Here is a 922,746-nt window from a genome sequence, read left to right as displayed (position 1 = left end):
GGCACATAACCGGTTTTACCACGTGCAAGATAGCGTTTAAATACACTTGGCATATCAACGGCATAGCCGTTATCCGCCAGCCAGCGGGCATAATGTCCACGGCTTAATGCCGCGCCCCCAGCAATGGCTTTAGCACCTTCGTATGCGCCTTCAATTCCCGCCTTGGCGAGTCGATTGCCAATCTCTTTGGCGCGCTCTTCGCGAAGCTCACGCTGGTTTTCGAGAAAGGCTAATAATTCAAGGTTGGTATCATCGAAATTGAGCGCCACGATATGGATATCGTAACTATTCCAACGAGTTGAAATTTCAACGCCCGAAATAAGTTTTAAGGGCTCAGTTTGGGATTGGTTAAAGGCACGCGCTTCATCGAGCCCCGCCACCGTATCATGGTCGGTAATGGCGAACAGCTGCACGCCCTTTTCAAGGGCCCTTGCGACTAATTCTGAAGGAGTTAATTGACCGTCAGACGCGGTCGTGTGGCTGTGTAAATCAGCCAAAATGCTTTCAGTATTCATGCCGTCATTGTACGTGAATTTGTGAACAAATGTGCAGATATCTCACGTCAATCTCACTAAAACGGCAAGAATAATGGCATAAGTGACAGCGATTTATGCTAAAAATTCGCTTGGTTGCAAAAATAATTGGTTGACAATTTTTCACCACTCATGTTTTCTATACCCAAGCAAACACATTTTCGAGCCTGCTTTAAATGACACACACTATCGCTTCTTTCAACATCATTTGGTGGTGGCACTTCCCAACTTAGCGGGTGGTGTGAAGCTCTGTGCTCATTAAGAAGTGAACAGAACCAACAAAAAGCCCGCAGAAATGCGGGCTTTTTTGTTGGTGCGAAAAATGTCTGCAATGCGGCAAACCGATACAGCGAGTTAACCCTGATGTTTAAGACATTGAAAGTCGCGGAGAATAATGATGCCTGACCAGACAATCGCCCGTTCCACTTCACACAAGGCCGCATTAGCCTACCATAGCGATCCGCTGCGCCTTTACCAGCACATCACGCAGGATGCGCCCCACACAATGCTGCTCGAATCCGCCGAAATCGACAGCAAAGAAAACCTTAAAAGCATGGTAATGACCCACGCCTCCATGATGATCCGCTGTGACGGTTATCGTTTAACCTTCAGCGCGTTAACCATTAATGGAGCTCAGCTACTCGCACCCATCGCTGCGTTTTTTAAGTCGCTATCAAAGGAGCATCAATGCGAATTAGCCGAGTCTAGCCTAATCGTAAATTTGCAAAAAAATGCCGAGCTGCAGGATGAAGATGCGCGCCTAAAATCCACCTCGCCACTCGATGGTTTGCGACTTTTTGTAAAGCATATCGATTGCGGCGCTCATGCAGACAGCACCCATGCCAACAGCAAAGCGAAACCCGCCTTTGAGGACTTATTTTTAGGTGGCGTGCTGGCCTACGATTTAATCGACACTGTTGAACCGCTGCCCGAAGTGCCAAACGGTGCCAACGATTGCCCCGACTACCTGTTCTATTTGGCTGAAACCTTAATTCTTATCGATCATAAGCAAAAACACGCCGAAATCGTGACCCACAATTTCTGTGAAGGAAGTAATGACTATCAAAGGGTTGCAGCAGAGCTTCGAGCACGCACCCAGCAAATAAGCATTGCCTGTGAGCAATTAATGCAACATGCAGAAGCGATTCCAGCCCTTGTTGCAATCGATGTAACCGAGGACGTGAATGTCTCCGACGAGACCTTTAAGCAAACCGTTAATCAGCTAAAAGAACATATTATTGCAGGCGATATCTTCCAAGTGGTGCCTTCACGCAGCTTTAGTCTGCCCTGCCCTAATACCTTAGGTGCTTACCGCGCCCTTCGCTTAACCAACCCAAGCCCTTATATGTTCTATTTCAGGGGACATGACTTTACGTTATTTGGTGCCTCCCCCGAGAGCGCGCTTAAATACGAAGCCAAGAGTAATCAGGTTGAGGTGTATCCCATTGCAGGCACCCGCAAACGTGGCAAAACCGCCACCGGCGAGATTGATTTTGACCTTGATAGCCGTATTGAATTGGAACTGCGTCTCGATAAAAAAGAGCTGTCTGAGCACATAATGTTGGTCGACCTTGCCCGTAACGATATCGCCCGCATTAGCCAAAGCGGCAGCCGTAAGGTGGCAGAACTGCTCAAAGTAGACCGTTATTCCCACGTGATGCATTTAGTCAGCCGCGTGACGGGGCAACTGCGTCAGGATTTAGATGCACTGCACGCCTACCAAGCCTGCATGAACATGGGCACTTTAGTTGGCGCGCCTAAGGTTCGCGCATCACAACTCGTTCGTCAGGCGGAAAAGACCCGCCGCGGCAGTTACGGCGGCGCTGTCGGTTATTTAAATGCGCTCGGTGATATGGACACTTGCATCGTTATCCGCTCCGCCTTTGTCAAAAATGGTGTTGCCCATATTCAAGCAGGTGCCGGCGTCGTGTTTGACTCTGATCCCCAAAGTGAGGCCGACGAAACCCGCCAAAAGGCTCAGGCCGTAATCAACGCCATCAAAATGGGCGCAGGCTTTGCTGAATCAACCACCTCAGTATCGCAATCAAACTAGGAAAAGGTGCCAAGATGAAACTCTATCTCCTCGATAACTTTGACTCCTTTACCTACAACCTAGTCGATCAATTCAGAAGCCTTGGCTATGAGGTGGTGATCTACCGTAATGATGTCGATGCCACTTTTATTGCCGATAAAATGCTCAGTGAAACCCAAGCGGCCGCGCTGGTGTTATCCCCAGGTCCAGGCGCGCCCCATGAAGCGGGCTGCATGATGGAACTAATAGCAAAGCTCGCAGGCAAAGTGCCAATGCTTGGGATTTGTTTAGGTCATCAGGCCATGGTGGAATACTACGGTGGCAAAGTGGAGCGCGCGCCAAGCGTGGTGCACGGAAAAGCAAGCCCCACTGACCACGACAGCACTGGTATTTTTAGCGGTTTACCCTCACCTTTACCCGTTGCCCGCTATCACAGCCTAGTGGCCACTAAAGTACCTGACTGTCTACAAGTGATTGCCACCACCGAAGGCATGCCAATGGCGGTGTTACACGGCGAGCACAGAGCGGTTGGATTTCAATTCCACCCAGAATCGATTCTTACGACCCTTGGCAGTCAATTGTTGACCCAAACGTTGGCCTTTATTAATCCAAAGACTGTTAATCAAAAGTTGGCAGGAGCGACACTATGAATGCATCAAACATCCAAGTGCTGCTCGACACTTTATTTAAGGGCATCAGTTTAAGCCGAGGGCAAACCGCCGAACTCTTTAGCGCACTGATTGAGGGTGAGCTAAATGACGTGCAAATGGCAGCGATGCTGATTGCCCTAAAACTTCGCGGCGAAACCATCGATGAAATCAGTGGCGCCGCCGATGCGATGCGCCAAGCCGCCAAGCCCTTTCCAGTATCGGATAACTGCCGTCAACAGGGCATAGTGGATATCGTCGGTACCGGAGGTGATGGTTTTAATACTATTAATATCTCGACCACGGCGGCCTTTGTGGCGGCGGCGGCGGGCGCAAAGGTGGCCAAACACGGTAATCGCTCAGTATCGAGTAAATCGGGCTCGTCGGACTTACTGGCGCAATGTGGCATCGATTTAACCATGTCGCCTAAAACCGCAAGTCACTGCCTCGACACCCTTAATCTGTGTTTTTTATTCGCTCCCCATTACCACGGCGGCGTAAAACACGCAGTACCCGTAAGGCAAGCGCTAAAGACTCGCACCCTATTCAATGTGTTAGGGCCGCTGATTAACCCCGCTCGCCCAGAGTTTTTACTGCTTGGTGTTTATAGCCCTGAGCTAGTGTTACCGATAGCCAAAGTGCTTAAGGCCCTAGGCACTACACGCGCTATGGTGGTTCACGGCCAAGGATTAGATGAAGTGGCGCTCCATGGCAACACCCAAGTGGCAGAGCTTAAGGATGGCGAGATTTATGAATATCAATTAAGCCCTAATGATTTTGGGGTGAGCGCGGCGCAAATCAGCGATTTACAGGGCGGCGAGCCAGAAGAAAACGCTAAGTACACTAAAGATATTCTTAAAGGCTCAGGCAAAACCGCCCACGTTAATGCGGTAGCCATCAACGCTGCCTGCGCCCTTTATCTTTGCGGTATGGCTGACTCACTAAAAAGCGCCACCACACTTGCACTCGATACGATTAACAGCGGCAAAGCCTTTGAATTACTCGAGCAATTAGCTACAGTCAGCAGCGAAGGACAGGAATAAGTATTATGGCTTCTATCTCTCAAACTCAGGACGAGCGAAACGTGCACAGCGATACCACTCAATCACTATCATCAAGCCAAACGTCAAAACCCAATGTGCTGACCCGCATTGTCGATACTAAATATGCACACATCGAGTCGCTAAAATTGCGCTTTCCTGAGGCAAGCCTTCAACCAAAGCTCTCGGATCGCAGTCTCTTCGCGGCCTTAAAAGCACCGAAGATGAGCTTTATTTTGGAATGTAAAAAGGCAAGTCCGTCTAAGGGCTTAATTCGACCCAATTTTGATGTAGAAGCCATAGCCACTATTTACAGCAAATACGCCGCGGGGATTTCGGTATTAACCGATGAGCAATTTTTCCAAGGCGATATGGCGTATCTTCCTAAAGTGCGCGCCAAAGTTCATCAGCCTATTCTGTGTAAAGACTTTTTTGTCGATGAATATCAAATCAAACTTGCCGCCCACCTTGGTGCCGATGCGATTTTATTGATGCTATCTGTGCTCGATGATGCGCATTATCAACGCCTCACGGCAGAAGCCGCAAAATACCAACTCGATATTCTGACCGAGGTCAGTAACGAAGAAGAGCTTAAGCGCGCCATTGCACTCGATGCCGCCATTATTGGCATTAATAACCGCAATCTAAGGGATCTGAGTACCGATCTTGCAACCACTGAAGAACTCGCGCCCCATATCCCAAGCGATCGGGTGATTATCAGTGAGTCGGGTATTTACACCAACGAACAGGTTCGCCGTCTAAGCCCTTTGGTCGATGGCTTTTTGGTGGGCAGCTCGCTTATGGCAGAGCCAGACATCGACCTTGCCTGTCGCAAATTGATATTCGGTCACAACAAAGTCTGCGGCCTCACCCGCCTTGAAGATATCAAGGCTGCAGCTAAAGCTGGCGCTGTGTATGGCGGGTTAATCTTTGCCGAAAAATCCCCCCGCGCCCTAACGCTTGCAACTGCTAAAAACCTAGTGAAGGCTTACCGCGAATCGAAATTGCCTGAAATCCAGTTTGTTGGGGTCTTCGTGAATGAAACGCCGCAGCGCATAAGTGAAATTGCCGCCCAGCTCAACCTTGCAGCCATACAGTTACATGGCAATGAAACCGAGTTTGAAATCGACCAGCTTAAGGAGCATTTGCTGGCATTAGGACTTAACACCGAGATTTGGAAGGCGGTTGGTATTGATGCACAGACGGGTGATATGACCGATATCCCAAGGGGCGCTGGGCGCTATCTGTTTGATAGTAAAACCAGCGCAAGCTTTGGCGGTACTGGCCACAGCTTTAACTGGCAGGCGCATATTCCCAATAAATCGCAGGCAATGTTAGCGGGCGGTTTAACGCCGGACAATGCTGCAAGTGCCAATGCTCAAGGGTTCTACGGACTGGATTTTAACTCCGGACTTGAAAGCGCCCCCGGCATTAAAGTGGCGGACAAAATCAACCAAGCCTTTGCCAATTTGCGCCTTTGAACTTTCGGCTCAAAGTAAACCTTCAGGGCTAGTTGAAACAAATTAGATTGTGGTCGAGCAAGAAAAGACTTAACCACAGCGAACAGATTAAAACGTTAAGGAAAAAGTATGTCAGAGCTGAAGCTTAATCCCTATTTTGGTGAATACGGCGGTATGTATGTACCGCAGATTTTAGTCCCTGCATTAAAACAACTCGAAAATGCCTTCGTCGAGGCGCAGACCGATGAATCCTTTCAGGCTGAGTTTAGCGATCTTCTAAAAAACTACGCGGGTCGCCCAACAGCATTGACCTTAACTCGTAATTTAAGTCCGAATCCCATGGTCAAAATCTACCTTAAACGGGAGGATTTACTCCACGGCGGCGCCCATAAAACCAACCAAGTGTTGGGCCAAGCGTTGCTCGCTAAACGCATGGGTAAAAAAGAAATTATCGCCGAAACCGGCGCGGGTCAGCACGGTGTTGCTACCGCCCTTGCCTGCGCGCTCTTAGGCTTAAAATGCAAGGTCTACATGGGCGCTAAAGACGTTGCCCGTCAATCACCTAACGTATTTAGAATGCGCTTGATGGGCGCAGAAGTCATTCCTGTCACCTCAGGTTCTGCCACCTTAAAAGATGCCTGTAACGAAGCGATGCGTGACTGGTCAGGCAGTTACGAGAAGGCCCACTATTTATTAGGCACCGCCGCGGGGCCACACCCCTTCCCGACGATTGTGCGTGAATTTCAGCGCATGATTGGTGAAGAAACCAAAAAGCAAATGCTTGAGCGTGAGGGGCGCCTACCCGATGCTGTAATCGCCTGTGTCGGCGGCGGCTCTAATGCCATCGGCATGTTCGCCGACTTTATCGATGAAACCAGCGTCGAGCTGATTGGCGTCGAGCCTGCAGGTAAAGGCATAGATACCCCTATGCACGGTGCGCCGCTAAAGCATGGCAAAACAGGGATTTTCTTTGGCATGAAAGCGCCATTAATGCAGGACAGTGAAGGCCAAATCGAAGAGTCCTACTCCATTTCAGCGGGATTAGACTTCCCGTCGGTTGGCCCACAACACGCCTATTTAAATGCAATTGGCCGTGCTCGTTACGAGTCGGCAACCGACGATGAAGCCCTCGACGCTTTCCAATTATTGGCGCGTAGCGAAGGCATTATTCCGGCGCTCGAATCGGCCCACGCCCTTGCTTACGCCCTGAAAATGGCGAATGAATGCATCAAGGAAACCATTTTAGTGGTGAACTTATCGGGCCGTGGCGACAAGGATATTTTCACCGTTTCCGATATTTTAAATGGTAAAGAGGAACAATAACGATGAGCAACCATTTGAACCAGACAAACAGCGCTAACGATGCACGTGACGCTAGCAGTTACGACACAGCCCGTTACCAACAGACTTTTGCCAAGTTAAAGGCACAAGGTCGCGGTGCTTTCGTCCCATTCGTGACCCTTGGTGATCCAAGCCCAGCCTTATCCTTAAAAATCATCGACACTTTAGTGCAAGATGGCTCCGATGCGCTGGAGCTGGGATTCCCCTTCTCAGACCCTTTAGCCGATGGCCCTGTTATTCAAGGGGCAAACCTTCGCGCGTTGGAAGCTAAAACCACACCCACTGTGTGTTTTGAAATGCTCACGCAAATCCGTGCCCAATACCCAGAACTACCTATTGGCTTGCTGCTGTATGCCAACTTAGTCTTCGCCAATGGGATAGATAATTTTTATCAAAGGGCAAAACTGGCGGGCGTCGATTCAGTATTAATCGCCGATGTGCCTGTGGAAGAAGCCGCGCCTTTTATCGAGTCAGCCAAGGCCCATGGCATAGCACCGATTTTTATCGCACCGCCCAATGCGGATACCGACACACTCGCAACTGTCAGTAGTAAGGGCGCAGGTTATACCTATTTGTTATCCCGCGCAGGGGTCACAGGTACTGATACCAAAGCGGGCACGCCGGTGGAAGAAATCCTTGCGAAACTTGCTGAGTTTAATGCGCCGCCGCCCCTGCTTGGTTTTGGTATCGCCGAGCCATCACAGGTCAGCGCCGCCATTAAAGCGGGTGCAGCCGGGGCTATCTCAGGCTCTGCAGTTGTTAAAATCATCGAAGCGAACTTGCACGATGAGAACAAACTACTCATCACGCTCGGTGAATTTACAAGGGCAATGAAAGCAGCGACTTAATTAACACAGCATTTATAATAAGGCTAACCACTCAGGTTAGCCTGATACATCACACCTAAATACAAAAACCGCTCTAAACTCAGCATATTCAATCTGTTTCAACAGGATATAATCAAGTATTATCGAATTCACTCAAATGTAGGGCGGTTCCAATCCTCTCAGAAATGAGGCCATCATGTCTGATCCAAATTCACAGCCAAACACCTCCGCACGCACGATTTTCGGCACAGCTAAATTGCCAGCCAAGTATGCCAATATTGTTATGCCATTTTTTCTTTCCATTTTGATGAGTTGTATTGTGTCGGGGATCAGTACGTTAAATGGCGTAGGCACTAGCCCTCAGTTTATTGACCTTTGGTTAACTGCTTGGTTTATTTCATGGATAGTCGCATTCCCAACGCTGTTATTCGTGCTGCCTTTAGTGCGTAAACTCACCGCGGCCTTTGTTGAATTACCCAAATAAGCGCTACATTTCGAATTTATCAAAGGTGTTGAGATGTGCCTCAATCAATTGGCGCAATATCGCAATCGGGTAGCACCATGACTTTTTCCCTCAAGTCCTGCGTGCTACACTCAGACCCCATGTCTCCTAACGCCGTATACTTATGAAACAACTGCTTGATTTTCTGCCCCTGATCATCTTTTTTGCCGTCTATAAATTCTTCGATATTTATATCGCCAGTGGCGCACTCATCGCGGCCACAGCACTGCAATTGATCGTGACCTATGCCCTCTATAAAAAATTAGAGAAGATGCACATCATCACCTTCGCTATGGTCACCGTATTTGGCACTCTGACCTTGGTCTTCCACGACGATGCCTTTATCAAATGGAAGGTCACCATTATTTATGCGCTATTCGCTATCGCGCTCGGTGTAAGCCAACTGCTAAATAAATCAATATTAAAATCTATGTTAGGCAAAGAGTTACGTGTTGCCGACAATATTTGGGCGCGAGTAACTTGGTACTGGGTGAGCTTTTTTGTGGTGTGTGCGCTGGTCAATATCTATGTTGCCTTTAGTTTGCCACTCGAAACTTGGGTGAATTTTAAAGTATTTGGTCTTACCGCTATCACCCTCATCAACACTGTGTTAACCGTATTTTACCTTTTCAAGCACCTACCAGAAGATCAACGAAAGGAACTCAAATAATGTGGTATATGATTTCAGCTCAAGATGTCGAAAATAGCTTAGAGAAACGTTTAGCGGCGCGTCCTGCGCACCTTGAACGCCTTCAGGAAATGGCCAATGAGGGCCGTTTATTAGTGGCAGGTCCCCATCCTGCTATCGATAGCGAAAACCCAGGTGAAGCAGGCTTTACTGGCTCACTTTTAATTGCCGAATTTGATTCGCTCGAAGCGGCCAAAAACTGGGCAGATGCCGACCCTTATGTTGCCGCAGGCGTTTACCAAAGCGTTATCGTAAAACCCTTCAAGCGAGTTCTGCCCTGATGAAAATTGTCTCTTTTAATATCAATGGGCTGCGTTCACGCTTGCATCAATTACAGGCGCTAATCGATAGCCATCAGCCCGATATTATCGGACTGCAGGAAACCAAAGTGCACGATGAGGCCTTTCCATTAGCCGAAGTCGAAGCCATGGGTTACCAAGTACATTACCACGGCGGTAAGGCCCACTACGGTGTTGCCATGCTCTCTAAAGTGGCGCCAGTTAAAATCCAAAAGGGATTTGTGACCGACGATGAAGATGCCCAGCGCCGTCTTATTATTGGCACTTTTACCCAGAAAAATGGCCGCCCGCTGACCGTATTTAATGGTTATTTCCCCCAGGGTGAGGCCATCGACCATCCGACCAAGTACCCTGCTAAGCGCAAGTTTTATCAGGACTTAATGGTTCACTTAAACGCAAATCATAGCAATGATGAAGATATCGCTATCATCGGCGACATCAATATTTCGCCGACGGATTTAGACATTGGTATTGGTGAAGTGAATCGCAAGCGCTGGTTAAAAACGGGCAAGTGCAGCTTCCAACCCGAGGAACGTGAGTGGTTAGCCACGCTGCAAAATTGGGGATTAATCGATACGTTCCGTCAATTGCACCCAACGCGCGTTGATCGTTATTCATGGTTCGATTACCGCAGTAAGGGATTCGATGATAACCGCGGCCTGCGTATCGATGTGATTTTAGCAACCCCTAGTCTGGCGAAACGCTTGGTTGAAGCCGATGTTGACTATGAGCTACGCGGCATCGACAAGCCATCGGATCATGCGCCGATTTGGAGCACCTTTAGGGCGGTTTAGTCCTAGATAGCCTAAATGCGAGACATAAAAAACCTCGACCTGCTTTTTACTCTATATTCATGCAGGGTCGAGGTTTTTTATTTGCGTAAATTCAGGCTAGCTAGTGCGGTATTGCTTTAGGATCCCGCCAAGGGCAATGGATGCTTGATGTAAATCGGCTGCCAAACTCACGCTACGCTGAGCCGTTTCTTTAATCGTATCCGATTGGTGGCGGATTTCATTCAAGCGGGTTGCAATGTCCCTTGCGGCGACGCTTTGCTCTTCGGCTGAAGCCGCAATTTGGCTACTCATATCAAACACCGCATTGACCGATTGCGCCATGGCTTCAACATCGCTGCCGACTTCGATGATCGCTCCCTGCCCCTCATCAGCACGTTTCACAATCTCGTTAGAAATCCCCGATAAATGGCGGGTACCCGATTGTAATCCCTCAATCATCGCCTGGATTTCCACCGTAGCCTGCTGGGTTCTTCCCGCAAGGGTGCGGACTTCATCGGCAACCACGGCAAAACCACGGCCCTGCTCGCCGGCGCGGGCAGCTTCAATGGCTGCATTCAACGCCAGCAGATTCGTTTGTTCAGAAATGCCATTGATGGTAGTGACTACAGCATCAATCTGCGCCGCATCCTTGGAAAGTTGCTCAACCGATGAAGAAGAATCGCCAATTTTTGCTGATAGCAATCCAATACTTTCAACGGTTTGACTAATGCGGTTTTGGCTCACGGTCATTTGCGCCGCATTTTCCTTAGTGTGCATAGAGGTATTACTGGCGTTTAGGGAAACCTCTTCAATTGCCGCCGTCATTTGCGACATAGCCACGGCAACTGAGTCTAAAAACTGGTGCTGATAACCTATTAATTCTTCGCTACTTTTAGCCTGTTGGTTAAATTCATTCGAGGCGTGAGCCAGTGTTTGGGCGTTGTTGCCAATGGCTGACACCATCTCACTCATATTATCTGCGCAGCGGTCGATTTCACGGGCAATCAAACTAAAGTCATCGGTGCCGAAGAAATTTAATCTAAAGCTTAAGTCACCATCGGCTAAACGCTTAATTGCCATATACATTTCCCATAAACCCGCGCCTAGGGAAGTGGATATCCAATAACTTAATTGAAATAAGGGTAATAAACCGACGAGGGCAATCCAAAACATAAATTGTGCATCACTAAGGGCCTCACGCTCCCAACTGCCGACATCCTGTGAGAGTTGCAGTGCGCCACCTGCTAATAAATTGGCACTCACAGTGACATTATCACCCTGTCGCTCGGGCTCGCTCTGGCGACTAACCACACTCAAGCCATGGTCACGGGCAAAGACTGATAATCCCTCAGCCTGAAGTTTTTGCCCATCCGCTATCTGTGCAAAGGCATCTACACTGGCTTGAACTCTCGCTAAAGAAGCAGAAGAAATGGTTTGCTGAGCGTGTTGGTAATTGGTAAAAGCAACGACGGCGGTAATTAGGGAGACCATGGAACATACCAGCCAAAACTTGCCGTTAAGACTGAATTTGATCAAAATGGCATCGATAGTGCGAAACTTCACGTGTTTCATTGGGATATTTCCTAGGGAACTGGGCGTAATCGTTTACTAAATCAAGATTATAGTTCAAATATTTCTCCGAACTCATCCAAGGTATTCGGAGAATATCGAGTTTGCACTTTAATGACCTCAATCAATCGACATTAGCAATATTATTAGATATCACACTCTTATTTAATGTCGTTTTAGATTTTGGTGTAAGTCTTATGAGCAGCGACGTTAGATTACTCATAGCGAACCCCATCAGGCCACCAAGCACTAATGGTGGCAATATTTGTGCGACATTAGCAGACATTGCAAAGGTGATGCAGCAACCAATAAAAGCCCCAGGAATGAAGCTAAGTTTTTGATAACTGGCTTGTAAGCACATTGCCATCGTCACTATACCCGTTAACAAGTAGCCGATGAGAGGAGTTTCAAATTGACTACTACCCGTGATGATAAGCCAACCCCAGAATACACCCGAAAGGTTAGTCAACCAGGTCATTAAAAGCCCTTCAACACCCGTTTTAGGTTGTGCAAAAAAAGTACTGCAACCTAAAAATCCAATCCAAGTAACAAAGTGGAATACGTCTGCCAGACCGCACCATACTGCCGCTAAAAGCCCCGCCGAAATAGCGATTTGCCAACGATTTTCCATGAGGACCTCTCTACCTGTAATTCACGGAATAAAAGCATTGATAACCCATGGGCGCCTGCGTTTTAGTACAGACAACGTCCCTGTGATATTCCGATAAAACAAAGCCACTGCTCAGCAGGACCAACGCTGCTAGCAAATGAAATCACATTCCTGTGGAGCTTGCTTACCGGAATAACAACCCTAAAGTCATCAAGCGTGGAAGTGGTTAAGTTACCTCTAATTGAAAAATAAAAACCTGATCCAATACCTATTTTTGACATTAATACCTAAAAATTCGATGAAGCTCATTTGTTTGTAGTAATAAAACCAAAAATTAACCTAAGTGATGGGATATTCATCAGCAGAAAATCAAATCGAGCCAAGCAATATTCTTTCGAGTTGCTTAACACGTCAAAGGGATAATTAACCCACCTAAGCTTGGTTGGTTAAGGCTTGTGTGAATTGATTTCTATGCATCAAATTATTCACGGACTATGGCAAAAAACCAAAGCAGTCCAACGACAAATCGAGCCCACACGCCACCGAGGTGAAGCAATAAAATTAACTCGCCAAATAATCCTTGGTGAGTGACTCTCATGCAGAACTTCGCTAGGTAGACAGCTTAGAATTAAGGCAGAATTGAAAGTATGCACATGCTATTTCGCCCCATACGCAATTAACTCAATAAGGGGCGAAATATTGTCATGCTTAGCGCAATAGTTGATCGGCAACGAAGGGATTATGCTCCCTCTCTTCACCAAAGGTGCTCATAGGACCATGGCCTGGAATAAATGCCACATCAGATCCCAGTGGCCAGAGTTTTTGAGTGATGGAATTAATTAAATCACTATGATTTGACTGGGGAAAATCGGTTCGACCAATAGAGCTTCTAAACAGAATATCTCCTACCCAAGCGAGTTTGGCTGGCGCTGAGTAAAACGCGATATGCCCAGGGGTGTGGCCAGGACAATGAAGCACAGACAACTGCTGAACACCGACAGTAACACTGTCGCCCTCATTCAGATATTGGGTAGCCTCAAAGGCTTCGCAATGGGGAAAACCAAAATTTTGGCTCTGCTTTGGCAAATTATCTATCCAAAATTTATCCGCAATATGGGGACCAATAATCGGAATATTTTCTAACTGAGCCAGCTGCTTGGCACCACCAACATGGTCGATATGCCCATGGGTGAGTAACACTTTCTCCAGTGTCAGCCCCAATTTGGCGACCTCAGCCTGAATCCGCTCAATATTACCACCCGGATCAACCACAGCGGCGCGATGGGTCTTCTCACACCAAATCAAGCTGCAGTTTTGTTGGAACGGGGTCACTGGAATAATTAGGTACTTCATAGCTTCAATCTCGTGTTGTCCATAGCCGATAGATTACGCTAACTGCCCCATAATGGCTTACTTTTTCATAATAAATATTGATCTTAACCAAGAGCGATTCAAATATTCGCAACTTGCTCGCAGAGCACATTTGTATACAATCTACCGCTTATACCGCCCTACCCTTTAAGGTTGAATAATGAATCCCGATATGATGCTTGCGGGTGTCCTAGCCCAAAAACATACTTTTACCCTGCCATTGGACTATCAGCAACCAAAGGGTCAACAGTTAACTGTATTCGCAAGGGAATTATGCAGCATCGATAATAAAGATAAAAAACTGCCCTATTTAGTGTTTTTCCAAGGAGGACCTGGGTTTGCGGCGATGCGCCCCGCAAGTAACAGTGGCTGGATACGCCGCGCGCTCAAAGAGTTCAGGGTGTTATTACTCGATCAACGGGGCACAGGTTTATCAAGTCCAATTAATTACCAAAGCCTGACCCATCTAACGGCGTCAGAACAAGCTGACTACTTAGGGCATTTCAGAGCCGATAATATCGTGCGTGATGCAGAGGCCATTCGTGCCCAATTATCCCCAAACGAAAAATGGGCTATTTTAGGTCAAAGCTTCGGAGGGTTCTGCGTCCTGCGCTATTTAAGCTCGGCGGCAGAAGGCGTAAGTGAAGCCTATATCACCGGCGGTATCCCATCACTCGCAAGGCATGCCGATGAAGTCTACCATGCCACTTACAAGCGAGTGCTCGCCAAAAATCAAGATTTCTTCCACCGCTTTAAGGATGCAAAACCCTTAGTCGAGCGTCTAGCAAATTACCTGCGTAATCATGACGTCAAACTCGCAACGGGCGAAACACTTACGGTCGAGATGTTGCAACTTTTGGGCATTAATCTGGGAATGGAACAGGGCCCAGAATCCTTGTATTACTTGCTCGAGCAAGCCATTGTCGACACAGCAGAGGGTGAGTACATTAACCCACTCTTTTTAAACCATTTCTGCCAGTTGCTCGACTATAACACTAACCCGATTTTTGCCCTGCTGCACGAGGCCATTTATTGTCAGCAAAATGCCTCCCAGTGGTCGGCCCATAGAGTAAGACAAACATATCGCGAATTTAATTATCAGCCCGGTAAAGCCTTCCTATTTACAGGGGAAATGATTTATCCGTGGATGTTCGACCAATTCAGTCATTTAGCACCACTCAAAGCCGCAGCAGACCTGCTTGCTAATAAGAGTGATTGGCCGACGCTCTACGATATCGACACCCTAAGCCAAAATACGGTTCCCGTTGCGGCGGCAATCTACAGCGAAGACATGTATGTCGAGATGGATTACAGCCTAGAAACGGCAAAACAAGTGGGACAGTTAAAATACTGGCTGACCTCGGAATACGAGCACAATGGGATCCGCATGGATGGCGAGCACATCCTCGATAAACTCATTCAGCTCAACCGCGGTAACAACTTAAGATAAAAGAGTATTTTAAGGGTTAATTAAGTAATTGCTGTCATTGTATAGAAGCTCCTCATTCATATGAGTGATTTTGGCTAAAAATATTCAACGACCAATTTTCCGTGAGAGTAAACCGTCTTGGTTTACTCTTTTTTTTTCCCAAAATCTTCGCCCCTTCAAGCTGATTCCCGCTCAATGCCATCAAGACTTCAATCACTCTGAATGTAGCCACTTAGGTTTTTCAACCAATCACCTTGGAAACTCATCGACACGATAGCTTTCCAAGAAAAAAGCATTAGCCAAAGGGCTTGCTCCCACAGCTTTACATCCATCAATTTCGTCTAAAATTTTATGCGTAAACTTTAAGGCTAAACCTTACGACTAAGGTTTGCCGAGATAAGGGTTAAGGGTTAACTGACTAACTCCTTTACCGAGTCCTTATTAACACGGTTGGTCTTACTGCGCTTTCAACTTAAGGGTTTTAACTAAGTGGTTTTAGCCTGAGCCGTTTTAGTCGCACTTGCGTTACTTGCAGAACCTTTTGCCGCGCTGCTAGAGGGTTTTCCCTTAGACGCTGCCCTGCGGTAGTTGGACTTTCCCTTGGATGAGGCCCCCTTAAATGACTTACTCTTCGTGGATTTGCGATATCCTTGGCCTTTTAAGCCATTTAACGCTTGGGGTAATTGCGCGCCCGCATTTTCAATCAATGAGGTTAGTGTGCCCAGTAACGGCTGCATAAATCCCTGATAGGAGGTTGCTTTATGGCAAATTTGATTAAGGCTCGACTCCCATAGTGCGGTCATGTCCGGTGTTGTCGCGCTTAAGGGCAAGCTATTAATGAGCCCCTTGCCGACATCGGTGGCAATGATAGATTTACCCTGCCTGACGATATAACCTCGTTTAAACAATAGCTCGATGATCCCCGCCCGTGTCGCCTCAGTCCCAAGACCATCGGTTTCCTTTAAAATTTTACGGATTTGGGGATCGGTGACATAACGGCTAATCCCAGTCATCGCACTTAAGAGTGTGGCATCAGTAAACGCCTTTGGCGGCTGGGTTAGCTTTTCGACAAGCTCGCCTTGGGTACAATGCAGCATCTGCCCTAAGGTTAACGGCGGTAACTGCCCCGTGAAATCCTCATCTTCATTTTTTTCATCATTCGCACCATGAGTTATATCATCCACTTGTGGCACCAAACCCGAAGCCTTACCACGACTCGCCCCATCGCTGGCAAAGAGTTGCTTCCAACCCAGTGACGTGTCCTGTTTAGCCTTAGCATTAAATAATCCCCCTTCGATAGTGACCTGTACTGAGGTTTCACTGTAACAATAGGCAGGATAAAACTGCGCCACATATTTACGGGCAATATGCAGGTAAAGCTGGCATTCACGCTGACCTAAACTCGCTAAATTTGGTGATTTTTCGGTGGGGATAATCGCATGATGGGCATCGACGTTTTTATCATTCCAAGCCTTGGATTTAAGCTTAGGATCAGGCGCTGGGACATTGGTCAGCAGTTCAGGCGCTCCGCGACTGATTGCAGCGAGTACTTTAGGTGCAAGACCATGCTGCTCAAGTGGCAGATATCGACTGTCGGATCGTGGATAGGTAATTAATTTGTGTCTTTCATATAAACTCTGGCAGGTATCGAGTACATCCTTGGCACTCATACCAAAACGCTTAGCCGCATCAATCTGCAGACTGGATAGACTATAGGGCAAAGGCGGATTTTGCTTTTTATCCTGAGTATTAAGCTTGGTCACTTGGGCGGGTTTATCTGTTATTCGCTCAACGACCTTGTTAGCTAACCCTTTAGCTAAGACTCGCCCTTCTTCATCCATATAGGGTAGGCAAGCCTCGCTCGGTTTCCATTTAGCCTTAAATTCCGCGTTATTATCGGTTACCAGCAGGGCCAGTACTTCATAGAAAGGCTTTGATTGGAAGTGAGCGATTTCCTCATCGCGGCGCACGATTAATCCAAGCAGAGGCGTCTGCACTCGCCCAACCGACAGAACCCCCTGATAACCCACCTTTTTACCCTGAATTGTATAGGCGCGGGTCATATTCATACCGTAAAGCCAATCGGCGCGGCTACGGGCTAAGGCTGAAGTGGATAAGGGAATAAATTCACGATTACTACGAAGTTGCGATAAAGCGCGCTTGACCGCCTCTGGGTTTAGGTCACTGATAAGTAAGCGCTTAGCCTGATGTAATTTATCGCCAGTGACGCCAAGGTAGGCAATCACTTCATCAACCAATAATTGCCCTTCACGGTCGGGATCGCCCGCATTGACTAACATATCCGCTTTTTTAATTAGCGTCTTCAAAACCGTCAGCTGACTGCGGGTAGCCGCCTTAGGCTTTAATTGCCATTTTTCAGGCACGATCGGTAGGTGTTCAAACTTCCAGGATTTGAACTCGGGATGATAGGCGTCGGGTTCCGCCTGCTCCAAAAGATGACCCACGCACCAAGACACACAATCACCATTGGCGGCTTCAATAAAGCCCTCCCCTTTTTTATGGGGCTTAGGTAACACGTCGGCGATGGCGCGGCCAAGACTCGGTTTTTCTGCGATATAGAGGATCATCTTCAAAACAAACACTGTATATAGTTACAGTGTAATTTAGCCTAAACTCGGACCCGCTGCAAACACCTTGTCAATTCAACAGCTTTTAGCGCTAAGCAATCGCTGTTTAGCCTTGCTGGTGATAAACAGTTTTCTTATAAACACGCAAAAAACAACGCAAAATCACCATTTAATTAACAATTTTAACTATGAAGCAATCCAAAAAATCGTTATGTTGAAGGTCGATGCAGTACCCGAAAATTTAACCTTAGGCCGATTTGCCTAGTCACACTGTGTGTTTTATCAGTGATTATTATAAAAACTCTGCAAAAACAACTAAATATTGGAGTTGATTTTTATGAATGAAATTGTAAATGCGGTCAATAGTATCGTATGGAGCCCGGCACTCGTTTATCTTTGCCTCGGTGTAGGGCTGTTTTTCTCCCTACGCTCTCGTTTTTTACAATTACGCCATCTACCCGAAATGCTGCGCCTTATTTTTGATGGCAAAAGTACCGATGCTGGCGTGTCCTCTTTCCAAGCACTTGCCATGACACTCGCGGGCCGAGTGGGCACGGGGAACATCGCAGGGGTTGCAACGGCAATTACCTTTGGCGGACCAGGCGCCCTGTTCTGGATGTGGATGGTGGCGTTTTTAGGCGCAAGCTCGGCATTCGTTGAGTCAACCTTAGGACAAGTTTACAAAGAAAAAATCAACGGCGAATACCGTGGTGGTCCCGCCTTCTATATCGATAAAGGCCTCGGCATGAAGTGGTATGCATGGGTGTTTGCGATTGCAACTATCTTTGCATGTGGCGTGCTACTTCCTGGGGTTCAAGCTAACTCCATCGGCTCAAGTCTGCAAATGGCCTTTAATATCAATCCCAATGTGACAGCAGCTATTATTGCAATCCTGCTTGGCTTTATTATCTTTGGTGGCGTGAAACGTATCGCGAGTTTTGCGAGTACTGTAGTGCCCTTTATGGCGCTCGGTTACATCATCGTTGCCTGTGTGATTATCATCCTCAATATTGGTCAGCTGCCCGATATCATCCTATTAATCCTTAAGAGTGCCTTTGGTTTCGATGCTGGCTTTGGCGCGATTTTAGGTCTTGCCATTATGTGGGGGGTAAAACGCGGTATTTACTCTAACGAGGCAGGTCAAGGTACAGGTCCACACGCCTCATCTGCTGCGGCAGTAAGCCACCCAGCTAAACAAGGTTTAGTGCAGGCTTTCTCTGTCTATGTTGATACCCTGTTTGTGTGTTCAGCCACTGGCTTTATGCTACTCATCACCGGCCTTTACAACGTGCAAGGCCCTGATGGTGCTGCACTCTATACGGGTATTGCTGGCGTTGCTGCTGGCCCTGGTTACGTGCAAACCGCGATGGAAAGCATGATGCCAGGTTTTGGTAATATGTTTGTTGCAGTCGCCCTGTTTTTCTTTGCCTTTACTACTATCGTTGCCTACTACTACATCGCCGAAACTAACATTTCGTACATTAATCGCCACGTTAACCGCCCTTGGTTAAATGTGATCCTAAAACTGGTGTTAATGGCCTCAACGGTTTACGGCACAGTAAGAACAGCAGACCTCGCCTGGGCCATGGGTGATATCGGTGTAGGCTTAATGGCATGGCTTAACATCATCGCCATTATCCTGCTGCAAAAGACCGCCTTTAAGTGCCTAAAAGACTATGAGGCTCAAAAAAGCCAAGGCATTGAGCCCACCTTCGACCCAGAAGCTTTAGGGATCCCACGCGCCGACTATTGGGTTGAACGTAAAGCCGAGGAAGCGGCAACTGGAGATAAAGCCGAGCAGCCTAAATCTGTTTAAAGGGGAGTTACCTGAGGGCTTATCGCACTGGCGCTAAGCCTAATCTGAGTCCACATACCTACTAATTGGGTAATCTTCAAAACAAATACAAAAAAGCCTGTGAAATCACAGGCTTTTTTTATTGCTCAGGGATAAGGATTCACGCTATTCCATTGAGGATGTCAGATTAAGGATGACAAACGTTGTGCAGCTCGAGGTTGGTGCCAATATCCTTGTTACGGTCCGCCTTAGCATCGTCGTTACGTAACTGGGTTAAGTGGTCTAGGTAAGACTGATCTACGTCGTTAGTGATGTAGTGACCGTCAAATACCGAGGTCTCAAAACGTTTGATCTCTGGATTTTCCATGCGAACCGCTTCCACTAAATCCGGCAGATTTTGGAAGATGATGCCATCTGCGCCAATGATCTTAGCGATTTCATCCACATCACGGCCATGGGCAATAAGCTCATTAGAGGTTGGCATATCAATACCATACACGTTAGGGAAACGGATTTCCGGTGCCGCCGAGGCAAAGTACACCTTCTTCGCACCCGCTTCACGGGCCATCTCGATGATTTGCTCTGACGTGGTACCACGCACGATAGAGTCATCCACTAATAAGACGTTCTTACCTTTAAACTCAGTGTTAATGGCATTGAGCTTACGACGAACTGACTTCTTACGCTCCTGCTGACCAGGCATGATAAAGGTACGGCCGATGTAACGGTTTTTCACAAAACCTTGGCGGTAAGGTAAATCCATGCAACGGGCGATTTCTAGGGCGATATCGCATGAGGTTTCTGGAATAGGGATAACCACATCGATATCGTGATCGTACCATTCCTTCTTGATCTTCTCGCCAAGCTTAGCGCCCATGTTCACGCGACTTGCGTAAACAGACACGTTGTCTATGGTTGAATCAGGACGGGCGAAGTAAACAAATTCGAAGATACATGGCGAGTAGCTTGGCTCTTTCGCGCATTGACGGGTATAAAGTTTACCGTCTAAAGAGATATAAATCGCTTCACCCGGCGCCACATCGCGCATCACTTCAAAACCTACGGCATCGAGTGCAACGCTTTCTGAGGCCACCATGTACTCAGTACCGGTTGGCGTTTCATTTTTACCTAACACCAGCGGACGAATACCAAATGGATCACGAAAGGCTACCAGACCTTGGCCGATGATCATCGCAACTACCGCATAGGCACCACGGGCTTGCTCGTGCACTTTTGCAATAGTGTCAAACACTTCGTCTGGTGTCAGATCTAAGCTAGTGGTTTTTTGCAGTTCATCGGCCAGCAGGTTTAACAACACCTCAGAGTCTGACGTGGTGTTCACATGGCGACGTTTTTTCACTAAACCTTCAGCCAACTCAACCGTATTAGTTAAGTTACCGTTATGGGCTAATGAAATACCGAACGGCGAGTTAACATAAAAAGGTTGAGCTTCAGATGCGCTAGAGCTGCCCGCGGTTGGATAACGAACATGGCCGATACCCGCGTTACCTTGAAGGCGCTGCATGTGTTTTACTTCAAATACATCTTTGACCAAACCATTGGCTTTACGCAGTCTGAAAGCACCACGATCAACGGTCACAATACCGGCTGCATCCTGACCTCTATGTTGAAGCACGGTCAGTGCATCATAAATGGTCTGATTAACCGATGATTGGCCAACTATTCCGACGATACCACACATGGGTAAGCTTCCTCATTTTAAGATGTTCTATGCACCTTCATGTTGAAATATAAGTAAAAGACGAATTAATCATCTGGCCCTAACACCAGTGCTGCCTCGCCTAACATCGACGTTGTATACACTATCAGGTTAAGGTGCTTACCACCTTAACCTGAAGCTTCACAGCCTCGATTCCTACTTGCGCTTCATCACTTAGGATAAATTTATTTATATTTTTATATTTTGGGTACAAAGCTGGAGGTGTTTTCCAAATAGTTAAAAAACCATTGGATTACAACGCCAAATTCAGGCACTAATACGGAGTCCTTCCACCATTGAGCGTTGGGGGCACCTGTAAAAGCGTCCATAAAAAACAATAGGGCGCTAACAATAAGAGCACCCCTGATCGCACCAAAACAAACGCCAAGCAGTCTGTCGGTACCTGATAATCCGGTTTTAACGACTAATTGCCCAATAACGTAGTTAACGAGGGCGCCGAGAATTAAGGTGGTGATAAAGAGAATGGCAATGGCGATCCCATTGCGAAGCACCTCATCGTTTACCTGCGTTAAGTAAACGGCGAGGTCTTGATAAAATTGGCTGGCAACAAAAAAGGCCACGAACCATACCACGAGCGACATGGCTTCTTTGGCAAATCCTCGGATCAGACTGATGAGAGTCGATAACCCGATGACAAACATGATAGCGTAATCAATCCAAACCATTGAGATGGCTTTCCAGCATAGGCTTTAAGACGGCGCGATTCTACCAGAGACTGAAATGATTCTCACCCCTTCAAAGGCAAATAAATCAGTTCTGTTTTGCGGAAAATCGCGATTAAGACTCTAAGGGATTAAAAGGTACAATCCGCCCCTTCAAGTTCATTTGACTCTCGATATCCTGTTGCATTTTCTTCAATTTTGCCTCAGAAACATCGGGGCCAACGAAGACTTTAGTTAGCACACCATCCCGTGGAGTGGTTGGAATTGTGTACGCTTTAAAGCCTTTTTGACGCAATTGGGCCACTAACGCCTTAACGTTCGCCGCATTACTAAAGGCGCCCAATTGCAATGTCAAACTGCTCTTTAGACTCTCACGACTCACCACTCGGATTTCATCGTCCTTCACCGTTTTAGTCACAGCGGTTTTAGTTGGTTCAGTTTTAGAGGTGGTTTTACTGCCATCAGCCTTGGCCACAATCACGGGCTTCACTTCAGACTTTTTAGCGGATTCTGTCTTCGATGTTTCAGTCTTAGTCGCAGTTTTTGTTACGTCTTTCTTAGGCTCAACCTTTGCGGTCTGCGCTTTTGTCGGCTCCGCTTTAACAGGCTCAGATTTCACCTTAGCGCTATCCGCTTTGGCGACTTCGGTTTTCAACTCAGGTTTTGACTCAGTCTTGCTTGCTTTTGCATCCGCTTTGGCTTGAGTTTCTTTTGCTGGCAAAGTCGAAACAGCACTTGCCAACGCATCTTCATCCCCCGCTTCAATCACCACTGGATCGCTGCCCTCAAGAGCATTAACCTCTTCGGCAGTTAATACCTCAAACATTTCTTGGGTATTGGGCTGCGAAGCAGTAGCTGGTCGTAATGGAATTTCTGCAAACTGTTCTTCCTTGAGCTCTTTTTTACCGTCTAAAACATCTGGTAAAAAAATCACCCCTAGGGCGGCAAGCACCACAGTGCCAACTAAACGATTATGAAACTGGCTAGACAAAACGGTTATCCTGCGTAAAGAGAGACTTAAATCCTGCCACAGTGTAAAAGGAGCCAAACACAATTACCACATCATCGGGCTGAATTTGCGCTTTTAATCTATTCCATGCACTGGCGATATCGTCAAACAGTGTGGCATCGGTGCTATCGCTTAAGGTTTGGCGCAGCAATTCAGCACTGGCGCCACGCTCGCCCGACAGGCTCACTAAATACCACGCATCGACCAAAGGCGCCACGACGGGCAATACCCCGCCAATATCCTTATCCTTTAACATGCCGCAAAGGGCAAACACCTTGCGCCCTTTAACTATGGGGCTGAGTTGCTTCACCAAAAAGCGAGCCGCATGGGGATTATGGGCGACATCGAGCAGAATCAACGGCGCCTCGTTTACTTGCTCTAATCGCCCAGTTAAACGCGCAGAGCGAATGCCCTCGTCGATAATATCTTGAGAAAGATGCGGCCAGCCGTGCTCGACAATCGCAAGTACCGTTGCCGCATTCGGTAATGGCAAAGTGGGTAAGCGTAAACCGGTAAATTCAAAGGTTTTACCGTCAAAGGACCAAGTATCTCGGGTTTGTTGAAAATTAAATTCAGTACCCACTCGGTACAAGTAGGCGCCAACATCCTTTGCCACATCATTCACCGTATGGGGCAAATTAGGCTCACCCACGATGGCTGGTTTGCCCGCGCGAAAAATGCCGGCTTTTTCACGGCCTACCAATTCACGTGTGTTACCCAAATAGCTTTCATGGTCTAAATCGACTGAAGTCACCACGCTAATATCAGCATCAACCATATTAGTGGCATCGAGGCGGCCACCAAGGCCCACTTCCAAAATCACTACATCTAAGTCAGCGGCTTTAAAAAGGATTAATCCCGCCAGGGTGGCGTATTCGAAAAAGGTTAACGATGTTTCAGCGCGCGCGACTTCAATTTGTTCAAAGGCTTTGACAAAGGCGTCATCGGGCGCATCGTCGCCATTGATACGCACCCTTTCGTTAAACTTAAGCATATGGGGCGAGCTATAAACGCCTACGCTGTATCCTGCTAAACGCAGGATGTTTTCAAGCATGGCGCAGGTTGTGCCCTTGCCATTGGTACCGCCAACGGTGACGATTTTCGTCTTGCCTAAATCGAGCAGATTTAAGCGCTTAGCGACCTTAGATACCCGAGTTAATCCCATATCGATTTCCGTTGGGTGAATCGAGAGTAGGTAGTCTAACCACTGACTTAAGGCTGCATTGGCCGCAGGGACTGGAAGCATCTGTCGTTCCTTATTCAAAAATGCTGTACTGCTTATATTTAGGTACTTATCTTTAAGTGCTCGGCGTTTAGCTGCTGAAAACCTATGCCATATTAATCCAGCATAAACAGTGGCCCTAGAGCCAACTTAGGTAATTGGTATTGTTCTGGATAAGTCACATCGACCAGATAAAGCCCGTTCGGCTTAGCGGTGGCCGCAGCAAGATTCCGGTCTTTTAATGCCAGTAAATCCGCCATCCAAGTCAAAGGTTGATTACCAAGACCAATCTCCAGCAAAGAGCCCACAATATTACGCACCATATGGTGCAGGAAGGCATTGGCGGCAATATCCACAATCACATACATGCCTTGGCGGGTGACTTTGACACTATGGACATTGCGAAATGGGGTATTAGATTGACATTGAATCGCGCGAAAACTGGTAAAGTCCTGCTCGCCGAGTAGCGCTTGAGCGGCAATATGCATTTTATCGGCGTCGATATCGCCGTGGTAATGGCTCACACCACTGCGTAAGATGCCAGGACGGAAGTTATGGTTATAAATCACATAACGGTAACGGCGAGCAGTAGCTGTGAAGCGGGCGTGGAAACTCTCATCCACTTCCTTTGCCCAGCGCACGGCAATATTGTCGGGAAGATTGGCATTAACCCCTAAGGTCCAAGCACCTTCGTTGCGAATGGCATTGGTATCAAAATGCACCACCTGCCCTGTCGCATGCACGCCCGCATCGGTTCTACCGGCGCAGAACAGACTGATTGGCTCATTGGCGACTTTCGAGAGCGCCTGCTCTAATTGCCCCTGTACTGAATCGACTTCGGCCTGACGTTGCCAACCGAAATAACCACTTCCGTCATATTCAATACCTAATGCAATCCGCATCCCACACATCCTCACAGTTAATTTAGCGGCGCATTTTATCACAGCATCCCATAAAAAAAACGGCGCAATCAGCGCCGTTACGTCTATTGAAAATATTATCCTAACTCTTTAAGCAAACGACCGGCTTCATCCTGTTGACGATCGTTGCCATCGATTTGAACTTCCTTAAGCAGCGCCTTGGCACTGTCTTTGTCTTCAATCTCAATGTATGCACGGGCAAGGTCTAATTTGGCATTGACTGAGTTTTCCTCGTCATCAACGTCGATCATCGCCGCATCGCCGATCAACGCGCCCACATCGCTCATTTCCACATCCACTTCAGGATAGAGATCACTCTCTGTAGCGTCCTGATCCGCATCGCTTAAGAGTTTCTCGATATCAATGAAGCCATTTTCATCTTGGAAGCTACTCAGGTCATTATCTGACGTAAATTTCTTTGGTTTACGTGACTCCTTAGCATCGAGGGCCGCTAAGGCTTCATCGACGGTGAGGGTGTGCTCATCATCAAGGGCAAAGCTGTCCTCAGGCGTTAGGATCTCTTCTTCAATACTTTCATGAGCTGCAAATGCTGCCAGCACATTATCATCACTGAGCTCAACGTCGGTGTTCAAATCGACAACGGCGCCGAGGTCATCATCGGTTGTGAAGTTTAACCCTTTAGCAAAATCATTACCTAAGTCTGAGGTTAAGTCTTCTACCGGCGCTTTCTTCTTGGTATAAACCACTTCTGGATCTTTTGACTGTGCTTCAGGTGTCATCCCAAGATCGCCGTCCCAGTCCAACACGTTCGAATCTTTCGCCTTACTGGATTTTAAATCGTTAAAGAATGAAGATTCTTTTTCCTTGAAAGGAATAATTTCTTCATCACTGTCATCCACTTGCCTTGCAGCACCAACGGCTGCCGCTTGCGCAGTTTCCATATCGAAGTTGAAATCATCATCTTCGGCTACGGCTTGCTCGGGCAGGTCAAATTCTGCCAACAGTGAATCTAAACTGGTGTCTTCATCACTAGCATCTTCAGTGATATCTTCTGGGATAGCGCTTTCCAGTTCAGCGGCGATCTCATCCTGCAGACTAGGCTTTTTATCAAATTCAATAGCTGGCGTACTTTCCTCTACAATCGGCTCAGCAATTGCGGCTTCAGTGTTAAAGCCCGCAAGGAGTGCCTCAAGATCTTCATCTTGCGTGGCTTGGGTCGCTAAAAGGGCTTCTTCACTGACATCATCTTCGCTCAGCGCTGTATCGAATACAGATGCGACAACAGACGCTTCTTCAGGGGTCACAGCTTCAGGCTCTGCCACCTTAGCGACCGGAGAGTCAAACCCTGCGAGCAAGGCATCGATATCATCGTTATCTGCAACGCCCATCTCATCAAATTCACCGTCGAGCTCAGCCGCAATCTCATCGGCTAAATCATCTGCACTTGGCGCAGCAACGGGATCAGACTCGGTTTGTGCCACTGTGGTTTCAGTTACAGTGGGTGTATCAAAACTTGCCAACAGAGCATCGATATCATCGACATCGTCGTTGTCGCTGCCAAGTTCCTCATCGAGTTCAGCGGCAATGGCCGCACCCAAATCTTCCTCGGCCTCGGTTTCAACGGTTTCGTCTTCGGCATCGTTTGCCGAATCGTCGGGCTCGCTCAGCTGGACATCGCTCTCCTCTGGAGATGGCTCGTCCGTTTCTAAGCCCGCGAGTAAGGCATCAAGATCCTCCTCAGCAAGAATATTACTTGGATCAATCTTCTCTTCTTGGGCTGCTTCCTGATCGCCCATAGCCTCGGCCCAAAGATCGTCCAGAGACTGACCTTCATCCTCGGTAAATTGTGGCTCCTCTGCTACACCTTGGCTGGCAAACATTTCCTCTGGAATGTCCAAGCTATTGGCATTATCGGACATATCAATTTCAGGGGCGAGATCCACACTGCTGACATCGAGCAGGCTGTCGATAGAATCAGCGTGATCCGTATCTAAATGCACTGCCATATCACCAAAATGATCTTCCTCCATCGCATTAACGCTGGCCGCTGTTACAGCTGCCCCAGAAGCGGCCGTCGCTGCCATGGTTTTAGACTGAACTTCTAATTGCTTACGCGCCTTGTTGCGTCTGCGACGTAACATGACGAACACTAAAGCTAACAGCAATAATGCAGGGATCACTGCCGCTAAGCTAAGCAACATGGGATTGTTGACTAAGGTGCGCCATAAATCATCGGCTTCAGCGGGCATTTCTTGCATGGCTTCAGCAGGTTCATCGACGGTATTTGGAGTTTGCTGGGCCGCTTCGACTTCGGCTTTAAGGGCAAGATTTTGTTTCTTAGACGCCTGAAGGGTTTCTTCGAGTACGGCGATTTGTTGGTTTAATTCTTCAACCTTAGCTTTAAGTGCTTCAACATCGGTATTACGCACTGACAATTGATCCTGCGTGCGGGCCAACTCATCAGTAAGGGATAGAATTTTGCTTTCTGCAGCTTCGAGGCGAGCCGTTAAATCTGAGCTCAACATCTTAGGTTCGGCTTTAGTCGTTTCAGCCGCAGTGATAGGCGCCACAGTGGTAGGTTGTGGCTTCACATCAGTTTGGGATTTAGGCTCAGTTTGCGGCTGCACATTGGTGATGACTGGCGTGCTAACAGGCTCAGTCTTAGGTTGAGTCGCCTTAGGCGCAGGTTTGGTTTGTTTGCTAGTACTTTTTGCCCCACTTTTGGCTAAGCGATCGCTGCGCTCAGCGCGGGCAATCGCTTCGCCGTTTGGAATTGCAAGCATTACCTCTTTAGGCGGGATGAGCAGTATCATTCCCTTTTCTAAACTATTGTAATTATCGGAATTAAAGGCATGGGGGTTGGCATCAAACACCGCCGCCATCACCTGATAGACACTGACACTGGAATCGGGGCGCACTTTTTGGGCAATACTCCAAAATGTGTCCCTAGAAGTCGTAGGTCCATATTGATGATTTACTTGGCGAATTTGTCCGTCGGGGCCCATGATTTTCAAGGGTTTGACGGGGGGGGTATCAGCGGCAACAGCAGGATCGATAAAATAAGTGGTAGAAGAAACAGCGAGAGCAGAGGCCACAAGGCCAACCAGATACGAAGTGCGAAATTTCATCAATCCTTCCCTTTGAAGCGCAATAATAGTTATCACTCTGATAACGGGCTTTAGGCAATTGTATTTATTGAGATTACTATAAACTAGAAATCTATGCCCTGCTACTGTCCACAATTGTAAAATAAAAAAAGCCTGCTGACAGCAGGCTTATACAGTACGCTAACTTGCAATAAAAAGATTAGTAGTAATCTCTCACTAAAATCTCTGCAATTTGAACACTGTTTAAGGCTGCGCCCTTACGAATGTTGTCTGATACCACCCACAGGTTAATACCGTGTGAATGGGAGATATCCTTGCGCACGCGGCCAACATATACAGGGTCAGTTCCTGCAGCGTGGGTTACGGCCGTTGGATAATCGTCATTCGATTCAAACAATACCACTCCTTCGGCATTACGCAGTAAAGCTTTAATATCTTCTGCATCGGCGACTTGGCGAGTTTCGATGTGTACGGCTTCAGAGTGACCGTAGAACACAGGTACACGCACCGCGGTCGCGTTTACAAGAATGTCGTCATCACCGAAAATCTTTTGGGTTTCCCACACCATTTTCATTTCTTCTTTGGTGTAGTCGTTATCCATAAACTTATCGATTTGTGGTAACACATTGAATGCGATTTGCTTTGGATACACTTCCGCTTCTGCTGGCAGACCTTGCAGCAGTTTAGTGCACTGTCTTGCTAATTCTTCGATCGCCTGTTTACCCGTGCCAGACACTGACTGGTAAGTCGCAACGTTGATGCGGCTGATGCCATAGGTATCATAAATTGGCTTAAGTGCCACCAGCATTTGAATGGTTGAGCAGTTCGGGTTGGCGATGATGTTACGGTTGCGGAAATCGGCAATCGCATGAGGGTTAACCTCAGGTACAACCAGTGGGATATCAATGTCGTAGCGGAAGTGTGAGGTGTTATCAATCACCACACAACCTGCTTCAGCGGCGATAGGTGCCCACTTGGCCGATACATCGCCACCGGCAGAGAAGAAACCTAATTGCGCTTGACTCCAATCGAAGGTTTCGACGTCCAAAATGGTAACTTGTTTGCCATGGAAGCTGACCGTTTCACCGGCGCTGCGGCTACTGGCTAAAGGGTATAAGTTAGCAACCGGGAAATTACGCTCTTCGAGGATCTCAATCATAGTTTGACCCACTGCGCCCGATGCACCTAAAACGACAACATTAAATTCCTGCGACATAATTACCGACCGACTCCTGAAAAACCTAAATTGGATAACCAATCTACCTTAGATTGGTCCTTGTAAGCCAGCGCCAAAGCGCTAAATTCACGACGATGTTTGTGATTTTTTCTCATCTTGTCAAAGCCATTCTCGTTAAGAAAGGTTTTTCGAAAGAGATTGTCGTCATCGCGTAAATCGTAGACACATCTCGCCAGCGCTAATAGTCCTTTTTCATCGGGTATAGTCGTTAATTGCATTGAGCCGATTCTAAAAAGAGGTAGAAGTTCGGTTAGATTTTTTGTGGCTGGCAGTGTTAATAATTCACATACTTTTTGATAGAGCATAAAGGTGCCGCGGGCTTTGCCTTCGAGGCTATAACCGGCAATGTGCGGCGTGGCCATTTCGGCTAATGCCACCAGCTCTGGCAGAGGATTTGGCTCACCTTCCCAGACATCAAGCACCAGTTTTAAATCGTCCCGCTGACGTTTAACCCTAATCAGCGCCTGGTTATCAATAACATCACCACGGCAACAGTTAAGCAGCCAAGTATGAGGCTTAAGTGCATTTAATCGCGCTTCATCAAACAAATGATGGGTTTTGTGCTCACCACTGCGAGTAATGGGCACATGCAAACTGATAATATCGGCGCGCTGCATAATCGCGTCTAAACTCACAAACTGACGCGGATCGCCCTGCGCTTCTTTTATCGGGTCGTTTAGCAAAACCTCAATACCATAGGCTTCTAGGCACTTTGCCGCCGCAGTGCCGGTATTGCCCGCGCCAACAATCCCCACCACTTTGCCCTTTAGTGAGGAATCAAAACGCTGAGCTAATTCGAGCATAGCTATAAAAGCAAATTCGCCTACGGCGGTGGCATTACAACCTGGCGCATTCGAGAAAGGAATATTGCGCGCATCAAGGTAGGCAAGATCCACATGATCTGTACCGATAGTAGCACTGCCCACAAACTTAAGCTTTTGATTGGACTCTAGTAAAGCTGCATTGACCTTTGTTACCGAGCGTACAAGCAACACATCTGCATCAGCTACCTGCTGAGCAGTTAAGGTACGACCATTCACAGATACGATTTCCCCTAGCTCACCAAATAAGGGGGCAACAAAGGGCATATTCTCATCGACAACAATCTTCATGGGTACTGTTCTTAAAATATTAGAGTGAAGACTTTAATGTGTGGGAATTCTAGCAAGAGTTTGCATTGCGATACCAATCAAATAGCTAGATTGGCGTGAAATGGCAATTAAAAAAGGAAGCCTAGGCTTCCTTTTTTAATTTTTAACGCCTTATTTGTACTTACGCATCACTAAGGTTGCGTTAGTACCGCCGAAACCGAAGCTGTTGCTCATCACAGTGTTCAGCTCTGCCTCACGGTACTCACGTACGATTGGCATGTCGGTCGCCGCTTCATCGAGGTTGTCGATGTTAATGCTTGGGGCGATAAAGTTATTTTCCATCATGATTAAGCTGTAGATAGCTTCATGCACGCCTGCAGCACCTAACGCGTGACCGGTCAGAGACTTAGTCGATGCAACCGGTGGGCACTTGTCACCAAATACGGTGCGCAGCGCTTCAAGTTCACGTACGTCACCTACTGGGGTAGAAGTACCGTGGGTGTTAACGTAGTCAACTGGGGTATCCACATCGGCCAGAGCCATTTGCATACAACGCACAGCGCCTTCGCCAGATGGGGCAACCATGTCGTAACCGTCTGATGATGCACCGTAACCGACGACTTCTGCGTAGATTTTTGCGCCACGAGCCAGAGCGTGCTCCAACTCCTCAAGAATTAAGATACCGCCACCGCCAGAAATGACGAAACCATCACGGTCCGCATCATAGGTGCGAGAAGCTTTTTCTGGGGTGTCATTGTACTTAGTCGACAACGCGCCCATTGCATCGAAACCCATGGTCAGTGTCCAATCCACTTCCTCAGAACCACCGGCAAACACCATATCCTGTTTACCCATTTGGATAAGTTCTACGGCGTGACCAATACAGTGAGCACTGGTTGCACAAGCTGAACTGATCGAGTAGTTAATGCCTTTAATTTTGAACGGGGTCGCTAAACACGCGCTGGCTGTACTCGACATGATACGTGGCACAATGTAAGGACCTACGCGTTTTACACCCTTTTCACGCAGTGTGTCGGCTGCTTGAACTTGGTTAGAAGAAGATGCACCGCCGGTGCCCGCCACTAAACCAACGCGTGGATTTGAATATTGTTCTTCAGTTAACTGAGCATCGTTAATGGCTTCTTGCATTGCAATGTAAGCATATGCCGCAGCATCACCCATAAAACGCAGTGCTTTACGGTCAATTAGCTCAGAAGGATCTAATTTGATGTTGCCCCATACATGACTACGCAGTTGCATTTCTTCAAACTGAGCGGAATGAGTAATACCACTACGGCCCGCTTTGAGTGACTCACTCACTTCTTGCTTGTTATTACCGATACTTGAAACAACACCCATTCCGGTGATCACGACTCTTTTCATTTTATTGCTATCCATTGTGTACATGTCAGTACCTACTTTTGCTGAGCCAATAGTATCCGTTTTGACTCAATTAAGTGGTCAGCTTTCCATAAAGGCAGGTAAAATAATGCCCAATATGAGACCGAGAGTATATTTCTTTGACTACCGAGCCCAAAATATTTAGGCAAATTAAGCGTGATTACAAACAATTAATCAACCTTTATCCCCAAAACCACGCAGCCAATGCATATTATCTCGACAAATTAAGCCCATTTTTGCTTAAAGACTTTGCAGAAAGCACTAAGCCGTTACAGGTGTTTGGCCAGTTGGGTTTAGGTTCTGGGCTTGAGCTACTTGCACTTATCCATTTTTGGCAGCAGCACAGCAGTCAACGCATTTTGTTCAAAGTCTTTGAACCCAATCCGATTAACTTTGAGGAGCTCGATTCCCTATGGCAGCAAAGTGAACTCTTAAAAGCCAATCAAAAATTGCAACCCATTGCTGACGCACTCATTAACGCAAAACCAGCGCGCATTGTAGGCTGCCAGAGATTACTCTTTGATGACGGACGCATCACCATCGATCTGCATTTTGGTGAGCTGAATCAACAGTTAACTCAACTGCCACACTGCGATCAATATCCTATTCAGCGCTGGTTGGTATTATCCCATAGCAGTGACGACAAGTGCGGTGTTGACAAGCCCAGTATCAGTTCAACGCTTGATAGTAAAACCCTGTGGCAAATGGCGCGTTTAAGTCATGATGATGCCGTTATCGTCAGCGATGACTTTGATAATAATAGTGGTATTAATAAGTTAGCCAAACTCGCCAAGGACTGCGGTTTTGGCATTGTTAACTTGGATGATGTTTTAGCGCAGAGCCTTAGCAATTTCACGGCGAAGCAGGCAGCGAGTGATTGCGATGATATTTTACGCCACGAGCGTAAGGTTCTGCGTGAGCACAGTGCAAAGCAGTTCGCCTATAATCCCCTCTCCTCAAACGAGCAAGCGGTAAATGCCCTCAAAGATAACGGGGAAACCCAAGGTCACATCGCCATCATCGGCGGAGGGCTTGCGGCAGCGAATCTTAGTTTATCCTTGGCCGAGCGCGGTCAATCATCGTTGCTGTTTTGCAAAGACAGTACATTAGGTCAGGGCGCATCGGGGAATCGCCAAGGCGCCATCTATCCCCTGCTCACCTCTGAAAACGATGAATTGAGTCGCTTCTTTCAACAGGCGTTTTTATTCAGTCGCCGCCGGATTGAAGCCTTAAGTGCACCATCGCAGCATTCACAAGATTCGCATCAACAGCAATCACAACCGTCGCTTCCTCGCATTTCCCATGACTTTTGTGGCGTGCTGCAAACCGGTCACGATGAACGCAGTCAACAGCGCTTAGATAAAATTATCGATAATCAAGCCTGGCCTGCCGAAATTGCCTACCGCGTTGATGAGGCAGAGGCTAATAAAATTGCTAACTTAGGTATTGATAAGGCGGGGTTTTATTATCCCCTCGGCGGCTGGGTCTGCCCCTTTGAATATGCAGAGGCGGCACTTGCCAAGGCAAAGCTGCTCGCTGATGTCACGGCTCATTTTAATACTGAGATTATCGATATCACTCAAACCGAACAGGGCTGGATATTAACGAGTGCAACCGAGCAATTTGGACCATTTAATCAGTTAGTGCTGGCAAATGGCGCCGATGTGACGGCGTTTTCCGCGAGTCAAAGACTGCAGATTAGCCCATTTCGCGGTCAGGTGAGTCATGTTCCCGCCCAGTTTAAGCTAAGCACACTTGCTACCGTGCTGTGCGCCAACGGTTATCTAACCCCAAGTCACGAAGGCCTACATTGCCTCGGCGCGAGCTATGTCAAATCCCCCGAGCACTTGGATTTTTGCCCCGAGGAGCAAGTCGAGAACCTCGGCAAAATGCATGAAAGCTACCCCAATCAACCCTGGGTTGAGGATATTGATATCAGTGGAAACAGCGCCCGAGTTGGCGTGCGTATGGTGACTCGGGATCACTTCCCGATGATGGGCTGCGCCCCCGATGTCGATGCCATTCTTAACCGTTATGAGCGCCATCAATTAACCAAGGAAAGCCGCATTTACTGGCAAACCACCTCAGCGCCAACGCTTTCTGGGCTTTATATTCTGGGAGGCTTAGGCTCAAGGGGCTTAAGCTCGGGGCCTCTGGCGGCGGAATGTTTAGCGGCGCAATTACTCGGTGAGCCAGTGCCACTCGATTGGCCAACCTTGACCAAACTTAACCCGAATCGCATGTGGATGCGTAAGCTGCTAAAGGGTAAATCCTTATAAGTGTCTATTTCTGTTCTAAAGTTGATAAACAAAAAGGGATTAAGTCAGACTTAATCCCTTTTTGTTGCTATTGAGCAATTATTACGGCTCTATATTAATCTAACCCGAAGTTATTTTTTAGCTTTCACTCGAGTGCGATTATTGTTATCACGGCTTTGACGGATAAGCGCATCACCATCCAGGCAGGCTAAGGCCTCACTACGATGGGCCTTAGCCAGTCTATCGTAAAGCACCACGTTGACTGACGCAGCAAGATTCATACAGCCCACGGTCGGCACATAAACGACGGCATCCGCCCTATCGATAATATCCTGACCAATAGTGCCATCTTCGGGGCCGAAAACATAAAAAGCTTTTTCGGGATGTTCAAAATCCGGCAAAGCTGTTGCGCCCACAACGAGATCCACACACACCAGCTTGGCATCTGCTGGGATCACATCAAGCAAAGAGGCAACGCCCTTTAAGGGAATGCGCTCGGCCGCGCCTTGGGTATCAGCATTGTATTGCAGCGGACCACGCGCGGCATATTCATACCGCTTACCTGTGTAAAACACCGCATCGACACCGTAACATCCCGATGCGCGCATAATGCCGCCCACATTGGTGGGCGTTTTGGGGTTGACTAGGCCAATACAAACCGTGGGCTGGATTTCAATCGCCATCGATTATGCCGCTAGAAAGCTTGCAATCTGAGTGTGTAGCTGTGACCACGCAGTCTCAACTAAAGCAAAGTCATCATCATTTAGCTCTTCGCGCGCTAAAGCTAAACATTCAGTCATTTTATTCTCAAGGGCATCGAAGGAGCTCTCGCCCAGTTCTTCAAGCTGTGACAACACCACAGCCACATGGCCCTGTAAATAACCACAGGCAAACAACGCATCGTCATCACCGTGGCTAACGACACTTTCAATCCACTGCTCTAGTGCTTCTTCGTAACGCTCTAACATCGAGAGAACTCTCCACTTAATATATCGGGGCACGTAACGCATCTGGCCAATTAAGACATTTAGTCTTAGCTATACAACCGTCAGTTATACAGGCTCAGCTTATAAATCAGGATTTGCCACTTGGTACATAACGTAATCGTGGAAACCTGTGGTCACTTTGTAATAGCCACAAAGTTCACTATCTAATTGAGGGTCGCCACTATCCACAATTAATGGTCGTCCTTCAAGTGCTTTTAGCTTAGTTTTTGTGGCGAGGATAATAATATTGTCCTTACCGATGCGACGAATCAGTTCCGGCGAGAGCTGCTGATTGCCTCGACCTAGGATGTGCCCTTGACCGCCAATCAACGTAATCACCAACTTTGTCGGCTTGTTCTCGGTCATCTCCAACAATTGCTTGGCGGTTAAATCACTGGCGATTAAGGTTTGATCTTGAATGAGATCGACGCCTAAAAGCGTATTATCGATACCAAGCTCTTCCATCACAAAGGCGACGGTACTGCCAGAGCCCATAATGTAGAGCTCATCTTCCATCTGCTGAATAACATCGGCGGCAATATCGGCAAGCACTAACTCATCGACTTCCTTACCGCCCATCTTCACCGCCTGCACGTAGCGCGGCTCTGCTGGGACTAAGAGCTCGCCAAAACGTTTGGCGCGAACATTGCCCTGACGAAACGCCACTTCATCAATATCCATGACATAGGCGGTCATTAGGCTCACTAGCTCACCATCGAGCAACATCTTCACAACCTTACCTGAGGCATTTGGGGTTATGCCATAAACGCCCGAGTGGATTTTCACCCCCGCAGGCACGCCAAGCACGGGTAACTTTTCATCGATTGCGGCCTTTTCGAACACGCTATAAACATCGCGCGCCGTGCCATCGCCACCGGCAAACAGCAATAAATCTAATGTCTCTTTAAGTAAGGCATTCACTACGGCATGGGTATCCAATGCCGCGGTTTTTTCAGGGGTTTGATACACCACGCGGGTCGTAAAACCCAAGGCCTTGGCGGCATCTTCGCCCATGACGCCAGAGGCCGTGATAATTTCAATTTCGCCTTGATAGCCTTTAATCACCTCAAGGGCCTGCATCATACGTTTCGCCGCTTTGGGCTCAGCACCAAGCGCCAGCGCCTCTTCAGCGACACCGTCACTGCCCTTAAGGCCAACACTGCCCCCTAAACCCGCAAGGGGATTGATGACTAAACCTAGACGAAATCGATGCACCTTATACTTCTCCTAACTCAACAGCTTTTAATTTATTTTTATGAATTTATTATGCAGCCTGTGCGCTACTGGCTGATTTATCCTTGGGGATAAACAGCACCGCTAACATGGCAGCAAAGGCGCAGCTCGCTGCAAACACCCAAGACCACACTGCGCCGCTACCATCGCCCCAAATATATCCGCAAATCCAAGTGCCCAGTGCGCCGCCCACACCAAAGCTTAAACTAGCATAGAGCGCTTGCCCCTGACTGCGATGACTGGCATCAAAATGCTTATGCACAAATTGAATCGAAGCGGCGTGGGTAAGCCCAAAGGTAAAGGCATGTAAAATCTGGCTTAACGCCAAATACCCCATATTTTGCACCCCAAAAGCCACTAACAACCAACGCACCACTGTCATGGCGATACTAACAATCAGCAGAATGCGCACACCGTAGCGACCGAGCAAGCGGGGTGCAAACATAAACATCACAATTTCGGCCATTGCGCCCATGGCGACAAAAATCCCCGCAGCAGCTTCAGAGTAGCCTGCTTGCTTAAGATAGAGCACAAAGAACCCATAGAAAGGCCCCGCGCTCATCTGCAGCAACATGGCCGAAAACATAAACCACAGTATGGGCTTAGACCAAGTCATTGAGGTGCTAGCGTCCCCAATAGGTCGTACCGCGCGATTAGCTGGCAGCGGCAAGGCACTAATCAACATGCCGGTAAAGAGCGCGAAACCAATATAAGGGAGTATCTCTGTTCCCCATTGCTCAATCGCAAAGCCAGCGCCCACCACCAGACAGATATAACCAACGCTACCAAAACTGCGTATTTGGCCATAACGATTCGCCTCTGTACCTAAAGTCTCGAGGGTAATCACCTCAAGCTGTGCCAAAATGGCATTCCAGAAAAAGGTAAACAGCGCCAAGCTCAATGCCATATAGGCAAAACCGCCATGATAGAAAAAGCTTAAATAAGCCACCATGGCGGCGATTGCGCCAAGCTTCACGAGTTCGGCGCGCATGCCAGTGCGGTCGGCCACTTTAGCCCAAACATTGGGGGCAATGATGCGAGTAGCCATTAAAATCGCAAGTAAAAATCCGATTTCCTGGGGGGTAAATCCACGATTTTCGAAGAAGACCCCAAGGTAGGGGATCATGGTACCAAGAATGGAAAAGAAGAAAAAATAACAGGCAGCAAGCCAACGCAATTGCTGGCTACTGCTGGAGATAATTGGCATTACTACCTTCCAAACTCTACGAGTATCTGCATTAGGCAATGAGTATCGGGATGGGCAATGCCCACTCTCGCTAAATGCCAGCGCGACTTGCTAACGCATTCCAATAACGGGGGTTTGACTACGAACATCGTGATTTTGCGCGCGATGTCTTAATAAATGATCCATTAACACTATCGCCAACATAGCTTCAGCAATAGGTACGGCGCGAATACCTACGCAAGGATCATGGCGACCTTTAGTCACCACCTCAGCCATTTCACCCTGAACCGTCATGCTTTGACCTGGCACGCTAATACTCGACGTTGGTTTAAGTGCCATATGGGCAATAATCGGCTGCCCCGAAGAGATGCCTCCTAAAATGCCGCCAGCATGATTAGATTCAAACCCCTGAGGCGACATTAGATCGCGACCTTCAGAGCCCTTTTGAGTCACAACACCAAAGCCATCACCAATCTCAACACCTTTTACGGCGTTGATGCCCATGAGAGCATGGGCGATATCGGCATCGAGCCTGTCAAAGACTGGCTCGCCTAATCCCACGGGCACATTGGTGGCAATCACTGACACCTTGGCACCTACGGAGTCGCCAGATTTTTTAAGCTCGCGCATATATTCATCAAGCGCGTCTAATTTACTGGCATCAGGGAAGAAAAACGCATTGTGCTCGATTTGACTAAAATCTATCGTTTCGGCACAAATTGGCCCAAGTTGGGATAAATAGCCTTGGATTTCAATGCCGTGAACTTGTTTTAAATACTTTTTCGCCACCGCACCCGCGGCAACACGCATCGCAGTTTCGCGGGCCGATGAGCGGCCACCACCGCGGTAATCACGCATGCCATATTTTTGCTGATAGGTGTAATCGGCATGACCTGGGCGAAATAAATCTTTGATATTGGAGTAATCTTGGCTGCGTTGATCGGTGTTTTCGATCAGAAGACCAATAGAGGTTCCCGTGGTTTTACCTTCAAACACCCCAGATAAAATCCGGACTTCGTCGGGCTCACGGCGAGCAGTAGTGTAACGTGATGTGCCAGGACGGCGGCGGTCTAAATCATGTTGCATATCGGCTTCGGTTAAATCGAGCCCCGGTGGACAACCATCAATAATGCATCCAAGTGCAACACCATGACTCTCACCAAATGTTGTCACTATAAAATTTTGACCAATACTGTTTCCTGACATCCGCTTTGTACACCTTAGGTTATTTGTTCATCGCTCCGCGCCCAGCTGCGGCTGGACAATTCTCTTTCCCGCTGCAAGCCTAACTGGCAGCGGGAAAAGACTCAACCTAATTATTAGTGCGTTTCGCCGTAGGCTGAAAATAACGCCTCATGCTCAACTAATTGGTCGCGGGTTAATACGAACACACCGTCACCGCCGTGCTCAAAGCTCACCCAAGTGAATGGTACTTCAGGGAATTGCTCCATCAGATGCACCATCGAATTTCCCACTTCAACGACCAATACGCCCGTTGGCGTGAGGTACTTAGCCGCATTGGCCAAAATTTGCTTAGTGAGATCTAAACCATCGAACCCCGAAGCTAAACCAATGGCAGGTTCATGGTGATATTCATCAGGCATATCGCCAATATCTTCCGCATCCACATAAGGTGGGTTTGAGACGATTAAATCGTACTGCGGCCCTTCAGGAATGGCTGAAAACAGATCTGACTGCATCGGGAAGACGCGGTCCATCACCCCTAAGGACTCAATATTGATTTGCGCCACATCTAATGCGTCTTCACTGATATCCAGTGCATCAACTTCGGCTTCATCAAACTCATGGGCGCAGGCAATCGCAATACAGCCACTGCCAGTACATAGATCCAGAATGCGATTGACAGGCTTGCCGTATAACCATGGCGCAAAACGGTTGGCGATCATTTCAGCAATCGGTGAACGGGGCACTAATACACGCTCATCGACATAGAATTCTAAACCTGCGAAGCGTGCTTTGTTGGTCAGATAGGGTACTGGCAGACGCTCACGAACGCGGCGGATGATAAGTTCAACAATCTTATGTTTTTCACTGCTGGTTAAGTTACTTAAAATAACTTGTTGACCGATTTCTTCGGGCAAATGTAACGCATGGAAAACTAAGGCAATGGCTTCGTCCCAAGCATTATCGGTACCGTGGCCATAATACACATTGGCATCATTAAAACGGCTAACTGCCCAACGCAACATGTCGCCAATCGTGCGTAACTCTGTCACAGCTTCATCTACAAAGATCTTATCCAAAACGTGCTCCCGCTAGTTTGTTCGCTAACATTGTAACTGAACTCTATTCAGAAACCATAGGATTCAATAGAATACCCAGTATGAATACGAACGACGATAACGAAGGCATGGCGATGTTTGCACAGCTTATCGATGGTATAAAGCCCATCAAACAGGATAAGCAGCATTTTCGCACGCCGATAAAAACCAAACAGGAAATCGAACTGAAAGAGCAGCAATTACATGCTAACAGTTATTTCTCTGATACTTATCAACCCCTGCTCCCTGTGCAAGGGCCAATGCGTTGGCTCGAGGAGGGTGTTGACAGTGTAGAACTGAAACGCCTAAGACGTGGTGATTATCAGCCGGATTTATTGCTCGATTTACACGGCTATCGTCAGTCGGAGGCCAAGCTTGAGCTGGCGGCGCTAATCCAAGCCTGTGTTAAGCAACAGAGCCAATGTTGCTGCGTGATGCATGGCTACGGCACTGGAATACTGAAACAACAAGTCCCTATGTGGTTAGTGCAGCACCCTATGGTTAAGGCCTTTCATCAGGCGCCGAAGGAATGGGGCGGCGATGCTGCACTGCTGGTGCTTATTGATATTGGCGACCAGCCCCATCGACGATAAATTGGTCTAGTGTTGAAATAACCACATGCAAAGAACCTGTTATAGAAACAGATCCTAAGAATCATAAACAAAAAGCCCACTTATAATAGTGGGCTTTTTGTTTTCTAATTATTCTCTCAGCCTTTAGCTGATACTGTGAGGGGCATGCTGCCAAACAATGGATGCTTGTTCTTCATGCTTATCAATCAAGGTAATGCCGGAGGTTGCAAACAGCGGTGGCTCAATGCCTGCCACTAATTCGCTGACCATATAGCCTAATAGCGGCATATGGGAAATCACCAGCACCTTATCGGCCTTATAGAGCTCAGCATAAGCAACAACTAGGGCGGCCACATTGGCAGGATCGCCAGAAGGAACGAGGTCATCAACCACCAACCACTTACGCGGCTCAGGAAAATGCTGACTAACCTCCTGCCAAGTTTGCTGGGCGCGTAGGTAAGGACTAACCAGAACAAGGTCAAAATCATTGACGCTTCGCGTTAACCAATTACTCATTAAGACAGTATGGTGTCTTCCTAAATCAGTTAATGTTCTATCTCTATCCGATTGAGCATTGAACCCTGCATCCCCATGCCTCATCAAAAATAGCTGCATACTTCTCTCGCTACCCACACTTGTTTTTGTTTTACCCAATTGTAGCCCTAAAATCACTTTCAACAAAACATACAAACATTAATCTTTAGTCGATAAGCGTAAGAGTTATTTGCTAAAAAGCGGCAAGACTATCAATATATAACAAGCCCCATTGTTTGTCGGAGATTTATTTGCAAGCCTCTCAGTCTATTTACAAAAGTCCAAATGATCTCCGCCAATATCGCTATATTGTTCTGGATAACGCCCTGCGTGTATTACTGGTTGAAGATTATGATGCTAGCCAAGCCGCAGCCTCAATGGCGGTCGGGGTTGGGCATTTTGACGACCCCGAAGATAGACCCGGCATGGCGCATTTTTTAGAGCATATGCTGTTCCTAGGCACAGAAAAATTCCCCGATTCAGGCGAATACCACGCCTTTATCAATCAACATGGTGGCAGCAACAACGCTTGGACTGGCACTGAACATACCAATTTCTTTTTTACCATTAACGCGGATGTCTTCGCAGAATCCTTAGACCGTTTTAGCCAGTTTTTTATCGCCCCTAAATTTGATCTTGATTTAGTGGATAGGGAGCGCCAAGCGATTGAGTCTGAATTTAGCCTCAAGCTTAAAGACGATATTCGCCGCGTTTACCAAGTGCTTAAAGAAACGGTAAACCCTAAGCACCCTTTCTCTAAATTCTCAGTAGGTAACCTTGTTACTTTGGGTGGCGAACAGGCACAAGTGCGCAGCGAGTTACTCTCATTCTATCGGAGCCATTACAGCGCCAATCTAATGACACTCTGTTTAGTTGCACCTATCCCACTCGATGATTTACAACATTTAGCGACACATTTTTTCAGCGATATACCAAATTTAAACCTAGTCAAGAATTACCCTAAAGTTCCCCTGTTTTCGGCCAATGAATTGCTTAAACAGGTCAATATCACGCCGCTGAAAGAGCAAAAACGGTTAAGTATCAGTTTTAGTTTTCCTGGGATTGATAAATATTACAAAAGCAAACCCCTGACCTACATCAGCCATATTCTTGGCAACGAGAGTAAGGGCAGCCTCTTTTCCTATTTAAAAGAACAAGGTCTGGTGAATAGCCTTTCCGCTGGGGGCGGTGTCAATGGCTACAATTTCAAAGATTACAGCATTGGGTTACAACTCACAGACAAAGGCCTTACCGAAATCGATGAAATCGTAAAATGCTGCTTTGAATATATCGAGCTGATTAAAACCCAAGGTTTAGAAGAGTGGCGTTATTTGGAGCGGGCAAACCTGCTAAAACTCGCCTTTCGCTATCAAGAACAGGTTAAATCCCTCGACTTGGCCAGTCATTTAAGCATTAACATGCAACATTACGAAGTCGAAGACTTGGTCTTTGGTGATTATCGTATGGATGGCCTTAATGTTGATGAAACTCTAGAACTTTTAAGTTTGATGACGCCACAGAATATGCGTTTACAGCTTGTCGCACCATCGCTAAATACTGAGCGTCAAGCCAGTTGGTACCATACGCCCTATCAAGTGGTAAAAATCTCGCAGGAGTCACTAAGCCATTGGCAAGTGAGCGATATTCGTCCTGAGCTTAAATTACCCGAGGCTAATCCCTTTATTGTCGCCGATAGTTTAGCTCGCCCCGATAAGAGTGAAGTTGCCGTGCCTGTGATCGTAGCTGAATCCAAGGGATACCGGATTTGGCACCGCAAGGACGATGAATTTAATGTCCCCAAAGGACATATGTATTTGTCGCTCGATTCAGAGCAAGCTAGCCAAACAGCCAAACATGCTGCCCTAACCCGCTTATATGTGGAAATGCTACTTGATTATTTGACTGAGCCTACCTACCAGGCCGAAGTTGCCGGATTGAGTTACAACATTTATCCCCATCAGGGCGGGATCACACTGCATTTATCGGGTTTTACTGGAAATCAAGAAACCTTATTAGCGCTGCTTATCCAAAAAGCCCGTGAGCGTAACTTTACCGAAGATCGATTTAAACTGATTAAATCCCAACTTCTTCGCAGTTGGCGAAATGCGGCGCAAGCCAAACCTATCTCGCAGCTGTTCACTAGCTTGACTTCTACGTTACAAAAGCGGAGTTATGAGCCAGCGCGAATGGCACAAATGCTGGAAGAAATCACCCTTAACGACTTACATAATCATGTGCGAGCTTTTTACGAGAAAATTTATCTTGAAGGGCTAGTCTATGGGGATTGGTTAGTCTCTGAAGCACAAGCGTTAGGGAAACGCTTAGAGCATATTCTTTCATTAGTATCGAGTCCTAGTGCTGAGTCGACCCGTGAATTAATCAATTTGACTGGACAAGGAACCCTATTACGGGAACTAAATATCGACCATCAAGATAGTGCGATTATCGTATATTATCAGTCATCTATCGCCACCCCTGAAAAAATGGCGATTTTCAGTTTGTTAAATCACACTATGTCGTCCACCTTCTTCCACGAACTGCGCACCGAAAAACAATTGGGCTATATGGTCGGCACAGGTTATTTGCCACTAAACCGTCATCCTGGGCTGATATTTTATATTCAGTCACCCAATACCGGCCCACTGCATTTACTCGAAGCCATAGATGAGTTTATTGCCGATTTTAATTATGCCGTCATGCAAATAACCAATGACGAATGGGAAAGCACCAAGCAAGGCCTAATAAATCAAGTGATGGAACACGATGCGAATTTAAAAACCCGCAGCCAACGTTATTGGACCAGTGTTGGTAATCGTGATTATCAATTTAATCAGCGGGAATTAGTTGTCGCTGAAATAGAGAAGCTCACTCGACCCGATTTGCTTAAATTTATGATGCAAAAAATGCGCACAAAGCACTGTGATCGCCTCGTGTTATTCAGTACTGGTGCCGAGCATTGGGGACAAACGGCTTTAATGTCAGATAAAATGATCACAGATTTAAAACTTTTTAAACAGAGCACAGATAAGTTCAATTTTTAAACCTGAAATATTTTTCTATATCGTTCAACCTAAGTACTTTACAACTGCCACAAAGGATTATCGTCATTGATGCCACATCAATCAAAAAAAGGTGATATTTTGTACATTTTATGTTAATACAGTTCTGTTTCATCAAGGAAGACCGAATTTATCAACAATTCTGCACAGTTAAGAAGCATCCATTTTGACAAAAGCACCGCTTTCTGGAAAAGTGATGTAGCATAATTGTTTCATGGCATCCACGGATAAAAGTAAGAAAGACACTATGCCTAAAGCTCTCATAAAAATTATTATCATTATAGCGAGTGTTCTTGTTGTATTCGCCTCTAAAGCTCAAGAGTTACCCATCGCCCTAAAGTCCGAATCCTATGGTGTTCCTGAAGGATTATCCCAAAGTACAGTCACCTCATTAGCCGAGGATGATGACGGTTACATTTGGATCGGCACTTTGAATGGTCTTAACCGCTTCGATGGTGAGTCATTCAAGCATTTTTTTGCTGGTGATCGCTCAGGACTTTCCAGTTCTTTTATCCAAAGTTTATTATTCGATAACGGCAAACTGTTAGTCGGCACTGATAATGGCTTAAATATATATAACTCCGACCTCGAAACTTTTGAAAAGCTTCTCAATATCAATGAAGCTATTTGGTCTATAAGTGAAAATGGCAGTGTTTATACAATTGGCACAAAAGATAAACTCATTGAAATCGACAAAAAAAACCTTAAAAAAACAGATACGCTGCACAATGCAAATTTTAATCTTATAAAAAAAGCTATTAAAGTTGATTCTGGATATATAATCAGAAATTACGATGGAAAAGTTTTCCTTATTGAGAATGACAACTCATCATCACTTTTATTAACAAGCTCTTCGGACATCGAAAAATCAACAGACGGTATATACTCTTTAAATAATGATGGTGACTATAGTAAATTATCTGTTCACAAGTCTATTTCTGACAGTGTAAAATCAGACTTTCTTACTTTAAAAAACGGTCAACTTTTCGAAACTAACATCCCTTCATTGAACAAAAAAAATAAAGGGCATTTGATTTCCAGCATTGACACTCCGAATCAGTCGATAGTATACAAAACAAAAAATTATATAATTATCCCATCACTCGCCGTAGGTTTCACTTTGATTAGTGAGAATCAAAACATTGTAAAATCATTAATTAAACCCACAGATACAATTTGGTCATTAACGGCACTCGACAATGAGAGACTAGTTACATCTGACGATAGTGAATTCATAAACATATACAATCAAAAGTTAGAGTTAATTGAAAGATTTCCAACAGGAATGACGGGGCCTAAGTATATAACATCATTCAATAATAAAATTTTTTATGGTGGTGATGCGGGATTATTCGAGGCTAACAATGAGTCAAAGAGATTAATATTAAATGTACCTGTTACAACATTATTTAAAAACCCAGACAATAAAACAGCACTAATTGGCACAACTAACTTCGATTTATATCTCATCGAAATAAACACAACTAACAAAATAAAAAAAATATCATTAAAAAATAAACATCCAATTTTTCAAGCGATAACAACCAATGACGGAAGCATACTAGTAGCTACCCAAGGAGGTCTATTGCAGATTAATAAAGAGGGTGTAGAACGAACAATTTTCAGTGACGATATAGTTTACAGCGTAAGTGAAACTGAACGAGAATACTTATTCGGAACAAGAACCGGGATATATTCTACAAATAAAGAGTCAATGATTACTCAAAAAATATTTAGTGCAAACAAACCAGTGTACTCTATAGCAATTGACAAGAATGACTTTATTGCCTCATCGATAAACGAACTAATTTTAAGACATGACAATGTTTTTTACACATTGTCATCGGACTATGGTAGCCAAGAGGAATATAACACTCAAAGCGGTATACATTGGAATGGTCAGTTCTATTTCGGTGGTATTTCTGGCATCAGTGTAATCAACAAAAACAAAGCATTAGCTAGCGTAGAAAAAAACAACATAAAGACAAATATTAATGAGTTATACGTCTTTAACAAATCAATAGAAATTGATGGCACAACCTTAACCAAGAGTATTTCTAAATCAACTGCTATCACACTTAAATACTCTGACTACCCTTTTACACTAAAATTTAACTCGCCGTCATCAAGCCAGAAAGGCATTGAATACTTTTATAACCTAAGTGGTTTATCAGATAAATGGATGCCTGCAAATGTGGGAAAAAACTCTGCTTCTGCCACCTATACAAACCTCTCTGCGGGTCATTATACATTTAATGTCTATGGCGAAAATCCAGTTACAAAGCAGAAAGGCCCTATAACATCACTAGAAATCTATATTACACCTCCATGGTGGTTATCGAATATTGCCAAGGCCGTTTATTGTCTAATTGCGCTGCTAATTATCTCCTTTATTGTAAAATCAGCCTTAAGAAGACGTGAAGTACAAAGGCAAATTGCATTAAGTGAAGAACGATTAAAGCTCTCCCTTTGGGGGAGTGGAGATGAAATGTGGGACTGGGATATTGAAACAGGTAATATTTTTCGTTCAAACATTTGGGGCGCATTAGAGTTTCCAAGGGATGGCCAACGCTCTGGTAAGTCAGATGAAGACAGTAATATTCATCCCATGGATCAAGAACGCGTAAGAGAATCACTCAACAAACATTTTTATGGCGAATCAGATCACTTCGAAGCAGCCTATCGCGTAAAAGGCAAAGATGAAAGTTGGGTGTGGATTTTAGACCGCGCCAAAATTGTAGAACGAGATGAAAAAGACAATGCACTGCGTATGACAGGTACGATTAAAAATATTAGTCAATTTAAACAAAAAGAAGAACAGCTCAAATTGTTCGAAAGAGCGATTGAAAATATCTCTGAAGGGATGTTTATCCTCGATAGCGATTTCCGTTTTGTAGAAGTTAACGAAGCCTGCTGCCGTATCTCATTACGCAACAAAACGGATTTTATTGGCAGCTTACTCACATTCGAACTTTACCCTGAAGCCTTCACCAATCAAATTCGCAGCATGCTTAAACAGCAAGGCCGATGGGCAAATGAGGTTGAAGCCTCACGCGGGGATAAAAGCCATTTCCATATGGAGCTGACAATCGACGCTATTTATGATGAATTAGGAGAACTTTCTCACTATGTAGGGGTGTTCTCTGATATTTCTCGCCGTAAACAGCAGGAAGAAGAGCTCCGTAAATTAACCAACAACGATCTGTTGACGGGACTGCCAAATCGTTCAAACTTGCATGTCACCCTAAGTAACTTAGTTAATAAAGAAATCCCCCATGCCTTAATGGTATTGGACTTAGACAATTTTAAGCGTATTAACGACTCACTAGGGCACCAAATTGGCGACCAATTACTAAAACTTGTTTCTGCAAGAATCAAATCCGCCTTGCCGCGAAGTACTAATATATATCGTCTGGGTGGTGATGAATTTGCCATCGTCTTAGATAAAACCTCCGATATTAGTGCCAGCGCGGTGTTAGCGGCTCGAGTAATTGATTCATTTAAAGGTATCTTTGAAATCGGTGGTGATAAATTAGTCTTAGGATTAAGTATTGGTATTGTGCTTTATCCAGAAGATGAGCAGAGTGAACAGGCGCTGCTGAGAAAAGCTGACATTGCTATGTATCATGCAAAATCCGCTGGCGGTAACTGCTATCAATTTTATTCAGAATCGCTAAACCAGCACGCGATTAAGCAATTAAAAATTGAGAATCTTATCCGTGAGGGGTTAAAAGAAGATCTGTTTGAAGTTTATTATCAACCCAAAGTGGATCTTAAACGTGGGGTGATTGCGGGTATGGAAGCGTTAGTGCGATTAAATCACCCAACCCATGGTTTGGTTCCTCCAAACGAATTTATTCCACTTGCAGAAGAAAATGGCTTAATTGTCGAAATAGGTGAAATTGTGCTTCGTAAGGCCTGTTTTGCTGCTCAGAAGTGGCGAGAGCAAGGATTATTCAGTGGACGCGTAGCCGTCAATTTATCGTCACGTCAATTCGCGCTGCCCGATCTGCAGCAACGTATAGAGTCAATTTTAAGACTCACCCAACTACCAGCAACCCACTTAGAGCTTGAAATTACCGAAGGCACCGTCATAAAACAGCCAGAAATGGCGATATCAGTGATGCAGCAGCTGGCTAAAATGGGAGTTAGTTTGGCGCTAGATGATTTTGGTACTGGGTATTCATCCCTTTCTTACTTGAAGCGCTTTCCAATACATACGCTAAAAATAGATAAAGCCTTCGTGGACGATATTGATAAATCGGATCGCGACCTGAAAATGGTGGACTCTATTATCACCATCGCCCATAACATGGGATTATCTGTCGTTGGAGAAGGCGTCGAACAAACGGCACAGCTAAACATCTTAAAAGCATTAAATTGCGAAGAAATTCAAGGGTATATCTTCAGCAAAGCTATTAATGAAGCTGAATTCACAGCTCTCTTAGAAGCTGATATAGCCAAAAATTGCATGCTAAATAAAATAATTTAACCATTTTTCTTATTTCTCTAACTGTTATTGGAAACATTGGCACAACATCTGCAGTACATCTGTCAGTAGTCAAAAATCCAACATTATTAATTAACCTAGAGAGATAAGAGAATGATTAAAGGACTAATTTCAGTTATCGCATTGGCATCTGTTGTTACTGCTTTTAACGCTGTATCTGCATTAAATTTTAATCCAACCCAGACCGAACTTTCTGCAGCACCTGGCGTTCGCTGGACTCCAATGGAATTAGCCGCTGCTCCTGGCGTTCGTTGGACTCCAATGGAATTAGCCGCAGCTCCCGGCGTTCGCTGGACTCCAATGGAATTAGCCGCAGCTCCCGGCGTTCGCTGGACTCCAATGGAATTAGCCGCTGCTCCTGGCGTTCGCTGGACTCCAATGGAATTAGCCGCTGCTCCTGGCGTTCGCTGGACTCCAATGGAATTAGCCGCTGCTCCTGGCGTTCGCTGGACTCCAATGGAATTAGCCGCTGCTCCTGGCGTTCGCTGGACTCCAATGGAATTAGCCGCTGCTCCTGGCGTTCGCTGGACTCCAATGGAATTAGCCGCTGCTCCTGGCGTTCGCTGGACTCCAATGGAATTAGCTGCTGCTCCTGGCGTCCGTTTCACCGAAACCACTTTTGCTTAACCCAGCCAAAGAATTTAAAGGAGTCAGCTATGATTAACTCAATTAAAAAAGCACTTGGTTTAGCAAAGCCTGTTCGTAAAAAAGTGAAATTGCCAGAAGGCTTAAACCACTTAGAAGTGACTACTGCAAAGGGATGGTGGAACTAATCCCCATCCATTTGGATACCGCTTAAAACAAGTTTTAATATATTTGATAACGTTACAATATGAATACATATCATAAAGGGAGCCCAAGCTCCCTTTAGTATTTTTATTAGCTAAAAAAATCAGACGTATAAACAATCAGCAGCGCACGATGGCGGCATCGAACTGACGAATCTTTCTTAGAGCTATGCGGCTTTGACTGGTAAACAAAGGCAATGCAAAAGGTCCAAGTAACAAGCCTTGCAGCGCCCAATAACGCACCGACAATCCTACATTAAATGCCCTGAGACCTAAGTACCAAGCCGAGATAATAGATAATATTAACAGCATAAACACCACAACAACCTCACTCCCGCTATCCACGCTATTGCCAACATCATAACCGACACAATCATAATGACACTACTTGTCCAAGTGTATTGGCTAAGTCGATATGAAATAATATTACTCGGTGCTATCCAAACTAGATAACCTAATCAAAACGCTGACATCATACCCATCACCGACAGATTGTCGAACATTTTTTAGGCAAAAACTTACCCTTAAGGCAATAAAAAACGGCAAATAAATGCCGTTTTTTGATGGTAACTAATTAAGCTTTAAAGAAAAATTAAAGCTTATGAGAAAAATCGAGTGTTATCAGCAGCCATTTGCTTTAAGCGCTCGCATGGCATGAATCTCTCACCAAACTGGGCTTGATAAGACTCCAACTGATCAACTAACTTTGCAGCACCCAAAGTGTCAATATAATGGAATGGGCCACCGAGGAATGGCGGGAAACCAATCCCGAAGATGGCGCCAATATCACCATCACGTGGAGACGCGATAATCCCCTCTTCCAAACAACGCACCGCTTCGTTTAACATTTGGACGACGCAGCGATCACTAATCGCTTTGATATCCTTCTCCGCTCCTGGCTTAATTCCTAACACGTCGTAAACGGTCTCATCCACTTTTTTACTCGCAGTCTTCTTTCCTGCAGCGGCATATTGGTAGAAACCTTTGCTGTTCTTACGGCCCTTTCTGTCATCGGCCAATAGTTTGTCAAAGGCAGCAGGGGCCTTAAAGCGTTCGCCTAATTCCTTCTCAAGAATTGGCGCTATCTTAGCGCCCACATCTATCCCGACTTCATCGAGTAGCGTGATAGGGCCAACGGGGAAGCCAAACTTCACCAAAGCTTTGTCCAAGTGTTCAACACTTTGCCCCTCGAGCAGCAGCTGCGCCGCTTCATTCATATAGAGCGCAAGAATACGGTTCACATAAAAACCGGCACCATCTTGAACCACAATCGGGGTTTTCCCCTGCTTGCGCGCAAAGGCAACGGTTGTCGCAATGGTTTCTGGGGACGTTTTTGCGTGGGCAATCACTTCCACCAGCGGCATTTTTTCAACTGGCGAGAAATAATGTAGACCAATCACGTTCTCAGGGCGACTCGCGGCCTCGGCGATTTGACTAATAGGTAATGATGAGGTGTTTGATGCAAAAATGGTATGCTCACCACACTCACGTTCAACATCCTTCACCATTTGATGCTTAAGCGCTAAATCTTCAAATACCGCTTCAACCACGATATCGGCATCTTTCACGCCTTTGTATTCGGTCGTGGTCGTCATCAACGCCATTAAATTGTCGCGCGCAGCGCTCGTCATATGACGGCGTTTTACGCCTTTATCCAATAACTTATAAGCATAGGATAAAGCATTACTTAAACCCTTCTCGCTGATGTCTTTTACTCGTGCCGGAATTTTTGCCTTGGTCGTAGTAACAGAGGCAATACCGCCACCCATCAAACCACCGCCCAAAATAACGGCCTTTTTCACTTTGCGAGGCGTTGCGCCCTCTGCGCCGGTTTCTTTTTTCATTTCGGTGGTGGCAAAAAAGATACTGCGTAGAGCTTCGGACTCCTTAGACATCACTAAATCCGCAAAATGGCCTGCCTCAACCTCAAGACCTTCCTTAAGGCCTTTTGCTAATCCTTGGCGCACACAGTCGATAATTTTCGCTGGTGCGGGATAATTCCCCTGGGTTTTCTTCTCAACTTGTTTGGCTGCTTGATCGAAAATAATATTTCGACCAAAAGAGGTGCCTTCTAACACTTGATTTACTAACGATTTTTTAACCGGTTTAACAGTGCGCTTTCCTGCAAGCGCCATTTCAACCGCGGTTTGCAGCAAAATCGTTTGCGGCACTACATCGCTCACTAACCCCATTTTCAAGGCCTGTTTCGGGCGAATTTGTTTACCCGTCAGCATCATATCCAGCGCAGTCGTTATCCCCACTAAACGGGGTAACCGCTGGGTACCACCGCCACCTGGCAGAAGACCGAGCTGCACTTCAGGCACACCCAGCATTGTCTTATTATCATCACTGCACACACGTTGATGACAGGCAAGCGCCAATTCTAAACCGCCGCCTAAACACGCACCATGGATAGCGGCAACCACGGGAATATTCAGGGCTTCCAATTCGTTAAAGACCAGATGCCCCTGCTTTGATAACGCTTTGGCATCGGCTGCACTTTGACAGGCATCGAGCATCGATATATCGGCGCCAGCAACGAAGGAATCCTTTTTACCCGAAATCAGCACTAATCCGCGAATACTGCTATCGGCTTTAATTTCATTCAGGATGTCAGTGATCTCTGGGCCAAATTGCGCCTTGAGGGTATTCATGGTTTCACCCGGCACGTCCATAGTGAGAATGGCAATACCGTCTTCGCGGCGGGTTAAATTAAATGTCTTTTCCATTGCCATTACTCCACTTCCACAATCATTGCAGCCCCTAAACCACCCGCAGCGCAGGCAGTCGCAAGCCCCGTTCCGCCGCCACGACGTTTAAGTTCACGGCACACTTGGGTAATCAAACGAGTGCCAGTTGCCGCAAACGGATGACCGTAGGCGAGCGAGCCACCAAGCACATTAAATTTACTCATATCGATATCACCAATCGCGCGGCTGCGACCGAGTTTCTCTTCGGCAAATTTTTTCGAGGCAAACATTTGCATGTTAGCCAAGGTTTGCGCCGCAAAGGCTTCGTGCATTTCAATCAGGGTTAAATCTTCAAGTTCCATTCCCGCACGTTTAAGCGCTAATGGCGTAGCGTAGGATGGCCCCATTAACATGTCCTGCCAGACATCAATGGCGGTAAAGGCATAACTCTTAATATAACCCAGTGGTTGATACCCTAACGCTTTAGCCTTGCCTTCACTCATCAGAATAATGGCCGAGGCGCCGTCAGTTAGCGGTGTACTGTTTGCCGCAGTCACACTACCGTGCTTTTTATCGAAGGCGGGACGCAGCTTAGCGTAAGAGGCTAATTCGGAGTTTTCACGAATGTTATTGTCGCGCTCGATAAACTGTTTATAGGGCGGCACATGGGCCACCATCACTTCATCGCGAAGATTACCTGATGCCCAAGTCTGCGCCGCTAAGGTGTGTGAGCGATGCGCCAGCGCGTCTTGGTCGGCGCGGCTAATATTGTAGGTCTTCGCCATTTGCTCCGCAGTTTGTCCCATCGACAAGCCTGTAGAATATTCAGCTACTGCAGGCGGTACAGGCAATAAATCCTTAATACCTAAACGGCGGAAAATTTGTAATTTTTGTCCAAAGGTGCGTGCCTTATTTAAATCGACTAAGGCATGGGCCAGCTTTTTTGATACACCGATAGGCAAAACAGAAGATGAATCTGCGCCCCCCGCAATGCCGATATCAATATTGCCCGTCATAATCGACTCGGCGACGTTGACAGCGGATTGGAAACTCGTCGCACATGCGCGGGTAACACTGTAGGCATCGGTTGCGACATCCATACCCGTCCCAAGCACGATTTCACGGGCGATGTTAGGCGCAGCAGGCATTTGCACCACTTGACCATAAACAAGTTGCTCAACCAATTTAGGATCCAGCTCCGAGCGCGTCAGCAATTCATTAACCACCATTTTGCCCATGTCGAGGGCTGAAATACCGTGGAAAGCCGTTGCCTGTTTTGCAAAGGGGGTTCTAAGCCCCGCCACAATTGCGATTCGCTCGCCCTTCGCGTTCCTTACCTGCTGTTTATCACTCATTTGTCACCCTCGTTAGCTGCGCCATGGGTTTTTAGCCTTAGGTCGCAATATATTTCCATGTTGTCGCCCTGCTCAAAGGCGTGACGCCTATCAACAAGTCCGACCACTTTAGTGTGATCTGATTCTAACTTCTTATTTGTCGCTTTTAAACTGCTGACGGTTTTTTTAACACTAGCCAAACCCTTAGGGAATTCTTTAACATATCTGTTGTCTATAGCCCAAACATATAATTTAAAACTGTATTTCAACCGAATAAACGAGTCGCATCATGCCTTTGAGTCGCTTCCACGCACTACGCACTTACCTAAATAAGGTTGTTTTAGGGCAGCCAGTATTGACCGAAAACCTGCTCATTGCCCTTATCGCCAATGGCCACCTATTAGTTGAAGGCCCTCCAGGCCTCGCCAAAACCCGTGCGGTAAAAGCCCTGTGCGACGGGGTTGAAGGGGATTTTCACCGCATTCAGTTCACCCCCGATCTGCTACCAGCCGATTTAACCGGTACGGATATTTATCGCTCGCAAACTGGTACCTTTGAATTTGAAGCTGGCCCGATTTTCCATAACCTTATTTTGGCCGACGAAATCAACCGCGCGCCCGCCAAGGTGCAATCGGCGCTGCTCGAAGCCATGGCCGAAGGCCAGGTTACCGTCGGTAAAAACAGTTATAAATTGCCGCCACTCTTCTTAGTCATGGCAACCCAAAACCCATTGGAAAACGAAGGCACCTACCCGCTGCCCGAAGCTCAACTTGACCGTTTTTTAATGCATCTCAACCTTGATTACCCCAGTGGTGATACTGAGATCGAGATCCTGCGCCAATCCCGTAAGGAAGCACTCACCCACGAGCTACCAACCACAGAGCCCATTGCCCAGGCCGATATTTTTGCCGCCCGTGATGAAGCGATGGAAATCTATCTCGCCGAGCCACTCGAGAAATACATCGTCGAAATCATTATGGCAACGCGCCAGCCAGAGCGTTATAGCAGCGACTTAGCCAAGTGGCTGGATTATGGCGTAAGCCCACGTGCCACCATTTCATTAGAACGCTGTGCTCGCGCCAGAGCTTGGCTTCACGAGCGTGACTTTGTGTCACCTGAAGATATTCAAGCGGTTGCGCCAAACGTTTTAAGACACAGATTGCTGATGAGTTATCAGGCTCAGGCAGAAGGCGTTAGCCGCGATCAGGTGATCAACCATATTTTGAGCCAAGTGGCCGTTCCTTAAAAATAAGTGCCGTAAGAATAGTTGCATTTGGCATCTAAGCATCAAATATCAATACTCAAAATGCGAGGGCGCTTGATATAAGTACCCTAACGATATAGCGCAAAAACGCCACTTGCCGAAAATAAAGAGTAAAAGGTGGAATTGAATGAGTGACACACCACTCAAGGCATCACCTAATACAGGGTTGCCACTGTTTGCCGATGGGCTGCATTTAAGCGAGGATGAACTCCTCGCTTGTCTAAGCCTTGCCCGCGCGATTCCAGAGCGCCACACCCGTGCGCGCGCCAGTCTTGCAGGACATCGCAGCAGTCAAATTAAAGGCCGCGGTATGGAGTTTGCCGAAGTGCGCCATTATCAACAGGGTGATGATGTGCGCACCATCGACTGGCGCGTCACCGCGCGTACGGGGCAAACCCACACCAAGTTGTTTATCGAGGAGCGCGAGCGCCCTATTCTGCTGCTGCTCGACTTAAGCCAGAGTTTATATTTTGGTTCGAGCTTATTACTGCAGTCGGTACAGGCTGGGCACCTAGCCACAACACTCGGGTGGAGTGCCATCAATCATGGCGATAGGCTCGGCGCACTGATTGCCTGCGAGTCGGAGCATTTGGAGTTAAAACCTCGCAGTCGCCGTCAGGGGATATTGCAACTGATCTCGGGTCTGCGCCGTATGCATCAAGATCAGCTCCAAAATGTGGGCACCAATCCGCGCGATCCCGATCATATTCTTCGCGCCTGCCAGCGCCTGCAACGGATCGCCAAACCTGGGTCATTGATTTGGATCATTACCGATGGCAGCCATTTTACGCCCCAGTGTCTGGCACCGCTGACAGAGCTTAAACGCCACTGTGATATTGGGGCTTACCTGATTACTGATCCGCTAAGACAGGGCACCTTAGCACTGCCAAAACAGTTTAGCCTGCCAGTACGTGACGGTGATGAGGACTTAGTCCTCACCCGCCACAGTTATCAGAACTGGCTCGCCCAGCAAAAGCAGCAGCAAGATGCGTTTATCGACATGATGCAAATGATCAGGGTAAGAACCCAATTGATTGATGCGGGTCGCCCGCTTGCCGAGCAGTTGGCACTATTACAATAACGGCTATGCCTTAGAAAGAGTGAGCTTAAGCGCGTGAATCCACAAAACAGCAATCCCGCCATGGATGCAGCAGCGATGCAAAATGGGCAATATATGCCCAATCCTGCCCTAGCGGATTTAAAAGACATCATCCCGCCCGATCCCATCGGTGCTTGGCCTTGGGCCATTGGCTATTGGTTAGTCCTTGCTATCCTTTTAGGCCTGATAGTATTTGGCATTATCTACTTCATTAAACGCGCTAAATACTTAGCGCCTAAAAAGACCGCAATAACCCTGCTCATACAACTTGACTCCACAACAACCAATTACCCATCTGAGGTAAATAGCCTGCTTAAGCGTACCGCGCTCAGTTACTTACCCCGTGAAGAGATTGCAGGACTCGATGGCGCTAAATGGGCAAATTGGTTAGACAGCCATTTACCTCAAGCACAACGCGGCCGTATCGGCGCACTGCTTGATAAACGCCATCAGGCAGCGCCTCTCACTACCGAAGAAGCAACAGAGTTACAACTACTTGCACTTTCTTGGTTAAAAGCAAAAGCCGAGCTCAACACCCCAATTTCTTTGGGGTCGCCTTTTCAACACAAGGAGGCGGTATGATCTCGATTTCGTGGCCTTGGTTTTTGCTGTTACTGCCACTACCGTTTCTGTTTGGCCGCGCCCAACACGCTCAAGTAGAAGGCGGCCGTTTACAACTGCCCGGCATTAGCCAAACGGGTAAAACGAGCTTTAGTACCCACTCGCCACGTACCCGAAAACGCTACTGGTTGATGTGGTGCTTGTTAGTGCTCGCTATCTGTCGGCCGCAGTGGGTGGGAGAGCCCATCGAACTGCCAAGCCAAGGCCGTGACTTAATGGTCGCGGTCGACTTATCCGGCAGTATGCAGATTGAAGATATGGTGATTGAAGGCCAAGTGGTGGATCGCTTCACCCTTATTCAACACGTCGTCAGTGACTTTATCGAACGGCGTAAGGGTGACCGTATCGGTCTGATTTTATTTGCCGACCACGCCTACCTGCAGGCGCCGCTGACTCAGGATAGACGTTCAGTTGCGCAGTTTTTAAAGGAAGCACAAATTGGCTTAGTCGGTAAACAGACCGCCATTGGTGAAGCCATCGCCCTCGCAGTAAAGCGTTTCGAGAAAATGGATGAAAGTAATAGAGTGCTCATTTTACTTACCGATGGCTCTAACAATGCAGGCAATATTGACCCAGTGCAAGCCGCTGAAATCGCTGCCAACCGTAAGGTGACCATCTATACCGTTGGCGTTGGCGCCGAAGTCATGGAGCGTCGAACCCTCTTTGGCCGCGAGCGAGTCAACCCGTCTGTCGATTTGGATGAAAAGCAGTTGAATCATATCGCTGAACTCACCAATGGCCGTTATTTCCGCGCCCGTAACAGTCAGGAATTAGAGCAAATTTATCAAGCAATCGACAAACTCGAACCCGTGAGTCGCGATCAGTTAAGCTATCGCCCGCAAGCTGATTTATTCTATTGGCCTCTGGCGCTGGCGTTACTGACTAGCCTGTGGATTGCCCTAGGCCAACTGCCCCTGTTTTCACGGGCAAGCTCAAAGCTTGCATCGCCAAGGGAGAACATGCGTTAATGACCCTGCATTTTATTCGCCCCGAATGGCTGCTCGCCCTCATACCATTACTTTTAGTGGTCTGGCAATTATGGCGCCAGCATGAAAGTCACAGTGCTTGGAATCGCTACATTGCGCCGCACTTAGCCAAAATATTGGTGACCCAAGGCAAGCAGCAATCCCGTAGACCTTTACATTTGCTGACCTTTACTTGGGTTATTGCAACGATTGCTTTGGCGGGACCTGCTGTAAATAAACAGTCCCTGCCAGTCTTTGCAGCCGAGCAAGGCCGAGTACTGATCATGGATATGTCACTCTCCATGTTAGCAACCGATTTAACCCCCAACCGCCTCACCCAAGCCAAGTTCAGGGCAACCGATCTTATTAATAGCTTAAAAGAAGGCGAAACTGGGCTTATCGCCTTCGCGGGTGATGCCTTTACCATCAGTCCCTTAACCCGAGATACAGGCACACTGCTGAATTTACTGCCAACCCTAAGCCCTGAGATCATGCCCGTTCAAGGCTCGAATCTTGAGGCTGCGCTGACACAAGCGAAAAATCTCCTCGCCCAAGGCGGCCATATCCGCGGCGATATTATCCTGATGACCGACGGGATCTCCGATAAGCAATATAACGAGTCCAATGCCGTGCTCGCAGGCACGCAGTATCGACTCGCCATCCTTGGATTTGGCAGTCAGCAAGGCGCACCGATTCGCCTGCCCGATGGTCAGCTGCAGCGCGACAACAGCAATGAAGTTGTGGTCGCCAAAACCGATTTCGAGTTATTACAAAGGCTTGCCAATAACAATGCCGGTGTACTTATTCAAAATCGCGCCGACGGCAAGGATTTGAGCCAATTGCAGGCTTGGTTAAGTGATAGTGGCGATGCAAAAGCCACGGATGTAGATGGCGAAACTTGGCAGGATCTCGGCCCCTACCTCGCTCTGCTATTATTGCTGCCCGCCTTACTCAGTTTTAGACACGGCATCGTTGCCAGCATCACTCTAATGCTTAGCAGCCTTCTGTTAACGACTATGCCACAGCAGGCTCAGGCCAATGTGTGGAATGATTTGTGGCAAACCCAAGAGCAGCAAGCGATGGATGCCTATAAGGCTGAGGATTACGACAAAGCCGCCAAACATTTTAAAACCCCGCAATGGCAGGGTAGCGCCCAGTATAAGGCTGGGGATTTTGAGCAGGCGCTTAAATCCTTTGAGCAGGATGGCTCTGCCAACGGTCTTTACAATCAAGGCAATGCGCTTATGCAGTTAGGACAAATTGATAAGGCGCTTGAACGCTATCAGTCGGCCTTAGAAAAGCAGCCCGATTTTCCCAAGGCTAAGGCCAACCGTGAATTAGCCGAAAAATTGCTAAATCAACAATCTGAGCAAAATCAGAACAATCCACAGGGTAAGCAGGAGCAGGACAAACAAAACCAAGATCAGCAAAGTCAGCAGGATCAAAGCCAGCAGAATAGTCAGGATCAGCAATTAGGCCAAGACCAACAGTCCGATGATCAACAATCTCAGGATCAACAGTCTCAGCAAAGCCAGTCTGGCGAACAGGATAGGCAGAATGAGTCTCAGCAAAATCAAGCCGATGATGCTGAAAAACAATCCAGTCAGCAAAATGACGAGCAGCTAAGTGATCAGCAACAGGGTGACGAACAGCAAGACAATTCAGCCGACAATGACAAACAGTCATCGGATAACACCCAGCAAAAAGAGGATGAAGCACAGGCGAATCAAAATAACGCCTATAGCACTCAGAACGAAGCGAGTAATGAGGCAAAAATGCAGGCCAACCCTGAGGAACAAAAGAGCGCTGACAGCGAGCAAAAGGTAGCACCTGCTACTCAGAAAGAGGATGCCGCGCCTACTGACAGCGCTAAGGATAAAGAGCAAGGTTCAATCAGTGAAGCGTTAGACACGCCGCCCAGTAACAGCGAGCCAATGCCTGCCACAATGGAGCGCGCCCTTCGGGGAGTAAGTGAAGACCCCCAAGTACTGCTCCGTAATAAGATGCAGCTCGAATACCAAAAACGTCGCCAAAACGGTCAAATTACAAGGGATAAAGAACAGTGGTGATCAAAAAACTTTCCCCCAGCCTTTTACTCGCCTTTGCTATGGCGTTGCTGTTAGCCAAGCCCGCCTACGCCTTGAGTAAATTAGAAGCATCTGTCGACAGAAACCCCGTGATGGAGGGCGAATACTTTGTCCTTAACATCAGCGCAGATGACGAGATGGACACCAACAAGCTCGATACCTCGGCACTGCTTAGGGACTTCATCGTTGGCCGTACTAGTGTCAGCCGCAGCACCCAGATTATGAATTTTGATGCGGTTAAGGAAACCCGTTGGCAAGTATTGCTGGCTCCCAAGCAAAAGGGCCAATTAACTATCCCTTCCTTTGAAATCGACGGAGTGAGTTCTGCGGCTATTTCCCTTAACGTAGTAGAGGCAGGTTCACAACCCGTTGAAACTAAAAATCTCTTTATCGACGCTAAGCTATCCACCGATGAAGCCTATGTGGGACAACTGCTGACCTACAAAGTGAAGTTGTATCTTGCAGTCGAACTGCAGCGCGGGGTACTCAACGCCCCCGTTGTCGAGGGCGCGCAGGTAAAACAAATTGGTGAAGATAAGGATGGCTCCGAGATTGTCGATGGACGTCGTTACCGCGTTATTGAGCGCACCTACGGTATTATCCCCGATTTACCCGGCCCCATCACCATTAAAGGTGCCAGCTTCTCGGGTGATGTGTTAGTCGAGTCCCAGCGCCGCGGTGGCATGTTTGGCTTTAATGAGAGCAGGCCAATGCAGGCGGGCGCTCCCACCTTGAAGGTGCAAGTCGAAGCCGCTCCCGACAGTTTTAAGGGACAATGGCTCGTTGCCGACTTAGTGGTATTAAAGGATAACTTTCCTGAGGATATCAAAGAGTTTGCCGTGGGTAGCCCTATCACTCGCACTATTACGTTACTTGCCTCAAACGCCGATGAAAATAGCCTGCCGGATGTCATTCAGCCACTGCCGCCAGAGCTTAAGGCCTATCCCGAAAAACCCCAGCGCCAATCCTTTGTTCGCGATGCACAGATTGTTTCCCAGTACAGCATTACCTCGGCCATTGTGCCGAGCAAGGCCGGTACTTTTACCCTGCCAGAGGTGAAGATCCCTTGGTGGAACGCGCACCTTAAACGTCAGGAAATGGCGACCCTCCCCGAGCGCACCATTGTGGTTAAGGGCAGCGCGGTGCCAGATGAGCAAGTCAGTAGCAACAATGTTGGTAGTAAAAGCTTAGCTTCAACTCCAAGCTGGGCTACTTCGCTATTTGCCTTATTATGGCTTATCACTTTGGTAGCTTGGGGCGTGACTTTTATCGCTTGGCGCCGCGCGCTAAAAGCAAAGGGAATCCCCACTGTTGATGAGGCGCAGCCCATTAACAATCTAAAGGAAGATACAAATAGCCTTGAGCAGGCCTGTCGCCGCACAAATGTGAGTGACATCTTACTGCAGCTGCAACGCTATTATCAGGCACAATCGGGTCAACCGATGACACTCCATAAAATTGCCGCCCTGTCACCACAATTAAGCAGAGCCATATCTCAATTGCAGACGCTCGCCTATGGCAGCCAATCGAAGGCAAATGCCGCGAATAACAACCATACTCAAGTGTCTGAAGCAGCTAAAGCGCTTTTGCAAGCCGTGAAATCAACTTCATTTACTCAGTCAAAACAAGCAGTTCAAGCCCTTAGCCCCCTCAATCCACATTAATGTTTGTCAGTTAGCTTGCTGATACGTCAAAGGAGAGAAGCCATTTTAACCACTCAGGTAAAAGGCGAGAACAAAAAATGTTGAAACGCTGGCGCAATAAATCCGTTGAGCCGGCGGTCTCCTCTGACATGCTGAGCAAACAACGACGATACAATAGCCTAGTCAAGGCACTGCATGCCGACATTTACCGATACGCCTTTTGGCTGTGTGGTGATAGACAGGTAGCAGAAGACATCACCCAAGAAACCTTCTTGCGGGCATGGCGCTCTTTGGATTCCCTAAAAGATGATAAAGCGGCGAAGGCGTGGCTTATCACCATTTTACGCCGTGAAAACGCCCGCCGTTTTGAGCGTAAGCAATTTGATTACGCGGATTTTGCCGAAGAGTTGCTAGAAGACAGCGTGAGCCACAGTAACGAGGAACAGGTCGAACAATATTGGCTCCGCCGCCAAATCGCAAAGCTTGAGTTCGAATACCGCGAACCCTTGTTGCTGCAACTTATCGCGGGGTTCAGTGGTGATGAAATTGCCGAGTTGTTGTCGCTTAATCGCAATACCGTAATGACACGGCTATTTCGTGCGAGGAACCAATTGAAAGAGTTACTTGAAAATTGCGAGACGAGGGGCCAAGCCAATGGATGAGCTTAATTTTAGACGTCAGGCCTTTGAGAATCCCCATAGTCAGGAGCCCGAGTTTATCGCGCAAACGACGGAAAAAGCTGAAAATCAACAATTAATTAGCGATCTTAAACGCCTAGATGCCAAACTGACCAAAGCGCTCAAGGTCGAGGTACCTGAGGATCTGGCCGATAAATTGATCCTGCGTCAACAACTGCACCAGCACCATAAACTGCGTCACCAGTCGATATTCTTGATGGCGATGGCCGCATCCATTGCCTTTGTCTTTGGGGTGAGCTTTAGCCTGTGGCGTATGGGGCCAGTTGATTTAGCGGAGCACGCCCTCGCCCACGTTTACCATGAAAGCGCTGCGCTGCAACTCGACCAAAATGTCAGCTTTAACCAAGTGAATGCCGAGTTAGCATCGATGAAAATGCTCAAAACAAGTCATTTTATCGAGCAACCGGGTAAGGTCTATTACACCTCCTACTGTGATTTTCAGGGTGTGAGGAGTTTGCATCTGGTGCTAGAGGGGCAAAAAGGTAAAGTGACAGTGTTTATCGTGCCAGTCGAAAAACGTATGGTGCTTGAGCAAAGCTTTGCAGATGGCAAATACCATGGCCTAGGCTTTGAAATCGACCAGGCCTTTATGCTGCTTGTGGCCGAGGACCAGCACGATTTAATGACAGTTAAAGATGAAATAGGCAACACTTTCATCTGAAAGGCCTTGATGTATCCTAATTTTGGCACAGCCACGGCTAAAATTCGCCTCGGCGTATTGCCGCTAATGCAGCGGATACCACTTTCCTAAATTAATAAATTCATTCATTTTTTAAAATTCAATGTCACCTTCGACTCTCATCCACACTTGTGAGATCAAGATCGCATTTATCTCTACCAATGGGCTATGACTCAAACATCTGGTAGCATGCATGCCACTTTTAATAAGAACAAGCTGGGATAAAGCATCATATGACGATTGAAACCCCAATTTTAATCACATTTGTTGGTTATTTAGTGTTAATGATGGGCATTGGTTTTTGGGCCTATCGTGCCACAGATACTGTGGATGAGTATATTTTAGGTGGCCGTAAAATGGGCCCAGGGGTTACTGCACTCAGTGTTGGCGCCTCTGACATGTCGGGTTGGCTATTGTTAGGTTTACCCGGCGCCGTCTATTTGGGCGGTCTAGGAGAAGCTTGGATTGGTATTGGTTTAGTGTTTGGCGCTTGGCTCAACTGGTTATTCGTTGCCAAACGTCTGCGTATCTATACACAACTAGCCGACAACGCCCTCACCCTGCCTGACTTTTTTGAAAAACGTTTCCACGACAGTCAGGGACACCTCAAGCTGGTTTCTGCAGTAACAATTTTAGTGTTCTTCACCTTCTATGCCTCCTCTGGCATGGTCGGAGGCGCCATTCTGTTTGAAAAGGTCTTTGGTCTCGATTACACCGTTGCCCTTGTCATAGGTTCGGCCATTATCGTGGGTTACACCTTTATTGGCGGTTTTTTTGCGGTAAGTTGGACCGATTTCTTCCAGGGCTGCTTGATGTTAATTGCCCTACTGATCATCCCCTTCGCGGTATTCTCCCACCCAGAAAGCCATGCGGGTATCGAGTCTATCGATCCTGCGATGCTTTCATTAGTGAGCGATAACACCACTGTGATTGGTATGCTGTCGCTGCTGGCTTGGGGTCTAGGTTATTTCGGCCAGCCACATATTCTGTCGCGTTTTATGGCGATTAGCAGCTCTAAAGCGCTACCGCTATCACGTCGTATCGCCATGAGCTGGATGGTGTTGTCATTAATTGGTGCGCTGGCAACGGGTTTAGCTGGGTCACTCTATTTTGCTAATGAGCCATTGGCCAACGCCGAAACCGTGTTTATCCACTTAGCTCAGGCGGCATTTAATCCTTGGATTGGTGGCATTTTGATTGCGGCGATTCTGTCGGCCATCATGAGCACCATCGATTCACAACTCTTAGTCTGTTCGAGTGTTATTACTGAAGATTTTTACCGTAAGTGGTTACGTCCACAGGCCAATGACCGTGAGCTGATGATGGTGGGACGCTTTGGTGTGCTCGCGATTGCCGTAATTGCTGGCATTATCGCCCTTAACCCACAAAGCAGCGTCTTGAGCTTAGTGAGCTACGCTTGGGCAGGATTTGGAGCTGCTTTCGGCCCAGTTGTGTTGCTGTCACTGTTCTGGAAGCAATATAGCCGCAATGGCGCGGTCGCCACTATTATTGTTGGCGCCTTGACCGTGGTGATTTGGAAACAGCTCAGCGGCGGACTGTTTGATCTATACGAAATCCTGCCAGGTTTCCTGTTTGCCACTTTCGCCGGTGTTATCGTGAGTAAATTGTCCAAACCTAGTGACAAAGTTACCGCGGAATTTGAGCAATTTAAGTCGACTCTATAACTTAAATCTAAGCTCAACCCTTGTAAAAAGCGTACACATGTACGCTTTTTACAATTTATTTAAATTTAGCCCCTTTTCCGATACAACATTCTGTTAACACCCACCCCAGTTCAAATCCAGTGTAAATACTAAGCATTCCAACCATCTGGCCAGACCATTCGCTTTATCTAAAGTAGACAAGCAGAATAATTAACTGTATTTTAACAAAATTCGCTTCTGGTCGGACTTGTCGACCTTACAGACAATCCCTAACATGCCGTCAATTATAAAATGGATTTGAAGTATGTTCTGGGGACTAGAACCGAACGAAATCCAATTAGATTATGGTGAGAGAATTATAATGAAATCATTCAACAAGACTCTGCTTGCTGTTGCAGTTGCATTGGCGAGTTCACAAACTATGGCTTCTGGCTTCCAGCTAAACAGCCAATCTGCGACTGGTATTGGTCGTGCATTTGCTGGTGATGCTGTTATTGCCGATAACGCAGCGGTACTTTCACGTAACCCTGCAGCCATGGCGATGTTTGATAAAGACGCTATCTCTGGCGGCTTAACCTATGCCGACATTACTGTTGACGTTAAAGACGTGAACTTTGCAAACGGTTTAGTGGATTTAGGCAGCATTGATGACGCAGGTAGCTCTAAATTAATTCCTAACTTGTATTACATTCACCCAATCAATAACAAATTTGCCGTTGGTTTCGCCGCATTCTCTAATTTCGGTACGGGTACTGATGCCAGCTCTTTATCAAAAGGTAAACCAGCTGCGCCGTTCGATCTGTTAGGTGAGACAGAAGTGACGACCGTAAACTTCAACACTAGCATTTCATACCGTATCAACGATATGTTCAGTATCGGTGCGGGTATCGACGCCGTTTACGGCGAAGGCCGTTTAACCCGTGACGCGGGCACTAGGCCATTAGTTGACGTTGATGCAGATGGTTGGGCATTCGGCGGTATCTTAGGTGCAACCTTAGAACTTGACCAAAACAACCGCTTCGGTGTGAGCTATCGCTTTAGCCCGACCGTAAACGTAAAAGGTGATATCAATACTATTACTACAGCGGATTTATCTGCCTTAGGGTTAGGTGCAAACACCGCACTTGCCACTAGCTTTGATAGTTTAGATGTACCTTTAGCGGATATCTTCCAATTCGCCGGTTTCCATCAATTAACGCCTAAGTTTGCTGTGCACTACACAGCACAACACACTTCTTGGGGCGCCTTTGATCAGATCACTGCAAAAGAAGGTACTGCTACTATCATTCCAGGCCAAACAGGTGCCGGAGCCAGCTTTGCTGTGGGTGATGCAGCTCTGAAAAAATATGAATGGAAAGATTCATGGTTATTCAGCGTGGGTGGTACTTACACCATCAACGACAAATTCACCGTACGTGCAGGTTATATGCATGACCAAGGTGTTGTAGACCAAATCAGCTCAATTTCATTCCCTGACTCTGACCGTAACTGGTTCACAGCGGGTATGAGCTACCATATCAATGCAAACAACACTGTTGATTTTGGTATGGCTTACATTAAAGGCCAAGAAGTTAACCTGATTGAAAACAGCGCCCTCACAGGCAATGTTAACGCCACTACTGAATCTAGCGGCATGTACTACTCGCTGCAATACAGCTACCAGTTCTAAGCTGTTCTTCCTTAAAAAGCCGCAATTATTGCGGCTTTTTTGTTTCCTAAGACATTATTGCCTAAAGTTTATTTATTTCTGTGCAATCTTGGGTTAACTATGGCAAAAGTCATCGGATTCGGCGGGATTTACTTTAAAAGTTCTGACCCCACAGCACTGGCAAATTGGTATCAAACGCACCTACAACTCCCTCTAGAGGAATGGGGCGGCGCGGTGTTTTTTCCAAAAAACCTGCCTCAGGGCAGTTACCAGACATTAACACCCTTTCCCCAAGACACAGACTATTTCGCCCCGAGCGAAAAACCCTATATGTTTAACTTAGTCGTTGATGATTTAGAGCTAATTCTTGCACAAATTACCGCTGGCGGCGGCATACCAATAGATAGTATCGAAGACACAGAATTTGGCCGATTTGCTTGGTTTATCGACCCCGATGGCAATAAGATTGAATTATGGCAACCAAGCTCAACATAAGTTGCAACATCAGATTGAAAATCTTTAAGGCAACGCTTAACAAGGATATGTGATGCAAAAAAGTCTGCTATTACCCGCCATTATTCTCGGTGGACTACTCTGTATTGGTTTAATGTTTATCGGCCACAGCGCCCAATCAGCGCTACTGCAAATGAAATCGATGGAGCGTACGGTCACTGTTAAAGGCCTCGCCGAAAATGAAGTCAAAGCCACGGTTGCGATTTGGCCAATTAACTTCGTCGAAGTCGATAACAACCTAGCCAAACTCTACGAGACAGTACAACAAAAAACCGATTCCGTTGTAGGGTTTCTAAAAAATCAAGGATTTAACGACGATGAAATCACCGTCGCCCTGCCCTCGATTGAAGATAGACAGGCGCAGGGGTTTGCTCAACCCAATATCAGCTATCGCTACTCTGCCAAGGTCAAAATTGCCGTCTATACCAAGCAAATCGATTTGATGCTCGCAAGCCGCATTCAAATGATTAACCTCGTTAAAGAAGGCATCGCCATCACCACTCAGGACTACGACAGTCGTGCCGAGTTTTTATTCACCGATCTTAACGCCGTTAAACCCGCCATGGTGCAGGAAGCCACTCAAAATGCCCGCGAAGTCGCTGAAAAATTTGCCACGGATTCCGATTCCCATTTAGGCAAAATCAAGAGCGCAAGCCAAGGACAATTCAGCATCACAGACCGCGATAGCAGTACGCCCTATATCAAACAGATACGCATTGTTTCCACGCTGACCTATTATTTAACTGATTAAAAATAATACTTAAAGACGCATTAAAGCTCTCCAAATCAAAACGGGGTTGGATAAGCTGACAATGGTGCTTACATTAGCAATGTCGACTATATTAAATTTATCTAATAAATAGTGATTGCCTATTGGAACCAACTCCATTAGAATTTTCTCATGAATTGTATTTGGGATGACTGAGTATGACCCTATTATCTCGCAGCCTGTTTGCCCTGTGTGCGCTAACAGCGACAACCGCACTGAGTGCGCCACTTGAAACCATTGAAGCAATTAACAAACCCTACCCTAATTGGGTGACCTTAGACGCAAGTATCGAAGCCGTAAAAGCCGCCACAGTATCGGCGCAAACCTCGGGACGTATTGTAAAACTTAATTACGATGTTAATGATGTTGTGCCCGAAGGTGCCGCCCTGCTGGAAATCACCAGTAAAGAACAGGGCGCCGAGCTTGCGAGCTATGAAGCCGATCTTGCCAAGGCAACCGCGCTAAATGTGGAAGCTCAAGCACAATTCAAGCGCTACAAAGAGCTCTTCCCCCAAGGCGCTATCTCTAAGGGTGCCATGGATGAAGCTACCGCCAATGCAAAAGCGGCCGAACAAGCCGTTAGTGCCGCTAAGGCGCGCGTCATCAAGGCGACTGAATCATTAAAATACACTGTGGTATCAGCGCCCTTTAGCGGCGTTGTTACCGCACGAATGGTGGAATTAGGTGAAACGGTGAGTGTAGGACAACCACTGCTTTCGGGCTTTTCACCCAGCCAAATGCGCGCCATAACCCAGGTGCCACAACGTTATATTGAGCAGTTAAAAAATGCCCCTGAATTTATCGTACGTTTAAGCGATGGCCGTGAATTAACCTCAAAAGATTTAACGATTTTTAGCTTTGCAGATCCTGTGAGTCACAGTTATCAAGTTCGCATTAATCTACCCAAGGATTCTCCTAATTTGCAGCCTGGTACTTGGGCGAAGGCGGCATTCCAAAATGGCGCACGGGAAAAAATTCAACTCCCCGTCTCGGCATTGATCACCATGAACGAATTAAGCAGTGTTTACCTCAAGAAAGGCGAGCAATTTGTGCTGACGCAGGTACGAGTTTCCGAACCGCTAGACGGCGAAGTAGAAGTGCTTGCGGGTCTTAAGTCTGGCGATGTAGTGGCTAAAGATGCCTACCAAGTATTGCTTAGCCAAAAGCAGTAAGTCGCGAGCGAGAGAACCTAGCGTTCTTTAAGCACGCCAAGCAATAGCAGTTACGAGGTTATTGAATGAAACACGCTACAGATAAACATAGCAACTTAGGCCTATCGGGGCGCATTGCCGCGGCTTTCCAACACAGTGCTATCACCCCGTTACTCGCCCTTCTCGGGTTGTTGATGGGACTATTTGCCATTATGGTAACCCCAAAGGAAGAAGAGCCGCAGATTGATGTGACCTTTGCCGATGTCTTTATTCCTTTTCCAGGGGCAACACCGACCGAGGTAGAAAACCTCGTGACCCTACCCGCGGAGCAGGTGATCTCCGAAATTAAGAGCATAGATACGCTTTACTCCTTTTCGCAGCCCGATGGGGCGATGATTATTGTCATCTTTAAGGTAGGCGTAACTCGCAATGACGCGATTGTAAGCCTCTACAACCAGATTTATTCCAACATGGATAAACTGCCACGGGGCGCGGGGGTTGGTGAGCCTTTGATCAAACCCCGCGGTATCGATGATGTGCCCATCGTGAGCTTAACTCTGTGGTCGAAGGACAGAGAGGTTTCCGCCGAGCAACTGACCCACGTTGCCCTTGGTTTAGAAACCGAGATTAAGCGTATTTCGGGTACCCGTGAGATCTACAGCGTTGGCAAACACGATATGGTTGCCAATGTGCGAATCGATCCCGCCAAGATGAACAGTTTTCATCTTACCTACGACAAACTCAGACAAAGCTTAAATGACAACAACAATATCTCGATGCCTGCATCTTTGGTGCAGGGTAATCAGGAAATTAAGGTTCAGTCTGGACAATTTTTACAATCCATTGATGATGTCAAAAATCTGGTTGTCAGCGTAAGCCAAGATGCCAAGGGTAAGCCAACACCAGTGTATCTTGCCGATGTGGCGGACATCAGCTTAAAGAGCGATATTCCAAGCCAAAGCGTTTGGCACGCCGATAAAACCGATATTTATCCAGCGGTAACGATTGCCATTGGTAAACAACCTGGGCAAAACGCCGTCGATATCGCCGATGCGGTGATGACACGCGTCGCACAGGTTAACAATGTCCTTATCCCAGACAATGTCGAAGTAACCATTTCACGTAACTACGGTGAAACCGCAGGCGATAAAGCTAACACCCTTATTCTTAAGCTGATTTTTGCGACCACTGCCGTCGTAGTGCTGGTGTTTTTAACCATGGGTGCTCGAGAGTCTCTGGTGGTGGGTATTGCCATTATCATTACGCTGGCCATTACCCTATTTGCCTCCTGGGCATGGGGATTTACCCTTAACCGTATCTCCCTGTTTGCCTTAATCTTCTCCATCGGTATCTTAGTTGATGATGCCATTGTGGTGGTCGAGAATATCCATCGGCATATGGCGCTTGGCAATAAATCCTTCAGCGAGCTTATCCCGATTGCCGTGGATGAAGTCGGCGGCCCCACCATTCTAGCGACGGCAACGGTGATGGCAGCGCTGCTACCCATGGCATTCGTGTCGGGGTTAATGGGGCCTTATATGAGTCCAATCCCAATCAACGCCAGTATGGGGATGATGATTTCCCTCATTGTAGCCTTTATGGTGACGCCATGGCTCAGTCGTAAGTTCCTTAAACATCACGATTCCAGTACTAATGCGAGCGCCGATGCAACCCAAGCTCATAGCAGTGATGCAACAGAAACCAAAATGGTGAAACTCTTCACCCGTCTTATCAGCCCATTTCTTATTGGCAAAGGCGCACGTAAGGCACGTATTGGCTTAGCGGCGGGTGTATTTGTACTTATCGGTATCGCCGTTGCCCTGCCTATTGGGCAACTGGTAGTGCTCAAAATGCTGCCCTTTGATAATAAGTCAGAGTTTCAGGTGATGGTTGACCTACCTGAAGGCACGCCTGTGGAGCAAACCCAGCGCGTACTTCAAGATTTAAGTCGCTACCTTACGACTGTGCCTGAAGTTGAGCACGTGCAAATGTACGCCGGTACCAATGCACCAATGAATTTTAATGGCTTAGTTCGCCATTACTTCCTACGTAGTAGTCAGGAACTGGGTGATATTCAAGTCAATCTCGTCGATAAGAAGCACCGTAAACGCAACAGTCACAGCATCGCCCTGTCGGTGCGTGAGGATTTGCAGCACATTGGCGCCCAATATCAGGCCAATATTAAGGTGGTCGAAGTGCCGCCCGGCCCACCAGTTTGGTCACCCATCTTAGCTGAGGTCTATGGCCCAAGCCCGGCGATTCGCGAGCAGGCTGCCTACGAATTACAAGCCCTTTTCCGTGAAACAAAAGATGTGGTCGATGTCGATATTTACCTCCCCGCTGCACAACAAAAATGGCAGGTGATGATTGACCGTACCAAAGCCAGCCTAATGGCCGTGCCCTATAGCAATATTGTCGATTTGATTGCCACTTCGATTGGCGGCAAAGACGTGAGTTACTTACACCTTGCCCAGCAAAAACAGCCTGTGCCTATTCGTCTGCAACTTAAAGAAGGCGCAAAGGTTGATTTAGAGCAAGTGCTGAATATGAAGCTGCAAAGCCAAACGGGTCAGTCGGTGCCGGTCTCTGAGTTAGTTACCATCAAACGTGGCCATATCGACGCCCCTATTATCCATAAGAATATGATCCCTATGGTGATGGTAGTGGCCGATATGGCGGGGCCGCTCGACAGCCCACTTTACGGCATGTTCGAGATGGCAAGCGAAATCAACAGTCCAAATGGCTTAGGGTTTGATCAACATTATATCCACCAGCCAAATGGCTTGGACTCAGTTGCCGTGCTGTGGGATGGTGAGTGGAAAATAACCTACGAAACTTTTAGGGACATGGGGATTGCTTACGCTGTGGGTATGATTGCGATTTATCTGCTGGTTGTAGCGCAGTTTAGATCCTATTTAGTGCCGCTTATCATCATGGCACCTATCCCACTAACGGTCATTGGCGTGATGCCGGGTCATGCGCTGCTAGGCGCACAATTTACCGCGACATCGATGATCGGCATGATTGCGCTTGCAGGGATTATTGTCCGTAACTCGATACTTCTAGTGGATTTTATCAATCAGGAAACCGCCTCCGGCGTGCCCTTTGAGCGCGCAGTTATCCACTCGGGTGCGGTGCGGGCGAAACCCATTATGCTCACCGCATTGGCGGCCATGATTGGGGCAATGTTCATTCTCGATGATCCCATCTTTAATGGGCTAGCTATCAGCTTGATTTTCGGGATATTTATCTCGACCCTGCTGACGCTCGTTGTTATTCCAGTGCTGTACTATGCAGCCATGAAAAACCGCATACACTTAAATCAGACACCTAATTAATCATTAACTTATTAGCCACATGGCAGCCTTTGCTGCCCCAAGGAGTAACCTATGTCAGTAGAACGCAGTATTATGGCTTTTGCCGGATTTATGGTGTTGTTATCCTTAGTGTTAACCGCCTTTGTGCACCACAATTTTGTGTGGTTAACCGTGTTTGTTGGTGCGAATTTATTCCAAAGTGCCTTCACAGGTTTCTGCCCTGCGGCAATGGTGCTGCGTAAACTGGGCGTAAAATCCGAGGCAGAAATTGCTAAACAGCATAGCTAAGCGACTTTTGTTCCAGGCAAACGGTAAGTGAAGGAGAACGGCAATGTTCCAAGGGATGTTATATAAAAGCCGTGCTATGTTAAGCGCGGCCTTAATAGGATTCGTTTCAATGTTAATGGCAACAACCAGCACCGCAGCAGAACAAGTACAGCCCCAAGACCCTGCCATTGCATGGCAGATGATAGACAAGGGCGCCATGGTACTCGATGTCAGAACACCTGAGGAGTTCGCCGAGGGACATTTAGCCAATGCCGTAAATATCCCCTACGAAATCGTTGCCGATGAGTTTGCCAAACGTGGCATAGATAAGGACACGCCTGTGGTGGTGTATTGCCGCAGCGGTCGTCGCAGCGGCATTGCGATTGAAGCCTTAAGCGCTGCAGGTTACAACCAGACCTATAACGGCGGAGGCTATGAGCAGCTAAATGAAGCTCGGCTTAAAAAGCAGTAATGCGGATGCGGTAATAAAAAAGCGCCTTAGGGCGCTTTTTTATTACCATTTAGGGATAATCGGTTGTTACTGAATATCCTTTAGGATTTCTGGCTCAATCATCACACTGTTTTCAGCATTCGATAACCAGATTTGCCCTTCACTAATCGATACCTGCAGCGACATTGTACGGCTAACTAGCTTTTCCATCTCACCAACTGACTCTTCTGCGATATTCCACACCTTAAGGTTTTGATATCGCTCAAATGCCTGCTGATTTTGTTTCCACCAAATGGGTACACTGCGGCCACCGTAGGCAAAAAGCTGCACCTCCTTGGCACGGCCACTGGCCTTACGCAGCCATTTCTCATCGGCTTGGCCAAACTCAATCCAAAGGTTAATTTCACCCGAGAGGGTTTTATCCCAAAGCTCTGGCTCGTCATCGACGCAAAGCCCCTTAGTAAAGGTTAAACTCTCGCTGGCATTCATCACAAATGCCAGTAAACGCACCATCATGCGGCCATCGGTTTCTGAAGGATGTTGCGCCAGTGTCAGCTGATGGTCCTGATAATAATGACGGTCCATATCGGCAATTTGAAGATTGACCTTAAATACAGTCGCTTTGAGGGCCATAAAAATCCTAGATACACGCTTTGGGAAATAAATTGCCCGCGAGTCTACCTAAGACTCGCCGTAAGCTCAAATATTGAGGGAAAAAATCGCTAAGGTGTACTAAGTCGCAACACGCATTAGAAGCTAGCCATATAAGGCTGACTAAATTGCGCCGGGGCGCAAATGTTTCGCCATCGGAAAATGGGCAATTAACTGATTAATTTTCTGAGTATTGCCCACAATTAGCATCCGGGTGCCCTGCTCATATTCAGCACTTATCTCACTTAAAGCCGGTATTTCGCCTCGGTTTGCATCACGTCGAACCAGCTCAGAGAGTGTCTCATTCAATCGGTTCTCGCTGTAGATCCATTCCAAGCGCTGCAACATTGGCATCGCGGCAAGGGGCAATAATTCGGCATTCACCGACTCATCGAGTAGGAGGATTTCACCGCGGCTAAGTAGATTAGTAAAGGCATTGTGGTAATGCTCAATTGTACGGGCATCGAACCTATCACCGTTAGAATCGAAAAAACGTTCCCAAAATAGCCTTCGGGTGGCCGTTTTGCTGAGCCTTTGTTGCACCTCAAGACGTTTTTCGGCCACAAAATCAAATAACGGTTTTAGGGAGTGCGGCAAAGTGGTCTCAAGACGTGCTCGAATATCACGGGCAAAGACTGGCGCAGCACCTGCAGTACTAATCGCGACCACCAGCTTGCCCCTATCGACAATCGATGGAGTGATAAAACGGCAAAAGGCGGGGTTATCAACCACATTGACCCAAATTCCCCGCTCAGTGGCTAAGGTTGCTAGCTCACTGTTTAACGCATCGTTCGCCGTCGCAAGATAAATCAAATCGTAATTTTGGATATCTGCGCGCACTACAGCGCGCATCGATAACAAAATACGTCCCGACTCAGCAAGTTCAAGCACTTCGGGATTCACCTCGGGGGCGATCACATGGATATTTGCCTCAGTGCGCGTCAGTAGTGCCAACTTACGACTTGCCACATCGCCTGCCCCCACCATTAGGACATTAAGACTGACCGTATCAATAAAGAGGGGAAAATATTGCATTTTATACCTATAAAATAGGGCAGGTTATTCTTGCACAAGTGGAAGTTGTCGTTGCACCCACGCCTTATAACCGCCAATCATAGAGGCAACATGGGTATACCCCATTTGCTGCAGACTATGGGCAGCCAGCACCGAACGCACCCCACCAGCGCAGTAGAGTAATAATGGCGTTGCCTTATCAGGGAAACGCGCTTCAATATCCCGCTCGATAATACCGCGGCTTAAGTGCTTAGCTTGGGGTAAATGATCCTGTAACCACTCTTTGTCCTCTCGAACATCGATAAGCACCCAAGCATCATCGCTCTGATAGGCTTCGATACTAATTTCAGTCACGAGGGGACGAATGGATTCCACTAAGGTAAGGAAAGCATTAGGTTGCTGCATCAGATACTCCTTAGATAAGAGTTTGAATGATCGAGTGAAACTCATTACCTAGGGAGTGTAATCCGCGAAGGTTCGCGAAGCAATTATTGTCTTGATGCGATATGTGTTAGCCCAAGTTATGGCGACTGATGTACATTTTGAACTAAAGCTAGTAGTAGAAAGCACTTATGCTAAGTGCCTTCATCGGGGATTGAATTAACCTGAGCAGCGCCTATGTTAATTTAAAAGAGAGTTAAATCCAAAGATGCTTAGTTGTACTAGCTTAGTTATGGCTTTCACTACGCTCGGCGCTGCATTGCCAACAAAGCTCGAAGCTGCCTTCATTCATCTCGTGGCATTGTACGCATTGCCACTCAGGGCTAATCACATCCAGTGCACTTAACTGCTGCTGGGCTTGGGTAAACTGGGACTCTTTAACCCAAAGCTCCACGTTGTGCAGATTGGCGGGAAGTTCACCAATGCCCCCTAACAATGCTTCACCACGAAGCTCAACGTGGATGCCACAGGCCTCTAATAATCCTTTCCACGTATGGGCCTGAAGGAGGTTACCACCTGCGACTAAGTTTTTACGTTCTTCCATGTCACATCCTACAACAATACTGACAAGATTATGGGTTGAGCACATGCTACTGCGATTGTACTGCGACTGTCGAGTGCTGTTTTTTACGCCAGATGTTAATAAATTTAACATCTATTTTTACAGCATTAGTCACTATAAATATGTGAGTTTGCTAGCAGAATATTTAAAGTGCATTTTAACTGCCATAAAAAAAGCCACCTCAATGGGTGGCTTTTGTCATCTAAAATGGCCTATGGCATCATCGATGGTTGGTCAGCGCCTTCTTTTTCGACTTCAACAGGCATCATATGCTCACGGCAAATGCCTAACTTGATGGCCAAGTAACTCGCAACATAGATAGAAGAATACGTACCCACAAAAATACCGAGCAGCAATGCGGTCGCAAAGCCGTGGATCATAGTGCCGCCTTTAAGGAAGAGTGCAACTACGACCACTAGAGTCGTACCTGTTGTGATAATGGTACGGCTCATAGTTTGGGTGATGGACACGTTAACCACTTCCTCTGGCTCACTCTTACGCATTTTGAGGAAGTTTTCACGGATACGGTCAAACACAACGATGGTATCGTTAAGCGAATAACCCACAACCGTTAATACACCCGCAAGAACTGTTAGGTCGAATTCCAGTTGGAATACCGAAAATACCCCTAAGGTCACGATCACGTCGTGGGCAAGAGCCGCTACCGATCCTAAAGCCAATCGCCATTCGAAACGGAAAGACACGTAAATTAGAATACAGATAAGTGCAACCAGCACCGCTAAACCACCCTGCTCCGCCAGCTCTTGACCCACTTGAGGACCGACGAACTCAACCCGTTTCTGCTGAACTGCAGCATCCACTTGCTTAGAGGCTGACATTACGGATGCCACTTGTACATCACTTTTAATGCCTTCTTTAACCTGTAAACGCACGAGTACATCACGGCTTGAGCCAAAGTTTTGTACTACAGCCCCATCCAACTCAGGCGCGGTATAAAGGCTACGTAATTGGTTAAGATCTACTGGTTGAGAAAACTCCATCTCAACCACAGTTCCGCCAGTAAAATCTAGGCCCCAGTTAATGCCCTTAGTCGCCAAAGAAACCAGCGATCCGAGCACTAAAATGGCTGACATAATACTGATTGGCAGTGCGTGACGGAGGAAGTTAACCGTACGTTTTAAAGATAAAATTTCTAACATTATCGCTTCCCCTTAGATAGACAGCGTCTTCACGCGCTTACCGCCCCAAATCGCGTTCACGATTGAGCGAGTACCCACGATAGCGGTGAACATTGACGTTGCAATACCGATCATCAAGGTCACGGCGAAACCTTTAACCGCACCCGTACCCACGGCAAACAGGATCAGCGCAGTTAAGAATGTAGTGATGTTAGCGTCGGCGATAGTGGAGAATGCGTTACCGTAACCTTCGTGAATGGCCTGCTGTACACTGCGACCTGCACGTAATTCTTCACGGATACGCTCATAAATTAGTACGTTACCGTCAACCGCCATACCGACAGTTAACACCATACCGGCAATACCTGGCAGGGTTAATACGGCGCCTGGGATCATCGACATCACCCCAACCACCATCACTAGGTTTGCTGTTAACGCGAGGTTGGCAATAAGACCAAAACCACGGTAGTAAACCAGCATAAAGATCAACACAACCGCCATACCCCAGATCATGGCTTGCATACCGTTTTCGATGTTTTCGGCACCAAGGCTTGGACCAATAGTACGTTCTTCAACAATCGATACTGGCGCTATCAGGGCTCCGGCACGTAGCAGTAGCGCAAGGTTTTGTGCTTCACCATGGCTTAAGCCAGTGATCACAAAGTTACGGCCTAAACGCGCTTGAATGGTCGCAACAGAAATCACTTCTTGGATTTTCTGCATTTTTACGCTGCCATCGGCGTTACGCTCACCGCTGTCTTTATATTCGATAAATAAGGTCGCCATCGGTTTACCGATGTTGTCCTTAGTCACGTTAGAGAAAATGTTACCACCTTTCGCATCGAGGTTGATGCTCACCTGTGGACGGCTATATTGGTCAAAGCTTGGTTGTGCGCCGGTGATATGGTCACCCGTTAGCATCACTTCCTTCTTCAACACGACCTGGCCACCTTCGCGGCGTTGGTAAACTTCAGAACCCGCTGATACACGACCTGATTGCGCCGCGTTAGGGTCTGCTTTGTCGTCCACCATGTGGAATTCAATCGATGCAGTCGCACCTAAGATTTCCTTCGCGCGAGCGGTATCTTGTACACCTGGCAGCTCAACAATAATACGCTCAGCACCTTGGCGTTGAACTACTGGTTCAGCTACTCCTAACTCGTTAACACGGTTACGGATAGTGGTAATGTTTTGTTGCAGCGCTTCTTCTTTGATTTGCTTTAAGTAGGTTTCGCTCATCACCGCCTGCAACGTATAGTCTTCACCCGCGGTTACGTCGGTGAATACCATGTCATTACTACGGGATTTAAGGAAACGCTCAGCACTGCTTAAGCTTTCTGCGTCACGGAATTTAATCTCGATACCTTTGGCATTATTGCGAATACCAGCATAACGGATTTTTTCTTCACGTAATTGCGAGCGGAAGTCAGCCACTTTGGCCTCTTCCATCTTACGGATGGCTTCACCCATATCCACTTCCATCAGGAAGTGCACACCACCGCGAAGGTCCAGACCCAGCTTCATTGGGCTACCGCCCATGGATTCGAGCCATTCAGGGGTCGCTGGTGCGAGGTTTAACGCCACGGTGAACTTATCACCGAGGGATTCAGCAATTACTTCTTTGGCCAGTAATTGTTGATCCGCGTTTTGCACGCGAACCAACAATTGACCGTTTTCAAGCTCAGAGCGCTTTACCGCAATGCCCTTCCCGGCTAACAGTTCGTCCACTTTGGCTTGAGTAGATGCCGTGACTTCAGCACCTCGAGTCGCCACTACTTGCACCGCATGATCTTCACCGAATAGGTTAGGTACGGCATAGAAACAACCTATAGAGATGACTAGCATCACCATAAGGTTTTTCCACATTGGGTATTTATTTAACACGCCTGAGCCCTCTTGGCTTACAGCGACTGGATAGAGCCCTTAGGCAATACAGCTGCTATGTAATCTTTTTTAATTGTTATTTGAGTAGTGTCGTTTAAGCTCAGTAACACATAATCATTTTCATCACTGATTTTGGCGATTTTGCCTAAGATACCGCCGCTGGTTAGCACTTCATCACCCTTAGATAGGGAAGACATCAGACTCTTGTGCTCTTTAACACGTTTAGATTGCGGACGGAAAATCATGAAATAGAAAATCAGGCCGAAAATCACCAGCATGAAAATCAGTTCCATAGTGCCACCCTGTTGTGCAGAAGTTGCAGCATCAGCAGCATAAGCATTTGAAATGAACATATTTTTCTCTTCTTATTGGCAAGTAAATCAATCTTTTAACTCTGGTACTTCACGACCTTGACTGGTATAGAAGTCCTTCACGAAGGCGTCTAATGTACCCGTCTCAATCGCACCACGCAAACCTTCCATTAACATTTGATAGTATCTCAAGTTGTGAATGGTGTTTAATCGTGCACCCAGAATCTCGTTACAACGATCTAAATGGTAAAGGTATGCCCGTGAATAATTTTTACAGGTATAACAATCACACTTAGCATCGAGTGGTGAAGTGTCATCACGATGACGCGCGTTGCGTATCTTAATCACACCTTCACTGGTAAACAGATGACCGTTACGGGCGTTACGGGTTGGCATCACACAGTCAAACATGTCAACGCCACGACGTACGCCTTCAACTAAATCCTCTGGCTTACCGACCCCCATCAGATAGCGAGGTTTGTCCGCAGGAATTTGTGGACAGACATGCTCAAGAATGCGGTGCATGTCTTCCTTAGGCTCACCTACAGCCAAACCACCGACGGCATAACCGTCGAAACCGATTTCGACTAAGCCCTTTAAGCTTTCGTCGCGTAAATCTTCATACACACTGCCCTGGATAATACCGAACAGTGAATTTGGGTTTTCCAGTCGGTCGAATTCATCACGTGAGCGTTTTGCCCAACGTAGTGACATCTGCATCGATTTACGAGCTTCGTCTTCGGTTGCTGGATACGGGGTACATTCGTCGAAAATCATCACCACGTCACTGCCGAGTGCGTGTTGAATTTGCATTGATTTTTCAGGATCTAAGAAGATTTTTTCGCCGTTGATTGGCGAGCGGAAATGCACACCTTCTTCGGTGATCTTACGAATGTCACCCAAACTGAATACTTGGAAACCACCCGAGTCGGTCAAAATGGGACGCTGCCAGTTCATAAAATCGTGCAGGTCACCATGCTTACGCATGATTTCTTCACCGGGACGCAGCCACAGGTGGAAGGTGTTTCCGAGCAAAATATCTGCGCCAGTCGCACGCACTTCCTCTGGAGTCATACCCTTCACTGTGCCGTAGGTACCTACCGGCATAAACGCTGGCGTTTCGACGGTGCCACGCTCAAAAATCAAACGGCCACGGCGGGCACGGCCATCGGTAGTATCAAGTTCAAATTTCATATTTCACCTCGCCAGATAAACAGTCTGACTTTATTAGAAATGGCAGATGCCATTTGGATTAACAATAGAGATAGGGACTGATCTAAAAGGTTCAACCTCTTAGATGAAAAAAATTACCGCACCAACTTAAAATTGATTCAAGTTGGGCGGTTATTTTAAAACAAATTCTTGGGCTAGAGCGCTTTTTTCGTCACAAACATCGCATCGCCATAGCTGAAAAAGCGATATTTTTTCTCGATTGCGTGATGATAGGCAGCCATTACGTTGTCAAAGCCTGCAAAGGCACTGACCAACATAATGAGCGTCGATTCCGGCAGATGGAAATTAGTCACCATGGCATCGACCACTTGGAATTGATAGCCAGGGTAAATAAAGATATCGGTGTCGCCACTAAAGGCTTTTAACTCGCCTTCGATTGCACGCGCAGCGCTTTCTAATGAACGTACTGAGGTAGTGCCCACGGCAACGACGCGGTTACCCGCGGCTTTGGTTTGCGCAATTAAATCGACAACATCCTGCGGTACATTGGCCCACTCGGAATGCATCTTGTGCTCAAGCACATTATCGACACGCACAGGTTGAAAAGTCCCCGCACCCACGTGTAGGGTCACAAACGCGATATTAACGCCCTTGGCTTTTAATGCCTCAAGCATGGCATCGTCGAAGTGCAAACCCGCTGTAGGCGCTGCTACCGCACCTGGGTTTTGGTTATACACGGTTTGATAGCGCTCTTTATCGGCATCCTCATCGGGTCTGTCGATATAAGGTGGCAGTGGCATATGCCCTACCGCTTCGAGCACTTCTAAAATAGTGAGCTCGGATAATAGCTCTAACTCAAACAGCGCATCATGTCGCGCCGCCATTTTCATCTCATAGCCACCATCAAGATGGATAATCGCATCCACCTTAGGCGATTTTGAGCTGCGAACGTGGGCAAGGATGCGTTTATCATCGAGCATACGCTCAACGAGGATTTCCAACTTGCCGCCACTGGCCTTTTGACCAAATAAACGTGCAGGGATCACGCGGGTATTGTTAAAAACCATCAGATCGCCAGGATTTATCATCCCCAGCAGATCGGTGAACTGTTTGTCACCTAAGGCCCCAGAGTTCCCCTCCAAAGTTAACAGACGAGACGCATTGCGCTGTGCCATGGGATAGCGAGCAATGAGTTCGTCAGGAAGGTCAAAGGAAAAGTCTGTTACACGCATGGATTTGCCTCTAGATAGCTTAGAACGGCGGCTAGTCTATGGTCACAGGGCCTTAAGATCAAGATTACTTGTTACTAAGCCGTTCTTGAACAGATTCCAATTCCACCGAATCCTTTGCGATTAGGCTTGAACGATTTGCGGGCGGGACATATTTATTCCCGTGCGTGCGATGCTGCTCGAAGGGAATATCGATAAGTACTTTTTTACGTTTAGGGCGCTCGTTAATGCCGAGCAAGTTGGTGAACCAATTCCACATCATCCCTGATCCTTAGAAGATAATAGAGTTGTCTTCTTTATCGCATTAGCACCGCATTCAACTTCCTCATGAATGCCTTTTAGTTAACTAATCTTGATAAAGCACGGTATTTTTGACTGTGAAGCTTTCCTCAGCGCGTCCGACCATGATAACGTGAATAAACGCGATTAACCAAGCACAATCAATGAACTTTCTAACACATTTACATTTGGCTGAAATCAGTAAAACCCATATAGCGGCGAATCTTGCGGGCAACTATATCAGTGCACCAATTGAGCAGGCCCCAGTGACACTGCGCCAAGGTTTATGGTTAAACCAAGAAATTAATCAGCTTTGCCTGACCCACGAACTCACCTTAGAACTGCTTGAGCAATTTCCCGCCGAGGTTTCAAATATAGCAGCTGATTTGATGTTTATAAGCTTCGACCACTATTTAGCTTATTATTGGGAAGAATATCATCAACAATCCCTTAGGGATTTTTGCGATACGGCTTACACCGAGCTTAAGCAATTTGCTCAACAAAGTGACGATTACCATCCAGAAGTGCTGAATCAACTAATAGGTAAAATGTGCCGCGAAGATTGGTTAACTGGCTACGCCACGCAAGATGGCATCAAGCAAGCAATAGCTCAGCGCGCTAAACATCATCCTCATACAGCGCAATTTAAAAACGCTTATAAGGTTTTAAATAACATGCAGATTGAAACTGAAACGGCGTTTCGCACTTTTTATCCTCAGCTAATGGCCTACACCCGAATTTGGAGCCGTAAAACTCCTGCCGAGTTTCAGCCTCAATAGCCGAAAGTAAAATGGAACAAAACTCAACTCGCTAATTTGCCCAAATAACAATCACTGTGCATTCTTTAAGACAAAAGCTGAGCCAACTTAACCAACTTGTTGCTAGCCCCAAATTCTGGCTCAAGCAGCTGCGCGATTTATCACTCCTGTTACTTCTGCTCTTTGGTGTTGGCACCTATTTGCAAAGGGATATGGCGACAGGCTCAGCCCCCGCCCTTCAAGGCAGCACTATTAATGGTGGCATGCTTGATATCAAAGAAGTCAAACAACCCACTCTTGTCTACTTTTGGGGCAGTTGGTGCCCTGTATGTAGGGTTACCTCGCCTATGGTGGAAACCGTCAATCAAAGTTATCCCGTCATTTCAGTTGCCATCGCCTCAGGCACAGATCCCGAAATAAACCAGTATATGAGCGATGCACAATATCATTTCCCGGTGATTAACGACACCACAGGTGAAATAAGTGAGCGCTGGGGCGCTTTGGCACTACCTGCGATTTATATTGTTGATGCGAATGGTGAAATTCGCTTTGTTACCTCAGGCGCCACGACAACCCTAGGGATGAAGCTTAGATTAGCCTTAGCAGGACTTTAACGCTGTTTAGGCCAGTGAACCTCAACCCGACGCGAGTATTAGGGAAATTGCTGCCTCAAATCCGATTGTTTGCTAAACTGCGCGGGCAACGATGAGGATAAAATGCAGATATTTGAATACCAGCCCCCTTCAGTCCCTTGGCTCGACATCCGTTATATGGATAGAGATTTAATCATTATCAATAAACCCTCAGGGTTATTGTCTAATCCAGGTCGAGCTGCTTACACCTTCGATTGTGCGTTAACGCGGTTACAAACCCTGTATCCAGAAACGATTTTGGTCCACCGACTCGATTGCGCGACCTCGGGGATCATGGTATTCGCCCGCAATAAAAAGGCTGAATCCAATCTAAAGACCCAGTTTCAAGACAGGCACAGCCAAAAAGTCTATGTCGCTGAAGTCATGGGGCACATCAGCCAAGATGAAGGCACGATAGAATTTGCCATCGCCCCAGATGAGTTGCATCCGCCTTATCAAAAGACCTTAAGCAAAGGCGATAAAGCGGGTAAAGCCGCCACAACCCATTACAGAGTATTAGCACGCCGTGTTGACAGCACCTTAGTTGAACTCACGCCAGAAACTGGTCGCACCCACCAACTTAGGGTGCATCTGCTAGCCCTAGGTCACCCAATTCTTGGGGATGAGTTTTACGGCAATACCGATGTCGTTAGCGCCAAGCCAAGGCTGTGTTTACACGCCGAGCGTTTAGGCTTTAGCCACCCCTATTCGGGAAAGGCGATGAGTTTTTACAGTAAACATCCCTTCGATGAATAAAAGCAAAAGGTCGCCATTTGGCGACCTTTTAGTATCTATTGCGGTTAGCGAATGAGTAACTCGAAAATTACTTAGGCCACACTCAGGCTAACTTGATGATCCGCTATTCGTTTATCGGTTTGGAAGAAGCAACCTTCATCATTACAAAATTGCAGTTCTAATGCAGGGGTGACCATCAAAAACTCACCGAACATATTGCCGCCAACGTCTTCAACTTTTTTCCCCTCGGGGGTATCCGTCAGTAGCACTTCATCTCTGCTGTGGCAGCCATCGCTGAACCAAGTTTCCAAATAATATTTGTCCGCTTCCCTATAGAGGGTGATTTTATCACCTAGTAAAGGGCGCTCATCTAACCAGCGACCAATGATCTCACGATGTTTCATCTCGGTCTCCCGCCAGTGAAGGCGACGCCGATTTTCAATTCCAGCCATGCTGACATCCCGATGCAATTTCCACGCTCTAATAGTATCAACTATCTGAGGCAGACCATGATGCACTGACCCCATTTTACCTACGACTCCACTCATAAACATGCGTAACAAAGCTGACCTTAAAAACCAAATTTAAAAGCACTAAATGTAGCTGCAATGTTAAAATACTTTGTATAACTAATTAAAAACAAAGAAATAAACAACCTTGCTGATTTAATCGGCAGTTTAGCTCAAATCAAAAATGAAAACGCGATCTTTATCACTTTTATTGTGAAATTCTATGCCCGTCTAAATAGAAATATTGAGATAAAAAAGTTGAACCTGTCTGTCTGCATGACCGCAGGATTAAAAAAACGAAAAAACCTAAATCGATAAATCAGCTTATTGTATTGATGATCGACTAATAGTACCCGATAGCCTTGATCTTTAGCGAAAAATCTCCGCCCTGCTGGGCACCAATCACTAAACCTACACTACATAGCCGAGTTAAATCGAGCGGTTCTCGTTTGATTGGCTTCCCGCGGCAGTGGGGAGCAAAATCACTGAAGGGGATCTCAATCCGTTGCCAATTGATAACACTTGCCCCACTAATACCAAATGCCTGTAATTTAGGGTCGGGCATGATTGCCTGATATACCGTACTTTGCGGCGTATCAGCATCCTTAAGATTGACTTTGTATTGCTTGCATCTGTCTCTCTCTAGTTCAAGATAAATGCCAGTAAAACCACTTAAATCCAATTGGCCAAAGTCACTTTTTACCGAAGCGAAGCCGCCGCCATTGGCGAGAGAGACATGGCCACTGAAGATCCCATAACCTAAGGGCGAAATGGTCAGCTTACTACGGGACAAGCCCCCCATGACAGTATCATTGACAGAGTACCAAGATTGCGCGGTATCTAACTCTTTAAAATCAAAAAGGATCATAACTACTCCTATAAAAAAGCAGCCACCTTAGTGACTGCTCTTATGATACTTTTTATTACACTAACGACAGCACACTATCCAAGTTTAGCTTTGTTTTCAGCAGCTTCACAAGCTGCGGCAGTGAAAATCACGTCGGTAGAGCTATTTAATGCCGTTTCGGCAGCATCTTGGATAACGCCGATAATAAAGCCAACGGCCACCACTTGCATGGCAACATCGTTAGAAATACCAAACAAACTACACGCTAGGGGGATCAGCAACAGTGAGCCACCCGCTACGCCCGATGCGCCGCAGGCAGATACCGCAGCAACAATGCTCAGAAGTAGTGCGGTTAAGATATCCACTTGAATACCTAAAGTATGTGCCGCAGCTAAGGTCAATACGGTGATCGTAATGGCCGCCCCCCCCATGTTGATGGTGGCTCCCAGCGGAATAGATACTGAGTAAGTATCTTCGTGCAGATTTAACTTTTCACACAGTGCCATGTTCACTGGAATGTTGGCAGCACTCGAGCGGGTAAAGAAGGCCGTTACCCCACTCTCACGCAGACAGCGCAATACCAGCGGATATGGATTACGGCGTATTTTCACATAGACAATAATCGGGTTAACGATAAGCGCAATAATTGCCATCGCTCCGAGTAATACCGCCAGTAATTGAGCATATCCTGCAATCGCCGCAAAACCTGTCTCTGCGAAGGTTGCAGCAACTAAACCGAAAATACCAATGGGGGCTAAACGGATGATAAAGCGCACCATTTGTGAAACACCATGACTTACATCTGCAAAGACTTGTTTGGTCGAGTCGCTTGCGTGGTGTAGAGCTAAGCCTAAACCAACACCCCAAGCCAAAATACCTATATAGTTACCCGTCATCAGAGCATTAACTGGGTTATCCACTAGTTTAAACAGTAAGGTGTTGATGACCTCGCCAATCCCTTGAGGTGGACTGGAGCCTTCCACACCGGCCACTAATATGAGCTCAGTTGGGAACAAGGTACTTAACACCACAGCCGTCAGCGCCGCCGCGAAGGTACCGAACAGGTATAACACGACGATGGGACGCATATTGGTTTGTGCATTTTTCTTCTGATTCGCGATGGAAGATGCAACGAGAATGAATACCAACACAGGCGCAATGGCCTTCAACGCGCCAACAAATAAGCTCCCTAAGAATGCGATTTGCTTAGCCCATTCCTGGGAAAAACTCGCGAGTAGGATACCTGCGATAATCCCCACTAGAATTTGCAAGACAAGACTGCCATTTGCCAACTTGGCAGCAAAAGATGTTTTTTGATTCATGACTTAACCTATCGTTATTATATTTAGGCCGAGCAAATCTCACTCGCCCCTTGGATTTAAGGCCACAGAGGTTTTATAGGAACTGGCAGGAATTGTCTAGTTTTAACGGGCATTAAGCAGGGGATTTTATCCCTAACACGCAAAATTGCAGGTTAATCGCACTTATTTGGACCTTATTGCAGCAACATCAGCGCCACGCAACATGGCATCAATCAACTCGTGGGCATCAAATTTGGTCAGCGCCTCATTGGCTCCCACCTGATGAGCTTGGCTCACACTGATTTCGCTCGACAATGAGGTATGCAAAATGATGTAAGTATTTGCCAAAGCAGCATTATCTCTCACCTCAAAAGCCAGTTCATAACCATCTAGTCCGGGCATTTCAATATCGCTGACTAAAATATCGATTGGACGCCCTTCTCGGGCAGCAAGCTCCATCATCGACAGGGCATCTTTACCGTCTGATGTCACTGAGTAAGGGATATTAATGCTATCGAGGGCATCGGAGAGTTGTTTACGGGCTACCTTGGAGTCGTCCACCAGCAAAATACGCATAGGTTTGAGTTTTTCCCGCTGCACATCGGTCAGTATGGCGCGGTTAGCCTCTGGATTTTCGGGGAAAATTTTCGACAGCAATAATTCCACATCGAGCAACTGCACTAGCTGATTATCATGGCGGGTTACGCCCGTTAAGAAAGCGTTTTTGCCCAGATTGGCTGCGGGAGCTTCAATATCACGCCAATTGCACTCAATGATTCGGTCGATGCCACGCACTAAAAAGCCAATCAGCAACCGCTGGCAATCTGTGATAATGATGTAACTGTTTTTGAGCTCATCGTCGCCAATGGGCTTATAGCCAATGGCCGCAGCCATATCAATCACAGGAATGGTATTACCGCGAATGGTGGCAGCCCCCAGAATACTCGGATGGGATTTTGGAATTTTACTCAGCGGCGTATAAGGAACCAACTCCCTGACCTTTAAGGTACCAACGGCAAAAACTTGGGTCGGTGATAACCGAAAGAGCAGTAACCCCTGTGATTGGCTCGCCTTGCTTTTCATATACCTAAATTCCTGTTAAATCATTTTATTATCATAGCGGCTTCACAAGTGAGTTGCGATAGCCACTATGGTTATTTAGGCAGTCAACACTATAACTGTGACTCTATTGGCAATAGTCCGAAGAAATTCGCCATAAATACCCGCCAAAAACTGGCATCGGGCTCGCTATCATAACGCTGTTTTTTTACATCATCCCACCAAACGAGTTCACCTTCTTCAAGTGAAACACGATAGGCGCTACTGGCAATTCTAAACTCAATACTCGTTGCCACTTGATGGCTCAATTCAGGCTGAGCAATCAAAATCCCCATTTCCGTATTCACACTGGCTGAGCGAGGGTCAAAATTAAACGATCCGACAAACAAGCGCATATTATCGAAAATAAACGACTTAGCATGCAGGCTACTTTTTGAGCTACCATGCCAACTATGGGCAGACTGCCCCGGCTGCGCCTTCATCTCATAAATTTCAACGCCTGCGGCCAACAATGCCTTACGGTACGGTTTATAGCCCGCATGCACGGCAATCACGTCAGTCGCAGCCAAACTATTGGTCAACACGCGAACTCTTTTTCCAGACTTGGCCAATTTGATCAGTAGATCTGTCCCCGCCTGTGTTGGCACAAAATAAGGTGAAATAATAAACAGCTGGCTCTCTACCCCTGTAAGCTGTGGTATTAAGCGGCTAATTAACCATTGTGATTGATCCTCTTGATTTAATTTGTCCGGTGGATCAGCAAACACCTGTGCTTCCCCCCAAAACCAATTCATACGGCTCTCATCTATGGCTGTTAGTAAGGCGGTCTGAACTAATCGCTTCATATACTCGCTGGATTTTGCCTGCTCACGCTGCTCACTTATCCTAACTCTAAGTGCATCTAACCTTGCTTTTGTAGGCTCAAGTTTACTTAAGACTTCAATCGGATGGGTCGTTTCTGCATTCCAATAACGGTCGAACTCATTGGACACCTCAGAAACGGCATGCCCCATTGCCAGGAGATCAAAATCCCCAAACTCGAGGTCACGATTCGCGGCAAAATATTCGTCACCAATATTTCGCCCACCGACAATACTCATCAGATTGTCCACGGTAAAGGACTTGTTATGCATGCGATGATTAAGGCGACTAAAGCCAAATAACATGGCAATACCGCGATTTTCACGCTCTAAACTCGGGTTAAACAGGCGAATACTGATATTGGGATGACTGACTAAGGCAATTAAGCGATCGTCTAAATCGGCACTGGCGGTATCATCAAGTAATACCCGAACCCTAACGCCCCTGTCCGCCGCATCGAGTAAAAACCAAGACAATAGCCGCCCAGTCTCATCGTTATGATAAATATAATATTGCAAATCAATGCTGCTTACTGCTGACTCGATCAACAGTAAACGGGCGACAAACGCATCCACCCCATCTCCTAAGGGATACACAGCCGTCTGATTTGCGTGAGCATCGAGTTGAGGCCGCATTATCCGGTAAAGAGGTGAATTAGTGGCAAGTGGTAATGCGGTTTCAATAGGTTTTGGCGGTAATTCTGGCATAGCGCTACAGCCATTTAAGAGAACGAGAAGCAATCCAAACTGTGGCAGATGAAGGGGGGAGACTGAGCGGCTAAGGCGTGACTTAAAACCATTGAGCCAGGGGCCTATCGCAAAAAAGAGGCTCGCAACGCGTGAATATCTTCTAAATATTTTCTGCAATTAGCGACCCTCTTCTTGATTTAATTCAAAGGATTATTCCTGCAAAGCATAGAGTACATCAAAGGCGAATTGATCCCAACCTTCCGCTGTAAATGCAATATCGCGGATGCTACGAACTTGACTAACAGCATGCACAGGCGCAGCCCCATTGACCATCAGATAATAGGCCATGATAAGACCAGTTCTGTCTTTACCTGAGCGGCAATGCACTAACACAGGTAAATCATCGAGTTCGCACTGCTGAATAAACGCCAGAGCCTTAGGCAGCTGGGCGACACAAATCGCCAAATCCTCTTCCTGTGGTGGCACATTACGTGAAAAAGGAATGCACTCGTAACGGAGTCCCAAATCCTTAAAGCTGGCAGGTTCACACCCTTCCCCCCCATTAACCGAGAGCACCGCGCCAATGCCTGAGGCCTTAAGTTCGGCGAGATCCCAAGGGTCTTTGTTAGGCCCACTTCTTCCAGCAATTTTACCTTCAACTAACCAAAATAAATGCTGCATACTGCCCCCACAAACAGTTGCTGTGACGTTGAAACTTAAGTTTTAACGCCTACAAAATTTAAGACTTTTTACCCCAAAACTCTACATTGGCTGCGGGTAACTGTTTGCGTTTTTTCTTGCCTGTACCTTCAGGTTTTGCCAGAGGTTTCGCCTGAGAGAGTAACTCGATAGGCATCTCGGCATCGGCCTCAAAACCTAGCACTTGTTCACGAACTAATTTGATTTTGTTTTTCTTCTCGATAATACCGAAGTGATGGTATTCATCGTGTGAGATCAAGGTTACCGCTAAACCAGCCTCTCCAGCACGGCCGCTGCGACCGATACGGTGCATATAATCGGCGGGACTGCGTGGAAGATCGAAGTTAATTACCACCGGCAGTTTGTCGATATCGATACCGCGTGCCGCGATATCCGTTGCAATTAACACACTGATCTCACCATTTTTAAAGCCATCTAGCACACGCGTGCGCGCGCCTTGGGCTTTATCGCCATGAAACACTTCGGCGCTAATGCCGCGTTTAGATAGCTTTTGCGCTAAGTGATTACAAGTATTTTTAGCGCTGACAAAAATCAGCGCCTGCGACCACTGATTTTCCTTAATCAAATGGGCGAGCAAGGCGGTTTTTTGCGGACGATTAACGGTGATGACCCGTTGTTCAATGGTGCTTTCGCGCTCGCTCTGCAATTGATATTCGAGCGGATCTTTTAGTAGCTTAGCCGTTAACTCGCGCACTTCCTCTGGGAAGGTGGCCGAGAATAATAATGTTTGTTTCTTCACAGGCAGCGCGGCTAGCACCTGATTTAATTCATCAGTAAATCCTAGGCTTAACATGCGGTCGGCTTCATCAAGCACGAGCGCGCTTACCTTAGTTAACTTGATGGCATTACTCGATAACAAATCCAATAAACGACCCGGCGTTGCGACTAACACATCGGCGCCATTTCGCAGGTTTTGCATTTGCACATTAACGGATACACCACCGAAGGCCGCGACGATCTTCAGCTGACCATTTAAATGTGAGGAATAGGATAAGAAACTGTCGGCCACCTGCTGTGCCAACTCACGGGTAGGTACTAACACTAGAGCACGAACATAGGCACCCGATTTATCCACTGTTTTGCTCTCAAGCAGCAGTTGTAAAAGCGGCACCGCAAAGGCAGCAGTTTTCCCAGATCCGGTATTTGCGCCGGCGAGCACATCTTTGCCACTCAGAACTGCAGGCAGTGTTGCCGCTTGTACTGGTGTAGACGTCAGATAGCCAAGCTCAGATAAGCGATTCGATAAAGGGGCAATAATGCCAAGGTCGGCAAAACTCGGTGCGGCGGAGGATGCTGGGGTCATAAAAAAATACAAGGCTCATCAATAACAAATATGAAGCTATTCTAACGTAAAACTCGCGCCAGCGCTTGCCGATTCCAATGCTAAAAGCTGTTGTTTCATCACAAGTCCGTAGGCATAACCCGTTAGGGTGCCGTTTTTACCAATCACTCGGTGACAAGGCACGATAATCGCAATCGGATTCGCGCCATTGGCCGCCCCGACAGCGCGCACCGCCTTCGGTCGGCCAATGCGATTGGCAATCTCGCCATAACTACAACTTTGACCAAAACCCACATTCATCAATGCTTGCCAAACATCACGCTGAAATTCAGTCCCCTTAGGCGCTAGCGCGACATCAAACCTTGATAACTCACCGGAAAAATAACGTACCAACTGCTTTTTGGCCGCGTGAATATGCGCATTTGCCAGCGCGACATCGGTATCACTCGCCGTCACAAGGGGAATTTCGGTGCGTTCATATCCCACCACAGTTAAATGACTCAATCCATAAGCATTTGCATTGAGTTGCAGCATCCCTATAGGCGTCAGTAAGGTGTCCACAGCACAAGGGGAAAAAGCTGCAATATAGGGTACAGTCTTAAATGTGTTCGCAGTTTGATTCATGGTTCATCTCTTTTTTACTCATAGTTAAACACTGCTTTGCCATTCAATGCAGAAACTTGTTAGGCCAGAGCCCATAGCTGGAAGGTTAAATAACTGCCCCAGGGCGCAATAGCATTGGCGATAGAGTGACAAAGCTCAGGGTAATTAACCTCTTTTAGCGATTCTTTATCGATCTGATTTAAGGCGCCAAAATTGGCTAACAACTGTTTTTTAACGATTAAATCAGTATGTAGAAAGATATTCGGCTCCCCCTGCCCGCGCAGTTTGGCGTAGGCAATGGTCCACGGCCCAATACCTTTCACACCTATCCAATCATCAACACTGGCGTTGGGATTATCGCAAATAAAGGCCGCGAGCGCGTTTAATGCAAGCTTGCGGCTGCCAGGCATTTTAAGCTCAACTAAACTGGCGCGGCGTATTGCATCAGGCGTTGGGAATAATCGATATTCATTTCCATCTAACTCAAAGTGCTCGCCATAGGCATCGACTAATACATTAAGTAATTTAGTCGCCTGCACCACACTCACCTGCTGGCCAAGCACAGCGCGGCAAGCTGCCTCAAACAGAGAACCTGCGCCAGGGATCCTAAGCCCCGATTTAGGGGATAAGCTTATTTGGGATAACGATTGGATTCTTTCTTCAATCTGCGATAAATCCGCATCTAAATCTAAAATTCGCCGCACTTCAGCGAGTAACGGCTGCAATTTATCAAGTTCGGCTGCATTCTTGAGTCTGATATTGATGTTAAAGCGATGGAAATCTGGCTCATGCCTTATATCAATCACTGCCCGTAAATCCCCTATGGTAAGTGTTCGCCCATATTGATCATCATCCTTAAACCATTCCATGCCAGTCACGCTGCGCAATTGATAGAAAGCGATTTGCGATGCCCAATCGAGCGGCGGTCGATAATACTGATACAAACTTAAGCTCAAGGACTGCTGCTGAACAACATCTTCGCTCTGTTCTGTAGTCAACTCTGTGCTCACTTTATTTTTCAGCTCATCTTGCAGCTTGTTCATTGAAGCTCTTCGTAATTGAGTTGGGGTTAATTGCAGCGTTTGCTGAAACGCCTCATTAAAACGACGAATGCTGTTAAAGCCGGCTGCCAGTGCGATTTGCGTTATCGGCAGCTGAGTTTGATGCAATAACTGCTTAGCAAACAACAGCTGCCGATAAAGTGCATATTGCTTGGGTGATGTACCAAAACCATCGGTGAATAACTTATTTAAATAACGACTGCTGATCCCAAGCTTTTCGGCCAGTTCAGTAACAGATAATCCCTGCTCCCCCGCCAAAGCCCCCATATCAATTAACCGAATCGCCCTATCTAACGTGGTACCAGTACCCTTCCACGGGTTAGAGCCGGGCGCACTGTCCGGTCTGCAGCGTAAGCAAGGTCTAAGGCCCGCCTGCGCAGCCTTAATTGCGGAATCAAAATAACGGACATTTTCTTCCTTCGGCGCAACAGCTGGGCAGACTGGGCGACAATAAATGCCGGTGCTGAAGACGCCAACAAAAAATTTACCATCAAAGCGTGGGTCTTTGCTTAATCGCGCCTCACGACAGATTGTCGGGGAGAGTTGACAGTCGTCACTCTTATCTTGAGCAACCGCTTGTACGACTAACCCTGGTGTTGTTTGTGTCAATAATGACACTGAGGCTTTGCCCATTTGATTTCTCACCTGCAACTTGAAGTCTTAGACGTACTCTACGTAATTAACATCAAAGGCACTAGCGGAAAACGGAACTGGATCATTAAGTGCTTTTCCCGTCAAAAATCCGATATGCTATTAAGCAGTTAATTTTCTCCTCAAATTAGAGCCAATTCATGTTTAAACGATTCGAATCCTGGGTGGACGCCCTGCCCGATGGTGAACCAACCAAGCCCCCGAAAGGGGTATATGCCTTTTGTCGCCACTATACTCGGGGCTACGAACTACCACTAGTGTTAATGTCAGTATTAACAGCGTTGATAGCAATGCTCGAAGTATCGCTATTTGGTTTTATGGGGAAATTAGTCGACTGGCTAGTAAACAAAAGTCCTGAGACTCTTTACCAAGATGAAGGCTCAACGCTGATTTTAATGTCGGTAATGGTGTTAGTGGTAATGCCATTACTCGTATTATTTCATTCGCTTATTATGCATCAGACGCTACTTGGCAATTATCCAATGTCGATTCGCTGGCTCGCCCACCGTTATTTGCTTAAACAAAGCGTGTCTTTTTATCAAAATGATTTTGCGGGCCGTATTGCCACCAAAGTGATGCAAACATCCCTCGCTGTGCGTGAAACTGTGATGAAATTACTCGATGTGTTGGTTTACATACTCGTGTATTTCACCTCCATGCTAGTCATGGTCGCCAGCGCTGATGCCCGCTTAGTAATCCCTATGCTGATCTGGCTGGCGCTTTACATCGGTCTGCAATGGTATTTTGTGCCGCGCCTAAAAAACGTGTCCACCGAACAGGCCGATGCCCGCTCTACCATGACTGGGCGGATTGTCGACAGCTACACCAATATCACCACGGTAAAACTCTTTGCCCACACCGACAAAGAAGCCGACTACGCCAAAGACAGCATGAAAAGCTTCCTTAAGACAGTGTATCGCCAGATGCGCCTCGTCACTTGGATAAGCGTAAGCGTGCAGGTAATAAACTATTTACTGGCCTTTAGCATCGCTGCTCTCTCTATTGTGCTCTGGAGCGACAATGCCATTACCGTTGGCGCGATTGCGATTGCGGTGAGTCTCGCGCTGCGTTTAAACGGTATGTCGCAATGGATCATGTGGGAAATCAGCTCCTTATTCGAAAACATAGGGACTGTCACCGACGGCATGAATACGCTATCGAAAACCACGCTTATTCAAGATCAATCAAATGCCAAAAAACTTGAGGTTGAGCATGGCAAGATTGATTTCAACCAAGTGTGTTTCCATTACGGTGAAGAAACCGGCGTTATTGAAGGGCTGGATTTAAATATCAAAGCCGGTGAGAAAGTTGGTCTCGTCGGTCGCTCTGGTGCGGGTAAATCGACGCTCGTAAACCTATTAATGCGCTTCTATGATGTTGAAAAAGGCCAAATCACCATCGATGGTCAGGATATCAAGACCGTTAAACAGGATTCGCTGCGCGCCCAAATTGGTATGGTGACTCAGGATACCTCCCTACTGCATCGCACCATCCGAGAAAATATTCTTTATGGCAATCCTAATGCATCAGAGGAGCAGCTCGAACATGCTATTAAGCAAGCTCAAGCCCATGATTTTATTAATGAGCTAACGGATCCTTCGGGTAATCATGGCTTAGATGCTCAGGTCGGTGAGCGCGGCGTAAAACTGTCTGGCGGACAGCGTCAACGTATCGCAATTGCGCGGGTATTACTCAAAAATGCCCCAATTTTGTTGCTGGATGAAGCGACCTCGGCGTTAGATTCTGAAGTGGAAGCTGCTATTCAAGAAAGTCTATACCAGTTAATGAAGGGCAAAACGGTGATAGCCATCGCCCACCGTTTATCGACAATTGCTGCAATGGACAGGTTAATCGTGCTAGATCAGGGACGTATCGTTGAGCAAGGCACCCATCAAGAGCTTATCGCTCAGGGTGGCATCTATGCGCAGCTTTGGGCGCATCAAACCGGTGGTTTCCTTGGGGTTGAATAATCCCGATTGACTGAAACTAAGGCGACCATGAGTCGCCTTTTTATTGCCTGTAAATCTGTTCAATTGAGTATCAATAAATATTTTTGATATAACAAGTTGAACAACAATGAATTCACATTAGCATTTTAACATAGTAAGGGCATCACCCTCTTAGTCCGTATAATCCGAACCCAAGTATTCTTCTTAAATGACCCTACACGTGCCCCTAGTGTGCCAACGGGTGTAATTACGAGTATTGAGCTAACAAGTTCATATCACTTTTATCATTGAAGATTTGGTATTGAGCATTGGGGAGCCAACAATAGGAACTAGAGTGGGAACCTGATTGCGGGAAGTTAGCTTTATAAGTCATGTTTAGGAAAGAAATAATCCAAAGAATAAACACTCTCAGGGTAATGATTTAAATCAAAAAGACGCTGTTTAACAACTTAGTAAGGATTAGGGCAAATTTCAGATACAAAAAAACCACCTTAAGGTGGCTATTTGTTTTCCAACTAACATTACGATTAACGATAGTTGAAATTGGTATCCCCTAGGGGATTCGAACCCCTGTTACCGCCGTGAAAGGGCGGTGTCCTAGGCCTCTAGACGAAGGGGACACAAGGACATATTAATTTGAATTTTCATTCCCGTTTAACATTGACGGTGTCCTAGGCACACTTCTAAGAACAGAAGGTAAGTAAAGGACCGATATTTAGCCTCATCGCGGAGGTCTTGCTATTTATCTCAAACAACTCGTTAGTCATTTGGGATGGACTCTATCTTTTGGGATAGAGTGGTATCCCCTAGGGGATTCGAACCCCTGTTACCGCCGTGAAAGGGCGGTGTCCTAGGCCTCTAGACGAAGGGGACACAAGGACATATTAATTTGAATTTTCATTCCCGTTTAACATTGACGGTGTCCTAGGCACACTTCTAAGAAAAGAAGTGTAAGTCAAGGACCGATATTTAGCCTCTTCGCGGAGGTCTTGCTATTTATCTCAAACAACTCGTTAGTCATTTGGGATGAAAGTGGTATCCCCTAGGGGATTCGAACCCCTGTTACCGCCGTGAAAGGGCGGTGTCCTAGGCCTCTAGACGAAGGGGACACAAGGACATATTAATTTGAATTTTCATTCCCGTTTAACATTAACGGTATCCTAGGCGCACTTCCAAGAACAGAAGGCAACTCAAGGATCGATGTTTAACCTCATCACTGAGGTCTCGCTATTTTCTCTCAAACAACTCGCTAGTCATTTGCGAGGAAAGTGGTATCCCCTAGGGGATTCGAACCCCTGTTACCGCCGTGAAAGGGCGGTGTCCTAGGCCTCTAGACGAAGGGGACACAAGGACATATTAATTTGAATTTTCATTCCCGTTTAATATTAACGGTGTCCTAGGCACACTTCTAAGAACAGAAGGTAAGTAAAGGACCGATATTTAGCCTCATCGCGGAGGTCTTGCTATTTATCTCAAACAACTCGTTAGTCATTTGGGATGGACTCTATCTTTTGGGATAGAGTGGTATCCCCTAGGGGATTCGAACCCCTGTTACCGCCGTGAAAGGGCGGTGTCCTAGGCCTCTAGACGAAGGGGACACAAGGACATATTAATTTGAATTTTCATTCCCGTTTAATATTAACGGTGTCCTAGGCACACTTCTAAGAAAAGAAGGTAAGTCAAGGACCGATATTTAGCCTCTTCGCGGAGGTCTTGCTATTTATCTCAAACAACTCGTTAGTCATTTGGGATGAAAGTGGTATCCCCTAGGGGATTCGAACCCCTGTTACCGCCGTGAAAGGGCGGTGTCCTAGGCCTCTAGACGAAGGGGACACAAGGACTATTAATTTAATATTATTACGAATAACAACATTCTGCTTAATAACGCATAATTTGGTGGAGCTAGACGGGATCGAACCGTCGACCTCTTGCATGCCATGCAAGCGCTCTCCCAGCTGAGCTATAGCCCCAAATTTTTGACAACACACATTTGTATCGACAGAAACTTAGATTTTTTCTTATCAAACAACTCGCTAGTTGTTTGATAGAAACCTTATCTCAATGAGATAATTGGTATCCCCTAGGGGATTCGAACCCCTGTTACCGCCGTGAAAGGGCGGTGTCCTAGGCCTCTAGACGAAGGGGACACAGGACTATTAATTCGATATAAATCATTATATCCCGCTTAATATCGGCGGAAAGCTTGGTGGAGCTAGACGGGATCGAACCGTCGACCTCTTGCATGCCATGCAAGCGCTCTCCCAGCTGAGCTATAGCCCCAAGCTTTCAAGCTGTATTTAAGTGCACCACAAGCATTTGCTCGTCTGTGTCTCAACTACGGGGCGCATTCTATGCAGCGCACCTAAATGTGTCAACTCGTTTTTTAGGAATTTATTCTATCTGCTACAAATTCAATCGCTTTGGATAATCTTTGCTCAGAACGAGTCTTTCCTATTAAGAATAAGGTGATATCTAAGCCTGGAGACTGCCCTGCCCCAGTTACGGCGACGCGTAATGGCATACCGACTTTACCCATTCCCACTTCTAACTCAGCAGCTGTCGCTTCAATGGCTTGATGAATTCCTTCAACAGTCCAATCAGTTAATGCTGCTAATTTTTGTTGCACTAATTGAAGTGGTTCAAGCGCCACACCACGTAAATGCTTTTTCGCCTGTTCAGCATCGAACTCTGCGAAATCTTCGTAGAAATAACGGCTAGAAGCAGCTAACTCTTTTAAAGTCTTGGCACGTTCAGCCAGTGCTGTCACTACTGCAGATAAGGCAGGGCCATTGGTGGTATCAATCTTCTGATCGTCCATGTGCCACTGCAGGTGAGAAGCCACATATTCTGGATCAAGCGTCTTAATATAGTGTTGGTTTAACCAAACCAGCTTTTCAGTATTAAAAGCAGACGGCGCTTTGTTGATGTCGTCTAGCTTAAATAGCTGCTTCATTTCCTCTAAAGAGAACACTTCTTGGTCGCCATGTGACCAACCTAAACGCACTAAGTAGTTCAGCAATGCTTCTGGTAAATAGCCGTCGTCACGGTATTGCATTACGCTTACCGCGCCATGACGCTTAGACAGCTTGGCACCATCGTCACCTAAAATCATCGACACGTGGGCATATTCAGGAATAGGCGCACCTAATGCTTTAAGGATGTTGATTTGACGTGGCGTGTTGTTGATATGGTCTTCACCACGAACTACACAGGTAATGCCCATATCCCAATCGTCTACCACCACACAGAAGTTATAAGTAGGCACACCGTCGGTACGGGCGATGATCAGATCATCTAATGCATCGTTTGAGAATTCGATACGGCCACGAACGTGATCGTCAAATACGACTGAGCCACCAATTGGGTTTTTGAAACGCACAACGAAAGGCTCATCACTCTCGCCTTCAGACAAGACACGCGCAGGCAGATCACGACAGCAACCATCGTATTTTTGCGCCTCGCCCTTAGCTGCTTGTGCTTCTCTTAACGCATCAATACGTTCACGCGAGCAATAACATTTATAAGCTGTACCCTGTTCTAACATCTGAGCAATGATTTCGTTGTAACGATCAAAACGCTTAGTTTGATAGTACGGGCCCTCGTCCCACGTCAAACCTAACCAGTTCATGCCCTCCAAAATGGCATCACATGCAGCCTGAGTAGAACGTTCAATATCCGTATCTTCAATACGTAAAACAAACTCACCATTATTGGCACGAGCTTGTAACCAAGAATAAAGAGCAGTACGGGCACCGCCCACGTGCAAAAAGCCAGTTGGGCTTGGGGCAAAACGCGTCTTAGTTGTCATAATGGGACACTAACCTATATAAAGTCGTCTAGATAAAGACAATCACGGTAAAAAGTGGGCTTATTCTAGCAGCCTAACTGGACGCTGCAAATGGAACATATCATGACGTGCACCAAGTTAAAGAAACAATGCAACACGCTCCCTATCCTTATTATCTCTGTCCATCCAATCTCATTAGGTTAGCTTTGCTCTCTTTTATTTAACTCGCGAGGCTCGCCAAGGGTTATTTATAGGAAGTAGGCCAAGAGTAAGCGCCATTCACAAAACAGTGAAATGACACATCGCTAAGCAGATATTTACCCAACAAAAGCCAAATCGGGCACCTTCCCTCCTCTCCGAGGAAAAGCCTTGATTATTTTACAACTCAAAATGAAACTAGCATTGAGAGCAAACACATCATTTGAAGCACTTTGTTCAGAGTTAAACCCTAAATAAAGGTGAAACCTGCAACGATGACCAAATGCCATTTACGAATATCATCTTAAATTGCTTAATAAAGTAACAGTTTAAAACTAAGCACGGTTAACATTAAGACAAAGCGAACAAAAATAGCGCGACCAATGCTTTTTTCATTAAAAAGCGTTGACACTCGATCGAACCTCCCTATAATACGGCTCCACACAGCAGAGGTCGCTTAGCTCAGCTGGGAGAGCACCTCCCTTACAAGGAGGGGGTCACTGGTTCGATCCCAGTAGCGACCACCATGTGTTAAATGAAAATTTAATCATGGTATTCAAGTTGTTATATGCCCGGGTCGCTTAGCTCAGCCGGGAGAGCACCTCCCTTACAAGGAGGGGGTCACTGGTTCGATCCCAGTAGCGACCACCATATACTCCTTAATTTACTGTGTCGTCATTCTCCGGTCGCTTAGCTCAGCCGGGAGAGCACCTCCCTTACAAGGAGGGGGTCACTGGTTCGATCCCAGTAGCGACCACCATATTTTAGAATGACATAAAAATTAGTATTGAATGAATTCCGGTCGCTTAGCTCAGCCGGGAGAGCACCTCCCTTACAAGGAGGGGGTCACTGGTTCGATCCCAGTAGCGACCACCATATTCTTCATTACTGTTTTACCCGGGTCGCTTAGCTCAGCCGGGAGAGCACCTCCCTTACAAGGAGGGGGTCACTGGTTCGATCCCAGTAGCGACCACCATAATTCTGCATTACCGATTTACCCCGGGTCGCTTAGCTCAGCCGGGAGAGCACCTCCCTTACAAGGAGGGGGTCACTGGTTCGATCCCAGTAGCGACCACCATATTTCCAACAAAACTTTACCCCCAGCTCATCTCAACTATGCTTGATCTTAATCAGCGTATGCTTATGTGGCTTACAATCTCAATATACTCTGTAATCCGCTCTAGCAACTGATTTGAATTTGCCTTTGGCATTTTTGGAGATCAGCACCATGGCCAGTGTCAGTCAATCAGCGTCATTATCGAATATTGCTGCATACCTTAAACATACTCAGTCCTGTGATGAGCAAACAGCACTTAAGGAAGCCAGAGAAGTCATGCACAATCTGGTGAGTATGCGTCAGAAAGGCTTTATTACGGGTTGGTATTTTGATGAACGCGGTCATTTAGAATTACTGCCAAGCGATGCGATTTTAAAACGCCTCGGTGAAACCACTAAATAAACCCGTTTCCCCCTTCTCACCTCCTTAATTTCCAAGGATTCACATTCCTATTGGTCAATTTGATCTAAACCTTACCAAAAGCGTGCATTATTCGACCAACACTGTTTTAGCCTTTTATTCACCGCTCAATCGCAATAGGCGGTTTTCCACCCATAGCAGCTTTGTACGTGAGCGAGATCTCACCCATAAAATCCAGAGTGTGACAAAGCTCAAATGCACTACACTTTAGTAACCAAACACTTACAGTTTGGTTCATGAGTTGGCGTGGTATTTGCCTTAATGAAAACAGACCTCAGGGAAATCAAGGCTGTATTCCTACTCATACTTGGTAATAAAGCAACCAAGACTGGGGACAACTCCAAAAACAAATAAAGGAACTAAAGAAATGACCGTGAATCAACAAATTGGAATTAATCGCCCACTAAAAACCATTGCAAAAATGTTTGCGCTAGCGTCGGTATTTGCTACTAGCATGAACGTGTTCGCAACCCCCGTTGAACTGAAGTTTTCCCACGTGGTGGCTGAAAACACTCCTAAGGGTCAAATGGCGCTTAAGTTCAAAGAATTAGTTGAGCAACGTTTACCAGGAGAATACACAGTGAGTGTGTTTCCTAACTCTCAGTTATTCGGAGATAACAACGAGTTGGCAGCACTTTTACTTAACGACGTACAATTTGTAGCACCTTCACTGTCTAAATTCGAACGTTATACCAAGCGTTTACAAGTGTTCGATTTACCCTTCCTCTTTAACGACATGGACGCAGTGAATCGCTTCCAGCAAGGTGAAGCGGGTCAAGCGCTACTTAATTCAATGAACCGCAAGGGTATTGTCGGTTTAGGTTATTTACACAATGGTATGAAACAATTCTCTGCAAATACGCCACTTAAACTCCCAACCGATGCCAAAGGCCTAAAATTCCGAGTCATGGCATCGGATGTATTAGCAGCACAATTCGATGCTATCGGCGCAATTCCAGTGAAGAAACCTTTCTCTGAAGTGTTCACCCTACTGCAAACCCGCGCGATTGATGGCCAAGAAAACACTTGGTCAAACACCTACTCACAAAAATTCTATGAAGTTCAAACTCATATTACTGAAAGTAATCATGGCGTACTGGACTACATGGTCGTGACCTCAGATACCTTCTGGAAGGGCCTCCCCGCCGATAAACGTAAAATCATCAAAGAAGCATTAGATGAATCTATCGCCCTTGGTAATAAGATTGCATCTGAAAAAGATAACGAAGATAGACAATTGATTATCGATTCTAAACGCTCTCAACTGGTGACCTTAACCCCAGAAGAACGTCAAAAATGGATTGATGTGATGAAACCAGTTTGGGCGAAGTTTGAAGACCAAGTTGGCAAAGACGTGATTGACGCTGCAGTTGCTGCTAATAAATAAAAAATGATGTTTACCGCTTAACGCCTCTGGGGTTAAGCGGTGTTAAATGCGGGGAGAAAGCTGTGATATCGCGATTATTTGGTTATTTCGAAGAAGGGGTGCTCAACCTATTGATCACTCTGATGACACTCTTGGTATTTACCGAGGTAGTGGCACGATTTTTCTTCAGTACAGGATTCCTATGGATCCAAGAACTCACACTCACACTGTGCGGATGGTTTGTACTTTTCGGTATGTCCTATGGCGTAAAGGTCGGCGCACATATTGGTGTTGATGCCTTTGTGAAAACATTGCCACCCAAAGCTAAAAAAATAACCTCTCTGGTTACGGCGCTCATTTGTATCGCTTACTGTGTGCTCTTCCTCAAGGGCAGTTGGGATTACCTTTCTCAGATGTACCAAATTGGCGTACCGATGGAAGACATTCACTTTCCTCAATTTTTCTTAAAAGCACTCGATCCAGACTTTGCCTGGGAAACCTTAAAAATCGATGTCGATGATGGCGCTGTGCCGATTTGGTTATCTCAAAGTATCTTGCTCATTGGTTTTAGTATGCTGACTTGGCGCTTTGTCGAGCTATTTATCGCCATTTTACGTAACCAAACCACAGGTTTAACCTTCGCCAATGAAGCCAAAGAAAGCATGCATTTGATTGATGACAGCGCCCAACAAACACCCGAAACAAATAAAAATGATGGGGAAGCTAAGTAATGGCCATTATGACCCTCTTTACCGCCTTACTCGTCTGTATGATCCTAGGCATGCCTATCGCCATTGCGTTAGGTTTTTCCAGCATGCTGACTATTTTGTTATTTTCAAATGACTCACTGGCATCTGTTGCCCTTAAACTCTATGAGTCATCTTCAGAACACTATACCCTGCTAGCCATTCCATTTTTTATTCTATCCTCTGCGTTCTTATCGACTGGCGGTGTTGCAAGACGGATTATTGATTTTGCCATGGACAGTATCGGCCATATCCGCGGCGGTTTAGCGATGGCTTCCGTTATGGCCTGTATGCTGTTCGCAGCGGTATCAGGTTCATCTCCGGCAACGGTTGCCGCCATCGGCTCTATTGTGATTGTCGGCATGGTGAAAGCCGGTTACCCCGAAAAGTTTGCCGCGGGTGTGATTACTACCTCTGGCACCTTGGGGATTTTGATCCCACCATCGATTGTAATGTTAGTATACGCTGCTGCAACTGAAGTCTCAGCAGCCCGTATGTTTATGGCAGGCTTAATCCCAGGTCTTATGATGGGCCTCTTGCTGATGATAGTGATTTATATTGTCGCACGATTTAAAAACCTGCCCTCACGTCCCTTCCCAGGCTTTAAAAAACTTGGGATTTCCAGCGCTAAGGCGTTGGGTGGTTTAGCATTAATTCTTATTGTTTTAGGTTCTATCTATGGCGGAGTTGCAAGTCCCACCGAGGCTTCAGCCGTTGCCTGTATGTATGCTTACTTGATTGCCGTATTTGGCTACCGTGATATCGGCCCATTAAAAAATGTGGCTTGGCGTAATCCAAATGAAAACCTAGTGAGTGCCGTTTTCCGTAACCTTAGCCATATGGTATTGGGGCTAATTAAAACCCCTGTCGATAAAGAAATCCGTAACGTAGTGCGTGATGGTGCTAAGGTCAGCATTATGCTGCTGTTTATCATTGCTAACGCTATGTTGTTCGCCCACGTACTGACAACTGAGCGTATCCCACACATCATCGCCGAACATATTGTGGGTATGGGTTTACCGGCTTGGGGCTTCCTGATTATCGTTAACTTGCTGCTGCTGGCGGCGGGTAATTTTATGGAACCTTCGGCCATCGTATTGATTATGGCACCAATCCTATTTCCAATTGCAGTGCAACTGGGTATCGATCCTATCCACTTAGGTATCATCATGGTGGTCAACATGGAAATCGGCATGCTGACCCCGCCCGTGGGGCTCAACCTCTTCGTGACGGCGGGGATAACCAAGCGCAGCATCGGCTGGGTCATCCAGTCGGTTTTACCTTGGTTAGCCTTAATGTTAGCGTTCCTTGCACTTATTACCTATGTTCCGCAAATTTCACTGTTCTTACCCGAGTATCTCGATAAGTTGAAGGGATATTAATCGCGACACGAGTCGTATTCCTTGATTTTAGATGCTTTATAAGCGAGCCTACTGCGGCTCGCTTTTTTCAGCGCAAACAGGATTGCCTGCTATGTTACCTATGACCCCAAAAGCCAAACAACGTCTACTACTGACGGTAGTGCTTCTCGCGGGGCTATTTGCCATCTTAAAATTAACCTATTGGGTTCACTTTTATCAGGGCAAAATCGACATAGAACAACAGTCTGAAAAGCAGCTAAAGGAATTGGTGAGCTTCTTAGACGGCGCCCTCTCCCGCTACGAAAGCATTCCCCATGTACTCTCGACCAACCCTATGTTGGCTAACGTACTCAACGATCAGCAAAATGCAAAAAAAGTGCAGGAATTAAACCTGTATTTAGAAGAAATCCAGCATGTTACCGAAGCATCAGATATCTACCTTATCGATGCGCTCGGGATTGCCGTTGCTGCCAGTAACTGGCAACAGCACTTTTCTTTCATCGGTAAAGATTACTCCTTTCGCCCCTACTATACCGATGCAATTTCGGGCAACTTAGGTCGCTATTACGCGGTTGGGACGAGCTCAGATAAGCGGGGATTTTACTTCTCCTATCCCATTTATCAGCGGGGAGCACAGGGAATACTGGGTGCCATTGTCGTCAAGGTGGATATTTCCGATATCGAACAACAGAGCACGAGCATTGCGCTTGCGGGCCAATATGAATTTATCATCAGCGATCCCGACAATATCGTGTTTATCTCCAGCATCGATGAGTGGCGTCTGCGTTCATTAACGCCGCTGACCGAGTCAAAGCAATATGCACTCAATGCCTCCAGACGCTATGCAAATCGCCCGATTGGCGAGCTTAATATCAAACCACACTACTTAGATGGCACGGCAAACACAGGTAAAATTTATCAAATCGGTTTAGGCCGTAGCCATACCGACTATATGGATACCCACCACCTGATGAGTAAAGCGGGTTGGCGAGTACATATTCTTGCTCCCCTAAAGCCTCTACATGAAACCATGCCAGCATTGATGTTACTGTCAGCGGCTATCTATCTGTTATTAGCTTTAGGGTTATTATTCAGCAGCGAAAAACGACGTAACCTACAAAGGCTGCAACTTGCCCAGAGTTTGCTCGAGCAGCGGGTGGAAGAGCGAACACGCGATTTACAGCAAGCAAACACGCGCCTTAAGGACACGCAAGATGAGCTCATTCAAGCCGCAAAATTAACGGTGATCGGTAGTCTTTCCGCCAGTATCAACCACGAGCTCAATCAGCCACTGGCCGCCCTTCGCAGCTACGCCCAAAATACCCAGACCTTCCTTTCCCGCAATATGCCGGACAAGGCAATGGATAATTTGAAAATAATTATCGAATTAACCGACCGCTTAGCGGACATTGTCGGCCAATTTAAAAGCTTTACCCGTAAGAGCCAGGGGACGGACAGCGCCACGGATCTAAATCGCTGTATTCGTCAGGCGCTAACCATAGTCCAGCCCGAAATCGACAAACAAGGGGTTGAGCTTGATGTGCAGTTGCCCGAATTTGACTATCAGGTCTGGGGCGATAAAGTGCGCCTACAGCAAGTATTCGTTAACATCATGAGTAACGCGATTGTTGCCATGCAGCAAGCCCCAAAGCGCAAACTCAGCATCAGTATTCAATATGATGGCAAGTTATGTATCAGCATTCAGGACTCGGGCCCAGGGGTGCGAGAGAGCCAAATGGAAAAGATTTTTGAGCCGTATTTCACCACCAGTGAACGCACAGGACTGGGACTTGGACTCTCTATTTCCCAACGAATTATTGAGTCTATGCAAGGTCAAATTAACGTGGCCAACGCCGAAGAAGGCGGCGCCATTTTCCGCATTATTTTACCGATTTATGCCTATGAGGAGCGCCTTTCACTATGAGCGTACCTAACGCCATCCAAGACTACAGTGTGCTTATCGTCGATGACGAATTGCATATCGGCACAGTATTAGTTCAACTATTTGAGCTTGAAGGCATTAGAGCCATCGCGAGCACTGAGCCCAAGGGCATCGCCAAACTGCTCGATAAGGATTGGCCCGGCATGGTGATTTCCGATGTGAACATGCCGCAACTTGACGGCATCAGCCTCATGCAGCAAATCCACCAGCAAGATGCAGATCTCCCCGTCGTGTTGCTCACAGGTTTTGGCGATATTGCGATGGCAGTCAATGCCTTAAAACAAGGTGCCTATGATTTCCTCGAAAAGCCCTTTAATAACGAACATATGCTCGATGTGGTCAAACGGGCTCTGGAAAAACGCAGCCTGACGCTTGAAAACCGTAAACTCAAAAAGGAACTCGAAAGCCATAATGCACCGGGACCTAGGATATTAGGCCATAGCGTCGGCATTAATCGGATGCGGCATATTATCGATCAGGTTATCCATACCCCTGCCGATGTGCTGATTGAAGGCGAAACGGGCACAGGTAAAGAGTTAGTGGCACGTTACTTACATGATCACAGTAGTCGTAATCAGGCGAACTTTGTTGCCATCAATTGCGGCGCCATCCCTGAGAACCTGATTGAAAGTGAGTTATTTGGTGCAGAGGCGGGCGCCTTTACCGGCGTGGATAAAATGCGCATCGGTAAGTTTGAATACGCCAATGGCGGCACTTTGTTTTTAGATGAGATTGAAAGTACCCCACTGTCATTGCAGGTTAAGCTACTGCGGGTACTTGAAGATAGAAAGGTTGAGCGCTTGGGCTCAAACAAGAGTATCGATTTGGATATCCGCGTGATTGCCGCCACTAAGGTCGATTTGAAGACTCTATGTGATACGGGCGAATTTAGGCAGGATTTACTCTATCGACTCAATCTTGTCACAGTGCCGATTCCGCCACTTCGAGATCGCCGTGAGGATATACCGCTCCTCTTCTTACACTTTGCCCGGGTCGCATCAGCCCGTTATCACAAGGCACTTATCCCACTTAATGCCGAACAAAACACGCTACTCAGCTCACACGATTGGCCAGGAAATGTGCGTGAGCTTAGGAATCTTGCCGAACGTTATGTACTCCTTGGGGGTGAAGCCGCCTTTGCAGGCAATTTGGGTAATACTCCCAGCCTGCACTCGAGCATGTCCCTGCAGCAGCGAGTCGAATTCTTTGAACGGGTATTAATAGAAGAAGCGCTTAGCCATAACAAGGGCAGTATCAAACAGACCATGGAACAGCTCGAGCTGCCCCGTAAAACGCTTTACGATAAAATGCGCAAATACGACCTCGACCGTAAGCAATATATCACTGCCGATGAATAGAACACTGCCCAATCAAGCCCGCGCTATTTGAATCGCTAAAATAAAACCCCGCAACTGTGGCGGGGTTTTATTTTAGCGCAGTAAGGGATTACTCCTCCTCGAGCCATGCTTCCTGCTGCACACACATGCCCTTGGAGGATTTCACATAGGGCTCTAAGATGGGCATCATTCCTTTCATCACCTGCAGCGGCAGCGCTGAGGTAAAACTAAAGTCATCGGCCTTACTGCCGGGCACAAAGGCCGTGAGTGTGCCGAAGTAATTATCCCCGAGGTAGAACACGAAGGTTGCAGTGCGGTTCATGGCCGTAGTCGCCACTTTTCGGCCACCTTGCATCTGCGTCGCAATTCGGTTGTCACCGGTTCCGGTTTTACCACCAATGGCGAGTAGCGCACCGTTATCATCGGTAAAGATGCCCTTCAAACGGCGCGCGGTGCCGTTCTCAACTACGTTTGCCAACGCGGCTTTCAATGCCTGAGCCACTTCGTGGCGCATAACTCTCTCACCCCGAGTATGTTGGTTCTGCAAACGCACCTCATAGGGCGTATGCTCGGCAAAGTGCATCTGATTCACGCGCACTGTGGGTAAGCGATAACCATCATTCTGAATAATGCCCATTAACTCAGCAAGAGCTGCAGGTCTATCCCCCGAGCTACCTAACGCCGAACCTAAAGATGGCACCATGGATTCAAATGGATAGCCCAAACGCGCCCAGCGCTGATGGATATCGAGGAAAGCCTCAACTTCCAGCATCACCCTCACACGCACGTCACGGGCGTTTTTATGCCGTGTTCTAAACAACCAGCGATAAACCTCCTGGCGTTGATCCTTACTGGCCTCTTTGATGTCATTCAAGTTAGCTTCGGGATGCTCGTTCATATAATTAAGCACCCACAACTCTAGCGGGTGAACGCGCGCGATATAACCCTGATCTGGCAAGTTATATTTATCCTTACCGTACTTGTTATACAGCTCGTTAATGCGCTTATCGGTGTAGGTCTTATGCGGGAGTCGTTGCTGTAAAAACGCCTTAAAGTTAGCAACTGATTCATTCGGCAACAAATAGCGATAGGCCGCAGTCAGCTGAGTCTCTGCCTGTGATTGACCATCGAAGAACAGCTCAAGCCTTTCAGTAGGTTCGACCTTCTTATACTTGCGGTAAAACTTCGTCACGAAGGTATTACCCTCTCGGTCGGCGAATACGCGCAGGTATTCCTCACGGCGAGGATCTTTATCGTTACGCAATAGGCGCGCCATATTACCTTCGTTTTGCATACTACTGCTGTAGTTAACGATATCGCGCATTAACCGAACGAAGGGCAAGTTGATGGAATCCTGCAGCGCCTGATACAACGTAGGTACTTTATAATCCTCTGACTTTTTAAAATTGTTAAAGACGTGCAAACCGCCGCCGGTAAAAAATTGCTCATTCGGTGAAGCGGAATATTCCCGCTGCAGCGCCGCATCGAGCATACGATCTAAACGTCTGTCTGGATTCACAATCAGGTAATCAATCGCCCAGCGCGTTAAATGGTCGCGGGGTTCAATCACAATAGATTCGAGCTCGATTCCGTGTTTTTGTGAGTATTTGTCGTGGATTTCAGCAATGATCTCAAGGTAAGTCGATAACACCCGAAGCTTCGCGGTTGAGCCTAACTCTAACTTACTGCCTTCATTGATATCGAAGGGTTGATCGGTACTGTCGGTCTGAACCCGAACACGGTTCGCCGTCTTGGTTTTTTCGTACAGGGTAAAACTGTAAAGCACGTTCTGCAGTTGGCCAGGTTCGAGTAAGCGCTCACCGAGGAGGCCCACCTTCTCCGCCGTCGCCGCATTTCCTAGGCTGCGTAAGTACTGGCTAACCTGTTGTTGTAAATCACTGTGCAGGCTGCTGTTAACCGTTAAGTCGAGCCTATCTAAATCATACAGGCCAACGTTGAGCATACCCGCTGTGCGAATACGAATACTATTGATGCCCTTATCTGCCCCCGAGTGAATATTTTTTTGGGGTTTGGCCACTTTAAACTGCAATTTTTGCGCTAAAGCAGCATCACGCAATTTTCTATCGATTAGATAATATTGCCCGAGTAGACGAATATGACTATCGACTAGGTTTTCTAAGTCATCGTGGCCCTGCAATAGGTAATAGGAAGGTCGACGCTGGGCAATCATGAGCGCCACAACTTGGCGGAAGACTTGGGCACGTTTTTCAGTATTGCCTTTAATGTGGGGCGAGGCTAAGAGTTCGTTAGCTGTATCAAAATCGGTGCCAAACCAAGCCCATAGCCCGTCACCAATCCCATGCACTTCACCGTGATTTGGCGCTGAAGATAAAGGCACAGTATTGAGATAATCTTGGATAATACGTTTACGGGCAGGTTCAGTGAATTCGCCTTGCTGGTAAACCCTCACACTGGCAGAACCAATCTGCAATAACTTGTCTTTAATACTTAAAGTTAACCCTTGGGATGAATGACGGAATTTCTCGATTTGAGTCGCCAAGGTACTGCCACCCGCGGTTGAGACATTCATCCCCATCATTTCAGCAATTTGGCTCATCCCCGCAACAATAAAGCGTGGCCAATCGATAACCGGGTTGAGCTTTTCCTCATTTGTCCACAGTTCGCGGTTTTCAATAAACAGCAAGGTATTGACGATTTCATTGGGGATCTTGTCATCGTCGCGGTAAACCCGTTTAGGATAGGCAAACTCGTAAAGATCGGTATTACGGCAATCGAGTAACATGAGTCCCGACTGCGCCTTTTCATGGTATGGCGGAAAGAAGCCCAACTTAGCGTACTCCCGAAGCGCAGGAGAGAACGCCACCTGCTGCGTCACTTGAAAGTTACGCTGCAATAGACGGTCGATATATTGGGGGAGCTTACTGTAACCATGGCGCTCATCGAAGGGACCATAACTTGGGTATATGATCGAATCGGTTGGCGCGTTTTTTAATTCATAGGTCAGCGTTTTGGCATATTGATGGATATACTTTGCCTGATATTTAGACGTCTGTACTTCCTGCCAAATAAGCCAACCCGCAACGGCTGCCAAGACAATAAACACAAAAAACAAAAACCAAAGGAACCCTTTGAGCTTTGACTTACGTTTACGCTTCGCCTTTGGCTCAGGTTTTGGCGGACGAGGACGATAATTTTCGAATTGCATTTCCTGCGTAGAATTAGGCAAAACGGCTCCCAAAAATCACTAAACTATTCCTTTTTACGTGGGGAGAATCTCCCTGTCGATGTTTAACCCTGATGGCTCTTAAGACGACGTCACGTTAATTTGTTTTCGCCCACTTTATCTATTGGCTTTACCAATACCCCGTTCAACGGGGTGTTGAGCAAGATCTGCACAAATCCCGCGTCAGTACTGCAGATCTTGCACGTATTTTAATGAGTTAATCATCCGCCTCAAAGTGGTTAGCACAAAAATAGTTAACCGTATTGCAGCCAGTTAAACCCATGGATTAAGCCTTAAACTTAATCCCAAATAAACTCACGAAAATGCTTTCGACAAACCGACTCGTAGCTTTCGTTGCCACCAATAGCGACCTGCTCCCCCTCACGCATGACCTTTCCGTCACCATCGAGACGCAACACCATATTGGCCTTACGACCACAGTGACAAATGGTTTTAAGCTCAACTAACTTATCCGCCCAAGCCAATAAGTAATGGCTACCGCTGAAAAGTTCACCTTGAAAGTCCGTACGTAAACCATAGCACAAAACTGGGATATCAATTTTATCAACAACATATGTCAATTGTTTAACTTGTTCTTTAGTTAAGAATTGGCACTCATCCACCAGCACACAGCTTATCGGCGCAGCTTGATGGGCAGCGTTAATCATCTCAATCAGGTTATCGGAAGCACTAAAGACTTGTGCTTCGGTCTCAATACCAATACGCGAAGCGACTTTGCCCTTACCATATCTGTCATCGATAGACGCCGTCATGACTAAGGTATTCATACCGCGCTCACGGTAGTTGTATGAAGATTGTAATAAAGATGTGGATTTACCCGCATTCATTGCGGAGTAGTAAAAATACAATTGCGCCAAAACGAATCCCTTAATTAACTCTAAGTACCGTCTCTGATTAACCAGAGAACTTAGCGCTAGTCTATCATCGCCCCAACGCCCTGCGCACTAGTGCAACGTCAGCTTTTGTACTGAAATTAGCGCTAGAACTGATAAGTCTACTCTCGCCAATCAGTTGTACTTACCTAGATGATTAATCGAAAGTAACGGAGCTCAACTCAACTTGTTAAATAGATGCAACTCAAAGCTTAATTAAAACTTAAACGTTGTTTATTAACGAAAAGTGATATTAAAAAAGATTTAGAAATGCGATCTACCTCCAAAGTAATACTCCTAATTGGGCTTGAGTTCAAAAAATACCCTTACTAATCCAAGTACTATTTCTCTTGAGTCAAAAAGAGCTCAATAAAAATAAAATCTTTTCGAACGCTTGCAAATGAAATCAGCGGTTCAAAGCACTAACCACTCCCTGCAACTTTAGTGCTGCCATCCGTGTTTTATACGCGTATTGGAATACATGGAGATTATGATGAGAAAATTCACATCGAAAAAACTGGCATATTTAATTGCCTTTACCCTAACAGGGGCACTCGCAGGTTGTGGTAGTGATGGTAAAGATGGTGTCGACGGTCAAGACGGCCAGAACGGCCAGGACGGTAAACCTGGTGATTCGTGGACAATACCAGCAGTAACCAGTTCAACTGTGACTAATGTAAAGGTGATTAACTATACCTTAGGCGAAGGCACGATTAACTACGAATTTGAAGTTACCAATGAGGATGGTGCACCTATCAATGGGCTAGTCGCCGTTCAAGGTAAAGTTGCTGCATTAACCGATAAGGGCTTTATCAACAACCGTAACGAAACTGATAAAAATGGCGTAGCCGACAACGTTCATATTGGTGGTGCAGTCACTCAAGCAACAGAAGGCGCAACCCTTACATCCTTAGGTGATGGCCATTACAGCTTTAGTGCACCAATGGCAGGTGTAAATGCAGGCACTGAAGGCATCATCTGGTTAAAAGTCGGTGGCGATAAAACCACGACCATCGCCAGCTCTGCCGAGCTCGTTGTTAACAAACCAGAAGGTGTATTATCAACCACCACTGAAGCCTGTTTTTCTTGCCACATAGATATGGTTGCAAATCCAACTGCAACCAGTCGTTACATGCAGTCTCATGCTCCTGGTCATAAAGCCTATAGCATGGACGGTGAAATTGACTTAGTTCCAGGTTGTATGGTTTGTCATGGCTCGGTGAGTAAAGCGGTCGTAAACGACCAAGGCTTTTCCATTGGTGGCTACGCAACTAATACTCTTTCTAAAATAGGTCACATAAATCACCAGAAATTCACTAAAGATTTCAGTGTGATGAACTGTAGTTCCTGCCACGTTGAAGCACCAACTAATATCAGTATTGCAGGCCCCGGCTGTATAGATTGTCACAGCACTGGCGGCGTACCTGGTGCAATCCAACCAAGTAACGGTTTCGATGTGCGTCCAATGCATGAAGGCGCAGTAGGCATTACTGAGCGTCAAGCTATCCGTGCCAAGTACCAAGTTGCCCTATCAACACCAGTTAAAGTGGATGATATTTCGACCTTAACAGATCATTATGCGCCGGATGGCTCAAGCGTGGCAAAAGCTGAACCCGGTTGGTGTACCACCATTACGGTGAAAGACACTGAGGGTAATATCTTTAGCATTAAAGATAACTTCAACTACTCAGATCCACTGGTGTTTGATGCCAAGAAACCGATTGTCTACGCTGGAGCCTATCTGCATGCCTATGACAACAACACCTTAGTAGGTCGCCCAGGTAACCGTACTAACTATTACTATGGTTACAATGCCGATGGTACTAAAAATATCTGTCACTTGCTCACAGATATCAACGCAGTAAACGCTAACTATGTCTACTCAGCACGGGTTACCTTCAGCACTGCTGGCTGGATGGAATACGACGGAAACCAACGCTATCAAAGCAACGGTAACCTTAGAGCCAAAGGTTATGATGGTTCAATGGGTGTCTCCTTTACCGCCTACTCTGATGTTGTAAGCCCAGTAAGCGCAGAGAAAATTTCAGCTTTCGAACGTCGCACTGTGATCAGCGATAACAGCTGTACCACTTGCCATAACGATGCTACAGCCTTCCACAAAAACGGTGCATTCGATGAAGGTGGTAAAGCATGCATTGCCTGCCACGATAACGGCATGGCGCGTACATCGGCTACGCTCGGTGCAGGTTTTGGTCCCATGATCCACAGCTGGCACTGGGGTAATGGTGCGAAAGTCAGTAAAATCGGAGAAGATGGTACCCAAGCCAATACAGCTAACAGTGCCAGTGCAATCAACCCGGTCATAAGTTGTGTCGCGTGCCACGAAAGTGCTATCGATTTAAACAAAGTGCCAAATCAATACATTCTTGAGCCTGATAGCAAAATGACCAGCCCTATCACCGCTAACTGCTATGCCTGCCATACAGGCGATGCAGCCAAGGCCCACATGGGAAGCAATGGTGGTAATATCAGTGTGCCAGCGACTGGTGACTGGTTCAAAGAACCAACAGGTGAATCCTGTGCAGTTTGCCACAATCCAGGCAGCAGCTCAGGTATTGAGAAATACCACAAGTTCACCCGTTAATTGAACGACTCCCATTTTCCCTGCAAGGAAATAGTCCAAAGCGCCCCACGGGGCGCTTTATTTTTAACCAAAAACACCCCGTTTTTCAGCCCTATTTAAGCTAGTTTTGCTAGTGTCCGAGGCACAACAATTCTAAGGAAGTCACTCAATTATGCGTAAAAGTTTTATTGCCATCGCCATTGGCGCCTCGCTCGTCACCGGAAGTTTAGTTGGATGTAGCTCAAACGAAACCACTGCAACAAACGTCGTCGCCCAGCAAACTCAAAATCCCCTGTTCCAAGCGAGCACCTTGCAATACCAAGCTCCTGATTTTCGCGTAATCAAAGATGAGCATTTTCAAGTTGCCCTTGAACAAGGAATGAAAGAGCAGTATCAAGAAGTGCTCGCTATCGCGAATAATAAAGAGCCAGCAACCTTTGAAAACACCATCAAAGCGATGGAACTGAGCGGTGCCCTTTTGAGCCGTGCATCAAGCGTTTTCTACAACTTAGCCGGTACTGATAGCAATCCAACACTGCGTAAAATTCAGGGTGAAATGGCGCCTAAAATGGCAGCCCACTCAGACAATATCAATCTCAACCCTGAATTATTTGCCCGTATCGATACCATTTATAACAGCCGTAACGACCTAGGTCTGACGCCAGAGCAAGTGCGTCTGGTTGAGGTTTACCACCAACGCTTTATCATGGCCGGTGCTAAGCTGACCGATGAACAGAAAGTGAAGATCCGTGCCCTGAACGAAGAGCAATCGACACTGACCAACGAGTTTTCCCAGCGTTTGCTGCGACAAACTAAAGAAATCGCCATTGTGGTTGATACCAAAGCCGAACTTGCAGGTTTAACTGACGCAGAGATTACCTCTGCCGCCAATGACGCAAAAGACGCTGGCCACGAAGGCAAGTTCCTTATCAATATCACCAACACGACTCGTCAGCCGGTTCTGTCTTCGCTTGAAAACCGCGAACTACGCCAACGTATTTGGGAAGCTTCAGCGAACCGTGGCCTGAGCGGTGAAAACGAAACCGCTACTTTAGTGTCCCGCTTAGCGCAATTACGTGCAGAGCGCGCGCAACTGTTAGGTTATGACAACTGGGCAAGCTACCGTTTAGCGCCGCAAATGGCTAAAACCCCAGAAGCGGTTTACAGCATGTTCGGCTCTATGGTGCCAGCAGTTGTAGCCAACACCCAAAAAGAAGCTGCTGACATTCAAGCAATGATCAACAAGACGGGCGGCAACTTCGAATTAGCGCCTTGGGACTGGGCGTTCTACGCCGAAAAAGTACGCCAAGAGAAATACGCGCTAGATGCCAACAGCATTCGCCCTTACTTCGAATTTAACCGAGTACTTGAAGATGGCGTGTTCTACACCCTTAAAGAACTCTATGGCGTAACCTTAAAACCACGTCCTGATTTACCGGTTTATCACCCAGACGTGAAAGCCTACGAAATGTTCGATGCCGATGGCAGCAGCATGGCGATTTTCTATGCCGACTACTTTGCCCGTGAAGGTAAACGTGGTGGCGCATGGATGAGCTCTTTCGTTGGCCAATCGAATCTCGAAGGCACTAAGCCTGTCGTGCTCAATGTGATGAACATTAAGAAAGCGCCTGAGGGCCAACCGACCTTCGTCAGCTTCCGTGAAGTCACAACTATGTTCCATGAAATGGGCCACGGCACCCACGGTATGTTCTCTAAGGTGACCTACCCAAGCTTAGCTGGTACTTCAGTTTCCCGTGACTTTGTCGAATTCCCATCGACTTTTGAAGAAGACTGGGCTGCGCATCCTCAAGTGTTAGCAAACTACGCGAAGCACTACGAAACGGGTGAAGCGATCCCCGATGAATTGCTGCAAAAGCTATTGAAATCAGGCAGCTTTAACCAAGGGTTTGACACCTTAGAATACATGGCTGCGGCACTGGTTGATATGGAATGGCACTCACTCAGCGCCGATGCACCTCTGCAAGATGTTGCCACCTTCGAAGCTAATGCGCTGAAAAAACACGGTTTGAATATCGATGCCGTACCACCACGTTATAAGTCAACTTACTTTGCCCACGCCTTCCCAGGCGGTTATTCAGCAAGTTATTACGCTTACATGTGGAGTGAAATCCTCGCGGCCGACGCCTTTGCCTACGTGCAAACCCAAGGCGGTCTGAACCGTGAAATCGGCATGAAATACCGTAAAAACATCCGAGAAGTGGGTAACAGCATTGCGCCAATGGAAGCCTACCAAAACTTCCGTGGCCAAGAGCCAACCACAGATGCACTGCTAAAACGCCGTGGATTAACACAAGCCCTGTAAATCAGGTAACGCACTTGAGGTAAATGGCGAATTGATTCGAATCAATTCGCCATAAAAAAACAGCCAGCAATATGCTGGCTGTTTTTATTTGTAAGTTTCGCTTACTTCGCTCGACTCTTTATCCTAAGCCACACAATACTCAGGATGAACAGCACACTACAAGTCATCAGGCCAGCACTGACAGACTCGGTAAAACCAAGCACCACATAACCTACCATGCTGATCAACGCCACAATCACAGCATAGGGCAACTGAGTCACTACGTGGTCGATGTGGTGACAACTTGCACCGGTTGACGACAGAATCGTGGTATCGGAAATTGGAGAACAGTGGTCACCAAATACCGCACCTGCTAATACTGAGGCCAACATCGGCAACATCATGCCAGTGTGGCTCCCCATCGCCATATCGGCGGCAATGGGCAACATAATGCCGAAGGTGCCCCAACTGGTGCCAGTCGAAAAGGCCGTTAATCCCGCCAGAACAAACATCATTGCAGGTAAAAACGCGAAGGGAATATTCCCTGTCGCAAGACTAGCCATAAACTTACCTGTCTCTAACTGGCCAATTACCCCCGCAATGGTCCAAGCAAACAACAGGATGTAGATAGCTGGTAACATGGAACGAGCGCCGTGTACTACACCTTTAAATACCAGTGACTTTTCAACGCCTTGAATAATATTTAAAACTAAAGTCACCGCAAGACCGACTAAAGCGCCGAAAAACAAGGATGAACTTACATCTGTCTTTTCAAAGGCTGAAATAATATTAAAAGCCACGCCTTCAGAGGCTAATACCTGCGCACCGCTACTCACCATAAAGTACAACGTAGCCACAACTAACACTGTGATTGGTAAGAATAAACCAAGAATTTTACCTGTGTCAGCTTCGGGTAAATCTGCGTTAGCGCCAGGTGGTAGCCCCTTATTTTCATCATACAAGTTGCCACGCTGCGCATTTAATTCATGCTCACGCATCGGACCAATATCCAGCCCCATAAAGGCCACGCATAGCAGTAATAACAGGGCGAAGATGGCGTAAAAATTCATTGGGATCATTTGAATGAACACACTCAAATGACCTGAATCGGTAAAACCGTGGGCCGTTAAAATGCCGCCAATTAGCGCAATAATATACGCGCCCCAGCTCGACACTGGCGAAATTACACACACAGGTGCTGCGGTTGAATCCAGTAAGTAAGCGAGTTTAGCGCGGGAAATGTAGTAACGGTCCGTCACAGGACGCGCAACAGAACCCACCACTAAGCTATTGAAATAATCGTCAATAAATACCACGCAGCCGAGGAACATGGTTAACAGTTTTGCATCACGTTTATTGCGAATATGCAGGCGAGCCCAATCGGCAAAGGCTCGGGCACTGCCACTCACAGTAATGAGCGCGGTGATCATTCCCAGTACAATCAAGAAACCAAGAATGTAAAGATTCCACGTATTTAAACCATCTTCAGACCAGAACAGTCCCTTAATACTCGATAATAAAAATTCACCACTGGCAATCGGTGAGAATTGATTGAGTAATAACACCCCAATTAAAATCCCAAGGCCAAGGGATAAGAGGACCCTGCGCGTCAAGATCGCTAAAACAATCGCTACCACAGGCGGCAGCAAAGAGAGTGCCGAATCGGCATAACTTACTACAGTCATTGATTATTTCTTCGTCAAAAATACGAATGGAGGGCGACTGAACTGGTGGGGAAAGGATATAAAATACCTAGGTCACCTGTCCTATCAGTAGCGCTCCATAGTAACTAATTCTGATGTCCGTATCAGAAAATACTATGGCAGTGTTGCACCTATTAGATACAACCCCAGCAGTCGATCGTGATAAATCGAACCACTTCGGCACCAAATCCTTTCATAATCGATCAACGGTATCACCCTACTGATTATTACTGATATTTGGCGCGCCTCTACTTCTAAGAACGCCCAAAGCGGGCGTGAGGCACATAAAAACATAAGCGGCTTTGCAGTGCTACCGCAAAGCCGCTTACTGTGACTTAGATCGCGAAGAAAATCAACCTAGAGTTGCGATTAACTCAGGTACCGCTTCAAACAAGTCAGCTTCAAGACCGTAATCCGCCACTTGGAAAATGGGCGCTTCTGGATCTTTGTTAATAGCCACAATGACTTTAGAGTCCTTCATACCCGCTAAGTGCTGAATAGCACCCGAAATACCGACAGCGATATAAAGATCTGGCGCCACAATCTTACCGGTTTGACCCACTTGCAGATCGTTCGGCACAAAACCTGCGTCAACCGCAGCGCGTGATGCACCCACAGCTGCGCCTAATTTATCTGCAAGCTGCTCTAACAGGGCAAAGTTTTCACCACTGCCCATGCCACGACCACCGGAAACGATAACGCCAGCATTACCTAATTCTGGACGAGCAGATACGGTTAATGATTGCGACACGAACTGAGTTTTTGCTTCGAAGACTTTATCAACGGCAGTCACAGCAGCGCTGTTACCATTTGCCGCAGCATCGAATGCACTTGCACGCACTGTCATCACTTTAATGGCATCAAGGCTTTGCACTGTCGCTAATGCGTTACCCGCATAAATTGGACGCACAAAAGTGTCTGCATCAACAACGCTAATCACTTCAGAAATTTGGGCTACATCTAACAGCGCCGCAACGCGTGGCAGCGTGTCTTTACCCACACTTGAAGCTGCAGCCAGAATGTGGCTGTAAGCAGGCGCTAAATCAGTCAGTAATTTAGATGTATTCTCAGCAAGTTGCGCAACATAAACACTGTGATCAGCCACTAATACTTGGCTAACACCTTGAATGGCTTGCGCAGCTTCAACTACCGCACCACATTGATGACCTACAACTAAAACATGCACATCGCCACCGATAGCTAATGCTGCAGAAACAACCTTAGCAGTATCGAGTTTAAGAGCCGCATTATCGTGTTCAGCTAATACTAAAATGGCCATTAGATCACCTTCGCTTCATTTTTTAACTTTTCAACCAGCTCAGCTACCGACGTTACCATGATGCCAGCCTTACGCTCGGCAGGTGGAGTCACCTTCAACACGGTTTGGTGGGCCTTTAAGGTCACACCCAAATCAGCAACAGTTAGCACGTCTAGCGGCTTCTTCTTTGCCTTCATGATATTAGGTAGAGAAGCATAACGAGGTTCGTTTAAGCGCAAATCAGTCGTCACTACCGCAGGCAGTGGCAGGCTTAGGGTCTGCATACCGCCATCGATTTCGCGGGCTACTTGCACGCTGTTGCCTTCTACTTTGATTTCAGAAGCAAAGGTTGCCTGAGGCATATCCGTTAATGCAGCAAACATTTGGCCAGTTTGGTTGTTATCGCCATCGATAGATTGCTTACCAAATAGCACTAATTGCGCTTGCTCTTTTTCTTGAACTGCTTTTAATAGCTTGGCGATAGATACTGGGGTTAATTCCTCTTCAGTATCAATATGGATAGCACGATCTGCGCCTAACGCTAAAGCAGTACGTAATTGTTCTTGAACTGCTTTACTGCCGATACTCACGACCACTACTTCAGTAGCAGTACCCGCTTCTTTCAAACGAACCGCTTCTTCAACAGCAATTTCACAAAAAGGGTTCAACGCCATTTTGAGGTTTGCGGTATCAACGCTGGTGTTGTCAGCTTTTACCCTGACCTTTACATTGGCATCAACTACGCGCTTAACAGGCACCAATACTTTCATAGGGTTTCCTTCCTACACTTTCATGTACATGGACAAAACATTGGTCTTTTACCAATGCAGGATAGCGCAACTTTACGTGCTGTTGACGTCAACGTCAATGAAAGTCAAACACCTGTTTGCATTTTTCTACTAGATAATGGCTACATTTTTGAACACTTATTTATCAAATTATAAAAAGTTCATTTTTTAAATAATATTTAATTTCTAATTAGCGCATAATTTTATTTGATTCAAAGTATATTAGTTTCTATCATTTACCTGTTGTTCACCATTATCCTGTATAAATATTAAGTGGGACGAAATTAGATATGAGCGAATTTTTAGAAATATTAACTCACGGTCGTCGTTTTAAAGCTGCAGTTAAAGATCTTAGTATTGAAGAACTGCGTGATTTAGCAGCAAAACTAGATAAAATTTTAGTTGAACGTGAGTCAATGGCAGAAGAAGAGCAGCAAGCAATTGCCGCACGCAATGCCAAAATCGAAGAAATCCGCCAACAAATGGAAGCCGTTGGTTTATCCATCGATGATTTAGGTGGTGTTGCCGTTAAAGCTGTTGGAAAAAAACGCGCACCTCGTCCAGCCAAATATCAAATTGAAGTTGACGGCGAAGTGATCCAATGGACGGGTCAAGGTCGTATGCCAACCGTATTTAAGAACGAAGTCAATAAAGGCCGTTCTATGGATGATTTCTTAATCTAATCTATCCATTGATTTAGCGAGTTAATAGCGTAAGGTTATTAAAACTAAATTGTTAAAAAGCTCGCGCGATGCGAGCTTTTTTATACCCTAAATTTCCCTATGGTATGCCGACACCAAATACATAAATCAAGTTACAATTTGCGCTTAGTAATTATTTTTAGTTTAGGTTACTCTTTATCCACCTATAGTGACTCGAGCTAAAACATGCTGATAAACAACAAGATATTGATAAGCTGCGGCCTCACAATAAGCCTGACTTCCCACGGTATTCTTGCCCAAGCCAACCCTATCGTTCCCGTAAATAAGCTGACAGCATTCACCCACGCTGAACTAATCATTGCACCAGGTCAAAGGCTTACTAATGCCACTTTATTAGTCGAAAATAAGCAAATTAAGGCCATCATAGAACAAGAGGATATCCCCAAATCTGCATTACAAATCGACTTACATGGCTATACCATTTACCCTGGATTTATCGATCCCTATACCGATTACGGAATTGAATTTGAATATCCTAAACTAGGACTCACCCGTCCCGTTTATGATATTAAACGCATTGGTGGAAATGCTGAAAATGGTGCAATTCATGCCGAAAAAGAATGGTTTAATTATGTTTACCCTAACAAAGACAAAGCGAAAAACTGGATAAATAATGGCTTTACCAGTGTGCAAAGTAGTAAACTCGATGGCATATTCCGTGGTACCGCAGTCAGTCTTTCCCTAGCCGATAAATCCACCAACGAAATCATATATCGTGCACGCACCCAACCTTTTATGGCATTCGATAAAGGCAGTTCTGAACAGGATTACCCAAATTCATTAATGGGAAGTATTGCCTTAATTAGGCAAACATTCGCCGATGCCAATTGGTATAACCAAAATAAAAATAAACCATTAAATGCGAATTATGGACCGATTGAATTTAATGTCGCCTTTGAAAAACTGAGCAGTTTGACCGATAGAAATATTGTCTTTGAGACGAAAAATCTTAATGACCTATTACGCGCAGCAAATTTACTCAAAGAATTTAAACAGCCCGCTTATTTATTAGGTAATGGCCAAGAATACGCTAGGATCAATGAGTTAAAGTCATTGAACTACCCACTCATCTTACCACTTAACTACCCACAGGCACCGGATGTCGGCACCGATGACGCCGACCGCGAAGTCAGCCTAGCTGACATGCGTCAATGGGAGCGCGCGCCAACCAATCCAGCTGCGGTGGCCAACGCTTCCCTGCCCTTTGCTTTTACCCAATATGGCATTAAGCATGATGCATTTTGGCCTAGACTTCGCCAAGCCGTGGCGCAGGGATTAAATCAAGATAAAGCGCTCGCCGCCTTAACGACCCAACCCGCTGAAATGGCGGGCATAGACAATGTGGTCGGTAAATTAGCCCCCGGTTATATGGCCGATTTTATTGTCGCTAAAGGCAACCTCTTTACCGACGGCCAGATCTTTAGTGTTTACCTCCAGGGCGAGGAACATCCGATTCGTTCAATACCTCAAGCCAATCTATTGGGAAACTACCAACTCACAGTAAATCAACTCATGCTCGATCTTAACCTTGAAGAAAACGACAAAGAGGGTAAGCCTAAAATACAAGGTACGCTTAGCAGTGGTGAAAAAAGCATAACACTCACAAATGTCACCCTCGAAGATACAGGTCGATTGAGTTTTAGTGCCGATTTAACCGAGGCAGGTATTCAAGGCGTTAGCCGTTTTACCTTGTGGTTAGATAAGGAAGGTATTCAAGGTCGAATGGTAGACGCCCAAAGCAAAAGTACGAATGTCGCCGGCGTGATTGCTAAAACCTCTACTCCCACAGCAAAAGCAAATGATGAAACCTCTGCGACCCGCAAACTGATCAGCCAGTTGACCTACCCTAATGTCGCCTACGGTTTGAACAAAGCACCTTCGAGCGAAAAACTGCATATTAAAAATGCCACCCTGTGGACGTCCGATAGCCAAGGCATTATTGAACATGCAGACTTACTGATGGCTAACGGAAAAATCGAGAAAATTGGCCAAAAGCTTACTACGCCTCAGGGATATCAAGTGCTCGATGCGACGGGTAAATATGTCACCGCCGGCATTATCGATGAGCACTCCCATATCGCCATCAATGGCGGTACTAATGAAGGCACGGATGCTGTCACCTCAGAAGTACGCATCGGCGATGTGGTCAATCCAGAGGATATCAGTATCTACCGCGCCCTTGCTGGCGGCGTGACCAGTGCCCAATTACTCCATGGCAGCGCCAACCCGATTGGCGGTCAATCACAACTCATTAAGATGAAATGGGGCGAAACCGCCGAACAGTTAAAATTTGCCGAGGCGCCCGCGAGCATCAAATTCGCCCTAGGTGAAAACGTAAAACAGAGTAACTGGGGCGAGAAATTCACCCAACGCTTCCCGCAAACCCGTATGGGCGTTAAAGCATTATTTGAAGAAACCTTTAACGCGGCGCTCGCCTATGAAGCCGATCTCAAGGCTTACAATGCCTTAAGCGCGGGCGACAAAAAGAAGACAGTAACACCGCGTCCAAGTTATCGCCTCGATGCAGTACTAGAGGTACTTAAACAGCAGCGCGATGTGCATATTCACTCCTACGTGCAATCGGAAATCTTAATGTTCCTACGCCTCGCAGAGGCTTACAAGTTCAAAGTTCAAACCTTTACCCACGTGCTCGAAGGCTACAAAGTAGCCGATGAACTGGCTAAACACGGTGCTGGCGCCTCGACCTTCGCCGATTGGTGGGCCTATAAGTTCGAGGTATACGATGCCATTCCGCAAAATGCCTGCTTGATGAACAACAAAGGTGTCGTTACCAGCATTAACTCCGATGACTATGAAATGCAGCGAAGACTCAACCAAGAAGCCGCTAAGTCGATGATGTATTGCGGCATGTCTAAGGAAGCAGCCTGGAATATGGTGACCATTAATCCAGCAAAACAGCTTAGGGTCGATAGCCTAGTCGGTTCACTCACCCCTGGGAAAATGGCCGATATCGTCCTCTGGGATGCAGAGCCCTTATCAATTTACGCCAAGGTTTCTAAGGCCTGGGTTGAAGGTAAACGTTATTTTGACCGCGAGCAGGACTTTAGTGCCCAGCAACAAGTGATTGAAGAGCGCGCGGCGCTGATTCAAAAAATACTGAGCAGTGATGATAAAGCTAAAGCCGGTGAGAAAATCACCCCGCTCAAGGAGCCGCAATGGCACTGCGATACCCATTATCTGGCCTGGGGCCAACAGCACAGGGAAGCAAACTAATGAAGCCAATCACAACCTCATTCCTGCTGGCATCCATGGCATTGGCTATCCCAGCATTGGCTAACAACATAGTGCCAACCCCAAAGCAAAGCCACAGCGTGCTAATTAAAAACGCGACAGTGCACAGCGTCAGCAATGGCGTGCTTAATAATACCGACGTGTTAATTGAAAACGGTAAAATTAGCGCCGTGGGTCAACAACTGACCGCCCCTCAAAGTTCGAGTCAAACCGAAGTGCTCGATGCAACGGGCAAACACTTGTATCCAGGGCTGATTGCCCTTGATACCAGCTTAGGTTTAGTGGAAATTGAGATGGTGCGTCCCACGGTGGATAATGCTGAGGTAGGTGACTTTAATCCGCAGATCAGCACGGCGGGTGCCTACAATCCAGATTCTGAGTTGCTGCCGACGATTCGCTATAACGGCATTACCCACGCGCAAATCGTCCCGAGTGGTGATGGCTTAGCGGGTCAATCTGTGGTGGTTAACCTCGATGCTTGGACCGTTGAAGATGCCCTTAAACCTAGCCTTGGACAATTCCACCTCTACTGGCCGCAAATTAAACGCATGCCAGAAGATGAGAAGAAAAAAGCTGAAGCGATAACCAAAAACCAGCAAGCAATTGAGCGCATTAGCCAAGCCTTCGAGGATGGCTACCGCTACTTCCTCCAATCGCCTAAAGAAGACAAAACTGAGCAAGGACGTTATTCGCGCTGGCAAGCCATGTTGCCACTCTATCAAGGAAAAGCCGCGCTATTTGCCCATGCGGATTCTGTAAACCAAATTGAGCAGGTGATTGCCCTTGCCAAAAAGTACCGCTTTAAACTGGTGATTGTCGGCGGATACGATGCTTGGCGATTAGCAGCAAGCCTTAAGGACGTGAACGCGAGTGTGATTTACCCCCACACCTTGAGCTTACCCAAGCGTAAGGATGAGCCGGTGGATTTACCCTTTAAGATCCCATCCTTGCTTGCTAATGCGGGTATTCCGTTTGCATTAGGTTTCTCATCGGATTGGAACAGTCGCAACTTGCCCTACGCCGCAGGTTACAGCGCGGCCTATGGCTTAACGCCAGAACAAGCACTCAAATCGATTACCCTAGATGCGGCCAAACTCCTTGGTATAACCGATTTAGGTGCCATAGACGTTGGGTTTCAGGCAAGTCTCGTGCTTAGCGATGGCGACATCTTAGATCCTATGAGTAATAAGATTGATGCAATTTGGATTGATGGACGTCAAATAGATTTGAATAATCGTCATCAGCAGCTTTATCAAAAGTATCTTAAGCGCTAGAATTTGTTCAAATTAAAGCGCAGCCCATTGGACTGCGCTCCACGTCCCCCAACTTCAGGTCACACCATGAAAAGGATTCTCCCAGCTGCATTTGTACTGCTACTTAGCGCCTGTGCCAGCGATTTTAGTTTCAACAGCAATTTGGACGGTGAGGCGATTAATGACTATTTCAAAGCGGGCGATGTCGCCCTTTACGAAGGTGACAGACAGCCGAGTGGCCACTATGACATGAAGGGTTTAGTTCAAGGGGAATCCTGTCAGGCCGACAGCAATGCGGTTCCCGCCTCAATGAGCGAAGCCAGAACCGAAGCGCGTAGAGCTGCCGCCGATAAAGGGGCTAACGGCATTATCATCAAACAATGTGTGATGATGGAAGAAGCCGCCCAAGGTTGTATCAGCCGTGCGCTGTGTGTTGGTCAAGCCATTAAAACAGCCAGCGCAGATTAAGCAAACGCAGTATACTGCACAGCATAAATCGACTTTGTTGCTGTTTAAGATAGCGTGAGAACATAACAACTCTGCAAATTGAGTTGTTTTGTTTTGCTTTTTTAGGTGTTTTTGCATGACCTTTACCAACCAAATTACCGCCGTTGCTACCTGCCGCACCCCCTACAAACAAAAGTTTGGCATCCCAAGACAACCCGGCCTTGTTGAGGCGCGCGGCTATGTGGAGCTTGAGCCCCATGTGAATCATATCGACGCGGTGCGCGGCATTGAGCAATATTCCCACCTTTGGTTGTTATTTTGTTTCCACGAGAACCTCGCCCAGGGCTGGAAAACCACGGTTCGTCCGCCTCGCCTTGGCGGCAATGAAAAACTCGGCGTCTTTGCAACCCGCTCGACCTTTAGACCCAATGGCATTGGTCAGTCGGTGGTGAAACTCCATGGCGTTGTGCAGCGTAAGGGTAAAGTGTGTCTTGAGATCTCGGGCATGGATTTAGTCGACGGCACCCCGATTATCGACATCAAACCCTATATCCCCTTCTCAGATTCGATTGAAGGCGCTATCGGCGGTATCGCGCAAGATGCACCAAAGCTTATTACAGTAGAATTTTCAGAGCAGGCCAGCGCGCAAATTGACAGCTATAGCAAGCAAGAAGCCTATACCGACTTGGCCGTGCTTATCCACGGCGTGCTAGGCCAAGATCCGCGCCCCGCCTATAAAAAAGCCAAGGATGACCCAAAGCTTTATCAGGTAGCGCTGTACGATTTAGACATCTTCTGGAAGATGGCGGTCGATAGCGATGAGCGGGAATATATTCAGGTGCTTGAGCTAAAACCTGGGAAATGTGCCTAATGGAAAAGCCGCAACCTATGCCGAGTTCAGGGCCTAGTTCTGGGACTAGAATAAAGACTGAACCAGAATCAACCGCTCCATCTAAACCAGATTACCAAAGCCAACATAAAAAGCGGCTTTCATGGATGCCTTGGCTGTATTTCTCATTAAAGGATAGACATTTAGTCTGGGCTAAACCTTGGCAGGAAGAAGTGCAGGCCAATATCCGCGCGCTCGAAACCGTGACGATTGGCGATAATTGCTTTATCGCGCCCGAGGCACAGTTATTTGCCGAGCCGAATCGTGATATCAAAATCGGTAATAACTGCATGATCGCAGCCGAGTGTTTTTTGCATGGCCCAATTACCCTTGGCAATGAAGTCGCCATTAACCACGGCTGCTCCTTCGATGGCGGCAGAGTGGGTATTCACATCGGCTCCCAAACCCGCATCGCCAACCATGTAACGATTTATGCCTTCAACCATGGCATGGCACCCAATACCCCGATTTACCAACAAGCCTCCCACTCTAAAGGCATAGTGATAGGTAAGGACGTGTGGATTGGTGCACAAGCGGGGATTGTCGATGGTGTCACCATTGGCGACCATGCCATTGTCGGCATGGGCTGTATTGTCACTAAGGACGTACCCGCTTGGGCCATCGTTGCCGGAAACCCGGCGCGGATGATTGGCGACAGACGAGATAAGTAAGTTAAAGCACTCCTCTAGAGGATTTTGTTAAAAAATTGCTATTTGAGCACCAGCTGGTTGAATTTAGCCTAAATCCATAGGTGACATCACAGGTTCAGGTGATAAAATGGCGCCCATTCAACTCAAATTTGGACATCGGTAATGCGCGTTAGCAAATACCTACTTTCTACTCAAAAAGAAACTCCTGCCAACGCAGAAGTGATCAGTCATCAATTAATGCTACGTGCAGGTATGATCCGCCGTAACGCCTCGGGCCTCTATAGCTACCTGCCCACGGGCCTGCGCGTATTGCGTAAAGTCGAAGCCATCGTTCGTGAAGAAATGAACAAAGCTGGCGCGATTGAAATCCTAATGCCTATGGTTCAACCGGCTGATTTGTGGGTAGAAACGGGTCGCTGGGACAAATTTGGCCCAGAATTACTGCGTTTTAAAGACCGCCACAACCGTGACTTCGTACTGGGCCCAACCCACGAAGAAGTGATCACTGACTTAGTGCGTAAAGAAGTCAGCTCTTACAAGCAGTTACCGCTGAACCTATATCAAATCCAAACCAAATTCCGCGACGAAGTTCGCCCACGTTTTGGCGTAATGCGCTCGCGTGAATTCCTGATGAAAGATGCTTACTCTTTCCATTTGGACGTTGATACCATGAATGAAACCTATGAGGCCATGTATCAAGCCTATAGCAACATTCTGTCGCGTATGGGTCTAGCCTTCCGCCCAGTATTAGCTGACACAGGCTCTATCGGTGGCAGCATGTCACACGAGTTCCACGTTCTGGCGCAAAGCGGTGAAGACTTAATTGCCTACTCTACTGGCAGCGACTATGCGGCCAACATCGAGAAAGCCGAATCACCAATGCCAACCGAAACGCGCGGCGCGGCAACTGAAGAGTTACGTTTAGTCGATACCCCTAATGCCAAAACCATTGCTGAGTTAGTTGAGCAATTTGGTATTGCGATCACTAAAACGGTCAAAACCCTGATTGTTAAAGGTGCAACTGAAGAAGCACCACTGGTTGCGCTGATTGTACGCGGCGACCATGAACTGAACGAAATCAAGGCTGACAAGTTAGATTTAGTGGCATCACCGTTAGAATTTGCCACCGATGCGCAAATTCGTGACGCCGTTGGCGCGGGCCCAGGTTCATTAGGGCCAGTGGGCCTTAACATGCCAATCATCATCGATCACAGCGTCGGCGTGATGAGCGATTTTGCAGCCGGAGCAAACCAAGATGACAAACACTTATTTGGTATCAACTGGGAACGTGACCTGCCACTCGCGCAAGCTGCCGACATCCGTAATGTCGTTGAAGGCGAGCCTACACCAGATGGTCTTGGCACCTATGCGATGGCGCGCGGTATCGAGGTCGGTCATATCTTCCAACTGGGTACTAACTACTCTAAGTCGATGAACGCGACAGTACTTGATGAAAACGGTAAATCGCAAGTGCTGCTGATGGGCTGTTACGGTGTGGGCGTGAGCCGTATCGTTGCTGCTGCCATTGAGCAAAACTTCGATGACCGTGGCATCATTTGGCCAGAAGCGATTGCGCCATTTAGCGTCGGCATTCTGCCAATGAACATGCACAAGTCACACCGCGTGACCGATATCGCCGAGCAATTATACAAAGACTTAAGCGATGCAGGTATCGATGTGCTGCTGGATGACCGTAAAGAGCGCCCTGGCGTGATGTTTGCTGATATGGAACTGATTGGTATCCCACATACTGTGGTGATTGGCGATCGCAATATCGATGCCGGCGTGTTCGAGTATAAGAACCGTCGCACTGGCGAGAAACAAGATATCCCATTCGATCAAATCGTGGACTTCTTAAAAAACCTCGCGGGTTAATCAAACCCATCGCCTCGCCAAGAGGTAAAACTAAAACGCACTTAAGTTCTGCTTAGGTGCGTTTTTTTATGTGCTGATTTAGCCTTTATAATACACTTATTCTACTGCAATCCGTGAATGGTCATAAAAACTAACGGCGTTGCTACTTATCTCCACTTTCCTTCTTGCTAAACATTTCTAAAAACAACTAAATTTCATTAAGATAACAACTCCGACTTGCCTTTTTATGCTTGGCATTGCTTTAATAAAATCATAATAACAAGACAAGTGAGGCATAGAATGCCAACATCCACGGCGTTAGTCCTCGGCGGTGGCGGAGCCCGAGCAGCATATCAAGTGGGCGTGCTTAAGGCGCTGGTACAACTATACCCGCGAAACCATGGCATTCCCTTTAGGATTATTTGTGGCACCTCAGCAGGTGCCATCAACGGCACCTCAATCGCCACCCATGCCTCCTGTTTTCACCTTGGGGTACGTAAGCTCGAATGGGTGTGGCGCCATTTCGAAACCCGCAAGGTGTATCGCTCATCCATTCCTGGTGTACTTAAACATTTGAGTCGGATGGCACTTAAAGGAATGCAGGATGATAAGGTCAATACCGACGCAGGTAGTCTGCTCGATAACGAGCCGCTACGGCATTTATTGAATGAACTTATCGACTTCAAGCGCATTGACCGCAATATTCGTAATGGCGCACTTACAGCGCTAAGCGTCGATGCATCTTGTTATAACAATTCCCGCTCAGTCACCTTTTTTCAAGCTGCAAGGGAAATTGAAAACTGGACAAGGGCGAGACGATGCGGCGAGCGGCGGATGCTCAATACTGAGCATCTGTTAGCCAGCTCCGCAATTCCCATGGTGTTTCCATCAATCAAACTCAATCAGGCATACTATGGCGATGGCTCTGTCCATCAACTAGCACCGCTTTCAAGCCCGATCCATTTAGGCGCTAATAAGTTATTAGTGATTAACCTCGATAGCCCTCACAAACACTTCCCGATGGAGCTCGAGTACCACCCCAAAACCGCCACCATAGCAGGTCACCTATTAGATACTATTTTTTCAGATACCCTAAATAGCGACCTAGAAAGACTCGAACGTGTAAACCACACCCTAAGCCTTATTCCAGAAGAAAGCCGTGCACAAATGAGTTTGCAGCCGATAAAAACCTTGGTCATTAAACCCAGTGAAGACTTAAGCAAAATTGCCGCCCGCTATTACGATGATATGCCCTGGGCAATTAAAACCCTGTTGGGCTTTATCGGTATCGATAGGCAATCGGACTCCAGTATTGTGTCCTATCTGCTATTTGAAAAATCCTATACCAGTGCGTTAATCGATTTAGGTTACAAAGATGGCATGGCACAACTTAATGAGTTAAAAGCGTTTTTCAACCTAAGCGAGTAGGTTGTTATGCCAGACAACACCCAACCATCCAGCCCCTGTGAATTTGAACTATGTTACCAAAGCGACTATAAATTGAAGGGGTTTATAAAAACATTACATAAAATACATAATTTTAGCGCGGCTTCAGAACTGACTAGACAGTCATAATTTCTTTACCCGACAGCATTCAGATAATTCAGTTATAAAACGAAATACATGATATAACTGCACCCTATTTGTTAATAAATTAAAAATCATTCCGGAAGGGAAGCAAGATGAAAAAATCAGCATTAGCACTCATGATTAGCTTGGCAGCACTAGGTTCTATGTCAGCCCAAGCAAGCATTAATCCACCAGAAACCGTTGCAACGCCAGAACCGACAATGGCAGTTGAACCACCAGCACCACCAGAGGCTCCGCAGCCACCGATTGTTGAAGAAACGTCAGTTGAAGAGATGAGCAACGCGAACAGCGCCGATGCGACTGTAAATGAGCCAAGTTCCACGCCAGCCGAACCAGCGCCTACGACAGAAACCTATACAACAACGAGTGGAATTACAACTGGCGGCAGTGCATCGGGAGGCTCAACGGGTTCCATCATCATCGTTGGTGTAGTAACGACTGCAGCTGTAGTCGGCGGCATCGCTGCGGCGGCAAATGGCGGAGGTGACTCTCCTTCGTCACCGAGTACGACTGCAACTGCTGTAGGGAACTAATATTGCTACATGGCGCCATTAGTTAAAATGGCGCGATTTCATTCATAAAAATATCACGCTGCCTTGCGTAATATGTGGTGTAAGAACCATTTTTAGTTCGTAGAGTTTAATTAAATTGTAAAGTGTTCATTCACTGGCAAACCCTATCAACATGTTACAAGCTTAAAACACAAATGAATCAAGGTTGATAACGTAAACGCTATTTAAATTAAATCATTGCAATATTACGTTTCGCATTTGAAGAAAAAAGTAGTAACTGCTATAAATTGACTGATGGTTTTCCATTTTACATGTTTCTGAATAAACATAGTTAAGGGATAAATCAGTGGCAGCTAAGCGGAAAATCAGTCATAAGTCTGAGGATGATCTCGGATTTCACATTGAAAAACTCAATGGAATCAATTATCATGCCGTACTAGATTAGCTAAAATTTGTAAATTTTTTCTAAAAGGGAATCACGATGAAAAAAACTTCTTTAGCACTTATCGCTGCTATGTCAATGTTAGGTTCTGTTGCAGTTCAAGCTGATGATAACGCAGGTAAAGCCTCAGGTTCAGGCTCAGGTGCAGGTGCAGCTGGTGCAATTACTGCAGGTGGTGTAGGTGTTGTTGCAGTTGGTGCTGGTATTGCTGCATCAAGCAGCGGTGGTGACGGCACTCCTCTGACTGTTGGAAGCGTGACAGCCACTACTTTTTAAGTTGACAATTGAATTTAAAACAACCGCCTTATGGCGGTTGTTTTTTTAGTTTTGTTTTTTGATTTCGCCATGGTTTCCCTTGAATTCACACCAATATCTCTTTAGATTGGCTAGTGAACAAACTCAACATAAGCAACTCGGATGCGTAAGATTATCAGATTATTCCCACTCATCGGCCTTTCGGCATTACTATTGAGCATTTCTGGCTGTAGCCAACGGATTAGCGCCTTAAACGACACTATTGCCCTCGCCTATTATGGTAATCCAGATATCGTATTAACTCCTGAGCAAATAAAAGCCAATCCCTACGCCAGTATTTACGCCAAAATTGAAGGTGCTTCTCAGGTATTTATCACGTTGGCATTTGCTGAGCCTAAAACTTATCTAAACTCAACTCCGACTCAATCAGCCCCATTAGAGCTGAAATGGTTGTCAGCTGATAAAGCCATGCTTGTGACGATTAATGGCCGCTTAGTTAAAACCCACAAATTGGTCCAAGGCAATCTAGTGTCTGTGGAAAGTACCGAACCAGATCCAATTCTTCTTGGTTTGCACTTAAATAACACACCCAAACAATGGACTCGAACCATAGATTGGCAGCCAGGTTACCATTATGGCTATACGCTTAATTCGCAATTCAAATTAGTGGCTGAAGAAGTAGTGATGATTAATGAGTCACCCAAGACAACACTGCACTACAGTGAATTTGTTTCTGTCGATTCATTGAATATCCAATATCAAAATGAGTTTTGGGTAGACCCGAAAAATGGTCGTGTGATTAAAAGCTGGCAAAAAATAGCGCCAAACTTGCCTTATATCGAAATGATACTGCTGAAACCCTTTGCATCTTAAATGGAACCTTTATGAAGCCGTATTTTTTGCTTTCAACAATTCTTGCAGGTGCATTATTTCAGCCGTTAGCCTTCGCGCAAACCCAATTGGTTGTTAGCACCTCTGCTGAACAAGCCCCATTATTTCAATTAAGTTATCCTACTCCTATACGTGTTCAACAGGCTGTTCAGGAAGGCATCGTGCAATTGCCTAACTATAATCCTGCGAAGACCAAGCCTCAGCCAATCTACTGGTTAGGCGCTGCGCTTTGGGATATGCAAGATACGCAAGAGCTAGAAACAAAGCGAAAGGAAATTCTAGATTCACTGTCGCAAATGCAATCAGACTCGACCGAAAGTGAGTATGTACATAAGCTCGGTCAATTCAGTGAGTATATACGCCAACTCAAGCTAGGTAAGCGTATTATGCAACCGTTGGATATTGATCTGATAAGGATTAACGAAGCACTGAATCCATTGATAGAAGGGCAATATCAGCTCATTCTTCCCCCACGTCCAAACACTATTACTGTTCTAGGCGCCGTTAACGGTATAAGTCAGCAACCTTGGCAAGTCACAACGAAAAGCCAAGATTATCTCGATAAGGTCAATTTACTCGATAACGCCGAAAATAGTTATGTATGGTTGATTCAACCCAATGGGGAGGCAATAAAACAGCCTATAGCCTATTGGAATCACCGAGCACAGGATATAGCTCCTGGGGCTTTATTGTATGTTGAGTTTTCCAGTCCATTTAATGGATTTGCGACGTTAAACGACAACATTGTTGAATTACTCAAAAATCGAGCGCTGTGATGAAGAAGTCAATTGCTGTTTTTCCACATTTTGGACGTTTATCCGCCCTTTCATTGGCGCTTTTCCCACTGCTCTATGCCTCTGCCGATGAATTAGCCTACCCGCAACTTTTACCCTCACAGTCAGATTTTGGTGGCGTAGGCTTAATGCAAATGCCGACAGGACGGATGGCGCCTGAAGGCGAATTTAATTTTGCCACCCAATATAACGATGAATACCAGCATTTTAGTGCTTCAGTGCAGCTATTCCCTTGGTTTGAAAGTACTGTTCGTTATACCCAAGTGCAAGATTTACTCTACAGTAATGACCCCAATTTTAGCGGTAAAACCAAGTACACCGACAAGGGCATCGATTTTAAAATTCGCCTAATCGAGGAGAGCTTCTGGCTTCCGGAAACCTCCATTGGCGTGCGTGACTTTGGTGGCACAGGGCTATTTGATGGCGAATTTATCGCTGCAACTAAACGTGTTGGCCCTTTAGATTTTACCCTTGGCGTTGGTTGGGGTTATATTGGCAACAGTGGCAATCTGACCTCCGATAATAAAGATTTAAGCGATAATTGTGATCGTGACAATTCATGGGGAGGAAAAGGTGGCACGGTTGATTATCAGCGATGGTTTAAGGGCTGTGCCGCCGTTTTTGGCGGTGTAGAGTACCAAACGCCATGGGAACCACTACGATTTAAAATCGAGTATGATGGTAACGACTATAAGTCGGACTTTCCAACTACATTTGGCGATATTGCTATGCCGCAGGACAGCAAGTTTAACTTTGGCGCCCTCTATCGCTATGAAGACTGGGCAGATCTACATTTAAGCTACGAGCGCGGTAATACCCTGACCTTAGGTATTAGCCTGCAGATGAACTTTAATACCTTAAATCAGATTAAAACCGATCCTGAATCCAGTGAATACAAGCCGTTAGCGGCAGTTTCAATGACAAAACCTTTGTCACAGCCCGTTACTGATACCGCGCCGGCAGTGGCTACAGTCAAATCTGAGAATACGGTTGCTAAACTAAAAACATCCTCTCCTGCGACCACGGCAATCATCTCAAACATCCCAAATGTTGATTGGGATAAAGTCGCTTTAGAACTAGAAACCATTGCGGGTTATTACAATCCTAAAATCTATCTCGCGTCAGATAGCATTATCTTAGTTGGTGAACAAACTAAGTTTCGAAACAGAAATGAAGCTCTGCAACGCGCAGCAACAATACTGGCGAATAACACCGATGCTTCACGTATCATAGAATACCGAGTCATCGAAACCAGCAACAGGCAAGCGATAACAGAAACCCACATAGACTCTAAGCAATTCGCAAAAGTTGCCAGTTATGGCTACGTTGATGCAAAAATGGCCGATGCTACCACTCTAAGTGTTCCAACGATTCCTCAAGGACAACTTGTCTATCAAAAAGAACAAAGTTGGGATGACAGCTTTAGTTTTGATATCGCCCCAACATTAGTGCAATCATTTGGTGGTAGCGAAGGCTTTTACATGTTCAATATCGGCATGACAGCTTCTGCCCGTTATCGCTTTAGCGATCACTTAGACCTATCAAGTTCTGTTTACCTAAATCTTTACGACAATTACGATAAATTTCTATATAACGTCCCCCCAGACGGCACCGATTTAAAGCGGGTACGAACACTCATTCGCGAATATATCCATGATCACCCTGTCAGACTCAACAATTTGCAACTGACTTGGATGGATAACTTAAACGACAATATTTATTACCAAGCCTATGGCGGTTATTTAGAGATGATGTTTGCCGGTGTCGGTAGCGAGTTTCTATACCGACCAATGAATAGCCAGTGGGCATTTGGTGTCGATGTTAACTATGTTAAACAGCGCGATCCGGACAGCATGTTTGGTATCTACCAAGATGAAAATCATTTTGACCCAATCACTGGCCGAGACTACCGTGTTCAAACTGGTACAATGACAGGCCATGCTACCGTTTATTACCAACCAGATTGGTTCCCTAATACCTTATTGAAAATTAGCGCGGGTCAATACCTGACAGAAGACAAAGGTGTTACTATCGACTTTTCGAAACAATTCGATAGTGGTGTCATTGTTGGCGCCTTTGCTAGCAAAACAGATTTATCGGCAGATGAGTTTGGTGAAGGCAGCTTTACCAAAGGTTTCTATATCTCAATCCCCTACGATTTGATGACCGTTAAGTCTACTCATAGCAGGGCGAACTTCGGTTGGTTGCCATTAACCCGAGATGGGGGACAAATGCTTGGCCGTAAGTACAGCCTCTACGGTTTAACCGATGCAAGACAACCTTGGTTTACAAGAGAAAGTAGTTATAAATAACAAACTATAAATTAAGGGCTCGGTACTTTGTACCTCGCCCTTTTTTATTGATGTGACCCGATTTTAAGAACCTCAGAAAAGCATTATGGAGTGAACCTCGTTCAGTAGACATCATATGACTATATTTGGAGTCAATGATCGATTTCTCATTTATGGTCAACTGTCATCCTCAAGCAATTAACCTCCAAAGTGAAACAACTATCACTAACAGTAAATCCTGCAGTGAATGCGAGATGACTCGAATTTACCCGATACATATAAAGGAACCAACTTGTATACAGATTTTAGATTAATCCACTATCGGGACTGCCCAGATACCCCTTGGAAGAATGGTGGCGGTAGCACAAAACAATTATTCATCTCTCCTCAGTCGGCAGATCTTGAGAACTTTGACTACCGTATCAGTATCGCAAAGGTGTCAAGCAATGGACTGTTTTCGCGCTTTAAAGACGTCGATAGAAAACTGTCCATTCTGGAAGGAAGCGGCTTAAGGCTAATAATTAAGGATGAAGAGGGGCAAGTAATCGATAGCCAATTATTAGCACCTAAGGGAAACGTTTTTGCTTTCGATGGCGAAAACAATATCACGAGTGAGCTAATAGGCGCCTTCGTTTTAGACTTTAACGTGATGACAAGAAGGGGAAAGTACCATTCAGAGGTCGATCAATTAACAAATGCCAGTCAGGCTACAATAGGTGAAGTACTTTGGACTGCATGTAGACGAACTGGATATACACTCGCACATGAGTTACTGTTAACCCTAGAGCCAATTACTGTATTTGTTAATGATATCGAAATCCAGCTTGAAGCCTATGATCTATTGATATTCACGAAAGAAGCTAGAATCACTTTAAAAAATAATCAAAAATTTAATGGGCTTATCATTAAATTATCGAATAATATCAATTAATAAATTAAAGGCTAGAAATGTTCATTTCTAGCCTTTATAACTCCTTCCACAACCAATCAATAGTCAACAATTGAATAATTTAGGTTTTTCTTACCCAAGTCAAAATTTGCCAAATATTAGCCAAAGCCCAGTTGTAAATAGCAAAAATTGCCAAAAATCCCACAAACATGATCCACTCGGCTACCTGTAAAATTTCTGCTGTTACCCCAATCATGGCCAACACAACAGCAGCACAAGAAATGGCAACCAAAGTCTGCTTACGGTTATATCCCGCACGCTCGAAGATATGGTGTAAGTGATCACGGTCAGGTTTAAAAGGAGACATCCCTTTTTTGATGCGACGATACATAATTGCCGCCATATCCATCAGCGGAATTGCAATAAGATACAAGGCTGTAACTGGTGAAAACACCATTTCACCACTGATATAATTACTTGCAGGTTGGGTGCCCAGTACCAGTAACCAAACAACGGTTAAACCAATCAGCATACTGCCCGCATCACCCATAAAAATTTTTTCAATCGACGGGAATGGCCAACGAAGATTAAACAGTAGATAACCGATAATTGCCCCGATAAACAGTAAGGGCAGCATAAACCAACTATTCCCCGCAAAATAAAATAGAACTGTTAAAGCACCAAAGGTGACTAAGCTCAGCATGCCCGCTAACCCATCGATACCATCCACCATATTGAAGGCATTAATCGCTCCAATAACTGCTAAAACAGTAACAAAAACACCTATATAACCGAGTTTTAACTCAAAAAAATACAATATATTGCCGAATGTATTGAGATAGAGCCCTGCACCGAAAATCAGTATCGAAGCGGTAAGTACCTGAGCTGTCATACGCACCCGTACTGACAGATCATACTTGTCATCCAATACACCTAAGAAAAGAATAAAAGCTGCAGAAATAAGATAAAGATTAAACACTTGGCTTTGCTCTATCGCTATGCTTGAAACTGTTAACACACTGCAATAAATTGCAACGCCACCGATCAATGGAATTGCTCCGACATGGAGCTTACGCTCGTTAGGGACATCAACTAACCCAACTCGCTGGGCTAAGGGATTCAACACAAGAATTGTTATACAAGTCAAACCAAACGCAGTTAAAAACGGCAATAAATATTCCATAAACACTCTTCCTTAAGGCTAATACAGAATTTGAAATAACCCTTTACGCATACTGTGTTGAGCTAATGTCATATCAGTATAGCAGCGCTTATTGACAATGAAGTGTCAAAATATTTTCAAATAAAAGCCAGTTTAACCCCATGCTGGACCAGTTCGTTTGTTAACAAACAAGTCCAACTGCTTCATTCTACGAATTAACACGGTTTATGGAATCAACTGAATGTATGATAAACACATTTAAGGGTGCTAATTAATCTCAGTGGCGGATAACTCATGGAGATAAATGAGGACTTACATAAGAGGCAAAGCAGAACAATGATAGATAGTGCAAAAGGCCAGATACCGTATCTTGAGATTTAACGATATCTGACCATCAGTAGAGCTTATTGACGGGATTCTAGTTCTACAACCTCAATCCGCTTCTCGGCGGTAGGCTGCGCCACAGATAAATTACGTTTAAAGTAAGAAGTGATCCGCCAGATATTATTTAACAACAAAAAATAAATAAAAAACATCAACAAAAATGCCAAAAACATGATGTTCTCATTGACTTTATAGACTTCTGATACGATTCCGATACCCGCTATTATCATCGCTATAGTGCAAATCAGTAACAAAGAAGCACGTGACGATAGACCTACACGCTGACAAATGTGATGTAAATGTTCGCGATCTGGCTTAAATGGCGATTGTCCTTTGCGAATACGGCGGATCATAATGCAAGCCATATCCATCAAGGGTAAAGCAATTAACCACAGTGCTGTGACAGGTCGAATCGCAGTAGCATGCTCTCCCTGGCTTCCAACAACTAGTAACCAAATTACGGTAAAACCGATAAAGATGCTGCCCGCATCGCCCATAAATACTTTGAAACGTTTGCCGAATGGAAATCCTAGGTTGAGCATGATGTAAGGCAGCATAGCAACAACGAGCAGCACACAGAACGAAGCGAAGTTATGCATCCCGTACCAATAAAAAAGCAAGCCTAAGCCCGCAAAAGTAACTGAGGCTAATCCACCTAATAAACCGTCAATACCATCAACCATATTAAAGGCATTAATCGCACCGATCACGGCAATAACCGTTAGGCAATAACTCGCGATTTCAGGGATCCGAATTTCATCGCTTCCCATTAAATAGCCTAGATTGTGCAAACTACGTTCGCCTATCAGGATCATCCCAATAGACACTGCCGCTTGAATAAACAGTCTGAGTTTAAAACTAATGTCATAACGGTCATCAATAACCCCTACAATGACCAAAATTAAAGAACAGCAAACATACAACTGGGGTTCGAGCAGTAATTCTGGATTAAAAAATAGTGTCAACGCAATAGTAGTAAAAACTGAAACACCACCAACCAAAGGAATTTGACCTACATGTAACTTGCGATCATTCGGTTTATCAACCAAACCTACTTTCGGAGCACAAAGCCGAAATAAGAACAAGCTAACTAATGAGGCAAAAAAAACACTTAAAATAATCATTCCAGTCAACATAAAACCACTCAAAAAATGTAATCACTGTAACTGAATTCGCTTTAAAAATGACAAATATCTTTTAAAAAAACAAATAGATACACTCGCCAAATGCTCGAATTCCATTTCGTATATCAATTCAAAATTTATAACTTAATTCTTTATAAAACAGTTTTTAGTAACAAACCATGACACTCCAAAATCACGTTTCTGCTTTCCAATATTACTCTCAATGCCATTTTTAGAGCACTTATCAACTTAATAATATCGAGATGAAACCTTGATGCTGCGCAAAATAAACCCAGTACCATTATATTTACTCATAATACAATAAAAACAGTTTAATTTAACCTTTTTCAAAATCAGTCATACCCGACATTGCCACAAGTGCAGGTTTTATGAACAGGGGCTTTAAAAAACAACTGATAAATAACATAAAAAAAACAAAAAAACATTAAAGCAACATACTCAGATGTTTAATTAAGTACCCAAATTATTTCTTAATTTATAGATAACGTATATCTTGAGAAATCACGTATGACGTGTTTGCTCTATTTATATTCACTAGTTGCACAACATCAAGAGCAGCAAATGATTTCAAGTAATCAAATTTCAGCATCCAATAGACAAAAAAACTCTGGTGGTGTGTATCCTGATGCCGACACACATGCTGTAACTTTTGCTATTTTTTTAAGTAAACTCGCCAGAGTTCCATCGACATATCAGTCTGAGATAACACTCACAGGACTCGTGCTCTGGCTCACCGGTAAACTAGGATGTATCGAGCGCCAGCACGATATCCCGCTGTTTTTCCGAGTATCAGGCGCGCTCGATTGCGTTAAAAATGCGCTGCGAACAATCGATGATGGCAGTGAATCGTGGGGGGAATTAGCTTCACCATATCAACTAGCTGGACAAACTCGCTACCTTTGGCAACCACTTCCTGCCCACCTCAATCGACTATTACAACCAAGTATCAGTAAATTGCGCTACAACACGCCAGCTTTAAATGAAGAAGCAAGAGCTATTTTATTTAATCTGCTATCACAACCGTGGAAGACTCCTGACTCACTGACACAGCACTCACGCGAACGAAAAGATGCATTTTTTGATTACTTCAACGATTGCGCGCTCGTTGATAACACATTAACGGCAACAGTTAGAATGCAACTGATATTGGATAAGTCACTGCATCACCGCCATGCAAGCCACTATCAACAAATGGATAGCGATCAAATCCGTTATCGAATTTTCGAAGCTCGCAACCGCTATTTATCTAGGATCATTGATGCCGCTAGAAAAATTAATTTGCATAAAAAATTTGACAGCTATAGCCATGACTTTTCTAGAAATATCATTTTTGAATCTCCTAAGCTTGCAAAATATCTATCTACTCCAGGTCGAATTTGTCAGTATCAGATGGATACATCTAACCACCAGAAAAAGTTGGTTCCATGCGAAACAATCAACATTAGACGTAAGCGCTTTTTAGATGAAAATGAGGTTTGCCAATTTTTATTAAGATTGGATCAACACGTAAAATTACTTCAGCCGAAAGGGGGACTTATAGCGAGCAACGGGCAGCAAGATAGCTCTGCGTGGTTAACATATTACAATGCAGCTACTAGTCGCATCGCACTCTTATTTGTATTACTGACAGGTGCAAGACCTACCCATTCGATTAGCATCGAGTGGAGGTACTACTCGTATAGTGATTCCGCATTTATCAAAGATAAGGGCAAATTGCGATGCATCTATCTTGCAGACTACCTACAGCAAGAAATAAAAAATTACTTAACACTTCAATTTAAGCTAATACAACAGCTCCCCAAAGTTAAGCAAGGGGATGTTATTTGGTTTTACTTAAATGAGTTAGGGGAACACTCCCATTTATCAAATCGCTCCTTACGCCAATTTATGAATGAGGTTTGGCCCGGCGTTGTCCCCTATCAATTAAGACACTTCTTTGCTCAATGCGCGATTACTACGCCATCAACCAGCCGCTTACATGACAATGATATAGACCGTTTAATGGGTCACTCAATTGTTGGGGAACATCTGGGCGCAGATAACCAGTTTCCAGCAACTACTAGCAAGTTGAAATCTTATTTAAATTCTTTGCCTGTCCGTTTGGGTCTGAAAGAGATGCGCTATGTCTGATTGCAAAATCAACGACTTAAAAATCAAGGAAGAAGCTCAGAAAATTCAGCAATTTTTTGAATGGCAAAGTATCCCTTGTGCACCAATCGAAGATTTTGCTTGGGTATTACAGCACTGGCCCAGTTATTTCACCAAAGAAAGAAAACTTAGCGACGAGCAAATTAAAGAAGCCAAGGGCAAAATTGGTCAAGTACCTACGGGAAAACAGAAACTCTATCGGCAAGCATTAAATGAAATTCTTCAATACCTTGCAGATAGTTGCAATTGGGAGTTGCCAGAACAAGTCCAACAAAAACTGACAGACAAAGATCATCAATGGTTAGAAAAAATTGCGCCAGAACTGGGCAATGCATCTCGCCTATATCAATGTTACCAGAGTGAGAAAATCACATTCTATGAAAAGCGCAACTCAATGTCAGTTGCCTTTATCACGCTCGCGATTGCATTTGAGATCGCACCACTGAATTTAGCGCATATCAGCCAAGTTCTGAACTGTTCCGATTCTATTGATTACAGCCAGGCAAAGCCAAGACTTAAAATCTGGCATTTAAAGCAAGATGAAGTTACCGCATATTTTACCCACTACTACCTATCGTTAGTAAGTGAACGTTTACTAAGTGATTACTATGCGCAACGTTCCTCAAAAGTGACAGAAGCGCAATTACTTGAAGCGTTAAATCAATTTGCAGCGCAAAACAATTTACCTGCAGCCATACGATTCCAATGGCAGCATCGATTTCAAATATTTTGGTTTGTTCACTATGCTATTCCACCCACATTTTTGAAAGACCTCTCGTATCCCGAACGTCATGTGGGATTCTCAAAACTAGCTGTTCCAATTATTTCAGGTGCGTCTGCGAACATTTACAATATCGATTGGGATTTAGAGTGGTTTACCCATCTTACTGCTGAACAGAATAAAAAGTATCGGCCACACAAAGAGTTGCTTTTAAAACAGCCTGCAAATAGCAACACATCAGCGTTTAAGCCATCTTGGGAAGCTGGAGATATACTGCCGAACATGCTCTATTTATACACGGAGCAACTACTCACATTGGGTGGCGTTAAAAAATCAAAATTAGCACTAAGTTCTATCGTCAAATACACCAGCTTTGAAAAGTTGCTTGAACAATACCCACTTCCTTACGTTGATGCGGTCCATGAAGACAGTCTGAACAATTGGGCGGTAAAGGTATTCAATGCTGCAGAGTCAGACTCTGCACAATTGATGATTTACTATTTTCTAAAATTCATAAGCGTTCAGGAGTTAACTGAATCACTGGATATTTCAGATTTTACTTACCCAACTAACCGGCCTACCGTCAGCGCATTCTGTTTAGCGATGTCAGAGTTCGAAGTACTGATCTCACTGCTAGTAGATAGTCCAACTGACAACCCATTTCGCAGTTTATTTGCAGTCACCTCTGCGCTACTTGGGGTGTTTGGCATGCTACGCCGCGGTGAAATTCTACGATTACGCAATAAAGATGTTAGTTTTGACCCAAACACTCATCAACTGAGGCTTCAAGTCACTCACACAAAAGAAGGAAAAACTAAAAACGGTAAGTCTAGAACTGTTAATACCGTAATCCCCCACCAATACCGCAATTTTTTTAGCGTAATAAAACGATTAAAAGAACACTCTGCTGCTGACGACCCATTTATTGGGTTTGATAATGAACCTATACACTCCCGTCAGCTGTATTACTTGTTGCCAGTGACTCGAACCTTGAAAGCAATGTTTGGTAACGACGTTAACTTCCATCACTTGCGCCACAGTGGTGTGCACCTGTTTATGCAGCAAGCACTACATTTAGCATGTTACACATCAGAGCAATACCGAGCTGTTGATACTCAAAAACTAGAAGCTGAAGTCTTAAGCGATAAGGTGATTAATAGGCGCTTCGAATATTGGCTTGAAGGAAGGGAATTTTATCACGTAAACGATGGCATTTTATTAGATGAAGTATGTTCTCAAATCGGTCATGCCAGCTACGACACAACCCGTTGGTCGTACCTACATTCTCTCGAAACCTTGCTCCCTGTTCTGAGCCCATTTCATAATGTGAACACAAAACGAGAATTTACCCACAGCGAGTTACGCTATTTGCTAAAGCTCTCGGCAACGTCAAATGATTTATCAAGAGTGTTAAGCAAACACAGTCCCGAGTATGCGCAAAAAACACTCGATGAAAAACGCTCTCAAAAAATCAGAATTTCAGAGCATGAGTTAATCAACATTGTGTATAAACCCAAAATATCAGCCTTGCCTTCCCAACTGCTTCAGGCTACGGATGCAGTATACCGCCGTTGGAATAACGGCTTGATAAACAGTTCATCAACGCAACTCGGTTTTTATATAGGGCAAATGCTCAAACAAAAACACATTGATTTTGGCGCATTATCGCAAGTTTGGTCGCTCGGTTCTCAGCACCAGATGATGTCGTTGGAGAAAGGCCAGATAACCGCCCTGCGGTTTTTACCACCAGTGACACTCAATGCTGAAAATCAGTCTCTGTGCATAATGCTCGCGTGTAATGTCAAAAATGCCAAAGCGTTCACAAAAGTGTTCAGGCAAAGGGAATGGAATTGGCTAGCGTTCAGTTTCGAATTAACAATCAATCGGAAATTACGGAGCGACAGACAAGCGCAATTGCTTCGTGAAATATTTGCCAGAAAAAAAGAACCTATTAACATCAAAAAACAACCCACAGGGGACACACAACTGCTCATTCGCATGAAGCCCAAATTTGATACATCAACCAATATTCTTGAGTATGCTCAGCAATTTATTAATCAATTTCAGCAGTGTTAAAAGAGGGTCGCATGAAGCTTATCATCCCAGCATTAAAACGTTCTGTACTCGAGACCGTATTGAATAATATTGACACCAGTTACCCTACGGCAGTATTGAGCTTCATCATCGACAAAAAAGCAAAAACCGCAACGATTATCAGCGGTCTTGCGCCTCAATTTGCACAGTGCGTCATCTCTATTGATCCTGAATCATCGGAACTTAAAGATACTCAATTTGCAATCGACGGCTGCTTTGGTAAACAACTCCTACAGTACGACTCAAGACCAGATAAGAATGTTTTGCTGGATATTGAAATGGTCACTGCCACAGAAGCCAAATGCATCGAACTCGTCGGCAGTAAGAGTGACAAGGAAATTACGGGAACAGTGGCATTGTATCGTTGCCAGTGCCAGAAAATCGAAACACAGCACCTTAAATATGTAAAGGACTGCCTAACACGTTCAATGACAACCGTCTCTACCATGTCGCTTGGCCTCGCAATTAATGAAGCGTGCAATAACATGCCATTCGCTTACATTGAACTTAATAAAGACACTAAAACCATCAAGCTTCAACGCAATGATGAAATTGAAGAAAAAGCATTTCCTGCACACTTAAAACTCGCAGTAAACCTAGTGTTAACTGAAGCTGCAACGACAAAGTTGAAAAGTCTGTGTAATGACCCATCAGTAACCAGCATTGATATTGCCCAACAAGGTGAAGAACTTACATTTAGTACCGGTGAACAGACTATCACAACCACAATTAGCGGTATCGACGCATTTTTCAAACAAAAATCGCCGCCTAATCAAGTTATCAGATATCTCATCGTTGATATTTACACAATAAAAAATGAAGTCCAGCAATGGGTAAAGCACCACAACAATATCAAAAAGGCCGACGAAGCGATCCTCTATATCGACAATACGAGCATTGCAATTTTCGCACTCAATGCCCCCTATGAATTTGTTCGTCGTTTGAAAGTGCATGAGATAAGCCCTCTCCCACAAGGTTTTGACCATCAAGCATTTCGTTTCCGACCAAAGGAACTTCTAGAAATGAAGATAAAAGATTTAACTCGAGCCCAACAGACCAAGCTTGAAATATTACAGGGCAGTAAGGGCGAATTAAAACTTGGGCTCTATTCAACACTTGAGAACAAACTCCCAACGTATTCTATTGCAATTGAAAATAGCGATTATCAGCTACCCAAGATACTGAAATTAATAGAAAAAATGAAAACCACTGAAATGACAACGCCTAAAGAAGAGCAAGTGGATTTGTTTGGATTCAGGCTGGATTAATTAAGAGTCCAAGTAAACAACAATAATACTGGACAAATGTACAGTATAGATTCATATTGTAAGGTGAGATTTTCACCAATAGTTTGGCTATTGGAAATCAGAAAAGCAGTTGGGGCAGAGTGGCGGCAACCACCCTACCCCGTATCGGCTGCAACGACTATTAACCGAACCCAGCCGATGGCGCGATCTTAGCGAATTCCATCGGATAGGGACAGATCTATTTAATGGAGGCCATAATGGCTCAGATTCGCGTGCGCCCAAATGGACGTATTCAGTTCGACCTTTCTCTCTATGGTCGCCGTTTTCGTGAAGGCACGAAAATGCTGGCAACCCCCAAAAACCTCAATCAAGCCAAAGCCACGCTTAAGCAGATGAATGCCGAAATTGATCTCGGCACCTTTCAATATCGCGACTACTTCCCTGGAAGCAAGAAGATTGCGTTATTTGAATCATTGCAGCGCGAACGTCATCCAGATCGCCAATATCCGTTTTTCGACGTTTACGCCCAGGAATGGTTCGACAGACAAAAAGCCAAATGGAAATCAAGCTATCAAAGCACAGTAAGAAATACCCTAGACCGATATCTCATCCCGCAATTTGGTAACTGTTTGATATCAGAAATTAGCCTCTCACAGGTGGAGTTTTATCGAGAAACCTTAATGCAAGAGGTTGATCCCAAGGGTGAGAAAAAGCTCTCTAGTCGACGTATTAATGGGATCTTGTGGCCTTTAGTCGCCATACTAAGCCTTGCTGCTGACGAATTAGAGTTTAGATATCCATTGAGACGCTATAAAGCACTTAGGGAGGAACGTGCTGATAGCCACCCAATGACCTTACTTGAGGTAAATCAATTTTTAGCAGCCGTAACTCCCGAATGGCGGGATTACTTTGTAGTGCGGTTTTGGACAGGAATGCGTAGCTGTGAGGTACATGGGCTCGTGTGGGATAACATCGACTTTAACCATCGCTTGATCCGTATCCGGCAAAACTGGGTAAACGGCGAAGCCTGTGCCGTAAAAACGCCAAAATCGCGCCGAGAATTAAGAATGTGCGATACCTTGTTTGACGTTTTCAGCCGCTTAAAAAACAGAGCAGATAAACATGCTGAGTATGTGTTTACTCACCAAGGGATACCTTTAGATACGCATTTTGTGAGCAAAAAACTGTGGTTCCCTACACTACTTAAAGCTGGATTACGGAAAAGACGTCCCTATGAAACTCGTCATACTGCTGCTGTTTTACACATAGCAGCTCATGAAAACCCACTCTATATTTCACAAATGCTCGGACACAGTGACACAAAGCTGTTATTTAACGTCTATGCACCGTACGTCGCCAATGCATCGAGGCTAGATGGGTTAGCATTCAGTCAGATGATGAATGAAGGGCCTATAGAAAATCGAGTATAAAGCAAAAAGCGCAGCCATTTTGGCTGCGCTTTTTCATGATCCGATCATCCAGCGCACCTAGAATAATCAACACCGACGAACAAATGATGTACAAAAGAGTGCCTTGAGTCATCTCAAAAGTTAAACAAGAAATAAGGATGACTGAAACAAAGATCGATATGCCACCAATCAAAGGGATCTGGCCTATATGGAGCTTTCGCTCATTAGGCTTATCAACTAGGCCGACTATTTTCGCTAATTTTTGAAATACAAACAGACAGATAAACGAACTCAGAAAGATACTGACTACGATAAGCTGGTCGACATACAAGACTCTATGATTTACAGATATAAAAAGGGAATAAAGTGGAACACAAAGCGAACGTCCTAGTGACAGGATCAGCGTCCGAACAGATGAATATAAAATAAAACGTCCTTGTACTAAATTCAGTCAGTTAAACGATCCTGAGACAGAATTTCTACTGTTCTAACAAAAGTTAAGACCTAAAGAAAGCAATAGGTCTAAGACCGACAACGACCAAAAAACAAGCTTGTTAATCAAAGATTAAGATAAAACTAAAAAAACCAAAATGAGACAGTTTCAAGATCATGTCTCAAAACCGTCTCATCCATTTGGATATCACATTGATTTATTGAGTTAAAAAGTCACACAAGCCAATAGGCTTGACATCAAACATGTTATTAGTCTGAACCAAACAGATCTCGGGTATACACTTTATCAGCCACGTCACTAAGTTCTTCCACCATGCGATTAGACACTATCACATCACCGCTAGACTTAAACTCGGATAAATCCTTTATCACTGCTGAATGGAAAAACTCAGATTCATCAAGTACGGGTTCATATCCGACTGCTTCAACACCTTTAGCCTTAATCCGTTTCATGATCCCCTGGATACTTGATGCTCGGAAGTTGTCTGAACCAGCCTTCATAATCAATCGATAAATACCCACGACTTTAGGCTGACACTTTAAAATTGAATCGGCAATAAAATCTTTACGGGTACGGTTAGCATCTACAATCGCCCCAATGATGTTATTGGGCACATCCTGGTAATTAGCTAACAGCTGCTTGGTATCTTTAGGTAAACAATAACCACCATAACCAAATGAAGGGTTGTTATAGTGATTGCCAATATGAGGATCTAATCCCACACCTTCGATGATTTGCCGTGCATCTAACCCATGAGTTTAAGCATAAGAATCCAACTCATTAAAGTAAGCCACGCGCATAGCAAGGTAAGTATTCGAAAACAGCTTAACGGCTTCAGCTTCTGTAGACTCGGTAAATAATACCTTTACGTCATCTTTTTGTGCGCCTTCAACAAGTAACTGCGCGAATACCTTCGCACGTTCAGATCTTTCACCTACAATGATCCGAGAGGGGTATAAATTATCGTAAAGGGCTTTACCTTCACGTAAAAACTCAGGTGAAAAAATGATATTTTCACATCCAAATTCATGCTTGATACGCTCAGTATAACCTACAGGTACAGTAGATTTTATCACCATAACGGCTTTTGGATTGATGGCCATGACATCTTTAATAACGGCTTCAAGAGACGAAGTATTAAAGCAGTTAGTACTAACGTCATAGTCTGTGGGTGTTGCTATGATGTCATAATCGGCATTTTGATAAGCAGCTTGCTTATCAAGCGTAGCAGTAAAATTTAGCAATTTGTTTGCTAAAAAATATTCTATTTCACTATCAACAATCGGGGATTGATTGTTATTTAGCATTTCTACTTTTTCGGGAATAATATCAACGGCTATTACTTCATGATTCTGAGCAAGAAGCATTGCGTTTGAAAGCCCCACGTAACCAGTACTAGCAATGGCAACTTTCATCTATTTATACCTGCATGTTTTCAATATTATTTATGATGAGTCTAACTAACTCTTGAGCACGGTTTTGAGAATCTGCCTCGACATAACAGCGAAGTTCAGGGGCATTACCAGAAGGACGTAAGTGAACGACTTCACCATTATTCAACGTCATACGCAAACCATCTGTAACATCATTTTTTACAACATTGACATCACCTAAGCCTAATTGTGACAACAGCAGCAACGGTTCCGATAATCCTTGTTCAATAAGTAACAGACTTTTCTCACGAGAAAAGTTCTGAATACGATCACTGGCAGTGAAGATAGTCGGCAGTTGTTTCAGTAAACTAGAGATAGGTTCTTTGTCCGCCATTGCAAGGACAGCCAAAGCAGGCAATATTGCATCTCGTGTTGGAAGCGCGGCAAGCTTTGCACCATTAACATTAACATCAATATCTGAACCTAAGAGAAAACCGCCGTTTGCTTCAAAACCAGCAACCCTGCCACTAGACTTCATCAGATGTTCAAACTCGGCAATCACATAGGGCGAACCGATCTTTGTACGTTTTATGTGATTAAAAACACCTGAGAGTTCAATTGATGAGTTACAACTCACAGGAACTGCCAAAGCCTCAATATTTAAATATTTTGCAGCGAGCAAACATAAAATATCACCACGTAAATAGTTGCCGCTTTCGTCTGATAGTAAAGGTCTATCCCCATCACCATCAGTGGAAAAGATCGCATCCAGTTGATATTCACGCTGCCAATTTTGTGCCATTTCAATATCAGTTAAACTCACAGCTTCAGTGTCGATAGGCACAAAGCTATCACTTCGACCCAATGTAACAACCGCTGCACCAAGTTTCTCAAATAGCTTTGCGTATAAATCGCGCCCAGCACTAGAGTGCTCATAAATACCGATGCGTTTACCTTTGAGTAAATCAGTTTTAAAGATATTAAGATAACGCGCTAGGTAGCTATCTACAGCTTTAGTTTGAACACTAGGTAGAGGTGATAACTCAACACTTGGCAACTCGACACAGGCTGCTAAGATAGCTAACTCGTCTTCTTTACTGATTTCTCCGTCAGGGCGGTAGAATTTTAGACCATTTCTATCAAACGGGATATGGCTGCCAGTGACCATGATGGCGGGAATGTTATCGGCCATCGAAGTGACGGCTAATGCTGGCGTTGGGATAACGCCATAGTAATCAACTCCTACGCCAACGGCGTTAGCTGCAGCAATACAAGCTGCAGCCAAGTCTAGGCTGCTTGGGCGGTTGTCAATCGCAATTGCTAACCGCTCAAAAGCAAAGCTTTGCTTCATGACTTCAATAAACGCAACAGCAAAAGCAGCACACACCTCTGGTTTAAAGTCGGTAACCAAACCACGAGCACCACTGGTGCCAAAAGTCACACCGCTTTCATTAATGACTTGGGAAGCAGTTGGATTGCTCATTAATTTATCCTGCCATATCTGTCTTCAAAACGAACAATATCATCTTCACCTAGGTAGGAGCCTGATTGCACTTCGATTAATTCAAGTGGCACTTTGCCCGGATTTTCTAGTGCATGAATAACACCTACAGGAATGTAGGTAGATTGGTTTTCAGTTAGCAATAGCTCTTTGTCACCATTGGTGACCTTAGCAGTGCCTGTCACTATAATCCAATGCTCGGCGCGGTGGTGGTGCATCTGAATAGAAAGCTTCTCACCAGGCTTAACCGTAATGCGTTTCACCTGGAAGCGATCACCATTATCAATCGAATCGTATTTCCCCCAAGGACGATAAACTTCGCGGTGATGTTGCCACTCACGACGCTCTTCTATTTTTAGCTGATCCACAATCTTTTTTACTTGCTGTACTTCAGATTGTTTCGCCACCAAAATCGCATCTTTGGTTTCGACTATTACTAGGTCATCCAAACCAATTGTAGTAACGAGCTTTTCTGTCGCGTGAACATAAGTATTACGAGTATTGAGGTTAATAACATCACCTCGACAAGCATTACCATATTCGTCTTTATCTGATACTTCCCACAGTGCAGACCAACTCCCCACATCACTCCAACCGCAGTCCATTGCCACCACGACAGCCTGAGTAGTTTTTTCCATAACAGCGTAGTCAATAGAGTCATCTGGGCACGCTTCAAAGGCCGCTTTATCAACACGAATAAAGTCTAAATCGGCTTGTGTCTCTGCCATGGCTTGCTCACATGCACTAAACATATCAGGGCGATGTGCTTTTAGTTCGGCCAAGTAAGTGCTGGCTTTGAATAAGAACATACCGCTGTTCCAGTAATATTCACCCGAAGCGAGATAGTCTTGAGCAGTCGCTAGATTAGGCTTTTCAACAAACTGCGCGACTCTAAACCCCGCATTATCACCTTGAACTTCGCCGCGTTTAATATAGCCGTAACCCGTTTCAGGCGTAATGGGCACAATACCAAAAGTGACTAATTTATCTGCTTGTGCAAACGGCACAGCTTTTTCAATAGATTCACAAAATGCGGCTTCATCTTTTATTACGTGGTCAGCTGCTAACACCAATAACATTGGTTCTTCATTTTTGGGATTTGCTTCAAATTGCTTTAAGGCTTGTAGTGCCGCCAAAGCTATGGCTGGGGCAGTATTACGCCCTACAGGTTCTAAAATAATTCCTGAATGAGAGAAACCTCCCAGTCTCATTTGCTCTGCAGCAATAAAGCGATGCTCTTCATTACAAATTAATATAGGATCTTGATGCTCTAAGCCTTGCAAGCGAGTAACCGTTTGCTCCAGCATCGACTCGTCACCAGTTAGCTTTAAAAACTGCTTGGGGTATAGGTCTCGAGATAACGGCCATAAACGACTCCCTGTACCACCAGCCATAATAATTGGGACTAACACAAATTCATCCTCACTAATAATATTCTTTTGAACTTATAATGCACTGTATAATGCCAAAACTTCACATTAAGCACTTAGATTTTTAACACATAAAAATCTAAGTGCACTTTTTAAATGCCAATAAAAATGTTTAGTAAAAACCTTTCTATTATTATGTGCAGCATAATGAATAGCCTTAACATCAGGATAGTATTTAAGTCTAACTCCTTTTTTCATACTACGATAACAAATATCAACATCTTCACAATACATAAAGTATTTCTCATCAAAGCCTTTGATCATAGAGTAATGTTGAGATTGAAAACATAGAAATGAACCAGCAGCCCAATCAACTTCACATGAATGACAAATGCTACTCCTATCTATAACCGAGGAGTTTCCTAACCCTAATAGAGAAAATGTAAATTGCTTAAAAGTAGGGAACTTTCTGACAGAATTATCATAAATATTCATTTCACTATTTTTAAACAAATTAATACATGAAAAAACACATTCCTCACTTTTCATAGAATCTAACAGATCAAATATTTGTAGGTGAGAGATAGAGACATCTGGATTCAATACGATAAAGTAATCATCCCCTTTCATATCAAGCTCTTCCTTACAATATTTATATGCCAAATTATTATTTTCACCAAAACCTCTATAGAAGTCACTTCTAATCACATTAATATTAGAGATATTCTCTAGAAAGCTAAAATCCTCATCTGGCGTATTACTTTTTATTACAACATTAAAATGCTCCGCTAACAACTCAAGACAGCTTATTTCATTTATTATTTTTGAGTGATTGTGAGAAACAACAGAAATAAACACAGCCATTTATATAATATTACCTTGAAAGTGTTCTAGGCTCATCGCACATTTATCTTTCTCGGAAAGAATTGGATTTCTTGTTATTGGCCAATTAATTCCTATAAACTGATCATTCCAAATGATGGAATACTCGGCAGAAGGATTGTAATAATCAGTACACTTATAAACAAACTCTGCTTCATCACTAGTGACATAAAAACCGTGCGCAAACCCTTCCGGAACCCATAATTGGCGTTTATTTTCAGCAGAAAGGTATTCTCCCACCCACTGACCATAGGTTTTTGATTCTTTGCGAATATCTACGGCAACATCAAATACTTCTCCCGATACTACACGCACTAATTTGCCTTGTGTGTTTTCGGCTTGGTAATGCAATCCGCGTAGAATACCTTTTTTGGACTTTGAGTGGTTGTCTTGGACAAATTCTGTTGGTTTACCTGTCACCAGGTCTTCAAAACGCTTTTGATTCCATGTTTCCATAAAGAAACCACGCTCATCACCAAACACGGTTGGCTCAATAATTTTCACATCGGGAATTTTAGTATCAATAACTTTCATAATTTTAATTACTTATAAGCTTTAATATTGTTTAACGCTGTATTCCAATCACTTGGTTTAATACCAAATTGATTTTCTATTTTGCTGCAATCTAGACGAGAGTTCACAGGTCGTTTTGCTGGGGTTGGATAAGCAGATGTAGGAATTGCCGAAAGCTTAGGTTGCTTCGAGAGTACATCATGCAGCTCTGCCACTTTGAATATTGTACTGGCAAAATCAAACCAGCTGGCGTAAGGCATGCCAGAGAAGTGGTAAACGCCCCATTTTGCTTGATTACCTTGCTCAAGGTATTGCACCATAGTCACCAGCGCATCTGCAATATCACCCGCATAGGTTGGGCCACCGAATTGGTCACCAACAACGCTCAACTCATCACGTCTTTCTGCCAAGCGAAGCATGGTTTTTACAAAGTTATTGCCATGCTCACCAAATACCCAAGCAGTTCGTAAAATCAAATGCCGTGGGCAGTGTTCGGCAACGGCTTGCTCACCCGCCAGTTTGCTTAGTCCATATATACCTTGCGGTCCGCAGCTGTCGCTTTCTTGGTAAGGCCTATCGCCTGTACCATCGAACACATAATCGGTAGAAATATGCAGCATAACCGCACCACATTCTTTTGCCGCTTGCGCTAAATAACTTGGACCATCGCAGTTAATCGCATAAGAAAGTTCAACCTCTTGCTCTGCTCGGTCTACAGCTGTGTGTGCAGCGGCATTGATAATATAATCGGGTTGAAACTCTGTGACCGTACTGAAAACCGCACCACGGTTAGTAATGTCTAACCCTTCATAATCTAACGCTAATACTTCTACTTGGTGGTTTAAACGTTCGGTCAGACAATGACCCACTTGCCCGTTACATCCGGTAATCAACACTTTCATCACACACCTTCTTATTTAATTAACGACTGTAAATATTGACCATAAGCGTTTTTCAGCATCGGCTTGGCAATAGTGATTAACTCTTCATTACTTAACCAGCCATTGCGCCATGCAATCTCTTCCAAACACGCAACTTTAAGGCCTTGCACATTTTCAATGGTTTGTACAAACGAAGATGCCTCATGCAGGCTCTCATGAGTGCCCGTATCTAACCACGCAAAACCACGGCCAAGCAATTCCACATTTAATGAAGCATCGTTCAGATACATTTCATTCAAAGTAGTGATTTCTAATTCACCGCGAGCAGAAGGCTTAACCTGTTTTGCCATTGATACAACACGGTTATCGTAAAAATACAAACCGGTCACTGCGTAGTTTGATTTTGGTTGCGGTGGCTTTTCTTCAATTGAAACCGCTTTCATTTGTGAATCAAATTCCACCACACCGAAACGTTCTGGGTCTTTTACTTGGTAACCGAATACCGTCGAAATACCTTGGCTGCTTAATTCAGATGCGTGCTTTAATTGTTTGCCAAATGACTGCCCATAAAAAATATTGTCGCCCAACACTAAACATACGCTGTCGTCACCAATAAAATCTTCTCCAATCAAAAACGCCTGAGCCAAACCATCGGGACTTGGTTGAATCGCATATTGCAGGTTAATGCCAAAATCGCTGCCATCGCCTAACAGACGCTTGAAGCTACCATGATCTTCAGGAGTAGTAATAATAAGGATATCGCGAATACCCGCCAGCATCAGTGTTGAAAGCGGGTAATAGATCATCGGTTTGTCGTAAACCGGTAGTAACTGTTTAGAAACCCCACGCGTAATTGGATATAAGCGAGAACCAGAGCCTCCAGCTAAAATAATGCCTTTCATCGGTTATTCTCCTCGCCCCAAACGTTCCATGCAGTAAGAGCCGTTTAATACCCGGCTCCACCATGTGGTGTTGTTCAAGTACCACTCCACGGTTTTACGAATACCACTCTCAAACGTTTCTTGCGGTTTCCAACCAAGTTCACGTTCAATTTTCCGAGCATCAATCGCGTAACGCACGTCGTGCCCAGGGCGGTCTTTTACGTAAGTAATCAGGTCTTGGTATTGAGCAACGCCTTGTGGCTTATTCGGCACAAGGTCTTCAAGGAGTGAACAGATGGTTTTCACCACCTCAATGTTGGCTTTTTCATTATGGCCGCCTATATTATAGGTTTGGCCGACCGCACCTTTGGTCACTACTTTGTACAGAGCACGCGCATGGTCTTCTACAAACAGCCAATCCCGGATCTGCATACCATCACCATACACAGGCAGCGGCTTGCCATCTAATGCATTGAGAATCATCAATGGGATCAGTTTTTCAGGGAAATGGAACGGACCATAGTTGTTGGAGCAGTTGGTCACTATGGTCGGTAGACCATAGGTGCGTAACCAAGCTCGCACTAAATGATCACTGGACGCTTTTGAAGCCGAATAAGGTGACGATGGTTCGTAAGAGGTCTCTTCGGTAAACAGGTTGTTTGTGCCTTCTAAATCACCGTAAACTTCATCAGTAGAGATGTGGTGGAAGCGAAACGCTCCTTTACGTTCACCTTCTAAAGCATTCCAGTAGTGACGAGCTGCTTCTAGCAGTATGTAAGTGCCAAAAATGTTGGTTTCGATAAAGGCCGCAGGGTCATCAATAGAACGGTCAACGTGAGATTCCGCAGCTAAGTGCATCACTGCATCCGGCTGGTATTGCAAGAAAAGACGATCTAGTTCGGTGCGGTTACAGATATCGACTTGCTCAAATGTGTAACGAGCATCGTCATTAATAGACGCTAAAGATTCTAAGTTACCAGCATAAGTCAACTTATCAACGTTAATAACACTATCTTGAGTGTCGTTAATAATATGGCGAATTACTGCAGAACCGATGAAGCCCGCACCACCTGTTACTAATATTTTTTTCATAAAATGCCTATAAAGTTAAAGCTAGAACAGTTTTATTCAATGCTGTTCCGATAATACTTGTTGAAGAGGATTTATATTTTCCGTAGGCAGACCCGGATGATATGTCAATTATATATTCTGCTTGAGAAACGTATCCAATAAATTCTGGCTGAGCAATGAAATAATCAAAGAAAACAAAATTTTTCAGCAAGCCTAATTTACCAATCCTTTTCTTGAAGTGTGGGCCATCGATAGTTGTTGCATTTCCTAAGATATACACGACTACGTCAGGGTTAGAACCTATGTAATCCAAAAGCTTATCGTAATCCCTTCTATCATAATCAATGCCCCCTAAAACAACCGAGTAATTATCATTGATGCTAGGTAAAATAAACTCATTCTCATTCATTGCAGAAAGGTTCAAAAGTGATATATCGCAGCTATAACCGTTAGATATATTTGAAGTAACATAACTAAGAACGTCGGAAGTTAACACATAAACTTTGGCATTATTCAGTATTAACTTTCCAAAAAAAAACCTATACAATCTTTTTTTTAACTTGACAAAGTTACCGAAGTCATAAAAAGCATCAAAGTTATGGCAAGTACAACTAACTTTATAACCTAATATTAGGGAAAAAAGAAATAGGAAAGCACTTTTAGGTTTCTCAATAGTGTTAAAATAAATATGCTCCTGCCCTTTTATTCGCAGAAGTAACATTTTAATAAATAATTTAAAAAACGAAAACTGATTAACGAGCTCAACTTTAATATTTATAGGAGCATTAGAAAAAATGTAATTAGAAGTGTCCTTATCGTACAGGAAATGATAACCACACTCTAATATATCTCCATGATACTTATTTTCTTCTATGAACAGACCCATACTTAACTCTCTAGTAACTTTTTATAAATTGCATGTAAATCATCCACTCTACGTAACCAATCGAAGTTAGAAAATATCTCGCGATTGTACAAAGGCGCTGAACTTTTAAGATATTTTTCAATGGATAAGGTGAGATTATTAAACTCCTCCTCAGTTGGAATTGTATCGACGAAGACCACTCCAATCTCATTATCTTTAACAAGCTTAGAGATGTCGCCAATTTCTTCGTTAGTAATAATCATAAGTTCCGCCGCTATGTACTCTGCGAACTTAACAGGACAACACACTTTTGTAAGGAACGTTTTTTTAGTCAAGCAAAATCCAACATGGCAAGAAGATATTAAACTAGGCATTTCCTCAAACGGAATACGACTTACTGTAAACGAATCTTGAGGCAGCTTATATTCAGCCAGTAAAGATTTATGTCCTTCAAGATCATTAGCGGCAACAACTAAATGAATGCTATCACCGAAAACTTGATATAGTTGTGAAAATGTTTGATAAGTTTCATGAACAGCATGCCATGGTTGAAGCGAACCACTAAAAATAAATCTTAACTTCTTTTTACTACCCAAATTTTGTAAACAATTAAACTTATGAAAAAAAGTAGGATTAGATATGTTATACAAATTTTCCTGATTAAAGTTTTCTTTAATGTATTCCATAAAAGGTTCAGAAACTACGAATACATAATTAGATTTGTTAATAACAAATCTTTCCAATAACTTTAAAAGTTTAAACTTCCAAGAGCCAGATGAGAACCGACCATCAAAAACCAATTCCTCTGGTTGAACTCCTCGCATATCGAATATGATTTTTTTTCGAAAAATGATTGCAAAAAAGATCCCAACAAATGAAGGTGAATAGCTTCTACAATGAATTATATCGGCATCACTTGCTAACTTTGCCGAAAGAAAAAACAAAGAAAACATGTCAAAAATAAAATCAAAAAAATTATTTTTTTTAGAGAGCCGCTTTTTACACTCATGAACTTTTATATATTTAGAATTTTTATCTTCAAATGCACTCTTGTTTTTGCTATAAATAAAATCAGAGGAATCAGCAGACTTTAAAACTGAGACTATATCAAAATAAACATTATGCTTTTCAGATAAATAAGATACAGGTTCTAGGACTTGTGCTTGGAGTATGCCAGTCTTAAAAACATTTTCATAAGTTAGGTACAAAACTTTCATATTGAATCATTCCGCCCTAGATTGTTAATTATTCCATGATAAATCCCCTTAAGCATAACCCCGACTCTCTTTAATTTATTTGAATCATAAAGAACAACACCTACACTTCTTACCAAAAACTCACAAAACACACTGTAATAAAATTTTAAAAAATTATTATTGAAATGTTTTCTATATACAACTATCTTATTTCTAAAGTGATAGTAACCTCTAATAACAAACCGATCAAAACTATTTCTTTTACTCTTCCTTCCTAGAAAAGACTTTATTTCATCTTTACTTGATGCCCCACCAATCACATGAATAACATAAAGATTTGGAACACAAAACATTTCAATACCGAGTTTTTTTGCAGTCAAACACCAGTCAATTTCTTCACACCACATGAAATAAGATTCATCCATAATACCTAATGTGGTTAAAGTTCTCTTTCTCATTGACATAAAAGCACCATTAATATACCCATTAACTGCAAATATATCCTTACGGCCTAATTCAACCGGAAGCCCTTCATTAATGTTTTTTGTATTTATTCTAAAATCAATAAATTCTGATCCTCCTTGAGTTTGAATCAGCCTTGAATCTGAACTTATTAAAGTAGCCCCGTAAATACAATTATCTACGATATTATTTTTAAGATATGAAAAACCACTTTCAATATATGCATCACTATTAATCAATGTGATTATATCATCAGGATGAGCATCAATAGACTCTAACATTAAGTTTATAGCGATGTTATTACCATAGGAGAAACCACCATTTCTTAATGCGGTTAAAACAAGTACATTAAAATCACCTTGAAAAAAAATATCTTTATCAGTTGTTACTTTATCGAGACCATAACCGTTTAGAGATGAAATTAATTTCTCTTGGTTCCCTAAGAGTTCACTGTTGTCAACTATGATATAAAAACAATCATCTCCTATAGCATCAAAAGTTCTCTTACAACATTTAGCAGTTAAATCATTAGAACGATAATTTACAGTTATAAAATAGTTTTTCATCAGTATAAAAGCCTTTTTGTTTTCGCAGGAACTCCTGCCGCAAGTGTATTACTAGCAACATCCTTAGTAACGACACTACCAGCGGCTATTACACTATTATCCCCGATGACAACATTTTTAGTCACTGTCACATTAGCCCCAATCCAAACATTTTCCCCAATAATTACGTTACCTAAAACTTCTCTTTCAAGGGAGCCTGAACTAATATCAGATAGGTCATGATCAGAGGAAGCTAAAAAAAAGTTTGCCGCTATTTTGCATCCATTCTTAATTAACACTCCACCTTTTCCCTGAATTTGACTATTTGGTCCTATAAACACATTGTCTCCAATTTCAACATAACCCCCATGAGAAATTATTTCTACATTTCTAGATATTTCAACATTACTGCCTATTTTAATATACTGCTCGCCAAACGGCTTAGGCCATACTATAATTGAACAATTATCAGACACTTTTATATTCTTACCGATATATGAACCGTTTTGGAGATTTAACTTTAAACTTTTACCAATAAAATACGGATGGTTTAGCCTTGTAAAAAAAAAACCTTTGAAGATAGCTCTTACTCTACCTACGAATCGATATAGAATCATTTAATTTTCCCATTACCAACTGAACCAACACATAATATAAAACTGCAAAAAATGGATAGGTATAAATATATCCAAACGAAAAATAACTCAACAAAAATAAGAACAAAATAGACAAAGAAATCGAAATGATTAATGTTTTAATGAAAACTCTTATATCAAAAACCTCTAGGAACCTTATCCCATGCTTTATTTTTAAATATCGCGCTTGTAAAAACACCATGATATATTGAAATAATAAAGCTAGAATTACAATTATTAACACGTTATTATGGAAGAAATTATAAATAGCATATAATAGAAACAATTCTAATACTGTGAAAATAAGGTATAAACGAGACAACTCTCCACCACCACCTAGTGAAATAATTACAGGCGCTATTGTAATAGAAGCAAGTAAAAATTTAGATAAGTAAACACTATATATAATAGCAGCTTCAACATATTTATCTCCAAAGATAAACTGAATCGCATAACTAGGAGTAAAGATACAAAAAATTATGATAGGTAAAAGCAGTTGGGTATTTTTACTAGTCACTGCCTTCCATTCTTTTTTTAACAGATCAAAATCATCATTTTTTATCATAGATGGAACTTTAGCTATTAATACAGCAGCTAAAGATCCAGTTACTATCTCTATAAAAGGAAGTCTAAAATTACCGATACGATATAGTGCAAAAGTTTCACTTGAATACACCCATGACACAAATAATTGATCAAGATTTTCATACAGTGCGGAAATGGATATTACACTGATAGTCACAGCTAAACTTTTATATGCAGATAATTTTATAGAAAATATAGAAGGGAAAGTACCTCCTTTTACTCTAGAGTTTACTAAAAATGAAAAAACAAATATGGAAGCATAAAGAATTGTTAATAACCTAACAGTACTTTCGGTATTAAGATTATTTTGTAAATATAGACAATACATACAGAATAGTGATACTGGATATAAAACCAAATTTACTATTATAGAATAAGTTATTCTTTCAGAAATTATAAACGCCTGTTTAGAAAGAGGAAGTAATATTTGAAACAATAATAAAGGAAAGACAAGCAAAAGGAAATCACTTACTTCACTTTGCATTGCAACAAAAGAACTAATTAGAACAACTAAAAGGAACAAAGTTGAAATTATAAATGCATATAAAAATACAAACTTAAGTTTTATTAAGTCACTTTTTACATAGTTGTTAATAACGTAAGGCAGTGAAGAACCTATGCAGGTTGCCAATATGCCAACCTGAAAAATAATAGTTTGAAACTCACCAAACTCGCCGACGGTGAAATACCTTGCTGTACCAACACTCAAAAGCAAATAAAATATTTTATCAAATGCTAACACAATGGAATGGTAACGAGTAAGTTTAGTTAAGTTTACCATTTGATTCTCTTATTATTAACCTACACATTCCAGTAAGGATACCAAAATACAATACAAACGAAGCATTAATTTCAGAAATCATACTAAAAGAAACAAAAAATATTATTGATGAAATAATTGCAATTTGAAGTTTACTATTCAAGTTCGTTCTTAAGCAATTACGGACTATAGAAAAACTATAAACCAAATATGCTAGTATGAGAACAACCCCCCCGTTCACTGACCAAGTTAAAAGCCCACTCTTAGGTGAAAATAAACTACTCATATCTCCATCACTCTGCATATACAATAATTCTTCATTAAGAATGAAATTATTAATAGAGATTACATTTAATAATTCTTCCTTGAAGAATGGGTAATATGTAACACCATATCCAAAAGGATTGTTGACAAACAAATTTACCCCTGTTTGAGCAAATAAAAGACGGCTTAATGACGATCCAGAGACATCTACAAAAGTAAAATGAAAGGCATAGGTAAAGTATTCTGATTGCAGTATATAATGAGAGGCTATTAATCCAACTGGAATAAAGGTTAATAGAATTGATACTTTATTGACAAGCTTACCCTTTGCGATTAAAACCACCAACATTGTTGAAAACAAAATTGAGAGTGGTAGGATAAAAATAATAGACTTTGACTTTATGTTAAATAAAACAAACAATACCAAAGCAGTCAATATATAAACGGTGACACTAGAAACCTTTCTATTATATGAGAATATAATATAAGTTACAAATAAAATAAATCCAGGTCTTAAAGTGGCTACGGAAGGTTCTAACTCTGTTACCGATATCCTTCCGCTGTCTAAAATCACTGGACTTGCATTTAAATAAGCAACTAGATCAGAAGCACCAAAAACAACGGCAACACCAAGAATCAAATAAAAAACATGAGTGTAAATTAATAACTCAAATTGATTCTTACGATATAAAAACTCAGCCATTGTATAACCAGATAAAAACAGTATATAAAACCCTAAGCAATACATTATTTGTTTAAATATTACTGAGCCACTCCAATAAAAATCATCTAAATATATTAATGGAGTTACAATTGAAACGAAAATAACATATAAAATAAGTAATGCTGATTTTTTAACATCTTTAATATAATTCAGCTTTGTCACATATAATAGTAATAAACAAACAGCCAGAACTAATGTAAACCTCCCGGGTATAGGGAGGTTGGGTAGCTGTATTAGTAATAGAGTTGCTATTATATAAAGTTTCCTAATCAAATTTTTTTAGCCCCATATTCCTTTAGTATCGATCAAAAATCCATTTTTTGGTCTTATCGATTTAAACTCCTGATGGTCAACTAACAATACATGAACATTTGCTTTATTAAATGCAAATTCAGTAGAAACAAGCTCAATATTATTATTTGATATTGGTATTTTTTTGATATTTGGCTCTACCGCTATTACCGAACCTACATGCATCCCTGAAATCTGTTTGGTGATACGAAGTGCGGGACTTTCACGTAAATCATCTATATCAGGTTTAAAAGCAAGTCCATAACAAGCAATAGTTACATCTTTTGCTGTTTTATTTGGGTTAGCTTGTAAAAAGTCTACGATGGCCAACTTGACTTTGTTAATCACCCATTCAGGCTTCGCATCATTAACTTTACGTGCTGTATGAATTAATTGAGCCTCATCCGGTGTCTTAGACACTATGAACCAAGGATCGACGGCAATACAATGACCGCCAACGCCTGGGCCTGGCTGCAAAATGTTGATACGTGGATGGCGATTGGCTAAGGCAATCAATTCCCAAACGTCAATATCTAATTTATCACAAATTACTGATAACTCATTTGCAAATGCAATCTGCACATCACGACAGCTATTTTCAGTTAGCTTAGCCATTTCGGCTGTACGCGCATTAGTGATTAAACACTCGCCTTGAACAAACGTTTTATATAGCTCTACTGAACGTTCAGAACAACGAGAAGACATCCCACCAATCACACGATCATTGTCGACAAGCTCTCGGACCACATGACCAGGTAAAACACGCTCAGGACAATGCGCCACGTTTACATCTGCCTCATTACCTGCTGTTTGTGGGAAAGATAAATCTGGTCGAGCATCAGCCAACCACTCAGCAACTTGCTCTGTAGCACCAACGGGGGAAGTTGATTCTAAAATGACTAAATCCCCATTTTTCAATACTGGTGCGATTCCATTACAAGCTGATTGGATATAACTGAGGTCGGGCTCAGGAATCTCGCCTTCTTCACATGGGAGAAATGGTGTAGGCACTGCAATAAGGAATGCATCCGCTGGTTCAGCAGTCGTTACGGCCTTTAAATAGCCTTCAGTTACTGCTGAATGCACAATCATATCCAAATCAGGTTCTACGATATGAATTTTACCCTGATTGATTGTATCTACTGCATGCTGGTTAACATCAACACCAATAACCTTCTTTTTGCGAGAAGCAAACATTGCTGCAGTAGGTAAACCGATATAACCAAGTCCAATGACTGAAATCGTTTCGAATGACATTTTTTTTCCTAAATTTTTATTTAACTAATTCTTCTAAAATTCTTTGGCAGGCTTTACCGTCACCATAGGGGTTATGCGCATAACTCATCATTTGGTATGCATCTGCATCACTCAGGAGATCATCTAGGTTAGTCACTATTTGGTTCACATCAGTACCAACCAACTTAACTGTCCCCGCCTCTACGGCTTCTGGGCGCTCTGTCGTATCCCGCATAACTAAAACAGGCTTACCTAAAGAAGGCGCTTCTTCCTGAATTCCGCCAGAATCCGTAAGAATGATATGCGCCTTGTCCATTAGGTAAATGAAAGGAAGATATTGCTGAGGTTCGATCAACAAAATATTGTCGATATCACCCAATATACGATTTACTGGTTCTCTTACATTGGGGTTCAAATGCATTGGATATAGGATTTGTACGTCAGGATGCATTTTAGCTACAGTTGCCAACGCTTCACAAATACGCTCAAATCCACCACCAAAACTTTCCCTACGATGACCTGTAACCAAGATCAGCTTCTTGTTTTCATCTAAGAAAGGAAACTGTTCGGCTATCGTATTGTTAAGGTCTGTGTCTGAGTCAATTCTATCTTTCACCATCAATAACGCATCGATAACAGTATTACCTGTTACTATGATATTGCTTGGTTCAAAGTTTTCTTTGAGAAGATTCTGCTTAGAGGTTTCTGTCGGTGCGAAATGATACTTAGTCAGCACTCCCGTCAAGCGGCGGTTTGCTTCTTCTGGCCAAGGAGAGTAAATATTGCCAGTACGAAGGCCTGCCTCTACATGCCCTACTGCAATTTGTTCATAGTAAGCGGCAAGACTCGCTGCAAAAGTGGTTGCTGTATCACCATGTACAAGCACAAAATCTGGCTTAAATTCTTGAAGGACTGGTTTTAACTTTTGAATAATACCGGCGGTGACATCATTAAGTGTCTGCCCCGCTTTCATCAAATCAAGGTCGTAATCAGGTGTTATTTCAAATAATTCGAGTACTTGATCGAGCATTTCCCTGTGTTGTGCTGTTACGCAACACTTTGCTTCAAAACGGTCGTCGGATGCTAACGCATGAACTAAAGGGGCCATTTTAATTGCTTCTGGACGGGTACCAAAAACAGTAAGCACTTTCTTTTTTGTCATTAAATCAGACCTTTTTAATTGTGAATTTTAACCGCTGCTCCAACTACAAAAGTCTCAACTGTTTAACATACTCTGAGACCATTCTTGTCCATTTTGAGACAGGCTTAACTAGTTAACTATCTATAATTACTAGATTTTACATATTGTGTATTACCTTCCCCAATAGGCTCTACTTTTTAAACATCTGATTAGTTAATCCTTACGAACAAAATGCCTTACTAATACAAACATGATTCCTAGCATGCCACCTAACATTGTCCCTAATGCACAAATTAAAGCGCGTTTAGGCTTTGCCTTTTCTTCTGGCACAAATGCAGGATCAATAGTTTTAAAAACATACTCATCTCTAACTTCAGCGAACATGATTGTTTTTGCTTGCTCTTCAATTAGCTTATAAAGAATGGCTTTAATATCTGCGACATTAGTTAAAGCTATCTGCTTATTTAAAAAATCACTACTGCGGTTTGCTTCTGCAACATCTCGCTCCTTCATGACTTTATTAATATCTTCGACTAACCAAGTTGTCCATTGCTGTGCAATAACTGGCGATAAATGCTCGACAGTAATAGTTACCATCCCAGTATCTTTAGCAGAATTAACAGCAATGATTTTGGAAAATTCTTTATAGGCTTCTTGCATTGAAGGTTGAGGCTTTAATGGTGCTTTAACTTCACGTACCCAAGTATTATTTGGCTCATTATATAACTCTGGGTCATAGATAATTTTATTATTTTCCCTGTCCCATTTCTCTGCCGCCATTAGTTCGGCAAGAATATTATGCTTTTGAATAAAATCACTGGTAAATTGGCGAGACTTTAACACCTCGATAGCTAATTGGGTTTTATCAGTGCCACCTTTAGACCCCAAATTAACTCCTGCTAAACTTGCAAGGCCACCGAATTGGGATGCAAGCGCACTTAAGCCTCCAGCTTGCTCCTCTGATGCAGGTGCAAGCAGAACTTCAGACTTATAGATATTAGGTTGCATTACCGCAAATATGACTGAACCTATGGCAAATAGGGCAGTTATTAAAATAATTAACCACTTTCCTTGCCATAAAACGGAAAATAACTCTCGTAGATCGATTTCATTATCATGCACTTGGGAAAATCTGGCGTCAGACTCGTATGTGTTTGGATTGTTTGTAATTTGTGTATTCATTTTTTAGGTTCTAGGCCCTAGGTGCTAGGTCCTAGGAAAGCTTAAAGATGTTTAAAGAAGGTTCTAGGTTCTAGGTTCTAGGTTCTATTTTATATTCTGCTAACTCTTCTCGGACACTACCTTTTCTTATCTTGATCAAAGAAGCAATCATTGCTGCAATTTCTTTAGTCTCTTTGATAAGAGTCATTCCATGTTGTTTGTCTATTACGCCAATTTCTATCGCGATATATATCTGAGTTATCAGTTCCCCAGATGACCCCTTAGCAAAATAAAGAAATCTTGCTGATTCGGCATCTGACTCACGTTCCTCCCCCTCTGCGATATTCGAAGGAATCGAAACGGCTGCTCGGGTCATTTGGTCTTTGAGTCCATAATCGCGGCAATTTTTAAGTTCCTTATAAACATCACAGGAAAGCCGACAGGCTCGTTTCCAAACGTCCAATTGTTCGAATCGCATAAAAGTCCTTTAAAAAGCAAAAATAGGTTCTATGTTCAAAAGTCTAGGGTCTAGCACCTTCTTCTTACAGACCTGCAATCGCTGAAATGGCAACTGCGGTATTGTAGATAATGCCTGTCACTTGCGACCAAAGGGTAAAGTTATCCTTGTACTCGGTATCGAGTGGAACAATCACAGTATCGCCAGGTTGCAACTGGCCGCCATCGTTAAACCAGCTAGAACGGGATGGCATAGAAACGGAACCATTCGCTTGGATGATATAGGTACGGTCGTCATCAGCGCGTTTTCGTGAACCACCCGACATGGCTAGGTACTGGTCGATGGTTAGGCCTTCTTTATACCTGTGAGTCGCAGGATGCTGAACCTCACCCATTACGGCAATGGTTTGTTTAGTTGATGGGACATAGAGAATATCGTCATCTTCGAGTTGCAAGTCAGCTTGCTTAATACCAAGGGAGATAGCAGGTAAATCCACCACCAGACGTCCTACGGCCTTAATGTTTTCAAGATCGGCCAGCATCAACTGTGCATCAGCATAATTAACCGTAGTACCATCCTTCGACACACCGCGACTTGCGATGTCACGGCGAAGTTGGTCTGCCAGTTTTTTAATTTCGATTTGTTCCTGTTGGCGAACAGACTCACGAACAAATACCGCCGATGGCAAATAAGCGTAATCGGTAAATCCACCAACACGGGTAATCAGTTCACTTAAGGTTTCACCCCGGCGAATATTGTAGCGGCCAGGGAACTTTACCTCACCGCGAATTTCAACCACTTTACTTTCTTGCCAGTCAGGCGTGGTCATCACAGTTAAAATATCTCGCTCAACTAGCAGCGCATTAGCAGTACTGTCTCCTTGCAATGCTAAATCCAAATCCACGTTACGGTGCGAAATATTGGTACCCACATTGTCTGTGACTGTTGAAGTTAATTCGGCTCTAACGGTATAGGCGCCTTCCTTTAATCCTCCGGCAGCGGTGATCAAATCATTTACTCGAGCACCGACTGTTAATGGGTATGCACCAGGTAACTTGACCTGACCGTCAATGGCGACAATTTTAGTCCCTTTACCCGCACGGCCTTGATTATTCAGTCTGACCATAACCGGATATAACAGCTCTTGACGGCGCATCTGATCACTTAACTTCAGTAGCTCGTTGTCTTCAAAAAGGTTTGCCAACATCTTATTGACCACACCTTTAACAACGGAATCCTGCTCATTTTGCACCGAATCATTGACTACCACACCCGCGATTTGCGAGCGCTTGCTCAGTTTCACATCTTCAAGTTGGGCAAAACCCGTTTTGAAGAGATCCGCACCCAGTAGATTGTCGCTATTTAAAGATGTCACCTTTTGAACCCGCTGTTTAACCAGCTTGTTAAGTTCATAACGGCTCTGTTCGTCATCGGAAAAATTGAAGATGATAATTTTATCGCGCGGATTGAGGACGAGGTTATTCGCAGAGTCTTTAGAGCCAATGGCCTTACCCGGTGAGAATTGGCGAACTTCAATATCACCGTACTGATTTAATTCTCGAACGACTAAACCATATTCCAAGTCAGCGGAAATCCGCAGATCGCTCCAAATTGAGGGCAATACGTCGCTAATGGTTTGTCCAGTAAACCATTGATATTTACCTGGGCGAACAACGGCACCGACGAGTGTTACGGCGGTTTCATATTGCTCAGAGGCACTTTTCACTCTGATCACATCCCCAGCCTTCGCTAAGGTCGATTTCCCCTGTTCAGTGGTTAAGTCAACATTCACAATCGCCTTAAGCGCTTTGCTGTTGTAACGTTCAACTGAACTACTCTTTGGATATGCACCTGGATTAAGCCCCGCAGCCATGGCAATCACATCTGCCATGGTTTCGCCATTTCTTAGCTCATAAATCGCGGGACGTCTTACTTCACCAGACACAGTGACAAGACCACCAACCGAAGGGATAAAGACCACATCACCCGAATGCAAACGTAAATCGCCAGAGGCATCGCCCTTGAGTAATAAGTCATAAAGGTCAAGTGTGCCTACAAGTTTGCCATTGCGTTTCAGCTGCACATTACGTAGCGAGCCAATTTCATTAACACCGCCAGCGACAAACAAAGCTTGCGTGATGGTTGAAAGGCTAGAAACAGTATAAGAACCAGGTTTGTAGGCATCACCCGCGACAAAAATACGAATCGAGCGAAGTTCGCCCATAGTGATATTTGATTCGATACCGATCATCTGCTGTGCAATACGCTGCGATAACGTTTCTCTTAATTCAGAAAAACTTAGCCCCATAACAGGGATTGGGCCAAGTTCAGGGAATTGAATCACACCATCACGATTAATTACTAAATCGTATTCTTTGTTTTCTTTGCCATAGAGCTGAACTTTAATGTTATCGCCAGGCCCTACTAGGTACTCCCCAGGGACTGGCACATCCGATACCGGCGCAAATGTACTCGGCTCACCCGCGAACATTTCATACCCAAAACGTCGTAAAGTGAGATTGTCGATATCAGTTGAAAAATCCAGCGCAGCTTTTTCTTGTCGCTGAGCTTGGGAGAAAGCAGTGTCGACATCCCTAGCATTTACGACTTGTGGATTGTCTACCTGCGTTTGAGTTTGCTGCCCAGAAATCATTGCCGGATCAATGCCGTATTGCCTTGCAATACGCTGCTGCTCTGACTTGGGAAGTTGTTTGAACTGTTCAATCATCTGCGGAGATGGAGTTACGGCTGTAGCCGGAGCACCTATTAACAATGTGGAATAGAGACCCACGAGGATGAATTTTTTGAATTGTTGTAACACCTGATATCTCCGCTGGTAACGATGACAGTACAAAATCAATGAAATAGTTAAAATGTTAGATAAGTGCATTAATGCTATTTATGAGCATTTAGCGGCCACAAATTGGCACATTCAAAATATCTTTGGCCTTACGAAAAACGTCAACTAAGCAAAACTTAAAGTTGACTAGGTTTGATTTGGATATGTGGGGAAGTGATGAAAGCCTGCATTTTAGACACGCTACCGCCCATAGATTGCGGCCTCTAAATTGCCCTTCGCCTCGCGAATATCCTTATTTTTCAGCAATATTTACAATATCTTATCGAAAGATTACCGCGCAATATCAGTTAAAAACTGAACTTAAGGTTGCAAGCGAATTCATCGTATCTATTATCTTGTGCAACAGGTCTTGTGTTACAAGTCTTTTGATACATGTCTTTCACTTTCGATAAAGCCTAATCGGCAAACAACATACTGCTATATGAGACTTTATAACCTGCAATGACCAATCTGCTGACAGTAATCGAAATTGTCAATCAGAATGAGTAACTTGTTCAGGTTAGGTAAATAATGACTTAATTACGGTGTCGTTGTGTAAACTCGTACGATATTAAGCCACAGCCCTAACCACTGAGGCTTCTGGGACATCCATTTTTTTAACTTGTCCCATAATATTAAATAAAATACTGCAACGCTTGTTTGGGCATTTCTCTTGAAAAATACCTTCTAAATCAACAAACGGTCCATCGATAAAACGGATTTTTTCCCCCGTTTTGAGCGCTTCGTTTTCTGCTAAAACTGACTCAGGGAGGGCTAGTTCTTTCATGCGAATGGCGTGGATAATACTGTCGTCAATTGGCGTCATTTGTTCGCGACAATTCACTAGGCTACTAACACCACGGGTAGAGTTGACCTGTTTAACGCTGGTTAAACTTGGGTCGAATTTGATAAACAAATAATTTGGAAATAAGGGTACACGGCAGATCCGTTTCTGCCCTCGTTGAGATTTTTGTTCTGAAACCATAGGTAGATAGGTCTCTAAGTTTTGAAGAGCTAAATTCTGTTGTGCCCTAGCCTCGCTTCGAGGTTTGCAATACAAAAGGTACCACGCCTTCATCTACTTCTCACTGCCCTATGTTAAGTGACGTCCATTCACGAATTGGCATCATAGCAAAGTAAAACTACAAGATGAAAGCAGTTTTTTCCCACAATTCCTCTTCTGCTCGGTAACTGAACAGACCGTAAAGGTAGTATTAAATTAGTGGTTTCCACTGAACGAAGACCTTTTAGCAATTAACCTATCACCATACTGTTTATCTCACCAATTCATTCGCTAAAATTGACTTTAATGGCTTTTCAAGGGTATATAAGGTTGGATTTTGGCGAAAAGATCCCATTTAACGCTTAAAATATAACTTTTATTATAAAATATTAACTTTTGCCTTATGTTAAAACAATAAATATCAATACGTTATATCAAATCGTGATTTCAGCGATTAACAGAATTGATTTAGTGACAATATAAGCGCAAAAAACTATTTTCTGTGGTGACATCATCCTGTAATCAGGGGCGCCACAGGGCAATCACGACTTAAGGTGGAAACTTCATGAGCGTAGCAAAACCACAGGGAACCATGCTTGGTCATCCCAAAGGTCTGTTCCTGCTGTTTACAACAGAACTCTGGGAACGTTTTAGTTATTATGCGATGCGAGCCATTTTGGTTCTGTATCTTGTAGATAGAGTGCAAAGCGAAGGTGGCCATGGCTTAGGCTGGTCTCAAGCAGATGCAATCTCACTTTATGGCACATTTACGGGTTTAGTTTACCTGACACCATTATTAGGTGGCTGGTTAGCAGATACTTATTTAGGCCAGCGTCGCGCCATTATGATTGGTGGTACGTTAATGGCCGCAGGTCAATTCATTCTTGGTACTCCACACGCTTGGGTTCCTGGAATGGAAACAGAGATGTTCTACTTAGGCTTAGGCACATTAATCTTAGGTAACGGTCTGTTTAAACCGAACATTTCGACAATGGTAGGTGACCTTTACCAAGAAGGCGATCATCGCCGTGATGGTGCTTTCACTATTTTCTACATGGGTATTAACGTTGGTGCGTTCTTATCGGGCATCATTGTTGGATCTGTCGTTGCCGCATTCGATGGTAACTTCCAAGCAGGCTTTATTTGTGCCGGTATCGGTATGATACTCTCACTTATTATCCAACTCGTCTTTGCGCAAAAATTACTCGGTGATATCGGTCGTACACCAGCAGCCAAACTTGAACGTGAAAAAGCGGCTCAAAAAGGTGAAGTACGTAAAGAACCACTAACCAAAGTTGAGCGTGACCGTATTAAAGTCATCATGGTAATGGGTTTATTCACTATCATCTTCTGGGCGGGTTTCGAACAAGCCGGCGGTCTGATGAACCTGTTCACCAACGATTTTACTGATCGTATGATTGGCACTTGGGAAGTACCAACCACTTGGTTCCAATCCCTTAACGCCATGTTTATCGTTATCTTCGCGCCAGTTGTAGCCTCAATTTGGGTGCGTTTAGGCAAGAATGAACCCAACTCACCAGTTAAATTTGCCCTTGGTCTAGTCCTACTTGCCGTTGGCTTCCTGTTCATGATCGGCGCAGTGGTTGAAATGGGTGGCGATGCTAGCGCTAAATCAAGTATGTGGTGGTTAGTAGGTGCATACTTCTTCCACACTATGGGCGAACTGTGCTTATCTCCAATCGGTCTGTCGATGGTGACAAAACTGGCTCCATTACGTATTGCTTCATTAATGATGGGTTCATGGTTCCTATTCGTTGCAGCGGCAAACAAAATCGGTGGTGTGGTTGGTTCGTTCATCGGTCACGGTGGTGAGAAAGAAGAGCAACTTGCCAATGCGATGGCCATTTTCTCTGGTATTGCCATCACTGCTGCCATTTCTGGTGTGATCCTGTTCTTCATGGCAGACAAGCTAGTTGACTGGATGCACGGCGCTGAAAGCAAGCATGATTCAGAAGCTGAAGCCTTAGAAGATGAAATTGCTGTTACTGGCGAGCATGAAGCGATTAAGCGTTAATCTTCATTAAATTTTGATAATAAAACGCCCCGTTACATATGCAACGGGGCGTTTTTGTTTCTAGCTGCAGCAAAGAATTAGTTAGCTGGATATCAACAACGAAAGCACTATGAGAGGCTTAGCTGCATAAATCCACCTGCGGCAATGCTAGCGTCATAGACCAGTCCTTTAAAGTTGTCTTCAAGCAAATATTGTCTATGCTCAGGCACACTTGTGGCGATACATAATTTCTCGTTGGGTAATAATGTGCGAAATTGAGTACTCGGCGTCCCCCATCCTACTATCCCCATTTGTAAACTTTCTGCCAATGCCAGTGGACTTAATCCTTGTTCATTACGTAAATAACATCGAAGACCTTGGCCTGACTGAGCTATCGCCGCACGGTACTTTGTTAGTTCAACAGCGACATAAATAATATCTACTCTAATATCGAGGCCCGATTTACTCAAACGCTCATTCAAATAACAAAGCATATTGAATGGTTCAATAATGGTATTGCTTTGACCACTTCGAAAACTCTTAAGCTTTTGATTCACAAAGCTACGTAATAGAACACAGGCAAACGCCGCACGATTATCCTCTGGATAAAGGTGCGCCATATACATAATAAGGTGATCGCTGCCAATCATAGTCGAGTCGATAAAATAGCTACTAATATCGTTATTTTTGAACAGACTATAATCGACCTTGGCAGTTGGATAACTAATATTGGATGCAGGAAAAAGTTGCTGTTGTACTTGCTTAGCGGCTTCAACACTTTGCTCTAGTAAGATGAGATTATCGCTCAGTTCTTGGTGAGATAATGCATCAAAGTCTGCTTGGCTAACGTCCTGATCATGGTTACGTTGTAACCCCTGCTTAATGGCCTGCTCGATGATATAAAGATCTGGGACAGGTTTAACTAAGTAATCACAAGCTCCAACTCGAAGCGCCTCAACGACATCGGCCATCACATTATTGCCAGAGATTACTATTGAAGGGACCAGTGGCTCTAATTTGCTCATTTCTTTGAGCATATCCAAGCCACCGAGTTTTGGCATACTTAAATCAGCAAGAATGATATCGAAACGGTGTTGTTTAAAGATGTTAAGGCCTTGCTCTCCATCGCTGGCTTGAACAACTTCGGCACCTCTACCACTTAAAAATGTGGCAACAATTTGCCTAAATACAGGGTCATCTTCAACCCAAAGAATTGAAACATCATTTAACGCCATAAAGATTCCCGAATAAATTCATTGCAACTGCAACTCATCCATCACTTCGGAAGAAACAATCAATAGGGCAAGGGCTTGGCTGCAAAGTAACGACTCACAGCCAATTACCACGCAAAGGCTTACTCAAGTTCCTGCATATACTGATCGAGTAACTCATCATCTTCTTGTTTTTGAGGAACATTGCCATCATAGACCTTGTAGTCCATATGCTGAATGTACGCATCTTTCACAAAAGTGTATGGGTCGAGTGCATTATCAACAAGCCTTTCCTGGTCAATCGCCGATGCACGGCTGTGTAGGCTTTTTAAACCCCATTTAACAATGGATTGCCAAATAGTTAGCTCAGATAGGGGGAAGTATAGACCATCTACCCAATCTGTTGCGAGTTCACGAACAACATATGGACCTGCAAATGGTGCCATGAAATAAGGCCCATTTGGTACACCATAGTAACCTAATACCTCATTAAATGCGTCCTGCTTACGGGGCATTCCCATCATATCGGCGACATCAATCACACCTAAAATCCCGATAGTAGTATTTACAGTGAAACGTCCACCCGCGTTAGCAGCCCATCCCCATTTACCTTGTAAAACATTGTTTACTAAGCTACTTGGTTCTTCTAAATTTTGTATGAAATTGTTTATACCAGTTTTAGCCGGCATGGGTAAGTAATCGTTGTAACCATGGGCAACGGGGCGATAGATATATTTATCTAAGTATAAATAATTGAAATCCCACATCGCTCGGTTAAAACCTTCGAAGGGATCTCTAGGATCATCATAGCTGATTATGACCGCTGGTTGCTCTGCTGTCGCCGTAGCATTAGCCTCCTCAGCAGCATGAGCCTGTGGCAGTAACACCAATCCTAAAACAGACCCTATCCATTTCAACTTCATAATACTCTCTTAATATAAATATACTGCTTTGCAATCGAGTTTTGCTAAAGTGACCGGCGGTGAGTGCCGATATAATGATCATTCATCTCATGACATACTCAAGTATGACAGAGAAGTTGTCAGTTATTTGACAAAGCGCATTAGCATACTCGGCAAAATATTTTGGTCAATTGTTAATTTGTACCTAAGGTGCCGTAAATTCAATCAATAAGGGGCTGGTATGGAGTCGATTACTCCCACTAACGGTGCTGATATCCAATTAATATCGCTAGGTAATCGAATCGAAAAAACAGCTATTTCTTCACGTTTCCTACCAGCAGACATACTCATCTCAACACAAGGCGATAGTATCGTTGTGGATAATATCGAGTATGACTTAAAACTCGTTAATCCTCAGCAAAGACAAAACCTCATTAGCGCTAGCCGATTTCTACTCAATCAAATTTCGGCTTTATCCCCGTCATCAGCGCCACTCACAAACCAGCCAGCACAACTCATAGCCTTAGGTTCTGCACTGACACTCGCATTACCTAAAGCCATTGCAGAACTCGCGCAGCAGAATGGTATTTCACAGGATAGATTGGCCTTATTTGCAGCCAGAACACAGGGTTATCCCTTGCCCGACGTTGTAGTATCAAACAAAGAGTTCCAATTCTCTAACGGCACCACGGTTGCACAGGATCCAGGAACTCGACTCAGTGAGGGGACATACCAAGCCAAGGTTTCGCTCGCACAAGGACGACCAATTTTAGTACTGACCCCTATTCTGAGCAAACTCGAAATCCAGATTGGCGCTCCAATAAATGAAACTGAAACTCCCATTATTAGCAAAGAAGCTGCAAATATCATTGTAAGTAAAGTTGAACCCGCCCATATACTGGGAACATTTTTGCGCCGTTTAGAAACAATCACTTTACCGCCTGTAGCCAAAGAATCTGTCGAATCTAAGCCCGCCGAACTTTCGACGCTTAAAGCCGCAGAGACCGCCTCAATCAAACCCTCTGATATAGCCACTCCAAAATCTTTAGCAATAGCGGCTGTAAAAGAGTCTGAGGTTTCAAACATTAAGCTTCCTGAAATAAAAGTGGGTAAGTCACCAGAACTTGCTACAGCTACTCCAACCAATCCCCAAGTTAAAATAGCCACGACTCCCATCAACGTCTTTGTTGATGAAAGCGAGCCACCTATTGCCAGTGAGTCAAAACGTGTCATCCCAGAACTCAATCTCCCTGCAACAGCAAAACCTCAAACTCCAGTTAGCAATACTACTGCGAACTTATCGACAAACAAAGCAATCGCCCAAGGCCTGCAGGTAAACCGTGAGTTAAAAACACCAGAAACTCAATCTATAAGTGCAGATTCGAATGAGATGAAGAAGGGGAATCCGGCAGGATTAGAAATCAAGGCCGTAAATTCGCTTTCCCAAGATAGCCCTAAAACAGAGCAGAAGGTAGAAATAGCGAAACCACTCGCCCAAGCAGAGCTTAACAAACAGCCACTTAACGATGGCATAAAGCCGAAATCGAATAGTTTTGAACCTATAGTAAATACCTCAGAGCCAAAAGCATTGGATTCGAAGGAGACCAAACTCAACGTAACCGAGGTGCTGCGAAAGGCTTTTTCTAAGGCAGGCGCAATGCCACTTGAACAACTCATCACAAAAACGGGGATGAATTTAGCCTCCGAATTGCTTAAACATTTGCCGCAACTTCATCCTACGCCGCTAGGCCAATTAAGTGAGCTTACAGAGCTCAAAGACAATTTACTTGGGCTTGCATCGTTGAACCTTGCATCCCCACAAATTAATTCGACCTCCCCCTATTTAAACGCCAATGCCATTACGTCCTTGTTTCAATTATTGCTGGGATTTAGAGCAAACAACGATACAACCCAAATTAGCAAAAAACTGGCCAATTATTTAGACCAACTACAAGCTAAAACAGGCTTTACCGATAATCACCTTGCGCAATTAACTAAGGCAGGCGCTTTGGAAAGTATGAGTCAATTGGCATCGAGTCTTCATTTATACCAACAAGCCAGTAATGAGAATAACGGTAACTTGGTCTGGTTTTTTGCCCTACCCTACGGCATCAATCAACGTCAGGAGCAGTTAGAGGGTAAATTTGAGCAGCAAGCCGATGAGGATGAACAACAAAAATCACCGAATTGGCACCTGCAATTAAAATTTAATCTGGCTCAAGGTCCACTGCTAATTACGGCGCGCTACCACCAGCAAACCTTAGATCTGCAATTTAAGGGCAACAGTGAGCAGCTCCTTCATCGTGTCGACATGTTCCTGCCCCCCCTTGGGCAGAAGCTCAGTCAATTGGGATTCATGCCGGGTGAGCTTTCAACACAAATAGCCCAAGTTCCGGCAACCCTATTACCAGGCGATCACTTTTTAGTGAAAACCAAGGCTTAACATATCCCTTAGGAAGTAGTGATGGAAAATAATCAAGAGCCTAAAACCAAGAAAGCCGTAGCCCTAAGCTATGATGGCCAACATGCGCCTAAGATTGTCGCCTCAGGGGAAGGATTGGTTGCCGAAGAAATTATCGCGTTGGCGAAAGAGGCTGGGGTTTTTATTCACCAAGATCCCCATTTAAGTGATTTTCTGCGCCTACTGGAAGTCGGAGAAGAAATCCCCAAAGAATTGTATCTGTTAATCGCTGAGTTAATTGCCTTTGTCTATATGCTCGACGGTAAATTTCCTGAGCAATGGAACAATATGCATAACAGAATTGTTGAGAACGTCTAGCGTAGCGATTCAAATTCGGTGGATATCATAGTGATAAAAAATGCCGACGAGCGGCATTTGTCAACGATTGAGACCTTGATAAGGCATAATCAAACATGCGTTATTTTCGGTGCAGACGGATCAACAATTCAGCCTCAGCCTTGGGCAATTCGCATTCTTTAATTAACTCATCAACACCCGCCCCGAGTGCGACCATTTTCATCGCACGGGTGTAGAGTTTGGCCTGCGGATCTTGTTGTGTGGTCTCTTCAATGCGCTCAGATTGCTGGTTTATGCGCTTTTCCATTTCAATCACTCGGCGACCGACACCAATTGTCCCACTACGAAGCTCCTGCAGTTCACGCTTAAAGGATTCCCGTTGGCGGTCCCCCTCTTTCACGAGTACGGTTAAGGCTTCGACTTTATTACGTAATTTACTCAACTGCTTTTGTAAATACAGCACCAATCCTAAGCAAGCAATAACATAAACTAAGGCTGCGACTAAAAATTCATCGCCCATCAAATATCCTTATGCGTCCAAATGAACAACGGCTCTCAGTTGGAACAAGCCAAGCTAGACGTGTTCCTTTATTTCACTAGTGCCTGTTAGAGTTGGTTAAGTTCAGCCCATTCGTCATCCGATAACAGTTTATCGAGGTCAACGAGGATCAATAACTCATTTTCACGATTACTCACACCTTGAATAAACTTGGCGCTTTCTTCTGTACCCACATTCGGAGCGTTATCGATTTCAGAGCGGCGTAGATACACCACTTCAGCAACGCTATCGACTAAAATACCGATCACTTGCTTCTCAGCTTCGATGATGACAATACGGGTGGCATCGTCGACTTCAGCAGATTGCAGACCAAAACGAGAACGGGTATCGATGACGGTCACAACATTACCGCGTAAGTTGATAATGCCTAATACATAGTAAGGCGCACCAGGTACAGGGGCGATTTCAGTGTAACGCAACACTTCTTGAACCTGCATTACATTGATACCGTAGGTTTCGTTATCTAACTTAAAGGTCACCCACTGTAAAACTGCGTCATCCTTGCTTGCAGCAACGGCTGCAACATTTCTTGAATCTTTCATGCTTACCTCAACCAATGGAATCCTGACAGCCTAAACCAGCATCAAGCATTTGTACTAAGGCTTGTACGTGCAAAATGCCACACATTTGTTCTTTAACAATACCGGCTAGCCAAGGGCGTCGACCCGCTTTGCTGCGCCAGTTTACTTGCGATTGATCAATTTTGACAGAATTGACCAAGGACTCGCAGGCTAATCCCCAGTTACTGCCTTCTAACATTACAAGATATTGATAATTTACCGATTGTGCCAGTTCATCTGTGTATTTTTCTGGCATAACCCAAGCACAGGTATCGACAATATTCAGTTGTTCATCCCTGTGGGTTTGGACCCCGAGGAACCAATCGGGTCGGCCGATAATATGGTTGATGCGTTCAACCTTCACAATACCGCCCAAACTTACGAGCGGCACGGCGAGCGTCAGACCTGCAACCTTAAAGAATAAGACTTGGAATTCATCATCAAGCAGTTCCTGAAGCCCTTGAGTCACACTTGGTAACTTAATCTCGACTTGGGGCTGTGGTGCTAAATACTCATTGGCCGTGGAGTCATGACTGACATTACTTAGCACTTCTTGCTCTAACTCTTGCTCGTGTGCATCAACGATAAACTTCGCCTCAGCGGAGATGTTCTCAGCAGGCTCCGCTGTTTGCCTAATCTCGGATTGAGACGTCTCCGGTGGTAACTCGGTTTCTTGTTTAGATACGGGTGCGAGCAGCTTCTCTAGCGCTTGTTTTTTCAACACATCCTCAGCTGCGGTCACTGTCGATTTGGCTAAGGAGGCGTTCGCCGCATGCGCTTCTTCATGCAGTAATAATTCAAAGTAATCAAAAACAGTTTCATCAACCGATTTTGACATGGTCAAACTCCCCCGCGAGTAAATAATCTAACAGCCTTTCATAGGCTTTAAGCCCACGGCAACCATTTGCAAAATGTGAAACGGGTAAATGCGCTAAACTCGCATCCCTAAATTTAGTATCGACAGGGATAACATCACGCCATAGATTCTCAGCATACTGCTTAACTAACACCTGCAGGGCCGCTGGTGATGCTTTTGTGCGCTTATCATACATAGTCGGCACTATACTGTAACTGTAACGCGTCTTCTTTGAGCGCCCCATGATTTCGAGGGTTTTAACCATACGTTCTAAGCCCTTAATGGCTAAAAATTCCGTTTGAACGGGAATAACAATATGCTGACTGGCCGCAAGGGCATTGACCATCAAGACACCTAACACCGGAGGGCAATCGACTATCGCCACATCGTAATCATCAGTGACCAAATTGAGCAGATTACGCAGCACTAACCCCATGCCCTCTTGGTGGCCTAAAGATCTATCTAAGGTTGCCAAGGCCATTGTCGCGGGTAATAAATCCAGTCCATCGACCAGTGTCGGCGCTATATGGGATTGAACCTGCGATTTGGTCAGCTCACGGTGGGCAAGAAACAGATCATAGAGGGAACCAGGAACTTCTTCTGAATCAATCCCAAGGTAATAACCTAAGGATGCATGGGGATCGGTATCGAGGACCAATACACGTTTGCCAGCTTTAACGAGTGCTCCCGCTAAACTGGCAACGGTAGTTGTTTTCCCTACACCGCCCTTTTGATTCGCAACAGTCCAAACCTTCAAAAGGCGCCTCCCTAAATATCTGTGTTGTTTACCATTATGCACATCAATCTAAAGCGAAATCCAGCGAGTTAATCCGCTTCTCGCGTAGTAATACGGATGCCGCCATTGGGTAGACTGATCACTTTTACCCCATCGGCAGATTCCGAAATGGTAATAGGCTGTTCGGCAGTTTGTCCAAGAGTGTCTGTTACATGAGAATTAGCGCTTACATCAGCAGACGTTTTAGGAGCAAGTGGTGACAATGTTTGCTCCGCATTAGGCGTTTGCTCTATGGATGTAGGATTTTCTGGCTTGGTATTGTTCTCGAGCAAAGGAGGCACTGCGTTACTAGGCTCGCTCTCGGGTCCAAGGGTAATTTGTTTCTGCTCCCCAGGCGTTGCCAGTTTTAGCAATGCTTTGGTTTGATCGGGATGCGATGCTAACCAATCTGCGATGGGTTTAGCCTGTTCATCGGGCACCATTAAAAGCACTTGCGATGACTCTAATCGCTTAACATCCTCCCGCAACAAACTGATTTTATGCGAATAATCTAAACTTAGCGCGGCCAGCGAAATAATAGCAATCGCCATTAACACAAATACGAGCATCACATTGGTGCTCAAATGCGTTTTTGTTTTAGCCACGGGCAGACTCTTTGAGGATTGATTCCGCCATATTATCTAAAGAAATAGAGGCGGAGGAAATACCTGCACTGGTCACGGCCTGCGGCATGCCATAAACCACACAACTGGCCTCATCCTGCGCCCAAATAGTGGCACCAACCGCTTTTAACATTCTGGCTCCTTCTCGCCCATCGGCGCCCATACCGGTTAACACAACTGCCAGCACATCACCGCCATAGGCCTTAGAGGCTGAGGCAAAGGTAATATCAACACTTGGTTTGTAATTGAGCTCTACACTGCCTGCGAGGATTTTAAGCCGAGCGGTTGTGCCCGTGCGCTCCAGCATCATCTGCATGCCACCAGGGGCTAAATAGGCACAACCTGGTCGTAGCACATCACCGTTTGCCGCTTCTTTGACTTCAATTTTACACAATCCGTTTAAACGGCTGGCAAAGGCGGGGGTGAATGCAGCGGGCATATGCTGAATAAGCAGAATTGGATGGGGGTAATTTGCCGGGAACTGAGTCAAAATCTTTTGCAGTGCAACAGGCCCCCCTGTCGATGTCCCAATCAATAACAGCTTGTAGTGCTTTCCACTTGGGCGGATTGTTGAGGGGATAGCGCGCGAAGGTGTCGATGCAGCAGGTGTTTCACCCCTCGCCGTTGCCCCTGACTGTACGCTGTTTGCAATCCTTGGCGCTATCGCTAAAGATGGGCGAACAAGCGGACGGAAAATTCGGCGGCGGCCAAGCGCTTTAACCCTTTGCTGTAGGAGCTGAATCGCCTCATCCCTGTTTGTTGCTATATCTTCAAATCGCTTAGGTAAAAAGTCCAAAGCGCCTGCATCGAGGGCATCTAAGGTGGCCTTAGCACCATCATGGGTAAGCGATGAAAACATTAAAATCGGCGTTGGCGTTTTTGCCATAATTTCGCGAACGGCAGTAATACCGTCCATGACAGGCATTTCGATATCCATGGTAATGACCTGTGGATTTAACTCCGCCGCCATTTTAACCGCTTCGGCCCCATTCGAGGCCGTTGCGATGACTTCCAACTCGGGATCTTGATTGACTATTTCACTGACGCGTCGTCTGAAAAAACTTGAGTCATCAACGACTAATACTCTAATGGCCATTCCATTCCTTCGCTTGGAAACTAACTTTTCTTGGCATAATGCTTTAATAATCCAGGCACATCCAAGATTAAGGCGATGCCACCATCGGAGGTAATAGTCGCCCCAGCCATACCAGGAGTACCATGAAGCATTGCCCCTAATGGCTTAATGACCACTTCCTCTTGCCCAATGAGTGCATCCACCACAAACCCAATTTGCATCATGCCTAATTGGACAATAACCACATGGCCGAACTTTTTATCACCATGTTTAAAGTTGGTGCGATTGCGATGCAGCCATTGCTCTAAATAAAACAGTGGTACTGCCTTATTTCGTACAATTACGGTCAACTGACCATCAACAATATTGGTCTTAGTCAGGTCAAGGTGGAAGATTTCATTTACGCTAGAAAGCGGTAAGGCGAAGACTTGCTTAGCCACATCAACCATCAGTGTTGGCATAATCGCCAGCGTTAGTGGCACTTTAATCTCAAGGATTGTGCCTTTTCCCTTCACCGAATCGATATGCACAGTACCATTGAGCTGGGTGATGCGAGTTTTGACCACGTCCATGCCAACCCCACGGCCGGAGATATCGGAAATTTCGACTTTGGTTGAAAAGCCAGGGGCAAAAATGAGGTTATAGGCTTCGCTGTCGGTCATCCGAGAGGCTGCATCCTCATCGAGCACTCCCCGTTTAATGGCAATTTGTTTGAGCTTTTCAGGATCCATACCAGCGCCATCGTCTTCGATTTTCAGCAGAATATGGTCACCTTCTTGGCTGGCGGACAGGGTGATGGTTCCGGTGCGAGGTTTGCCGCCGGCCTCACGGTCATTTGGCATCTCAATACCATGGTCAACCGAGTTGCGGACTAAGTGAACTAAAGGATCGGCAAGTGCTTCAACGAGGTTTTTATCGAGATCGGTTTCTTCGCCTACCAATACCAGATCAATTTCTTTATTCAGAGTACGGGCCAAGTCACGTACAACCCTTGGGAAGCGACCAAATACCTTTTTAATCGGTTGCATGCGCGTCTTCATGACAGCGCCTTGCAGATCTGCGGTCACTAAATCCAAATTCGCTAAAGCCTTAGACATTTCCTCATCATCACGGCTTATCCCAAGGCTTAGCAGCCGATTACGCACTAGTACTAACTCACCCACCATATTCATGATTTGGTCGAGCCTTGCAGTATCCACGCGTACGGTTGTTTCCCCCTGGGGAGCATTTGTAGAAGCGCCCCCGACTTTTGCTGGTGCTTTTTCGGCAACGGCAACTTCTGTCTTGGGAGCAACAGCTGGCGGAGTGACTGCAGCTGGCGCAGGGGTAGCTTTTGGCTGCACTGCCGCGTTTTGAGCAGGGGCCTTAGTGCTCGCCTCTGGAGTCGATTTTGTTGCGACACCACCCACTTTAGGTTTAGCGGGAGCCCCGCCTTTACCATGTAATTCATCCAGTAAACGCTCGAATTCATCCTCAGTGATTTCATCGGCGTCAACAGGCGTTGCTGCAACGGGCACAGGTTCAGCCTTTGACGCTGCAGGAGCATCAACTTTACCACTAAATTTTCCAGAGCCATGCAGCTCGTCGAGCAACGCTTCAAATTCATCGTCGGTGATATCATCACTCGAGCTCACAGCAGCTTGAGATGCCACTTTATCGATATCACTCGTTTGACGATCGGCGGCTTTGCTCTCAGCCTGCGCCTTAATACCAGGTCCCTTACCCGCACCGTGCAGGGCATCGAGCAGGGCTTCAAACTCAGCTTCATCGATTTCGTCAATACTCGCCTCATCGGTCGCGCTAGACTCCACGGGCATTTTGTCATCAGCTTCAGCTTCGACCACAGCTTCGATAATGGGCTCTGGCTGATGTTCAACCACGGGTTCTATGTCAACAACGGCGGCTTGACCGAGTTCAGAGGGCAACGGCTCACCCGAACTTAACAATTTTAAGCGAGCAAGCAGACTTGGATCGGCGGGGTCCTGCTGCTCACCCTGTTGGGTCTGGGCGAACATCGTATTGATGGCATCGACAGCCTGCAGAATGATATCCATCAATTCGGCACTGACACTGCGCTTACCGGTACGAAGAAGATCGAAGGTGTTTTCTGCCTCATGGCAGACATCCACCATGGGCGTCAGACTTAAAAAACCTGCGCCGCCTTTAACCGTATGAAAGCCTCTGAAAATCGCATTCAGTAAGTCGGTGTCGTCAGGATTATTTTCAAGGGCAACTAACTGCTCCTGAAGCAGTTCTAAAATCTCACCCGCTTCAATCAAAAAGTCCTGGAGTATCTCTTCATCCACATCAAAAGCCATCAACTTGACTCCCAGTTAGAAACCCAAACTCGATAACAAATCATCCACTTCGTCTTGGCCTGTGACCACATCTTGACGAAGTTCTGCATTCAATATCGGCCCTTCGGCTTCAATATTATTTTTCTGCCTGACAGGACTATCATTTATCGGTTGATCACCAAATACCGTCAGCATAGAGACCAGATTGTTTTCAACTTCCATGACGAGATCGATTACGCGGCGGATCATCTGCCCAGTGAGATCCTGAAAATCCTGCGCCATCAGAATTTGGTTCAGTAATTCGCGCAACCGATTGGAATCCAACTCACTACGGGACATCAAATGCTGCACATCGTGGCAAAGTACTTTAAAGTCACTGAGCGCGATTTCGCGGCGCATCAATTTTTCCCACGACGGCATCACTTGCTGAATATTAGCCGTTAATGCATTCGCCAATGGCAGACACTCTTCCACTGCATCCATGGTTTTATTGGCTGCCTGCTCTGTCATATCAATGACATAGCTTAATCGTTCCTTCGCATCTGGAATTTCAGTATTAGTCAGCTCGACTAAACGGTTATCGACTTGGAAATCCATCAAGGCGCTGTGGAGTTGACGGGTCAATTTACCGACCTCATCAAACAGGTCCCTTTGGAGTGGAGCGGCAAGCTCCCTTAGGAAATCATCGGCTTGAGTCTGTTGTTTAGCGCTTAGCAGTTCAACTAGATGCTGAGCTTGCTCAAGCGAAATGAGCCCTGATGTGTGTGACTTCATAGCTCATCCCTGCTTAAGCAAGTCGTTCGAATATCTTGTCTAACTTCTCTTTTAATGTCGCTGCCGTAAATGGCTTAACCACGTAGCCATTTACCCCAGCTTGAGCTGCGGCAATGATTTGTTCACGTTTAGCCTCTGCGGTTACCATCAACACAGGTAAATGCTTTAGGGAGTCATCTGCACGAATTGCTCTTAATAAATCAATCCCTTGCATCCCTGGCATATTCCAGTCTGTAACCACAAAATCAAAATCCCCTTTCTGCAGCATAGGCAAAGCGGTTGAGCCATCGTCTGCTTCTTGGGTATTGTTAAAGCCCAAGTCTCGCAACAAGTTCTTGATGATACGTCTCATTGTCGAAAAGTCGTCAACGATGAGAATCTTCATATTCTTGTCCAAGGTTTCCTCCGGTGAGCTAACATTTTGAGCTCAAAGTAATAATTATATTATGTCCAGTGCTTGAGCTTGCCTTTGAGTCGCAACATGGCCTGACTTAATATCTGGCTGACACGGGACTCACTTACCTCAAGAATGGCGCCAATTTCTTTTAAATTCAATGCTTCATCGTAGTACAACGACAGAACTAGCGCATCTCTTTCAGGCAATAACTTAATTGCTTCCACCAGCGCGGTATGAAACTGGCTCTCAGCCAATTGCTCAAAGGTGCCATCGCCGACGTGATCCTCGGCGGTTAAGATATCCTCAGAAACGCCAAGATCTTCTATCCCTATGATTTTACCTACAGAAACATCATTGAGAATATGATGGTACTCCGCAAGCGTCATATCAAGTTTTTCGGCGATTTCTGTGTCCCGTGCATCACGACCGAGCACCTGCTCGAGCTCATCGATGGCTTGGGCAACGCGACGATTGTTACGATGGACAGAACGAGGTACCCAATCACCCCGACGGATTTCATCCAGCATCGCCCCGCGAATACGTATGCCGGCAAAAGTCTCAAACTTTGCACCTTTGCCGCCATCAAATTTCGACGATGCTTCTAAGAGGCCCATCATCCCAGCTTGCAGTAAATCATCGAGCTGCACTGAGGCGGGTAATCTGGCGAGCAAATGATGTGCAATTCTTTTAACCAACGGTGCATACTGTTCAACGATAGATGATTTATTGTTTAAACAAGTATACGCAGCGGCTTTATTCACTCGTTTTTTCCTCTTGCATATTTGGTCGCTGAACTAATCGCTCAACGAAAAATTCCAAATGTCCGCCGGGTTGTTGCGGCACAGGCCAGCTCATAATTTTATTTGCCAGTCCCTGATACGCAATCGCCGCTGGAGACTTAGGAAAAGCCTCGACGACTAATTTCTGCTTTCGCACAGATTTACGCAGATTTTCATCAAATGGAATGGTTGCGACAAGTTCAAGTGCGACATCTAAAAATCTGTCGGTCACTTTACTGAGTTTAGCAAATAATTCCATACCTTCGCGCAAACTGCGGACCATATTGGCGACAATTTTGAAGCGGAACACACCATGCTCACGGCTGAGAATTTTAATGAGTGCATAGGCGTCGGTAATTGAGGTAGGCTCGTCACACACCACGATGAGCACGTCCTGCGAGGCGCGTGAAAAACTGAGCACCATATCGGAAATACCCGCTGCGGTATCAACAATTAAAATGTCGAACTGGGTGCGCATTTCACTGAATGCACGAATTAGGCCTGCATGTTGCGCAGGGCTTAACTCCACCATCGCCTGAGTACCTGAGGTTGCTGGCACTATGCCAATCCCCTTAGGGCCACGGACGATAATATCGTCTAATTCCGCATCGCCAGACAATACGTGGGAGAGATTACGTTCAGCGCGGATCCCTAACATGACATCGACGTTTGCTAAGCCAAGGTCAGCATCAAGCACTAACACGCGCTTGCCCTTTTCGGCTAATGCCACAGCAGTATTGATGGATACACTGGTTTTACCCACGCCACCTTTACCACCCGTCACCGCGATTACTTTCACTTTTTCGTTATAGGGTTGATTCATCATACGTAAACCACTTGCTTGATCCAGGGTCATAACTCTACTCAAATGCACAGGTCAAATTATCTGACCACGCTGTGTCTTGTAATGCTTGTTGTTCGGTTCCATCTAATGCCGATAAAGCTTGTTCAGCTAACATAAAGGTATCGGCAACCTTCATATCCTCAGGCACACGCTGCCCATCGGTGACATAACTTAACGGCAGTCCACTTTGGATCAATACACTCAATGCGCCTGCAAGTGATACCGATTCATCGAGTTTAGTCAGTACCACACCAGATAGTGTAATGCGCTTAAAATGATTCACCGCATCCTGCAACACTCGGCGCTGCCCTGTTGCTGACAGTACCAGATAACTCCGGATAGGTATTCTGCTATTTGCAGTTAAATTATCAAGTTGCTGATAAAGACGCATATCACGCTGCCCCATACCCGCGGTATCTATCAATACTAGCTTGCGATTTCTAAACTGATATAGGATCTGCTCTAATTCATTTAAATCATGAGCTTGTTTGACTGGACACCCCATAATCTTGCCGTAGGTCGCCAGCTGCTCATAGGCACCAATTCGGTAATGGTCGGTAGTGATCAAGGCAACTTGATCCGCGCCATGGTGCGCGGCAAAGCGAGCCGCTAATTTGGCAAGGGATGTGGTTTTACCCACACCAGTTGGGCCAACTAAGGCGACTACACCGCCCTGTTTTACAATATCATCACCTTGATTATCCAGCATATTAGCAAGACTTTGCGGCAGAGCGCGCACCAATTCCGCAGGCGTGTAATGCTGACTTAACGCCGCTAATTTTGCCGCGACCGCTGGGGAAAATTCGGCTTCTAACAGTTTGGATTCGAGCATTGCGCCCACGGGGTCGATTCGCTTCTTATGCTCTGACATCAAAGATGACACTTGGTGAGTCAGTAGATTACGTAAAGATGCTAACTCATCACGCATCGCTTCGATTTCGGCACTTTGTTTATGACTGCTCTGTGGTTTATGACTGCTTTGTGATTTGTTATCAAAACCAGATGCCATTTCACGGCGGTCAACCTTAGGTGCAGCTGGCGCTTCTAGGCTCTTAGCCCATGAAGGTAATTCTTCATCTTGCTGTTTATAGGATAATTGCTGATTTAAGCGACTTTGTTGTTTTTCCAGCAGTGCCAGCAAAGAATCCGCTGGTGCAGAAGGCTTAACACGACTCTCCGCTTTAATTGGGGCTTTCATAGGAGCTGCGCCTAGTGAAACTAAATCATCACTGACATCGTCCATAAAGGTTGGGGCATTATTGGTGGTTGCCTTAGCTTTAGGTTCGTCATAATCAACCGCCGCAACGATTTCGATGCCGCCGTTGACTTTTTTATTCGACATGATGACTGCATCTGAGCCGAGTGTATCTTTCACTTGAGCCAGTGCAGCACGCATATCTTTGGCAAAAAAACGTTTAATCTTCACTTATGCGTCCTCTACTGGCCGACGGCAGATACAATACGTATTTGTTTTTCGTCGGGGATTTCTTGATAAGAAATCACTCTAAGGTTCGGAATAGTATATTTAACGAAGCGAGACAGAGTCGCACGTAACATACCAGAAGTCAGCAAGATGGCGGGTTGACCAACCATTTCTTGCTTTTGCGCCGCAGAAGCTAGCGATTGCTGCATGCGCTCCGCAAGACCGGGTTCGATATTTGGCCCCTCGCCGCCGGTTGCTTGCATTGACTGATGCAACATCTGTTCCAACTCTGGCGCCAAAGTAATGACGGGAATTTCCAATTCTGGGCCGGAGATTTCTTGAACTATCATGCGTTTCAATGCGATACGCACTGCTGCGGTCAACACTTCGGTGTCGGTACTCTTAGTGCCGTATTCTAACAAAGTTTGCACTATGGTACGCAAGTCTCTAACCGAAACTCCTTCATTTAATAGGTTTTGCATCACTTTTACGACGCTACCCAGTGGCATCACATCGGGGATAAAGCCATCCACCAATTTAGGAGAATGCCTTGCAAGCATATCCATCAGTTGTTGCACTTCTTCATAACCAAGGAGTTTGGCCGCATTGTTGGTGAGCAGCTGACTGATATGCGTTGCCACGACAGTCGCCGCATCCACTACTGTATAACCTAGGGTTTGGGCGTGCTCACGTAGCTCAGGCGCAATCCACACCGCTTCAAGGCCAAACGCAGGGTCACGGGTTTCGATGCCATCAAGCTTGCCATACACTTGGCCAGGGTTGATTGCCAGCTCGCAGTCGTGGCGAATATCGGCCTCTCCCACAACCACGCCCATTAACGAAATCCGGTAGGCATTAGGGGATAAATCCAGATTGTCGCGAATATGCACTGCAGGTACTAGGAAGCCCAGTTCCTGCGAGAGTTTTTTACGCACGCCTTTAATACGGCTCAGTAGCTCACCACCTTGGCCTTTATCGACAAGCGGAATGAGGCGGTAGCCAACTTCAAGGCCAATGGTATCAACGTGGTGAACATCATCCCAACTAAGCTCTTTTGGCTCTCTATCCTGTCTTTCGGCAGGTCCAGATTTCACTTGCTCTAACGCTTTTGTACGCTTGGTTTCATTACGTTTAAACACGAAATAAGCGGCACCAGCCGTTACAGCCGCAAAACTTAAAAACGCAATATGCGGCATACCTGGCACTATACCCATCACAAACAACAGGCCGGCGGCAATACTCAGGGACTTATGACTGTCAAACATCTGACTGATCAGCATCTGCCCCATATCACCAGACTCATTCTGACGGGTTACCATCAAGGCCGCAGCGATGGATAACAGCAACCCCGGAATTTGAGCGACTAAGCCATCACCAATCGTTAACAGCGTATAAATTTCAACGGCTTGAGTAAAAGTCAGTCCATGTTGGACAATACCAATAATGAAACCACCGAGGATGTTAATCAGCAAAATCATGATCCCAGCAATGGCATCACCTTTTACGAATTTTGACGCACCGTCCATCGCGCCGTAAAAGTCCGCTTCACGGGTCACTTCGGCGCGGCGAGCACGGGCCTGATCCTGATTGATAATCCCAGCGTTGAGATCGGCGTCAATCGCCATTTGCTTACCGGGCATCGCATCTAAAGTAAAGCGAGCACTTACCTCGGCGATACGACCAGCGCCCTTAGTCACCACGGCAAAGTTGATAATAATCAGAATGATGAAGACGACTAGACCTACGGCATAATTACCGCCAATCACCACAGAGCCGAAGGCCTCAATCACCTTACCCGCCGCATCGCCACCATTATGACCTTCGAGTAATACGACGCGGGTCGAGGCGACGTTAAGTGCAAGTCTAAGCAAGGTTGCTACAAGCAACACAGTAGGGAAGGCGGCAAAATCTAAAGGTCTATCGGTATAAATCGCCACCAGCAAGACAATCAGCGCCAGTGCGATGTTAAATGAAAAGAGGACGTCGAGTAGAAATGGCGGGATGGGCAAAACAATCATAGCCAGTGCGGCGAGCACTAGCATAGGTGTACCTATGCCCTTGAAAGAACTCAATTTCAACTGCTTTACTTGGCCAAGGGAGGCTTTAACATCCATTCACTCATACCTAAACTTTGACGTATAGCAGCTTAAAAGCAAAAATCACGCCAATTAAATGAGTACAAGAGAATGCAAATATCACGGGGGAAGTTGGTTGCGACTTACTCAAGGCGAGAAGTTATAAACGCGCGTGCTGGAGTTGCCTACATTCACAAATTAGTATTTCAGCTCATCGGGGATTGGCTGATTTACCGGAATAGGTATCGGCTTACGGCCACGCCCTTTTTGATACTGACGCAGCTGGAATACATAGGCGAGCACCTGTGCAACCGCAGTAAAGAGCCCTTCTGGAATTTGTTGGTCAAGCTTTGTGGTATGGTAAATCGCCCGCGCAAGCGGTGGCGCGGAAACAATCGCAATATTGTGTGCCCTAGCGACTTCACGGATTTTAAAGGCGACGTCATCCACACCTTTGGCGACGACAAAGGGCGCTGCAGAGCGTTTTACATCGTATTTCACTGCCACAGCATAATGCTCGGGGTTAACCACAATGACATCGGCATTAGGCACTTCAGCCATCATTCGCCGCTGGGCAAGTTCACGCTGCATTTGACGAATACGGCCCTTAACCTCTGGCTTGCCTTCGGTATCCTTGTATTCGTCCTTCACTTCCTGCTTGGTCATTTTAAGCTGTTTATTGTGATTCCATATTTGAAATGGCACATCAATCACCACAATCAGCAGCACAGACGAACACAACAAAATAAACATCCACACCAATAAATCTAAAGCGTGATACACGTTGCCCGGCAGATGATCGGTGGATAACAGCAAAATATCGTTGAAATAAAAACTGAGGAGTAAATATGCCGCAATCGCAACCACTGAAAATTTAGCGATCCCCTTAGTCAATTCAACTAAAGCCTGCACGCCAAACATTCGCTTAAAACCTGCGATAGGGCTCATTTTACTCGCCTTAGGTAACATGGCCTGAGTAGAGAAATTCATTCCCCCAAGGGCAATATTCCCCATAAAGGCCACCACTACGATGAGCAGCATAATTTTGAGGATCGGCCAGATGATTTCACCACCAACGAGCCCCCAAACTTTAAACATTTGATTGGTATCGAAGATTTCAGCGCGATCCATAGTAAAAACGCGCTCAAAAATCCGAGACAGCGCGGTTGCAAGCCCAGGCCCTAACATATAAAAGCCTACGGCTGCCGAGAGTAATACTGTTGCCGTACCTAATTCTTTAGAGCGTGCAACCTGCCCCTTTTCCCGCGCCTGCTCGAGGCGCCTCCCGGTGGGTTCCTCACTGCGTTCGCCACTACTTTCTTCAGCCATTACGCACTCCTACCTTACAAAATGCCATCGGCTTGACACTGAAGCCCTAGCACATCACACAGCAAAAGCTGTGCCGAAGACCATACTTCTTCAAAATGCGCCATGACGGGAGTTAAGGTTAGCCAGAGGATTAACAACCCACCAATCATAGTGATAGGAAAACCAATAGAGAAAATATTGAGTTGTGGCGCGGCCCTTGTCATGACACCAAAGGATAAATTCACCAGTAATAGGGCTATAATCGCGGATATCGACATGGTTAGTGCAGCGCCGAACATATACGAGCCCCAATCGGCAAGGGCGCGATAACTAGTGAGTGTTAACCCTTGATTCGAAATGGGTATGGTATCAAAACTCGCCACCAACATTCGAATTAATAGCAAATGGCCATCGACAGCTAGAAATATCAGCGTTGCTAACAATAGGAAGAAATTACCAATCACAGGAGTCTGCTGGCCTGAGCCTGGGTCAACCATGGAGGCAAAGCCCAAGCTTGTCTGCATACCAATAATTTGACCTGTTAATACAAAGGTTTGCATCACCATTTGCGTTACAAACCCCATCGCTACACCGATGATAATTTGCTGCGCGGTGATAAATACCGCGCTTAAGCTAAATAACTCAGCGTCTTTCACGGGGGGGAGTACGGGGGCAATTGCAAAAGTAATGGCCATCGCCAGTAACAGCCTGACCCTCGCGGGTGTGGTTGTTGCCCCAAAGACCACCATGACCATCAACATGCTCGCCACGCGAAATAAAGGCCACATGTAGGAGGCAATGGTCTGCATCAAGGTATCGAGCAGCAGCTCCATGGACTTAACCCACCACTTGGGGAATGCGGTTTACCATTTCAACAAAGAAATCCATCATGATTTCTATCAGCCAATGTCCTAAAAACATTAGGGCAAACAGGGTCACTAATAGACGAGGCAGGAAGCTTAATGTCTGTTCGTTAATTGAGGTTGCCGCCTGGAATACGGCCACAATTAAACCAATCCCCAGCCCAGGTAATACGATGGCAGAGACTATCATCACAATCACTGCGAGGGCTTCACGGAAAATATCGACTAGGGCTTCTGGTGTCATCGATTATGCTTCCTAACCAAAACTGTTGGCTAGGGTTCCCATAACGAGTCCCCAACCATCGACCAATACAAACAGCATGATCTTAAAGGGTAAGGAAACAATCATAGGCGATAACATCATCATACCCATGGCCATCAGAATACTCGCGACAACGAGATCTAATACTAGAAATGGCACGAACAGCATAAAACCAATTTGGAATGCGGTCTTGAGTTCACTGGTAATAAAAGCGGGCACCAGTACGCTCATTGGGGCCTCTTCAGGGGACTTAATATCCTGGTAACCCGAAATATCAATAAAAGTTTTTAAATCCGAAGTGCGCACCTGACCCAACATAAACTGGCGCAGGGGCTCCTTGCCTGTATCAAAGGCCTGTTGAAGAGTGAGCTGCTCATCAATATAGGGTTTTACCCCTTGGTCATAAATTTTATCAAATACTGGCGCCATGATAAAAAAGGTCATAAACAGACTCATACCAATCAACACTTGGTTAGAAGGTGTCTGTTGCAAACCAATGGCTTGGCGCAGGATTGACAGCACTACGATGATGCGGGTGAAAGAGGTCAGCATAATCACCATCGCAGGCAGGAAGCTCAGCGAGGTCATTAACAGCAGTATTTGCATGGTCACCGAATATTCGGTTGACCCGTCGGGAGCCGTTTTTACCGTGACAGCAGGCAAAACACCATCGGTCGCCCCTGCCGAAAACGCCAAAAATAACGCACTTAGTCCAATTAAGCCGAGGATGAACTTCATCATTGTTTTAATTTCGCCTGCCTTAGCTTTTCGGCAAAGGATGCCGTTTCGATTTCAATGGGCTGCGCCAATTTATCTATCAGATTTACCTGCTGCCCACTGACCCCTAATAAATATTGCTGCTCGCCAACCTGAACAAGCACTAATCGTTCTTTCTGACCAAGAGAAGTGACTGCAAGGGTTTTTAGCACATTGTGATTACTGGGCACGAGATTAAAACGCTTCATTAAATAAGCTAAGGCAAAGATGAGCAGCAACACTAAAATCAAACCACCAAGCATACTGGCTGCAGATGCCACTTGACTCGGCTCAGTGACTTTTGCCGTAGTGGCTATTCCGTCCTTTGCCACCTCTGCAACACTTGCTTGGGTGGCTACCACTAAACTCGATATTGCCGATACGCTCATCTCAATCCTTTCATCTTGAGCCTGTTACTTAAGCTTTTTAATGCGCTCAGTTTGGCTGATCACATCCGTTAAACGGATACCAAATTTATCGTTCACAACCACCACTTCACCGTGGGCAATAAGCGTACCGTTGACCATCACATCGAGCGGCTCACCGGCAACTCGGTCGAGCTCAACAACTGAACCTTGGTTAAGTTGCAGTAAGTTACGGATACTGATAAAGCTGCGTCCCACTTCCATCGAAATCGTCACAGGAATGTCTAAGATGGTGTCGAGCTTCGCCGCCTCAGCTTTGCTAATAGGCTGAGATTCATCAACTAACTCATCCAAATCGATGGCATTTGCCTCTTCGAGCGCTTGCTCGGCCATTGCCGCAGCCCAATCGTCACCCAAATCTTCTGTACTCATCTCACTTCACCTTATAATTCTGATATGTCTCTGGCCTTGCCTTTGCGCGTCACTAGCTGCAGCTCGCTCTTCACCGTTTCTGGACGGGGGATTTTTTCGCAAATTTTAAGTGCTAGATTATCCCTAGAGCGCCCCATTTTACAGCGATAAGTAGGTAAGTCTTCGATTTTCATCATGATATATTCCGGCAATTCAATAGGAATAATATCACCGGCTTTAAAATTCATCACATCTTTGAGGGTGACTTCGTGCTCAACAATATTGGCATTAAAGCCCACCTGTACATCCATAATTTCATCGTGCAGCGCCTGTGACCAACGCATATCCGTATCCTGTTTATCACTTTGCACGCCGGCATCGAGCAATTCACGGATAGGTTCAATCATCGAATAGGGCATAGTGATATGGAAATCACCGCCGCCACCGTCCACCTCGATGTGGAAAGAGTTAATTACCACCACCTCGGTTGGACTGACAATATTTGCCATCGCGGGGTTAACTTCGGAATCTAAATAATCAAATTCCACGTCCATTACGGGTGCCCAAGCATCCTTATAATCTTCGAAGATAATTTTCAGTAGCAACTGAACGATTCTTCGCTCGGTTGGGGTAAATTCGCGGCCTTCAATTTTAGCGTGGAAACGGCCATCACCGCCGAAAAAGTTATCCACCAAAATAAAGACTAGGCGCGCTTCCATGGTGATAAGCGCAGTCCCCTTCAAGGGATGAAAACGCACCATGTTAAGACTGGTCGGAACGAATAGAGTATGAACGTATTCGCCAAACTTGAGCATTTGCACGCCGTTAATCGACACTTCGGCGGCGCGGCGCATCATATTGAACATACTGATCCGCAGGTGGCGGGCAAAACGTTCATTGACAATTTCGAGCGTGGGCATACGTCCACGCACGATACGATCCTGGGAAGAAAAGTCGTAGGAACGCGCGTCATGCCCTGCAGCATCCGAGCCATCATCCTCATCGACATCATCGACGCCATGCAATAGCGCATCAATTTCGTCTTGGCTTAATAAATCACTCACAATATTGCATCGCCTCTTTAAGGTACTGAAAATAAAGGTTATTGCATTACAAAACCCGTAAAGAGCACTTTTTCTACTACCTTGCGACCCGTTACTGATTGCAGGGTATTTTGTACGCTAAGTAACGCCAACTGACGTAACTCGTCCTTGCCAGCTTGGGTACTCAGCTTCTGGACATCGGCACCACTAAAAGTGGTGAGCAGCGCATCTTCGATTAAGGGGATATGTTTTTGGGTCAAGAGATCGTCATCTGCGCCCCTAACCATCAACTGTACTTTGATTTCAACAAGGCGCGTACGATCGGGCCCCGGAAGGTTAAACAGAAACGGCCTTGGCATAGGCACATAGGCGGCCATCACGGCATCACCGGTTTGTACCGTGGGATTGTCTGCTTGTGACTGTTCGGTATTAGCAGGCACATCTTCACTGCTACTCCCCATAAACAACCACACGCCGATAATGACGAGTAGCGCGACAACTGCACCTATACCGATAAAGAGAAATAATTTCTTTTTACTCTTTGGTGCTTCGCTGCTTGCAAGTTCTAATGATTCGTCCTTGGCCATGCACTTTACTCTTTAATTGAGGCTAAAGGTTAATGTGGGGAAGAATATCCCCAGATATTAATCCTATAGGTTACCTGCTTAAGCGTAATAATCTATACCTGATGTCAAACTAGTTGCTTGATTTGAACTTAGATCTAGCTCTTCTGCTGAGAAATCGTCCATATTGCCTGAGCCTGTTACCGCATCGTCACTAAAAGCACCCTGTTGATGCTGTCCTTGATCACCATGGGATACATGGCTATCGGCAAGTTGCATACCCTGCTCCTGTAATAACTCCCGTAAACGTGGAATCGCCTGTTCGACAACATCTCGGGTCTGCGCGTTGCTCACTTGAAACTGTACTTGGGTTTGATCCCCTTGCACATGCACTTTTACCAGCATATGACCTAACTCAGGTGGGTCTAACCTAATCTCTGCCTGTTGAATACCTTGGCTCACCATAGTCACTAACTGCTGCTTCATCACTGGCGAGAAACGTTGGATCATGTCCTGCATTTGGTTTTGACCTTCCACGTTTTGGCGTAACGATAATTGGAGCTGTGGAATATCTGCTCGTTGAGGCTGTGACGAACCTATACTCGTTTGACTAAGGGATTTGAACTCTGTGAGTTTAAATTCATTGCCAGCATCGCTGTTAATATCTGCACTCATAGTGTTATCTGCTATGGGTTCAAGACTCACAGTCATTTTGGCATCTTTTAGGGTTTGGATAACGGCCGCTTGGCTGACAATAGGGTCTAAATCCATTGAATCAGGTGCTTTCGAATCGTTTAATGGAAGCGCCGCCTGATTTCCAACAACCTCACGCCCAGCAGCCTGAGCCACCGTAGCCTGAGTCACAGCGTTTGAACTAATCGACTCATTTGCAGTAGATAAGGCGCCGATACTTAGCTCTTTCACCGCTAAAGTCCGCGGATTGTCTGTAGTGTTAGCTTTTCCTTGGGAATTAACTTGAGCAATTAATGGCTCAATCCCCGGTGTAGACTCAGGAGTCGTGACTGATAGCGGTTCTGTTTTCAGTGGCTGAGGAGACACTTCAGCTGCAATTACCTTCGGCGGAACTTCGATAGTCATTGAGTCGACCTCAGGAGAAGTCATCATGGCCTTTGGTGTAATTAACTCGCTTGGTGCTTGAGTTGGAACATCTAAATCGATGGCGATTTGCATGCCCTCAAATTGACTATCTTGATAAAGTTCAGCTGCAATAAGCTCATCAACAGGGTTTAGATGACTAAGCTCAGTACGAATTGACTCAACATCCTCTGAAAGTTCTGTAACCGAAGTGATATCCGCCGCCATGCTAAGACTCGGGTTGAGCTGCATTGGCTCCGGCTCTTTAACTGCCACCACAATATCATTGCCTGCGGGTGAACTTAACTCAGCACTCACATCTAGGGTAAGGATGTTGTCTATGACTCCGCGCCCCTCAATGCGCTCACTCATTTCGACAGCTTCACTGGTCTCAACGCCACTGGCCTTAACGGCTTCCAATCCCGCTACAGGTTTGTTGAAAACTGATTGGGCGCTCTCATCGTCATCATTCAGCCATTTATTTAGCGTATTAGTAAAAGAAGCTGCATCGAGGGAGGCCATCTCTTCTTGAACTAAAAGGTTACCCTGCTCCGCCGTTTCTGCATCAAAATTGGGTTCTATTGTCAGCGCTAACTCATCAACTGCCGCCACAACTCGCTCAAGCGGCAAACCTTCGCCCTTATCTGCCGCTATTTTCAAATCATTTGCCATACCGATTTGGGCAAAAATCAGATCCATATCGGCATTGTCGTCACTGGTTTCGAGCGCTTCAGTCACGCCTTCGGTTTGCAATTCCTTATCCGATTGAAGTACTTCTGTAGAGAGAGTTTTGCTTGATGGGGGTGTTTTAGGCTGAAAAGCAGAGGCAAGCGCAACAGAAAAGTCTTCACTATTAGCATCTTGCATAGATTGCTTGCTGGCAGCTTGGCCAGTCTTAGCGCTAGAGGCTAATAAGATATTATTCATTTGTTGCATACAGGCTCCCAAACAACACCCAGCGAATAAGATGGCAAAAATGCTAGGTTGAACGTCAATTATTGCCGCCAGGGCAAAAGTCTGACTAAATCAAAGCAAGGAAGATGCCAACAAAGAGTTTATACCCTTTTACCGCTACAGCGTTTTGGCACATCAGGACTGCCTACGTCGAAAAAACTGCTGTGAAGCAAATTCGTCGGTCAGTTTCTGCTCCTTTTTAAGCTCAAGCGCCTGACGTTTCTGCTCTTTATTCTCTAACAATAATTCCACTGCTTTACGCTTTTTCTGCTTATCTAGCCAATGTTGCTGGCGATACTGCTTTTGTTTCTCGCCGTCTGCAACCACATGATTCTGTTTGGTGATGGCATCATCAATCTGGCGAATAAAACGATGAAATTGATGGTAATGACTGGCACTAATGCTTTGTCCCTGTTGGGATTGCATCTGCTTCATGTAATCTAGGCGGTAGTTACTGAGTGCGGCGAGTTGTTGTTGACGCTTTTGGCACTCCAGTTGTGCCGACTTAAGCAGCAGTGCGGCTTGCTCTTCTGCTTCTAAGGCCAACTTTAATACTAATTGTAGGGGATCCTGCGCCATATCAGCCTCAACTACTCTTACTGTTATTTACACTGCGCCGCGAGTTGCCCGAGCATCACTTGGCTGTCGGCGAAACTAAAAGCATCGCGCATGGTTTGGCGTAAAAATGCGTTCATCGCGGGTTGCAAACGAATGGCATTATCAATTCTAGGGTCGCTGCCCTGAGCATAAGCGCCAATGGAGATTAAATCGCGATTCTGCTGGTAAAGCGAATAGGTCTGCTTGACCCGGCGCATCGCCTCTAAGTGCTCGTTAGAGATCACCATAGGTGCAACACGGCTAATCGATGCTTCAATATCAATGGCAGGATAATGGCCGGAGTCGGCCAATGTGCGAGATAGCACAATGTGACCGTCTAAAATTGCCCGCGAAGCATCGGCAATGGGATCCTGTTGATCATCCCCCTCGGTCAGCACGGTATAAAACGCGGTAATAGAGCCCTGACCAGGCCCCCCATTACCGGCGCGTTCAACCAAGCGCGGCAACTTAGCAAATACTGACGGCGGATAACCTTTGGTTGCCGGCGGCTCTCCCACGGCGAGGGCGATTTCCCGCTGTGCCTGGGCGTAACGGGTTAAACTGTCCATCAGCAGCAGGACGTTATAGCCTAAATCGCGAAAATACTCGGCAATTCGGGTCGAGGTTTCACAGGCGCGAAGACGCATTAAGGGTGAAGTATCGGCGGGGGCCGCGACCACAACGGAACGCGCTCTGCCCTTTTCACCTAGAATTTCTTCAATAAATTCTTTAACTTCGCGGCCACGCTCGCCAACCAATCCCACAACGATAATGTCTGCTGTTGTGCCACGGGTCATCATACCTAGCAGCACACTCTTACCCACGCCAGAGCCTGCAAAAAGCCCCATCCGCTGCCCCTTACCTACGGTAAGCATGGCATTAATAGCGCGAACCCCCACATCTAAGGGTTCGGTAATGGCACGCCTAGCGAGGGGATTTATGGCCGTACTGTGGCGCGACGCCTGTTGATCGCTCGGTAGCGCCCCTAACCCATCGAGAGGAACACCATTGCCATCGAGCACGCGACCTAATAACGATAAACCAACATTGAGCCCCGCTTGCTCGCCGAGCGGCACCACTCGGGCGCCTGGCAACACACCGCGCAGTTCTTCGATTGGCATCAGATATAACAGTTCATCGTCAAAACCAACAACCTCGGCAATCAAATCCCCCGCCATAGTCTCAATAGAGCACAAGCTACCAACGGGTGCACGGCAACCACTGGCTTCGAGCGTCAAACCAACCACTCGCACCAATTGCCCACTGGCCACAGCGCGAAAAGGTGGCACCTTATCGGTGTAATGGTTGAGTCTACTCAGCAGTTGGTGGCGACGATTTTGCATTTTGCTCTCCGGCGCTCTGCGCCGATGTACTCTGAGACTCGAAGTCACCCTCAGCCTGTTCGCTTTGGATTTTCTGCATCTTAGCCGCATTTTCCTTATCTAAGGCTTCTTGACGAAGATGCTGTTGCTGTGTGAGGTGGGATTGCTGGGCACGAAGCGTTTCAAATACCGCTTCGATGCGGGAATTTAGGGTTAAATCCACCAGCGAACGCTGACTGTTAATAATGCAATCGCCAGGCGTTAACGAGGGGTCACTTTCTAATATCCATTGATTGCGGTTGAGCTGGGTACTCGAATAGAGTGTCTCGACCAAGCTGACATCATCGGGATGCAAACGAATACTCACGCTTTGCTCTTTGATTGGCAGTGACTCTACCCCTAAACGCAGCGCAGAGAGAATTTGCTCGGGATGCGTTTTGAGTTCATGGCCGATAACGGATTTTGCCAGCGCCATGGTGAGCGTCATTAATGCGTGTTCAATATCGCCATCGAGTAATTGCAGTGGTTTTTCAAATTGGCTGAGCAGCCCTTCAAAACGGCTAACCAATTGTTTAGCATCGTTCAGCCCTGCTTCTAACCCCTGCTCATGTCCTTGGCTGAAGCCTTCTGTATGACCTTGCGCTAAGCCTTCGAGCCTGCCCTGCTCAACGCCTTGGGCAAAACCCGCATTTTTACCTTCGTTAAAGCCCTCTTCCTCGGCTTGAGCGCGAATATCTTCGATTTCGGCAAGAGTTGGCGGCGCAACGGTTTCAACCGTTTCAGGCTTTGCTTGCTGCGCGGTCCTGCGACCAAATAGATTTGATACGGATTCATCTGGTAATTCAGTCACATCGGGCAGCGCCCAATGGCTAAATTCCACAGCATCATCCGCACTTGGCGTCATTTTGTTGTCGCTCGAATTAGAGGAACTCATCGCCACCGCTGCCACCTAACATGATTTCACCACTGTCGCTTAAACGACGGGCGATTGAAAGGATTTCTTTTTGGGCAATTTCCACTTCACTAATGCGAATGGGCCCCATGGCTTCTAAGTCATCACGCAGCAGCTCTGCCGCACGTTTTGACATATTACCCAGAATTTTGTCTTTGAGCTGATCGTCAGTGCCTTTTAATGCTTTAAGCAACACATCCTGCTGAACTTCACGAAGTAGCACTTGGATGCCGCGGTCGTCGACGTCAATCAGGTTCTCAAACACAAACATCAGGTCTTGGATTTGTTGCGCCATTTCCTCGTCGGTCTCGCGCATGGTTTCCATTAGCTGGCTTTCGATTCCGGTATCGAGGTAGTTCATGATGTTGGCAGCGGCTTTTAGACCGCCCATCTTCGCAGCTTGGGCACCACCTTGGCCGGCGAATTGTTTCTCCATAATGTCGTTCAGTTCTTGCAACGCGGCAGGCTGAACTTCTTCGAGATTAGCAATACGCATCATCAAGTCGAGGCGGGTATTTTCAGGGAATTGCCCAAAAATTTCTGCGGCTTGATCAGGCTCCAAATAAGACAACACAATGGTTTGAATTTGAGGATGCTCGTTTTGGATGATAGTCGCCACTTGTCTTGCGTCCATCCACTTGAGGGAATCTAGGCCTTTAGCGCCGCTGCCCATAATGATTTGTTCAATCAGATTACCGGCTTTATCTTCCCCTAAGGCAGCCGTCAATGCCTTACGGACGAACTCTTCACTGTTAAAACCGATGGCGGAAAATTTCTGAATATCATCGAGAAACTGCTTATGGACGCTAACTACTTTCTCCTGCCCAAAGTCGGCCATGGCCGCCATCGCCATCCCCACCTTTTGTACCTGCTTTGGCTCAAGGTGTTTAAGAATCGATGCCGCATCGGCTTCACTCAGACTTAAGAGTAAAATGGCCGTTTTCTCAATGCCGCTCATTTCCTTTATGCTGGCGCTTGAACCGCCTTCATTTTCCTTTGATTTATTCTCAGCCATTGTCTTGTAACCAATTTTTCACGACTTGGGTAGAAAGCTCAGGCTCATTGGCCACGAGCGCGCGGATAGCTTTTATCATATCATCATCTTTATGCAGATTAGGGATAAGAATCGAACCATCATCGGCATAACTGTATTCGGCATCCTTAGTGTTGAGCATCCCTAGGGTATCGGCTGCGTATTGATCTTCAATCTCGGCCAACTCATTACCTAATCCGGTATCCTCGGGCATGTTGACACTATCTGGATAGATCAAACGTTTCAGCATTGGGCGTACCACAAAGATGATGAGCACCAGAATCACCAAGGCACCGACACCAAGTTTAACCGCGCGCCAGAACCAAGGTTGCTCCCACATTTCAGGGGCTGGCAACTCATCAATTAGTTGATCCATAAAAGGCACAGTAACGACTTCAAGCACGTCACCACGCTGAGCGCTAAAGCCGACTGCGCCTTCAAGTAGACGACGAATATTGGTTAACTCCTGCTCGGTACGGGCAACACGAGCCACTTGACCATTTTCACCGGCCGCGCCAGCCTTAAAGTCAACGGCGACCGAAACGCTTATCCTGCGAACCGTTCCTACCTGCTGACGGGTATGGCTGATGGTAGTGTCGAGCTCAAAATTGCGCGTTGCTTCACTGTGGGCATTACCCACTGAACTCACACTCGATTGCGATGAACCCGTCGCTTCCTGTGGAATATTTGATTCCATTGGCGGTTGATTGGTTAACGCACCAGGGATGCCGCCACTGCTGCCATTAGATGAGTAGTTTTCAACCGTCATTTCGCTCCGTAGCGAAGGTAAATCCGGGTTAAAACGTTTTGCCGTTTGTTCTACGGCGGTGAAGTCCATACTGACATCGACTTGAGAGGTAAAATTATCTGGACCTAAAATGGGCGTCAGTATGGATTCAATCTTGGTACGGTATTCCGATTCTTTTTGCTGTACTAACTCAAGTTCGCGGCGGGCTCTTGCAGAAACGCCATCCTGACTGCCTGAGTTAAGCAGACGTCCATTCGAGTCTGTTACTGTCACACGAGAAGGCTCTAAGCCTTGAACGGCCGACGCAACGATATCTACAATCGCATCGACTTCACCTTGACCTAAACCACCACGTCGAGTGTTGATAACAACAGTCGCGCTAGGTTGGGAGGCATTGCGGGCAAACACATTTTCTTTTGGCAACGCCAGAATCACCTTAGCACGGCTCACGCTTTGTAATTGCTCGATGGCACGGGCTAGGTTTTCCTCTTGGCTGTGCTTGAGTCGTGCCTGCTCCATACGTTGGCTAACGCCAAAACCACTATCTTGGCTCAAAAAATCCTTATTACTGGAAGCCGCTGTATCAACACCTGCGCGGCTAAGCATCATTTTAACTTCTTGATACTTATCTTCTGGTACCTTGACGACATCGACATTGATTTCGTATTTGATCTTATTTTTATCTAAAACATCAAGAACTTGCACCATCTCTTGGGTATCCATTTTACCCAATGGACGGTATTCAGGCTCTTGTGCCCAAATCATCACAAAGATAGCCACGGCCAAACATATCGCTAGGGCTAATACCATAGTGACTTGGCGCATCATATCAACGCCGCCGATTCCGCCGAAAACGCCAGATTTATTCTCCTGCCCCACCCCTTGGTCGGCCAGATTGCTATTAGACCCGACAATCATTTCTGTGCTCACGATTCGTACCTACTGATGGGTTAAAGATGGGCCTAAACCGGCATACTCATGATTTCTTTATAAGCTTCAACGAGCTTATTACGCACTTGCACCGTGGCTTCAAAGGCAACACTGGCCTTCTCACGTGCAATCACGGTATCAGACAGGCTTACGGTGGTATCACCAAGCTCTAAGCGCGTAGCTAGATTGGAGGAAGTATTTTGCAGACCGCTCACATTACCGATGGCTTGGGAAAGTAACTGGCCAAAATCGGATCCCGCAGTGTTATTCACCTGCTGCACTAGATTATTGGGCGCTATGCCCAATGAGGGGGTAATTTCCCCTTTAAGTGACTGCATTTCTTGCAGTAATGAATTTGCGCCGATTTGCATACTGTGCTCCCATCGTCGAGTTATTGACGATATATCTAACCTGATAATAGGGATATGCAAAATGATGGCCAAGTTGTACTTAACCATTTAAAACTAAGCCGTGCGAAGAAAAATAGGCGCCATTTCACTAATGAAATGACGCCTTCGCTGCGTAGGCTAAAGGGAGAATTTGAATGGGGTAAACTTAACTGGGCACTTGGATGCCTATATCACGCATTCTTGCCATTTTGTATCTTAGGGTTCTTGCACTTATACCTAACTTTTCGGCCACCAATTTTCGACTTCCATGGCATTGGGCCAAAGTTTCTAAAATAATGACATGCTCCTGGGCCTTTAACTCTTCGCCTAAACCTTCAGGTTCATTAGCCTGCTCTACCGACTCAGATGAGAGAGGCACATCTTGGGCGTCGAGAATGATATCATTAGCACTGATATTTCCCCCTGAGCGTAGGATAAGTGCCCGCTGTACCACATTATCGAGCTCACGCACGTTTCCTGGCCAGCGATGACTTAACAGACGACGACATGCAAGTTCATCAAACTCAGGCACATCCACTATATTGAGCGACTTAGCATGTTTAGCAAGTAAATGGCGCGCCAGCGGCAAGATATCCGCTGGGCGTTGATTTAGCGCAGGCCAAGTAAGCGGGAAAACATTGATTCGATAATAGAGATCTTCCCTAAATTGCCCCGCTGCCACTACGGCCTTTAAATCACGGTTAGACGTCGCAAGTACTCTGACGTCGAGCTTTATGGTTTTACGACCACCTAATCGCTCAACTTCACGTTCCTGTAATACCCGTAGCAGTTTGGCCTGCAGTCCTAAATCCATCTCAGAGATTTCATCGAGTAAGAGGGTTCCACCTTGGGCCTGCTCAAATTTGCCAGGGCAAGCTTGGTAGGCCCCCGTAAAAGCCCCCTTTTCATAGCCAAAAAGAGTTGCCTCTAGCATGTTTTCAGGAATTGCTGCGCAGTTAATCGCCACGAAAGCTTGGTCTGCACGACTGCTATTTTGATGAATATACCGCGCCAGAACTTCTTTACCCGAGCCACTAGGACCTAAGATCATCACGGATGCATCGGATGCGGCAACACGCTGCGCTAATGACAAAAGCGATCGGCTCTTCTCGTCGGCAACAACGGGACTATCGCCATTTGATTTTATGGGTAAATAACGCAGTACTTGGTTTAATAACACCTCTGGAGCAAAGGGTTTAGCCAAATAATCCACGGCGCCAAGCTTAATGGCGTTCACAGCACTGCCGATGGTGGCATAGGCCGTCATCAACAGCACAGGAATTTTGGGATGGTGCTGCTGAAGATAATTTAACAGCCCAAGACCGCCAATTCCCTCCATTTGCACATCGCTGATCACCATATCGAATTGCTGCTGTTTAAGGGCGATAATGCCTTCTTCGCCCGAGGCAACATCGACGCAATCGTAGTGAGCAAGCATCAAGGTATCGAGCAGCGCTTCCCTTAGTGATGCATCGTCTTCGACGAGTAAAATTCTGGCTTCAGACATGGCTGTTCTCCAATGGCAGAGGGCGAGCCGATTTAGCCTTTGGGAACGTTAGCAGTACTGTGCAGCCCTGCTGCGGAGTACAAGTTAACTGTAATTGGCCGCCATGATTGCGTACTACGGATTGCACCACGGCAAGACCTAATCCTGTTCCCTGTGGCTTAGTAGTAAAAAAGGGTTCAAGGACTTTTTTCTGCATCTTAGCATCAAGCCCCTTGCCGTTATCTATCACCCTCAGCTGCACATGCTCGCCTACATCACTGGTAACAATATGGATCTGACTGGCTCCCGCCTCGAGGCTGTTGATCACCAAGTTGTTTATCGCAGAGCTTAAGGCATTGACATTGGCAAGCAGCGGCTGATTTGCCTGATGAATCACGGTCAAGGATTTACCTTGCTTAGCGGCAATGGGCTCGCAGTTAGCCATGACTTGGCTTAATACCTCGCTCAAGGTGACAACTTCGCCCATCTCATCCTGACGCCCCTTAGCCATCAGAAGCATATCGTTAACCTGACGCTCGAGTTCATTAAGTCTATCCACCAGCTTTTGTTGAAATTTAGCCTTAGCAGAGTCGGATAATTTAGTACTGGCAAGGTTTGCGGCATAGAGCAGCGCCGCAGATAAAGGCGTACGAACTTGATGGGCAAGGGTTGCCACCATTTTCCCAAGGGCAGATAAACGCTGCAGGTGGGAGATATTCTGTTGAAGCAGACGGGTTTCGGTCAAATCGGTCAGCACAATCAGCTGACCCGGTTCAGGTGTCAACGGTGTAATGGCAAGTTTCACCCTGCGACCATTACGAAGGGAAACTTCATGACCGTCGTCGTCCTGCGGCGCGAAAGCCGAATGGATCACATCAATCCAGCGGGTACCGCATAAAGATTGCTCTAGGAGTTCGACTGCGACGGGATTTGCGTCGGTGACAATGCCATCACCGTTCAAAATCACTACGCCAGAGGGCATAGCCTGCAGAATATGTTCCATACGATTGGACATATTGGCGGCTTCACGCATTTGGTTCCATCGTTTATTGCTTGGGGTAAACGATTCGGTTTGCGTTAGTGGATGCGCTGACATAGACACTCCGTCAAAAAATTGCTTCTGACGGAGTGTTTGCAGATTTTATGCCAAATTATTGAAGAGAGATTTTAGCTGAAAAATCAGAAGATAAGACGTTAAGAATAGCGTTATTCTTTTGTCATACCATATTTACGCATTTTTTCAACTAAGGTAGTACGGCGAATACCTAGCATTTCAGCTGCGCGGGCGACTACGTTATCCTGCAGCTCCAGTGCTTGACGGATCATATCGATTTCAAGCTCAGCGAGCAGATCCTTAAGGTTAACCCCCTCAGGCGGTAGCTCACTTGGGAAACGCGTTTCAGGGATTTCCACCGGCTCATCGCTGGTAAAGATGGAAGCTAACGCATCACGCTCCTGCTGCTCTTCACTGAGTTCAACACTGTATTCAGGCACATCGATATGGCGGTATTTCACTGGCAAATCATTTACATCAACCAACCCGCCCGGATAGAGAATCGTTAAACGCTCTACAAGGTTAGAGAGTTCCCGGACGTTACCCGACCAAACGTGTTCCTTAAGGGACTCGATAGCACGCTGGGTAAATCGAACTTTACCACGACCTTCGTTGTATACTCGGCTCACTAACTCCTGTAACAGCAATGGCACATCGTCCTTGCGGTCACATAAAGCAGGCATCTCAATAGGAAACACATTTAGGCGATAGTAGAGATCCTCACGGAACTCATTGGTGCCAATCATGCTTTCGATATCCCTGTGAGTTGCTGCAACCACGCGCACATTTGCCGTCATGGTTTTAGTGCCACCGACACGCTCAAACACGCGCTCTTGAAGCACACGCAGCAGTTTTACCTGCATTTGCAGCGGCATATCACCAATTTCATCGAGAAACAGCGTGCCACCCTCGGCTAATTCGAAACGGCCTTTACGGGAGCTAATCGCCCCGGTAAACGAGCCTTTCTCGTGGCCAAATAACTCACTCTCGAGTAATTCAGGGGGAATCGCACCACAGTTAACCGGAATAAAGGGGCCATCGCGGCGATCAGACAGGTAATGGATATTACGGGCGACCACTTCTTTACCTGTGCCAGATTGCCCCAAAACCAGTACAGTCGCGTCGGATGAAGCGACTTGATTGATCAAGTGCCTCACATTAGCAATGCCTTCACTACGCCCGACGAGACTTCGGAAAAGCTTTGTTTGATTGGCACTCGTTGGAACCTGTGGACGTTTAACTTGTCCATAAACCTGGCAGAAATGCAGTAAATCGGTCAATTGAGGGTAATTTAATGGTTCTTCAACGTGACCCAATACGTTGGATACCTGCAGCTCGGCTGCATTTCCAAATAAAATGATGGGTTGCCATGGATATTGGCCAGCAAGAGATTTAAGCGCCTCTTCTGACATATTGTCGGTACTAAGCACCAAAGCGCGATAACGGGTCTCTTTAAGGTGTGTGCTTAATTTTTCGATAGAGGTGATTTCAAGTTGCTCACCCAAAAACTCAAAAATGCAACACAGGCGACTTACGCGCTCTGATGGAGTTCCGACTAGTAAAATTCGTTGATCTGTATGCATCATTTAGTAGGCCGTCAAGCGCTAATGTCTATTAATTCGCATTAATTATTTTATGATTAGTTGCTGTAAAAAGCTGAGCAAATTCAAAGTAACAATCTGTGTCACCATTACTACTCTGATGAATATTGTATTATCAGCACTCCAGAAGCAAGCCTCGAATGCGTATTCTGCCAAACAGAATTGATTTTAGTTCATTTAAGCCATGATTCTAGCTAACAAGGTCAACAAATTGACGCCAGCCAAAAAAATAGGCGCAAAATAAGCGCCTATTTTCCTGATGTTAGCTCACTTGTTCAGCGTTCATTCTTAACGTGCATCGCCGTGGGATGAGATATTATGCTGCTCAGAAGGAATGGCATCCCAACCTTCTTTAATGGTTTTTAAAATGGCAACCACTTCATCAATTGCCTGCACATCGTTATTGATATTGGCCTCTGACATGCGGCGCAGCATAAAGTCATAAAGCCTTGTGAGATTATTAGCAACATCCCCCTCGGTATCCATATTTAAGCTGTCATTTAAACCGGAAACAATACCAATGGCTTTGCCCATTAAAACACCACGTTGAGCCACATCACCCTGTTCAATTGCACATTTCGCTTGGGCTAGACGTTCTAACGCACCGGCAAATAACATTTGAATAATACGATGCGGAGAAGCGACAGCTAAATCACTGTCTACAGAGACTTTTCGATACGATTGCATTGAACCACGCATAAACACACCTACCTATTTGATTCTATAGCCTTGTAAGCTTTGATATAACGTTTAGCATTATTTTCACCTTGTACAAGTGCGCGACAATCTTCCATGACTTTTTTGGCCTGCTCAGTAAAGACCTGACTCAAATTAAGCTGGTCTACTAAATATTGCCTGTCAGGAAATACATTGTCGGCTACCAAGGTTTTTATAAAAGCCTCACGCTGCTCCACAAAGCCCTGCAATTCTAGTACCAACGTCAAAAAAATCTCGTCGGATGCGTTTTCATTTTTAATTTTGTCTAAGGTTAACAGGATGTTGTTATTAACCTCTGCTAGCTGTGCCATTAGATTATCCACATTGCCTCGCTAACAAATTCATTGCGTTACTAAAATTGCTTGTATTGTGGTTCCAACTTATCAGTAATATTTTCAAATTCGCTTAACTCATCGACGATGTCGATTTATACGTTAACCTAATTGTTTTGCTTCACAACCCCAGGTAGTGAATCTAAACGAGATAAAATTGAATCTGACTGTGAGTTCAAATTTGCCACCAATAAATCCATGGCATTAAATTGAGTATATAAACGATTACTATAGGCAGTCATACGTGCTGCTAACTGTTCGCGGCTTTTGCCTATTCGCGCTAATTGTTCATCAAGTGAATTATCACGACTATCAATAACGCCTCCAGATTTGACATAAGTATCTACCATACTGGACATTTTAGCGCCAAGCCCCGTATCCTCTTTAGTAAACAACTCGGTAATTGAGCCATTATCACTTTTGAGTGCTTCAGATAATTTGGTTGTATCAACGTCCAATAAACCTTCGGTGGTAGTTTTTATCCCTATTGAAGCTAAACCTTGATTACCTGCTGAAGTTTCATATTGGCTAGAAATAAGTGTTCGTAATTGGCCCTGGATACTACGGGGAAGTGCATCCCCCTGTAAAATTCCTGCGGTTTGCGTCTCAGCGTCGTATTTAGTTAAATCCTGAATAGTCGACATTAAGGTATTATAGGAATCTACAAAATCCTCTATCGCCGATTGTGATTTAGCCGAATCCTTACTTACTGTTAATGTGGTAGTTTTAGTCACATCCGCAGAGTTTAAAGTTAAAGTCACTCCTGTAATGGCATTATCTAGGGTGTTAGATTGCGAAACAACTTTTACTCCATCTATATGCACAATAGCGTTTTTGGCGGGGGTCACTTCCGTCATGGTAAAGGTATCAGAAAGCCCTGTCCCAGTGCCTGTATCTACGGCATTGACAGATATTAAATTATCTTCACCCGTCTTGCTTGAACCTAAGACTAACTGTGGCCCTAATTCGCCATTCACAATGGTCGCAGTAACACCGCTGTTATCTTCGGCGTCATTAATCTTCTTCATAATATCGGTAAGCGAGTCGGTGTCACTAACCTCGATGTCAAACGCGCCATTACTGCCAAGGGTGATGCTAAGCGTACCTTGTCCGATTGCCGAGGTGGTATCAGCAGCGACAGCCGAGCCCACTTTTTGGCTTTGAGCAAGTTGCTCAACTTTGACCTGATAACTGCCTGATACCGCCGTTTTATCTACGCTAGCAGACAGATAGTCTTTGGTCGATGCCGACACTTTTTGGCTGCCAAAGGTGTCTGTCTTTGAGAGGGTCTTTAACTTGTCATTAAACTCAGACATGGCACTTTTCAAGGCGCCAATTCCGGAAATTTGTGCGGTTATCCTACCTTGATTGGTATCAAACTTAGCAGTTTTCGCTGCACTTTCAGCATTAACTAACGCGGTAACAATACCGCCGATATCCATGCCCGTACCAATACCTACCGATGTTAAGCCCATAACAACCTCTCTAAACTTTTACACAGTGACTTTGAGTGCGAGATAGCGCCTCACAATAATTGATTGGCCACGCACACATCTGCCAAATAAAACCGGAGGCTAGACCTCTGTTTTCATTAACAAACCAGTCACTTCATTCAATTTTTTGGCAATTTCTAATGCTTCTTCATTGGGAATTTGGCGAATTAAATCTCCCGTTGTAACATCAATCACCCGAACGATGGGCTCACCTAATTCATCATCAATTTTGAAAGCTAGGCCCTTTTGAATTAAATCCATACTGGCGGAGATGTTCTCCACAGCCTGCTGTAATTCTAACCCTTTATCATTAGGCTCTTGCTGCCTCTTATCCTTTGCTTGGGAAGCATCAGCGGAAGTGGCTACTTTCTGCAGCTGCACAGCGGAATTAACCTGCTCGTTTGATTGGGTTTGAGGCTTTGGAAGGTCCCGACTCAATACCTGATTTGGCACATTTGCACTAATTACATCCATGGCTCACCTCTATGATTTCCCAACTGACAGTATCAAACAAAAAAGAAACTGCAGTTTGAAACTAAAGTTTACTCGACAAAGAGTAGGCAAAAATCAGACCAATCTAATACTAAAAGAAAAATACCTTTTGCGATTAATCCCTCTGCCTATCTTCACTATACCTATCGCACTAAAAGATGAAAGGGAGAATCGTTGCCGACCCTCCCTAATCTTATCTATCTGCTATCGCTGAAACTCTGTTATAGCATTATTAGAGAAGCGACAGGGCTGTTTGTGGTAATTGGTTAGCCTGAGCCAGCATTGCAGAGGAAGTTTGCGACAGAATTTGCTGTTTAGTTAATTGGGCAGTTTCTGAGGCAAAGTCCACATCTTGAATACGGCTACGAGCATCGGTTACGTTAGATTGAATATTACCTAGGTTGTTGATGGTAAAGTTCAAACGGTTTTGCACAGCACCTAAGTCAGCACGTGAACTATCGATACCGCCAATCGCACCATCAATAATGTCTAAGGCAGATTGTGCGCCCGCAGCAGTAGAAATATCGATTGTATTAACACCTGTAAACTTGCTGCTTGTCAGTGTGGTTAACTCACCACCACCAGTAAATGAAAATGATGCTGAAGAACTCAATTTAACCGAACCTGCGGCGACCGTTGATGCTGCAGCAGCACCATTAACAGAAGTTGTACCTGTTGCAGTGCCTGAAGACACGTTTGCCAGAGCCATTGTTCCAGCTGTACCTGCTGTAGTGGTAAAACCAATATCCTGACCAGTTGAACTGGTAATAGTAACTTTACCATTCTCAAGTTTTGCAGATACGCCCGTTTCACCTGAAGACTCGTTAATTAACTTGGTTAGCGCATCATTATCTGTCACGTTTGTTAAATCTACTGCGTATGACGTCGTACCATCAGTAACATTCATAGTCAGAGAGCCAGTACCAGTAAAAGCCGCTGTAATATCCGCTTCTATAACTGTCTGAGCGGTCGCTTTAACACCAGTGCCCGCTTTGTTAACCTTAGCAGCAGCCTCTGACGCAGTATCACCCGCAGCAATAGTAACACTTGTGGTTTTACCAGCTTGAGTAAGAGCCAATGCGCCACCAGCCACTCCGTTTACGCCGGCTGTTGCCACAAAACCATTACCAAAGTCACCAGCAGCAGTACCCGCAGCTGTTGTCGTGTAATTACCAATATCCGCTGCACCAACCGATTTTAATGAAACGTTAATCGTCTCATTCGCTTGTGAGCCAACTTGGAATGATTGTGTCCCATAAGTACCATCAAGCAGTTTTTGACCACCAAATGAAGTAGTATCTGAGATACGGGTCAGTTCAGATTGCAAAGCATTTACTTCTTTTTGCATTGCTGCACGGTCTTCGGCAGAGTTAGAACCGTTAGCCGCCTGTAAAGACAAATCACGCATACGTTGCAGAATATTGGTCGATTCTTGCATTGCACCTTCAGCAGTTTGCGCAATCGAAATACCATCGTTAGCATTTCGCATTGCCACACCAATACCGTTAATTTGGCTAGACATACGGTTAGAAATTTGAAGACCCGCAGCATCATCTTTAGCACTGTTAATGCGCAGACCTGATGATAAGCGTTCCATTGACGTCGACAATTTCGAATTGGCACTATTTAATTGGTTTTGTGCCTTCATTGAAGTGACGTTAGTGTTTACTGAAATAGCCATGATATTGCCCTCTACCTAACTTAAATAGTGCCTGCCATTGTTGTCAGGCGGAGTTGAAGTTTTACATAGATAGTAACGGCAGAGCGAAAAGGAACTTTAGGAAAAATTTTAAAATTTTTCCTACGGTAAAAATTAATTTGACTTTCAATACATTAATCATAAAAAAAGGAAAAGCAGGCATGAGCCTGCTTTGAAATTTAGCGATATTTATTTCACAACGACTTGCGATTATCCCAACAGCGATAATGCAGTTTGTGGCAATTGGTTTGCCTGCGCCAACATAGCAGAAGAAGTTTGTGACAATATTTGCTGTTTGGTCAGTTCAGCGGTTTCTGATGCAAAGTCTACATCTTGAATACGACTGCGGGCATCGGTCACATTTGATTGGATATTAGATAAGTTACTGATTGTAAAGCTCATGCGATTTTGCACAGCCCCCAAATCAGATCTAGAACTATCGATACCACTTATCGCGCCATCAATAATCGCGATTGCATCTTGAGCCCCTGTTGCAGTGGATATATTAATCGTGTTTACCCCTGTAAATACTCCACCAGTATCAGTTGATAACTCAGCAGCACCACTTACAGTAAAATCTGATGACGAATACAAGGTAACCGAACCTGCGGCAGTATTAGTTGCTGCGGCAGTACCATCTACGGTAGCAGTACCATTCGCAATACCTGATGACATATTTGTGAGAGCCATTGCTCCCGTTGCACCAGCTGTAGTAGTAAAACCAATATCTTGACCCGTTGAACTGGTAATTGTCACCTTACCATTCTCAAGTTTTGCAGATACTCCAGTTTCGCCTGAAGACGCATTGATTGTTTTAGTTAACTCTTCATTATCTTTAACGTTTGTTAAATCTACTGCGTATGAAGTCGTTCCATCGGTAACATTCATCGTCAAAGAACCAGTACCAGTAAACGCTGCAGTTACATCGGCTTCTAATACTGTTATAGCTGTCGCTTTAACACCTGTACCTGCTTTATTTATGCTTTTTGCTGCTTCTAATGCAGTGTCTCCTGGATTAACTGTCACATTTGTGGTTTTACCTGCTTGGATCAGGCCAACTGTGCTTCCAGCTACACCATTGGCTGCTGTGGTACTAAATCCATTACCATAATCACCCACAGCAGTTCCTGCTGTAGTCGTACTGTAGTTACCAATATCTGCAGCGCCTACCGACTTCAAAGAAACACTAATAGTTTCATTGGCTTGAGCTCCAACCTGAAACGATTGTGTACCGTAAGTGCCATCAAGTAACTTTTGACCACCAAAGGATGTCGTCTCAGAAATGCGAGTCAGTTCAGACTGTAAGGCGTTTAATTCTTTCTGCATTGCAGCGCGATCTTCCACAGAATTCGAACCGTTTGCCGATTGCAAGGATAAATCACGCATACGTTGCAAAATGTTAGTCGATTCTTGCATTGCACCTTCAGCAGTCTGAGCAATAGAGATGCCATCATTGGCGTTACGCATTGCCACTGTAATACCATTGATTTGGCTAGACATACGGTTCGAAATTTGCAGACCCGCTGCATCATCTTTGGCGCTGTTAATGCGCAGTCCTGACGATAGACGCTCCATCGAAGTCGACAGTTTTGCGTTGGCACCATTTAACTGGTTTTGCGCCTTCATTGAAGTGACGTTTGTGTTGACGGTAATAGCCATAGTAGATTCCTCTTCTAAGTTTGGTGCCAAGACGTGGAAGCCTGGCTACATCTTGTTACGCTTGGCCTAGAATCGCTATCCCTCGGCCACTGCAACGTTTAATCTAAAATTTTCCGTTATTTTTTAGTAAGTTCTGCTTCACTTTTTAGCACCTAGCTTCAAGCTTCTTGGGCCTAGATCTAGATATAGTCAAACAGCGATACAGAACCCACTTTACTAAACACACTGGATATCGCATTGAGGGCAAGTTGTTGCTTCTCTAATTCGGTCACCGCAGTGGCATAATCGACATCCTCCAATTTGGATAATGCCGAGGTGTTGATTAACTTCTCGTCAGTATGCTTGTCGGTATACTTTTCTAGCGTTTTTAAGCTGATACCCGCTAAGCCCTGTTGCTGACTAATCTGTTTGACACCACTAGTAACATTATTCAATAATTGTGCCAATTGAGATTGGCCTGCAGGTGTTTGTACCTCGCCACCATTCTCAAATAAGCTAATTGCTTTACTGAAGGTATCGAAAATACTGACTTCGGAAGTTTGGTCTAGGGTAAAACTGTCACCAATCTCGGGAGTGCCCGTAATTTTAAGATCTACACCATCAAAGCTAATGGTGGCGGTGGGGTCGAAAGGAGCTGCAGCTAGGATCACATTGGCAGGAATGGCAGTGTCAGTAACCTCAACATTTATGCCACCCGCGCCATCATCTAAGAAATTGATTTGATAAGCTGAAACGCTAGGAGCGCCGACAATCTGGGCACTTTCAACTCTAAAACTGCCCTGCTGTGTGGTCAAATAATTGGCACTGTAATCACCCATGGCATTAAGGCCTTTCATAAAGGCCATATCACCTGCGACGTTGGTATTTAATTGTACGCCCGAAGCGACAATAGCAGTGCGCACGCCTGAATCACCCTGATAGACAATGTTGCCGCTGGTATCGAACTCGAAGGGTAAAGTGCCGGTTTTATTGCCCGCAAACAGATAATTACCTGATTCGTCCTTGGTATTAGCAATGCTTAACAGTTGATCGAGACTTTGGCGCAGATCATCGGCAATTGTTTGCCGCTCCGCAGAGGTTAAACTGCCGTTTGCCCCCTGTAACATCAAATCCTTCATGCTGGAGATTAAGGTATCGGCCTGCCCCAATTGGCTTTCAGTTTGCTGCAAATGGTTAGTGGCATAATCAATATTTTTCATATACTGGGCCACCACCGCATTGCGTTGATTGAGGTTATCAATCCCCAACGCCGCGACAGGGTCATCGCCTGCAGTATTAACTTTTTTGCCCGTACTTAACTGCTCTAGCACCTTACTGGTAGCCGACTGTTTTTGCAGAATGCCAGTGAGGCCTTGGTTAAACATTTGCGCGGACGAAAGTCTCATGATGTAGTCTCCTAACGCACTGAAGTGATCAGGCTGTCAAAGATTTCTTGGGCGGTGGTCATGATCCGCGCCGAGGCCTGATAGGCTTGCTGGAAGCGTAATAGGTTAGACGCTTCTTCATCTAAGTTTACGCCGGACTCACTCTCAACTCGCGCATAGGCTTGCTGGTAAACCGCCTGAGCAGAACCCACGCGTACCTCGGCAGCTTTAGTTTGAGTTCCCACAGCTTGTTTAGTCTTCTCAAATACATCGGCCATGGTCGATTTACCGTTATTGAGCAGTTTGGCTTCGCTCAAATTTGCCATAGCAACGGCATTGGTGTTATCGCCTTCGGCAAAGGATAAATCGAAGGTAAAGCTATCCGTTGCCGCCGCTGTAGATTCAACCTCGAAGGTAAAACCAAAAGCATTGATGGATGGTGGAGTGTATGCAGTGGCTGCACCGATAGCCGCTCCCGAGGCATCAAAAGCCTGGTAAGTTGGTGGAACTGCTGTGGTATCGAACTGAATGGTTAACTCACTGCCAGTAATCGGGAAATTAACATCGGTTCTATCGGTAATTTGAGTGACTTTAACTTGAGTATTGCCCGAATTTGTTGATGCTGCTGTCACCACTGGCGCCGCAGCAGCTAACCCTTTGGGATCCGTCATCGCCACTTTTATGCTGCCAGCAGCACCAGCCGTTGGCCTAATTTCAAACTTATCCCCAGCCACCGCGCCCGCCGTAATATCAAGCGTAAAGCCTTCATCGCTAATTAACTGAGTGCCACTCACAGTTAACGTCTTAGCCGTTCCCGTGGTTAAATCCGTTAATTGATAGTTGGTACCATCGAATGACAATAGATAACTACCGCCAGTTAAGGCGCTCACGTCATCGATATTGACACTCACTGAACCCGAGCCGTTATTTGTGGTGTAGGGCGCAGCGCGATTAAACGCCATGCTAGGGTCGTTAATATCGGTAAACAGATTACTGCCGATTTGACCGTTAAGATCAAAACCCTGTGATTGCATTTCATTAAAACTATTGGCAATACCCAGTGCTAATTGGTCAAGCTCTAACCCCGCAGGCTTTAAGGTTTGGTCGCGATAGTCAAACAGTGCGCCTAATTGGCCGCCCAATTTACTGCCGTTAACCGTGACGGTTTTGGTGCCTATGGTTGCCGTAAGCTGTACTTCATTGGAATAGGGGTTGCCCTCGGTCGTCCCCATCGCCATAGCGACCTCACCGGAGACCAGCATCACTGCGCTGCCTAACATAATGCTGCGAGCGCCATTATCCAATTGGATCACGTTCACCTGCGCATACTGACTTAGCTCTTGGATTAACGCGTCTTGCTTATCCAATAACCCAGGATCTTCCTGGGGGAATTTCATGATTTCCTGGTTGATGTTGGCAATCTCAGCGCCAATCTCATTGATACGGTCAGTAATACTTGAGATTTCATCATTGGTATTGGTCATCTGGCTATTCAGCGCAGTTTGGATTTGGTTCAGGCTATCGGCCAATTGCTGAGCGTTAGATAGCACAGTATTACGAATACCTAAGTCGGCGGGTAAATCCGCCATGCTGTTTATGCCTGCAAACAACTCGTTTAAGTTTTCAGGAATGATGCTCGCCACCTGCGAAAACAGCTCATCTAGTTCACTGAGCTTGCTATAACTGGTTTCGGCTGCACTTAAGGTCGTTTGCCCAATGCGCAATTCACGCGCGGCATACTCGTTATAAACACGCTTTACATCAGTAACATAAGTACCAGTACCGTAATAACTATTACCAATGCGCTCAGAATTTAATGGCGATTGGCTGGCGACTTGTCGGTGATAGCCTGCGGTATTCGCATTGGCGATGTTGTTACTGGTGACCCCCAATTGGGATTGGGAAGCCAGCACGCCCGAACGGGCAATGTTTAATAAATCAATTGCCATTAGCCGATACTCCCCAAAAATAACTCTCTATGACGAAGGATCATTTGTCGTCTCCTGGCAGTATCGATTTCAGTTCTTCACTGATGGACTGCATCACTTTAATCACTTTCTCTGCATACTTAGGATCGGTCGCATAACCCGCATCCTGTAGCGCACGAATAAATTGGGTTGGCGATGACGCCACTTTCTTCGCCTCTTGATAACGCTCACCGTCTGCGATGAAAGACACAAAATCCTTAAAACTCTGCTCAAAATCGCTGTAGACCCTAAAGTCGGCTTTTTGTCTTACGGCAATACCCTGTTCAAACTCAAGAGTGGTGACATTAGCCCTATCCCCTTCCCAACGCCTATCAGCCTTGATATTGAATAGGTTATGACTTGGCGCGCCGTTATTGCCACGGACAATTTTTTGTCCCCAGCCGGTCTCGAGTGCCGATTGCGCCAATAACACTTCCGGCGTTGTTCCCAGCTCTTTAGCGGCTTTTTCAGCATGGGGATACAGGGTGGCGACAAACTCTTCACGGCTGCCAAATTTAATGGTTCTTTGAGTTTCTCTAAAGGCCGTCGTTGGCGTGACTTGACCACTGAGCACAGGTTCAATTGATGAAAGTGGCTGTTCACTCCAAGCGGGTGAAGGCGAATCGATGGCGAGTGAACGCGCTTGCCTATCGATATCCATTGAAGAGGTCACGCCATCGGTCGCATCGGAGGCAAAACTTGGCCAAGCAATTGAGTCTGGTACTCCGTTCTTTGCCGCAGCCGCTTTAGCCGTAGCCAAAGTGTCAGAAGTAGCATCTAAACTGGCGCTCTCGCCCTGGGCGCTTTGGCGTGAAAGATTGAGCAATCTATTGTCATGCTCAAGTTTATCGCCACCATCGTTTCGCAGCACTGACGCTGGCGTCATACCACTCGATTCAGGGGAGAGTTGTTGCACCATTAAATCGGCGATGCCGAGTACACCTTTGTCAGACAAATCAAGGGATAACTGTTGATCCCGCATCTGCTCGTAGAACTTAGTGTATTGGCTGTTAAGGGGGCTGTCGGACTCGAATGCTGCATTGGCATCACGCATGCTTTTCATCAGCATTTGGATGAACACACCTTCAAACTGCTGGGCGACCTGTTTCAAGGCACCCTTTTCATCTTTCTGAGCCTGGGCGCGTAGCGAATCTAGGCTACCCAGGTCCAGAAATTGTGATGAATTAGCAAGTTTTTCCATGGTGTTGGTGACAAAAATTAGATAATGATAAGTTCACCATGCAAAGCACCTGCCACTTTTAGTGCTTCTAGGATTGCCAGTACATCCGAGGGTGCAGCGCCAACTAAGTTAACCGCGCGCACAAGCTCGTCCAAGGTCGTACCTGGATTGAACATAAACATCCGTCTGTCACTTTCGGTAGCGTTAATTGTACTGTTATTGGTGACTGCTGTTTGCCCATTTGAGAAGGCATTAGGCTGGGATACCTGGGTCGCCTCGGCAATGGTAACCGTTAGGCCGCCGTGGGTCACTGCAGCAGGCAGCAGCTTAACGTTCTGCCCTACTACAATCGTACCCGTACGGGAATTGACGATAACTTTGGCAGCTTCTTCAGCAGGCTCAAGTTCAATATTCTCAAGGGTCGCGAGGAAGGACACTCGCTGCGACACATCACGCGGCGCCAATACTTGTACTGAAGTGGCATCCAGTGGACGCGCCATATCAGGGCCTAGCATGTCGTTGATCGCATCGGCCATGCGCTGCGAAGTCGAAAAGTCGGAGCGGCGCAGGTTAAACGTCAAATAATCGCCCGTCGAAAACGGACTCGCTACACTGCGCTCAACAATTGCGCCATTTGGAATACGTCCAACGGTGGGCGTATTTTGAATGACCTTGGAGCCATCTAAACCGTCGGCGCTAAAACCGCTGACGACTAAGCTGCCCTGGGCAATCGCATACACATTACCATCGACTCCCTTTAAAAAGGTCTGCAAAAGAGTGCCACCACGCAAACTTTTGGCTTCACCGAGGCTCGAAACCGTAACGTCTAAATCCTGTCCGGGCTTAATAAAAGCCGGCATATCCGCATGCACTGCCACTACGGCGACGTTTTTGATTTTGGGTCTGAAATTATCTGGTAAGTTAATCCCGAAATTTTTCAGCATGGTCATAAAGGTTTGCTCGGTGTAGCGGGTCTTTTCGCCAGTGCCGGGTAAACCGACCACTAGACCGTAACCAATCAGTTGGTTACTGCGAACACCTTGAATATCGGCAAGATCTTTAATCCGCTCACCATGACTTGGTAATGAACACACCAAGATGGCAACGGCTAGTACGAGTTTTAATTTCATGATTGATTTCATGATGGGCTCCCAGGGCGTGTTGACCTTTCGAGATTAAATTTTGTTCGTTATGGCAAGCTCGTACTCGCGAAACGAGGAGTGACGTGTAGTTATTCTACTCAAATGACGAGTGACAAAGAGTAAGCGCTTGCCTAGCGAACCCTTCGGGCAGCGTTTGGCAGGCTTTTCTGCTGCGTTAGCGTCCGTTTATGTAGAACAACTACACTGCACGGACTTTTCCTTGCATAAACACCCGCCAAACCGCTGCAAAAATAACCCTGAAATGTAAACACGCCCTAGAATGGCCACCAGTCGCTCATAAAGAACTGGCTAAGCCAGCCCACCTGCTGCGCTTCGGCAAAGGTGCCTGTCCCGCTATATTGAATACGGGCATTGGCCATACGCGTGGAATCAATGGTGTTATCGGGTTTGATATCCTCAGAGCGCACTATGCCTGTGACGCGGATAAATTCATCACCATTGTTAATGGAAATCCACTTTTCACCGCGCACCACTAAATTACCGTTATTGAGCACCTGCATGACGTTGGCCGATATGCTGCCATCTAAGCTGTTGCTTTGATCAGCATCGGACTCACGCTTGGTGTCCATACTGTCGCTGTAGCCAAAATCCAAGGGCACACCACTGATGGTCACGTTTTTACCACCGGCATAGAGTGGATTGACGTTCATATCAGAGCCTTTTTTGATCTGATTGCCCGCACTTTTCTTCGCCTGCGTCGATTCCTTCAGCACGATAGTGATAATGTCGCCAACCTTATGGGCGCGAATATCCGAATATAGGCTCGCCGCTTGGCTGTCCTGAAAAATTGACCCTGTCGCCACGATTTTGGTTGGCGGCGCTTCGGGGTACACAGGCGCATAAAAGGGGTCGTCCGCAATCGGCTTTTTAGGTGTTGAGCTACAAGCTCCGAGCAAAAGTGCAACGGCCAATACCACATATCTAGCCATGATCTTTACCTCTATAGGTTCTGATTCACGTAAGCAAGCATCTGATCCACCGCAGAAATAACCTTGGAGTTCATTTCATAGATCCGCTGACTTTCGATGAGATTTACCAGCTCTTCGGTCACGTTCACGTTAGAGGTTTCTAACGCGCCCTGACGAATTGCTCCCATTCCATCTAATGACGCCGTCCCTTGAATAGGTGTGCCACTCGCACCGGTTTCGGTGAAGAGGTTTTGCCCGATAGGATCTAATCCCGACGGGTTAATAAAATCTGTCATGCTGAGCTGGCCAATCACCTGACTCTCGGCGGTACCCGCGGTTTTTACCGACACTTCACCTTCGGATGAAACCGTAATAGCAGTGGCATCCTCAGGAATGGTGATGGCAGGTTGCAGCACATAGCCCGCGCCCGATGTCACAATTTGCCCAGTATCGTCGAGGGTGAATTGACCATTACGGGTGTAAGCCGTTGTGCCATCAGGTAATTGCACCTCGAAAAATCCTGGACCTTCAATCATCAGATCGAGGGAGTTATCCGTGGTCAGCATGTTACCTTGGGTAAACAACTTCTGTGTTGCTACCACCTTAGTCCCCGCACCTATGTTTAGGCCGTTAGGCAACTTAGTGTTTGAGGCACTCACCCCACCGGCTTGGTTAACGGTCTGATAGAGCAAGTCTTCAAAAATGGCGCGGCTCTTTTTGTAGCCGACGGTACTGGCGTTGGCGACGTTATTTGAAATCACCGCAATATCGGTTTGCTGTGCGTCTAAGCCAGTTTTACTAATCCATAACGCTGGATGCATAATTTATATCTCCTAACTAATCCGCATTAATGAAGCGGATGCGCGGTCATTTTCTTCCGCGGTTTTCATCATCTTCACTTGCAATTCAAACTGCCTTTGGATGTTAATCATCGACACCATCTCATCCACTGGATTGACGTTACTGCCCTCCACTACCCCACTTTCGACATACACGCTGGGGTTCGCTGGGGCATCATTGCCCGACATCAGGCGAAACAAACCGTCTTCCCCGCGCATCATTTGCTCATCGCCGGGATTCACTAATTTAAGCCGTGCCACTTCTTCAATCACTTCACTGGTCGCGCCTTGTGGGCGAACCGAGATAATGCCATCTTGAGAAATCGTCACTTTATCAATCGGCAACGGCAGTACGATAGGCCCCGCGTCCCCCATTATGGGATTGCCGCGGTCGTTGTGGAGTAAGCCATTGGCATCGAAGCTTAAACTGCCAGAACGGGTGTAGGCCTCACTGCCATCTTGCGCCTGCACGGCAAGCCAACCATCGCCTTTGATGGCGACATCAAGATCTCGCCCTGTAGATTTAATCGGACCTGCGCGAAAATTGGTTGACGGAGATTCGACCATAGCGAAAACCCGAGTCGGCATGCCTTCACCGAACGCTTGCATCGATCTGGCCTGGGCCATATCCGATTTAAAGCCATCGGTATTGGCATTGGCTAAGTTGTTGGCACGCAGCGCCAACTCATTCATGTTTTGCTTAGCCCCACTCATGGAAATGTAGAGAAACTTGTCCACAGACTGCTCCGTCAAATTTTCAACCTTACGGTAGAACAGCAAACATCATGCCAAATAATTGGGCAGCTAATGGGTTGATATGACTGAAGGAAATTACGGGGATAACGAGAAGGGACTGAAAGCGGCTAAGTGTTGCCGTAGGCGGCAACACTTAGCTTTGACGAGCATTTTAACGAATTTGCAGTACGGTTTGCTGTAGGGTGTTATTAACTTCAAGGGTTCTTGAGTTAGCTTGGAAGTTACGTTGGGCTGATATCAAATCCACCAGCTCAGTAGTCAAATCGATGTTTGATTGCTCCAGCGCCGATGCAGTGATGCTACCAAAGGTACCACTATTGGCCTCACCCGCAATCGCTTGACCCGAGTTAATACTGGCCTTCCAAGAGGTGTTACCGACTTGGATTAAGCCCTGCTCGTTTGCAAAACGCACCAGAGCTACGCGAGCTAATGGAACACTCGAACCGTTAGAATAAGTCGCCAGAATCAAGCCATCGGTACCAATTTCAACGTTAGTTAAGCGGCCAACGGTTGTACCGTCTTGGCTTAATTCCGTCGCCGAGAAGTTAGCGGCATATTGGGTTGGATTATTGAACTTGATGGTTAAGGTTTGGCTACCATCTGCACCAGCACCAATCACACCTGCGCCACTCACACCTAAGGCCTCGGTCGTAATGGTCGCAGGACTACTGCCGGTGTAGACACCGACCGCATTAAAGGTTAATACAGAACCCGCCCAACCACCTGTAGTTTGTGCAAGCGTAGGTGTATTACCCAATGCAGTGCCGTCACCATCTAAGTCAGCACTATAAGAGCCCGCACCGCCAGCCACATCGACCTGATTACCATCAACCGCATAAAAAGCCACCCAGTTGTTTTCACCTGTAAATGAACCGCCAATTGGCTTTACAAAATAGGACGTCAGAATATGTGGCTCACCCAATGAATCGTAAATCGTCATCGAAGTGACACTGTTATAGGTTGTTGAATCGGTTGGATCGAACGCGGCAGGATCCAGCTCGGTGTCCTTAGCGTTAAGGTTCATCGAAATACCCACGTTTTGGGTTTGCGCGGGGCTTCCTGCAGTATCAGGAATTTGTACCGGTCTAGTCGTACTTAAACTCACAGAAGTAGAGTTACCGTCACTATCAACAGGGAAGGTTTGTAAATAGTTACCCGCAGCATCAACCACATAACTGTCGGCATTTACTTTAAATGCACCGGCACGAGTGTAGGAATAGTCCTGAGTGCCAAACTCATTAGAAGTGACGAAGAAACCACTGCCTTGAATCGCCATATCCAAAGAGTTATTGGTTAACAACAAACTACCTTGATGGAATTGCTGCGCCACTTGGCTAGTTGCAACGCCCCCACCTACCGCGGTTTTTGAGTTGGCAAAAATAGAGTTAGCGTAAACATCCGCAAATTCGGCACGCGACTCTTTAAAGCCTGTGGTGTTGGCGTTAGCAATGTTGTTGGCCGTGGTATTTAAATCTTTTTGTGCAGCTGAAATGCCACTCAATGCAATGTTAAACGACATATTTCACCTCTGAAATCTATTCAATTTGAAAACGGACACCCGTCCAATCCTAAAAAACTGCCAAATTAACTTTCGGTGACCGCAAGTACATCTGAGAGCAAGAAGGCGCTGCCGCCCTTTAAGTTTAAAATCGCCCCAGTGCTGGCAGTGCCTAAGGACACGCTTGACACATGGGCATAGGTTGAAACCGCAAGCGACTGCGAAGCCCCATCGACTAAGCCTGTCGCCTTAAACGAGTAGTTGCCTGCTACTACAGGTTGGCCACTGTCATCTAGACCATCCCAATCAACATCGATGTTACCGCTGGCACTGCCATCAACTGTCATGGTTCTTACCACTTGACCATATTGATCTTGGACATGGACGGTAATTGTTGGGATGCTTTGAGAAGTACTGACCACACCTTGCATCCCATTGGTGTCAGAAGACACATAAGCAGTATCCGTTGGCAGTAATACTTTACGCCCCACTAAACCAGAAGCTTGTAAGGCTTGGCTGGATGTCATCACGCTGTTCAAATTGACGATTTCATCATTCAATTTGGCAATACCGTCAACGGTAGAGAAAGATGCCATTTGCGAGATCATTTGATCGTTATCGACCGGGTTAAATGGATCTTGCATGGACAATTGTTGACTGAGCAGCGAGAAAAAATCTTCCTGCGTCAGCCCATTAGATTTCTCTTCCGTGGTAGTTGTCGATGTCGATTGAAGCCGTAAACTATCGAGGAAGGAATTTCCTGTAGAAATAGTGCTCACAGCTCACCTCCTGAATGATTCATCTTACTTACCCATCCCAAGTGTTTGTTGCAGCATCGATTTTGCAGCTTCCGCTACCTGCACATTCATTTGATACGAGCGTGAGGCTGAAATCATATCTGCCATTTCTTCCATGACATTCACATTCGGCTTATAAATAAAACCATCGGCATCCGCCATTGGATGATCCGGCGAATACTCTTTTAATAGGGGTTTATCACTCTCAACAATGCCCTTTACAGACACACTTTGAGACGCTTCTTGCTGACTTTGAGCTTTGGCCATCTCAGCTTCAAAAATCGGTCGACGGGCACGATAGGTTTTATCGATACTACTGGACACTGAATCGGCGTTTGCGATGTTGCTGGCGGTGGTGTTTAATCGAACCGATTGGGCCGACATCCCAGAACCAGCAACGTCAAAAATACTAAATAAACTCATGATTAATCCCCTCTCAGCGCTTTTTTCATACCACTGAATTTACTGTCCAAGAACCCAAGGGACATCTGATATTCGAGTGCATTTTGCATAAATGCAGACTGTTCTTCTTGAATATCGACCGTATTGCCATCACCGGTATCAGGTTGATTTGGCACGCGGAACTTCACATATTGCCCCGTTAACTGCGCCATGCCAAAAGACTCACCGTCTTCGCTCATTTCAAGATTTTTACGCTGTTGCTGCTGACTTTTGGCCACATTCAATGCGGCAGAGAAATCGACATCTCGGGCTTTATAATGCGGCGTATCGGCGTTTGCGATATTGCTAGAAATCACTTCGGCCCGCTCTGCGCGTATCCCTAATGCGAATTGATGCACCCCAAGTGCCTTATCAAAATTGATCGCCATAAAATTGCCTCTAAATGTCACTCACGTGAACGAAGCAATTCATGTGCCAAAAACATTTAGTTATTAAAGGGGAATTACGATAATGCGGTGGTGATAGCGAAAAAATTGCCGACGAACGTCGGCAATTACTCAATAGAATCTTGAAATTAGACTTTTTTCTGGTAGTAAATTCCAGGATTACACCGAACCATATCAAATTCAGTGCTCAATCCGGCAATTGACTCCGATGCCCCCAAAAACAAAATGCCCTTTGGATTTAAAGCGGCAGCGAATTGCCGCAGGATTTTGGCCTTTGCCTCTGGGGCAAAATAAATCAGCACATTTCGGCAAAAGATAATGTCGAATTTACCGAGTAAGGTATAGCTCTCAAGTAAATTGTGCGCGCGAAAACTCACTAAGCGTTTAACGTTATCCTTTACTTTCATATTGCCCGAAGGTAATGGATCAAAAAACTGCCGCTTGCGCTCCTCGGATAATCCTCTGGCCAAGGCTAATCCATCATATTCCGCGTGCTTACAACGCTCCAACATAGATGGCGATAGGTCCGTTGCTTGAATAGAAGCACCACCGGCAAGGGCTCCTGGCTTTTTCTGCTGATATTCTAAAATGGTCATCGCCAACGAATAGGGTTCTTGACCCGATGAGCAAGCTGCAGACCAAATCTTTAATGGACGTCCCAAGCGGGCATATTCGGGTAATAATGCATTACCAAGCAATTCAAATGGATAACGATCACGAAACCACAGGGTTTCATTAGTTGTCATTGCATCTATCACTTCTGCCCGCAATGCGCGCTCGGTGGGTTTCATCGAATGTTTAACCACATCGGATAATGAAGGCAAATTGTACTTGCCCATCAGGGGAGCAAGGCGGCTACGCACGAGATATTGCTTATTCTCACCCAGCACGATGCCACTGTGTTGTTCTAAGAACAACCTAAACTGGTTGTATTCAGCCTCAGCGAGTGATTTGTTTTGCACATTCACGTCCTAAATCCTATCGCAAGCACCCAAATAAGTGCAAAAACATCATGTTACAAGCTACTGATTATAGCGAAAAGCCAAATTCAGCACTAACCCACGCCCTAAAATCACTACAAGCTTAAATGTTTGTTAACTGCAGCGGCTAATTCGTCAGGGTTAAATTTAGCAATAAAATCATTGGCGCCGACTTTTTGCACCATAGCTTGGTTAAATACCCCGCTGAGGGAAGTATGTAACACCACTTTGATGTGCTTGAGTTTAGGATCATCACGGATTTCCGCCGTGAGGGTATAACCATCCATCTCCGGCATCTCAATGTCAGAAATAATCAACGGGATTTCATCTGCCACATTGGTCATTTCACTCGCGATAGATTTTAGCTTAGCTAGCGCTTCACGGCCGTCTTTGGCAGTATCGATTTGCAAATTCAATGATTCGAGGGCACGAATAATCTGCTTACGGGCGACCGCAGAATCATCAATCACCATAATATGGAAATGTTGATTTCTATCGATGGTCAGCTTTTCATTCAGTTCGTCACTGATGGCGGTTTTGACCGGTGAAATCTCATCGAGAATTTTTTCCACATCGAGAATTTCGACCAGTTCACCTTCAATTTCAGTCACGGCAGTCAAATAGGAATATCGCCCTGCTCCTTGGGGCGGCGGCATAATGGCTTCCCAATTCATGTTGATAATGCGCTCAACCGAGCTTACCAAAAATCCCTGCACACTGCGGTTATACTCGGAGATAATAATGAAGCAGTTCTCAATATTTTCGAGGGGGCGACCACCGGTTGCCGCGCTCAAATCGATGACCGAAATAGTGGTGCCACGAATATGGGCAACACCTTTCACATAGGGATTAAGTTTAGGCAGCAGAGTCAAAGGTGGACATTGCAAAACTTCTTTAACTTTAAATACGTTAATCCCAAAGCGTTGCCGACCATTTAATTTGAATAGCAGTAGTTCTAAGCGGTTTTGACCAACGAGCTGGGTGCGTTTATTGACTGAATCAAGAATACTCGACATAAGTCTGCCTTGTTGTTCTGTTTATGCTTGGCCTTAAGACTCATGCGAGTATAGGCACATTACTTGCTTGACTTGAAAATAAGTAACTGTAATCGAAACTGAGTCAATCTTCTGACATACAGATCCAATTTTCACACAATCATCAGCTTCGAATTTGATAAAAGTATAGGTGCAATCTGGCGTTACAAGCTAGTGTATTCATTATGAAAGTAAATTTTGGCATTTTTTTTATCCCCCTTGCGTTCCTTGTCTCTCCTTTAGCCAAGGCGGAACCCATAGTGCCCAGCGTATCGACCATCAGCGAATTAGCTAAAGCCCTTGTTAATGAAAAAATTTCGGTACCAGAAAATGCCAAGGTTGAAATCCTACCGCAAAATTTAGATGCAAGAACACTACCTTCTCAGTGCTCAACACCCATTAAAGTTGAATTGGCATCACAGCGAGAAATTAGTCGTAACAATACCTTAAAAGTCAGTTGCGAGACTCCCGACCTCAGCTACCCTTGGCAAATCTTTATGTCTGTTAGGGTCGAGATCCTATTTCCCGTGGTCGTAGCCAGTGAAACCCTTGCACCGGGTGAACTCATCTCCCCAAACCAAGTTGAAATCCGCTATGTCGACCAAAACACGCTGCGCGGACTGCAATTTAACGACACATCCCAATTATCTGGGGTTAGAGTTAAACGCCGAGTCGCCAAAAACACCCCGATTTTTGCGAATAACCTGTGTTTTGTGTGTAAGAATGATTCGGTATCGATTTATGTTCGCTCAAATAATTTTACCTTAAAAACTTTGGGGGAGGCGCTGCAGGATGGCAATGTCGGTGACCAAATAAGAGTCAAAAATAGCAAGTCAAACAAAGAGCTGGATGCTATAGTGACGGCCATTGGCGAAGTTGAAGTAAGAATGTAAAATTCGCTAAAGCTTTTCAGGAAGCGGCCGATACCCCAGTTAAGAAATCCCGTATACACGACGCTGGAGCCTCACATGGCAATTGATATTAGCAAATTAAATACAACAACGACTTCGCAAGTTCGTTCAAATACCGCTAAGAAAAATAGCGAAAGCGAGGTATCTACTCAGGTATCGGCTAAATCGACTCCACAAAAAAGTGACTCTGTTGTCATTACGGCTCAAGCTCAGCAGTTACAAGGTGCTCAGACGAAAATGGCCAGTCTTCCTGAAGTCGATCAGAAAAAAGTCGCAGAGATTAAGCAAGCGATTGCTGAGGGTCGCTACAAAATTGATCCTGAAAAATTGGCAGCCAATATCGCCAGCTTTGAAGCTGAATTAAACGATCTTAATAACGAGTAACTATGACGCCCATTGCTGAACTGGTCGACAAACAACAAGCCCATTTGGATGTACTTAAGCAAATCATCGTCAACGAAAAAGGCGCTTTGGTAGACCAAAACGCCGATTTGCTATTGTCCCTTGCTGCCGAAAAATCCGATTGTTTAAAAACGCTTAAAGCAAACGACGAGTTCATTGCTCAGCATCCCGAGATTGGGTTACTGACAGAGCAGCAGGACCTCGCCACTAAAATGGCCACGGTCAAGCAAACCCTAGCAGAATGCAAAGCGTTAAATGCTCAAAATGCTAGTCTTATCGAGATGAATATTGCAAGCCTTAATCGCTTTGCCCAAGCATTACAGGCAAGTCGAAATGCCACGAGTCTCACCTATAACGAAAAAGGCAAAACGTCGACGATATCAAGCTTAGGTAATGATATTAAAGCTTAAGGTTCAGGATACCACTGACTGAAATCAGCGATATGAAATCCATTAAAAAGCCGCGACATCGACGCGGCTTTTTAATGAGCGAAAATTTCATGTCACACTAGAAATAAGTAACTTCTTTGATTCGCTGTGGGCGGCTTTGCTGTTGGTAGAGCTGCCATACTTGAGCGAAATCTAGCTCCAACTCAGTCACATAATGATCACCCGCAGGATAACTTTTCACGACCCTAGCCCCACGAATAATCCCCGTCACCGAGGCTTTTACATTATCATCGGTTAGCATCCATTCACTCACACTACTATTGGCGGTAATTTTCTGGCCATAAACCTGCTCGGCTAACTCACGGTAAGCCACAATTTTTGAAGCCTGCATCGCCATCAGTACCCGTTGTGATTGTTCTTTTGCCGGCTGAGTCGCTAAAGGTGCATAGCCGATAGCCGTCAGTTTGGGAAAACTTGGGGGTGGCACATCCTCCCACTGAACGTATCTATCTTTGCTGCTACAGGCAGTCAGCATCAGTAAGGCCACTAAGACAAAAAAGGGTTTCATTTGTTATCTCCTAACACGCGAACTTCGTTCATTCCCGGTGCGGATTGACGATATAAAATGCCATCGTGGGACACCACCTGCTCAGAACGCTGCAGGTAATTGCCAAGTTCTTTTTGGGTAATAAAGGTCTGAGAGGTCGACACCACCCGATTGTTACTGATGGTAACAATACGAGTGTTAATCGCCATGCCATTTGTCGCTGGGCTCATTGTCGAGACGACTAAATGGTCGACAGGCAGGTTGGTTGATAACTTTTGCCACTCGCGCGTCAAAATAAAATCACCTTCTTCAGTCACTCTTATGCCATCACCTAAATTTAAATCCACCACATTGAACTGAAAGCTATGCAGTGACGCCATTAACCCCTGCTGTAATTGCAGGGCAAAGGCGTTGGTACTATTCAAGTCCCCAACTAGTACAGGCGTTAGAACAACCAAAGGCTGATCAGGACGCAAAGCATCATTTTGCTGTGTTAACTCAGTCGTAATACGCTGTGATATATGATTGATAACTGCCGTCGGCGGCAATCCATTGCCGTCAACAAAGCTCGGTTTTGGCGGCTCTTTTGTGCCAGAAGCACAACCTGCCAACACTAAAATTGCCATATAAATTAATGCACGTTTGAGCATTAGTCTTACCTCAATGGTTATATGCGGTCACAAATGACCCATTACCTTTGCCACTTTGTCTTATGGCTAGCAATTATCAGACCAGGTTAAGAGTATTTGCAAAGGACGCATGTTGAGAAATACCTCAGCTATCTCCCTGCAGAGTTGTTATCGACCTCAATTCTGTATCCTTAAACCTCAGTAGTCACCCGCAATATTACCCGCTCAATAACAGGCACAGAATTTGCTTTAACTCGGCTAAATAAATAACGTCAGTAAATCGGCAGATCCTGACTTTTGGCTGTCACACAGTTTTGTCGTGGCAGAGCGTAGTAACTTTCGTTAAGGACTCTATTAATGAACAAAATAAGTACCACCTTGCTCATGATTGGGAGCCTTACGCTATTTGCAATACCCGCTAAAGCCGAGTGGGTGAATGCCAGCGGTGATGCCACTATTATCAATGGCAATGTGACCCAAGCGCGGGAAGAAGCCATCAATCAAGCCGTGAGCTATGCAACCCTCAATACTGGCATCCAGATTTCCAGCGAGCAGCAAACCACTAACGGCAACCTCACTCAAAATAACTTTTCCATTAATCGCAATGCCCAGGCGATCAGTATCCAGTTAGTGAGTGAACGGATTGAAGGCAATAGAATATATGTGTCCTTAAGACTCGACCTCAATGACGATCCCACGCAACAGTGCCCTGCGGGTCAGCTAAAGGCGGCCATTCTTATTCCCCAAGCACAAATTAAAGACAGAGCACAATTACGCTACGGCCAATTATCTGGATTTGAAGAAGTGATTTCGGAGAAACTCGGCAATAGTATTGATGGTTACTCATCCACCAGCTTTAGCCATATCCACGCCAAAGAGCGGCTCGATATCACCCAGGCGCTTGTCGATATCCGAGGTTATCGCCTTCCTAGCTGGCTCAGTGAAATCACCGATAGCCAATACATTTTACTGCCGCAGATTATTGATATCTCGACCGAGCCTGTCACCCGAACCTTTATGGGGTGGTGGGATGAAGCGCCACATCGACAATTTCAATTCAAACTCAGCCTCTACCATGGCATTAGTGGAGAAGAAGTTTGGAGCAAAAGCTACAGCACAAGTGCACCTTGGGAGTTTGCAGAAAATGCCATTGTCACCCCAAATAGTAATCGCTTTTGGAACTCAGCCTACGGCCGTCATATTAGTCTCATCATGCAGGAAGCGACACGGGATATAGATAGCACCCTCAATTGCCGCCCCCTTCTAGGACAAGTGGTCAGTCGCCAAGGCGACCGAATTATTCTAAATTTAGGTCGTAAACACGGAATACGAGTAAACGATAAATTCCAAGTGGTTTTACAGCAAAACCTACCCGATAGACTCAATGAAATGCGCGCTGTAGCCAGTAAGAGTCGAGCAACGGTACAAATTGAACAGGTCAGTGAAGAAAGTGCAACAGCCGTGCTAACGGACCAGAATGCAGTTTACAATGTACAGATAAACGATATAGCGATTAAGATTTAAGCAACTAAATCTTGAGACTTTTAATCAAAGACAAAACCAGTATAATCACTGACGTCTCTTCATAGCTCAACAGGATAGAGCAGCCGCCTCCTAAGCGGCCGATCGGGGTTCGAGTCCCTGTGGAGAGACCATAAGTCACTTTTTTACTATAAAATTCAACAACTTACGAAAAATTAAAAATCCTGTGCCGCCTATGTGCCACCATAGGAATGACGTTTTTTAGAATTTTTTTTCGTAACATTTTCAAAAATCCCGCTTTCACGCATTTCACCCGTTTTCTGGACTCTCAGGCTCATTTCCGTTAGTTTTTGGTTATCCAGAACAACTAGCAAAGTTTTTATCATCATGAATTCTATTGATGCCGTTCTAAAGAAAGCTGCCGAATACCAAATGCAAGGAACGGCTGAACAGCTAATGGAGGTTTGGGAAAATGACGAGAACCCAAAACTTCAATTTGTTGCTGAGTTTTTGATCACTGCCTTGTCCCATGACTGGCTAGGCTCATACGTATACAAACTCTTGCCAAACTCGGAAGATAGTCAAAACCTTAGCCATAACGAGATTATTGAGCGTCTCGCGGTGATCGACAACATCTCTGACTTGGTTGATTTAACAGCAGAAGACGTTGCTAACTTATTCTTCGATTTCGCCACCAAATTTCCTTTGGCGGCACCGGAGAAAAACTCTCGATTACTCGAAAAGTTCACATCCGCAAAAACTCTTTCAGATGCATTTAAAGAGCATGACCAGTTTCAGCATTACGAAGATTTACTACACCTCCTGGAGGAACGTGAAGCAGACATTCTTCACGCAGCACTATCCTGTGAGATGGCAGGGCTTGAAAAGGCAGCAAACACACTCAAAAAAGAATTAACAGTAAGCCTATTTTCAAGTAAAAACAGGTCATTACAAAAAATCAAAGCTGGCTTATTTGAAGCTATTGGTAAACGTAATTCTGTCAAGAAAGCAGCTAAAGCTGGCAATGACTCCAAACATGCTATCAACCGAACTCTTAAAGCTGATGCTGTCAAACTCTACAAAGCGGGTAAGTTCCATAGTGCCAGACATGCAGCCCGTCAGCTTCTCCCGCAAGTCGCAGCAATCTCCGAGCAAAGAGGCTCACCATTGGAGTGGCACACCAACGGATTCGATCGTCTCTACAAATGGCTGTTGGCGTCAGATAAAGACAAATAATTTTACCTCTCGCGGCGAGAAATACATTTCTCACTGCGAGAGGTATGTTTCTCCCTGCGAGCGAGACTTACATCCTAATAGCACTTCCCTAACCTAACTCCTGACAAATCCACTTTAATCAGGAGTTACCATGAACGATATCTTGCTCACCCCTTCCGAGGTCGCCGAATTTCTCGGCGTCACCATTGGCACGCTTTCGGTTTGGCGATGTACTGGCCGCTATCCTTTACGCTTCGTTAAAGTAGGCCGCAGCGTTAAGTACCGCCAAAGCGATGTGGAATCCTTCGTTAACGGGAGGGTTTATGATCACACTCTTTAAATACTCAGCCACGCTTTGCATCATCATTCAACTAGCGATGATGGATCACACACTATCCGAGAGTGTGAAATCCATTAGGTTACATAACGAGTCCATGTACCCGTTAACGGGTACAAAGCGCAAAATTGAAAAGTTGTACCTGTTAACGAGTCCCGACACCGTTAACGGGGACATGGCAATAATCACTGACCAAGGACACGTATTTTCGTTACATAACGGGGAGGCTAAATAATGATGACCTCCCCTACTTTATCCATGCCCAAACTCACCGATGAACAACTGGAATTTGCCCAATGGCTTTCAAAGGGCAATAGCCTTTTCCTGTGCTCAGAAATTTGCAGCGACTTTGGCAAGGTTGACGGTATTGCAACCTTTAACGGGCACTTTCAAAAACGCACCCTCTTTAGATTAAAACGTGAAGGACTACTCACTGAATCCACCGCGTTTGAAATGGGTATTCGCTGGCAAAAGCTCACGCTTAACGAGCGAGGTAAGCAACTACTGACTAACAGCGAGGTAAAGACTGATGCCTAAGGTTCATGCTGACGATAAACATTGGCTAGAGAAACAACTCTATGGCCTGCCCACTCCACACCGCTTAGCAATGATGCACATCTACCTCCAATTGCCGACACGTCGTGAAGCTAACTTAAGCGTGCTGCACACTAGAAAGCGAATCGCTGAGATCATGGGCAAGGATAAGTATTTTTATAATGTGAATATTGATAATCAAGATATTAATGTAAAGGCCAAGCAACATGCCCGCCGCTGTATTCAAATTACTACTCAAATTGAAGGTAAGGGATTACTAACTACTTACAACACGCTTATGCATTACATGGCTTGTTACAGCATCAATCCGCCTAAACTGAGTCAGACCATTATCAACAACCTCAAACTCGATACGCTCGATAACATCGAGCTTGCTAAAGTCCTAGGTGTTTTCGCTCGGGCAAAAGATGAAGTTTGGTGGAAACGTAAATTAAGACGGCAGCAGAATCTACGTATTGAAACAGTTTCCCGCTTACTCAATCTGGTGAGTAAGCGAAGAGGGATTTATGCCAGTCACATTACGGTGAGCAATTTTCAAAGCCAATGGAAGAACAACCAACAGCTTTTAGAAAACACCTTTGCAACTAATGAGCATGGATTCAGTGCAAGCCTTGCCGATTTATCCAAACGCAATGTATCAAATCCCACTATTCGCAAAGCTGAGTTAATGGCTCGTAGCCGTGGCTTTGAAGATCATGCTAAAGAAGCAGGTATCAGCGCAGTCTTCTTAACTATGACTACTCCATCAAAATACCATCGTTCATTTGCAATAACAGGGGATGAAAATCCTAAATGGAGCGGCGCAACTCCGCTCGATGCCCAAGAATACCTTAACCGCACTTTCGCCCGCATTCGTGCCGATCTTGCCCGTAAGCAAATCACCCCATTTGGCTTTCGTGTGGCAGAGCCACACCATGACGGCACACCGCATTGGCATTTACTGTTATTCGTCCCTGCCGAGCAACTACAAACCCTAGTAGATACCTTCTGTCACTATTGCCTAGAAGAAGATGGTGACGAACAAGGCGCAAAAGAATGCCGCTTAAAGGTGGAATATATCGACCTAGAAGAAGGCTCTGCAACTGGCTACCTTATGAAATACATCAGTAAAAACATCGATGGTGAAGGTATTGAGTACGACAACTACGGCAAAGATGCCAAAACATCTGCAATCAGAGTAAAAGTATGGGCATCCTGTTGGGGCATTCGCCAATTTCAACAAATTGGTGGCGTGGGCGTTACAGTATGGCGCGAATTAAGACGGATTGATCCAATTAAAGATCCGAGTCTCGATTGGATTGAGGCTATCCGCCAAGCTGCCGATAGTAGCAATTGGAATTTATATACTCACCTTATGGGCGGTGTTACTTGCAAACGTTCAGAGCAAACTATTCACCCACTCTATAAGCACAAATCCCAACAAATTACCGCATCCATGCAGGAACTTTCCCAAAACCCAATTCTGGATTGCGGGAATAGTCTGAAAAATTACCGCAGTAATGCTGAAAACTCCGTGAACCAATTACAGGACGCTTTCAGGAACATGCAGGAATCATCTTGGGAATCTCAGGATCACCTTCCTGAAATGCCAGTAAAGGCTTCAGGAACAGTTGCAGGATTTTCGGGGTTAGATACGGGATTAGAATCGGGATTAGCTTCTGGAATAGATACAGGAATTGCAGAAATCAATTCAGAATCTGCGCCTGAAAACTATCAGCCACTCAAAACTAATCGCTATGGCGATGCCGCACTAACTCAACTTAAAGGGATTGTGTCTTTTGGCGTTGAGATCATCACCCGCGTCCACACTTGGACGCTGGCAACGAAGTCTCAGGTTCAGAAAAAAGCTTTTTGCTCTCACTTGGAGTTCTGTCAATAAGTGTACGAGGAAGCATTAATCACAATCCCAAAAGAGAGCAAGTACTCAGAATAGTATTTAATTCAGTACCATTCTGTCTAAAGCATTGTTAATCTTAAAGGCTTAAAGTAAGATCAAACTGCTCTTTAGCTTAGGACGAATTTCGTCTAGTCGGGTGATTAGCCAGACTCTAACTTATTGAACGGGAATGGTTGCGAAATGTTCGTACTTCTTCGCACCCTAAACTCGTTCCTCCTTTAGGCTGCGAAGAAGTACGAACATTTCGCTGTCTCTAGTAAAGAGCTAAGCCCGAGAGTATTTACTCTTGGGCTTTTTTGTTGAGATATTTATGGACTTAGTAAAAAATTTAGCCAATAACTTAGGTAAAAGAGAATCGGAAGTTAGACGATTCTTGGCTGATGCTCCAAATAAGTACCGTGTATACAAAATTCCAAAGCGTTCCTATGGGCATAGAGTCATTGCACAGCCATCTAAAGAGCTTAAGGATTATCAAAGGGCTTTTTTGCAACTTTATACCTTTCCAGTGCATAGAGCGGCTATGGCTTATTGCAAAGGCAAAAGTATCAAAGAAAACGCTCAAGCCCATGCCTCAAAAAAATACCTACTTAAAACTGACTTAGAAAATTTTTTTAACTCAATAACACCCAGAATTTTTTGGGAAGTTGTCAGAAAAAACACAGATCTAATGAAAGTATTTACAAGTCAGGAAGTTAAACTAGTTGAAAAGCTGTTGTTTTGGTGCCCTAGTAAGACAAAAAGTGGGAAACTAATTTTAAGTGTTGGTGCTCCAACCTCACCTACGATATCAAATTTTTGCATGAGTGAATTTGACAAGCAATTGAGTCAGTTATGTAAAGTAAAAGACATAGTCTATACAAGATATGCTGATGATTTAACTTTTTCGACAAATGAAGAGAACCTCCTTTTTAAAATCATCCCTGAAATTCAGTCATTATTAACTAAAAATTTTTCATTTAATATAAAATTGAATCATAGTAAAACTGTTTTTTCATCAAAAGCACATAATAGGCATGTAACAGGTGTAACCCTAAGTAATAATGGAAAAATTTCTTTAGGTAGAGATCGTAAAAGATATATTAAACACTTAATCCATCAATTTAAGCATAACCAATTAGATACATCAGAAATACATCATTTAAGAGGAATGCTCTCTTTTGCTAAGCATATAGAACCCATTTTCATCAAAAGATTAAGTATAAAATATACTGATGAATTAATAAGAAATATCTATGAGGCTCAGCTATGAACACAAAAACTAAAAATACGAAAGAGTTAGAAAGAAAGGCTCGCAAGGGAGAACTACTATCTGCATTTCAGCTATATCTAAATTATAAAGATGGTTTAGATGATGTAATAGTAGATAGTAATTTATCGAAAAAATATCTTCAACAGTGTATTGATTATATTGAAAATATCAAATCTAACTCTTTAGGTATTTACTTACCGAAAAACAAGTTAACCTTGGTTAACATTGAGTTATTTGACCTAAGAGTTTTTAAGCACTTAAAAATGTCTTTTGAACCAGATTTAACAGTAATAATCGGTAACAACGGACAAGGTAAAACTACTATTCTTAATGCTATTTCAAAAACATTAAGCTGGATTAACGCTAATATTTTAAAGGAAGAAGGACAAGGACAGCGATTAAGTGAGCTATATGATATAAGAAGAGGAACAGAAAAAGATTTCACTGATGTACTTTCAGAATTCAATTTCGGCTCTGGCTTGAAACGGATTAATGCTCGACTATCAAGATCAAAATTAGGTGCTTCTTCCAGAAGAGAAAGTGACATTAAGAATTTACGAGAGATTTCAAATATTTTCAGAATTATAAATGAAATTCATCTATTAAATTTACCATTATGCGCTTATTATTCAGTTGATCGTTCTTACCAGCTTCAGAGAACAACAAAAGATAACGCAAATTTAAGAGACGAACGATTTGATGCTTATAATTTTTCGTTAGTAGGATCTGGTAAATTTGAACATTTCGTTGAATGGTTCATTTCACTTCACAAAAAAACAGTTAATGATAATACTGCAAAAATTGAAGAACTGGAACAACAGGTTAAGGCTCTAAACGAATCTGTAAAGAGCGGGATAACAGCTTTAATCCCGTTATTGGAGACCACACAAAAACAACTAGATGATGCATTAGCAATACTTGAGCGTGCCAATGATAATTCGTTTTTATCAGATGCTACAAAAAAGGAAATAGTTGTTGCAGCTATATGTAAAGTAATACCTAGCATTAGCAATATTTGGGTTGAAACTGAGTCTGGTTCAGATATCGTATTCGTAACTAATGATTCAGTAGATATTACGATTGAGCAACTTTCTGATGGTCAACGCACTTTTTTAGGACTCATTGCAGATCTTGTTCGTCGCCTAGTAATGTTAAACCCTAAACTCAATAACCCTCTTGAAGGTCAAGGGATAGTATTAATCGATGAAATCGAATTACATTTACATCCTAAATGGCAACAAGATGTATTATTAGATCTTAAAAATTGTTTCCCAAATATACAGTTTATTATATCAACACATAGCCCATTGGTTTTATCAACAGTTGATAGAAAAAACATACGATATTTTTCTGGGTTTGATATTAATGGTGGCACAATAATCGAAGCCCCTGATTACCAAACGAAGGGCATCTTAAATTCAGATATCCTAGAACAATTGATGGGAACTTTTGCAAAACCTGCACGTGTAGAAGAGTCTCATTGGTTAGAAAAGTTTGAAAAAATGCTAATAGCTGCTGATTATTCTGAAAACGAAGATGCTAAATCCCTTTATGGAAAAATAAAATACCATTTTGGTGAGGGTAGTTTTGAAATACAAAAAAGTGATAGCTTAATTAGACTTCAAGCTATGAGGAAAAAAGCTTTAGAAAAGTCAAAGAAATAGGCAAGTTAAATGAAAAAATTAGTTAGGACACAATTAAAATTCTTGGATGATTTTTCACTTGCCAATTCAGACTGGATGAGTGTACCTAAAGAAGAAATCTGGGAAGCTCTCGATAAAATGCAAGGGGGATTCTGTGTATATTGTGAATGTAAACTAGTTAGAAAACATATTGAACATTTTAAAACACGTGATGAATTCCCTCAAGACACTTTTAAATGGGATAATTTGTTTGGTTCATGTGGTGATAGTACAAAACCTGGTGGTTGGAATCGATGCGGAATTTACAAAGATTCTAGAGCCGGAAACTATAATATTAATGAAATTATAAAACCAGATGTTGATGATCCTAATGAATACTTTTTATTTTTGACTAGTGGAAAAATAGAACCAAAAAATGAAATAAGTGAAATAAACCTTAAAAAAGCTCAAGAAACGATTAGAGTACTAAACTTAAATGACGATACAACTCTATTTAACCGACGAAAAAATGCTATTTTAGCCATACAGGATGAAATTGAAGAGCTCTATGAATTACAAGATGAACTTGCTGATGACTTTAATACATTCTTAAATGACAACATTAATGAAACTATTGGTAAAGAATTTAAAACGGCACTAGAGCACGCTTGGATATTTAATAAAAAATATTAACATTTCATGACTAAAATTAAATTTTTTAACTAGTGAACTTATGATTTTAGACGCACTATATAACAATGTTTTAAATAAAATTGGTAGAAATGTACTACTGTTTCAACAGTTAGAACAGTTATTAAAGTACATTATTACTAATGGAAGTTTCGCAGGTTATGCCGACGAGATTGAGCAAATAAAAAAGAACGATCTAATAAAATCCATAAACAGACTATGGGTCAACTAGTTAATCAATATGTAGAAATCATCCAACCTGAAGCCGAAGATAAAACCTCTGAACATATTGTTTTAAAAGATGTTTTCATTTCTATAAAACTAACGATTGAGACTAGCAGTATTGAATATGAACAATGTAAAAAAGCTTTGAGCCATATGGTTGAACAGCGAAACGAGATGATACATCATTTACTTCCTAATTTTGATAACCGCTCCATCGAAAGCTGTGTAGAATTAATAAAAAAACTTGACAACCTTACAGAAGAACTACGCAAACAAATTGCAACAATCAATCACCAAATAATTGGAATGAAAAAAGCTTACAGAGAATCAGTAATTTTTTTAACCAGCGATAATGGAAAATATCAACTAGAGTTATTGTTTATAAGAAATAGTGAAATTATAACTCATCTGATTCAATATTTGGTGATGAGTAAAAGGAGTGATGGGTGGGCACCATTGTCTGAAGCTGCTCAGTTTATTAAAAATCAAATTCCAGATGAATTATGCAAAATTCGAGAAAAACTTGGATTTAAATCACTAAAATGTTTAATGCTCGCATCTGAACTATTCGAGTTTAAAACAGAGACAACAAAAAAAGGGGGAGCTAGAGTCTTATTCCGCCAAAGTGATAATGTTAATTTAAAAGATTAATAAAGCTTTCTATGTCATGAACTGTATATTAGGCCTTATTTAAATATTCCTCAATCGCTCAAATAATGTCTGCCTTTCATGAGGTAGTAACGCTTCAATTTCCCTCACCAACTTATCAACCCTAGATTCTTGAACATAAGTCCCCAAAAGCTGTGCCGTGGTGATCCCAAGCTCTGCCCTGACATTCTCCACATCTAAGTGGGCATAGGTGCTTGCTGTGATACTGATATCACTATGGCCGAGTAGCTTACTGGTGGTCTGCCCGTTAATTTAACATCTGGCCGCCACGCATCACGCTCCAACTGGCGATGGTTCGCCTTAAATCGTGGATGGTGACATTATCCTCTTTCGCTGTTGCTGACTTCTCAGAACTGCGCAGCCCTGCCCGCTCAGTAATGCGATACCAGAAACTGCCCTTGCCCGCATTTTCGGTGATATGTCCTGAATGACTACACTCGGCAGGGATTACACTAATCCCATTTACGGCGGAATTACTTCTGGAGTTAATATTCTCACAAGGAGTTAACACTTTGGGTTACAATCGCTAATATAAAGACCTATGCTCACACTACTGACTGAGAATAATTCTGATGGCAGACAATCTGATGTTACTAACAGACAAAATACTCAATCAGTTCAGTGAATTAATACTGCTATCCGTACTTTTCATCTTAGTATCTACTTTAATAAGACGACAAGACATTTTTAAAAATTACAAAGAAGTTATTCAAAGCACATTTTTTAATCTTGGATGCATCCTTATCAACCTTGCAGTGATGCTACCTATCATTCAGTACAGTCAAGAATTTTTATTGGATTATATACCCCAATACCTTACAGGTTTGTGGACTAATTTGAATGAGTTGCTAGTTATAGTAATAGCAGTGTTTGCAGGAGACTTTATTGGCTACTGGCGGCATAGATTCGAGCATTCAAGATTACTTTGGCCTTCACATGCAACTCATCACTCCGATGAACATATGACTTGGTTGACGTTAGAACGTTTTCACCCAATAAATTTTTTATCAACATTCGTAATTGATACGACATTCTTGATTTTGCTTGGATTTCCTCCATATGCTGTCATCGCAAACAGATTATTCCGACATTATTATGGTTATTTTATTCATGCTGACATTCCTTGGCGATCAAGATTTTTAGAGAAAATTTTTGTATCTCCAACGATGCATCGCTGGCACCATGCGAAAGAGAGCGCGGCTCATAACACCAATTTTGCAACCGTGTTTTCCATTTTTGACAGAATGTTTGGAACACACCGCATACCAAGTCAATGTAATGTTCCGCTTGGAGTTTCACATAAATTAGGTAAAGGCTTATTAGCTCAAATGATTTATCCTTTCAAACCTTCGTCCTATCGACGCTATCCAAAACATTCAAATCGGAAAGGTAACGACTCAGAAGAAGTCGTTCTTCAAAAGTTAGAGAATTAATTTCTCGAACTAACTGCTCAACCTTTGATGTTGAGGTTGATTCAGTCCCTAATAATTGAGCAGTGGTTATGCTTAATTCAGCTCTGACGTTTTCCACATCTAAGTGAGCATAAGTGCTTGCTGTGATACTGATATCGCTATGACCTAACAGCTTACTTGTCGTCTGGATATTGCCGCCGCGCATCACACTCCAACTGGCGATGGTTCGCCTTAAGTCATGGATAGTGACATTATCCTCTTTCGCTGTTGCTGACTTCTCAGGACTCCTAAGCCCTGCCCGTTCAGTGATGCGATACCAAAAGCTGCCCTTTCCCGCGTTTTCAGTGATATGGCCTGAATGACTTCGCTCGGCAGGGAATACATATTTATCCCCCTGCACCGCCTCATTACTACGGCGCTCAAGAATTGCCATGACCTCTTTAGTGAGTGGCACTGCATGGGGCTTTTTCGATTTAATCTTGCTGGTCGGGATAATCCACACCCCGCGCTGATGGTCTATCTCGCGCCACTCCATACTGAACACGCAGCTTTTACGTTGACCCGTTAACAGCAACAGCATTACCACATCACGGTAAAGTGGCGGCTCAAATTCTAATGACTCAAGTAATGCCCTCACCTCATGCTGATTTAAAATCCGCTCACGCTTCACGGCAGCGAGTTTTTTGATGCGGCCAAAGGGATTGATTTGTTGTTCATTGAACATCGACTTGAGCAAGGTCAGGCATTTGTTACGAACGGCAGCAGAGTTTTTGGTGATGATAAGCTTGAGTAGGTTTTCAGCTTCAACGGCAGTGATGTTATCAATCGGCAAATGGGCAATACGCGGCTGGATATGATTCTTCCAAATCGAGTGAATATCCTTAAGGGAATTGAGTCGCCGCTCACCCGTTTTAATTTTGACCATAAACTCGGCTTCGAAGGATTCAAACAGTTGTTGAACCGTCATCGAGAGGGCTTCTTTAAGCTCAGCCTCTTGTTTTGCGAGGCGCTTTGCTTCGTTGGGATTGATACCTTCGGCCAAGTCTACGGCGATATATTTGGCCTGCTTGCGAGCGTTCTCTATGGTTAAATGCGGGAACTCCCCGATCGTCACTGTGACGTCTTTACCTAAATGCTTGCGGCGAAAGCGAAAAACCTTTTTTCCCGATGGGAAAACATCTAAGATTAATCCATTAATTGAGTCTCGATGGCCAAAATCGGCGATTCTGAAGCGTTTTTGACCGATTTCGAGCTGTTCGAAAGCACGTTTTGTGAAGGTTGTTTCAATAGCCATAGTCACTTAGCCCTAAATCCTGTGCCGCCTATGTGCCACCACAGGCATTAATTTAGACTAAAATACAGTAATTCTGGTTAATGTCAAAATCACAAAAACTTTCGTAACGTTATGTTTTGTATAGATTTAATAAATTTGGTTAATTTCCATTAACGTCGCTAACTGTCTCCTGTGGAGAGACCAGTTTGAGAATTATCATTAAGCTCATCTCTCACTCTCTCATCATTTCTTAGTTTTCCTAAAACAAGTATAATTTCCCCTTCAATTGTTTAATCAGCAATAAACTTACTTCACCGAGGACTGCTCGTTTGGCTCATACCTACATTCCATTAGAAAATTATCGCCGTAAGTGGATTTTCAACCACAAAGACCTTCCCGTAAGCGATGAAGATAAGACCCATATTCTTCCGTTAACGGATAAAAGTGCCATGCAGGTGTGGAATCAATGGATTAGCAATAAGAGTAGTTGTGCTGAACAATTTACTAAGGGAGACTGGGCAGCTAAAGCCACAGCCTGGACAGAAACAGCTCATTGGCAGAGTGCTTGGGACAGTGAAGATAACAGCTTACCTGAAACCATCGCAGCCCACATTCAATGGCCAGACGATACAACCGTTTATTTTTGCTACGAGAAATATCAAATTATCGAAACCCGCTGGGATGTATTCGTCCGCAATTGGAAGTGCTTTTTATTCTTCGATGATGGCCCAATTCTGATTTCGCCCAAACAAACACAAGCGGTGATGTTTGAACAATCCGGACAATATAAAGTGGGTATGCGCGGCTAACGCAAGCATTAAAGCCGTTTTAGACCTTAAAATTGCCGCGCAAAATTTAGTAATTTTATTAATGTTGAGCGCTACCACGAACATTTTGTTTCGATTAGTATCGTGCGGCAATCTCTCTGCATGTCAGCAGACTGTCCTTGTGCTTCCCTAATCAAAAATACTCAAGTCGAGGTTTATCATGAAGTTCTTTTCAGCATTAACGCTAACTGCGGCTCTACTCTCGTCTCAATTCGTTCAGGCGATAGAAGTATCTGGAGTTCAAATTGCTGACAAGATAACCCTGCAAGAACAGCCACTAACCCTAAATGGCGCAGGTATTCGCAGCAAATTTTTTATGGATTTATATGTTGGCAGTCTCTATGTGCCAACCCACATGAAAACCACTGCTGAAGTTATCGACGCACCGATTGCAGCAATTCGCCTTAATATCACCTCCGGTTTAATCACCTCAGAAAAAATGCATGATGCGATCATCGAAGGGTTTGAAGCCGCTACGGCTGACAATACTACCGACATCCAGTCGCAAATTGATGCCTTTATGGCGCTGTTTAAGGATGAAATTAAGTTAGGCGATCAATTCACCTTTGTTGCCAGCAAGGCACAAGGGGTCACCGCCTATAAAAATGGCCAAGAACAGGCCACTATCGAAGGTGAGATGTTCCGCCAAGCATTACTCAAAATTTGGCTTGGCGAAAAACCCGCCCAGAAAAGCCTAAAAGAGGCGATGCTGGGCAAATAATCAGAATCTAAATTCGATATCCAAGGCCGCTGCGCCTTGGTTATCCATATCCATAGTTGCCTGATGGGTTATCTCAATTTCACCGGCAAAGTAATAGCCGGCGTACATATTTACCCCAATCACGGGGGTTAACTGCCAACCAGCCCGGAAATAACTCACCCATTCATTGGTTTCAACAACAATATTATCGCGACTCACTAAGAAGCGTTCGGTACGGCGAGAATTGCCAACGCCAAACTCCCACAGGGGATTGAGTTGATAAGTTAGCTCTAAGCCCGCAGGGCCACTAAAGCCAGCCTGAAAGGGGTTAGCCAGTTTCCAGCGTTCGTTAATTTGCCAGCGCAACGCAAGGTATGGCAAGGTTCGGACCTCATCAATATCATTAAGATAGGCAATCCCCAATCCCAACATATTGCTTGAGTCAAAAGCATACATGGCTGAAGCCACTACACCATAACTCTGACTGTCTCCCATGGAGGCTGTATCAGCAAATGCATACTGAAGCTGCGGTGCGAGCATGAAACTCCAGTGTTTATCCATACGGTAGTTTAGGGCCGCACTTAAGCGATAACGCTCAATTTGGTCCCACGTTTCGCCCGAGTCAGCAAATAGTGGAGAGTTATAATTCCCGTCTGTAACACTTAAGTTACGCCAGTCATAATCAAGTCGATCGTAACCGCCCCTAACCCCTACAGACCATTGCTTATTAAGCGGTAAATTCGCCCCCGCGTTTAGCAGTAAGCTGCTTCGCTGAAGCTCAGTCGCTGAATTATCAATCGCCGTACTTTGGGTGCTAATTTGAGTCACGCTCAATTTATAGGGGCGAAAGCCTTTACCCGCATCTGCCGCCATAAGCGGACATGCGACTAAAGATGCAACAATGGCGGTGGAAAAAACATAGATGGGAAATTTACTTGTCACGCGGTTGCTCCTTGCAATCAACTCAACATGGCATCTATTGCACGACTAAGGCGAGAATCATACGCTTTTTAAGCGTTAAAATATTCTAGTTTTTTGGCAATAGATACAAACTGATACTAAGAAAATTAGCAGCGATAGGCCCTTAAAAACATGTCGGCACAACCGCGTATATAAGTCTCGCGTTCAGCTAAAATGCTCTCTACCTCAAGTCCCAATTCTAATCGTAGCTTTAGCTCACCAAATAGCATCATGCATAAACGTACCGCTGCATGTTGCGGATTGCCGAACTGATATTGGCCTAAGGTTTCAACGGCGGCCAGATATTCCGCCAACATGCCGAGAATATGCTGAGGGCCCGCTTCAAAAAATAACCGTGACACTTCAGGGTGGCTTTCGCACTGGGCAACACAGGCTTTAAATACGGTAATGGCCTCGGGGCTCACAATCATCTCACCAAATTGCTGGGCAAATTGGCTGATTATTGCTTCTGGCTGTGAAGGATCGCTCAGCAGATTGTCATTCAGATTGTGACCAACGCATTTCGATTCAATTGCAGCGACAAACAACTCATCCTTACTGCCAAAATGGGAATACACCGTCTGTTTCGATACCCCAGCCTGCTTAGCCACCTCATCCATACTGGTATTAGGAAAGCCTTGGCTGCAGAATAAATCAATAGCAGCAACAAGTACTTGCTGTTTTTTTTGCTCACTTCGGCTCTGTGGTTTAGCACTCATTTTTTGCTGAGTCATATCCCTACTCGACGCTCGGCCTTACAAATGAGTATTAGTTAAGCACAAAATAGACTAGACAGTCTAGTTTTACAATTCTAGACTAGGCAGTCTAGTTACATGAAATTAACCATATGCTTACATTGGTGGGGATCCCATGGAAAATTCAGCCCGAAGTCATTGGCGTGTAATCAGTACCGCATTTATCAGTATGCTGGTACTTACAGCTTGCCAAAAGGAATTGACTGAACACGCCAATAGCGCGCAGTTGCCAACAGTCACTACAGCGCCATTACTGGCGTCATCTAGCTATCAGAGTGAGCAAACCTTTACTGGCACTATACGTGCGGGTAATACCACTGGGGCAGGATTTGAGTTATCCGGCAAAATAAGCGAACTCTATGTTGACAGTGGTGACAAGGTTAGCAAGGGCCAACTTCTGGCCAAATTAGACACCCGATTATTGGACGCAGAACATCAGGAAATCGAGGCTAGCCTTTCGCAAACCCAAGCGGATATCAACCTTGCCTTGAGCACCCTTAAGCGGAATGAAGAGCTTAAAAAATCTGGCTATGTTTCAGAACAACTGCTCGATGAAAATCGCACACAACTGTCCAGTTTAGAATCGGCAAAAAAACGCTTATTAGCCTCGCAGCATGCTAATCAACTCAAACTCGACAAGTCACAGCTTCGAGCGCCTTTTGATGGCATTATCAGTGTCCGCTTACATAATTTGGCCGAAGTTGTTTCAGCAGGCAGTGCTGTGTTCACCCTAGTCGGTGATGTGAAGCCCGAGGCTTATATCGGCGTGCCCGTAGCACTTGCCAGCCAATTTAATACTGGGCAAGAGGTTGATATCAGTGTGCAAAATCAGCGTTATAAAGCCACCATTGCTGGCATAAGTGCCGAAGTGAATACCATTAGTCGCACACTTCAACTTAGGATCAGCCTGCCAAAAGATGCGAAGGTGATTAATGGCGAAATAGCCTATCTTCACCAACAACAAACTGTTGCCCAAGCCGGTTATTGGATACCAATCTCAGCACTTACCGATGGCATTCGCGGACGCTGGAATATTTATGTGGTAGCAGGCGCTCAATCACCGCAACAAATCGAACGCCGCGATGTAGAAATCCTCTACACCACGCAGGATATGGCCTATGTTCAGGGGGCAATCAAACCCAACGAGCAATTCGTTACCCAAGGGCTACATAAACTAGTCGTCGGTCAAGCTGTCTCAACCTTAGCGGCAACGAGGTAATGATGATAAAAGCCTTTGTCGAAAATGGCCGCTTAGTCAGCCTAGTGATCGCGCTGCTGATCGTAGCAGGATTTGGGGCCATCAGCAGCCTTCCACGCACCGAAGATCCCTATATCACTAACCGTTTCGCATCAGTGATTACTCCCTATCCTGGCGCCTCAGCAGAAAGAGTTGAAGCACTCGTGACCGAAGTACTAGAGAATCAGCTACGACGGCTCGAAGAGATAAAACTCATTCAATCCACTTCAAGACCCGGTATTTCGGTCATCCAGCTTGAGTTAAAGGATTCGGTAAAAGATACCGATCCTGTATGGTCGCGTGCGCGTGATTTACTCGCCGACGGTAAAAATAATCTTCCCGAAGGCGCGCAAACGCCCACCTTAGACGACCAAGTAGGCTACGCTTATACCGCTATTTTGTCCTTAGCTTGGAACGATTCCAGTGCGCCACGCATTGACATGCTAAATCGCTATGCTAAGGAGTTACAGAGTCGTCTTAGGCTGCTCACTGGTACAGATTTCGTCAAACTCTTCGGTGCGCCAGAGGAAGAAATCCTAGTTCAATTAGATGGATACAAGATGAGTCAGTTACAACTGACCGCAGCCACCATCGCCAAAATCCTAAGTAGCGCCGACAGTAAAATTGCCGCAGGTGAAATCAGTAATAATCACTTTAAGGCCTTAGTCGAAGTCTCGGGGGAGCTAGACTCCCAAAGCCGCATTCGCCAAGTGCCGTTAAAGGTCGATTCACAGGGGCAAATTATTCGCCTCGGTGATATTGCTACCGTCATCCGTCAGGCGAAGTCCCCTGCCGATAGCATCGCCCTTGCCGACGGCGAGCAGGGGGTATTTGTTGCCGCTCGCATGTTGAATAATACCCGCGTAGATATTTGGCAAGGTCAGGTTAAACAGTTAGTCGATGAACTTAATCAAGAGCTACCCGCCAATATCAAGGTTAATTGGCTATTTGAGCAAAACAGTTATACAAGCGACAGACTCGGCGGCCTTATCATCAATTTGCTGCAGGGCTTTGTGATTATTCTCACCGTGCTTCTGTTAACACTCGGACTTCGCAATGCGGTGATTGTTGCCCTGTCGTTGCCCTTAACAGTGCTGTTCACCCTCACATGCATGAAATACATTGGCCTGCCCATTCATCAAATGTCAGTGACAGGCTTAGTGGTTGCCCTTGGGATCATGGTTGATAATGCCATTGTTATTGTCGATGCTATCGCCCAGCGCCGCCAGCAGGGGATGGGCCGACTTGCCGCAGTAAGTGAGACCTTACATCACCTGTGGTTACCGCTTGCAGGCTCCACCATCACCACCATTTTAGCCTTCGCTCCCATAGTACTTATGCCTGGTGCTGCGGGTGAATTCGTTGGTGGCATTGCCGTATCGGTCATGTTTGCCTTGGTTGGATCCTATGTGATTTCCCACACCCTAATTGCTGGACTTGCGGGCCGTTTTAGCCACGAAGGCAAAAACGATGTTTGGTATCAACACGGGATCAATGTACCTCTAGTAAGTGGTTACTTTCAGGCAAGCCTCAGGTTTGCCCTTAATCGACCGCTCTTAAGTGCCCTTGCTATTGGGGTCATCCCTGTCGTGGGCTTTATAGCATCAACAAAGATGACGGAGCAGTTCTTTCCGCCATCGGACAGGGATATGTTTCAAATTGAGGTGTATTTGGCCCCCCACGTCAGCCTTGAACATACTCTCGCTCAGGTTAAACAAATGGATAGCGCGCTGCACACATTGGAGGGCGTACTGCAGGTTGATTGGGTTGTCGGGGGGAACACGCCTTCTTTTTATTACAATCTAACCCAACGTCAACAGGGTGCAACCAACTATGCCCAGGCGATGGTCAAAGTGACCGATTTTGAACACGCCAATGCATTAATCCCAAAACTGCAGCAAGACTTTGATGCACGCTTCCCCGACGCTCAGGTATTAGTGAGAAAACTCGAACAGGGCCCCCCTTTTAATGCACCGGTTGAGTTGATGATTTATGGTCCTAACCTCGATACGCTTCGCGATTTGGGTGATGAAATTCGTAATGTCCTGGCCGCCACGCCCGATGTGCTACACACCCGCGCTACATTAAGCGCCGGAGCGCCCAAGGTTTGGCTGCAGGTGAATGAAGATGCCAGCTTAATGAGCGGGTTAAGCCTTACGGATATCGCCAGACAAATCCAAATGTCGACCACGGGAGTGATTGGCGGCAGTGTACTCGAGCAAACCGAATCTCTGCCTATTCGCGTTCGATTAGGCGATGGAAGTCGTGAACAGGCAAATCGGTTATCGGAAATTCAGCTCGTCACCCCATCAGGGCAAGCTGTACCTTTGTCGGCACTGTCCCATAATGAGGTACAAGTCAGCCGCGGCGCCATTCCAAGACGTAATGGCCAGCGAGTGAATACCATTGAAGCCTATATTGTCAGCGGTGTGTTACCCGCACAGGTGCTTGGGGATGTAAAAGCGAAAATTGATGCAATACCGCTGCCACCGGGTTACCGGATTGAAGTAGGCGGCGAGAGCGCAAAACGCAACGAAGCTGTAGGGAATCTATTGTCGAATATCATCCTAGTGATCACTTTGCTGTTTGCGACTGTAGTGCTGTCGTTCAACTCCTTTAGACTCACGGCCATTATCCTCTTTAGCGCAATGCAATCGGCAGGGCTTGGTCTACTCGCAGTGTTTGTGTTTGGTTACCCCTTTGGTTTCCCCGTTATTATTGCGCTATTAGGCTTAATGGGACTGGCAATTAACGCCGCCATTGTGATCTTAGCTGAGCTTGAGGACACCCCGAATGCCAAGGGGGGCGACAAAGAAGTCATCATCAGCACGGTAAGCAGTTGTGGTCGCCATATCAGTTCGACCACAATTACCACTGTCGGAGGATTTATACCGCTCATCATTGCAGGCGGTGGATTTTGGCCGCCCTTTGCTATCGCGATTGCTGGCGGCACATTGTTGACCACACTGCTGTCACTCGTCTGGGTGCCAACAATGTACCTGTTATTAATGGCGCGTAAAACTAAACAGGAAAATCCCGCAACTACAGCGCATCATGGATCAAGTACTGATACAGCTTATCTTTAAGTTGTAGTCGCTCTAATTTCAAAGCCACAAAGTGCTCATCATCGGTGGGCACTTTGGTTAATTCTAATGCACGAATTTTATGATCCAGCTCGTGGTAACGCGTCGACAGTGTCGCAAACAGCGGATGGCTCGCCTTGAGCTGCTGTATTTTGTCGACATATTCGGCAAATTCATTCACTAATGCATGATTTTCACCCAGCATAATTGACTCCTTTCTTCCTGTAGGGAACCAAAGTCATCACTCACTTTGGTTTATTTGCATCGCTTACCGTCTCATTTACACAGTAAAAATATGGCATTTTACATTCGCAAAAATAGCCAGATTAATATTTACTGAATTAGCTAAAGATTAATGATCTCTAACCGATAAAAGTTGCGAACTATCTATAAATGATAGGAAATTTTAGACCCACATCAAGACGGCTAAATATCATTTGGGTTACATTAGCATTAATAAATCACGCAGGAACCATAGAATGAACTATAAAAATTGGCCCATTGCAAAACAAATTGGCGCCCTCGCCTTTTTACTTACCCTGATCATATTTAGCATTTTAAGCAGCCTCTCCTACAAGGCAGCTTCGAGCGTATTAGAAGATAAAGGCACCAGCGCAATGAAGGCGCAAATGCTCGCCGTCTCGGATATGTTGAAACTTCAATACGACAGTTTATTGCAACTTGCCCGCCGCAATGCCGAAGTATTTAAAGGCATGTATCCAGGTGAATTCAGCATGCCCGGAAAAACCGTAAACGTGCTGGGTGTTGAGACTCCGGTGTTGGTCCACGAGAGTGAGCAAATTAACTCTTCAAAGAGTAAAGTCGACCGTTTCGCCAACCTTACCGGCGGTACGGCAACGGTATTCGCAAGGGATGGCGATGATTTCATTCGTATCTCCACCTCCCTTAAAAAGCCCGATGGTAGCCGCGCACTAGGGACGTATTTAGGTAAAACCCACCCGGGTTACGCTACTTTGATTAAGGGTGAAGCGTACGAAGGTTATGCCAAGCTCTTCGGTAAAGATTACATGACTGTCTATCGCCCCGAAAAAGATGCCCAGGGCAAAGTCATCGGTATTCTATTTATCGGTTTTGAGATCACTAGTTCACTCAAGCAATTACAGGAAGCGGTAAACCGCCTCACCTTAGAGGAAAGTGGGCATTTCCTACTAATGCGTAAATCCGACAACGTGTTAATTGCCCATCCGCAATTTTCCGCAGGCGACACCGTCACTGAAGCCATGCTAAACGGCTTGAGTCTAACGCAGGCAACTCAAGAAAATTCAGATTGGCATTACACCAACAGTTCGGGCCACCCCATGTATGCCCACACACAATATGTAAGCGGTTGGAACTGGGTCATGCTGGGTCAGGTAGATGCCAATGAATTAAACGAAGAAAGCATCAGCCTATTCAAAATAAATGCTATCGTTGCCTTAACTGGCATTGCACTTATTACACTACTGTTATCCTTCGCGCTAGTCCGTACCCTCAAGCCGCTTTATACCCTGCAAAAGCATATGGAAACCCTTGGTCGTGGGGACTTCAGCAAGCAAATCACCTTGGCAGAGACTGATAGTCAAAATGAAGTTGATAGAATCACTAACAGTGTATCGTCAATGTCAAATGAGTTAAGACATCTGATTGTGGCACTGCACGATTCCGTTAGCAGCCTAGAGCTTCAAGCCGCCAAGGCCCAAAGTATCGCTAAACAAAATGGTGAGGAAGCGCAATCCTTGATGCTGCAAACAGACCAAATTGCCACCGCGATTGAAGAAATGTCGACGTCAATCCGCGATGTTGCCAACCACGCCCAGGACGGCGCAGATCAAAGCCAACAAGTCGATATCGCCGCCCGCGAAGGCCAAGCGCAGCAGGTCAAAGTGGTCGAAGACTTACTAAAACTGAGTGAGCAACTGAGCCATAGTCACCAATCGGTTGAAAAGGTCAGCCTAGAAAGTGAAGCCATCAGTAAGGTCACTGAAGTAATTAATAGCATTGCGGAGCAAACTAACCTGCTCGCACTTAATGCCGCCATTGAAGCCGCTCGCGCGGGCGATCAAGGACGCGGTTTTGCAGTGGTTGCAGATGAAGTCAGAACCTTGGCCCAGCGCACACAGGCATCGATTCTCGAAATTTCTCAAACCATTAATAAGCTGCAAACTCAGGTTAAAAGTACCACCACCCAAATGGCCCAAAGCCACGAATTAGGCATGGCCTCTGCCAGCCAAGGCGAGGCGACAGGTGAACAACTGATGGAAATCACTCGCCGAATCGGTGAACTTGCCGTTAGCTCGCGCAATATCGCCCAAGCAACCGAGCAGCAAAGCAGCGTTGCGTCGGAAATAACTCATAATCTGCATCAGATAAGTGAACTGGCGGGTGAAGGTGAGCAGCGCGCAGCCGAAACACTTCAGTCGGCCAATGAACTCACCTCTATTGCTATCGCCCTTAAACAGCAAATTAGCCAATTTAAGGCCTAAGCAATAACAAGTTAGCAAGACTAAACACAGCCGCCCAATGGGCGGCTGTGTTGTTTTAATGGCATAACTAAGAAGTGCGAACAAATGCTCGCGATAGAGTATTCCTCTTTTAGGCTGAAATGGCGCATTTATAGCGCGCAATACTCGACTCGGGCCAATATTTACTTCGCTGGTAATACTCCTCCATCACAGGCACTGAGCCATCAAGCACGAGCCACTTTTGCTTAGTCGAGGTAAAAATATGGATATCGGGCGGACATAAATTTGGATCGTAAAGCGTACCTACACGAACAAAGCACACGGCCTCTTTTGCCGAGCCATAATGACTCCACAACGCGGTTTTACATTTAGGACAGCGGCAAACTTGCTGCCCTAACCCACTATTCGAAGGTTGATCAATTTTTTCGGGTAAACCTTTTAGCAGTTTCAGTTCGCTGCGCTCTATCATCGCATTAATCGCAAATGCTGAACCCGTTTCCCTTTGGCACCAACTGCAATGGCAGCAATGGACAAACATGGGCTTTGCGGTAAGTTCATACTCTATTTCGCCGCAGCTGCATTTACCTTTGACCTTCTCTGTTTGACCCATTAAATAGCCCCCATTCCAGACACAAAATCTAATGACAAAACTATATTGGTCTTGAGTACAGTGACTTGCAATAAAATGCCAATAAAAAACCCCGCTATGGCGGGGTTTTAATTCTAGTCAACATTACTAAGAGGTTTGATGTTACTCAGCATCGTCGGTTGAACGGTCCATATTTTCGGTATTTTCAAGCCAAAGCGCGTTAATAATACCGAAGGAACAGGCCAACAAAACCCCTAAAATCCACGTAAAATACCACATAGTAGATGCTCCTGAATTAGTAGAGTGAGGCTTTGTTATCTTCAATATGCTTACGGTTTAAACGACCAAACATTTTGAAGTAAGTCCAAATTGTGTAACTTAACACAATAGGTACAAAGATAATTGCAGCCCAAGTCATTACCGTGAGTGTCATTTCACTCGCCGTTGCATCCCACATGGTTAAGCTTACGTTCGGCTCTAATGATGATGGCATCACGAATGGGAACATAGCTGCGCCACAAGTTAGAATCACCATCGCCACGGTCAGCGAACTGAATAGGAACGCAAAACCAGATCGATTTAAACGGCTCACTACAATCACCAGCAGCGGCAGCGTCACTCCCAGAATGGGGAATAGCATAGTGATTGGATACTTGTCGTAGTTTGCCAACCATGCACCCGCTTCTACCGAAACGGTTTTTAAGGTTGGATTAGACAGCGCGTAGTGATCCAGTGTTGATGTCACTACATAACCGTCAATACCATTGGCTAACCATACACCTGCAGCAGCAAACAGTACTGATACTAACAGCGCAAAGAACTGAGTCGCTTTGGCTGCACGCACACGGAGCTCGCTGTCGGTTTTCATTTGTAACCAAGACGCGCCCTGCATCATAAACATGCTGACACAGACAAGACCCGCCAATAATCCAAAGGGATTTAATAGACCGAATAGGCCGCCGTGGTAGGTTGCACGCAAAAACTCGTCGAAGTTGAACGGTACGCCTTGCAGCAAATTACCAAAAGCCACACCGATGATCAGCGGCGGGATAAAACCACCACAGAACAGTGCCCAATCCCAAGACTTACGCCATTTTGGATTTTCAATCTTAGACCGATAGTCAAATCCTACGGGGCGGGTATACAAGGCAAACAGCACTAACATCATGGCGACGTAGAAGCCAGAGAAAGACACGCCATATACCATTGGCCAAGCAGCAAATAACGCACCACCTGCAGTAATTAACCACACTTGGTTACCGTCCCAGTGAGGAGCAATGGTGTTGACCATAATGCGGCGCTCGGTATCGTCCTTACCGATTATCGGTAACAAAGCACCTACACCCATATCAAAACCGTCGGTAATTGCAAATCCGATGAACAGTACGCCAATTAAAGCCCACCAGATTAATCTCAACATTTCATAATCAAACATAATGAAATCCTCTGCTTAGGCTTCTAAATTCTCAAAGTGATAACGACCAGTCTTTAGGCTACTTGGGCCAAGACGGGCAAATTTCAACATTAAGAACACTTCGATTACCAACAACACCGTATAGAACAATGAGATAGAGATAATACTGAACCACAGATCACCCGGCGTTAAGCTAGAAGCAGACATGAACGTGGGTAAAACTTCAGAAATGGTCCAAGGTTGACGACCATATTCTGCTACAAACCAACCACATTCAATGGCAATCCAAGGCAAAGGTAAGCTGTAAAGCGCCGCCTTAAGTACCCATTTTTTCTCTTCGATTTGATGACGTGTGCTTTGCCAGAAAGCGGCCGCAAAAACCAACAGCATAATAAAGCCCGCGCCCACCATCACACGGAAGCTCCAGAACACTGGGGCTACCTTAGGAATAGAATCCTTAGCGGCAGCTTTAATTTGCTCTTCGGTCGCATCAACAACATTGTCGGTGTAACGCTTAAGCAGTAAGCCATAACCTAGGTCCACTTTAGCTTCTTCAAAGGCTGCACGCAGTTCAGGTGATTTATCGCCCGCACGCAGTTGAACCAGCATTTCATAGGCTTTCATACCGTTACGGATGCGTACCTCATGCTCTTCAATCAGATCGCGAAGACCTGTAACCTCTTCATCTAATGAACGCGTTGCCACGATCCCCATAGCGTAAGGGATTTTGATGGCGTAATCGGTGTGCATGGTTTCTTGATTAGGGAAACCGACCGCGGTAAAGGCTGCAGGAGCAGGCTCAGTGTGCCACTCAGATTCAATCGCAGCTAATTTAACACGCTGCGCTTCACCCACTTTGTAGCCTGATTCGTCACCCAATACGATAACCGACAGAATCGATGCCATACCAAAACTTGCTGCAATCGCGAATGAACGGCGTGCAAAAGGTAAGTCGCGCTTCTTCAGGATGTAGTAAGCACTGATCGCCAATACAAACATTGCACCCGCCACATAGCCTGATGCGACAGTGTGGACAAACTTCACCTGCGCAACAGGGTTGAACAGCACATCAGCAAAGCTGGTCATCTCCATACGCATGGTTTCGTAGTTAAACACAGAACCTACAGGGTTTTGCATCCACCCGTTCGCCACCAAAATCCACAGTGCAGAGAAATTAGAACCGAAAGCCACTAACCAAGTCGTGGCCAAATGCTGTCGTTTAGAGAAACGGTCCCAACCGAAGAAAAACATACCGACGAAGGTCGATTCAAGGAAGAAGGCCATTAAACCTTCAATCGCGAGAGGCGCACCGAAGATGTCACCCACATAGTGCGAATAGTAGGACCAGTTAGTACCAAACTGGAACTCCATCGCTAAACCTGTCGAAACACCCAAGGCAAAGTTAATACCGAATAACTTACCCCAGAATTTCGTCATATCTTTATATATTTGTTTATCCGTCATCACATAGAGTGATTCCATGATAGCCAGCAAAAATGCTAGCCCCAGGGTTAAGGGAACAAATAGGAAGTGATACATGGCTGTCAGCGCAAACTGTAGCCGCGATAGCTCAACAACCTCTTCAACAATCATCGGTGACTCCTTACTTGGTGCTTCCTATTGCCATATAGGAAGTCCCATACATAGCAATTGCCGTTGTAGGATAGTGTGTTTTCATTTTATGTTTATATCTAAACTCAGTATAAACCGTTAAATTTCACTTTTTGCTTTACATTGAAGTGGCAAGGCTTAAAAGTCACTACACCCATTATATACCGAGACACATGTCACACTATCAAATGGTATTGAGAGATAGACCTCACCGCCAAAACTTAACAAAGAGATAACTCTTATAAATATCAGATAGTTACAGCATTAACTCATCTGCATTATGACTTGATTTATACCACTGCGCTTTGATTCAAATCAATCGAACTCAAGGGTTTAGATGGGTTTTGCAAGCTGGCACACACTTCACTTTCACAGCCTGTTGACAGTTTTTTTAAAATACGGTAGAGAGACACTATCACTCGACATGAATCACCACTTTTAACCATTTGAGCTAAATTAAAGCCAACAACCCCCGTTTATCACTAAAATCTAAAATAAATACACAAAATAACTAACCATAAATAAATGAATCAATAATTTTATCAAAATAAGACCATGGTTTAGTTAGGATTAATTTCTTAATAATTAAAATAACCACAAATTAAAAGTATAAAGGATTAGTTTTTTTTATTAATTAATGTATTTTTTCTCGTTTGAACCAGGTCAACAAGCTGATTAATATATACCCATATTCGATAAACGGTTTGACAGCTCTGGTGAAGCGTCCCAGATCATTTCCACCGTACCGACTTTAGTTTAATTTTAGTGTGGAGTGTAAAATGGCCCAATTATTTGAGCGTGTAGTGAATCGCTATAAGCGTGTTTTTGTTGAACTTTATACTGCAAACGAGCTGTAATTTAAGCTGCGTGATAAGCTGAATTTTGATCTTGACTTGACGTTTTGTTAGCGCAAAACAAGCCCCCATCATCCTATGATGGGGGCTTTTTGCTTTGTTAGTCTGAAAAATATGACACGCTTAGGCTGGGATTCCAGATTCAGCTTCGGCTTGTAAGCCATCAGAAATAGATTCTTCACACAAAAGTACACTAAAACGAAAGATTCAAGAACTTAATTACAAATGAAACTAACTCAAATAGCACTATCTGATTGATAAAAATGAACTTTACCAGAGTTGGTACGAAGAAAATAAAAAAGGAGCGAAAATTTCGCTCCTTTTTTCATTTAGTTAACTTAAGATTTTGTGCTTAAAAAGCTTAACCTTTTCTCTTAACCCAAGTTTACGCGTGCATTGCGGAACATGCGCATCCATGGGCTGTCTTCGCCCCAGTTATCTGGGTGCCAAGAGTTCGCTACGGTTCTAAATACACGCTCAGGGTGCGGCATCATCAGAGTCACGCGGCCATCTGTGGTACAGATACCGGTTAAACCGTTAGGTGAACCGTTCGGGTTTTGTGGATATTGGGTCGCAATCTCGCCCTTACCATTCACAAAACGCAGCGCGATGGTGCCAGAGGCTTCTGCTAATGCTAATGCCTGCGCGTTAGCAAATTCCGCATGACCTTCTCCGTGAGACACGGCGATTGGCATACGCGAACCAGCCATACCTTGGAAGAACAGTGACGGACTTTGCTGAACTTCAACTAAGCTAAAGCGTGCTTCAAAACGCTCTGAGCGGTTACGCACGAAACGTGGCCAGTGCTCGCTACCTGGAATGATTTCTTTCAGGTTAGACAGCATTTGACAACCGTTACATACCCCTAGCGCAAAGCTTGAGTCACGTTCGAAGAAACGTGAGAACTCATCACGAGCACGCTCGTTGAACAGGATAGACTTAGCCCAACCTTCACCTGCACCTAATACATCACCGTAGGAGAAACCACCACAGGCCACTAGACCTTGGAATTCTTCTAGGCTGATGCGGCCTGACAGAATGTCTGACATATGCACGTCGCGGCTCTCGAAACCTGCTCTGTCAAATGCTGCGGCCATTTCTACGTGGGAGTTCACACCCTGTTCACGCAGAATCGCCATCTTAGGCGCAGCACCTTTGAGGATGTAAGGCGCCGCTACATCTTCACTTGGGTCGAAGCTTAAGTTAACGGTTAACCCTAAATCGGTTTCATCCTGCTTAAGTTTGAACTCTTCTAACGCACACGCTGGGTTATCACGCAGCGCTTGCATGCGATAAGTCGTTTCTGACCAGATAGTACGCAGTGCAACACGGGTATCACTGAAGATTTCACGCGCGCCATCCTTGATGGTGATGCGTTGATCCTGAGCTAATGTACCAATCACGTGGCAAGGTACGCCTGCTTTGATAAATTGCGCGGCAATCAGCTCAGCGTTATCACGGCTCACCTGCAGTACGGCACCGAGTTCTTCATTGAATAAACGCTCGATATCCGTGCCTTGCAGTGCATTAAGGTCAATGCTTAAACCCGTATTACCCGCAAACGCCATTTCCACTAAGGTCGTGAATAAACCACCGTCGCTGCGGTCGTGGTAGGCGATAACAGATTTATCAGCCACCAGTTGTTGCATGGTTTCGAAGAAACCACGCAGCAGGGCTGCATCGTCTAAGTCCGGTGCAACATCACCTAACTCGCCATAAACCTGGGCTAAACAAGAACCACCTAAACGGTTTTTGCCTGCACCTAAGTCAACCAGTAACAGAGCGCTGTCACCTTTGTCGCTGCGAAGTTCAGGCGTCACTGTGTTACGAATGTCCTGCACCACACCGAAGGCTGAAATCACGAGCGACATTGGCGCGGTAACGGTTTTATCCGCACCATCTTGCTGCCACGCCGTCTTCATTGACATTGAGTCTTTGCCCACGGGAATCGTCAGGCTCAGCTCAGGACACAGCTCTTCACCAACGGCTTTAACGGCTTCATAAAGACCCGCGTCTTCACCTGGGTGACCCGCAGCCGACATCCAGTTAGCAGACAGCTTAATGCGTTTGAACGAACCAATGTCTGCACCTGCGATGTTCATAATCGATTCTGCAACCGCCATACGGGCAGAGGCACCGAAATCAAGCAGTGCCAGCGGCGTGCGCTCGCCCATCGACATGGCTTCACCGGCGTAGGTGTCAAAACTTGCTGCGGTGACCGCACAATCTGCGACAGGTACCTGCCAAGGGCCAACCATTTGGTCACGGTTTACTAAACCCGTTACACTGCGATCGCCAATAGTGATAAGGAAGGTCTTATCCGCAACCGTAGGCAGGCTTAAGATACGTTTAACCGCGTCTTTTACCTCAATCTTGCTTTGCTCAAGCGCAGGCGATACTGCCTTTTTAGATACCACGTTACGGCTCATCTTAGGTGCTTTACCTAATAGAACCTCGAGTGGTAAATCGATTGGGTTGTTGTCGAAATGGCTATCGGCTAGGGTTAAATGCTTCTCCTGCGTCGCCTCACCCACGACTGCAAATGGTGCGCGCTCACGCTCACAAATCGCAGTAAATAAAGGTAAGTCTTCGGCTGCAACCGACAGAACATAACGCTCCTGCGATTCGTTACACCAGATCTCCAGCGGGCTCATGCCTGGCTCATCCGAAGGCACGTTGCGCAGATTGAAAATACCGCCACGGTCGCCGTCGTTTACCAACTCAGGGAACGCGTTTGATAAACCGCCCGCACCCACGTCGTGGATAAATTGGATTGGGTTTTTATCGCCAAGCTGCCAGCAGCGATCGATAACTTCCTGACAGCGACGCTCCATTTCTGGGTTTTCGCGCTGTACTGAAGCAAAGTCTAAGTCTTCGCTCGATTCGCCTGACGCCATCGAAGACGCCGCGCCGCCGCCCAGACCGATGTTCATCGCAGGGCCACCCAGCACGATGAGCTTAGCACCGACAGTGATTTCGCCCTTTTGAACGTGCTCTTCACGGATGTTACCTAAACCACCGGCTAACATGATTGGCTTATGGTAACCACGGACTTCTACGCCGTTGTGGCTTGAAACTTCTTGCTCGTAAGTACGGAAGTAACCTAACAGAGCAGGACGACCGAACTCGTTGTTAAATGCCGCGCCACCTAATGGGCCTTCGGTCATAATATCCAGTGCACTCACGATACGCTCAGGCTTACCGTAGTTACCTTCCCATGGCTGTACAAAACCTGGGATTTTTAAATTCGATACGCTAAAGCCTGTTAAACCCGCTTTAGGCTTAGAACCACGACCCGTTGCACCTTCGTCGCGGATTTCGCCGCCAGAACCGGTTGCAGCACCTGGGTATGGACTGATTGCCGTTGGATGGTTGTGGGTTTCCACTTTCATCAGTACGTGCATTGGCTCAGTGTGGTAGCTGTAAACGCCGTTTGGATCAGGGAAGAAACGACCCGCAACCGAGCCTTCCATTACCGCGGCGTTATCTTTATAGGCAGATAACACGTGGTCTGGTGTGGCTTCGAAGGTGTTTTTGATCATCTTGAACAGAGATTTAGGCTGCGCCTCGCCATCAATGGTCCAATCTGCGTTAAAAATCTTATGACGGCAGTGCTCAGAGTTAGCCTGGGCAAACATCATCAATTCGATATCGTTTGGATTACGGTTCAAACGAATGAAGTTTTCGACTAAATAATCAATTTCGTCTTCGGCTAAGGCCAGACCCAATTGGCGGTTTGCCACTTCTAATGCACGGCGACCTTCACCGAGGACATTTACGCTCTTGAACGGTGCAGGCTCAGTGCGCTTAAACAGCACATCGGCCTTAGCAAAATCGTCTAAAACGACTTCAACCATACGGTCATGCAATAAGCCCTTCAGGGTTTGTTGCTGCTCGCTGGTTAAGGTGTCTGACTCGACATAATAGGCAACACCACGCTCTAAACGCTTCACTTTCGCTAAACCACAGTTGTGGGCGATGTCAGTAGCTTTAGAAGACCAGGGGGAAATAGTGCCAGGGCGGGGTGTTACAAATAGGAGTGAACCTTGGGGTGTATGGGCTTCGATAGCCGGGCCATAGGTGAGAATCTTTTCAAGTTGCTCACGCTCATTACTCTCAAGCAACTCGCTCAAATCCGCTAAATGAACATACTCAGCATAGATTTGGCGTACCGGAAGCGCCGCAGTTGCGCAGGCCTCCATCAGCTTTTGCACTCTAAACGTCGAGAGTGCTGGGGCTCCGCGGATGATCTCCATCACGTCTATTCACCTTATTAATTATAATTGCAGGGTCAGAAGTGGCGCTATTATAGGGAAATGTACATTACAAATCACCTGTACGCTTACGCAAAACAGTGTTTCGAATTCGGTAAAAAGCCTCCCTAAAGAGTCCTTGAAACTTTACATCTGTACGATTTTTTTACGTTCTGGGCCACAAACGGATATAATCACAGCATCATGAGCCGTTATACCTTAGATTCCCCACAGTTCACTCAAACTTCATCTTATTGATTTAGCTTATTAAAAGTGTTTTTTATGACCCGATATCTGTTTGCTTTCATCTTGGTATTTGTACTGACGGCTTGTCAGCAGGTGACCGTGGAAGAACCAGAATTCGCGCCATTAAAGCTGACAGAATTGCGGGTGGGTACACTTTATGGACCGCAGATCTATATGACCTCGGGCCAAGGCAACAGCGGCTTTGATTACGATTTAGCGGTTTCTTTTGCCGAATACCTTAATGTGCCGCTCACTATGGTGCCCTATACCAACCGTGCAGACCTCTTTGCCGCACTAAAAAATAACGAAATTGATATCATTGCCGCAGGCATAACTGATACTCCTGCACGGCGGGAACAGTTCCGAATAGGGCCTCCTTTATACCGCGTAAACCAGGTGTTGGTTTACCGTGAAGGCATGCCAACCCCAAAAAATGTCAATGACTTAAAAAGCAAAATCACGGTTATTGCCGACTCATCCTTTGTCGAAACCCTAACTCAGCTTCAAAAACATTACCCAACGCTGGTCTGGGATCAGGTGACCGACAAGGACAGCGAAGAGTTACTGGCAATGATTGCCAACAAGGAAATAGATTACACCATCGCCGATTCGAGCAGTGTGCAGATTAACCGCCGCTACCTACCCGACCTTCGCTCCGGTCTAGTGCTCGAGGAAAAACTCGATGTGGTTTGGCTATTACCGCCCGATAATAGTGATGGCCTAATGAGTCGCTTACTTGCCTTTTGGCATCAGGAAAAACTGACCGGCACACTCGATCACCTCAACGAGAAATACTTTGGTCACGTTAAACGTTTCGACTATATCGACACCCGCGCCTTTCTTCGCGCCATCGAAACCGTGTTACCTCGATATCGTCAAATGTTTGAAACCCATGCTGGCAATTTAGATTGGCGAAAGCTCGCAGCAACTAGTTATCAAGAATCCCATTGGAACCCTAGCGCTCGTTCGCCAACCGGGGTACGTGGCATGATGATGCTAACCGAGCCTACGGCCAAGGAAATCGGGATCCACAACCGACTCGATGCCGAGCAGAGTATCCGCGGTGGCGCCGCGTATTTAAGCGACATGATAAATCGCCTACCCGACTCTATCCCCGAAAGTCAGAGGATGTGGTTTGCACTGGCCTCCTACAATATCGGTTATGCCCATGTGGAAGATGCCCGAAAACTAGCCGAATCCATGGAGCTTAATCCCAATGCGTGGCGGGATTTAAAGAAAGTGCTGCCGCTTTTGCAAAAGCGTAAGTATTACCAAAAGACCCGTTATGGTTATGCTCGAGGCAGTGAAGCGGTGCATTATGTAGACAGCATTCGCCGTTATTACGACACCCTGGTGTGGGTCGATAATCAGTCCCAGCAACAAACCACGGATGAAGATTCTGGTGAGTTGCCCACTGAGGATATATCGACGCTACCACCCGGCAGCCTAAGCCCTGACGCACCTAAATAGCCAAGCTTTATCCAAATTCGCTCAACTAGATTACTGCTACAGCACAAAGTGATCACGACCATAAGCTGACAATTAACCGTAACGACTCACGCCGCATTTCAGCTTGGTTTCAGTCTTTCCCGCCATAGTAAAATCACAGGATTTACAAACGCTGTTTTATAGAGCAGATGATTTGCTAGGGATTGCTGCTAGCTTACACTGCTGTTACTGTCATTGTGATTTCAACATAAAAATAAAGAAAAGGCACGCAAATGCCTGCCAACACACAAGCACAACGTCTATCAAGGGGTTGATATGAGAAGAAAAACGATTAACACCAATGCATCGCGTCGTCGCACGCTCTTAAAGATGCGCCATCGCCGCGTACTTAACCGTCACAAACTGTTTTTTACCTTTATCCAGTCGCAGGATTTACCTTAAGCTTTATCCACCTGCTGCGCCTTTTGAGCCTGTTTTAGCGCTTTCTTTTCCTCACGACGTCGCTTAAAAAATTGGCTCAATTGGTCAGCACAATCTTTGGCTAACACTCCCGATGTCACCTCAAGTTGATGATTAAATGCGGGATGTTGCAATAGATTAAGCACTGTTCCCGCCGCGCCCGTTTTTTCATCCTTAGCACCAAACACCACCCTTGCAATACGGCTATGCACCATGGCTCCAGCACACATGGCGCAGGGTTCTAGCGTCACATATAAGGTGGTATCGAGCAGACGATAGTTTTCAATCACCTGCCCTGCTGCACGCAAACACAGTATTTCAGCATGGGCACAGGGGTCGTGTTGACTGATAGAAAGGTTATAGCCTGCCGCTACTTGCTTACCATCCTTTACGAGAATAGCGCCCACGGGTACTTCGCCTTCGGCTTCGGCTTTCTCGGCCATTAACATGGCTTGGCGCATCCAGTACTCATCGACGTCTACTTGTTCTATATCCGCTTGAATAAGGCAAGTTTTATCGTCATTTGCGACATCACCACTAGCTTCATCACAACCAAGTTCATCAGAGCCAAGTTCATCACACTTGAGCGTCTTCGCATGCAATGTATTGGGATCCAGTTTTGTCTGCTCCACTTAAGGATTCTCATTAATCAACAATTTGGGCAATTATACCTTTAACCAATAAAAAAGGCGCACTCGGCGCCTTTTCGTTAATAACTCATATAATCAAGACTTGGGGTTATTCCCATTCGATAGTTGCAGGTGGCTTGCCTGAAATATCGTAAACCACGCGGGAAATACCGTCGACTTCGTTGATGATGCGGTTTGATACGCGGCCCAGGAAATCGTATGGCAGATGTGCCCAATGAGCGGTCATAAAGTCGATGGTTTCAACGGCGCGCAGTGACACTACCCAATCGTACTTACGTCCATCGCCCATCACGCCTACAGAGCGAACAGGTAAAAACACCGTAAAGGCTTGGCTAACTTTGTTGTAAAGGTCAGCTTTGTGCAGCTCTTCGATGAAAATCGCATCGGCGCGGCGCAGCAGATCGCAGTACTCTTTCTTTACTTCACCAAGCACACGCACGCCTAAGCCTGGGCCTGGGAATGGGTGGCGGTAAAGCATGTTGTAAGGCAGACCTAACTCAAGACCAATCTTACGCACTTCGTCTTTAAAGAGTTCGCGCAGCGGCTCAACCAGACCTAATTCCATATCATCCGGCAGACCGCCAACGTTATGGTGTGACTTAATCACATGGGCTTTACCGGTGGCGCTACCCGCTGATTCAATCACGTCTGGGTAAATAGTGCCTTGGGCTAACCATTTCGCGTTAACGCATTTCTTAGCTTCTTCGTCGAAGATTTCAACGAACACACGGCCAATGATCTTACGTTTCGCTTCAGGATCGGCTTCGCCTTTCAATGCATCAAGGAAACGGTTTTCTGCATCCACGTGAACAATGTTTAGACCGAAGTGGTCGCCAAACATTTCCATCACTTGTTTCGCTTCATTTAAGCGCAACAGACCGTTATCAACGAACACACAGGTCAGCTTCTTGCCGATAGCACGGTGCAGCAGCATAGCCACAACCGATGAATCCACACCACCCGACAGACCTAAGATAACCTCGTCATCACCCACTTGTTTTTTCAGGCGCTCGATAGCATCTTCGATGATTGAAGAGGGTTTCCAGTTAGCGGCACAACCACAGATGTCTAAGGCAAAGTGCGACAGCATACGCATACCTTGACGGGTGTGGGTTACTTCTGGGTGGAACTGTACGCCGTAGAAACGTTTTTCCTCACAAGCCATGGCCGCAAATGGGCAAGTGTCGGTTTTAGCAACCGCAACGAAACCTTCAGGGATCGCCGATACTTTATCGCCGTGGCTCATCCATACGTCGAGCAGTGATTTACCTTCGCTACTTACCGCATCTTCGATGTCTTTGAACAGGGCTGATTGCGCTAACATTTCAATCTGTGCGTAACCAAATTCACCTTCACCAATACCTTGGATTACCTTGCCGCCCAATTGCTCAGACATGGTTTGCATGCCGTAGCAAATACCTAATACAGGTACGCCAGCATTGAATACATATTCAGGTGCGCGCGGAGAATTATCGGCGGTCACGCTTTCTGGGCCACCGGCTAGGATAATACCGTTAGGCGCAAATTCACGGATTTGGGCTTCGGTTACGTCCCAAGCCCATAATTCACAATAAACACCAATTTCACGGATACGGCGGGCAATCAGCTGGGTGTACTGAGATCCAAAGTCTAGGATGAGAATCTTATGCTCATGAATATCGCTCATGGGTAACCTTTATTTCATTTTTAATTTTAACAACTTCGGCCATGGCCTGCGGCTTTACCGAAGGTACGACAAAACTTAATAACGAGGCGGCTAAAAGCCGCCCCATTTCAAACGATTAAGAACCTGAACGGTAGTTCGGTGCTTCTTTGGTGATAGTCACGTCGTGAACGTGGGACTCACCCATACCCGCAGAGGTCACTTTCACGAATTGGGCTTTTTCATTCAGCTCAGGAATAGTGGCGCAACCGGTCAGACCCATACATGAACGTAGGCCGCCCATATGTTGATGGATGATTTCCTTCAGCTTGCCTTTGTAAGGCACGCGACCTTCGATACCTTCTGGTACCAGTTTGTCGGCAGCGTTATCCGATTGGAAATAACGGTCAGAAGAACCTTGAGACATCGCACCTAATGAACCCATACCGCGGTATGACTTATAGGCACGACCTTGATAAAGCTCAGTTTCACCAGGTGCTTCATCGGTACCCGCAAACATTGAGCCTGCCATGATGCAAGATGCACCGGCTGCTAAGGCTTTAGCTAAGTCACCAGAGAAACGTACACCGCCATCAGCGATAACTGGGATACCTAAGTGTTTAACAGCAGCTGCTGCATCGGATACCGCAGTGATTTGTGGCACGCCCACACCGGTTACGATACGAGTAGTACAAATAGAGCCTGGGCCAATACCGACTTTAACCGCGTTAACACCGGCTTCAACTAAGGCTAATGCGCCTTCAGCGGTCGCGACGTTACCACCAATGATTTGTAAGTCTGGGTATTTCGCGCGGGTTTCACGGATACGTTGCAGAACACCTTCAGAGTGGCCGTGTGATGAGTCAATCAGTAGCACGTCAACGCCTGCTTTAACCAGCGCATCAACACGCTCTTCGTTACCTGCACCAGCACCTACTGCAGCACCAACACGTAAACGACCTAATTCGTCTTTACAGGCATTAGGTTTACGCTCGGCTTTTTCGAAGTCTTTAACAGTGATTAAGCCCTTCAGTTTGTAGTTGTCATCAACCACTAGGACTTTTTCGATACGGTTAGAGTGCATTAATTGCTGCACTTCATCTAACTTAGTCCCTTCAGCAACCGTGACTAAACGCGATTTTGGCGTCATCACTTCTTCTACGGTTTTGCTCCAGTCGGTCACGAAACGTACATCACGGCCAGTAATAATACCTACTAGTTCGTTCGCTTCATTCACTACTGGGTAACCCGCAAAACCATTTTTAGCGGTTAATACTTTCAGATCGGCAAGGGTCGTCGAAGGTGTCACGGTCACAGGTTGTTGAACCACACCGGCTTCGTAAATTTTTACTTTACGCACTTCTTCGGCCTGCATCTCAATACTCATGTTTTTATGAATAAAGCCTAAACCACCTTCTTGCGCCATCGCAATAGCAAGGCGAGCTTCTGTCACGGTATCCATTGCAGCGGACACCAGCGGAATATTCAGTTCGATTGTTTTGGTCAGGCGAGTTTTGAGAACAGCAGTATTTGGGAGCACAGTTGAGTGCGCAGGAACTAATAACACATCGTCAAAAGTCAGCGCTTCTTTGATTAAACGTAACATAGGCAACATCTCCCCATATGTAGGATATAAGAGTATTAAGAGGTGAAATATTGCGGCGGGATTATACCTTGCATGTTGGGTGCGGTAAATGGAAAATAACGAAAAATCCCCATTTGTACGCGAAATTCCATGCAAGCTGATAACAACAATGTTTATACCGTCTCTCGCCTCAATGGAGAGGTCAGGCAAATTCTCGAAGGACAGCTTGGCAGAATTTGGCTTAACGGTGAAATTTCCAACTTTTCATCCCCAAGCTCAGGCCATTGGTATTTAACCTTAAAGGATCATTTTTCGCAGATCCGCTGCGCCATGTTTAAGGGAAAAAATCAGAACGTCAGATTCAAACCCGTCAATGGTCAGCAGGTGTTGGTACGCGGCGCGATTAGCGTGTACGAACCCCGCGGCGACTATCAATTACTGATTGAGTCTATGTTACCTGCAGGTGATGGTTTACTTGCCCAACAGTATGAAGCCCTCAAGTTGAAGCTTGCAGCTCAAGGATTATTTGCTGCCGACACTAAAAGGGAACTTCCTAAAAATATCCAGCGTATTGGAGTCATAACCTCGCCCACGGGCGCCGCCGTTCGCGATGTGTTGCATGTGCTCGCAAGGCGCGACCCTTCTATTGAAGTCATTATTTATCCGACCCAAGTACAGGGCGAAAATGCAGACCTTAATATTTGTCAGGCCATTAACATCGCCAACCAACGACTCGAAGTCGATGTACTGCTGTTAACCCGCGGCGGTGGGTCGTTAGAAGATTTGTGGTGCTTTAATAGTGAGGCGTTAGCTCATACCATCTATAACAGCGCCCTGCCCGTTGTAAGCGCGGTTGGACATGAAGTCGATACCACTATCAGTGACTATGTTGCCGATGTGCGTGCCCCCACACCATCAGCAGGTGCAGAGCTGCTTTCCCAAGACAGCGAGAATAAGAGTCAGCGTCTCGCTACTGTGCTTAGCCGCTTAAAGCAAAGCGCCAGTCACTATCAGCTTAAACAGGAAAGACGCTTAAGTTTGCTCGAGCACAGACTGCAACGCTTAGATCCTAAACGCAACTTGCAACAATTTGAGCAGCGTTTCGATGAAATGCAACTGCGTTTAGAGTCCGCCCTATCGCAGCGCTTACATCTAATGGCTCGACGTCATCAGCTACTTGCTAGCCGTCTTGAGCAGCAATCACCCAAACACAAGTTAGATCTTGAGACCAATCGCTTAAGCTATTTAGCCAGTCGTTTGCAAGATGCGATGCAAGACAAACTCCATCAAAGCGAGCAGCGTATAAAGTACGTCGCCCATCAGCTTGCAACCGTCAGCCCTTTAGCAACATTAAGTCGCGGCTACAGCATTACCACAGATTCAAGTAATCAAGTGATCGAAGATACCGCCAAGCTGAATATTGGCGACAGCATTTACACTCGTTTACTGCAAGGCAAGGTAGTATCAACGGTTACAGAACTCATCCAAGAGCCTTAACTACCTGTTTAAAAGAGTATTGACGGTATTTAGCTGGTAACACCAACAAAAAAGGAACCCTCGGGTTCCTTTTATCTGTTCGCTCAACTTAGCTTTTTACAAAACGCATTATTTAGTTTTGCGATCTTTAATATGGCTTAGGGCGCGTTTACGACGACGCTCTTGGCTCATAGTCAGCTTTTCAACTTTGTTTTCAAATGGGTTATCTCCCTCTTGGAAACGCAGTTGGATTGGCGTGCCGACTACTTTCAATGAACGACGGAAGTAGTTCATCATGTAACGCTTGTAAGAGTCCGGCAACTTGCTCACCTGGTTACCGTGAATAACCACGATTGGCGGGTTATAACCACCTGCGTGGGCGTATTTCAGCTTCACGCGGCGACCGTTAACCAATGGCGGCTGATGGTCATCCTGTGACATCTGCATAATACGGGTCAACATAGAAGTACTGACGCGACGAGTCGCACTGTCGTAAGCTTCTTCAATCGACTCGAACAGATGACCCACCCCAGTACCGTGCAATGCAGAAATAAAGTGAATACGGGCAAAATCGATAAAGCCTAAACGGCGGTCAAGCTCACTCTTAACCCGATCTTTAATGCCTTGATCGATTCCGTCCCACTTGTTGACGGCGATAACCAAGGCACGGCCTGCGTTAAGGGCAAAACCTAACAGACCTAAGTCCTGCTCGGCGATACCTTCACGTGCATCAATGATAAGCAGTACGACGTTGGCATCTTCAACCGCTTTTAAGGTTTTAATGACCGAGAACTTCTCGATAACTTCATGGACTTTACTGCGACGGCGCACCCCAGCGGTATCGATGATCACGTACTCGCGGCCATCGCGCTCCATAGGAATATAAATGCTGTCGCGGGTGGTGCCAGGCTCATCGTAAACCACCACACGCTCTTCACCTAAGATACGGTTAGTCAGCGTCGATTTACCCACGTTTGGCTTACCGATGATCGCAAGCTTAATCGGTAAATCTTGTAGACGTTTCTGTTCGGCTTCGGCTTCTTCTTCGGTGTACTGACGCTCGTCGACTTCTTCCTCTTCGCCTTGGCGTTCAATACCCATAGCTTCGGCGTAAGGTGTCAGGGCGTATTCAATCATGTTGGTCACGCCGCGACCTTGGGCGGCAGCCATTTGATAGACTTCGCCTAAACCTAAAGACCAAAACTCAGCACAAGCCGAATCGGCATCAATACCGTCAATCTTGTTAGCGACAACGAAAGTGGTTTTCTCGCGGCTACGCAGGTGCTGGGCAATTGACAAATCCGCGGCAGTTAACCCCGCACGCGCATCGGTCATAAATAAAACAACATCGGCTTCTTCAATGGCGGCAAGGGATTGCTCGGCCATCTTAGTTTCGATCCCCTCTTCAGTGCCGTCGATACCGCCGGTATCCACTACGATAAATTCATAGCCGGATAGGAATGCTCGACCATATTTACGGTCACGTGTTAGGCCAGGAAAGTCAGCAACCAGCGCATCACGCGTACGCGTAAGGCGGTTAAATAAGGTGGATTTACCGACGTTCGGCCGACCAACAAGGGCCACTACAGGGATCATGATTTTGCCTCTAAAAAACTTTTCAATAAAAAGCCCCCGGAACACACTTCCAGGGGCTCTACAAGGATAACACTTTTAACTAAGGAAGTGTTACAACAGCGAGCTTTCCACTGCGACCTTGCACGTAGATTTTATCATCCACCACTAATGGCTGGCTGAATAATCCAGAGCTATCCACTTGGACTCGACCCACGATACTGCCCGTGCCGCGGTCAATGAAATGTACATAACCTTCAAAATCACCTACTACCAAATAGTCCTTATAGACCGCTGGCGAGGTTAATGTACGGTTAGCTAGTTCAGAGTTGCTCCACAGCTCTAAACCGTTGCGCTTATCTACAGAATAGATGCGGCTATGGTCATCCACCAGGAACAAGCTTAAACCTTCTGAAGCTAATTCGTTAAAGCTAGAATACTTACGCGACCAAATCACGCGACCAGTACGCAGCTCCATCGACACTAAGTTGCCATTGTAGCTTACCGCATACAGGTTATCGCCTAGGATAAGCGGCGTCATATCTACGTCAGCCATACGGGTAAATTCATTACCACCCGTTGGATTATAGATAGGTTGCTCCCAAGCAGCTTGGCCGTTGTTTTTAACCACAACCGCCACTTTGCCATCGGCGGTACCGATAAAGAAACCACCCGCCTCATAGGCCGCAGCACCCGTGCCTCTTAAGGTCAGATTAGGTAGCTGCATCTCGTAGGACCATAGTTTATCACCTGTGTCTACGTTAAAGGCTTCAAGGGAACCTGAGCTCGTGCTCACAACGACCACATCATCGGCAACGGTAGGTTTAGAAAGTAACTCACCACCCGCAACGACATGCCATAAGACTTGACCGTCTTCAGCATGTAGCGCTGCTAATAGACCGCTCTCACCACCGACGAAAATTTTATTTCGCGCAGCGGTAATGCCAGAGGCTAAACGCGCACCTTTGTTTTTAGACAGGGCATTATCACGAAACTCTTCGCTGAAATCCTTAGTCCAAACTCGCTCACCCGTTGCTTCATCAAAAGCAACGACTTCACCATAACGGTCGGCAGCAAAGATTTTACCGTAACGAACGGCAGGCGTGAGGCGAGAATAGTAATCCCCAACCCCATCACCGACAGAGGCGCTCCAACTCACTTCAGGAAACACGGTTACCTGAATCGCAGTTAACTCACTTACCGGTTCTTCTTCAATATCGCTAGAAGAACAGGCGGATAACAGAGCTAGGCTTAACCCAGCGGCTAGCAGGTTCTTGCACCAAGACTTCATCAAGGGATCCCTTATGCTTGATTTAGATTATCAAGTTTGATTTTTAGCGCAGGGCTGGTGACGACACCGCCATTGTCCATTGCCGCTTGATAGGCAGATTTTGCTTTATCGGTTTGACCTTGACGCACAAATAAGTCGCCTTTTAGCTCTTCACGTTGCGCCACAAACGCTTTATCCGTGACTTGTTCTAAGGTCGCTAACGCACCGTCAACTTGACCTTGTTCCGCTTGAACGCGGGCTAAACGCAGTGTTGCGATAGAATCTAAGCCTGCGCCAGGTTTTGCCGCGATGACTTTTTTCAAAGCTTCCTCAGCTTTAGCAAAATCGCTTGCTTCAACCGCAGATTTTGCCACGATTAAATCTAACAGTGCTTGATAACCTTTTTGGTCGTGGTTCTTAGCGAACGCTTCCGCCCCAGCTAACATTGCCTTTTCGTCAGCCGTTTGAGTCATCAAGGCTTGGAATGCAACAGAGGCTTCTTCTGCCTTTGCCACTTTATGATCAGAGTATGTATTCCAACCGTATAGGCCGCCTAAACCAACGACCGCCCCGATAACAACCGAGGTACCATAGTCTTTCCAGAACTGCTTGATAGCATCAACTTGTTGTTCTTCTGTGCTATAAATTTCCACGCGCACGTCCTCTTAATTAGTTGAGATCTGCTAAAAATGCCGTTAACGCATTTCGAGCCACTCGTTGTTGTTCGTTGTCATTGCGTAAATATTTAACGGTAACCACACCCTCGGCTAATTCTTCCTCGCCGAGGAGTAAGGCCACTTGTGCGCCGCTTTTATCGGCACGCTTCATTTGCTTCTTAAAATTACCGCCACCACAGTGGCTCATTACACGAAGGTTCGGTAATGCAGAGCGCAGCTCTTGGGCAACCTTAATGGCTTCCACTAGGCAGCTATCGCCCATCGCCGATACATAAACGTCGACAGCAGCAGGAATATCCTGGGTCAATTCAAGGGTTTCGAGTAATAAAACGATGCGCTCTAACCCCATAGCAAAACCAACTGCAGGGGTATCTTTACCACCAAGCTGAGCGACTAAACCATCGTAGCGACCGCCCGCAAGGACTGTGCCTTGTGAGCCTAAGCTATTGGTAACCCATTCAAAAACCGTGCGATTGTAGTAATCTAAACCACGAACTAAGCGCGGATTAACTCGGTATTGGATGCCAACGGCGTCAAGGAGTTCACGTAATTGTGCAAAATGTTGTGAAGATTCTTCGCCTAAGTAATCCATCAGCGCGGGCGCATCCGCCAAAATGGCTTGCACGTTGGCATCTTTCGAGTCCAGAACACGCAGTGGATTGCTGTACATACGGCGTTGACTGTCTTCGTCGAGCTTATCTTTATGCTGCTCAAGGAACGCAATCAGTGCTTCACGGTACGCGGCGCGCTCAGCAGGATCGCCTAGGGTGTTTAGCTCTAGTGTCACATGCTCAGTAATGCCAAGTTTTTCCCACAGACGGGCGGATAACATCAACACTTCGGCGTCAATATCGGCGCTACCAATACCATACACTTCAACACCAAATTGATGGAACTGGCGATAGCGACCTTTTTGTGGGCGCTCATGGCGGAACATTGGGCCCATGTACCACAGGCGTTGTTCTTGGTTATACAACAGGCCGTGTTCGTTACCAGCACGGACTGTAGAGGCAGTACCTTCAGGACGCAGGGTTAAACTGTCACCGTTACGATCCTCAAAGGTATACATTTCTTTTTCAACGATATCAGTGACCTCACCAATAGAGCGTTTGAAAAGATCGGTATTTTCCACTATTGGGGTGCGGATTTCACTGTAACCGTAAGCCGCTACGCTTGAACGTAATACGCCTTCCACTTTTTGCCATAGAGGACTTTGAGTTGGCAGAATGTCATTCATTCCGCGAATCGCTTGGATCTGTTTTGCCACTGTATCGACTCGTCCGATTTCGCTTAATTAATAAAAATGTCAGGCATTATAGGCTTTTCAATACTAAACGTAAAATGACCCCGTTTGCTTTCGGGGTCTAGCTCAAGCCTTGGGAGTGTTCACTGCAATGGAATGAATTACTCAGTTGTATCTTTTACCTGAATACGATTAGCCATTTGGCTGGCCTTGGCGCGAATTTTTGCTTCGAGGGAATCCACGAGGTTATCGTTGTCAAAGCGCTCTTTTTGGCGCTCCCCCTCATCATAGTAACCACTTTTACGATGCCCACCGGTGAGACCAATGTGCGACACTAACGCTTCACCTGGACCATTCACCACACAGCCGATAATCGACACATCCATCGCGGTCGTCACATCTTCGAGGCGTCGCTCAAGCTCATTCACTGTGCTAATTACATCGAACTCTTGGCGCGAGCAAGAAGGACAGGCAATGAAGTTAATGCCGCGGCTACGGATACGCAGGGATTTTAAAATATCAAATCCGACTTTAATTTCTTCAACAGGGTCGGCCGCCAATGAAATACGCAGGGTATCACCAATACCTTCGGCAAGTAGCATACCTAAACCCACGGCAGATTTAACCGCACCGGCGCGGGCACCTCCGGCTTCGGTGATCCCTAAATGCAAAGGTTGGCGAATTTGCTTGGCTAGTAAACGGTAAGACTCAACCGCAAGGAACACGTCGGATGCCTTCACACTGACCTTAAATTGGTCGAAGTTGAGACGGTCCAGAATATCCACATGGCGCATGGCTGATTCGAGCAGCGCCTCTGGCGTGGGCTCTTTATATTTGTCCATCAAGTCTTTTTCTAATGAACCGCCATTCACACCAATACGGATAGGAATATTTCTATCACGGGCAGATTCCACCACGCTGCGGATACGCTCTTCGTTACCGATATTACCCGGGTTGATACGCAGGCAATCTGCGCCATATTCGGCTACTTTGAGGGCAATACGGTAATCGAAGTGGATATCAGCGACTAAAGGTACTCTAACTTGCTGTTTAATCTGCTTAAAGGCTTCGGCGGCATCCATGGTGGGCACGGAGACACGCACAATATCGGCGCCAACGTTTTCCAAGGCGCGGATTTGAGCCACAGTCGCCTCGACATCGGTCGTCTTTGTATTAGTCATCGATTGCACGGCAATCGGCGCCCCATCACCAATCGGTACATTACCGACATAAATACGGGTAGAAGGACGACGTTTAATCGGTGTTTCGCTATACATACTCAATACGCTCTTTTTCGGTACAACTGTGTTTTGCGTCTTTATGACCTAAGCCTTTGGAATAGTCAAACGGGCAACACGTCCTTTGGGATATTCTGCAAGGCTAATGGCTTGCCCATCCACACTAAAGCTCGTAACTACGGTTGGTGCTCCGAGAATGACTTTAAAGGGTGGCACGCCGCTAACCTGAATATTGGCACCCGCGCCGCGAACGCCATCAACAATCGCTTTGCCATTGGCATCGAGAATATTGATCCAGCAGTCACCGCTCAGTTGAATATTGATAGTTGATTGGCCCGCAATAGGTGCAATTTCAGTCGCAGCAGTTTGCGCTGTGCTTGGCTGGTTAGCTTCAGCAGTACTAGTCGGCTGACTCGCTACTGCCTGATTAACCGTTTGAGTGACCACTTGTGCAGCCGTCTGCGCTTGAGCCTGAGCACCATTTTGACCCTGCATTTGTGCAGCGTTCGTCGAATCCAGATTCTCAGCATCCATTGGACTTCCCGGTATATCCATTGCACCTTCTGCACCATTTTCCGCGGTTGCAACAATAGTGCTAGGATCAGTGTCTTGCACTGGACCGTCGGTTGCCATCGAGCCATTCACAGCGATATCGGTTAAACGCTCACTTGCGTCGGTCTCCGTCAGCAACACATCACCGGGCAAGGTTAGGTTTGCCGCAGCGACTTCTTCTGCTGTGGGCTTAGACACATCGATATGGGCGACCATATTGGTACGCTGTACCCACCACGCCACAAAGGAGCCAAATAACACGGCTACGATGACAAAGCTCAACCATTTTAGGCGGGTATCTCGAGCTTGATGCGTTGTTTTGCGGGAAAAACTTTGCATTGCAGGTGGCGTGACTGTAGGCACTTGACGCGCTAAACAAGCTTCAATCTGGGCATTATCAATACCGAGCATGCGGGCGTAATTTTTAACGTATCCACGCACATAGGTTGAAGAGGCGATATTGGAAAAGTCATCGGCTTCGAGATTTTGCACAATACTAGGACGCAAATGCAGCTTCACTGCTGTATCTGCAATGCTAAGACCCATTTGCTCACGGGCTGATTTAAGTAAAGATCCAAGCGTTACATCAGACGCTGTAGCTGAAGCTTCTTCGTTAGCTTGCAGATCAACAGACGCATTGATTTCATTATCTTTCATCGATTCAAATTAACTCTATATTGCTTGGCTTGAAGCGATGAGGGAAACTTGGCCATCAATATAATGCCAAATCTCTGAACGGCTGCATCATCATTCAACGCCTGCTCAATTTTGATTCCGAGCGCTAAACTCTCTGGAGATTGAGCCGCCACTTGGTGATAACGCGCTAGTTGATTACGCGCTTGGAGATAATCATTCAAGCTTAGGTCAAGCTCAGCCAGCTCCAGCAATGACACCGAACGTCTCGGGTCATACTTTAGCGCCATCTGAAAATACTGTCGTGCCTTTTGTTTTTGTCCCGCTTCTCGGCTGCAAAGCCCGAGGTTTTCATAGCTAGAAGCTGTACGGGTATATTTGGGCATTTCAATTGCAGCCAAAAACATTTTTTCAGCTTTGTCGTATCGTTTTTGCTGACACAAAAACACCCCGAAGTTATTAAAAGAATCGCCCGTGACGTCCTTGGTATTAATAGCGTTCTGATATGCCTGTTCTGTACGGACTAAATCGCCCACGGTTTGATAGTAATAAGCCATGGCAACGTGCACATCTTCAAGCTCAGGCGCATATTCAATTGCTCTATCGAGATTATATTTAGCTTGTTCCGTGTTACCCCGATTCAAATAGGTTAAACCGAGCTGCATACGTTCCCTCGCGGCAGCAACTTTGTCTAATTTGCGCTCAGATACCGGCACATCCGTCCCAGAATAGGTACGCTCAGTCACACAACCTGTTGTGAATAACGACAGTGCAATGGCTAACGATAACCCTGACAATCCATGCTTCATGGGTAAACCTATAAATCTATGCAAACAAAGAGTTAATTCATTGTGACCGAAATCTGGTTTTCTTGCATGCGTTTTTTTGCTAAACGTTTAGTTCTGTCGCGAATATCACCCGCTAACTGACCACAGGCCGCATCAATATCATCACCACGCGTCTTACGCACAATCACAGTTAAACCATATTCCATCAAGACCTTTGAGAAGCGATCAATGCGAGAATTCGACGAACGACCGTAGGGAGAGCCCGGGTATGGGTTGAACGGAATCAGGTTCACCTTACAAGGGGTGTCCTTCATTAATTGAGCTAATTCATGGGCTTGCTCTGTGCTGTCATTGATGTGGTCAAGCATTACATACTCAACGGTCACACGGCCACGGTTAGCGTTAGATTTAGCAATATAACGACGGATACCCGCTAGGAATTCCTGCAGCGGATATTTTTTGTTCACTGGCACTAAAATGTCGCGCAGCTCATCGTTCGGGGCGTGGATACTCACAGCAAGTGCTACATCGAGGGCATCACCTAATTTATCCAACGCTGGCACAACACCAGAGGTCGATAGGGTCACGCGGCGCTTTGATAAACTAAAGCCGAAATCATCCAGCATGATGTCCATGGCAGGGATAACGTTTGCGAGGTTAAGCAGCGGCTCGCCCATGCCCATCATCACCACGTTGGTGATTGGACGCTCACCGGTTTCTTTTGCAAACCCTAAGAAGTGAGACACGCGCCAAATTTGACCCACGATTTCAGAAACGGTCAGGTTACGGTTAAAGCCCTGCTGTGCCGTAGAGCAGAAGGTGCATTCGAGGGCACACCCCACTTGCGATGACACGCACAAAGTGGCTCTGTCATCTTCAGGAATATAAACGGTTTCTACTTCCTGACCTTCGCCCACGTTAATAGCGAATTTAATCGTACCGTCGGTAGACTTTTGGAAGCTTGAAATTTCAGGTGCCACGATTTCACAGCGCGCCGCCAATTTTTGGCGAAGTACTTTGTTGATGTTAGTCATCTCTTCGAAGTCACTGACACCGAAATGATAGATCCACTTCATCAGTTGATCGGCACGGAAAGGCTTCTCGCCAAGATCCGCAAACAATGCACGCATCGCCTTACGATCAAGGTCTAATAAATTGATCTTTTTTTCACTCATGGGACTAACCTCAACACCAAAACCTGCAACAGGGCGGCGAATTATACAGATGCAAATAAATTTTAGCCAGCAACTCCACACGCCCTATGGTAGAATCATCGCGGGCTAATGTGGCCTAAATTATGGAGTTGTAATACCACCTTTATGTTAACCCTCATTATTATAGTGCTTGTCGCTGTGGGAATTTCCTTTCTTTGCAGCGTGTTCGAAGCCGTCCTGCTTTCTGTCACCCCAAGCTATATCGCCTCCCTCGAGCAATCCGACGCGCCCGCTGCTGCTAGATTACGCAAACTCAAAGAAAACGTAGAAGCGCCGCTCGTTGCTATTTTAACCCTTAACACTATTGCACACACAGTAGGTGCAGCGGTTGCGGGGGCTCAAGCTGCCAAGGTGTTTGGGGACGAAATGTTGGGGGTATTCTCCGGTATATTAACTTTCCTGATTTTATTCTTTTCCGAAATTATTCCTAAATCCGTAGGTGCCAACAATTGGCGCCGTCTGGCGCCGAGTGTATCAATCGCCATCACTTGGATGAAGCGGGTAACAAAACCGCTGATTTGGATGTCACTCCAAGTTACGCGTTTATTAGGCAAAGGCGAAGAAGGGCAATATATCCGCCAAGAGATGAGCGCCATGGCCAAAATCGGCCAAGAGTCCGGGGAGCTCGATGAACAAGAATCAAAGATTCTGACTCAAATGCTAAGCGCACGTGATGTACCGGTAACCGCCATTATGACCCCCCGCACTGTGATGTTTTCTCTGCCTGTTTCGTTAGAGCAAACTGAGTTCGTAAAACTTTACCGTGACAAACCCTTTAGCCGAATTCCGGTATTCGACAAGGATCACGATGACATTATTGGCTACGTCACCCGCACCGATGTTTTACTCGCCGAGCGTTACACTCCAAATGCGCCGATTGGCGAGCTCAAGCGAAGCCTGTTTGTGGTACCCGAAACGGCTAAGATTTTGCCACTCTTTGAGCGCATGATTAAACGCAATACTCAAATCGCCATGGTGGTGGATGAATACGGCAGTAGCCAAGGGATTGTGACCCAAGAGGACATTATCGAGTCGCTATTAGGTCTTGAGATTGTTGATGTGAACGACCCTGCCACCGATATGCAACAGCTGGCGCGAAAACTCTGGACCAAACGGATGAAACAAAAAGGCATTCGCCTCTCCGATGACGGTGACTTCGAAGCCGCCGCCGAAGACGATGAGTCCAAATCGGGATAAGCGGTCAATCAGCTACGTAAGATAGTTAAGAATGAAATAAGGGGGGCTTTGCTCCCTTTCTTGTTTTAGGTGGCAAGGTTATAATCGCCCGCCGCATTAGAGGTAGATTATGACCAAGGGATACACACTCACGCTCGCCCACGTTAATGATACGCACTCGAATTTCGAGCCTAGCCGCGTACAATTCTGCCTCAACATAGCGCATAAATCCTTCGATATTACTAGCCACAGTGGTGGCTACGCCCGCATAGGATTTCAATTAGCGAAGGCACGTAAGCAGGCCAAACTTGAGCAAACCCCTTTCTTATTTTTACATGGGGGCGATAGCTTCCAAGGCACTTTGTATTTCAGCCATTTTAAGGGTAAGGCAAATGCACACTTACTGAATTTACTCGCCCCCGATGCTATGGTGATTGGCAACCACGATATCGACGAAGGAAACGCTTGCCTTGCAAGATTTGCCGCGCAAATCGATTTTCCTCTGCTTGCGGGCAATATGGATCTCAGCCAAGAGGATACGAACAAGCCGGGCAATCTTAGAAGCCTTGATAATATCCTAAGTTTTAATAGCGAGACTCAGCTTGCGAGCTATTTACTTAAGCCCTTCTACGATACGCAAATGGCGATTATCGGTATTACGCTCGATCAGATGAAGGAAATCGCACGGCCCGATCCCGACACCCATTTTGTCGACGCTATTGCCACCACTGCGCGCACAGTCGAGCACCTTCGCAGTATCGGCATTAAGCACATTATCGTGCTGAGCCACCTTGGTTTAGATCAGGACAGAACCCTTGCAGAAAAAGTATCTGGTATTAGTCTGATTGTCGGTGGCCATACTCATACCTTGCAGGGTGACTTTAGCGAGCTAGGTTTAAACAATATTCCCTATGGTGAAACCATTAATGGCACACCGATTGTCCATGCGGGTAAATACGCCGAAACCTTAGGCCTTTCGCAAATTGAATTCGATAAGGATGGTCGCGCCATTCAGCTTTCTGGCGGCAATTACTTTATGCTCGACTCGCAGTTTATGTTGAGCTCACATGACAATGTGAGCGAACACGATTACCAAGCAGTACGTGAGCGCCTCTTGCAGCATCCCCACATTCTGTGGGATGAGGCGGATAGTAATATTAATGACATCATTTTAACCCAGTACCGCCCCGCCATTGCGGAGATGGAAAGCAAAGTACTGGCACTGGTGCCAAAAAATCTCACTCATACTCGCCTGCCCTCAAAGGCCCTACCCCACGGCAGTGAAATCGCCCCTTGGGTCAGCCGCAGTATGTTCCAAGAAGCCAAACTTGAAGATCCAAGGGTGCATTTCGCCCTGCATAATGCGGGCGGAGTCAGGCAATCGGTCGCTCAAGGTCAGCTTACCCTTGCCGATGTGATGGGACAACTACTCCCCTTTGAGCTGCCGCTGGTTAAGTATGAAATTGAAGGCCAGTTTCTTTACCAAGCCTTAGAGTCGGCGATTAATGCTGCCACCAATAACAGTGTGCAGGGTACGGGCGCGGGTAGTTTCCCCTACACCTACGGTTTAAGGTATTTTTACGATGGTCGCCGCGACTTAGGTGAAAGACTGTTTAAGCTCGAGCTGATGTGTCAGCAAGATAAATCGGTGTGGTATCCGGTGGAGCTCGATGCGCTTTATGTTGGGGTATCGACCGCTTACACGGCTGCGGGAAAAGAAGGTTATCATCCGCTGCTTAATGCCCGCTGGCAGGAGTCCATGGAATCTCTGACGCTGCCTCAGGCATTTATTCGTTTTTTAAACCGCGCGCCCAATCCAAACTTAGCGGATTTGCTCTCGCCCCATGTGCATTACACTAGCCATATTAAGCGCTCGATTTAAGCCAGTTGCGGCTAAATCTGCCAATCACACTTAGGTAAGCGCTCGGTAAACCAGCTTTGAGCCTTACCCTGACACCCTTTACGCCAGGCAATAAACAAACTTTGAGAAGGCCTTGGCATTTCCATTTCACAGGCCACTAAACTCCCGTTGACCAACTGCTCCCTAATCAAGTGTTTTGGTAAATAGCCCACCCCAAGGCCTAACTGCTGCGCCTTAATCTTGGTTTGCATATCGGGCACGCGGATAATTTGCCGGCTATCGAATAACCCGCTCGAGCGCTGGGCAAGGGCTGTTGAGCTGTCAGCCACGACAATGGAAGGGAACTGCAGCAGCGCTTCGCTGGGGATTGGATGTTGAAACTGAGCGAGGGAATGCCCAGGCATGATAGCAAACACAAATTCGAGGGTGCCGATTTCGGCAATTTGATATTGCCCCGTTGGCACCTCCCCCGTCACTCCAATCGCAATATCCGCCCGCCCCGAATAGAGTGCATCCCAAGGACCGCCAAGGGATTCCTCACGAACATTGATGTTGACCTGTTTACCAAGGTCTGTGAACTCGCCAATCAGCTTTAGTAGCGGCAGGTTTGGCACAACGGTATCAATAGCTAAGGTCAGGGTCGACTCCCAACCCGTTTCGAGTTGTTTAACGGCATCTTCAAGGCGAGTCGCCGCAACTAATATTTCCCGCCCTTGGCGTAATACCAACTGACCGACACTGGTTAATTCCGCCCTCTGCCCCTTTCGTTCAAATAATTTTACCCCTAAATCGCTTTCTAACTTATGAATCGTATAAGTCAGCGCCGAGGGCACCCGAAACAAAGATTCGGCCGCAGCCGAAAAACTTCCTTTTTTATCAATCGCATCGAGCACTATTAATCCATCAAGACTGATCACTGGCAACATAATCGCCCCTTATTCAAAAAATTTGAAATAGTATGTGAAAATGTTCCGATTTTCTTTCAATAAGATCAAGCCTAAGCTGATTATCAATGGAGAACAGCAACAAGGCATCCTCCAAAAAAGGTCAACTCACTCTGTTAAAAGATTTGAAAGAAGGAACATCCCATGAAAGCACTTATTGCAAAAACCTTAACATCAGCCCCTAGCTTTGCACCTTTACTGCTGCGCCTGCCCATAGGGATTATCCTGATGGCCCACGGCTCACAAAAACTGTTTGGCTGGTTTGGAGGTTACGGCCTAGAAGGCACAGGACAGTGGATGGCATCAATCGGCTTAACCCCTGGATATTTGATGGCTCTGATGGCGGGTTCGAGCGAGTTCTTCGGTGGGCTATTACTTATCATCGGTTTATTGACTCGCCTCAGTAGTGTAGTGTTGTCCTTTACCATGGTGATCGCGATTCTGTCGGTTCACATAGGTAATGGCCTATTCCTAAGCAACAATGGTTATGAATTTGGTCTGGCGCTGTTAGCAGCAACCGCATCACTGGTGTTCTCGGGTGCTGGCCGACTGGCGGTAGATAATATTATTGCTCGTCGTTTAGATAAGTAGGAGGCAAAAATGATCCGCATTCGTAAGGCAGAAGACCGAGGTCAGGCCGACTTTGGCTGGTTAAAGAGTCAACATAGCTTCTCTTTTGCGAGCTACTACGATCCGAAACATATGGGCGTATCCTCACTTAGGGTTATCAACGATGACAGGGTCGCCCCCGGCGCGGGTTTTGATACCCACGGTCACAGGGATATGGAGATAATTAGCTATGTGATCTCTGGCACCATCACCCATAAGGACAGTTTCGGCAATGTAACAACTTTGCCCGCAGGTGAGTTTCAGTTGATGTCAGCCGGTAAAGGGATTTACCACAGTGAGTTCAACGCATCCAACACTGAGGGGCTGCACTTTCTGCAGATTTGGATCCAACCGGATACCTTAGGCATAGAGGCGGGCTATCAGCAAAAGGCCTTTGAACAAACATCACCGCTAACGGCAGTTGTCACCCCGACTGGCGAGAATGGCACCTTAAAAGTGCAGCAGGATGCGACCCTGTATCGCTTATTACTGGACGCAGAGGAGCAAACAGTGTTAACCCAAGTGCCAAGTCGTAATACCTATGTTCAGGTGATTGAAGGCAGGTTAAATGTGAATGACATGGACTTAACTGCGGGAGATGGCGCCCATATCACAGAAGAGAAGATCCTGATATTTAACGCAAGACAGGGTAAAGTCTGCGCCCTAGTGTTCGATTTAGCGTGATTGCAGTCTGTTGAGCCCATAAAAAAACCGCCCATAGAATAGGCGGTTTTTGTATGGCGTTATGCTAACAACTTTAATCAACTTAAGTTTCAAAACTTAGGTAAGGGACAGCATTAAACTAAAGTTCACTAGCACCTGCGCCTTATCCTGCATCTTATCCTCAGGGGTAATATAGCGCCGCAGTTCATTACGACGCAGCAAGTTAAAACCTTGCTTTTCAAAAAATGGCCGTGCTTGATAGGAGGCTTCAACCGTCAAGCGTTTCACGCTACGATTTTTAGCCGCCTCGAGTAAGGCTAAATAGAGCTGAGTCGCCACACCGGCGCGGCTGTAGTCTGGGTGCACAAACAAACAGTCCACCTCACCGACTAAGCAGTCAAATTCATGCTCTGGGCATAGTCTTAGATTGATAAAGCCCACCAGCTTACCATCAGCCTCTGCAACGAAAGTGGTGGTGTCTTCGAGTTTGGCCAGCCAATAGGCTTCGCTACGGGCTCCCCCCTTGTGTTGAACCCATGCCAAACGCTCGGTGAGCGAATAGTATTCCTGCGATCCCATCACACTGGCATCGAATACCGCGGCCACCTGACTCACATCTTGGGGCGAAAATAAACGTACTTGCATTGGCGTCCACTCCTTCGGTTAATCGCAGCCCATTGCCGTTACTGGGAGTATACTCCTACTCGATTACAAATTTTTAATCATATAAAAACTTGCTAGCACCTGACCCGATTTTTGCTGGTAGCTGCGTTGAGCCTGAGTAAACCCCATCTTAATAAACAATCCCTTAGATAGATAAGAGGCATCAGTCATTAAACGCTGATAGCCCTGCACTTTTGCCCATAACTCTAACTGCCGATATAGTTGCTCACCCCATCCCTGTCGTTGCCAATCGGGATGAATGTACAGACTGTCTATGTAGCCACGGCGCTGGAAAACGGTTTCGACATTAATAAAGCCAATACAACGGTTTTTATGGCTTATTTCATCGGTCAGCAAAAGTACCCACGCCTTCGAGCGTTTAAGGCGTAAATCCCAATGCTTAGCTGAACGTGGTGAACGCGACCAAGCATTGAGCTGCGACTCGCTATAACGCTCATGGTTAATGTGCTGCACACTAATATGGTACAAATCACTAATCTCTCGAGCATATTGGTGCTGATAGGGCGCTATCGAGATCTTTGAATGCGCTAACAAACTCTTATCCAATCCTTAAGTTCATAAGCGGTTATATTGCCGTGAAATCACTGAGATAGGTAGTGGATTGTTAACTGAGCCTACCAGATAACAAATAGCCCCGAGCTTAGTCGAGGCTATTTTAAGGAGATGAAGGCTTAGGAAATATGCTAAGACCTTAAAAACTCATTATTTCTTTTCAATTTGGCCCACAAACAATAGTTTGTCGAAGGTGCGGTTCAAGGTTTTGCTGGTGAACTGATTCATCCACATTTGTTCAACCACAGCCACTTTATCGCCCTTTTTTAGCTCAGTTTGAGGACCTGCTGCCCAGAATGTAGTGTCCGCTTCTTTAATTTCAACATAGGTATAGCCACCACTATTCATGGTGTCGACAACCGTCCCCTCATGGGCTACACCCTGCGCCCAAGCGCTCGACATACCAAGTGCTAAGGTTGCTACCGCTGCTAATTTCACTAATTTTGCCTTCATGCCAGTGTTCCTTCTGATTTGCTAATATGCCGCATTAAAACACGCTAAAAACAATAAATCGCTAATCTCTATCACGAAATACAACACTTATCGCAAAAGCATTATTTTTATCTCAGGTTAGGGAACTCATTTCAATAGGGGTTTTAACATCCCTTCCAAACCGTTAAGTTTCACCTCATAGATAAGCGCTAATTGCTCACCGAGTTTTCCCTTAGGGAACCCTTGCTGATGAAACCATACAAGATAAGGCTCGGGTAACTCGAGTAAACGCCGCCCAGCATATTTACCAAAGGGCATGATTTGATTCACTGCTTCGACTAATTGTTGCTGGTCCATAACTGAGTCCTTAGGAATTCTTAAGCTAATGCTATCCCATTCACAATCAAATGACCCGCAACAAAGGGTTGGACTGACCATAGATTAACCACAGAGCATTTGTCTGGACTACGCCCGAGGATATTACTCAACCCGTTTAAGCAAATTTGGCCCAAAGGAAGCGCAGTGGGAACGTACAAATCCATATTCTGCACACAGCAGCTCATCTTCTCCAAGAGCGCTAATGCTAACGGTGTCACCTACCTGACAATTCATCTCAATAAAGTCCATCATCCGCCCTAATAGAATATTGGCTAATCCTAAATGCCGATATGCTGGCAGGGTTAAAAAATCCTCGATAGCATAATGACATGCGGTGACTTTAACTACACAGGCTGTTGCCACAATCATCGATGAATTGACCAAAGAAGGCGTAGCATCGATTGTCGCCAGCGCTTTCATACGAATACAAATCCAAAAAGGGCTTTGCTGATGTTCAACTTCATGCTCAACCCCAATCGAGTGACGGCCAGCTTCAACCCTTAGATTTAGCAATTCATGAAATAATGGCGCAGTTTCAATTAATTCAAATTCGATTGGTGTCGGCATTTTCATATCCATAATGGCATCCCAAAAGAAATACTCGAAAAATCATAGTGATTAGAGCTGGTCTTCAGGATCCTAGCCGAGGAAGTTGGCAATTTGATGACATAAGTTTCGAGCAGATGCTTACACAGAGCTGTACCAAACTTAAAATAGGCGCTCAAAATAAATAATATTTTGGAATATAAATTATTAAAATATTATGTTTTGGCTATATATAAATAGATAATACGAAACCACGTTTTTTTGAAATATGGTGTGTATTTGTGTCACCTTATCGTAAAAAAATTAACATACATTAAAAATCAACAAGTTAATTTAAGTAAACCCTTTAAATTCCACCCGAAAATGCTTAGTCAAAATAATGACACACGAGAACATTTTGCCAATTTACCAGCGCAAGACAAATTTAAAAAAAACGTCAAAAATCAGCTAATTGACCTTAATTAACACAGAGTTTACATTCAGTAATAAGAACAAAGTACGGTTGCAAACAAACTTGTAAACTGCACCGTGCAAATGTCACTCTAAGCATTGAGGAATACATCATGATAGTGTTGATCGGCGGAGAAAAAGGCGGGAGCGGCAAAAGCTGTCTTGCTCAAAATATCGCAGTATTTCTAACCAAAGAATGTGGTGCCTCTGTCATTATGGTGGATTGCGATCCGCAGCGCACTACATCTGATTGGATCCAAGCTAGAAATAATAATCCCAAACTGCCAAGTATTAATTGTGTGCAGCTTTATGGAAAAATCCGTAATGATCTCCTTAGCTTAGAACAACATTATGATTTTGTATTAGTCGACTGTGGCGGCCAAGATAACTTAGCGCTACGGGCGACTATGTCGGTGGCCTCCCATATTTTGATGCCACTAAGACCTAAACGTCGTGATTTGAAAACCGTGAGTCATATGGATGATATCGTGGCGACCTGTAAGATGATTAACCCCAAATTACACGCTTCTTTTGTTATCACCCAATGCCCTAACTTGCCAAACCAAGCCAATCGAATCCTTGAGGCTAAAGAGGTTTGTAAGACCTATGATATCAATGTGCTAGATGCTATTACCTATAGCCGTAATATCTACGATGACAGTGAAGAGTCAGGTTTATCTGTCATTGAAATCGAACCTAAGGGTAAAGCCGCTGCAGAAATTCGCGCTATCGCATGCGAGATGTTCCAAGTGGAAAATGCCGCCGCAATAGTGAATCTGATGCGTCCTGTAGCCGCTAACGTTGCACACAGAGCACAGATAAATCAACCTCAGCCAAATCAACTGAGAGGACAATATGGGACTCAGCGACCTCAAGAAAAACGTTATGCCATCTAGGGGAAGCGCTCAGGCACTCACCCTCGATGAGTTTATTGATGCGGCAACTTTATATGCAATGGGTGAAACCCGTATGCCAAGTACCGCAGCTCCCTATGCCGATGACGATTGGACAAGCGGTGAGTTTGAAGTGACGATTGATTCATCCAATGTTGTCACCCTACACAGACCTCAAACGATGGCACTTGTAGCGGGCACCGATGTTGAACGTCCCCATTTTCGTAAAGCGACCTTCTCGTTAAGCGAAGTGGCAATCAGCCATTTGGCCTTGCTCTCCCAAGAGAGTGAAATATCGAAATCTAAGTTGATCCGTTTCTTGATCGAACAACATTATGCATTGCCTACCGCCTTAAGGCAGATGCGAGAACAGCAAATTAAAAACGCGTAAATCCCACTTCATCTCCCCCCACTCCTTTTCCGGTGACCTATTTAAATTAGGTCATCCGGTTTTTTTTACTTAAAAACCCTATAAAAACCAAGTCAAATTGGCCAACCCGCCTATCCTTAATGTACGGTAATAACCGCGTCCACCAACGCTCGCAATGGACAGATACAATAGGATGTTTAAGGGGCAAGTCTTGGTAACCGTCATTAGAGTTCTGTTGACCTTTATTGTTTTAAGCCTGCAGCACACGGCCAAGGCTGAATTTTCGCTAGCACAAATTCCTCCGCTATCTAATACCACACCTATTACTTTAGTGGCCGAAGAAGGTTTTTGGACAGAACACCTTAAACAAAACATGTTACCCCAATTTACCGCCAAAACCGGTGTTCAAGTAAATGTCATCAGCACTAAATTAGAAACAATGTATACGCTGCAGACCCAAGCGCTATTAGAAGGTAAGGGCAAATATGATCTGTTAAGCATGGAGGCGGGCTGGGCGAAAGATTGGGCGTCAAATGGATATACGGTGCCCTTAGTCGAGCTTGCAAAGCTCTATGACACAGAAGGCAAGAAAGCCTTAGAAAGCTACCTCAAACCCTATTATCCCTCGCTGCTCAATATTCTCTCCTATCATGGGGAACCCCACGCCATCCCTTACAATAACTATGTGATGGGTAGCCATTATCGAGCGGATTTGTTCGAAAATAAAACCGAGCAATCCGATTTTAAGAAACGCTTTGGCTATGCCCTAAAACCCGCCTTGAATACCGATGAACTTCTCGATCAAGCCATGTTTTTCACCCGCAAAAAAGGTGACCTACTCGCCGATAAACCCTTAACCCATGACTTTTATGGCCTAGCCTTAATGTCAGGTAACAAACCCCATATCAATGATGAGTTCTCAAGCATCATCTGGAGCTTAGGCGGCGCTTGGTTATGGCCCGTCTACAATGAGCAAAAACAACTAACCCACTTCGAGGTTCCGCTGGTTAATCAAGAAGCCCTGAAAGCCGCGGATATCTATCGAAAACTACTCCGCTACGCCGTCCCTGGGGATGAGCAATTTGCCTTTAACGAAGCGGCCAATGCCATTGCAACTGGGCAAGCTGCAATTTGGCCCTTTGCCTATAACAATCTCTGGTCGGCATCCTTTAAGGTCGAAAACAATATTCCTGGCGCTCGCCTTGGTGTCGCACAAGTGCCAGGTGCCCACCCCTATAATGGTGCCTATGCCTTTGCCGTGAGTTACGACAGTAAAAATCCCCAAGCTGCCTATTGGCTGCTCAAGTATATGGGCAGCTATGAAGCCCAGTATGCCTATGCTCTTGGTGGTGGCAATCCTTGCCGAATGGATGTAGTAACCGCAGCAGAATTCAAGGGGGAAAATAACCGAAATGTCGCAGGTGCCTTTGAAGCCAGCCATGTAGCCAATTTATATTGGTCTGACAAAGTGCTAGAAGTCGGACACTTTACCACCACTACCATGGGGCTAATTTATCCTGAACTCACCAAAGCCTGTTATGCCGCCAGTCAGTCGAATACCGACAGCGCAGAAATTTTTATCGATTTAAGCGCCAAAATTAAGTATTTACAAAATACATTTGGAGAAATTCCAGCACTGGATAAGATCAATCGCCAATGAATCCAAAACGACTCACAAGCCTAAAACAAAAGATCACCTTTGCCTTCCTGATCATTTTGGGCATGGCATTACTTAACGGAATAATTGCCATCTTACTATCCCAACAAATTCGCTCCGAAATAGAACAACTGGTGAACCAAGATGTGGTCAAGGTCATGACAGCCCTTCAATTGGCTAAAAACAGCGAACGACTACAGATTATCACCACCGCATTAAACCACTATGACACCGAAGAACAGCGACTCAGTTTGCTTGAGGATTTAGCCTCTCAATGGGAGTTATTGTCCCAAGATACCAAAACCCTTATTCGGATTGAGAAGTCCCCTGAGATTAACAAAGCACTTAACAATGCGATGGAAACTCAAATTTACTACAAACAACAACTCCCCTTATTAGATACCCTCACTGACACAGCATTACGAGCCAAAATCCAAGCTTTGGAGATTCAAGTGAATCTCACCGGTATGGCGTTAACATTCACCGAACAAGTGCAAACCCAAATTCATGGAATTCATAATGATTACAATACTTTAATTAAAACCCAAAACTTAAAATCTCTCTCCAATAATTTACAGGAAGATCAGCGACTCACTGAATACCTGCATCAAGGGGAACATCTGTTCACCTTGCTTGAGAAAGTAAAAAGTACCAACGATATTAGAGAATTAAATCAGCTCCAACGAGAAGGTATGCGTTTACTCATTCAGCTTGGGGAAATATCAGCATCCTTAGATAATGAAAGCGAGCTCTACGCAGTGGGGTTATCCCAAATCAAACAAAATATGGTGGGAGAAGGTAATCTATTCGAATTAACCCGCAATGCCATTAAAAGTACTCAAATAGCCAGTAGCCATTTTGCCAATCAAGCCCAAGCAGCGCAGGAAATTATTTCTTTTACAGGCGGGCTTGTCAGCCAAATCCAATCCGACATACTCACTTCCGGAGCCCACTTAAAAAATGACAGTACCTCTTTTGTGGTGCTCATTTTTTGTGGCGGTATCCTGTATTGCTTTTTTATCTGGCTTGCGAGCTGGCATTTTATCGCTAAAGGAATCATTCAACCTGTTATGGCAACCCGCGATGCGATGAATGCTATCGCCAATGAGAAGCTTGATACCCAAATGCCGGTGACCGATAACCTCGAGCTGCAGCAAATGGTGAATTCCCTCGAAACACTGAAAATCTATGCCGCCCAAGTCAAAGCCATGTCAGAGACCGACGGCTTAACTGGCTGTTATAACCGCCGCTATTTAGATACTCAAATTCAAAAGGAAATGGCCTATGCCATCGATCACAATATGCCCCTCAGTATCGTGATGTTCGATATCGATTACTTTAAACAGTTTAATGATGAATACGGCCATGTAATTGGAGATCAATGCCTTAAACAAATCGTACAGGCCACCAAAGCGATGCTACAACGACCAACGGATGTTGTTGCCCGATATGGCGGCGAAGAATTTATGCTTATCCTTCCCTCAAGCCATGTTGAATATGCCTATAAAATGGCTGAGCATCTTCGCGAAACCATCATTGGATTAGCCATCCCGCATAAATGCTCTGACCATAACGGCATTGTCACTATCAGTCTTGGAGTGGCGTGCTGGCAACCGTCTGAGTCCCTCGACGCAAATCAGCTTGTGGAACAAGCCGATGCAGCGCTATACCGAGCCAAACAGTATGGCAGAAATCGAACTGAGGTATTTATCCATTCCCCTGAATCGATATCTAGGCTCGATTAAAAACAGCCATTTTATTGCCACGAGGATTGAGTAATTGAGTCTCTGTCCCCATTAGCATGATAGGATCCTTTCGATAGGAGCAAGTATGCTCGCCATTTTGTTAATGCTCATGATTAGTCTCGGTGCTATTACCTGGCTGCTTTCGAGCCGATGGCGTAAAACCCTCAGGCGCCAACGCGTCATGGCCAAACCCTTTCCCAAAAGCTGGCGCAACATTCTCAAGCGCAGATTGCCCTACTTTCATACCCTGCCCTGGGATTTACAGCTACAGCTCAAACGCCACATTCAAGTATTTTTGGATGAAAAGTTGTTCATCGGCTGTGATAACTTAAAGATTAACGATGAAATCAGAGTGACCATTGCCGCTCAAGCTTGTCTGTTATTACTCAATCGAAAAACAGATTTTTACCCGAATCTTAGACAAATCCTTGTTTACCCAGATGCATTTTTTGTTGAACGCGAGCAACAAGATGGTGCTGGATTAGTCTCGCATGAACGTAAACTGTTAGCGGGCGAGTCCTGGGAACAGGGGCAGGTTTTACTGTCTTGGAAAAATACCCTAGAAGGCGCTGCCAATCCCCATGGTGGCAATAATGTGGTCATTCATGAATTTGCCCACCAGCTCGACCAAGAGGACGGTATTGCCAACGGCACGCCCATCTTGGCACACAGCCAAGATTATCTCGCTTGGTCTCAGGCTTTTAGTCAAGCATATCAAGAGTTAATATCGGCGACTTCACAGGGCGAAAGTCGCATTTTTGACTCCTATGGGGCGACGAATCCCGCCGAGTTTTTTGCCGTGGTGACTGAGACATTTTTCGCACAACCTAATGCCTTGAATCGGCAATATCCCGCGCTATACAAGGAATTAAGACATTTCTATCAGCTCGACCCCATGAACTGGCAGTAGGCTGTATTTAAACGTCAAAATCGAGTTAGGATAACAATCCAATGACAGTTATGAGCAAGGAGACAACGACTTTGAAATCAACAAGCTTGAATCACTTACTATTAAGTCCATCGGTGCAAATATTAAAGCGGAATTTTGCAAAGGGGTTAATCCCGCATTTATTTGTCGGGGTGGCGCTTTTGGGTATGACTTCGCAATGGGTTCAAGCCAGTGATACTGGAGCTAGCACTCAAATTAAACACAATCAGGATGAGCAAGCCGCGGCAAAAGTGCTCGATGCACTAAACCAATATTCCAGCTCAGCGGATTGGGACAAGTATTTTGCGCTCTATCGCAAAGATGGCATTTTTATTGGTACCGATGCGACTGAGCGCTGGGGAATGGCAGAGTTTGAGCGCTACTCACGTCCTACAAAGGGATGGCGATACGATTTAACCGAGCGCCATTTAATCCAACATGGTGATGTGATTTTGTTTGATGAGCTGCTCAACAGTCCAAGTTACGGCATGAGTCGTGGCACCGGCACCTTAATCAAAACCGAAGGCGAATGGAAAATTGCTCAGTATCATTTAAGTTTTCCCATTCCTAATGGCATTGCTAAACAAATCACCCAAGAAATTAAATCTGCCGGTGCTGCTAAATAGCTTATTTAAGGGATACGGTAAAACAGACATTAGCCAGTTGGACAAAGTGGTTAAATGCCTGAAAATCCTCCTCCATAAAGACCCGCTGTGACGGTCCCCTATCGGCATAGTAAAAACCGATAACCTTGCCATCGACCAATAGGGGAGCGACTAAAAATCCCAATTTTGCCAGGTGCTGCGCCGGTAATTCCTGGCATTGTTCGCGCCATTTCAGCGCATTGGGATTATCAATCCACAGCGACTCTTTATGTTCCATTGCAAGACGAAATAATCCCTTCTTATCACTCAGGTCGATAATAAATCCATGCTTCATTTCGTCGGCGTCCCTACCGAGCATAATTCGCGGCTGTAACTGCTTTCGGCTTGGGGAAAGCAACAACACGCCGCAGCGGTCAACCCCAACGCCCTCCAAAATGCCCTCCAGTACAATTTGCATAATTCGGTTAAATTCAGTCTTGTTAATCACAAAGGCGGTCAATTCCCGTAATTTAGCTAATTGAATGTTTAAATTAGGAATATATAATGGCGGCTCAACCACTAAGGCCTCTTCTGTTATTTGATTAATACGCCTAGGGTCGGGTAAATAATCCAATAACACTTTAGCGCCGTAGGCATCGGCAAGTTTATGGGTCGCTTGAGCACAGCGCTGCATTCTTAGGGTAAATTCATCCACATCCAATCCGGTAAAATGCGCAGCCTGAGTGAGACGTTTTTCCAACTCATCCTTATCAATAACTTTCTGGGAAAGAAGATCGCAAAGCTTATCGGCCAGGAATATTGAGCGGATTTCAGGTCTTTGGTCATCGGGATGATTAACCGCTTGAATAAGCAATTCACCAAGATTCCAATGGCGGGCAATACTTTGCGTCAATTGGGGAAAAGAAGCACCCAAATTCTCACGGATCATGCTTCGCTCTTCCGTGGGGTTCTTACATTCCTTCAATAATTCATCAAGGGTTTCGGTAAACTCTCCACCAATACTCCAAAACGCACTCTCACCGATACGATATAAAAGCGAAGCGATAAATGCCTCCTCTTGTACCTCTTCATCATATTGACTTAGCATCATCCGAGCTAACATTGCAGCCTGAAATCCTTTCGCCATAAGCCGAATTAAGCGTTCGTATACCGAAGGAGCAAGGTTTTTACTCTCTAGCAAACTTGAGAGCAACTGAGCCGTAATACAAATATTTCGTACCGCATCAAATCCGAGGACGATAGCAGCACGGCTGACCGTTGAAATCTGGCTTGTTCCCTTATGGTAAATAGCACTATTGGCAACACGAAGGATACGGGAGGTTAAGGCATTGTCATGCATGACACTGCGGCCTAACAGGGAAAGGGAAGAAACATCATCTTTTGCTAGCTTTTCCAGTGCTTGGACGGTGGAGCATAACGCTGGCATTTCCAGATCGCTGATCCTATTCGTCCAATATTCGACACCCTTATTAGTATTATTGTTAGGTTTCAAGCAACTGTACCCCAATAAGTGGATTTTGTTGTGCTTAGTATAGATAGGGAAAAATTGTTTCGCCTACTGGCAAAGATAACAATTCAGCTTGCCGTTTAAACAAAATCATACATCCCAAATAAAAAGCGCTCAATCTATGGATGAGCGCTTAATAATATTTGAAATTCGCTAGTTAACAGTTGCTTGAGTTTTTAATGCGAACACAAAAAGGAGGTTCTAACTCCACTTCTTAGCGCTAATGCAACACGTCTTACGCTTTGAAGTGTAATTTAAACACTGATATCACCTTATCGAGATCCTGACGGCTCACATCTTTATGGGTAACAAATCGCATTGATTGCCCAGGACTGATAATAATCCCCGCTTCACGGCAACGTTTAGCTAGCGCATGGGCATCAATATGGACTGCTAAATTGGCAAACACCATATTGGTTTGCACTGCGGCCAAATCAATTTCAAACTCGGAAAATTCACTGAGTTTACTTGCAAAATAGGCTGCATTGTCATGATCTTCACCTAATCGCTGTACCTGCTCAGTCAAGGCCAATTTGCCCGCAGCGGCTAAAATCCCCGCCTGACGCATGCCACCACCCAGCATCTTACGCCAACGAATGGCCTTATTAATTAATCGTTCATCACCGAGCAATAACGAGCCAACGGGCGCACAGAGGCCTTTGGATAAACAGATAGAGACCGAATCAAAATGGGCGGTGATGTCGCTGATATTAATGCCAAGGGCAACAGCAGCATTGGCAACACGGGCGCCATCTAGGTGGATTTTAAGGTTGCGATTAAATGCCAGTGATTGGGCGTCTGCAAGATAAGCCTGTGGCAATACTTTGCCACCAATGGTGTTTTCAAGGCTCAATAAACGGGTACGCGCAAAATGAATGTCATCGGGCTTAATCGCTGCAGCAATATCCGTTAACGCGATAGTGCCATCCGCTTGGTTGGTAAGAGGTTGCGGCTGAATACTCCCTAATACTGCAGCGCCGCCACCTTCGAACTTATAGTTGTGGGCCTGTTGCCCACACAGATATTCATCTCCGCGGTCACAGTGCGCCATTAATGCCAGTAAATTGGCCTGTGTGCCTGACGCGGTAAAAAGAGCGCTCTCGAAACCAAACATTTCAGCGGCCATCTCCTGCAGGCTGTTTACTGTAGGGTCATCACCATAGACATCATCCCCCACTTCCGCCCTCGACATGGCAAGGCGCATTGCGGGTGTAGGTTGGGTAACGGTATCACTACGTAAATCTATCATTATGCCCTCTTTTATCAGCTAACTATTGCTTAACTCACTACTTGCTCATTTTTATACTTGAAGACGCGTTGCGCCCGAGCCTGCGCTTACGCGACTCTATATCCAAAGGGAAAATTTGTATAGTTTTCACGGCATACATAAAGCATTCAGTGACATTCGCCTAAACTATAGGGTTAACGTGTGGGAACAATCCCACATCTTGGTATCGAGAATACGTAACTATGGCCAAATATTTGCTTCTCTCCTAATCACAACCTAAGTTGCAATGAAGCATCATTGGGCAAAACTTGGCGGCATAGGCATTAATCGTTAGAATGCGCAACGCGATACCATGCTAAACCACATTAAAATCCCAGTGATTTTCACTAACACCCAGAATTTATAAGGTGATTTATGGCTAACAGCGCCGTAATATATTGGGTTAAACTCGCAGTATTGATGCTCAGTTTATGCCTTATTCCCCCAAGCTTTGCATGGCAGGATACCGATCATGATGGCGTACCTGATCTAAAGGATGCCTGTCCTGGTACGCCATTAAATACTGTTGTCATGGCAAATGGCTGTCTCGATGCCAACGCCGTAACGGCCCAAGAAAATGCTTCCAATGGCGATGAAGTGGATCTAAATAGTACTGTAACTCAGGCCGAATCGACTCAATGCGATATTAATGCTCCCAATTATTCTCCCGAACTTTGTCATGATATTTCAAAGCTCATAGTGTATTTTGAATTTGATGTTGCTGTAGTGGATTTATTCCAAATGCCAACAATTAAGCAGGTAAAAGCCTTCTTAGAGGCGAATCCGAGGGTCAATATCAACATCATTGGACATACAGATATTGTTGGTACACCCCAGTACAATTATGAGTTATCACTAAAACGCGCGTTAAATGTGCAACGTATTTTGGTTGAAGATTATGGCTTCAATCCAAATCGCTTTACCGTTATCGGTAAAGGTATTTCTGAACCCGTTGCGGATAATCATTCCCGCGAAGGGCGCAGGTTAAACCGACGAGTAGAATTTTTCGTCAACAATAAGTAGTTGTAAGTTGTTTTTTAAGGGAGTTATTAAATGGAAAACCTAGAAGGTTTATTAGAACAGGCCCCAGATTTAATCATGACCTATGGATTGAAGATCCTATTTGCGATCCTTATTTTCTTCATCGGTAAATACTTTTCTGGCGTTGCACAGAGATTAGTGCAAAAGCTTTTAACTAGTCGTAAAGTCGACCCAACTGTGGTCTCCTTTGTGTCAAACCTCGCTTGGGCTGTCGTGTTTGTTTTCACGGTAATCGCCACCTTAGGACAAATCGGTATTCAAACAGCCTCATTAGTCGCTGTGCTTGGTGCTGCAGGTTTAGCGGTAGGCTTAGCATTACAGGGCTCTCTATCTAACTTCGCCTCCGGCGTACTAATGGTGCTATTCCGCCCATGTCGCGTGGGGGATTTTATTGAAGCGGCGGGTGTTGTCGGGACTGTTGATGAAATCACTATTTTTTCAACAAAACTGCGCACAGGCGATAATAAAATTATCGTTGCACCAAACTCAGCCATCATGAACGGCACTATTACCAATTATTCAACGAGTGCTAATCGTCGAATCGATTTAGTGATTGGTGTTTCTTACACAGCAGATATCGCTCTCACCAAAAAGGTGCTGGCGGAGGTTTTAGATAACCACGCTTTAGTCTTAAAAGATCCTGGTTATACTATTGGCCTTTCGGAGCTAGCGGATTCTTCGATTAACTTTGTAGTTCGTCCTTGGGTAAAAAATGGCGATTACTGGCCAGCTAGATTTGAGATATTAGAACAAATCAAAATCGCACTCGATGCTGCACATATTGAAATTCCATTCCCGCAAATGGATATTCACGTTAAGCAGTTACCTGAGAGTAAATAAACAACGCTTATCTTTTAAGGCCGGTAAATACCGGCCTTTTTTGTGGAGAATGGTGGAATATTGAAGTACCTTTAAAAGCACTGGATACGTACTAAAAATGGTAAATACAGAGGATACAATGAAAAAGTACATGTCGATTCTTACAGCAGGCTGCCTCTACGGCCTCACTCTTGTCAGCCAAAACGCCCTCGCCTCAGACAGTACCCAAGTTAAAATGGGGGAAAAAACAGTTACACTTGTGGGGCAATTACCTGAACTCAATCAAACAGCACCCGGATTCAAAGTTGTCGATGACAAGTTTACCCCTGTAAATTTAAGTGATTTTAAGGGAAAAACGATTCTCATCAGTGCGGTGCCGAGTTTAGATACGGGCGTATGCGCACTACAAACCAAACGCTTTAATAGTGAAGTTAGTCATTTTCCGGATGACGTGGTCATGCTGACTATCAGTGCCGACCTGCCTTTTGCCCAAAAACGCTTCTGTAAAGTTGAAAATGTCGACAAGATTAAAGTACTTTCAGACTCGGTGTGGCGTGATTTCGGTGAGCAATATGGCTTAGTAATTCAAGATTTTGGCATTTTAGCCCGCGCAATTTTTATCATCGATAAGCAAGGTAAGCTCAAGTACCAAGAGCTAGTGCCCAATATTACTCAGCACCCCAATTACGATGCAGCCCTTGAGGCCTTAAAAAACATTCAGGCGCAGTGAATAGTTCAACTTTGAACAAGTATAAAAAGGGGGCTTAAGCCCCCCTTTTTATTAGTGTGCATGTGGATCACTACTGGTTTGATAGTCAAAGGTCGGAATCGACCAATGGTACTTAAGCGCCAGCATTCGCAGACTAAAGCCAAGAGTCAAACACACCACTAGATTAATCCATTCAGCCACTTGAAATAGCTCTAAAGTGACATAAAGCCCTGCCGTAAAAAGGGAAATCACCGCATATAGCTCTTTCTTAAAAATAAGCGGCACTTGATTACATAAAATATCCCGGATGACACCGCCAAAAACCCCAGTTACGAGCCCCATGACCACTGCAATTGTCGGACTGAAACCTAACATCAGGGTTTTTTGAGCTCCAACAATAGAAAATACCGCAAGACCAAGCGCATCAATGGCTAAAAAGAGTTTAGAGAGATAGCGCATCACGGGAGCAATAGCGACAGTCAGAAGTGAAGCAAACGCAATTGCCATTAGGTAATGCACATTTTCGACCCAGATAAGTGGATAATTGCCAAGCAACATATCCCTTAACGTGCCGCCACCAATGGCGGTTGCGCAACCGATAATTACCACACCAAAGAGATCCATCTGCTTACGACCCGCAGCTAACGCGCCGGTCATTGCCTCAGCAACAATGCCCACAAGCCATAGTAATCCAATAAATTGCGCTTCTTGCATGTAAATGACTTTATACCCAGGATAAAACATGGATTTTGCCTGAGTTATAGCAAGGATAACAACGAGATTAATTGAAAGTTATCATAAATAAAAATAATGGGTTAAATCTATGTTGGGTGAAATAACATGAACAATAAGAGAGGTAAACAACAAAATTAACAATTAAAACAGATAAATACTATAAAACGAATAAAATCTTATAAATTAGTATTATTAACATGCAGAACATAATTCATCGAATTAATCAGCATTCATAAATAAGTATTTTGTTCAGTGCTAATTTTGGATATAAAAAAGCAGCCAATGCTCACCTAGAGCTGGCCGCTTCTTTACGAACTAAAAATTAGCTAATTGATTATTTATTTTCTGGCTTAGGCGGAAAATTCATCATCACACTGGCCACAGCTTCATTGATAATTGCAACCCGCTCTTCGGGCGTATTTTTATCGCGAATAGTATCGGCAACAGTGCCACGCCACACCAGTTTTGACGTTTTATTATCGACGACATCAATCATAAGGGTACCGACTTCATATTCTCTGACCGTGGTTTGAGTCTGCATATTGCCACCCCACCCCCAACCTGGGCCGTAGAACGGGTGATAACCAAAGTTTGTGTTAAAGGTGTCCACATTAATTTTTTTGTCTACTTTGGTAAGGTAATTCACCAATATGTCCGCATCTTTCGCTTCAACTCTTTGAATACCTTTTGCAGTCAACTGGGAATTCACCGCATCCCTCACTCTTTGATCCATCAGCCCATCAAGGTGATAACCAGAGGCTTCTGCCTTTTGTTCTACCCATGCATAGGTTTTATATTGGGTAAAATTAGCGCTCGGATCATAGTCCCAGCCAGATTTCAGGGAGCTACATGCACTTAAGGCAAGTACGGCTAAACCGACGATCATATTTTTCATATCAATTCCTTGGATGTCGCAGCTAATACAAATAAACCCGTAATTTATTTCAGCTTACAGAGCAATTAATGGTTCGACAACTCCATCGCTCAAATTATGCCAACTGATACAGCTTGACTAAACAACAATATTAAATGATAATCATTATCAATTGATCATGCAATTAAGGAGTGATGCCATGTTCGGATTAATATGCGCATTTTTTGCGGCGGCTGTGATGCTTTATTTCATTCCAAACAGAGTGATTTTAGGATCTCATACAAGCAAATTAGTGTCCTATCAATCATTGTTACTCTTTTTGCCTTTACTGGTGGTCAGTTGGATTACGATTAATCTGATGTTTAATGGCGCTAGTTTTCGCTCTTTAGCCGCATTAGGCTTTACCTTTACAGCCTGTTTGATCGCACTACCTAGATGGCACCGCTATCTCATCCCAAGTGCCCTATTTACCGCTTTGATGCTCATCGCCCTAATTACTGAATATTTTTAGTGACACCCGCTTTACCAATGCTACTTCCCTGCAAAGAGTTAGCATTTTATTCGACCACTCACAGTCTCTGTCAGTGGTCTTTTTTTACCTCCCCGAAACTCACTGAATTTGATAAACTTAAGGGGTATGAATTCAGATAAAAGATGACCTATGAGAATCGATCCCAACGTATCCTTAGTGTACAGCACAGATAAAGGCCGTATTTCGGCTGAACCCGAAGTCACTGCGCCCCCCGCCTCCGACGGTATTGTCCGGATCCACAGAGACAGCAAAGGCCGTAAAGGTAAAGGCGTGTCGGTCATTTCAGGATTAGGTCTTGATGAGGCTGGCTTAAAAGCACTTGCACAAACGCTTAAAAAACAATGTGGTTGTGGCGGAACAGTGAAAGATTTCACCATCGAAGTTCAAACCGATAATCGCGAACAGCTCAAAACGCTACTTGAAAAACAAAATTACAAAGTGAAATTAGCGGGCGGCTAATCTTCGGCGGTGTACACATCTTACTATTCTTAACGTGACGATTGAGTCCTCTGCCCCAAGGCAGACACGGAGTATTAAATGGAGAGTTTACAGAACCATTTTCTCATTGCGATGCCATCCCTCGATGACACCTATTTCGAGCGCACGGTAATTTATCTATGTGAACACGATGAAAAAGGCGCGATGGGCTTGGTCATTAATAAGCCCCTAGGTATTGAAGTGAATTCATTACTCGAGCAAATGGATTTACCCGCCGAACAAGTCAGCGTCGACTTGGCCATGGGGGCACAGGTGCTAATGGGAGGCCCAGTATCCCAAGACCGAGGATTTGTCCTCCATAGCGCCCAGCCCTATTGGGCTAACAGTACCGATCTCGGTTCAGGATTGATGTTAACCACCTCTCGAGATGTGCTCACTGCGATTGGCGGTGAAAAATCCCCAGACAAGTTCCTCGTTGCCCTTGGCTATGCGGGTTGGAGTAAAAACCAACTCGAAAAAGAATTAGCTGAAAATTCCTGGTTAACGATACCTGCCGAACAAGCACTGCTATTCGATGTGAAACATGAAGATCGTTGGCCGCAGGCAAGTCGAGCCCTCGGTTTTGATGCTTGGCAACTTTCGTCTCAAACCGGACACGCCTAATCCCTCTAATTTAAGTTAATCAATTTATGAATGCGAAAACCGTTTTAGGCTTTGATTTTGGAACAAAAAGTATTGGTGTTGCCGTAGGTCAGCAGATTACCGCCAGCGCCACGCCGCTGCTCTCGCTTAAAGCCGTCGATGGCATTCCTAATTGGGATGATGTCGGTAAACTTATTCAAGAATGGCAACCCGATTTAGTCGTTGTGGGATTGCCACTGAATATGGATGGCACGGAGCAGGATATGACCCACAGGGCGAGAAAGTTCGCCAATCGCATCAATGCTAAATTCGGGGTTAAGATATTTACCCAAGATGAGAGGCTGACGACAACGGACGCAAAGGCAAGACTATTTGAGCTCGGCGGTTTTAAGGCCCTAACCAAGGGACAGGTCGATGCGGTTTCAGCGGTGTTAATTATCGAAAGTTATTTTGAGAATCAGTTTGGCGAATGATACCCAATGACATTCCAATCAAAAAAGGATAGGTTGCCCTATCCTTTTGTTTTCCTATCTGCACTTAGCGCATTAAAGATAGGGCTTCACAAGGTTTGCCATCATGTCGATATGCTCGTCATCGGCGTTTAAGGCGGCGATATAGCGAAAGCTTTCTCCACCCGCACTAGCAAAGATATGTCCATTCTCACCCACAATTTCCTCTAAGGTCTCTAGGCAATCGGCGCTGAACGCTGGACAAACAATGGCAACATCCTTCACGCCCGCTGCAGGCAGAGCCTGGATAGTTGCGTCCGTATAGGGCTGCAACCATTTGGCTTTTCCAAATCGAGACTGGAAGGTCATCACATAGTCATCACTACTCAACCCCAATTGCTCAGCGACTAAACGAGTGGTTTTAGCACAGAAACAATAATAGGGATCGCCGAGATGCAGATTTCGCTCGGGCATACCGTGGTAAGACAGCACTAACTTTTGAGGTTTGCCATATTGCTCAAAATCGCGGCGAATCGAGTTGACCAACGCAGCAATAAAATCGGGGTGGTCATGGTAGGTATTGATAAAATGTAGCGAAGGCACATACCGCCACTGGCAGAGTTCTTTCGCTAACGCATCGAAGGCAGAGCCTGTGGTCGGTGCCGCATATTGTGGGTAAAGCGGCAGAACGACTAGCTCATCCACCCCAGCTTGATGCATCTTTTGCAGGGTACTGGCAACCGAAGGATTACCATAACGCATCGCTAAATCAACAACCACGCCATGACCATCGCTGGCAAGTTTGGCAGCTAACTTTTCGCTTTGCTGCATACTTATCGCCAATAAAGGCGAGCCTTCATCGGTCCAGACTTTTTGATAAAGCGCCGCAGAGCGCTTTGGTCTAGTTCGAAGCACGATGCCATGCAAGATGATTTTCCAAATTAAACGCGGGATCTCAACCACTCTGGGGTCAGATAAAAACTCCGCCAAATAACGTCTCACCGCCTTGGGTGTTGGCGCATCGGGCGTACCTAAGTTTAATAACAGTACGCCGACCTTTGCACGTTTACTGTGGCCGGCATCCTTCGAAAGTCCTAAAAATTTTCCCAAAACAACCTCTTATAAAGTCTTTGTTGAACCTAACCCGTTAAAGCACCGATTCAATTGCCTGCTTAAGTTCAGGACTGTCGGGTTTAACCTTAGAGTTAAATTGCATCACGCGGCTACCATCGCCACTAACAACATATTTAAAGAAGTTCCATTTAGGCGAACCCGCCTTTTCACCTAAATATTTAAATACACTGTTCACATCGCTGCCGCGCACGGCGGACGTCGCCAGCATAGTAAAGGTCACGCCGTAGTTGATGTAACACACCTTAGCGGTATCCTTCTCGTCGTTTTCTTCTTGAAAAAAATCATCCGACGGGAATCCAATCACCACTAAGCCCTTGTCTTTATATTCTTTATGTAAAGCTTCGAGGGCTTTAAATTGTGACGTAAAACCACAGTTACTCGCAGTGTTAACGATGAGAACCGGCTTACCCTGAGTCAATTCGCAGAGGTTAATCATCTCAGCAGAATGTAACTTACGCACTTCTTGATTGAGGTAGCTTGGGCAGCTTGTATCGGCCATTGCATTTGTACTCAAAAGCGTCCCAATACTAAGCAGTCCTGCCGCGACACATTTTGATAATCTCATCTTCAAGTCCTCCATTCCGATATGACATAAATTACTAATATAACGATGATATTGGATTAATAAATAAAAGCCATTGATAATCACTCATCACAGATAAAATGGGATAAAAAAAGCAGCTCCTCGGAGCTGCCTTTTAAACTGAGGACGATTAGTCCATATCTAGGGTAACCCCTTCCATAAAGCTTGAACTGCTCGGCTCTTTATTTTGCAGCTTAATCATCAAACGTAGGTCGTTAGGCGAGTCAGCATGGTGCAGTGCATCGGCGTAACTGATCTCATTTTCAAGATACAGATTAAGCAACGCTTGGTCGAAGGTCTGCATGCCTTGCTCATTCGACTTAGCCATTGTTTCTTTGAGCAAATGCAGCTCATTTTTAGCAATTAAACTCGACACCCGCGGAGTATTAATCAGCACTTCGATTGCAGCGCGACGCCCTGTACCATCGGCCTTAGGCACGAGTTGTTGAGCAACAATACCACGCAGGTTTAATGACAGGTCGAACAGCAACTGCTGATGCTTACTCTCTGGCACTAAGTGCATAATCCGGTCTAAGGCTTGGTTAGCGTTGTTGGCGTGAAGTGTCGCCATACAAAGGTGACCGGTTTCGGCAAACGACAGAGCAAACTCCATGGTTTCTTGAGTACGAATCTCACCGATAAGGATCACGTCAGGCGCCTGACGCAATGAACTCTTAAGGGCTGCATCAAAGGAATCGGTATCAATACCCACTTCACGCTGGGTGATAATGCTCTTACGATGGTCGTGGACGAACTCCACAGGATCTTCGATAGTCAGAATATGACCACGGGCATGGGCGTTACGATAACCCACCAAGGCCGCGAGTGACGTCGATTTACCGGTACCAGTCCCCCCCACCATGATGATAAGACCACGCTTACTCATCACCAGATCTTTTAGGATGGGCGGCAGTTTTAAGTCGTCTACTTCTGGGATTTTCGTCTCAATTCGACGCATCACGCAGCCAGAAGATTCACGTTGCCAAAACGCACTGACACGGAAACGACCTAACTCCTTAGCCGCAAATGCAAAGTTACATTCACGTGTCGTATGGAACTCGGTCTTTTGCGCCTCAGTCATCAAAGACTCAACAAAATCGAGGGATTGGGCAGGCGTAAACGCGCTTTCGGCCAAAGGGCGAAGCTCACCATCGATTTTTGCACTCGGCGGAAAACCTGCGGTAATAAACAAATCCGAGGCTTTACGCTCTACCATCACTTTTAAAAACGGACGGACATCCATCATAAATCCTTAAAACGTCGCTTGTTTATTAGAACTCTTCGCCATAGCGTCTTCACGGGTGATGAGACCACGGTTAACCAGATTTTGCAGACATTGTTCAAGCGTTTGCATGCCATGGGCCATACCGGTTTGAATCGCTGAGTACATTTGCGCCACTTTATCCTCACGTATAAGGTTACGAATGGCGGGAGTACCCATCATGATTTCGTGGGCAGCCACACGGCCACCTCCGATTTTCTTAATCAGGGTTTGCGAAATAACCGCCTGTAATGACTCAGATAACATGGTACGCACCATGTCCTTTTCGCCAGCAGGGAATACGTCAACTACACGGTCGATGGTCTTAGCCGCAGAGGTCGTATGCAAAGTACCGAATACTAAGTGACCCGTTTCCGCCGCGGTCATCGCCAAACGAATGGTTTCAAGGTCACGCATCTCGCCCACCAGAATTACGTCGGGGTCTTCACGCAGAGCGCTACGCAGCGCCGCGTTGAAGCTATGGGTATGACGGTGCACTTCCCGTTGGTTAATCAAACATTGTTTGTTTTGATGCACGAATTCGATGGGGTCTTCAATGGTTAAGATATGGTCGTGGCGATTCTCATTGATGTAATCCACCATGGCCGCAAGTGTGGTACTCTTACCCGAACCTGTAGGCCCAGTTACTAATACTAATCCACGGGGGAAACTGGAGATTTTCTTAAAAATCTCAGGCGCACCTAACTGCTCGAGTGATAAAATTTCACTCGGAATGGTACGAAATACCGCCGCGGCGCCGCGGGATTGGTTAAATGCGTTCACACGGAAACGTGCAAGATTAGGGACTTCAAACGAGAAGTCGATTTCTAAATGTTCTTCAAAATCCTTGCGCTGTTTATCATTCATAATGTCGTACACTAGGCTGTGTACGCCCTGATGATCGAGCGCTGGCAGGTTGATTTTTCTCACTTCACCGTCGACACGGATCATGGGAGATATCCCAGCAGAGAGGTGTAGATCCGACGCTTTGTGCTTTACACTAAAAGCTAATAACTCAGTGATTTCCATAGTTTGGGATATCCTTGCAACCGAAAAATTACATCATGACAACAATAGCAGACAGACTCGCAGTAGCACAGTACAGGATCGCCCAAGCGGCGCAAAAATGCTCACGCCTACCTCACAGTATTCGCTTACTTGCCGTCAGCAAGACCAAACCTATCGAGGATATTATAGCAGCCTATGATGCTGGTCAGCGTTGCTTTGGTGAGAACTACGTCCAGGAAGGCGTCACTAAAATTGAGGCACTTAAAGGCTCCCATGGCGATATCGAATGGCATTTTATCGGGCCATTACAATCGAACAAAACCCATTTGGTCGCCGAGAATTTTGATTGGATACACACAGTATCCCGTGAAAAAATTGCCAAGCGCCTTAATGAGCAACGCTCGAGTGAACTGGCACCGCTAAATGTCTGTATTCAAGTCAATATCAGCCAAGAAGACAGTAAATCGGGAATTGAGCCTGAAGAATTAACCTCACTTGCAGGCATTATTCGCGAGTTACCGAGATTAACGCTGCGCGGTCTTATGGCCATTCCGACCGCCACCGATAATATTGAGCTCCAGCGCCAAGAACTCTCCCATTTGAAACAGCTATTTGATGAATTAAAACGGAGTTATCCAGAATTGGATACCCTGTCGATGGGGATGAGTAACGATTTAGATGTCGCGGTCGAATGCGGCTCAACCATGGTGCGAATTGGTAGCGCAATATTTGGTGAGCGTAACTATTCAGTCGAGTCCAAAAATTAATAAAAACAAAGCTATGCCTAGGGCATTTGCAGTCAGCAAACAAATAGCTTAAATGCATATTATCAACGCGAAAGCCTTAGTCTAAGCCTTGTTTTTACGCTCTAAAACCCAAATACTGTATAACAGAAACCATAATAATTTCTTATCCTGCCTGGAATCATATTCATAGATACACCGCATGCGTTATGCTGCTGTGCAGGCCTTATTAGCGGGGATCACATGAGTCAACAAAAAATCTGCTTTATCGGCGCGGGCAATATGACGCGCAGCATCATCAGCGGCCTTATCCGCAGCGGTTATCCAGCCCAACTCGTTGAAGCCACTAATCCCAGCCAAGGAAAACTCGATGCCCTTGTTAGCGACTTTGGCATTCAAGTCTCAAACGATAATATTGCCGCAGCTGAACGTGCCGATGTGATTGTGTTATCGGTAAAACCCCAACTGATGGAGCAAGTTTGCCAAGCTCTTAGTGGTGTTGATTTGTCGAACAAGCTCGTCATTACCATTGCTGCAGGCATCATGGCTCATCGCTACAGTGAATACCTCGGCCAACCTATCACACTGGTTCGCACTATGCCCAATACCCCAATGCAAATTGGTGTAGGCATGACCGGCCTTTTTGCCCCACAACCTCTAACGCCGCAGCAAAAGGCCATTAGTGAGCAACTGATGGCAAGTGGCGGTGACATCGTTTGGGTTGATAAGGAATCTGAGATTAATCAGGTTATTGCCCTCGCAGGGAGCTCACCTGCCTATTTCTTTCTGTTTATGGAAGCCATGATAGAAACCGGTAAACAGCTTGGGATGGATGAAGACAAAGCCCGTAGTTTAGTACAGCAGGCGGCGCTCGGAGCTGCTATGATGGTGAAGCAAAATCCAGACCTTAGTCTAAGTAATTTAAGGGAAAATGTGACTTCAAAGGGCGGCACTACAGCCCAAGCCATCGCCACCTTTGAGGATGCCGATTTGCGCGGGCTGGTGAAAACCGCCATGGAAAATTGCATTAAACGCGCCGAAGAAATGGCAAGTACTTTTTAGCTAAGCTTTACCTATCGACCCCAAAGAGGCAAATATTTCGATGAATGCACTAACTTTTTTAATCAGCACAGTATTCGACCTTTATCTAATGGTGGTTATTCTGCGAATTTGGCTGCAATTGGCTCGTGCCGATTTTTATAATCCTTTTAGCCAATTCATTGTCAAGGCCACCCATCCAGTGATTGCACCAATGCGCCGAATATTGCCAGCCATGGGTCGATTCGACACAGCCTCCTTCGTGCTAGCCCTGCTCGTGGTGATGGCCAAAGTCATTCTGCTCAGTGTAATTGCAGGAGGCAACTTTAACTTGGGGATATTCCTATTATTTGCCTTGATTTCTGTTGTAAAACAAGCGGGCGTATTACTGTTCTGGATGCTCATCATCCGTGCAATTTTAAGCTGGTTTAATCAAGGCTATAACCCCATTGTAATGATCATGGGTCAGCTCACCGAACCTATTCTTGCGCCAGTTCGCCGTATTCTCCCGCCAATGGGTGGCCTTGATTTATCGGTCATGCTGGTACTTATCGGGATGAACTTTATTAATATGCTGCTAGCGCAATATGTGCCTTTTTGGGCTGCGATCTAATGTCCGCAGTAAATTGGCAGCAGGGAGACCTGCTGCTGAATTTATACATTCAGCCAAAGGCAAGTCGCGATCAAATCGTTGGGCTACACGGTGAAGAACTCAAATTGGCCATTACAGCCCCCCCTGTCGATGGCAAAGCAAACGCGCATTTGAGTAAATATTTAGCTAAAGCTTTTAAGGTGCCAAAGAGCGATGTTCTCATCCTAAAAGGTGAGCTTGGACGCCATAAACAAATAAAAATCCTCGCGCCAAAATCCATTCCTGTGGAGATCCAAAGTCTGTTGCTCTAGTGCTTGTTAACACTGAACACTCTTTGGAACTCAAGGGTGGCAAGGCCTATAATCAAGTAATCCCTCAAATGAAGGTTCACAATTATGTTTCGTCAATTACTAATAATGCTCACCCTCGCCGTCGGCCTTTGCGGCGTGGCCTATGCCGAGCAAAAAGAAACCGTCGGTAAGTTCGATATCCACTATATGGCCCTTGGTAGCACCTTTTTAACTCCAAGTATTGCGAAAACCTATGGCATTGAACGCAGTAGTTATACTGGAATTATCAATATTGCTGTACTCGATATGAGTGAAACGGGCTCCCCCGCCGTCCCAGTAGAAATTAGTGGTGTGGCCAATAACCTGCTTGATGCGAGAATCGACCTAAAATTTAGAGAAATACGCGAAGGCCAAGCGATTTACTACATTGCCGAAGTGCCTTACCGCGATGACCAAGAAATTAATTTTAATATCGCCATCAAACACGGCAGTGAACTCAATACTAATTTACAGTTCAAGCAAAAATTCTACGTCGATTAGTTAATGATACAAAGGCAGGAGCATCCCGATAGCATCCTGCCTTTTTCTGTCCTTTCCCCCTCAGCTTGGGTATCATTGCTCCGCTCATTTCGCCCAATCAAAAAGGTATCCCATGCAACAAATCGTACTTGCCAGTGGCAACAAAGGTAAACTCGCTGAATTCGCTCAACTGTTAGCAGCCTACGGCGTAAAAATCCTGCCGCAGAGCCAGTTCAACGTCAGCGAAGTCGCAGAAACTGGCACTACGTTTGTTGAAAACGCCATCATCAAAGCAAGACATGCAGCGCAAATCACAGGCCTTCCTGCGATTGCCGACGATTCAGGTTTAGAAGTCGATTTACTGAGCGGTGCACCCGGTATTTATTCCGCCCGTTACGCCGGCGAAAACGCCAAAGATCAAGACAACGTTTTAAAACTGCTCGAGACCCTGAAGAATAACCCTGCGCCGCGCAGTGCCAGATTCCAATGCATACTGGTCTACATGCGCCATAGTGCAGATCCAACCCCTATCATTTGCCAAGCCTCATGGGAAGGGCAAATCGATTTCGAGCAACGTGGGGAAAATGGCCATGGTTATGATCCGATTTTCGTCCCAGAACATTTAGATTGCAGCGCCGCGCAAATGAGCAGCGAAGCAAAAAATGCAGTGAGTCACCGTGGAAAAGCATTAGTGCAATTGATTGCCGCCATGAAAGAAAAAGGCGTATTCACCGACGGGAATGCCCAATAATGCAGTCCGATGCAAAACCTGAATTAGGCCTTGGTTTACCACCTCTGAGTTTGTACATCCATATTCCCTGGTGTGTACAAAAGTGTCCTTACTGTGACTTTAACTCCCATGGCCAAAACGGTGAGTTGCCCCAGCAGGCCTATGTCGATGCGCTACTGAGCGATCTTCGCCAAGATCTGTATCTGGTTCAGGGGCGAAAACTTCACACCATCTTCATCGGTGGCGGCACGCCGTCTTTGTTTGATGCTAACAACATCAAACAAATCCTCGATGGCGCAAATGCATTAATCCCTTTCAGTGATGACATCGAAATCACCATGGAAGCAAATCCTGGCACCCTAGAGCACGATGACTTCAGTGCTTATCGTGCGGCGGGTGTCACCCGTTTATCGATTGGAGTACAAAGTTTTTCGAAGGATAAGCTCAATCTGCTGGGCCGGATTCATGATCAAAACGAAGCCCAAGTCGCCGCCCAAAAGGCAAGCGAAGCGGGTTATTTAAGCTTTAACCTCGATTTAATGCACGGATTGCCAAATCAAAGCTTTACCGAGGCCATGGCCGATATCGATACCGCAGCCGCACTTAATCCGCCGCATTTATCTTGGTATCAACTCACCATTGAGCCAAACACCCTATTCCACTCAAAACCACCACAGCTGCCCGATGACGAAGCGCTGTGGGAAATCTATGAGCAGGGTCAGCAAAAGCTTGCCGCATTAGGCTATCAGCAATATGAAATCTCTGCCTACGCCAAACCCGGCTATCAATGTCGTCACAACCTCAATTACTGGCAATTTGGTGATTACCTCGGCATAGGCTGTGGCGCCCATGGCAAAATCACCTTGCCAGAGGAAAATCGCATCCTGCGCACGGTGAAAATCAAACACCCTAAGGGCTACTTAGCGGCGACGGATTACACCTTCGAGCAATCTGAGGTAGAACCTGAGGACCGCGCGCTGGAATACCTAATGAATCGCCTGCGCCTGATGACGCCAATTCCAAAGCAAGAGTTTGAACAACGTACGGGTTTACACCGAGATACCTTAACTGAAGGAATGGAAAAGGGTAAACAAAGGGGTCTAGTAACAGAAACCGACGAACATTGGCAATTAACCAGTAAAGGTCATATGTTCGTCAATGATCTGCTCACGCAATTTTGTTAATTGGCATAAAAAATCAATTACTAAACAATGTGTTAGCTTTGGCTTCTTATGTAAAGGATAACAATAGCTAACACATTTCCTAACATTTATATTTATACACTTCTCGTTGGCTTCTTTAGAATGGTTTTATTACATACAAGGAAGCACATTCATGCCAATAAAAACCAAAGTCAGCCTAGTCGCTATTGCCCTCTCGGCCTTAGCCGCTTTGCCAGGACATGCAGAACCTTCATCTTCTGTCGCAAACAGTAAACCCGTTTCCGCCGTTGTTCAAAGCGAATCGGAAAAAGCCAATGCACTGTTTGAAACCCTCTTTATGGAAAACGTGATGGCAAGCCCCATTGCGCAAACCTATATGGGTATTAAGCAGGATTATGATAAATGGGATGAAATTGGTGATAAGGCAGATGCCGAAGACCTTGAGCGTACAAAGAGGCAACTTACCCAAGTAAATCAGATTGATGCAACAAAATTAGATCCTCAAACTCAGCTGAGTCTAACCTTACTTAAGCAGAGTCTCCAAGATGAAATCAACGATTACAAATGGCGCTACCATAATTACCCCGTGAACCAAATGCACGGCGGCCACTCGATGATTGCCTCCTTTTTGATTAACCAACATCAAATTACTGATGTGAGCGATGCAAAAGCCTACATCAGCCGTCTAAAGGGCGTGACCAAACGCTTAAGCCAGCTACAAGAATCCCTTGAATCACGTGCCAGTAAGGGCATCATTGCACCAAAATTTGTTTTTGGTTACGTGATTTCAGATAGCCAAAATATCATCAAGGGAGCCCCCTTCGATGAAGGTGAAGATAGCGCGCTACTAGCGGATTTTCGTAAAAAAGTGTCCGCACTTGAAATTAGCGAAAGCGATAAAATGGCGTTAATTACAGAGGCAAAAGAGGCGCTAGTTACCCAAGTAAAACCGGGTTATGAAGCGCTTATCAGCTACGTTAAAACCCTTGAAGCTAAAGCCGATACTCGTGATGGTGTATGGAAGCTACCCGAAGGTGAAGCCTACTATAATCGTGCATTAGCTCGCACTACCACAACCCATATGACGGCCGATGAAATCCACACCTTAGGTTTGGCTGAAGTAGAACGTATTCATAATGAAATGCGCGCCATTATGAAAAAGGTGAAATTTGAGGGAACGCTTCAGGAATTCTTTGCCTTTATGCGAGACGACCCGCAGTTCTATTATCCAAACACGCCAGAAGGTAAAGCGGCCTACTTAGCAGAAGCGACCGCCATTATCGATAATATGCGCTCACGCCTTGATGAGGTGTTTAAGGTAAAACCTGAGGCGGCAATCAACGTTAAACAAGTCGAAGCCTTTAGGGAAAAATCGGCGGGTAAAGCCTTCTACGAGCAACCGGCACCGGATGGTTCACGCCCAGGAAGCTACTACGCAAACCTCTATGACATGAAGGCCATGCCAAAGTACCAAATGGAAGCTCTAGCCTACCATGAGGGAATTCCTGGCCACCATATGCAAATTGCGATAGGTCAAGAGCTGAAAGGACTTCCGAAATTTAGAAAGTTTGGTCGTTACACCGCCTATATCGAGGGTTGGGGTTTGTATAGTGAATCTTTACCTAAGGAGATGGGACTTTACGCAGACCCTTACTCTGATTTTGGCCGCCTAGCGATGGAGCTCTGGCGTGCTTGCCGCCTAGTAGTCGATACTGGGATCCATGCTAAAAAATGGACTCGCGAGCAAGGTATTGCCTACTACGTTGATAACACTCCAAATGCGAAGTCTGATGCAGTTAAAATGGTTGAGCGACACATTGTGATGCCATCTCAAGCCACTGCCTACAAGGTAGGTATGATCAAACTGATGCAATTAAAGCACCGGGCGCAGACGCAACTAGGTGATAAGTTTGATATTCGCGATTTCCACACTCTCGTGCTGGCAAATGGTGCTTTACCTTTAGATGTGTTAGAAGAGCAAGTTAATCAATGGATTGCTAGCGTGAATAAAACTTGAGCATCCAAGTTTTAGGGTTAGCTTACTAAGCTAAACCTAAAACCGAATAAGCAACAAAAAAGCCACGATTTCGTGGCTTTTTTGTTGGATTTATTACCCTATCGATAATAAAACCCGCCTCACTGTGATCACTATAGTAGAGACATCAAGCTGTACTACCTTGATACTCAGTGTGATTTTTAGGGTACAGAGCGACTAAAAAGTGTTCATTCCCCAAACCATCTTCAAAAAAATTACCTCAGCCATACGGCTGAGGTAAACCAAAAACTAGGATGATGGTTTAAAGGCCAACATTAATGGTAAAACTAACGTTAGCTGTGATTCGAAATTGCATTAGTGCCGACCTGTATACCATTCGCGAAAGGGGTCATTTTCGGTAACGATATAGAATTCAAGTCATCCCAAATCATCTGCCTGCCATTGTATTCATTTGAGAACAGACATCAACAACCAAGCCAAAAACCTGTTTTAGAGCTCCCTAATAAAACCATATAAAAACCCAAACAACTTAGGAACAAGCAGTTGAAAATTAATAAAAAATACCACAAACAACGATTACCCAATCAGATTAACTGCAAATACTGAACAATGTTTTCGGTATTATTGACGTTTAGCGAATATTTCCTCAAACGGTAAGTCCCAATATGGGGGAGTACCAATGTGATCTTTAATGAATTCAATAAAGGCACTCACCTTAGGAGCTAAGTGTTTGCGGCGCGGATAAACCGCCTGCAATGGCAAGTGATGGGTCAACTGCCAATCCGGCAGTAAGGGGACTAACGTCCCCTTAGCAATTTCATCTTCCATTAAATAACTAGCGAGATAAACCACCCCTAACCCACTAATAGCTGCGGTTTTAAGTGCTGGCGCATTATCGACTCGGAAATTGCCCGTTACCCCGATTTCGCAGTAGTCATCACCCTTTCTGAATTGCCACATGCTGTGTTCGTGCCACTCACCTTGATAGACTAAACAATTATGATCCACTAATTGCTCAGGACGCGTCGGTTCACCATGTTTTGCAATGTAATCAGGTGAAGCAAGCAGCAAAAATTGGCTTTTCATTAGTGGTCTTGCAACCATACCAAGGGGCAATTGCTCCGACATCGTGAGCAGCAAATCTAGACCCTCACTCACAACATCAACTTTATGGTCAAGTAAACTAACTTGCAGCTCAAGCTCTGGATGTTTTGCCATAAAAGCTGGTAGTGCAGGAATAATATGCATTGCACCAAAGGACTGGGAAATACCCACCTTCAAAACACCTCGAGTAGCATCATTTAAATTATGAACGCTTGCAATGGCTTGTTCTGCATCACGCAGTAATTCCTCGCCTTGCAGATAAAGTAAATGGCCCGCTTCTGTCAGACTTAAACTTCGAGTAGTACGCTGGATCAGCTGCACCCCGAGTCTATGTTCGAGATCGGCTACCTGCGTGCTCACTTTAGATTTAGAAATCCCAAGCCTTCTTGCGGCGGCACTAAAACTACCGGCTCTGGCCACATGAGTAAAAATTGCAATAGGTTCTAACAGTTCTAACATGAAAAGTCGCCTTAAACAGTTTACGACAGTGAAATTAACTTTCGGTTTTGCTGAACTACAAATTGATTGGATCTGTACCCAGAAATAGCCTCCAAACCAGAAACAGTGGCAGGTATTTCAACCGTAAAGTGCACTTAAAGTAGGGTGATTTATCTGACTATGTTGTCAGCTTTTCATTATATCTCGTGATTATATCAAACATTCTTCTTAAGAATGTAACATTCCATACAAAATCACCGCAATCATTACTCCAAAGGAGGAATTATGATCAATCAAGTCGTAGAAAAACTACGCCCCCATTGATCCTTAATCAATGGGGGCGTTTATTTCAGCTGAGTTAGTTTAATTAAGCTAAGCCACTTATAGAATTAATTATTTTTCGTTAAAGCAAAGTTTGAAAGCTCAGGTACTTCTTGACGAAGTTGATTTTCAAGTACCATCAGTTTCTCAAAATTGTCGCAAAGAGCATTTGCTTTAGCTTCAATCCCCTTAGATTGAACTTCCATTTTTTGCTTAATGTCTTCACCGATACCGTCCATCTTCTGAGAAAAGGCTTCCATTTTCGCTTCGAAGCTCTCGCCATCACCCGACAACATTTGGCTGCCTATATTTATCATTAACGCACCAATCGCGCTTTGTACTAAATTTTCCATTTCCTGTTCAAATTCTTCATCGAAGGTGTTTTGCAATGAGGCTTCGGTTGCACCTAAATAATAGCTGTCTCCCTGTTTAGACGCAGTTTCATCGACGCGTTTCTGTACCCCTGCCATCATTTCATCAAGCTTTGATCCTGCGGCATCCCCAAGTAAGGGGGTTAACGCCATGCTTACGGCTTGGGACGCTAAAGATACCGCCTCATTCACTAACCCTATAACTTCAGGAACCTGAGTTGATACTGCATCAGAGTATTGGTTAACTAAGGTTTTTTGCTTATCGTTAAGGCTGACTTGTTTACCCTGAATAAAGAGCTTATCGATTTCCATGCGATACATCTCCTTACCCTTCTCACTCATAACCAATTTTTTAGGTTCAACTCGCACATCATAATTGAGCATGACTTGGCACTTTTCATCGATCTTGGGCTCGGTCTGCGCTTGGGCAGTTTGTAGTGCTAAAACAGTTAACATCGCGCCAGATAATGCTGCGGTTGTAATTAGGGAAGTGATTTTCATCGTTCGATCATCCTTTAACCTGAAAAATTTATGTTATTAAAATCATATTCAGGTATAGCGAAAGCCATGCCAGATTTATAACACACTGATACTTAAGTATATAGACAAATTCCCTTCAGCATTAAATTGGTTAAAATCACTAACTATTAGTGATTTCGATAACAATAAAAAACCGCGCCGATAACATACAACGATAAAATCACTGTTATCGCGCAGCGCTTAGATGCTTAATTGAGAGCATGCCGACGGCGTTAAAAGTGGCATCTGAAAATAATGTTGTTTGCGCTAAGATTGGGAGTTAAGCCTGAGATGATTGGCTTTTGCAAAAAAGCACTAAGAGAGCAGATTTAGCTCAAACAGTGCGGACTCGAAAGATCAGGAAAATGTGGCTATCACTAAATAGACATAAAACTAAAGGGTCGAGCCAAATGCACTGCATTCAGACTCAACCCTTTCGGCTTAAAACCTAAATAGATACTAAAATCAGTATCTGAATTAATTTCTAACGGATTAACTCCACCAGATATCGTACAGGTCGCTTACTTCGAGCTGCGCCACTTTTTGGTCAGCCCAGAAGGCTTTAACTGCGGCGATATCGTCTTCGGTGCACTTACCGATGGTTTGAGTAGCAATAATGCCTTCCCATTCGATATGACCACCACCATGGAAGCCTAACTTACGGGCTTCAATCACTTCATCGATAAACTTATCGACCGTCGCATCAATATCTGCTTCAGAGATAGATGCATCGAAGGTCCAAGTGATATCAAAACCTAACTCTTGGAATTCATCGACGCGCATTTTCTTACGTAAACGACGGCTACGATTCTTTGCCATAGTGATTTTCCCCGTTATGTGAACAAATAAATAGATTGAGCCGATGACTTAAGCGATACGCTCAAACATCAGATCCCACACGCCATGGCCTAAACGATGGCCGCGGGCTTCAAATTTCGTTAATGGACGGTGATCTGGACGTGGCACTACAGTACCATCGGCCGATTGGTTTTTGTAACCATTTGCCGCATTCATTACTTCTAGCATATGTTCGCTGTAGTTTTCCCAGTCGGTTGCCATATGGAATACGCCGCAAATCTTCAGTTTACGGCGGATAAGCTCAGCAAATTCAGCCTGTACGATACGGCGTTTGTGATGACGCTTTTTATGCCATGGATCGGGGAAGAACAATTGCACGCGGGTCAGACTGCCGTCGGCAATCGCATGCTCTAACACTTCCATAGCATCGTGGTGATAAACACGCAGATTGGTCACACCGGCAGCGGCGGCATCACTTAAGCAAGAACCTACACCAGGCTTATGGACTTCAATCCCGATGAAGTTAAGCTCTGGTGCTTCCTGCGCCATTTGCACTAAGGATGCGCCCATACCAAAACCGATTTCGAGAACGGTATCGGCTTCACGGCCAAAAACTTCAGTTAAGTTCAATGGTGTTGGGCTGTAATCTAAACCCATAGTAGGCCACTGAGTTTCAATGGCATGCGCTTGACCCTTAGTCAAACGACCTTCTCTTAGGACAAAGCTTCTGATCTTACGCAGATACTTGCCTTCTTCATTAAATTCAGCGGTAGTGACTTCGCTCATTTTTGCCTCGTCTCGTGGACAACACCATTAAAAAGAAGGGCATTATCCAAAGTTCAACCTACAGTGCAAGCACTAATGGAGGCGAAGTATAACAAGAATCTGCCATTGAGCGAATCGGCCTAGGATTTTCAAGGAGGTGTATCTTGTTTGCCAAGCAATCTATCGCTACACTGCGCCGATGAAATCTACAGCCTCCTTTGCTTCACGTATCAATACTTGGTACGACAACCACGGTCGTAAAACCCTCCCTTGGCAGCAGGACAAAACCCCATATCGAGTATGGGTTTCTGAAATCATGCTGCAGCAGACTCAAGTCGCGACCGTTATTCCCTATTATCTTAACTTTATGCAACGCTTCCCTGATGTGCTCACCCTCGCAAATGCGCCAGAGGACGAAGTGCTACACTATTGGACGGGCCTTGGTTATTACGCCAGAGCCCGTAATCTACATAAAGCAGCCAAAACCATTCGCGATCAGTATCAAGGTGAGTTTCCAACGGATTTTGAGCAAGTACTCTCACTGCCGGGCATTGGCCGCTCAACGGCAGGTGCCGTTTTATCTTTATCCCTTGGCCAACATCACCCAATCCTCGACGGTAACGTTAAACGGGTTTTGGCACGCCACGGCGCCATTGCTGGCTGGCCAGGACAAAAGGCCGTTGAAGAGCAGCTATGGCAGCTAACCAATGCATTGACGCCCGAGCAGGATATTCAAAAGTACAATCAGGCCATGATGGATATCGGCGCCAGTATTTGTACCCGCAGCAAACCGAATTGTGCCGAGTGCCCCGTTGCCATTGATTGCAAAGCCCAACTGATGGGCAGACAAACTGAATTCCCAGGTAAAAAGCCAAAGAAAACCATCCCAGAGAAAGCCGCTTGGATGTTAGTGCTGCAAAAGGATAATCAGGTCTATTTAGCTAAGCGCCCGCCTGCTGGAATTTGGGGCGGTTTGTGGTGCTTCCCAGAGTTCAGCACCGAGCAGGCGCTTAAGCAACATATTGAAGCACTTGGCCATAACACAGCTAAACTCGAACCATTGATTGGTTTTAGGCATACCTTTAGTCATTTCCATCTCGATATTCAGCCTATGCTGCTTAACCTTGATATCCAAGGTGCAGCCCATAGCGTGGATGCTGTCATGGAACAAAACCAGTCACTCTGGTATAACATAAATCATCCTTCCAAAGTGGGTCTCGCGGCGGCAACTGAGCGCGTGCTAGCCAATTTGGGATCACTCTTTCAATCCGCAGTCAGTAAGGAATAATCATGGCGCGTACAGTCAATTGCGTATATTTAAACAAAGAAGCCGACGGCCTAGACTTTCAACTGTATCCAGGTGATTTAGGTAAACGTATTTTCGATAGCATAAGTAAGGAAGCTTGGGGCCTATGGCAGAAGAAGCAAACTATGCTGATTAACGAAAAGAAATTGAACATGATGAATGTTGATGATCGTAAGTTCCTTGAAGAACAAATGACCTCTTTCCTTTTCGAAGGTAAAGATGTTGAAATTGAAGGTTTTGTTCCTGAAAAAGATCAGGAATAATCGTAAGTTTCCAAGATTTCGTCAATAAAAAAAGCGCCTAATGGCGCTTTTGTTTTTTGAAGCAAACGTATTACTTACGTATGCCTTCAACCACTAAATCTAATTCAACATTGGCTGATGCTGGGCCTAAGTCCATCTTGATGCCATAGTCTTTCATCGCAAAGCTGGTAGTACCGGTAAAACCTGCACGGTAACCCCCCCAAGGATCCTTACCCTCACCTACAGCATGGGCCTTAATCGCTAAAGGTTTTGTGACGCCATTAAGGGTTAAATCACCGTTGATAACTAAGTCACCATTGCCTTTATCTTCAACTGAGGTCGACACAAAAGTGGCTTCGGCAAAATTAGCGGTATTTAAAAAGTCAGCGCTACGAATATGCTTATCACGCTCGGCGTGGTTTGAATCCACACTTAAGGTATTGACCTTAACATTAACCTTGGCCGCCGTTGGCTTGGCCGCATCATAGCTAAAGTCACCGCTAAAATCGTTAAAGCGACCCACCACATAGCTATAGCCTAAGTGACTAACTTTAAAGGTAATAGATGCGTGAGCACCTTCCCTGTCGATCACATAGTCAGCAGCAGATGCTGCTAATGGGGATAACATTGATGCACCAACGAGCAGGGTTAACAGTTGTTTTTTCATTTTTTATCCTCGGTTGAATTTAAGCATTTTTACAAGTGTTGCGTCTTTATCGATAAAATGGTGTTTCAATGCGCCAAGGCCGTGCAATAACACTAAACCCATCAAACCATAGGCGGCTAACTGATGGATACTGCCGGCCACATCGGCCTGATTTGCCATAAAAGGAGAAATTCCAGGGACTTCAAACCAATCAAACACCATGATGCCACGACCTTCCGCCATTGAAATCATCAGGCCAGACAACATAATTGTCAGCAATAATAGATAAATAATGCTGTGGGTAATTTTCGCTGCGTGTTTTTCTAATAAAATGTGGCTGCTGTCGGCCTCAGGTTTGGTGTTGCTCCAACGCCATATAAGCCTAAACACCGTTAAAGCCAAAAGCAAAACCCCAATACTTTTATGAAGATGCGGAGCATTTTTATACCAAGGGCTGTAATAAGTCAGCTCCACCATCCACACTCCCACTGCAAATAATCCAATTACCACAATGGCACTCAACCAATGTGTGATAATCGCGGTGAGTCCATAATTTTGCTTGCTGTTTCTAAACATTCAACTCCCCAGAGCTACTTTACGGATTGCAGATAAACGATTTTTATTATCATAGAACTATTTTTAAAATGATAAATCAGTAAAAGTTGCTAGTTTCATTCTATTTTTTAGAAAATTAGCAATACTACAAAACATAAAAGCCCTAACCTTACATAAACCCTGCCTCATCAACTCAACCTCTGCTTAAATGACAACGAAAAAGGTATATTTTTAATAGCCATTTATGAAAAATGCTCTCTGAATGAATAATTCATGCAACATTCCTCATTCAGATATAGCTAAGTGAATGAAGTTTTAATCGATAGTCGCTATAAAAACACACAAACAGCACATTAATCAGCCGAACGCTATTCTTGATAAGAAAAAGCACTTGCAGAGGATAAACGCCCTCGTTAATATAGCGGCACTTCGAACGAGACAGCATTAAACTGCAGTTCAAAGTAGTTAACTAACGCTCAGTTTAGTTGCCCGAATAGCTCAGTCGGTAGAGCAGAGGATTGAAAATCCTCGTGTCCCTGGTTCGATTCCGGGTTCGGGCACCACAATTTAGCCGGCATAGCTCAGTTGGTAGAGCAACTGACTTGTAATCAGTAGGTCCCGAGTTCGACTCTTGGTGCCGGCACCATATAAACAAAAAAGCCACTCAATGAGTGGCTTTTTTGTTTCTGTTTTCTAAAAAAATAAATATCACTCAAAATAGCAAAATTGCTTAGCTGTACTAGCTCAAATCTAATCTGGCTTCAGTCCCCTTTCTCTTTTAGCTTTCAAGGGTCGCCACTCTTTCATTCCATAACACTTCCCATTCCCCATCAACATTGATCCTAAGTACGCCAACTATCAATAGTTTACTAAAGGGGGGATAACAAAAACCGCCCAATGTTGACTATTAGTTGGCCAATCGGATTAAAAGGGCTTGCACAGGCAAAGGGAGCACTATATGATACGCGCACTTCGAACGAACAGCATCTTAAAGTTGCTTTCAAAAGTAGTTAACTAACGCTCAGTTTAGTTGCCCGAATAGCTCAGTCGGTAGAGCAGAGGATTGAAAATCCTCGTGTCCCTGGTTCGATTCCGGGTTCGGGCACCACAATCTAGCCGGCATAGCTCAGTTGGTAGAGCAACTGACTTGTAATCAGTAGGTCCCGAGTTCGACTCTTGGTGCCGGCACCATATAAACAAAAAAGCCACTCAATGAGTGGCTTTTTTGTTTCTGTTTTTATATATAAAAATTAACAGCATTTCGAACATTAAGATTACCTAGTCACGGCCTACTCTCGATAATGCCTGTCGCTCCAAAGCACAACTCTTATATGGCACTTTATACAACAAAGCCACTCAAAGAGCGGCTATTATCTTTTAATTACTTAGCAATCTGAGACTTATTTAATCTCATGATGCACTATGGGTCTTTCCCCAACTTCGACTTGATGCTGCAAATGACGCCAGCCTTCAGTTAATTCGTGCAAGTTGTCTTTACGTTCTGGAAATTTTTCCGACAATTTATCGATAATATCGATTTGGCGTTTGCAGAGGGTAGTCCAGCGTTCGGCATTTGAAAGGTGCATGATACTTTCCTTAACAGAATGATACTCCTTTAATAGTTAAAGCGTAGGCCAGACTTCCATTATTGCCAATGGCGATGCCATTCCTAGCTCTTTATTCGATTCAAAAATGCGTGTTAGCGCACTGTTAAATTAATCAACTCCAGAGTATCTTTGTCCTATAACACTAAAACAGGAGCCATTATGACAGCCACAATTCTAAAATTACTATTGATCGCTATCGGCTTGTTTCTTATCTATAAACTTATTTTTAGTGGTAAAAAGGGCTTAACCATTTTCGAGATGCACTTCAAAGAAGGCCGTATGACCCAACATAAAGGGAAAATACCAGAGAGGTTTGAGAAGGCATGCCGCCAATTGGCTAAGACTGAAAAATTAACCTGCACTATCAGAGCCGAAAAAAGCGGTGATGTGCGTTTACATATTTCGGCAAATGTCGGCGACAACCTGCAGCAGCAGATCCGTAATCAATTTCCCTTTGAGTACTACGATCAAAAGACAATAGATAATAGCCGCCAAGCGGGATGATACGAACATGAATTTTATTTAGGCCCAAGCGTTTTATCTGACTCTGAGCCTTTAACTAAAAATCAGCCCCTTCAACTGAAGGGGCTGATTTTTTAAGGTAACGGGATAATTTTAATAAACAGCTTTTGAACAAGCCAACGATAAAACCTACTTTTGAATCACGAGGGTAACCTTAGCAACCTTAATACCCAACTTGATGATATCACTATGATTAATAATAGTATTATCATTCACTAGGAACATCCAGTCATCGAAATCCACATGATATTCCTCTCCGTCCACCGCCAATAACATCTCATATTGCCAGCGCAATGCACTTCCACTCGCCTGCCCCACCGCAGTACCAATAATATCCCCTGCAGTACCAGTATAGCGACCATCACCCAAGGCATTTATTGTCCAAATTCGGGTTTGGGTTTCCCCATCATCATAGACAAACCACTCGTTTATGACTCCCTGTGTGCCCTGCCAACTCGCCTCCATTGTGACATTAAATTTGCGAACAACTTTCCCGCTAAAGTCCTGAACAATACCTGCGGCCTTTAGCTTCCCATCAAAAAATGACTCTAAAACTAAGGATGGGTTTGTACCTTGGTACTCATCCACTTCCACCGAAGAGCAGCTCGATAACAATCCTAAACCCAGCATGGCTAAAATAATATTGTGTCGCCAAAACCTGATTAGCAGTCGCATGATTTTTCTCCTAGTAATTGTGCTCTTAAAGCTGGACGACTGGTTTTATTGGATAACCAAATCGCTAAAAAGGCTTGGGCGAATTGAGGATTCTCAATCACGCCAAGAGGCTGTTGATTAAAATAGAACTGACTTTTTTGAGGATCGATAATCTTAAAACTTAAATGATCGCCTTCTTTTACATCCGGCCATATACCCTTGAGTAAAAGCAACCAAGCTTGAACATCGCTCTCTTTAAATCCTAAATGCAGCCATTGTTCCTTGGTAGCCTTTAACAAATCTTCGGCATCTATTTCTCGATAATATTCAATATCTAACAATTGCGGATATTGTTCACTCTGATACTGACCTGTCACCGTCATAAGCCTTGCTCGATAAAGACTAAACCAAAGCCAGTCCATCTCGCCGCGCCCTACCTCAATTAAGCCTGAGCTCATACTGTTATCTATCTGTGCAGAATCAGCCGCAATACCATTAAAGGGTAATAGCAGTCCCAAATACGCCCCAAGACAAGCTTTACTCAATGCCATAGCAATCTCCATTGATGAACAAAATCAGCGTCTTGTTAATTGCTGACTCAGTGCAATCTTTACAAAAAGTGGTAACAAAATCGTCCATAGCACAGCCAAGATAAGCGCAGATGTGCTCACGCCTAAGGGCAGACTCACCGCGTAAAATTGCGCACCGCCGAGGTAACTTAAGCTGCCAAATACTCCGCCTAATATCGCTTGCAAGAAAACAGGCAAAGCACGCAGAAAATTGAGGCTATGATTTAGGCTCAAGCCAAAATGCAGCCAAAGGCAATCAAGCCACCAAGGCGAAGTGTTAAATTCAAATACTCCTAGCAATGTCAGCAAGGCATCAATCGCCACGCCAAGCACTCCCACTTTAATCATGACGAGTAAATCACGGCGGCAGGAATGGGGGTTTTCGATGCTAGTAACTAACCCAAAGTGAAGTAATAACAATGGAATAGTCAATAATAGAGACCAATTCCCCCATAGCACGCTAGACCACCAGACCAGTTGAAAACTCACGGCGTTATAAAATATAAAGCCTCTATGATTCACTATGATTAAGGAATTAATGGTCTGCGGTTTCATTTTTTATCCCCTAAGCAATCCCATTGTACGCATTAGGAATGCGATATCCTGGACGCACAGCGACTAAGTGCACAGCGCTTGTGGTTCGCTCTAAAAAACCACCTTCACAGTAACTAAGGTAAAACTTCCACATACGAATAAAATCATCGCCATAACCAAGGGCTTGTACCTTAGTAACCGCTTGGTCGAAATTACTGTGCCAATCCCTTAGGGTTTTAGCGTAATCCAGCCCCATATCATCAATCGACCAAAGCTGCATATCGGTACGTTTTGCCAAATGGTTAGCCATTTGCTGTACTGAAGGTAAACAACCGCCTGGAAAAATATAACGCTGAATAAAATCAACGCCCTTGCGATAACTGTCATAGCGTTGATCGCTGATGGTAATGGCCTGTATTAACATTCTGCCGTTAGGTTTAAGCAGGGACTCGAGTTTTTTAAAGAATCCAGGCAGGTACTCATGGCCCACAGCCTCAATCATCTCAATCGAAACAAGTCGGTCGAATTGACCGGTTAGATTACGATAATCCTCTGTGAGTAATGTCACTTGTTCGCTCAACCCCTCGCGCTCAACTCTCGCCTTTGCATAGCTGTATTGGGCATCGGAAATGGTGGTTGTAGTCACATGCACGCCATAATGCTTAGCCGCGTATATGGCTAACGCCCCCCAGCCTGTACCAATTTCAAGTAAGCGTTGACCAGGTTGCAATTCGAGACGCTCACAAATCACCTTCAACTTATTAAGCTGCGCGGCTTCAAGGCTGGCATCGGCATCGGGATAAAGGGCACTGGAATAGAGCATTTCTCGGTCAAGAAATTGCTCATAAAGCGCATTGCCTAAATCGTAATGGGCGAGAATATTGCGTTTTGAGCCCTGCTGTGAGTTGCGATTAAGAAAGTGCTTTACCCTGTTAATCGTGCCTGTAAGCCAATTGAATTTAGCTTCAATCCTATCGAGCAACGGCAGGTTACGGGCAAACAGCTGCACGACTTTAGTCAAATCTGGGCTAGTCCAATGGCCTTGAATATAACCTTCGCCTGCACCGATTGAACCAGAGAACATCACCTGACGATAAAAACTGGGATGTTTAACGACTAAGGTTGCATGCAAATCGCTATGCTGCTCGCCAAAGCGATAACTCTTATCGCCCTCCACTATGGTCAAACAACCATGGGGCAAATTATCAAGGGCCTTAAGCAATATTTTACGGGCAAGGCTATCGGGTAGCTTTGCGCTTATAACCGACGTTTGTGATGCAGTATTTTCCATTCTATTTCTCCACTTGGCTTGGGTGTGGCACAAAAGGCACTCGTTTATAAAAGAGCTTTAATGCCTGCCAATAAATCCCGCAGACAATTTTCAGCGTCATCAAAGGAAAGCGAAAAAACAACGTACGTAGCGAGGTAGCATTAATGGCTTGGCGATTCATAACTAAATTGGCCTGAAACAGCTTCTTGCCAACAGCATTTGGCTTATTTTCGATACCAATTTTTAAGGATTCAGTTGGGGGTTCAACATGCCATAAATAGCGCATATCTAAGTTCATAAAGGGCGATACATGGAACACTTTATCCGTCACGCCTGGTGCGGATAAATTCACTAAGTAACAGTGGCGCTCTTGCCAAGGGGTATTACTCACTTCGGCGAGCATATATAAAGGCGTTTGATTTTGATAACAAAAGTAAAAATTAACTGGGCTGAAGTAAAGGCCAAAATGTCGAATCTGCCCCACAAAGACAACCCGGTCGCAGGGCTTATCTGCCCCTAACTCAACGATTTGACTAAGCGCCCTAGCCTTTAACGATGCCGCGCTCGGGTCTTTAATCTCAATGATTTGAGTCAAATTATTACGATCTGTATATGAACAAAGATAATCCCTTGGATTAAATCGTAAAAGTGCACTTCGATTGACGCCAAAGTAACGTCCCATCACGCTTAGGCTATCAACTTCATCTAAATCAATGGCCAATAGCGCCATTTTATAGCTAAATTGATGTTTTATAGGGCTATAACGGCTATGGCTTACCATGCCGTAATAGATAGCACTATTAAGCTCTGTCATAAGGTCACCCCAAAATGGGCGCACACATCTAAGGCACTACGAACGCCATCCTCATGGAAACCATTGTGCCAATACGCACCAGCAAAATGAGTGCGATTATGGCCAGAAATATCTTCCCTTCTGGCCTGTGCAGCTAAGCTTTTCTCATTAAATACTGGGTGGGCATAATTGAACCGACGAATAATCTTCGACTCATCGATTAACGCCGTTTGATTGAGAGTGACGCAAAAGGTCGGCGCATCTTCAGGTAACCTTTGCAGGATATTCATATTATAAGTAACTGATGCAGGACGAGTTTGGTCACCATCTAAACGGTAATTCCAACTTGCCCATGCTGCTCTGCGCGTAGGAAGAATACGGGTATCCGTATGCAGCACAACCTCATTATTCTGATACTCCAAATCCCCCAAAATCGCTTTCTCAGTAGGTGTGGGGTCACTGAGCATTTTGAGCGCTTGGTCGCTGTGGCACGCGAGGATCACCTCATCAAATGTGTGCCATTGGCCATTCACCAACAACTTTACGCCATCGCCATTTCTTTCAATGGTTGTAACGGGGCTATTGAGTCGAATATTGTCTTTAAAGGGCGCGATTAAATCAGGAATATAACTGCGAGAACCGCCCTTAAGCACATACCACTGCGGCCTATCACTGATGTTTAACAGTCCATGATGTTCAAAGAATCGAATAAAGAATCGAAGAGAAAAGGCACGCATATCCTCAATTGAGGATGACCAAATTGCCGCACCCATAGGCAAAATATAATGCTCGGCAAAAAAGGATGAGAAACCTTCACTATCAAGATATTGCCCTAGATTCCCCTCGGGATAATTATCTGCTTGAAATAACGCTTTACAACGTTTGTTAAACCGCACTATTTCATTTAAAAATCCCCAAAAGCGTGGATTAAAAATATTGCGTTTTTGGGCAAAAAGGCTTGCAAAATGATGGCCGTTATATTCAAGCCCTGTGAGCACATTGTGCACACTAAAGCTCATTTCAGTGGCCAGCACAGTGACATTTAAACGTGATAGCAAACGCTCAAAACGGGGATAGGTTCTGTCATTAAATACAATAAAGCCTGTGTCTATCGCATAATTTTTGCCTTCAAACTCCACATCCACGGTAGCGGTATGGCCACCAATATAATCATTAGCCTCAAATACAGTTACCCGATGGGACTTGCTTAATAGATGGCCGCATGTGAGCCCAGAAATCCCTGTCCCAACGATGGCAATATTTTTCATTGTTCGATGTCCTTAATCGCAGTTGACTGACTATCCCGCATAATCATTTTTCGCCACACAAAGGCAGGTAGAATCGAAATAAACTTCAATAAATAAGTAAATCTTTTGGGGAAATGGATTTCGCTTTCACCGCGAAGTAACCCGCGACGAATCGCCTCCGATGCGGATGTCACATCCACCTGCATCGGCATCGGAAAATCATTTTTTGCAGTCAGAGGTGTCGCCACAAAACCAGGACAAATGACACTCACACCAATACCGCTTTGCGCTAAATCCAGCGAGAGACTCGCCGCTAGGTAATTCACTCCCGCCTTAGAGGCACCGTAAGCCTCTGCGCGCGGGAAGGGTAAATAAATCGCGCTTGAACTCATCAATGCTAAGCGAGAACCAGAGTGCATTAACGGAACAAAGGCACCGATGCAGTAACCCATGGCAATAAGATTGGTCTGAATAATTCGCTCAAACAGCATGTCATCGAAATGTTTTGCATCATCGATATATTCGCAGCCACCTGCATTGAGGAGCACTAAATCAAGTTGTAGCCCTTCAACTTTTAACCACTCTCTCACCTTGAGTGCAGCCTCTTGTACTTGGCTGCGCTCACTTATATCAAAGGCAAAACTGTGAGCGCCCGCCAAGCTAGACTGACAAAGGGTATCGAGTTTTGAGGTATCTCGGCCACAGGCTAAAACCCGCCACCCCTGCGCCAGATAGTCCTGTGCCAACTGCAATCCAATACCAGAGCTTGCGCCAGTTATCAGCACGGTTTTAATTCGATTGATTTGAGACGAAACCATCACTGCGCCGCCTTATCTTTAACTAGGCGGATAATTCCCCCCACAAGGGGCACATGTTCGTAAAGCATTTGTCCCACATCAAAATAATCACGGTGAAAATGGATCTGCTGCTGAAACTTAAGCTGACTCATGCCATCAACCCGAATGAGCTCACCTTTTTTCAACTTGGGATGACGATATTGCATCTGCCAAAATAGCGATGCTTGGGAGTCATCCTTAAACACTTCTTTAATATCAAAATTGATATAACTAATGTTTTCGTAAAGCTTAGCGAAATACACCGTTAGAGCATCAATTCCGTCGACCCTATGCATTGGGTCGATAAAACAAATATCTGCTGCATATACTTGCGCAAGCAAATGCAGATTGTCCTTATTTAAGTCTTCATAAAGTGCAATCAACTTATCTACTGGGTCACTGTGTACAGCCTTTGCAATATCAATCATCTAATTTACTCCCAAGGGGAAAATAGTGTGTTTCAAGCTCTACTACTCGCCTGTGTTCTAAGCCTTTTTCAAAACCCCAAGCACCTCTAACGCCCTCTCCCTAGCTTTGCTATGCTCCACAATCGCAACTGGATAATCGGATTCAGTTGGCATATCAAATAGCGATAGCTCACTGTTTTTGTGAAAAGGCAAAAGATTAGGTTGATGTAAACGTTTAATGCCCCAAGAGGCTAATTCGGGTAGGTAATGGCGGATAAAGCTGCCATCGGGGTCAAATTTTTCACTCTGATTTATTGGATTAAAAATTCTAAAATAGGGCTGCGCATCACAACCACAACCTGCTGACCATTGCCAACCACCATTATTTGCCGCGAGATCCCCATCGATTAAATGCTGACGGAAATAACGTTCCCCCCAGCGCCAATCAATCAACAAATGCTTTGTTAGGAAGCTCGCCACCACCATACGCAAGCGATTGTGCATCCAGCCAATTTGATTTAACTGCCTCATCGCCGCATCGACAATCGGGTATCCTGTTTTGCCTTCGCACCAAGCGCGAAATTCTGTTTCATCATTACGCCAGCGAATATTGTCGGCAAGACGGTTAAAGTTACGAGACATAGAAAGCTCAGGAAAGGCCACCAGCAGATGACGATAAAACTCCCGCCAAACGAGCTCGTTTAACCAAGCTCTTCCTTGACTAGTATCATCCACTAACGCCTCGGGATAACGCTCGAGTAACGCCGCAATGCATTGCCTAGGACTTAACACGCCAATGGCTAAATAGGGGGAAATTGAACTTGTGCCATCTAGAGCCGGATAATCCCTATCCTGCTTATAATCCTGCACTTTTTGCTCAATAAAACTTGTTAACATTTCCCTTGCTGCAACTTCGCCCGCCGCCCAATGTTCACTCGAGCAATGATTTGAGCGAATAAACCTAAATTGTGAAGGATCTGGAATTGGCGTGCTTACGGGCGACGGTTTTGATAAGGGTATAATCGCCCTTTGACAGGCTATTTCACGCCATTTACGACTAAAAGGCGTAAAAACCCGATACATATCGCCACTTAAGTTGAGCACACTACCGGGGGCTAAAAGACAATGTTCGTTGGTTAGCAGTAAAGGCACCCCCACTTTTAAACAAGCATTATCTCGGCGCTGCTCATTAATCTCAGGCTCACTGCCAGCAAATACCCGTGCAATACCATTTTCTTGACAGTAAATTGATAAAAAATATGGGATTTCATCAAAGGTATCAAGCTCAATCAGCTCAAACTCAATGCCGAGATCAGCGAGTTCCAATGCAAGTAAATTCACGTGTCGCTCAATAAAATCAAGCTGAATTGGCGCGACATCATGACGCTGCCACTGCTTAGGGGTGGCAATAAATATGGCTTTAAGCTTTGCTCCTTGCCTCAAATCGTCATTGCCGCCTGAGCCATGTATGCTGTTTTGCTCCCTAACCCAATCGCAAGCAGCGCTTAACGCTTGATTGTCATTCAAACGCAAATCTTGCCTAAACCACATCAGGGCATGTTGCTGTGCTTGAGCATGCTGGTTCATGCTATTTCCCCTTACCGTGATCTGCTGAGGAATTGGCATTCTTTAGGGCATTTTTTTGCTGACGCAATAATGCTTTTTGCTCTTGTTTCTTAAGCAATAATTTTTCGACTAATGGCGCGATATCTGGCTTTAAATAGGAGTTCAAGTCGGTTAGCGTGGGGGCAAAAGGCCCTATGAGGTAGCAGGGTAAACTCATCTGCTCAATGAGTGATTTAAGTTCCGCCAACTCAGATGCCACATGATTGGCATTAGGGATAAGTAACAGGGCATCGACATCGACTCTGCCATCTAAAAGTGCTAAATCGCCAATGCCCTGTTCGGCAAAATCAGTGACAGTCACTTTTAAGCTCACTAACTCCATGCGAAGTACCAATTTATATAAGCGCTTCGTTAGGTTGCTATTTAGCGTTTGGCTACGCCCATTCAAACCAAATAATGCTACTTTGACTTGCCCACCATGCCCGTTGTGAAAACGAGACCATATCCGGCTGAGAAGTTCATGGTTTAGCCATGCCATGAGTAGCTCGGCATCAAGGCGGGGCTCAATGAGCGTTTCGAGCTGATATATCCAGGGCAGCAATAATTTATCTTTAACAATCGTAAATGGATAAAGATTCAAGATCTCATCTAAACGTTGATGTAGATTTAATGGATCAAATTCGCTCACGGAACGCATAAGACTCGAGATTGCCTGCGCCCAGTATTCACTGTCGTCATTACTGCCTTTTTCTTCATTCAGAGAAAGATAATGGTGATCCATAGCCAAATTTTCTATCGCAATAACATCACGACTGTTCAGTAACGGTTTCACTTTACTGATTGCAACACCCTTGGCTAACCAAGCATTAATTTCATGGATTTGCGCAATATTCTCTGCAGTGTAGAGCCGATGCCCTTTGGGCGTACGTTGCGGCACCACTAAGCCAAAACGCCGCTGCCAGGCCCTGAGGGTAACGGCGTTAACCCCTGTAAGCTCGGATACCTCACCAATTGACAGCATATTATGCTCATCCGCAGTTAAGCTCTTTTGGTCGATATGGTCCGCATCATTGTGAATTTGCTTGTTTTGACTCATAACAACTCTCTTCATCTTTACTCAGCAAAAAATTAATAGGCATAACGCAGTTTCAGTTCCTGCGGATGAGGGCTGAGGTAAACTTGATTTTCTATATAGGGCACTGGGAATTGGCGTAGATAGTGATTAATCAGGGTAATTGGCACTAACAGTGGCAAAAGTCCCTCACGATATTTCATAATCATTTCAGACAGTTCAACCTTTTGCGCTGCAGTTAAATGCTTCTTAAAGTAGCCTTGGATATGCTGCAGGGTGCAGGTATGGTTTTTACGGGTGGCATGGATTTTTAAGGTATTCATGAACACCTTAAAATATTGATCTGCTGTTGCTTCTAATTCATGGATATTAGCCACGATTAGCCCTAGTTCACGGTAACCTTTTTGGCTATGGGCCATCAGTAAATATTTATAACGTGAATGAAACTGGACTAAATCATGTTTTGTCAGTCCTTTGTGGCGCATTTGGTGCCAATCGTGGTAGGCATACACCCGAGTAAAAAAATTCTCCCTAAGGACTAAGTCGTGTAAACGGCCTTCTTCTTCAACCGGCAACAAGGGAAAGCGTTCCATTAACTTACGGGCAAACACACCAATACCCGCTTTATTACCATTATCGGTGCCGCGCTTATATTCAATCACACGCTCCATACCGCAGGTTGGCGACTTAGCACAAAAGATATAGCCGCCAAGGCCTGATAGTTCTTCGACTTTACGCGCACTAAACTCATTGAGCTTGTCAGTCACATCCAAACTACCGTCTCGGCTCTGCACCCACAAGGACTGCCCTTCACGCACTAAACGTATACTCTTACGAGGGGCACTGAGGCCAATAGCCATCTCGGGGCAAAGGGGGCGAAACTCAAAAAATGGAGTTAACTCCTGACTACAATACGAAGAAAGCTTATGGCCGCCGTCAAAACGCACTTTTTCACCCAATAAGCATGCGCTAATGCCAATTTGAATTCGTTGCGGATTAAACTTGTACATAATCATATTCCTTGTATCAGTTTGCTATAGTAAAGCGCATACTTGTACAAAGATCAAATTATTGTACAACATATTTTCACCCTTTTATTCAGAGCAATAAATAACTATAAATATCATAACTTTAACAATTAAAACCTAATTAAAATATCAATTATCATTGCCTTATCTGTTGCTACAAAAACATAAAATACTGACCAATAGAGAAAGTTGTACAAGGCGAATAGCCAGACATAGACATGAAAGAAATAGGCTTGAAGCATGTAGCGATAAAAATATGTAGATGATTTTAGTGCAGCAACAAAAGCTGATTGGTATGCAAATTGGCCGATTTTTATGGCATTGCCAAAGCTGGCAAAACCTACACCGATGAACCTGATAATTGTACATTTCAGGTTAAGTCTATTTGGTTAGCCCTACCCTTAACACCTTTGTGCCCGAAGAAGTAGGCGAAATCCTTGACGCCTATTAACTAAAGGCCAATCAAGCTGGGACAGGTAAACACTGCGGTTATCGGATTACGCAGCGGGCAAACCGCAAAGGATTAGCGCCCCTGATTTGCGGCCATTGTCAGCAGGTTGCTAAGGAATTTGGAAATGAGTTTTAAGGCAATGCAATTGAATTTTGTCGCCTCAAGAAATACTGGCGGTGAGATTTTGAGGAAGCTTGGTTTTGAAACCATGGATAGGTTACCCAAGGCATTTCAATATAAGACGCTACAGTATATCGATGCCTTGGGGATGCGCAAGTTGCTAAAAAGATGGGGGATTAACGCTTTTTGCCACCTAATTTACCACCAAGGGCGCGTTTTTTTGCTCGTTGTTTTTGGGCAGCTTTGCTGTTACGTCTGGGATCAGGCTCCATTTTGTTAAAGTCAGGCTCAAAACCTGGATACCACTGCTGTGGTAAGCGCTTATCGAGCACGGCTTCAACCTCTTCAAGCAGCAGGGCATCTTCTTGGCTGAACAAGGTAATCGCAAGACCCGCACTCCCCGCGCGACCGGTGCGGCCGATACGGTGAATATAATCTTCAGCCACAAAGGGCAGCTCAAAGTTAATCACATACTGAAGCTCAGCAATATCTAACCCCCTAGCAGCAACATCGGTCGCTACCAACACCTTCACTTGGCCAAGTTTAAAGTCCTGCAGCACCTTCTCGCGAGCGCCCTGGGATAAATCCCCATGGAAGGCTTGGGTGACAATACCGAGCTGATTAAGCTTGGTGACTAACTTATCAACGCCCTGCTTAGTGCGGCAAAAAATCAGTACTTGATGCCAATTTTTAGTGCGCACTAAATGGCTAACAAACTCGGTTTTACGATCGCTATCGATAGCATAAACCCGCTGCTCAATCTGCGCAGCTGTGGAGTTACGTTTTGCCACTTCAATCAGCTTAGGATCACGTAACATACTCTTACTTAGACTAAAAATGGCATCATCTAAAGTCGCCGAAAATAAGAGGGTTTGTCTTTCTGAGGGCACTTGCTTTAGCACGGCGTTGATTTCATCCATAAAGCCCATGTCGAGCATACGGTCGGCTTCGTCAAACACTAACACGCTAAGTTGTTTTAGACTGAGCGCGCCCTGACGCAGGTGATCCAAAAGGCGGCCAGGTGTGGCGACCAAGATATCGATTCCCGCCTTAAACACCGCCTGCTGCGCATCAATACTCACACCACCATAGGCAATCCCCACTTTGATATCCGTACCTTTTGCATATTTAACAAAGCTTTGCTGCACCTGCACCGCAAGCTCTCGGGTCGGCACTAACACTAATGCCTTGATCGCTTTCGCAGAAACGAAAGGCACTTCTTCTGCAAGCAATTGCTGCAAAATAGGTAAAGCGAATGCCGCAGTTTTACCCGTGCCGGTTTGCGCGCAGGCCAAAATATCCTGCTTTGCCAAAATAGCGGGGATTGCCTCAAACTGAATTGGCGTTGGCTGCTGATAACCTGATTCGGCTAAGGTATCGATTAATTGGGGAGTGAGGGATAGCGCACTAAAAGACATGGAAAATCACCGCAAACAATAATGCCCTAATGTTAACAGAAGCCGCCAATTGCGACCATGAAATTGGGGTGTTTCCTATCCTCTATTGCGTCTAAAAATCCTGAAGTGTCGTCGATATTAAGATTGACAAACGCCTTAACATCTTGCCTACAATGGGAAAATAAGGATGACTCATTACTTGAGTCTGACTTGATGAATAATAAGGATATTTATGCCCATAGACGCTATCAACGCCAGTCAAGCAACAGCCGTTCAAGCAACACCGGCCATTGCCCTGAGTAGCCATCAGCTGTACCGCAAATCCGAGCTCAAAGCCTTAAATCCCAACTGCCATTCTACCGCAGAGCTCACTCCCCTTAACGATATCGTCGGTCAAGAACGCGCCCAGCAAGCAGTCGAGTTCGCTATGGGTATAAAGGAAAAGGGTTACAACATTTACGCCATTGGTCAAAACGGCCTAGGCAAACGTACTATGATGCTGCGTTATCTCAATCGCCATGAGCCGATCGAGCCCGCACTCTATGACTGGTGTTACGTTGTTAACTTCGACGATACCCGAAGCCCAAAAGTGCTAAGGCTCACCGCAGGCAGCGGCACTGAATTTAAAAAGGCGATTGAAGGCCTTATGCTCAAATTAGTTAAAGCGCTACCTCTGGCCTTTAACAACGAGATGTATTACACCCGCGCCGAAAAACTTAAAAATCAGCTCGCGGACAAACAGGAAGCGGCGCTCAATGAACTGAGTGAAGAGGCCAAACAAAAGGGCATCAGTCTAAGCCTCACTATGCAGGGGGAATACCAAATGGTCGCCCTCAATGGTGATGTCCCCCACGACGAGACCTCATTTAATGCATTAACGGAAGCTGAGCGCGACCAATTTGAAACCAACATCAATGGCCTCGAAATTAAACTGCGCGGCATTATCCGTCAAAATACTGAATGGGAAGAAGAGTTTAGCAATGCTCAGCAGGAACACGATGAGCAAGTCGCCAAGGATGTGCTGGTACACTTCTTTAAACCTTTAAAGGATAAATACAAACAGCAGAGCGAAGTAAAAAACTTTTTAAAGGGTATGCAGGCAGACATTTTAACTAACTTAGATATTTTCCTCGAGGAAAGCGAAGAGCAGCTTGCGCTGGCTTACGCCTCACTGGAGAAAAAAATGCCCCGCCGCTATCAGGTTAACGTACTGGTGTGTCAAGGCGAAGCGCCCTTCCCCATCGTCGTCGAAGAGAGCCCGAGTTACCACAGCCTGTTTGGTTACATAGAGAGCGCGACCTTCAGGGGCACCGTCTTTACCGACTTCTCATTAATTCGCTCCGGCAGTTTACATAAGGCCAACGGCGGTGTGCTGCTAATGGATGCGATTAAGGTGTTAGAGCGCCCCTATGTGTGGGACGGTCTTAAACGTGCACTTCGCTCTCGCAAGTTAGATTTAAGCTCCCTTGAGCGTGAGGTATCACTCTCCGGCACTATCTCGCTCGCACCTGAACCTATTCCGCTGGATGTGAAAATAATTCTGTTTGGCGATCACGAAACCTATCAGTTATTACAACACTACGACCCTGATTTTAGGGAACTATTTAGAGTAACCGCTGACTTTGAAGATGTGATGGACAGAACCGATATATCGGAGGCTCACTACGCGCGGTTTATTTCTAGCATAGTGCACGACAACAACATGCTGCATTGTGACCGAGAAGCGATCGCCCGTATCGTCGAATACAGCTCTCGCGAAGCACAGGATCAGCAAAAGCTGTCGCTACACTCCGCCAATATCGCCAATCTTTTACGGGAATCGAACTATTGCGCTAAATCAGCAAAGAGTAAGTGTATCAAACGTGAGCACGTTGAACAGGCGCTAAAAAACCAAGAAAACCGCGTCTCGCGTCTGCGGGATAACATTATGGAGAGCTTTATCAACGGCAGCACGCTTATCAATACCCACGATAAAGTTGTTGGACAGATCAATGCGCTCTCGGTTATTTCGACTTCGGATCATCAATTCGGCATGCCTAACCGCATTACAGCCACCACCGCCTATGGTAAGGGCGAAGTACTAGATATCGAGCATAGGGTAAAACTTGGCGGTCGTATCCACTCTAAGGGGGTATTGATCCTTACCGCCTATTTGGCCTCGGTGCTCGGTAAAACGGCGCAAATTCCGCTAACAACCTATTTGACGTTCGAGCAATCCTATAGCGGCGTCGATGGTGATAGCGCATCGATGGCGGAGTGCTGCGCCATTATCTCGGCCATCAGTGAGCAACCACTTAGACAGGATATTGCGATAACCGGCTCAATGAACCAGTTTGGTGAGGCCCAGCCCATTGGTGGCGTGAATGAGAAAATCGAGGGCTTCTTCGATGTCTGTAAAATTAAAGGACGCTCATCGAGCCAAGGGGTGATCATTCCCGCATCGAATGTGGCTAATCTGATGCTTCGCCAAGATATTGTTGAAGCAGTGGCTAAGCAGGAATTCCATATCTGGTCCATTACACATGTAACTCAAGCGATGGAGCTTCTACTGGGCAAAGTTGCAGCAAGCGAGCCTAAGGAAGGGGTATCAGGCCAAGAACAATATGGCAGTGATTGTCTCTTTGGGATTGCTCAGCAAAAGCTAAATGCCCTTAGAAGCCTCGCCAAAGCCGATTAATCATTCGGATAATCAATCAATAAAACAGAAGGGGTTAGCACCTAGTGAGTACTAACCCCTTTTTATTATCGCTTAACAGTACTTTAGATTAAGGTTGCTAACATTTCGTCGCTGTAATCTACGAGCTCGGCGCCAGAGCGCACCTTGGCAACATAATCCGGGTTGGCAATAAAAGGACGGCCAATGGCAATTAAGTCAAACTTATCGGCGGCTATTGCCTCGCTTGCGCTTTGGGCAGTATAGCTTCCCACGCCGACCAAAGTCTTGCTGTAGTGAGCACGCATATAACTTGACGCGCGGCCACCTAAGTAGTCGAACTCCATACCGTCATCGAAGATCCCCACATGCACAAAGGCAAGAGAACGCTTTTCAAGTTCGGGGAGCAGATAATCGAATACTGCGCGGTCGCGGCTATCGGCCGCCATATTAAAGTAAGCACCGGGTGATAAACGGATACCTGTTCTGTCACGGCCAATACGCTCAACCACAGCGTCAACCACCTCTAGGGCGAAGCGAGACATATTGGCAGGTGAGCCGCCGTATTCGTCGGTGCGACGGTTACTGTCATGGTGGAGGAACTCGTCAATCAGATAACCATTCGCGCCATGAATTTCAACGCCATCAAAACCAGCTTCAATCGCGTTTTCGGCCGCTTTTGCGTAATCATTAATTAAGCCTTGGATATCTTCAAAGGTAGCTGGTTTTGGCACAACGTAGGTCAGCTCTCGCATACGAGGCACGCTGCCTTCAATTTTTTCAGCAGAAGGCGCTAATACATCGCCACCGCCGAAAAAGTGCGGATGGGCTACACGGCCCGTGTGCCACAACTGCACAAAAATTTTACCGCCGTTTGCATGTACGGCATCAGTTACTTTACGCCAGCCTGCAATTTGCGCTTGAGTGAAAATACCAGGGGTGTTTGGGTAACCTTGGCCGTCGGGACGAATGATGGTCGCTTCTGAGATGATTAATCCCGCGTCCGCGCGGCGAGCATAGTAAGCCACCATATCATCGGTTGGCACTAAGTCCGCATCAGCCATACAACGGGTCAATGGCGCCATTAAAATACGGTTTTTTAGAGTAATAGTGTCGTTTAACTTGTAAGTATCAAATAGGTTGTTCAAGGTATTTACTGCTGTTTGGGTCGTCATGATGTTAACCTCAATCTTGAATGGACGTTCAAGATATTCTTTTTTGAATGTTCATTCAAGTTAATTTTGAATGTTTGTTCAAAAGTGGATAGAATCCCAAGCAGGCAGTGAATGGGTTAATGACAATGGCTAGAGACCATAGCTAGCAACAGTGGCGGGTGATTAAAAGATGCGAAATGCCGAGTTTGATAGAGCACAGGTGCTACGGGGTGCCATGGCCGCCTTTATGCACAAAGGATATACCAAGACCAGCATGCAAGATCTCACGCAGGCCACAGGCTTACATCCAGGCTCAATTTACTGCGCCTTCGACAACAAACGTGGGCTGTTAATCGCTGCCATCGAGCAATATCAACTGGATAGAAATGAGCAGTTTTGCCAGCTGTTCGATAATGAAGGCCCCGTACTGAGCAACCTTAAAACCTACCTCGACAGAATTGTGATTGAATGCCTAAGTTGCGACAGTCAACAGGCTTGCTTGCTGACTAAGGCGCTTAATGAAATCGCCGAGCAGGATGATGAAGTTCGTCAGATAATCACTGGCAACCTCAAGGATTGGCAACAGGCATTGATGGAACAATTTTCACACGCAGTGAAAAAGGGCGAACTCCATGGTGAAGTCAACAGCGAGCAGCGGGCTCAATATCTTATGATGGGGATTTACGGTCTGCGAACCTTCGCCCACACCCATCCCGAAGCCCAGACCATACAACAATTAGCAGACAAGCTATTTGAAGATGTATGTCGATAGGAATCAGTATAGGGATCATTCACAAGTTAACGATAACCCAGAGCCCTGCTTTAATTTGTTGTACAAAAATAAAAGGACGATAACCAGTATCGTCCTTTAAAGTCGGATGTATTCTCTCGCCTGACTTTTAGGTTAACTAACCAATATTGGCTTGAGAAAAAACACGCTCCCCCAACGAGTTCAAAATCTTACATTCACCTTCCAGCACGGCGATGATGGATTTTCCCTTACGGAATGCAGGAGGAATCATCACCCGCCCCGATTCACTCACAGGTAAATCTGACAACACCTGATTGTGCATAATCAGTCCAACGGGAGCATCGTAAAATAAAACTGTCACTGTCGCTTGTGTTGCTTGCATAACGTTTAACTCTCATTAAGCAGATTCCACTGCTATAGAACTAAGTGGCAAGAGTCTCCCTTCGTCTCTTTTAACAACAAAAATCGAAGATGGTGTTTCCCATTATTATTCGTTAACTAAAACAACCCCAGCGACTCATCCAAGACGACAATTTGGAACAGCTGCGCGCTTCGAATATAGTTATTTAAGCACTCAGTTACTTGTATGCCAATCTATTTTTTGTTTGTCAATCAATAACGAGCGAAAGATCACATATAAATAACATGACGATAATTTCATTACCCCCATCCCTGAAACTATAGCGAAAACTGCTTAATTAACCATCAGTTAACTAGGTCTTCATTAATGAACTTCGGTCGCTGATTCTGTTATCACACCTACACAGGGTCATCGCATTCACTTGCAAAAAATGCGTCAAACGTCCAAATCTTGGCAAGAAATCCCCCCCTAAGATCTGCACTTCTAACAATAAAACTGCTAATATCGGCGCAATTTTTTTGAGCTAACGAGATCAAGATGGGCAGAGCATATCAAAACCGTAAAGAATCCATGGCGAAAACAGCTGGCCAGAAAACCCGCCTTTACTCGCGCTACGGTAAAGAAATTTACGTAGTCGCCAAACAAGGTGGTGTTGAGCCAGACGGCAACTTATCACTTCGCCGTTTAATCGAGCGCGCTAAGAAAGACCAAGTGCCGGCGCACGTTATCGAACGTGCTATCGATAAAGCCAAAGGTGGCGGCGGTGAAGATTATGATACTGCCCGTTACGAAGGTTTCGGACCGGGTAACTGCATGGTTATCGTTGACTGCTTGACCGACAACGTAAAACGTACCTTCACCGAAGTGCGTCAAGCCTTCGTGAAGAACGATGCCAAACTCGGCACTCCTGGCACTGTTGGCCATATGTTTGATCAATCTGCGGTATTCGTATTCCCTGGTGAAGATGAAGATGCCATCCTCGAAATCCTGATGATGGCCGATGCCGATGTAAATGAAGTGGAAGTCGAAGACGGCATGATCAGTGTTATCGCGCCGCACACTGAGTTCTTCAAAGTAAAAACAGCACTGACCGATGCGATGCCAGACATCAACTTCGAAGTGGAAAACATCACCTTCGTTCCACAGAACATGACCCCAGTGTCTGGCGAAGATGTAGCCACATTCGATAAATTTATCGCCGCATTAGAAGATTGTGACGACGTCCAAAACGTATATCACAATGCCGATATTCAAGAGTAATAACTGACTCTAAGTTCCAAAACGCAGCCTAAGGGCTGCGTTTTTGTTTTGTGCTTTGAACTTTACCTTAGGGCTTTGGTGAAGTCTTACACCATAAAGTAGAAAAGGGCCTATTGGCCCTTTCTAGTTACGCTAAATGAGTGTCAGACATGCCTAACGCAGCTGCATTTCCTGAATAATTTCATGGGCAATAGCAGGTGTAGTGCAGGTAGGCTTTTCATGTAAATCGGCTTTTAATTGGCCCTTACGGTGCTTAAGTGCTGCATCTAATTTTTTGGCTGCAGCCGAAATGGCGGGATACATAACTTCATCAGTACCCGAAGCGGAAATCCGGCTACCCTCGTAATTCGTGCGGAGCTCAACCTGATACTCGCCATGCTCTTTTGCGATGATAATATCGAGTGCAATGAGTGAGGGGAAATGCGTGGCGATTTTGGAAAATTTTTCGTTTACGTGCTCTTTGATAGAAGGCGTAACATCGACATGGTGACCAGAAAGATTGATTTTCATAGAGTGTCCCTTTTTGTGTCTTTACTTTATTTTCGCTTCACTATTAGAGCTTGGGGCATGGGGAATAAAACACAAGCCAAAAATTCAAATATTTGGACATGACAACTAAGACACAATGTTAATTGTGATAGCTATCAAACAATTAACTTTTGATGGGAACTAAAAAATCAAGCTATTGATTGAGATGAATTCGAGTCTAAAAGCTCCCTAATGCGCCTTGATAATTGTCAGGTCCTAAACACCATCATTTTCAACAGCAAAAATATACTCAAACTTGGAACCCAGTTAACAAACGCAAATGATATTGTTTATCATTTGAATTGAGTAAGTTATACTCCCACATAAAGGATGTAACTCGAGCCATCCCTATGACAGTAATGTGCTTGTCAATTCTCGCTGTTTAGGACACTCGATTAAAAACGCAATTTGGTTTCAGGATTGGCTAACTCAATGGCAAACATGTCTCATTCTTCAAGCGAACAAGATCACTCAACACTACAAAAGATGCAAATTGCTTTATTTGTCTACATTAAACAGTGGCTTAAGCAAGACTCGACCCTGTTTGGTCTTGAGGTCCTCATTCGCTTGAGTGCTGCCATGTTTGGCGGATATGTTGCTGCGGCAACTCTTGCTTGCTTACTTACCCAAGTGTTACCGCTCCCACGCTTTGACAGTACCCTAATTGCCAATATGCTGGCTTTTATTTTTTATGCCATCGCCATCATTTATGCTTTTTGTCTAAAAACCGCTTGGCATGGCTGGCGTAATTTATGCTTGGTTAGTCTAGTGTGCTTTGGCCTGTTGCAGTTGAGTGGCCAGTAATATGAAAGCGTCGTTTTTCAGAACCTTATCTTGGCTTCATACATGGGCTGGGTTGTTGGTGTGTTGGGTGCTGATGCTCATGTTTTTTGCTGGCACCTTAAGTTATTTTCGTCATGAAATCACCCTTTGGACTAAACCTGAACTCCATCAGGGCGCGATTCAGTCCTATCAAACCGAAGCGCTTAGCAAACAGCTCGACCTCGGCCAAAACTATCTAGAGACCAATGCCAACACCCAAGCACAACGCTGGATAATTAATCTACCGACGGACCGAAGTCCTTTGCTCAGTTATGCTTGGCAGTTAGCCCCCGAGAAAGGCCAACGGCGCGGCAAGATCATCGAGCGTACTGCGCTTGCCGATGGCACTGGCGTGATTGAAAACGTACGCCAAACCCGCGGCGGGGATTTTTTCTACCGTTTACACTACGAACTTAATTACTTACCGGGTATTACTGCCAGATATATCGTGGGTATTTGCACCATGTTTATGCTGATCGCGTTGATCAGTGGCATCGTTATCCATAAACGCATTTTCAAAGATTTGTTTAGTTTTAGGCTGGGTAAAGGCGCACGTTCCTGGCTCGATGGTCATACCGTCAGTTCAGTTATCGCCCTGCCGTTCCACCTGATGATTACCTATACGGGACTTGTCACCCTCATGTTGGTCTACATTCCCTGGACTGTGGATACTGCCTATCCTAATGAAAGGCAGACCTTTTTAACTGAATTAAATCCCGCAAGACAAATCGGTGAGGCTTCGGGGGTTGCCGCCAATCTCATTCCCCTCAGTCATTACCTCGCTCAAGTGGAAGCACACTGGGGTAATGCCCCCGTTCAGCAGGTTGTCGTTGCCTTCCCGAAAGACCAAAATAGCCACGTCATTTTCTATCAGGATACGGGCAATACAGTGACAGATGCGCAAACCATGTTGATTTTCAGTGGCACTACTGGCGAGCTAAAATACGCCAGCCAAGATGAAACATCGAGTGCCGCGGTTGTCCACGATACGATAATGTCGCTGCATACGGCGCGATTCTCTGCGCCCCTGTTAAGAGCCCTGTATTTTGTCTGTGGTCTATTAGGTTGTGCCATGGTTGCAAGTGGGCCGCTGATGTGGGCAGTTCGTCTACGTCAACAGCAGCAGAATGCCATTGCAAATGGTGAAAAACCGACCCGCGGCTTACGTTTAGTCGAAGGCTTAAACTTTATGTTTATAGTGGGCTTACCCCTTGGCGCAGCAGCATTTTTCTATACCAATCGCTTATTAACCGTCGGCTTTACGGAACGTGCCGCATGGGAGGTACACAGCTTCTTTATCGTCTTGATTGTGATGGGCATTTGGGCTGTTATTGGTCGCAGTCGATGGCATTGGCGGCTCGCATTATCGATTACGGGTCTGCTTTATTGCGCACTGCCGCTGCTCAACGCGTTTACCTCAAACTGCCATATTTTTGATAATATCCGCACCGAACAATGGGGATTGGTCGGTTTTGATATAGTTTCCGTTATCTTCGGTACAATGCTGTTATTTGTTAGCAACCGAATAAAGCCAAACCATCAGCCCCACAATGCATTACTAGGGAATAGTTCTAGCAAAAGAGTTGCCCATTATAACGGGGCAATATCCAAAGCTCAGAACGCCAGCCCAACCGCTTTAAAGGAAGTGAAATCATGATGCCTGAATTTATCCCAGTGCTTGGGATTTTAGGGCTAAGTTACCTGTCTCTTGCCCTCTTTGCATTGGCTAAATTTGGCCACTATAAAGATGTGTTTAATCGTCCACCACAGCCTTGGCAGAGTCGGTTATTAAGTCTATTTGCCTGGTTATTGCTGGCGCTAAGTTTGAGTGCTTGCACCCAAGAGCAAGGCTGGACTTATGGTAGTATTCTGTTTTTTGGGGTAATTTCACTCGCGGCGTTATTGGTCATTTTGACCTTAAGCTTCAGCCCTAAGCATTTACCCTTCGGAATTGTAACCGGCAGTCTACTTACAACAACCCTGCTATTAAGCAATTTTACTGGTTAAAGCTAAGTTAGGTTACGCATCACTGGTGAAGTATTTTGAGCTAGGCTATAGTGCCCCAATGTCCTGTTATTAGGAGAATTATATGGGCTTTAATTTAACCGTGAATTGGCAATCCTCCCCCGCTGAAGAAGGTGAGTTTTGTCGGGACCATCAAATTACTTTTGGTAGTGGCCAAACAATTCAAGCCTCATCGGCACCAGAATATAAAGGCAATGAGCAGTTTATTAATCCAGAGGAAAGCCTCCTGGCGGCACTGTCCTCGTGCCATATGTTGACCTTCCTCGCCATTGCCCACTTAAAGCGACTGCCGGTAAAATCCTATGTAGATGACGCCACAGCTGAACTCGGTAAAAACGAGGCGGGAAAACTGGCGGTGACCAAAATGGTACTCACCCCTAAAGTAGTGTTTGCCGATGGCATTGAAGTGAGCGACGATGTACTTGAAAAAATCCACGAAAAAGCCCACGCCAATTGCTTTATCGCCAATTCGCTAGCGACGGAAGTGCAAATCAAGTTTTAAGCTTTTACTGGTAAGCTCAAACCATTTGAGCTTACCTTTGCGATCCAGCTCACACCTCAAGGCCCGCCTATTCAGCTTAGGTCAAGCTCAATTACCGTATGATCACCCTAACATTGCATCCACTCGAATACAGGGGTAAGCCATGCAGATCCAGCCATCTTTTCGTACAACCAATAGCACATCGATTTATCAGCAAAACGCCAACAAGCCCTCGACAAACGCTGAAGTCAATAATGTGGCAAGCAGCACAGTGACAATCTCAACTGCCGCCAAACAGTTTGCCGAAGTCGATCCTATGCCACTGCCAACGGTGCCAGATTTAAGTGGTGTAAAAGAGACGGCAGAGAACTTTATCGCCCTGCAAACCAGTATCATGAAATATCAGGTTGCATCCGATATGACCAATATTGCTATGGGAACCAGTGATGGGATTTCTGCATCAACAGCTTATTATTTGAATCACAATGACGCTGCTAGAGCAGCAACGGTGAATCAAATGGCAAATCACCAGCAAGCAAGCTTGCTGCAAACCTATGTTGATGCCAGTAAACCGATTGATGAATGGGCATAAAAATGGGTGTTGTCTTGGGAACTACAGACAACACCCTAATTGGTTTCACGTTAATGGTAACTGGTTAAACTTAAATGTGAGTTAAGCCATTCTTAACTCATTGAGTATTAGCCCGTTATACTCGCCTGATTATTTCGCCTTTATGTCCTGCGCCATGCCTTTAACTGGCATTGGCTGCCCCTTAAGTTCAGTCAATGGTTGTTTAGCCATTTGATCCTTCAAGTAACTAATTGCCTTTTCAAGCTGGGCATCCTGTCCATTGAAAGTAGCAAATGGCAGATTGTCGACTTCAATATCCGGCGTGACGCCATGCCCTTCGAGCACCCAACGTCCATCTAGAGCATATTGCGGATATTCGGCAACCCGCGCCATCCCTTTGTCGGTCAGCGCATTGCGACCAGATAACCACACACCCGCTCCTGCAGTTTGCTTACCAATAAGCGGAGCGAGGCCAAGCGACTTAATACCTGCAGAGAATGTTTCGCCGTCTGAATAGGTCAGCTCATCAGTCAATACCACTAAGTGACCGCGGAAAGTTTGTTGCATATTGGTGTTTGCGCTGCCGTGGGTCGGTTGCCAGAACATCCAAGCGCGACGCAGCAGTTTTTCAATGATCCAGCTGTCGATATTGCCGCCACGATTTCGGCGCACGTCGATAATCAAGCCATCTTTATCGTAATTGGTATAGAACTCACGGACGAAGCTCTCAATATCGCTTCCACTCATTGCATTGAGGTGCAGATAACCAATCTTGCCTTCAGCCGCTTTAGTGACGGCAGCACTGTTATGATTTACCCAATCGAGGTAACGCAGTTGGCTGTCATCCTTTGAGCTAACTGGCACAACCACAGTTTTATGGGACTCTCCACCACGCTTAAGTTGCAGTAATACTTGCTTATTCTGCTGATTACGCAGTAAACGAGTAACGTCGGCGACCGTATTTACCCTTGTGCCATTGATGGCAAGCACTAGGTCACCATCCTTGGCATCGACCTCAATTTTACTTAAGGGGGATGCCTGACTTGGCAACTCGGCATCGGTGCGGTAAATATGGGCAATTTTGACTCCATCCTTAGTCTGCTGCAGGCGTGCACCTAAGCTTGCCGCCGTTGCCGCATCGGGATCCTTAGGTAAATCACCACCACGCACCTGAGAGTGTAGCGCATTGAGCTCACCCATCATTTGCATAAAGATATCATTGAGCTCATTGCGGTCAGTTAAGCGCTCAAGCAGCGGTTGATACTTGGCCTTAGTTGCTTGCCAATCGAGTCCACGCATATTTGTGTCGAAGAAGGAGTCTCTATGCATCAACCACGCATCTTCAAACATCTGTTGCCATTCAAGCATCGGCGAAATCGCCAGTTGCCATTGTTCAGTTTGCACCTTGGCATTATCGGTATCGCCGAGCTTATCGCCACTATCGACAATCAATAACGACTTATCATTGCTGTGCTTACGCAACATCAACTTTTTGCCATCGGCAGATAGGGTATAACTTGCTACATCCTCGGCAAAGATTTCAGCCTTTGCCTTTTGTGCTGAGAACTTAATGGTTTTCAAATCCGGTTGGGTTTCATCGCCTATGGGCTGGTCGAGTAGATATAAACGCCCATCCGCCGCCTGTAGCTGGCTGTAATTCCCCGACTCTACTGGAACCTGCCACAAACGCTCATTGATTCCATCCCAATCCACTTTCACAGAGGCGACGCTATCCTTGGCATCGGCTTTTTCAGCTTCTTTAGTGGTTAATTCCGTTGGCTTGCTAAAGGGGAACTTGGCATTTTTAACCAGCGCAATGGCAAATACTTGGCTGCGCTTATCAAAAACGGGCCCCATGTTTCGATCGCCCCATGGCGAACTTGGCGTTGCGCTAAATTGGCGATTAGACAGGAAATACAACCACTGCCCGTCACGACTAAACGTCGGAGAATAGGATTCGTACTTATCGCTCGTCAGTGCCTGCGCCTTATTTTCCTCTAACGAGTAGAGCACTACCTGCGGTCTTTGCTTGCCGATTTCAGACTTAGTCAATGCAATAAAGCGGCTATCGGAAGACCAAACGATATCGGCATAGGGGCCTAAGCCTTCGCCGTTACTGATGATTTTCTGGTTAGTATTTTTCTTCAAATCGAGCAGGAATACATTGCCGTCGTTATCGTCGTGGGCGAGATAACGGCCATCCTTAGATAAACTAAGACTCATGCGCAGCGTATGCCCATCTTTCGTCAGCTGTTTAGCGCCATTGCTGCCATCGGCGGGGAATTGCCAAATTTCCTGTTGGCCGCTCATATCGCTGATTGCATACACAAATTTGCCATCCTGACTCATCAGCGCATTGCGTACACGGTAAGTGCCCGGCAAGGCCACCTCAATCAAACGTGAACCATCAATACCCGCAATGGCAACATGGCTACGGGCGGTCACAACCACCTTATCACCTGAAAGATTTAAATTGGCAGAGGTAGCGTACTCCATTGGATTTTTGACCCAATGTTCGCGGCGCTGGGCAAAGTCGGAGGTCAACTCAATCTCTAAACGACTATCGGTGTTGGCGGCAATATCAAATACACGAATATCAGCGCCCTGCTGGAACACCACTTTGCCATTATCCATGCGCGCACCGCGCATCTGCCAATCCTGATAATGGGTCAGTTGCTTGCTATCTGAACCATCGAGCGCCATCGACCAGAGGTTATCGTTACCATCGCTGTCGCTGATAAAATACAGTCTATCCTGCCATAACATAGGTTGGCGCACCGAACCTTCGTGCTTATCACTGAGAAGCTCTGCTTCTAGATTTGTACCAAGTTTGAAACGCCATAATTCGCCCTTAGCACCGCCGCGATAAACTTTGGCATTATCGCCTGTGACTTGCAGACCAAAACGGGTGAAATACACATACTGGTTCGCATCATCGATGACCCCTTCCACGGCATCGGCGAGAGGCAGATCGGTTGTCAGCAAGGATGCTGGATTAACCGTGCGCAGCATCCAGTTGTTAGCGGGCCCAAAGCCTGCATCGGTGGAATATAAAACCTCACCCTTGGCCGTCCAACCTTGTACGCGAACGCGGCTATTTTCAAAGCTCACACGCTTAGCTAAACCACCCGCCGTTGGGATCACATACACTTCGCTCGCGCCTTCGTAGTTAGCTACATAGGCTACCCATTTACCGTCGTTGGAAATCGCCGCACCGAGTTCTTCTGAGGGTAAACTGGTTAACCGACTGGCCTGTTTTTGGCCTAGAGTTTGAGTCCACAAATCCCCTTCGGCGGTAAATACTAAGGTATTATCCTTAAGTGCTGGGGCGCGGTAGTAACCTTGGTTTACGTTGGAATCAGAAGCGAATACTTGGCTAAAGCTCAATGTGCCAAGGGCCAGCATACAGCAGGCAACCGAGTGACGAAGTTTCATGGAGTGAAATATCCTATTGTTATTATTAGCAATGGAGTGTAATGCTGCTCTTTATTATTGATAATCCAGAGGCAGTGATGGAGGACAAACTAGCAGAAATCTCATATGAGGTCAGTAGCTTAACCTGAGAGAAGTTTTAGCAAATGTGTCATTAGGTTAGTCGTGTATCGACAAACGCTAATCCGTTTGAGGCTGAGCAAAATGGTACTATTGTGTCATTTCTGCGGTTGCCGATTGGGCGAATCGTTGCCATTTTAGCAATACTTTTTCGAGCAACCCATTTTGACGGAATGTATCTATCGCTAGATCGAACTGTTCAACCTGCAAAGCCGTCATACTCGCCTTACTGAACATCAAATGAATATCGTGCTGCGCCAACACCATAGGCAATGCAATTAAAGAAATCCCCTGACGCTGACTAACATAAGGAATGGCAATCGATTCTCCAAGGATGAAATCCGCACGCCCATGATTAAGCATTTGCACTGACTTATCGGGACCAGGGCTTAACACCAATAAATGCGCCTGATCCAATCGATGCTGAGTTCGCTCATAGTCAGCTCCAAACCAACCACTGTTGGGCACGAGCAAGCGTAGTTTTTGATCAAAGATATCTTCCCATTGAGTCAACTCAAGGTGTGAGTCGCTTTTGTCGAGGGCGAATAAGCGGATTTCCTCCTCCCGATAAGCCCTCGAAAACAATGCGTAAGACTGCCGTTCCAAGGTCAAGGTGGCCCCCATCATCATGTCTAAAGTGCCCTCCTTAAGCATTTGATGGGAGCGTTTAGCGGGTATCTTAATAAACGTCACCTGACACCCCAGATACTCGGCAAAATCTCGCATCAGTTCAATATCGAGGCCAAAGAGTTGCCCATCTAAAGCTTGCCATGCATAGGGGGGCCAGTCGTTATAGCCGACTCGAATAGACGTTGGGCAAACGGGATTAAGCGTTACAGCAGTAACACTGAAGGGGATTTCTAGCGCAAAAACTAACAATACAAACAGAAATTTCCGATAAACAAACTTGGTCACTATATCGGCCTCGTAAGTAAAAGTGCCATCCTTGTTACTTAGTGGTCTAACTCCACAGTGGTTTATACTATTCTCTTCCTAAGACTCAATAAGCTTAGACGGCTTAATAATTCGCCGCCATTAAGAGTGAGTTGATTCATCTTTTCGACTTAGAATTGCTGAAAATTTGAGGAAAATTTTGGCAGGCTTACACTCGGTTAAATGAACTAATGGATGTAGAAAAAAACCTAAGCCCATCACATTAGCACGTCGGGCTAGAGTGAGGACTTAGATTAGACATTTTGTAAAATACTTAATAAACGGGCGGCAAATTATCCCAACAGCTTAAATAAATGCGCCTTTAATGACCCAAATTCCGGCACTAATTCGGCGGATAAAATGGCCTTTTGTTCGACAACCTTAAGCTCTGGAGGTAGTGGCAAATTTAAACCAAGCTCCCTGTCGACCACATCCTTAAACTTAGCCGGATGGGCTGTACCAAGGAAAATCCCAACTTCATCATCCTTCAAATTCATAGTAAGAGCATGTGCAGCAATTGCCGCATGGGGCTCGCTGATATAGCCAATATCGTGCATTTGTTTAAGCGCTGCAGAGGTTTGCGCTTCATTAAGACGAATACCGACTAAATCAGTCAGTGGCCAGCCAAGCTTTTCACAAATGGCTTCGACCCTCGGCCAGTTACTAGGCTCGCTCACATCCATCGCATTGGACATAGTGGCTTGGGTTGGATTAGGTTGCCATAGGCCATTTTCAAGGTAGCGCGGCACGGTATCGTTAGCATTTGTTGCAGCAATAAAGCGCTTAACCGGCAGCCCCATCGCCTTAGCAAATAAGCCTGCGGTTAAGTTACCAAAGTTGCCGCTCGGTACGGCAATAACAGGGTCGCTACTATGGCGCTGTTTTGACTGCGCGACTGCCTCGAAGTAATAACAGATTTGCGCCAACAAACGACTGATATTGATTGAGTTTGCTGAATTGAGATGCAAGCCATCACGCACATCGGCATCTTCAAAGGCTTGTTTGACCAAATGCTGACAGGCATCAAAATCCGACTCAACGGCTACGGTATGGATATTCTTGCCTAAGGTGGTAAACATTTTCTCCTGCAATAGGCTGATTTTCCCCTTCGGATAAAGCACCACCACATTGACCTTGTCTAAGCCGTAGAAGGCATCGGCCACCGCAGCGCCAGTATCTCCTGATGTCGCCGTTAGGATGGTTAAGCGAGAATCCTGAGCAAAGGCGTTAACGCACTGCGCCATAAATCGTGCGCCAAAATCCTTAAATGCCAAGGTAGGGCCATGGAAGAGTTCAAGGCAGGCACGTTTTTCATCCACTGCAACTAATGGCAAGTCGAAGTTAAAGGCCTTTTCAACTAATTCATCGACCTTGGCTTGACCCAGTTCAGAAGCAAGCCAAGCGCCTAACACTTTTTTGCTGCGCTCAACAAAGGACAGAGCTAATAACTCATCGATATTATCAAGCACTGGGATTCGGGTGGGAAAAAACAGTCCTCTGTCTTTTCCTAAGCCTAATTGCACCGCCTCAGTAAAACTCACTTTCTGCGAAGGGTGTTTTAAATTGTATAGTTCCATATCGTTCAACCTTTTTCGCAAGGCGTAAAGCCTCGCGCTTATACGAAAGAGAAAACATCAAAGGGCTGTTAATCGACCCTGCGAGTGCCTAATTCATCGATGCGGCACACATGGGCAAAGCCCCCCGCCTCGGTAACATAATTTGCCTCTAACCACGCCTTAGCTGCATTGGCGGTATTGAGATCGTCGGTAATCGAAAAGAGCGTTGGCCCGCTACCCGAAATTCCGGTGGTGAGCATACCAAGATCAGAAAGAGCACTGCGCGCCTTGTCATATCCCGGAATCGCTGCTGCGCGGTAAGGCTCGGCGAGCACATCCTTTAATACCTCAATCGCAAGCTTGGCATTGTGCTGATAGGATGCATGCACAAAGGCACTTAAGTAACGGCCAAAATCGATTACCACGGATTTATCGTATTGATCTGGCATCAATTTACGCATCATTGCCGTCGATAATGAAATTCCAGGGTAAGCCACTACCCAATACCATTCTTTAAAACTTGGTATCGCCTGACAAATAGTGCCTGACACATTGAGCATCAGTTGCATGCCGCCTAAATAACAGGGCGCGACGTTATCATAGTGAACGCTGCCACTGATTTTGCCTTCAAACTCGCCCATCAAAGCCAATAACGCTTGCTCATCGAAGGGCTTATCGAAAAACTCATTGAGGGCATACAAAGCTGCAACTACTGAGCTTGCGCTCGAACCTAAGCCGCTGCCGACAGGCAGGTTTTTCTCAAGGTTAAGTAGAATGCCAGAATCTTCTTTGCCAAGCGTTTTTAAGAAAAACTGCGCGCATTGAAAGACGATATTCTCTTCAGGATTGGCGGGCAACTTATGGGCCCAAACACCGGTTTGGGTCAAACTTACGCCAGAGTCGGCCGCAGAAATCGACACCCGATCACCGAGTAAACTGCCATCAATCGGCGCCAACGCCGCACCTAATAAATCAAACCCCACGCCCACATTCCCCATGGAGGCAGGTGCGTAAACCGTCAAACTCATACACTTACCTCACGAGTCCAATTCAATGTTCTTAATACGTCAGCAAAAACCCCGGCGGCAGTCACGGCAGTGCCTGCGCCATAGCCTCGAAGCACAAAGGGAATAGGCTGATAATAACGGCTATAGAAAGCCAGCGCGTTTTCGCCACCTTTTACGCTATAGAGTGGATCGCTGGCATCCACCTCGGCAATACGCACATGGCAGGCGCCCTCTTCAATTTGCCCTACATAACGCAGCACTTTGCCCTCAGCTTTAGCCTTAGCGACTCGCGCAGCGATGGTTGCATCGAGCTGCGGCAAACGCGCCATAAAGGTCTCGACATCCCCAGAATCATCGAATTCTGCAGGCAACACTGAATCGACAACGATATCGCCCAGCTCAAGGTTTAGACCAACTTCCCGGGCAAGAATCAATACCTTGCGGGCAACATCCATACCACTGAGGTCATCACGGGGATCGGGCTCAGTAAAGCATTTTTCTCGCGCTACCTTAGTTGCCTCAGACAATGACATCCCCTCATCGAGCATGCCGAAGATAAAGGATAGGGAACCTGACAAAATGCCATTGAATTTATGTAACTTATCACCCGCAAACAGCAGTTTTTTCAGGTTGTCGATGACTGGCAGACCTGCACCAACGTTGGTCTCGTACAAAAATTGACGGCGCTGGTTAAGGGCGGTTTGTCTCAAAGCTTGGTAATAGCCATAATCGCGGGTATTGGCCTTCTTATTTGGCGTGACCACGTGCATCCCCGCATTCATTACATCTAAATACCGATTCGAGATTTGCTCGCTCGACGTGCAGTCAACCAGCACGGGATTTAGCAGTTGCTGCTCTTTCACCCAAGCCAGCAAAGCAGGAATATCACTTTGATGCTGACTGTCGACAAGCAGATTTTGCCAATTATTTAAATCGATGCCCGAACTGTTCAGCAGCATTCGGTTTGAATTGACGATACCGCATACCCGGATACTGATATGTTGCTCTTTAAGTACTTCAGCTTGCTGCTTTATCTGCTCAAGTAAACCTGCGCCAACATTGCCACAACCGACCAAAAACACATCGAGATATTGCTGCACATCGAAAAAGCCCTGATGACAGGCTGCCACCGCGTGCTTGGTTTTGCGCTGCTCAATCACAGTTGAGATAGAACGTTCAGAGGAGCCTTGGGCGATAGCGATGATATTCACACTCGCCTGCGCTAACGCTTGGAAGAAGCGTGCGGCAACTCCTTTATGGGTGCGCATGCCATCGCCAATTAACGAGACGATCGCCAGCTCATGGCGCATTTCGATGGGCTCTAATATCTCGCTCTTTATCTCAAGTTCAAACTCTTGCTCGAGGGCAGATTTAACTTTGGCGGCATCGGCGGTCGCAACACAGAAACTGATACTGTATTCGGATGAACTTTGGGTGATGAGAGATACCGACACACCGCTGCGGGAAATCGCCGCTAAGGTGCGACTCGCCATACCAACCATACCCTTCATGCCTGGTCCCGACACATCGAACATGGTTTGGTTATCTAAATTAGAAATGGCTTTAACCTTCAAGCCGCTTTCATCGGCTTGATTAGATACCAAAGTGCCGGGCGCATCAGGGTTAAAACTATTTTTGATATAACAGGGAATATGGAACTGGGCGATGGGGGCTATAGTTTTTGGATGCAGCACCTTAGCACCAAAATAAGAAAGCTCCATCGCCTCTTGATAGCTTAGTTGTGACAATAACTTAGCATCGGCAACCACGCGGGGATCGGTGTTATAAACGCCATCCACATCAGTCCAGATTTCACAACTTGAAGCATCAAGGCAAGCAGCCAGTACGGCGGCAGAGTAATCAGACCCATTGCGGCCTAAGGTCACAACCTTGCCGTGCTCATCAGCAGCAGTAAATCCTGGCATTACCCACACGCGTTTATTATCAAGTGGCAGCTGCTTAAATCTAGGTTTGCTTGCACTGATATCAACCACAGACTCCAGTGGTCGACCTACGCCGAGGAACAAGGCTCTTGGGTCGAGTTGCGCCGAGGATATCCCCTTAGCCAGCATCAGTTGCTCCATCAACGCAGCCGAAAGTCTTTCCCCCGCCACCACGATTTCGGCACGAATGCCGTCTGGGCATTCCTGTAACAGTGCGATACCGCGGAGTCTGTCATGCCATAGAGCGAGCTGCGCCGCGAGTCCCGCAAATAAGGAATCACGCTGCGCGGCAGACAAACCAGAATTTGCCGCATCTTGATAGAGGGAGGTAAAAACCTGCTCCACATGCTGCAACACGGGTAAGTAATCCTCCCCCTTAACCGCCACATCCACCATTTCAAGCAACGCATTAGTCACAGTTGCTGGTGCTGATAGCACAGCTGCCACAGCTTCAGAATGTGAGGCCTTGGCAACAATCTCCGCCGCCATTGAAAATCGCTGCCAATTTGCAAGCGAGGTACCACCAAATTTCATTACTTTCATCTTGATCTCCTGTACCGCGCCCACGCTAGAAACAAAAAAGCCCGCTCCTTTGTGGGAAGCGGGCTTTCGTTAATATTCTTTAGGGTAAATCAGCCCGCCCCCACTGTGGTAGTGGTAGTGGTGGTTGTAATAATGGTAATTACTACTAAACCTAGGCTAAGCATATGATTTGACATATCCGTATTGATGTATGCTAAACAGAATTGCTTTTTTGCACTCAACTTGTCAACCCCTGAGATGGATTATTTGTGTACAATTTCTATGATGATGAAAACTCATCGCCACAATTTAATAAATCATCACAAAAACCGCATAAAAATGATTAATCATCAAAAATAAACCTCATTGAATATCATTCATCGCATCCACCATGAAAAATATTAAACATCTAACACAACTCATATCGAATAGTAGTTGCAACCAAATGAGGATTAGCATTTCTAAGACAATTTTTATCTATTCTTGAGCAATGCCTAAAAAACAACAACTGCACTTTGTGACTATTCCCAATTTAGGTTATTAGTGTTGCAAAGGGCTAAACGATTGCTCATTTAAGACGCTGTAAGATATCGCCAGCATCAAAAAAGCACGATATGATGCGCGCAAATTCCGAACCGGAGACGACATGAAAATCACTCAATACAGTGCGGTAACTATCCATTACCGTTTATCCGATCAAGAAGGCAGACTGTTAGAAGATTCTTTCGATGCAGAACCTATGATCTACCTACACGGCACAGATAACCTGATCCCAGGACTTGAAGCGGCATTAGACGGAAAGACAAAAGGCGACAAACTCGATGTCACCATCGCAGCCGAAGAGGCCTATGGTCCATATCACGATGGTCTTCGCCAAGCAGTACCATTAGAAGCCTTTGGCGATATCGAAGATATCGTGCCAGGCATGCGCTTTATTGCTGAAACTGAAATGGGTCAACGCCCAGTACAAGTTGTTGAAGTAAAAGACGATGTGGTAGTTGTCGATGGTAACCATCCACTTGCGGGTCAAGCATTAAGCTTTAGTATTGAAATCGTTGATGTTCGTGAAGCGACAGCTGAAGAAGTAGCACACGGTCATATCCACGCCCACGGCGGTTGTGGCAGTCACGATCATAGTCATGATCACGACCATGGTGGCGGTTGCTGTGGTGGTTCAAATCATGGCCACGACGTAGGCGGTTGCTGTAACACTAGTGATGACCATAACCATGAACACGAGGCCTGCGATACACCAAAAGCCGGATGTGATGGCAATGGTGGCTGCGGCTGTCACGGCTAATAGCTTTTCGCATTAGCAAGAAGTGAGCAATTGTTTTTAAAAGCGGTTGTTTCACTTTTGTGACTTAAGAAGCACTTCCTTATACAAGGAAGTGCTTTTTTATTCACCTTTGATTATAATCTGAGCGGTAAACAGGGATGTTTATTGGACTTGAATGCCTTTGAAATAGGGATTTCAAAGTACCAATCAATATGATGTCAGAACAATGCGAAGGAGTGCTTATGATAACCAAACCGCTCTACGAATTATTACCTTACGGATACATGGCTCTTGGCAGTGCGAGCTTCATGCTACTTGAACCAAGTTATGCCCTACTTTCAGGTTTAACTGTGTTCGTTTTAGGGGCGAGGATCTATGTTTTACGTTCTCAGAATCGCCGAACGGATCCGGTAAAACGCCGGAAATCTGGGCATATTCCCAAATCACTCTATGATTTTATGCCGTTTTTATATCTACTGTCGGCATTAGCAATCTTCAAATACTTGCCCGAGAAAATGTATCCCGTTGTCGCCATCTGTCTGCTAAGTTATGGCTTCTATATTCTACTAAGACGTTCCCTTTACCGTCGCCATCGCTTACCTGTAACGCCCATTTTTTAATACAACCAATGCCTAATAGCATGATTGCGTACCATTAGGCATTGGCTCTTAAGAAATTAGATTTTGTATTCTTGCTCGGTGTTCTACCGTCATGTGTTTTAGATAATTTGAACAACGTGTAATAGTCGCAATGCTCACCTCATATTCCGCTGCGATTTGTCGCTGACTCATCTCGCCATTTAATAACAATTGGAACACCTTCAAACGCCCCGCAATGGCACTACGTTCCTCTTCCGTCAGCAATAAATGAAATAAAACTGAGAGTTCCTCATAGTTTTGATGAGCTAATATTTTTTCTAAAACCAAATCCCAGTGGGCTCGCATAATCGCTCCATAAATACAGTTACAGCATGACGCTCGCAGTGTAGCAGATTTCACCGCTATACAGCACAACAGCATAGATAACTCGTTACATTTCATCTTTTTTTCCAAGATGAATGGCCGAAATAGCTTGTAGTACATTAATTTAATTTGTGTAAAATAGAAGCGCAATGTCACACTTCGACACCTATTTGTGAGAATATGATGAAAAAATTACTTCTGTCTCTATTTACTGGTACTCTGTTAGCATCAACTGCACAAGCACACAATTTCGAAGACCCCAAAGACGCGATTGAGTACCGCCAATCGGCTTTTAGCCTACTTGCCTATAACTTTGGTGATATGGGTGCCATGATGAAAGGGAAAAAACCTTTCGATGCTGCAACTTTTGCAATGCGTGCCACTAATGTTGCCGCGTTATCACATATCCCATTTGAAGGATTCATCGACGGTTCTGATAAGGGCGAAACTGAAGCCCTAGCCAAAATCTGGCAAGACAGAGCCGACTTCGACGCTAAGATGAAAACCTTCCAAGAAAATGCCGCCATTCTGGCAACCGTAGCTCAAAAAGGCGATCAGGCTGAACTTAAGCAAGCCTTTATGAACACAGGTAAAAGCTGTAAAGGCTGTCACGACGTCTATAAAAAAGACTAAGTCATTTATTTATGGCAGAAAAAAGCCTGCATTGTGCAGGCTTTTTTATATGCAAAGTGGCTAAAGCACCTGAACTATCGGCCAAATCAAATAACCAAATACCAAAACGGCCAAGAGTAACAACACGACTAACGCTACCCATAAAGGCATAAAGGTAAGTTCAGATTCTGCGGCCAAAGCATCCTGATGTGAAACTCGCCTATAGCCGCTCACCATCGCAGCCACTAATTTGTCCCCTTTAAGCGCATGTACAATGACAGCCAGAATATGCACAGCACTTAAGGCAAGGATCAGGTTGAAATTAAGTTTATGAAATGTCGTCAATAATCCGCTAGTAGCTTCACTCACAAAGGAATACAGTGGCCCTTCAGTAAATACCTCATCGGTTGCAAATAATCCCGTCACTAGTTGAATACTTATCATAGTAAGGAGCGCTATCACCATATAGCCACCAATGGGATTATGGCCAAAAACTGGTGTTATCCCCCTTGCTCTTTTTTCTTTTATGTAATCGAGCACAACTCTAGGGTGATGCACAAAATGGCTAAATCTTGCTGTCTCGCTGCCAATAAGCCCCCACAATAGTCTGAATCCAATCAGTACCAACAAGCTGTAGGCAAAAATCTGATGCCATAGCATCTCACCAGATTCAGCACTCCACCAAAGTAAGCCCATGACCAAAACCAATGACCAGTGAAATACACGTGTAGGTAAATCCCAAACTTTAACTTTGATATGGTCGGCTCTCATATTTCACTCCATGCGAAAAACCAGCAACTAAGTGAAATGATTTTATCCGGAAAAACTTAGGAAGTTAACGTAAAGATGGGTAAATCTAGGGGAAGTACTGCGTTGTTATCCCATCAAATATGGCGCCCTTTGACCGGCAATACAAGCCTTTTTTGCTCAGTTTTCTTGATATTTGTCTAAGCGATCAAATTACCAACGAACGAAAATTAGCAGACCAATAAATGTGATTCACATCACATTTTTACAGGGTGAAATTGATACTCTGAAAACCAAGGAAACAAAAAAAGGTGCTACATATGCTAAAGATTACGAGCAAACAATTAGAAGTCACTGCCCCAATCCGTGAACGTATCGAAAGCCGTTTTGAGAAACTTTCTAGACACGATGTGCAGCTGATTAATCCACATATCATCATTACCGAGGAAAAACCTGGTTTCAAAATTGAAGCGTCGGTTGGTATCCCAAATGGAGAACTCTTTGCTCAAGCCAAACACGACAATCTTTATGCTGCTATTACCGCGATGGGACAAAAATTAGAGAAACAACTAAATCGTCAAACCCATAAATCTGAAACCCAACGATTCGTCTCTCTTGAGCACCCAGAAGAAGCCGTTAACTATGACGATGATTATGAGGAGGATGCAGCTTAATTAGCCGAAATTGAGATAATTAGCTTGATGAATGGTTTTTTTACTTCTCGCTAAAAAGTTGATTAATCGGTGTTAGTGCGGGACACATCACTTCGAGAGGCACAGTAGATTTCGTTTTATCGATCACAGTTTTGGGAATAGGTTGGAAAGTAAGTCTTAATGGTCCACTAAAACGATGTGATTCTTTAAACAACTACTACACTTTACTAAGTGGCAGCATGAATCGAAGTGATGTGATTTTATGCCAAACACCCTGCAGCAAAAGAAGGAGGTCTCCACCCACAATCGATATTTCAAAGGCTTATTAGTTTTAGTTCGAAAGCTCAATAGAGGATGTTTTAACAAGTAGAAATATAAGCTTCGCAGTAGGTTAAGCCAAATCATCAATCAGTGAGGTCAATAAAAAAATCAAGTAATTAACAAATACCTATTCATTGTCTTTTAACGCTAACCCGTAATTTGTTTAAGGAGTTCCCGTTCACTTAACCAATCAAGATTATCGAACAGTCTTTTCCTCAACACTTAAGGTTTGGAGGCCTATTAATACAGTGTTATCAACCTTTATACCTTCGTTTGTTAATACTAGAGGAGGTCAAAGCGGTACTGGCAATGTCAGAAATGATGAAATTGCTCAAAGGTTGGGGGTTATATAAATACATGGCTAAGGCGAGCTGCATAACAGCAAAATGTACTAAAGGTACTTACAATAGCCACAGTCCCATTATTTATATGATCTAAGGTAAGAGTGAAAATGTAATCGATAAATACAATGCTGATTTGTTAATGTGTTGGTTTATCAATAGGTTGGTCGACTAGCCGGTGTTTTTGGTTAGTTAATAGTAACGCTTAATGCATTTCAGGAGGGGAAACTCGTTTGGCCAAGTTTTTAATTCAACGCAGCGCACCTTCGGGTGCGCTTTTTTGTTCCAACAACTTTTACAGTTAACTACTCACTTTACCCTTTACTCGACACTCTGCTCACACAACTTACATACGGCTAAATCGCGGCCAAATTTCTACTCAAGCCGTCGTTAACCAAAGTCGAGTTTTAGTGTAGACTAGCCTGTTCGTCACACACTCAAAGCAAAGCATTGAAATCATGACTCAAGCGCTGTTTTATCTCTTGTCGCCAAATGGCGAAAACACCGCCTTAAGCGACATGCACCAACTAGCTTGCCGCTTAGCTGAGCAAGCGTTTAGTAAACAACAAATGGTTTATATTCACTGCCAAGACAAAAGCTTAGCTTTCGAGATTGATGAACTGCTATGGCAATTTGAACCCAGCGCGTTCGTGCCACATAACTTAAAGGGCGAAGGCCCGATGACTGGCTCACCCGTCGAAATCGGTTTCGATAGGCTTGGGCCCAATAAAAGTCGCCAACTTCTGATTAATCTTGCAGACCAAGTCCCCCCATTTGCGGTAAACTTTGGTCAAATCATCGATTTTGTTGCCAATGACGACCAGCACAAAGCGGTTGCCCGTGAACGCTATAGGCAGTATCGCGGTTTTGGGATCGAATTAACGACCCATAATTTAGCAACACATCCCCTTAATTTAGTTTGAGACAGACCGTTCCCATGGAAAAAACATACGATCCTCAGTCCATTGAACAAGCTCTATACCAGAATTGGGAAGAGCAAGGTTACTTTAAGCCCCACGGTGATGCCTCCCAAGGCAATTACTGCATCATGATCCCGCCACCAAACGTGACGGGTAGCCTGCATATGGGCCACGCCTTCCAAGATACCATCATGGATACCTTAATCCGTTACCAACGCATGAAGGGCAAAAACACCCTGTGGCAAGTCGGTACTGACCACGCGGGTATTGCGACCCAGATGCTGGTTGAGCGTAAACTCGAAGCCGAAGAAGGCAAAAGCCGCCACGACCTAGGCCGTGATGCCTTCATGGAAAAGGTATGGGACTGGAAAGCACAATCTGGCGGTACCATCACTAAACAGTTACGCCGCATGGGCGCATCGGTTGATTGGGATCGCGAGCGTTTCACCATGGACGAGGGCTTGTCTAAAGCCGTTCAAGAAGTCTTCGTTCGTTTATACGAAGATGATTTAATTTACCGTGGTAAGCGCCTCGTTAACTGGGATCCTAAACTGCACACCGCGATTTCTGATCTCGAAGTAGAAAACAAAGAAAAGCAAGGCCACATGTGGCACTTGCGTTATCCATTAGCCGATGGCGAGCTCACTGCAGACGGTAAAGATTACCTCGAAGTCGCCACCACGCGCCCAGAGACTATGCTCGGTGATAGCGCGGTAGCGGTTCACCCAGATGACGAGCGATACCAGGGACTTATCGGCAAATTCATTCTGTTACCTATTGTTAATCGTCGTATCCCTATCGTTGCCGATGATTACGTAGACATGGAGTTTGGTACAGGTTGTGTGAAAATCACCCCTGCCCACGACTTTAACGACTACGAAGTCGGTAAACGCCACAAGCTGCCGATGTTTAACGTGTTGACCTTAGATGCGGCAATCCGCGCATCCGCTGAAGTGGTTAACACCGACGGCTCCATCAACAACACCTTAGATGGCAGCCTGCCAGAGCGTTTCGCAGGTCTTGATCGTTTCAAAGCCCGTGACGCCATCGTGGCTGAGTTTGAAACTTTAGGTCTGCTCGAAAAAATCGCACCGCACGGCTTAAAAGTGCCCTACGGTGACCGCTCTGGCGTGGTTATCGAACCAATGCTGACCGACCAATGGTACGTTGCTGTTGCACCTATGGCGAAAACCGCCATCGAAGCCGTTGAGAATGGCGACATTAAGTTCGTGCCACAACAATACGAAAACATGTACTTCTCTTGGATGCGCGACATTCAAGACTGGTGTATCTCCCGTCAACTGTGGTGGGGTCACCGTATCCCTGCTTGGTACGATGCTAATGGTAAGGTCTATGTTGGCCGCACCGAAGCCGAAGTGCGTGCTAAGCACAATATCGATGCCTCTGTCGCCCTGCGCCAAGATGAAGACGTGCTGGATACTTGGTTCAGCTCAGCCCTTTGGACATTCTCAACTTTGGGCTGGCCAGACAATGTTGAAGATTTAAAAACCTTCCACCCAACCGATGTGTTAGTGACAGGTTTTGACATCATCTTCTTCTGGGTTGCCCGTATGATCATGATGACCATGCACTTCATCAAAGATGAAGACGGCAAGCCACAGGTACCATTCAAAACTGTTTATGTGACTGGTCTTATCCGTGATGAAGCGGGTAACAAGATGTCAAAATCTAAGGGCAACGTTCTTGACCCGTTGGATATGATTGACGGTATCGATCTTGAAGCCCTCGTTGAAAAACGTACCGGCAACATGATGCAGCCACAACTGGCCGCCAAGATTGAAAAGAGCACTCGTAAAGAGTTCGAAAATGGTATCGAAGCCCACGGTACAGACGCACTGCGCTTCACCCTAGCGGCAATGGCCTCAACGGGCCGCGATATCAACTGGGACATGAAGCGTTTAGACGGCTACCGCAGCTTCTGTAACAAGTTATGGAACGCATCACGTTACGTGCTGATGAACACCGAAGGTCAAGATTGTGGCCCGAATTCACCGGACTACCAAGGCGGTGAAATGGAGTTGTCACTGGCGGATCGCTGGATCATCGGTTTGTTCAACCAAACCGTGAAAACCTATGACGAGCACATGGCAAGCTACCGTTTCGACCTTGCGGCTAACACCTTGTACGAGTTCACTTGGAACCAGTTCTGCGATTGGTACTTAGAATTAACTAAGCCAGTACTTCAAAACGGCAGTGAAGCGCAAATGCGTGGCACACGCCACACGTTGGTCAATGTGTTAGAAGCCATGCAGCGTTTAATGCACCCAATGATGCCGTATATCACTGAAACGATTTGGCAGCGCGTTAAACCGCTCACGGGAGCTCAAGGCGACACTATTATGTTAGCGCCGTTCCCAAGCTATGATGCTGACAAAGTCGATGCCGCTGCGATGGCCGATCTTGAATGGGTTAAGCAAGTGATTGTGGCGGTACGTAACATTCGCGCCGAGCTTAACATTGCACCTTCTAAGCCATTAAACGCCCTTTTGCGTGGTGTAAGTGCTCAGGACAAAGCCCGTGTTGAAGCCAACCAAGCTTTCTTCACGACATTAGCACGCTTAGAAAGCATGACGATTCTTGGTGAAGGTGAAACCGCGCCTATGTCGACTACAGGCTTAATCGGTGAGATGGAGTTATTAATTCCTATGGCCGGTCTTGTAGACGTAGCCGCTGAAATGGCGCGTATCGACAAGCAGCTTGAAAAGCTGACGCAAGAAATCGCCCGTATCGAGGGTAAATTATCGAATGAAGGATTTGTGGCAAAAGCACCACCTGCCGTTATCGATAAAGAGCGCGCCAAAATGGCCGATCTGAGCCGCGATATGGACAAGCTGAAAGAGCAAAAAGCGGAATTCGCTAAACTCGAAGCTTAAGTGCTAGCGCTAGTTAAGATAGACGCTAACCATTAATAAAAAGGCTGTCTTTAGACAGCCTTTTTATTGCCATAAAATAAGTGAGTTAGCACTTTATCTGCTATCACGCGGTGACACCAATTAATCTTTCCTTAAATAGAACAGCAGCAATACTTACCGGCGGTAGTGAACATCTTAAAAAGCGCATATTCATATGATAATGCAATAATTTGTCATAGCACCATGCATCTCACCTTTAGCAAAAAAGTGCTGTAAATGCGTTAAATGATGCAGATTTAAAGTGACGAAATGCGCACAGTAAACATGGTAGATGTAACTTCAACGGGTTTTTAGCAAAATGTCGCTAATAAAAAAGCCCTGCAATTAATTGCAGGGCTTATCTATATCTATCTAATAGATGGTGCGCGTGGAAGGATTCGAACCTCCGACCGCCTGGTTCGTAGCCAGGTACTCTATCCAGCTGAGCTACACGCGCGAAAAGGGTTTGGTAGTTGCTAACTGACCTGTAGACTAGAGTCTAGAAGAAGCACTTAAGTCTCGCAAATTAAATCTATTCCAAGGGAATAGAATGGCGGAGAAGGAGGGATTCGAACCCTCGATGGGAGATAAAGCCCATACTCCCTTAGCAGGGGAGCGCCTTCGGCCACTCGGCCACCTCTCCGCAAAATCTGCATCTGTAAGCTTTTGCTTACTAAAATGGTGCGCGTGGAAGGATTCGAACCTCCGACCGCCTGGTTCGTAGCCAGGTACTCTATCCAGCTGAGCTACACGCGCAATTTTGCGTTTTGCAATTAACACTTTAGGTATTAATCGCTAATTTGGTGCGCGTGGAAGGATTCGAACCTCCGACCGCCTGGTTCGTAGCCAGGTACTCTATCCAGCTGAGCTACACGCGCATTTTAAAACAATGTTCCTAACGCCTAAGCATTAAGATTAAATATGGTGCGCGTGGAAGGATTCGAACCTCCGACCGCCTGGTTCGTAGCCAGGTACTCTATCCAGCTGAGCTACACGCGCTTAAATAAACTAGAAGCAACTTCTACAAAATTTCTTGATGAAATTCAAACCTGATGAGTTAACGATTAACTGATGCAGAGATGGTGCGCATGGAAGGAGTCGAACCTCCGACCGCCTGGTTCGTAGCCAGGTACTCTATCCAGCTGAGCTACATGCGCGACTTGTATCTTACATTGCTTCAATAAAAATGGTGCGCGTGGAAGGATTCGAACCTCCGACCGCCTGGTTCGTAGCCAGGTACTCTATCCAGCTGAGCTACACGCGCACATATTTTTATCAGTAAGAAATGGCGGAGAAGGAGGGATTCGAACCCTCGATGGGAGATAAAGCCCATACTCCCTTAGCAGGGGAGCGCCTTCGGCCACTCGGCCACCTCTCCGTTTTCTTGGCGCACATATTACTGTTTGACGAAAATAAGTCAAACCCTTTTTCCGAAACAACTTCCGTTTGAACTGTTTTTAATCACATTGATGTTATATCAAGCCAAAGAGTTGATTTGCGTCCATCTTTCGAGTGCAAAAAACAAAAAAGTCAGTTAAAAAACTGACTCTTCTATAGGATAATACTATCGCTAAACGCAGTATTAAAAGTTGCCACCTTCAGAGGGTGTGCCTGATTTTTCAGATTGAATGCGTTGGTAGATTTCTTCACGGTGGACAGAAACCTCTTTAGGTGCATTAACACCGATACGCACTTGATTTCCCTTTACCCCTAGCACTGTAACTGTGACTTCATCACCAATCATCAGTGTTTCGCCAACACGACGAGTCAAAATCAGCATTCGATAGCTCCTTTATTTCTTAATTCAGCTTACACACGGCACTCATCCGGTAGATGGGCTTATTATAAGGTCAGCTTAGTACAAATTAATAGTATTCAATAGCCAAACAGTTATTTAATCACAACTTATTTAACTCGAAAGCATGATGTAGCGCCCGAACGGCCTTGAGTAAGTCCTTTTCATCGATCACGGTTGACAATTTGCTCTCGGATGTCGACAGTAACTTAGCATGTATTGTTTCATTACCCAATACATCTAACATCTTAGTTAAGAATCCTAATTTTGTCTGTAAACCTTTGCCGACTAAAGAGAGTTTTGCCCGCTGACGCTCAACAAGTAAAGTGCCAAATGCAAGACTTTCGCTCAATACCTTAAGCTCTTGTAATAAAATATCAACCTTAGCTTCGGCTAACATAAAACTAACGCAATCATTTTCTGACACGCCATTAAGCTTCACAGGGCCGATAAATTCGACATCAATTTGCAGCTTTGAAAGGCACGCCAGCAGGGCTTGATAACCTTCGCAGCTGGTAAACATTCCTTCAATAGTCAGCCTTGCAAGCGCTTTATTAATTGCTATGCCCTGTACTAACGCTGATTCGAATTCACCATGACTGCACTCTGGACTGAACTGAATTAACGTTCCCTGCCCCGCCTCAAAGCTTGATAACACCCTTAACGGCACGTTAAAGCGCTGAGCATATTCCACCGAATCTGGATGCAATACCTTAGCACCGAGTTTTGCCATCTCAAGCATCACATCAAAATCAATAACATCCAAACGGCGCGCATTGCTGTCGATGTTAGGATCGGTAGTGAATACCCCTGGCACGTCGGTAAAAATCTGACATTCATCGGCATTAAGCGCCGCGGCCAATGCAACCGCAGTGGTATCTGAACCACCTCGACCTAAGGTCGTAATATCGCCATTAGGACAAACCCCCTGAAAACCTGCCACAATCGGAATAATCCCATCGGCCAGCAACGACTCAAGGTATGAAGTATCGACACTCTCGATGCTCGCACGGCCATATTGATTGTTGGTGTGGATTTGTACCTGATCGCCGGTTAAGGATTTGGCCTTAATGCCGCGGCGGTTAAGCGCCATCGCCATTAACGCAATACTGACCTGTTCGCCGGTTGATACCAGCATATCGAGTTCCCGCGCACTGGCGCGGGGATCGATTTGCTGTGCTAACGCAAACAGTCTGTTGGTCTCACCCGCCATAGCGGAGAGCACCAACACTTGTGATTCACCACTGTGGGCGGAGTTTGCAATCTGCTCGGCCACCACTTCGATGCGCTCAATTGAGCCCACCGAAGTGCCACCGAACTTTTTCACAAAAAGCTTGCTACCACTAAGCTTTCGTTTTTCGCGCACAGCAACCTCTTAAGCTAAACGCTCAGTGATCCAAGGTAATACTTGAGCTAAAGCTGCATCCAGATTTTCTGGTTGGCTACCGCCAGCTTGCGCCATATCAGGGCGACCGCCGCCTTTTCCGCCAACTTGAGCGGCAACCATAGCAACTAATTCACCCGCTTTAACCTTGCCAACTAAGTCATTGCTCACGCCAGCGATTAGGTTTACTTTACCTTCCTGGGCAACACCTAACAGGATAACCGCAGATTTAAGCTTTTGTTTCAACTCGTCTTGCAGACCACGCAGTGCGCCTGCCTCAACGCCTTCAAGCTTCTTAATCAGTATGTTAACACCGTTAACTGATACCGCATCACCCGCTAAATCCGCACTTGCAGCCGCAGCTAACTTATCTTTAAGTTGCTGCATGTCTTTTTCAAGTTGCTTCATTTTATCGAGCTGCGCTTTAAGTTTTGCCACAACCGAATGCGTGTCGCCCTTAAGCAGCGCAGCCGCTTCTTCAAGCTCAGCCTGTTGCTGGGCAACATAGGCCATAGCAGCCGCACCGGTAACCGCTTCAATACGACGAACACCAGCCGCGATACCGCCTTCAGAGGTGATCTTAAACAGTCCAATATCACCAGTGCGGCCCACGTGGGTACCACCACAAAGCTCGATAGAGAAATCGCCCATGGTCACAACGCGAACCTCGGCATCATATTTCTCACCAAAGAGCGCCATTGCGCCCTTCGCTTTAGCTTCATCGATAGCCATTTCAGCCACTTTGAGCTCATGGTTACGGCGAATTTGCGTGTTAACCAGCTCTTCAACTTGTTTAAGTTCAGATGCTTTTACCGCTTCAAAATGTGAGAAGTCAAAACGTAAACGCTCTGGGTCAACTAACGAGCCCTTTTGGGTAACATGTGTTCCCAGCACCTGACGCAGCGCCGCGTGCAATAAGTGAGTCACAGAGTGGTTTAACTGAGTACGGTGACGCAGTTTTTTGTCCACTTTGGCTTCAATGGCTTGACCAACACTAATAGTGCCAGTCGCTAATGTGCCCTTATGGCCTGAGGCTTGACCGAATTTTTGCGTGTCGTTTACTACAAATTCAACACCGTCAGCGGCCAGAACACCTTTATCGCCAACTTGACCACCTGATTCTGCGTAGAATGGTGTTACATCTAATACAACAACTGCTTCAGTACCGGCATTGATTGAATTAACTGACTCACCGTTAACATACAGTGCAGTCACTTTGCCTTCGCCAGCTAACTCTGTGTAACCGCAGAAAGCTGTTTCAGCATCAATCTTAAGTGCGGCGTTATAGTCTGCACCGAAGTTACCAGCAGCTTGTGCACGGCTACGCTGCTCAGCCATTGCCGCTTCAAAACCTGCTTCGTCAACGATGATATTACGCTCACGACAAACGTCAGCGGTTAAGTCCACAGGGAAGCCGTAGGTGTCGTACAGTTTAAATACGGTTTCACCGTCTAAGGTGTCGCCTTTCAATTCATTTAACGCGCCATCGAGAATGCCAAGACCACGCTCAAGCGTACGCGCAAATTGCTCTTCTTCTGCTTTAAGCGCTTTTTCAACAATCACTTGCGTATCGGCTAAACCTTTAGCCGCATCACCCATCACTTCAATTAGAGTTGGCACTAGCTTGTAGAAGAAGGCTTCAGTTGCACCTAGCTTGTTACCGTGACGTACAGCGCGGCGGATAATACGGCGCAACACATAACCACGACCTTCGTTAGATGGCATAACTCCGTCAGCGACTAAGAAAGCGCATGAACGGATATGGTCGGCAATTACGCGCAGTGACTTGTTCGTTAAGTCGGTCGTACCGATGATTTCAGCGGCTTTTGCAATGAGTGCGCGGAAAATATCGATTTCATAGTTTGAGTGAACGCCCTGCATAATTGCCGCGATACGCTCAATCCCCATACCTGTATCCACTGAAGGTTTTGGCAATGGTTGCATTTCGCCTGAAGCTTGGCGGTTGTACTGCATGAATACGATGTTCCAGATTTCGATGAAACGATCACCATCTTCTTCTGGGCTGCCAGGACGCCCCCCCCAAATGTGGTCGCCGTGATCGTAGAAAATCTCGGTACATGGGCCGCAAGGACCGGTATCACCCATTTGCCAGAAGTTATCTGACGCATAAGGAGCGCCCTTGTTGTCGCCGATTCGGATGATATTTTCAGCCGCAACGCCAATCTTTTTATTCCAGATTTCAAAGGCTTCATCGTCTGTATGATAGACAGTGACACACAAACGTTCTTTGGGCAGCTTTAGGGTTTCAGTCAAGAAAGTCCAACCGTAACGAATCGCATCTTCTTTGAAATAATCACCAAAGCTGAAGTTACCCAACATTTCGAAGAAGGTGTGGTGACGGGCTGTGTAACCCACGTTGTCTAGGTCGTTATGCTTACCACCAGCACGCACACAGCGCTGCGCTGTCGCCGCACGGGTATAGCTTCGCTTATCCATGCCTAGAAACACGTCCTTGAACTGGTTCATACCGGCGTTGGTAAATAAAAGCGTTGGATCGTTGCCCGGTACCAGTGAACTACTGTCCACAACTTGGTGACCTTGGCTGCGGAAATATTCGAGGAAAGCACTTCTAAGTGCTGCTGTCGTTTGATACATGAAATCGTCCTGAATTGGATAAGCATGATCAGCTACGCTAAAAGTAGCCGTAATTTTATTGCCAGCATTATAAGCAGACTGAAGAAAGACAACCAGCCTTGATTAGAGATATCGCTATTCAGAAACTGATATTTTCGACGAGTTTGCCACTCATGTAGCAGATGAGGGACAGCTAAGGTGCGAAGGCACTTAAAGAAGTCGACGATAACTTAATGGGATTGCAGCTAAAAGATAGAATTGGTTGAACAAAATAAACAGTTAAACCTTGGAGCCTCTTTGCGCTACTCGTCAAAATCATCCGTAGGGTCGTAATCAAGGGCGTAGCTTACCTGATCATAGCTAAAGCCTTGGCTTAACATAAAGCGGACACGCTTCGCCTTTTCCTTAGCTAGCGTCTCCCTAGCGCTATCGCCTTTCACCTGAGTAACCTTTGGCGTACCGTATTTTTTAACCGCTTTGTCTTTAGCCAGTTGAAACCAATCACATTCAGCGTTATTAATTGCCGTTTCGATGCAATCTTTACTTAATCCTTTTGGCGCAATAGCTTGGCGAATACGAATAGGGCCATGGCCCTTAGCAATATGACTGCGAACGAGGAGCTCTGCGTAGCGTTTATCGTTAATAAAACCTGCGGCCTCACAATCATTGAGTACAGGGTCTATATCAGATAATTGAAAACCCTTATCGAGCAATTTAGTGCGGATTTCGAGGCGGGAATAGTCGCGGCGCGCTAATAGCGCGACCGCGATTTGACGGGCTGATTGACTCAGAATACTTCACCGGTTTCGAAGTCAACGTTACCTTCATTGCCTTCGCTGCTATCGTCATCGCTAGATGAAGACAGGGCACCTGGATTGCTCAGCAGCAGCTCACGTAATGTCTTGTCAATTTCAGCAGCAACGGCTGGGTTTTCAATCAAGTACTTACCGGCGTTTGCACGGCCTTGACCGATTTTATCACCGTTGTAGCTATACCATGCGCCAGCTTTTTCAATCAGTTTGTGAGCCACACCTAAATCCACTAACTCACCAGTACGGTTGATACCTTGACCGTATAGAATTTGGAATTCAGCTTGTTTAAATGGCGCAGCAACTTTGTTCTTAACTACTTTAACGCGAGTTTCGTTACCTACAACCTCATCGCCTTCTTTGATAGAGCCAGTACGACGGATATCTAAACGTACCGAGGCGTAGAATTTCAGTGCGTTACCACCGGTTGTGGTTTCTGGGTTACCAAACATTACACCAATCTTCATACGGATTTGGTTGATGAAGATAAGCAGAGTGTTTGATTGCTTTAAGTTACCCGCTAACTTACGCATCGCTTGGCTCATCATACGAGCGGCTAAGCCCATGTGAGAGTCACCAATTTCACCTTCAATTTCCGCCTTTGGCGTTAACGCGGCTACCGAGTCGACGATGATCACATCAACGGCGCCAGAGCGAGTTAAGGCATCACAAATCTCAAGTGCTTGCTCACCGGTATCTGGTTGTGAACACAGTAAGTTATCGATATCTACGCCTAACTTTTTAGCATAAATTGGATCTAATGCGTGCTCTGCGTCGATAAACGCACAGGTCTTACCTTCGCGCTGAGCCGCAGCAATCACTTCTAATGTCAGAGTCGTTTTACCCGAAGATTCAGGACCATAGATCTCAACGATACGACCCATTGGTAAACCACCGGCACCCAGCGCTACGTCTAACGAGAGCGAACCTGTAGAAATAGTCTCAACATCCATAGAGCGATCTTCGCCCAGCTTCATGATGGAGCCTTTACCAAATTGCTTTTCAATTTGGCTCAATACCGCAGCAAGTGCTTTCTCTTTGTTTGGATCGACCTTCATTCCTGTTCCCTCATCCAGACAGTCTCTGTACTGTCAAAAGTGATATTCAAAGTTAAAATTGGGCAATTCAAAAAGCCAAGCTTTCTGTCTTAATCTGATGACTAGTATACTGTACAATCATACAGTATCAATACCTGTGGATGATTTATTTTTTTGCTCCTTGATTTTCCTTTCCAGCACATACCGTTAGGCACTTTTGCGCCAATATATTCTGCTAAAAGCAGAAATTCCCAGCTTTGATGCTCAAATTAAGCTGAATTATTGCTAAGATTGGCGCGGTTAATTTTAGACAGTACAGCCAAAATTTGACCACCACTGTACAACCGCATTCTGCCCTTGGGCTGGCACAACGGACGATATCGATTTAATGAATGTAATTGACACCAATGATTTAGAAAAACACACCCCTATGATGCGTCAATATTTGACGATGAAGGCAGAGCACCACGATATGCTGCTGTTTTATCGTATGGGCGATTTCTATGAACTCTTTTATGACGATGCTAAGCGAGCTTCAGAAATGCTGGGGATTTCGCTTACTGCTCGAGGTAAGAGTGGTGGCGATCCCATTCCCATGGCGGGCATCCCTTACCATGCGGTTGAAGGTTATTTAGCAAAGCTGGTTCAAATTGGTCAATCTGTTGCGATTTGTGAGCAAATTGGTGACCCCGCCACTTCAAAAGGGCCAGTTGAGCGCAAGGTCGTGCGCATTGTTACGCCCGGTACCTTAACCGACGAAGCCCTTTTACAAGAACGCCAAGACAACCTGTTAGCAGCGGTTTATCAGGGTAAAGTTGGCTTTGGTTACGCGACACTCGATGTGTCATCGGGCCGCTTTGTGATTGCTGAATTAGAAACCAAAGAATCCCTTGAGGCTGAGCTGCAACGCACCAATCCAGTCGAAGTGCTCTACAGTGAAGATTTTGGTGCCTTAGAATTACTGCAACAGTTTAAGGGTAAGCGCCGTCGTCCTGAGTGGGAATTTGACTATGACACCAGCATCAAACTGCTACTTGCGCAATTTGGTACAAAGGATTTACATGGCTTTGGCATCACAGATGCGCGACTCTCATTGCAAGCCGCAGGCTGCTTAATGCAGTACGTAAAAGATACCCAACGTACCGCCCTGCCCCATATCAATGCCATTACCCGTTTTAATCAAACCGATACGATTGTGCTCGATGCCGCCACGCGCCGAAATCTCGAGTTGACCCAAAACTTAAGCGGCGGCCGTGAAAATACCTTAGCAGCAGTGCTCGATAACACAGCAACGGCCATGGGGAGTCGTATGCTGCAGCGCTGGATCCACCAGCCGCTTCGGGATCACACGCAAATCATTGCCCGCCAAAGTGCTGTCAATGAGCTACTCGAAACCGCGATTCATGAAACATTATATGATCAATTAAAGGCCATTGGTGATATCGAACGAATCATGGCAAGGCTTGCCCTGCGCACCGCTCGTCCACGGGACTTTGCGCGTTTACGTCAGGCTTTATCCCTATTACCCGAGCTGCAACAGACCTTAAATCAGTTACAGGCTCCACACACCCAAAAACTTGGCCAGCTGCTGGGTGAATTTCCCGCAGAGCAGGAACTGCTGGAGCGCGCAATTGTCGATAATCCGCCGATGCTCATTCGCGATGGCGGCGTAATCCGTGAGGGTTATAACAGTGAGTTAGATGAATGGCGTGGGCTAAGTGAAGGCGCGAGTGACTATCTAGTACAACTCGAAGCGCGGGAAAAAGAACGTACAGGTATAGCGACACTTAAGGTCGGTTATAACCGCGTGCACGGCTACTACATCGAAGTGAGCCGCTTACAATCTCAGCAAGTGCCGCTTAATTATCAGCGCCGCCAAACCCTTAAGAATATGGAGCGCTATATCACGCCAGAGCTAAAAGAGTACGAAGAAAAAGTGCTTTCAAGCCAAGGCAAGGCGCTGGCATTAGAAAAACAACTGTGGGATGAACTATTCGATCTTATCCTGCCCAAACTTCATGAACTGCAAGATTTTGCAAGAGCCGCGGCTGAGCTTGATGTCCTCAGCAATTTTGCCGAGCGCGCTGAAACCTTAGGTTACAACTGTCCTGAACTCAGCACAGACATTGGCGTAAAGATTGAAGCCGGTCGTCACCCAGTAGTAGAGCGTGTCAGCCAAACGCCGTTTATCGCAAACCCTGTGACACTCCACAATCAGCGCCGTATGCTGATAGTGACCGGTCCCAACATGGGCGGTAAATCGACCTATATGCGTCAAGTGGCACTGATTACCCTGATGGCACACATCGGCTGTTTTGTACCAGCAGACCGCGCCGTTATTGGCCCAATTGACAGGATCTTTACTCGTATTGGCGCATCAGACGATTTAGCCTCTGGCCGCTCAACCTTTATGGTGGAAATGACCGAGACAGCCAACATTCTGCACAATGCCACGGCGCAAAGTTTGGTGCTGATGGATGAGATTGGCCGCGGCACCTCAACCTATGATGGACTTTCTTTAGCCTGGTCTGCGGCGGAATACCTCGCTGCACAGGTTGGTGCGATGACGTTATTTGCTACCCATTATTTTGAGCTAACTCAACTGCCTGAAATGATGGCAGGCGTATATAACGTGCATTTAGATGCGATAGAACATGAAGACACCATTGCCTTTATGCATGCAGTGCAAGAAGGTGCTGCGAGTAAGAGTTATGGCTTACAGGTTGCAGCCCTAGCTGGCGTTCCTGCAAAAGTGATTAAGGCGGCAAAACATAAGCTACATCAACTTGAGAGTCGCGATCATCAACTGGAAGGCTCGAGCACTAAGACGCCAATCCAAACACTACTAGCACTGCCAGAACCTTTAGCACACCCAGCAATTGCCAAACTGGAGTCTATCAATCCTGATAACCTCACCCCGAGACAAGCGCTCGATTTACTCTATGAATTAAAACGCTTAAGTTAACCTAAAGTTTCAATAAACCTTATCGTTAGCGCAATAAAAAACGCCCACTTAGGGCGTTTTTATTGAAGATTAAACTACGATAACTGATGCTTAACTTACAAATTTAAGCTCATTTAAAGAACTCATTTCGATCACTAATTTCTGAAAAGTGCTTCGACTGAAAGTCCCTGTGCACCAAGTAAATCGCGTAGGCGTTTTAAAGCCTCAACTTGAATTTGGCGAACCCGTTCGCGGGTTAAACCAATTTCGGCTCCTACATCCTCAAGGGTTGAAGGTTCATAACCGAGTAATCCAAAACGGCGGGCTAATACTTCGCGTTGCTTGGTATTGAGCTCATTTAACCATTTAACGACTGAGTTAGAGATATCTTCGTCCTGCACTTTATAGTCTGGCCCAACATTATCATCGTCGGCCAACACATCTAAAAGGGCTTTATCGTTATCTCCACCTAAGGGGATATCAACGGAGGTAATTTTTTCATTGAGTTTTAACATACGGCTAACATCAACACTGGAAACCTGCAGTTTTTCAGCAATTTCTTCAGCAGTGGGTTCATGATCGAGTTTTTGCGCTAATTCCCGAGCCGTACGTAAATACACATTCAATTCTTTCACAACATGGATGGGCAAACGAATCGTGCGGGTTTGGTTCATAATGGCACGTTCAATGGTTTGTCTGATCCACCAAGTGGCGTAGGTAGAAAAACGGAAGCCTCTTTCGGGGTCAAATTTTTCAACCGCACGGATCAAACCTAAATTGCCTTCTTCAATTAAGTCTAACAATGCTAGACCGCGGTTGTTATAACGACGGGCAATTTTCACCACAAGTCGAAGGTTACTTTCGATCATGCGGTTACGGGATTTTTCACAGCCTTTTAAGGCTTTACGAGAAAAGTAGACTTCTTCTTCTGCGCTCAGCAGAGGGGAAAACCCTATTTCACCTAAATAGAGTTGGGTGGCATCAAGATTTTTTTGCAGGTCGTCTTGAACCTGTTGTTCTAGTCCCATTTCTTGAACTAAATCAGCATTAATATCCTCTTTTTCGAGATTAAAATCAGCGTTATCTACTGAAAAATCGACTAAATCTTCTGCGGCAGTACTTGTTATACGACTCATAATCAAATCTCCCAAACGATTAAACTTCTAAACTACTGCAATTTAATTTCCTCCATGCCAAATTGGCCCTAAACGATTATTGTTTAGGTAAATAATCAAGTGGGTTAACAGACTGACCGTGGTAGCGGATTTCAAACCGCAACATGACCTGATTAGTACCTGTACTGCCCATTTTGGCAACGGGCTGACCAGCGGCAACCTGTTGCTTTTCTTCGACCAAGATCTGATCTGCGTGAGCATAGGCACTAAGGTAATCGTCACTGTGTTTAATAATGACTAAATTACCATACCCCCTAAGCGCACTTCCTGCGTATACCACCCGCCCATCAGCAGCAGCTTTGATGATATCTCCGCGATTTCCAGCGATCTTAATACCTTTATTTCCCTGCTCATTAGCAGAATATGTCCCAATCAATTTACCTCTTACTGGCCATTGCCACATCGCGACACTGTCTGGCAGTGTTGACGTTGGAACGATGATCGAAGGGGTTACATTTTGTTGAGAGCTTGTTGCAGAATACGCAGGCTTGAGTTTGGGATCAAGTGTTTTTTTCTGCTGCTCAGAGGTAGCTAAACTAGTGGATAAATCGCTATTATCCGATTGTTTTTCAATAGTATTGCTGCGTTCTCCAGCTTTATTGGCAGAATTAAATCCACCTAAAGTTGTAGATTTGGGTTGAGAAGATTTTGATCCATGTGAAAGGTATAAAATCTGACCAGGATAAATAGTAAACGATTTATCTAGTTGATTAATTTTGGCAATTTCAGCGTAATCTTTACCCGCTGCCCAAGAGATAGAATAAAGTGTGTCACCTTTTTTTACGGTGTAAGTATTAGCCGTAAAATGGCCTTTGTTCTGCTTAGAATATTGATGGGAAAGGGATTCGACAGGTGCAGGTTTGCTCGCCTGAAAGCTACAGCCCGCAAGCAAAAAGAATAAACTAAGGTTTATGAGTAAACCTAGGTTCAAAACAACAAACTCCTTTTATTGGGTAACTCAGGCTTACCAAATACGAAAAGAACCCCTACTAGGCCAATTCACCATTAACGAGTGGGACAAACTTTACGGTCTCAATCATTTCAGAGCCGAATCTGTCTGCGTGGCGAGTGATACGTATCAATTGCTGCGTTTCTTCACCCACCGGAATAATCAATACCCCACCAAAGTCTAATTGGGATAACAACGCCTCAGGCACCTTAGCCGCAGCCGCCGTCACCATGATGGCATCAAATGGCCCCCGATTTGGCCACCCCTGCCAACCATCACCATATTTGAATGACACATTATGTAAATCCAAACGTTTTAGCCGCTGGCGAGCCTGTATTTGCAGTGCTTTAATGCGCTCTACTGTGCATAATTCTGGCACTAATTGCGCCAAAATCGCCGCCTGATAACCCGACCCAGTCCCCACCTCAAGCACCCTTTTAGGTTGATGCTGGAGTAACAATTCCGTCATACGAGCAACAATATAGGGTTGGGAAATAGTTTGCCCCTGCCCTATTGGTAGCGCAGTATTCTCATACGCCTTGTGGGCTAAGGCATTATCTAAAAACATTTCACGGGGGGTAACTGAGATGGCCTTAAGAACGGCTTGATTGCGGATCCCCGCATCATAAAGCTTTTTAGCTAAATTAACCGCCGATGTTAAAGCAACTCGAGTCATATTTTATCTACCCAATTTTGCAAATCCGATAGCTGTTTATAAGCCGTTAAATCAACTGTTAACGGTGTTATCGACACATAACTATTGGCCACCGCATAAAAGTCAGTACCTTCTGACGCATCCTGCTCCGCCCCCGGTGGGCCTAACCAAAATATCTCACGGCCAGCCGGATCTTGCGTTCGTACAATGCCTTCGGCCTTATGGCGGGCACCGAGGCGCGTCACTTTAATCCCTTTAATTTGCTCAAGTGGCAAATCGGGCACATTAATATTGAGGATCTGATCGCTAGCAATCGGATGGGCAAGTAAACCTTGTACGATTCGGCGTGCGTATACAGCAGCGCTGTCGTAGTGCTTAAGCTCCTTGCCATTAAGCGAAATCGCCACCGCAGGAAAACCCAAAAAGCGTCCTTCCATTGCGGCCGCAACCGTGCCCGAATACAAGGTATCGTCCCCCATATTCGCCCCAGCATTAATCCCCGACACCACCATATCCGGCTCACCATCACACAATTCGCGAACCGCTAAATGAACACAATCGGTAGGTGTGCCATTCACTGCAATATAGCCATTTTCTAACCTATTAATTCTTAATGGGTTAGTCAAGGTTAAAGAATTACTGGCCCCAGAACAATTTCGATCCGGGGCAACGGTAACCACACTGGCAATTTCGCTTAAAGCTTCGGTTAGCGCCTTTATGCCAGGTGCGGTAACACCATCATCGTTACTGACAAGAATGCGGATCATGACTGAGCCTCATCCTGAGGCTCCTGGATATTCTGTGTTTCCTGGGCATTTTGCTTTTCAAGCCATCTAAGCTCAGTCACATCCTGATAGTTCACTAATTCACGCAGCAAAGATGTCGCAAAGCTGCCCGCAGGGAGAATAAAATCGAGTACTAAACCATCTTCAGTTTTTTCGTACTTAAGCCCTTGAGGTTCGAGGAGTAATGGACGACGTTCCTGATCAAGCCCCGCATGCTCTAGGCCGTAGCAGTCTTCGGTAAGCTCGGCCATCGCCTTGGTTTCGACTTCTGCCGCCTCACCTTCTGGTAAGGCTTTACCACGCCCCCAGAGCGGCGCTGATAATTGGATGTCTTTTTCAATCAAACGCTTTAATACCACCAAATCCCACTCTGGTGTCACAAAAAAGCTCTTACTGCCAGCAAGCATCACGCAATCACCCGCTAGCGGCTTAGTGCCATGATTCGCCAAACGGTAGGACACGACTGTGTTGAACAGATTAGAGCGAACGGCAGACAGGTACATGCTGCGCTTATTGCGATCTTTTACCTTCTTACCCGCCAGCATTTGGCGTCCCATTACCAGGTTTTTACCATCATGGCCAAAACGCTGTTCACCAAAATAATTCGGCACTCCCACTTGGCTGACTTTTTCGATTCGATTGATGATATCGTCCATATCGCTGACATTTCGTAGCGTCAGAATAAAACGGTTACCAAGGAGTGCCCCCGTACGTAGCTTTTTGCTGTGGCGGCTACTGGAGAGTATGGTTAAGCGCTCGCTGTTCAACTCCGCCCATGCAGGGGTTTCTTTACCCGGAATGCGAATACCAAACCACTGCTCAGTAACGGCATTTTTATCCTTTTGCCCCGCAAAGGTCACTTCCTTAGGATGCACCTTGGCAAATTTTGCCAGCATCTCCGCCACTTGAACTGTGTTAAGTCCATCTTTACGGATATGCACTAAATGGTGCTCACCTTCGCCAGTTGGGCTAAAGGGCAAAATTTCCTTCACGATAAAATCGCTATTGAAGGTTCTTAAGTCCGCAGTGCCCGCAGGTTTGCCATATAGGTAATGTAATTCGCTCATGGAATAATGAATCTCTTTGGTTAAACACTTGGGGCTTAAGCAGGACGGTTAAGTAATACTACCGCTTCAACTGCAATACCTTCCTTACGGCCAGTAAAGCCTAGCTTTTCAGTGGTGGTGGCTTTGACGTTAATATCGTCGATATCCGAAGTGAGATCCGCCGCCAACACGTGACGCATCGCCTCAATATGCGGTGCCATTTTTGGTGCTTGGGCAATAATGGTCACATCAAGATTGCCTAGCTCATAGCCTTTTGCTCTGGCAAGTGCATAGCAGTGACGCAGTAAGACTCGGCTGTCAGCGCCTTTATAGGCAACATCGGTATCTGGGAAATGCTTACCGATATCGCCTAGGGCAAGTGCCCCTAAAATCGCATCGGAAATGGCATGCAGTACCACATCGCCGTCTGAATGCGCCACTAGACCTGTCTCATAGGGGACTTCTACACCGCACAGAATGAGTGGGCGGTTTTCACCAAATTTATGGACATCAAAACCATGACCAATTCGGATTTTCATCTTGTATTTCCTAACTGTTACATTGCGCTACGGACATAACCATTATTTGGTTTGGGCGCGCATTAAAAAGAGTTCAGCCAATTCAAGATCATCGGGATGAGTAACCTTGATATTGTCGGCACGGCCTGCCACTAATCCGGGTGAAATCCCCGCCCATTCCATCGCCGAAGCCTCGTCGGTGACAACTGCACCGGCAGCTAACGCTCCCTCTAGGTGTAATTTAAGCACCGCAGTCGGAAATAACTGCGGTGTTAACGCATGCCAAAGATTGTCACGGCACACTGTTGTTTGAATTTCCCCTGCACCGTTCGAGCGCTTCATGGTGTCCCTCACTGGCATAGCCAAAATAGCGCCTTGGGGAAACTGCGATCTCGATGTGAGCAGCTTGTCGATATCAGTTACGGCCAAGCAGGGTCTTGCCGCATCGTGAACCAAGGCCCAGGAATCCACAGGCGCCTTAGCGAGTGCCGCTAATACCGAATCGGCACGCTCCCCACCACCAATCACTGTGGTTAATTTTGGATGACTAGCCTGAGGTAAAGAGGCGAAAATGTCATCCTCAGGATGCAAAGCCACAATCACCAGGGAAATCTGCTGGTGTGATAATAATTTGTCTAAGGTGTGGGCCAGAATACTTTGACCCAAGAGCTCCAAATACTGTTTAGGCTTGCTAGCCCCCATACGACTGCCGATGCCCGCAGCGGGAACAATAGCAACGACAGAAGCAAGAACTGATTCTGATTGATGACTCGACTCGGCATTCGATTGCGGCGCAACCGCTAAAATACTATCCATAGTTGCCCTTTACTGTGCCTGACTCGGAGCGGAACGCTCACCACCGACCACACGGTAGAAGGTCTCGCCCTCTTTGACCATGCCAAGCTCGTTACGAGCCCGCTCCTCAATCGCTTCAGTACCGCTCTTGAGGTCAATAATCTCTTCTTTGAGTACTTGATTGCGTTCATCAAGCTTGGCGTTCCCCTCCTGCTGGGCGGCAATCTGTTTTTGTAGCACAAAGTATTCGGGCAGGCTGTTATCACCCGTCCATAGGCGGTATTGCAGTAAACCGAGTAACACAACCAATGCAAGTACAAAAAATTTCATGGCGGAATCAAGTCAGTAATGGGATTAACAATATATAGCGCAGATAGTACAACAAAAAAGGCCACCGAGTGGTGGCCTTTTTACATCGAAAGGCTAAATTACGCCTGACCTTTGATTTCTTTCAAACCGCGGTAAGGGGCTTTTTCACCTAATTGCTCTTCGATACGCAGCAATTGGTTGTACTTAGCAACACGGTCAGAACGGCACAGTGAACCCGTTTTAATTTGGCCTGCCGCAGTACCTACCGCTAAATCAGCGATTGTGGCGTCTTCGGTTTCACCACTGCGGTGAGAAATAACGGCAGTGTAACCCGCCGCTTTTGCCATGCGGATAGCGGCTAAAGTTTCAGTTAATGAACCAATTTGGTTGAACTTGATCAGGATTGAGTTAGCAATGCCATTCTCAATACCACGGGTTAAAATCTTAGTGTTAGTAACGAACAAATCGTCGCCCACTAATTGGATTTTGTCGCCCATGAGCTTAGTTTGGTATGCCCAGCCATCCCAATCTGACTCATCCAGACCGTCTTCGATAGATACGATTGGATATTGCTCAGTTAAAGATTTCAGGAAGTCAGAGAAACCGTTTGAGTCGAAAACTTTGCCTTCGCCAGACAAGTCATATTTACCGTCTTTGTAGAACTCGGAAGCGGCACAGTCCAGTGCCAGCGTCACATCGGTGCCCAGCTTGTAACCTGCTAATTCAACAGCTTCTTTGATTACCGCTAATGCATCAGCGTTTGAAGACAGATTTGGTGCGAAACCACCTTCGTCACCCACTGATGTGCTTAGACCTTTACCGTGCAACACTTTCTTCAGCGAATGGAAAATTTCTGCCCCCATACGCAGTGCTTCACGGAAAGACTTAGCGCTAACCGGTTGCACCATGAACTCTTGGATATCCACGTTGTTATCCGCGTGTTCACCACCGTTTAGGATGTTCATCATTGGCACTGGCATAGTATATTGGCCAGGGGTACCGTTTAACTCAGCGATGTGTGCGTATAATGGGATACCCTTTGATGCAGCAGCTGCTTTAGCCGCAGCTAAAGACACAGCCAGAATCGCGTTTGCGCCTAACTTGTCTTTGTTTTCAGTACCGTCTAAATCAATCATGATCTGATCAAGCTCTGCTTGAGCAGTCGCATCTTTACCCACTAATGCAGTGCGGATTGGACCGTTAACGTTAGCAACCGCCGTTAATACACCTTTACCTAAGTAACGGCTCTTGTCGCCATCACGCAGCTCGAGCGCTTCACGGCTACCAGTTGATGCTCCAGACGGTGCAGCAGCCATACCCACAAAACCGCCTTCTAAATGTACTTCGGCTTCAACAGTTGGGTTACCACGAGAATCCATGATCTCGCGACCAATCACGTTAATAATCTTAGCCATATTACCCTCGATTTAAGTTTAAAAAGAAAAGAAAAACCAATACCTATCGGAATGAACGAATGTAGAGCACGACTAAAATGTTTAATTCCATTTACCTATTCCCACTAAACGTCCGGCGTTTATTCCCATGGGTATGAGTTCTTAGTGTTAATTGAGAGGCGCGAGTGTAACAAAAGGCCGGCTCCAATGTCTTGGGGCCGGCCTCAAATATTACTTATTCAGGTCACGTTTTTGGTGAGCACTTGCTGCGGCAACGAAACCTTCGAATAATGGATGACCATCACGTGGTGTTGAGGTGAATTCTGGGTGGAATTGACCAGCAACAAACCATGGGTGATCTTTAATTTCGATCATCTCAACCAGTTTGCGATCTGAAGATAAACCGCTGAACACAAGACCCGCTTGTTCTAAACGCTCTTTGTATTTGTTGTTCACTTCATAACGGTGACGGTGACGCTCAACACAAGTATTACCTTTGTAAGCAATCGCCGCTTTAGAGCCTTCTAGCAGATGGCATAACTGCGCGCCTAAACGCATAGTGCCGCCTAAGTCAGATGCTTCATGGCGTTGCTCTAAGTTACCTTCTTCGTCAACCCACTCAGTGATTAAGCCAACCACAGGGAATGGTGTTTCTTTATTGAATTCAGTTGAGTGCGCATCAGTCATGCCAGCAACGTGACGGGCAAATTCGATTAACGCCACTTGCATACCCAAACAGATACCGAAGTATGGCAGTTTGTTTTCACGGGCGTATTTAGCAGCAAGAATCTTACCTTCAACACCGCGCTCACCAAAACCACCTGGCACTAAGATACCGTCTAAGCCTTCAAGCACTTCATCGCCTTTCGCTTCAACGGTTTGTGAATCGATGTACTTGATGGTCACAGACACACGGTTCTTAAGACCCGCGTGTTTTAATGCTTCGTTAACAGACTTATAAGCATCGGGTAATTCAATGTATTTACCTACCATACCGATGACAACTTCACCGTTTGGATTGGCTTCTTGGTAAATCACGTTTTCCCACTCGGACAGATCGGCTTCACGGCAATCTAAACCGAAACGCTTACACACTAGCTCATCTAAGCCCTGTGAGCGCAGCAACGCTGGGATCTTATAGATGCTGTCTACGTCTTTCAGAGAGATAACTGCACGTTCTTCAACGTTACAGAATAACGAAATCTTAGCGCGCTCATTTGCTGGGATTGCGCGGTCACCACGGCAGATCAATACGTCTGGCGCAATACCGATTGAACGTAATTCTTTAACAGAATGCTGAGTTGGCTTAGTTTTAACTTCGCCAGCAGCGCCTAGGAATGGCACTAAGGTTAAATGCATAAACAGGGTACGATCACGGCCTAGCTCAACACCTAATTGGCGGATTGACTCTAAGAAAGGCAATGATTCGATATCCCCCACAGTACCGCCGATTTCAACAATAGCCACATCGTGACCTTCGCCGCCGGCAATCACTTTTTCTTTAATCGCGTTAGTGATGTGTGGGATCACCTGAATGGTGGCACCTAAGTAGTCACCACGGCGCTCTTTACGCAACACTTCCTCGTAGATACGACCGGTTGTGAAGTTGTTACGACGGTTCATCTTTGTGCGGATGAAACGCTCATAGTGGCCTAAGTCTAAGTCTGTTTCTGCACCGTCCTCAGTCACAAACACTTCACCATGTTGCGTTGGGCTCATGGTACCTGGATCAACGTTAATGTATGGGTCCAGTTTCATAATGGTTACATTGAGACCACGGGCCTCTAAAATTGCGGCTAATGAAGCGGCTGCAATGCCTTTACCTAGTGATGAAACCACGCCACCAGTAACGAAGATATACCTTGTAGTCATGCTGAACCTGAGAAAATGAGTTTGAAAATACGTGCTTGTAAGAAAGCACTAGGACGGGGCAGTAGTATACCAAAGCTGGCGCCATTCGACAAACACCAATCCCGATATTTTGCCCTTTATCTTGGCTCAATAAGCTTTACGCGTTCCCAAAAACCGTCTAATTCCTCAAGGGAATACTCATCGAGCGCCTTACCATTTTCAAAGGCAAGCGTCTCCACGCCCTTAAAACGGCGCTCAAATTTTAGGTTAGCTTGGCGTAATGCTTGCTCGGGCTCCAGTTTTAAATGACGTGCAAGATTCACCACAGCAAACAATAGGTCCCCCATTTCGGCCTGTACTTTCGCTTGGTCGACCTGGGGCTGATTCACCTCATGCAGCACTTCTTCAATCTCTTCTTGAATCTTGGCAACGACAGGTTCAAGCTCTGGCCAATCAAATCCCACACGGGCAACGCGCTGCTGAATTTTGATAGAGCGTGAAAGCGCAGGAAGCGAACGAGGAATATTATCTAAAACAGACACCTGCGATGCTGATTGATATTCCGAATTATCAGCTAAGGCCTTCTGTTCACGCTCGGCCGCTTTTATCGCTTCCCAATTGGCCTTGACTTGCTGACTCGCTGAAGCCCCCTCAAGGGATAACTCACCAAATACATGGGGATGGCGGCGGGTCAGCTTGTCGGTAATTTTATCTATCACAGTGCCAAAATCGAATTTGCCCTGCTCTTTCCCAATCTGACAATAAAATACGATTTGAAACAGCAAATCCCCGAGTTCGTCTGGTAGTTCATCAATGGCCAATCGCTCAATGGTATCGGCCACCTCATAGGCCTCTTCGAGGGTAAAAGGCACTATGGTTTGATAGGTTTGCGCCTTATCCCAGGGACAACCCGTTTTAGGATCGCGCAGCTTCTCCATGATCTTAAGCAGCGGCGCCATATCAATTGAAGTTGTTACTTCAGACTCAAAAGCCCTTAAAGCTAATGGCTCTGAAGGTTTTTTGGGTGAAGTCATTGCTATATCCTTCTCTGCAAAAAGAATGAATAGAAAAAGGCGGCGGCGAAACTCGCCCACCGCCTTTTATTATTTACTTTATTTCAATTCAAATTTACCAGGCCAAAAGCTTAATTTAACGCCCAAAGCTAGAGCCTGCGCGCCTCTATAACGCTATCAACCTGCGACAACTTAGATAGCACACGCGATAAACCATCTAAGTTATACAGCTCAAGTTCAAGCTCGATTGCCGCGGTCTGATTCTTGATATCCGAAGATGAGCTCATGGCTAACACGTTAGATTTCTCTGCGGCCAAAACGGAGGTTAAGTCCCGCAAAAGACCACTGCGATCATGGGCTAATACTCGCAGGCGCATACGATAACCGCCGGAGTAGTTTTCGCCCCAAACCACGTCAACACCACGCTCAGGGTGAACCCGCATCAGCTCTTTGACCTGCTCACAGTCGGAGCGGTGCACCGAAATCCCCCGCCCCTTTGTGATAAAGCCTAAAATCTCATCCCCAGGTACAGGCTGGCAGCAACGGGCAATATGACTCAATAAGTTACCGACGCCATTAACCTCAACCTGACCACGACTGATAGTGCCAGATTTAGCATGGCTCTTTTTAACTAATTCTTCGACCGCATCTTCTTCGCTCGCTTCATCGAGGCGAAGTTTACTTTGAATATGATTAACTACCTGATGCAAACGCACATCACCGCCACCAATCGCGGCTAAAAGGTCATCCATACTCGCCATATTAAAACGTTCAACGGCAATGGCGGCATCTTTAATTTTAAGGCTCACCCGAGCAAGCTCGGTCTCCAGCATCTCCTTACCAGCAATAATATTTTTATCACGGTCCTGCTGTTTAAACCAATGTTGGATTTTAGAGCGCGCCCGGGAGGTGCGGATATAACCTAGGTTAGGGTTTAACCAGTCGCGTTTAGGATTCGGGTGTTTCGAGGTGATAATCTCGATGCGCTCCCCCGTTTCTACCTGATAGGTAAAGGGTACGATACGACCATCGACCTTAGCGCCAATACATTTATGCCCCACTTGGGAATGGATGTAATAGGCAAAGTCAAGCACGGTTGAGCCTAGTGGCAGGTCGACCACCTCACCGCTTGGGGTAAATACATAAACACGGTCTTCAAAGACTTGGCTTCTAACCTCTTCGACCAAGTTACCGCTTTCGACCACATCTTCCTGCCACTGCAGAATTTTACGCAGCCAATTGATTTTTTCTTCGTAACCGCTCTGTTTACCAGAATGATTACCTTCCTTGTATTTCCAGTGGGCAGCAACCCCAAGCTCTGCATCCTCATGCATATCTTGGGTACGAATTTGGATTTCGACGGTTTTGCCCTCTGGCCCCACTACAACGGTATGAATGGACTGATAACCATTAGGTTTAGGGTTAGCGACATAGTCGTCAAACTCACGGGGAATATGGTGCCAAAGGGTGTGCACCACACCCAGCGCACCGTAGCAATCCTGCAGACGCTCGGTCACAATCCGTACTGCTCGCACATCAAACAGCTCATCGAATTTGAGGTGTTTACCCTTCATCTTACGCCAAATGCTGTAGATGTGTTTAGGGCGGCCATATACTTTGGCACGAATATGATCTTCATCGAGGCGTTGCTGTAACTGATTAACGAACTTTTCAATAAAGACTTCGCGATCTAAGCGCTTGCCATCTAATTGTTTCGCAATGTCCTTATAGATATCTGGGTGTAAATAGCGGAAGGAAATATCCTCTAATTCCCACTTTAATTGCCCGATACCTAAACGGTTGGCCAGCGGCGCATATATATCAGCGATTTCGCGCGCAAGCAGTACCCGCGTTTCTTCATCGGCATTTTTCACCGCCCGTAGCAAACACACCCTTTCGGCAAGTTTAATTACCACAGCGCGCACATCTTCAACCATCGCCAGCAGCATTCGGCGGATATTATCGATTTGCGGCTCGGTGGAGCGGCTATTGGGATTGATTTTTAAGGCACCGATCGCATCCATGGTGACAACGCTTGCAACCAAACGGGCAAGTGGCTCACCGAATTTCTCTTGGATGACTTCTTCAGTTAACAGGCCTTCTTCAAACACCACAAACAAGATAGCAGCCTGAAGCGTTTCAAGGTCCATATTTAAGGGCGCAAGAATTTCAATCATCTCGCGGGCGCGTTCTAGGAGTTCTCTTTTCGCAGCGGGGCTCTTTGCCGGCAACGCATCAACCTCTGCAATCAACGCAAGTAAGGTTTGTGCATCTTCGGCCTGACTAACATAGCGAGCCACCCAATCTTCAATATGAAAATCGGGATCATTAAAGTGCGCTTCGCGAACAGAGACCATCTTAATAAATTTCCTTTTATGTGCTCAAAAAGAGTGGCACCACATCGATTATCCAATCATCAGCATTGATACGAGCTTGTCAAACCCATTACGCTCAATAATGGTAATTTTTACGTTATTCAAACGCTTTGCTTACTTTCCACCTCAGTACGCCATGCCTTAAGTCATGACTTAGACCACAGTACCTATGAAAGCTACGCAATTACGCCGTTATTTGCTCAGTTCAAATAATGCCATCGCTTCAATGTGATGGGTCTGCGGGAACATATCAATTAAACCTAGCTTTTGTAACTTGTAACCCCGATCCAACAACACAGCACTGTCACGGGCAAGACTGGCAGGATTACAGGACACGTAAACTACGCTACGCGGTTTCATTTTTTTCAGCCACTGTAAACTCTCAAATGCACCAGCACGGGCAGGGTCGAGCAATAATTTATCAATCTTACCCAGCCAAGGCTCAGCGGATAAATCGGAACTTAAGTCGGCGTGAAAGAAGGTTAACGTGTTTAAACCATTAGCTTTCGCATTAACCCGGGCTTGACTCACCATGTCTGCTACGCCCTCAACCCCAATCACATCGGCGCCCATTTGGGCTAATGGCAGACTGAAATTACCCATACCACAGAACAGATCGAGGATACGCTCGCCCTTGATAGGATTTAACCACGCCATCGCCTGCTCAACCATCGCCTTGTTAATCTCGGCATTCACTTGCACGAAGTTTCCTGGTGTGAATTGAAGTGTCACGGCTTGCTCAGGTTGAGCCCCATCCGTATCTAGCAACTGATATTCAGGCATCACTAAGGTATCGTTAGTCTCACCACGCACGCCGTGGAAGACACCTTCGTTATCCTGTAAACAGATACGAATATCATGCTGCTCGGCAAATTGGCCAAGCTTAGCAATATCTTTACCGTTTAATGGCTTAGTAATACGAAGCACCGCAAAATGGCCATTATCGGCATCAATAAGTTCTAAGTGACCAAGGCTTGATTTAGCCGCTAATTGATTGAGCAATTTGGCAAAAGGCGTGATTAAATCCGATAGCGGTTTGGCAAGCACCAAACATTGGCTAATTGGCACGACTTTACTGCTTGCTGATGCACGAAAACCAAGGCTTAACTGCTTAGTGTTTTTATCGAAAAGCGTCGCTAATCTTGCTCGGCGACGATAATGCCACCCCTCACTGGCTAGTGCTGGAGCCAAGTTACCTTCGGCACCGGCAAATTTAGCCATGATATCAACAAGCGCTGCGGATTTGTGCTCACGCTGCCCATCTAGCGACATATGCTGTAAGTCACAACCACCGCAGGAGTGATAATGGGGGCAAAGGGGCTCGACCCTTTCTGCACTTTTTGTTTCGACTTTAATTAATTTAGCGCGAGCATAATTCTTTTTCTGTTCAACCAATTGGGCCTGCACGGTTTCATTAGGCAGGGCACCTGGGATAAACACGACTTTACCCTCATGTTGTGCTATACCTGCCCCTAAATGATCAAGTTGCGTCACATTGAATGACTGCTTGGCGGACAACTGTTTGGAACTGTTTGGTTTTGCTTTAAAAAATTGTGCCATTTCGGCCTCTAACTCAATAAAAAACTGGTAAAGACCGCCTTGTTTCTGGCAGTCTTATATCATTAACTACGTCCCTAGATCTTAGGAAACCGCATAGCTTTATGAACCCAGTCAACAACATGACCAAATACAGCTTACGTTCCTGGGTTCTAGTACTGGCGCTCGCGCCGACGATCTTAGTCGGTATTCTACTTGGTAGCTACTTTACCATAAATCGCTTCTATGAACTCGAAGATACCTTGATTGAACAAGGAAGTAATATTATCGAGCCCTTGGCGATTGCCAGTGAAGTGGGACTGGTCGCCAATAATAGAGAAGCTACAAAACGGCTACTTGCTGCAGCGCAATTAAGCAAATCTCCGCTCGTTAAGTCCATCGCCATTTTTGACATTAAAAATCAGCTATTTGTTACCTCGCATTACCACAAAGATTTCGAAATCATGCGCTACAAAGAGGCGCTTAATAACCTGCATAAAACCGAAATTGAACATGTTGGCGACAGTTTAATTTTACGTTCTCCCATTTTTGCCAATATCCCCCCCAAGGGAGCTGCCCCCGTCAATTACGATATTCAAACCGATAATGGTGAAATGCTGGGGTATATTTCTATTATCATCAATAAAGAAAAGGCACTACTGGAACAACATAGAGTTGCTGTAGCAGCCTTTATTATTGTGTTGATCGGTGTGCAATTAAACTTGCTGTTCACCTTCCGCTTAGTAAAAAACGTCACCCAGCCCATCACAGAAATGGTGCGCGTGGTGGCGAAAATCCGTGAGGGGAAGCTTGATGCCAGACTCGATGGCAATCTGATTGGTGAACTGGATCTGCTTAAGCGGGGGATTAATGCGATGGCAAGTTCCCTGTCGGAATATCACGATGAAATGCAACAAAATATCGACCAAGCGACCTCGGATCTGCGGGAAACCTTGGAGCAAATTGAAATTCAAAACGTAGAGTTAGATCTTGCGAAAAAGCGCGCCCTAGAAGCCAGTCGAATTAAATCTGAGTTCTTGGCCAATATGTCCCACGAACTTCGCACCCCGCTCAATGGGGTGATAGGTTTTGCACGCCAGTTAGTGAAAACCCCCCTTCATTCGAGCCAAATCGACTACATCAACACCATTGAACGTAGCGCCAATAACCTGCTAGCTATCATCAACGACATTTTAGACTTCTCAAAACTCGAAGCGGGCAAAATGGTGCTTGAGAATATGCCCTTCGGTTTGAGGGAAACATTAAGTGAAACCATTACTCTCATCTCAGGCAGCGCCCAAAACAAAGGACTTGAACTGGTTATCGATATTGCCCCCAATGTGCCCGATAACGTCAATGGCGATGCTATTCGAGTGTGTCAGATCATCAATAACCTCGTCGGAAACGCCATTAAGTTTACCGATGCAGGCAGCGTACTGGTGAAATTAGATTTACAGGCCCAATCCGATGAAGAAGTCGTGCTGCGCTGCGATATTGTCGATACCGGGATTGGTATCGATGACAATCAACAGGATTATTTGTTCCAAGCTTTCGGTCAGGCCGACTCTTCTATTTCCCGTCGATTCGGTGGCACAGGCCTTGGGCTTGTCATTACCAAACGCTTAGTGAACCAGATGGGTGGACAGATTGGTTTTACCTCCACCGTGGGCAAAGGCTCTAACTTCTGGTTTACCCTGCCTTTAGGCCTTGGACAATTCCAAATTGGTGACTCACTCCCCCTTGAAAAACTCAAGGACAAGAGCGTTCTATTCTATGAACCTAGGGTACTTTCCCATTCGGTTTTGAGTCGTCAACTGAACCTTTGGGAAACTAAAGTTACCCACCATCAGCATATTGCCAATCTGCTGACCACCTTGGCTACCACAGAAAATGTTTACAACTATATGCTGATAAGTTGCCATGGATTTAATGATATCAATCAATTGATCAGCACCCTGAATCTTGCTAAGCAAAAAACAGAATGCCTTATTGTACTATTTGATTGTCAGCAACAAGAGGCTTTGCAATTTATTCGCCCTAACGCCGACGTGGTGATTAACTTACCCGTAGGAGAGCACCAACTCGCACGAAACATGCTCTATCCACCGATGGATTATGGCATTACACCTGCCGCCACTCTTCTACCTCCATCAGAGCGTATCCCAATCCATGTGTTGGCTGTCGATGACAACTTTGCCAACCTAAAACTCATCGACACTCTACTTAATGAACTAGTGACAAATGTTACCGCGGTAAACAGCGGTGAAGAAGCGATCAAACAAGCTAAGGAACACAACTTCGATCTGATTTTTATGGATATTCAAATGCCGGGTACCGACGGCATCAGTGCAACGAAAAAAATCCGTCAAGATTCAATCAATCGAAATACCCCTATTATTGCCGTCACCGCCCACGCCATTGCTGAGGAACGTGAACTGATTCTGGGAAGTGGCATGGATGGTTATTTGCCAAAACCTATCGATGAAGATGCGTTAAAGGATGTTATCCATCGCTGGGTCACTAAACCTAAATTTACCCATTTTGATCTACATACTCTGAATTGGGAACTCTGCCTCAGCCAAGCCAATAATAAACAAGATTTGGCACTGGATATGTTGCAAATGCTCATTAACTCGCTGCCACAAACGGTTGAAACAATCGAAACCGCGTTAGCTCGAAGCGATCATCAAGGCATGCTCAATATTATTCATAAACTTCATGGCGCAAGCTGCTACTGTGGTGTCCCAACAACTCAACGTCTGTGCCAAGAAATTGAGTTAGCATTAAAGCGTAATGGGCGTGTTGAAGATCTCGAACCTGAAATACTAGAGTTACTTGATGAGTTAACTAAGGTAGAATCGGCGGCAAAACAAGTGCTATCCCAGCTATCAGCGGAAATAACAAATGACTAAAAAAACGGGCTTTTTTAAGCGGTTAAAGGCGTTAGAATTACCTCAAAAGAAACTCTTCGCCATCGCCCTTTGTCAACGCATGTTACCTAACTATCAACTGTTTTCAGAGGTTTGTGAGTTTGGTGACCCAACGGTATTAAGCACAGTGCTTGAGCTTTTATGGCAATCCCAGTACGACATTAAGCTTAAATTTAATATCGATGTCCATCTGCAACGTCTAGAGGATAACACCCCAGAACCCGCAGACTTTGACTCCTACGGTGTATACCCTGCTATGGATGCTGTTGTAGCACTTTCAACCTTACTCGGTGCTATACAAGGGGACATTGAGGAAGATATCACTAACATCAGTAAGTTATCCTCAAGCACTGTGGCTAATTACATTGAAACAATCTGTGATGTTGAACTCACCGATGAAGCATTAGATGACTTTGTGTTCTCCCATGAAGTCATGGAAGAAGAGCGCGAGCTGCAAAACTCCCTCTTAGAAATCATTGAAGAAAATCCCAAAATTACTGCAGAGCTTGTGAAAGGCCTACGTAAGGATTTAATTGCAGCCGGTGTGTCGAATATTGGCATCAGCATGGCCTAATTTAACGGTCCAATATTAACGGCCTAAAGCGAACACTATGAACATGAGTGGCGGAGTTTTCCGCCACTGAACACAATTCCTTCCTTTCACTCCTGATAAAGACTGTAATCATTGGGATAGATTTCAGAACGATACTGTGTTTTAAACTTTAAAAACCGCCAAACTACGACCATAGCTTAATAGCTTCTCATGGCCAAACTGTGTTAATTTGCTGTAAATACAGCGCAATAACTCCTATTGTTGTCGATTACAGTATCAGCTAGCCGAGCATAAAAGGATGAGTGAGGGCATGACGATATTAACCCCTCTGTTTGCCGTCTTCGGGATCATGTTATTGGGCGCCCTTGTCCAAAGACTAAAATTACTCCCAGCGGACACCGACCATATATTAAATCAGTATGTTTACTATATTGCTTTCCCTGCCATATTACTGATTTCATTAGCCAGACAACCCTTAGATGAAATCCTACAGTGGGGATTTATTGGTGGTTATGGTATTGGGTTAATTATTGTCTACCTGATTTGCTTTGGGTTGTCCTTAGCCGTTGAACCTAAAAAAACTGGCATCGCCGCGATCAGGGCGCTAAATACCACCTTTGGCAATACCGCCTTTATTGGTATACCGCTGTTAATCATTCTGTTTCCTGGCAAACAAAGTGCTCTTGTAGCGGCGGCCATCGCAAGCTTACTTTCGGTGTTGATGTTCGCCGTCGCCTTAGTGAGTTTAGAATTAGCCACTAACAGCCAAAGAAAACATTCTGCGCCTGTTATCATGTTACTAGCTGTGAGTAAAAACCCTATTGTTTTAGGCTGCTTAATAGGCGTCATGATTTCAGCGCTAGGTATCACACTACCAGACAGTGTCGTAATGATGACGCAGCAAATTGGCAATACTTCCAGCCCATGTGCATTGTTTGCCATAGGCATGGTGCTCGCTAAGGCCATGCGCTATCAGAAAGATTCCCCGCTCCTTAACGCAAAACAGCTACTCGAACTTAGCCTGATTAACTTTCTGAAGCTGTTTTTGCTGCCACTACTGGTTTATCTCTTGCTCAAGACCTTCGGTGTCAGCGGCGATTACCTGATGATGGGTGTGATTTTAAGCGCTCTCCCCACTGCGGCAAGTGTGTATCTGCTCGCCCAACGATACGACACCAAAGCATCCAGTAGTGCACAGGGCATACTTTTTGGCACCCTAGTCAGTTTTATAAGCTTACCCCTTCTCGATGAATTAATAAAAAAACTAGCGTAAACATATTGTTGTGATTTTATATTTCATGGACTGATGATTATTCGCCAGCCCCACTTTACTGTATATAAATTCAGTATATACTGTTTATCAATACAGTGGTTTGGTATATTTTTCGACAGGAATGCACTATGCTTTGCCAACTCAGCATCAATAACTTCGCTATCGTACGTTTTCTCGAGCTGGATTTCCGTCCCGGCATGACCAGTATTACGGGTGAAACCGGCGCGGGTAAATCTATTGCCATCGACGCCTTAGGTTTATGCCTTGGCAATCGAGCCGACGCCAGCAGCGTTAGGCCTGGCGCTAGCAAAACGGAAGTCAGTGCCCGATTCTCTTTAGAGGATGTACCACTGGCTAAACGCTGGTTAGAGGATAACGATCTCGAGCTTGATGAGGAGTGCATACTGCGCCGTACTATTGGCAATGATGGCCGCTCACGCGCCTATATTAACGGTAATCCCGTACCGCTGACCCAACTCAAAATGCTTGGGCAACTATTAGTCGGCATCCACGGTCAACATGCGCACCATGCCATGCTCAAGAGCGAGCATCAACTCACTCTTTTAGACAGTTATGCCAACCATAAAATACTACTTGATACCGTCGCAGCAAGTTACCAGCGCTGTAAACAAATTGAAGCTGAACTGAGACAACTCGAAGCTTCACAGCAGGAGCGCATTGCCCGTAAGCAACTACTGCAATATCAAGTAGAAGAGCTAGATGAGTTCGACCTGAAATTGGGCGAATTCGAGGAGATAGAACAGGAGCATAAACGCTTAGCTAATGGCTCCGAATTAGTGGATACCTGCCAGGCTAGCCTATATCTACTTACCGAAGGTGACGACAGCACGATAGAGTCATTGCTCAATAAGGTCACCTCTCTTACAGATAATCTACAGGAATATGATCCAGCCCTAAGCAATGTCAGCACTATGCTCAATGAGGCCCTTATCCAAGTACAGGAAAGCGCTGGAGAGCTGCAGCATTACTTGAGTAAGTTAGAACTCGACCCAGCGCATTTTGCCTACCTTGAAGAACGTCTATCAAAGGCAATGCAACTGGCTCGTAAGCACCATGTTAGTCCTGAAAAACTGGCTGAACATCACTTAGCATTGAAAACCGAGCTTACAACCCTCGATGACGATGAAACCAAGCTAGAAGAAATTCAGCAACAGGTCGAAGCCAGTAAAGTCAGCTATTTTACAAATGCACAGAAGTTAAGCCAAAGCCGTTCACGTTACGCTAAGGAACTCGATAAGCTTGTAACTCAATCTATCCACGAGTTAAATATGCCTAAGGGCAAGTTCACTATCGAAGTGAGTTTTAATCCTAACGCTATGTCAGTTAATGGCAGTGACCATGTGGAATTTTTAGTAACAACAAACCCAGGTCAACCACTTCAACCTATCTCCCGCGTAGCATCAGGCGGGGAATTGTCGCGTATTGGTTTAGGTATTCAAGTCATTACCGCAAAAAAAGTTTCAACACCGACACTGATTTTTGACGAAGTGGATGTTGGAATTTCAGGTCCTACCGCAGCCGTAGTGGGACGCATGCTGCGTAGCTTAGGGGAGTCTACGCAGGTGCTATGTGTGACTCACTTACCCCAAGTTGCGGGAAATGGTCATCAGCATATGTTTGTTAATAAATTTAACAAGGCGGGTAGTACTGAAACGACAATGATGGCACTCGATAGGGAACAGCGGATCCAAGAACTCGCCAGATTATTGGGCGGAGATACCATCACTAGTAACACCTTAGCCAACGCACGAGAGCTACTACAATAGTAAAATAAGATAAATATCTTACCCCTTGTTCAAATTCACTCTCGAATATTTTCATCGTGTAAACTTGAACAAGGGCATTTTACCTTCTGTCACTATATAAGGTATTTTATAAGCAGCTTTAAATTAATAATGGTATTTTCTGCGAGAACAATTTTAAAACCCGTTTATCCCCTCTTGGCTAACAGCATTTATTTCCAATAATCTATATAATCCATTTTATAATCATACCATCTAATAAATATTTACAATATTCATTAAACAGAAACATTTAGACATCAGTTTCTAATTTTAAAGAATATAAATACCGATAATTATAATAAATATTAAGATGCATAAAATTTACCATTAACTAATACTCTGAATTATATAGATGTATATTTTTATAGATTAATAAAAACTAGAACACATAGCTGATAGCGATAATTAATATTACCGTAAAAAACTTACTCTCCTAAACTTAAATCCCCATCTAGTCAATAGGAGATTGACATGTCATTCCAGCATATTCTTGCGGCGGTTGATGACTCAATTCCCCCCAACGCGGTGATTAAAAAGTCAGTTGTATTAGCCAGGAAATGCCAAGCTTCATTAACCATTTTGAAAGTGAAACGTACCCATAACTTCAATTTAAATCTTTTACTTCATCGAGATAAACCTAGAAATAAAATCAATGGTTCACGCAAACCTATCCTAGCTTACCCTGATAGAAACCAGCCAATTGAAATAAAAGAATGCCAATCTCACTCTATTCACAATGCGGTTGTAAACGAATGCAAACAACTCAAGTATGATCTTGTTATTGTCAGTCATAAATTCTATCCACCCTTTTTCAATGAATTTTTGATTGCCGATGAATGGCAATTGTTAAAATTGGACGATATTCCAGTGATGTTTGTCGATCTCGAGGATTGGCACGAAAATGGTCACATTTTGACAGCACTCGAAATCGACAATGAAAATCTCTCCCACCAAAAGTTTAACGAGACCCTGATTGAAGAAAGTAAATCCATAGCTAATCTATTAGCCAATGATCTTCATTTGATAAACAGTTATTTACCAGACCCATTTTACATGAGTTTTCACCACCATCAGCCCCATAAATTGTTAACAGAAAGGGAAAAGTACAAAGAGAAACTAAATGAGGTCGCACGCGGCTATCATCTAGACCCACGTAATCTCCACGTTGAGGAAGGCCTTCCTGAAGACACGATTTCTGATGAGGCCAAAAGATTAAATGTTAATATGCTGGTGATGGGCAGTGCAGAGCACAAAGGCATATTGAGCACCTTTAAAGGCAATGCCGCGAGAAACTTAATCAACCAGTTAAGAACCGATTTGTTTATTGTTAAACCTAAAGTCCACCATTAATCACCCCATACCAACGCCACAAAGAAGTAAAAAGCCTTTATGTCTCCCATAAAGGCTTTATTGGTGTGTGATAGTTAGGACGACTGGCTATTTAGCTGAAATAGTGAACCAGTAATTGCACACAAATGAAAGCAAATATCCCGGCAAGCACATCATCAATCATGATGCCAAAGCCCCCTTCAACCTTGGCATCGAGCCAGCGAATAGGCCATGGCTTGATGATGTCAAATAGCCGAAACAGTGCAAAGCCGACAACTAACCAAATCACTCCCTTAGGCGCAGCAATCATAGTGATCAGTAGACCGGCCACCTCATCCCAAACGATTGCACCGTGGTCATGCACTCCCATATCCTTTGCCGCTTTATCGCAGATATAAATGCCCGCAAAAATGCTGACCGCAGTCAATAGCAGATACCAAGTTAACGGCAGCGGCGCTAACAACAGATATAAAGGAATGGCCGCAAGCGTGCCGAAGGTACCAGGGGCTTTAGCCGCTAACCCGCTTCCAAAGCCCAGAGCCAGAAAATGGGCCGGATTCTTCAGGGATAAACGCTTAAGTGCAGGGTCTTGAGACAATAACTTCATTTAAATTATAACTTCATTAAAAGTGTTCAAAACCATGGTATGGCGGCGTAAATGGCTCACCGTTTAACAGCAGCCTAAGTTGATTACCGGCACACATTTGCCCCACACGAACAAATTTAGTCCCCGAATGGCTTAAGGCCGTCTCTAAGGCGCCTTTTTGTGCTTCAGGAACGGTAAACAGCAGCTCATAGTCTTCACCACCGGTTAATGCATAACCTAGCGCATGCTCTTCGCTAAGGGTATCTTTCATAGCTTGAGAAAGCGGAATATTCGCCACTTCAACCACAGCGCCGACACCAGAAGCTTTAAGAATATGACCAATATCAGAGATAAAGCCGTCGGATAAATCGATAGCACTGGATGCTAACGAGCGCAGTGACTGACCCGCTAACACTCTGGGTGTTGGACGGTAATGACGATTGATAAGGTATTCTTTATGCTCAGCTCGGGCATGCTGGGTGCCACGGATCAAATCGAGCCCAAGGGCCGAGTCACCCAGTGTGCCAGTGACATAAATCCAATCACCGGCTTTAGCACCATGTCGAGTCAAAGCTTTGCCCTGCGGCACCTGCCCATGGACAGTAATGCTAATTGACCTTGGGCCACGGGTCGTATCACCACCAATGAGTGCAATGCCGTAATATTCCGCCGCCTCAAATAGGCCTTCGCTAAAACCGCTAAGCCATTCTTCATTCACCTCTGGCAGAGTCAGCGCAAGTGTCATCCAAGCAGGCTCTGCGCCCATTGAGGCGAGGTCCGACAGATTAACGGCTAAGGCTTTATAACCTAAGGCTTGTGGCGGAATATCGGGGAAAAAGTGAACATTTTCGACTAAGGTATCGCATGAAATCGCTATCGATTTGTTCTCGGCGGGCTGAACGAGTGCGCAATCGTCACCTATGCTCAGCTTAACATCACGGCGAGACGGGCCGCGGTGGCTAAAAAAACTTTCAATCAGTTGGAATTCTTTCACTGTACAGTTTGGCTCGAGGTTAATCGGCCACCTTTGTTATCAATGAAAAACGGTATCCGAAGATACCGTTTGTCCTTTATTACTTACGTGCAACCAGTTTGTCGAGTAATCCATTAACAAACTTGTGACTTTCATCCGCTCCGAAAGCCTTAGCCAATTCGATTGCCTCGTTGATGGCAACTTTGAAAGGCACATCCTTGCGGAAAGTCAGCTCATAGGCGGCAAGGCGCACAATGGCTTTTTCCACAGGAGACACTTCATCGATTGGGCGATCTAAGTGAGGGATAAACAGTTCATCCAGTTGATTTGTCTTAGTTGCAACGCCTGCAAATAGCTCACGGAAGTAAGCTACATCGACACCGTCGAGACTCTGTTCAGTTAAAAACTCATGCTCGACATCGGCAATATTATTCCCGCTTAGTTGCCATGAATAAATGGCTTGCACGGCTAAACGGCGGGCCTTGCGGCGCTCAGAAGGCTTCATTATTTTTCCTACTATTACAACTGTTGTTCAAGCTGTTGCAGTACGTTGACCATTTCAAGCAGACTTAAAGCGGCTTCACCACCTTTGTTACCCGCTTTAGTACCAGAACGTTCAATAGCTTGTTCAATGGTATCAGTCGTCAACACACCGAAGGCAACTGGCAAGTCAAATTCTAACGCGATTTGAGCTAAGCCTTTATTACATTCGCCGGCAACAAAATCAAAATGAGGGGTACCACCACGGATCACCGCACCTAATGCGATAATACCGTCAAATTTACCGCTGGCAGCCACACGGCGTGCAGCAAGCGGTAACTCAACCGCACCAGGAACACGGACGACAGTAATGTTGTCATCACTGACTTGGCCAAAGCGTTTTAGCGTATCGATTGCGCCTTCAAGTAGGCTTTCAACCAAAAAGCTGTTAAAACGCGAAATAACAATCGCAACTTTGGCATTCTTCGCTTCGATATTACCTTGAACTACGTTCATTTTCTTACCTAATTAAGCTAAAGCACCCGGCTCTGGGCGAAAAGTGGCGACATGATACCACAGTCAATTGCTCACAGCCCTATGCAAATTATAGAAATGGAAAATTTTACCCAAAAGCTTATCAAACCAAACAAGCCAAATCGACTATTCGGCAACGTATTCAGTGACTTCCAAACCAAAGCCCGACAGCGAATGATAACGCTTAGGTGAGCTTAATAGGCGCATTTTAGTCACGCCAAGGCTTGATAGAATTTGTGAGCCCACACCCACGCGGCGAGAGGTACCCTGCCATTTTGCAGGGGCAGTGGCTTGACCTTGATCCTCAGCCTCAAAGGCTTTAACCTTCGAGAGCATTTCACAGGTATTCTCCTGATTCCCAAGCAGCACCAACACGCCGCCTTCATTTGCGATACGCTCCATGGCTTTCTCTAACGGCCAACTGCGCTGCTGATCGCGCTCTGAATGCAGTAAATCATTAAAGGTATTTTGCAAGTGAACGCGCACTAAACAATCGGGTTTTACCTCACCTTTTACTAACGCAAAGTGCAGCTGATTATCGATAGTGTCCCTAAAGGTCACCATATCGAACTCACCGAAACGAGTTGGCAATTTACATTTAGCTTCACGCACAACCGTGGTTTCTTTGGTATTACGGTATTCTATCAAGGCCGCAATCGTGCCGATCTTGATGCCGTGCAGTTCAGAGAACACTTCTAAATCTGGGCGGCGCGCCATAGTACCGTCTTCGTTGAGGATCTCAACAATAACGCCCGATGGCTCAAGACCCGCTAAACGGGCTAAATCACAACCCGCTTCAGTGTGACCGGCACGAATTAACACCCCGCCATCCTGTGCCATCAAGGGGAATATATGCCCTGGTTGAACTAAATCTGACGCCTTAGCATCCTTGGCCACCGCCGCTTTTACGGTCACAGCACGATCATGGGCAGAAATACCGGTAGTAACACCCTCGGCCGCTTCAATCGAAACGGTGAAGTTAGTGGAGAACTGGGCATTGTTGTTGGTGACCATCAACGGTAGATTTAACTGCTGACAACGGGCTTTTGTCATGGTTTGGCAAATCAGGCCACGGCCAAATTTTGCCATAAAGTTGATCGCCTCAGGCGTCACTAACTCGGCCGCCATGATCAGATCGCCTTCGTTTTCCCGGTCTTCGTCATCCATCAAAATAACCATTTTGCCCTGACGAATGTCTTCGATGATCTCTTCTATGCTGTGAAGCGCCATAATATGACCTTAATTTTTTGCTTGTAATTGAAATTATTATATTAATTATGAGTTCGGCGTTAACGCACAAACCCCGCGCGGGCGAGCATTTCCATAGTCACGCCACTGCCTTTTGCTGGTTTATTTTCAAAATTCATTAAACGCTCGAGATAACGGGCAATTAAGTCCACTTCAATATTCACCTTATCACCTGCTTTTAAATCGATAAGCGTGGTTTCCCCTGCGGTATGGGGAACAATAGTCAATCTAAATCGTGCCCCGTCAACTTCGTTAACGGTTAGGCTCACGCCATCGATAGTGATCGAGCCTTTATGGGCAATATAACGGGCAAGCTCAGCGGGTGCCGCCAGCCAAAATTCAATGGCTTGTCCGCGGTGATGACGTTGCTCAACGGTCGCAATCCCATCGACGTGCCCACTCACCATATGCCCACCTAAACGGGTCGTTGGAGTCACGGCCTTTTCAAGATTAACCTTAGTGCCAACCTGATAGTTTGCAAATCCGGTGAGGCTCACGGTTTCAGCTGACACATCGGCAACATAACCATCTGCAAGTTGTTGTACTACGGTCAAACACACGCCATTGGTCGCAATACTGTCGCCTAAGCGCACGTCAGTTAAATCCAGTTTGCCACTGGCGACCGTAAGACGAATATCATCGCCCTTACGCTCTAATTTTCGCAGTGTGCCAACGGCCTCAATAATCCCAGTAAACATGATTAACTCACTTAGTTGTTGCAAATAGTTTGGGCTTAACGCTCAAGGTGATACGGGTATCCTTGCCCAATTTACGTACATCGGTCGGCGTAAGATCGGGGATGTCTGACATCATTTGATAATCCGGCAATTCAAGTAAATTGCGCCCTTTAGCGCCAAGGATTTTCATCGCCTGATAAAGCACCAGCTCATTGACTAACCCTTCGGCTAAAAACGCGCCCGCAAGGGTTGCACCCGCTTCCACCAGTACCTGATTACAGCTTTGACCTAAATAGGCTAACAGCTCGGGGATTGATACGCGCCCATCGACTGCGCTTAATTGGAGGCAAGTCACATGCTCGGGTAATAGGGCTTTAAATTCTTCGCTATAGGCTAAGGTTGAGACTAAAAGAATGGGCGATGTAATCGCAAATAATGCGGCCGAACTCGGCATACGGCAACGGCTATCTAATATGACTCGTAGTGGCTGTAGCAGTAGCTCTTCATTAAGCGAGTCTTTAACGCTACCCAGTTCCTGATAACGCACGTTTAAAGCAGGGTCATCGGCAAGAATAGTTTCAATGCCGGTAATCAAGGCGCAGGAGCGTAATCGTAAACGTTGCACATCACGGCGCGCATCACTGCCGGTAATCCACTTAGAGACACCGTTGGATAAGGCAGTTTTGCCATCGAGACTCGCGGCAAGTTTTACCGTTACCCAAGGCAGGCCAATTTCCATCCGCTGCATAAAACCTAAATTAAGGGCATAGGCCTCATCGCGGTGCAGACCTACATCGACTTCAATCCCTGCGTCACGCAGCATTTGAATACCGCGACCACCCACTTGAGGATTGGGGTCTTCAACGGCAACCACGACCCGCTTAATGCCATTATTAATCAGCGCTAAGGCGCAGGGCGGCGTTCTGCCATAATGACTGCAGGGCTCTAAGGTGACATAGGCGGTCGCGCCGCAGGCATTTTCACCTGCCATGCGCAGGGCATGCACCTCGGCATGGGGTTCACCCGCCCTTTGGTGGTAACCTTCGCCGATAATTTGATTATCTTTCACGATAACGCAGCCAACGCTAGGGTTGGGACGAGTGGTATAAAACCCTCTTCGAGCCAATCGGATAGCTCGGCTCATCATCTGGTTATCGAGTACTGACCAATTCATGTTAACCCTATTTTTACGTCATCGATTGCTTAGGGTGAGGTTGGATATCACCCCCTGCGGCTTTTTCATCTGCTCATTCGAGTAGATGAATGTGCAGCTTACTTTTGAAGTTTAGCAATCGCCTCGCCAAATTCTGACACATCTTCAAAGGCGCGATAAACGGAGGCAAAACGAATATAGGCCACTTTGTCTAAGTTCATCAGCTGCTCCATCATCAGGTTACCAATCATCTCAGATGGGACCTCACGCTCGCCAGTCGCGCGCAGCATAGATTTAATTTTGCTTAAGGCCTGATCGATTTCATCCATAGACACTGGGCGCTTTTCAACCGCACGCAACATTCCCGCCTGCAGCTTTTCTTCATCGAATGGCTGACGAGTTCCGTCACGCTTAATTACGCGTGGCATGACTAATTCGGCACCTTCGAAGGTGGTGAATCGTTCGTGGCATTCGGTGCACTCCCGGCGGCGACGTACTTGATGGCCTTCCGCCACTAATCGGGAATCGATAACTTTAGTGTCTGTCGCGCTGCAAAATGGACAATGCATTGAGCCTCCTGCCTGTGGATGGGTTTAACCCCTTGGGCTTTACGCTACATCCAAGACTTGAAAGTTCGATTTAAGCCTTGAATTTAAGCAATAAAAATGGCCGCAATTTGCGGCCATGGGATTTTATCCTATTTATGGGCTGAGGTTAACTACCTCGCATTAACCACCTCAGCAGTTATTGCTATTAGCCCTGTAAAGGATAGCTTTACGGATTAACCGTAAACTGGGAAACGGGCGCACAGTGCCAATACTTGGCCTTTTACGCGCTCGATAACGTCTAGGTTGTGGGCATCGTCAAGGATGTCACAGATCCAGCCAGTTAACTCTTTTGCTTCAGCTTCTTTAAAGCCACGGCGAGTGATAGCCGGCGTACCGATACGAACACCTGATGTCACAAATGGTGAACGTGGATCGTTTGGTACAGAGTTTTTGTTAACTGTGATGTTTGCGCTACCTAAAGCTGCATCGGCTTCTTTACCCGTCAGTTCACGACCGATTAGGTCAACCAGCATTAAGTGGTTGTCAGTACCGCCAGAAACGATTTTGTAACCGCGCTCTAAAAACACTTCAACCATGGCTTTAGCATTCTTAACCACTTGTTGTTGATAGGCTTTAAACTCTGGCTCGAGTGCTTCTTTGAAAGCAACCGCTTTACCCGCGATAACGTGCATCAAAGGACCGCCTTGACCGCCAGGGAATACCGCTGAGTTGAGCTTCTTGTAAAGCTCTTCATCATCAGCCGCAGACAGAATGATACCGCCACGGGGACCCGCTAAGGTCTTGTGAGTCGTAGACGTGACAACGTGTGCGTGTGGCACTGGGTTTGGATAAACGCCAGCTGCAATGAGACCGGCAACGTGGGCCATGTCAACAAACAGGTAAGCACCGATTTTGTCTGCAATTTCACGCATTCTTGCCCAGTCAACGATACCTGAGTAGGCAGAGAAACCACCGATCATCATTTTTGGCTTGTGCTCTACGGCCAGACGCTCCATCTCGTCGTAGTCAATTTTGCCAGACTCATCGATACCGTAAGGAATGATGTTGTACAGTTTGCCAGAGAAGTTTACCGGTGAACCGTGAGTTAAGTGGCCACCGTGGGCTAAGTTCATGCCTAAAACGGTATCACCTGGTTTTAGCAATGCCATGTAAACGGCACTGTTTGCTTGAGAACCTGAGTGAGGTTGAACGTTTGCATAGGTTGCGCCAAACAGTTGCTTTGCACGCTCAATTGCTAAGGTTTCAACGACGTCAACATACTCACAACCACCGTAGTAACGCTTGCCAGGGTAACCTTCGGCGTACTTGTTGGTTAACTGTGAACCTTGCGCCTGCATCACGCGAGGACTGGTGTAGTTTTCAGAAGCAATCAGTTCAATATGCTCTTCTTGACGCAGGGTTTCGTTCTGGATTGCGTTAAACAGTTCCGGATCATAATCTGCGATATTCATATCTTTTTTCAGCATTGCTAACTCCAGCTGCCAATTCTTATAGGTAGGGTTGCGCGGTATTCTACTCGTAACGAGGTCACAATCACAGTGTTTAGAAGATGAAAATCCTGCGCAATTGCCTTGAAAGCGACTCATTGTCGATTTGAGTTCGCCGGATTATCGAGTAGAATTAGCCGCATCATTAGTCACTTATAGATACAGAAAAAATGGCTCAGTTTGTGTATAGCATGCTGCGGGTGGGCAAGGTTGTTCCACCTAAGAAGCAGATCCTTAAAGACATTTCCTTAAGCTTTTTCCCCGGCGCTAAGATCGGTGTATTAGGTCTAAACGGTTCAGGTAAATCCACCCTACTGCGTATCATGGCAGGTCTCGATACCGAAATTGAAGGTGAAGCGCGCCCAATGCCGGGGCTCAAGATTGGTTACCTGCCACAGGAACCTAAGCTTGACCCAACGCAAACCGTTCGCGAAGCGATTGAAGAAGCGGTTTCGGAGGCGAAAAATGCCCTCAAACGTTTAGATGAAGTTTACGCAGCCTACGCCGATCCCGATGCCGACTTCGACGCGCTTGCCAAAGAGCAAGGTGAACTCGAAGCCATCATCCAAGCCCAAGACGCCCACAACCTAGACAACATTCTAGAGCGCGCCGCTAACGCACTGCGTCTGCCAGATTGGGATGAAAAAATTGAAGTGCTATCGGGTGGTGAACGCCGCCGTGTGGCAATTTGTCGTCTACTGCTCGAAAAGCCAGAAATGCTGCTGCTCGACGAACCCACCAACCACTTGGACGCCGAATCAGTCGCGTGGCTTGAGCACTTCCTGCAGGAATACTCGGGCACAGTAGTGGCGATTACCCACGACCGTTACTTCCTCGATAATGCTGCTGGCTGGATTTTAGAACTTGACCGTGGTGAAGGTATCCCATGGGAAGGTAACTACTCTTCATGGCTTGAGCAAAAAGATGCCCGCTTAAAGCAGGAATCTGCCGCTGAAAGCGCCCGTCAAAAGACCATCGCTAAGGAATTAGAATGGGTTCGCCAAGGCGCGAAAGGCCGTCAGTCTAAGGGCAAAGCCCGTATGGCGCGCTTTGAAGAGCTTAACACCTCTGATTACCAAAAACGCAACGAAACCAATGAGCTGTTCATTCCACCAGGACCGCGTTTAGGTGACAAAGTTATCGAAGTCACTAACCTGACTAAGTCCTACGGTGACCGCGTGCTGATCGACAACCTGTCGTTCTCCATTCCTAAGGGCGCTATCGTCGGTATTATCGGTGCTAACGGCGCGGGTAAATCGACCCTGTTCCGCATGCTGTCAGGCAGCGAGCAGCCCGATAGCGGCACCATCGAGTTAGGTGAAACCGTACAATTAGCGTCGGTTGAACAGTTCCGTGACTCTATGAATGACAAGAACACCATTTGGCAAGAAATCTCTGGTGGTCAAGACATCATGCGTATCAACAACATGGAAATTCCAAGCCGCGCCTATGTGGGCCGCTTCAACTTCCGTGGCGCGGATCAACAGAAAGTGATTGGCACGTTATCGGGCGGTGAGCGCAATCGTGTTCACTTAGCTAAACTGCTGCAAGCTGGCGGTAACGTACTGCTCCTCGACGAACCCACCAACGACTTAGACGTTGAAACCCTGCGTGCACTGGAGGAAGCGATTCTCGAGTTCCCAGGTTGTGCCATGGTGATTTCGCATGACCGTTGGTTCTTAGACCGTATCGCGACCCACATTCTGGACTACCGCGACGAAGGCCAAGTTAACTTCTACGAAGGTAACTACACCGAATACTCGGCGTGGCTGAAGAACACCTACGGCGCCGATGTGGTTGAACCACACCGCTTAAAATACAAGCGTATGACCAAGTAATTTGGCTTATATTAAAAAGCCCCGCCAATCATGGCGGGGCTTTTTATTTGCAAGTTGCTATGGGCAAAACTGACTGTTTGAAAGAAACTCGCAGGTTTTAAGCGTTATTCAATTGTAACAGTCACAGCCGCTGTAAAACCCTGCTTTAATCCTTATCGGCAATCGCTTTGACTTCACCGTCCCTATCAAACACATCGACTTGCACATAACGTAACCTCACCGAGGCAGGCCGCGTCTTATCTTCCTCTGCGAGTCGCTTCTCCAGTTGTCGAACAAAACCTTTGGCATCGGGTTTTTGAATTCCGCCCACCATCACCCGCACCATCTGTATGCCATTTTCCTCATCGATGTTGACGCGAATTAACCTCAGATTTGGGTAGCTAAGTAGCTCCTCGCCCACCACCCGTATGACCTTACTTTCGTAGAGTTGCCGCGCGACCACATTTTGCAGGTTATAACTCAGGGCAACCACCAATAGAACCAACAATACTATGGAGATCACATTACGCTTAAGCAGTTCCCAAATAGAGCTTTTTTGCCAAAAATAAAACCCATGAAAGCCATTGAGCCACAGCACCACCGAGGACACAAATTGAATAGCGATAATATTGGTAAAAGTCAGCAAGAAGGCGCCACGTGCCAACGCAAAATCGCCATGCCCAAGCAAGATTGCCGAGGCGCAAAGGGGCGGCACCAAAGCGGTAGCAATCGCCACTCCCACAAATGAAGTGCTTAAACGCGGCGAAATGGTTGCATAAGCCCCTGCAGCACCTCCTGCAAAGGCCACCATTAAATCGAGAAAATTGGGGGAGGTTCTCGCCATAATCTCAGGCGTAATGGGGATGTCTGAATGCACAAAACCAATCAGCAGCGCCGTGGCATAAACAACAATACTGCCCACCACAATGCTTTTTATCGAATGACGCACCAGCAGTTTTTCGCCTTCGACCAAGCCAAGGGCCAAGCCTAAAATCGGCGAAAACAGCATGGCAACAATCATGGCGCCAATCACCACGGCGGCGCTGTTAGCCAAGAGGCCATAACTTGCAATAATCGCCGCTAGGGTGTTCATCGCCAAAAATGGCACATCGAGCTGAGCATTCACCCGAATATTGGCGCGGGTGAGTTCCTTATGATCCTTAATGTCTTCGCTCATTTAGTTTTCTCTTTAGGGATACCGGAAAGGTTGCAGGAAAACGTCATTATTTTAACCGCTTACGATTTGAATATAGCTGAACAAAAATCCGCCTAAAAGGGATTGTGAAACACTTTTTAAAATATCCAGCAAAGGAATGATGAACGATAAGTTAGATGTAAAAATACCCAGTTTTATGTCCTTGTCGGTGAGCCAAGTTCACTTTATGCTTGGCAACTTATTAACAATGGTGAACAAATACTCAAGGATGCCCCATGCCCACTCTTCTGAAAAAAATAGCGAGTTGTATCCTAAATAAGACAGAGCATGGCGCATCCGTTAAATTTCCCCTTCGCAGCTTTAGCCTTGCCCTCCTTCTCGCGCAATCTACTGGAGTGAATGCCGCGGATAAGATTAACGATGGCCCCTATGTATTTTTGGATAAAGAGCGCGAAAACACCGCCTTCTGGGTATGTGACGATAAACTTAAGCAAACGCCAATCATCGAACACCAACTCAAACGGCCAGAAGATTGTGCAAAACTTGCTGAGCCCAAACTGCATTCCCAAGCGCCGATTGTCGAGGCTGATACCTACAGCAATGTCGGCATGATAGTGGCGCTTAGCGATGTGCACGGGCAGTTCGATGTGATGATTAATCTGCTCAAGGCCCACAGGGTTATCGATGCCAACAATCGTTGGGCCTTTGGCGACGGCCATATGGTGATGACAGGCGATATGTTCGACCGAGGCCATCAAGTTAATGAAGTACTTTGGTTTTTATACGAATTAGACAAGCAAGCCGAGGCAGCAGGCGGCAAATTACATCTTCTAATGGGCAACCATGAACAGATGGTGTTTCGGGGTGACGTACGCTATGTCAACGATCGTTACCAAACCTCGGCCAATCTACTTAACCGTAGCTACGACGCTCTTTACAATAAAGGCACCGAAATCGGCCGCTGGCTAAGAACTAAAAATACCTTGGTCAAAATCAACAATCTGCTGTTTATGCACGGCGGTATCAGCCCTGAATGGCTTGAGCGAAAACTCGATATCAGCACGGCTAACCAGTTGTTTCGCGAGCATCTAGATGACAGTAAAGAGGAGCTAAAGCAAAATGAATTGCTCAACTTCCTGTTTTTCAAAAATGGCCCAACTTGGTATCGAGGCTATTTTAAAGATGAGTTAAAGGATAATGAGGTCGATAACATCCTGAATTACTTCAATGTGGAACATATTGTAGTCGGCCATACCTCACAGGAACGAGTTCTGGGTCTATTTAACAATAAAATCATTGCGATCGACAGCAGCATTAAGGATGGCAAGTCTGGGGAATTACTGCTGATAAAGGGCAAATCCTTCAGCCGCGGTTTATATCAAGGCGAGCAGCGAACACTCTAAAAGCGGACTTATGCCTACGACCAGTGACTGGTAATTGATCAATCTGGCCTTATGAGCAGGCTATTTTCATTAGGTCCAATTGTCCCCCCAATTGATTAACTACAACGTTCTTACTGACAAAGGCACGAAAATCTTAAGTTTCATTGCCCGGTTGACGAAAAAACACAATTAGTTTCACTTTCCTACACGCAAATTTACAAACATTTACCCACACCCTAGATGATATTCTCTAGAATAGCGCCAGAAGCGTTATTTACCCGTTAAAGGCCTTTGCACGAGAACCTCATTCCAATGAAAAAAACCATCATTGCCATCGCCTTTATTGCGATAGCGGCCACCGCAGTCAGTTACAGTGATTTATTACACGCAGCCAAACCCGAGGTCGAGCCTCGTTTTATGCGCACAGTTCCTGTTGTTACAGGTGAAGTAGTTGAGCATCCACTCGCGCAGTCAATTTCATTAATTGGTAAACTTGCAGCGGAGCGCGCCGTGGTTATCGCGCCTCAAGTGACCGGAAAAATTACTCGCGTCGCAGTGACCTCTAACCAAGCAGTCAAACAAGGGCAAGTGTTGATTGAACTCGATGATATGAAAGCCCAAGCCGCGGTTGCCGAGGCGCGAGCCTACTTAAATGATGAAAGCCGTAAGCTGCGCGAATTCGAAAAGCTCATCACCAAAAATGCCATCACCCAAACCGAAATCGATGCCCAAAAGGCTAGCGTCGATATGGCGGCCGCACGTTTAGCCTCAGCAGAAGCTGACCTACATTACCATTCTCTAACGGCCCCCTTTGCCGGCAAAACTGGCCTGATCAATTTTAGCGAAGGTAAGATGGTCAGTATTGGCACGGAACTGATGACCTTAGACGACCTCTCCAGCATGCGTGTCGATCTGCAAGTCCCAGAGCACTTTCTATCGCAACTTAGCATCGGTATGGATGTCTCAGCCGTGAGCCGCGCCTGGCCTGATGAAACCTTTATCGGCAAAGTGGTAGCCATCGACCCAAGGGTTAACGAAGAAACCCTCAACCTTAAGGTTAGGGTGCAGTTTGAGAATGCCAAAAACCGCCTAAAACCTGGGATGATGATGTCAGCCACCCTCACCTTCCCGCCAATTGCCGCGCCCATTGTACCAGTACAAGCACTCGAATATTCGGGCACTAAACGCTATGTCTACGTGGTTGGCGCAGACGAGATAGCCCATCGCACCGAAGTGATTTTGGGCGCACGCGTGGGCGACCAAGTGCTTATCGACAGCGGTCTTAAGATTGGCGATAAAGTGGTGGTACAGGGACTTGTGAATATGCGCGACGGCCTAAAAATCAATGAAGTCCGCCTCGATGTAAAAAATGACAGCAATGCTCCCGGCAGCCAATCTGGCCGCAACAGCGCGGAGACCAAATAATGTGGCTATCCGATGTTTCTGTTAAGCGCCCCGTCGTTGCCATCGTTTTAAGCTTACTCTTGTGTGTTTTCGGTTTCGTGTCTTTCACTAAACTGTCAATAAGGGAAATGCCCGACGTCGAAAGCCCTGTGGTCACTGTTAGTACTAGCTATTCTGGCGCCTCGGCGGCCATTATGGAAAGTCAAATCACTCAAACCCTGGAGGATGAACTCACGGGGATCAGTGGTATCGATGAAATCACCTCAACTACCCGTAATGGGAGCTCGCGGATCACGGTTAAATTCCTCCTCGGTTGGAATTTAACCGAAGGGGTCAGTGATGTGCGTGACGCTGTAGCTCGCGCCCAGCGCCGTCTGCCGGAGGATGCGAACGATCCAGTGGTCTCTAAGGACAATGGTTCGGGCGAGCCGTCGGTCTACGTGAATTTAAGCTCCAGCGTGATGGATAGAACGCAGCTGACCGACTATGCCCAAAGGGTTTTGGAAGACAGATTCAGCCTTATCAGCGGCGTAAGCTCCATCAGTATCTCTGGTGGGCTCTACAAGGTGATGTACGTAAAGCTTAGACCCGAGCAAATGGCGGGCCGCAATGTGACAGTGACCGACATCATCAATGCCCTGCGTAAGGAAAACGTCGAAACCCCTGGCGGCCAAGTACGTAACGACACCACTGTGATGTCGGTGCGCACAAAACGCCTCTATTACACCCCAAAGGATTTCGATTACCTAGTTATTCGCACCGCCAGCGACGGCACGCCAATTTACCTTAAAGACGTGGCCGATGTGGCCGTGGGCGCCCAGAACGAAAACTCGACCTTTAAAAGTGACGGCATCGTTAACTTAAGCCTTGGAGTCATCACCCAGTCCGATGCCAACCCGTTAGTGGTGGCGCAGGAAGTGCATAAAGAAGTCGATAGAATTCAAGACTTTTTGCCTGAGGGCACCAGCCTAGTCGTGGACTTTGACTCCACCGTATTTATCGACCGCTCAATCAACGAGGTCTATAACACCCTCTATGTCACGGGCGCACTCGTGGTATTGGTGCTGTATATTTTTATTGGTCAGGCACGGGCCACACTCATCCCCGCCGTGACGGTTCCTGTGTCGTTAATTTCAGCCTTTATCGCCGCCAACATGTTTGGCTACTCGATTAACCTGCTCACCTTAATGGCATTAATTCTTGCAATTGGCTTAGTCGTCGACGATGCGATTGTGGTGGTGGAAAACATCTTCCATCATATTGAGCGTGGCGAGGAACCACTACTTGCCGCCTACAAAGGGACCCGCGAAGTGGGCTTTGCGGTGGTTGCGACCACGGCGGTACTGGTGATGGTGTTCCTGCCCATCTCCTTTATGGAGGGCATGGTCGGTCTGCTGTTCACCGAGTTTTCTGTGATGCTCGCAGTGTCAGTACTTTTCTCATCATTAATTGCATTAACCCTAACGCCAGTGCTAAGCAGTAAACTGCTTAAGGCCAACGTCAAACCCAATCGCTTTAATCGCTGGGTCGACGATGGCTTTGTTGCCATGGAAAGGGTGTACCGCGCTGCGGTGACTAAGGCGATTCGATTTAGATTCCTAGCCCCCTTGGTCATCCTCGCCTGTGTCGGTGGTAGCGCATTGTTAATGCAGCGCGTCCCTTCACAACTTGCGCCGCAGGAAGACAGAGGCGTGCTCTACGCCTTTGTGAAAGGCGCTGAAGGCACCAGTTATAACCGCATGACAGCCAACATGGATATTGTTGAGGACCGCCTAATGCCACTTCTTGGCCAAGGCGTTCTACGTTCATTCAGTGTGCAGGCGCCCGCCTTTGGTGGCCGCGCGGGCGACCAAACAGGCTTTGTGATCATGCAATTAGAGGACTGGGAACATCGCTCGGCGAGTGCCCAAGAAGCCCTCGGAATTGTCAGTAAGGCGCTCAAGGATATCCCCGATGTGATGGTGCGTCCTATGATGCCAGGCTTTAGGGGGCAATCGAGCGAGCCTGTGCAATTCGTCCTTGGTGGCTCAGATTACGCCGAGCTATTCAAATGGGCGCAGGTATTAAAAGAGGAAGCCAATGCCAGCCCTCTGATGGAAGGTGCGGATCTCGATTACGCCGAAACCACACCTGAACTTATCGTCACCGTCGATAAAGAGCGCGCCGCAGAACTGGGCATTAGCGTGGATGAAGTCTCGCAAACCTTAGAGGTTATGCTGGGGGGTCGTAAGGAGACCACCTATGTCGATCGCGGCGAAGAGTACGATGTGTACCTGCGTGGCGATGAAAATAGCTTTAATAACGTGGGCGACTTAAGCCAGATTTATATGCGTTCGGCTAAGGGTGAATTAGTCACATTAGACACTGTGACCCATATTGAGGAAGTGGCCTCGGCACAAAAACTCAGCCACACCAACAAACAAAAGTCGATCACCTTAAAAGCCAACCTCAGCAGAGGTTACACTTTGGGAGAAGCGCTCCAGTTTTTGGATAACAAGGCAATTGAGTTACTGCCAAAGGATATTTCCATCGGGTATACCGGTGAATCTAAAGACTTTAAGGAAAACCAAAGCAGCATTCTTATCGTCTTTGGCTTAGCTCTATTAGTGGCTTACTTAGTATTAGCAGCGCAGTTCGAAAGCTTTATTAACCCCTTAGTGGTGATGTTTACTGTACCTATGGGGGTATTTGGTGGCTTCTTAGGTCTACTTATCACCAGTCAAGGCATCAACATCTACAGCCAGATTGGTATGATCATGTTGATTGGTATGGTGACCAAAAACGGTATCTTAATCGTTGAATTTGCTAACCAATTACGTGACCGAGGTTTAGCGCTGGATAAGGCGATTATTGATGCCTCGACCCGCCGTTTACGGCCGATTTTGATGACGGCGTTTACCACCTTAGTGGGTGCAGTGCCCTTGATTTTCTCATCGGGTGCGGGATCAGAGAGCCGTATCGCCGTGGGTACTGTAGTGTTCTTCGGAATGGCGTTTGCGACCTTCGTGACCCTGTTTGTGATCCCAGCCATGTATCGGCTTATTTCGGGCGCGACTCACTCTCCGGGTTATGTTGAAGCGAAACTCGAAGCGGCTATCAAGGCTCAAGAATTAGCGATTCAGCAGTTAGCAGCCCAAAAACAGTCAAGCCAACAATCAAACACTGTTGTAGAGTCGCAAAACTAACAAGGATTTAATCTTAAAGCCAAGGCGACGCCTTGGCTTTTTTCTATGTAAAATGCTTATGAATGGCCTTTAGTCGCTTCATGCTAAAGTTATACATTCTAACCAGCTTAACTGTTGAGATAAGCCCTTGAAAAGAATCGCCCTATTTGTCGATGTCCAAAATATCTATTACACCTGCCGTGAGGCCTATCAGCGCCAGTTTAACTATCGCAAACTCTGGCAACAGTTAAGCGCGCAGGGTGAGATTGTCAGCGCCATCGCCTATGCCATTCATCGCGGGGACGATGGCCAGTTAAAATTTCAAGATGCGTTGAGACATATTGGTTTTGAGCTAAAGCTTAAGCCCTTTATTCAGCGCAGCGATGGTTCGGCGAAGGGCGATTGGGATGTGGGCATCACCATAGATGTGCTGGAAATGGCGCCCGAGGTGGATACTGTAATCTTGCTATCTGGCGATGGGGACTTTGCCCTCTTGCTCGATAAGATAAGGCAAAAATACGCCGTCGAGGCTGAGGTGTATGGCGTGCCCTCCCTCACCGCAAAATCTCTGATGGAGGCGGCCAGCTGCTTTAATCCGATAGAAGAGTCATTGTTACGTTAATGCCTGTATATCCCCAGCATTAACTGCATCCCCCACACGAACGAGTTAGCAAGCCGTTACTGAGACGTCACATCGGAATACATGGGCGCAAGGCGCTTCAGCAGCGCATTGCGGCTCGATGTTGAAATATGCAGTTCCTTCATCGATTCAATCAAATGCCCGACTAAAGCATCAAAATCGGCCTGAGTGATATTCAAACCTTTATGGCTGTCTGCCATGTTTTCGCCTTGATAGACGCAGCCACCATCCGTTACAGCGCACAAATGTTCGATAAGACGCTCGCGAAAGATAGCAATATCCGTTTCATCGAAGTGGTGCACAATGCGGGGATCCCGCGCGATACGCGCAAGCAAGCCATCAACGATAGCCGAAACGCCCGAATCACCACCGAGGGCCTGATACAATGTTGTAGGACTGGCGTTCACACTAGATACAGTGGTGTTAGGATCAGATTGGGCGCAGCCAGCAAGTAAAGCTGTCGAGATTGAAAGAGCTGTGATTAAAAGGGCTGTGGTTAAAAATGCTTTGGTTAAAAGTGCCGTGGTAAAGCGTACCGTGGCGAAAGAGAGAAACTTGCGTAAATGACTCATAGCGCGCCCTCCAGCGACAGATACCAGCCCTGCTGATGCTCAAAACCCGCAATGCTGCCTAAATCGGCATAGGCTGTGACCACTGACAGATGCTTATTGATAAACCAAGCTAAAAATATGTCCTGCCAATCATCCTCTCGAGCAAATCCCAGTTCGTTCGGTTTTTGACGATATTCAATACCCAGTGCCAGATTATCGGTGAGCAGTAACGCAGCCGAGGCTTCCAACACAAAGTGGTAATCGTTACTGGCCTCAGTACCAAACCCTAATAAGCCAGTTTGATTGGCTTTGGTCACGCGCACTGTGGCATTGAGTAACAAATTACGACCCGCTACCGTATCAAAAAACACTTTACTGGCAGCGACATATATATCTACCCCCCAATCATCCCGCGCGCCAACCGCCTGAGGAAGGCTAAAGTCATCCACTTTTTTATACTGTGCGCCCAAGGTGATTTGTGGCATGGCAGTATATAACAACTCGCCGGCAAGCTTGTATTTGAACCCCACAATATCCTGACCAAGCTCGCCGCCCAGAGTATCCAAATCAAAGGTTTGCCTTGCCAAACTGAGCTCAAACAGATTGTCATAACTTAACGAGGTGCCCATCACTTTTAGCGTAAAATCATCGACATAAACACCCGTGGCCATGGCCGTTGCCGACCACTCATCACTGCTGCCATAACCGTTTATCACGGCCCAAGGCACTATGCCACCGCCGGCACTGCCCTCGATCATTGACGCGCCGCCAGTGGCGATCACGCGGCTACTCTCAGCCACAACTGGCGCAATGCCCCCTAACCAAAGCGGACAAAACAGACAAAGCAGCGCCCTAGCATAGCGCCGAGTCGATAAGCTCAACTTCATTGTGTTCATGGACATACTCACTCAATACGCGATTGGTTGCATTAGAGGGCGATGATGCCCCCTGACGCCATTCGGCGTTTTGTTATTTGCTGCTACTGTTAAATGCTTCAAACCACTGGTCAAACTCAGCCGCTTTTAACGGCTTGGAATACACATAGCCCTGGATCAGATCGCAGTTGAGATGACGAAGAATATCAACACCTTCTGGCTCTTCAACACCTTCAGCCACAACGCTAAAGCCGAGGCCATGGATCAATTGAATGCTGGTATTGACTATCATGGCATCCTGACTGTTCAAGTGCATATTCTGGATAAAGCTACGATCAATCTTCACTTCATCAACGGGTAATAGTTTCAAATACGCCAGTGATGAATGTCCGGTGCCAAAATCATCTATCGCAACCGAGACGCCCATATCGCGGAATCGTTGCAAGACCCCCACAACGGTTTGCGCATCTTTCATTACGGCGCCTTCGGTGACCTCGATGCAGAGTGCTCCGGGTTGCAGATGATTGTCCTTTAACAGGTTGGCAATTTGATTTGGTAAACGTGTATCCAGTAAATCGTGGGCAGACAGATTAATCGCCAACTTCAGCGCTAGGCCCTGCTGCTGCCATGTCACCAACTGCTTGATGGCCTGCTTCAGTACCCATTGGCTGACAATATCAATGTTGCCTGAGTTTTCAGCGAGTTGAATAAATTCATCCGGCGGGATAAAACCCAGAGTAGGATGTTGCCAGCGGATAAGCGCCTCGGCGCCAGTACATTGATTGAGCGGTAAATTAACCTTGGGCTGAAACACCAAATAGAGCTGGTCCTGCGCCAAACCGATAGGCAAATCACGGATAAGTGTGAGTTCTCGCTGATACTTTTCATCGTCGCCCTCACGATAACTAACGATTCGCAGTTCCTGAAGGCAGGCCTGGTTGAGGGCAATTTCGGCGCGGCGCAGCAACACATCAATGTCGGCACCATTGCCATCAATTTCGAGCAGCCCTGCTCGTACCGTCAGCGAAATATTGGAACCTTGGATGGGAAAGGGAGCTTCCAGCATATCCAAGGATTTCAGTAATTGATCGCCCCCAATCCCTTGGCGATACAAGAGCAAAAACGAATCGCCATCCAATCGCGCCAGCATATCCGCTGTGGGTGCCAGCTGTTCCAAACGGCGGGCAAACAGCAGCAATAAGCTATCGGCGTTAGCAAAACCGATAATGTCGTTGATATGGCGAAAATGCTTGATATCCAGCAATACGATAGTGCCGGAGAGATCTTGGTTAAGATCGGTTAAATGCTGTTTTGCCGCGAAACGATTCAGCAAGCCTGTCAAACTGTCGTGGCGCGACTGATACAGTAAATCCTTTTCGCGCGCCTCAATATCCTCCCGCATCAAAGACAAACTGTTGGCCAATACCCGCAATTCCGCAGGCGCCCCCTGAATGCTCTCGGGCTGCAGCCCCTGACCAATTTTACGGGCATATTGCACCAATCGATGAACGGGCTCGGTCAAACTGCCCGACAACCAAATGGCAATGGCAATCGCCAATGCCAGCGTCAACGCAAAGATCAGCAGCATGTTATTGCGTAAATGCAGATAACTTTGCTGCCACTTGAGGTTTGACTGGTGCAGCAGCGCCAACTGGCGACCATTATGCTCATACAGGTTGATTGCCATGGATAAGTAGTCCGCAGGAATATACTCGCTGGGCATAGTTAACAGGCTGGGGAATCGGTTTTTCTGCGCAAGCACACTCTGTTGTTCGGCGCTGGATAAGGTGGAGGCGATTTCAGTCCAGCCATTGGTCTGATTAACAAAGCTAACATCAATTCCTGTGATGGCTTTGGCTTGGCTAGCCACTTTTTCATCTAACAAAAAGCCCATACCAACCCAGGCTATCAGAGTTGGCGCCTTAACTGGTTGAAGGACAAACTGATAACTCGCATGGTCAAAATCGAGAATCGCCAAGGCATTGGTATTGCTGGTGGCCAGTTCAAATAGGGATTGAATGTCATCCTGTGTAAGCCCTGGCAGGCTTGAGGTTAACAGTTCCCCCTTGGGTGACAATAATATGGCTGCATCAGCACCGATACGGGCACCATGATTGGATAATACTGACTCTATCGTTTCTTGCTCTCTTGTCGCAATCGCACGCTTAAAACCAAAATCGGCGCTGAGCACAGATAAGCTTTGACTGAGTTGAGCACTGCGATTCGACAACACTTCGAGAAACACATTCGCGCCGATTTCAAGGCTCTTTTGTTGCTGTAAAAAGTTATCTCTCTGTGTTGCCGTCAACACTGAAAATGCCGTGGCTAACTGCACTAGGGTCAGCACAGTAAAGAAAACTAAAATCAGTCGAGCACGGAAACTATTTAGCATCGAAGGACCCAAACCCCGATAGCGGAGCCGAAGGTTTGGCCTGACGCTCGACATCTAATGCCAGCGTGAGTGTTTGAGTCTCGGCAGCCAAATTGAGGTCCTTAGGCTCAGACATGGCCTTCTGCCATGGATGCCAAAGTTTGACTTTATAATGACCGGCCGTAAGTGCCTTGAATTGGATCTCTCCTTTTTCGTTCGCCACCGCCACAATGGGGCTATCTGCAACATAAATAAAGGCTTGCATATAATCGTGAATATTACAGCCAAGCGCCACTAGGCCAGGTTTATCAAACAGAATCGGCGCTTCGGCTTTACCCACATAAAGTTTCAACTCGAACGGCTTGGCCTCGGAAAAGGAATACACATGGTGGCGGGTACGATCCAGATTAGGAAAATCTACTTTTGATCCTCTAGGAACTGCCAGCACAAAGGGGATAAAGGCACGGTTTTTTTGTGACATTTCATAATGATCAGTAATGGTCGTTTTATCGGGCATCACATCAGGGATAAGTTCCACAACCGCATCGGCCAGCGTCACTTGTTGCGAGTCTACCACCTGAATCTGGAGGTCTGCGGCCATACTCTGGGGCACCACCATACAGACTAACAAGGTAAATACAGCGCGATTTAATATCATTGGTTACCCCAAACGAAAGGTGACGGCAAGAGTGCAGCAAGACATAGGCATATCTAGTCATACGATATCAGTATAGGATTTGGATCTGCGTGGTGTTGAAAATCATTCATTTACCGAAAATCCGCCCCAATCTTGCAGAATTAAAACAGGAGTAAGGCTTATCGCCCAACGGCCTTTGTGCTAACGGGCAGCAGAAAGATGAAAACACCACTCTTAAATATTGCTAAAGCACCGACAGTGAGTAATCTAGAGTCACCATTTGCTCAGCTTTATAACTTGATGTCCTCATACTCTTGTGTCGAGAGTTGGTAAAAATTATCGGCATCGGCTAGCAACACATCATAAACGTTCGAGTCCAACTTACCTTGTTGAACCATAGGCAACATAATCTCCAGCACCTCACTTAAGGACATTGAACCTCGATAAGGCCGCTTTTGGGTTAAGGCTTGAAACACATCGACGAGTGCAAGGATCCGCGAAGGTAAATCTAATTGTTCTGGTCCTTTTCTAAAAGGGTAACCAGAGCCATCGAGGCGCTCATGGTGATTAGATGCCCACTGTGCAATCAGGGAATTAGGGAAAAAACTGTGCAAGGTAAAGGCGGTATAGGCCGTGTGGCGCTTAACGATGGAATACTCTTCACGGGTCAATGCGCCGGGCTTATGGAGCAGCAGATCTGGGGTTTTTAACTTACCCACATCATGCAACAGCCCTGCAACGTAAAGCAGCTCTGCATCAAGATCTGCAATGCCACATTCCTTAGCCACCAATTTAGCAAGTAATGCGACCTTTTCTGAGTGATAGAAAGTAAATGGGCTCTTAGCATCGACAATTTTGGCAAGGAATCTGGCAATCTGGATCACGCCATCTAAGCTTAACTCACTGTCATAAAAGTAATTCTCCTTAAAATCCAGAGCCATTTTCTCGATATGCGCCGGCTCCATGTTGTACCAAAAGCCATCTTTATTAACCAACTGGCACATGGCATCAACCATTTCGGGTTTAAAGAGCGTTTCTCGATGGGCGAGTAAATTCTCAGTCACCAAATTCTCATACAAAGTTATCAGCTCTTCATGGCAGCCATGGGTATAACGAGCCCTCAGAAAATCCGTTCTATCCGCAAGAAAAATCAGCGCGGCAACATCGCGATCAAATTCAGGAATATCCAATTCGATTAATTCTTGCCATGGGGTGTGGTGATACAAAATGGCAAGGGAAAATCTGTCCAAAATAGGACATTTAATGAGGCCTTCAAAGCCTCGCACACAGTGAAAGCTAATGTCCTCTGGTTGCATCAACTTGAGGAGTCTTAAATGTTCATTTGTAGATGAGACGCCACAGTCGTGAATGAGGCCGGCAAAATAAACAAATTGTTTTTTGTCTTCAGACCAATTGAGTACATTAGCGCATTCATAGGCCATATAAGCGACGCGATGACCATGGTGTAAATCGTCCACGCCAACAAAATCGAGTACTGTCGCCACGGCAAGAATGGCATGCCTAACATCTATTGTGATTCGGAATTGTTCGGACTGAGAAACATCCATCCCCTTAGCCTACTTCATGCGATTTGCCTTGGTAAAATATAGCCAAGCCGCAGCAGGTATCCAGAGACAGGCCTTAAATTAACGCCAACTACGCTGTCATTTGTAGGCTATGGCAGTTCGGCTTAACTCTGTCAGCCCAAATGGGCCTGCACAGTGCAAAAGCTCAGATAAACCAATAGCCTAAGGATCCCTTCCTATGCTATAAAACCACGGTACTTATATGGTTAATAAAACGGTTTAGTGAAGGTTATGGGTGAAAGAGTTACGGCATTAGCCACAAAGGGATTATCAACTAAAAAGCTCTCTTTTCTGTGGGTTATCGCCCTAATGTACTTTTCCTTCAATAGCCATTTTACCCTTGCTCAGCAAGTAGAGCAGCTCAAGAGTACTCCTAGCAGTCAATCTACAACCGCTTCAACTATTACCTTAGCAGCTGAGGACAGTTGGCCCCCTTTTGCCGATCAATTTGGACATGGGATTTCCCATAGGTTGATTAAAGCTGCCTTCGAACAGTTACCTTATGAGATCAATAGCTTAATTGTGCCCTACAGCCGAGGGCTGATGATGGCTGAGAAAGGCAGTGTTGATGGCGTATTCAACGTGTCGAAGGAAGAAAGCACTGAGCAGCGTTTTGTCTTCGGAAATACCCCTCTGTTTGTCGCAACGGCCTCTTTTTATCAGAAAAAGCAAACAAAGACAGTGAACAATAAATGGGCGCTGCCAATTGGGAGCACTGTTGGGATCATAAAAAGCTATGAATATGGGAATGAATTTAACGAGTTGGTCAAACAGCGAAAGTTAAATATTGTTACCGTGACAACCCAGCAGCAACTGGTGAATCTGTTATTGATTGGCCGTATCGATGCAGCATTGATGTATGATCTTGTTGCACAGGAAGTGCTGGCAAAAATGGGAGTGGATGGGGAAGTACAGTCAGTGTTTATCAACCACAGCAGCAATATTTATCTCGCCTTTTCCAAGCAAAGCCCTCGAGCTAAACAATTAGCCCAAGAGCTCGATCTCGGTCTGCTGCGCCTTAAAACCAATGGTAAATATCAACAACTGCTTAGTACTCAGACTCAGGAAACCAGACTGTGAACTTTCTTGGCATAACTATGGGCTTTGAGTGCGAATAATCTCAAGATTAACCCAATGCAGCAACTGTTTAATGGCCTTAGATAAAATCTGATTTTGCCTGACGATATAGCCTAAACTGGTGGTAGGGAACTGTGGCAGCGGCGTCACTTTCGTTTTTAAATTTGGCTTAGTGTAAATCGAAAACTCAGGCACAATCGCCACACCGAACCCCGCCTCAGCCCAATCGATTTGTGCATCCACACTACCCACCTCCATAATACGGTAACTGGGCAAATTCAATGACGGCAATGCAGGGTCGAGTAACTCACGTGTGCGGGTATCGTGACCTAACAAAATAAGGGTTGGTCGCTCACCAAGGGCAAACTCAGTATTAGGCGCACTTTGCTGCCACATGTCAAAATTGTCCCCAAGGGCGCACCACTTAATCTGCTGCAGCTCAGTAAAGTGCAACGGATGGCTCTCTTTTTGCGCGATAACAAAGCCTAAATCCGCCTCGGCATTGGTAACTAACTCCGATGCCTGTGATGAGGTGGTATTAAACAGCGTAAAATCAATGCCGGGGAATTGAGCTTTAAATAACTGAAACGGATGGATTAACAGTAAACGCGAAATAATGTCACTTGCCGCAATGGTTAATGTGCCTTGGCTTAAGTCATTAATGGCATTGAGATCCGCCTGACACACTTGCAGCTCCAACAGGGTCTTTTGACTGGTTTCAAGCAGGCGCATCCCCGCTTGGGTGAGCCGAAAGGGATTGCGTTCAATCAGCTTAACCCTTGTACTTTGCTCTAACTGCTTTAGGTGCAAACTCACATTGGGCTGCGTCATATGCAGCGCAGTGGCTGCCTTTCCAAAATGTTTGTATTCCGCCAAAGTGACAAAGGTCTTGAGCCAATGGAGTTCGAGCATAGTCACCTCAACGTTAAACATTCTCAAACAGTATACTATATGAATTTCTTATTAAGATAATAACTATAATTAATTTCTCTTATTCATAAGTTAGATCTAGCATTATCGCCTAATTCCTTTGGAGATGATGTTATGCCGTCTATCGTAGTAGTAGGTGCAAATTGGGGTGATGAAGGCAAAGGCCGCATCGTAGATTATTTAGCAGCAGATGCCGCTGCAAGCGTTCGCTTCCAAGGTGGTAACAACGCTGGCCATACCGTAGTCAACGACTTCGGCACCTTTAAATTACACCAATTACCGAGTGGCATTTTCAATCCAAACTGCGTTGCAGTACTTGGCCCTGGCATGGTGATCAGCCCTGAAAAACTGAGCATTGAAATCGCTGAAGTTGAAGCTGCTGGTATCGAAGTTAAACTGTGCATTTCAGACCGCGCTACCCTGTGTTTACCTATCCACGCATTAGAAGATACCTTAGAAGAACAACGTTTAGGCGATCTGGCCTACGGTTCGACCCGTCAAGGTATAGCACCCGCTTACGGTGACCGTGTGATGAAAAAAGGCATTCTGGTAGGTTGGTTACAACAACCAGAAGTACTGAAAGAGCGTATTCAATTTATGCTCGACTGGAAACTGCCACAGCTTAAAGCCCTTTATCCAAGCTGTGACTTCAGCCAAAGCGCAGAAGAAATGACCCAGTGGTTATTAGATGTGACCGCCCCATGGCGCCCATTTATCTGCAACGTAACAGAGCCATTAAAAGCACTGCAAAAACAAGATGCTAACCTGCTGTTTGAAGCCCAATTAGGCGCAGGTCGTGACTTAATCTACGGTGAGTACCCATACACGACTTCATCAAACGTAACTGCGGCTTTCGCAGGTCTGGGTAGTGGTTTACCCGCGCTGCGCCCTGAGCGCGTGATTGCCGTGGCTAAAGCCTTCAGCTCATCTGTAGGTACTGGCACATTGGTAACTGCGATGGAAGAGCAAGACGCATTCCGTGAAAATGCTAATGAGTTTGGCGCAACGACCGGTCGTCCACGTGACATGGGTTACTTTGACGCAGTGGCAACCCGCAACGGTGTTGAACTGCAAGCGGCAACTGAAATTGCTCTGACCAAGATTGACTGCCTCACTGGCATGAAAGATCTGAAAATTTGTGTTGCCTACGATGGCGAGCACACTGAAAACCCAATTTGGCCACAAACTGCCGCCCTAAGCCCAGTGTACGAACACATGGAAAGCTGGAGTGAAGACATTACAGGTTGTCGCACCTTCGAAAGCCTGCCAAAGGCTGCACAACACTATGTTGAGCGCATCGAAGCCCTGATGGGTGTGCGTGTCAGCATGGTGTCTGTAGGTCCAGAGCGCGATCAAATGATCATCCGCTAAGCTGTCTTGACCCTTGTCGTTAAGCCGCATTAGCTAAGAAAGCTTACCCTACAAAAAAGCCATATCCGTTTCGGCGGATATGGCTTTTTACTTTGAATGACGTATTTCATAAAGGATACAGAGCATTAGCCACTTCATACTACCCCCTCCCGTCTTAATACAAGTAATTCCAAGTACAAGGCGCATTTCGGGTTTTGTTCAGTGCCATAAACCGCTAGACTGCGCATCAATGATGCCTCTAACACCGATAATCAATGCCACAATTTAGCCTCACCTATCACTTCCCCGTGCAGATTTACTATGAAGATACCGACTTTTCCGGCGTGGTCTATCACCCCAATTTTTTAAAGTACTTCGAGCGTGCCCGTGAACACGTGATTGGGGCCGAGCGATTGCAGAGTCTTTGGCAGGAGCTGCAATTAGGTTTTGCGGTATACCGCGCCGATATGCTCTGCCACGAAGGGGTCGAGTTTGCCGATATTATTGATGTAAGGACAAAATTTTACTTCGAAAGTAAATACCGCACCGTGTGGCAACAAGAAATCTGGCGTCCCAATGGCAAAAAGCCCGCCGTCACCGCCACCATAGAAATGGTTTGTATGAATCAAGCCCGCCAACTCGCCCCAATGCCTACCGAGCTGATTAGTTTCTTGAGCACTGGATTAGAGTAAAGAGACAACAGCAAATTAAGATTCTTAGCGCTAATAGTGAATGTCAAATTCTGATTTCGATGGATTAATGATGAAATTAAGCCACGTCACAAAGTGGCGCTAGCTTGAATGCATTATTAGCCTTTTGCGGAAAATGCTTCATGAAATGTAGCAATTCCGCGTGGTACCGATTGCGAAAAACTCAAACATAAAAAGAATTCAGCGGGAAGATCTGGGTAAGTCAGATTGTTTTGGTGTACAAATCCAAATCTGCTGTAGTAAGCGGGGTCTCCAACCAGTACGCAACCCAACGCTCCCTTTGCTTTCAGTTGTTGAAGTGCTGAAAGCATGAGATTTGAACCAATACCTTGCTTCTGGCGCTCAGGCAAAACAGAAATGGGCCCAAGCCCATACCAGTTGGAAACGCCACTCGATATGCTTACAGGTGATATGGCTACATGACCGACTAAAGAACCATCTACCTCAGCAACTAGCGAGATGGTCAAAGCACCTGCATCACGTAAGGCATCCACAATAAAATGCTCTGTATGAGCTGTATGGGGTGCGTCAAGGAACGCGGTTTTTGTGAGTGCATGAATCGCCCCTATGTCGAAAGGAGATTCTGCTCTGATGATTAATGACATACCGAACTCCTAAAAAACGAATACTCCATAACCGGCGCAATAAAGCTTGACTAAACAGTGCGCAGAACGGGCACTGTCAAGTTTTTGCGTCTTCCCTTACTGCCATTGTTAGGCGATTTTTCACGCTCTAATTGAATACAACAATAGAACCTGCAGCTCCATATACAACTTCTTAGACCGCAAGTTTGGCACCTACTCTAAAGCGTCGAAGCGATGTTAGGGGTTAAAGGTGGCATAGAGAAAGACTCCTTCGTTAATCTTTCACTGATTAAAGCCCCCTTCCAATAAACTCCCCTTAAAGACAAAAAAAAGAAACATTTAAATAACAAAGTTCAAATCAAGTTACTGATTGACTAAAAAGCATTTACGTAAAAAAACACCTCCACACCATCACCGCAAAGATCTATCACATTGTTTTTAAGCCAATTTAATGTCAACCACCAAATAATTGACTGATACAAAATGCTACATTCAAAAACTTCATTTACCCAACCGAATGAAACATTTTGTTAACAAGTCACTGCTGATTTTGGCCCATAAAAGAATGACATTATTAATCGGAGAAGAAATATGAGAAGGAAGTCATTACTCAAAGAAGCGTCGATAGCCCTCGCTATCACCGCTAGTATGGCCATGGCATTGCCAGCTAGCGCAATGAAATTACAGCCATATAACTTGCAAAAGCTTACATCAGACTCCCAAAGTATCATCACAGGTGAAGTTATCAAAATGACTGATGGTTTTGATAATAATCGTCCCTACACCGAAATTACTATTGCGGTTGCTGAAGATGCTAAAGGGAAATTAAAAAAAGATTCCACCTACACCTTCCGTCAATTCGGTTTAATCAAACCCCGCGCTATGGGTAATGGCAAAGTCTACTTAGGTGTCACCCCTGAAGGTTTCGCCAAGTGGAATGTGGGCGAAAATGTCGTTGCCTTTATGTATAAGCCTGCCTCCATCACAGGTTTTCAAACCACCGCAGGTATGGCTCAAGGTAAATTTGTTGTCCGTGATGGCAAAGTGATGAACGAATTTGCAAATATCGGTTTGTTTGAAAATATGAATCCCACAGACATCTCCGAAGAAAACCGCAATATGCTGAGCAACCCTAATGGGGTAGACCTAAGTATCTTTATGAATTTAGTCACTAAGATGGCAGGAGGCCAACAATAATGAAGCTCTCTAAACTAGCGATGGGACTGACACTTACTACCCTTTCGATGAGTGCTATTGCCGCGGGTCCACTCTATATCCACGACAAAACCATGCAGCCTTACAAATGGAATACCAGTAAAGGGGCAATCCCTATTTGGACCGATGGCGGTGTGCTGGTTAAAAACAAAGAAGGTAATGATGTTGAATCTTTTACCGTACTCAAACAAGGTAGCAAATATAATATTAATATCACCCTAGCCGATGGCACTGTGATTCCTAAAAATACTGTGCTTGATCGCGACTACACACTGTTAACGATTGAGCGAGCCAATGAAATTACTGCCGCCGCCGTGGCTGAATGGTCAAATGTCGAAACCTCAACCTTAGAGATGAGCATTGCGGGCACCATTGAAAGCAAAACAGGTATAAGTGATTTAACTGCTTCAAATGTTGATCAAGTCTATGGTGTCGAAAATGGCTATGGTTTTTGGGTTGTATACGATACAGACGGCTCAGTTGTCGAAGATGTGTTTGGGGTACCTAAAGAATCTATCTTAGGGATGGCATTTCCTGAATGGGCCGATGAAAAAACCGGTGAGATTATAGAAGCTACAGCAATCATGAATGGCTGGGCTGTGGCTCCTAACGATAATGGCAGTCAAATCGCTGGGGTATTCACCCATGAGTTTGGTCATGCCATCAACCTATCTCATACTCAAGTCAATGGCCAGCTAGCCTATCTAAGCTCTGCGTTGAATAAACTTTACCCTGGAGTTCCTGGCTGTGGCGTGAACCCAATTGCCGGTGGCAACCCAGCGATGATCGAAACGATGTATCCGTTTATCGATCACTACAAAGCTGGCTCGGTTAACCAGAGCACTATTGAACATCCCGATGATGTCGCTGCGATTTCGAACCTGTATCCAAGTGTTAACTATGCGAGTTCGAGCGGCACCATTAGTGGTGTGCTGCGCCTTAAGGATGGCAGAACTGAATACAGCGGGATCAACGTCGTTGCGCGCAACATTAATAATCCCCTGTTCGATGCAATTTCAGATATGTCAGGTTCTGCGACTCAAGGGATGTTAGGCCCTGATGGCCGATTCACTATTCGAAACCTCACCCCCGGTGAGCAATATGTACTTTATATTGAACCTATCGTAGCCGGCGGCTTCCCGACAACACCTCAGCCTCTTCTTTCGACCGCGGAATATTGGAATAACAGCGAAAGTAGTGATCCTCTGCTTGATGATGTTTGCGATATCACCCCCATCAAAGCAGAAGCGGGCATCACCAAGGAAGCGGACTTTACGCTTAACGGCTACATGAAAGGAATTCAGGTAACACCTCTCTCCTCGGTAGTCCTTAGCGATATGTCAAAAAATGGTCGTAAAGCAGTGGGAACTTCTGGTGTAAAGGCAATAACTTGGGATGTCGATAACGGGTTTGAGATACTCCCAAGCCGTTATGTGGGTGCAGAGGCATTCTTAAGTCGCAATGGTAAGCACGTGTTATTGCAGCACGATCAGGATGGTAACGGTATCATGGAACCAACTGTTTGGTCTGATAAGCAGGATCTTTCAACTGGATATCTCGGTGACTCCCAATGCGGCGCTTCTACCAGTATTGCCGGTCTAAAAATCAGTGCGCTTGGTTCAGCCATGGATGACGCTGGCGCTACTGTCGCAGGTTTGGCTTACCGAGACCTAAATGGTAATGGTAACTGTCAGGAATACTTTTCCGGCGAAATGACCCCTTTTATCTGGGATGAAAAAGGGGGTATTCGCGAGCTCGATACCAGCAGTGTCAAATGGAGTCGAACACTATATGCATACGCTCATGGACTATCAGGTAACGGCAAAGTGGCCCTAGGTCAGGTTAATTACGATCAAGCGGTTGCTTGGATAGCTGAAGGCCCAATGCTCAACCTGACTTCTGCTTTCAAAGCTAAACAGGCTAAAGTCTCTAATTTCGATGGTAGTCGTGTCGCGCTAACCAGTGACTTCGGTGTCAAATTATGGGATTCACGCAAGGGACTTGTCGAAGATGCCATCACCAATATTGGCTCACTACCTTGGTGTCAGGACATTCAATATATCTTCTATTCTTGGAATCTGTGTGAAGAACTGACCCCAGAAGAAATCACCGCTTCTTACGGTGCAGTACCTATGACTGTCAGTGATTTAAGCGATGATGGCAGCGTAGCGATTGGCCGAGCTGGAGGAAGTCGATTTGGTTACTATGGCGCGCTATGGGTCGAAGACATTGGCTGGCTAGAACTAAGCCGCTTCTTACGAGAACAAGGTGCAGTAGAACTGGGTAAATTACCTATGAGTAACCCAATCGCCTTAAGTGGTAACGGTAATAAGATGATCGGTGTTGCTGGCGGAATGTCTTGGTATATGGATATGAGCCAAGTTTATGTATGTGACAACGGTTCATCGGTTCTAACCGGTTTCCCTGGCGGGCTTCGAGAAGCAGTTGCTAATGGCGCTCAGATTGGACGCTGTGAGATGATTTAATAAATCAAGGTAGTAACGAGTAAGTATTAGCTCAGATCTGATCTGACTGTTGCCCATTTTTTGATGCCACTGCCAGCTTAGATTTGAGCTAAATTCTTTTCAGCTCAGCGCATTTTTCCATGCAGTAACGTGGCCATTGGTCTTTTGCCGCTGCACATTTTGCTTTAATTTGGTAAGCGACAGAAAGAGTGCCTATGCGACAAAGAACGTAAATACTTTGCCGCAGGGTAAATCAGTCAATGTTATCGGGGGGAACATAGAGTTTCGAGAAAGCAACTTTGCTTTATGTGTCTACAAAGGTTGCTGTTAAATACGGCCCACGCTCTTAATGTTGCCAACGTAAAAGGCATTTTAATCGCCATAAAACATGGATGATAGGTTTTTAATTTCACAGCAGGCTTTATCGTCTTGCGGCTTTCGTGCAAAGACTTCAATTCGCACACTAAACTGGCAAGCCCTTAGAAATAGCGAACACATTTCAACCACACATAACGTAGTTAAGAGTCCCCACATTCGCGGCATAGATGCTGACAATAGGACAGTCTTTAAGGTATCAATCAAAAGAGCTAAGCGAATATTTTTACGGGGTAGTGATTTGTATTTTTATAAATCCGCTAGAAACTCATGCGGGACTTATATCCTAGAAAATTTAGAGTGAAATTGATCCAGGTTTCTGCGGATTTACAATGCCCAAAACAAGTCGCACTCAATTTAGTGCGACTCGCTAATTAACTATTCATCCCCAAATCGGCATATAACAACTCTGCCCTAGGAGTCATCTGTTGCCAATTCATTTCAAGCTCGGCCGCCCGCATCGGTTTGGCGTAGTGCATACCCTGCAGCCTATCGACACCCATGTTGACCAACATGCTTTTCATTTCTGCGGTTTCAACCCCTTCGACGGTCACTTCATAGCCCAATTTTTTAGCGATATTGATACTGGCCTCAAGAATAAACTCAGAAGGGTGATCAGGCTGAAGGTCCGTAAGGAACGCCTTGTCGATTTTAACTTCATTGGCGGGTAGATGTTTTAGGTAAGCTAAGGAAGAATGCCCGGTACCAAAATCATCGATAGCAAGCTTGATGCCAAGGCCACGCAGTTGTTCTAAAGTCTCGACCGCCTTATTCACATCGGCCATCAAGGCGCTTTCGGTAATCTCAATCATTAAACATTCGGGGGGTAATTTATAGTGTTCTAAGCGCTCAGCGATATCATAAGCTAGGGTGTCACTGTCGAGATCGCGAGACGATAGATTCACGGCAACACAGAGATTAATACCCGCAGCGCGCCATTTAACCTGCTGAATCAACACTTGCTCAAGCGCCCAGCGGCCGACGAGATCGATCATCCCGGCGCATTCCGCCAACGGAATAAATTCGGCGGGGGAAATCAACCCTAATTCTTCATGCTCCCAGCGAATGAGCGCTTCGACTTGAGTGCATTGCCCCGTAAGAACATCCTGTTTGGGCTGATATACCATATACAGATGATTGCGCTCCAATCCCTTGGGCAAGCTGTCGATAATCCTTAATTCTCGCAGCTGACGTTTATCATCATTAACGCAGTAAAAAGCAATAGCGCTACGGGTTTCGCGGGCTTTTTTCAGTGCTAAATCGATACGGCGCAGCATCTGGCTAGCATCCGCATGGTGCTCGGCTAACTGCATGCAGCCCATGTGGATCCGCACACTGACAGGGGTATTATTGATTTTAAAAGGCACCATCAATCTTGCTCTAAGGTGCAGTAACTGTTCCTCTGTTAATGCTCTATCGTAATAGAGTAAAAATTCGTCGCCGTTGAGTCTCGCAATTTGTTTAGGTTCGAGGCTTAAACTGGTCAGCCGCTCGGCAAATTGCTGCAACAAAATATCGCCAAATACAAAACCAAATAAATCATTAACGTAACGAAAGCGGTAGATATCAATAAGCACCAGAGTGCCATGGGTGAGCGGCATCATTGAGGTCAACGCGCGCTTAAATCCGACGCGGTTATTGAGCCCTGTGAGTTTGTCTTTTCCAGCCCCTGCGGGCAAAGCGGCCAGCATCTCATTTAACGAATGGTAAAGCGGCGCAAATTCTTGGGGAACGATAGGAATGTTTAACGGACGACGCTCAATTCTTTGATGGTCGAGTTGCGGGCATAATTGTGCTAAAAAACGCTGCTGTAGGCGAAGGGAATGGTAACGCGCCAATAATATGTAAAACACAGCGGCAAGAATAAAAAACAGGGCTAAACCAATAAATCCCACTAGGAGCATAAACAGGCCTCAATCTTACCTCGTAAGCTTAATTCCCATCTCACCCATCACTTTGTATGGGCGAGACTTTGGATCCTTTTAGGCCTGCGACTACTGGTAACTTTCTTTAATTGAATGGAATTTTTCCATAAATTCGTCACTAGCTAACTCATTTGCCGACACTGGTAATCCACGGCTGACAAACACGTCCATACGCTGTTCAAGTTCAGCACCGGCACGCAACTCGCCCGTGTAGAATGCAGCGGCGCGGATAAAGTCGAGATAATTTACTTGCTCTGGCAAATAAGGTAAATCAGCCCAACGCTCAACGACTTCCATCACTTCTGGGGCAAATTCCCAGCTCTTAAGAACGGCACGACCTAACGGCCCCTGCATCTTACGCACAAGCGAGCGTAATTGTTCAATACTGGTAAATAACTCAGGGTGCGCTTCAGCCTCAGTCAAAACAGGCAAAGCACCGATATTATGGACAAGCCCCGCTAGGGTTAAGGTATCGAGATTCAGATCGCTACTTGGGTGACGTTTTTTATACATCTGCAGCATGGCGCAAGCTGCTGCGGTAACATCAATAGAGGTACGCCACACTTCATCCATGACTTCCCAGACCATTTCGTTAGTCGAAATGAACAGCTGCTCCATAGCAACTGAAGTCGCGATACTTTTAATCTGAATAAGACCAATACGGGACACCGCACTCGTGATACTTTCGGCTGGAATACCACGACTATAGAGGGCGCTGTTGGCCACTTTGATAATACGGGCTGATATGGCCGCATCTTGACCAATCACTTCTGCGACTTGTTTGAGGCTGGCATCTGAGCGCCCAACCACTTCTTGTACTCGCATCGCCACTTCGGGCAGGGTGGGCAGTACAAGGGCGTCATCTTTAAGCTTTTTAAGTAATCCGACTAATAGTAGATGTTCGGTTGACATCTTCGCTCCCATCAATCTGTAAACATTAACATTGAGTAGTTGCAGTATATCAGTTGGTGATCAATTGATGGGCAGAAAAATGCAACAGACGTTAATAATTTGTTTGACGCTATAACCCATTTTGCCAGAGACCCCAAGAAAAAGGCTAACTTCCTGCACCATGGGCCCATTTAAGCTCAATTATGAGTGCGCATGGTTATCATCTATTGCACTATGGCAACCCTAACCATAGTGATACTTATGGGTATATTCGTCAATTGCGAGCTATACCTAAAGTTAAGGTTAGCAATTTGCATAACCCTACTTTCATTGTGTAAAATGCGCGCCCCGCGCAGTGCGCCTAATTCTTCAAACACTCGAGAGTCATTATGTTTAAACCAGAGCTTTTATCTCCCGCAGGTACGCTGAAAAACATGCGCTACGCATTTGCCTATGGTGCAGATGCGGTTTATGCAGGTCAGCCGAGATATAGCTTAAGGGTACGTAATAACGACTTTAAAATGGAAAACCTCGCAACTGGGATTGAAGAAGCCCATGCCCTAGGTAAAAAGCTCTACGTGGTGAGCAATATTGCGCCCCACAACGCCAAGCTAAAAACCTACATCAAGGATATGGAGCCAGTTGTGGCGATGAAACCCGATGCCTTAATCATGTCTGATCCAGGGCTGATTATGATGGTACGTGAAGCCTTCCCCGATCAAGTGGTGCATTTATCGGTACAAGCTAACGCCATTAACTGGGCGTCAGTTAAATTCTGGCAAACCCAGGGCATTAAACGTGTGATCCTGTCACGTGAATTGTCATTAGATGAAATTGAAGAAATTCGTCAGCGCTGCCCAGATATCGAACTAGAAGTGTTCGTCCACGGCGCTTTGTGTATGGCCTACTCTGGCCGTTGTCTATTATCTGGTTATATCAATAAGCGCGATCCAAACCAAGGTACTTGTACCAATGCCTGCCGCTGGAAATATGACGTCCATGAAGCGCAGCAAACTGACTCTGGCGATATCATCGCCACCCCAAATGCAGTACAAATTGAAACCCCAACCTTAGGTGCGGGGGCTCCTTCCGATCAAATATTCCTGCTGCAGGAAGCTAATCGTCCGGGCGAATATATGCCAGCCTTCGAAGATGAGCATGGCACTTATATTATGAATTCTAAAGACTTGCGTGCGATTCAACACGTTGAGCGCCTAGCCAAGATGGGCATAGACTCATTAAAAATCGAAGGCCGTACTAAGTCTTTCTACTATGTAGCCCGTACTGCGCAGCTGTATCGCCAAGCGATTGAAGATGCGGTATCTGGCAAAAACTTCGATCGCAGCCTGATGAACCAATTGGAAGGCTTGGCGCACCGAGGTTACACCGAAGGCTTCCTACGCCGCCACGTGCACGACGAATACCAAAATTACGACTATGGCTACTCGGTCAGCGATACCCAACAGTTTGTGGGTGAACTGACAGGCAAGCGCAATGCTGCGGGCCTTGCCGAAATCGAAGTGAAGAACAAATTCTCCGTGGGTGACAGTGTTGAGTTAATGACGCCACAGGGCAATATCAGCCTCACCATCGAGCAGCTCGAGAACCGTAAGGCAGAAGCCGTTGAGGCCGGTTTAGGTTCGGGGCATACTGTGTACTTACCGGTTCCAAAGGAAGTGGATCTCAACCACGGTATTTTACTGCGTAACCTGCCGCAGGGACAGGACACCCGCAATCCCCACGAATTAGGTTAAGGTCATGGCATTACTGATCGACGACAGCTGCATTAACTGCGACATGTGTGAGCCCGAGTGTCCCAATCAGGCAATCACTATGGGGGAAGAAATCTATGAGATTGACCCCGACCGCTGTACTGAATGTGTTGGCCACTACGACAAACCAACCTGTGTGTCGGTTTGTCCGATTGATTGTATCGACCCGGATCCGAACCACGTCGAATCCCACGATGAGTTGCTGGTGAAATTTGCCATTCTGACCCAGAAAATTTAAAGCACCATCGGAAACGACGAAAAAGCCCCGCCATGATTGGCGGGGCTTTTTGTTTAATCAATGGCATCAAAACAAGCGACTAATTATATGCACCAGCGGGTTGAACAGTCACCACCGTTGGTTTGGCCTTTGCCTGCAGATGCATGATAACGCTTGCCAATTTCTCTACGCTCAGGCGCAGCGGCGTGGGCAAACTGGCAAACTCCACCCCAAGCAGCAGGTTTTTCACCTCTAACCCTAATTCGGTATCCCCTTGAATACTGAGTTTTCGTTGGAAAAATAAGGTATCAGGGTCCTCCTTACCTGCAGCCACTAACACTAATTCGCTCGATGGCGCACTGAAAGTAACTTGGGCATCGGTGAGCGGACGCACCAGCCAATGACCATTAAAGCTCACCTCAAAATGTAGCCCTAAATCCTCCACTCGAATGGCAACCCACTGGCCTTCTAGGAAATCCAGCTCGCCATCTTGCGCCTGGGACGCAAGTAATAATCCGAGCAGCTCTGCAATAGCCTTATCTTTGATACTAAAGGGGACTTTCGACAGCGGCAGACCTACAAACTTAGGGGTGAGCGTGAGCAATTCTTTGGCTAAATTGGCTGAAAAAACAGCGTACATGGTCAATTACCTTTCAAAAAACACTTAACGGCCAGTCTAGCGAGATTTTATGGTTTAAAACCTGTTTTAAATCAATTCACCGTCAATCAATCTTTCCTACACTTCGTCCCAATTATCTAATTGGGAGCACGAATATGGAGTTGTTATGTCCGGCAGGCAATCTGGCTTCACTCAAGTCAGCATTACAGGCTGGTGCCGATGCCATTTATCTAGGGCTAAAGGACGACACTAATGCCCGGTCATTCGCAGGGTTAAACTTCACCGAAGCCAAGTTACAGGAAGGCATTGAATTAGCGCACCAAAGGGGAAAGAAAATCTTCCTCACCCTCAATACGTTCCCTAAACCCAATGAAGAACATCGCTGGTATCAAGCTATCGATTTAGCCGCAAAATTAGGTGCGGATGCATTAATCGTTGCCGACCTTTCGCTACTCGATTATGCCCATAAACACTACCCTCACCTGCCATTGCACCTGTCGGTTCAGGCGAGTGCGACTAATCTTGGCGCCCTCAGTTTTTACAAACAGGCCTTTAATATTCAACGGGTCGTACTCCCGCGGGTACTGTCGATAAAGCAGGTGCGGGATTTAGCCAAGGTCAGCCCTGTCGATCTCGAGGTCTTTGCCTTTGGCAGTCTGTGCATTATGGCCGAGGGGCGTTGCCACTTATCATCCTATGTAACGGGTCAATCCCCGAATACTGGCGGCTCCTGCTCGCCCGCCAAGCATGTCCGCTGGCAAGAAGAGGGACAAGATAGACTCACCCTTCTCAATGATGTGTTGATCGACAAATCGGGGATCGATGAGCAAATGGGTTACCCCGTTGTCTGCAAAGGACGCTACCTCACAGAGGAGAGTGAATCTCCCCAGTATTTACTCGAGTCCCCCACGAGCTTAAACACCTTAAGTCTGCTGCCAGAGCTTGCTCGCGCGGGGATAGTGTCGCTAAAAATTGAAGGGCGTCAACGCAGCCCTGCCTACGTTGAGCAAGTGACTCGGGTCTGGCGTCAAGCGATTGATACCTATCTGGATAACCCCGATAAATTCCAGACCCAAACCCATTGGGAACAAGCCTTAGCCAAAGTATCAGAGGGGCAAATTACTACCCTAGGTGCCTATGAGCGCAACTGGCAATAACGATTGGACTCAAGCAATTCGCTAAATTGCATTTACAGGTCACTTGTTTTAACAGAATACAGAAGAACTATTTATGAAAATCTCCCTTGGCCCGCTACTTTATTGCTGGGAAAAACAACAGGTCAGCGATTTTTATCAAGCCGTCGCGAACAGCAATGTCCCCATTGTGTATTTAGGCGAAGCGGTTTGTAGCCGTCGGCGTGAGCTCAAGTGGGGCGATTATCTCGCCCTAGCACAAATGCTCAAACAAGCGGGTAAAGAAGTCGTGCTATCGACACTCGCCTTAATTGAAAGCCCCTCGGAGTACGCTGAGCTTAAACGTCAAGTTAACAATGGTGAGTTTATGATTGAGGCCAACGATATGGGCGCAGTGCATGCGGCAAAAGAACATCACTTGCCCTTCGTCAGTGGACCGAGTATCAACAACTATAACCGCGCTAGCCTTGAGATTTTAAAGCAAAGCGGAATGAGGCGTTTTGTTATGCCCATCGAGCTTTCAAAGCATTGGCTTGGGCAAGTCATTGCCGAAAAGCCCGCATTCGAGGTTGAAGTCTTTGGCCACGGCTATTTGCCTTTAGCCCATTCGGCGCGCTGTTTTACCGCAAGACATAAACAACGTTCCAAGGACAGTTGTGAAACAGTCTGTAAGCAATATTCAAAGGGATTATTGGCGCAAACCCAAGAGCAACAGCCGCTACTCAGGCTCAATGGCATTCAAACCCAATCGGCAAGCTGCGTGGATTTACGCAGTGAAGCCACAGCCATGCAACAAATGGGCGTAGATGTGTTTCGCTTCTCACCTAATAGTGTCGGATGTATTACCAAAGCGGAAGGACTCATCCAATCACTCGATGCAAATGAGCCACAAATGCCATTAACGGACGCGCTTAGCTGTAATGGCTATTGGTTTGGGGAAGCCGGACTGGCGAGATTTTAAGGGTTATGTTAATCACTCACTCAAGCGTTAGTCTTGGGTGAGTGAAGTCCCGCTGACTAACAACATTAGCGTCCAAGCAAGCAAACTTGCCAAGCCAACCCATTCGAGTAAGGCCGGCCACCAGAGTTCGGGTCTGGGCAGCTGCACCACCATCTCTTGATAGAAAGGTCTATCCCCCTCCGTGAGCCCCAATCCTAACTGAGGGGCGTATAGAAAGGTCATCATACTGACAAACACCATCAGGGCGAGTAACACATTCCAGCCCCGAGCCGGTAACGGACTTAAACCTGCCCAAATCAAGTAACAGACCGCGCTTAAACTCCCAAAATAGAAAAACCATTTAAGCCCTAAAATATGCAGATGGTAGACATTTACCGGAAACAAGCCTATGGACGAGAGGGCAAGAAAAGTTAAGGTCATAAAGACAAAGAAGGGATATCCCCAAAAACGAGTCACATTCTGCAGGGATGACAGACAATAGAAGGCAATGCTAAGGCTACCAAAAAATAATCCACCGTTGAGTACAACGGCAGAGGAGGAATGGCCATAGGTGCCGAGTTCACTCAGGGTATGATTTAAAAAGTTAAAGGTTTTGGTTTCAGAATAATCAAAGCCAATCACGGCGCCCACTAACCCCAAGAGGATGCCAAATAATCCTAAAAACCCAAACTTATTGGCCAGTGCGACACCCTTATGCACGGCAATTTTTCTAGTACTAGTCATGAATACACTAACTCAGTAGGAATAGTACTAACTTACATGGAATTACGAATAATTAAAGCGGCGCATATCTTCTTTATGGTAATTTTTTATTTTTTCGCCGTTAACGCTTATTTAGTCAGCTTTAGTTTTTACCGCGATTTCGATACCTTAACGAGTAGATGCCCACAATCTTTGACATAAAACGCATAAAAATGCGCTTTATGCATCAGCAACTGAATAACGTTGAGCAAGCATGCCTCAGCCATACCTTATTTACATTGAATGTGGCAATTGCCAGCCAAACAGTAAAATATTGCTCAATAAACCCGCAATAATTCTTTTACCCCGTTTTATGCGGTTTATTTTTAGCCAATTGCGTCAGCAGGTATAAATAAACCCAGTTGCACAACAAAATCGCTAACCTTAATTAACACCAGGTGCTAAAACTCTGATTTAAAAGTGAGTTTACAGTAGCTCTGACGGGCTTATAGCGCACATTCCTTGGCTAAGCCGCCAAAAATAACTATGCTGTTTTACTGCTTATCTCAAACAAATTAGCTAATCATTTTACTTAGTCGAGCTAAGCGAGTAATCTTCCCGCTTCTCAAATTTGAGCTGAATGAAAATGCACCTTAACTCGGCTAAAAATCGGCATAAGGTGGCGCTTTATTCAAGTTAATTCTGTGCGACTCGTATTTTAAGGTGTACACCATTGGCTACTGAACATAAAAACCGCAACCTCAAGACGATACTCACCTTTATCGTCCCTTCGCTGATCGGTCTATTACTCTTTATGACCCCTATCAGCTACAACGATGCGATTACCATTCCAATCGCGATTATCTCTAAAGCGCTGCAAAGTGCCCTGAGCGATGTGATCACGGGAATTGTGACGACGATAGTGGTTTTCATGGCCCTAGCCTCGGTGCTCACCAAAGCCCTAAAGCCCAAAGCGATTGTGAATAACCACTTCCTGAATAGCCTGCTGAATATCAGCCCGCTGTGGTTAGTGACTCGCGTTGTCGGTGCCATCTTTATCGTATTAACCTTCTTTGGTATTGGCCCTGAAGCCATTAATTCCTCAAGCACTGGTGCTCTGGTACTAAACGATCTGTTACCCGTACTACTGTGCGTATTTATTTTCGCGGGAATGTTACTGCCACTACTGTTGAACTTTGGTTTATTAGAACTGTTCGGCACGCTGCTGACTAAAATCATGCGCCCGGTATTTAACTTGCCAGGTCGCAGCGCCATCGACTGTATGGCTTCGTGGTTAGGTGACGGTAGTGTGGGGATTTTGCTGACCAGTAAACAATACGAAGCGCGCTTTTATACTCAGAGAGAAGCGGCCGTTATCGGTACCACTTTCTCTGCGGTATCGATTACCTTCAGCTTAGTGGTGATTTCACAGGTGAAGCTTGAACATATGTTCGTGCCCTTCTACCTAACGGTGTGTTTAGCCGGGTTAGCCGCCGCGATTATCGTGCCAAAACTGCCGCCGCTGTCTTGGAAAAAAGATAGCTATATCGACGATACCCCTCGTCATGCCGATGATGAAATCATCCCTGCAGGCCACAATGCACTTTCCTGGGGTTTCGATAAGGCACTTGAAAAAGCTTCGACTGCCGGAGGTGTAAAGGCCGTATTTAGCGAAGGCATTAAAAACGTCGTCGATATGGTGTTTGGTATTATCCCAGTGGTCATGGCGATTGGTACAACGGCGCTGATCATTGCCGAGCACACGCCAATATTTAACTATCTTGGCATGCCATTTATCCCATTACTCGAGCTACTGCACATTCCAGAAGCCACCGAAGCCTCTAAAACTATCGTGGTTGGCTTTGCGGATATGTTTATCCCATCGATTCTGGCAAGCTCGATTGAAGCGGATATGACCCGCTTTGTAATTGCAGCCCTGTCGGTGACTCAACTTATTTATATGAGTGAAGTAGGCGCCCTGCTGATTGGCAGCAAGATCCCCGTTAACTTCGCTGAACTGTTTGTGATTTTTATTCTGCGTACCTTAGTCACGCTGCCAGTGATTGCGGGAATGGCACACCTGCTGTTCTAAGCAAACTTAATAACGGTAAATCATTAGAGGGGAGTCAGCAAAGACTCCCCTTTTTACATTTGTCATTTGCATGTCATTTCGCCGTCATCATTCAGTCAAAGGTACTCATTAACCTCTGCAGTCATTAAAAGCCAAAAAGGTGAAAAATGATGGCAGGAATTCAGTTCTCGAACGCCGACAATCCGCGGCAATCCACTGCGAATTTCTATTCTCCCCCCCAAAATAACCATTCCACCCCATTTAGCCCCACAGATCCTACAACCACAAAACTTGAGAAAGCGCCGCCTCACCCAATCAGAGTCAATGCCCTGTGGCTGTCGGATATCCATTTGGGTAGTAAGGATTGTAAGGCCGAGTTCCTGCTCAATATGCTGAGTACTGTCCAGTGCCAATACCTGTATCTGGTCGGCGATATTATTGATATCTGGGCGCTGAAACGCCGCTTTCATTGGCCCGAGCATCACAACTTAGTTCTGCAAAAAATAGTCGAGCTGGCACAAAATGGCTGCCAAGTGCACTACTTACCCGGCAATCACGACGAGTTACTTAAGCCCTACGCGCAGCTGACACTGCTTAACATCAAAATGAGTCGTCAGCACATTCATCAAGGGATTAGCGGACGCAAACTCCTAATGCTCCACGGCGATCAATTCGATGCCGACGTCTGCATGGGTCGCTTTTACGCCAAGCTGGGTGATCATCTTTACGATTTGCTGATGTTCCTCAATCGCCAACTACACCGCTTTCGGGAGCGACTCGGATATCCCTACTGGTCGCTTGCGGGCTATCTCAAGGCGCGGGTTTCTAAGGCGCAGGCGGCCATTAGCCTCTATCGCCAAGCCGTCCTCAAATACGCACAACATTACGATGTCGATGGGGTAGTTTGCGGCCATATCCACCAGCCAGAGCTGTCCATTCATCAACGTGGTAGTTACTCAACGACGCCGGATAAACGCCAACTTATCTACGCCAACGACGGCGATTGGGTCGAAAACTGCAGCCTGCTCACCGAAACCTTAAGCGGCGAGCTGCAATTATGCCGCTGGCATGACCCCAGTTTAAGCCTCGAACTGATTAGCAGCATTAGCCTCGCACCAATTTCGGCCAAATCGACGCTTGCCGCCCAAAGTGTAACGACCAATCCAGCCATTCAACCAAGGGACGTTGCCTGATATGGAACAACTCAATACCGAGCCGTTAACTAACGACAACGAAAGGTCATCCGCACTTTCAACAAGGGAAGCCATAGCCACTGTAACCGCCAAGGGCGAGAACAAGATTTTTACCGTCGACAATGTGGTGCAGCAAAATCTCCCTAACCTCAACGGCAAGCCTTGGCTCGCCAAACCCACCAAAGCCATGCTGCGCTATCTGCTGAACGAAAAGCAGTGCAACGATATTGCTCAGCAGTTCTCCTATCTGCAGGGAGTCGATTTTGTCGAACAGGTGCTCGCCAGTTTTGACTTTAGCTTTACCGTGCCCGCCAATGAAATCGAAAATATTCCCAGCGAAGGCCGAGTGGTGATTTTTGCCAATCATCCAATAGGCTCCCTCGACGGTCTTGCCCTGATTAAGCTCATCAGTGAAATCCGCCCTGATCTTAAGGTCGTCGCCAACGAGCTACTGATGGCCATCACACCGCTGCATTCGATTTTACTGCCCGTGCGTAATATGACAGGCGGCACACCCAAACAGTATTTAGACAAGATCCACCAGCATCTTCGCAGCGAAGGGGCGGTGCTGATTTTCCCCTCGGGTGAAGTCTCTCGATTACGCCCAAATGGAGTGCGTGATACCCAGTGGCATTCGGGCTTTTTGCGGCTGGCAATTTCCTGCAACGCGCCGCTGCTGCCCATTTACTTAGATGCCAAAAACTCCGTGGCTTTCTATGGGGCATCGATGATTTACAAGCCCTTAGCGACGCTACTGCTGGTCAAGGAAATGTTTAAGCAGGCCAAGCGCAATATGCCGGTTCGCATCGGTGAGCTTATCCCCCATGAAGCCGTGCGCGGTATGGATTTCCCCCTTAAAACAAAGGTGAAGCTGCTCAAGAATCACCTGTATCGAATTGGTAAAAACAAGAAGCCCCTGTTTGTTACCCAAAATGCCATCGCTCATCCCGAGCCTCGCCGTGAGCTGCAATCCGCACTACAACAATGTGAGCTGCTTGGCCAGACACAAGACAATATGCTGATTTACCTGTATCAGCACAGGGATAGTAATCCCATCATGCGAGAGATTGGCCGTCTTCGGGAAATCGCCTTTCGCGCCGTTGGCGAAGGCAGTGGCAAGCGCCGCGATATCGATAAATATGACTCCTATTACCATCACTTAGTGCTTTGGGATAAGCAACAGATGGAAATCGTTGGCGCCTATCGCTTTGCGAGCGGAGAGCAGGTATTAAGCCAATATGGCGCCAATAGCCTTTATAGTCAGTCGTTATTCCAGTTTAGTGATGGGTTTATCCCCTATGTGCGCCAAGGACTAGAATTAGGTCGCAGTTTTGTGCAGCCCAAATATTGGGGTAAACGCAGCTTAGATTACCTCTGGTTTGGCATTGGTGCTTTTTTAGCAAAACACCCTGAGTATCGCTATCTGTTTGGCCCAGTATCCATCAGCAATCAATTGCCCGGCAATGCCCGCGAATTACTCGTGCATTTTTACAGCAGAGAGTTTGCCACCGAGCACTCCATGGCGACCGCTATGTCGCCCTTTGGCTTGCCTGCAGAGCGCTGTAGCATGCTTGATAGCCACTACGTCACGGGCGATTATCAGACAAACTTCAAGCAGCTTAAGCAGCTGCTGGCCAGTATGGACGCAGCTGTGCCGACGCTTTATAAACAATATGGCGAGCTTTGTAAGCCTGGTGGGGTGAAATTTCTCGCCTTCGGTATCGACGCCGACTTTGGCGACTGTATCGATGGCCTAGTGCTTGTCGATACAAAACGACTCAAGGGCAAAAAATACCAGCGCTATATCGGTGCCCATTTACCTGAAAACGCGCGTTTAGTGATTGCCGATGAAGATGGGGAAGATGCCTAGTCCTTTCGATGTCAACCTGTCGTTGCGAGTAGCAAAATAAATAGCCCTCTGTTATAAGTATCTGTAATAATTTGTATTACAGATACTTCTTTGAGGTGATTCCCTATGCCAATCACTATTGCCGATATCATGTCTACCCGAGTCGTCACAGTGGATATGGACGATAGATTAACGGTTGCCAAGGAGATCTTTGAACAGGTGAAATTTCATCATTTGCTCGTTATGGAAGACAAGCAGCTTGCGGGGATTTTGTCCGAGCGCGATTTGCTAAGGGCGATTAGCCCACATATTGGAACAAACGCCGAGACTGCTAAGGATATAGATACCCTTCACAAAAGAATGCATCAGGTGATGACCCGCCATCCCATTACGGCATCCCCACAAACCCGTTTAGACGAGGCCTCACGTCAGTTGCTCGAGCACAATATCGGCTGCTTGCCTGTACTAGAAAATGGGCAGTTAAAAGGCATTGTGACTTGGAAGGATTTACTACGCGCCTACTGTGATACGCGATAAAAGCAAAGATAACCGTGGGTAAATAAAAACGCGAGAGCCAATTAGCCCTCGCGTTTTTATTTATTAAAGATAGGGTTAAGGGTAAATTAAATCGCCCAGCCGCCCATATAGAAAGCCACTAATCCTAAGGTAATGGCCAGTACACCGACTTTAAGTTGACGCCATTCACCACTAACGATGCGACCCACAACTAAGGTCACAAAGCCCAGCATAATGCCAGTCACAATGTTACAGCTTAGGATGATGAACACCGCGCAGGTTAATCCTGCCATGGCATCGACCTTATCGTTAAAATCGAGTTTTGCCACATTGCTTAACATCAATAAGCCAACGTACATCAGGGCTGGCGCCGTCGCATAGGCTGGCACTAAGTAGCTTAATGGCGCGAGGAACACCATCAGCAAAAACAGTAAGCCAACAATAGTTGCCGTTAAACCGGTTTTACCACCCGCTGCGGTACCTGCAGCAGATTCGATATATACGGCTGCTGGCGCGCCGCCGACAACACCTGCAAACATGCTGCTGACCGAATCGGACGTTAATGCTTTACCGCCACCGACGATATTGTCTTGCTTGTCGAGTAAATTAGCCTGTCCAGCGACCGCGCGGATAGTGCCTGTGGCATCAAAAATCGCCGTCATTACCAGCGCAAGCACAATGGGCAGCACAACAGGGTTGAAAGCGCCCATCACATCGAGCTGACCAATCAACGAATGCTCTGAGGTAAAGTCTGGTAAGGCGAAGAAGCCTTGGAATTTCACGCTTGGGTCAAACACGAGACCAAATACCGACAGCGCCACGATCACCAGCAGAATACCACCTGGCACGCCGCGACGCTCAAGGCCGATAGTCGCCGCTAACCCAACAATTGTAGCAATCACAGGTAGGCTGTTAATGTCGCCTAATTTCACTGGCAGCCCTGCATTATTAGCCACAATTAACTGTACGCTGTTGGTGGCAATAAGCAGTAAAAACAGACCGATACCAATACCAGTACCGTGGGCAATCCCCTTTGGCAGGTTGGTTAGTACCCATTGGCGAATGCCTGTTACGCTCACCAATGTAAACGTCACGCCCATCAAGAAGATGGCGCCTAAGGCGACTGGAATCGACATTCCTTGACCTAACACTAGGCTATAAGCGGTAAAGGCGGTCAATGAAATCGCACACCCAATGGCCATTGGCAGATTGGCCCACAGTCCCATTAACAGAGAACCGAAGGCGGCGATTAAACAGGTCGCGATAAACACGGCGCCAGTGTCAAATCCCGCTTGACCTAACATATTAGGCACCACGATCACTGAATACACCATGGCGAGGAAAGTGGTTAGGCCCGCAATCACCTCTTGGCGAACTGTGCTACCACGTTGTTGAATAGAAAAGTAACGGTCCAAGAACGAACCTTGGGCTACGGCGGTTGAACTTACTTGCTCAGACATATCTTGTTATACCTTGTGATCTCTTAATATCGGGTCAATACCATGGACTTAAGTCCATTGGTGACACTGGCTGCGGCAGATTAGAGCCCCAAGTCCACAGGCAAAATCCAAGGATAGATCCCAAGAAAGCATCAAGGTTTGGGTGAGAGATCCACATCATTTTCCTGCGGCAGGAAAAATCAATGATCTGCGAGCGGTAACGCTTTGCCTAGTCGAATATGCTTCAACTTGGCAGACGCAGCCGTTGTTGGCCGCGGATGATACTGTAAATGCCGTCAGATAGCTAAGATCTTCCCTGCAAATTGGTAAATAATGAGTGAATAAAATCGAAATCTGTTGTTTAAAAAACAGCACCAATACAGCATAAATCTCTGCAGTCGATCACAGAAAATACGCTAACCGTATGCCAGTAAATAAAATTTTAACGATGGGAGGAGATTAACCTTACCCCCTCAAAGTGGTACCTACCACAACGAGACCAGTTAACCGTCCGATTCACCAACGCGGTGTTGCCCTGCATCTTCACAGGGAAAATTGCATTATGTCAGCAAAACGGCACAACTAATCTGCAACTTAACAAGTAAATTGCAGCAAAACTTGCTGATTTTACAGTCACATCAATATGACTTATGCTTAGTTGTATCTTAAGGGATGAGTGCTTACTGACCATGACGCAAGCAGAATGCAATATTGACGACAGACGCAAATTTTCACGGATATTATTCGCGGCAACAGCCTCACTGCAACAGGGTGAGCACCACTGGCAAACCACTTTACTCGATCTGTGCCTCAATGGTGCTTTAGTTGAAGTCCCCGCTAATTTTAACGGCAGCAATGACCCTATCACCCTTACCTTTACCCTACCTGGTTCGGATATTGAACTGCATATGGACACCCAAGTCGTACACCATCGCAACGGTCAATTCGGGCTTCAATGCCATGCTATCGATGTTGAAAGCATTAGCCACCTAAAGCGCATTGTAGAACTTAATTTAGGTGACGCCTCCTTACTCCACCGTGAGTTTGGGCAATTTATCGAGCAGCATTCGATAGCCGAATAACGTAAGTAAAAAACAGCGCCTTAGGCGCTGTTTTTTTCTATGGGTTTGGATGCTAAAGATAAGACTGCGACTTGCAGTTAAAGTGCCTCAAGGGCTTCAGAGAGTTTAGACACGCCTATAATCTCCATCCCGACAGGCGGCTTTTTCGGCACATTCGCTTTGGGCACAATCGCGCGTTTAAAGCCGTGTTTTGCCGCCTCAACTAAACGCTCCTGCCCATTAGGCACAGGACGAATTTCACCTGATAGGCCCACTTCACCGAAGGCCACGAGATCGCTTGGCAGAATATCGCCCCTAAAGCTAGATACCATCGCCAATAGCAGGGTTAAATCAGCACTGGTTTCGGTGACCTTCACCCCACCGACCACATTCACAAACACATCTTGATCCGACATCTGTAGCCCGCCATGGCGATGCATTACCGCCAGTAACATGGCCAAACGGTTCGCATCCATCCCCACGGCAACGCGGCGAGGATTCGACATCGCGGAGTTATCCACCAGCACCTGCAGTTCGACCAGTAAAGGGCGAGTGCCCTCCCAAACCACCATCACCAATGAGCCAGAGGATTCCTCCTCACCACGGGATAAGAATATCGCCGATGGGTTCGCCACCTCTTTGAGGCCGCGCTCAGTCATCGCAAATACACCCAGTTCGTTAATGGCACCGAAACGGTTCTTGTGGGAACGAAGGGTGCGATAACGGCTGTCGCTATCGCCTTCAAACATCACGGAGCAATCGATACAGTGCTCAAGTACCTTTGGCCCTGCTAAGCTGCCGTCTTTGGTGACGTGACCCACCATGATCACTGCAATGCCATTTTGTTTGGCAAAGCGGGTTAAAAAGGATGCCGATTCACGCACCTGCGACACACTGCCGGGGCTCGATGCCACATCACTCATGTGCATCACTTGAATCGAATCGACAACGATCACCTTAGGTAATTCCTTAAGGGCGATTTCGCAGATTTGCTCGACGCTGGTTTCAGACAACATGCGCAGTTTATTGGTTGGCAGCCCCAGTCTGTGGGCGCGCATCGCCACCTGTTGCAGCGATTCTTCCCCCGTCACATAGAGTGCGGGCATTTGCTCGGCTAGATAACAAAGTGTTTGCAGTAATAAAGTACTCTTACCTGCGCCAGGATGACCACCGATTAAGATGGCCGAACCTGGGACTATGCCCCCACCGAGTACCCTATCAAGCTCACCAAAATGACTGACGATTCTTGGTAGTGCATTTAAATCAATTTGATCTAGGGTTTTGACTTCACTACTGCCAGCGCCGGCGTAACCCGCAAATTTTGTCCCGCGGCCAGGGGATGCTGCGCCAAGGCGCACCTCAGTAATGGTATTCCACTCCTGACAGGCACTGCATTGGCCTTGCCAGCGGGGAAAATCCTGTCCACACTCATTGCAGACGTAAGCGGTTTTATTTTTTGCCATAACTTATTAAAATCTGTATAAAATAATTTAAGTAACACTCGATGCTGCCGACATAAGACTAACACAGCAGTAGGCAAAGTCAGCATTTCAAAAACTCCAGGATGAGTTTACATACCCGCAAATGAGTTTAGATAACCAAAGTGCACTGATAGAACAGCTAAAACCGCTACTCATGGAGCCAAACTTCCAGGAGATCTTTGCGCAGCTGACATCCAATGAAAATAACTCCACCCGTTTTCTGTTGAAAATGGAGCTAAATCGCCTCGCATCGCCCTGCACCCGCATCATTGACCTAAGGGATAAATCTGAATTGCCCTGCACTGAGGTCAAATTATCGCAGCAACGACATTTTCTCGATGAGCCCGCAAAGCACAGTCTTCAAGAAGCACTCTCGCTTTATCGTAACCAATATACCGTTGGGGTCTATGAGCACGTGCTCGCCTCACACCTTCAGCGCAAACAACAAATCCGCCAAGGCGTCACAACGACCGAGGTGAGTGAAGTAGAGCCTTTTATCGTCCCAGGCGTGGTGCTTGGCAGTTATTTTAATCGCGCAGAAGAACGGATGAATTACAGCATTCGTATTGCCATCTCCCAACCCGACAGGGGCGAATTAAGGGGGATAACGGTCGATCTCTCAATTGGCGGCGCGCGTATTCGAGTCAGCGCTAACCATGGGTTAGATTTCGACAAGCCACTCAAGGTCAAGTTGCTCGAATTAAGCGAAGAATTTTATTACCCCGATCTGCAACTTGGGGTCGATTACGAGATTGTCGACAGCCAATCCAATGGCGAATTTAGCTGGCTAAGGCTTAAACGACTTGGCGGTTCAGAAGCCCTTAGCGAGATGCTTGGCAATTTAATCCGCGGCTATAAAATGCGTTACAAACTCGATGTGAACGATGTCATAGTGACGGCTTCGGGCCTTGGGTTCGAGCGCCACTATCTACCGCATTTGCCGCAGCTGCCACTGTTTTTAAATCAGCAAACCAAATCGATAAGCCATATGCTGCTTAGTCGAGATAACCAACAAATTGTGCATTATTTTCAAGATGAAAATGATATTAGCCAATTACCAGGGATGCTCACACCGAGCCGATTAATCTCACTGGTTAAGCAACCGGAAAATCCAGATCACAGCCTGTTTTTCAGTTTTACCTTTAATGCCCAAGGAAGCTTACATTTCTATTCAGCGACCCTCGCTGAACTCAAGGCCAAGGGGCTGATGAACTTATTTTTGGGCTTTGCCTCAACTAAACCAAGTTGGCGCATCTTTAAATTAACGGCCGATAAAATCTTTCACGCTAAAGGCTATCGCCGTGCAACGCTCCCTGGTGATGACAGCAAATACAGTCAACTAGCGGAGCAGCAGCTTGCCCAGTTTAGCCACCTACTGCAATTGACCGATGTGACAAATGAAGATGCCAGAGCAAGCTACACCGCTTGGCAAGATGGCAGTAATGCCAACGCCCTCAAAGCCTTTGCACAACAAAAATTAACCGCGCATCAAATCAAGCCTGTCGGCATGCAGTTTAGCGAACGTAGGCAGGAGGCTCGTTTTGCCTTTAAAACTTTAGTCAGTGTGTCACAGGGTCCCATTAAAGCAAGCGGCATGAGTTTAGATATCTCAAGCAGGGGTATACAGCTTAACCTCGATAATCCAACGGAATTTACCTCTAACAAACCCTTAATGGTGAGTTTTCCAAAGCTACAAACGATTGCCGGTAAAACCCAATTAGACAATCTTCCCTATCGGCTAGTACGCACCCGTAAAAATGGCGTGACGATTCACTTAACCGCTGTGATGGGGCATACGCCCCATGTCGGAGTGGAGTTTTTAGATAAACTGATCAGCCACAACAAGGCCAAACTTGAACAACTTACCGAAAATAACGGCGAGGCAAAGGAAATTGCTGACGGCCTAAAGAATATTCTTATGCGCGAGCTGCATTCTGTACCTTTTTTTATCGAGAAAACCACTAAGTCGGCTCAGATAGCCTGTATTGGGGTCGGCACACAACGGGATGACGTAAGTGATATTTTTGCCGGGGGCTCATCCGACACGATGCAATATAATCTCGCCCCTTTGATGAATAATGGTTTCTTCAAACGCGAAATCCTCGACCCTATTCGGCAAATGAAGCCCCAACAGGATATGGATTTTGTTGAAGTGTTTATTCAGCTCACTCGCCAATCACGGGGCAAATTCCACTTAACATGTTGTCAGCAAAACGACATTGGTGACGATAAGGCCGTAGTAGCCTTTATCAAACAAAGTCAAAGCCTAGGGAAATTTATTGCCCTGCGTGTCTATCGCGGCGCGACTGAAAAACCCGATATCAACTATCTTCGCCGAGAACTTGAGTACATCAATCTTCACGCCAGCCACAGGGCAAAACAACTCGAGGAACAGCTTTGGCGCATTATCGGCGTGGGGGAATTATTAGATATCACCCAAGAAGTCGAGATACGCTATCCCGCGCTGCATAGCACGAGTGATTAATCTTCATCGCTAATGATGAGTGGTTAATCACTCAGCACCGACAGCTCAAAGCCTAAATACCAATCCCTAACCTGTGGAAAATGATCATCATTAGCATCTAAATGGGTGAGCATATCGGTATGGCCATAATCGTGTTTAAAGCCATTAGCCTTTGAAAGAACCGTGTATTTGATGTGCTTAAAACCACATTCACCAATCATATCCGCCACATCTTCAGGATGACCTAGCACAGTATCATTTTGCCCCGCAATAAACCAAGCGGGGGGCCAATTAGCTAACTTTGCCGCTTTGGCATAATCAAAACCATCGTCATGATCACGCCAATCTTCACTTTGCACCCAATCGATACACTGATTAAGCGAGCTTTTTGTTTCGTTATCCATGCCAAAACCAAACTTGGTCGCGGCAAGGTAACCTTGGCCGATTGCCATGCTGGGTGCTAAACGATTCCAAAATAGATCCACCATCAGCCATTTTTTGAAAGACTTAACCTTGATGGTGCGTTTAGAGCCAAAGGTCACCAGCGACTGGACACTGTGCTGCAACGCTTCATAGCGTGCTAAGGCACTTGCCATCAACACCCCGCCCCAGGAATGGGCACACCAGTGAACTTGTCTTGGCGGCATTTTCCCTTCACGCTCAGAGGCCTCTTTATGAAGATCCAAAATATATTGCTGAACCAGCGGCAGTTGCTCACGGATCACCTCACCCTGCCCTAAATTCATACTGCGGCTGATTTTAGGGAGACTTTGTCCTCTGCCTGCACTGTCGAGCACATAAACGACGAAACCCGCTTTAGCGAGAAAACAGGCTAGACCTCGTCCACTTTGACTGTAAAAAACACGGCCATTGGACATGGCGCCATGGAGCATCAAGATGGGGGTTCTAGCAAAGTTAGGTGCTGAAGGTAACAGCTGGCGCAGGTGTAACTGACCATCACGGTAAGGTAAAAATAGCGAAGATTGTGAGAAGGTTAACTGGGTCAAAATAAGCTACTGATAGTCCATTAAGTGCAACTAAACTACCAGTAAGCCTCCAAAAAACAATAGTCTTGGCGCTCATCCGTTGGCTTTTACACCAGCGTCGAGCTTTGTAACTTGCCTCAAACAGCTTAATAACGCAGTAAATATGGTAAGACCCTTAAATCTAAACGGCGAATACAAGCATCGGCGGCTGCGGCTAATTTAGGTTTGGCGTGGAAGGCAATACCAAAGTCAGCAGCCTTCACCATAGGGATATCATTGGCACCATCACCAATGGCAACGCGCTGTCCTGCTGGAATATTCCATTCATGGCTGCAACGATCAACCACATCGGCTTTAAACTGCGCATCCACCACTTTTCCCGTTACTTCACCCATTAAAAGCCCGTCATGAATCACCAGTTCATTAGCAAAGGCGGCATCAAGGTTCAGCAATTGCTTGAGATGGCCAACAAAGGGCGTAAAACCGCCAGATGCGACCACTAAACGCCATTGATGGGATTTAAGCTCACTCAGCATAGCCTCAAGGCCCGGCATGAGCGGTAAACCATCGCATAGGGTTTGAATAATCTTGGCATCCGCCCCCTTCAACTGGGCAACCCGTTGACGCAGGCTCTGCTCGAAATCAAGCTCCCCCTGCATGGCACGTTCGGTAATCGCCGCCACTTGCTCACCCACACCGGCCATGGCCGCGAGCTCATCAATACACTCAATTTGAATGGCGGTTGAATCCATATCCATCACGAGCAGTCCTGGTTCACTTAACCTAGGTAAAGCACCTTTAACGATATGAAGCTCGGCTAGTTCAAAGGGGAATGTTGAAAGTTGCTCGCTCGATGGTTCGACGGCAAAAGACAGCTCAATACAATGTAACGCCACCTGACGGCGGACAGGTGCGATAGCCACTGAAGATAAATTCACAGATTTGGCAAGGGAGACAATCCAGGCCGCTAATCTATTCTCAGCATTCAGGTCCTGATAAATGAGTCGAAATGAAAGCGCTGTATTAGCAGGCGCACCATGGGATTCTTGGTACAATTCAAAGCCAATGCCCTGATATTCCAAACGAGATGAAGGGCTAGCTGCCAGCCATAAAAACAGCGCATCTTGGTTCAAACTTTCCATAGGACTCGTATTCTCCAACTATCGGCCTCACTCAGAATCAATTATGATTAGGCAAGCGCTCTAACTATTAAGGGTCACAGTGTTCAATCTTAAAGGGCTCAAGAATAGCCATAAAATCAGTAGACTAATTCAAATCGCCATCGCCCTGACCTTGATGGTCGGTTTAGTGCAATTGTGGCAGACAAGCCTACTACAAGGTCAGCTGCTTCTAAAGTCCCAAACTCAAAAGATGGCCAGATTACTGGTGCAGCAAACTGCCTATAGCGCCGCCCCCGCCCTACAATTGCAGAACGATGAACAGCTACAATGGTTAGCTAGTGCACTGGTTGAAGATCCTAAGGTGATGTCGGCGGCGATTTTTAGCGATCAGGGCATGCGCCTTTCATTCGCGCAAAGCTTAACGAACGAAACAATCGAACCCGATTCAGAAGAGATGAATTTACTCCTCAGTAAATTCCCACCCTTTGTCGAGCCAGTGATTCAAGATGGTAAAAACCTTGGTTATGTCGAAGTGAGACTTGATACCAAACTGTTTTTTGATGAAATCAAAGAGGCCCATAAACTCAATATGGAGCAGCAACAAATTATGCTGCTGGTGGCAGGGTTAATCGGCATGCTGCTTTCCCGCGCAATGTCCTTTAAACGCGCAGACTTCGACCGTCGTAAAGCTCGGGCCAAACAGGCGCTTAAAGCACGGAAAAAAGCCGCCTCAGTCTCAGCTAAAACATCAGCAAACGCAGAGCAACCTACTGAGCTAACAGCTAACAGCACAGAAAATGCCAACCTAGATAAAACGGTAAATGAAGATACTAGGCAGAACAATCCTGCGACAATAGCCGTTAACAATAATGACGAGCTTGCCCAAGATGCTTTAGGCATTGAAGCAATTGGCAGTCAAATTCCTGCGAAAAAATCTCAAACCACAAAAACAACCGCTGCGCAGATAGCAAGTACAACCGTCACCCGTCGAGCACCTTCAGTTGGCACAGTTCCCTCAGTTGCTCCCACCACCGCGCCAAGCAAACCTCGAGTCAAAGCGGTGAGAAAGGAAAATCAAACCGCAAAAACGGTTAGCGATACCCTCCAGGTCAAAGCAACTAAAACGAGTGAACCTAGTGACTTAGATACGGATACTACGGGTTAGCAATCTTAATGCTAAAATAACGCAATAAAAAAGGTGCCACTCATAACGAGTGGCACCTTTTTATTAATGCTTTACTAACCTAATGAAAACTACAGCGTTACCACTGCATCTAAGGTCATAGTGATCATATCGTTGAAGGTGGTTTGACGCTCATCAGAAGTGGTTTTTTCACCAGTACGGATATGGTCAGAAACGGTTACTACGCATAACGCACGAGCACCAAACTCATGGGCAACACCGTATAAACCAGCGGCTTCCATTTCTACGCCTAACACGCCCATTTTTTCCATCACGTCGAACATTTGTGGATCTGGGGTGTAGAACAGATCAGCAGAGAATACGTTACCTACACGGATTTTAGTGCCAGCCGCTTTTGCTGAATCAATTACCGCACTCATCAGGTCGTAATCAGCAATCGCTGCGAAATCTTGACCTTTGAAACGTAGACGGTTTACTTGAGAATCGGTACATGCACCCATACCGATGATCACGTCACGGACTTTAACATCGCTGCTGATCGCACCACAGGTACCCACACGGATCAGGTTCTTCACGCCGTAGTCTTTGATTAACTCAGTAGCATAGATTGAGCATGAAGGAATACCCATGCCTGAACCCATAACTGAGACACGCTTACCTTTGTAAGTACCCGTAAAGCCAAGCATGTTACGCACGTCAGTCACTTGCTCAACGTTCTCAAGGAAGGTTTCAGCAATGTATTTTGCACGTAATGGATCCCCTGGGAACAGAACTGTCTCAGCGAATGCACCTTCTACTGCATTAATATGTGGTGTTGCCATCGAATTAACCCCTTTTAATTTTATCTAGACTTAAGTCTGAGTTTAGTGGCGGCTCAAAAAGCCACCCAATCAAGATTCATTGTTTAAGGCTTACCGTTATTGAATGAACGATTCACCGTATTCCATTGGCTCAAGCTTATGGAAGCTCGCAATCGACTGGCCGATATCGGCAAAGCTATGACGACGACCGAGCGAACCGGCTTTAAGACCGGCACCGTAGGCCAGTACTGGCACGTATTCACGGGTATGATCTGTACCTTCCCACGTTGGGTCACAGCCATGATCTGCGGTTAAAATCAGCAGGTCATCTTCATCGAGCAGCGCAAGGATTTCAGGTAAACGACTATCGAAATACTCAAGGCCTTTAGCATAACCTGCGACATCGCGACGGTGACCATAGTGGGAGTCGAAATCCACAAAGTTAGTGAAGACGATAGTGTTCTCACCCGCCGCTTTCACTTCCTCTAGGGTTGCGTCGAATAAATCCGCTAAACCGTTTGCCTTCACCTTTTTGGTAATACCGCAATAAGCGTAAATATCGGCAATCTTACCTACGCTAACCACTTCACCGCCGGCCTCTTTCATTTTATCCAGAACCGTCTTCGCTGGTGGCTCAAGTGAATAATCCTTACGATTACCGGTACGGGCAAAATCACTGGCGTTAGTACCGTCGAAGGGGCGCGCAATCACGCGACCAATGTTGTACGGCTCTAATTCTTCACGGGCGATTTCACACAGACGATAGAGATTCTCTAAACCGAAAGTGCCTTCGTGGCAGGCAATTTGGAAAACCGAGTCTGCTGATGTGTAGAAAATCGGCTGACCGGTACGCATATGTTCTTCACCCAATTCCTCAAGAATTGTAGTACCAGATGCGTGGCAGTTACCTAAAAAGCCATCAAGTTCTGCACGGGCTAAAATTTTGTCAGTCAGTTCTTTAGGGAAAGAATTATGGTGTTCGCTGAAATACCCCCAGTCGAACAAAACAGGCACTCCGGCCATTTCCCAGTGACCGCTTGGGGTATCTTTGCCAGAGCTTAACTCTTGGGCGTAACCATAGGCGCCCATTAAATCAACGTTATCGCTAAAACCTGGCGCAAAGGCGCCCGTGCTTTCCATTGCCGCATGGGCTAACCCAAGACGCGCCAAATTTGGTAACTTTAACGGACCTTCACGGCCGATATCGGCCTTACCTTCAGCACATGCCTTGGCGATATGCCCAAAGGTGTCAGAACCCACATCCCCGAACTTGGCAGCATCACTCGCAGCACCGACGCCGAAGGAATCTAACATCATAATTACTGTACGTTTCATTCTAAATCCTTAAAGATCCGCCGCGCGGATATAAGCGTAGATCTCAGGTGTTTTTTCTGGAGCGGTTTCACCGATGTGAATCGCATTCTTAACGGCTTTTTCTGCTTCTGCGAAGGCCGTTTCGGATTGGGCATGGATCATCGCAATTGGCGTATGACTATCAATCTTATCGCCAAGGGCACAAACTTGGGTCAGACCCACGCTGTAGTCGAGTGAATCGCCGGGTTTACGGCGACCACCACCTAAAGACACCACAGCAAGCCCGAGCTCTCGAGTATCCATGCTGAAGGCATAGCCCGCTTTATCGGCAAACACCGGACGGATAATTTGCGACTCTGGTAAGTATTTAGTGTAGTTTTCGACAAAATCGATAGGGCCACCGAGACCTGCAACCATCTTGGCAAAAATCTCTGCCGCGCGGCCGTTATCCAGCACATGGCTTAACTTTTGACGCGCCTGCGCTTCATCAGACGCTAAACCACCAAGGAGTAACATCTCAGCGCACAACCCCATAGTGACTGCATATAAACGAGGGTTACGGTAAGCGCCCGTTAGGAAGTCGATGGCTTCTTTCACTTCTACTGCATTACCCGCACAAGATGCTAGCACTTGGTTCATGTCGGTCAGTAATGCTGTGGTTTTAGTGCCTGCACCGTTTGCCACTGCGGCGATACTACGGGCTAATTCTTCGGAAGCTTCGTAGGTTGGCATAAAGGCGCCGCTACCGACCTTCACATCCATCGCTAAGGCATCGAGGCTACAGGCTAATTTTTTAGAAAGAATCGAGGCAGTGATCAGGGAAATCGATTCGACTGTCGCAGTATTGTCACGGATTGAATAGAAGCGCTTATCGGCAGGCACCAAATCCCCCGTTTGACCAATAATAGCAACACCCACTTCTTTAACGACTTTACGGAAGAGTTCGCTCGAAGGCTCGGTTTGATAACCTGGAATCGCATCAAATTTATCAAGTGTGCCGCCGGTATGGCCAAGGCCACGGCCTGAAATCATCGGCACATAACCACCGCAAGCGGCGATCATTGGGCCAAGCATCAGACTGATTACATCACCCACACCACCGGTGCTGTGCTTATCGACAATCGGACCATTAAGGTTTAACGCGTCCCAATTGAGCACTGTACCCGAATCGCGCATAGCTGTGGTCAACGCAATCCTTTCGTCCATATTCATGTCATTGAAGTATACCGCCATCCCAAGGGCTGCAATTTGCCCTTCGGAAACCGCCTGGGTGGTGATACCGTTAACAAAGAACTGAATCTCTTCAGTTGTTAAGGCTAACCCATTGCGTTTCTTACGAATAATTTCTTGAGCTAGAAACATGATACTGCCTCCAAGATAAGCACTTAAACAGGCCGCACTTATCTTTGAAATGAACCATCAAAGTCAGAATAAAATTTAATGCCAATAATGCGTTGATGCTTCAAATAGAATTAAGTCAAACTTAATGGCATCAATTGACGCCATTAAGCGATAACCAACAAAATTGCTGATTAATAACCTTGAGCAGGTTTGGGCGCGTCAGCCAGTTCAAGGGTGTGTAACAGGCTGTTTAGTAGGCTTGAAGCACCGAATCTGAAGGTACGAGGGCTAACCCAATCGGCGCCCAAAATACGCTCAGCAACACCTAAAAACTCAGCGGCTTGAGCAGCATCACGTACGCCACCCGCTGGCTTAAAGCCCACTTTGGTGTTCTTTTCGCTAATCACAGTCAGCATAATTTCAGCCGCTTCAATCGTTGCGTTAACAGGCACTTTACCTGTAGACGTCTTGATAAAGTCAGCACCCGCATCGATAGACAGCTCAGATGCACGGCGGATTAAAGCAGGGTCTGCTAGAACACCTGACTCGATAATCACTTTTAGTAATACATCGCCACAGGCTTCTTTACAGGCCTTGACTAGCTCAAAACCGACTGTTTCATTGCCTTCCATCAGGGCGCGGTATGGGAACACTACGTCAACTTCATCTGCGCCATATGCAACCGCTGCACGGGTTTCTAACACCGCGATAGCGATATCATCATTACCGTGTGGGAAGTTAGTCACGGTAGCAATTTGAACATCGTCTGCCCCTAATTCTTCTAGGGTTTTGCGAGCAATGGGAATAAAACGGGGATAAATGCAGATGGCAGCGGTATTGCCAGCGGGAGTTACTGCTTTGTGGCATAGGTCGATCACTTTCTGATCGGTATCGTCATCATTTAATGTGGTTAAATCCATTAATTCGATGGCGCGTTGTGCTGCCTTTTTTAAATCAGTCATAATAGCTCTCCAAAAAACAAACAAATAAATTCAATCGCTTAACTGCAGCGCTTAGAGGTGGCATTATTGTGATTATTTTTATATGGCCGGGCCTTCGGGCGGTGCCAAGTAACTTGTGTAGGGCAAATTACAAATTCTAGGTATTCAATCCAATCTATGCCTTGCATAGACATCCTGACACTTAACTAAAAGTGACCACGACTTGAATCCTTGAAGACCGGAAAGAGGATACTGTTAACTTCTAGTTCCTACTTTTCCGCGAAAAATCCGTTTTAACGCGAGAAAAACATAAACCTTTATATAAGTGCACCGCAAAGTTCGGGTGAATTTAGATAAAGATTCCTGAACTCAAAAAATAGGGAGCCGCGACTGGCGGCTCCACTTAACTACAACGAGTAATTAGAACTTATAAGTAGCAGACAGGTAGTGTGACCAACCTGTTGATTCTAAACCAACGATACCGCCTTTATCTTCTAACAGATAAACGTCTTTGAAGCCTTTCAGGCCGTAACCCAGAGCGTAGCGGTCAGAGTGCCAGTATAGACCGAAGAAGATGTTACCGCCGTTTGATGTCTTTGGAACAAACAGGTCATCAGTCGCATCTGCACCGAACTGCCAATCTAAGTAACCTTGGAATGACAGGAAGCTCTTGTTGTCGAAGAAGTAGAAAGGCTTGAACCAGTTTGCAGAGAATTGGTAACCATTCCACTCTTTAGCGTTCATGTCGTAGTAACCGTAAAGGTTCATGCCCGTTTTGCCTAACCAAGGTACGTTTACGTCAGCGCCCACACCCCAGAAAGTAGAGTTAACGCCTTCACCGTTCAAACCGTCCCAGTTGAACAAAGTAGAGAAGTAAACTTCTTGAACTGGACCGAAAGATAAATCTTTGCCAGTTAATGCATCGATAGAAACACGTGGAGCAAACTTCATGAATAGTTTGCTCGTGCCAGAACCTGGGTTCTTGTCACCATCTTTAGTGTTTTCGTTAGCTAAGTTGAATACGTCAACATAACCATAGAGATCGAAAACACCAGAACGGCCACCGAACTCCATTTCTAAGTAGTTATGCTGGTCACCAGAAGCTGGGTTATCTGGCTTTTCACCAATTGAGTACATGGCGTTGAATTGCATCCACTTATAATCAGTGCCGTGGAGATCGGTACGATCTGCAGCGAACGCATTGCCAGACATTGCAGCGATAGCAGTTGCAGCTAAAGCATAAGATTTTACGTTTTTCATCATCAACCCCATTTTTTTATTGTTGCTACCATCTAGGGTAGCGTTCTTTATTGTGTCCGCATTCTAACGCGATAAAAAATTTTCTCAATAATTTAAGGCAAAAATGAAAACACTAAATTCATTTATATGAACAAAATCATAACTTGGAAAAGCGATTACATCAGTTAATCGCGCATCCAGTGCTAACAGGAAAGCACCATCATTAAAGTTTAGTTGTAATTTAAATGATGCAATCACAGTGAAGCGTATTGCTGGAAACAATAGTTGAGTTAACTTAGGCCCCGCCCCTGCTGAGTCGGGACCTCATTGGCGGGGAATATTCCCCTTGCTTGTCAGTCTTAGATAGCTAAGAACAGGCCTGCAATTGTTGCGCTCATTAAATTAGCTAAAGAGCCGGCAATAACGGCACGGATACCTAATTTAGCTAAGTCATGGCGACGGTTTGGCGCCATAGCACCTAAACCACCCAGCAGAATCGCAATAGACGATAAGTTTGCGAAACCACACAGTGCGAACGAAATAATCGCTTTAGTTCTGTCGCTCATTGCCAGACCAGTTTCAGCAACCACCATACCGCCATCGGCGATGTCTTTCAGGTATGGAGCAAAGTTCAGGTAAGCAACAAATTCGTTAACGACGATTTTTTGACCGATGAAAGAACCCGCTACCAGCGCTTCGTTCCAAGGTACACCGATTAAGAATGCTAAAGGCATGAAGATGTAGCCCAGGATCAGTTCAAGGGTTAAACCTTCAACACCGAACCAGCCACCTACACCACCAATGATGCCGTTGATCATGGCGATTAAACCAACGAAAGCTAACAGCATTGCACCTACGTTTAGTGCTAAATGCATACCAGATGAAGCACCCGCTGCTGCAGCGTCTAATACGTTAGCTGGCTTATCAGGATCTTCTGGTAACTCTTCCATATCGTTTTTAGCAACGTCAGTTTCTGGGTGCATCAGCTTGGCCATTAACAGACCACCTGGTGCCGCCATGAAAGATGCCGCAACTAAGTATTCGATAGGTACACCCATCTGCGCGTAACCAGCCAGTACAGAACCAGCAATAGAGGCAAGACCACCTACCATGATCGCAAACAGTTCTGATTGAGTCATAGTTGGAATGAACGGACGAACCACTAATGGCGCTTCTGTTTGACCTACGAAGATGTTTGCAGTAGCAGACATAGACTCAGTACGGCTAGTACCTAGGGCTTTTTGCAGACCACCACCTATGATACGGATAATCCACTGCATTACGCCTAAGTAGTAAAGCACTGCAATCAGAGACGAGAAGAACACGATAACTGGAAGAACGTTTACCGCGAAGATAAAGCCCAGTTTGAAGTTGGCCAGATCACCAAATAGAAAGCCAATACCGTTTTGGGCATAGCCAATTACACTTGATACGGCATCAGACACGCTTTTCAGAATGTCTTTACCTACTGGAACCCACAGTACAAAACCACCGAAGGCAGCTTGAATTGCTAAAGCGCCACCCACTGTACGGACACTAATTGCTTTCTTGTTATTAGATAGGAGGAAACCTATCCCAAGTAGGACGACCACCCCTACTAAGCTCATCAATATATTCATCAACCATCACCCTATATTGTTAACACTTTTTTGTTTTGTTGTTAATCAACCTATTTCCGAGTCAAATTATACCCGATGAATAGTTGAAAATCGTCGTTTCGATCAAAATTTTAGAGATTAATTTCAACACCTTAGTGTAAAATGCTATTGCGACATACACCTGTTTAACGCTAAGTATTTAAAGGTTAAACAGTTGCACCGCATTCAAGACCAAGTGTTCTGATATTAGAACACTAGATTTTTTTTGCAAAGTCGCCATTTTGTCTAAAAAAAGCACAGCATTCGCGGGCTGATTGCGGGTTTCGGCAACATTAATTGGGGTCATGGAGGGAGAATCAGTCTCAAGTAGGAAACTGTTCAGGGGGAGTTCAGCAATGGTTTTAAGTAGCTTTTTGGCATTAGGATTCATGATGAGTCCACCAATACCGAGCTTAAAACCGAGTTTAAGGTATTCTTGAGCAGTTTCTGGACTACCAGAAAAAGCATGAATAACGCCACCGCGCGATAAATTGTGGCGCTTCAACAATGCAATGATTTCAGTGTGGGCTTTAACACTGTGGACAATTACCGGTAAGTTAACTTCTTTAGCAAGAATGAGTTGCGATTCGAAAACAGCAACTTGTCTATCCCAGTTTTCACTATGGCGTTTATCAAGCCCGCATTCGCCAATCGCGACAAAACGATGATTTCCTTTAGCAAGTTCAACCTGTTCACGTAAATCGGTTAATGCTTTTTTACACTCCTTGGGGATGAACCAAGGATGAATTCCTAGGGCAAAGTAATGTTGGTATTGTGCGGCAACTGCAAGTTGCTTGGCCCAATGTGCAGGGGAAACGCCTGGTATAATCAGATTTGTAATGCCTACCTGCTGCATACGTTCAACGACTTGATCACGGTCGGCATCAAATTCAGGAAAATCGATATGGGCGTGGGTATCTAGCATCTTGATTCCCTTTTTCAATCGCTAGTTTTTATTGGCCTCGCCTTTAGTGTCATTGGATAAAACGCGAGGAGAATGTTCAGCATTGGTAAAACTTAGCTTTGATACCTTAGAAGCCAGAGGTGGATCTTCTAACCTTGGCATACAGCAGCGCCGATTTTCGGGCGTCAGTCCCATCTTGTCACACCAGCGATTATAAGCTCCCCAACTACGGGTTATCCAGTTGAGCATATTGTCCCCTAACGTGTTTCAGCAGATACAAAAAAGGCGGTATCACACCGCCTTTTATTCTAGTCATCAAATTCTCTAGGATAAACCGAGATTTGATTAGTGCTCGCGGGTCTTCGCGAACTGGATATCTGGGTATCTTTCCATCGAAAGATTCAGGTTAACCATGGTCGGCGCAATATAGGTTAAGTTGTCACCACCATCGAGTGCCAAGTTAGCACTGCACTTACGGCGGAACTCCTCAAGCTTACGCTCATCTTTACAGTAAACCCAACGAGCGGTTGAAACGCTAATACCTTCGTAAATCGCTTCAACGTTATATTCACTCTTCAAGCGGCCAACGACTACTTCAAACTGCAGTACCCCTACGGCGCCCACGATTAAATCGTTCGAATCCAGCGGACGGAACACCTGCACCGCACCTTCTTCTGATAACTGTACTAAGCCCTTAAGCAATTGTTTTTGCTTAAGCGGATCGCGCAGACGAATTCGGCGGAACATTTCAGGCGCAAAGTTTGGCACGCCAGTGAAGCGGAATTTTTCACCCTGAGTAAAGGTGTCACCAATACGAATGGTGCCATGGTTATGCAATCCAATGATATCGCCCGGGTACGCAACTTCGGCGCGTTCACGGTCACCCGCCATAAAGGTTAAAGCATCGCTCACGTTCACATCTTTACCGATACGCACATGGTGCATCTTCATGCCCTGCTCATAGCGGCCTGAACAAACACGCATAAAGGCAACGCGGTCACGGTGTTTGGGATCCATGTTCGCTTGGATTTTGAACACAAAACCAGTGAATTTTTCTTCTTCAGGCAATACCACACGAGCATCACTCTCACGAGCCTGAGGTTTTGGTGCCCACTCAACAATACCGTCAAGGATATGATCGACACCAAAGTTACCTAATGCCGTACCGAAGAATACCGGCGTTAGTTCACCTTTTAGGAAGGCCTCATGGTCGAATTCATTCGATGCGCCACGCACCAATTCCATTTCTTCACGTAGATCGTCAGCATAGCTACCAATCGCTTTATCCAGCTCTGGATTATCGATGCCTTCAATCACGCGACGCTCTTGAATGGTGTGTCCCATACCGCTTTGGTAGAGCACTACTTCGTCACGCAGAATGTGGTAAACGCCCTTGAACTCTTTACCGCAGCCAATCGGCCAAGTAATCGGCGCACAGGCAATATTGAGTACGTCTTCAACTTCATCCATCAACTCGATTGGGTCGCGAATATCGCGGTCGAGTTTGTTCATGAAAGTCACGATCGGCGTATCACGCAGACGGGTTACTTCCATTAATTTGATGGTACGGTCTTCAACACCCTTTGCAGAGTCAATCACCATCAGACAAGAGTCTACGGCGGTCAGCGTACGGTAGGTATCTTCAGAAAAATCTTCGTGACCAGGAGTGTCGAGCAGGTTTACCAGAGCATTGCCATAGGGAAATTGCATAACAGAGGTCGTGATCGAAATACCACGGTCTTTTTCCATTTCCATCCAGTCAGACTTAGCGTGTTGACCCGATTTTTTACCCTTAACGGTTCCCGCCTTTTGCAATGCGTTTCCGAATAACAGTACTTTTTCGGTAATGGTGGTTTTACCCGCGTCGGGATGCGAAATAATCGCAAATGTGCGACGTTTATCGACCTCTACTTTATTGCCTGACATGTGAACCTATGTGCTCGTATCGCTAAAAAAGGCGCAAATTATAGCGCCTCAGTGTGGAATTGGCTAGGTAAAGCCCAAGATGCAACGCTCGGACTGGATTAACCTTAACTTAGTTTTAGTTGCTTGATTTTGCGACTTGGGATTGTTCAATCAAATCTTTGACTTTAGCTAATTCAACTCGAGCATATCTGTGCTCGACAAAATCATAGATATTCGTCGCAAGTGCTAAGCGGAAGTAATTAGCGGCATCCTGAAACTGCTTATTAGTGACCGCCATTTTGCCAAGATAAAAATACGCTTCACATAATCTTTCTGCATATTCTTTGGGATGGGTCAGGCCTAACTTGGCCGCTGCAAATACATCATCACGACTTTTTGTGCCGAGATAATAATCCACAATTACAGTTGACCAAGCATCGGCTTCAAGCGTTTTATGGTGCAGTGTTAGCTGACTCTTAGCTTCTTCAGCATTGTCCTTTGCCTGGATAAGATAAAGCCACAGCGCACGGTATCCGTCTTTGTTATCACCGGCATAAAACGCCTGCATATCTTTCACAGCCAGATCGGTGCGTCCACCATAATAAAGGGCAATACCGCGATTTAAATAGGCGTAATCATAATTGGGTGACAGTTCTAACACCCCATCAAAGGCCTCATAAGCACTGTCGTACTCACCTTCTTGAGTAAAATAAATACCTAAGAAATTATAGGCATCGGCTAAATCGGGTTGCAATTTTAACGCCTGCATGAAATCAATACGCGCCATTAGTCGTAAACCTACACTATCGTAGATAACACCTCGGTCGTAATGGAAGCGGGCTCTCTGCTCATTGGTCAGTTCAACCGCCGATAGAATCTCGTTGAGTTTGGCAAGCGTGACTTCCACTTTGTAGTCGGGCATCACTGGTGCTATCACCAATTTACCTTCAACATCATTGCGGTTGTCCAAGGGAGAGCCAGTGGTCGCACAACCAGCCAACATCAAGCTTGCTCCTGCCAGCACTGCAACAACAGCAGTTCTAATTTTCAGACTCATCCATTTCTACCTTATTTAGTTCCCGACTTACGCAGATGAATGTTCATCATAGCAATCCCACATAAGGACTGCTATTGACGAATAGCATTAAACACAACTTTATTAAATCTAAACAAACAAAAAGGAGATCAATTGATCTCCTTTTTCTATAGCAACTTACGTACTAGGCAAATTGTACCCAGAAGGTAAATTACTCTGCAGCAGGCTCTTTAGTTTGCGCTTCTTTAATTGACAGACGTACGCGACCTTGACGGTCCACTTCCATCACCTTAACGGTAACTTCTTGGTTCAGTTCAAGGTGGTCAGATACGTTTGCAACACGCTCATCGCTGATTTGCGAAATGTGCACTAAACCGTCTTTACCTGGCAGAATGTTAACAAAGGCACCGAAGTCAACGATACGGATAACTTTACCGTTGTAGATACGACCCACTTCAACTTCTGAGGTGATTTCTTCGATACGACGTATTGCTTCTTTGGTCGCTTCACCATTCGAAGAAGCAATCTTCACAGTACCGTCATCTTCCAGTTCGATAGTAGTGCCGGTTTCTTCAGTCAGTGCACGAATTACCGCGCCGCCTTTACCGATAACATCACGGATCTTCTCTGGGTTGATCTTGATAGTAGTGATACGTGGAGCGTGGTCAGAGATATCATCGCGGTGTGAACCAATCGCTTGATCCATCACGTTCAGGATATGTACACGTGCGCCGTAGGCTTGTTGCAGTGCAATTTCCATGATTTCTTTAGTGATACCTTCGATCTTGATATCCATTTGCAGTGCAGTCACACCGTCACGGGTACCCGCTACTTTGAAGTCCATATCACCTAAGTGGTCTTCGTCACCTAGGATGTCAGACAGAACAACAAAGTCATCACCTTCTTTTACTAGACCCATAGCGATACCCGCTACAGACGTCTTGATCGGTACACCCGCGTCCATCAGTGCTAGAGAAGTACCACACACTGAAGCCATAGAGCTTGAACCGTTTGATTCAGTGATTTCAGATACGACACGAACGCTGTACGGGAACTCTTCAGCCGTTGGCATAACCGCATTGATACCGCGCCATGCAAGCTTACCGTGACCGATTTCGCGGCGTTTTGGTGAGCCCACCATACCTGTTTCACCCACAGAGTATGGAGGGAAGTTGTAGTGCAGCATAAAGCGGTTAGTACGCTCACCCATGATGCTGTCGATCTTCTGTGCATCACGCTCAGTACCTAATGTACAAGTTACAAGCGCTTGGGTTTCGCCACGGGTGAACAGTGCACTACCGTGGGTACGTGGTAATACGCCAGCTAAAACGCTTAACGCACGAACCATATCTGGCTCACGACCGTCGATACGCGGCTCACCACGAATAATGCGGCCACGAACCACTTTCTTTTCTAAGCTACCAAGCAGGCCGTCAACTTCGCGTAAATCCACTTCTGGGTTAGTAGCCAGCAACGCTTCTTTAGCAGCAGCTTTAACCACAGCAACTTGAGCATAACGCTCTTGTTTAACTTGGATTTGGTACGCTTCAACAAAGCCTGCTTCAGCTAATTCTTTAACTTGAGCAACTAAGGCTTCATTCGCAACAGGTGCAGTCCAGTTCCACGCTGGTTTGCCTGCTTCTGCTTTGAATTCGTTGATGGCTTTGATCACAACTTGTTGTTGGTCATGGCCGTAAACCACTGAGCCTAACATCACTTCCTCAGGTAATGCTTGGGCTTCTGACTCAACCATCAATACTGCGCTTTCAGTACCAGCAACAACTAGGTTTAATTGGCTTGTCGCTAACTGATTAACAGTTGGGTTCAGCACATATTCGCCATTGATGTACCCCACACGAGCCGCACCTAATGGACCGCTAAATGGGATACCCGAAATGGCTAGCGCAGCCGAAGTACCAATCATCGAAATAACATCTGGCTCGATTTGTGGATCGACAGACACTACAGTGATGATCACTTGAACTTCGTTTGTGAAACCATTAGGGAAAAGAGGACGAATTGGACGGTCGATCAGACGAGCGATTAATGTTTCATCTTCTGAAGGACGGCCTTCACGCTTAAAGAAACCACCAGGAATTTTACCCGCTGCGTAGCTCTTTTCTTGATAGTTAACAGTCAGAGGGAAAAAATCACGGCCCGCTTCTGCTTCTTTTTTACCAACAACGGTAACTAACACTGTCGTGTCACCCATGCTGGCTAAAACGGCAGCGTCTGCTTGACGTGCGATTACACCTGTTTCCAGGGTGACTGTATGTTGACCATACTCAAAACTCTTTACAATTGGATTCACGTGACCCATTCCTTAATTAATAACCTTGAATTACGCGCGTAAGTATACTGCAATTATCGACGATAGATAAAGAGTAGTTCGTGATGACAAAGATCTATCTTTGTCACTAAAGTGGTTATGTGAACAAAGAGTTATCGCTATACTTTAAAAGACGGTATTACCACTGAATAAATCGACAAAATAGGATGGGTTGAATGACGGGTCGCTTTAAATCCTTAACATGGAAACAAACCAACCTCGTCGTATTTACTGCACTTTTTTTTGCGGTAGCCGTCTTTATTATCGAAATTGCGCTGATGGTTGTCTCGACCAAACAGCAACTTACCCTTACTCAGCAGGAGCTACTCGACTCAGTAGAACAACCAGCCGCGAATGCTGTTTGGGCGCTAGATGATAATCTTGCACGGCAAACCCTCGAAGGCGCTTTAAAAGTTGAACATGTGGGCTCTGCCATTATCGAACTCGATGACGGTTCTATGTTTGTATCCGTAAGCAATAACAAGAAAAATACGCCTCCAACTTTCCTTGGTTTAAGCAATAAACTCTTCGATGATCTCAAAGAAAAATCTCGGCCATTATATCGGCCATTCTATTTTGAAGGCACGCAAAAACAGCAACTTATCGGTACATTGACAATAATTTATGACACCGAAGAACTCACTAATGCCTTATTCTCGCAGTTAAAATTAGGCTTTTTTGCCACCCTAGCACGCGCGCTACTATTAACCTTAGTATTATCCGCCGTTTTCCATCGTTTCTTGACCCAGCCAATCGCTCAAATAAGCGAGGCTATCGATAAAATTGACCCTGAATTTCCCGATGAGCATTTACTTCCCACATCCAAAGCCCATAAGGATGATGAGCTAGGATTAGTCACGGCAAAATTTAATCAAATCTTGGCGCAGTTCAGCCAAACTCAGAACAAATTACGAAAGATGGCCACACGTGATCCACTGACCGGATTACCTAACCGAACATTGTTACTCGAAACTATCGCGGTCACAATCCAGCGCTATCGCGTCCATAAGCAAAGTTTTGTGCTGATGTTTATCGACTTAGATCGGTTTAAAAACATTAACGACTCTCTTGGGCATGCATTAGGCGATCAGTTTCTGGCTCGCATAGCCCGCATTTTAGAGCGTGTTGTCGGCGATAAAGGTAGCGTTTCTAGGCTAGGGGGCGATGAATTTGTGATTTTAGCCGACTCGGTGCATTCACCCGATCAGGCTGCAGATTTTGTTGATAAACTGCTACTCCAGCTTAATGTGCCAATTCAGCTTAATGAACACGCCATCCATCCTGCAGCCTCCATTGGAATTTCAATTTATCCCGAGGATGGCAATACTGCCGAGGATCTTATCCGTCATGCCGATATTGCCATGTACAGCGCCAAAGCTGCAGGCTCTAATCAATGGGCATTTTTTAAACAACAAATGACTGAGAGAGCCGCCGTGCGCTTACGCACGGAAGCCTCCCTTCATGATGCATTAAAAAACAATGAGTTCTTATTGTATTTCCAGCCTAAATTTGATCTGCAAACGGGAAAAATAACCGCCTGTGAAGCCCTTATTCGCTGGCAAAAAGATGGACGACTAATCAGCCCTATCTCGTTTATCCCAGTTGCCGAAGAAACCGGGATAATCGTCCCCATTGGCCGTTGGGTCATAGAGCAAAGCTGTAAAACTATTCGTGATTGGATAAAAAAATATAATTTTGCCATTCCTATTGCTATTAACGTTGCATCACAGCAATTTGCCGACGCAAGTCTAGTATCGGACATCAAGCAAATGGCGCTGAGATATCAAATCCAACCCGAACTGCTCGAAATTGAAATTACCGAAACATCGTTAATGAATGACATTGAGCTAGCGATAAATAAATTAGAACAACTGAAAACTGCAGGCTTTGGTATTGCCGTCGATGACTTTGGTACCGGCTACTCGTCGCTATCTTACCTAAGGCATTTGCCCATTACGACCATGAAAATTGATCGTTGTTTTGTGTCCGATTTACCGAATGATAGCGCCATCGCTTCGACTATCTTGATGCTCGGAAAACAATTGAATCTAACTATCGTTGCCGAAGGTATCGAGAATCAACAGCAACTCAATTGGCTTAAGGATAATCATTGTCAGGTGGGTCAGGGATTTTATTTTAGCCAGCCACTGCCTGTCGCTGAATTTGAAGCCTTGTATATAGCCAGTCAAACAGCAACCGTCAGTCACTTGGAAAACTCCCGCGGCGCATAATTTGTGCTTCGCTTTGGCGGAATAACAGTCAATAAAAAAGGAGGCTAGGCCTCCTTTTTTATGTTAGTAAACGTAGAATTAACGACGTAAACCTAACTTTTGGATCAGCGCGCTGTAACGCTCAGTTTCAGTACGCTTCAGGTAAGCTAATAACTTACGACGAGCGCTAACCATACGTAACAGACCACGACGAGAGTGGTGATCGTGGATGTGCTCTTTGAAGTGATCTTGCAAGTGGTTGATTTGAGCAGTTAACAGTGCAACTTGAACTTCAGTTGAACCAGTGTCGTTTGCACCACGGCCAAATTCAGCCAGGATCTTTGCTTTCGCTTCAGTACTTAGTGACATGTGTCTCTCCAAATATATAATGTGAATCTCTAGCCGATCACTAACTCAGCCAGAGGGCGCGCTATTCTACCCATAATCCCTTGCCCGCGCAATAAAAAGCCAAGGAGTTAATCAACATCTGCGTTAATTAACTATTGGGCTGCAGCCTCGTGCATCACAATTAAACGCTTAGGCGCAAGTAAGCCATCGTCGTTCATCTCGCCAATACCCACGAAACGACGCTCAGTTCCTAGGGTAATACGGACCAACTCGTTTGGGCGTAAACCACTCACACGCACCGCTTGACCTTGCATCAGGTAAGCAGAACTGGCATCGGGTACGTTAACCTCGGGGAAATCGGCCACCGCGGTATCCATTGGTAATAACAGTGGATCCAATAAACTGCTTGGATCAACCTGTTGCTCCTGCGCCTCGTTCACCAGCGCCTCAAGTTGTTCGAGAGTCACCATTTTCGCGTATGGGTAATGCGCGACTTGAGTACGACGCAACATGATGACATGTGCGCCGCAGCCTAACATCTCGCCTAAATCATCAATAATTGTGCGAATGTAAGTGCCCTTAGAACAATGAATATCTAAGGTCAGCTCATCAGCTTCGAGGCTGATAAAATTCAGCTCAAATACGGTGATTGGGCGAGCCTCACGGGGAACTTCAATGCCTTCACGGGCATATTTGTACAGTGGTTGCCCTTGGTACTTAAGCGCCGAATACATCGAAGGGATTTGCTGCGTATCACCACGGAAATGATCAAGGGCAACATCGAGTTGCTCTGTCGTAAATTCGATTGGGCGTGTCTGTACCACTTCACCGTCGGAGTCACTGGTATCGGTACGTTGCCCCAACTTTGCGGTGACAAGATAACGCTTATCGGCATCAAGCAGGTGCTGGGAAAACTTAGTCGCTTCCCCTAAACACACAGGTAACATCCCGGTCGCTAAGGGATCGAGTGCTCCCGTATGCCCTGCTTTGTTTGCATTAAAAAAGCGTTTTACACGCTGCAACGCAAAGTTTGAGCTCATGCCAGTGGCCTTATCGAGCAATACAATACCGTCGATATATCGGCCCTTAGGACGTCTTGCCATTACGCTTTACCTTCAGAGTCATCGCTATCTGCGATGTCACTATCTGTCACATCTGAATCGCCGGTCGCATCGGCATCGTCGGTACCAAACTGTTGCTGCTTGGCCTTATCACGGGCAGTCACTTGGCTAACGAGATTAGACATACGCATACCTTCAACAAGTGAGCTGTCGTAAACGAAACGTAGCTCAGGCATGACTCGTAGCTTCATGCGACCTGCCACTAAAGTACGGATATAAGGTGCAGCAGCAATAAGTGCGTTGAGTTTCTCTTGCACTACATCTTTGTCTTCTTCAAAGAAGGTCACAAACACTTTGGCAAAGCTTAAGTCACGGGAGACATCAACGTCATTTACGGTAACAAAACCAATGCGGGGATCTTTCATGTCGCGTTGCAATACCACGGCAAGCTCCTGCTGAAGCTGCTGGGCTATGCGACGTGTACGACTGAATTCTTTTGCCATAATAGATTTACCATAGCTATGTCATTAAATTGAAAGGGCGGCTAATGCCGCCCTCTTTATCTTTAAAGTGTACGTGCCACTTCGACGGTTTCGAATACTTCGATTTGGTCACCCACGCGGACATCGTTGTAGTTCTTAACACCGATACCACATTCCATGCCATTACGAACTTCATTGACGTCGTCTTTAAAGCGACGTAACGATTCGAGTTCGCCTTCGAAGATCACCACGTTATCACGCAGTACGCGGATTGGTGCGCTGCGTTTAATGGTTCCTTCTGTCACCATACAACCAGCGATTGCGCCCAGTTTTGGTGATTTGAACACGTCACGTACTTCAGCCAGACCGATAATCTGTTGTTTGAATTCTGGTGACAGCATACCTGTCATCGCAGCTTTCACTTCATCAATCAAATTATAGATAACGCTGTAGTAACGTAAATCTACGCTTTCGTTTTCGATGGTCTTACGTGCCTGAGCATCAGCACGGACGTTAAAACCAACCATGATAGCGTTTGACGCAGCTGCTAGCGTTGCATCAGTTTCGGTCAGCGCACCCACACCGCGAGCAATGATGTTCACTTTCACTTCGTCGGTAGACAGACCCATTAATGAATCGGTAATCGCTTCGAGTGAACCTTGAACGTCTGCTTTCAGAACGATGTTCAGTTCCTTCACTTCGCCTTCGGTCATGTTTGCAAACATGTTTTCCAGCTTAGATTTTTGCTGACGTGCTAATTTCACGTCACGGAACTTACCTTGACGGTACAGTGCGACTTCACGTGCTTTACGCTCATCGCGAACAACTGTTGCTTCGTCACCTGCAGATGGCACACCTGACAGACCTAAAATCTCAACAGGAATAGATGGACCCGCTTCAGTGATTGAACGACCATTCTCGTCCTTCATCGCACGAATTTTACCGTACTCTAAACCACAAAGTACGATGTCACCTTGGCGCAGTGTACCTTCTTGTACCAGAATGGTAGCCACAGGGCCGCGACCTTTGTCCAGTTGTGACTCAATTACCACACCGGCAGCCATACCATCACGTACCGCTTTAAGCTCTAAAACTTCAGCTTGCAGTAGAATGCCTTCAAGTAAATCATCAACGCCTTCACCTGTCTTAGCCGATACGAAGGCAAACATGTTGTCTCCGCCCCAATCTTCAGACATAACGCCGTGCTGTGACAGTTCGTTTTTAACACGATCGATATCCGCTTCCGGCTTATCCATCTTGTTAACCGCAACGATTAATGGCACGTTACCCGCTTTAGCGTGTTGAATCGCTTCGATAGTTTGTGGCATCACGCCATCGTCAGCCGCGACAACCAGAATAACGATGTCCGTCGCCTTAGCACCACGTGCACGCATTGCGGTAAACGCGGCGTGACCTGGGGTATCAAGGAAAGTGATCATGCCGTTTTCAGTCTCAACATGGTATGCACCAATATGTTGAGTAATACCACCGGCCTCACCCGCTGCGACTTTCGCACGGCGGATATAGTCAAGCAGAGACGTTTTACCATGGTCAACGTGACCCATGATGGTTACTACTGGCGCACGAGGCTCAAGCTTAACACCACCTTCCTCATCACGATCAGAAAGAACCTGTTGCTCTAATTCGTTTTCACGGATCAGTACCACTTTGTGGCCCATTTCTTCAGCAACTAATTGAGCGGTTTCTTGATCTAACACTTGGTTGATCGTCACCATAGAGCCCATTTTCATCATTTGCTTGATGATTTCAGTCGCTTTAACCGCCATTAAGTGCGCAAGTTCTGCAACAGTAACCGTTTCACCGATACGTACGTCACGGTTTACTGCAGCTACAGGCTTGTTGAAGCCGTGTGCCATAGATTCTGGCGCAGTACTGCGGTTACGCATGTGCTTCTCGCGACCTTCGCGGCCATCACGCGCATCTTTGCCGCCACGTTTGGTCTTTGCCGTGTTCTTGTTACGTGCACGACGACCACGCTTTTCTTCATCCATATCAGATGAATCTTCAGCGGCACGTGCCACTTTAGAGGTCGTGATATGGTGATCGCTCATGCGCTCAGCTTCTTTACGTTGACGCTCTTCTTCGTCCCAACGCTTAGAGTTTTCTTCCGCGAGTAGACGAGCTTTCTCAGCCGCTTTAGCCGCTTCTTCGTCTTGTTTGCGTTTAGTCGCTTCAGCTTGAGCTGCTTTTAAGCGCTCAGCTTCAATACGTGCAGCTTCCGCTTCTGGCGAGGTATCTTTAGGTGATTTTTCAGCCGCTTTTGCTTTTTCTGCATCAGCTTTAGCCTTGGCTTCCGCTTTGGCGGCCGCTTCAGCTTTAGCTTTGGCATCGGCCTCAGCTTTTGCCTTAGCTTCAGCAGCTGCTTTTGCCTGAGCTTCTGCTTCAGCTTGCGCTTTGGCTTCTTCTTCAGCTTTCAGAGCCGCTTCATTCACATCGCGCTTAACGAAGGTACGAGTCTTACGCACTTCAACCTTCACGTCTTTAGACTGACCACCATTACCGGCCACACTCAGGGTCGATACGGTTTTACGTTGCAACGTCATCTTAGTTGGTGTGCTTTCGCCACCATGCTGCTTTTTCAGATAATCCAGTAACTGCTGCTTTTCAGCTTCAGACACGTTATCAGTTTGGCCTTTCTTAATTCCGGCCTGAGTGAATTGCTCAATCAGACGCTCAACACTTTTACCCACTTCCGTGGCCAATTTCTCTACGGTAGTATCTGCCATCAGTTAAATCCCCCTGTTGATCGACTTATGCTTCTTCGCCAAACCAACAGATGTTGCGGGCAGCCATGATAAGCGCACCTGCTTTTTCTTCTGTCAATTCTTCAATTTCGATCAAATCATCAATGCCTTGTTCAGCCAAGTCTTCAAGAGTCACAATACCTTTGCTAGCTAAAACATAGGCTAAGTGTCTTTCAACACCTTCAAGTGCTAACAACTCTTCACTTGGCTCCACACCATCAAGTGCTTCTTCGGATGCGAGAGCTCGAGTCGAGATCGCAGCCTTAGCACGCTCACGTAATGCTTCGACGATATCTTCATCGAAACCATCAATTGCTAATAATTCAGATACAGGCACATAGGCAACTTCTTCTAATGAAGTGAAACCTTCGTCAGCCAGTACTTGAGCAAAATCTTCATCTACATCTAGTGCTTGAATGAACAGTTCTTTCACCTTCGCGCTTTCGGCTTGGTGTTTCTTATTCATGTCTTCCACTGTCATCACGTTCAGCTCCCAACCCGTCAGTTGAGTCGCTAAACGGACGTTTTGACCGTTACGGCCAATCGCTTGTGCCAGGCTTTCGGCCTCAACCGCGATATCCATAGAGTGGTTGTCTTCATCAACGATGATAGAAGCCACATCCGCTGGCGCCATAGCATTGATAACAAATTGTGCAGGGTTTTCATCCCATAACACGATATCGACGCGCTCACCGCCTAATTCATTCGACACCGCCTGAACACGCGCGCCACGCATACCAACGCACGCACCGATTGGATCGATACGACGGTCATTTGACTTAACCGCGATCTTAGCGCGAGCACCAGGATCACGGGCAGCGCCCATTACTTCAATCAGCTCATCGGCAATTTCAGGTACTTCGACACGGAACAGCTCAATCAGCATGTCTGGCTTGGTACGAGTTAAGAATAACTGTGCGCCGCGGGCTTCGGGACGAACTGAGTACAGTAATGCACGCACGCGGTCACCAGGACGGAAAGATTCGCGTGAAATTAAGTCTTCACGGAATAATACGCCGTCAGCGTTGTTACCTAAGTCAACCACCACACTTTCGCGGGTCGCTTTTTTCACCACCCCGGTGATCAGCTCGCCTTCTTTATCTTGGAACTGTTCAACCACCTGCGCACGCTCGGCTTCACGTACTTTTTGTACGATCACTTGCTTAGCGGTTTGCGTGGTAATACGGTCAAATACCACAGATTCGATCTGGTCTTCAATATAATCACCAGGTTGAATTTCTGGGTCTTCAAAACGAGCCGCTTCCAGCGTAATTTCGCGGAATGGGTTTTCTAAGGCTACGCCCTTATCATCGATAACCATCCAACGACGGAAAGTGTCGTAGGCACCGGTTTTACGGTCGATGCATACACGAACGTCGATATCGCCTTCGTATTTTTTCTTGGTTGCAGTAGCCAGAGCAGTCTCTAGCGCTTCAAAAATTTTCTCGCGTGGAACGGCTTTTTCATTTGAAACCGCTTCAGCGACTAGCAGAATCTCTTTATTCATTTCGTCTTGCCTCGTTCACCTTGAAACCATCAAAACTTAGCGATGATGTTGCCTTTACGGATATTATCCAAGGCGACAACTAGCTCTTTACCATTCACATTTAACGTGAGCATTTGCCCGTCAACCTGCATAATGGCGCCTTTTAAATTACGAGTACCAGCAACGGGCATCGTTAATTGCACTTTTACATCTTCACCCACGTAAGCACCGTACTGTTCAGCAGTAAATAATGGTCTATCTACGCCAGGTGAAGAAACCTCTAGGGTATATTCGGTAGAAATAGGGTCTTCAACGTCAAGAACAGCACTGACTTGACGGCTCACACTGGCACAATCTTCAATGTTGATACCATTTTCGCCATCGATGAACACGCGCAGGATTGAATGCTTTCCCGCTTGCACATATTCAATGCCCCATAACTGAAAGCCTAACGCTTCCACTGGTACCTTGAGCATTTCTGCCAGTCTGGATTCTAAAGTTGCCAAAATTGACCCCCGAAAAAAACAAAAAAGGGCTTAATAGCCCTAGTAAAACGTCGCATGAGCATACGACAAATTTAAAAGTCTCAGATAACAAAAAACCCCGTAATCACGAGGTCATTAATATCTAAAACCTGTAAACCATAACGAATTCAAACACTATTCGTTACTAGGAGCTGGTTGCGGGGGCCGGATTTGAACCGACGACCTTCGGGTTATGAGCCCGACGAGCTACCAAGCTGCTCCACCCCGCGTCAACTGTGTGCAAGTATATTGACTATCGTCCTTCCTTGCAATAATTAAGTCAGAACCTATTTCGTCTTACTTAATTATATTTGGTGCCGAGAGCGGGACTTGAACCCGCACGTCCGTTAGGACACAGCCACCTCAAGGCTGCGCGTCTACCAATTTCACCACCTCGGCGACACCCTTTTCTAGTCAGGAATTTTGGTTTCTGACTTTTCGGTTGCTTGATCAACTGGCTGAGTTACCTGTTCATCAGAACCTAAATTTTTCCATGCATCTTCATTTTTTGCGTGGTTTGCACTTAAGTTGCCGATCAGCAAACTTAACGTGAAAAACGCAATGGCAAGAATCGCCGTAGTGCGTGTCAGGAAATTGCCTGAACCGCGAGAACCGAATAAGGTACCTGACGCACCAGCGCCAAACGAGGCACCCATGTCAGCTCCTTTACCTTGCTGGATTAGGATCAGGCCAATTAAACCTAATGCAACCAACAAGTAAACAACTACTAAAACTTCATACATATTATGCGCTCATCGCTATGGTACACAGACTTAAAAACTCGGTCGAGTTTAAACTGGCACCGCCAATCAGTCCACCATCAACATCAGGTTGGGCAAACAAATCTGCAGCATTACTCGGCGTTACACTACCACCGTAGAGAATCCTGATATTTTCTCCGATAAACGGAGACACTTCAGAGAGACGCTTGCGAATAAACGCATGTACTTCTTGTGCCTGCTCTGGTGTCGCGCTTTTACCTGTTCCTACGGCCCAAAGTGGCTCATAGGCGATAATCGCGTTATCAAAAGCCATAGTGCCATTCTTTTGGATCACTACATCCAACTCTTCAGCAATCACCTCGAAGGTACGTCTTGCTTCACGCGCCGGACCGGACTCACCCACACATAAAATCGGGGTTAAACCGTGCTTTTGTGCAGCGGCAAATTTCTCCGCTACGATATTACTCGTCTCTCCGTACATACGGCGACGTTCAGAATGCCCGATAATCACATAGCGACAACCGGCATCTTTAAGCATCTGACCTGAAACTTCACCTGTATAAGCACCAAAATCATGTTGACTTAGATTTTGTGCGCCCATCCGAACAAGTGAGCCATCTAAGGCTTCTTTGTTGGCTTCAAGCAGTTGCCTAACGCTTTCTAGATAGATAGAAGGCGGGCATAAAACCACTTCAGCTGAATCATTTTGGAGCTTCGAGGCAAACTTTTTGAAAAGCTCTTGGGCTAAGCCCGCGCTGCCATTCATTTTCCAGTTACCAGCTACCATAGGACGTCTGAGTGCCATCACTGTCTCCTCTGAAAGCGGCGTGAATAATAGCGAACCAGATATTAAGTTACAATAGCTTTTTTCGAAATTATTCACTTCTTTGAATTGAGTGCTCAGTTTTTACACTCAACTTAACAATTCTGATTATTAATGCAGCTAACGCTTTCATTTTCAATGGCATCAGCTGCATTCAATACCAACTATAACGGAAATTAACTTGCTGATTTTACCGCATCGGCAATGAAATTAGCATGTGCTAACACAGTAGCATGCTCATCCCCTTCAACCATCACGCGGATTAGTGGTTCAGTACCCGACTTACGTAAAAGTACTCGTCCGCGAACACCTAATTGGGATTCAACCTGTGCCTGTGCCGCTTTGACTTTCTCTGAGCTTAAGGGATTGTGGTTACCTTCGAAGCGAACGTTAACCAATACCTGAGGCAACATTTCCATCGGTGCGGTGAGTTGCTCTAAGGTTGCATTCTGACGACGCATTGCAGCAAGCACGAGAATACCCGCCACAATTCCGTCACCGGTTGTGCCATGATCGAGATTAAGCACGTGGCCAGAGTTTTCGCCCCCAATACGCCAATCTAGCTCCTTTAGCATTTCCATCACATAGCGGTCACCGACCTTAGAGCGAGCAAACGGAATATCCAATGATTGCAACGCTAAATCTAAGCCAAGGTTCGACATTAAGGTACCCACCACACCGCCACGCAATACGCCGCGCGCTTTGGCATCACAGGCTAGGATATAAAGAATTTGATCGCCATCGACAACTTCACCTTTACTGTTAACCATCATAATACGGTCACCGTCACCGTCTAAGGCAATCCCCAGATCAGCACCTTCGGCTAACACGGTTTCGCAAATTTTGCCCATCGACGTCGCGCCAACTTTGTCATTGATGTTCACACCATTTGGTTTGTCACCAATGCTGATAACCTCGGCGCCTAACTCACGAAAAACAGCAGGGGCGATGTGGTAGGTCGCGCCATGGGCACAGTCCACCACAATTTTTAAACCTGTCAGGGTTTGATCGGCTGGAAAATTACCTTTGCAATATTCAATGTAACGTCCGCGGGCATCTTCAATGCGAGACACCTTTCCCATTAAATGGGATTCGACACACTCGAGAGGCTTTTCCAATTCAGCTTCAATTTCAAGCTCTAGGTTATCGTCTAACTTACTGCCATCGGTAGAGAAAAACTTAATACCATTATCGTAATAAGGATTATGGGAAGCACTGATCACAATTCCCGCCTCGGCACGGAAAGTGCGGGTCAGATAAGCGACCGCCGGAGTGGGCATTGGCCCCATAAGCATCACATTTAACCCTGCTGCTGAAAGACCCGCTTCTAGAGCCGACTCAAACATGTAACCTGAAATTCGGGTGTCTTTGCCGATAATGACTTTTTTTGTGCCACTACGCGACAATACTCGTCCTGCCGCCCAACCTAACTTCAAAGCCAGCTCCGGCGTCATTTGACCTGCACCCACTTTGCCACGAATACCATCTGTTCCAAAAAATTTACGTTCTGTCATATCGCCCCACACTAAACAAAATCCCTTTGAATTGGGATAAATCACTATACACACTACAGACCATAAATTGGTTACTTGTTGTTGGCCTGCACCGCTTCTAATACTTTAAGAATATCAATCGTTTCTGCAACATCATGAACTCGAATAATGTGCGAGCCCTTTTGCGCTGCAATCAAAGCGCCCGCGAGACTACCTGCAAGCCTTTCTGTGGTGGGGCGCTCGAGCAGATTACCGATCATGCTCTTACGGGACAAACCAATCAATATAGGTAGCTCAAAAGAATGGAACGCTTCTAGCTTTGCCAGTAGTTCATAATTGTGTTCCAAGGTTTTACCAAAGCCAAAGCCAGGATCAATCAACAAATTTTCACGTTTAATTCCAGCCTCGAGACAAGCCTGAACTCGTCCTTTCAAGAACCCCGAGACATCCGATACCACATCTTGATATTCAGGTGCGCTCTGCATACTGCGAGGTTGCCCCTGCATATGCATTAAACAGACAGGTACATTCAAACTTGCAGCGACCTCAAGTGCGCCAGGCTCCATCAGCGCGCGAACATCATTAATCAGATGCGCGCCAGCATCAATAGCTTGGCGCATGACTTCGGGCTTACTGGTATCAACAGAGATCCATACATCATGATACTGCGCCACATAACGCACCAGCGGAATAACCCTTGCTAATTCTTCTTCAAGCGCAACATCCGCTGCGCCAGGGCGGGTTGACTCACCGCCAATATCGATAATCTTTGCCCCCTGCAACACCATTTCATCGGCATGCTTGCAGGCTAATTCGAAGGAGGAAAATTGGCCGCCATCGGAAAAAGAATCTGGGGTCACATTAAGAATCCCCATCACAACGGGCGAAGCAAGGGACAATCGCTTAGTACCTGCAACTAATTCGAACACGCATTTACTCCATAAACAACCACTTGCCAGCCTTTTAGCGAGTTGACAAGAAAACAGGATGATTCACTTCCAATTGCCCGAGTTTCAAGGCAATTTCTAGCAAGATAAAACAAGAAAACCCCTAGACGGGGTTTTCTCTTAACAACAACGGATTACTTCACCGGTGATTCATCGGCATCGTTAAGGTCTGTATCTGCAACGGGAGTTTCCGCTTCATCAGCCTTATAGCTTGGTTCACCCTTGCCGCTACCTTTGTCGTTTGAACCATTGTCATCGGCCTGCCAATCGGCTGGCTGACGTACTTCACGACGATTCATCAAATCATCAATCTGTACTGAATCAATGGTTTCATACTTCATCAGGGCATCTTTCATCGAATGTAAAATATCGATGTTATCCACCAATATTTGCTTCGCACGGCCGTAGTTCTTGTCAATAAAGGCCTTAACTTCAGCATCGATCAGCGTCGCAGTTTCATCGGACATCGCCTTGGCTTTGCCCATGCTACGACCTAAGAACACTTCACCTTCTTCCTCTGCATAGAGTAATGGGCCGAGTTTGTCGGAGAAGCCCCACTGGGTCACCATGTTACGGGCAATCGACGTAGCATACTTAATGTCTTGCGAAGCACCGGTTGACACTTTTTCAGTGCCATAAATCAGTTCTTCTGCTAAACGACCACCATAGGCAACCGAGATTTGGCTTTCTAACTTACGGCGGCTTTGGCTTATTGCATCTGCCTCAGGCAAGAAAAACGTCACACCGAGCGCTCGGCCGCGAGGAATAATAGTGACCTTATGAACAGGGTCATGCTCGGGCACTAAACAGCCCACAATCGCATGGCCGGCTTCATGGTACGCGGTCATTTCTTTTTCTGCTTCAGACATCACCATAGAGCGGCGCTCAGCACCCATCATGATTTTATCTTTGGCACGTTCAAACTCTTCCATACCCACTACACGGCGGTTACCGCGCGCAGCAAAGAGTGCAGCTTCGTTAACTAGGTTTGCTAAGTCAGCACCAGAGAAACCAGGTGTACCACGGGCGATCACACTTGCTTTAACATCTTCAGAAAGCGGCACTTTACGCATATGTACTTTCAGAATTTGCTCACGGCCGCGAACATCTGGGAGGCCAACAACCACTTGACGGTCAAAACGACCTGGACGAAGCAAGGCAGAGTCAAGTACGTCTGGACGGTTAGTCGCTGCAATCACGATAATCCCTTCGTTACCTTCGAAGCCATCCATCTCAACCAGCATTTGGTTAAGGGTTTGCTCACGCTCATCATGACCACCACCTAAACCCGCGCCGCGTTGGCGACCTACTGCATCGATTTCGTCGATAAAAATGATGCAAGGCGCAGACTTTTTAGCCTGTTCAAACATGTCGCGCACACGGGATGCACCGACACCGACGAACATTTCAACGAAATCTGAACCCGAAATGGTAAAGAAAGGCACTTTAGATTCGCCGGCAATCGCCTTAGCCAGTAAGGTTTTACCTGTTCCAGGAGGCCCCACCATCAGTACGCCCGTAGGAATACGGCCACCGAGTTTTTGGAATTTGGTTGGGTCGCGTAGGTAATCAACCAACTCTTTTACTTCTTCCTTGGCTTCATCACAGCCAGCAACATCCGCAAAAGTAGTTTTAATTTGATCTTCACTCATCAGCTTGGCTTTGCTCTTGCCAAAGGACATAGCACCTTTGCCACCGCCGCCCTGCATCTGGCGCATAAAGAAAATCCACACCCCGATCAAGAGCAGCATTGGGAACCATGAAATGAAGATCTGAGTTAGGAAGCCTGACTCTTCCGCCTCTTGGCCCTTCATTGTGATGCCTTTACGGTCAAGATCGTTAATTAAATCTTGGTCATACAGAGGCATGATCGTAGTGAACTTTTCGCCCGTACGCTTAGCGCCTTCGATAGTACGTTGGTCGCTTTTAACTTCGACAGTGGCGACCTGTCCATCACGAACATTGTCGAGAAAAGTCGAATAATCCATCTTCTGCGATGACGAAGAAGAGGGGGAGTAACCCTGAAACACTGACATCAACACAACGGCGATGACAACCCAGAGTATTAAATTTTTTGCCATATCACTCAAATTACTAGACCTCATAAAGTCTTGCGATGATTAACGCAAGGGTACTACAACTTATACCCTGTCGCCACAAGATAGACCTCGCGAGAACGCGCCCGCGAAGAGTCCGGTTTACGTGTTTTAACGACTTTGAATGCCTCTTTTACCGCTTTCATGTATTCGTCAAAGCCCTCCCCCTGAAAGACTTTCACGGCGAAACAACCATTAGGCGCCAATACTTGGTGGCACATATCTAAAGCCAGTTCGACTAAATACATGGCGCGCGGTTGGTCGACACCATCGGAACCACTCATGTTGGGTGCCATATCAGACAGTACAACATCAACCTTATCCTCACCGACGCGAGTTAGCAATGCTTCGAGTACTTTCTCTTCACGAAAGTCCCCTTGCAAAAAGTCCACTCCGACGATGGGATCCATGGGTAGAATATCACAGGCAATGACTTTACCTCTATCCCCTGCCAATTTAACCGCTACTTGAGACCAACCTCCTGGAGCCGCGCCTAAATCCACAACGGTCATTCCAGGACGAATTAAGTGATCCTTTTCCTGAATCTCTTCAAGCTTGAACGCGGCGCGAGAGCGCAATCCACGTTTTTGAGCGAGTTTGACGTAATGATCGTCGAAGTGTTCCTGCATCCAACGGGTGGAACTGGCAGTACGTTTTTTACCTGACATTTAAAATCCGCAACAATTGAGAGTTACACAAGGGCTATATAAGGGTAGAATAGCGGTTTTTCAACAGTAACTCAGCAAAAGTTGGTAGAAATGAACTTAACAACCAAACAAAAACAGCATTTAAAAGGTCTGGCGCACAATTTAAAGCCAGTGGTGCTGCTTGGTGCCAATGGCCTGACTGAAGGTGTACTCGCTGAAATTGACAGCGCACTGGCGTACCATGAACTGATTAAAGTCAAAGTCGCCTCTGCTGATAGAGAATTAAAAAATGCCATCGTTGATGCCATTGTTCGTGAAACTCAATCTGCAAAAGTGCAACTTATTGGTCATAACCTAGTGATTTACCGCCAATCACCTGAAATGAAAATAGCGCTACCAAGAGCAAAGTAATTTCCAGCCTTAATCAAAACGGCCACTCCAATGAGTGGCCGTTTTGTTATGAGTATTATATTCGCACACTAAGCGAGTTGAGGCTAACAAAACCCACCGGGATAAATATCAGATACAAAAAAGCCGCATAATGCGGCTTTTAGCTTATGAGTCAGTCTTTATATCGCTGAACGGCATTCAGATAATCAAGTTAAATATATTGTACCGACACAATCTCATAGTCAGTCAGACCGCCTGGGGTTGCGATAGACACTTCGTCGCCTTCGTTTTTACCCACTAAACCACGGGCGATAGGCGAATTAACCGAAATCAAGTTTTCTTTGATGTTGGCTTCATCGTCGCCCACGATACGGTAGGTCACTTCAGCATCGGTATCGAGGTTTAAGATGGTAACGGTCGTGCCGAAGATAATACGACCATTATTAACCATTTTGGTCACGTCGATGATTTGGGCATTAGACAGCTTGCCTTCAATATCGCGAATACGCGCTTCACACAGACCTTGTTCTTCGCGGGCTGCGTGGTACTCTGCGTTTTCTTTAAGGTCACCTAATTCTCTTGCTGAGGCAATCGCTTCAGTGATCTTAGGGCGACGTTCAAACTTTAATACATCTAATTCTTTACGCAGCTGCTCTGCACCGACAACGGTCATAGGAACTTTAGTCATAACTTCTTTCGTCTCCTTTAAAACAAAAGCAACCCGTGCCAACACTTGGTCAACACAATCAAAAACGGGTGGGATGTGGTTATTCTAATCGTAAAGGGAGCAGGATGCACCTAGAACAATGCTACTTCGAAGACCACAACTAATAGAATGGCAACGAGTATACCCATCCAATGGCGAGGTTTGAAAGCCATAAATACAAAAGCCCAAGAATGATTCAGTGGGCTTTTGCGTTTCAATTAGATAGAAACAAAGCAAAAATTATTCGAGTCCCGCTTCGAAGGTAAGAAAGATTTCGCTCGATGTCTTATCCGCTAGGCTTTTATCCACACTTTCACGCTCGAGTGCTGCGTGCAGGAAATATTTGCCCGCTGCAGGCAATACCATAGCGACTTTACCGTCTTTATCCGAGCTTAATTCAATCTCCTCGGGCTTATTGCGATACAGCGTCCCTTCTTTAATGATCGAGACTTTCACGCCTTCAACAGGCCTACCGTCGTACACAAATTGCAATGTCGCAGGCTCATTCTCTACAAAATCTGCTGGATGGGTAATAGGGACTAACTCTAAATATTCCCCCTTTGGCTGTAGTACCTTAGTCGTCGGTTTATTTTTGGTCACATAAGTTTCAACCCGTGCAACCGTTAATGAACTCTCTAATCCATACGCATCTTTTGGCATAGAAGCAGCGGTAGCCTTTTTATCTAGGCGACTGCGAACCATGCCTTCTTTCCCCTTAATTTTGTAGCGTGAAAAATATCGCGGCTCAACTTCCTTCTCAAACTTATAGGTTCCATCCTGCACGAGCTGAGCATCAAATACGGATTTACGCCCCCCAGTGTAGCTTGATGTAGGTAAAGTAGGTTTTCCGTCAGGCTGAATAATACGAACATCGCTCGCGGTAACCGGTTTATCGAACATAAAAATCTGATTACTTGCTGAAACGTCTGAGGTGATCATTACCGCTTCTTGTCCTTCTGCAGACACATTATAGTGACTCGGCAAAATCCAGCGGTCGTGACTGCTAGCAAACGGGCTGAGACAAAGCGTGGTAAGTAACGCAGCTAAACGTAATTTCATACTATTTCCTTTTATAAATTCAAACTCAGCGAGTTACGCCGCTTAAGCGAATATCGATAACCCCAGTTTCTTCAGTTGCAGCTAATTGGGTTGTAAAATCACCTTTTGTTAAATCGAAAGCTTGACGAACTAAATCCCGACCACCGTGCTCACGCACGACTTCAATAAACAAAGTGTAATCAGCCACTTCAATGGCTTTACCCGCATCATCGGTAAGATCCCAATTTAATTTGTAATGCCCCGCAGGTTTTGTCGCCGACGCAATACCATCGACAAAACTCAAATCATCCCGCCCCGCCTTACGCCACCAACGTCTGATATCCTTAAGCCACTTATGGCCATCACTGGCGACCCAAAGGCTTAGGGTTTTCACCGTTTCACCCTTGGCATCTTCGACCCAAACTGCAACATAGGGTCTGTGGTACTGGCCTTGGGTGATTTCTGGCAGGGTTAAATCAATTGCCATATTCGGTGAGGCAAACGCCGCCGAACTGACAAATACAGCACCAATAGCTGTTGCGCGAATGAGATGACGCTGCATCAAAAGTTCTCCCTATGGAACAAAATAAACATATACCAGTGCACTACTCGAGCTGACTAATGTCATATACAACAAGGACTTTTTAAGGCGCTTGGTTTGCGGCAGTAATAGGTAGGCCCCTGTCAACGAAAATAAAATCATCAACACAGCGCTTAAATCCAACACCCAAGCCCATACAGCACCGCTATTGCGGCCTTTATGTAAATCATTCAACATCGCTAATGCGCCATAATCCACGCTTTCGACATAGGCTGTAGCGTCAAGTAAATCGATAGTGACATTGAGGTAATGACCTGGACCTTTGTTACCTACGCTAATTTCATCCTCGGAAAACTCCGCCTGATTAATATCGACCCGCCACTCGCTGTTTAACCAGTGCCCCACTGCAACACGCCACTCGGGGTTATCTACATCTATGGGTAAAAGGTATTTAGGTAATTGCTGTTGCTCTCGCTTAGGTTCAAGATTGCTCGATGACAGCCACTCAGGGTGATTTAAGGTCATACCGGTAAAGGCAAAAAAAAGCATCAACAGCAGCAATGCCATAGAAACATATACATGGATGACACGCGCCAAGTTAAGGGAGCTTTTACTAACTTTGATTTTCAAGAATGGGATCTCTAAGCGGGCTTAATTGCTGTCAATTGCAACCTTGTCCTAAAGGAACTAGCGAAAGCTAAGCAAGGTTTAACACTAATGGCTAGAGATTAAATGATATTCATTTTCAAATAGAATTAAGTTTACAAACTTTACAATTGTAGAGGGCAGTTAACTAAGTAAAAGTCATGTAAATCTCGGCAACTTAATGACGATTACAAAGATACTAACTTCATGATAAAATTATCATTTTCAGATATGTAAAAGTTTGAATCATCAAAATTATTGGCGTAAAAAATACTTTATGAAGCCCTCGTTTAGACGCAGTTAATCGGCTACAATCCTCGGCCGGCGTCGTGCTGGTAAATCCAAAGGAACAATCATCTTGAGTAAAACTCTGCTCAAAAAAATGCGTTGCCTAAACATTATTTGGCTCGCACTTATGCTTAATGCCTGTGTGGCGCCGCTTTTACTTTTGTCACCCCAAGGACAACTGATGTGGGCGCTGCTTAAGCCCTTAGTTGGTTTAAATCCAAATGATGTTGGTCTTTTTGAACAGCCGCTGATCAAAGATCGTATGCAGTCATTATTAGGTGACAACTACGACACAACGATGTCACTACTAAAGACCGCTGATAAAATTCAGCAAGAAGGCCCTCTCTTCTATATGGTTTCAAAGTATACGCCTGTACCTGAAATGGCCGAAAAAGCAGGATTTGTATGGAACTCGGATACCAATCAAATGGCCGTCATGCTCGTAACGGGCGGTGCGCCTAAGATTATTTCCGAGCAATTCGCTAACCAGACGGAAAAATTGATTCCTTCATGGCCAGCTGAACTCGCTGACTACACAGATCCACAGAAGTTACAGCAAAAAGCAATTGAAGCCGGTACAAGCCAACTTCAACAACAGGTAAACACGCCTGTGCCATTAAATGCTGTTGTTACTGGCGATGTGAAAGCGGCTCAAGAGGCCGTTGTTGATAAAGCGGTAACCGAGGCAGCAAGCCAAGTAACTACGCCAGCTGAAATTAAACCACTTTAATTTTTAGTCTGTAAAAATACATGCCACAGTAAATAATCAAACTGTGGCATTTTTATTTACATCATCTGTGCTTTAGCGACTTACGACACACTTCCCCGCCTAATACGCCATTTAATCCCACACATTTTTTACCAATTGAACTCTGCAGATTGGTCTTCAATCAACGTAAAGCAGAGTTAGATATTACAACACCTTAAAGCCACTACAGGGGATCGATAAATGAGTCGAGGGGAGCTAACCAAAGCAGATGAATTGGAAAAAAGCTAAAGGTTGCTCCACAACACAAAGTAGTTAGCAACCAAGATTCATAGAAGCGCCCGAATACTAGAAATATAATTAGAGCAAAGGATATTGGGGAGCACACTTTTGAACATAATATGTGCCCAATTTAATCGATTTATTAGTACCAATAGATAAATAATCGAGGCTCATTAGGAGAACCGTTTGAGAGGTATAAATGCAAAAAGCCCGTCATTTGACGGGCTTCTTAACTTTGGCTGGGGTACTAGGATTCGAACCTAGGTATGCCGGGATCAAAACCCGGTGCCTTACCGCTTGGCGATACCCCAATTAACTTTTTAATCTTAACTCTAACTAGGATTAACTAAGAATTTATTTTGATGGTACGGGAAGAGAGACTTGAACTCTCACACCTCGCGGCACCAGAACCTAAATCTGGCGTGTCTACCAATTTCACCATTCCCGCATCAAAAAGTACCAGATTTGCTCATAACAACATCTCTGGATTTTTTACCAGATAAATCAACCAGATTTAACGTGGATTTTTAAAATGGTAGCAATGGCGGGACTTGAACCTGCGACCCCAGCATTATGAGTGCTGTGCTCTAACCAGCTGAGCTACATTGCCATGGCTGGGGTACTAGGATTCGAACCTAGGTATGCCGGGATCAAAACCCGGTGCCTTACCGCTTGGCGATACCCCAAAACTGAGAAACATGAATGATGGCTGGGGTACTAGGATTCGAACCTAGGTATGCCGGGATCAAAACCCGGTGCCTTACCGCTTGGCGATACCCCATCTATAACTTGTTTCTAACACCCGCTAGCGCAGATGCTTTTAAATAATGGTACGGGAAGAGAGACTTGAACTCTCACACCTTTCGGCACCAGAACCTAAATCTGGCGTGTCTACCAATTTCACCATTCCCGCACAGCTTCAATTTTACATCCTGAAGTGATGCTAGCAAAAGCTAGAATAACGAAATGGTAGCAATGGCGGGACTTGAACCTGCGACCCCAGCATTATGAGTGCTGTGCTCTAACCAGCTGAGCTACATTGCCACTTCGTTACTGCTCGTCCCTCTCAGCGAGGAACGGGGCGTATTATGCTTATTCGAGGTATCGAGGTCAACAGCTTTTTTTCGCTATTTTCCTCTCGGCAAACTGTTCGGCTATTACTTCACCAAACTGAGCAACAGATGCACTAAATTGGCCGCTATTGCTCGTATTTTGCCAATCTTTCCTAAGCTTAGCCCCTTTAAAAAATCGGTTATACGTTAAACAGGAAGTGCATTACATCGCCGTCTTGAACGATGTAAGTTTTACCTTCAACACGTAATTTACCTGCTTCTTTCGCGCCGGCCTCACCTTTATAGGTAATAAAGTCCTCAAAGGCCATCACTTGAGCCCGAATAAAGCCGCGCTCGAAGTCAGTATGGATAACGCCTGCAGCCTGCGGAGCTGATGCACCAACTGATACTGTCCATGCACGAACTTCTTTTACACCAGCAGTGAAATAAGTTTGTAGGTTCAGCAATTTGTAACCTGCACGAATCACGCGATCTAAACCTGGCTCTTCTAAACCAAGATCAGCCATAAACTCCTCGCGCTCGGCTGCGTCCATTTCAGCAAGCTCTGACTCAATAGCCGCACACACAGACACAACGATCGCATTTTCTTTTTCAGCGATAGCGCGAACGGCATCTAAATGCGGGTTATTTTCAAAACCGTCTTCTGACACGTTAGCGATGTACATCGTTGGCTTCAGGGTTAAGAAGTTAAGATACGCAACCGCGGCTAACTCTTCTTTAGACAGGTCCATCGAGCGTAGCATCTGGCCTTCATCTAACACTGGACGCATTTTCTCTAACACATCCACTTCAAACTTAGCGTCTTTGTCGCCACCCTTAGCGCGTTTTTGTTGACGGATCACCGCACGCTCTAAGCTGTCTAAGTCAGCAAGTGCTAACTCTGTGTTGATGACTTCGATATCACGCGCTGGGTCTACACGGTTAGCTACGTGAACAATGTTGTCATCTTCAAAGCAACGCACAACGTGACCAATTGCATCGGTTTCACGGATGTTGGCGAGGAACTTGTTACCTAAACCTTCACCTTTAGAAGCACCAGCAACCAGACCTGCGATGTCCACAAATTCCATAGTCGTTGGCATAACGCGTTGTGGGTTCACGATAGCAGCTAAGGCATCTAAACGTGGGTCCGGCACGGGCACAACACCAGTGTTTGGCTCAATGGTACAAAACGGGAAGTTAGCCGCTTCGATGCCAGCCTGAGTTAACGCATTAAAAAGCGTTGATTTACCTACGTTAGGAAGACCAACAATGCCGCATTTGAAACCCATATTCTTAACCTTTCTCTTATCTATTAGGCTGGCAAGTCACACTCACCAGCAAGTTTTAGTCGCCCTGCCCTAATGACAGCACATATAAATCGTTCATTTGTTGATTCAGGCTATCGGCCATCATCAAGCAAAAAACTACTCAGCCTTAAAGGAGTGTAGTCGTGTCATGGCTTTTACCATGCCTTCTTTAAATAACACTTCTGTTGAACGCACGGCCTCATCAACGGCAGCATTCATCTGTTCCTGTTCCTTCGCTGGCGCTTTACCCAGTACGTAACCACTGACTTTATTTTTATCGCCTGGATGGCCGATACCAATGCGAAGGCGGTAGAAATTCTTATCATTAGCCAACTTAGCGATAATGTCCTTAAGACCATTATGACCGCCGTGACCACCACCTAACTTAAATTTAGCGACGCCGGGTGGCATATCCAGCTCATCATGCGCAACCAGGATTTCTTCAGGCGTAATACGAAAAAAATTCGCTAATGCCCCAACCGCTTTACCACTGAGGTTCATATAAGTGGTTGGGATCAGAAGCCTTACATCCTTGCCATGTAAGACGGCTCTGGCGGTCAAACCGAAATATTTACTGTCAGGCACTAAGCTAACGCCACAGATACGCGCCAATTCTTCAACGTACCAAGCCCCCGCATTATGGCGGGTTTGTGCGTATTCAGCGCCTGGATTAGCAAGGCCCACTATTAATTTAATTTCGCTCATCACGCTCACTAATCGCACTCAAATGGCTTCAATTTATCGATGACAACGAGTACGAAATAGGACTTTATCAAGCTTTGACTCGTTAAAAACGCGGCATTTTAACACTCAATGCGTAAGTCAACAAATGCCGAGTTTATTTGCACTAACAATAGCCGCTAATTAAGCCCCATTGCGTACTTAAGCACAGTGCGTTTGATGGGTGTGTTAATGTTAGCCAGTTTTAATGCGCCGTTGCGCAGTAATTTAAGTGGCAGAATATCGTTACTAAAACCGGCATAGAACATATCCATAGTGGTCATCATCAACTGATTATCGCGATAGCGTTTGGCTTGATACTGGGCAAGCACCTCACTCGACCACCAGTCTTTTTGCTGCGAAATCGCATCCTTTGTTACCGCAAGTAACGCGCTCACATCCTTAAAGCCTAAGTTTACCCCTTGGCCCGCCAGCGGATTAATAGTGTGCGCCGCATCGCCTAAAATCACTACATTAGGACGATAGTAAGACTGCGCATGGCGTCGGGTTAAGGCAAAGCTGCCCTTAGTTTCTACAGTAAAGTTTCTGTCCAAACGCTCGGGAAATTGCGCCCGAATTTGTTCGGCTAGCTGTTTATTGTTTAACTGCATTAACTGTTTAATGCGATTAGCATCGTCATACCAGACTAGTGAGGCATGATTACCTGGCAAGGGGAGCAGCGAGCGTGGACCACTTGGAGTAAATTGTTGCCAAGTCACATCCTGTTGGCCCTGTTCAGTTTCGATATTGATTAGCATGGCCGACTGGGCATAGTCCCAACCAGACACACCAATTCCCGCCCATTGGCGCACCTGCGAGTTTGCGCCATCGGCTCCTATCAAGAGTCTCGACTCAAGACGAGTACCTGATTGTAAGTAAATACTCACACCATCGTTCACTCGGGAAAAACGAGACACCCGTTCTGGACAAAAGAGAGAAATGTTTGGCCATTTTTCCATTTGCTCCCAAAGAGATAGCTGAATTAAGCGGTTCTCAACAATATGCCCTAAGTGAGTCGCACCAATTTGGGCGCTATGGAATGCAGTAATACAACCATCAAGCTCCCAAGTTTCGAGTCCCAGATACGGCACATTACGCATATTGAGTAGACTTTCAAGGGCACCAAGCTCTGCAAGCAGAGCTTCAGACGCCACGCTGATGGCAGATACTCGCACATCCAAGGGTTGCTCCTCTTGGTATGCTTCTGGCGCAAATGATTCAATTACAGCAACTTTTAGTCCTTGCATTGCAAGACCAATTGCACTTGCCGCGCCGACCATACCACCACCAACGAGTATCACATCGAAACTTTTGGCGCCTTCATCTAGCTGTGCGAATTGTTCTGTTTGGCTCATATTCATTACTACTACGACTCTGCTCTCCAACTATTTCTAATAAAACGCCACGGCTTTTGTATCAAAACCATGTCAGTTTTGCACAAAGAGTGAGCAAATGTTGCTGTATGGGCAAATACTCACTTTTGCTTACAAAGGCGAGTTTCTCTCCTATCCAAACTCATTACAATCAATCCTAACTCCACTGGAAATTGGCTGTCGGTGGCGTTACCGATTAGGAAGCTCACTTAGCAAACCCTAAACGTTGTGGACAGGGTAACAAGTGAACCATTAAACCCCTTGTGAGGTTGTTATGAAAACTCTCGTCAAATTACCTATCGTTACCAGCCTATTGATATGCACCGCCATTCCCATGGGTTATGCCATCGCAGCAACCCCTAAAATGGAAACGATAACTGTCACCTACCGCTCACCAGAGGATTATGCCCTATATCAATACACCACGGAAATGTTGAGCGCATTCCATCAAGAAATTCGTGAGGACATTAGCATTCAGGCACGCAATAGCTTAATGGAAATGGCAAACGATCAACAATTTAGACAAGTCGATCTTGCTCAAGTTGAGGAAGAAGGCGTGGATATTGCCGCGGTTTGGGTACCACAGCAAGTCATTGCTAACGAGTAAAAATGCGGACAACGCTAGTCATCAGCCTTAACTGCAGGTAAAATGTCGCGCTATTTTTACTCGGCGTCTTAGGGCAACATAACTGATGAGCAAAAAACTCCATATTAAAACTTGGGGCTGTCAAATGAATGAGTACGACTCATCCAAGATGGCCGATCTTTTAGGCGAATATCAAGGTTATACCTTGACTGAAGAAGCTTCAGAAGCCGACATCCTTCTGTTAAACACCTGTTCTATTCGCGAAAAGGCGCAAGAGAAAGTGTTCCATCAGCTGGGACGTTGGAAGACCTTAAAGGATAAAAATCCTGACCTTATTATTGGTGTTGGCGGTTGTGTTGCATCGCAGGAAGGTAAAGCGATCAAAGATAGAGCACAATGCGTTGACATTATCTTTGGTCCTCAAACATTACACCGCCTGCCCGACATGATCGAGCAGGTGCGTCGTGGCGAAAAGGCCGTTATCGATGTCAGCTTCCCTGAGATCGAAAAATTTGACCGTCTGCCAGAACCACGCGCCGAAGGCCCAACGGCGTTTGTGTCTATCATGGAAGGTTGTAGCAAATACTGTTCTTTCTGCGTAGTGCCCTACACTCGCGGTGAAGAAGTCAGCCGTCCATCGGACGACATCATCCTTGAAATTGCTCAGTTGGCGGAACAAGGTGTCCGTGAAGTTAACCTGCTAGGTCAAAACGTTAACGCTTACCGCGGCGCAACCCACGATGGCGGTATCTGTACCTTTGCCGAGTTACTCCGTTACGTGGCAGCGATTGACGGTATCGACCGTATTCGTTTTACCACAAGCCACCCAATTGAATTCACTCAGGATATTATCGACGTTTACGAAGATACACCTGAGCTTGTGAGCTTCCTGCACTTACCAGTGCAATCGGGTTCAGACCGTATTTTAACGGCAATGAAACGCGGCCACATGGCGATTGAATATAAATCAATCATCCGTCGTCTGCGTAAGGCTCGCCCTGATATTCAAATCAGCTCAGATTTTATCATCGGCTTCCCTGGTGAAACCAAAGAAGACTTCGCCGATACCATGAAGCTGATTGAAGATGTTGCTTTTGACCATAGCTTTAGCTTTATCTATAGCGCTCGTCCTGGTACGCCTGCAGCAGATCTGCCAGATGACGTTGATATGGAAGAGAAAAAGCAACGTTTAGCAATCCTGCAGGATCGTATCACCCAGCAAGCTATGCGTTACAGCCGCCACATGATGGGCACAGTGCAACGTATCCTTGTTGAAGGCCCATCGGTTAAAAACCCAATGGAGCTGCGCGGCCGCACTGAAAACAACCGAGTGGTAAACTTCGAAGGTCAACCAAAACACATCGGCACCTTCGTCGATGTTGAAATCGTTGACGTTTATACCAACTCACTGCGCGGTAAGTTTATCCGCGGTGAAGACGAGATGGATCTTCGTCGCAACCTTCGTCCATCGGACATCCTAGCTAAACACAAGCAAGACGATGAGTTAGGTGTGACACAATTTAAACCTTAAGGGTTTAAATTTACGATCGTAGTACCTATATAAGGAAGGGCGACAGGGTGATAAACCGATTGTCGCCCTTTTGTTTTATGGCCAGACAAGTGTTTGCAATCGGTGAATTTCCGTTAGCAATTCTGTTTGAGGGCTCGTAAACTGAAATATCTTCTGATTATAAAGTTGCGATTGAGCTAGTGCATCGCAACCACATTGCTTTGGTGATAGGGAGGACTGTTTGTCCAGTAAATTAACCACTATGAATCTGTATCTCGAACCCGCAGAAACTCGCCGTCTGGTCTCTCTTTGCGGTCCCTTCGATGACAATATCAAACAGATTGAGCGTCGCGTTGGCGTAGAGATTGTCCGTAAAAATAACCATTTCCAAATTACCGGACTGCCACGTAACTGTTTGAGTGCCAATAATTTACTTAAACAGCTCTATATCGAAACCCAAACGGTTAAAGGCAGCACGCCAGATCTTGAGCCTGAGCAGGTTCATATCGCGATTCAAGAGGCCATCGCGCTGGAACATGAAGACAGCATCGACGATGATGTTTTAGCGATCAAAACTCGCCGCGGCGTGATTAAACCGCGCAATCCAAACCAAAGCACCTATGTGGCCAATATTGTGCGCCACGACATCACCTTTGGTATCGGTCCTGCGGGTACCGGTAAAACCTACCTTGCGGTAGCGGCAGCCGTTGATGCACTCGAGCGTCAAGAAGTGCGCCGTATTCTATTAACTCGCCCAGCGGTTGAAGCGGGCGAGAAACTGGGCTTCTTACCCGGTGATTTGAGCCAAAAGGTCGACCCTTATTTACGTCCGCTTTACGATGCCCTGTTCGAGATGCTTGGGTTTGAAAAGGTCGAACGCCTTATAGAAAAGAATGTCATTGAAGTGGCGCCTCTAGCTTATATGCGTGGCCGCACCCTAAATGATGCTTTTATCATCCTCGATGAGAGCCAAAACACCACGATTGAACAGATGAAAATGTTCCTAACCCGTATTGGGTTTAACTCCCGCGCGGTGATAACCGGTGATATCACCCAGACTGACTTACCGAAGCATGTTAAATCGGGTCTGCGCCATGCCATTGAAGTATTAAGCCAAGTCGATGATATCAGCTTTAACTTTTTCGTCTCTCAGGACGTAGTGCGCCACCCTGTGGTTGCCCGAATCGTTGAGGCCTACGAGGCCTTCGATAGAAAAGAGCAATCATTAAAAGCAGAAAAAGAGAAGTTTTATCAGCAGCAACAATTTCAGCAGTCGCAATTACCACCTCAACCGCCACAACCCCAATTGCAAACCGCGATTAGCGAGCAGGAAGTGTTAAAGAATGAGTCTTGATCTAGCACTAGATGTGCAATACGCCACCGCCAGCGATTACCTGCCGACCGAGGCGCAATTTTCCCTGTGGGTGAAAACGGCCATTGGCAACAGTATGGATAAGGCTGAACTCACCATTCGCATTGTGGATCCCCGCGAAAGCCAAATGCTCAACAGCACTTACCGCGGTAAGGACAAACCCACCAATGTGTTGTCCTTCCCCTTTGAAGCACCGCCTGAAATAGAGCTTCCGCTACTGGGAGATCTTGTTATTTGTGCATCAGTCGTTGAAAATGAAGCACATGAGCAGCAAAAGCCCCTAGAAGCCCACTGGGCACACATGGTTGTACATGGTTGCCTGCATCTGCTAGGGTATGATCATATTGAAGATGAAGAAGCCGAAGAAATGGAGTCATTGGAGACTCAACTCATTGAAGGCTTAGGTTTTACTGACCCATATAAGGAACAATAATTAACGGCGATAATGGTTATCAATGTTAATGTGAAAACTATGAGTGACGATATCCCCCCGAGTACGAACGCCCAGAAGAAAGGCTGGCTAGATAGAGTAAGTCAATTATTTCAGGGCGAACCTCAAAATCGCGAAGACTTAGTCGATGTGATTGATGGCGCAGAGCAGCGCGAACTTATCACCGAAGACACCCGCGAAATGATCAAAGGCGTATTAGAAGTATCTGATATGCGTGTTCGGGACATCATGATCCCACGGGCGCAAATTGTCGCCCTGCAAATCGACAACACAGTCGAAGAATTACTGACAACCGTTATCGGTTCAGGCCATTCTCGTTTCCCTGTTGTAAACGAAGACAAAGACCATATCGAAGGTATTCTGCTCGCTAAAGACCTAATCCCCTATGGATTTTCTAACAGTGAAGAACCCTTCGCCCTCGAGCGCGTTATCCGCCCCGCAGTAGTTGTTCCAGAGAGCAAACGCGTCGACGTATTGCTCAAGGAATTCCGCTCCCAGCGCTATCATATGGCTATTGTTGTCGATGAATACGGCGGTGTGTCCGGACTGGTCACAATTGAAGATATTCTTGAGGAAATCGTCGGCGAAATCGAAGACGAATTTGACCACGAAAGCCCAGAAGATACCGAAATACGCAAAGTTGGTAACACGGTTTACATGGTTAAAGCACTGACAGCGATTGAAGACTTCAACGAAGCGTTCAACACCCAGTTCAGCGATGAAGAGTTTGATACCGTTGGCGGTCTTGTCTCCCACGCCTTTGGCCATCTGCCGGAGCGTAATGAGAGCATTATGATCGAAGGAATCGAATTCAAAGTCATTAATGCTGATACTCGACGATTGATCCAACTTAGAGTTAAACTCCCCGATCCCAATATCGGCGAAGACGTAGAATAACGCTCCGTGTGAGCATAACTCTCCGTGTAAGAAGAATTATCCGTGCTAACTAACATTCGGGCACTTGCCCAACAACAGTCCCGTACCAGCGCCCTCGGCCTGGTACCGGCGTTTATCTTAGGCGCCAGTACGGCGCTTTCATTCGCTCCTTATTCCATCTGGATTATTTATCCTATCGCCATGGCATTTGCACTATGGCAAAGCAGTCATCTTAAACCTTATGCCAGTTTTTATTATTGGTTAAGTTTTGGCTTTGGCTGCTTTGCGGTCGGCATAAGCTGGGTTCATGTCAGCATCGATACCTTTGGCGGTTTTCCCCTCATCATCTCATTAGGATTGATGGGACTGCTTGCTCTTTACTTAGCACTCTATCCAGCCCTAACGGGCCTCGGATTAGCTTGGTTAAGCCGCACTAATACCCCATCAAAGTGGCGCAACTTAGTGCTCTTTCCTGCCCTTTGGGTATTAACCGAATGGGCTCGCGGATGGGTAATGACGGGGTTCCCTTGGATTTGGGCGGGCTACTCGCAAACCCAAGGTCCATTAAAGGAACTTGCCAGCATAATAGGTGCGCTGGGCTTAAGCTTTGTGATTGCCCTGCTCGCAGGCGCGTTAGCACTGTGTTTTAGTAAGCGTTATAAAAGCTTAGTGGTTTTACTGCCATTAACTGCTGCCGCTGCCTTCATCGCGCCAAAACTGAGCGACATCCACCCAACGGGTGAAAGCGTAAAAGTAGCGCTCGTGCAGGGCAATATCCCGCAGAGTATGAAGTGGGAGCCAGACCAACTGTGGCCAACACTGATTAAATACATGGATTTATCCCGCGAGCATCTCGACGCCGATATTATCGTGTGGCCAGAGGCTGCCATTCCCGCGCCTGAAGAAATGGTGCAGGATTTTTTGGATAACGCCAATCGCGTGGCGAATTTGAACAACACATCTATCGTGACGGGGATTATTAGCCGCCAGCACGGCGATTTTTATAACTCACTAATTGTGCTTGGTAACCACAATCAAAAAGTACAGGAAACACCAGATTACCAGAGCGATGGCAGCAATCAGTTTAAAAAACATCACCTGTTGCCTATTGGTGAGTTTGTGCCATTTGAAGCACTGCTGCGCCCCATTGCACCCTTCTTTAATTTGCCGATGTCATCCTTCGCCAGAGGCGATTATCTTCAGCCAAATTTATCCGCGCTTGGCCATCAGATTGCCCCTGCGATTTGTTATGAGATTGTCTTCCCTGAGCAGTTACGTGACAGCGTCAATCAAGATACGGATCTTATCTTAACCGTCTCAAACGATGCTTGGTTTGGCACCTCAAACGGCCCATTGCAACACATGGAAATCGCCCAGATGCGCGCCATTGAATTGGGGCGCCCGGTGATGCGCGCCACCAATAATGGTGTGACCGCAGTTGTTGACGAGAAAGGAAATATCACAGCCAGTATTCCGCAATTTGAAACTGGAGTACTCATTACGAGTATTCCACTGGTAAAAGGTGAAACTTGGTTTGCGAAGATTGGCCAGACACCACTATTAATCCTTTGTGGTCTGTTGTTTTTTGTTGGCTTTATTCGCCGCAAATTAAACAGCTAACAACATTAAAAATTACGCCAACGACCGCATTCACTAGACGATGATGCCGTTGGCGTATTTCATCCCGTCAGTACCTAAGCTTTATCACTAAGACAGCATAAATCGCTACAAAAATAACTAAATCAACCCAATTAAATGACCAAAACGGCGCTCTCAAACAAAATAGATTCGCTAACGAGAGCCTTTCCCGTTAAAGTACCTTCTCCTAAGCGTGGCCATGCTTGACTGCCTCGTATTCTCATACCAAGGCAAAAAATATGGCTCCCCTGCGTTTTCGTTACCAAACCCACGAGTTTGGTCTGGTGGATATTCACGTCCGCACCCTAAGAGATAATCAAGAATTTGAAGATTGCGATGGCGAAGCCGAGCGATTAGGGATCTCCTCTGCCACATGGCCGCTATTTGGAATTATCTGGCCATCTGGACAAGTACTCTCCCACCATATGTTAGATTATCAAATTGATGATAAACGCATTCTTGAGGTAGGGTGTGGTATCGGACTAGCAAGTTTGTTGCTCAATCATCGAAATGCCGATATCACGGCAACGGATTATCATCCCGAAACTGGCAATTTTCTGGCGCAAAATGTTGAGTTAAATGAAGGTCGCCCAATCCCCTTTGTTCGAACGGGTTGGGGGGATGAAGCATCGAACCTCGGTCTGTTTGATTTGATCATTGGCAGCGACTTACTGTACGAACAGGAACATGCCGAACTGTTATCACAGTTTATAGAGCAACACGCCAAGCCTGTTTGTGATGTGATTTTGGTTGACCCAGGGCGAGGTAATCATGCCAAATTTAGCAAAAAGATGGTCATATTGGGATTTGACCACCACCAACAAAAACCACCACATACGGATTTTTTGGCAGAACCCTTCAAGGGCCAAATTTTAACTTACTGTCGAAATTAGCCTAATTCGACTCAGTCACGACTAGGATTAGCCGAAAACTGAGTCGAGACTTGAATCCACTCATTTACCAACACTGTTTAAGCAATCCCGCTAAGCAACTAAAAACACTTGATAATTCAACTTAAAATAAACAGATGACACCAAGCGTAAACTAAGGCGTGAGTGCTTCACGGGTATATTCATCGTGGTCGCACTCGGGGCAATCTGGGATCACGCTCGGGAACTCGATACTCAGCTCATGGCCGCAGTTTGTGCACACCATAACCCCCTGATTAACAATATCGCCACTCTGGTAATAGCCATGGTGCTTAAAGTCTTGGGTCAGTTCATGCCATTCAACTTGACTACGATCGGTGATTTCACTTAGCCAGTGCCAAAGGGTATTTTCGAAGGTGATAACGCTAGGGCTATAGCTTAAGCTGTCGGCATTCTGTTCCCGTAAAAAGCTGGCGATATCACGCTTTAAAAATTGTTCCACCAGAGCAAGTTCATCCTCCCCCGCCTGCTCTTTTAAGCTGACGTAGTCTTTCCCTTGGGTCACCATCTTAAATAAACTTTTTGCAGTCAGTGACTTATCCTCTGCAAATTGAGCTTTCACTTGGTCAATTAAGGCTTGATAAAGAGCAAGTAGCGCACTACTTCTGTCATTCATAATCAATACTCCTTCATAGGAACCTTTTTAATGCTTCGCTTCTAGTTTATTCTATGCAGATCTTATTCGCGTCGATATGGCGTTAGATCAAATAAATAGGCGGCACTGCCGGAAATAGCGTGATGCAAGAGCAATATAATCCCTCAGAAATTGAAGCCCTAGTGCAAAAGCACTGGCACGACAACAAAACCTTCGAAGTCACTGAAGATCCGAACAAAGAAAAGTTCTATTGCCTTTCGATGTTCCCGTATCCTTCAGGCCGACTTCATATGGGACACGTTCGCAACTATACCATAGGCGATGTGGTTGCCCGCTTCCAGCGTCTGCAGGGCAAAAACGTATTGCAACCTATCGGTTGGGACTCTTTCGGTCTGCCTGCCGAAAACGCCGCGATTAACAACAAAACCGCTCCAGCGCCATGGACTTATCAAAACATTGAGTACATGAAGAACCAGCTAAAACTGTTAGGTTTTGGCTACGACTGGAGCCGTGAAATCGCCACTTGTACGCCAGAATACTATCGCTGGGAACAATGGTTCTTCACTAAGCTTTACGAAAAAGGCTTAGTCTACAAAAAGACTGCCTCGGTTAACTGGTGCCCAAACGATGAAACCGTACTGGCTAACGAGCAGGTACAAGACGGTTGCTGCTGGCGTTGTGATACCCCTGTAGAACAAAAAGAAATTCCACAGTGGTTCATTAAGATCACCGCCTATGCCGAAGAACTGTTAAACGACATCGACACCTTAGACGGCTGGCCTGAGCAAGTTAAGACCATGCAGCGCAACTGGATTGGTCGCAGCGAAGGCGTCGAAATGACCTTCGGTGTTGCTGGTAGCGACAAGTCATTCGACATCTACACTACCCGTCCAGATACCCTGATGGGCGTAACCTACGTGGCGATTGCAGCAGGTCACCCGTTAGCTGAATTAGCGGCTCAAACTAATCCTGAACTTGCGCAGTTCGTTGATGAGTGCAAAAACAGCACTACGTCTGAAGCCGATTTAGCCACCATGGAAAAACGCGGCGTAGCAACTGGCCTATACGCCATTCACCCAATCACTGGCAAACAAGTGCCCATTTGGGCGGCTAACTTTGTACTGATGAACTACGGCACCGGCGCTGTGATGTCTGTTCCAGGACACGATCAACGCGATTACGAATTTGCTAAAAAGTACAACTTAGCCATAGAAGCGGTGATTAAACCACTTGATAGCGACTTAGACATCAGCGAAGCAGCTTACACTGAAAAAGGCGTGCTGTTTAACTCTGGCGAGTTTGACGGTTTAGACTTTGACGGCGCATTCAATGCTATCGCCGATAAGCTAGTCGCTGAAGGTAAAGGTAAACGCCAAGTAAACTACCGTCTACGCGACTGGGGTGTTTCACGTCAGCGTTACTGGGGCGCGCCAATTCCTATGGTGACTCTAGCCGACGGTACTGTTATCCCAACACCAGAAGATCAACTGCCAGTCATTCTGCCAGAAGATGTGGTGATGGACGGTATCCAAAGCCCAATCAAGGCCGATAAAGAATGGGCTAAAACCCAAGTTAACGGCCAAGACGCGCTGCGTGAAACCGATACCTTCGATACCTTTATGGAATCTTCTTGGTATTACGCCCGTTACTGCAGCCCACAGGCTGACCAAATGTTAGACCCAACCAAGGCGAACTACTGGTTACCGGTAGATCAGTACATTGGTGGTATCGAACACGCCTGTATGCACTTGTTGTACTTCCGCTTCTTCCACAAATTATTGCGTGACGCGGGCCTGGTGAACTCTAACGAGCCAGCAAAGCAACTGCTGACTCAAGGCATGGTGTTGGCCGATGCCTTCTACTACACCAACGATAAAGGTGCCCGTGTATGGGTGTCGCCGCTGGATGTAGTCACCACAGAAAAAGACGACAAGGGCCGCATCACTAAAGCTATCGACAAAGACGGCAACGAACTGGTTTACACCGGTATGAGCAAAATGTCGAAGTCGAAAAACAACGGTATCGACCCACAGGTGATGGTAGAGAAATACGGCGCCGACACTGTGCGTCTGTTTATGATGTTCGCATCACCACCAGAATTAACTCTGGAGTGGCAAGAGTCTGGCGTTGAAGGCGCGCACCGCTTTATCAAACGTCTGTGGAAACTGGCAAGCGAGTATGTAGCTCAGGACAACAGCGAAGCGTTAGATGTGAGCAAGTTAAACAGCGAGCAAAAAGCGCTGCGCCGTGAAGTGCACAAGACCATTGCTAAGGTGACCGATGATATTGGCCGTCGTCAGATGTTTAACACTGCGGTTGCCGCCGTGATGGAACTGATGAACCACCTGCAAAAAGCACCACAAACCACAGCTCAAGACCGAGCCATTATCGGCGAAGCCTTAACTGCGGTGGTGCGTTTACTGTACCCAATCATCCCGCACGTAAGCTTCACCCTGTGGAATGAACTGGGCAACACTAGCAGCATCGAAGATAGCCAATGGCCCGTTGTCGATGAATCTGCACTAGTAGAAGACAGCAAACTCATCGTGGTACAAGTGAACGGTAAAGTGCGCGCGAAAATCACTGTTGCGGCCGATGCGGACCAAGCGTCTGTTGAAGCGCTAGGTATGGCGGACGAGCAAGTCATCAAATACTTAGATGGCGTGACAGTACGTAAAGTTATCTATGTACCAGGCAAACTGCTGAGCATCGTTGCTAATTAGCACCATCATGTAAATGGGTGTAGTCACGGGAAAAGAAATCTTCCGTACTACACCCAAAAGATAAATAGGAAAGTGCGAAACTTATGCTAATCAAACGCATAGCTTTCGTAATCTTAGCGCTGGTATTCATGACCAGCGCAGGTTGCGGTTTTAAGCTCCAACGTAGCTATCAAATCCCTGCCGAGCTCAATCAGTTGAGTCTAAGCAGCGTGGATGAATATAGCGAACTTGCCCGTTTAGTGCGTGAGCGCTTACGTTTGAATAACGTTAAGATTGTCGATGCCGCCCAAGATATTCCGGTGTTAAGGCTCATCAACGACTCGCTCGAGCGTTCTACCCTGTCGCTTTATCCAACGGGTAACGTGGCCGAGTACGAGCTTATCTATTTCGTTGAATTTGCCGTGGCACTGCCAGGTAAAGAGTCACAACCCTTTAAGATTGAAATCCGCCGCGATTACTTAGACGACCCCCGTACCGCGCTTGCAAAGAGCCGCGAGATGGAGCTACTTGTCAAAGAAATGCGCATTCAAGCCGCAGATCGCATTCTGCAAACCATGGCGAGCACTGAGGTTAATTAATGAGAGTCTACCCTGACAGACTCAATGACAACCTTAAGCAACTCCTCCCTTGCTATCTGATTTTTGGTGATGATCCTTGGTTGCTCGAAACCACTAAGGATCACATTCGCCAATTCGCCAAACGCCAAGGCTTCGATGAGCGCGTTCAATTAGTCCAAGAAACCGGCTTTAACTGGAACGACCTCACCCAAGAGTGGCAATCCATGAGCCTGTTCTCGAGCCGCCGCTTGATTGAACTCAATCTGCCTAACGCCAAACCCGGTGCCGATGGTTCGGCCGTGCTGCAATCCTTGCTACAAACGCCTAATCCCGATGTGTTGCTGATTATCGAAGGGCCAAAGCTTGCGAGCGAGCAAACCAACAGTAAATGGTTTAAGACCTTAGATAATCTTGGGATGTATATCCCCTGCACGACGCCTGAGGGCGAGCAATTTATGCGTTGGCTCGACTCGCGCATTCGCTACTTCAAGTTAAATCTGCACAGCGATGCCAGAGCCATGCTCTATTCCCTGTACGAGGGTAACCTACTTGCCGCCGATCAGGCGATGCAGTTATTGCAGCTGTTAAGCCCTACAAGCCCTATCAGTGGCGATGAGCTAAGTCATTACTTTGAAGATCAATCCCGTTTTAGCGTCTTCCAATTGACCGATGCGCTGCTCACCAATAAGCAAACCAGCGCGCAACATATGCTCGCTCAGCTCAATGGTGAAGGCACGGCGATGCCGATTGTGCTCTGGGCGCTGTTTAAAGAGCTGCAATTACTGTTAACGCTGATGAGTGAACAGGCCAAGGGCGCACAGCTTAATAGCCTCTGGGGCAAACACCGCATTTGGGATAAACGTAAACCACTGTACCAAGCCGCATTGCAGCGCTTAACACTGCCTCAAGTTGAATATATGCTGAGTTTTGCCTCCAAGCTTGAGCTTAATCTTAAGCAACAAGGCCATGAGGATTGGACCGGATTGAGCCATCTATGTCTGCTGTTTGACCCTAAAGCACACCGCCATTTAGCCCATATCAATCTGGAGTATTAAGCAGAGCCTATGCGAATTGGGATTTTAGGGGGCACCTTTGACCCCATTCACTACGGCCATATTCGCCCCGGTTTAGAGGTAAAAACCGCACTTAAACTTGATAAGTTGCTGTTAATGCCCAACCATATTGCGCCGCACAAGCAAGTAAACACCAGCACGGCGCAGCGCCTCGAAATGGTAGCGCAGGTATGCTCACAAATTGAGGGCTTTGAGCTTTGCGATATCGAAGCGAAACGCGACACCCCCTCGTATACCGTTGTGACCCTGAAGGAATTACAGACCCTATATCCCAATGATGAGCTTTTTTTTATCATGGGGATGGACTCCTTTATCCAGCTAAACACTTGGTATCAATGGCAACAACTGTTTGAATTAGCCAATATTGTTGTGTGTTGCAGGCCTGGTTGGCTATTACCAGCCGAGCATCCGATGCAGCAAGTGTTGAGCGAGCGTTTAGCCCCTGCAATGCAAAACCAATCGTTAGCAAATCAAGAACCTAGTCATGGCCGAATATACACAGTCGATGTCAATCCGCAGGATATCTCGTCTACCGATATTCGCCGCCGCCTAGCGCTTGGGGACCTCCCAGAAGAAGCACTTTTACCCATCACCTTAGAATATATTCAAAAACAACGACTTTATTTTTCTTAGACGATTTTTTGTGCCAGATTTGGCAATCTCAGCCCCTAAGCCAATGTATTCCACGGCCTAAGACTGATATACTAGCGCGCTATTTAAAATAAATGAGGTACATCAGCGTGCAGAGCGCCGAATTAAAGCAGTTTGTAGTCGACAAGATCGACGATTTAAAAGCCCGTGACGTAGTGGTTATCGACGTCAGCAACCAATCAAACATCACCGATTACATGGTGATTTGTTCTGGTACGTCTAAAACCCACGTGAAAGCTATCGCCGAAAACCTCGTGCTTGAAGCCAAAGCCGCTGGTATTCCACCTATCGGTATCGAAGGCCGCGACAGCAGCGAATGGGTTCTTGTTGATATGGGCAACGTGATCCTGCACGTAATGCAAGATCAAACCCGTGATTTCTACCAGCTTGAAAAGCTCTGGTCAGAAAAGCAAGCCTAATGAAGTTACAGCTAATCGCAGTAGGGACACGGATGCCCGATTGGGTGACCTGCGGCTTTGAAGAATACCAACGCCGCTTTCCCCGAGACATGGCACTCGAACTTATCGAGATCCCCGCGGGTAAGCGTGGAAAAAATGCCGATATCGTTCGTATCCTGCAAAAAGAAGGCGAGCAAATGCTGGCGGCCATTCCTAAGGGCAACCACATAGTTACCTTAGATCTGCCCGGCAAAAACTGGACAACGCCTGAACTTGCCACAGCCATGAACAAATGGCAACTCGATGGCCGTGACGTAAGTTTGCTGGTTGGAGGCCCTGAAGGCTTAGCCCCCGCCTGTAAAGAAGCCGCCCAACAAAGTTGGTGCCTATCGGCATTAACCCTCCCCCATCCGTTAGTACGGATTGTGGTGGCAGAAAGCTTATACCGCGCGTGGAGCGTCAACAACAATCACCCTTATCACAGAGAATAGTGGCTCTTGATGTGTTCGAGACTCAACCACCTGCCCGGAAACAGCTGGAGATAGTTTAAGTGTCGCCAAAAAAGCGGATAACAATGCATGACCACGCCGCCGAGGCGTCACTGTTTAAGCGCCGTGCGCTATTCACTTTTTTTTGTGTTTTCGCCCTGTTAAGCGTGTTGGTGACCAACCTGTATCACCTACAGGTTGAATCCTATAAGGATTATGAAACCCGCTCTAACGATAACCGAATTCGCGTTGTCCCCATTGCGCCAAGTCGTGGTCTTATTTACGACCGCAATGGCGTGTTGTTGGCCGAAAACCAACCCTTTTATTCCCTCGATCTGATCCCAGAAAAGATTGCCAACATGTCCGAAACTTTGGACGAACTTGGCAAAATTATTGAAATCAGCCCAGACGAGCGGGAAAGCTTTACCGACGCTTTGAAATTCCACCGTCGATTCAAGCCCTTAACTTTAAAAAATCAGCTAACTGAAGAGCAGGTTGCGATTTTTAGCGTTAACCAACACCGTTTTGCTGGTGTGTCTGTTGAGGCGGGTCTAAAGCGTAACTATCCCTTCGATTACCAACTCACACACGTGCTGGGTTACGTAGGTAAAATCAACACCCGCGACCGTGCCCAGTTGGAGCGTAACGATCAATGGAAAAATTACGCAGCAACGAAGGACATAGGCAAGCAAGGTATTGAAAAGTATTACGAATCACTTCTTCACGGTTCACCTGGTCACCTAGAAGAGGAGGTCAACAACCGTGGCCGAGCCATTCGCACTTTAAAAATTGTGCCACCAGAGCCGGGGCAGGATATTTACTTAACCCTAGATCTCCAATTACAACAAAAAGCCGTTGAGCTACTGAAGGGCCATAAAGGTTCCATTGTGGCAATCGATCCCCGCGATGGCGGTATCTTAGCCTTAGTGTCGAGCCCAAGTTATGACCCTAACCAGTTTGTTCAGGGAATTAACAGCAAAGATTACAGCAACTTACTCAACGACAAATCCCGTCCTCTCATTAACCGCGCTACCCAAGGGCAGTATGCTCCCGCGTCGACGGTTAAACCCATTATGGCGCTACTAGGCTTAGATGAAAAAGTCGTAAATGAGCACACCCGTGTTTGGGACCCAGGCTTTTGGCAAATCCCTGGGGTTGAACGTAAATACCGTGACTGGAAACGTTGGGGGCACGGCTGGGTAAACGTTTACAGCGCAATCATTGAATCCTGTGATATTTACTTTTACGAATTAGCCTACAAGATGGGCGTCGACTCCATCGCTCGCTTTATGGAGCAATTTGGTTTCGGCCAAAATACGGGGGTTGATATTCTGGAAGAATCTGCCGGCAATATGCCCTCAAAAGACTGGAAGCGCCTCAAATACAATCAAGCTTGGTATATCGGTGACACCATTTCTGTCGGGATTGGTCAAGGCTATTGGACCGCAACGCCGCTGCAGCTCGCCAATGCCACAGCGATTCTTGCTAATAAAGGCAAGCGCTATCCGCCGCACCTGCTGAAATCCATGCAGGATAATACAGCCAAGATTGACTCGCCAATTAATGAGTTACCGCCAATTGAGCTTAAAAACCCGCGTAACTGGAATATTATTAATGAGGCGATGCGTCAAACTGCCCATAAGTCTCGTTTCAGCGATGCGCCCTATACTGCAGCAATGAAAACAGGTACTGCGCAGGTAATTGGGGTTGCCGAAAACACTAAATACGATGCCAGCAAAATTGCCGAGCATTTTCGCGATAACGCCCTCGTCGTTGCCTACGCGCCCTATGAGGATCCGAAAATCGTACTGGCGGTCGTAATGGAAAACGCTGGCTGGGGTGGTGCAAACGCAGGACCAGTAGCCCGCGCGATGCTCGATGAATACATGCTTAGAGACACTTGGAAAACAACACCATGAGTGCCCAACCACGTCAAAATATTTGGCAGCGAATGCATATCGACCTGCCCTTGTTACTTGGCCTATTCGCAGTAATGGGCTTTGGGCTATTCGTCATTTACTCCGCCAGTGGTGAAGACTTTGGCATGATGGAGCGTCAACTGCTGCGGATTTTCCTCTCCCTTGGCATTATGTTTGCCATGGCGCAGATTAACCCTGAAGTGCTCAAACGCTGGGCGCTGCCGATTTATCTTGCGGGAATTGTGTTACTGCTTGCTGTGCACTTTTTCGGTGAAATCAATAAAGGGGCCCAGCGTTGGTTAAACCTGGGTTTTATGGAATTCCAACCCTCGGAGTTGATTAAGCTCGCCTTCCCGATCACCATGGCTTGGTATATCAGTAAATTCCCACTGCCACCTAAAAAACGTTACCTTGCGGGTGCGGCGGTTATTTTGTTAGTCCCGACGCTGTTAATTGCCAAGCAACCGGATTTAGGCACCTCGATTTTGGTTGCCGCGTCGGGCATCTTCGTGCTTTTTTTATCGGGCATGAGCTGGATAATCGTCGGTGGTTTTATTGCCGCCGTATTAGCTTTTTTACCGATCCTTTGGTATTTCTTGATGCACGACTACCAAAGAACTCGGGTAATGACCTTACTGGATCCCGAAAAGGATCCGCTCGGTGCAGGCTACCACATCATTCAATCGAAAATTGCCATTGGCTCAGGCGGATTATGGGGCAAGGGCTGGCTCGATGGCACCCAATCCCAATTAGAATTTATTCCTGAACGACACACTGACTTCATTTTCGCCGTGATTGGTGAGGAGTTCGGTTTAATTGGCAGTATTATTCTGCTTCTCATGTACTTGTATATTATCGGACGCGGACTGGTTATCGCCTCTCGGGCACAAACCAGCTTTGCACGACTACTTGCGGGTAGTATCACATTGACTTTCTTCGTGTATGTTTTTGTGAATATCGGCATGGTTTCGGGTATTCTGCCCGTAGTAGGTGTTCCCTTGCCTTTGGTCAGTTATGGCGGCACCTCGATGCTGACATTGATGACAGGGTTTGGCATTCTCATGAGTATTCATACCCATAGACGTTTTGTAGACAGATAATTTTAGGGATATTAAATGGCATTTTTTCGAGCTTATTTGGCTCCTTTGGGATTTCTTTGCCTCAGCACTTACCTAGTCGCCTGTTCAACAGCAAACGAACCGACTCAAACCACTCTGCCTAGCCAAGATAGCGCTCAGAATCCGGCACCGTCGCCCCTTGAGACAGCAAAAACAGAATTTATTCAAACTCAGATGGCTCAGGGCTTCTCCCAAGAAGAAGTCGAGGCGTTTATGGCCAAAGCCAATTACAACCAAAAGGTAATCGATGCGATAACCCGCCCATGGGAAGCCAAACCGTGGCATGTGTACTATCCCATTTTCTTAACCGATAAACGCCTACAAGCAGGGTTAGCTTTCTGGAAACAACACGAAGCGACGATTGCTAAAGCAGCTACCCAGTATCAAGTCGAACCCGAAATTATCGTCGCCATTATCGGTATCGAAACCTTTTATGGCCAGTTCACCGGCACTTACCCAGTTATTGATGCCCTGTATACCCTCGGCTTTTATTACGAGCCAAGAGCGCCTTTTTTCCGCAAGGAATTTGGCGAACTCATGAAACTGGTTAACGAAGAACACTTAGATATCGATAGCCTAAAAGGCTCCTATGCCGGCGCCATGGGTTATGGTCAGTTTATTCCTTCGAGTTACCGCCACTATGCTGTGGACTTTGACGGCAGTGGTAATCGCGACTTACTGAAAAGCCCAGAAGATGCCATTGGCAGCGTGGCAAATTACTTCCACCAACACGGTTGGCAATTACATGCGCCTGTTGCCTTGCCACTTGTGAATCGCAGTCCTAATGCTCCGATGGCAAAAGTGTGGGCGGGAGAACAACTTAACTATAAAATTGCCGATATACTTTCACCGAGTTTAGTGTTAAAAAATTCTCTGGATATCAACGCATCGCAAAAAGCGTTATTGATTGAGCTTGAACAAGCGGACGGCAAGGAGTATTGGCTTGGCCTAAATAACTTCTACGTCATCACACGATATAATCGCAGCCCATTGTATTCCATGGCCGTTTATCAATTTAGCCAACAATTAAAACAACAGCATGCCTATCAAAAATAAACTGTCACTTGTCGCTATCATAGGTTTGTGTTTCGCATTAGCGGCCTGTACAAGCTCTCGTGCGCCCACAAACAATGGCAGCGGTGGCAGTACTAATAATGGCAAAAACATGGAACCCAACAGGGGGCGATATGCGCTTAAAAACGACAAAATGCCCCTTAATCCCCCGAATGTAGATCATGTGCCGAACGCCACCCCAAAATACGAACCCTATAGTCGTCGTGGCAATAAGCCCTATACGGTATATGGCGAATCTTATAATGTGTTAGATTCAGGCCAAGGCTTTGTGGAAATGGGGCGAGCCTCTTGGTACGGCGAAAAATTCCACGGTTACGAGACCTCAAATGGTGAGCCCTACGACATGTTTGGCATGTCTGGCGCCCATAAAACACTGCCGCTTCCCAGTTATGCGAAGGTAACAAACCTCGATAACAATAAGCAGGTCATCATTCGTATTAATGATCGCGGGCCTTTCCACTCGGACAGAATTCTGGACCTCTCCTATGCCGCGGCTTATAAACTCGATATGTTAGGCACAGGCACGGCAAGAATTAAGCTTGAAGTGATTTATGTCGGTAGCCGCACCCCGAGTGAATCGGCGATAGCCAGTATTCAGCCTGCGGGTAATCACTACATCCAGCTTGTCGCCTCAAAAGATCAACTTAGGCTCAATAGGATGGCAAGGGAGCTGGAAAAGAAATATCAGGTTAAGACCCGTGTACAACCGACAAACAATATGTTTAGACTACAACTCGGACCAATTGGCCAAACCGAGCTTGCCGATAGATTGCTGAATAAAGTTAAGCAAGACGGCTATCCCGAAGGCTATATGGTTTTAGAATAATAAGCACCATTGCCTAAGATACCGATTTAGTTGAATAATAGCTGAATAATGCCGCAGATGAAGGAACCTTCACTGAAAACCTTTGTCGAAGGGTGGTATAATCGCAATGCTATTTTTGCCTATTTTCTTTCAATACAAACCAAAAGACGTGCCAAGTTAATGATGAATTTTGTAAAAAGTCCCATTAAAACATTGCTGCTAATTTCAAGTGTTTCTCTTCCTGTTTATGCCGCGCAGCCAATCGCCACTCCTGAGGCTCCTACTGTTGCCGCCAAGGCATACGTCTTGATGGATTATTATTCAGGGCAGATTATCGCTGAAGAAAATGCCTACGAAAGTTTAAACCCTGCCAGCTTAACTAAGATGATGACCAGCTATGTGATAGGTCAAGAAATCAAAGCTGGTAACGTATCGCCCGATGATGATGTCACCATTAGTCAAAACGCTTGGGGCAAAAACTTTGCAGACTCTTCAAAAATGTTTATCGAAGTGGGTAAGACAGTCAAAGTGGCTGACTTAAACCGCGGTATTATCATCCAATCGGGTAACGATGCCTGTGTTGCGATGGCTGAACACATCGCCGGTACCGAAGGCGCGTTCGTTGACATGATGAACTCATGGTCAAAACAGCTAGGCATGCGTGACAGCTACTTCGAAAACTCCCATGGTTTAGATTCAGAAAATCATAAAACAACTGCCTACGATATGGCACTTCTTGGCGCAGCACTCATCCGTGATGTGCCTGAAGAATATCGAATTTACAGTGAGAAATTCTATACTTTTAACGGTATCAAACAGTACAACCGTAACGGTTTATTGTGGGATAACAGCATGAATGTAGACGGTATTAAAACCGGCCACACTTCAGGCGCTGGCTATAACTTAGTGGCATCTGCCACCAAGGACGGCATGCGTTTGATCTCTGTGGTAATGGGGACTCAGAGTGAAGCAGCCCGTAAAGCAGAAAGTAAAAAGCTTCTGACCTACGGTTTCCGCTTTTTCGAAACAGTCACCCCATACAAGGCTGGTGATAGCTTCGTAACCCAACAAATTTGGTACGGTGACAAGCCAACTGTGGATTTAGGTGTGGCAACTGACACACCAATCACCATCAGCCGCGGCCGTGCTAAGGATTTACAAGCTAATTTTGAATTAACCAAACCGCTAGATGCGCCATTAGCGAAAGGTGAAACGGTAGGCCGTCTATTCTTCCAATTAGATGGTAAAGACATTGCTCAATACCCGCTGGTAACCCTGCAGGAAGTCAACGAAGGCAGCTGGTTCAGCAAACTGGTTGATTACTTCAAGCAAATGTTTGCCTCTTGGTTTAGCTAAGATTTGTCCCTAAGTTAGCTCAACCTTTAAAGCCACCTTCGGGTGGCTTTATTGTTTTAAGCCCCCTTAAGCGACATTCATTTCTGTTAACCACCACTGGTTTGGGAATCCCCCTTGAATCGGGTATAATCGTCACCATATTGATTCAATCGAATGGTTTTAGAACACAACTATGTTAAACACGAAATTTGATGAACTCATGGAGTTCCCCTGCGCATTTCCCTTTAAAGTGGTTGGCGATGCCCATGAAGCCCTAACCGACCGAGTAGTTGCTGTGGTTCAGCGCCATGCGCCAGGTGATTATTCCCCAACAGTAAAAGCATCGAGTAAAGGCAGCTACTACTCAGTGACTATCCGTGTGACAGTGACCAGTAAAGACCATGTAGAGACACTGTACACTGAGCTTGCCAAAATCGAAGGCGTACGCCGCGTACTCTAATGCGAACCTCTAGGCCATGAAATGTGATCTGTCTTACATTTATGGTTAAGAGGCGTATAATAGCGCCACTCAATTCTAGGGGAGAGGTTGCCCTTGCAAGACACGACTTTGCATATTCGACATTTGGGACAACAGGATTACGAATCAGTTTGGCATGCCATGCAGCATTACACTGATACTCGTGACAGTAACAGCCCAGATGAACTGTGGATCGTTGAACACCCACCCGTATTTACCCAAGGCCAAGCCGGTAAAAGCGAACATATTTTGAATCCTGGGGATATTCCTGTTATTCAAGTGGATCGCGGTGGCCAAGTGACCTATCACGGCCCTGGCCAGTTAGTGGCTTATCCCCTGATTGATATTAAACGCAGCAAGGTAGGCGTCCGCCAACTGGTGAGTCATATCGAGCAAAGCATTGTTGATATGCTGACTCAATATGACATCCATGCCTACGCTAAAGCTGATGCGCCGGGTGTTTATGTGGATGAGCGCAAAATTGCCTCTTTAGGACTTAGGATCCGTAAAGGCTGCTCATTCCATGGTCTGGCACTCAATGTCGATATGGACTTAGCACCGTTTCGTCGCATCAACCCCTGCGGTTATGCGGGCCTTGAAATGGTACAATGCAAGGAGCTTGGCGGCCCACAAACCGTGGTCGAAGCAGGCGAGCAACTGATCATTACCTTTAGCCAATTATTGGGCTACCAACATCTAGTTCATCATCAAGGATTAGCAGCGTCATGAATAGGCCTGAACGTTTACAACCCGGAGTGAAGTTAAGAGATGCCGACAAGGTATCGCGTATTCCGGTCAAAATCGTGCCCTCTGAGCGCGAAACCATGTTACGTAAACCCGATTGGTTAAGGGTCAAACTACCTGCATCTAATCAACGTATTTTAGAGATCAAGCAAGCCCTACGCTCGAACGGTCTACACTCAGTCTGTGAAGAAGCCTCCTGCCCTAACTTGGCAGAATGCTTCAACCACGGCACTGCGACCTTTATGATTTTGGGTGCCATTTGTACCCGCCGCTGCCCATTCTGCGACGTTGCCCATGGCCGTCCATTGAAGCCTGACGCGGAAGAGCCGGTCAAACTGGCACAAACCATCCGCGATATGAAGCTCAAATACGTGGTAATTACGTCGGTAGACCGTGACGATCTGCGAGATGGCGGTGCTCAGCACTTCGCCGACTGTATCCGTGAGATCCGTAAGCTGAATCCTGAAATTAAGATCGAGATCTTAGTGCCGGATTTCCGTGGTCGTATCGACGCCGCACTCGATATCCTATCGACTGAGCCGCCTGATGTCTTCAACCACAACCTAGAGACAGCGCCAATGCACTATCGTAAAGCGCGTCCAGGTGCGAACTATCAGTGGTCTTTAGATCTGCTCAAGCGTTTTAAAGAGCGCCATCCAAATGTGCCAACTAAATCGGGCCTAATGATGGGTCTTGGTGAAACTAACGAAGAGATCGCCCAAGTACTGCGCGACCTACGTGAGCACAAGGTTGAGATGCTGACATTAGGCCAATACCTGCAGCCGTCTAAGTTCCACTTACCGGTTGAGCGTTATGTGCCACCAGCGGAATTTGATGAGCTTAAGGCGCTTGCCGATGAATTAGGTTTTACCCACGCAGCTTGCGGCCCATTAGTGCGCTCAAGCTACCATGCCGACCTTCAGGCACAGGGTAAAGAAGTGAAATAACACTTCGGTTTCAGAAAAGTACTTCACTTTAATGACTCAACAAAAAACAGCGCCAAGGCGCTGTTTTTTATGTCTCTTTTGTAGGGGTTTAGCGGGCAGGATTGACGAGCGCTAAATCCATTAAAATGGCATCTTCCTTGCCGTCTTGAGTCGAGTAGTAGTCCTTACGACGCCCAGTTTCCACAAAGCCCTGCTTTTGATAAAGCCCACGCGCACTTAGGTTTGATTCGCGTACTTCTAACATCACCACCACAGCGGAATAAGAATGGGCTGAGGCGATAACTTCATCGAGTAACAACCTTCCATAACCCTTACCCTGCAACTCAGGGTCAACACAGATATCGAGCAAAGTCACCTCATCGACAATCTGCTGAATAATTGCAAAGCCGAGTAACTGCCCATCATGCTGCTTAAGCCCAAAAACTCGGTACAAATGGCCAAAACAGTCGACAAGGTTGCCCTCAGTCATCGGGTGTGAATGGGCCTTGTTCTCGATGGCAAGCATGGGACTGAGATCGCGCTCATCGAGCTTAACGAGTTGCAGTCCATCATTCAGAAATTTGGGATATTGATTAATCACAGGAAATCCAACTTAATGCAGTGTAAAAATGGATTGGGTCATGAAAATAAAGAGTTGCTTAAGCCGAAGCTTGCTGCTCAAGCCATTGGCAAATCTGCCCCCATAAATCCCGCTTAGCCCCACTGCTCGTCAGTAAATTAGCGAGTGGCTCGGATACCAGCCATGCACTGCGGGGGCGAACCTTAACGCGGCGAAGATCCCACACTATGGGTCTCGCCGATCGGGGCGCGGCGGTAAACTCGCAGTCATCGACGTTAATATCTATTTGACGCAAAACCGCAGCGATTAGAGTTTGCATAACACCCGCATTATTGCCACTGCGTTCTTGCTCCAATCGCGCTAATTCATCTTCATCGAGCACCACTTGATAGGCGCGCACTTTAGTGTCACGTACCCTCCAGGTGGTAATGTCCATTGCGGCTAAATAGGCTGATTTATTCATGGCTTAGCAAATAGTGTTATTGCGTCTTTTGATAGGCTTAAGGATACCAGTTAATGACTCAAGATGTTACGCCAAAGCAGATAAATCGGCCTATCTGAGCTGGGTTAAGTTCAACTCATTTTTAATCTAAATTTTCGACTATTAGAATCTATTTTAACCGCTTTTATAAAATTTTAGTTCAGGTAATCTGTCGTTATTCAGAAGGACAATAGAAGGAAAACTCCATGATTAACATCGGCATTAATCACGTGCACCGCGAAGATATCGCCGCAGGGTTAAATCAGTTATTGGCCGACAGCTACAGCCTGTATCTGAAAACCCATAGCTTCCACTGGAATGTGACTGGCCCTATGTTCACAAGCTTACACTTATTGTTTGAGCAACAATACAGTGAACTCGCCCTCGCGGTAGATTTGATCGCCGAGCGCGTTAGAGCATTAGGGGCCAGGGCGTTAGGTTCCTATTCAGCCTATGCCAGATTGACTGAGATCCAAGAAGATCAAGGCGTCACCAAAGCAGAGATCATGATCCGTGAACTGCTCGCCGATCAGGAAATCGTTATTCGTAATGCCCGAGCGCTCTATCCGCTGGTCAGCCAAGCGAGCGACGAAGCCACAGCAGACTTACTCACCCAGCGCATTCAGACCCACGAAAAGAATGCCTGGATGTTACGCAGCTTGCTCAGCGAATAAGTTGCCGCTTAGGCAACAATACAAAGTTTGTAAAAATTCATCATCATCCCAAGTCAAAAGGCCCTGCAGTCACGCGCAGGGCCTTTTTTATTTAGGGTGTTATTTAGGGAATCATTTTTAAAGAATGTTATTTGGCGATTTTTAACAGGATTTAAGTGCCTAGGATTGGGAGAAAATAAGACAGAAAAATGAAATCGTAGAAAGGACGAATGCCTAGCATTTCTGCTAGGCATTCTGAATTTAGTGGCAGGGGTGGCAGGACTCGAACCCGCAACCATCGGTTTTGGAGACCGCTGTTCTACCAATTGGAACTACACCCCTGTCGACGTGGGGCATTATGCTAAAAGCACTTCCAAAGGTAAAGGACTTTTTATGGCAAAACGCATCGAGTGAGTCTTTTTCAACCAAGACAGGGATGTGGTGTTGATTTAATTAGCATAACGTAGAAAAAAACCGCATTAACCTAAAGAAATCCTATCTAGAACTTAATCCTCTGCACGGGAAATATAGATGCGTGAGATATCTTTATCCCAAAGCTGAATAATTTTACGGCTCTTTTCTTTATTCCAAAAACATTTACCGAACAAAATCAACCCTGCGCCTTCTAAATCCCGTTTATCTTTGATGGCAAATTGCTTAAATAAGGTGTCTTTTACGCCCGCAATCGGAATACCAATATCCTTGCTGTCGGCGGGATTGAGCCATGTCATAGTGACATCGGTATGGGATAAGGTGCCCCAAAAAAGATGCGGTTTGGGATCTTCAGGGTCGGCATTGGCAAAATTCACAAACAGATTTTTCGCCCGCCAGCGATACTTGCGCTGCGCATCGGTATAAACCCATAGATCCGATGTCGCTAGGTCAGAACCCCGCAATAGGCTATGCAGTAATTTCTCTAGCCCTTGGCTTGGGGTCCTCTTAAGCGGTGTATTGGCATTTGAATTGGCTTGGGGATTCTCTTCATTTGTTTGATATTGAGCGCCCTCCTCCCTTACTCCACCAGCCATATCCGATTGAGAAGATTCAATATTAAGCTTTTCATCGCCTGCCTTTGAGCTTGGCTCGCTCTGCTGATCTCCGGTCTTTAAATTAACACTCGGATTGGAAGCTTGAGCCTCTATCTCTTTTGACTTTTTACTTTTCGACGCACGAGTCGGCCTAATGCTGAAATCGATAATCAGCGCATCGGCATCGAGTAATTGCTGATGGACTTCAATGGCATCTTTTTCTTCACGGGACTTTTGCGCCGATGGCTTAAACTCGATGCAGTCCGCTTTATGGTAGCGGGAGCCAAAACAGGCTGCTTTACCGTCACTCGAGGCTTTGCGAAAATAGGCGCGGCCCAAACAGGCTGGGCAAAATAGTTGCTGTCTTAAACGCTCAATCTCATCAAAGGGTAATTGCGCAAAAGTAAAAATGCTATAGGTGATGGCTTTAATGGAGGCTGAGCCTAAGGTTTGCGCACTAATGGCATCAAACTTAAGGCTCTGCTCATCGAGCACACAAATCGCATTTAACATAGCAGCCCATTTCCTGACATCGCGCTAATCCTTATCTGCACTTAACTTATCAGCACTTAACTTATCAGCACTTAAATAGACGGCTAACCGAGCAGCGAGATTCTGTGGCAGCAAAGACCTAGCTGCACTTGGATCATAAAAAACGCTTAATTTAGCAATAAGCGCATTAAAACACTGAATCGCAACAAAGACATCGATGGAGGCATAGCGGATTTGCGCCTCAGTTAATGGCACTTGTTGCCAGTTAGATAGGGTGACTTTTTTAGACTTCTCAATTTGCCTTTTGAGTAACACGGCGGCGAGTTGACGCGTGCCCATCTCCTTTCCCGCACCAAGCTGCGCTAACACCCAGTTAAGATCTAGCCTCGAATTAAGCTGGATATTCCATTGCCGTTTAAGCGCATGGGTGTCGCTTCGAAGACCAATACCCACCTTGAGAATGGCTTCATTTTCAAGGACAGGTTTAAGCTGGGCTAAGTCATCCCCTAGTAGTGCATGTTGAAAAAGGTAGCAGCAATCATCAGTCGCGATTTGAATCAAACTTAATGGATGATGTTCACCTACCTGAAAACTCGCTCTGGTTTCAGTATCAAAACCAAGCACTTGGGCTGAATTTAAGTCTTGCACCACAACTGCCATATCAGATGGCTGGACAAGCTTGACCTTAAGCCCATCAAGGCAAAAGGAGGGCAGCTCGCTCAGCTCTTTATCATTCAGCCTGGTTGTTAAGGCAAGCTTTTGCTCAAACCAAGCAAAGCGCATTGAAAGGTCATTATCTTCGCCGCTCGATTCAAGGGTTTGAAGCCGCTGTAAATAGGCGATCCCCGCCTCATCCATTGCTGCAATCAACGCATCTGCGTGTTCACCGAACTCCTGATTAAGCCAAGCGAGTTTATTGGGGGTTAGGCAGGCACGCATTAACTGCATCAAAAGAGCTCCTTAAATAGCTTCATGGATAACTTAAGCACGCAGCTTTTGAATAGCAGAGATAATCATCACAGCAACAGCGCCCGCGACGATACCAAACACCGCATTAACTAAGGTTGGGGTAATCAACCCAAGTAGCGGCCCCACAACAGCGACCTCAGCAGTGACTTCACCTAAATGATGGATTTTATCGCCAAGCATGGGCAATCCATGGGTTAAGATGCCGCCCCCCACCATAAACATGGCTGCGGTGCCGACGATAGTTAACCCCTTCATCAACAGCGGCGCCGCACTCAGTAACATAAAGCCAAACTGTCGATTAAATCGAGTGTAGGCCGAATCGCCTTGGCGCTTGCTTAAATACAGACCGGCATCATCCATTTTGACAATACCCGCCACCAGTCCATATACCCCAAAGGTCATGACCACACCGACAATGGCGAGGGTAAAAAACTGCGTCGTTAGCGTTTTTTCAGCGACAATTCCGAGGGTGATAGCAATGATTTCGGCGGATAATACAAAGTCGGTGCGAATCGCTCCTTTGACTTTTTCGGCCTCATATTTAGCGAGATCCGTTATTTCCGGTGTGGGCTTTTCCTCTTGATGGCCTTTTTCCTTGCGGTGGCTATAGCTGTGGTACAGCTTCTCAAAACCTTCGAAACATAAAAACAAGCCACCAAACATCAGCAACGGCGTAATCGCCCATGGGGCAAAGGCACTAATGACCATAGCAGCGGGAATTAAGATCAACTTATTTCTAAAAGATCCAAGCGCAACAGCCCATACAACGGGTAACTCACGATCAGCACTCACGCCAGTCACTTGCTGAGCATTTAACGCTAAATCGTCGCCTAACACCCCTGCGGTTTTCTTGGCCGCTACCTTACTCATTACCGCAACATCATCCAAAATCGTGGCAATATCATCGAGCAACGTTAATAAACTCGCACCCGCCATAACATCTTCCTTAAAATTTCATCAATGAGCCTAATAATGCTTTACTCATAGTAACTTAGTTAGCTATGTAGCACATAGTCAAATGCACTCAAAAGCGTTATCACTCCTTTTTAGCTTAACGAGAATCTCCCCAAAACCAACATCGATGAAGATAGTTCACGCCTTAGGGATTTTTGCGCCCCATTCTTTAACAGAAACGAGTATAATACGCCCATAATAATGACTCATTTGCCGTAACAGGATGCAAATATGACCCAAGATGAAATGAAAAAAGCTGCAGGCTGGGCCGCCCTCAAATACGTTGAGAAGGACAGCATTGTTGGTGTGGGCACAGGCTCTACCGTCAATCACTTTATCGATGCATTGGCGACCATGAAAGCCGACATCGAAGGTGCGGTTTCAAGCTCTGAAGCCTCTACTCAAAAAATGAAAGCCCTTGGCATTCCTGTGTACGACCTCAATAGCGTAGATAAATTATCGGTTTACGTTGATGGCGCAGATGAGATCAACGGCCATATGGACATGATCAAAGGCGGCGGTGCAGCCCTTACCCGTGAGAAAATTGTTTCCGCTGTGGCTGAGAAATTTGTGTGTATCGTGGATAACACTAAGCAAGTGGATATTCTAGGTGAATTCCCACTGCCAGTCGAAGTGATCCCAATGGCACGCTCCTATGTCGCGCGCGAGCTAGTAAAACTGGGCGGCGATCCTGTTTACCGTGAAGGCGTTATCACAGACAACGGCAACGTGATCCTCGATGTTTACAATCTGAAGATTGTCAACCCGAAGGAATTAGAAGCCCAAATCGATGCTATCGTAGGTGTGGTGACTAACGGCCTATTTGCCAAACGCGGTGCAAACGTATTGCTGGTTGGCACGCCTGACGGCGTAAAAACCTATACCGAATAATCCGCTTTGTTTGGCCTTTTAAGCCCATCACCCAAAGCCCATTAATAGCGTATAGCGCATAAAAAAGCCGGAACTTTAGTTCCGGCTTTTTAGTAAATCCTTTTCATTAATTCAACGCGCAAAGAGTGCTTACCAGACTCTGGCAACTAAGCCCTTCAAATAGAACCCTTCAGGGAAAGCGCTACCAATAGGGTGATCGCTTGCTTGGCTTAAACGCTCGATAAACTGAATCTCACGTTTTGCATCTAGCGCTGCATCGGCAACGATTTTTTGGAACAGATCCGCTGGCATTAATCCCGAGCAAGAGAAGGTTAATAACACCCCCCCCGGATTTAATAACTGCAGCGCAATCATATTGATATCTTTATAGCCACGGCAGGCACCATTGAGCTGCGATTTATTATCGGCAAACTTCGGCGGGTCGAGCACAATCACATCGAAGGTCTTACCTTCATCGCGGTATTGGCGTAGTAACTTGAATACATCGGCCTCGTTGTAATGCACGTGATCATCGTTTAGTCCGTTGACCTTCATATTTAAACGCGCGGTATCTAGGGCTAATGACGACACATCAACGTTCTCAATGATCGCAGCGCCCGCTTTTGCAGCATAAAGACCAAAGGTGCCCGTGTAACAGAAACAATTAAGTACCGATTTACCCTTCACAAAACGGGCAGCCATGGCGCGGTTATCCCGCTGGTCAAGGTAGAAGCCAGTTTTATGGCCCTTAGTCACATCCACCGCGATCTTGATACCGTTCTCTTCGATAATCACTGGCATGTCAGGCAAGGTGCCATGTAATAGTCCCATCGTTGATGTTAGGCCTTCTTTCTTACGGGCATCAACGTCAGAGCGCTCATAGATAGCGCAATCGGGATATAACTCAGCCAGCACCTCGACCAAAGTCTCACGCCATACATCGGCGCCCATGCTTAATAGCTGACAAACTAATACGTTAGCGTATTTATCGATAGTAATACCGGGTAAACCGTCGGACTCGGCGGCAATTAAACGGTAACCCGTTAAGCCCTGCTCTGCTATCAGATCATCACGGCCCGCTTGAGCGCGCTCAATACGGCGTTTAAAGAACTCGCGATCGATTTCCTCTTCACGGTCGAAAGTCCAAATACGTACTTGGATTTGCGACTCAGGTGACCAAGCGCCACGGCCCAACCAATGGCCATCGTGGGCAACCACATCAACGGTTTGACCTGGCTCTGGCTTACCCTTCACATTGTGGATACCGTTTGAAAATACCCAAGGATGGCGACGCTCGAGTGATTTCTCACGACCGGGTTTAAGTTTGATTCTGATAGCCATTACTTCACCTTTAAATAGTGCGTACTACCTTGAAGTACGCCTAAAAATTTGCCGCCTGTTGTCGGGGCGCCGCCGTCTAAAATGGATGCGGATGATACCGCTTATGCCCTTTAAGTGCGAGCCTAACGCACCAATAGCCCATCGCTAAAGATGAAAATGTTAGCTTATTTTTAATCCGTTAATAGCTTACTGCGCCAAATATCAAAACAAATTAACAACTAGCTACGAAGGGTAATCTCGACAACAATGGGCGCATGGTCAGTACTATAGGCATCACGCTCAAACTCAGGACGCACTAGGTGCCTATCGCAGGTTTGGTAATCTGTCACTTGAGCCAAACTTGCGCCATCCCTTGCATCGAACTCGTTTGACAGCAGAATATAATCCAATACCGAGCCCTTTGGCCCATAGTAATGGGTCGCGCTGCGGTGCTGACGATAATAATCCGTATTATCGGCGTGATTTTCCTCAACAAATAAGTTGGCCTCGATAAATAATTCAAAGGCATCAGTTAACTGATAATGAGTAAAGCGTTTTGCAAGGGCAGCATCGGATAACGCGCCTAAGCCAGCCGCCTTAATATCATTGCCATGAATGGACTCACCGCGCATGTTCAAGGCATCGAGCGCCCCCATTGATAGGGTGTCATTAAAATCTCCCATCAAGATCACAGGCTTTGAAGTGTCTTGCCTGCGCTTTAATATGGCATGATATAGCAAGGCCGCCTCAGCACCGCGTTGCATGGTCGATGCCCAGCGACCTAACGCTTGCTCGGTTAGCAGCAGCGGCTCAGCATTAAGTTTTGTATCCGTATTTTTAAGGGCGTCTATTTCGGCAGCATCAAGGGCAAGCCCGGGTCGCTTAGATTTAAAATGCACTACATAACAATCGCACTCGCCGATATGAGGCATAGCCACCGTGGCTCTAAGAACTTTGCGACTAAAACTAAAATTTGAGGAAAGCCCCATAGCCGCAACTAATTGTGTATCAGGCTCGACCCCTGCCACCTCAACTATCGGAAAACGCGACGCAAGCGCCACGACGGGACTCTGATAGATATAATCCTTAATTAACGTCGGTTTATCGATAACAACAAAATGAGGCAACCCGTTTTCCAAAGCTAGAGCTTGCAGTGCATTTGGACTAAACACTTCCTGAAAGCCCACAATATCAGGTATTTGATGGCTAAGAAAATCGCTAAACCACTGGCATTTTCTCTGCCACTGGGACTGGGAATAAATATTTTCAAAATCGTAAAAAGCTAAGGGCGGCTCAATGAAGTTAAATAAATTGATTGTCGCCAGAGTAAACTGCACTGCCTTTGACGCAGTACTTTCATCACTATTTATTAACACCTTTAGTTCACTCCCAACACTCGTATACCCTACCATCCGCTTTTTATGCCTCATTGGCTAAACCGCCATCATAAAACCTGCGATGCAGTCATCCGTTAGTTTAATGAGTAAAACCAACTCAAAAAATTAAATAAACGCGGTTATTTAACACGTTACAGCACATTAAGCCGATAATATTCCCATGGGACTATTATAGCCCTTGAACCCTGTAAACCATTGATTTACAGTTTTCATAACTGATTAAGTTGCCTGAGCGAGCCGTGTGACTCATGTGTAACATGCAAATTTGTAGGGTCAAAAATGAAACGTCTCATCGCTATATTGTGCAGCCTCGCTCTTATTAGCTTTTCAGTTCCCGTATTCGCACAGCCTTTAACAATTTACTCTGAAGAATGGGCGCCGATTAGCTTTACGTCCGATCATCAACCTACTGGTTTAGCAGTTGAAATTGTTCAAGAAATTCAAAAACGGATTAATACCCAAGAGCCAATCCAAATAGTACCATGGGCAAGAGGCTGGACCATCATGACCAAGCAGCCCAATACTGTGCTGTTTGCAATGACCAAAACCGTTGACCGCGAAAAATTATTTACCCTCGTAGGCCCCATTGCCGCCGGCACAGTAAATTTTTATACCCTGCAAAACAGTCAAATTACTATCTCATCCCTTGAAGATGCAAAGCATGCTAAAGCCATTGGGGTTTACCGTGAGTCGGTAGAAGAACAGACACTGAAAGAACATGGATTTGAGAATATTGCCACCACCTCAACCCCGCTCTTTAGTGCTAAACAACTACTCAAGCAGCGAATAGATATCTGGTGTAATACTAACCTCACCACGACATCGATTCTGCGTGAAGCGGGCGCGCCCCCAGATGCGGTCAAATCCATCTTTACGCTTAGCGATAATTTGCTGTATATCGCCTTCTCCAAGGGCACTTCGGAAGAAGTGATAGAGCAGTGGCAAACGACACTTGATGCGATGAAACAAGATGGCACCTTTGCCAGTATCTATCAGAAGTGGCTGCCCAATGAAAACCCACCAATGTGGACCGAGCGATTAGGCGGTAACTTCCAGTAAAATCTCAGTTTCAGTCGCGTAACAAAGTTAATGCGGTATTGGTGTTTGACAATTTTTACCCCTAATAAAAAGGCCGTATCACCTAAGCGATACGGCCTTTTCTAGATCTTGCTAAGATTACTTAGCTAATACGCGCTTATGTAGCTCTTGAACAGACGTCACGTTAGAACGATCATCGGCAGTGTGCGCCATACAAGTCGCGAACGCAGCATTCATAGTGGTTGTGTAGCTCACCTTGTAACGCAGAGCACCGCGGCGTAATTGACGAGAATCTTCAATCGCCTGACGACCTTCGGTGGTGTTTACAATGTAGGTGTACTCACCGTTCTTGATGCGGTCCAAAATGTGCGGACGACCTTCGTGTACTTTGTTGACTAAGCGAGGGTTAATACCCGCTTCGCCTAATACCACTGCAGTACCGTGGGTTGCATCGATTTGGTAGCCCAGCTCGATTAACTTAGCCGCTAAATCGGCAACACGCTTCTTGTCGCTGTTACGAACAGACAGCAGTGCACGGCCTGATTTAGGCACTTCAGAAATCGCACCTAACTGCGCTTTAGCGTAGGCTTCAGCGAAGGTATCGCCTACACCCATAACTTCACCCGTTGAGCGCATTTCTGGGCCTAACAGTGGGTCAACGCCAGGGAACTTGTTAAATGGCAGTACCACTTCTTTCACTGAGTAGAAAGGTGGGATCACTTCTTCGGTGAAGTTTTGCGCTTTCAGACTTTGGCCTGCCATCACACGGGCGGCAATCTTAGCTAAAGGCACGCCAGTTGCTTTCGAAACGAAAGGTACGGTACGGGCTGCACGTGGGTTAACTTCAATCATGTAGATTTCGTTATTCTTCACTGCGAACTGTACGTTCATCAGACCCACTACACCCAGCTCCATCGCAAGCTTACGCACTTGTACGCGCATTTCGTCTTGGATAGCTTGGCTTAAGGTGTATGGCGGCAGAGAACAACCAGAGTCACCAGAGTGAACACCCGCCTGCTCGATATGCTCCATGATCGCGCCGATAACTACTGTCTCGCCGTCACATACCGCGTCGATATCCACTTCGATGGCATCATCTAAGAAGTGGTCTAACAGTACCGGCGATGCGTTAGATACGCTGACCGCTTCGTTGAAGTAGCGCAGTAAATCCTGTTGGTCGTAAACGATTTCCATCGCGCGGCCGCCAAGGACGTAGGATGGACGAACCACTAATGGATAACCAATACGCTCAGCGGCAATCACAGCACCTTCAACAGTGGTCACTGTATCGTTTTCAGGCTGTTTCATTTCCAGACGTTGAATCGCCTGTTGGAAACGCTCACGGTCTTCCGCGCGGTCAATCGCATCTGGGCTAGTACCGATGATTGGTACACCTGCGGCCTCAAGGGCGCGGGCCAATTTCAGTGGCGTTTGACCACCGTACTGTACGATAACGCCCTTTGGCTTCTCGATACGGACGATGGCTAATACGTCTTCAAGGGTCACTGGCTCGAAGTACAGACGATCTGAGGTGTCGTAGTCGGTAGAAACGGTTTCAGGGTTACAGTTAACCATGATGGTTTCATAACCGTCTTCACGCAGTGCAAGCGCTGCATGCACACAGCAGTAGTCGAATTCGATACCTTGACCAATACGGTTTGGACCACCACCTAATACCATGATTTTTTCACGATCTGATGGGTTCGCTTCACACTCTTCTTCATAAGTTGAGTACATGTAAGCGGTGTCGGTGGCAAATTCAGCGGCGCAGGTATCTACGCGCTTGTACACTGGGTGGATGTCGAAACGGTCACGCAGTTTGCGAACTTCGGCTTCGTTTACGCCAAGAACTGCGGCCAGACGCGCATCGGCAAAACCTTTACGCTTGAGTTTACGCAGCAGCTCTTCGTTAAGACCGGCTAAACCGCCTTCGGCCACTTGGCCTTCAAGCTTGATTAACTCTTCGATTTGAACCAAGAACCATGGGTCGATGTTGGTTAAACGGAAGATTTCATCCAAGGTTAAACCCGCGCGCATGGCATCGGCGATGTACCAAATACGGTCACAACCTGGCTCTTTGAGTTCTAAGCGAATGCGAGCTAATGACTCAGCTTTAGTGATATCGATGATTGGGTCGAAACCGTGACGGCTTACTTCTAAACCACGCAGTGCTTTTTGCAGTGATTCTTGGAAAGTACGGCCGATCGCCATCACTTCCCCTACAGATTTCATCTGAGTGGTTAAGCGATCATTTGAACCGGCGAACTTTTCAAAGTTAAAGCGCGGTACTTTAGTCACAACGTAGTCGATAGCTGGCTCGAACGATGCTGGGGTGCGGCCGCCAGTGATGTCGTTCATCAGCTCATCGAGGGTGAAACCCACTGCTAACTTGGCAGCGATTTTCGCGATTGGGAAGCCGGTAGCTTTAGAAGCCAGTGCAGATGAACGTGATACACGTGGGTTCATCTCGATGATAACCATACGGCCATCTTTCGGGTTGATACCAAACTGTACGTTCGAACCACCAGTTTCAACACCAATCTCACGCAGTACGGCCATCGAGGCGTTACGCATGATTTGGTATTCTTTGTCGGTCAAGGTTTGTGCTGGTGCAACGGTAATAGAGTCACCGGTGTGCACGCCCATTGGGTCAAAGTTTTCGATAGAACAGACGATGATGCAGTTGTCGTTACGGTCACGAACCACTTCCATCTCGTATTCTTTCCAACCGATTAAGCTCTCGTCGATTAAAAGCTCTTTGGTTGGCGATAAATCTAAACCTTGAGAACAGATTTCTTCGAACTCTTCCTTGTTGTAGGCGATACCACCGCCTGAACCACCCATAGTGAATGATGGACGGATAATACAAGGGAAACCAACGAGATCGAGAACGCCGTAGGCTTCTTCCATGCTGTGGGCGATACCCGCGCGTGGACATTCTAAGCCGATGCTCTTCATGGCTTTGTCGAAACGGCTACGGTCTTCTGCTTTGTCGATTGCGTCAGCAGTTGCACCAATCATTTCAACGTTAAATTCTGCTAATACGCCTTTGGCTTCAAGTTCCAGAGCACAGTTCAGTGCGGTTTGACCGCCCATGGTTGGCAGGATAGCGTCAGGACGTTCCTTAGCGATAATGTTGCGTACCACTTCCCATTGGATTGGTTCGATGTAAGTTGCATCGGCCATTTCTGGGTCAGTCATAATGGTGGCTGGGTTAGAGTTCACCAGAATAACGCGGTAACCTTCTTCACGTAGGGCTTTACAGGCTTGGGCGCCTGAATAATCGAACTCACATGCCTGACCAATCACGATTGGGCCGGCACCTAGGATAAGAATACTCTTTATATCTGTACGTTTTGGCATTACTTCTCTTCTCCTAGCTTGCGTACTACTTGTTGTTCTGACGGAATTGTTCAATGAGCTCGATAAAGTGATCGAACAGCGGGGCCGCATCGTTTGGACCAGGGCTGGCTTCAGGGTGACCCTGGAAGCTAAATGCTGGTTTGTCCGTCAGATGGATACCTTGCAGTGAACCGTCGAACAGTGACTTGTGGGTCACTTTGATATTGGCAGGTAATGTGTCTTCATCGGCAGCAAAACCGTGGTTTTGGCTGGTGATCATCACGTTACCTTTTTCGATATTGCTCACTGGGTGGTTAGCACCGTGGTGACCAAACTTCATCTTTAAGGTTTTAGCGCCTGAAGCCAGAGCCAGTAATTGGTGGCCTAAACAGATACCGAATATGGGAGTATCTGTTTTCAGGATTTGCTGAATCGCTTCGATGGCGTAATCGCATGGCTCTGGGTCACCTGGGCCGTTAGAGAGGAACACACCGTCTGGGTTCATCGCTAACACTTCAGCAGCAGGTGTTTTAGCAGGAACGACAGTCACGTCACAGCCACGGTCAACCAACATACGCAGGATGTTTTGCTTAACGCCGTAGTCGTAGGCAACCACTTTGTACTTCAACTCTTCGGCTGGGGTGTCAGATGGTAAACCACCCACTAAACGCCAGCTACCTTTACGCCATTGGTAAGCCGTTTCAGTTGTGACTTCTTTCGCTAAATCCATGCCCTTAAGACCTGGGAAGGCTTTAGCTGCTGCAAGCGCTTTGGCTTCATCTAAGTCAGAACCCGCCATGATGCAACCGGCTTGGGCACCTTTTTCACGTAGGATACGCGTTAATTTGCGGGTATCGATATCGGCAATACCAACCACGTTGTTGGCTTTTAGATAATCGCTGAGGGTTTGTTGATTACGGAAGCTACTTGCTACGAGAGGAAGATCGCGAATGATTAAACCACAAGCGTGAACCCCATTGGATTCGACGTCTTCATCATTAGTGCCAGTATTACCGATATGTGGGTACGTTAATGTAACTATCTGGCGTGAATAAGAGGGGTCAGTTAAAATTTCTTGGTAACCTGTCATCGAAGTGTTAAAAACAACTTCACCAACAGAAAGACCATCGGCACCAATCGCTGTGCCAGTGAATACGGTTCCATCTTCGAGTACGAGTAAGGCAGACTTTATCAACACGACCTCCATAAAGAGCCAAGCTACTGAAATATAATAATTTTATGATGTGTTAAGATACCAATTTCCGCGTATTTACGAAATTTTGACAAATTCCAGCGAGTTTACAGGATATTTCAAAACTCGTCTACAAATTGAAATTTGATTGCAAAAAAAAACGCCAAAATGGCGTTTATATTTTTTAATTTAACCCTAACACTTGCTGCATGTCGTATAGACCCGGCTCCTGCTCAACCAACCAATGGGCTGCACGCATGGCACCGTTTGCAAAAGTCATACGGCTTGAGGCTTTGTGGGTGATTTCTAAACGCTCACCGATATCGGCAAACATCGCAGTGTGCTCACCCACTAAGTCGCCAGCACGAATTGTCGCAAAACCAATGGTTTCACGGTCACGTTCGCCAGTGATCCCTTCACGGCCATAGACGGCACATTTTTCCAGATCGCGACCTAAGGTCTTGGCAATCACTTCACCCATCTTAAGGGCGGTGCCCGATGGTGCGTCTTTCTTGTATCTGTGGTGGCCTTCGATGATCTCGATGTCGGTGTAGTTGCCCATGACTTCGGCAGCCACTTCGAGCAGTTTCCACATGAGGTTCACGCCCACTGACATGTTTGGTGCGAGCACCACTGGGGTTTGCTCGGCAAAGGCATTGATCTGTTCTTTTTGTGCGTGGTTAAAACCCGTAGTACCAATCACCATGGCTTTCTTATGACGCACACACCAATCTAAATGGACAATGCTGGCATCAGGCGCAGTAAAATCGATTAATACATCGAAATCATCCGCGGCAAAATCCAATGAATCTAAGATGGCGACATGCAATTTGCCTACACCAGCAAGTTCACCGGCATCGACACCAACGAGGCTCGAACCCGCACGCTCAATCGCCGCGCCCAGACGAATATTGTCCTGTTGGTACGCCGCTTCAATAAGAGTCCGTCCCATGCGACCACTGGCACCGACGATAGCAACTCTCACCTGTCCACTCATTTTTCTCTCCTAACGCTTACTTGACTCTTCCATAAAAAAACGCCTAAGACTGGCTTAGGCGTTTCAATCAGATTAGACGATGTCTAATAACTCGACTTCGAATACTAAAGTTGAGTATGGAGGAATAGAAGCACCAGCACCACGCTCACCATATGCTAAGTGGTGTGGAACGAATAATTTTAACTTAGTGCCCACTGGCATCAGTTGCAATGCTTCGGTCCAGCCAGCGATAACGCCAGATACTGGGAACTCAGCAGGTTGGCCGCGAACAACAGAGCTGTCGAACACATCACCATTGATGAAAGAACCATGGTAGTGAGTGCGTACTGTATCTTCGTAGGTTGGTTTTGCACCTTCACCTTGAATTAATACTTCGTATTGCAGACCAGAGTCAGTCACGATTACGCCTTCACGTTTAGCGTTTTCAGCTAAGAACGCTTCGCCTTCTGCAGAAGCAGCAGCGGCAGCAGCTTCTTGTTCAGCTTGAATGCGACGGCTAATTTCAGTGAATGCAACTTGCATATCCTGCATAGAAACAGCGCTTTCAACACCAGCAAAAGCATCGGCAAGGCCTGCTTGAACGGCGGCAATGTCAACACCTTCAAAAGAGTTAGCGGCTAATTGCTCGCCCATTTGACGACCAACACCATAGCTTGCTTGCTGTTCAACAGTACTGAATTTATCAGACATAATTTACGACTCTCAATGTTCAATGGAATTTTGCGGGGCAGTTTACCATAGTTCTCTGCCCTATGCTGATAAACTGACTGCTTATTTAACTTTTGCGGCAAATTTAGCTGCGGTTTGAATCCTTATCTAAACACCCTGCTTAACTGCTTTGGTCTTCACTACCAGCTATTTAGGGACTACACATTGGTTTTTTACATTCGCCTTAGCGCTTTGATAGAGCGGTAACACCTCAGCCTGTAATTTTGCTAATTGTGAAATTCGATTACTGTTTGATGGGTGAGTCGATAACAATTCGGGGCCCTGACTGCCGCCCGCCTTTGACATGTTTTGCCACAGAATCACGCTTTGGGCTGGGTCAAAGCCCGCTCGCGCCATGAGCTCTAATCCCATAACGTCAGCTTCACTTTCTTGGGCGCGACCAAAGGGCAACAATACCCCAACCTGTGCACCTAATCCGAGGGCTGACATATAGAGATCTTTATTGGAAATCCCCCCCGCGCCGAGGGCCGCATCGGCAATTTGCATCCCAACCCCCGTCATCTGCGCGCGGGACACCTGCTCGTTTCCGTGCTGCGCCAGTACGTGGGCAACTTCGTGACCCAAAACTGTCGCTAACTGATCGGGAGTGGTCGCCACTTTGAGTAATCCGGTGTAAACCCCAATATGGCCGCCAGGTAAGGCGAAGGCGTTCACTTGCTCTGAATCGAATAACACTACATCCCATTTTTGGCTTTGATCGGGTAAAACCGCCGTTACTCGATTGGCGACGCAATTAACGTATTGAGTTAACTTATTGTTAGTGCTGATTTTCTGCTGCTTTTTCATTTCTTCAAACGAGGCATCCCCCATTTGCTGCATCTGAGAAGCAGAATAAAGCAACGTTTGGCCGCGCCCTGTTGGCGATTTAGTGGTCGCACAGCCAGATAGAGCTAAGGTCACGCCAAGGGCCAATACTATAGTCCGTGATTTCATATGTAACTCCTTAATCCAATGGGGGAGACTCAATGGTCATCAATACGCCCCAATACTCAACAACGAAATGTTTAATAGTTTAAGCACGCTTTGCTGAAATTCTGCAGGGAGTTTACTGAGATAGAATGATGTTGCCAAATGCCATCGAAGATTAGCAAGACTTAAGATACTCCTCCTTTAGCAAGGCATAGAGATACTCATCGCCCCACGCGCCCTTAAAGAAGATATTTTTCACATAATGGGCTTCGCGCCTAAAACCGAGTTTTTCGAGTAAGCGGCAGCTGGCAAGATTTTCTACATCCGTTACCGCAATAACCCGATGTTTGCCAAGCGCCACAAAAAGGTAATGCAGCAATGCACTGACCGCCTCAAATGCAACCTGTTGGCCTTGATGCTCAGGCGCAATCGTAAAGCCGATTTCCATTTGCTGCTCATCAATAAAATGCAGCGCCAGATCGCCAACGAGTTTAGTCGATGTCGTTCCCGACGCCGCGCTGACAATCGCCAGTTGAAACCAAGTATCCGCCGCACCAAATTGTGCATAATCCATCTTCTCGAATAGTGCGACTGCATCACTATAGCGGTAATCCGTCCAACTTTGATATTTGGCAATCTTAGGGTCGGCGCGATAGGCGGTGAACGCCTCAAGATCCGCTCGCTGAAATGGACGAAGTATAAAACGTTTGGTGGTTAAACCGTGATTGACCAGGCTATGAAGTGCTTTGCTTAACGCCAATGTCGCTTCCAAGACTTAGCTCCCTTAATATCAATGAGTCACTAAGTTACACCCAGAACGAGAACGTTAACAGCAGCTAATGAACCTTATTCACTTCGCGGTTTAAGATAGCGGCGAACCGAGCTTGAAGGCAAGGGATAGCTTAACTCTTACTTCCCCTTTGCATCAGGATGATTCCACTCTGGCTTCACTATAAATAGCTTAAATTCAACGCTTACCTTTAAACGCTTTGGCGCTGTGCTTGTTAATGCTACGACGATTCGCCTGTTTATCCCGCGGCGGTCGTTTACGCTCAACCTTGCCATTGACGCCGTCATCAGTGTTTTTTTCACTCGGCTTATCCGTTACTGGAAAGTCAGCCAATAATGCCAGCGGTAACTCCCTCGCGGTCAAACTGCGGATCGCGGTTAAGAAAGCCATTTCACCGTGGCATACAAGGGAAATCGCCAGCCCTTTTGCTCCCGCTCTGGCAGTGCGGCCAATTCGATGCACATACACAGGCGCACTCGCAGGTAAGTCTAAGTTGATCACCACAGGCAAGGCATCAACATGAATACCCCGCGCCATTAAATCCGTCGCCACCAATACTTGAATGCGATTGGCTTTAAAGTCGGCTAAGGTTTGGCTACGCACGGTTTGATCTTTCTCGCCGTGCAGCGCGGCAGCTTTCATCCCCGCTTTGCCGAGTCGTTTAGCGACGGCATCGGCATCATCACGGGCGCTAATAAACACCAGCACCTGCGGCCATTGATATTGTTTTAATAGCGCAATTAATGCCTGCGCCTTGCTGCCCTTGTTGACTAAATAAAGCCGCTCTTCAATTTCGGCAGCAACTGAATTTAGTGTACTGGCCTCAACGCGTAGGGGATCATTGGTCAGCAATTTCCCCGCCAGGTTATCCAAAGCCTCTGGCAAAGTGGCTGAAAACAACGAGGTTTGCTTACGCTTGGGCATCAACGCCATCAGCTTTTGCACATCTGGCCAAAATCCCATTTCCAGCAAACGGTCGGCCTCATCCAGCACTAAATGTTTTATCAAATCGAGGCTAATATGGGACTGTATGCATAAGTCCAATAAGCGCCCTGGTGTTGCCACTAAAAGCTGTGGCTTAGCAGCAAGTTCGGCTAATTGGTCTTCCTGCGAAACGCCACCACACAGAAGCAGAATATGCAAAGATGCGGATAACTCACTCGCCAGCGCGTGCAGCGCCTTCGTCACCTGCTGAGCTAACTCCCGCGTTGGCACTAACACTAACGCCTGCGCATTGGCAGTGGGCACTGAGTTTGCAGTCGTTTGCGCAGCAATTTGTTGCCTGAGGATTTGTAGCAAGGGCAAACCAAAAGCGAAGGTTTTACCACTACCGGTTTGTGAAAGCGCTAACAGATCTCGCCCTTCAAGAATCGCCGGAATCGCTAATTGCTGTATCCGTGTCGGATGTTTCAGCCTTGTAGGCAAGGCTTTAAGTAATGCAGCATTTAACCCAAGTTCGGCAAAGGTTAACGACTCAGGGGAAGACTCTGGAGAAGAAAAAGGCTTAGGAATGGTCATCACAATACCGATAAAAACATGGGAGCGAAAGTTTACGCAGAGTTGGCTGTTAATACCAATGTTGTTTCGGCTTTGACTAAAGCCTTGGAGTAGTTTTCGACGGTATATTTAACTATGCGTGTTAGGCCACTAAATACCTTAAGTTTTAATTTGTTTAAATATCTAAACCAAAAACATAATCAAAGTCGTGGGGCTTCACCCCACACCCGACCAAAAGGGGAAAAGCGCCTGTTCCCCTTTTGGAAATCCCCCGGCGTCCCTAGCGAAGTTACATGCATTAGAGACTGGCCTTGGTCTTATGGATAAATTGCTATCGCTTCCGATGGTACATCCTGTACCCCGAAAGCTAGCCGGTCATCTGATAGGCAGGATGCCTGAATGTCGTGAAGTGCATGGATGCACGAGAACGACCATGACCGGACTGACGCAATCAATTCCAACGCCCCGCGGCAACTTCGCAGGGGAAGGTGAACTCCTAAATTTGAAGTGTTGGCAGTTAGTCTCAAAAGAAATCAGCCTGTCCTTTATTTTATAGAAAGCTGTTGGGCAATTAGCCATTGCTCCCTTGGACTTCAAAAATCTTTAGTGCTTTTTGACTGCTACGAACATGACTAGTCTTATTGCGTCTGAAGTTAATTGATTTTAAACAGCAAGAAATACTACTCGGTTGTAGCTACAGGTTCGAGATTATTTAAGCGAATGACTTTTGTTGTGTAACCATCGCCAGAGTAGAGGAAAAACTCACCTTGATATCCAAGCAGTCTAAGAAGGTATTCTGTAATTGCATCGCGACACAGTGAATACTGTTCGTGCATATCCTCAGGCGATAACTCACAAAGGCCACTATGTATGATAGCGTTTCTGAGATCTTTCCACGTGTTGGTCTGAGGCATACCGACCAATTCGAACATTTCAGTCACCAGTTCAGCATATGTTTTTTTATCTCTACCTCCATGGACAAAGTAGTTGCCATTTTTGAAGGTATATACGCCATGCGCATAAGAAGCCTTGAGGTTTTCTAAAAGAATGAAAGTTGTGCCCAACTTGAGCTCTAATGGGAGTTCTTTGGCATCTGGAATAGTAAATAGATCAATTGCAACGTTGAGTTTTCTTGGTAAGCGGAGCTCGCTATATGTTTGCCAACAATTTTCAATAAAACGAACTGCCTGGATAGACCTTATTAAGCAAAATGGCGATTTGAATGCTGAGTAACAACCACCAATGGAACGTATACGGCCTAGGTTTCCTTTACCGCTATCGCCACCGATGAGCTCCCAACCAATGAAACCAACTTGAGAGTTGGTGGCAAAGGTGAGCATTTCAGCCAGCATCATCATGTTCTGCTCAAGGTCATCCACCGATGTAACGTTATTGATGAATACTTGGGATGTTTGAACAAATTTACCACGTAGCTCGTTCTGCTTAGACCTGAGCAACTCTATATCTTGAGTTATGAGCATGCTGTAGCCGAAAGCCGATAGAGGAATATTATTTCTGCTCCAGCTACCATCCAGTTCAGTAGTCACTGTAATACCACTTAGGGGAAGATTAGATAAGTAGCAAACTACATCCACAGTTGAATCCATAATATCAATATTATTACGGCTTAAAGTTTGGTACTTCACCAATAGTACACTAACCCAATAAAAGAGCGGACCGACAACGTTCTTTTAAAATTAACAGCCACTGTGGCTAAAAAAGTTCACCATCCCCTCGGAGTTGCCGCAGGGCATTTGCGTTCGTTGCGTGATCGAGGCATGGATGCCGAGATAGCGTCAGTCGAATCAGGGACGAGCGTCTGACGCGATAGCATTAAGACGCTTAATGCCCAAGGGGTTTTCAACTCCGTTAGGGGCGTCTTGGAGCATCCAAGGAGGATAGGACGAGCAGTCCTCCTTGGTCGGGTGTGGGGTGAAGCCCCACGACTTTGACTTTTCTTTTAAAAAAGAGAAACCTAAAGCCAGGTTTAAGTCACAAACAATCTCGGCTATAAAGACAAATAGCAAAGTAGAACAATCAAACTAACATCAAACCTTTTAAGTTGTTTTTGCATAAAACAACCATAAAAAAGCCCCGCAAGTATTTAACACTGTGGGGCTTTATTCATCTAGTGCGCTGCTAACTGACATAACAGCGGCACCACTAAACCTAATTAGCTATTTAAATCTTGAAAGAACTTCTTCACGCCATCGAAGAAACCTTCAGCCTTTGGGCTGTGCTTCTTTGATTCACCGGTTAAGGTGGCTTCAAATTCACGTAACAGTTCTTTTTGACGATCGTTTAAGTTAACAGGGGTTTCCATCACCACTTTGCAAAGCAAATCGCCTACCGCATGGCTGCGAACCGATTTCACCCCTTTACCGCGTAGGCGGAACATACGACCCGTTTGGGTTTCTGCAGGGATCTTAAGGCTCACTTTACCATCGAGTGTCGGCACTTCAATCTCGCCACCGAGCGCGGCTTTCGTGAATGAAATAGGCACTTCGCAGTAGAGGTTGTTGCCATCACGAACGAAGATTGCATGTTCACGGACATTCACCTGAACATATAAATCCCCTGGAGGCGCACCAAATTCACCCGCTTCACCTTCACCCGCTAAACGAATACGGTCGCCCGTATCAACACCGGCAGGGATCTTAACTGATAGGGTTTTAGTCTTCTCGACACGGCCTTCGCCATGGCACTTACCACATGGATCTTTAATGATCTTGCCGCGACCATGACAGGTTGGACAGGCTTGCTGCACCGCGAAGAAACCTTGGCGCATCTGCACTTGGCCTTGGCCATGACAGGTACCACAGGTCGTTGCCGAGGTGCCTTTTTTCGCGCCGCTACCGTCACACACATCACAGCTTGCCAGCGTTGGAATACGGATTTCTTTGGTTAAGCCCTTAACCGCTTCTTCTAAAGACAGTTCGAGGTTGTAACGCAGATCTGAGCCGCGAGCAGCCTGACGTTGGCCGCCGCGACGTCCACCACCGAAAATATCGCCAAAGACATCACCGAAAATATCGCCGAAATCCCCTGCGCCGCCGTAGCCGCCACCGCCGCCACGGTTTGGATCCACACCCGCATGACCAAATTGGTCATAGGCCGCCTTCTTATTGGCATCGGTCAGGATTTCGTAGGCTTCTTTGACTTCTTTAAAGCTGGCTTCGGCTTCTTTATCGCCTGGGTTACGATCCGGGTGATACTTCATGGCCAGACGTTTGTAAGCCTTTTTGATTTCCCGTTCGCTGGCGTCACGACCAACGCCCAATACTTCGTAATAATCTCGCTTTGACATATTCTCTTGCTTCTTCAGCTTAAGTTGAACGAACGGGCGTTAGGGTTGCCCCGTAACGCCCGCCTAGAATTAACTATTTGAAATCAATCTATTGGACTGAAAACAAATCATTATTTCTTGTCGTCTTTCACTTCTTCAAATTCAGCATCGACAACATCATCGGCAGTCGCGTTAGACTTTTGGCCAGCGTCTTGTGCGCCGCCTTGAGCCTGAGCTTTAGCTTGAGCAATTTCCATCAGCTTGGCAGAAGCTTCAATCAGCTCCTGAGTCGCTTTTTCGATGGCTTCTTTGTCGTTACCTTTAGAGGCCACTTCAACCGCGCTCATTGCCGCTTCAATCTTTGCCTTGTCATCGGCAGGCAGAGCGTCGCCAGCTTCTTCCACTTGTTTCTTAGTTGCATGAACTAAGCCGTCAGCTTGGTTGCGAGCTTGCACTAACTCTTCGAATTTCTTGTCTTCTTCGGCGTGAGCTTCTGCGTCACGTACCATTTGTGCCACTTCTTCTTCGCTTAAACCAGAAGAAGCTTTGATGGTGATGTTTTGTTTCTTACCGGTTTTCTTGTCGGTAGCAGAAACGTGCAGAATACCGTCAGCGTCGATATCGAACATCACTTCGATTTGTGGCATACCACGTGGCGCTGGCTCAATACCTTCTAAGTTGAACTGACCTAATGACTTGTTCGCGCTCGCTTGCTTACGCTCACCTTGCAGTACGTGAATAGTCACTGCGCTTTGGTTGTCATCGGCTGTTGAGAAAACTTGCTGTGCCTTAGTAGGAATCGTGGTGTTTTTCTCAATCAGCTTGGTCATTACGCTGCCCATGGTTTCGATACCCAGAGACAGTGGTGTTACGTCTAACAGCAGAACGTCTTTCACGTCGCCTGACAGTACGCCCGCTTGAATCGCAGCACCAACAGCAACGGCTTCGTCTGGGTTGACGTCTTTACGTGGCTCTTTACCGAAGAAGTTAGTCACTGCTTCTTGAACCTTAGGCATGCGGGTTTGACCGCCCACCAGAATCACTTCGTTGATGTCTGATACTGATAAGTCAGCGTCAGCCAGTGCCACTTTTAATGGCTCTAAAGTGCGAACGATTAAGTCTTCAACCAAAGACTCTAACTTAGCACGGGTGATTTTCACCACTAAGTGCTTAGGACCTGTTGCATCGGCAGTGATGTATGGCAGGTTAACTTCAGTTTGGTTGGTGCTTGAAAGCTCGATCTTCGCCTTTTCAGCCGCTTCTTTCAGACGTTGCATTGCTAAAGGATCTTTACGCAGATCTAAGCCTTGCTCTTTCTTGAACTCGTCAGCTAAGTAGTTGATTAAACGGTTGTCGAAGTCTTCACCACCTAAGTGGGTGTCACCGTTCGTTGCTAATACTTCAAAGGTTTGGTCGCCGTCGTTGCTGTCGATTTCGATGATAGAAATATCGAATGTACCACCACCTAAGTCGTACACTGCAACGATATTGTCGCCTTGCTTCTTGTCGATACCGTAGGCAAGCGCTGCAGCCGTTGGTTCGTTGATAATACGTTTAACTTCAAGACCTGCGATGCGACCCGCATCTTTAGTAGCTTGACGTTGAGAATCGTTGAAGTATGCAGGTACGGTAATTACCGCTTCAGTCACTTCTTCACCTAAGAAGTCTTCTGCCGTTTTCTTCATTTTTTTCAGGATTTCAGCTGAAACCTGTGGTGGTGCCATCTTGTTGCCACGTGATTCAACCCAAGCATCACCGTTGTCGGCTTGGATAATTTTGAAAGGCATGATGTTCACGTCACGTTGAACTTCGTCATCTTTGAAGCGACGACCGATCAGACGTTTGATCGCGAAGAAAGTATTGTTAGGGTTAGTTACCGCTTGGCGTTTTGCAGGTTGACCCACGATAGTCTCATCGTCTGTGTATGCGATGATTGACGGGGTTGTGCGATCGCCTTCAGCATTTTCTAATACGCGTGCTTTGCCGCCATCGAGGACAGCTACACAAGAGTTTGTTGTGCCTAAGTCGATACCAATAATTTTACCCATGAGGTCCTCCGAAAAAATTCTGTCGAACTAAATTTATAAGTTGGTTTTGATATGGGGCCGGACACATGTTTTTCAAGTCCACAGTGGCCACCTTCTCTGCCTTAACACCTATATTGGGACAGTGATTTTAATTACAAGGGCTAACAAAAAAATTTTCTTAGTTATCTTTTTGGTAACTAGGAGGGAGACTAACAGCGAACCTGTTGGGTACAGCAACCCAAAATAATAAATACCAACCTAATAAATAACAGAGACTTAAAGTTCAATATAAAAACAATGTGAGTTGTTTTTAGCACAAAAAAGACACAAACAATCCCCTAACCTTCTTTACAAAGTGAATAAAATATTCAATCACTAAAATCCACTTGCTTATCACAGGCCGCTGTTATTCAATCCATGCTTAATAAAGAATAGGGTTTTCGTTAATAGGAAAAGCGTGAGTGAAATCTTCAAATTGGGCCTATGTGTACGGCATGGCGGCGGTAATACTTTGGTCGACGGTTGCCACCGCCTTTAAAATTGCGCTTGGATTTTATAGCCCCCTGCAATTAGTGTTTGTGGCTGTAATCACCTCAATCGTGACCTTAGGTGGCATTCTGGCGTGGCAAAAAAAGCTCCCACTGCTTAAGCAACAATTACTCCGCCGTCCGGCTTTTTATCTGATAACAGGCTTAATCAACCCTTTTCTCTACTATGTAGTATTGTTTAAGGCCTACTCCTTACTGCCAGCCCAACAGGCGTTATCGCTCAATTATACGTGGGCGGTGTTATTACCTTTACTTGCCGCGCCACTGCTAAAACAAGTGCTACGTAAAAGTGATATTGCGGCTGCGCTAATTGCCTACACGGGGGTGTTTATTATTGCCACCGGCGGTGATGTTAGCGATTTTAACTTCGATAGCCCACTCGGGATTGGTCTAGCGCTGACCAGCACCCTGCTGTGGTGTTTATATTGGATTGTGAATACCAAAGATCAGGGCGATCCTGTCGTTAGCCTGCTGTTAAGCTTTACTATCGGCCTGCCTTTTATTGTCATTACGTTACTGCTCACCGATACCTTGCCAAGTTTTAGTCCCGATGCCGTGCTAGCGGGTATGTATGTTGGCCTCTTTGAGATGGGCATTACCTTTGTGCTGTGGTTAATGGCACTCAAAACAGCCACCCGCACCGCCAATATCAGTACCTTAGTATTTTTATCGCCGGTAATGTCGATAGGTTTTATTGCTTGGATTTTGCAGGAAAGCATTGAAGTGTCGACCTTTATCGGTCTTGGCTTTATCTTAACGGGTATGATGTTACAGCAATTATTACCCCGCTTTTTGGAACGTAAAAACGCCTTAGCGACTGGTTCGGATGTAGGTAAATAAATGCTCTTTTATAGGGTTGCCTATGGCTACCATAGGTAACCCTAACTGCGTTACCCACTATTGACCTTATTACATACAAGGATGCATCAAGGAAGAGATTATGACTCCAGCAGTCCAGCTCGCAAAAAAAGCCAAAATCGTCTTTGAAATCTTAGAGTACAGCCATGATCCCCACTGCGCCGCCTATGGCGAAGAAGCAGCTAATACCTTAGGCCTTAATCCTGCACAGGTTTTTAAAACCCTACTGGTTGCCATTGATAAAGCCCATTTGCCGATTGCCGTCGCCTTGGTGCCCGTCAACCATCAACTGGATCTTAAGGCGGTCGCTAAATGCTTAGGTCAGAAAAAGTTACAGATGGCCGACGCCGAACTAGCGCAAAAGTCCTCGGGCTATCTAGTTGGTGGGATCAGTCCGCTTGGACAAAAGAAGCTCCTCACCACCCTGATTGATAATAGCGCCCAAAACTTCGACAAAATTTATGTGAGTGGAGGTAAACGCGGTCTTGAAATCTGTTTATCGCCAACCGATTTAGCAATTTTGAGCAAAGGCTCCTTTGCTCACATCAAAGTCCTCTGAGATAAAATTTAGGCTAAGCAGTCAATTTATAATGATTTTGCAGAAGTATTTATTGTGCTGATTGAAAAAATAAGGATTTTTGTCTATAAACTGAACAATGGCAAATGACTAGGGATAGTCGCATGGAAAAGTCAACGCAATGGAATCAGGAAGATAGCATCAGCCCCATCAGTTGGGCAGCCATGCTTATCTGTATCGTCCTATTTATCTATGAACACTTTTGGGGTCATGATTTTACCACCATGGTTGTCATGCTCTATTGCACCTTTATGCTGCCATCAGTGCTACTGATCCGTAAGGTGCAAGAAAAGTATTTTCTCTATACCTTGGAATATATCCGTGCCTTTCGTAAATTCACCACTGTGATGTCGGTTATCTTCTTGTGTATCTGGGTGATAGCGACGGTAATGCGTTTCTTAAAGTAACAATTAAAAGCCATTTAAGCATAAAAAAGCCGTCGAATTGACGGCTTTTTATTGGAATTGCTTTTAAAGTCCAGTTAGGTGCGACTGGTATAATCGCCCCAGGCAAGCCACTTGTAGGTGGTTAATGCTTCAATGCCCATAGGCCCTCGGGCATGGAGTTTTTGAGTACTCACCGCCACTTCGGCGCCGAGCCCAAATTGTCCACCATCGGTAAAACGGGTACTGGCATTCACATATACGGCGGCTGAATTGACCTCATTCATAAAATGGGCGGCGGCATGGATATCGTCAGTCAAAATCGCCTCCGAATGCCCACTCGAATAATGGCGAATATGGGCAATTGCTTGATTAATATCATCGACCACTTTAATCCCTAAGGTGAGAGACAACCATTCGGTAGCAAAGTCGTTATCCCTTGCCTGAGTAACATCAACCCCCAAGCCATCAAGTAAAGGAAAACTTTGCCCACAAACTGAAAACCTCACCCCCAGGGTATGAAGGTGCGCAGCAATCTGCGGCACAAAAGTTGTCGCTACGGTCTTATCCACCAGCAGGGTATCGAGGGCGTTACACACTGTTGGTCGCTGCACTTTGGCGTTGGCAATCACATCGAGCGCCCTAACTAAATCCGCTGATTTATCGACAAATAGATGACAAATACCGATGCCCCCTAAAATCACCGGAATCGTTGCCTGCTCAGCGCAAAGTCGCTGCAATGCTTGGCCACCACGGGGGACGATCATATCGACGTATTTATCTAACTTTAGCAGGCCTAATACCAAAGCCCTATCAGGTGAGTCAATAAGTTGCACCGCATCCTTAGGGAAACCTAATTTAGCCAGAGCACCTCGGATCACTTCACTTATTAGCTTGTTTGACTCAAGCGTCTCTTTACCACCACGAAGGATCACCGCATTGCCGGTTTTAAGGGCTAATACAGCAATATCAACAGTCACATTAGGGCGGGCCTCATAAATCACCCCAATCACACCAAGCGGCACGCGGCGACGCGTAAGGCGTAAACCGTTGTCTAACACCCGCGAGCCAAACTCTTCACCCACGGGATCGGCGAGACGCACCACATCACCGATATCAGCGATGATGCCCGCAAGACGCGACTCATTCAGCAGCAACCTGTCTATCATCGCATCGGTTAAACCATCGGCTTTAGCGGCGGCCACATCCTTAGCATTCGCGGCCAAAATAGCAGGAGTTTGCTCAGTCAAAGCGCTGGCGATATCTTCCAATAATTGAGCCTTTTGCCTCGCCGTTAAATTGGCCAGCACATAACTTGCCTGCTTCGCATTTTGACCTAACTGCTGTAGATATTGCTCTGGATTAATTTGGCTCAAAACTAGACCTCGCTTATAGAACAACCATGTCGTTACGGTGCACTATGGCATCCCCATAATCAAACCCGAGAAGGGATTCGATTTCGTCGGAGTGCTTACCTGCAATTAAATTTAATGCTTCATCACCGTAGCGGGATATCCCCCTTGCGATCAAGCGACCTTGCTTATCAACAAGTTGCAATGTTGCGCCTCGCTCAAAATTGCCTTTGACCTCGACGATTCCCTTAGATAGCAAACTGCGGCCCTTCTCAGTAACGGCTTTAACTGCACCATCATCAAGCACCAAAGACCCTTTAGCCGCAGGTCCTGCCAAAATCCATTGCTTACGACTCTCTAATGGATTTTGAATAGCACTGAAATGGGTGCCAACCGACTCTTTAGCCGCAATTTTTTTGATCACATCGGGATGATGACCCGAGGCAATCACGACTTCAATACCTGCACGGCGGGCGATATCGGCGGCCTCAAGTTTGGTCGACATGCCGCCCGTTCCTAAGCCTGATACCGAACCTCCGGCTAACAGGCGCAGACTATCGTCAATTTTTTCAACCTGCGGAATAAGCTTGGCATCGGGGTTCGTGCGGGGGTCGGCGTCGAACAGCCCCTTTTGGTCAGTCAATAACATCAGTAGGTCAGCATCACACAACAGCGCCGCCCGTGCAGATAGATTGTCGTTATCACCCACCTTGATTTCATTGGTGGCAACGGCATCGTTTTCATTAATAATCGGAATAATGTTGTTGGCTAGCAGCGCGTTTAGGGTATCGCGGGCATTCAAATATCGCTCACGGTCGTGCAAATCCGCGCGAGTTAGTAACAACTGGCCGACATGCAAACCATAAATACTAAAGAGCTGCGACCAAGCGAGAATCAGCTGACTTTGTCCCACTGCGGCCAGCAACTGTTTGTTAGCCATGGTATCGGGCAAGATGGGATATTGAAGATGTTCACGGCCTGCAGCAATGGCGCCTGAAGTACAGACAACGACTTCAACGCCCGACTTCATCAATGCGGCCATTTGCCGAGCAAGCTCAACCATATGCGCTTTATCCAATTGCTTGCTGCCCGATGTCAGCACACTCGTCCCTAACTTCACCACTACACGGCGATATGCAATCTCACTCAAGCTCAATCTTCACTTATCAAAAAATAACCAGACATTTCTTATACCTAATCCATCAGCTAATTGGTAGTCAACAAAGATTAACTCACGTTAAAAATTCTAGAACTGTTTGGAATAGCTCAAAAAAAAGGGCCATCGATTAGATGACCCTTAATCATTTCGCCTAAAGCGAATTAAATAAGTGCAACTTAGCTAAAAGCAAACTTAGCCACGAACATCGCTGCCAAAATAACCACACCCACATTCAAGTCGCTAAAGCGACCTGTCAGTATTTTGATCACCGCGTACGAAATCAAACCTAAGGCAATACCTGTCGCAATGGAGAAGGTCAATGGCATCATAATACACACTACCACCACTGGAGCCGCCTCAGTTAAGTCCTCCCACTCTACATGTAACAGGCCTGACATCATCAGAATCGCTACGTAGAATAACGTGCCCGCTGTCGCGTAAGCAGGGATCATTCCCGCCAATGGAGCAAGGAATAATGACGCGATAAAGAGTAGACCCACTACCACAGCCGTCAGACCTGTTCGGCCGCCCACGCTCACACCAGAGGTACTTTCAACATAACTTGTCGTGGTTGATGTACCAAAGGTTGCGCCCGCAATCGTCGCTAAACTGTCAGCAGTTAATGCGCGGTTTAATCGAGGTAAACGGCCTTTATCATCAAGGAAACCACCACGCTGTGCGACCGCAACTAAGGTGCCTGAGGTATCAAATAAGTCCACAAATAGGAAGGCAAATACCACTGATAACATGGTCACTTCGAATACTTGTGATAAATCCATCGCCATGAAGGTCGGTGCTACCGACGGCGGCATTGACACAAGCCCGTTATATTGCACATCACCAAAGGCCAAACCTAAACCGGTAACCGCCAGAATGCTGATGATAACCGCTGATTTCATGCCACGATTCACTAAGGCGATGATGATGAAGAAGCCAAGCACAGCCATCAATGCTGGGAATGCGGTAATATCGCCCATGGTCACCAGCGTTGCCGGATTTGCAACCACAATGCCGGCACTCTTAAGGCCAATGAGCGCAAGGAAAAGACCAATACCTGCTGCAATACCGATACGCAGTGACATTGGAATGCTATTGACGATCCACTCCCGGATACGCACTAAAGACAGAATTAAGAAACAGATACCAGAGAGGAATACTGCGCCTAAGGCCGTTTCCCAGCTATATCCCATTTCACCTACGACTGTGTAAGTGAAGAACGCGTTAAGCCCCATACCTGGCGCTAGCGCAATTGGGTAGTTCGCCATTACGCCCATTACGATACAGCCAACCGCTGCCGCTAAACAGGTGGCCACAAAGACGGCACCGTGATCCATACCCGCATCGGCTAACATCATTGGGTTTACAAAAATGATGTAAGCCATAGTCATAAATGTTGTCAAACCTGCTATCGCTTCCTGCTTGAGGCTCGTTTGATTTTCTTTAAGTTTGAACAGCTTTTCTAACATGGAACTGGGTTCCTTTTCTTTTAAGTAGGGTATTTTCAATGTAAATAATCTGTAGCTAAGCTACAAGCGCCGCAGATTATAGGGAGTTTAAGCTGGTCAGGCCACAAATTGATCATGAAATCCTTAAAAGAATTCGCTATACAGCATAAAAACTCACCTTCATGGTACTCGGTAAATCCCGCGGCTCTCGAGATTGTCGCCTTTAGCCACATTTAAACCCGCAAATCTTGCGGTAAGCATGTTCTTAAAACCGCATAATTTGGCAAAAAAACGAAGCTAATAAGGGGCTAAACAAGCTGAGTAACGAATAGTAATTACAAGCTTATCAACAGGGAAATAGGTAACAACATAGAAGTGATAAAAGTATATAAAGCTGCATCTAGGATAGGTTAAGTGACAATAAGCAAGGTAAAAATAAGGTAAAAAAAAGCCTGCTCAAGGAGCAGGCGAGACAATTTCAAGCGTCCCCTTCGGGGGAAGTACATTACCGCGCTAGCGGAAGAAACCTGGCATACCCATGCAAAGCACAGATAGCTACTTGTGTCTAAACACGCCCAAACAGGCGATCAAAGGTTGATGGATGATGGAAACTAGGTTTAAAGGGATAGTTAGCCCTTAAAGCTCATAGCGAATAAACCGCCACGCAAAACATCGGTGTTAATCCAAGTGTTTTGCCACACAAAATGATTCTTACCAGTGTAAGACATAGTCAATACTCCAAAAAAGTTGAGGTTAAGTGCTCTAGCAAAGCTGTGCTCGGTTCCTTGGAACTAGAGATTCTCAAATCCGTTGAGACAACTTGTCACTCTGGTCCTTGGAGAAAAATATCCATCCTGGATTGACTAGAGGGAAAAGGCATTGTGCCTGCCCTACGAAAGCTATTATAGATAACTGTAATTTTATTACAAGCTGTATTTCATTTTTTTTGATTAACGGCATTTAATGTAATTTAATTACACATAGTTAATGTGGTTTTTGTAGATCCCCATCACAAAAAATCAGAAATAATTCCATAACACACTAATAAATAAGCTATTACAGAATTATTCCTGTTTTTGTTCACACCTTGTTAGCGATTGATCAAATATTGATACAAACTCACCAACGGACTTGCAGTCGGTTTTCCATAAAGAGGATCCCCTTCTGTAGCGCTACCAGCAATGTCTAAATGGGTATAAGCCAATGGAATCGCAGCATTTTTACCATGTTCAAATAATCCAGACGCCTTCAACAGGAAAGCCGCAGGGTATTGATGCCCGCGGGCAGTCACTGAAGAGGGTGCGTTATTCGATGACAAGACATCCGCAGCGCCCGACACATCACGAATTTTGGCAAAGTCTTCGGTCCGCAGTGACGACACTTCAAAGGGCTCGCCCCATTGAACTGAATGCTGCTGCAAGGTACTTGCTACCTGTTTATCGGTCGCAACACTGTTTTCAACTGCCGCAGGATAACCGCCATAGCAACGCACCACATGGCCGGTCAGAGTGGCCACCGAAAACATTTCAGGATTCACAGCCGACACGGCTTTAATACGCAGATGGCTCAAAAGGTCGGCCAGCACCAAACGCCCTTCTGCATCGGTATTGCCAATACGAACTCTTACCCCCGAATGGGCAGTAATGATTTCGTCGGTCACAAAGGCATCACTGCCGATACTATTACGTACTAAACCCAACTCAGCAATCACCCGAATGCCCTTAGGCTTTAACATCGACAGGGTTTTGAAAAGCCCCGCAACCGCAGCAGCGCCGCCCTTATCGCGGCTCATACCCGCCATCGCACCGCCAACCTTAAGATCGGCGCCGCCGGTGTCGTAAACCACGCCTTTACCCGCAAACAGGAATGTACGGGTCACTTCGCCCTCTGGCACATATTCCAATTTCACCACCCGCGGTTGATGACGACCCACAGCAAAGGAGGAACGGCCAACGGCGCTCAGCAATGGATAATCACGCTCAAGGCAGTCTTTGTTTTCAACAACAGTCACTTTTAAACCGCTACCATCAAATGCTTGCAGGCAGTAATCGGCAAAGGCTTTTGCCGTCATGCGCTCAGGCTCTGTGCCACATAAATCCCTTGCCAGCACTCGCCCGGCTTCGAGGGCATTAAGTAACTCGCTTTGATGACCGGCAATCGACAGTAATCCAATGGCTTCAAAGGCGGGCTTAATTGCACGCGCTTCACGCAGCTCTAAGGTTTGCCATAATTCTTGGCCACAGGCTAAAGCCGCAACTTCGCTGGCAAACTGATAACGGCTATCCTTTGATGGCGCGATATAGAGTAGTGGACGAGTCGCCCCCGCATCCTTAGCAATCGCGATACCCGCTCTGGCAGCTGCGGCGTAAACACGCACATCGACATATTCATCTTCAGCTTGGGTAACAGGGGAAAGAATTAATCGACCGCCCGCAAGACCTGGGGCAAACAGTAATGTAGGACTCTTACCAACACGTTTATCAACGTTGGCACCATGCTGAGCCAAGAGTGAAATCTCATCGATTGCGATAGAAGATACCTCTGCACTTACCACCACAACCGCATCCCAACCTTCGCCATCAAAAATGGCATTTTCGGTTTTGACATCAACAAAATTTACTTGAAACATGGTCCATCCTTTTTCATTATTTGCCTGCATTATTCATGCTCTAAACACTAATTACCAATCAAAAATTTATGTCATCGCCATCGAAAAAATCCATCTTGGCAACTTTCGCTGCCAAAGTTATCAGCCTCCTTAGGCTAAGGATTATTAGACCGCCGAGAATGTGCTAGAATGCGCTAACTTTTGCCCTATATTCACAATACCTCATGAGGGACAATTCTGTGACAGCGTTAAGCCAGTTATACCCACAGCCATTATGGCAATGGTTTGAACAAATCTGTGCAATTCCCCACCCTTCTAAGCACGAGCAAGCCCTAAGCAAACACATACAAGATTGGGCCAAGAGCAAGTCGCTCGATGTAATTGAAGATGCCGTTGGCAACTTAATCATCCGTAAGAGTGCCACTCCGGGCATGGAAAATCGCAAAGTGGTGGTTATTCAAGCTCATATCGATATGGTGCCACAGAAGAATGCCGATAAAGTGCATGACTTTACAAAGGATCCTATCGAAGCCCATGTTGACGGTGAGTGGGTAAAAGCCAGAGGCACTACCCTAGGCGCGGATAACGGCATTGGTATGGCGTCGGCGCTCGCGATCTTAGGCAGCGATGATATTAAACACGGCCCATTAGAAGTCCTGCTGACCATAGATGAAGAAGCGGGTATGACGGGCGCTTTCGGTCTGCAAGCAGGTATGCTCGATGCTGAAATCCTGATCAACACCGACTCTGAGCAAGAGGGTGAAATCTATATGGGCTGCGCCGGTGGCGTCGATGCTCGAATTACCCTGCCAATGGTATGGCAAGCTTCAGAGCAAAGTTACGCGTCATTCAGCCTGCATCTTTCAGGTTTAAAGGGCGGTCACTCTGGGGTGAACATTCACTTAGGCCGTGGTAATGCAAACAAAATTCTAGCCCGCTTCCTATTTGAAAACGCCGATGATTTGGCACTGGAATTAACCCAGTTCACCGGTGGCTCACTGCGTAACGCTATCCCACGTGAAGCCAATATCAGCTTTATGTTACCCACTGAAAATGTGGACGCGCTGAATGAAAAAGTTAAAGCGTTTGAAGCCTTAATTCGCGCAGAGCTGGCAATTGCCGACCCAGATATGCGCTTAGTGTTAAGCCAAATCGACACGCCAAAACGTGTGATGAGCGAGAACAGCCAAAACACCCTAATCGACTTGCTGCATGTGTGCCCAAATGGCGTAATGCGCATGAGCGATGAAGTGGCGGGCGTGACTGAAACCTCATTAAACGTCGGTGTGATTAACACCAGCGATGAAGAAGTCACCATTCTGTGCTTAATCCGTTCACTCATTGATTCTGGCCGCACTCAGGTTGAAGGCATGCTCAATGCCCTGACCAATCTGGCTGGCGCAGAGATTGAATTTAGCGGTGCCTACCCTGGTTGGAAGCCGGATAACAGCTCGCCAGTGATGGCAATTGTGCGTGAGACCTATGAGTCTATCTACAATAAAGAGCCAGTTATTATGGTGATCCACGCGGGGCTTGAATGTGGTCTGTTTAAGAAGCCTTACCCAGAGATGGACATGGTGTCGATTGGCCCTACCATTCGCTTCCCACACGGCCCAGATGAGATGGTCAATATCGAAACCGTTGGCCAATATTGGGATCTACTCTTAGCGGTATTGGAACGTATTCCTGCGCGCGCATAAGTGCTAAGCGCCTAATGAAGAGTATAAAGGCCGCACTAAGCTATTAACGCTTGTGCGGCCTTTTTATTTAGCTAGCTAAAAATTGGAATTATTTTTGTATCAGAAGCTTAAAAACAATCTTAGAAAGAAAATCCCAATTGGGCGCTATTTACCTCAAGCTTTACCTGTCTACTCTGCTTTCCCTCAGCAAGTCCCACTGAAACCCCTAATAAGCGAATTCCCCTTCCCTCCTGCCTTGCCATTGCTTGAGCGAGCAAATCGTAAAACAGCACAACGGAGACCTCATCGCTACGATGTTCAATGGTCGTTTGCTTAAAATCATTGAACTTAAGCTTTACGACTTGCTTATGGATTTGCCTGTCTTTGGCGCTGCGACTCAAACGCTGGGCTAACTCCTGCAATAACCCCGGCATCACCTGCTGACATTGCTCAAGGGTATGAATATCCTTGGCAAGGGTGGTTTCAACCCCCACTGATTTACGCTCGCGACCAACGGAAATTCCCCGCTCATCGATCCCCTTAGCGCGCTCAGCAAGGACATTGCCAAACTTACCAAAGCGAGCAATCAGCTGCTGAGTCGGGAAGGCTTGCACATCGCCACAGGTATTTAAGCCCAGTGCAGAGAGTTTTTCGGCGGTCACTTTTCCCACCCCTGGAATTTTGCGAAGCGATAAGCTTTTAACAAACTCGGGTAACTCAGAGGGCGTAATCACATATTGGCCGTTGGGTTTATTTAAATCCGACGCCACCTTAGCCAGAAACTTCACCGGTGCGATACCTGCAGAAGCGGTTAAACCTGTCTCGTTAACAATATCGCGGCGGATAGCCTCGGCAATCAAAGTGGCTGAGCCCTTATGGAGTTTACAGTCACTTACATCTAAATAGGCTTCATCTAAGGATAGGGGTTCGATGAGTTCGGTATAACGGCCGAAGATAGCGCGGATCTGCTGCGACACATCTTTATAGACCTGCATCCGCCCCGGAACCAAAATAAGATCGGGACATAACTTCAGTGCATAAGCCGTTGCCATGGCGGAGCGTACCCCAAATTTACGGGCTTCATAATTACAAGTGCTGATCACCCCACGACACTCCAGGCTGCCACCCACGGCAAGGGGTTTACCGCGGTATTCGGGAAAGTCCCGCATTTCCACCGCAGCAAAGTAGCAGTCCATATCGATGTGAATGATTTTACGCACTTGAATACCCCCAGCAATAAAATACTGTATATAAAAACAGTAATCAAGTAACACCTTGAAAATTGCGATCGAAGACACGCTTGGGATCGCTTGCTGTGAAACCAGCAAAAAGGCAGTAAAAAGCCAGCAAATGCTGGCTTAAGATCTGGATACAATACTCAGACTTATCGTTATTTTTTCATTGCTAATAGTTACATCTTAGATTGCAGATAGTTAGGCAAACCGATTTTCGAGATAAGTCCAAGTTGCTTCTCGAGCCAGTACATATGATCCGATTCGGTATCATCGAGTAATACTTCAAGGATTTCCCGTGTCTGGTAATCCTTTTTCTGCTCGCAAAGTGCAATCACCTTACGCAGTGCGTCCGCAACTTTGTACTCGTAATTCAGGTCATTACGCAGCATCTCCTCGACGTTTGAACCAATATTCAGCGGCTCACGGGCGGCGACATTGGGCGTGCCTTCGAGGAATAAAATGCGTTGTACTAGCTTAGCAGCATGTTGTTTTTCATCGTCTGATTCGTGGGCAATGCGCTCGTATAGCTCATTTAGTCCCCAATCTTCGTACATATGGGCATGGACAAAATATTGATCCATCGCCGATAGCTCCCCTGTCAGGAGCTGATTCAGTGCATCGATAACGTCTTTATCGCCTTTCATAACGCAGCTCCTATGACTCGCTCATTTGGGATTGAAGGTAGTTTTGGATGCCAGTTAAGCCGATTAACTCAAGCTGTGCTTCGAGCCAATCTAAGTGTTCTTCTTCATCCTCAAGTAAATCCTCGAGTAGATCGCGGCTGACATAGTCTTGCTCGACCTCACATATTGTGATGGCGTTACGCAGTAACGAGAGTTCTTCTTGAACTATCGCGATATCACAATCGAACATTTCTTCACAATGCTCACCAATGCGCAATTTTTCGAGTTGCTGAAGATTGGGTAAGCCCTCTAGAAATAATATCCGCTCGATAAGTTTATCGGCATGCTTCATATCCTGAATGGATTTTTTGTATTCGGCATGATTAAGCTTTTCCAGCGCCCAATGTTTAAACATTCGAGCGTGGAGGAAATATTGGTTAATAGCGGTCAATTCACAGGTAAGTACCCGATTTAATTGCCCCACCACTTTTGGATGACCTTTCATAACTTGCGTCCTTGATAGGCTGAAATTTGATCTATGTCAAATTTCAGCCTAGTACAGACTTAACGCTTTCTCAAATTTCTAAATAATTTCATCTAGTTAATGATAAAAACCATTCTCATTTTCGCTTAGGTTTGCGTACATTATCATTCGCCATAAGCCGAGGAATATTTGGCAGTTATTGATGATTAAGGAGGAGAATTTAACAATGGGAAGCAAAAAATAGCCTCCAAAGGGAGGCTATTTTTCAAAAGAGTGATTAGATAATGCGGTCTTTCGTCAGTTTCTCACGGCGAGCTTCTTCAGCTGCCATACGACGTTTACGCTTGTCACAGGGATCATCGCAATCGCATGCTTTCTCAATCCCTAACACACCTAAACCGCCACAGCTCCCTTCAACGGCCTTACGCTTGATGATATAACCTATGGACATAAGCAAAAAGAACAATAATAAAATCACAAATGCCGCGATAAAAGTGCTCATGTTAACTCCAACTACTTAATGAAAGGCTTAAAGGCTTCGCTGTAGTATACCTTAAAACCTTCGCCCTGCTTTTCGATTAGCATTATCGCCAAGTGCTCTTTCTTGGCAAGTTCCAATGATGCCTCGGTACCTAATACCATCATTGCGGTCGCAAAGCCGTCGGCGGTCATACAGTCTTTATGCAAGACGGTAACAGATGCTAACTTATGATTGATAGGTAAACCAGTGCGTGGATCAATAATATGCGTAAAACGTTGGCCTTCTTCCTCATAGTAATTGCGATAATCACCTGAAGTCGCCATCGCCATAGTGCCAGGTTCAATCACCTGCTGCACCGCCATACCTTCATCCGTTGGCTTCTCAATTGCGACTTTCCAGGCACTGCCATCGGCCTTAGTGCCCTTAACGCTAAGCTCACCGCCAATTTCAACCAGATAACCCGTTGAGTGATACTTGTCTAAAATCGACGCCACTTTATCGACGCCAAAGCCCTTGGCAATCGACGATAAATCCACATAGAGGTAAGCATTGTGTTTACTTAAACGATTGCCGTCGATAGACAGCTCATGGATACCGGTTTTGGCTTTTGCCGCATCAATTTGTGCCTGAGTAGGCACCTTAGTAGGACGCTTATCTGGGCCAAAGCCCCATAAATTCACTAATGGTCCTAGGGTGATATCTAAGGCTTTATCGCTCACCTCGAATAAACGCATGCCCTCTTTCACCACTTTGATTGTATCGGAAGAAACTTCAACGCTCTGCTCAAGGGGGAGTTGGTTGAAGCGCGATAACTCAGAGTCGGGACGATAGGTCGACATCTGGTTGTTGACCTGCTCTAGGGCCAAGTCAATTTCAGCCTGCAGCAACTGGGCTGTTGGCATATGTTCGCTAGGAACCACTTTAATATGGTAGGTTGTACCCATAGTGCTGCCCGAAAGAGAGATTACCTCATCCTTTTTCGCACAGCCCGCCATAACAAAAGCAAGGCCAGCAACTAGCAGCCAACTAATAGAATTCTTGAGAGATAAGTGCTTTAACGCTGAAGTGTTTAACACTGGAGTTTTTAACGCTAGGGTCTTAAACATAGTGACTAACAACTCTTTTGGGGCTCTATAATGCAAAAGTTGCAGATGAGAGCGTTACTCCACATCTGCAACTCTTCGTTTCTTGGTCTAACTTAATTAGCCGCCGAAGTCATCCAGAAGGATGTTTTCGTCTTCTACACCAAGATTCTTTAACATACCGATTACGGCCGCGTTCATCATTGGAGGTCCACACATGTAGAACTCACAATCTTCTGGGGCTTCGTGGTCTCTCAGGTAGTTTTCATATAACACGTTGTGAATGAAACCTGTGTAACCTTCCCAGTTATCCTCCGGTTGAGGATCTGACAGCGCCACGTGCCATACGAAGTTATCGTTTTCAGCCGCTAGGCCGTCAAAGTCTTCTACGTAGAACATTTCACGTTTAGAACGCGCACCGTACCAGAAGCTCATCTTACGCTTAGACTTAAGACGCTTCAGTTGGTCAAAAATGTGTGAACGCATTGGTGCCATACCCGCACCACCACCGATGAATACCATTTCTGCATCGGTATCCTTCGCAAAGAATTCACCGAATGGTCCAGAAATAGTCACTTTATCACCGGCCTTAAGGCTCCAAATGTAAGATGACATCTTACCGCATGGTAAGCTCAAGTTACGTGGAGGTGGCGTAGCGATACGTACGTTTAGCATGATGATGCCAAACTCTTCTGGGTAGTTAGCCATTGAGTATGCACGGATTGTTTCTTCATCAACCTTAGATTCTAAGTTGAAGAAACCGAAGTGTTCCCAATCGCCACGGTATTTTGCCGGTACATCGAAATCAGCATATTTAACATGGTGTGCTGGCGCTTCGATCTGGATGTAACCACCCGCACGGAACGGAACAGACTCACCATCAGGAATTTGCAGCTTCAGCTCTTTAATGAAGGTTGCTTTGTTATCGTTAGAGATAACAGTACATTCCCACTTCTTAATACCAAAGATTTCTTCGTCAAGCTCGATTTCCATGTCGTTCTTAACGTTCACCTGGCAAGACAGACGACAACCTTTACGGGCGTCACCTTTGCTGATGTGATCGAGTTCGGTCGGCAGAATATCACCGCCACCAGACTTCACCACTACGCGACACTGGCCACAAGAACCACCGCCACCACAGGCGCTTGATACGAAGATACCGTTGTTCGCTAACGCGCCTAACAGCTTGCCACCGGCACCGGTTGTAATCGCTTTTTCAGGATCGTCATTGATGCCGATCGTGATGTCACCGCTTGATACTAGCTTAGATTTAGCGAACAGAATCACTAAAACTAAGATAAGTACGATAGCAGTAAACATACTCACACCGAGGTAAACCTCAAGCGGAGTAGATTTAAAAATACCAAGAATATCCATTAACTTATCCTTAGAAGGTCCAAATCAAGAAGCCGTTTGGTGTCTCTTACAGAGACACACCAGAAAACGACATGAAACCTAAGGCCATTAAACCAGCGCTGATAAAGGTAATACCTAAACCACGCAGACCATTAGGCACGTCGGCATACTTCAGCTTCTCACGGATACCGGCCATCAATACGATAGCTAATGCCCAGCCCAAACCAGAGCCAAAACCGAATACCACACTTTCGCCCAGCTTATAGTCACGCTCAACCATGAATGACACTGCACCGAAAATCGCACAGTTCACAGTGATCAGAGGTAAGAAGATACCTAACGCGTTGTACAAAGGCGGAAAGTACTTATCCAGTGCCATTTCCAGAATTTGAACTAAAGCTGCAATCACACCGATAAAGGTAATGAATTTTAAGAAGCTTAAATCAGCTTCAGCCGCACCAGCCCAAGCCAGCGCACCAGGCGCTAACAGCCCTTGGTAAATAACTTGGTTAGCAGGAACAGAGATAGTCAACACGACAATTACTGCAACCCCGAGGCCCATTGCCGTGGTCACTTTCTTCGACACAGCTAAGAAAGTACACATACCAAGGAAGAAGGCCAGTGCCATGTTTTCAATGAAAACAGAGCGAATTAACAGGCTAATATAATGTTCCATCGCACTTACCCTTTTGCTTCAACTTGCTCTGGCTTATAGGTACGAATAATCCAGATCAGGATACCAATCAGGAAGAACGCACTTGGCGGCAGTAATAGCAGACCGTTTGGTTGATACCAACCACCGTCAGAGATCTTGTGCAGAATCTCAACACCGAACAGTGAGCCGTTACCAAACAGTTCACGAACAAAACCAACAGATAGCAGAATTGCACCGTAACCTAAACCGTTACCGATACCATCCATGAAGCTCATCATTGGTGGTGTTTTCATCGCATAGGCTTCAGCGCGACCCATTACGATACAGTTCGTAATGATAAGGCCAACGAAAACCGATAGCTGCTTAGAGATCTGATAAGCATAAGCCTGCAGGAATTGGTCAACCACGATTACCAAAGAAGCAATAATGGTCATCTGCACGATAATACGCACACTGCTAGGAATGTGGTTACGGATCATTGAGATAAACAGGTTAGAAAACGCTGTTACCGCAGTTAACGCCAACGTCATTACCAGTGCAGTTTCGAGCTTGCTCGTTACCGCCAGCGCACTACAAACACCAAGGATTTGCAGGGCAATTGGGTTGTTGTTGATGATAGGTCCAGTCAGAACCTGTTTCAGTCCTTTAGAGTCAGACATTAGCTGAGACCTCCATTGCGTGCTTTTTCAATGAAACTCGCAAAACCTTCTTTACCTAACCAGAATGTCAGAGAGTGTTGAACACCGTTACTGGTCAGCGTCGCACCTGACAGTGCATCAACACCGAATTCAGTGCTCGCCACTGCAGGGTTTTTAGTTACGCTAATAGCAATGTTACCTTGCTCATCGAATAACTTCTTACCTTGCCACTTGGCTTTCCACTGCGGGTTTTGTACTTCGCCACCTAAGCCAGGGGTTTCACCTTGCTCGTAGTAAACTAAGCTCTGGATGGTGTTTAAGTCAGCATCTAACGCGAGGAAAGCGTACATGGTTGACCACAGGCCATAACCGTGAACTGGCAGAATCACGCTCGTTAATTTACCTTGGTCGTCACGAACGAGGTAAACCACAGCATCTTCAGCAACACGCTTAACTGAAGCGATATCGTTTTCAGGTACAAATGAAGCCTTTAGATCGCGAGACGCTTTGCGTTGATCGAAAGTATTTGCGTCACCTTCAACCCAATCACCAGACTTTAAGTTAACCAGTTTGGCTTCGATGTGCTTGCCATAGGTTTCTAAGATTTGCGTTTTAGAAACTTTACCGGCTTTAGTATCGATTAAACCCGCTGCTTCAAGGATGTACTTTTGCTTATCAAGCAGTTTGTTTTCCGCTTGAGTTGGGCGCAGTAACACCGCTGCAGTAGATACAAATATCGCACAGATCAGACACAGGCCGACGACGATAAATAACGTTCTTCCGAACGAATCCTTATTGCTAGCCACGAGCAATCCTCCGCTTGATATTTGCCTGAACCACGAAGTGGTCGAACAATGGCGCGAACAGGTTAGCAAACAGAATTGCTAACATCATGCCTTCTGGGAATGCAGGGTTGATCACACGGATAAACACAGCCATTGCACCAATCAAGATACCGTAGGCCCATTTAGCTTGGTTTGTGAATGACGCAGACACAGGGTCAGTCGCCATAAACATCATGCCAAATGCAAAGCCACCTAACACTAAGTGCCAGTACCAAGGCATTGCAAACATTGGGTTGGTGTCGCTACCGATAACGTTTAGCAGAGTTGAGATGGCAAACATACCCACCATCACACCACCTACTATGCGCCATGAAGCGATACGGGTGTAGATGATGACCAAGCCACCTAACAGAATTGCTAAGGTAGAAACTTCACCAACAGAACCAGGGATGAATCCGAAGAACGCATCCCACCAGTTTTGGTTAAATGCATAGTCTAAGGTACCAGCCGCCGCTTGGCTTAGTGCAGTTGCGCCTGAGTAACCGTCAGCTACCACCCAAGAAGTGTCACCAGACATGTTCAGTGGGTAAGCGAAGAACAGGAACGCACGACCCGCTAATGCAGGGTTTAAGAAGTTACGACCCGTACCACCAAACACTTCTTTAGCCACTACCACACCGAAGGTGATACCTAAGGCCACCATCCATAATGGAATAGTTGCAGGTAGCGTCAGAGCGAACAGGATAGAGGTAACGAAGAAACCTTCGTTGACTTCGTGACCACGTACAGCCGCGAACAGCACTTCCCAAATACCACCGATAGCAAACGTTACCGCGTAAATAGGTAGGAAGAAACAGGCGCCGTACCACATCAGTGTTGGCCAGCCAGAGCTTGCGCTCAGCTCAGTTCCAAACAGACCAAATAGGCTTACTTGCCATACGTCAGGCGTTGCAAAACCCGCAGCTAACGCGACTTGGGCTTGCAGACCGACGTTGTACATACCCACGAACATCGCAGGGAACGCACAGGCCCAAACAGTGATCATCATACGCTTCAGGTCGATATTGTCGCGAACATGGGTTTTACCTTTGTTCACTTTGCCTGGCGTATAAAAAATGGTGTATGCCGCTTCAAACAGGGCATAAAATTTCTCGTATTTACCGCCTTTCTCAAAGTCGGGTTCAATACGTTCGAAAAAATCTTTCAAGCTCATTAGCCTTCCCTCTCGATCGTATCTAAACAGTCACGCAGATATGAACCGTAGTCATATTTGCCTGGACATACGAACGTACACAGTGCGAGATCTTCTTCATCTAACTCAAGCGCACCAAGAGTAGCTGCACCGTCATAGTCGCCAGAGATCAGGTCACGCAGCAACATAGTAGGAAGAATATCCAGAGGCATCACACGCTCGTAGTTGCCAATTGGCACCATCGCGCGGTCAGAACCACCGGTACTCGTTGTCATACTGAATAGACGAGATGGGCTTAAGTGGCCGAGGAATGCACGGGTGATAGAGAATTTGTTTGAGCCAGGTAATACCCAACCAAAGAGTTCTTTTTCAGTGCCTTCTTCTAACAGACTCACCTGTGCATGGTAGCGACCTAAATATCCTTGAGGACCCGCTGCAGTACGGCCGTTCAGAACAGAGCCTGAAATTACACGTACATTACCAGGTTGGGTTTCACCTGCAGTTAATTCAGTCATGCTTGCACCGAGAACGGTACGAACCAGACGTGGCTTAGCCGCTTTAGGACCAGCAATCGCAACGACACGTTCAACGTTCAGTTCACCGGTAGTAAATAGCTGACCAATTGCTATTACGTCTTGGTAACCTACGTGCCAAACGGTACGTTTTGCAGAAGCTGGAAGGACAAAATGGATATGAGTACCAACAAGACCCGCAGGGTGAACACCGGCAAATTCTTCAACTTGGGCGTTTGCGGCTGGAATATCAGCGCCTGGAGCTTTACAAAGGTAAACTTTACCTTCGGTAAGTCTTGCTAAGACCTTAAGACCGTTAGCAAAATCTTCTTTATGCTCACGGATCACTACAACAGGATCAGCGGCATGAGGTTGCGTATCAATCGCAGTTACAAAAATACCCGCGGCAGAAGAATCTACTGCTGGCACTTTACTAAAAGGACGAGTACGCAATGCGGTCCACAGACCTGATTCAATCAGGTTGTCACGGACTACTTGCGCATCAAGCGTATCGAGTGCAGGCACGTCAAACTTAGCAAAGGAAACACTTTCGTTACCTTCTACTTGAATAACAACAGACTGCAGCACGCGCTGGGCGCCCCGGTTGATCTCTAAAATAGTACCACTGGCTAAAGCCGTATATTTCACGCCAGGATTTTTCTTATCTTCGAAAATCACCTGACCTTTTTGAACTTTGTCGCCCACTTTGATCTTCATCGTTGGACGTAAGCCAATATACTCTTCACCCAAAGTAGCTACATGTTTAATGGCTGAGCCATTATGGATAACTTGCTCTGGTCCGCCTGCTATAGGCAGTTCCAATCCTTTCTTAATTGTAATCATATCCACAAGCACTACGTTTTGAAGGAAAGACAATGCGCCGCGTTCCTGCTTAATACTGAGGTTTTTAAGCAAAACCTACTGCATTGAGCTAGCGCAGGTTTATCACAGAAATGCGATCGCAATCACGCTGGTCGCGCGCATTTTACCCCAATTGCCATGGCATCGCCACGAAAATTATAGGTGATTTCAAACCTCAAATTAGCGTTTAAAAGAATCATGCACTACGGCGTACATCTTTCGAGCTTGTGATGGGCAGGAAAGTAGGAATATCACGGTCGGCTAATACTATAACTTTAATTTATAAAGAATTAATTTATAAAAAAGTTCACCCCTCATTTAATGGAGAGGGGTGAACGGATTTGGATTTTATCACAGAGTGCTTTATATAGCGTTTAATTTTGTCAGTAATGCCATTGGTATCCAAGATAGCTGATTCTGCCTTTTTGACCTCGAATGCCAGTATTTGATGCTGTGGTCACTAAGGCCTCATCTAGCAGGTTTTCAACCCTAAAATAAAATTCATTTTGTTTGTCATAATGGTAATTGGCCGCTAAATCAACTCTCCACTGGCCATCGAAGGATTGCATCTCGCTACCAAACTCTTCAAATTCCCGCTGAGATTGATACAGCGCATTCAGATTGAGTTCATATTGAGAATATTTCACTCCTGCGCTTAATCGTAACTGCTGCTCGGGTAACCAAGACAATCTTTCACCCGAAGCCACACATCCTTGGATAGCCGTGCAGGTAGTTCTTTGGTATTCAGCGCGCAGATATTGATAGTTAAGTGACAGTGGTAATGTGACCGCCCCCATTTCCCAGCGATACCCCAGCACTAATTCGGCGCCGTAGCTCTGTACATCGGGAATATTCTCCTGAATGAGCAAGCGGGTATCTGCACACATTGAGTAAGCATTACAATCCACATGAAGATTATCAAAATCGAGGAGATACGCTTTTACGTCAAGATCAAAACCTGCTTTTGCGAACTGGGCACTCACTTGGTAATTTAGCGAAACCTGTGCGTCCTCCTCAGGATTTCCGGCACTTGCCGCAGTCCAAGCTCGGCGAATATCACTGCCAAAACGCCAGTCATCCCCAACATACCAAAGACCGATTTGCGGCATCCAATCGCTATCAGAAAAATCGACCTTATCGAGATCAATTACGCTCGATTTAACATTCCTATCTAAGCCAACGTGTTCGTAGGCCAGTGCTAAGGTCAGCTGCAAGCGTTGCCATTTAAACAGGGCGTCAATGGCCGAAGTTAACGCGCTAACATCATCGGTGTAGGCAATAAGATTGCTAGGGTCGGCAGCTAAAATACTGCGGTCGACCTGCCATAGGGCTTGCTGCTCACCGAATCTCATCTCGGCTTTATCTGTATGGTAACGGGCACTGTAGATAATTTGATGCTCGCCATATTGATTAATTGCCTTGCTTTGTACGCCAAAGGCACTGTAATCATTATCTTGGGCAAGAAAGGTTAAATCAACGCCAGCATCCTCTGGCTGCAAATCAAATTGTGCGATACTCTCAAGCACTTGAGAATCAATATTTAGCCCGTCATACAGAGCTAATTGATTGAGTTTTTGGGCATAGGACTGATAGTAAAAATCCGTCAGCACTTTATTGGCGCCCATACTCACTTCATGTGCCAACTGATACTTATGATGACGCCCCGTGGATTTATCTTTTGCCGTCGCAGAATACAGCATCATCGGATCCATCTGCCAATCGACGGCAGTTAAACCGAGTCGCGACTGATACCTATCATCATCCATATATTGATAAGTAAATTCGGTTTGCTGAGGACTACGCGCTCCCCTCAGACTTGAGGCATGGATTTTAAAGAGGATATCTGCAGACTCACTTTCGGCCTCGCTACTATTAAGAAAAGCAACATCACCTTGGGACTTAGCATAATTTGCTGCCAGTAACATACTGTATTCTTTACGCTTAATACCCCAGCTTAAGCCACCATTCCAATCATTCTCAGTTGAACCTTCAATCTGAAAATGCCCATCCTTGAGCTGATTAGTGAGTGCCAGACTTTGGTAATCAATTAATCCAAAGGCACCTTGACCGCCTAGGCTGAGCTCACCCAATGGCGAACTACCGACGCTTTGTTGCTGCATTAAATGGGGTAACAGATGAAGCTGCGGCGCAGAATAGGGGGCTGGCGAAAAATAAACCCTGTCCTGTATCACTGCGATGCCTTCACTCGCACTGCGCATACTGATCTTGGCGCTATTACCACTGCGGTCGGCAGGTAAAACAGAAACGGCGGATAATTGACTCAGCATTATCGCATCATCAAGGGTGTGATAACTGCTGTTGGCTTGCTGAAGATCGATCGATTGCGAATAAAATGGACTAGCTTGAAGTGGTTTGACGCAGGCAAAAGACACCGCTATTGCGGTTAGCGAGACGGCAAAGTAGCGATGCGACATACTTAGCTCCCCAATTATTAACGTACGGCATTCTTGTTGTAGGTTTGTAAAATAACTGAATTTCCTCAAAAAAAAAAGCGACAAGTGTCGCTTTTTTGACGCCGTCAAACTAAGTTACGTTTGTGCGTTACTGCGCAAGCGCTTCTTAGATTATAGATTGCCTAAAATCTCATCGCTAAGTTTTAAGTCATCATTACGGTTAACACTCACTCCTGCTGCGATAATATTGCGTGCGATATCTTGGGCTTGCTCAAGTGAGTGCATCTCGTAAGTGCCACATTGGTACTCGTTCAGCTCAGGGATTTCAGACTGCTCAACCACTTTCAGCACGTCTTCCATCGACGCTAACCAAGCATCAGCGACTTGACGCTCAGTAGGTTGACCAATCAGGCTCATATAAAAACCAGTACGGCATCCCATAGGTGAAATATCAATGATTTCAACATCGCTACCATTTAAATGGTCACGCATAAAACCTGCAAACAAATGCTCCAATGTGTGGATACCACGTTCACTGAGGATATCTTTATTCGGGGCACAGAAACGCAGATCGAATACGGTAATCGCATCGCCCTTAGGAGTGCTCATGTGTTTCGCAACACGCACAGCAGGTGCATTCATCCGAGTATGGTCAACGGTAAAGCTATCGAGTAATGGCATAGGGAGCTCCAAAATTGCAGTGGCCTAAAGGGTGTCACTGTTCTAATCAGTTTATGGCGCAAGCATAACATCAAATGAAGTGACTCGATAATAAGTTCATGCAAGATGAAATCATCTCAGCAAGCTAAGCAAAAGATAAACAAACATTGCGAAAATACGATTAACGCTGACGTTGCTGGCTGTAGGCGTCCTCGGAAATTCTATGATAGTCTCGCACGCCAGCCTCATAGGTTTGATAAGCTCGGTACACCTTCCCCATCAAGGCATCTTGACTGGCTTGTTCCTCAAGCACCAGCTTTGAAACTCTTGCCAGCTCATCCATCACCTCATTTGGAAAGGCTTTTAATACGACACCATGACTATTTACTAAGGTGTCGAGAGCGGTGACATTATAAGTGGTGTAATCGTCGAGCATATCCTGACTTATTGCCCGAGCCGCTGTTTTGACTATGGCTTGTAAATCTGCAGGCAAATTCTCAAAGGCCGCCTTATTAATTAAAAACTCCATGTTCGAGCCAGGCTCATGCCAGCCAGGATAATAGTAATACTTAGCAACTTTATCTAAACCCAAGGCTAAGTCATTCACAGGCCCTACCCACTCAGCCGCATCAATAGACCCTGTATCTAAAGCGCCATACACTTCTCGCCCCGCCATATTCACCGGCACGGCACCTAAGCGTTTTAAAACTTCACCGCCCAGACCTGGCATACGAATTTTTAAGCCCTTAAAATCTGCAACAGAATTGATGGGTTTATTGAACCAGCCCCCCATTTGCATACCTGTATTGCCACCCGCGAGCGGAATTATGCCAAAAGGGCGATAGACTTCTTCCCAGAGCGCCATTCCGCCGCCATGGTGCAGCCAGCCATTCATTTCTTGAGCTGTCATGCCAAAGGGAATGGAAGAGAAAAACTGCGCCGCAGGCGCCTTACCTTTCCAATAATAGGAGGCGCTGTGGGCCATTTGGATTTTACCTTGACTCACCCCATCAAACACGGCAAAAGCTGGCATTAACTCACCCGCCCCATAAACGCTGATGTGAAGCCGACCATCGGACATCTGATTAACCAGATTGGCGAAACGTACAGGTGCCATCCCAAGCCCTGGGAAGTTCTTAGGCCAAGAGGTGGCTAAGCGCCACTCAATAACATCGGTTTTTTCCTTGATACTTTCAGTAGGTTGAGTTGAAGTAACGTCATTAGAGTCAGAAGGGGGCGTGCAGCCACTTAGCCCAATCAGGCAAATGGTCAAAATAAAGCCCCAGAGCTGACGCATTAAATATTCTCCTCGAACCTGAAAATGAAATCGTCGGCAAATAAGGTCGCTACTGAATTAGCCAACGATACATGGCAGCCACAGCCAACGAAAATGAGAACATATTGTTAACATAGAAAGTTCAACAGGGAAACCGAAGAATGCTAGCCAATTGACCTAAAACAAAAAAGCCACGTTTATAACGTGGCTTTAGAAGCGAGTTTTAGTGTCCTAACCGCGACAATTTGGTGTTTTGGGCACTTCTACGTTCGCGTCCCATTCTGTAGGCGTAAAGGTGTGGATTGACAGTGCATGTACGCCGTTGGCTAACTCGTGGGCAAGGCAAGTATTTACCAAGCGATGACGCGCCAAAAGACGTAATCCTTCGAATTCGTCACTACTAACGACCACCTTAAAATGCGTTTCGGAATTGGGCGGAACATGGTGACGATGGCTTTCGTTAAGCACTTCTAAATGGGTGGGTGAAAAGCTGTCCGTTAATTTTTGTGTGATGGTCGCGGCGATAGTGCCACTTGCAGGGGTATCAGACATTTTCGACTCTCGCAATGGGAAATCCAGTGGGCGCAGAGTAATGCTTCAACTAAAAAAGATCAAACTTACCGGCGCAATTTGTGCTCAACTGTCACACAAGGCGATTAGAACCTAGCGACGATAATTAGCCTGCATGAAAATTCACAATCAATTGCCTAAAAGTGTAATTTAATCGCGGTTGTTTCACTTTCAATCGCTTAGGCACACTGTGTAGCCAATCCCTTTGCATCGGCCAATGCATAATCAACAAATCACTACTATTGAGGCAAATACTGTATTTAGTGTCACTGTGTTTATGTTTAATCACAAAATCCCTCGAACTGCCAAGACTGAGTGAGGCGATGTCCGTATTAGGGGCGATTTCAGGTTCATCGTCACTGTGGGCTCCCATGCAATCCTGACCATCGGCATAGCGATTAACCAACACGCCATTACTCAGCAATTCGAAGTCCCGTGCCAGTTTACTACGTAATTTCTGCAAATATTTCGGCCAAGGCAGCGCTTTGATAAATAGACCCGAATAGAGATAATCACACCCCGCATCCCCAAACCACACCTGTTGACGTGGAATGGGGTGAAACTTGCCAAACACTTTAATTTCGGGACGGGTAAAAGCATAGAGCTTGGCTTCATCGATGAGTGCTTGTTGCTGCGCTAAATTGAGGTAATTGCGCACTAATGTTATTGGCGGTTTGGGGACTGAAGCATCTTTCTCATCACCTTCCCAAGGAAATAAAATCTCCGCCTTTGATGTCGTCTCATGGCTTTGAGATTGACCATCGTTAGTATTATCAAATCCAAATCCGAGCTGCCCTTGTTCCATCAATTACCCTTTCACCTATGGAGACGCACGCCAAAGCGTCGCACTAGAAGCTGAAATCTGCGATAATCCCCAGCCTATTTTTCTGGTTCTCTTTTGGCGTAGTGTGACACATGACAACTCAATTTTCAGTGGCGGATGTAGAACTCGAATTATTCCGCTATCCCAAGGCACAGGAATCCAACTTGCAAGCATGGGATGCCGCCGATGAGCACTTGATTAAAACACTGCTTGAAATCGGGCAAGATGCTGTGCCTACCGCCATTATCAACGACAGTTTTGGCGCGTTAAGCTGCGCGCTCTCAAAACTTAACCCTAACTGGCCCCTCTTTATCGAAACCGATGCCCGCACCAGCTATTTGGGTTCGATACAAAACCATGAGCATAATCATTTACCCACTGACAACCTAAATTGGTTCACCAGTCGCGATAACTTACCAAAGGACTTAGGCTTAGTATTGATGAAGTTACCTAAAAACCTCACCTACTTTGCCCACCAGTTGATGCGTTTATCCCATGTATTGCCTGCAGGCACGCGCATTTTAATTGGTGCTAAAGCTAAATCCATCAATAGTGCGTTGCTCGATTTGTTTGCCAAACATTTAGGCCCTGCAACGGCAAGTCTTGCGTGGAAAAAAACGCGAGTAATCAACTGCATCAGCGACGGTAAATCAAGGGAATTACCAAAGGAAGTCAGCTGGCCAATCCCAGAGTATCAATTACAAATCAGCAATTTAAGCAATGTGTTCGCCGCTAATAAACTCGATATCGGTGCCCGCATTATGCTCGACAACCTGCCAAAGGGCGATTTTAACACTATTGTCGATCTTGGCTGCGGCAACGGGGTGTTAGGGCTTAGGATGGCACAGTTATACCCTAACGCTAACATACACTTTATCGATGATTCGGAAATGGCCGTTGCCTCCGCTAAGGCAAACTGGCTGCGCAATGGGCTAGCGAGTGACAAAGGACACTTTCATTGGGATGACTGTATGACCCATTTGCCCGACGATGTGGAGCCGGATTTAGTACTCTGCAATCCTCCTTTTCACCAAGGTGAAGCCATAACCGATCATATCGCCTGGCAAATGTTTTTAGATGCCCGCCGCCGTTTAAAAAAAGGCGGTATTTTACACATCGTCGGCAATCGTCACCTTGCCTACCATGTGAAATTACAGCGATTATTTAAAAACTGCACCACAGTTGCCTCCAACGGTAAATTCGTTGTTTTACAAGCACAAAAGTAACAACATTTCCAATACATCTCCAACGCTAGCCGTCCGAAAACTCCCCTTTGCTTTCAAGGGGAGCGCTTCAGCATTCCCGCCATTTCTGCTGAAATTTTTTCACCTTTATCAATCATAAACATTTTCTCGAATTAGAATATTAATCGCCTAAAAGCAACTACGCTTATGGATAAGCTATATGGCTTGTTATTTATGGAGTTTACCCATGTTTAATAGCATTCGAGTTAAGTTTTCCCTCATGTTCATCGTGATGGCAAGCGCGCTCATTATCATGGCAATTACCGATGCTATGCAGAGCCGCACAACCCTTAAACAGATGCAAGAATTCAGTCATCAGTTTAATCCTGCCATTTCAGCTATCCTCAATGCGGACCGCGATCTCTATCAGGCGCAACTCAGTGAAGAGGTTCTACTCAGGGAAGAGCTCAGTGCTGAAAACAAACAAAAGGAGATAGATAACTGGCAGGAAAACGTCGATCAGGCCCGTGATCGTATGGGTGAGTTTAAGCAATACTTGCAGGCTCATCCCCAAGTACTGCAATCCATTAGTGGTTTCGATGCGCAATTTTCTCTTTGGTATCAAGCTTCATCTGAAGTGATTAACGCCGTTAAAAATAAGGACTATATGACGGCAAAACTCATTCACGAGACTAAGGCGCAAGCGGAATTCAAGGCACTCAGAAACATTTATAATAGTGCAGGCGAAGCGGCGGATAACAGGGTGAAGGAGCTCGACACCCTCACCACTGAACAGGCGACGGCACAGACTCAGCTCTCTATCGCTATTGCCGCCCTATTAGCGATTGTTGCATTAGTAATCGCCTACTTTGGCCCTAAAATTGTTGTCAGTGCTATCCAAGATATCACAAATAGAATCAATGATATTGTTGAAGGAGATGGCAATTTAACCCAACGAATCCCCATCAACCGCCAAGATGAGTTAGGTGAGCTCGCCGGTGCTTTTAACCAGTTTGTTGCTCAGTTACAGCAAATGGTAATTTCGATCATTGGCCAAACCGCCGATGTTAATCGATCGGTTGAAAGTCTTGCCCATAAATCAACGACCACTATGGGGATTAGCCACGAGCAGGAACAATTTGTCGATACCATTGTGACGGCAGTTAATCAGATGAGTGCAGCAGTTCGCGAGGTGGCCACTAATGCGTTACATACAGCAACGGAGATCACTAAGGTTAACGACCAAACTATTGAAGGAAAAAGCATTTTAACAAGGTCAGTTTCCCACAGTCAGCAGTTATCCACTTCGGTTAAAGAGGCAGTGAACGTCATTGAAAAACTGTCCCACAACTCGGCCAATATCGCCTCGGTACTCGATGTCATTCGCTCAATTGCCGAGCAAACAAACCTGTTAGCCCTTAATGCCGCGATTGAGGCCGCCCGTGCTGGGGAGCAAGGTCGCGGATTTGCTGTGGTAGCCGATGAAGTAAGAACGCTGGCGAGTCGCACCGAAACTTCGACCCAAGATATTCAACGGATGATTGAAGAGCTACAGCGCGGGGTCAATGATGCGGTCAAAACGATTGAGTCGGGTGCAAGCCTGACTAACTCTACGGTTAGCCTTGCCAGCCAAACCCAGGAAGCACTCGATGAAATCCTAAATTCCACCTCTAAGGTCAGTGAGATGTCGACCCAAACGGCCACTGCAACAGAAGAGCAAACCCATGTAACCGAGGAGATTAACCGTAATCTCACCGAGCTGTCGGATAAAACCCGCTTCTGTAATTCGGTTATTCAAGAGACGCAGCAAATTGTGGTCAGCACGAAAGCCATTTGCAGCAATCTGCAAAAAGAGGTCTCCCGCTTTAAGGTTGCTTAACCAAAACTTGCGATCTTGGAGTGATAAAAAGGGGCTTATGTCATGAATAAGCCCCTTTTTCGATGTAATTAATCAAGGATCCGCTGACGCTTTAAATTTTGCTTTTGAATATTGCGTCCACCGATGTAATGCCAAATAAAACCGCTGAAAAGCAGTAATCCCAAAAAGGTATGTAACAGGCTTACCAATAATTGCGCCGTTTCTGAGCTTAAATAATACAAGCCGATACCGGAAAAGGCTAACAGCAACAAACTTAATGATGTGACTAACCCGCTTACATAATTGATTTTTTTACGCCAGCCGGCACGTATATGACTGTGCCAGAGCGCGCCAAGTAGCATTAACATCAACCAGCCGAGTAATACGTGCATCACGACTGCGGGTAGACGTAAATCACCACTTAACCCCAAATCGATATCCCACTGCAGTTTAAATTCCATGACCCAAGGAAACATAAAAAGTCCCGTCAAGGTCGTAACAACAACACAGAGGATAATCATCCAGAAAAACCAATTGGGGTAACCACTTAATCGCTTCATGTTAATTCTTTTTGTTATTTAGGGAGTTGAGAGGCAATTTAGCCAATGGCTAAAACTCGAAGCCTTAATGGCAGTGTTTAGCGTTAATCTCCTATCACTTTGTACCTAACGTTACCTACTAGCACCGAAACTGACAAGCTCACCACCGAGCTGGCTGATTTTTACCTTTGCATTTTCAGGGCTTAGATAACCGGCAACTTTAGTTAAGGCATCGGCTCGCCATGCAAAAGGAGCCTGAATAGTGACAATTCGCTCATTGTCACTATTGGCAGAAATATCGACTTCGCCCGTCGGTAACAACAAAGCAGGGAAGTCTTGACTAAGGGATGAAGAAACCCGGGAGCTTGCTAGCGCACTATTACTGATTTTGATGCTTTTGCTTAAACCATTAGTATCGCGACAAATGACATTAAGAGTGGCAGTTCCGAAGACTTTTAAATCCCCCCCCGCATTCACCCAGCCGCCGGTAATGCCGTGTCGGCGCAGCACACTCACCGCCAAATCCACCGCATATCCCTTGGCTATACCATCTAAGGTCAACATAATGGGTCTAAGAATTCGGGCACGATTTGCTTCTATTTCAATATCCTGCCAATGGCCTTGCGAAAGTAACGGCATGCCCAAAGGCGAGGGTAAAGCCCCCCTAGCAATTAACTCCCCGCCAACGGTACAATTAAATAGATTATCACTTGCTCGGCCTAGGTATTTGGCAAGTCTTAATACCCTTAAACTGTCAGAGCTTAGATGACACCAAATACCAGGATTTGCGTTGAGCTGATTTAACTCGCTTTCCTGTTTATGAAAACTCAATAAGCGGCTGATATCCGCTACGCGGGAAAAAGCCGCGCTGATCGCGACTTGCAGTTTGGCTTGCTGGGTGCTCTCATCTAGCGCCTGTCCACTAGCCCCTGAAAAGGGTGATGTGGCAGCAATTTCAACGAGGGTACCCAGTAAAGGCTTGGCTCGACGCAGCGCCATTATGCACTCTGAGTCAAAAACAACTGATGGATCACCAGTAAACGCTTAACCCCATCTAACAGATTACGGCAGCTAAGCGTCGCGCCACTGATATTGCTCACGTCCTCATCGAGCTTAAAGGGATCCTTAAGCGTTTTACCGTGGAACTGTGAGCGCCAACTGACTTCGCGGACTTCACCACCGTGGGTCTCACGGTAGCTCAATACCTCAAGCCCCAGCACTTCACCTTGGGGACTAACGCCAACGGCATAGGTAATGTATTCGTGCTTACCGACCACATCGTCAACAAAAAACCAGCCGAGGAATTGCCCATCCTTTTCAACCTTCCAAATGGGCTGATTGTCTTGACGTTGGCGTACTCCAGACAATTTTTTTATTTGATCCTTTGCATCACCACTTAACAGTGTCGGACGCTCGGTAAATACAGCCGCTTTATCAAAAATCAGCGCCTGCGCCTCGGGAATCGTTAAGTAATCCGCCGAAAAAGCCGGTGCAGCAACCACAACTATGGGAACAAAAAATAAGCTATTTAAATATGAATGCGCCATAACACTGACCTAAATAGGGTTAAATGAACCTATTAAGGAATCATCAGGCAGCGGAATATTCCCGCTACCTGAGAATCCTTGAAAGCGATTAGAAGTTAAAGGCCACTTTTAATCTGACTTCCTGCTCAGTTTTTTCAATCAGATGAAGGCCCGTATCTTTTTGACCTTCGTATTGCTCACCGCCACCACTTAACTGGGGTAACCAAGTTAAGGTCGCCCACCAATCAGCACTACCGTAGTGAATTGAAGGGCCGGCGAAGAAAGACCAACGCTCTTGACCGACTTCGGTTTCAAACTCTGTCTCGTATAACACTTCGGCACTGATAAACCAGTTAGGCGCAAAACGGTAACTTAATCCTGTGCCAAGTTTTAGCTCGATCTCCATTTCAGGATCAGTCGGCCAATCAAAGTCTTCAGGTAAATTATTTAGCGGTGCGCGGTCAGCATAGGTTGACTCCATGCCTAAATTACCTACCCAAATCAGCTCACCTTCGAGCATATATTTTTGCGTTTGCAGCCCAAGTTCTAACGAAAGCGTATCTTTATCTTGCCCCGAGTGCGTATCCACCCAATCGTAATCCAACGACGTCGTCATGGATAAACCGATATCATCCTTTGCAGGGCTTAAGAACATGTAGCTTGCACCCAGCTCCAAACCTGAGGCTTTAAAGCCTATCTCTTTTTCCTTTGGCAGATAACCATCGATAATCAAACCACTGGTATCCAAAGACATAAACTTAGCCGAACCGGATACTGCGAATTTATCGCTCATGCCATATTCCAATTCAGTTTCGTAGTTAATACCACGGTAAGTACCTTGACCTTTGTCGTTACGGAAAGTGACTTTTTGATAGAGTTCCATGGCATCCTTTGGCATGGCCTCGGCGCCCTTCACGTAACCAAATAAATCTTCTCCTGCTAACGCAGTTTGACTCAGGCCAAGTGTTGCTAAAGAAAGTGCAACTAGATTGAAACGGTGCAGTGTCGATTTACCCATTTAATACATTCCCCCAAAATTATTAACATAATTAAGGCGATTCTATTCAAGCATCATAGTAAGTGCAAATCGTTATCATTAGTATTTTATAGTTGGTGGTATCTATATACGAATATTTACTGTGAAAAACATAGTGTTATAAATTTAAGGTTATTTTAATATTTTTATTTAAACACCAATCGAACCTAAAGGGAGCTCAAAACACCTCAGCAGCTATACTCCCTCAATAGATGATAAATAAATCATCGGTATTGCATTAGCAGCAACGCCCAATCGCTCCTAGCAACCTAATTTAATGCATTGATTTTAAATACTTAAAGCTTCTCTAAACCAGTAATGAAACCAGTTAGTAACGAACCATTAACTGCGGAAGTAAAAACATCTAGACGTCTAGATTGACACTCAAATGCCGATCCAATATGCTTTGCAACAAGTTACTGGGATATGATGCCAAAACGGCGCAGATTTTAAGCGAGTTTGACTGCCAAGGATTACGCGGGCAAAACGCAAAAATAAAGAGATACAACATTGAGTCATCTAACACCTACTCCAGCTCAAGGTAGCCCGGCTTCGTTTATCGCCCTCCTGCCTTTATTTGTTTTCCTTGGCCTCTTCATTGGCGCAGGCCTGTATTTTCAAAGCCAAGGCGTTGACTTCGCTTTCTATCAACTACCAAGCGTCGTTGCGATTTTGCCAGCAATTGTCTTAGCGCTGATTTTATCCAAGCAGAAATTAAACCAATCCATCGACACCTTTATTGGTGGCATAGGCCACAGCAATATCATTGCTATGTGTCTGATTTATCTATTAGCGGGTGGTTTTGCTGCCGTCGCTAAAGCAACTGGTGGTGTCGATGCGACTGTGGCCTTAGGTCTATCGTTAATTCCATCTAACTTACTATTACCAGGCTTTTTCGTGATTGCCGCCTTTATCGCGACCGCGATGGGAACCTCAATGGGCACGATTGCAGCCGTTGCCCCTATCGCCTTAGGCGTGGCAGACCAAGCGCAAATCGACTACGCCCTAATGGCGGGTGCGGTAATGTCTGGCGCCCTTTTTGGTGACAACCTTTCGATTATTTCAGATACCACTATCGCAGCAACCAGAACACAAGGCTGTGATATGAAAGATAAATTCCGTGAAAACTTAGTTTTCGCTATCCCAGCTTCTATCTTAACTTTCATTGCCTTTATCATTGCGGCTCAAGGTCAAGCGGATATCGCAGCGCAGGATATTGAAATCCTAAAAGTGATTCCGTACTTAACAATTTTGGTCCTCGCGGTTGCAGGTTTGAACGTGTTCGTCGTATTAACCCTAGGAATCGTCTTAGCAGGTGCAACGGGCTTAATCACCTCAGATTACAACCTAGTGCAGTTCTCTAAGGACATTTACGCTGGCTTTAGCAATATGCAGGAGATTTTCTTCCTGTCGATGTTAGTTGGTGGTTTGGCGGCGCTAATGCAACAACAAGGGGGCCTCGCATTTGTTAACAATCAAATCGAAAAACTGATTGTCCGTTTCTCCAAAGCACAAGGTGAAGCGTCATGCCGCGCGGCAGAACTTGGTATGGCGGGTATCGTTGCCCTGACCAACAGCTGTGTGGCAAACAACACTGTATCTATCGTTGTGACCGGTGATATTGCAAAAGACTTAGCCGAGAAACACGGCGTGAGTCCAAAACGTGCCGCCAGTATCCTCGATATCTTTGCTTGTATCATCCAAGGTGTCATCCCCTACGGCGCTCAAGCACTGTTACTGGCTTCAACCTTTAGCATCACCCCATTGGCGGCCGTCTCCCATGCTTGGTATTGCATGATCCTCGCTGCAGTTGCGGTTGCTATCGTGATTCTACGTAAACGCCACTAATGACGTCTAAGCAATAGGACTTAAGATTTTCAATGAAAAGGGAGCTAGCTGCTCCCTTTTTTATTCAGGGGATTTTCTGCTGCCGAATATTAGCCTTTACTTGCCTAGCAACCCGTTTTAGGGCAAGGTGACAGGCGTTTTTATTTACGACTAACGATAGAGACTGATACAGCCATAATGACTTCACATCACCACGAGCCCAGCTTTTATGATTTACATCGACTCATCACTTGGTTGATTGTGATTGCTGCCCTCATGAGTGCCACAGGCGTAAGCATCTCTCTCTACGCTGAACATCAAGGCTTTAGTCTAAATATGCTGTTCACCCGAGCAGATTTTTTAGGTGACTACGTTAACTCTCCCCTCGCCTACGTCTTTAACTTGGGACTATTAGCGGCTGGCATTTGCATGCTGATCTCGATGGCAGGCCTGTATTTGCTTAGACTCGATAATTTCAGTCGCTATGTAGCACTTGCGGGAGCGTGGGTCGGTATTTCGGTCATTTTGATGGGCGTGTTCCCGATTAACTTTTTAAGCATGCATCGTTTGGTATCGACAAGCTATTTACTCGCCACCATCACCCTGCACTCATTGGTATTAATCGCGGGTATAGTGCCGAGATTCATCTGCCCAAGACCGCTATTTTATTTAAGTTTATTAAGTGTAATTAGCGCGATAGGTTTAGGATTGCAGCTCGATTGGAGCACCTTGGATTTCCCCCCATGTATAAGCGAGCGACATGTTTGCTGGGTGGCTGCCAATATGTGGTTACAAACCAATCTAAATATTGTGTGGTGTTTATCCCTCGCCTTTGCCATGCGCCGATTGTCTAAAATCCTGTATCATCGCGCTCAAGTTAAACAAACATACTGATCCATGCGTCTTGCCAAATACCTTGCCCAATGCGGCATCAGTTCTCGCCGTGAAGCCTGCCGACTAATTGAAGCTGGGCGTATTCATATCGATGACCGCATTGCAACGCACACGGATGCTGTTCATTTAGATGCGAATGCACGTCCCATTGAAACACTCGCCCTCGACGGTAAGCCAATCCAGGCTCAAGAGCCCTTAACCTATTGGCTATTTAACAAGGCAGTTGGTACCGATTGCCGGCTACTTGAGAGCGATACAACCAGCCTTATCCATTTATTGCCGCAGTCACCTAGGCTTTATCCTGTTGGTAGGCTAGATAAAGATTCCCGCGGATTATTGCTGCTCACCAATGACGGCGAACTTACCCATAAGCTTATGCACCCCAGTTTTGCCCACAGCAAAACCTACCATGTCATCCTAGATAGGCCCTTCGATGACGCGTTTATGACCAATATGGCGAACGGAGTCAGTTATAAAAATGTGCAAACCTTGCCATGTAAAGTAAAGCGTCTGACGGATTCTCAGTTTGAAATTACGCTAACCCAAGGGCTAAATCGCCAAATCCGTAATATGGCTAAGGCGCTCGGTTACCGCGTCATTGACTTGCAACGTATCGCCATTATGACTCTGTCATTATTTGCTCCGATGCACAAAAAGCTTAAAGAGGGCGAGATGCGCCCGCTGACCGAGCAAGAAATTCAACTCCTTAAACAGGCGTTAAACTCATAACCATTAAAAAGGGCAATAATCCAATCGGATTATTGCCCTTAATTAGCACGAACAGTTATCGATAAATCGGCTCCCTTAGGAGCCAAGGCTAAGCTAAGTTCGGCTTATTTTACAATTTCCATTTCGGCCAGAAGGTTATCTGCGTGATCTAAGTACTTCATCACCCAAAGCATATAACGGCTATCGACATGGATAGAGCGATTGATATTGTCATCATAAGCCCAGTCGCCGATGATGCTTTCGTACACACCGTCAAACAGCAAACCCACTAACTCGGCGCGACCATTTAGGGTTGGCGAACCCGAGTTACCACCCGTGGTATCTAAGGTGGACAGGAAGTTAACTGGCACTGAGTCTACCGCTTTTACATAGTAATCACCGTATTGCTTAGCGTTGATCAGATCAAGCTCGGCCTTTGGCGCATCGAATGGTTCAACACCAGTGGCTTTTTGACTGATGCCTTCAAGGCGGGTAAACGGCGCTGCGTTTAGCCCATCCTTAGGTGAATAGCCCTTCACATGGCCCACAGTGACGCGCAAACTCGAGTTAGCATCGGCATACACTGGCTTACCTTGCTCACGATTGTAGGCAATGATGGCATCCATGTACTGAGGACGCACTTTCATCAGTTCACCCTCTAGGGCTTTTTGCTTCTTCTCTTCGCTGATATCCGTGTCATACAGAGCTACCGCGATTTGAATAAAAGGATCCTTTGAGGCTTTAAAGTCCGCCACGGATTTATCCATCCACCCTAGGCGCACATCCTTTTTGCCTAACTCGGTTTTGGCGTACAGTTTATCTAAGGTTTTAGACAGCTTTGTTGCATCAAACTTGCTATCGATACCAAAGGCTTTATCCATCGCAGGCAAACGTTGTTCGGCCGGTAATGCGGCATAGCGTTTAAGCATATCCATCAACAGTGCCTTATCGACACTAGCTGCGTAGCGGCGATCGATTCGCTCCATGCTCGCCTTGAAGCGGGTCATATCACGGTCTTGGAAGCCTGGCTCACGCGCCATATCAGGGAGCGCTTTCTCGTGGGCTAGACGGTAAAGATTGCGCGCCGTAGGCAGCATAGTGGTGTAGTTGATATAACCTAAAATCATATCGCGGGCTTGATGCTCCTGACCTTTTGCGATCAGCGCGTCCAACTCGGCTAAGGTTTTACCGTATTTCGCTTCACGGCTAGGCTCTTTAGCAATCCAAGCAGCCAATTCGGCTTCACGTGATTTACGATCGGCTAACATAGTCGATTTGCCGTAAAACTCGATCATCGAGGTAAAGTTTTTAGCGTAATTAGCTAGGCCTGCAATTTGGCTCTCGTACTTAATACGCTCGTCACTGCCCTCAGGTGCAGTTTCTTTAATCAGCTCAATAAATCGCTCGCGCAGCAGTTTGCCCTCGGGATAGGCCCACTCGAACTGATTTTGAACTTCATTAGCAGTGCGGTAACGATTGGTACGACCGGGATAACCCGTGACCATCACAAAGTCGCCATCACTCACGCCCTTGGCTGACACCTTTAAAAAGCTCTTGGGTTCATAGGGAACGTTGTCGGCGCTAAACTCTGCTGGCTTACCCGTTTTAGACACATAAGCACGGTAGAATGAGAAGTCCCCCGTGTGACGCGGCCACATCCAGTTATCGATATCACCGCCATATTTCCCCACACTTGCCGCAGGGTTGTAGACTAAGCGCACATCACGGATTTCAAGCTGTTTAACCAAATAATATTCCAACCCACCGTGGAAACTATTCACTTGGCAGCGATAGCCTTCCTCCTTTTCACATTCGGCAATCAAGGCTTTTTCTTGGTTTTCGATACCTTGGTAAAACTCATTACCGGTTTTGTTCTCAAGCCCAGCTTTCACTTTATCAGTTACGTTGGTGACATCTTCGGTGACATATACACGTGAACCCGGCGCTGCAGGTAATTCATCGGCGAAGGTTTTAGCTAAGAAGCCATTTTCTAACAGATTCTTTTCAGGGGTAGAGTTATATTGAATAGAACCGTATGCGCAGTGATGGTTGGTAACCACCAATCCCTTTGGTGACACAAAAGATGCAGTGCAGCCACCGAGGCTAATCACTGCATTCATTGGGAATTCGGTCAATTTTGAAATCGATTTGGCATCAATCTCCAAACCTTTCGCCTTGAGTTCATCCGCCATTGCCGGCAGCTGATGAGGCTGCCACATACCTTCGTCAGCTTGGGCTGCAAACACTGCGGCCACAGCAACTGAGAGTAACCATTTTTTCATTATTTTAAGTCCATTATAGGGTGAAAAAAGCCTGGTGCTGCGCGACTATTTCGTTAATAAAAACAAGTTCGTGAAACGCTAAAAAGCAAAAAGTCAGGCACGGGCCTGACTTTAGCATAATGAACTATTGGTATAACAGACTCAGACAAATTCGCTTACAAAGCAGATTAAATAAGCAATGTTTCGCGGTTCATGTCAATGAACATGCAGTCTGCTCAATCAGAGATTAGAGCGCCACAAATAGCTGCGCAGCAATAATCACAGCGCCAAGTAAACCCGCAATACTGAGGGCTAAACCACCGCCCGCGACCTGATATCCCTGAGATGTGGCTTGACGTTGACGCAGTGCCATCGCAATCGGTAGGAAGATAATCATCACCACCAAAGGCACCGCTGCAAAGCCCAATACCGCCACGAAACCCTCTGGAATATAAAGCGCGCATAATAGCGGCGGCACAAAAGTGATAAGCCATGTTTGCACGCGACCCGCTAAGTTATTTTTAGCACGGGTTAATTCGGCAACAAAATCATAAAGACTTAAAGTTACCCCAAGGAATGAGGTCACCAGGGCTAAATCGGCAAATAGTGAGATACACTTGCTGATCCATTCAATATGGGCAATTTCCTGTAGCGCGCTAATTAGAGCGGGTAATGAACCTTCAAAACCGCTGATTTGGGTGCCTCCCACTGTGCCAAGGGTCACCAATAACCAAAAGATATAGCATGCTAATGGTATGGTTGAGCCAATCAGCAGTACCTTGCGCAGTGACACCGCGTCGCCATCTAAATAACGCACTAAGGTCGCAATACACACATGGAAACCAAAAGAGGTAAACACGACAGGGATTGCTGCCATCCAACTGCTAGTCATTGAATCCGCAATGGCGCTGGTCGCCATGTTTGAAATACTGACTTCTGGCAGCAAGAACAGCACAACGACGACCAACAGTACGATCATCAAAGAAAACAGTAAGCGCGACGCTTTATCAACCCATGCAACCCCTAATGCCGCAAAACCGCCAAGCACTAACGTAAACAGCACCACGGCCAATTGATTATCTAAGGCAACATCAAACATGGTTTTGGCTTTTAACACCAAAAGTGATGAACCACCGGTCAGATACGCCGCAGTCAGGGCGAAGAGTAAACTTAAGAAGGAAGCGCCTTGAATAATCTGGCCATTCTTGCCCAGTAATTTGCCAGTAATGGCATGGACGTTATCACCCACCCCAGTACGCAGGTTGATTTCGAGCATCAGCAATGAAGTGTAAGCCGAAATCCCCCAAACGACCACCAGCAGTAAAATAGCAGGGATCATCCCCAGTGCAGCGGTGGCTAAAGGTAATGCCAACATTCCCGCGCCAATGGCGGTGCCCGCCACAATGGCAATCGAGCCTAACATTTTTGAATTCACACAATTATCCTATTCAGTATTAATTTTTATTTTGAAGTTTTTGAGTAGATATGAAGGATAAAGCCTTGCGCACTCTGTCATTAAGCTAAAAGCATTTTCAAACTAAAAGCGTCACTTAACTCAAGCATCCAATCAGATCTCAAACAAGCAGATCAGTTGGCCCCAATAGCTTTTGAATATTTCAACCCAGTTGCCATTGAGGCTAACTAAATCGAACGCAGAAATGTGACAGTAATTTCAATTTTAAATTGCCTTAAAAACACCGAGCTTGAACTGTCGGTAACGAATTAGCTAGGGACATTAACAGAGCCAAACCCAGTGGGCAAGCCAGTTATCTACAAAGATAGCACTATCGGCCAAAGTCTAAAGCGTATTTATAGAACTCACTTTATCTAACGTTAAGCGACAAAAAGAAAAACCCTACAAAGTTAGTTAACTTGGTAGAGTTTTGATAGTTAAGCCACCAAGGGCCTATTTTAGTGCTTTTAAAACGACAACTCGGTCCATGCAAGAGCCCAGTTTGCCCCTACTCCCAGCTCAAATCCAGTAGCAGTAGCCGACCATTGCACGCAGTAGGCGCTATATGGCCATGGTTTACATTGATAAACCTTACCCGTTTTAAGCTGTAACACTTTAGTGCCCGCAACATAGCTAGACAGTCCCTCGGGGAAAACAAAGTCAGTATCCGTTACTGGCGCTTTATCCTTAAGAAAGATATCAAAGTGTTGTTGGATAACTTCGCCCTGCTGGTATTCAGCCTTCACCTGTAGATGATAATGGCCAGCCACTGGCTCGACCACCTTCAGTGCCAGACTTACACTATTGTTATTCACCGTTTGCGTCACAAAACCTGCCGCACAGCCATCGTGGCTAAAGAGTTAGGCAGACATTTCATCTTCGCATTTGTGGTCACATCAAATGTCAGCTGCACTGCGCCATCTTCAATCCAATAATTATCGGCAAGTGAGGTTACTTACAGCAGCGACGCGGTTTCAGGAGCAATATCAAAATTACCTCTACACGTTCGATACCTGAATTGGGCGCACTAAACACCTCATTTTTTCCGTAAACAGGGCTTATCCCCCGAAGCATTTTGCTGCCCAGCTTTTAGCTCGGTTTGTTGACTATTGATGGCTGACGCCAACATAAACGGCCAATTTTCCTTTGCCCCTTAAGTCGTATTTGCAATGGACACTACCGTCTGTTTCGCCGTCATTTCACCATTGGCATTCAATACCCAAGTCATGACCTTATAGCCTGCCTTCAAATCGAAAGAGGGATTAATCTCACAGATATCCGTCCACTCCTGCGGCGTGACACTGCCACCACTGAAGTTAACATCCAGCACGTTGTTGAAACTGTTGGTGGCATCACCCACTTCCCACACCGCTAAAATCACCTGATAGCCAGTCCGCCCCTCGGGCACATAACAGTTATGGGGAGTTAATTTTGCGGGTTGAGTCATGCCGCCATCGATCACACAAAATGGCGCCAATTCGAAACTAGCACGACTCAAAGGTTGGTTTTGATCCCAGTCCTGACGGGTTAAATAGTAACGCCAGTTGCGCGTAATGTGATGGCAGTGAATTGCCAGCTAAATTGATTCCAACCTCCGCTGATATCACTTTTAGCCCAACAACTTGGACTTTACACGTCAAGGTTGAAAGGCTGAATTGGCCGCAGAGGCAATTTTTTCATCGGTAGGCCCCACTTCAGGGAAAACGGATGGTCCTTCAGCACTTTGCGGATCCCATTGTATGGCACCACAATTGACGTTATTGCCAAGCTTACAGGCGTAGGAGCGAGATTCCGGTGACACCATATAACCGTGGGCGGAAAGCTTTGGCTTAAGAGGGCGCAAGATACACTGAGTGCGAAGGCATTTTCAGTTAACTTACTGACTTTATTTAGGGAGAGTTGATTAAAAACAGTTGGATAATTCACTTTATTTAACTCCACTTTCTGATATTCCAAAGTGTGCTTTCCAAACCGCGAAAGCATTTCGATAAAAGTGGTATTTGGCAAAACAGCGTTTAGGCAAAGACGTTTATTTTTCACAGAAACGCAGCGCTAAACCTTGGTTTAGTCGTTGTTCCTGAAGCAACCCCGCTATCTTAGTTGAGTTATTTCCTAACCAAACCTTAGACTGGAGGCTTTGCGTTCTAATTTTTCAATTAGTTTGCCAAATAGATTGAATGTCTTGAAAGCCAAAAGTTAACAACTTCTAGCTCAATACTAAGACTTGGCCAACGCAACAATCAAAGACCGCGCAGTTAAAATATAATTCACTTTATATCAATAGCTTACAACAATGCAATGGTTGATAACTTGACACCCGTCAGAATTCATTGCGCAATAATTGATAACATCAGCCTTGAAACCCAAACTCACTTGGTTATAATGCCTGCCTCGCTTCGGGGGAGTAGCTAACTGGATTTCAAAGCTTAGAAATCTAGGGTGAACATCAACATACTTGGCCTCATGCCATGGTGTTCACAGCAAATCATCGATTTGCCCAGCAAGACCTGAGCACAATAACCGCACCTAGGGGTGGACGGTTTTATTGTGCTTATGTCAAAACCACCCCTAAAAGGAACACACTTGGAAGCGCTATTAGCCTCAACCTTTACGGTTGCCATTGCCGAAATTGGCGATAAAACCCAATTACTTGCCCTATTACTCGCCGCAAGATTTAAAAATAAAACCGCGATTATCTTGGGGATTTTGCTCGCAACTCTGTTTAACCATTTCGCCGCCGCTTGGATTGGCCAATGGGCTATCGATTGGGTCAGCCCAGAAGTCGCCCGCTATCTGGTAGCAGCCTCTTTCTTTGCGATCGCGCTCTGGGTATTAGTGCCGGATAAAGTGGATTCCGAAGAGAGCCGCTTTTATCAAATGGGCCCTTTTATCGCGACCTTTATTCTGTTCTTTATCGCCGAAATGGGTGACAAAACCCAAATCGCCACCGTGGTGTTATCGGCTAAATACGATGCGCTTGTCATGGTCGTGACAGGCACCACCTTAGGCATGTTGCTTGCTAACGTACCAGTGGTGTTAGCGGGTCACTTTAGCGCCGAAAAATTACCACTAAATTGGATCCACAGGGGCTGCGCCGTGTTATTCGCCCTCCTAGGTATAGTCACTTTAGTGTATTAATTCTTGAGCTTATCGTTGAGGCAAGAGTTGCTGCTACGATAACACTTACGCGAAACCCAAACAAAAAGGCCAGTGAAATTTCACTGGCCTTTTTAATTTATCGATTTCAATACCCTTAATGGGAGCTTGCGATTGCAAGCTTAGCGATTACAAGCTTAATGCTTAAAGACCTAACACTGTCTTGATACGCTGGCCGTAATCGGCATCGGCTTTCTCGAAGTGGGCAACCATACGTTGCTGCACATCTACGCTCGCTTGGCTTAATGAGCCAGTAATAGTCTCAACTAAGCGCGCTCTTTCACCTTCACTGAACATACGGTACAGATTTCCCGCCTGAGTATAATCGTCTTGGTTGTAGCGGCTGTAACGGGCTGCCTCACCTTCTAAACGCAGTGGAGGTTCTGCAAATTGTGAAGGCTCGACCAGTGCATTAGTGACGGTGCTTGGACCATAGTTAGCCGATGCATCGCCACCGGTTTGTCCGCCATGGAATGGACATTGAGTGCCCGCCATTGCGCCGCCACGTTGATGATGGTTTGCCTTAGTGGCATGTGGGCAGTTCACAGGCAACTGGTTATAGTTAGCGCCAATACGGTAACGCTGGGCATCGGCGTAGGCGAATAAACGCGCCTGCAGCATTTTGTCTGGCGATGCGCCCACACCAGGTACTAAGTTGCTTGGTGCTAAGGCCACTTGCTCTACTTCGGCGAAGTAGTTTTGTGGTAAGCGGTTCAGCTCCAGCATACCGATTTCGATTAATGGGTAGTCCGCATGCGGCCACACCTTGGTTAAATCGAATGGGTTGATGTGGTAAGTGTTGGCGTCGCTCTCAGGCATAATCTGTACGTTAACAGACCAACGTGGGAAGTTACCGTCGGTAATAGCCACAACCATATCACGCTGAGATGAGTCAGGATCGATACCCTTTAACTTATCCGCCTGTTCGTTGGTTAAGTTCACGACACCTTGCTGTGATTTGAAATGGAACTTCACCCAAAAACGCTCACCCTTGGCATTCCAAAATGAGAAAGTGTGTGAGCCATAGCCGTGCATTTGACGGTAGTTTGCCGGAATACCACGGTCAGACATCAAAATAGTCACTTGATGCATGGCTTCAGGGTTTAATGACCAGAAGTCCCACATTGCCTGTGGATCTTTGAGGTTAGTCATTGGGTTACGCTTTTGCGTATGGATAAAGTCCGGGAACTTAATACCGTCACGCAGGAAGAAAGTCGGCGTGTTATTACCGACGATGTCATGGTTACCACGGGCCGTATAGAAACGCAGACCAAAACCACGTGGGTCACGCTCGGCATCGGCTGAGCCCATTTCACCACCTACGGTTGAGAAACGTACGAAGGTCTCAGTTTGTTTGCCCACACCGTTAAAGTGGTCGGCAAGAGTGAATTCGCTTAAATCTTTAGTCAGGGTGAAAGTACCGTAAACCCCGGTACCTTTAGCATGAACGACACGTTCAGGAATACGCTCGCGGTTAAAGTGGGCTAATTTTTCAATGAGATGCCAATCTTGTAATAATACTGGACCACGCTCACCCGCTGACAAAGAGTTTTGATCGTCAGCAATTGGAGAACCGTTTTGACTCGTTAAATACTGTTGACTCATACCTTGTTCCTCATTCTTGATTGGTGTTAACCCAAGATTCAATTAAATCGAAAATAGTAGCCATGGCTAATCTCCTTGGCGGGCGACGTGTAGTCGATGAACCTAGAATAGGGATAAACAGAAATTGAAGAAAACGATTAATACAGATTTAAATAATCTATAAAAATGATTAAAATAATCGATAATCTCGAATAAACCATGAGGGGCTCATACCAGAACCCAACGTTTAGTCGGGTGAATAGTACGGATAAATGAGAATCGATATCAAACTGACGTACGGAAAACGTGAACTCTAACTTAAATAAAACTTAATTTTTACATTAGCAAATTCAATTAGATACATAAACACAGAGACTTAAGTCGATTGTTGTCGATAGAGCACAATAAGGTAATAAGCATCGATTAATACGATAAAAAAGTTTACTGCTGCCACTGGATAAGCTGCGATGGCCAATCCATAGGCAACAAACAAAGCTGCACCAACTAAATTCCACCAACGCAGCTTTTTGATATTTGACATCATTAACGAGACGGCCACCACGACAGAGGCCAAGTACCCAACCCACTCCCAAATCATCGCTGTTTCCATATCAAATTCCTTATCTATTTACTCATAAATTTAAAGTATTGATACTTCTCTGCCGGAGTAGGTTGGTGCATTGCTGTTAGCGTTCTACTACCGCAGCTGTCATCCGTGAAATACAGGTTAGCTCACCTGCACTATTATGAATTAAGATTTCCCATACAGAGCTGCGTTTACCTAAGTGAACGGGCTTAGCCGTTGCCGTTAACACACCATTTCGGGACGCCCGCAGATGGTTGGCGTTGATTTCTTGGCCGACACAGTAAAACTTCTCAAAATCAACGACAAAGTTTGCAGCATAGCTGGCCACAGTTTCGGCTAATGCCACATTGGCACCGCCGTGCACAATGCCAAGTGGATTGTGAATATCAGGCGATGCCGGCATGGTCGCCTTTAAGTAGTCATCGCCAATTTCACTGATTTCAATCCCTAAGGTTTTCATCAGTGTGCCCTTACCGCTGATCCCATCGGCCATTTTGGCACAGTCTTCCAAGCTTACAGGTTTAAACCAAATACTCATTTTAACATCCTAGTAAATAACACTAGGGAGCAGTTTACTAAGAAGTTGATGAAGTTCAACAACTAAGGCTGTGCTAATAAACCAGAAGCTGTAAATCAATATTCATCACTACTTCAATTAACCTTTAGCCATACCAAATCGACTCAACCAAATCAAAAAAGCCCCCCATAAAAGCACAATACTTGGCATCACTAGCGCCTGAACGCCCAATAACTGCGCCGCATGCTGAATTCCAAACACATAACTCATCTGCAAAAGAGCCGCCAAAAAGGACAGTACGAACAACTTGTAGGAGTGGGATTGTTTAAAAACCAGCAATAAACAGCCTATAACACCGCTCAGAACCGCAACACCAAAGAGGATATCGAGCCATCCGGGTGCAGTTTCGTAAAGTTTGATTTGATTCGGGCCTAATTGCGCCATCGCTTCGGGGGTCATGGTTATTTGCATTATAAACGCCATACCCCCTGCAATATTCCATAGCAGACTGAGTATCGCTATAAACTTGAACCATAAGGGTACCGGCATTTTCCCTGCAACAACTTCGGCTGTCGGTAATATCATCACTCCCCCTAGAGCGCCCTTTCAATTTGCGCTAAAAGGCCAATATGCCTTATCGCTATAGAGTGTAGTTCAGGAGGATGACAAGATTTTAGGCTCTTGAATGTATTTTACTGATGGAAAAGTGTCGAAAGGATTAAAGCGGAAAATCAGTCATAAAAAAGCCGCTCATAGAGCGGCTTATACTTTTAACATTCAATGTTAATTATTTAGCAGCATCGGCAGCAGCAACTGGCGCCTGAGCTTTCTCAACTGATTTCAATTCAACTTCGAAAATCAGAGTTGAGTTAGGTGGAATAGTACCAGTGTCACGGTCACCGTAAGCTAATTCAGATGGGATAACGAACTTGTACTTAGCGCCAACTGGCATTAATTGTACGCCTTCAGTCCAGCCTGGAATAACGCGGTTTAATGGGAACTTAGCGGTTTGACCACGTTTGTATGAGCTATCGAACTCAGTACCGTCGATCAGTGTACCCACGTAATCTACTTCTACCGTGTCTTCAGCCGCTGGTTTTTCACCTGTACCTGGTGTTAACACTTCATATTGCAGACCAGATTCAGTCGTCACTACGCCAGCTTTTGCTTTGTTAGTTTCGAGGAATTTTTTACCTTCTTCGATATTCTTAGCAGCAATCGCAGTCGCTTGTTCTTGACGCTTGTCGTTTAACTTTTTGTCTAAACCTTGAAGAAGGGTCTGCATTTCTTCTTCAGTCAGTTTCAATTCGTTGTTCAGACCATTGGTAAAACCAGTCACGATCAATGAACGGTCAACAGGCAGACCTAATTCTTCTTGCTCTTTGATATGGCCTGACATGTAACGACCAATAGACGCGCCCACGCTGTAGGCTTCTTTTTGTGCTTCTGTTGTTAATTCAACACTAGCGCTTGTTTTTGTTGCTTTTTCTTCTTGTCCACAAGCAGAAAGGCCTACCACAGCCAATGCAACTAACGATAATTTGTAAATCGATTTCATTAAAGCTTCCTCAACATCCTCAAGCGGTTACAATAACCTAAGCGCGACAACTTTATACTAGTTATCAGGGTTATTCCAACTAGATTATTTATGGGTTAACTGTGAGTAATCTCACTTTATCGTGACTAGGACACTAACTTGGGATGCAAGTTCATGAAGAAAAATCTACTGCTGGCTATTTGCGCAATTTTTCTAACTGCTTGTCAGCCTAATGCCGATGATATTCAGGTGTTGTCCGATGAGCCTTCCTACAGCGCCAGTTTATCGAGTGACGGTAACATTGCTATCGTCGCCACCCAGAGTAACGGTGTGCAATGTTGGGATCTTATCAATCACAGCCTCAAATACCGATGGGTACACGGCTCTGTAAACACCGGAGTCACCAGTACTGCCATTTCGGCCAATGGTCGCTTTGCTGCCACCTTAAGCAAGGATTCCGTCGCCCTATGGAATATCGATGACGGTAAATCCCTCGGATGGTGGTCAATTCCAGCATCGGGAGAAAGTGTCGCCGTTGCCAACAACGCAGCACTCTTGATTGGCCTAAATGATGGCAGCGTAATGTCACTGAATGCCCAAAAAACCGCACTGATAAAATTCCTAGGCCATAGTGAGCGAGTGACTAGTGTGGCCTTGTCTGCCGACGGTAAAATTGCCCTGAGCGGTTCAAACGATCAACAGGCTATTCTCTGGCAGGCGCAAACAGGGCAACCGATTCAACACTGGGATATTGGTAGCCGAGTCACTAAAGTGGCGCTCAACGACAGTGGCAGTCTAAGTTTTACCAATGGCAGCACCAATGAAGCCAAAATTTGGGATAACCGAACGGGAAAAATCTTAAATCAACTAGTCATTCCACGTCGCCAAATGACTTTTTCTGCCGTACGCTTCATTCAGCAGGACCAACAGCTATTAACTGGCACGCCGTCACGTGAAGTCACACGCTGGCAACGGCAAACCGGTAAACCGATTGCTAAATGGCAAGTTGCCCTCACTAAAAACAGCCAAAATCGAGGAGCCGTTGTATACTCTGTGGCAATTAGAGAGACCAATCAAATCGTTAGTATAAGTAGCCAAGGTCTAGTCGAGACATGGCGGGAGTAGAAGTAATAATGCAAGGCGTTCAGGAACAAATTGAAGAGCTACAAATGAAACTGGCTTTTCAAGAGCTCACGGTCGAAGAACTCAACCAAGAGGTTATTAAGCTCAATCGACTGATTGCCGATCAACAGCATCAAATTCAGCTGATGGTGGGTAAATTAAAATCGATGGAGCCGAGCAATATCGCAACCCAAGCGGAAGAAACGCCACCACCTCACTATTAACGGTGTGACACACTATAAACTGTAAGCAAAACGGCCAACTAATATCCAGGGAAAGCGATGTTTAAAGACCAAAGCTTAAATGAGAGCAATACCGCCCAGACTATCTCACCACTGTCGATAGCCATCGTGGGCGAGCCAATTCTGCGTCAACAGGCCATTACCGTCACTCACTTTGACGAAGAGCTTTCCCTGCTAGCAAAGCAAATGTGGGCCAGCATGGAAGCTGCCAATGGCGTCGGAATTGCCGCGCCACAGGTACACAGCCCACTGGCAATGTTCATTATGGCGTCCCGCCCTAATGAGCGTTACCCCGATGCACCGCGCCTTCCTGCTGTAATCGTGGTCAATCCCGAAATTATCTCAACCTCAGCGGAATTAGTCGCGGGAGAAGAAGGCTGCCTTTCTGTTCCGGGTCAACGATTTACTATTAGGCGCCACCAGAGTATCGAAGTGCGATATCAAAACCTAGCGGGTGATTGGATTCAAACCCACTTATCGGGCTTTATAGCACGCATTTTTCAGCATGAATTTGACCACCTTATGGGCATCACCCTGCTAGAACGTTCAAAAATGAGAGAACAATTCACACAATCCAAACAAATGACACAGGTCAATGAGTCGTGATGAATAGGCAACAGCTTTACCTCAAACCTTGGCTGCAATTGCTGTGTATCGGTGCAGCCATGACAATTAGCGGCTGCGCCAGCAACAGTATTTTTATTAATTATCCAGCGCAAATTGGGCCGGTAAAGCAAGCCCTTAATTCCAATTCACCGACGACTCAAATCGCTGGTTTAGTTGAAAATATCCCTGGCAATGACGGGTTACTCTACGCCCTGGAAGCGGGTCGCGTTGCTCAAATCGCAGGGGATTTTGCCAACAGTAAAACCTATTACCAGCAGGCTGAAAATGCCTATCGTGCCTTCGATGATAGAGCAAAAATCAGTGCCAGTGAAATCGGCGCCACAGCAACCAGTTTAGTGCTCAACGATAATGCCATCCCCTACCGGGGCCCTGGGTTTGAGCGGATTATGCTGCACCAATATCAGGCACTGAATTACCTCTTTAGCGGCGATTTTCAAGGAGCTTTGGTTGAGGTTCGCCGTAGCAATGAACTACAGAGTTTAGAGCAAGAACGTTACGAAAAGTCGCAAAAGTCAGTTGAAGCTATGGCAAATGGCACGGTTGATGCTGAAATCACTAAACTCGAAAAGGCAGCGGGTGCTGTCACTAGTTCTTTTCTTAACGCTTACAGTTACTACACCACAGGGCTTTTACACGAGATATTAGGCGAACCCAATGATGCCTTTATCGATTATCGCAAAGCTGCCCAAATCAGCCCAGATAACCCCTACCTGCAACAGGATTTAGTGCGCCTTGCTAAAACCTTAGGCATGCCGCAATACGATGAATTTAGGCAGCGCTGGGGCGACGCTAAATTACCGGCAGCAAACGATGGGCAAATTATTCTGTTGGTCGAAAAAGGCTTTGTGCCAGAAAAACAAGCGCTCACAGTCCCCTTTCCTGTACACGGTAATTGGCAAACGGTTTCCCTTGCGACCTACGGCCCAAACAGCAGCTATATTGAGCCCACAAAAGTGCAAGGATTAGGTACAGTGCTGCAAACGGAGCCCATCGCCAATATCGACGCCCTTGCCATTAATGCATTAAAAGAAGACTTACCCGGCGCGCTTGCTCGCCAAGTTGCACGCGCCATTACCAAATCCCAGATGGCCTATCGGGTGGATAAAAATGGCAACAATACCGCCGCTGACATTGGCAGTATCGCTATGCAAATCTTCAACGTCGTTACCGAGCAAGCCGATCGCCGCAGCTGGTTAACCTTGCCTAAACAGGCGCAAATTGGCCGACAATCTCTTAAGGCTGGGGCATACACATTGCAACTGGATAATGCTACGCCTACACAAATTAACGTAGTAACAGGCAAGACCACCTTAGTCTGGGCAATAGATACTGGCAATTACACCCGAATATATTCAATAATTATCTAACCAAGCGTAATTCTTTGGATAAAGCGAGCGTTGTTAAGCTCTTACAATCACGAAATGGAACTGACTATGAAACAATTTAAACTGATTTTTGTACTGGCAGCCGTGATGGGCCTCGCTGCGTGTCAATCTAAAGTCGAGTATGGCGATGCTACCGAAGTTGAAACCGTAAACGCCAACTTTGGCTCAACCGATCTGCAGGCCATCACAGATAAGATGGTCGATAGCATGCTGACCTTCCCACCTATTGTGCAGATGACAGCAAACAACCGCCCTATTTTGTTTGTCGACAGCATCAAAAACAAAACCTCTGAGCATATTGATACTGAATCTGTGACTGACTCCATCAGCAACAAACTATTACGCTCTGGTAAATTCCGTTTTATCGACATGACTAAGGTCGATTCAGTACGTAAGCAACTGGATTATCAAAACAACACCGGCATGGTTGACCCTTCAACGGCCATCAAATTTGGTCGCCAAATCGGTGCCCAATATATGCTCTACGGCAACCTGTCTAGTATCGTTAAGCAAGATGGCAGCACTAAAGATGTGTATTACAAGATGACCATGCGCCTAATGGATTTAGAAACGGGTCTGATTGAGTGGTCTGATGAAAAAGAAATCCGAAAGACTAAATCTAAGTCACTGTTAGGTATGTAATTTACCCTATCACAGACAATTGATTAGCTCTTGCACTAAAGGTCAGCCCTCGGGCTGGCTTTTTTTTACATTTTTAACATTGGTAATCCCTGTTAAATAGGTTAGTGTACACGGCCAAATTGCCAGCAAAATGTCACTTAAGCCTTGGACAACACCAAACCTGAATTCCTTGGCGTGCCATACTGAGCAGCATAAAAAACCAAGCCCTAAGATCGTGAAAGGATTTAAGTTGTGAATTTGTTTAAAGCCAGCCTTGTTGCCCTTACCTGCTCCGCATTATTCTCATGCGCCGCGCCAACAGCGCTAAAATCAGGCCCTAGGGATGCCAGCCCTTATATTAGCCAACAACAAGCGAGCCTTCGCTCTCAAGTTGTCTCCAATGTGCAATATGAGTTGGATTTTAGCCTCACGGGTGACACTGAATTTTCGGCAAAATCTAAAGTCATCTTCGAGCTAAGCCAAGTGCCTAAAGAGCTGAGTTTAGATTTAAACAAAGCCCAAATTAAACGTTTCGTGATTAACGGCACAACCCTTTATCCGAATTACAACGGCTCATACATCAATCTCAATACCCGCATGCTTACAACGGGTAAAAATACTATCGAGGTTGAATTTAGCCGTCCCCACAGCACCAATGGCGAAGGGTTGCACCGCTTCCAAGACCCAGTAGATGGTAAGGTATACCTCTATTCGCACTTCGAACCAGCTGCAGCGCAGCAAATGTTTGCCGTATTTGACCAACCCGATCTTAAGGCCAATTATAAAATTACCGTTACCGCGCCAAAGGATTGGCAAGTCATCAGCACCACGCGCGAAACGAGTGTAACCCCTGCTGGCGCCTTTAATCGCTGGGATTTCCCACAGACGCCAAAGTTAAGCCCCTATAATTTCTCAATGCATGCGGGCCCTTATCATGTGTGGCAGGACAACTCAGGCCGTTACCCAATGCGCCTTTTTGCCCGTGAATCTGTTGCTAACCAAATTAAGGCTGAAGATTGGTTTACCTATACTAAACAGGGTCTTAATTTCTTTGATGCCTATTTTGGTATTCCATATCCATTTAAAAAATATGACCAACTGCTAGTACCAGACTTCCTCTATGGTGCAATGGAAAACGCAGGTGCAGTGACCTTCGCCGAAGGCCGTTTTCTGCATCAAGCGGAAATGAGTGCGGATCAAAAGCAAAGCCTCGCTGGGGTCATCATGCATGAAATGGCACACCAATGGTTTGGCGATCTGGTGACCATGAAGTGGTGGAACGGTCTGTGGCTCAATGAGAGTTTTGCGTCATTCATGGGAACCCTTGCGACCCAGGAGGCTACCGAATTCACCAATACTTGGCGTAATTTCTATGCTAATGGCAAACAAAGGGCGTATGAGCAGGACAGCTTAGTCACCACGCATCCGATTGAAGTGCCCGTGGCAACCAGTCAAAATGCCTTCGACAATATCGATGCGATTACTTATCAAAAGGGGGCATCGACACTGAAACAATTACGTCACCTGCTGGGCGATGTAGTATTTCGCCGCGGCGTTAGCAATTACCTGAAACAATACAGCTACCAAAATGCCGAATTAGACGATTTTATCAATAGCCTAGCAAAAGCTGCGGGGCGCGATCTCAGCGCTTGGACTCAAGAATGGCTATATAGTGCAGGTGTGAACACCATTAGGGCAGAATATCGCTGTGAGGGTAATCGTATCAGTGACTTTAGCCTTATTCAGTCACCAGCAAGTCGCGACCTGCCAACGCTACGTGAACAGAAGGTGCAAATCGCGCTATTTACAAAAGGCCGTACCGATTTAAGACACGAAACCACAGTCGCAGTGACCTACAAGGGCGAAAGAACCGAAGTCAAATCTTTAGTAGGCGAGCGCTGCCCAGATTTAGTTTACCCCAATTACGACGATTGGGGTTTTGTAAAAGTACAGTTAGATGATAAATCCTTTGATACAGCTCAGCATCAACTGAACAAGGTGACTGACCCACTTCTACGTTCAATGTTGTGGCAGAGTCTGTGGGACAGTGTACGCGAGGGAGAACTGAGCCTAGAGCAATACCTCAGCACTGTGTTTATCAATGCGCCAATGGAAAATGATTACACAGTTGTGGGACAAATCATCTCTAGCATGCTGCGCGCTAAGGAATACTTAGCCCAAATCGCTCCCATCCAGCAGAACTATGCCGAAAATGCGATTAAAGGCTTGGCGCAGATGAGCCTTCGCAAGACGATGGAAAGCAAAGGCGATAATGACTTTCAGCGCCGTTGGTTCAACGCCTATGTACAGCTGGCTGCAAATCAGGACAGTCTAACTCACTTAGCACATTTGCTCGATGGCACCACTCAGATCAAAGGACTGACCTTAGATCAGGATTTACGATGGGACATTATCACTCAGCTCAATCGTTACGACTTCCCAAATGCAGAGCTTCGTATTAGCCACGAGGCCGTGAAGGATAAATCCGATTCAGGGGAAAAAGCGGCGTTGGCAGCAGAAGTTATCCGCCCTGAGGCGATGGAAAAACGTCGCTGGTTAAGCAAACTCAACTCTGATGCCCTGCCATTTGCTAAGCAACGGGTGATTATGGATAACCTGTATCCGGCTGAACAAAAACTCTTAAGCGCAGCAACAGCCGACGAGCGATTAGCCAGCCTAGCTGAAATGGATAAGAAAGGCCCAGTGTTTATGCGAAGCTACAGCCAAAGACTGATCCCGACGGATTGCAGCTACACCAACATTACGGCGTTAGATAAAGTGTTGGATACTCAAACAGGACTGTCTAATCTGACGCGAAGAACTCTACTAGAGACTCGCCAAGCAGAGCAGCGTTGCGTGTTAATTAAAAATAAAATGACACAATAACTATTTCATTATTCGTTAAAAAGAGGCTCCTAGGAGCCTCTTTTTTCAGGGTTATTATCATTAAAGGGCTATTTGTCCCTCAGCCGTTTTTTATTGACTAACTCTTGGATGACGGGATTAAAGAGCGGGGCAACATGTTTATTTTTCATTCCCTGATAGCCAAGTTCAATCCGATTTCCACCGCTCTTTTTCGCCTTATACATGGCAGCATCTGCGCAGGAAAGTAACTGCCACTCGTCTTTACCATGCTCAGGGTAGAGAGCGATACCAATACTTGGGAAAATGCTCACCTGTGCTTCACCAAGCTCAAAGGGAATGTTTAACGCCTGCTGAATTTTCTGGGCGGCAATTAAGGTATTTTGCGCCGAATCGACCCGCTCTAGCAAAATCACAAATTCATCCCCTCCAAAGCGGGCAACAGTGTCAACATCCCTCACACAACTTAAAATACGTTGGGCTGTTTGCTGCAACAATAAATCCCCAGCACTGTGGCCAAAGGTATCATTCACCCATTTAAATTTATCTAAGTCCAAATAAAGCAGAGAAAAATAACTTGAATCTCGATTAGCACGGGAAAGGGCCTTGTGGATCCTGTCGCAAAAAAGCTCACGGTTTGGCAGATGAGTTAGCTGATCATATAAGGCGATATGTTCGAGACGCGAGAGCATTTGCCGACGTTCAATCGCAAATGCAATCTGGGTCGAAACAAACTCAAGCAGTTCGCAATCCTTACAGCTATATGAAAAATCAGACGAGGTACTTTGCAAGATAATCGCGCCAATAACCCCCTTTTGGAGCTTTAGTGGGATCCCAAGCCAACTCATCTCTAGGGAGCATAATCCGCCTGTCTGGCAGCGCTCTGTAGAATTATTCAAAGGACACGCGAGTTGGGCCTCACCACTATGAATAATTTGCCCTGCAAAATGTTCGATGTTTTCAGCTTGGCTTGGTGATGTCTTTACGGCAAACATCCGATAGGGAAAACTAAATTGGTCGAGTACTTGGTCGTAAATGGCAATGGCAAAATTGGCCGCGGGTAATAATTTGGCGATGATTTGATGAATTCTGCGGTAAAGCGCTAAAAGATCTTCCGTGACATGCACGGCTTCTGAGATTTCGTACAACGCTGCTTGGCGGCGTTCAGTATCTTTGCGCTTGGTAATATCCCGAACCACAGCGATGCGCTGTTGGGATTCTTTAGACCATTTGGCAGACCAGAGAACATCGACCAATGAGCCATCCTTACGAATATAGCGATTTTCAAAATCGACTTGGCTTCGGCCAGCCATAATATTCTTGACCACGGCTTTTGTTGCTTCTCTATCATCCGGATAGACCAAGTCCAGCATTTGCATGCCCAGCATTTCTTCAGGGGAATAACCGAAAATCCTTTCAGCCCCTGGACTCACATACTCGAAATGCCCCTCAGGATCGACAACACAAATTGCATCCAGCAATAAATCAACAACATGACTCAGATAAGTATAACGCTCACTTTTCACATGCCCTCCAACCCATTCCATGGGAGAACCAACTTCATGATAATGAAGCCGCGCAGTCAGCCTTGTTAAAACAGCCTGTTCTATAAACTGCCAATAAATTCCTATTAAGTTTTGATAACATCAAGTCAGAAGGTTAAAAAACAATCAACCTTTTTAAACCAAACTACAAGCGTAGATTATTTTCGAAAATGCACCAAATTTGTGCGCAATATTGATATAAGTTGTTGTTAGCATTTGACTAAAACCAATCAAATTTCGCACAATGAATCCGTAGTTGAAGTCCTTGATCGTTAACTAACGCCATAGGCTCATTAAGGAATACCGTTGAAATTGCTGACATCACCTCCCTATAACGCCAATCAGCTCAGGCTAGGACTTGCCATGTGGTCACATAACCATTGGCAACAGAGTGTTTATCGCAACAGCACACAACAGGCGGAGCGCCTCGCTCGCTATGCCGAGGTATTTAATACCGTTGAAGGCAACACCAGCTTTTATGCAACACCCAATGTGCAAACAGTGCAGAACTGGTATGCAGCAACACCCGATGATTTTCGTTTTACCTTTAAACTGCCTAAGACCATCACCCATCTAAAGCAATTGCAGGACTGCTCGCAGGAGTTACAGGATTTTTTCAAGGCGATGGAGCCCCTTATCGAGAAAACTGGCGTTTGGAAGATTCAACTTCCCAGCAGTTTTGGCCCTGAGAAACTGTCTGTTTTGACACAGTTTCTCGATGAAATTCCGCAAGGACTAAACTATGGGATAGAAGTGCGTCACCCACAATTTTTTGCTAAAGGTGATGCTGAGCTAGCACTAAATAGGCTGTTAATTGAGCGGGGGATTAACAGGATCATTATGGACAGCAGGCCGCTGTTTGCACTACCGCCGGCTGATGAAGCGATTATTGATGCCCATAAGAAGAAACCTCGACTGCCGGTCCACCCTATCGCGACGGCAAATACCCCAGTTATCCGAATCATTGGCCAAACAGACGGTACTATCGAAGCTTTAGCAACAACTAACCCTCGAATTCAGATAAAGAATAACGACAGCTTTTTTAGCAATTGGCTTAAGCAGTTACCTATTTGGCTTAGGGAAGGGAAAGAGCCCTATCTCTTTATCCATACCCCCGATAATCAAACGGCGCCAGAACTGGCCATTCGCCTCTACAAGCAATTACAACTGCAACTAGCGAATGAATTACCGCTACGCGATTTTGCATTACCAAAGCCCCAACACATGCCCAATTCACAATTAGACCTCGGCTGGTAAAATTACTGTGTCTGTAAGATCCCAATAAAAACGCCAGCTCAAAGCTGGCGTTTTTACATTAACTATTACGATTACTGCAGATGTCCCGCGTTATACAACTCACGGTCATCCTTTGATGGCGGCGTCCATTGGTACAGCCAAGTCTCAGTTAATGGCTGGCCATCTACCTCGAGATATACTCGTAGGTTGATTGGCTCAAGGCTATCCTCTGGCGGCACTAAGTCAAACATAGCGCGGTAACCATTAATGGCATGCTGTGGACGGGCAGACTCGATTTCCACGCGGCCAGCAGAGCTTGAAATCACGGCTTTAACTTGGCTATCTTTACCCAGCATTGGCAAAGAACCACCAGCAAAATCAATCACAAAGCGTTTACTGTAATACTTACGCTTTTGCCCAACCACGCCACCTAAACCTGTGAAGGTATCCACCACTTTGGCGCGTGGCGATTGGACCGGTGGAATGCCGCCCCAGTACATATTGTAGCTAAACAGTAACTCTTGACCCGCTTGTACAGGTTCAGCAGGATTCCAGAAGGCTACAATGTTATCGAAAGTTTCATCGAGCGTCGGAATTTCGACCAATTGCACAGAACCTTTGCCCCAGTTACCAGTAGGCTCAATCCACAGACTTGGGCGCTTCTCATAGAACACGCCATCGTCTTGATAATGGTCGAAGTTACGGTCACGCTGCATTAAACCAAAACCCTTAGGATTTTCATCGCTGTAGGCATTGAAACGCAGGTTGCTTGGATTACCCAGTGGTCGCCAAATCCATTCACCGTTACCCGTATGCATGGCAAGACCGTCTGAATCGTGGATTTCTTGACGCCAATCGTAAGCAGTACGGCGATCGTTCTCACCCACCATATACATACTGGTCAGTGGAGCAACACCTAAACGCTCAATGGCTTGGCGTGGATAAATCGCTGCATCCACCTTCATTTTTAAACGTTCACCCGGCTCAATATCGAAACGGTAAGCGCCTGTAACACTTGGCGAATCCATTAGCGCGTAAACGGTTGCAATCTCAGAACCCGGTTTTGGCTTCTCTAACCAAAAACGAGTAAACATTGGGAATTCTTCTGGCTTTGGCAAAGCAGTATCGACCGCTAAACCACGGGCAGAAAGACCATATTGCATTTCTTGACCCACGGCGCGGAAGTAACTCGCACCTAAAAACGCCACTACGTCGCGTTGCCAATCGGTGCTGAACTGCATTCTAAAGCCGGCGAAACCTAAATCCTTAGGGAGCTGATTACCTTTTACCTTCGATTTACCATAGTCAAACATCGAAGGAGAGTAATCAATTTGCTTGGCCTTGCCATTATCTAATTCATAAATATGCACTGGGGTATCAAAATATAACCCTAAGTGGAATAACTCGGCACGGAACTGCGACTCGTCAGTATTCCACAGCGCGGACTTTTTCTTGAAATGAAACTGCTGGTAATCATCCCAGCTCATTCCCTGTAAGCTTTTAGGCAACTCACCCTTGTGGCTCACATAGGCTTCGGAAGCTAAATTATGGGCATAGCCCTTTAACCAGGCGTAGCTAAATTCTTCCTCTTGGGGCGCATTACCCTTACCCGCCGCACAGGCAGATAAACTGAGTAACACACTGCAAGTAAGTAATACACTGCCAACCATGCGTTGAAGGCGGCCGCGTTTTGATGGGGATTCTACCGACGGCGTATCCATCGGCTCACGATGAAAATAGCTTTGTTCGACAAATAAATTAGGTTGCATAAGCAGACTCTGAATAGGTGTAACTTCCTGACACTTCTCTGCAAAGCAAAGCTTAATTGCAGCGACTGTCCTGTGCAGAACTGTAGATGACAGTCATAACCATAATGCCATCTCCAACAGTTCGCCAGAATCTAACATAAATTCTGAACAATGGAATATGGGGCACTGACAATATTCAATCTGTTCACTTATTTATGAAAATAGTATTAAAAAGGGCTGCAAATCGCAGCCCTCGGATTAAGTAAAACACCCGTTCGTTATTAATTTGTAGAAGCGACTGTTTTACGTTTGTTATGGGCAATAATCAGCGCAACTAAACACACCACACCCACAGCAATACCGACTGGCTGGCTAAGAGGCTGAGGCAAACCTAAACCAATACCCGCTGTCATGATATAAGAAACAGTCACACAGGTCCCCACAATCGCTGGCAAGCTCACAATCCAATGGAAGCTTCCACGGTCGAACAGGTATTTTGTCGCAAGCCATAGAACGCTGGTCGATAGCAGCATATTTGAGAAGGCAAAGTAGCGCCAAATCAAGGAGAAATCGATTTTAGTCATCAGATAGGCAATGAAAAGAATCGGTGCCGCAACCAATAAACGGTTTCGCATGCTCTGTGGGATATTGAAAGCATCAATAATGGTTAAACGCAGTGAGCGGAAAGCGGTATCGCCTGAGGTAATTGGGAATACAGCAACGGCGATAATCGCCATCACACCGCCTAATACCCCTAAGTAGCTGGTCGCCACTTGGTTAACCACTAAGCCTGGACCGCCTTGGTCTAGAATACTCTTAAGCTCAACATAACCACCAGGGAAAGCCGCAATACCCGCAGTTGCCCATACGCAGGCCACGATACCTTCGGCAACCATGGCACCGTAGTACACAGGGCGCACGTATTTTTCATTGGTCAAGCAGCGAGCCATAATTGGCGCTTGAGTCGAGTGGAAACCACTGATAGCTCCACAGGTAATAGTCACGAATAACAATGGCCAAATCGGTAAACCGTCGGGGTTCGGCTCAAGTAATTCGTTGTTGTAGTGACTGTGGTTAAAGTAAGCAAACACATCTTCAATTTCAGGTAGTTGCGGTGCATTTATCAAAAGCGCAACGGCAATAGAGGTGGTCATTACAATCATCAACAGACCAAAAGCTGGGTATAACTTAGTAATGATCTTATCGATTGGCAGCATAGTCGCCAAAAAGTAATAGGCTAAAATCACCAATACCCAGAAGGTGTTATTGCCAAAAATGGTATCTTTAAATACATCTAAGTTACTTAAAAGACCTGCTGGGCTCATGATGAATACTACGCCCACGAAAAACAGCAGCATTGCGGTGAACAACAGCATTAAGCCTTTGAAGTAAATGTTAAAGTAGTGGCCGGCGATTTCAGGCAAACTTTTACCGTTTTCCTTAATACTCAGAACACCAGAAAAATAATCATGTACCGCGCCGCCAATTATGTTACCTAGAACAATCCAAACTAAAGCAACGGGACCATAAAGTGCACCTAGGATTGGGCCGAAAATCGGACCAACACCCGCAACGTTTAAGAATTGAATTAAGAATGCCTTTACAGGATGAACGGCAACATAGTCAACGCCGTCTTCAAATCTTGCCTGCGGCGTTTGAGCCTTAGGATCGATACCCGCCTGGCGCTCAACGAACGGGCTATAAAATTTGTATGCTAGCCCTAATAGAGCGAGACATAGAAAGAAAATTAACATTAGTGCTTATCCATACTCTGAACAGAATGATAGATCTTGAATTTTCATAGACTTGGCAAATAAGGTCAAGCAATGAAACACTAGACTAAAGTCGAGTATCAAAATATAAATTGGCAATATTAGAGGGTGGCAGAAGATAAATTTGTAAAAACCCTAAAATATAAGGGTTAATTATCCGTGAATATTCATGATTAGTTTTAATTAGTTAGAACAAACTCAATCAAGGGTGCTATGTCTCCTTCTTCCTTTATAAGCTCACCCGTCATTTGAAAACCTCGGGCCAACAATAACTTCTGAGAGGCGATATTATGCTCAGCTACATGGGCAAAAATTGGCCTCGATGTGATTAAAGGCAAAAATGCCTTTAACGCCGAAGTGGCGATTCCCCTTCCCCAATACGCTCGTTCAATCCAATAACCGATGCAGGCCTGCCCATCACTATTCCAGTGGCAAATACTCCCAACAAGCAAACCTTCGACATCGATACCATAAGCTAAAACATCTCGACGATTCAGAATATTGAGCCGCCAATGCTCATAAAATGCCTCACGACTGCGGGAAGAGAATTGTGCTAACTTAGCAGCTATCTTATCGGTTTGATGAACAAACAAGGTCTCCAAATCATCCTCAGTTATCGGACGTAAACTTACACTCATAGGACTCACATAATCTGGCATTCGTTACCTTTCCATTCAACAAACTAAGTTCGAAATACATACCTTTATACAGGTAAAAAAAGGGCGCATAACCATAAAAGATTAGCGCCCTAAGAGGCATAATAAAACTATTTCAGAAATAAAACATAAGGTTAACTAAAAATAAGCGCAAAAACGGGTGCTCCCAATACCATGGCAATACCAATAAAAATCATGGTCAAGCTAGCAATTACGCCCTCTTGCTGCCCCAATTCACTGGCCTTGGCCGCACCAGCGCCGTGGGCAGAGGCCCCCAATGCGACGCCTTTGCCTAAAGAGGTGCGGATACGCATCAACTTAAACAGCGGCTCACAAACCAACATGCCGATAATGCCCGTCAGCAGCACCAACATTGCCGTCAATTCAGGCACGCCGCCAAAGGAAGATGTCGCCTCAAGCGCGAAAGGCGTAGATACCGAGCGCACCAATAAACTCTTAGATAACTCAACCGGTAAAGGTACAAACTTCACTAACAACCAACTGGAGAACATCCCCAATAGCAATCCTGCTATCACCCCGAAGACGATGGTCAGCGGATATTGGCGAATGAGTTTTCGTTCGCGGTAAATCGGCAGCGCAAAGGCGATGGTCGCGGGCGCAAGCAAGGCCATTAACCAATGGGTATATTCAAAATAGGTTGGCAGCGGAATATCTAAATTCACTACCATGAATGTAATGACGACAGGGGCTAATACAATTGGCGCCAACCACCAGACACGGTGGCGTTTATATAAAACCTTAGCGACAAAATAGCTACAAATTGTTAGCGCTAAGCTAACTAAGGCTAAATCCACGTGGGAAAACAGTGCGAGTTCACTGCTTAAGCGATTAAATGTTTCTGCTGCCATTAGGCAACCTTAGCGAGACTTTCAGCCTGCCTTTTAAGATTAAGCTGACGTTCGAAGCGAAATACCCTATCCACGACAAAACCAGTGCCGACCATTACACAAACACTGCCCATCACTAGGGTAAAGAGAATATTTAGCCCGTACTGTTCAAACAGCCCCTCGTATTTAATCACCGAGACCACTGGTGGAATAAAAAACAGCAGTAATTCACCGATAAGCCAAGCTGCACCTAATTGCACTGCTTTTTCAGGAATGACTTTAGTAGCCAGTAATAGCAATAAAATACCTAAGCCCAGCACACTACCAGGGATCGGAAGTTGAGCCCAAGTTGCAAACCATTGGCAGGCTAAAGACAGAATGCAAAACAAGCCAATTTGGGCCAGTAGCAAAGTACCTGTGCGGAAGCGATTTTGTGCTGTTTGCAATTGAGACATAGTGTCCTCGGTATGACTCCTTATGGAATAGCACCAGTTTAGGCTTGTATATTTAATAAAAAAAATGAATATTAAGAATGTAATTCATAGATTTTTTGCATTCTAAATATTCGTTTGATTCATATAAGGCCTGAAATGGATCTTAAGGTACTGCGTTATTTCATCGAGATTGTCGAAACTGGCGGCTTTGGAAAAGCCAGCGAAAAGGTGCATCTCACCCAGCCGACGCTGTCAAAGGCTGTGCGCCAATTAGAAGATGAATTAGCGCTTATCCTGCTTGAGCGTGGTAAACGTGGAACTCAAATCAAGCTCACCCAAGCGGGGGAAGTTGTTTATCGACACGGTAAAGAGCTACTTGCAGGCCGCCAGCGTATGCTCTCCGAACTCACAGCCCTGCGAAGCTTAAATGGTGGCGAGTTAAAACTGGGACTAGCCCCTCTCGGCAGCGCCGAAATATTTGCTCCCATCATCGCCAAATATCGTCAGCTTTATCCGCAAATTGATATGCAGCTCCTAGTGAGGGGCGGCGTAGAGCAAACCCATGCGATCCAAAAAGGGGATATTGAACTGGCGACCGGTATTATCAAAGCTGGTGATGGCTTTGAGGGAATAAGGGTATTTAACGATCCTATGGTAGTGGTACTGCCTAAGGAAAACCCTTTATCTAAAAGGGAGTTACTTACTATTGCCGATCTTCTCGATGACCCCCAAGTCATGTTCGAGACCGAATACACTCTGTATCAATTAGTACTTGATGCCTGCCAAGTTGCGGGATTTACGCCAAAAAATATCACCCGAGTAAGCCAAGCTGACTTTGGTATCGCCTTAGTGGCGGCGGGAACTGGAGTCATGATACTGCCGAGCTCTATCGCACGGCGATACAGTGTAAACGGTGTCGTCAGTGTGCCACTGGCGAGCGATGATTTGCGCTGGGAGCTCACTCTGTTTTGGCGTAAAGAACAGGTACTGTCTTTTGCGGCGCAGGCGATGATCTCCTTGGTCGAGAAACACTTATCCAACCAAAAAACAATGGGATTGCAATGAGAAAGCTTCCCAATGACTCAGTAAGGACTATCACTATTCCATAGCTACAACCATGGAACGATTAGACTAAAACGTACTAAGGTATCGTTATCCCAAGGTAGGATTGGCACGTAATCTGGAGCATGAGTACTGCCAATGGCATAGTGATCAAGATTATATTCGGTATGCTCTACATAGAGTTGCCACTGACTATTCTTGGCCCAAAAATCAGTTTTATAGCCCATGATAAACCGATACTGATCTTCGAGCCATTTATCACCGTCGTTCCAGGTCTGTGCAGCAAAGTTGATATTTAGTTTTGAATTAAAATCAAAGCCAAAGCTGCCCATCACGGTATAGGCAAATTCCCCATTGCCAAAGTCACCCCTCCGATAACCACGGGTTTTAGGCACATCATCGTCGATCTCTAAGTAGTAATAACCAGGGCCAATTTTGAACTGTGCTTGGGTTTCTGTTCCCTTAAAATTTGCAGTAATTGCTGGGAATAATTTAGCTTGTTTTTCGATAGAACTGACGGTGTTACGTTTTCCCTGTAAGTCGACCTGCCAACCAAAGAACCATTTGGGATTAGTGTGGTAAAACTCCCCCGAGGCAACATAATCGGATTTAAACCAAACGGGAATGTGATCAGGGTCGAGCTCATCCTTATCGACATCAATAAACACATCGATCATCCCAGACAAATAAATATCCGAAGCTGTGGTGTAGTCCACCATGATATTGCCATTGATACCAAAGGTATGTGAGCTCTCCTGCTCCACGATAAAGTCATGAACTCCCATACTGTAATGCCATTGCATCCCATCTTGGGCGTAAACCGATGAAGATAATCCGCACAATAATAACCAAGGTGTCAGAGGTAGGTTTCTCACATTTCACTCCAAAATTACTTAATGCCACAGCCTTAAGCGTAGATTAACGACAGGAAATGTAGGCATAAATTCCAAATATGACTGACTTCAGCATTAAATATCTCCTATTAGACTGCTCATCCCTTAATTGCCTATTGAACAATGGCCAATTCAGAAAACTGCATAAAAATCAGTAACGACGGATTCGGATAAATACAGACTAAGCACGACTCAAATATTTACCTTTTAACAACATAGATAACACAACTCAGTTTCAATTATTCATTTAACAAGTATTCAATGAATCTAAACTGTTTTCTTATTGAATTTTTAATCACTTTAAAAGCATATTTATTGACACGTAATCACCAGATGCATATAGTCGCCACATTGTGATTGGAACCCAAAGAGAATCTAAAATGAAAAAATCCATGTTATTAGGCGGCCTTGCCCTCACTGCCACCTTGTTGTTATCTGGATGCGGTAAAAAGGATGATGTTTTAGTCGTAGGCACTAACGCGGCTTTCCCGCCATTCGAATATGTGGGTGGCACTAGCGGTGATGAAGTCAAAGGCTTTGATATTGAACTGGCTAAGCAAATCGCAAAGGATGCGGGTAAAACCCTAAAAGTCGAGAACATGAAATTCGACTCACTCATCGTGGCATTAAACTCTGGCAAAATTGATTTTATCGCTTCGGGCATGACTATCACCCCAGAACGTCAGGCAAGCGTTAATTTCTCAGAGCCCTACTATGAAGCCACCCAAGTGCTGCTGGTTAATAAAGATAACGATGATATTCATAGTCTTGCCGATCTAAAGGGCAAACACTTTGCGGTGCAGCTCGGCTCAACTGCCGACATGATGGCCAAGAAATACACAGATAAAGTCACGGCATTCAACACGGGCTTCGAAGCCATTATGGAGCTCAAAAATGCCAAGGTAGACTTAGTGCTGTTCGACAGTGAGCCCGCAGCTAACTATCTGGCAAAAAACCCTGATTTAAAACTAATTAAGTTGGACTTCCCACCTGAGTTTTATGGCTTTGCGGTATCAAAAGATAAACCTGAGCTGCTCGCCAGTATCAACAACACCCTTAACCAACTCAAGTCGAGCGGTGAATATCAGGCACTCGTTAGCACGCATATCAAGTGATCCCTATGTTAGAAGCAATTAATACGTCGCTATTTACCCCGATTGGGGACGACGGAATGGTCGGCATACTGCTGATCTTAAATGGATTAAAAGTCACCTTAATAGTCACTTTTTTTGCCATGTTACTCGGCGCTGTGCTTGGCATTGGCACCACGTTGATGAAGATGTCATCTAAATGGTATCTGCGTTTACCTGCCAACCTCTATGTTGGCGTGATCCGCGGCACGCCTGTGGTCGTGCAGCTGGTTATTCTCTACTTTATCGTGCTCTCAGCGCTCGATGTGGATAAGGTCAGTGCTGCCATTATTGCCTTCGGCCTCAACAGCGGCGCCTATATTTCGGAAATCATCCGCGCAGGCATTCAAGCCGTCGATAAAGGTCAAACCGAGGCGGCACGCTCGCTCGGTTTGTCCCAATCGATGACGATGCGACTGATTATCCTACCCCAAGCCATTAAAAATATTCTGCCGGCATTAGGTAACGAATTTATCGTCTTGCTTAAGGAAACTGCAGTAATTGGCTTTATCGGTGGCGTCGATTTAATGCGCGCGGGCGAAATTATTCGCAGCCGCACCTTTGAAGACAGTATTCCACTGTTCACCTGCGCGCTGATTTATCTGCTGTTGACCTACAGCTTCACGTTCATATTGTCGAAATTCGAAAAGAGGTTGAAGCAAAGTGATTAACATTACCAACCTACATAAAAGCTACGGCGACAATGCCGTGCTTAAGGGCATTAACGAATATATTCGCCAGGGCGAAGTAGTGAGTGTAATTGGCCCAAGTGGCAGCGGTAAAAGCACCTTTTTACGTTGCATCAATTTGCTTGAAACCCCAACCTTTGGCGACATTGAAATTGATGGTCAGTCGATTACCGCCAAGGATGCCTGCGTTGATAAACTCAGACAAAAAGTCGGCATGGTGTTTCAGAACTTCAACCTGTTTCCCCATAAAACGGTAATGGAAAACATCACCTTAGCGCCGGTCAATCTCAAACTAATGACCCAAGCCGAGGCCGACGAAAAGGCACTTAACCTACTATCTCAAGTCGGCTTAAAGGAAAAAGCAAACGCCTATCCATCAAGCCTATCCGGTGGCCAAAAGCAGCGGGTTGCCATTGCAAGAGCGCTGGCGATGGAGCCAGAGTTAATGCTGTTCGATGAGCCGACATCGGCGCTCGATCCTGAAATGGTGGGCGATGTGCTCGATGTGATGAAGGAGCTTGCGCAAAAGGGCATGACCATGGTGATTGTGACCCATGAGATGGGGTTTGCGCGGGATGTGTCTGACCGCGTCATCTTTATGGATGGCGGCTATGTGGTTGAGTCCAACACGCCAGATGAACTCTTCAGCCAACCTAAAGAAGCCCGTACCATCAGCTTTTTAAGCAAAGTGTTACGCTAATCCTCAGCTCCCCTAGGTGCGCCATACCTAGGGGCTAACGCCCTAAAACATGCCGCCCTTTTCTTCTAGGTTCGCATCCCCATGAGCCGCTTAAATTTTTAAAACCCTACTCAAAACTCTTTAAAACTAAGCCGTATCGATCACATTGTGTTTTAACCAAACCCGCTTAAAATGCATCTTTTAAAATTGTATTCCTTTCTGAAATGGAGCCGTTACATGAGTGAGTTAAGTTCTCTTGCCAAAAAGCGTTACACCACTAAGGCCTTCGATCCAACTAAGACGATTCCGGCTGACACCATCGCAGAAATTAAAACGCTGCTGCAATTTAGCCCATCATCGACCAACTCTCAGCCATGGCACTTTGTTCTTGCTGGCACCACCGAAGGAAAAGCCTTAATCGCGCAAGCAACGGAAAATTTTGCCTTTAACACGCAAAAAATTCTTAATGCGTCCCACGTAGTAGTGCTCTGTACTCGAACCCAATTGGATGAAGATCACCTGCTGCAAGTGTTAGAGCAAGAGGCTAAAGATGGTCGTTTTGCCAATGATGAGGCCAAAAAGAATCAGCACACAGGCCGCTCCTTCTTCGCCAATATGCATAAATATGAACTCAAGGACGTGCAGCATTGGATGGAAAAACAAGTCTATCTTGCACTCGGCACTTTGATGTTAGGCGCGTCTATCCTCGATGTTGATGCCTGCCCTATCGAAGGCTTCGATGCGACTAAACTCAACCAAGTATTAGGTCTGCGTGAAAAAGGCTTGTGCGCTTCTGTTGTGGTTGCCCTTGGTTACCGCTCAGAAGAAGACTTTAACGCTAAGCTACCTAAGTCTCGCCTAGAGCAAGAGGTTATTTTTACTGAGATTTAATTCTTAGTCGCTATCCAAATATCGTCCCCGAACCATTAGCCATACTTCGGGGATTTTTTATTTATATGGTCTTCAAAGGGTTACTTACAAACTTTTGCGGTTTACTCACAAAGCGAGCATCTGGCTAAAAATCCATCTTTACCATATCTTTTGCCCTATGGCATAGTGTGAAAATCGTTTTTTATAGGTCTAGCCGCCAAGCTAAGACCCATTGTCGCAGTACGACTCACGATTACCACTCCCCTTTGGCCTAAGAACAGGATGGGACAGTCAGTATGCTACTCGCAAAACCTTCGCGTACCGAGCAGACACAATCAGCTCATGTTTCCAAGATGAAAGGAGATAATCCACTGATTTGGCCTGTATTATCAGTGCTTCAAGCCTCCTGCCAAAGCTGGAGAATCCATCACCTCGCCAGCGAACTTCAAAGCAAAGGGCTGATTCATCAGCTCGATGAAAACCCCGGTAACGATTTGTTTAAGCGTAATTTTCTGCTGATGAATGCCCTATTCGAGCTGCAGGATATTTTGCTTCCCAAGCAATGGCTGCAAGTTAAAGCCATGGAAATTCAGATTTTTCGCATCGTTCCTGCAAATGTAAATGCCCTCATTAATCAGGACGCCTCACTGAGGGATTACTACCTCGACTGGAGCAACTATGACGCCAGTGAGAACGTGGTACGCGAACTGCTCGAAGCCTTCTGGAGCAGCTATAAAAGCTATATTGGCCTCAATGTTAACTTGATGAATAAGGGTCACGCCCTTAGGGTGTTTGAACTGGATGAAAGCGCAAGTTCGCGGGACATTCGCAAACAATGGCGCCGTTTAGCGTTAAAATGGCACCCTGACCGCCCTGAGGGGAATGCTGCACGCTTTAGGGAAGTCTGTGAGGCCTGGCAATCCCTTAAAGATATCGCCTAAACCCTAACTGTGATCCCCCTTGCACTCCTGACAATCCAAGGGGGAAAAACGCTTCAGATCACGTATTTATCCCATTTTATAAAGTCAGATTCAGTGATAATTAAGCCAACAATTTTATGCTCGCTTTATAGGCTGTTGGCCGTTAGCATTTTGAGTCAATCTGTATCCGCACTATGCGATAACACAAACTCAGCGAGCTACACAGCAGCCTTTCACCCAAACGTAGGGTGAATCGAATTAATACTTTGGGGGAACTATGCTTAAACCAATCGCCTTGGCCGTAGCCTTAATCGTGGCACCATTAACTAGCTTTGCGGCAGACTTCGTTGAAGGTACTCACTACACTCAAATCTCTGATAAAGCCCCTAGCGAAAAGCCAAAGCTGACTGAGTTTTTCTCCTTCTATTGCCATAATTGCTTCAATATGGAAGTGAATTATTTAGCTGATATTAAAGCGAATTTAAATAAGGATGTGACATTTGACACTAAGCATGTCGACTTTATGAATAGCGACATCGGCACTGAGGTCATGCGCTCACTGTCGGTAATGCACCAGCTGGGTAAAAATGATGCCCTGACCCATGCGATGTTCACAGCCATCCAAGGTGAATCCGGCGCCCATGGCCACGATCACAGTGCTCCTGGCCATAAGCATGAAGTGCAAATCAATAGCCGCGATGACATCAAGCAAGTATTCGCCAAGTTTGGCGTCGATAGCGCCAAATATGATGAACTTGCCGACAACAAGTTAACCGATGAAAGTCTTGCCCTATGGCGACAACAACAAAACCAATTTCGCGTAGACAGTGTTCCTGCCTTTATCGTCAACGATAAATATGCGGTCAATCTCAGCAGCATCAAAACCTTAGATGAGTTAATCGGACTGATTAATTATCTGGCGGTAGAAAAAGATGCTAAAACAGCAGAAAAATCCGGTGGTAGCATGAACTGGCTATTCATCGCTTTTGCTGCCCTGCTAGCCTTTAGACGTCATCAGTCTACACGCTAATCAAGACGCTAAGTTAATTTTAGCTAATAAAAAACCAGCATCTCTGCTGGTTTTTTTATTGGTTGAGCCTATTCCAATTGCTTATTAGAAATTGCGCTCAGTCACGCTGTTTGCCGTCACAGTGACATCAACTTCGGCGTTATTGATAAAGAATGGCGCATCCGCATCAATAGCAAGGTTGACCACTTCTGGATCGTCATTTTGCGCTAAACAGGTATAACCTAAGCTGTAGTTACCTGCGACAACAAATCCAAACTCATAATCGTGGCCAATCACTAGACCTTCAGCATTTGTCACTTCATTCACACGGGCTGCAGTGATAGGAGCAATAGCCGTTTCAGTATCGGCTTCTAAGCTAAAATCGACCATTTGCTCAAGAGTGGTATTTGCAGGGTATAGGTAAACAGCCGGAGAAAACGTTGAGCCGTTCGCCGCCATCTCACAGCTTGCCATTACCTCTTCAGAAACAGAACCCGTAATTGAGCCAACGTCTGATTGGTTAAATAGTTGTACAGAAGTGGGTTTCAGAGTCCAGTAGTCCTTATTGCCATGTGGATCCTGCAGACCTTTGCTTAAATCAAACTCGGCAACGAAGCTGTTTACGCCCGCTGCAATAGTGAAGGATTTATTGAAGAACAGGCGACCTGTATCACTCTCTTCAGCACCAACACCACCACATGAACCGTTACTGTTAGTCACTAAGCCAAATAGGCCGTCGTCATAGGTAGTGACATGCGAGCTGTCGATCGTCGCAGCTGTATTGTTTTTCATGTAGATACACATTTGGTATTCACCAACGGGTATCGACTGACCGCTCACTAGAGTGTTAACGGCGCTGCCTTGATACTCCAGAAGATCCACAAACTTCAGCTCGCCATTTGACGCAACATTGAATGAATAACTACCTGATTCGTTCTTCAGAACCACTTGCTTGAACGCGATAGTGACAGATTTGGCATCTGCAGGGTTATCAGAAACACCTAAGCTAAAGGTGGCCATTTGTGGTTCATCATTCGAATCCGAACCGCCGCAGCCAAATAACAGGCCAGCGAGTACAGCTGCAATAGCAGTTTTTTGAATATTCATAGGAAACCTTCATATCTGAGTTCAAGAGTCATTCTTAATGCCCCATTCCCTAAAATACTATTGGTATGGTCGCAAGTTCACCGCTAACAAGCGTTAAACAACCAGTACAAACAAGGTTTAAGGAAAGGCATATTGAATTAAAGTTTAGGGGCAAGTGTGCATGCTGTCGATGAACGCTAGCTGAACGCTTTAGCAGATTGTATATCTTATCAACAGTGGAAATATGATGAAAAAGCCCAGCTTGTATGGCTAGGGTGTATTTTAAGTTTGAGGGGGAAATTATTATTGTCTAATAAATTCAATTATATGACTTATCGCCAATACTAGATGAACGACAAGAAAACCGACAAAAATATCGGCAAATATTTGATGGTAAGCACGCCATTCTAGGGCAGCGGCTGACCCCTGATAGGCGAACCAAAACACACCACTCAGCCCCGTGGCAAGCAATAATAACATGCCGATACCTTCAATCGCACTGAACAGGCCCTTGCCACCCGCAACGGGCAATCGACCTTTAAAGAGCCCTTTTATATCCGCGCCTAGCTGCGACCAATCCCCCACTAGCCAAGCATAATATTGATGCCATTTACCTTGCAGGGTGTTACGCAGTAAAAACAACAGCGCAAGCGCTGCACAAACAAGCCCTAAATACACATGCAGATAATCCCAGGCTGAGGCCTGATTACGAAGGTTCTTACCGATTAAAATCCAAGGGCTAGTGCACACTAACAGCGTGCATGAAAGCACAATCAACAGATGTAACCGAGTCAGCAGTGCACTAAAAAACGTATTCAAGGCATATCCTTTTTATCGTTGTTAAAGTCTGTGATTAGGCCTGATGGATCCTCAGGCCAAAATCATTCACTTTTTGCCAGTCAGTATATTCCACATTGGTGGCCGCATCGGTCGGCCCCTTAGTTATCCACATGATAAATCGGATGATATTTCTATCAATGGTGTTATAACCTTGATAATTCAAGTTACCGCCAAACACTTGTAACAGTTGTGGACGCCAGGTCGTTTTTGTCAAAAATGCCTGCATATAGGGGTTGGTTTCGGGGGTGTTTTTTTCCGGTTTACGGGCAACTAAGCTCACCGAAAAAAAACCATTCACCTTCTCGGTCAATTGCTTTTCATGCTGCTGAATAAACTCATAGAGTGCAGGATTGTGCTTACCATGGCGAATGCTGGCACCAATAATGATCTTATCGAAAGAATCCAGTGCCGGCGCAGACTTTATATCGGCAATCACCACCGAGTTTCCGAGGTCTTTAAGCTGCCCAGCCAATTGATTAGTGATCTTGCGTGTTTGTCCATGCACAGTAGAAAAGATGATCAGAATGTTTTTCACATCAGCCTCGTTTATCTTAAAAAACCAGAAAAGCGGCCAAATCCTTCATCTACGGCGGCTTTAATTCACTAAGCTTTGCATTTCCCCAATTAACATTCGGCAATGTAACGAGGATTGAGCAGTCAATCTCTGATGCAAAAGCTTACTGCCTAATACGATATTGAATACTAGGTGATTTACTCTGCAAATTACATGAAATAGATCACGGGCTTAGGCATAGATAACACGTAATAGATGGTAATTCTAACTTGCTCACAAAAACATTAGCGCTTGCTAAATTCATCACGCAAGCAGCCAAACTGTTAACTCCAACCTAAACTAGCTTAACGGGGATAAAAGCTTTAGCATCTATTTACTTATCGCCTGAGTACCCATTCAATGAAACACATTACCCCCACGCCCAAAGCACTGCTGCTTTGGATGACCTTTGTCATGTCACTGGTGTTTGCCGTGTGGCAAGCGCTGCTCAACAACTTTGTGATTGAAAAAGCGCAATTCACCGGTGCCGAAATCGGCATGCTGCAAAGTCTGCGCGAGATCCCTGGTTTCTTAGCCTTTACCGCCATTTTTGTTCTACTGCTTATTCGTGAACAGGCCTTTGCGCTACTGTCATTGGCGCTACTTTGTATCGGCGTGGCCATTACCGGATTATTCCCAGAGGTTCTGGGGCTTTATCTGACAACGGTCTTAATGTCGGTAGGATTCCATTACTTTGAGACCATAAACCAATCACTTACCCTACAATGGGTCGACAAAAAAGAAACCGCAGGCTTTATGGGTAAAGCGCTGGCCTGGCGCTCTGCTGCAGCCTTAGTCGGCTACGGTAGTATCTGGCTAGTGATGACTTGGCTTAAATTAGATTACTGGCAAATGTATCTTATTATTGGGATTTTAGGCCTCGTGATGGTGCTGAGTATGAGTCTCTATTACCCCACATTTGAAACCCACGAAGTGCAGCATAAGAAAGTCATTTTACGAAAACGCTATTGGCTGTATTACATGCTGACTTTCTTTTCCGGCGCTCGCAGACAAATCTTTATGGTGTTCGCGGGCTTTATGATGGTTGAAAAATTTGGCTACAGCGTCAGTGAAATCACCGTCCTTTTCCTGATTAACTATGTTGTGAATCTGCTATTCGCACCCGCCATTGGCCGCTTTATTGGTCGCATTGGCGAGCGTAACGCCTTGATCGTGGAATATATTGGTTTGATTGGCATTTTCGTCAGTTACGCTATGGTCGAGCAAGCCCATATGGCGGCAGCGCTCTATGTCATCGACCACCTGTTATTTGCGATGGCGATTGCCATGAAAACCTATTTTCAGAAGATTGCCGACAGTAAAGATATCGCTGCGACTATGTCGGTTAGCTTTACCATCAATCATATCGCCGCGGTGGTTATTCCCGCCCTGCTTGGTTTACTTTGGCTATCAGATCCTGCGTTAGTGTTTTATATCGGCGCAGGTTTTGCCGTTTGTTCATTGATTCTCGCCACCAATGTGCCGCGAAACCCGCAGCCGGGTAATGAATTCCAATGGATAGGGTTGATTAAGCCGTTAGCGTCGCCAAAACTCGATAGCTAATTATCCGCCATAACAAGGCCCAAGAATAAAACCTAGGTCTTAGTTCGGCCGCGAGCGTTAGCTGGTTGTCATGTATTAAGGCAGAGAAGATGAAAGATTCGGATATTTTAATCTTGGCAGATAATTCTGGCACCTCGGATGCTTCCGCCCGCCGCAAGGCCCTATTACTTGGTCGACAGCTGGGGCTTAGGAGTGATAACACCTTTCAAGCGGTGAGTGCCACTATTACAGAGCGAGCTGCACAGCGTGCTCGCCTTACTACGCACCGTTATCAAGCGAATATCGAAACCATTTTTGCCCTCGCCCTCAAATACACCCCATCGGATGTGACGGGGGTTGAACTTGATCCCGACTGGAGCCATCAGTTCTTCCTGATGGCGGAGCAAATCCATAACCGTAAGATGCAGGATCTTTGGGCGCGAATCTTGGCAAGTGAAATTGTTAATCCGGGTAATTTCAGCCTGCGCACCCTAGCGCTGTTAAAACAACTAACCCATAGGGAAGCGCAGATCCTAGAAAAAGCCCTAGGTATGTCTGCAAAGGTTAATAACGAGCAGCGCCTAAAGCTGATTAATGGCTATAAATACTCGGGCGGGATAGGCAAATACTTTCGAAAACAGAATGACATCACGCTTGGGTTGTCACAGTTCGGCCTGCCCTATTCGAGCATTTTGACCTTAGTGGATGCGGGCATTCTCCACAGCAGCGAGTTTGAAACAGGGCTACTTAACAGTAAAACGCCCATTCACTTAGCCATGCCCGGAATACAAATGAAGCTCACCCCAAAGAGCGGAAATCTGCTGTTTAGCTATTACCGTTTAACCCCTGTGGGTGATGAGTTGGCGCAGTTAGTCTTGCCTAAACAGGATGAGGAGTACCTTGAAGCACTCAAGGTACTGTTTACAAAAGATTTTAAAATTGACTAACGCCTAAATTGAATATCGTATCGATTGGTTCAGCCAATCGCTTGGGCTTTATTGCTTGCGTTAAGGGTATTAATAATCCCAATGGCACTTAAATAATCCACCAACGCCGTGACTTGAGATGCCAAATCGCCCTTGCTGGTATCTATGGTCAGTTCAGCCGCGAGTGGTGCCTCATAGGGGGATGAAATCCCTGTAAAATTACTGATTTCGCCTTTTCTGGCCTTCACATACAATCCCTTAGGATCGCGCTGCTCACACACTTCAAGTGGTGTAGACACATGGATTTCAATAAATTGCCCTGCAGGGAAGCGTGCCCGAATCGAATCACGCTCTTCTCTGGTCGGTGAAATAAAGGCCGACAACACCACAAGCCCGGCATCGACCATCAGCTTTGCGACTTCCCCCACACGGCGCAGGTTCTCATCACGATCTTCTACGCTAAATCCCAGATCCTTACACAGTCCATGGCGCACATTGTCACCATCGAGCAAATAGGTGTGAAACCCTGCCTCGAACAGCGCATGCTCCAGCGCCCCCGCCAGAGTCGACTTCCCCGCACCGGAGAGCCCAGTAAACCAAAGTAAGACCGGTTGCTGCCCCTTCTGTTTGGCTCTCGCAGCCTGATCGACATGATGTTGATGCCACACGATATTACTCATATACAATCCTCAAAACCTTAAATCTCAGCACCTTAAACCAACAAGTGCGACTTCATGTAGGGAAAACAGATCATCAAAACGGAAAAAACACCGGCACCATTAAAATCACAATCAGCGAATAGAGCACAGATAACGGCAAACCTAAACGCACAAAGTCACTAAATCGGTAATTCCCCGCGTTATACACCATCAAATTGGTTTGATACCCATAGGGGGAAATAAAACTCGCGCTAGCCCCAAACACCACCGCCATAATAAAGGGGCGCGGATCGACACCATAATTAAGTGCAATGGCGTAGGCGATAGGGAACGCCAGCGCCGCGGCGGCATTGTTCGTCACTAACTCTGTGAGTAGCAAAGTCAGCAAATAGACACCGATAAAGGCTCCGAAAGCGCCAAAACCATTAATTGCACTAAGTACGCTTTGGGCTAAACCATCGGCCAGGCCTGTGCTCATCATCAAATTTGCCAGCCCTAACGCGCTGCCAACAATAACAACTAACTCGATGGGGAAACGTCGTTTAAGTTCAGACAGACTCACAGCGCCAATCGCAAAGTAACTTAGCAGTAATAACACCAAACCCTTAGCGAGCGGCAAGACACTTAACAGACTCAAACCTATCGTCGCCACAAAACCAAAGAGTACAAACTGGCTACGACGTTTATCTAAACGCACCGATAAATCGAGACCACTGATCGCGGCAAATTCATCACCTAAACGCTCATGATTACCAAAATGATCACCAGGAGTCAGCAACAACACATCGCCGGGCTGCAGAACGATATCCCCAAGCCCCCCCTTTAACGGGTGCTGACCGCGGCGAATCGCCATTACCGCCGCATCAAATTGCTCACGAAACTGGGTCGATTTTAAGGTCTTGCCCACTAAGGTCGATGAAGGGGCTAGCACGGCTTCAACAAGATTTTGTCCCTTTGCCTGATGCTTGCCGAACCAATCGAGGCCATCGAATTGATGCAATAGCTCCACCGACTCCACCGCACCACTAAAGCGCAGTACATCATTGGACTGCAACACCAGCTGCGGCGGCACAGGGCTAATTCGAATACCACTGCGCTCAAGTTCCACTAGATAGAGTTTTTTAAGTGCCCTTAATTTGTTCTCTACAACGCTTCGTCCTACTAAGGAGGAAGCACTGGCAACATGCGCCTCTAGCAGATAAGGCAAGCTTTCATCCGCCGATTCTTCACGCCTGTCGGGCAATGTTCTTGACAGTATCACCAGCAACAGCAAACAAGCGATCACAATAAACATGGCAACGGGCGTAAACTCAAAGAAGCCTAGTGGAGGTAATCCGGCGTTTTCGACAAAGGTGTTTACGATCAGATTGGTCGAAGTACCAATCAGGGTAAGAGTGCCGCCTAAAATTGCCGCATAGTTAAGTGGTAACAATAACTTAGCTGGCGCATGTGCCTGATTACGGCGAACAACGCCAATCAAGGATGCCACTACGGCGGTGTTATTAGTAAAAGACGATAACAACGCGGTAGAAATCCCCAGCTTGGCCATAGTGACCGAAAGCGAGCTGTGACCAATCACCTGACTCAACTTGCCAAGCAATGGGGTCTTCTCGAGCGCCGTCGCCGCCAACACGAGCAACACTAAGGTCACTAAGCCTGTATTGGTAAAACTGGTTAAAGCGGTGTCGAGCGCCACCATGCCGAGTAAATAACAAAGCAAAAAAGCGAACAAAAATAGCATGGCAGGGTTAATGCGGCCAGCAATCAACCCTGTGACAAGTCCAATTAACACCACTGCCAACAGCCATGCGTCGCTCACAAATTATGCTCCTAATTTAGAAATATCAATTGCTTGCCAATGTGGGAAGTGTTTACGCACTAGGGCATTAAACTCAATCTCAAAGGCGCTGAATTGACTGGCTGTTTGCTTGCTAACATGTTGGCCAGATACCACCATCACGGCGGCCACTGTCGCGTTGGATAAACGATCAATTAAGATCATCCCGCCGGTATCACGAACTAAAGAGTAAGCATCGAAGACGATATCTTCGGTGAGTTCAAGGGTGACGCGGGCGATTACATTTAAACCTAAGATTTCGGCTTGGCTGCGTTCGAGCGTGTTCACATCGACCACATATTCGATAGCACTAACCGAGGCTTGGGTCTTTTTACCCGCCACTTTAATATCGTATAACTGTCCTAGCTGCAGCGGCTTTTCATCCATCCACACGAGGTCGGCAACCACTTGGTTGGCAACCGCTGGTGCAGAATCTGGTTTTGCCAATAAATCACCGCGGGAGATATCGATTTCATCCTCTAGGGTGAGGGTAATCGCTTGACCCGCAACCGCTTGCTCAAGATCGCCATCGAAGGTCACGATGCGCTCGACCTTGCTGCGCTTACCCGAAGGTAATGCCACCAGCTCGTCACCCACTTTAACAATCCCAGATGCCAAGGTACCGGCGAAACCACGGAAATCGAGGTTTGGACGGGACACATATTGCACAGGGAAGCGCACGGGTAATGCGGTAAGTTCACGTTGGGTGTCGATAGTTTCGAGTAGCTCTAATAGCGTTCCACCTTGATACCAAGGCGTTTGCTGGCTGCGCTCAACGACGTTATCGCCATTGAGTGCTGAAAGCGGCACAAAGTGCACATCCAGATCGCCAAAGTTTTTTACAAACTCACTGAAATCACTACGAATACGATTGAATACTTGCTCATCGAAGCCGAGTAAATCCATCTTGTTCACCGCCACTACGAAGTGACGGATCCCGAGCAAAGAGGCAATAAAGGCATGGCGTTTAGTCTGGGTCTGCACACCATAGCGCGCATCTACTAGGATAACGGCCAAATCACAGGTCGAGGCACCGGTCGCCATATTGCGGGTGTACTGCTCATGCCCTGGGGTATCGGCAATGATGAATTTACGCTTATCACTTGAAAAATAACGGTAAGCCACATCAATGGTTATGCCCTGCTCGCGCTCGGCCTGTAGCCCGTCAACCAATAAGGCTAAGTCAATGGCTTCACCCGTGGTGCCCATCTTGGCACTATCATTCTTTAGGCTTGCCAGCTGATCTTCATAGATTTGGGCGCTGTCATGCAGTAAACGACCGATTAAGGTGCTCTTACCGTCGTCGACACTGCCGCAGGTTAGAAAGCGTAATAGCCCCTTATGTTGCTGCTGGGCAAGGTATTCTTTCACGCCGTGCAGGCTGATTTCAGCCGCCATGCGATTGTTTTTATTGACCGCTTTATCCATCTTAATCTCACTCTTAATCTTGCTTGGCTGAATGCGTTAGGCCAAACACATCCGCGAAAATTGGGTTAGCTCTGGGCGAATTAGAAATAGCCTTGGCGTTTTTTCAGCTCCATCGAGGCACTCTGATCCGAGTCAATCAAACGCCCCTGACGTTCACTGGAGCGGGTTAACAGCATTTCTTCGATAATCTTTTCGAGATCATCCGCTTGCGAATGCATTGCCGCGGTCAATGGATAGCAGCCTAAGGTTCTAAAACGCACCACTTCTTGTTTGATCTGCTCACCCTCTAGCAACTGCATACGCTCATCATCGGCCATGATCAATTGGCCACTGCGCTCAACCACCGGGCGTTTTGCCGCAAAATACAAGGGGACTAACTCAATGTTTTCTTGATAGATATATTGCCAAATATCGAGTTCGGTCCAATTTGACAGCGGGAATACTCGGATACTCTCACCCTTGTTTACCGCGCCATTGTAGGTGCGCCATAACTCTGGACGTTGATTCTTAGGATCCCATCTGTGGTGACGGTCGCGGAAGGAATAGACCCTTTCCTTAGATCGGGACTTTTCCTCATCACGGCGCGCGCCGCCAAATGCCGCATCGAAACCATACTGGTTAAGTGCCTGCTTTAAGGCTTGGGTCTTCATGATATCGGTGTGTTTTGCACTGCCATGCTCGAAGGGATTAATGCCCTGTGCAACGCCTTCGGGATTGGTGTGGGTCAGCAGTTCAAAGCCAAATTTTTTCGCCTGGGCATCGCGAAAGGCGATCATTTCTTTAAACTTCCAACCCGTATCGACGTGCAGCAACGGAAATGGGATTTTGCCGGGATAAAAGGCTTTACGTGCAAGGTGCAGCATCACGGAGGAATCTTTTCCAATGGAATACAACATCACTGGATTATCAAATTCAGCAGCGACTTCACGAATGATCTGAATACTTTCCGCTTCAAGCTGTTGTAAGTGGCTTAACATACTTATTTTGCTCAAATCACGCTCGGCCATACACTTCTCCGTTTACCTTTAAAAACTGCCATTGGGCAGGATTAACTCTGTTCAATTGCTTTTTGCTTGCCGCAGCTCGCTGCGCAAGTGTGGGTTGAATACCGACTAGAGTCTTGACGCTAACAGCGCATCGACAGTGCCAGCTTCATATTGCGCTGGATTAAACCAATTTAAGCTGTGTGCCAGCTCAACCACCTCACCAATAATCATCAGTGCAGGCATTTGTAACTCAGGATTGGCCGCAAGCTGCTCAAGCTCCCCTAAGCGGCCAATGAATCGTTGCTGCTCACGGGTGGTCGCCTTAGAGACAATGGCAACAGGCGTATTAGGATGACGCCCGGCACCAATCAGACCTTGACTGATAATGCCCGCATTCAAAATGCCCATATACACAACTAAGGTGTTGTTTGAATTAGCATAAGCTTGCCAATCCATGGGGCGACTCTCGAGCTGACAATGACCAGTGATAAAGGTCACGCCCTGGGCATAATCCCTGTGGGTTAGCGGGATACCGGCATAGGCAGATGTACCGCTGGCGGCAGTGATACCCGGTACCACTTCAAATTCAACACCCGCTTCAACTAAGGTTTGTAGCTCTTCACCGCCACGACCGAAAATAAAGGGATCGCCACCCTTTAAGCGGACGACATTTTTACGAGTAAAAGCTTTGGTGACTAACAGCTGATTAATTTCATCTTGGGCGGCACTGTGTTTACCCGCTCGTTTGCCGACGGCAATTTTCTCAGCGTCCTTGGGGATGAGATTTAAGATGTCCTGACTGACAAGGGCGTCAAAGAGCACCACATCAGCGGATTTAAGAATGCGCCATGCCTTGAGCGTGAGTAGCTCTACATCGCCAGGGCCTGCGCCAACCAGCCACACTTTGCCCTTCGCCGACTGGCCCGGTAAAGATAACACTTCCATCACATTCCCCAAATCACCTTAATGGTTAGCAATATAGCCCCTGTGATATTCCATAATAAATATAAAATAATTAGTTTTTATACCCAAAAGATATATGAGGCAGTTGTGAAATGCATGCGCGGCTAAAGGTCACCAAGCACAGAAGTAAATAACGCAGCGAGAATGCTTTAATAGCATGAATATAAAGAATTTATACTTGTTAACTCGAGATTATTTATCCGTCAAAATTAGCCATGTATCAACAATCCCAGTGCTAACTTATCGCTAAAAATTATACCGGTAATCGACTTTGGCTTGTGAGCCGTCCTTCGCTAAGGTTATGTTGCGTAAAGATATGGCGTAATAGGATTCAATTCAGGTTACATTTTGACACAGTAAAGTAGGATGCAAAGGCCAATAAAGACATCAAGGAGCATTAATGTCGAAAAGTTTTCAATTCATTGGATTACTTGGATTATTCACCTGTACAGCTTTACAAGCCGAAGAATCACTGATCAAAGATAGAGTAAAGGATGAACTGGCTACCTCCGAGCGGCCCTTTGTGATTACTCCCCATAGGGTAAATTATTTACTTCCGGTCACTTATAACCCCGATCCGAATATGGAGCCCTTTGCTCAAGAGTCCAGCGACGACAATTACAACCTTAAGGACATGGAGGCCAAGTTCCAGATAAGCTTTAAATTTCCGCTCTGGTACAACGTATTTGGCGATAATGGCCACCTGTTTTTTGCCTACACCAACCAATCCTACTGGCAGGTTTATAACAAAGAAATTTCGTCTCCTTTTAGGGAAACCAACCACGAACCCGAAATCTTTATGCTGTTTAACAATGATTGGAAAATCGGTAGTGTGACTAACTCCTTTTGGGGGTTTGGCGCCGTCCATCAATCCAATGGTAAATCTGGGCTATTGTCCCGCAGTTGGAATCGGCTCTACGGTACACTCATTTTTGACGCAGGACCGCTGGCCTTCTCCACTAAGTTATGGTGGCGTATCCCAGAGGATACCAAGACCGATATCCACCAGCCCCGTGGCGACGATAATCCCGACATAGATGAATATATTGGCAGGGCTGAGTTTGTTGGTGTCTATGGTCTTGATGAACATAGATTTACCCTGACGCTAAAGTCCAACTTAAAAGACATAGATAGGGGATCGGCCGAAATCACTTGGAGTTACCCCATCATTGGCAACCTTAGGGTGTATACCCAATATTTTAATGGTTACGGTGAGAGCCTTATTGACTACAACTACCATGGCCAACGCATCGGCATCGGAGTTTCCCTCAATGATATTCTCTAATAACAACAGTATATTAGATTAGGCAAATACCTAGCCTAAGTGTTTAGTCTAGGCTCCTTAATGCAGGTGAATGAGAGCCTGCTTAAGGGACTTTATCGCGCTTAGGTAAAACACGCTATTCAATCTAGAAATCCCTTTTTAATTAGACACTCAGTGCGACTGCTGGTGATGTCTGCAAATTTTATAAACATTTCAAACGTGACAAAGTACAAAAATTAGCCTAAATACTTTACGCCAACGTCACAAACGGGTGATAAATTGCTTTAAGGGAAAAGCGTAACGGTCATGGAATGTCGATTTTGATTGCAAAACTAGGTTTTCACACTAGTAGTTGCACATCATTTTTGCCATTAATATGTTAAAAATCATGGAGGAACATGAAGTTTAGCTATCGAGCTATCGTCAGGATTCTGAGCATCATCATAGGCGCGAGCCTGCTAAAACTCGCGTTTATCGCAACGCCAGAAAATCATCCTAACGAATTATCTACCCAAGATATTCGACAGGATCTTTATGTGCTACTCCAGCAACTCGAGCAGCATTCGGCCTTTTACGCCCTCGATAGCCAACATAGCACCAAGCAATTAAATCACTTAGCTGGACTCATTAGCGAACAATATCAAGACAGTACCCCCAAGGAACGCTTTGCCGCCGAGCTTACAAAATTACTCAATAGCATCAAAGATCCTGGAAGCCTTGTCAGTAATTTCAAGGATGAAAGTACTGAAATCCCCTTCATATTACGCCCCTTAAATGCCCAATGGCTTGCCTTGGATAAAAATAACTCTCCCCTTAGTGCAGAGTTTCCCTTTATCACCCATATCGACGGGATCCCCTTGAATAAATGGATAAGCACTAGCCAAACCTACTTATCTGAACCCGCAAAAGAGAGCCAAGAAATGCAAGCTGTTTGGCTCAGAAAACTCAATCTATTACGCGAAGATCTAGGATTAAGCATCAAGCCCTATGTGCTGCTGACCCTCAGTAACGATGATCTGCAAACTACTCAGATGACCATGGCTTTGGCCCATAAAGCCCCTTCTATGCCCAAGGATGAACCAGAGGAAATAGACATAAGCTTCAATCATCTAATGAAGAAGCTCAATACCTTGGCTCCCGTTAAAAACCACTTATCAGGCAATGGATTGGAAACTATAAATAGGGATACGGTGATGCTAAAAATTGATGATTTGTATGGGTTTGAACTCAATAAAAACCTACAGCAAACACTACTACAAGGTATGACCTATCCGCTGTTGATCATCGATTTGCGTGAAGCAAAAGGTTTTAGTCCCCGATTACTGACTTTGCTGTCACGCTATCAAGATATCCAGCCCGCAGAAAATACAGGGCTCAGCCCCTGGGCTGAGATCATGGGCTTTGCCCGTTATCGACGCTCCACTGAATTTAGAAATGACTATCTACAACCCTTAAACTTTCGCCCCTTAGATGCCCTTAAACTATCATCCCTTAGGCGACAACAACTCACCAATACACTGCCGGAGGGCGATAATCGGTCATTCAGTCCCTGGTATGTTCGTACTAAACCCGATGTTGCCCCTGAAGGAACGAACCGCTTGGCAATACTGGTCAGCGCACAATGTCGCCAGGAATGTGAATGGATTGCCTACCGAACTAAGAACTGGTCTAGGGTCAATTTAATTGGTGAGAAAACCTCAGGAGACTTCGCCAGACAATATCACCTAACACTTCCCAACAGCGGTTTAGAGGTGCTTTTTAGCAGTACCCTTACCTACGATGCCAAGGGCAATCTTCTTTCAGGTAAAGGCACAGAGCCAGATATTTATCTTCCACAAAACAGCGACATAGAATGGCAAGGATTAGTCAGTTTAGTTAAAACCGCAGCGCCAAAACCGATTCAACCTAGGGTTCAGCCCAAATTTGCCTTTGTCGATTAAGTTATTGATATATGTCAATGAGCGAAGTTTGACACGCTAAAGCAAAAAGCTTGAAGTAAAAGACTTAACGTAAAAATCCTGCAAATAGCAGGCTTTTTACGTGACTGTTGATTGATAGTTTTATTGCTCAGTCGCTTTAATATTCATTAAAGAATCAAACACTAAGCCTTTATCATTCACATCAAATCCAAACTGAATACGCATATTGTAGTTTTTTAGCATCTGCATTTCTGGCGGCACTGGCTCGCCACTCAACTCTAGCAACGTCACCATTGGAGTAAACATTTTGCCGTAGTCAGCCGTCAGACCGAAAAGCCCATTGGCCGTAAGTTGTTCCTTGGCCAAATTGTTTGCATGGGCAAGGCCCTTCTCACCCGAATACACCACTAAATGTTGCCCTTTAATTGCCAACATGGGCTTGATGTTAAACTCTGGCGGCAACATTAGCAGCGCCGAAAGATCCGTTGGCTCACCATTATCGGCTAACTGCACATCGGCAAGCATAGGCACAAAGGGTTTAGCCATATTGAATAACATCGAAGGATTTTCAGCACTTAAGCTAACTAACGCATCTAAAGATGCCAGTGCTGGTTCTTTATCTTCTGCACTCATCTGATAATCGAACAGGGAAACACTCATCCCCTTCACACCATTGGCCATGCTAGTAAACATACCGAGCATTGCAGGGCTCTGCTGGCTTAACTCAGCTTGAATTTCTGCCAGTGGCGCACAGGTAAATTGCGGTTTTTGCAAATCATCCCAAATTGAGGCTAATGACGGCGCCAGCTCATTCATATCTAGGCCAACGCCCATGGAGAAAATTGAGCTATTGATATCGGTCAGATGGGCAGGAATAAAGCCTCGCATTTTTTGCAGTGCAGTTAAAATCGGCTGATTTTTCGATTCAATAACAAACTTGCCCTCCACATGACTTTCTTTACCCGTGGCGGACATCACAGTTAACCCCGCGACTGTGCGCGGCCAGTTTGCCGCTATCGCGTTAAATTCGTTGCGACACTCTTCAGTGCGGATTGGCGCCAGCGGATCTTCGCCAAAGTTTTCCGCCATCAGAAACTTTGTGAGTTGCTTCGACAGCATATTGCCATCGGCAGATGTTATGGCCTTGACGATTTCCACATGATTAATAAAGCTGATGCTGTCCTCGGTAAAACCATGGGTTTGGATAATATCTTCTACCATGCCAGAGGCGGCTAGCGAATGCTCTGCTTTCTTAAGCCCAAATGCCAACTCCAATAGCTCGGGCTCAGTCGCCTTAGTCGACAAAGTTACCGTCAGCACTCCATCCTTATAGGCAAAAAGCAGTTCCAGTTTTTCATCGGAATCGGCATCTGATAAGCGATACGCACGGTAATCTAAACCTGCAAGCTGACGCATTTCATGGCTCAGACCGCTGTCTTTTTCCGCCTTATCTAAAACAGCCCAAAAGGCCGTAATTTGGGCAACATCCACTTTCACAACGGGTAAGGCACCTAAGGTGTAGAAATAAGTTTGGATTTCATCAGCAAGACCAAAGCTTGTTAAAAGCGCGGCCGGTTTCTTCATTCCCTCTAGGTATTGTTGATAAAAACTCACAAAAAACTTCACCGCAGGACTATCCACAGATTGCAATTCAGCAAGCGTCTCTGCGGGTAATTGTTGATATTGAGCCGAAGCTGACTGCAAATAGTTTTTTAAAGGGAATGGCTTTAATTGCCCTGAAAATACCACTGTATCGGCTGGAATATACTCAAGGGCAGGATTGGTTGACATCCCTGCAAATTGTCCCTGCTGACTGTACCAATAAGTTCCAGCACCCGCAGCAACGACTGCGGCGGCAATTAACAGCTTTTTCATCTAAAACTCCATTTAAACATCATCAGCTCCAGCCAGTATCTGGAGTCTAATCAAAAGTGAATATCAACGCTTAGCCCCTAAGATGTTAAAGGCGACTAAAAAATTTGGGTACCAATCTACCTAGGGATGTCGCAAACGGCAGTGCAAATTAGCTTAATAAACTAACACTTAATTAGCGTACTTGAGAATAATAGTAGAAGATAAACAATGGTTTATAAACTTAATTATTTAGCCTTTGTTATCCCTTACTGACGTGTAATCAATCGGCCGCATGCACACGATTTAAGGTTACTTGACCAAGTTGATTCATCTGCTTGCGGATCCAAGCAGAACGCTGGCTGACATAACGACTCGGCGGAGCAATTTTGTAGGTCCAAGGGTTGGGCAATATGGCCGCAAGTAAGGAAGCCTCATAGCTAGTCAGTTTTGCTGCGGGTTTACCAAAATAATGTTTTGCAGCTGCCTCAGCCCCATAAATCCCAGGACCAAATTCCACAATATTCAGATACACCTCAAGAATTCGGGACTTATCCCAAACCAGTTCCATCAAGAGGGTAAACCATGCTTCAATGCCCTTTCGAATAAAGCTTCGACTCGACCACATAAACAAATTTTTAGCGGTTTGCTGACTTAAGGTACTGGCACCACGCACCTTGTTTCCTTTCTGGTTATATTCCAGCGCATTCGTTATCGCCTCAAGATCAAAGCCACTGTGATTAGCAAACTTTTGATCTTCAGCCGCAATCACCGCAAGTTGCATCTGAGGGGAAATGTTGGCTAATGGTTGCCATTGATGTTTGACCTGCGAAATAGGAGCAGGAGGGAACAGCGCCCGCTCAATGCGCCATGTCCAAATGGGGGGATCAACAAAACGCAGTAATACAACCATGGCTATTGAACTTAGCCACAGTAACAGCACTAATTTAAACACCCAGACAAAAATTCGTCTTATCATCGTTTTTTGGGGCTTCTTTGGTGGCTCACTACGCAAGGGATTTGCAAAATCACGGGAGGCATACATAGGGGGGGTCATTCTATCGTCCTTTGAACAGTTCCTGCAGCCCTGCGTCCTACATGATTTTTCTCCCAAACCTGTGAAAACTAGGTCTCTCAAGTAAAGATAATACACAGCAGCTGTGCCTATATTGGCATAACTTACGCCATTCTCCGAGATTGATGCATGTAAATTGGCTGCAATGTGCTCAGAAAATTGTGAATATTCAATGAAGAGAATGAAATGTGACTCATAAGGCTCAACCTCGGCAGCTTTAACATCAGCTGACCGAGGTGATTTGGAGAGATTAACGAGGGCTAGCAAGTCAATCAAACTGCTTCTACTCGCATAGGCGAGTCAGGTTTTTTTGAGATTTCAGCTGCTTTAGGTTTCGTTCTATCGCTACACAGCAAACTCAGCCCGTCAATAGCGATATACCACAACTCCACTTGGTAATCGTCTGTATGGATAACGACTACACAGCGCACTCCCACAAAACCATCTACGGGAACTTTGAAATATAACTTATAAATCTCTAATGTGCATAACTCTGTTAGTAAAAATGTACAAAATATTTTGCCCTACCACAAAACTTAGCCTCAACCAGTTGTATTAAATGTGTTTTTCAAAAATTAAACGTACATTAAAAATGAATAATCCGACAAAAACAAAAATAGAACAAAATTCAATCATCACATTAAAAGAGTAATAAAAAACGCCTACAAATGAGGCGTTTTTTTATTATTTATCAGTATGATAGCTAAATTTCATAATGCAATCCGCACTCTCGCTTGAGGCCATTAAAGCGTGTTTCCTCTTCGGTCATCCCTAATTCAAGTGGTTTACTCGAATGGGTATCTCCTACTGAAACATAGCCTTGCTCCCAAAGGGGATGATAGGGCAAGTCAAATTGCTGCAAATAGAGGTGTACGTCTTTATTCGTCCATTCTAGGATGGGCAACAATTTAAACCGAGTGCCATGGATTGCTAAAATCGGTAAAGCTTCGCGGGTACTGGCTTGGCTGCGGCGAAGGCCTGCAAACCAAGTACCCACTTCTAATTCAGCAAGTGCACGTTGCATCGGTTCGACTTTGTTAAGCCGATTGTAACGCTCAAGCCCTTCAAGCCCCTGCTCCCAGAGTTTACCAAATCGTGCCTCCTGCCAAGCAGAAGTCATAGGCGCTTGGTAAATCTTAAGATTCAGCGCTAAACGCTCGGTGAGCTCATCTATAAACTGATAAGTCTCAGGGAATAAGTAGCCAGTATCCGTTAGGATAACGGGAATATCCGACTGCACTTGGCTTACTAAATGCAGCATCACCGCAGCTTGGATCCCAAAACTGGATGACAGCGCGTGATTACCCGGCAGATAGGCTAAGCCCCAGAGCACTCGCTCCTGCGCAGTCAGCCCCGCGAGGAACTGATTAATCCGCTCAAGCTCAGCCTGCTGCACTTCTTTTGGCGCAGTTAGCAGCGCCTTAAGTTCGCTGCTACTGATAACGCTTTTAAGAGGATTTAAACTAGAAGCAGTTTGAGCTTCATTCAGATCAGCCATGAAAATCCTTAGCAGCATCAATAACTTCTTTCACAACACCCACACGAACGGTGAAGTTACCGAAGGTTTCGCCTGCATTGCGCTCTACTGCATAACGGCCAAACAAGCCATCGAGTTCAGATAGGATCTCGGCTTCTTGAATGTTCTCTCGGTACATTTTATTAAGGCGTGTACCTTCAAAGTTTGCACCTAGGTATAAGTTGTAACGGCCAGGCGCCTTACCCACTAAGCCAATTTCAGCGGCAAACGGACGGGCGCAACCGTTTGGACAGCCGGTCATACGCACCACAATGGCTTGATCGCTAATACCGTGTTTTGCCTGCAGCGCGTCCACATGGTCGATGAACTCTGGGAAATAACGCTCAGCTTCTGCCATTGCCAATGGGCAAGTCGGCAGGGCCACACAAGCAATTGAATGACCTCGGGTTTGTGTCAGCACTTGGCCAAGTAATCCGTGTTTACGGGCAAGACCTTCGATCGTTGCTTTATCCTCAGGCGCCACACCCGCAATAATCATATTCTGGTTAGAAGTCATTCTAAAATCGCCCTTGTGGATCTTGGCGATTTCACGCATACCGGTTTGTAAACTCTTACCCGGCACATCCTTAATACGGCCGCTTTCGATAAATAGGGTTAAATGCCATTTGCCATCGACACCTTCAACCCAGCCATAACGATCGCCACGATCGCCAATGACCACCTCACGCTTAGGCTCAAACTTCACTCCGGCGCGGGCTTCCACTTCGGCTTTAAACTTTTCATAACCATGGTCAACAATGGTGTACTTAAGCCGCGAACGCTTACGGTTAGTGCGGTTACCCCAGTCGCGCTGAACCGTCATCACAGCCTCAGCAAACTTCATCACATCATCGGTTTTGATAAAACCAAAGTCATCGGCCAGACGTGGGAAGGTTTCTACCTCGCCATGGGTTGAGCCCATGCCGCCGCCTGCGGTGAGATTAAAGCCCACCAGCTCGCCATCTTCGGCAACAGCAATGAAGCCTAGGTCGTTGGTGTAAACATCAACGTCGTTGTCAGGCGGCACGGCCACCGCCATTTTGAACTTACGTGGCAGGTAGGTTTTACCATACACAGGTTCGACGGCATCATCTTCGGTCGACAGCAGCTTTTCTTCATCTAACCAGATTTCAGCGTAGGCACGGGTGTGCGGCAGCAGATGATCAGACAGCTTTTTCGCCACTTCGTATGCTTGGGCATGCAGCTTAGACTCAACCGGATTCGGGTTACACATTACGTTGCGGTTTACGTCACCGCAGGCCGCGATAGAATCCAGCGCTTCGCGATCAAGCCCTTGAATAATGGTCTTTAAATTACGCTTAGGAATACCATGGTATTGGAACGTCTGACGCGTGGTTAAACGAATGCTGTTGGAGCTTGTCAGAGTCGACGCAATTTCATCGACACCTAACCATTGCTTAGGGGTACACACACCACCAGGCACACGGGCACGCAGCATAAAGCTGTATAAAGGCTCGAGTTTCTGCTCTTTACGCTCGTTACGCAGATCGCGGTCATCCTGCTGATAGAAGCCGTGGAATTTAATTAATTGCTGGTCGCCATCGCTAAAACTGCCCGTAACAGAAGAATCTAGGCCTTCCTTAATGGTGCCACGCAGATAATCACTGTCGGTTTTTAGGTATTCGTTTAAGGCTAACTTTTGCTCACTCATGCTGTTCTCTACCACGCTCTTTGGGAAGGACATTTGCCTTGGTATTCAGTTCAATGACTGCAATCAGTCGCTGCTGCAATCATAAAAAATTTATTGATAGCACTTAGGGTTAGTACACGTCTTTTTGGTAACGTTTATTGCTGCGAAGGGTTTCAAAATATTCCTCTGCGGCCTCCAAGGTCATGCCACCAAATTCAACGGCAACCTCTAACAGGGCTTGGTGTACATCCTTCGCCATACGTTCGGCATCTCCACAAATATAGAGATGTGCGCCATTTTGCAGCCATTGCCACAGGGCTTGTCCTTGCTCTTTTAGGCGATGTTGCACATAAATTTTATGGTCCTGATCCCGCGAAAATGCCACATCAATTCGACTTAAATCGCCATTTTTGAGGTATTGCTGCCACTCAGTTTGATAGAGAAAGTCCTGTTCGAAATGTGGATTGCCGAAGAATAACCAGCTATTGCCCTTGATACCTTGGGCAACGCGCTCCTGCATAAAGGCGCGAAACGGCGCAACACCTGTGCCAGGGCCAATCATAATCACTGGCGTTTCAGCATCTTCGGGTAGGCGGAAATTCTTGTTAGGCTCAACGTAAATCTTAACTTCTGTTCCCTCTTGCGCTTGAGCCAAGAATTGTGACGCGCCGCCAAAACGGGCATAACCATTACGCTCATCTTCTACTAGTGCAACCGTTAAATGCACTTCGGTATCCACTTCGCTTTGGCTTGAGGCTATCGAATAGAGTCTTGGGGTCAGTGGGCGCAGTACACTCAATAACTTGTCGGCATCAAGGCTTTCATTAACCGGATACTGAGCAACTAAATCGGCAAATTGGTGGCGCAAAATAAACTGACGCACCAGCTCTTTATCTTCGCTTAAAGTCAGTAACTCAGCATTTTCGCTGAGTTCTGCCCAGGCTTTAACCAGCCCGGGATATAACTGGGTCAGCTCTTTCTTCTCAATTAGAGCCTGTTTAAGGCTTAAGGATTGCTCGCCAAGAGTCACCTGCGTATCGGCACTCAATGACAGTCCGTTAAGGATTTCATCGACTAACACTTCGCTGTTATTAAACCAAACACCGAGAGCATCACCCGCTTGATAGCTTAAACCCGATTCGCCTAAATCAATTTCAACGTGGCGAACATCTCGGTCTGAATCACGACCGGTAATTTTTTGGCTAATTAAAACCTCAGCGCTATAGGGGTTTTGCTTGGTAAATTCACTTTCAGCCGTCGCACTCGTTACCGAATTGGCTTGTGCACTAATAACCTGTGAACCTAACAGCGGTTTTACCGCAGCTAACACATCCGCATGCCACTGACCCGCTGCGGCTTCATAGTCCACATCGCATTCAACCAGCGGCAATAATGATTTAGCGCCAAGGGCTTGAAGGCGCGAATCAAAATCCTTACCCGTTTGGCAGAAAAACTCGTAGCTCGAATCCCCCAGCGCCAACACTGAATAATGTAAGTCCGCTAATTGCGGCGCGCGCTTAGAAGCTAAGAACTTATGTAATTCAATCGCATCGTCAGGCGCCTCACCTTCACCGTGGGTGCTCACCACTAGCAGTAATACGGATTCCTGTTTGAGTTGGCGGACATTATATTCGCCCATCGAAGCAAGGTTCACGCTATACCCCTGAGCCGTTGCTTTCTCTGCAAGGGCTTTAGCAATACCGCGGCCGTTACCCGTTTGGCTGCCATAGAGAATCGTTACACTTTGCGCCCCAGTCGTTTGGGCGACACCAGTCACAGCACTAGCATTTGGCACCAAGCCAGCATTGGCAGTTGCAGCCAAATAGCCACTGACCCAAGCCAGTTGCACAGGGTTTAATTCAGCAGTGAGTTGTTTTAGCTTTTCGACCTGCGGTTGCGACAGCGGCGAAGCCAGAGATGAAAGTTCAGTTAACGACATGTGACAGCCCTATGACAGTGTAATGGTCATCAGCTTATCTTGGTTACAGAAAAGCAAAAAAGAATAAAATTTAATTTTTAATTACATTTTGGAATATACAAAGGATGAAAATTAAGCTACAAAAGTGTGCACTGGTTAAAATTTTTTGATCCGACCAGTGCTTAATCGACCAGCTTTAGAAATATGAGCTTGTGTCGAAAAAAAGTATTGCCAAAATGGTGACGAGCCTGCCGTACAGTGACCTCCTGTTGCTCGCTGTGAAGTCTGTGTAATCCATAGATTTCCAACCAAGATTGAATGCGCGAATTATCGCACGTTAAAACGAGTTCATTCTGAACCGCGGCCTAGCCCTACCTAGGCATAGCAACAGAACATACTCATGCGGAACTAGAATATAAACCACCAGGGAGTAAGCATGCAGATTGGAATACCGAGAGAGAGTCTCGTCGGTGAGACTCGGGTCGCCGCGACCCCAGCCACCGTCGAACAACTTAAAAAACTCGGCTTTGAAGTTGCCGTTGAGTCAAATGCGGGTCTGCTATCAAGTTTCGATGATGCCGCCTATGTCGCGGCCGGAGCGAGTATCACACCCGAGGTTTGGCAAGCGGATTTGATTTTTAAAGTCAACGCCCCCACAGACGCCGAAATTGAGCAAATTAAAGAAGGCGCAACCCTTATTAGTTTTATCTGGCCGGCACAAAATCCGGCGTTGATTGAGACACTGTCAAAACGCAATATTAATGTGATGGCCATGGACATGGTGCCGCGTATTTCCCGCGCCCAGTCTTTAGATGCGCTTTCATCGATGGCTAACATCGGCGGTTATCGCGCTGTGGTTGAGGCCGCGCATCACTTTGGCCGTTTCTTTACCGGCCAAATTACCGCCGCAGGTAAAGTACCACCGGCAAAAGTACTCGTGATTGGTGCTGGCGTCGCCGGCCTTGCTGCTATTGGCACTGCTGGATCATTAGGTGCCATTGTTCGCGCCTTCGATACCCGCCTAGAAGTGGCCGAGCAAATCGAATCCATGGGTGGTCAATTCTTAAAGCTTGATTTCACCAATGAAGATGGCAGTTCATCGGATGGATATGCCAAAACCATGTCCGAGGAATTTATTGCCGCCGAAATGGCGCTGTTTGCCGAGCAGGCCAAAGAAGTCGACATCATTATTACCACGGCGCTTATTCCAGGTCGTCCTGCGCCTAAGCTTATTACCAAGGAAATGGTTGATAGCATGAAGAGCGGCTCTGTGATCGTCGATATGGCGGCGCAAGCTGGCGGAAACTGTGAATACACTCAGCCAAGCGAACTGTTTGTCACCGACAACGGTGTTAAGGTGATTGGCTTTACCGACCTTCCAGGCCGTTTACCTGCGCAGTCTTCTCAGCTCTATGGCACTAACCTCGTCAACCTGATGAAGTTAATGTGCAAAGAGAAAAACGGCATTGCCAGCATCAATTTTGATGATGTGGTGATGCGTAATATGACAGTAGTTAAAGAAGGCGAAGTCACCTTCCCGCCACCAGCGATTTCAGTTTCGGCAGCACCTGCTAAACCTGCCGCTAAGGTCGAAGCAAAAAAAGCGGAAGCGAAACCACCATCGAAACTCAAATATATCCTTGCCGCACTTGGGGCCGCAGGATTTGCCGCCGTGGCTTCGGTCGCGCCAGCAGAGTTTTTATCCCACTTTACGGTATTTATCCTGTCTTGCGTAGTTGGCTATTACGTGGTGTGGAACGTGTCCCACTCACTGCATACGCCATTGATGTCAGTGACTAACGCAATTTCAGGCATTATCGTGGTCGGCGCACTATTGCAGATTGGTCAAGGGTCTACCTTGGTCACTGTACTGGCATTTATTGCCGTGCTGATCGCCAGTATTAACATCTTTGGCGGTTTCACCGTCACTCAGCGCATGCTGAAGATGTTCCGTAAAGATTAAGGGGGTATAACGTGTCTCAAGGACTGGTAACAGCAGCTTACATTATTGCCGCCGTGCTCTTTATCTTCAGTCTCGCTGGATTGTCGAAACAGGAAACGGCCAAACACGGCAATTTATTCGGTATCACGGGTATGGCCATTGCCCTGCTCGCGACCATTTTTAACCCCGACACCAACGGCGTCGCTTGGATTATCGTTGCCATGGTGATAGGTGGTGCCATTGGTGTGTTCCTCGCTCGCAAAGTTGAAATGACGGAAATGCCAGAACTGGTTGCCGTACTGCACAGCTTCGTAGGTATGGCCGCCGTATTGGTGGGTTTCAACAGCTTTATCGATTTACACCCCGAGCAAGTTTCACAGGTGGTTGTAGCCGTTGGAGGCGACATTAACTCCACCTTAGCGGCTGTGCACGATGCACTAAGCGAAGCGGCCAAGGCCGCCGACAAAGCTCACCTCACGGGCGCAATGCTTAACATTCACTTAGTCGAAGTGTTCCTCGGGATCTTTATCGGTGCGGTCACCTTCACAGGCTCTATAGTGGCCTTTGGTAAACTGCGCGGATTGATTTCCTCAAAACCTTTGATGCTGCCACATCGCCATAAACTTAACCTCGTTGCAGTGTTAGTGTCTTTGGCTCTGCTGGTGTACTTCGTACAAACTGGCGGCACTATGCCAGCCCTGCTACTGATGACCATGATTGCCTTCGCCTTTGGCTGGCATTTAGTGGCCTCAATCGGCGGCGCTGATATGCCAGTGGTCGTGTCAATGCTGAACTCCTACTCGGGTTGGGCAGCGGCAGCAGCGGGCTTTATGCTATCAAACGATTTGCTTATCGTAACCGGCGCACTGGTGGGCTCATCGGGTGCAATTCTGTCTTACATCATGTGTAAGGCAATGAACCGCTCGTTTATCTCTGTTATCGCAGGTGGCTTTGGTAGCGACGGTGTAGCCTCAACTGGCGATGAAGAAATGGGCGAATACCGTGAGACCAACGCCGAAGATGTGGCTGATATGCTGAAAAACGCCACTTCAGTCATCATCACTCCAGGTTATGGTATGGCGGTAGCACAGGCGCAATATCCTGTAGCTGAAATCACCCAAAAGCTTCGTGATCGCGGCGTCAAAGTCCGCTTTGGTATTCACCCTGTTGCGGGTCGTCTGCCGGGTCATATGAACGTATTGCTGGCAGAAGCCAAAGTACCCTACGATATCGTGCTCGAAATGGACGAGATCAACGAAGACTTTAGCGATACCGATGTCGTGCTGGTGATTGGCGCCAACGATACGGTTAACCCGGCGGCGATGGAAGATCCGGGCAGCCCAATTGCGGGTATGCCAGTACTCGAAGTCTGGAAAGCGCATAGCGTCATCGGCTTTAAACGCTCAATGAACACGGGTTATGCAGGGGTACAAAACCCACTGTTCTTTAAAGAAAATACCCAAATGCTGTTCGGCGATGCTAAAGCCAGTGTGGAAGCGATTTTAAAGGCACTTTAATCAAGCATTGGATCACATCTTTAAAGCCATAAAAGGGAGCCCTAGGCTCCCTTTTCTTTTATCAGTCTACTCCAATCTTAATGCAAAACTATAGGCAAAAGCTTTATGGGAAAAGTCAAAGCAATCTACTTTCAAACTCCTCATTATTACTGGATATCTGAAGTCAGATGATGTCAGTGAGCAGTGGCACCATAACGAGAGCCAATATTAAGGCTGCTAAAACGCAGTAAAACACGAACAACAAAAAAGGAGCCCTAGGCTCCTTTCGATTATCTTAGAAAGTCATAGACCATCAGGCGGCTTTGGCCATCTCAAAATTGGATAACAACATCACAGCGCTTCGGCCGAGTAAATCATTAATCTTGCTCTCACCAGCTAAACCCAACTCTTGGATTGCTTGCTGACGTGCCGTAATTACCGCTCTGAAGAGGGTAATTTCATTATTGGCACCACCACACAAACTGAAGAACAGTCTCAGTACAGCACGATATTGTTCATCCTGCATAGCTTGCATCCATGTGGTTTCCAGCATTTCTAGGCTAGAAAAATCTAATGCAGCAACGAACATTGCGCCAATGCGGGCATCAAGACGCACAAGAAAATCATTCTTGCGGGGGAAATGATGACTAATGCCAGTACGGCTTATCCCTGTCGCCTCAGATAAAGTGGTATAGGACATACTTTCAAAACCAATGCTCAGAATTTGTTTCAGAGCTTCGTCCATGATCTGATTGATGGTTTGTTCAGTTTGAACACGCGAACGCTTCGCCATAAAAAAGTCTCCCGTTCTTATTTTTCTAGGTGGAGAGCTTACCAAAGCGTTTTAGGGAATACTGCTACAAAATAACGTCAAACAAGTGTATTTCGCTCTTGTTCAGCTAAGGTTCAGTTTGAAACTAAGAAAGGAACGCCATTCATTTACAAGTTTATAACATCGCGTTTTGTGCAAGCCATTGGTGAGCCTTTTCCGCCCCCATGATTTGCTCGAAGGTTGGTTTTAAATAAAAGCCAAGTCCCTGTTTACGCCAAAACAGATATTCAGGAAGGGGTTGCAGCACACTCGAGCCAAAAGTTCGTTGTATCAAACTCGAGTATTCCTTACGAAGAACAGCGGATAATTGAGTGGCCTTAGGATAAAAATCTGCAATAAAATCACGATAGTGAGCAAAGCTGGCAAGCTGCTCTGGGCGGTACAATGTCAACACTTGTATCATCATCGGACTGGTCCAATGAGACATCTGTATCTCATTTGTTAATACCGATAAATTACGCCTGTGGTACTGCTGCCAAGCCAATTGATAGTTGCCTTTTTCCTTGGCTATTCGCCAAATCAAATAACTATCTGCCAACCACTCATGCTGATAACCATCTAATTTTAAAGGTAATAACTCACCTTGAAGCGCTTGATTCTCAAGGTGCCCCAATTCATGCCAGAGGGTTAATTGGGATTGATCATTAAGATCAAGCTGATAGGTAACATTATCGATATTAGCTAATTGCACCCCTGGTGTTTCTCGCTCATTAACGAGGATAAAACCAGATAAATAACTATCATCGACGGGTAAAACCATAGCACTACGAAGTCCTAGGGTTTGAGTAATCTCAGTTTCCGAGGCGGGGAGTTGCGCCCTAACGACAGGGGACAGATTTTTTAGGCACTGAGTTAACTCAGTAAGAGGGCAAATCAGAGCCTGCTTGTCACCGATTGGCACCCAAGTCAGGCTCGTAATTAGGCTGAATGTAATCAGGCTCACTGATTCGCCATGATATTTTGAATGATGGCCGTGGTTGAGATGCCATCTTCGAAGCCAAGCACCTGAACTTGACCACCCGCAGCAATCACCTCTGCTCCACCTGCGATATCCTCAATCTTATAATCACCACCTTTCACAAGGAGATCCGGCAATAATCTGGCGATAACACGTTGCGGCGTATCTTCGGTAAAAGGTACGACCCAATCTACTGAAGCTAAACCTGCAAGCACCGCCATACGGCGATCGACTTGATTCACAGGGCGACCTTCGCCCTTTAGGCGCTTAACCGAGGCATCATCATTCACAGCAACGATTAATCTGTCGCCTAAGGCCTTAGCCTGCTTTAAATAACTCACATGACCCGCATGGAGAATATCAAAGCAGCCGTTGGTCATAACGACCCGCTCACCACGAAGTCTTGCTTGCTCCAACGCATAGGCGAGTTGATCTTCACTCACCACGCCAAAGCCCGATTCACCATGATGCAACGCTAAAGCTTCGATAAGCTCGATGCGACTCACAGTAGAAGTACCCAATTTACCCACCACCACACCTGCGGCTGTGTTTGCTATTGCACAGGCTTGAGGTAATTCCGCACCCGCAGCTAGGGAAGTCGCCAACGCCGAAATCACCGTATCACCGGCACCTGTCACGTCGTAGACTTCGCGGGCAACGGTAGGAATGTGTAGCTCAGGCGCATTGGCGGTCACTAAGGTCATCCCCTTTTCGGAGCGAGTCACCAAAATGGCATCAAACTCATGCTGAGTGAGCAAGCCACGTGCCTTTTCTAACAGGTCAGCTTCTGAGGTCACAGTACCGACAACCGCCTCAAACTCACTCATGTTTGGCGTGATAAGCGAGGCGCCATGGTAGCGACTAAAATCAGACCCCTTTGGATCGACCAGCACTTTCACGCCTTTGGAGCGAGCCAATCGAATAAAGTCGCGCGGATTATCGATGGCGCCCTTAGCGTAGTCAGACAGCACGACCACATCGACTGAGTCGAGCAACACCTCTGACTGCTTAAGTAAAGATTCGCTATCGGCTTTAGCAAAAGATTCTTCAAAATCTAAACGGATAAGCTGCTGATTTCGCGATAACACACGTAGCTTAGTGATGGTCGGCTTATCGTTAATGGTCAGCCACTGTGGCTCAACCCCTAGGGTTCTCACCCCTAAGGTTAATGCCTGCGCGGTCTCGTCATTACCAACTAGACCTGCCAACTGCACTTGCCCGCCTAAGGTCGCAATGTTAAGTGCCACGTTAGCGGCTCCACCCGGTCTATCCTCGACCTGACTGATTTTCACCACAGGCACTGGCGCCTCGGGGGAAATACGTCCTGTAGGCCCAACCCAATAGCGGTCTAACATCACATCGCCGACGACTAACACTTTGGCTTTTTCAAATGCTGGCAGAGATACCTTCATAGCGCTCTTATCATTTACAGAAATTAAACCGTGATTGTACCTAATTTTAGAGAAATTTGAGTTAGAATAAGCAGTAATTTTAAAAAGTAGTGAGTCATTTCGTGGTCGAGAAAGCAGAGTTTTCATCTTCTTTATATCATCCAAAACACTGGCCAATGTGGTTTGGCGTGCTTTTGATGCGTATCACACAGCTATTACCCTTAGCTTGGCAAATGAAATTAGGAAAAGGCATTGGCCGTCTCGCGATGAAAGTCGCAAAGAGCCGCACCCACACCGCCCGTCGCAACTTAGCACTGTGTTTTCCTGATATGCCAGAGGCTGAGCGAGATCAGCTGTTAATACGCAATTTCGAAGAAACCGGTAAAGCTATCTTCGACACTATCAATGCCTGGTGGTGGAGCGATAGTAAAGTGCAGCAACATATGCAAATCACTGGTAAAGAATACATTGAAGACACCTTAAATGCCGGACAAGGGGTGATTCTATTTGCTGTACATTGTTTGCCACTTGAAATGGGCGCGCGAATATTTGGTCAATTCCAACCGGGTGTGGGAGTCTACCGCCCCCATAACAATCCTGTAATGGAATACCTGCAGGTCAAAGGCCGTCTGCGTTCCAACAAAGGCTTAGTACCTAAGCGGGATCTGCGCCAAATGGTACGCTGCCTTCGCGCTCCCGAAGTGATTTGGTATACCGCCGATCAGGATTTTGGCCGCTCAAGTGCTGTATTTATTCCATTTTTTGCCGTGCAAGAAGCCGCAACTATTACTGGCGCAACTACCCTAGCCAAGTTGGGTAAAGCCAAAGTGCTGCCGTTCTTTGTTGAGCGCACCGAGGGCGATTTAGGATATCAAATTGAAATTATGCCGCCGCTTGAGGATTTCCCCGGCGAGGATGAGCTTAGTGATGCGATACGTGGGAATAAGATTATCGAAGGTATTATCGATAGAAACCGCGCTCAATATATGTGGCTACATCGCCGCTTTAAAACCCGTCCCGATCCTAAGGACAAATCTCTTTATAAATAATTCTTTTACAAAAGTTTGTTGCCTCTCTCCGCGTAAATTTTATTGAAGCACCATAAAAAATGCCAGTAAATTGCTGGCATTTTTGTTTTGTGAAAGAGTCTCGTGCGATGTTGAATTAGGCTTCTGCGGGGAGACGAATACCAACGTTAGTGACCCTGCCTTCAATCAACCCAGCCACTACCCAATATAAGGATTGCCATTGGAACTGGTCCCCCAGCACAGGCTTTGCCCCTAGTTGACTCAATACAAGATCGGCAACCGTCATGGCCGCCGTTTCCTCATCTAATTCGAGTCCATAAATGGGTGCCAAATCGGCAAGCTTGACTTCAGTATCGATAAAAAAGTCGCCGAAGAAGCGGGTTACGTCTTTTGTTTCAGGCGCTTGGCTAAATAGCTGACTTAATGCCTCTAGGCTTTGTTCCTGTCCTAGCACACACAAAATATCCCCAGCCTCAAGACAGGTACTGCCCGATGGATGCATCAATTTATGGTTACGAAATACCGCCGCAATCCGCGTATCATCGGGCATAGAAAGACGTTTTAAGGGCTCACCGATACACCATTTATTTTCACTCAAACGATAGACAAATACTTCCCACTCGCTGCTCGGGTAAATCTCAACCCCAGAGCGAGAAATAGGTAAAGGCTTTGGCGGTAATTCCACCTTGGCTAGACGTGCCGCCGTGGTTAAGGATGCGCCTTGCACCAATAGCGACACTAATACTACAAAGAAGGCTAAGTTGAAGTACATCTGCGCCCCAGGCAGGCCTGCCATCATAGGAAAGACAGCCAAAATAATAGGCACCGCTCCCCTTAAACCCACCCAAGAAATAAACCAGCGGTCCCGCATGCTAAAACTCTTAAAGGGCAACAAGCTTATCCATACGGCTAAAGGACGGGCAAAGAAAATCATTCCGAATGCGAGGGCAAGCCCCGGCAACCAAATATCCAATAAATCCGAAGGCGTCAGTAATAAACCCAACACCAAAAACATCCCAATTTGGCTTACCCAAGTCATGCCATCGAGCACGTTTAAGATGGAGTGACGTGCTCGTGTCGGCTTATTCCCTAGGAACAATCCCACCAGATAGATAGACAGAATACCGCTACCCCCCATTTTGTTAGACATGGCATAGATGATAAGGCCACCACTTAATACCAAAATTGAGTACAGGCCGTCGGCTAATTGGCTTAAGTTCACCATTTTCCATAATAACCAACCACCACCTAACCCTAGACAAATCCCCAAACCAAATTGCTTAACAAAACTAATCGCCATAAAGCTGAAGGAAGGCTCTGCATCGAGATTGCCTAAAATGGCAATGAGAGTAACAGTTAAAAAAACCGCCATGGGATCGTTGCTACCGGATTCAATTTCTAAAGTCGCCCCTACCCGCTCGTTGAGGCTTCGCCCCTTAAGCAGCGAGAAAACCGCTGCCGCATCGGTTGAACCGACAATGGCGCCAACCAGCAACCCCTGTAACCAATTTAAATCGAATAACCAAGCGGCAAGTGAGCCCGTGAGGGCTGTGGTTATTGCCACCCCAAAGGTTGCCAAAGATAAAGCCGGCCAAAGAGCCACCCTAAAACTGGCCACTCGAGTACGCATACCGCCATCAAGCAGGATAATCGCTAGGGCTAAGTTACTGACTAAATAGGCAGTCGAATAATCATCGAAGAGGATACCGCCGGGGCCATCTTCGCCAGCCAAAATCCCTACAGCTAAAAAAATCAATAAGATGGGAATACCAAGCCGTGAAGAAACGGGACTTAATAAAACACTCACTGCAGCAAGTAAGGCACCAATCAGAAAAAAACTATTAATGGAATCCGCGTCCACAATGCCTCCTTAAACAACATGTTTCACTGAACAATAAGGTCAAAGTCCTGCTCAAAAATACAACTAACTACAATTTATCTCTGTATAAGACTAGCATAAAACAACAATTACTCAGGAATTAAAATATTAATTTTCAATAATATAGGCAACACACTTGAAATTCAGCATTTTAAACTACCCTAAGTAAAATACAGACTACATACAAAAATCTACCGCCAATAACCAATTGCACTACTAAAATAAAATAATTCATTCAATATCAACTGCTTGATAACAAATGAACACAAAATTATCATTCATCGATGTAAATATGAGTTTCAAAGGATCTATTTCAAGGGCTTAATACAGAGTTGAGCCAAGGGGAATAACACCTCTATTCCCCATTTTATGGCAAAACTGACAAGCTAAAACCTAAACCAAAACACCTCCACTAAGAGAGGAGCGGCACTGAGCAATGATTCTACTCTTCAAAGTCAAGTTACGACTTTTCAGCAATGATTAATGCGCTTCGTTTACAGTAGGCGCTAGCGCAATCAACTCTTATGACAACTGAATTAGCACAAAAATGTAGCATTTTAGTGAACGCTTAGGTTTAAGACTAAAATTAGTCATAAATAGGCTGACCCAAAGCAAATTTCAGTTGAAATAATGTCCAAAATAAGGAAGGATGCGTGCTTCGCGCGCCAGAGCAATTTACCCCGTAATTTGCAGTCCTAATATGGGGTGAAAGGCCGCGCTAATCGGGTTATTTTATTCACAGGAACCGTAGTATCCGCTTATGAGTATGCTTCGCACCACAGCTTTATTATTGACTTTGGTTTTCCCAAGTCTTTCCGCCTTAGCAACGGAATATAAATTACCGTCTCCACAAAGCCGGTTAGTTGGTGAAAACCAGTATTACACTGTGCCAGAGGGTAAACAAACGCTCGAAGATATCGCCGCTAAATTCCAGCTCGGTCTGACTAACCTGTTAGAAGCCAACCCTGGGGTGGATCCTTTCCTACCTAGACCAGGAAGCGTGCTGTTAATCCCTAAACAACTGATCCTGCCAGATGCTCCGCGTGAAGGCATTGTAGTGAACATTGCAGAAATGCGTCTTTACTATTATCCAAAGGGTAAGAAAACCGTTGAAGTACTGCCAATCGGTATTGGTGAAGTAGGCAAAGACACACCAGAGAACTGGATCACCAGTGTACAACGCAAAAAGGCTAATCCGACATGGACGCCAACGGCTAATACCCGTAAAGAATATGCCGCCAGAGGCGAAACGCTGCCTGCAGTGTGGCCAGCAGGTCCCGATAACCCAATGGGACTCTACGCGCTTTACATTGGCAACCTCTATGCTATTCACGGTACTAACGCCAGCTTTGGTATCGGACTACGTGTAAGTCATGGTTGTGTGCGCTTACGTAACGATGACATCAAGCATCTATTTGAATCGGTTCCAGTGGGGACTCGAGTTCAATTTGTGAACCAGCCAATCAAGGCAACCGAAGAGCCGGATGGCAAACGTTATTTAGCGGTTCACCAGCCACTGTCACGTAGCATGGCTGAGTTTGAATCGAATGAGCCTGTGTCTCTGAGCCTGCCGAAGGACATTGCTAAGTTCATTGCTAAAGCCGATACCGATTCTATGGTCATCAAGCGCCTGTTAGATGAGCGTACTGGCGTACCGACACTGATTAATCAATAACAGTAAAGACTCAAAAAAATACCCGCAAATGCGGGTATTTTTATTTGTACTTTTGGTAACTTAACGCAATGATTTTAATCGCATAGTGGAGCGCAAATTGCCAAAAAATGGGTCATTGCCGCACTGTTTGCTAACACCCGTTGATCGAAGTTTTGGGTCGCAGGAGTCTCAGTACAAGCACCAACTCGGGCGCCACTGCGAACCAAACATGCTTCAAATGAAGTATCGAAGTGATTGAAAATCAGACCATCTTTTACAGGACAACCGTCAATTTCACCATCGTCGGCAATTCTAAAATAACCACCTAACGCATCACGTAAACCAGTACTAAAGCGACCTGGCACTTGGCTCGGCTCGAAGGAATAGACATAAGCTTCTTTACTGAGCACATCTTCATGGCAGGTTAAAATACCATCGCGGCTCGCGGCAATCAGCAGTTGCGAATGTTCTAACAGTAATTTGCCTTCAACCGAGGTGTTATCATTGGCCTTAGGTTTGCCATTCTCGAATTCGAAACCACGGTTGGGATTTTCACCAAATTTATTGAATCTATGGCCACGCTTAAAGCCCGTAGGATTAACCAGCGGCAGAATGCTTAAATTCACGCGCTCAAATAATTCGGGCGTCGCCTCACTGAGAAAATGGATTAATCCCCAGGGGCCCGCGGCTTCTTCACCGTGGAAACCGGCACTAATGAGTAAGGAAGGTAATCCTGACTTGGCCGCTGGAGATTGGTATAAGCTGACACCGTACTTACCCACTTCGCCTAATTTTTTCTCAACCATACCCAAACGGGACATTTCCTGCTCGAGTTGGAGATAAAAGCTATCAATATCTGTACTTTCACAGTTAAAAATATCGCTTTTCCACTGAAAGGATTCGAACGGAGATCTGCTTATCATATCTTGTACTTATGCCAGAAAAAGAACTGTGCCATCATAGCAGTTCTTAAAAAAAACTGAATGCTATTCAACGGATTTAGATGAAATCCGAGGAGTCTTAAATCTATTCAGCATGACGCACCATAAAACGAATAATTAGACCCCAATTACGCTAGGATGCAGGATGACACCCAAAATAAACATATTCCTCGGTTTTATCTCGATGCTTCTCAGTTCCACGCTGGCGGCGCAGTGCCAAATCAAAGGCAGCGACAGCCTTTATCAGTTAGAAAAACACATCGAATATTATCGCCTAGCGAATGGATTACATGTGCGACTCCTGCCCTTGGCTGACAAACAAACCGTCACCCTCGCCAGCCAATTTAATGTCGGCGCCCGAAATGAAGCCCAAGGTGAGAGTGGCTACGCTCACCTATTTGAACACATGCTATTTAAAGGCAGCGAGCAGGCACCAGGCGATACCTACGCTCAACAATTAACAGCACTCGGCTCAAGCTTTAATGCCAGCACCCACTTTGACTACACCAATTACTTTGAAACGCTACCGACTGAAGCGGTGGAACTTGCACTATTCCTCGATGCAGACCGCTTTATCAGGCCAAGCTTAAATGCCATCACAGTCAAAAATCAGCAGGAAACCGTGCTGCAGGAAATGGCGCAACGAATTGATAATCAACCCTATATTAGTAGTGCCATGGAAGTTTTATTAGCCCAAGTAAAAGACACTCCCTACGGACACGGCATTATTGGCACCAAGGAAGATATCATCCGCTCCTCGCCTGAGAGTCTCACCGCATTCCACCGCGCCTATTATCGCCCCGATGCCATGCAGCTTTCCCTTGTCGGCAAATTTCCAGGCCATACCAAGGCGCTTATCGAGCAGAACTTTGGCCAATGGCAAGCCCCATTAACGCCAGTTAAAGAGTTCGATGAACTGATTATTCAACCTAGTAAAGTGCACGCAGAATTAGTCGATGAGCGCGGTCCATGGCCTGGATTATTGCTCGCTTGGCATACGGTGGGGAATAACCATCCCGATGCTGCCGCTGTTAAGCTATTAGAATCGTTATTATTTCAAAATATCGATAGCGAGCTTGCCAAAATCAGTCAGCATGATCCGGCGCAGCTTATCAGTTATTCACTTCCTTTTGAGCTTGAAAACCATGGCATAACCAATCTAATCCTCGTGCCAAGGGCACGAACGTCCCTCGATGAATTGGTAGCACAAGTACAAAGTATCATTGCCCAAAGCCGACAGACGCGCTTGAGCGAAATTAAACTCTGCGAATTAAAACAGGGCTGGTTAAATCAGCAGTTAACCAAACTCGATGACACACAATCCATTGCAACTATGCTATCTGCAACCGCCATTCAAGACAGCACTCAGCCCCTCACTGGCCAATGGCAGCGGATAAACGCCATAACAGCCGAAGACCTTCAACGCGTTGCACAAACCTATTTTGGAGAAAATTACCTGAGGGTTGATTTGCTGCCACCTTGGTATATTCGCTTGGGCAAAACCCTGCTCGAATGGTTACCGGACAGTGTTGGAAATCGTCTTGAGGAAATAGTGCTATGAGCCTTTTCAATACCCTGTTTTTATTACCGCGTAACCTCCGCCACAGTTCAAGCTTTAAGGTGTGGGCAAAAGGCGTTTGTATCTGGCTCTTGGGCACGCAGCTTTTTGCCTGCCAGCAAACCTCCATTGCTTTTACACCAGTACAACCACCCACACTAGCAAATTACGATACGACCTCAAACTTACCCAGAGTGGCACCAATAAGCCTCAACCAAGCCACTGCGTTTATCGAGCCAGACATTGATGAGGCATCCTTACCTTATCAAATTCATCTTTTAGCCAAGGCGCCGAACGTACCTTTAACGCCCAGACTGAGTCTTTCTGCCGTTAGCCCCAATCTTCCCTTTGAAAATCCCGATATTCTGCAGGCTGCATTTCAGGAAAAAGCCCGCAGTTTGGCGATAACCAGCCAAGATACCTGCCTAGAAACATTAAGAATAAGAGTCACGCTCCACAGCATCACGCTCAGCATCACCTGCCCTGCACCGCTTAATCAGCTGTTTAATACCCTAGTGCAGTTTTGGCGACAAGATGCCTTTAAGCCACAAACCGATGCTAGCGTCGATATAGACAATATCCGCCGCCAACTTCAGCTTAATAAACACCTAAATAGCTTTAGTGGCGCCGAAATCGATAGAGTATGGCGGGAGAAATTACTGGGACCGAAACATCCCTATAACAGCACTCTTGATAATACCAAGCTGTACGATGAACTCAGCCATCCGCTATTGCAGCAAGTACAGCAACAGGCTTTCATGCAAGCTAAATGGCATTTATTTTTACCGCACAATGGCGTAAATCAAGGTCAATTCGATCCCAACCTCAGCCTTAAAAATTGGCCCAGTATTGAGACTCACAGTAAAAAACTAACTGATGTGCAAAAGTTTCCGCTCCCAACGCAATTACACACCCTCTATATCATTGATGCACCGGGCAGCGTGCAGACTCAAGTACGCATTGGCTTTGCATTCGATGAAAGCGCGATAGCGAAGATAGAGCGCCCTATCGCCTGCAACAGTCTAGCGGCGCTTTTAGGACGCAGTTTTTCCGGCAGACTTTATTATGATTTACGAGAAATACGCGGCCTAACCTATGGCGTAAACGCCAGCTGTTTCGATACGCCGCAATCGACCAACATTAAATTCTATGGCAGCACAGCTATCGAACACACGGGCGCATTCGTGGTTGGGATATTGGATCACCTTAAGTTACTCCAAAGCCATGCGATTTCCGACGGCGAGCTTAACGCCTTAAAAACCTATCTGATAGGTGAAAAGCGCCTTGAACAAGACACTCCGGGGTTAAGGGAGTCTCAATACTTACAAACCACGCTAGGAAAAGGCAGCTTAGATAACAGCGCCTTAGTAAGGCGAATACAAACCTTGACCTCCCTCCAACTAAAACAGTTTGCCAACCTTGGCTTTGCGGGGCAGCCCTTAATTGTGCTCCGTGGAGACAAGGACAAGATAACCGCTGACTTGAAGGCCAAGCTGCCACATTGGCAGCTTGAAGAGGTAAATCCTTAATGCCGTTATAGGTTGCCAGATTGTGTCTCACGCTGCTGCTCTTGCTGCGCCATTTGCTCATGCCCCGCAGCCATTTGGTCGAGATCTTCCATCACAGCGCTAGCAGCGGTTTCAAGGGGTAAACTTGCGGGGACTTCAGTATCCACAGAATTGTCCTGACTCGAGGCAACTGCGTTAACTTGAGGCTGCTCAACGTCAGATTCTATCCGATTAACCAAACTATCATTTGAACTCAGAGCGCTAAACTCAACAGGAGCCAAAACCACGGTGACAACAATCAGTGCAGCAGCTGCCGCGCCAAACCCAAGCCATTTGCGGGAACGCCCCCCACTCTGAGACTTATCAGTGGTGGTAGAAACCCTTGTGTTTGTTAATCCCAATGAGGGGTTTTCTGGAATAAGCTGCTGTAATAGCTGAGGTAAAGTATCTAATTCAGGTCCTTTAATACGTTGACCAATAAACTGCCCACCTTCATAGATTTCAAGTTGATGACTAAATACTTCGCCTTCAACTACACCCGAACTCACAATAATCAGCTTATTGCAGCGCACCTTGCCACGAAACAGACCACAAACCCTAAGTTCATCACAGCAAACATCGCCACTCACTTCGCCGCCGAATTCAATTTTGAGCTGCCCAGCACACTGGATATTGCCCTTTAGTTTACCTGCAACTAACGCGCTACCCGCAAGCTGCATTTCGCCCTCAAGCGAAGTTGATGCGCTGATAAAAGTGACGCCATGGTTTTTGTTACCCATAGGAAAAATTCCGTATCATTATTTTTGTGAAAAAGATGTTAATTTAAAAGTCAAAAATAATAAAGTATTGGATTTGTTCAATATTTAGTAACTAACCAATGCAAACAAACAGTATTTCAATCTGTAAAATAATAAGTAACCCTATATTTCCCCACCATTGAATTAGATAACATTCATGAAATGAAGCCAGAGTTAATGCCATAAGCAATTGGTTTTAATGTTGTTAGTAAAGCAATAAACTACATCTAGCTACAGCTTAACAACACAGAAGCGATTTCTCATCCACGCCATAATTCAGCTTTAACTACGGTTTTTAAGACTGAAAGATCATCAAATCATTAAATATCTCACTGTGAAATTAAGCATCACGACAAACAGCTTTCATTGGCAAATGGACGGAAAATCCGCAACTCGACCCATTAATTCCAAGTCACCGCGAATTGCAAATAATCAAGCGATGCCTTCATTAAGCAAACACTCAATCGATGATAGGAAGTTAGAAGGATAACTTAATTGAGGGGTAAAACCGCTTACCAATGCATGCAGATCGAGTGTGATTTAATCTTGCTGCATAAGATTGTGTTTTTAATCAGGCAAGCGCAAGATACGAAATAATGTTCTTTGGGATATTTTCCTAATTAACAATATCCTACGTGAGATTTCTTATTTATAACCTATCTTTTTATTATGGGAATAAAACGGTGGACGAATATTCAATCTTACCCACTGTGACAGCAAGGATCGTTAAGCTTCATCTAGCAGTTCAGTATTATTAAACCGTCTTTAAGGGCATACATAATAGCCTGCAACTATTACAAAAGGGATAAATCTATGTGGTTACGGAAGATGAAAATTGGATCTCGGCTATTATTCGCCTTTGGCTTGCTTGGCCTAGTTATTTTATTTCAAGGGCTTATGGAATTAAATACTATGTCATCGATGCGTGAATCATCGAAAGTCATCGAAAAAGATACTCTTCCGACTTTAACGTCCCTTTCGGAAATCAACCTCAATGTGATGCGAGCGAGGGTCTTTACTTTTCGAATTTTACTGGCAGAAACCTCAGCAGAATTAGAAAACGCTGTAGCGACATTAAAAGATATCCGCGAGACGATAAAATCCGATAAAAAGGCATACGAAGCATTGATAAGCCTTCCTAGCGAGCAAGCACTCTACCAAGAGTTCAGTAACTACCTCGACCTCTATCTGCAAAACCAAGATTTAATGATTAGCAAGCTACAAGCAAATGATCCGCAGGAAGCCAAACGCATCATGAGCGATGTCTTGAATCTGCATGCGGATAAAATGACCAAAGCCTTAATAAACATAGGCCAACTCAACACAGATCATGCCACCGCCCTCAGCAAGAAAACGGAATCTGACTACCAAAAGAGTAAGTATTTCATTACATTTATTATCATTGGTTCCTTAATTGCCGCCTTCATCGTTGCCACCCTGTTAGGCCGCAGTATTGTTCGCCCAATGCAAGATGCAGCCAGTGTTTCAGTCAGAGTAGCCAGCGGGGATTTAACCCAGCACATAGACACCGAAGGAACCGATGAAACCAGCCAGTTAATGCAATCACTGGCCGAAATGCAGCACAAATTACGCGACACCTTGTCCCATATTGCCAACTCCTCAAATCAACTGGCCTCTGCCGCCGAAGAACTCAATTCGGTCACTGAGGATGCATCCCGTGGGATCCAGCAGCAAAACGATGAAATTCAGCAAGCTGCAACCGCCATTACCGAGATGAGCTCCGCCGTGGATGAGGTCGCCAATACGGCAGTGCTGACCTCCGAAGCCTCGGAAGAAACAGCCCGCAGTACTGAGCAGGGCAAAAAGCAGGTCGATGAAACCGTCAGTGCCATCATGGATATGAATCAAGATATGATGCACACGTCGGATATCGTACAAACCTTAGCAACTCAGGCATTAGATATTGGGAAAGTGCTCGATGTCATCCGTGCTATTGCCGAGCAAACCAACCTTTTAGCCTTAAATGCCGCGATCGAAGCAGCAAGGGCGGGGGAAAGCGGACGTGGTTTCGCTGTGGTTGCCGATGAAGTCAGGGCGTTAGCTCACCGCACCCAATCATCGACCCGAGAAATTGAGGAGATGATTAACAAAATCCAGCATGGCACTGAAATCGCCGTTCAATCGATGAAACACAGCGGCGAAAAAGCGCAACTAGCCCTTGGGGTAGCAAAATTAGCTGGGGATGCCTTAAACACCATCACAGCTCAAATTAATACCATGAATAACAGTAACATGGTTATCGCTAGCGCTGCAGAGGAACAGGCCAAAGTAGCACGTGAGGTCGATAAGAATATTGTGAATATTAGCGATCTTGCGAGTCAAAGTGCAGCCGGTGCACAGCAAACAAGTGCATCTGCGCAGGAGCTGTCGAGACTGGCGATTGAACTCAACAACCTGCTGACACGCTTTAAGGTGTAAGCCAACAACCAAAATTCGTTAACCCTAAGCCGGTTGACCCCAATAAACACAATGGCCAGCAACAATGCTGGCCATTTTTCACCTAAGGCTTAAAACTGTCTGGTGAGAAGTAAACGCTTACCCCTCTAGAACAGTGCGGTAGATACTTAGCACACGCTCCGCATGGGCCTCAACTGCCACATAGGGTAATTGCCCCGATTTTTGCTGCAGGGTTAACCTATGGTTCTCATCCCTTAACCAGCAATAGCTTTGGGTGAGATGTTGGGCGCTCATCATCGGCAATAACTCAAGTTCAGCAAGCACACCAAAAATCCGCACATTGTCAGACCAAATCGACAGCTCTGGATACTCATGGGCATTGGCAAGCACTAGGTACTGGGCGATAAACTCGATATCGGCGATACCACCAGGGCTTTGTTTGAGATCGAATATGCCATCGGTCACCTTCAGCAAGTGATCGCGCATCTTTTGACGCATCTCGCGAACGGCTTTTTTAAGCTCGTCCTTATTACGTGATTGCTCCAGCACTGCAGCGCGAATATTGCTAAATTTCACCGCTAAACTGTTATCCCCAAAGACAAAACGAGAGCGCACTAAGGCTTGATGTTCCCATGTCCACGCCTCTTGGGACTGATACTCGTCAAATCGAGTAATTTCACTCACCATCAAACCGGAAGCCCCCGATGGACGAAGACGCATATCCACCTCGTAAAGTTCGCCTGATGTTGTGCGAGTTGAGAATAAGTGCAGCACCCTTTGGGCTAACTTAAGGTAAAAATGAGTGACTTCTATTGGCCTATCGCCATTAGTCAGGGTCGTTGCAGAGCTCCCCTGTCCGTCATAAAGAAACACTAAATCCAAGTCAGAACCATAACCAAGCTCGATACCGCCAAGCTTGCCGTAACCTATCACCGCAAAGCCAGTATCGTTACCTTCAAGGTGAGACGGCACGCCATGGCGCTGGGCTATTTGTTGCCACGCCTGCATCACCACTTGCTCGATTATCGCTTCGGCTAAAAAGGTTAAGTGGTCACTCACTTGCATTACAGGGAGGACACCGGTGACATCCGCCGCCGCAATCTTAAGTTGCTGCGACAATTTGAATTGCCTCAGCGCCTCCATTTGCTGCTCCATATCATCTTCGGGAACCCGCAGCAGATATTGACGCAGCTCGCTGGGGTAATCATCCAGCGAGGTCGTATCGTAAAGGTGAGCGGGATCAATCAGCTCATCGAGCAGCATAGGGAATTTGGCTAACTGCGCCGCAATCCAAGGACTGGCGCAGCAAAGGCTCACTAACTGCTGTCTCGCGCCTGGGTTTTCGCACAAAAGCTCAAGATAGGTAGTGCGAGTCAGAATTTGCTCGAGGACTTTTGATACCGGCTCAAATGCCGCCGAAGGACTTGGCTGATTAAGCAGTTCCTCCAGCAATCTTGGCATTAATTTATCGAGGGTTTCGCGGCCGCGCGGGCCAATGGAGCGCTTAGTCACGGTCTCACGCCAAGCGCTTAACAAGGTCCAGAGTTTCTCGTCATCGACTTGCTGCTCGGCAAGCAAGGCGATAGCGTGGTCATCCTGCTGTACGCTCCACAACTGCGCCGTCCAATGCTCAGCCTTTTCGTCCCCCTCTTCGCCGCCAACCGTAGCCTTAAAATGACGATGGATTTTCGCCATGGCCGCTTCGATATGGGTGCGAAGATCGGTTTCATTGGCCATATCCAGCACATAACACAGTCTTGCCCAATCCAGTTGCTGCTGAGGCAAGGTTTGGGTTTGCTTATCGTCTATGGCCTGCAGCAGGTTTTCGACTCGGCGCAGCAAACAATAGCTATCTTTTAGCTCATCCACTGCCAGGTATTCGAGTTGCCCTAAGCTATAAAGTGTATCGATCGCCCCAAAGAGACTCTGCTGGCGCAGCGCGGGTTCACGGCCACCGCGAATGAGTTGGAAGCTTTGCACCACGAACTCGACTTCACGAATGCCACCAGCACCCAACTTAATGTTGTCGGTCAACTGACGACGACGCACCTCTTGGGCGATAAGTTGCTTCATCTTACGCAGCGACTCAATAGCAGAGAAGTCGATATAACGGCGGTAAACAAAGGGTCTGAGCAAGGTATGCAACTCGTCGGAATACTGATTCCAAGGGCCGAGTGAGCGCGCCTTAACCATGGCATAACGCTCCCAGTCGCGACCCTGCTCCTGATAGTAATCCTCAAGTCCACTGAAACTGACCACTAATGGTCCACTCTCGCCGTAGGGGCGTAGACGCATATCGACCCTAAAGACGAAACCATCAACTGTGATTTGGTCGAGCAGATTAACGAGGCGCTGTCCCATGCGAATAAAAAACTGCTGGTTATCGAGGCTACGACGGCCGCCTTGGGTTTCACCGTGCTCAGGGAAGGTAAAGATTAGGTCTATGTCAGAGGAAAAATTAAGCTCGCGGCCACCGAGTTTTCCCATGCCAAGGATGAGAAGCGGCTGCGGGTTGCCCGCTTTATCCATCGGCGTGCCGTACTGGCTGCATAACTCTTTGTATAACCAATCTCTTGCGCCGATGACTAACGCTTCGGCGAGTGCGGATAATTCGAGTAGGGATTCTTCTAAACAGCCGTAATCTAAAAAGTCGCGCCAAGCCAAACGCACCATTTGGTAATTACGGAAACGGCGTAATACACTCTTTGCATTATCTTCACCTGTGGTATCGGCGAGAATCGCGTGCAAATCCCGATCAAACTGTTCGCATTCAACTTGCTCGAGATCCCCTGCAAATAGTTTAGGGATCCAATCGGGATGACGGCACAATTGGGTGGCAATAAAATCACTCAGCCCCAGCACTAATCGCAATTCCTGCCGCTGCGCCTCCGTTAAGGTCGCGAGCCCCTCTGACCATGACCCAGCCAAGCGTTCCCAATTGCGCTCCGCGGCTTGAGAAATGAGTGGAGACAATGATTTATTACTGTCTAATTGCACGGCCATGATAATCCCTAACAAATTTAAACATCGACATATTATGTCACAAATGGTATAGAATGATGCCACACCCTATTAAGGTATCCGCGCAAACTTGCGATACCCCATTAACGCACTACATTCTTCCGTGGCGTTTAAGGGTACTATAACCTGCGCGGCAGGCATATTGGGCAAAGCGATAATTATTGCCCGCAAGTATTTGAGTTTTATTTCAGACTTTTGGAGAAAACATGGCAGGAATGCTAATGCGAGTTCTCACGTCAATGCTCGTTCTCACCACCAGCCTATCACTCATGGGCTGTGGTGATGATAGACCAGAGAGAATCGAAAAATACCAACAACTCACCGAGCAGCGTCTTAATACGCTAGATACCATGCTCGATGACGGTCAGGTACGAAATGCCAATTTACTCAAACAATACAGTACATTGCTCAAGCAGCAAAAACCTGATTTAGCGCCACTGCTCGATGAACTCGCAAAAGATGCGGGCACAGATGGCCCCATGTATAGCTCGCTCAAACGCCGCTTAGCCGAAGCGAAGAATCCTGCCAATTTCACCGACCTTGACCAACAGCTGGCCGAGGTTGAAAACCTCTATCAAGCGGCCGACCCGAGCCTATACAACGATATGCTCTCCGATCCGGTTAACGTGGTCGCAGATATGTCCGAAGGCAAACTTGCGCGGGTCAATTCTATTAGCCGTGAGGCCGCAGCCCTTGCTAATAACGCCGATGATTTTGGTCCTGGTAGCCAATTGGTCGGAAACCCCGCCTATGGCAGCTGGCAAACGGGTTCGAACGGCATGTCATTTTGGGCTTGGTATGGCATGTATTCCATGTTTTCCAATATATTCCAACGCCCGATTTACTACGATAATTGGTCGGGTCGCCGCGGCTACAGCTATTACAACGATGTGGGGCGTTACCGCTACACTTCGCCAAAGGAAGCACAGGCGCAGACCAAGACCTATGAACAAACCAAAAAGCGTTTCGATTCCCAAGGCAAACGCTTCGATAGCCCCTACGCCAAATCTCGCACGGGCGCGACATCACTTTCCCGCGAAAGTAATAGCACGCCTAAGGCAAGCACTACTTCGGCCAATAGCGCGAACAAGTTCCGCTCGAATTACGCCAAGGACAGCAGTTTCCGTAATTCCAGCACCCGCACGACTCGCAGTGTGCGCCGTGGTAAGTAAGTTAAGCCAGTAACACGTTTGAATCTAAAGGATTTCCCATGACACTATTTCAGGATTTCGGTATCACACCAGAGCTACTCACCATACTGGCCATCGATTTAACTATCGCAGTTATCCTCTTGACGCTTATGCGCTATTTGCAGGGCTGGAGCGTGAGAGTAAATTCAAGTAAGGAGCTTGCCGAGCGTGATAATTTTGCCTTTGGCATTAGCACAGCGGGCGCCGTTGCCGCTCTAGGCATCGTACTAACAGGTGCAATCACCGGCGCTGCAGCACACTCCTATCTGATAGAAGCCATCGGCGTTGCCAGCTACGGTTTATTTGGACTGGTGCTGATTAAATTTGGCCGTTTTCTACACGATAAAATTGCCCTAAATGAGATAAATAAGAATCAGCAGATCATTAACGGCAATCTCTCGGTCGCGATTGTTGATGCCAGCGCCGCCATTGCTACCGCCATCATTATTCGCGCCGTACTACTGTGGGCCGAAGATTTAACGCTTAATACCTTTATCGCGATTTTCAGCGCCTTCATCATTTCACAGCTAATGCTAGTGCTATTAACCCGCTTCAGAGAAAACCGTTACGCCAGCCGTAACCAAAACACTTCTATGCAAAAAGCATTTAGTGAAGGCCAAATTGCAGTTGCAGTCCGTCATGCTGGTTATATGATTGCCATGGCGCTTAGCTTTAACGCCGCGAGTCATTTCATCATCTTTAGCCCTACGGCCTATATGACCAACTTAGTGGGCTGGTTAGTGTTTTCTATTCTGATGCTTATCGTACTGACTGTACTGCTGTTTATTGTGAAAAAGCTGGTTCTGGCTCGCATCGATCTCGCCGATGAAGTGGAAAAACAAAACAATGTCGGGATTGCTGCGGTTGAAATGGCAATCAGTATCGCCATTGCGATGATCCTTGCAGCCCTAATGGCATAGACCATGGTGGAAGCGCAAATCAATCAGCAGAAGGCTGCTTCACGCCGCCTGAGCTGGTTCGATGATGTACTGTTACTCGGGATTATGGCTGTGCTCGCGGGCTGCGGCCTTATCTACGAATACCTGTTATCCCATTATGCAGGCCGGATCTTAGGTGCCCTAGAAGCCGCGATTTACACTATGATCGGCCTAATGATCGTTTCTATGGGACTTGGCGCTTTTGCCGCCCGTAAGATTAAAGATGCCTTTACAGGCTTTGTGGTGTTAGAACTCAGTGTTGCCCTGTGTGGCTCGCTGGCGATTCTGATTACCGCTGCAGTCATCGGTTTTGGCCAACAACTCCCCTTGATACTGGCAAGCTCCCTTGGTTTACCACCAGATCAACTTCCCAATGGCGGCATGATTGCTAAGCTTCAGCACTTAAGTGAACACTTACCCTATGTCTGGGGCGTTATCTTAGGATTGATGATCGGCATGGAAATCCCGCTCATCGCCCGTGTCAGACAATCCCTATCAGAAGCCCATCTTCTCCACAATGCGGGCACCATTTATGGCGCCGATTATATTGGCGCAGGTATTGGCGCCGCGATTTGGGTCACTTTAATGCTGAGCCTCGATATTCAGCTGGCAGCAGCTCTTACCGCCAGCTTTAATCTGCTTGCAGGCTTTGTCTTTATCTGGCGTTTTTGGCCGCAAATTAGCCGCCCAAGATTACTGTTAGCGGGACATGGGATTGTGAGTGGCATACTGCTGCTGTTAGTCATGCACGGCCCAAGTTGGGAGCAGGAGATGAATAACCTGCTCTACAAAGACAAAGTGGTGTACTCAAAAGCCACACGCTTCCAACAATTAACCTTTACCGAGCGCTTGCGTGGTAATGGTTTAGCGCCTGTTTATTCCTTATATATCAATGGCCGTTTACAGTTCTCAAGCCTCGATGAACATATCTACCACGCATTTTTAGTCCATCCGACGTTGGCTGCCAGTGCGCGCCACAACAAGGTACTTATCATCGGCGGCGGTGATGGATTGGGTTTACATCAAGTGCTGAAATGGCAGCCTGAAGAAGTCACACTGCTTGATTTAGATGCCGATCTCGTGTCGCTATTTAAATCACCAAGCCCTGATATGCCGCTGCGTTTAGGTCAGGCGCTTATTGCCTTAAATGGCGATGCCTTTAATGACCCAAGGGTTAAGGTTATTCACGATGATGCCTTTAATGGCGTTGATAAGCTGATTGCCGCTGGCAACAAATACGATGCCATCATCGTGGATTTACCCGACCCTAGTCATCCTGACTTAAATAAGCTCTATTCGGATTATTTCTATCGTAAGCTTAAAGAATTGATGAGTAGCGACGGCGCGATAACGGTTCAATCCACCTCGCCCTACCATGCGCAAAAGGCCTTTATCTCGGTGGGCAAAACCCTCGAGGCAGCGGGTTTTAAGGTCAATCAATATCACCACAATGTGCCAAGCTTTGGCGAATGGGGCTGGAGTATCGCCACCTTAAGCGGACAAGATGCGAAACATCGCCTAGGGAATTTAGCTATGTTACCTATCCAAGATGACTGGTTGACCATTGGGCTAGTTAAAGGCGCATTCGAGTTTCCGGCCAATTTCTATCAGGATGCCAGCGCGATAAAAGTCAATGAATTAGGGTCGCAGCAGCTGTATCAGTACCATTTAAAGGCATGGTCAGAAACCGAAGGACTGGATCTTTTTTAAAGGATTAAGATAGTACTTGACATATTATGTCTCGATGCTATCTTTGAACTAAGACATAATATGTCAATAAGGACAAATATGAATATTCATACTCTTGCGAATCATCTTAATAGCCTTGGTAATAACAGCCAAACGGGTTTCCAATTCGATTGTTACCCCATTGGCGGCGAAGTCGAAGTGTTGCAAGTGAATGTGGTCGGCCGTGAAGAAATCCCAGTGTTTGTATCGGTAACGGATAACCAAATCCTCTGCATCAGTTATCTGTGGGGCGAGAATGAAGTCAACCAGGAACGTCGCAGCGAAATGTTTGAAACCATGCTCGAACTAAACATTCCTATGCCACTGTCAGCCTTTGCAAAAATTGATGACAAATATGTGGTTTACGGTGCGTTGTCACTGCAATCGAGCATGCAGGAGATAGAGCAAGAATTAGCAGTCTTATCCGATAACTGTTTAGAAGTTATCGATGAAATGGTCGATTATCTGAAATAAGGAGCCACATCATGGGCATTCTGAATAAAATTTTAACAGCGTTCCGCGGTGGTGCCACCGAAGTTGGCCAAAGCATCGTAGACGCAAACTCAACGCGCATTTTCGAACAGGAAATCCGTGACGCCGAAAAACACTTAACTAACGCTAAGCGCGAACTGACCGACGTGATGGCGAAAGAAATGCAAGCCAGCCGTGAGGTTGATCGCCTGAAACGCTCTATCGTCGAGCACGAAGGCTATGCAACTCAAGCGTTAGATAAGGGCAATGAAGCCTTAGCTATCGAAGTAGCTGAAAAAATTGCACAGCTGGATCAAGAACTTGCCGAGCAACAAGCGGCTAACGATAGCTTCAGTGCCCACGCTCTGCGCCTTAAAGATTTAGTGAAGAAAACCGAGCGTCAACTGTCTGATTATCAGCGTCAGTTAAGCATGGTTAAAACCACTGAAAGCGTGCAAAAGGCGACAGCAACCATCACAGATTCTTTTGCCTCAAGCAATTCTAAACTGCTGAACGCTAAAGATTCATTAGAGCGCATCAAGGCACGTCAGCAACAGTTTGATGACAGACTAAAAGCCGCCGAAACCTTAGCCGAAGAAAGCAGCGATAAATCACTGCAGGCTAAGTTAGCCGAAGCCGGTATTGGTGAGCAAAAATCGAATGCCAATGCCGTGTTAGAGCGCATCAAGGCACGTAAAAGTTAATCAATGATTGACCTTATGCCGAGCATCAATGGGACCGTCACCCTGTTGAGCTCGGCTTTTTTGTTTAAGTCATCGTTTCGATTACAGGTAAGTCATTTCCCCAAGCACACGCGTTATTAGGAGTCAGCATGGGATTTTTCAATAGTATTTTCGGCAAAAAAGCCCCGCCAGCGCGCGAGCTTAATCATCCCTCTGCGCTGCAAATCGGCGATATGATTTCCATCGACAACAGTTTTGCCCTGCCGCCCCAATTACGCGGCCAACAGCTTAAAGTCGAAGCCATCAATACCTATGAATTCGAGCGTAGCCAGCACTGTGAATGGGTACTGAAAGGTCATGGAAACGACACCCTATTTTTAAGTATTGAACAGGATGATGAAGCCTATTTGGCTTTCTCGATTAAAATCAGCCGCGCTCAAGTTGAGCAGATTTTCGATTTAGACCAGTTCAGCACACTGTTTGATGAACAGGGCGCACAACTTAACACCTTGGCATTATCGCCCCAGCTTGCCGAACAGTTAGAACAATGGTTAGGCGCTAACTATCACCAAGTCACCTTTGCCCTCTTTGGATATTTTCACCGTGAAGATTACCGCGGCCTTAAGCCACCGCAGGATGACCATGGCGCAACTGGTGAGCCCTTTGAGTATTACTCATTGCTTGACGATGAAGAGCGCCGCGCAGTTGAGGTTGAAGTCTATGAAGGCGGCGAAACCGATGTAGTTTTGACCCTGTATCGCCCACTTTCGGATATCCGCGACTATTGGCCAGCCAAGGCATAAGATAAGTAAGATAAAGTGCGTGACTCGCACTTTATCGCCTTAGCCATTACAATCCCAATAGAGCAAGCTTGATATAACAAATTGAAAGCAATAGGTAATACCTAATGAGCAAAACGAAACACCCACTTCCCGAACAATGGCTGAAGAACCAGCAAGCCGCTAAAGCGACGCAGGTGGCATTCGATCTGGATGAAAAGTTCCAATATTCTATCCGTAAAGCGGCGCTCGATGCGGGTGTGAGTCCCTCAGACCAAATTCGCACCATTCTGGGCTTAAGTGTGTCTAAACGTCCTACTCGCCCTCGCCTAACCGTCTCGTTAAATGCCGACGATTATGTGCAACTCGCCGAAAAATATGGTCTGAGCGCCGATGCCCAACTCGAAATAAAGCGGCGTGTTCTCGAAGATTTAGTTCGCTTTGTCGATAAAGATTAATCCTTTGCTCAAGCAGTATTTGTCTGGTTTTGGGCTCTCACTTTAAGTCAGTTTTGATCAACACAAGTCAATTGAAACGTACAAATTTCATCACCCATTCTTCGCAGGAGACGCGAACTTAATACAGAGGAATATTGCTCAGCATGTCAGATAAAAATGGTTGGTCAGTCCGCAACTTAGCTACGCCATCACCCTTCGAATTTGCCATGATGTTGCTGTCATTGCTATCCGTCGTCTTAGTGTTAGTGATGACCTTTGGTCACCTTGATGGCGAAACCAACCGTCTGCTATTTTTTATCGATACCAGTATATGCCTCATTTTTTTGGCTCACTTTTTTGTTGGCCTTTTTCGTTCACGGGATAAACGCTTTTACCTTCGCCACCACTGGATTGATTTCGTCGCCAGCATTCCCGCCATCGAGGCGCTGCGTATTGCTAGGGTGTTTCAGATTTTACGGGTGATACGGCTTATCCGCATGAGCCATGCCTACCTTATCCCACTGATAAAGCAGCGCAAACAAACCACACTCGCAAGCCTCTTAGTCTCCATGGTGACCATACTCACCTTCGCCTCTATCTTAATTTTGATTGTGGAAAACGGCGCTGAAGGGGCCAATATTCAAACCGCTGAGCAGGCCATTTGGTGGGCGTTAGTGACTATATCGACCGTGGGTTATGGGGATTATTATCCGGTCACTACCTCGGGGCATATTATCGGTGGCGTGGTGATTGTCAGTGGCGTGAGCTTTTTCGGGGTGATCACAGGTTATATGGCCTCAGTGTTTGTCTCACCCGATGATAATGAGCACCATCAACGTAATGAGGCCCACAAGGCCGAAATCAAATCGGAATTAGAACTGGCGCTCGCTCGCATGGAAGCTAATCAAAGGCAGATGGAGCAGAATCAGGCGCAAATCCTCGCGCAAATTGCCGAGCTTGAAAAAGCCCTAAGCAATAAAAAATAGAAGATAGAGAAGACTAGGAGCAAGCTTTGATTCAAATGCGATTTGCTCCCAGTCTCCAAATTGATGATTACCAATAGGTGGATTGAGACAATGCGTTTTGTCTTGAAGCTTCCATGGCAAATAAAAGGCTTTGCTGCTTAGCGTCGAGCCACTCTTTTAGATCAAGCCCTGTCGCATCAGCTGCCAGTTGCAATTCGCGATAGCAAGCCAAGGTCTTAATGCCTAATGCTAAATCCTGCCAAGGCGTCCTAAAGGCATCCCGCGACTTTGCCTCATATAAGAGCCCATAGGCCTGACCGACCTGCATACTCTCCTCAAGGACTGAAGCGCAGTTTAAGTAATCTGTCAGGCTCATTTCAGCGTCCTTTGGCATCGCTTCAATAATCGCCTGCCACGAGGCTTGCTGCGCAGCATTGGCATGGTAGCGCAAACCTTGATCCTTCGAGAAACCAATATGCCCCGCACTCACGTCTAGCAGAATATCAACCAGCTTAAGTTGCAGCTGGCCGTAATCCAGCAACTGCCATAATGCGCTCAGACGCCCAGCAAGGTTAAGTTCATTTAGCTTATATTGCAGTTGGTTGACTAACGCGTTGCGCTCATCGAGTCGGTTCAATAGGCACTTTTGGCTGCCAAGTAACGCCGTTAACGCTTGGGCTACTTCAATAAAATCCAGTTGCTGCTCGATAAGCGTAAATTGCTTAAGCAATGCTTCGGTTCCCAATTCAAACTGAGTTAAGGTCATTCGCAGCAAACGAACACAGGCACGCATCCGCCACCAAAGGGCAACACTAGCCTCTAAATCCTGCTCTTCGGCTATCATGGCTTCGAGTAACTGCCAACGCTCAAGTGCCGTTTCGAGTAGCACTTGACAGGTGGCCGTTAAATCCTGCTGATGTGGCTGATGGAGATTGACATCTAAGGGGACTGGTAAAGGTAAAAATTCGAGGGCACTTAAGGTTAACGGCTTGGACTGGCCAGCTAAGCGATAACCACGCTGCGCTTTACTCGCCTTACCTAATCGCACAGGCACCTTTTGAGCAATTTGATCGGCGAGTAACAATAATGCCTTAGCATCACCACTTAATAGCTCAAATTCGAGCTCACACAAAGCCTCTTGCTGGCCAGAAGCGCGAATATCACCAATATCCAATGCCACTTCAATCAGTGCATCGGCAATAGTCACGTGCCAAGTGCGGCGGTAAAAATCCGTGTGAAACACACATTGCAATTCAGCTTGAACGGCGGCTAAATCGGCATCCGTTGGCCAAATTTCTTGAGGGAAAAGTGATAAATTCGGGAAATCGCCTTCAATAGTCACATTATATTCTGGGCGTGAATGGATACCGCCAACCACCTTACCTGCGGTTTTAATCGTCTGTTCTTTATGGTCATCGTAGCCACGCACCCTGAGACCCATGTCCCAATGACGCAGCTGTAACTTGGGAGTATCAAAATAGCCGTTCGCCAAACGGCGCATTCCCTTAGGAGTTGCCCCCATTAAGCTATCTAATTCATTTATAATGTTTTCTTGAAATATTGGCAGGAAAAATAGTTTTAATTCGATCTCAGCACTCATTGCACAACCGCTCACTTTGTCATCAAATATTCATCGATGCGTCATTTTTCATTCATAATGTCACAAATGTGTCATAAAAATCCCGTAGGATTTACTTTCGAAGTTGGTATATAACCCGTTAAAATAATGCTGTGATTTTTTCCGAAAAAAACACAGTTTCAATATGCGGACGCATAGGTTAACATGCGCCCGCTTTTTCCAATCATGGAACAATCTAAATAGGTAAACGGCAATGCCAGTAAACTCTATTTTGGGCGTGTTTGCAAAATCGCCAATTAAGCCTCTGCAAGAGCACATGGACAAGGTATACGATTGTGCATCGTTACTGGTTCCCTTTTTCGAAGCCACTATCACAGGCGACTGGGATGGTGCAGTTCAACTACGTAAGCAAATCAGTTTAGCGGAAAAGCAAGGTGACTCACTCAAACGTGAAATTCGCCTCACTCTGCCAAGCGGTCTGTTTATGCCAGTTGAGCGTACTGATTTATTGGAATTACTGACTCAACAAGACAAAATCGCAAACAAAGCAAAAGATATTTCTGGTCGTGTTATCGGACGTCAATTGCTTATCCCTCAGGTCATGCAAGTCCCCTTTATTGCCTATCTACAACGTTGTATTGACGCAGTAGGTCTTGCAAAACAAGTGATTAACGAACTCGACGATCTGCTTGAAGCAGGTTTCCGTGGTCGTGAAGTCGACTTAGTGGCCAAAATGATCAACGAACTCGACATCATCGAAGAAGATACTGACGATCTGCAAATTCAATTACGTCGTCAACTCTTTGCACTGGAATCAGAACTGAATCCAGTCGATGTGATGTTCCTCTACAAAACAATTGAATGGGTCGGTGGTCTTGCCGATCTGGCCGAACGAGTTGGCTCACGTCTAGAGTTGATGTTAGCTCGCGTTTAATCAATAAGGTTATCAAGGTATCAATATGGTTGATGCAGGAATGGAGGTGGCTAACGTCTTAGTCACCAGTGGGCCATGGCTTATCGCCGTTGCCGCCGCATTTGGTTTTCTCATGGCTTGGGGTATTGGCGCGAATGACGTTGCTAATGCGATGGGAACCTCTGTAGGTTCAAATGCCATTACGATCAAACAAGCGATCATCATCGCGATGATCTTCGAATTTGCTGGCGCCTATTTGGCGGGTGGTGAAGTAACGAGCACAATCCGTAACGGGATTATCGACTCTAGCTACTTCACTGAGGTACCAGAGTTACTGGTATATGGCATGATTGCCTCGCTATTAGCGGCCGGTATCTGGTTAGTGGTTGCGTCAGCCCTAGGTTGGCCAGTATCGACCACTCACTCTATCGTGGGTGCCATCATCGGCTTCGCTTCTGTGGGTGTTGGCAGTGAAGCAGTTGCCTGGGAAAAGGTTGGCGGTATTGTTGGTTCGTGGATTATCACCCCAGCGATCTCCGGCTTTATGGCATTTATCCTTTTCCAAAGCACGCAAAAGCTGATTTTCAACACCGATGATCCATTAGCTAACGCTAAACGTTATGTCCCATTCTACATGGCGTTTGCAGGCTTTATCATGTCACTAGTGACTATCCTTAAGGGTTTGTCACACGTAGGTATTCACCTAAAAGGTTCAGAAGCTTACCTATTAGCTGGCGCGATTGCTGTGGTAGTAGGTATCTTCGGTAAGATTGCAATTTCTCGCCTGAAAATGAGCGAAAACGCATCTCACAAAACCATGTACGCCAACGTTGAAAAAGTGTTTGCGATTCTCATGATCCTGACAGCATGCTGTATGGCCTTCGCCCACGGCTCAAACGATGTAGCAAACGCGATTGGTCCATTAGCCGCCGTTGTCTCTGTTGTTAATAGTGGGGGTGTTATTGCGTCTAAATCAGCACTCGTTTGGTGGATCCTGCCTTTAGGTGCCGTGGGTATCGTAATGGGTCTGGCGATTTTCGGTAAGCGCGTGATGCAAACCATTGGTAAAAACATCACTCACTTAACGCCAAGCCGTGGTTTCGCCGCTGAATTAGCAGCCGCTTCTACCGTGGTTATTGCTTCTGGTACTGGTTTACCTATCTCTACCACCCAAACCTTAGTCGGTGCGGTATTAGGTGTGGGTATGGCCCGTGGTATCGCGGCAATCAACATCGGTGTAGTACGTAACATTGTGGTTTCATGGGTTGTGACTCTGCCAGCAGGTGCTGGTTTGTCGATCATCTTCTTCTTTATGATTAAAGGTATCTTTAACTAAGAAGCCCAGTCATGGCAGCAATGTCATGTAAACTCGCTAAAACAGGAATTGCGCGCATGGATGCTGCAAAGTTGAGGGAAGTCTATGACTTCCCTCTTGCATTAAAGGGGCCAAATCCCTAGCATGTGTTCACTATTTCGTTGATGAGAAAACAAAAGTGTTAAGAATCCTGACCCTACTTGGAATGATGTTACTTTCTCCCAACCTGTTGGCCGAAGGTCAACCACGCTATATCTCCGATAACGTCTTTCTTTACATTTTGAATGGCCCAGGTACTGAGTACCGCATTCTTGGCTCTATTGAAGCGGGTCAACCAATCACCCTGCAGGGCGAATCCCAGGGTGACTACTCTAAGATTGTCGACCACAAAGGCCGCGAGGGTTGGATCCAAACCAACCTGATTAGTGACACGCCAAGCTTCCGTGAACAAGTGCCAACCTTAACCAATGAGCTGGCTACAGTTAAAGCAAAGCTGGATGAAGTGCTAAGCACTAAGGATGACGGTGTCGATCAAGTGGCTGAGCTTCAAAGCAAAGTCAGTGAACTTGAATCAACCTTAAGCAAAACGGTAAAAGAACGCGATAACCTAAAAGTAGCCGCAGATCGCAGCGCCGATGAAGCACGTTATGCCATGTGGCGCGAAGGCGCAGTACTCGGTGGCATTGGCTTATTATTAGGCGTCTTATTGGTTTACATCCCAAGACCGCAACGCCGTAATAAAAAACGTTGGATGTAATTTTAGCGCCCCCCCTAATGTTTTAAAGAAAAGCCAGTGTTTTCAAACACTGGCTTTTTTGTCAATTGCGCGTTACATCTCGCTCTCAACCCTGCAATTAAACAATCTTCACAATCTTTCACACTATAGTGTTGTTGGTCACATTTTGAATGTATAATCTGCGCGCGCAAAGCCTCATATTGTATACAAAATATCAAATGCGTTTAGCGCCCCCATTTCTGTTTCAACAATAATGCCCAACTTAACAGGCCAAGATGGAAGCGATTACTATGTTCAAAGCGAGTGAAGTGCTGGCAGGCCGCTACGATTCTGCCAATCTCGACGAACTGTTCCAAGCAATCACCGACAACTACATTGTCGATGAAGAACAATACTTGTCAGAGCTGATCAAACTAGTGCCTTCAAGTGATGAAGCCATTGAGCGCGTCACCCGTCGTGCCCACGAACTGGTCAATAAAGTTCGTCAATTCGATAAAAAAGGGTTAATGGTTGGCATCGACGCCTTCCTGCAGCAATACAGCCTAGAAACTCAGGAAGGTATTATCCTGATGTGTCTGGCAGAAGCCCTGCTGCGTATTCCTGATGCGGCTACTGCCGATGCTTTAATTGAAGACAAGCTGTCTGGCGCTAAGTGGGATGAGCATTTAAGCAAGAGTGACTCGGTACTGGTTAACGCTTCGACCTGGGGTCTGATGCTGACGGGTAAAATCATCAAACTCGATAAAAAAATCGATGGTACCCCAAGCAACCTGCTAAACCGCTTAGTTAACCGTTTGGGTGAGCCTGTTATCCGCCAAGCCATGATGGCAGCGATGAAGATCATGGGTAAACAATTCGTCCTTGGTCGCACCATGAAAGAAGCGCTCAAGAACAGTGAAGACAAGCGTAAGTTAGGCTACACCCACTCCTACGACATGTTAGGTGAAGCGGCATTAACCCGTAAGGATGCCGAGAAATACTACAACGATTACGCCAATGCGATCACAGAACTGGGCGCACAAAGCTATAACGAAAACGAATCTCCACGCCCAACGATTTCGATCAAACTGTCGGCATTGCACCCACGTTATGAAGTGGCCAATGAAGACCGCGTGCTGACCGAACTTTATGAAACCGTTATTCGCCTGATCAAACTGGCGCGCGGTTTAAATATCGGTATTTCTATCGACGCCGAAGAAGTTGACCGCCTCGAGCTGTCACTCAAACTGTTCCAAAAACTGTTTAACTCTGAAGCCACTAAGGGCTGGGGTTTACTGGGTATCGTAGTTCAAGCCTACTCTAAGCGCGCCCTGCCAGTACTGGTATGGTTAACGCGTCTAGCGAAAGAGCAAGGCGATGAAATCCCAGTGCGCTTGGTAAAAGGCGCTTACTGGGACAGCGAGCTGAAATGGGCACAACAAGCTGGCGAAGCCGCTTACCCACTTTATACCCGCAAAGCCGGTACCGACGTTTCTTATTTAGCCTGTGCCCGTTACCTGTTATCAGACGCAACCCGTGGCGCGATTTACCCACAATTTGCAAGCCACAACGCACAAACCGTTGCGGCGATTTCCGATATGGCCGGTAACCGTAACCATGAGTTCCAGCGTCTGCACGGCATGGGACAAGAGCTGTACGACACTATTCTGTCTGAAGCTGGCGCGAAAGCCGTACGTATTTATGCCCCAATCGGTGCCCATAAGGATCTGCTGCCGTACTTAGTACGTCGTCTGCTTGAAAACGGTGCCAACACCTCATTCGTACACAAACTGGTTGATCCTAAAACCCCTATCGAGTCTTTAGTGGTTCACCCACTGAAAACCCTGACAGGCTATAAAACCCTGGCTAACAACAAAATCGTATTACCTACCGACATCTTCGGTAGCGATCGCAAAAATTCCAAGGGATTAAACATGAACATCATTTCCGAAGCTGAGCCTTTCTTCGCGGCATTAGATAAATTCAAATCGACCGAGTGGCAAGCGGGTCCTCTGGTTAACGGTAAAACTTTAACTGGCGAGCACAAAACCGTTGTTAGCCCGTTCGATACCACCCAAACCGTGGGTCAAGTGGCCTTCTCTGACAAAGCCGCAATAGAGCAAGCTGTTGCCTCTGCCGACGCCGCCTTTGCCACTTGGAGCCGCACCCCAGTTGAAGTGCGCGCCTCTGCTCTGCAAAAACTGGCTGACTTGTTAGAAGAAAACCGCGAAGAGCTGATTGCCCTGTGTACCCGTGAAGCGGGCAAGAGCATTCAAGACGGTATCGACGAAGTACGCGAAGCCGTAGACTTCTGCCGTTACTACGCAGTACAAGCTAAAAAATTAATGGCACAACCAGAACTGCTCCCAGGCCCAACGGGTGAGTTAAACGAACTCTTCCTCCAAGGTCGCGGCGTGTTCGTCTGTATCAGCCCATGGAACTTCCCATTAGCCATCTTCTTAGGTCAAGTGTCTGCTGCGCTGGCGGCGGGTAACACTGTCGTGGCTAAACCTGCAGAGCAAACCTCTATTATCGGTTACCGCGCAGTGCAATTAGCTCACCTTGCGGGTATTCCAAGCGATGTGCTGCAGTTCCTACCAGGTACGGGTGCAACTGTGGGTAGCGCACTGACAAGTGATGAGCGCATCGGCGGCGTGTGTTTTACTGGTTCTACCGGTACTGCAAAACTGATTAACCGTACCCTAGCAAACCGTGAAGGCGCAATCATTCCGTTAATCGCCGAAACTGGCGGTCAAAACGCTATGGTGGTTGACTCTACTTCTCAACCAGAACAAGTGGTTAACGATGTCGTTTCTTCATCATTCACCAGCGCGGGTCAACGCTGCTCGGCGCTGCGTGTACTCTTCCTGCAGGAAGATATCGCAGACCGCGTTATCGATGTACTGCAAGGTGCGATGGACGAGTTAGTGATTGGTAACCCAAGTTCAGTGAAAACGGACGTAGGCCCAGTTATCGATGCGACCGCGAAGGCGAACCTCGATGCCCATATCGACCACATCAAGCAAGTTGGCAAGCTAATCAAGCAAATGCCACTGCCAGCAGGCACTGAAAACGGCCACTTCGTGTCACCAACCGCTGTTGAAATCGATTCAATCAAAGTGCTTGAAAAAGAACACTTTGGTCCAATCCTGCACGTGATCCGTTACAAGGCGTCAGAGCTTAGCCAAGTGATCAACGAAATCAACAGCACTGGCTTTGGTTTAACCTTAGGTATCCACAGCCGTAACGAAGGCCATGCCCTCGAAGTCGCTGACAAGGTTAACGTAGGTAACGTATACATCAACCGTAACCAAATCGGCGCGGTCGTTGGCGTACAACCTTTCGGCGGCCAAGGCCTGTCGGGCACAGGTCCAAAAGCCGGTGGTCCACACTACTTAACTCGCTTCGTGACTGAAAAGACGCGCACTAACAACATCACCGCTATTGGTGGTAACGCGACGCTGCTGTCACTGGGTGATAGCGACGCCTAAGTCCTAAAGACTTATTGATAAAAAAAAAAGCCAGACTCAGTCTGGCTTTTTTATTGGGTAATGAATACTTATAGCTAAATTCAATTCGAGCAATGAGCACAGAAATCAGCGGCACCCTGAACTTTTCTGCCGTTAAACTTTCAGTCGTGGCTTCTTTTTCATCCTCTGAGACTTTCTCTGTCTCAATTTCAGGCCAGTAGCTTCGGTAATGGTTCGTGGAGCCAATAGGCGGCATCATGGTTTCTAGCTATCGTATTCCCTCATTGCCTGCCGCAGGACTTTGCACTGTTACACCAGTGACTCGCCGTGAATACGTCCCTGTAGGCTCTACTAAAACATCCATGTTTTAGAAGGTCACTGGCGCAACAATGCTTGATTTGGTGCCACCATTGATAGTCGAGTAATGCCAGTCCTGACCTTATATCTTGATGCTCTAGAACACCCCGCCAAGCTGACACTATTTTCTTCAACGACCTGCAGTTATTTAGAAAAGGTTCGATGAATTTCCGTGACAAAGAGTTAACTTCTCACATCGTAAGGTTTTATGCATGTCCCATCTTTTATTTGGAACAAGTTTAACTAACTGAAATTAGGAACCTTTCTCGGCTTTAAAATTAAAATACCACGCCAAAATATTTCTTGGTAAATAAGGTCTCGTTTTTTCCATATAATAAAGTTGTTATAACCAGATAGAGGTTAATTCTAAGTTCATGTAAGATTTAAGTTATTTTTTCGCACCACTCCCCCCATCTCATTACACTCTGGATTTTTTTGGAAGTGTGGGGAATATACTGTTATGACGTTCGGTGGAAAATGAAGAATAAAAAAACCTCAAAAAGTTCATTGGTAGTGGGCCTAACTCCTGACAGTTACAAAGTTTCGGATCTAAGGATGACTAAACCAACATTTCACTATGCCAAAGGTGGAAATGGGTCAATGCTGGTGCAAGACATCGACACTATTAAACTTAATCGCTCGCGCAACATTAGCTATTTTGTTCCAAACAACATCGGTATGTTGATGAGTGTCAGCACCAAAGCTTCAACCCATGCGAAAGAAATTTATGAACGTAAGTTTAAAAGCCCAAATTATGAATTAGATGTAACAAAACTATCTGGGAATAAAAAAGAGGCTATAGATGCTATTTCTTCAGATGTTTACGATTATGTCGAAGAAATCCAAACTGCAATTGTTTTTGCTTACACGGCACTAGAAGCTTTTGCCAATCTAAGTATTCCACAAAATCATGTTTATCAAGCTGCAAAAAACTCAAAAGGTATTACTGAGTCATACGATAAAATCGCAATTGAACGTTGGCTTAGTCTGAAAACTAAGATTAAACATATACTTCCGGAAGTCTACAATGCGACAAGTGTTGAAAAACAAAAATGGTGGGGACAGTTCGTAATCTTGGAAGAGTACCGAAATGAGATTATCCATCAAAAATCTATTGGTGCTACAGAGTTCTACAAATCGTATTTCAAAGATTCAATCTTTAATATTATTAACTGTGTAGAACCTGTTATCTCTTTTTTCTATATTACTCATCAGAATAACGGTAAGACCAACGAGGTTTGGCCCTGGTTAAATGGACACGCAGATATTCCGTCAATGGAATTTGAACAGAGCCGATTTGAAGTCGTTGGGAATGTTCATCAAGGCTGTAAGAAATAGCTATAACCAACGCCTCAAGAGGGACTGTTAACGCGTGGTGTTTCCTGCCTCATTGGGCAACGGTGGCGATGGTTGTTGAGAAAAGAAGCAGGCACTGAACTTTGGGGATTAATAGCTCACACAGTTGTGACAGAAGTTCACCCTCCCCTCGGAGTTGCCGCAGGGCATTTGCGTTCGTTGCGTGAGCGAGGCATGGATGCCGAGATAGCGTCAGTCGAATCAGGGACGAGCGTCTGACGCGGTAGCATAAGGACGCTTAATGCCCAAGGGGCTTTCAATTCCGCAAGGGGCGGCAAGGGAGATCCAAGAGGGAATTGCTGTTGATCCCCTCTTGGTCGGGTGTGGGGTGAAGCCCCACGACGTTGATTCACCTCGGCCGCAGGCCATGATTCGAAATTAGTGGTTCAACCTTAACGCACTTTGCTAACTCACTTACCTGACAACAATTTCCCCAAAAACTGATTCCACTAAGCAAGAGGTTTCAAAACCCATGTGAGCGGCTTCAAAATGTGAATAGGTGAGATTTGAAAGCGGTATGAGGGGATTGCGCCTAAGAGATAAAAACCTTCATAATCGCTATTCAATTAATCGATTTTTTACTTTCTCAAAGTCACTTTTTCAAAGTCACTTGCTCAAGGTTACTATGACATTCTCGCCATTAGATATTTCTGCATTGACGTGGTTTATCGTGTCCTGGGCAGGCTACACCGCCTTTGCCCGCCGCAAGGCGAAAAACACCGACTGTATAGCCCGCGGCCTGCACAAACACAGAATTTATTGGATGCTCGAATTAATGACCCGCGGCGTAAGGGTAAGCGATGCGGCGCTGCTGGCTAACCTCGAGCGTAATATCGCCTTCTTTGCCTCATCGACCCTTTTAGTGCTTGCGGGGGTGCTGACACTGTTCGCCCAAGTTGAGCGCCTCGAGGCAGTCATTGCCACCATCCCCTACTCGACTCCGCCTAACCATGCCTTAGTACAGGTCAAACTCGCTCTACTTGTGGTGATCTTCGTGATGGCCTTTTTCCAATTCACTTGGTCGATGCGCCAATATGGCTTTGTGAACGTAATGATTGGCGCTGGGCCATTGGACAGCAACGGCGTAAACGATAACCTTAAGGCCTACGCCAGACAAATGGCCACGGTTCAGGATCAGGCCGCCCACTCCTATAACTATGGCCTGCGAGCCTATTACTTTGCCATGGCTGTACTATGTTGGTTTGTGCATCCATTGTTGTTTATTACCGCCAGCCTGTTTGTTGTGATAACGCTTTATCGCCGCGAATTTAAATCCCGCGCCGTTATCGCCATCACTGCAGCTAAAGGGCACCTTAATACCGAATACCAAGGTCGCAGTACAGGTAAAACAGAATAAACTTGATAAGTGCTTGATGAAGCAAGATAGACTTAAAATATCGAGTTAACGATTTGAAAGCATAACATAGGGGCTAGAAGCCCCTATTTTTTTGATTGGTCTTTCTCTCAATACCTGTCACATAGCAAGATTTAGGTTAGATAGGCAATATATTCACTCTACGGCACCATGCTGGGCAAAGTTCGCCCCGAATGTGCACTAATTGAGCCTTTGATACAACACCTGATAGGCCTCACAGTTATCGAGTAAGCTCTGATGTGTACCAGACGCGCTAATTTTCCCCTCGCTGAGTAAATGGATCCGATCCATCTTCGCCATCGCCGTTAATCTGTGGCTTATCATTAGCAGCGTCTTATCCTTAGCAAACTCAAACAATACACTTAAAATCTCTCGCTCGGTGCGTTTATCCAGCCCTTCGGTTGGCTCATCTAGTAGTAGCAGCGGCGCATCACGCAGCAGCGCTCTTGCCACACCAATCCTGCGCTGCTCGCCGCCCGATAATTGCCTCCCCCCCTCACCAATCCACTTATCGAGTGGCTTGTCACCCTCGAGTAAATTGCCAAGTCCGACACGGCGCAGTACCTCAAACATGCGCTCATCGTGAGCGTTACGCTTAAGGCCAGGATTCGCAGGAAGAGCGACCGCAAGGTTGTCCCTCAAGGTGCCCGCAAACAGATAAATTCGCTGACTTACGACAGTCATCGCCTCGCGAAGTGATTGCTCACTGTAATCTGTCAGCAAATGACCGTCCAAATGGATAGTACCGTGCTGCATCTGCCACTCACGGGTAATGAGTGCTAACAAACTGGATTTTCCACAACCGGTTGCCCCAAGGAGCGCAACCTTCTGCCCAGCTTTCACCTCAAGTGATAGCCCTCTTAGGATCGGCTGCTCGGCTCGATAGGCAAAATCAATCCCTTCAATTTGAAGGCTACCAGTGTTGGCCTTTAAGCTACTCTCTTGATTGAATTTAACTGTCGTTTGCTGCTCGGTGATTTCGTTAACCCGCGTTGCCGCAAGTACGCAGCCCGATAGGTGCGCAAAAGCACCCGCGATGGGCGTCAGCATTTCTACGCAGGCCATAGTGGCAAACACGACTAAGGCAAACATAGGCCCAGGCGGAACATCATCCCCTACCCCAGTTGATGCGAGACACAGCATCATCACCAAAGTACCGCCCGTAGCTAAAATCAGCATGGCTTGGCTTAGGGCGGTGATCTTCGCCATGTGTTTTTGGCTATCAAACATTGCCTGCTCGGCGGCATCAAGCTCGAGCCTCAAACGTGCATTTGCGCCAAAGAGGCTAAGCTCTGCTTGCCCTTGAAGCATATCTAGCAGCAGCACACGATAGTGGCGTTTCGAGTCGAGAATATCGCGGCTCGGTTTTTTACCCAGCTGATAAAAGAGCCAAGGCATCACAATCCATACCCCAACCAGTACCAGGCACAGACTGAGTGCTAAGCTCGCATCGAACCAAGAGATAAACAGATACAACAAAGCGGTCATCATTAACGAGGCCGCCATTGGGGTCAGTAGCCTTAAATACAGATGATCTAAGGTATCGATATCCGCCACTAAGCGATTGAGCATATCGGCGCGCCGAAGCCCCTGAAGATTCTCAGCACTTAATGGCAATAACCGCCGCCATGCCCACACCCTAAGTTCGGTAAGGATTTTAAAGGTGGCTTCGTGGGTCGCTAAACGCTCGCCATAGCGACTCGCGGTGCGGGCGATAGATAAAAATCGCACCCCGCCCGCAGGGGTAAAAAAGTTAAAGGCTTCGGAGGTGAGTACTGTTAACCCCGCCACCGCAGTGGCCGACAGGAACCAGCCCGATAGGGATAACAAACCAATGCCCGCCATCAGCGTGATAAGGGTTAGCAACAAGCCGACAACCATCATTAACCAATGGCGAGAAAAGAGCCGAATAAAAGGCAGTAAGACGCTCATTTTGCCTCTCCTTGCGCGTTGTTTTGTGTCTGTAGCTGTGGCTCTGTAGCTATTGCATCACTCGATTCAACGTCCAATGAGACATCGCTAATCGAATCGGCATGGTCGTGCAGCATATTGAGGAATAAGCCTTGCGATGCAGCAAGCTCGGCGAATTTACCTTGCTGAACTATCTCCCCTTGCTCAAGCACTAAAATACTATCCATCTGGTTCAGGGTATCTAATCTGTGGGTGACCACAATGGCCATCTTACCCGCCATAGCCTCATCTAAACTGCTGCTTAAGAGCTGCTCACTGACATTATCGAGACTCGCGGTAGGCTCATCGAGGATAAAAAGTTCAGCCCCTTGCCCAAGCGCTCGAGCTAAGGCGAGGCGCTGAGCCTGCCCCACTGAAAGCTGCGATGCTTGTTCACCGACATCGGCATCTAACCCCAAGGGATGAGCTATGACGAAATCCTTGATATGCGCCTTTTCCAAAAGCGCCCAAATTGCTTCATCGGCAAGTTCAGGATTGGCGAGGCTGATATTGCTGCGCACTGTGCCATGGAATAATTGCGGCTCCTGCCCAAGCCAAGCTAAGTGTTTACGCCACCGCGATAAATCTAAACTTGAAAGCTCAACGCCATTGATTTTTAAGCATCCTTCATAGGGTAAGAATCCTAATAACGCATTGAGCAAACTGGTTTTACCCGCACCGCTAGGGCCCACTAAGGCTAAGTGCTCGCCTTGATTTAGGCTAAAACTAATCGGCCCTAAAAGTCGCTCACCATCAATGCTGAGCACCACAAGGTTTTCCGCTTTGATACTTTCAACGCCATCAATGCATTCACGACCTTGAAGATTCGGCTCTGGGTGCGCTAATAGGGTCATCAAAGCTTCAGCCGCTCCAATAGCCTGCGCCTTAGCATGGTAATGGGTGCCCATATCCCGCAGCGGCTGATAAAACTCGGGCGCGAGAATTAAGATAAACAACCCGATAAAGAGACTAAAGGGCAGCCCCTCATTGGCATTGGGGCCAATAAAGGCGTGCTCGCCGTAGTAACCAAAATCAAGGTGGCCTAAGTAACTGAAACCAAAGTAAACCGCGAGTACAGCAATCGATACTGCAGCAAAAAACTCCAGCACCGCCGAGCTTAAAAATGCCATTCGCAGTACCGCCATAGTGCGGCTTCGAAACTCCTCCGATGCGCTGGCAATATTCTGCAATTCAGCTTCACCACGGAAGAACAGCTTTAAGGTCGCAAGCCCCTTTAGCCTATCCATAAAATGGCCGCTTAATTTGGCTAACGCATCGAAGTTTTTGCGGTTTGCATCGGCGGCGCCCATCCCCACTAACGCCATAAACAGTGGGATAAGCGGCGCCGTGAGCAGCAATATCAGCCCCGCCGCCCAGTTCATCGGGAACACGACGCCAAGGATCAATAAGGGAATAGCAGCAGCCAAAATCATTTGCGGCAAATATCTCGCGTAAAAATCTTGCAGATCATCAACTTGCTCTAACACTATGCTCGCCCAGCTTCCCGCTGGCTTGCCCTTGATAAATGCAGGCCCAAGCTTGGTTAATTTGTCTGTGACCTGATGTCGAATTTGTTGCCTTAGAAGCTTACCCGCCGTAAAACTGGCACGCTCACGGACATAAGCTAGGAATGAGCGCAGTAGCATCAACCCGATAAGAGCGAGTAATTGTGGGAGCAGTTGATTAACACTAAAAGAGGCCGGAGCGGTACCTAGGGCAGGAATTAACTGACTAGAAATAATCACATTATCTAGAATGCTGGCGATAAAATATGCTTGGGCAATCAGTGCTACAGCGCTTAACAGGCCACAAAAAACAGAGAGATTAAGGTAAGGACCACAGGCTTTTTTTTGCGATTTAAGCCAAACCAGCAGGGATTTTTCTAACGACTTATCCATGTTGCTCCATCGAATGCGCGGATCGTATGCAAAATCCTTGAGTCATCACAAGCACAACGAGGGGCTTGTCAGCTGCCAAAAGGTGCGATAGGGACCCAGTATCGCAGGCCAAGCAAATAGATGAAATCCTGTGAGAAACATTTGCTATGCGACTCACAAAAACGAGATAAAGATCAACATATTCATGCCCGTTTAAGGCAAATACTCAGATACCTCATAGAGGAGCTAAAGCCCATTAAGCTTTAGCACCGTATTTCACCAGCACATGCCAGAGTAACTTAAGCTCATGGGCAACCTGAATACGACTGCCTCTGTCTCGCCAGTGCTGCGGCGCCTGGTATAAATCCTGCGAAGCAACACCAAGGGTATAGGCATCAATATATTCATCGATGGCGATGCGACTGGCTAAAGACGGCATGGTCGGCCCGCGAAAATCACTGGGAATTTGCGCCGTATGCAGGCTAAAACCCGCGTGGTACTGAAGCTCAATCTCATATTTATCGCAGAGTTGATTGAGCGTGGCGCAAATATCTGTCCCCCGATAACTAGGATCGACCACCAGCATTGCAATATCATCGGCGAGGGACACATCACCGTGGATCTGCGCCTCAATATAATGATCAAGGTTGGTCGACATCGGCCGCTCAAAACGAGCAAGTAAGGAAGAACTTAACTGATGGCCAAGGTAATGAATGATATGAAGCGGCTTAAAATCTGCCTTACCTAAAGCATAATGACGCTCAAAACTCTCGGTTAATAGCGCCGCCAGAATATCCTCAAAGCAGGCTAACGTGCCCTTCTCTTTAGGATTACGGTAAGAATCAAGATAAGTAAAAGTCGAGCGGGCTAAAACCTGTGAATGGGTAAGAAAATAACAGCTACCAAAACGGGGGGCAGGACCATCCTGCCACATGCTTAAATCGAGTGCCCCGTATTTAGGGCGAGATTTAGTCCCCTGATAAGCATCACCAAAGAGTTGATTTTCCCAGTGATCCCTTGGACCACCGAGTTCGGGGGATAACTGACCGTTTGAAATATGGGTTTCGAATTGACTGCGGTATTGGCCATCACGCAGTAGACCTTCGGCCACGGTTAAGCCACGACTATCGATTCGGTCAGGATGAAAATGCAGCGCAATTCTTCCGCACTCTAACAGCTGTTTGAGGGCTAACTGCATCTCTTCCTTAGGAATATTGGACATCTGCTGCACATTTCTAATCACAGCGATGGCCTGTTCAGTTCGCCCCTTTGCAAGGCGTTCAATATGCTGTAGTGCTATCATCATCCACCTGCTTTGCCGCTTACTATGACTCTGGCTATATCTTGTATTTGCGCAAAAGACTGAGAGTTTAGAAGGTAATTATCGAAACTCAGCACCTAGTTTTGTCCCACGACCAGTCGCAATTTATCGTTTTGATTCTCGCAACCTATTGAGGAGGTTTACTAATTTTACCCCATGATAAAAAAGTTAACAGTCATCTTAGCAACAATTGACTTATTTATTCCTGAATCACGCCAAGATATTAAGATACGCACAATTTAATACCCATTAAAGTGGGATGTTCACAAATCTAAATACGACTAGATAGGCCAAAATACCCGCGAAAACTTGCATTCATTCGGGAGATCATTGAAGATCTTCAAGCCTTTTTCATAGTGTTAAGCCCAAAATGACTCATAGCGTTTCATCAACAACCTCCACAACCTCATCTACAGATACTGAAACAGTGCTGCAATCCACAGCTAAGGCGGATAACGTTGAGGCTGAGCATGGCTGGCATAATGAAATAAGAGCGCAATTCCCAACGCTTAATCAAGAGCTTGATGGCTATCCACTATGTTATTTAGATACTGCGGCCACCAGCCAAAAACCGCAGCAAGTTTTAGACGCGATGGCGCACTATTACGCGCTGGATAATGCCAACGTACACCGCGCAGCCCACCAGTTATCGGCACGATCAACCCTAAATTACGAAAAGGTGCGCGACAGGCTTAAACAATTCATTAATGCCAGTCGCCGCGAAGAGATTATCTTTACCCATGGCACGACTGAGTCCATTAATCTCGTCGCCTTTGGGCTGACACCCGCTTTAACATCTGGCGATATCATCCTAATCGATACCGCCGCCCATCACGCTAATATTGTGCCCTGGCAGGAACTTGCCAAACGCACTGGCGCCGTGATCAAGCCAATTCCCTTAACTCAGGAAGGTCGGCTCGATCTCGATGTGTACCAAGCCCTACTAGCGCTAAAACCTAAGGTCGTTGCCCTGTGCCATGTCTCTAATGCACTCGGTACCTTAAACCCGGTTGTAGATTTAGTTAACGCGGCCAAAGCGAGTGGTGCCATAACGCTTGTCGATGGCGCCCAGGCAGTAGCTCACTTAAATGTGGATGTCGCAGAAATCGGTTGTGATTTCTATGTGTTTTCAGGGCATAAGATGTATGGCCCAACGGGTGTTGGCGTACTCTATGGCCGCTATGAAATAGTAGACACCCTAGTGCCGCTGCTCACCGGTGGTGAGATGATTAAAAGTGTCAGCTTTGATGGCACCGAGTTTGGCAGTTTACCCAATCGCCTCGAAGCGGGCACACCACCTATTAGCGAGGTGATTGGTCTAGGTGCTGCCATTGATTTCTTACAAACAACTCTCACTCCAGAGGTGAGGGCCCATGAGGCTAAGCTTCTACAGTATCTGCAAGACCAGCTAAAAAGCCTTGGGGATGTAAAGCTCTATGCCGCCCATAGCGACAATGTGGGCGCCGTCGCCTTTAACTTAGGTGACGAGCATCATCAGGATGTGGGGATTTTACTGGATCAACAGGGCGTTGCGGTGCGCTGTGGTCATCACTGCGCCATGCCGCTGATGCAAAGCCTAAAGCTTAAGGGCTGCTGCCGTGCATCCATCGGAATTTATACCAACAAGGATGATATTGACCGTTTTATTGCGGCGCTTGGGGCTGTTAAAGAGTTGCTGCTCGGATAGCCGCAGCAACAGTTAGTTATCTCCAAACTTATTCGCTAAAGTCATCCATAAAATTTTTCGCAAAAAATAGGATCCACTATGACGCAGTTATCTCAACCCAATAGCACCCATTTTCACTATCAGGTTGAAGACAACCAAGCCTTACTCACGCGCTTTAAACTGGCGGGTAATTGGCAGGAAAGATATCGTCAAATCATGTTATTAGGCAAAGCCTTGCCCAGTTTAGCTGAGGAGTTTCGCACTCCATCGGCGCGGGTTTTGGGCTGTGAGAGCGATGCTTGGCTTTATCATTATCAGCAAGATGACCTTCATTATTTCCTCGCCGATAGCGATGCTCGCATCGTTAAAGGACTCATCGGCTTACTGCTTAGTGCCTGCCATGGTAAGACAAGTAGCGAAATCCAAGCCTTCGATCCTAATCACTACTTTGCCGAACTGGGGCTTGAGGGACAACTTAGCCCATCGCGTACCAATGGCCTAAATGCCTTGGCTAACGCCATGATAGATAAGGCCAAAGCTTAGGCTTAGTTCTACCTAAGTAAAGCCCAACTCAGTCGATAAATGGGGATTTAATCAAAGACTTCTACGGCATAAGGTAGTATAAAGAAACTACATTTAAGTTAGTCAGTAGAAGGTCCCCTGCCCATGAAGGCAGTTAATCAACATCGTCGAACACTCCTTAAAGGGCTAGGCGCCTTTGGCGGGCTAAGTGCAGTTAGCACATTAGGCACTGCCAGTTTATTTAGCGCCCATGCTTCAGCTGCGACCTCACCAAACAGCACTCGGAGTCACAGGTTATATATCGATGGCCTGTCCTTTCTGCCCGAGGATATCAATGATGTGCTGGCATCGGGCCTCGATGCCTATTTATGTGATATTTCGGCCATAGAAACCCTTACCCAAGCCGATGGCACCCTCAACTATAAACGCACCTATAAAGCCTGTATGGAAAGCATTAAGCAGGCCGCCAAACGTGTCAGCGATAATTCCGACATACTGTTACAAGGACGCTCTGGGCGCGACATTAAACTTGCCCAAGAAAGCCAGCGCACTGCGGTATTCTTTCAAATTCAGGGCGCAGACTGTGTTGAAGAGGATAGCGATGCTAATCAATGGGCGAGAGTCGATGAATTTTACGACCAAGGCTTAAGGGCACTGCAACTTACCCACCACTACGGCAACACCTTCGCAGGCGGGGCGCTGGATAATAACCCCCAAGGCGGGCTTAATTTGCCGCTCACCGACCATGGCCGCGCGCTTATTCATAAGCTTAACAATCGCAATATTTTGGTGGATGTCAGCCACTCAAGTCCACAAACGGCGCTCGATGTCGCCAAAATCAGTCGCGCTCCGATAGTGCAAAGCCATGGCGCGGCGCGCGGTATAGTCAACCATGCCCGCTGCAGCCCCGATGAAGTGATCCGCGCTATCGCCAATAGCGGCGGTGTATTTGGGGTGTTTATGATGAGTTTTTGGCTGACCAATAAAGCCGTGCCGACCATTGATGATTATATTCGCCAGCTCGAATACGTCGCCAAAGTTGGCGGGGTGGATTGCGTTGCCATTGCCAATGATTTTCCCCTGCGAGGTCAGGAAAACCTGCTTGCCCTCAATAACGACAATGCCCAAGGGGTGAAGGAATATCAGGAGTGGTGGTATAGCTTAAGGGCCAAAAAAGTACTGGGATTCGATGCTGAACCTAGGCATGTAGTTATCCCGGAGCTTAATCATATCGAGCGTATGAGTCGCATCGACGATGCCCTCGCTAAGGCACGTTTTAAGGCAACGGATAGGGACAGATTTATGGGCGGCAATTGGCAGCGAGTATTAAACCAAGTCTTGATTTAATGCCAGACAAAAACTTAATCGTAAAACACTGCCAGCCACAGGGTTTCGCCCTCAGTCGAGGTCGAAGCAACCCTATGCCTCTGATTGGGGTCAATGGTTAAGTGATCGCCGGGTTTTAGCTGCACGAATTTCTGCAGGTCACTCCCAGTAATAGCAGCTTCGCAAGTCGCATTTTTGCTAGAAGCTTCTTCGGCATGCGCATACTGAGTTAAGTCGAATTCCAGCGTCGCCTCACCCTTGAGCAGCATCACCCATTCATATTGAGTTTGATCGTACCATTGCCCCGCTGGCGTAGATTGGCCATTTGAGATAATCCGCTCAATTTTAACCGAACCATTGCCAGCGATTTTCTCAAACACTTCTTCGGATAAATCACTTGGCAGCTCGCTAAAAAAATTGCTAACCATAATGGCTCCCTAATCATCCTTAGCTGATGCTGAGTTGATGCTTTGCTAGATCACGCCTTTGTGACGCTGACATATACTGGCCGCTATTGCCTGCAACGGCGGCCTTTCTGCAATAGCCCATTCAACATAAAAGGCTAAAGCGCAAAAGTCGCGATCGTTTTTTGAATTCCGACCACATCGGTGCCGCGCTTAAGTTCTTTAACAAGCGGCTCACTTTGACCCGAGATCCAAATCTTGAGTTCGGTATCCATATCAAAATGCCCCGTGGTTTCCACCTCAAAATGGGTGATGGATTTAAATGGCACTGAATGGTAACTCACCTTCTTACCTGTTAAGCCCTGTTTATCGATAAGAATGAGGCGCTTATTGGTAAAGACAAATAAATCGCGAATCACTTTATAGGCAAGTTTCAATTCTTCCTGCACGCCCATAATCGGGCGCAGCTCTTCGGCAAGCTCCTGTAAATCCACCTCTGAAGCATTACCCAGTAAACCGTCTAATAATCCCATTTTTTATAAACCTCAGGTAAATCCCTTTGCGAAAATTCGCCCTAAAATAGCGGCTCGCCCGTCTTTACGCAACAAGTCCTTTAGGCAGCAAGTCCTTTAAGTAATAAGTATGCTTGAGCAAACTGGCCAATAAAAAAGGGGAGCAAAGCCTAAGCCCTGCTCCCCATAATCGAAAAAACAAATAACTTAATCGATTTTCTGGCCGCGAACCTGACGGTTTTCACCCACGACCATCATCTCGCATTTTGGACAGTCGAAGACCAGCTTAAGTACATCGTTACCGATTTCAAGCACCATAGGATCGGCCTTAATGCCCGGCACTTCCTTAGGACACAGATTGAAGTTAAATCTCAGGCAGTGCTTAGTGATCATTAACGGCACGTCTTCAGTTACGCCGTTTTTCTCGTAGGTATCCTGAATTTCAATCACACCGTGGCGCTGGTAAAACTCTTTGGCCTTCTCGTTCGCTACGTTACCTAAGTAACTTAAATGCTTGAATGGATAAACCGCGTCTTGGTTATATTTCCAAGGTTTAGGACGTTGATAACCTTCAACACGGGCAAACTCTAAGGCCGCCACTGCGTCACGGCGAAGGCCGTTAAGCACAGATGCTGGCAGGAACCAAGGCTGGGCGGTTTCGATACTGATTTTGCGCGCGGTAAAGTCAGTGCTGCCCAGTTTCGATAATTGGGTACGAATGGTTTGCAAGCTTTTTTCACTATCGGTCGCGGGAGTCTTTTCGACCTCAAGCTCAACGGTCGCACTTAGGCCGTACACATCCGTCATAGTTAACGCCACACCCGCAGCGGTGTCGGTTAAACGCATATCGACGCCGATAATGCGTTTAGCTGATTCCTTCGACAGCAGCGCTTCGAATGCTTGGTTGTGGTTGCGATACAAGGTCATACCAACCCGTAAATCCTTTGGCACCTGCAATACATGCAGCTTATGGCCTTCGGCGCGGTTAACTCGTAAGCCTTGCAGTTTATCGTCGGACTGTTTTGCCATCGCATAATTTGGCGGGAAGTAGGCTAAACCGTCACCGTTATTAAATTCGTGGGTCGAACTGACCTGAATAAAGTCCTTACCGATGGCAACTACTTTACCTACGTCTTGGCCGATGTATTTTGGCGAGCGGAAGTCTTTAATCCCTTGGCTACGCTCATTAACGAAGTAATCGGTGCTGCCACGGTTAAAGGTTTTTTCCGGATCCGGAACGAAGGTATGCTCAGTGCGTCCATGGGATGAAGCCACAAATTCAGGGCGGCGCGCCATAATGGCATCGAGCTTTTGACGATAGTGGGCGGTCACGTTTTTAACGTAACTTAAATCCTTAAGACGTCCTTCAATTTTAAAGGAGCGCACACCAGCATCGATCAAGGCTTCGAGGTTGTCGGTTTGGTTATTGTCTTTTAAGGACAATAAGTGTTCGTTCTGGGCTAATACATCGCCTTGACGGGTCTTAAGATTGCCCGGCAGACGGCACATTTGCGAGCATTCACCGCGGTTTGCACTGCGGTTACTGAAAGAATGACTTAAGTTACATAATCCACTGTAGGCCACACAGAGGGCACCGTGGATAAAGAACTCAATTTGCATATTGGTATGGGCAGCAACCTCGCGGATTTGGCTTAGGCCAAGCTCGCGGGCAAGCACCACCTGAGAAAAACCTACCTGCTCTAAGAAGGCAACCTTCTCTGGATTACGGTTGTCCATTTGAGTACTGGCGTGAAGCGCAATGGGTGGCAGATTGAGTTGTAACACCCCCATGTCCTGCACGATAAGCGCATCGGCGCCGGCGTTGTATACATCCCAAATCAGCTTTTCAGCGGTTTCGAGTTCGTCATCCATCAAAATTGTGTTAATGGCAACAAACACTTGAGCATGATACTTGTGAGCGAAAGTACACAGACGGGCAATATCTTCCACGCTGTTACCCGCCGTTGCCCGAGCCCCGAATGCAGGACCTCCGATGTAAACCGCATCGGCGCCGTGACGAATGGCTTCGATACCATAGTCAGCATTTTTAGCGGGCGCTAACAACTCTAAGCGGTTATTAACGTGAGAAAGTTTCTCAGGGGTGTAAATTTCAGGCTGGCTCATACTTCTTTGGGCTCAAACGAACAATAACGAAAAGGTGAGGAGTATAACAAAAACTCGAATATAGCTCTATCAGCAAATCATAAATAAGAAAGCGAGTTAAACCCTAGCCAAAGGGCTGATAACTTGCGTCAAGGCGAGATATACCGCCGCCAGACTTGCACCCACCGCCCTTGGGGAGTATCTTTGCCCCGCATTAAACTATGAGCGCGATTATGACTGATTTTATCTACCAACCACCGACAACGCCCTGGCTCGATATTCTTTATCAGGATAAAGATATCATTGTGGTCAATAAGCCCTCGGGATTATTGTCTGTGCCTGGTCGCGATCCTGCCCATTACGACAGTGTTTATGCCCGCGTCAAAGCCGATCATCCCCATTGCCAAATCGTGCATCGCCTCGATATGGCCACCTCTGGCGTCATGGTCGTTGCCCTTATTCGTAGCGCCGAACGTGAGTTAAAACGCCAGTTCCACGACCGTGAAACCAGCAAAACCTACCTCGCACGGGTGGCTGGCCATATCAAAGCCAATACGGGCAGCGTCGATTACCCACTGATTTGTGATTGGCCGAATCGCCCCAAGCAAAAGGTTGACCACGGGATTGGCAAGCCATCGCTGACTCACTTTGAAGTGTTAAGCCGTGCCAAACGGTCAACCTTAGTCAAACTAAAACCCATCACGGGTCGTTCGCACCAGTTGCGGGTGCACATGATGGCGCTCGGCCACCCGATTTTAGGTGACGGCTTCTATGCCGACCCATTGGCGAAGTCTCTTGCGCCACGATTACTGCTGCATGCGGCGGAGCTTACTATCAAGCATCCGTACACAGGTGAGAGCATGACCTTTAGCGCCGATGCGCCTTTCTGCCAAGCCGAAGGCGAACAATAATCGCCGTCACGCGATAGCGGAATTCAACTGAAATTAAGGCAAAAAAAGTAGCCATTCTCCATAAAAACACGTAACTTTGTGACAATTCATTATGTTACTGAGAGTTTATTTATGGAAACTGCATTTCAGCGCGATCAGCTAGATAACCAGATCCTCGAAGCCCTAATGCAGGATGCGCGCACCCCCTTTGCCGAACTGGCAAAACGCTTTGGCGTCAGTGCGGGCACTATCCATGTGCGGGTCGAAAAGATGAAACAAGCGGGTATCATCACAGGCGCACAAATCACCATTAATCCCAAGGCCCTCGGCTACGATGTCTGCTGTTTTATTGGCATTAATCTAAAGAGCGCCGGCGACTACCCAGCGGCTATTGCCAAACTCAACGCCTTAGAAGAAGTGGTCGAAGCCTACTACACCACGGGCAATTACAGCATCTTTGTCAAAGTTATGTGTCAGTCCATCGATGGCCTGCAGCATGTCCTGATTAACCGCATCCAATCCATCGACGAAATCCAATCGACCGAAACCTTAATTAGTTTACAAAACCCCATTGTAAGAGCGGTCAAACCCTAGACTTAGGCGATACTCTTTAAATGTAAAAGGGAGCCCTAGGCTCCCTTTTTTATCACTCAATAAATCATTTCAAACTATGAACGCAAACCAATACCGCGTGAAATTAGGTAATAAGCGACGCCCCAAAGTGCTATGCAAAAGCCCACCATAATGGCGATAGACAGCGGAATACTGATATCGGCGAAACCTAAAAAGCCGTAGCGGAACACGTTTATCATGTACACCACAGGGTTAAGTGCAGAAACCCCTTGCCAGAAAGATGGCAATAAAGACAACGAATAGAACACACCGCCAAGGTAGGTTAAGGGTGTCAACACAAAGGTCGGGATGATACTAATATCATCGAAACTCTTGGCAAATACCGCGTTGATTAACCCGCCTAGCGAGAAGAGTACCGAGGTTAAAAACACCGTCATAATAACCAGCCCCGCATGATGCAGACTGATATCGACGAAGAACATGGCCACAAGGGTAACAATTAGGCCAACACACAAACCACGGGCAACGCCGCCGCCGACATAGCCTGCGATCATCACATAGTGCGGCACAGGTGCCACCATCAACTCTTCGAGGTTGCGCTGAAACTTGGCGCTATAAAAGGAGCTGGCGACGTTTGAGTAGGAGTTCGTAATCACTGACATCATGATAAGACCCGGCGCAATAAACTCCATGTAGGTCACACCACCCATTTCACCGATGCGGCTACCCACCAAATTACCAAAAATTAAGAAATACAGTGTCATAGTGATCGCTGGTGGCACTAAGGTTTGGATCCAAATGCGGGTAAAACGATTCACTTCTTTCGTTAAAATGCTCTTAAAGGCAATAAAATAGAGCTGCTTCATGCCTTGGCTCCCTGTGATTTTTTCACTAACTCGACAAAGAGTTCTTCTAAACGATTTGATTTATTGCGCATCGACAGCACTTCCACGTTAGCGAGGGTTAACTGACTAAACATGTCGTTGAGGTTATGCTCCTTCGCCACATCAACCTCTAAGGTATGTGGATCGCTCAAACGGCAATTCATGCCTCTGAGCATCGGCACCTTATGAATGTCATGGCGAAGATCGAGAATAAAGGTTTCCATGTTCAGCTTGCTGAGCAAGGATTTCATGGTGGTGCATTCCACCAGCACGCCCTTGTCGATAATGCCGATATTGCGGCACAGCATTTCGGCTTCTTCAAGGTAGTGCGTCGTGAGAATGATAGTCACGCCTTGCTGATTAATTTGCTTTAAAAACTCCCACATCGAACGGCGCAGCTCAATGTCCACGCCGGCGGTTGGCTCGTCTAAAATCAGCAGCTTAGGTTCGTGCATCAAGGCGCGGGCGATCATCAAACGACGCTTCATCCCACCAGAAAGCGTGCGGGATTGGCTGTTGCGCTTTTCCCATAAATCCAATTGGCTTAAGTATTTTTCTGCGCGCTCAAGTGCAATATGCTTGGGTACACCGTAGTAACCCGCTTGGTTCACTACAATTTGCAGCACGGTTTCAAACTGGTTGAAGTTAAATTCCTGAGGCACTAAACCGATACACAATTTTGCTTCTTCGAGTTGCTGGTCAATGTCTAATCCAAAGACCTTCACTGTGCCTTCAGTCTTTTGCACTAACGAACTAATAATGCCGATGGTGGTCGATTTGCCCGCACCGTTGGGGCCGAGAAGGGCAAAAAAGTCGCCTTGTTCTACGGTAAGACTGATCCCCTTCACCGCTTCTACGCCGCCTTTATAGGTCTTCTTAAGCCCCTCGAGTACGAGGGCGTGGGCTTTGTTGGCCATAGTGGTCCCTAATGATTGAAATGACAAAGTAATAAAATGGTGCCGAAAAACGCAAAACCAATTGGTGCAATGGGATAAATTTTAAACGCTCTCCAACTGCTTGGCATGCCACACACCAACAAAAGTACAGATAACAAAACTCCCGCCGTGGCGGGAGTTTAATAAACGAAGTTAGATGCCTTATTCCAGCGGTACCACTTTGGCAATATAAGGCAAATTGCGATATTGCTCAGCGTAGTCGATTCCATAACCGACAATAAACTCGTCGGGGATGGTAAAGCCGATAAAGTCGACCTTTACGTCCACTTCGCGCCGCTCTGGCTTATCAAGCAATGTACACAAAGCAAGACTCTTAGGCTCGCGTAGCATCAACATTTCACGCACTTTGTTCAGAGTGTTACCTGAATCAATTAAATCTTCCACAATCAACACATCGCGACCTGCGATATCCGACTGTAGATCCTTCAGCACTTTCACATCCCGTGAACTGGTCATTGCGTTGCCATAGCTAGAAACCGACATAAAATCGATTTCAACGTGGCCTTTAATACGGCGACACAGGTCAGCCATAAATACGACGGATCCCTTGAGCAATCCCACCATCAGCAAACGCTCGCTGTTGGCGTAGTGGGCATTGATTTGCTCTGCCATTTGATCCAATTTTTGACTGATCTCTTGTGCAGAGATCATCACTTCGGTGGTGTGTTTCATATCTGTCTCAATTGTCGATGTCGTGGGCGGTTTGTTTGTCATAACCCCAGCGACTCGTTAATGCATGTTCAACGCCCAAATGATCAAGAATTCGAGCGACCATGAAGTCTACCAGATCTTCAATCGATTTGGGATTGTGATAAAAGCCAGGCGCTGCAGGCATAATGGTCGCCCCGAGGCGGGAAAGATTCAGCATATGCTCTAAGTGTATAGCGTTAAAGGGCGTTTCTCGAGGAACTAAGATAAGTTGCCCGCGCTCCTTTAGCACCACATCCGCCGCTCGTTCGAGCAAATTATTACTCATCCCCGTGGCAACCGCCGCTAAGGTACCCGTGGAGCAAGGGCAAATCACCATTTGTTTAGGTGCCGCGCTGCCCGAAGCTGGCGGCGAAAACCATTCATCCTTGCCCAGCACAACTAATTCGCCCGCGACACTGACCTGTTTTTCCGCTAACAATGCCAGCAGCTGTGCTTTCGCTTTATCGCCATTGGCGCTTAGCTGCAGACCATGCTCAGTGGCAAGCACCACACGGGCGGCGCTCGAAATCATTAAAAATACCTGATAGCCCGACGCTAATAGGCATTCCAATAATTTAAGCCCGTAGGGCGCACCTGAGGCGCCAGTCCAAGCTAGGCTAATCGCTTTTGAAGACTTGGGATATCCCATGTTAGCTCGCCTGCTCTGCAAATTGAGGGCTTACTGCAAGTGCTGCCAATAATTTTTGGTGTAAGCCACCAAAGCCGCCGTTACTCATCACCACAATAGTGTCGCCCGCTTTAGCGTTTGCGGCCACCTTAGCCACCACATCGTCGATTTGTGTGAGTACAGTGACAGGAATCACCGCAGCTTCCATAGCTTCTTTCATATTCCAGTCGATGGTATCGGCTTGATATAAAAAGGCTTCATCGGCCTGCATCATAGAATGAGCTAAAGTGTCCTTATGCACACCACTCTTCATGGTATTTGAACGCGGCTCTAATACCACGGTAATTTTGCTCTGCCCTACCTTAGCGCGCATTCCCTTGAGGGTCGTCGCAATTGCCGTTGGGTGATGTGCAAAATCATCAAACACTTGCACCCCATTCACGCTTCCTAATAACTCGAGGCGACGCTTAGGCGGCACAAAACGACTCAGCGCGGCAATGGCAGCGCTCGGCACAACACCTACATGGCGCGCAGCGGCAATCGCCATAATGGCGTTTTCAACGTTATGTTGACCAATCAAATTCCAGTCGAGTACGCCCTGCAATTCGCCGTCGAAATGGATTTCAAATTCATGGCAATCATCGCTAAGTGACTTGGCATACCAGCCTTTTGCCACTTCAGTAGTGTGGAAAGTTTCTTGCTCGCTCCAACATCCTAGATCAATGGTTTGCTTCACAGCGAGTGAATCGGCAGGCCAAATGATCTTGCCCTGACTAGGCACAGTGCGAACCAGATGATTGAACTGTTTTTGAATCGCGGCTAAGTCGGCAAAGATATCCGCATGATCAAATTCGAGGTTATTGATAACCAATGTACGCGGATGATAATGAACAAATTTAGAGCGCTTATCGAAGAAGGCGCTGTCGTATTCATCGGCTTCAACAACGAAAAATGCCGACTCACCGAGGCGGGCAGTCACACCAAAGTTTTGCGGTACGCCACCAATTAAAAAGCCTGGCTGATAACCGCAGTCTTCTAAAATCCAAGCGAGCATGCTTGAAGTGGAGGTTTTTCCATGGGTGCCAGAGACGGCTAATACCCAACGCTCTGGTAAAATATGGTCGGCTAAAAATTGTGGACCAGAGGTGTAAGGAATGCCTAAATTCAGCACCGCCTCAACACAGGGATTGCCACGGCTCATGGCATTACCAATCACCACTAAATCGGGATGATTGCCAGATTCGCCTAACTGGCTTGGGTCAAAACCTTGAATAAGCTCAATGCCTTGCTCTTCAAGTTGCGTGCTCATCGGTGGATACACATTTGTATCTGAGCCAGTGACTCTGTGGCCCTTGGCTCTTGCGAGTAACGCCAAACCACCCATGAAGGTTCCACAAATACCTAAAATATGTACGTGCATATCGCTCGCTCTAATGTTGGAATTCACGGCTATTCTAATCTATCGCGCGCGGGATTGGCAGGTAAGACATCCTTAAAAACGCCAATCCGACCACGGTTCTCACTGGTGATACAAGGACTAGCACCGAAAGAAAGCCGAAGACACATGCGTTAATCCTGTTTTTTAGGGGGCGATGCCCTGCTCGGCGGCGAAAATAAAATCCCTAAACGATGTCGAAGGCTTAAACCTTTCAGGGAAACTTCCCTAAACATATCCAGCCATTCAGTAAAGGTTACTTTGATGGGATTAAAACTGTTCACGGGCTTAGTTACGCCATAAACCACAGTTTCAACTTCCGGCTCAAAGGTGCCAAACAGCTTGTCCCAAATAATCAGCACGCCTGCATAGTTTTTATCTATGTATTGGGGATTACGGCCATGGTGCACTCTATGGTGCGACGGGGTATTAAAAATTAACTCGAGTAACCCCAAACTTTTGACCGCCTGGGTATGAACGAAAAACTGCAACCCAAGGTTCAGCAGCACCACAAAAACCACCCAGTTTGGATCAAAACCTAGGATGACTAAGGGGAGCCAAAACAGCCACATACCCGCGATGGGATACATTAAGCTCTGCCTAAATGCGGTGCTAAAATTCATATTCTCGGAGCTGTGGTGCACCACGTGTGCCGCCCACATCCAACGAATACGATGGCTCGCACGGTGAAACCAGTAATAACAAAAATCCTGGGCAATCATCAGGGCGATAAAACCCAGTGCGCCCATTTCGATGTCAAACAGTCGCCAGCCAAACACAGCCAGATAGAGCTTTGCCACCAGTAAACCCGTCAAGATATCCGCCCCTTGATGCATGGCCGCCAGCGCCATATTGCAAAGCAGCTCTGGTTTTTGGTACCTCGCACTTAAGGGTAATTTTTGCCTTCTGTCCCCAAGATACCATTCAAACAAAATACAGAGTAAAAACAGCGGGGCGAGTACCAAGAGCAAGACTTCGGGGTGAGCAATTAGGTCGGAAAGTTGCATTTAGGTATCCAAAGCTCCCCTGAATAAGCTTGTTTGCGATGAGATAAGAGATTACCAGCGGGCATAATGGTCCTCCGTTAACCCAAGGACATTATTGAGCTGATATCTGCGGCCTTGAGGATCGCTAACAGAACCATTGAAATAGCCTAGGTACTGGCGAAAATTACTTTTAAAGAACAGTAAATTACGCTTTTCACTGCGACAGTTCCGCGCACTGAATTCCAGATCAATTCGGCCATCGTGACTATAAATACGCCAGATTACGTTTCCAGGCAGCCCATAACGATCGAAATCAAATTGCACTGGCCCCAATAAATACCGCTCGCCATTAATCCAAAACACGTTTTCAGTGACGCCGGTTTCATTAACCCCTGCAGCGAGATTCAAGCCAATAACACCTTCATCGATTTGCCCATTGATGGACGCCCAGCGCCAACTGGTATCACGGCGCATATAACCTGCTGAAAAATCGTACCCAGCAAAGGCCTGATTAAGCGGCTGTGGCTCATGATCAATAGTGAGTTGCCCTTTAACCGTAAGGCCATTGTGTTTTTGGGTATAGGTCCAGCCGTTGTAACCCGTTGGGCTGCACATGGCTAAAGGTAAACTTAACGCAGCAGGGTGCAAAGTCACATCCGCCTTAAGCCTTTTGGTATCAAGTATTAATCGCCACAGCCCATCGACAATCTCAAAGCGAATACTCCCCCCCTCTCGGCCAATTACCGCCAGCCCATTACAGGGAGATGGGGTCATGCTATAGCCAAACTTTAAGGGTTTAAGCCAAGTTTGCTCAATCAGTCGATTCGTTTTGATTTCATAGGTGTAACAAAAGGCACTGCCTAAATAGGCGATATCGGCCAGCGCCACCCCGACAACGTATCGGCCTGTCACAATAGACACAAACTGAAACTGCTTATAATCAAAATGCTTAGCCCAAGTCGATGCGGGTCTATCCATAGTATCGAAGTAGGCAAATTCACTGAGTCCAAGCGTACTGACGATGCCATCGAAATGGCCAAAATGAGGGTATCCTTTTGAATTAATAAGGCTATCAGGGGCGACTTGCGTAATAAAAGTGGACATGGTCTTCGCCTTAGCACATTAGGAGCATACCTGCTCTCTTATTTGACTGATTTTCTCGATTAACAGTGTTTGATTAAAAGTGCTTGCATAAAAGCTGCGCATTTTTAATCTACCCCTTCCCCCATTGCATTAAAAGGGTGCAAGCTCAAATTGTGGCGATTTAGTCAGCAACAATTTATCCGGCGACCCTTAATCTATTTACAATCAAAATCCTCCCGATTAAACAGTTTCAAGTACTGAATAATAAACAAAAATCATCAAAGCCCTCGGACCTCTAGCTCTGTGGCATCCCAAATGATTTCTGGTATGCTGTAGCCACTTTTATCAGTACGAGATACCCCATGAAACGCTTTTTACTCACACTGGCTTTTCCCCTATTTTTCGTGGGCTGTGCCAACAACCCCACTCACATGGCATTTAGCCCACAAGTACCGAACATCACCCAGCATAGCTACAATGCAACACCTATTTCTTTAGACACTGTCGATGCCCGTAGCAACGAATATGTCGCACGTTTTATGGAAGAAGGCACAAAAACTCGCCTTGTTGGCCCGAGTGAACCGCCACAAATGCTGCTCGATGAAGTCTTCCGTAATGGATTCTCCCAAGTCGGCTATCAAATCGATCCGGGTGCCAGCAGCTCAGTCCAGATCCAGCTGCAGGAATTACAAATGGATGTCACTAAAAAGACCTTCGGCTATGAAGCTAAGCATAGCGTTGTCATTTCTGTTCAGGCACGTAATTCAAGCCAAGAACTCAACAAACAGTACCGTGCAAAGGGCACCCTTAAGGGGCCGTTAACTCCTGATTTTGCGAGTCTTGAAATGGATATGAATAAATTACTTGGGCAACTCACTGGGGAGATTTTAAATGACCCTGAGCTGAATCAGTTTCTGCAACAATAGTTGCAACGTCCAAGTTCAATAAGGAGATGACTATGTTTCGTTGGCTATCCGCACTGGTTATTCTATGCAGCAGCTTTAACAGCCTTGCGGCGATCGACATTCAAAAAGATACCCTGTATCCCCAAGTCGAATTTGATACCAGCCTAGGTAAAATCGTGGTTGAACTCGATAGAACCCGCGCCCCTATTACCGTAGATAACTTCCTAACCTACGTTGTGAAAGGCGAATATAATAATACGATTTTTCATCGTATTATCAGTGACTTTGTGGTGCAAGGCGGTGGCCTTAACCCAAAAATGGAAGAGCTGCCGGAGGGAGAACCTATCTTCAACGAATCGGGCAATGGCTTGACAAACAGCATGGGCACCATTGCGATGGCCCGAGAGAATGAGCCACATTCTGCCACCCGCCAGTTCTACTTTAACGTTGCAGACAATACTAAGCTTGATCCTTCACGTCGCCGCTGGGGTTATGCCGTATTTGGTGAGGTAATCCAAGGCAGAGAAGTCCTCGAAGCCATGGCCGTCGTTGAAACATCCACCAATGCTAAACTTGGTTGGCCGGATGTGCCAGTTACCCCTATCATATTGAAAACTGCAAAGTTATTACCGAAAAAATAAGGCAAAAAAAATCGAGCAAAAGTACCAAATTGGAATCTATACTCTAATGGCAATAAATAAGGAGGCAACGATGACAATCGAAGAGTTCATCGATAATAAAGCGCCCCAACTTGCTATGTATGGAAAAGCCTTTTTGAGCAATGAGCTCGAATTCCATGAAGTCCAGCTTTATCTTTGGGATACGCTCGAGGAATGGCAGTTACTCATTCCACACAGCGAAGCGCAATCGGAAACCGAAAAAGTCTTTTGGCACTTACTCAACAGCTTTAGTAAGTGGCCTGACTGGATGATCCGAGGTAATCAGTATCTGCGTAAACAGATCCATGATTGTTGTGATTTTCTCAGTATCGGCGGTCAAATGCCCGTAGGTTGTATTGGCATTAGACCTTAAATCCCAATTGGTTTTTAACCTGAAAAAGACCCAGTTTGCTGGGTCTTTTTATTCCACTCATCAATTGCTGCCTATTAAAACTCCGCCCTTCAAATGGATAAGCGTTAATCCTTGAACCCACAGGCCCCTTACCCGTAAGCTAGGCCTATTCGATTTTTCGGCAGATGACTATGTCCGCAACAGGAATTGCCCAACGCACTCTCGACGCCTTAAGCGTATACCGCCATAAGCGGGTGCTAATTTTACTCTTACTCGGTTTTTCGGCGGGTCTGCCGCTAATGCTGGTATTTTCCACCCTCTCCTTTTGGCTACGTGAAGCGGGTGTTGATAGAACCTCTATCGGTTACTTCAGTTGGATAGCCCTCGCCTATGCCTTTAAATGGGCTTGGTCGCCACTGGTCGATAGGCTTTCAATACCGATATTAACCCGATTGATGGGTAGACGTCGCAGCTGGATGCTGTTTGCCCAGCTAGTGCTGGTCTCAGCCATCGTGGGAATGTCGATGAGCGATCCCCTAGCCGATCTTAATCGCTTGGCTATCTTCGCCATGCTGGTCGCCTTCGCCTCGGCAACCCAAGATATTGTTATCGATGCCTTTCGAATAGAATCTGCCCCAGAGAAGATGCAGGCAGCATTAGCTGCTGCCTATCAAGTAGGCTATCGAAGCGCCATGATTGTCGCCACCGCTGGCGCGCTCACTATTGCCGCCTGGGTAGAACCTGGTAATGACGAATATAATCTCAAAGCGTGGCAAATTTCCTATGCCGTGATGGCGGCATTGATGTTTGTTGGGGTGCTCACCACCCTATTTAGCCGAGAGCCCGTTGTAGATACCAAGGAAGCTGACGACACCGAACTGGCATTAAAACAAAAGTTAAGCCAGCGCTACCCTAAGCCCATTGCAGCAAGTCTTTCATGGATTTATACCGCCAGCGTATTGCCCTTTATCGACTTTTTTAAACGCTATGGTCGCAGTGCATTGCTGATATTGCTGCTGATTTCATGCTATCGAATTTCGGATATCGTGATGGGGATTATGGCGAACGTGTTCTATGTAGACATGGGATTCACCAAGGAAGAAATTGCCTACTTAAGTAAAATATATGGTCTTATCATGACCTTAGTCGGCGCCGCATTTGGGGGCATTCTGCTGGCACGCTTTGGCACTATGAAGATCCTATTTCTAGGCGCGCTGTTAGTCGCTGTGACTAATTTGCTGTTTGCCTATCAGGCAATGATAGGTCACAACGTGCCGTTTTTAACTATTGCCATCTCGATAGATAATTTTAGTGCGGGCATCGCCACCGCCGCCTTTATTGCCTATTTATCGAGTCTTACCAGTAGTGGTTACAGCGCCACTCAATACGCGCTGCTGTCATCGATTATGTTGCTATTCCCTAAGTTTATTGCTGGTTTTTCAGGAGCCTACGTCGATACCTATGGCTATGTAAACTTCTTTGTGGGCGCGAGTATTATCGGCTTTCCTGTGCTGTTACTTATCCATCTGGTCAATAAATACGTGCCCCATGGCATACCAGCAAAAAGCGTTTTAACAGATGAAAACCAAGTAAGTTAACTCGATTTCGATGCCATAAAAACAAAAGCCCCGATGCCATACATCGGGGCTTTTTAATGCTTGGATTCTGCCCTAAATAATTAGTCGCGGAAGTTATTAAACTGGAATGGCTGACCTAAATCAGACTGACGAACCAGAGCCATAACAGATTGCAGATCGTCACGGGCTTTACCGGTCACACGGACAGTATCGCCTTGAATTTGCGATTGCACTTTCAGTTTACTGTCTTTGATCATTTTGACGATTTTTTTAGCGATATCGGTTTCGATACCTTGCTTGAAACGCACTTTTAGCGAGAAGGTCTTGCCACTGTGAACCGACTTGTCATCAACATCCATGGTCGATGGTTCTACATTACGTTTACTTAACTGAGTGCGTAAAATATCCACTAACTGTTTGCACTGAAAATCATCTTCGGCGGTTAAAGTGACAACATGATCTTTATAATCGATGCTGGCATCCTTACCACGGAAATCAAAGCGACCACTGAGTTCACGGCGTGAGTTTTCAACCGCATTACGTAACTCAACCTCGTCAACTTCAGACACAATATCAAATGAAGGCATAGTTGCCGCCCCTTAGGTAATTGTAAATGCCCATAGTTTACCCACTCCCTCCCCCAAGTTGAAGGTTAACTTAACCAAAGGGTGAAAAACGCTGCAGAAGGATGACTTTAGCGCCGCATTTACCTATTATTGCCTCAATCCTCGATAAGAACCCTGATGTTGTGATAACAAGAAGAAACCTCTTTAAAATTGCGCTAGCCATCGCCTTCGTGTCGATTAGTTATCTGGTATTTTCCAGACCCAGCTATCCGCAGAATATTCCTAATCTCGATAAGATTGGCCACCTTGGCAGCTTCTTTTGCCTTTCCTATCTCACCTTCTTAGCCTTTAAACCCAAATGGTACTGGTTAGCTTCGGTGTTAACTGGCTACGCTATCTTAATTGAGTTAGTTCAATCCCGCTTACCTTACCGTAGTGCTTCCATGGCCGATGTGGTTGCAGATCTTGCCGGAATTGCTCTGTTCTATTTTTGTCTTTGGGCTTACGGTAAATATTTCACTGCCGCCAAACTGCAGGAAGAGTAATGCAAAGCCATAGAGAACATGACAGTCAGCTAGGTTTAGGCAGCCCCGACATCGCCATTCTTGGCGCAGGTGCAGTCGGTCAACTGATTTGTCATCAACTCTGGGCTTCAGGCATATCTGTGGGCTTTCTCGCCAGAGAGCCAAGCACTCATCTCTGGCAAACGTTAAGCTTTTCAACAACGTGCAGTGCCAGCCCTTCGACTTTAGCGGAGCAATACCGAGTCCCGATAATCGCTACGGATAGCGATTCCTTAGCTAAACTCAGACTCCTTATTGTTTGCGTAAAAGCCTATCAGGTGATGGAGGCAGTAACGCCTTTTCTCGAAACACTCCCAAAAGACTGCCATATTTTGCTGCTCCACAATGGCATGGGCCCACACTTAGCCCTCGAGCCGCTCTTAGATGGCCGCGGCCTTAGCCTTGGCACCACTTCACAGGGTGTACTGCGCCAGTCTACTTGGCAGATAACACAAACAGGCCAAGGCTTAACTCAACTCGGTCACTTTACGGGACCTGAGCTTGAAATTGGACTAAGCAAGGCGTTAATCGCTGCCATCCCCAATAGTGAGTGGGTTGAGGCAATTATTCCCTGTCTTTGGCAAAAACTCGCGGTCAATGCCGCAATTAATCCCTTAACCGCCATCAATCAATGCACAAATGGAAAGCTTGCGGAAGCACAGTTTAGCGCGATGATTACTGATATTTTGGATGAACTGCATTGGGTTGCAGAGCACGATGGTATCTTGCTCGATAAATCCTATTTGCAACAGCGAGTATATCAGGTTATTCAACTGACTGCAGAAAACTTCTCTTCCATGCACCAAGATGTTGCGCATAAACGCCGCACTGAAATCGACCAAATTAATGGCTATATTTGCGAGCGAGCAAGAGTGCACAACTTGAGTGCACCCACGAATGAAAAAGTGTGGCAGCAAATCAAGCAGCTCGAAGCTAAGTATTAGCTAATCAACCTAGGCCTGATAGCGATAAAATAGCCAGTTTACTGGGCTTAAGAGCTTCACAACTCAGCCCCTCTAAAATTCACCACCCATAGCAAATCAAACCCTCTCTTAAGCTCTGCACTGTTCTTGCATAACCCATTATAAACCCTACCAAAACGAAGCAGTTGAACGCACCACATTGGCGCAGACACACCTTTAAATGCACTCATTTGTGGCAATCAATAGGGCTATTAAGGTGCATAGAGTTGTTAACGCTATGATATTAAATACTTTGCATTAATGGCCTGATTTCTGCTTTATCCGCCCAACGACAACCCTAAGTCAGTTGGAGAATGAAGTTGAAACTGATCACCGCCATTATAAAACCCTTCAAAATCGATGATGTTCGTGAAGCGCTGACCCAACTAGGCATCCATGGAATGACGGTAACCGAAGTTCGCGGCTTTGGTCGCCAAAAAGGGCATACCGAACTTTACCGCGGTGCAGAGTATGCAGTCGATTTTCTCCCTAAGATGAAACTGGAAATTGCCATTCTTGATGAACAGGAAGACGCAGTGATTGAAGCCATAATCGAAGCAGCCCATACGGGCAAAGTTGGCGATGGTAAAATCTTCGTGACGCAACTTGAGCAAGTCGTTCGGGTACGTACTAAGGAAGAAGGAGTGGATGCGGTATGACCTTTGCTAACACCTTATTACGTCTAGTGCTGTTACCCGCATTAAGCGGGTTTACAGGCTCGGCCTTTGCCGATGAAGTGCAATTTAGCGGCGCCAATACGGCTTGGATCTTAAGCTCTTCAGCCCTAGTTTTACTGATGACATTGCCAGGTCTTGCACTATTTTACGGCGGCTTAGTTCGTAGTAAGAACGTACTTTCTATCCTAATGCAGTGCTTCTCCATCGCTGCCATTGCCTCAGTACTGTGGTTTGTACTTGGCTACAGCTTGGCATTTAGCGAGGGGAATGGCTTTATCGGTGACTTCAGTAAAGCGCTACTTGCCGGCATCGACCGTGATAGCCTTTTCGGCGATATCCCAGAACCCCTTTTTATGCTGTTCCAGATGACTTTTGCGGTCATCACCCCAGCGCTGATCATCGGTGGCTTTGCCGAGCGGATGAAGTTTTCGGCGGTATTAGTGTTTTCAGCCGCATGGCTATTGTTAGTCTATGCGCCTATCACCCATTGGGTGTGGGGCGGCGGTTGGTTAGCCCAAATGGGTCTCTATGATTTCGCTGGCGGCACCGTTGTGCACATTACTGCAGGCGTGGCAGCACTTGTGGCGGCCAAAGTGTTAGGACCACGTAAGGGCTTTTTAAACTCAGCGATTATGCCCCATAACCTGACCATGACAGTCACAGGCGCTGGCCTTTTGTGGGTAGGTTGGTTTGGCTTTAACGGCGGCAGCGCCCTAGGTGCTAATGGAACTGCGGCCATGGCAATTTTAGCCACCCACCTTGCGGCCTCAATGGGCGCCATTACTTGGGCGGGTATCGAGTGGTACAAATTCGGTAAGGCCAGTGCATTAGGTATAGTAACGGGTATGGTTGCAGGCTTAGGCACTATTACCCCCGCATCGGGCTATGTCGGCCCTGCTGGCGCGATTGTGATTGGGTTACTCGGCGGTATTGTATGTTTCTTCTCGACGGTTTATATCAAGCAAAAGCTAAAAATCGATGACTCCTTAGATGTGTTCCCTGTCCATGGTGTAGGCGGTATCTTAGGTACCTTATTGGCAGGGATTTTCAGCTCAACACAGTTAGGTATTTTCAGTGGTTATGGATTTGCCGAAGGTAACGAAACCATGCTAGAACAACTGTCGGTGCAAGCCATTGGTGTGGTTGCCACCTTTGCTTACACCGCCATCGTTAGCTGGTTGCTGTTTGTGATTATAGGCAAATTGCTCGGCGGCCTTCGTGTTAGCACAGAAAAAGAGGTGAATGGCCTCGATATCTCCGAACATGAAGAATCGGGATACAGCCTTTAACGGTTAAGGTAACGTCTTAATCTAGATAGTAAAAAGCCCCGAATTACGGGGCTTTTTACATTGAGCAAAGTTATTTGCTGGTATCGATTGGCGCGAAGGATTTCACTAAATCATCGATAGCCTTCATTTGCGTCAGGTAGTTTTCTAACCGATGCAGTGGTAGCGCGCATGGACCGTCACATTTAGCATTGTCCGGATCCGGGTGAGCCTCAATAAACAGACCCGCCAAACCTAACGCCATACCACTACGGGCAAGTTCAGTTGCTTGGGCACGACGACCACCAGCAGAATCTGAGCGTCCACCTGGACGTTGCAGCGCGTGTGTCGCATCGAAAATCACCGGATAGCCAGATTGCTTCATTTCATCCATACCCAGCATATCAACAACCAAGTTGTTGTAACCAAAGCATGAGCCGCGCTCACACAGGATAATTTCGTCATTACCCGCTTCGTTAAACTTAGTAATGATATGGCGCATTTCGTGCGGCGCTAAAAACTGCGGCTTTTTCACATTGATGATAGCGCCGGTTTTCGCCATCGCGATAACCAGATCAGTTTGACGCGCTAAAAACGCAGGCAATTGAATAATATCAACAACTTCAGCCACTGGCGCACATTGATAAGTCTCATGCACGTCGGTGATCAGCGGCAGATTGAAGGTCTTTTTGATTTCTTCAAAAATCTTGAGACCTTCTTCCATGCCTGGACCACGGTAAGAATTAATTGAAGAGCGATTCGCCTTATCGAAAGAGGCCTTAAACACATAGGGTATACCCAGTTTTTGGGTCACTTCGGCATAGGTTTCTGCAATCGACATCGCCAGATCGCGGGACTCAAGCACGTTCATCCCACCAAACAATACGAAGGGTTTATCGTTAGCGATCTCGATAGAACCTAAGTTAATGACTTTATTACTCATCGCAACTTCTCTCTACAATGCTGGAACACGGCCAGCGATAAACGGGAGCTAAGACAATTATACCGCAACGGCCTGCAATAACTGACCACATAGCCACGCCATATAAGTGCCAAGCGCATAACCAAATACGGCTAATAACACCCCAACAGGCGCTAGTGCGGGATGGAATGCTGCCGCCACAACGGGCGCCGAGGCCGCACCACCGACGTTTGCCTGACTACCGACGGCCATATAAAAGAGCGGCGCTTTAATTAACTTAGCAATCAGTAACATAAATCCGGCGTGCACTATCATCCAAATAATACCCACTAGGAAATATAGTGGGGTATCAAGCACCTTGCTCACATCCATATGTAAACCTATGGTGGCCACTAGGATATATAGGAATGCCGAAGCCACTTTTGAAGCCCCCGCCGCCTCTAAATGACGCATTGGACTAAAGGACATCGCCAATCCAATAGTGGTAACAATCACCACTAACCAAAAGAATTTAGAGGTTAAGCTGTAATCCTCAGTCCAAGGATAGTTAGCCTCAAAGTAAGGGCCGAGGAAATCGGCGCCAACGTGGGCAAGACCCGTAATACCAAAACCGACAGCAACAATCAGCATCAAGTCACGTAGGTTCGGAATACGCGCATTTTCAGCATGGTACTGCTCAACCTTATTCTTTAAGGTCTCGATTGCTGTCGTATCTGCACCGGTTTTGGCATCGATTTCCTTAGCTTTCGATGCCATAAAAAGCAGCACCGCCATCCAAATATTGGCCACAATCACATCCACTGTCACCATTACAGAGAAGATATTGCCACCCACTTCATAGATTTCTTTCATCGCCGCTTGGTTTGCGCCACCGCCAATCCAGCTACCTGCAAGGGTCGTCATGCCGCGCCAAACTGCATCAGGGCTATCGACACCAATCAGCGAGGGGTCGATAAATGACACTATCAATAGTGCCGCAGGGCCGCCGATCACAATACCGACCGTCCCCGTGACAAACATGACTAAAGCCTTAGGGCCAAGACCTAGAATCGCTTTTAGATCAACACTTAAAATCAAAAGCACCAAACAGGCTGGCAGCAAATATCGCGAGGCAACGTAGTAAAGCTGCGAAGTTTTACCATCGATAATACCGAAGGTATTGAGTAATGAGGGCAGGAAATAACACAACAGTAATGCGGGTACAAAACGGTAGAAGCTCTGCCACAATGGATGACGGCTACTGCTAGTGTAAAAAACGAATCCCAGAATGGTCGCCAGTATCCCAAGCGCGACGGCGTCATTGGTAACTAAAGCTGTGCTGGCCATGTCTCAATCTCCCTGTTTTAACAGTTGTTATTGTAGTTAGCGTAATTTCTGCACTGCTGACTCAAGACAACCTTCCTAGTTATCGGTCAACATTAAAGCGCAGATATAAGAAGAGCCATTTAAGGCTCTTCTTATGAAGTTTTAATGATAGGTTTCAGCGTGCTCGCTTAGCTCCTTGAGCTGCATCTTCACAATCTCGACTACGGGATCGTGCGGGCTGTTATCCACAAAATGCTGCAAATCTGCCGCCGCGACATTGATGCAGCCTAGCTGCTGCGCGATAAACGCGCGCTCGCGATTTAAGTGCACATCGTCGCTGTGCCATTGCAGCAGCAAGTTACAACATTCCATCGCTGCCTCGAATTGATGAGAGACTATGCTGCCCGCCTTCATCTCATGCAGCATGCGAGAAATAATCTTCTTGACGCTGGCACCTTTGAGGTAACTTGGCTTCATCTGCGCCGCATTGCCCAGCTCGCCCCGCACTAACACATGTAGCTGATGTTTGCTCAGCTCATTGCCGGTAAGTGGGTCGATGTAGCGGATCTCACCGTCAATCTTGCTGCGCAGCACGGTATTCCCCGGCAGCAAAATCATCTCTAATTCGAGATCGAGCTGCTTAGCAAGTAGCATCAACACCACGCCTAAGGTCGTGCTATTGCCCTGCTTAGTGATAAGGCAAGTGCCTAAATCCGACGCTTCAACACTGAAGTAATTATCGCGGACGCAAAAACCGAGATCCTGATAGAACCAACGCAGCAGCGCATTGAAGCGCTGCTGTTGGTTAACCAAATAATGACTTAACACGGCTCCTGCTATTTCAAACCAAGCCTGTTTGGCTGCATTCACGTTTGAAAAGCCAAGGTGAGCACCTACATCCAATGCCGACTCGGGCAAAGCGATGCCATCTTGTAGAGTGTATTTACCCATTAACCCATTAATACCGCTTGTTTGAAGTGCGCTAATTTAGCCGCGTAAACTAACCAACCTAAAGCGCCTACGAAGGCGAAAACCTTGAACAGTTTGTTTCTGTTTGCTTTTATCGCGATAACACCAAGGATGATATAGGCAACCACGGCACCGATTTTCTCGGTCAACCAAGGATCCACAAAGGGATATTGCTTAATCATAAAGCACAGAGTTAAACCCGATAACAGCAGAAAAGTATCGATCACATGGGGTGCTACTTTAATGAACTTCTTCCCCATCAGTGCAGACTGACGCAGATGTAACACAAAACGCACTACGAAAAACAACACGCTGACGGCAATTAACGTGAAATGCACATGCTTAACCGCAGGATATAGACTGTAAAAAGTTTCCATTGTAATTCTTATAGCCAGTGATAAAGGCGCTAGTTTACCCTAATCACCCCGCCAGACCAATGCCTAAAACACCTGATTAAGGTTCAACTAATAAACTCGGCAACTCACGCAAAATCTTAATTTTTGAAGGCGCTTTACAGCAAGTTTGCACAGAAGTCCAAAGCGACGCCTAACCTATCTGAACAACGTCTATCCAACTAAAAACAATTAAAATCAGAACTTAATTTCAAGGCGAAAAGATACACCATCGCATAGGAGTTGCCGAAGAACGAATAGGTAAATTGCGTGAGACTCTCATGAAGAAGCGACTCGCTTTCAGGGGTACAGGATGTACCATCGTAAGCGTTAGCAAATTTGACGATGAGATAGAGGGGATTTCATCTCTAGAATACGTCAAGGTGTATCAAAGAAGATAGGACGAGCAGTCCTCCTGAGTCGATTCTTGATTAAAAATCTGGGGTGAGGCCCTACAGCTTAACTTTAGCTTTTGTGGTTAATTAACAAACCAGTATCAAGATCAATATTCAATATGAATATTGGGTCGCAGCGCGGCCTAAATAAAAACGCCATTGGTCAAAAACCAATGGCGTTTCTCAACAGTGAGTAGCTGCGATTCAGTTGTTCCACTAAATCCCAATCAATCCCATCCATTTACCTAAAGTGCAGCGCTCATTACTGCCAAAATCCCGCACGGTCGCGACATTTTGATAACCAAGCTCGGTCAGCTTAGCTCTGAGTTTTACCGCCTGCTCAAAACCGTGTTCCAGCAGAATATAACCGTTAGGCTTTAAATAATCCCTAGCGGTTTTAGCGATATAGTACAAATCAGCAAAACCTTCATCGGCAGCGGTTAACGCGCTTTGGGGCTCAAATCGCACATCGCCCTGATTTAAGTGCTCATCACGCTCATCGATATAAGGCGGATTCGAAACGATTAAATCAAAATCCCGTGAAGTGATGGCGCTAAACCAATCACTTTGCAGGATCTCAACCTGTTCAAGTTTCAAGTTTGCTCGGTTCGCCTTAGCGAGTGCAACCGCATCATCAACCTTATCCACTGCCGTTATTTGCCAGTCAGCTCGCTCTGATGCCAACGCCAGCGCAATTGCACCGGTTCCGGTCCCCAAGTCAAGCACCTTAGCCTTACTCTCAAGTGGCAAGTTTAAGGCGGTTTCAACCAAAATCTCAGTATCGGGGCGTGGGATTAGAGTCGAGTCATTGACGATAAAAGGCAATGACCAAAACTCACGCTCACCTACAATATGGGCAACGGGAATACCATTTTGGCGCTTTTGCACCATCTGCTGAAATCGCTTCCACTGCTCGACTGTGAGGGATTTCTCCGGCCAGGTATACAGGTAAGTGCGATTCTTGTTGAGGCAGTAGAGCAGGAAAACCTCTGCATCCAAATGTGCAGATTCAGAGGTTGATGCTAACTGTACATAGCCCCATTGAAGGGCTTCGGCAATGCTTGATTGATCAGCCAAGATTACCCCTGCTCATCGGCAAGTGCGGCTAACTGGTCGGCCTGATGCTCCTGCATCAATGGGCCTAAGATCGCATCTAAGTCCCCTTCCATCACTTCGTTTAGACGATAGAGGGTTAAGTTGATGCGGTGCTCACTCACGCGGCCTTGTGGGAAGTTGTAGGTACGTACACGCTCTGAACGATCGCCACTGGCAACCAGACTGCGACGGGTCGATTCTTCAGCGCTGCGGCGCTTCTCATCTTCCACGGCTTGGATACGTGCGGCTAATACGCTTAATGCTTGAGCACGGTTTTTATGCTGTGAACGTTGGTCCTGACATTCAACCACGATCCCCGTTGGAATATGGGTAATACGAATCGCAGAATCGGTTTTGTTAACGTGCTGACCACCGGCGCCCGATGCACGGAAAGTATCGACCTTTAGATCGGCTGGGTTAATCGAGATAGCTTCAGCCTCAGGCACTTCATGCATCACAACAACGGTTACTGCAGAGGTATGCACTCGGCCCTGGGATTCGGTTTCAGGCACACGTTGTACGCGATGTCCACCGGATTCAAACTTGAGTTTACCGTAGGCACCGTCACCGCTTACTTTCACGATGATTTCTTTAAAGCCGCCGTGCTCACCTTCGTTAGAGCTCATAATTTCGAGCTGCCAACGGTTAGCTTCAGCATAACGGCTGTACATACGGAACAGGTCACCGGCAAAAATGGCGGCTTCATCGCCCCCCGCACCCGCACGAATTTCAATAAAGGCGTTGGTGTCGTCATTAGGATCCTTAGGCAGAAGAAGAATTTGCAGCTCGTCCTCTAAACGCTCGAGTTCAGCTTTGGCGGCTTTCATCTCTTCCTGCGCCATTTCGCGCATTTCCGCGTCATCTTCTTCGAGCATTTCCTTGGCGGATTCGAGATCAGCCTGTGCTTGCTGGTAAGCTTTAAAACCTGCAACCACTTCTTCTAACTGTGAATATTCCTTTGTTAATGCGCGAAAACGCTCCTGATCGGCGATAACGGACGCATCGCTGAGCAAAGCTAATACTTCTTCATTGCGCTCGAGCAAGCCTTCCAGCTTGCGGATAACGGATTCCTTCATTTAACTCGCTAACCTTAGTTTTTATCTAATCCGAGCACTGTTCTTAACTGGCCTAATGTATTCAAATCCCCCTGACGGCTCGCCACTGTCAGGGCTTGGGTTGGCGCATGAATGAGTCTGTTAGTTAGGCGATTGGCTAGTTCAATCAATACCTGTTCGGTGTCGCCCCCCTGCGCTAATTTATTCAGGGCGCGTTCCACTAACTCATCTTTTATCGCCATACTCTGGCTGCGGTATTCGCGAATACTGTCGACCGATTCTAAAGAACGCACCCAATCCATAAAGAGATAGGATTGTTCTTCAGTGATTAATTCAGCTTGCTCGGCGGCTTCCTTACGGGAAGCCTTATTCTGTTCAATAATGCTATGCAGGTCGTCGACTGTATACAGATACGCATCGTCCAAATCGGCGACTTCCGGCTCGATATCACGGGGAACTGCTATATCAACCAATAACATAGGTTGGTGTCGACGCTGCTTTAGCGCTTTTTCTACCATGCCTTTACCAAGGATTGGCAACGGGCTGGCGGTAGAGGATATCACGATATCGGCCTTAGGGAGAAAATCTGGTATCTGTGCGAGCGTAATTGCTGTTGCCCCGAACTCATCACACATGTTCTGTGCACGCTCTAAGGTCCGGTTTGCGACCACCATGGAGGTGACGCCATTGTCCTTAAGATGTCTTGCCACCAGCTCGATAGTTTCACCCGCGCCAATCAGTAGCACCTTGGTACTCGCAAGGGATGAGAAGATATGCTTCGCCATGCTAACTGCAGCAAAGGCAACCGAAACCGCTGCGGCACCGATTTCGGTTTCGGTACGGACTTTTTTTGCGACTGAAAAGGTATTTTGAAAAAGGCGGTCGATGGTTAGCGCGACAGTACCTGCTTCTTTCGCTTTCACAAAGGCTTGCTTCACCTGGCCTAAAATTTGTGGCTCACCCAAGATAAGGGAGTCAAGACCAGATGCCACCCGCATTAAATGCTTTACCGCAGCTTGGCCGTGGTAATTGTAGAGGCACGGGGCAACGTCTTTGTGATCAAGACCATGATATTCTTCAAGCCAATCAATGATATCGGCCTCATCGCCATTATTACAATACAATTCAGTGCGATTGCAGGTCGAGACAATAACGGCTTCACCCGAACGTGTACGACTAGCCAGACTCTTCATTGCGTCATGAATTTTGTCTGGAGAGAAGGCAACTTTCTCACGCAGGTCTACCGTGGCTGTTTTATGGTTAATACCGATTGCTACAAGGCTCATCTGACTCTTTCTAGATTCTTGGCGTCTCTTCTTAATTTGGCATTCTACTGAATTGCCGAAACTAAAAACAGAATACGCTTAACAAAACCGAATAAAGGTCTAACTTCTTACCTAAATTTTCTATCAATAATAGGTAAATGTGACATAGGCTCTCGAAGTTATCCCAAGTGACCATCCATGGAAATTTTACGTTTGGCATTGGTATTCTTTCCAAGCCCTCGTATCATAAGTACTTTGGTATATCAGTTATAGATGAATAATTTGAAGCGCTTCACAAATTCCATTTTCTGTTGTCTAGCCTTGAGCGGGCTGCTGTTTTTAGGTGGCTGTCAGACCCTTCCCCAGACTGAACTCAGCCCGATTTCTGTTAGCAGTGCTAAACAAGCGCAGGCTTGGGAGTTGCAGGGAAAACTCGCCATAAAAACCCCTGAAGACAAACTCAGCGCTAATCTCTATTGGCGTCACAGCGATAATCATGATGAACTCACCCTAACCACTATGCTAGGAACCACCATTCTCACCCTTGAAGCGACACCCAACTCCGCACACTTACATGTGGATGGTAAAGATTATCGAGATACCAACGCCCAAGCGTTGCTTAAACGAGTAAGCGGCTGGTCAATTCCAATTGCCGATCTGCCACTTTGGATTACAGGCCAAGCTGGCAAGACAGATATAGTCGAGGCCTTCGACGAACAGGGCCGCCCAAAACAGCTCACCAGTAATCAAACACACCTGCCTTGGTCAGTTAACTTCTTAAGTTGGCAAACCCAAAGCGGTGCTGCAGTCCCCTACCAATTAAAAGTTGAACGCAGCGATTTGCAACTTAAGTTTCAGCTTAACCAATGGCAAGCCCTTGGTAAACCTACAGTAATGCTTGGAGATAAGCCTTAGCATGCCCAATGAGATTTCACGTAACTGGCCAGCGCCCGCCAAACTTAATCTGTTTTTGCATATCAACGGCCGCAGAGCCGATGGCTACCATGAACTGCAAACCCTGTTTCAGTTCATTGATTGTTGCGACATGCTTGACTTTCAAGTCACCGAAAGCCCAGAACTGAGATTGCACTCCGACATGTCAGACGTTGTTGCGGATAGCGATAACTTAATTCTGCGAGCCGCAAAATCCTTGCAGCAATATACTGGTTTTAAGGGAGGGGCCGAAATTTGGCTCGATAAACACCTCCCCATGGGTGGCGGTTTGGGCGGTGGCTCTTCGGATGCGGCAACCACACTAGTCGCCTTAAATCAATTGTGGAACACCCAGTTGAGCACAGAGGAACTAGCGACCTTAGGGCTAAAAATTGGTGCTGACATTCCTGTTTTTATTCATGGTTTTGCCGCTTTCGCAGAAGGTGTTGGTGAACGCCTGCAAAGGGTTAATCCAAACGAACCCTGGTATTTAGTGATTGCCCCCGACGCCCATGTGTCCACCGCTGCCGTGTTCCAAGACCCGCATCTACCACGCAATACCCCTAAGCTTGCCATCGATACCTTGATGAGCCAAGCTTGGGAAAACGATTGCCAAAATCTAGTGGTTGCTCAATACCCTCAAGTTGCCAAGGCATTGGGCTGGCTGCTAGAATATGCGCCGTCGAGAATGACCGGAACAGGTGCATGCGTGTTCGGTGAGTTTTCTTCGCAGCAGCAAGCTCTCGCAGCCTTGGCGAAATTACCGTCTGATATGCATGGATTTGTTGCAAAAGGGATGAATATTTCGCCGCTAATTTCGCGAATTCAACATCCTTAAACTACTTTCTTCTAGAGTAACGAATTAAAGACAGCTCACGGTAATAACGCCCGTCCCAGCGTCTGGTTACTTTAGCCACTAAAATATAAAGCAAACGCCTGAGGTTCATACAGTGCCCGACATCAAGCTCTTTGCTGGGAACGCCACCCCCAGTCTCGCTAAGAAGATAGCCGATCGTCTTTTTTGTAAATTAGGAGACGCAGTGGTTGGTCGTTTCAGCGACGGTGAAATCAGTGTCCAAATTAACGAAAACGTTCGTGGTGCCGATGTATTCATCATCCAATCCACCTGTGCACCAACCAACGATAACCTGATGGAACTCATCGTAATGGTTGACGCACTACGCCGCGCTTCAGCGGGTCGTATCACTGCCGTTATTCCTTACTTTGGCTATGCTCGTCAAGACCGTCGCGTACGTAGCGCACGTGTGCCTATTACCGCAAAAGTGGTTGCAGACTTCCTGTCTAGCGTAGGTGTTGACCGCGTTCTGACCTGTGATTTACACGCAGAACAAATTCAAGGCTTCTTCGATGTTCCTGTAGACAACGTTTTCGGTAGCCCAGTGTTACTCGAAGACATGTTTGCTAAGAAATTAGACAACCCTGTGGTTGTTTCTCCAGACATCGGCGGCGTTGTTCGCGCCCGTGCAGTGGCGAAACTGTTAGACGATTCAGATCTGGCCATCATCGACAAGCGTCGCCCACAAGCTAACGTTGCTCAAGTTATGCACATCATCGGTGATGTTCAAGGCCGTGACTGCATTATCGTTGACGATATGATCGACACAGGCGGCACTCTGTGTAAAGCAGCTGAAGCCCTGAAGGAACACGGTGCAAACCGCGTATTTGCCTACGCGACTCACCCTGTATTCTCTGGTAAAGCAGCTGAAAATATCGAAAACTCAGTTATCGATGAAGTGATCGTAACCGACACTGTACCTTTAAGCCCTGAAATGCTTAAAGTGTCAAAAGTAACTCAATTGACCATGTCTGCTGTACTGGCTGAAGCGATTCGCCGCGTAAGCAACGAAGAGTCAATCTCAGCAATGTTTAGCCACTAATAGTGAGTTAGATTGCATCAAAAAACGCACCCGAGGGTGCGTTTTTTATTTGCAGCATTTGTACTAGCTCATTTGCCTTAGTTGCCCAACTTAGACACCAGCCCATTCCGTTCCCGATAATCATTCTTAATTATGCTTAAACGCCAAATAAAAAACGCACCCGAGGCGTTAACCCAAAGTGCGTTTTACATACAAGTGTTGTAGAGAGAAACATTCACACTCGCTGCGATCAAATGGAGGCAATCGGCTTAAATTTTAAAGGTTCCCACAGCTCCCTGGAGATATCCTGCCTGCGCCTTAAGCTCATCTGCAGCAGATGCATTGACTCTCGCGGTGTGTGAGGCTTCTTCAGCAATGTCGCGAATCACTACCACGTTCTTATTCACCTCGGCAGCCACCATGCTTTGCTCCTCAATTGCGGCGGCAATCTGGGTGCTCATATCCATGATATTGCGCACGTCGGTATTGATCAGGCTTAATAACTCACCCGCGGCGGCGGCCTGCTCGGCGCTTTCGTTACCCTGCTTTTGGCTAGCATCCATCAACTGCACAATGGAACGGGTACGGCTCTGCAGCGTTTGAATAATGTTAGCAATTTCCTGAGTGGAGGCTTGAGTGCGCATCGCCAGATTACGCACCTCATCGGCTACCACTGCAAAGCCCCTGCCTTGCTCGCCCGCACGAGCAGCTTCGATTGCGGCATTAAGTGCCAAAAGATTAGTCTGTTCGGCAATGGCGCGGATCACATCCAATACACTGCCGATGGTTTCGCTGTCGCGCTCCAGTTCATCCACAACAGAGGCGCTGCTATTGATCTGCTCAGCCAGCAGCCTGATTTTTTGAATGGTTTCTTCAACCTCAATTTGCCCCTTCTGAGCATTGTCATGGGTTTTTCCTGCTTTATGGGCAGCCAACTCAGTAGTTTTAGCAATCTCATCAATGGTCGCGCCCATTTCAGTGATGGCAGTCGCCACCATATCGGTTTCATTGAGCTGTTTGGATACGCCATCAGAGGCAATTAACGCATTATCCGAGACACTGGCACAGGAATTATTGATAGTCCCTACAGATTCAATAACTTGCTCAATAAGCTGTTGGAAGCCAGCCAGCATACGGTTAAAGTGCATCGCAATTTCACCGAGCTCATCTTGATTGGACTCATCGCACCTTAAGGTAAGATCTTTAGTAACTTCGATGCGGGAAAACACTTGAGTGATGCTTTCAACTGGATTGATAATGCTACGAATAATCAGGTAAGTCACAGTCGCAAGCACTGCTGCAATCAAGATAAAGATAGTGATCCCAAGGTTGAAGGTTGAACTTTGGGCATCATCAATTGCCTTAAGAGCAAGCTCATGTAATTCAATGGCACTTTCCTCAATCTGTTTATTGGCATCGTGCAGTTTTGCCAATGTACCTTGTTTTTCATCAAGGCCAAATTGCTGCTCCTTAGTCACCAGTGCCCTAAATTCCTTTTGATATAAATCAATCAAATTTGAAACTTTTTGCTTTACATCATAATCGAGATCAGAGGCCTGAAGACTCCTTTCAAAGCCGCTAATGTTTTTCTCAAAAGTCTCTACGTAGCTCATCTCACGGCGCAGCATAAAATCCTTTTCATTGCGTCTAAGCTGCAGCATGGCGACTTCGAGAGACAATTGCTGATTTTGTTTAAGCATGGTTTCGATGTTATGTACCGCATCTCGCAAATTTCCATAGAGGCCTGTTTTAGGGGTTAGGCCAATTTCCTGTTGCAGTTGCACGACTTCTTTGAAAGCGGTCTGATACTGGTTTAAATGGCGATCGAATCCCTCAAGCGCTGTCGTCTGTAGGCCGTAGTCCTTAAAGGTCTGCTCAAGTTGTGGAAGAACTTTGTCTATTTCACCATGTACTTTCTGATGTTTTTCAACATATTGCATTTCTTTTCGGGCAAAAAAATCCTTTTCGTGTTTACGCAGCATTAAAACATCCCTTTCAAGCTCGAGCACATTTTGCGCTGCAGATGAGAGTTCTGTCTCAACCGAATTTGAATGGAGCTGTAACCCGAACATCCCAATCAATGCGGTGATAGAGAGAGCCGCACTGAGTAACAACTTTGAGCGGATTAACATATAAAGTCCCCTAAATGTCTGACATCCCATAAAATATAGCTTGGAGTTTATGCCTTAACAGCAAAAGCTTGGCATAGACCAGAAAATCTTTCCGGATAATAGGTCTTGCGCATTTTTCAGCCTGAGTTTCGCACTACGTTTAACGGTTAAATCAGTGCTAACCCCGTCAATGGCACTGCAAAATTAGCGCCACATTAATAATGAACAGTTACCAAAATGATAAATACAACTTATTTATCAGTACCTTATTAAAATAAATTGCATATATGCAATACCGATAGAAATGTAGAATGGATGCGACAGCCAAAAATATAAAAATTTTTTATCTCGCTACAAACCTTTTACTCATCCCAAAGCGTCAAATTGACAACGAATTTTACTAGGACAGGAAAGTACAGTGACGGCAGGGTTCCCCCCACTTAATAGCGCAATGCCTGAATTTGAACTGGTCGCCTTGGCCAGCCAAGGCAATCGAGAGGCATTTAAGCAACTGTACTTAAGCCACCATCAACGCATCTACGCCTTGTCGTTACGTTTGTGTGGCCAAGTTAGCCAAGCCGAAGAAATTACACAGGAATGCTTTATTTTGGTGTGGCAAAAACTGCCACAGTTTCGCCAAGAGAGTCAGTTTTCAACTTGGCTACATAGTATTTGTGTCAATCAGGCATTGAGCAGTATTCGTAAACAAAAATCCTTTTGGGCACGCTTTATTCCAATGGAAGCTGAATTGGAGCCAACAGGATTAAATGAACAGTATCAGGGATTAGACAGATTGCTTCTCAAGTTGCCCGAAAGAGCACGAATCGTATTCGTGTTGTGTGCAATAGAGGGCTATCAACATGATGAAATCGCCCAATTGCTTGGTATTGCCGTTGGGACGAGTAAGACTCAATACCACAGGGCCAGGCAATTACTACAGGAGATGCTGTAATGACTCAAACACCGCGTTCCAGTGATGCACAGCTCCAGCAGTTAATTAGTAAAATGCCAAAAGATATCGCGCCTTCGCAGGATCTTTGGCAACAAATTGAACAACGAATGGACAGATCGCCACTTAAGCAGGCGACTCAGGCAAGCCGCACTAAGGTGTGGTCACAATGGGCTATTGCTGCTGGGGTCATCATCGCCCTATCACTAGGAATAAAATCCTTAAATAACAATGATATCAGCAATGTAATAACGGCTATGTCAGACAATCCCCAGTTGAACCAAGTCAGTGATGACAATCAGGCGCTGCAGCAATTGTTAGTGCAGATAGCTCAGACCCACGAGGCTCAGCTTAAAAACCTGCAGCAAACGCCCAATGCCCTCGTCTGGCAAACCACTCGCCTCGGCGCGCCATTGGAGCAGGGAATTGAAGAATTAAAACGTGCAGGTGAGCAGATTTACCGCGCCCTGCAGGCAAACCCAACGGATAAACAACTTTGGCAGCTTTGGCTATGGGTGCAACAGCGTGAAATCGATCTGTTACAACAGGGCCAAAGCCTCTCCATCAAGAACCCAACACAAGGAAACTCCCTATGACCCACTCTTCCCTAACGAAAATCAGTATACTGTTTTCGACCCTCTATCTTGGCATGCTAAGCAATGTGTTTGCCGCGCAAAGCGTTGATAAACAATTGGCGATCAGTAGCGACACCCAAGTTCAAATCAAAGTCCAACGGGGCGATATCAATATCGAGAGTTGGGATCAAAGTGAAGTCAGCGTCACTGGTACACTCGATGAAATGAGCGAAGGTTTTATCTTTGAGCAAAAGGGCAATAACCTCAACATCGAAGATAAAATGCCACGCCACTATAACGGCGGCGATCAGGATGGTTCGAAGCTCACCATTAAAGTACCAAGAACGGTCAAGCTAAGTGCCGATACAGTTTCAGCCAATCTTCAAATTACTCAAACCCAAGGAGAAATTGACTTCAGCACGGTGAGCGGCAATATCCTTGCCGATAGTTTAGGTGGTACACCTTCGCTGCACACAGTATCGGGTAATATCACCACCAAAGGCTTTGACGGCAAAACCATGCTGGATACTGTTTCTGGTGATATTAAAGATACTGAAAGTAAAGGTGAAATTAAGTATCGACTGGTGAGTGGAGAACTCGAAAGCCAAACCCTAGCTGAAAAAGTCAAAATAGAGCAGGTCTCAGGGGAAATTATCGCCGACCTTCGATTGGCAAAAAGTATTTCGGTGAGAACCGTGAGCGGCGATATCGAAGTGATTGTTGGCAAAAGTTTCGATAAAGCAAACCTTGAGAGCGTTAGCGGCGATATTACAACCCGCTTCGTTGAACTTCCCGATGCCAGCTTTGACTTAAATGGCGGCCCAGGTGGCAAAATTAAAAACGGTTTAAGCCAAGACGTTCCACAAAAAAGTAAGTATGTTCAAAGTGAATCACTGACCTTTGAAACCGGGACGGGATCGGGTGATGTCACTATGAATACCATCAGCGGAAACTTGATCCTAAAAACCTTAACTCAAGGTAGCGCCAAGGTTGAAGTAACACTGAATTAACCTAAAATGCCGCCTAGGGCGGCATTTTTATAGCAAGTAACACAGGCTTAATTGAGACTAAATCGAAGCAATTTCAGCGTCAGTGAGGTAACGCCACTCTCCGAGATCAAGACGTGGGTCAAGTTCAATGCTACCAATGCTTTCACGGTGTAGCCCCACAACATGATTGCCTTGAGCTGCAAACATCCGCTTAACTTGGTGGTATTTACCCTCGGTAATAGTTAGCCGAACTAAGTTTGGCTCGATAATCTCCAGCAGCGCGGGTTTTGTCAGACCATCCTCGTTACGCAGCTCAATCCCCGCTGCAAAAATCGGAATTAAGCTTTCATCTACAGGTTCAGCGAGATTGACCAGATAACGCTTGCCGCATTCCTTTTTGGGTGAGGTGATTTTATGGGACCACTGACCATCGCTTGTTATTAGCACTAAGCCCGTGGTGTCGACATCTAATCGCCCAGCAATATGCAAAGTCTCCGGCTTTTCGATATCGAGCAGACTTAATACCGATGGATAGACCTCGTCGATGGTTGAGCAAATGGTATCGATGGGTTTATTGAGCATCAAATAACGCTCTCCAATCAGCGATATTGGCTCGCCCTCTAGGCAAACCTGCATGCCCTTAATAACTTTAAACCCTGAATCCTTCACGACAACCCCATCACAGGTGATGTCACCGCGGTGCAAAGCCTTTTTGGCTAGGGTTCGAGTCAGTGAGGTACACTCACAAATAAATTTGTCTAAACGCACGTGATTACTCAATTTCAAAAAATTCAGCCATATTATGGGGCCAGCGTCCATAAAGGGCAAAGAATACCCTAAGTTCGCAAAGCACCAATCCAATTATTTCAGTCAAAGCCAAGCAATCGATTTTAGCCACATAGAACCTTTGTGATACCTAAGTACTTGCAAGTTAATAGGCTTTTTATCGAACCGCGTTAATACCGCTGCGGGGTGAGGGTTTATGGTAATTTTTAGTTACAACTCCAAGATAATAAATCTTGGCAAAAAACTGTAACAACCTTGTTTAAAAACCAGCATAAGCATTAACATACGGGCGTTGCGCCTGAAGCAATCCCGTTTAGTTGCCAAATAGCCCCTAAATTGGGCACAAAAACAAACTCAAAGGAAAGAACATGAGAAAAGTACTCATTGGGGGACTCTGTGCCTCACTCATTGCAGGTCTGACTGCCTGTAACGATAAACCTGCTGAAGTAAAAGCACCTGAAGCCACAAAAACAGCAACAGCTGCCGCGGTAACAAAGGCATTAAGCTCAGGTATTGTATTTGAAAACTTTGACAAGTCAGTGCGTCCACAGGACAACTTCTATGAGTACGTAAACGGTGCTTGGTTAAAATCGGCAGAGATCCCAAGCGATCGTACCAGCATTGGTTCATTCTACGATCTGCGTGAAAAATCACGTGACGATGTTAAAGCCATTATCGAAGAAGTGGCTGCTACAGCAAACCTAGTAGAAGGTACCGACGAGCAGAAAGTGGCCGATCTTTACCGTTCATTTATGGACACTGCGACCCTAAATAAACTTGGCGTAACGCCACTGAAAGGCGAGTTTGATGCGATTGCAGCCCTTGCCGACAAAAACGAATTAGCAAAATACTTTGCCCACAGCCAAATCATTGGCGCGGGCACGCCAATGGCATTCTACATCGATATCGATGCGAAGAACTCAAGCCGTTATGCCACTCACCTGTGGCAATATGGTTTAAGCCTGCCAGAGAAGGATTACTACTTCAATCAAGCAGAGCGTTTCGTCAATATTCGTAAGGCCTACCTGGCTCACATCGAAAAAATGTTCACGCTGGCAGGTCTTGCCAATCCTAAAGCAAGCGCTGAAGCAGTACTGGCCCTAGAAACTGCCATCGCAGAAAAACACTGGGATGTGGTTGAAACCCGCGACAGCACTAAGACTTACAACTTATACCAAGTTAAAGATCTGCCAAGCTTAGCACCCGATTTCGACTGGACAGCTTACCTAACGACCTTAGGTGCAGAAAAACAAACTGACATCATCGTTAATCAACCAAGCTTTATCCAAGGTTTCAACGAAATTTTCAAGTCGACCGATCTGGCGACTTGGAAAACTTACATGCAATGGCAAGTACTGACTCACGCGGCAAGCAACTTGAGCGAAGATCTCGACAAAGAAAACTTCGAATTCTTCGCTAAGACCCTAAACGGTCAAGAAGAACAAGAACCACGTTGGAAGCGCGGTGTTGCTGCGGTTAACGGCGTATTAGGCGAAGTAGTGGGTAAAGTGTACGTTAAGCGTCACTTCGCACCAGAAGCCAAAGAGCGTATGCAAACGCTGGTTGAAAACCTGCGCGGCGCCTATGGCGATAGCATCAAAGACCTGACGTGGATGAGCGACACCACAAAACTGGCCGCCGCTGAAAAGTTAGCTAAATTCAATCCTAAAATTGGTTATCCAAACAAGTGGGAAGACTACAGCAAGCTGACCATCAAAGCCGATGACTTAATCGGTAACGCCGTTCGCGCAAGCGAAGTTCAGCATGCTAAGTCACTGGCTAAATTAGGCGCGCCTATCGACAGAGATGAGTGGCATATGACGCCACAAACGGTTAACGCTTACTACAACCCAACCATGAACGAAATCGTGTTCCCTGCAGCGATTTTGCAACCACCTTTCTTCAACATGGAAGCGGATGACGCCGTTAACTACGGCGGTATTGGGGCGGTTATCGGCCACGAAATGGGCCACGGTTTCGACGACCAAGGTGCTAAGTTCGACGGCGAAGGCAACATGCGCGACTGGTGGACTGAGAAAGATCTACAAGAGTTCGCAACCCGTGGCAAAGCGCTTATCGCTCAATACGATGGCTACTATGTGTTTGACGACCTGCACGTAAACGGTAGTTTAACTTTAGGTGAAAACATCGGTGATTTATCAGGTGTGACTATCGCCTACCGCGCCTATAAGAAGTCGCTAAACGGTAAAGAAGCACCGGTTATCGACGGTTTAACTGGCGATCAACGTTTCTTCATCGGCTTCACCCAAATTTGGCGTGCAAAAGCCAAAGAAGAAGCCATGCGCAACCGCGTAGCGACTGACCCGCACTCACCTGCGGAATTCCGCGCACTGGGCGCCCTGTCTAACATGCCTGAGTTCTACACCACATACGATGTAAAACAAGGTGATGCTATGTACATCGCTCCAGAGAAACGCGTAAAAATTTGGTAATTTTTACCTAATTTGCTGGGTTAAGCCCCAAGCTGAATTCGCCCGATGATGGCGCCGTTATCCGCAAGGTAACGGCGCCATTTTTATTGCTAAATTAGGACTAAAGATTCAAGGAGGAATGTGAGCCAATCGGCAAGATGAACAAGTCTTAATCATTGATTCAGCTTTAATTAAGCGCCAGCACCCTAAGGTGTTCCTGTGACCTGTATCACCTCAATAAGGAAGTAGGCGTTATGAACAAGTTGTTTCGTACCTTTTTTGTCTTTCTACTCTTATTATCAACCCGCACCGGTGTTGCCAACCCTCTCGATCTCAGTGAGTCCCGCACCGAGCTTGGCAGTTACAGTGAAAGACAAGCCCAAACCCACGATCTCGATGGCCTCTATGCCCTAAGTAGTCAAACCTTCGAGAATCCTCGCCAAGCCTGGAATAATTTAGATGAACTGTATGCCATTGCAGGTGAAGCGCAATTTGAGTTGGCAACATTATTGGGGCAAATCACACAGCATTCTCAATCGCAACTTATTCTGCCTGAAGTCAAAAGCTATCAACGCGCCGCCGATAAAATTGCCCATAAATTTAACGGTGATGCCAGTCAGCTTACCGATATTGCCCGCGCAACCTTAGTGTGCGGCAGTATTAACGAGCTAATGCAGGCCTATCATGCCTTAAGTGAGCAGGCTCAAGTGGTGAAGCAAAAAAACCGCTTTGCCGAGCCAAAGGCCTCGGGCTATCGCGACCTAAATCTGTTAGTTCGCCTTCCCAATACAGGCATGATTGCCGAAGTGCAATTGCACCTTAAGGACATTGCCGAAATTAAGAGCGGCCCTGAACATGAGGTTTACGAACAGATACAACGAATTGAAGCGAAAGCGAAACAGCAGCAACGGGGGTTGAGTGAATTTGAAACCGTACAGATTGCCAAATTGCGTCAGGCATCCCATAAGCTGTATCACAAGGCATGGCTGAACTATAAACGTGTTGCCGACGGCAGTTTGCTTAATACCGCCGTCGCTTAACCCTTACTTTTCTTTTTGAAGCATCCCCGCTTCCACTCTTGCGCTGGCGATTAGTGACAAAATACTAAGATGCCAGCGCCTTTTTTTACGCATTTTACGCAGATGGCATCTTCAAGCCGCAGAATAGCAATTTCCCCCTTTAGCTCGCTCCCTCGCATCAAACGGGGTTTAACTATATAATCCCGCGCCATAAGGCCACCCTTAAGGAAATCCCATGCACGACATCATTGAGCAACTCCAAGAACGCAGCGAAACCGTGCCAGTGCCGTTGGAGTTACCCACATTTGAGCAATTGGTAGAAGTGGAAGAGCAAATCCTGATCCCACTACCGAGGGAGCTTAAGGAATACCTGCTCTATGCCAGTGACGTCATTTATGGGGCTATTGAGCCTGTCACGGCTGCGGATCCCTATTCGCACACCTATCTGCCCGAAGTCACCTGCTATGCTTGGTCTATCGGTCTACCAAGGGACTTAATTGCCATCTGTCAGTTAGGGGATGACTTCTACTGTATCGATCAGGATGGCCAAGTGCATTTTTGGAAAAATGGCGACTTTGCCGATATCTACTGGGAATCATTCTGGGAATGGGTTGAAGATATCTGGCTTAAAAACAAATACTAATTTTATATTTACCCACTTTATCTTTATCAAACTGAGAACCGCATTATGTCTAAAAACATTGGCTTGAACGCCATCGAAATAAGCTACCTACGCCAATCCCTAGGCCTAAGTGCGGCTCAAGCTGCGCAGTTAACCAATAACACTGAAGCCGAAGTCTTAGCCTGGGAAAGTGGCGAAACGGAAGTACCTGAGCTGGCACAGAAAAAACTATTAGATTTAGACGATATCATCGAGATGCAAGTACTTAATACCACAGATGGTATTGAGGCACTGTTTAAGAAGGAACCCAAGCGTCATTTGGCCTTCGTAGTTTACCCAACCCAAGCGATTTACAGCCAATACAACCCTGAATTTTTAAGCTCTCTGCCACTGACAGAGCTTTACAACACAGCAGCATGGCGCATCAAAAAAGAATGTAAGCTGGTACTTGAAGTCGACGTGAGCTTAATCGCCTTAAACGTTGAAGCCTATAAAGCCTACCGCGAGCAAAACGGCCTCAGCGAAAGCCGTGAAAGCCGCGCGAAATGGGCGGCAACCCAGCTTTAAATCCGATCTCCATTGAACAAAAGGGCAGATATTCCTCTGCCCTTTTTTAACTGATGCTTTTCTTTGAGCTTTAAAAGCTCCTTCAATTGCGCTTTGATTTACCCTTGGTTTTGGGCTGCGATGACTTCCATCTTCTTCATCGCCGTCTTAAGACTCGGACGTGCGGCAAGTCGGTCACGATAGGCAGCCAGTTTCGGCGGAATTTGTTGCTCAAACAAGGTGCCCCACATCAGGGTATGGGCCAGCAGAATATCGGCAACGCAAATCTCATCACTCAATAAGAACTCTGTCTCTGGCAACATGGTTTCGGCTGACGCTGCGGCTTTATCAAATTCCCACACAGCGCAGGGCATTATCGATGGATGACGTTGCTCCATTGGCAATGCAAACTTATGTTTGCCAAGGGTCCACAACGGCTGCTCAAGTTCAGTAATGATAAAGCTTACCCATTGATGGTGCTTACCCGAGGCCACGCTTCCCACCTCTGGCAGCAACTTGCCAAATTTTTCAGCTAAATACTGACAAATAGCTGCGGATTCTGACATTACTAAGTCGCCGTCGGTTAATACTGGCACCTTAGCGCAGGGATTGAGGGCTAAAAATTGCGGACTTCTGTGCTCGGCCTTATTCATATCAACAAACGAAAAATTCCAATCGACACCGAGCTCTTCTAGCACCCAAGCCACCCGCAAGGCGCGGCTCTTAGGCATACCGTATAAGGTAATCATAAAATATCCTTTTTGTTATTTGGGCTTTCCACTTTGGTTTAGACTCGCTGAACAAAGCGCTTTAGGCAAGATACACCGAGAAGCGGTTAACTCAAACCCATAAAAAAACGGCGCCAAAGCGCCGTTTTTAACAGGATAAACATGAGGATTAGAAGTTCATCGTTAACTTAGAATAGATATAACGGCCCATAGGGTTATGAACAGAGATCACATAACCATACAGGTCGGTATCACCATCACCGATAGCAAATGGTGGTTCCTCATCGAATACGTTGTTCACACCAAGGGTCAACTTAACAGTTTCGTTGAAACGGTAGCTTCCTGACATATCGACTAACAGCTGAGCATCAATCATACGCGACTTGTTGCTTTCGAAATCCAATGCGCCGTCGAAATCGATATCTGGCGTATCTTCAAATTCACCGATGTAGCTCAAATTCACGTTTGCGGCAAAGTTATCCATAGTCCAGTTACTGGTCAGTAACCAACGGTGTTGTGGGTACTTATACTCGCCGGTGTAATCTAGGCCGTCTTTCTCAAACTTATGCAGGTAGCTGTATTCCAAACCAAAGCGTAAATCACCATAGTCAGCAAGCTCTAAGCCATAGTGAGTAGACAAGTCTAGGCCTTGGACTTCTTGAGAGCTTAAGTTGATAAAGCTTGAATGGATAATACTAATTGGACCTAAGGTTTGACCATCCTCCGGCGCTAAACGCACACACACAGTGCTGTTTTGATCGTTACAATTCGCAGCATAGATATCGCCAAGCGGCTGCTTATCAATTTTATTGTCTTGCGTGATGCTAAAAATATCGAAACCGATGTCGAATTTCTGACTTGGTGCCCAAATAGTACCAATATTCCAAGTTTCAGATTCTTCAGCATCCAGATCAGAGTTACCCGCAAACTCAGTATTGTAGTCTAACGCTTTGCAATCAACGCCATCAGAAAGACAGCGATAGTTATCAATAAAGAAACTACTTTCACGTGATGGACCTAAACCGATTTGTGCCAATGATGGTGCGCGAAAACCCGTAGACCAAGAACCTCGGGTCGTGATTTCATCGGTAATGCCCCATTGGAACGCAACTTTAGGATTAGTGGTTGAACCAAAATCACTGTAATGATCGTAACGGCCCGCTAATTGCAGTTCAAAATTGTCCGTCACAGGAACCGAGAACTCGATATAACCTGCGTATTGATCACGTGCTGCAGCCGCAGACACTGCTTCAGTACCGAAAATCAGACCGCGCTGGAACTGCTCATCTGGCACGTCGCTCACGCTTTCTTCGCGGTATTCAACACCCGCAGCCATCATGATATCACGCTCAGCTAAAGTGAAAGCTTGACCAGAGATATTTGCCGCATAAGAAGTCATACTCGATAAGCCTTGGCGTACTAGGCTAGTCGTGATCGCATCAATCACTTCTTGAGAGTTAAAAGTACCACCAAATGGGTTGTAACGACCTGCATCAATCTCAGCCTGTAGATAGTCAGTACGGATCCAACCTTGGCTGTTATCACCCGTCTGTAATGATTCACTGCGACCGCGTTGTACTGAGGCTTCCCAATCCCAATCGCTAACAGTGCCACGAAGACCTGCAACTAAACGTAAAGTATCAGATTCGATATCCCAGCGGCGGGCGCCCGCATCGACGGTACGGAAACGACCGATTTTAATATCTTCACCCCAAGGATTGTTAGGATGATCGGCAGGAACCGTTAACTCAGCATCTTCATCCAGCGGTGTAGGAGCGCCGCCCGCTTCAGAGGTATTGTGCTGCGCTGCCAGTTCCAAGAAACCCGTTAAATCATCGTTAAAGTGATATTCAAATTGACCAATAGCCCCGACACGTTCAGCAGCAGGTGCAACTAAGTTGTAGGGACCGTAATCAAATAAACAGCTACCGCTTGCCGTAGCGCTGTCAGCAGGACAATCTGGGTCAATGGTTTTTTTACCACCAACATAGAAATAACCAGGGAAGCCGCGTGATGAACGAAGATCTTCGCCGCCATAGGGACTTTGATCGGCGGTACCGAAACGGCCTAAATCTGTTGCCGCAAGAGTACCGTTGTTAAAGTAATCGAGAATGATAGACGCGCTACCCTTCTCTGACTTCATGCCCCAAACCATGCTGGCGGTGGTTTCATCGTAACCTGTGCCAGGGGTATCACCGTAGCCTAAGTTAATTTCAAGACCTTCGATGTCTTTTTTCAGCACTATGTTAACTACGCCTGCAATCGCATCTGAACCATAAATGGCCGACGCACCATCTTTTAGAATATCGATACGTTCGATAGCAGAAACTGGAATATTGTTAATATCGACGAAAGAGTTAGTAATACCTTCAGCAAACGCACTTGCTGCCACACGGCGACCGTTAATTAACACTAATGTTGCATCTGGACCTAAGCCACGCAAACTGATAGATGCGCCACCGTTAGCAGTCGAGTCTTGGCTATTTCCACGGGTAGAGAATGCTCCCGCGCCATTTGCCGGCATACGCTCGAGTAACTGTTGCAGGTTATCGAAGCCCATGTTTGCGATATCGTCTTTACTAATAGATTGGATTGGAGAAGGCCCTTCAATATCTGTACGCTTGATACGCGAACCAGTTACTTCAATGCGTTCAACTTTATCAGCACCATTATCTGCCGCTTGGGCAATGCTTGGTGACATCGCCATGGCGATAGCACACGCACACGCGCTCGGTAAAATCTGAGGTCTCATCACTTACTTCCCCTAAAATATTATTGTTAAAATTATTTTACATTTTTGAAATAATTACTTTGCACAGACAAATTAATGCGTTAAAAAACAAAGTCAATGGGGGACTCTAAAAAGTTAACAGATTGTTCACTTTAAGAGCATGTTTAGATTTTAAAATATACAAAACAACTATAAATGACTAAATCAATGCATTTTAAAAGTGCAATTGATTGCAATTGATAAGTTGAAATGAAAAGACTCAAGCCGAATGAAGCGGCATAAATTTGGGGGGGAGAATGAAGCACAATGAGTCACAAATTTTTTACATGTGGGATTTGATTGGGGTGAATATCAATCTGTTATTATCAAGACGCTGACCTTAAAAGCAAAACCAACACTAAAACAAGAAAATCAAAATCCAATATGACCAATAGCCACACTCAGATCTTGTCCAGACATTGGACACAACAACTCTCTGACAGTATTAAAGCCATGGGGCCTGGCATGTTAATGGCAGCTGCCGCCGTTGGTGCCTCCCATTTAGTCTCTTCAACCCGTGCAGGTGCCGAATTTGGTTGGCAATTAGCTTGGGTGATTCTAGTGGTAAATTTACTCAAATATCCCTTCTTTGCCGCAGGGCCTTACTATACCGCAGCAACCGGTGAGAGCCTGCTACAGGGGTATCTTAAACAAGGACGGGGTTACCTATGGTTATTCACCGGACTCAACGTTATTGCATCCGTTGCCAGCACCGCGGGGGTGTGTATGCTCACCGCGGCCATGTTGACTCAATTTGTTCCTTTACCCATAGAGTTATTGGCATTTTTGGTGTTGTTAACATCGCTAATGCTATTGATTTTAGGGCATTACTCGCTACTTGATCGGCTCACTAAAGTCATTATGTTTGCCCTGACGTTAACGACATTGGTTGCCGCCGCACTCGCACTAGATCATGTAAAGCCACTGTCGAGGGACTTTGTATCCACCTCCCCATGGGAATGGGCTCATGTGGGCTTTTTGGTCGCGATGATGGGATGGATGCCCGCACCAATTGAGATAAGTGCTTGTAATTCACTATGGCTATTAGAAAAACAAAAAAACGCTCCCGTCACAAAAGCACAGGCCCTATTGGATTTTAATCTTGGCTACATTCTCACAGCACTGCTCGCTGTCGTTTTCCTTGCCCTAGGCGCACTAGTGATGCATGGCAGTGGTGAACATTTTTCGGATTCGGGAGCAAAATTTGCCAATCAATTGATCAGTTTGTACAGCAAAGTAATGGGAAGTGAGAGTCAATATCTAATTGGATTAGTTGCTTTTTTATGTATTTTTAGCACCACGGTCACTGTGGTAGATGGTTATAGCCGAACCTTAGATGCCGCATGGCAGTTACTGCGAAATCCGAATATTCCCTACACTCACGCCAGTAAAAAACTGACAGCGATTATGCTCAGCGTCAGTGGCCTAGGGTTACTCCTTATCTTATTTTTTAAGGGGGCTCTACTCCCCTTACTTGAGTTTGTCATGATCCTCGCATTTATGAGCACCACCATCTTCGCTTGGCTAAACTATCGTTTAATGACGAGTCAGCAGTTACCCGAAGCCGATCGTTACGGCCCTAAAATGAAATGGCTCTCTTGGGTAGGATTAGCTTATCTCACTATTTTTGCGATGCTTTTTGTCTACTGGTATGTAGCAATCAAAGCTTAAGATTAGCATTAGGTACCCTTGTTTAATCGACAATATTAAGCTCATCAAGGCGGCATCGTTCTCGCCCGTCATTGCCCTATCGCCATGACAGAGTTATCTGCTTTTATGTCGCTTTGGGTATATAATATCGACTCTTAAAACTGACTGCGCAGCCGCGCCTAGAGAACACCATGATTAACAACGATATTCTGCGCCGCCTGCGCTTCGTATTTGATTTCAACAATGCCAAAATGACTAAAATTTTTGCCCATGTTGGAAGAGAAGTTCCTACCGAAGAAATGATTGCTCTGCTTCGTAAGGAAGAGGAAGAAGGCTATAAGGCCTGCAACGACACTACACTTTGTCAGTTTTTAGATGGCTTGATTATTGAAAAACGCGGATTACGTGAAGGCGCTGAAATCCCTAAAGCAATTTCGCGCCTCAACAATAACCTGATCTTCAAAAAATTACGCGTAGCACTCGAAATGCGTGAAGAAGATATTCTGGCGACCCTAGCCCTTGCTGAAGTTGACATGTCAAAATCCGAGTTAGGAGCACTGTTCCGCAATCCAGACCACAAAAACTTTAAAGCTTGCGGCGATCAAATCCTGCGTAACTTTATCCGCGGATTATCGTTAAAACTGCGCGGCGTATAACAGCAAACCGCGATTAAATCGCCTAAATGGCATAAACGCAGCTCAGGCTGCGTTTTTTGTTATTAATTCTGCATTCAAACGGCGCCAAACACCTCAAATCCTTTTACAAAAGATTAACACAAGCCCGTTTTAAACACTGACTTACATCCTTGCTGTAAAAAAAACCACAAATAGCGCACTCCATGGGCAACAAAGATCACATTTCGTGATAATCTTACGTGACTCAAAGCACGTCTCAAGTACGTACAAAACCATTTAAACAATAACTCAAAGGTTTCCCATGGACGATAATAAACGCCCCATATATCTTCCGTTTGCTGGTCCTGCCATTCTTGAAGCCCCATTGATTAACAAAGGCAGTGCATTTACTGAAGAAGAGCGTATTTTCTTTAACCTCGAAGGCTTGCTGCCCTACGCGATTGAAACAATCGAAGAACAGGCGTCCCGTGGCTACGATCAATTCAGAAGCTTTAACAACGATCTCGACAAGCACATCTACCTGCGAAATATTCAGGACACCAACGAGACCTTGTTTTATCGTTTAGTGCAAAACCATATCTCCGAGATGATGCCCATCATCTACACGCCGACCGTAGGTTTAGCCTGTGAGCGTTTCTCTAAAAACTACCGCCGTAACCGTGGTCTGTTTATCTCTTATCCAAATAAGGACAGGATTGAAGACATCCTTAACAACTCTACCCGCCAAAAAGTAAAAATCATCGTTGTGACCGACGGTGAGCGCATATTGGGCTTAGGCGACCAAGGTATTGGCGGCATGGGGATCCCAATCGGTAAACTGTCACTTTACACCAGCTGTGGTGGTATCAGTCCGGCTTATACCCTACCGATCACCTTAGATGTGGGTACCGATAACCAACAGTTACTCGACGATCCTATGTACATGGGGTGGCGCCACCCCCGTATTGGCGGTGAAGAATATGCCGAATTTATCGAAGCCTTTATGCAAGCTGTCCACATTCGCTGGCCTGACGCACTGATCCAATTCGAAGACTTCGCGCAGAAAAATGCAATGCCAATCCTTGAGCGTTACAAGGATCGCTACTGCTGCTTTAACGACGACATCCAAGGCACAGCTGCCGTAACCGTTGGCTCATTACTCGCTGCTTGTAAGGCCGCAGGCACAGAGCTCAACAAACAGCGCGTGGCGTTTTTAGGTGCAGGTAGCGCAGGTTGCGGTATTGCCGAAGCTATCGTTGCCCAAATGGTGTCTGAAGGCATAAGCGATGAACAGGCTCGCAGCCAAGTTTGCATGGTTGACCGCTGGGGTTTACTGCTAGACAACATGCCTAACCTGTTGCCATTCCAGCAAAAATTAGCGCAAAAATGTGCCAATATCAGTGACTGGAATAACTTTAGCGATAATATTTCACTGCTCGATGTCGTGAACAACGCTAAACCAACAGTACTGATTGGCGTGTCTGGTGCACCGGGTCTGTTTACCGAAGAAATTGTCCGTGCGATGCATAGCCATTGTGAGCGTCCCATTATCTTCCCACTGTCAAACCCAACCAGCCGCGTTGAAGCGACACCAAAAGACATCCTGCATTGGACTTCAGGTCAGGCACTGGTTGCAACCGGCAGCCCGTTTGAGCCTGTGGTAGTCGATGGTGAAACCTACGAAATCGCCCAATGTAACAACAGCTTTATCTTCCCAGGCATAGGCCTTGGTGTACTCGCCTCCGGTGCCCGCCATGTGTCGGATGAGATGCTAATGGCATCGAGCCGTGCGCTAGCAGAGTGCTCACCTTTAGCCATCGATGGCACGGGTGCATTATTGCCGAAGCTGGAAGATATCCATACCGTCAGTAAACATATCGCCTTTGCGGTTGGTAAAGTCGCTATTGAACAAGGCCTCGCGTTACCTTGTAGCGATGAGCTGCTAAAGCAGGCAATTGAAGATAACTTCTGGACTCCAGAGTACCGCCGCTACAAGCGCACTTCATTCTAATCTGCTTTAGGCTTACATGGGATTTCCCAAATAAAAAGCCCGTCGTAGACGGGCTTTTTATGATTGGTTCAAACTCGCTTAAGGTGCCATCACTTGTTTGAAGCTATTTAGCATAGAACGATCGGTACGGGCTTTCTTCAGTTTACGAATGCACTCTTTTAGCGATTCATCGGCTAAGCGGCCAAATACACCATCATATTCCTGCTCATTAATTGCTTCATCCGAATCGGCCTGTTCCGAGATTTGTTGAGCTACACGGCTTAATTGCAGCCAAGCATTGGCAATATAAAAACCATGGAACTCCGCCTGTGGCATTAATTTTTGAGCACTGGCGGGCAACGCCTCCCAAGCCGCAGCAAACTTGCCTTCACGGTCGAGTAACAACTCTGCACATAAGCCCTTGTAAGCCTCTAACAGGCTTTCTGGCATTTTTGCCATAGGTAAAACTTTATTGGCAACGTTGTGAGAAATGCGCTCGGCAGTTTCGCGATATTCAACAGATACTTCAGCCATCATTATTCTCTCAATTTAAGCGACCTAAAACTGGCCACTAATGTACAAACCATATACCCCATTATGGGCTAAAGGTGTCACTGTTACCCCTTGATAGGGTTCAGTAAAATACCATCCTGCAAGCGCACCAATTGCGGCGCCTGCAAGCACATCTTCAACATAATGCTTATCGCTCTCTATACGGGTATAACCCACGTAAGATGCGGCAAAATAAGCGGGTAATCCATATTGCCAACCATAACGCTGGTGAATAAAGGTTGCCGCCATAAAGCTGTCCGAGCTATGACCAGACGGAAAAGAATCGTCACCACTGCCATCGGGTCTATCCTTGCTGACCCCAAGTTTAAACCCCTCGACTATCACTCGACTCGAGACTGCGGCCTTGAGTAATTGCCAGCTACCCTCATTTCCCTCTTCATAGAACAGAGTTGCTCCAAGAGCCGTTGCTGGCAACAGCAAATGCACTACATCACCCGAGGTTTCGGTGTCATCACTGTTTGCGAAGCTCATCCCCGTGAACATGAATAGGCAAAAGCAGAGTAGTTTTTTCAATGGTTTTCCTTCCCGACTCAGCTCCAAAGCTGTCGTTTATACCCTGATAGCAAAGTGAAAGCAAAAAATCCAAACTTGCTATGTGAACAATTGATAATCAATTTATGCTAAGCTAATGATTAGCTGCGTGTTTAAGTTCATGAAGGATTAGCTAACTTGTTACAACGCCTGTATATATTGATTTTGTCATCGCTACTCCTGTCATTGACACTGAATTTAGCCTTTGCAGAGGACAAATCTCAGGCCGACAAAATCATTGCGCAATTCGAAAATGGCGATCCTATGGTTCATGGGGAAATCGCTCAGAAACTTGCGCTTCTTCGTCAACTGGTATCCAAAGATGATGCGCTTCGAATGGAGAAACTCAAGGCCTTAGAGTGCTGGAATCAAGCCGCAGATTCCGATGCCGCTATCAAAAAAGCAATTAGTAACAGCGCCCAAGTTCTCGACAATCCTCCCCCCAGCGCCTCAACTCATTACCTTATCGATATGACCCTTTGTAATGCTTGGTTTTTGCAGATGGATGGCGATATCAACGCTGCGATGGCAGCTTATACCCAAAGTATCAAACGCGCCTATGATACCGAAGATATCAAGCTGATCGCAGACTCCCGCAGTCTCCGCGGCGCCCTGTATTCTTATATTGGCGACTTCACCTCAGCGCTTAACGATTTAGTCACAGCCCAAGACTTATACGAGTCACTTAATCTCACCAGCTGGGCCAATATCAATCTCGCCGATATTGCCAATAGCTTTAGGCGTTACGGCGATCCCCAGAGCGCCATTCGTTACTACAAAAAATTAAAAGATCTGTATGAAAAAAATGGCAATGAGCTGCAACTGATTTATGTCACCACCGACATGGGACTTGCACTCGATGAGTTGGGTGAGCATCAGCAGGCAATAGATAACTTCTTGATTAGTTACAAGTATCAAAAGGATCATAAGCTCACCATGGAAGCGGCGGTATCAGCCACAAACATCGCCTATAGCCTACTTAAACTCAATCGTCTTAATGAAGCCGAGCGTTATTTGGTTGAGGCAGATAAAGTCATTAGCGATCAGGATCCCGCCGCCTACAGCTTTATGAAGCTATTTATGGGTGAAGTTAAGTTTAAGAAAGCCCAATTTGCTGAAGCCTTAATTGAATTGGAAGAAGCTGAAAAAGCCTTTGTGGCCGAGCAAAATGAACGTGGTCAAGCGCAGCTATTACAACTTAAAAGCGAGGTGCTTTCATCACTCAATGATATGCCCGCCGCCTACGCGGCACTCGAACAGTACGTGACCTTAACCAAAAAAATTGACAATAACTCATTAACTAGCCAAACCAATGAATTAAAAGTTAAATTTGATACAAGTCGTATTGAGTTAGAGAACAAACGACTACTCGAAAACCAGAGCCATAAAGAACAAGAAATGGCCTTACTCGAACGAAATAAGTCGCTGCAATACATCATCCTATTGTTAACGGGCTTTAGCCTCGCCATCGTCTCCATCTTTGCCTATAAACTGGTCCATCGTAACCGCGAGTTACAAACAGTAGCACTGACAGATCACCTGACTAAGCTGCCAAATCGTCGCCATATCTACAGTAAGGCAGAAGCATTTTTCCTGCAGGCCATCAAGCAGCGCAGCCCCTTTTCGGTGATCATCTTCGATGCCGATCATTTCAAAAAAATTAACGACCAGTTCGGCCATGAAATTGGCGACCACGCGCTGATAGCCATAGCAAATGCTTGCCTCGCACTCTATGGGGATAAGCAGATCGTTGGCCGAATTGGCGGCGAGGAATTTTTGGTATTACTGCCAGATACCGAAGAGCAAATGGCAAATAAGCACGCCATTGAACTACAACAAAAAATCAGCCAAATCGCGGCCGAGACATTACCCGAAGATCTCATACTTACCATCAGTGCAGGGGTCGCAACCCTTATTAACAGTGGTTCCTCGCGGGATGAAAATATTGATGAATTGGTGAAACGGGCAGATTGTGCACTCTACGAAGCAAAAAATGCGGGACGTAATTGCGTAAAACTCGCAAAATCCCACGCCACCTGAGTTACCATGTTAACGGCCAGAGTTATTGACTAAAAGTCTGGAACTCTTTGATATCGTGCAAAAGCTTAAAGCGGTGCGACTCGCCGACAGAGTTATCGATTCGATTATTTGAGTAAAAACCTCAACTCGACCCAAAGCTGCTATCATAGGCAGATAGTTAAACGTCATCCCCTGCTTGCCCCATGTCAAATACAATGAATCCTGAACCCCATTACCCAGAAACCACCGTTCTCAATCAGCTCGCCTCGCAAATCAAAACCTGGGGAAAAGAACTCGGATTCGCCCAAATTGGTATCAGTGATATCGACTTAACGGCGGAAGAGCCAAGATTACAAGCCTGGTTAGATAAGGGGTTTCACGGTGAAATGGCCTATATGGCGAGCCATGGGATGATGCGAGCACGTCCCGCTGAGTTACATCCAGGAACGCTTAGGGTGATTAGCGCTCGAATGGATTATCTACCGCCAGAAGCTGGCTTTGCCACAAACCTTGCCGATCCTAACCTTGCCTATATTTCCCGCTATGCGGGCGGGCGCGATTACCACAAGTTAATTCGCGCTAGGCTTAAAAAGCTTGGCGATAAGATTACTGAAACACTGCAAAAACAAGGGTTCAATAGCACCGACTTTAGACCCTTTGTTGATTCTGCCCCCGTATTAGAGCGCCCTTTAGCCCAAAAAGCAGGAATAGGTTGGACGGGCAAACACTCGCTGCTTCTTAATCACAATGCAGGCAGTTGGTTTTTCCTCGGGGAGCTGCTCATAAACCTCCCGCTACCCATAGATGCGCCCATTAAAGAAGACTGCAATACCTGTGTCGCCTGTATCACGAGTTGCCCAACCGGGGCTATCGTTGAGCCCTATATTGTCGATAGCAGACGCTGCATTTCCTATTTAACCATTGAGCATCAAGGCAGTATTCCTGAAGAACTACGCCCACTAATGGGCAATCGTATCTATGGCTGTGATGACTGCCAATTAGTGTGTCCCATTAATCGGGAATCCCCACTCACCCATGAGAGTGACTTTCATATTCGAGCTAAGTTAAAACAGCCAGAACTCTTGGCCCTATTTGCTTGGAGCGAAGCAGAATTTTTAACGCAAACCGAAGGAAGTGCTATTCGCCGAATTGGGCATGAACGCTGGCTTAGAAACATCGCTATTGCACTAGGCAACGCCCCTACTTCGTTAAAAATCATGGAAGCTTTAGAGGCCAAACGTACCCAAACTGGGATAACAGATTTAGTGATTGAACATATAGACTGGGCTTTGACACAGCAACGACAAGCTTTGGCCCTTGAAACGAATCGTAAAACCCAACGCCTTATCCGCGTCATCCAAAAAGGACTGCCAAGGGATGCCTAATCATTAATTGGGCTGATTGAGTGAGCATAGTCTTTTTCTAATTCAAGCTCGCTCAGTAAAGCCACAGGATTTGCAAGCAAAGTCGGTACAGACGTTGCGCAAATAACAAATTTTACCCTTGTCTTACCGATTTTGACACCTCCCTCGTTGAGAGGCTCACCACGGTAAATAATTTTGCCTCCGAGACGTTTATGTACCTGCCAATCCTCATTAATAAAAGAATAGCCAAGATACCAATCGATTTTCTGCTGTTCACTGAGTAAGGATGTCACAAGTTTCGCTAGATAAATATACAAGGCAAGATCGCTGGCATAGGAACTAAAGACAACCAATACCTTACCCTCCAATTCAGACTCAAATGCTTCCTTAAACTCCGTTTGATAGATGCCTTCAAATAACTTAATGACTTCGTTGGTATTCGCTACAGCATAGGCGAGATGACCCACTAGATTTTGTTCGCGGAAAAATCGATAAATACGCACAGAATCGAACTCAATGGCGGATAAATTAATCTTTCCAACATTAGCTTCAACATCTGTTGAATACATATTTTTATTAAAATTAATCAGTTGGTTATCATTCAAAAAATTTTCAAGTTGGTCAGATATACTAAAGGTAAAGCTCGGTAGCTCATTCCGATAAGGTTTATCCGCATAGGCTGGGATACGACTATAGCGATGCTTTAACGGCGCTATAATCGACTCGGATGAAATCGATGGCAAAACTGCATCGAGGGTAAATTTTATCCCTAATTTTCTGAGAATGTAGATTTGATTGGCGATAGAGGGAGCACTGATACCTCGCTCCCAACGACTAATAGTCGTGATATCGATTGACTCTCTTCCGCTAAAACTAAGCAAAATCTGCGCTAAATCCTCTTGGCTTAAAGCGTGCGCCTCCCTAAAACCTTTAATCAAAACCGAAAACATCTACCAAACTCCTTATCGCGCCCTTAATGCCCCTTTAATCATTAACCATATTCGTGATAAAGACGACACAATAAGAAAATATCATACTTAGATCGCATCATTATAGGCATCACTAAATTAATAAAATAACAGATTGCCATGTTTGTAAATTCTTATTCACGTAAAATTATAACGAACAAGATTTGCTCTAAATTAGAATTTGAAATTTATCAACCTTCCCAAAACAAACCTTTTGGCTAGGAAATATTCAGTCTAAATAATGTTTAAAAAGCTAAAACACTTACCTACACGGCAGAAGATACAAAAGTCATTATAACAAATCCACCTCATTATAGCCTCGACTATTAATATGGTTAAGTTATTGATTTTAGCTTTGAGAGTGTCGAACAAAACTCGACAAAGCAAACAAAAATCATGCTTCATTTAATCTGACTCAAAAATAAATTGAGCAAAATGATTTGACCTCAAGGTAAGCGCTAATGAATAACTGTTATGTGATAAAAAATTGGCAAGATTTTGAACTAAGTAAAGATACCGTCAGCTTTAAATCACAAAAAATATATAATGCAAAACTGGAGAATGTGGCTGAAGAGATCCTCTTCAATGCAGGCGCCTTTCCGGCGGATGGGATTCTTAAATATTGCCAGCTTTTTTTCTCCCACCCCGCCTATATTGAACAGTTAGTTATTGCGGCGAGACAGAGAGCTATCGAAGCTAAATTAGACCGAGTATTTATCAATATTGAGCAGCAAACGCTTTGCGATCAGTGGAGTATTGCACAATTAATCCGCCTCAATAGCACCTTAAGAAATCATCATTGTGAGCTAGTGATAGAAGTCACCGAGCGACTGACCTGCGACAAATGTCAACGACTAGAGCAAGGTTTAAAAACCCTCAAAGCCGCCAATATTACCCTCGCACTTGATGATTATGACCTCCAGCCCCACGGCTTACCTTTTAGATTAGAGTTCTTTGACATTATTAAGGTCATTAGCCCTAAAGCTGAGCTGCTTAGCCAGCTAGAAAATGAACTGATTTCAAACAATCAGCTCAATCAAAAAGAAATTGTCGTAGAAAGTATTGAGGAGAAACCACAACTAGAGCAACTGCTTGCAGGAAAATTAGACCGTTCTAAATTATCGTTTCAAGGATATTTACTTCATATACCAGAACCATTTTCACATTCAAACGCTTGTAATACCAACGCAGGAATAAACAAGTAAAAAATTAAAAATATATACTTATTAATTATTGGTGTAGCTAATGAGAAAAATTATCCTCGCGAAATATATAATCCCAATCATTCTCGCCATTGCCTTTACCTTGATGTATAGCGGTGCCTTCTACTTTTACGACCAATACAAGAAAGAAGATGCTTATCAGATGATTAATAGTCGTATTCGCGCAATTGAATCCCTAGATACAGTGTTCTTCCGTGACGATATCAAGCTTGTTGCAAACAAAGACATTGTTGGTGGCTGCACCCTATTTCAAAACGGGCTTCGTTTACGTGGTGATAAAATCACTAACCATATCAGGGATGAGCAAACTGAGCTCTCGGCAAGAATTTGTAGCTATTTAACTGCGCTGCAAAACATTCGCCTCACCGGCGCGATGGAAAACACTTATATGGGTTTTAGTGAGGCCGATGCACAGTCAAGTTATGGCGATTCCTTAATGACAAGCAATAATTTCCCCTTACATTACAAGGATGATACGCTTTACACCCCCTTTACACTCAAAACATTTGAACTGTCCTTCGTCAATGTCGGCATTAAACGAGTGATATATGTAGATAACAGTATTTTACCGCACTTCAATTTGCCAAGTGGGTTTGCCAATCCATTTAACCTCGACTTTACCATGAACGAAGTCATGGATTTTAAAGCTTATGCCAATGCAATAAAAAACGCAGAATATGAGCTTTCCCCTTGGAAGTTATTGATTATATTCATCCTATTTAACTTGTTGGTGTTTGTTGTCTGGAAGCTGCAAATAATCAGTATCTACCGTATCCGAGCGAGGATGGAGTTTAATAATCTAATAAAAAACAAAGGCTTTATTCTTTTTGAAATCGATAAAACACAAGCCACTATTATGTATTGCTCGGAGAGAGAAAATTTACGTGGACTTCAACTGACCTACTACAGCGCCTTTGGTGTTGAGATGGATCATTACGATGAAAATACCCGTTTTATACAAATCCGGGGCGATGACTTTTGCGAGTACTATCGTCTAATTGAGATTGAATACTACCGCAAGCCGACCCACACTCGGGTGGCGCTAAATGACAAAAAAATATTCGATGTGATCACCTATTACAAAAATAACCATACTCGGGATGCACTGACAGGCTTGCATAATCGTACTGCATTGAAATCCTTGATAAAGGAATATCAACACTCAGAAAGTAAAGTACTTATGGTACTGGTCGATTTAGATAAGTTTAAGCAATTTAATGACACCTATGGTCACGACTTTGGCGATACACTATTGGTACATACCGCTGACTTTCTTAGAAAAAACTTTAGTCGTGAACAGGATACGGTATTAAGAGTAGGCGGAGAAGAGTTCTTACTATTGTTTAATATTGAGTGCAATGTTGACCTCGCAGCTTTTATTGCCTCAGTAAAGAAACGCATGATGAGCTTTAACCAAGAAGCAATCTCGCTATCGGGCGGACTAACAATTTGGTACGCAGAACATGAAACCTTCGATGCTGCCCACAAACGCGTTGATCAATTGCTATACCAAAGTAAACACAACGGCCGTGCTCAGATCACAATAGACCCAGAATTAGCATGGTTGTTATCAGAGTCAGCAAAAGTTAACCCTGAGCCCGAAAGCAAAACAGCAGGCGAGCAATTAGCCGAAATTACTGAGGATTCTACCATTCCATCAAGAAGAAAATCCGATGCCATTGAGCAACAGGACTCCCTAGCAACAACGTTGGAAAATAAACCTAACTTAGCAAAATTGGCAGAAAACTATTATCAAAAACTAAAAAGCATTGCCCAAAGTACAACTCTGTAAGCACAATTAAAGTCACCCTAGGGTGACTTTTGGGAAGATATAAGCGCTATTCGCCTATAGGGCATAAAGCCCTATTTCACACTCCGCCGGCACCAAAAGCTTCAGCATAGATTTGCGTCTCAGGCACACCATGGGCTTTTAACTCGGAAATGTAATGACGCATAAATGGCAGAGGGCCACAGAGATAGTACTCAGCTTCGAGCGGCGCCGAAGGGAGAACATCGGCAATGGCAAAAGGTGCTGTTCGCGCATACGCTTCATCTGCCTGCGGCTTGTCATAAAAATAATGCACTTTGGCGCCTTTTTCAGCAAAAGCATCGCTCACGGACTTAAAGGCATGCACTTGGCTATTTCTGGCTGAGTGCACAAAGTGGATTTCACGCTGCCCCTGCTGGTGCAAGGTTTTGCCAATGGCAATCATCGGCGTTATCCCCACACCACCACTGAGCAATACAACAGGTCGGTTAGACTGCTGTAGGTAGAACTCCCCACCAGGGGCAGATAATTCCACTAATTGACCAACATCATAATTAGCGTGCAATAGGTTTGAGACCTTGCCCTCTGGCGTTGTTTCACTAGCGCCTTGACGCTTCACCGAAATCCGAAATTGATTCGCACCCGCCATATCGGACAAACTATATTGGCGAGGTTGATATATCCCAAGTTCTTCGACATAGACACGCAGGCTAATGTATTGTCCAGGTTGATAATCAGGAAGGCTACCACCATCAATAGGCTGCATATAGAAGGAGGTAATCTCGGCACTTTCAGCCTGTTTTCGAACGATACGAAACGGCCTCCAACCACTCCAACCACCTGCTGCATCCACACTTTGTTGGTAAAACGAACTTTCTAAATCAATAAATAACTCTGCTAACTTTCCATAGGCTGCAGCCCAAGCATCGATGAGCTCAGGAGTTGCCGCATCGCCAAGCACCTCTTGAATACTGGCCAGTAAGTGTTTGCCCACAATCGCATAATGCTCAGCGCGGATCCCCAAGCTCACGTGCTTGTGCGCGATTCGCTCTACGACAGGGAGCAATACAGAAGGATCGTCAATATGCGATGCATAGGCCAAAACAGCCCCTGCAAGGGCCTGCTGTTGCTGTCCTGCCCCCTGATGCCCCTGATTAAAAATATGCTTAAGCTCAGGATTATGGTTAAGCATGCGTTGATAGAAATGTGTGGTTAACGCCACCCCACTGCTTTGTAGGACGGGTATCGTGGCGCGAACAAGATCTTTTTGCTGTTCATTCATCAATTTCAACTCCTGAAAATAAGCGTGTCATCATGGCATTGTGAAGCATAGACAGTTAATCGAGTGCTGTATAACTGGCGGTTTGCTTTCACGCCCATTAGAATGGGTTGCCCAATGTCTAACCTATAACCAATTACTTGATATATATAGAAATGATTGTTATAGCAAGGTGAGTTCAACCTTAAAATTCAGGTTGAAAATCCCCCATCAGAGAACTGTTCAATATGTTATTTACTGTCGATTTTAGTCATTAAAATGAAGAGTAACAGTTACAACATGGCTTATCGAACAGCTTAAACAGTTGATGGGTTTGAATCGCCATCGATATGCTAGTGATCTTGGTTATATTTGAGCCCCAAATGACTGAGATCTCAGTTATTAAGGTCATTAACTACTTATCTGCCTAAAAATAGGAGCCTAGTCATGCTTGAATAGGCTCCCAACTATTATGTTATTCTCTTCCCTTTTGTAGCTCATTAATCAACTCACTAAAGTCGTGAGTATCAGCCTTCTGCACTGGAGGATATTCCTGTAATGTCTTGATATGCTCCATTAATAGCTCTTGCACAGGTTCGTTTAACCACTGTTTGCGCTGTAGAGCTTGTGAACGATCGAGCGTTGAATAGAAAGATTCGTATGGATCCATATGTAAATTGAATATCACTGGGAATTTTTGTTTTACATATGGTTCATAATAGTTTTCACTGGTTTCAAAGTTCAGCTTCCATTGTTTGTAGCGTATGGCTTTAATGCTGGATTCGTAATAATAGATATAACTATCTCGAGCGCTCTCTTTTGTTTTACCAGCCCAATAATCCAGATTATTTACACCATCAATATATTGTTTTCGCTGTTTTAGCATTTTTTCACGTACATCAGGCGCGCCTGCTGCTGCGGCTAAGGTAGTAAAAATATCCATATGCGATTGAATGCCAGTTCTAATTTCACCAGCAGGAATATGGCCCGGCCAGCGGACAATCATAGGAACTCGAACCCCACCCTCATACGTGGTCATTTTCTCACCACGGAATGGCGTTGTACCTCCATGTGTTTTAGCGCTGTGTTCAGGGCCATTGTCAGTAGAGTAAACAATGATCGTGTTATCAAGTACTCCCATCTTCTTCATGGCGTCCAGTAACTCACCAACTTGCATGTCATGTTCCATCATCCCGCTACCGTATGCATCATGCTCGGTATTTGTGTCGGCGGCTAAGTAACGTCGCGATTCTCGAAGGTGGGTAAACATATGCATACGACTTGTATTTAACCAAACAAAAAATGGCTTATTACTTTCTTTGCTTTGTTGCATGAAATTTTGTGCCGCTGCGATAAATTCATCATCAACGGTTTCCATACGTTTGGTTGTCAGAGGGCCTGTATCTTCGCACTTTTGTTTACCCACTACGCCAAAGCGCGGATCCTCGGTTTTATCGACCTTATCGGTAGCATAACAATGTAATACCCCACGGGTACCAAACTTTTCCTTAAACTCAGGATCTTTGGGATAATCATATTGCTCAGGTTCTTCTTCAGTATTTAAATGGTAGAGATTACCAAAGAACTCATCGAAGCCATGCACTGTTGGTAAATGCTCATTACGATCGCCAAGGTGGTTTTTACCAAACTGACCACTGCGATACCCCAACTCTTTAAGTGCTTCAGCTAACGTTGGCGTCTTCTCATTGAGTCCTAGTTTTGCACCTGGTCGTCCAACGGTAGTCATACCGCTGCGGATAGGATATTGACCAGTAATTAGAGCGGCTCGACCAGCAGTACTTGAAGGCTGAGCGTAATGCTCTGTAAACATAATACCTTCTTTAGCCAGCCGGTCGATATTTGGAGTCTGATAACCAATAACCCCTCGTCCATATGCACTGACGTTAGTCCAACCGACATCATCAGGGAAGATAATCAATATATTCGGTTTATCTGTTTCTGCAGCCCTTAAAGTGGGAGCGATACTCATTGATGCCATAAGAGCCGTAGCTAGCAATGTTTTTTTCATTGAAAGGTACCCTATTGAATTTACTTATTTTGAAAAATGACGGATATGGCCGTATCGTGATAAGCCTTCTTTGTTTCGTTATACGACCTAACATTAAAGAGTATTAAAATTTTTAAAACACAATGTTTTCAGAAATAAGGATAGACCAATCAATGATTGTTATTTTGAATAATAAGAAAAATTTTTAAACCTAACGTCTTGTTAACTTTGGCCCGTTTGTATAACTCTTCATTATCGTAACTGTATAGGTAAAACAGACTTTGCTTTGTCTTAGAATTCAGCGGCACTACTGTTGAAACCGACGATCAGATTATCATCATCGACTAACCAAGTGAGCAACCGAGAAGGAACCCTGTCATAAAACAACTCATTGCAAAATATACAACTAAGCCTTATTTACCGTGGTTCAGTTACCTGTTGGATTGCGGAGGAAGCCATCGCTAAAGGTCAAGGACTAGCAAAGCAAGGCATAAAAGACAGACCGCAATTAATGAATAAACTGCACATCACTGCCGCGATCATGGTTAAGCGTATGTTTGCCATTCATCTACAAGCATGACAAGGATTTATTAATTATTTCAACTCGCAAAACTGTCACTGATTTACCCATATTTCCCTTATATCAGCAAACGCGAAAGAACCTCAAAACCCAAACACCTTACAACATTTCACATTGAGCGATTGATAGATGCCAAAGGGCTTAAAGTCATAGGTAAGAAGAAATAGGCAGTGAAAAGTTTGGTACAGATAGCAAACGGCAAATCTCGATTAAGAGCGACTCATACAAGTTGATTGCACCAGAGTTCGGTAATCCAGTGCCACTGATGTTGAAGTGTAATCCAATTTACTCGAACAGAATCGAAGTTAAATCCATACCTTTTAGGTGATTCAGTAATTGCTATGTTTAGGAAAATAGTGGCTGAAAGGCCTATTAGCAATTGAAACCGCTGCAGAATTTTATCCCATATGGGAGCAAAACTTTCTCTGCTATTGGTTGGAACTTGCGGTATTCACTATCACTGTATCGGCAGAGTGACACGCAAAACGGGAAATATCAGCAGAAAGGTTACCTATCACACTGAGCATTCTTGACTACACTGAGGCACAAGCTGGAAATGCCTTCCATGCTTGTTGCGCTAATGCAGTCTTAAAGAAGGAGTAATATCCATGTCAGGATGGTATGAGTTAAGTAAAAGTACTAATGGGCAGTTTAAGTTTGTACTCAAGGCAGGGAATGCGGAAACGATACTCACAAGTGAGCAATATACCGCTAAAAGTGGTGCGATGAATGGGATCGAATCGGTGCAAACCAACTCGCAAATCGAAGAACGCTTTGCCAAAGAAGTCGCCAAAAACGACAAGCCCTACTTCAATCTCAAAGCCGCTAATCACCAAATCATTGGCACCAGCCAAATGTATGCAAGTACAGCCTCTAGGGACAACGGAATTCGGTCTGTGATGGATAACGGCAAGACGACCACGATTAAAGATTTAACCTAGCGAAACGGGTGCCAAGTGGTGGAAAAAGATGAGCGTGAACGCGCCATTGAAAGCAGGATTATGATCGGTAAGTATCTAACAATGCTGGATTTTAGATACAAAAAAACCGACTTAATGTCGGCTATATGTATGGTACCAGAGGACGGACTCGAACCGTCACGCTTTTAAGGGCGGCGGATTTTGAATCCGCTGTGTCTACCGATTTCACCACTCTGGCACAACTTTGGAGCTTCAAAAACTTTGCAAATCTTTGCAAGGCTTTTGCGTGTTAATTTAATCAACTTAACACTAGATTTCAACAGCTTAGTGAACTTTATACCGAAGACGCTGTGATTTTTGAATCCGCTGTGTCTACCGATTTCACCACTCTGGCACAACTATTTGTATTAGAACCAACATTTGAATGTTTTGGCGCTAAGTGCAGGGAATTATACCCTTGCTTATGACAATGGCAAGCCCTTTTCGGGACCAGCTCCTCAAATTAGATTTAACCGCTCAAAAATCCAACTCCCTAGGATTTTGGCTTTATTCGGCGCCATGGGCGAGTAAAAACTGAGTGTATTCCCTATCGCTTTTTTGGATATGGTTAACGAGCCAAGATTTTAAGAAGGCCATCAATTCATCGGCAACATCTTCCCCTTTCGCAACCCGGCGCTGAAAATCTAATACTTGGTCAACAAGCTTAGTGTGTTTTTCTTTATGTTCAGCGGTTTGAGGGTAACCAAAACGGGCGAAAAGTTCTTCTTCATAGGAGAAGTGGTTAGCAGTGTAATCCACTAGCCCCTGGACGATACGCTTAATGGCTTCAAGCCCGTAAGACTCACTCAAGGTACGATGTAATTCATTGATAAGGTTTATTAATCTTTGATGCTGACGATTAATTTCTGGCATTCCAATATCGAGATCTGGGCCCCACTTTACAAACTGCTTGTTCAGCTCCTTACTGTTGGAAAACATTGCGGCATCAACATGGAATCGATGCAGCAGCGCTCCAATTTCCTGGGACATATTGTAAACCTTGAGACTCGATAAATTAGTGTGATTAGTATGACGCGCATTTGTGAGTGCAAGCTCGGCCATCACACTGATATTTTTATTAATCTCCTCGGCAACAGCATGTTGCTCTTCTGAGGCTGTTGCAATTTGGTGGGACATATCAGTGATACTTTCAACCTGAGTCACAATATTACCAAGCGCTATATGTGCCTGGTCCACCATTACCGCGGTTTCCTCGGCGATCACCACATTGCGCAGCATTACATCCACACCTTGATGGGCACCCTGCTGCAGAGCAGCAATTTGCTGCTGGATTTCAATAGTGGCTTCTGAAGTACGTTTAGCAAGGTTTCGTACTTCATCTGCAACCACCGCAAACCCCCGACCGTGCTCACCTGCCCTAGCACTCTCAATTGCCGCATTTAATGCTAACAGGTTCGTCTGCTCAGCAACTTGGGAGATGGTATCGATAATGCTGCTGATATTATTACTGTCCGCTGCAAGATGTTCTATGACTTCTTTAGTCTGATGGATTTGCCCTGTCATCTCGGTAATTTTCTTAACGATATCCCCGATCAACGCATCGCCATGTTTAGCTGAACCATGTGCAATATCAGCAGCTTGGGCAGTATTGGCTGCATTTTGTGACACTTCCTGCACCGTCGACACCATCTGTGTCATTGCTGTGGCCGCAAGCTCAGTTTGACGCTCCTGCTCGAGCACTCCAAGTTTTGCCTGCTCACTGATATCTTTGATATCCGAGGCCACTTTTTTCATCCAATCACTGGTTTCAACCAGAGATAAAATAGTACGACTCACATCTTCACCCATCCGGTTGATGCTATGGACGACCTTTTTAAATACACCAGCGTCTTTTTCATCGAGTTGATAACTTAAATCACCATCGCCAACATGATGGGCAGCATGCTCGAGTAACCCTAAGTTACGAATAAGCTTATTGATGTTGAAAATAAGAATCCCCCCAAGGGCAATCAGACAACCAACCGCCACAAAATCATGGCTCATGGCAAGGCAATAGAGGGGATAGATCAGTAAAATAAGTGGGGCAAAAATCGAACGATAACCCATAGTTCCCTTATTTGTTTGCTTTTTTGCCATGATTGGCTCCCTTCAAAAACGGTATTACAAGACGCTGATTAAGTATTCTCACCAAATAGCGGTTGGCGACTTTTGCAAATTCACTCTAAAGACTAGCCATTAAGCCGATAAGGCACAAAAAATTCCCCGATGAGATGCTGGTACTTGGTAAAAACTAGAGGCCCATCACAGAGTTAACAGCTGGTTGCCGAAATGTTTTTAATTGTCAATTTTTTATTGATCAAGATCAGTATTTAATCCGGTTATGCGGGTTAATTTTAAGGGGACTTCACGGATAAGAGGATTTTAATCATGGCATTTTGGCTAGATTTAATGTTTGGTAACCCAGTAGGATTACTCTCAATGATTGTCATCTTCAGTACGATAGGGATTATTTCATATATCACTTGGATGTTTGTGGTGAAGTCAGCCCAACATTAGTAGTTTTGCTTCCAATTGTTATTCTGTTCATTGTAAAAATGCACGTCATTATGGGGGTTTAACCACCCCCATTTTTTATATCCACATTCCAACGCATTCCAATTTACGCGGCATGTTTACGCGTCTGCACAACGCCATTTAAAAATTGTGGGCGCGCCTTAATAAGGTGCTGCATTTCCTCTTGGCTTGGTTCGCCTGCAGGCAAACGCAACACACCTCGATTGAGATATGAACGCGCTTTCATCGAAATTTTAAAATCCGCCGTAGGACCTTGAATGGCGTAATGACGTTCATTGCCTAAATTTTCAAGAATACAGGCATTTTGTAAGCTTTTAACCGCAGGTTCATTTTGCGGCAATGTCAAAATCGTCGCGCCCTGGAGAAAAAACTCGCGCAATAATGCCCGCTCGGCGCGATCTAATAAATTGATTTTGGCTTCGATGGTCTCCGTCATGCGCTTATTACTGAGATGGCGAATAGACTCATCTAACCCAATGTTTAACAGCTGTGTCAAAAAGTAGGCAATCGCGATAATAAGCCCTAAGCCCACAAAATGTGCGTGCTCTGGCACAAACTTGTCTAATGCGAGTGCGCTCAATAGGTTAGTAGGCATAGCCAATAACACGCTGCAGCTCACCATTAGCCATAGCATGATACGAAACATGATTTTTTTAGGACTAAAAAACTTCACGGCATCCAGTTTTAGCTTCAACATAGCGTTATCCCAGCGACAATAAATTGAACTTACTCCAGCAACTAGCAAGCTTAATGCCAAATAAGAGTTAATTTCAGTGTCATAACCTACAACTAAAACTCGATAATTCCGATTAAAGCTAAAAACAAAAAACCACAGCCTAAACTGTGGTTTTTTGCTAAAACAATTGAGAATCATATACTCAATTTAATCAATTGTATTATCTATTGTTCTTCATTCGCAATTTGAGTCAATCGCGCTAATACTCGGCTTGCAGCCACAAAGCCAAAGGTCCCCGTCACCATAGTCACAGCGCCAAAACCCGAAGCACAATCCATGCGCATGCTGCCATCTGCCGCTGCTTTAGTACTGCAGACCGAACCGTCGAACTGGGGATACACTAATTGTTCACTTGAAAATACCGCATCAACTGCAAAGCGGCGCTGCACATTTTTAGAAAAGTTATATTCTCGGCGCAAAATATTTCGCACTTTGGCGAGCAGTGGATCCTGATAGGTCTTCGCTAGATCAGTCAATTGGATCTGGGTTGGATCCGTCTGACCGCCGGCGCCGCCGACAGTCACTATCTTAATTTTCTGACGTTTACACCAAGCAATTAACGCAGCTTTTTGCTTAACGGCATCAATACAATCAATGACATAATCAATATCACCGCCAGCCGTTGGACCGAGTAAATGCTCACCTAAGTTATCCAAGGTAATAAAGTCTTCGACTTCATTTACTCTGCAGTCAGGATTGATGTCGCGAATGCGCTGCGCCATCACGGCAACCTTAGAGTCACCAATCGTTGGGGCCAAAGCATGAATTTGACGATTAGTGTTCGTCACACAGATATCGTCCAAATCGATAAGGGTTATTTGGCCGATGCCACTGCGTGCTAAGGCTTCAGCCGCCCAAGTACCAACGCCGCCAATACCAATTACCACTACATGGGACTTAGCAAATTTCGCCAAGGCTTTTTGTCCATATAAACGGCCAATTCCACCAAAACGGTTTTGATAGGCTTCAGTCATTAATACTTACCTTTACTCTTTAACAACAGCTGCCCCTGTTAAGGTTGGACATAATCATCCACTGCAGCATGACACAAAACGGCGCGGCGAATTCTATACGAATTAGCTTAAAAACCGAAATCAATCTCTCAAATTGCATTATTAAGGCGTAAATCTGACTGGATGACTGCCATTCTGAAGCGTGGTTAAGACCACATATAGAGTCAAAAGCCACCATATTTAGCTTAAATTGACGACAAATAAGCAATTAATGACTACGACTATAGTCTATGATCTCGCATCTTCCCTTGGGATTCCATTTGTGTTTAATTAAAATTGGCTTCATCGCTAAAAGTACAAAATACCGCTCTAACAATATAATTTTAAAAGCAATTACCAAGATTAACTTACGTTAATATTTTGTTTTTTACGTCCTAACCTCCTTTTTAAAGTCTTTAATGCCAAAACTCCAACCAATGCAAGCATTTATGACAAACTTGCTACAACATTAGTATATGCTACAGTTAGCCACGCCGAGTCACTTAAGCCAAGGCGCTGCATCTACCCCTTTAGTAGTAAGTGATTAATACTGTTTTGCTACTTTCGCTCCGAATTGCGGTTGAGATACAAGGAAGTGTCTTAAAAAACCCCGAATGCGGACAAGGAGAGCCAAAAACATGATCTGCGACACAGCCTGTGAGTCGTAAAACTGTAAAAATCGGCGGCAACATTGTTACTGATCCCAGTAACATATGTGTAAAACCACACAAAAAACCATGAAAAATGGATATGAACTTAGGTTCAAAGGGAGCACGAAACATGAAAAAGACATTCATCTCTGCATCAGTTGCATCAGTATTAGCACTGGCTTCATTTGGCGCGCTAGCCGATGGCCCAAGCTTCTACGGTCGTTTAGAATTAGCAGTCACTGCAACTGATACCGGCGCCACGCTGCAGTCTGGCACCAGTGGTGTAGGCTCTAGCTATGCTGACGAGAACAATGCTGGTACTTATTTAGAAAACAACTTCTCAAACGTGGGTGTTAAAGGTACTGAGAAGCTTGCTGACGGTTATGATGTTGTTTATCAAATGGAATTCCAAGTTGAAAACACATCTGGTAATGGCGCTTCTAGCCCATTCAAAGCTCGTAATACTTTTCTAGGTTTAAAAACTAACGCAGGTACTGTGTTAGTGGGTCGTAACGACACTGTATTTAAACAATCTGAAGGTGGTGTGGATCTGTTCGGTAACACTAACGCCGATATCGACCGCTTAGTCAGCGCGCAAACCCGTAGTGCAGACGGTGTATGGTACTACTCGCCACGTATTGCTAACTTAGTGACGCTAAACGCCACTTACCTGTTCGATGACAACGCAAATACAAGCGATAGTCAATATGCTCTTAGCGCGACGCTAGGTGATAGCAAATTTAAAGAACAAAACTACTATGTAGCCGTTGCCTATAACAAAGGTATTTCTGGCTATGATGCATTCCGTACCGTAGGCCAAGTAAAATTAGGCAACTTTAAGCTGGGCGGCCTATATCAAAATTCTGAAAAATCAGCTGATAGTTCAGTTGATGGAAACACTTACTTTGTCAACATCGCTTACGATCTGAACGGTGTTAACCTGAAAGCTGAATACGGCTTCGATGATACTGGTTTCGGTAACTACTACAATAACGTAAATACGATTGGTAAAGACGCAGACGGTAAAGCAATCATTGTTAAGGGTATTGATATCAGCGTTCACAACTTTAACGTAGGTGCTGATTACCGTTTATCTAAGTCGACTATGGTGTATGGCCAGTACTCTCTGTACAAAGGAGACCATGAAGTTGTTGCTGGTACTAAAGTTGATTTACAAGACGACAACGTATTCTCTGTAGGTGTACGTTACGACTTCTAATATCCTCTAAGGATAAAAGTGAACAAACCTACCCCGAGGGGTAGGTTTTTTTATGCCTGAAATTCCACTCTTCTATGTCATAAAAAAGCCATCTAAGTGAAACCTAGATGGCCTTATTTTAAGTCTCTAACGTAGTTACCGTTAGATGCTAGGTAATACCTCAGCGCCCTCACCTAACTCGACACTGTCAACACGCTGCAAACCCCGTGGGAGTTTAGCTCCGCGGCGACCACGCTCACCACGGTAGTGCTCTAGATCGCTTGGTTTCAGGGTAAGTTTACGTTTGCCCGCCCACAGGGTAACCGGTGTATCGGCAGGCACTAATTGCAGATGGGTCATCAGCTCTTCACGATTCTTAGCCCGCTCACTTGGAATACCGATGATCTTATTCCCTTTACCCTTCGACAGTTGCGGCAATGCCTCTAATGAGAACAGTAGCATGCGTCCTTCATTAGTAATCGCTAGAATCGACATTTCACGACTCGGATCGATTGCCTTAGGCGTTAACGATTTCGCATTAGTTGGCAAACTTAACAGTGCTTTACCCGCCTTATTGCGTGACACCATATCACTATAGGTACAGATAAAGCCGTAACCCGCATCCGAGGCAAGTAAGAAACATTGGGCATCCTCACCAAGAATGACGTGCTGCATCGTCTCACCTGGCGCCATATTAAAGCGCGTGGTGATAGGTTCCCCTTGGCTACGGGCCGATGGCAAACTGTGGCTGTCAGTGGCAAAAGCGCGGCCAGACGAGTCGATAAACACCGCCGCCTGATTACTGCGCCCCATCGCGCTACAGAGGAATTGATCCCCCGCTTTATAGGATAACGCCTCGGCATCAATATCATGCCCCTTGGCACAACGTACCCAGCCTTTTTCCGATAGCACGACTGTGACAGGTTCGCTCGGCGTTAATTCCTGCTCGGTCAATGCTTTTGATTCATGACGCTCAACGATGGGCGATCGGCGATCGTCACCATAGGTCTCACCGTCTTGAATTAATTCTTTTTTGATCAAGGTTCTTAGGCGGCGATCTGAGCTTAACAGTTGCTCTAACTTCTCGCGCTCAGCCTCAAGCTCGCTTTGCTCAGCCTTGATCTTAAATTCTTCTAGCTTGGCTAAATGGCGTAACTTTAGCTCTAAGATCGCTTCAGCCTGCTTATCCGTCAGGTTAAAGCGTGCCATTAACTCGGCCTTTGGCTCATCGTGGAAGCGAATGATTTCAATCACTTCGTCGATATTGAGGAAGGCAATCATCAAGGCTTCGAGTATATGTAAACGCGCCAATACTTTATCGAGGCGATACTCTAAGCGGCGTCTTACGGTATCAACACGGAATTCTAACCATTCGGTTAACAGGTCCTTTAAACCTTTTACACGTGGACGACCATCGAGGCCAAGTACGTTTAGGTTAACCCTAAAGCTCTTTTCCAGATCCGTGGTCGCAAAAAGGTGCGCCATTAGCTGATCGCAATCGATACGGTTAGAACGTGGCACTATCACTAAACGTACGGGGTTCTCGTGGTCGGACTCATCACGTAAATCGGCGACCATTGGCAGTTTCTTCGCCTGCATTTGGGCGGCGATCTGCTCTAAAATCTTACCGCTACTGGCTTGATGCGGCAGCGCCGTAATCACTATCTCACCACTATCGACGGTATACACGGCGCGGGCTTTAATGGAGCCTCGGCCAGTTTCGTACACTTTAGCAATGTCAGCGGCTGGGGTGATGATTTCCGCTTCAGTCGGATAATCTGGCCCTGGTACATAGCTCATCAACTGCGCTAATTCGAGCTTTGGCTCATCAAGCAGTGCCACACAGGCATTGACTAGCTCTCTGGCGTTATGGGGCGGAATATCCGTCGCCATACCCACCGCAATACCGGTAATACCGTTGAGTAAAATATGCGGTAATCGTGCGGGCAGGACTTTAGGCTCCTTTAACGTGCCATCAAAATTTGCGCCCCACTCGACCGTGCCTTGACCCAGCTCAGACAGCAGTACTTCAGAGAACTTCGACAGACGCGCCTCGGTATAACGCATTGCCGCGAATGACTTAGGATCGTCCGGCGCCCCCCAGTTACCTTGACCATCCACAAGCGGATAGCGGTAGGAAAATGGCTGAGCCATCAATACCATGGCCTCGTAACAAGCACTGTCGCCATGGGGATGATACTTACCTAACACATCACCCACGGTACGGGCGGATTTTTTATGCTTAGACTGGGCCGACAGCCCTAATTCGCTCATCGCATAAATAATGCGGCGTTGTACAGGCTTAAGACCATCGCCAATATGGGGTAAGGCGCGGTCCATGATGACGTACATTGAATAGTTCAGATAAGCTTCTTCGGTAAAGCGCCGAAGAGGCATTTGCTCTACCCCATCCAAGCTTAACTTGATAGCGTCACTCATTGTCTTCTAGTTCCTGTGGTTCTTCCGTGCTGTCGCCATCCTTAAAGAACAGACGATACACGTTACCTTTTAAATCATCGGAAATGTACATGGCCCCATCGTCCGCCGATAACAGCGCATAGGGACGGGCAACGGGGAATTCGCCATCGAGAAAGCTCACCACAGTTTCACGACTCACCACCTGCTGACCTTCAAGTTTCAACATGACGATTTGATATCCGACCTTGCTCGAACGGTTCCAAGAACCATTTTCAGCCACAAACAGCTGATTGTGATACATCTCTGGGAATTGGTTACCGCGGTAAAACGCCAGCCCCGTTGGGGCCACATGGGCTGGTAATTCAAATACCGGCACGGTGATTTTTAAATTGCGCGGCTTTTCATACGCTGGCTCCTCTACCGATGTTGCATGCAAATAAGGGAAACCAAAGTGGCTCCCCACAACATCGACACGATTAATTTCATCTGGGGGTAAATTATCCCCCATCCAATCCCGTCCCTGATCGGCAAACCATAATTTTCCGTCCTGTGGTGACCAGTCAAAACCGGTGGCATCACGTACCCCGAGTGCAATCTGTTGACTCGCACCAGTATCAACATCTAAGGCAATGATACTGCTGAAAGGTGCACTTGCTTCACAGACATTACAGGGCGCGCCTATCGAGATATATAAACGCCCATCTGGGCCAAATCGCATGGCACGAGCGCTTTTCTTATCCGACTCAGGTAAGTCGCTATAAATTTCTTTAGGCCGACTCGGGCGACGCAAACGCTGCTCGATATCGATGAACCGCAAAATACGATTCTCACTTGCCACAAACAAATCGCCCTTATAAAAGGCTATCGCATCCGGAGATTCGAGGCCCTTGGCAATCACATAACGCTTATCAACCCGACCATCTAAGTTACTGTCCACTAAGGCATGAACTGTTCCGCTCTTACTCGAACCAACAAACAACGTGCCATTGGTTCCCATGGCAATCTGCTTTGCATCCCCTAAATCAGAAGCATACAGGGATAAACCAAAGCCCTTTGAAACGGTAATCATGATCGACTGAGACCCCGCCATCGCAGTCTGACACCACAACAGTGTCAGGCTGAATAACAGGGTAAAACCGGCAGAGAACACCTTTAAATAATTATAATTATTAGATTTTAAATACAACATGGTAATATCTTTATGCCTAAATTTTTGTCGTTATTGGCAAGCAAACACCAGTCTAAAGTACCGCCATATCACCCTTATCTTCGAGCCAGGTTTTACGGTCGGGCGAACGTTTTTTAGCGAGTAACATATCCATAAGGGAATCGGTTTCTTCCACATCGTCGATGGTTAGCTGCACTAGGCGGCGGGTGTTAGGATCCATCGTCGTTTCGCGCAGTTGCAACGGATTCATCTCGCCCAGTCCCTTAAAGCGAGTGACCTGCACTTTCCCTTTTTTATTTTCAGCAGTGATTCTGTCAAGAATGCCTTCTTTTTCGGCCTCATCGAGGGCGTAATACACATCCTTACCAATATCGATACGGAACAGCGGCGGCATCGCAATGTATACATGCCCTTGCTCCACGAGTACACGGTAATGTTTCAAAAATAAGGCACAGAGTAAAGTGGCAATATGTAGCCCGTCGGAATCGGCGTCGGCGAGGATACAAATCTTGCCGTATCTGAGCTCCGAAATATCGTTGCTATCGGGGTCACAGCCAATGGCGACCGAAATGTCGTGTACTTCCTGCGAAGCCAGAACTTGGGATGCTTCAACTTCCCATGTATTTAGAATTTTACCGCGCAATGGCATGATGGCTTGGAACTCACGGTCCCTTGCCTGCTTTGCACTACCACCTGCCGAGTCACCTTCAACAAGGAACAATTCACCGCGCATCGGATCTTGGCCACTACAATCGGTTAATTTACCGGGTAAAGCGGGACCCGAAGTCACCTTTTTACGGGCCACTTTTTTCGCGGCTTTTAAACGACGCTGGGCATTATTGATACACATATCAGCCAGCGATTCGGCCAGCTCTGTGTTTGAGTTAAGCCAAATCGAAAACGCATCGCGGACAATGCCAGACACGAAGGCCGAGCTTTGACGGCTAGAAAGTTTCTCCTTGGTCTGACCCGCAAATTGTGGTTCCTGCATTTTGACCGACAGGATAAAAGCAGCTCGGTCCCAAATATCCTCGGGCGAGAGCTTAATGCCGCGGGGGATCAGATTACGGAACTCACAGAATTCACGCATTGACTCCAACAGCCCTTGGCGGAAACCATTCACATGGGTACCCCCGAGCGGTGTAGGAATTAGGTTTACATAACTCTCATTAAGAGCATCACCACCTTCTGGCAACCAAGTAATCGCCCAATCCACGGCTTCGAGCTGCCCTTTAAAACTGCCGACAAAAGGCTCTTCGGGCAACATCAGATTCTCACCAACCGCCGATTTAAGGTAATCGGTTAAGCCACTCTCGAAGTACCATTCATGGACTTCGTTAGTTTGCTTGTTAGTGAATTTAATTCTAAGACCTGGGCACAACACGGCCTTGGCACGCAGTAAATAGATGAGTTTTGAATTGGAGAAATTAGCAGAATCAAAATAACTGGCATCGGGCCAAAAGTGCACGCGGGTGCCAGTATTGCGTCGGCCACAGGTGCCAGAAACCTTTAAATCTTCGACCTTAAAACCATCTTCAAAAGCCATATCATACACTTGGCCATCGCGGCGAACGGTCACTTCAACTCTGCGTGACAGAGCGTTTACCACCGAAATACCCACACCGTGCAAACCACCCGAAAACTGGTAGTTCTTATTCGAGAACTTACCGCCAGCGTGCAGCTTGGTCAAAATAAGTTCAACCCCTGGAATACCTTCTTCGGGATGGATATCAACGGGCATGCCGCGGCCATCGTCGGTCACTTCGAGGGAATTGTCCGAATGTAGAACGACTTCAATCTTAGTAGCGTGACCCGCTAGTGCTTCGTCGACACTGTTATCGATGACCTCTTGACCTAAATGGTTAGGTCGCGTGGTATCGGTATACATACCTGGACGGCGTTTAACAGGGTCGAGTCCGTTGAGAACTTCAATGGCATCAGCGGTGTATTGATTCGTCATAGTGTACGCTATAAGTGGTTATATCCGGCCATGTTGCGGCTCTGGACGTCTATTTGTCAAGGTAACTGTAAAAACTGGCTTATTGCTTGCAGATAACGCTCGTATCCAACAAAACTGTGATCACCGCCGGCTTCAATCCGTAATTGGCAATGATGGTACTTATGAAGTGCCTCTTGGTAATCCAGCACTTCGTCACCGGTTTGCAATAGTACCAAAAATCTGTCGGGATTGCGGATGACTGGCGTATTAAATTCAGCCACTTGGGTTCTGTGTTCGGGCAATAACACATAATGCTCTTGAGTGTAAGGATTAAACTGCTCCCCAAGAAAGCCATCAAACAATTCAAAGGGCTTCACCGCAGGATTAACCAGTACCGCCCGACCACCAAAATGCTCAGCTAAAAAACTCGCAAAATACCCGCCGAGGGATGAACCGATAAAATTAAGCGGTTCATTTGCTTTTATTGCTGACTCAACATAAGTCATTAACAACTCCATAGCTGCTTTGGGTGTATTGGGGAGTTGTGGCTGATGGAAATCGACCTTGGGATGATGCTTGGCCATATATTGGGCCGTCATTACCGCTTTATCGGAGAAGGGGGAACTGTTGAATCCGTGAATATAGAGCAACATAAGTGTATTTTAACCCGCCGGAAAGGAGCCTAAGTGAACTCCCGTTCGATAGTAAATCAATTCAGAAACTTACAATCATTCTGGCATTGATGCGCTGTTAATTGAAGCCCTCTTCCCTGAAACACTTATGTGGTCGATAGCCACCTTCATTGAGGTGAGCGACTTAATAACCGCTGGAATCATTATCCGGTGAAAATAAGTTGCCGGGGACACGATATACATTGGTCGTTATGCTGCCATCTGGTTGTAACTCCAACAAACGGTATCCAGGCTGCAGGCTATCGAGGGCGAAATACGGTGATTGCGGCTTGAACTGAATGCAAGTTGAAGGAGTCGCCATCAACTGCAGTGCACCATGACGACCATCATATTGGCTATCGATTTGCTGGTGCACATGCCCCCAGAGCAACCCCTTCACCTCGGAAAACTGGCTAACACGGGCTAAAAACTCACTGCCATTATCCATGCAATGTTGGTCGAGCCAAGCGCAATTGACCAGAATCGGATTGTGATGCATCACTAGCAAGGTATGTTTATCGGGGTGAGTTGCAATGGCCTCAGCAATTAAATCGAACTGATTTTCAGCCATGTGACCACCCGGTTTACCACGCACGGTAGAATCGAGCATCAGTATCTGCCAATTACCGATCAGAATGCGCTGCTGACCAAAAATCTTCTCACCCTGCATATGCAGGAACATGATCCTAGGGTCATCATGATTGCCTGGGAGATAATGGCAAGGCAAGTCGAGAGGGCTAACCGCTTTGACAAAACGTTGGTAGGACTCAGGAGAATAATCCTGACTCAAATCGCCAGTAGCTAACAACAGATGGGCAGGATAATCGACTGCTCGAATGGTGTTAAGCACAGCTTCGAGACTTTGCGCGGTGTTCACGCCAAGCAGTTGGCCTTCGGGATCGGCGAATAAATGCGGATCTGTGACCTGCACAAGTCGCACACTTTCTTCTTCAGCTATGGAGTAAGAGACAGCCTCTTTCAGCACATTGAATACCCAAATTCTAAGACTGGCACACCAAACGTTGCTGGCAGCCAATCTTTAATAATTCTCCCAGGAATGCATTGACCTGGTACTTTTCGTCGCGATGATACATGCGTAAATTGGGGTAATCATACACTGGGCGTAATTGATAAATCTGTTGACCAGTTAACACTTCTGCTAATTTAGCATCGTGGTAAACTCGCACTAACACCTTGGGAGTATTAACAAACTCTATCAACTTAAGTGGACGTGATATCTCAACTAACTGGGTATATTTAGTGTTTTCGAGGACACGAATCAATAAGGCGCCAAATTCACCTTCAAGCTGCCAAGACTGGCCCACAGCGATATCGAGGGGTAACCACTTTTGCATATAGCCGTAGTTACGCCCACACAGTGCTAAAAATTCACTGACGTTGGGTTGATAACGAAGTTTCTTGTGCGAAGTTAAGGTAGCCAAATGTTGTCCAACTTAAACCAGTTGCTGATAGTTTAATTGCAACCATTGCAATCCAATTACGGTCGAAGCATTGTCTATTTTCCCCGCAACCACACTATTATAGGCGTCTTCACGGGTTAAGACATGCAGTCGAATATCTTCATGTTCATCTGCTAATCCGTGCAATCCTTGAGCCTTAGAGGAGTCCACTTCGGCCCAATAGAAATAGAAACGTTCCGTACTTCCGCCGGGGCTTGCTAAATAGCTATTCACAAAATGCATATTTTGGGCAACAAGTCCGCTTTCTTCTTGCAGTTCGCGATGAGCGACCTCGAGCGGCGTTTCGTGGGGGGCAATCATACCTGCGACCAACTCCAGAAGCCAAGGAGATTTAGAGGTCGCTAATGCCGGAAATCGAATTTGTTCAATTAACACTACTTGATCGCGATTTTTATCGTAGGGCAGCACAACCACGGCATGGCCACGCTCAAACACTTCACGGCTGACTTCTTGGCTCCAACCTCCAGCAAACAGTTTGTGCTTAAAGCGATACTCCTCCAGCGCAAAAAATCCTTGGTATAAGGTCTTTTTGTCTAGCACTTCCACATCTGTCTGAGTGAAAACCGTTGGTTTCATATCTGGCCCTTCAAGTTAAATTTTTGCCTATTTTCAAGGCAATTAAGCTCAATTTAAAAATAAAATCTGTTACACTTCGCAGTTGACTTGTACGTGTGGGAGTTTTTAGACTCTACGTCATTAAGTTTTAGCTGTATCGGGAAGCGTCGGGAAGCGCAAACCGCCTTGGTAAAGGCATTACTTAGTCTAAACGAAGTTACATATTTCTCCCCCATGGAGATTTTGTCTATAAGGACAGCAAATGAAATTTAAGATCCGTTCTTTATGCGCTGCATTAACCCTCGCAGCTTCCGCCCAAGCAGTACAAGCAGATGACTTACTGCAGATTTATCAACAGGCACTGACCAACGATCCCGTTGTGTTACAAGCGCAAGCCCAACGCAATGCCCTGTATGAAAAAATTGAACAAAACCGTGCGCCATTGTTACCTACCATCAGTGCAAATGTCGGTTACGATAAAGCATGGAATGATCCAAGCAAAGACACTAGCGGCCTCATTGGTAACCTAAGTTTAAATCAAGTGATTTACGATCACAGCGCATGGGTGGGTTTAAGCCTTGCGGAAAAAGCGGCGGCTCAGGCCGACTCGTATTACGCATCAACGCTGCAAAACCTGATCACTCGTGTAACCACCGCATACTTTAATGTACTAACTGCGAAGGACAATTACGAGTTCCAAGGCGCTGAAAAACGTGCGATTGAACGTCAATTAGAACAAACCAAACAGCGTTTCGCGGTAGGTTTAACAGCGATTACCGACGTGCATGAAGCGCAGGCGCAGTATGACCTCGCATCTGCCGCCGAAATCTTGGCAGAAAACACCCTAGCAAACAGTTACGAAGCCCTGCGCGAAATTACGGGCATTGATCACAAGTCTCTGAATGTATTGGATACGGCCCGTTTTTCAGCGGTAACGCCTGCCCCCACCTCCTCTGCTGAATGGCTCAAAATTGCTGAAACCAACAGTATCGATTTGATGACTCAGCGTATTGGCAAAGATATCGCCCAAGAAACCATCAGCCTTTACAAAGCTGGCCATATGCCATCTTTAAGCCTCAATGCCGGTTACAACAAAGGCTTAGAGCAAAAAATGGGCAATGTGAATGAGCCAGATTTTGACAACGTCAGTGTAGGTGTAAACCTGAGCATTCCGATTTTCGAAGGCTTTAGGGTGACATCTCAGGTGAACGAAGCGCAATACAGCTATGTTGAAGCGAGCCAAGCGCTGGAGCAAACCTACCGCGGTGTGGTGAAGAATGTTCGCAATAACTACAACAACGTAGGTGCATCAATCAGCTCAATCCGTGCCTATGAGCAATCGGTAATTTCATCTGAGAGTGCGTTAAAAGCGACTCAAGCCGGTTTTGAAGTCGGTACTCGTACTATCGTTGACGTGCTCAACAGCACCCGTAACCTGTACGATTCAAAACGTCAGTTATCCGATGCCCGTTACAGCTACATCAACTCGATTGTCGCGCTGAAACAAGCGGCAGGTACACTGAACGAAGATGACGTGATTGCCATTAACAACGGCCTAAAAGCCGAATAAGTTAATCATCATTCGCCCATAAAAAAACCGCCAAAAGGCGGTTTTTTTATTGTTCGATAGCTAAGTAAACTGCGGTTTAGAAATCGATCTCAACCCCTGCAAAGAAACCATCAAATTTAGTATCGGCGCTAATCCCTGAAAACTTAGTCACGTCGAAGTTAAACTCACGATAACCTAAACGCACACGGGTATCGACGGCAACGCCATCAAATTCCCAACCAAGACCAATTGCATAGTCTTGCACGTTAGACTCACTCACTCCAAGCATTAGATCCGCAAAACCAAATAGTCCTAGACCTGGTACACCAACATGGGTACTGGCATAACCCATTAAAATACCGCTATCAACAGACTTCTCGGATGGATGGCCTGCTTCATCATGTACGTGCAAAGAACCATTCATTAATTTGTAAGCAGCACCTAAATCGAATGACATGATATCGTTGTCTAACAGTTCATAGTAAAGCACGAAGTCGGTATTGGTCAGATCGGTATAAGACGTCACTTTACCTGTATAACTGTAGTTACCAAAGGCAAAGTCAGTTACATCGGCTCTACCCTTTTGATCTAAGCTATTTTCACGGATTTTCAGGTTCGGCACAAAGGGAATGGGATGCTCCACAGATACCCAATAACTTCCTTGAGCAGAAGAACTATAGCTAAAACCCTGTTGAGGCAGCCCCTTGTCGGAAAAACTACCGCTGGTATCGGCGTTCCAGTAGTCACCACCAATGTTAAAACCCACCAGGGCTGCCGCTTGGGCAGAACTGGCCATGAAAAGTCCTAAAACAGCACTGGCGAGGAGAGTTTTTTTCATAATTAACCTTGAGATAGCAAGTTAGTTAAATCAATTACCGCGGCATTCGCACGGGAAACATAATTAGCCATAACCAACGAGTGATTAGCGACTAAACCAAAACCACTGCCATTGAGCACGACAGGGCTCCAAACAGTTTGCTGAGTGGCCTCAAGCTCACGAATGATTTGTCTTAGGCTGACCTCGGCATTTTTCTTTTTCAGTACGTCGGCAAAATCTACCTCAACGGCGCGCATAAAGTTGAGCAGCGCCCAGGACGCACCGCGGCTCTCATAGAACACATCATCAATCTTCCACCAACTGGTTTTCACTTGATGACTAGCAAGATTTGGCGTCGATTGACGGGCGGCATTATCGCCCGCCAAATCGGTATTTAAACGCTCCTGCCCCACACTGGCTGACAGGCGTTGCGACATACTGCCAAGGCGTTTTTGGACTTCTTTAAGCCATTCGTTGAGGTTGTCAGCGCGAGCATAAAACTGTGCATCCTGATTGTTCGGATCCATCATGCGGGCACGATATAGCTTAAGCAGCTTAATCGCATCGCGATATTCACTTTCAGCGCTTGGCACCAGCCAGCTAGTATGGTCGATGTTCAGTTTTGCCTGCGCTTCTCCCAAGTCTTTATCCGAAGCCGACTGGGATTGCGAGCGACTAAATTCCTTACGCATGATCAGTGCTAAGTCCCGCACCTGCTCCAGCGCACCATATTCAAATGCCGGCATGTTATCCATCAATAACGAAGGTGGCATAGTATCGTTTGATAGCCAGCCACCTTGCTTATCCAGCAGGGTTTCAACGGTTAAGATCAAGGAGGTCGTTGTCGCATAGCCAACGACGTTCTTTTCGGTAGCGGTCAGTTGCTGTGGCGTTAGGGTATCGGGTTCAATACTCCACCATACACTCACAAGGTATCCCACTAAAACAACGAATGAACCAACTCCAGCGATCTTCTTCCATGTTATTTGCATTCAGAGACTCCTTAGTGACTATGTTGATGCGCTTGCGTCTTGGCCTGTTCGGCCTGCTTTAGCACTGGCAATGAAATCGTGAGGTGTTCGCCATCGTCGAACTGCAATTGCAGCTCAACTTTTTGATTTAACGTCAGAGGAGCTGTGAGCCCTAGAAGCATCACATGTTCCCCAGTTGGCGAAAGGGTTAGCTTACCATGGGCAGGAATGCCTAAAGCATCGACATGGCGCATTTTGACCATACCCTGCTCTTCGATAATAGTGTGTAACATCGCAGACTTAGCTACAGAAGTTGATACGCCTGTAAGATTTACGGCCTTATCAGAATGATTTTCGAGGGTGAAATAAGCGGCAGTATTGGGTACGGTTTCGGGCATAGCGCGGACATGACCTTCTGTCATAATCACATTGGCGAAAACAGAAAAAGATGCACAGGATAACGCGAGACAATTAAACAACTGTTTGAATATCGGTTTCAATGTCTTAAACTCCATGTCTACCCCAAAGTCCTCGGAAAGGAAAACAATCCATGAGTCATATACAGGTTCGCGATGAACAGGGCGTCCGTATTTTAAGCTTTAATCGCCCAGATAAGCGCAATGCGCTTGATCTTGATATGTATAAACTACTGACAGAATACCTGATCGAAGGTGAAGCAGACAACGAGATTCGCGCCTTTATGCTCCATGGCGAAGAGAATTGTTTCACTTCTGGTAATGATGTTGCCGATTTTTTAAAAAATAGTGATCTTGGACCGAATCATCCCGCAGTACGTTTTTTATTCTGCCTATTAGAACTTAAAAAACCACTCGTTGCAGCTGTATCAGGCTCTGCGGTTGGTATAGGTACGACCCTGCTGCTGCACTGCGACTTAGTCTATGCCGATAATACGGCGAAGTTCCAACTGCCATTTGTGAATCTAGCACTAGTGCCTGAAGCGGGTGCAAGCCTGTTGTTGCCAGAACTTGTGGGCTACCAAAAAGCCGCTGAATTATTGCTGCTAGGCGAGAGCTTTGATGCCAATACCGCCCACAGACTAAACATCATTAACGATGTCATCGCGCAAGAAGAATTATTAGCTTACGCTCTTAATCAAGCTAAAAAACTGGCAAATCAGCCACCGCAAGCGCTGCAAATTACCCGTCAGTTAATGCGCCCGCATAAGAGCCGTGTGCAACATCAAATGCACCAAGAGTTAGAGCAGTTTGGCGCAAGACTACAAAGCGATGAAGCTAAGGCCAGATTCCAAGCGTTTTTAAAGCGTTAATTCACGCTTGATACTTTTAGCAGGAGGGTGTCATGCCCTCTTGTTATTTACTTACTGATTAAACGCGTCTTTTCCATTGGTCGACAAGCAGCGCCAACACAAAGTAAACCACTAAACTCACGCCTGGGGTAAAGAAAATCGCCCCCGCCCATACAACCCGGGTCCAAAAACAGGACCAACCGAATTGTCTCGCCATACCTGCGGCGACACCACACACCAGACGCTCAGAATCCTCCATCCGTGCTTTAGCTCGATTCATTTGTGACTCCTATTGCTAAGCTGTTATTGATCATTCACGCTGTGCCACTGGAACCAGCAAACCAGTCCCGAGATGATTGCTAGACTAATTACCGGTAGCAGTAGCAGCGTGATTAAAGGGGCTACGAACCACATAGGCAGCTCCTTACTTTTTAGCAGTGTATTCGTCGGTATTAACCGATTCATCCTGAGTATCTGCACTTAAACTCAATTGGCTATTGAAGTCATAGATACTTTCCGCCAGTTGGGTTTGCAGTGATAACACTAACTCACGTTTCGCCGTGACTAATAATTCCTGCGCTTGAGTAGAAAGAGTCTGCTCAATTGCGCCCACGAGATCCCCAGTTGGCGCCACCTCTGCCTTGGCAGAAACACTGACTAACACAGCGCTTAGCACTAGGCCCATTTGCACTGACTTTTTAAGATTTGAAGTAAACATGATGTCATCCCTATCGTTGATTAACTTACATAGGGACTATTACAAGGGACGTGCCAAGTTATAAAAATTAAACTAACAGTCTATTTTATAACAAGTTTACTTTTAAGGAAGGAAACAGGATAAAAAGCAAAAATAAAAAGTGGTGAAAAAAACTACTAAATTTAGCCATTCTCACCACTTATTAACGAGTATAAAAATTAACCAGCGATATCTAACTGAACAGTCTGAAAAGCTTGCTTCACGATATCGATACCCGCCCCAGGTTTATGGGCATTTTCGCTTAAATAACGGCGCCATGAACGGGCACCGGGTAAACCTTGGAACAAGCCAATCATATGGCGCGTGATGTGATTTAAACGACCTCCCGACTGTAAATGCGCCTCGATATAGGGCAGCATCGCCTCGATCACTGCTTCACGACTGATAACTGCACGTTCACTGCCACAGAGTTGCTGGTCAACCTCGGCAAGGATATAAGGGTTTTGGTACGCCTCACGCCCCACCATCACGCCATCGAGTTGGGCTAAATGCGTTTTTGCCTGCTCGAGTGACGTTACTCCGCCGTTAATGCTGATATTAAGCTCAGGGTAATCACGTTTAAGTTGATACACGCGCTCATAATCGAGTGGCGGTATCTCACGATTTTCCTTCGGGCTTAAGCCCTGCAACCACGCTTTACGGGCATGGATAATAAAGTCGCTGCAACCTTTGGCTTTAACCGTATCAATAAAGTCAGTTAAAAACGCGTAGCTGTCCTGCTCGTCAATTCCGATGCGCGTTTTTACCGTCACGGGGATATCAACCACTTGCTTCATGGCATCGACACATTCCGCCACCAACTGAGGCTCTGCCATTAAGCAAGCGCCAAAGCGGCCATTCTGCACCCTATCCGACGGGCAACCTACGTTGAGGTTAACTTCATCATAACCGCGCTCTGCGGCAAGCTGGGCGCAGCGGGCAAGGTCGCTTGGATTCGAACCACCCAATTGCAAGGCAAGTGGGTGCTCCTCTTGATTGTAGGCAAGGTAATCGCCACGGCCGTGGAGAATCGCCCCCGTGGTTACCATTTCGGTGTACAGCAGCGCATTGGCTGACATTAAACGGGCAAAATAACGGTAATGGCGGTCGGTCCAATCAAGCATAGGTGCAATGGAAAAGGTGCGATCTATTGATTTACTTTGAAACTCTTTATTTTCAACGGCTTTAGCTAATGTCATTTTATTTCACTGAATATATATTCTTGCTAATTTTTGCACATTTTTGACTATTTTCCACTGGTCGGGGAACCAATAGTGATCCACAATACATTGGATTTTAGGTTTCGGGGAACCAAGAAATGGCATCGTTTAGCATTCAAAAACGCGAGAAAGCCGATGGAACTGTTCGCCATCGTTGCTTAGTTCGAGTCAAAGAAAAAGGCAAAGTATTATACACGGATCAACGCACCTTTACCAAAAGCACTGCGGCTGAGGCGTGGGGTAAAAAGCGGGTACAGGAAATTGAGTCCAACGGCTATGAGACTAAGGCGCAGAATGAAGTCACCTTAGGAAGTATCATCAACAAAGCCTTAGCTGACGAACATATTATTGGCAGCATTGGCCGCACTAAACTCTTTTTGCTAAAGCTGTTGGGTGACTGTGACATTGCCAAGGTGAATTTGGACGAGCTCAAGCCGCTGCATATTATTGAACACTGCAAACAAAGACGCAGTGCTGGCACGGGGGCTTCAACCCTTGCGATAGATGTGAGCGTGATCCGTTGGTTATTACGAATTGCCAAGTCTAACTTTGGCCATGAGGTATCACAGGTCGCGGTTATTGATGCCTATGATGCGCTCTATACCCAAGGGTTAATTGCCAAATCAACCAGGCGTTCACGCAGGCCTACGGCCATTGAAATTGAAAAGCTGAAGAAGGGACTTAAGGCGCGTTCTGAGCAACGGGCAGCGCATATCCCCTATATCGATATTCTCGATTTTTCGATATTGAGCTGCATGCGAATTGGTGAAGTGTGCGCAATTAAGTGGGCTGATGTGGATGAGGAACAGCGGGCGGTTATTGTGCGCGACCGTAAGGACCCGCGTAAAAAATCGGGTAACCATATGTTGGTACCGCTATTGGGTGGCGCTTGGGAAATTCTGCAACAACAGCCGCGCCATGAGGACAGGATATTTCCTTTCAATGAACGCAGTGTAACCGCAGGCTTTCAGCGAGTACGCAATGAGCTAGGGATTGAGGACTTACGCTATCACGACCTACGCCGCGAAGGGGCAAGCCGATTATTCGAGAAAGGTTATACCATTGATGAGGTAGCTCAGGTTACTGGACACAGAAACATAAACACGCTGTGGCAGGTGTACACCGAGCTATTCCCTAAACGATTGCATGATAAGGACATCTAGATGACCTCAATGAAGAGCAAAACTGGAGAATGGGTTTTTATATTCCCTGTCTCAAACTTAGAGCTAACTGAAAAAGTTAATAATGAATTTACCATAGGCACTGTAACATTCATAAAATTAGACAAATTTTTCAGGGTTAAAAAGCGTTTTGGAGTCTTACAGAGCAGTGCAGAAATAAAGAGGCAGAGCAGTTTTGAGCGGATAATAACGGCTAAAACAATTGCTCTAGTGAAAAAGAACGGTCACCTCGAAAACGCTAGAGAAAATGCAGAGAAGGAAGTTAAAGAAAAGCTTTTCATATTAGCTTTATCGCAACTTTTTAACACTGGCAGAGACCACATACAGAAACCATCAATAAGCAAAAACAATATCTATCATATACAGAGCTTTCATTTAAATTTACATAAAAGTGAAAGTGGTTCCCAATCAAAAATGAGGGGGCCTTTTTTTCCTTTGAGATTAGATGAAGAATGGATAAGGGTTGTTAACAGTGGCTTCTTTTCTAACGCTATAAAAATCATTAATAATGATAATAAAAAATATACGAATTGGGATTCAATTTTATATCGTTCATTAGTTCTTGCTGGAAAAAGTCTTTATGAGGAAGATATTTCACAATCTTTTTTATTAACGATGATTGCCATAGAATCTATTATTACCTCTGGTAACTCTAATCATCAAGAGAGATTTTTGGGGATATTTAGAGCTCTTATGGGGCATTACGAACCTTGGCAATCTTATGGCTTTGAAGGGTTAATAAAATCCATCTATACCAAAAGAAACAATTACGTACACGATGGAAAGCAAGACGAAATAACCATTGACGATTTGCGGTTCGCTGAGTTACTTCTTTACAATTTATACCTCAACATATTCAAAAATATTTCTCACTTCGATTCAAAAGAAAAATTGAAAGATTTACTTGAAAGAAATGAAGCTGTAAACAAATTAAAATTAAATAAAGATATAACAAAATATTTGCCTAAAGGGTTAGTTTTTACGTATAAACAAAAAGACATTCTTATGAAATAGGTTTGGAATATCACATTATTTGCTCTAAACCTCTATTTCCACAAACGGTAAATCGGGGGCGGTACCTAACACCCTACCATCTTGCACATAGATATGATCATCCACGGCGGCGGTGCCGATGATGCGCATGGTTTGGCCGCTGGCGGTGGTGGCGGTTACTGTGCCATCGGCGTTCACGGCATTGACTGTCATGATCATGCGCGGCAGGGTCAGCGCCGTTTGTAATTGTTTTAACATAGGCCTCCAATCTGGCAAAAAATGCAGTAAAAGAATAAGCCCCACGTTTATGGCGAGGGGCTTAATTCATTCTCTGTATACCTATCCGCTTACTCTAACGGCACTAGCACTGTAATGCTCTGCTCGATATCGATATCACCGCGATCGCTCACCGTGGCGCGCAGGCTCCAGCTATCGCAAAGGCCTTTGCTCAGTTCGCCGTCTTTGGTTAACCCAACAAACATGCCAGGGCTCACCGGTGGCAGGTCATTACGCAGTGGCAGGGTCAGGCTAACGGTATTTTTATCACCCGTCTCTGCGAGTGCATCGGTGCCGGCCAAGCGCGCGGCTTGGTTATCAACAATCAACTGGGCGCTGATATCCTGCGCGGCATTGGTGCCAGCACTGCCAGCGCGCTTCACCTTGGCTTGGATCCCCTGCTGCTCGCCGCGCAGCCATACCACATCACATAACGGGCTTTGATTAACAGCGGCTTGATAGCTGAAGATCACCCCATCGTGCAGGGCGATATCCGGCGTGGCGGCAGCCATTGCCCACGGTGACGTTGGCCAGCGCGGAACGACGGTTAAGGTTTGGGCGCTGTCATCGGATAGCAGCATGCAACCGACTTGAGTCACCGCCTCGTTAATCGCCTCGATGGGGGTTTTATTGCCCACACTAAAGGCGCCGGCAGGCACCACAAAATCCGGTACAGCCTCATCGAGTTCAATGCTCCAATCGGTGTACTGCAATATGTCGCCCAGTATCCCGCCAAAGCTACGGGCGATGGTATTGGTGTAACTGATTGGGCGCTGGGCTGGCGCTGCCAGCTCGGCCACGCGGCTGCGGCCATTACTGCTATAGCTTGGCGTGCCAAACACTTTGCTCGAACTTGGCTGCTCGGCCTTAGCATAAAAGTCATAACCGTTGATGCTGATCAGCAATAGCGCATTGTGTGCGCGCTCGGCATCGATGCGGCTCGAAAACTCGATGCTTACCGACCTTGCCCACTGGTCTCGGCTTTGGCTTAGGGTCACGCTGCTGATCACAATTGGCAGACTATCGGACACACGGATGCATGTAATCGTTGGCTGCATTAGGTAATACCTGCGGATCTGAGGTTGGATAGGGATTTTAAAATCAAGATTGGGTAACACTGGGTTAGCGTTGAGCCTGCCGCCGCCATAGTCCCAATGGCAGACTGTTGGCACCGTATCAAAGCGCAGGCTTAAGGGCGATTGTTTGTTGGTGTAAGGGGCGCTAAAGCGCAGCTTAACCTTGCCCTTGGGCGCAAAGTCTAGCCATTTGTTAGAACAGATATACCGTGGGCGCGTTGGTCCCCACTGCAGATAATGTGCGGCCTTTACGCTGGCTTGGCTATTCCATGCCATGGCCGTTGCGCTTTGGCACTTACGTTGTACATCGGCGCCCGTTAACCATGGCGAACTGTGGCGCAGTTGTACTACAGGGTAACAGCTCCAAACCACGCGAGTTAGCTGCTGTTTGCGCTCGCCATCTTGCCAACTTAAGCTTGGGCGAGTTTGCAGCGTCACTGGCGAGGTCCAGCGCAGTGGCAAACGGCGGGTATGCTTAACGCGCATTTGCCAAGGATAGGTAAAGCGGCGTGCCACGGGGCTTGAAGCCCAGCTAAGCTGCTCACGGCGCTCGATATCCTCACCCTGCCATTGGCTATCAATACGCTGGTCAATTGCGCTTGCCTGCATGGTTAAGGTGATATGCTGCTCGATGGCCTTTAAGGTTGCCCAACTTAGGCCAGCATTGATCCGCAGCTCCTGTGCAACTGGCTCGCCCGTGCCACCACCATCATCACCCCCAAACCGCAAAACAATAGGCGAAGTCTGAGGTGTCCACGCTTTAGTAAAACGCAAGGTAATCATTGGCTCATATCCAAGCCTTGCACATCTTCAATGGTGGCACTCACACCATCGGCCATTTTACAATCAAACGCCAAATCATCATCAACAATACCAACTAACAATTTGTCTGTGCTGGCATATTTTTGAGGAACAATAAGATAAGCAAACCCCGAAGGTGGGCGAATAACGTGGTTGATGACTTCAAGCGTCAACCTGTCTAATACAATCAATCTTTCAGCGTCAGCGTCCATATCAATTTTCAATGTGGCCTGGTTGATATTAGGAACTGTGGTTACTATTGGTTGAACAGTGATGCTAGACATACCATTCCTCCGTATTTATCCAACAGCATAATCCGTATGTGCCACGCACACCGACATGATTTTTCCCGTTGAATGTTAGCTCTTTTGGCCAAACCTCGCTACCGTATCCAGCGAACGATGACGCCATTGCACCAGGTACAAAGCCCTTGAGGCGAGGCAAAGTTAAACTGTCAAAATTGGAGCTAATCGTTAACACCACTGGTGCCACAACATGTTTAACCCCTAATGTTTCAGCATTTGAATTGCCGGTATTTGGATACAAATAAGTGAAGGTTTCGGATGAGTAATAAGCGCTAGTGTTACTACCATCCGTTGCGTACGATTGGCCGTATATTGTCTCACGTGAGCCGAAACTGTAACCGGAATTCACACCTGTGCTGTCGCTGGCAGTGGGGTAGCCTGTAATTAACATGAAACGGCCAGCGTCATTATCATACAGGGCTTCTATATCACCAATAAAGAAGCTTGTTTGAAGGTTACTGTTCACATAATAAGACAGGCTTGTTGTGTAATGTTGAATGAACCAAAAACCACGTGCCGTCCCGATAATTTCCCACCCTTTAGCCGCTGTACCTAATGCAAATGTCCTGTAATACTGTGACCTTACAAATGTATTGATATCAGTCATGCTCGCCGCAGCAGTTATACGCATGTTACCTGAGTTGGCACCACTGGCTGATTGAAATTTAACAAATCCACCACTACCACCAGTTGTCGAGTTACGAAAAGCGACCTGATAAGTGCCTGTATCCTCAAATTCCAGCGTCCAACCTAGTGGGGCTTTGGTGCCATAACCTTCAACCAGCACTTTTTTGAGGATATTAATCCATTCGCTTGGGGTGCAGCTAACCAACTGCGGTGCACCTGCGTCTGTATGGCGATAAACAGTAACGGGTAATCCCATAAAAAACTCCTTTAGTGAATAAGGTGCTAAGTTCTAGTTGCTAGGTTCTAAGTGCTAGGCGCTAGGCGCTAGACCCTAGCGCCTTGCTTTTTGCTTTACGACTCATTGCCACGGAAGGCAATGGTGGTGCGGTCGGTGGTGATTTGGCTGTGGCCTGAGGCAACAGTGCGAATAAGCATCGCAGGCTTGCTGCTGGCGTAAGTTCTAAAGCGCACGGCCTCCCCCGTCTGCCAACCTTCGTTAAAGGCTTGTTGGCGAATAACAAAGTAAGGCAGCAGGGTTAGCGGGTTGATTGGGGCAAAGTCGTTAAGAATATCGCCCGTGGCGATTTGGCCAATACCTTTACCCACACAGCGGAACGCCGTACTTGATGTAAAAATCAGCACCCAATCTTCGTTAATCGCGGTTTCGTTACTGACCTCAATTGGGTAGTCCACCACGTTCATTGAGCCCACTGCGTTGGTGCCGTCTACGTCCCAGTTGTTAGACCATGCCGTCATATCCCGCACTGGGCCTGTGCGTGCCTGCAAATCGCCCAAATTTTGGATGGAGGCGACAATCGAGCCCACAGGGTAGGTGCGCGAAAGCTCAGCCGATAACTGCAATGCGCCCTCTTTTACCTCTGTGACTAGCGCTTCTTCACCAATAGTGTCGGTGAGTACGAACGGCGCCACAAAGCCGGTAAAATCACTGTTTAGCGTGACCACGCCCGTGGCGCTATTGTGGCTAAAGTGGGTGTTATCAATGGTCCACAGGCTTGCGCCTAGGCTGTCGGTAATATCCACAAATCGTGCATCTGTTCGCACGTTAAAGATTTGCGCAGGAGCAGGGTTTGCCACCACTTGCACGTTAGTATGCTCGATAGAGATGGGCGTCCAATCATTAAAGTGATTCACCACCCCGCCCGAGGGTAGGCGCAGCGGATTTAGGCCGTACAGCTCTGGCGGCGGGTTAAGGGTGACGGTTTCGCTTATGTCATAACTTAAGGTGGTTAGGTCCACGTTGGCCGAAAACGATAGCGTGACCATGCCGTTTTCAATGGTGCCGGTAATGCCCGTGCCGGTGATATTGCCAGCGCTATCGCTGCTGCCACTGAGCAAAGTGTCTGAGGTAGTGGATACCACCACATAAAAGCTGTCTAAAATCGGCTCGGGTTGACTTAAGGCAAAGCTCACTGAGTTATCCGAGATTGCCGAATCTTCTACTAAGGCATCGTAGGCCACGGTAAATGCGCCGCGGCTATCGGTGTTTTTCGTTACCACGCCTGTGAGGTAATTAATGGTCGCTACTACGCGGCCATTGGATTCGCGCAGCTCGCCGCCCGTGTACTCGGTGAGCGTGATAGTGCCATAGTTGCTATCGCTAAAGGTGGCAGAGGCTTTGACGGTACCAATAGTGAGTTTTTTAGCGGCGGGGAAAGCACTCGCGCTGCTATAGCTGCTATAACGCAGGGATGAAAAATACTTAATCCCAATCGTTTGATTGGATGACATCGCTGTGGTGTAAGTGACTGTGACCGTGGTACCCGTAATGCTAATGGTGGCCGCCCAACTGTAAAGGCCAATCACCTCAACATGCTTGATGCCATAGGTGGCAAAGTAGGGATCATCCATCAACTCGGGCACGTTATAAATGTAGGTAGTGCCACCATTACCACTGCGGGTAATGGTGTTATGCACTAAGCTGCTGGCCACATCGGCGCTATCGTCCACGGTAATCTTATTGCCCGCACTTACCGCGACTTGGCGAATTTTAGGCAGCAGCTCAGTGCGAGTGCTGCCAACCGATAGCAAAGTGCTGTTGTTCTCGGCGGTAAGCAGGCTTACGCCATGGTATTTAATGTCGGCGTTTTCACTGGTGTAGCGCAGCTTAGTACAGCCCGTTTCGCCATTGATAATCACCGAGGCATCGGGGGTGTCGTAGGGGATCGGTGGGCTAAAATACACCTGCCCCTCTTGGCCACCTGTTACCGATTCTTTGATTTCGCAAAAATGCTCAAAGCGTGGGTAAAGCGCATTCTCGTTGCCTGCATATTCCACGCTAATACAGATAATTTGCCCTTGGCCTAAACGCACGTTAGCCCAGATATCTTTATCGTTATAGCGATACATGGTTTGCAGGTAAGCGCGGGGGAAGGAGTCTTGCCCTGCTAGTAATCCAATTAATCCACGGCGAATAAGTTGGCCTGCGCGTACCGAGGATTCGAGCATATCGATCATATCGGTCATGCGACTGGCGTCATTCAATAATGAGGATTCGGCAATTAAGATGCTGACCAGTGGATCGGTTGGCGGCGCACTCACAAAAATGTGACCATCAAGTAGGGTTTCTGTGCCTGGGGTGTCCACCCAGGGGAAGCACTTCACCACATCGACCGCACTGGTGGCGTGGTCGATATCGGATATCGCTTTAAATAGCTGGTTAAGCTCACCTGCAATCACGGTATTTTTGGTGCGCTGGCCACCTGCGTCTGAGTTACTGCCCAGCACCTCAGGCTTTTGGATTTTGAGATTGTTACGGTTGATAGTCATAGGGGATCTCGAATATCAAAATGGCTATAGGATGTGTTCTAAAGGATCAGTAACTTGAGGGTGACGTTGGTGAGAGTGGCGAAGCCGCCAACCTCGTCGAAAATGTCATCGCCGCTAATGGGTGCGCCTTGGGTGCTGTCCCACATCACTGTGTAATTGGTGCCTTCAAAGCTGAGGTTGAACTCGGTGAGCGTGGTGTTGGCGTGGGTCTGCAGGGTGGTAAATTCGGCTCGACTCATGCCGCCCTCTTTGGTGCCAAGCTCCATCACAAAGCCGGAGGGGATTGGGGCCATATTGATATGGGGCGCGCCATTGAGCGCCCGCTTGATATTGCTCGCCACCCGCTGCTGCGCATTGCGGTTAAGCCATAGCAAATCGGCGCTGATAGGGATGCTATCAACTATGGTCGGGGCAACGGTTGTCATTTATCACCTGGATTTTGTTTGCGGTGGAATAGAAAAAACAAAGGCGGCCACCTCCAGAAGAAGTAGCCGCCTATAGGGCGCAGGCCTTAGCTGTTCAAGTGATTAGCCGCCCACGGATTGCAGCCGCTTGATTTCGGCAACCAGCTCAGTCACTAAGCTGCGCTTCATCGACGCATCAAAGCTGTTGCCGCCCACCTGTAGCTTTAACACCACAGTGTCAGCACTGCTCGACGCCGAAGCGCTGGCAGTCGGTGCTGGGGTGGTCGTGGTAGTCGGTTGGCTGGTTTGCGTGGTCGAACTTGCTGCTGCCGAGGCGGCTTTGGTGGAGGCCTCACTCTTAGCCTTAGCGGCTTCGTCGGCGGCCTGCTGGGCTTGTGTTGCTTTACGCTCCAGCGCTTGAGCTTGTTTTAGGTCGCTTAAACTCTTTTGCAGTTTTTTGATTAGCTGGCTGTCACCGTAAGACTTAGCTGTTTCAATTAAGCTTTCGACTTCTTTCAGCTCACTAGCAAATTTACGCTCCGTAATAGCAGTCTCATTACCCAAAGCAGCATCGAGGCGGTCTTGAATATCCAGCGTTGTTTGATTGATCTCATCAGCCAACGACTGAAACTTAGCCCGCGCTTCCTCAATTGCTTTATTCAGTGGGACTAACTGGTTATCAGAGAGGCGCACAACTGAGTTATTCGCTAAATCAGCAATACGGCCAAGCTCTTGCAAGCTGAGTGACCCCGTCTCAACTTGGTTAACCCAATTACGCATACGAATGGCATTATTGAGCTCACGGCGTTCACGCTTCTGGTCTGCACCCTCAATTTGATTATCGAGCTGAGCTAACCTATCGGTCATTTCCTCGATAGTTGCATTTGAGTAATCGTACTCAGTATTCAGGGCAACCATCACAGAACGAGTCGCGATAGCACTACCACGAAAATCATCAATCGAACTGATTTGCTCGGCTAATGCTTTCGCATTTTCAATACCCGCAGCAGTGTTTTCTTCAGTTGCCTTGGTATTTTCTTCAGTTGCTTTGGTGTTCTCAGTCGTCTTATCGGTATTTGTCCCTAAGACTTTGTTGATTTCATCCAAGCTGCCTTTGAGCAACTGCGACTGGCTTTCATACTCCTGCTTAGTGATTAACCCCGCTCTAAAACTGCGATCAAGCGCATCAAGCTGCACTTGATATTGAGCCTGCATAATCAACAACTCGCTGTAATTAGCATTTTCAATTTTCGCCAATTCAGCGGCTTGCAATTTTAGATCAGCAAGATTGGCCTCTTCCTTGGCAAGCTTCGCTTTAGTAATCGCCAGGTCTGCACTGGTCTGATTTTCATCCTCCAGCGCTTTTTGTAGCTCCCTAATTGCCTTTTCAGTGGTGAGGATTTTTTCCTGCAATCCTAATTGAGCATCAGACAGGACTTCAGTCGTACCGGCTGAAGCATTGGCGCTCGCCACTGATGCATCATAAGCCCGTGCTAAATCCTGCTGCGCATAAGTAAGCTCTTGCTCGGTTATCAAGCCTTGCTCATATTGCGCTTGCAGCTCTTTACGCTTAGCAAGAAACTCGGTGGTTAACTCAGTTTGCGATTTTTGAGCTTTATTATTGTTGCCAATTTCTGCACTGTTAGCCTTAACCGACTCATTCAACAGCGTGAGCATGTTGTTATAGGTTTCGGTGCTAATCAGCCCTTTATCATAGTTATCATGCAACTCAGCCGCTTTTTTCTTGGCCTCATCGAGTGACAACGCCTGCGCTTTTAATGCGGTGGCATTTTCAGCCAAGGTGAGCGTCTGCTTGGTCGTGACATCCAAGCCCTTAGCATCTGCTTCTGATTTTTCCTTACTGGCTTTGGCGGCATTTTCTTTTAATGCCGCTTCAATTTCTATCTCACTGTTTGCCCTGTTTATTGCTAGGGTTAACTTACGATAGAGATCTTCCTGTTCGGCATTATATTTATTGGCTTCGAGGATGCTGCGGATTTGCTTTTGCTGATCTTCGCTGAGCTTGCTAATCGCAAACCCATACTTATCCATCGTGTCATTAAACGTCTTATAGGCAATGGAGGACTCGCCCGCTAAGCGTTTATTTATTTCATTAATATCATCAACATCTTTACGAATCGACTCTTTGGTTTTTGACATTTGCACGCCAATATCGGCGATTTTTTTCTGTAAATTTGAGGTGTCAATGCCTGCTAACGATTCAATATTTTCTGACAGCGATAACGCAGCGTAAGCAGTCCCTTGTATACCCAAAGTCAATGTATTAAACACAGAGGATAAATAGTTCGCGCTAAGCGCCATTTCATCCATTTTATGCAGCACAACATCAAACGCGCCGTCCGTGAATAAACTGGTAAAATTACCAGCCGCTTCTAATACATCCTTAAATCCACCGATTAATTCAGGTAGATATTCAGCAAGCTTAACAGCGTAATCACGCACATCATCAATCGCCTCACCCGTACCACGGATGGAGCTATTCACCGAGTTTGAAAACACCTCACCAATACTTGTGGTTAAGTTATGAAACTTGTTTTCTAACCGCCCAATAGCCGACTCTTGATCTGCATAGGCTTTGGCGGCCTCCTTCATATGGTAATTGCCATCGGCATACGCTTGGTTACTCAGCGCTAACGCTGTTTTCAAGCGATCTGTACCATCGGCTAAAACCGTTAATACCCCTGTAGCCTCCGATCCTTCAATGTGCATGGCCTTAAGCGAATCAGAGACTAATTTTCCTTCGCCCTTTACCTTTTGCAGCCCTTCAAGGAATTTAACCAACACCTTTTCAGGGGCTTCCCCAAGATCTTGCTCAATCTGTTTGGCGGTTTGGCCTGTGATCCGCATTAAGGTTTCAAGCGACTCGCCGCCTTTTTTGCTGGCGTTATTAATCTCAGCGCCAAGGCGTTGCATAGCGCTGCGCGAACGCTCAGCTGGTTGGCCTAGCTCGGCTAATGTCGTACCAAAGGCGGCAGCTGCGGCGCTGCCTAAGTTAATCTCGCGGGTGCCAGAGACGATCTCCTTCGTCATTTGCACAATATCAGCTTCGGTAACCGCAAAATCATTACCCAACGCAACAACCGCAGAGGACAAACTATGGATCTGCGGGATCCCCTCTTGGGTCATACCGAGGATACGCGCCAACATAGTGGCCGCTTCATCACCGGCTAAGTTGGTCGATAACCCTAGGGCATCCGACGCCGCGACCAAACTTAAAATATCCTCGGTCGATTTAGTCCCTAACTGGCCTGCGACTTCGGCCATTCGCAGCAATTCATTGGTGCTGGTTGGGGTCACCTTTTCACCAAGCTCCTTAAGCTCGGCGGCCATTTTGATCACGGTTTCACGGGCGTTACCTGTGGTTTTTTCAACCTTAGTAATCGCAGCTTCTAGCTCACCGTAATTCTCAACCCCTGTTTTTACCGCTGCCACCGCTTGCTGCGCCGACAGCAGCGCCGCATAAGCCTTAGCTAAGGTTTGTACGGCGGTGGTGGTCAGTGCAGTTTGCGCCGTTGACGCTGCCGCCACCGTTTTATTGTTTTGCAACAACGCATTATGGACAGTGAGTTTTTCATTAACGCCTTTTAGCGCTTGCTCGGCTGCCGCTTGTTTTACCTTAAGCTCTTTGCTGGCATCGCCAAGGCGCTCCATATCCACGCCAGCCTTTTGCAACACGGCTTGCTGCTTACCGAGTTCTTGCTTATTGCGGCTGATGGACGTACCAAGTTGTGTCAGATCACTGCTGGCAGTTTTAACCTTAAGCGCATACTCCGCCTTTTTACGGCTCGCCTCATCGACGGCGGCATTAAGTTGATTAAGGCCGCGGCGCTCCTGTTCGAGTTCGTTGCTAAGCTTCTCAGCGCTGGCGGCGGTACTCCGTTGAGTGGTTTCAAGCTGTTGTAAATCATTCTTCGCTTTAGATAAGGCGGCGGCCTGTGCTTGACTTGCCTGCGCACCTTTTCCTTGGGTCGCGCTTAAGCGCTCAACTTCGGCACGGGTAGCCGCCACTTGGCTATCATATTGCGCTAGCTGTGCGGCCGTTTGTTGATACTCCGCTTCGACATTAGCGGTAGATGCCGCCGCTTCACGTTGGGCAGACTCAAGCGTTTTGACTTCTGTCGCGGCTTGTTTTTGTTCACGCTTTAATTGATCAAGGGCAACACTGTTATCGCTAAATGCCTGCGAGTTACGGCTAATAGAATCCGTTAGTTCGCCAATAGCACGGATAGCCTCTTGCTGTTGTTTTAAATCATCCAGTTGCTCATTAAGCTTTTCACTCTCGCGCCCCAACTCCTGTAAGGCTTGCTCAGACTTTTTCGCCTCAGCCGAAAATAAATCTTTACCCTGAATGATTAAATTCACTTCTTGATCTTTAAAGCTCATAACTTGCCCTTATTTATATAACCCTACGCGCAGCAAAGGCTGTGAGCGCGATTTCGCGACCACAGCGTAAAAACCTGTACGTTAGTGAGAGAGATAGGAGTGGGAGTGGGTACATCAGCGCATTTTTGCGCGCATGTACTTATCAGTTAACTGATAAGTAAAATTGACAAAGTTTACTTAACGGGGCAATACTATGACCGCATTGGCAAAATCCAATGCCGGGAGTCGTACCCCGCAGTTAACCAAGGCGCAATAGTCGCCAGCCTTTTGTGCTGGTTTTTTATTGCGTGACTCAGCGCACCTCCTCTATGGTGAGCTGGGTGAGGCCGCCATTTGGCGGGCCGCTCCTTGGTGCGGTAGTACGAACCTTGCTCAGCTCATCACCCAATGTTTCGTACCAGAAGGTGATGATCACTCACGAACCAAGGAGTGTCACACAATGAACCAACAACCTAATAACTTACCCACCAAACTGGTATTTATTAACGGCCAGCAGACTATTACCACCTCAATAATCGTTGCCCTCTACTTTGGTAAGCAACATAAAGATGTATTACGCAAAATTGACAGCATTCTAGCTGATGCGCCAAGCGAATTTACGTCAGCGCATTTTTGCGCTAACGTGCAAAATCAACAGGTTGGCTCAAGTTCACGCGATTTACGCACTTACCAAATGACCAAAGACGGCTTTCTATTTTTAGTCATGGGGTTTACCGGTGCCAAAGCCGCGCAACTGAAGATCAACTTTATTAATGCCTTTAACGAAGCCCAAGCCAAATTAAGCCGTACTCAAAGCCCGTTTGAACGTAACCGCATGTTGTTTACATGGGAGGGTGGCAATATCGTTTCATCCCAACCTTTGGCTGACGATGAGTTTGTGACCAAACGCGCTAAGCTGGTTAACTATATCCGTGAACCACGGTTTTTATCACTTGAGCAGTTAATCGAGATCCAACAAGCGGCCAGTGAACAGATTTCACGGATAGCCGTGATCAACCAAGCCCAAGGCCAGCGCCTAAGACAAAACTAAAACACCAACGGCAGCAAAAAACGGCTACTGTGTGTAGCCGTTTTTATTTTCCAGCCGCTTAGGCCGCGCTGCGCACGAAGAACTTAGACTTGCCTGTGGCCACAATTGAGCCATCGGCAAGTACACCGCCTTCAATATCAAAGCTGCCAAAGTCATCGCCGATCAGGTCTAACCCCGCCGTGGGGCTTGGGCTCCACTTGTAAAACTTCAGCGTCCACGGTTTACCCGTGGCATCGTTCACACCGTCGATCACCACAGGTACCACCTGACCCGACTCGGTTAAGGCCTGCAGCGCATTACCCGCCTTTTTGGTGTAGCTGACTTTTAAGGATTCAGCTTCGGTGATATCACCCGTCGATAACGCACGGATACCCCCAGCGCTAAAGACATAATCCACATCTTTAACATAGGTGGTGGTGCCTGCACTGTTGGTGACTTCGGGATCAACGCTAGTGTCGAGTAAAAACGCCGTTGGCGCTAAACCATCTAACACTGCGGTAAGCACTTCATCTTCGACAGTACCCGCCGCCAGCACTTCAACACGACCGCGCAGGGCGAGTGCCATGTTGGCGTTGCTAAAATCATTCATGGTAAATGACAATTTAACCGATTTTACCTTAGTGATTTCAGCGGCATTACCACCGCCACCACGGTAATTCGGCAGGGATTTTGTTTCTTGTTCGATGGCAATTTTAACGCCCGAGGCGTTGCCAACGTCTCGGCCAGCAACGTAAACGATGCCTGAGCCGATATAGCTTTCTACAATGGTCTCACTCATAGAGAGTCTCCAAATTTAACGGTAGTAACAAGGGATAGGGTGAGCACCGCTAGGCCGTGTTCTTCATGGGCTTCGGGCATGATGTACTTGCAGGGTTCTGTCTCTTTAAAGCTGATCACCGAGGGCAACCAGCTAGGTTTTTCGGGGAAGCGTTCATCTTTATAGAATGCACTCCGGATAGCGCGCACGAGGTTGATTAACTCACTGGTTGGTTGCGGATTTTTAGCGAGTTTTACGCCAGCAACCACTTGCAGCACCAGATCATCCTTGTATTTATCGATGCCATTTTTAGCGTCAAAGGCATCGGTATAAGGCTGCAAAAAGATGAACTTGCTTTCTTTGGCAATGGACTGCACATAAAAACCTTCGCGCACAGTGGCGCCGTCAACCAGCCCGAGGCGGTCTAAGATTGCTTGGATCATGAGTTTGTCTCTTAGTTAACGGCTAGCGTGGTGGCCGTAGCGTTCGCGTAGATGCTTTATAATTGGCGCTTCTATGTCTGGTAGCACACTTTTAAAACTACCCGCTACGGATGGACCGTAGAGTGGTTTTGGCACTTTGGTATTCGCTTTTATAGCTTCTTCTTTTTTAAGAGTGCGCCAAGAGTTATCGCCGCGTTTGCGAGAAAACATTACTGTATTATTGTTAAAGCCAATAACGGTAAATGCGCCTTTGAACCAAATCTTTTGATTCCTTAATGTGTTGACCATAAAGCCTTTGTTCATTTTAAGTGCAAAGTTATTTAACGAACTTGGCTCATAACGGGCTGATATAAATACATTTAAATCACTAGGATTTACACTGAAGGTCATGTTTTCATCAATGTAATCTCTGGATTTAAAACCATATTTATTGAAAATAGCATTCACAGCCGTTTTCTTGGCAAATGGTCCAGTATCCGCAAGCGCCTTATTGATATTGGGCGTCATCTGATTGCGGATACGGTTTAGTTCATTGGTGACTACTTTGAGCCCTTCAATTTTGATCCGTGCCATAGTTTTAACTCCGATGATCACTAAAGCGGAACATAGATAAAGGTCACGCTGACTGAATCCATACTGACCCGCTGGGTGAGCCTGCCCTTTTTGCCATTGGGGACAAACTCGCCCTCGCCCTGCGCATTTGTGACTAGCTCGCCCAGCTCAAATTCATCATCGGCGCTCACGCTGCCCTCACTCTGCAAGAACTCGGCGCGGTTAATGAGCTCGGGGATATACTCATTAGCCGAGGCGGCAATTTCGGCGCCGTTATCGTCTAAGTTCACCAAGCGAATAAAGGGGGCAGAACCATCCGCTGGCGTAAATCGGCACGGGTCAGCCAAGCGCTGAAACACCCGCACCATTTTATCCCTGACCCGATTGCCAAAATTAGGCATTGATCTTGACCTGCACGGTGGCATCACCGTTGGCAGCGGCAACCCACGCCTTGCCGACCTTGGTATTGTCGGTGGCTGTGGTGGTGAGCTCTTCAGCGGCATCATCCCAATACAGATCTGAGCCAACGGCAACATCGTCGGTGGTCTTTTTCGGCAGTTCGAAAACACCCTCGGTCACGCCAGTTGCTTCAGAAGTAGCATCAAAGGCACCAATGGCGACAACCAACACCGCACCGAGTAACACCGCCTGACCGCTGACTAAGGCGGTGGAGGTTAAAAAGCTGATGGTCTTACCATCTTGTGAATAGTTTTTCATAGGGTTAGGTTCCTAATGGAGTAAAGAAGGGTTTATGAGCTAGGAGACTAGGCCCTAGAACCTAGGGCCTATTACCAATTACACGCCTGTTGATTTCACTAAACCACGGTGATCCAGTGGTGCCACACCCGCATCGATACGCACCTTAGTAGCCACACCATCAATGGTGAAACCTTGTTGCTGCTCGATATACGGCGTATCGATACCATCGAGATAAGCCACTTCGATAGTGTCACGGCCTTGGCCTGCTGCAAGGAACCAAGCTGCTGCACTGCTATCATCGAGGCGAGCCTCAGCGATAACTTCAGCAAAGTTTTGGATCGGGTTAGCGATACCCGCGTTAACATCCGCACCTTTTACCGAGCTCGACTTAATGATCTGGTTAAAGGTGGTTTCTAACGCCACAGGACAGAGTACAAACTCAGGGCGAATATTCAGGGTACGGTTGCCCGATTTTTGCTTACGCATTAACATGCGAGCCGCATCGAGGGACGCCACGCTGGGTACGCCGCTGCCTAAGTTGCCATGGTCTGCATGGAACAACGCTTTACCATCGGCCAGTTTAGGGTTTTGGGTCAGCACCGCATAAACCAAGTCACCAATGGTGCCTTTAGCGGCAAAGCCCATCTTCATCGGGATATCAGTCAACATCGCCATATCGTCGTTGATAATGGCTTGGCGAGTGATAGTGAACAGCTCACCGTAGGTCGCCAATGCGATTTGTTGTGAGTGATCGCCTACGGTAACGTACTTGTACTCTGCCCCTTCGCGCACTTCACGCAGACTATTAAAGTCACCAAGGCCGACACGCTTAGCAATCTTAAAGTCACCCAGCTGACCTTTTTTGGTCCAACGCTCGAAGGTTTCTTCGGCGGTTTCCCAACCCATTAACACCGACTTATTCGCCACATCCAGCAGAATGCTGCCAAAGTCTGAGCTTGAGTGGGTAAAGGCAAGGCCAACCATTTGCATTGGTGTCATGCTAGCGATACCAATGCCGCGATCCACCAAGCTAGCACGCGCCAGTTCGCGCAGGTTATAGCTGGCGTAACCGTTATCTTTTTGGGCTTCTTCATGTCCAGCGCGAGTCATCAAATGCGCACGAATCGAGTCACCCACGATATTGCCGTTACTCGAGTGAATAATGGCTTTGTTCGGAATGGTGGCCGAAGGTGTGGTGCTTTCACCGAGTTTTGCCAAGATCATATCCTTGGCTTTTTCGGCATCAATGGTCGCATCAGCGATACACTGATTTTTTAACTCAGCCAGTTGCGGGAACGCTGCAAACGCCGTGTTAATGCCATTCATGCGGGCGGCATTTAACGCAACAGCCGCGGCTTGCACAGCGGTTGGATCCAGCTGAGCAGGCGCAGGTTGTGGAGCTGGTACCTGAGCGTTTGGCGCAGGTGCGGGTTGTGGTGCTGGCACTGTGGTGTTACCACTGGGTGCAAACAGCGATTTCAAGTTCTCAGGCATATTAGTAAAATCCTTAAGACGTTTAGAACTGAGTGATGCCGCCATTTGCAGCGGATCGGCTAGGGTGTTGGCGAAACCTTTTTCAACTGCTTCACGCCCAGTCAGCCATGTTTCGGCGGCTAACAGGGCATGCAGCTCATCTTCAGAGAGCCCCGTTTTTTGTTGGTAGGCGCCGACTAAATTGCCCTCGACCTTGTCGAGTAAGTCAGCGTATTTACGCATATCATCGGCATCGCCCAAGGTACCGCCCCACGGCTTATGCACCATCATCATGGCGTTCTCCGGCATGATGACTTCATCAAAGGCCATGGCGATCACACTGGCCATCGAGGCGGCAAGGCCGTCGATATGACACACCTTATGGGCTGGGTGGCCTTTGATCATGTTGTAAATCGCCATCCCCTCGAACACATCACCACCTGGTGAATGAATACGGGCGGTGATGGTACCGACTTTGCCAAGGGCTTTAAGGTCGCGGGCGAACTGTTGGGCACTGATGCCCCAGCCGCCAATCTCGTCGTAGATCATCAGCTCGGCATTGCCGTTCTGCGCCTTGAGGCTGTACCAGCTTTGGCTTGGCTGTGAGCTATTACTGATCTGGCTCAGCGTTGCGGCGGGCGCGGTCAGCGCTGCGCTTGGCAGCATTGTCGCGAGCACCGCCATCGTTAAGTGTTTTTTCTTCACTATGGTTTTCTCCTAGGGAGGGATCGGGGTCGTTGGCGGTCACCATGCCGTTATTGCGGTTGTACTCCACCTCACGTTTGCGTTGGCGTTTGACTTCCGCAGGGTTGCGGCCACGGGCGCGGGTCCAGTCGGCTTCGGTTGCTACGTTGCCAGCAATCATCATTTCCCAACCTTCGGCCTCTTTACGTGGGTCAATCCACGGCATGGTGGGGCCGTAGTACACCGCATCAAATAAGGTGCGCGGGTCGAGATCGGGCGGCAGGGTTAATGGGTCCTGCTTGTTGAGCAGTTCCATCCGCAGCCAGTTACGGAATACGGGGCGCGACCAACCGGCACAAAACCATTGCTGCATAATGCGGTTGGATTCGTCCTGCTCGACCAGCTCTTGGCGCTGGCTCGAATAGCTGCCCTTATAGTCGCGGGCAATGCTCGAATAACTGCTGCGGCTACCTCCTGCTATCGCTTTAAGCTGGCCGTTGCGAAACTCCACCATGTGGACGTTGGGGCGATTACTTTCAATCATTCCCACATCTTCACCTGGGCGAAGATCATCGAAGGTCATGCCGGGGGCGAAGGCGATTTCGCGATTGCTGGACTCGCTTTGATTCTCGACAAACATGGTGCCGTCACCGCGCTTAATGTAAAACGCCAGCGCAGCGGCAATCCGTGCGGCAACGCGCTCGGATTCTTCGTAGTCTTTGATATCGGCTAAGCGGGTTAAAATACCGTGGAACAGGCTCACCCCCCGCAATTGATGCAGGCGCTTAAACTGCCCCAAGTGCAGCATGTTTGCCGCAGGAATAGCCTTGGTTTTATGGCGAAACCCCACTTGGTCGGCGGGGTGATCCATCAGCACATGGTACGCCACCACCTGCCCCCAGGTGTTCACCTCTAACCCTTGGCGCACCCGCTTTGAGACATCGTTAAACTCATAGGGGATAAAGTCGGCCTCAAGCGCTTCGATGCTGTATTGGGTGCCCTGCTCATTGGGGTGACCAAACTTACTGACCCGCCCCATCACATGCTGGCCAAATACCTCGCCATCACGCAGCGCACTGCGCAGCACTAGCCGCTCAAGTTCGGGGCGACTATAGCGCCCTGTGACATCTGGCTTAAGTGACCACGCGCCAAAACGGCGCTGCAGATCATTGGCTAAATCATCTAAGATTTCGCCGCTCAAGCTGCGGGGCTGCGGCTCAACCACAATCCCTTGGGCGCCAATCACCCGCTCTTCCATTCGGTCGAGAATACCGATGCTTAAGTCGTGGTTTTCATCTAACCAGCGCGCCTGCTCCCGTAGACTCTTACCCGCCGCGAACACCGCTTGGTTAGCGCCGCGACCTTCTTTTTTGGCGCGGTGGGTGCGGCTTGGGCTCGCGGCTTCATAGCCTTTGAGATTGCGATAGCTCATCGCCGCCGCTTGACGCTTAAGCGCCCACTGGGGGGAAAAGAACGCCAGCGCATCGTTGAAAATGCTCATTGAATCCCCTTTTGGGTGAGTGCGATTAATTAGTTGAAACTGGCGAACTTAACCCCGCCCTGTGGCCGACTATAGGCATTCAGGCGGCGTTCCCATTCGAGGCGACCTTGGCGAATTTCGCCTAAGTCCTCGGTGCTCATGGTTTTGCCGTTGATGGTGGTTTGCTTACCCGCCAGCACATCGAGCTCAGCCGCAAGGTAGGCATCTATCATCTGTTGGCACTGCTGTTTACTCATTGGGGATCCCGTAGGTGTTGGTTACAACCAGCCGCCCCCGCCACCGCTGCCACCGTTCAGCCAGCTATTGGCGCTGGATGGTTTGGGTGATGCTTTGGCTTTAGGTTGACTGGATGAGTCAGGACTTGATGACTTGTCGGTGATTGGCGCAACCTGCGCTAACTTATCGAGGTTGATGCCGAATTTTTCCATTGCGATATACAGCGCGGCCAAGGCATAGACAAAACAGTCGAGTGCTTCGTTGCGGCGCTTGCCCGCATCCCAGCGGTAGACAATACGGCCATCGCGGCGAACGGGAATTTTGCGCTCGGCAGTTAACTGCTGCAGCTCAATATCGTCACACACCGCCTCGTTTAGCGGCAGGTGAATCGCCCCAGGTTTGCGAATATCCACATCGGGGTCGATGCGCAGCATCGCCATAATCAACTCTTTGGCGTTGTCGGTACCGACCTCGGTTAAGTACACGCCCTTGGCGGTGCGCTTACGGGGGAAGTTAGCAATCGGTTTGCCGTAGACGTTGGCACCCTTCATCGGGATCACCCGCATCACGCCAAGCCGTTTACTCATGCTGTAGACTTCATCGGTGTAGTGACCACCAGAGTCCCAACCCGCTACGCCAATATTGAGGATCACCCCATCTTCACGGACATAACTTTGGCCGATACGCTCGGCCACTTTGTCTTTGAGCACTTGGCTTGATGGGTCGCCATACAGAATAAAGCGGTCGATAAGCGCCGCCTCTTTGCCTGCGCCAAAGCCCCACACACGGCCCTCATAACGGTCGTCTTGGGTATCGATACCACAGGTGAGATACACCACCCAGTTAGGCACTTTGCCGCTAGGGTACATTTCACGGCGGCGTTTTAGATCTTCCCACTCTAGGCGCTCGCCGTTGTCGTTATCCCAAGGTAAGCCCTGTTTGGTGTTAACGAAGGTTTGCAGCTTTTCTTTATCACCCTTGGCTTTAAAAAACTCAGTGACCAGCTTTGACCAGCTGTTAAGCGAGTTATAGGCCGACCAGATATGAATCGATACATTGGACGGGGTGACAATGTCGTTACCCTCACTATCAAAAAAATCAATAAAGTCAGGGGTGCGAATGCCGGTGTTGTCGCATATCCAAATCGCGCTGGGGTGCAGCTCCATTTCATCGAGTTGGTTGTTCTCGATGCAGCAGCCGCAATGCTCGCACAGGTAATAAGCTGTGCTTGGGTCGTGTTCGCCCTTGTCGTTTTTGCGCCACTTAATCCCGAAGGGTTCTTCTGCCCCGCCCCACTTAAGGGCTTGCAACTCGTTGCAATGGGGGCAAGGCAAATTGAATTTAAAAAAGTGCGGCGACTCGCTGCAGGCCTTTTCCATTTGGCAGCTGCCGAGCACTTTAGGGGTCGAGCCCCTTATTGATTTGGGGAACATCGACAGTTCAACACGGGTATCACCTAAGGAGGTGGCGTTACCTTCGTGTTCGATGGACTCGTCAAAACCCGCGAGCTCGTCGTAAATCACATCATCGGTGGAGATTTCACGATAGTTGGCCGCCGCGGTACCGCCGCGCACCATCAGGGTTTTGCCGTTGCTGAAGATCTTATCTTCAAGCGTGCTGTCTTTGTGCTTGCGTCCCATCCAAGGGGCAAGCTCACGCCAAACGGGAATATCACGGATCGCGGTTTCAACGTGCTTTTTCATAAAGGTTTTAGCTTGCGCATCGCGCGGCTGATAGATAAGCACGTTGCGCTTTTTATGCTCAATCTTATAGGCCGCATTGGCCATGAGCATTTTGGTATAACCGACCCGCGCCGACTTCATAATGTTCAGCGTTTGGATCAAGTCGTTACCCATGGCATTAAGAATGCCAATTTGAAAGGGTAAACTTTCCCACTTGCCCTCGGTGTAGCTGGACTCCGACGACATATAAAAGTGCTGGTCAGCATATTGGGAACAGGTGAGGATTGGCGGGCGGTAAAAGCCGCGCAGCCCAGCGGCAACGGCGGCTTTCAGATTTTTAATCTGCGCTGCCGATATACTCATCTAGTAGGTCCTCAATGCCGTTTGCCAGTTCGGCCACGGTGTTCTGGCTTTTAATCAGCTCCCCTCGGAAGGCATCGAGATAGCGCTCGGGAATATCAGGGAATTTGCGCTTGATGCGCACATGGGTTTGGTCGAGAACGGGTGCCACCTGGGCAGAAATGCGATTAAGCACAAAGGTGCAAAACGCGACCTCGATAACCTCTTTACGGTCTTTTTCGTTTTTCAGCTCTTGGCCATCGGCCTGCGCTTTAGTGAGCCGGTAGCGCTCAAAGTCGATATCGGGTTTATCGCTATCGTCCTCATCGGGTTTGCCAAGGTGCTTTTTGCGCTCATTGCCGACTCGGTTAGCCACCACATCAGCCACGGTGTAAAAACACTCACGCCCTTTTTTGCTATGTACTGGCACATCCCATTTATCGAAGGCCTGTGTGCTGATCCCCAGACTCTTGCACAGGTCGGTTTTATTCAGCAGGACAGGCGGGGCCTCTTGGGGTTTGATTGGTGCCATGCTGTACCTTTTCTAGCTGGGCAGCCAGCAGCTGCATTTCAGCGGAATGCAACTCCTGCGCGCGCTGCTCGTCTTTTTCTTCTTGGCGCTGCTCGCGGCGGCGGCGCAGCTCCTGATAAAACATGTTGCCGATGTAAGTGAGGACAGCCAGCAAAATACCGATCAGTATCGCCACATCATTCATGCTGAGCGCACCTCCTAATGTGCTGATAAATGACGACAGATAGGCAGTCAGTGAGAGTCCTTTCTGGGTCGATACGTCATTGATGTAAGGATTGCTCATGCTTTTTTTTGTCTCGCCATTGTTCGAGGGTTTGCCAATCGGAATCACATTTTGCTATTACCGCCAGCAGCTGCGCGATGCAGTCGGCCAAATCGGCGTTGGCGACAGGCTTTTGTAAAAAGTCACATTCGACTTGGGGGCACCGGCTTATCAGGGAGTCGGGAGGTAATACATATTCCCTCTTGACGGTGACCACGCTGCGCACAATAGGTGGCGTGTTCGAGCAACTGACTAACATCATCAGGCACAGCAGTATTAGCCCAACTTCGCGTATTCTCATTGCCGGAAGTCCTTAGCTGTTGGATGAGGGCGCGCTGATCAGCAAGTTCGAGTTCAATATTCGCCTTGGTGATAGCGGCTTGGGTATTTAGGCTGCGCTCTAATTCCAAGTCGCGCTTAAGCCGTTCGCGTTCCTCGACCTGCGCCAGCAGTTCATTGGTAACACTGGTGAGGTCAGCTTGCAGACCCCGCTGAGTCACAGTGGCGGTTTCGAGCTGCGAATCCTTTAATTCCAGCGCCGTCTTGGTGGCGGTGAGGCTAATGCCCATTAGGGCAATCACCAGGATAAGCGCGGCAATGATGTAAATATGCAGCGTACCCGTGGCGTTAATGATTTTATTCCACATAGAGATCCTTAAGGCAGATTGCCTGTTCTTGCGCGCGGCGGTTCACTAGCCCTTGCAGCTTGTAACCGCCAGCATAGACAAAGCCATTGCAGCCATATTTACCGCAGGCCTGAGTGAGCTGTTTGCATGCAGCGACCCGCTCCCCCTTGAGCAGCAATTTGCGCAGGGTGGACTTTTGGAACGTACCCGAGCCAAAGTTGTAAATCAGACTCAGGTAGGCGGCGTGCTCCCCTTCGGTGAGTTGCACCGGATAAGTGAGGCGGCGCAGCTGCTTGTCGGCTTCCCCCAAATCCTTAGCGAACATCTCAATGCATTGCTGCTCGCTAAAAAATTGGTACCGCTCAAGCTCGGGGCCTGTGTGACCAAAACAGGCCGTGATAATGCCAGCAGGATCCAGATAGGTTTGCTGGACAGGCTGACCGTTTGGCGCTTCAGCGGGGGCGATTAACGCAGCGCCAGCCAGTGACACGGCAACACTTAACCCCAGCGCCACTAACCGCTGCTTGAGGGTGGATGAGGAAAGTGCCACTGTGACTCCTAGGGTTTGCTGATGTTTTTAGTGTTTTTCAACGTCCGAGGAAAGTAGGTCGAAACCTCGGCGACACAGACCCACCACGGCCACAATACCCACTGAAAGTGAGGTAGCCGCTTTTGTTCAGCTGGGGTTCGCTAGAAAATGGGATTCATAGAAAGCTATTGCTGCACTAACGGGGCGCTAACCCGACCTACGTCATGCCGTTACTTTTTCAAGCTCGGCCACCTTTCGCTGACTGCGTTGCGCTGCGAACTCTCGAAATGATGACACCTGCGAGATCAGGCGGCGGGGTGATCCTGCGAGCAATCATCACCACGCAAACCAATTAGCGTTACTTCATGATCATTCCCATCCTGAAATAAGACGTCGAGACCTAGCTTGTTAGCGAGAGCGAACTCTGCCTTAGCGCCCTTTGAACTCGCCCAGTTATCCAGCAGGTAAATGCGGTCACAGCACATCAGCATCGGCAAACAAATACTCATGTACTCTTGCTCGGTTAAACCATCGGGCAGAATCGCCGGATTTAACACGGTATGACCTAACTCGCGTTGCACCTCTGCAGCCAAATGAAACTCGCGGCGATTAAAGTCAATCAACCCCGACATGGGACCAGCGATATACACTTTTTTGCGAAGGATGTTTCGAGCCATTTAGCGCACCAAATAAAAAAGACTCCGTGGGGAGTCTTTTGCGGGGAGAGAGTGTGAGCCGCTTACGACAGAGTTTTAGCAAGCTTACATAAATCTAGTCTTTTTTAAGGGCGCTGAAAGCGGCAGATATGTCGCATAATGCGCCATAAATGACGCTGACAACTTTGTAAAGCTGTGATATGTGAAAACTTAATCACAGCGCAATTTGTTGATACTTATCAGTTAACTGATTTCGATTGGCTTCAGCCCCGCCTATTTATCTAATACTTATCAGTTAACTGATTTACCCCCTGCAATCAGCAAAGGTTCACCAGGCGAAAAGCCCACATCGAGCGACGAGACAAAACCGAAGATCAAACGATCAAAAAACGATCTGGCAAAGTTGGGATATTCAGGCAGGCGGCAGAGGGCAAAAACAAACAGTCACAAATAAATAACAAATACTAATTAAATCATTTAGTTAATAACTATTAAACAGCGATAAATAAACGGGTTTAGATTGATATTACATAAAACAACAACCCAACCCCCCAAAATTTTCGTATGTACCGAGCGCCCGCGAGTCACCGCCCCCGCAGTGAAGGCGGCCGGAAGGACCCGCGATCGTTTCTGACTGCAATTGATAACCGTTATCAACTTCGCGTCTTTGGTGGAGCTGCTGGCGGTGGCGGCAACTCACCTGATGGCACTGGCTTAAAGCCATGCCTCGCTCGCATGCCACGCTCGTTATCAGTTAATCCATCATCACCCATTAGCTCACCGTTCTTATACACATTGCCGCAGTCATGACAGTATGAGTATGGCGAGTGTAAAAGCCTCCTTTGGCAAAAGCCTCGGCGCTTGCAGATAATTAAATACTTGAAATAGCAAATCCAGTTAATAAACCACATACTCACCCCCTCTGATTACCACACTCAACGCACTCATAACGATGCTCTCTAAGGTCACAACTGAACTTAGAGATCACCGCAATAGCGCACTGCTCAAGGAACGATAACTGCTCAAGCTCAATGTGCTTAGTCGCCTTCTGGCAGTGCTCACAGTAACGCGCATCCATCACCTATCCCCTTATGCCAACGCTATTTCGGCTCGTCTGAGCCAGTAGATATAAGACTTCTTCGAGTCGAACCCGAGCAGTGCCCAATTGCCCTTACACACGTAATGGGCGCGGATAGCACGGCGGCAGTTGGGGGTTAGCTTCTCGACCAGCTTATCGATAACCGCCACATGCTTAGGCACAGTAAGCTCATGCACCACCCCGCTACCATAGGCGATAGGCTCGCCAAACTTATCGCAGGCGCTGCGGTTAGCATGGCCCTTACCCATTTCCTGATGCGCCCAATAACGCCCCCAGGCATGCAGCGCGAGGCGCAGCGCTTTCATGTTGATTAACTCCTCGCGCAAATCCCTGCACTTGGCCCACTCCCGCAACTGCTCATTAGATGGCTGCATTAGCGGCCTCCCTGATCTGGTCGATGGTTAACTTGAACACCTGCTCTAAGATGGCAAACAAGTGATCACTCGGTACGTTACACTTGCCCTGCTCCCAGCGTTGATACGTCCTGCGATGCACCCCGTAAATCTCGGCCACTTCATCCTGACTTAGCCCCCGAATCGCCCTGCCGGTTTTAAGAATTATCGCTGCGCGATTGCTCATAAATTCACTCCATTTGCTGCCATTGCATACTCCTCTAGGGTTGATGCAACGATCCTTAAAGCCAGCCACTGGCCTTCGGTGTTTGATTACTCTGATGATCCCCAAACGATCTAGGGATTATCTCGGGCGCGACCTCACTAAAACCACGTTTAATCAAATGGGCATGATAAGCATCGAGCGCACTCAGCATGCCCTTATCCAATGTCGAGTGAACATAGGTACGCAAAAGCACAGGCAGGGCATGGTTAAGCAACCGCTCACCCACCATGGTATCGACCCCCATATCGGCGATGATGGTTCGGCACAGCTTTCGAAGCGAATGCGAGGTAAAGGCCTTAAACCGAATCGACTCACTCCACCACTGTGCCGTGCGAATACTCACAGCACCACTTTCACCAGGGAACAACACCGCCCGCTTACCCACAAACTTCACCTGCCACTGCAAATAATCAGCCAGCAACGCCTTAGCCGTTGGGGTTAATGGCAATCGATGCTCTTGGCGGCTCTTGGCATTGGTGGCCGGAATAATCCACCAATCACCGGCAAAGTGTTCCCACCTTGCAAGGCGAGTCTCGTTAATGCGGGTACCAAACATCAGCATCAACATAAACAGCATCGCCACAGGTCGCGCCGCCTCCTTAAGCGCCGAGAACAATGGCCCCAAATCCGCATCAGTGAGCTTTGTCCCCACAGCTGGCGCCATCTTCAAACTCAGCTCCACCCGATACCCCGCCAGCACATTGCTCTCCAGCAAGCGCAGATCAGCCGCCGCACTCACCGCGCGCTTAAGCACCTTCACCACCTGTTTGATGTAGTTAGTCGAATACCCCTCATTGGCCATCGCCTTAGCCAAGCGATAATCCACCTGCAAAAAGCTCAAGCTTGTCAGCGGCAAATCGCGAAACATCCCCAGCAAATGCTTACTCACAATCGATTTGCAGTTAGCCCGCCACGGTTTACTCAAGGTGCGGTTACCCTCCACATGGCCCGCAAACCACTCCAGCAACTCCCCCACGGTCGCAAACTCACCGCGCAGCACCTCAGCCCCCGCACTGCGTTTAGCCAGCATCACCGGCAACTCGGCCAAAAAGGTCTTAATACACATCGCAGGCCACATCCCCTGCTTATCCCAAACCGTCTTGCCGCCCTCGTTCAGCACCAAAAACACCGAGGCTTTAGCCCGGTCACTGGTCGCCCTTAAGCGAATTTGCGGAAACTGCGGATCCCGAAAATCCCGCGTCACCCCACCCCGTAGCCAACGGCGCAGCGCCGCATCATTGAGTTTTCCCACCTCAACACCGCTAGCCCTCACTGGATTTGTCATAATGGCTACGCCTCCAACCGATATTCAAAAGTGTGTTTACTACCTTCACGCAGCCGCTTAACCCGCTTATTCAGTGGCATATCCCGAAACCGCGCACTTAACGCCGTTTCGCTATCCGTCTTACCAAAACGGCGCAAACACTCCTGCTGGATCTCAAATAACGTCCAATAACGGCTGCCGGTGATAATCGCCGCCAAGCGTTCGCGCTGGGTCAGTGGTTTGGCCGAGGGTTGAATTGAACCCGATGGTTGAATCGAATTAGTGCTCATCGTTAGCCCCCTTAAGCGCCGAGCTGTTTAAACCTAAGTCCTTGCGCAGTGTTGAAATAATCGACTTCGCCTTAGCCGCTTCCACAGGAACACTCACCACCTCAGGCAGCGCCTTAGGTAACGCACTCTCGAAGGATTCACCCGCAGCATAACGGCGACACAGAACCGCATAATTGCGCTCGAAGGTCGCGCGCACATCCACTTCCATACCGGTGGCAAACAACCAGCTGCCCGTCTCACGCACCGCAAGGCGCACCAGATCGTGGCTCCAAATATGCTTATCAGGGTGGTGGTAATGGCGTTTAGCCTCAGCAAAGGCCGCATCAACAGCAGGTAAACCCAAATCACAGGCCGTAGGTTGGCACCAAGTGGCAAACTGGCGCGGGGTCGGCCAAAACTGGCGATCACCCTGCTCACGGCGAGCGCGATTAAGGCCGCTCTGCACCTGCTCACGGCTGCGTACGCCTTGCGCCGCCAAGGTCTTAAGCCATTCGGCCTTATGCATTGGCTCATCTTCGAGCTGTGGCGCCCCCACCGGAAACAACACTCTAAGCTTGCTAAACACGCTATCAACAATCGCCATATCCATCGCCGAAGGCATGGGTTTCAATGGACTTTGCCCTTGCCCAACTACGCCAACTAACGGCTTTTGCAACAACTGTTTCATCGATTTCATAGCAATGGGTCTCCCTCGTTAAACACCGCACTCGACCAATCAGCTGGCGCTTTTTTCACTAAACCCGCATTCACCAACCAGATGAACTCAAACCCAATCCAGCATTTCGCGGCGCACAGCTCGAACACCTCATCAACACTCAACCCAGCGGCAACGGCTTGGTGCAGCTGCGGCGCTAAGCGGTTAATCGCGCTTTGAGTGAGTTTGGCGCGTTTGCTTTTGCGCACCTCAAGCCAGTCTTTAAAAATGGGTTGGCTAGGCATGGCAGGCCAAGAGGAATAATCCAACTCGATTGTTTTCGATAAAGACGTTGGCGATGGTGATGGCGTTGCCTGACCCGCTTTTGCGGGTAAATCTTTTAAAGGTTCATTGACTGTTTCTAAAGAGTGACTGATTCCGGTGCTATCTGGTGGCATAGGGGGTGTGCTATCTGGTGGCATACCTATGCTATCTGGTGATACAGGGTGTGCTATCTGGTGGCACAGGGTAAGGGTATAAACATTGGTTAGATTACCCTTTGGTCCCTTACGCGATTCAATCGAAAGAAACCCGGCTTTAGCCAAATCGGTAATGTGTTTTCTAACCGTGCTTTTGCCGATTTCACACTGATCTGCAATATACTGATAACTCGGCCAGCACTCGCCCGAGTCATTCGCATTATCAGCCAGCTTAATCAACACCAGCTTGCGTAGCGGATTACCCACCTTGGCCTTCATGGCCTTAACCATTAATTCCATACTCATAATGCGCACCCTAACCCACTTTTATGCGAGTCGTGCGCATGCGGATATTTGACGCAATACAAATGCCTGCGTAACATAATATTTGCCTCTCTTATAGGTATTAAGCCCGCGTCCAGTCGCCAAACTTCAGCGGGCTTTCTTATTTGCTTGATGCGCTCACTAATCGATAACCAGCGTCATATAGCAACGAGCAAACAGACTCAGCACTCGTTGTTGGTGACGTTCTGGCCACACAGGCCATCGCCGCGATCTCTTGATTGCGGGTAATGCGCGTAAACTCGGCATCTTCCTCAGGGGTTGAGGTGTTATCTAACGAGGGGTTATCAGTTAACTGATTTAGTGCATCCCAATGCTTGAAAGGGGCTTTAATCGATACAACTGGGTCATAAGCTTTCATTGCCATTCTCTCCCTAGTCTTACTTGTTAAATCAGCGCTTTTTACTGCGCTCAAAATCATCACGACAATCAGCATCACAAAAGGTTTTGGGGCTTAACACGCTCTCACTGCACCAATAACACGCCCCTGTAAAACGCCGCAGTGGGGGTTGTTGCCGTGTCGTCATTGCCGATTGAAAATGCCAGTCGGCCAACTCATTGGCTCTGTCCACATTATCCGGCATCGTTCACGCTCTCATTCTTGTCAGTGCAATTGCCCTGCTTAGCATGCAATTGCACTACGCTATGCTCGGCTAAAAACGGATACGCCAGCTCCAGCGCCATCATGCTCGCTTGAGTAGTGGCAGCTGATTCGCGCAATTCGCGATGAGCAGTAGTCAATTGTTCACGCGAAGGGGTTTGGCCTAAATGGATCACGGCAACCTGTGCCTCACAGTTTTCTTTCGTCAACGTGGCGGCCATATCAACGACTTTCAGCACATGCCCATCACGAATTGAATCCGCAATTACCGTCACCCCAGTGCAGCCAAACACATCATTCAAATACTGCACCCGCAGGGCTTCAGGTAACGCAGCGACTAGCGCTTGTTCAACATAAAATAAACGCTCAACCTGCGGATGCAGTCCCTCATACTGGCCCAGCCAGCGAAATAACTTTTGCGCATTAACCCGCGCATCGTTATGCACATCATTGGTCGCGGCAAAACTAATCCCCTCTGCCGCTAATTGTTCGGCCATACCAAGGCGGTGCACTGCAGTAACAAAATCCATCGCTAACGCAAATCGGCTCATCTTTGGCAACTCAAGTACCCGATGAATAGTTTTCATTAATAAATTCAAACGTGATTGTGGTTTCATGCTAAAAAATCCTTCTCAATTAGACTTAGTAATATGGTTAATTAAGCAGCTGCATTGCTTAGTAAATGAGGTTCACCAACTTTTAAGTGACCATTAGTTAAGTGCTCAAGTTGATAAGCTCTAAGCGCTGGCACATCTTCACCCCACTGGGAAACCGAAGCAGGGTTAATACCAAGTGCCTTTGCTAACTTTGACTTACCTTTGAAGTACTCAACAGCATCGCAAGTTTTCATTTTTAAGTTACCCTTAAAATTTAAGTTTTCCTAAGCATAAATATCAATAAAACCTAAGTCAAATTGATTTAAGCTAACCTATATGAAAACATTCAATAATCGCGTTAAGTCGCGTAGAGATGAACTAGGTTTGACTCAACTCCAACTCGCAAAAAAGGTTGGAGTTTCAAGTGTTACCATTTCACAATGGGAATCTGGGGATTACTCACCTAAAGGTAAAAACCTCTACAAATTAGCAGATGCACTAGAGTGCTCTCCTAATTGGTTAATTTTAGGTGAAGAAAAACAAACCAAACCGCTTTCAAATGCCGAATGGGCAGGCGGTTTGGAAACTTGGGGTAGTGATAGCCCATTACATGATGATGAAGTAGAGGTACCGTTTTACATGGATGTAGAACTGGCAGCAGGCGCAGGCATTTGTGAGGTCAGGGAATACCATGGCCCTAAGTTGCGCTTTGCCAAATCCACCCTAAAAAAACAAGGTGTCAGTATTGATGCAGCGGCCTGTGTTAAGGTGAACGGCAATAGTATGGAACCCGTTCTGCCACACGGATCAACCGTAGGGGTCGATACTGCCAGCACCAATATCATCGACGGTAAGATGTACGCCATAAACCATGACGGCATGTTAAGAGTCAAAATGCTCTATCGCCTCCCAGGTGGCGGCATGCGCCTACGCAGCTACAACACAGATGAATGGCCAGACGAGCACATAAGCCACGATCAAGTGCAGCAAGTGAAGGTTATCGGCAAAGTATTCTGGTATTCTGTTTTAATTTAAACGGCACGAACAACCAATGTAATATGGTGGTGCTGTTTTAATTGAAGTTAAAGTAATTGTTTTAATATTTTTACTTTTGCATGAATCGCATATGTCAATGCCTAGCTTGTTCCTGCTATTGTAACTAAAACGTTGTAAGTTGCGCTCAGCAATAAAATACGTGTTAATAATTAACTTTGACTTAATTATGTTGAAATCATAATAGTCCTGTAAAACTTTTCCATTTTCTAAGTTTAAACAAAACAAATTCTCACAAGGCCATTTTTTAAATAACCGTTCTTTAAATTCAGGATGGTTAATAGCAAAATCATGTGCTTTCTTCACTCTATGTAACTTTTGAGTGATCACGTCCTCAAACATCTCATTAATGTCTTTTACTCTGAGCATTTCTACAAGTTTAGTAAGGCTGATATCGTCCCCTCTAAGCGCGAAACCGTCCCTAACAGCTCTATGCCATTTATCGTAGTAAACATCATCTTTATCATCAACAACATGAACACCGTTAAACTTATACCTATCCATTAAAAACTTTAAGTAATAACAATCTTCAATAAAATTAGGTGTTCTAATAAAATCAGCAACTTTTTCTAGTTCTTTATCTTCAATTTTTAAATTTGGAAGATTAAACATTTCTAAGCATATTTTTTTATTCTTTAAAAACTCATAAACATTTAAATCAGTTTTTAACTCTTGGAAATCCAAAAGTTCACTTTGGGCTTCATTCAAAAACAAGTCAAAAGTAGTGCACTTTACTTTTTCAATAATAAACAAATAACAAAGTATATAAACAGATCTGTAAGCACCTTCATGCTCATCGTAAAAAGGGGCATCAACTAACACCTGTCTAATAAAGTTAGCAACCTTAAGATCTACATTGGAAAAAACAAATTCAAAAGGCGCACCTTTGTTCAAAATTACCAGATCATTGACATCTACAACATCGCTGCCTTCAATACCTAACAGCATATCTTCATGTTTAATTGCAGCTTCGTGTCTGTGATTGTGATTTGTTTCTCGGTTTTTAGACTCCCGCCCAAGCCAAGTATCCAGTTTCTGCCAACCGTAAACGATTAGATAAAATATGGCTGTAAATGCCCACACCCAAAAAACAATCTCAAAACCCATAAACCCTCCTTAGTTCAGTGATTTATTTATAACACTTCCACCTTTAAAAATCAGGAAAACAAAAAATAATCAAAAATATTTTAAGTTTTCCTAAGTTTATGCTTGACGTAAAACTTAGTTTTTCCTAAATTCCTATTAAGAAAACTTAAACACGTTACCAGAGGACAGGGAAATGATACTCAATAAAACGCAAACATCAGCTAAACAACGCACTGAGTTCCGTCTGCTAATTGCTATCCGCTTTGCCTGCCTCATGGCGTTGGCAAAAGGGCTGCAAAACCCAATGGATTGCCCCCGCGTGCAAACCCGCTGCGGCGAGTTGGTAAAGCACCTAGCCTTCAATCACCCAAGCCCCGCCTTTCATCAACAGTTTATTGGCCGCACTGGCGAACTCGGCAACCGCTTCAGCCTGCGCTTCGTCGAACCAAAACAGGGCTTACATGGCACCGTCACAGTATGGAACAACGACCAAGCCCCCGCCAACGTCCATACCCTTATGGCATCACTGGCGCCCTCATTAACGGCAAACCAATAGGTAACACCATGAGCGCGCTCGCCGACTACTGCGATAAACAAATCGCCGACACCGAACAACTGATAGCCGACTACCCCGACGAGCGCAATGCTTTAACCGCAGTGCTAAACGGCTGGAAGTTAGCCAAAAAAATCCACCTTGCTCAAGCAGCTCGTAATCAAGCTGAGCAAGTAAATCCAACCAAGGAGCCAGTATGAACACCGCCTTTTTGCTCATGGCCCAATTCAACAAAGCCATCGTGCCGCTCGAGCAAATCAGCAAAGACTACTTTGCCCTCGAGCCACGCACCGCCGCCAACTACGCCAAAGCAGGCAAGCTGCCAGTGCCCGCCTTCCGTGGTGGCGAAGGCAACAAAGCCCCTTGGTTGGTCAACGTCAACGACCTCGCCGCCTACCTCGACAAGCAGCGCGACGAGGCCAAGAAAGACCAGATCCACAACCGTGCTGCTTAAGCGCGGCCACTCATTCACGAAAGTAGGAATGCATATGAAACAACGTATTGAATGCAGTCGCCGCTACTGCCGCTGGACGGGTAGAGAGTCAGAGTTAAGCAAGGTTTTAGACCATAAACACGCCTCACGTTCATTTAAGGTTTATAACCGAGTTTGCCCTAAATGCGGCTGCGACTCTTATTACGACCTACCAGAACCCATCATCACCGAGCGGGTTGAACACGCTAACGCACTCATCAAAGTGATATCAGAACATGGCCGCAAGTTCTTTGACTACAAAGGCACCATAGCAACGCTTGAACTCGATAAAAACGGCAAGGTTTGGGTGGTTGATGAATATACCAAAGCGCGGGTTTATACCCATTACCAAGGTAGTTGGCGCGGTTTTAACCATGGCGGGACCTTACGCGAATTAGTGTGTGCCATGCGTGACTACATCGTAAAAGGTAAACAACTTTCGATTGAGTGGATAGCACCAAACCGTTGGAATCCTGAAAACGGCGATATTTGGGGCTATGGAATAGAAGCAGCTGCCGCTGTTAGCGCCGCAGCTGCACAACTGCCAATCATCAAAAGCAAGGAGGCAGCATGAACACTAAACCTCTTAAAGCATATCAAGTGCAAGGTGATGAATATGGTTGCATCGTATTTGCAACTAATTCGGCAACGGCACGCCGCATAGGTGGCCGCGAGTTAGATCTTGAATTTAACGAAGTAGAATCTTGCCGCCGTGCGCAATGGGCAGACCAATACGCAGGCGTTAAAGGCGGCGTTCCTCCACTGGTAATGGTAGAAAACGGTTGGTGGATGGAGTGCAATCATTGTGGCCATAAGATAACCATTGATGAGGTTGAAGATGGTTTTGAAGGCAGTGATGGCACAATCATTAAGTTGGTCCCAGTTGAAAAGAGCGGCCTAATTTACTGCAATCAGCATTGCCTTGAAACACGCCTCCATGAGATAGCTCAACACAATGAAAAAGCGGATTTTTTCAAGCAGCTAGTTATCTCTATGCGTCCAGATTTAACCTTTACGGAATTTAGGGGCAACTATCCTCAATGTTATTGCTCAGCTACGTTCACTTTTGAGGGTGCTCAATACGGCGGATCTGTTGGTTATAACCAGAGCGGCAGTATTGAATGGCGTATAAATTCAAATGACTCGCAGGCTTGGAAAGAATACGAAACTAAGCGCAAGGAGGCAGTATGACAGCCTCCAAACAATCCCGCGAAATGCTTTACCTGCTCCCAGGCAGTGAAAGCGAGGCCAAGATTAATGCCCTGCTCTCGCTCACCCGCATCACCTCCGAGCCCACCATTGAGGCCATGAAACTGCACCTCACCACGGCCTTGGAGGAAGAACGCTGCGCCGCCCGTCATGGCATCGAGCCATCCAACCTAAACCGTAACCTTGGGATCTTGAATAAGACCATGGCCACGGTCGAGACCATCAAAGAAATGGATTGGCAGCGCTTTATCACTCGCAACGAGACCCGCGTTAAGCAGCTGCTCGCCGAATTGGCCGCCGCCAACGCTCGCATTGCCGAACTTGAAACCGAGTTAGCGATTCAATCAAAAAGTTATCAGCTAACTGATTCTTGCTTTGAAAAGAAAGACCAACATTACAAAAAGGAACAAGCCGCATGAGTCAGTCAGCAGCGTTAATTATCAGTGATATGAGCCAAAAGATTGAAGAAGTGAGAAAGGCTTATAAACGCCATCTTGAACATGCAGATCTAGAATCGCCTGTCGTAATTGTAAATAACTCGGGAGGTAAGGACTCAGGTGCTACAGATGCACTTGCAAATGTAATCACTGATGGCAACTACCGTTCAGTGGCAGCAGATACAGGTAACGAGCACCCCCTCACTATTGAGCATATTAAAACATTACATCATCAGCGTGGGGGCTTACCGGTTGAGATAGTTAGTGCAGATTATCCGCAGGAAATGTTTGATAAACGAAAAGAGCGAGTTATTAAAGATTGGAGTGGTAAGCAACGGATTAAGGCAGGCGCTTATCGTGGAATAGTGATGCCGTCACTCACACGAACTGACACGAAATTTGCGGAAAATTGGCGAAGTGCAGCCGCCAAAATAGGTCTGCCCGAGTTTGAGTCGCCAATTGAAGCATTCAACTCATCATTCGTTCGCTCTGGTAATCCATTTTTAGACATGTGTCTATTGCATGGAGGTTTCCCTATTGGTCGGCAGCGATATTGTACTGACGAACTAAAAATCCAAGTTGTTTTCGACAAAGTGTTGTCCCCGCTTTTGGATGATGGAAAAGATGTTATTCAGTGGTCGGGAGTTAGGGCTGAAGAATCCGACAAGCGCGCGAGTTATCCAAGATTCAGCGAAGATAAACGAAATAATGCTGGACAACTGTTTAATTTTTTACCCATTCATCAATGGACGGCAGCAGACGTATTTGCTCTGTATAAATACTTTGGCATTAAACCAAACCCTTTATATCTCCAAGGGATGAATCGTGTTGGCTGTATGCCATGCATCTTGGTAAACAAAGAAGAACTAGCTGAAATTGCTGCAAGATTCCCATCCGAAATAGAACGTGTCGCACAATGGGAAAAAAGAGTGGCGATGGTATCTAAATGGTTCCATTGGATGATTGTTGGTCATGTAAATCGCCGTCAATTTAAACCCGTTGTAAGCAAATTCAAACTTAAGCATCCGTTTGAAAATGAAGATGGTGTACTTGTTACCCATAAGAATTATTCAACCAGCAGCAAGCTGGGGATTAACTCTCGCCTACCGACAAGAGATTTTGTCGTCGATGTAGAAGCTTACCAAGGCTCTTGCATGTTAGGGCCTCGAGGGGGCATTCCAGGTATGACTATCTACGATGCCATTGATTGGTCTAAGACTGGCAAAGGCGGGCGGGTATACGACTTAGTTACAGCATCAATTGATATCAATGTTTGCAGTTCTAAATACGGCCTATGCGGATAAGGATGATTGAAATGAAGAACAAATACCAAATCATCTACGCGGATCCACCATGGGCATTTAGCAACCCCAATACGGGCGGATCAATGAAGTCGAGCGCCCAAGCAAAATACACAGTCACCAGTACCGAGGACTTAAAGCGCCTCGATGTAAACAGCGTTGCCGATGACAATTGCCTGTTGGTGATGTGGTACGTGGGCGCCATGCCACAAGACGCCATCGACCTCGTCAACAGCTGGGGCTTCACCCTCAAAAACATGAATGGCTTTGTCTGGAACAAGTTAACCGTAAAGGACAACCCTTTTTTTGGCATGGGATTTTGGACCCGAGCAGGCAGCGAGTCGGCCATCATCGCCATCAAAGGCAAACCAACCCCAGCTTGCCGCAGCGTACGCGCAGTCGGTAACTACGATCCCGAAAGCCTAGATGAAGTGCTGGCACACCTCTGCTACGTGGGCGCCTATCAAAACATTCGCCATAGCCAAAAGCCCGATGAGTTTCGCGAGAAATGCGTCGAGCTTATGGGTGACGTTCCCCGTCTTGAAATGTTCGCCAGAACTAAAACCAAAGGTTGGGATGTTTTCGGCAACGAGGTGAAGGGGTCAATTGATATCCCACTGAAACCCATTCAATTGGAAGGAAAGGCAGCATGAAAAACAAACTGATTGATTTGAATAACCACTTATTCGCTCAGCTTGAAAGACTATCTGATGAAACTTTGAAGGGTGAGGCGCTGCAAGATGAAATCAGCCGTGCCAAATCTGTCACTGCTGTCTCATCGCAAATTGTGTCAAACGCAAGGTTAGCACTTGATGCCCAATTGGCCGCTAATGAAATGGGTGTAGGACGTAAGCTGCCAGAAATGCTCGAGGTGAAAAATGCCTAGATTTAAATACACCACCGAAATGCTCAACTTTTTGCGCGATACCTACGCCAAAAAGTCACTGGCTGATACCGCGGCGCTCTTTAATCGAGCCTTCGGTTTAGACAAATCCGAATCGCAACTTAAAGCCGCCTTTTCTAATTACGGTATTACCTGCGGGCGCAAGAAAGGCGAACTCACTAAAGGCAACCTAAGAAGTGTGACGCAAACGCAATTCGACTGGGTAAAAAAGCAATATACCCTGCTCACGATCGAACAACTAACCGTGGCCTTTAACGAGAAATTTGCCACCGAAAAAACCGTTAATCAGATCCGCGCACTCACCCGTAACCACGGTATGAAATCAGGCCGCACAGGTAGATTCCATGCAGGACAAAAGTCATGGAACGCTGGCATGAAGGGCTATCAAGCTGGCGGTAACTCAGCCGCCACCAGATTCAAAAAGGGCAATAATCCGCACAACCATAAGCCTGTTGGTTCCGAGCGCATCGATAACAAAGATGGCTTTGTGCTAGTGAAAACAGCAGAACCAAGAACATGGCGCTTAAAGCACATTATTGAATGGGAGAAACACCACGGCAGCGTACCTGCAGATCACAAAATTTGGTTCATCGATAACGACCGTACCAACTGTGACATTAGCAACTTAATGTTAGTCACCACCGGCGAGCATGCTGTCGTAAACAAAATGGGCTTAGGCCGCGCTAACCCAGATGCCAAAGAAACCGTGTTGCTATTAGCCAGGATAAAAATGGCCGCAACAAAACGCAAAGGTGACTGCCATGTATAACCTTCAGTCATACCTCAACACCAGCGCAGAAGATGCCAAGTTGTCACTGCAATGTTTACTGATGCGCGATCCTAAACTAGCGCTCGCGCTGGCAAACCAAATCATCGACGCCACGGCAATAGCCAGCAATAAAAAAACGCTGCATAAAACGGCGTTGACCATCAAAAAGAAAGCTGAAAAAGCCATTAAGGAGGCAGCATGATCGAACTAACCGAAAAGCAAATCGCCTACCGCGAGTGGTACCAAAAGAACCGCGCCAAAGTGCTTGAGGGCAAAAAGGCCAAGTACCAGCCCAAGGCCAGAAAGCCCCGAGCGGTAAAGGTTAAAGCGAAACCGACCGAATCAGCGCCTGCGCCTACGCAGCCAGAAACCAAAGCCGTTGAAACACAGGCAGGCGAAACCAAAACCACTACCCGCAAATTTAGCCTAGCGCTCGCCAGCTTTGTGGACCATAGCGAACGTGCGCCATCCCCTGTGCTTCGAGTCGATGTGGATGATGAGCGCGTGCAGGTTCGTCGCCGCATCGAGGATATTAAACTCGCCCGCGAACTCGGTTTGGATTTGGAGGATCTGGCATGAGAACCGACCAAGCAGCAGAACACATGCTGGCAACAGGTAAGTATTACACTGCAGGCATGCTCGCCAACGAGCTCGGCATATCGGCGGTGGAGGCCAGCGGCAAGCTGTTCAATATTCGCCATGCGGGTAAGTACCAATGTGATTGCACCCCACTCCCAAACCGCAAGGTGAAGGTTAGCGCCATAAAAGGCCGAGCCACTTCAAAGCAAGTCCTTTGGGCGTTAGCCCTATTTAAAAAACCAATCAACACGGAGGCAGCATGATCCAATCACTCGCAAACGACAACGACTGCCAACACGGCAAACAAAAAGGCAAGTGCGCCGACTGCGATCTGGACCACTACGAAAAGCAGTTAGCCCAGCAAATGAAGCAATCACGCAAACCGCGCCGCGATAAACCCTCAAAGGTAATCCGTGACGCCCTGCGCCAATGGTACTTGTTACCCAAAACCGAGGCAGGCAGCTGCCAACACTTTATGAAAACACTCGCCGAGCAACTGGTTAAGGAAGGTAGATAATGCAAGGTTTTGTTCCGACACCTGGCGCGATATGTACCTACAAAGAACTCGGTGGGATCAAGTGGTGCATGTGTAAAGTGATTGCCAAATACGATGGACGTATCTGGCTCCACAATTTTTACACCGGAAGTATGCCAGTAAAGCGAATCAATGAAGTTGAGTTCAAACCATTACCAACAGAACAGGATGGTGAGTAATGACTAAGCGTAGAGTATTTTTAGACGGTAGAGGCTCCACTAAAATTCATGTTGAAGGCCTTGGGGTTTATGTACCAGCAACTGAACTTAACGAAGTTAAGCAGAAGCTGATAACCGCCACCCAAAGAATAAAAGACTTAACCCAAGCCTTTGAACTTGAACACTCTAATCATGTTGATGATGTTGGTATTGATAACTTCGCCACGGCATTAAAGTTAAAGATGGCAGAGGCCAGAGCAAAGGGTCGTAACGGTTGGAATGATACTTCACTATGCACTGGCGCTCAGTTAGCCACAGCTTTAATTGAACACTTAAACAAGGGTAACGCAGGCACATTCGAGGACATTGCCAACTTCGCCATGATGTTGCATCAGCGCAATGAGTCCCCTGCACTACTGGTTGATGCGATTAACGCGCTAAACCAATCATTAATTGATGAGATTCTTACCGTTCTCGTTGGTGCCTCAGAGAGCGCCGCGGAAAATGAGTACGTTTACGCAGCACAAGTCATGAGCGAAGCGGCGGAGCTGGTCGAAATGCACATGAACTATTTGATGAATGAAAGTAAGGCAGGTGCAGCATGAGCCTAAACGACCGCATCAACCAGCTGATCACCGAAAACAATCAGCTTAAATCCAGAGTGGCCGAGCTCGAGCAGCAGGTTGCCGAACTCAGCCAACGCCCCCGCTTCGACCTTTCCACTGTGGCAGGCCGTGAGGCATCGGTAATCGCCAGATTAAAGGCACAAGGCTTAGCCTAAGGAGCGTCCATGAGTAGCATAGAGCAGCTATATAAAGACGGCCTGAGCATTGAAGAAGTGGCCGCCGAAACAGGCGAAACCATTTGGAAGGTTCGCAGCACTGTGCGCAAAGCGGGTATCGCCCGCCCTCGCGCCGAAGCGATCAAACTCTCCAAGCGCAACCCCAACCTAGCCGAGCGCAGCGAAGGTTATCTCGACAAGATAGAAAGCAAAGAAGCCGCGCTGTACCTCAAAGCCAACAAGCTGTTTAAGCCATGCCGACAAGTCGCCTAACCCCAGAAACACAAAAGGCACCATCATGGTGCCTTTGTTTTACCATCCGTAGACTTTAATTTTTTATAGCACTTCGCAGCTGCTCAATCTGCCTATCAATCGAGGTCACTTGCGTCTCGGCTTGCTGCGCCACCGCCGACATTTCCTGTGCCAAGCTTTGCTGCCAAGTCGCACCGGCTAAATTGTTATTGGCATATCGCCTGCCGTTCTGCAGATCCCGCATCCGCTGGTCCCGTCTTTCCACCACCCGCTTGCGGTCATTTTCAAGCTTAGCGATTTCTCGGCTGATACGTTGATTATCGACATAGGTTCGGATCTCCTGTTTGCTAGAATCCACAGGCTGCGCTTGAACACTATCGGTATTTTTGACAACGCTACCCACGCCACTTAAGTCAACGGGTTTACTGGATTCATCACAGGGGTCTGCCTGGTATTTACCATCGGCACATTTGTAGACTTCGGCATTCACCGAAAAAGAAAGGATTGTCGCTGCGATTGTTATAAACAGGGCAGCCAGTACAGCAAAAGATTTTCCATCCATAGAACACCTCCGAGTTGATTAAACCATCATATCATCAGCGGGGAACCATGAAACAACTTTTTAAAATCGGGGATCCAATAGGGAACCACAACTTTACACAGTTTATATAAATCAATAATTTAAATTAAAATCACACCAATCAAGCATAGGTGCAATGGAAAAGGTGCGGTCGAGCGCTAGGCCATCATTAGGATTATTTTTCAACACGTTAATATCAACTCTGCTTAAGGGAATAGATCAATGGCGCAACCGTTTAGTGGGTGTAGAAAGCTTAGTTACTCACTTATCGAATACAAACACCCTAAGCGTTAAAACGGAAAAACAGCAAACGAGCTAGTGTTTGCTGTTTTTCCGTTTTAACGCAGAGAGTGCCCACAAGGCTGGCGGCAGTATAACCTAAATCACCTATTTTGGGGAGCTTAGACGCCAGTGGCTATTACCCGAAACTCAAATGTACTGCGAAGCCTTATTAAATGAGAATTAAAGCTCACTCCAGCGGCGCAGTAGGTTGTGGTAAATCCCCGTAAGATTAAATATCTCCTGCTCCGGCGCTCTTTCAGCGGTTAAGGTCTGAATTGATTGGTCGAGCTGGAACAAAATGCGGCGCTGACCTTCATCGCGGATCATGCTCTGTAGCCACATAAAGGCCGATGTGCGCTCACCCGACGTCACGGGCGTCACTTGATGCAAGCTAGTCGATGGATAAAGTACTAGCGAGCCTGCCGATAATTTCACGCTCTGCTGGCCGTAGGTGTCTTGAATCACCAGCTCGCCACCGTCGTAACTTTCTGGGTCACTTAAAAACAGCGTGGCAGAAAGATCGGTACGCACTAGGCCATCACTCGTTGAGCGAATCGCATTATCGATGTGATAGCCAAAGGTTTCTCCGCCTTGATAACGGTTAAATAGCGGCGGATAGAATTGTAATGGCAACGCTGCTGACACAAACAGCGGATGGGCTAAGAGTCGCTCCATGATTAACTCGCCGATGGCTATCGCGACGGGATCTCCCTTATCCAACTGTTGGTTACGCTTACGGGTACTCGCCATCACCCCGGAGGTTTGATTGCCGTCAATCCAGTTACGCTCATCTAGCTGCGAGCGTAGTTGAGTCACCTCTTGCTTGGAAAATACATTTGGAATTTCAATCAGCATCTTACAGTCCTAATGGGGAAGCATTTGAAACACAAAAGGCAGCACTAAATTCATTAGTGCTGCCATTAGATTGAGTTATGGATTTAGTTTAGAAGCGCATATCGGCACTTAACATTACCAAACGTCCAGGTGCCATGTTGGCAAAATGGTTGGAATAGGCTTTATCGTAATAACGCTCATCCAGTAGATTTTGCACGTTCAAGCGGAATGTAAATGAGTCATTCATCTTGTAGGATGAAGACAGGTCATAGCGCCAGTAGGATGGGATCGATAGCGTATTAGCGGTATTACCATACACTCGACTCATATAGTAAGCACCCATGCCCACATTGATTGCGTCAGTCACATCATAGGTAGTAAATATGCTCACACTATTTTTAGCCGTATTCGGGAAACGGTTACCATCATAGGCGACGTTATAGCCATTGCTTTCGAGTGTTGCATCTAAATAAGTGTAACCACCAAAACCGTGCCAATCATCGGTAAGGTCACCAGAGAAGCCGATTTCAAAACCTTGTACTAATTGCTTACCGACGTTTTCCTGTGGCGCATTACGGCCACCTTCAACCGCGACGCGGGCGTTGTCTTTTTCGATTCTAAAGACCGAACCGTTTAGGGATAGACGTCCCGAGATAAAGTCCCACTTAGTGCCTAACTCATAGCTTTCGGTATCCTCTGGCTTTAAGTCCGAGTTGGCTACGCCTATATTTTCAGCACCATCACCATTAGATGTCCCTGGTGGGTTTGAAGATGTCCCCCAAGCCGCATAGATACTGCCATTGTCAGTAGGCTTAAACAGTACCGACAACTGATAGTTAAAGAAATCCGAATCGTTGCCATAGGAAGCGGTAGAGTTTTCGGATGTCGTGCTGAAATCATCCCAACGAATACCGCCGTTGACTATCCAAGCTTTTGTTAACTCAATGGTATTAAAAGCATAAATAGAGCGAGTGTCAGTCTCAGTTACCGTTGGGTCTGTGCTTAGGGTAATTGTACCTTCCCAAGGGTCATTTGGATTTGGATTATCGAGTAAAGTACAGTTGTAGCTTGCGAGTAATTCGTCATTACAACCCGCATTACGGCCGTTACCGACATCCACAGTGAAGGCTGCGTTGCTAGTACGCTCATTACTTAATTCAGAACCAAGGGCAAAGCGGTTAGTAAAGCCTGCTAAGGTGCCTTCACCCGTCAATTGTAATTGAGTGGAAAGCGTTTTAGTCACCGAGTGACGGGATTTAGTGTTACGCCATACATAACCATTGGCAACGTTACCCGTAGTGTCGTCGGGGTTAGTGGTAATGTAGTAGTTTGTATTACGGCTATACATTGAAGTCGATGTCAGCTGTAAGTCATTGGCAAAATCGTGGCTAATCAGTACAGATGCGGTGTCATCCATAGTATCGCGAAAATCACGCGCTAATAAGCCATAGAAATTATCTGGGTCGACATCAACTGGCTCACCTGTTGATTGATCATAGGGAATGCCATAGTCGGGAATATCATGGTTTTCAAAGTGATAATATTCGAGAGTCACTTTAGTTGGTGTGGTTAACCCTAAGGCAATCGAAGGCGCAACACCCCAGCGATGACCAGACACTGCATCACGACCAGGAGTATCTGAATCGTGGGCCATCATATTGACACGAACCGCCGCTTCATCACCAATCACATGGTTAACATCTAAACTCGCACGTTTAAGTGAATCGGTACCAATTGCGACATCGGCATTAATAAAATCGTTTGCCTGGGCTTTTTTGGTCACGATATTGATACTACCGCCTACCGCGCCACGACCGTTATAAACCGAACTTGGGCCCTTAAGCACTTCAATCTGTTCGATGTTAAAGGTTTCGCGGCTCTGTGAGCCCACGTTACGCATACCATTGATAAAGGTTGATGATTGCGCATCGTAACCACGGATAAAGGGTCTATCGCCATAGGGATTCCCGCCTTCACCCGTACCAAGTGTGACCCCCGGCGTTGCACGCAGGGCATCGGTAAAGCTTTGAGCGCCCATGTCCTTCATTAGGTCTTGATTGATGACGCTAACGGTTTTCGCAGTATTGAGCAGATCTTCAGTAAATTTACCGGACTGTATTTTTCGGCTGTTATAGCCCAAGTACTCACCATTCACTTCAATATGTTCGAGTTTTTTATCGGCTACTGAGGCCTGTTCTTCCGTCGCCATTGAGGGCATCGCATAGACAGCCATTCCTAGGGAAAGTGAACCTAAAACTTGGGAACCCAGTTTTATGCGGCTATTACGACGTTTTACTAGTTTCATCAAGAGCATTCCTGTTGCTAAAAATTCGGGTGCAGTGTGCCCACCTGTTTATGGCGGCTAATATAAGGAAATGCTAAAAACTGATCAATAATTATTATCATTTGCATTTACAACCAAAGCAAAGGAGTATCTGTTAAGGCATTGAAACAAAGTAACAAAACTCTTTTTTATGTAAGTTTATTACCATAAGAATTTACTCTGTAAATGAATGCAAAGATGATTTAGGTCGTCTAAAAAGTAGAAATGAACTGCTAGTAATGTGGATATGTTGCCAATCACCATCCGACAACAGATTAGTTACCGTACGAAAGATGGCTATTGAATAGGTAACAGTTGATTTGTCATTCGGCACAGGCTTAAATACGAGTGGCAATTGCTGAAAAATAACAAGAAAATCGAGAAATTAACCTCACATTTCTCATCGACTCATCTAAGCTGTTAGAGTGTGGTAAGGAATACTGTGATTAAGCCAGTTTTCGAATAGCCTTAAGCATTCCAGCTAAAAAGTAGGCTCAAAAAGGAAAAACTTAAGCATGAACGTCAATTTTATTAACCCCTTTCTGCAATCCCTGTTAAATGTGATCTCGACGATGGCCAGCATGGATCTCACGCCGGGTAAACCACAAATTAAAACCGATAACCTGGCAAAAGGTGATGTTTCAGGCTTAATCGGCATGGTAGGTCCACAAACTAAAGGCTCCCTGTCCATCACCTTCGAACAAAAGCTGGTTCTGCAAATTATGCAAAATATGCTTGGCGAGAATCCGGGCAAAATTAATGAAGAAGTGACAGATCTTGTCGGTGAGATCACCAACATGGTTACCGGCGGCGCTAAAAACCTTTTAGGTGATAAGGGCTACGACTTCGATATGGCGACGCCTATGGTGGTGTCTGGGAAAGATCACACGATCTCCCATAAGGCGAACGGCACTAAAATCATCATGCCCTTCACGAGCCCTTTCGGGACAGCCTTTATCGAGATCTGTTTCGAAAGCTAAGCTCTGACACAATCTTTAGTTTGGATAAAATACAAAAAAGCGCCTAGGCGCCTTTTTTGTACTCGGTTATTTATCGATTTTACGCTAAACAAACAGCGACCCTTGGGGTTAGCTTAGTCACTAACTCGTAAGCGATCGTGCCTATATGCTCGGCAACTTCTTCAACCGGTAACGCCTCGCCCCACAGTAGCGCATCATCACCGACTTTATCAGTTGCATCAGCACCTAAATCAACGGTTAACATGTCCATCGATACACGGCCAACAATCGGAACTCGGCGACCATTGATAAAGACTGGCGTGCCCTCAGGCGCATTGCGTGGGTAACCGTCACCATAACCTATAGCGACTACACCTAAGCGAGTATCTTGCTTTGCCGTCCAATAGCAGCCGTAACCTACGGGTTGATTCGCTTTATGTTCGCGCACTGCGATTAAGCGAGAAACCAGATTCATCGCCGGAATTAATCCATGGTTTGCGCCGCAATCACCTGCCACAGGTGATACCCCATAAAGTGCAATACCTGGTCGGATCCAATCCCCTTGGCTTTTCGGCCAATAGAGTGCCCCCGCAGAGTTAGCAAGTGTTCTATCGCCGGGCAAACCTGTGGTTAACTTATTGAATGCCTCAATTTGCATTTGGGTGTAATGGTTTTCTGGCTCATCGGCACAGGCAAAATGGGTCATCAGGTGAATCGGCTTTGCCACATTGTCACAGGCCATCAAGCGCGCGTAAACCTCGGAAAATTGCTCCGGCGCCACGCCTAAACGATGCATTCCCGAATCCACCTTTAACCAAACATTGACGGGCTTTGAAAGCGAAGCCTGTTCTAACATCTCAATTTGCGACTCATGGTGCACCACGGTATCGATATCGTGGTTAACGAGTAGGGGTAAATCAGTGCTGCGGAAAAAGCCTTCTAACAATAACAACCTCGCCTTTACCCCACCGGCACGTACCTCCAGCGCCTCTTCTAAACGGGCTAAACCAAACCCATCGGCGGTGTTAAGACAATTGGCCACGTTTAATAATCCATGACCATAACCATTGGCTTTCACCACGGCCATGACTTTGCTCGCACTCGCCTGCTGACGCAGGACGCTAAGATTGTTTTGCAGTGCGCTACTGCTAATTTCTGCTCGGGGAAAAGGTTTCAAAGTGTACCTTGTCTATTTATATACGGAAAAATCAGGGGAAGTCTGTAAATGCAAAGGTCCTCTCCCCCGTCAAACTCAATCTTCTTTAAATGCACTAATCGTCTTTAAACCTATTAATCTTCTTCGAACTGTGGGCCAGCGTAGTTATCGAAACGAGAAAACTGACCTTGGAACGTTAGGCGAACACGACCGATGGGGCCGTTACGCTGTTTACCGATAATGATCTCAGCCGTGCCTTTGTCGGGGGAATCGTTGTTATACACCTCATCACGGTAAATAAACATGATGAGATCCGCATCCTGCTCGATAGAGCCCGATTCACGAAGATCTGAGTTTACTGGGCGCTTATCGGCACGTTGTTCAAGCGAGCGGTTAAGCTGGGACAATGCTATCACTGGGATCTCAAGCTCTTTGGCTAAGGCTTTAAGGGAGCGCGAAATCTCCGCAATTTCAAGGGTACGGTTATCCGATAATGCTGGCACCTGCATTAACTGCAAGTAGTCGACCATGATCATCGACAAGCCGCCATACTCACGGGCGATACGACGGGCGCGGCTTCGCACTTCTGTGGGTGTTAAGCCTGAGCCATCGTCGATATACATTTTGCCCTGTTCGAGCATGATCCCCATGGTCGATGATACCCGCGCCCAATCCTCATCATCGAGCTGACCGGTACGAATTTTGGTTTGGTCGACGCGGCCTAATGAGGCCAACATACGCATCATAATCTGTTCTGAAGGCATCTCGAGACTGAAGATAAGCACGGGCTTGTCTTCGTTCATCGCCGCCTGTTCACAGAGGTTCATCGCGAAGGTCGTTTTCCCCATAGACGGACGCGCTGCGACGATAATTAAGTCACCTGATTGGAAGCCCGCGGTCATACGGTCAAGATCGGTAAAACCACTCGATACACCAGTGACACCGTTATGGGGGTTGTTATAGAGCTGCTCAATCTTATCGACGGTTTTTTCGAGAATGGTTTTAATGCCTTCTGGACCTTCATTAGCATTGGTGCGCTGCTCAGCAATCTTAAAGACTTTACTCTCGGCTAAATCGAGCAACGCGCTAGAATCTCGTCCTTCAGGGTTATAACCCGCATCGGCAATTTCATGGGCTACACGGATCATCTCCCGCACTACCGCACGTTCACGCACGATTTCAGCGTAGGAGACAATATTGCCCGCACTTGGCGTATTCTTCGCAATTTCACCTAAGTAGGCAAAGCCACCCGCTTCTTCGAGCTGGTTTTCAAGTTCGAGCTGTTCAGAAACCGTAATCAAGTCGATGGGTTGTCCACCTTCGACTAGACGATGCATCGCCGCAAAAATCATCCGGTGTGAACGGGAGTAAAAGTCCTCTTTCACCACGGTTTCAGCCACTTTATCCCAAGCATCGGCATCCAACATCAGGCCGCCTAATACCGATTGTTCAGCCTCAATCGAATGGGGTGGCAGTTTGAGATTATCAACCTGGGCATCCACGGGCTTACTTTTAGGCTTAAAAGCACCTTGTTGTGACATTAACACTCCCGATTTCTAACAACTTAACAAATATGATATAAACCCCGCGTCGAAAACAGGATGTTTCGACGCCAGCACCCGCCAACAAACACTCTAACAATAATTAAGGAAAAAACATGCGTATTGCATTAGTTGCGGCCTTAGTAATGACTTCCGGTATTGCAACTGCCGATGAAGGACAATGGCAACCCTATCAAATGCCTTCCATCGCTGACAAACTCAGCGCTCGCGGTATTGATATTCCCGCCGACAAACTGGCCGATCTGACAAGTTATCCAATGAACGCCGTTGTGGGGCTAGGATATTGTACCGCCAGTTTTGTTTCGCCCCAAGGGCTTGTTGTGACAAACCACCATTGTGCCTATAAGGCCATACAATACAACAGCAAAAAAGAGCACAATTATCTAGAGCAAGGTTTTTTAGCCACCTCAAAGGATAAAGAACCTTCCGCCGGCCCTAATGAACGTTTATACATCACCGAAGAGGTGAGAAACGTCACCAGTGACGTTATCAAAAACTTGAGCCAAGAACCGCTCACTCGCATCGAAGAAATCGAAAGCCATAGCAAGTCATTGATTAAAGACTGCGAGAGCGATGAAAACTACCGCTGTAATGTGCGTAGCTTCCACAATGGTCTTGAGTATTACCTTATCAAGCAACTGATGATCCGTGATGTGCGTTTAGTCTACGCACCGCCTGAAAGTGTTGGCGCCTACGGTGGTGATATCGATAACTACGAGTATCCACGCCATTCGGGTGACTTTGCCTTCCTGCGCGCCTATGTGGGTAAAGACGGCAAGCCCGCCGCCTACAGCGAAGATAACATTCCGTACACACCAAAGAGTTACTTAAAAATCAATGGTAATGGTGTAAAGGCAGGTGATGGCGTATTTGTGGCAGGCTACCCTGGCACGACAAGTCGATACAACCTTACCAGCGAGCTTAAATTTGCCAGCGACTGGCTCTATCCAACCCAAGCAAAGCGCTATCAATTTCAGATTGATACTATTAAAGCTATGGGCCAAGAGGATGCCGATATCGCCATTAAATATGCCGGCAATATGGCATCGATGGCAAACCGGATGAAAAAGTTAAATGGTCTGCTTGAAGGCTTTAAAGCCACTGATATCGTGGGCATTAAACAGCAACGCGAAGACGACTTTTTAGCTTGGCTTAAAAAGAATCCCGCGCTTAATCAGCAGCTCATCAGCGAGCTTGAAGTATTACTGGCAGAGCAGCAACAGCAATATCAAGCCAACTATTACTTTAGCAACGCCCAATCGAGTAGCCTGTTAACCGCAGCTAATCAGCTGTATCGCTTAGCTAAAGAGAAACAAAAACCGGATGCGGAGCGTGAAATAGGCTATCAAGAGCGCGACCTTGCCATGTTGAGCTCACGCTTAAAACGCATCGATTCGAGCTTTGCAGTATCAGTCGATAAAACCCTGTGGTTACAGGATTTAGACGCTTATGTCTCACAAATTAATCGCGTTGCGGCATTGGATGAGATGTTGCAACTTGATAAAGCAGATGCCAATAAAGCTAACGATATAAAAGCCACCTCGACTAAAGAGTTGAGCGCAAGACTCGATGGTTTCTATTCACTCACGACCTTGACTGACCAAGCTAAACGTTTAGCCTGGATGGAGGCTGATGTTAAGGCCTTTGAGACCAGCACCGATCCTTTCATCCGCTTAGCTGTTGCTCTGTATGACGCCAATATAGCGCAGGAAAAAGCAGAGAAAACCCTTGATGGCAAGTTATCCGTTGCTCGCCCTGCCTATATGGCAACCGTTATCGACTACTACAAAGCCAATAACTGGCCAGTGTACCCGGATGCCAACGGCACTCTTCGGATCAGCTACGGCATGGTCGATGGTTATCAGTCACGTGACGCGCTCTATAAGCAGCCATTCACTAAGCTCGATGGCATAGTCGCCAAGCACACTGGTGTTGCGCCTTATAAAGCGCCGCAAAAACTGCTGGATGCGATTAAAGAGCATCGTATTGGGGATCACCTAGTCCAAAACTTGTATCAAGATCCACGTAGCTGGTTGTGTAGACTGTTCTCCTGCGCCGATAAGCCAGAAGAATTCAACTCAGTCCCCGTTAACTTCCTGTCTAGTGTCGATACCACAGGTGGTAACTCGGGCTCACCCGTCTTTAACGGTCAGGGCGAGTTAGTCGGCTTAAACTTCGATTCGACCTATGAAGCAATTACCAAAGACTGGTTCTTCAATCCTACCATCACCCGCGCAGTGCACGTCGATATCCGCTATATCCTATGGATGATGGATAAAGTGGATAACGCACAAAACCTGTTGAATGAGATGGATATTATTAGGGATTAACTATCAGTTAAATTTTTAAAGCCGCCACTTAGGCGGCTTTTTATTACCCACCAAAATTAGATAAAAGTGAATTACAAATATTGTTAAATTTTTGTTTTACACAAGTTAATTTTATGAGAGAGTAACAATGCCAACCTGCAAAAATAAGTAGGTAAGCTAATGAAAAACATAAAACAAACTTTCTAGGGAATGCTCATGACAAAAACGAACTTTCGCCATTCGTTGCTAGCGATGGCCGTTGTATCTAGCTTATATACAGCGAGCCCATTACTTTATGCCGCAGACAGTGCATCTTCAGGTTTTTTGACAGGTACAGCGGTCAATATGGAAGGGGTCCAACTCAGTAACGTCAAAATAACCATCGTTAACAAAGACACAGGCCTAACTCGTACTGTAGAAACAAGTGCTAGTGGCGCCTATCGCTTCCCACTTCTGCCAACAGGAACCTACAACTTCACCGCTGAAAAAGATGGTTACTTAGTTGCTAAACAAGATAACGTTAAAGTCGGTATTGGTGACAAAACAACTTTTGATATTACACTTGGCACCCAGCAGCAGGATATGGAAACTATCGCTGTAAGAGGTTCCCGCATGTCTAGAATTGATACAACGTCTAGCGAAGCGGTTACCATCGTGGACCAAGAGTTGCTCATGCGAGTACCTGTGGCGCGAGATATTACCGCTGTTGCTTTATTGGCTCCAGGCACGACTCAAGGCGATACTGGTTTCGGTAACTTGGCCTCATTTGGTGGTGCTTCTGTTGGCGAAAACTCATTCTATGTGAATGGAATGAACGTTACCAACTTCCGAAATGGACTAGGTGGCTCAGACGTTCCGTTTGAATTTTATGACACGTTTGAAGTTAAAACGGGTGGCTATTCAGCTGAGTTTGGCCGCTCTACCGGTGGTGTGGTCAATGCGACAACCAAACGTGGTACAAATGATTTCGAATTTGGGGCAAGTGCTTATTTTGAACCCTCTTCTCTAAGAGCATCAGAAAAACAAACATACCGCACTCAAGAAGGTATTGACTTATATGGTTCAAAATATTTTGACCAAGTAGCCTCAGCGAGAACCATCGGTGAAAATAACTACAACGTTTGGGCTGGAGGTGCCATTCTCCAAGATAAGTTATTTTATTATGGGTTAATTAACTTCCAAGATAGAGTCTCTGACTTAGCCAATAGTAACGAAACTTATCAACGCGATGCAGGCGACCTATTCTACTCCCTAAAACTTGATTACTACATTACTGAAGACCATATTTTAGAATTCACAGCATTTGACAGTTCTAGTGATTTAGATAGCACTGCAACAGACTGGGATCCTGATACAGGTGAAACATCAGGAGATGCAAGACCTTATACTCTGGAGCGTGGAGGACAAACTTACTCTCTAAAATATACCGGTATCTTATCTGATACATTCACTATGAGCGCAATGGCTGGTGTCAATAAAGCTAACTACAGCAACGTACTTCCTGGCAGCAATCCAATTGGTGATAATCCACTCATTTATGAGCGTTTCTCAGGGAAAAAATTAGGCACAATTCCAGCTATTTCAACTCCAACAGTCGAGAAAGATAAGAGAACGGCTTACCGATTAGATTTTGATTGGTATTTAACAGATAATCACACACTTCGTTTCGGTATCGATTATGAAAATCTCGACGCAACAAACAACACCAGCAGAGCTGGTGGTGTAGCTTATCGCTACCAAGGTTGTGACCCTGCAGAAATTGAACAAGGTGATCCAACGTCTTGCACCATTGTACGTAAGGAAATTTATCAAAATGAGGGTGACTTTGAAACTAAGAGTTACGCTTACTACATCACTGATACTTGGAATGCAACAGATACTCTAACATTCAATTTAGGGTTAAGAAATGAAGCATTTGAAAACTACAACAAGGCTGGTGATAAATTCGTTGATGTAACCAATCAATGGGCACCACGCATTGGCGCATCTTGGGATGTTTTAGGTGACGGCGAAACCAAAGTATTTGCAAACTACGGACGCTATTTCCTTCCTGTAGCAACCAATACAAACATTCGTCTTGCTGGGGATGAGCTTTACACTCGTCAATTCTTTGAAGTATTAAGTATGGATGAAAATTATATTCCAGAACTTGGCCAAGCATTATCTGCAATGGATGTTTTCTCCGATGGTACCCTGAAAAATACAACTGAGACAGTCAATGCAGATCTCGATCCAATGTATCAGGATGAGTTCATTTTAGGCTTCCAAACCCTACTGACTGATGACATAAGCTTTGGAGTTAAAGGTACTTACAGAGATCTTAAGAGTTCATTAGAAGACGTTGCTATTGATAAAGGGTTCGAGGATTATCTACAAAGAGAATACGGTTCTGGTTGTACTGTATGTGATGGCTTCCATTATTACGTACTCACTAATCCCGGAAAAGATGTTACCATTACCACCGACCCAGATGGTGACGGTCCATTGGCAAACCAAGCATATACCATTCCTGCTGCAGACCTAGGATACCCAGAAGCAGAACGTAACTACTATTCAGTCGATCTGAATCTTAATAAGGCATGGAATGATAACTGGATGTTAGACTTTACCTATACTTGGTCTCAAAGTATAGGTAACAACGAAGGCTTTGTACGTTCAGATAACGAGCAATCTGATTCAGGTTTAACAACCAACTATGACCAGCCAGGTTTAGTCGATGGCGCTAATGGTTACCTACCGAATGATAGACGTCATCAAGTGAAAGTGTTTGCTGCATATGAAATCATAGATAACCTCACTGCTGGAGCTAATTTCTGGTGGCGTACTGGTCGTCCAATTAATGCGTTCAGTGTACATCCAACTGATGCATACGCTTCTCAGTATGGTGCAGAAGCATTCTTTAAAGATGGAGTACTCGCCCCTCGTGGTAGTCAAGGAAGAACACCAAACACTTGGAACTTAGATTTATCATTGCAATATGTACTCGAGTTACAAAGTACTGATATTACCTTCCGTGCAGATGTGTTTAATGTCTTCAACAATGATGAAATCACTGAAGTTAATGAAGTTGCTGAATATATATCTTATTATGACGCAGACTTTGGCGGTTATCGTGGCGCAGCAGATCCTGATTATTTGCTACCAACAGACTACCAAACTCCAAGATATGTCAGACTCAGTGCAAGCATCAAATTTTAATTTTTGATCGTATCTTGATAAGCCTCAAAAGCCATCTTCTCAAAGATGGCTTTTTATTCTCAGCCCCCTCACTTCAATAGGTAGTTATCATCATTTTTAGCTTTGCTTGTGTACTTACTAGTGTTAAATGCATCTCTGATTTTTAGCGAAGTCAAATAGAGACTGATCGCGATAATACTGTTTGCGGTATAGAACTAAATTAAAGTTGACGAATTAATCAGGAAATATATATAAAAAAACACCGCCGAGGCGGTGTTTTTCTTCATACAGCTAAGTTTAAAACAAATTGTAATTAAGCTTCTGCAACAACAGTCACTTTAACAATAGCTTTAACTTCAGTGTGCAGCTGAACTTCAACTTCGAAGTCGCCAGTAGTACGCAGAGCGCCTAATGGTAAACGAACTTCAGCTTTAGCCAGTTCAACGCCAGCAGCAGTTACTGCATCAGCGATATCACGAGTGCCAACTGAACCAAACAGTTTGCCTTCATCACCAGCTTTAGAAGCGATAACAACAGCTTCCAGAGCAGCGATTTTCTCAGCGCGTTGGTTAGCAGCAGCCAGATCAGCAGCTAATTTAGCTTCTAATTCAGCGCGACGAGCTTCGAATACTTTAACGTTGCTTTCGTTAGCAACAACAGCTTTACCTTGTGGCAGCAGGTAGTTACGAGCGTAACCAGCTTTAACTGCAACTTGGTCACCCAGGTTACCTAGGTTAGCGATTTTATCAAGCAGAATAACGTTCATTATCAAATCCTCTTTATTCGATTAGGAATTAATACTGCGATTACTGATGTAAATCAGTGTATGGCAGCAGAGACAGATAACGAGCACGCTTGATAGCGCGAGCTAGTTGACGTTGGTATTTAGCACTAGTACCAGTGATACGGCTTGGAACGATTTTGCCGCTTTCAGTGATGTAGTTCTTTAAAGTAACGATATCTTTGTAATCAATCTCTGCAACACCTTCAGCGGTGAAACGGCAGAACTTGCGACGACGGAAATAACGTGCCATGTGACAGTCTCCTAAGTTTTCAATTCGACATTTTCGGCATGGATAACTAAGCGGTTTTGACCATTTCGCCCCTGTTGAAGCGACATAAAGCCTTGTACTTGTACTTCCACACCTGCTTTCAGATTGTCTGCGACGCTTTCAAAGCGCGGTCCACTCAATATCACTTGTATTTGTACGTAGACGTTGCGGAGCATATCTGCTTCATAACGCTGCGATTTGTGTTCTAGCATAATTACACTGTGTGCAATTCCTGCTGGGCTTTTAAAGCGCCTGGAACGGGTTATTGTTCCTGACAACACCAAGTTATTGGTGGTCACAGATAAACTTACTCAGCGATTTCTTCAGCGTTAGCTTCATCATATGAGCGTTCGCCAGCTGGGCCACGACGTGAATCGCGCTCATCTTTAGCTTTCGCCATTGGAGATGCTTCGGTGATTGCGCCTTTAGTACGCATTACCATGTTACGCAGAACTGCGTCGTTGAAACGGAAAGCAGTTTCTAGCTCTTCAATCGTCTCTGCTGTTGCTTCAACGTTCATCAGAACGTAGTGAGCTTTGTGCAGATCTTGGATTGGGTAAGCCAGTTGACGACGGCCCCAATCTTCTAAACGGTGGATTTTGCCGTTAGCTTCGGTGATAGCACCTGTGTAACGCTCAATCATACCTGGTACTTGTTCACTTTGATCTGGGTGAACCATAAATACGATTTCGTAATGACGCATTTATTGCTCCTTACGGTTATGTAGCCTCGTTTTTGGCTCAGTCGGACCAAGTTAGAGGCAAGGAACGAAAATAGTGACTGATTAGAGCGCGAAATAGTACAGAAAGCAGACGTGAAACTCAAGCAATAACTTTGCCTCAACAGGCAATCGGGGTATGATGACGCCTCGCTCCCATTCGGACCTTTAACCACTGCTAATCAAGAACGAATACTAATGTTACGAGCAATGCTAAAAGTTATCGCCCCTTTGAGTTTGTTTTGCCTGTCTTTTCGAACACTTGCACTCGTACCACCCGATTATCAAGAGCCGCCAAGTGATTTCACTGCAGAGGTTGAAGCTGGCTTGCAATTGAATACTGGCAACACCGAATCCAGCAGCTTTAACGGCAGAACCCAATTAGTCTACGACACGCAAAACACCAAACAAGAAGCGACCCTGAAGGCTTATTTTGCCTCAGAGCAAAATAAAACCACCTCCGAAAAATACGAACTGCAATTACAGAGTAACTATAAGCTCGATAAGGGCTACGTCTTCGGTCGTGGCGACTTTACTTGGGACCAATTTGGTAGTTACACCCAAATATCGACTGTTTCGACTGGTTATGGTTTTAATGCGATAGGCACCTTTCGAACCAAACTCAGTTTTGAAGTCGGTCCCGGTTATCGTTACAACTTACCCGCTGAATCGGTCACTGAACCAGACCCCGCGGCCGAGCGAGATGTCATTTTGCGTACTGCGGCTAAGTTTTCACAAAAGCTACAGGAATACTCTAGCATCAATGCAGATCTCACCGCCGAGGTAGGGGAAAATAACAACACCCTCACTTTAGATATGAATTATAAGAATATGGTGTTTCAGGACTGGGCATTCAAAATCGGCATCAACATGAAATATACCGAAATTGTGCCTGAAGGCACCCAACAAACTGATACCATTACTACTTTTAACCTGCTTTATACCTTCAGATAATCTCTACATCACTCAGCTAGGCTGATGATAAAAATGTCATCAGCCTTCAGTTCGATTTCAGCTATTTAGTGACCTACCCAGTAATTCCATCATTTAGTCAGTAACTTCATTCCTCTTATGCCACAGTAAGCCAGCCAACAACTGATATACTCTCCTAGGCAATCTTTGTTGGAGTCGCTATGGCAAATCCTTTACGTACCTTCGCCTCTTTGTATAGCACTACCCTGTTAACCGTGCTGGCGGGTGGCCTACTTACAACATACTTAGGGCTTAGACTCTCTGTCATGGACGTGCCACAACTTTGGATTGGCGGCATGATGTCAGCCTACTATGTCGGCCTTGTGGCTGGCTCAAAAATTGGCCACAGGCTTATTGCCCAGGTAGGTCATATTCGCGCCTTCGTCGCCAGTGCAGGCATTGTCGCCGCATCAGCCCTTGGTCACGCCCTAATCGATGAGTTAACGATTTGGATAGTGCTGAGACTTATCGTTGGTATGGGGATGATGTGCCAGTATATGGTGCTCGAAAGCTGGCTTAACGAACAGGCCGACAACACGCAGCGCGGTACTGTGTTCGCAAGTTATATGATAGTGTCTTATTTCGGGCTGATTTTAGGCCAAGGCGCTATCAGCCTCTATCCAGACTTAGGTTTAGAACCACTACTTTTAATTGCGATTTGTTTTTCCCTCTGTATTGTCCCCATTGCCATCACAAGGCGGATTCATCCAGCACCTTTAGTGCCAGCACCATTACAAATTACCCATTACTGGCGTTTAGCGCCACAAGCGTTAACGACTGTAGCCATCGGCAGTATGATTGTAGGCTCTTTCTATGGACTAGCCCCCGCTTACGCCAGTAACCTTGGCATGCCGCCCGAGGAAGTCGCAACCTATATGACAGTCACCATAATGGCAGGCCTTTTAGCCCAATGGCCGATGGGGAAATTGTCAGACATTATGTCGCGCAGTCGACTCATTCGGATTAACTGCTTACTACTTGGCAGCTTAGCCTTAGTAATAGCGATATTGCCACATCAAGAACATTTATCGTTGGTACTCACTTTTCTGTTTGGGATCCTAGGTTTTACCTTTTATCCCCTCGCCACTGCACTTGCCAATTCAAGGGTTGAACAAAATGAAAGAGTTGGTTTGTCTGCCACCATTTTATTGACCTTTGGCATAGGCGCCAGTATCGGGCCACTTATCGCCTCAACCCTAATGCAATGGTTTGGCAATAACATGCTCTATGGGTTTATTTCAGCATGTACTTTAGTGCTTTTCGTTCGCCTACGTTATGTCCACTCAAAACAAAAAGCCGAAACCCATGTCACCCAAGACTATATTATGGCCACAGGCGATTTAGTGTCTTCGCCATTAGTGGCAGCGCTTGACCCGAGGGTCGATGTCGAATCGGTTAAAGAACAAATGGTGGTGACTGCCGAAGATGAAAATATCGATCCCGATAACTTCAGCGACACTGACTACGAGCAACAACTTGCCTTTAGCTTTGACTTAGATTCGCTCGAAGCCACGCTTGATACTCCCGTTTCGCAGGATACGACAGATGATGACGTTTTAGGCTTAACTGCCGTAAGTTATGAGCAAGAGGATGCGATAAAGGCAAGTTAAGGTCTGGGTCACTATTAACACAAAAGACGGCATTTGCCGTCTTTTTATTAACTGCGCTATCAAGAGTAAAATGATTAACTACGACGCTGACGAACCGCTTCAAATAAACAAATACCCGTTGCTACCGACACGTTTAAGCTCGACACGCTGCCTGCCATAGGGATAGATACAAGCATATCGCAGGATTCACGGCTTAAGCGGCGAAGACCTTTATCTTCTGCGCCCATGGCAATCGCTAACGGCCCTTTTAGATCGGCTTGGTATAATTCACAGTCGGCCTCGCCCGCAGTACCAACAATCCACACTCCCTTATCCTGCAGATGACGCATAGTGCGCGCAAGGTTAGTCACTTGGAATAAAGGTACTGTTTCCGCAGCGCCGCAGGCAACTTTACTCACCGTTGCCGTTAGGCCAACCGAGTTATCCTTAGGCACAATGATACCCTGAACACCCGCAGCATCGGCGTTACGTAGGCAAGCCCCTAAGTTATGGGGATCGGTAACACCATCTAAAATTAACAGGAATGGCAGTTCAGTCTTAGCCAGCAGATCGTCTAAGTCGTGCTCACCCAATATTTTGGCGGCTTTTACGCGGGCAACAATACCTTGGTGTTGCGTGCTTTCGGCCTTATCATCCAACACCTTACGCGAGGTGACTTGGATGCTGGTACCAAAATCCTTGGCCTGGCGAATAAGCGGAGTTAAACGCTCATCATCACGACCTTGCAATAGCCACAGTTCGATAATGCGCTCAGGGCTATGCTTTAACAGGGCTTCAACAGCGTGAATGCCAAAAATAATATCTTGTTTTTTCATTTACTTCTTTCTCGTGCTCCGCTTAGCGGCCTTTGGCTTTTTAGCCGAATTTTTCTTTGGTTTGCTGCCAGACTTTGACTTAGGTTTTGCGCCACTTGGCTTACTCCCATCCGCCCTTGATTTATCAGCGCTTGAACGTGATGCACCTACGCCCGTACCTCCTTTAGCCGCACGCGCCATTTTGGCACCTTCACGGTTAACACGCTCACGGGCGGTCATTGGCTTTTCACGGCTCGGCGCGGATTTACGACGACCTTTACCGCCCTCGCCAAGCATAATCAAATCGATTTGTCTGTCATCCAGATTCACCGCGGCCACTTTTACTGTCACGGGATCGCCAACTTGATAAACCTGACCGGTGTTCTCACCCAGTAAACGCTGACGCATAGGATCAAACTGATAGTAATCACTGCCCAGACTCGAAATATGCACTAAACCATCGATAAAGAGGTCATTTAAGCGCACAAACAGGCCGAAGTTAGTCACCGAAGCAATCACAGCTTCGAAGGTGTCACCCACGTGATCCTGCATAAATTCACATTTCAACCAGTCGCTTACATCGCGCGTTGCCTCATCTGCGCGGCGCTCAGTGTTAGAACACTCTTCACCAAGTTGGTCTAGCTCATCGAGCTGATAATGGTAACCACCATCGCTCGTCCACTTCTCATTGGCTTCACCCTGCTCCTTCGCCAGTAAATAGCGGATCACGCGGTGTAGCACTAAGTCTGGGTAACGGCGAATTGGCGAGGTAAAGTGAGCATACTCCTCCAGTGCCAGACCAAAGTGGCCTTCATTATCCGGTGTGTAGATTGCTTGGCGCATAGAACGCAGCAGCATCACCTGAATAAGCTCAGCATCGGGGCGCTCGCTAATCTGCAGCATCACGTTTTGATAATCTGCAGGGGTTGGCTCAAGGCCACCACTCATGCTTAATCCGCGCTCAGCAAGGAACTCTTTAAAGTTCGCCAATCGCATCTCTGACGGGGGTTCGTGAACCCGATAAAGGATTTCACCTTTGTGCTTTTTCACGAACTTAGCCGCAGAGACGTTAGCCAAAATCATGCATTCTTCGATGATCTTATGGGCTTGGTTACGCGCCCTTGGCACAATTTTATCGATCTTACGCTGCTCGTTAAAAATAAACTGGGTTTCTAAGGTTTCAAAGGCAATCGCGCCGCGCTCGGCGCGCTGCTCATCGAGCGCTAAATACAGTGACTGCAAACATTGCAGGTGCGGGAATAATGCCTCGTGCTCAGGGGCGATTGGACCGCCTTCGAGCATTGCCGCCACTTGGGTATAGGTAAAACGCGCGTGAGAATGCATTACCGCCGGGTAGAACTTGTAACCCGAGAGCTTACCCTTGGCCGAAATCGTCATCTCCGCCACCATACACAGGCGGTCTACATGGGGATTGAGCGAACACAGGCCGTTGGAGATTTTCTCCGGCAGCATTGGGATAACCTGCGATGGGAAATACACAGAGTTACCGCGGGAACGTGCTTCGGTATCGAGCGCTGAATCGGTGCGAACATAGTAACTTACATCAGCAATCGCCACCCACAGACGCCAGCCACCACTGGGTTTCACTTCCGCATAGACTGCATCGTCAAAGTCGCGGGCATCTTCACCATCAATAGTCACTAACGGCAGATCACGTAGATCGACGCGGCCAATCTTATCCGCTTCAGTCACTTCATCGGGGATCCGGCGCAGTTTTTTCTCAATAACCGCTGACCATTTATGGGGTAAATCGTAATTACGCAGGGCGATTTCAATCTCCATCCCCGGCGCCATTTGCTTACCTAAAACTTCGGTGACTTTACCGGCGGCTTTTACAAATCGCCCAGGACGACGTGTGAGTTCAACGACGACCACATCACCTTGGCGTGCGCCATTACGGTCTTCGTTGGCGATTAAAATCTCTTGGGTAATGCGCTTATCATCGGCAATCACAAATGCCATGCCACTATCAACATGGTAACGGCCAACAATCGCAGCACTGCGAGGCTGGATCAAACGAACGAGACGCGCTTCACGGCGACCTTTACGGTCAACGCCGGCTTTTTGTGCCAGCACTTTATCGCCATGGAAATACATCAACATATCTCTGTTCGAGATAAATAAATCATCACCACCTTCATCAGGCTTAAAGAAGCCATACCCTTCCCTGTGCCCTAATACGGTACCAGAGATAAGATCCATTCTTTCGGGCAAGCCGTAGCTTTGACCACGGGTAAACACCAACTCACCGTCACGCTCCATCGCACGTAAGCGGCGACGTAGGGCTTCGAGTTGATCTTCTTCGTGGATCTTCAATGCAACAGCGATGCTGTCACGGGTGAGGGGTGATTTTTGGGAGCGCAAGTATTCAATAATATACTCGCGGCTTGGGATAGGGTTTTCGTACTTATCCTGTTCACGCTCAAAATGAGGGTCTTTTATCATTCAATTTCCAAATTATGTGTCTCAATCGCGAGACAGCTTAATGGGGTCGTATATGTTCCTGCTGGGCTCGCGCCACCACACTTGGGGGCATTTTTGCAGCCAACTTTTGCAGTAATGATAAGGCTTTTTGTTTGGTCGCCTCATCGTTAAATACATTGTTATACAACCAATTATAGGCCATTTCATAGTCCCTTGGACTACCATAACCTTCGCCGTATAAACGGACTAACATCATTCTTGCCTGTAGACTGCCACTCGCTGCCGCAGGGAGTAAATAGTTTACCGCGCGGTCTTTATTACGAATGACAAATTTTCCATTTTGGTAATACTCGGCAAGTTTGACCATGGCTTCGGGACTACCCTGCTCGGCCGATGCCTGCAATAAATTCATCCCCTTAACCGCATTCGCCTTAACGCAGACACCGTGGTTGAGCATTTCGCCCCACAATAACTGGTACATAGGCTGCTTTAGCACTTCGGCACGGGCTTCGATATCCTGTACCAATTGGCAATCATCCTGCTTTACTTGCTTAAGATATTGATCGCTTCTGAACATCTCAAGCAATTGTTCTTGAGAATAAATATCTACAGCCTGAGTCTCAGCAAAGGAGACGCTTGAAACCAAGGATAGAAGCGATATGAATGCTGTACGGAGCATAACAACTCTCAATGACAATAGGGTGAATACTTGCATCGGCAGTATAACCCATTTCTTGAGTCTAAGCTGAATATCTAACCACAGAAATGCAAACTGAGGGGAGCACAAATAGAAAAGGCCGTGTATCACGGCCTTTCTGACTTTAAATCATCTCGTTCTTAGTTAAACGGACTGACTAGAATCATAGTCTCATTACGGTCAGGACCAGTAGAGATGATGTCGATTGGGGTTTCCAATAACTCTTCGATACGCTTAATGTAGTTGATAGCAGCTTGTGGCAGCTGATCAATTGAAGTCGCACCGAAAGTGTTCTCGCTCCAACCTGGCATAGTTTCGTAAACAGGCGTAACCTGCTCATAACCTTCAGCCGCTAAAGGCGTGACTTTAGTGACTGTGCCATCTGGATGTTGGTAACCAACACAGATCTTAACTTCTTTTAGACCATCGAGTACGTCTAACTTAGTTAAGCAAAAGCCACTTATGCTGTTGATTTGAACTGCGCGGCGCATTGCCACAGCATCTAACCAACCTGGACGACGCTTACGACCAGTCGTCGCACCGAACTCATGACCTTTAGTCCCTAAATGATCACCCACTTCACATAAAAGTTCAGTAGGGAAAGGACCTGCACCTACACGAGTGGTGTACGCCTTCATGATACCCAGTACATAGTCTAAGTGACGTGGACCAAAACCACTGCCCGTCGCAACACCGCCAGCAGTAGTGTTTGAAGAAGTTACGAACGGGTAAGTACCGTGGTCGATATCCAGCAGTGTACCCTGCGCACCTTCGAACAGAATTGGCTCGCCCGCTTTGCGTGCGTTATCCAACAGTTCGGTAACGTCAACGCACATGCTCTTCAGATAGTCAGCTAAGGCTAACACATCGGTTAGAGTTTGCTCGTAATCAACGGCTTCAACTTGGTAGTATTCGGTCAGCATAAAGTTGTGATACTTCATCACTTCTTTTAGCTTCTCTGCAAAAAGTTCAGCATTGAACAGATCGCCAACACGCAGACCACGACGGGAAATTTTGTCCTCATACGCAGGACCAATACCACGACCTGTTGTACCAATCGCTTTATTACCGCGCGCTTTTTCGCGAGCAATGTCTAGAGCACAGTGGAAAGGTAGGATCAGCGGACACGCTTCAGAGATCAGCAGACGTTCCTCAACTGGAATGCCTCGCTCTTTAAGCATGTTGATCTCTTTCATCAGGGCATCGGGTGCTAATACAACACCATTACCGATAATGCACTTAACATTATCGCGCAGGATGCCTGACGGGATCAGATGAAGAACGGTTTTATCGCCGTTGATAACCAAGGTATGACCCGCGTTGTGGCCACCTTGATAACGAACTACATATTTTGCCTGTTCAGTTAAAAGGTCGACAATTTTACCTTTTCCTTCGTCACCCCATTGGGTGCCGAGAACAACTACGTTTTTGCCCATTGTTTGCTGCAAGGTTGTGGTTAAAACGGAATTCTAACAGATTTTGGGAGATTTGTGGTAAGTCATTTATGAAAAAATAATCAAAATGATCAGCCCTGCAGTCACTAATGATCCACCTATTCGGCGCAAAACCTGCTGATTTTGATTAGAAAGTTCATTTAAATATCGGCGCCACTTATTTGGAAATAGCAATGGACCAACACCTTCAAAAATCAGCATCAAAGCCAGTGCCAACATAAAAATTTGCAATACACTTCTCCTCAATAAGGCTCAAAACTGCCATTGTTGGCCACGATAATAGCGAAAAAAAGGCAATAAAAAACCCAGCATAAGCTGGGTTTTTTGAAATTCCAAAAGCAAATTAACGCTTAGAGAATTGTGGTTTACGACGTGCTTTACGTAGACCCACTTTCTTACGCTCAACTTTACGAGCGTCACGGGTAACGAAACCAGCAGAACGTAATGATGGACGCAGAGCTTCATCTAATTGCATCAGAGCACGAGTGATACCGTGACGGATTGCACCTGCTTGGCCAGTGATACCACCGCCTTTAACAGTTACATAGATGTCCAGCTTATCAGTCATTTCAACTAACTCTAATGGTTGACGAACAACCATACGAGCAGTTTCACGACCAAAGTACTGGTCCAAAGGACGTTGATTTACAACGATGTTGCCGCTACCAGCTTTAGCGAATACGCGAGCTGTAGAGGTTTTGCGACGGCCAGTGCCGTAGTACTGAGTTGCAGCCATTTGCTTAATCCCGTTTAGATATCAAGAACTTGAGGTTGTTGTGCAGCGTGGTTATGTTCTGCGCCAGCGTAAACTTTCAGTTTACGGAACATGGCACGGCCCAGAGGACCTTTTGGTAACATACCCTTAACTGCTTTCTCGATGATCATTTCTGGCTTATGAGCTTGCAGCTTTTCAAAGCTGATTTGCTTAATGCCACCAGGGAAGCCTGAGTGCGAGTAGTACGTTTTGCCTTTCGCTTTGTTACCAGTAACAGTAACTTTCTCGGCGTTGATAACGATGATGTAATCACCAGTGTCAACGTGAGGAGTGTATTCTGGCTTGTGCTTACCGCGTAAACGGAGAGCGATTTCGGTAGCGATACGACCTAAAGTTTTGCCGTCTGCATCAACGACGAACCAGTCACGAGTTACAGTTTCTGGTGTAGCAGTAAAAGTCTTCATTATTACAAAAACCCAAAGTTAATTTCTGTCTCACATGCTGCCTGCATTTACAAGCAACACAAAAATGCCTTTCGGTACCCCTTCGAGTACTTATTTCGGCTTACAACTTCCGCCCAATCGGCGGAGTAACGTGGGCAGGTGGCGGATTATAGACAAACGTGAGCTAAAAATCACCTGATATTTTGACAAAAATCATAAAAATTCGATCGCTGAGGCTCATTATCCCTAGGTTTAATAAACCACAGCAAACTTGAGGAGGAAATGTGGATTAAAGCTCTCTTGGTTCAAGAACAACTTAAGGTAAATGCTCCGATTTTAGGTAATCGTGGGATTGCATTTCGATTAAACGTGAGCGGCAACGTCTGAATTCAAAACTTAAGAGTCCTTCTGCATAAATTTCCTCGAGTGGTACCTCTGCTGAGACAATCAGTTTTACGTTACGCTCATAAAATTCATCCACCATCGCAAGAAATCTTCTGGCAATATCATCACCTGTGAGTAAGGCCCCCATCTGCTCGATACCGCTTAACAATACAGTGTGATAGATACGCGCAAGCTCCATATAATCACGTTGACTGCGGGGGCCATCACACAACGCCCTAAAATCGGCTAGCAACACACCCTGAGCCTGTTGACGAATTACAATTTCACGACCTTCGATTTCAATAGCTGCAGTAGACACTTCTACTTCTGGCGCTAACTGCCTGAAATAATGCAGTAAATTGGTATCTGCTTGGGCATCCAATGGATAGTGGTAAATCTCTGCCTGCTCAAGGGTGCGCAGGCGATAGTCGATTCCTGAATCCACATTTAATACTTCACAGTGTTGATTGATTAACGCTATCGCCGGCAAAAAGCGTGCCCGCTGCAAACCGTTTTTGTATAGGTCATCGGGAATAATATTCGAAGTTGCCACCAAGACCACACCTTCTTTAAAGAGGGCTTGGAATAGGGTGCCAAGTAACATGGCATCAGTAATATCAGAGACGAAAAACTCATCGAAACAAATGACTTTATATTGGGCCGCCATTTTTTTCGCAATAACAATCAATGGATCCCGTGTGCCCTTTAACGCATCTAAATCTAAATGCAGTTGATGCATAAAGCGATGAAAGTGAGCGCGCAGCTTTTGATTGCCTGGCAGCGCATCAAAAAAGGTATCCATCAAATAGGTTTTACCGCGGCCTACCCCGCCCCATAAATAAAGACCTTTAGGTGCGGGAGCAATAGGTTTAAGACCAAGCCCAGCAAACAACCTACCGAATAATGAAGTTGGCTCAATAACGGCGGTTAAATCCTCATAGACTCGTTGCAACGCCTTTACTGCCATTTCCTGCGCAGGATCATGGGAAAAACCATCACGAGTTAGATCTTTTTGATAATGCTGCCAAGGGCTTAACTGGGGCAATTTATAATTCTCTTTAATGCTCTACACAAACTGCGCAGATTTTACCACGGCCTAAAACGTGCAGCATCTATTTACGCTCAGTAATGCATTTAATAAGTGATAAATGATAAAAACTTTTTTAGGAATGGCACTAGAATTTAACCAAACAAACTTGCCTCTAAAAATCATTTTTAACCTTGAAAAATGCATAAACTGCCCACATTGCTCACTTCAGCTTCACTCAAGAAAATGCTGATAAAATAGCCATCAACGAATTAACATTTGTTAATATTGATGAACTTTTTCAATGAGGTGCGAGTCCGAAAGGTTACCTAGGCAAATAGCCGGTACCGATACAGATTCGATCTGACACGCACTAGAATGATATTGCATTACGTCTAGATCTTAAGGTCCCTTATTTGGAGTTATGAATAGATGAAAACGAAATTATCTGTACTTTCAGCCGCCATGTTAGCCGCAACCTTAACGATAATGCCGCAAATTTCCCAGGCAGCGATTCCACAATCCGTCGAAGGTCAAACTCTTCCCAGCCTTGCCCCCATGTTGGAGCGTACGACTCCTGCAGTGGTCTCAGTAGCAGTGACAGGCACCCAAGTTTCTAAACAACGTGTTCCTGATGTATTTCGTTATTTCTTTGGTCCAAATGCCCCACAGGAGCAAGTACAAGAGCGCCCATTTAGAGGCTTAGGTTCAGGAGTCATTCTCGATGCAGAAAAAGGCTATATCGTAACCAATAACCACGTGATCGATGGCGCCGACGATATCCAAGTGGGTCTGCATGATGGCCGTGAAGTTAAAGCTAAACTAATTGGTACCGACTCTGAATCCGATATCGCCCTACTGCAAATTGAAGCTAAAAATTTGGTGGCGATTAAAACCTCCGATTCAGATGAACTGCGTGTAGGTGATTTTGCCGTTGCCATCGGCAACCCATTCGGCCTTGGACAAACTGTGACCTCCGGTATTGTTAGCGCACTAGGTCGCAGCGGCCTTGGTATTGAAATGCTTGAAAACTTTATCCAAACCGATGCAGCTATCAACAGTGGTAACTCGGGTGGCGCGCTGGTAAACCTTAATGGTGAATTGATTGGTATCAACACAGCGATCGTCGCACCCGGTGGTGGTAATGTCGGGATCGGTTTTGCGATCCCTGCCAATATGGTGAAAAACTTGGTCTCTCAAATCGCCGAGCACGGTGAAGTTCGCCGCGGTGTCCTTGGGATCTCGGGTCGCGATCTAGACAGCCAGTTAGCCCAAGGTTTTGGTTTAGATACCCAGCACGGCGGCTTTGTGAATGAAGTCACCGCAGGCAGCGCCGCTGAAAAAGCCGGTATTAAAGCAGGCGATATTATTGTTAGTGTCGATGGCCGCGCGATTAAATCCTTCCAAGAGTTACGTGCAAAGGTTGCCACTATGGGGGCAGGTGCAAAAGTTGAGCTCGGGATAATCCGTGATGGCGACAAGCGAACCGTTAAGGTCACCTTGGGTGAAGCGAGCCAAACCAGTGAAAAAGCCGCGGGCGCAGTCCACCCAATGCTGCAAGGTGCGTCTTTAGAAAACTCATCAAAGGGCATTGAAATCACCGATGTGGCAAAGGGCTCACCTGCCGCGATGAGCGGCCTACAAAAAGGTGACGTAATTGTAGGGATTAACCGCTCAGCGATTAAAGATCTCAAGTCACTTAAGGCGCAGCTAAAAGATCAAGAAGGTGCAGTAGCCCTTAAAATCCTTCGCGATAAGAGCATGCTTTACTTAGTCCTCAGATAAACTGCCTTCATCGCTGATCTTTCAGCAATTTTTCTGACCTTGATCAGCATAGGGAACCTTGGTTCCCTATGCTTTGCTTGTTTAAACATGTTAACCTAACTCACCTTTTGCCATTTTTAGCCTGCCATGAATCTAAAAGACACCCTGTTATATCTCGGTAAAGCCATTCTCTTTGGCCTTATCATGGCGGCCATGTTCTTATTCGTAACCCGTTATTTCGACGATAAAAACATTGGAAAGTCCCTATTGCAAAATCGTGGCAATCACACCGTTGAGTTGTCCTTTGCCAAGGCGGTTCGCCGCGCAGCCCCTGCGGTAGTTAACATTTATAGTCTTAGCATCGACCAAAGTCGCCCACTTAACTCAGGTTCACTCCAAGGACTAGGTTCTGGCGTCATCATGAGTAAAGAAGGCTATATTCTCACGAATTATCATGTGATTAAAAAAGCCGATGAGATTGTAGTGGCACTTCAAGATGGCCGTAAATTTACCTCCGAGGTCGTCGGTTTTGATCCTGAAACTGACTTATCAGTACTCAAGATTGAAGGCGATAACCTGCCAATCGTCCCAGTTAACTTAGATAGCCCGCCACAGGTAGGTGATGTTGTACTTGCCATCGGTAATCCCTACAACCTAGGTCAAACCATTACCCAAGGCATTATCAGTGCCACCGGCCGTAACGGTTTAAGCTCGGGTTATCTCGATTTCTTACAGACTGATGCGGCGATTAATGCCGGTAACTCAGGCGGCGCATTAATCGATACCAACGGCAGCCTTATAGGCATTAATACCGCTGCCTTCCAAGTTGGTGAAGAAGGCGGTGGTCATGGGATTAACTTTGCCATCCCCATCAAACTTGCCCACAGTATCATGGGAAAACTGATTAAAAATGGTCGTGTTATCCGTGGAGCCATTGGCATATCTGGCGAGCCAATCAACCCTGTTGTCGCACAAATTCTCAATCTTCCCGATCTTCGCGGTGTGTTAGTGACTGGCGTTGACCCGAGTGGTCCAGCAGCCCGCGGATTATTGCAACCAAGGGATGTAATCATTAAATACGACGGTGAAGATGTCCCAGGTGTTGAAATGCTAATGGATAGAATCGCTGAAACAACGCCCGGTAAAACCGTGCTCGTTACAGTGATACGCCAAGGTAAAGAGCAGGCGCTAAATGTGACAATCGATGAGAAGGTCGTTATCGATAAAGATAAATAAACCCCACTCAAATGAAGCAATAAAAAACCAGCTACTAGAGCTGGTTTTTTATATCTAACAAATAGTAGATCACTGATTTGTTTGTAGAGATTAGTGAACACGCTCTACGTGTGCGCCTAAGCCCTGGAATTTTTGCTCGATGTGCTCATATCCACGGTCTAAGTGGTAGATACGATCAACGATGGTTTTACCGTCCGCGACTAATCCTGCAATCACCAGACTTGCAGATGCACGTAGGTCTGTCGCCATCACTTGCGCACCACTTAAGGATTCAACACCTTGGATAATACAAGTGTTGCCTTCCTGCTCCATGTTTGCGCCCATACGGATAAGTTCAGGCACGTGCATAAAGCGATTTTCAAAGATGGTTTCAGTAATAGTTGCAGTGCCCTGAGCCAGTACGTTCAGTACGCAGAACTGCGCCTGCATATCCGTAGGGAAACCTGGGTATGGCGCGGTCTTGATATTCACGGCCTTTGGACGTTTGCCTTCCATATCGAGCTCAATCCAGTCTTCACCTGTAGTGATCTTCGCGCCAGCATCTTCGAGCTTAGCAATAACCGATTCCAAAGAGGCAGGATCGGCTTTTAAGCAACGAATACGACCACGAGTGACCGCCGCGGCAACGAGGAAAGAACCGGTTTCGATACGATCTGGCATCACGCGATACTCACAACCCTGCAGACGCTCAACACCTTGAATACGCAGTGTTGCAGTGCCCACACCAGTGATTTTTGCACCCATAGCGATTAAGCAGTTAGCTAAATCAATAACCTCAGGCTCTCGGGCAGCGTTTTCAATAACGGTTTCGCCGTCGGCTAGAGCTGCTGCCATCAGCAGATTTTCTGTCGCGCCCACGCTCACCATGTCCATGAAAATATGGGCGCCCTTCAAGCGACCATCGACACGGGCCTTGATATAACCTTCCTTCACCTCAATCTTCGCGCCCATCATTTCGAGGCCATGTAAGTGAAGATTTACCGGACGCGCACCAATGGCACAGCCGCCAGGCAATGACACGTCTGCGGTGCCGTAACGGGCTAACAACGGGCCTAAAATCAAGATAGAGGCACGCATCGTCTTAACCAGATCGTATGGCGCACAGAACTCATTTAAATTCGTGGTAGAGATGCGGATTTGGCCGTCACCTAGCTCAGTCACTTCCGCGCCAAGACAGCGCAGTAATTTGCAACTAGTAGTCACGTCGCGAAGATTCGGTACGTTAGAAACCACAAAGTCGGTTTCTGCCAATACGCCCGCCATCAGAATCGGCAGTGCGGCATTCTTGGCACCTGAAATCACCACTTCACCAGCAAGCGGAGGGCTTGCTTGAATCATTAATTTATCCACTTTTCCTCACTACTAGCTGTTGAAAACTTTTTCGCGTTTCCATTGTGTCGGCGTGAAAGTTTTAATCGTTAGCGCATGTAACTCACCGCTGGCAATATAGCTCATCAGCGGTGCATAAATTGCCTGTTGTTGCTTTACGCGGCTCATGCCATCGAAACATTCTCCCACGGCGATCACTTTATAGTGGCTGCCGTCGGAGCTTGCGCGCACTTCTTCAAGTTCTAGCGCATCACGTAAAATCTGTTCTATTAAGCTGCATTCCATGAAATTCTAACCTTTTCGATGGGCCTCTTCGGTGAAGAAGGACTGTAAATCATATAAATCGATTAATTTTGCTAACTGCTCCGAGGCAGCGCTCAATACCAGCGGTATTGGATGTTGGCGCACCAGTGCCAGCAAAAATGCCACACCCGCGCTATCACTGTATTCAAGCTGTGCTAAAGACAACACTTGGGTATCTTGGCTAAACAACGAATGTTTGTTGTCCCATAGCAAAGTCACCTCTTTCTGGGATAAACGTCCATTGAGATGACACACATTACCCTGTTGTACAAATTCAACCACGGCGCTTATTTCCCTGCTTTGGGCTGTTTAGTCACTTTGTCTTTAGTGCGATCTTCAAGCATTTTGATCACTGAATCGATACCTTGCTGACGGATAAGATTCGAGATTTCAGACTGCTTTGACGACAGCAAACTCACCCCTTCGGCGACCAAGTCAAAGGCTTTCCACGAGTCATCTTTTAAGCGACGAACCTTGAATAGCAGCTTAATCGGCGGGCGACCTGCTTCAATAATCTGCACATTCACATCGACCATCTTTTCGTTGCTGTAATCGCTACCCGGTAAGAACTCGATTTTTTGGTCAGTGTACTCGGTAAACGCTTGAGCATAGGTCGACACTAAATAACCTTCAAATGCCGTGACAAAGTGATTACGTTGATCTTCTGTCGTCTCTTTTAAGTACTGACCTAAGACTTTATATGAGGCGTATTTGGTATCGATATAAGGCATTAATTCTTCACGCACGATCACTTTTAAATGATCCGCATCCGCATCGATTACAGCCTTATCTTGATGGAATCTATCGAAGGTTTTATTCGCTACCGATTTCACCATGGCGTAAGGGTCCATAGTGTTGATGGTAGTGTCGGCAGCCAGTGCGTTGGTAACTGTAAAAATCCACACTAACGGCAGTAATAAGCGCGAAAAGCGTTTAAACATAGCGGTAACCTCTATTTATCCTTTGAACCCATACTATACAGGAACTGACCAATCAGATCCTCTAACACTAAGGCTGAGCGAGTATCTTCAATTTTATCGCCATCCTTCAGCATGCTCACATCGTCATCAACAAATCCTGGGGTTAACCCGAGGAACTGCTCCCCTAACAGGCCAGAAGTTAAAATAGCCAAGCTACTGGTTTCAGGGAATTTATCGAATTTTCTATCCATGACTATGGTCACAACCGCAACCAATTTAACCGGATCTAAATCAATCTGGCTCACACGGCCGACGACTACCCCACCCACTTTGACCGGAGAGCGTACTTTAAGGCCGCCAATATTAGTGAAATTGGCGGTTAGGGTATAGCTGCTATCGTCGGTTTTAACCTCAATATTGGCGACGTTAAATACCAATACAAGGAAGGCGGCCAAACCTGTTAAAAGAAACATACCCACTAACAATTCAATTTTTCGTGTCAACATACTCAGTTACCACTCGGTTAATCCATCTAAATCTGTATCCTTGGCGCTTTCCGTTAGCGGCCAAACATCAGGGCTGTTAGTAAAAAGTCCAATGCTAATACCGCTAAACTCGATTGCACTACGGTTGATGTTGTCGCGCGGCTGATCCCTTCAGGATTAGGTACGACTTGATAGCCGCGGTAAAGTGCAATCCAAGTCACCACTACCGCAAATACTCCGCTTTTAATCAAACAGTTAACTATATCTTTTTCCCATTCTACCGAGGCCTGCAGAATTGACCAAAACGCACCGCTATCGATGCCCTTCCATTCCACGCCCACCAAATGGCCTCCATAGATGCCAATTGCGGTAAACATCAAGGCTAACAATGGCATACTTATCACCCCAGCCCAAAAACGCGGCGCAATAATTTGTCTTAGCGGATCGATTGCCATCATTTCTAGGCTCGATAACTGCTCCGTACTCTTCATCAAACCGATTTCGGCGGTAAGAGCTGAACCCGCGCGGCCCGCGAATAACAGTGCCGTCACAACAGGGCCTAATTCACGCAGTAAACTCAAGGCAACCATAGGGCCTAGGCTTTCTTCGGTACCAAAGCCCACTAAAATGTTATAGCCCTGCAGCGCCAATACCATGCCAATAAATAGGCCTGATACCAAAATAATCACCATCGACTGCACGCCCACTACATAGATTTGGCGAACGAGTAACGGCAATCCCTTTTTTACCTGTGGCCAGCGGAAAATCGCCCCCCACAGCATAAGACCCGCTTTGCCCATGCCCTGAACTATGCCAATAGCGCTGCGCCCTAAGTCGGCAATACTGTCTAAAAACTTCACTTGCCCACTCCTTTGGTCATCAATTCTTGCTGATAATCGTTTGCGGGATAATGGAACGGCACAGGGCCATCTGGTGCCCCCTGAATAAACTGTTTCAGCTGCGGGTTATCGGCCATTTTCAATTGTTCTGGCGTACCATGTGCAATGACTTTTTTATCTGCGATTACATACACGTAATCTGCAATTCCTAGCACTTCATCCACATCGTGGGACACCACAATCGAAGTGAGGTTCAGTGCATCGGACAATTCGCGAATAAGTTTTACCAACACCCCCATCGAAATCGGGTCTTGGCCTGCGAACGGCTCATCGTACATCACCATTTCAGGCTCTAGAGCAATTGCACGGGCCAGTGCCGCTCGGCGTTGCATCCCACCGGATAACTCACTTGGCATCATCTGAGCCGCGCCGCGAAGGCCTACTGCTTCAAGTTTCATCAACACGATAGTGCGAATAATCTCTTCGGGCAGCCCCGAGTGCTCGCGCAGGGCAAAGGCAACGTTATCGAACACATTGATATCGGTAAACAGGGCACCACTTTGGAATAACATACTCATGCGTTTACGCAATTCGAATAACTCATTGCGACTCACGCCATGGACGTCATGCCCATCAAACAGCACTTGGCCACTGTCCGGCGTTAATTGACCACCAATTAATTTGAGCAATGTGGTTTTACCAATACCACTCGGTCCCATGATGGCGGTCACTTTGCCTCGAGGAATAGAAAGGCTAATATCCTCATATATGACACGGTTGCCTCGGCTGAAGCCCAAATGACGGATTTCAACCAATGGCTTTTGTTCTTGAGTCATGCTGGATTCCGATATTTGAAATGAGGTGATCTGCGCATCCATTACAGACCAAACGAAGAGCCGCAAATTGTACGTAATTCGCCTGTAACCTACAACCAAATCGACACTATCGCCCTACAATACTTTCAATTTTTCTGTTTTCCAGCGAAAATGCGCGATAGGTTCTCGCACCGTTAAGATTAAGTGTTACCTAATGTTTTCGTTCATGTTGATAAATCGACCATTTTGTTTAGCGTGGGCTAAATCATAAACTGGTATTTAAACTGAACTTGCTGGCTGAATTTGGGCTCAAACTAGCATATTTGAGCAGGATATCTATTGGGTTACATGAAAATTCAACCCAACAAAAAAATCCAAGTAATATATTGATATTCAATAAATACTTAATCCAGCTAGCGCTCTGATTTACTAAAAAAATTGACACGATATTGCCTTTAGGAATCGCTTAGATAAATCGCGACACCAAAAAACGGAACAGTAAGTACCACAATCTAACCCTAGGCAGGATGCCACTAACTTTTATTATCTTTATTGCGTACCACATCATGCCATTACATTCTCGAAATGGGGCGATAAAGACAAGGCAAACAGAGAGATAGACATGGTAGACCAATCACAACTGCGCCAATGGGGCTGTAAAGTCATCGATATTGAACGAACAGCACTCGACAATTTATATCAGTACATCGACTCCGCTGAATTTGCCAAAGCCTGTGAACTGATCCTCAATTGCACTGGTAAAGTCATCGTGATGGGGATGGGAAAATCGGGCCATATCGGCAATAAGATTTCCGCGACCCTTGCCAGCACTGGCACCCCCGCCTTCTTCGTCCATCCAGGTGAAGCCAGCCACGGAGATCTAGGGATGATCTCTGATAATGATGTGATATTAACGATTTCTAATTCGGGTGAATCCAGTGAAATTCTTGCCCTGATGCCCGTTATTCAGCGTAAAGCGATTCCTGTAATTGCCATGACAGGCAAGCCCGAATCCAATATGGCGCGTTTAGCCCAAGTGCATTTATGCATCGAAGTGCCTGAAGAAGCTTGTCCGCTAGGACTTGCGCCAACCTCAAGCACCACGGCAACCCTAGTGATGGGCGATGCCATCGCCATTGCCCTTTTGCAGGCAAAGGGCTTTACCCGTGAAGATTTCGCCCTTTCCCATCCCGGTGGTGCACTTGGCCGTAAGCTGCTACTCAAGGTCAGCGATGTTATGCACAGTGGCGATGCTTTGCCTGTAGTGAGTAATGATCTGACCATTACCGAAGCTTTGTATGAAATTTCACGTAAGGGGTTAGGTATGACCGCCGTTGTCAATAAAGATCAAAGGCTTGAAGGTATCTTTACCGACGGTGATTTACGCCGCATCATCGATGCCGAAGTCAATCTTCGTACTACACCCATTGCTAATGTGATGACCCGCAACTGCGTTACAATCACAGGTAATGTACTGGCAGCCCATGCGCTACAGGTGATGGAATCTAAAAATATTAACGGCCTGATAGTGATAGACGCCGATCGTCGTCCTATCGGTGCGCTCAATATGCTCGATATGGTTAAAGCAGGAGTGATCTAATGCCACAACAAGGTTTTTATGGCCCCATCAGTGATGAGGTATGGCAACGAGCGCAAAAAATTAAGTTATTGATCTGCGATGTCGATGGCGTTTTCTCGGACGGCCGCATCTATCTAAGCAATTCGGGCGAAGAACTTAAAGCCTTCCATACCCGTGATGGCTATGGTGTTCGTTCGTTACTGACCAGTGGTTTTAATTTGGCGGTAATCACGGGGCGCCAATCTAAAATTGTTGAGAACCGCATGACAGCACTCGGTGTTACCCATATCTATCAAGGTGTCGACAACAAATTTGAACCCTATGAAGAGCTGTTAGCCCTCTACAATGTGGCTCCTGAAGAAGTGGCATATATCGGTGACGATATTGTCGATTTGCCGGTAATGAAAGTCGTTGGGCTTTCTGCTTGCGTGGCGGATGGTCATCCCTATGTGCGCCAACACGCCCACTTTGTGACCCACCTCAACGGTGGCCATGGCGCCCTCAGGGAGCTAACCGACTTACTTTTGCTTAGCCAAAATAAATTTACTTCGGCCCATGGAATGAGTATATGAGTCGTGTGACCCTCGCTATTATCGCCTTTTTTGGTACTGCATTAGTACTTTATTGGCAAGTGCAGCAAAAACGTGGCGACGACACTGATACATCCTTGAATAATGGCGATAGACCCGATTACATTATCGACGATTTGCGTAGCATCGAATTTAATGAGCAGGGTCAGGTGAATAGCCGAGTCAGCGCCCAGCACATGGAGCACTTCGAGCAGAAAAACCAAACGGACTTTGTTCGCCCTGTATACCTTGTGTACCCCGATAAGGGTCAAGCACAATGGCAAATTCAAGCCGATAATGGCCGCTTGTTAAAGGATACGGGTAAGGTTGCATTAGAAAATAATGTTATTATCGAGGCCATCAGCCCCGGTGAGCCAATACAAACGTTGTCGACCAGTTTTTTAGAGCTCGATCTTAACACTATGATTATGACCTCTGACCGTATCATCTACGTCAAAGGCAAAGATTTTAATATTCAGGGGCAAGGCCTTTACGCGGATCTAAACGCGCAGGAAGTGCAATTGACCAGTCAGGTAGTTGGAACCTATGAAGCAAAATAACATATTACTTGCCAGCCTAATGCTAATGACCAGCATGGGCGCCTTTGCCAAAGTTGGTGATTTGCAGCAAGAGGTCAAGATTAAGGCTGTCAGCCAAACTGCAGATATCAAAAATAACCAAATCATCTTCTACGGTCCTGTTGAAGTGACCCAGGGCTCGATCAAGATCCAAGCCAATGAGCTGCGTGCTTTCTCAGCAGAGGGCGACAACAGCAAAATTTTAGTCGCCACGGGTAACCCTGCAACCTATAGCCAAATCCTCGATGATGGCCGCCCTGCATCTGCCAGTGCAAAAGAAATTCGCTACGAAATGGCTTCACGCACTCTAACACTAAAAGGTCAAGCAACCCTCGATCAAGCTGGTAGCCAAGTGACAGGTAACCTGATTCGTTACAACATCACCCAGCAAAAACTGATTGCAGAGAGTACCGGCAATGGTGACGATCGGGTAATAACGATTATTCAGCCCGAAAATTATCAGGAAGATCTTAAAAATCCTCCCGCTGACAAACCTGTTAAACAGGACTGACAATGACCCAAATTACCTTAAAAGCCCAAAATCTGGCCAAAAGCTATAAGAGTCGTCAGGTCGTTAAAGATGTCAGCCTCACGGTAAAAACTGGGCAAGTAGTCGGGCTCCTCGGCCCAAATGGCGCTGGCAAAACCACCACTTTCTACATGGTTGTCGGTCTGGTCAAAAGCGATAAGGGCAGTATCTTTATCGATAACGATGACTTAACCGCCGATCCTATGCATTTACGGGCCCGTAAAGGGATTGGTTATCTGCCACAGGAAGCCAGTATTTTCCGTAAGCTCACCGTGCACGACAACATCATGGCGGTGCTGCAAACCCGCAAAGAACTCAATAACGAGCAACGGATTGAAGAGCTAGAACATCTTTTGGAAGAATTCCACATTACCCATATTCGTGACAGCCAAGGCATGTCACTGTCGGGTGGTGAACGCCGCCGGGTAGAAATTGCCCGCGCCCTTGCCGCAAATCCTAAGTTTATTCTGCTCGATGAACCCTTTGCCGGGGTTGACCCAATTTCGGTTATCGACATCAAGAAGATCATTGAACAGCTCAAAAGTCGTGGGCTTGGAGTGCTGATCACCGACCACAACGTGCGCGAAACCTTAGACGTGTGTGAGCATGCCTATATCGTGAGTCACGGAAACCTGATCGCAGAGGGGACACCCGCAGAGATCTTAAACAATCAGCAAGTTAGGGCTGTGTACTTAGGTGAACAATTCAGGCTATAGTTACTAAAACAGAGCCAAACTCCTTGAATTTTAGGTCTCTTGACTCAATCAAAAAGATAACAAGTAACCTAAATTCAAAATTATAACGTAGGGATCAGCGGTAGCATGAAAGCGTCACTCCAGCTCAAACTGGGTCAACAGTTAACAATGACGCCACAACTACAACAGGCAATTCGCCTGTTACAATTGTCGTCATTGGAATTGCAGCAAGAGATCCAGCAAGCCTTAGACTCAAATCCTCTTCTCGAGCTGGAAGAGGAGCAATTTGACGCATCGAGTGACCGCAATCAGGCCATCGCCGATACTGATTTCAGCGAAGCCAGCGCCCTTCCACCCGAGCAGGATAATTCTGCCGTCGATATCGCCGAATCCTTAACTAAGGATTCCATGCCCGACGAACTTCCCATAGATACGACTTGGGATGAAGTCTACACCGCCTCATCCAATGCCGGCCCTGGTGGCAGCCGAGAAGACGATATGCCCTTTCAAGGCGAAACCAGCGAAGGGCTTTACGAACACTTAGAGTGGCAAAAAAATCTCACCCCCTTCTCCGACACCGATATGGCAATTGCCACCGCAATCATCGATGCTATCGACGATCAGGGCTATCTGACCCAGAGCACCGAAGAGATTCTCGAGGCCATGGGTAATCCGGATATCGAACTCGATGAAGTCGAAGCGGTATTGAAGCGTATCCAACATTTCGATCCTCTCGGTGTCGCGGCAAGGGATTTAAGCGAGTGTCTGCTGATCCAATTATCTCACTTTTCGCCTGATACACCTCAACTAGATAACGCTCGCATGCTGATCAAGGAACACTTGGATCTGATCGCTGCCCGCGATTTTAGATTGTTGATGCGAAAGACCAAGCTTAAGGAAGATGATCTGCGCGATAGCATTGCCCTTATCCAAACCCTTAACCCTCGTCCTGGTTTATTAATCACCCCAATAGATGAAGAATACGTTGTACCCGATGTCTCAGTGTCGAAGAAAAATGGTCGTTGGGTCGTCGAGCTCAATCCGGATTGCATGCCAAAAATCAATGTTAATCAACAGTATGCAGCAATGGCTCGCAGCAGTAAAAATCAATCTGATAGTCAGTTTATCCGTGGTCATCTGCAGGAAGCCAAGTGGTTTATTAAGAGTCTAGAGAGTCGTAACGACACTCTTCTTAAGGTGGCAAATTGCATTGTGCAGTATCAGCAAGGTTTCTTCGAATACGGTGAAGAAGCCATGAAGCCTATGGTTCTGAACGATATTGCCGAAGCCGTTGAAATGCACGAGTCGACCATTTCACGGGTGACTACCCAAAAGTATATGCATACCCCAAAGGGACTTTTTGAACTAAAATATTTCTTCTCAAGCCACGTCGGCACCGACGATGGCGGTGAGTGTTCATCCACAGCAATCAGAGCTTTTATTAAGAAACTGGTTGCGGCGGAAAATCAGAAGAAGCCTCTGAGCGATAGCAAGATGGCACAACTTCTGGCCGAACAGGGAATTAACGTCGCCCGAAGAACGATTGCGAAGTATCGAGAAGCGATGCTGATCCCCCCATCCAACCAGCGTAAAAGTTTATAACCTACAGTGGATATCGGAGGACGTTTCTATGCAAATTAACCTGAGTGGACACCATGTCGAGATAACAGAATCTTTACGGGCATATGTAGAGGAAAAGTTTTCAAAACTTGAACGTCATTTCGAACAGATCAATAATGTGCACGTTGTACTCAATGTTGAGAAAATGCAACAAATCGCCGAAGCAAGGATCAATCTCACCGGTGGTGAAGTCTTCGCGACTTCAGAGCATGCGGACATGTATGCTGCCATAGACGTCCTGATAGACAAGCTTGATCGTCAGGTTATTAAACACAAAGAGAAGTTAACAAAACACTAACAATGGAACTTCGTACCATACTGCGGCCGGAATGCACAACCTGCGCCACTCCGGGCAGTAAGAAAAAGGTACTGGAACTCATCAGCGACTTAGCCGCTGCCCAGTACCCAACCCTCTCATCTCAAGAGATATTCGAAAGCCTAGTGGCACGCGAAAAGATGGGGAGCACAGGTATAGGTAACGGTATCGCCATTCCACATGGCAGATTAACCGATATAGCACAACCCATAGCAATACTCGTTAAATGTGAGGAACCGATAGCTTTTGACGCTATCGACAAGCAACCGGTTGATATTTTATTTGCACTGCTTGTGCCTGCTGAACAGTGTCAGCAGCACTTAAGTACCCTGTCATCGATGGCCGAGCGCCTGAGCGACAAACAGGTTTTGAAGCAATTACGCAAAACCCATGATGAAACGGAACTCTATCAGGTAATCACTGGATGAAACTGGTTATAGTGTCTGGGCGCTCTGGCTCAGGAAAATCTGTCGCACTAAGGGTGCTCGAAGATCTCGGCTATTACTGCGTCGATAATCTTCCATTACCCTTAATCGGCAGTTTACTTGGGCAGCTCAAGGGCAGTAACGATCTCGTCGCCATCAGTGTCGACGTGCGTAACTTGCCAGAGCAAGACAAAGAGTTGGAAAAACAACTCGCAAGTCTCGCCGATGGCACTGAACTTATCAGCTTCTTCCTCAATTCCAGCGATAAAGTCCTGCTCAAACGCTACAGCGAAACCCGGCGCTTGCACCCCTTGTCTAAGAGCCGCGTCTCACTGCAGGAAGCCATTAAGCTTGAAGGTAAATTGCTTGAGCCTTTATCGCAGCAGATGGATCACTACATAGATACCTCTAACTTGAATATCTATGAACTCAGCGATCAGGTTCGGCAAATTCTGCTCGGCAGTGTCGATAAAGAACTGGTGATCAATTTCGAATCATTTGGCTTTAAGCACGGCATGCCCACCGAAGCCGACTTTATGTTTGATGTGCGTTTTTTACCAAATCCCCACTGGGAAGCAGAACTTAGGCCATTAACGGGCTTAGACGAACCCGTGGCAGAGTTTTTAAATCGCCAACCCTTAGTCAATAAGTTTATTTGGCAGATTGAGAATCTACTCGAAACTTGGTTACCCCACCTTGAGCGCAATAACCGCAGCTATTTGACCATAGCCATTGGCTGTACGGGTGGACAACACCGATCTGTCTATATAGCTGAGCAACTGGCTAAACGCTTCAGTAACGGTAAACATCAAGTCAATGCACGCCATCGGGAACTGACTAATGCCAAAGCTTGAACGCCAAGTCACCATTTGCAATAAACTCGGCCTCCATGCCCGAGCCGCAACCAAATTAGTCGTGCTCGCCTCAGAGTTCGATGCCAGCATCACATTAATTCAAGGTGAGAAACAAGCCTCAGCCGCCAGTGTACTTGGTCTATTAATGCTCGAAACTGGCATGGGTAAAACCATCAAATTAATTGCCGAAGGCCCGGATGCCGAAGCTGCGCTCGATGCCATTTGCGCCTTAATCGACGCCAAGTTCGACGAAGCCTGCTAAGACTCCCCATCCAGATAACCTAACAGCCTATTTAATTTCAGTAAGTTAATTTCACTCTGTGATGTTTATAGCTCGACGCTTTCTTCACTGCTCAATTACAATATAAATAATCCTACGTCCTAATTTTCCCAACGCCATCACCTTGGCCGTCATTCTGGAGGACAAATGCCCGTAGAAGCCTCGGATAGTCTACAAGTCGGCCAACGCCTCGATCAGCTGAGCCAAGCGCTCAACAGTGGCATGTTTGTGCACGTGAGGCAGATGCTACAAAACATGGCCGCATCGGACATCGCCCTAATTTTAGAATCTACGCCCCCTAAAGCGCGTCAAGTGTTATCCCAGCTTATCGATCAGGAGCAGCTTGGCGATGTGTTAGATGAGCTTGGTGAAGAGCTCAAAGATCCGCTTATCCGTTCAATGAGTCCAGAGCGTGTCGCAAAGGCCACCGCCAGTATGGATACCGATGATCTTGCCTATATTCTCAGAAGCTTGCCGGACACTGTGTATAAGCAAGTATTGCAATCGATGAGTCTGCAAAATCGTCAGCGGGTTGAACAAGCCCTGTCCTACCCCGACGAGACAGCTGGCAGTTTAATGAATACTGACACAGTCACCCTAAGACCCGATGTCAATATTGATGTGGTTCTGCGTTATCTTCGACAACGCGGCAACTTGCCAGACACCACAGATACCCTCTATGTGGTGGATAAACACGACCGAGTACTTGGCGGGGTGAAACTTGCTGATCTGCTCACGTGCGATCCCAACACCCATATCAGCAGCATTATCGATACCGATATCGAAAGCATTCCCGTGGGCATGTCCGACAGTGAAGTGGCACAGCTGTTCGAGCGTCACGACTGGGTATCGGCGCCTGTTGTGGATAGTGAAGGCAAGTTGCTTGGAAGGATAACCATTGATGATGTGGTCGATGTTATCCGCGAAGATGCCGAGCATTCAATGATGGGGATGGCGGGGATGGATGACGATGAAGACACCTTCGCCCCCGTATTCAAAAGTACCTTTAGACGCTCACTGTGGCTGACCATCAACCTGTTTGCCGCACTGCTTGCATCTTCTGTCAGCAATATGTTTGAAGGCACCATAGAGCAGTTTGCAACTATTGCCATTCTAATGACGATAGTACCGAGTATGGGTGGAGTCGCTGGCAATCAAACCCTAGCGCTGGTTATCCGCGGTATTGCCCTTGGGCATATAGGCCAGAGTAATGCCCGCTGGCTCATCGGAAAGGAACTCGCTATTGGCTTTCTAAACGGCTTAATGTGGTCGATTTTAGTGTTTATCGCAGTCTTTATTTGGAAGCATGATATTGCACTCGCAAGCCTTATTGGTGGCGCTATGCTTATCAATATGACGGTAGCGGGCCTTGCTGGAGCCAGTATTCCGCTCATCCTAAAGCGCTTCAATGTTGACCCTGCACTCGCTGGCGGCATGGTACTGACCACGGTTACTGACGTGATAGGGCTATTTGCCTTCCTAGGCCTTGCAACCTTGTATCTAATGCACGGCTAGTCCGCTAACTCAAAATAAAAAGTCGCCAATTGGCGACTTTTTATTTACAAAACACGACGCCAACGAAGTTAGCGCTGTAGCAACGTCATTAAGAGGTTGGCGTTAATACGATTTCAACGCGGCGGTTTTGTGCACGGCCTTCCGCGGTGTTGTTAGAAGCGATTGGGCTTGCTTTACCCATGCCCCTTGTACTGACACGTGCTGATTCAACACCTTTAGTCGTCAGGTAGTTACCGACTTCACCGGCGCGCACCTGTGATAGGCGCAGGTTATAGGAGTCCGAACCACTGCTGTCGGTATAACCTAATACATTGAGTTGGGTCTTATTGTATTCCTTGGCCACCAGCGCAACAGAATTCAATACGTTTTTAGCGCCATCATTCAGCTCGGTTTGATCCACCGCAAAGGTCACTTCGTTTGGCATATTTAACACAATATTGTCGCCATCACGGGTCACACTCACGCCCGTTGATGCCAATTGCTGGCGTAACTTGGCTTCTTGCACATCCATGTAGTAACCAATACCACCACCAACGGCAGCACCCGATGCAGCACCTATCAGCGCGCCCTTGCCGCGATCTTTCTTACTCGATGAAGCTACACCAATCGCAGCACCAGCAACGGCACCAATAATCGAGCCAGTCGCCGCTTTAGAAGTTTGCTCTTCGTTAGTGTATGGATTAATCGTCGAACAACCAGATGCAATTAATGCACTGCTTAACACAACAACGGCCAATTTAGCCGTTGGCAATGAATTCATTGAAAACTTCATCATTAAAAACCTCAACATCATTGATGATTGTTATTACCGCAAAATGCCAGCAAACCGCGAGGGCATGGGCAATCCATCCCGGGACGCCGCGAAAAAAAGCCAGTATATAAACATTCTGTCCTCAAACAATCTTTATTGATGAATAGCAATGCTTTAGTCGGATTTTTGTCATTAAAAACACCGTTAAGAAACATTTGAACAACAATAAAATAACAATTCGAGTCAAAGCACTAAAATAGTGCAGCCTGCACCGTTTCAGCCACGCATAAAAATTAACATCGTTTGAAACACTCTCACAAATATATGATTTATAATACAAAATATTTTTTTAGAATATTGGCACGAATCTTACATACCAATAAATAGGTAGCTGAGCTAATTTGGGAAATACCCAGGGACTCACAAACCTAAAGACTGTTTTACAGCGAAGGACGTTAATCTGGGTGCAGTTTTAATGCACTTAAATCGAAGCACAATCCCTGATATTGCTGGGGTTGAGGAGGTAAAGATGAAACACCTTATGAAACTTATCACCCTGTGTCGCCATGAATGGTTTGCATTATGCCATGTCGGGCTTAGCCAGTGGGATATCGAACAGCGTCGCTAATCACTAAAGGAAACTATCAAAAAAACCAACTGTTTAAAAGCGTTAAGAGGAATTCCCCATGGGTATCGCCGAACACAATCTCAAACAAGACGTCATTTTTGAAGTGAAAGTCAGAGGCAGATTACTCTCTGATGTGGCGCGACAGTACGGCATTTCCGCAAAAGCTGTTTACCAGTGGGTTAGAGAAAGCGATCTTAAACCACAACAAAGAGAATGTGCGCTGGTCAATGAAATCGCCCAGCTACAAAAGAGAATAAAACAGCTCAGCAGCGAGTTACGCACCATAGGTTAACGGATAAAACCTAAGGTAACTGAATAGACAAGGCCGGACAAAAAATCTCATTTCGTCGATTACAGGAAGGTAAGCGAAGTGCAAGATGTGCTAAAAAACTTAATAACAGCGCCAATTAATGTCCGGCCTTGTCATCCCAATGGCTGAACCTGAACCAAAGGGCATAAAGACAAGCTAACAGTTTAGACAGGGTCGGACGGGCATCTTTCATCGCTCCCCAACGAACCGAGATATAAATCGTACAAATAACAAAAACAACTGTGCTGTTTACTGTCCGGCTCTGTCACTTTTCAATCTCGCCGAGTGGGAATATTGAAAAGCACCAAGATGTAACGGTTTTGACAAGGCTCTTAGAGGGAGTTATCTCCCCCAAAGATCAAATATGTGAGTTGTGCTCCCCCAAGTCACGAACATATTACCCTCTTGGGTCTTGTCCTTTTATTCAGAGATCGCAGTGGATCTCAACCTATCAGCCAAGGAGGATAATGCTGATATGGATAAGTTTCGGCAAGACACGAGGGAGTTATCTCCCCCAAAGATCAAATATGTAGATAGCGCTCCCCACAGAATCGCATATTTCTCTCTCTGGTCTTGTCCTTTTATTTCGCCCTTTTAGGGCTATTGGCCAAGGATGGCAGCAGAAAGAAGCACTTCTTCCATACACCCAACACGCACTAGACAAATAAAAAGACGCTTTAATAGCGCCTTTTAGAATGTTGATTTTAAAACGATGAACAGTGATTAGTAGCCGTCATTAGCCTCTTGAATACGCAGTTTACGCGCTTGAGCATCCTCAAAAGCGGCCTGAATTTCCTCAAGCACGGAATCGACATCCGCCTCGACTAACGTCTCGTTAAATTTCCCCGTGAGAACCGTGTCGGGTTTAAGGCTACCCGCCTCAAACAATGCCCACATTTCCTTGGCATATTGAGTCCTTAACAGTTCAGGGGCGAATTGAGCATAATATTGGGTCATATTATCGATATCTCGGGCGAGCATCCATTTTGCGTGGTTATTTGCTGCCGCATCAACCGCTTGGGGTAAATCGATAATCACAGGCCCATTATCATCGACTAATACATTGAATTCTGAAAGATCGCCATGCACTAAACCGGCACAGAGCATGCGTTTTACATAGGTCATCACCAAGGAATGATCCTGTATAGCTTTTTCGGGGCTAAGGGATACATCATTGAGGCGTGGCGCAACATGGCCCTCACTGTCGGTCACTAACTCCATCAACAGCACACCATCATAACAACCATAGGGTGTTGGCACGCGTACACCTGCATGGGCTAGGCGGAAAAGTGCATCAACTTCAGCATTCTGCCACGCCTCCTCCATCTGTTCTCGGCCAAATTTAGAGCCCTTTTCCATCGCCCGAGCTCGGCGACTATTTCGCACCTTGCGCCCTTCTTGATACTGAACAGCCTGTTTGAAGCTGCGTTTGTCCGCTTCCTTGTATACCTTGGCACAACGAATTTCCTCGCCACAACGTACTACATACACTGTCGCTTCCTTACCACTCATTAACTGACTGATGACTTCGTCGACAAGTCCTTCATCGACTAGGGGCTGGATTCGTTTCGGTGTTTTCATGGGGAGCTTACACCTTGCGCTTAGTTAGCAAGAAAACAGGGCCAATCTTCATATCAAAACAGTCTCCTAAGGATGATAGGCGAAGAAATTCGGGCGAATATCGGAATTTAGTCAAAACTAAAGCACCTAGCTAGGGAATACAAGTCTAGATCTCCCCTATTCTGAATTTAGTCAGCGTTGTAAAAACTAACCTAAATTGGCTGTACAGATACTTAATCTGATTATCGGTTCAATTTTACTTTCACCTCGCCAGAAAAAACGATTAGACAATAAGCCTAATTTCAGATCTTTTGAATCGGTGGAGTGGCTGAATTTTCAGGTAGTCATCAACAGCAATACCGTGTGGATAATGACGTGAAGTACTTAGATGGGCAAATGTAATAGGTTTGCTTTATATCGAACCAAGCAATAACCAAAAACAGCACTTACTCTTTAGTGCTTTTATTGGATGACATTATCTGCTTACTTGGTCATTGATTTATCTAATGCTGCTGTCTTAATTACATTTGAAGTTTGAAAGCGTTCGATACTTCTTGCACTAGGTCGCCATAGAAAGAAACCATAATAGAGCAGGCTTGCACATATCCACGCGACGGCTAGGCTCCAAAGATCATGGCTTAGGAAATGTGCGCCGCGTAACTCCTGGGTAAAGCCAAATACAGACCCGAGTGCTAGACCGAAGATTAACCCCGCCTTGGCATATCGAGGTTGATACTCTTTAAAAAAGTAAAACAGCGCAACCCAAGCGAAGCCACCGCTTGAATGACCGCCTGGGAAGCATTGGCCATAAGCAGCCCCCTCTGGCAATGTAGCAAACAGGGAGGAATGCAGCATATGGCCGCCAAATTCAACAACATCCCAAGGGCAAGTCATGTGAGTGATAGCCTTACCAATACGCACGAGCAACACGCTGGCAAGTACACTGGTAAACAAATAGCTTAACCCCCGTCGGTAGGGTCTTAACCAAGGATTACGCAAACTTAAACCTACCCCTATCAAAACCACAAACGACAGCAGCAACACTACATCTCGGCCAAAGGTATGCAATATCGTCTGAGTTAGCCAATGCCCCCTTAATGGCCATGATTTGACTCCCCCCTCCCAATGAAATAGTGTGCTCTCCCAACGCATATCCGCATTAGTCATTTCCAAAACAAAGATGACAACTGCAAAAGCCAATATCGGTAGTAGTAATCTTTCCTTGGCAAATCCGAGAAATGTCTTCCTAACATTTTCAGTCATATTGTTATGCACTCAGTCGATCCAATTGCCCCAAGCCTTCAATCAAAGTACTGATAAATTCTTATCGAAAACTTAAGACTCTTCGGCTAATACCCTCATCGCCAAAAACCAGATTACGGCATTCACTCCCTGATCTAAGGCCAAAATTAATTATGCGAATAGTAAGTTAAGAGAAAAACCACTCATTAAAACAACTTCAGAACTAGAAAATATAAGTCGAATCGAAGGGATAAAGCACAAACAAAAAGCCCCCGCATTTCTGCGGGGGCTTTAGTTCAAATATTACGCTTAAGTTAGCGGATTACTTGTAGGTTGCTTCGCGTTTTTTCGCTTCAGCATCCCACTTAGGTAACACTTCTTTTTTGAAGTTTGCTTTTTCGGCATTCATTTTATCCATATCCATACCGATAGCCGCTTGTGCTTTTGCTTTGGTAGAGATATCTGGAATCGCCACAGGTGCTGTAATGCCCTTAGTCGCTAACAGCTGTGCCAATTTAACACGGGCATCGGCCGCTTTATCTACCGCAGTACCAAGGATACGCAGGGCTTCTTCCGGAGCATGGGCCGCCACACCGTGTGATGCAATCGCGAAGTCCCAGCGCCATTGAGCGTGACGGATATCAGTGAGAATTGCCTTCATCTCAGCCTCAGTTGCACCCACTTCCCACGCTTTAGCCGCTTCAAAGTGCGCTTTTACTAATTGACCTTCGGCGCGCGCTTTCAGCTCTTTCACTTTGGCATAACGCTCTTTGGTGATGCCTTCTAAGAACTCTTTGCTTTGGCTATGGCAAGTCGCACAGGTTTCATCGAAACGATCAAATGGGTTACCCACTTTATGATCTGTGTACTTACGACCAGCGTCATTAGTCACTTTAGGCATGTGGCAGTCAACACAGCTTACATCGTTCTTACCGTGTACACCCAGTTTCCAAGTTTCATAACCTGGATGTTGTGCCTTCAGCATTGGGGTTTTAGACAGTGCATGTGTCCAATCAGAGAAATCAATTGCATCGTAGTAGGCTTCCATTTGCTCAACAGTGGTGCCTGAATCCCATGGGAATTTCACGAAGCCCTTACGATCTTCTTTCTTCTCAAAATAGTACTCAACGTGGCACTGACCGCAAACCATAGATTGCTTGTCTTTTTTCGAGGCTTTATCGAATGGAGTGCCTAGCGCTTCCATACCACGCTCAGCAAATGGACGTGAGATACGTAATTTGGGTGAACCTTTTTCATGGCAGTCGCTACAACCGATAGTGTTAACCACTTCGGCGCCGCCTTTAGCCCATTTACCTTTGAAATAACCATCTTCGCCTTGCTCCTCAATTAAGCGAGGAACGTCAGGGCTCTTACAGCTCCAACATGCCATTGGCATTGGACCATCTTCAGCATTGGCAGGAGCTCCAGTACGCAGGGTGTTACGCAGATCGGTAACGGCGTACATATGCCCACGTGGCGCGTTGTAATCTTTAGCGAAACCATAACCGGCCCAAAGTACCACTAAACTTGGATCACCGGCTAGGGCATCAGTAATCTCTTCGCTTTTAGCTGTGTCATGCCAGCTATTATATTGATTTGAAAACTTATCTTTATATACTTCGTTGCGCGGCTCAGTTTTATCGCTCGCCATTGCACCCGCAGCCATGAAGCTTGCGGCGACCAATGCACTCAGTGCAAAGGATTTACCAGTCACCATTTTCATCATCTCATCTCCGTGTTGCTTTATTTTTAATCAGTCCACGACATCTCCAAGACCAAAGTTAGTGAGTTACCCTTACCAAAGACATACCTCTTTAGGGATATCTCAAACAAAGTTTGCGTTAGATCAATATGCAATAGTGTTGCTGCTCACACTTTTACATTTTAGCTAATGTAGTACATGATTTTCTTATGTAAAACACAACCTAAAGAACCACTAAGGCGTGGTCTATTACCCGGCCAAGATAGGCCATCTACTGGATAGCAAAACGATGACTCGAGGCAGCCTGCCAGGAAAAATACTGGGATTAATGTTAGTACTGATTTTGCTATCTAGCAGCCTTGCTATCTTCTCAATCATCAATTTGTCTTACAGCCTCGGGGACGCTAAAGCGATCAACGCCTCTGGATCACTTAGGATGCAAAGCTATCGACTGATGTTTTACGCCAACTCAGGCAGTGAGGCCGCCCACCAAAAGATGGCCGAATTTGAAAGTACTTTGTACTCAGACGAGCTCAATCCTTCGCGCGGCTGGTTAATCCCAGATGTCATCACCCACCAATACCAGCTAGTAATCGATAAGTGGTTGGTAATGAAAGATTTTATAATTACTGAGAACTCCCGCGATTACGCCGCATCACTCAAGGACTTTGTCGATACCATCGATTTATTTGTGCTCGAAATGGAGCATCACGCCGCCTTTAAACTCAAATTGCTGGTCGCAGCTCAAATTATCGGCCTTGGTATGATGCTGCTTATTGCCTTCTACGCGGTACGTTTTACCAAGCGTAAAGTCGTGGTGCCGCTTCAACAATTAATGGAGTCGGCAAACACCATTTCTAAGGGTGACTTTGAAGTGGAAATGCCAGAAACCGAATATGTGGAACTCAGGGCGTTGACCGATGCGCTACAAAAAACCGCGAGGGAACTCGCAACCCTCTACGGCAATTTAGAATCCCAAGTAGAAGAAAAGACCGTAGCCCTTACCCGAGCGAACAACGAATTGGCCTTTTTATACGATAATCTGCTGACTCTTAATGCGAAAAAATTAGATTACAAGGCATTAAAGTCGGCACTGGATCAACTAAAAGACTACGAATCCATTGACTATTTGCGTCTGATTATTCAGTACCCAGAGCAGGAACTCGAAGTGGTTGAAGCCGAAGGCGGCTGGCCTGAATTAGCCGTTGAAACTACCCGTTATCCGCTGCAACTAGATGACGTCAACCTTGGTTATCTAGAGCTGATATCTGCGCAGGAACCGAATACGCTGCTGTTTAAAAATTTCGCTATTATGCTCACCCGCTCTATTGTTATCCATAACGCTACCGAGCAACGACAGCAGTTGGCATTAATGGAAGAACGCGGCGTGATCGCCCGCGAACTGCATGATTCACTTGGACAGGTATTATCTTTCCTTAAAATCCAAATCAGTCTGCTACGTAAAAATCTCGATCAAGCTTGCCGCGGTCCTGCTGTCGAAAATCAACTGAATGAAATTAATGAAGGTGTGAGCACCGCCTATGCGCAGCTGCGAGAACTGCTTTCCACCTTTAGGCTCACCATCAAAGAGCCCAATTTGAAAAACGCAATGGAAGCCATGCTAGTACAACTAAGGACTAAAACCGACGCCACAATTTTTTTGGATTACAAGCTCTCGCCCCAGTGGCTTGAGGCTAAGCAGCATATTCACATTTTGCAGATCACCCGCGAAGCCACGCTTAATGCCATCAAGCATGCTGATGCCAGTCGTATCAATATTCGCTGCTTCAAGGATGACCATGGTATGGTCAATATCAGCGTAAGTGACGATGGTATTGGATTAGGTTATCTAAAGGAGCGGGATCAGCATTTTGGCATTGGGATAATGCACGAACGCGCGAGCAAACTCGGGGGGGCGGTCGAGTTTAGTGATAATGACGAGTTTCTCCGCAAAGATATTGCTAACAACACCAATTTAAAAAATCAGGTCATTCATAACACTGAAGAAGACTGCGACTTGAATAGCCCAATGGGAACTAAAGTCACTCTGATTTTCCCATCGCAACAGGAGTCAACTAATGGGTAAACCCTATTCCGTATTAGTGGTCGACGACCACCCTTTGCTTCGCAAAGGTATCTGCCAATTGATCGCCTCGGATCCCGACTTTAGTTTGTTCGGAGAAGTAGGCGCAGGCCTAGATGCCTTAAGCAGTGTCGCCGAAGATGAGCCCGATATTATCCTGCTCGATCTCAATATGAAGGGCATGACAGGACTAGATACACTCAACGCCATGCGCCAGGAGGGCATCACTTCTCGTATTGTGATCCTCACAGTCTCCGATGCTAAACAGGACGTGATCAGGCTGCTGCGCGCTGGTGCAGATGGTTACCTTTTAAAGGATACCGAGCCTGATTTATTACTCGAACAACTTAAAACCGCCATGCAGGGTAAGCAAGTTATTAGTAAAGAGGTCGCCGAATATCTCGATGAATTAAAAAGTGCCCCAGAAGCGGAAGAATGGCTTACCAATATGACGCCAAGGGAACTGCAAATTTTAGAGCAACTGGCGGAAGGCTTAAGCAATCGAATGATTTCAGAGCAGCTACATATCAGTGAGGGCACTGTCAAAGTGCATGTGAAAAACCTGCTCCGTAAAGCCAACGCGAAATCCAGAACCGAAATGGCGGTGAGATACCTAAACAAGTAAAGCTGAGCTTATACTTTACATATTATTAACAGCAAAAAGGCAATCCGAGGATTGCCTTTTTGCTTCAGATACACCAGCGCTACCTATCGTCCCTTTTGCACAAACTCGTACCAGCTAACGAGCGCTTCCTGCAAATCCTCAAGGCCACAATAGGCCTCGGATTCAGCATCATAGAGAGACATTGCCTCTTCGAGTTCATATTCCTCCTCAAACCCTAAGGCATTGGCGTAAATACGCGCCTGCTCTTGGTCGAGATCGAGGGTAAAATCCCCGCCGATCATTCGCCAAGCATCACACTTACCTGTTTGGATCTCTACGATGACGTCCAGCACTTGCTGAATTTTGGCTAAGTCTGGCCCCAACTCTTCAGAGAACCATTGTCCCATGGCCTCATGGTCCATGCTAAATGTAGCTAAAAAAGTGCCAGTCAAACTATTACGCCGAAATTCATATTCCATTTGGTATTCTCACTACTTCTCAACTAATGCTTATTTTAATCTATTTCATACCAAGTTGCTTGCGAGGGCATTTGCTAGTTAACCTACATTTGACCTTATCGAGCGATCGGGGCAAGGCTTCATTTCTACTGCAAAATCAGGTAGCTTGATAACAAGATTTGTCAGTAATGGATAGCGTCATGCACGATGGATTTATTTACAGTCTAGTGCTCAATGGACCAAAGGCGGGCTCAAGTTTAAGCCCTGAAGAACTCGACACTTGGGAACCTAAAAATGGCTTAGTTTGGGTACACCTGCGCTACCGCCATAAAAAAGCTCGCCACTGGGTATTAAGTAGCGGTCTTACCAAAGTCGAAACCGACGCCCTGCTCGCCCAAGATACCCGTCCAAGGGCGGTTATTGCTGGCAATGGCGTTTTGCTCGCATTGCGTGGTATCAACTTAAATCCTGATTCTGCCCCAGAAGACATGGTGGCGATTAGGATCTATGCAGACAATGAGAGGATCATTTCGACCTGCGATCGCGAGCTTGTTTCAGTTAAAGATGTGGCAGAGCTTATCACCGAAGGAGCAGGCCCTAGCACTACGGGTGATTTCATCATTGCCCTATGCGACAGGTTAACTAACCGTAAAATCGAGTTTATCGATACCCTTGAGGAACATCTTTCTGAACTTGAAGAGCAGGTTGTCTCTGGGAATGTCAAAGATCTCAGAACCGATATCGCCGAGCTGCGTCGTAAAACTGTAGCGCTGAGGCGTTATCTTGGACCGCAAAAGGAAGCCTATGTAAAACTGCTCGCTGAACCAATTACCCTACTCAATGGTCCCGAGCGATTAAAACTTCGGGAGATCACCGATAAACTTATCCGCAGCATTGAAGACTTAGACGCGCTACGTGATAGAGCCAATGTGACTCAGGAAGAGCTTGTCAGCCAACAATCAGAGCAACTCAACAAACGCTTGTATTTCCTGTCCCTAGTCTCAGCAATCTTCCTTCCGTTAGGATTTTTAACTGGGCTATTAGGCGTCAATATTGGCGGCATTCCGGGTGCAGACAACACATGGGCTTTTGCGTCCTTCTGCGCCATTTTGATTGGGCTAGTCGCCATACAAATGGCACTCTTCTATCGATTTAAGTGGTTGTGATGACCCATTACGAATGAAACTATGACACGAAAACAAAGCCACTAAATTGAGCCACCAAATTGAGTCACTCAAAAGCCGCTTAAACAAAAACGCCAATCAAACTTGATTGGCGTTTTTACTCTCTTCTATATACCGCTTCTGTATGAAAGACTTCTCTAACAGCCTTTATTCAAGTGAGCTTAAATACGTTCGTCATAACCTTATAAAGCTCTGTGCCTTGATGTACCGACGCCGATGCAAAATGCAATATTGGCACACAGTCCTGCGGCAATGTTAAGGTCTTTAACTCATCCGCAGTGCCGTATAAATCGAGACGTAAGAGTTTTACTAAGGGTTCGCCTGAAGGAAGCGGCTCACCCACTGCGGCCATATATTCCACAAGACCAGCGCTCGGGGCGTGGAACTTTTTATAGTCCTTAAGATAACAGCCAAAGCGCGCCATCTTAGCGGGCAATACCGCATCGCGGATCACGCCTCTATGACTGAGATAAGCCAAAATCCCTTGTGCATCGATTAACGCATCTTCAAGACTTATCCGCTCTTGACTGCCAAGCTCTAACGTAAAAGCAGAAATCGCTACCTCGAGATCCCGCCCCTGCGATTTGGCGACGTCACTTAATTGCCACCAAGGACAGAAAGCCGCCTCATCCATAGCACCGCCAAAACTATTGGGGATCACTAAAGTGTAAGGAATCGAGAAATACTTGGCATCATCTAGGGCATATTCAGGGCAATACAGATGCTTACAGGATTTAGGGCCAGTGTGGAGATCCAGCACTATATCGGCTTCGTGGGCCATGGCCTGCAGATTTACCGCGAGGCGATGCCCCGTTGTGATTCCCCATGGATGGTGTAACCGCTGCTGACAAGCCTCAACTAAGGTGCTGCGAAAAGCTTGGAGCAGCTCATTATCATTAAGCTTGGCATGCGCTTTAAACCAGCAGGCAATATCAATATCGTGGTTTAAGTATTCCCTATTCCAGTTAGCCCCAGTGATGGGGTCGAAACGCCCTAGGGTAAACTCGCCACTCTTTTGATTGATACCTAAAGGGTTAGCCAGCGGCACTAGGGTGATTTCCCCAAGAATCTCACAGCGCTCAAGCTGCTTCATTAATTGGAAAATCACCGCATTGCCTTGGACTTCAGCGCCATGAACATTGGCCTGGATATACACTTTAGGTCCCTTTGACGCATTATCACTCGGTTTAAAGGTGTATATTGGTAGGGTTAGCGCTTGTCCTGCGGCAAGCTCACCAATCTTTAAGGTCGCTGAAGTTGGCTGCATGGGATTAACCTTCGAATAGGTTTTCGTGCAGGGCTTTAACCACTTGCGCAGCCTCTGATTCTGCAACTAACACACACAGGTTGTGTGGGCTCGCACCTTGGCAGATCATACGCACGTTATGTGGCTCTAAGACTTCAAACACGCGGCGACAGATTCCCGCAGTCGTTGCGATGCGATTACCGATAATCGCCACAAGTGCTAAACCATCTTCAACACGCACGCGGCAATGCTGCGACAACTCCTGCAAAAGTGCTTCACTCAGCAGGCCCTGACCGCTAGAGTCTGAACCGGTTTTGTCTAACGTCAACGAGACGTTAACTTCTGAAGTGGTAATTAAGTCCACACTGATCTTGTGTCGTGCTAACGTTGCAAAGGTCTCTGCCAGGAAGCCCTGGGCATGTAGCATTTGCAGGCTGTGCAAGTTAAGTAGTGTTTGATCGCGGCGCAGAGCGACTGCACGGAATACCGGCGCATCTTCAACCGCATGGCGGATCCAAGTACCACCCTTTTCAGGTTCTTTACTCGAACCAACAAACACTTGGATCTGTTGACGTACAGCAGGAAGGATGGTCGCAGGGTGCAATACTTTGGCACCGAAGGTTGCCATCTCTGCCGCTTCGTTAAAGCTGATTTCAGCAATCGGATGAGCATTAGGCGCTAGACGTGGGTCAGTGGTGTAGATACCCGCAACGTCAGTCCAAATTTCTACCGCAGTGGCTCGTAAGGCTTCGGCTAATAACGCCGCTGAGTAATCGCTACCACCACGACCTAAGGTCGTTGTTTGCCCTTGTTCGTCGGCACCAATAAAACCTTGAGTTACGATAATTTGTTCAGCAAGCAGAGGCTGTAAATGCTCGCCTGCAAGGGCGGCAATTTGCTCAACCTGTGGCTCGGCGCGGCCAAAATGGCTGTCGGTACGCAATACGCGGCGCACATCGAACGCACTTGAATTAGCGCCCTTTTCACGCAGTACTGCCGCAAACAGCGCAGATGAACATTGCTCACCTAGGGATAACAGCTCGTCCATGGTCGCTTTGCTGCGCTCTGAAACTAAGGCTTCGCTGAGTACCGCCATACGGCTTAATAATTTATCCAGCGCGGCAGCAACATCGTTCGGACGACCTAATTTGTCTAAGATAGCGTACTGAATTTGGGCGATTTGTTTTAGGCGTTGCAGACGGGCATCGTCAGTGATCGACTCTTGGGTCAATTCCACTAACAGGTTGGTTACTCCGCTTGATGCGCTGACCACCACTAAACGACACGCTGGATTGCCTAATACAATTTCCGCACAACGGTTCATTGCACCGTAGTCAGCGACTGAAGTACCACCAAATTTAGAAACAACAAGAGACATTAGCGAACCTCCGCGGCAAAGGCAGAAGTCACAACAATAAAACTTAAAGATTGATTAACTAACATGATTACGCTCCGAACTAACTTCGTTCGAAGAGCCTGGTGCTCAATGATACGCACCCCAAAGAAGGGAAACAGCAATCGTCACCAGAAGCTCTCCACCAAATACAGGTGACAATCGTCAGGATTCAGCCTGACCGACCGACATCAACATGCAGCAACCATGTGTATGCCTCGGCGTTAATCTCCCTCATCAATCGTCGCTGGAGTTTGTGCTCCTCAGACTGACTACCTAGTTAACGCTCCTCTTCTGTTCCTTCCCGCCGGAAAGGAGCGGAAAAAGTAGCAATAAACCCCACTCTAAGTCAATGCAATTTTCACATTGAGTAAACAATTTAAATATTTTCATTTAAAAACAATTAGTAAGGCTTTTTGAAGTCAACATAAATGTTAACCAATCGAAAAATTAACTTTTAGATGAAGGTAAAAGGGCCGCTATGTGGAAATTAATAGGGCAAAAAAATTTGAGTAAAATAAAAAAATTAAGCCCAAAGTTGGGCTTATTTTATACAACGAAAATTCATGTAAACGCTGGCTAAAAATTAGTGACTCAAATCAGGCAGTTCGTAAACCATACGAACATGATCGGTAAATTTTCCTAATCTGACTTCATCATGATTTTGCAGCGTACAAGGCACTAAACTCAACACTCCTTTTTCAACCATATAAATAGCATATTGGTTGAATTTTCTGCCCAACTGCAACGCCTGCATACGGTCTATCATCACAGCCCAGCTTTTCTCCATATGGGATAAATCGGGGGCGGCGCCCACCATAGCACGATAAGGACAACCCAGAGTTTCGATATCTCGTAACAGCTGGCGATCAAGTAAGCGATTTTGAGAAGGAGTGAGAAGTTCTGAAGCGGGGTTTTGAGCGGTGATTACAGCAAAAGAAAAATCGGAAGATAATGCTTGAGTTAGCAAAAACAACGGCGTTTGATAATGCTGCCACAAATCTAGAGTCATAGGTTCCATCGGCTGATTAGTCTAAAAATGCACCCCGCAAGTGTAGCAGAATGGCTAAAAAATCCAAAGTGGTGTGAACTAGCTCACAACAACCATGAATACATTAGTTATATTAATCAGCCACTAAGACAAAAAATATACAAAATGAGCGCTAGATCCGAAAATTTGTTAACATTTCATTTGTTAACAAATGCCTAAAACGAGTACAATGTAGTACTGGTCAACTTGAGCAATTCCCATCATAGATTGCTTAATGTTCATTTCTCAAAGTGACTTTTATTTACTTAAATAGCAAAAGCAGGCCAGACATCTTTTAAAATGTGTTCTACATTTGATTTATCATTAAACATTTTAAAAAAAACAATAGTTAAGGAACTATCTATAACTATTGCTTATCGAAGTTGATACTTGTTGCGTTTAAATCGTATTACACTTTAAACGAACACTTTATATACATCCTGACGTGTCGCCGTATAGATTATTCCTTAAGAAGCACTAAGCAGTTAAAGGAAGTATCAACTTTTTATGAATTTAAGGATCCGATGTAAGTGGTTCTTATGGTTAGAATAAAATTGGTTAAAAATTAGGTAATTAATATGCAAAATCCGCACATTCTGATCGTTGAAGATGAAGCCGTTACCCGTAACACGCTGAGAAGTATTTTCGAGGCAGAAGGGTATGTGGTAACTGAAGCCAATGATGGCGCAGAAATGCATAAGGCTATGCAGGAAAACAAAATCAACCTCGTGGTTATGGACATTAACCTGCCAGGTAAAAACGGTCTGTTGTTGGCGCGTGAACTACGTGAAATCAACAACATTGGTCTGATTTTCCTCACTGGCCGTGACAATGAAGTCGATAAGATTCTAGGACTTGAAATTGGTGCGGACGATTATATTACCAAGCCATTCAACCCACGCGAGCTAACCATTCGTGCACGTAACCTGCTGACCCGCGTAAACAGTGCTGGCACTGAAGCTGAAGAAAAGAGCTCAGTGGAACACTACCGTTTCAACGATTGGAGTCTTGAGATCAACAGCCGTTCACTGGTGAGCCCACAGGGTGAATCTTACAAACTGCCACGCAGCGAATTCCGCGCGATGCTGCACTTTGTTGAGAACCCAGGCAAGATCTTAACCCGTGCTGATCTGTTAATGAAAATGACAGGCCGTGAGTTAAAGCCACACGACCGTACCGTTGACGTGACTATTCGCCGTATCCGTAAGCACTTCGAAAGCCTGCCAGATACGCCAGAAATCATCGCCACCATCCACGGCGAAGGCTACCGTTTCTGCGGTAACTTAGAAGACTAATCTAAGGTTTACTGATAAGTTTCAATAAAAAACCAGATCTTGAGATCTGGTTTTTTTATGCCGGCAGTTCAGTCCGCTTCTGAAAATGGCAGCCTGGATCCCCACGCTGCCATTGAATCCAAGGACTACTTGCCTTTCAGCTGACGATCTAAAAAGTCCGCTAATGTACGATATAAGTGATTACGTGCTTTCTCTCCGCGCATTGAGTGCTTAGAGCCAGGGTAATCAATCATTTGGAACAACTTACCCTCGTCCTGCAGCGCCTTATACACTCGAGTACTGTTTTCAAACAGCACGTTGTCATCCGCCATTCCGTGGTACATCAACAGACCCGATTGGTAGTTTTTTACATAGGGAAACACGCTGCTGGCCTCATAACCTTGCTCGTTTGTCGCAGGATGGGCAAGGTAACGCTCGGTGTAATAGGTATCGTACAAACGCCAATCGGTTACCGGTGCGCCCGAAATCGCTGCCTTAAAGTAATCCGGCGCCTTAAACAAGCTCATCAGCGCCATATAACCTCCATAACTGTGGCCATAAATCGCCACGTTATCGGCATCAACAAATGGCAAAGTGCGTAGGTAGTCGACCCCCGTCTTTTGATCGTTGACTTCGGCCTGACCTAAGTGACGGTAAATCACTTGCTCAAATCGAGTACCACGGTGGGCGCTGCCACGGTTATCGAGCTGGAATACGACATAACCCTGCTGCACCAAATATTGGGTAAAGTAATCCTGCTCGCTCCAGCTGTTGGTCACTAGCTGCGCATGTGGGCCACCGTAGACACGTACTACAACGGGGTACTTTTTACTGGCATCGAATGGGACAGGCTTAAATAAACGTGTCTGCAGCACTTGGCCATCTTCAGCTTTTAATTCCTTAAACTCAGGTAATTGCCAAAGACCAGCGTATTCATAGAGTGGATGACCGGCTTTCACCTCGTTCTTCTCAACCCAAGCTAGAAGCTGACCCTTATCCCCATGCAGGCTCACCCGTGGCGGCTGTGACAAACTGTTAAAGTAATCTAAATACACGCTCTGATTGTCGGCAAATACTGGGCTGTGCATGCCAAGCTCGCTGCTCACACGTTCAATCTTGCCGCCCGTTAAGGGCACGCGGTAAAGCTGCTTCTCAAGTGGCGTATCCTTACGACCCGTGAAGTACACCCAAGCTGCGGCCTCATCAATATACTCAAGATCGTCAACCGCCCAGTCACCCTTAGTGAGCTGTTGTTTCAGCTTACCGTTTAAGTCATAGAGATAGAGATGCTTAAAGCCATCGCGCTCGGACGCCCAAACAAAAGCCGACTGCTGCTTTAGAAAATGCAGATCGTTGTTGATATTAAGCCAAGCATCGCTACGCTCTTTGATAAGTGTTTTGGGCTTATTCAGTTCGCCTAGGGCCACGAGCTGCAGATCTAATTTTTGCTGATCGCGGCTCTGCCATTGGAACGATAAATGTTTGCTGTCGGGCAGCCAATCGACCCGCGGTAAGTAAATATCTTTGTTCTTGTCTTCGCTCAAGGTCACCCAATTAATGGCGTTATCCTTAAGACTGATTACGCCCAGAGCGATATCCACGTTGGCTTGCCCTGCGGCAGGATAGCGCTGCTCGGTAAGCTTAATGCCATCGGCATAAATTTCGTTACGGGTGACTAAGTCCACGCCAGATTCATCGATACGGGTAAAGGCTATCGCCGACTCATCTGGCGCCCACCAGTAGCCAGTCATGCGGTCCATTTCTTCTTGGGCCACAAACTCCGCCATACCGTTTTTAATCGCACCGCCGCCGTCTTTGGTCAGAGCCTTAAGTTGTTTGCTGGCAAGATCCAACACATAAAGGTTTTGATCGCGCACGAAGGAGACAAAATGCCCCTTTGGTGACAGACGCGCATCGGTGGCAAAACCCTCACCAATCGGTAATTGGGTCACGCTGTTATCGGCCAGCGAGTAGTAATACAAATTGCCGGAAGCGGGGATGAGCAGCGCCTTGCTATCGTCAGCCCAAAAGTATTCCATAATGCCTTCGCCATAGATGCGTTGGCGCTCGCGGCGGGCTTTTTCCTCATCGGATAATTCATTGCTAGCCAACTTATCGGCATTTAGCAGCAGGCTTGACTCGCCGGTTTTCACATCCATCTGCCACAGATCGTAGAAGTTTTGATTATCCTTTCGACCCGCAAGGTAAGTGACGCGCAGCCCGTCGGGTGACAGCTTTAACCCTCTTGGGCTGGTACCCGCCAGACTTGGCGAAGCGTTCATACGTTCAATTGTTAAGGGTTGCTTGCCGCCTTCGAGGGCAATAGAGGGAGTTGAAATCATAGAAACCTGACTCGCGATCAGTAGGGAAAATGCACTCAATTTAAGCGAGCGCGCAAGGGACGAATTAAGCCCATTTTTAATCATTATTATTCCTTGAAAGCATATTCGCCTATAAGATGGCGATTTATAAGGCCTTCATTGTGCCAGAGTGCCAAGTTAAATTAAAATCGTATGCAATATAGGTAACAATTTAAACCGTGATGGGTGCTTTCCTAGCACCTCAGCAATCAAGCATGTCTGCAGAGAAGCTGAAAAATTACCTAAACCCCAAGGCCATCGCTGAAATTATCCCCTAACTGAGTTATCATTCGCACCAAATAATAACTCGACCTCAATGTTGAATCGCTAAAGGATATAACATGCAAACACTTGCCCAGCACTTAGCCGCTAAGGCTGTGAACGAATCCCTCACGCACCTGCTACTGACCCTAGCTGATACCTCAAAAGCCATTAGTCATGCAGTACGCCACGGCGCGTTAGCGGGTATTTTAGGTGCGACCGAGCAGGAAAACGTGCAAGGTGAAACCCAGAAGAAATTGGATATTATTACCAACGACATGCTTAAAGATGCCCTTAAGGCCGATGGCACTGTACGCGGCTTAGCATCGGAAGAAGAAGATCATGTGGTCGAAGTGAGCCCCAATGGCCAATATCTGGTGTGTTTCGACCCATTAGACGGTTCATCAAATATCGATATCAACTCTTTAGTCGGCACGATTTTCTCTGTATTACCAGCAGCAAAGGGGCCAGCCACCGAAGGCGATCTATCTGAAGAGAGCTTTTTACAATCGGGTCGCAATCAGCTCGCCGCAGGTTATGTGCTCTATGGCCCATCGACTATGCTGGCATTAACCGTTGGCCAAGGCGTGCAACTCTTTACTCTGCACCCAGAAACCAATGAGTTTGTGCTGACCAATGCCGCCATGAACATTAGCCCTGATACCCAAGAGTTCGCCATCAATATGTCGAACCAGCGTTTCTGGGAAGCGCCGATGCAAACCTATATCGCTGACTTATTACTAGGTAAAATTGGTCCTCGCGAAAAGTCATTTAATATGCGCTGGATTGCCGCCATGGTGGGCGATGTGCACCGGGTATTATCCCGCGGCGGTATCTTTACTTACCCAACAGACAACAAAGATCCGAAAAAACCTTATAAGCTGCGCTTAATGTACGAAGCTAACCCAATGGCCTTCCTCGTTGAGCAAGCCGGCGGTAAAGCGACAACAGGTTACGAAACTATTTTGGATATCCAACCAACGCAAATTCACCAACGTGTGGCGGTTATTCTCGGTAGTGCCAATGAAGTGGATATGTGCTTAAGCTACCATGATGTTGATTACAGTGAAGAACCAACTATAGAGTAAGCAGAATCGCTCAGCTTTTAATTTACTTTCCAAAAGCCACTGACTATCAGTGGCTTTTTGTTGATGCAGAATGCGACATTTTGATTTTTATACAGCATAACTGATGGAGAAATTACGGTATTACGGCCGTGGGTCGGTCTTGACCCTACACCAGACCAAAAGGAAATCAACTTTAATTCCCTCATAGTGATGTTCGACAACATCAGGGATGAAGCCCCACGACTTTAATTCCCATTCTTATTGTGCATGCTAACAACGCATCTTTTTCTGAGTGGGCGACATCCCACAAGATAATTAATCTTCGTCTAATGCAATTTATTTAAAATCAAGCTTAACAGTAGCTTGCTAAGCTCAAAAGAGAGTAGGCTCAGTTCACGGCGTTGCTATCGCTCGATAGCGCAGCCGTTGTGACTTATGTTATTGTTTCAGCTCATTAGGCTCATGCTGAGAGCCAGATCTAGAGTCATTGTCTTTAAGGGTTTATTGAATGGTCGAAAAATTATTTGAAAGGCTTATGTATGCATCACGCTGGATCATGGCGCCCATCTATTTGGGACTGAGTCTGGTATTAGTGGCCTTAGGTATTAAATTCTTCCAAGAAATTTTTCATGTTCTCCCCATCATTTTCGAAATGCCCGAAGTGGATTTAGTACTAGTCACCCTATCGCTGATTGATATCACTTTAGTCGGTGGCCTGATCGTAATGGTGATGTTTTCAGGCTACGAGAACTTCGTCTCCCAACTCGATGTAGGTGATGACAGTGAAAAACTTGGCTGGCTCGGAAAATTAGACTCAGGTTCCCTTAAAAACAAGGTGGCGGCCTCAATCGTAGCAATTTCATCAATCCATCTGCTCAAAATTTTCATGAATGTCGAACAGATCAATAACGACAAAATCATGTGGTATCTGCTTATCCACATCACCTTTGTAATTTCGGCATTTGCTATGGGTTACTTAGATAAAATTAGCCGCCATAAATAAGTGACACCTAATAAAGAATGGCAAAAGTATTGCGTTAAATTACCATATATACTCAGCCTTGAAAGGATATTGTCAAGAAATACCAAGTAGCATGTTAATTAAAGCCACTGATTTCAAGTGGCTTTTTTATGCCTTTAAAAAATTGGCATCCGCTAACAAATTCTTTAGCCTATTCCGATATTTTACATTTTTTAAGTTAATTTTCAGTTTAGAACTGAATGTCGTTTTCAACAAATCGTGACCTGATGCAAATTTCTACAAAGAGATTGAAAAAACATAGTTAACATAAGTTTATTGTTTATTCTATTGCGTCAAAAATAAGTATAATGTCTGACAATTTGACACATATACAATATTAACAACCCACACCATACAAAGATTGCAAGTTCACAAGGTCGTAAAGTGAAGAACCTAATCAAGAAAACATTACTCCCCTTATTATTCGTCAGCCTATGGAGCTATGCACATGCCGACGATTTAGCCGCCTCCGCCACTAATGAAGCCACAACCGCAAGCTATCACAGCATCGACTTTATTGACCGAGATCTAAAACTGACACTCGCCTGCTCAGTGGGTGACGCTCAGCCAACACTCAATGTCACTATGGCAGAAGCATTCGCCAGCAATAGCGCAGATCAAAGCGTGCTTATTATCAGCAGCGCCGAACAAAAGTGGTTAAAACTCCGCGGCCTTGCAACCCAAACCCAGTTTACTAGTGAACATAAAACTAATGGCAATCTTTGGGAGCGCCTAAGCCAATTTAGGGCTGATAAACTGCATCTTGAAGCCATCTCCTTTACGTCGAGTAAATACATCAACTCAGATCTGGCGGTTGTCGGTTTTAACCAAGCCGTTAGCCAACTAAAGCAGAAATGCTCTGAAATCTAAATCAACCAAATTTGAGACACAAAAAAGCCGCTAACAAGCGGCTTTTATCACTACTCACCCTGTATAAATTAACTTGTTTGTTCACCAGCCAGCTCAGTGTGGTGAGCTTTTTCTGTCTGATCAACAATGGTTAATACCGCGGTATCGCCTACCACGTTACAGGAGGTCAGCACCATATCGATAATACGGTCGAGCGCCGCCACAATCGCAAAGGCTTCAATCGGTAATCCCATCTGATGGATTAACACCCCTATCATCACCATACCGCCACCAGGTACACCACCTGCGCCAACTGACAATAAGAACACGCTAAACAGCAGTGACGGTAACTGCGCATCGGTAATTGGCATGCCAAAGGCATTCGCCACAAAGAAAATCGCAATAGTGATATAAATTGCCACACCACCCATATTCATGGTCGCGCCGAGCGGTACACCAAAGCCAGCTACAGCGCGATTAACGCCAAGTTTGTCGGTCAAGGTACGCATAGTGACCGGAATGGTTGCATTTGAACTGGCTGTAGAAAGCGAGAACAGCACTTGCTCTTGGGTTTTCTCGCGGAACATTTTAGCCGAAATTGGGGTAAACAGGCCGACTGCCACAGGGTAAACCACAAAAATCCACATTAGTAACAGTGAAATAATCAGCGCCACATATTCAATTACGCTGATAAAGATTGCCGCCTCTAAGGTCGCACCCAGCTTATACATCAGCGCAAATACACCATAAGGCGCTAGGCTCATCACCACGGAAATCAGCTTCATCATGATCTTGTTAGCGGTTTGAAAGCCACGAACCGCGCCAATAGCCGTTTCGCCAAGGGATTTAATCACACCGCCCAGCATCAACGCCATAAAGATCACCTGCAGCATATTACCCGACATAAACGCCGCGATAGGGTTGCGTGGAACGATATCCACCACCAGCGCCATTAAACTCGGCAACTCGGTCGCGGTTAGTGCAACGCCAGCATTGCTGGTCATATCTACGCCCTTTCCGGGTTCGAGGATCAGCGCCACCATCAGCGCCGTCGCAATCGCGACTAAGGTGTTGATGATATAAAAACCAAAGGTTTTACCGCCTAGTCGGCCAAAACTTTTTAAATCCTGCAGCTCACACACACCGCAAACAATACTGACAAAGACTAATGGCACCACTAGCATCATGATCATATTGACGAACATAGTGCCAACGCCCGTAGCCAGATCCACAAGATCGCCAGTTAAAAAACCTATGTCACTAGCAAAATATTGAACTAAGCTGCCAAGAATGAGACCTGAAAACAGACCAATAAAGATCCGTGTTGAAAGTGATTTGATCATGCGTGCAATTCCCCGATGTGACCATCTTGAGTCATTCAACTTCCTTGATGAGTACCAGTCGAGCTTCCCTTATTATTTAAGCGGGGCATAGTGAAACATGCTGGCATGAATTTCAATCCATAAATTGCAGTTTTTTCGGGTAAAATTTGGCAGGCAAATCACACAAAATCTTTATCACATTGATTAATAATAGATAAAAATGTATAGAGTAAAAAATACGCTAAGTCCATGAAATGTAGAAAGATCTAAAAAATTACAAATAAATTACGAAACAATAACCAACGGAGCTTTGTTTCATCTCCCGACGAATATTTACTAGAATTTATCGCTAAACAAACAACATAAAAAGCATAAAACTCTAGAAAATTTCAAGTAAAAAGTAAGAACCCTAGATAACAGGCAAGTATTAGTGCCATTACACTGGCTTTAGGCTTTCTTCCAGTAGGTGCTGCTGTTTATAAAATGGCTCACTGCCCTCTAAATAAATTAAAATGTACTCGAAATAAAAAAGCGCTAAAAAGACCCAGCTCTTTAGCGCTTTTTTGGAAAGAATGCAGATTAGCTTAGGCTAACCACAATTCCACATCGCGGATAATAAAGTTACCATTATATATGGGGTGCGGCTCACCTAATGGCTCAAGCTCAAAGTAGGCCTTGTGCTCATCGGGTAGGCCTTCATAACCGCCGATCACTTGGTAAATCCAGCTTTCAGAATCCCACGGCAACTGTTTGGAATGTAAGTATTCGAGCGCCGACTGCCTTAGGCCAGACTCAATCACATCCACAAAGTAACTATCCACCGCCTGTTTAAGCGGGTTATCTGGGATATCAAAATCTTCAGTTTGCGTCAGTGATACCGCCACATCTTGCTCGCGTGCCACTTCGACTAAGCTGTGACGGCTAATCGCCTTGATATGGGCAACTATGTTCATCAGCTCAACTTCTTGGCTAGTGTTGTGCACATCCACAGACGCTGGCGCAAGTAACGTCTCAGCGCGATTAAACAGACTTGGGATCTCCTTATGGGAGACGTGATCCATTGGCTGATAATCCGGATGCAAATCTGTGTACAAAAGCCAGCCCTTGAGCAGACGCGTACGACCCCGAATTTGCCTAAAGCGACCGAGCAGTTCGAGTAACCGCCCCTGCACTACGCTAAGCTCCTGGGCGCAATCGCTCATGGTTTCCTGTAAGGTGGTCACCAGCAGTTTACGCAGCTCGCGAATATCACCGGCGATTTCACCGAGCTCGCTGAACTGGAACATCTCAAGACCATTTAACAGCTCAGATACCTGACTCTGTGCCAATTCGTTTTCACGAATTTTGGCGTTGATAGTGCCCACATAACCGAACTCGTTATTGATTCGTCCCCAAAGCACACGAATGGAATAGCGTAGGCCGTCGGCAAAGCTATAGACATGCTCGTTTAAGTCCGCCAAATAGGCTTCGGCGGCGCTGTAATCCGAGTGATGACGCGCCTCCTTGTAGTGATCCGCTAAGGTTTTAATAGTCGCCATCGCCGAGCCGACATTGGAGTCGATTTGGCGATTACGCTCATCGCTTAAGCCTTCTTCGAGCAGTGCACGCACCGAGCGCTTAAGACGCAGTTCCTGTTCTGGCGCTGGGCGCCATAAAATGCCGGCCTGTTTTAGCTTTTCAATCACAGCGGGATCGTGGCTAGTTTCATTAATGGAGCCCGCAAGATAGGCGTCCATAATGATGTCAGCGTGGCGACCTAACTGCTTAAGAAGCTTAACCCCAGCCTGATGTAAGTTAGTGCTCATCGAGGCCTCCCTTGGCAAGACCTAGCGGCATAAATTCATGTGCTTGCATTAGATAAGGTCCCGCTGGGTTGCCGTTTCTGCCTGCGCCTCGAGGCTTAGGCCCTCGGTTTCATCGATGAAACGTATTACTTCGTAGAGGTAATCAAGCTTACCCGTAGCGATATAAATTTGCTTCTCCACGTTTGGGCGGACTAGATAGCCAAGCTCGACTAAGCGCTTAAAGACTAACTTGATCTGGGCATCACTGTTACTACTGGTCGAGCCAAATAAGCGGTATTGGCTTAACTTAGCGAGCTGCTCGCGAAACGCGGGGGTGTCTTCAATGCGGCTTTGTAGCTCAGTTAAACGCACAGGTGCGCCTTCGCTTAATGGCGCATCTTGGCCACTGGCTTCTTGCACTAATACCAGCCATTCCACCATAGGGATAAGTGCCTGACAGATATCCTTAAACTGCGATGAAATCACCTTACGTTCACTATCACCAAGTTGCAGATAACCACAGAAAAACACATCGCCTTCGGCGGCCGATGCCACAGTGCGGTTAATTTGATTGAGATAAGCCTCAACGCGCTCGCGGGTGCTGTTGTTCTTTAATGCGCGCCAGCCATCTTCGTTGGTGGTGCGGCAAATAAACTCACCCTTAAGCAGAAGTTCAATCAGGGCGCCCGTTCCCACTAAGACGGTTTGGGTCGACTCCATTGTCTGTGCGCTCATTAGATTGCCTCCTTGGTCAGGCGTTTACTCAACAGATCAGCAATCGGGTTGGCTTTTGGCTTCACCACCTGCAATTTCTTGGTTTGTTTGTTGATGATGTAACGGTTTTCGAACAGGTTCAGCACCTCTGATTCAGGGTTCGGGAAGGCGCCTAATACGCTGATATTGTTGTTACCACAGGCATCGAAAATCTTCTTCACGTTGGTGTGGTGCAGTGTGCCCAGCTCATCGATTGGCCAATGGATGGTCACATCCGCGCGGCCACGCAGCAGACGGGTAAAGGCCAGCAGGAACTTACACAAAATTAAGTAAGCCATACCGTGGCTCGATGATTCGTTTAGCTGACGGTCGGTGCGGATAATCAGGTCGCTGTTACCTTCTTTGAGGCGCAGCTCAATTTCCAGAAGCTTAGCGATACCACCGGTTAAGGCGGCGCGGCCAATGATGTCCAGCGCGCGGCGCATACTGTTGGTGTAATCCTCATCCGGTAGACCATTAAAGCCATCGGCCTTCCACTGTTTAAAGGCTTTAACGAACTGCTCAAGCTCAGGCCAGAACTCTAATTCACTGATCTTAGAGCGAATACGTACCGCAGATTCGGATACACCATCGAGGAATAACTCCTCGCCCACCTCGCGGGTAATGCGCGCACTTTGGGACGCAATACGGCGGTCAATATCTGCAAGCACATCGTAGAAGGAGGTCAAATCCACACCGAAGATCCGGCCCTGCTCACGTAGCGCGGTGATCGATTGCGGCACCATTACGTTAAGTAGCTGCTCAAGCTGCGGCACTAACTTGCGGTAATCCAGCAGGCGAATACCCTTGTCATTGATAAAGCTTGATTCTTCGCGGGCGCGCTCCCAGGTCTCGGCTAATCCCGAACCCGACTTGCTGGCAATCACAGAGTCGAAATGTTCTACATACTGCTTCACCGAACCCATCAGATAATCGCGTTTTAGCAGTAAATCTTCACCCTGACGCAGGCGCTCGCCTAAGCTGCCCTGCGCTTCTTCATTATTGGCAGGCAGCTTTAATTCCGACAGTTTGCGCATCACGGCGCGCAGTTTTGTGAGGTTTTCAGAGGCCTCAACTTGCGCCGCGTCGCAGGCCTTACGCTCGGTTTCGAGCTGCGCTCGGCGAGTCTTCACTTCTTGGGTCTTAGCTTTAAGCTGCTGATCAATCTCAGATGCCGCGCGTTTGACATCGCTCAGCTGGGTTTGCAGCTTAGGCTTACGGATAAGCCAAGTATGTTGATACCAATCGTCGAAGCGCAGTACTTCACTGCGGCGCTGCTCGGCGCGGGTCAGCTTAGTCTCAAGCTCACGGATTTGTTGCTTGAGTTTAAGAATATTGTCCTCATCCACACCGCGGGACTTAAGCTCGTTTTTGTACCAAGTTTCACAGGCTTTCTGCTCAGTCTTAGCACTTTCGCGGCGGGCATCGATAGTCGCCTTAATTTGGCCGAGTTGATTGTCCAGCGCGCCGATGACTTCCTGCCAGTAGGCTTGTTTTTCCATGCGCGCTTCGAGCGCCAGTTCTTTTTGCTCTTCGAGCCATAACTGGTGCTGATGTTTAAGCTGTTTTAACTCGCCATCGAGTTGGGTTAACCGTTGCTGGGCAAAGGATTTACGCTCGGCAAGTGCCTTGTTGATCTTGTCCTGCTCACTGCGTTTTTCATCAAATAGGCGGCGCAGATCGTCACGGCTATTTTTGTAGGCCGTACGAGCGAAGGTGAGTTCGCGGCTGAGTTTATCCAGCTCAGCATTAATCGCCACCAGTTGGGATTCGGCTTCGCTCTGCAATTCCTGCGCGCTTTGCAGCGCTTCTTCGGCCTTGCTTAAACGGATACGTAGCTCCTGCTCAGAAGCAGCATATTCGGGCACATCCAGCGCCTTAAGATCCAACTGCACACCAAATACAGTGTCGCTGCTACCCGTCACCGTTGGGTGTAAATCAGTGCGGTGCAGTAACTCAGGGGCAATCACCTTACCTAGGTTTTGCTCCCAACCTTGAGCCTCCTTGCGAAGGAATTCGAGCAAGGTATGGGATTGGGGGAACAGCATATGATGCAGTTCATCGAGCGCCGTTTGGCGCTCGTTTACGCGAAGACTGGCGATGCGTAGCGCTTCGTTGGCCTGATCGCGCTTAGCGCGCAGCTTACGCTCTTCACCTGTGAGGCGCTCAACCTTAGCATTACAGCTTTCCTGCTCTTCATCGGCGCGGTGAATACGTTCATCGAAGATAGCGAGACTTAACTTTTCTTCCTCGGTGTAGGTCACGCCATCGACGCGTAATTTCAGCTCGGCGGCATTGAGTTTGAATTGGTATTCCTGCTCGCTAAAGCTAGCCTTACCCGCATCCATCTGGCTGCGCCATTGGGATTCGAGGGCATCGATATCGGCTCTTGCCACTTCACGCTGCTTATCGCGCGCTTCACGCTGGGCGTCCTGATCGGCGTGCAGGCCTTCAAGCTCACGGTTTAACTGCTCACCGATTTTGCTACGACGGGCATTATAGGCCGCTTCAATATCTTGGTGTTTTTCGGTTTGTAACTTATGGCGCTCGCTCAGGTTTTCCATGTCGGCGCGCCAGCTTGGCAGCATATCTAAGTCGGCCTTGGCCTGCTCGATATTGGCATCTAAAAAGGCGCCGTGCTGCTCTTCAATCGCATCGAGTTCGTACTCACACTTTGCCACGTCGCCCTTAGCGGCGGAAAGGTCAAGGTTCAGCTCGTCGCGCTGCTCCTTCCACTCATCATCTAACAGGCGCAGTTTTAAATTCAGTTCCTTAGACAGGGTTTGCTGAATTTCCTGACGGTCGGCTTCGAGACTCTCGTCATTGCGATAACCGCGGGACAGGCTAGATAGGCGTAACTCGGCGCTCAGCAGTTGGTTAAATTCCTGCTCAAGCTTTTCAAATTCGGGGCGGATCACCTCAAAGCCTTGGATAAGTTGGCTTTCGCGGATCCAAGCCTCAACACGCTGCGGGTTTAAACGCGAGCTCGGTGGATTAACACCGTCCTCCTCCAAAATGGCGGCGATCATCGACTTGACCGTTTCCATCTTGCCTTCTTTGGAGTGCACTGCCTTTGCCAGCTTTTCGATATGGCGCAGTGAATGCTCGCCCTCACACAGGGCAAATTGATGGGCGTAGCTGCGAAGTTCGCTGCGATTGCTACCGGTGCTCAGTAAGGTGCGATCGTTTTGAATGATGGCGCGGTATTCGCGGGTGTTGAGCAAGTTGGTGGTCGCAACGCCCTGACGTTTTAGTTCACGACCCAGTTCGGCCATGGTGTGGCACAAAATAGTGTCGCCATTTTGCGATTTAATATAATCGCTTAGCTCAAAGCCCTTGGCGATAAAGCGGTAATTTACCCCTTTACCGTCACCCGCAGAGGCGAGCACGGCTTGATAGAGCAGACCGTCGGCCTTTTGGTATTCGTAAATGATATAGCTTGAATCGTGGGGTAAATACCAACGCTCAAAACTGTCACGGGTCGAGGGCACGACTCGGCTTGGGTATTCACCGTAAAATACCGGCACTAGTCGTTGCAGTGTGGTTTTACCCGAAGCGTTAGTACCACAAATGTTGGTATGGCCATTGAGAGCGAGCTCCACAACGCCCGGAAGGTGCGTATCAATCAGCACAATACGAATCAAGCTTGGCATTTCATTCCTTATCCAAACAGGTTTTAAACAAAACCTTAAAAAATCGAACCCAAATCGAGGCCATTACGCCAAGCACTACATGCTGCGTAAAACAAAGAAAGGCGAGTCGGCCTCAATGGGTAAAAGCGTGTGACGGGCAGGCATCCTTGCGAAATCATCTTTGCAAAAGTTGCGAGGCAATATCCCATTTTGTGCCCCTAAAATAAGGCAAATGGGGAGCATTAGCAATCAAGCGATAAGCGTCTTTCGCGCTGGAATATCTCAAGGACTGCAAGGATGCTCAATGTTAGTTCAATTCATGGCTATGACACGCTATTTAGAAGGAAAGCATTCACAGAAAAGGGATAAAAAACCATCACGAAAGTTCAGCCATCCTTTAAACAGCTCCCCATCCAACGTTAACAAGGTAAGCGAATGTCAATTTGGGTAAAACACTGAAATGTCGCGGCGTTTAGCCGAACCAAAGTCACATTTAGTTCACTAATCACTGGAGCAGATAACAACTGCATGAGTGAGCTAAAATGACAAAAAATACCCAAGATAAGCCGCTAAATGGCATCAACGATATCACCGACAAAGAATTAACCCAGCGCCGCAATATCTTAAAAGCCATTGGCTTAACCATAGTCGCCAGCCCATTAGTGGAACTGGTGGGGTGCAATTCGGATTCGACCGAGACAAATACAGACACAAATAACAGCAACACAGATACGGGTACAGATACCGACACTGATACCACTGTGACCCCGACAAGCTGGGCCAGTGGCGGCACCGGGAGCATGACGGCAAATTTCCCCGATACGAGTCTTTTTAGCGCCAGTGATGCCTGTTCCCTCGCGCTAGCTAAGGCCGCCGTGGAAGGCCCCTGTTATTTCGAAGTGGATAATCGCGACGATATATCAGACTCTGAAACAGGCCTGCCAATGCAGCTTTGTTTTCAAGTAATTGATGCTAACTGCAACCCTATCACAGGGTTAGAGGTTGAGGTATGGCACTGCAATATCAAAGGCGTGTATTCGGGCGATACCAGTGGCAGCGCGGATAAAAGCCGCTTCAACAGTGGATATTGTACTGGCAATGCCAGCGATGCATTGAAATCCACTTGGTTCCGTGGCACTCAAGTCACGGATAGCGATGGCCGAGTGAACTTTAAATCCTGCTTTCCCGGTTGGTATTCGGGTCGCACCATCCACGTGCACTTTAGAATTAAAAACAACAATAGCGATGAGCTTATTTCCCAGCTGGGTTTTGCCGACAGCTTAACCACTGAGATCTGCACTACCCACCCTGAATATCTAGGCCGTGGTCAACAGGACACCAGCCTTAGCCGTGACAATATTTTTGGGAGCAGCTACAACGCATTCCTATTTAACACCAGTCAGAATGAAGATGGCTCACTGCTGGCTTGGCGTACACTGCAACTGAGCTAATGCATAAATAACTACTCAGACGAAGCCAGATCCGAGGCTTAAAGTGAACTCGAACCTTGATTGAAGTGTGCTTAAGTAAATAACTCATTCCCCTTTCCCAAAAACAAAGGCCTGTCTCGCTACAGGCCTTTTGTTATTTATTTGAGTTCACTCAAAAATCGTCATTAAAACTGGGTTTTTCGACCTTCATAGGCGATACGCATCTGTTCCATCTGCGCTTCTTCATAGGGGCGAAGACCGCTCAAAACTAGCGTCTTAATGCCTGTGCCAACTAACTTGTCACCGCAGTGTAGTTCGAAATGCAAAGTCACATCGCCGCGCTTACCATCGATTTTAAGCTCCTGCTCAACCAAAGATAAATTTACTTCGACAAAGTCGAGGGTGGTTAAGTCGAATGACATGCTCTCGTAGATGACAAGTGGGCGTTCAGGATTAATCATCACCTGATGTTTTGTCATCAATGGGATCAGAATATCGATAAAGTTATGGCCAGAGAATGCCACGTAATTTCGAATAAAAGACTCGGTTTGTGCATCGCAGCGGCTCACATCGCCCTCGCGGCTAACCTTTAGGTAAGTTTTCTCACGGCTGTCACACACAGCAAAGTCTGCGGCAACTTGCTCAGGGAATTGCAGCTCGACCCCATCCCCTACCATACCTTCAAAGCTGAATTTCATGCTTTGGCTTAAACCGTATTGGGTCAACACCAGTGCAAATAATAGATCTCCTGGCACACAAAAGCGTTTAGCCCCCACATCGTGAATTGGATTGAAGTCCTGGGCGATTTTTTTTGCGAAGTCGCTAGCTTGCTGGGCACTTACGGAAACAGATTGATTTTGCTTTGAAAAATACGGCGATAGAAACATATAAACTCAGTCTTTATTGGCTCAAATTTGGGATTAATAACAAAATATTCACGAGTGTACCCTAGTTTGGTTAATTCACTCACCCGATGACTTGCATAAAACTTAACTCAGCCTGACACATAGTCACTAAAGGCGGTTTATCAAACAGATTAGGCTTTACCGATATCCCGCTTTAACTGAAAACTATCATCGGTCACTAGCTGCTCGAGGATCTCAACCCGCTGACGCAGTGCATCAATCTGCGCATGCAGCACTTGGTTTTCTGCTGCCTGAGCGCTATTGCTACTTGCCTGCTTTTCACGAATTTTCATAATTGCGACCACATAGCCACCCACAATAGCCAAAATGGGGATGAGCAGTGCTAACGTTCCAGTATTCATAATATCTTCCCTTAATCGATTGGTTTATTGGGTTGCGACATTCAGTCACCTCACCCTAGCGACGGCTAATAACGATTTAAACCTTATAGAAAAAGGCCAAAGGATGTTGGCCTTTAATTTAAACTGTCTAACGGTCGAGCGAAAACAGCGCACCTCAAGTGTCAGCTTGTTTGAGACTAAGGCATCAACACTATCATTACTTATTGCTAAGCCCTGCGGCTTCGTCTGCGCAATCACGACTTGGTGCTAAATTTTGAGCTCGTACCGCCTTGAGTTCGGCTTTTGCCGCTTCTACGTCAGCGCGAAAGGCGTCGACAGAATGCATTTTTGCGACCGTTGCCGCCGCCATAGTTCGCCCCTGTACTATGTCGCTATGCCAATGAACGTTACAAACATTTCGGCTTTCACCAAAGGCCAGTCCCCGTGCAATAATGGCATCGGCATTTTCTGGTGAAACCTCACTCAGCACTAATGCCCATGCCCAACCTATAGCAGTATGACCCGAAGGATAGGAACCGTCTTTCTTCAACGCTTCGGCCTCTTCGGGGGTACAAATTGGGGCGCCATTAATCACAAAGGGTCGAGTGCGCTGATAGTGCTCTTTCGCCGCATAGGTGGATAAACCCGCATCCGTTAAGGTACGTCTTAGCAAGGTATAAAGACGAGGCGTTAGCGCTTCAGAGATCGGTGCCTTGATAGCACAGGAAAAGGTGCCTGCTGCATAGGGGAAACCCAACTGGGCGTCAGCCGTTGCCAGATTCCAACGTGGCGTACCCAACCGTTGTACCATCTCACGGGCAACAGTTTCATCGAGTGCAAAGGCGGGGCTACCCTCAGCTGGCGGTGGCGGCAACAGAAGTAAACTATTTGGTAACTCCTTCTGAGGAACATAGCCGATGAGATATCCCGGCATAATCTCTGGCACCGAAGCCGTAGGCTCCGCTTTGGCGCTATTCGAACTCGAGCAACCAGAAACTATACTGATTAGCCCAATGCTAACCGCTAACGTCAGAACAGATTTAAAAATTCGCTTGTGCTGAACAGTCGATTTTTCCATATACAGACTCCGTTGCATAAAGGTATTAGAGTTCAATACTTAAACGGTGAAAACTTAGACCTAAAAGCTAGCGCTGTGTCATCCATCTTCTAAAGAGTAGACATTGCTCATCACAAAAAGCACTGCGATGCTAAGTTAATTCATCCATTTCAACGCCCTAGGCAGTAGGATAAATCTTAGCCGACTATTGTGATTCTCGCGTCAGTCATTAGCCCTATGTCAGCAAACATTTAACGCTGATCATATAGAGATAATGCTTACTAGCTTTATCATTCATCCGGGGAAAAACCGAGAGTCACTCTGCTACTTCAAAGTGCTTAAAGGAAGGAATTTATTTGGGTAATAAGGGGATGAACTTCACCATAAAATAGAAAACCACTCAATCTAAGGGCCGCAGCGCGCTTGTCTGCCTGCAATCAAAATTGATTGAAGTCGTGACCCTCTCATTGTCGCCCCAAACGGTGTCTGGCAAGGTTGACATTCAAGTACGATACAGCACCTTGACCACATGCCAGCCAAATTTAGTTTTAACTATATGTGGTACGAGTAGCTCACCCGAAAAGGCAACTTTATCGAACTGAGGCACCATTTGGCCGCGCTTAAACTCCCCTAAATCCCCCCCTTTTTTTGCCGAAGGACAAGATGAGTAGCGCTTGGCTAAGGCACCAAAATTGGCGCCCTTGTTCAGTTGCTTAATGATCTCTTCGGCCTGTTCTTTATGCTTAACGAGGATATGCACTGCGGCTGCGGTTTTGAACATAGGTAAATCTCTCAATTAGCGGCAAAGGTGCAGTCAACTGCTGCACCTTTGCGTTTATATCACTTTCGCTTAAGTATTATTGGCCTAAAAGTTTCTGCCACCATTGCAGCTCTTCACCGCAGTTTTTCACAGGATTATAGGTGCCGCGGAAGGTTGGCAGCGCTTGGACATTTCGACAACCCGACTCCTTAGCCATACCTGTGTCACGGTCAAAGTAACCTTGAATTACGCCAGGTGTTGGGATAGAGCGCAGGCCTATCGGTGGTCGCTCCTTCAAGAAGGATTGATATACCGCCATAGCGCCGCTACTGCCATAGAGGCTAGTCTTACCGTTATCGTCACGGCCAACCCAAATTGCCGCCACGTTACGCTCGTCAAAACCAGCAAACCAAGAATCGCGACTATCGTTACTGGTACCGGTTTTACCAGCAAGTGCTACGCCTGGAAAGGCATTACCCAGACGCGCTGCCGTACCCGAGCGTACCACCTGCTGCATGGCGTATTGGATTAAATAATCGCTATCGGGGTCGATAGCCTGTTCCCTAGGTTCACGCGTAACGGGCAATGGTTGGTTATTGCTATCCAATACAGCCGTCACTGTGGTGAGTTTACGGTAAGTACCACCATCGGCTAAGGTTTGATAAACCTGAGCCACCATTAATGGCGAACCGTTTACCGCCCCAAGCAGCATCGAGGGATACTCACTGATAGGTTCCTGCCAGCCAGATTTTGCAAGGGTTGTCGCGACCGCATCTAAACCGACGGCTATACCAAGGTTAACCGTTGGGATGTTCATCGAATTCTTCAATGCCGTCACCATAGGGACTTGACCACTAAACTTCTTATCGAAGTTCTGTGGTGACCAAGTTTTACCCTGCTCGTTTTTCAGGGTAATAGGCTGATCTTTTAATAACGTCCCTAAATTCAGCTTGCTGTTTGGCGTCAGCGCCGTCACGTATACGAAGGGTTTAATTAACGAACCGATAGGACGACGGATTTCTACCGCACGGTTAAAGCCGTCAAAACCTGGGGTCTTATCACCGACCATCGCCGCAATCCCACCAGTGTATTTGTCGGTCACCACCATCCCAATCTGCAGCGCTTTGTTACCTTTATCTAAGGACTTAAAGGTTTGGGACACGGCGATTTCCGCCGCTTCCTGCGCCATAGGATCAAGGGTGGTGTAAATCTTCACCCCAGATTGTTTTAGCAAACCGTCACCATAACGCTCATTAAGCTCTTGTTTGACCAAGGCATAGAAGGCTGGCAGTTTTTGGTGCACAGGTTTGTTGGCATTGCGTAGACCTAATGGCGACTCAACGGCGACTTTGTATTGCTCAGTGCTCAAATCCCCTGAATCCATTAGCAGACGTAGCACTAAATCGCGGCGCTCCTGACTACGCTCAGGGTACTTCCAAGGGTTGTAGTAGGAAGGCCCCTTGATCACTGCGACTAAAAAAGCCTGCTGAGCGACAGTTAACTCGCTGATTGGACGACCAAAATAAAATTGTGATGCCAAGCCCATCCCATGGATTGCACGGGATTTATCCTGCCCCATATACACTTCGTTAAGATACGCCTCGAGGATTTCCTCTTTGCTGTAACGAAAATCGATAATCACCGCCATCAGGGCTTCGCGAATTTTACGTAGTAATGAACGCTCGCTCGACAGGAAGAAGTTTTTGGCTAACTGCTGAGTCAGGGTTGAGCCACCTTGCACAGTGCGGCCTGCGGTGATGTTTACAAAGGCGGCGCGCACAATCGCAAAGGGATTCACCCCATGGTGTTCGTAAAAACTACGGTCTTCCACCAGCAGTAGCGACTTCACAATCGTCTTTGGCATATCTTCAGTAGGCACAAACAATCTGTCCTCGCCGTCCCCTGAAATAATGCGATCGAGCAGCACCGGCTCTAAGTGGAATACCGCGAGTTGGCGCTTATCGGCCATGCGGCTCACCGAGCTAACGCCATCGCTATCGAAACTGATCATGACTCTTTGTTCCGCCTGATCGCCCTCAGGATGTAAAAACGGACGACGCCATAGCTCAATCTTAGTGCTAGATGCGGAGAACTCACCGACCTGACGGGGATTGGCCACCTTGCGGTAACCCAATAATTTAAGCTCGGCCATTAATTGCGGATGGCTCACCGCCGCTCCTGGATATAGCGCCATTGAGCGACTAAAAACCTGGGCAGGTAAATGCCATTTTTGTCCCTCAAACTTACGGGCAATCATTTGATCTAAATAAATACTGTAGGAAGCGGCAACCACAATCCCAACTAGGGTCAGCTTCCAAGTTAACGACCAGATTTGGCCAAGGATCCCACGGCTGCGCTTGGCGTTTTTCGCTGGCGCTTTTTTTGTCGTCTTAGTTGTCATATCTACTTCATCAATGGTGCATTAAAGGCATCAGTCAAAATAATCTGCTAATAAATTCAACATATTAAAGGCAAGTTATGACTGAGATAAGCCTAAGGTTTTCTTCTTCGTAAATTTTGTTGGCAACGTATTAGCGGGATCATCAGGCCACAAATGTTTAGGGTAACGTCCACGCATTTCCTTTTTGACGTCGACATAGGGGCCCTGCCAAAAGCTGGCAAGATCCGCAGTCAGAGCCAAAGGTCGCTGCGCGGGTGAGAGTAACTCCATTGTCACTTTAAGTTTGCCATTCGCAAGTAGCGGGCTATCAGCCATACCAAACACTTCCTGCAGTCTGACTCGCAACAACGCACGTCCCGAGGCCTCATAAATAATCGGTGCAGAGGTTCCTGTGACTAAGGGCCAAGATTTAGGCAGCAAGGTCTCAAGATTTTGCTGCTGTGACCAGCTCAATTGGTTTGCCACAAAAGAAAAACTATCGAGTTTTTGCAACTGCTGCAGATTATTCACATTTCCGAGGTAAGGCGCCAGCCAAGTTTCAAGCGTTGCAAGCAATACCCCATCACTGATATCGGGCCAATCAGTGCTGCTATCGAGGCTAGCAGCGAGTTTCAACCTCGCTTGAAACTGCTCTAAGTTATCATTCCAATTAAGAATTTTGAGTCCCTGCTGACGAATGTAACTAAGCAACGCCGCTACAATTTGCGCCCGTTCGGGATTTGCAATCTGTTCAGCTTTCAGCAAGATTTGTCCGACTTTAGACTGCCGCTCGGCAATGGCGCGCCCCTTGACTTCATCCCAACCACATTGCTCGCTGATATCCACTAAGGAGGATAATTCATTATCCAATAAACTCGGCTGAAACGGGCAAGCTAAATAGATCCGCCCTGAGTTTCTGCCCTCCGTTTCTTGAAAATCTGCTACCACCAACCATGATGTTTGCGCGAGGTTATCCTCAGCATCCAAAGTAACTCCTGTGCCATTGGCCAATAGGTAGCCTTCGATACCACGGGATTTAGCAATTCTATCTGGGTAAGCCAGCGCCAGTAACCAACCGACATCATTAGGATGAGCTTTTGCAGCAACGACGGATAAATCGGTGCTGTTTCCGAGTTTACGTTGCCACTGCCTTGCCTGCTGGGCCACAGTGCCTTTAGCTGCAAAACCCAGGTAATTCATGATATCGCAGCCTTTACGGGGTAATCGCCTCGCCTCGAGGATCCCCGCAAGCAGGCAAGCTAGTGCGATTAACCCATCATCATTCATGGCTTTGGCGGCAAGTAACATATGGGCGAGGCGCGGGTGACAGCCAAGTTCGTAGGCCGCTTTACCATGGGGCGAGAGTTTATGCTGACTGTCGACCATCTCAAGGCGTGTTAACAACGCCCAAGCTAATTGCTCAATCACCGTTGGCGGCTGTGTCAGTAGCAACAATTCGCTGCAAGCTTTAGCGCCCCAGTACGCGCAGTCGTGGACCATGGACACAAGTTCGGCTTGAATGATTTCGGGCTCGTCGGCCTTGAGCATTCTGCCCTGTTCTTCTTGACTCCAAATGCGAACACAACGGCCTGCGGTTAAACGTCCCGCACGCCCCGCCCTCTGTGTTGCCGATGCCTGACTAATACGCTTTAGGCTTAGTCGAGTCACCCCAGTTTTTGGATTAAAACTCGCCTGACGCTTATAGCCGCTGTCAATAACATAGCCAATGCCTTCAATAGTTAAGCTCGATTCGGCAACATTAGTTGAGAGCACTATCTTGCGCTTACCCGTTACGGCCTTGATTGCGCAGTCCTGTTCGGCAGCCGATAACTCGCCATAAAGCGGCGAAATGAGGTATTGCTGATTATCGAGCCTTTCCTGCAGAAACTGGGCAATCCTGAGGATTTCGGCCTTACCTGGTAAAAACACCAGGATGTCTTCATGGCTGCTATTGCCTGACGGCTCTGCAATAACATCGAGAATGCAACGACCTAAATGCTCCAGCCATTGCTGCTGACTCGGTACTGGGCGATAGCTGATTTCCACGGGGAAACTTCGCCCCTCACTATGGAGCAACGCCGCCTCTGGCATTAACTCAGTCAAGGCCAATCCTGAAAGTGTTGCCGACATGGCGAGAATTTTTAAGTCATCCCTTAAGGAACTCTGCACTTCGAGCGCTAAGGCAAGCCCAAGATCCGTGGTCAGATGCCGTTCGTGGATCTCATCGAAGATAATCATATCGATCCCCGTTAACTCGGGATCCTGCTGGATCATCCGCGTTAAAATCCCCTCGGTCACCACCTCAAGCCGCGTCTGTTGACTAACTTTAGTCTCGCCGCGTACCCGATACCCCACCTCTTGCCCAACGCTTTGTCCGCGACAGCTTGCGATAAACTGCGCCACACTGCGCGCGGCCACTCGTCGCGGTTCGAGCATCAGAATTTGGCCAGCGATTTCAGGCCAATCGAGCATAGCCAATGGTAAGGCGGTAGATTTACCCGCTCCTGTTGGCGCCTCAAGGATAACTTGGGAATGGTTAGCAAAAGCTTCACGAAGAGGTGATAGAAGTACGTGGATAGGTAGAGAGTTCAAGGGTCAGATATCAAAACTAAAACAGAGGTTGCCAGTGTACCTATAAACGAGGTTAAGTGCCATTTGAGGCCCCACATTTCGAACATTGCAGATGAGCCTCCGTGGATAGGGATGCTGGAATTAAGGAGTCTATATCATCAATGAGAGATTCAATCTCTGCCAAACGCATGGGTTTTTTAATCGCATAGCCTTGGGCGTAGTCCACACCTAAGGTGAGCAACTGACGAATAATGTCGATGTTCTCCACAAACTCGGCAATCACCGTAAACCCCATATCCTTACCCAACTGACAGATAGCTTTGATAATGGCCTGATCCGTCGCATCCTCGCAAACATTGACGACAAACTGGCCGTCGATCTTAACAAAATCAACATCCAATCGTTTAAGATATGCCAGACTCGAAAAGCCCGCTCCAAAATCATCCAATGCTAATTTACAGTCCAATGGCTGTAAAATATCAATCAACTTAGTAGCTTGCTCCAACTGACTCACTGCGGCGGTTTCGGTGATTTCGATACAAAGTTTATCCACCAGTTCGGGCTCTGCCATCAGACGGATTTCAAGCCAATTCATAAACTCACTATCACTTAAAGAGGTGGCCGAAAGATTCAACGACACCATTTCAAGTTGTTGCCAAAGTACTAAGTTCGCCCCGCCCCATTTCAGTAAATTATCTATCACCCAGAGATCGATTTTAGACGCTAAGTTATATCGCTCGGCTGCAGGTAAAAAAATGGCGGGCGAAACGATAGTGCCGTTGGTTTGCACCATCCTGAGTAGGATTTCAATATGAAGCCCATTAGCTTGGCGATTAAGTGGTGCTATTGGCTGAAAGTAGAGCTCAAATTGATTCAGTGCCAAGGCACTGACGATATCGACAGAGGCCATCATCTCATTGTAGAGACGGGTCATTTTAGGATCTTTGGCACTATATAAATGCCAACCATTACGTCCTTTGTCCTTTGCGAGCCTGCATGCGGCATCGGCCTGACTCATTACGGTGTAAATATCGGTTGAGGATTTATCTAACTTAGCCACCCCCATACTCACGCTGACATTATGGCTGCGTTTATCCCAGATAAACTCATGGGTCGACAGCTGGGTACAAATTCGCCTCGCAATGTGCTGCGCCGATTCAACATTGCAGTAATGCATTAGAATACCAAATTCATCACCACCTAAACGTGCAACTATATCGCCTTTACGAACCAGCTGCTTCAGCCGTAATGCAAGCTGACACAACAGCTTGTCTCCCGCCTTATGACCACTGACATTATTAATCACCTGAAACTGATCTACATCGATAAAGGCTACGCAGGTGGGCATTTCATCCTTTGTTTTGAGTAGATTATCAAGTAGCGCTTCAAAATGGAGACGATTGGGCAGACCAGTCAAAGCATCGTAGTTTGACTGAAATGAGAGTTCATCGGCGAGGCGGTACTTTTCACTCACATCCTCTGCAATCATGACGAGCGTATTCTTGTCACCACGGATTTGACTGAAGCTTAATCTTAACCAATCGAGCTGTGCGTCTGACTTTAACGGCAACTCACACCATGCTTGGCCTAACAAGCCCTCGCGGACAATTTGTAAGGTGTCAGCCAAGATGGGGTGCTCTTCCTCACGCACCATAGAAAACAAGTCATAGCCGTTATGGATTGGCAACGTTTGCAGTGCGACCTTATTAAGCATGGTCAATTGATTGCGCCTGTCTACTAGGGCGCAGGCAAGTGGCAACTGATTAAAAACCTCACGGTATTTTTGTTCATCGGCCAACATAAGGTTGGCGATTCGGGTGAGCTCCATTGCCGAGGCAATCATTACCGCTGCGTGATTAAATTCTTGAATAAAAGCATCAGTCCACTGGCAACATTCAGAGCAATTAACTGCACCTAGGGCTATAGTGGTTTCCCCTAACACGACAGGTGGCAATACTAATAAACTTTTTACATGCCATTGCCGCAGCAGGGCACGCTCTTCTTTGGCATCGGCGGGAAGTGAGTTAACATCGGCAAGATTTAACAACTTGGGTTTGCGAGCCAAGGCTCGGAAAAAAGGCATTTTCGCCAGCGGCCATTCTCGCAATTGTTGTCCCTGAGTAAATTGCGGTTTGAGATAAAGATTACGGGTTTTAAGCTGATTAAGGGATTGATTACCGGTAAGCACAAACACGCCATCACAATGCAGCTGGAAGGTGATAACCTCCAGCGCCCTATCGACATTCTGCTCTAGGGTTTCTAGCGGGGTGTCGCTAAAAATGGTCGCTAAGGCTTGTTGAAGTGGCGTTGTGATACCGGAAGACATGGTTGGAATTTCCTTAAGATTAAGGCTCTTTAAACGTAAAACACTTTGCATTGAGTATAGAAACTCCTGCGCACTATGCTCGCTAATTTGTTCAAGCGTTCAATCACATAAGCCTTACTGACCTATTTACATATAAATTAGCCCTCAAGCTTAGTCGAATTCAGTGTTGCAGGAGCCAAACTTGCTAAAAAACTAAAATTCAAACAGTTACGGGGATAACACAATTTGGAACGATTATTCCTAGGGTTTGCCCCTAGCCCATCCCAACTCGAGACACTCACCCATTTACAAAGGGAGTTAGTCAGCTCGTTAAATTCAGCAGCCAAAGCTGTTCATCAAGACAATTTTCATCTTACCCTCGCCTTTTTAGGCATGGTTAGCCAAGAACAAAAGGAATCGTTAATTAAGTCGATAGATGAAATAGCGAAACCTAGATTCAGCGTGCAGTTAGATTCCATCGCGGAGTGGCCTAGGGCGCAGGTATGTTGTTTGAAAGGAGAAAATGTTTGCGCGAATTTAGCGCAGCTAGCCAAGGACACTAAGCAACTCGCTCAGCAGTTAACACTGCATATCAGCGAGCATGGCTTTAGACCCCATATCAGTCTATTTAGAAAAGCGAAAAGTTTTACAGTAAATGAGCCAAGTGACGAGCTTCTCGAGCTACCCTTATCCCGCTTTAACGGCGCACCTTTTAAAGAACTGGTGATTGCTCCAACCGCACTGCATTTATATCTTTCGAGCAGTACAGATAAAGGGGTGGAATATAAGGTCTTGCATAGCTGGGACTTAAGCTAACTCCAAACTTGTCCTAGTGCGAAAAGAAATCAGACGCTATTGCGCCCGAAAAAACAAGCCCAAGTAGACTTGGGCTGTGGGAGTTCGTATCTATTAGGCGCTTGATAGAAGCTTAATCGTCTAATCGCACCGTTTCACGATAGGCACGCTTTTGCTCATAGCTCTGTAAACGAAGTATAAATTCATCGGCCTTCGTGTCTTGTTGCTGGCTTTTCAGCACTGCAATCGCTTTTTGCTGAGTCGAAACCGCAGATCCAAAATCACCGACTTCGGCATAGGCGGCCGCTAAATTATCGAGATGGGTCGGATCGTTTTCATTTTCTTTAAGTAACTGGAGTGACAATTCAAGGGCGCGATTGCCGTCGCGGTACTTAGCCTCTGGACAGGTCGCCAGAATCCAAGCCACATTGCCAAGGGCAACATCGTCACCAACTTGTATAAATTGCTCGACTGCCTTACCACAATCGCGGACCACGCCATCGCCACCCGACGCATAAATAAAGCCTAATCTAAACTGTGCCCAATGGCTGCCATTTTCAGCCATCGTTTTATACCAGCGTTCGGCAGTAGCTAAGTCACGCTTAATCAACTGCCCCTCAAAGGATAAATCACCAAGGGTTTGCTGCGCCTTTTCATGCTGCTGCTCAGCAGCTAAGGTCATCCAATGGATGCCTGTGGGCACTTCCTGCGCAACATAACGGCCTGTAAGATACATAAGGCCAAGTAGAAATTGCGCTTCAGCTTCCCCTTGCATGGCCTGAACTTGGATAACGGCGAACTTGCTGGCCGCAACTTCGTTAGCCGGTTGGGGAATTGAAAAAGCATGGGCCGCAGAACTTAATCCCAAGGATAATCCGAGGGAGAAACTTAAACCTACACTTAGCACCCAATGTCTGTATTTCACTTGTTAACCTCTCAAAAAAGCGTTGCGATTCCAAGTTAGCCTGAATTCAATCGATAAGTCGAGTCCCTATCCTATCGACCGATTCAAAATAAAACTGAAGTCATGGGGCATTTAAGTGATAAAAGCGGTGAAGAACTAACATGTCTGTTGTTTATTTTCAGGTTCACAATCAAAAAAGGCTTGATAAGTTGTGATTCACTCTACAGAGTTAGATGAATATGGTGTTGTTTCACAGTGATTCAGTTGACTAATATCACTAAAGCAGCAAAATAAGCTCAAAATTTAGATGGTTATTTGCATTTATTCACTTATTCTAAACTAAGAGCTTCATCAAGTTTTTATGTGGTTAATTGACGTAAAATGCTTATTTAGAATATTCTTACTTTCGTTTTAATCAATCGAGGAACATCACATGGCTCTGATTGGTAAGCCAAAACCGGACCCAACATTGGAATGGTTTTTATCACACTGTCACATTCATAAGTATCCTGCCAAAAGCACTTTGATCCATGCTGGCGAAGACTCAGATACCCTTTATTACATCGTAAAAGGTTCTGTGGCGGTATTGATTAAAGATGAAGAAGGTAAGGAAATGATCCTTTCCTATCTCAATCAAGGCGATTTTATCGGTGAGCTGGGATTGTTTGAAGAACAAGCCGAACGTACCGCTTGGGTTCGTGCTAAACAAGCATGTGAAATTGCTGAAATTTCCTATAAAAAATTTAAACAGCTGATCCAAGTTAATCCAGAAATTTTGATGAAGCTGTCTGCGCAAATGGCTTATCGCCTGCAAAGTACCAGCCAAAAAGTGGGTAACTTAGCATTCCTAGACGTTGCTGGCCGTATTGCACAAACCCTATTGCATTTAGCCAAGCAACCCGATGCGATGACTCACCCTGACGGCATGCAGATCAAGATCACACGTCAAGAAATTGGTCAAATCGTGGGTTGTTCACGCGAAACCGTAGGCCGCATCCTTAAAATGCTTGAAGAACAAAACCTTATTCAAGCTCACGGTAAAACCATAGTGGTTTACGGAACCCGTTAAGAGAGACTTCAGCTTGATTTAAGCCTGTTTCATTAAAGTGGCCTAGCATTAATCTAGGCCATTTTTTTATTGGGGAGCATAAATGAAACGGCTGCTTTTTATCTCTCTTATGCATCCATTTTTTCTGCATGCTGAACCGATAGAATTAGAGCATTATCAAGCTAAAGCACTGGTGAGTTCTGGACAAATTCTGTCACTGAATGGCACCCTGTCTGTCGTTAATCAATACTGTGAAGGTGAACTCATTGATGCCCATCTCTACCAAGATGAAGAGAATTGGCGTTATGATTTACAAATCAAAGTTCAACGCGGCCAAATAGTGAATCTGAGTATTGATGCCACAAATGGTCAACTCGAACAGTCCACAGCACTACCGAGCGAATGTCGAAAACATGAAACTGCTACTCGTTGAAGATAATCCAATGCTGGTTTCCGAACTGGCGAAGCAACTCAAACAGGCTGGCTACGTTACCGATATTACAGATAAAGCGCTCGAAGCCGACTATCTCATCAAAGAAACCCAATACGATTGCGTGATCTTAGATATTGGGCTGCCCGACGGCAATGGACTCGAGCTTCTCCAAAGCTGGCGTAGCCAAGAAATAAATACACCAGTCATTATGTTGACCGCCCGTAGCCAATGGCACGAAAAAGTGGAAGGTTTTAATGCCGGTGCCGACGATTATTTGGGTAAACCCTTCCACGCACAGGAATTACTCGCCCGCATTCAGGCACTGATCCACCGCGCCCACGGCAGAGTCAATAACTCGAGTAAACAGCTCAGTTACGCGGGTGTGACACTCGATGAAGCCGAACAAACGGTACTGGTGGGAGAGAATTTATTTGAACTCACGGCGATGGAATTCCGCTTACTAAAAATCTTCCTGATGTCGCCGAAGAAGTTGTTATCAAAGACACAGCTCACCGACAAGCTCTATCAATTTGACGATGAGAAAGAGAGTAACGTAGTAGAAGTCTATGTGACTCACCTACGTAAGAAACTCGGCAAAACCGCTATCGAAACCCGCCGCGGCCAAGGTTATATCTTCCACGGCGTCACACCATGATATCCATTCGCACTAAACTCAGCCTGTGGCTCACGGGCTTGTTAGTGCTAGGCACAGTAGCGGGCATCATTGTGTTTGAGTCTATGCTACGTCAGGCATTTCATGACTCCATTATCAATCGCTTAGAAGAAGATCTCGAACACATCAAGCTAGCGACCCATATCAATAATGGCGAGATCCATATCGATCAAACCCAGCTTTCAAGTTTCTACAAACCCGCCTATTCCGGTCGTTATTTTCAATTAAATCTCCCCGATGAAGTGATCCGCTCACGCTCCCTGTGGGACATGCAATTAGACATCGCCCCCTTAAGCCCCGGACAAACGCGGGTTTGGCAGGCAAAGGGACCGAAAAATAATGACATGCAATTGCTTTCCCTCGGGCTAAGCTCAAGTTCTTCAAAGATCACGGCCACATTAACGGTTGCTCAGGATCTTAGTATTGGTAGACGGGTGTTTAGCGAAGTCTACGGCACTAAGCTTGGGATTAACCTTGCAATGTTGGTCGTTATGATTGCTGGGATTTTTCTGATTTTGCGCCAATCCTTTATGCCAGTTAAACACATTCAGCATGCACTATCTCGCCTACAGGAAGGGGAAATTAACTCCCTCGAACTTGTTAACATCCCCCCTGAGGTGCAGCCGCTTGCCAAGACCTATAATGAGTTGCTTGACTACACAGCCAAGCAAATAGAGCGTAGCCGCAACAACCTTGGCAATTTAAGCCACGGCCTTAAAACCCCACTGGCCATAATGCAACAACAGGTGGAAGCCTTGGGGCTGAAAGATCCCGACACCGCGATTGCCCTGCAGCAGCAATTAGATGCCATTCATAAGATGGTTGAACGCAAACTGGCAGCTGCGCGCATCACCGGCGATATGCTTCCCGCCGCTCAATTGGTCGTGCCAAGGGATTTGCATAGCCTTGCCAATACCTTGAATAAAGTTCACCGCCACAAGGCCATCGAGTGTGAATTCGCACTTGATCCGAGTATTGTACGTCTACCCATCCACAGAGAAGATGGTATGGAGCTGCTGGGTAACTTGCTAGACAATGCCTTTAAGTGGGCAAATCAGAGGGTTAAGGTACAGCTAACGCGGACCTCCGTCGGCCTACGTTTGAGCATAGACGATGACGGCCCAGGTGTTGCCGACGATGAATTAGATAAGTTAACTGAGCGAGGTACAAGGCTCGATGAGTCAGTGATGGGTCATGGTCTCGGTCTATCGATTGTTAAAGAAATCGCTGAGCAATATGGCATTGAGCTTAGATTTACTCACAGTGACCAATTAAGCGGCCTCAAGGTAAGCCTAATCTTTAACTGATTGAATACTTAGCCAATTAAAGACTTAACTAAATAAGCCATCCCTGCGACGCATGGGTCTACTCGGAATGGCTTTTGATATTCTTTTAAGCACTCTCTATTAGCGAAAAAGCTTTAATATCAGATCCTAGCATCAGCCTTTAGCGTTAGTGCTTTCAAAAATCTTATCGGCAGATGCCGCCACAAAGCCGGTATATAACTCGCCATCCGCCTTTGGATATCGCAGAGCAAACTCGTAGAAACAGCTCGGAATAGCTAGCGTCTTATCCCTAAAGGTGACATCAATCTTATCAGCCATAGTCGATGACTGCTCCAATAACACTTCGGGCGATCCTTTAATCTCGCCACCTGCGGTGTTAAGCACAAAGCCCGCCTGTTTGAGGGTATCGTTGACCGCTTCTAAAGTATCAAAACCCTCGAGGTAGTTAATAAACACAGTAAAGTGGTTTGCCCGATAACCAAAAGCTGCCACCCAAGCCGCATATTCACTCTCTTCGAGCAGAATTTCATAGGTGCTTGAGTCCAGCTCCCAGTGCCGACCCGAATAAATAAAGTTATCGGCAACCGTTGAAGCCACATCGACCTGTGCAATAAGCCCTTGAATGGTCGCTTGCAGTGAAGGGCTGAACTCCTCGACCAAAAGTTCAGAGATAAACACTTTTGGCAAGGTTGGATCTGGATGTTCAAAATGCTTGGCAATCAACTTCTTTTGCTCGAATTTATAATCGCCGCAAGCTTTATAACCTAATGAGGTGAAATGCTTGGCAAGCACTTCAAGATTGACCTTTGCGATATTAAAGGTTCGCAGGGCAATATGATCGTTAATAATCGGCTTACCCTGCCCAAGCAACTGATGCACCTTGGCAGCCGATGGCGTCATCTGGATATAGTCTTGCCAGAGCGCCGAGAATAACGCATTGATATCAGTGTGCATAAACACTCCTAAAAGATGCCGTGGCTCACAAGCCGCAGCACAGATACGAAATATCGATAAAAAATCAACTTACAGCGAAAGACCTGGGCTCAAGCTCGCAGGCAGAGACACCACATCGGCTTCCACTGACGCGACGGGATAAGCACAGTAATCGGCGGCATAAAAGGCGCTCGCCCTATGGTTACCCGATGCACCGACACCACCAAATGGTGCTGCACCCGAAGCGCCCGTGATCTGTTTATTCCAGTTCACTATCCCTGCGCGAATACGCGCTAAAAAGTACTCATAATCCTCTCGACTATCGGCGAGGATCCCCGCCGACAGGCCATAACGGGTCTGGTTTGCAAGCTTAATCGCCTGATCAAAATCGCTATAACGCACCAGTTGCAGCAGCGGGCCGAAGTATTCCTCATCCGGAAGTTCTGCAACCTTAGTAACATCGATAAGCCCAGGTGAGACTAAACCTGTGCCTTCTTTAAGGTGCTTAAGTTCAACTAAAGACACGCCGCCAAGGTTTTTAAGATTCGCTTGCGCCGCCAGCATACCTTTGGCCGCCGCTTCTGAAATCATCGACCCCATAAACGGTTGCGGATCGGCATTCCAAGGACCCACTTGGATTTGTTTAACGGCGGTGATTAGCTGTTCGATTAAAGCATCGCCCTGCTTACCTTGCTCCACATAGAGGCGACGGGCACAGGTGCAGCGCTGACCTGAAGAGATATAGGCCGATTGCAAAATATCGTGCACCGCGGCTTTGATGTCTTCGACACCTTTGATAATTAATGGATTGTTGCCGCCCATCTCTAGGGCGAGAATTTTTCCCGGATGACCCGCGTATTGCTGATGCAATAAATGACCAGTGCGGGAACTGCCAGTAAAGAACAGACCATCAATCTGTGGATGGGATGCTAGTGCCTTGCCTGTCTCGACCTCACCTTGGACGAGGTTAATGACGCCAGCAGGTAATCCCGCCTTTTCCCATAATTTGACCATCATCTCGGCCACTTTTGGGGTGAGTTCCGATGGCTTAAATACCACGGTATTACCCGCTAGCAGCGCTGGCACTATATGACCATTGGGTAAATGCCCAGGGAAGTTATAGGGACCAAACACGGCAACAACGCCATGGGGTTTATGGCGCAGCACCGCACGCCCTGCAGGGGTGTCGTTGCTTTTCGTGCCAGTGCGCTGCTGATAGGCACTGGCAGATAGGCCAATTTTCCCTATCATAGTCGCGACTTCGGTAGCCGTTTCCCAGCGAGGTTTGCCCGTTTCTTGCGCGATGGTCTCACTAAGTTCGGCCTTATTTGCTTCGAGTTCACGGCCGTAAGCTTCAACGATGTGTAAGCGTGCTTCAAACCCCAACATAAACCAGTCGAATTGCGCTTCACGCGCAGCGTCAACCGCCGCATGCACCTGCTCGCTAGTCGCGGTTTTTCCGCGCCAAATAATCTCACCATCGGCGGGGTTACAGGAGTTTACGTCGTGACCGAGTCCAACTTGCCACTGACCTTGGATAAAATGTGTCATCTGCGTTTCCTACATGGGCAAAATACGAATATGATCGCCTTGGGCGACTAACAGCGCCTCGGCAAGGGCGGGGCTCAAAATAACCTGCTCGGCATGCTCTTCCACAGCCAAATAGGCTGAGGTTGCACGGTAATTGGCAAGGCCAGTGTTAGAAATAATGTATTGATCCTTTGACGCGGGCATCTCGCCTATTTCGACCTTAACTAAACGACTATGACGAACGGCGCGAATATCCTCTAATCGGCACTCAACCGTTGGGCCACCGTCAAAAATATCCACATAACCTCGGCATCGAAATCCCTCGGCCTGCAGCAGACTAATGGCTGGACGAGTATTGGTATGCACTTCGCCGATGACCTTTTGCGCAGCCTCGGGTAACAGGCATACATACACAGGGTTGCGGGGCATCATTTCGGCCATAAAGGCTTTTTTTCCAAGACCCGAAAGATAATCTGCTTGAACAAAATCAATGCCTAAAAAGTGTTTTTGCAGCCAGTCATAAAAGGGGGAATTGCCGTTGGCGTCACTCACACCGCGCATTTCGGCAATCACGGTTTCACCAAAGCGTTCGGGATGCTGCGCTAAAAAGAGGAAACGGCTACGGGAGAGCATTCGGCCGTTATAGCCCTTGCGATAACCTTCACGTAAAAACAGGGTGCAAAGTTCGGCGGCGCCCGTGTAATCATGGCAAAGGGTAAGGGTTTCGACTTCGTTACGCACATCAATTTGCGCCGAATGATAGACTTCAGTCCCGAGACGATAATGGTAAAAGGCATCCACCATACCCACTGCAGCCTCAATGGCACAGGTGCCCACTACTTTGCAGGTGTCAGTATCCTCAAGCACCATGAGGTAGCCTTCATCGAAGGGTTTTTCGACCTGTTTGCGAAAGGATGCCTCGGCTCGGGCAATCTTATGATGCAGCAGTTCTGCATTCACGGGTAACGAGGTAAAACCGTGGCCTGACTCTTCGGCTATCTGATACAGAGCGTCAAAATCGTCTGCTTGAATAGGACGTATGATCAACATCTTAAGTGTCTCCTCACCTAGGCTTACCGTGCATTTGGCCGCCTATCTGAAAAGACAGGTGTTAATGCACGCCAGTATTCCCTGACAAAAAAGGAGTGCAGCTCACTCACGCACTCCTTTCATCACTTTACGCAGCGATGCTCGCCACAGCACGTTCGAAACGCGCTAAGCCTTCGGCGATATCTGCTTCAGGGATAACTAGTGAAGGCGCAAAACGCACTACGTTTGCCCCAGCCATGAGACACATTAAACCTTCAGTTACAGAGGCAGTTAAAAAGTCACGTGAACGACCTTGATACTGTTCGTTCAGCACCGCACCTAACAGTAAGCCTTTACCGCGGATCTCAGAGAAAACATTATATTTTTCGTTAATTTTGTTTAAACCATCACGAATGATTTGCTCGCGATGCTTAACACCATTAAGTACTTCCGGCGTGTTCACAACATCTAACACTGCATTACCGATGGCGCAGGCCAGCGGGTTACCACCATAGGTCGAACCATGGGTGCCCACCTTTAAATGCTCGGCAATTTCAGTAGTGGTCAGCATAGCCGCGATCGGGAAACCACCACCTAAGGCCTTAGCCGTTGTGAGAATGTCCGGTACTATGTCAGTGGCCATATAGGCATAAAGCTCGCCCGTACGGCCAACACCCGTTTGCACTTCATCGAAAATAACCAGCGCATTGTGTTTATCCGCTAACTCACGCACCGCCTTTAAGAAGGCAGGTTCGGCATCGATAATACCGCCCTCGCCCTGCAGCGGCTCTAACATAATGGCGCAGGTTTTATCTGATACCGCAGCTTCAAGCGCCGCAATATCGTTGTAAGGTAAGTGAGTAATACTTTGCGGCTTTGGACCGAAACCATCGGAATAAGCGGCTTGACCACCCACGCTAACGGTGAAGAATGTACGGCCGTGGAAAGCTTTATCGAAAGCGATGATTTCATCTTTCTGCGCACCGAATTTTTCTAACGCGTAACGACGGGCGAGTTTTAAAGCGGCTTCATTTGCCTCGGCGCCAGAGTTAGCAAAATAAACTCGCTCAGCAAAGGTGCTATTCACTAACTTAGTCGCTAACTCGAGTGCAGGCTCGTTAGTCATGACGTTAGATAAGTGCCAAAGTTTTTCACCTTGGGTTTTTAATGCATTAACTAAAGCAGGATGACAATGACCTAAACAATTCACCGCGATACCACCCGCAAAGTCGATAAATTCGTTGCCGTTTTGATCCCATACTCGGCTTCCCTCGCCTTTCACTGGGATAATGTCTGCAGGCGCATAATTAGGCACCATGACAGCGTCAAATTGGGCACGATTTAACTTCACATCAACGCTCATTCTTCTTCATCCTTTGTTTAAGTTGAACGACGCAGTGCGCCGTATCAGTCCCGTGCGTATCTTTATCTTGTATTAGTGATACTGGGAGTGTTTGTAACTATTAATAGCCATTATTAGCGAAATTGTGAACAGAATACCAGTTTTTCACAATCATCAATCTCTATGCGCCGGAGCGAAATGCATAAAGATTGCAGTTTAAGAACTATACAAGCGTTTAACCTAGAGGCTTTACGCATAACTAGTCAGAAAAAAAGTTATTCGGTCTACAATTTAATAGATATTCACCAAATATGAATAACTAGCCAATTTTATCATTCAGATGGGAAAGAACAAAAGCCTTAATCAGCTCCCGTGCCTCAATTGCCTCGGGCAATAGATTAAACAGTGGGAAAACATGGGGCATATGAGGGTAAAAACGTGATTCAATTCGGCCACCAGCACTCATAACACGGCTCACAAATCGCTGCGAATCCTGCAATAACAATTCGCGAGTACCAGCGATAACGAGAAAAGGCACTAAATCTTGCAGCTCCCCAAGTAAGGGCGACGCCTTGACCGACATAGGATCGCTGCCAGCCAGATAAGCGCCACGCAGTCGCAGTAGGGATTCAATGGTGAAAAAGGGATCTTCTGCGGCCAAAATCAGTTCGGTATCGCCTGTGAGCGCCAAATCCAACGCGGGAGATATCAACACGCAGGCTTTTGGTAAGGGGAGCTTTAATCGCTTAAGTTCAAGCAGGAGGCTCAGTGCTAAGTTTCCACCGGCAGAGTCCCCCATCAAAATCAGGTTTTCCGCATCCTTTACTGCAATTAAATGCAAATAGGCCTCTAATACATCATCGCAAGCAGCAGGAAAAGGATGCTCAGGCGCCAGTCGATAATCGGGCACAAAGGCCTCTAACTGACAACGTAAACTGAGGTCACAGATGAGCCTCGCGTGGGCATTTGGCGTCTTAAAACAAAAGCCTCCACCTCGTATATAAAAGAGATTGCCTTGAGAGGAGGCGTGCTTCATATTTCGATAGTTCAACAATGTGCTGTGAGTCAGCGGAATACTGTTTGATTCTAGGGTGTCGGGCCAAGGCAACCAGCGATTATCGAGGGCTAACAGGCGACTGCGCACCTGAGAGAGGGGTAACTTGGCCTTACCACGACTGATGGAAGGCCTTGCGACGTAGGATAGAATGGTATTTAGAACAGTTGCTTGCCAGCTTGGCATTGGCTAATCTCCACATCGATACCGCATTAAGGGATCGATGCGGCTTGCCATATTAAAGCAGATCTAGTTTACGATAATTTTGCGCTTTGAGACGCAGAACTTCCTGCTCGGACAGCTCGTAATAATCGAACATCAAGCGTTTTTCCTGCGGGTCAATTTGGCGCATTTCCTCTAAAAGCAGCACCTTGGCATAGCAGCTTGCACGCGCAACCAAAGCTGCTGGCTCAGATAACTCTCGATAGCTCAGGTTTTGATCGAGTTCTTTAAGAAGCTGAGTTAGTGGACTAGTGTCGAATTTCAACAATTCTAATAATTGCCAATTTAGCTTATGCCCATAATGCAGTACATGCTGAAAAACCGCCTTCGCGGGGAATTCAGTGGCCATCACCGCATCGTAAACTTCTTTATCACGACTGCCGCTGGCTTCACGCAGCCAGTTCCCCCAGGTTTGTTCGAATAAACGCGCACTCAGGCTAAGTACAACCGAGGTACCTAATTGATGCATCAAGGCACCACTGTAAACCAGCGCCGTATCTGTTTCATGGAGTTTGGCCAGCGCGTTGGCCGCAATGCCGCTCACCACGCTATAACGCCAGAGTTTACGGGTTGTCCAAAGCAGTTTGGTATTGCCGCTTGGCAACCAATTACGTAGGCAAAAATAGGGAATGATCGTCCGTAGATTTTCGATACCAATATAATTCATCACTAATTTAATATCAGTGACACGAACATCGGAGCTTTGTGGGCGACGGGCGCGAAAGCCAGGGCTATTCACCATATTGGTCAGATCGCGGCACAGCCAAGGAAGATTACTGATGAGCGGCCTTAATCGAGCAGCATCGAGGTTTTTAGCGAGCAATAGTTCGAGTAACAACAACTGCGACTCGTTGATATTAGACTTAGATAACACTAATTCGGGCGTGGCCAATTGGTGCTCAATGCCATTATTGACGGTATCGCACAATTGTTTGGAAATCGCCTCAAACACATCCCTTGCCTGGATTTGCTTTAACAGGCGCGCCATAATGGCCTCGCGCTCAACGTCGAGTTTATGGGCATCAGCCTCTAATTCACGGTCAAGATCGTCTAATAATGTCGGACTCGCCTTCTGTTTGCTGAGGATAAGCTGCTGATACAGCCTGTGCTCTATTTCTATTATTTTACCGGGTCTTACACCACCCGCGACTGAGATTGCCACTATAAATATTTCCTATTTCTTCCGTGCCAAGTGGCGTCAAAACAACCAACAAATCAAAGATCAATTCCCACAATTTGAGCATATACCCCCTATCTTAGCAATACGCAAAAGTCGGGGTATTGTCGCAGATTAAGCGCATAAAAAAGGCCTCGAATGAGGCCTTTAGATTATAAACTCAACTTATTTAAGCTCTTGTTCAAACAGCTTGTAGATACGACGATATTCGTCTAACCAGCTCGATGGCTGACGGAATCCATGCGGCTCAACCGGATAAATTGCTGTTTCAAACATGGGTTTCTCCAGCTCGATTAGGTGTTGCACCATACGCACGCTGTCTTGAAAGAAAACGTTATCGTCCAGCACGCCGCTCATAATCAGCAATGGCTTAGTTAAACCTTGCGCATGCTCGATTGGTGAACTGCGCTCGTAGGCGATTGGGTCAACATCCGGCGTGTTGAGAATGTTCGAAGTGTAAGGCGCATTATAGTGTGCCCAGTCTGCAACAGGACGCAGCGCCGCACCCGCTTGGAATAAATCCGGCTCAGTAAACAGCGACATAAAGGTTAAGAAGCCGCCGTAGGAACCGCCATAGGTGCCAACACGCTTAGTGTCAACGTTGGCATTTAAGCCCATCCAAGCCACACCATCTTTTAAATCTTCCACTTCTGGGTGACCCATGTTGCGGTAAATAGCGGTACGCCAATCACTGCCGTAGCCTTTAGAACCACGGTAATCCATGTCCATCACCACATAACCTTGTTGAGTCAGCAGGTTATGGAACATAAATTCGCGGAAGTAGTTACTAAAGCCATAGTCAGCGTTTTGCAGGTAACCTGCGCCGTGGTTAAAGATCACCGCGGGGTATTTTTCGGCGCGAGACTTATCGAATCCTTGAGGCAGATACACGCGAGCATGCACTACACCAGCGCCATGGTTAGAAGGCACAGCAACCACCTCTGGCGCCTGCCATGGGTATTGCTTGAAAGCATCGCTAGTGTAAGAGGTTAATTGCTTTAACTCACCACCGATTGGCTGCACATAAAGCTCGTTTGGCTGGGTGCGGCGCGATGCGTTCAGCAGCAGCTTAGTGCCATCGGGGCTTAGGCTGTAATCTAAGTTACCATCCCACTGGGTTAACTGCTCATTTTTACCCGTAGCCAGATCCACGCGGTGTACGTTGTAAATACCTGGGTGGCTTTGGTTAGCCTTGTAGTAGATGTAATCGGCATTGGGCGACAGCTTAATGTCGCTTACCACAAATTTACCTTGAGTCAGGGCCTTAGGTTTTTCGCCTTGGGCTTTAAGGTACAGCTGTGAGAAACCCGTTTCTTCCGACAGGAAATACAACGAATCAGTGCCAGGCAACCAACCGAACTGGTTATAGTCATAGTTCACCCAAGCATCATCGTGCAGGCGATGTTCGGTCACAAACTTGCCCTTGGCCAGATCGACGGTGGCAATCCAGCGGTCCTTGTTATCGGTCGCTTCAACCATTACGGCTAACTTGTTTTCAGACTCATGCCATTGGATGGCGCTTTGAGTCCATCCCCAGTCTTCCATCAGTTGGATTTTACGTGGTTGCTTACCTTGCTGTGCCGCAGTACTGTCATAGGATTCGCCCTTGGCCTTAGCATTCTCGGCTTTTACCTTAGCAAGCACATCCTCATCAAAGCCAGTTAAGCCTTCGATGGTCACATCCACTTGCTTATGCTCTTTTAAGTCGAGCACCACAAAACGCTGACCTGGCGGCACATCTTCGGCCACACGGGCACGCACAGGCACAGGGTCAATATAACCTTGGCTGCCTAAATAGTTAGGCATGATGTCGTGTTCGCTGCTGCCGGTATAGTTTTTGTCGGTTAAGGCGGCAAACACATAACGACCATCCGGCGACAAGCTAAGCTCGCTAACCACTTCGGCATCACCTAAATACCAAGTGCTGGCGGCCAGAGTTGGATCGCTCTTTTGCAGCTCGTTATTAAACTTTTCTTTTGCTTTGGCATTTTCCTGCTGCAGGGCAACGTACTTAATTAATCTGTGTTGTTGCTTTGCAATATAGGTGCTTGGCTCTTGTACGCCAGCAGGCGCCTTCGCCATCTTGATTTCGGCTAACTGCTCAACAAGACCCGTATCCTGATGGATTTGGAAAACGTTGTCCCCTTGCCAGTAGGCGATATCACCGTTGTTTAAGTAACGTAGGCCCTTGATTGCATTACGCTGGCGGGTGAGTTGGGTGATTTTGCCTGAGCTTAAATTTTTAACAAAGATATTGCCTTGGTATAAATAGGCTTTATTGGCTTTGGCGCTATCAAAGACACCAAATTGTTGGTCGGCGGCATGCAGTTTATCGATGGCTAACTCAACGGCACGGCTATCATTAATGCCCTGCTGGTAATAAGTACGCAGTGGTGAAGCACTTGGTTGGCGGGCGAAGAATACACTTTGGCTATCGTCGCTCCAATAGGCTTCTTTAGCGAAAATCCCCATCCAGTCAGGGTTCGCCATGATTTGATTAAGCGTAAGTTGCTGCGAAACTTGAGGAGGTTGAGCTAATGGGACTTGATAGGCCTGCTGACTCGTTGCCGCTTGAGTTGTTTCACTAGAGGTTGCTGCGCAGCCGCTTAATACGGCAATGCTCAAGGCGCTTAGACCTAAATTTCGCATGACGCTTTTCATCTATCCTTCCTTTTTTGTTATCACAACGGCGCTTGCCCTATCAGTCTATATGGGACGCCAGTTGGCTTAGTTTGGCGGCATTTATATCACACTTAATCGCCAAATTGACTTAAAAGAAGGATAAAACTTGTAACAGGGAATAATAAAAAGCGCAGCTTTTACATACAGATTTAGGATCAGACCGTGGTTTGAGCAATGAAATTACCTAACAGCTCAAGGCCTTGTTCCGTGAGAATCGATTCGGGATGAAATTGCACCCCAAAAAGTGGCAGGTTGCGATGGCGCATAGCCATGATTTCACGGCCATGGATAGGGTCGTCAAACCAGGCATCGAGCACAAACCCATCGGGCAGAACATCCACTAGCAGAGAATGATAACGAGTCACTGTTAACGGGTGATTTAATGCCTTAAATACGCCTTCACCACTGTGCTCAATTTGGCTGACCTTACCGTGCATCACCCGCTTAGCCCGCACCACGTTAGCCCCAAATACCTGTGCCATCGCCTGATGACCCAGACAAACACCTAGGATGGGGAGTCGTGAGGCAAAATACTTTATCGCCTCAAGGGAAATCCCCGCTTCATTGGGAGTGCAAGGGCCGGGGGAAATCACTAAATGACTAGGAGCGAGGGATTCAATCTCGGCGATGGTGATTTCATCGTTGCGCTTCACCATAACCTCCTGACCTAACTGCTGAAAATACTGCACTAAGTTAAAGGTGAATGAGTCGTAATTGTCGATAATGAGCAACATAAAAACACAACCGATTGAATATTATAAAGTAACCACAAAGCCAAGCCGGCATTTCTGTGCCTTAAGCCATTTATCCATATCAATCGGATAGGCCTATACCGCCATGTCGACATTAAGCGCATAGTTCAGCACCTAATACGGGCGCTAAAACCTTGGAGCAAGTGATGAGTCATCCAACATCGGCGAGTTGCCGAAGACTTCTTGAAAGGCCTAAGGCCATATAGAAAGCAAGAGTTCATTACGCCCGGCGGGATTTTCGCATATTTTCGACTTAGCTTAAACAGCAAACACGAGCCGCGCTTAGCACTAGTGTTAAGCACGGCTCATAGCTCGTGAGGGTTTTAAGCGTCTGCCCCTATGCCGTAGAACATAGCGCCATAGGCCAAGTACGAAGAGTAATAGACAAGACACGCCAGTGAGTAGCCACAATACTCGACCGAAGCTGCCAAATACCGAGCCATCGTGGAGCGGATGTAACCAATTTAAGATTTTATTACTCGCGCCCTGACGGGTGATATCAAATACCGAAGTCACCTCTCCCGTCCCCGCATCGACATAAACATAGCTTTGGGGGAAACGGTGGGAAGGATCGCCTTCAACTTGTAGTCGCATGCGATAGCCCCCCCCCACTTTAGGCGGCGTTTCAATCCACGCAAGCCTAGCATTAGGAATGGCTAACAGCGCTGTAGAGGCCGCCACAGATGGCGTCACCGAAGGCTTAATGTTCAGCACTGCAGTCGCTGAAGGCTTTTCGACCTTGCTAAATAAATTCAAAATGGCTTTAGTTTCATCGGGAAGCGCCAACATAGTCCCGGTAAGACTCAGTAATAACAGCGGCAGCAGGAAAATCAGTCCGATGATTTTATGCCAATCGTAGAGCCTGCCTATCATAGCGCTCCGCCGCTTAAAGCTAAGCCCCTTTCGCCACTGCCCAACCTTAGGCCACCAACTCATAAGCCCAGTTAACAGTACCAATACAGAGCATAGGCCAAGATAGCCCACGATGACTTCGCCGGTCTTCCCCATAAGTAATTGAAAATGCAGATTGTAAAACCAAGTCGCGAGGTAATCTCCCCAGTAATCCCGACGCAAAATCTGCGTGCCATCGGGGGATAGCCAAACCATCATGGGGGCAAACCCTTGGCCTTGTTTTTCGATGGGGTTGTAATAACGGGCAGGAATGGCGCCCTTATCCTCTGTCACTTCAAAACGCCATGGCCCTGTTTTATCAGGATAAACAGTGCGCAGTGTACTGAGCGCCCTATCCCAATCGGGTGACTGGGATGACACATCGAGGGCAGGATGTAGAAAACGGTCAATTTCGACGTAATACACCAGCGCGGCGCCCGAGAGGCTCAGCAGGACGAGAAATGCACCGATGGACAGACTGCTCCATAAGTGCAGCCTTCTTGCGAGCTTACGTAAATTCATCTTTAGAAGTGCAGCGATAACGACGCATTTAATGAGCGACCTTCACTGGGACTGTGTAAGGATTGGCTGCCGTCCCACCAGACATATTCGTAATTTTCATCGGTCAGATTTTTGATTTCAAATGCCAAATCGGCATTTTGGTTCAGCGCATAACTGGCACTCAGATTTAGCAACACGAAATCTCCAAAGCGGCCTGCGGTGTTGGCGCTGTTGAGTTGATACTGACCTTGTGCCCGCACTAATGCCGATAAACGCAGCTTGTCGGTCGCGTCGAAATCCACCCCAGCATTATAAATCCACCTTGGAATATGGTCGATATCATTACCTTTAAACTCAGGCGTTTGCGGATCGGGTGTATCGATTACCGCCTTCTGCCAAGCAACCGAGCCCCACACCGTTAAAGCGTCACTCTGTTCCCAAGAAAGTTGTAAATCGATGCCATCGCGCTTGGTCGCACCGAGATTATCGAAATCCCCCAAAGGATCATTAAGCTTACGTTTAAGCTCTCCCGTTGCAGTTTGATCCCAGAGTGCAATCCGCACTGCAAGGCTTGCCATTGGCTGATAACTCACCCCAAGCTCCCATCCTTCGTTGATGGAGGGGGCAACATCCTCTTGTCGCGGTGGAATAAGGTAGGCGCCTGAACCTACACCTATCTGGAAGCTGCGCCCCCAGTTACTAAATAACATGAGCTCAGGCATTGGCATTATCGCAACGGCTAATTTTGGCTGGCTGATAGTACCGTAATCATTGATTGGGGCATCTTGGCCACTTAAGTGATTTTTAAAGTCTCCGCCCACTCTATCGACACGCCAAGCTGGGGTGATTCTTAACCACTGTGTAGGCTCAAACATGGTCTGAACATACGTGCCTGCCACTGTGAGAGTGAATTCCTGATCGCGAGTTTGACTCGTCAGCAACTGATCTTGGGTCAAAAAACGCTTAGAGATATTATCCTGCACCTCGATGCTCGCACCCGCTTCGATAAAGAGTCGATTCAGGAAACTGACCTCAGGTTCGAAACTAAGCGTTGCCAGAGCGCCATAATGCTCCTCCTCGGTATAACGATTCTGCTGCGACGTATTAGCAGAAAAAGTCACATAGCGATTGTCTTCAAATTGATTTAGCCAGCCAAGTAGGTGCAGCGTTGAAGCCTCAAACAAACTGGCATCGAGCGACAGACTAAATTGATTAATGTCCCGCGCCCCCTCGTCACTATGATTGTAGGCATTGGTGCTTTGGGGTGACTGATAGGCAATATCAGTGGTGAGATAACCAGGCTCCTTAGCATCGGCACTGTAGGTTCTTGCGCTGGCGCCAAGAGTCATACTCTCGTTTAGATCTACCGCCCATTTTCCGGCAACGCTAACACGGCGATAATCGGAATGGTCGCGATAACCATCACCTTCACGGTAGCCAACGGCATAGTTTTGTCGCACTGAGTCACTTTCAACCCCAGCAACGACCTGAGCATCCTGTTTACCAAAACTGCCAACGGTGAACTTAGTATCGAAATAATCGCCACCCGAGCGAGTGTCGAATGACAGGTTACCGGCAATATTGTGTAAGCCATAGCGGGGATCGGTCGTGCCTCTTACCACTTCTAGATCCGCAATCTCCAGCGGCAGTATCATATCGATATAGGGCATATTGCCATCGTTACTGTTAGACGGAATGCCATCAATCAATAACTTCACCGCATTCACCTCCCCTTCGCCGTTAAAACCGCGAAAGGAAACCTTGCCACTGGTCGTGCCCTGATTAAATTCGGTCAGTGTCATCCCTGGCATACGAGCAAGGAGCTGCCAAGCATAATCGACATCGGCAGATTGCACTGACTCCCCAGATATTCTATCCACCGAGGTTAGCAGCCGACCGGCATCGACCGAACGTTTACCTACAACCGCAACTCGATCACCGACCCAAAAGCGGGTATCACCAACTACACTGACATCGCTGCCTTGGACTTCTTCAGCTGCAAATGCAGTAGTTGAGCCCATCAATAACAAACTTGGCATTATCAAGTGTAAAACAGGGGTAAAACGGGGCATAGAAAAGAACCTCGGTAAGCGCCAGTTTTTAACTGAAAGCACAAAATTACCCCTGCGTTTCAGCCGAAAATGCGCTAATTTTTTTGATCATTCTGATGGTTTACAAATTGGCGGCATCATAGTGTTTTTGCACTCAAGACTCGATGCGGCAAAATGTCGCACCCAATATCAGGATGAGGCCATTCTGCAAGGGGAATGCGTGGCACAAAAAGTAGAAAGTACGCCTTCATTAGTGGCTAGGCACTTTACAGCGCAGATAAAGTGTAAAACGCGCAAAATCAAGGCATTAAGCTTGCAGTTGAAGAGTAAACCGAAAAACAAAAACCGCCCTCTTAGGGCGGTTTTACAATCAGCTTTTAGATTAGAAATCTTTATCCTCGACAGTACATGTCGATGTTTGCACTAACGGCACAGTAATCAAACAGTCAACATCAAGGAAGTTCTCGCTGGTCAATGACTGTAACGTTGCCGACAGTGCCTCATGGGAAAGCACTTTTGCTTGCACATTCAGCCTCAAGTTACCATCGATATCCGATGCAAGCGAGAGTAGTTCAGCATTACTGCTTTGCCAGCTTACAAGCGAGGTCACATCCTGCACTGATGCATCGGAATAATAACCAAAGGCCATAACACGGGGTGGCTGCCCCAGTAATCCCAGTAGATTGATATAGACATAACTGGAGTCAGGCACTCCATCATTATTGGAGTCCATCGCTACTCGCAGACGCTCTAGAGTGGCAGCACTCACGGTCAGCGCGATGATATTACTGCTCACCCCATTGTAACTGGCGCGAATATTCGTCACACCCACAGCAACAGATTGCGCCAGTCCAGAAGTATTGATAGTGGCAATACTCGCTGCTGAAGTCGTCCAAGAGGCTTGGCTTGTGACCACCTGTGTCGAACTGTCGCTATAGGTTGCCGTAGCGGTAAATTGCAGACTATTGCCTAGAACAATCTGGTTACCCGTCGAGCTAATACTTAGACTCGTAACAACGGCAGAGGTCACCGTTAAATTGAGCCCCGAACTGGTCACCCCAGACATACTCGCGGTAACCGTCACAGAACCTGGACTGTTGCCGGTTGCTTTTCCACTGGCATTGATACTCACAACAGCATTATTGCTGCTCGACCAAGTGACGCTACTCGTGAGATTTTGCTGTGAACCATCAGAATAATTGCCTATCGCCGTCAACTGGCTCTGAGTTCCCGAAGCAAAACTCGTGAGCGTTGCACTGATATCTATCGAAGTTAGGGTGGCCGCGGTCACGGTAAGTGTAATGCTATTACTCGAAACGCCCTGATAGCTTGCAGTAATGTTTGTACTGCCCGCTTGGCTTCCCGTTGCCACGCCCGTAGCGCTTATCGTCGCAACACTGGTGTTACTGCTGTTCCAACTTGCCGAATTGGTGACCACAGCTTGGCTACCGTCGCTGAAATTTGCCACCGCAGTAAATTGAGTTGAAGTACCTGCTGCAATGGGATTGGCTAACGAGAAAATTTGCACCGATGTCACCATAGCATTAGTCACGGTCACAGCTACCGCATTACTCGTGACCCCATCCTTAGAGGCTGTGATTGATGCAGTACCCAATGCGACACCTGTAACTAAGCCTGCGGAGCTAACAGTTGCCACACTCGTGTTGCTGCTATTCCAGTTAACAATGTTGCTCACAGTTTGCGTGCTGCCATCGGAGTAAGTTGCAATCGCTTGCAGCTGAACCGTCGTTCCCATTGGCACAGACTGCGCGCTACCCGGCACTATCTGCAGACTGGAAATGACTGCTGCGGTAACGGTAAGGTTAGCGCTATTACTCTGCACACCGTTGAAGCTCGCTTGGATTGTCGCCGTTCCTGGGTTTTCACCGGAGGCAAGACCAGCTAGAACGGTAGCCACATTGGTATTACTGCTACTCCAAGAGGCCTGTGACGTAATATCTTGGCTACTATTGTCACTAAAACGCGCCACTGCAGTAAATTGCTGCTCAGTACCTGAGGCAATACTCGCCGATGATGGCGTTAATTGAATCGAGGAGACCACAGCGGAAGTAATAGTCACCGCGACACTGTTACTTTGCACGCCATTGAAGGTTGCAACAATCGTAGTATTACCCGAATTGACGCCAGTGACCTTACCGCCGGAGGTAACAGTAGCGATCCCCGAATTCGCACTTGTCCAAGCGACGGAAGATGTGATGGTTTGAGTAGTGCCATCACTATAAGTGGCCACAGCAGTAAGCTGGCCATCAACCCCTTTAGCAAGACTCAGCACAGAAGGTGATACTTGTAGCTGGGTCACTGTTGCCGCAGTTACATTCAGTGCCAAGGTATTACTCTGAATGCCATCCTTAGTCGCACTGATGTTAGTTGTTCCCGCAGCTTGTCCTGTTGCCAATCCAGTGCTCGAAACCGTTGCGACAGCCGTTGCACTGCTATTCCAGCTTACCGATGAGCTAATGTTTTGAGTCGAGCCATCACTATAGGTAGCCGTCGCAGTGAATTGCGCCGTTGTGCCCTTAGCAATGCTGTTGGTATTGGAAGTAATGGCAATCGATGAAATAGTGGCGGCTGTTACAGTGAGGTTCGCACTATTACTTTGCACGCCATTAAAGCTCGCTTGGATAATGCTACTGCTAGGAGTCACTGCCGATGCCAGCCCAGAAAGCACTGTCGCCACATTGGTATTACTGTTACTCCAAGCCGCCTGAGCGGTGATGTCTTGGGAACTGCCATCGCTAAACCAAGCTATCGCCGTGAACTGCCGCTCGGTTCCCGCTGCTAAACTCGCCGAGGCTGGGGTTAATTGAATTGTAGATACTGTCGCTGCGGTAATGGTCACAGCCACACTGTTGCTCTGCACCCCATTATAGGTTGCAACAATCGTAGTATTGCCTGGATTAACGCCTGTTACCTTTCCACTGGTGCTTACAGTTGCAGTGGTCGTATTGGCGCTATTCCAAGCGACTGCGGAGGTTAGTGTCTGAGTCGTCCCATCACTATAGGTTGCTACTGCGGTGAGCTGCCCTTCAACTCCTTTAGCAAGACTTAGCACTGAGGGTGAAACCTGCAATTGTGTAACTGTTGCCGCGGTCACATTCAGTGCCAAGGTATTACTCTGTACGCCATCCTTAGTCGCGCTGATATTGGTCGTACCCGCAGTTTGGCCAGTCGCTAAACCTGAACCCGATATCGTTGCTACGGCTGTCGTACTGCTTGCCCAGTTTACCTGAGAACTAATATTTTGCGTGCTGCCATCACTGTAGGTAGCGGTAGCGGTAAACTGTGTTGTCGTCCCCTTCGCAATACTGCTGGCATTAGAGGTAACGACAATGGACGATAGCGTTGCCGTAGTCACGGTCAAATTCGCACTATTACTCTGCACGCCATTAAAGCTTGCCGTGATAGTCGTCGCCCCAGGAAGATCGCCGGACACTAAGCCATCAACAACGGTAGCAACACTGGTATCACTGCTGTTCCACGAGGCTTGAGTAGTAATATCTTGGGAACTGTTATCGCTATACCAAGCAACAGCAGTAAATTGCAGTTCAGTCCCTGCGGCAATGCTCCCCGATGCAGGGGTTAACTGAATTGCACTCAGCATGGCCGAGGAAATTGTCACCGCCACATTGTTGCTTTGCACACCAGCATAACTTGCCACAATCGTCGTGGAACCTGGATTCACACCAGCAACTCGACCACTCGATGTCACCGTTGCCACACTCGTATCAGCACTGTTCCATGCCACTCCTGAGGTAAGATTTTGGCTTGTGCCGTCGCTATAAGTTGCGACTGCTGTTAATTGGGTTTCGACCCCTAGACTCAAGTTCACAATAGCGGGTGAGACTTGTATCTGAGTGACCGTTGCGGATGTCACACCTAGGACGAGACTGTTACTGGTCACGCCATTAAGAGTCGCGCTGACATTGGTTGAGCCAGCAGCTTGCCCTGTAGCTAAACCAGCGCTTGAGATAGTTGCAACAGAAGTCGAGCTACTCTTCCATGTCACTTGAGAACTGATATTTCGCGTTGAACCGTCACTATAGGTGGCCGTCGCAGTCAACTGCGCCGAACTCCCCTTAGCAATACTACTCGTCTCAGAGCTAACGACAATCGATGAAAGCGTTGCGGCAGTGACTCTTAACGTGGCCTTGTTACTGGCTACACCCGCAAAATTAGCACTAATGAGCGCCTCGCCTACGGCAATAGAACGCACTACTGCAGCAACACTAATGGTACCAACATTGACGGCGCTACTGCTCCAACTCACGAGTTTAGTGACATCTTGGGTCGTATTATCGCTGTAGGTTGCTACCGCTTTGAATTGTGACGTTGCGCCAATGGCTAAGGTCAAGTTGACAGGACTGATCTGTAATTGCGTGACTGTCGCATTGGTAATGGTCAACACCGCATTATTGCTGGCCACACCATTCAAGGTTGCAAAAATAGTGACGGTTCCCGGATTAACACCAGTGGCGATGCCCGATTGATTAATAGTGACAATTGCTGTGTCTGAGCTTTGCCAAGCCACCCCTGTGGTCACATCTTGGTTAGAACCGTCGGAATAAGTCGCAATGGCGGTAAATACCGTTTGTCCGCCCTCTGCAATTGAACTGCTTGCAGGTGTCACCTGCAATGCAGTCAGTGTCGCACCACTCACACTGATAGCAAGATTATTGCTCGACACCCCGCTGTAACTCGCATGCACAGTGACGCTTCCAGGGGATAATCCCATAGCAACGCCTAAACTACTGACAGTCAGGACAGCATTGTTATCACTATTCCAAGTGACTAATTGAGAGACATCAACCGTCGAGTCATCCGAGAAAGTAGCGACTGCGGTAAATTGCGCCTGAGTACCGACACCTAGGTGATTGGTTAATGCGCTGATTTGCAAATCGGTAACGATTGCATCGGATACGACGATCTCAGCAACATTCGACAGCACACCATTGAATGAAGCGGTAATTTGAGATATCCCCTTAGCAACAGTATCAACTAGCCCACTCGTGCTAATCGTTGCAACGCCAAGGTCGCTCGACTGCCAATCGACTTGCTCTGTAATATCTTGGCTAGTACCGTCCGATAATATAACCACGGCCTTATATTGTTGTGTTAGTCCAGCTCCGAGTGTTGTATTACCAGGAGAAACCACCAGTTCCACTACAGTTGCATCGGTAACGGTGATCGAAGCTTGATTGCTATCAACGCCATTTAAACTGGCTCTTACGGTAACGCCACCAATATCAACACCTGTTGCTAAACCTGAAGCACTTAACAGAACCTTAGTGGTGTCGCTGCTTATCCAACTGACTTGATTCGTCACCGTTTTAACGCTGTTGTCTGAAAATGTAGCAACTGCTGTAAACTGGGTCGAAGTGCCTTTGCTGATGGTGGATTTAGCTGGTGAAATTTGCAACTTACTGACCATTGCCGAAGACACAGTCACCGAAATAGCTTCACTACTAACACCGTTGAAACTGGCTTGAATCGTCGCGCTTCCCGCTAATAGGGCGCGAACTAACCCAACTTGATCGATAGAAGCAATCGTGGCCGCACTGCTCGTCCATTGCACAGAAGCTGAGACATCTTGGCGAGAACCATCCGAAAACTGCGCAATCGCAGTTAGTTTTTCTGTTACCCCAAGGGGCAAAGAAAGGCTCCCTGGAGTAACAGTTATCTTAGTGACCGTCGCCCCCGTCACAGTCAATGACGCATTGTTACTACTGACACCTTGGAAAGTTGCAGACACGACGGTATTTCCGGTTGAAACTGCAAAGGCAACCCCCATTGCATCTATGGTAGCAACCCCTGTCGAAGCACTGTTCCAAACCACGTTCTCAGTAACATTTTGAGTTCGACCATCGCTATACGTCACAATCGCAGTAAATGGCGTTTGAGTGCCGAGTGCAATGACAGAAGCCGCTGGTGAAATCTGAAGTTTAATCGCAATAGCATCAGATACTTCGAACGCTAACTCATTACTTTGCACCCCATTCATACTAGCCCATAGGGTGGCCATTCCCAGACTCAATCCAGATGCTACGCCAGTATTATTTATCGAGACCACTGTAGTATCACTGCTAAACCACTCCATTTCGGCGGTAACATCTCGATTCGTATTATCAGAAAATGTCGCTATCGCCGTTAATTGAGTACTAGTGCCGATGGGAATAGGATTGCTTGCCGCAGAAATCTGAATAGACATGACCACTGCAGAAGTCACACTGACAACGACGTTATTACTGTTAACACCATTCCATGATGCTGAAATTTGGCTTTGCCCTTCAGCTTTACCACTGACAAGACCTGTAGGATCGATACTCGCTACCGTTGAAACTGAAGAGCGCCACGTGACTTTTGTAGTGACATCGACAACCGAATTATCGGCGTAAGTTGCAATAGCCTTAAAGGGTAAAGTAAAACCAATTGGCAAAAGATCTGTTGTACTACCCGCACTATTGGTTTGGGCGGATATTTGAATACTTTTAATTAAATTATCGTTATTGACTAAATTATCTTGATCAGCACTTCCACCACATGCAGTGAGCATAATCGCGAATATAGACAGTAATATATTGCGCATAATGAGAGCCTTAATAAGGAATTTCAAAAATTGAGTCATAATTTTCAAGCAGAATAAGAGTGACTAACCTAATTGAAGAAATAATTTAATCCGATTGAAACTTGATTAAGATCAGTATTTTGCCCACCAAATTGATTTGCCCATTGATAACTCAACCTTAAGTCCCAATTATCTCTAAAGTGGTAGTCCACACCGACGGTTAAAACGGGTGAATAACCATTTTCACGCTCGCGTCCTGAACCAGTATTATTCTCAATATGGCCTCGAAATTCTTTCATCCACCGCATTCCACCCGCCTTTATAAATAGATTTGATGTTGGCGTAACACCCCACGCAAATTTAGCGGACAAATCAATACTCGATATATCCGATTTATCAGTGGTATTTAAGAAGCCTTTGTAAGTGCCAAAAAATTGAAAGCCCGTTTCAATCGCAAAATAATCAGTCAGGCTAACACCGTAAAGAAACCCCAACTTAGGCTCGCTATTATCGCAATGGGTGTACACCTTAGAGCAGGTTTCTTGAATAAAAGTGAAACCACCATCAAAGCCTATATACGGCTGAGGTTCGAATTGGACAGGAGAGTTATTTGCGCTGACACTAACAGCCATGGTTACTAATGAAAATGAGAAGATATATTTTACAAATAGTTTCATTCTGAACTCCCTGTAAATGCCATAACGGCCATCATCCGATAAAATGATACTAGGAGTAGGTATAGAAGGCTGAAAATAATTTGTAAAATTATGAAGAGAAAATTTTTATAAAAAAATGGCTAAAAAAATATTTATATATAAAAAAAACAATAACTAACATCCTACTACGCAGGATAGGAGTTATTCTTACATCACAGTGAATTAACCGCAACTTTATTAGGGAATAATCAAGTAGTTTCATAAAAGGCAAGAAAGCAGTTTACCCAGTTAATACCTAAGGCAAGACAACCTCTCTCAAAAAGTCAGTAGAGATTATGAATAATGCTGAATCGGTGCAAAGCAGATTTGCTTAGCTGCAAAAGATAATACCTACTGAAATAAAAAAATCCGAGGATGATATATCCTCGGATCCTTAAAATTAGTCGCTAAGACTTCGACTAAAACAAAACTACTTTACAACTGTCAAATGGCTACGACGTTTAGCAGCGGGTTCTGATGGTGGTGTCGGCTCAATTGGCTTTTCAGCAGTATCCACTACGGATAAGGCAGCCTCAGCTTCATCATCAATCAGGTAAGCGTCTTCGATATCGAAAACCGTACCAGCCCCATTTTCACGGGCATAAATGGCCACGATAGAGGCCATTGGTAGCAATACCTGTTGTGGCACACCGCCAAAACGCGCATTAAACTCCACAAATTCATTACCGATTTGCAAATTGCCCACTGCACTGGCCGCGATGTTTAATACAATCTGACCATCCTTCACATACTGCTGCGGTACTTGGGTGCCTTTCACAAAGGCATCCACCACAACGTGAGGTGTTAATTGGTTATCCATCAACCAATCATAGTAAGCCCTAAGTAAATAAGGACGATTTGGAGTCAACGGCTTCATTACATACCCATGCGCATTTCGCGTTCAGCTTCAGTAAGCGAAGCTTTAAATGACTCACGTTCAAATACACGTGTCATATACGCTTTGATATCTTTGGCTACACGACTATCTAACTCAATACCTAATACAGGTAAACGCCATAACAATGGGCCGAGATAGCAATCAGCCAGACCGAATTCTTCACTCATAAAGTACGGCATTTCGCTGAATACTGGCGCGATTGAAAGCAAGCTTTCAGTCAGCTCTTTACGAGCCGCTTCAGCGCGATCGCCTTTACGAATACGGTCTACCAGTGAGTACCAATCAGTATCGATGCGGTGCATCATTAAACGGCTCTGGCCGCGTGATACTGGGTAAACTGGCATCAAAGGTGGATGAGGGAAACGCTCATCCAGATATTCCATAATAATTCGTGACTCGTACAATACGAGCTCACGGTCTACCAATGTTGGCACTGAATTGTAAGGATTTACTTCAAGCAAATCCTCAGGCATTTCGTTAGGGTCGACCTGTAAAACATCAACCGTAACCCCTTTCTCAGCTAACACGATACGTACTTGATGGCTATACAGATCATCAGCACCTGAAAACAGTGTCATGATAGAGCGTTTGTTGGCAGCAACAGCCATTGATACCCTCCAGAATCGAAAATAAACAAAAGTAAACGAGGGGCAAAGCCCCCCGTTTACACTATGCAGATAATATATTCTACCCGTTATTGGTGCCTAGTGTACATCTTTCCAGTACTCTTTCTTCAGGAGGTAGGCCACAATAAAGAAGATAAACAGGAATCCAAGTACCCACCAACCTAAAGCTTGACGCTCTAACTTAACAGGTTCAGCCGAATAGACTAAGAAGCCCGTGATATCACGTACCGCTTGATCGTACTCTTCTGCGTTCAACTTGCCACCTGACACCACAATCGTACCATCTTCCTGTTTGACGGGTGTTCCCTGCAGTTCTTCAAGAACATGAGGCATACCCACAGATGGGAATACGGTGTTATTCACACCAAATGGACGACTAGGATCAGTATAGAAGCCTTTTAGGTAAGAATAGACCCAATCTTCACCACGAACGCGAGCCACCAATGTTAGGTCAGGAGGAGTCGCACCAAACCATTTAGCGGCGTCTTTTTGTGGAATCGCGTTTTGCATCAGCTCACCAATTTTGGCATCGGTAAACATGTATTTGCTACGCATATCGTCCGCAGAAATGCCTAGGTCGTTTGCTACGCGCTCATAACGTTGATACTGAGTGCTATGGCAACCTGAGCAATAATGTTGGAACATATCCAAACCACGCTCTAATGATGCTTTATCATGCAGATCAACATTGGCTTTTTCTAAATGTACATTGTGTCCGCCTGCCGCAAATGCCAGCGTTGGCAGTAATGTAACTAATGCAATCAGTACTTTTTTCATTAGTGTGTCAACCTCGCTGGAACTGGCTTAGTTTTTTCATTCTTGCTGTATAACCACAGTAAGAAGAAGTAGCCGAAATACGTCACAGTGAAGATACGCGCAACAATTGTTAGCTCTGGCGTAGCCGGTACCGCACCTAAGTAGCCAAGCACGATGAATGACACTGCAAACTGAGCGATGTTCAGTTTGTGCAGCGTACTGCGGTAACGGATTGACTTCACTTTACAGCGGTCTAACCAAGGCAACACGAACAGTACTGCGATCGACAGCCCCATCATTACCACACCGCCCAATTTATCGGGAACAGCACGTAAAATGGCGTAGAAAGGCGTGAAGTACCAAACAGGAGCAATATGTTCTGGCGTCTTCATTGGGTTGGCCGCTTCAAAGTTTGGCTTCTCAAGGAAGTAACCACCGCCTTCAGGAATAAAGAACAGCACATAACAGAACACAATCAGGAAGCCCGCAACGCCCATAATATCTTTCACTGTGTAATATGGGTGGAACGGAATACCATCGACTGGCCAGCCGTTTTCGTCTTTGTTCTTCTTAATCTCAATACCATCAGGGTTGTTTGAACCCACTTCATGCAGCGCGATTAAGTGTAGGAACACTAGAACCACTAACACTAACGGTAGGGCGATAACGTGCAGCGCGAAGAAACGGTTCAGCGTCGCACCAGAGATCACGTAGTCACCACGGATCCACAGAGTTAAATCATCGCCGATAACCGGAATTGCACCGAATAAAGAGATAATTACTTGTGCGCCCCAGTAAGACATTTGTCCCCATGGCAACAAGTAACCCATAAAGGCTTCAGCCATCAGTACGAGGAAAATCAACATACCGAACAGCCACAGTAATTCTCTCGGCTTTTGATATGAACCGTAAATCAAACCACGGAACATGTGCAGATAGATTACCACGAAGAATGCTGAAGCACCGGTTGAGTGCATATAACGCAGCAACCAGCCATATTCAACGTCGCGCATAATGTATTCAACAGAGGCGAACGCGCCCTCTGCCGTTGGTACATAGTTCATGGTCAGCCAAATACCCGTTAGTAATTGGTTAACCAATACCAACATGGCCAATGAGCCGAAAAAGTACCAAAAGTTAAAGTTAGTTGGCGTAGCATATTGACCCACATGACGGTTGTAAGTTGCCGTCATTGGAATGCGCGCATCAATCCAATTAATGAGATTCTTAACCATTATGCCACTCCTTTATCTACACCAATGATGACAGTGCCATCATCAACATATTGATGGGGAGGAATCACTAGGTTCAATGGAGCAGGAACCCCTTGGAAAACACGTCCTGCCATATCGAATTTAGAACCATGACATGGGCAGAAGAAACCAGAAGTCACACCTTGCACTTGCTCACCAAAAGAATCTGGTAAATAAGTAGGTGAACAACCTAAATGGGTGCAAATACCGACGGCGATAAAGTACTCTGGTTTGATCGAACGCAGAGGGTTAGTCGCATATTCAGGTTGCTGCATTTCTGCAGAAGCAGGATCTCTTAACTGATCGTCGTGTGTTGGCAGTTCATTGATCACGGCTTCTGTACGGCGGACAACCCAAACAGGTTTACCACGCCATTCAACACGGATCAGCTGACCTGGCTCTAATTTACTGATATTTACTTCTACCGGCGCACCTGCAGCTTTCGCTTTGGCGCTCGGATTCCATGACTTAATGAAAGGAACCGCTACAGCGACGGCGCCTGCACCACCTACTACGGCGGTTGCTGCTGTCAGGAATCTGCGACGTCCGGTATCGACTGGCGCATTGCTCATCCACTTATCTCCAAGAGGGTGTTGGAATTTTTGTATTTTTTAAGGACTTTTTGCCCTAAGACTTCAGTCATTAGCAAAAATTGAAGTATGAAGCGGGGCTCATTATAGCTAAAAATTAGAAGCAGATCATAGCTAAAACACCTAACTAACTTGGGGGAATTGTGTATTTTTTAAGTGAACGAGCAAAAAAACTACAAATATGTACTGATTTTCATTTTGTTCGCTGATTTTTAGCCCTATCCACTCTTGACTATGAACGAATCTTTCAAGGCTAATCAGACCACTATTTCACTTGACTGTGCGCCAAATCACGGAAATAAAAAAGGGTTCCTTGTTCGGAACCCTTTTTAAATAACTGGATGCTATGAGCCTATTTCTTTGGCGAAGTTGACTTCATATATTTGAAGAATTCACTGTCTGGTTCAAGCACCATTACATTTGAATTACCCGAGAAGCTAGCACGATAAGCATCTAAGCTACGTAAAAAGCTGAAGAACTCAGGATCTTTACTGTATGCATCGGAGTAAATCTTGGCCGCCAGCGCATCACCTTCACCGCGAATAGTCAGGGCTTTACGCTCTGCTTCAGCAATCTTCACCGTCACGTTAGCGTCAATAGTTGCACGAATAATTTCAGACTGCTCTTTACCTTGAGCGCGATGCTCTTTGGCAACAGCTTGACGTTCGGCGCGCATCCGTTGGTAAATACTGTTACTCACGTTTGCCGGTAAGTTGATTTGCTTAACACGCACGTCAACGACTTCAATACCTAAGTCTTTAGCGCTTTCAGATGCATTTTCTAAGGCATCATTTTGCAGCTCATCGCGTTTACCAGAAACAATTTCTTTAATGGTGCGACGACCAAACTCGGTGCGTAAATCGTTGTTGATCTTACGTTGTAGTAGCGTTTCTGCATTCGATTTAATACCACCATTGGTTGATAGGTAGTATTTTTCGAAATCATAAATGCGCCACTTAACATAAGAGTCGACCATCAGATCTTTTTTCTCTGAGGTAACAAAGCGATCCGCTGCACCATCTAAGGTCTGAATGCGGGCATCAAGCAATTTGACTTTATCGATAACTGGCACTTTAAAGTGCAGACCAGGGCCAAACACACGAGTTACCTGCTTACCATCGACATTGTCTTTAACGATTTCACCAAAGCGCGCCACAATTCCGCGCTCCCCCTCATTAACGACCATCACCGACGATAGACCTACGCCTAAAATAATTGCGGCGAGTACAATACCTAATCTACCCATGGATTACTCCCTCCCTTGGCGAGTACGATCCTCGCGAGACGGGCGTCCACTCAAAGGCTCACCAATGCGAGTCGTTGAAACAGAAGATGAATTAACGTTTTGCGGTACTTTAGGCTCAACGTCAGTCATAACCTCAGGCTTCTCTTTCATTAACTTGTCTAACGGTAAGTACATCAGGTTGCCATTGTTTTTGGCATCAATAAGTACCTTGTTGGTATCAGTCATTACCTGCTGCATCGCATCGAGGTATAAGCGCTTACGGGTCACTTCAGGCGCGGCTTGATATTCAGGTAACAGCAGTTCGAAACGAGCCACTTTACCTCTGGCCTCCAGAATTTCACGCTCTTTATAGGCATTAGCTTGTTGTGCCATACGTTCCACTTCACCGCGGGCCTTAGGCTCGATTTCACGGGCATAGGCTTCGGCTTCACGGATAAAGCGCTGTTCATCTTCTTGAGCTGAAATCGCATCATCGAATGCGTCTTTTACTTCTTCCGGCGGACGAGCCGGTAAAAAGTTAACATCAACAATCGCCAAGCCTAACTTGTAAGGCTCAAGAATACGCTCTAACTCTTTCCAAGTATCACGGCGAATCGCGTCACGACCAGTAGTCAGAATGTCATCCATCTTATTGTGACCGATGACATAACGCAGGGCGCTATCCGTAGCTTCACGTAAGCTAGCATTGGCGTCAACCGCGCTAAACAGATAAGAGTACGCATCTAAGATACGGTACTGAACATCAAGCTCGACCTTAACCACGTTTTCATCAGAGGTCAGCATACTGCCAGAAGCAGGAATTGAGCGAACAGATTGCACATCAACGGGATAAATCTCGTCAATGAAAGTCGCTTTCCAGTGCAGACCAGGACCTACTTCACCAATGTGTTGACCAAAACGCAGTGTTACACCACGTTCTGCTTCTTTGATGGTGTAAAAACCCGAGAGTCCCCACACGACAAAAGCAATGACAAGAATAATAATCAAACTGAACGAACTAAAGCCCTGACCCGAAGAGCCATCACCTTTGCCGCCAAAGCGTTTTGAAAGATTACGAAAAACCTCGTCAAGATCCGGTGGTCCTTTGTCGTTACCACCTTTATTTCCCCAAGGGTCATTACCCTTGTTACCGGGCTCATTCCAAGCCATTTAGCACTCCATAAGTGGATGAAATAAATTAGATTATGAACAAACAGCCTTTTCTTTCGATATATCGAAGATAAAGGTTTCTAACTCACCCTGACTCTGTTTAGCTAATCGGCGCCAATCGGCATCCGATAAACGAACAGACAAAATACAGTTCCCCAGATCGTCGTACTCTTTCTGCTGTATCGCATCCAGTCGATAAAACTGGCCAAGATAATGTCCAGCAGTAGCCGGAATTCTAAAAGTAAGCTCATGAATAACGTCACCAATTAGCTCGGTAATTGCCTTCAAGAGCAAATCAAATCCCAAACGCTTTTGCGCAGAGAGCCAAACTTTGGCAGGTTTACCCTGCTCGTTGTATTCAATGCGTGGTGCAACATCCTCTAATAAGTCGATTTTGTTACACACAATCAGCTGCATCACTTCTGCAGCATCGATATCCTCAAGCACGTTTTGTACCTGCTCAAAGTTATCCGCCATATTTTCATCAGCACAATCAACAATATGCAGCAACAGATCCGCTTGTCGCGTTTCCTGCAGTGTTGCCTTGAATGCAGCAACCAGATCGTGTGGTAAATGACGAATAAACCCTACAGTGTCAGCCAGTATCACTGAACCATCGGGTAGATCGAGTTTTCTCAATGTGGGATCAAGTGTGGCAAATAGTTGATCGGCCGCATAAACATCTGATGAGGTCAAAGCATTAAACAGCGTCGATTTGCCAGCGTTAGTATAACCCACTAATGAAACCGTTGGCATGTCACTGCGCTTACGGGCGCGGCGACTCTGCTCACGTTGTTTATCAACTCGCTCGAGGCGTTTATTGATATTTTTAATGCGTCCCCTGAGCAGACGTCTATCGGTTTCGAGCTGGGTTTCCCCCGGACCACGTAAACCAATACCGCCTTTTTGGCGCTCAAGGTGAGTCCAACCACGCACAAGACGCGTTGACATGTGGCGCAATTGCGCTAGCTCCACCTGCAACTTGCCTTCATGGGTACGAGCCCTTTGGGCGAAAATATCGAGAATTAAGGTGGTGCGATCTAAAACTCGACACTTACACACTAATTCAAGATTCCGCTCCTGAGCAGGACTCAAGGCGTGATTGAAAATAACCACATTGGCCTCGGTGGCTGCCACTAACGCGGCTAACTCCTCGGCTTTACCAGAACCAATAAAAAACTTGCGGTCTGGTGAGCGTCGACTTCCAGTAATGACCCCAACTGAACGTGCTCCAGCTGATTCAACTAACAGCTGCAACTCGACCAAGTCTTCACGGCGTTCCTCATCGGAAAAGTCGATATGGACAAGAACCGCTGTCTCTCCCGCCTCATAACGATCAAACAAGAAGCAAACTCCTCAAAATAAAACTTATTCGCCGCTTGGCATATCGTCTGCAGAACCATAACCGCCTTGGGCGTTTTGATGGCCAGTAACGTTAAATGGGCGAGCAGGGACAACTGTAGAAATAGCGTGTTTGTAAACCATTTGGCTTACCGTGTTTTTCAGTAGAATAACGAACTGATCAAACGACTCTACCTGTCCTTGGAGTTTAATGCCGTTTACTAAGTAAATTGAAACAGGAACGCGCTCGCGGCGTAGTGCGTTCAAAAATGGGTCCTGTAATGATTGCCCCTTAGCCATTTTATTATTTCCTTTTTAATTTATATAAAAATAAATCGATATCAGCGAAGTTTTTTGTTTAGTTTTAGTATTATACAGCAAGGGCTAATAAGCTAGCGGCATTGAAGCATAAGTTTAACTAAATTTCCCTCGGCACCGCTTTCGAGCCATTGTAACTCTGGCCAACTTCTTAGCCATGTTAATTGACGCTTTGCTAATTGCCTAGTAGCAGCAACGGCTTTTTCGACCATAGTATCATAGTCAAATTCGCCATCCAGATACTGCCAACATTGTCGATATCCCACGCAACGCATTGAAGGTAAATCTAAATGTAAGTCCCCACGCGCTTTTAGCTGAGTGACCTCATCGATAAAGCCTTGCTCTAACATCAACCCAAAACGCTGGCCAATAAGGTCGTGTAACACTTTACGCTCACGGGGGGCAATGGCAAATTGCACCACCTCGTAGGGTAAAGGCGCTGACTTAGTCTGTGTCAGTTCGGTCAACGACTTGCCACTAATTCTATAGACTTCTAAAGCTCTTGAAAGCCTTTGCGGATCATTAGGATGTATTCTTTCTGCAGAGACGGGATCTATCTCCCTTAATTGTGCATGCAGCGCATCCCATCCTTTAATATCCGCCTCAGCTTGGATCGCAGTGCGTATAGTTTCGTCCGCACTAGGTAAAGGCGATAAACCGTCTAACAGCGCTTTAAAATACATCATGGTGCCACCCACTAATATAGGGGTTTTACCGATAGAGATAATCTGTTCTATTTCGCGTAGCGCATCTGCACGAAAATCAGCTGCCGAGTAACTCTCTGCAGGATCGCGAATATCAATAAGGCGATGGGGACCGCGAGCTAACTCTTCGGCCGAAGGCTTTGCGCTGCCAATGTCCATGCCACGATAAATTAATGCGGAATCGACCGAGATAATCTCGCAATTATGATTCTCTGCCAATTCAAGTGCTAAAGCCGTTTTTCCTGAGGCGGTTGGCCCCATTAGAAACACCACTTTAGGCTGTTGTTCTTTATTCAATTTTTTGCTCTTTTAGCCATGACTGCCAAGGTAAGCTTATGGCTTGATTGGCAATTTGCTGTCGTTTTTCGTCACTTAACTGTCCATAGGCGGCCCAAACATCAGGGGCGGACAAAAACCCCGTTAAACTCTGCTGCGCTAACCATTTTGCCAACGCACTCGGTGCCGGCGCTTCAAATCGTAGTGACTGTAACCACTCAGGGATGACCTTCACTAATTGGCTTTCCCTGATATATGGGGGCACTTTTTTAATTATCAACTGCTGGTAGCGAATTGTTAATTCCAGACCGAGTTGACGAATAAGTAAATGGTGCTGTTCAAGCAGTTCTGGCCAGTCTGGATCAACGGGAATCGACACTGGCATCAGCAGCGGTTGACCGATTAAGCCTATCGCCATCTTAACTTCAATTTCGTGGGTTCGAGTCGCCAATGCTACTGATTTTATAGGTAATAGGCTTAATTTATCACCTGCAGTAAGCACCCAAAATTGACTATCGAGAATGGCAGGCATCGCAGGAAGGTTAAGGCCTGTCTTCTCCTGCACTTGGTAGGATGGCGTTTGGAGCAGCGCGCCATAGCTAGCTATGGCTTCGGCTGAGGGTAAATCGGCACGGCCGCGGGTATCGCCAGTGCCGGAAGATCGACTGTCTCTTGGTGTGACAGAACTGCCATAGACGTTAGAAACTGTGCTAGCTCTTGCATTGCCCCCTACAGAATGACTGCTTAAAGAAGAACTCGCAGCGGGACTGGAATAACTGCCAAAATTTGCTTTATGCCCTTTGTGACCAAAACCCAACTGAGTTTCTTGGTCACCAAAGCGTGGTGCAGATCTGTCATACTGAGGCTTTAGCTCAAAACGCGGCTCGTCATTCACATCAACATGTGCATTTTTACTTTGCCAAGTGGCATCGCTAGTGTTTGCCGTAAAAGCACCGCTCGGATCTGCGACTGAAACGTCGCCTTGCGAATCAACAGTGTGCGAAGCCACCGTTTGCGAAGCCACCGTTTGCGGATCGCGATAGCGAGTTTCTGAAGTTTCATCTAGCGACGATTCATTCAGCGGCAATGAATGCGCTTCTTCTAATGCCGATTGCAGTGCCTGCAGAATATAATCGTGCACATAACGGCTCTGATGGAAGCGAACCTCATGTTTAGCCGGATGCACATTGACATCCACTTGATGGGGATCAATGTCCAGCATCAGCACATAACCTGGCTGCTCGACCTCAGCCTTTTGCGCAAAGGCCTGACGCACAGCATGATTAACCAATCTATCCCGAACTAAGCGGCCATTCACATAAAAGTAATGGGTGTCGGTTAGCACACTCGACCAAGGCGACTGCAGATAACCACTTAGACGTAAATCCTCATGCTGACACTCAACTCTAAGGGCATCGGCGGCAAACTGACGGCCTGAAACCTGAGTAAGCCGCTGTATATACTGCGCTTCACTATTGGCAGGGCGATAGTTCCGCACCATTTTGCCATTGTGAGTCAGGGTAAAATGAATTTCACCACGTACTAAAGCAATGCGCTTAAGCCACTCGTCGATATGGGTAAACTCGGTTTTATCGCTCTTTAAAAAGCGTCTGCGTGCAGGGGTATTGAAAAACAGGTCCACCACTTCAATGGTCGAACCTACGGGATGGGCAGCAGGCATGACCTTAACCGCCATATCTACGCCCTCGGCATAGGCCTGCCAAGCCTCAGTTTGCTCAGCAGTACGTGAAGTCAGCGTTAAACGGGAGACTGAACTGATACTTGCCAGTGCTTCTCCACGAAAACCGAAACTTAAAATGGCTTCAAGGTCATCTAATGTATGCAGCTTAGATGTCGCATGGCGCGACAACGCCAGTGCTAATTCATCCTTGGGGATCCCTGAACCATTGTCACGAATTTTAATAAGCTTGCTGCCGCCTTTGTCGATCTCAATATCGATGCGGGTTGCGCCCGCATCTAAGCTATTTTCAACCAGCTCTTTTACGACAGAGGCAGGCCTTTCAACGACCTCCCCTGCGGCAATTTGGTTTGCTAATTGCGGTGGTAAAATCTGGATCCCCATAGTGCTTCCCATCTTAACTCTCTGGGATCAACAGAGTTTGACCGAGCTGAACCACATCGGTCTTCATATTATTGGCACGCTTAATACTGGACATGGGCACCCGATATTGCTGCGCAATAGCAGAAAGCGACTCACCCCGACCCACCTTATGTTTGATATTGCCTGAATTCTTAACGCTGGCTTTAGTACTGACTGAGGCAGAGCTAGATGCATTGCTTCCCTTTTGAGCAAGAAGAGTATCCGCCGGCGGATTATTGCGGAAATAACGACTCACCCCCTTATATATGGCATCAGCAATACTTTCCTGATGGCGTGAACTGGTCAGTAATTTCTCTTCCTTTGGATTCGAGATAAAGCCAGTCTCAACCAAAATAGAGGGAATATCAGGCGATTTTAAAACTGCAAAACTCGCAGACTCAGGACGGCTCTTGTGGAGCTCTGTCACAGCGCCTAAATCCTTGAGAATATCCCCTGCAACCGAGTGACCAATAGCCATCGAACTGTTCATCGACATATCGAGTAAGGTCATTGCAAGGTATTGTTCATTATCGGTATTTTGAATAATTTCACCGGCACCACCGAGCAGTTCGGAATGTTTTTCTTTTTGCTCTAACCAGCGACCAATTTCACTGTTGGCACGGCGCATCGACAGCACCCAAACGGAAGCGCCGCGGGGATTTGGCGAAGTAAAAGCATCTGCATGGATTGAGATCAGTAGATCTGCTTTGCTATTGCGCGCCAATTCCGAACGTTTATTCAAATTCACAAAGTAATCGCCATTACGGATCATCACCGCCCGCATTCCCGGCGTATCATTAATTTTAGAGGCAACACGCTTGGCAATTTCGAGTACAATTTTCTTCTCGTGAACGCCCGAAGGACCGATAGAACCTGGATCGTCACCACCATGTCCTGCATCAATTGCGACAACAATATCCCTTGCTGAACGCGAAGCGCTGCTCACGGTCTTAACCGCTGAACTCGATGAACTTGAATTTGAACTTGAAATGGCACTCGCCGAAGCCGTTTTTTCCTCTAAATCAACCACCAGACGATTGCCATAGGGTGCGGTCACTGGCAGAGAAAATAAATTGGCATTCAATGGTTTAACTAAGTCGATTACCAATCGTAAATCCCCTTTCGTCGGCGATTTACTGACACGAACTCCTTTCACCAACTTACTGTTGTTGGCGATATTTTTTAGGTTCACATTACTGGTCGCCTTTTTAAGGTCAACCACTAACCGATCGGGTCCAACTATGCTGAAATAGCTGTAATTAGGCACATCACTTAAGTCGAATACGATTCGTGTCGATTCAGGAGCCGCCCAAATACGCACGCCTTCGAGCTGATTGGCTGCTTTGGCCGACACAGCGAACAGAAGGCACAAACATAAAGTAACAATTTGAAAATATTTATTTTTCTTAGTCATCGTTCTTTTTATTTTATTGTGGCTAAAAGCTGCTTGCCCGCCTCTGACAAGGCTTCAAGCTTAATTTCACGGCCAGGTGCAACGTAACTCAAATGCAAGTGCAAATCGGCATCCGGTAACAATCCATGACCTTTATCTGGCCACTCAACAATACAAAGACTGTTTGGATTAAAGTAATCACGGATCCCCATAAATTCGAGCTCTTCGGGATCATTTAAGCGGTATAAATCAAAATGATAAACTTCGACACCATTGAGTTCATAGGGTTCAACCAAAGTATAAGTTGGGCTCTTTACTGCACCTTTATGCCCAAGTCCTTGGATAAGGCCACGACTCAGTGTGGTTTTGCCCGCCCCTAAATCTCCGGTCAAATACAGAGTCAAAGGCGCTTGAATATGGCGGGCTAACTTTTGCCCTACTGCGATAGTCTCGTCTTCGTTTTGTAATTTTAAGATTAACTCTGTCATTTCCACTGATATCACTAATGTTATGGGTGAAGAAAATCACGCAGACCATAGGGAAAACTCCCCTGCTACGCTCTGATGCGCCTAGAGTAAATCACTATTCACTAATTGGCGAATAAAAGGCATCAAATCACTGGCTAGCATACCCCGCTCACCTTGAACGGCGCTTAAATCGGCAGCACATCCGTGCACAACCACACCGACAATGGTCGCCTGCATATTATCCATGCCTTGTGCCATCAGCGCGCCTATGATACCAGATAACACATCGCCACACCCACCACTGGCAAGCCCAGGATTACCAACGGGTGCAACCACCATTTGTTTGCCATCAAAAATTAAGGTTCCCGCTCCCTTAAGTAGCACGACACCACCGTATTTTTGTTGCAGTGCACGCACTGCGGCGAAACGATCGGCCTCTACTTCGGCGACACTCATTCCTAAAAGTCTTGCCGCCTCCCCTGGATGGGGAGTTAATACCCAATTGTTTTGTCTTCTTGGTTCATTACTTAAAAGATTGAGGGCATCGGCATCGATCACGCAGGGCTTGTCACTTAACCCAGCAGCCTTAAACAGGTTATAACCCCAATCTTGCTTGCCAAGACCAGGACCGAGGACAATCACTTGTCCCCAACCTAATCGCTGGTAAACTTCCATATCAACCAGTTCACAGCCCCAAAACATCAATTCTGGGCGTGGCACATTCACCACCAGTTGATGCTCTGGCCTACTTATTACAGTGACTAATCCTGCACCAGCCCGTAAACAGGCTTCACTGGCCAGACGAATAGCGCCCGCCATGCCTAGGTCACCACCAATCAGCACCACTTTACCTGACAGTCCTTTATGGCTATCCCTCGCCCGCGCAGCAAAGAACCCCTTAAGGAGCTCCCTGCCAACGCGAACCGCACTTTCCTCGGTAAAATAAGGCGTTAATCCTAAATCGTCGAAAGCCAACACTCCGCAGTGTTGGCGTGCCTTACTCGTCAGCAGCCCTTGCTTTAACCCGCCAAAACAGAGGGTCACATCGGCCATAACCGCTGTCGGTGAGCAGCCGCCCGTATCAGCTTCAATACCCGATGGCAGATCTAAACTTAATATCCATCCTTGGCTTTGATTCACAGCCTCGATAAGACTGACCACCTCTTCACGCAATGGGCCCTTAACCCCTGTGCCCAGTAACCCATCAACAATAATATCTGCCTGCTTAATCACGTGCAGTTCAGGTAATTCTACTGTTCCACCTGCAGCTAAAAAGGCATTTAGCGCCTGTTCAAACTCTGCCGTCCCCGTTTGCTTTGTAATCAAAACCTGTAGGTTAACATTCATCTCAAGCGCATAACGGGCACAAACAAGGGCATCAGCGCCGTTATTACCACTGCCCGCAAGAATCACAACAGTAACCTTTTTTGGCGAGCTAGATTTATCAATATATTGATTTAAATAACTAAATGCAGCCTTTCCGGCACGTTCTACCAAACCATAGAGTGTCCCTTCACCCTTGGCTACCGCTAATAGCTCACCAGCCCTTATTTGCGCTTGGGAATAAAGTGCTGTGGGTAAACTCGATAAATCCTGTGCCATAGGGACTCCTGCCGACTGAAAGGATAAGTAATTAACTGAGTCACAACGCATTAAGCGAGGGGAATTTCCAGTTCAATTTGAGTAAATCAATCAATGAGATCAATAAAGTAGCAAAATCCTTCATTGAAAATTATGACGTATATCAGTTGCCGCGCAAAAATACACCGTCATACCTCTACTAAAACCAAGGAATAGCCAAAATTGATGTGCTAGATACAACAAAGCCAGCTTTCGCTGGCCTTGTAACTGGGAGATGAAGAGATGTAGAACTTAACTTTAGATATCTTCCATTCGAATGGTGCTATGCACTAAACGTTGTTGCTGGGTCTTCTCGACTCTGATTAAATCCGCCAGTGCACTACGGGCATCTTCGGCAGTGGTTGAATGCTCTGTTTTTTCTAGCAGGCCAATCAGTAAGTTCTCCAACTCTAAATGTAAGTTCAGTACTTCGTCCTCATCGATATTGGCTGGCAACATGATATCCTGACAACGTTTTGTAAAATCTTCAAATACAAAGTCTTTATACCAAGTATCTAAGATGCGCTGTGGCGCTTCATCGATATAATCCCGCAGCTTCTCGGCAACATGCTTTTGATGAGACTCTAAATACTCCAGCATCAACTTCACTCGAGCAGAATCTGCCTGGTTATTCAGTCGGCCATAGAGTTGCGCCATATCCAAGCGGCAGTTAGCCATATACTCAAGTAAATCACGCAATTGTTGAATACGCATATAATGCACTCCAATGTTAAGCCAACGACTTGGCGCTTCTAATTTGTCTTGGATTCATTATGGAAGTAAAAACGCTACGAATATTTGAACAACGTCATAATTTAACTTACGCAACGGCATCTAATTTAGGAAAAGTTAAAGAAACAGGGGGCAGATCACGCATTTCGGCACACGAATGTCAGCAATCGACCTACAGAACCAATGCTGAATGTTTTTGAATAAGATATTGATTAAAAAGAAATCAAACTAAAAAAGGGAATGAGAAATGTCGAAACCTGAACTTAACCGATATTTATTGCTTGAAGGATAATTTAAGACTCTGAAAGGATAAATAAAGATAATCCAAAAGATATAGATGATATTTTAAGGGGAAAAAAGATTGGAGCGACATATCGGGTTCGAACCGATGACCTATACCTTGGCAAGGTATCGCTCTACCAACTGAGCTAATGTCGCATATTCCGTATTTAATGACTTGATGAATCACTAAATTTGTATTTGGAGCGACATATCGGGTTCGAACCGATGACCTATACCTTGGCAAGGTATCGCTCTACCAACTGAGCTAATGTCGCAAATTCTGTATTTAATGACTTGGTGAATCACTAAATTTGTATTTGGAGCGACATATCGGGTTCGAACCGATGACCTATACCTTGGCAAGGTATCGCTCTACCAACTGAGCTAATGTCGCATGACTTAAATGACCGGCATTTTATGCCTGCATCAAAAAGTTGAGGCCGCATTATATGAAAAATTTATGCGGCTGCAACCCCTTCTTGAAGATTTATCTACCGATCGGTCAGATTTTAAATACTTTGCTACGGTAATACTGCAATTCAGCGATCGATTCTTGGATATCCTGCAATGCTTGGTGGGTGTTTTGCTTTTTGAAACCCGCCATGGTTTCTGGGCTCCAACGCCTCACCAACTCCTTTATCGTACTCACGTCCAAATTGCGATAGTGGAAATAATCCTCAAGCTCGCGCATATAACGATTTAAGAAACGACGATCTTGACCAATGCTATTTCCGCACATAGGCGAAGCGCCCTTCGGCACATATTGGGATAAAAAGGCAATGGTCTCCGCGACCGCTTGCTCTTCATTGACTGAACTTGCACGCACACGGTCAATCAAACCCGATTCGCCGTGGTGCTTTTGGTTCCAATCATCCATTCCAGCCAGCACTTCATCCGATTGATGAATCGCAATCACAGGGCCTTGGCCGATGATATTCAATTCTTGATCCGTTACTAAGGTAGCGATTTCGATAATTCTATCGACATCAGGCTCCAAGCCT

812 protein-coding genes, 42 tRNA genes, 2 pseudogenes, 3 riboswitches and 1 other annotated feature (2 of these 860 running past the window's edge) are annotated in these 922,746 nt (G+C 46.2%); of the genes and pseudogenes, 333 read left to right on the top strand and 523 right to left on the bottom strand.

The window, feature by feature from the left end:
• A protein-coding gene (gene rnm / locus K0H61_RS06485) for an RNase RNM (protein WP_220051894.1) crosses the window boundary here: on the bottom strand, positions 1–515 show its 5' portion. Its footprint begins 346 nt before the window's first position; 515 of the gene's 861 nt are visible here — the first part of the coding sequence; the start codon lies at positions 513–515; its stop codon lies off the left edge, out of view.
• A gap of 221 nt (positions 516–736) precedes the next feature.
• Positions 737–844: a sequence feature (Trp leader region), on the top strand.
• 86 nt (positions 845–930) lie between these two features.
• Here rnm and K0H61_RS06480 point away from each other — a divergent pair.
• From K0H61_RS06480 to xthA, 10 genes are all read left to right on the top strand, one after another.
• Positions 931–2,586 (top strand): anthranilate synthase component 1, encoded by a 1,656-nt coding sequence (locus K0H61_RS06480; RefSeq protein ID WP_220052535.1) that lies wholly within the window; start codon positions 931–933, stop codon positions 2,584–2,586.
• A gap of 14 nt (positions 2,587–2,600) precedes the next feature.
• Positions 2,601–3,215, top strand: coding sequence for an aminodeoxychorismate/anthranilate synthase component II (locus K0H61_RS06475; RefSeq protein ID WP_220051893.1), 615 nt, complete (start codon positions 2,601–2,603; stop codon positions 3,213–3,215).
• Positions 3,212–4,255, top strand: coding sequence for an anthranilate phosphoribosyltransferase (gene trpD / locus K0H61_RS06470; RefSeq protein WP_220051892.1), 1,044 nt, complete (start codon positions 3,212–3,214; stop codon positions 4,253–4,255). The genes K0H61_RS06475 and trpD overlap by 4 nt, the downstream gene beginning before the upstream one ends.
• 5 nt (positions 4,256–4,260) lie before the next feature.
• The gene (gene trpCF, locus K0H61_RS06465; RefSeq protein WP_220051891.1) at positions 4,261–5,733 is read left to right on the top strand and encodes a bifunctional indole-3-glycerol-phosphate synthase TrpC/phosphoribosylanthranilate isomerase TrpF; all 1,473 of its coding nucleotides are present in this window, start codon (positions 4,261–4,263) and stop codon (positions 5,731–5,733) included.
• Positions 5,734–5,841: 108 nt separating this feature from the next.
• A complete protein-coding gene (gene trpB, locus K0H61_RS06460) occupies positions 5,842–7,035 on the top strand; it encodes a tryptophan synthase subunit beta (protein WP_220051890.1) in 1,194 nt (397 codons plus the stop codon).
• A gap of 2 nt (positions 7,036–7,037) precedes the next feature.
• On the top strand, positions 7,038–7,901 hold the full coding sequence (gene trpA / locus K0H61_RS06455; protein WP_220051889.1) for a tryptophan synthase subunit alpha: 864 nt from the start codon (positions 7,038–7,040) through the stop codon (positions 7,899–7,901).
• Positions 7,902–8,076: 175 nt separating this feature from the next.
• Positions 8,077–8,364, top strand: coding sequence for a DUF2798 domain-containing protein (locus K0H61_RS06450; RefSeq protein ID WP_220051888.1), 288 nt, complete (start codon positions 8,077–8,079; stop codon positions 8,362–8,364).
• A gap of 142 nt (positions 8,365–8,506) precedes the next feature.
• The gene (locus K0H61_RS06445) at positions 8,507–9,052 is read left to right on the top strand and encodes a septation protein A (protein ID WP_220051887.1); all 546 of its coding nucleotides are present in this window, start codon (positions 8,507–8,509) and stop codon (positions 9,050–9,052) included.
• Positions 9,052–9,351, top strand: coding sequence for a YciI family protein (locus K0H61_RS06440; RefSeq protein ID WP_220051886.1), 300 nt, complete (start codon positions 9,052–9,054; stop codon positions 9,349–9,351). Before K0H61_RS06445 ends, K0H61_RS06440 begins: the two co-directional genes overlap by 1 nt.
• Positions 9,351–10,163: an exodeoxyribonuclease III gene (gene xthA / locus K0H61_RS06435; protein ID WP_220051885.1), complete on the top strand. Its 813-nt coding sequence runs from the start codon at positions 9,351–9,353 to the stop codon at positions 10,161–10,163. Before K0H61_RS06440 ends, xthA begins: the two co-directional genes overlap by 1 nt.
• Positions 10,164–10,259: 96 nt before the next feature.
• Here the strand turns inward: xthA and K0H61_RS06430 are convergent, their stop codons facing one another.
• From K0H61_RS06430 to K0H61_RS06420, 3 genes are all read right to left on the bottom strand, one after another.
• Entirely contained in the window at positions 10,260–11,714 is a 1,455-nt protein-coding gene (locus tag K0H61_RS06430; RefSeq protein WP_220051884.1) for a methyl-accepting chemotaxis protein, read from the bottom strand.
• A gap of 121 nt (positions 11,715–11,835) precedes the next feature.
• On the bottom strand, positions 11,836–12,342 hold the full coding sequence (locus K0H61_RS06425; protein ID WP_220051883.1) for a DUF1097 domain-containing protein: 507 nt from the start codon (positions 12,340–12,342) through the stop codon (positions 11,836–11,838).
• Positions 12,343–13,029: 687 nt separating this feature from the next.
• A complete protein-coding gene (locus tag K0H61_RS06420) occupies positions 13,030–13,674 on the bottom strand; it encodes an MBL fold metallo-hydrolase (RefSeq protein ID WP_220051882.1) in 645 nt (214 codons plus the stop codon).
• A gap of 178 nt (positions 13,675–13,852) precedes the next feature.
• Here K0H61_RS06420 and K0H61_RS06415 point away from each other — a divergent pair, with 178 nt between their 5' ends.
• Positions 13,853–15,142 (top strand): alpha/beta fold hydrolase, encoded by a 1,290-nt coding sequence (locus K0H61_RS06415; RefSeq protein WP_220051881.1) that lies wholly within the window; start codon positions 13,853–13,855, stop codon positions 15,140–15,142.
• 464 nt (positions 15,143–15,606) lie between these two features.
• Here K0H61_RS06415 and K0H61_RS06410 read toward each other — a convergent pair whose 3' ends face one another.
• Positions 15,607–17,709 carry a DNA topoisomerase III gene (locus tag K0H61_RS06410; protein WP_220051880.1) on the bottom strand — a complete coding sequence of 701 codons (2,103 nt, stop codon included), beginning with the start codon at positions 17,707–17,709 and terminating at the stop codon, positions 15,607–15,609.
• A gap of 337 nt (positions 17,710–18,046) precedes the next feature.
• Here K0H61_RS06410 and K0H61_RS06405 point away from each other — a divergent pair, with 337 nt between their 5' ends.
• A complete protein-coding gene (locus tag K0H61_RS06405; RefSeq protein WP_220051879.1) occupies positions 18,047–19,525 on the top strand; it encodes an alanine/glycine:cation symporter family protein in 1,479 nt (492 codons plus the stop codon).
• Between the two features lie 166 nt (positions 19,526–19,691).
• Here K0H61_RS06405 and purF read toward each other — a convergent pair whose 3' ends face one another.
• The 9 genes from purF to fabB all read right to left on the bottom strand — a co-directional run bounded on the left by purF (position 19,692) and on the right by fabB (position 31,837).
• Complete coding sequence (gene purF, locus K0H61_RS06400) at positions 19,692–21,206, bottom strand: amidophosphoribosyltransferase (RefSeq protein WP_220051878.1); 1,515 nt, start codon at positions 21,204–21,206, stop codon at positions 19,692–19,694.
• Positions 21,207–21,421: 215 nt separating this feature from the next.
• Positions 21,422–21,910: a CvpA family protein gene (locus tag K0H61_RS06395; RefSeq protein WP_220051877.1), complete on the bottom strand. Its 489-nt coding sequence runs from the start codon at positions 21,908–21,910 to the stop codon at positions 21,422–21,424.
• Positions 21,911–22,022: 112 nt separating this feature from the next.
• Positions 22,023–22,898, bottom strand: coding sequence for an SPOR domain-containing protein (locus K0H61_RS06390; protein ID WP_220051876.1), 876 nt, complete (start codon positions 22,896–22,898; stop codon positions 22,023–22,025).
• Positions 22,891–24,162: a bifunctional tetrahydrofolate synthase/dihydrofolate synthase gene (gene folC, locus K0H61_RS06385; RefSeq protein ID WP_220051875.1), complete on the bottom strand. Its 1,272-nt coding sequence runs from the start codon at positions 24,160–24,162 to the stop codon at positions 22,891–22,893. The genes K0H61_RS06390 and folC overlap by 8 nt, the downstream gene beginning before the upstream one ends.
• Before the next feature lie 92 nt (positions 24,163–24,254).
• Complete coding sequence (gene truA, locus K0H61_RS06380; protein WP_220051874.1) at positions 24,255–25,040, bottom strand: tRNA pseudouridine(38-40) synthase TruA; 786 nt, start codon at positions 25,038–25,040, stop codon at positions 24,255–24,257.
• A 95-nt stretch (positions 25,041–25,135) separates the two neighbouring features.
• On the bottom strand, positions 25,136–28,147 hold the full coding sequence (locus K0H61_RS06375) for a FimV/HubP family polar landmark protein (protein ID WP_220051873.1): 3,012 nt from the start codon (positions 28,145–28,147) through the stop codon (positions 25,136–25,138).
• Between the two features lie 178 nt (positions 28,148–28,325).
• Positions 28,326–29,342 carry an aspartate-semialdehyde dehydrogenase gene (locus tag K0H61_RS06370; protein WP_220051872.1) on the bottom strand — a complete coding sequence of 339 codons (1,017 nt, stop codon included), beginning with the start codon at positions 29,340–29,342 and terminating at the stop codon, positions 28,326–28,328.
• Between the two features lie 2 nt (positions 29,343–29,344).
• Positions 29,345–30,475, bottom strand: coding sequence for a 4-phosphoerythronate dehydrogenase (locus K0H61_RS06365; protein WP_220051871.1), 1,131 nt, complete (start codon positions 30,473–30,475; stop codon positions 29,345–29,347).
• Between the two features lie 150 nt (positions 30,476–30,625).
• Positions 30,626–31,837, bottom strand: a complete 1,212-nt coding sequence (gene fabB, locus K0H61_RS06360; RefSeq protein ID WP_220051870.1) for a beta-ketoacyl-ACP synthase I — start codon at positions 31,835–31,837, stop codon at positions 30,626–30,628.
• Between the two features lie 137 nt (positions 31,838–31,974).
• Here fabB and mnmC1 point away from each other — a divergent pair, with 137 nt between their 5' ends.
• Positions 31,975–34,134: an FAD-dependent 5-carboxymethylaminomethyl-2-thiouridine(34) oxidoreductase MnmC1 gene (gene mnmC1 / locus K0H61_RS06355; RefSeq protein WP_220051869.1), complete on the top strand. Its 2,160-nt coding sequence runs from the start codon at positions 31,975–31,977 to the stop codon at positions 34,132–34,134.
• A 110-nt stretch (positions 34,135–34,244) separates the two neighbouring features.
• On the opposite strand, the gene K0H61_RS06350 is transcribed toward mnmC1, so the two are convergent.
• From K0H61_RS06350 to prmB, 6 genes are all read right to left on the bottom strand, one after another.
• Entirely contained in the window at positions 34,245–34,796 is a 552-nt protein-coding gene (locus K0H61_RS06350) for an RNA methyltransferase (protein ID WP_220051868.1), read from the bottom strand.
• 3 nt (positions 34,797–34,799) lie between these two features.
• Entirely contained in the window at positions 34,800–35,081 is a 282-nt protein-coding gene (locus K0H61_RS06345; protein WP_220051867.1) for a YfcL family protein, read from the bottom strand.
• Positions 35,082–35,180: 99 nt separating this feature from the next.
• On the bottom strand, positions 35,181–36,314 hold the full coding sequence (locus tag K0H61_RS06340) for an ATP-NAD kinase family protein (protein WP_220051866.1): 1,134 nt from the start codon (positions 36,312–36,314) through the stop codon (positions 35,181–35,183).
• A gap of 49 nt (positions 36,315–36,363) precedes the next feature.
• A complete protein-coding gene (locus tag K0H61_RS06335) occupies positions 36,364–37,539 on the bottom strand; it encodes an MFS transporter (protein WP_220051865.1) in 1,176 nt (391 codons plus the stop codon).
• A gap of 90 nt (positions 37,540–37,629) precedes the next feature.
• Positions 37,630–38,724 carry a chorismate synthase gene (aroC, locus tag K0H61_RS06330; RefSeq protein WP_220051864.1) on the bottom strand — a complete coding sequence of 365 codons (1,095 nt, stop codon included), beginning with the start codon at positions 38,722–38,724 and terminating at the stop codon, positions 37,630–37,632.
• Positions 38,725–38,837: 113 nt separating this feature from the next.
• The gene (gene prmB, locus K0H61_RS06325; protein ID WP_220051863.1) at positions 38,838–39,782 is read right to left on the bottom strand and encodes a 50S ribosomal protein L3 N(5)-glutamine methyltransferase; all 945 of its coding nucleotides are present in this window, start codon (positions 39,780–39,782) and stop codon (positions 38,838–38,840) included.
• Positions 39,783–39,862: 80 nt separating this feature from the next.
• On the opposite strand from prmB, the gene smrB reads away from it, so the two are divergent.
• Positions 39,863–40,393: an endonuclease SmrB gene (gene smrB / locus K0H61_RS06320; protein WP_220051862.1), complete on the top strand. Its 531-nt coding sequence runs from the start codon at positions 39,863–39,865 to the stop codon at positions 40,391–40,393.
• A 123-nt stretch (positions 40,394–40,516) separates the two neighbouring features.
• Here the strand turns inward: smrB and sixA are convergent, their stop codons facing one another.
• Complete coding sequence (sixA, locus tag K0H61_RS06315) at positions 40,517–40,987, bottom strand: phosphohistidine phosphatase SixA (protein ID WP_220051861.1); 471 nt, start codon at positions 40,985–40,987, stop codon at positions 40,517–40,519.
• A gap of 170 nt (positions 40,988–41,157) precedes the next feature.
• On the opposite strand from sixA, the gene K0H61_RS06310 reads away from it, so the two are divergent.
• From K0H61_RS06310 to K0H61_RS06300, 3 genes are all read left to right on the top strand, one after another.
• The gene (locus K0H61_RS06310; RefSeq protein WP_220051860.1) at positions 41,158–43,947 is read left to right on the top strand and encodes an insulinase family protein; all 2,790 of its coding nucleotides are present in this window, start codon (positions 41,158–41,160) and stop codon (positions 43,945–43,947) included.
• 265 nt (positions 43,948–44,212) lie between these two features.
• Complete coding sequence (locus K0H61_RS06305) at positions 44,213–48,457, top strand: EAL domain-containing protein (protein WP_220051859.1); 4,245 nt, start codon at positions 44,213–44,215, stop codon at positions 48,455–48,457.
• Between the two features lie 111 nt (positions 48,458–48,568).
• Positions 48,569–49,102, top strand: coding sequence for a hypothetical protein (locus tag K0H61_RS06300; RefSeq protein WP_220051858.1), 534 nt, complete (start codon positions 48,569–48,571; stop codon positions 49,100–49,102).
• 760 nt (positions 49,103–49,862) lie between these two features.
• On the opposite strand, the gene fadJ is transcribed toward K0H61_RS06300, so the two are convergent.
• Positions 49,863–51,992, bottom strand: coding sequence for a fatty acid oxidation complex subunit alpha FadJ (gene fadJ, locus K0H61_RS06295; RefSeq protein WP_220051857.1), 2,130 nt, complete (start codon positions 51,990–51,992; stop codon positions 49,863–49,865).
• A gap of 5 nt (positions 51,993–51,997) precedes the next feature.
• Entirely contained in the window at positions 51,998–53,308 is a 1,311-nt protein-coding gene (gene fadI, locus K0H61_RS06290) for an acetyl-CoA C-acyltransferase FadI (RefSeq protein WP_220051856.1), read from the bottom strand.
• A gap of 268 nt (positions 53,309–53,576) precedes the next feature.
• Between fadI and K0H61_RS06285 the strand changes: the two genes are divergently transcribed.
• From K0H61_RS06285 to K0H61_RS06210, 16 genes are all read left to right on the top strand, one after another.
• Positions 53,577–54,533 carry an AAA family ATPase gene (locus K0H61_RS06285; RefSeq protein WP_220051855.1) on the top strand — a complete coding sequence of 319 codons (957 nt, stop codon included), beginning with the start codon at positions 53,577–53,579 and terminating at the stop codon, positions 54,531–54,533.
• Positions 54,534–54,678: 145 nt separating this feature from the next.
• The gene (locus K0H61_RS06280; RefSeq protein WP_220051854.1) at positions 54,679–55,632 is read left to right on the top strand and encodes a DUF58 domain-containing protein; all 954 of its coding nucleotides are present in this window, start codon (positions 54,679–54,681) and stop codon (positions 55,630–55,632) included.
• A gap of 33 nt (positions 55,633–55,665) precedes the next feature.
• Complete coding sequence (locus tag K0H61_RS06275) at positions 55,666–56,232, top strand: DUF4381 domain-containing protein (RefSeq protein ID WP_434086604.1); 567 nt, start codon at positions 55,666–55,668, stop codon at positions 56,230–56,232.
• A complete protein-coding gene (locus K0H61_RS06270) occupies positions 56,229–57,239 on the top strand; it encodes a vWA domain-containing protein (RefSeq protein WP_220051853.1) in 1,011 nt (336 codons plus the stop codon). Before K0H61_RS06275 ends, K0H61_RS06270 begins: the two co-directional genes overlap by 4 nt.
• Positions 57,239–59,305: a vWA domain-containing protein gene (locus K0H61_RS06265; RefSeq protein ID WP_220051852.1), complete on the top strand. Its 2,067-nt coding sequence runs from the start codon at positions 57,239–57,241 to the stop codon at positions 59,303–59,305. Before K0H61_RS06270 ends, K0H61_RS06265 begins: the two co-directional genes overlap by 1 nt.
• A 38-nt stretch (positions 59,306–59,343) precedes the next feature.
• On the top strand, positions 59,344–60,987 hold the full coding sequence (locus tag K0H61_RS06260) for a BatD family protein (RefSeq protein ID WP_220052533.1): 1,644 nt from the start codon (positions 59,344–59,346) through the stop codon (positions 60,985–60,987).
• A gap of 77 nt (positions 60,988–61,064) precedes the next feature.
• Positions 61,065–61,628 carry a sigma-70 family RNA polymerase sigma factor gene (locus K0H61_RS06255; protein ID WP_220051851.1) on the top strand — a complete coding sequence of 188 codons (564 nt, stop codon included), beginning with the start codon at positions 61,065–61,067 and terminating at the stop codon, positions 61,626–61,628.
• Positions 61,621–62,325 carry a DUF3379 domain-containing protein gene (locus K0H61_RS06250; protein ID WP_220051850.1) on the top strand — a complete coding sequence of 235 codons (705 nt, stop codon included), beginning with the start codon at positions 61,621–61,623 and terminating at the stop codon, positions 62,323–62,325. Before K0H61_RS06255 ends, K0H61_RS06250 begins: the two co-directional genes overlap by 8 nt.
• 251 nt (positions 62,326–62,576) lie before the next feature.
• Positions 62,577–64,028 (top strand): sodium/proline symporter PutP, encoded by a 1,452-nt coding sequence (gene putP, locus K0H61_RS06245; protein WP_220051849.1) that lies wholly within the window; start codon positions 62,577–62,579, stop codon positions 64,026–64,028.
• A 340-nt stretch (positions 64,029–64,368) separates the two neighbouring features.
• Complete coding sequence (locus K0H61_RS06240) at positions 64,369–65,676, top strand: OmpP1/FadL family transporter (RefSeq protein ID WP_220051848.1); 1,308 nt, start codon at positions 64,369–64,371, stop codon at positions 65,674–65,676.
• A 99-nt stretch (positions 65,677–65,775) separates the two neighbouring features.
• Entirely contained in the window at positions 65,776–66,150 is a 375-nt protein-coding gene (locus K0H61_RS06235) for a VOC family protein (RefSeq protein WP_220051847.1), read from the top strand.
• 52 nt (positions 66,151–66,202) lie between these two features.
• Positions 66,203–66,919 carry an SIMPL domain-containing protein gene (locus K0H61_RS06230; protein ID WP_220051846.1) on the top strand — a complete coding sequence of 239 codons (717 nt, stop codon included), beginning with the start codon at positions 66,203–66,205 and terminating at the stop codon, positions 66,917–66,919.
• Between the two features lie 176 nt (positions 66,920–67,095).
• A complete protein-coding gene (locus tag K0H61_RS06225; RefSeq protein WP_220051845.1) occupies positions 67,096–68,109 on the top strand; it encodes an efflux RND transporter periplasmic adaptor subunit in 1,014 nt (337 codons plus the stop codon).
• A 65-nt stretch (positions 68,110–68,174) separates the two neighbouring features.
• Positions 68,175–71,426, top strand: coding sequence for an efflux RND transporter permease subunit (locus K0H61_RS06220; protein ID WP_220051844.1), 3,252 nt, complete (start codon positions 68,175–68,177; stop codon positions 71,424–71,426).
• A 51-nt stretch (positions 71,427–71,477) separates the two neighbouring features.
• Positions 71,478–71,693, top strand: coding sequence for a YgaP family membrane protein (locus tag K0H61_RS06215; RefSeq protein WP_220051843.1), 216 nt, complete (start codon positions 71,478–71,480; stop codon positions 71,691–71,693).
• 109 nt (positions 71,694–71,802) lie between these two features.
• Entirely contained in the window at positions 71,803–72,144 is a 342-nt protein-coding gene (locus K0H61_RS06210; RefSeq protein WP_258406019.1) for a rhodanese-like domain-containing protein, read from the top strand.
• Positions 72,145–72,210: 66 nt separating this feature from the next.
• On the opposite strand, the gene K0H61_RS06205 is transcribed toward K0H61_RS06210, so the two are convergent.
• From K0H61_RS06205 to K0H61_RS06160, 10 genes are all read right to left on the bottom strand, one after another.
• The gene (locus tag K0H61_RS06205; RefSeq protein WP_220051841.1) at positions 72,211–72,756 is read right to left on the bottom strand and encodes a YaeQ family protein; all 546 of its coding nucleotides are present in this window, start codon (positions 72,754–72,756) and stop codon (positions 72,211–72,213) included.
• A 141-nt stretch (positions 72,757–72,897) separates the two neighbouring features.
• Positions 72,898–73,809 carry a precorrin-2 dehydrogenase/sirohydrochlorin ferrochelatase family protein gene (locus K0H61_RS06200; RefSeq protein ID WP_220051840.1) on the bottom strand — a complete coding sequence of 304 codons (912 nt, stop codon included), beginning with the start codon at positions 73,807–73,809 and terminating at the stop codon, positions 72,898–72,900.
• A 24-nt stretch (positions 73,810–73,833) separates the two neighbouring features.
• Positions 73,834–74,193, bottom strand: coding sequence for a rhodanese-like domain-containing protein (locus K0H61_RS06195; RefSeq protein ID WP_220051839.1), 360 nt, complete (start codon positions 74,191–74,193; stop codon positions 73,834–73,836).
• A gap of 262 nt (positions 74,194–74,455) precedes the next feature.
• Positions 74,456–74,773 carry a putative signal transducing protein gene (locus K0H61_RS06190; protein WP_220051838.1) on the bottom strand — a complete coding sequence of 106 codons (318 nt, stop codon included), beginning with the start codon at positions 74,771–74,773 and terminating at the stop codon, positions 74,456–74,458.
• A 230-nt stretch (positions 74,774–75,003) separates the two neighbouring features.
• Entirely contained in the window at positions 75,004–75,951 is a 948-nt protein-coding gene (gene secF / locus K0H61_RS06185; RefSeq protein ID WP_220051837.1) for a protein translocase subunit SecF, read from the bottom strand.
• A 12-nt stretch (positions 75,952–75,963) separates the two neighbouring features.
• Complete coding sequence (secD, locus tag K0H61_RS06180; RefSeq protein WP_220051836.1) at positions 75,964–77,814, bottom strand: protein translocase subunit SecD; 1,851 nt, start codon at positions 77,812–77,814, stop codon at positions 75,964–75,966.
• 17 nt (positions 77,815–77,831) lie between these two features.
• Positions 77,832–78,167, bottom strand: a complete 336-nt coding sequence (gene yajC, locus K0H61_RS06175) for a preprotein translocase subunit YajC (protein ID WP_220051835.1) — start codon at positions 78,165–78,167, stop codon at positions 77,832–77,834.
• A 27-nt stretch (positions 78,168–78,194) separates the two neighbouring features.
• Positions 78,195–79,319: a tRNA guanosine(34) transglycosylase Tgt gene (gene tgt, locus K0H61_RS06170; protein WP_220051834.1), complete on the bottom strand. Its 1,125-nt coding sequence runs from the start codon at positions 79,317–79,319 to the stop codon at positions 78,195–78,197.
• Between the two features lie 173 nt (positions 79,320–79,492).
• The gene (gene queA / locus K0H61_RS06165) at positions 79,493–80,530 is read right to left on the bottom strand and encodes a tRNA preQ1(34) S-adenosylmethionine ribosyltransferase-isomerase QueA (RefSeq protein ID WP_220051833.1); all 1,038 of its coding nucleotides are present in this window, start codon (positions 80,528–80,530) and stop codon (positions 79,493–79,495) included.
• Positions 80,531–80,594: 64 nt separating this feature from the next.
• Positions 80,595–80,789, bottom strand: a complete 195-nt coding sequence (locus K0H61_RS06160; protein ID WP_220052810.1) for a hypothetical protein — start codon at positions 80,787–80,789, stop codon at positions 80,595–80,597.
• Between the two features lie 181 nt (positions 80,790–80,970).
• Here K0H61_RS06160 and K0H61_RS06155 point away from each other — a divergent pair, with 181 nt between their 5' ends.
• The 3 genes from K0H61_RS06155 (at position 80,971) to K0H61_RS06145 (ending at position 82,952) form a co-directional block, all read left to right on the top strand.
• Complete coding sequence (locus K0H61_RS06155; protein ID WP_220051832.1) at positions 80,971–81,585, top strand: acyl carrier protein phosphodiesterase; 615 nt, start codon at positions 80,971–80,973, stop codon at positions 81,583–81,585.
• Positions 81,586–81,641: 56 nt separating this feature from the next.
• Entirely contained in the window at positions 81,642–82,178 is a 537-nt protein-coding gene (locus K0H61_RS06150; RefSeq protein WP_258406018.1) for a protein disulfide oxidoreductase, read from the top strand.
• Between the two features lie 102 nt (positions 82,179–82,280).
• The gene (locus K0H61_RS06145) at positions 82,281–82,952 is read left to right on the top strand and encodes an RluA family pseudouridine synthase (protein WP_220051831.1); all 672 of its coding nucleotides are present in this window, start codon (positions 82,281–82,283) and stop codon (positions 82,950–82,952) included.
• Between the two features lie 71 nt (positions 82,953–83,023).
• On the opposite strand, the gene K0H61_RS06140 is transcribed toward K0H61_RS06145, so the two are convergent.
• The 9 genes from K0H61_RS06140 to K0H61_RS06100 all read right to left on the bottom strand — a co-directional run bounded on the left by K0H61_RS06140 (position 83,024) and on the right by K0H61_RS06100 (position 92,496).
• A complete protein-coding gene (locus K0H61_RS06140) occupies positions 83,024–83,335 on the bottom strand; it encodes a hypothetical protein (RefSeq protein WP_434086603.1) in 312 nt (103 codons plus the stop codon).
• A 448-nt stretch (positions 83,336–83,783) separates the two neighbouring features.
• Positions 83,784–84,308 (bottom strand): CIA30 family protein, encoded by a 525-nt coding sequence (locus K0H61_RS06135; protein ID WP_220051830.1) that lies wholly within the window; start codon positions 84,306–84,308, stop codon positions 83,784–83,786.
• A gap of 74 nt (positions 84,309–84,382) precedes the next feature.
• Positions 84,383–85,609: a serine/threonine transporter SstT gene (sstT, locus tag K0H61_RS06130; protein WP_220051829.1), complete on the bottom strand. Its 1,227-nt coding sequence runs from the start codon at positions 85,607–85,609 to the stop codon at positions 84,383–84,385.
• A gap of 162 nt (positions 85,610–85,771) precedes the next feature.
• Positions 85,772–86,671: a chemotaxis protein CheV gene (locus K0H61_RS06125; RefSeq protein WP_220051828.1), complete on the bottom strand. Its 900-nt coding sequence runs from the start codon at positions 86,669–86,671 to the stop codon at positions 85,772–85,774.
• 89 nt (positions 86,672–86,760) lie between these two features.
• The gene (locus K0H61_RS06120; RefSeq protein ID WP_220051827.1) at positions 86,761–88,215 is read right to left on the bottom strand and encodes a phospholipase D family protein; all 1,455 of its coding nucleotides are present in this window, start codon (positions 88,213–88,215) and stop codon (positions 86,761–86,763) included.
• Positions 88,216–88,407: 192 nt separating this feature from the next.
• Positions 88,408–88,878: a phosphatase domain-containing protein gene (locus K0H61_RS06115; protein WP_220051826.1), complete on the bottom strand. Its 471-nt coding sequence runs from the start codon at positions 88,876–88,878 to the stop codon at positions 88,408–88,410.
• 58 nt (positions 88,879–88,936) lie between these two features.
• Positions 88,937–90,220 carry a DEAD/DEAH box helicase gene (locus tag K0H61_RS06110; protein ID WP_220051825.1) on the bottom strand — a complete coding sequence of 428 codons (1,284 nt, stop codon included), beginning with the start codon at positions 90,218–90,220 and terminating at the stop codon, positions 88,937–88,939.
• Positions 90,221–90,256: 36 nt separating this feature from the next.
• The gene (locus tag K0H61_RS06105) at positions 90,257–90,823 is read right to left on the bottom strand and encodes a methylated-DNA--[protein]-cysteine S-methyltransferase (protein WP_286670288.1); all 567 of its coding nucleotides are present in this window, start codon (positions 90,821–90,823) and stop codon (positions 90,257–90,259) included.
• A 59-nt stretch (positions 90,824–90,882) separates the two neighbouring features.
• A complete protein-coding gene (locus tag K0H61_RS06100) occupies positions 90,883–92,496 on the bottom strand; it encodes a DNA-3-methyladenine glycosylase 2 family protein (RefSeq protein ID WP_220051824.1) in 1,614 nt (537 codons plus the stop codon).
• Positions 92,497–92,654: 158 nt separating this feature from the next.
• Here K0H61_RS06100 and K0H61_RS06095 point away from each other — a divergent pair, with 158 nt between their 5' ends.
• On the top strand, positions 92,655–94,484 hold the full coding sequence (locus K0H61_RS06095) for an ABC transporter ATP-binding protein (RefSeq protein WP_220051823.1): 1,830 nt from the start codon (positions 92,655–92,657) through the stop codon (positions 94,482–94,484).
• A gap of 523 nt (positions 94,485–95,007) precedes the next feature.
• On the opposite strand, the gene K0H61_RS06090 is transcribed toward K0H61_RS06095, so the two are convergent.
• From K0H61_RS06090 to gltX, 10 genes are all read right to left on the bottom strand, one after another.
• A tRNA-Glu gene (locus K0H61_RS06090) sits at positions 95,008–95,083 on the bottom strand.
• Positions 95,084–95,260: 177 nt separating this feature from the next.
• A tRNA-Glu gene (locus K0H61_RS06085) sits at positions 95,261–95,336 on the bottom strand.
• A 160-nt stretch (positions 95,337–95,496) separates the two neighbouring features.
• Positions 95,497–95,572, bottom strand: a tRNA-Glu gene (locus K0H61_RS06080).
• 160 nt (positions 95,573–95,732) lie between these two features.
• A tRNA-Glu gene (locus K0H61_RS06075) sits at positions 95,733–95,808 on the bottom strand.
• Between the two features lie 177 nt (positions 95,809–95,985).
• A tRNA-Glu gene (locus K0H61_RS06070) sits at positions 95,986–96,061 on the bottom strand.
• A gap of 159 nt (positions 96,062–96,220) precedes the next feature.
• A tRNA-Glu gene (locus K0H61_RS06065) sits at positions 96,221–96,296 on the bottom strand.
• Between the two features lie 61 nt (positions 96,297–96,357).
• Positions 96,358–96,433, bottom strand: a tRNA-Ala gene (locus tag K0H61_RS06060).
• 101 nt (positions 96,434–96,534) lie between these two features.
• Positions 96,535–96,610: transfer RNA gene (locus K0H61_RS06055), tRNA-Glu, on the bottom strand.
• 57 nt (positions 96,611–96,667) lie between these two features.
• A tRNA-Ala gene (locus tag K0H61_RS06050) sits at positions 96,668–96,743 on the bottom strand.
• Between the two features lie 103 nt (positions 96,744–96,846).
• Positions 96,847–98,271 (bottom strand): glutamate--tRNA ligase, encoded by a 1,425-nt coding sequence (gene gltX / locus K0H61_RS06045; protein ID WP_220051822.1) that lies wholly within the window; start codon positions 98,269–98,271, stop codon positions 96,847–96,849.
• 628 nt (positions 98,272–98,899) lie between these two features.
• On the opposite strand from gltX, the gene K0H61_RS06040 reads away from it, so the two are divergent.
• The 12 genes from K0H61_RS06040 to K0H61_RS05985 all read left to right on the top strand — a co-directional run bounded on the left by K0H61_RS06040 (position 98,900) and on the right by K0H61_RS05985 (position 106,698).
• A tRNA-Val gene (locus K0H61_RS06040) sits at positions 98,900–98,975 on the top strand.
• A 48-nt stretch (positions 98,976–99,023) separates the two neighbouring features.
• Positions 99,024–99,099 (top strand) — tRNA-Val (locus K0H61_RS06035).
• Between the two features lie 33 nt (positions 99,100–99,132).
• Positions 99,133–99,208, top strand: a tRNA-Val gene (locus K0H61_RS06030).
• A 40-nt stretch (positions 99,209–99,248) separates the two neighbouring features.
• Positions 99,249–99,324: transfer RNA gene (locus K0H61_RS06025), tRNA-Val, on the top strand.
• Between the two features lie 24 nt (positions 99,325–99,348).
• Positions 99,349–99,424 (top strand) — tRNA-Val (locus tag K0H61_RS06020).
• Between the two features lie 26 nt (positions 99,425–99,450).
• Positions 99,451–99,526: transfer RNA gene (locus tag K0H61_RS06015), tRNA-Val, on the top strand.
• A gap of 150 nt (positions 99,527–99,676) precedes the next feature.
• Complete coding sequence (locus K0H61_RS06010) at positions 99,677–99,907, top strand: hypothetical protein (RefSeq protein ID WP_220051821.1); 231 nt, start codon at positions 99,677–99,679, stop codon at positions 99,905–99,907.
• Positions 99,908–100,292: 385 nt separating this feature from the next.
• Entirely contained in the window at positions 100,293–101,312 is a 1,020-nt protein-coding gene (locus K0H61_RS06005; protein WP_220051820.1) for a TRAP transporter substrate-binding protein, read from the top strand.
• 62 nt (positions 101,313–101,374) lie between these two features.
• Positions 101,375–102,022, top strand: coding sequence for a TRAP transporter small permease (locus K0H61_RS06000; protein ID WP_220051819.1), 648 nt, complete (start codon positions 101,375–101,377; stop codon positions 102,020–102,022).
• Positions 102,022–103,419 (top strand): TRAP transporter large permease, encoded by a 1,398-nt coding sequence (locus K0H61_RS05995; protein ID WP_220051818.1) that lies wholly within the window; start codon positions 102,022–102,024, stop codon positions 103,417–103,419. Before K0H61_RS06000 ends, K0H61_RS05995 begins: the two co-directional genes overlap by 1 nt.
• A 91-nt stretch (positions 103,420–103,510) precedes the next feature.
• Positions 103,511–105,322: a sensor histidine kinase gene (locus tag K0H61_RS05990; RefSeq protein ID WP_220051817.1), complete on the top strand. Its 1,812-nt coding sequence runs from the start codon at positions 103,511–103,513 to the stop codon at positions 105,320–105,322.
• Entirely contained in the window at positions 105,319–106,698 is a 1,380-nt protein-coding gene (locus tag K0H61_RS05985) for a sigma-54-dependent transcriptional regulator (protein ID WP_220051816.1), read from the top strand. Before K0H61_RS05990 ends, K0H61_RS05985 begins: the two co-directional genes overlap by 4 nt.
• Positions 106,699–106,786: 88 nt before the next feature.
• Here the strand turns inward: K0H61_RS05985 and K0H61_RS05980 are convergent, their stop codons facing one another.
• Positions 106,787–109,885 (bottom strand): transglycosylase domain-containing protein, encoded by a 3,099-nt coding sequence (locus K0H61_RS05980; RefSeq protein ID WP_220051815.1) that lies wholly within the window; start codon positions 109,883–109,885, stop codon positions 106,787–106,789.
• Positions 109,886–110,181: 296 nt separating this feature from the next.
• Complete coding sequence (locus tag K0H61_RS05975; protein ID WP_220051814.1) at positions 110,182–110,760, bottom strand: thymidine kinase; 579 nt, start codon at positions 110,758–110,760, stop codon at positions 110,182–110,184.
• A gap of 508 nt (positions 110,761–111,268) precedes the next feature.
• Between K0H61_RS05975 and K0H61_RS05970 the strand changes: the two genes are divergently transcribed.
• On the top strand, positions 111,269–113,380 hold the full coding sequence (locus K0H61_RS05970) for a multiheme c-type cytochrome (RefSeq protein WP_220052525.1): 2,112 nt from the start codon (positions 111,269–111,271) through the stop codon (positions 113,378–113,380).
• A 151-nt stretch (positions 113,381–113,531) separates the two neighbouring features.
• The gene (locus K0H61_RS05965; protein ID WP_220051813.1) at positions 113,532–115,682 is read left to right on the top strand and encodes a M3 family metallopeptidase; all 2,151 of its coding nucleotides are present in this window, start codon (positions 113,532–113,534) and stop codon (positions 115,680–115,682) included.
• 101 nt (positions 115,683–115,783) lie between these two features.
• Here the strand turns inward: K0H61_RS05965 and K0H61_RS05960 are convergent, their stop codons facing one another.
• The 3 genes from K0H61_RS05960 to K0H61_RS05950 all read right to left on the bottom strand — a co-directional run bounded on the left by K0H61_RS05960 (position 115,784) and on the right by K0H61_RS05950 (position 119,392).
• A complete protein-coding gene (locus K0H61_RS05960) occupies positions 115,784–117,346 on the bottom strand; it encodes a Na+/H+ antiporter NhaC family protein (RefSeq protein ID WP_220051812.1) in 1,563 nt (520 codons plus the stop codon).
• Positions 117,347–117,426: 80 nt separating this feature from the next.
• Positions 117,427–117,623: riboswitch (Lysine riboswitch) on the bottom strand.
• A gap of 93 nt (positions 117,624–117,716) precedes the next feature.
• Positions 117,717–118,643 (bottom strand): electron transfer flavoprotein subunit alpha/FixB family protein, encoded by a 927-nt coding sequence (locus K0H61_RS05955; RefSeq protein WP_220051811.1) that lies wholly within the window; start codon positions 118,641–118,643, stop codon positions 117,717–117,719.
• A complete protein-coding gene (locus tag K0H61_RS05950) occupies positions 118,643–119,392 on the bottom strand; it encodes an electron transfer flavoprotein subunit beta/FixA family protein (RefSeq protein WP_220051810.1) in 750 nt (249 codons plus the stop codon). Before K0H61_RS05950 ends, K0H61_RS05955 begins: the two co-directional genes overlap by 1 nt.
• Positions 119,393–119,700: 308 nt before the next feature.
• Here K0H61_RS05950 and K0H61_RS05945 point away from each other — a divergent pair, with 308 nt between their 5' ends.
• The 14 genes from K0H61_RS05945 to K0H61_RS05880 all read left to right on the top strand — a co-directional run bounded on the left by K0H61_RS05945 (position 119,701) and on the right by K0H61_RS05880 (position 136,183).
• A complete protein-coding gene (locus K0H61_RS05945) occupies positions 119,701–120,093 on the top strand; it encodes an H-NS histone family protein (protein WP_220051809.1) in 393 nt (130 codons plus the stop codon).
• A gap of 204 nt (positions 120,094–120,297) precedes the next feature.
• Complete coding sequence (locus K0H61_RS05940) at positions 120,298–123,366, top strand: amidohydrolase family protein (RefSeq protein WP_220051808.1); 3,069 nt, start codon at positions 120,298–120,300, stop codon at positions 123,364–123,366.
• On the top strand, positions 123,366–124,658 hold the full coding sequence (locus K0H61_RS05935) for an amidohydrolase family protein (protein WP_220051807.1): 1,293 nt from the start codon (positions 123,366–123,368) through the stop codon (positions 124,656–124,658). The genes K0H61_RS05940 and K0H61_RS05935 overlap by 1 nt, the downstream gene beginning before the upstream one ends.
• Before the next feature lie 66 nt (positions 124,659–124,724).
• Positions 124,725–125,105, top strand: a complete 381-nt coding sequence (gene rcsF, locus K0H61_RS05930; protein ID WP_220051806.1) for an Rcs stress response system protein RcsF — start codon at positions 124,725–124,727, stop codon at positions 125,103–125,105.
• A gap of 115 nt (positions 125,106–125,220) precedes the next feature.
• Complete coding sequence (gene tsaA / locus K0H61_RS05925) at positions 125,221–125,955, top strand: tRNA (N6-threonylcarbamoyladenosine(37)-N6)-methyltransferase TrmO (RefSeq protein ID WP_220051805.1); 735 nt, start codon at positions 125,221–125,223, stop codon at positions 125,953–125,955.
• A gap of 125 nt (positions 125,956–126,080) precedes the next feature.
• Positions 126,081–126,644, top strand: coding sequence for an acyltransferase (locus K0H61_RS05920; protein ID WP_258406017.1), 564 nt, complete (start codon positions 126,081–126,083; stop codon positions 126,642–126,644).
• A gap of 141 nt (positions 126,645–126,785) precedes the next feature.
• Positions 126,786–128,498, top strand: coding sequence for a proline--tRNA ligase (locus K0H61_RS05915; protein ID WP_220051804.1), 1,713 nt, complete (start codon positions 126,786–126,788; stop codon positions 128,496–128,498).
• A gap of 279 nt (positions 128,499–128,777) precedes the next feature.
• Positions 128,778–129,905, top strand: coding sequence for a patatin-like phospholipase family protein (locus tag K0H61_RS05910; RefSeq protein WP_220051803.1), 1,128 nt, complete (start codon positions 128,778–128,780; stop codon positions 129,903–129,905).
• Between the two features lie 254 nt (positions 129,906–130,159).
• A complete protein-coding gene (locus K0H61_RS05905) occupies positions 130,160–130,600 on the top strand; it encodes a hypothetical protein (protein WP_220051802.1) in 441 nt (146 codons plus the stop codon).
• Between the two features lie 460 nt (positions 130,601–131,060).
• Positions 131,061–131,297: a hypothetical protein gene (locus K0H61_RS05900; protein WP_220051801.1), complete on the top strand. Its 237-nt coding sequence runs from the start codon at positions 131,061–131,063 to the stop codon at positions 131,295–131,297.
• Positions 131,298–131,438: 141 nt separating this feature from the next.
• A complete protein-coding gene (locus tag K0H61_RS05895; RefSeq protein ID WP_220051800.1) occupies positions 131,439–132,149 on the top strand; it encodes a YjbF family lipoprotein in 711 nt (236 codons plus the stop codon).
• Positions 132,150–132,160: 11 nt separating this feature from the next.
• Positions 132,161–132,943 (top strand): capsule biosynthesis GfcC family protein, encoded by a 783-nt coding sequence (locus tag K0H61_RS05890; protein WP_220051799.1) that lies wholly within the window; start codon positions 132,161–132,163, stop codon positions 132,941–132,943.
• Entirely contained in the window at positions 132,943–135,273 is a 2,331-nt protein-coding gene (locus K0H61_RS05885; RefSeq protein WP_220051798.1) for a YjbH domain-containing protein, read from the top strand. The genes K0H61_RS05890 and K0H61_RS05885 overlap by 1 nt, the downstream gene beginning before the upstream one ends.
• A gap of 271 nt (positions 135,274–135,544) precedes the next feature.
• Entirely contained in the window at positions 135,545–136,183 is a 639-nt protein-coding gene (locus tag K0H61_RS05880; RefSeq protein WP_220051797.1) for a HutD/Ves family protein, read from the top strand.
• Positions 136,184–136,262: 79 nt separating this feature from the next.
• On the opposite strand, the gene wecA (K0H61_RS05875) is transcribed toward K0H61_RS05880, so the two are convergent.
• Together wecA (K0H61_RS05875) and wecA (K0H61_RS05870) are read right to left on the bottom strand one after the other, a co-directional pair.
• Entirely contained in the window at positions 136,263–137,324 is a 1,062-nt protein-coding gene (gene wecA, locus K0H61_RS05875; protein WP_220051796.1) for a UDP-N-acetylglucosamine--undecaprenyl-phosphate N-acetylglucosaminephosphotransferase, read from the bottom strand.
• A 383-nt stretch (positions 137,325–137,707) separates the two neighbouring features.
• Entirely contained in the window at positions 137,708–138,823 is a 1,116-nt protein-coding gene (gene wecA / locus K0H61_RS05870; RefSeq protein ID WP_220051795.1) for a UDP-N-acetylglucosamine--undecaprenyl-phosphate N-acetylglucosaminephosphotransferase, read from the bottom strand.
• 570 nt (positions 138,824–139,393) lie between these two features.
• On the opposite strand from wecA (K0H61_RS05870), the gene K0H61_RS05865 reads away from it, so the two are divergent.
• The 4 genes from K0H61_RS05865 to K0H61_RS05850 all read left to right on the top strand — a co-directional run bounded on the left by K0H61_RS05865 (position 139,394) and on the right by K0H61_RS05850 (position 146,472).
• Positions 139,394–140,962, top strand: coding sequence for a site-specific integrase (locus tag K0H61_RS05865; protein ID WP_220051794.1), 1,569 nt, complete (start codon positions 139,394–139,396; stop codon positions 140,960–140,962).
• Positions 140,955–143,777, top strand: coding sequence for a site-specific integrase (locus K0H61_RS05860; protein ID WP_220051793.1), 2,823 nt, complete (start codon positions 140,955–140,957; stop codon positions 143,775–143,777). The genes K0H61_RS05865 and K0H61_RS05860 overlap by 8 nt, the downstream gene beginning before the upstream one ends.
• An 11-nt stretch (positions 143,778–143,788) precedes the next feature.
• The gene (locus K0H61_RS05855) at positions 143,789–145,063 is read left to right on the top strand and encodes a hypothetical protein (RefSeq protein WP_220051792.1); all 1,275 of its coding nucleotides are present in this window, start codon (positions 143,789–143,791) and stop codon (positions 145,061–145,063) included.
• A 236-nt stretch (positions 145,064–145,299) separates the two neighbouring features.
• Positions 145,300–146,472 carry a tyrosine-type recombinase/integrase gene (locus tag K0H61_RS05850; RefSeq protein ID WP_220051791.1) on the top strand — a complete coding sequence of 391 codons (1,173 nt, stop codon included), beginning with the start codon at positions 145,300–145,302 and terminating at the stop codon, positions 146,470–146,472.
• A gap of 681 nt (positions 146,473–147,153) precedes the next feature.
• Here K0H61_RS05850 and K0H61_RS05845 read toward each other — a convergent pair.
• From K0H61_RS05845 to rfaH, 20 genes and pseudogenes are all read right to left on the bottom strand, one after another.
• Positions 147,154–148,320: pseudogene (locus tag K0H61_RS05845) on the bottom strand (nucleotide sugar dehydrogenase).
• Positions 148,321–148,324: 4 nt separating this feature from the next.
• A complete protein-coding gene (locus K0H61_RS05840; RefSeq protein ID WP_220051790.1) occupies positions 148,325–149,761 on the bottom strand; it encodes a phosphomannomutase in 1,437 nt (478 codons plus the stop codon).
• Entirely contained in the window at positions 149,761–151,191 is a 1,431-nt protein-coding gene (locus K0H61_RS05835) for a mannose-1-phosphate guanylyltransferase/mannose-6-phosphate isomerase (protein WP_286670287.1), read from the bottom strand. The genes K0H61_RS05840 and K0H61_RS05835 overlap by 1 nt, the downstream gene beginning before the upstream one ends.
• A 66-nt stretch (positions 151,192–151,257) precedes the next feature.
• Positions 151,258–152,013 carry a glycosyltransferase family protein gene (locus K0H61_RS05830; protein ID WP_220051789.1) on the bottom strand — a complete coding sequence of 252 codons (756 nt, stop codon included), beginning with the start codon at positions 152,011–152,013 and terminating at the stop codon, positions 151,258–151,260.
• The gene (gene rfbC / locus K0H61_RS05825; protein ID WP_220051788.1) at positions 152,014–152,565 is read right to left on the bottom strand and encodes a dTDP-4-dehydrorhamnose 3,5-epimerase; all 552 of its coding nucleotides are present in this window, start codon (positions 152,563–152,565) and stop codon (positions 152,014–152,016) included.
• A gap of 8 nt (positions 152,566–152,573) precedes the next feature.
• Complete coding sequence (rfbD, locus tag K0H61_RS05820) at positions 152,574–153,446, bottom strand: dTDP-4-dehydrorhamnose reductase (RefSeq protein ID WP_220051787.1); 873 nt, start codon at positions 153,444–153,446, stop codon at positions 152,574–152,576.
• 11 nt (positions 153,447–153,457) lie between these two features.
• Entirely contained in the window at positions 153,458–154,327 is an 870-nt protein-coding gene (rfbA, locus tag K0H61_RS05815) for a glucose-1-phosphate thymidylyltransferase RfbA (protein ID WP_220051786.1), read from the bottom strand.
• A gap of 3 nt (positions 154,328–154,330) precedes the next feature.
• On the bottom strand, positions 154,331–155,398 hold the full coding sequence (rfbB, locus tag K0H61_RS05810) for a dTDP-glucose 4,6-dehydratase (RefSeq protein ID WP_220051785.1): 1,068 nt from the start codon (positions 155,396–155,398) through the stop codon (positions 154,331–154,333).
• 7 nt (positions 155,399–155,405) lie between these two features.
• Positions 155,406–156,263 (bottom strand): glycosyltransferase family protein, encoded by an 858-nt coding sequence (locus K0H61_RS05805; RefSeq protein WP_220051784.1) that lies wholly within the window; start codon positions 156,261–156,263, stop codon positions 155,406–155,408.
• A gap of 2 nt (positions 156,264–156,265) precedes the next feature.
• Positions 156,266–157,459 (bottom strand): glycosyltransferase, encoded by a 1,194-nt coding sequence (locus K0H61_RS05800; RefSeq protein ID WP_220051783.1) that lies wholly within the window; start codon positions 157,457–157,459, stop codon positions 156,266–156,268.
• Positions 157,456–158,466, bottom strand: a complete 1,011-nt coding sequence (locus K0H61_RS05795) for a glycosyltransferase family 2 protein (protein ID WP_220051782.1) — start codon at positions 158,464–158,466, stop codon at positions 157,456–157,458. The genes K0H61_RS05800 and K0H61_RS05795 overlap by 4 nt, the downstream gene beginning before the upstream one ends.
• Positions 158,466–159,062, bottom strand: a complete 597-nt coding sequence (locus K0H61_RS17800) for an acyltransferase (protein WP_258406016.1) — start codon at positions 159,060–159,062, stop codon at positions 158,466–158,468. The genes K0H61_RS05795 and K0H61_RS17800 overlap by 1 nt, the downstream gene beginning before the upstream one ends.
• Positions 159,037–160,446, bottom strand: a complete 1,410-nt coding sequence (locus K0H61_RS05785) for an oligosaccharide flippase family protein (RefSeq protein WP_220051781.1) — start codon at positions 160,444–160,446, stop codon at positions 159,037–159,039. Before K0H61_RS05785 ends, K0H61_RS17800 begins: the two co-directional genes overlap by 26 nt.
• Positions 160,430–161,392, bottom strand: a complete 963-nt coding sequence (locus K0H61_RS05780; RefSeq protein WP_220051780.1) for a hypothetical protein — start codon at positions 161,390–161,392, stop codon at positions 160,430–160,432. The genes K0H61_RS05785 and K0H61_RS05780 overlap by 17 nt, the downstream gene beginning before the upstream one ends.
• A 300-nt stretch (positions 161,393–161,692) precedes the next feature.
• Positions 161,693–162,961: a UDP-N-acetyl-D-mannosamine dehydrogenase gene (gene wecC / locus K0H61_RS05775; RefSeq protein ID WP_220051779.1), complete on the bottom strand. Its 1,269-nt coding sequence runs from the start codon at positions 162,959–162,961 to the stop codon at positions 161,693–161,695.
• 16 nt (positions 162,962–162,977) lie between these two features.
• Entirely contained in the window at positions 162,978–164,102 is a 1,125-nt protein-coding gene (wecB, locus tag K0H61_RS05770) for a non-hydrolyzing UDP-N-acetylglucosamine 2-epimerase (RefSeq protein WP_220051778.1), read from the bottom strand.
• 192 nt (positions 164,103–164,294) lie between these two features.
• Entirely contained in the window at positions 164,295–165,263 is a 969-nt protein-coding gene (locus tag K0H61_RS05765) for a Wzz/FepE/Etk N-terminal domain-containing protein (protein ID WP_220051777.1), read from the bottom strand.
• A gap of 70 nt (positions 165,264–165,333) precedes the next feature.
• Positions 165,334–165,720, bottom strand: coding sequence for a four helix bundle protein (locus K0H61_RS05760; RefSeq protein ID WP_220051776.1), 387 nt, complete (start codon positions 165,718–165,720; stop codon positions 165,334–165,336).
• Between the two features lie 64 nt (positions 165,721–165,784).
• Positions 165,785–168,520 (bottom strand): SLBB domain-containing protein, encoded by a 2,736-nt coding sequence (locus K0H61_RS05755; RefSeq protein WP_220051775.1) that lies wholly within the window; start codon positions 168,518–168,520, stop codon positions 165,785–165,787.
• 589 nt (positions 168,521–169,109) lie between these two features.
• Complete coding sequence (gene rfaH / locus K0H61_RS05750) at positions 169,110–169,616, bottom strand: transcription/translation regulatory transformer protein RfaH (protein ID WP_220051774.1); 507 nt, start codon at positions 169,614–169,616, stop codon at positions 169,110–169,112.
• Between the two features lie 490 nt (positions 169,617–170,106).
• Here rfaH and K0H61_RS05745 point away from each other — a divergent pair, with 490 nt between their 5' ends.
• Complete coding sequence (locus K0H61_RS05745) at positions 170,107–171,576, top strand: peptide MFS transporter (RefSeq protein ID WP_220051773.1); 1,470 nt, start codon at positions 170,107–170,109, stop codon at positions 171,574–171,576.
• A 107-nt stretch (positions 171,577–171,683) separates the two neighbouring features.
• Here the strand turns inward: K0H61_RS05745 and K0H61_RS05740 are convergent, their stop codons facing one another.
• Positions 171,684–172,790, bottom strand: coding sequence for a response regulator (locus tag K0H61_RS05740; RefSeq protein WP_220051772.1), 1,107 nt, complete (start codon positions 172,788–172,790; stop codon positions 171,684–171,686).
• Between the two features lie 119 nt (positions 172,791–172,909).
• Positions 172,910–173,689, bottom strand: a complete 780-nt coding sequence (locus tag K0H61_RS05735) for an MlaA family lipoprotein (protein ID WP_220051771.1) — start codon at positions 173,687–173,689, stop codon at positions 172,910–172,912.
• A 220-nt stretch (positions 173,690–173,909) separates the two neighbouring features.
• On the opposite strand from K0H61_RS05735, the gene K0H61_RS05730 reads away from it, so the two are divergent.
• Both K0H61_RS05730 and K0H61_RS05725 read left to right on the top strand, forming a co-directional pair.
• Entirely contained in the window at positions 173,910–176,111 is a 2,202-nt protein-coding gene (locus tag K0H61_RS05730) for a flagellar hook-length control protein FliK (RefSeq protein ID WP_220051770.1), read from the top strand.
• A gap of 21 nt (positions 176,112–176,132) precedes the next feature.
• On the top strand, positions 176,133–176,447 hold the full coding sequence (locus tag K0H61_RS05725; RefSeq protein ID WP_220051769.1) for an EscU/YscU/HrcU family type III secretion system export apparatus switch protein: 315 nt from the start codon (positions 176,133–176,135) through the stop codon (positions 176,445–176,447).
• Positions 176,448–176,547: 100 nt separating this feature from the next.
• Here K0H61_RS05725 and K0H61_RS05720 read toward each other — a convergent pair whose 3' ends face one another.
• The 50 genes from K0H61_RS05720 to K0H61_RS05475 all read right to left on the bottom strand — a co-directional run bounded on the left by K0H61_RS05720 (position 176,548) and on the right by K0H61_RS05475 (position 226,903).
• The gene (locus tag K0H61_RS05720; protein ID WP_220051768.1) at positions 176,548–176,946 is read right to left on the bottom strand and encodes a DUF2802 domain-containing protein; all 399 of its coding nucleotides are present in this window, start codon (positions 176,944–176,946) and stop codon (positions 176,548–176,550) included.
• An 86-nt stretch (positions 176,947–177,032) separates the two neighbouring features.
• Positions 177,033–177,527 (bottom strand): chemotaxis protein CheW, encoded by a 495-nt coding sequence (locus K0H61_RS05715; protein WP_220051767.1) that lies wholly within the window; start codon positions 177,525–177,527, stop codon positions 177,033–177,035.
• 7 nt (positions 177,528–177,534) lie between these two features.
• Positions 177,535–178,383: a chemotaxis protein CheW gene (locus K0H61_RS05710; RefSeq protein ID WP_220051766.1), complete on the bottom strand. Its 849-nt coding sequence runs from the start codon at positions 178,381–178,383 to the stop codon at positions 177,535–177,537.
• Positions 178,367–179,158, bottom strand: a complete 792-nt coding sequence (locus K0H61_RS05705) for a ParA family protein (protein WP_220051765.1) — start codon at positions 179,156–179,158, stop codon at positions 178,367–178,369. The genes K0H61_RS05710 and K0H61_RS05705 overlap by 17 nt, the downstream gene beginning before the upstream one ends.
• 68 nt (positions 179,159–179,226) lie before the next feature.
• Positions 179,227–179,760: a membrane anchored protein in chemotaxis locus gene (locus K0H61_RS05700; protein ID WP_220052518.1), complete on the bottom strand. Its 534-nt coding sequence runs from the start codon at positions 179,758–179,760 to the stop codon at positions 179,227–179,229.
• A 13-nt stretch (positions 179,761–179,773) separates the two neighbouring features.
• Positions 179,774–180,895, bottom strand: coding sequence for a protein-glutamate methylesterase/protein-glutamine glutaminase (locus K0H61_RS05695; protein WP_220051764.1), 1,122 nt, complete (start codon positions 180,893–180,895; stop codon positions 179,774–179,776).
• Positions 180,896–180,915: 20 nt separating this feature from the next.
• Positions 180,916–183,192, bottom strand: coding sequence for a chemotaxis protein CheA (locus K0H61_RS05690; protein WP_220051763.1), 2,277 nt, complete (start codon positions 183,190–183,192; stop codon positions 180,916–180,918).
• Between the two features lie 15 nt (positions 183,193–183,207).
• The gene (locus K0H61_RS05685) at positions 183,208–183,945 is read right to left on the bottom strand and encodes a protein phosphatase CheZ (RefSeq protein ID WP_220051762.1); all 738 of its coding nucleotides are present in this window, start codon (positions 183,943–183,945) and stop codon (positions 183,208–183,210) included.
• Between the two features lie 13 nt (positions 183,946–183,958).
• Positions 183,959–184,342, bottom strand: a complete 384-nt coding sequence (gene cheY / locus K0H61_RS05680; protein WP_011919599.1) for a chemotaxis response regulator CheY — start codon at positions 184,340–184,342, stop codon at positions 183,959–183,961.
• A 47-nt stretch (positions 184,343–184,389) separates the two neighbouring features.
• On the bottom strand, positions 184,390–185,103 hold the full coding sequence (locus K0H61_RS05675) for an RNA polymerase sigma factor FliA (protein ID WP_220051761.1): 714 nt from the start codon (positions 185,101–185,103) through the stop codon (positions 184,390–184,392).
• The gene (locus K0H61_RS05670) at positions 185,096–185,977 is read right to left on the bottom strand and encodes a MinD/ParA family protein (RefSeq protein ID WP_258406015.1); all 882 of its coding nucleotides are present in this window, start codon (positions 185,975–185,977) and stop codon (positions 185,096–185,098) included. The genes K0H61_RS05675 and K0H61_RS05670 overlap by 8 nt, the downstream gene beginning before the upstream one ends.
• 4 nt (positions 185,978–185,981) lie before the next feature.
• A complete protein-coding gene (gene flhF, locus K0H61_RS05665) occupies positions 185,982–187,391 on the bottom strand; it encodes a flagellar biosynthesis GTPase FlhF (protein WP_220051760.1) in 1,410 nt (469 codons plus the stop codon).
• 11 nt (positions 187,392–187,402) lie between these two features.
• Positions 187,403–189,502, bottom strand: a complete 2,100-nt coding sequence (gene flhA, locus K0H61_RS05660; RefSeq protein WP_220051759.1) for a flagellar biosynthesis protein FlhA — start codon at positions 189,500–189,502, stop codon at positions 187,403–187,405.
• A gap of 159 nt (positions 189,503–189,661) precedes the next feature.
• Positions 189,662–190,792, bottom strand: a complete 1,131-nt coding sequence (gene flhB / locus K0H61_RS05655; protein WP_220051758.1) for a flagellar biosynthesis protein FlhB — start codon at positions 190,790–190,792, stop codon at positions 189,662–189,664.
• Positions 190,793–190,806: 14 nt separating this feature from the next.
• Positions 190,807–191,604, bottom strand: a complete 798-nt coding sequence (gene fliR, locus K0H61_RS05650) for a flagellar biosynthetic protein FliR (RefSeq protein ID WP_220051757.1) — start codon at positions 191,602–191,604, stop codon at positions 190,807–190,809.
• A gap of 4 nt (positions 191,605–191,608) precedes the next feature.
• Positions 191,609–191,878: a flagellar biosynthesis protein FliQ gene (fliQ, locus tag K0H61_RS05645; protein WP_220051756.1), complete on the bottom strand. Its 270-nt coding sequence runs from the start codon at positions 191,876–191,878 to the stop codon at positions 191,609–191,611.
• 12 nt (positions 191,879–191,890) lie between these two features.
• Entirely contained in the window at positions 191,891–192,637 is a 747-nt protein-coding gene (fliP, locus tag K0H61_RS05640) for a flagellar type III secretion system pore protein FliP (RefSeq protein WP_286670286.1), read from the bottom strand.
• Positions 192,634–193,041 carry a flagellar biosynthetic protein FliO gene (gene fliO, locus K0H61_RS05635; RefSeq protein ID WP_220051755.1) on the bottom strand — a complete coding sequence of 136 codons (408 nt, stop codon included), beginning with the start codon at positions 193,039–193,041 and terminating at the stop codon, positions 192,634–192,636. Before fliO ends, fliP begins: the two co-directional genes overlap by 4 nt.
• A gap of 24 nt (positions 193,042–193,065) precedes the next feature.
• A complete protein-coding gene (gene fliN / locus K0H61_RS05630; protein ID WP_220051754.1) occupies positions 193,066–193,449 on the bottom strand; it encodes a flagellar motor switch protein FliN in 384 nt (127 codons plus the stop codon).
• Positions 193,450–193,460: 11 nt separating this feature from the next.
• On the bottom strand, positions 193,461–194,492 hold the full coding sequence (gene fliM, locus K0H61_RS05625) for a flagellar motor switch protein FliM (protein ID WP_220051753.1): 1,032 nt from the start codon (positions 194,490–194,492) through the stop codon (positions 193,461–193,463).
• 38 nt (positions 194,493–194,530) lie between these two features.
• On the bottom strand, positions 194,531–195,058 hold the full coding sequence (gene fliL / locus K0H61_RS05620; RefSeq protein WP_220051752.1) for a flagellar basal body-associated protein FliL: 528 nt from the start codon (positions 195,056–195,058) through the stop codon (positions 194,531–194,533).
• Positions 195,059–195,136: 78 nt separating this feature from the next.
• Entirely contained in the window at positions 195,137–197,065 is a 1,929-nt protein-coding gene (locus tag K0H61_RS05615) for a flagellar hook-length control protein FliK (protein ID WP_220051751.1), read from the bottom strand.
• 153 nt (positions 197,066–197,218) lie between these two features.
• Entirely contained in the window at positions 197,219–197,662 is a 444-nt protein-coding gene (gene fliJ, locus K0H61_RS05610) for a flagellar export protein FliJ (protein ID WP_220051750.1), read from the bottom strand.
• Between the two features lie 23 nt (positions 197,663–197,685).
• The gene (gene fliI, locus K0H61_RS05605) at positions 197,686–199,023 is read right to left on the bottom strand and encodes a flagellar protein export ATPase FliI (protein WP_220051749.1); all 1,338 of its coding nucleotides are present in this window, start codon (positions 199,021–199,023) and stop codon (positions 197,686–197,688) included.
• The gene (fliH, locus tag K0H61_RS05600; RefSeq protein WP_220051748.1) at positions 198,992–199,936 is read right to left on the bottom strand and encodes a flagellar assembly protein FliH; all 945 of its coding nucleotides are present in this window, start codon (positions 199,934–199,936) and stop codon (positions 198,992–198,994) included. The genes fliI and fliH overlap by 32 nt, the downstream gene beginning before the upstream one ends.
• A complete protein-coding gene (fliG, locus tag K0H61_RS05595; protein WP_220051747.1) occupies positions 199,923–200,969 on the bottom strand; it encodes a flagellar motor switch protein FliG in 1,047 nt (348 codons plus the stop codon). Before fliG ends, fliH begins: the two co-directional genes overlap by 14 nt.
• On the bottom strand, positions 200,962–202,653 hold the full coding sequence (gene fliF, locus K0H61_RS05590) for a flagellar basal-body MS-ring/collar protein FliF (RefSeq protein ID WP_220052505.1): 1,692 nt from the start codon (positions 202,651–202,653) through the stop codon (positions 200,962–200,964). The genes fliG and fliF overlap by 8 nt, the downstream gene beginning before the upstream one ends.
• Positions 202,654–202,697: 44 nt before the next feature.
• Entirely contained in the window at positions 202,698–203,036 is a 339-nt protein-coding gene (gene fliE, locus K0H61_RS05585) for a flagellar hook-basal body complex protein FliE (RefSeq protein WP_220051746.1), read from the bottom strand.
• Positions 203,037–203,220: 184 nt separating this feature from the next.
• Entirely contained in the window at positions 203,221–204,561 is a 1,341-nt protein-coding gene (locus K0H61_RS05580) for a sigma-54-dependent transcriptional regulator (protein WP_220051745.1), read from the bottom strand.
• Positions 204,554–205,636, bottom strand: a complete 1,083-nt coding sequence (locus K0H61_RS05575) for a sensor histidine kinase (RefSeq protein WP_220051744.1) — start codon at positions 205,634–205,636, stop codon at positions 204,554–204,556. Before K0H61_RS05575 ends, K0H61_RS05580 begins: the two co-directional genes overlap by 8 nt.
• A gap of 110 nt (positions 205,637–205,746) precedes the next feature.
• On the bottom strand, positions 205,747–207,180 hold the full coding sequence (locus tag K0H61_RS05570) for a sigma-54 dependent transcriptional regulator (protein ID WP_220051743.1): 1,434 nt from the start codon (positions 207,178–207,180) through the stop codon (positions 205,747–205,749).
• Positions 207,181–207,483: 303 nt separating this feature from the next.
• A complete protein-coding gene (gene fliS, locus K0H61_RS05565) occupies positions 207,484–207,894 on the bottom strand; it encodes a flagellar export chaperone FliS (protein WP_220051742.1) in 411 nt (136 codons plus the stop codon).
• A gap of 8 nt (positions 207,895–207,902) precedes the next feature.
• Positions 207,903–208,223, bottom strand: a complete 321-nt coding sequence (locus tag K0H61_RS05560) for a hypothetical protein (protein ID WP_220051741.1) — start codon at positions 208,221–208,223, stop codon at positions 207,903–207,905.
• 128 nt (positions 208,224–208,351) lie between these two features.
• Positions 208,352–209,719 (bottom strand): flagellar filament capping protein FliD, encoded by a 1,368-nt coding sequence (gene fliD / locus K0H61_RS05555; protein ID WP_220051740.1) that lies wholly within the window; start codon positions 209,717–209,719, stop codon positions 208,352–208,354.
• Positions 209,720–209,818: 99 nt separating this feature from the next.
• On the bottom strand, positions 209,819–210,211 hold the full coding sequence (locus tag K0H61_RS05550; protein WP_220051739.1) for a flagellar protein FlaG: 393 nt from the start codon (positions 210,209–210,211) through the stop codon (positions 209,819–209,821).
• A gap of 250 nt (positions 210,212–210,461) precedes the next feature.
• Positions 210,462–211,910: a flagellin gene (locus K0H61_RS05545; protein WP_220051738.1), complete on the bottom strand. Its 1,449-nt coding sequence runs from the start codon at positions 211,908–211,910 to the stop codon at positions 210,462–210,464.
• A gap of 228 nt (positions 211,911–212,138) precedes the next feature.
• Positions 212,139–213,587, bottom strand: a complete 1,449-nt coding sequence (locus K0H61_RS05540; protein ID WP_220051737.1) for a flagellin — start codon at positions 213,585–213,587, stop codon at positions 212,139–212,141.
• A gap of 179 nt (positions 213,588–213,766) precedes the next feature.
• Positions 213,767–214,972 carry a flagellar hook-associated protein FlgL gene (flgL, locus tag K0H61_RS05535; RefSeq protein WP_220051736.1) on the bottom strand — a complete coding sequence of 402 codons (1,206 nt, stop codon included), beginning with the start codon at positions 214,970–214,972 and terminating at the stop codon, positions 213,767–213,769.
• An 11-nt stretch (positions 214,973–214,983) separates the two neighbouring features.
• Positions 214,984–216,900: a flagellar hook-associated protein FlgK gene (gene flgK / locus K0H61_RS05530; RefSeq protein WP_220051735.1), complete on the bottom strand. Its 1,917-nt coding sequence runs from the start codon at positions 216,898–216,900 to the stop codon at positions 214,984–214,986.
• 40 nt (positions 216,901–216,940) lie between these two features.
• A complete protein-coding gene (gene flgJ / locus K0H61_RS05525; RefSeq protein WP_220051734.1) occupies positions 216,941–218,119 on the bottom strand; it encodes a flagellar assembly peptidoglycan hydrolase FlgJ in 1,179 nt (392 codons plus the stop codon).
• Positions 218,120–218,136: 17 nt separating this feature from the next.
• Positions 218,137–219,228 (bottom strand): flagellar basal body P-ring protein FlgI, encoded by a 1,092-nt coding sequence (locus K0H61_RS05520; protein WP_220052503.1) that lies wholly within the window; start codon positions 219,226–219,228, stop codon positions 218,137–218,139.
• Between the two features lie 287 nt (positions 219,229–219,515).
• Positions 219,516–220,190, bottom strand: a complete 675-nt coding sequence (gene flgH / locus K0H61_RS05515; protein ID WP_220051733.1) for a flagellar basal body L-ring protein FlgH — start codon at positions 220,188–220,190, stop codon at positions 219,516–219,518.
• A gap of 11 nt (positions 220,191–220,201) precedes the next feature.
• Complete coding sequence (gene flgG, locus K0H61_RS05510; protein ID WP_220051732.1) at positions 220,202–220,990, bottom strand: flagellar basal-body rod protein FlgG; 789 nt, start codon at positions 220,988–220,990, stop codon at positions 220,202–220,204.
• Positions 220,991–221,002: 12 nt separating this feature from the next.
• A complete protein-coding gene (gene flgF / locus K0H61_RS05505) occupies positions 221,003–221,746 on the bottom strand; it encodes a flagellar basal-body rod protein FlgF (protein WP_220051731.1) in 744 nt (247 codons plus the stop codon).
• 169 nt (positions 221,747–221,915) lie between these two features.
• Entirely contained in the window at positions 221,916–223,283 is a 1,368-nt protein-coding gene (gene flgE, locus K0H61_RS05500; protein ID WP_220051730.1) for a flagellar hook protein FlgE, read from the bottom strand.
• Between the two features lie 65 nt (positions 223,284–223,348).
• Positions 223,349–224,041: a flagellar hook assembly protein FlgD gene (gene flgD / locus K0H61_RS05495; RefSeq protein WP_220051729.1), complete on the bottom strand. Its 693-nt coding sequence runs from the start codon at positions 224,039–224,041 to the stop codon at positions 223,349–223,351.
• Positions 224,042–224,065: 24 nt separating this feature from the next.
• Entirely contained in the window at positions 224,066–224,482 is a 417-nt protein-coding gene (gene flgC, locus K0H61_RS05490; protein WP_220051728.1) for a flagellar basal body rod protein FlgC, read from the bottom strand.
• A gap of 2 nt (positions 224,483–224,484) precedes the next feature.
• The gene (flgB, locus tag K0H61_RS05485) at positions 224,485–224,889 is read right to left on the bottom strand and encodes a flagellar basal body rod protein FlgB (protein ID WP_220051727.1); all 405 of its coding nucleotides are present in this window, start codon (positions 224,887–224,889) and stop codon (positions 224,485–224,487) included.
• 146 nt (positions 224,890–225,035) lie between these two features.
• Positions 225,036–225,875, bottom strand: a complete 840-nt coding sequence (locus K0H61_RS05480) for a CheR family methyltransferase (RefSeq protein ID WP_220051726.1) — start codon at positions 225,873–225,875, stop codon at positions 225,036–225,038.
• A 107-nt stretch (positions 225,876–225,982) separates the two neighbouring features.
• Positions 225,983–226,903 carry a chemotaxis protein CheV gene (locus tag K0H61_RS05475; protein ID WP_220051725.1) on the bottom strand — a complete coding sequence of 307 codons (921 nt, stop codon included), beginning with the start codon at positions 226,901–226,903 and terminating at the stop codon, positions 225,983–225,985.
• A gap of 203 nt (positions 226,904–227,106) precedes the next feature.
• Between K0H61_RS05475 and flgA the strand changes: the two genes are divergently transcribed.
• From flgA to K0H61_RS05460, 3 genes are all read left to right on the top strand, one after another.
• Positions 227,107–227,814 (top strand): flagellar basal body P-ring formation chaperone FlgA, encoded by a 708-nt coding sequence (gene flgA, locus K0H61_RS05470; protein WP_220051724.1) that lies wholly within the window; start codon positions 227,107–227,109, stop codon positions 227,812–227,814.
• Between the two features lie 75 nt (positions 227,815–227,889).
• The gene (gene flgM, locus K0H61_RS05465; RefSeq protein WP_220051723.1) at positions 227,890–228,216 is read left to right on the top strand and encodes a flagellar biosynthesis anti-sigma factor FlgM; all 327 of its coding nucleotides are present in this window, start codon (positions 227,890–227,892) and stop codon (positions 228,214–228,216) included.
• A 2-nt stretch (positions 228,217–228,218) separates the two neighbouring features.
• Positions 228,219–228,644, top strand: coding sequence for a flagella synthesis protein FlgN (locus K0H61_RS05460; RefSeq protein ID WP_220051722.1), 426 nt, complete (start codon positions 228,219–228,221; stop codon positions 228,642–228,644).
• A 97-nt stretch (positions 228,645–228,741) separates the two neighbouring features.
• On the opposite strand, the gene K0H61_RS05455 is transcribed toward K0H61_RS05460, so the two are convergent.
• Positions 228,742–229,191 (bottom strand): LPP20 family lipoprotein, encoded by a 450-nt coding sequence (locus tag K0H61_RS05455; RefSeq protein WP_220051721.1) that lies wholly within the window; start codon positions 229,189–229,191, stop codon positions 228,742–228,744.
• The gene (locus K0H61_RS05450) at positions 229,188–229,820 is read right to left on the bottom strand and encodes a FlgO family outer membrane protein (protein ID WP_220051720.1); all 633 of its coding nucleotides are present in this window, start codon (positions 229,818–229,820) and stop codon (positions 229,188–229,190) included. Before K0H61_RS05450 ends, K0H61_RS05455 begins: the two co-directional genes overlap by 4 nt.
• 336 nt (positions 229,821–230,156) lie before the next feature.
• On the opposite strand from K0H61_RS05450, the gene K0H61_RS05445 reads away from it, so the two are divergent.
• The 10 genes from K0H61_RS05445 (at position 230,157) to K0H61_RS05400 (ending at position 239,722) form a co-directional block, all read left to right on the top strand.
• A complete protein-coding gene (locus K0H61_RS05445) occupies positions 230,157–231,323 on the top strand; it encodes a flagellar assembly protein FlgT (RefSeq protein ID WP_220051719.1) in 1,167 nt (388 codons plus the stop codon).
• A gap of 55 nt (positions 231,324–231,378) precedes the next feature.
• Positions 231,379–231,454: transfer RNA gene (locus K0H61_RS05440), tRNA-Arg, on the top strand.
• 214 nt (positions 231,455–231,668) lie between these two features.
• Positions 231,669–232,517: a hypothetical protein gene (locus tag K0H61_RS05435; protein ID WP_220051718.1), complete on the top strand. Its 849-nt coding sequence runs from the start codon at positions 231,669–231,671 to the stop codon at positions 232,515–232,517.
• Between the two features lie 130 nt (positions 232,518–232,647).
• Positions 232,648–232,836 (top strand): helix-turn-helix domain-containing protein, encoded by a 189-nt coding sequence (locus K0H61_RS05430; protein WP_220051717.1) that lies wholly within the window; start codon positions 232,648–232,650, stop codon positions 232,834–232,836.
• Positions 232,837–233,067: 231 nt separating this feature from the next.
• On the top strand, positions 233,068–233,370 hold the full coding sequence (locus tag K0H61_RS05425) for a hypothetical protein (RefSeq protein ID WP_220051716.1): 303 nt from the start codon (positions 233,068–233,070) through the stop codon (positions 233,368–233,370).
• Positions 233,363–235,267, top strand: coding sequence for a replication endonuclease (locus tag K0H61_RS05420; protein ID WP_220051715.1), 1,905 nt, complete (start codon positions 233,363–233,365; stop codon positions 235,265–235,267). The genes K0H61_RS05425 and K0H61_RS05420 overlap by 8 nt, the downstream gene beginning before the upstream one ends.
• Before the next feature lie 328 nt (positions 235,268–235,595).
• Entirely contained in the window at positions 235,596–236,534 is a 939-nt protein-coding gene (locus K0H61_RS05415; protein WP_220051714.1) for a retron St85 family RNA-directed DNA polymerase, read from the top strand.
• Positions 236,531–238,198 (top strand): retron Ec78 anti-phage system effector ATPase PtuA, encoded by a 1,668-nt coding sequence (ptuA, locus tag K0H61_RS05410; RefSeq protein WP_220051713.1) that lies wholly within the window; start codon positions 236,531–236,533, stop codon positions 238,196–238,198. Before K0H61_RS05415 ends, ptuA begins: the two co-directional genes overlap by 4 nt.
• 9 nt (positions 238,199–238,207) lie before the next feature.
• Positions 238,208–238,849, top strand: coding sequence for a retron Ec78 anti-phage system effector HNH endonuclease PtuB (gene ptuB, locus K0H61_RS05405; RefSeq protein ID WP_220051712.1), 642 nt, complete (start codon positions 238,208–238,210; stop codon positions 238,847–238,849).
• A 216-nt stretch (positions 238,850–239,065) separates the two neighbouring features.
• Complete coding sequence (locus K0H61_RS05400) at positions 239,066–239,722, top strand: OST-HTH/LOTUS domain-containing protein (protein WP_220051711.1); 657 nt, start codon at positions 239,066–239,068, stop codon at positions 239,720–239,722.
• A 265-nt stretch (positions 239,723–239,987) separates the two neighbouring features.
• On the opposite strand, the gene K0H61_RS17795 is transcribed toward K0H61_RS05400, so the two are convergent.
• On the bottom strand, positions 239,988–240,251 hold the full coding sequence (locus K0H61_RS17795) for a hypothetical protein (protein ID WP_258406014.1): 264 nt from the start codon (positions 240,249–240,251) through the stop codon (positions 239,988–239,990).
• A gap of 61 nt (positions 240,252–240,312) precedes the next feature.
• Here K0H61_RS17795 and K0H61_RS05390 point away from each other — a divergent pair, with 61 nt between their 5' ends.
• Positions 240,313–241,173, top strand: a complete 861-nt coding sequence (locus K0H61_RS05390; RefSeq protein WP_220051710.1) for a sterol desaturase family protein — start codon at positions 240,313–240,315, stop codon at positions 241,171–241,173.
• Here the strand turns inward: K0H61_RS05390 and K0H61_RS05385 are convergent.
• The gene (locus tag K0H61_RS05385; RefSeq protein WP_220051709.1) at positions 241,082–242,446 is read right to left on the bottom strand and encodes a tyrosine-type recombinase/integrase; all 1,365 of its coding nucleotides are present in this window, start codon (positions 242,444–242,446) and stop codon (positions 241,082–241,084) included. The two genes, K0H61_RS05390 and K0H61_RS05385, sit on opposite strands and share 92 nt — an antisense overlap.
• A gap of 308 nt (positions 242,447–242,754) precedes the next feature.
• Here K0H61_RS05385 and K0H61_RS05380 point away from each other — a divergent pair, with 308 nt between their 5' ends.
• Together K0H61_RS05380 and K0H61_RS05375 are read left to right on the top strand one after the other, a co-directional pair.
• Positions 242,755–243,234, top strand: coding sequence for a DUF2947 domain-containing protein (locus tag K0H61_RS05380; protein ID WP_220051708.1), 480 nt, complete (start codon positions 242,755–242,757; stop codon positions 243,232–243,234).
• A gap of 178 nt (positions 243,235–243,412) precedes the next feature.
• Positions 243,413–243,973: a chalcone isomerase family protein gene (locus K0H61_RS05375; RefSeq protein ID WP_220051707.1), complete on the top strand. Its 561-nt coding sequence runs from the start codon at positions 243,413–243,415 to the stop codon at positions 243,971–243,973.
• Here the strand turns inward: K0H61_RS05375 and K0H61_RS05370 are convergent, their stop codons facing one another.
• Positions 243,974–244,825 (bottom strand): DUF6268 family outer membrane beta-barrel protein, encoded by an 852-nt coding sequence (locus tag K0H61_RS05370; protein ID WP_220052501.1) that lies wholly within the window; start codon positions 244,823–244,825, stop codon positions 243,974–243,976. It lies immediately after the preceding gene.
• A 194-nt stretch (positions 244,826–245,019) separates the two neighbouring features.
• On the bottom strand, positions 245,020–245,646 hold the full coding sequence (locus K0H61_RS05365; RefSeq protein WP_258406013.1) for a TetR/AcrR family transcriptional regulator: 627 nt from the start codon (positions 245,644–245,646) through the stop codon (positions 245,020–245,022).
• Between the two features lie 136 nt (positions 245,647–245,782).
• Between K0H61_RS05365 and K0H61_RS05360 the strand changes: the two genes are divergently transcribed.
• Positions 245,783–246,886: an efflux RND transporter periplasmic adaptor subunit gene (locus K0H61_RS05360; protein ID WP_220051706.1), complete on the top strand. Its 1,104-nt coding sequence runs from the start codon at positions 245,783–245,785 to the stop codon at positions 246,884–246,886.
• 2 nt (positions 246,887–246,888) lie between these two features.
• Positions 246,889–249,990 (top strand): efflux RND transporter permease subunit, encoded by a 3,102-nt coding sequence (locus K0H61_RS05355; protein ID WP_220052497.1) that lies wholly within the window; start codon positions 246,889–246,891, stop codon positions 249,988–249,990.
• Here K0H61_RS05355 and K0H61_RS05350 read toward each other — a convergent pair.
• Positions 249,947–250,192 (bottom strand): HP1242/YdcH family protein, encoded by a 246-nt coding sequence (locus K0H61_RS05350; protein WP_220051705.1) that lies wholly within the window; start codon positions 250,190–250,192, stop codon positions 249,947–249,949. The two genes, K0H61_RS05355 and K0H61_RS05350, sit on opposite strands and share 44 nt — an antisense overlap.
• Before the next feature lie 274 nt (positions 250,193–250,466).
• Here K0H61_RS05350 and K0H61_RS05345 point away from each other — a divergent pair, with 274 nt between their 5' ends.
• Positions 250,467–252,470 (top strand): methyl-accepting chemotaxis protein, encoded by a 2,004-nt coding sequence (locus tag K0H61_RS05345; RefSeq protein ID WP_220051704.1) that lies wholly within the window; start codon positions 250,467–250,469, stop codon positions 252,468–252,470.
• Positions 252,471–252,579: 109 nt separating this feature from the next.
• Here K0H61_RS05345 and K0H61_RS05340 read toward each other — a convergent pair whose 3' ends face one another.
• From K0H61_RS05340 to purL, 5 genes are all read right to left on the bottom strand, one after another.
• The gene (locus K0H61_RS05340; RefSeq protein ID WP_220051703.1) at positions 252,580–253,059 is read right to left on the bottom strand and encodes a GFA family protein; all 480 of its coding nucleotides are present in this window, start codon (positions 253,057–253,059) and stop codon (positions 252,580–252,582) included.
• A 141-nt stretch (positions 253,060–253,200) separates the two neighbouring features.
• Positions 253,201–253,317, bottom strand: a complete 117-nt coding sequence (gene cydX / locus K0H61_RS05335; RefSeq protein ID WP_220051702.1) for a cytochrome bd-I oxidase subunit CydX — start codon at positions 253,315–253,317, stop codon at positions 253,201–253,203.
• A gap of 16 nt (positions 253,318–253,333) precedes the next feature.
• On the bottom strand, positions 253,334–254,473 hold the full coding sequence (gene cydB / locus K0H61_RS05330; RefSeq protein WP_220051701.1) for a cytochrome d ubiquinol oxidase subunit II: 1,140 nt from the start codon (positions 254,471–254,473) through the stop codon (positions 253,334–253,336).
• Positions 254,474–254,488: 15 nt separating this feature from the next.
• Positions 254,489–256,045, bottom strand: a complete 1,557-nt coding sequence (locus K0H61_RS05325; protein WP_220051700.1) for a cytochrome ubiquinol oxidase subunit I — start codon at positions 256,043–256,045, stop codon at positions 254,489–254,491.
• A gap of 1,246 nt (positions 256,046–257,291) precedes the next feature.
• Entirely contained in the window at positions 257,292–261,173 is a 3,882-nt protein-coding gene (gene purL / locus K0H61_RS05320; protein ID WP_220052487.1) for a phosphoribosylformylglycinamidine synthase, read from the bottom strand.
• 279 nt (positions 261,174–261,452) lie between these two features.
• Between purL and mltF the strand changes: the two genes are divergently transcribed.
• Together mltF and K0H61_RS17790 are read left to right on the top strand one after the other, a co-directional pair.
• On the top strand, positions 261,453–262,886 hold the full coding sequence (gene mltF / locus K0H61_RS05315; RefSeq protein ID WP_220051699.1) for a membrane-bound lytic murein transglycosylase MltF: 1,434 nt from the start codon (positions 261,453–261,455) through the stop codon (positions 262,884–262,886).
• A gap of 294 nt (positions 262,887–263,180) precedes the next feature.
• Positions 263,181–263,306, top strand: a complete 126-nt coding sequence (locus K0H61_RS17790) for a hypothetical protein (RefSeq protein WP_258406012.1) — start codon at positions 263,181–263,183, stop codon at positions 263,304–263,306.
• Here K0H61_RS17790 and tadA read toward each other — a convergent pair.
• The 3 genes from tadA to guaB all read right to left on the bottom strand — a co-directional run bounded on the left by tadA (position 263,303) and on the right by guaB (position 267,222).
• Positions 263,303–263,827, bottom strand: a complete 525-nt coding sequence (tadA, locus tag K0H61_RS05310) for a tRNA adenosine(34) deaminase TadA (protein WP_434086614.1) — start codon at positions 263,825–263,827, stop codon at positions 263,303–263,305. The two genes, K0H61_RS17790 and tadA, sit on opposite strands and share 4 nt — an antisense overlap.
• A 235-nt stretch (positions 263,828–264,062) precedes the next feature.
• Positions 264,063–265,640, bottom strand: a complete 1,578-nt coding sequence (gene guaA, locus K0H61_RS05305; protein ID WP_220051698.1) for a glutamine-hydrolyzing GMP synthase — start codon at positions 265,638–265,640, stop codon at positions 264,063–264,065.
• Between the two features lie 115 nt (positions 265,641–265,755).
• Complete coding sequence (gene guaB, locus K0H61_RS05300; RefSeq protein WP_220051697.1) at positions 265,756–267,222, bottom strand: IMP dehydrogenase; 1,467 nt, start codon at positions 267,220–267,222, stop codon at positions 265,756–265,758.
• Positions 267,223–267,351: 129 nt separating this feature from the next.
• Between guaB and xseA the strand changes: the two genes are divergently transcribed.
• Positions 267,352–268,698, top strand: coding sequence for an exodeoxyribonuclease VII large subunit (gene xseA / locus K0H61_RS05295; RefSeq protein WP_220051696.1), 1,347 nt, complete (start codon positions 267,352–267,354; stop codon positions 268,696–268,698).
• 108 nt (positions 268,699–268,806) lie between these two features.
• Here xseA and der read toward each other — a convergent pair whose 3' ends face one another.
• The 8 genes from der to rlmN all read right to left on the bottom strand — a co-directional run bounded on the left by der (position 268,807) and on the right by rlmN (position 277,825).
• Positions 268,807–270,273, bottom strand: coding sequence for a ribosome biogenesis GTPase Der (gene der / locus K0H61_RS05290; RefSeq protein ID WP_220051695.1), 1,467 nt, complete (start codon positions 270,271–270,273; stop codon positions 268,807–268,809).
• A gap of 79 nt (positions 270,274–270,352) precedes the next feature.
• Entirely contained in the window at positions 270,353–271,540 is a 1,188-nt protein-coding gene (gene bamB, locus K0H61_RS05285; protein ID WP_220051694.1) for an outer membrane protein assembly factor BamB, read from the bottom strand.
• 11 nt (positions 271,541–271,551) lie between these two features.
• Complete coding sequence (locus K0H61_RS05280; protein WP_220051693.1) at positions 271,552–272,172, bottom strand: tetratricopeptide repeat protein; 621 nt, start codon at positions 272,170–272,172, stop codon at positions 271,552–271,554.
• Positions 272,173–272,188: 16 nt separating this feature from the next.
• Positions 272,189–273,463, bottom strand: coding sequence for a histidine--tRNA ligase (gene hisS / locus K0H61_RS05275; RefSeq protein WP_220051692.1), 1,275 nt, complete (start codon positions 273,461–273,463; stop codon positions 272,189–272,191).
• A gap of 137 nt (positions 273,464–273,600) precedes the next feature.
• On the bottom strand, positions 273,601–274,716 hold the full coding sequence (gene ispG, locus K0H61_RS05270; RefSeq protein WP_220051691.1) for a flavodoxin-dependent (E)-4-hydroxy-3-methylbut-2-enyl-diphosphate synthase: 1,116 nt from the start codon (positions 274,714–274,716) through the stop codon (positions 273,601–273,603).
• Between the two features lie 48 nt (positions 274,717–274,764).
• On the bottom strand, positions 274,765–275,886 hold the full coding sequence (locus K0H61_RS05265; RefSeq protein WP_220051690.1) for a RodZ domain-containing protein: 1,122 nt from the start codon (positions 275,884–275,886) through the stop codon (positions 274,765–274,767).
• Complete coding sequence (gene pilW, locus K0H61_RS05260; RefSeq protein WP_220051689.1) at positions 275,883–276,671, bottom strand: type IV pilus biogenesis/stability protein PilW; 789 nt, start codon at positions 276,669–276,671, stop codon at positions 275,883–275,885. Before pilW ends, K0H61_RS05265 begins: the two co-directional genes overlap by 4 nt.
• 32 nt (positions 276,672–276,703) lie before the next feature.
• Complete coding sequence (rlmN, locus tag K0H61_RS05255) at positions 276,704–277,825, bottom strand: dual-specificity RNA methyltransferase RlmN (protein WP_220051688.1); 1,122 nt, start codon at positions 277,823–277,825, stop codon at positions 276,704–276,706.
• Between the two features lie 144 nt (positions 277,826–277,969).
• Here rlmN and K0H61_RS05250 point away from each other — a divergent pair, with 144 nt between their 5' ends.
• Together K0H61_RS05250 and K0H61_RS05245 are read left to right on the top strand one after the other, a co-directional pair.
• Positions 277,970–279,061 carry a CNNM domain-containing protein gene (locus K0H61_RS05250; protein WP_220052484.1) on the top strand — a complete coding sequence of 364 codons (1,092 nt, stop codon included), beginning with the start codon at positions 277,970–277,972 and terminating at the stop codon, positions 279,059–279,061.
• Positions 279,062–279,170: 109 nt separating this feature from the next.
• Entirely contained in the window at positions 279,171–280,922 is a 1,752-nt protein-coding gene (locus K0H61_RS05245) for a bifunctional metallophosphatase/5'-nucleotidase (protein WP_220051687.1), read from the top strand.
• An 11-nt stretch (positions 280,923–280,933) separates the two neighbouring features.
• Here K0H61_RS05245 and K0H61_RS05240 read toward each other — a convergent pair whose 3' ends face one another.
• Positions 280,934–281,827 carry a LysR family transcriptional regulator gene (locus K0H61_RS05240; protein ID WP_220051686.1) on the bottom strand — a complete coding sequence of 298 codons (894 nt, stop codon included), beginning with the start codon at positions 281,825–281,827 and terminating at the stop codon, positions 280,934–280,936.
• A gap of 162 nt (positions 281,828–281,989) precedes the next feature.
• Here K0H61_RS05240 and K0H61_RS05235 point away from each other — a divergent pair, with 162 nt between their 5' ends.
• Entirely contained in the window at positions 281,990–282,436 is a 447-nt protein-coding gene (locus K0H61_RS05235; RefSeq protein WP_220051685.1) for a DoxX family protein, read from the top strand.
• Positions 282,437–282,445: 9 nt separating this feature from the next.
• Positions 282,446–283,138 (top strand): pirin family protein, encoded by a 693-nt coding sequence (locus K0H61_RS05230; RefSeq protein WP_220051684.1) that lies wholly within the window; start codon positions 282,446–282,448, stop codon positions 283,136–283,138.
• Between the two features lie 96 nt (positions 283,139–283,234).
• Here the strand turns inward: K0H61_RS05230 and K0H61_RS05225 are convergent, their stop codons facing one another.
• The 5 genes from K0H61_RS05225 to K0H61_RS05205 all read right to left on the bottom strand — a co-directional run bounded on the left by K0H61_RS05225 (position 283,235) and on the right by K0H61_RS05205 (position 285,742).
• Positions 283,235–283,762, bottom strand: coding sequence for a GNAT family N-acetyltransferase (locus K0H61_RS05225; protein ID WP_220051683.1), 528 nt, complete (start codon positions 283,760–283,762; stop codon positions 283,235–283,237).
• A 63-nt stretch (positions 283,763–283,825) separates the two neighbouring features.
• Entirely contained in the window at positions 283,826–284,335 is a 510-nt protein-coding gene (locus K0H61_RS05220) for a GNAT family N-acetyltransferase (protein ID WP_220051682.1), read from the bottom strand.
• Positions 284,336–284,503: 168 nt separating this feature from the next.
• Positions 284,504–284,806 (bottom strand): NrfJ, encoded by a 303-nt coding sequence (locus tag K0H61_RS05215; protein ID WP_220051681.1) that lies wholly within the window; start codon positions 284,804–284,806, stop codon positions 284,504–284,506.
• Positions 284,807–284,932: 126 nt separating this feature from the next.
• A complete protein-coding gene (locus K0H61_RS05210) occupies positions 284,933–285,142 on the bottom strand; it encodes a DUF3820 family protein (RefSeq protein ID WP_220051680.1) in 210 nt (69 codons plus the stop codon).
• A 123-nt stretch (positions 285,143–285,265) separates the two neighbouring features.
• Positions 285,266–285,742 (bottom strand): N-acetyltransferase, encoded by a 477-nt coding sequence (locus tag K0H61_RS05205; RefSeq protein ID WP_220051679.1) that lies wholly within the window; start codon positions 285,740–285,742, stop codon positions 285,266–285,268.
• Between the two features lie 530 nt (positions 285,743–286,272).
• On the opposite strand from K0H61_RS05205, the gene K0H61_RS05200 reads away from it, so the two are divergent.
• The 6 genes from K0H61_RS05200 to K0H61_RS05175 all read left to right on the top strand — a co-directional run bounded on the left by K0H61_RS05200 (position 286,273) and on the right by K0H61_RS05175 (position 292,378).
• Entirely contained in the window at positions 286,273–287,055 is a 783-nt protein-coding gene (locus tag K0H61_RS05200) for an AAA family ATPase (protein ID WP_220051678.1), read from the top strand.
• On the top strand, positions 287,015–287,443 hold the full coding sequence (locus tag K0H61_RS05195; RefSeq protein WP_220051677.1) for a CopG family transcriptional regulator: 429 nt from the start codon (positions 287,015–287,017) through the stop codon (positions 287,441–287,443). Before K0H61_RS05200 ends, K0H61_RS05195 begins: the two co-directional genes overlap by 41 nt.
• A gap of 190 nt (positions 287,444–287,633) precedes the next feature.
• A complete protein-coding gene (locus tag K0H61_RS05190; RefSeq protein WP_258406011.1) occupies positions 287,634–289,082 on the top strand; it encodes an ABC transporter substrate-binding protein in 1,449 nt (482 codons plus the stop codon).
• Complete coding sequence (locus K0H61_RS05185; protein ID WP_220051675.1) at positions 289,079–290,824, top strand: GGDEF domain-containing protein; 1,746 nt, start codon at positions 289,079–289,081, stop codon at positions 290,822–290,824. The genes K0H61_RS05190 and K0H61_RS05185 overlap by 4 nt, the downstream gene beginning before the upstream one ends.
• Positions 290,825–290,909: 85 nt before the next feature.
• Positions 290,910–291,734 (top strand): M90 family metallopeptidase, encoded by an 825-nt coding sequence (locus tag K0H61_RS05180; protein WP_220051674.1) that lies wholly within the window; start codon positions 290,910–290,912, stop codon positions 291,732–291,734.
• Positions 291,735–291,919: 185 nt separating this feature from the next.
• Complete coding sequence (locus K0H61_RS05175; RefSeq protein WP_434086613.1) at positions 291,920–292,378, top strand: nuclear transport factor 2 family protein; 459 nt, start codon at positions 291,920–291,922, stop codon at positions 292,376–292,378.
• A gap of 1 nt (position 292,379) precedes the next feature.
• On the opposite strand, the gene K0H61_RS05170 is transcribed toward K0H61_RS05175, so the two are convergent.
• Together K0H61_RS05170 and ltaE are read right to left on the bottom strand one after the other, a co-directional pair.
• Positions 292,380–293,849 (bottom strand): HDOD domain-containing protein, encoded by a 1,470-nt coding sequence (locus tag K0H61_RS05170; protein WP_220051672.1) that lies wholly within the window; start codon positions 293,847–293,849, stop codon positions 292,380–292,382.
• 250 nt (positions 293,850–294,099) lie between these two features.
• Entirely contained in the window at positions 294,100–295,113 is a 1,014-nt protein-coding gene (gene ltaE, locus K0H61_RS05165) for a low-specificity L-threonine aldolase (RefSeq protein ID WP_220051671.1), read from the bottom strand.
• Between the two features lie 393 nt (positions 295,114–295,506).
• On the opposite strand from ltaE, the gene K0H61_RS05160 reads away from it, so the two are divergent.
• The 3 genes from K0H61_RS05160 (at position 295,507) to tpx (ending at position 297,721) form a co-directional block, all read left to right on the top strand.
• Positions 295,507–296,154: an OmpA family protein gene (locus tag K0H61_RS05160; protein WP_220051670.1), complete on the top strand. Its 648-nt coding sequence runs from the start codon at positions 295,507–295,509 to the stop codon at positions 296,152–296,154.
• A 30-nt stretch (positions 296,155–296,184) separates the two neighbouring features.
• Positions 296,185–297,012: a mechanosensitive ion channel family protein gene (locus tag K0H61_RS05155; RefSeq protein ID WP_220051669.1), complete on the top strand. Its 828-nt coding sequence runs from the start codon at positions 296,185–296,187 to the stop codon at positions 297,010–297,012.
• A gap of 118 nt (positions 297,013–297,130) precedes the next feature.
• Positions 297,131–297,721 carry a thiol peroxidase gene (gene tpx, locus K0H61_RS05150; RefSeq protein WP_220051668.1) on the top strand — a complete coding sequence of 197 codons (591 nt, stop codon included), beginning with the start codon at positions 297,131–297,133 and terminating at the stop codon, positions 297,719–297,721.
• Between the two features lie 51 nt (positions 297,722–297,772).
• Here tpx and K0H61_RS05145 read toward each other — a convergent pair whose 3' ends face one another.
• Both K0H61_RS05145 and K0H61_RS05140 read right to left on the bottom strand, forming a co-directional pair.
• Positions 297,773–298,414: a trimeric intracellular cation channel family protein gene (locus K0H61_RS05145; RefSeq protein WP_220051667.1), complete on the bottom strand. Its 642-nt coding sequence runs from the start codon at positions 298,412–298,414 to the stop codon at positions 297,773–297,775.
• A gap of 355 nt (positions 298,415–298,769) precedes the next feature.
• Complete coding sequence (locus K0H61_RS05140; protein ID WP_220051666.1) at positions 298,770–299,330, bottom strand: DUF4136 domain-containing protein; 561 nt, start codon at positions 299,328–299,330, stop codon at positions 298,770–298,772.
• 178 nt (positions 299,331–299,508) lie between these two features.
• Between K0H61_RS05140 and K0H61_RS05135 the strand changes: the two genes are divergently transcribed.
• From K0H61_RS05135 to ruvX, 4 genes are all read left to right on the top strand, one after another.
• Complete coding sequence (locus K0H61_RS05135) at positions 299,509–299,820, top strand: hypothetical protein (protein ID WP_220051665.1); 312 nt, start codon at positions 299,509–299,511, stop codon at positions 299,818–299,820.
• 150 nt (positions 299,821–299,970) lie between these two features.
• Complete coding sequence (gene yciH / locus K0H61_RS05130; RefSeq protein ID WP_220051664.1) at positions 299,971–300,300, top strand: stress response translation initiation inhibitor YciH; 330 nt, start codon at positions 299,971–299,973, stop codon at positions 300,298–300,300.
• A gap of 78 nt (positions 300,301–300,378) precedes the next feature.
• Complete coding sequence (locus K0H61_RS05125; protein ID WP_220051663.1) at positions 300,379–300,942, top strand: YqgE/AlgH family protein; 564 nt, start codon at positions 300,379–300,381, stop codon at positions 300,940–300,942.
• 26 nt (positions 300,943–300,968) lie between these two features.
• Positions 300,969–301,394 (top strand): Holliday junction resolvase RuvX, encoded by a 426-nt coding sequence (ruvX, locus tag K0H61_RS05120; protein WP_220051662.1) that lies wholly within the window; start codon positions 300,969–300,971, stop codon positions 301,392–301,394.
• A gap of 72 nt (positions 301,395–301,466) precedes the next feature.
• On the opposite strand, the gene hemH is transcribed toward ruvX, so the two are convergent.
• The 4 genes from hemH to K0H61_RS05100 form a co-directional block, all read right to left on the bottom strand.
• On the bottom strand, positions 301,467–302,480 hold the full coding sequence (gene hemH / locus K0H61_RS05115; protein ID WP_220051661.1) for a ferrochelatase: 1,014 nt from the start codon (positions 302,478–302,480) through the stop codon (positions 301,467–301,469).
• A 37-nt stretch (positions 302,481–302,517) separates the two neighbouring features.
• The gene (locus tag K0H61_RS05110) at positions 302,518–303,069 is read right to left on the bottom strand and encodes a glutathione peroxidase (RefSeq protein ID WP_434086602.1); all 552 of its coding nucleotides are present in this window, start codon (positions 303,067–303,069) and stop codon (positions 302,518–302,520) included.
• A gap of 148 nt (positions 303,070–303,217) precedes the next feature.
• Positions 303,218–304,330, bottom strand: coding sequence for a PilT/PilU family type 4a pilus ATPase (locus tag K0H61_RS05105; RefSeq protein ID WP_220051659.1), 1,113 nt, complete (start codon positions 304,328–304,330; stop codon positions 303,218–303,220).
• A gap of 9 nt (positions 304,331–304,339) precedes the next feature.
• The gene (locus K0H61_RS05100; protein ID WP_011621982.1) at positions 304,340–305,377 is read right to left on the bottom strand and encodes a type IV pilus twitching motility protein PilT; all 1,038 of its coding nucleotides are present in this window, start codon (positions 305,375–305,377) and stop codon (positions 304,340–304,342) included.
• Positions 305,378–305,412: 35 nt separating this feature from the next.
• Between K0H61_RS05100 and K0H61_RS05095 the strand changes: the two genes are divergently transcribed.
• The 8 genes from K0H61_RS05095 to K0H61_RS05060 all read left to right on the top strand — a co-directional run bounded on the left by K0H61_RS05095 (position 305,413) and on the right by K0H61_RS05060 (position 312,448).
• Positions 305,413–306,123, top strand: a complete 711-nt coding sequence (locus K0H61_RS05095) for a YggS family pyridoxal phosphate-dependent enzyme (protein WP_220051658.1) — start codon at positions 305,413–305,415, stop codon at positions 306,121–306,123.
• Positions 306,124–306,342: 219 nt separating this feature from the next.
• Positions 306,343–307,161, top strand: a complete 819-nt coding sequence (gene proC / locus K0H61_RS05090; protein WP_220051657.1) for a pyrroline-5-carboxylate reductase — start codon at positions 306,343–306,345, stop codon at positions 307,159–307,161.
• A 40-nt stretch (positions 307,162–307,201) separates the two neighbouring features.
• Positions 307,202–307,750, top strand: coding sequence for a YggT family protein (locus K0H61_RS05085; protein WP_220051656.1), 549 nt, complete (start codon positions 307,202–307,204; stop codon positions 307,748–307,750).
• The gene (gene yggU / locus K0H61_RS05080) at positions 307,750–308,040 is read left to right on the top strand and encodes a DUF167 family protein YggU (protein ID WP_220051655.1); all 291 of its coding nucleotides are present in this window, start codon (positions 307,750–307,752) and stop codon (positions 308,038–308,040) included. The genes K0H61_RS05085 and yggU overlap by 1 nt, the downstream gene beginning before the upstream one ends.
• 84 nt (positions 308,041–308,124) lie before the next feature.
• Complete coding sequence (locus K0H61_RS05075) at positions 308,125–308,559, top strand: DUF4426 domain-containing protein (protein WP_220051654.1); 435 nt, start codon at positions 308,125–308,127, stop codon at positions 308,557–308,559.
• 112 nt (positions 308,560–308,671) lie between these two features.
• Entirely contained in the window at positions 308,672–309,289 is a 618-nt protein-coding gene (gene rdgB / locus K0H61_RS05070; protein ID WP_220051653.1) for an RdgB/HAM1 family non-canonical purine NTP pyrophosphatase, read from the top strand.
• Entirely contained in the window at positions 309,289–310,452 is a 1,164-nt protein-coding gene (hemW, locus tag K0H61_RS05065) for a radical SAM family heme chaperone HemW (protein ID WP_220051652.1), read from the top strand. Before rdgB ends, hemW begins: the two co-directional genes overlap by 1 nt.
• 151 nt (positions 310,453–310,603) lie before the next feature.
• Complete coding sequence (locus K0H61_RS05060) at positions 310,604–312,448, top strand: DUF885 domain-containing protein (protein WP_220051651.1); 1,845 nt, start codon at positions 310,604–310,606, stop codon at positions 312,446–312,448.
• Positions 312,449–313,048: 600 nt separating this feature from the next.
• On the opposite strand, the gene K0H61_RS05055 is transcribed toward K0H61_RS05060, so the two are convergent.
• The 4 genes from K0H61_RS05055 to trmB all read right to left on the bottom strand — a co-directional run bounded on the left by K0H61_RS05055 (position 313,049) and on the right by trmB (position 316,764).
• Positions 313,049–313,990 carry a LysR family transcriptional regulator gene (locus K0H61_RS05055; RefSeq protein ID WP_220051650.1) on the bottom strand — a complete coding sequence of 314 codons (942 nt, stop codon included), beginning with the start codon at positions 313,988–313,990 and terminating at the stop codon, positions 313,049–313,051.
• A gap of 368 nt (positions 313,991–314,358) precedes the next feature.
• Complete coding sequence (locus K0H61_RS05050) at positions 314,359–315,162, bottom strand: YggN family protein (RefSeq protein WP_220051649.1); 804 nt, start codon at positions 315,160–315,162, stop codon at positions 314,359–314,361.
• Positions 315,163–315,672: 510 nt separating this feature from the next.
• Entirely contained in the window at positions 315,673–315,999 is a 327-nt protein-coding gene (locus K0H61_RS05045) for a YggL family protein (RefSeq protein ID WP_220051648.1), read from the bottom strand.
• A 48-nt stretch (positions 316,000–316,047) separates the two neighbouring features.
• The gene (gene trmB, locus K0H61_RS05040) at positions 316,048–316,764 is read right to left on the bottom strand and encodes a tRNA (guanosine(46)-N7)-methyltransferase TrmB (protein ID WP_220051647.1); all 717 of its coding nucleotides are present in this window, start codon (positions 316,762–316,764) and stop codon (positions 316,048–316,050) included.
• A gap of 178 nt (positions 316,765–316,942) precedes the next feature.
• Here trmB and mutY point away from each other — a divergent pair, with 178 nt between their 5' ends.
• The gene (gene mutY, locus K0H61_RS05035) at positions 316,943–318,031 is read left to right on the top strand and encodes an A/G-specific adenine glycosylase (RefSeq protein ID WP_220052482.1); all 1,089 of its coding nucleotides are present in this window, start codon (positions 316,943–316,945) and stop codon (positions 318,029–318,031) included.
• Between the two features lie 2 nt (positions 318,032–318,033).
• The gene (locus K0H61_RS05030) at positions 318,034–318,312 is read left to right on the top strand and encodes an oxidative damage protection protein (protein ID WP_220051646.1); all 279 of its coding nucleotides are present in this window, start codon (positions 318,034–318,036) and stop codon (positions 318,310–318,312) included.
• Positions 318,313–318,382: 70 nt separating this feature from the next.
• Here the strand turns inward: K0H61_RS05030 and K0H61_RS05025 are convergent, their stop codons facing one another.
• Both K0H61_RS05025 and K0H61_RS05020 read right to left on the bottom strand, forming a co-directional pair.
• A complete protein-coding gene (locus K0H61_RS05025) occupies positions 318,383–318,958 on the bottom strand; it encodes a YceI family protein (RefSeq protein ID WP_220051645.1) in 576 nt (191 codons plus the stop codon).
• 3 nt (positions 318,959–318,961) lie between these two features.
• Positions 318,962–319,513, bottom strand: coding sequence for a cytochrome b (locus tag K0H61_RS05020; RefSeq protein ID WP_220051644.1), 552 nt, complete (start codon positions 319,511–319,513; stop codon positions 318,962–318,964).
• 466 nt (positions 319,514–319,979) lie between these two features.
• Between K0H61_RS05020 and K0H61_RS05015 the strand changes: the two genes are divergently transcribed.
• The 4 genes from K0H61_RS05015 to K0H61_RS05000 all read left to right on the top strand — a co-directional run bounded on the left by K0H61_RS05015 (position 319,980) and on the right by K0H61_RS05000 (position 320,683).
• Positions 319,980–320,055 (top strand) — tRNA-Phe (locus tag K0H61_RS05015).
• 7 nt (positions 320,056–320,062) lie between these two features.
• A tRNA-Thr gene (locus K0H61_RS05010) sits at positions 320,063–320,138 on the top strand.
• A gap of 386 nt (positions 320,139–320,524) precedes the next feature.
• Positions 320,525–320,600 (top strand) — tRNA-Phe (locus K0H61_RS05005).
• A 7-nt stretch (positions 320,601–320,607) separates the two neighbouring features.
• Positions 320,608–320,683: transfer RNA gene (locus K0H61_RS05000), tRNA-Thr, on the top strand.
• A gap of 209 nt (positions 320,684–320,892) precedes the next feature.
• Here the strand turns inward: K0H61_RS05000 and K0H61_RS04995 are convergent.
• The gene (locus K0H61_RS04995; protein ID WP_220051643.1) at positions 320,893–321,078 is read right to left on the bottom strand and encodes a hypothetical protein; all 186 of its coding nucleotides are present in this window, start codon (positions 321,076–321,078) and stop codon (positions 320,893–320,895) included.
• A 180-nt stretch (positions 321,079–321,258) separates the two neighbouring features.
• Between K0H61_RS04995 and K0H61_RS04990 the strand changes: the two genes are divergently transcribed.
• Positions 321,259–321,603 (top strand): DUF3634 family protein, encoded by a 345-nt coding sequence (locus tag K0H61_RS04990; RefSeq protein WP_220051642.1) that lies wholly within the window; start codon positions 321,259–321,261, stop codon positions 321,601–321,603.
• A gap of 147 nt (positions 321,604–321,750) precedes the next feature.
• Here the strand turns inward: K0H61_RS04990 and K0H61_RS04985 are convergent, their stop codons facing one another.
• From K0H61_RS04985 to K0H61_RS04930, 12 genes are all read right to left on the bottom strand, one after another.
• Positions 321,751–322,296 carry a DUF3833 domain-containing protein gene (locus tag K0H61_RS04985; RefSeq protein WP_220051641.1) on the bottom strand — a complete coding sequence of 182 codons (546 nt, stop codon included), beginning with the start codon at positions 322,294–322,296 and terminating at the stop codon, positions 321,751–321,753.
• Positions 322,284–322,826, bottom strand: coding sequence for a chalcone isomerase family protein (locus K0H61_RS04980; protein WP_258406009.1), 543 nt, complete (start codon positions 322,824–322,826; stop codon positions 322,284–322,286). Before K0H61_RS04980 ends, K0H61_RS04985 begins: the two co-directional genes overlap by 13 nt.
• 24 nt (positions 322,827–322,850) lie before the next feature.
• Positions 322,851–323,399 carry a DUF2878 domain-containing protein gene (locus K0H61_RS04975; protein WP_220051639.1) on the bottom strand — a complete coding sequence of 183 codons (549 nt, stop codon included), beginning with the start codon at positions 323,397–323,399 and terminating at the stop codon, positions 322,851–322,853.
• A gap of 10 nt (positions 323,400–323,409) precedes the next feature.
• Positions 323,410–324,669, bottom strand: a complete 1,260-nt coding sequence (locus K0H61_RS04970) for an SAM-dependent methyltransferase (RefSeq protein WP_220051638.1) — start codon at positions 324,667–324,669, stop codon at positions 323,410–323,412.
• A gap of 1 nt (position 324,670) precedes the next feature.
• Positions 324,671–325,462: a DUF1365 domain-containing protein gene (locus tag K0H61_RS04965; RefSeq protein WP_220051637.1), complete on the bottom strand. Its 792-nt coding sequence runs from the start codon at positions 325,460–325,462 to the stop codon at positions 324,671–324,673.
• Positions 325,459–326,709: an NAD(P)/FAD-dependent oxidoreductase gene (locus tag K0H61_RS04960; RefSeq protein ID WP_220051636.1), complete on the bottom strand. Its 1,251-nt coding sequence runs from the start codon at positions 326,707–326,709 to the stop codon at positions 325,459–325,461. The genes K0H61_RS04965 and K0H61_RS04960 overlap by 4 nt, the downstream gene beginning before the upstream one ends.
• A complete protein-coding gene (locus tag K0H61_RS04955) occupies positions 326,706–327,506 on the bottom strand; it encodes an SDR family NAD(P)-dependent oxidoreductase (RefSeq protein WP_220051635.1) in 801 nt (266 codons plus the stop codon). Before K0H61_RS04955 ends, K0H61_RS04960 begins: the two co-directional genes overlap by 4 nt.
• Positions 327,506–327,952, bottom strand: a complete 447-nt coding sequence (locus tag K0H61_RS04950) for a nuclear transport factor 2 family protein (RefSeq protein ID WP_220051634.1) — start codon at positions 327,950–327,952, stop codon at positions 327,506–327,508. The genes K0H61_RS04955 and K0H61_RS04950 overlap by 1 nt, the downstream gene beginning before the upstream one ends.
• Before the next feature lie 57 nt (positions 327,953–328,009).
• Positions 328,010–329,518, bottom strand: a complete 1,509-nt coding sequence (gene phrB / locus K0H61_RS04945; protein WP_258406008.1) for a deoxyribodipyrimidine photo-lyase — start codon at positions 329,516–329,518, stop codon at positions 328,010–328,012.
• Position 329,519: 1 nt separating this feature from the next.
• Positions 329,520–330,593 carry a MerR family transcriptional regulator gene (locus K0H61_RS04940; protein ID WP_220051633.1) on the bottom strand — a complete coding sequence of 358 codons (1,074 nt, stop codon included), beginning with the start codon at positions 330,591–330,593 and terminating at the stop codon, positions 329,520–329,522.
• Between the two features lie 32 nt (positions 330,594–330,625).
• Positions 330,626–331,579: a YbgA family protein gene (locus K0H61_RS04935; protein ID WP_220051632.1), complete on the bottom strand. Its 954-nt coding sequence runs from the start codon at positions 331,577–331,579 to the stop codon at positions 330,626–330,628.
• A 765-nt stretch (positions 331,580–332,344) separates the two neighbouring features.
• Positions 332,345–333,586: a DEAD/DEAH box helicase gene (locus tag K0H61_RS04930; RefSeq protein WP_220051631.1), complete on the bottom strand. Its 1,242-nt coding sequence runs from the start codon at positions 333,584–333,586 to the stop codon at positions 332,345–332,347.
• Between the two features lie 211 nt (positions 333,587–333,797).
• Here K0H61_RS04930 and K0H61_RS04925 point away from each other — a divergent pair, with 211 nt between their 5' ends.
• A complete protein-coding gene (locus K0H61_RS04925) occupies positions 333,798–336,242 on the top strand; it encodes a Lon protease family protein (protein WP_220051630.1) in 2,445 nt (814 codons plus the stop codon).
• Between the two features lie 83 nt (positions 336,243–336,325).
• Here K0H61_RS04925 and K0H61_RS04920 read toward each other — a convergent pair whose 3' ends face one another.
• Entirely contained in the window at positions 336,326–337,393 is a 1,068-nt protein-coding gene (locus tag K0H61_RS04920) for an alkene reductase (RefSeq protein WP_220051629.1), read from the bottom strand.
• A 169-nt stretch (positions 337,394–337,562) separates the two neighbouring features.
• Here K0H61_RS04920 and K0H61_RS04915 point away from each other — a divergent pair, with 169 nt between their 5' ends.
• Complete coding sequence (locus K0H61_RS04915) at positions 337,563–338,144, top strand: TetR/AcrR family transcriptional regulator (RefSeq protein ID WP_220051628.1); 582 nt, start codon at positions 337,563–337,565, stop codon at positions 338,142–338,144.
• Positions 338,145–338,280: 136 nt separating this feature from the next.
• Here K0H61_RS04915 and K0H61_RS04910 read toward each other — a convergent pair whose 3' ends face one another.
• The gene (locus tag K0H61_RS04910; protein WP_220051627.1) at positions 338,281–338,505 is read right to left on the bottom strand and encodes a TIGR02922 family protein; all 225 of its coding nucleotides are present in this window, start codon (positions 338,503–338,505) and stop codon (positions 338,281–338,283) included.
• Between the two features lie 516 nt (positions 338,506–339,021).
• Between K0H61_RS04910 and K0H61_RS04905 the strand changes: the two genes are divergently transcribed.
• The gene (locus tag K0H61_RS04905) at positions 339,022–339,744 is read left to right on the top strand and encodes a YebC/PmpR family DNA-binding transcriptional regulator (protein ID WP_220051626.1); all 723 of its coding nucleotides are present in this window, start codon (positions 339,022–339,024) and stop codon (positions 339,742–339,744) included.
• A 153-nt stretch (positions 339,745–339,897) separates the two neighbouring features.
• Here K0H61_RS04905 and hpf (K0H61_RS04900) read toward each other — a convergent pair whose 3' ends face one another.
• Complete coding sequence (hpf, locus tag K0H61_RS04900; RefSeq protein WP_220051625.1) at positions 339,898–340,254, bottom strand: ribosome hibernation-promoting factor, HPF/YfiA family; 357 nt, start codon at positions 340,252–340,254, stop codon at positions 339,898–339,900.
• A 450-nt stretch (positions 340,255–340,704) separates the two neighbouring features.
• Here hpf (K0H61_RS04900) and K0H61_RS04895 point away from each other — a divergent pair, with 450 nt between their 5' ends.
• The 5 genes from K0H61_RS04895 to K0H61_RS04875 all read left to right on the top strand — a co-directional run bounded on the left by K0H61_RS04895 (position 340,705) and on the right by K0H61_RS04875 (position 344,192).
• Positions 340,705–341,076, top strand: coding sequence for a DUF3649 domain-containing protein (locus K0H61_RS04895; protein ID WP_220051624.1), 372 nt, complete (start codon positions 340,705–340,707; stop codon positions 341,074–341,076).
• Between the two features lies 1 nt (position 341,077).
• The gene (locus tag K0H61_RS04890) at positions 341,078–342,751 is read left to right on the top strand and encodes a PepSY-associated TM helix domain-containing protein (protein ID WP_220051623.1); all 1,674 of its coding nucleotides are present in this window, start codon (positions 341,078–341,080) and stop codon (positions 342,749–342,751) included.
• A complete protein-coding gene (locus K0H61_RS04885) occupies positions 342,748–343,101 on the top strand; it encodes a DUF3325 domain-containing protein (protein ID WP_220051622.1) in 354 nt (117 codons plus the stop codon). The genes K0H61_RS04890 and K0H61_RS04885 overlap by 4 nt, the downstream gene beginning before the upstream one ends.
• Before the next feature lie 82 nt (positions 343,102–343,183).
• Positions 343,184–343,621 (top strand): OsmC family protein, encoded by a 438-nt coding sequence (locus K0H61_RS04880; RefSeq protein WP_220051621.1) that lies wholly within the window; start codon positions 343,184–343,186, stop codon positions 343,619–343,621.
• A gap of 142 nt (positions 343,622–343,763) precedes the next feature.
• Complete coding sequence (locus K0H61_RS04875) at positions 343,764–344,192, top strand: hypothetical protein (protein WP_220051620.1); 429 nt, start codon at positions 343,764–343,766, stop codon at positions 344,190–344,192.
• A gap of 129 nt (positions 344,193–344,321) precedes the next feature.
• On the opposite strand, the gene K0H61_RS04870 is transcribed toward K0H61_RS04875, so the two are convergent.
• The 5 genes from K0H61_RS04870 to thrA all read right to left on the bottom strand — a co-directional run bounded on the left by K0H61_RS04870 (position 344,322) and on the right by thrA (position 353,705).
• Positions 344,322–347,606: a S41 family peptidase gene (locus K0H61_RS04870; RefSeq protein WP_220051619.1), complete on the bottom strand. Its 3,285-nt coding sequence runs from the start codon at positions 347,604–347,606 to the stop codon at positions 344,322–344,324.
• A 207-nt stretch (positions 347,607–347,813) separates the two neighbouring features.
• Positions 347,814–348,638, bottom strand: coding sequence for a substrate-binding periplasmic protein (locus K0H61_RS04865; protein WP_258406007.1), 825 nt, complete (start codon positions 348,636–348,638; stop codon positions 347,814–347,816).
• 311 nt (positions 348,639–348,949) lie between these two features.
• Positions 348,950–350,233, bottom strand: coding sequence for a threonine synthase (thrC, locus tag K0H61_RS04860; RefSeq protein WP_220051618.1), 1,284 nt, complete (start codon positions 350,231–350,233; stop codon positions 348,950–348,952).
• Positions 350,234–350,301: 68 nt separating this feature from the next.
• A complete protein-coding gene (gene thrB, locus K0H61_RS04855; protein WP_220051617.1) occupies positions 350,302–351,240 on the bottom strand; it encodes a homoserine kinase in 939 nt (312 codons plus the stop codon).
• Positions 351,237–353,705, bottom strand: coding sequence for a bifunctional aspartate kinase/homoserine dehydrogenase I (gene thrA / locus K0H61_RS04850; protein ID WP_220051616.1), 2,469 nt, complete (start codon positions 353,703–353,705; stop codon positions 351,237–351,239). The genes thrB and thrA overlap by 4 nt, the downstream gene beginning before the upstream one ends.
• A gap of 625 nt (positions 353,706–354,330) precedes the next feature.
• Here thrA and slyD point away from each other — a divergent pair.
• Complete coding sequence (gene slyD, locus K0H61_RS04845; RefSeq protein WP_220051615.1) at positions 354,331–354,984, top strand: peptidylprolyl isomerase; 654 nt, start codon at positions 354,331–354,333, stop codon at positions 354,982–354,984.
• A 221-nt stretch (positions 354,985–355,205) separates the two neighbouring features.
• Positions 355,206–355,583: a hypothetical protein gene (locus K0H61_RS04840; RefSeq protein WP_220051614.1), complete on the top strand. Its 378-nt coding sequence runs from the start codon at positions 355,206–355,208 to the stop codon at positions 355,581–355,583.
• Positions 355,584–355,631: 48 nt separating this feature from the next.
• On the opposite strand, the gene trpR is transcribed toward K0H61_RS04840, so the two are convergent.
• Positions 355,632–355,907: a trp operon repressor gene (trpR, locus tag K0H61_RS04835; RefSeq protein WP_220051613.1), complete on the bottom strand. Its 276-nt coding sequence runs from the start codon at positions 355,905–355,907 to the stop codon at positions 355,632–355,634.
• A gap of 201 nt (positions 355,908–356,108) precedes the next feature.
• On the opposite strand from trpR, the gene K0H61_RS04830 reads away from it, so the two are divergent.
• Entirely contained in the window at positions 356,109–356,558 is a 450-nt protein-coding gene (locus K0H61_RS04830; protein WP_220052476.1) for a c-type cytochrome, read from the top strand.
• A gap of 60 nt (positions 356,559–356,618) precedes the next feature.
• Here K0H61_RS04830 and K0H61_RS04825 read toward each other — a convergent pair whose 3' ends face one another.
• Positions 356,619–357,308, bottom strand: coding sequence for a cytochrome b/b6 domain-containing protein (locus K0H61_RS04825; RefSeq protein WP_220051612.1), 690 nt, complete (start codon positions 357,306–357,308; stop codon positions 356,619–356,621).
• 296 nt (positions 357,309–357,604) lie between these two features.
• Here K0H61_RS04825 and hpf (K0H61_RS04820) point away from each other — a divergent pair, with 296 nt between their 5' ends.
• The 3 genes from hpf (K0H61_RS04820) to K0H61_RS04810 all read left to right on the top strand — a co-directional run bounded on the left by hpf (K0H61_RS04820) (position 357,605) and on the right by K0H61_RS04810 (position 362,413).
• The gene (gene hpf, locus K0H61_RS04820) at positions 357,605–357,958 is read left to right on the top strand and encodes a ribosome hibernation-promoting factor, HPF/YfiA family (protein WP_220051611.1); all 354 of its coding nucleotides are present in this window, start codon (positions 357,605–357,607) and stop codon (positions 357,956–357,958) included.
• A gap of 1,099 nt (positions 357,959–359,057) precedes the next feature.
• A complete protein-coding gene (locus tag K0H61_RS04815; protein ID WP_220051610.1) occupies positions 359,058–359,522 on the top strand; it encodes a DNA polymerase III subunit chi in 465 nt (154 codons plus the stop codon).
• Positions 359,523–359,536: 14 nt separating this feature from the next.
• Positions 359,537–362,413, top strand: a complete 2,877-nt coding sequence (locus tag K0H61_RS04810) for a valine--tRNA ligase (RefSeq protein WP_220051609.1) — start codon at positions 359,537–359,539, stop codon at positions 362,411–362,413.
• 398 nt (positions 362,414–362,811) lie between these two features.
• On the opposite strand, the gene K0H61_RS04805 is transcribed toward K0H61_RS04810, so the two are convergent.
• The 13 genes from K0H61_RS04805 to recA all read right to left on the bottom strand — a co-directional run bounded on the left by K0H61_RS04805 (position 362,812) and on the right by recA (position 370,072).
• Positions 362,812–362,888: transfer RNA gene (locus tag K0H61_RS04805), tRNA-Arg, on the bottom strand.
• 94 nt (positions 362,889–362,982) lie between these two features.
• Positions 362,983–363,074, bottom strand: a tRNA-Ser gene (locus K0H61_RS04800).
• A 36-nt stretch (positions 363,075–363,110) separates the two neighbouring features.
• Positions 363,111–363,187: transfer RNA gene (locus tag K0H61_RS04795), tRNA-Arg, on the bottom strand.
• A 45-nt stretch (positions 363,188–363,232) separates the two neighbouring features.
• Positions 363,233–363,309, bottom strand: a tRNA-Arg gene (locus K0H61_RS04790).
• 44 nt (positions 363,310–363,353) lie between these two features.
• Positions 363,354–363,430, bottom strand: a tRNA-Arg gene (locus tag K0H61_RS04785).
• A gap of 81 nt (positions 363,431–363,511) precedes the next feature.
• Positions 363,512–363,588 (bottom strand) — tRNA-Arg (locus K0H61_RS04780).
• A 30-nt stretch (positions 363,589–363,618) separates the two neighbouring features.
• Positions 363,619–363,695, bottom strand: a tRNA-Arg gene (locus K0H61_RS04775).
• Between the two features lie 22 nt (positions 363,696–363,717).
• Positions 363,718–363,809, bottom strand: a tRNA-Ser gene (locus tag K0H61_RS04770).
• A 204-nt stretch (positions 363,810–364,013) separates the two neighbouring features.
• Entirely contained in the window at positions 364,014–364,211 is a 198-nt protein-coding gene (gene csrA / locus K0H61_RS04765) for a carbon storage regulator CsrA (RefSeq protein WP_006082602.1), read from the bottom strand.
• Between the two features lie 118 nt (positions 364,212–364,329).
• On the bottom strand, positions 364,330–365,592 hold the full coding sequence (locus K0H61_RS04760; RefSeq protein WP_220051608.1) for an aspartate kinase: 1,263 nt from the start codon (positions 365,590–365,592) through the stop codon (positions 364,330–364,332).
• A gap of 9 nt (positions 365,593–365,601) precedes the next feature.
• A complete protein-coding gene (gene alaS / locus K0H61_RS04755; RefSeq protein ID WP_220051607.1) occupies positions 365,602–368,226 on the bottom strand; it encodes an alanine--tRNA ligase in 2,625 nt (874 codons plus the stop codon).
• Positions 368,227–368,507: 281 nt separating this feature from the next.
• Positions 368,508–368,975: a regulatory protein RecX gene (locus K0H61_RS04750; RefSeq protein ID WP_434086612.1), complete on the bottom strand. Its 468-nt coding sequence runs from the start codon at positions 368,973–368,975 to the stop codon at positions 368,508–368,510.
• Between the two features lie 17 nt (positions 368,976–368,992).
• Positions 368,993–370,072 (bottom strand): recombinase RecA, encoded by a 1,080-nt coding sequence (recA, locus tag K0H61_RS04745; RefSeq protein ID WP_220051605.1) that lies wholly within the window; start codon positions 370,070–370,072, stop codon positions 368,993–368,995.
• Positions 370,073–370,439: 367 nt separating this feature from the next.
• Between recA and mutS the strand changes: the two genes are divergently transcribed.
• Positions 370,440–373,016 (top strand): DNA mismatch repair protein MutS, encoded by a 2,577-nt coding sequence (mutS, locus tag K0H61_RS04740; protein ID WP_220051604.1) that lies wholly within the window; start codon positions 370,440–370,442, stop codon positions 373,014–373,016.
• Positions 373,017–373,150: 134 nt separating this feature from the next.
• On the opposite strand, the gene rpoS is transcribed toward mutS, so the two are convergent.
• The 13 genes from rpoS to rlmD all read right to left on the bottom strand — a co-directional run bounded on the left by rpoS (position 373,151) and on the right by rlmD (position 387,420).
• On the bottom strand, positions 373,151–374,131 hold the full coding sequence (rpoS, locus tag K0H61_RS04735; RefSeq protein WP_220051603.1) for an RNA polymerase sigma factor RpoS: 981 nt from the start codon (positions 374,129–374,131) through the stop codon (positions 373,151–373,153).
• A 76-nt stretch (positions 374,132–374,207) separates the two neighbouring features.
• Positions 374,208–375,101: a peptidoglycan DD-metalloendopeptidase family protein gene (locus K0H61_RS04730; protein WP_220051602.1), complete on the bottom strand. Its 894-nt coding sequence runs from the start codon at positions 375,099–375,101 to the stop codon at positions 374,208–374,210.
• 58 nt (positions 375,102–375,159) lie between these two features.
• Positions 375,160–375,795, bottom strand: coding sequence for a protein-L-isoaspartate(D-aspartate) O-methyltransferase (locus tag K0H61_RS04725; protein ID WP_220051601.1), 636 nt, complete (start codon positions 375,793–375,795; stop codon positions 375,160–375,162).
• On the bottom strand, positions 375,792–376,541 hold the full coding sequence (gene surE, locus K0H61_RS04720; protein ID WP_220051600.1) for a 5'/3'-nucleotidase SurE: 750 nt from the start codon (positions 376,539–376,541) through the stop codon (positions 375,792–375,794). Before surE ends, K0H61_RS04725 begins: the two co-directional genes overlap by 4 nt.
• Positions 376,538–377,626 (bottom strand): tRNA pseudouridine(13) synthase TruD, encoded by a 1,089-nt coding sequence (gene truD, locus K0H61_RS04715; protein WP_220051599.1) that lies wholly within the window; start codon positions 377,624–377,626, stop codon positions 376,538–376,540. Before truD ends, surE begins: the two co-directional genes overlap by 4 nt.
• Before the next feature lie 35 nt (positions 377,627–377,661).
• Positions 377,662–378,144, bottom strand: a complete 483-nt coding sequence (gene ispF, locus K0H61_RS04710; protein WP_220051598.1) for a 2-C-methyl-D-erythritol 2,4-cyclodiphosphate synthase — start codon at positions 378,142–378,144, stop codon at positions 377,662–377,664.
• 42 nt (positions 378,145–378,186) lie between these two features.
• Positions 378,187–378,939, bottom strand: a complete 753-nt coding sequence (gene ispD, locus K0H61_RS04705; protein WP_220051597.1) for a 2-C-methyl-D-erythritol 4-phosphate cytidylyltransferase — start codon at positions 378,937–378,939, stop codon at positions 378,187–378,189.
• A gap of 9 nt (positions 378,940–378,948) precedes the next feature.
• Positions 378,949–379,248 (bottom strand): cell division protein FtsB, encoded by a 300-nt coding sequence (ftsB, locus tag K0H61_RS04700; RefSeq protein WP_220051596.1) that lies wholly within the window; start codon positions 379,246–379,248, stop codon positions 378,949–378,951.
• Positions 379,249–379,346: 98 nt separating this feature from the next.
• Positions 379,347–380,642 (bottom strand): phosphopyruvate hydratase, encoded by a 1,296-nt coding sequence (gene eno, locus K0H61_RS04695; RefSeq protein WP_220051595.1) that lies wholly within the window; start codon positions 380,640–380,642, stop codon positions 379,347–379,349.
• Between the two features lie 210 nt (positions 380,643–380,852).
• Positions 380,853–382,493 carry a CTP synthase gene (gene pyrG, locus K0H61_RS04690; RefSeq protein ID WP_220051594.1) on the bottom strand — a complete coding sequence of 547 codons (1,641 nt, stop codon included), beginning with the start codon at positions 382,491–382,493 and terminating at the stop codon, positions 380,853–380,855.
• A 116-nt stretch (positions 382,494–382,609) separates the two neighbouring features.
• Positions 382,610–383,506, bottom strand: coding sequence for a nucleoside triphosphate pyrophosphohydrolase (mazG, locus tag K0H61_RS04685; protein WP_220051593.1), 897 nt, complete (start codon positions 383,504–383,506; stop codon positions 382,610–382,612).
• A gap of 128 nt (positions 383,507–383,634) precedes the next feature.
• On the bottom strand, positions 383,635–385,842 hold the full coding sequence (gene relA / locus K0H61_RS04680; protein WP_220051592.1) for a GTP diphosphokinase: 2,208 nt from the start codon (positions 385,840–385,842) through the stop codon (positions 383,635–383,637).
• Positions 385,843–386,052: 210 nt separating this feature from the next.
• Positions 386,053–387,420: a 23S rRNA (uracil(1939)-C(5))-methyltransferase RlmD gene (gene rlmD, locus K0H61_RS04675; protein ID WP_220051591.1), complete on the bottom strand. Its 1,368-nt coding sequence runs from the start codon at positions 387,418–387,420 to the stop codon at positions 386,053–386,055.
• 101 nt (positions 387,421–387,521) lie between these two features.
• Here rlmD and barA point away from each other — a divergent pair, with 101 nt between their 5' ends.
• The 5 genes from barA to K0H61_RS04650 all read left to right on the top strand — a co-directional run bounded on the left by barA (position 387,522) and on the right by K0H61_RS04650 (position 395,307).
• Positions 387,522–390,308 (top strand): two-component sensor histidine kinase BarA, encoded by a 2,787-nt coding sequence (gene barA, locus K0H61_RS04670; RefSeq protein WP_220051590.1) that lies wholly within the window; start codon positions 387,522–387,524, stop codon positions 390,306–390,308.
• Complete coding sequence (locus K0H61_RS04665) at positions 390,301–390,900, top strand: YjaG family protein (RefSeq protein ID WP_220051589.1); 600 nt, start codon at positions 390,301–390,303, stop codon at positions 390,898–390,900. Before barA ends, K0H61_RS04665 begins: the two co-directional genes overlap by 8 nt.
• Before the next feature lie 289 nt (positions 390,901–391,189).
• Positions 391,190–392,152 (top strand): AEC family transporter, encoded by a 963-nt coding sequence (locus K0H61_RS04660; RefSeq protein ID WP_220051588.1) that lies wholly within the window; start codon positions 391,190–391,192, stop codon positions 392,150–392,152.
• Between the two features lie 128 nt (positions 392,153–392,280).
• Positions 392,281–393,939 (top strand): DNA repair protein RecN, encoded by a 1,659-nt coding sequence (gene recN / locus K0H61_RS04655; RefSeq protein WP_220051587.1) that lies wholly within the window; start codon positions 392,281–392,283, stop codon positions 393,937–393,939.
• Between the two features lie 489 nt (positions 393,940–394,428).
• Entirely contained in the window at positions 394,429–395,307 is an 879-nt protein-coding gene (locus tag K0H61_RS04650) for a universal stress protein (protein WP_220051586.1), read from the top strand.
• Positions 395,308–395,398: 91 nt separating this feature from the next.
• On the opposite strand, the gene K0H61_RS04645 is transcribed toward K0H61_RS04650, so the two are convergent.
• The 9 genes from K0H61_RS04645 to glyA form a co-directional block, all read right to left on the bottom strand.
• Complete coding sequence (locus tag K0H61_RS04645; protein ID WP_220051585.1) at positions 395,399–395,893, bottom strand: phosphatidylglycerophosphatase A family protein; 495 nt, start codon at positions 395,891–395,893, stop codon at positions 395,399–395,401.
• 16 nt (positions 395,894–395,909) lie between these two features.
• On the bottom strand, positions 395,910–396,866 hold the full coding sequence (gene thiL / locus K0H61_RS04640) for a thiamine-phosphate kinase (RefSeq protein ID WP_220051584.1): 957 nt from the start codon (positions 396,864–396,866) through the stop codon (positions 395,910–395,912).
• Between the two features lie 79 nt (positions 396,867–396,945).
• Positions 396,946–397,350 carry a transcription antitermination factor NusB gene (gene nusB, locus K0H61_RS04635; RefSeq protein ID WP_220051583.1) on the bottom strand — a complete coding sequence of 135 codons (405 nt, stop codon included), beginning with the start codon at positions 397,348–397,350 and terminating at the stop codon, positions 396,946–396,948.
• 14 nt (positions 397,351–397,364) lie between these two features.
• Complete coding sequence (ribH, locus tag K0H61_RS04630) at positions 397,365–397,841, bottom strand: 6,7-dimethyl-8-ribityllumazine synthase (RefSeq protein WP_220051582.1); 477 nt, start codon at positions 397,839–397,841, stop codon at positions 397,365–397,367.
• A 144-nt stretch (positions 397,842–397,985) separates the two neighbouring features.
• Positions 397,986–399,089, bottom strand: a complete 1,104-nt coding sequence (ribBA, locus tag K0H61_RS04625; protein WP_220051581.1) for a bifunctional 3,4-dihydroxy-2-butanone-4-phosphate synthase/GTP cyclohydrolase II — start codon at positions 399,087–399,089, stop codon at positions 397,986–397,988.
• Positions 399,090–399,148: 59 nt separating this feature from the next.
• Entirely contained in the window at positions 399,149–399,805 is a 657-nt protein-coding gene (locus K0H61_RS04620) for a riboflavin synthase (RefSeq protein ID WP_220051580.1), read from the bottom strand.
• Positions 399,806–399,812: 7 nt separating this feature from the next.
• On the bottom strand, positions 399,813–400,958 hold the full coding sequence (ribD, locus tag K0H61_RS04615; RefSeq protein WP_220051579.1) for a bifunctional diaminohydroxyphosphoribosylaminopyrimidine deaminase/5-amino-6-(5-phosphoribosylamino)uracil reductase RibD: 1,146 nt from the start codon (positions 400,956–400,958) through the stop codon (positions 399,813–399,815).
• A gap of 98 nt (positions 400,959–401,056) precedes the next feature.
• Positions 401,057–401,506 (bottom strand): transcriptional regulator NrdR, encoded by a 450-nt coding sequence (nrdR, locus tag K0H61_RS04610; RefSeq protein WP_220051578.1) that lies wholly within the window; start codon positions 401,504–401,506, stop codon positions 401,057–401,059.
• Between the two features lie 212 nt (positions 401,507–401,718).
• Positions 401,719–402,972: a serine hydroxymethyltransferase gene (gene glyA, locus K0H61_RS04605; RefSeq protein ID WP_220051577.1), complete on the bottom strand. Its 1,254-nt coding sequence runs from the start codon at positions 402,970–402,972 to the stop codon at positions 401,719–401,721.
• A 191-nt stretch (positions 402,973–403,163) separates the two neighbouring features.
• Here glyA and ettA point away from each other — a divergent pair, with 191 nt between their 5' ends.
• Positions 403,164–404,831 carry an energy-dependent translational throttle protein EttA gene (gene ettA / locus K0H61_RS04600; protein WP_220051576.1) on the top strand — a complete coding sequence of 556 codons (1,668 nt, stop codon included), beginning with the start codon at positions 403,164–403,166 and terminating at the stop codon, positions 404,829–404,831.
• Positions 404,832–404,976: 145 nt separating this feature from the next.
• Here the strand turns inward: ettA and K0H61_RS04595 are convergent, their stop codons facing one another.
• On the bottom strand, positions 404,977–405,987 hold the full coding sequence (locus tag K0H61_RS04595; RefSeq protein WP_220051575.1) for a TIGR00341 family protein: 1,011 nt from the start codon (positions 405,985–405,987) through the stop codon (positions 404,977–404,979).
• Between the two features lie 254 nt (positions 405,988–406,241).
• Between K0H61_RS04595 and K0H61_RS04590 the strand changes: the two genes are divergently transcribed.
• The 4 genes from K0H61_RS04590 (at position 406,242) to K0H61_RS04575 (ending at position 412,538) form a co-directional block, all read left to right on the top strand.
• Complete coding sequence (locus tag K0H61_RS04590; RefSeq protein WP_220051574.1) at positions 406,242–407,369, top strand: metallophosphoesterase; 1,128 nt, start codon at positions 406,242–406,244, stop codon at positions 407,367–407,369.
• Positions 407,370–407,660: 291 nt separating this feature from the next.
• Positions 407,661–408,773, top strand: coding sequence for an efflux RND transporter periplasmic adaptor subunit (locus tag K0H61_RS04585; RefSeq protein ID WP_220051573.1), 1,113 nt, complete (start codon positions 407,661–407,663; stop codon positions 408,771–408,773).
• Positions 408,773–411,937 carry a multidrug efflux RND transporter permease subunit gene (locus K0H61_RS04580; protein ID WP_220051572.1) on the top strand — a complete coding sequence of 1,055 codons (3,165 nt, stop codon included), beginning with the start codon at positions 408,773–408,775 and terminating at the stop codon, positions 411,935–411,937. The genes K0H61_RS04585 and K0H61_RS04580 overlap by 1 nt, the downstream gene beginning before the upstream one ends.
• A gap of 127 nt (positions 411,938–412,064) precedes the next feature.
• Entirely contained in the window at positions 412,065–412,538 is a 474-nt protein-coding gene (locus tag K0H61_RS04575; RefSeq protein ID WP_220051571.1) for a LabA-like NYN domain-containing protein, read from the top strand.
• Positions 412,539–412,594: 56 nt separating this feature from the next.
• On the opposite strand, the gene K0H61_RS04570 is transcribed toward K0H61_RS04575, so the two are convergent.
• The 5 genes from K0H61_RS04570 to K0H61_RS04550 form a co-directional block, all read right to left on the bottom strand.
• Positions 412,595–413,128, bottom strand: a complete 534-nt coding sequence (locus K0H61_RS04570; RefSeq protein WP_258406006.1) for a group I truncated hemoglobin — start codon at positions 413,126–413,128, stop codon at positions 412,595–412,597.
• Positions 413,125–414,003, bottom strand: coding sequence for a DUF3034 family protein (locus K0H61_RS04565; protein ID WP_220051570.1), 879 nt, complete (start codon positions 414,001–414,003; stop codon positions 413,125–413,127). The genes K0H61_RS04570 and K0H61_RS04565 overlap by 4 nt, the downstream gene beginning before the upstream one ends.
• A gap of 73 nt (positions 414,004–414,076) precedes the next feature.
• Complete coding sequence (locus K0H61_RS04560) at positions 414,077–416,374, bottom strand: putative bifunctional diguanylate cyclase/phosphodiesterase (protein ID WP_220051569.1); 2,298 nt, start codon at positions 416,372–416,374, stop codon at positions 414,077–414,079.
• Entirely contained in the window at positions 416,364–417,011 is a 648-nt protein-coding gene (locus K0H61_RS04555) for a methylamine utilization protein (RefSeq protein ID WP_220051568.1), read from the bottom strand. Before K0H61_RS04555 ends, K0H61_RS04560 begins: the two co-directional genes overlap by 11 nt.
• Before the next feature lie 269 nt (positions 417,012–417,280).
• On the bottom strand, positions 417,281–418,558 hold the full coding sequence (locus tag K0H61_RS04550) for an HD-GYP domain-containing protein (protein ID WP_220051567.1): 1,278 nt from the start codon (positions 418,556–418,558) through the stop codon (positions 417,281–417,283).
• 249 nt (positions 418,559–418,807) lie between these two features.
• On the opposite strand from K0H61_RS04550, the gene K0H61_RS04545 reads away from it, so the two are divergent.
• Positions 418,808–419,656, top strand: a complete 849-nt coding sequence (locus K0H61_RS04545) for a substrate-binding periplasmic protein (RefSeq protein ID WP_258406005.1) — start codon at positions 418,808–418,810, stop codon at positions 419,654–419,656.
• Positions 419,657–419,671: 15 nt separating this feature from the next.
• Here K0H61_RS04545 and K0H61_RS04540 read toward each other — a convergent pair whose 3' ends face one another.
• Positions 419,672–420,565 carry a LysR family transcriptional regulator gene (locus K0H61_RS04540; protein WP_220052472.1) on the bottom strand — a complete coding sequence of 298 codons (894 nt, stop codon included), beginning with the start codon at positions 420,563–420,565 and terminating at the stop codon, positions 419,672–419,674.
• Between the two features lie 132 nt (positions 420,566–420,697).
• Between K0H61_RS04540 and K0H61_RS04535 the strand changes: the two genes are divergently transcribed.
• Together K0H61_RS04535 and K0H61_RS04530 are read left to right on the top strand one after the other, a co-directional pair.
• Positions 420,698–421,954, top strand: coding sequence for an adenylosuccinate synthase (locus K0H61_RS04535; RefSeq protein WP_220051566.1), 1,257 nt, complete (start codon positions 420,698–420,700; stop codon positions 421,952–421,954).
• 254 nt (positions 421,955–422,208) lie between these two features.
• Complete coding sequence (locus tag K0H61_RS04530) at positions 422,209–422,625, top strand: thioesterase family protein (RefSeq protein WP_220051565.1); 417 nt, start codon at positions 422,209–422,211, stop codon at positions 422,623–422,625.
• Between the two features lie 116 nt (positions 422,626–422,741).
• Here K0H61_RS04530 and K0H61_RS04525 read toward each other — a convergent pair whose 3' ends face one another.
• On the bottom strand, positions 422,742–423,248 hold the full coding sequence (locus tag K0H61_RS04525; protein ID WP_220051564.1) for a GNAT family N-acetyltransferase: 507 nt from the start codon (positions 423,246–423,248) through the stop codon (positions 422,742–422,744).
• A 570-nt stretch (positions 423,249–423,818) separates the two neighbouring features.
• On the opposite strand from K0H61_RS04525, the gene K0H61_RS04520 reads away from it, so the two are divergent.
• Positions 423,819–424,424, top strand: a complete 606-nt coding sequence (locus K0H61_RS04520) for a hypothetical protein (protein WP_220051563.1) — start codon at positions 423,819–423,821, stop codon at positions 424,422–424,424.
• Positions 424,424–426,928 (top strand): zinc metalloprotease, encoded by a 2,505-nt coding sequence (locus K0H61_RS04515; RefSeq protein WP_220051562.1) that lies wholly within the window; start codon positions 424,424–424,426, stop codon positions 426,926–426,928. The genes K0H61_RS04520 and K0H61_RS04515 overlap by 1 nt, the downstream gene beginning before the upstream one ends.
• Positions 426,929–427,656: 728 nt before the next feature.
• On the opposite strand, the gene K0H61_RS04510 is transcribed toward K0H61_RS04515, so the two are convergent.
• Both K0H61_RS04510 and K0H61_RS04505 read right to left on the bottom strand, forming a co-directional pair.
• Entirely contained in the window at positions 427,657–429,186 is a 1,530-nt protein-coding gene (locus K0H61_RS04510) for a putative bifunctional diguanylate cyclase/phosphodiesterase (protein ID WP_220051561.1), read from the bottom strand.
• Positions 429,187–429,276: 90 nt separating this feature from the next.
• Positions 429,277–430,119: an HDOD domain-containing protein gene (locus K0H61_RS04505; RefSeq protein ID WP_220051560.1), complete on the bottom strand. Its 843-nt coding sequence runs from the start codon at positions 430,117–430,119 to the stop codon at positions 429,277–429,279.
• 368 nt (positions 430,120–430,487) lie between these two features.
• Between K0H61_RS04505 and trhP the strand changes: the two genes are divergently transcribed.
• Both trhP and K0H61_RS04495 read left to right on the top strand, forming a co-directional pair.
• On the top strand, positions 430,488–431,852 hold the full coding sequence (gene trhP, locus K0H61_RS04500) for a prephenate-dependent tRNA uridine(34) hydroxylase TrhP (protein ID WP_220051559.1): 1,365 nt from the start codon (positions 430,488–430,490) through the stop codon (positions 431,850–431,852).
• Positions 431,853–431,856: 4 nt separating this feature from the next.
• The gene (locus K0H61_RS04495) at positions 431,857–432,108 is read left to right on the top strand and encodes a YfhL family 4Fe-4S dicluster ferredoxin (protein WP_220051558.1); all 252 of its coding nucleotides are present in this window, start codon (positions 431,857–431,859) and stop codon (positions 432,106–432,108) included.
• Positions 432,109–432,187: 79 nt separating this feature from the next.
• On the opposite strand, the gene ubiT is transcribed toward K0H61_RS04495, so the two are convergent.
• Positions 432,188–432,727 (bottom strand): ubiquinone anaerobic biosynthesis accessory factor UbiT, encoded by a 540-nt coding sequence (gene ubiT / locus K0H61_RS04490; RefSeq protein ID WP_220051557.1) that lies wholly within the window; start codon positions 432,725–432,727, stop codon positions 432,188–432,190.
• 134 nt (positions 432,728–432,861) lie between these two features.
• Here ubiT and ubiU point away from each other — a divergent pair, with 134 nt between their 5' ends.
• Positions 432,862–433,863, top strand: a complete 1,002-nt coding sequence (ubiU, locus tag K0H61_RS04485) for a ubiquinone anaerobic biosynthesis protein UbiU (RefSeq protein WP_220051556.1) — start codon at positions 432,862–432,864, stop codon at positions 433,861–433,863.
• Positions 433,864–433,936: 73 nt separating this feature from the next.
• Positions 433,937–434,800 (top strand): U32 family peptidase, encoded by an 864-nt coding sequence (locus tag K0H61_RS04480; protein WP_220051555.1) that lies wholly within the window; start codon positions 433,937–433,939, stop codon positions 434,798–434,800.
• Positions 434,801–434,827: 27 nt separating this feature from the next.
• On the opposite strand, the gene K0H61_RS04475 is transcribed toward K0H61_RS04480, so the two are convergent.
• The gene (locus K0H61_RS04475) at positions 434,828–435,523 is read right to left on the bottom strand and encodes a DUF998 domain-containing protein (RefSeq protein WP_220051554.1); all 696 of its coding nucleotides are present in this window, start codon (positions 435,521–435,523) and stop codon (positions 434,828–434,830) included.
• Positions 435,524–436,214: 691 nt separating this feature from the next.
• Here K0H61_RS04475 and K0H61_RS04470 point away from each other — a divergent pair.
• From K0H61_RS04470 to K0H61_RS04455, 4 genes are all read left to right on the top strand, one after another.
• The gene (locus K0H61_RS04470; RefSeq protein WP_220051553.1) at positions 436,215–437,573 is read left to right on the top strand and encodes a YjiH family protein; all 1,359 of its coding nucleotides are present in this window, start codon (positions 436,215–436,217) and stop codon (positions 437,571–437,573) included.
• A gap of 149 nt (positions 437,574–437,722) precedes the next feature.
• Positions 437,723–438,745 (top strand): UDP-2,3-diacylglucosamine diphosphatase, encoded by a 1,023-nt coding sequence (locus K0H61_RS04465; protein ID WP_220052470.1) that lies wholly within the window; start codon positions 437,723–437,725, stop codon positions 438,743–438,745.
• Between the two features lies 1 nt (position 438,746).
• Positions 438,747–440,615 (top strand): bifunctional ornithine lipid synthase OlsF, encoded by a 1,869-nt coding sequence (olsF, locus tag K0H61_RS04460; RefSeq protein WP_220051552.1) that lies wholly within the window; start codon positions 438,747–438,749, stop codon positions 440,613–440,615.
• Positions 440,616–440,720: 105 nt separating this feature from the next.
• A complete protein-coding gene (locus K0H61_RS04455; protein ID WP_220051551.1) occupies positions 440,721–441,131 on the top strand; it encodes a CBS domain-containing protein in 411 nt (136 codons plus the stop codon).
• Positions 441,132–441,217: 86 nt separating this feature from the next.
• On the opposite strand, the gene K0H61_RS04450 is transcribed toward K0H61_RS04455, so the two are convergent.
• A complete protein-coding gene (locus K0H61_RS04450) occupies positions 441,218–442,570 on the bottom strand; it encodes an NCS2 family permease (RefSeq protein WP_220051550.1) in 1,353 nt (450 codons plus the stop codon).
• 689 nt (positions 442,571–443,259) lie between these two features.
• Between K0H61_RS04450 and K0H61_RS04445 the strand changes: the two genes are divergently transcribed.
• Positions 443,260–443,631: a PilZ domain-containing protein gene (locus tag K0H61_RS04445; protein WP_220052469.1), complete on the top strand. Its 372-nt coding sequence runs from the start codon at positions 443,260–443,262 to the stop codon at positions 443,629–443,631.
• A gap of 77 nt (positions 443,632–443,708) precedes the next feature.
• Here the strand turns inward: K0H61_RS04445 and radA are convergent, their stop codons facing one another.
• Positions 443,709–445,073, bottom strand: coding sequence for a DNA repair protein RadA (radA, locus tag K0H61_RS04440; protein ID WP_220051549.1), 1,365 nt, complete (start codon positions 445,071–445,073; stop codon positions 443,709–443,711).
• Positions 445,074–445,194: 121 nt separating this feature from the next.
• Here radA and K0H61_RS04435 point away from each other — a divergent pair, with 121 nt between their 5' ends.
• A complete protein-coding gene (locus K0H61_RS04435; RefSeq protein WP_220051548.1) occupies positions 445,195–447,576 on the top strand; it encodes a PilZ domain-containing protein in 2,382 nt (793 codons plus the stop codon).
• 23 nt (positions 447,577–447,599) lie between these two features.
• Here K0H61_RS04435 and K0H61_RS04430 read toward each other — a convergent pair whose 3' ends face one another.
• Positions 447,600–448,562 (bottom strand): alpha/beta fold hydrolase, encoded by a 963-nt coding sequence (locus tag K0H61_RS04430; RefSeq protein ID WP_258406003.1) that lies wholly within the window; start codon positions 448,560–448,562, stop codon positions 447,600–447,602.
• Positions 448,563–448,687: 125 nt separating this feature from the next.
• A complete protein-coding gene (gene serB, locus K0H61_RS04425) occupies positions 448,688–449,683 on the bottom strand; it encodes a phosphoserine phosphatase SerB (protein WP_220051547.1) in 996 nt (331 codons plus the stop codon).
• A gap of 79 nt (positions 449,684–449,762) precedes the next feature.
• On the opposite strand from serB, the gene K0H61_RS04420 reads away from it, so the two are divergent.
• The gene (locus K0H61_RS04420; protein ID WP_220051546.1) at positions 449,763–450,827 is read left to right on the top strand and encodes a YtjB family periplasmic protein; all 1,065 of its coding nucleotides are present in this window, start codon (positions 449,763–449,765) and stop codon (positions 450,825–450,827) included.
• Positions 450,828–450,916: 89 nt separating this feature from the next.
• Here K0H61_RS04420 and deoD read toward each other — a convergent pair whose 3' ends face one another.
• The 11 genes from deoD to pnp all read right to left on the bottom strand — a co-directional run bounded on the left by deoD (position 450,917) and on the right by pnp (position 464,234).
• Complete coding sequence (gene deoD, locus K0H61_RS04415; protein WP_220051545.1) at positions 450,917–451,627, bottom strand: purine-nucleoside phosphorylase; 711 nt, start codon at positions 451,625–451,627, stop codon at positions 450,917–450,919.
• Positions 451,628–451,723: 96 nt separating this feature from the next.
• On the bottom strand, positions 451,724–452,941 hold the full coding sequence (locus K0H61_RS04410) for a phosphopentomutase (RefSeq protein WP_220051544.1): 1,218 nt from the start codon (positions 452,939–452,941) through the stop codon (positions 451,724–451,726).
• 9 nt (positions 452,942–452,950) lie between these two features.
• On the bottom strand, positions 452,951–454,282 hold the full coding sequence (deoA, locus tag K0H61_RS04405; RefSeq protein ID WP_220051543.1) for a thymidine phosphorylase: 1,332 nt from the start codon (positions 454,280–454,282) through the stop codon (positions 452,951–452,953).
• Positions 454,283–454,452: 170 nt separating this feature from the next.
• On the bottom strand, positions 454,453–455,223 hold the full coding sequence (gene deoC, locus K0H61_RS04400; RefSeq protein WP_220051542.1) for a deoxyribose-phosphate aldolase: 771 nt from the start codon (positions 455,221–455,223) through the stop codon (positions 454,453–454,455).
• Between the two features lie 399 nt (positions 455,224–455,622).
• The gene (locus K0H61_RS04395; protein WP_220051541.1) at positions 455,623–456,462 is read right to left on the bottom strand and encodes a nucleoside-specific channel-forming Tsx family protein; all 840 of its coding nucleotides are present in this window, start codon (positions 456,460–456,462) and stop codon (positions 455,623–455,625) included.
• A 338-nt stretch (positions 456,463–456,800) separates the two neighbouring features.
• Positions 456,801–458,060, bottom strand: a complete 1,260-nt coding sequence (locus K0H61_RS04390) for a NupC/NupG family nucleoside CNT transporter (protein WP_220051540.1) — start codon at positions 458,058–458,060, stop codon at positions 456,801–456,803.
• 178 nt (positions 458,061–458,238) lie between these two features.
• A complete protein-coding gene (locus K0H61_RS04385) occupies positions 458,239–459,003 on the bottom strand; it encodes a TatD family hydrolase (RefSeq protein WP_220051539.1) in 765 nt (254 codons plus the stop codon).
• Between the two features lie 21 nt (positions 459,004–459,024).
• Complete coding sequence (locus tag K0H61_RS17905; protein ID WP_350355037.1) at positions 459,025–459,231, bottom strand: DUF5363 family protein; 207 nt, start codon at positions 459,229–459,231, stop codon at positions 459,025–459,027.
• Between the two features lie 96 nt (positions 459,232–459,327).
• Positions 459,328–460,908: a peptide chain release factor 3 gene (gene prfC / locus K0H61_RS04380; RefSeq protein WP_220051538.1), complete on the bottom strand. Its 1,581-nt coding sequence runs from the start codon at positions 460,906–460,908 to the stop codon at positions 459,328–459,330.
• 115 nt (positions 460,909–461,023) lie between these two features.
• Positions 461,024–461,944 (bottom strand): lipoprotein NlpI, encoded by a 921-nt coding sequence (gene nlpI / locus K0H61_RS04375; protein ID WP_220051537.1) that lies wholly within the window; start codon positions 461,942–461,944, stop codon positions 461,024–461,026.
• A gap of 190 nt (positions 461,945–462,134) precedes the next feature.
• Positions 462,135–464,234, bottom strand: a complete 2,100-nt coding sequence (gene pnp, locus K0H61_RS04370) for a polyribonucleotide nucleotidyltransferase (RefSeq protein WP_220051536.1) — start codon at positions 464,232–464,234, stop codon at positions 462,135–462,137.
• A 194-nt stretch (positions 464,235–464,428) separates the two neighbouring features.
• On the opposite strand from pnp, the gene K0H61_RS04365 reads away from it, so the two are divergent.
• On the top strand, positions 464,429–466,483 hold the full coding sequence (locus K0H61_RS04365) for a putative bifunctional diguanylate cyclase/phosphodiesterase (RefSeq protein WP_220051535.1): 2,055 nt from the start codon (positions 464,429–464,431) through the stop codon (positions 466,481–466,483).
• Positions 466,484–466,561: 78 nt separating this feature from the next.
• Here K0H61_RS04365 and rpsO read toward each other — a convergent pair whose 3' ends face one another.
• The 14 genes from rpsO to rlmE all read right to left on the bottom strand — a co-directional run bounded on the left by rpsO (position 466,562) and on the right by rlmE (position 479,877).
• Positions 466,562–466,831, bottom strand: coding sequence for a 30S ribosomal protein S15 (gene rpsO / locus K0H61_RS04360; RefSeq protein WP_220051534.1), 270 nt, complete (start codon positions 466,829–466,831; stop codon positions 466,562–466,564).
• A gap of 131 nt (positions 466,832–466,962) precedes the next feature.
• Positions 466,963–467,913 (bottom strand): tRNA pseudouridine(55) synthase TruB, encoded by a 951-nt coding sequence (gene truB, locus K0H61_RS04355; RefSeq protein ID WP_220051533.1) that lies wholly within the window; start codon positions 467,911–467,913, stop codon positions 466,963–466,965.
• Positions 467,913–468,374 (bottom strand): 30S ribosome-binding factor RbfA, encoded by a 462-nt coding sequence (gene rbfA, locus K0H61_RS04350; protein ID WP_220051532.1) that lies wholly within the window; start codon positions 468,372–468,374, stop codon positions 467,913–467,915. Before rbfA ends, truB begins: the two co-directional genes overlap by 1 nt.
• A gap of 62 nt (positions 468,375–468,436) precedes the next feature.
• Entirely contained in the window at positions 468,437–471,100 is a 2,664-nt protein-coding gene (gene infB / locus K0H61_RS04345) for a translation initiation factor IF-2 (RefSeq protein ID WP_220051531.1), read from the bottom strand.
• 25 nt (positions 471,101–471,125) lie between these two features.
• Entirely contained in the window at positions 471,126–472,625 is a 1,500-nt protein-coding gene (gene nusA / locus K0H61_RS04340; RefSeq protein ID WP_220051530.1) for a transcription termination factor NusA, read from the bottom strand.
• 29 nt (positions 472,626–472,654) lie between these two features.
• Entirely contained in the window at positions 472,655–473,110 is a 456-nt protein-coding gene (rimP, locus tag K0H61_RS04335) for a ribosome maturation factor RimP (protein ID WP_220051529.1), read from the bottom strand.
• Between the two features lie 171 nt (positions 473,111–473,281).
• A tRNA-Met gene (locus tag K0H61_RS04330) sits at positions 473,282–473,358 on the bottom strand.
• An 82-nt stretch (positions 473,359–473,440) separates the two neighbouring features.
• Positions 473,441–473,527, bottom strand: a tRNA-Leu gene (locus K0H61_RS04325).
• Between the two features lie 11 nt (positions 473,528–473,538).
• On the bottom strand, positions 473,539–473,871 hold the full coding sequence (secG, locus tag K0H61_RS04320) for a preprotein translocase subunit SecG (RefSeq protein WP_220051528.1): 333 nt from the start codon (positions 473,869–473,871) through the stop codon (positions 473,539–473,541).
• Position 473,872: 1 nt separating this feature from the next.
• A complete protein-coding gene (gene tpiA / locus K0H61_RS04315; RefSeq protein WP_220051527.1) occupies positions 473,873–474,655 on the bottom strand; it encodes a triose-phosphate isomerase in 783 nt (260 codons plus the stop codon).
• Positions 474,656–474,849: 194 nt separating this feature from the next.
• Positions 474,850–476,187, bottom strand: a complete 1,338-nt coding sequence (gene glmM, locus K0H61_RS04310; RefSeq protein WP_220051526.1) for a phosphoglucosamine mutase — start codon at positions 476,185–476,187, stop codon at positions 474,850–474,852.
• Positions 476,188–476,258: 71 nt separating this feature from the next.
• The gene (gene folP, locus K0H61_RS04305) at positions 476,259–477,095 is read right to left on the bottom strand and encodes a dihydropteroate synthase (RefSeq protein WP_220051525.1); all 837 of its coding nucleotides are present in this window, start codon (positions 477,093–477,095) and stop codon (positions 476,259–476,261) included.
• A 152-nt stretch (positions 477,096–477,247) separates the two neighbouring features.
• Positions 477,248–479,218: an ATP-dependent zinc metalloprotease FtsH gene (gene ftsH / locus K0H61_RS04300; protein WP_220051524.1), complete on the bottom strand. Its 1,971-nt coding sequence runs from the start codon at positions 479,216–479,218 to the stop codon at positions 477,248–477,250.
• A 29-nt stretch (positions 479,219–479,247) separates the two neighbouring features.
• On the bottom strand, positions 479,248–479,877 hold the full coding sequence (gene rlmE / locus K0H61_RS04295) for a 23S rRNA (uridine(2552)-2'-O)-methyltransferase RlmE (protein ID WP_220051523.1): 630 nt from the start codon (positions 479,875–479,877) through the stop codon (positions 479,248–479,250).
• Between the two features lie 90 nt (positions 479,878–479,967).
• On the opposite strand from rlmE, the gene yhbY reads away from it, so the two are divergent.
• A complete protein-coding gene (gene yhbY, locus K0H61_RS04290) occupies positions 479,968–480,267 on the top strand; it encodes a ribosome assembly RNA-binding protein YhbY (RefSeq protein ID WP_220051522.1) in 300 nt (99 codons plus the stop codon).
• A gap of 190 nt (positions 480,268–480,457) precedes the next feature.
• On the opposite strand, the gene greA is transcribed toward yhbY, so the two are convergent.
• From greA to K0H61_RS04270, 4 genes are all read right to left on the bottom strand, one after another.
• Positions 480,458–480,934 carry a transcription elongation factor GreA gene (gene greA, locus K0H61_RS04285; protein ID WP_220051521.1) on the bottom strand — a complete coding sequence of 159 codons (477 nt, stop codon included), beginning with the start codon at positions 480,932–480,934 and terminating at the stop codon, positions 480,458–480,460.
• A gap of 258 nt (positions 480,935–481,192) precedes the next feature.
• On the bottom strand, positions 481,193–482,011 hold the full coding sequence (locus K0H61_RS04280; RefSeq protein WP_220051520.1) for a DUF4198 domain-containing protein: 819 nt from the start codon (positions 482,009–482,011) through the stop codon (positions 481,193–481,195).
• 25 nt (positions 482,012–482,036) lie between these two features.
• The gene (locus tag K0H61_RS04275; RefSeq protein WP_220051519.1) at positions 482,037–482,552 is read right to left on the bottom strand and encodes a DUF2271 domain-containing protein; all 516 of its coding nucleotides are present in this window, start codon (positions 482,550–482,552) and stop codon (positions 482,037–482,039) included.
• 12 nt (positions 482,553–482,564) lie between these two features.
• Positions 482,565–483,161 carry a PepSY-associated TM helix domain-containing protein gene (locus tag K0H61_RS04270; protein ID WP_220051518.1) on the bottom strand — a complete coding sequence of 199 codons (597 nt, stop codon included), beginning with the start codon at positions 483,159–483,161 and terminating at the stop codon, positions 482,565–482,567.
• Positions 483,162–483,558: 397 nt separating this feature from the next.
• On the opposite strand from K0H61_RS04270, the gene K0H61_RS04265 reads away from it, so the two are divergent.
• A complete protein-coding gene (locus K0H61_RS04265; protein WP_220052460.1) occupies positions 483,559–484,194 on the top strand; it encodes a hypothetical protein in 636 nt (211 codons plus the stop codon).
• 494 nt (positions 484,195–484,688) lie between these two features.
• On the opposite strand, the gene K0H61_RS04260 is transcribed toward K0H61_RS04265, so the two are convergent.
• The 10 genes from K0H61_RS04260 to K0H61_RS04215 form a co-directional block, all read right to left on the bottom strand.
• A tRNA-Gln gene (locus K0H61_RS04260) sits at positions 484,689–484,763 on the bottom strand.
• A 52-nt stretch (positions 484,764–484,815) separates the two neighbouring features.
• A tRNA-Leu gene (locus tag K0H61_RS04255) sits at positions 484,816–484,900 on the bottom strand.
• An 85-nt stretch (positions 484,901–484,985) separates the two neighbouring features.
• A tRNA-Met gene (locus K0H61_RS04250) sits at positions 484,986–485,062 on the bottom strand.
• A 1-nt stretch (position 485,063) separates the two neighbouring features.
• Positions 485,064–485,138: transfer RNA gene (locus K0H61_RS04245), tRNA-Gln, on the bottom strand.
• A gap of 20 nt (positions 485,139–485,158) precedes the next feature.
• Positions 485,159–485,233 (bottom strand) — tRNA-Gln (locus tag K0H61_RS04240).
• Between the two features lie 47 nt (positions 485,234–485,280).
• Positions 485,281–485,365, bottom strand: a tRNA-Leu gene (locus tag K0H61_RS04235).
• A gap of 54 nt (positions 485,366–485,419) precedes the next feature.
• Positions 485,420–485,496: transfer RNA gene (locus tag K0H61_RS04230), tRNA-Met, on the bottom strand.
• 208 nt (positions 485,497–485,704) lie between these two features.
• Positions 485,705–486,796, bottom strand: coding sequence for a redox-regulated ATPase YchF (ychF, locus tag K0H61_RS04225; RefSeq protein ID WP_220051517.1), 1,092 nt, complete (start codon positions 486,794–486,796; stop codon positions 485,705–485,707).
• A gap of 135 nt (positions 486,797–486,931) precedes the next feature.
• Entirely contained in the window at positions 486,932–487,519 is a 588-nt protein-coding gene (pth, locus tag K0H61_RS04220; protein ID WP_220051516.1) for an aminoacyl-tRNA hydrolase, read from the bottom strand.
• Between the two features lie 155 nt (positions 487,520–487,674).
• The gene (locus K0H61_RS04215; RefSeq protein ID WP_434086601.1) at positions 487,675–488,895 is read right to left on the bottom strand and encodes an FAD-dependent monooxygenase; all 1,221 of its coding nucleotides are present in this window, start codon (positions 488,893–488,895) and stop codon (positions 487,675–487,677) included.
• 286 nt (positions 488,896–489,181) lie between these two features.
• On the opposite strand from K0H61_RS04215, the gene K0H61_RS04210 reads away from it, so the two are divergent.
• From K0H61_RS04210 to K0H61_RS04180, 7 genes are all read left to right on the top strand, one after another.
• Positions 489,182–489,514 (top strand): hypothetical protein, encoded by a 333-nt coding sequence (locus K0H61_RS04210; protein WP_220051514.1) that lies wholly within the window; start codon positions 489,182–489,184, stop codon positions 489,512–489,514.
• An 85-nt stretch (positions 489,515–489,599) separates the two neighbouring features.
• A complete protein-coding gene (gene miaB / locus K0H61_RS04205; RefSeq protein ID WP_220051513.1) occupies positions 489,600–491,024 on the top strand; it encodes a tRNA (N6-isopentenyl adenosine(37)-C2)-methylthiotransferase MiaB in 1,425 nt (474 codons plus the stop codon).
• Positions 491,025–491,244: 220 nt separating this feature from the next.
• Positions 491,245–492,357, top strand: a complete 1,113-nt coding sequence (locus K0H61_RS04200; protein ID WP_220051512.1) for a PhoH family protein — start codon at positions 491,245–491,247, stop codon at positions 492,355–492,357.
• The gene (ybeY, locus tag K0H61_RS04195) at positions 492,347–492,808 is read left to right on the top strand and encodes an rRNA maturation RNase YbeY (protein WP_220051511.1); all 462 of its coding nucleotides are present in this window, start codon (positions 492,347–492,349) and stop codon (positions 492,806–492,808) included. Before K0H61_RS04200 ends, ybeY begins: the two co-directional genes overlap by 11 nt.
• A gap of 39 nt (positions 492,809–492,847) precedes the next feature.
• A complete protein-coding gene (gene corC, locus K0H61_RS04190) occupies positions 492,848–493,723 on the top strand; it encodes a CNNM family magnesium/cobalt transport protein CorC (RefSeq protein WP_220051510.1) in 876 nt (291 codons plus the stop codon).
• Between the two features lie 42 nt (positions 493,724–493,765).
• Positions 493,766–495,322 (top strand): apolipoprotein N-acyltransferase, encoded by a 1,557-nt coding sequence (lnt, locus tag K0H61_RS04185; RefSeq protein WP_220051509.1) that lies wholly within the window; start codon positions 493,766–493,768, stop codon positions 495,320–495,322.
• A gap of 257 nt (positions 495,323–495,579) precedes the next feature.
• Complete coding sequence (locus K0H61_RS04180) at positions 495,580–496,233, top strand: class I SAM-dependent methyltransferase (protein ID WP_220051508.1); 654 nt, start codon at positions 495,580–495,582, stop codon at positions 496,231–496,233.
• Positions 496,234–496,384: 151 nt separating this feature from the next.
• Here K0H61_RS04180 and K0H61_RS04175 read toward each other — a convergent pair whose 3' ends face one another.
• On the bottom strand, positions 496,385–496,885 hold the full coding sequence (locus K0H61_RS04175) for a zinc ribbon-containing protein (protein ID WP_220051507.1): 501 nt from the start codon (positions 496,883–496,885) through the stop codon (positions 496,385–496,387).
• Between the two features lie 122 nt (positions 496,886–497,007).
• On the opposite strand from K0H61_RS04175, the gene leuS reads away from it, so the two are divergent.
• The 14 genes from leuS (at position 497,008) to lipA (ending at position 511,174) form a co-directional block, all read left to right on the top strand.
• Positions 497,008–499,587 carry a leucine--tRNA ligase gene (gene leuS / locus K0H61_RS04170; protein ID WP_220051506.1) on the top strand — a complete coding sequence of 860 codons (2,580 nt, stop codon included), beginning with the start codon at positions 497,008–497,010 and terminating at the stop codon, positions 499,585–499,587.
• Between the two features lie 83 nt (positions 499,588–499,670).
• Positions 499,671–500,165, top strand: coding sequence for an LPS-assembly lipoprotein LptE (locus K0H61_RS04165; RefSeq protein ID WP_220051505.1), 495 nt, complete (start codon positions 499,671–499,673; stop codon positions 500,163–500,165).
• On the top strand, positions 500,165–501,199 hold the full coding sequence (gene holA / locus K0H61_RS04160; protein WP_220051504.1) for a DNA polymerase III subunit delta: 1,035 nt from the start codon (positions 500,165–500,167) through the stop codon (positions 501,197–501,199). Before K0H61_RS04165 ends, holA begins: the two co-directional genes overlap by 1 nt.
• Positions 501,200–501,208: 9 nt before the next feature.
• Positions 501,209–501,850, top strand: coding sequence for a nicotinate-nucleotide adenylyltransferase (gene nadD / locus K0H61_RS04155; protein WP_220051503.1), 642 nt, complete (start codon positions 501,209–501,211; stop codon positions 501,848–501,850).
• 107 nt (positions 501,851–501,957) lie between these two features.
• Positions 501,958–502,287 (top strand): ribosome silencing factor, encoded by a 330-nt coding sequence (rsfS, locus tag K0H61_RS04150; protein ID WP_037430791.1) that lies wholly within the window; start codon positions 501,958–501,960, stop codon positions 502,285–502,287.
• The gene (gene rlmH, locus K0H61_RS04145) at positions 502,287–502,757 is read left to right on the top strand and encodes a 23S rRNA (pseudouridine(1915)-N(3))-methyltransferase RlmH (RefSeq protein WP_220051502.1); all 471 of its coding nucleotides are present in this window, start codon (positions 502,287–502,289) and stop codon (positions 502,755–502,757) included. Before rsfS ends, rlmH begins: the two co-directional genes overlap by 1 nt.
• Before the next feature lie 59 nt (positions 502,758–502,816).
• The gene (mrdA, locus tag K0H61_RS04140; protein ID WP_220051501.1) at positions 502,817–504,673 is read left to right on the top strand and encodes a penicillin-binding protein 2; all 1,857 of its coding nucleotides are present in this window, start codon (positions 502,817–502,819) and stop codon (positions 504,671–504,673) included.
• Positions 504,670–505,773, top strand: a complete 1,104-nt coding sequence (gene rodA / locus K0H61_RS04135) for a rod shape-determining protein RodA (protein ID WP_220051500.1) — start codon at positions 504,670–504,672, stop codon at positions 505,771–505,773. The genes mrdA and rodA overlap by 4 nt, the downstream gene beginning before the upstream one ends.
• Positions 505,774–505,788: 15 nt before the next feature.
• On the top strand, positions 505,789–506,847 hold the full coding sequence (gene mltB, locus K0H61_RS04130) for a lytic murein transglycosylase B (RefSeq protein ID WP_220051499.1): 1,059 nt from the start codon (positions 505,789–505,791) through the stop codon (positions 506,845–506,847).
• On the top strand, positions 506,831–507,691 hold the full coding sequence (locus K0H61_RS04125; RefSeq protein ID WP_220051498.1) for a septal ring lytic transglycosylase RlpA family protein: 861 nt from the start codon (positions 506,831–506,833) through the stop codon (positions 507,689–507,691). Before mltB ends, K0H61_RS04125 begins: the two co-directional genes overlap by 17 nt.
• A gap of 159 nt (positions 507,692–507,850) precedes the next feature.
• Complete coding sequence (locus K0H61_RS04120; protein WP_220051497.1) at positions 507,851–509,026, top strand: serine hydrolase; 1,176 nt, start codon at positions 507,851–507,853, stop codon at positions 509,024–509,026.
• Between the two features lie 172 nt (positions 509,027–509,198).
• Entirely contained in the window at positions 509,199–509,465 is a 267-nt protein-coding gene (ybeD, locus tag K0H61_RS04115) for a DUF493 family protein YbeD (RefSeq protein ID WP_220051496.1), read from the top strand.
• 93 nt (positions 509,466–509,558) lie between these two features.
• The gene (gene lipB, locus K0H61_RS04110) at positions 509,559–510,212 is read left to right on the top strand and encodes a lipoyl(octanoyl) transferase LipB (RefSeq protein WP_220051495.1); all 654 of its coding nucleotides are present in this window, start codon (positions 509,559–509,561) and stop codon (positions 510,210–510,212) included.
• Positions 510,209–511,174 (top strand): lipoyl synthase, encoded by a 966-nt coding sequence (gene lipA / locus K0H61_RS04105; protein ID WP_220051494.1) that lies wholly within the window; start codon positions 510,209–510,211, stop codon positions 511,172–511,174. Before lipB ends, lipA begins: the two co-directional genes overlap by 4 nt.
• An 88-nt stretch (positions 511,175–511,262) precedes the next feature.
• On the opposite strand, the gene rimI is transcribed toward lipA, so the two are convergent.
• Entirely contained in the window at positions 511,263–511,679 is a 417-nt protein-coding gene (rimI, locus tag K0H61_RS04100; protein WP_220052459.1) for a ribosomal protein S18-alanine N-acetyltransferase, read from the bottom strand.
• Positions 511,680–511,812: 133 nt separating this feature from the next.
• On the bottom strand, positions 511,813–512,196 hold the full coding sequence (locus K0H61_RS04095) for a DNA polymerase III subunit psi (protein WP_220051493.1): 384 nt from the start codon (positions 512,194–512,196) through the stop codon (positions 511,813–511,815).
• Between the two features lie 224 nt (positions 512,197–512,420).
• Here K0H61_RS04095 and dpsA point away from each other — a divergent pair, with 224 nt between their 5' ends.
• Positions 512,421–512,888 carry a DNA starvation/stationary phase protection protein DpsA gene (dpsA, locus tag K0H61_RS04090; RefSeq protein WP_220051492.1) on the top strand — a complete coding sequence of 156 codons (468 nt, stop codon included), beginning with the start codon at positions 512,421–512,423 and terminating at the stop codon, positions 512,886–512,888.
• 244 nt (positions 512,889–513,132) lie between these two features.
• Here dpsA and K0H61_RS04085 read toward each other — a convergent pair.
• The 4 genes from K0H61_RS04085 to K0H61_RS04070 all read right to left on the bottom strand — a co-directional run bounded on the left by K0H61_RS04085 (position 513,133) and on the right by K0H61_RS04070 (position 516,292).
• Positions 513,133–513,209: transfer RNA gene (locus K0H61_RS04085), tRNA-Trp, on the bottom strand.
• 164 nt (positions 513,210–513,373) lie between these two features.
• Positions 513,374–514,408 (bottom strand): hypothetical protein, encoded by a 1,035-nt coding sequence (locus tag K0H61_RS04080; protein WP_220051491.1) that lies wholly within the window; start codon positions 514,406–514,408, stop codon positions 513,374–513,376.
• A gap of 24 nt (positions 514,409–514,432) precedes the next feature.
• Positions 514,433–515,335 (bottom strand): 3'-5' exonuclease, encoded by a 903-nt coding sequence (locus tag K0H61_RS04075; protein ID WP_220051490.1) that lies wholly within the window; start codon positions 515,333–515,335, stop codon positions 514,433–514,435.
• 33 nt (positions 515,336–515,368) lie between these two features.
• Entirely contained in the window at positions 515,369–516,292 is a 924-nt protein-coding gene (locus tag K0H61_RS04070; RefSeq protein WP_220051489.1) for a DUF808 domain-containing protein, read from the bottom strand.
• A gap of 249 nt (positions 516,293–516,541) precedes the next feature.
• Between K0H61_RS04070 and rpiA the strand changes: the two genes are divergently transcribed.
• A complete protein-coding gene (gene rpiA, locus K0H61_RS04065; protein ID WP_220051488.1) occupies positions 516,542–517,201 on the top strand; it encodes a ribose-5-phosphate isomerase RpiA in 660 nt (219 codons plus the stop codon).
• A gap of 129 nt (positions 517,202–517,330) precedes the next feature.
• Here the strand turns inward: rpiA and K0H61_RS04060 are convergent, their stop codons facing one another.
• Together K0H61_RS04060 and K0H61_RS04055 are read right to left on the bottom strand one after the other, a co-directional pair.
• A complete protein-coding gene (locus K0H61_RS04060) occupies positions 517,331–518,521 on the bottom strand; it encodes a class I SAM-dependent rRNA methyltransferase (protein ID WP_220051487.1) in 1,191 nt (396 codons plus the stop codon).
• 218 nt (positions 518,522–518,739) lie between these two features.
• Complete coding sequence (locus tag K0H61_RS04055) at positions 518,740–519,912, bottom strand: endonuclease/exonuclease/phosphatase family protein (RefSeq protein ID WP_220051486.1); 1,173 nt, start codon at positions 519,910–519,912, stop codon at positions 518,740–518,742.
• 264 nt (positions 519,913–520,176) lie between these two features.
• On the opposite strand from K0H61_RS04055, the gene K0H61_RS04050 reads away from it, so the two are divergent.
• Positions 520,177–520,956, top strand: a complete 780-nt coding sequence (locus tag K0H61_RS04050; protein ID WP_220051485.1) for a substrate-binding periplasmic protein — start codon at positions 520,177–520,179, stop codon at positions 520,954–520,956.
• A 117-nt stretch (positions 520,957–521,073) separates the two neighbouring features.
• Here the strand turns inward: K0H61_RS04050 and carB are convergent, their stop codons facing one another.
• From carB to dnaK, 10 genes are all read right to left on the bottom strand, one after another.
• The gene (carB, locus tag K0H61_RS04045) at positions 521,074–524,298 is read right to left on the bottom strand and encodes a carbamoyl-phosphate synthase large subunit (protein ID WP_220051484.1); all 3,225 of its coding nucleotides are present in this window, start codon (positions 524,296–524,298) and stop codon (positions 521,074–521,076) included.
• A 25-nt stretch (positions 524,299–524,323) separates the two neighbouring features.
• The gene (gene carA, locus K0H61_RS04040) at positions 524,324–525,484 is read right to left on the bottom strand and encodes a glutamine-hydrolyzing carbamoyl-phosphate synthase small subunit (RefSeq protein ID WP_220051483.1); all 1,161 of its coding nucleotides are present in this window, start codon (positions 525,482–525,484) and stop codon (positions 524,324–524,326) included.
• A 169-nt stretch (positions 525,485–525,653) separates the two neighbouring features.
• Complete coding sequence (gene dapB, locus K0H61_RS04035; protein ID WP_220051482.1) at positions 525,654–526,466, bottom strand: 4-hydroxy-tetrahydrodipicolinate reductase; 813 nt, start codon at positions 526,464–526,466, stop codon at positions 525,654–525,656.
• Between the two features lie 72 nt (positions 526,467–526,538).
• The gene (gene bamJ / locus K0H61_RS04030; protein ID WP_220051481.1) at positions 526,539–527,156 is read right to left on the bottom strand and encodes a BamJ family beta-barrel-assembly machinery protein; all 618 of its coding nucleotides are present in this window, start codon (positions 527,154–527,156) and stop codon (positions 526,539–526,541) included.
• A gap of 165 nt (positions 527,157–527,321) precedes the next feature.
• Positions 527,322–528,128 carry a M48 family metallopeptidase gene (locus K0H61_RS04025; RefSeq protein ID WP_220051480.1) on the bottom strand — a complete coding sequence of 269 codons (807 nt, stop codon included), beginning with the start codon at positions 528,126–528,128 and terminating at the stop codon, positions 527,322–527,324.
• Between the two features lie 151 nt (positions 528,129–528,279).
• Positions 528,280–528,876 (bottom strand): GNAT family N-acetyltransferase, encoded by a 597-nt coding sequence (locus K0H61_RS04020; protein ID WP_220051479.1) that lies wholly within the window; start codon positions 528,874–528,876, stop codon positions 528,280–528,282.
• Between the two features lie 195 nt (positions 528,877–529,071).
• Positions 529,072–530,412, bottom strand: coding sequence for a DEAD/DEAH box helicase (locus K0H61_RS04015; RefSeq protein WP_220051478.1), 1,341 nt, complete (start codon positions 530,410–530,412; stop codon positions 529,072–529,074).
• 659 nt (positions 530,413–531,071) lie between these two features.
• Positions 531,072–532,037 (bottom strand): hypothetical protein, encoded by a 966-nt coding sequence (locus K0H61_RS04010; protein ID WP_220051477.1) that lies wholly within the window; start codon positions 532,035–532,037, stop codon positions 531,072–531,074.
• A gap of 527 nt (positions 532,038–532,564) precedes the next feature.
• Positions 532,565–533,698 carry a molecular chaperone DnaJ gene (dnaJ, locus tag K0H61_RS04005; RefSeq protein ID WP_220051476.1) on the bottom strand — a complete coding sequence of 378 codons (1,134 nt, stop codon included), beginning with the start codon at positions 533,696–533,698 and terminating at the stop codon, positions 532,565–532,567.
• Between the two features lie 110 nt (positions 533,699–533,808).
• Positions 533,809–535,725, bottom strand: a complete 1,917-nt coding sequence (dnaK, locus tag K0H61_RS04000; protein WP_220051475.1) for a molecular chaperone DnaK — start codon at positions 535,723–535,725, stop codon at positions 533,809–533,811.
• Positions 535,726–536,165: 440 nt separating this feature from the next.
• Here dnaK and K0H61_RS03995 point away from each other — a divergent pair, with 440 nt between their 5' ends.
• The 3 genes from K0H61_RS03995 (at position 536,166) to K0H61_RS03985 (ending at position 538,094) form a co-directional block, all read left to right on the top strand.
• Complete coding sequence (locus tag K0H61_RS03995) at positions 536,166–537,092, top strand: DMT family transporter (RefSeq protein WP_220051474.1); 927 nt, start codon at positions 536,166–536,168, stop codon at positions 537,090–537,092.
• Between the two features lie 100 nt (positions 537,093–537,192).
• A complete protein-coding gene (ybaK, locus tag K0H61_RS03990) occupies positions 537,193–537,669 on the top strand; it encodes a Cys-tRNA(Pro) deacylase (protein WP_220051473.1) in 477 nt (158 codons plus the stop codon).
• Positions 537,670–537,791: 122 nt separating this feature from the next.
• The gene (locus K0H61_RS03985) at positions 537,792–538,094 is read left to right on the top strand and encodes a hypothetical protein (RefSeq protein WP_220051472.1); all 303 of its coding nucleotides are present in this window, start codon (positions 537,792–537,794) and stop codon (positions 538,092–538,094) included.
• A gap of 74 nt (positions 538,095–538,168) precedes the next feature.
• Here K0H61_RS03985 and K0H61_RS03980 read toward each other — a convergent pair whose 3' ends face one another.
• The 4 genes from K0H61_RS03980 to K0H61_RS03965 form a co-directional block, all read right to left on the bottom strand.
• Positions 538,169–539,446, bottom strand: coding sequence for a glutamate-5-semialdehyde dehydrogenase (locus K0H61_RS03980; RefSeq protein WP_220051471.1), 1,278 nt, complete (start codon positions 539,444–539,446; stop codon positions 538,169–538,171).
• A 13-nt stretch (positions 539,447–539,459) separates the two neighbouring features.
• Positions 539,460–540,578, bottom strand: a complete 1,119-nt coding sequence (gene proB, locus K0H61_RS03975) for a glutamate 5-kinase (protein WP_220051470.1) — start codon at positions 540,576–540,578, stop codon at positions 539,460–539,462.
• A 179-nt stretch (positions 540,579–540,757) separates the two neighbouring features.
• The gene (locus tag K0H61_RS03970; protein WP_220051469.1) at positions 540,758–542,047 is read right to left on the bottom strand and encodes an NCS2 family permease; all 1,290 of its coding nucleotides are present in this window, start codon (positions 542,045–542,047) and stop codon (positions 540,758–540,760) included.
• Between the two features lie 1,069 nt (positions 542,048–543,116).
• Positions 543,117–544,655 carry a M17 family metallopeptidase gene (locus tag K0H61_RS03965; protein ID WP_220051468.1) on the bottom strand — a complete coding sequence of 513 codons (1,539 nt, stop codon included), beginning with the start codon at positions 544,653–544,655 and terminating at the stop codon, positions 543,117–543,119.
• Between the two features lie 218 nt (positions 544,656–544,873).
• On the opposite strand from K0H61_RS03965, the gene K0H61_RS03960 reads away from it, so the two are divergent.
• On the top strand, positions 544,874–546,334 hold the full coding sequence (locus tag K0H61_RS03960) for an aminoacyl-histidine dipeptidase (protein ID WP_220051467.1): 1,461 nt from the start codon (positions 544,874–544,876) through the stop codon (positions 546,332–546,334).
• A gap of 119 nt (positions 546,335–546,453) precedes the next feature.
• Here K0H61_RS03960 and dinB read toward each other — a convergent pair whose 3' ends face one another.
• The 16 genes from dinB to K0H61_RS03880 form a co-directional block, all read right to left on the bottom strand.
• Positions 546,454–547,533 (bottom strand): DNA polymerase IV, encoded by a 1,080-nt coding sequence (gene dinB, locus K0H61_RS03955; RefSeq protein ID WP_220051466.1) that lies wholly within the window; start codon positions 547,531–547,533, stop codon positions 546,454–546,456.
• Positions 547,534–547,724: 191 nt separating this feature from the next.
• Positions 547,725–548,192, bottom strand: a complete 468-nt coding sequence (gene bfr / locus K0H61_RS03950) for a bacterioferritin (RefSeq protein ID WP_220051465.1) — start codon at positions 548,190–548,192, stop codon at positions 547,725–547,727.
• 10 nt (positions 548,193–548,202) lie between these two features.
• Positions 548,203–548,676: a bacterioferritin gene (gene bfr / locus K0H61_RS03945; protein WP_220051464.1), complete on the bottom strand. Its 474-nt coding sequence runs from the start codon at positions 548,674–548,676 to the stop codon at positions 548,203–548,205.
• Positions 548,677–548,932: 256 nt separating this feature from the next.
• Positions 548,933–549,157, bottom strand: a complete 225-nt coding sequence (nqrM, locus tag K0H61_RS03940; protein WP_220051463.1) for a (Na+)-NQR maturation NqrM — start codon at positions 549,155–549,157, stop codon at positions 548,933–548,935.
• An 11-nt stretch (positions 549,158–549,168) separates the two neighbouring features.
• On the bottom strand, positions 549,169–550,242 hold the full coding sequence (locus tag K0H61_RS03935) for an FAD:protein FMN transferase (RefSeq protein ID WP_220051462.1): 1,074 nt from the start codon (positions 550,240–550,242) through the stop codon (positions 549,169–549,171).
• Between the two features lie 96 nt (positions 550,243–550,338).
• Positions 550,339–551,595: an NADH:ubiquinone reductase (Na(+)-transporting) subunit F gene (gene nqrF / locus K0H61_RS03930; protein ID WP_220051461.1), complete on the bottom strand. Its 1,257-nt coding sequence runs from the start codon at positions 551,593–551,595 to the stop codon at positions 550,339–550,341.
• Between the two features lie 46 nt (positions 551,596–551,641).
• A complete protein-coding gene (nqrE, locus tag K0H61_RS03925; RefSeq protein ID WP_220051460.1) occupies positions 551,642–552,250 on the bottom strand; it encodes an NADH:ubiquinone reductase (Na(+)-transporting) subunit E in 609 nt (202 codons plus the stop codon).
• 5 nt (positions 552,251–552,255) lie between these two features.
• A complete protein-coding gene (locus K0H61_RS03920) occupies positions 552,256–552,888 on the bottom strand; it encodes an NADH:ubiquinone reductase (Na(+)-transporting) subunit D (RefSeq protein WP_220051459.1) in 633 nt (210 codons plus the stop codon).
• Positions 552,888–553,673 carry a Na(+)-translocating NADH-quinone reductase subunit C gene (locus tag K0H61_RS03915; protein ID WP_220051458.1) on the bottom strand — a complete coding sequence of 262 codons (786 nt, stop codon included), beginning with the start codon at positions 553,671–553,673 and terminating at the stop codon, positions 552,888–552,890. Before K0H61_RS03915 ends, K0H61_RS03920 begins: the two co-directional genes overlap by 1 nt.
• Complete coding sequence (locus tag K0H61_RS03910) at positions 553,666–554,865, bottom strand: NADH:ubiquinone reductase (Na(+)-transporting) subunit B (protein WP_220051457.1); 1,200 nt, start codon at positions 554,863–554,865, stop codon at positions 553,666–553,668. The genes K0H61_RS03915 and K0H61_RS03910 overlap by 8 nt, the downstream gene beginning before the upstream one ends.
• Positions 554,865–556,199 (bottom strand): Na(+)-translocating NADH-quinone reductase subunit A, encoded by a 1,335-nt coding sequence (locus K0H61_RS03905; protein WP_220052452.1) that lies wholly within the window; start codon positions 556,197–556,199, stop codon positions 554,865–554,867. The genes K0H61_RS03910 and K0H61_RS03905 overlap by 1 nt, the downstream gene beginning before the upstream one ends.
• A gap of 401 nt (positions 556,200–556,600) precedes the next feature.
• Positions 556,601–558,652: a TonB-dependent receptor domain-containing protein gene (locus tag K0H61_RS03900; RefSeq protein ID WP_220051456.1), complete on the bottom strand. Its 2,052-nt coding sequence runs from the start codon at positions 558,650–558,652 to the stop codon at positions 556,601–556,603.
• Positions 558,653–558,802: 150 nt separating this feature from the next.
• A complete protein-coding gene (gene luxS / locus K0H61_RS03895; RefSeq protein WP_220051455.1) occupies positions 558,803–559,312 on the bottom strand; it encodes an S-ribosylhomocysteine lyase in 510 nt (169 codons plus the stop codon).
• A gap of 160 nt (positions 559,313–559,472) precedes the next feature.
• A complete protein-coding gene (locus K0H61_RS03890) occupies positions 559,473–560,588 on the bottom strand; it encodes a TRAP transporter substrate-binding protein (protein WP_220051454.1) in 1,116 nt (371 codons plus the stop codon).
• 210 nt (positions 560,589–560,798) lie between these two features.
• Positions 560,799–561,119, bottom strand: a complete 321-nt coding sequence (locus K0H61_RS03885; protein ID WP_220051453.1) for a BolA family protein — start codon at positions 561,117–561,119, stop codon at positions 560,799–560,801.
• 124 nt (positions 561,120–561,243) lie between these two features.
• Positions 561,244–561,942, bottom strand: coding sequence for an alpha-ketoglutarate-dependent dioxygenase AlkB family protein (locus tag K0H61_RS03880; RefSeq protein WP_220051452.1), 699 nt, complete (start codon positions 561,940–561,942; stop codon positions 561,244–561,246).
• 110 nt (positions 561,943–562,052) lie between these two features.
• On the opposite strand from K0H61_RS03880, the gene K0H61_RS03875 reads away from it, so the two are divergent.
• The gene (locus K0H61_RS03875; protein WP_220051451.1) at positions 562,053–563,186 is read left to right on the top strand and encodes a methyltransferase; all 1,134 of its coding nucleotides are present in this window, start codon (positions 562,053–562,055) and stop codon (positions 563,184–563,186) included.
• 205 nt (positions 563,187–563,391) lie between these two features.
• The gene (locus K0H61_RS03870; protein ID WP_220051450.1) at positions 563,392–565,023 is read left to right on the top strand and encodes a methyl-accepting chemotaxis protein; all 1,632 of its coding nucleotides are present in this window, start codon (positions 563,392–563,394) and stop codon (positions 565,021–565,023) included.
• Positions 565,024–565,091: 68 nt separating this feature from the next.
• Here K0H61_RS03870 and K0H61_RS03865 read toward each other — a convergent pair whose 3' ends face one another.
• The 4 genes from K0H61_RS03865 to K0H61_RS03850 form a co-directional block, all read right to left on the bottom strand.
• Entirely contained in the window at positions 565,092–565,562 is a 471-nt protein-coding gene (locus tag K0H61_RS03865; protein ID WP_220051449.1) for a hypothetical protein, read from the bottom strand.
• A 111-nt stretch (positions 565,563–565,673) separates the two neighbouring features.
• Entirely contained in the window at positions 565,674–566,540 is an 867-nt protein-coding gene (locus K0H61_RS03860) for an FAD:protein FMN transferase (RefSeq protein ID WP_220051448.1), read from the bottom strand.
• On the bottom strand, positions 566,540–567,088 hold the full coding sequence (locus K0H61_RS03855; RefSeq protein WP_220051447.1) for an FMN-binding protein: 549 nt from the start codon (positions 567,086–567,088) through the stop codon (positions 566,540–566,542). Before K0H61_RS03855 ends, K0H61_RS03860 begins: the two co-directional genes overlap by 1 nt.
• 88 nt (positions 567,089–567,176) lie before the next feature.
• Positions 567,177–568,085, bottom strand: coding sequence for a DUF6662 family protein (locus tag K0H61_RS03850; protein WP_220051446.1), 909 nt, complete (start codon positions 568,083–568,085; stop codon positions 567,177–567,179).
• A gap of 528 nt (positions 568,086–568,613) precedes the next feature.
• Here K0H61_RS03850 and K0H61_RS03845 point away from each other — a divergent pair.
• The 3 genes from K0H61_RS03845 to K0H61_RS03835 all read left to right on the top strand — a co-directional run bounded on the left by K0H61_RS03845 (position 568,614) and on the right by K0H61_RS03835 (position 571,553).
• Positions 568,614–569,951 (top strand): Na+/H+ antiporter NhaC family protein, encoded by a 1,338-nt coding sequence (locus K0H61_RS03845; protein ID WP_220051445.1) that lies wholly within the window; start codon positions 568,614–568,616, stop codon positions 569,949–569,951.
• Positions 569,952–570,128: 177 nt separating this feature from the next.
• Positions 570,129–570,824, top strand: a complete 696-nt coding sequence (locus K0H61_RS03840; protein ID WP_220051444.1) for a hypothetical protein — start codon at positions 570,129–570,131, stop codon at positions 570,822–570,824.
• Between the two features lie 3 nt (positions 570,825–570,827).
• Positions 570,828–571,553, top strand: coding sequence for an RNA pseudouridine synthase (locus K0H61_RS03835; protein ID WP_220051443.1), 726 nt, complete (start codon positions 570,828–570,830; stop codon positions 571,551–571,553).
• A gap of 104 nt (positions 571,554–571,657) precedes the next feature.
• Here the strand turns inward: K0H61_RS03835 and K0H61_RS03830 are convergent, their stop codons facing one another.
• The 5 genes and pseudogenes from K0H61_RS03830 to K0H61_RS17775 all read right to left on the bottom strand — a co-directional run bounded on the left by K0H61_RS03830 (position 571,658) and on the right by K0H61_RS17775 (position 577,050).
• Positions 571,658–573,814 carry a S46 family peptidase gene (locus K0H61_RS03830; RefSeq protein WP_220051442.1) on the bottom strand — a complete coding sequence of 719 codons (2,157 nt, stop codon included), beginning with the start codon at positions 573,812–573,814 and terminating at the stop codon, positions 571,658–571,660.
• 226 nt (positions 573,815–574,040) lie between these two features.
• Complete coding sequence (locus tag K0H61_RS03825; protein WP_220052451.1) at positions 574,041–575,216, bottom strand: aromatic amino acid transport family protein; 1,176 nt, start codon at positions 575,214–575,216, stop codon at positions 574,041–574,043.
• Between the two features lie 497 nt (positions 575,217–575,713).
• Entirely contained in the window at positions 575,714–576,061 is a 348-nt protein-coding gene (locus K0H61_RS17785; protein WP_258406001.1) for a hypothetical protein, read from the bottom strand.
• Positions 576,062–576,282: 221 nt separating this feature from the next.
• Positions 576,283–576,375 carry a hypothetical protein gene (locus tag K0H61_RS17780; RefSeq protein ID WP_258406000.1) on the bottom strand — a complete coding sequence of 31 codons (93 nt, stop codon included), beginning with the start codon at positions 576,373–576,375 and terminating at the stop codon, positions 576,283–576,285.
• A gap of 24 nt (positions 576,376–576,399) precedes the next feature.
• Positions 576,400–577,050 (bottom strand): annotated as a pseudogene (locus K0H61_RS17775) (lytic polysaccharide monooxygenase).
• A gap of 274 nt (positions 577,051–577,324) precedes the next feature.
• A riboswitch (cyclic di-GMP riboswitch) is annotated at positions 577,325–577,422 on the bottom strand.
• Between the two features lie 407 nt (positions 577,423–577,829).
• Here K0H61_RS17775 and K0H61_RS03815 point away from each other — a divergent pair.
• A complete protein-coding gene (locus K0H61_RS03815) occupies positions 577,830–578,384 on the top strand; it encodes a TMEM165/GDT1 family protein (protein WP_220051441.1) in 555 nt (184 codons plus the stop codon).
• Positions 578,385–578,546: 162 nt separating this feature from the next.
• Here the strand turns inward: K0H61_RS03815 and katB are convergent, their stop codons facing one another.
• The 5 genes from katB to fkpA all read right to left on the bottom strand — a co-directional run bounded on the left by katB (position 578,547) and on the right by fkpA (position 582,647).
• Complete coding sequence (gene katB / locus K0H61_RS03810) at positions 578,547–580,007, bottom strand: catalase KatB (protein ID WP_220051440.1); 1,461 nt, start codon at positions 580,005–580,007, stop codon at positions 578,547–578,549.
• Between the two features lie 355 nt (positions 580,008–580,362).
• The gene (locus K0H61_RS03805; RefSeq protein WP_220051439.1) at positions 580,363–580,596 is read right to left on the bottom strand and encodes a hypothetical protein; all 234 of its coding nucleotides are present in this window, start codon (positions 580,594–580,596) and stop codon (positions 580,363–580,365) included.
• Positions 580,597–580,672: 76 nt separating this feature from the next.
• Positions 580,673–581,110 (bottom strand): PaaI family thioesterase, encoded by a 438-nt coding sequence (locus K0H61_RS03800; protein WP_220051438.1) that lies wholly within the window; start codon positions 581,108–581,110, stop codon positions 580,673–580,675.
• A gap of 117 nt (positions 581,111–581,227) precedes the next feature.
• Entirely contained in the window at positions 581,228–581,674 is a 447-nt protein-coding gene (locus K0H61_RS03795) for a hypothetical protein (RefSeq protein WP_220052449.1), read from the bottom strand.
• Positions 581,675–581,876: 202 nt separating this feature from the next.
• Positions 581,877–582,647 carry an FKBP-type peptidyl-prolyl cis-trans isomerase gene (fkpA, locus tag K0H61_RS03790; RefSeq protein WP_220051437.1) on the bottom strand — a complete coding sequence of 257 codons (771 nt, stop codon included), beginning with the start codon at positions 582,645–582,647 and terminating at the stop codon, positions 581,877–581,879.
• A 153-nt stretch (positions 582,648–582,800) separates the two neighbouring features.
• On the opposite strand from fkpA, the gene K0H61_RS03785 reads away from it, so the two are divergent.
• From K0H61_RS03785 to pepN, 6 genes are all read left to right on the top strand, one after another.
• The gene (locus K0H61_RS03785) at positions 582,801–583,751 is read left to right on the top strand and encodes a WD40 repeat domain-containing protein (protein ID WP_220051436.1); all 951 of its coding nucleotides are present in this window, start codon (positions 582,801–582,803) and stop codon (positions 583,749–583,751) included.
• A gap of 8 nt (positions 583,752–583,759) precedes the next feature.
• Positions 583,760–583,972, top strand: coding sequence for a SlyX family protein (locus tag K0H61_RS03780; protein WP_220051435.1), 213 nt, complete (start codon positions 583,760–583,762; stop codon positions 583,970–583,972).
• Positions 583,973–584,029: 57 nt separating this feature from the next.
• On the top strand, positions 584,030–584,596 hold the full coding sequence (def, locus tag K0H61_RS03775) for a peptide deformylase (protein WP_220051434.1): 567 nt from the start codon (positions 584,030–584,032) through the stop codon (positions 584,594–584,596).
• A 59-nt stretch (positions 584,597–584,655) separates the two neighbouring features.
• On the top strand, positions 584,656–585,984 hold the full coding sequence (locus K0H61_RS03770; protein ID WP_434086611.1) for a COG3014 family protein: 1,329 nt from the start codon (positions 584,656–584,658) through the stop codon (positions 585,982–585,984).
• A gap of 66 nt (positions 585,985–586,050) precedes the next feature.
• On the top strand, positions 586,051–586,644 hold the full coding sequence (gene lpoB, locus K0H61_RS03765; RefSeq protein WP_220051432.1) for a penicillin-binding protein activator LpoB: 594 nt from the start codon (positions 586,051–586,053) through the stop codon (positions 586,642–586,644).
• 231 nt (positions 586,645–586,875) lie between these two features.
• On the top strand, positions 586,876–589,509 hold the full coding sequence (pepN, locus tag K0H61_RS03760) for an aminopeptidase N (protein WP_220051431.1): 2,634 nt from the start codon (positions 586,876–586,878) through the stop codon (positions 589,507–589,509).
• Positions 589,510–589,577: 68 nt separating this feature from the next.
• Here the strand turns inward: pepN and K0H61_RS03755 are convergent, their stop codons facing one another.
• Complete coding sequence (locus tag K0H61_RS03755) at positions 589,578–591,011, bottom strand: sensor domain-containing diguanylate cyclase (RefSeq protein WP_220052448.1); 1,434 nt, start codon at positions 591,009–591,011, stop codon at positions 589,578–589,580.
• A gap of 381 nt (positions 591,012–591,392) precedes the next feature.
• Between K0H61_RS03755 and K0H61_RS03750 the strand changes: the two genes are divergently transcribed.
• Entirely contained in the window at positions 591,393–592,286 is an 894-nt protein-coding gene (locus K0H61_RS03750) for a DUF72 domain-containing protein (protein ID WP_220052443.1), read from the top strand.
• 71 nt (positions 592,287–592,357) lie between these two features.
• On the opposite strand, the gene K0H61_RS03745 is transcribed toward K0H61_RS03750, so the two are convergent.
• The 5 genes from K0H61_RS03745 to K0H61_RS03725 all read right to left on the bottom strand — a co-directional run bounded on the left by K0H61_RS03745 (position 592,358) and on the right by K0H61_RS03725 (position 597,744).
• Complete coding sequence (locus K0H61_RS03745) at positions 592,358–594,034, bottom strand: OpgD/OpgG family glucan biosynthesis protein (protein WP_220051430.1); 1,677 nt, start codon at positions 594,032–594,034, stop codon at positions 592,358–592,360.
• Between the two features lie 260 nt (positions 594,035–594,294).
• Positions 594,295–595,767 carry a carbon starvation CstA family protein gene (locus K0H61_RS03740; protein WP_220051429.1) on the bottom strand — a complete coding sequence of 491 codons (1,473 nt, stop codon included), beginning with the start codon at positions 595,765–595,767 and terminating at the stop codon, positions 594,295–594,297.
• Between the two features lie 197 nt (positions 595,768–595,964).
• On the bottom strand, positions 595,965–596,444 hold the full coding sequence (locus K0H61_RS03735) for a GNAT family N-acetyltransferase (RefSeq protein ID WP_220051428.1): 480 nt from the start codon (positions 596,442–596,444) through the stop codon (positions 595,965–595,967).
• A gap of 131 nt (positions 596,445–596,575) precedes the next feature.
• Complete coding sequence (locus K0H61_RS03730; RefSeq protein WP_220051427.1) at positions 596,576–597,310, bottom strand: LrgB family protein; 735 nt, start codon at positions 597,308–597,310, stop codon at positions 596,576–596,578.
• Positions 597,310–597,744, bottom strand: coding sequence for a CidA/LrgA family protein (locus K0H61_RS03725; protein ID WP_220051426.1), 435 nt, complete (start codon positions 597,742–597,744; stop codon positions 597,310–597,312). The genes K0H61_RS03730 and K0H61_RS03725 overlap by 1 nt, the downstream gene beginning before the upstream one ends.
• A gap of 135 nt (positions 597,745–597,879) precedes the next feature.
• Between K0H61_RS03725 and K0H61_RS03720 the strand changes: the two genes are divergently transcribed.
• Positions 597,880–598,788 carry a LysR family transcriptional regulator gene (locus K0H61_RS03720; protein WP_220051425.1) on the top strand — a complete coding sequence of 303 codons (909 nt, stop codon included), beginning with the start codon at positions 597,880–597,882 and terminating at the stop codon, positions 598,786–598,788.
• Positions 598,789–598,832: 44 nt separating this feature from the next.
• On the opposite strand, the gene K0H61_RS03715 is transcribed toward K0H61_RS03720, so the two are convergent.
• A complete protein-coding gene (locus tag K0H61_RS03715) occupies positions 598,833–599,660 on the bottom strand; it encodes a hypothetical protein (RefSeq protein ID WP_220051424.1) in 828 nt (275 codons plus the stop codon).
• 398 nt (positions 599,661–600,058) lie between these two features.
• Between K0H61_RS03715 and K0H61_RS03710 the strand changes: the two genes are divergently transcribed.
• The 6 genes from K0H61_RS03710 to K0H61_RS03685 all read left to right on the top strand — a co-directional run bounded on the left by K0H61_RS03710 (position 600,059) and on the right by K0H61_RS03685 (position 604,996).
• Positions 600,059–600,793: a basic amino acid ABC transporter substrate-binding protein gene (locus K0H61_RS03710; RefSeq protein ID WP_220051423.1), complete on the top strand. Its 735-nt coding sequence runs from the start codon at positions 600,059–600,061 to the stop codon at positions 600,791–600,793.
• A gap of 5 nt (positions 600,794–600,798) precedes the next feature.
• Positions 600,799–601,479: an amino acid ABC transporter permease gene (locus K0H61_RS03705; RefSeq protein ID WP_220051422.1), complete on the top strand. Its 681-nt coding sequence runs from the start codon at positions 600,799–600,801 to the stop codon at positions 601,477–601,479.
• A complete protein-coding gene (locus K0H61_RS03700; protein WP_220051421.1) occupies positions 601,472–602,197 on the top strand; it encodes an amino acid ABC transporter ATP-binding protein in 726 nt (241 codons plus the stop codon). The genes K0H61_RS03705 and K0H61_RS03700 overlap by 8 nt, the downstream gene beginning before the upstream one ends.
• 216 nt (positions 602,198–602,413) lie before the next feature.
• Positions 602,414–603,067, top strand: a complete 654-nt coding sequence (nfsB, locus tag K0H61_RS03695; protein WP_220051420.1) for an oxygen-insensitive NAD(P)H nitroreductase — start codon at positions 602,414–602,416, stop codon at positions 603,065–603,067.
• A 275-nt stretch (positions 603,068–603,342) separates the two neighbouring features.
• Positions 603,343–603,987 carry a DNA-J related domain-containing protein gene (locus K0H61_RS03690; protein ID WP_220051419.1) on the top strand — a complete coding sequence of 215 codons (645 nt, stop codon included), beginning with the start codon at positions 603,343–603,345 and terminating at the stop codon, positions 603,985–603,987.
• Between the two features lie 256 nt (positions 603,988–604,243).
• On the top strand, positions 604,244–604,996 hold the full coding sequence (locus K0H61_RS03685; protein WP_220051418.1) for a DsbA family protein: 753 nt from the start codon (positions 604,244–604,246) through the stop codon (positions 604,994–604,996).
• An 84-nt stretch (positions 604,997–605,080) separates the two neighbouring features.
• Here K0H61_RS03685 and K0H61_RS03680 read toward each other — a convergent pair whose 3' ends face one another.
• The 3 genes from K0H61_RS03680 to hemG all read right to left on the bottom strand — a co-directional run bounded on the left by K0H61_RS03680 (position 605,081) and on the right by hemG (position 607,436).
• A complete protein-coding gene (locus K0H61_RS03680; protein ID WP_220051417.1) occupies positions 605,081–606,082 on the bottom strand; it encodes a DUF4382 domain-containing protein in 1,002 nt (333 codons plus the stop codon).
• Between the two features lie 282 nt (positions 606,083–606,364).
• Entirely contained in the window at positions 606,365–606,880 is a 516-nt protein-coding gene (locus K0H61_RS03675; protein ID WP_220051416.1) for a cytochrome b/b6 domain-containing protein, read from the bottom strand.
• Between the two features lie 34 nt (positions 606,881–606,914).
• Entirely contained in the window at positions 606,915–607,436 is a 522-nt protein-coding gene (gene hemG, locus K0H61_RS03670; RefSeq protein ID WP_220051415.1) for a menaquinone-dependent protoporphyrinogen IX dehydrogenase, read from the bottom strand.
• A gap of 378 nt (positions 607,437–607,814) precedes the next feature.
• On the opposite strand from hemG, the gene K0H61_RS03665 reads away from it, so the two are divergent.
• On the top strand, positions 607,815–609,017 hold the full coding sequence (locus K0H61_RS03665) for an MFS transporter (protein WP_220051414.1): 1,203 nt from the start codon (positions 607,815–607,817) through the stop codon (positions 609,015–609,017).
• A gap of 89 nt (positions 609,018–609,106) precedes the next feature.
• Entirely contained in the window at positions 609,107–609,943 is an 837-nt protein-coding gene (locus K0H61_RS03660; protein WP_220051413.1) for a TIGR03899 family protein, read from the top strand.
• Between the two features lie 29 nt (positions 609,944–609,972).
• Here K0H61_RS03660 and cysC read toward each other — a convergent pair whose 3' ends face one another.
• From cysC to cobA, 5 genes are all read right to left on the bottom strand, one after another.
• Entirely contained in the window at positions 609,973–610,602 is a 630-nt protein-coding gene (cysC, locus tag K0H61_RS03655) for an adenylyl-sulfate kinase (protein ID WP_220051412.1), read from the bottom strand.
• A 73-nt stretch (positions 610,603–610,675) separates the two neighbouring features.
• Entirely contained in the window at positions 610,676–612,400 is a 1,725-nt protein-coding gene (locus K0H61_RS03650; protein ID WP_220051411.1) for an SLC13 family permease, read from the bottom strand.
• A 3-nt stretch (positions 612,401–612,403) separates the two neighbouring features.
• Complete coding sequence (gene cysN, locus K0H61_RS03645) at positions 612,404–613,846, bottom strand: sulfate adenylyltransferase subunit CysN (RefSeq protein WP_220051410.1); 1,443 nt, start codon at positions 613,844–613,846, stop codon at positions 612,404–612,406.
• A gap of 80 nt (positions 613,847–613,926) precedes the next feature.
• Positions 613,927–614,853, bottom strand: a complete 927-nt coding sequence (gene cysD / locus K0H61_RS03640) for a sulfate adenylyltransferase subunit CysD (RefSeq protein WP_220051409.1) — start codon at positions 614,851–614,853, stop codon at positions 613,927–613,929.
• 105 nt (positions 614,854–614,958) lie between these two features.
• A complete protein-coding gene (gene cobA, locus K0H61_RS03635) occupies positions 614,959–615,777 on the bottom strand; it encodes a uroporphyrinogen-III C-methyltransferase (RefSeq protein WP_220051408.1) in 819 nt (272 codons plus the stop codon).
• Positions 615,778–616,195: 418 nt separating this feature from the next.
• On the opposite strand from cobA, the gene K0H61_RS03630 reads away from it, so the two are divergent.
• Together K0H61_RS03630 and K0H61_RS03625 are read left to right on the top strand one after the other, a co-directional pair.
• Entirely contained in the window at positions 616,196–617,080 is an 885-nt protein-coding gene (locus K0H61_RS03630) for a phospholipase A (RefSeq protein WP_220051407.1), read from the top strand.
• Positions 617,081–617,457: 377 nt separating this feature from the next.
• The gene (locus K0H61_RS03625) at positions 617,458–618,999 is read left to right on the top strand and encodes a S41 family peptidase (protein WP_220051406.1); all 1,542 of its coding nucleotides are present in this window, start codon (positions 617,458–617,460) and stop codon (positions 618,997–618,999) included.
• A 120-nt stretch (positions 619,000–619,119) separates the two neighbouring features.
• On the opposite strand, the gene K0H61_RS03620 is transcribed toward K0H61_RS03625, so the two are convergent.
• From K0H61_RS03620 to K0H61_RS03600, 5 genes are all read right to left on the bottom strand, one after another.
• Positions 619,120–620,853 carry a hypothetical protein gene (locus K0H61_RS03620; RefSeq protein WP_220051405.1) on the bottom strand — a complete coding sequence of 578 codons (1,734 nt, stop codon included), beginning with the start codon at positions 620,851–620,853 and terminating at the stop codon, positions 619,120–619,122.
• Between the two features lie 259 nt (positions 620,854–621,112).
• Entirely contained in the window at positions 621,113–621,886 is a 774-nt protein-coding gene (gene mtgA, locus K0H61_RS03615) for a monofunctional biosynthetic peptidoglycan transglycosylase (RefSeq protein ID WP_220051404.1), read from the bottom strand.
• Between the two features lie 721 nt (positions 621,887–622,607).
• Complete coding sequence (locus tag K0H61_RS03610; protein WP_220051403.1) at positions 622,608–623,402, bottom strand: phosphoadenylyl-sulfate reductase; 795 nt, start codon at positions 623,400–623,402, stop codon at positions 622,608–622,610.
• Positions 623,395–625,092 carry an assimilatory sulfite reductase (NADPH) hemoprotein subunit gene (gene cysI, locus K0H61_RS03605; protein ID WP_220051402.1) on the bottom strand — a complete coding sequence of 566 codons (1,698 nt, stop codon included), beginning with the start codon at positions 625,090–625,092 and terminating at the stop codon, positions 623,395–623,397. Before cysI ends, K0H61_RS03610 begins: the two co-directional genes overlap by 8 nt.
• A 109-nt stretch (positions 625,093–625,201) precedes the next feature.
• On the bottom strand, positions 625,202–627,010 hold the full coding sequence (locus tag K0H61_RS03600) for an assimilatory sulfite reductase (NADPH) flavoprotein subunit (RefSeq protein ID WP_220051401.1): 1,809 nt from the start codon (positions 627,008–627,010) through the stop codon (positions 625,202–625,204).
• A gap of 415 nt (positions 627,011–627,425) precedes the next feature.
• On the opposite strand from K0H61_RS03600, the gene K0H61_RS03595 reads away from it, so the two are divergent.
• Together K0H61_RS03595 and pntB are read left to right on the top strand one after the other, a co-directional pair.
• Positions 627,426–628,952, top strand: coding sequence for a Re/Si-specific NAD(P)(+) transhydrogenase subunit alpha (locus K0H61_RS03595; RefSeq protein ID WP_220051400.1), 1,527 nt, complete (start codon positions 627,426–627,428; stop codon positions 628,950–628,952).
• 11 nt (positions 628,953–628,963) lie between these two features.
• On the top strand, positions 628,964–630,448 hold the full coding sequence (gene pntB / locus K0H61_RS03590) for a Re/Si-specific NAD(P)(+) transhydrogenase subunit beta (protein WP_220051399.1): 1,485 nt from the start codon (positions 628,964–628,966) through the stop codon (positions 630,446–630,448).
• 292 nt (positions 630,449–630,740) lie between these two features.
• Here the strand turns inward: pntB and K0H61_RS03585 are convergent, their stop codons facing one another.
• The 3 genes from K0H61_RS03585 to hldE all read right to left on the bottom strand — a co-directional run bounded on the left by K0H61_RS03585 (position 630,741) and on the right by hldE (position 633,629).
• The gene (locus tag K0H61_RS03585; protein ID WP_220051398.1) at positions 630,741–631,220 is read right to left on the bottom strand and encodes a TetR family transcriptional regulator; all 480 of its coding nucleotides are present in this window, start codon (positions 631,218–631,220) and stop codon (positions 630,741–630,743) included.
• Between the two features lie 154 nt (positions 631,221–631,374).
• Complete coding sequence (locus tag K0H61_RS03580; RefSeq protein WP_220051397.1) at positions 631,375–632,202, bottom strand: hypothetical protein; 828 nt, start codon at positions 632,200–632,202, stop codon at positions 631,375–631,377.
• Complete coding sequence (gene hldE, locus K0H61_RS03575; RefSeq protein ID WP_220051396.1) at positions 632,199–633,629, bottom strand: bifunctional D-glycero-beta-D-manno-heptose-7-phosphate kinase/D-glycero-beta-D-manno-heptose 1-phosphate adenylyltransferase HldE; 1,431 nt, start codon at positions 633,627–633,629, stop codon at positions 632,199–632,201. Before hldE ends, K0H61_RS03580 begins: the two co-directional genes overlap by 4 nt.
• 101 nt (positions 633,630–633,730) lie before the next feature.
• Here hldE and K0H61_RS03570 point away from each other — a divergent pair, with 101 nt between their 5' ends.
• Positions 633,731–634,657, top strand: coding sequence for an LpxL/LpxP family Kdo(2)-lipid IV(A) lauroyl/palmitoleoyl acyltransferase (locus K0H61_RS03570; RefSeq protein ID WP_220051395.1), 927 nt, complete (start codon positions 633,731–633,733; stop codon positions 634,655–634,657).
• Positions 634,658–634,772: 115 nt separating this feature from the next.
• Here K0H61_RS03570 and K0H61_RS03565 read toward each other — a convergent pair whose 3' ends face one another.
• A complete protein-coding gene (locus K0H61_RS03565; protein ID WP_220051394.1) occupies positions 634,773–636,497 on the bottom strand; it encodes a potassium/proton antiporter in 1,725 nt (574 codons plus the stop codon).
• Between the two features lie 778 nt (positions 636,498–637,275).
• Between K0H61_RS03565 and K0H61_RS03560 the strand changes: the two genes are divergently transcribed.
• Positions 637,276–638,190: a L,D-transpeptidase family protein gene (locus tag K0H61_RS03560; RefSeq protein ID WP_220051393.1), complete on the top strand. Its 915-nt coding sequence runs from the start codon at positions 637,276–637,278 to the stop codon at positions 638,188–638,190.
• A 74-nt stretch (positions 638,191–638,264) separates the two neighbouring features.
• On the opposite strand, the gene K0H61_RS03555 is transcribed toward K0H61_RS03560, so the two are convergent.
• A complete protein-coding gene (locus K0H61_RS03555; protein ID WP_220051392.1) occupies positions 638,265–639,092 on the bottom strand; it encodes an N-acetyl-ornithine deacetylase in 828 nt (275 codons plus the stop codon).
• A gap of 163 nt (positions 639,093–639,255) precedes the next feature.
• Here K0H61_RS03555 and K0H61_RS03550 point away from each other — a divergent pair, with 163 nt between their 5' ends.
• Both K0H61_RS03550 and K0H61_RS03545 read left to right on the top strand, forming a co-directional pair.
• A complete protein-coding gene (locus K0H61_RS03550; protein WP_220051391.1) occupies positions 639,256–640,671 on the top strand; it encodes a M16 family metallopeptidase in 1,416 nt (471 codons plus the stop codon).
• The gene (locus tag K0H61_RS03545; RefSeq protein WP_220051390.1) at positions 640,668–642,197 is read left to right on the top strand and encodes an insulinase family protein; all 1,530 of its coding nucleotides are present in this window, start codon (positions 640,668–640,670) and stop codon (positions 642,195–642,197) included. The genes K0H61_RS03550 and K0H61_RS03545 overlap by 4 nt, the downstream gene beginning before the upstream one ends.
• Positions 642,198–642,202: 5 nt before the next feature.
• Here the strand turns inward: K0H61_RS03545 and K0H61_RS03540 are convergent, their stop codons facing one another.
• Positions 642,203–642,955 carry a bactofilin family protein gene (locus K0H61_RS03540; protein WP_220051389.1) on the bottom strand — a complete coding sequence of 251 codons (753 nt, stop codon included), beginning with the start codon at positions 642,953–642,955 and terminating at the stop codon, positions 642,203–642,205.
• A gap of 831 nt (positions 642,956–643,786) precedes the next feature.
• Here K0H61_RS03540 and K0H61_RS03535 point away from each other — a divergent pair.
• Positions 643,787–645,412: a methyl-accepting chemotaxis protein gene (locus K0H61_RS03535; RefSeq protein ID WP_220051388.1), complete on the top strand. Its 1,626-nt coding sequence runs from the start codon at positions 643,787–643,789 to the stop codon at positions 645,410–645,412.
• A 117-nt stretch (positions 645,413–645,529) separates the two neighbouring features.
• Here the strand turns inward: K0H61_RS03535 and glnE are convergent, their stop codons facing one another.
• Positions 645,530–648,394, bottom strand: a complete 2,865-nt coding sequence (glnE, locus tag K0H61_RS03530; RefSeq protein WP_220051387.1) for a bifunctional [glutamate--ammonia ligase]-adenylyl-L-tyrosine phosphorylase/[glutamate--ammonia-ligase] adenylyltransferase — start codon at positions 648,392–648,394, stop codon at positions 645,530–645,532.
• Positions 648,395–648,618: 224 nt separating this feature from the next.
• Here glnE and K0H61_RS03525 point away from each other — a divergent pair, with 224 nt between their 5' ends.
• The 8 genes from K0H61_RS03525 to K0H61_RS03490 all read left to right on the top strand — a co-directional run bounded on the left by K0H61_RS03525 (position 648,619) and on the right by K0H61_RS03490 (position 655,624).
• Entirely contained in the window at positions 648,619–649,584 is a 966-nt protein-coding gene (locus K0H61_RS03525; protein ID WP_220051386.1) for a hypothetical protein, read from the top strand.
• 38 nt (positions 649,585–649,622) lie between these two features.
• Positions 649,623–650,522: a DUF350 domain-containing protein gene (locus K0H61_RS03520; RefSeq protein ID WP_220051385.1), complete on the top strand. Its 900-nt coding sequence runs from the start codon at positions 649,623–649,625 to the stop codon at positions 650,520–650,522.
• Between the two features lie 3 nt (positions 650,523–650,525).
• A complete protein-coding gene (locus tag K0H61_RS03515; protein ID WP_220051384.1) occupies positions 650,526–652,250 on the top strand; it encodes a polyamine aminopropyltransferase in 1,725 nt (574 codons plus the stop codon).
• 78 nt (positions 652,251–652,328) lie between these two features.
• Complete coding sequence (locus K0H61_RS03510) at positions 652,329–652,742, top strand: YjfI family protein (RefSeq protein WP_220051383.1); 414 nt, start codon at positions 652,329–652,331, stop codon at positions 652,740–652,742.
• Positions 652,743–652,753: 11 nt separating this feature from the next.
• Positions 652,754–653,443, top strand: coding sequence for a PspA/IM30 family protein (locus K0H61_RS03505; protein ID WP_220051382.1), 690 nt, complete (start codon positions 652,754–652,756; stop codon positions 653,441–653,443).
• 128 nt (positions 653,444–653,571) lie between these two features.
• Positions 653,572–654,225, top strand: a complete 654-nt coding sequence (locus K0H61_RS03500) for a hypothetical protein (RefSeq protein ID WP_220051381.1) — start codon at positions 653,572–653,574, stop codon at positions 654,223–654,225.
• A 104-nt stretch (positions 654,226–654,329) separates the two neighbouring features.
• Entirely contained in the window at positions 654,330–654,659 is a 330-nt protein-coding gene (locus K0H61_RS03495) for a hypothetical protein (protein WP_220051380.1), read from the top strand.
• Positions 654,660–654,802: 143 nt separating this feature from the next.
• On the top strand, positions 654,803–655,624 hold the full coding sequence (locus K0H61_RS03490; protein ID WP_220051379.1) for an ion transporter: 822 nt from the start codon (positions 654,803–654,805) through the stop codon (positions 655,622–655,624).
• Between the two features lie 67 nt (positions 655,625–655,691).
• On the opposite strand, the gene K0H61_RS03485 is transcribed toward K0H61_RS03490, so the two are convergent.
• Entirely contained in the window at positions 655,692–657,203 is a 1,512-nt protein-coding gene (locus K0H61_RS03485; protein WP_220051378.1) for a CYTH domain-containing protein, read from the bottom strand.
• 232 nt (positions 657,204–657,435) lie between these two features.
• Between K0H61_RS03485 and K0H61_RS03480 the strand changes: the two genes are divergently transcribed.
• The 6 genes from K0H61_RS03480 to K0H61_RS03455 all read left to right on the top strand — a co-directional run bounded on the left by K0H61_RS03480 (position 657,436) and on the right by K0H61_RS03455 (position 666,665).
• Positions 657,436–658,116, top strand: a complete 681-nt coding sequence (locus K0H61_RS03480) for a TIGR00153 family protein (RefSeq protein ID WP_220051377.1) — start codon at positions 657,436–657,438, stop codon at positions 658,114–658,116.
• A gap of 25 nt (positions 658,117–658,141) precedes the next feature.
• Complete coding sequence (locus tag K0H61_RS03475; RefSeq protein ID WP_220051376.1) at positions 658,142–659,431, top strand: inorganic phosphate transporter; 1,290 nt, start codon at positions 658,142–658,144, stop codon at positions 659,429–659,431.
• Positions 659,432–659,618: 187 nt separating this feature from the next.
• Positions 659,619–660,167 carry a TIGR04211 family SH3 domain-containing protein gene (locus tag K0H61_RS03470; RefSeq protein ID WP_220052441.1) on the top strand — a complete coding sequence of 183 codons (549 nt, stop codon included), beginning with the start codon at positions 659,619–659,621 and terminating at the stop codon, positions 660,165–660,167.
• A 254-nt stretch (positions 660,168–660,421) separates the two neighbouring features.
• Positions 660,422–663,616 (top strand): bifunctional proline dehydrogenase/L-glutamate gamma-semialdehyde dehydrogenase PutA, encoded by a 3,195-nt coding sequence (gene putA / locus K0H61_RS03465; protein WP_220051375.1) that lies wholly within the window; start codon positions 660,422–660,424, stop codon positions 663,614–663,616.
• An 891-nt stretch (positions 663,617–664,507) separates the two neighbouring features.
• On the top strand, positions 664,508–665,290 hold the full coding sequence (locus tag K0H61_RS03460) for a hypothetical protein (protein WP_220051374.1): 783 nt from the start codon (positions 664,508–664,510) through the stop codon (positions 665,288–665,290).
• Between the two features lie 643 nt (positions 665,291–665,933).
• On the top strand, positions 665,934–666,665 hold the full coding sequence (locus K0H61_RS03455; protein WP_220051373.1) for a DUF599 domain-containing protein: 732 nt from the start codon (positions 665,934–665,936) through the stop codon (positions 666,663–666,665).
• Positions 666,666–666,863: 198 nt separating this feature from the next.
• Here the strand turns inward: K0H61_RS03455 and cydC are convergent, their stop codons facing one another.
• From cydC to K0H61_RS03440, 3 genes are all read right to left on the bottom strand, one after another.
• Positions 666,864–668,615: a heme ABC transporter ATP-binding protein/permease CydC gene (gene cydC, locus K0H61_RS03450; protein WP_220051372.1), complete on the bottom strand. Its 1,752-nt coding sequence runs from the start codon at positions 668,613–668,615 to the stop codon at positions 666,864–666,866.
• On the bottom strand, positions 668,612–670,531 hold the full coding sequence (cydD, locus tag K0H61_RS03445; RefSeq protein WP_220051371.1) for a heme ABC transporter permease/ATP-binding protein CydD: 1,920 nt from the start codon (positions 670,529–670,531) through the stop codon (positions 668,612–668,614). Before cydD ends, cydC begins: the two co-directional genes overlap by 4 nt.
• Before the next feature lie 235 nt (positions 670,532–670,766).
• A complete protein-coding gene (locus tag K0H61_RS03440) occupies positions 670,767–671,813 on the bottom strand; it encodes a DUF3626 domain-containing protein (protein WP_220052440.1) in 1,047 nt (348 codons plus the stop codon).
• A gap of 388 nt (positions 671,814–672,201) precedes the next feature.
• On the opposite strand from K0H61_RS03440, the gene K0H61_RS03435 reads away from it, so the two are divergent.
• The 3 genes from K0H61_RS03435 to K0H61_RS03425 all read left to right on the top strand — a co-directional run bounded on the left by K0H61_RS03435 (position 672,202) and on the right by K0H61_RS03425 (position 675,366).
• Positions 672,202–673,518, top strand: a complete 1,317-nt coding sequence (locus K0H61_RS03435) for a cysteine desulfurase (RefSeq protein ID WP_220051370.1) — start codon at positions 672,202–672,204, stop codon at positions 673,516–673,518.
• Between the two features lie 78 nt (positions 673,519–673,596).
• Entirely contained in the window at positions 673,597–674,040 is a 444-nt protein-coding gene (locus tag K0H61_RS03430; RefSeq protein WP_220051369.1) for a SufE family protein, read from the top strand.
• Between the two features lie 117 nt (positions 674,041–674,157).
• Positions 674,158–675,366 carry a membrane dipeptidase gene (locus K0H61_RS03425; protein WP_220052439.1) on the top strand — a complete coding sequence of 403 codons (1,209 nt, stop codon included), beginning with the start codon at positions 674,158–674,160 and terminating at the stop codon, positions 675,364–675,366.
• A gap of 14 nt (positions 675,367–675,380) precedes the next feature.
• On the opposite strand, the gene K0H61_RS03420 is transcribed toward K0H61_RS03425, so the two are convergent.
• From K0H61_RS03420 to K0H61_RS03410, 3 genes are all read right to left on the bottom strand, one after another.
• Positions 675,381–675,773, bottom strand: a complete 393-nt coding sequence (locus tag K0H61_RS03420; protein ID WP_220051368.1) for a cupin domain-containing protein — start codon at positions 675,771–675,773, stop codon at positions 675,381–675,383.
• Between the two features lie 134 nt (positions 675,774–675,907).
• The gene (locus K0H61_RS03415; protein ID WP_220051367.1) at positions 675,908–676,282 is read right to left on the bottom strand and encodes a PH domain-containing protein; all 375 of its coding nucleotides are present in this window, start codon (positions 676,280–676,282) and stop codon (positions 675,908–675,910) included.
• A 186-nt stretch (positions 676,283–676,468) separates the two neighbouring features.
• Positions 676,469–678,385, bottom strand: coding sequence for a peptidase U32 family protein (locus tag K0H61_RS03410; RefSeq protein ID WP_220051366.1), 1,917 nt, complete (start codon positions 678,383–678,385; stop codon positions 676,469–676,471).
• 212 nt (positions 678,386–678,597) lie between these two features.
• Here K0H61_RS03410 and rluA point away from each other — a divergent pair, with 212 nt between their 5' ends.
• Together rluA and asnC are read left to right on the top strand one after the other, a co-directional pair.
• Complete coding sequence (gene rluA, locus K0H61_RS03405; RefSeq protein ID WP_220051365.1) at positions 678,598–679,275, top strand: bifunctional tRNA pseudouridine(32) synthase/23S rRNA pseudouridine(746) synthase RluA; 678 nt, start codon at positions 678,598–678,600, stop codon at positions 679,273–679,275.
• Between the two features lie 111 nt (positions 679,276–679,386).
• A complete protein-coding gene (asnC, locus tag K0H61_RS03400; RefSeq protein WP_220051364.1) occupies positions 679,387–679,848 on the top strand; it encodes a transcriptional regulator AsnC in 462 nt (153 codons plus the stop codon).
• Positions 679,849–679,922: 74 nt separating this feature from the next.
• On the opposite strand, the gene K0H61_RS03395 is transcribed toward asnC, so the two are convergent.
• From K0H61_RS03395 to K0H61_RS03365, 7 genes are all read right to left on the bottom strand, one after another.
• Positions 679,923–680,693 carry an ABC transporter permease gene (locus K0H61_RS03395; protein WP_220051363.1) on the bottom strand — a complete coding sequence of 257 codons (771 nt, stop codon included), beginning with the start codon at positions 680,691–680,693 and terminating at the stop codon, positions 679,923–679,925.
• Positions 680,690–681,628 carry an ABC transporter ATP-binding protein gene (locus K0H61_RS03390; protein ID WP_220051362.1) on the bottom strand — a complete coding sequence of 313 codons (939 nt, stop codon included), beginning with the start codon at positions 681,626–681,628 and terminating at the stop codon, positions 680,690–680,692. Before K0H61_RS03390 ends, K0H61_RS03395 begins: the two co-directional genes overlap by 4 nt.
• Before the next feature lie 180 nt (positions 681,629–681,808).
• On the bottom strand, positions 681,809–682,339 hold the full coding sequence (hpt, locus tag K0H61_RS03385; protein WP_220051361.1) for a hypoxanthine phosphoribosyltransferase: 531 nt from the start codon (positions 682,337–682,339) through the stop codon (positions 681,809–681,811).
• A gap of 7 nt (positions 682,340–682,346) precedes the next feature.
• On the bottom strand, positions 682,347–683,006 hold the full coding sequence (locus tag K0H61_RS03380; RefSeq protein WP_220051360.1) for a flavin prenyltransferase UbiX: 660 nt from the start codon (positions 683,004–683,006) through the stop codon (positions 682,347–682,349).
• A gap of 1 nt (position 683,007) precedes the next feature.
• A complete protein-coding gene (mpl, locus tag K0H61_RS03375; protein WP_220051359.1) occupies positions 683,008–684,405 on the bottom strand; it encodes a UDP-N-acetylmuramate:L-alanyl-gamma-D-glutamyl-meso-diaminopimelate ligase in 1,398 nt (465 codons plus the stop codon).
• Between the two features lie 149 nt (positions 684,406–684,554).
• On the bottom strand, positions 684,555–685,427 hold the full coding sequence (locus K0H61_RS03370) for a sterol desaturase family protein (RefSeq protein WP_220051358.1): 873 nt from the start codon (positions 685,425–685,427) through the stop codon (positions 684,555–684,557).
• 51 nt (positions 685,428–685,478) lie between these two features.
• Complete coding sequence (locus K0H61_RS03365; protein WP_220051357.1) at positions 685,479–686,510, bottom strand: DUF2804 domain-containing protein; 1,032 nt, start codon at positions 686,508–686,510, stop codon at positions 685,479–685,481.
• A 341-nt stretch (positions 686,511–686,851) separates the two neighbouring features.
• On the opposite strand from K0H61_RS03365, the gene K0H61_RS03360 reads away from it, so the two are divergent.
• From K0H61_RS03360 to K0H61_RS03345, 4 genes are all read left to right on the top strand, one after another.
• Positions 686,852–687,415: a YajG family lipoprotein gene (locus K0H61_RS03360; protein ID WP_220051356.1), complete on the top strand. Its 564-nt coding sequence runs from the start codon at positions 686,852–686,854 to the stop codon at positions 687,413–687,415.
• Between the two features lie 32 nt (positions 687,416–687,447).
• Positions 687,448–688,035, top strand: coding sequence for a peptidylprolyl isomerase (locus tag K0H61_RS03355; protein WP_220051355.1), 588 nt, complete (start codon positions 687,448–687,450; stop codon positions 688,033–688,035).
• A gap of 70 nt (positions 688,036–688,105) precedes the next feature.
• On the top strand, positions 688,106–688,426 hold the full coding sequence (locus K0H61_RS03350) for a hypothetical protein (protein ID WP_220051354.1): 321 nt from the start codon (positions 688,106–688,108) through the stop codon (positions 688,424–688,426).
• Positions 688,427–688,596: 170 nt separating this feature from the next.
• Positions 688,597–690,003 carry an AmpG family muropeptide MFS transporter gene (locus K0H61_RS03345; protein ID WP_220051353.1) on the top strand — a complete coding sequence of 469 codons (1,407 nt, stop codon included), beginning with the start codon at positions 688,597–688,599 and terminating at the stop codon, positions 690,001–690,003.
• A gap of 80 nt (positions 690,004–690,083) precedes the next feature.
• On the opposite strand, the gene K0H61_RS03340 is transcribed toward K0H61_RS03345, so the two are convergent.
• Positions 690,084–690,569 carry a YajQ family cyclic di-GMP-binding protein gene (locus K0H61_RS03340; RefSeq protein WP_220051352.1) on the bottom strand — a complete coding sequence of 162 codons (486 nt, stop codon included), beginning with the start codon at positions 690,567–690,569 and terminating at the stop codon, positions 690,084–690,086.
• 161 nt (positions 690,570–690,730) lie between these two features.
• Between K0H61_RS03340 and K0H61_RS03335 the strand changes: the two genes are divergently transcribed.
• The 4 genes from K0H61_RS03335 (at position 690,731) to K0H61_RS03320 (ending at position 694,039) form a co-directional block, all read left to right on the top strand.
• The gene (locus K0H61_RS03335; RefSeq protein WP_220052437.1) at positions 690,731–691,093 is read left to right on the top strand and encodes a VanZ family protein; all 363 of its coding nucleotides are present in this window, start codon (positions 690,731–690,733) and stop codon (positions 691,091–691,093) included.
• Positions 691,093–692,055, top strand: coding sequence for a ketopantoate reductase family protein (locus K0H61_RS03330; protein ID WP_220051351.1), 963 nt, complete (start codon positions 691,093–691,095; stop codon positions 692,053–692,055). The genes K0H61_RS03335 and K0H61_RS03330 overlap by 1 nt, the downstream gene beginning before the upstream one ends.
• 338 nt (positions 692,056–692,393) lie before the next feature.
• Positions 692,394–692,732, top strand: a complete 339-nt coding sequence (locus tag K0H61_RS03325; RefSeq protein WP_220051350.1) for a P-II family nitrogen regulator — start codon at positions 692,394–692,396, stop codon at positions 692,730–692,732.
• On the top strand, positions 692,729–694,039 hold the full coding sequence (locus K0H61_RS03320) for an ammonium transporter (protein ID WP_220051349.1): 1,311 nt from the start codon (positions 692,729–692,731) through the stop codon (positions 694,037–694,039). Before K0H61_RS03325 ends, K0H61_RS03320 begins: the two co-directional genes overlap by 4 nt.
• A gap of 70 nt (positions 694,040–694,109) precedes the next feature.
• On the opposite strand, the gene kdsA is transcribed toward K0H61_RS03320, so the two are convergent.
• From kdsA to hemA, 7 genes are all read right to left on the bottom strand, one after another.
• The gene (kdsA, locus tag K0H61_RS03315; RefSeq protein ID WP_220051348.1) at positions 694,110–694,958 is read right to left on the bottom strand and encodes a 3-deoxy-8-phosphooctulonate synthase; all 849 of its coding nucleotides are present in this window, start codon (positions 694,956–694,958) and stop codon (positions 694,110–694,112) included.
• A gap of 57 nt (positions 694,959–695,015) precedes the next feature.
• Positions 695,016–696,263 carry a DUF819 family protein gene (locus K0H61_RS03310; RefSeq protein ID WP_220051347.1) on the bottom strand — a complete coding sequence of 416 codons (1,248 nt, stop codon included), beginning with the start codon at positions 696,261–696,263 and terminating at the stop codon, positions 695,016–695,018.
• A gap of 141 nt (positions 696,264–696,404) precedes the next feature.
• Entirely contained in the window at positions 696,405–697,193 is a 789-nt protein-coding gene (locus K0H61_RS03305; protein ID WP_220051346.1) for a SirB1 family protein, read from the bottom strand.
• Complete coding sequence (locus K0H61_RS03300) at positions 697,193–697,588, bottom strand: SirB2 family protein (protein WP_220051345.1); 396 nt, start codon at positions 697,586–697,588, stop codon at positions 697,193–697,195. Before K0H61_RS03300 ends, K0H61_RS03305 begins: the two co-directional genes overlap by 1 nt.
• 626 nt (positions 697,589–698,214) lie before the next feature.
• Positions 698,215–699,075 (bottom strand): peptide chain release factor N(5)-glutamine methyltransferase, encoded by an 861-nt coding sequence (prmC, locus tag K0H61_RS03295; protein ID WP_220051344.1) that lies wholly within the window; start codon positions 699,073–699,075, stop codon positions 698,215–698,217.
• A gap of 2 nt (positions 699,076–699,077) precedes the next feature.
• Positions 699,078–700,169, bottom strand: a complete 1,092-nt coding sequence (prfA, locus tag K0H61_RS03290) for a peptide chain release factor 1 (protein ID WP_220051343.1) — start codon at positions 700,167–700,169, stop codon at positions 699,078–699,080.
• A 14-nt stretch (positions 700,170–700,183) separates the two neighbouring features.
• The gene (gene hemA, locus K0H61_RS03285; RefSeq protein ID WP_220051342.1) at positions 700,184–701,434 is read right to left on the bottom strand and encodes a glutamyl-tRNA reductase; all 1,251 of its coding nucleotides are present in this window, start codon (positions 701,432–701,434) and stop codon (positions 700,184–700,186) included.
• A gap of 252 nt (positions 701,435–701,686) precedes the next feature.
• Between hemA and lolB the strand changes: the two genes are divergently transcribed.
• From lolB to K0H61_RS03270, 3 genes are all read left to right on the top strand, one after another.
• Entirely contained in the window at positions 701,687–702,328 is a 642-nt protein-coding gene (gene lolB / locus K0H61_RS03280; protein WP_220051341.1) for a lipoprotein insertase outer membrane protein LolB, read from the top strand.
• Between the two features lies 1 nt (position 702,329).
• Positions 702,330–703,184 (top strand): 4-(cytidine 5'-diphospho)-2-C-methyl-D-erythritol kinase, encoded by an 855-nt coding sequence (ispE, locus tag K0H61_RS03275; RefSeq protein WP_220051340.1) that lies wholly within the window; start codon positions 702,330–702,332, stop codon positions 703,182–703,184.
• A 112-nt stretch (positions 703,185–703,296) separates the two neighbouring features.
• Positions 703,297–704,244 (top strand): ribose-phosphate pyrophosphokinase, encoded by a 948-nt coding sequence (locus K0H61_RS03270; protein WP_220051339.1) that lies wholly within the window; start codon positions 703,297–703,299, stop codon positions 704,242–704,244.
• A gap of 248 nt (positions 704,245–704,492) precedes the next feature.
• On the opposite strand, the gene K0H61_RS03265 is transcribed toward K0H61_RS03270, so the two are convergent.
• Positions 704,493–706,355, bottom strand: coding sequence for a methyl-accepting chemotaxis protein (locus tag K0H61_RS03265; protein WP_220051338.1), 1,863 nt, complete (start codon positions 706,353–706,355; stop codon positions 704,493–704,495).
• 397 nt (positions 706,356–706,752) lie between these two features.
• On the opposite strand from K0H61_RS03265, the gene K0H61_RS03260 reads away from it, so the two are divergent.
• From K0H61_RS03260 to K0H61_RS03250, 3 genes are read left to right on the top strand one after another with little or no spacing between them, the layout of a single operon-like run.
• Positions 706,753–707,286 carry an RNA polymerase sigma factor gene (locus tag K0H61_RS03260; RefSeq protein WP_220051337.1) on the top strand — a complete coding sequence of 178 codons (534 nt, stop codon included), beginning with the start codon at positions 706,753–706,755 and terminating at the stop codon, positions 707,284–707,286.
• Positions 707,286–707,879, top strand: coding sequence for an anti-sigma factor (locus K0H61_RS03255; protein ID WP_220051336.1), 594 nt, complete (start codon positions 707,286–707,288; stop codon positions 707,877–707,879). Before K0H61_RS03260 ends, K0H61_RS03255 begins: the two co-directional genes overlap by 1 nt.
• Positions 707,876–708,868 (top strand): DUF4097 family beta strand repeat-containing protein, encoded by a 993-nt coding sequence (locus tag K0H61_RS03250; protein WP_220051335.1) that lies wholly within the window; start codon positions 707,876–707,878, stop codon positions 708,866–708,868. The genes K0H61_RS03255 and K0H61_RS03250 overlap by 4 nt, the downstream gene beginning before the upstream one ends.
• Positions 708,869–708,925: 57 nt before the next feature.
• Here K0H61_RS03250 and rsuA read toward each other — a convergent pair whose 3' ends face one another.
• Positions 708,926–709,666 carry a 16S rRNA pseudouridine(516) synthase RsuA gene (rsuA, locus tag K0H61_RS03245; RefSeq protein ID WP_220052435.1) on the bottom strand — a complete coding sequence of 247 codons (741 nt, stop codon included), beginning with the start codon at positions 709,664–709,666 and terminating at the stop codon, positions 708,926–708,928.
• Between the two features lie 335 nt (positions 709,667–710,001).
• On the opposite strand from rsuA, the gene K0H61_RS03240 reads away from it, so the two are divergent.
• From K0H61_RS03240 to K0H61_RS03225, 4 genes are all read left to right on the top strand, one after another.
• Positions 710,002–712,086: a M13 family metallopeptidase gene (locus tag K0H61_RS03240; protein ID WP_220051334.1), complete on the top strand. Its 2,085-nt coding sequence runs from the start codon at positions 710,002–710,004 to the stop codon at positions 712,084–712,086.
• Positions 712,087–712,319: 233 nt separating this feature from the next.
• Positions 712,320–713,105, top strand: coding sequence for a RelA/SpoT domain-containing protein (locus K0H61_RS03235; RefSeq protein WP_220051333.1), 786 nt, complete (start codon positions 712,320–712,322; stop codon positions 713,103–713,105).
• Positions 713,106–713,319: 214 nt separating this feature from the next.
• Positions 713,320–713,727, top strand: a complete 408-nt coding sequence (locus K0H61_RS03230; protein WP_220051332.1) for an SMI1/KNR4 family protein — start codon at positions 713,320–713,322, stop codon at positions 713,725–713,727.
• A 45-nt stretch (positions 713,728–713,772) separates the two neighbouring features.
• Complete coding sequence (locus K0H61_RS03225) at positions 713,773–714,273, top strand: DUF4447 family protein (RefSeq protein WP_220051331.1); 501 nt, start codon at positions 713,773–713,775, stop codon at positions 714,271–714,273.
• A 98-nt stretch (positions 714,274–714,371) separates the two neighbouring features.
• Here K0H61_RS03225 and K0H61_RS03220 read toward each other — a convergent pair whose 3' ends face one another.
• On the bottom strand, positions 714,372–715,001 hold the full coding sequence (locus tag K0H61_RS03220) for a glutathione S-transferase family protein (RefSeq protein ID WP_220051330.1): 630 nt from the start codon (positions 714,999–715,001) through the stop codon (positions 714,372–714,374).
• Positions 715,002–715,149: 148 nt separating this feature from the next.
• Positions 715,150–717,735: a TonB-dependent receptor gene (locus tag K0H61_RS03215; protein ID WP_220051329.1), complete on the bottom strand. Its 2,586-nt coding sequence runs from the start codon at positions 717,733–717,735 to the stop codon at positions 715,150–715,152.
• A gap of 399 nt (positions 717,736–718,134) precedes the next feature.
• Between K0H61_RS03215 and K0H61_RS03210 the strand changes: the two genes are divergently transcribed.
• The 3 genes from K0H61_RS03210 (at position 718,135) to K0H61_RS03200 (ending at position 722,025) form a co-directional block, all read left to right on the top strand.
• Entirely contained in the window at positions 718,135–719,421 is a 1,287-nt protein-coding gene (locus K0H61_RS03210; protein ID WP_220051328.1) for an NRAMP family divalent metal transporter, read from the top strand.
• A gap of 170 nt (positions 719,422–719,591) precedes the next feature.
• A complete protein-coding gene (locus K0H61_RS03205) occupies positions 719,592–720,056 on the top strand; it encodes a YehS family protein (RefSeq protein WP_220051327.1) in 465 nt (154 codons plus the stop codon).
• Between the two features lie 280 nt (positions 720,057–720,336).
• Positions 720,337–722,025, top strand: coding sequence for an NAD-dependent malic enzyme (locus K0H61_RS03200; RefSeq protein WP_220051326.1), 1,689 nt, complete (start codon positions 720,337–720,339; stop codon positions 722,023–722,025).
• A 78-nt stretch (positions 722,026–722,103) separates the two neighbouring features.
• Here K0H61_RS03200 and K0H61_RS03195 read toward each other — a convergent pair whose 3' ends face one another.
• Complete coding sequence (locus K0H61_RS03195) at positions 722,104–722,538, bottom strand: DUF3069 domain-containing protein (RefSeq protein ID WP_220052432.1); 435 nt, start codon at positions 722,536–722,538, stop codon at positions 722,104–722,106.
• A 24-nt stretch (positions 722,539–722,562) separates the two neighbouring features.
• Positions 722,563–723,090: a phosphatase PAP2 family protein gene (locus tag K0H61_RS03190; protein ID WP_220051325.1), complete on the bottom strand. Its 528-nt coding sequence runs from the start codon at positions 723,088–723,090 to the stop codon at positions 722,563–722,565.
• 156 nt (positions 723,091–723,246) lie between these two features.
• Between K0H61_RS03190 and K0H61_RS03185 the strand changes: the two genes are divergently transcribed.
• Together K0H61_RS03185 and queG are read left to right on the top strand one after the other, a co-directional pair.
• Positions 723,247–725,148 (top strand): tetratricopeptide repeat-containing diguanylate cyclase, encoded by a 1,902-nt coding sequence (locus tag K0H61_RS03185; protein WP_220051324.1) that lies wholly within the window; start codon positions 723,247–723,249, stop codon positions 725,146–725,148.
• A gap of 182 nt (positions 725,149–725,330) precedes the next feature.
• A complete protein-coding gene (queG, locus tag K0H61_RS03180) occupies positions 725,331–726,512 on the top strand; it encodes a tRNA epoxyqueuosine(34) reductase QueG (protein WP_220051323.1) in 1,182 nt (393 codons plus the stop codon).
• Here the strand turns inward: queG and K0H61_RS03175 are convergent.
• Positions 726,509–727,441, bottom strand: coding sequence for a helix-turn-helix domain-containing protein (locus tag K0H61_RS03175; protein ID WP_220051322.1), 933 nt, complete (start codon positions 727,439–727,441; stop codon positions 726,509–726,511). The genes queG and K0H61_RS03175 overlap by 4 nt on opposite strands.
• A gap of 479 nt (positions 727,442–727,920) precedes the next feature.
• Here K0H61_RS03175 and K0H61_RS03170 point away from each other — a divergent pair, with 479 nt between their 5' ends.
• Together K0H61_RS03170 and K0H61_RS03165 are read left to right on the top strand one after the other, a co-directional pair.
• Positions 727,921–728,664, top strand: coding sequence for a YuxH family protein (locus tag K0H61_RS03170; RefSeq protein WP_220051321.1), 744 nt, complete (start codon positions 727,921–727,923; stop codon positions 728,662–728,664).
• Positions 728,665–728,704: 40 nt separating this feature from the next.
• Positions 728,705–730,474, top strand: a complete 1,770-nt coding sequence (locus tag K0H61_RS03165) for a GGDEF domain-containing protein (RefSeq protein WP_220051320.1) — start codon at positions 728,705–728,707, stop codon at positions 730,472–730,474.
• 76 nt (positions 730,475–730,550) lie between these two features.
• Here K0H61_RS03165 and hmpA read toward each other — a convergent pair whose 3' ends face one another.
• Both hmpA and K0H61_RS03155 read right to left on the bottom strand, forming a co-directional pair.
• Positions 730,551–731,741 (bottom strand): NO-inducible flavohemoprotein, encoded by a 1,191-nt coding sequence (gene hmpA / locus K0H61_RS03160; RefSeq protein WP_434086600.1) that lies wholly within the window; start codon positions 731,739–731,741, stop codon positions 730,551–730,553.
• 442 nt (positions 731,742–732,183) lie between these two features.
• Positions 732,184–733,737: an arylsulfatase gene (locus K0H61_RS03155; RefSeq protein WP_258405998.1), complete on the bottom strand. Its 1,554-nt coding sequence runs from the start codon at positions 733,735–733,737 to the stop codon at positions 732,184–732,186.
• Between the two features lie 370 nt (positions 733,738–734,107).
• On the opposite strand from K0H61_RS03155, the gene K0H61_RS03150 reads away from it, so the two are divergent.
• Together K0H61_RS03150 and K0H61_RS03145 are read left to right on the top strand one after the other, a co-directional pair.
• Positions 734,108–734,296 (top strand): transposase, encoded by a 189-nt coding sequence (locus K0H61_RS03150; RefSeq protein WP_220051318.1) that lies wholly within the window; start codon positions 734,108–734,110, stop codon positions 734,294–734,296.
• A gap of 608 nt (positions 734,297–734,904) precedes the next feature.
• Positions 734,905–735,237: a YegP family protein gene (locus K0H61_RS03145; RefSeq protein ID WP_220051317.1), complete on the top strand. Its 333-nt coding sequence runs from the start codon at positions 734,905–734,907 to the stop codon at positions 735,235–735,237.
• Positions 735,238–735,367: 130 nt separating this feature from the next.
• On the opposite strand, the gene K0H61_RS03140 is transcribed toward K0H61_RS03145, so the two are convergent.
• Together K0H61_RS03140 and K0H61_RS03135 are read right to left on the bottom strand one after the other, a co-directional pair.
• Positions 735,368–735,454 (bottom strand) — tRNA-Leu (locus K0H61_RS03140).
• Between the two features lie 308 nt (positions 735,455–735,762).
• A complete protein-coding gene (locus K0H61_RS03135; RefSeq protein ID WP_220051316.1) occupies positions 735,763–737,352 on the bottom strand; it encodes a bacteriohemerythrin in 1,590 nt (529 codons plus the stop codon).
• 291 nt (positions 737,353–737,643) lie between these two features.
• Here K0H61_RS03135 and K0H61_RS03130 point away from each other — a divergent pair, with 291 nt between their 5' ends.
• A complete protein-coding gene (locus K0H61_RS03130; RefSeq protein ID WP_220051315.1) occupies positions 737,644–737,772 on the top strand; it encodes a DUF3149 domain-containing protein in 129 nt (42 codons plus the stop codon).
• A gap of 103 nt (positions 737,773–737,875) precedes the next feature.
• On the opposite strand, the gene K0H61_RS03125 is transcribed toward K0H61_RS03130, so the two are convergent.
• Together K0H61_RS03125 and tcdA are read right to left on the bottom strand one after the other, a co-directional pair.
• Positions 737,876–738,487: a superinfection exclusion B family protein gene (locus tag K0H61_RS03125; protein ID WP_220051314.1), complete on the bottom strand. Its 612-nt coding sequence runs from the start codon at positions 738,485–738,487 to the stop codon at positions 737,876–737,878.
• 203 nt (positions 738,488–738,690) lie between these two features.
• Positions 738,691–739,500, bottom strand: a complete 810-nt coding sequence (gene tcdA, locus K0H61_RS03120; RefSeq protein WP_220051313.1) for a tRNA cyclic N6-threonylcarbamoyladenosine(37) synthase TcdA — start codon at positions 739,498–739,500, stop codon at positions 738,691–738,693.
• Between the two features lie 798 nt (positions 739,501–740,298).
• Here tcdA and K0H61_RS03115 point away from each other — a divergent pair.
• The gene (locus K0H61_RS03115; protein ID WP_220051312.1) at positions 740,299–741,387 is read left to right on the top strand and encodes a porin; all 1,089 of its coding nucleotides are present in this window, start codon (positions 740,299–740,301) and stop codon (positions 741,385–741,387) included.
• A 141-nt stretch (positions 741,388–741,528) separates the two neighbouring features.
• Here K0H61_RS03115 and parC read toward each other — a convergent pair whose 3' ends face one another.
• The 7 genes from parC to nudF all read right to left on the bottom strand — a co-directional run bounded on the left by parC (position 741,529) and on the right by nudF (position 749,619).
• Positions 741,529–743,805: a DNA topoisomerase IV subunit A gene (gene parC, locus K0H61_RS03110; RefSeq protein ID WP_220051311.1), complete on the bottom strand. Its 2,277-nt coding sequence runs from the start codon at positions 743,803–743,805 to the stop codon at positions 741,529–741,531.
• Positions 743,798–744,973 carry a PQQ-dependent sugar dehydrogenase gene (locus K0H61_RS03105; protein WP_220051310.1) on the bottom strand — a complete coding sequence of 392 codons (1,176 nt, stop codon included), beginning with the start codon at positions 744,971–744,973 and terminating at the stop codon, positions 743,798–743,800. The genes parC and K0H61_RS03105 overlap by 8 nt, the downstream gene beginning before the upstream one ends.
• A gap of 52 nt (positions 744,974–745,025) precedes the next feature.
• Positions 745,026–746,912 (bottom strand): DNA topoisomerase IV subunit B, encoded by a 1,887-nt coding sequence (parE, locus tag K0H61_RS03100; protein ID WP_220051309.1) that lies wholly within the window; start codon positions 746,910–746,912, stop codon positions 745,026–745,028.
• Between the two features lie 56 nt (positions 746,913–746,968).
• Entirely contained in the window at positions 746,969–747,544 is a 576-nt protein-coding gene (locus K0H61_RS03095; protein WP_220051308.1) for a YqiA/YcfP family alpha/beta fold hydrolase, read from the bottom strand.
• Positions 747,545–747,707: 163 nt separating this feature from the next.
• A complete protein-coding gene (gene cpdA, locus K0H61_RS03090) occupies positions 747,708–748,547 on the bottom strand; it encodes a 3',5'-cyclic-AMP phosphodiesterase (protein WP_220052429.1) in 840 nt (279 codons plus the stop codon).
• A gap of 16 nt (positions 748,548–748,563) precedes the next feature.
• Positions 748,564–749,004, bottom strand: coding sequence for a DUF1249 domain-containing protein (locus tag K0H61_RS03085; protein ID WP_220051307.1), 441 nt, complete (start codon positions 749,002–749,004; stop codon positions 748,564–748,566).
• 12 nt (positions 749,005–749,016) lie between these two features.
• Positions 749,017–749,619 (bottom strand): ADP-ribose diphosphatase, encoded by a 603-nt coding sequence (nudF, locus tag K0H61_RS03080; protein ID WP_220051306.1) that lies wholly within the window; start codon positions 749,617–749,619, stop codon positions 749,017–749,019.
• Positions 749,620–749,860: 241 nt separating this feature from the next.
• Between nudF and tolC the strand changes: the two genes are divergently transcribed.
• Positions 749,861–751,168 carry an outer membrane channel protein TolC gene (gene tolC, locus K0H61_RS03075; protein ID WP_220051305.1) on the top strand — a complete coding sequence of 436 codons (1,308 nt, stop codon included), beginning with the start codon at positions 749,861–749,863 and terminating at the stop codon, positions 751,166–751,168.
• 76 nt (positions 751,169–751,244) lie between these two features.
• Here tolC and K0H61_RS03070 read toward each other — a convergent pair whose 3' ends face one another.
• From K0H61_RS03070 to K0H61_RS03060, 3 genes are read right to left on the bottom strand one after another with little or no spacing between them, the layout of a single operon-like run.
• The gene (locus tag K0H61_RS03070) at positions 751,245–751,985 is read right to left on the bottom strand and encodes a TIGR04219 family outer membrane beta-barrel protein (RefSeq protein WP_220051304.1); all 741 of its coding nucleotides are present in this window, start codon (positions 751,983–751,985) and stop codon (positions 751,245–751,247) included.
• Between the two features lie 2 nt (positions 751,986–751,987).
• A complete protein-coding gene (locus K0H61_RS03065; RefSeq protein WP_220051303.1) occupies positions 751,988–752,956 on the bottom strand; it encodes a DUF2333 family protein in 969 nt (322 codons plus the stop codon).
• Between the two features lie 11 nt (positions 752,957–752,967).
• Positions 752,968–753,450 (bottom strand): copper chaperone PCu(A)C, encoded by a 483-nt coding sequence (locus tag K0H61_RS03060; protein WP_220051302.1) that lies wholly within the window; start codon positions 753,448–753,450, stop codon positions 752,968–752,970.
• A 35-nt stretch (positions 753,451–753,485) separates the two neighbouring features.
• Between K0H61_RS03060 and K0H61_RS03055 the strand changes: the two genes are divergently transcribed.
• A complete protein-coding gene (locus K0H61_RS03055; protein ID WP_220051301.1) occupies positions 753,486–754,223 on the top strand; it encodes an enoyl-CoA hydratase-related protein in 738 nt (245 codons plus the stop codon).
• A 58-nt stretch (positions 754,224–754,281) separates the two neighbouring features.
• Here the strand turns inward: K0H61_RS03055 and K0H61_RS03050 are convergent, their stop codons facing one another.
• The 3 genes from K0H61_RS03050 to dusA all read right to left on the bottom strand — a co-directional run bounded on the left by K0H61_RS03050 (position 754,282) and on the right by dusA (position 756,137).
• The gene (locus tag K0H61_RS03050; RefSeq protein ID WP_220051300.1) at positions 754,282–754,482 is read right to left on the bottom strand and encodes a PspC domain-containing protein; all 201 of its coding nucleotides are present in this window, start codon (positions 754,480–754,482) and stop codon (positions 754,282–754,284) included.
• Between the two features lie 144 nt (positions 754,483–754,626).
• A complete protein-coding gene (locus K0H61_RS03045; RefSeq protein ID WP_220051299.1) occupies positions 754,627–754,920 on the bottom strand; it encodes a hypothetical protein in 294 nt (97 codons plus the stop codon).
• 197 nt (positions 754,921–755,117) lie between these two features.
• On the bottom strand, positions 755,118–756,137 hold the full coding sequence (gene dusA, locus K0H61_RS03040; protein WP_220051298.1) for a tRNA dihydrouridine(20/20a) synthase DusA: 1,020 nt from the start codon (positions 756,135–756,137) through the stop codon (positions 755,118–755,120).
• A 119-nt stretch (positions 756,138–756,256) separates the two neighbouring features.
• On the opposite strand from dusA, the gene K0H61_RS03035 reads away from it, so the two are divergent.
• Positions 756,257–757,321, top strand: a complete 1,065-nt coding sequence (locus tag K0H61_RS03035) for a tyrosine-type recombinase/integrase (protein ID WP_220051297.1) — start codon at positions 756,257–756,259, stop codon at positions 757,319–757,321.
• A complete protein-coding gene (locus K0H61_RS03030) occupies positions 757,322–758,353 on the top strand; it encodes a hypothetical protein (RefSeq protein ID WP_220051296.1) in 1,032 nt (343 codons plus the stop codon).
• Between the two features lie 24 nt (positions 758,354–758,377).
• Here the strand turns inward: K0H61_RS03030 and K0H61_RS03025 are convergent, their stop codons facing one another.
• The 7 genes from K0H61_RS03025 to K0H61_RS02995 form a co-directional block, all read right to left on the bottom strand.
• Complete coding sequence (locus K0H61_RS03025) at positions 758,378–758,590, bottom strand: hypothetical protein (RefSeq protein ID WP_220051295.1); 213 nt, start codon at positions 758,588–758,590, stop codon at positions 758,378–758,380.
• An 89-nt stretch (positions 758,591–758,679) separates the two neighbouring features.
• A complete protein-coding gene (locus K0H61_RS03020; protein ID WP_220051294.1) occupies positions 758,680–760,467 on the bottom strand; it encodes a hypothetical protein in 1,788 nt (595 codons plus the stop codon).
• The gene (locus K0H61_RS03015; RefSeq protein ID WP_220051293.1) at positions 760,464–760,769 is read right to left on the bottom strand and encodes a hypothetical protein; all 306 of its coding nucleotides are present in this window, start codon (positions 760,767–760,769) and stop codon (positions 760,464–760,466) included. Before K0H61_RS03015 ends, K0H61_RS03020 begins: the two co-directional genes overlap by 4 nt.
• Positions 760,762–761,673 (bottom strand): hypothetical protein, encoded by a 912-nt coding sequence (locus tag K0H61_RS03010; protein WP_220051292.1) that lies wholly within the window; start codon positions 761,671–761,673, stop codon positions 760,762–760,764. Before K0H61_RS03010 ends, K0H61_RS03015 begins: the two co-directional genes overlap by 8 nt.
• Before the next feature lie 95 nt (positions 761,674–761,768).
• Positions 761,769–764,204, bottom strand: coding sequence for a hypothetical protein (locus K0H61_RS03005; RefSeq protein WP_220051291.1), 2,436 nt, complete (start codon positions 764,202–764,204; stop codon positions 761,769–761,771).
• A 38-nt stretch (positions 764,205–764,242) separates the two neighbouring features.
• Positions 764,243–764,629 (bottom strand): hypothetical protein, encoded by a 387-nt coding sequence (locus K0H61_RS03000; protein WP_220051290.1) that lies wholly within the window; start codon positions 764,627–764,629, stop codon positions 764,243–764,245.
• A gap of 102 nt (positions 764,630–764,731) precedes the next feature.
• Positions 764,732–769,012 (bottom strand): phage tail tape measure protein, encoded by a 4,281-nt coding sequence (locus tag K0H61_RS02995; RefSeq protein ID WP_220051289.1) that lies wholly within the window; start codon positions 769,010–769,012, stop codon positions 764,732–764,734.
• Between the two features lie 439 nt (positions 769,013–769,451).
• Between K0H61_RS02995 and K0H61_RS02990 the strand changes: the two genes are divergently transcribed.
• Positions 769,452–770,042, top strand: a complete 591-nt coding sequence (locus K0H61_RS02990) for a Rha family transcriptional regulator (RefSeq protein WP_220051288.1) — start codon at positions 769,452–769,454, stop codon at positions 770,040–770,042.
• 58 nt (positions 770,043–770,100) lie between these two features.
• On the opposite strand, the gene K0H61_RS02985 is transcribed toward K0H61_RS02990, so the two are convergent.
• From K0H61_RS02985 to K0H61_RS02875, 24 genes are all read right to left on the bottom strand, one after another.
• Positions 770,101–770,820, bottom strand: coding sequence for a phage tail tube protein (locus K0H61_RS02985; protein WP_220051287.1), 720 nt, complete (start codon positions 770,818–770,820; stop codon positions 770,101–770,103).
• Positions 770,817–771,242, bottom strand: coding sequence for a hypothetical protein (locus K0H61_RS02980; protein WP_220051286.1), 426 nt, complete (start codon positions 771,240–771,242; stop codon positions 770,817–770,819). Before K0H61_RS02980 ends, K0H61_RS02985 begins: the two co-directional genes overlap by 4 nt.
• A gap of 15 nt (positions 771,243–771,257) precedes the next feature.
• Complete coding sequence (locus K0H61_RS02975) at positions 771,258–771,815, bottom strand: hypothetical protein (protein ID WP_220051285.1); 558 nt, start codon at positions 771,813–771,815, stop codon at positions 771,258–771,260.
• Between the two features lie 20 nt (positions 771,816–771,835).
• Entirely contained in the window at positions 771,836–772,195 is a 360-nt protein-coding gene (locus K0H61_RS02970) for a hypothetical protein (protein ID WP_220051284.1), read from the bottom strand.
• The gene (locus K0H61_RS02965) at positions 772,188–772,511 is read right to left on the bottom strand and encodes a DUF2190 family protein (RefSeq protein ID WP_220051283.1); all 324 of its coding nucleotides are present in this window, start codon (positions 772,509–772,511) and stop codon (positions 772,188–772,190) included. Before K0H61_RS02965 ends, K0H61_RS02970 begins: the two co-directional genes overlap by 8 nt.
• A 78-nt stretch (positions 772,512–772,589) precedes the next feature.
• Positions 772,590–774,671 (bottom strand): ClpP-like prohead protease/major capsid protein fusion protein, encoded by a 2,082-nt coding sequence (locus K0H61_RS02960; protein ID WP_258405997.1) that lies wholly within the window; start codon positions 774,669–774,671, stop codon positions 772,590–772,592.
• The gene (locus K0H61_RS02955) at positions 774,577–776,151 is read right to left on the bottom strand and encodes a phage portal protein (protein WP_220051282.1); all 1,575 of its coding nucleotides are present in this window, start codon (positions 776,149–776,151) and stop codon (positions 774,577–774,579) included. Before K0H61_RS02955 ends, K0H61_RS02960 begins: the two co-directional genes overlap by 95 nt.
• Positions 776,152–776,180: 29 nt before the next feature.
• Positions 776,181–776,387: a DUF6148 family protein gene (locus K0H61_RS02950; protein ID WP_220051281.1), complete on the bottom strand. Its 207-nt coding sequence runs from the start codon at positions 776,385–776,387 to the stop codon at positions 776,181–776,183.
• A 21-nt stretch (positions 776,388–776,408) separates the two neighbouring features.
• Entirely contained in the window at positions 776,409–778,412 is a 2,004-nt protein-coding gene (locus K0H61_RS02945; RefSeq protein ID WP_220051280.1) for a phage terminase large subunit family protein, read from the bottom strand.
• A complete protein-coding gene (locus K0H61_RS02940; RefSeq protein ID WP_220051279.1) occupies positions 778,387–778,920 on the bottom strand; it encodes a terminase small subunit in 534 nt (177 codons plus the stop codon). Before K0H61_RS02940 ends, K0H61_RS02945 begins: the two co-directional genes overlap by 26 nt.
• Positions 778,874–779,203, bottom strand: coding sequence for an HP1 family phage holin (locus K0H61_RS02935; RefSeq protein WP_220051278.1), 330 nt, complete (start codon positions 779,201–779,203; stop codon positions 778,874–778,876). Before K0H61_RS02935 ends, K0H61_RS02940 begins: the two co-directional genes overlap by 47 nt.
• Positions 779,181–779,441, bottom strand: a complete 261-nt coding sequence (lysC, locus tag K0H61_RS17900) for an Rz1-like lysis system protein LysC (protein ID WP_350355042.1) — start codon at positions 779,439–779,441, stop codon at positions 779,181–779,183. Before lysC (K0H61_RS17900) ends, K0H61_RS02935 begins: the two co-directional genes overlap by 23 nt.
• Positions 779,326–779,829: a hypothetical protein gene (locus K0H61_RS17770; RefSeq protein WP_258405996.1), complete on the bottom strand. Its 504-nt coding sequence runs from the start codon at positions 779,827–779,829 to the stop codon at positions 779,326–779,328. The genes lysC (K0H61_RS17900) and K0H61_RS17770 overlap by 116 nt, the downstream gene beginning before the upstream one ends.
• Positions 779,819–780,358, bottom strand: coding sequence for a lysozyme (locus K0H61_RS02925; RefSeq protein ID WP_220051276.1), 540 nt, complete (start codon positions 780,356–780,358; stop codon positions 779,819–779,821). The genes K0H61_RS17770 and K0H61_RS02925 overlap by 11 nt, the downstream gene beginning before the upstream one ends.
• Positions 780,359–780,642: 284 nt before the next feature.
• A complete protein-coding gene (locus K0H61_RS02920; protein ID WP_220051275.1) occupies positions 780,643–781,014 on the bottom strand; it encodes a DUF4406 domain-containing protein in 372 nt (123 codons plus the stop codon).
• A gap of 1,068 nt (positions 781,015–782,082) precedes the next feature.
• Positions 782,083–782,397 (bottom strand): hypothetical protein, encoded by a 315-nt coding sequence (locus K0H61_RS02915; protein WP_434086610.1) that lies wholly within the window; start codon positions 782,395–782,397, stop codon positions 782,083–782,085.
• Between the two features lie 55 nt (positions 782,398–782,452).
• A complete protein-coding gene (locus tag K0H61_RS02910) occupies positions 782,453–782,671 on the bottom strand; it encodes a helix-turn-helix transcriptional regulator (protein WP_220051273.1) in 219 nt (72 codons plus the stop codon).
• A gap of 55 nt (positions 782,672–782,726) precedes the next feature.
• On the bottom strand, positions 782,727–783,995 hold the full coding sequence (locus K0H61_RS02905) for a tyrosine-type recombinase/integrase (RefSeq protein WP_220051272.1): 1,269 nt from the start codon (positions 783,993–783,995) through the stop codon (positions 782,727–782,729).
• Between the two features lie 5 nt (positions 783,996–784,000).
• Positions 784,001–784,264, bottom strand: a complete 264-nt coding sequence (locus K0H61_RS02900; protein WP_220051271.1) for a hypothetical protein — start codon at positions 784,262–784,264, stop codon at positions 784,001–784,003.
• The gene (locus K0H61_RS02895) at positions 784,254–784,940 is read right to left on the bottom strand and encodes a replication protein P (RefSeq protein WP_220051270.1); all 687 of its coding nucleotides are present in this window, start codon (positions 784,938–784,940) and stop codon (positions 784,254–784,256) included. The genes K0H61_RS02900 and K0H61_RS02895 overlap by 11 nt, the downstream gene beginning before the upstream one ends.
• Positions 784,937–785,683 (bottom strand): helix-turn-helix domain-containing protein, encoded by a 747-nt coding sequence (locus tag K0H61_RS02890; protein WP_220051269.1) that lies wholly within the window; start codon positions 785,681–785,683, stop codon positions 784,937–784,939. The genes K0H61_RS02895 and K0H61_RS02890 overlap by 4 nt, the downstream gene beginning before the upstream one ends.
• A gap of 139 nt (positions 785,684–785,822) precedes the next feature.
• On the bottom strand, positions 785,823–786,086 hold the full coding sequence (locus K0H61_RS02885) for a hypothetical protein (protein ID WP_220051268.1): 264 nt from the start codon (positions 786,084–786,086) through the stop codon (positions 785,823–785,825).
• 206 nt (positions 786,087–786,292) lie between these two features.
• Positions 786,293–786,937: a toxin YdaT family protein gene (locus K0H61_RS02880; RefSeq protein WP_258405995.1), complete on the bottom strand. Its 645-nt coding sequence runs from the start codon at positions 786,935–786,937 to the stop codon at positions 786,293–786,295.
• 41 nt (positions 786,938–786,978) lie between these two features.
• The gene (locus K0H61_RS02875) at positions 786,979–787,170 is read right to left on the bottom strand and encodes a Cro/CI family transcriptional regulator (protein ID WP_220051267.1); all 192 of its coding nucleotides are present in this window, start codon (positions 787,168–787,170) and stop codon (positions 786,979–786,981) included.
• Between the two features lie 82 nt (positions 787,171–787,252).
• On the opposite strand from K0H61_RS02875, the gene K0H61_RS02870 reads away from it, so the two are divergent.
• A complete protein-coding gene (locus K0H61_RS02870; RefSeq protein WP_220051266.1) occupies positions 787,253–787,951 on the top strand; it encodes a S24 family peptidase in 699 nt (232 codons plus the stop codon).
• Here K0H61_RS02870 and K0H61_RS02865 read toward each other — a convergent pair.
• On the bottom strand, positions 787,943–789,076 hold the full coding sequence (locus K0H61_RS02865) for a hypothetical protein (protein ID WP_220051265.1): 1,134 nt from the start codon (positions 789,074–789,076) through the stop codon (positions 787,943–787,945). The genes K0H61_RS02870 and K0H61_RS02865 overlap by 9 nt on opposite strands.
• Positions 789,077–789,248: 172 nt before the next feature.
• Between K0H61_RS02865 and K0H61_RS02860 the strand changes: the two genes are divergently transcribed.
• From K0H61_RS02860 to K0H61_RS02775, 18 genes are read left to right on the top strand one after another with little or no spacing between them, the layout of a single operon-like run.
• Positions 789,249–789,611 (top strand): hypothetical protein, encoded by a 363-nt coding sequence (locus K0H61_RS02860; protein ID WP_220051264.1) that lies wholly within the window; start codon positions 789,249–789,251, stop codon positions 789,609–789,611.
• Between the two features lie 8 nt (positions 789,612–789,619).
• Positions 789,620–789,808, top strand: coding sequence for a hypothetical protein (locus K0H61_RS02855; RefSeq protein WP_220051263.1), 189 nt, complete (start codon positions 789,620–789,622; stop codon positions 789,806–789,808).
• Positions 789,805–790,062 carry a pyocin activator PrtN family protein gene (locus tag K0H61_RS02850; protein WP_220051262.1) on the top strand — a complete coding sequence of 86 codons (258 nt, stop codon included), beginning with the start codon at positions 789,805–789,807 and terminating at the stop codon, positions 790,060–790,062. The genes K0H61_RS02855 and K0H61_RS02850 overlap by 4 nt, the downstream gene beginning before the upstream one ends.
• A 34-nt stretch (positions 790,063–790,096) precedes the next feature.
• Positions 790,097–790,654 carry a YoqU family phage-derived protein gene (locus K0H61_RS02845; RefSeq protein WP_220051261.1) on the top strand — a complete coding sequence of 186 codons (558 nt, stop codon included), beginning with the start codon at positions 790,097–790,099 and terminating at the stop codon, positions 790,652–790,654.
• The gene (locus K0H61_RS02840; protein WP_220051260.1) at positions 790,651–791,271 is read left to right on the top strand and encodes a hypothetical protein; all 621 of its coding nucleotides are present in this window, start codon (positions 790,651–790,653) and stop codon (positions 791,269–791,271) included. The genes K0H61_RS02845 and K0H61_RS02840 overlap by 4 nt, the downstream gene beginning before the upstream one ends.
• Positions 791,268–791,708: an adhesin biosynthesis transcription regulatory family protein gene (locus K0H61_RS02835; RefSeq protein ID WP_258405994.1), complete on the top strand. Its 441-nt coding sequence runs from the start codon at positions 791,268–791,270 to the stop codon at positions 791,706–791,708. Before K0H61_RS02840 ends, K0H61_RS02835 begins: the two co-directional genes overlap by 4 nt.
• Positions 791,705–793,030 (top strand): phosphoadenosine phosphosulfate reductase family protein, encoded by a 1,326-nt coding sequence (locus K0H61_RS02830; RefSeq protein ID WP_220051259.1) that lies wholly within the window; start codon positions 791,705–791,707, stop codon positions 793,028–793,030. The genes K0H61_RS02835 and K0H61_RS02830 overlap by 4 nt, the downstream gene beginning before the upstream one ends.
• An 11-nt stretch (positions 793,031–793,041) precedes the next feature.
• Entirely contained in the window at positions 793,042–793,680 is a 639-nt protein-coding gene (locus K0H61_RS02825) for an MT-A70 family methyltransferase (RefSeq protein WP_220051258.1), read from the top strand.
• The gene (locus K0H61_RS02820) at positions 793,677–793,913 is read left to right on the top strand and encodes a hypothetical protein (protein WP_220051257.1); all 237 of its coding nucleotides are present in this window, start codon (positions 793,677–793,679) and stop codon (positions 793,911–793,913) included. The genes K0H61_RS02825 and K0H61_RS02820 overlap by 4 nt, the downstream gene beginning before the upstream one ends.
• The gene (locus K0H61_RS02815) at positions 793,906–794,700 is read left to right on the top strand and encodes an HNH endonuclease signature motif containing protein (protein ID WP_220051256.1); all 795 of its coding nucleotides are present in this window, start codon (positions 793,906–793,908) and stop codon (positions 794,698–794,700) included. The genes K0H61_RS02820 and K0H61_RS02815 overlap by 8 nt, the downstream gene beginning before the upstream one ends.
• Positions 794,693–794,902: a hypothetical protein gene (locus K0H61_RS02810; RefSeq protein WP_220051255.1), complete on the top strand. Its 210-nt coding sequence runs from the start codon at positions 794,693–794,695 to the stop codon at positions 794,900–794,902. The genes K0H61_RS02815 and K0H61_RS02810 overlap by 8 nt, the downstream gene beginning before the upstream one ends.
• A complete protein-coding gene (locus K0H61_RS02805; protein WP_220051254.1) occupies positions 794,899–795,279 on the top strand; it encodes a hypothetical protein in 381 nt (126 codons plus the stop codon). Before K0H61_RS02810 ends, K0H61_RS02805 begins: the two co-directional genes overlap by 4 nt.
• The gene (locus K0H61_RS02800; RefSeq protein ID WP_220051253.1) at positions 795,276–795,542 is read left to right on the top strand and encodes a hypothetical protein; all 267 of its coding nucleotides are present in this window, start codon (positions 795,276–795,278) and stop codon (positions 795,540–795,542) included. Before K0H61_RS02805 ends, K0H61_RS02800 begins: the two co-directional genes overlap by 4 nt.
• The gene (locus tag K0H61_RS02795) at positions 795,539–795,796 is read left to right on the top strand and encodes a hypothetical protein (protein WP_220052809.1); all 258 of its coding nucleotides are present in this window, start codon (positions 795,539–795,541) and stop codon (positions 795,794–795,796) included. The genes K0H61_RS02800 and K0H61_RS02795 overlap by 4 nt, the downstream gene beginning before the upstream one ends.
• Positions 795,796–795,993 carry a hypothetical protein gene (locus K0H61_RS02790; RefSeq protein ID WP_220051252.1) on the top strand — a complete coding sequence of 66 codons (198 nt, stop codon included), beginning with the start codon at positions 795,796–795,798 and terminating at the stop codon, positions 795,991–795,993. The genes K0H61_RS02795 and K0H61_RS02790 overlap by 1 nt, the downstream gene beginning before the upstream one ends.
• The gene (locus tag K0H61_RS02785) at positions 795,993–796,577 is read left to right on the top strand and encodes a hypothetical protein (RefSeq protein ID WP_220051251.1); all 585 of its coding nucleotides are present in this window, start codon (positions 795,993–795,995) and stop codon (positions 796,575–796,577) included. The genes K0H61_RS02790 and K0H61_RS02785 overlap by 1 nt, the downstream gene beginning before the upstream one ends.
• Entirely contained in the window at positions 796,574–796,753 is a 180-nt protein-coding gene (locus K0H61_RS02780) for a hypothetical protein (RefSeq protein WP_220051250.1), read from the top strand. The genes K0H61_RS02785 and K0H61_RS02780 overlap by 4 nt, the downstream gene beginning before the upstream one ends.
• Positions 796,754–796,762: 9 nt before the next feature.
• Positions 796,763–797,026 (top strand): hypothetical protein, encoded by a 264-nt coding sequence (locus K0H61_RS02775; RefSeq protein WP_220051249.1) that lies wholly within the window; start codon positions 796,763–796,765, stop codon positions 797,024–797,026.
• 55 nt (positions 797,027–797,081) lie between these two features.
• Here K0H61_RS02775 and K0H61_RS02770 read toward each other — a convergent pair whose 3' ends face one another.
• The 3 genes from K0H61_RS02770 to K0H61_RS02760 all read right to left on the bottom strand — a co-directional run bounded on the left by K0H61_RS02770 (position 797,082) and on the right by K0H61_RS02760 (position 801,006).
• Entirely contained in the window at positions 797,082–797,567 is a 486-nt protein-coding gene (locus tag K0H61_RS02770; RefSeq protein ID WP_220051248.1) for a nucleotide exchange factor GrpE, read from the bottom strand.
• 480 nt (positions 797,568–798,047) lie between these two features.
• Positions 798,048–798,722, bottom strand: coding sequence for a Fe2+-dependent dioxygenase (locus K0H61_RS02765; RefSeq protein WP_220051247.1), 675 nt, complete (start codon positions 798,720–798,722; stop codon positions 798,048–798,050).
• An 88-nt stretch (positions 798,723–798,810) separates the two neighbouring features.
• Entirely contained in the window at positions 798,811–801,006 is a 2,196-nt protein-coding gene (locus K0H61_RS02760) for a TonB-dependent receptor (protein WP_220051246.1), read from the bottom strand.
• 533 nt (positions 801,007–801,539) lie between these two features.
• Here K0H61_RS02760 and K0H61_RS02755 point away from each other — a divergent pair.
• Positions 801,540–802,004, top strand: a complete 465-nt coding sequence (locus K0H61_RS02755) for a chemotaxis protein CheX (protein ID WP_220051245.1) — start codon at positions 801,540–801,542, stop codon at positions 802,002–802,004.
• A 79-nt stretch (positions 802,005–802,083) separates the two neighbouring features.
• On the opposite strand, the gene alr is transcribed toward K0H61_RS02755, so the two are convergent.
• Together alr and dnaB are read right to left on the bottom strand one after the other, a co-directional pair.
• Positions 802,084–803,160 carry an alanine racemase gene (alr, locus tag K0H61_RS02750; protein ID WP_220051244.1) on the bottom strand — a complete coding sequence of 359 codons (1,077 nt, stop codon included), beginning with the start codon at positions 803,158–803,160 and terminating at the stop codon, positions 802,084–802,086.
• 113 nt (positions 803,161–803,273) lie between these two features.
• Positions 803,274–804,680: a replicative DNA helicase gene (gene dnaB / locus K0H61_RS02745; RefSeq protein WP_220051243.1), complete on the bottom strand. Its 1,407-nt coding sequence runs from the start codon at positions 804,678–804,680 to the stop codon at positions 803,274–803,276.
• Positions 804,681–804,796: 116 nt separating this feature from the next.
• Here dnaB and K0H61_RS02740 point away from each other — a divergent pair, with 116 nt between their 5' ends.
• Positions 804,797–807,031 (top strand): S46 family peptidase, encoded by a 2,235-nt coding sequence (locus K0H61_RS02740; protein ID WP_220051242.1) that lies wholly within the window; start codon positions 804,797–804,799, stop codon positions 807,029–807,031.
• Between the two features lie 195 nt (positions 807,032–807,226).
• Positions 807,227–810,208, top strand: coding sequence for a TonB-dependent receptor (locus K0H61_RS02735; RefSeq protein WP_220051241.1), 2,982 nt, complete (start codon positions 807,227–807,229; stop codon positions 810,206–810,208).
• A 292-nt stretch (positions 810,209–810,500) separates the two neighbouring features.
• Here K0H61_RS02735 and rplI read toward each other — a convergent pair whose 3' ends face one another.
• The 4 genes from rplI to rpsF are packed head-to-tail and all read right to left on the bottom strand — an operon-like array spanning position 810,501 to position 811,942.
• Positions 810,501–810,953: a 50S ribosomal protein L9 gene (gene rplI / locus K0H61_RS02730; protein WP_220051240.1), complete on the bottom strand. Its 453-nt coding sequence runs from the start codon at positions 810,951–810,953 to the stop codon at positions 810,501–810,503.
• A 40-nt stretch (positions 810,954–810,993) separates the two neighbouring features.
• Entirely contained in the window at positions 810,994–811,221 is a 228-nt protein-coding gene (rpsR, locus tag K0H61_RS02725; protein WP_006083042.1) for a 30S ribosomal protein S18, read from the bottom strand.
• An 11-nt stretch (positions 811,222–811,232) separates the two neighbouring features.
• Positions 811,233–811,538: a primosomal replication protein N gene (gene priB / locus K0H61_RS02720; protein ID WP_220051239.1), complete on the bottom strand. Its 306-nt coding sequence runs from the start codon at positions 811,536–811,538 to the stop codon at positions 811,233–811,235.
• Between the two features lie 8 nt (positions 811,539–811,546).
• On the bottom strand, positions 811,547–811,942 hold the full coding sequence (rpsF, locus tag K0H61_RS02715; RefSeq protein ID WP_220051238.1) for a 30S ribosomal protein S6: 396 nt from the start codon (positions 811,940–811,942) through the stop codon (positions 811,547–811,549).
• 225 nt (positions 811,943–812,167) lie between these two features.
• Between rpsF and K0H61_RS02710 the strand changes: the two genes are divergently transcribed.
• Together K0H61_RS02710 and K0H61_RS02705 are read left to right on the top strand one after the other, a co-directional pair.
• A complete protein-coding gene (locus K0H61_RS02710) occupies positions 812,168–812,911 on the top strand; it encodes a DUF481 domain-containing protein (RefSeq protein ID WP_220052422.1) in 744 nt (247 codons plus the stop codon).
• Between the two features lie 179 nt (positions 812,912–813,090).
• A complete protein-coding gene (locus K0H61_RS02705) occupies positions 813,091–814,539 on the top strand; it encodes an MFS transporter (protein WP_220051237.1) in 1,449 nt (482 codons plus the stop codon).
• A 74-nt stretch (positions 814,540–814,613) separates the two neighbouring features.
• On the opposite strand, the gene rlmB is transcribed toward K0H61_RS02705, so the two are convergent.
• The 8 genes from rlmB to zapE all read right to left on the bottom strand — a co-directional run bounded on the left by rlmB (position 814,614) and on the right by zapE (position 822,516).
• Positions 814,614–815,354, bottom strand: a complete 741-nt coding sequence (rlmB, locus tag K0H61_RS02700; RefSeq protein ID WP_220051236.1) for a 23S rRNA (guanosine(2251)-2'-O)-methyltransferase RlmB — start codon at positions 815,352–815,354, stop codon at positions 814,614–814,616.
• Positions 815,355–817,799 carry a ribonuclease R gene (gene rnr / locus K0H61_RS02695; protein ID WP_220051235.1) on the bottom strand — a complete coding sequence of 815 codons (2,445 nt, stop codon included), beginning with the start codon at positions 817,797–817,799 and terminating at the stop codon, positions 815,355–815,357.
• A gap of 37 nt (positions 817,800–817,836) precedes the next feature.
• Positions 817,837–818,493, bottom strand: coding sequence for a tetratricopeptide repeat protein (gene motX / locus K0H61_RS02690; protein ID WP_220051234.1), 657 nt, complete (start codon positions 818,491–818,493; stop codon positions 817,837–817,839).
• Positions 818,494–818,615: 122 nt separating this feature from the next.
• Entirely contained in the window at positions 818,616–819,911 is a 1,296-nt protein-coding gene (locus tag K0H61_RS02685; RefSeq protein ID WP_220051233.1) for an adenylosuccinate synthase, read from the bottom strand.
• A gap of 66 nt (positions 819,912–819,977) precedes the next feature.
• Positions 819,978–820,148 (bottom strand): DUF2065 domain-containing protein, encoded by a 171-nt coding sequence (locus tag K0H61_RS02680; RefSeq protein ID WP_220052420.1) that lies wholly within the window; start codon positions 820,146–820,148, stop codon positions 819,978–819,980.
• A gap of 124 nt (positions 820,149–820,272) precedes the next feature.
• Positions 820,273–820,665 carry a 30S ribosomal protein S9 gene (gene rpsI, locus K0H61_RS02675; RefSeq protein ID WP_006083052.1) on the bottom strand — a complete coding sequence of 131 codons (393 nt, stop codon included), beginning with the start codon at positions 820,663–820,665 and terminating at the stop codon, positions 820,273–820,275.
• Positions 820,666–820,679: 14 nt separating this feature from the next.
• On the bottom strand, positions 820,680–821,108 hold the full coding sequence (gene rplM / locus K0H61_RS02670; protein WP_220051232.1) for a 50S ribosomal protein L13: 429 nt from the start codon (positions 821,106–821,108) through the stop codon (positions 820,680–820,682).
• 295 nt (positions 821,109–821,403) lie between these two features.
• Positions 821,404–822,516 (bottom strand): cell division protein ZapE, encoded by a 1,113-nt coding sequence (gene zapE, locus K0H61_RS02665; protein ID WP_220051231.1) that lies wholly within the window; start codon positions 822,514–822,516, stop codon positions 821,404–821,406.
• A gap of 414 nt (positions 822,517–822,930) precedes the next feature.
• Here zapE and degQ point away from each other — a divergent pair, with 414 nt between their 5' ends.
• A complete protein-coding gene (gene degQ / locus K0H61_RS02660) occupies positions 822,931–824,283 on the top strand; it encodes a Do family serine endopeptidase DegQ (protein ID WP_220051230.1) in 1,353 nt (450 codons plus the stop codon).
• Positions 824,284–824,409: 126 nt separating this feature from the next.
• Positions 824,410–825,498, top strand: coding sequence for an outer membrane-stress sensor serine endopeptidase DegS (gene degS / locus K0H61_RS02655; protein WP_220051229.1), 1,089 nt, complete (start codon positions 824,410–824,412; stop codon positions 825,496–825,498).
• A 90-nt stretch (positions 825,499–825,588) separates the two neighbouring features.
• Here degS and murA read toward each other — a convergent pair whose 3' ends face one another.
• From murA to mlaF, 7 genes are read right to left on the bottom strand one after another with little or no spacing between them, the layout of a single operon-like run.
• Complete coding sequence (murA, locus tag K0H61_RS02650; protein WP_220051228.1) at positions 825,589–826,848, bottom strand: UDP-N-acetylglucosamine 1-carboxyvinyltransferase; 1,260 nt, start codon at positions 826,846–826,848, stop codon at positions 825,589–825,591.
• 12 nt (positions 826,849–826,860) lie between these two features.
• Positions 826,861–827,112: a BolA family protein gene (locus K0H61_RS02645; RefSeq protein ID WP_220051227.1), complete on the bottom strand. Its 252-nt coding sequence runs from the start codon at positions 827,110–827,112 to the stop codon at positions 826,861–826,863.
• Positions 827,113–827,118: 6 nt separating this feature from the next.
• Positions 827,119–827,412 (bottom strand): STAS domain-containing protein, encoded by a 294-nt coding sequence (locus K0H61_RS02640; RefSeq protein ID WP_220051226.1) that lies wholly within the window; start codon positions 827,410–827,412, stop codon positions 827,119–827,121.
• A 5-nt stretch (positions 827,413–827,417) separates the two neighbouring features.
• Positions 827,418–828,071: an MlaC/ttg2D family ABC transporter substrate-binding protein gene (locus tag K0H61_RS02635; protein WP_220051225.1), complete on the bottom strand. Its 654-nt coding sequence runs from the start codon at positions 828,069–828,071 to the stop codon at positions 827,418–827,420.
• 11 nt (positions 828,072–828,082) lie between these two features.
• The gene (mlaD, locus tag K0H61_RS02630; RefSeq protein ID WP_220051224.1) at positions 828,083–828,556 is read right to left on the bottom strand and encodes an outer membrane lipid asymmetry maintenance protein MlaD; all 474 of its coding nucleotides are present in this window, start codon (positions 828,554–828,556) and stop codon (positions 828,083–828,085) included.
• Between the two features lie 53 nt (positions 828,557–828,609).
• Positions 828,610–829,395: a lipid asymmetry maintenance ABC transporter permease subunit MlaE gene (gene mlaE, locus K0H61_RS02625; RefSeq protein WP_220051223.1), complete on the bottom strand. Its 786-nt coding sequence runs from the start codon at positions 829,393–829,395 to the stop codon at positions 828,610–828,612.
• Positions 829,392–830,210 carry a phospholipid ABC transporter ATP-binding protein MlaF gene (mlaF, locus tag K0H61_RS02620; protein WP_220051222.1) on the bottom strand — a complete coding sequence of 273 codons (819 nt, stop codon included), beginning with the start codon at positions 830,208–830,210 and terminating at the stop codon, positions 829,392–829,394. The genes mlaE and mlaF overlap by 4 nt, the downstream gene beginning before the upstream one ends.
• Before the next feature lie 601 nt (positions 830,211–830,811).
• Here mlaF and K0H61_RS02615 point away from each other — a divergent pair.
• From K0H61_RS02615 to mgtE, 11 genes are all read left to right on the top strand, one after another.
• The gene (locus K0H61_RS02615; RefSeq protein ID WP_220051221.1) at positions 830,812–831,789 is read left to right on the top strand and encodes a KpsF/GutQ family sugar-phosphate isomerase; all 978 of its coding nucleotides are present in this window, start codon (positions 830,812–830,814) and stop codon (positions 831,787–831,789) included.
• Positions 831,789–832,340: a 3-deoxy-manno-octulosonate-8-phosphatase KdsC gene (gene kdsC / locus K0H61_RS02610; protein WP_220051220.1), complete on the top strand. Its 552-nt coding sequence runs from the start codon at positions 831,789–831,791 to the stop codon at positions 832,338–832,340. The genes K0H61_RS02615 and kdsC overlap by 1 nt, the downstream gene beginning before the upstream one ends.
• A complete protein-coding gene (lptC, locus tag K0H61_RS02605; RefSeq protein WP_220051219.1) occupies positions 832,337–832,897 on the top strand; it encodes an LPS export ABC transporter periplasmic protein LptC in 561 nt (186 codons plus the stop codon). Before kdsC ends, lptC begins: the two co-directional genes overlap by 4 nt.
• On the top strand, positions 832,884–833,426 hold the full coding sequence (lptA, locus tag K0H61_RS02600) for a lipopolysaccharide transport periplasmic protein LptA (RefSeq protein WP_220051218.1): 543 nt from the start codon (positions 832,884–832,886) through the stop codon (positions 833,424–833,426). The genes lptC and lptA overlap by 14 nt, the downstream gene beginning before the upstream one ends.
• Positions 833,427–833,428: 2 nt before the next feature.
• On the top strand, positions 833,429–834,160 hold the full coding sequence (gene lptB / locus K0H61_RS02595) for an LPS export ABC transporter ATP-binding protein (RefSeq protein WP_220051217.1): 732 nt from the start codon (positions 833,429–833,431) through the stop codon (positions 834,158–834,160).
• 105 nt (positions 834,161–834,265) lie between these two features.
• Complete coding sequence (locus K0H61_RS02590) at positions 834,266–835,741, top strand: RNA polymerase factor sigma-54 (protein ID WP_220051216.1); 1,476 nt, start codon at positions 834,266–834,268, stop codon at positions 835,739–835,741.
• Between the two features lie 28 nt (positions 835,742–835,769).
• On the top strand, positions 835,770–836,057 hold the full coding sequence (hpf, locus tag K0H61_RS02585; RefSeq protein WP_220051215.1) for a ribosome hibernation promoting factor: 288 nt from the start codon (positions 835,770–835,772) through the stop codon (positions 836,055–836,057).
• 2 nt (positions 836,058–836,059) lie between these two features.
• Complete coding sequence (gene ptsN, locus K0H61_RS02580; protein WP_220051214.1) at positions 836,060–836,503, top strand: PTS IIA-like nitrogen regulatory protein PtsN; 444 nt, start codon at positions 836,060–836,062, stop codon at positions 836,501–836,503.
• Positions 836,500–837,354, top strand: coding sequence for an RNase adapter RapZ (gene rapZ / locus K0H61_RS02575; protein WP_220051213.1), 855 nt, complete (start codon positions 836,500–836,502; stop codon positions 837,352–837,354). The genes ptsN and rapZ overlap by 4 nt, the downstream gene beginning before the upstream one ends.
• A complete protein-coding gene (locus K0H61_RS02570; RefSeq protein WP_220051212.1) occupies positions 837,341–837,616 on the top strand; it encodes an HPr family phosphocarrier protein in 276 nt (91 codons plus the stop codon). The genes rapZ and K0H61_RS02570 overlap by 14 nt, the downstream gene beginning before the upstream one ends.
• Before the next feature lie 165 nt (positions 837,617–837,781).
• Complete coding sequence (mgtE, locus tag K0H61_RS02565) at positions 837,782–839,149, top strand: magnesium transporter (RefSeq protein ID WP_220051211.1); 1,368 nt, start codon at positions 837,782–837,784, stop codon at positions 839,147–839,149.
• 88 nt (positions 839,150–839,237) lie between these two features.
• On the opposite strand, the gene K0H61_RS02560 is transcribed toward mgtE, so the two are convergent.
• Positions 839,238–839,924: a YiaD family glycine zipper/OmpA-like lipoprotein gene (locus K0H61_RS02560; RefSeq protein WP_220051210.1), complete on the bottom strand. Its 687-nt coding sequence runs from the start codon at positions 839,922–839,924 to the stop codon at positions 839,238–839,240.
• 662 nt (positions 839,925–840,586) lie between these two features.
• Here K0H61_RS02560 and K0H61_RS02555 point away from each other — a divergent pair.
• A complete protein-coding gene (locus tag K0H61_RS02555; RefSeq protein ID WP_220051209.1) occupies positions 840,587–840,820 on the top strand; it encodes a transposase in 234 nt (77 codons plus the stop codon).
• A gap of 741 nt (positions 840,821–841,561) precedes the next feature.
• Here the strand turns inward: K0H61_RS02555 and K0H61_RS02550 are convergent.
• The 3 genes from K0H61_RS02550 to nrfA all read right to left on the bottom strand — a co-directional run bounded on the left by K0H61_RS02550 (position 841,562) and on the right by nrfA (position 845,366).
• Positions 841,562–842,419 (bottom strand): PA4780 family RIO1-like protein kinase, encoded by an 858-nt coding sequence (locus K0H61_RS02550; protein ID WP_220051208.1) that lies wholly within the window; start codon positions 842,417–842,419, stop codon positions 841,562–841,564.
• Positions 842,420–842,881: 462 nt separating this feature from the next.
• Entirely contained in the window at positions 842,882–843,661 is a 780-nt protein-coding gene (locus K0H61_RS02545; protein ID WP_220051207.1) for a phosphatase PAP2 family protein, read from the bottom strand.
• Between the two features lie 301 nt (positions 843,662–843,962).
• Positions 843,963–845,366: an ammonia-forming nitrite reductase cytochrome c552 subunit gene (nrfA, locus tag K0H61_RS02540; RefSeq protein ID WP_220051206.1), complete on the bottom strand. Its 1,404-nt coding sequence runs from the start codon at positions 845,364–845,366 to the stop codon at positions 843,963–843,965.
• A 265-nt stretch (positions 845,367–845,631) separates the two neighbouring features.
• On the opposite strand from nrfA, the gene narQ reads away from it, so the two are divergent.
• Together narQ and K0H61_RS02530 are read left to right on the top strand one after the other, a co-directional pair.
• A complete protein-coding gene (gene narQ / locus K0H61_RS02535) occupies positions 845,632–847,428 on the top strand; it encodes a nitrate/nitrite two-component system sensor histidine kinase NarQ (RefSeq protein ID WP_220051205.1) in 1,797 nt (598 codons plus the stop codon).
• Positions 847,421–848,050, top strand: a complete 630-nt coding sequence (locus K0H61_RS02530) for a response regulator (protein WP_220051204.1) — start codon at positions 847,421–847,423, stop codon at positions 848,048–848,050. The genes narQ and K0H61_RS02530 overlap by 8 nt, the downstream gene beginning before the upstream one ends.
• A gap of 83 nt (positions 848,051–848,133) precedes the next feature.
• On the opposite strand, the gene K0H61_RS02525 is transcribed toward K0H61_RS02530, so the two are convergent.
• Positions 848,134–848,508, bottom strand: coding sequence for a YacL family protein (locus tag K0H61_RS02525; RefSeq protein WP_220051203.1), 375 nt, complete (start codon positions 848,506–848,508; stop codon positions 848,134–848,136).
• 179 nt (positions 848,509–848,687) lie between these two features.
• Here K0H61_RS02525 and K0H61_RS02520 point away from each other — a divergent pair, with 179 nt between their 5' ends.
• Entirely contained in the window at positions 848,688–849,653 is a 966-nt protein-coding gene (locus K0H61_RS02520; RefSeq protein WP_220051202.1) for a zinc transporter ZntB, read from the top strand.
• 169 nt (positions 849,654–849,822) lie between these two features.
• Here the strand turns inward: K0H61_RS02520 and K0H61_RS02515 are convergent, their stop codons facing one another.
• From K0H61_RS02515 to K0H61_RS02505, 3 genes are all read right to left on the bottom strand, one after another.
• Positions 849,823–850,938, bottom strand: a complete 1,116-nt coding sequence (locus K0H61_RS02515) for a succinylglutamate desuccinylase/aspartoacylase family protein (RefSeq protein ID WP_220051201.1) — start codon at positions 850,936–850,938, stop codon at positions 849,823–849,825.
• Between the two features lie 4 nt (positions 850,939–850,942).
• A complete protein-coding gene (gene lysC, locus K0H61_RS02510; RefSeq protein WP_220051200.1) occupies positions 850,943–852,295 on the bottom strand; it encodes a lysine-sensitive aspartokinase 3 in 1,353 nt (450 codons plus the stop codon).
• 142 nt (positions 852,296–852,437) lie between these two features.
• A riboswitch (Lysine riboswitch) is annotated at positions 852,438–852,612 on the bottom strand.
• A gap of 284 nt (positions 852,613–852,896) precedes the next feature.
• Positions 852,897–853,331 (bottom strand): DUF3293 domain-containing protein, encoded by a 435-nt coding sequence (locus tag K0H61_RS02505; protein WP_220051199.1) that lies wholly within the window; start codon positions 853,329–853,331, stop codon positions 852,897–852,899.
• Between the two features lie 587 nt (positions 853,332–853,918).
• On the opposite strand from K0H61_RS02505, the gene arcA reads away from it, so the two are divergent.
• Positions 853,919–854,635, top strand: a complete 717-nt coding sequence (gene arcA / locus K0H61_RS02500) for a two-component system response regulator ArcA (RefSeq protein ID WP_220051198.1) — start codon at positions 853,919–853,921, stop codon at positions 854,633–854,635.
• A gap of 125 nt (positions 854,636–854,760) precedes the next feature.
• Here arcA and K0H61_RS02495 read toward each other — a convergent pair whose 3' ends face one another.
• Entirely contained in the window at positions 854,761–857,040 is a 2,280-nt protein-coding gene (locus tag K0H61_RS02495) for a S9 family peptidase (protein ID WP_220051197.1), read from the bottom strand.
• Positions 857,041–857,315: 275 nt separating this feature from the next.
• On the opposite strand from K0H61_RS02495, the gene K0H61_RS02490 reads away from it, so the two are divergent.
• From K0H61_RS02490 to K0H61_RS02480, 3 genes are all read left to right on the top strand, one after another.
• Complete coding sequence (locus K0H61_RS02490) at positions 857,316–858,323, top strand: class 1 fructose-bisphosphatase (protein ID WP_220051196.1); 1,008 nt, start codon at positions 857,316–857,318, stop codon at positions 858,321–858,323.
• 487 nt (positions 858,324–858,810) lie between these two features.
• A complete protein-coding gene (locus K0H61_RS02485; RefSeq protein WP_220051195.1) occupies positions 858,811–859,305 on the top strand; it encodes a TIGR00645 family protein in 495 nt (164 codons plus the stop codon).
• A gap of 402 nt (positions 859,306–859,707) precedes the next feature.
• Positions 859,708–860,193, top strand: a complete 486-nt coding sequence (locus tag K0H61_RS02480) for a hypothetical protein (protein WP_258405992.1) — start codon at positions 859,708–859,710, stop codon at positions 860,191–860,193.
• A gap of 68 nt (positions 860,194–860,261) precedes the next feature.
• Here K0H61_RS02480 and K0H61_RS02475 read toward each other — a convergent pair whose 3' ends face one another.
• The 4 genes from K0H61_RS02475 to K0H61_RS02460 all read right to left on the bottom strand — a co-directional run bounded on the left by K0H61_RS02475 (position 860,262) and on the right by K0H61_RS02460 (position 867,684).
• Positions 860,262–861,515 (bottom strand): dicarboxylate/amino acid:cation symporter, encoded by a 1,254-nt coding sequence (locus K0H61_RS02475; RefSeq protein WP_220051194.1) that lies wholly within the window; start codon positions 861,513–861,515, stop codon positions 860,262–860,264.
• Positions 861,516–862,078: 563 nt separating this feature from the next.
• Positions 862,079–863,299 (bottom strand): phosphoenolpyruvate carboxylase, encoded by a 1,221-nt coding sequence (locus tag K0H61_RS02470; protein ID WP_220051193.1) that lies wholly within the window; start codon positions 863,297–863,299, stop codon positions 862,079–862,081.
• Between the two features lie 48 nt (positions 863,300–863,347).
• Entirely contained in the window at positions 863,348–864,013 is a 666-nt protein-coding gene (locus tag K0H61_RS02465) for a hypothetical protein (protein ID WP_220051192.1), read from the bottom strand.
• Complete coding sequence (locus tag K0H61_RS02460; protein WP_220051191.1) at positions 864,013–867,684, bottom strand: ATP-binding protein; 3,672 nt, start codon at positions 867,682–867,684, stop codon at positions 864,013–864,015. Before K0H61_RS02460 ends, K0H61_RS02465 begins: the two co-directional genes overlap by 1 nt.
• A 521-nt stretch (positions 867,685–868,205) precedes the next feature.
• Between K0H61_RS02460 and K0H61_RS02455 the strand changes: the two genes are divergently transcribed.
• Entirely contained in the window at positions 868,206–869,114 is a 909-nt protein-coding gene (locus K0H61_RS02455) for a dioxygenase family protein (RefSeq protein WP_220051190.1), read from the top strand.
• Between the two features lie 164 nt (positions 869,115–869,278).
• On the opposite strand, the gene K0H61_RS02450 is transcribed toward K0H61_RS02455, so the two are convergent.
• From K0H61_RS02450 to K0H61_RS02420, 7 genes are all read right to left on the bottom strand, one after another.
• Positions 869,279–869,980, bottom strand: a complete 702-nt coding sequence (locus tag K0H61_RS02450) for a DUF3581 domain-containing protein (protein WP_220051189.1) — start codon at positions 869,978–869,980, stop codon at positions 869,279–869,281.
• Positions 869,981–870,129: 149 nt separating this feature from the next.
• Positions 870,130–870,360, bottom strand: coding sequence for a hypothetical protein (locus tag K0H61_RS02445; RefSeq protein WP_220051188.1), 231 nt, complete (start codon positions 870,358–870,360; stop codon positions 870,130–870,132).
• Positions 870,361–870,556: 196 nt separating this feature from the next.
• Positions 870,557–871,417 carry an acid phosphatase gene (locus tag K0H61_RS02440; protein ID WP_258405991.1) on the bottom strand — a complete coding sequence of 287 codons (861 nt, stop codon included), beginning with the start codon at positions 871,415–871,417 and terminating at the stop codon, positions 870,557–870,559.
• Positions 871,418–871,898: 481 nt separating this feature from the next.
• Positions 871,899–872,177, bottom strand: coding sequence for a peptidylprolyl isomerase (locus K0H61_RS02435; RefSeq protein WP_220051187.1), 279 nt, complete (start codon positions 872,175–872,177; stop codon positions 871,899–871,901).
• Between the two features lie 76 nt (positions 872,178–872,253).
• A complete protein-coding gene (gene mrcB, locus K0H61_RS02430; protein ID WP_220051186.1) occupies positions 872,254–874,557 on the bottom strand; it encodes a penicillin-binding protein 1B in 2,304 nt (767 codons plus the stop codon).
• 75 nt (positions 874,558–874,632) lie between these two features.
• Positions 874,633–877,128: an ATP-dependent helicase HrpB gene (gene hrpB / locus K0H61_RS02425; protein ID WP_220051185.1), complete on the bottom strand. Its 2,496-nt coding sequence runs from the start codon at positions 877,126–877,128 to the stop codon at positions 874,633–874,635.
• Between the two features lie 52 nt (positions 877,129–877,180).
• Positions 877,181–879,433, bottom strand: a complete 2,253-nt coding sequence (locus K0H61_RS02420; protein WP_220052414.1) for a bifunctional diguanylate cyclase/phosphodiesterase — start codon at positions 879,431–879,433, stop codon at positions 877,181–877,183.
• Positions 879,434–879,658: 225 nt separating this feature from the next.
• Between K0H61_RS02420 and thpR the strand changes: the two genes are divergently transcribed.
• Positions 879,659–880,228 carry an RNA 2',3'-cyclic phosphodiesterase gene (gene thpR / locus K0H61_RS02415; protein ID WP_220051184.1) on the top strand — a complete coding sequence of 190 codons (570 nt, stop codon included), beginning with the start codon at positions 879,659–879,661 and terminating at the stop codon, positions 880,226–880,228.
• Between the two features lie 112 nt (positions 880,229–880,340).
• Here thpR and K0H61_RS02410 read toward each other — a convergent pair whose 3' ends face one another.
• Positions 880,341–881,132, bottom strand: a complete 792-nt coding sequence (locus K0H61_RS02410; RefSeq protein ID WP_220051183.1) for a tetratricopeptide repeat protein — start codon at positions 881,130–881,132, stop codon at positions 880,341–880,343.
• A gap of 412 nt (positions 881,133–881,544) precedes the next feature.
• Here K0H61_RS02410 and crp point away from each other — a divergent pair, with 412 nt between their 5' ends.
• From crp to K0H61_RS02390, 4 genes are all read left to right on the top strand, one after another.
• Positions 881,545–882,180, top strand: coding sequence for a cAMP-activated global transcriptional regulator CRP (crp, locus tag K0H61_RS02405; RefSeq protein WP_011070954.1), 636 nt, complete (start codon positions 881,545–881,547; stop codon positions 882,178–882,180).
• Between the two features lie 82 nt (positions 882,181–882,262).
• Positions 882,263–882,592, top strand: a complete 330-nt coding sequence (locus tag K0H61_RS02400; RefSeq protein ID WP_220051182.1) for a PepSY domain-containing protein — start codon at positions 882,263–882,265, stop codon at positions 882,590–882,592.
• Entirely contained in the window at positions 882,573–883,247 is a 675-nt protein-coding gene (locus K0H61_RS02395; protein WP_220051181.1) for a response regulator transcription factor, read from the top strand. The genes K0H61_RS02400 and K0H61_RS02395 overlap by 20 nt, the downstream gene beginning before the upstream one ends.
• The gene (locus K0H61_RS02390; RefSeq protein WP_220051180.1) at positions 883,244–884,572 is read left to right on the top strand and encodes an ATP-binding protein; all 1,329 of its coding nucleotides are present in this window, start codon (positions 883,244–883,246) and stop codon (positions 884,570–884,572) included. The genes K0H61_RS02395 and K0H61_RS02390 overlap by 4 nt, the downstream gene beginning before the upstream one ends.
• Before the next feature lie 132 nt (positions 884,573–884,704).
• Here the strand turns inward: K0H61_RS02390 and K0H61_RS02385 are convergent, their stop codons facing one another.
• The 31 genes from K0H61_RS02385 to orn all read right to left on the bottom strand — a co-directional run.
• Positions 884,705–885,505: a DUF1338 domain-containing protein gene (locus tag K0H61_RS02385; RefSeq protein ID WP_220051179.1), complete on the bottom strand. Its 801-nt coding sequence runs from the start codon at positions 885,503–885,505 to the stop codon at positions 884,705–884,707.
• A gap of 69 nt (positions 885,506–885,574) precedes the next feature.
• Entirely contained in the window at positions 885,575–887,035 is a 1,461-nt protein-coding gene (gene astD / locus K0H61_RS02380) for a succinylglutamate-semialdehyde dehydrogenase (RefSeq protein ID WP_220051178.1), read from the bottom strand.
• Positions 887,036–887,044: 9 nt separating this feature from the next.
• Entirely contained in the window at positions 887,045–888,064 is a 1,020-nt protein-coding gene (gene astA, locus K0H61_RS02375; RefSeq protein WP_220051177.1) for an arginine N-succinyltransferase, read from the bottom strand.
• 127 nt (positions 888,065–888,191) lie between these two features.
• Complete coding sequence (locus K0H61_RS02370) at positions 888,192–889,406, bottom strand: aspartate aminotransferase family protein (RefSeq protein WP_220051176.1); 1,215 nt, start codon at positions 889,404–889,406, stop codon at positions 888,192–888,194.
• 298 nt (positions 889,407–889,704) lie between these two features.
• Positions 889,705–890,625, bottom strand: a complete 921-nt coding sequence (locus K0H61_RS02365) for an alpha/beta hydrolase (RefSeq protein ID WP_220051175.1) — start codon at positions 890,623–890,625, stop codon at positions 889,705–889,707.
• 52 nt (positions 890,626–890,677) lie between these two features.
• On the bottom strand, positions 890,678–891,823 hold the full coding sequence (locus K0H61_RS02360) for an HDOD domain-containing protein (RefSeq protein ID WP_220051174.1): 1,146 nt from the start codon (positions 891,821–891,823) through the stop codon (positions 890,678–890,680).
• 180 nt (positions 891,824–892,003) lie between these two features.
• A complete protein-coding gene (locus K0H61_RS02355) occupies positions 892,004–894,499 on the bottom strand; it encodes a S9 family peptidase (RefSeq protein ID WP_220051173.1) in 2,496 nt (831 codons plus the stop codon).
• 176 nt (positions 894,500–894,675) lie between these two features.
• Positions 894,676–895,254: an anthranilate synthase component II gene (locus K0H61_RS02350; RefSeq protein WP_220051172.1), complete on the bottom strand. Its 579-nt coding sequence runs from the start codon at positions 895,252–895,254 to the stop codon at positions 894,676–894,678.
• A gap of 312 nt (positions 895,255–895,566) precedes the next feature.
• Positions 895,567–896,685 (bottom strand): PepSY-associated TM helix domain-containing protein, encoded by a 1,119-nt coding sequence (locus K0H61_RS02345; protein ID WP_220051171.1) that lies wholly within the window; start codon positions 896,683–896,685, stop codon positions 895,567–895,569.
• 2 nt (positions 896,686–896,687) lie between these two features.
• Complete coding sequence (locus tag K0H61_RS02340; RefSeq protein WP_220051170.1) at positions 896,688–898,736, bottom strand: TonB-dependent receptor; 2,049 nt, start codon at positions 898,734–898,736, stop codon at positions 896,688–896,690.
• A gap of 361 nt (positions 898,737–899,097) precedes the next feature.
• Positions 899,098–905,319 (bottom strand): beta strand repeat-containing protein, encoded by a 6,222-nt coding sequence (locus K0H61_RS02335; RefSeq protein ID WP_220051169.1) that lies wholly within the window; start codon positions 905,317–905,319, stop codon positions 899,098–899,100.
• A gap of 68 nt (positions 905,320–905,387) precedes the next feature.
• Entirely contained in the window at positions 905,388–905,975 is a 588-nt protein-coding gene (locus tag K0H61_RS02330) for an outer membrane beta-barrel protein (protein WP_220051168.1), read from the bottom strand.
• 448 nt (positions 905,976–906,423) lie between these two features.
• Complete coding sequence (locus K0H61_RS02325) at positions 906,424–906,870, bottom strand: ClpXP protease specificity-enhancing factor (RefSeq protein ID WP_220051167.1); 447 nt, start codon at positions 906,868–906,870, stop codon at positions 906,424–906,426.
• Complete coding sequence (sspA, locus tag K0H61_RS02320) at positions 906,870–907,499, bottom strand: stringent starvation protein SspA (protein WP_220051166.1); 630 nt, start codon at positions 907,497–907,499, stop codon at positions 906,870–906,872. Before sspA ends, K0H61_RS02325 begins: the two co-directional genes overlap by 1 nt.
• A gap of 96 nt (positions 907,500–907,595) precedes the next feature.
• A complete protein-coding gene (locus K0H61_RS02315; RefSeq protein ID WP_220051165.1) occupies positions 907,596–908,294 on the bottom strand; it encodes a cytochrome c1 in 699 nt (232 codons plus the stop codon).
• Complete coding sequence (locus tag K0H61_RS02310; protein WP_220051164.1) at positions 908,294–909,508, bottom strand: cytochrome b; 1,215 nt, start codon at positions 909,506–909,508, stop codon at positions 908,294–908,296. The genes K0H61_RS02315 and K0H61_RS02310 overlap by 1 nt, the downstream gene beginning before the upstream one ends.
• On the bottom strand, positions 909,508–910,098 hold the full coding sequence (gene petA, locus K0H61_RS02305; RefSeq protein ID WP_220051163.1) for a ubiquinol-cytochrome c reductase iron-sulfur subunit: 591 nt from the start codon (positions 910,096–910,098) through the stop codon (positions 909,508–909,510). Before petA ends, K0H61_RS02310 begins: the two co-directional genes overlap by 1 nt.
• 370 nt (positions 910,099–910,468) lie before the next feature.
• Positions 910,469–911,362 (bottom strand): protease modulator HflC, encoded by an 894-nt coding sequence (gene hflC / locus K0H61_RS02300; RefSeq protein WP_220051162.1) that lies wholly within the window; start codon positions 911,360–911,362, stop codon positions 910,469–910,471.
• A gap of 3 nt (positions 911,363–911,365) precedes the next feature.
• Positions 911,366–912,511, bottom strand: coding sequence for an FtsH protease activity modulator HflK (gene hflK, locus K0H61_RS02295; protein WP_220051161.1), 1,146 nt, complete (start codon positions 912,509–912,511; stop codon positions 911,366–911,368).
• Positions 912,512–912,544: 33 nt separating this feature from the next.
• Positions 912,545–913,855, bottom strand: coding sequence for a ribosome rescue GTPase HflX (gene hflX, locus K0H61_RS02290; RefSeq protein ID WP_220051160.1), 1,311 nt, complete (start codon positions 913,853–913,855; stop codon positions 912,545–912,547).
• A 24-nt stretch (positions 913,856–913,879) separates the two neighbouring features.
• Positions 913,880–914,152 (bottom strand): RNA chaperone Hfq, encoded by a 273-nt coding sequence (gene hfq / locus K0H61_RS02285; RefSeq protein WP_220051159.1) that lies wholly within the window; start codon positions 914,150–914,152, stop codon positions 913,880–913,882.
• A 92-nt stretch (positions 914,153–914,244) separates the two neighbouring features.
• A complete protein-coding gene (gene miaA / locus K0H61_RS02280) occupies positions 914,245–915,171 on the bottom strand; it encodes a tRNA (adenosine(37)-N6)-dimethylallyltransferase MiaA (protein ID WP_220051158.1) in 927 nt (308 codons plus the stop codon).
• Complete coding sequence (gene mutL, locus K0H61_RS02275) at positions 915,164–917,233, bottom strand: DNA mismatch repair endonuclease MutL (RefSeq protein ID WP_220052412.1); 2,070 nt, start codon at positions 917,231–917,233, stop codon at positions 915,164–915,166. The genes miaA and mutL overlap by 8 nt, the downstream gene beginning before the upstream one ends.
• A 13-nt stretch (positions 917,234–917,246) precedes the next feature.
• Complete coding sequence (locus K0H61_RS02270) at positions 917,247–918,665, bottom strand: N-acetylmuramoyl-L-alanine amidase (RefSeq protein WP_220051157.1); 1,419 nt, start codon at positions 918,663–918,665, stop codon at positions 917,247–917,249.
• Between the two features lie 8 nt (positions 918,666–918,673).
• Positions 918,674–919,132, bottom strand: coding sequence for a tRNA (adenosine(37)-N6)-threonylcarbamoyltransferase complex ATPase subunit type 1 TsaE (gene tsaE / locus K0H61_RS02265; protein ID WP_220051156.1), 459 nt, complete (start codon positions 919,130–919,132; stop codon positions 918,674–918,676).
• Between the two features lie 81 nt (positions 919,133–919,213).
• Positions 919,214–920,713: an NAD(P)H-hydrate dehydratase gene (locus K0H61_RS02260; protein WP_220051155.1), complete on the bottom strand. Its 1,500-nt coding sequence runs from the start codon at positions 920,711–920,713 to the stop codon at positions 919,214–919,216.
• Positions 920,714–920,989: 276 nt separating this feature from the next.
• Positions 920,990–921,445 carry a hypothetical protein gene (locus tag K0H61_RS02255; protein WP_220051154.1) on the bottom strand — a complete coding sequence of 152 codons (456 nt, stop codon included), beginning with the start codon at positions 921,443–921,445 and terminating at the stop codon, positions 920,990–920,992.
• 380 nt (positions 921,446–921,825) lie between these two features.
• A tRNA-Gly gene (locus tag K0H61_RS02250) sits at positions 921,826–921,901 on the bottom strand.
• 43 nt (positions 921,902–921,944) lie between these two features.
• Positions 921,945–922,020 (bottom strand) — tRNA-Gly (locus K0H61_RS02245).
• 43 nt (positions 922,021–922,063) lie between these two features.
• Positions 922,064–922,139, bottom strand: a tRNA-Gly gene (locus K0H61_RS02240).
• 108 nt (positions 922,140–922,247) lie between these two features.
• Positions 922,248–922,746, bottom strand: the 3' portion of a protein-coding gene (gene orn / locus K0H61_RS02235) for an oligoribonuclease (protein WP_220051153.1). 47 nt of this gene lie beyond the right edge of the window; only the last 499 of its 546 coding nucleotides appear in the window; the start codon falls outside the window, past its right edge; it ends in the stop codon at positions 922,248–922,250.

Source organism: Shewanella acanthi (assembly GCF_019457475.1).
Lineage (GTDB): Bacteria > Pseudomonadota > Gammaproteobacteria > Enterobacterales > Shewanellaceae > Shewanella > Shewanella acanthi.
Note: the sequence above shows the minus strand (reverse complement) of the source record. Positions and strands in the feature narration are given on the sequence as shown.

Coding starts and splice junctions, on each gene's coding strand:
- K0H61_RS06480 (WP_220052535.1), top strand. CDS start 931: ATGCCTGACCAGACAATCGCCCGTTCCACTTCACACAAGGCCGCATTA.
- K0H61_RS06475 (WP_220051893.1), top strand. CDS start 2,601: ATGAAACTCTATCTCCTCGATAACTTTGACTCCTTTACCTACAACCTA.
- trpD (WP_220051892.1), top strand. CDS start 3,212: ATGAATGCATCAAACATCCAAGTGCTGCTCGACACTTTATTTAAGGGC.
- trpCF (WP_220051891.1), top strand. CDS start 4,261: ATGGCTTCTATCTCTCAAACTCAGGACGAGCGAAACGTGCACAGCGAT.
- trpB (WP_220051890.1), top strand. CDS start 5,842: ATGTCAGAGCTGAAGCTTAATCCCTATTTTGGTGAATACGGCGGTATG.
- trpA (WP_220051889.1), top strand. CDS start 7,038: ATGAGCAACCATTTGAACCAGACAAACAGCGCTAACGATGCACGTGAC.
- K0H61_RS06450 (WP_220051888.1), top strand. CDS start 8,077: ATGTCTGATCCAAATTCACAGCCAAACACCTCCGCACGCACGATTTTC.
- K0H61_RS06445 (WP_220051887.1), top strand. CDS start 8,507: ATGAAACAACTGCTTGATTTTCTGCCCCTGATCATCTTTTTTGCCGTC.
- K0H61_RS06440 (WP_220051886.1), top strand. CDS start 9,052: ATGTGGTATATGATTTCAGCTCAAGATGTCGAAAATAGCTTAGAGAAA.
- xthA (WP_220051885.1), top strand. CDS start 9,351: ATGAAAATTGTCTCTTTTAATATCAATGGGCTGCGTTCACGCTTGCAT.
- K0H61_RS06430 (WP_220051884.1), bottom strand. CDS start 11,714: ATGAAACACGTGAAGTTTCGCACTATCGATGCCATTTTGATCAAATTC.
- K0H61_RS06425 (WP_220051883.1), bottom strand. CDS start 12,342: ATGGAAAATCGTTGGCAAATCGCTATTTCGGCGGGGCTTTTAGCGGCA.
- K0H61_RS06420 (WP_220051882.1), bottom strand. CDS start 13,674: ATGAAGTACCTAATTATTCCAGTGACCCCGTTCCAACAAAACTGCAGC.
- K0H61_RS06415 (WP_220051881.1), top strand. CDS start 13,853: ATGAATCCCGATATGATGCTTGCGGGTGTCCTAGCCCAAAAACATACT.
- K0H61_RS06410 (WP_220051880.1), bottom strand. CDS start 17,709: ATGATCCTCTATATCGCAGAAAAACCGAGTCTTGGCCGCGCCATCGCC.
- K0H61_RS06405 (WP_220051879.1), top strand. CDS start 18,047: ATGAATGAAATTGTAAATGCGGTCAATAGTATCGTATGGAGCCCGGCA.
- purF (WP_220051878.1), bottom strand. CDS start 21,206: ATGTGTGGTATCGTCGGAATAGTTGGCCAATCATCGGTTAATCAGACC.
- K0H61_RS06395 (WP_220051877.1), bottom strand. CDS start 21,910: ATGGTTTGGATTGATTACGCTATCATGTTTGTCATCGGGTTATCGACT.
- folC (WP_220051875.1), bottom strand. CDS start 24,162: ATGCTTCCAGTCCCTGCGGCCAATGCAGCCTTAAGTCAGTGGTTAGAC.
- truA (WP_220051874.1), bottom strand. CDS start 25,040: ATGCGGATTGCATTAGGTATTGAATATGACGGAAGTGGTTATTTCGGT.
- K0H61_RS06375 (WP_220051873.1), bottom strand. CDS start 28,147: ATGAAATTTCGCACTTCGTATCTGGTTGGCCTTGTGGCCTCTGCTCTC.
- K0H61_RS06370 (WP_220051872.1), bottom strand. CDS start 29,342: ATGTCGCAGGAATTTAATGTTGTCGTTTTAGGTGCATCGGGCGCAGTG.
- K0H61_RS06365 (WP_220051871.1), bottom strand. CDS start 30,475: ATGAAGATTGTTGTCGATGAGAATATGCCCTTTGTTGCCCCCTTATTT.
- fabB (WP_220051870.1), bottom strand. CDS start 31,837: ATGAAAAGAGTCGTGATCACCGGAATGGGTGTTGTTTCAAGTATCGGT.
- K0H61_RS06350 (WP_220051868.1), bottom strand. CDS start 34,796: ATGGCGATTGAAATCCAGCCCACGGTTTGTATTGGCCTAGTCAACCCC.
- K0H61_RS06345 (WP_220051867.1), bottom strand. CDS start 35,081: ATGTTAGAGCGTTACGAAGAAGCACTAGAGCAGTGGATTGAAAGTGTC.
- K0H61_RS06335 (WP_220051865.1), bottom strand. CDS start 37,539: ATGCCAATTATCTCCAGCAGTAGCCAGCAATTGCGTTGGCTTGCTGCC.
- aroC (WP_220051864.1), bottom strand. CDS start 38,724: ATGTCAGGAAACAGTATTGGTCAAAATTTTATAGTGACAACATTTGGT.
- smrB (WP_220051862.1), top strand. CDS start 39,863: ATGAATACGAACGACGATAACGAAGGCATGGCGATGTTTGCACAGCTT.
- sixA (WP_220051861.1), bottom strand. CDS start 40,987: ATGCAGCTATTTTTGATGAGGCATGGGGATGCAGGGTTCAATGCTCAA.
- K0H61_RS06305 (WP_220051859.1), top strand. CDS start 44,213: ATGCCTAAAGCTCTCATAAAAATTATTATCATTATAGCGAGTGTTCTT.
- K0H61_RS06300 (WP_220051858.1), top strand. CDS start 48,569: ATGATTAAAGGACTAATTTCAGTTATCGCATTGGCATCTGTTGTTACT.
- fadJ (WP_220051857.1), bottom strand. CDS start 51,992: ATGGAAAAGACATTTAATTTAACCCGCCGCGAAGACGGTATTGCCATT.
- fadI (WP_220051856.1), bottom strand. CDS start 53,308: ATGAGTGATAAACAGCAGGTAAGGAACGCGAAGGGCGAGCGAATCGCA.
- K0H61_RS06285 (WP_220051855.1), top strand. CDS start 53,577: ATGCCTTTGAGTCGCTTCCACGCACTACGCACTTACCTAAATAAGGTT.
- K0H61_RS06280 (WP_220051854.1), top strand. CDS start 54,679: ATGAGTGACACACCACTCAAGGCATCACCTAATACAGGGTTGCCACTG.
- K0H61_RS06270 (WP_220051853.1), top strand. CDS start 56,229: ATGATCTCGATTTCGTGGCCTTGGTTTTTGCTGTTACTGCCACTACCG.
- K0H61_RS06265 (WP_220051852.1), top strand. CDS start 57,239: ATGACCCTGCATTTTATTCGCCCCGAATGGCTGCTCGCCCTCATACCA.
- K0H61_RS06260 (WP_220052533.1), top strand. CDS start 59,344: ATGGCGTTGCTGTTAGCCAAGCCCGCCTACGCCTTGAGTAAATTAGAA.
- K0H61_RS06255 (WP_220051851.1), top strand. CDS start 61,065: ATGTTGAAACGCTGGCGCAATAAATCCGTTGAGCCGGCGGTCTCCTCT.
- K0H61_RS06250 (WP_220051850.1), top strand. CDS start 61,621: ATGGATGAGCTTAATTTTAGACGTCAGGCCTTTGAGAATCCCCATAGT.
- putP (WP_220051849.1), top strand. CDS start 62,577: ATGACGATTGAAACCCCAATTTTAATCACATTTGTTGGTTATTTAGTG.
- K0H61_RS06240 (WP_220051848.1), top strand. CDS start 64,369: ATGAAATCATTCAACAAGACTCTGCTTGCTGTTGCAGTTGCATTGGCG.
- K0H61_RS06235 (WP_220051847.1), top strand. CDS start 65,776: ATGGCAAAAGTCATCGGATTCGGCGGGATTTACTTTAAAAGTTCTGAC.
- K0H61_RS06230 (WP_220051846.1), top strand. CDS start 66,203: ATGCAAAAAAGTCTGCTATTACCCGCCATTATTCTCGGTGGACTACTC.
- K0H61_RS06225 (WP_220051845.1), top strand. CDS start 67,096: ATGACCCTATTATCTCGCAGCCTGTTTGCCCTGTGTGCGCTAACAGCG.
- K0H61_RS06220 (WP_220051844.1), top strand. CDS start 68,175: ATGAAACACGCTACAGATAAACATAGCAACTTAGGCCTATCGGGGCGC.
- K0H61_RS06215 (WP_220051843.1), top strand. CDS start 71,478: ATGTCAGTAGAACGCAGTATTATGGCTTTTGCCGGATTTATGGTGTTG.
- K0H61_RS06210 (WP_258406019.1), top strand. CDS start 71,803: ATGTTAATGGCAACAACCAGCACCGCAGCAGAACAAGTACAGCCCCAA.
- K0H61_RS06205 (WP_220051841.1), bottom strand. CDS start 72,756: ATGGCCCTCAAAGCGACTGTATTTAAGGTCAATCTTCAAATTGCCGAT.
- K0H61_RS06200 (WP_220051840.1), bottom strand. CDS start 73,809: ATGCAATATTTTCCCCTCTTTATTGATACGGTCAGTCTTAATGTCCTA.
- K0H61_RS06195 (WP_220051839.1), bottom strand. CDS start 74,193: ATGCAGCAACCTAATGCTTTCCTTACCTTAGTGGAATCCATTCGTCCC.
- K0H61_RS06190 (WP_220051838.1), bottom strand. CDS start 74,773: ATGGAAGAACGTAAAAACTTAGTCGCAGGTGGTAACCTCCTTCAGGCC.
- secF (WP_220051837.1), bottom strand. CDS start 75,951: ATGTTAGAAATTTTATCTTTAAAACGTACGGTTAACTTCCTCCGTCAC.
- yajC (WP_220051835.1), bottom strand. CDS start 78,167: ATGTTCATTTCAAATGCTTATGCTGCTGATGCTGCAACTTCTGCACAA.
- tgt (WP_220051834.1), bottom strand. CDS start 79,319: ATGAAATTTGAACTTGATACTACCGATGGCCGTGCCCGCCGTGGCCGT.
- queA (WP_220051833.1), bottom strand. CDS start 80,530: ATGCGTGTAACAGACTTTTCCTTTGACCTTCCTGACGAACTCATTGCT.
- K0H61_RS06160 (WP_220052810.1), bottom strand. CDS start 80,789: ATGATGTGGAATTGGTTCACCAACTTGCTCGGCATTAACGAGCGCCCT.
- K0H61_RS06155 (WP_220051832.1), top strand. CDS start 80,971: ATGAACTTTCTAACACATTTACATTTGGCTGAAATCAGTAAAACCCAT.
- K0H61_RS06145 (WP_220051831.1), top strand. CDS start 82,281: ATGCAGATATTTGAATACCAGCCCCCTTCAGTCCCTTGGCTCGACATC.
- K0H61_RS06140 (WP_434086603.1), bottom strand. CDS start 83,335: ATGAAACATCGTGAGATCATTGGTCGCTGGTTAGATGAGCGCCCTTTA.
- K0H61_RS06135 (WP_220051830.1), bottom strand. CDS start 84,308: ATGATCCTTTTTGATTTTAAAGAGTTAGATACCGCGCAATCTTGGTAC.
- sstT (WP_220051829.1), bottom strand. CDS start 85,609: ATGAATCAAAAAACATCTTTTGCTGCCAAGTTGGCAAATGGCAGTCTT.
- K0H61_RS06125 (WP_220051828.1), bottom strand. CDS start 86,671: ATGAAAAGCAAGGCGAGCCAATCACAGGGGTTACTGCTCTTTCGGTTA.
- K0H61_RS06120 (WP_220051827.1), bottom strand. CDS start 88,215: ATGCCAGAATTACCGCCAAAACCTATTGAAACCGCATTACCACTTGCC.
- K0H61_RS06115 (WP_220051826.1), bottom strand. CDS start 88,878: ATGCAGCATTTATTTTGGTTAGTTGAAGGTAAAATTGCTGGAAGAAGT.
- K0H61_RS06110 (WP_220051825.1), bottom strand. CDS start 90,220: ATGACCCCAGCATCCTCCGCCGCACCGAGTTTTGCCGACCTTGGCATT.
- K0H61_RS06105 (WP_286670288.1), bottom strand. CDS start 90,823: ATGAATCAAACTGCGAACACATTTAAGACTGTACCCTATATTGCAGCT.
- K0H61_RS06100 (WP_220051824.1), bottom strand. CDS start 92,496: ATGGGCAAAGCCTCAGTGTCATTATTGACACAAACAACACCAGGGTTA.
- K0H61_RS06095 (WP_220051823.1), top strand. CDS start 92,655: ATGTTTAAACGATTCGAATCCTGGGTGGACGCCCTGCCCGATGGTGAA.
- gltX (WP_220051822.1), bottom strand. CDS start 98,271: ATGACAACTAAGACGCGTTTTGCCCCAAGCCCAACTGGCTTTTTGCAC.
- K0H61_RS06010 (WP_220051821.1), top strand. CDS start 99,677: ATGGCCAGTGTCAGTCAATCAGCGTCATTATCGAATATTGCTGCATAC.
- K0H61_RS06005 (WP_220051820.1), top strand. CDS start 100,293: ATGACCGTGAATCAACAAATTGGAATTAATCGCCCACTAAAAACCATT.
- K0H61_RS05995 (WP_220051818.1), top strand. CDS start 102,022: ATGGCCATTATGACCCTCTTTACCGCCTTACTCGTCTGTATGATCCTA.
- K0H61_RS05990 (WP_220051817.1), top strand. CDS start 103,511: ATGTTACCTATGACCCCAAAAGCCAAACAACGTCTACTACTGACGGTA.
- K0H61_RS05985 (WP_220051816.1), top strand. CDS start 105,319: ATGAGCGTACCTAACGCCATCCAAGACTACAGTGTGCTTATCGTCGAT.
- K0H61_RS05970 (WP_220052525.1), top strand. CDS start 111,269: ATGAGAAAATTCACATCGAAAAAACTGGCATATTTAATTGCCTTTACC.
- K0H61_RS05965 (WP_220051813.1), top strand. CDS start 113,532: ATGCGTAAAAGTTTTATTGCCATCGCCATTGGCGCCTCGCTCGTCACC.
- K0H61_RS05960 (WP_220051812.1), bottom strand. CDS start 117,346: ATGACTGTAGTAAGTTATGCCGATTCGGCACTCTCTTTGCTGCCGCCT.
- K0H61_RS05955 (WP_220051811.1), bottom strand. CDS start 118,643: ATGGCCATTTTAGTATTAGCTGAACACGATAATGCGGCTCTTAAACTC.
- K0H61_RS05950 (WP_220051810.1), bottom strand. CDS start 119,392: ATGAAAGTATTGGTGCCTGTTAAGCGCGTAGTTGATGCCAATGTAAAG.
- K0H61_RS05945 (WP_220051809.1), top strand. CDS start 119,701: ATGAGCGAATTTTTAGAAATATTAACTCACGGTCGTCGTTTTAAAGCT.
- K0H61_RS05940 (WP_220051808.1), top strand. CDS start 120,298: ATGCTGATAAACAACAAGATATTGATAAGCTGCGGCCTCACAATAAGC.
- K0H61_RS05935 (WP_220051807.1), top strand. CDS start 123,366: ATGAAGCCAATCACAACCTCATTCCTGCTGGCATCCATGGCATTGGCT.
- rcsF (WP_220051806.1), top strand. CDS start 124,725: ATGAAAAGGATTCTCCCAGCTGCATTTGTACTGCTACTTAGCGCCTGT.
- tsaA (WP_220051805.1), top strand. CDS start 125,221: ATGACCTTTACCAACCAAATTACCGCCGTTGCTACCTGCCGCACCCCC.
- K0H61_RS05920 (WP_258406017.1), top strand. CDS start 126,081: ATGCCTTGGCTGTATTTCTCATTAAAGGATAGACATTTAGTCTGGGCT.
- K0H61_RS05915 (WP_220051804.1), top strand. CDS start 126,786: ATGCGCGTTAGCAAATACCTACTTTCTACTCAAAAAGAAACTCCTGCC.
- K0H61_RS05910 (WP_220051803.1), top strand. CDS start 128,778: ATGCCAACATCCACGGCGTTAGTCCTCGGCGGTGGCGGAGCCCGAGCA.
- K0H61_RS05905 (WP_220051802.1), top strand. CDS start 130,160: ATGAAAAAATCAGCATTAGCACTCATGATTAGCTTGGCAGCACTAGGT.
- K0H61_RS05900 (WP_220051801.1), top strand. CDS start 131,061: ATGAAAAAAACTTCTTTAGCACTTATCGCTGCTATGTCAATGTTAGGT.
- K0H61_RS05895 (WP_220051800.1), top strand. CDS start 131,439: ATGCGTAAGATTATCAGATTATTCCCACTCATCGGCCTTTCGGCATTA.
- K0H61_RS05890 (WP_220051799.1), top strand. CDS start 132,161: ATGAAGCCGTATTTTTTGCTTTCAACAATTCTTGCAGGTGCATTATTT.
- K0H61_RS05885 (WP_220051798.1), top strand. CDS start 132,943: ATGAAGAAGTCAATTGCTGTTTTTCCACATTTTGGACGTTTATCCGCC.
- wecA (WP_220051796.1), bottom strand. CDS start 137,324: ATGGAATATTTATTGCCGTTTTTAACTGCGTTTGGTTTGACTTGTATA.
- wecA (WP_220051795.1), bottom strand. CDS start 138,823: ATGTTGACTGGAATGATTATTTTAAGTGTTTTTTTTGCCTCATTAGTT.
- K0H61_RS05865 (WP_220051794.1), top strand. CDS start 139,394: ATGATTTCAAGTAATCAAATTTCAGCATCCAATAGACAAAAAAACTCT.
- K0H61_RS05860 (WP_220051793.1), top strand. CDS start 140,955: ATGTCTGATTGCAAAATCAACGACTTAAAAATCAAGGAAGAAGCTCAG.
- K0H61_RS05855 (WP_220051792.1), top strand. CDS start 143,789: ATGAAGCTTATCATCCCAGCATTAAAACGTTCTGTACTCGAGACCGTA.
- K0H61_RS05850 (WP_220051791.1), top strand. CDS start 145,300: ATGGCTCAGATTCGCGTGCGCCCAAATGGACGTATTCAGTTCGACCTT.
- K0H61_RS05840 (WP_220051790.1), bottom strand. CDS start 149,761: ATGAGCAATCCAACTGCTTCCCAAGTCATTAATGAAAGCGGTGTGACT.
- K0H61_RS05830 (WP_220051789.1), bottom strand. CDS start 152,013: ATGGCTGTGTTTATTTCTGTTGTTTCTCACAATCACTCAAAAATAATA.
- rfbC (WP_220051788.1), bottom strand. CDS start 152,565: ATGAAAGTTATTGATACTAAAATTCCCGATGTGAAAATTATTGAGCCA.
- rfbD (WP_220051787.1), bottom strand. CDS start 153,446: ATGAAAGTGTTGATTACCGGATGTAACGGGCAAGTGGGTCATTGTCTG.
- rfbA (WP_220051786.1), bottom strand. CDS start 154,327: ATGAAAGGCATTATTTTAGCTGGAGGCTCTGGTTCTCGCTTATATCCA.
- rfbB (WP_220051785.1), bottom strand. CDS start 155,398: ATGAAAAAAATATTAGTAACAGGTGGTGCGGGCTTCATCGGTTCTGCA.
- K0H61_RS05805 (WP_220051784.1), bottom strand. CDS start 156,263: ATGGGTCTGTTCATAGAAGAAAATAAGTATCATGGAGATATATTAGAG.
- K0H61_RS05800 (WP_220051783.1), bottom strand. CDS start 157,459: ATGAAAGTTTTGTACCTAACTTATGAAAATGTTTTTAAGACTGGCATA.
- K0H61_RS05795 (WP_220051782.1), bottom strand. CDS start 158,466: ATGAAAAACTATTTTATAACTGTAAATTATCGTTCTAATGATTTAACT.
- K0H61_RS17800 (WP_258406016.1), bottom strand. CDS start 159,062: ATGATTCTATATCGATTCGTAGGTAGAGTAAGAGCTATCTTCAAAGGT.
- K0H61_RS05785 (WP_220051781.1), bottom strand. CDS start 160,446: ATGGTAAACTTAACTAAACTTACTCGTTACCATTCCATTGTGTTAGCA.
- K0H61_RS05780 (WP_220051780.1), bottom strand. CDS start 161,392: ATGGCTGAGTTTTTATATCGTAAGAATCAATTTGAGTTATTAATTTAC.
- wecC (WP_220051779.1), bottom strand. CDS start 162,961: ATGTCATTCGAAACGATTTCAGTCATTGGACTTGGTTATATCGGTTTA.
- wecB (WP_220051778.1), bottom strand. CDS start 164,102: ATGACAAAAAAGAAAGTGCTTACTGTTTTTGGTACCCGTCCAGAAGCA.
- K0H61_RS05765 (WP_220051777.1), bottom strand. CDS start 165,263: ATGAATACACAAATTACAAACAATCCAAACACATACGAGTCTGACGCC.
- K0H61_RS05760 (WP_220051776.1), bottom strand. CDS start 165,720: ATGCGATTCGAACAATTGGACGTTTGGAAACGAGCCTGTCGGCTTTCC.
- rfaH (WP_220051774.1), bottom strand. CDS start 169,616: ATGAAGGCGTGGTACCTTTTGTATTGCAAACCTCGAAGCGAGGCTAGG.
- K0H61_RS05745 (WP_220051773.1), top strand. CDS start 170,107: ATGAGCGTAGCAAAACCACAGGGAACCATGCTTGGTCATCCCAAAGGT.
- K0H61_RS05740 (WP_220051772.1), bottom strand. CDS start 172,790: ATGGCGTTAAATGATGTTTCAATTCTTTGGGTTGAAGATGACCCTGTA.
- K0H61_RS05735 (WP_220051771.1), bottom strand. CDS start 173,689: ATGAAGTTGAAATGGATAGGGTCTGTTTTAGGATTGGTGTTACTGCCA.
- K0H61_RS05730 (WP_220051770.1), top strand. CDS start 173,910: ATGGAGTCGATTACTCCCACTAACGGTGCTGATATCCAATTAATATCG.
- K0H61_RS05725 (WP_220051769.1), top strand. CDS start 176,133: ATGGAAAATAATCAAGAGCCTAAAACCAAGAAAGCCGTAGCCCTAAGC.
- K0H61_RS05720 (WP_220051768.1), bottom strand. CDS start 176,946: ATGGGCGATGAATTTTTAGTCGCAGCCTTAGTTTATGTTATTGCTTGC.
- K0H61_RS05715 (WP_220051767.1), bottom strand. CDS start 177,527: ATGAAAGATTCAAGAAATGTTGCAGCCGTTGCTGCAAGCAAGGATGAC.
- K0H61_RS05710 (WP_220051766.1), bottom strand. CDS start 178,383: ATGTCAAAATCGGTTGATGAAACTGTTTTTGATTACTTTGAATTATTA.
- K0H61_RS05695 (WP_220051764.1), bottom strand. CDS start 180,895: ATGGCCATTAGAGTATTAGTCGTTGATGACTCAAGTTTTTTCAGACGA.
- K0H61_RS05690 (WP_220051763.1), bottom strand. CDS start 183,192: ATGGCTTTTGATGTGGATGAAGAGATACTCCAGGACTTTTTGATTGAA.
- K0H61_RS05685 (WP_220051762.1), bottom strand. CDS start 183,945: ATGAAGTCACACACATCAGGGCTCATTTCGCTTGAGCAAGCTCAGCAT.
- K0H61_RS05670 (WP_258406015.1), bottom strand. CDS start 185,977: ATGACCCTGGATCAAGCAAGTGGTTTACGTATGATGAATCAACCCTAT.
- flhA (WP_220051759.1), bottom strand. CDS start 189,502: ATGGATGTTAAAGCCTCCCTTGGCCAAGTAAAGCAGTTGAAATTGAGT.
- flhB (WP_220051758.1), bottom strand. CDS start 190,792: ATGGCTGAAGAAAGTAGTGGCGAACGCAGTGAGGAACCCACCGGGAGG.
- fliR (WP_220051757.1), bottom strand. CDS start 191,604: ATGGAGCTGCTGCTCGATACCTTGATGCAGACCATTGCCTCCTACATG.
- fliQ (WP_220051756.1), bottom strand. CDS start 191,878: ATGACACCAGAAGCCCTAGTCGATATTTTCCGTGAAGCCCTCGCAGTG.
- fliP (WP_286670286.1), bottom strand. CDS start 192,637: ATGATGAAGTTCATCCTCGGCTTAATTGGACTAAGTGCGTTATTTTTG.
- fliO (WP_220051755.1), bottom strand. CDS start 193,041: ATGAGCGTATCGGCAATATCGAGTTTAGTGGTAGCCACCCAAGCAAGT.
- fliN (WP_220051754.1), bottom strand. CDS start 193,449: ATGAGTACAGAAGATTTGGGTGACGATTGGGCTGCGGCAATGGCCGAG.
- fliL (WP_220051752.1), bottom strand. CDS start 195,058: ATGGCCAAGGACGAATCATTAGAACTTGCAAGCAGCGAAGCACCAAAG.
- K0H61_RS05615 (WP_220051751.1), bottom strand. CDS start 197,065: ATGCAACAAATGAATAATATCTTATTAGCCTCTAGCGCTAAGACTGGC.
- fliJ (WP_220051750.1), bottom strand. CDS start 197,662: ATGGCGCAGGATCCCCTACAATTAGTATTAAAGTTGGCCTTAGAAGCA.
- fliI (WP_220051749.1), bottom strand. CDS start 199,023: ATGCAAAATCGTCGCCACCAACTGCTGAGTAGACTCAACCATTACACC.
- fliH (WP_220051748.1), bottom strand. CDS start 199,936: ATGAGTTCCTCTAATTCGAGCGACAACAAAATGACGCCAAGTGCGGAT.
- fliG (WP_220051747.1), bottom strand. CDS start 200,969: ATGGCTGAGAATAAATCAAAGGAAAATGAAGGCGGTTCAAGCGCCAGC.
- fliF (WP_220052505.1), bottom strand. CDS start 202,653: ATGATTGTCGGGTCTAATAGCAATCTGGCCGACCAAGGGGTGGGGCAG.
- fliE (WP_220051746.1), bottom strand. CDS start 203,036: ATGCAAATCGGCGCAAATTCATTACTGCAAGAAATGCAGTCACTTAAA.
- K0H61_RS05580 (WP_220051745.1), bottom strand. CDS start 204,561: ATGTCTGAAGCCAGAATTTTACTCGTCGAAGACGATGCATCACTAAGG.
- K0H61_RS05575 (WP_220051744.1), bottom strand. CDS start 205,636: ATGTCAGCGCATCCACTAACGCAAACCGAATCGTTTACCCCAAGCAAT.
- K0H61_RS05570 (WP_220051743.1), bottom strand. CDS start 207,180: ATGATGCATACAGATCAACGAATTTTACTAGTCGGAACTCCATCAGAG.
- fliS (WP_220051742.1), bottom strand. CDS start 207,894: ATGCGTGGTTCAATGCAATCGTATCGAAAAGTCTCTGTAGACAGTGAT.
- K0H61_RS05560 (WP_220051741.1), bottom strand. CDS start 208,223: ATGGCACAGCTAGCAGAGGTTAATAACAACATCCTGTTAACCTTAGAC.
- fliD (WP_220051740.1), bottom strand. CDS start 209,719: ATGGGCTTAACATCGGTAGGTATTGGTACGGGCATGGATATCGGCGGT.
- K0H61_RS05550 (WP_220051739.1), bottom strand. CDS start 210,211: ATGGATGTAATTAGTGCAAATGTGCCAAATCAGGTATTGAGTCGGGAC.
- K0H61_RS05545 (WP_220051738.1), bottom strand. CDS start 211,910: ATGGCTATTTCAGTAAACACTAACGTCACTTCAATGAAGGCACAAAAC.
- K0H61_RS05540 (WP_220051737.1), bottom strand. CDS start 213,587: ATGGCTATTACCGTCAACACAAACGTCACTTCAATGAAGGCGCAAAAC.
- flgL (WP_220051736.1), bottom strand. CDS start 214,972: ATGAGACTTTCGTCCGCGCAAATGTTTAACCAAGGCCTCACTGGCATT.
- flgK (WP_220051735.1), bottom strand. CDS start 216,900: ATGGCAATTGATTTATTAAACATTGCCCGTTCGGGCGTGCTGGCTTCC.
- flgJ (WP_220051734.1), bottom strand. CDS start 218,119: ATGGAAAAACTTGCTAATTCATCACAATTTCTGGACCTGGGTAGCCTA.
- K0H61_RS05520 (WP_220052503.1), bottom strand. CDS start 219,228: ATGAAATTAAAACTCGTACTAGCCGTTGCCATCTTGGTGTGTTCATTA.
- flgH (WP_220051733.1), bottom strand. CDS start 220,190: ATGGCTAGATATGTGGTATTGGCCGTTGCACTTTTGCTCGGAGCTTGT.
- flgG (WP_220051732.1), bottom strand. CDS start 220,990: ATGCATCCAGCGTTATGGATTAGTAAAACTGGCTTAGACGCACAGCAA.
- flgE (WP_220051730.1), bottom strand. CDS start 223,283: ATGTCGTTTAACATTGCATTGAGTGGCATTTCAGCTGCACAAAAAGAT.
- flgC (WP_220051728.1), bottom strand. CDS start 224,482: ATGAGTTTATTTAGTATTTTTGACGTTGCTGGTTCTGGGATGTCGGCC.
- flgB (WP_220051727.1), bottom strand. CDS start 224,889: ATGGCGATCAATTTTGATAAGGCACTTGGGGTGCATCAATTCGCATTA.
- K0H61_RS05475 (WP_220051725.1), bottom strand. CDS start 226,903: ATGTCGAGTATTCTTGATTCAGTCAATAAACGCACCCAGCTCGTTGGT.
- flgA (WP_220051724.1), top strand. CDS start 227,107: ATGAAAGTAAATTTTGGCATTTTTTTTATCCCCCTTGCGTTCCTTGTC.
- flgM (WP_220051723.1), top strand. CDS start 227,890: ATGGCAATTGATATTAGCAAATTAAATACAACAACGACTTCGCAAGTT.
- K0H61_RS05460 (WP_220051722.1), top strand. CDS start 228,219: ATGACGCCCATTGCTGAACTGGTCGACAAACAACAAGCCCATTTGGAT.
- K0H61_RS05455 (WP_220051721.1), bottom strand. CDS start 229,191: ATGAAACCCTTTTTTGTCTTAGTGGCCTTACTGATGCTGACTGCCTGT.
- K0H61_RS05450 (WP_220051720.1), bottom strand. CDS start 229,820: ATGCTCAAACGTGCATTAATTTATATGGCAATTTTAGTGTTGGCAGGT.
- K0H61_RS05445 (WP_220051719.1), top strand. CDS start 230,157: ATGAACAAAATAAGTACCACCTTGCTCATGATTGGGAGCCTTACGCTA.
- K0H61_RS05435 (WP_220051718.1), top strand. CDS start 231,669: ATGAATTCTATTGATGCCGTTCTAAAGAAAGCTGCCGAATACCAAATG.
- K0H61_RS05430 (WP_220051717.1), top strand. CDS start 232,648: ATGAACGATATCTTGCTCACCCCTTCCGAGGTCGCCGAATTTCTCGGC.
- K0H61_RS05425 (WP_220051716.1), top strand. CDS start 233,068: ATGATGACCTCCCCTACTTTATCCATGCCCAAACTCACCGATGAACAA.
- K0H61_RS05420 (WP_220051715.1), top strand. CDS start 233,363: ATGCCTAAGGTTCATGCTGACGATAAACATTGGCTAGAGAAACAACTC.
- K0H61_RS05415 (WP_220051714.1), top strand. CDS start 235,596: ATGGACTTAGTAAAAAATTTAGCCAATAACTTAGGTAAAAGAGAATCG.
- ptuA (WP_220051713.1), top strand. CDS start 236,531: ATGAACACAAAAACTAAAAATACGAAAGAGTTAGAAAGAAAGGCTCGC.
- ptuB (WP_220051712.1), top strand. CDS start 238,208: ATGAAAAAATTAGTTAGGACACAATTAAAATTCTTGGATGATTTTTCA.
- K0H61_RS05400 (WP_220051711.1), top strand. CDS start 239,066: ATGGGTCAACTAGTTAATCAATATGTAGAAATCATCCAACCTGAAGCC.
- K0H61_RS05390 (WP_220051710.1), top strand. CDS start 240,313: ATGGCAGACAATCTGATGTTACTAACAGACAAAATACTCAATCAGTTC.
- K0H61_RS05385 (WP_220051709.1), bottom strand. CDS start 242,446: ATGGCTATTGAAACAACCTTCACAAAACGTGCTTTCGAACAGCTCGAA.
- K0H61_RS05375 (WP_220051707.1), top strand. CDS start 243,413: ATGAAGTTCTTTTCAGCATTAACGCTAACTGCGGCTCTACTCTCGTCT.
- K0H61_RS05370 (WP_220052501.1), bottom strand. CDS start 244,825: ATGGCGGCAGATGCGGGTAAAGGCTTTCGCCCCTATAAATTGAGCGTG.
- K0H61_RS05365 (WP_258406013.1), bottom strand. CDS start 245,646: ATGACTCAGCAAAAAATGAGTGCTAAACCACAGAGCCGAAGTGAGCAA.
- K0H61_RS05360 (WP_220051706.1), top strand. CDS start 245,783: ATGGAAAATTCAGCCCGAAGTCATTGGCGTGTAATCAGTACCGCATTT.
- K0H61_RS05355 (WP_220052497.1), top strand. CDS start 246,889: ATGATAAAAGCCTTTGTCGAAAATGGCCGCTTAGTCAGCCTAGTGATC.
- K0H61_RS05350 (WP_220051705.1), bottom strand. CDS start 250,192: ATGCTGGGTGAAAATCATGCATTAGTGAATGAATTTGCCGAATATGTC.
- K0H61_RS05345 (WP_220051704.1), top strand. CDS start 250,467: ATGAACTATAAAAATTGGCCCATTGCAAAACAAATTGGCGCCCTCGCC.
- K0H61_RS05340 (WP_220051703.1), bottom strand. CDS start 253,059: ATGGGTCAAACAGAGAAGGTCAAAGGTAAATGCAGCTGCGGCGAAATA.
- cydX (WP_220051702.1), bottom strand. CDS start 253,317: ATGTGGTATTTTACGTGGATTTTAGGGGTTTTGTTGGCCTGTTCCTTC.
- cydB (WP_220051701.1), bottom strand. CDS start 254,473: ATGTTTGATTATGAAATGTTGAGATTAATCTGGTGGGCTTTAATTGGC.
- K0H61_RS05325 (WP_220051700.1), bottom strand. CDS start 256,045: ATGATTGTTGAAGAGGTTGTTGAGCTATCGCGGCTACAGTTTGCGCTG.
- purL (WP_220052487.1), bottom strand. CDS start 261,173: ATGGAGATCATCCGCGGAGCCCCAGCACTCTCGACGTTTAGAGTGCAA.
- mltF (WP_220051699.1), top strand. CDS start 261,453: ATGACCCGATATCTGTTTGCTTTCATCTTGGTATTTGTACTGACGGCT.
- K0H61_RS17790 (WP_258406012.1), top strand. CDS start 263,181: ATGAGAAGAAAAACGATTAACACCAATGCATCGCGTCGTCGCACGCTC.
- guaA (WP_220051698.1), bottom strand. CDS start 265,640: ATGAGCGATATTCATGAGCATAAGATTCTCATCCTAGACTTTGGATCT.
- guaB (WP_220051697.1), bottom strand. CDS start 267,222: ATGTTACGTTTAATCAAAGAAGCGCTGACTTTTGACGATGTGTTATTA.
- xseA (WP_220051696.1), top strand. CDS start 267,352: ATGCAAGCTGATAACAACAATGTTTATACCGTCTCTCGCCTCAATGGA.
- der (WP_220051695.1), bottom strand. CDS start 270,273: ATGATCCCTGTAGTGGCCCTTGTTGGTCGGCCGAACGTCGGTAAATCC.
- bamB (WP_220051694.1), bottom strand. CDS start 271,540: ATGAAGTCTTGGTGCAAGAACCTGCTAGCCGCTGGGTTAAGCCTAGCT.
- ispG (WP_220051691.1), bottom strand. CDS start 274,716: ATGTATAGCGAAACACCGATTAAACGTCGTCCTTCTACCCGTATTTAT.
- K0H61_RS05265 (WP_220051690.1), bottom strand. CDS start 275,886: ATGAAAGATAATGAAATCAATGCGTCTGTTGATCTGCAAGCTAACGAA.
- pilW (WP_220051689.1), bottom strand. CDS start 276,671: ATGAAGCATGGATTGTCAGGGTTATCGTTAGCCATTGCACTGTCGTTA.
- rlmN (WP_220051688.1), bottom strand. CDS start 277,825: ATGAGTGAAAAAAAGATCAATTTATTAGACCTTGATCGTAAGGCGATG.
- K0H61_RS05250 (WP_220052484.1), top strand. CDS start 277,970: ATGTTAACCCTCATTATTATAGTGCTTGTCGCTGTGGGAATTTCCTTT.
- K0H61_RS05245 (WP_220051687.1), top strand. CDS start 279,171: ATGACCAAGGGATACACACTCACGCTCGCCCACGTTAATGATACGCAC.
- K0H61_RS05240 (WP_220051686.1), bottom strand. CDS start 281,827: ATGTTGCCAGTGATCAGTCTTGATGGATTAATAGTGCTCGATGCGATT.
- K0H61_RS05235 (WP_220051685.1), top strand. CDS start 281,990: ATGAAAGCACTTATTGCAAAAACCTTAACATCAGCCCCTAGCTTTGCA.
- K0H61_RS05230 (WP_220051684.1), top strand. CDS start 282,446: ATGATCCGCATTCGTAAGGCAGAAGACCGAGGTCAGGCCGACTTTGGC.
- K0H61_RS05225 (WP_220051683.1), bottom strand. CDS start 283,762: ATGCAAGTACGTTTATTTTCGCCCCAAGATGTGAGTCAGGTGGCCGCG.
- K0H61_RS05215 (WP_220051681.1), bottom strand. CDS start 284,806: ATGAAGGCAAAATTAGTGAAATTAGCAGCGGTAGCAACCTTAGCACTT.
- K0H61_RS05210 (WP_220051680.1), bottom strand. CDS start 285,142: ATGGACCAGCAACAATTAGTCGAAGCAGTGAATCAAATCATGCCCTTT.
- K0H61_RS05205 (WP_220051679.1), bottom strand. CDS start 285,742: ATGGATATGAAAATGCCGACACCAATCGAATTTGAATTAATTGAAACT.
- K0H61_RS05200 (WP_220051678.1), top strand. CDS start 286,273: ATGATAGTGTTGATCGGCGGAGAAAAAGGCGGGAGCGGCAAAAGCTGT.
- K0H61_RS05195 (WP_220051677.1), top strand. CDS start 287,015: ATGGGACTCAGCGACCTCAAGAAAAACGTTATGCCATCTAGGGGAAGC.
- K0H61_RS05185 (WP_220051675.1), top strand. CDS start 289,079: ATGAATCCAAAACGACTCACAAGCCTAAAACAAAAGATCACCTTTGCC.
- K0H61_RS05180 (WP_220051674.1), top strand. CDS start 290,910: ATGCTCGCCATTTTGTTAATGCTCATGATTAGTCTCGGTGCTATTACC.
- K0H61_RS05175 (WP_434086613.1), top strand. CDS start 291,920: ATGACTTCGCAATGGGTTCAAGCCAGTGATACTGGAGCTAGCACTCAA.
- ltaE (WP_220051671.1), bottom strand. CDS start 295,113: ATGATAGATTTACGTAGTGATACCGTTACCCAACCTACACCCGCAATG.
- K0H61_RS05160 (WP_220051670.1), top strand. CDS start 295,507: ATGGCTAACAGCGCCGTAATATATTGGGTTAAACTCGCAGTATTGATG.
- K0H61_RS05155 (WP_220051669.1), top strand. CDS start 296,185: ATGGAAAACCTAGAAGGTTTATTAGAACAGGCCCCAGATTTAATCATG.
- tpx (WP_220051668.1), top strand. CDS start 297,131: ATGAAAAAGTACATGTCGATTCTTACAGCAGGCTGCCTCTACGGCCTC.
- K0H61_RS05145 (WP_220051667.1), bottom strand. CDS start 298,414: ATGCAAGAAGCGCAATTTATTGGATTACTATGGCTTGTGGGCATTGTT.
- K0H61_RS05140 (WP_220051666.1), bottom strand. CDS start 299,330: ATGAAAAATATGATCGTCGGTTTAGCCGTACTTGCCTTAAGTGCATGT.
- K0H61_RS05135 (WP_220051665.1), top strand. CDS start 299,509: ATGTTCGGATTAATATGCGCATTTTTTGCGGCGGCTGTGATGCTTTAT.
- yciH (WP_220051664.1), top strand. CDS start 299,971: ATGAGAATCGATCCCAACGTATCCTTAGTGTACAGCACAGATAAAGGC.
- K0H61_RS05125 (WP_220051663.1), top strand. CDS start 300,379: ATGGAGAGTTTACAGAACCATTTTCTCATTGCGATGCCATCCCTCGAT.
- ruvX (WP_220051662.1), top strand. CDS start 300,969: ATGAATGCGAAAACCGTTTTAGGCTTTGATTTTGGAACAAAAAGTATT.
- K0H61_RS05110 (WP_434086602.1), bottom strand. CDS start 303,069: ATGAGATTATCAAAATGTGTCGCGGCAGGACTGCTTAGTATTGGGACG.
- K0H61_RS05105 (WP_220051659.1), bottom strand. CDS start 304,330: ATGGATGTCCGTCCGTTTTTAAAAGTGATGGTAGAGCGTAAAGCCTCG.
- K0H61_RS05100 (WP_011621982.1), bottom strand. CDS start 305,377: ATGGAAATCACTGAGTTATTAGCTTTTAGTGTAAAGCACAAAGCGTCG.
- K0H61_RS05095 (WP_220051658.1), top strand. CDS start 305,413: ATGACAACAATAGCAGACAGACTCGCAGTAGCACAGTACAGGATCGCC.
- proC (WP_220051657.1), top strand. CDS start 306,343: ATGAGTCAACAAAAAATCTGCTTTATCGGCGCGGGCAATATGACGCGC.
- K0H61_RS05085 (WP_220051656.1), top strand. CDS start 307,202: ATGAATGCACTAACTTTTTTAATCAGCACAGTATTCGACCTTTATCTA.
- yggU (WP_220051655.1), top strand. CDS start 307,750: ATGTCCGCAGTAAATTGGCAGCAGGGAGACCTGCTGCTGAATTTATAC.
- K0H61_RS05075 (WP_220051654.1), top strand. CDS start 308,125: ATGTTTCGTCAATTACTAATAATGCTCACCCTCGCCGTCGGCCTTTGC.
- rdgB (WP_220051653.1), top strand. CDS start 308,672: ATGCAACAAATCGTACTTGCCAGTGGCAACAAAGGTAAACTCGCTGAA.
- hemW (WP_220051652.1), top strand. CDS start 309,289: ATGCAGTCCGATGCAAAACCTGAATTAGGCCTTGGTTTACCACCTCTG.
- K0H61_RS05060 (WP_220051651.1), top strand. CDS start 310,604: ATGCCAATAAAAACCAAAGTCAGCCTAGTCGCTATTGCCCTCTCGGCC.
- K0H61_RS05055 (WP_220051650.1), bottom strand. CDS start 313,990: ATGTTAGAACTGTTAGAACCTATTGCAATTTTTACTCATGTGGCCAGA.
- K0H61_RS05050 (WP_220051649.1), bottom strand. CDS start 315,162: ATGAAAATCACTTCCCTAATTACAACCGCAGCATTATCTGGCGCGATG.
- K0H61_RS05045 (WP_220051648.1), bottom strand. CDS start 315,999: ATGGCAAAGAATCGTAGCCGTCGTTTACGTAAGAAAATGCGCGTCGAT.
- trmB (WP_220051647.1), bottom strand. CDS start 316,764: ATGAGCGAAGTCACTACCGCTGAATTTAATGAAGAAGGCAAGTATCTG.
- mutY (WP_220052482.1), top strand. CDS start 316,943: ATGAAATCTACAGCCTCCTTTGCTTCACGTATCAATACTTGGTACGAC.
- K0H61_RS05030 (WP_220051646.1), top strand. CDS start 318,034: ATGGCGCGTACAGTCAATTGCGTATATTTAAACAAAGAAGCCGACGGC.
- K0H61_RS05025 (WP_220051645.1), bottom strand. CDS start 318,958: ATGAAAAAACAACTGTTAACCCTGCTCGTTGGTGCATCAATGTTATCC.
- K0H61_RS05020 (WP_220051644.1), bottom strand. CDS start 319,513: ATGTTTAGAAACAGCAAGCAAAATTATGGACTCACCGCGATTATCACA.
- K0H61_RS04995 (WP_220051643.1), bottom strand. CDS start 321,078: ATGCACCTTTCAAATGCCGAACGCTGGACTACCCTCTGCAAACGCCAA.
- K0H61_RS04990 (WP_220051642.1), top strand. CDS start 321,259: ATGACAGCCACAATTCTAAAATTACTATTGATCGCTATCGGCTTGTTT.
- K0H61_RS04985 (WP_220051641.1), bottom strand. CDS start 322,296: ATGCGACTGCTAATCAGGTTTTGGCGACACAATATTATTTTAGCCATG.
- K0H61_RS04980 (WP_258406009.1), bottom strand. CDS start 322,826: ATGGCATTGAGTAAAGCTTGTCTTGGGGCGTATTTGGGACTGCTATTA.
- K0H61_RS04975 (WP_220051639.1), bottom strand. CDS start 323,399: ATGAAACCGCAGACCATTAATTCCTTAATCATAGTGAATCATAGAGGC.
- K0H61_RS04970 (WP_220051638.1), bottom strand. CDS start 324,669: ATGGAAAATACTGCATCACAAACGTCGGTTATAAGCGCAAAGCTACCC.
- K0H61_RS04965 (WP_220051637.1), bottom strand. CDS start 325,462: ATGACAGAGCTTAATAGTGCTATCTATTACGGCATGGTAAGCCATAGC.
- K0H61_RS04960 (WP_220051636.1), bottom strand. CDS start 326,709: ATGAAAAATATTGCCATCGTTGGGACAGGGATTTCTGGGCTCACATGC.
- K0H61_RS04955 (WP_220051635.1), bottom strand. CDS start 327,506: ATGGTTTCGTCTCAAATCAATCGAATTAAAACCGTGCTGATAACTGGC.
- K0H61_RS04950 (WP_220051634.1), bottom strand. CDS start 327,952: ATGATTGATATTGCAAAGGCTGTACACAGTGACCCAGTAGATAAGTTG.
- phrB (WP_258406008.1), bottom strand. CDS start 329,518: ATGAACCAGCATGCTCAAGCACAGCAACATGCCCTGATGTGGTTTAGG.
- K0H61_RS04940 (WP_220051633.1), bottom strand. CDS start 330,593: ATGAGTCAAAACAAGCAAATTCACAATGATGCGGACCATATCGACCAA.
- K0H61_RS04935 (WP_220051632.1), bottom strand. CDS start 331,579: ATGTACAAGTTTAATCCGCAACGAATTCAAATTGGCATTAGCGCATGC.
- K0H61_RS04930 (WP_220051631.1), bottom strand. CDS start 333,586: ATGTCTTTTAGTGCGCTATCCCTCACTCCCCAATTAATCGATACCTTA.
- K0H61_RS04925 (WP_220051630.1), top strand. CDS start 333,798: ATGCCCATAGACGCTATCAACGCCAGTCAAGCAACAGCCGTTCAAGCA.
- K0H61_RS04920 (WP_220051629.1), bottom strand. CDS start 337,393: ATGACGACCCAAACAGCAGTAAATACCTTGAACAACCTATTTGATACT.
- K0H61_RS04915 (WP_220051628.1), top strand. CDS start 337,563: ATGCGAAATGCCGAGTTTGATAGAGCACAGGTGCTACGGGGTGCCATG.
- K0H61_RS04910 (WP_220051627.1), bottom strand. CDS start 338,505: ATGCAAGCAACACAAGCGACAGTGACAGTTTTATTTTACGATGCTCCC.
- K0H61_RS04905 (WP_220051626.1), top strand. CDS start 339,022: ATGGGCAGAGCATATCAAAACCGTAAAGAATCCATGGCGAAAACAGCT.
- hpf (WP_220051625.1), bottom strand. CDS start 340,254: ATGAAAATCAATCTTTCTGGTCACCATGTCGATGTTACGCCTTCTATC.
- K0H61_RS04895 (WP_220051624.1), top strand. CDS start 340,705: ATGGCAAACATGTCTCATTCTTCAAGCGAACAAGATCACTCAACACTA.
- K0H61_RS04890 (WP_220051623.1), top strand. CDS start 341,078: ATGAAAGCGTCGTTTTTCAGAACCTTATCTTGGCTTCATACATGGGCT.
- K0H61_RS04885 (WP_220051622.1), top strand. CDS start 342,748: ATGATGCCTGAATTTATCCCAGTGCTTGGGATTTTAGGGCTAAGTTAC.
- K0H61_RS04880 (WP_220051621.1), top strand. CDS start 343,184: ATGGGCTTTAATTTAACCGTGAATTGGCAATCCTCCCCCGCTGAAGAA.
- K0H61_RS04875 (WP_220051620.1), top strand. CDS start 343,764: ATGCAGATCCAGCCATCTTTTCGTACAACCAATAGCACATCGATTTAT.
- K0H61_RS04870 (WP_220051619.1), bottom strand. CDS start 347,606: ATGAAACTTCGTCACTCGGTTGCCTGCTGTATGCTGGCCCTTGGCACA.
- thrC (WP_220051618.1), bottom strand. CDS start 350,233: ATGGAACTATACAATTTAAAACACCCTTCGCAGAAAGTGAGTTTTACT.
- thrB (WP_220051617.1), bottom strand. CDS start 351,240: ATGAGTTTGACGGTTTACGCACCTGCCTCCATGGGGAATGTGGGCGTG.
- thrA (WP_220051616.1), bottom strand. CDS start 353,705: ATGAAAGTAATGAAATTTGGTGGTACCTCGCTTGCAAATTGGCAGCGA.
- slyD (WP_220051615.1), top strand. CDS start 354,331: ATGAAAATCACTCAATACAGTGCGGTAACTATCCATTACCGTTTATCC.
- K0H61_RS04840 (WP_220051614.1), top strand. CDS start 355,206: ATGATAACCAAACCGCTCTACGAATTATTACCTTACGGATACATGGCT.
- trpR (WP_220051613.1), bottom strand. CDS start 355,907: ATGCGAGCCCACTGGGATTTGGTTTTAGAAAAAATATTAGCTCATCAA.
- K0H61_RS04830 (WP_220052476.1), top strand. CDS start 356,109: ATGAAAAAATTACTTCTGTCTCTATTTACTGGTACTCTGTTAGCATCA.
- K0H61_RS04825 (WP_220051612.1), bottom strand. CDS start 357,308: ATGAGAGCCGACCATATCAAAGTTAAAGTTTGGGATTTACCTACACGT.
- hpf (WP_220051611.1), top strand. CDS start 357,605: ATGCTAAAGATTACGAGCAAACAATTAGAAGTCACTGCCCCAATCCGT.
- K0H61_RS04815 (WP_220051610.1), top strand. CDS start 359,058: ATGACTCAAGCGCTGTTTTATCTCTTGTCGCCAAATGGCGAAAACACC.
- K0H61_RS04810 (WP_220051609.1), top strand. CDS start 359,537: ATGGAAAAAACATACGATCCTCAGTCCATTGAACAAGCTCTATACCAG.
- csrA (WP_006082602.1), bottom strand. CDS start 364,211: ATGCTGATTTTGACTCGTCGTGTTGGCGAAACACTGATGATTGGTGAT.
- alaS (WP_220051607.1), bottom strand. CDS start 368,226: ATGTATCAAACGACAGCAGCACTTAGAAGTGCTTTCCTCGAATATTTC.
- recA (WP_220051605.1), bottom strand. CDS start 370,072: ATGAAGGTCGATCCAAACAAAGAGAAAGCACTTGCTGCGGTATTGAGC.
- mutS (WP_220051604.1), top strand. CDS start 370,440: ATGAATGTAATTGACACCAATGATTTAGAAAAACACACCCCTATGATG.
- rpoS (WP_220051603.1), bottom strand. CDS start 374,131: ATGAGTCGTATAACAAGTACTGCCGCAGAAGATTTAGTCGATTTTTCA.
- K0H61_RS04725 (WP_220051601.1), bottom strand. CDS start 375,795: ATGACTCGAGTTGCTTTAACATCGGCGGTTAATTTAGCTAAAAAGCTT.
- surE (WP_220051600.1), bottom strand. CDS start 376,541: ATGATCCGCATTCTTGTCAGTAACGATGATGGTGTTACCGCACCTGGC.
- truD (WP_220051599.1), bottom strand. CDS start 377,626: ATGAGCGAATTACATTACCTATATGGCAAACCTGCGGGCACTGCGGAC.
- ispF (WP_220051598.1), bottom strand. CDS start 378,144: ATGAAAATCCGAATTGGTCATGGTTTTGATGTCCATAAATTTGGTGAA.
- ispD (WP_220051597.1), bottom strand. CDS start 378,939: ATGGATAGTATTTTAGCGGTTGCGCCGCAATCGAATGCCGAGTCGAGT.
- ftsB (WP_220051596.1), bottom strand. CDS start 379,248: ATGAAATTTTTTGTACTTGCATTGGTTGTGTTACTCGGTTTACTGCAA.
- eno (WP_220051595.1), bottom strand. CDS start 380,642: ATGGCTAAGATTATTAACGTGATTGGTCGCGAGATCATGGATTCTCGT.
- pyrG (WP_220051594.1), bottom strand. CDS start 382,493: ATGACTACAAGGTATATCTTCGTTACTGGTGGCGTGGTTTCATCACTA.
- mazG (WP_220051593.1), bottom strand. CDS start 383,506: ATGACTTCACCCAAAAAACCTTCAGAGCCATTAGCTTTAAGGGCTTTT.
- relA (WP_220051592.1), bottom strand. CDS start 385,842: ATGGTCTCTGTTCGCGAAGCGCACTTTAATGATCCCGATTTTCATATT.
- rlmD (WP_220051591.1), bottom strand. CDS start 387,420: ATGGCACAATTTTTTAAAGCAAAACCAAACAGTTCCAAACAGTTGTCC.
- barA (WP_220051590.1), top strand. CDS start 387,522: ATGAACCCAGTCAACAACATGACCAAATACAGCTTACGTTCCTGGGTT.
- K0H61_RS04665 (WP_220051589.1), top strand. CDS start 390,301: ATGACTAAAAAAACGGGCTTTTTTAAGCGGTTAAAGGCGTTAGAATTA.
- K0H61_RS04660 (WP_220051588.1), top strand. CDS start 391,190: ATGACGATATTAACCCCTCTGTTTGCCGTCTTCGGGATCATGTTATTG.
- recN (WP_220051587.1), top strand. CDS start 392,281: ATGCTTTGCCAACTCAGCATCAATAACTTCGCTATCGTACGTTTTCTC.
- K0H61_RS04650 (WP_220051586.1), top strand. CDS start 394,429: ATGTCATTCCAGCATATTCTTGCGGCGGTTGATGACTCAATTCCCCCC.
- K0H61_RS04645 (WP_220051585.1), bottom strand. CDS start 395,893: ATGAAGTTATTGTCTCAAGACCCTGCACTTAAGCGTTTATCCCTGAAG.
- nusB (WP_220051583.1), bottom strand. CDS start 397,350: ATGAAGCCTTCTGAGCGCCGCAAGGCCCGCCGTTTAGCCGTGCAAGCC.
- ribH (WP_220051582.1), bottom strand. CDS start 397,841: ATGAACGTAGTTCAAGGTAATATCGAAGCGAAGAATGCCAAAGTTGCG.
- ribBA (WP_220051581.1), bottom strand. CDS start 399,089: ATGGCGCTTCACAGCATAGAAGAGATCATCGAAGACATTCGTCAGGGC.
- K0H61_RS04620 (WP_220051580.1), bottom strand. CDS start 399,805: ATGTTTACTGGGATTATTGAGGCCGTTGGCACACTGCGAAAATTAGAG.
- ribD (WP_220051579.1), bottom strand. CDS start 400,958: ATGAATTGGTCAGTACTCGATAACCAGATGATGAGCCGAGCTATCCGA.
- nrdR (WP_220051578.1), bottom strand. CDS start 401,506: ATGCATTGTCCATTTTGCAGCGCGACAGACACTAAAGTTATCGATTCC.
- glyA (WP_220051577.1), bottom strand. CDS start 402,972: ATGCTGAAAAAAGATATGAATATCGCAGATTATGATCCGGAACTGTTT.
- ettA (WP_220051576.1), top strand. CDS start 403,164: ATGGCTCAGTTTGTGTATAGCATGCTGCGGGTGGGCAAGGTTGTTCCA.
- K0H61_RS04595 (WP_220051575.1), bottom strand. CDS start 405,987: ATGAGCGAAGACATTAAGGATCATAAGGAACTCACCCGCGCCAATATT.
- K0H61_RS04590 (WP_220051574.1), top strand. CDS start 406,242: ATGCCCACTCTTCTGAAAAAAATAGCGAGTTGTATCCTAAATAAGACA.
- K0H61_RS04585 (WP_220051573.1), top strand. CDS start 407,661: ATGAAAAAAACCATCATTGCCATCGCCTTTATTGCGATAGCGGCCACC.
- K0H61_RS04580 (WP_220051572.1), top strand. CDS start 408,773: ATGTGGCTATCCGATGTTTCTGTTAAGCGCCCCGTCGTTGCCATCGTT.
- K0H61_RS04570 (WP_258406006.1), bottom strand. CDS start 413,128: ATGAGTCATTTACGCAAGTTTCTCTCTTTCGCCACGGTACGCTTTACC.
- K0H61_RS04565 (WP_220051570.1), bottom strand. CDS start 414,003: ATGAACACAATGAAGTTGAGCTTATCGACTCGGCGCTATGCTAGGGCG.
- K0H61_RS04560 (WP_220051569.1), bottom strand. CDS start 416,374: ATGCTAAATAGTTTCCGTGCTCGACTGATTTTAGTTTTCTTTACTGTG.
- K0H61_RS04555 (WP_220051568.1), bottom strand. CDS start 417,011: ATGATATTAAATCGCGCTGTATTTACCTTGTTAGTCTGTATGGTGGTG.
- K0H61_RS04550 (WP_220051567.1), bottom strand. CDS start 418,558: ATGGATGTTTCTCAGTCCGAACAATTCCGAATCACAATAGATGTTAGG.
- K0H61_RS04545 (WP_258406005.1), top strand. CDS start 418,808: ATGGGTGAAAGAGTTACGGCATTAGCCACAAAGGGATTATCAACTAAA.
- K0H61_RS04540 (WP_220052472.1), bottom strand. CDS start 420,565: ATGCTCGAACTCCATTGGCTCAAGACCTTTGTCACTTTGGCGGAATAC.
- K0H61_RS04535 (WP_220051566.1), top strand. CDS start 420,698: ATGCCGTCTATCGTAGTAGTAGGTGCAAATTGGGGTGATGAAGGCAAA.
- K0H61_RS04530 (WP_220051565.1), top strand. CDS start 422,209: ATGCCACAATTTAGCCTCACCTATCACTTCCCCGTGCAGATTTACTAT.
- K0H61_RS04525 (WP_220051564.1), bottom strand. CDS start 423,248: ATGTCATTAATCATCAGAGCAGAATCTCCTTTCGACATAGGGGCGATT.
- K0H61_RS04520 (WP_220051563.1), top strand. CDS start 423,819: ATGAGAAGGAAGTCATTACTCAAAGAAGCGTCGATAGCCCTCGCTATC.
- K0H61_RS04515 (WP_220051562.1), top strand. CDS start 424,424: ATGAAGCTCTCTAAACTAGCGATGGGACTGACACTTACTACCCTTTCG.
- K0H61_RS04510 (WP_220051561.1), bottom strand. CDS start 429,186: ATGCTCCTAGTGGGATTTATTGGTTTAGCCCTGTTTTTTATTCTTGCC.
- K0H61_RS04505 (WP_220051560.1), bottom strand. CDS start 430,119: ATGTCAACCGAACATCTACTATTAGTCGGATTACTTAAAAAGCTTAAA.
- trhP (WP_220051559.1), top strand. CDS start 430,488: ATGTTTAAACCAGAGCTTTTATCTCCCGCAGGTACGCTGAAAAACATG.
- K0H61_RS04495 (WP_220051558.1), top strand. CDS start 431,857: ATGGCATTACTGATCGACGACAGCTGCATTAACTGCGACATGTGTGAG.
- ubiT (WP_220051557.1), bottom strand. CDS start 432,727: ATGTACGCTGTTTTTTCAGCCAATTTAGCCAAAGAATTGCTCACGCTC.
- ubiU (WP_220051556.1), top strand. CDS start 432,862: ATGGAGTTGTTATGTCCGGCAGGCAATCTGGCTTCACTCAAGTCAGCA.
- K0H61_RS04480 (WP_220051555.1), top strand. CDS start 433,937: ATGAAAATCTCCCTTGGCCCGCTACTTTATTGCTGGGAAAAACAACAG.
- K0H61_RS04475 (WP_220051554.1), bottom strand. CDS start 435,523: ATGACTAGTACTAGAAAAATTGCCGTGCATAAGGGTGTCGCACTGGCC.
- K0H61_RS04465 (WP_220052470.1), top strand. CDS start 437,723: ATGGCAGGAATTCAGTTCTCGAACGCCGACAATCCGCGGCAATCCACT.
- olsF (WP_220051552.1), top strand. CDS start 438,747: ATGGAACAACTCAATACCGAGCCGTTAACTAACGACAACGAAAGGTCA.
- K0H61_RS04455 (WP_220051551.1), top strand. CDS start 440,721: ATGCCAATCACTATTGCCGATATCATGTCTACCCGAGTCGTCACAGTG.
- K0H61_RS04450 (WP_220051550.1), bottom strand. CDS start 442,570: ATGTCTGAGCAAGTAAGTTCAACCGCCGTAGCCCAAGGTTCGTTCTTG.
- radA (WP_220051549.1), bottom strand. CDS start 445,073: ATGGCAAAAAATAAAACCGCTTACGTCTGCAATGAGTGTGGACAGGAT.
- K0H61_RS04435 (WP_220051548.1), top strand. CDS start 445,195: ATGAGTTTAGATAACCAAAGTGCACTGATAGAACAGCTAAAACCGCTA.
- serB (WP_220051547.1), bottom strand. CDS start 449,683: ATGGAAAGTTTGAACCAAGATGCGCTGTTTTTATGGCTGGCAGCTAGC.
- deoD (WP_220051545.1), bottom strand. CDS start 451,627: ATGGCAACACCACATATTAATGCAGTAGAAGGTGCATTCGCTGAGACA.
- K0H61_RS04410 (WP_220051544.1), bottom strand. CDS start 452,941: ATGAAACGTACAGTAATTATGATGTTAGATTCCTTCGGCGTCGGTGCT.
- deoA (WP_220051543.1), bottom strand. CDS start 454,282: ATGTTTCTAGCTCAAGAAATTATTCGTAAGAAACGCAATGGGTTAGCC.
- deoC (WP_220051542.1), bottom strand. CDS start 455,223: ATGACTGATTTAAAAAAGGCAGCACAACGCGCCATCGAATTAATGGAT.
- K0H61_RS04395 (WP_220051541.1), bottom strand. CDS start 456,462: ATGAAAAACGTAAAATCTTATGCTTTAGCTGCAACTGCTATCGCTGCA.
- K0H61_RS04390 (WP_220051540.1), bottom strand. CDS start 458,060: ATGAATATATTGATGAGCTTAGTAGGGGTGGTCGTCCTACTTGGGATA.
- K0H61_RS04385 (WP_220051539.1), bottom strand. CDS start 459,003: ATGCTAGATACCCACGCCCATATCGATTTTCCTGAATTTGATGCCGAC.
- K0H61_RS17905 (WP_350355037.1), bottom strand. CDS start 459,231: ATGCTCAACTGGATAACCCGTAGTTGGGGAGCTTATAATCGCTGGTGT.
- prfC (WP_220051538.1), bottom strand. CDS start 460,908: ATGTCAGGCAATAAAGTAGAGGTCGATAAACGTCGCACATTTGCGATT.
- nlpI (WP_220051537.1), bottom strand. CDS start 461,944: ATGAGTCTGAAAATTAGAACTGCTGTTGTTGCAGTGCTGGCAGGAGCA.
- K0H61_RS04365 (WP_220051535.1), top strand. CDS start 464,429: ATGACGGGTCGCTTTAAATCCTTAACATGGAAACAAACCAACCTCGTC.
- rpsO (WP_220051534.1), bottom strand. CDS start 466,831: ATGTCACTAAGTACTGAAGCGAAAGCAAAGATCCTGGCTGAATTTGGC.
- truB (WP_220051533.1), bottom strand. CDS start 467,913: ATGGCAAGACGTCCTAAGGGCCGATATATCGACGGTATTGTATTGCTC.
- rbfA (WP_220051532.1), bottom strand. CDS start 468,374: ATGGCAAAAGAATTCAGTCGTACACGTCGCATAGCCCAGCAGCTTCAG.
- infB (WP_220051531.1), bottom strand. CDS start 471,100: ATGGCAGATACTACCGTAGAGAAATTGGCCACGGAAGTGGGTAAAAGT.
- nusA (WP_220051530.1), bottom strand. CDS start 472,625: ATGAATAAAGAGATTCTGCTAGTCGCTGAAGCGGTTTCAAATGAAAAA.
- secG (WP_220051528.1), bottom strand. CDS start 473,871: ATGTATGAAGTTTTAGTAGTTGTTTACTTGTTGGTTGCATTAGGTTTA.
- tpiA (WP_220051527.1), bottom strand. CDS start 474,655: ATGGCACTCAGACGTCCTATGGTAGCTGGTAACTGGAAAATGAATGGC.
- glmM (WP_220051526.1), bottom strand. CDS start 476,187: ATGACAGAACGTAAATTTTTTGGAACAGATGGTATTCGTGGCAAAGTG.
- ftsH (WP_220051524.1), bottom strand. CDS start 479,218: ATGAGGTCTAGTAATTTGAGTGATATGGCAAAAAATTTAATACTCTGG.
- rlmE (WP_220051523.1), bottom strand. CDS start 479,877: ATGTCAGGTAAAAAACGTACTGCCAGTTCCACCCGTTGGATGCAGGAA.
- yhbY (WP_220051522.1), top strand. CDS start 479,968: ATGAACTTAACAACCAAACAAAAACAGCATTTAAAAGGTCTGGCGCAC.
- greA (WP_220051521.1), bottom strand. CDS start 480,934: ATGACTAAAGTTCCTATGACCGTTGTCGGTGCAGAGCAGCTGCGTAAA.
- K0H61_RS04280 (WP_220051520.1), bottom strand. CDS start 482,011: ATGAAATTACGTTTAGCTGCGTTACTTACCACGCTTTGTCTCAGCCCG.
- K0H61_RS04275 (WP_220051519.1), bottom strand. CDS start 482,552: ATGCAGCGTCATCTCATTCGCGCAACAGCTATTGGTGCTGTATTTGTC.
- K0H61_RS04265 (WP_220052460.1), top strand. CDS start 483,559: ATGCGTTGCCTAAACATTATTTGGCTCGCACTTATGCTTAATGCCTGT.
- ychF (WP_220051517.1), bottom strand. CDS start 486,796: ATGGGTTTCAAATGCGGCATTGTTGGTCTTCCTAACGTAGGTAAATCA.
- pth (WP_220051516.1), bottom strand. CDS start 487,519: ATGAGCGAAATTAAATTAATAGTGGGCCTTGCTAATCCAGGCGCTGAA.
- K0H61_RS04215 (WP_434086601.1), bottom strand. CDS start 488,895: ATGAATATGAGCCAAACAGAACAATTCGCACAGCTAGATGAAGGCGCC.
- K0H61_RS04210 (WP_220051514.1), top strand. CDS start 489,182: ATGAAAACTCTCGTCAAATTACCTATCGTTACCAGCCTATTGATATGC.
- miaB (WP_220051513.1), top strand. CDS start 489,600: ATGAGCAAAAAACTCCATATTAAAACTTGGGGCTGTCAAATGAATGAG.
- ybeY (WP_220051511.1), top strand. CDS start 492,347: ATGAGTCTTGATCTAGCACTAGATGTGCAATACGCCACCGCCAGCGAT.
- corC (WP_220051510.1), top strand. CDS start 492,848: ATGAGTGACGATATCCCCCCGAGTACGAACGCCCAGAAGAAAGGCTGG.
- K0H61_RS04180 (WP_220051508.1), top strand. CDS start 495,580: ATGGCTCCCCTGCGTTTTCGTTACCAAACCCACGAGTTTGGTCTGGTG.
- K0H61_RS04175 (WP_220051507.1), bottom strand. CDS start 496,885: ATGAATGACAGAAGTAGTGCGCTACTTGCTCTTTATCAAGCCTTAATT.
- leuS (WP_220051506.1), top strand. CDS start 497,008: ATGCAAGAGCAATATAATCCCTCAGAAATTGAAGCCCTAGTGCAAAAG.
- K0H61_RS04165 (WP_220051505.1), top strand. CDS start 499,671: ATGCTAATCAAACGCATAGCTTTCGTAATCTTAGCGCTGGTATTCATG.
- holA (WP_220051504.1), top strand. CDS start 500,165: ATGAGAGTCTACCCTGACAGACTCAATGACAACCTTAAGCAACTCCTC.
- nadD (WP_220051503.1), top strand. CDS start 501,209: ATGCGAATTGGGATTTTAGGGGGCACCTTTGACCCCATTCACTACGGC.
- rlmH (WP_220051502.1), top strand. CDS start 502,287: ATGAAGTTACAGCTAATCGCAGTAGGGACACGGATGCCCGATTGGGTG.
- rodA (WP_220051500.1), top strand. CDS start 504,670: ATGAGTGCCCAACCACGTCAAAATATTTGGCAGCGAATGCATATCGAC.
- mltB (WP_220051499.1), top strand. CDS start 505,789: ATGGCATTTTTTCGAGCTTATTTGGCTCCTTTGGGATTTCTTTGCCTC.
- K0H61_RS04125 (WP_220051498.1), top strand. CDS start 506,831: ATGCCTATCAAAAATAAACTGTCACTTGTCGCTATCATAGGTTTGTGT.
- K0H61_RS04120 (WP_220051497.1), top strand. CDS start 507,851: ATGATGAATTTTGTAAAAAGTCCCATTAAAACATTGCTGCTAATTTCA.
- ybeD (WP_220051496.1), top strand. CDS start 509,199: ATGTTAAACACGAAATTTGATGAACTCATGGAGTTCCCCTGCGCATTT.
- lipA (WP_220051494.1), top strand. CDS start 510,209: ATGAATAGGCCTGAACGTTTACAACCCGGAGTGAAGTTAAGAGATGCC.
- rimI (WP_220052459.1), bottom strand. CDS start 511,679: ATGCTTGCCATCGAGAACAAGGCCCATTCACACCCGATGACTGAGGGC.
- K0H61_RS04095 (WP_220051493.1), bottom strand. CDS start 512,196: ATGAATAAATCAGCCTATTTAGCCGCAATGGACATTACCACCTGGAGG.
- dpsA (WP_220051492.1), top strand. CDS start 512,421: ATGATTAACATCGGCATTAATCACGTGCACCGCGAAGATATCGCCGCA.
- K0H61_RS04080 (WP_220051491.1), bottom strand. CDS start 514,408: ATGTTAAATGCGATTTGTGTGCTCGATGAGCAGAGCCTTAAGTTTGAT.
- K0H61_RS04075 (WP_220051490.1), bottom strand. CDS start 515,335: ATGCAGTTAATGCGTGCCTGCCTAACCCCCAATAAACTCGCTTGGCTT.
- K0H61_RS04070 (WP_220051489.1), bottom strand. CDS start 516,292: ATGGCGGGTGCGAGTTTATTAACGTTGCTCGATGATATTGCCACGATT.
- rpiA (WP_220051488.1), top strand. CDS start 516,542: ATGACCCAAGATGAAATGAAAAAAGCTGCAGGCTGGGCCGCCCTCAAA.
- K0H61_RS04060 (WP_220051487.1), bottom strand. CDS start 518,521: ATGGCTATCAGAATCAAACTTAAACCCGGTCGTGAGAAATCACTCGAG.
- K0H61_RS04055 (WP_220051486.1), bottom strand. CDS start 519,912: ATGGTAGGGTATACGAGTGTTGGGAGTGAACTAAAGGTGTTAATAAAT.
- K0H61_RS04050 (WP_220051485.1), top strand. CDS start 520,177: ATGAAACGTCTCATCGCTATATTGTGCAGCCTCGCTCTTATTAGCTTT.
- carB (WP_220051484.1), bottom strand. CDS start 524,298: ATGCCAAAACGTACAGATATAAAGAGTATTCTTATCCTAGGTGCCGGC.
- carA (WP_220051483.1), bottom strand. CDS start 525,484: ATGGAGGTCGTGTTGATAAAGTCTGCCTTACTCGTACTCGAAGATGGA.
- dapB (WP_220051482.1), bottom strand. CDS start 526,466: ATGAGTGGACAGGTGAGAGTTGCTATCGTCGGTGCCAGTGGTCGCATG.
- bamJ (WP_220051481.1), bottom strand. CDS start 527,156: ATGTCTGATAAATTCAGTACTGTTGAACAGCAAGCAAGCTATGGTGTT.
- K0H61_RS04025 (WP_220051480.1), bottom strand. CDS start 528,128: ATGAAATCACGGACTATAGTATTGGCCCTTGGCGTGACCTTAGCTCTA.
- K0H61_RS04015 (WP_220051478.1), bottom strand. CDS start 530,412: ATGACCATTCCTAAGCCTTTTTCTTCTCCAGAGTCTTCCCCTGAGTCG.
- dnaJ (WP_220051476.1), bottom strand. CDS start 533,698: ATGTCAAAGCGAGATTATTACGAAGTATTGGGCGTTGGTCGTGACGCC.
- dnaK (WP_220051475.1), bottom strand. CDS start 535,725: ATGGGTAAAATTATTGGTATCGACTTAGGCACAACAAACTCTTGTGTA.
- ybaK (WP_220051473.1), top strand. CDS start 537,193: ATGACTCCAGCAGTCCAGCTCGCAAAAAAAGCCAAAATCGTCTTTGAA.
- K0H61_RS03985 (WP_220051472.1), top strand. CDS start 537,792: ATGGAAAAGTCAACGCAATGGAATCAGGAAGATAGCATCAGCCCCATC.
- K0H61_RS03970 (WP_220051469.1), bottom strand. CDS start 542,047: ATGTTAGAAAAGCTGTTCAAACTTAAAGAAAATCAAACGAGCCTCAAG.
- K0H61_RS03965 (WP_220051468.1), bottom strand. CDS start 544,655: ATGTTTCAAGTAAATTTTGTTGATGTCAAAACCGAAAATGCCATTTTT.
- bfr (WP_220051465.1), bottom strand. CDS start 548,192: ATGAAAGGCGATAAAGACGTTATCGATGCACTGAATCAGCTCCTGACA.
- bfr (WP_220051464.1), bottom strand. CDS start 548,676: ATGAAAGGTCATCCAAAAGTGGTGGGGCAATTAAATCGGGTACTTACC.
- nqrM (WP_220051463.1), bottom strand. CDS start 549,157: ATGAGCACTTTTATCGCGGCATTTGTGATTTTATTATTGTTCTTTTTG.
- K0H61_RS03935 (WP_220051462.1), bottom strand. CDS start 550,242: ATGTTTAAGACCCTAGCGTTAAAAACTCCAGTGTTAAACACTTCAGCG.
- nqrF (WP_220051461.1), bottom strand. CDS start 551,595: ATGGATATTCTTGGTATTTTTAAATCTACTCCGCTTGAGGTTTACCTC.
- nqrE (WP_220051460.1), bottom strand. CDS start 552,250: ATGGAACATTATATTAGCCTGTTAATTCGCTCTGTTTTCATTGAAAAC.
- K0H61_RS03920 (WP_220051459.1), bottom strand. CDS start 552,888: ATGTCTGACTCTAAAGGACTGAAACAGGTTCTGACTGGACCTATCATC.
- K0H61_RS03910 (WP_220051457.1), bottom strand. CDS start 554,865: ATGAGCTTGAAAGATTTTTTCGAACGTATTGAACCCGACTTTGAGAAA.
- K0H61_RS03905 (WP_220052452.1), bottom strand. CDS start 556,199: ATGATTACAATTAAGAAAGGATTGGAACTGCCTATAGCAGGCGGACCA.
- K0H61_RS03900 (WP_220051456.1), bottom strand. CDS start 558,652: ATGTCGCATCGCTACTTTGCCGTCTCGCTAACCGCAATAGCGGTGTCT.
- luxS (WP_220051455.1), bottom strand. CDS start 559,312: ATGCCATTACTCGATAGCTTTACCGTTGACCATACTCGGATGAATGCA.
- K0H61_RS03890 (WP_220051454.1), bottom strand. CDS start 560,588: ATGCGTCAGCTCTGGGGCTTTATTTTGACCATTTGCCTGATTGGGCTA.
- K0H61_RS03885 (WP_220051453.1), bottom strand. CDS start 561,119: ATGTCTGATACCCCTGCAAGTGGCACTATCGCCGCGACCATCACACAA.
- K0H61_RS03880 (WP_220051452.1), bottom strand. CDS start 561,942: ATGGAACAAGGGCAGCTCGGATTTGGATTTGATAATACTAACGATGGT.
- K0H61_RS03875 (WP_220051451.1), top strand. CDS start 562,053: ATGACAACTCAATTTTCAGTGGCGGATGTAGAACTCGAATTATTCCGC.
- K0H61_RS03870 (WP_220051450.1), top strand. CDS start 563,392: ATGTTTAATAGCATTCGAGTTAAGTTTTCCCTCATGTTCATCGTGATG.
- K0H61_RS03865 (WP_220051449.1), bottom strand. CDS start 565,562: ATGAAGCGATTAAGTGGTTACCCCAATTGGTTTTTCTGGATGATTATC.
- K0H61_RS03860 (WP_220051448.1), bottom strand. CDS start 566,540: ATGGCGCTGCGTCGAGCCAAGCCTTTACTGGGTACCCTCGTTGAAATT.
- K0H61_RS03855 (WP_220051447.1), bottom strand. CDS start 567,088: ATGGCGCATTCATATTTAAATAGCTTATTTTTTGTTCCCATAGTTGTG.
- K0H61_RS03850 (WP_220051446.1), bottom strand. CDS start 568,085: ATGGGTAAATCGACACTGCACCGTTTCAATCTAGTTGCACTTTCTTTA.
- K0H61_RS03840 (WP_220051444.1), top strand. CDS start 570,129: ATGACTTCACATCACCACGAGCCCAGCTTTTATGATTTACATCGACTC.
- K0H61_RS03835 (WP_220051443.1), top strand. CDS start 570,828: ATGCGTCTTGCCAAATACCTTGCCCAATGCGGCATCAGTTCTCGCCGT.
- K0H61_RS03830 (WP_220051442.1), bottom strand. CDS start 573,814: ATGAAAAAATGGTTACTCTCAGTTGCTGTGGCCGCAGTGTTTGCAGCC.
- K0H61_RS03825 (WP_220052451.1), bottom strand. CDS start 575,216: ATGTTAGGCTCGATTGCCATTGTGGCGGGCACCGCCATTGGCGCGGGA.
- K0H61_RS17780 (WP_258406000.1), bottom strand. CDS start 576,375: ATGTTGGCGTCAGCCATCAATAGTCAACAAACCGAGCTAAAAGCTGGG.
- katB (WP_220051440.1), bottom strand. CDS start 580,007: ATGAGTCAACAGTATTTAACGAGTCAAAACGGTTCTCCAATTGCTGAC.
- K0H61_RS03805 (WP_220051439.1), bottom strand. CDS start 580,596: ATGGAAACAGCGATGATTTGGGAGTGGGTTGGGTACTTGGCCTCTGTC.
- K0H61_RS03800 (WP_220051438.1), bottom strand. CDS start 581,110: ATGAGTATTTGGTTTAAACCTGTAAGCTTGGAAGACTGTGCCAAAATG.
- K0H61_RS03795 (WP_220052449.1), bottom strand. CDS start 581,674: ATGATATTACCGACAGCCGAAGTTGTTGCAGGGAAAATGCCGGTACCC.
- fkpA (WP_220051437.1), bottom strand. CDS start 582,647: ATGAAATCGATTTACAAATTATCGTTAGTTGCATTGGCTGTGGTAGGC.
- K0H61_RS03785 (WP_220051436.1), top strand. CDS start 582,801: ATGAAGAAAAATCTACTGCTGGCTATTTGCGCAATTTTTCTAACTGCT.
- K0H61_RS03780 (WP_220051435.1), top strand. CDS start 583,760: ATGCAAGGCGTTCAGGAACAAATTGAAGAGCTACAAATGAAACTGGCT.
- def (WP_220051434.1), top strand. CDS start 584,030: ATGTTTAAAGACCAAAGCTTAAATGAGAGCAATACCGCCCAGACTATC.
- K0H61_RS03770 (WP_434086611.1), top strand. CDS start 584,656: ATGACAATTAGCGGCTGCGCCAGCAACAGTATTTTTATTAATTATCCA.
- lpoB (WP_220051432.1), top strand. CDS start 586,051: ATGAAACAATTTAAACTGATTTTTGTACTGGCAGCCGTGATGGGCCTC.
- K0H61_RS03750 (WP_220052443.1), top strand. CDS start 591,393: ATGTGGTCACATAACCATTGGCAACAGAGTGTTTATCGCAACAGCACA.
- K0H61_RS03745 (WP_220051430.1), bottom strand. CDS start 594,034: ATGCAACCTAATTTATTTGTCGAACAAAGCTATTTTCATCGTGAGCCG.
- K0H61_RS03740 (WP_220051429.1), bottom strand. CDS start 595,767: ATGTTAATTTTCTTTCTATGTCTCGCTCTATTAGGGCTAGCATACAAA.
- K0H61_RS03735 (WP_220051428.1), bottom strand. CDS start 596,444: ATGCCAGATTATGTGAGTCCTATGAGTGTAAGTTTACGTCCGATAACT.
- K0H61_RS03730 (WP_220051427.1), bottom strand. CDS start 597,310: ATGGCAGCAGAAACATTTAATCGCTTAAGCAGTGAACTCGCACTGTTT.
- K0H61_RS03725 (WP_220051426.1), bottom strand. CDS start 597,744: ATGTCTCAATTGCAAACAGCACAAAATCGCTTCCGCACAGGTACTTTG.
- K0H61_RS03720 (WP_220051425.1), top strand. CDS start 597,880: ATGGATCTTAAGGTACTGCGTTATTTCATCGAGATTGTCGAAACTGGC.
- K0H61_RS03710 (WP_220051423.1), top strand. CDS start 600,059: ATGAAAAAATCCATGTTATTAGGCGGCCTTGCCCTCACTGCCACCTTG.
- K0H61_RS03705 (WP_220051422.1), top strand. CDS start 600,799: ATGTTAGAAGCAATTAATACGTCGCTATTTACCCCGATTGGGGACGAC.
- nfsB (WP_220051420.1), top strand. CDS start 602,414: ATGAGTGAGTTAAGTTCTCTTGCCAAAAAGCGTTACACCACTAAGGCC.
- K0H61_RS03690 (WP_220051419.1), top strand. CDS start 603,343: ATGCTACTCGCAAAACCTTCGCGTACCGAGCAGACACAATCAGCTCAT.
- K0H61_RS03685 (WP_220051418.1), top strand. CDS start 604,244: ATGCTTAAACCAATCGCCTTGGCCGTAGCCTTAATCGTGGCACCATTA.
- K0H61_RS03680 (WP_220051417.1), bottom strand. CDS start 606,082: ATGAATATTCAAAAAACTGCTATTGCAGCTGTACTCGCTGGCCTGTTA.
- K0H61_RS03665 (WP_220051414.1), top strand. CDS start 607,815: ATGAAACACATTACCCCCACGCCCAAAGCACTGCTGCTTTGGATGACC.
- K0H61_RS03660 (WP_220051413.1), top strand. CDS start 609,107: ATGAAAGATTCGGATATTTTAATCTTGGCAGATAATTCTGGCACCTCG.
- cysC (WP_220051412.1), bottom strand. CDS start 610,602: ATGAGTAATATCGTGTGGCATCAACATCATGTCGATCAGGCTGCGAGA.
- cysN (WP_220051410.1), bottom strand. CDS start 613,846: ATGGATAAAGCGGTCAATAAAAACAATCGCATGGCGGCTGAAATCAGC.
- cysD (WP_220051409.1), bottom strand. CDS start 614,853: ATGGCCGAGCGTGATTTGAGCAAAATAAGTATGTTAAGCCACTTACAA.
- cobA (WP_220051408.1), bottom strand. CDS start 615,777: ATGGAAGTGTTATCTTTACCGGGCCAGTCGGCGAAGGGCAAAGTGTGG.
- K0H61_RS03630 (WP_220051407.1), top strand. CDS start 616,196: ATGTCGAAAAGTTTTCAATTCATTGGATTACTTGGATTATTCACCTGT.
- K0H61_RS03625 (WP_220051406.1), top strand. CDS start 617,458: ATGAAGTTTAGCTATCGAGCTATCGTCAGGATTCTGAGCATCATCATA.
- K0H61_RS03620 (WP_220051405.1), bottom strand. CDS start 620,853: ATGAAAAAGCTGTTAATTGCCGCCGCAGTCGTTGCTGCGGGTGCTGGA.
- mtgA (WP_220051404.1), bottom strand. CDS start 621,886: ATGACCCCCCCTATGTATGCCTCCCGTGATTTTGCAAATCCCTTGCGT.
- K0H61_RS03610 (WP_220051403.1), bottom strand. CDS start 623,402: ATGGCTGATCTGAATGAAGCTCAAACTGCTTCTAGTTTAAATCCTCTT.
- cysI (WP_220051402.1), bottom strand. CDS start 625,092: ATGAGTGAGCAAAAGTTAGCCTTAAACGAATACCTAAAAACCGACAGT.
- K0H61_RS03600 (WP_220051401.1), bottom strand. CDS start 627,010: ATGTCGTTAACTGAACTTTCATCTCTGGCTTCGCCGCTGTCGCAACCG.
- K0H61_RS03595 (WP_220051400.1), top strand. CDS start 627,426: ATGCAGATTGGAATACCGAGAGAGAGTCTCGTCGGTGAGACTCGGGTC.
- K0H61_RS03585 (WP_220051398.1), bottom strand. CDS start 631,220: ATGGCGAAGCGTTCGCGTGTTCAAACTGAACAAACCATCAATCAGATC.
- hldE (WP_220051396.1), bottom strand. CDS start 633,629: ATGAAGGTATCTCTGCCAGCATTTGAAAAAGCCAAAGTGTTAGTCGTC.
- K0H61_RS03560 (WP_220051393.1), top strand. CDS start 637,276: ATGAGTATGCTTCGCACCACAGCTTTATTATTGACTTTGGTTTTCCCA.
- K0H61_RS03555 (WP_220051392.1), bottom strand. CDS start 639,092: ATGATAAGCAGATCTCCGTTCGAATCCTTTCAGTGGAAAAGCGATATT.
- K0H61_RS03550 (WP_220051391.1), top strand. CDS start 639,256: ATGACACCCAAAATAAACATATTCCTCGGTTTTATCTCGATGCTTCTC.
- K0H61_RS03545 (WP_220051390.1), top strand. CDS start 640,668: ATGAGCCTTTTCAATACCCTGTTTTTATTACCGCGTAACCTCCGCCAC.
- K0H61_RS03540 (WP_220051389.1), bottom strand. CDS start 642,955: ATGGGTAACAAAAACCATGGCGTCACTTTTATCAGCGCATCAACTTCG.
- K0H61_RS03535 (WP_220051388.1), top strand. CDS start 643,787: ATGTGGTTACGGAAGATGAAAATTGGATCTCGGCTATTATTCGCCTTT.
- glnE (WP_220051387.1), bottom strand. CDS start 648,394: ATGGCCGTGCAATTAGACAGTAATAAATCATTGTCTCCACTCATTTCT.
- K0H61_RS03525 (WP_220051386.1), top strand. CDS start 648,619: ATGGCAGGAATGCTAATGCGAGTTCTCACGTCAATGCTCGTTCTCACC.
- K0H61_RS03520 (WP_220051385.1), top strand. CDS start 649,623: ATGACACTATTTCAGGATTTCGGTATCACACCAGAGCTACTCACCATA.
- K0H61_RS03515 (WP_220051384.1), top strand. CDS start 650,526: ATGGTGGAAGCGCAAATCAATCAGCAGAAGGCTGCTTCACGCCGCCTG.
- K0H61_RS03510 (WP_220051383.1), top strand. CDS start 652,329: ATGAATATTCATACTCTTGCGAATCATCTTAATAGCCTTGGTAATAAC.
- K0H61_RS03505 (WP_220051382.1), top strand. CDS start 652,754: ATGGGCATTCTGAATAAAATTTTAACAGCGTTCCGCGGTGGTGCCACC.
- K0H61_RS03500 (WP_220051381.1), top strand. CDS start 653,572: ATGGGATTTTTCAATAGTATTTTCGGCAAAAAAGCCCCGCCAGCGCGC.
- K0H61_RS03495 (WP_220051380.1), top strand. CDS start 654,330: ATGAGCAAAACGAAACACCCACTTCCCGAACAATGGCTGAAGAACCAG.
- K0H61_RS03490 (WP_220051379.1), top strand. CDS start 654,803: ATGTCAGATAAAAATGGTTGGTCAGTCCGCAACTTAGCTACGCCATCA.
- K0H61_RS03485 (WP_220051378.1), bottom strand. CDS start 657,203: ATGAGTGCTGAGATCGAATTAAAACTATTTTTCCTGCCAATATTTCAA.
- K0H61_RS03480 (WP_220051377.1), top strand. CDS start 657,436: ATGCCAGTAAACTCTATTTTGGGCGTGTTTGCAAAATCGCCAATTAAG.
- K0H61_RS03475 (WP_220051376.1), top strand. CDS start 658,142: ATGGTTGATGCAGGAATGGAGGTGGCTAACGTCTTAGTCACCAGTGGG.
- K0H61_RS03470 (WP_220052441.1), top strand. CDS start 659,619: ATGTTACTTTCTCCCAACCTGTTGGCCGAAGGTCAACCACGCTATATC.
- putA (WP_220051375.1), top strand. CDS start 660,422: ATGGAAGCGATTACTATGTTCAAAGCGAGTGAAGTGCTGGCAGGCCGC.
- K0H61_RS03460 (WP_220051374.1), top strand. CDS start 664,508: ATGACTAAACCAACATTTCACTATGCCAAAGGTGGAAATGGGTCAATG.
- K0H61_RS03455 (WP_220051373.1), top strand. CDS start 665,934: ATGACATTCTCGCCATTAGATATTTCTGCATTGACGTGGTTTATCGTG.
- cydC (WP_220051372.1), bottom strand. CDS start 668,615: ATGAGCGTCTTACTGCCTTTTATTCGGCTCTTTTCTCGCCATTGGTTA.
- cydD (WP_220051371.1), bottom strand. CDS start 670,531: ATGGATAAGTCGTTAGAAAAATCCCTGCTGGTTTGGCTTAAATCGCAA.
- K0H61_RS03440 (WP_220052440.1), bottom strand. CDS start 671,813: ATGATAGCACTACAGCATATTGAACGCCTTGCAAAGGGGCGAACTGAA.
- K0H61_RS03435 (WP_220051370.1), top strand. CDS start 672,202: ATGACTCATAGCGTTTCATCAACAACCTCCACAACCTCATCTACAGAT.
- K0H61_RS03430 (WP_220051369.1), top strand. CDS start 673,597: ATGACGCAGTTATCTCAACCCAATAGCACCCATTTTCACTATCAGGTT.
- K0H61_RS03420 (WP_220051368.1), bottom strand. CDS start 675,773: ATGGTTAGCAATTTTTTTAGCGAGCTGCCAAGTGATTTATCCGAAGAA.
- K0H61_RS03415 (WP_220051367.1), bottom strand. CDS start 676,282: ATGGGATTATTAGACGGTTTACTGGGTAATGCTTCAGAGGTGGATTTA.
- K0H61_RS03410 (WP_220051366.1), bottom strand. CDS start 678,385: ATGAGCCAGCCTGAAATTTACACCCCTGAGAAACTTTCTCACGTTAAT.
- rluA (WP_220051365.1), top strand. CDS start 678,598: ATGACTGATTTTATCTACCAACCACCGACAACGCCCTGGCTCGATATT.
- asnC (WP_220051364.1), top strand. CDS start 679,387: ATGGAAACTGCATTTCAGCGCGATCAGCTAGATAACCAGATCCTCGAA.
- K0H61_RS03395 (WP_220051363.1), bottom strand. CDS start 680,693: ATGAAGCAGCTCTATTTTATTGCCTTTAAGAGCATTTTAACGAAAGAA.
- K0H61_RS03390 (WP_220051362.1), bottom strand. CDS start 681,628: ATGGCCAACAAAGCCCACGCCCTCGTACTCGAGGGGCTTAAGAAGACC.
- hpt (WP_220051361.1), bottom strand. CDS start 682,339: ATGAAACACACCACCGAAGTGATGATCTCTGCACAAGAGATCAGTCAA.
- K0H61_RS03380 (WP_220051360.1), bottom strand. CDS start 683,006: ATGGGATATCCCAAGTCTTCAAAAGCGATTAGCCTAGCTTGGACTGGC.
- mpl (WP_220051359.1), bottom strand. CDS start 684,405: ATGCACGTACATATTTTAGGTATTTGTGGAACCTTCATGGGTGGTTTG.
- K0H61_RS03370 (WP_220051358.1), bottom strand. CDS start 685,427: ATGCAACTTTCCGACCTAATTGCTCACCCCGAAGTCTTGCTCTTGGTA.
- K0H61_RS03365 (WP_220051357.1), bottom strand. CDS start 686,510: ATGTCCACTTTTATTACGCAAGTCGCCCCTGATAGCCTTATTAATTCA.
- K0H61_RS03360 (WP_220051356.1), top strand. CDS start 686,852: ATGAAACGCTTTTTACTCACACTGGCTTTTCCCCTATTTTTCGTGGGC.
- K0H61_RS03355 (WP_220051355.1), top strand. CDS start 687,448: ATGTTTCGTTGGCTATCCGCACTGGTTATTCTATGCAGCAGCTTTAAC.
- K0H61_RS03350 (WP_220051354.1), top strand. CDS start 688,106: ATGACAATCGAAGAGTTCATCGATAATAAAGCGCCCCAACTTGCTATG.
- K0H61_RS03345 (WP_220051353.1), top strand. CDS start 688,597: ATGTCCGCAACAGGAATTGCCCAACGCACTCTCGACGCCTTAAGCGTA.
- K0H61_RS03340 (WP_220051352.1), bottom strand. CDS start 690,569: ATGCCTTCATTTGATATTGTGTCTGAAGTTGACGAGGTTGAGTTACGT.
- K0H61_RS03330 (WP_220051351.1), top strand. CDS start 691,093: ATGCAAAGCCATAGAGAACATGACAGTCAGCTAGGTTTAGGCAGCCCC.
- K0H61_RS03320 (WP_220051349.1), top strand. CDS start 692,729: ATGACCTTTGCTAACACCTTATTACGTCTAGTGCTGTTACCCGCATTA.
- kdsA (WP_220051348.1), bottom strand. CDS start 694,958: ATGAGTAATAAAGTCATTAACTTAGGTTCTATCGAGATCGCTAACGAT.
- K0H61_RS03310 (WP_220051347.1), bottom strand. CDS start 696,263: ATGGCCAGCACAGCTTTAGTTACCAATGACGCCGTCGCGCTTGGGATA.
- K0H61_RS03305 (WP_220051346.1), bottom strand. CDS start 697,193: ATGGGTAAATACACTCTACAAGATGGCATCGCTTTGCCCGAGTCGGCA.
- K0H61_RS03300 (WP_220051345.1), bottom strand. CDS start 697,588: ATGGAAACTTTTTACAGTCTATATCCTGCGGTTAAGCATGTGCATTTC.
- prfA (WP_220051343.1), bottom strand. CDS start 700,169: ATGAAGGAATCCGTTATCCGCAAGCTGGAAGGCTTGCTCGAGCGCAAT.
- hemA (WP_220051342.1), bottom strand. CDS start 701,434: ATGAGCCTTGTAGCAATCGGTATTAACCATAAAACAGCCACGGTAGAC.
- lolB (WP_220051341.1), top strand. CDS start 701,687: ATGAATAATTTGAAGCGCTTCACAAATTCCATTTTCTGTTGTCTAGCC.
- ispE (WP_220051340.1), top strand. CDS start 702,330: ATGCCCAATGAGATTTCACGTAACTGGCCAGCGCCCGCCAAACTTAAT.
- K0H61_RS03265 (WP_220051338.1), bottom strand. CDS start 706,355: ATGTTAATCCGCTCAAAGTTGTTACTCAGTGCGGCTCTCTCTATCACC.
- K0H61_RS03255 (WP_220051336.1), top strand. CDS start 707,286: ATGACTCAAACACCGCGTTCCAGTGATGCACAGCTCCAGCAGTTAATT.
- K0H61_RS03250 (WP_220051335.1), top strand. CDS start 707,876: ATGACCCACTCTTCCCTAACGAAAATCAGTATACTGTTTTCGACCCTC.
- rsuA (WP_220052435.1), bottom strand. CDS start 709,666: ATGGACGCTGGCCCCATAATATGGCTGAATTTTTTGAAATTGAGTAAT.
- K0H61_RS03240 (WP_220051334.1), top strand. CDS start 710,002: ATGAGAAAAGTACTCATTGGGGGACTCTGTGCCTCACTCATTGCAGGT.
- K0H61_RS03235 (WP_220051333.1), top strand. CDS start 712,320: ATGAACAAGTTGTTTCGTACCTTTTTTGTCTTTCTACTCTTATTATCA.
- K0H61_RS03230 (WP_220051332.1), top strand. CDS start 713,320: ATGCACGACATCATTGAGCAACTCCAAGAACGCAGCGAAACCGTGCCA.
- K0H61_RS03225 (WP_220051331.1), top strand. CDS start 713,773: ATGTCTAAAAACATTGGCTTGAACGCCATCGAAATAAGCTACCTACGC.
- K0H61_RS03220 (WP_220051330.1), bottom strand. CDS start 715,001: ATGATTACCTTATACGGTATGCCTAAGAGCCGCGCCTTGCGGGTGGCT.
- K0H61_RS03210 (WP_220051328.1), top strand. CDS start 718,135: ATGACCAATAGCCACACTCAGATCTTGTCCAGACATTGGACACAACAA.
- K0H61_RS03205 (WP_220051327.1), top strand. CDS start 719,592: ATGATTAACAACGATATTCTGCGCCGCCTGCGCTTCGTATTTGATTTC.
- K0H61_RS03200 (WP_220051326.1), top strand. CDS start 720,337: ATGGACGATAATAAACGCCCCATATATCTTCCGTTTGCTGGTCCTGCC.
- K0H61_RS03195 (WP_220052432.1), bottom strand. CDS start 722,538: ATGGCTGAAGTATCTGTTGAATATCGCGAAACTGCCGAGCGCATTTCT.
- queG (WP_220051323.1), top strand. CDS start 725,331: ATGTCAAATACAATGAATCCTGAACCCCATTACCCAGAAACCACCGTT.
- K0H61_RS03175 (WP_220051322.1), bottom strand. CDS start 727,441: ATGTTTTCGGTTTTGATTAAAGGTTTTAGGGAGGCGCACGCTTTAAGC.
- K0H61_RS03170 (WP_220051321.1), top strand. CDS start 727,921: ATGAATAACTGTTATGTGATAAAAAATTGGCAAGATTTTGAACTAAGT.
- K0H61_RS03165 (WP_220051320.1), top strand. CDS start 728,705: ATGAGAAAAATTATCCTCGCGAAATATATAATCCCAATCATTCTCGCC.
- K0H61_RS03155 (WP_258405998.1), bottom strand. CDS start 733,737: ATGAAAAAAACATTGCTAGCTACGGCTCTTATGGCATCAATGAGTATC.
- K0H61_RS03145 (WP_220051317.1), top strand. CDS start 734,905: ATGTCAGGATGGTATGAGTTAAGTAAAAGTACTAATGGGCAGTTTAAG.
- K0H61_RS03135 (WP_220051316.1), bottom strand. CDS start 737,352: ATGGCAAAAAAGCAAACAAATAAGGGAACTATGGGTTATCGTTCGATT.
- K0H61_RS03130 (WP_220051315.1), top strand. CDS start 737,644: ATGGCATTTTGGCTAGATTTAATGTTTGGTAACCCAGTAGGATTACTC.
- K0H61_RS03125 (WP_220051314.1), bottom strand. CDS start 738,487: ATGTTGAAGCTAAAACTGGATGCCGTGAAGTTTTTTAGTCCTAAAAAA.
- tcdA (WP_220051313.1), bottom strand. CDS start 739,500: ATGACTGAAGCCTATCAAAACCGTTTTGGTGGAATTGGCCGTTTATAT.
- K0H61_RS03115 (WP_220051312.1), top strand. CDS start 740,299: ATGAAAAAGACATTCATCTCTGCATCAGTTGCATCAGTATTAGCACTG.
- parC (WP_220051311.1), bottom strand. CDS start 743,805: ATGAGTGACGCTATCAAGTTAAGCTTGGATGGGGTAGAGCAAATGCCT.
- K0H61_RS03105 (WP_220051310.1), bottom strand. CDS start 744,973: ATGTTGTATTTAAAATCTAATAATTATAATTATTTAAAGGTGTTCTCT.
- parE (WP_220051309.1), bottom strand. CDS start 746,912: ATGACGAATCAATACACCGCTGATGCCATTGAAGTTCTCAACGGACTC.
- K0H61_RS03095 (WP_220051308.1), bottom strand. CDS start 747,544: ATGTTGCTCTATATTCACGGATTCAACAGTTCCCCCTTCTCCGATAAA.
- nudF (WP_220051306.1), bottom strand. CDS start 749,619: ATGAAACCAACGGTTTTCACTCAGACAGATGTGGAAGTGCTAGACAAA.
- tolC (WP_220051305.1), top strand. CDS start 749,861: ATGAAATTTAAGATCCGTTCTTTATGCGCTGCATTAACCCTCGCAGCT.
- K0H61_RS03070 (WP_220051304.1), bottom strand. CDS start 751,985: ATGAAAAAAACTCTCCTCGCCAGTGCTGTTTTAGGACTTTTCATGGCC.
- K0H61_RS03065 (WP_220051303.1), bottom strand. CDS start 752,956: ATGCAAATAACATGGAAGAAGATCGCTGGAGTTGGTTCATTCGTTGTT.
- K0H61_RS03060 (WP_220051302.1), bottom strand. CDS start 753,450: ATGGAGTTTAAGACATTGAAACCGATATTCAAACAGTTGTTTAATTGT.
- K0H61_RS03055 (WP_220051301.1), top strand. CDS start 753,486: ATGAGTCATATACAGGTTCGCGATGAACAGGGCGTCCGTATTTTAAGC.
- K0H61_RS03050 (WP_220051300.1), bottom strand. CDS start 754,482: ATGAATCGAGCTAAAGCACGGATGGAGGATTCTGAGCGTCTGGTGTGT.
- K0H61_RS03045 (WP_220051299.1), bottom strand. CDS start 754,920: ATGTTTACTTCAAATCTTAAAAAGTCAGTGCAAATGGGCCTAGTGCTA.
- dusA (WP_220051298.1), bottom strand. CDS start 756,137: ATGACATTAGCTAAAGCCGTTGAAAATAAAGAGTTTCAAAGTAAATCA.
- K0H61_RS03035 (WP_220051297.1), top strand. CDS start 756,257: ATGGCATCGTTTAGCATTCAAAAACGCGAGAAAGCCGATGGAACTGTT.
- K0H61_RS03030 (WP_220051296.1), top strand. CDS start 757,322: ATGACCTCAATGAAGAGCAAAACTGGAGAATGGGTTTTTATATTCCCT.
- K0H61_RS03025 (WP_220051295.1), bottom strand. CDS start 758,590: ATGTTAAAACAATTACAAACGGCGCTGACCCTGCCGCGCATGATCATG.
- K0H61_RS03020 (WP_220051294.1), bottom strand. CDS start 760,467: ATGATTACCTTGCGTTTTACTAAAGCGTGGACACCTCAGACTTCGCCT.
- K0H61_RS03015 (WP_220051293.1), bottom strand. CDS start 760,769: ATGTCTAGCATCACTGTTCAACCAATAGTAACCACAGTTCCTAATATC.
- K0H61_RS03010 (WP_220051292.1), bottom strand. CDS start 761,673: ATGGGATTACCCGTTACTGTTTATCGCCATACAGACGCAGGTGCACCG.
- K0H61_RS03005 (WP_220051291.1), bottom strand. CDS start 764,204: ATGACTATCAACCGTAACAATCTCAAAATCCAAAAGCCTGAGGTGCTG.
- K0H61_RS03000 (WP_220051290.1), bottom strand. CDS start 764,629: ATGACAACCGTTGCCCCGACCATAGTTGATAGCATCCCTATCAGCGCC.
- K0H61_RS02995 (WP_220051289.1), bottom strand. CDS start 769,012: ATGAGCTTTAAAGATCAAGAAGTGAATTTAATCATTCAGGGTAAAGAT.
- K0H61_RS02990 (WP_220051288.1), top strand. CDS start 769,452: ATGAACCAACAACCTAATAACTTACCCACCAAACTGGTATTTATTAAC.
- K0H61_RS02985 (WP_220051287.1), bottom strand. CDS start 770,820: ATGAGTGAGACCATTGTAGAAAGCTATATCGGCTCAGGCATCGTTTAC.
- K0H61_RS02980 (WP_220051286.1), bottom strand. CDS start 771,242: ATGATCCAAGCAATCTTAGACCGCCTCGGGCTGGTTGACGGCGCCACT.
- K0H61_RS02975 (WP_220051285.1), bottom strand. CDS start 771,815: ATGGCACGGATCAAAATTGAAGGGCTCAAAGTAGTCACCAATGAACTA.
- K0H61_RS02970 (WP_220051284.1), bottom strand. CDS start 772,195: ATGCCTAATTTTGGCAATCGGGTCAGGGATAAAATGGTGCGGGTGTTT.
- K0H61_RS02965 (WP_220051283.1), bottom strand. CDS start 772,511: ATGAAAAACTATTCACAAGATGGTAAGACCATCAGCTTTTTAACCTCC.
- K0H61_RS02955 (WP_220051282.1), bottom strand. CDS start 776,151: ATGAGCATTTTCAACGATGCGCTGGCGTTCTTTTCCCCCCAGTGGGCG.
- K0H61_RS02950 (WP_220051281.1), bottom strand. CDS start 776,387: ATGAGTAAACAGCAGTGCCAACAGATGATAGATGCCTACCTTGCGGCT.
- K0H61_RS02945 (WP_220051280.1), bottom strand. CDS start 778,412: ATGAGTATATCGGCAGCGCAGATTAAAAATCTGAAAGCCGCCGTTGCC.
- K0H61_RS02940 (WP_220051279.1), bottom strand. CDS start 778,920: ATGGCACCAATCAAACCCCAAGAGGCCCCGCCTGTCCTGCTGAATAAA.
- K0H61_RS02935 (WP_220051278.1), bottom strand. CDS start 779,203: ATGAGCAATCCTTACATCAATGACGTATCGACCCAGAAAGGACTCTCA.
- lysC (WP_350355042.1), bottom strand. CDS start 779,441: ATGTTAGTCAGTTGCTCGAACACGCCACCTATTGTGCGCAGCGTGGTC.
- K0H61_RS17770 (WP_258405996.1), bottom strand. CDS start 779,829: ATGTGGAATAAAATCATTAACGCCACGGGTACGCTGCATATTTACATC.
- K0H61_RS02920 (WP_220051275.1), bottom strand. CDS start 781,014: ATGGCTCGAAACATCCTTCGCAAAAAAGTGTATATCGCTGGTCCCATG.
- K0H61_RS02915 (WP_434086610.1), bottom strand. CDS start 782,397: ATGAAAGCGCTGCGCCTCGCGCTGCATGCCTGGGGGCGTTATTGGGCG.
- K0H61_RS02910 (WP_220051273.1), bottom strand. CDS start 782,671: ATGAGCAATCGCGCAGCGATAATTCTTAAAACCGGCAGGGCGATTCGG.
- K0H61_RS02905 (WP_220051272.1), bottom strand. CDS start 783,995: ATGACAAATCCAGTGAGGGCTAGCGGTGTTGAGGTGGGAAAACTCAAT.
- K0H61_RS02900 (WP_220051271.1), bottom strand. CDS start 784,264: ATGAGCACTAATTCGATTCAACCATCGGGTTCAATTCAACCCTCGGCC.
- K0H61_RS02895 (WP_220051270.1), bottom strand. CDS start 784,940: ATGAAATCGATGAAACAGTTGTTGCAAAAGCCGTTAGTTGGCGTAGTT.
- K0H61_RS02890 (WP_220051269.1), bottom strand. CDS start 785,683: ATGAGTATGGAATTAATGGTTAAGGCCATGAAGGCCAAGGTGGGTAAT.
- K0H61_RS02885 (WP_220051268.1), bottom strand. CDS start 786,086: ATGGCAATGAAAGCTTATGACCCAGTTGTATCGATTAAAGCCCCTTTC.
- K0H61_RS02880 (WP_258405995.1), bottom strand. CDS start 786,937: ATGAAACCACAATCACGTTTGAATTTATTAATGAAAACTATTCATCGG.
- K0H61_RS02875 (WP_220051267.1), bottom strand. CDS start 787,170: ATGAAAACTTGCGATGCTGTTGAGTACTTCAAAGGTAAGTCAAAGTTA.
- K0H61_RS02870 (WP_220051266.1), top strand. CDS start 787,253: ATGAAAACATTCAATAATCGCGTTAAGTCGCGTAGAGATGAACTAGGT.
- K0H61_RS02865 (WP_220051265.1), bottom strand. CDS start 789,076: ATGGGTTTTGAGATTGTTTTTTGGGTGTGGGCATTTACAGCCATATTT.
- K0H61_RS02860 (WP_220051264.1), top strand. CDS start 789,249: ATGATACTCAATAAAACGCAAACATCAGCTAAACAACGCACTGAGTTC.
- K0H61_RS02855 (WP_220051263.1), top strand. CDS start 789,620: ATGAGCGCGCTCGCCGACTACTGCGATAAACAAATCGCCGACACCGAA.
- K0H61_RS02850 (WP_220051262.1), top strand. CDS start 789,805: ATGAACACCGCCTTTTTGCTCATGGCCCAATTCAACAAAGCCATCGTG.
- K0H61_RS02845 (WP_220051261.1), top strand. CDS start 790,097: ATGAAACAACGTATTGAATGCAGTCGCCGCTACTGCCGCTGGACGGGT.
- K0H61_RS02840 (WP_220051260.1), top strand. CDS start 790,651: ATGAACACTAAACCTCTTAAAGCATATCAAGTGCAAGGTGATGAATAT.
- K0H61_RS02835 (WP_258405994.1), top strand. CDS start 791,268: ATGACAGCCTCCAAACAATCCCGCGAAATGCTTTACCTGCTCCCAGGC.
- K0H61_RS02830 (WP_220051259.1), top strand. CDS start 791,705: ATGAGTCAGTCAGCAGCGTTAATTATCAGTGATATGAGCCAAAAGATT.
- K0H61_RS02825 (WP_220051258.1), top strand. CDS start 793,042: ATGAAGAACAAATACCAAATCATCTACGCGGATCCACCATGGGCATTT.
- K0H61_RS02820 (WP_220051257.1), top strand. CDS start 793,677: ATGAAAAACAAACTGATTGATTTGAATAACCACTTATTCGCTCAGCTT.
- K0H61_RS02815 (WP_220051256.1), top strand. CDS start 793,906: ATGCCTAGATTTAAATACACCACCGAAATGCTCAACTTTTTGCGCGAT.
- K0H61_RS02810 (WP_220051255.1), top strand. CDS start 794,693: ATGTATAACCTTCAGTCATACCTCAACACCAGCGCAGAAGATGCCAAG.
- K0H61_RS02805 (WP_220051254.1), top strand. CDS start 794,899: ATGATCGAACTAACCGAAAAGCAAATCGCCTACCGCGAGTGGTACCAA.
- K0H61_RS02800 (WP_220051253.1), top strand. CDS start 795,276: ATGAGAACCGACCAAGCAGCAGAACACATGCTGGCAACAGGTAAGTAT.
- K0H61_RS02795 (WP_220052809.1), top strand. CDS start 795,539: ATGATCCAATCACTCGCAAACGACAACGACTGCCAACACGGCAAACAA.
- K0H61_RS02790 (WP_220051252.1), top strand. CDS start 795,796: ATGCAAGGTTTTGTTCCGACACCTGGCGCGATATGTACCTACAAAGAA.
- K0H61_RS02785 (WP_220051251.1), top strand. CDS start 795,993: ATGACTAAGCGTAGAGTATTTTTAGACGGTAGAGGCTCCACTAAAATT.
- K0H61_RS02780 (WP_220051250.1), top strand. CDS start 796,574: ATGAGCCTAAACGACCGCATCAACCAGCTGATCACCGAAAACAATCAG.
- K0H61_RS02775 (WP_220051249.1), top strand. CDS start 796,763: ATGAGTAGCATAGAGCAGCTATATAAAGACGGCCTGAGCATTGAAGAA.
- K0H61_RS02770 (WP_220051248.1), bottom strand. CDS start 797,567: ATGGATGGAAAATCTTTTGCTGTACTGGCTGCCCTGTTTATAACAATC.
- K0H61_RS02765 (WP_220051247.1), bottom strand. CDS start 798,722: ATGCTGATTGAAATTCCAAATGTATTTTCCAAGCAAGAGGTGACTCAA.
- K0H61_RS02760 (WP_220051246.1), bottom strand. CDS start 801,006: ATGAAACTAGTAAAACGTCGTAATAGCCGCATAAAACTGGGTTCCCAA.
- K0H61_RS02755 (WP_220051245.1), top strand. CDS start 801,540: ATGAACGTCAATTTTATTAACCCCTTTCTGCAATCCCTGTTAAATGTG.
- dnaB (WP_220051243.1), bottom strand. CDS start 804,680: ATGTCACAACAAGGTGCTTTTAAGCCTAAAAGTAAGCCCGTGGATGCC.
- K0H61_RS02740 (WP_220051242.1), top strand. CDS start 804,797: ATGCGTATTGCATTAGTTGCGGCCTTAGTAATGACTTCCGGTATTGCA.
- K0H61_RS02735 (WP_220051241.1), top strand. CDS start 807,227: ATGACAAAAACGAACTTTCGCCATTCGTTGCTAGCGATGGCCGTTGTA.
- rplI (WP_220051240.1), bottom strand. CDS start 810,953: ATGAACGTTATTCTGCTTGATAAAATCGCTAACCTAGGTAACCTGGGT.
- rpsR (WP_006083042.1), bottom strand. CDS start 811,221: ATGGCACGTTATTTCCGTCGTCGCAAGTTCTGCCGTTTCACCGCTGAA.
- rpsF (WP_220051238.1), bottom strand. CDS start 811,942: ATGCGTCATTACGAAATCGTATTTATGGTTCACCCAGATCAAAGTGAA.
- K0H61_RS02710 (WP_220052422.1), top strand. CDS start 812,168: ATGCTAAAAGTTATCGCCCCTTTGAGTTTGTTTTGCCTGTCTTTTCGA.
- K0H61_RS02705 (WP_220051237.1), top strand. CDS start 813,091: ATGGCAAATCCTTTACGTACCTTCGCCTCTTTGTATAGCACTACCCTG.
- rlmB (WP_220051236.1), bottom strand. CDS start 815,354: ATGAAAAAACAAGATATTATTTTTGGCATTCACGCTGTTGAAGCCCTG.
- rnr (WP_220051235.1), bottom strand. CDS start 817,799: ATGATAAAAGACCCTCATTTTGAGCGTGAACAGGATAAGTACGAAAAC.
- motX (WP_220051234.1), bottom strand. CDS start 818,493: ATGCAAGTATTCACCCTATTGTCATTGAGAGTTGTTATGCTCCGTACA.
- K0H61_RS02685 (WP_220051233.1), bottom strand. CDS start 819,911: ATGGGCAAAAACGTAGTTGTTCTCGGCACCCAATGGGGTGACGAAGGA.
- K0H61_RS02680 (WP_220052420.1), bottom strand. CDS start 820,148: ATGTTGGCACTGGCTTTGATGCTGATTTTTGAAGGTGTTGGTCCATTG.
- rpsI (WP_006083052.1), bottom strand. CDS start 820,665: ATGGCTGCAACTCAGTACTACGGCACTGGCCGTCGCAAAACCTCTACA.
- rplM (WP_220051232.1), bottom strand. CDS start 821,108: ATGAAGACTTTTACTGCTACACCAGAAACTGTAACTCGTGACTGGTTC.
- degQ (WP_220051230.1), top strand. CDS start 822,931: ATGAAAACGAAATTATCTGTACTTTCAGCCGCCATGTTAGCCGCAACC.
- degS (WP_220051229.1), top strand. CDS start 824,410: ATGAATCTAAAAGACACCCTGTTATATCTCGGTAAAGCCATTCTCTTT.
- K0H61_RS02645 (WP_220051227.1), bottom strand. CDS start 827,112: ATGGAATGCAGCTTAATAGAACAGATTTTACGTGATGCGCTAGAACTT.
- K0H61_RS02635 (WP_220051225.1), bottom strand. CDS start 828,071: ATGTTTAAACGCTTTTCGCGCTTATTACTGCCGTTAGTGTGGATTTTT.
- mlaD (WP_220051224.1), bottom strand. CDS start 828,556: ATGTTGACACGAAAAATTGAATTGTTAGTGGGTATGTTTCTTTTAACA.
- mlaF (WP_220051222.1), bottom strand. CDS start 830,210: ATGACTCAAGAACAAAAGCCATTGGTTGAAATCCGTCATTTGGGCTTC.
- K0H61_RS02615 (WP_220051221.1), top strand. CDS start 830,812: ATGGTAGACCAATCACAACTGCGCCAATGGGGCTGTAAAGTCATCGAT.
- kdsC (WP_220051220.1), top strand. CDS start 831,789: ATGCCACAACAAGGTTTTTATGGCCCCATCAGTGATGAGGTATGGCAA.
- lptC (WP_220051219.1), top strand. CDS start 832,337: ATGAGTCGTGTGACCCTCGCTATTATCGCCTTTTTTGGTACTGCATTA.
- lptA (WP_220051218.1), top strand. CDS start 832,884: ATGAAGCAAAATAACATATTACTTGCCAGCCTAATGCTAATGACCAGC.
- lptB (WP_220051217.1), top strand. CDS start 833,429: ATGACCCAAATTACCTTAAAAGCCCAAAATCTGGCCAAAAGCTATAAG.
- K0H61_RS02590 (WP_220051216.1), top strand. CDS start 834,266: ATGAAAGCGTCACTCCAGCTCAAACTGGGTCAACAGTTAACAATGACG.
- hpf (WP_220051215.1), top strand. CDS start 835,770: ATGCAAATTAACCTGAGTGGACACCATGTCGAGATAACAGAATCTTTA.
- ptsN (WP_220051214.1), top strand. CDS start 836,060: ATGGAACTTCGTACCATACTGCGGCCGGAATGCACAACCTGCGCCACT.
- rapZ (WP_220051213.1), top strand. CDS start 836,500: ATGAAACTGGTTATAGTGTCTGGGCGCTCTGGCTCAGGAAAATCTGTC.
- K0H61_RS02570 (WP_220051212.1), top strand. CDS start 837,341: ATGCCAAAGCTTGAACGCCAAGTCACCATTTGCAATAAACTCGGCCTC.
- mgtE (WP_220051211.1), top strand. CDS start 837,782: ATGCCCGTAGAAGCCTCGGATAGTCTACAAGTCGGCCAACGCCTCGAT.
- K0H61_RS02560 (WP_220051210.1), bottom strand. CDS start 839,924: ATGATGAAGTTTTCAATGAATTCATTGCCAACGGCTAAATTGGCCGTT.
- K0H61_RS02555 (WP_220051209.1), top strand. CDS start 840,587: ATGGGTATCGCCGAACACAATCTCAAACAAGACGTCATTTTTGAAGTG.
- K0H61_RS02550 (WP_220051208.1), bottom strand. CDS start 842,419: ATGAAAACACCGAAACGAATCCAGCCCCTAGTCGATGAAGGACTTGTC.
- K0H61_RS02545 (WP_220051207.1), bottom strand. CDS start 843,661: ATGACTGAAAATGTTAGGAAGACATTTCTCGGATTTGCCAAGGAAAGA.
- nrfA (WP_220051206.1), bottom strand. CDS start 845,366: ATGATGAAAATGGTGACTGGTAAATCCTTTGCACTGAGTGCATTGGTC.
- narQ (WP_220051205.1), top strand. CDS start 845,632: ATGACTCGAGGCAGCCTGCCAGGAAAAATACTGGGATTAATGTTAGTA.
- K0H61_RS02530 (WP_220051204.1), top strand. CDS start 847,421: ATGGGTAAACCCTATTCCGTATTAGTGGTCGACGACCACCCTTTGCTT.
- K0H61_RS02525 (WP_220051203.1), bottom strand. CDS start 848,508: ATGGAATATGAATTTCGGCGTAATAGTTTGACTGGCACTTTTTTAGCT.
- K0H61_RS02520 (WP_220051202.1), top strand. CDS start 848,688: ATGCACGATGGATTTATTTACAGTCTAGTGCTCAATGGACCAAAGGCG.
- K0H61_RS02515 (WP_220051201.1), bottom strand. CDS start 850,938: ATGCAGCCAACTTCAGCGACCTTAAAGATTGGTGAGCTTGCCGCAGGA.
- lysC (WP_220051200.1), bottom strand. CDS start 852,295: ATGTCTCTTGTTGTTTCTAAATTTGGTGGTACTTCAGTCGCTGACTAC.
- K0H61_RS02505 (WP_220051199.1), bottom strand. CDS start 853,331: ATGGAACCTATGACTCTAGATTTGTGGCAGCATTATCAAACGCCGTTG.
- arcA (WP_220051198.1), top strand. CDS start 853,919: ATGCAAAATCCGCACATTCTGATCGTTGAAGATGAAGCCGTTACCCGT.
- K0H61_RS02495 (WP_220051197.1), bottom strand. CDS start 857,040: ATGATTAAAAATGGGCTTAATTCGTCCCTTGCGCGCTCGCTTAAATTG.
- K0H61_RS02490 (WP_220051196.1), top strand. CDS start 857,316: ATGCAAACACTTGCCCAGCACTTAGCCGCTAAGGCTGTGAACGAATCC.
- K0H61_RS02485 (WP_220051195.1), top strand. CDS start 858,811: ATGGTCGAAAAATTATTTGAAAGGCTTATGTATGCATCACGCTGGATC.
- K0H61_RS02475 (WP_220051194.1), bottom strand. CDS start 861,515: ATGATCAAATCACTTTCAACACGGATCTTTATTGGTCTGTTTTCAGGT.
- K0H61_RS02470 (WP_220051193.1), bottom strand. CDS start 863,299: ATGAGCACTAACTTACATCAGGCTGGGGTTAAGCTTCTTAAGCAGTTA.
- K0H61_RS02465 (WP_220051192.1), bottom strand. CDS start 864,013: ATGAGCGCACAGACAATGGAGTCGACCCAAACCGTCTTAGTGGGAACG.
- K0H61_RS02460 (WP_220051191.1), bottom strand. CDS start 867,684: ATGCCAAGCTTGATTCGTATTGTGCTGATTGATACGCACCTTCCGGGC.
- K0H61_RS02455 (WP_220051190.1), top strand. CDS start 868,206: ATGACAAAAAATACCCAAGATAAGCCGCTAAATGGCATCAACGATATC.
- K0H61_RS02450 (WP_220051189.1), bottom strand. CDS start 869,980: ATGTTTCTATCGCCGTATTTTTCAAAGCAAAATCAATCTGTTTCCGTA.
- K0H61_RS02445 (WP_220051188.1), bottom strand. CDS start 870,360: ATGAATACTGGAACGTTAGCACTGCTCATCCCCATTTTGGCTATTGTG.
- K0H61_RS02440 (WP_258405991.1), bottom strand. CDS start 871,417: ATGGAAAAATCGACTGTTCAGCACAAGCGAATTTTTAAATCTGTTCTG.
- K0H61_RS02435 (WP_220051187.1), bottom strand. CDS start 872,177: ATGTTCAAAACCGCAGCCGCAGTGCATATCCTCGTTAAGCATAAAGAA.
- mrcB (WP_220051186.1), bottom strand. CDS start 874,557: ATGACAACTAAGACGACAAAAAAAGCGCCAGCGAAAAACGCCAAGCGC.
- K0H61_RS02420 (WP_220052414.1), bottom strand. CDS start 879,433: ATGTCTTCCGGTATCACAACGCCACTTCAACAAGCCTTAGCGACCATT.
- crp (WP_011070954.1), top strand. CDS start 881,545: ATGGCTCTGATTGGTAAGCCAAAACCGGACCCAACATTGGAATGGTTT.
- K0H61_RS02400 (WP_220051182.1), top strand. CDS start 882,263: ATGAAACGGCTGCTTTTTATCTCTCTTATGCATCCATTTTTTCTGCAT.
- K0H61_RS02395 (WP_220051181.1), top strand. CDS start 882,573: ATGAAACTGCTACTCGTTGAAGATAATCCAATGCTGGTTTCCGAACTG.
- K0H61_RS02390 (WP_220051180.1), top strand. CDS start 883,244: ATGATATCCATTCGCACTAAACTCAGCCTGTGGCTCACGGGCTTGTTA.
- K0H61_RS02385 (WP_220051179.1), bottom strand. CDS start 885,505: ATGCACACTGATATCAATGCGTTATTCTCGGCGCTCTGGCAAGACTAT.
- astD (WP_220051178.1), bottom strand. CDS start 887,035: ATGACACATTTTATCCAAGGTCAGTGGCAAGTTGGACTCGGTCACGAC.
- astA (WP_220051177.1), bottom strand. CDS start 888,064: ATGTTGATCATACGTCCTATTCAAGCAGACGATTTTGACGCTCTGTAT.
- K0H61_RS02370 (WP_220051176.1), bottom strand. CDS start 889,406: ATGAGCGTTGATGTGAAGTTAAATCGTGCCCAATTTGACGCTGTCATG.
- K0H61_RS02365 (WP_220051175.1), bottom strand. CDS start 890,625: ATGCCAAGCTGGCAAGCAACTGTTCTAAATACCATTCTATCCTACGTC.
- K0H61_RS02355 (WP_220051173.1), bottom strand. CDS start 894,499: ATGAAAAGCGTCATGCGAAATTTAGGTCTAAGCGCCTTGAGCATTGCC.
- K0H61_RS02350 (WP_220051172.1), bottom strand. CDS start 895,254: ATGTTGCTCATTATCGACAATTACGACTCATTCACCTTTAACTTAGTG.
- K0H61_RS02345 (WP_220051171.1), bottom strand. CDS start 896,685: ATGAATTTACGTAAGCTCGCAAGAAGGCTGCACTTATGGAGCAGTCTG.
- K0H61_RS02340 (WP_220051170.1), bottom strand. CDS start 898,736: ATGCCCCGTTTTACCCCTGTTTTACACTTGATAATGCCAAGTTTGTTA.
- K0H61_RS02335 (WP_220051169.1), bottom strand. CDS start 905,319: ATGCGCAATATATTACTGTCTATATTCGCGATTATGCTCACTGCATGT.
- K0H61_RS02330 (WP_220051168.1), bottom strand. CDS start 905,975: ATGAAACTATTTGTAAAATATATCTTCTCATTTTCATTAGTAACCATG.
- K0H61_RS02325 (WP_220051167.1), bottom strand. CDS start 906,870: ATGAAGCCGTTGACTCCAAATCGTCCTTATTTACTTAGGGCTTACTAT.
- sspA (WP_220051166.1), bottom strand. CDS start 907,499: ATGGCTGTTGCTGCCAACAAACGCTCTATCATGACACTGTTTTCAGGT.
- K0H61_RS02315 (WP_220051165.1), bottom strand. CDS start 908,294: ATGAAAAAAGTACTGATTGCATTAGTTACATTACTGCCAACGCTGGCA.
- K0H61_RS02310 (WP_220051164.1), bottom strand. CDS start 909,508: ATGGTTAAGAATCTCATTAATTGGATTGATGCGCGCATTCCAATGACG.
- petA (WP_220051163.1), bottom strand. CDS start 910,098: ATGAGCAATGCGCCAGTCGATACCGGACGTCGCAGATTCCTGACAGCA.
- hflC (WP_220051162.1), bottom strand. CDS start 911,362: ATGGGTAGATTAGGTATTGTACTCGCCGCAATTATTTTAGGCGTAGGT.
- hflK (WP_220051161.1), bottom strand. CDS start 912,511: ATGGCTTGGAATGAGCCCGGTAACAAGGGTAATGACCCTTGGGGAAAT.
- hfq (WP_220051159.1), bottom strand. CDS start 914,152: ATGGCTAAGGGGCAATCATTACAGGACCCATTTTTGAACGCACTACGC.
- mutL (WP_220052412.1), bottom strand. CDS start 917,233: ATGGGGATCCAGATTTTACCACCGCAATTAGCAAACCAAATTGCCGCA.
- K0H61_RS02270 (WP_220051157.1), bottom strand. CDS start 918,665: ATGACTAAGAAAAATAAATATTTTCAAATTGTTACTTTATGTTTGTGC.
- tsaE (WP_220051156.1), bottom strand. CDS start 919,132: ATGACAGAGTTAATCTTAAAATTACAAAACGAAGACGAGACTATCGCA.
- K0H61_RS02260 (WP_220051155.1), bottom strand. CDS start 920,713: ATGGCACAGGATTTATCGAGTTTACCCACAGCACTTTATTCCCAAGCG.
- K0H61_RS02255 (WP_220051154.1), bottom strand. CDS start 921,445: ATGCGTATTCAACAATTGCGTGATTTACTTGAGTATATGGCTAACTGC.